This window comes from Vreelandella neptunia (assembly GCF_022489065.1).
Taxonomy (GTDB): domain Bacteria; phylum Pseudomonadota; class Gammaproteobacteria; order Pseudomonadales; family Halomonadaceae; genus Vreelandella; species Vreelandella neptunia_A.
Genome location: NZ_JAKVTW010000001.1, coordinates 1 through 922,746 on the forward strand (window position 1 = coordinate 1; position 922,746 = coordinate 922,746).

Below are 922,746 nucleotides of genomic sequence, written 5' to 3' on the forward strand. Positions count from 1 at the left end.
AATTTTCTTCGTTCATTGAATACCCATAGGCTTTGCAGCCCTAGCATCCTAAATAGCAGCCAGCGTTCCATTAATGGAGTGGCCACCACAGGAAGTAAGCATAAAACAGATCAACATCCTAGTTATGTCTGTAGCGAGATGAGGCTGCGGTTGGCAGCCTGGTCGTGCAAGCATTAGGCGTTGGAAACGCTTTAAGCTTTAGTAGAGAGAGGCCAGATCAACGCCCACAGAGAGGCGTAATAATGAACCGCAATAAAACGCTGGAAAGGTCGAACCGGAGATGTACCCTACTCCCTTAAGCGGGAACAGTACAGGTTGGCACCCCGATATACCGGGGTTGCAAGTGGTGGGGGGGGCGCGAGAATTAGTTTTTGAAATGTGCATTAGTTATTTATTGTCGTAATGCAGGCTTCCATCACAAAGGCAATCAAAAATAGCGTTTTAATTTAATTAAAATTTTAAAAACGCCGTGTGCTCCGCCAATACCGCTAAACCAATACCAATCAGCACAACGCCGCCAATTAATTCTGCCCAGTGGCCAACAAACTTACCGAGTTTGTGGCCCAGGAAAGTGCCCATAGAAGCCATCACGGTGGTGGCGAGACCAATCGCTAAACTGGTGGCGATAATATTGGCATCAATAAAGGCAAGGCTGGCGCCTACAGCCATGGCATCAATGCTGGTAGCGGTGGCGGTGAGCACTAACAGCCAAAGGGTTTGTTTGCGCTGGTCTACTTTTTCTTCTTTTTTAAGACCTGCATACATCATATGTAGGCCGATAATCGACAGAAGCGTAAAGGCCACCCAATGATCCCAGGCCTGCACATACTGTTGTGATGCCTTACCCGCCGCCCAACCCAGCATGGGCGTGATAGCTTCGATAATGCCAAATACCAGGCCGATACCAATGGCGTGACGGAAGCGGGGCTTTTGCAGCTCAGCGCCTTTACTGATGGAGGCAGCGAAGGCATCCGCTGACATGGAAACCGCCAGAAACAGTAGGGTGATGGGTGTCATGAAATTTGAACTCTCAGGCTGAAAAGTACTCCGCATATAACCCGGGAGCATGGCGGTAATTACCATGCTTGAGTGTATTGGTCGGGTATTGAATAGCGGAGAATCCTACCATGGTTTAATGTTTAAACAAGCCAAGTAGTTAAAAATAAAGTTTGTATATGTGAAGTAATATAGCCTTGGCTAACATTGTGTGTGTTAGCTGATTTTCTTGCCATTTTTAATATTTTGCCTGCTATTTTTAATAAGGGTTGTTAGCTTTTTTAGTTAGTTGATTGTTAATTATGTTGTCGATTTAAATGGAAGAGTTTACATATTAAGATGATGGCTTATGTTTAGTATTTGCCAGTTTGTTAACTTAATCATCGCTGCTCAGGCGTTTGTCCATCCCCCACCAGTAGACGAAATCATGTATCGCCATTCAATGCTCGTGTTACAGTATGTACGCGCTGAATTTCTGCCGGTTTTCGCTGATATGTTGCCATGGTAGAAACAGTCGCTAAAAGTGAAGAAGCTGCGCGAGGCGGCCGTTTTGCTTGACCACTTCTGCTATTAATATTGGCTAAATAAGTAGAGTTTAATATGCGATTAGCGGCGTTTATTCGGGCTGAAATTGAGTCGATCCTTAGCGATTGGGAAGCGTTTTCCAAAACCCTCTATCACGCCAAGAATATGAACAAAAGCGGGCTGCGCGACCATGCCAGAGAAATGCTCTTAGAGATTGCTGATGATCTTGATTCACAGCAGGATGAGTATGAACAGGCGGCTAAGTCGAAAGGCTGTGCGCCAATGGATGGGGAAGAGACCTGGGCAGAAGTGCATGGCGAGGATCGGCAGACCAGCGGCTTCACCGTTATTGAAACGGTCTCTGAATTTCGGGCGCTGCGAGCGAGCGTCGTATCTCACTGGAGTAAAGAGCACCCGACACTGGCTGGCCAACGGCTGGAGGATCTCACCCGCTTCCATGAAGCGATAGATAAGGCCGTCGCCGAATCATTAGAGCAGTACGCCACCGTTAAAGAGATGGAAACCCGGCTGTTCGGCGCCATTCTGCTTGCATCGCCAGACCCAATTTATGTGCTTGATCTTGAAGGCCGCTTTATCTATGCCAACAAGGCCACTGCTGACCTATTTGCCATGGAGCCTGAGGCTATTATCGGCAAATCGACGTTTGATCTAGGTTTCTCGTTTGCCTCTGATTTTCAGCGCAATCTGGATAAGGTCATTGCTGATCAATCGACCTATCGCGGTAAGTTTGTACATACGTTTGCTTCTGGCTTGGGTGAGCGGTTCGAGTATCTGCTTGCCCCCGTGCTCGACGAGCAGCAGGAAACCGAAGCAACCGTATGTATTTCCCGGGATATTACTGAGCAGGCCATTGCAGACGAGAAAGTATGGCATAACGCCCATTATGATCTTTTGACAGGGTTGCCTAATCGGCGCCTATTCCTGGACCGCCTGGAACAGGAGATCAAACATGCAAAGCGCCGCAGTCGGCCTCTTGGGCTGCTCTTTATGGATCTTGACGGCTTCAAAGACGTTAACGATTCCCTCGGCCATGAAGCGGGGGATCGAATACTGTCTGATGTGGCGGATCGCCTGGCTAACTGTGTTCGCGCGAACGATACGGTTGCTCGTTTAGGTGGGGACGAGTTTACAGTGATTCTCACCGGCGCTGAGCAGCGCGAAGATGTGGAGCATGTGGCGCAGACGATAATCGACGCCTTGGCGAGGCCATTTCACATGGGCGAAGAGCGCATTCAGATCTCTGTCAGCATTGGCATCTCGTTCTATCCGGAAGCCGCTGCCACCCCAGATGCATTGTTAGAAGCAGCAGATAAAGCGATGTATAAAGCCAAAAAAGCCGGCTCTAATCAGATGTGTTTTCACGACACGCTTGATAAGGCGAATACCTTACGTAGCCAATCCCTGCCTACTCAGTAAATATGCTCCTCTGCCTAACGGCATCAAATGCTAACCGTGCTGCTTACTAAGCAGGCAGTGCAGCGACTCTGGCGCCGCGCAACTGGCTAACATCGGCTCGTGGTGGCGCGCCAAACATGCGGCTATATTCGCGGCTGAAGTGCGAAGGGCTTTCATAACCTACTCGATAACTGGCGGTGGCCGCCTCAAGACCCTCGGCCAGCATTAGCCGCCGAGCCTCGTGCAGGCGCAGTTTCTTTTGGTACTGCAGTGGCGACATGCGTGTTACTTGCCGGAAGCTGTGATAAAGCGTCGATTCGCTCATATTAACGGTTGCTGCCAGCTCACGGATCTTAAGCGGTTGGGCGTAGTGCTCTTTCAAGGTGTAAATGACCTGGGCAATTCGGTTGGCCTGGGAGTCTGAGGCCGCAAAGCGGCGCATGTGTGGCCCCATTTCGCCCATAAGCGCCCGATAGATCAGCTCTCGTCGGGCCAGGGGTGAAAGCACTTTGATATCTTCTGGGGAGTCGAGCAGGCTTAGGAGTCGATAGAGCGCTCCCTGCATACGTGCATCCATGTAAGCTGATTTTAAGCCGCAGTCCATCTCGGAGCAGATAGCATCATTCCCCGCAGGCGGCGCTTTGTCGCCCAGCTCCAGTATCAGCCCCGCTACTTCTTGAGGATCCACTGAGACCTTGACTGCCAAAAAGGGGTTTTCCGGGGTGGCATGATCAATCCTGCCTGTCACCGGCAGGTGAACGGCGCTCGCCATGTAGCTTGGGCCGGTGTAGACAATCTCTTTATCTCCCAGCAGCACGGTCTTGCTGCCCTGAATGACAAAGCACAGGCAGGGCTCATAAACGGCACAGTGAAAGCTGGTGGGAGCGTCAGCGCGCACCAGTTGCACCTCGGCAATCGAGGTGTCTTGAAGTTCTTCTAGGAACGCCCAGCGGCGAGCGACTTGGCTTAATTGCTGTGGCAAGCTTTCGCTAAAATGGGTGATCTGCTCAGGCATGATAACGGTCACGGGCACTCCTCCTTAACAGTTTGCAGTATAGGCCTTCGTTTCAAAAGCTGGATGCTTTTTCATTTGCTTTTGCAGGATCAGGCAAGCACCTCGTAGAAACCGGCAACCCTAGCCGCATGTCATCAGATAGTCATCTTGCCTAGCCTCGCCAATCAAACGGTAGTGTGAATCCCAAGCCCTGTTTTGCTATTCACACGCCTCGACAGAATTAGGCAATTATCCCGCAGGAACCTGATATCTCCAATGCGCTCGCGCCGCCTATGGTAGCGGACATCTGATCGGTGCTCGTGCTGCCGGTCTGGTCTGCCCTCTTATCAAATAAACATCTTTCAAATAAGCATCGTCTGTCGAATCTGCCCCTGCGTAATCGACTCGTTAAATGCCCGCGCGGTGCAAACACATAACGAACGCTGCTATCGGTTTCCGGTAGCCATTGGAGCAAGTCATCATGGCAAGTTTAAAACAAAGCGCTCGCTCAACACGTAGCTGGGCGATCATCCTGAACCTGCTGGTAATGGCACTCCTTACTGGCTGTGAGGCCAAGAGCGAGGAGGAGGTGGCTTCATCAGCTCCGCCACCGCCAGAAGTGGATGTGGTGGAAGTCGTCGCTCAGCCGGTGGTATTGAGTGAGTCTTTCACTGGGCGTGTGGAAGCTGCGGAAACCGTTGAGTTGAGGCCTCGGGTCAGCGGTTATATCCAGGAAGTCGCTTTCGAGGAGGGGGGGCTGGTAGAGGAGGGCGATCTGCTATTCCTGATCGATCAGCGTCCTTACCAGGCACGCATTGGGGCTGCTCAGGCTGAGCTTGCCCAGGCCCGGAGCCAGAGCGCTCAAACCGGTAGCGAAGCCGAACGCGCCCGGGTATTGCTAGGCCGCCAGGCTATTTCTCAGGAAGTGCATGACCAGCGCCAGTCGGCGCTAAACAACGCCCGCGCCATGGTGGATGCCGCCGAGGCAGCGTTAGACACCGCTGAGCTAGACCTTGAGTACACCCGCATTACGGCACCGGTCAGTGGCCGTGCAGGTCGGGCGATGGTGACGCGGGGTAATCTGGCCAACGCTGATCAGAGCCTGCTGACCACGCTGGTCACCATCGATCCGATTCATGTTTACTTCGACGCAGACGAACAGGCGGCCTTTGCCAGCCATACCATGCTGAACAGCGGGGAGTCGAACAGCCTGAAGATCGAGCTGGGCGGCGATGCCGCGCGGCAGTTCACCGGCACTCTGGATTTTATCGACAACCGTTTGAACCCCAATACCGGCACCCTGCAGTTCCGGGCGCTGCTGGCTAACCCGGATGGCCGCATTAGGCCTGGGGAGTTTGCCCGTGTCGAAATGCCCGTTGCCCGTATGGAGCAGGCGCTGCTGTTGGATCGCAAAGCGGTTCTGACTGATCAAGATCGTCGCTACGTCTATGTGGTCGGTGAAAACAACTTGGCTGAGCGGCGCCAGGTAAGCACCGGGCGTCAAGTGGGAGCGCAAACCGTCATCACGGAAGGGCTCAACGCCGGTGATCGGGTGATCGTTAATGGGGTGCAAAAAGTCTTTATGCCCGGCATGGAAGTCTCCCCTCAACAGGTAGCTGGCGCCCCAGCTGATAATACTCAACCCACCATTGCTGCTAGGGAAGATTAATCGCCATGAATTTTTCGCGCTTCTTTGTGGACCGACCGATCTTCGCAGCAGTGCTGTCGATCATTATTCTGGCGGTAGGGCTGATCTCTATTCCCAATCTGCCGATCAGCGAGTACCCGGACGTGGTGCCACCCTCCGTGGTCGTTCGTACGGTCTACCCCGGCGCTAACCCACAAGAGATCGCCGAGACGGTCGCCACGCCGTTGGAAGAATCCATCAATGGCGTTGAGGACATGATGTACCTCAAGTCTGTCTCGGGTTCTGACGGCGTGCTGCAGATGACCGTTACCTTCCGCCCAGGTACCGATGCCGAGGAAGCCACGGTTCGCGTACAGAACCGCGTTAGCCAGGCCGAGGCCCGGCTGCCGGAAGCCGTGCGTCGCCAAGGCGTTACCACCCAGAAGCAGTCGCCAACGTTTCTGATGGTCGTTCACTTAACCTCACCCAGCGGCGAGTACGACACCCTCTACCTGCGCAACTACGTGCGGCTAAATGTGCGCGATCGTCTGGCCCGGCTCGAAGGGGTAGGGGATGCGCAAATCTTCGGTGGTGGTGACTACGCGATGCGGGCGTGGCTTGATCCCGGTCGGATAGCCGCCCGCGGCCTCACGGCCAGCGATGTGGTCGGGGCCATGCGGGAACAGAACGTACAGGTCTCCGCCGGGCAGTTGGGCGCCGAACCCATCGCGGATAGTGATTTTCTCACCTTGATCAACGTCCGTGGTCGGCTTGAGACGGTGGAAGAGTTTGGTGACATCGTGCTGAGCCGCGGCGACAGCGGCGAGATACTCAGGCTTGGGGATGTGGCTAGGCTGGAAATGGGTGCCGGGGACTATACGCTGCGCTCGCAGTTGGATGGCCAGAACGCGGTGGGTATAGGGATCTTCCAGGCACCAGGAGCCAATGCGCTGGAGATTCGTGAGCAGGTGATCGCCGTCATGGATGAGTTGTCCGAGCAGTTCCCGGAAGGCGTTGAGTATGAGGCGGTCTACGACACCACCATCTTTGTGAACGACTCTATAAAATCGGTGATAGCCACCCTACTGGAAGCCGTGCTGCTGGTGGTGTTGGTGGTCACGCTTTTCCTACAGACCTGGCGCGCCTCAATTATCCCGCTATTGGCAGTGCCCGTCTCGGTGATTGGCACCTTCGGGGCGCTCTACCTGTTGGGTTACTCTATCAACACGCTGACCCTTTTTGGCCTGGTGTTGGCCATTGGCATCGTGGTGGACGACGCCATCGTGGTGGTGGAAAACGTGGAGCGGAATATCGAGGAGGGCCTAAAGCCCCAGGCCGCCGCGCATCAAGCCATGCGGGAAGTCTCCGGGCCTATCATTGCCGTGGGACTAGTGCTGTGCGCAGTGTTTATCCCCATGGCTTTTCTCTCGGGGGTCACCGGTCAATTCTATAGCCAGTTCGCGGTGACGATTGCCATCTCCACGGTGATCTCCACGATTAACTCCCTGACCCTGTCGCCCGCGCTGGCGGCAATGCTGCTCAAGCCCCATGACGCGCCTAAAGATCGCCTTACTCGCGTGATCGATACGCTGTTTGGCTGGATCTTCCGTCCCTTCAATCGCTTCTTTAACGCCAGCTCCACTAAGTATCAAGGGGGCGTGGCCCGCTCTCTGAAGCATCGGGGTGCAGTGTTTGTGGTTTACGCGCTGTTGCTACTGGGCACCGGCGTGATGTTCAAGGTGGTGCCGCCTGGCTTTATTCCGGTGCAGGACAAACTGTACCTGATTGCGGGCGTCATTCTGCCCGAAGGGGCATCCCTGGAGCGAACCGACCAGATGCTCCAAGACGTTGTGGATATCGCCATGGAGACCGAAGGTGTGGAGCACGCCATTGCCTTTCCTGGCTTGAACGCGCTGCAGTTCACCAACACCTCCAACACCGGGGTAGCTTTTCTCACCCTGAGTGCCTTTGGGGAGCGCAGTCTCAGCGCCGCGGAGATAAATGCCCGAATCAACCAAGGCATTGGCGGTTTGAAAGAGGGATTTGCGTTCTCGTTTATGCCGCCGCCGATACTGGGCTTGGGCAATGGTTCGGGCTTTCAGCTGTTCATTGAGGATCGCGGTAACCTGGGTTTTGGGGCGCTACAGCAGGCGGTTAACCAACTCCAGGGCGCAATTGCGCAAACGCCGGGGATGGGGTTCCCGATCAGCAGCTATCAGTCCAACGTGCCGCAACTGGATGCTGAAGTGGATCGGCTGAGGGCTAAAGCCCAAGGCGTGCCGTTGACCGAGTTGTTCGACACCCTGCAGACCTATCTGGGCTCGACCTATGTCAATGACTTTAATCGCTTCGGCCGAACTTGGCAGGTAATAGCCCAGGCAGACGCCCCTTATCGAACCAGCGTGGAAGATATTGCCCGGCTGCGTACCCGTAATGACCAGGGGGAGATGGTACCCATCGGCACGATGGTCGATATCACGCAAACCTTCGGCCCAGACCCGGTATTGCGCTACAACGGCTATCCGGCGGCGGACTTGGCGGGGGAGTTTGACCCACGGGAGCTCTCCTCCGCCCAGGCGATGGACGCAATCAACGCCCTGGCGGATGAGATACTGCCACCGGGCATGGCGCTGGAGTGGACCGATTTGAGCTACCAGCAGTCCACCCAGGGAAATGCGGCGCTGGTGGTCTTCCCGCTCTCGATCCTGCTGGTATTTCTGGTGTTAGCGGCGCTTTACGAGAGCTGGACGCTACCGCTGGCGGTGATTCTCATCGTGCCCATGTCGATGCTGGCGGCGCTGATCGGCGTCTGGTTCGGCGGGGGTGATAACAACATCTTCGTGCAGGTGGGGCTGGTGGTGTTGATTGGGCTGGCGTGTAAGAACGCGATCCTGATCGTGGAATTTGCCCGTGAGCTGGAACTGCAAGGCATGAGCGTCGTGGATGCGGCCCTGGAAGCCTGCCGCTTACGGCTGCGGCCTATCATCATGACCTCGATTGCCTTTACGGCTGCCGTGTTGCCTTCGGTGGTTGCTACAGGCGCGGGGGCAGAAGTGAGGGCTGCACTGGGTACCGCGGTGTTTGCCGGTATGATCGGCGTGACGCTATTTGGCTTGTTCCTCACCCCGGTATTCTATGTGGCGCTGCGTAAGCTGGCTGGCCCTTTGACCAGTCATCACGCTTCAACCCTGAACAGTGAAGACGACGCTGACCAAGGAAAATTGCCTGTCTCAAGCTAACTAAGCTCGTTCAAATATGTAAGGGTTATCGTTAGCGGTAGGTTGAAAATAGGGTGGTAGATTGAAAGTGCATGGTAAGCCCCGCATAAAAATGCGGGGCTTACGCTGGTTTGGCTATTATAGTTAAAGGATATTCAAGCAAGCACTGGAGGCAACTATGCTGCTTAAAGGATCATGCCATTGCCAGGCCGTGACATTCAGCGTGAAGTCACAACATCCCTATCCTTTCAATCGTTGTTACTGCTCTATCTGCCGGAAAACGGCGGGGGGTGGTGGCTATGCCATCAATCTCAGCGGCGATAGCAAAACGCTCAACGTTAGTGGCGGAGAGCATATTACCGTCTATCGCGCCTTCATTAAGGGCGAGCAGAGCACTGGAGAACGGCATTTCTGCAAGCATTGCGCCTCGTCACTGTGGGTTTATGACCCCGACTGGCCAGAGCTTGTACACCCCTTCGCCTCGGCGATTGACAGCGATTTACCAACGCCGCCCAAGCGGACGCATATGATGCTGGGAAGCCGAGCGGATTGGGTCGAGGTAAATGGGCAGTTTCAAGATAAATGCTTCGATGAATATCCGGACGAGAGCCTTGCCGAGTGGCATCAGCGCTTAGGATTGGAGCGCTAGCGTCACTCGCTCCGTTTTGATTTTCGGTACAGCCACCATACATCAAACCCAAATGAATACATCAATGAAATCAAGGCGCTAATGGCAAGTAGACTGGCAATGAGATGAGAGGTGAGTGGGGTTAACGCTAGCAGTAGCGCCACTACTTGCCAGACGCAAACAGCCTTGCGACGAAAACTCTCAAACAGCGGCTTGGAAAGCCATGCAAACTGCCAACTGGCAGCCACGAAAAGGTAGCGCATACCGCCAATCATCAGCACCCAAAGACCTAAAGACTCCAGCCTTAGCAAACCCGCACAAAGCAGCAAAATCAGCAGTGCATCCAGCTCCATATCAAAGCGCGCGCCGAACAGCGAGTGGCTTTTGGTGCGCCTGGCAATCCAGCCATCAACGCCATCCAGCAGCAGGGCGATCACTGCAATGGCCAGCCACTGCCAGATGGCCTCCACAAATGCATTGGCGGCAAGTGCGCCTGCCACCAGCGCCACCAAGACCGATCGGCCCAATGTCACCCGGTTAGCCCAGCCCAATGAACCGTAGGGCCAAAACAGAATAACCATGGCGGATATAAATATGTAGAAGCCATAGGCCAGCCACCAATTCGCCGGACCAGCCATTAAAAGCGGTAAGCATTTGCCCACTGCGAATAGCAACAAGCCGCCCAGCACTAGCTCTGTGGCGCTATAAAGCCGTTTTGGTAATGCGTATGACGTGGCGTTTGAAAAAAGCGGCATGGTGGCTCACGAAGCGGCGTCGCTGTCCGCAGTTGAAATAAATGATGCAACTATTTTTATATGTACCATTCTTGTAGAAGAAGGTAGGGTTGTCCATATGATCAAGAAAATAGGCTAACCAGTTTCATGTATTGCCAATAGTTAATCGAATATTTTCTTTTCAACCGCTACGCTGAAGATGGTGAGCCATTGAAAACTGTTTTACATAAGCCAGTTCAGTACATGGTCAGCGCATTTGGCAAGGGGCCGAGTCACGCAACGTGCTACTCAGGCTCGCTTGTCAGGGCATTAGTCCCCATTTGCGGGACAATGGTGCCACGTCATATTCAACGGAATGAAAAAGAGCTCGGATTATGTGGGCTCGTAACGAAAAGGAACGCTTATGTCGGCACCTGACGACGTTGGCAAACACTGCTGCGTTAGTACAAAAACTATCGATACAAAATCTATCGGTACACAAACTACCGCCACTGCCTTTTGGGTGACCAGCCCAGCCGAAGGCGAGCTGCGGCGTGAACAGCTTGCAACGCCCGCTCAAGATGAGGTACTGATACGCACCTTGTACAGCGGCGTTAGCCGTGGCACAGAATCGCTGGTGTTTAATGGGCGCGTGCCTGAAAGCGAGTTTTCACGCATGCGAGCTCCCTTTCAGTCGGGTGAGTTTCCCGCGCCGGTCAAATACGGCTACTGCAGCGTTGGCTGCATTGAAAAAGGGCCAGATGCGCTCTTGAATAAAACCGTTTTTTGCCTTTTTCCCCATCAAGATCGCTATGTTGTGCCTGCTTCTGCGGTGCTGGAAGTGCCCGATGAGGTGCCCGCAAAACGCGCTGTTCTAGCCGCCAATATGGAAACGGCCATTAACGGGGTTTGGGACGCAGAGCCCATGCTGGGCGAGCGGATTTGCGTGATTGGCGCAGGCGTCGTCGGGGCGTTAGTGGCCTACTTGTGCGCCCAGGTGCCCGGCGTCGACGTGCATTTGGTCGATATCAACCCAGAGCGTCGCCAACTGGCCGAACAGCTAGGCGTCGCTTTTGCAACGCCAGAACAAGCTCCCCATGACCAAGATTGCGTGATCCACGCCAGCGGCCAGGCGGCTGGCTTGCGCCAAGCCCTTGAGTTAGTCGGCAGCGAAGGGCGCATTGTCGAAATGAGCTGGTTTGGCGAGGGAGATGTCACTATTCCATTAGGCGGCGCTTTTCACTCCCAGCGGCTAACGCTCAAGGCCAGCCAAGTGGGCCAACTGCCCCCCAAACTTCGCCCTCGTTGGGACTATCAGCGACGTCTTCGCTTAGCGCTGAGCCTACTGGTGGATGCGCGGTTAGACGCCCTTATCAGCGGTGAAAGCGATTTTACACAGCTACCTACACTGGCCAATACGCTGTTTGGCCGCGGCAGCGTGGAGCTTTGCCACCGACTGCGATATGTCCATTAACGTATGTTGTTAACTATTTAATCAGGAGCTTTTATGTTTCGTTTATGTGTCCGTGACCACTTTATGATCGCCCATAGTTTTAACGGTGAAATCTTTGGCCCCGCCCAGCGTACCCATGGTGCCACCTATGTGGTGGATGTGGTTTTTCAGCGCCCTGAGCTGGATGAGGATGGCTTGGTGATCGATATTGGCCTTGCCAGTGAAACGGTGAAAGAAGTGTTGGCTGGCTACAACTTCCAAAACCTGGATGAGGTTAGTGAATTCAAGGGTAAAAACACCACCACCGAGTTTATGGCCAAGGTGATTTTTGATCAGCTCGCCAAGGCGATTGGTGAGGGCAAAATGGGTATCACCGCCAAAGGTATCAGCCATATGGAGATCAAACTGCATGAATCTCATGTGGCCTGGGCAAGCTATGAAGGCGCGCTATGAGTAAGCGGTTCACCTTAATGGTTGCCGGTGACCCCGCTCAGCGTACCGGCGGCTATATCTACGATGCGCACATTGTCTCAGCCTTGCGTGATCAGGGTTGGGAGATTGACGTTGTAGGGCTAGCGGGTCGTTTCCCTGATGCTGATACCGAAGCGGCAGCCGCGCTTGCCCAGGCGCTTGAGTCACTTCCCGACCATGCCGCAGCGGTGATTGATGGTTTGGCCATGGGCGCACTGCCTGAAGTAGTCGCACAGCATGCAGAACGGCTGGACATTACCGCGCTGCTGCACCACCCCTTAGGCGATGAGCTAGGCCTTAACGAGGCCGAACAGCAGCGTTTTCATCGCAGTGAATTAACTGCGCTTGCCCCTGTGGCGCGCATTATTGTCACCAGCCACTTTACTGCCCGGCGCTTGCCGGAGCTGGCGACCCAATACGCCATGCCGCTCAATGCCAGTATCACCGTAGTAGAGCCGGGCGTGGCTCAGGCACCGATAAGCCCGGAATTAGAGCCAGGTGAAACGCTACGCCTGCTGTGTGTGGCAACGCTAACGCCGCGTAAAGGGCAGGATATTCTTGTTCAAGCGCTGGCAGGGGTGGCCGGTAATCACTGGCGGTGTGACTGCTATGGTGGCGCGCGAGACGCAGCGTTCACCCAGCGTGTGCAGCAACTGATTGATCAGAATGACTTACAAGGCTGTGTCCAACTGCACGGCGAGTGCGATAGCGAAACGCTGGAAGCGGCTTATCGCCACGCTCATGCGCTGGTGCTGCCTTCCTGGTACGAAGGCTATGGCATGGTGGTTACCGAGGCCCTGGCCCATGGCCTGCCGGTGATTACCACTACCGGCGGCGCGCTACGTGATACCTTGCCCATAGGCGCTGGGTTAGGCGTTGAACCGGGCGATAGTGGCGCCCTTCATGAGGCCTTGAACCGCTTTTGTAATGATGCCGAACTGCGCGACCAACTGCGCCAAGGGGCTGTACAGGCCCGCGGCCAGTTGAGTGATTGGTCGGCGGCAGGCGCCGCCTTCGCTGCCGCGTTGGTAACACAGGGCAGTGCGCCCAGTGATTCTCCCAACAGTTCGACAAGTCTAAGCGCAGGAAGTCAGTTTGAGTCTGATTGGCTTACCCTGCGTGAGGCCGCTGATTTTGCTTCACGTAGCCAGCGACTAGCCAAGTTCGCCGCTGAGTGGTTGGGCGCACATAGCCCGGCACCGCTAATAGCGGACCTTGGCTGTGGCCGAGGTAGCAACATGCGCTTTCTCGCCCCGCGCCTGAAGGGCCAACAGCGCTGGGAGCTAATCGATCACGACGCTATTTTGCTAGCCCAGGCGCGTCAGCGTGCCGCCGGGCTCAGCGATATTAATGGGCACCCGGTGGCCGTTGAGACGCACTGTGTTTCGCTGGAGCCGCTTGCCGATGTGCCGCTGGGCGATGCGCACCTGGTGACGGCGTCGGCGCTGCTTGATCTGGTCTCCCAGCAGTGGATTGATGCTTTAGTGAGCCGCTGTGCCGCCCAGCAGCAGGCGCTATTGATAGCGTTAAGCGTGACAGGTGAGTGGCACTTTATTAGCCCGCAGGGCGAACCGGTGCTGGATGATGAAGACCACTGGCTGCTGGCCATGTTTATTGCTCATCAGCAGCGTGATAAAGGCTTGGGTGATGCGTTAGGCGGTCAGGCACATGAGGCATTGGTGGCAGCACTTGAAAAGGCCAATTACCGGGTAGAGCAGGACGAAACCCCATGGCAGCTTGCCGCTGGCAGCCACGACCATCAGCCGCTGATGATGGCGTTATTGGCGGGTTGGGCCGAGGCCGCGACAGAGCAAGCTCCCGAAGCCGCAGCGCGAATTGCCGCTTGGCTGCAGCATCGCCAGCAGGCCGTGGCAAATGGCGAGCTAGGTGTTTGGGTAGGGCACCGTGACCTATTCGCTACGCCGCTGCTTACAGCGCCTCAGGAAGAGGTCTAAGCCTATGGGGCTTGATAGGGGGCTAATTATCCAACTCCGCACTGGTTTTCAAAAGCTGGGTTTTCAAAAACTGGTTTTACACAAACTAGGCTTACAAAACCCATGGCTACGTCGCGCAGTTATTAGTGCCGCGTTACTAGGTGCGGTGGCGCTGTGGGTCGAGCCTCAGGCCATTATGGCGGAGGTGCAGCGCTTCTCCGCCGGGTGGGTAGTGCTGGCGTTAGTTATCAGCACCCTGCAAATCATGCTGTGTGCATGGCGTTGGAAGTTTACCGCCGGGCTGATTGATGTGCCGCTGCGGTTTGCTTACGCCCTGCGTGAGTACTATTTGGCGTTGTTAGTGAATCAACTGTTGCCCGGTGGCGTATTAGGCGATGCCGGGCGGGCGCATCGCCATGCTACTCAAGCGCAGTCCCGCGGTCGTGCATGGCGGGCGGTAATTATCGAGCGAGCCTCGGGGCAGGTGGCGGTGGGCGTGCTAACGCTGACGGCGCTACTGCTGTCACCACTCTGGCATGCCGCCCTAGGTGTCTCCGTTGTCACTGCGATTGGATTAGGCGTAGTGGCCGCCCTGGCGGCGGTGATCGCCAGTGGCCTGCTGCTACGCCAGCGGATAAGCCATTGGTTGGCGCGGTTGCCGCACTGGTGCCAAGCCCTTGCTCGCGATGTACGCCGTGGCCTGTTGCGGCGCGGCGTGTGGTCTCAGCAGTTGCTGTCGTCGCTAGCGATAGTGATTAGTTACGGCCTGGTGATGGTGTGCGCAGCGCGGGCAATTGGCGTTGAGCTACCGGCGCTGCAAGTGCTGGCGCTGACGCCAGTACTGCTGCTGGCGATGCTGATTCCCTTTTCCGTCGCCGGGTGGGGGCTACGGGAAGGCGCCGCCGCTGGAGTCTGGGCGCTGGTCGGCCTGCCACCCGCCCAAGGGGTGGCGGTATCGTTGGCTTACGGTGTGCTAGTGCTACTGGCGAGCCTACCGGGCATCTGGGTCGCGCTGAACCGTCGTGATAAAGCGCAGCCTTCAAGCAGTGGCGTCCCGCAGTCGCATGTCGAACAACGTGTCGTCACCGCAGCGGAACGCGCGGGTGGGCGGACGCAGAGCACTCTCAAGCGTCTCGATGGGCGTCATTTTAAGCCCTGGCCTGCCGGAACCGATCAGCAGCGGCGCGACCAACAGATGCAGCCGATCAACGGCCCCTGCTTCGATAAACTGAGACACCGTGATGCCGCCGCCTTCAATCAACACGCGGGGCAAGCCTTTCTCGGCCAGCAGGGCAATGACATCGTCAGGGTTGAACTGGCCGCTGGCATTCATCGGCAGTACACACCGCTGAACGTGGGAAGGGTTGGTGGCTTCCGCTACCCCGGGCCCAACGATCAGCAGCGTCGGCGCGCTGTTGTTGTGCAGCAGCGCCAAGTCGTTAGGAATGCGGCCTCGTGGGTCAAGCACCACCCGCGTCGGGTTAGTGCCGTTAACGTGGCGTACGGTCAACTGCGGGTTGTCGGCGCTGGCGGTTCCCGCGCCGACAACCACCGCATCGACCAGGGCGCGCAGGCGGTGCAGGTGAATCAAGCTTTCATGACCGTTGATGTAGTGGGAGTGGCCGCTTTCCGTCGCAATGCGGCCATCCAAACTTTGACCCAGTTGCGCCACTACCCAGGCGGGGCGACTGGCCAACGGGGTCAGGCAGTCGAGCAGCTCTCGCGCTTCACGAGTGACGGACTGAGCCGCTTGCCACTCGCCGGCGGGATTCAAGGTGATCGCCACATCGCAAGGGCGCCGATGACGCAGCGCCGACAGCCATTCCCAGGCTTCGGCCAGCGCAATATCGTCGCTAGAATTTACAACACCGCTATTAACACCAGTATTGACATGGGAGTCGGGCATGACGCCTCCGCGCTAAAAAATCCGCTTCATCATGCGGGCGCTACTTGGGTAAGAGCAAGTAGTTCAGAGCAAGTAATTAACAGCACGTTGTTCAGCGCAAGCGCGTACATCCCCCACGCCAGTAAGCCAGGAGGCCAACATGTACCAGATTGAACGAGCTATTTTCGATATCCGTCGTGGATTGCCAGTAGTGGTGAATGCCGGTGAGCAGCGTTTGTTAGTACAGGCGCTGGAAGGCAGTGAGTCAGTCGAAGCACTGGCCCGGTTAGCGGGCGGGCGGCCTTCGCTGGTGCTTACTCGTCACCGCTTGGCTGCCATGGGTGTGACCTTGGCCGCTGAGGCGGCCAGCCTACCGTTAGCGGCAAGCATCAGCACGAATGAGCTACATGGATTGGCCATTGCGGAAGCGCTGCCGCAACCTGTTGAAGGGTTGTTAAGCGGTCTAACGCCAGCGGGGCTTGCCGAGCTAGGGGCCGTGACACTGATGCGGCGTGCTCTGTTAGTTCCCGCTGCGCTATGCGCTTTTGTCAGCGAAGAGGCCGCTGCGGACATCGAGGAGCAGCTAACAGAAGGGCGACTGCTGGAAGTCACCGCTAAAGACGCTGTGCAGTGCTTAGCGGGTGCGCCAGGTATGCTCAAGCGCGTTAGCGAAGCGCATATTCCCCTGGAAGATGCGGCCAACAGTCGCTTCGTGCTTTTCCGTGAGCCGGATGGTCTGCGCGAGCACGTTGCGGTGGTGATCGGCAAACCGGAAAGCTGGGAAAGCGCGGTGCCACTGCGCCTGCATTCAGCGTGTTTAACCGGTGACCTATTTGGCAGCCTGCGCTGCGATTGCGGTGAGCAGCTACGCAACGCGGTCGCGGATATCCAGGGTATGGGCGGCGGCGTGCTGCTCTATTTGGCCCAAGAGGGGCGCGGCATTGGCCTGGCCAATAAGCTGCGCGCTTACACCTTGCAGGATGGCGGCTTGGATACTGTGGACGCCGACCAAGTGCTCGGCTTTGGTGACGATGAGCGTCAGTATGCGGTAGCGGTGGATATGCTTAACGCACTCGATATCGATCAAGTGCAACTGCTGACCAATAACCCGCTGAAGATGGAAGCGCTGCGCCAGGGCGGTATTGAAGTTGTCTCACGCCAGGCGCTGTATGGCAGTGTTACCGATCACAACCAGCGCTATTTGAATGCCAAGGCTACCCGTGGTGGGCACCTGTTGGAAGACGTGCTCAGCGGGCAGCGCTAAAGCGTATCAAGCGGCGGTAGGTGGGCGGTTTCCGTTACCACCGCCGCTAGCTGGCGAGCATAGTGCATCACCAGCCGCTCGCCTAATTCGGCGCTGGCGTGGCTGGCATCCCCGGCGACGCCATGAGCGCTCAAATCTTCCGCTAACCAGGCAAACGCTGCCGACCCCTCTGCACTCACTAAGTCATCTCCTCGAGGCGCCGCGGGCGGTGTGGCTTGATAGTCATCTAGCTGAACCAGCGCAGGCGCTAAATAGCACATCATCGCGGTTTCGAGCAGCCCCCCGTGTAAGCCATAACGCAGCTCATCCGCCTCAATGGCGCCTTCCAGTGCCGGCAGTCGGGTGTAAGTGGCTTTGACCACACGCATCCCGTGGCGCCGCCGAAGGGTTAGTCCGGCTAAATCCATCACCGCTTTATTTCCGCCGTGGCTGTTAAGCAGCACCAGCCGAAGAATGCCGGCGCGGGCTAAGCTGTCGCCATACGCTTCTAAGGTGGCAATGGCCAGCGGCGCTGGCAGGCTAAGCGTGCCGGGAAAGCTGGCGTGCTCATCGCTAGCGCCGACGGCAATGGCGGGCAGGCAGATCACATTCAGGTTCGGATTAAGCTCCTCAAGCATAGCGGCTTGCAGGCCTTCTCCAATAGTGAGGTCAGTGGCCAAGGGGAGGTGGGTGCCGTGTTGCTCAATGGCACCGAGTACCAGCACTGCTACCGGATCGCACTGGGCGAACTCGGTTAACTGGGGTGCGGTGAGCGTTTGCCAATGGTAAATCATGAAATGAAACGCCTTTAGGGTTTAAACACACTTCTGAAGTAGCTGGTGATCCGAGCGGCAGGCGTAAAGATCGCCTGAGGGGAGCTCTTCAGCGCCAGTAGTGAGCCATTCGGTAATGGCCTGCGGAGTTTGCCACTCGGTCCAGCGGAAATGGCGCTGCTCGCCAGCCACCACATTGTAGCGATACTCGCCAAGGCGACTTAAATGGCTGACGCAAGCGTGGTTAACCTCTAACGCCCCGGATACAAACTCTACCGAAAGCGCGGCTACAGGGCGGCTTAGGCCCGCCAGCACCTCTGCTTCAAAGCCCTCAACGTCAATCTTGATGAAGCTAGGCTCGCCATACTCTTCAATTAAGATATCCAGCGTGGTAACCGGTACCCGCAAACGCTGCTCCCAGCGCACCTGGCTAAAGCCTGCGTTGCGCTCGCCAATCTGCTCCCGCCACTCGGTGGCAAGGGTTGATAGTGTCGGATTACCGGGGCTGATAGCGATCTCGGCAAAGCCCGCCGTTGGGCCAGCCGCCATGGGTAGCAGCGTGATGCTGGTGGGCTTAACCAATCGCTTAAACCATTTAGCGAGATCAGGCTGTGGCTCGAGCGCGACCACGTTAGCGCCCAGTGCATGAAAGGCCGCGCTGCGGTCACCTAAATGAGCGCCAATATCAAACGCGACGGCACCGGGCCGAATAAACGGTTGATAAAGTCGCTTGAGCCCACGCTGGCGCCCCGGCCGCCAATAAATAAACAGCGAACGGGCAAGCCCGCCCACGCTACGCAGCCGTTGTAGCGCCATGTGCCGCATTAACTGGACTCCTGAATATATTTATTCGGCATCGGGATACCACACGTAATTCCAGGTTTCGCTAATCGGTTCGCCGTTTAACGTGAGTCTAAGGCGAACATCGCTGGGTTGATCGTTAGCGGGCACCCGGAAGCTCGCCCGCCAGCCATTATTAGGCAGCGCGGTGACCTGGGGCAGCAGTACCTCGCCTAGTTGGGCGCTGATGTCTAACTCGACGGGTTGGTCCGCAGCGATATCATCTAGCGCGCCTCCTTGGAAATCGACAATAAATTGACGCTGCTCGCTAACCGCTAAATCCGTTTGCCCGGGCCCCGCAGCGTTGCCATGGCGGGTGCGGATCGCACGCCCCAAGGTATGTGCTTCTGGCTGAGTATTGAGGGTATGGGTAAGGTAGTGGAGGCGACGGGATTCGCCAGCATCCAATGCATCATCTGCTACCCAGTAGGCAACGATGTTGTCGTGAGTTTCATCGGGAGTAGGAATTTCGACAAGCTCTACTCGTCCTGGCCCCCACTCATCCAAGGGAACCACCCACTGACTTGGGCGACGGTGGTACTGCGCTTCGGTATCCAAATAGCGGTTAAAGTCACGCTCTCGCTGCATCAAACCAAAGCCCTTAGGCGAGCTATCAATAAACGTTGAGGTGCGCAGGTGCTCTGGGTTGGTTAACGGGCGCCAAATCCACTCACCGCTGCCGGTATGCAGCAACAGACCGTCTGAGTCGTGTACTTGAGGGCGGAAGTCATCTGGACGCTGGCGGCTTGCTTCGCCGTAAGTGAACATGCTGGTAAGCGGGGCAACGCCGAGCTTAGCAACATCTTCCCGTGCAAATAGCTCGGCCTCTACTTCCACCTGGGTATCTTCGCCGGGCTGAATAATAAATCGATAAGCGCCGCTAACAGAGGGGCTGTCCATCAACGCTAACAGCTCAATCTGTTCAGCATCTGCGTCGGGTTTATACATCCAGAATTCACGAAACGCCGGGAACTCCTCGCCTTCGGGCGAGGCTGTGTCAATTGCCAGCCCGCGAGTGGATAGTCCGTAGGCTTGGTCGCGCCCCACAATGCGGAAATAACTTGCCCCTAAGAACACGGCAAGCTCATCGGCGTATTCATGGTTGTTAAGCGGGTAGTGGAGGCGAAACCCCGCGTGGCCGCTGCCGGTTAGATCCTGCTCTTTCAGCTTTTCGGCATTGCCATCATAGGAGTAGTCTTGTGCCGAAAAGGGGAGCGAGGTGACCGTATCGTTTTCAATTACATTGAGTGCAATCGGTGTTTGAAACAGAAAGCCGCTATGAAATAGCTGGAGGCTAAACGGGCTTTCATCTTTCCAATAAGCGTGGTCGGGATCAAAGCGAATTTGCCGGTAGGTATCGTAACTGAGTTCACGAAGTGCCTCAGGCAGTGATTCTTCGGGGGCTTGATAAGGCGCTTCAGCCAGCTGCTGGGCGCGCTCAATAACCGCATTGAAGTGTTTGTCGTCTTCAGCAAAGGCGGTAGAAACAATCATCGAACAGCCAAGTAAAACCATCCACCGACCAGCATGACCTTTATTGACATGCCCTCTGTTGAAATAGTTAGTGGAATAGTTGAAACGCATGGGCGAAACCCTTTCGAGTGAAGACCTGCTAAACGCATGGCAATAGGCCAGGCAAAGCGTGAAATTTTTACACAAAAACTATACGATTGAGCGCAACAGTACATGATTGTTGCGTTTTTAAGCAGCCTTACTCCTTGCTCTTTAGTCTTGAAAACTGATTTAACCTCTCTTCAAGGCTGTGTGCTGACGGGTCTTACCTAACACGCTACCTAAGACACTGTAAGCTAAAGCAGGTACAAATGAGAATGCGATGAGTCGATTATTATTAACGTTAGTCATGCTAAATTTTCTGCTCATAGCGCCCCTTTGGTGGCGTTTTGGAGAGATGGGGACTCACTTGATCGCCTGGGAGGCGTTTATCATTGCGCCCCTTATGCTGTTGCTTCCGGTCGGCAACGTTCGCCGCCTTGTGGGCATTGGGCTCGTCAGTTGGATCATGCTGGCAACCGCCGCTAACGTAGGCACGGCCGCGACACATTTGGCGTTTGCCCGCTCACTCAATCTCTACCTCGATCTTCCATTGCTGCGCTCCGTTTATCACCTGCTAGTCGGTAATGTTGGCCAGTTTTTGGCAGTCTGCGCCATGCTGGCGGGTGTTGCTTTGCTACTTGGCATCACCCTGGCGTTAATCCGTCTGCTAATTCCCCCCGTTAGTTACACGCTCAAACGGCTTCCTGGTATAGCAGCATTTATGCTGTTGATCGTTGCCACCATTAGCGCTGCGCTTGAACTTAACGGTGTGCGGTGGGTGGATAGCGCTCGGTTGCAGATGGTGAACAGCACACGTTTTCAGTGGCAGCAAATTACCGATACCCACGCCGCACGCCTTGCCTTTACCGCACAGTTGGAGGCTGCGCCGTTAGAGCGTCAGCCGCTGCCAGGGCTCGAAGGGCGCAATGTGTTGCTGACCTTTATTGAGTCTTACGGCGTCTCGGTACTGGATGACCCACGTTATGCGGAGGTTCTGCTGCCTACTCTGGCCGATATGGAGCAGCGGCTATCCGCGCGTGACCTCCACGTGGTGTCGGGGTTGTTGGAATCGCCGATCCGTGGCGGACAGTCTTGGTTGGCTCACGCAACGGCGCTAAGCGGGCGGTGGATCGATAACCAGCTGTGGTATCAACTGATGCTAGACAGCGGCCACTCTACGTTGATCGACGATTTCAGCGCCACCGGGCAGCGAACGTTGGCGGTAATGCCCGCTATTACCCTGACATGGCCGGAAGGCGAGGCCTACGGTTTCGATGAGATTGCCGCCGCCAAAGATATCGATTACGCCGGGCCAGCGCTCAACTGGGTGACCATGCCCGATCAATTTACCCTCGACTACACACAACGCCATTTAATCGGCGACTCTCCACTGTTTGCCCAGTTGGCACTGATCTCCAGTCACGCCCCTTGGACGCCCATTCTGCCTGTATTGGATGATTGGTCATCTATCGGTGATGGGCGCATTTTTGCGCCTTGGGAAAGGGCCGGGGATCCACCGGAAGTTCTTTGGCAGGACATTGAGCGGATTCGCGAGCATTATGCTTGGTCGGTGGACTACGCTATTAAGGTAACGGGACGCTGGGCTGAGCGCGTAGTGGACGACAACACGCTATTGATAGTGCTTGGCGATCATCAGGCGGCGCCATTAATTACCGGTGATTACGCCAGTGGGGCAGTGCCGGTGCATATTATCAGTGGAGATCCCGCGCTATTGGCACCGTTTATGGCACGTGGCTTTGTAGCGGGAACTCGACCAACGCTCAGCCAAGCGCCAAACGCCCCCAGAATGAGCCAACTGCGCCACTGGCTGCAGGAGGATTTTGGCGAGCTAGCAGATGATGCAGACACTCGCCCGGATACAAGGACGACCACAAGGACGCAGCAATGATTCAGCCAGTGATTTTAAGCGGCGGTAGCGGCACGCGGCTCTGGCCGCTCTCGCGAGAGCAGATGCCTAAACAGTTTTTGCGCTTAACCTCTTCTCAAAGCTTGCTGCAGCAAACCCTCAGCCGCCTAGCTGGATTAACCGACACAGCCCCCATGCTGATGGGCCACCATAGCCACCGCTTTTTAATGGCCGAGCAGCTACGTGAAATCGAACAAGATGCCACCATCGTGCTCGAACCCGAAGGTCGTAATACGGCCCCGGCCATTGCCTGTGCGGCGCTGCTGGCTCGCCACGCTGGTGAAGACCCGCTGCTATTGGTGCTGCCGGCAGACCATGCCATTGGGGATGTTCTGGCTTTCCAGTACAGCGTTGCAGTCGCCGCGCCGTTGGCCGAAGCGGGCTATCTGGTCACTTTTGGAGTAGTCCCGACGCAGCCAGAAACGGGGTACGGCTATATTGCCTGCGGCGAGCCGCTGGAAGGGGGGCATCATCTGGCGGCCTTTATTGAAAAACCGGACGCCCAGTGTGCTGCTGCGTTAGTCGAGAGCGGTGATTACCTATGGAACAGCGGTATGTTCTTGCTGCGCGCCTCGAGTTATCTGGAACAGTTACAGCGGCTACAGCCGACAATGCTTGAAGCCTGCGAGGAGGCGGTTAGCACCGCGCACCGTGACCTGGATTTTCTCCGCCTGGGCGAAGCAGCATTTGGCCGTTGCCCAGCTGACTCCATTGACTATGCGGTGATGGAGCACTGTGATCGCGCCGCCGTGGTGCCTTTGGCCGCCGCCTGGAGTGATATTGGCAGTTTCGACGCGTTGTGGGCAACCGTTGAGCCTGATGGGGCGGGCAATGCCGCCAAAGGCGATGCGTGGCTGACCGATACGCATGATTCGCTGGTGTTTGCGGAGCACCGCCTCGTGGCCACGCTGGGTGTGCAAAATCTAATCGTCGTGGAGACATCGGATAGCGTGCTGGTGGCCCATCGTGATCAGGCGCAGCAGGTGAAGCAACTGGTGGCTTCACTTTCAAAGGCAGGGCGCAGCGAGCCCTGCTCTGCACCTCAGGTGCAGCGCCCTTGGGGCAGCTTTCAGGCGATGGACAGTGGTGAGCGCTATCAGGTCAAACACATTACCGTGAAGCCGGGCGGGCGGCTATCGCTGCAGCGCCATCATCACCGCGCTGAGCACTGGATTGTGGTAAGAGGCACTGCGCGGGTAACGCTTGAGGAGCGGAGCTTCCTGGTAAGTGAAAATCAGTCGACCTATATTCCCATTGGCGCGCTGCATCGCCTGGAGAATACCGGCAAGATTCCTCTTGAACTGATTGAAGTGCAGTCGGGAAGCTATCTGGGTGAAGACGATATCGAGCGCTTGGATGACGTTTACGCCCGACACAACAACGAATAACGGCTGCGCTTACCAGAGCCAGCTGGCAGGGCGCGCTGGTGGTCGGCCTTTGCGTACATCGACCCAGCCGAGTACACAGCGCACGCCCAGCCAAACGGCCAACAGCGGCCAGAGCAGGGTGCCAACGATGAAAATGCTAAGCACAAAGGCGATGCAGGCGTACAGGGTGCCGATCCAGAAAGTGCGGATTAGGTAACGGTAGTGCGGCTGCAGCCATTGAGCGGCGTCTTTGCGGTAGACGTAAGCAATCACCACGCCAATCAGTAGGGTGATGTTAGCGGTGACGATGCCCGCCAGGTAAAGCGCGTAAATAATCTGTGGTGGGCGTGTTTCATCACCAGGCAGTTCTTTTTGCATTATCAGTCAGCTCTTGTTAATAAAGTCGGAAGTCGCGGAAGTTGGATAGATTCTGCTGCTCTTGTACCACTTTGCGATAGCGCTTGTACTCCCACTGATACTGCGCGGCGTCCAGACCAATCGCGGCCTCGACACTGGCATTGACCCCCGTGGCAGACTGCACATCATCATCGCTATAGACGCGCTCATCGGCTTCCAGAAAATGAATTTCAAACCCTTTGCCAGGTACCCGCAGCGCCACGCCGGTGACCACCCTTGCCTGGGTACGGGCGACCAGTTTAGGCAGCAGTGTGGCGGTATAGGCGTCGCGGCCAAAGAAGGGGGCGAAAACGCCGCTGCCCCAGTCCGGCTCTTGGTCGGGCAGTATGCCAATCGCTTCGCTGCGTTTAAGCGCTTTGAGCAGTGCCGCCACCCCGCGGGGGTTGGTGGGCACCAGGCTCGCCCCCATGCGCTCGCGACCATGACGTATCACTGGATCGAGATCGATGATTTTGGGTGGCTCATACATGGCAGTGAATGGAAAGTGGCTGGATAGCCAGAAGTTAAGCACTTCCCAATTGCCAAAGTGCGGGGCGAGTACAATCACGCCGCGGCCATCGGTGCGGGCGTTATCGAGTTTGTCGCGGCCAAATACCGCTAAAATGCTGGCGTCTACTTTATGCGGTTCCGCCATCCAGGCATGGCCCAGCTCTAACATCGTGGCCGCTGAGTGGCGCAGGCTATGCTGGGCAAGGGTTTTACATTCAGCGGTAGAGAGGTCGGGATAAACGACAGACAGATTACGCTCGGTTACCCAGCGCTCGCGTTTATTGGTGAGGTAGATCAGCGGCCCCAGCGCCGAGGAAATGCGCCATAGGCGTGTGAGCGGCCAACGTGAAAGCTGACGCCACAGCCAACTGATGGCGCTGGCCTTGGTGAAGCGCCCGCTGGTGGTGCCCGTTTGTTGCGTCATATCTAAAACAGCCAGGAATCTACGTTGGAGGGGGCGCGTTTCTCTTGCAGCCCTTTGAAGCCTTTAACGCAGCGGATAATCAGCCAAACGGCAAGCGCCAGTAGCAGCGGGAAACCGATCAGAATCAAGGTCAATATCGAAAACACGATACCGTAGACCAAGCCAATCCAGAACGTCCGAATCTGATAGCGGTAGTGCTCGTCTAACCACGTGGGCCCTTTGCCTTTATACACATAGGCGATGACCACACCAATAATCGACGTAAAGCCGAGGATAAAACTGGCCAGGTAGAGCGCGTAGATCACCATCGCCATCGTGGTGTCGGGCTGATGGCTTCGCTCTTTGCTGACAACGTCGCCTTCTAGCGGCGCCTCATTGGCATTATCTCGCATAACGTTTCCTTTCGATAAATCCGTATCAGAGCTGAATCAGCGTTGCTCAAGCGCTCTATGATAGCGTGCGCTAAGTGCCTTATCACTAAGGGTAACTGGGCGTTAACGCGTCGCGGGGCGGCATATTTCCAGCAGGTTGCCGTCCGGGTCGCGCAGGTAGATGGACTCGATGGGCCCATTCGCGCCTTGGCGAGCAACGGGGCCTAGCTCAACGTCAATGGCCAGCGCATCCAAGTGCTGTTTGAATTCGTCCAGCGGCAATTGGCAACGCAGGCATAAATCCAGACTGCCCGGCGTGGGTGTTGCTGAGATGGGGGCGATGTCGGTATCGGTTTGATGCAGGCGTAGCGCCGTATCACCGAGCATTAAATCGACCCGTTGAGCATCGCGATAACGGACGTCTAGCCCTAACACCCTTGAGTAAAAATCGACGGCGCGACCCATGTCGGTCACGGTGACTACAAGATGATCCAGACCTGATAGCATGCCACTTTCCTTAAACATAACGATAAGCCAGAGAATACGATGATGCGCCGCTGTCCGCTCTGCGCGGAATCCACTATTGCGCTCTACCACCGGGATCGGCGTCGTGACTACTACCAGTGTGCCACGTGTAAGCTGGTATTTGTCCCCCCTGAGCAGCATTTGAGCGCCGCTGCAGAAAAGGCCGAATACGATAAACATCAAAACTCGCCGCATGATACGGGATATCGACGCTTTCTAGGGCGTTTATTTACCCCGTTGTTAGCGAAGCTCCCGCCCAATGCGCGCGGGCTTGATTTTGGTTCCGGGCCGGGGCCGACACTGTCGGTGATGTTCACCGAGCAGGGCCACCCGATGGCCCTTTACGACCCCTTTTACGCTCCCGATGCCTCAGTTTTGACACAAAAATATGATTTTATTACCGCTACCGAAGTGGTTGAGCACTTGTCTCAGCCTGGCCAAGTGCTTACTCAACTGGCCGCGCAGCTTGCGCCAGAGGGGTATCTAGGGCTGATGACCAAGCGGGTCTCCACCCCTGAAGCGTTTGCCCGCTGGCACTATATTAGCGACCCCACCCATATCAGCTTTTTTAGTGAAGAGACCTTTCGTTGGTGGGCTCAAAAGAATAGTTTAGTAGTGGAATTTCCTGGGCCAGACACGGTTATTCTATACAAAACGCTAACGTGAACAATTGTAACCTTAGAAAAGCATTGACTTTACCCCCTTGGGGGCAATAATTGCGCGCCGCTATCCCTGCCTGACGTGATGTGCCAGGTGAGATAACGGTTACTGTGAACAGATTTTTCAGCGTTTTTCACGCCTGTTTTCAGCCCCTGTTTTCCACCACTTTTCGTCAAGACGAGGTTTTCATGTCGCGGCAACTGCTAGCCATGGCGCTGGCGCCCCTTTTAGGGCTATTCATCCTCGGGATAGGCAACGGTTTTCTTGCCACCTTAATTACCGTGCGGCTAGACGCTGCCGGTGAATCGGCCACGGTGATCGGTATTGTCTCGTCGGCTTACTTTATCGGCTTAGCTTTAGGCGCAATGGTGAATGATCGCCTGTTGCTGCGTATTGGTCACATTCGCGCCTATGGCAGTTTTGCCTCGTTAGTTGCTGTCACCGTGTTACTGCAAGGCTTGTTCTTCGACCCCTGGGCGTGGTTTGCGCTGCGTTTGGTCGGCGGCTGGGCCACCGTCGGGGTTTATCTGGTTATAGAGAGCTGGCTATTGACCGCCGGTGATCAAAGAGTCCGTGGCCGCCTGTTGGCGCTGTATATGATTTCGCTGTATGCCGCCGGGGTATTGGGCCAGTTGCTGTTAGGCGTGACGAATGCGATGGGCGTAACGGCACCCTTTATGGTGATAGGGCTACTGGCCTCGCTTTCTGTGCTGCCGATGGCGATGATTCCTCGTGTATCACCGATTATGGAGCACGCCGAACCGCTCCCTCCTCACCGTTTGATTACCCTGACGCCCACCGGCGTCATGGGCAGTTTAGGCTCGGGTATGGTGGTCGCCGCGGCCTACACGCTGTTGCCACTTTATCTACAGCGTAATGGTATGAGCGTGAGCCAGGTAGGCCAGATGATGGCGGTGCTCATCATGGGGGCCATGTTGCTGCAATACCCAATTGGCCGCTGGTCTGATCGTCATGACCGGCAAATGGTCCTGATCGGCATCAGCGGTTTCTGTGTCCTCATCTCAGCAGCGATACTGTGGCTGCCGCTTTCTACGCCGCTGCTGGCGGTACTGCTGTTCTTACTGGGTGGTGGCGTGTTTGCACTCTATCCCGTGGCCGTAAGCCATGCCGCTGACCGGGCGCCAGCAGGGGCGCTTGTCCGCATGAGCCAAGGTCTACTGTTGATCAACTCGATTGGCGCCACCATCAGTCCGCTGTTGATTTCCCCCGTTATGACTGCAATGGGTGACGCGGGACTGTTCTGGGCCTTCGGCTCGCTGAGCCTGTTCTTCGTTATGTTCTTCTCCTGGCGACGCAGCGTGCGCCCAGCGCCGGTGCCGGTGGCTCCGTTTACGCCTACTACGCCGATGACCGCTGCCGGTGCGGAGCTAGTGGTCACGGAAGAGTTGATACAGGGTGCGCTGGAACATGAGCATCTCGAAGATCTATCCGATGCCGTATGGGACGTCGATGCCGCCGAACCGGTAGTAGGGCCGCCTGCGCAAGATGAAAGCCATATCACCTATTACGATGATGTGGCGCAAACAAGTGTGCATAAATAAAACGAGATGAGGACGTAGCCGGTAGCGGCTGATACCTTGGGCTAATGGTGTATGTGAGAGAGTGTTACTACTATCGTAGGTACATTTTCAAACATTTGTTTTATTTTCAGCCCGAGGTTCGCCATGAATGTTTACGCCGCGCCGATACGCGATTTGCGCTTTGTGCTCGAAGAGCTACTAGCGCACCGCTCGCTTAACCTACCGGGCTTCGAAGAAGCCACGCCAGACTTGGTAGAAGCGGTGCTCGAAGAAGCCGCTAAACTGGCCGGTGATGTCTGGGGGCCGCTTAACAAAATTGGTGACCAGCAGGGCGCCAAGCGCCACACCGATGGTAGCGTAACGACCCCGGAAGGCTTCGCGGCGGCTTACCAAGCGTATGTCGAGGGCGGCTGGAACGGTATTGGTGTATCCGAAGCGCTAGGCGGTCAGAACTTACCTGAAGTGGTCGCCAGCGCGGTGCAGGAGATGCTTCACGGCGCCAATATGGCACTCGGGCTCTGTCCCATGCTGACCGCCGGTGCCATTGAAGCACTGGCCCATCACGGCAGCGATGAATTAAAAGCGACTTACTTGCCCAAACTGGTGGAAGGCACCTGGACGGGCACCATGAACCTCACCGAATCCCAGGCGGGGTCGGATCTCTCCCAAGTGCGCACCCGCGCCGTGCCTGAAAACGACCACTACCGCATCAGTGGGCAAAAGATTTATATCACCTGGGGCGAGCACGACGCTGCCGAAAATATTATCCATCTAGTGCTTGCGCGCAAGCCTGATGCCCCGGAGGGCAACAAGGGCATCTCGCTGTTTTTGGTGCCCAAGTTCCTAGTTAATGAAGATGGCTCACTGGGTGAGCGCAACGATGTTACCTGTGCCTCTATTGAGCATAAGTTGGGCATTCATGGCTCACCTACCTGCACCCTGAGCTTTGGTGAAAACGGCGGCGCCATTGGCTATTTAGTCGGTGAAGAGGGGCGTGGTCTTAACCATATGTTCACCATGATGAACGAGGCACGCCACAAAGTTGGCATCCAGGGCATTGGTGTGGCCGAGCGCGCCTGCCAGCACGCCTTTGCCTATGCGTTGGAGCGTCGCCAGGGGCGCGCTTCTAAAGTACGAGGCGGCGCTGAGTGCAGTATCAGCGAGCACTTGGACGTACGCCGTATGCTGCTTTCGATGCGCTCGCGTACCGATGCGCTGCGTGCCCTGGCACTCTACTGCGCCGCTGAGCTGGATGCCGCCCGCCACGCTGAAAGCGGCGATGCTCGCAACGCCGCTCAAGCCCGCGCCGATATTCTTATTCCGGTAATCAAAAGCTTCTCTACCGATCAAGCGGTGGATATCGCCTCCATGGGGATTCAGGTACATGGCGGAATGGGCTATGTGGAAGAGACAGGGGCTGCCCAGCTGCTCCGCGATGCCCGGATTGCGCCTATCTATGAAGGCACTAATGGCATTCAGGCACTGGATTTGGCGGGGCGTAAACTCCAGCGTGACAACGGCGAAGCGCTCACCGCGCTATCGAAAGAGGTTGCTGCCACCGTGGAGCAGCTCAACGCTGACCCCGCACTGAAAGCGCTGGGCAGTGGCTTGGCCGCCGGACTTGAAGACCTAAACGCTGCCCAAGCGATGGTGCTGGAACAAGGCCGTGACCCAGAAACCGGCGCAGACGCGGTGCAGGCCTACGCCACGCCGTTTCTTAACTTGGCGGGTCATGTGCTGTGTGCCTGGCAGATGGGCAAAGCGGCGCTTAGCGCCCAAGCTGCTCTTAAGAACGGCAGCGATGATCCCTTCTATACTACCAAAATGCGCAGCGCCGAATTTGCTATCACCCAATGGCTGCCCGTAGGCCGCGCCCAGCGTGCGGTGATTGAGGCGGGTATGCAGTGTTTAAGCGAGTTTGAGGTTCATTAACGCTAATGTATCAGCTAGCACCGCCGCCCTAGAGGCGGCGGTGCTGTTTCTAGGCTATCAAAACAACTATTTAAAACGCACCCTTAAAACGAACGCTTTCAACAACATCAAAAAACCAGGAGCCGACCATGACCACCATTTTCGAGCAAGGCTTGCCCAAAAGCGCAGCTAACCACGTACCGCTTTCGCCGCTGACCTTTATTGAACGCTCCGCGTCGATCTATCCCGACTACCCGGCGGTGGTTCATGGCAGTACGCGACGTACGTGGGGCCAATCCTGGTCACGCTGTCGTCAGTTGGCCTCTGCACTTCAGCGGCGGGGCCTTCAGCCAGGCCAAACAGTGGCGGCGATGCTGCCTAATATCCCTGCAATGTTCGAGGCGCACTTTGGCGTGCCGCTGGCGGGCTGTGTATTGAATACGTTGAATATTCGCCTGGACGCTGAGGCGATCAGCTATATGCTGGAGCACGGCGAGGCGAAAGCCATTTTGGTCGACCCCGAGTTTGCTGAGGTCATCCAACAAGCCGTTGCCAAGCTAACTCACAAGCCGCTGATCATTGATGTCGCCGATGTTGAGTTTCTCGGTGAAACACAGGGCATTGGAGACATTGAGTATGAGGCGCTGCTGAACGAGGGCGACGCTGATTTCGCCTATCAGCTACCTGCCGATGAGTGGGATGCAATCTCGCTCAACTACACTTCAGGCACCACCGGCAAACCCAAAGGCGTGGTGTATCACCACCGCGGTGCTTACCTTAACGCGGTAAGTAATATCATGGAGTGGGCGATGCCCCACCACCCGATCTACCTGTGGACGCTGCCGATGTTCCACTGCAACGGCTGGTGTTTCCCTTGGACGATTGCCGCCAACGCCGGGGTCAACGTGTGCCTGCGCCGCGTCGACCCGAAAAAGATCATGCAGTTGATTGCCGATGAAAAGGTCACTCACTTCAGCGGCGCGCCGATTATTCTTAATGGTTTGGTGAACTTGCCTGCTGAAGATAAGTGCCAGTTCGATCACCCGGTGAAAGTCACCACCGCCGGTGCCGCGCCACCAGCCTCAGTGATTTCCGGGGTCGAGAAGCTGGGCATTGAAGTGACTCACGTATATGGCCTAACCGAAGTGTATGGCCCCGTCACCGTGTGTGCCTGGCGCGAGGCGTGGGATGAGTTGCCACTGGAAGCGCGGGCCAAAATCAAAGCCCGCCAGGGTGTGCGCTACCATATGCTCGAAGCGCTGTGTGTCGCCGACCCGCTGACCATGGAGCCAGTCCCCAAGGATGGCAAAACCATGGGTGAAATACTGATGCGCGGCAATAACGTTATGAAGGGCTATTTAAAGAACCCAGAGGCCACCGAGCAGGCGCTGGAGGGTGGCTGGTACCACACCGGCGACTTGGCGGTTTGGCATCCGGATGGCTATATCGAAATCAAAGACCGCTCGAAAGACATCATTATTTCCGGTGGAGAGAACATCTCCACCATCGAAGTGGAAGACGCCATTTACGGCCACCCCGCCGTTGAAGAGGCCGCAGTGGTCGCCAAGCCTGACGAGAAGTGGGGTGAAACGCCCTGTGCGTTTGTGAAGCTCAAAGTGGGCTACGGCGAAGTCACCGAGGCCGATATTATCGCCCACTGCCGTGAACATCTGGCGAGTTACAAAGTCCCTAAAACAGTCATTTTCAGCGAACTGCCCAAAACCTCGACGGGCAAGATACAAAAGTTCGTCTTGCGTGAAGAAGCTAAAAATCATTGACCAGCCCTAATAGAAATAAGCACTGGCGGTGATAACCGCCAGTAGTGATAACCGCTTGTAGTGATAATCAATAGGGGAGATCGAGCATGAGTGACCAACAAATTGGTGTGGTGGGCGCCGGTACCATGGGGCAGGGGATCGCACAGGTCGTGGCTACCAGTGGCTTTAACGTGCGCCTTTACGATGTGGCCGAAGAGCAGCTTGGCCGCGCCAAGGCGAATATCGATAAAGGCTTGGGTAAATTGGTCACTAAAGAGAAGATCAGCGAGGCGGATAAAAGTGACGCTCTCGCCCGTCTATCGACCACTACCACACTCAATGCTCTCAGCGACTGCGCGATCATTATCGAGGCGGCCCCCGAACAGCCCGAACTCAAAGAGAAGCTATTTCGTGATCTTAGCCAAATGAGCACCACGGCTATTTTAGCCTCCAACACCTCGTCACTGTCGCTCACCCGGTTGGCGGCGGTTTGCGAGCATCCCGAGCGCGTGGTGGGCATGCACTTCTTTAACCCTGTGCCGGTGCTCAAATTGGTGGAAGTGATTCGCGCCGAGCAAACCTCAGACGCGACCGTGACCGAGATCAAAACCCTCGCGAAGGCGCTGGGCAAGACCGCTGTGCCGGTAGGCGACGCACCGGGTTTCGCAGTGAATCGCCTGTTGGTGCCGATGATCAACGAAGCGGCGTTTATCGTTCAAGAGGGAACCGCGACACCTGAAGCGGTTGATGAAGCCATGAAGCTGGGGGCGGCTCACCCCATGGGGCCGTTGGCGCTGGGGGATTTGATCGGCCTGGATGTCTGCCTGGCGATTATGGAAGTGCTTCAAGAGGGCTTTGGCGATCCTAAATATCGCCCTTGCCCACTGCTTAAGCGTATGGTCGCCGCAGGCTATCTTGGCCGTAAAACCGGGCGAGGTTTTTATCACTACGACTAGCTTGCACTGAACGGAAGAGCACGGCATAAAGGAGTCATTGCCACTCAACCAAGCGTTCGCTAGGGTGGGTGGTAACCATTTTTAATGTGCAATAACAAATCGAATAAGGAGCCCGCTATGAGCGAAGCAGTGATCGAGAAGGTTGATAACGATGGGATGGTGCGTCTGACCATCAATCGCCCTAAAGCTCTGAATGCCTTGAACAGCGAAGTGCTCGCCGCGCTGGAAGCGCACTTAGTAGAACTTGAGTCTCATCCCACTCTACGCGGTGTAGTGATTACCGGCGCGGGCGAGAAGTCCTTCGTGGCTGGTGCTGATATCACTGAAATGCGCGCTAAAACACCCGAAGAGGCGCGGGCCTTTGCCAGCCAAGCGCTGCGTACCATTAAACGCCTAGAGACGCTGCCCGTGCCGGTGGTCGCGCTGGTGAACGGGTTTTGCCTTGGCGGCGGCTGCGAACTGGCACTGGCCTGCGACTGGGCCGTAGCCAGCGACAACGCGGTATTCGGCCAACCAGAAGTACTGCTGGGCGTTATCCCCGGTTTTGGCGGAACCCAGCGCCTGCCACGCCGCGTCGGGCCTGCCATGGCGATTGATCTGGTCACTACCGGGCGCAAAATCGATGCTCAAGAAGCGCTACGTATCGGCCTAGTAAACCGCGTGATGCCGCAAGCGGAGCTGGAGAGCTACGTTGAAGAGCTCACCAAACAACTCAAAGGTAACGGCCCACAGTCAGTGCGCGGCGCCAAGCAGGCAGTTCACGACGGCATGGATCAAGACCTGGATAGCGCGCTGGCGCTGGAAACCAGTCTGTTTGCCTTCTGCTTTGCCGGTGAAGAGCAAAAAGAGGGCATGGCCGCATTTGTCGAGAAGCGCAAACCGAACTTCTAAGGTTTGATTAATTATAGTTTTACTTATTTAGGGGGTGGCGCTTGCGCCACCCCCGTTTTATTCTCGAAAACATGTCTAGGTAGCCGTTGTGCTAGGTATGATTGTTAATCTCAACACCTTAAGGAGCGCTGCATGTTTGATCTCTATATCGCTAACAAGAACTACTCCTCTTGGTCGCTGCGCCCTTGGGTGTTGATGAAAGTATTGGAAATTCCGTTCAACGAACATCTCATGCCTTTTGAAGGCGGTTTTGGCGCTAGCCATGACGTTTATACCCGCTTTTCGCCATCGGGCTTAGTGCCCTGTTTAGTGGAAAGTGAGGGTGATCTGGCGGTGTGGGATTCGCTGGCGATTGTTGAGTATTTGGCCGAGCAATACCTCAACGTTTGGCCGACAAATAAAACCGCCCGCGCCTGGGCGCGCTCTGCCTCGGCTGAAATGCACAGCGGCTTTGGCGCCCTGCGCGATGATTGTTCAATGAACTGCGGCGTACGGGTTGAGTTAAATGAGTTATCGGCTAAGCTCAAGACCGATGTGGCTCGCCTGGATACACTATGGCAACAGGGGCTTGAGCGCTTTGGTGGGCCTTTTTTAGCGGGTGAGCACTTCACTGCGGTGGATGCTTTTTATGCCCCGGTGGCCTTTCGTGTACAGACATTTAATCTACCGGTGAGTGTCGCCTCCCAGAAATATGTCGATCGCTTGTTAGCGCTCCCTGCTATGCTGGCGTGGTATCAATCCGCGCTAGAAGAGACATGGCGCGAACCTATGCACGAAGCCGAAACGCTAAAAAATGGCACCCTTAAGGCCGATTACCGGAAGGCTTAACCTGCTTGGCAATTCACCGGTGATACGCTGCATCAGGTACACTGGCGCAAAATTTCGTTTGGAAACTGCAATGGCTCTCAGTGCAACGCCCTATAAAGTTGATATTAATCTGACCGACCTGGATCACGGGGTGTATGAAACGCTGCGCTTTACCGTGGCTCGTCACCCATCAGAGACCGAAGAGCGCATGACCGCGCGCTTACTCGCCTATGTGCTTTGGTACAGCGAGACCCTCGCCTTTGGGCGGGGGCTTTCCGACGTGGATGAACCGGCCCTATGGGAAAAGAGTCTTGATGGCCGCTTGCTGCACTGGATTGAAGTTGGCCTGCCTGATGCTGAACGGATTACCTGGTGCTCGCGCCGGGCAGAGCGGGTATCGCTGCTCGCCTATGGTCGGGTAGATATGTGGGAGAGCAAAGTGCTGCCCAGCGTGGCATCGCTGAAAAATGTGCATGTAGCGGGGCTACCACAAGAGGCGCTTGCCACCATTGCTAAAGATCTGCCCAGAGCGATTAATTGGGCGGTGATGATTAGCGAAGGATCGCTATTTATTACGGATGAGCAGGGGCAGCATGAGATTACCCCGCAGTGGCTGCTGCGCGATCGCTAGCAAATATCAGACTTTCGTCTATTCTACTAAGCTATAGAATCGAATTTTAAATCGAAGCGCTTAATCGAGAAAGGGATGACTCAAAGGTCATCCCTTATTTTTTTAAAAGTGTGCTTGCTATCTTTTTGCACAATTACATACAATCAACAATGTTTGTTGCTGTTCTTAAAAAAGCAGTCTCGAAAACCAGCCTCAAAAACTAGTCTCAAAAAAAGCCTTCCGGTTAATCTCAAGGAACGAGCAATGAAAGTAAATTCCCCTTCTCATTGGCAGTTACTCCCGTTAGTAGCTGCCATGAGCCTGCTACCGATGCTTAGCCAGGCAGACGATCGCGTCTTTTCGGTCAAGCACGAAAATGATGGCATGGCCAGCAGTGATGATGGCCATTTTACCAGCGGCTTTGAGCTTAACTGGACCTTTGAGCCCAGTGAAGAAAACTGGATGCAGCGCTTAGCGACGGCGCTTCCCGATAGCTTGATCGGCAGCGCCGATATGGCCGCTTATCGTTTGGTGCATCAGATTTATACGCCGAATAATATTGAAGAACGTCGGTTGATTGAAGATGATCGCCCCTATGCTGGTCTCGTTTACGGTGGGATTTCGCTTTATGAAGACGTGCCGATGGGCAATTGGCGCCAAGCGACTGATCTGCATCTGGATATTGGTTTGGTAGGGCCTTCCTCACTGGCCGATAGTATTCAGCGAGAAGTTCACCGTGTCACTGAAAGTGATCGCCCAAGCGGTTGGAATAATCAGCTTGGAGATGAAGCCATTGTGAACGTTGCTATGCGTCGTCAGTGGTGGCATAGCTCCCCGTTTATTGGCAAGCAGTTTGCTCACGGACCTAGTGTAAGCGCCGCTTTGGGTAATCTTTACACCTATGCAGGCGCTGGATACAGCGTGCGCTGGGGCGACGAGGCGCCCGGTATTCCTACGCTCACGCCAAACCCTGGTAGCCGCTACCATATGACCGGTAAAGAGGGGTGGCAGTGGTATCTGTTTGCCAGCGTAGACGGCTATTACATGGCGCAAAACCTGACGCTGGATGGCAATACGTTCAGAGACAGCCACTCGGTTGACCGTAAAGAGTGGGTAGGTGACATCTCTGCAGGCCTGGCGCTGGCTTGGGAAGACTGGCAAGTGACCTACGCGGCTGTTCAACGTTCTCGTGAGTTCGATGGCCAGGAAGAGCAGGACAAGTTTGGGGCCATCACGTTATCCCGGCGTTTTTAGACACAGTTACGAAAGGCTCCACCATGACTGAGCGTGAAAAAATGCTGGCGGGGGAGTGGTACAACGCCCAGGACGAAGAGTTGCTAATGCTGCGCCGAAAGGCGCGGCTAACCATGCAAGCACTTAACGCTACCCGTGATGACGATTGCGCTGAACGTACATCGCTCTTGCAGCAGCTGTTGCCTAATGCGGGCAGCAAATTATGGATTGAGCCCCCTTTCTACTGCGACTATGGGGAACACATCGCATTAGGTAATAACGTTTTCTTCAATTTTAACTGTGTGGTGCTCGATGTTGCCTGGGTGACGATCGGCAACAATGTCTTGTTTGGTCCTAACGTCCAACTGTACACCGCCACGCATCCATTGGATGCACAACTGCGTTGCAGCGGTTTAGAAGCTGGTCATCCCATCACTATCGGCAATGACTGTTGGATTGGCGGTAGCGTGATCATTAATCCTGGTATTACGGTGGGCGAGCGCAGTGTGATTGGCGCTGGCAGTGTCGTGACCAAGGATATTCCCGCAGATGTATTTGCGGCAGGTAATCCTTGTAAGGTAATTCGCTACTTACATAGTTCTCCGTAGGTGCTAGCTTATGGCTAATAAATACCCTCACACACCTGATGGCCGCTACTTTGTGGCCAAAAATCGCCTGTGGCGCTGCACTGACCCGCGCCTGGATGAAGAGAAAAAGCGTATCCATATCAAAGCGTTGATGAAAGCCCGCCGGGCCGTCAGAACGGCCCAACAGCAAGAAGATGACGATGCGCTGCGCCAAGCCCGTGAAGCGGTTCAAGCTGCTAAAGAAGCATTAGGTGAGCGTGGCCCTGTGTGGTGGGATGATGATGCCCCTGATGAAGGCGGCTTTGCGCCCCATAATAGTTCCTATGCCAAGTGGTGGGAGAGCCAACACTAAATCTTTCTAGCAGCCTGTTGGGCTTGACCGATCGTCGCGAGAAGCACGAGTTTTGAGCCAAATTTATCGATCGATTGAGGCGATTAGCGCGCTATTTAACGAAATCCATCGAATAAAGTTGGCCAAAATACCGGGATTCGCAGTAGATCAGTGTTAAGTCCGACAGGCTGCTAGCGTACACAATAGGCCTGGGGCTGTTAGCCTAGGCTGTGGTGAGCAAACTTTTGGCCTATCGCTAAGTGTTCAAGGAGAAAGTGCATATGGAAATGGTATTTTTTAATGGCTGGGGCAGCCTGTTACGTATTCTGGTTATTGGTTTATTGGCGTACGCCACGCTGATTCTCTTCCTACGCCTTTCAGGCAACCGCACGCTTTCGAAAATGAACGCCTTCGACTTAATTGTAACGGTCGCACTAGGTTCCACGCTGGCGACTGTATTGCTATCTAAAGATGTGGCCTTGGCGGAGGGAGCTGTCGCGTTAGCGTTGCTGATTTCACTTCAATTTATAATTACCTGGACCAGTGTGCGGTTTCGGTGGGTGCGCCGATTAGTGACCGGCGAGCCATTGATGCTGCTCTATCAGGGCGAGTTTCTATTAACTTCACTGCGAAAAGCGCGGGTAACCCAACACGAAGTGCTTTCTGCCATCCGTAGTAGTGGCCTTAGTGATGTAACCGCCGTAGAAGCCGTCGTATTAGAAACAGACGGCTCGTTAAGCGTTGTTAAGCGTCATGCAGAGAGCGGCCAATCCAGCTTAGAGGGTGTTCGTGGTCAATAGTTAGGCCAAGCTGCATAACCAAGCAGTCAGTTGACACAATGTAATGAGATCCTTATATTTGCGCAAATAAAAATCACTATCATTCATGTTAGTATTTGCCTTGGGATCTACATGCACACACCATGCTTTCGTTTGAGCAAGCTGAGAAGCGCCATAGCGCTCGCCTCTATATTCGGTGCTTCCGCCTATGCGGTCGCTCAAGAAGGATCAACCGCTCCCGCTGTTGAGCTAGATACTGTCGAGGTAACGGCAGCATCAGCGGGCCAATTTGGCTATATCGAGATGGAAGAGGCGCCCAGCGTCGGCAAAATGAATGTGCCGATCAATGAGCAGCCTTTTTCAATGTCGGTGGTTGATGAAGAATTTATCCAGGACAGCGGTGCTAAAAATATCCAAGAAGCGCTGCTGTACACTCCCGGCGTTAACGCGGGCAACTACGGTTTTGATACCCGAATTGATAGCGCGACAGTGCGTGGCCTTGAAGCTGGCCGCTACCTAGATGGTCTGCGCCAGATTTATGGCTCTTACAATAGTGTACGTAGTGATGTGTACGCGCTGGAAAGTGTAGAAGTGCTACGTGGCCCATCTTCAATGCTTTATGGACAGGCAGATTTAGGTGGGGTGATTAACGGCGTTTCCAAACTGCCTGAGGAGCAGCGCAGCGGTGAAATCTGGGCGCAGTACGGCTCTCACAATCGTAAGCAGTTGGGGTTTGATTTTACCGGTGCCGCCGATGAAGATGGTAAGCTGCTTTACCGTCTGGTGGGGTTGCAGCGCGATAGCGATACCCAGGTTGATCACGTTGAAGATGACAGCTACTTCATAGCCCCGTCATTGACCTGGCGCCCCAGTGATGACACCAGCATTACGCTACTGGTTAATCGGCAGGAGAGTGACAGCCACGTCTCTGCTCAGTTTTTACCTCAGGCGGGTACATTACAGCCAGGTTCCCAGGGTTTTATCGGTTCTGAGCGATTTGTCGGCGAGCCGGGTTGGGATCGTTATGATGGTGAGAAAACAGAAACCACGCTGTTTTTTGATCATCAGTTAAATGATAACTGGGCGTTTGCAGCCACCGCCCGCTATACCGACTCGAGTACGGAAACCCGCGAGCATTGGGTCGATATTCCCAGTGTGCCTGATGCTGACGGTAACGTGTCGCGGACGATTTTTACTGCCGATGCCGCCACCCAAATTCTCAACTTAGATGCGCGTATGGAAGGGGAGTTTGAGCTCGGCGCGACTAAGCACACGATGGTCGTCGGGCTTGACCGGCAGGATGCTCGCTGGGAGCAGGACAACTACTTCTCGGGTGCTGGTTTAGGCGGCACTATCGATATCTACAATCCCCAGTACGGTAATTTGCAGCTAGATGCGTTGAACCCCACTGACCGGCCAGATAATGAAATTGAACAGGTAGGTGTTTACCTGAGCGACCATATCGAGCTGGGCCGAGTGGTCGTGTCTGCTGGGCTACGTCACGACTGGGCAGAAAATCGCACCCTTGCGCTTGCAGGGCCTGATACCGTCAGTGACCAAGAAGCGACGACCGGGCGTTTAGGGTTCATGTATCGCTTTGATAATGGCGTTTCTCCCTATATCAGCTATTCCGAAGCCTTCACCATGAATTTGGGGACGGATGGCACGGCGGCAGCGAATGCGCTTGACCCCACTACGGGAGACCAGCAAGAGGCGGGGATCAAATACCTATCACCCGATAAATCATTAGCCATCAGTGCGGCCTACTTTGATATCACCCAGCAGAACCGCGTTAGTGATGGTGTAACGCCAGGTGGTGTCGAGCAAACTGGTGCAGTGGTTGACGGCTGGGAGTTACAGGTGAATAAGCGCTGGCAGAACTTTGAGACTCAACTGGCTTACACCAATTTGAATGCCACTGATGATAGTACCGGTGAGCGCCTATCCGCTGTGGCAGAAGAGCAAGCTTCCTGGTGGAACCGGCTCTATGTAGGTAATAACTGGCGGGTGGGGGCAGGCGTACGCTATGTGGGTGATAACGTGGGCTTCGGTGGCTCACCGGTGGTTCCCTCCAGCACCCTATACGACGCTATGGTGGGTTACACCATGGGCGAATGGGATTTCTCGGTGGATGTTAAAAACCTAACCGACGATGAGACTATTTCCTGGTGCCGCTATGAAGGCGGTGATTGTGGCTACGGCAGTCGTCGCAACGTGACAGCGAATGTACGCTATCAGTTCTAACGTTGGTGAGTAGCGAAAATGGAACCTAAATAGGTTCCATTTTTGCTAATATTATCGGCATTTAAAGCCTGACGGTTGGTTCAAGGGCAGCCGCTTGCTTGAACGCCTATAGCGGGCACGATGATGCCAGTGCACTTGAAGGAAAGATGGGTGGTTCAACTACGCGGTTGTTCAGTACTCGCGTTAATGATGATTAGCTAGAGGCCATTAGCGTATGAGTATGAGTCCCAGTAAAGTTCGTACCTTTTTGCCGATAATAGTGATGGTGTCGTTACTGCTAGCGGCAGCCTGGGTGCTCTATCAAGAGCTACATGTCATTGATTACCATGATGTTCGTCAAGCACTCAGAGAGTTAACGTTAGTTCATGTTGGCTTGGCGTTGCTTTTTACGGTCGCTAATTTTCTGGTCTCAAGTTGTTATGACCTGCTTGCTTTTAGTCACATTGGCAAACCCGTATGGCGAGTCAGGATAGCCGCCACAGCAATATTGAGTTATGCCGTCAGCAATAGCGTTGGATTTACCTTGCTGTCGGGTACTGCGGTACGCCATCGTTTCTATTCACGCTGGGGAGTAACAACGAGCGATTTATCTCGTATAGTCGTATTCAACTCAGCTACCTATTGGCTGGGATTGTTCGCGTTGGCTGGCTGGAGCCTGGCCTTTCATCCTGGCATGTTCCTTCAAGGGGGCATCGCGAACCACACGGCAGTAGGGCTTGGTATCCTATGTTGTTTAATCGTTGTGGGCTATCTGGCGTTGTCGGTGTTTCGGCGTGCCCCCATTCGGGTACGCGGTTTTACAGTGCGGTTACCAACCTTACCTACCGCCTGTGGGCAACTGCTTGTTTCCGTCGTCGACTGGTTTTTGGCCGCGACGGTTCTCTATGTGTTATTGCCTGATACGGGCCCCAGCTATGGCATTCTGCTTAGCGCTTTTTTGGCAGCTCAGTTACTGGGTGTATTAAGCCATGTGCCTGGGGGCGTGGGTGTGTTCGACAGCGTAATGGTTGTGTTGCTTGGGCCGTATTTACCCCTCGAACAGATCCTGGCTGTGCTCATTCTCTATCGAATTATTTACTATATTATTCCATTGGTTATCGCTTTAGTTGCGCTGGTGGGAGACGAACTAAAAAATCGCCAGGCGCAGCTGTCCAGGTTGAGTCACTCGGTCAGCTATTATTCGGTGCATCTAGCCCCTAAAGTATTGTCATTGTTCACTTTTATAGCAGGGGTAGTGTTGCTTTTTTCAGGCGCTACGCCAGCTGAGCATGAGAGGCTTCACTGGTTGGCAAGCACATTACCCACCAGCTTGTTTGAAACCACGCATTTTCTTAACAGCTTGATAGGCGTGGGGTTGTTAATACTGGCTCAGGCAGTCTCAAGGCGTATCGAAGTTGCCTATTACTTGGTGATGGCTGGGTTGGCTGCCGGTGTTGCGACGTCACTGCTAAGGGCAGCAGACTGGGAAGAGGCCATACTGTTGGTATTTTTAATACTCGCCTTTATACCCGCCCGACACTTCTTTGATCGACAAGCGGCGCTGTTTGAAACGCGCTTCTCGCCGCAATGGATAGCCGCTATTTTAGTGGCGCTGGGTGCTTCGATATGGCTAGGAATGTTTGCGTTTCGTCACGTTGAGTATGCCAATGCCCTTTGGTGGCAGGTTGGGCTAAATCAAGATGCTCCTCGCTTTTTACGAGCCTCGTTAGGTTCAGCGGTCATGTTGCTTGCCTTTAGTGCATGGCATTTGATGCGTCCCCTTCAAAAACTCATTCAGGTGCCTGGTGAAGCGGAGATTAGCCAAACGCTGGCTATCATTCACGACCAGAAAGAGACCTTGCCTTACCTAGCTTGGTTAAAAGATAAAGCACTGTTGTTTAATGTCGCACGGACAGGTTTTATTATGTATGGCGTCAATGGTCGTACCTGGGTTGCAATGGGCGATCCGGTTGGCCCTGAGGAGGTTGCTCCCGGCTTGATTCGTGAGTTTATCGAACAGGCGAATGATTATGGTGGTATGCCGATCTTCTATCAGGTGCGTCCCAATACACTTCATTTATATGCGGACTTGGGCATGAGCTTTATAAAGCTCGGTGAGGAGGCGAGGGTTGCGCTGCCCGGCTTTTCACTTGAGGGAAAAGCCAATAAAAATTTCCGCACATTAATTAATAAGCTAGAGCGAGAAAACGTAACGTTCCGGATTATTCCTGCCGAGCAAGTAGCTACCGCAATGGCACAACTGAAAGTTGTCTCTGATGACTGGCTAACCACCAAGTCGGTCAGTGAAAAGCATTTTTCGTTAGGCTGTTTTGATGCTGACTATATCGCGCGATTTCCGGTTGCCGTGCTGAAAAAAGAGGGCAGCATTGTGGCCTTTGCAAATGTGTGGAGTGGGGCGGCGGGAGAGGAACTTTCGGTGGATCTTATGCGCTACTCTTCAGCGGCGCCGACAGGTGCTATGGATAGCTTGTTTATCCACCTGATGATGTGGGGACGCGACAATCACTATCAGTGGTTCAATTTGGGAATGTCTCCACTCTCAGGGCTGGAGAAAGGGCCTACTGCTCCGCTGTGGGCAAAAGTGGCGGGCTTCGTCTATAAGCATGGCGAGACACTGTATAACTTTGAAGGGTTACGTGCCTATAAAAGCAAGTTTCGCCCGGTTTGGCAGGCGCGCTACCTAGCCTACCCAGGCAAGCTCGGGCTGCCGATGGTGATGGCGGATATCGCCGCGCTATCTGCAGGTGGTTACCGCAAAATTTTTCGTTAAATGCTCTTATAATGCAGCATGCCTACTAGTAACTATTGCTTGAGTGCTTCCTAATTTATTTTAACCCATCCATTCCCGCTGGTTACGTACGGTGATACTCTCAGCCGCTTTCCAAGCAAACTAAGGGCAATTTGTGAAAATCAAAGCGGACCTCTCTATTCTAGATATCATCGGCCATCTGATTGTCTGGGTGGTATTGATCATTATCACGTTTGGTATAGCGCTATTTTTCTTTCCCTATTCATTTTCTCGCTTTGTTATTAACCGTACCTCCGTCGTGGATCCTGCTGGCGTTGAGCGCAAAATGGTTTGCGATATCAACCTGTTCAGCAATATAGGCCACATTATTCTATGGATGTTGATTTCGCTGGTTACCTTTGGACTAGGATATATTTTCTACTTCTATCGGGTATGGAATTACGCCTTAAATAACTCCCGGATTGAGTAGTTTTAGTCAGTAAGCTGACAGCCATGGGGCCTACGCTGAGAGCAAGCGTAGGCCCTTTTTTTGTGGCTACTGCTTGTGGTTAGCCAATTTTATCCTGAGTGCGAAGCTCAAAGTCACTGGCGTCATGACGCTCGTGCAACTGCTCGTGTGGCTCACCAAAGGAGCGGTTAACCATGCGACCACGTTTAACGGCGGGGCGCTCATCGATCTCTTCGGTCCAGCGTAGAACGTTCTTGTAGGTGTGTGCCTCCAAAAACTCCGCCGCTTCGTAAACGCGGTTTTTCACCAGTGCGCCGTACCATGGGTGAATCGCCATATCGGCAATGGTGTACTCATCGCCCGCCATAAAGCGATTATTTGCCAAGTGGCGGTCAAGCACGTCCAACTGACGTTTCACTTCCATGGTGTAGCGGTCAATCGGGTACTGATACTTTTCTGGCGCGTAGGCGTAAAAGTGGCCAAAGCCGCCGCCTAGCATTGGTGCGCTGCCCATTTGCCAGAATAGCCACGAGAGGCACTCGGTCCGTTTCGCTGGGTCTGTGGGCAAGAAGGCATTAAATTTCTCAGCCAAATAGAGCAGGATAGCGCCAGACTCAAACACCCGCTGGGGTGGCGTGGTGGAGTGATCCATTAGCGCGGGAATTTTAGAGTTGGGGTTCACGTCTACAAACCCGCTGCCGAACTGATCGCCTTCGCCAATGTTTATCAGGTATGCGTCGTACTCGGCCTCTGCTATGCCTTTCTCTAGCAGCTCCTCAAGCATCACGGTGACTTTGACACCGTTGGGCGTGGCTAAAGAGTAGAGCTGGAGAGGGTGTTTGCCCACGGGCAGGGCTTTGTCATGAGTAGGACCTGCAATGGGGCGATTGATGTTGGCAAATTTACCGCCATTGCCAGGTTCCCATTTCCAAACGCTCGGGGGGGTATAGGTGTTATCGCTCATTATTTCCTCGCTATTAACCGGTTATCGGTAACCGCTGGGTACAGGGATGAACATCTTCTTAGTGCGACTATCCTAAAGTTATGGGGGTGATGAAAAGCCGCTACAAGGGTAGGCTGGTGATTAGCCTGTTAATAAAATAGTCCAAGTTCTCTGGGAGGTGATGGATGCGTGTCATTGGCGTGCTGGGCGGCATGAGCTGGGAGTCGAGCCTAAGCTATTACCGGGCCTTGAACGAGGGCGTTAAAGCGGCGCTAGGCGGCTTTCACTCGGCCAAGATCGTAATGCTCAGTGTCGATTTTGCAGAGATAGAAGCCATGCAGCAGCGGGGTGATTGGGACGCGGCAGGCGAGCTACTCGCCAGCGCTGCTCAAGGAGTCGAACGTGCAGGTGCTGACTGTTTGTTGATTGCCACAAATACCATGCACAAAGTAGCGCCCGCGATAGAACAGGCGATTACCATTCCTCTGCTGCATATTGCCGATGCCACTGCTTTACAACTGCAAGCCGACGGAATTAATCGGGTGGGCCTGCTAGGCACGCGCTTTACCATGGAGCAAGACTTCTATATCGGCCGGCTAGAAGAGCAGTTCGGCATCAAGGTCGTGGTGCCAAAGCAATCTGAGCGCGACACTATTCATCAGGTAATCTTTGACGAGCTCTGCCAAGGCCGTATAGAAGATGTCTCCCGCCAACGCTATCTAGCCATTATCGATTCACTTTATGCACAAGGCGCTCAGGCGGTGATTCTAGGCTGTACTGAAATTGCTATGCTGGTAAGCCAGCAAGATACCACGGTGCCGCTTTATGACACCACTGCCCTGCATGTGCAGAGAGCGGTGGCGTGGGCACTAAATGATGACTAAAACAAAGTAACGATGCTTAGACCAATGTCAGAGTGACATTGATGTTGCCACGGGTGGCGTTGGAATAGGGGCATACGATGTGAGCTTTATCGACCAACTGCTGAGCTACGTCTTGCTCAAGGCCGGGCAGGCTGATTTTTAGCTCTACTTCGATCCCAAAGCCAGTAGGAATGGCGCCGATACCGACATGCCCATCAATTTTGGTGTCTTGGGGTAGCTTTACTTTTTCCTGACTAGCGACGTGCTTTAGTGCACCTAGGAAGCAGGCCGAGTAGCCAGCAGCGAATAGCTGTTCGGGATTCGTGCCATCACCACCAGCGCCGCCCAACTCTTTCGGCGTGCTGAGTTTTACATCCAATGCACCGTCGGATGATTTTGCATGGCCTTCACGGCCACCCGTAGCGGTAGCATGGGCGCGATAAACAACTTTCTCGATCGTAGTGGTAGCCATTGTGTATCTCCTGTCAGCGTTATTAATTATCAACCTACGATTTTAATTTAGCGCAGCTTTATTTTGCGCGCAATATAAATAGCAGGTTAATTTAAACGCCCCTCTTGAAAAGCGAAGGGCTACTGACTTTTTTGTAAGCTATCGCGCAGGCGCACCAGGTCTTCTTTCAGCGTGGTCAACGCTTCTATCGATTGCTCGCTGGCATGCACCACGCAGCTAGGGATGTGGTAAGCCTGTTCACGCAGCTCCCTACCTTTATCGGTAAGGTAAAGCTCTACGACACGCTCATCATGATGACTGCGTTTGCGATTCAACAACTGGTCGGCTTCCAGGCGCTTAAGCAGCGGCGTAAGCGAACCAGGATCAGTGAGTAGGCGCTTACTCATGGTGCCAACGGTAATACCATCGTTTTGCCATAAAACAAGCATGGCGAGGTATTGCGGGTAAGTAAGCCCCAACTCTTTGAGCAGAGGTTTATACACCTTGGTCATCATTAACGAAGTTGAATAGAGCGCAAAGCAGAGCTGATGATCAAGTTCTAATTCGCTACAGGATGGTTGCACAAGTAAGAGTTCCGATCCGAAATATGTTGGGTAATGTAGCGCGCGAAGCAGGTAAGTGGCTATCCCTAGACGTTGGTCGTAAGTTGGCAGTTTTGTTTTGACACGCCTCTGGCAGGTGGCTAGCCTGCGCTTAATCAATGTTACCGGTAACAAGTTGCCGCTCATTAAACGAGTCATCGACACATCGTTATTAACAGCTCGATCTCAACAACAACGAGTAATTGGAGAAACGCTATGACCGCTATTTGGCGCTGTACGCTAACCCTGGTTGGGGCGACCACCCTGACGTTTGGTATGGCCCACGCCCAGAGTCCTGAACTCTCTGATCCGCCTGAAATAGAAGGTGAGGTAGTGGGTGACCACGGTTCGCATACCCTACGCATGGGTATCGGCCTTGCAGAAAGCTCACCGCAGTTCCTTTCTAGCCAATATTTTGGTGAGATTCTGGAGCAGCGCACCGATGGCCGTATCACCGTCAATGTTTTTCCTAACAGCCAGTTAGGTGACGACGTTCAGATGTTGGAAATGCTCCAAACCGGCACACTGGATATGACGTATCCGTCTAGCTCAGCGACCACCGGTTATGTTGAAGAACTGGCTGCGTTCGATCTACCTTTTCTGTTACCGAGCCGTGAAGCCGCTGTCGCCGTCATGCAGAGCGATGTAGCTCAAGGCATGCTGGACGCCTTTGAAGGCACCGGCCTGAAAGCACTCGCCTTCTCTGAGAATGGCTATCGTCAGCTCTCTAACAGTGCTCGCCCGGTGACCAGTCCTGAAGACGTTGCAGGTCTTGATGTGCGCGGTTTGAGCGTTCGTACTATGGAAAACCCGGTACACTTGGCTATTTGGGAGGCCCTGGGCGCAAACCCAACGCCGATGGCCTTTGGTGAGTTGTTCTCTGCCATGGAGCAGGGCGTTGTAGATGGCCAGGAAAATCCTTGGAGCACCATCCTGACCTCTAACTTCAACGAAGTGCAGGACTATGGCACTGAAACACGCCACGTCTATACTCCCTTTATCATGATGCTTTCCGAGCGTACTTGGGATCGCATGGCTCCTGAGTATCAAGAGCTGGTGCAGGAAGCCGCTCGTCAGTCCGCTGACTATGAAATTCAGCTGTCCGCTGAGTACGATGATTGGTCACGCGAACAGCTAGCAGAGCGTGGTATGGAAATTACCCGCTTGGACGATGAGCAGTTAGCCGCTTTCCAAGAAGCCACTCAGCCGGTTTATGAAGAGTGGGCGCCGCGTATTGGTGAAGACCTGATCGCGGACATTCAGAAGATCGTTGAAGAGAGCAGCAACTAAACCTTACGTTTAGCGCACCGTCGGGCAGGCATCGAGCCTGCCCGATGTGTCAGTGCCCCTGGAGCTCCTATGTCACTCTCCTCTACACCCCCCAATAAGCCAATACCGATTGAAGATCCATCGGTGTATCTGGACGACCCCAACCGCAAGCAATTAGAAATCGATACCGATACTCGCCAAGGCCCGGCGCTGTTCCGCTGGCTGACCTTGGGCATGGAGTATCTGATCGGCGCTATTTTGGTGGCGCTGATTGCATCTGTTTCTTGTAACGTGGTGGGGCGCGCGCTGTTCAATTATTCGCTGCCCTGGGCGGATGAACTAGCGCGTATGCTGTTTGTATGGCTGGTATTTATCGGCGCTGCCGCCGCGTTTGCCCGATACGAGCACATTGCCGTTGACGCATTGGTGCGTCGTTTGCCACTGCGCTTAGCGCATATGCTTTATCTATTGCAGCACCTGATTATCACCGGCTTGATGGCGGTCATGATCTGGGGTGGCTACCAAGTGCTGGCACGCTCTAGTGGGCGCTCGGCGATTCTGGACGTGCCGCTGAGCTTTATTAGCCTATCGCTGGTGCTGTGCGTCATCTTTATTGCGGTGGTAGCGGTTTGGCGGATGTGGGTCAGCCTGAACGTTATTCGTCACCCTGAGCGGGAGCGCTAATCATGCTATGGATTTTTCTGGCTATTTTATTGGCCTCTATCGTTATTGGGTTGCCTATTGCCTTTGGCCTAGGCGTGGCGGCGCTGGTGATGGCGGTGCTTTCTGATATTCCGCTGTCGATCATGATTGAGCAGTCAATTCGCGGGGTTAACAGCTTCCCGCTGCTCGCTATCCCGTTCTTTATTTTAGTGGGAGAGGTGATGAGCAATGGCGGTATCGCTCGTCGCTTGATGGAGTTGGCTGGCGCTATGGTCGGCTTTATGCGCGGTGGGCTAGGGCAGGTTGCCATTACCGGCTCGATGTTCTTTGGTGGCATCAGTGGCTCAGCGGTGGCCGATACGGCCGCTACCGGCGCGATGATGATTCCCTCCATGAAAGAGCAGGGCTACACCGCGGCTAATGCTACCGCGATCAATACCGTGTCCTCGGTGATCGGGATCATTATTCCGCCTTCCATCCCGCTGATTCTCTACGGCATCGTCACTGAAACCTCGATTAGCCGCCTGTTTATCGCCGGTATCATTCCGGGTCTGTTGATTGGCTTTGCGCTGATGGTGACCACCTATATTCTTGCCAAAAAAGATGGCGGCGGTGTGCAGAAATTCCGCTGGGATCGCCTCTGGAAAGCTTTCAAAGATGCTTGGCTTGCGCTGGTACTCCCGGTCATCGTGATTGGCGGTATTATTGGCGGTGTATTTACCGCGACCGAAGCGGCCGTAGCGGCACTGCTTTATGCGCTGGCTATTTCGCTAGTGGTTTACCGTGAGTTTAAGATCAAAGAGCTCGGCGGTATGCTGATTCGTACTGCTCGTTTGACCGGCATGGTGATGATGCTGCTGGCATTCGCCACGGTGATTGCCTGGTTCCTGACCATCAATATGGTGCCGCAAACTTTGGTGAGCCAAGTGCAGGCGATTACCCAAGACCCCTTCCTATTACTGCTCATCGTGGCAACGTTGCTGCTGCTGGTGGGTTTTGTAATGGACTTAACGCCAGCGATGGTCATCATGGCGCCGATGCTAGCGCCTATCGTCACCTCGGTGGGCGTTGATGCGGCTTACTTCGGCGTACTCATGGCGTTTGTATTGGGCATCGGACTGCTAACCCCGCCGGTAGGTACCTGCCTTTACGTCGGTTGCGGTGTGGGTAAAGTCTCTATGGAGTCCTTGGTCAAAGCCATGCTGCCTTACTATGCAGCACTATTGGTCGTGCTGGTGATTCTGATTGCCTTCCCGGGCATCGTGACTTGGCTGCCTGATCTTACCGCCGTGCGCGGCAACTAAGGTACTTGGTAATGAATAGGAGAGCTTCTGTGAAGACCCTCTCGCATCGTATTTTGGTGATGGGTGTGTCTGGCTGCGGGAAGTCGCACATTGGCTGCCAGTTGGCGCAAACCCTAGGGGCGACATTTATTGACGGCGACGATTACCATTCGCCCGCCAATGTCGCCAAAATGGCCAGCGGCACACCGCTGAATGACGATGATCGGAGCGAGTGGCTCGATACGCTGGCGGCGCTATTCGCTGAGTATCGGGCCAAGGATGTATCGCTGGTGATTGCCTGCTCAGGGCTGAAAAAACGCTACCGCGATCGCCTGCGTCAGGGTGACCCAGCGCTACAGATTCTCTATTTAGAGGGTACGCAAGAGCTACTGCTGCAACGCTTAGAAACCCGGGCAGGGCATTTCTTTAAGGGCGATACCATGTTGGCCAGTCAATTGGCCGATTTGGAACCTCCCGGTGAAGAGGAGGCGTTTAACGCCTCCATTGCCTTGTCGCCTATGCAAATCGTTACTCAATTTGCTGCCACGCTGTCGCCACCCAGTCGGACACTAAGCTAAGCGAGATTGGTATTGTGGCCGCCCGAGTGTATCGGGTTGGCCTCAATGCGCCACCGTTGCCTAAGGCTGCCATCCTTTTGAAGAAAAAACGCCCCACCCTACAAGACATCGCCGACCACGTAGGGGCTACCAAAATGACGGTCAGCCGCTGCCTGCGTGATCCCGAAACGGTTTCGGAAGGTCTTCGCGAGCGCATTTTCTCTACTGCCGAACAGATTGGCTATATTCCCAACCGCGCGCCCGACCTGCTTTCCCGAGCCACCAGCCACTCGATCGGTGTGCTGATGCCGTCGCTGACCAACCAAGTATTTGCCGATGTGATTGTTGGCATCGAGACGCTCACGGAACCCGCGGGCTACCATCTCATGCTCTCTCACTATGGCTATAGCCCCGAACTTGAAGAGCGCAGTTTAGCTTCGCTGCTCTCCTATAACGTTGACGGGGTGATTCTTTGTGACCGTGATCATACCCAGCGTAGCCTGCGTATGCTGGAAACCGCCGGCATCCCGATCATAGAAATCATGGACACCCACCGCCCGCCGCTGCAGCAGGCGGTGGGCTATGACAACATTCAAGCCGCCTATGACATGGTGAGTGAGATGATCCGCCGCGGCCGACGCCAAGTGATCTACCTGGCGGTGCGTTTGGATGAACGTACCCGACAGCGGGAATTGGGCTACCGTCGCGCTATGGAAGAGCGCGGTTTAACGCCCGTCACCCTGCAAAGCACGCAGCGCTCTTCTTACAGCGTGGGAGCAGCGCTGTTGCAACAGGTGATTGCTGACTATCCAGAGGCAGATGGCCTGTTCTGTACCAACGATGACGTGGCCGTCGGGGCCTATTTCGAGTGTCAGCGACGTGGCATTTCCGTGCCCAAACGGATGGCCTTGGCGGGCTTTCATGGTCACGATGTGGGACATGTGATGACGCCACGTCTTGCCAGCGTGGTGACCCCGCGTCAGGCCATTGGCGAAGTGGCAGCAGGGGAGCTGTTAGCGCGAATTCGAGGTGTGCCACTGACGCAGAAAGTGTTGGATTTAGGCTACCGTATCGAAACAGGCATGACGCTATAGGCTACGTTTTATAAACCATGTTTTATAAACCACGCTTTCGAGTAGCGATCGCCATAATGAGTGGCTAAAGTAGCCTTTTTACTTGTCGCGAGGCCGCCGTGCAGATTACTCACCTCACCATCTACCCCGTTAAGTCGCTAAAAGGCATTAGCGTTGACCAAAGCGTGCTGCAAGAGCACGGGCTCGAGTGGGATCGCCGTTGGATGCTGGTGGACGCCCAGCAGCGCTTTGTTACCCAGCGACAGCTGCCAGCGCTGGCTACCATTGAGGTTGCCCTCACCGACGAACACTTAGTGCTTTCACACCCCAACGTTGAGCCGCTGAGCGTACCGCTGGCCGCGCCTGAAGGGAATCTGCGTTTGGTCAGCGTGTGGAACGACCACTGTAAAGCCCTGCCCGAAAGCGAAGACGTTTCGCGCTGGCTGGTTGCCGCGCTGGGCGATCAGGCCCAAGGACTTAGCTTGGTGCGCTTCGCCACTGAGTTTACCCGGGCAGTCGAAGAGGATTTTCTGGATGGTGGGACAGCGCATACCCATTTCGCCGATGGCTATCCGTTTTTAATTACCACTACAGGCTCGTTAGACGCTTTAAACCAAGCGTTAGTCGCGCGCGGGCAAACACCTATCCCCATGAACCGCTTTCGGCCCAACATCGTTGTGGAGAGCAGCGAAGCCTGGGCAGAAGACAGCTGGACCACTCTCTCCGAGCAGAGCTGCGCTTTTCAGCTAGCGCTGCGCAAGCCCTGCAAGCGCTGTAAAATTACCGCTATCGATCAGCATACTGCGGCAGTCCCAGCCCCGGCAGAACCACTAAAAACCCTGATTGAACTCAATACTCAGCCCACCTTGAAAGGCGCCCATTTTGGCCAAAACGCCACACTGCTAGAAGGCTCAGGCTGCACTATTCGTGTGGGGGATAGACTGGCGGCGGCGCCTCGCGACGTTTGATACGAAGTAGTTTGGTGGCAATTGCCGTGCCGATTAAGGTAATGACCATGCCAGCGATAATCTGAAGATTCAGTGTCTCGCCGAGCAGCAGGTATCCCCATATCAGCGCGCTTACCGGCACCAGGAATGTCACCGTTGAGGTTGCCGTGGCCCCGGCGCTGGCGAGTAAGCCAAAGTAGAGCAGGAACGCCAGCGTAGTGCTGAGTGATGCAAGCGCCAAAGCATTTCCCCACGCCAGTGGGCTGATAGGATCGCTTGGCCAAAGCAGAATGCCGGGGATCAGTAGCACCAACGCTGACATAGCGCTACTGCCTGCGGCCAGCACACGTGTAGGCAGGTGACCCAGGCGAGTTTTGGAGTAATTGCCCGCAATGCCGTAGCAGAATGTGGCACCTAAAACGGCCAAAATAAACCAACCGTCGCCGCCCAGGGCAAAGTCGAGCCGATCCGCAGAGAGCACGTAAACACCCAGAAGTGCTAGGGCGAGGCCTAAGTACTGCTGGCGCTGTATGGCGGTAGCGAAGAATAGCGCACCAATCAGCGCAGTGAAAATCGGCGTGGTGGCATTAATCAGCGAGGTAAGTCCCGCTTCAAGGCGCGTGGTGGCAAGTGCTAATAATGAAAAAGGTAGCACGTGATTGACGATGCCTAAAAATAGCAGCGGGCCCTTATGCTGCCAGATGAGTCGCAGGTAGTGCAGGCTGATCAACAGTGGCATGAGCAGCAGTGCGCCGATCCCCATGCGCACCAGTACTAACGGCACTGCGCCAAACTCGGGTGCCGCTACGCGCATAAAGATAAACGACAGGCCCCACAGAGAAGAGAGCAGTATCAAGCGCAGCGCATCAGCCGACGACATGGCGAGTCCTTAACGTCAATGAAGTAATGTGGTTAGGTAGCTAACTAGCTTACGGCTGAACCAGAGCCGATGGAAGCTGTGAAGAGTACTGGTTCTGCAGAGAGGCAAAAAATCAGCTACGCTGGTTAGGTGGTCTAACAGCAATCGCCGTTAGGCCCTCTGACAACATGTCTATGCATATTGGTAACACAAGGAGTTATTCATGGATCGTAAAGCTAGCGCACGTTGGGAAGGTGGTCTCAAGGATGGTAAAGGCACCGTTTCAACCGAAAGTGGCGTTTTGGATGCTAACTACTCCTTCAGCAAACGCTTTGAAGATGAAAAAGGCACCAATCCTGAGGAGCTGATTGGCGCAGCACACGCCAGCTGTTTTTCAATGGCGCTCTCAATGATTCTGGGTGAGAAGGGCTACACTGCAGATTCAATCGAAACCAGCGCGAAAGTAACGCTGTCACAGAGCGATGCAGGGTTTGATATCTCGAAAATTCACTTGGACGTCGTTGCTGAAATTAGCGGCGCTGACGATGCAGCATTTCAGGAAGCAGCAGAAACGGCTAAAGCCAACTGCCCAGTTTCCAAAGTGCTTAAAGCCGATGTAACTATGACGGCTAAATTAAAAGGCTGAGTTTAATCTAAGTTATGGTTCATGCATAAAAATGTGTGAGCCATATCGGCGGTTATATACTCGACAAAAAGTTATTAGCCTTCAAAGTTATGTAACAGTAGATGTGTTAATAGCAATAAAAAAGCCTTGGCAAATGCCAAGGCTTTTATTTAACTAGCGCTAAGCTAATTAATCACGATTGTATTCTTCAGCTTCTTCAAGCGCATCTTGTGAAGCATTGACGGTAATAACGTAATCTTCGCCATCTTCGTCTTTCGTCAGTTCAAGTGAATCCCATTCGATGGCGACGTTTTTCTCGCCCATTCCTAGGAAGCCACCAACGCCGACGACAACAGCGTTGATCTGGCCATCTTCATCGATCACGAGATCCGTGATGGTGCCGATATCTTCGTCATCTTCGACGCTGCTTTTGACTTGGTTGCCGGTGAGGGCATCAGCATGAAAGGTACCTTCTGGCGTTTCAGTCAGGTAGGTTGCTTCCATGGTGGTGGTATTCTCTTCGGCGTTAACGGCGCCTGCGGCAAACATAACAGCCGGAACCATGAGAGTACCTAGAATAGCGGGTTTAATCATTTTCATTTTGCTTGCTCCTTGCGATTCTATTTGGGCTTAACGACTCCGCGCCATGACCCGAATAAATCAATAACAGATAGTGTTAGTTATGCTTTAAAGAAGCTTAACTACGCCATTGTTATTACTCCTGAATATGTTAATTACATGTGGGTAATTAACGCCGTCAAGCGCGTCAATGCGCTAAGACAACTAATAGGTTAGTCGCTGTGTTCAGAAATACAACCACTTCACTAAAACTTTTATATGAGTTAGGGAGACGTAGTGACTCTGTTAAGCCCGCCGCAGCGTCGCCGTGCGACAGTCTGTCGAGTTGACCTGCCTCAGCTCAGTCGTCATATTCCTAACAAATGACCCGCTTTTTATAAGCGCCGGTCGCATAAAAGGAGAACCCCTGACGATGATGGCCCGCTATCACCCCTTACAACGTATAAAACAAGCCTGTGTGAGCAGTGTGGCGCTTGGTGCATGGCTATTAGCCTCGAGTGCGGTAGCCGACAGCAACGAGCTGCCGAAAGGCCACTTTCCGCTGCCGGAACAGGGCAACATGGTAGGTGAGGTGTACACCGTCACCGCTAGTGAAGAAGATACGCTAATGGATATTGCCCGAGCGCATAATGTCGGCTACGAAGAAATTCGCATGGCTAATCCAGATACCAGCCTGTGGGTACCGGGTGAGGGAACCGAGGTGACGATCCCTGGGCAGTTTATTTTGCCCGATGAAGCGCGGACCGGCATTGTGATCAACGTGGCTGAGCTAAGGCTTTATTATTACCCCGAGGTAGAGGCGGGGGAGACGCCGCGTGTCGAGACGTACCCCATTGGTATCGGACGCGATGCCTACAACACGCCGCTGGGTATTACTGAAACCACCATGCGGCTTGAAAACCCAGCATGGTACCCACCTGAATCGATTCGTCGTGAAGCTGCCGAGCGAGGCGACCCTGCGCCCGCCGTTGTCCCGCCCGGTGCTGATAATCCATTGGGTCAATACGCTATCTTGCTGGATATTCCCGGTTACCTGATCCATGGCACTAACCAGCCGGATGGCATTGGTATGCGTGCCAGCCGCGGCTGTATCCGTATGCACCCTGAGGATATCGAATCGGTGTTCTGGCGCGTACCGGTGGGTACGCAGGTCAATATTATCGATTCGCCAATCAAGGTAGGTTGGAGTGAGGGTGGGGCGAATTACATCCAAGCCTTTACCGCGACGGACGAACAGGTATTTGGCATGGACACGCTATTAAACGTGGTTGGTCTGATTGAGCAGCACAACGGTGGCAACGCATCCAGCGTCGATTACGAGCAGGTGCGTGAAGTGCTAGAACAGGCTAACGGGCAAATCGTTCCGATCGGTTAGCCTGTTGGGGTTAGATTGATTGAGCACTGAAAACGCTAGCGGGCTGGGTCAAGCACGCCCCCCAGCGAGGCATTGCGCCTGAACCAACCTGCAATGCTGGTGCGGGGGCAGCGGGTGGGCAGCACTTCGTGGGGAATGGTTTCCGATAAGAAACAGGCAAAAGTGCCTGCCTCGGGTACTACGCGGGCGATCTCCTGGCTGGGGTCGTCCGGGTGGTAAATCACCATTTCACCGCCGCCGTCGCTTGGCCAGTCCGGCGTTAAATAACCAACCGTGGAGATAACCCGGTTAGCGCGGCCGCGAAAGCTATCCACATGGCGCTGATAAAAAGCCCCGGGCGGATAGTGAGCAAAGTGGGCTTCATACTCGAACAGACCTAAAAACAGTGCGTGATTGAGGGCCTGCTGTAACTCGCTCATGGCGTCTAAATAACGCCGCTGGGCGGCGCTTTCACGGTCAAGCCAGTGAATGGCGTCACCACGGATATCTTTGCGCAGCAGGTGCTGTTGGCCTCGCCCAATGCCCGCCTCATCCAGGCCGTTATAGGCCGCTCGATGAAGAAGCTCACCGTTGAGCTCTTTGCATAGGCCCAGATCAATCACCTCGCGGCCCACATACCAGCCCTGTTCCACCAGCGCATCGACCAGGGCCACCTGGGTCTCGGGCTGAAGTGCAGGTGAAAACGTAGCAGCACTGGGGGTCATTTGTTGGATCTCGATGGCGCTGAGCTAGAAGTGGAGAGTCGAGTTTTACGTTCTGGGTAGTGGCGCAGTGGGCCTTGAGGGCGTTGGTATAAATCAATCGGCATACCAAAGCCTTCCGCCAGCAACTCCACCAGCATCATGGCCGAAAGCCCCCAAATCACGTGGCCGTCCACATGATAGCTGGGTACATAGTGAGCCACACCATCGACAGTAATGACATCGGTGTGGGTACGAAGATCGTCCAGAAAATGGCTGAGCGGCACTTCAAAGATAGCGTCTAGTTCGCCGGGGTCGGCTACCAGCGGTAAATCGGGTGGAATGATGCCAACCCAAGGCGTAACGCGAATGCCGTGCAGTGAAATAACATCCGACAGCCGCCCCAGTGGTTGCACCACGCTGGGGTCGAGGGCAATCTCCTCCTCAGCTTCGCGTAGCGCGGTGGCGTAAAGATCAGCGTCGAAGGGTTCACGCTTACCGCCTGGAAACGCCACTTGGCCGCTATGAGTGCTCAAGTGGCTGGCCCGGCGGGTAAATAGTAAGGTGGGAGCTGGACGCTCGACAATCGGCAACAGCACGGCGGCTTCGGGCATCACGACGTGGTCCAAGCGTTGAGGCGTTAGCTGTTGCAGGCGTTTGCGCAGTTTCTCTAACATGGGTCATCCAATAACTTTGTTCTCTTTTACCCAGCAGCGGTCATTGACGTCAAGCGCGTCGAGGCTTCTATTCACTAGCCGTTGAGAATACGCGATGAACTTTTGTAGCCACTGTGGTGATAAGGTGCGTTTTGCAGTCCCTGAAGGCGATGATCGCCCCCGCTACCTGTGCGATGCCTGCGGTACGATTCACTATCAAAACCCGCGCATTGTAGCCGGTACGCTGCCCGTTAGCGGTAGTAAAGTGCTGCTCTGTAAGCGTGCGATTTCACCGCGAAAAGGCTACTGGACGCTGCCTGCGGGCTATATGGAAAACGCCGAATCAACCCAGCAGGCCGCCTCCAGAGAGACGCGCGAAGAGGCTTGCGCCGAGGTCGAACTAGCTAATCTTTATACCTTAATCGACCTCCCGCATATCAATCAGGTGTATATGATTTTTCGCGCAGAATTAATCAGCGGCTTCAGTTCCGGGCCGGAAAGCCTGGAAGTCGCGCTGTTTGAAGAGCACGAAATTCCTTGGGATGAATTGGCCTTTACGACCATTGAGCGCACGCTGCGCCACTTCTACGCTGATCGCGCCCATAATGAGTTTCCGCTGCATATCAGCATGGTAACCCCCGAAGACCGCGAGCGTTACTTCGGCAGTGCATGAGCCATCTCTTTGATCAGGTGGATGCACTATAGATCGGCTAACTGCCATACATCATAGGCGACTTCTTCGTAGGGGTGAGCTAGTTTCAAGGCCGCGATAGTGCCGTGGATATGGGCTTCATCACAGAGCAGCTCCACTTTAAACTCTTCAACGCTTTCCAAATTGCCCACCGTGCCGATATGCGGGTGGGCGCCCTCCATGGGGCGGAATTGCCCCGTGCCGCGGGTTTGAAAGCAGACGTTTTCATACACGCCTATGCGCCCGGCGCCCGCCTCAAATACTGCTTGTTTAACGCTTTCGGCATCCTCTACGGGAACAAAAAAAGCCAGTTTATACATGCTATATCTCCCTGCAATTGATCCATCATCACATACGCTTCACTGGGTATGTTAGCGGATAGACGACTACTGGTCGTGAGCATAGCTTTGTATGATGATGTTTTGACACCTGTGATGTGAGCCACCCTATGGATAAATTCGAGGTAAAGCTGGATCAGGCGGCGAGAGCCGCTTGGATGTCCTATGTCGGTGGAATGACCCAGGATGAGATCGCCAGCCAGTTGGGGGTTTCACGACCAGGGGTGCAGCGCTTATTGGCGTTGGCCCGGCAGGAGGGACTGGTAAAAGTGCATATTGATCACCCTATCTCTAACTGCATGGCGTTGGGCAGCGCGCTGCGGGATCACTTTGGCTTAACCTACTGCGAAGTGGTGCCTGCTGATCACCACGCGGCTGACAGCGCTGCCTCCTATTTGGCCGTGGCAGCCGCCGAGCGCATTGCGCAGCTGGTAGAGCGCAGCGAGCCATTAACGCTTTCGCTAGGCACCGGGCGCTCGGTACGGGCAGCGGTAGAAGCGATGAGCCGCGTTGAGCGGCCCCAGCACCGTTTTGTTTCACTAGTAGGTAACGTTGCTCGGGATGGCTCGGCCAACCGTTACGATGCGGTGATGGTGATGGCGGATAAAACTGGCGGTGAGCGCTTTTTACTGCCCGCGCCGGTCGTCGCTGAATCGCTTGCTGAAAAAGAGGCGATGCTGACACAGCGCTTGTTTAAAGCGATCGCCGATGTGGCGCGGGAGTCAGAAGCTGCGTTTATTGGCGTGGGGCGCATCGACCGTCAGGCCACGCTGTTTCAGGATCATTTTATTAGCGAAAGCGAGCTGGATGAACTGTTGGGCCTGAAAGCGGTAGGGGAGTTGCTGGGCTGGCCACTCAATAGCGACGGCGAAGTGATTGACTGCTCGATTACAAGGCGGGTCACTAGCCTCCCTTTAGAGCGTTTTGGTAAGCATCACATGGTGGCAATAGCGGGTAGCCGAGAGAAAGCCCCGGCCATTCATGCCGCCCTGCGGGGTGGCTGGCTCAAAGGATTGGTCACCGACGAAGTGGCTGCTCGGCAAATTGTCGAGGCCTTATAGCGGGTTAGCGTGTGCGCTGCAACATGCGTCAAGGGTAATGAGTTAGCGTAAAGTCTAAGTCTGTTGGCTTTGCTTTTTTTTGGCTTACGTACGATCATTTGTTCGGTTGATGATCAATAAGATCAAGGCGACAACAATGCCAATACATGCCCATAGGAGTGCTTTATGCGACTCGCACGTCACTTGCCCGTCACCACGCTAGCGGCCGCCATTGCCATATCGGGCCACGCCCAGGCGCAAACTGAAATAACCGTGGCCACGGTTAATAACAACGACATGGTGATAATGCAGAGCCTCACCGATGCTTTCGAAGAAGCGCACCCCGATATCACGCTGGACTGGGTGGTGCTGGAAGAAAATGTGCTTCGTCAGCGCATGACCACCGATATTGCCACCGGCGGCGGCCAGTTTGACGTCATGACCATCGGCACTTATGAAGTGCCTATTTGGGCAGAGCGCGGCTGGCTATCACCTCTGGATAATCTACCCGACGACTACAACGAAGGCGATTTGCTAGCCTCCGTGCGTGATGGTTTGAGCCTGGATGGCACGCTTCACGCGCTACCGTTTTATGCCGAAAGCTCAATGATGTACTACCGCAAGGATCTGTTTGAGAACGCGGGCATTGAGATGAGCGAGCAACCCACCTGGGAAGAGGTGCGCGAGTGGGCAGGCGAACTGCACGGCAGCGAAGATGGGCTGGCTGGTATCTGCCTGCGCGGCAAGCCGGGTTGGGGCGAAAACATGGCTTTCCTCACGACCCTCGTGAACACCTACGGTGGCCGCTGGTTTGACGAAGAGTGGAACCCAGAGCTCAATTCTGAGGAGTGGGTTAGCGCGATTCAGTTTTATGTCGATTTGTTAAATGATTACGGCCCGCCAGGCGCAAGCTCTAATGGCTTTAATGAAAATCTTGCGCTGTTCTCCCGTGGCAACTGCGCCATGTGGGTTGATGCCACATCGGCGGCGGGTAAGCTGTTCGACGAAAATGAGTCCGATGTAGCAGATAGCTTAGGCTTTGCCCCGGCACCGATAGCGGAAACGCCCAAGGGTTCGCATTGGTTATGGTCCTGGGCGCTCGCCATTCCGGCCTCTTCCGAAAAGCAGGAAGCAGCGCTTGAGTTCATTACCTGGGCCACCTCAGAAGAGTACATTGAGTTGGTGGGTGAAACACAAGGCTGGACCAGCGTGCCCCCAGGCACACGTGAGTCGACCTATGCTAATGAGCAGTACACTGAAGCGGCTCCCTTTGCTGACTTCGTGCTCAATGCCATCAAGGAAACCGACCCGAATGACTCAACCTTGAAACCCAACCCTTATGTTGGCGTGCAGACGGTCAACATCCCCGAGTTCCAGTCGATTGGTACTCAAGTAGGCCAAACCATTGCCGCGGCGTTGACCGGTGACACCACGGTAGAGCAGGCGCTAGACAACGCCCAGCGCGCCACAGAACGCACGATGCAGCGAGCTGGCTACATCGAACGATAGAAGTGACCAACGCCTGCCTGTCCACTTGGCTATTGTCAGTGACGGCAGGCGTTTTATCGCTGTGTTCTGGCCGTTTTCGTAAAGAGCCTCGTATTTCGCAGGTAATCCCATGACTAAAACCCGTGCTTCCGGCCGTACCGTCGGCGGGCTGAGAACGCTTTTTCTTCAAGCGCCAGCCGTCACGCTACTGCTGCTATGGATGATTGTGCCGTTAGGCATGACGCTGTGGTTCTCCTTCCAGTATTACAACCTGCTCATGCCCGACATGGCCGGTTTTGCCGGGGTGGAAAACTACCAATACCTGTTAACCGATCCCGCGCTGTGGAAGGCCATGGGCAACACGCTGTTGCTGGTGGGCTGGGTGCTGGCGATAACGGTCATTGGTGGCACCTTACTGGCGGTGCTGTTTCAGCAGGATTTCGCGGGGCGTGGGATAGCTCGTGTGCTGGCGATTTCGCCCTTTTTTGTCATGCCCACCGTCAGCGCCCTGGTGTGGAAAAACATGATGATGCACCCCTCTAACGGGGTGCTTTCGTGGTTGTTTGAGTCCGTTGGACTGCCTGCGCTGGACTGGTTTTCGGCGCTACCGCTGACCTCCATTGTGATTATCGTCGCCTGGCAGTGGCTACCGTTTGCACTGCTGATTCTGCTCACCGCCATGCAGTCACTGGATGAGGACCAAGTAGAAGCAGCAAGAATGGATGGCGCGGGGCCTGTGGCGATTTTCTTCTTTATTACGCTGCCGCACTTAAAGCGCGCGATCAGCGTGGTGATCATGATTGAAATGATCTTTCTGCTGACTATTTTCGCGGAAATTTTTGTGACGACCTCGGGTGGCCCTGGTTTAGCGACCACCAACTTGGCCTACCTGATTTATATCCGTGCGCTACTCGATTTTGACGTGGGCACTGCGTCCGCCGGTGGGGTGATTGCGATCATTCTCGCCAATATCGTGGCGATCTTCCTGGTCCGTATGGTGGCCAAAAACCTGGAAGATTAGACCGGCACTTGTGTCTTGGGAGTACTTCGATGACAACATTAAGTTCCAAAACGGCTGCGCCGCGCTCGGCGTCGGGGTGGCGCTCAGCACAAGCCAAGCGGGCAATGATAACGGTGCTGGGCTGGTCGGTTGCCCTGGTGATCTTTTTTCCGATTTTCTGGATGATATTGACCGGCTTTAAAACAGAAACGGCGGCAATTGCTGACCCTACGCTGATTTTTTCGCCCACTTTAGAGAGCTACCAAGCAGTGCAGGCGCGCTCAGGCTATACACGTTTTGCGCTTAACAGCGTCGCGGTGGCGTTTGGCTCTACCTTCTTCGCACTTTTAATTGCCATTCCCTGTGCTTATGCCATGGCGTTTTTGCCCACCAAACGCACCAAGGGCACGCTGCTGTGGATGCTCTCCACCAAAATGCTGCCATCGGTGGGCGTGTTGGTGCCGATTTATCTGATCTTTCGTGACGTTGGCCTGCTCGATACCCGCACAGGGTTAATCATCGTCTATACGCTGATGAACCTGCCGATTGTGGTGTGGATGCTCTACACCTTCTTTAAAGATATGCCTAAAGACATTCTTGAAGCAGGGCGGATGGACGGTGCTTCGACGCTACAGGAAGTGTGCTTTCTGCTGCTGCCGCTGACGCTGCCGGGCATCGCTTCAACGGGCCTGCTGTCGGTCATTTTGAGCTGGAACGAGGCGTTCTGGAGTCTCAATCTCACCACTTCGAGTGCCGCGCCGTTAACCGCTTATATCGCCTCATTCTCAAGTCCTGAGGGGCTGTTCTGGGCCAAGCTGTCCGCCGCTTCCACCATGGCCATTGCGCCTATTTTGATACTTGGTTGGATGACCCAAAAACAAATGGTACGTGGCCTGACCTTTGGTGCCGTCAAGTAAAGGATATTCCTCATGGCAACACTACAACTGAAAAATATTACCAAGCAATTTGGCGATACCGAAGTGATCAAAGGCATCGACCTTGAGGTGAATGACCGTGAATTTGTGGTCTTCGTCGGTCCTTCGGGCTGCGGTAAATCAACCCTGATGCGCATGATTGCCGGGCTCGAAAGCGCCACAGATGGCGACATCCTCATTGATGGTCAGCGGATCAATGATGTTGGCCCGGCGGATCGCGGCCTGGCCATGGTGTTTCAGAGCTATGCGCTTTATCCCCACATGACGGTGGAAGGCAACATGGGCTTCAGCATGCGCCTGGCGGGTGTTCCCAAGGAGGAGCGGCGCGCCAAGGTGCTGGAAGCGGCCAAGATTTTGCAGCTAGAGCCGCTGTTAGACCGTAAGCCCAAAGCGCTCTCCGGCGGTCAGCGCCAGCGGGTAGCGATTGGCCGGGCGATTGTGCGTAACCCCAGCATCTTCCTGTTTGATGAGCCGCTCTCCAACCTGGATGCCGCGCTGCGGGTGCAGATGCGTATCGAGCTGGCGCGCCTGCACGATGAGCTGGACGCCACCATGATCTACGTCACCCACGACCAGATCGAAGCGATGACCATGGCGGATAAAATCGTCGTGCTCCACGATGGCGTGGTGGAGCAGGTGGGCTCGCCCATGGCGCTCTACCATCATCCTCGCAATCGCTTTGTGGCCGGCTTTATTGGCTCACCGAAAATGAATTTTCTTCCGGTAACACTGACCGGTGTAACGCCTGAAGGAGTGGGTATTCGCCTGCCCGGTGGCGGTGAGCGCAGCGTACCGGCTGATGGTACGCACTTGGATGCTAACGCGACCCTTGAGCTGGGTGTTCGCCCTGAACACCTAGTGCTCGATGAACAGGGGCCGTTGAGTGGTGAAATCAAGGTGTTGGAGCGCCTAGGTGGTCAAACCTCGCTCTATGTTCAGATGGACGATGAGCTAATTACGATCATGGCCGATGGCGATGTGGCTTACCGGGTAAACGACACGGTGCGTTTTGGCTTTGCCCCCGAGCGTGCCCACTTGTTTGATGCCAGCGGGCTGGCCTTGACGAGCTTGCAGCAGCATCCGCTGGCGGGGCTGACCCGCCACGATAACCGTGCCCCAGGCTCGCCTTCCGAGGAGCCTGCATGAGGACACTCATCTTTGATTGCGATGGCGTGCTAGTGGATAGCGAAGCGCTCGCTGAAGGCACCCTTGTAGAGTACCTCTCCCGCTGGCTGCCTGACCTGGATATCGAACAGGAACTTGGTCAGGCCTTGGGGATGACCACGTCGGCGATTCTCGCCCATCTTGAGGCGTTAAGCGCCCATAAGCTGCCTCTGGATGCTACCGAGCAGGTGGATACCGCCATAGAGGCGCGTCTAGCGCGTGAGCTGAAAGCCATCGAGGGTGCCGATAAGGCGATTCGTAGCATCGCTCTGGAAAAAGCGGTGGTTTCCAATAGTCGGCGCAGCCGCGTATTAGCGTCACTGGCCAGCACTGGGTTGGCCAATGCCCTGGGCGAGGTGCCTATTTTTACCGCTGATCAGGTGGCTCATCCCAAGCCGGACCCTGCCCTTTATCGGTTGGCAGCTTCCCACTTAGGCCAAGTGCCACGGGACTGCCTAGTGGTTGAAGATAGCGTGGCAGGCGTGACCGCCGCCCATGCTGCGGGTATGTGCGTGATTGGTTTTGTCGGTGCCAGCCATGTGGATGCTGACCAAGCCGCGCGCCTTACACAAGCAGGCGCCTGGCGTATTTTAGAGCACATGCACGGGCTGGAAACCTTGGTAGATGAGTGGCAAACCCGGGTTCAGCGCTCAACATCATAACGTTTCCAGGCTATCACCGCGCCGCAAAAGAACGAGGTTATTTCAATGAAGCTCAATAATAAAATCGCCGTGATTACCGGTGGCGCCCGTGGCATCGGTTTAGCCATTGCCCAGCGCTATTTAGCCGAAGGCGCAAGCGTGGTGGTAGCCGATATTGACCGTGCCGCCATTGATGAAGCTGTAGCCACCCTGGAGCAGCAGGCAGCCACCGAAAAGGTGATGGGGGTGGAGTTAAATGTCTGCGACCAAGCCTCGATTGAGGCCATGGTAGAGGCGGTGACGCAGCGCTTCGGCGGCATCGATATTCTGGTCAATAATGCCGCGGTATTTGATTTGGCGCCGGTGCTTGAGGTCACTGAGTCGAGCTTCGATAAACAGTTCGCGGTCAACACCAAGGGCATGTTTTTTACCCTGCAGTCAGTGGCCCGTTCCATGGTCGCCCGTGGTCAGGGCGGCAAAATCATCAATATGGCCTCCCAGGCAGGCCGCCGTGGCGAAGCCCTGGTAAGTGTTTACTGCGCCAGTAAAGCGGCTGTTATCAGCCTCACCCAGTCCAGCGGTTTGGATCTAATCAAACATGGCATCAACGTCAATGGCATCGCCCCCGGCGTGGTGGACACGCCGATGTGGGAAGAGGTCGACGCACTGTTTGCCCGTTACGAGAACCGTCCGCTAGGTGAAAAGAAACGCCTGGTAGGCGAAGCGGTGCCATTCGGTCGTATGGGCCTGCCGGAAGATCATACTGGCGCCGCGGTTTTTCTGGCCAGCCAGGACAGCGACTACGTGGTCGCCCAAACGCTTAATGTCGATGGCGGCAACTGGATGAGCTGAGGTGGCCATAACACCTGAACCTGATCCGCATACGATACCTTCGCTTTCAATCATCCCCATCGTGCCAAGTAGGCCTTGGCTGGAGAGCTCCCATGACCCGACTTAACAATCACAACCTGGGCAATCTAACCGCCGATGTTGCCGTGCCTCACTATGACCGCAATGCGCTCACTCCGGGTATTGTGCATATCGGGGTAGGCGGCTTTCACCGTGCCCATCAGGCCATGTACCTGGATGCCTTAATGAACCAGGGCGAAGCGTTGGATTGGGGAATTGTCGGCGTGGGCGTACTGCCCGGCGACAAACGAATGCAGCAGGCCTTGGCCGCGCAGGATTATCTCTACACCCTGGTGGTCAAACACCCTGATGGCCAGTATGAGCCGCGAGTGATTGGCAGTATGGTGAATTACCTGTTTGCACCGGAAAATACCGAGGCGGTAATTGAGCAGATGGCGGAACCGTCGATTCGTATTGTGTCGCTGACGGTGACCGAAGGCGGCTACAATTTTCATCCGGTGAGCGGTGAGTTCGATCTTGATAATCCTCAGGTGCGCGCCGATCTTGCTAACCCCACTCAGCCCTCTACTAGCTTTGGCCTCGTGGTGGAAGCGCTTGCCCGCCGTCGCTCGCGGGGGATAGAACCTTTCACCGTGATGTCCTGCGATAATATTCAAGGCAACGGCGACGTGGCCAAGCGTATGTTTGGCGCCTATGCCCAGGCGCGGGACGCCGAATTAGGCGCCTGGCTGGAAGCCGAGGTAGCGTTCCCCAATGCCATGGTGGACCGCATTACCCCGGTAACGTCGCCTACCGATATCGATGAGCTGAGCCAGCGCTTTGGCGTAGAGGACGCTTGGCCGGTGGTGTGTGAACCGTTCACTCAGTGGGTGCTGGAAGAGCACTTTCCCCTTGGCCGACCAGCCTTTGATAAAGTGGGCGTTCAAGTCGTTGAAGATGTCGAACCCTACGAGCTGATGAAACTGCGCCTTCTGAACGCCAGCCATCAGGCGCTCACCTATTTTGGCTATTTAGCCGGATATCGCTACGCCCATGAAGTGTGTCAGGATCCGCTATTCGTCGATTTTTTGTTGGGCTATATGCGCGAAGAGGGCACGCCCACCCTGGCGGCGGTGCCGGGTGTTGATCTCGAAACCTACCGCTTAACGCTGATTGAGCGCTTCGCTAACCCGCAAATCAAAGACACCCTGGCACGGCTCTGCGCCGAAAGCTCCGACCGTATTCCCAAATGGCTAGTGCCGGTGATTCGCCAGCAGTTGGCCCAGGGCGGTGAGATCTATCGGAGTGCCGCCGTAGTGGCCAGTTGGGCGCGTTACGCGGAAGGGGTGGACGAGCAAGGGGAGTCGATTGAGATCGTGGACCGGTTGAAAGCCCCGCTTATGGCGATTGCGGCCGAAAACCGCACGCGACCCACGGCCTTTATCGAAAATCGCGAGTTGTTTGGTGATTTAATCGACAGCCCACGTTTTGTTGAAGCCTATTTAGCTACTCTAAGTTCGCTGCACGAACGCGGCGCACGCGCTACGCTAGAGGGTCTGGCGTCGTCCAAAGGAACGTTGTGATGTATATCGGGGTAGATTGCGGTACCCAGAGTACCAAGGTAGTGGTGGTAGACGTTGAGCGAGGCATGATTCTGGCCGAAGCAAGCCGCGCTCATCGCTTGGATGAGGGTGAAAATGGCCGCCGGGAGCAGGCCCCCGCTGAGTGGCTAGCTGCCTTAAAAGGAGCATTTCTTGCCGCGCTGGATAAAGCCAGTGTATCGGCTAGCCAAGTGCGCGGAATTGGCGTGTCCGGCCAGCAGCACGGGATGGTGGCACTTGATGGCGATGGCGCGCCGGTGTACCCCGCCAAACTGTGGTGCGATACTGAAACCAGCGCCCAGAACGCCGATTTAGTTGCCCGACTGGGCGGCGAGGCAGGCTGTTTGGAGAAGCTAGGCCTGGTGCTGCAAACCGGCTATACCGCCTCCAAAGTGGCTTGGTTACGGGAGCAGCATCCCAATGCCTACCACCGCATCGAAAGCCTGCTGCTACCCCACGACTACCTCAATTTTTGGCTCACTGGCGAACGGGTCACCGAAGCGGGCGATGCCTCGGGTACCGGCTACTTCGATACCCGCAAACGCTGCTGGCAGTTGCAGGTATTTGAGGAAATAGCCCCCGAGCTAGATCCGGCACGAGTGCTGCCCCGTTTGCTGGAAGCCCATGAGCCGGTTGGCTTGGTGCGCCCGGCGGTGGCGCGCGAGCTGGGGTTGGGTGACCATGTGGTGGTCTCTTCCGGCGGCGGCGACAACATGCTGGGCGCCATAGGCACCGGCAATATTACTCCAGGGCTGATCACGCTGAGCTTGGGCACCTCCGGTACCGTCTGCGCGTATTCGGCGACGCCTGTAGAGTGCGATAGCGCCATGGTCGCTAACTTCTGCTCCAGTACCGGCGGCTGGCTGCCGTTGATCTGTACCATGAACGTCACCTCGGCCACTACACGGGTGCGTGAACTGTTTGGCTTAGACCTGGCCGCGTTTGGTGAGAAAGTGGCCAGTGCGCCCATCGGCGCCGAAGGCGTGACCGTACTGCCGTTTTTCAATGGCGAGCGTGTGCCGATGTTGCCCGACGCCTCAGCGGATTTCCTTGGCTTGACCAGCTTGAACACCACCCAAGCTAATTTATGCCGGGCCGTAGTGGAGGGCGCCACTTTCGGGCTACGCTATGGGCTAGAATTGCTGGGTGATTTAACCGCCGGGGCTAGTCAGATCCGCTTGATCGGCGGCGGTGCCAACAGCCCCGTGTGGCGGCAGATGGTCGCTGACATTACCGGGACTCAGGTGATCTGCCCTGAGATTACCGACGCGGCCGCACTGGGGGCCGCGATACAAGCAGCGTGGTGTGACCAGCGCGCAGATGGCGTAACGCTTGAAGCGCTGTGCGAACGTTTAGTTCACCTGGATGCGCAGTCGCTTGCCGACCCGCATCCAGACCGTGTAGCTGCTTATCAGCCGGTTTATGCACGCTATTGTGCCGCCCTTGAACAGCGCCACGGCGGTGTTTAGTTAAGCGTCTTGATAAAGCGTCAGGATAGGACACATTTAAGGAGAGGTTATGACCAGCCAACTGCAACAGTTGAAGCAACACTCGCTCGTAGTCGCCGATACCGGTGATCTTGAGGCTATTCGTCGTTATCAGCCACAGGATGCCACTACCAACCCCTCGCTGCTGCTCAAGGCGTTTAGCCTGTCCGGTTATCAAGCGCTGATCGACGAAGAGCTGAGTAGCGTTAAAGCCTCGGCTGGCAGCCGAGAAGAGCAGGTCAAACATGCCGTAGACCGACTTGCAGTGGCGATGGGCAGTGAAATCTCCGCCGTTGTACCGGGGCGTGTTTCCACCGAAGTGGCTGCCCGGCTGTCGTTTGATACCCAGGCCAGTATTGCCAAGGCTCACGAGTTAATCGAGCTGTACGATGCCCGCGGTGTCTCACGCGACCGTGTGCTGATTAAGCTGGCCTCCACCTGGGAAGGTATTCGTGCCGCTGAAGTTCTCGAACGTGAGGGCATACAGTGCAACCTGACGTTACTGTTTAGCGAAGCCCAGGCTCAGGCGTGCTTTGATGCGGGTGTGTTTCTGATTTCGCCCTTCGTGGGTCGTGTAACCGACTGGTACAAAAAAGAGACCGGAAAAGACTACACGCCGGAGAGTGATCCGGGCGTTCAGTTTGTCCAGGGCGTTTGTGAACGTGCCAACCAGGGCGGCTACGACACCGTGGTAATGGGCGCTAGCTTCCGCACCACCGGGCAGGTGCTTGCCTTGGCAGGCTGCCCACGACTAACGATTTCACCGGCGTTACTCGAAGAGCTGGATGCCACCGAAGGCAGTGTCACCGCACAGATTGGTTCTGGCGAAGGCAGTGGCAAACCCGCTGAGCCACTAAGCGAAGGCGCCTTCCGCTGGGGCCATAATCAAGATGCCATGGCCAATGACAAGCTGGCCGAAGGCATCCGCCGTTTCCACGACGACCAGCTTGAGTTAGAGAGCCTGATTGATAAACGCTTGGGTTGATCGCTTAAAAACGTCATAAATAAACACCGCCCCGGCTAATTGGCTGGGGCGGTGTCTTTTTGAGTGTCGTTGTCAGTGATCGGTTACCACGATTTATAGGGTAAGAACTTGCCATTCAGGGTTAGCAGTACGCGGTCGCCTTTGGGGTCTTCGATTTTGTCGACCTCCATGGTGAAGTCGATGGCGCTCATAATGCCGTCGCCAAACTTCTCCTGCACCACGTCTTTCAGGGTTTCGCCGTAAACGCCGACCACTTCGTATAGGCGATAAACGAACGGGTCCTGAGGGATCGCTTCATCCCAGGCTTTGGTGGGAAACGCTACTAACGCCTCAGCAACATCACTGTCGACCCCCAATGTGTCGCAAATCTGATGAGCAATGTCTTTGCTGGCGCTGTTCATGCCGTAACAGGCGGAGGCGACCCAAACCGGTGACATTCCCACCGCTTTACCAATATCGTCCCAGCTCATTTTTTTACGCGCTTTGGCGGCGAGCAGGGTATGACGCATTTCGAGCTTATCCATGACGAATCTCCTTGGGTGTAAACTTCACTAGCTTCTCTTCGTGCTCAGTGACAGGCGCTGTCTCTGGCAGGTTGGTAAGTGCTTCGGTTGTTGAATCCACGTGAACCGGATTTACCGGCGTGGGGTAGTAGAGGCCTTTGGGTTCGTTTTCCTGGACGCGCAGCCCACTGGAGCGATTAACCAGAAAATCGACCAAATAATTACGGATTTTGTAGAAGTTAGGGTGCTTGATGATCTCAGCACGGTTACGCGGCCTTGGCAGATCGATTTCAACCGCTTCGGCGATACGTGCTTCGGGGCCGTTGGTCATCAAGAAAATACGGTCAGCGAGCAGGATCGCTTCATCCACATCGTGGGTAATCATGAACACAGTCTGCTGATCGTGGGTCCAGATTTTGACCAGCTCATCCTGAATTACCCCACGGGTGAGGGCATCCAGCGCGCCGAACGGTTCATCCAGCAGCAGCAGTTTAGGCTTAGTGGCGAAGGCGCGAGCGATACTGACCCGCTGGCGCATACCCCCAGAAAGCTGCGAAGGTTTGCGGCTGACGACCTCTTTCAGGCCGACCATCTCCAGGTACTCCATGCTGTGTTCGGTGACCTGGCGCTCGCTCCACGCCTTCCACCGGGCACGAACGCCAAAGCGAACGTTCTCAAGGGCGGTTAACCACGGCAGCAGGCTGTAGTTTTGAAATACCACGCCGCGCTCAAGCCCAGGGCCATTGATCTCTTTGCCCTCCATCACCATGGAGCCGTCAGAGAATTGGTCTAGCCCGGCCAGGGCATTCATGATGGTTGATTTACCACAGCCTGAGTGACCGATAATGCAAACGAACTCGCCTTTTTGAAGCTGGAAGCTAACGTTTTCAAATACCGTTAGCGGCGGTGCATTTTTGCTGGCGCCAGGAAAACGCTTGGCTGCCTGCTGCACTTCGACAAATGCGTGACTCATCATTAACTCCTCGCGGTTGCTCTTTGTAGCGGTTCTTTGTATTTATTCTGCATAGGTCACAAAGCGCGCCACATAGGCCAGCGACATATCGAGCAGCATGCCGACAACACCGATCATCAAGATCGAGAAAATCACGCTGGTAAGGTCTAGGTTGTTCCACTCATTCCACACGTAGTAGCCGATGCCGGTGCCACCCACGAGCATCTCAGCGGCCACGATGACCAGCCAGGCGATACCGATAGAGATCCGCATGCCGGTTAAGATGGTGGGTGCTGCGGCGGGTAGAATGACCTTGAAGGCAGTTTTCAGCGATGACAGCTCGTGAGTGCGGGCAACGTTGACCCAATCTTTTCTCACCCCAGCTACCCCAAAAGCCGTGTTAAGCAGCATGGGCCAGATCGAGCAGATAAAAATCACGAAGATTGCCGAGGCCTCTGAGTCGCGAATAATAAACAGCGCTAACGGCATCCACGCTAAGGGCGAGATTGGGCGCAGTACTTGAATGAAAGGATTGAGCGCCTTGTACATCAGCGGAGACATGCCGATCAAAAAGCCGATCGGAATGGCTACCGCCGCGGCCAGCAGATACCCGGTGAGTACCCGGTAGAGTGAGTAGCCCAACTGAATGCCAATGCCTTTATCGTTAGGGCCAGCATCGTAGAAGGGGTCTGAAAGCTCCTCCCAGGCACGTACCAGAATTTCTGAAGGCGGCGGGACCTTCGCGCTCTCCTCGGCCCCCGCTAGCAGCTGTTCGTACTCGCTAAGTTGTTCGCCTCCCCCCAAAGAAGGTGCGTGGTTGAGGCCCTCCCAGAGCCCCAGGCTTAAAAGCAGAATCAGCACGGCCAGTACGCTGGCGCGCACGTTGAGGCTAACGTTCCACTCGGTGGTTGTGCGATCCATGGTTAGCTCCTGCGAATAGCAAAGCTTTCAACGTAGGCTTCGGGCTGGGTGTAATCGAAGGTTTTGCCCATGATTTGGTAGTTGCGAGAAGTCTCTTCGGGCGCTTCGTATCCCAGCTCGCGCATCACCGTTTGCGTATCGGTGGCGAGATAGACATCTCTGGCGATTTGCTGGTAATCGACGCTGCCTTCGATATAGCCCCAGCGCTTCATCTGAGTCAGGATCCATACCGCCATGGAGTGCCATGGGAAGGGATCAAAGTCGATACGGTCTGGCACGTTCTGCACGCCGCCCAAACCGTCGGCGAAGCGCCCTGTTAGTACCTGCTCGATGACCGTAACGGGCTGATTGAGATAGTTCGTCGGGGCGATAGCCTCGGCAATCTCAGAGCGGTTGGCAGGGTCAGAGGAGTACTGGGTGGCATCGATGATGGCCCGCAGCAGCGCGCCGTAGGTATTGGGATTTTCCCGGGCAAAGCGGGCGCTGGTGGCAAATGCGCAGCAGGGGTGGCCGTCCCAAATCTCTTTGGTGAGCAGGTGAATAAAGCCGATGCGCTCGAACACTGCACGCTGATTAAATGGGTCGGGCGACAGGAAGCCATCAATGTTGCCCGCACGCAGGTTGGCGACCATCTCCGGGGGCGGAATCACGCGGATCTGAATATCCTGATCAGGGTCAAGACCGTGTTCCGCCACGTAGTAGCGCAGCAGGAAGTTATGCATTGAGTACTCAAACGGTACCCCGAAGGTGAAGCCTTTCCACTGTTGTGGGTCGCGCTTATCGACATGGTCGTTGTGCAGCACGATAGCCTGGCCGTTGATGTTCTCTACGGCGGGCATGATGAACGGCTCAGGATTAGAGCCTGCACCTAAGGTCATGGCCAGCGGCATTGGGGTCAGCATGTGGGCTGCGTCGTACTCGCCGTTAAGCGATTTATCCCGCGCCACTGCCCAGCCAGCGGTTTTGATGACCGACACATCCAACCCATAGCGCTGATAAAAGCCCATTGGATGCGCCATGATAATTGGCGTTGCACAGGTAATCGGCACAAAACCCACGTTAAGTTGGGTTTTTTCCAGTGGGCCTAAATCTTCCTTTACCGCTGCTTTAATCGCATCCATCGGCAGCAGGCTGGCCAGCGCAGCGGCGGCCGTTCCGCCGCCGACTAGCTTCATAAATTGGCGGCGATGCATATCGCTATGACCAAACATGCCACGTACCAGCGCGCTTTCAACCATTCGATCCATCATAGCGTCGCTATCAGTGGGGGTCGGTGAGGTCACCGCCTGCGTCGGTGTAATGATCGTTTTAGCCGAGGGCTGGCAGTCGTGGCAATCACAGTGTCGTCCATGAATAAGTGATTGACGGTGATCGAACGGGTTTCCGAGACTGCTGTGGTCGTTATTGTCTTTCATGGACGTTCACCTCACAGGAGCAAAAAAACAGATGGCTGCGCCGTCTTGGTGCGAAATGGACAAAGCCTGCGGCGCTACCCATTGTTTATTGCTATTTGTATGCCAACTTTTATGTTTGATGGTTAGCTTGTTGTTTTTAAAAACATAATTTCTATTTTTTAAGATGTCTTTGGTGAGTTTAATGGGTCACGAAAAACCGTAAATAACGATATTTCGTTGTTTTATTAACGAAATATCGTAAGTGGCGTGGGAATTGAATGGTTAAGTCGAGGGATCATCTTGACCATGAGGTAGCCGCTAATGTTGATGCAGGACCCTACCCACGCCTCAGCCTGTGAACTGATGGGCGGATACTCACCGCTGGCGATGGTGGTTATTGACCCTTTTGCCGACCAACTGCTGGCCGCGAATGACTCTGCCTGCGAGCTGTTGTGCATTGAACAAGCGTTGCCTCTGATGTCACCGTTTAGTCATCGCTTAAGTGCTTCACTGCCACTATGGGTCAGCTTTACCGATGAGGCGTTGACGCAAAAAACGGCCTGGTCGGATGATTTGGTGATGCTGGACATGCTACGCCAGCCCTATCGGGTCGAGGTGTATGCCCAGTGCATAGAGGGTTCTCAGCAGCTGCTATTAACGTTGATTGACCGCAACAAGGCTGAACAGCGGCGTGCCAAAGCAGAGCTAGGCCGCCAGCACCGCCAGGGTGAAGTCGGCTGGCAGCGGGTTGAGCAGGTGTTCGAGCGGATTGAGAAGCAGAACCAGTTGATTCTCAGCGCGGCGGGCGAGGGCATTTATGGCCTCGATGCTGAGGGCAGAACCACCTTTGTCAATCCCGCCGCCGAGCGCATTTTAGGTTGGAGTACCGAAGACATGGTCGGCCACGACGCGCACCTGATGTTCCATCACACCCATGCTGATGGCAGCCACTTTCCTGTGCAGCAGTGTCCCATTCATGCCTCCTTTAGCGATGGCCAGGTTCATCATGTGGATAACGAAGTGTTCTGGCACAAAAACGGCGAAGCGATACCCGTTGAGTACACCAGCACGCCGATTTTTGAGATGGGGCGTTTGGTCGGGGCGGTGGTGCTGTTTCGTGATATTCGTGAGCGTAAACGCGCCGAACAACAGCTACGCGACGCGCTGGCCGAAGTGGAGACGCTCAAGCAGCGTTTGGAGCTAGAGAACGAATATCTACAAGAAGAGATTAAGGCAGAGCTGAATCATCGCGATATCGTCGGTAATAGCCCGGCGGTAGAAAAATTGATTAAACAGATCGAAATGGTCGCTCCCACAAGTGCCAACGTGCTTATTAGCGGCGAGTCTGGCACCGGCAAAGAGCTGATTGCCCGCGCCATTCATGCGGGCAGCACGCGCAGCGATAGGCCGCTGATCCGCGTGAACTGCGCGGCTATACCGCGGGATCTTTTCGAAAGCGAGTTTTTCGGCCATGTAAAAGGCGCATTTACCGGCGCGGTACAGGATCGCCCCGGTCGTTTTGAACTGGCCCATGGCGGTACGCTGTTTTTAGATGAGGTCGGTGAGATCCCTCTGGAGCTGCAAAGTAAGCTGCTGCGAGTGCTGCAAGACCAGCAGTTCGAGCGGGTGGGTGACAACCGCACCAGGGAAGTGGATGTACGAGTCATCGCCGCCACTAATCGCGAACTACGCGAGATGATTGACGCGGGGCACTTCCGCGAAGATCTCTATTTTCGACTCAATGTCTTCCCGATCGATTCAGTGCCACTGAGGCATCGAATTGAGGATGTGCCGCTGCTGGCGCGCCACTTTTTACAGCGTGCCTGCCTGAAATTTAATAAGCCTGGGGTGCGCATTCCCCCGGCCCAGTTGGAAATCCTGCAGCGCTACCCCTGGCCGGGCAATATTCGCGAGTTAGAGAATATTATTGAGCGTCAGGTCATTGTGACGCAGGACCGCCGATTGATGTTTGATGACTTACTGTTGGGTGAGCCGCCCCGCTCGCTGGGCCGCACTCATCCGGTGCGCTCATCCGGTCACGCTAGTGATCAACAAAGCGGCCCCACGCTACTTACCGAGCATGCGCTTGGTCAGCGTCAGCGTGAAAGCACGCTGGCTGCTTTGGCCCAGGCGGGCGGTAAGGTCTCGGGAGCGGGTGGCGCGGCTGAACTGCTGGGCATCAAACCCACCACGTTGGCCTCGCGACTGCAGAAATGGGGTATCGATTGGCGTGAGTTTCGCAAAAGAGAGTCGCATTTATCGCCACCCCCTCATGCTTTGGACTAAGGTAAGCTGCATGCGACTTGACAATAGTTTGTACACACATTTTTAGATTGTTCAAGGCTAGCATACATACATGAATGTAACTATAATGCTCATCTTTCTGAGTGGCACCGTACTTGGAGTGACTGAGTACGCTCGCCATCCTGACGCTGATACCTAGAGGCAACCCCATGCGACTGGCACACTGGGCAGTCAATGCCCCTTTACGACCCTTACTGTTAGCGGTATTCACAGCTTCTTTTGTGTTGCCTGCTCAAGCGGCGGACCTCATTACGATTACTCGTGATGCGCTAGACAATAACGCTGCGCTCGCTTCGGCGCGCTCGGAGTATTTGGGCGTCGAAGCTGGCAGAGATGTGGCAAGGAGTGGCTTGCTACCCCAAATCAATGCAACCGGTAATGTGGCGCACAATCAGCAGTACGAAAGCCAAGGATCTTCGCGAGCAGGAACAGGCACCGGTAATGAGGCGGGTAATATTAGTGGCGCTAGCGATGATCGGTACAACACCGTATCGCTCTCTCTGGAAGCCACCCAGGCGCTCTATGATGAAGTCACCCGCCGAGAAGTCACTCAGACCGAGCGCCAAATCGACCAGCAGGTTTATTTGCTAGCGGCGACTGAACAGCAGCTGTTGATTGATGTGGCCAGCGCCTATTTCGATATTCTGCGTGCCCACGAAGTGCTAGAAGCGCGCTTTGCTCAAGAGCGGGCGATTGGCCGCCAGCTTGAGCAGGCGGGCGAGCAGTTTGAAGTTGGTTTGATTGCGATTACGGAAGTTGAAGAAGCGCGTGCGACGTTTGACCAGTCGCGGGCTGATCGCATTGCCGCAGAAAGTAACCTTCAAGTGGCTTTTGAAGCACTGGAACAGCTAACCGGCCAGCGTTACGCCAGCATTGAAGCACTCGGTGACAGCATGCCCATTGCACTTCCCGAGCCAAGCAGCCGCGACTACTGGGTTGAGCAAGCCCTTGAACTTAACCCTCAAGTATTGGCCCAGCAGGCAGGTATTGAAGTTTCACGTAGCGGCGTAGAAATTGCCCGAGCGGGTCGCTTACCCACCCTGCAAGCGTTTGGCAATTACCAATATGGTGACAACGATATCGATGGCGTTACTGGGCAGGACTCTTCCAGCCAAGTGGGCTTAAGCGCCAATTTGCCGATCTACACCGGTGGCCGTACTAGCGCGAGTATCCGCCAGGGTACCTATCAGTTGGAAAGCAGCCAGTATGACTTCGAGTCTCAGCGCCGCTCGTCGATCCAACAAGTTCGCTCGCTATACACCCAAGTGAGTAACGATGTGGAAACTGTCGAAGCCCGCCAGCAGGCCATCGTCTCAAACCGGAGCGCGCTAGAAGCAACCCGAGCTGGCTACGAGGTAGGTACCCGTAACATCGTCGATGTATTGAATGCTGAGCAGAACCTCTACAACGCTATCGCTAACTACGCCGAAGCTCGCTACGACTATGTGGTGAATTTACTCTCACTGCGTCAGCAGGCAGGGCGTCTGGATGTAGACGCGATTGAAGAAGTTAATGCATGGTTAACTGGCGATGAAGTGAACTTTACCTTGCCGGAAAGTGGCGGCAATGACCGCTATGAACGCGCTATGGACATCGGTGCACCTCCACAGCCGGGTATGTAATTTCTTCAGTGCTACCAGTCGACTTTTAAAAAGATATATGGGAACTCAACGTATGAAGAAGATGATTCACTCTAAGCGAGCGAGTCTAGTGACGCTGGTAGCCGCGCTGGCACTCGCGGCCTGTGGTCAAGAGCAAGCTGAGGCGCCCCAGCAGGGTGCCCAGCAAGAATCTCCGCCCCATAAAGTCGCTGTGACTGAAATGGCGCGCCAAGATATACCGCTGGATAAATCCTACCCCTCCCTACTCCGTAGCGATGATGAAGTCACCTTGGTTGCCCGTGTAAACGGTTTTCTGGAGGAGCGTCACTTCGAGCCCGGCCAGCTAGTGGAAGAGGGCGATAGCCTCTACACCATTGAGCCAGACCTTTATCAGGCAACCGTTAATCAGCGTGAAGCTGATCTGCAAAGCGCCCGTGCTGAGCTTTCACGAGCCCAGCGCGATGCCCAGCGTTTTGAACAGTTGCTTAGCCAGAACTCGGTGAGTCGTCAGCAGTATGACCAAGCACTGGCAGACCAGCGGGTGGCCCAGGCGAGCGTAGCGCAGTCGGAAGCAGCACTCACCAGCGCTAATCTGGACCTAGGCTATTCCCAGGTGACCGCCCCTGTTTCGGGCATGATCGGTTTAAGCCAAGTCAACGTTGGCAATTTGGTCACGTCGGGCACGGAGCTGGCCACGATCACTCCCTTAGACCCGCTAGAAGTGCGCTTTCAGCTGCCTCAGCGCGACGCATTTGAACTGCGCGGCCAGTTGAGTGAGGGCAGTGACCCATCTGATATTAGCGCACGTTTGAGCATACCGGGCGTTAGTGGCGGTAGCGATTCTGAACTGGAAGGGCACTTAGACTTTCTGGGTTCACGGGTCGATAGCGGCACGAGTACTGTTCAAGCATCCGCTACGTTTGAAAACCCGGAGGCGACCGTGTTGCCGGGCCAATTTGTGCGTGTGCGTATCGAAGGCTTAAAGCGCTTTGATGTGATGGCGGTGCCTGAGATTGCGGTAACCCAAGGCTTGATGGGCCCGCAGGTGCTTGTGCTGGATGAAGAAAATAAAGCCCGCGAAAGGACTGTTTCATTGGGCGAAGTGGCTGGCCCGTGGCAGTTGATTCGCGAGGGTCTCGAGCCGGGTGATCGGGTGATTGTAGGTGATCCTGCGGGTTTGGAGCCGGGTATGGCGATTGATCCCCAGCCGTTCGATGGCAACGCTGAAGAGATCGTTGAAGACGTTGAGCAAGAAGAGGCACAAGAGCAAGCTGAAGCGGCAGAGGCGATGGAAGAGGGAGCCGCCGATGGCCAGCCCGCTGAAGGGGAAGAGGGTGCGCAATAATGAACTTCTCTAACTTCTTCATCAGCCGCCCGATATTTGCCACGGTACTGGCAATTATTGTGACGCTGGTGGGCGTGATGTCCATGCGCATTCTGCCTATTGAGCAGTACCCCAGCGTGGTGCCGCCTACCGTTTCAGTACAGGCGCAGTTCCCTGGTGCGGATGCGGAAACCGTTGCGCAAACGGTGGCGGCACCCATTGCAGAAGCCATTAACGGCGTTGAGGACATGCTCTACATGACCTCAAACAGCGCTGATAATGGCACCATGAGCTTGAGCGTTGCGTTTAACATCGGTACCGATGGTGACATTAATACCATCAACGTTAACAACCGGGTTCAGGGGGCGCTTTCGCAGTTACCTGAAGCCGTGCAGTCACAAGGTGTCACCGTTGAGCTGCGCTCTGACTCTATTTTGATGTTTATCGCGTTGACCTCACCTGATGGCGACTACGACAACATCTACATGCAGAACTACGCCACCCTGAACGTGCTTGATGAACTGCGTCAGGTGCCTGGGGTGGGTAATGCAGAGGTGCTGGGCGGCGGCGAATTTGCCATGCGTATCTGGATGGATCCGGATAAATTAGCCCAATACGACCTGACACCCAGTGAAGTGGCCAGCGCAATTAGGGTACAAAACACTGAGATTCCGGCCGGTAGTCTGGCATCAACGCCGCAAAGTGAGCCGCGTGCGTACACTTATACGATTACCGCAGGCGGTCGTCTGAATGACGTTGACGACTTCCGCAATATTTACCTACGCACCAATAATGATGGTTCATCATTGCGCTTGGAAGATGTAGCGCGGATTGAGCTTGGGGCCTCTTTCTACGGGGTTGATGCGCGTTTGAACGGCTCAACCATGACGCCGATCATCATTAACCAGCAGCCGGGTGCCAACGCGCTGGCAACGGCTGAGGGCGTGCGGGCGGCTATGGACGATCTGGCCAGTCGCTTTCCGCCAGGGCTTGAGTATGTTGCACCTTACGATACCACTCTGTTTATCGATGCTTCTGTGGAAACGGTGCTCCACACCTTTATCGAAGCCTTCCTGATCGTTATCGTTATTCTGTTTATTTTCCTGCAGAACTGGCGCTTTACTGTGATTGCGATGTCGGTGGTGCCGGTTGCGGTGGTGGGTACCTTTGCTGGCTTCTACCTGTTTGGCTTTTCGATCAACCTACTGACGCTATTTGCCCTGGTCTTATCGATAGGGATAGTGGTCGACGATGCCATTCTGGTGGTGGAGAACGTCGAGCGCGTACTGAGTGAAGAAGACGATATAAGCGTTCGCGACGCCACTATCCGGGCGATGAAAGAAGTCGGCGGGCCGGTCATCGCAACCTCGCTGATTATGGCGGCGGTCTTTATTCCTGTGGCTTTCCTGGGCGGCTTCACCGGGCAAATTTATCAGCAGTTCGCCATTACTGTAGCGATCTCTGTGGCGATCTCAGCATTAATGGCATTGACCTTTACGCCAGCGCTTTCCGCGATTTTTATTAAACATAAAATTGCTGGGGCCGGTCAGTCCAAGTTTAAACGCGCCTTGAACACACCGCTGCGCCTGTTTGACCGTATGTTTGCGGGTATTACCGCCGCTTACATGTGGGTAGTAAAAGGCTTAGTGCGTTTTTGGTTGTTGGCGCTGGCACTGACCGTGTTGACTGGGGTGGGGTCTTACTGGCTATACGTCAATACGCCTTCGACACTGGTACCCGAGACCGACCAGGGGATCGTGCTGGTGAGCGTATCGCTACCCGATGCAGCGTCGCTTGACCGTACTCAGCGCTATATGGAAAAACTCAGCGCAGAAGTGGAAGCGATCCCCGGTGTGGAATACTCCTCTGCCGTGGCGGGATACGATATTCTCTCCAGTGCTGTGAATACTGCTCGTGGGATTATGTTTATTAATATGGCCCCTTGGTCTGAACGTGAACTGACCGCTGATGAGCTGGTGGGGCGCATTATGGGGCTGGGTGCCAGTATCGATGGTGGCTCGGCAATGGCCTTTAACGTGCCGCCCATTATGGGGCTTTCAACGACGGGCGGTTTTACGGGTTACTTGCAGTCTTTTGATGGTGCGTCAACGCGGGAACTTTATGAAGCTTCGCTGCAAATTATGCAGAAGGCTAATCAGCACCCCGCATTGAACCAGGTGTTCACCACGTTTAACGTTAATGTGCCCTCCTACCGGGCGAACATTGATCAGCAGAAAGCGTTGAGTTACGGCGTAGCGCTGGAGAATATTAACTCGGCTCTCTCCAACACCTTCGGTAACGGCTTTGTGAACTATTTCAGCTACCAAAACCGTAACTTCCAGGTGTATCTGCAAAACGAAGATGACTTCCGTAAAACGCCAGAAGACGTTAGCAGCGTGTATGTTCGCGGCGGTAATGGTGAGCGTATTCCGCTCTCTGAGTTTGTCGAGCTTGAACGCCAAACGGGAGCGTCTGTGGTATCGCGCTTCGGTGTTTATGCGGGCGCTCAATTCCAGGGTAATCCTGCCCCGGGCTACAGCTCTGCCCAGGCCATCCAAGCCATGGACCAAGTCGTTCAAGAGACTCTGGGCTCCAACTGGGGAATGGGTTGGACCGGTACTGCCTATCAGGAAGCCAACCTGGGTAATGCTGCGACGCTAGCGATTGTCTTCGGGCTGTTGATGGTGTTCCTGATTCTGGCGGCTCAGTATGAAAGCTGGTCGTTGCCGCTTGCGGTACTGACGGCTACGCCCTTTGCCTTCTTTGGGGGGATTGGTGGCATTGTGCTGCGCGGGCTGGACACCAGTGTGTATGTGCAGATCGGTATGCTGGTGGTGGTCGGGCTGGCGGCGAAAAACGCTATTCTGATCGTAGAGTTCGCCGAACTTCAGCGTAAAGAGCAGGGTAAAACCATTCGCGAAGCGGCGATTACCGCAGCAGAACTGCGTTTCCGTCCCATTGTCATGACCTCCTTGGCGTTTATCTTCGGTACCTTGCCGTTGGCCTTGGCGACCGGCGCCAGCGACGTGAGCAGCCACCACATTGGTACCACTGTGGCGATGGGCATGTTCTCTGTTGCTACTTTGGGAAGCCTGTTTATTCCCAGCTTCTACGCCATGATTGCGACAGCCTCTGATTGGCTGAGTCGCAAAATGAAAGGGAAGAAGCATGATGCCAACAAGCCAGCGCTGGAGCATGATCACTCCTAAGGGTTAGCCCGTTAGTGGGCAAACTAGCGCGAAAAGAGATGGGTGCCACCTTCGGGTGGCACTTTTTTTGTCTTGATGAGCTAGCAATGACCTAAGGCAAAGTAAAAGTGGCGCTGAAAAGCTAACCTCGACTAAGCTGAAAAGAACAATACATCGCCGGCTAAGTACCGGGGGAGGAGGACGCCATGAATGAGCTACTGCACGCAGCGACGCAATTCCCGAGCATTGTGTTTACGTTCCTACTCGGACTATTAGCGCTCTACTGGCTATTAGTGATTATCCGTTTAGCCCCCTTGGAGCTGTTTGAGCGCGATAGCTTAAAAGAGGATCATCTGGCAAGCACGCTAGTCTCGTTAGGCTTTGCGGGTGTACCCGCGTCGCTGGCATTAACGGTCATTCTGACCATTGCAGCGGCAATCACGCTCGCGATCGAACTGCTGGTGTTGCGCTGGCTGCCGCTCGGCTTAATACGCATTCCGGTCGGTGTGCTGGTGTTGTGGGCCACGTTGATTGTTGCCTCGCCCCTGGCAGCTGCGCTTTGCCATGCGTTACACCGTGGGCTGCATCGCTATCGCCCCTTTACCCGGCGCTGCTTGCTGGGCCAAACGGTGGTGGTGACCGAGCGCCAAGGTGAGGGCGAGCAGGCTTACGCGATGATCGATAATGAGCCCAATAGCGCAGTGAAGCTGCTCAGTAAGCGCGATGCGCTGCCTGCCCAGGGCGAGCGTCGGGTGCTAGTGAAGTACCTCCCTGAAGAAGGGGCTTACCGCAGTGTTTCTGAGCAAGAGTATCTAGAAACACGCATTCGTTTGAATAGACTGCGGTTAAGCAAGAAGCGTCACCATGCTAGCCATTACTCGGCCTCTCACTGAGCGTTCAAGTACATTGAGGGTTTACTTCCACCACCGCCGCCACTGCTGAGCCAGCCACTGCACCATATGCTGCCAGCCAGTGGCGGTTTGCGTTGAACTGCCATGGGCTGAAGGGTGAGGTGTAGTGCGTTGTAAGAAGCGCCGAATAGGCTCTACCTGGGCAGGTCTATCTAACATGGGCGCATGGCCACAGTCAGGCACGGTCAAGGTGACGAGCGCTGGCTGTGTTTCGGCCATACGCGGTAGTGTTTCTGCATCTAGCAGCGTCGATTCTTCGCCACGAATGACCATCACTGGGCAGCGAATGTTGGCCCAATCGGCCCAGGTATCTCGCGGGGTATCATGGACAAACTGCTCGCTAATGCGTGGATCAAAATGATATGTCCAACTGCCGTCAGGTAATCGACGGGCGCTATTGAGCGCGAGTTCACGCCAAGCGGCGTCACTGGTAATTCCGAAGCTGGCGTAGTGCTGGCTAAGCTCTTGCTGGAGTTCGCTAAAATTTGAGAAGCGATGGGCAACGCCAAAATAGCTGGAAAGCGCAATCAGCCCCTGTTTATTCAGCTCAGGCCCCACATCATTGAGGATCAGCCGGTTTATTCGAGCGCTGTGCTGAGGGTCAGCGGCGATCAGCATGCCTAACAGCCCACCCATCGAGGTGCCCAGCCAATCGACGTGATCGAGTTTAAAGTGATCCATTAGTGCCATGGCGACTGTTATGTAATGGCTGTAGAGGTAGTCATGCGCTGGGAACAGTGACCAGCTTGATAACCCGCGGCCCGGTGTATCCGGCGCAATAATACGCCATTCACTGCCGAGTTCTCGGGCAAGCGCGCTAAAGTCGCCGCCATGGCGGGCAAGGCCATGCCAGGCGATAAGCGTGCGCGGGGCAGAAGGGTTCCAGATGCGCACGGCGACATCTAATTCGCGTACGCGGACAAACTCCAAGGCATCCATAGTGTGCTCACACGGCTAACAGTAACGCCAGTATTAGCACATTTGCTGCATTGCAGCGAGGGCAGGGGTAACTGTTTAGCGCTGCATCATGCGGATGGAGGTGTCGATTAGCTCACCACCGCGTTCACGTATGGAAAACGCACCGGGGTTACGTAGCCAGTCATGGAAAAGACCACCCAGCATCGACTGCATTAGCCGTGTTGCGACTTCCGGGCTTAAGTCTTCGCGCAATAATTGCTGCTCTTCAGCCAACACAAACACCGTTAGCATTTCCTGGAAGCACTCGTTACCGATCTCTTCCTGCATATCCAGCGGGTTTATGTCGCTGAAGAATTCGCAGCGATGCAATAAAATCGACAGTATCCGCTGGTAGGAGGGTTGCTCAAGGCGCACTAAGCCCGCATGGCAGGCTAGCCGAATCGCTTCTAACGGGGATAATTCAGTGTCAGCCTTGTCGACCTCATCCATTAACGATTGAAAGGGCATGCGCACCTGTTCAACCAATGCCATGAATAGATCGCCTTTGTTCTTAAAATGCCAATAAACGGCACCGCGAGTAAGGCCCGCATGGCGAGCAATTTGCTCAAGCGATGTGCGTGCCACGCCTTTGGCAAAAAATACCTCTTCAGCAGCTTCAAGCAGCGCTTCGCGAGTAGCAGCAGCTTCAGCTTTGGTCTTTCTTGCCATGTAAACGCAACCTTATGATCGACACTGTATGGTCACATTTTAACCCAAGCGCGAGCGTATTTACATTCAAAACTGTATGGATAAATGACTCAACGCATAACGTAGGTTAACAAATTCGTCATTTTGCCAGTGAAGGCGTATAAACAGGCAATGACACTAGCCGCTGATCGCATTAACGTCGCGAAGATAACCGATTAAAAAACAGGATAGAAAGCATGGCGCGAGCTCCTTTTCAGTTGGGTGAACATACCATTATGCCCGGCCAACGCTTACAAGTTGATGTGCCGGTGGCGCGCTTATATACCCATACGCCGCTGCATATTCCTGTCGAGGTGGTGCATGGTCGTAAGGATGGCCCAGTGCTGTTGGTGTGTGGAGGCATTCACGGCGATGAGATCAACGGGGTGGAAATTGTTCGCCGGGTGCTGCGCGCCAAAGCGATCAATAGCATTCGTGGCACACTGATCGCCGTGCCAGTGGTGAATGTATTCGGCTTTCTTCAGCAAACACGCTATTTGCCTGACCGGCGCGATCTTAATCGCTGCTTTCCAGGCAGTGAATCGGGTTCGCTAGGCGGGCGGATTGCCGCGCTGTTCCGTGAACAAATCGTCGATCATGCCACCCACATAATTGATCTACACACAGGCGCCATTCATCGCACTAACCTGCCGCAAATCCGCGCCCAACTTCGCCCAGGCAGTGAAACCGAGCGTATGGCCGATGCTTTCGGTGCGCCCGTGGTGCTTAACGCTGAACTGCGTGAAGGCAGCCTACGCCATTACGCTCAGAACCGTGGCATTCCGGTGCTTACCTATGAAGCAGGCGAAGCGCTACGTTTCGATGAGTGGGCGATTGCCCCAGGTGTGCGTGGCGTACTGCGGGTCATGCGGCGCTTAGGCATGCTGACCGGCGAACAGCGACGCCGCACGCCAGCCCCCGCTGAATTGGCCAATGGGTCAAGCTGGGCGCGTGCGCCGATTGATGGCATTTTGCGCCCCAAAGTACGCCTGGGCGCGCGGGTTGCCAAAGGCGAGGTGTTGGGCAAAGTGGCCGACCCCTTTGGTAATGATGAGGGCGAAGTTCGCTCTGTTGCCGATGGCATCGTGATCGGTATGAGTCGGTTACCGCTGGCTAACGAAGGCGAAGCACTATTTCACATAGCCCGTTTTGATGAAATTGAAGAGGCCGAAACCGCCGTTGAGAGCTTTAACTCGAGCTTAGTGCCGCCCACAGACTCGTTCTATTAATCATTGCTTATAAATAAAAGCTATCGGCCTGATAGGCAAGTAGCCGCCGCCATAAATGGCAAGTTGGCGGCTGTTTGACTATACCTAGGGGTGGGCTTTGTTAGCGGCTACTAAAATGATAAATAAGACAAATAAATAGCCAAGCTTTCATCGTACTTGAACGAGTGGCGGTCACACGCCACGTCTACCGTGACATGGAGGAAGAGCGATGACGAGCGATAAACCTAAACACACCACAACGGATGCGGGTATAGCGGTTAGCAGTGATGAACACTCCCTTTCAGTAGGCCCCGATGGGCCGATTGTTCTACATGATCACTACTTGATGGAGCAGATGGCTGCCTTTAACCGGGAAATGATTCCGGATCGTCAGCCCCACGCAAAAGGCAGTGGCGCCTTTGGTCATTTCGAAGTGACGCACGACGTTAGCCAATACACCAAGGCGGACTTTCTACAGCCGGGTAAAAAAACCGAGATGTTGGCGCGTTTCTCGACGGTGGCCGGTGAGTCGGGTAGCCCTGACACTTGGCGCGATCCTCGTGGCTTCTCGCTGAAGTTCTACACCGAAGAGGGCAACTTCGACATGGTGGGTAATAATACCCCTGTGTTCTTCGTTCGCGATCCGCTCAAATTCCAGCACTTTATCCACTCACAAAAGCGTCGAGCGGATAACGGCTTACGTGATCACGATATGCAGTGGGACTTCTGGACGCTTTCCCCGCAATCTGCTCACCAGGTAACCTGGCTAATGGGCGATCGTGGTATTCCCGCCAGTTGGCGCCACATGAATGGCTATTCAAGCCATACCTATATGTGGGTGAACGCTGCAGGCGAGCGCTTTTGGGTGAAGTACCACTTCAAGACTGACCAGGGCATTAAGTGCATGACCCAGGAGCAGGCTGACAAGATGGCGGGGGCGGACGCCGACTACCATCGTCGCGACCTGTTCGATGCCATCAAACGCGGCGATTATCCCACCTGGACGCTGCAAGTTCAGATCATGCCGTTTGAAGATGCCAAGACCTACCACATCAACCCCTTCGATCTGACCAAGGTGTGGCCGCACGCCGACTACCCGCTGCAAGAAGTCGGTAAGATGACGCTGGATCGCAATCCCGTCGATTTCCACAGCCAAATCGAACAGGCAGCGTTTCAGCCCAGCAATGCCGTACCGGGCACCGGTTTCTCGCCGGATAAAATGCTGTTGGCGCGGGTCATATCCTACGCTGATGCGCACCGCGCGCGTTTAGGGGTGAACTACCAACATATCCCCGTTAACGCGCCCAAGGTCCCGGTTAACAGCTACAGCCAGGGTGGTCAGATGCGTATTAACCACTCCACCGACCCGGTGTATGCACCTAATAGCAAAGGGGGCGCACACGCCAACCCGGAAAAGTACCCGGAAGATGCAGTATGGGAGACTGACGGCGAGTTGGTTCGCGCCGCCTACACGCTGCGCCCGGGCGATGGCGACTTCAACCAAGCCAATGACCTGGTCAATAAGGTAATGGATGACGCTGCCCGCGACCGATTGGTCAACAACATTGTGGGCCACGTTTCCGACGGTGTTGAAGAGCCGGTGCTGTCACGGGTGTTTGAGTACTGGAAAAACGTTGATCAGACGATCGGCGAGCGTGTCGAGCAGGGCGTAATGGCGAACCGCCGCGAAAACGGCTAGTAAGCCTACGCTACTAGGAAAACGAACCCGCTACGCTTGCGTAGCGGGTTTTTTTATACAACGCACTTATACAACGAGCTCGGGTTCGTGCACCAAGCTAAGCGCGTCATCAAATAGGCGCAATCCTGAGCCTTCTTTATGCGCGTGTTCCGACAAATGACGCCGAAAACGCCGGCCGCCAGGGCAACCCTGAAACAGGCCCAGGAGGTGACGCGTAATGTGATTCAGCTTCGCGCCTTCATCCAAGCGCTGCTGAATATACGGCCTAAAAGCCTTCGCAGCATCCAAGCGGCTTGCCGCCGGGCCTTGCTCACCAAACAGCTGCTCATCAACCCCGGCGAGCAGCCACGGGTTTTGATACGCTTCACGGCCCACCATCACGCTATCCACATGGGTGAGCTGCTCCTGGCACTCAGCCAACGTTTTAATGCCGCCGTTAATGCCAATATGCAATTCAGGGCGGCTCTGCTTTAAACGATGAACGCGGGGGTAATTAAGCGGCGGCACATCGCGGTTCTGCTTGGGCGACAAACCTTGCAGCCACGCCTTACGCGCGTGCACGGTAAACACCTCACAGCCTGCATCCGCGACGATCGCGATAAACCGCTCAAGGTCAGCGTCTTCATCCTGGTCATCGATGCCAATACGGCACTTTACCGTGACCGGAATAGACACCGCCGCCTGCATCGCCCGCACGGCATCGGCCACCTTTTCGGGATAACCCATTAGGCACGCACCGATCATATTGTTCTGCACGCGGTCACTCGGGCAACCCACGTTCAGGTTAACCTCGTCATAACCCCACGCCTCGGCAATCGCCGCGCACTCCGCCAGCTCACCGGCATCGCTACCACCTAACTGCAGTGCCAACGGATGCTCCACCTCGTTATAGCCCAAAAAGCGCTCACGGGGCGTTCCGTGCAAAATCGCACCGGTCGTCACCATCTCGGTATACAGCAGCGTTCGCTTGGTTAAGGTGCGTGCGAACGCTCTGTAGTCGCGGGTTGTCCAATCCATCATCGGGGCCACAGAAAAAAGCCGCCCACGATCTGCACTATTTGCTTTAATTAAATTAGTCATTTAATAACACTGTTGGCTGCACTGAAGGCAGCCCTATTGCCTCTTGAAACCGTAATTAACGCACTTGATGTACCCACAGTGTACCCAGCAGTGGTAGTGACTGAATTCTAAAAAAGCTGGGTACACCTTGAGAGCTTTCTCAAAGGTAGCGTGTTGTATGCGCGCCATTGTACGTAAGAAAGGGCGCGCAGCACATAGCAGGGTAGTTGCCATAGACCTTACGCCGCAGATCAGGTTGGGTATCACCCAGCAATGCCATGAAATAGCGCTGTAAATGTGCCTTAGGAGAATGGTGCTAGATACATCGATGGGTTAGGCTTTCTTAAGGTAAGTAAATGGTTGGTAGAAATTTGAAGGCAAGCAAGGTTGGTAGATCGCACCAACCGCTATCCCAAACAGGAAGTTGTTTTCTTGCTGTTGGTGAGCGGCGAACGACGGATCAGGCGGGTGCAGCGCTTGACGGGCGGCGCGCTGTACTTGATTAGCGACAACGATCACTACCAGCCGGAAATGATTAAGCCGCAGGATATGCACGATGTGGAGATTCTGGGGCGGTGTGAGATTCGGATTGGGCGGGTGGTTTAACTAAAGCGGTTATGGTATTGAGTGGCTTTTAGTTATCAGTTAAATAATATATGGGCTAGATAATGGAAGAACATAAAAAATTGGTTTGATAGTGACCTTGATCTCTATATTTTCAATTTTATTTTGGATGCTGATGACATCAGATTATTATCCAAATATAGGGTTTATGACTAATCTTTTAAATTATATGGAATTGTTTGAGCTTAATTTTTCTCATCCTTTTTTTCATGAAATGCCTATATGTAACCTGTCTCGCTCGCGCTATACATTGGATTGTTTGACTGTGTCAATTAAGGCTAAGCATTTAACACTTATTTCATTAATTTTTATGTGCTATGGAGTAATGATATTCAAGGGGATAATTGGCTATCCTAGGATGCAAAAAAGAGTGTGAAATAGAAAATTATTATAATAAATAACGTGAAGGTGTAATTTAAAGAGGGTAAATAACTACAGAGAGAAGGTTGTAAATAGAAAATTTCTGGTGTCATCCTATAATGATCAAACCGCAAGGTATGCACGATGTAGAAGTTCTAGGGCGGTGTGATATTCGAATAATTAAAATTGCTTAATAAAAGGATAAAAAATGCTCCAGGAAATTCCAAACGTCTTTGATGATTATGAAAAAAAGATCTATAGGTTGCCCAATGGTGAATACATTCTGATTGAGATGGACTGTAATACAACATCGGTTTATTTGATAAATAAGCCTATAAAAGATCATGAGGAACTCGGTTATATAGGGTCTTTTGAGTTCGGTATGGAGGACGAAGAACGGGGGGGTACAACTATTAGCAGGTCTAAGGTATTGCAAATGGATTTATCAGGTTTAGATAAGAAATATTTGCGTAAGGGTATCGGGTCAGAAATTATTAGGCTTAAAGAGGAGCTGGAAGGGGAGTATGTGGCTTTTGGAGAAAGAGACGGCTCTAGAAATAGTGATGGCAGCTATTTGATTGATGATGGGCCTGGTTTTGCAAAAGCCATTTATGATAAGAGGTGAGCAAGCTAATCTGGGATTTTATATAAAAACTAATGGGAGCAGGGGAATGTCTTTAATTTATAAGCGATTTTTAGATGTTGATTTAAGTGATGTTTTCTTTGATTCTTTAAAATATGACTATAAGGAGTTTCCTGACTGGTTTAATAGAAAAGCCGCTCAAGGCGAGGGGGCATATGTTTTCTATAACCAGTCGGGCCTTGTGGATGGCTTTCTTTATTTGAAGCGAGAAGACGAAGCCGTTTTAGATGTTTCCCCCCATTTGCCACCTTATCCACGGTTAAAAGTTGGTACGCTAAAAATAAATGCCCATGGGACTAGGCTTGGTGAACGTTTTATTAAGAAAATTTTTGATCATGCTGTAGAGCATAATCTAAAAGAAATTTACGTCACAGCGTTCGAAAAACATGAAGGTTTGATTGCACTATTACGCCGTTATGGTTTTGAAGTCTATGGCAATAAGAGTACGCCGAACGGTAATGAATTGGTGTTTTTTAAGAGAGTCGGAGCTTTTCATAGCGACTCACTATTAAATTATCCCATCCTGGATATGAAGTCGAATAGATGCTTTTTGCTTGCTATTTATCCAGTATTCCACACCAGGATGCTGCCAGACTCGATACTTAACAATGAAAGCTTCGATGTAATTCAGGACGTATCCCATACGAATAGTATTCATAAAATATATTTGACTGCTATGCGTGAGGCTTCCACCTTTCAGCGCGGTGACGTACTTTTAATCTATCGCACGGGCGATGGGCAAGGGCCAGCAAGGTTTAGGTCTGTTGTGACTTCTGCATGTGTTGTGGAAGAAGTAAGAAATATTAATGAGTTTTCTAACTTTGATGATTTTCGCCGTTATTGTGAGTCTTACAGCGTTTTTGACCTTGGAGAGCTTCAAGAGTTTTATGCAACTAAGAAGTATCCATTTATCATTAAATTCAGCTATAATGTAGCCATGAAAAAGCGAATTACGCGCGGTCATTTGATAGATGTATATCAGATTCCAGAAAGTATTCGGTGGGGTGTTGTGCCTTTAAATACCCAAGCCGCAAAAAGCATTTTGATAAATGGTGGTGTTGATGAAAGTCTTATTGTCGATTAAACCGGAATATGCGAATTCTATCCTCGATGGAAGCAAGCATTTTGAGTTTCGTAAGTCTATATTTAAACGTGAAGATATAGAAAAAGTAGTGATTTATGCTACTAAGCCAGTCGGTAAAGTCGTTGGAGAATTTGATATTGATGGCGTGCTCTCACTTGAGCCAAGTGAGTTATGGGAAGAAACGAAGCATCATGCAGGCATTAGCCTTAGCTTCTTTGAATCTTATTTTACTGGTCGGGATAAGGGCTTCGCTATCAAGGTGAAAAATCCTGTACGTTACCGCGAACCATTTGACCTCAACCAAGTGGTATCCAATGGTGCAGCACCTCAATCATACCGCTACCTTTAGCTTTTATTGAACCAGAGCCCAAACCTTCGTCGTTTGGGCTTTTTAAAAGCCGCATGATGGTGGCGGTGAGTCTCCGGAAATGGAACAGTACTTAAGCAAGTTACGGCAAGATTTGGCCAACATTAAAGAGACCATGGCCACCAAAGAAAGCTTGGCAAAAGTCGAGATCAACATCATCAAGTGGAACGTTGGCACTATTGTCGCCGTATCAGCGTTGGTATTTGCCATTATCCGTTTCACGGGTAATTGATACCTGCTTTTGTTCTATTACCTCTCCTAGCCGCCCCCTCATCCGTATACGCCACCATCAGCTCATCCCAATTCGTTGTATAGCGCGGGCTTCGGTTCGCGCAGAGAAGGTGCCAGGGGGCGTTCTTTTCCGGTAGACCCAGGCGTACCGTTTCCTTGCCCATCTTCTCGTTCAGGGCGTCCATGGTGGCCATTAGCTTTTGGCTGCGCTGGCGTTCCTCTTCCGTTTGCGGTGTGTCCATCAGGCTGAGCTGCTGGCGGTTCTCGTCGGTGAGGTCGATCAGCATCACGCCCGCTTTCTTATAGCCGTATTTGGGGCGGTAGATCTTGCGCAGCGCCTCTTGGGCGGCGTGGAGTATGTCGCGGGTGTCCTGGCTTGGGCGTTCCATTTCCACCGCTAGGCTGGGGGAGTATTGGGGCAGTTCGGGCCGGAAACGGTCGGTTTTGAGAAACACCAGTACAGCGCGGGCGAGGCTCTTTTGCTCGCGGAGCTTCTCGGCGCCCCGTTGGGCGTGTTGGCGAATAGCGCCCTGCAGGTCGTAGAGCTGTGACGTGGGGCGGCCGAACGATCGGCTGGTCATAATGCGCTGGCGAGGTTCGTTGAAGTCGTTCATCTCCAGGCAACTGATGCCGCGCAGCTCTAACACCGTACGCTCCATGTTGACCGAGAACTCGCGCCGAAGGCGCTTGGCGTCTGCTTCGCGTAGATCCCAAGCGGTGTTGATGCCGAGTATCTGCAGGCGTTCGTTTAGCCGGCGGCCCACGCCCCATACATCACTTACCTCAATTTGTTGCAGCAGGTGTTTGGCTCTGACGCTATCTGCGTGAAGGATACACACGCCAGGGTAGGCGGGGTGCTTCTTGGCAACGCGGTTGGCCAGCTTAGCCAGGGTGTGGGTAGCGGCGACGCCAACACACACGGGAATGCCGGTGCCGCGGCGGACTTTCTTATGCAAGGATTGGGCGTGCGCCTGCAGCGCTTCCGGCTCGAAGCCATCCATGCGCACGAACATCTCATCGATGGAGTAGGGCTCTACACCGGCGGTTTCCTGCTCAAGGATGCTTTGCACCCGGTGGGACATATCGCCGTAAAGCTCGTAGTTGGAGGAGTGCAACACGATCTCGCCACGTTCGACCAGGTGACGCGCCTGGTGGGCGGGGGTGCCCATCTCGATACCCAGCGCTTTCAGCTCTTCCGATCGGGCAATAATACAGCCATCGTTATTAGACATAATGCCCACCGGGCGGCCGTTCAGCTTGGGGTTGAACACCCGTTCACAGCTGACGTAGAAGTTGTTGCAGTCCACCAGCCCAATCATTTTGCCTCCATAACCCTTGTTAAATGCTGTTTGTTTATACAGTATTAGCCGCAGGGAAAGCGACAGGCAAACGCTAATGTAAGTCGCTTAATGTGGAGCAAGCACAGGGCAACAGCATGCGAGTAACTTACTTGGGGCCAGCAGTGGTGGGCGTGGAGCACACAGCAGTGGCCGAAATGGATAGCCGAAAATTTCCGCCCAGCTGCTTTTTGGTGGAGATAAGCGAAGATGCACGCCCAGGCGGGCCGTGGATGGAGGGCGATGTGCTGGTGGTGGATGAAGCGTGATCGTTCGGCCACGGGGATGTGGTGGTGGCTGAGGTGGAAGGGGAGTACCGATTGTTTAAATCCCACCGCGTGGGCAGCCGTTGCCGCTTGTTGCAACCGGATGGCGGGCAGGGCTACTTCGTGAATGCACAGCAGTTCAAAGGCGTGGTGGTGAGGCAGGCTAGGTGTAGGGCGGTATAGGTAATAGGATTCAAATATGTAGCCAGTAATTTGATAAATTAGTGGCTACATTAATTATAATATTTAATTGAAGATGTCTTCTTTTAAGATTCTGTAAGTATTCATTCCTGGGGTGATTAGCTTGGAAAGAACTCGCCGTTCAAATGCTTTATTATCGTTGCCAGACTTTTGTATAATTTTTAGCTTTATTATGCTTTCATAAATTTCTCCAGCAGCTTTCTTTATGTCGTCCTCAGGATGACCCCGCTCTACAACTCTATTAATTGCTTGCCTCTTGAATTCGATAAGATTATTAATTGCTTCTGGTTTATTTTCCTCGTAGCAAAGCTTTGTTAGTACTTCGTCATCATAGAGATAACATTCGAGGTGACGACGGCTTAGAACCATTATATCTTGACTTTTAAAATCTTCTACATCTTCAATATGATGTTCGTCTCGATCAATTAGTCGTCTTGTTTTTATACCTGTTGCAATTTGTGGTAATACTGTGGCGAGGCCAATAAAATCATTTTGTATTTCTTTGGAATTGCCTGCTGAGATAAACAAGGCATCAGGTATTTCTTCGCTAAATATCTTGTTATATATTTCCGCGTCATGACCAGTATTTTTACCAGCAATACTTCCCTTAGGATTGCCTTCACAAATCACAATTTGCGAAGGAGCAATAAGTGTTGCTAAATCATCAAGAGCCACTTCCATAACACCGTGCCAAAATGCTTGGGTAGGTTTAGCTGGTTTCAGAACTACAGCTTGATCAAAATCTTGCCCACCAAAGTCGATGAAAGCTACAGATGATGGATTTTCGTCATACATTTCACGTGCCTTTCTCATCATGCCGATTGAGTGTGATGCGATCCAAAGCTGTGAATTTTTAGGTAATAAACCTACTAATTCTTCTAGTAACTTGCCTTGTAGTTTAGTATTCATATGCATTTCAGGTTCGTCAATACAGTAGATTGCCTCTGGGTAACTTCGACGTTTAATGACAAAATCAAGAATTAGGTCGAAAGCAGCTTTTTCTCCACCTGAAAGATTTTTATAATCAAAGTTTCTTGAGTTCCCTTTGTCAAATTGGAAACTTCCGTCGATAAATGGATTGCCAACACCAACGAAAACTAGATCATGAAAAATACGTTGTAAAGGTTCACTTACTTCGCCAATTAATTTTTTGCGATAGTCGCCTATTGTTGTAGAGGAGTCTTCATTAACTAGAATGTCTTCTGTTGCATTTGAGGCCAAGCGCTGATAGTTAATTGCTACTGTAGCATCCGGTTCTATTAAGCGACTAAGGCGCTGGTTATCTAAAACTTCTCCTTGTTTTCTTAGCTCATTAGTAGAGAACTCATGATCGTTTCTATAAGCAGTGCGTATATAAACCGTGCCTTTAGTTAGTTTTTGATTTGAGTGTGTGTTGATTTCTACTCGGTCAAGTAGGTAATTAATTTCTTTGTCTTTATCAGATTTGTTATAGTACTTTAGGTCTGGATTCCACCCGTATTGAGAATCCTCTCGGTAGCGCAGAAGGAAAGCATCAAATAAAGATGATTTACCCGAACCATTTGGTCCAGCTAAAACGATAAGTTTAGCTGTTTCTGGTATATCTCTAATTTCAAAATCAGTGAAACGTCGAAAATTATTGAGTTTAATATTTGAAATTCGCACGTTTAGTTATCCTTGTTCATAACATCATAATTTTATAGGGTAACCGCAAGAAGCATGAATTAAAATTATATTTATGTAGCTGTTTTCTGTTGGTGCCAGACGATGGCGGCCAGGGCTGCTTTGTGACCGTGCAGCTGTTCGAAGGGGTGGTCGTCAGGTAGGCGAGGTGCTGGCCGCTGTAAGAGATCTCTTACAAATTATGTCGGCATTGGCTTACATCAAATTAGGCAAAAACTTGCCAAGCTGGAAATGTCGCTTCGTAGCATGCGTTACCCTAGGGTTTCGCCAGAAGGATGCGGCAATGGGATGAGTCCCGGCCATGGAGGGCTAGGGGCTACACGCATTGAGATATTTTGACCTCCTTTTTTGTTTTCATGCCGTACTCATCAGCAAATGGCTTCGTTAAAAAGCTGGTCAATGAACCAGCTGCTGCATGTTGAAAGTGGTATTCGCGACCTTGGGTCGTTGCTTGAGATGAGTACGGTTTGTTAGTTCTACACCATGTGGCGAAGTGCTCGCAATTGTGTCTGATCAGGTCATAGTTACTCATGCCCAATGCTTTATTCGCTCTCTCAACACAATTTTTTCGATTTATTCCGCGAATCAGTGATGGCTTAAAACTCATTACGCTTATACGTTTGGTTGGCATTCTGCAAAAAGAATGCAAGCTAGTTTTCTTAACTTTCCCCTCTGTAAAATGGATAACCTTTAAATCTCCAACGTACACGCCATAGTGGTCATACATTATCCGTGACTCACGAATAACATCCCCAGCTTGTAGCCGAATTTTTCTGTTAGTTCTTTTTTTGGGCTTGGCTTTAGCTGGTTTATTTTGATCTAGTAGTTTTGCTGTCAACCACCGGGATGGTCCAATGCCCGTGGTTATGCCAAGCCAATCAAATTTAAACATCGAATAATGCCTATTGCAGTCAATGTAGAAGCAAAATTATCATAAGATCTTCAATTTATTTGCGTTTGGTTGCAACCATTTGCTTATGCACAAGGCTTAGGGCGTTACTTTGAGTGCGGTTATGTAGCTCCCTTCACTTCACACCTCAACTGCGTCCCAAACCCACCATCATTCAAGCTATGCGTCACCTCCGCCACTAGCCAAGCAGTGGCGTCAATCTGGGACTTGTAGCCGCTAAGCGTTAGCGGCGACTCTGGCATTATGTCAGCCCGCCCCAATGCCAGCGTTAGCTCACACTCTGCCAGGCCGCGCTGGATGCGTTGCCATTCGGCGCGGGCAGCGGCTAATGCGTCGTCTTGCGTGGCGTAGGTGGGGCGTAGCTGTTTGGCGTTGTCCCCGCTGCTTGCGAGTACGGTTTTGCGCTCTGCGCCTCTTGTTTAATTACAGTAGGCTTTTACACCGCTATAGGCGTCGCGATCGGGCACGCTGTAGCCAGGGGGTGTTCTTTTCCGGAAGGTCTAGGAGTACCGTTCCCTTAACTATCTTCTCGTGCAGAGCGCCCATGATGGTCATGAGCTTTCGGCTGCGCTGGCGTTCCTATTCTGTTTGAGGTGTTTCCCTCAGGCTGAGCTATTGGCGATTCTCGCCAATGAGATCAATCAACATCACGCCCGCTCTCTTGCGCCATGCTTGAACGAGCATAAATGAAATTCTTTGCTACGCTGGGGGTGTCGCCATGAAGGAGGCGGCTACGGCCCCAAGTTTTAGGGGCAATTTCATTGGATGAAAGAGGTGCTAAATGGCTAATTTTACACAAACGAACATGAGCTTGGATCACTACGATTGGGACGCAGCGCCTAGCGATGATCCACGCGTGACAGGTGAGCCTGACAGCACGCTATTTAACCGCCAGCAGGGTTACGAAGTGCTTTATATGCTGAACACGGTGCTGTCCGCTTCCGCTCCCATTACGGCGCTTCACAAGGGTGAAGAGATGATCCGTGATGAGCTGCCGAGTGATACACGCGAGCAGCTGGACGTGAAAAAGTGGCTTGATCAACGCCTGTAATCGACTGATCGCAGGCAGCGTTTCAGGTTAGCGCTCGATAGATGCAAAATGCCCCGGCCATAAACGATGGTCAGGGCATTTTTTTGGCTGCACTGCTCACCACCAAAGGGCGCGCTTGTGTTTAGCGCTATCCGCTCTTCCTCACGCCGTAAATACCGCGTACACCATCTGCAGCGCCAGTCCCATCAACATAAACGCGAATACGCGCTTGAGTAGGGCGACGGGCAGCTTATGAGCGAGCTTGGCACCAATAGGAGCGGTTAGGATGCTAAAGGGTGCCATGAGTAAGAACGCGGGCACATAAACATAGCCTAACGCGGCACTAGGCAGCCCTGCCGTACTCCAACCATTGATGATGTAGCCCAGCGCTCCGGCGATGGCAATGGGGAGCCCTACGGCTGCCGAGGTGCCGATCGCGCGGGGTAGCTTGACGTTGCACCAGGTGAGGAAGGGCACCGTGAGCGAGCCACCGCCAATGGCGACGAGCGCGGAAATACCGCCAATCCCTAGGCCCACACCGCTGACGCCCACCGGGCCGGGAAGGCCGCGGCTCGGTTTGGGCTTGATGTTAGCCAGCATCTGGAGTGACATTAGCACCATAAAGCAGGCGAAAAAGATCGCTAGGCCACGGGTGGGGATGAGCGCGGCGATAAAGGTGGCTAAAAAAGTGCCGACTAAAATGCCCGGGGTAATAAACCGAACGATGTCCCAGCGAACCGCTCCATGCCGATGGTGGGAAAGCAGGCTGGCGGTAGAGGCAGGAATGATGGCGGCCATGGCCGTGCCTAACGCCAAGTGGGCGAGATGCTCATGGGGTACGCCTTGGAGTACAAAAAGGGAGGTGAGGATGGGCACCATAATGCCGCCGCCACCAATGCCCAATAAGCCTGCCATCAACCCAACGAAGCCGCCCAGTGCTACATATGCCAACCACCAAATGATGTCCAAAGCCGCTACTCCTAAAAATGTCTTGTTAGCACGATAATCACATTGTACCGGAAGCGGCGGGTATAGCGGGGCCAAAAACGAGTATTCCACTGTGGTAGTGGCTATGCAGTGGTAAGCTGCAGGACTAGTAATATTACGGAGTTCGTATGCGCAAGGTATTAAGTAATATTGGCGTGTCAGTGGTGTTCGTTGCGCTAATGGCAGGCTGTGGCGACATGGAGGAGCCGACAGCGGAACCGGTGTCATCCGCGCAGCCTGATACCACGCCTGAAGCCCCGGTGACGGCGTCAGAAATTGCCGAGGTGGAAGTAGATCCGCTGGTGGTAGAGATCTCGACACAGGTAGCTTTGCGAAGCGATCGTCGCTTAATGGTGGAAGGCAAAAGCAACTTACCTGATGAGACGCTGATACAGATTATTGTCGAACGCGAGGTTAGCAGCGTGCGGTGGCGTGAGCGGACGCGTATAGAGGATGGCGTATTCGCAGCGGGGCCCTTTGGCCCTGGCAGTGGCTTACCCGATGGTGGCTATATAGTACGAGTTGAGGTTTCTGAAGGCAGTGTGCAGCCAATTGCGGTGCAGGCACGCATTGGCCACGAGGGCCAGCACCTGGCGGGAGAGCTTGTTAGCCAATCCCGCCATGGGCTGGGCCAAGTGGCCACCTACTCACGACGTTTCTTGGTGGGGAGTGAGCCAAGGCGAACGCGTGACCAGGTGGAGGTGCTAGAGAGTCCGGGGAGGTAGACGCTTTAGGCAGGATGCCAATGGGCTAACAGTACTGCATGAATCGACGTATCGCTTGGGGCTTTGGCGAAGTGCTCGATGACGAAACGATCGTCGCGTTGCACCACGTAGTGGCCCGCTTTGTGAAATACGTGGGTCGGCCCCAGCAGCAGTAAGTCACCAGCGTTCACTGGCGAAAAATCTGTGCCTTTACCGGGAGTAGCCATAACACATGGCGCTTTCCAGTCGATGTTCAACGGCAAATGACTGGGTACTTTAATGGTTGTTGCCTGTACCTGTTCCCAGGGGAGGGGACCAGTATGGGTCAACGTTAATAGCTCGGGCGCGCTATCACCTTCTAGTAGTGTTGCCAGGGAGCAGTCGAGGGCGTCTGCGAGCGCAACTAAGCGTTCGTGACCGATCTGCTTGATCGCCCCGGATTCCCAATAAGAAATGGTGACATCTGACACGCCAACTTTGCGTGCAAGGGCAGCTTTGTTGAGCTTGGCCCTAAGCCGCAGTTGCTTGATACGTGAGCCTAGCGATTCCATTTCGTCTTCCTGATAAAGAGCTAAAAAGCTCGTGAATGTCTTCCACTATAAACTCTTCCAATGCACATAGTGGCGCTACAAACATACGTTATTGGTCTGCTTCAATCTTGAGGTATGCGCTCAAGGGGTTGCTGCAGTGCCATACTAAGCGATTGTGCTTTAGCGCGCATTAGTGGACAAATAACGTTGAGTTAATTTCTCTGACGCTTTCTTGCGCAAGTTGTTCCCTGCGTGACGCTGTTGGTTACGCCTAAGGTGCGTATAATATCGCCATGCATTTTTGCCAATAGGACGTTTTCATGACCGTACGTACTCGCATCGCACCTTCTCCAACCGGTGATCCCCACGTTGGTACGGCTTACATCGCGCTTTTTAATTTATGTTTTGCGCGTCAGCATGGCGGCCAGTTCATTCTGCGTATTGAGGACACCGATCGGGTGCGTTCAACGCCTGAGTCAGAACAGATGATCCTGGATTCTTTGAGTTGGCTGGGTCTTGAGTGGGATGAAGGCCCCGATGTTGGCGGGCCTCACGGCCCTTATCGGCAGAGCGAGCGTGGCGATATTTATGCCCAGCACGCCCAACAGCTTTTGGATGCCGGGCATGCGTTTAAGTGTTACCGCACCAGTGAAGAGCTGGATGAGCTGCGTGACGCCCGCAAAGCCGCAGGCATGCATTTAGCATTAAAGCCTGCGGACTTAGCGCTGGATAGTGCAGAGCAAGCGCATCGTGAGCAGGAAGGTTGGCCATACGTGGTGCGTATGAATGTGCCCGCAGAAGGCGTGTGCGTTATCAGCGATATGCTGCGCGGCACGATTGAGGTGGAGTGGGCCCAGGTAGATGCACAAATTCTGCTGAAATCAGATGGCATGCCTACTTACCATCTAGCCAATGTGGTCGATGATCATCTCATGGCGATTACCCACGTATTGCGAGGGGAAGAGTGGATAAACTCCGCACCAAAGCACCAACTGCTGTATGAGTATTTTGGTTGGGAAATGCCGCAACTTTGCCACATGCCGCTGCTGCGCAACCCGGATAAATCCAAACTTTCCAAGCGCAAGAACCCAACATCAATCAACTATTACCGTCGAATGGGCTTTTTGCCCCAGGCCGTGACCAACTATTTAGGCCGGATGGGCTGGTCAATGCCCGATGAGCGCGAGAAATTTAGCCTGCAAGAAATGATGGCGGAATTTGATGTGCAGCGTGTCTCGTTAGGCGGGCCCGTGTTTGACCTAGAGAAGCTCACCTGGTTGAACGGGGTGTATATCCGTGAAGACCTGGACGACGACGCACTGTTGAGCGCACTGCGTGAATGGGCTTTCAATGAAGCCTACGTTAAGCAGATTCTGCCGCAGGTGCGGCCGCGGGTAGAGACGCTTTCTCAGGTTATGCCATTGGCAGGGCACTTCTTCTCCGGCCTTCCAGCGCTGACGCAAGCGTCATTTGAAAGCGTGAAGATGGAGGAAGAGGAGCTGGTGAAGCTGCTTCAGTTCCTTGTCTGGCGCTTTGAGGGTGTGTCGGCTTGGAATAAAGACGCGCTATTGAGCGAAGTTAAACTGCTTGCTGAGCACTTTGATATAAAAATGAAGGCGTTCCTGGCACCGGTGTTTATTGCCATTACCGGCAGTACGTCTAGCACCTCCGTGATGGACGCCATGGCGATTCTTGGCTCTGATGTAACCCGAGCGCGGTTGCGTAGCGCGATAGACGTATTGGGCGGTGTGTCCAAGAAGCAGGCTAAGCGTTTTGAGAAAGAGTTTCGTGAAATTGCGTAACCGAGACTGAGCGACTCCCTGCGTGAATTTTAAGCCCCGTAGGGCGTAAACCTACGGGGTTTTAAACCAACTAGGGTTTTAGAGAAGTAAGAGGCCTTTTCCTATTGACGAAGGTCTGCGTAATCAGTATTATACGCTCCGTCTTCGCGACATGTGGGGCCTTAGCTCAGCTGGGAGAGCGCAACACTGGCAGTGTTGAGGTCAGCGGTTCGATCCCGCTAGGCTCCACCAATTCATGTAGCTTTTAAGCTTGTGGATCGTTGCTCTCGAAGTCGCGCTTATTAGCGTTATTGCTTAATTAGCATTTAGGTAGTGTTATACGTCCCATTCGTCTAGTGGTCTAGGACACCGCCCTTTCACGGCGGTAACAGGGGTTCGAACCCCCTATGGGACGCCATCACTTCGTTACTCCCTTCCTCTTCGTTCTTTCTCTAGCAATGAGTTACCTCATATGCTGGGTATTTGCGTTTCTGCTGTTTACAAAATCGCCCACAAAAAAGCTACAAATCGCCATTTTTTGGACGATTTTATGCTTGACTTGTCCACTTTTGCGATTCTGGTTTAAAGGTTGTGCACAACCCCTTGTTGTTGACGCAAAAAAACTTGAACAGAACTTAATCTCTTTTAAAACAGTCACTTACGTTAGATCAAAAAATGACCAATTTAAGGCTGGCCCACTGCCCATGGCGATTCTGGGACGTTTTGAAGTGGTTGTGAACAGGGTTATCCACAGATAGTGTGGAAAACCTTGGCCCGGGCCAGGGAGTAGGAAAGTCAAGCGATATTAGGGCGTGCTCAGGCGTTTTAATGGTGGCGATATAGCGCAACATCTGATCTAAAAAGGGCAAGCTAAGGCGCTAACCAGCCAGCAGCAAGGCTCGAGCGCTTGGCACATCTCCGGTGCTAACTTTGGGTGTCTCAAAAAGGCCTGAGAGCAACCTCTATCGAACGAGCATAATCAAAGTGCGCTCTCATACAAGCCGTGGGTGCATAAGCGTGTGGCGCGGCGCGCTGATGACCATGAGTTGTGGTGTGCATTGGGCCATATGCAAAAGGCCACCCGAAGGTGGCCTTTGATCGTGCTTTTAATAAGCGGGGTTATTGATTTATTTTTTCGGGTAGTCGCGCTGGTCGTGACCAATGTAGAGCTGACGCGGACGGCCTATTTTGTAGCTTTCGCTAAGCATTTCGTGCCAATGAGAGATCCAGCCAATGGTGCGCGATACCGCGAAGATCACGGTGAACATATTGGTGGGGATACCCATCGCTTTCAAAATGATGCCTGAATAGAAATCAACGTTCGGGTACAGCTTACGCTCGATGAAGTATTCGTCTTCAAGGGCGATCTGCTCAAGACGCTTGGCAATTTTGAGCTGCGGGTCGTCGGCCATGCCGAGTTCGGCTAGGACTTCGTCGCAGGTCTCTTTCATTACCTTGGCGCGCGGGTCGAAGTTACGATAAACGCGGTGACCAAAGCCCATCAGCTTGAACGGGTCGTCTTTGTCCTTGGCTTTATCGACAAAGCGCTGGATGTTCTCTTCGGAGTCTTCGCCGATTTCATCGAGCATGGCTAGCACGGCTTCGTTAGCACCGCCGTGAGCGGGGCCCCAAAGTGCCGCGATACCTGCGCTGATACAGGCGAACGGGTTAGCACCCGTGGAACCTGCCAGGCGTACCGTAGAGGTAGACGCGTTTTGCTCGTGATCCGCATGCAGCATAAAGATGCGGTCCATGGCTTTAGCGTACACCGGGTTGATTTTGTACTCTTCGCACGGGTTGCTGAACATCATGTAGAGGAAGTTCTCTGCATAGCTCAGGTCGTTGCGCGGATAGTTGAACGGCTGACCCACATTGTACTTGTGAGACATGGCCGCCAGGGTCGGCATCTTGGCAATCAGGCGGATCGCGCTAATCACACGATCTTCTTCTTGAGTGATGTCCATGTGGTCGTGATAGAAAGCGGCTAGGCCACCGACTACACCACACAAAATAGACATCGGGTGCGCGTCGCGGCGGAACCCTTTAAAGAAGTTGTTGATTTGATCGTGAACCATGGTGTGGTTACGAATGCGCGATTCAAAATCTGCGTACTGCTCTTCGTTGGGTAGCTCACCAAATAGCAGGGTGTAGCACACTTCTACGAAATTAGACTCTTTGGCCAGCTGGTCGATGGGGTAGCCGCGGTGAAGCAGCACGCCCTTGCCGCCATCAATATAGGTGATGGCAGACTGGCAGGAAGAGGTGGCCATAAAGCCGGGATCGTAGGTGAACAGGCCTTCGGCGCCTAGGCCACGTACGTCAATGACGTCGGGGCCAAGTGTGCCGGAATACATGGGTAGCTCGATCGGTTTTTCAAGACCGTCTACCGTCAATGTCGCTTTCCTGTCAGCCATGCTGGCCTCCTTTCGAATTCGGGTTGGGACGTAAAGTCGTTGCTGCGCATACCGCGCCGGCGAAAAGGCTTGCCCACTATAGAAGTGTGCGACATTTTGTCAATTAGCCTAAGCGCTAGCTGCAGGTTGTACAAATATTGTTGTTATGAATAATTATTGTATATGATGAAAGCACCTACAATATGGTGAGGCGCCAGAAGATGGTTGATAGGTTAACATGTCTGTTAACAGGCTTATCAAATTGATAATCTACTGTCACTATAACCATGCTGCAGCGCAAAATCGACTCAGGATGATGGCAATTTTATTGCACCATAGTCGAGTTAGGCCTGAGTTCGGTTTGTAAGCGAGGGCGAAGGTTCTTATAATCCACGGCGCGCGACCGGCAGGTAGGTGGTCGTGCCCGACTTGGCAACGGCCGAGCCCCTTCCAGCAACCACCGCCCGCTCGGGCCATGCCCGACCTGTCGCAGAGCGGGCCAAGAGAGTGTGTACAAAGCCGTGAATAGCAAACGACCCGTAAACCTAGACCTTACTACGATACATTTCCCACTGCCGGCCCTGACGTCGATCACACACCGCATTACGGGTGTCATCCTGTTCGTTGGCCTGATTTTCGCTTTTTGGGCGCTGGGTAAATCCTTGTCATCTCCGGCGGGTTTTGACGCCGTTAGCGACGCGCTAGCCAATAACTTTTTGGCTAAGTTGATCGCTTGGGGGCTGCTGTCCGCCTTGGCATTTCACTTTGTCGCAGGCATTAAGCACCTGCTGATGGATGCCGACATTGGTGTAACCCTTGAGGGTGGCGTACAAAAAGCGCAGATCACCGTCGTGGTCAGCGCCGTTCTGATTATTCTGGCAGGAGTTTGGGTATGGTAACTAACATCACAAGTTTTGGCCGTAGTGGGCTTTCTGACTGGCTGATGCAGCGCGTTTCCGCGGTGATCCTGGCCCTCTATACGGTCTTTATCGTTGCCTTCCTGCTGTTTAATCCCAACCTCGATTACTACGCGTGGAGCGGCCTGTTCAACCAGACGTGGATGCGGATTTTCTCGCTATTGGCGTTTGTCGCCTTAGCCGCACACGCCTGGATCGGTCTGTGGACCGTCACCACCGACTATCTCAAGTCCACTCGCCTGCGCGTGGGTGCCCAAGCTGTCATCATCCTGGGCATTTTCGTGTACTTGGTGTGGGGCATTCAAATTCTGTGGGGAGCTTGATTACATGTCTAATCTGCGTAGCCTGACGTTTGACGCCATTATCATTGGTGGCGGTGGCTCTGGCCTGCGAGCCGCTCTGGAGCTGGCGAAGTCCGGCAAAAAGACGGCCGTGTTATCGAAAGTTTTCCCGACCCGCTCTCACACCGTTTCTGCTCAGGGTGGCATTACCTGCGCAATCGCGTCCGATGACCCGAATGATGATTGGCGCTGGCACATGTACGACACCGTAAAAGGCGGCGACTATATCGCTGACCAGGACGCGGCAGAGTATATGTGTTCTGAAGGCCCGAAAGCGGTATTCGAGCTTGAGCACATGGGCCTGCCATTCTCGCGTTTGGATAACGGCCGTATTTATCAGCGCCCGTTCGGTGGCCAGTCGAAGAACTTTGGTGAAGGCGGTCAGGCAGCACGTACCTGTGCCGCAGCTGACCGTACCGGTCACGCGCTGCTGCACACGCTTTATCAGAATAACCTGAAGAACAACACCGTGTTCCTCAACGAGTGGTACGCGGTGGATCTGGTTAAAAATGCCAGCGGTGACGTGGTCGGTTGTATTGCCATGTGCATCGAGACAGGCGAAGTGGTTCACGTTAAATCCAAGGCCACGGTACTGGCTACTGGCGGTGCAGGCCGTATTTACGCCTCCACGACTAACGCCTTGATCAATACCGGCGACGGCATCGGCATGGCGCTGCGTGCTGGCTTCCCGATGCAAGACATGGAAATGTGGCAGTTCCACCCGACCGGTATTTACGGTGCGGGCACACTGGTTACAGAAGGTTGCCGTGGTGAAGGTGGTTACCTGATCAATAAAGACGGCGAGCGTTTCATGGAGCGTTATGCGCCGAACGCCAAAGATTTGGCCGGCCGTGACGTTGTTGCGCGTTCGATGGTCATGGAAATTCTCGAAGGTCGTGGCTGCGGCGAGAAGGGCGATCACGTCTTCCTGAAGCTTGATCACTTGGGTGAAGAAGTTCTTGGCAAGCGTCTGCCGGGTATCGTTGAACTTTCTAAGACCTTTGCTCACGTTGATCCGGCCAAAGATCCGATCCCGGTCGTACCGACCTGTCACTACATGATGGGCGGCATTCCGACCAACATTCATGGTCAGGCGATTACCCAGGATGACAGCGGTAACGATCATATCGTTAACGGCCTGTTCGCCTGTGGTGAAGCGGCGTGTGTCTCTGTTCACGGTGCTAACCGTTTGGGCGGTAACTCGCTGCTGGATCTGGTGGTCTTTGGTCGTGCCGCAGGTATGTTTATCGAAGGCGCGCTGAACGAAGGTATTGAGTACCTGGATGCTTCCGAGTCGGACATTGAGTCGGCCATGAAGCGGATCACGCGTTGGAACGAGTCTGAGGGTGGCGAAAGCATTCCTGAGCTGAAAGCTGAGCTTCAGGAAATCATGCAGACCTCCTTCGGTGTATTCCGCGAAGAGAAAAACATGCTGGAAGGCGTCGACAAGCTAGCGCTGCTGCGTGAGCGCATCGCCAATGCCTACCTGCCTGATAAGTCCAACGCCTTCAACACCGCGCGTGTAGAAGCGTTAGAGCTTGATAACTTGATGGAAGTGGCAGAAGCGACGGCGATCGCTGCCCTTGAACGTAAAGAGAGCCGCGGCGCCCACTCGCGCTACGACTATCCAGACCGTGATGACGTCAACTGGCTGAAGCACTCACTCTTCTTCCCGCTGACTAAGCAGTTGAAGAAGCGTGACGTCAACTTCAAGCCGAAAACTGTTGATACGTTCGAGCCTAAGGTTCGTACCTACTAAACTCCGCATTGACGAGAGGGAGTCACAATGTCCAATCTTCAGGTATCCGTATACCGCTACAATCCGGAAACCGACTCCGCACCTTACATGCAGGAGTTTCAGGTCGATACTAAAGGCCGCGATGTGATGGTGCTGGATGTCCTTCATATGATGAAGGAGCAAGACAGCGGTTTGGCGTTTCGTCGTAGCTGCCGCGAAGGCGTGTGCGGTTCTGACGGCATGAACATGAACGGCAAAAACGGCTTGGCGTGTATTACGCCGCTGTCAGACGTTGTTAAAAACAACAAGCTGACCCTGCGCCCGCTGCCGGGCTTACCGGTTATTCGCGATATGGTTGTCGATATGGGGCTGTTCTATAAGCAGTACGAGCGTATTCAGCCGTACCTGCAGAACGACACCCCGGCACCGGCCATTGAGCGCCTGCAATCGCCGGAAGAGCGCGACAAGCTAGATGGCTTGTATGAGTGTATTCTATGCGCATGCTGTTCAACGTCTTGCCCGTCGTTCTGGTGGAATCCGGAGAAGTTCGTAGGCCCTGCAGGTCTGCTGCAGTCTTACCGCTTCCTGGCCGATTCTCGTGATACGGCAACCCGTGAGCGCTTAAGTGATTTGGAAGATCCGTTCTCGGTATTTCGTTGCCGTGGCATCATGAACTGTGTGGCGGTTTGCCCAAAAGGGCTGAATCCCACCCGGGCGATCGGTAAAATTCGCGAAATGCTACTCGCTGATGCTACCTAAGCCTATGACATTTGAGTAAAAAAGCGTGTGCCACTTAAGTTGGGTAACAATGCCACTTAAATCATGGCGCTTCGCTTGTTATCATAGGGTTTGTCACGCGGTGCGGCGTCAGGTCGCACCGCTGATCAGACAAGTTTGAAAGCCGGTGCCTTGGGTACCGGCTTTCGAGCATGAACTGAAGACGAAACACCGTATGATCGTTAGACGACGAATAGCTAGATGAACAGGGTTTCCGGCCGTTGGCCGGCGCCGCCGGCAAATGTCCCGCCCCGCCGGCAGGGCAATAGCGATGTCGCCGCACGTTTGCGACGATACCGATACCACCCCATCAGTGCAGGGTGACCGAGAGATGCAACAAGGCATAATGGAGTTGATGTGGCGTTCCTCTCACGTTAGTGGCGGCAATGTTCACTACGTGGAAGCGCTTTACGAGCAGTACCTCGCCGATCCTGAGTCTGTCCCTGACGAATGGCGCAACTATTTTGATGAGTTGCCGCGTTCCGAGGGCAGTGCCTCCCACGATGTTCCACTAAGCCCAGTCCGTGATCAGTTCTACCAGCTGGGGCGCGAAAGTCGTCCGGGCCGTGTAGTTGCCGCTGCCGATAGCGGTGAGAATAAAAAGCAGGTGAAAGTCCTGCAGCTGATTAACGCTTACCGCTTCCGTGGCCATCAAAAGGCCAATATCGACCCGCTAGGACTGCGTAATCCCACCCCCGTCCCCGATCTCGATCTGTCTTTTCATCAGCTCTCAAAAGCTGATTTGGACACCGAGTTCCAAACCGGTTCTTTCTTTTTAGGTATCGACAAAGCGCCACTGCGTGACATCGTTGATGCGTTGGAGCGCACATACTGCCGCTCCATCGGCTGCGAGATCATGCATATCGTCGATACGGAAGAGAAACGTTGGTTACAGCGGCGTTTTGAGTCGGTACGCAGTGCGCCTGATTTCAGCGCCGATGTGCGAAAGCACGTACTGGAGCGTTTGACGGCCGCCGAAGGTTTGGAGAATTACCTGGCTTCCAAGTATCCAGGTACCAAGCGTTTTGGTCTTGAAGGCGGCGAGTCGTTTGTACCGATGATGGATGAACTCATCCAGCGTGCCGGCGGTTACGGCACCAAGGAAGTGGTCATCGGCATGGCGCACCGTGGTCGACTCAACCTGTTGGTCAATATTTTGGGTAAAAACCCAACTGACTTGATCGATGAGTTCGATGGCAAGAAAGTCATCGAGCGCGGCTCAGGTGATGTGAAGTACCACCAGGGTTTCAGTTCGAACGTCATGTCTCCGGGCGGCGAAGTCCATTTGGCGATGTCGTTCAACCCATCGCACCTGGAAATCGTGGCCCCCGTAGTTGAAGGCTCGGTGCGAGCTCGTCAGGACCGTCGTAACGACGAAGAGGGTAGCAAGGTGCTGCCGATCAACGTCCACGGCGATGCTGCGTTTGCCGGTCAAGGCGTGGTGATGGAGACATTCCAGATGTCCCAGACCCGTGCTTATAAAACCGGTGGCACCGTCCACATTGTGATTAACAACCAAGTGGGCTTCACTACCTCGCATCCGCTGGATGCACGCTCTACCGAATACTGCACTGATATTGCCAAGATGGTTCAAGCGCCTATTTTTCACGTCAATGGCGATGATCCGGACGCAGTGCTGCACGCGACTCAAGTTGCACTCGACTATCGCCAGCAGTTCAAAAAGGACGTGGTGATCGATCTTGTTTGCTACCGTCGGCGTGGTCACAACGAAGCTGACGAGCCGTCAGGCACGCAGCCGATGATGTATGCCAAGATCAAAGACCACCCCTCTGCGCGCTCGCTATATGCCAAGCGTCTGGTGGATCAGGGTGTACTCTCTGAAGAGTCCGCCAAAGCGATGGTCGAAACCTATCGTGATGATCTCGTGGCAGGTAACCACGTCGCCAATGCATTGGTGCAAGAGCCCAATGCTTCACTGTTCGTTGACTGGGCACCTTACCTAGGCCACGAATGGACCGGCGATGCGGATACGACGTTTGATATGAAGCGTCTGCAGCAGCTGGCTGCCCGTATGTGCGAGGTGCCTGATGGCGTCGACGTACAGCGTCAGGTGGCCAAGATTTATGAAGACCGCCGTAAAATGCAGGCCGGTGGTTTGGCGCTGAACTGGGGCTTCGCTGAAACCCTGGCTTACGCCACGCTGCTGGAACAAGGTCACCCGATTCGTATTACCGGGCAAGACGTTGGTCGCGGTACGTTCTCTCACCGCCATGCGGTGGTGCACAACCAGAAAGACGGTACTACCTACGTTCCGCTGCAGAACATGGCCGATGGGCAGCCGCGTTTCACCATTCACGACTCTATCCTTTCGGAAGAGGCAGTGCTGGCGTTTGAGTACGGTTACTCAACCACTGCGCCAAATGATCTGGTGATCTGGGAAGCCCAGTTTGGTGACTTCTTTAACGGTGCCCAGGTGGTCGTTGACCAGTTCATCTCTTCAGGTGAGACGAAGTGGGGCCGGGTGTGTGGTTTAACCATGCTGTTGCCACACGGCTATGAAGGCCAGGGCCCGGAGCACTCTTCGGCACGTTTGGAGCGCTTCCTGCAAATGTGTGCTGAGCACAATATGCAGGTCTGTGTGCCGACCACGCCCGCGCAGATCTATCATCTACTGCGTCGTCAGGTGATCCGTCCGCTGCGTAAGCCGCTGGTGGTAATGACGCCTAAATCGCTGCTGCGTCATAAGGAAGCGACCTCGAGTCTTGAAGATCTCGCCCACGGCAAGTTCCATATGGTGCTGGCTGACCAAGCTGATCTTGCACCTGAGAAGGTCACACGCGTTGTGCTTTGTGCTGGCAAGGTCTACTACGACTTAGCCGCTTGGCGCGCTGAGAATGAGCGTCATGACACGGCAGTTTTACGCCTTGAGCAGCTCTACCCCTTCCCGAAAGAAGAACTTCTGGAAGCGCTACAAGGCTATACCAACGTAGAAGACATTGTGTGGTGCCAGGAAGAACCCCTGAATCAGGGTGCTTGGTACGCTAGTCAGCACAATATGCGTGCAGTGGCCGATATGCTGAAAGATGGCCTCGGACGCGAGTTGAAATTTGCAGGACGTCCTGCCTCTGCTGCACCAGCAGCTGGCTATATGTCCGTCCACACTGAACAGCAGCGCCAGCTGGTGGAAGACGCTTTTAATTTATAAGCGGCCACCGGATTTAGAGAACACATAAGGGAAACGACATGGCTACTGAGATCAAAGCGCCAACCTTTCCGGAATCCGTTGCCGAAGGCACAGTGGCGGCGTGGCATAAAAAGCCGGGTGACAGCGTTGAGCGTGACGAGCTGATTGTTGAAATCGAAACCGACAAAGTAGTACTCGAAGTTGTCGCACCGGAAGCGGGCACACTGACCGACGTGATGGCCGAAGAGGGCGATACCGTTCAGTCTGAGCAGATATTAGGCAAAATCGGTGAAGGCAGTGCCTCTGGCGACAGCGGCAAAAAAGAAGAGAAATCTTCTGACGATGACAGTGCTGAAAAGTCCGAGCAAAAATCTGACGACAAAACGTCTGATGATAAGAAAGAAGAGCCAAAATCCAGCGGTGGCGGCAAGCAGCATGATGTAAAAGCGCCCAGCTTCCCTGAGTCGGTTCAGGAAGGCACCGTAGCGACGTGGCACAAAAAAGTCGGCGAAGCGGTCAAACGCGATGAAGTGCTGGCAGATATTGAAACCGACAAAGTCGTGCTGGAAGTGGTTGCTCCGGCCGATGGCGCCCTGGCTGAAATTAAAGCCGAAGAGGGTAGCCAAGTAGAATCCGAAGCGATTCTGGCCGTGTTCACCGAAGGTGCTGGTGGCGATAGCTCTGGTGGCGATAGTGCTGGAGAGAGTAGCGGTGGCGATTCCGCACCCGCTAAATCAGGCAGCAGCGATGACGATGGCGCCGATGAGAAAGTCGGTGACAAAATCCTCGCCCCGGCCGCACGTAAAATGGTTGCCGAGCACGACCTGGACGTTGCCAAGATTGAGGGCACCGGCAAAGGTGGCCGCATCTTAAAAGAAGACGTTCAGAAAGCGGTCAAAGACGGTTCCGCCAAGAAAGCAGCAAAATCGGCTGCACCAGCGAAAGCTGCCGCTGCACCGGCTGCCGAAGGCGAGCGCATCGAGAAGCGCGTGCCGATGAGTCGCCTGCGTCAAACCATCGCAAAGCGCTTGGTTCAAGCGCAGCAAACCGCGGCAATGCTGACCACTTACAACGAAGTGGACATGACCGAGATCATGGCCCTGCGTGCGCAGTACAAAGAGACATTCTTAAAAGCTCACGACATTAAACTGGGCTTTATGGGCTTCTTTGTAAAAGCAGCTTCTGAGGCGCTCAAGCGTTATCCGGATGTGAACGCCTCGATCGACGGCACCGACATTGTCTATCACGGTTACCAGGATATCGGCGTTGCCGTTTCCACCGACCGTGGTCTGGTCGTGCCGGTACTGCGCGACACCGACAGCATGAAAATTGCTGACGTAGAGCGCAAGATCGTCGATTTCGGTAAGCGTGGTCGTGACGGCAAGCTGGGCATGGATGACATGATCGGCGGTACCTTCACCATCACCAATGGCGGCACCTTTGGCTCACTGATGTCGACCCCGATCATCAATCCGCCGCAAACCGCCATTCTGGGCATGCACAAAATCCAGGATCGTCCGATGGCAGTCAACGGCAAGGTCGAGATCCGCCCGATGATGTATCTGGCGCTCTCCTATGACCACCGTATGATCGACGGCAAAGACGCCGTTCAATTCTTGGTCACCTTAAAAGAATTGCTGGAAGACCCGGCTCGTCTGCTGCTGGATGTCTAAAGCATAAGCGTTATCGTTATTGAAATAATGATTGAGTACGCTACTGCTTAACCAGGATTTATCTGCAACCGCACACAGCCTCCTACCCGGCTTTAGTCAATAGCGGGGGGAGGCCAGCAAGCTAAAGGAGCCAACATGGCTGATAAGTTTGATGTGATCGTTATTGGTGCCGGCCCTGGTGGTTATGTTGCCGCCATTCGTGCTGCACAGATGGGCCTAAAAGCGGCCTGTATTGAAAAATGGATCGGTAAAGAAGGCAATGTCGTTCACGGTGGCACCTGCTTGAACGTGGGCTGCATCCCGTCTAAAGCGTTGCTTGAAGCCTCCCACAAGTTTGTTGAAGCCAAGCACGATTTCGACGATATGGGTATTCAGGCTGGCGACGTTTCCATGGACGTTACCAAGATGATGGCGCGCAAGGACAAGATCGTTAAGAACTTGACCGGCGGCATCTCTGGCTTGTTCAAGGCCAATGGCGTAACTGCCATCGAAGGTACCGGTAAAGTGGTTTCCGGCAAGCAGGTCGAAGTGACCGATAATGACGGCAATACGACTACTTATGATGCCGACAACATCGTTATCGCCGCGGGCTCAGTACCGGTGGAAATTCCGCCGACCCCGTTGACCGAAGGCTTGATTGTCGACTCTACCGGCGCACTCGAATTCACCGAAACGCCTAAGCGTTTGGGTGTGATTGGTGCTGGCATCATCGGCCTTGAGTTGGGCAGCGTATGGAACCGTCTGGGCTCAGAAGTCACCGTGCTTGAAGCCATGGACTCCTTCCTGCCGATGGTAGATGCCACTGTCGCCAAAGAGACGCAGAAGCTGCTCAAAAAGCAGGGCCTTGATATCAAACTCGGCGCTCGCGTGACCGGTTCTGAAGTCAAAGGCGAAGAAGTCGTCGTGAAGTACAGCGATGCCAACGGCGAACAAGAGATGACGTTTGATAAACTCATCGTTTGTGTTGGCCGTCGCCCGTATACCAAAGGCGTGATTGCCGACGGCGTAAGCGTTGAGCTGGATGAGCGTGGTTTCATCTTTGTTGACGACCAGTGCCGTACCAACGTCCCGGGCGTTTTCGCCATCGGTGACTGTGTACGCGGCCCGATGCTGGCGCACAAAGCCTCTGAAGAGGGCATTATGGTGGCGGATATCATCGCTGGCCATAAAGCCGAGATGAACTACGATACTATTCCTAGCGTTATCTACACCTACCCGGAAGTGGCGTGGGTCGGTATGACTGAGCAAGACGCTAAAGCGAAAGGCATCGAAGTCAAAACCGGTACCTTCCCGTTCGCGGCAAGCGGCCGCGCGATGGCTAACAACGCCACCGAAGGCAGTGCCAAAATTATCGCCGATGCGGAAACTGACCGTATTCTCGGTATGCACATCGTGGGTCAACACGCGGGCGAGATGATCGCTCAAGGCGTGATTGCCATGGAATTTGGCTCCAGTGCCGAAGACCTGGCCTTGACCTGCTACGCGCACCCGACCATGTCGGAAGCTGTTCACGAAGCAGCGCTTGCGGTAGACGGCCACGCGATTCATATGGCCAACCGTAAGAAGCGTAAATAATTCAGTCAGTAACAACGAAGCGCCACCTTTATGGGTGGCGCAAACTTTCGGCTTTGTGGTAACAAACAAAGATCGAAAGAACGGGGATGACCAGTTTTTTAGAAGCTGATCATCGTTCGAGTCACATGCAACCAATGGCATGAATCGATGAATCTTCACGAGTATCAAGGTAAACAGCTGTTTGCCGATTATGGTCTACCAGTGTCTAAAGGCTTTGCGGTCGACACGCCCGAAGAAGCGGAAGAGGCTTGCAAAAAAATCGGCGGTGACATGTGGGTGGTTAAAGCCCAGGTGCACGCCGGCGGCCGTGGTAAAGCGGGTGGCGTAAAGCTAATCAAAGATCCGGCTGAAGCTAAAGCATTTGCTGAAAAGTGGCTGGGCAAGAACTTGGTCACTTTCCAGACTGACGAAAAAGGTCAGCCGGTTGCCAAGATTTTGGTTGAAACCTGCACTGACATCGCCGACGAGCTGTACCTCGGTGCCGTTGTCGACCGTACTACCCGTCGTGTGGTCTTTATGGCCTCTACCGAAGGTGGTGTAGAGATCGAGACGGTTGCAGAAGAGACGCCGGAAAAGATTCTCAAAGCTGAAATCGATCCGCTGGTCGGCGCACAGCCGTACCAAGCGCGTGAGCTAGCCTTTGCGCTGGGCCTGAAAGGCGACCAGATCAAGCAGTTCACCAAGATTTTCCTAGGTCTGTCTCAGTTGTTCCACGACAAAGACCTGGCCTTGCTGGAAATTAACCCGCTGGTCGTCACTGAAGAAGGCAATCTGCACTGCCTCGACGCCAAACTGGGTCTGGATAGCAACGCGCTATACCGTCACCCTGACTTGCAGGCCATGCGTGATCCTTCGCAAGAAGATCAGCGCGAAGCCGATGCGGCGAAGTGGGAACTTAACTACGTAGCGCTTGATGGCAACATCGGCTGCATGGTTAACGGCGCAGGTTTGGCCATGGGTACCATGGACATCGTCAACCTGAGCGGCGGCAAGCCCGCTAACTTCTTGGACGTTGGCGGCGGCGCCACCAAGGAGCGTGTGGCAGAAGCGTTCAAAATCATCCTGTCGGATGACAATGTTAAAGCCGTACTGGTTAACATTTTCGGCGGTATCGTACGTTGCGACATGATTGCTGAAGGCATTATCGGTGCCGTTGAGCAAGTGGGTGTCAATGTGCCGGTAGTCGTACGTCTGGAAGGTAACAACGCCGAACTGGGTGCTGAAAAACTAGCATCTAGCGGTTTGAACATCATCGCGGCTACTAGTCTGACCGACGCGGCTCAGCAGGTCGTTAAAGCGGCGGAGGGCAAGTAATGAGCATCCTGATCGATAAGAACACCAAGGTCATCTGCCAGGGCTTTACCGGTGGCCAGGGCACGTTCCACTCCGAGCAGGCGATTGCCTATGGCACGAAGATGGTCGGTGGTGTTACGCCGGGCAAAGGCGGCCAAGAGCACCTCGGTCTGCCCGTTTTCAATACCGTGAAAGAAGCGGTAGCGAAAACCGGCGCGGAAGCCAGCGTTATCTACGTACCGGCGCCGTTCTGTAAAGACTCAATCCTTGAAGCGGCCAACGCCGGTATCAAGCTGATTGTGTGCATCACTGAAGGCATCGCTACGCTCGACATGCTCGAAGCGAAAGTGAAGTGTGACGAGCTGGGCGTACGCCTGATCGGTCCGAACTGCCCCGGTGTCATCACTCCAGGCGAATGCAAAATCGGCATCATGCCGGGTCACATTCACCAGCCGGGCCGCGTAGGTATCGTATCTCGTTCTGGTACCTTGACCTATGAAGCCGTTAAGCAGACGACTGATCACGGTTTTGGTCAGTCTACCTGTGTGGGTATCGGCGGCGACCCGATTCCGGGCTCTAACTTCATCGACATTCTTGAGATGTTCGAGAAAGACCCGAAAACCGAAGCCATCGTTATGATCGGTGAAATCGGCGGTACGGCTGAAGAAGAAGCCGCGGCTTACATCAAAGCTAACGTTTCCAAGCCAGTGGTTTCCTACATTGCCGGTGTGACTGCACCTCCTGGCAAGCGTATGGGCCATGCGGGCGCGATCATCTCTGGCGGTAAAGGCACCGCTGATGAGAAGTTTGCTGCGCTAGAAGACGCCGGTGTTAAAACCGTACGCTCTTTGGCTGAAATCGGCGATGCGCTGAAAGAAGTGACTGGCTGGTAAGCCATGAACGTTTAGCTGCACGCTATAAGGGCGCCCCTCGGGGCGCCCTTATTTATTTTGGCGTGCTATTAAATAATACTGCTATAACGCCGGTGAGCGACGCAGCATGCGATAGCTATACAGCACAAACAGCGGGGCGCCTGCCGCCAAGTAAAGATGATAGCTAACCAGCCGCCACACCAATACCGCTGCTGCGGCCTGTTCGCGCTCCATTAGCGGCAGCAACAGACCACCCACGCCCACCTCTGCAGCGCCAGCGCCACCAGGCAGAAAGCTAAGCTGACTCGCGGCCATCGCCAGCATTTGAGTCAAGAAGGTCCACATCCAGTCTGCATGGCCGCCTACTCCCAGTACCGCTAAATAGAGCAAGCTGTAGCGCATCAGCCAATGGGCGGTGGTCAACAGCATCATCGCGAGAAGCGTCGTGCGCGGCAGCTCAAGCGTTACCTTGAGCGCATGCCGACAGCGCAATAGGCGCCGTGCTAGCCAGCGTCGACGATACTGGCTGGGCCATGGCGTGTTCACACTGGTTGAGCGCAATAGGTTGGGTAAAAAGCGCATTACCACAATCACTACTGTTGCCATTAAGGCTAATCCGACCAGCGCCCATTGCACCAAGGATTGATGTGGCCACTGGGTGTCGCTTAGTAGCGAAAAGAGCACCAGGCCACTCAGCATTGTCAGGAAGAACAGTAGGTCACAGCCTTGATCAATGAGAAACATTGCCGCGCCTTTTGCGGGCGGAAAGCCGCGCTGGGCAAGCAGCATCAGCAGGGTGACAGGGCCACCGCTGCCGCCTGGGGTGGCGCACAGCGCAAACTTAGATGCCAGCTCAATACCCAGGGCGCCGCGCTGGCCAAGCCTGCCTGCCCGGCCACCCAGCATCAGGCGCATCCTCATCGCATTAAGGTTCCAGCATAGAAATGCTAGCAAAAGCATTAATAGCAACAATTCGAGTGGGAAGTGCCTTACTCGCTGTAACGCTTCTGCACCGCCCAGCCAGGCGGTGAGCACCAGCGGCGCGATCAGCGCCAAGGCTATCATCACGCCATGGATAGGCCGCCACTTCAGTAGCTGGCGACGACTAGTGGTGTTGGTGGAGTGCATAGGGTTGGCTGCCGTGGCAAAGCTGCTGATAGTGCTCAAGCAGTGAGTGCATAACGCCATCCCAATTGAAATGGCGTTCGACATGGCGACGCGCATAGCGCCCGCTAGCGGCGACATCGTTGCTAAATAGCGCCACACAAGCCTCTGCCATGGCGGTGTGATCAAGTGGCTTGCATAAAATACCTGCGCCCAGCGGCACGTTTTCTGCCAGTGCCCCTGCATTTGCCGCTATGACTGGAATGCCGCTTGCCATGGCTTCCTGGGCAATTAAGCCGAACGTCTCCCTTGTGCCTGCGTGCAGCAGGGTGTCGCTACTAGCGAGTGCTTTGGCGACCTCGTGGGCGCCACAGCAGCGATCCACAATGGTGACGTTGCTGGGTACGTGATGCGGCATGCCGGGGCCCATCAGCAGCAAATGGTAATCGCTGCCTAACTGACGCATCGTTGAAAGCAGCACATCTATATTTTTCTCGCGAGAGTTGCGCCCCACAAAAATCAGCAGCTTTTTATCGCTGGAGATGCCCATGGCTTGGCGGAAAGCAGGGTCACTCTGCTGAGGGTTAAATTGCGCCAAATCGACGCCCAGTGGCTGGACGCGAACGTTATCGACGCCCCAGTCCTTCAGCCGATTCGCCATCGCATTGCACGGTGCCAGTACGCTATCAAACTGGCTATAAAGCGACGTGACATAGCGTATTAAGCGCCTTTCGACGTAGCGTCCAAAACGATCACCCATCAAGCGCGGAAGATCGGAGTGATAAAAACCGACCACAGGTACGCCAAGCCGTTGACCTGCTGCAAGCGCAGCCCAAGCGGTTACGTACGGGTCGCCTGCCTCAATGAGATCAGGCTTTAGATCAACCAGGGCATCCCGCCAGGGGGAGCCACGTAGCGGGAAACGATAGCCCTGGCCTAGAGGCAGGTGTAGTGCCGGTAAGGTGTGATGATCGCCCAAGCTATCGCGTTCTGCCCCCGGCACCAGCAGGCTGGTACGCAGCTGTGGGATACGTGAAAAAACACGGTGCTTGGCCTGTAAGTAGGTACGCACACCGCCGCTGGCGGGGGCATGAAACATCGTCACATCGGCAATGTGCAAGCTAACCTCCAACCACAAAGAGTGTCATCGTTTCACAATAAAGGAGAAATAAGTCAGTTCAGCGACAGTTGAGCCGAGGCTTTTATTTCCTGCTACTCCCTATCAACGCCTCCTTCTATCACAGTTATTCCAACGGAAAGCTTGTCGTTTTCTTTAGCTTATTTGTTGACTCGTGGCCCGACTAGACTAATATAACATCCATATGGATGGTATTTGGATTCCAATTAGATGTTTTTTTGGATGCTGGCTAGATTTTTAAGCCGTATCAAAAGATGTCATGCGACTGAGTACAACGAGGAACGATAAATGAGCGTGCATGAAATACGCCGCAAGGGCGGTGATTCCAGTGAGAAAATCACTATCAACCTTGGGGTGGTAGACCTGGGACAGATCGATTTGCTGGTTCAGGAAGGTTTTTATTCCAATCGGACCGATCTGATTCGTACCGCTATTCGCAATCAGTTGTTGACCCATGCCGAGGTCGTTAAGGAAACCGTGACCCGTAAGGCGTTTGTTTTGGGTCTTGAGCATTACAGTCGTGCGGATCTTGAGGCTCTACAGGTAGCCGGGGAGAAGTTACAGATTCAGGTGCTGGGCATGGCCAGCATTGCCGATGACGTAACGCCTGAGCTTGCCCTAGCCACCATTGAGTCCGTCGTGGTCTTGGGCGCCTTGAACGCCAGCAAAGCGGTTAAGGCTGCTCTGGCAGATCGCATCCACTGAAGGGCTCAGGCTCACTCAATAAACACTGACTAAGCAATCATTGAATAAGGATATTGAAAATGATCGATGCCACGATGACGAAGCGAATGGAAGAAGCGACGCGGCTAACCCGCGCGGGAAAACTCCAAGAGGCCATGGCTATTCTCCAGGGCGGTTCACCTGAATCGAGAGGCGCTGAAACGCCGAATACCTCTTACCAAGAAGGCAATACCTTCGACGGGACCTGCGAGGTCATCGACGAAGAAGCCACCGTATCTAAGCCAGCGCCTGCCGAGCCGCCAACGGGATCATTCTCACCCGGCGATATTAAAATGCCTGCTGCATGGCGCGATAAGTGGATGAAGTTTCGCGGTGGAGTGGCGCAGCCCGTGCAAGCAACGAGTACCAGCGTGGAACCACAGCCCGGGGCGTTTACTGCCGGTCGGTTTACCAGCCCTTTGGGCTCGCGTGATTACAAACTGTATATCCCTAGCGGCTATACCGGTCAGGCGCTACCGCTGGTGGTTATGCTGCATGGCTGCACACAGAACCCCGATGACTTCGCTGCCGGAACCGAGATGAACAGGCTGGCCGAAGAGCAGTTGTGCTGTGTGCTCTATCCGGCCCAGCCGATGACCGCCAACAGCTCGAAATGCTGGAACTGGTTTAAAGCCGAAGACCAACAGCGCGAGGGCGGTGAGCCCGCGATTATTGCGGGCATGACCCGCCAGATCATTAAGACCCATGGCCTTGATGGATCCCGAGTCTACGTCGCAGGCTTGTCGGCAGGCGCCGCCATGGCAACTACCCTAGCGATGACCTACCCAGATCTGTTTGCGGCGGTGGGCGTGCACTCCGGGTTGCCCCACGGCGTGGCCCAAAGTCTTCCTGATGCCTTGGGCGCCATGCAAGGAGGTACAGGGCCTCTTGGCGGTGGTAAAGCGAAAGGGGCCGGTTGGGCATCGGAAGTGCCCGCGATTATCTTTCATGGGGATCGCGACACTACCGTGCACCCCAGCAATGCTGATCGCGTGGCCGCCCAGTACAGTACATCGCGTCAAGCCGGGGCGACGGTAGAGCAGGGGAAGGTGTCTAATGGCCATGCCTATACGCGTACCACGCATCACAATGCGAAGGGCGAACCACACCTGGAGCAGTGGCAGGTACACGGGGCGGGCCACGCTTGGTCGGGCGGCAGCGCGAAGGGCAGCTATACCGATTCCAAGGGCCCCGATGCCACCAAGGAAATGCTGCGTTTTTTCTTTCAGCAACAACTGCATCAAGCATCAGCAGGTAGAGCGTGATCTTGCCGCCTCGGCCTATGTTCGAGGCGGTGTATTCTGTTCGATATGGGAAAGATTCAAGGAAAATGAATATGTAACAACAGAGTGCAAATGCATTCATTATGGTGCATGCAATCTATAAACCCAGTCGAGGTTCGGAGTATTGGCAGTTAGTTAAACAGAGGAAGGCTGTTCGGTTTTATACAATCATATTGATTTTTTATAATTAAATCGATTTTTGGCATGGTAAATGCAATTTCTAGGAGACCCAGGCATCCCCAAAGGTTCTAACGATGAACTCATCAATCGCCGTCCCCGTCTCCTCGAACCCGACGCTCAATAATCCAGGCATGCACCGCCAAAGTGTTATTTCTCTTAGCGGAGTTAAAAAGGCCTTCACCAGTCCTAACGGTGAATCAATTTCTGTCATCGAAGACATCACATTAGACATCAAGCAAGAGGAGTTCATCAGCATCGTAGGGCCGAGCGGCTGTGGTAAGAGCACGATGTTCAATATTATCGCCAGTTTGCTCGAACCCAGCGATGGCAGTATTACCTTAAGTGGTCGGGATCCAGCATGCGGTGCACGCATCGGTTATATGCTCCAGCGTGACTTGCTCTTTCCTTGGCGAACCATTATCGACAACGTCTGTTTAGGGTTAGAAATTCAAGGAGTTGCTAAAGCCAAGCGTTACGCCATGGCACGCGAACAGTTGGCTCGTTATGGTCTTGCGGATTTCGCTGATCAATACCCCAACACACTGTCCGGCGGTATGCGGCAAAGAGTGGCGCTAATCCGTACGTTAATCACTGACCCAGATCTCATTCTGCTCGATGAGCCTTTCTCAGCGCTGGATTATCAAACACGTTTGGTACTCGAAGAAGAGATTGTCTCCATCCTTAAAGAGCAACATAAAACGGTAGTGCTGATCACTCACGACATAGGTGAAGCTATTGCCATGTCGGATCGGGTGGCGGTAATGACACAGCGACCTACCTCCGTAAAGAAAATCTATGATGTAGGACTTTCCCGCGAACTTGGCTCCTGCTTAAAAGCCCGCAGCGATGTCCGTTATCAGCGTTACTTCGACAGCATTTGGGATGATTTAGATATCCAGATTGCGGGAGTTGAACAATGAGCGAGGCACAATTTTATACTCATACCATTCGTGCCGGCAGCGTAAAAGAGAACGATGAGCAGCGCGCACGCAGTAGCTTTTTAACTGATAATTTATGGCGGATTGCGGGGATAGGGTTAGTCGTTGTTTTATGGCAAATAGGCGTTATGAACGAATGGATCAACCCCTTTTTAATGGGCTCCCCGGTGGGTATCGCAGGCGAGGCTTGGCGATTAATACAGTCTGGTCAACTGCTTAATGACACTATTGCGACGGTTTACGCCACTGTCGTGGGCTTCCTGCTAGGCAGTATCCTCGGTTCTATTAGCGGGCTGCTACTGTGGTTTTCGCGAACTACCGCTCGCATTATCGACCCCTTCATGGTGGCTCTCAACGGCCTACCTAAAATTGCGCTGGCGCCGATGATCATCATTTGGTTTGGCTCCGGAATGCTCTCAAAAATTGCCCTCGCCTTCGTAGCGACGTTTGTCGTCGCTCTGCTCTCTGCCTATCAGGGTACGCACCAAATTGATCGTAATCTCATTAACTTGATGCGCTCGATGGGTGCCAGTCGTCGTGAAGTATTTACCAAAGTGGTGGCGCCAGCATCGTTGCCCTGGATCATTTCCGCTTTCCGCTTAAACATCGGATTTGCCTTGATTGCTGAAATTGGCGGTGAGTTTATCTCCTCCGACCGTGGTTTAGGTCGCATGATTTTTGTCGCAGGAAACCTATTTAACCTCAATGTTGTTTGGGTGGGCGTAATCACTCTAATGATTGTGGCCATCGTGCTGTACGTCATCGTATCTCAGGTTGAGAAGCGCTTACTGCCATGGGAACAAGGCCAGCGATAGATACAGCAAAGTAAGTTGTGCGTCCCTACTGTTCGTCAATCGATAACGTCAAGAGGCAGGACAAGATGAAACTTTCTTCCGTCTATAAGCGTGCTGTTTTCGGTACTGGGCTGCTGGCATTAGGTGCTTCTGCACCACTTCAAGCAGATGATATGGATACCATTTTAATTAATGAAGCCTTTCATTCGCTGCTCTATTTGCCGGTCTATGTCGCTAAACATGAAGGCATTTTCAATAATCATAATATTGATGTACCGGTGGTGCGCTCGGCGGGATCAGGGCCTGCTGCATTAGCCTCAGTATTAGCAGGAGAGTCTCAGTTCTCGGTTCATGGCCCTGAGCACGTGGGCTTTGCTCAGGAGCAGGGCGGTAGCGGCAAAGCCATTAGTGCTGTAGCTAACAGTGCGCCTGTATGGGTACTGGCTCATCCAGATCTCGACTATGACTCTCCTGCGGATCTGGCAGGTAAAGAGGTGGTGGTTGGGCTGGCTCCGGGTACCTCGAATACACTCATACGCAGGTTGATCGCCGACGCAGGGCTCGAAGGTGAAGTGGATGTCACCGAAGTGCAGAATGGTTCTGAGCTAGGCCCTGTGCTTTCGGGGCGTGGTGATATTGCGGTTGCCTACCAGCCCCAGGTGGAGCAAGGAATTTCTCAAGGCTTGGAAATTATTCACGCCTTTACTGATGATTATCCCGAGTATGCCTTTTCAACCATTAACACCTCGCAAGAGATGATTGATGAAAATCCTGATCTAGTAAAACGCTTTGTTATGGCGATCAATGATTCTCTTGAGTTAATCCACTCAGATGCGGACATCGCGAAGGCCGTAGCGCGACTTGAGTTTGGTGACCTGCAAGGAGAAGTGGTGGATGCTGCCGTCCAGCGTATGATTGAAAATAGTGTCTATCCTGAAAGCGTAATGATTACTGAAGATGCTTTTACCAACGCGATCGAAATGCAGCAGTTTGTGGGCAATATTAAAGGCGATATGTTCTACGAGGATATTGTTGACGCTTCTTTTGCCAGCGAAGTAGTTCAGTAACGTTATTATTTATAAAAAAAAGAGGGTCGATCAAGTGGCGTTAACGTAGCGCCACTTGATTTTTTTTACTGGCAACAGCTGTCAGTAATGGCCTTTGATAGTTTTACAGGAGAGCGTTGTGACCATTGATCCCCATTTGACCATCGAGAACTATCAAGCCGCTTTGAAAGAAGGCCGTGCCGAGCCCTATGACTGGTGGCACTACTGCGCAGCCCATATAGAAACACGCGAGCCCGAGGTGCAAGCCTGGGAGGCGCTGGCACCACGCTTGCCAGCGTTACCTTCAGAGGTAGATGTAGGCAGTAAGCCACTGTATGGAGTGCCGGTAGGTATTAAAGACATAATCGACACAACGAATATGCCCATTACCTGGGGCACTCGCGGTTATCTTAGCTCTCCTGGTTCACAGTTAAATGCTGCACTGGTCACGCTTTTAGAGCAGCAAGGGGCGCTGGTCATGGGCAAAACGGTATCGACAGAGTTTGCCTACTTCACTCCCGGCAAGACCCGCAATCCCCATGATCCAACCCGCACACCGGGAGGTTCATCAAGCGGCTCGGCTGCGGCTGTTGCAGCCGGTATGGTGCCGTTGGCATTTGGTACACAAACGGCTGGCAGCATGATTCGGCCAGCGAGTTACTGTGGCGTATTTGGCTTCAAGCCCACGTTTGGCACGCTTAGCTGTGACGGCGTGAAACCGTTTGCGGCCTCGCTAGATACGTTAGGCTGGTTTACCCGCCATATCGACGATATCTGCACGACGTTCTCGGCGCTGACCAAGGCGCCCACCATCCCAGCGTTAGATAACCTCAAAGGTGTCCGCGTTGGTATCCGCACCTTGCCCATTGATGAGCCGCTGACGCCTGAGGTTGAGCAGGCCCTGGCAAATGCGCAGGCACGTTTTGAGCAGGCGGGTGCCGAGGTAGTGCCACTAAATTTAGATGCCCGCTACGAAGCACTCGTTGAGCATCAAAAAGTGGTTATGGCCTATGAAGCTGCTCAATCACTAGCGAGTGAATATCAGGATTACGCCGCTAAGATGGGCGTTAAACTGGTTCAGTTAATCGAGCAGGGACGCGCCACTAGCTTTCATCGCTATATCGAAGCCAAGCGTGCCGCTAGCGAAATGCAGCAGGCGCTTGCTCAGGTATTTAGCGAGCAGGTAGATATCATTCTCGCCGCTAGTGCTCAAGGCGAAGCGCCGAAAGGCCTCGATGCAACTGGCGACCCCATATATTGTCGGGCATGGACACTGTTGGGAGTGCCTTGCCTCAATTTACCGTTGAGCCAAGGGAGTGCCGGCATGCCGGTGGGGGTGCAGGTAATTGCCGATCGCTGGCAGGATGAGAAGCTTTTACAGATCGCCCGCACGTTGATGAAGGCGGACTAATTATCAGCCAAACAGCGTAAACAACAACGGCGCCCTTAGGCGCCGTTGTCGGTTATTGCGAGTAAACGAGTGTGTTTACGCAGCCGGTTTAGCCACCAGCGAGCGAGTCTCTTCGCGGGCTTCAGTAAGCACTACACGAAGCGGATCACCAAGCTTATAACGCTCTTCGCCTTCGATTTGGATACGTCCCTCTTTATCGTCAATCACCACTTTGCTGCGGTCACTGTGCATCAAGGGAGCAGGCACAAAGGCGGTCGCGCCATTTTCCAGCAGACGAACGCGCATACCGCCACGGTTGATGGCCATGATTTCGGCTTCAAACGTATCCTGGTTCTGCGCGGCGGGCGTTAGGTAGCGCACGTAGAGCCAATCTTTTACATCGCGCTCGGCCATACGATTCAGACGGCGACGCTCCGTCAGCTGCTCGGTGAGCTGCTGGGTGGCTTCAGCGGGTGCCTGTTCACCTTTCAGTACGCGCTTGATCAGGCGGTGGTTGACCATATCGCCATACTTACGAATCGGCGAGGTCCAGGTGGCGTAGGCAGCCAGACCCAAACCAAAGTGCGGGCCAGGCTGTGCCGACATCATGGTGAAGCCCTGGAAACGGCGCAGGCGCGCATCCAGCCAAGCGTCGTCGCGGCTTTCCAGCGCACGCTTCAGCTCGGTGTAGCGAGCAAGCTCGGTCAGTGCTTCGCGTTCGACCACGATCTCCTGACCTGCCAGGAACTCCTGGGCAGCTTCGGCTTTCTCAGGCTCGAACGCGCGATGCACGTTAAAGATACCGTGGCCGATATGCTGGGCCAGGAAGTCCGCGCAACAGGCGTTAGCCACAATCATCGACTCTTCGATCATACGGTTGGCAATGCGGCGCTCTTCGGTGCGCACGGCCAATACGTTGCCAGCGGGATCGAGATCAAACACGTAGTCTGGGCGGTCTTTAAACACCAGTGCGTGTTCGTTGCGCCAAGCGGTACGGGCTTCGGTCAAATCACGCAGCGCGGTGAGCTGCTCGGCAATATCATCTGCTGGCGCCCAATCGCCTTGGCCTTCGATCCAGTCGGAGACATTGTCGTAAACGAGCTTGGCGTGGGATTTAACGTTCGCCGCAAAAAAGCGGTACTCGCCCAGGCTGCCGTCGGCATTGATATCCAGCGTGCAGGCCAGCGCGGGGCGCTCTTTATTTTCCCACAGCGAGCAGAGATCATCCGCTAGCTGCTCTGGCAGCATAGTGACGTTCTGACCGGGCAGGTAAACGGTAAAGGCGCGAGTGCGGGCTTCTAAATCCGCCGCATGGCCCTCTTCCACATAGGCCGTGGGGTCGGCAATCGCGACACTTAACTGCCAGCCGCCTTCCGCGCGAGGTGCGATGTGCAGCGCATCATCCATATCGCGGGTCTTCTCACCATCGATGGTGAAGAAAGGCGTGGCGGTTAAATCTTCGCGCGTCAGGCCTTCATCCATCAGCGGCCAATCGGTACTCGCATCGGGGCACTCTTGCTCCAGCGCATGGCGGGCAAGCGTGACGCGCCACGGCACTGCCGGATCATCGCTTTTAGCGACCAGTTCATCAATCTGGGCAAAGAAAGCGCGGTCATCGGCTTTTAGCGGATGACGCACCAAGCGCGCAACGACCCAATCGCCGTCAGCAATGCTGTCTTCATCAAGGTTGTTTTTAATCCGCGCCTTGATAACGTTTTTAATCGACGGATGGTCGGGCACCACGGCCAGACGTCCTTCGCGCTTCTGCACGCGGGCGACAAATCGATCAAGCCCAGCTTCAATCAGCTTTTCCGGCTCAATGGATTTTTTGTCACCGTTCTCGTGAATCACGCCTTCCACGCGATCACCGTGAATCACCTGCTTCATGGCGGGTGGTGGCACGAAATAGGATTCACCGTCGTCGGTTTCGAGAAATCCGAAACCCTTGTCGGTGGCTTTGATCACCCCTTCAGCACGGGGGGTGGTTTGACGAATCTGTTGCTTGAGCTGGGCAAGCATGGAGTTATTCTGAAGCATGAGCTCAATCAGTTGGCGAGAGTTAGGGTGCCACTATACGGATTCCCGCTTGCCACGCCAATTGCCGCCGAGTGAAGTCGGCCCGGATGTTCGCTTGGGTGACGGCGCGTCAAAGGCTTACATGCGTTTAGGGGAATCGGTTAAGCTAAACGCCCATGCCGATGGAGCGCACTATGACACCCCGCCTGATTGTTTCTGACCTGGATGGAACCCTACTAGGAAGCGACCACACCCTGCACGAAAGCACGGTTGAAGTGCTGCGGGCGCTGGTGAAGCAAGGCCACCACGTCGCGCTTGCTTCGGGGCGTCACTATCACGATATGAAGGTATTTCGTGATCAGTTGGACATTCCCGCGCACCTGATCAGTACCAACGGCGCCTATGTGCACGACCCACAAGGCACCTTATTGGCCGCGACCCATGTCGAACCTGAATATGCACAAACGCTGATTAATCTCCCGCGCCCGCCTCAGGTGCGCTTGAACCTCTACCATGAAAGCGGCTGGCATATTGATGCCGAAGCCCCACATCTATTATCACTTCATGCTTCTACCGGTTTTGGCTATGAAGTCGTGCCGCCCGCGCAAATGGACACTAACGGTGTAGGCAAGGTGCTCTATCTAGGCGATCCAGGTGCTCTGAAACAGCTGGAAGCCCAGGCGCAAGAGGCCCACGGCGACAACCTGCATATTACTTACTCCACGATTGATTCTCTGGAAATCATGGCCGGTGGGGTCAACAAAGGCGTGGCGCTGTCATCACTGCTGGAACGGTTGGGCTTAACGCCTGCAGATTGCCTAGCGTTTGGCGATAATCTTAATGATACCGAAATGCTCGATTTAGCAGGGGAAGCCCAGGTAATGGGCAACGCCCATCCGGAGCTATTCGACCGTATAAAGGACGCCGAACGCATTGGCCACCATGGTGAGGCTGCCGTTGCCGTATGGCTGAAAAAGCGCTTTGGGCTGTAGGATTATGTATTAATTGGGGCTTTTAATTTCGTCACTTACAGCGACTTGGGGCAGAGGTCAACCTGAAGCAGCTCAATAGTTTGGTGGAGGATAAAGATATGTTGGCAGAGAACTTAGAGAACTTGGTCAAAAAAGAGCGTTTGGAAGGACGGCAAGAAGGCCGACAAGAAGAAGCCCAGCGCATTCTGCGCAAGCAGCTTGGCTTCAAATTTGGCGAGCTGCCTGTTTGGGCAGAACAGCGTTTGGGACAAGCAACGCCTGAACAGCTGGAGGAGTGGTCGGCTGCTATCTTGACCGCTAACTCCCTTGATGAGCTGTTCAAAGACTGACGTTACGCTTTATTTATTCGCTGGTGGTTTTAGCCAATCAAGCAATTTCAGGAAATGACTGATTAATACCACCGACGCCACTAAGAACCAACACTCTTCCTAACGTTCTTCCGAGTCTTTTTGCTCAAGGCTACGCAGCGCCATCTTTAGCAGGCTCATGCCTTCTTCTTCGTTTTCAAGCACTGCTCTGATGTCGATGCTGCGCAACACACCCCCATTCTCATCGCCCTCTACGACGAAAAAACTTTCCAGCGATGCTTTTACTCCATTCGTATAGGCGGGTAATTCAGAGAGGTTCCTATTATCTGCTTGAGCTAGCTTGTTTTCTTCGGGAGCCACCGATACACCGCGCCAGGCTCTTTCTGCCTCCGTCATTCCAGAGATCAATTTAGCGTCGACCTGCCTAGCCATGCGAGTCAGGCCCCCCCCGTAGTCACCTTCCGCAGCATATGTGTCGCTGTACAATTCATACGCCTGGTTTCTGAAGTGAGTATCGTTTTCCGTCATCTGCAGAAACGACAAATAGCGCTCCGCCGCGGTAAAGTCTCCAGAGTCATCGAAGGCGATTTTGGAGAGCGAGTGCCTATCCAGTTCGGCGAAAGGGTTTTCGGAGGATGCCTGGGGGAACGGCTCGTCGCTATTATAAAATTTAGACATCAGGTGGTTGGCCGCCTGCTCGGCAATAGAAAGCCGATTTTTGTCGAAGCTGTTCGGGCGCTCCAGCAGTATCTCCGCTACCTTACCCACTTCCTGCCCGACCATTTCCTGAAGCTGTTCATGCATTTTTTCTAGAAAACCGTCAAATGCGGCGGGAGAGACGGTTGCCGCGCCTTCCTCCTTCAAGAGTATCTTTGACATCTCCATCGCCATGGAAGAGAGGTTGACCACGGCGCTTTTTTCTTCGCTCTTGGTCAGGGAATGGCTACTGGCTATTCTGGATGAGCCCTCTATCAGAGGAGAATCGCCAGCCTGAAATCCATAATAATTTGGTGAATTGATATGGCTGGCGCTCATGGTGCCGCGCCCTAGCACTTTTTCGTTATAATGATTATTGGTGTTCAAAAGGCTAAAGGCATAAGAGTGTGTTTTCACGACTTGTCTCCGCTTATAAATTGACGAATAGTGCCCTTGGCTTTACCGGGTCGAGGACAGTCAATGATAAGTAGACCGTAAAGGTTGCGGTGTATTGCTAAGGCTCGGACCATTGCTTGTTACTTAGTTGGTCTGTAGTGGTCAACTAACCGATGAGTTAGCAAAGCGTTTGCTAAGATTGGAGAAGTCGTCACTTGACATCAGTATGTCAAAAATATCTTCAGGGGCCCCTTTGCCTTCAGCGCGGTGGGTCATAAAGTTGAAGTCCATCTCGATTAGGTGCTCAAGGCGCGGCGCATAAAAATCAGGATATTGCGCCTGCATAATAGGGGGCAGCTCGTTGTAATTACCCAGCACTTCTTTGAAAAATTCGGTCATCTTGCCAGTTTGTTCATACTCCAATTTACCTCGAGCTATAACTGCTGCCCTCCTTACTGTTTCCTGATCGTATTCTTCTGCCCAAGCTGCGCGGCGCTCATTGGCCGTAAACGTGCCACTATCATCATAAATAATCAGAGCGAGTTGGTCTTGAGATAGGCCACTGAAAGGGTTGCTGCCCCTGCCATTAACAAAGGAGGTGGCCTGTTTAGCCCGCTCCAATAGTTCTGGGTCATCGGTGTTGGGCACTTCGGCGTCGTATCGAGCTCGGTTGTTGTGGTAGCCCTGGCCGGTAATCTGGCTGAGCAGTGCATCGGCTTTTTGCCCTAACGCTTTACGATCCAGGCTGGCATCACGCTCTTCGGCACGCAGGGCGCTGTCACTTAACTGCTGGGCCAGGGTAGACAGTTGGCTGGATGGCTTCGATGAACCAGAGGTAGGCGTTGTGCTTTCGCCTTGTTCGGCTCCCTTGGTTGATACGTCCTGGGTGCGGCTGCCAGCAGTCGTTTGCGACGTCGCCGGGGTGGATGAACCAATACCGATTGTCATTGCAATACCTCCTTGTGGCTTTGCTTAATCGCCATCAATATGTGGCCGATGATAGTGACGAAAGCGCTGATTATTGCTCTATATCTACATTATTAATCGGCTAAGCAAACAAAAGCATTAAGTAAATATTGTATTTTTTTGTTAGCATTCTTATTAATACACAGAAAAAGCGTAGCCACAGGTGATTTCATCATTAGTCGAAGGGGGGTTGAGATGCACAGTTCCCTAGACCATCATCAAAGCCCAATAACGACAATAGCGTAGGGCTGAACCCGCTGCGATGACGACAACCCCCGCTACCTTGATTGTGGTCGACGATGACCCGGAAATTTGTGAACTGCTCGCTGACTACCTGGGGCGGCACGGTTACCGGGTATTTACGGCGGATGGCGCCCAAGCGCTGCATTCGCTGCGTGCCGAACATACCCCAGACTTGCTGATAGTCGATTTAATGCTACCTGGTGACGACGGCTTTACCATCTGCCGCGACGTTAGAAAGCATAGCGATGTGCCGATAATCATGCTCACCGCCAGTGCCGATGAGACCGACCGCATTCTGGGTCTGGAGCTGGGGGCTGATGACTACTTGGGCAAGCCGTTTAATCCCCGCGAATTGCTGGCGCGCATCAAAGCGGTACTGCGACGCACCCGCTGTACTCCGCCAGAGTTGCCTGCGGGGCAGGCGCGCTGGGTCAGTTTTGGTAATTGGCAACTCGACCGTATGACCCGCGAGCTGATTGACCTGCAGGGCGAGCGCGCCGCGCTTTCAGGGGCTGATTTTCAGCTATTGCAGGTGTTTTTAGAGCATCCGGCGAAGGTTCTCACTCGGGATGATCTTTACGCGCTTACCCGTGGGCGGGACGCGCCGCCGCTTGATCGCTCCATTGATGTCCACGTTTGCCGCCTGCGTCAACGGCTGGGTGAAGATGCCCAGCACTCGCAGCTGATTCGCACGGTGCGTGGCGCAGGCTATGTGTTAACCGCCCAGGTAGATGCATTAACGTGAAACAAGTGGGGTGGGCCGAGACCAGGCGGCTTTTATCCAGACGAGTATCCCGCTGGTTGCCGCCGTCGCTGCGCGGGCGCTTTGTGATCATCATGATCGCTGGGGTGCTGGCCGCCCAAGGGGCCAGCTACGCGATCTGGACTTCCCAGGTGCGCTCCAGCCATTTGGCGCAGTTGGATGAACTGTCCACTAACATGGCGTTTAGCATCGCCTCCACCATGAAGTTTTTCCGCTCGCTGCCTGTGGACTACCGTCATATCGTGCTCGATCAGCTGCGTAATATGGGTGGCACGCGCTTTTTTGTTAGCGTTAACGAGCGCAGGCTCACCATCGACGATATCGGTTCGGGCCCGGAGAAAGAGGTAGTGGTGAACAACGTGCGCTCGGTGCTCACCCAGCAGCTCAATATTGATGATGTGATTGTCGAGTTCTCCCGCCCGGAAAACCTGCGAGTGCTGAATAATGAAGTGTTGCTCTATGATCTGCCGCCGCGCTGGGGGCAGCACAGCCTGCTGATGGAACCGCTTTCGCCGCCGATTCTGGTCGTTCAATTGGAGCTTGCCCCAGGCACCTGGCTGTATGTCGCCACATTGCTAGGCGTACCGGATATTTTCAGCGGCTATCGCTGGCTCTCTGAAGAGCGCTTGCTGGTCGGGCTACTGGTGCTACTAAGCGTGCTGGCGCTCTCGCTTTTGGGCATCACCAGCGTGACCCGACCACTGGCTCGGCTTTCACGGGCAGCGAATCAGTTGGGTGATGACTTGGATATGCCGCCTCTCAAAGAGAGCGGCCCCAAAGAGGTTGCCGCCACCGCCGCGGCGTTCAATCGTATGCAGCGGCGTATTCGCGAGCAGATTGAGGAGCGCGAGCGGCTGTTTTCGGCGATTTCCCATGATTTAAAGACGCCGTTAACTCGGATGCGCCTGCGCGCCGAGATGCTTGATGATGACTATCAGCGTGAGCGTTTTTGCGCTTCATTGGATGAGCTGGATAGCCTCGTTAAAGGCGCTTTGGCCTCGGTAAAAGGCTTGGATCTGCACGAAGAGCCCGCATCGGTTGATCTTACGCACATGGTCGAAGAGCTAGCAGAAGAGCTTAGCCTTCAGGGCGGTAAGATCAGTATCGAGATTAAAAACGGCCACGCTATTGCACCGCTGATTGCCAAACCGCTGGCGCTTAAACGCTGCCTGGCAAACCTGCTTGAGAATGCCGTGTTCTATGGTAAGCAGGCCGAGGTAGCGCTCGTTGATCACGGTAACGCGGTCACTCTGCACATTCGCGATCACGGTCCCGGTATTCCCGAAGAGCAGCTGGGGCGGGTGTTTTCGCCGTTTGTGCGCTTGGAACCCTCGCGCAGCCGACATACTGGCGGTAGTGGCCTCGGGCTGGGTATTGCTCGACATATTGCTCGCGCCCACGGCGGCGATATTCAGCTTGCCAATGATCCAGAAAAAGGGCTTGTAGTAATGCTCACGTTACCCCGCCAGAAAACTATTACAGGCTTGTAATAAAACCCCAACACTATGCAGTACTCGGTAACTCCCGTTGTGGCCTAACTTAGCCTACTCTCCCAGAGGTCGAACGTCCGAGAGGACAATAACAATATAAGGAGTTACTCCATGTCGACGTTAAAGAAGACAACCCTTGCGCTTGCTTTGGCTGGTGCCACGCTCGCGACGACTACCCACGCCAACGACGTTGAAGTGCTGCACTGGTGGACTTCCGGTGGTGAAGCCCGTGCTGCCAACGTGCTCAAAGAGTTAATGGAAGCCGAAGGCTACGGCTGGGAAGATTTCGCCGTGGCCGGGGGCGGCGGTGAAACCGCCATGACGGTGCTCAAGTCACGCGCCATGTCGGGCAACCCACCTTCAGCGGCCCAGATCAAAGGCCCCGAGATTCAAGAGTGGGGCGAATTGGGCCTGCTCGGCGACTTAAATGACGTAGCGGATGCCGAAGGTTGGGACGAACTGCTGCCGGAAGTGGTGGCCGATATCATGCGCTATGACGGCCAATATGTAGCGGTGCCCGTCAACGTGCACCGGGTCAACTGGCTATGGGCCAACCCGGAAGTACTGGAAGCGGCAGGGGTGGAGATGCCCACCACGCTGGATGAGTTGTTCGAGGCAGGCGAGGCGATCCGCGAAGCGGGCTTCGTACCGCTGGCTCACGGCGGCCAGGCTTGGCAGGACGCAACGGTATTCGAAAGCGTATTGCTAGGTGGCCAGGGCAGCGAGTTTTATCAGCAGGCGTTGGTAGAGCTAGACCCAGAAGCCTTGGGCGGCGAACAGATGATCGCCGCACTTGAGGATTTCAAGCGTACGCGTGAGCTGATGGATGAGGGCATGCCCGGACGCGACTGGAACATTGCCACTGCGATGGTGATTGAGGGAGTGGCCGGCTTTCAACTGATGGGTGATTGGGCGAAAGGCGAATTCACCGCGGCAGGGCTGACCGCCGGGGAAGATTACCTTTGTGCCGCCGCGCCGGGCACCGCAGATGCATTCACCTTCAACATCGATAGCCTGGCCATGTTCCGGGTCACCGACGACGAGGAGCGCGAAGCGCAGCAAGCGTTAGCACGTTTGGTGCTTGAGCCTACCTTCCAAGAGGCGTTTAACCTTGCCAAGGGCTCAATCCCGGCGCGGCCTGATCTGGATATGAGCGAATTCGATAGCTGTGCCCAGCAGTCGTTGGCCGATTTTCAGCGTACCGCCGAAGAGGGTGGCCTAGTGCCGAGTATGGCTCACGGAATGGCCGTACGTGCGGACGTACAGGGCGCCATTTTCGATGTAGTCACTAACTACTTCAACGACGCCGATATGCCCGCTGAAGAAGCAGCAGAACGTATGGTGAGCGCCGCCGAAGCGGCCTCTTTCTAGATTTTCTAGCGTTTGCGTTCTCCAGGCGCCGCCGCAACGGCGGCGTCTATTCTGCTTAGCAAGAACACTATTTTGCTTAGTAAGAACATTATGCTGCTTGGCAAGGACACTTCTCCAATGAGAGATTCCCTCCCCATGAAAAATACCTCTGCGACGCCTTTAGGGGCTGGCGCTAAGCGGTCGACGCCCTCCGGCAGTTTGCAGGCGTGGCTGCCGCGCTTGGTGCTGGCACCGTCGGTGGCGATTTCGCTGTTCTTTGTTTACGGCTTCATGCTGTGGACGTTCGTGCTCTCGCTAACCAGCTCGCGCATGCTGCCCAGCTATGACTTTGTCGGCTTTGGCCAGTATTCACGCCTGATGGCCAATGAGCGCTGGTGGGTCGCCTCGACCAACCTGATGATTTTTGGCGTGCTGTTCGTGTTGATATGCTTGGTGATTGGCTCGCTGCTGGCCATTCTGCTCGATCAGAAAATTCGTCAAGAGGGCGCGCTGCGCACGATATATCTCTACCCCATGGCGCTGTCTTTTATCGTGACCGGGGTAGTGTGGAAATGGCTACTTAACCCGCAATTGGGTATTCAGGCCATGGTCCAGAGTTGGGGATTTGAATCGTTTCGCTTTGATTGGATCACTGACCCGGATATGGCGATTTATACCCTGGTGATTGCCGCCGTATGGCAGGCGTCAGGCTTTGTGATGGCACTCTTTTTAGCCGGCCTGCGGGGTATCGACGACAGTATTGTGAAAGCGGCCCAGTTGGATGGTGCCAGCCTGCCGAGGATTTATTGGCGCGTGGTGATGCCTTGCCTGCGTCCGGTAGTGTTTAGCGCGGTAATGATTTTGGCCCATATTGCGATTAAGAGCTTTGATCTGGTCGTCGCGCTCACCGGCGGCGGGCCTGGTTACGCCACCGATCTACCCGCCACCTTTATGTACGCCCACGCCTTTACCCGGGCGCAGATAGGTTTGGGCTCTGCCAGCGCCATGCTGATGTTGGGCGGCGTGCTGGCGATTTTGATTCCTTACCTCTACTCCGAATTAAGGAGCCGCAAGCATGGCTAATGTGATTCGTCGTCAGACGCCCGCTGCGCGGCTCGGCCGTGGTCTGCTCTATGGCGTACTGATACTCGCCGCGCTGTTCTATATTCTACCGCTGGTGGTCATGCTGATGACCTCGGTGAAACCGCTGAGCGAAATCAGCGCCGGGTCGCTGCTCTCGTTTCCGCAAAATCCCACCTTGGCGCCGTGGACAAAAGCCTGGGGTGAAGCTTGTACCGGCATGCGCTGCGAGGGCGTGGGTGGCTACTTCTGGAACTCCTTTGCGATTGTGATCCCAGCGGTGCTGATCTCCACCACCATTGGTGCGCTCAACGGCTACGCACTGACCAAATGGCGCTTTAAAGGCTCTGAATTAGTTTTCGCGCTGATGCTGTTTGGCTGTTTTATTCCCTTCCAGGTGATGCTGTTGCCCATGGCGCAAACCCTTGGGTGGTTGGGGATTTCCAGCTCCCGTGCCGGGCTAATCCTGGTTCACGTGGTATTTGGTATCGCTTTCACCACGCTGTTTTTCCGCAACTTCTATGTGGGTATTCCCAATGAGCTGGTATCGGCGGCGAAGTTGGATGGCGCGGGCTTTTTCCGCATTTTCTGGCGCATTATACTGCCGATTTCGGCTCCGATTATTGTCGTGTCAGTAATTTGGCAATTCACCCAAATCTGGAACGACTTCCTGTTTGGCGTGGCATTTTCAGCCCATAACACCCAGCCCGTTACCGTGGCACTTAACAACCTGGTGAATACCTCCACCGGTGTACGCGAGTACAACGTGGATATGGCGGCGGCAATGATTGCCGCGCTGCCCACCCTGGTGGTGTACGTGTTGGCGGGAAAATACTTCGTGCGCGGGCTGACTGCAGGTTCGGTTAAAGGCTAATAACAATCAGATTGATGACAACTCTCTAAAGATCGCCTTGGCAAGGTCAGATCAACCCGTAGCGGGGGGCATTTTCCAGGGATGGAAAAAGTAGAGTCCAGGGAGGGATTTACAGCGCCCCCGCGAAGGGTTTTTCTGACCGGGCTAACAGCTTTGTCAGCAGTCTTATAATAGGATTTTCATTATGGCAGCGTTAGAAATCCACAACGTGCGCAAAGAGTTTGGCAACGAGCGGGTGCTTAAAGACGTAAGTATCTCGATCGATTCCGGCGAGTTCCTGATTCTGGTTGGCCCCTCTGGCTGCGGTAAGTCCACGCTGATGAATGCCATTGCCGGGCTTGAACCGGTGACCTCTGGCAATATTTATATTGATGGTGAAGACGTGACCTGGCGCACCCCTGCGGATCGGGACATCGCCATGGTATTTCAGTCCTACGCGCTTTACCCCAGTATGACCGTACGTCAGAACATTAGCTTCGGGCTTGAGATGCGCAAGGTGCCCAAACCCGAGCGGGAAGCGGCCGTGGAGCGGGTAGCCGATCTACTGCAGATCACTCACCTGCTGGAGCGAAAGCCTGCACAGCTTTCTGGCGGGCAGCGCCAGCGGGTGGCGATGGGGCGGGCGCTGGCTCGGGAGCCCAAGGTCTACCTGTTTGACGAGCCGCTCTCTAATCTGGATGCAAAACTGCGCGTGGATATGCGCACCGAGATCAAAAAGCTCCACCAGCGCTTAGGAACCACCATTGTGTACGTCACCCACGATCAGGTCGAAGCCATGACCCTGGCGGACTGCATTGCGGTGATGCGCGACGGTCATATCCTGCAGCTGGGCACGCCGGACGAGGTCTACAACAACCCGGTGGATATGTTTGTGGCTGGCTTTATGGGCTCGCCATCGATGAACTTCATTCGCGCCACCTTGGAAGATAACAATGGTGGTTATCAACTACGGATTGCCACGCCGGGGGAAGAGGAACTGGTGCTGCCCTGGCCGGAAGCGCGTATCGCACCCGACATGGCCGAGCGATTGAATCAGCCGGTGATTCTTGGCCTAAGGCCGGAGCACTTCAGCGAAGAGGACGAACGATTAACTTCTCAAGCCGAGGGAACGCTGCTGAGTACCAATGTAGCGGTAGTGGAACCTACCGGGGCGGATATCTTATTGCGCTTACCACTGGGCGAACAGGAAGTAACAGCCCGTGTTGGGCCTAAATGTGCAGTAGCTGCCGGGGAGCGACTGGCGCTAAGGGTAGATATGGGGCGAGCAATTCTATTTGATGCCAAGACCGAGCAGCGTATTGCGTAAACGACGTGGTTCGAACCTGTTGTGAATAGTAAGGCCCTCTGCTGAAACCAGCAGAGGGCCTTTTTTACACTTGCCTAAAGATTTTAGCTGCAGGTATCACTTTCGGATAAGCCGCAGCTCGCCATTGAGCGCCTTGATGATCGAATAGCACATCAGCAGCATCACAATCGAGAACGGAATAGCGGTGGCGGTAACCCCTGCCTGAAGCGCGGTTAGGCCGCCGCCGATAAGCAGCACGATCGCGATGAGGCCCTCGATGACTGCCCAGAACATACGCTGTGGCCGCGGAGCATCGATTTTGCCACCGGCGGTGATGGTATCGATGACGAGGGAGCCCGAATCCGAAGAGGTGACAAAGAAGATCAGCGCCAGGACGATACCCAGGGTCGACATCAGGCCCGTCAACGGTAGCTCGTTCAGCATGCCGAACAGCGAAAGCTCGGGTCTGTAGTTGTCGATGACATACTCTTTCACCAGGCTGCCCGCCGGGTCAGCGTAGAGCTGTTCAAGGGCAGTCGAGCCAAAGACGCCCATCCAGATAAAGATAAACATACTGGGAACGAGCAAAACGCAGAGGATAAACTCACGCACCGTACGCCCCCGGGAAACACGAGCGATAAACATCCCCACGAAAGGTGCCCAGCTAATCCACCACGCCCAGTAGAAAATCGTCCAGGACTGGCGGTATGCATCGTCTTCGCGGCCAAAAGGCGCGGAGAGAGGAATAAAGTCCATGACATAGGTAGTAAGCCCCGACCAGAAGCCGCTTAGTGCCAAAAGCGTGGGGCCAGCGAAGAGCACGAAAAAGAAGAACAGAACGGCCAGGATCATGTTGATCTCGGAGAGCTTCTTCAAACCGCCCTCAAGACCACGCCAAACCGACACCAGCGCCACCGCTGTCACCAGAATGATGACGATGACCTGGGTTAAAGTGCTTACTTCCAGGCCAAAGACAAAGTTCATCCCCGCATTGGCCTGCTGGGCGCCGAGCCCGAGGGACGTTGCCAGCCCGAAGAGGGTGGAAAACACCGCCAGGATATCAATTACATGGCCCCACCAGCCCCAGACGCGCTCACCGAGGATAGGAAAGAATGCCGAGCGAATCGAGAAGGGAAGGCCCTTGTTATAGGTAAACAGGCCAAGCGCCAGTGCCATTACGATATACACTGCCCAGCCATGGATACCCCAGTGGAGATAGGTGCCGGCAAGCCCTAAGGCACTGGCGTCAGCAATCGCCGCTGGATTTAGCTCACCGTCAGCACCAAATGGGGACTCGACGCCCAAGGGCAGCGAGACATTGGCGTGGTAAACCGGCTCGAGTACGCCGAAGAAGAGCAGGCCGATGCCGATGCCTGCGGTGAACAGCATGGCGAACCAGGAGAGATAGCTGTGATCCGGTCGGGCATCGGCTCCGCCTAGCCTAACTGAGCCATAAGGCAGAACAACCAGTGCTAAGCAGAACAGAATAAAGAAATCGACCAGGATCATGAAATACCAGTCCAGCGTTCCCGTAGAGAAGGCGACAATGGACTGGAAAACGCTTTCCGCACGCTCTGGAAACAGCAGGGTGAGGACGATGAAAATGGCCGAAGCAAGCGCGGATACCACAAACACGCGGTTGTGGATGTCGAAGCCGATGGGGCCAAGCTGCCCCTTGATATTATCCTGACCGACGACATAGTCGGTCTGCATGTCGCTCGTTTCAGAAGGCGACTCAGGATTGTTGGGATTGTTCATGAACTACGTCTCCTCATTGGAGGATGCTATGTTAAACATCCATCATGAGGATAAACAGCGTTGAATCCTATTTTATAACCGAAAGCAGGCTTGTCGTTGGTTACTTCATTGGCGGCTCTGCGGAACCGTTTCTTTGTCGAGCCGCTTGATTTGCCGCCAAAGGTCTTGGCGAAGGTCGGCGATCTTAGGTTGTTCGTCTGGGGTAAAAGGTACAGGACGGCAGAGGCGCTGGGCACGCAATCCCAGCCTTGCGCTTAGAAGCCCGGTGGCCAGGCCCTGACCGGCACGGGCGGAAAGGCGGCTGGCTAAATCCAGCGAGAGCATATCCATACTGGCGTCGGTGGCCAGTTCGCTAGCCCCAGCAAAGGCCATGTTGTGCAGCACGTTACGAAACAGCCGCAGGCGACTGGCGTAGCCCAGCTCAAGACCATACAGGCGGCAGAGCCTGTCTACCATCGCCAAACTGCGCCAGGCCACCAGCGCCATATCCACCAGCGTTAGCGGGCTGATCGCCACCATAATCGCGGTTTCCCCGGACATGCGGGTAACCAAGCGCTGGGCTTCACGGTCGCGTGGTGCCAGCAGGTGGTAGCGTAGCAGCGTTTGGATCTCTTCCCCGCTATGGTGCGGCTGACTGGCGCGTTGAAACGCCAGCCAGTGCGGGTCATCATCGGCGAGTTTAAGCTGGCGCCTTAGCTGCTCGGCCATGGCCCGGGCTTGCTTGGGTGAGCGTAGCGGCAGTTCGGCCAGATCAACGCGTAACTTGTCGTGACGTTTCAGGCGGCGTAAACGCCCCAGCTCTTTAAGTAATGATAGCCCCCCTAAACCAATCAGGCTGATCCCGAAAAGCTGCCAGGCCATGTTGAGCCACTGTGACTGCGCCAGCGCATCGGGTATGCCGGTCACCAGTTCTGCTGTGCCTAGCCCCGCACCGCCCACCAGGGCAAATATCAGCCCCCAGCGACGCTTGCGCGGCGCGCCTAAACTGGCGGCTGGCAGCGCTTTTTCTTCAGCAAGCGGCGCCAGAGGGTGGTGCTCACTGGTGCCAGCAAAGGCTTCACGCTGGCGCAAGGACGAAGCTGTTTCAGCGACATCTTCTGGTGTGTCATCCAGGGTAAAGTGACGGCGTGGCTGTGGGGTGGTCATGTGAGCTTATCTCCAATCAGCCAGTCGATGGCAGCGTCCATGCGAATATGGTCAAGCGCTTCTGAGGTGGTTTGCATCGGGCGAAAACCGGGGAAGTCGAAGCCCTGTTGCTGCCAAAAATCGGCAGTAGGTAGGCGGGGGGGCACATCGCCGGGGTAAACCAGTACCTCTTCACCCTCCAGTGTGGTGCCGCGTAGCGCGGGTGAGCGCTTACCCTCATGGGCCACCTCACGAGCTTCGGTGGCGCGAATCGAGGCCAGCGAGAGAGCTTTGACCGGCACATTGGCAAAGCGCAGGTCTTTCAGTGGCTCTGCCAGTAAGGCCTCTAGCAGCTGCACCACATGGCCGTGTTGATCGGGGGTGACATGGTCGGCCTTGGTGGCCGCAATTGCCAGCCGGTCAATTTTAGGCGCGAACAGGCGCGTGAGCAGGCTGCGTTTGCCATAGTCGAAGCTGTGCATTAGCTGGCGCAGGGCGCGGGAAAGGTCCTCAAACCGTTCAGGCCCAGCATTCAGCGCGCCAAGTACATCCACCAGAACGATCTGGCGGTCAAAGCGGCGGAAGTGGTCGCGGTAGAAGGGTTTCACCACCTGCTGCTGGTAGTAGCGAAAGCGAGCTGCCAGGGTAGCGTAAAGGCTATTGGCGGGCAGTGCTTCCAGCGCTTCTCTAGAGGTATCGTGTTGAGACCCATTAAGTTGTGGCAAAGGGAAAAACTGCAGTACGGGGGCGCCTTCAAGCTCACCAGGCAGCAAAAATCGCCCAGGCTGCAGGTCGGAAAACCCCGCCTGCTTAGCGCGACGCAGCCCCTGAGCATACTCCTCGGCTAGGGTGGCAAGCTGGGCCTCATCCGCTTCGCTTGCAGGGTCGAGTTGCTCCACCGCTGCCAGCCATTCGCTAAACAGGCCGCGGCGCTGTTCGCCTGCGTACATGGCCTGGGCTTTGCTCCAGCTATAAAAGTCATGCTGCAGCAGCGGCAAATCGAGCAACCACTCGCCGGGGTAATCGAACAGGTCGAGCGTAAGGTGAGCAATTTCAGGGGTTAGCCAGCCGCTTCGGGCAGGGCGGTAACGCAGTTGCAAGCGCAGTTCACTAATGCCGCGGGTCGGTTCTGGCCAGCGGGGCGGTGTATCGCGTAGGGCAGCCATGCCCGGGTCGTAAGGAAAGCGTGGCACGCCCAAATCGGGCTGGTTGAGCCGCTGGGCACCCAGCAGGCGGCCTTCACGGGCAGCGGGCAGCAAATCTAGACGTGCTTCTACGCCCGCATGGCGCAATTGATTGACCAACGACGTTAAAAAAGCGGTTTTGCCCGCTTGCGAGAGCCCCGTTACCGCTAAGCGCAACTGGCGATCACGCCCCCGCTCTAACAAATTGCTTAGTTCGCGACTTAACGGCTGACGCATCCTATTGATCCTTTTGTGGCAATTGACCACTATCCATTAACAGCGCTAACTCACGACAGTGAAAAGGGCTGATTGACCAGTTCCAGCATTATATTAACGAAACACTAATAGTAGCTGCGAAAGCATCGGCAGGGTGGCAATCAAAAAGCCTACCCCGGCCAGCGTGTAGCCCGGCCAGCGGCGGGTCATCTTTTGCGCCAAAGTAAGGCCGACCAAACACACCACCATGCCGAGTAAATTAAAGGCTAGCGTAGCGGCCTCTAGCCATTGCTGCGGATCCATCGGGTCTCCCTAGCTCAAATAATAGTGAACGCATGATAACAACGCGTTGATGAACCGAAGGTTAACCGCGGCTGAGGGTAGTGCCTAGCAAGTGTTGAGCGCCAGGAACCAGCCAAACCGGGTCTAAGCGCGTATTGGCGGCTTCAACGCAGATAAAGTGGCGTGCAGCCTCGGCGGGTGTGTCGCTAGGAAGTTCATTGTTGGGGTGCCACACCACGGTGGAGTCGCTTGACTGCTTGCCAATGCGCAGGCTGCGCTCGCCATCGTTGAGCAGCACTGCCTCATTGGTATGGTAAATGCGGTCAACAGCACCCTGAACGGCCAGCGTACCCTGCTGTTCGGATTCCGCAAAGTCGCGCAGCTTGTCGAGATAGCGCGCACCAGAAAGACCTTCCAAACGGCACTGATGAATATCGGCAACGGCGAGGTAGGTGTGTAGTGCGCCGCTGGTTTTAACCGGCGTTTCACCAATATTTTCGCTAATCAGCTCAACGTTTAGCCGCTGCGCATTGGCCTGTACCACTAAACGAGCGGTGAGCTGGGTATGCAGGCGCTGTTCGGGTGAGAGATGGACTTCAATGCCTTCGGCGTGCTCATCGACAGCGTCTAAGCGCCAGCCAGCGTGGCGGGCAAGACCATGAAACGGGCCGTCACGGTCGGGGCTTTCATCGGCATAGCGCTCGTCGGCAAACCACGGCCAGCAGAGTGGGATGCCTCCGCGAATAGTCCCTGGCAACGCTTGGGGAGTAGGCGTCAGCCATAGCCAATCGGTATCGTATGAAGGGCAGAAGTGAAGCACTTGAGCGCCCTGCAGGCTGATTGCCAACTCACCCCACGACATGTTGAAAAGCACCACGTCGCGGCCTTCCCAGTTGGCCGTTTGCTGGCCATCTGTGCTTTTAAGCAGTTGTTTGAGCGAGTCGGGAATCATGAATTTTCCTTTAAGAGTTGCCGAGCTTCTACACTGATAGGCGCCGAACAGTAACGCTGTGTGCTATGGTAGAACAAGCACGACTGGTGGTAAAACACGTACTAGGGTACGTAGCTAAAACCCGTAATTGAGCTGGTACTTGTAATCGGTACTTGAACCAGTATTTAAAATAGTAAGGAGACTATATGGGCTTTATTGCATGGTTAATCATTGGTGGTTTGGCTGGTTGGATAGCTGGCAACATCATGCGTGGCGGCGGTTTCGGCATTCTGGGTAATATTGGTGTCGGTATCGTTGGTGCCGTTATTGGCGGTTTTTTGTTCAGCCTTTTAGGCCTCTCTTCCGGCGGCTTTATCGGTTCACTGGTAACGGCGATCGTGGGTGCCGTGGTGCTCTTGTGGGTGATTAGTAAGGTCAAAAAAGCGTAGCAATTTAACTGTTACTTGTTTGACGACCGCCCGGCCTTGTGCCGGGCGGTGTCGTTTTATACCGATGCTATCGGTGTTTCAGGCCACTTCCGTTACACTGGTCGGCTTTATTCTGCTTCTTTGCTGGTGGTGACCCTGTGTTAGTGGGTGGTGATACTATGCTTTTTCGAGGTGCCTCTTGATCGACGCGTTAAATGCCTGGTGGGCCCAACAGCTTGTGCTATGTGATTGGGCATTTACCCCTCATCCGCTGGCGGTCGATGCAGGCGCTGCTGAGCAGCGACTGCTGCAACTGGGAATTACCGACCGGGGAGAGCTGGCCGAGCAACTGTTTCACGGCTTGGGCGCCCCCGCAGGCCATGCCGATCGTCTATTGGGCGCTTTGGAGTGGGCAGCGCTTGCTGGCGCGGCGGGCTGGTTAGAGGCAGAACAGTCACGCGCCTGGGCTCACTATTTAACCCGTCGTATTACCAGTGATTACAGTGATTTGCGCGCATGGCTCGCCGACCTGCGCCGTGCCCTGGGGGCAAGAGGCTGGGAAGTGGGTGCAGACGATCGCTTTATGGATGCCTGCCAGGCGCTTGCCAATCTCGAAACCGATGGCGAAGGCGTCACTTGGGAAGCCCTCGAAAATGCCTTGGCTAAACTTCCTCCCCCTGCGTCACTCTGGCCTCAACAGCCTCAGGCACAGAGCTGGCGGCTATGCGCGCTGTTTCGGCCAATCACTGTTTATCCTGCTAGCCATACCGACTGGCCCGACGCCACCGCGTGGCTGGCACACGTATGGGATGTTCATGACCGCGACGCCCTGCTGGGGGTAATGCTCTGGCTAGGCGCACAGGGAGAGCGACAGCGCTGGGATATCGAAGCCCGTGAACTGCTGAGCATGGATAACGCTCAGCGCATGGAGTGGCAGCGCAGCGTAGTCGAAGAGTCGCCCTACGCGCCCGTACTGAATAAATTTGTAACCCAGGGAGAACCGCTGGAGTGGGCAGCCTGGGATTGGCTTCGACTTGTCGAGCTTGCCTGGGCGGGCGCTTGCTGCGGTTGGCTCAGTCAGGATGAGGCCGATGACCTGGCGGGACATGCCGCCGATTTGATCAGCCGCCGCTACCATGATTGGTACGCCGTCCTTAACGCCTATGGGCGTGGACAGAGCCTGTTTGATGGCATTGACCGGCGCGGTAAAACTCCCAGTGAGCGGCACCAGTTACTGCTGCACAGCGCTCACAGCCCCTGGAAACGGCCGCCGGGCGAACTCTTGGACGAACACACGCGGAAAGCATCTCAAACGCGTATTCGACAATGGCGCAATACGTCCCATCACTGGCTGTTGGCATTGGCCAGCGTTCGCGAACCCGATGTAATGCTGCGTCAAATAGACCCGTCAGCTGCGCTGCCAGAAGAGCAGCGTGCCGATGCGGCGCTCTATTTGCAGGAGTCGCTGGGCCTGCACGCCGATGAAGGTGCTCATGCGTTGGCGCGCTACTGGCTACCCGCCCAGGCGCATCATCTTAATCAACTGGCGGCTGACGCGGTGCATGGCGTTTTGCCGCCCTCGCAAAGTTGGTTTGGCCAACCGACTCCGGAAGAGCTTAAACAGCGTAATGCGGTTAAAGGGGTGAGCCGCCATGCGGCCACTATCCATATGGCCGAAAAATTCGCCTTCTATCTGCATATGTCCCTCGATAGCGGTTTACTGGATCGGGCGCCATTAATGGAGTACGCCAGTGCGCTGCGCAGCTGTCTATGCCGTTTTTACCCCAACCCTAAACGCCTGTTAGACGCATGGTTTGCTTGGGAGAGCTGCCTGCCAGAGCCAGAGCATGCATCGTTAATCAATGAGATTGTTTGGCACATTGAAGACCCCGGTAGCCTGTTCCACTGGTTGGATTGGCGTCATGACGCCTGGTGTGAGCCGGGCAGTCGTCCCACGTTGAGCCACTTCACTGCCATGTCACTGGTGGGGCCACTTAACAGTGCCGTTTGGAGTGAACCACAGCCCGAGAGCGCCCGGGAGTGCGCTGAGATTCGTGAGTGGGTGGATAGCCACTATCATTTGAGCAGCGCTGGCGATATGCAGGAGTTCTTGACCTACATGCTCGAATCAGGCGACCGCCAGGAGTACCAGATTAATTACGCTCCTTACACGCTCAATCCAGAGCGTTTAAGCGCTGAAATCGCCATTCTTGAGTCTGGCGACTGTGCTGAAGACGAGCGCCACCACTTGCTTCGTTTGCGCCGGGTGCGTGACAACGAGGATGGCTGTAATGAAGTCGATATGGCGGCCTGGGATATTGCTCAACTGGTCGATCTGGCGATTGCCGCGCGGCAGCTAGGTTGGCTTGATAGTGCTGCGTTTGCCACTGTGCTGGATCGTGCTTATCAGCTGGCGGCGGACCACTATGCCGGATGGCAGGAGTACGCCATGGGCATGTATGCAGGCTTCTCGTTTTTTATGGGCGAAACCCCAGAGCGGGAGAGCTTTTTAGCCGGTTTTCGTCAGGCGTTAGTGGCTTGGGTGTGTGGCGCGCCAGTTTTGGCCGGACCATGGGTGAGTCTCGATTTTCCGGGAAATAAACCGCGCCATTTCGCCCCACTGCATATTGATACGCTGCCGGGCGATCAGCGTACGTTACATTGAAGCTCGCCAAACATATGATAACTAGCTTATAGTCGTGCGTGGAAAAATGAGTTTTGTCATACCGACCCCCTATAAATGTCACGAGGTTAATCGCATGGTTGCGTTGCCACGCCCCGCTGTGACCGCTGTCCGTGTTGTAAGTGTTTGTTTTATAGTTACATTGGTTTCTGGCTGCGCAGGTTCTTCTCGACAGAGTAATATGCAGGCTCCAGAGAATTACTTCTCCATGTCGTTGCCGGGAATGGGGGCGAATCCGCAAATGTCGCCGATTGACCCCATCAATGCGCAATTGCGTAGTCTGCAAGTACCGCCACCAACAGTGGTTCGTGAGGCGCTGCTGGCCCAGCATCAGCGTTGGGCAGGAACGCCTTACCGGATTGGCGGCACGTCAGAACGAGGCATTGACTGCTCCGCCCTGGTACGCAATGTTTATCGTGACACCTTTAATTTAGAGCTTCCGCGTTCCACTAGTGGGCAAGTGCACGAGGGACGCCCGATCGACCGCCAAGAGCTGCAGGCGGGCGATCTGGTGTTCTTCAGCCCACCAGGTCGATATAACCACGTCGGCATTTATGTCGGTAATGGCTATTTTCTGCATGCCTCGACCTCTAAAGGGGTGATTATTTCCAGCCTGGATAATAGTTATTGGCGGCGCCACTACTGGCAGGCACGCCGTGCGCTGGAGCCAACGCATTTGGCCCAGTTAGGCGGAAGTGTTTTCTAGTCGTCAGGCCTCTAACTATTTAGGAATGGAATGATTGAAGCCAAAACGCGCGCCTGGTGGCGCGCTACCTTGGCGCTCTGCCTAGGCTCATTTCTTGTTTTTATTAACCTCTATGCACCGCAGCCGCTGCTGCCTGGGTTGAAGGAGACTTACGACGTCTCGACCTTGGGTGTCAGCCTGCTCATGTCCGTCTCAACTCTCTCTTTAGCCTTGGCGCTGCTGGTATTCGGGCCGCTTTCGGATGCTATTGGCCGCGAAGGCATTATGCGCATAACGCTGCTACTTGCAGGCGGCTGCTCGCTCGCATTGGCCTTCGCGCCCACCTTTGAAAGCTTGCTGCTGCTACGCCTGGTGCAGGGGTTTGTGCTGGGAGGGCTGCCCGCCGTAGCAATCGCCTGGATGGGCGATGAGTTTGAGAAGCCTGCGCTATTAAGTGCCGTGGGGCTCTATATTGGCGCTAATTCACTCGGCGGTATTAGTGGGCGTATCGTTGGTGGTGCCGCTGCCGAAATAGGTGGCCCCACTGCTGCATTTCTTGCGGTAGGCATCATGACGCTCCTTGGCTGCGTGATATTTTGGCGTCTGTTACCTGATAGCCGCGCTTTTACTCCCCAGCGATTTGAGTTGCGCAAAGCGGCCAGCGATTTAGGTAATCATCTGCGCACGCCTGTGCTGCTTGCCGCGTACTGCTTGGGTGGCATCAATTTCCTGATCTTCATCAACCAGTACAGCTATATCACCTTCCGGTTAGCGGCGGCGCCCTATCAGCTGGCTGCCAGTGGTTTGGGGCTGATTTTCTTGACCTATCTAGGCGGCACCTTTGGTTCGATGATTTCGGGGCGCTTGGCCGGTCGGTTTTCGCCTGCCGCGTGCATGATGATGGGGGTGATGATTTTAATGCTTGGCACGGCGATCACCTTATCGGATTCACTGGTGCTGATAATTGTTGGCTTAACCGTCAATGCTTTTGGTTTTTTCCTGGCGCATTCGTTGGCGTCTAGTTGGGTAGGGCGTTATGCCCAGGGTGCCCGGGGCAGTGCCTCGGCGCTTTATCTGGTGTTTTACTACATGGGGGCCAGTTTGGGCGGCTTCTGGCTGGAGCCATTCTGGCGCTGGGCCGGCTGGACAGGGGTGAGCATTGGCTCGTGGTTACTGCTGAGTATCACCCTGATGATTGCTTTCGGCCTGTGGCGTTTTGAGCGTCGCCAGGCGGTTAACTAACTTTCATCAACTACCATGGCGTCAGTTGACCACCGCTTAAATGGAAACGCTGTGGGCAAAGCCGTTCCAGTAGTGCGCTGTCGTGACTAATCACCAGTACGCCAAGCTGGCGTTGTGCCGCCTCCTGTTTTAGCGCCTGCCAAAGCTCAACCTGGGTAATCGGGTCGAGCATGGTGGATATCTCATCGGCGACCAGAAAGCGTACCTCTGGCGCTAGCGCCCGCAATACGCATACCCGTTGGAGCTCTCCCCCTGATAGCGATTGTGGCAGGCGGGAAAGCCACTTTTCCTGCAGGCCAAACGCTTGGCACTGCGCGTTAGAAGGCGTCCATGCTTCGCGTAAAATCTTGGCTACTCGCCAGCGGGGGTTCACCGCCAGCTCCGGCGATTGGGGTAGCCACTGCACAGGTTGCACGCCGCTTTTGGGCAGCGCAGCGCCATCCAGGGTGACACTGCCCGCCTGGGGCGCCAAATAGCCCGCCAACAGCTTCCCCAGCGTTGATTTGCCCGCCCCGGAGTCGCCGCTTATGCCTACCCACTGCCCCGCGCTCAGCGTTAGCGACGCCGCTTGTAGCAGGGGGACGCCGGGTGAAAACTGAAAGCTAAGCTGGTGCGCTTTAAGCAACGCTCACCCCCTGTTTATCTTTGCTGATTGTCGCCGTTGTAAAAGCGTTGTCCGGCAGCGCCAGCCACAGAGCCTGTGAATAGCCGTGATTAAGCGAAGTGCCATCGTCTTGAAAAGCGCAGGCGAGGGCAGTTTCGACCTGCTTGCCGTCTCGCATGATGGTAACTCGGTCGGCAACTGGCAGGGCGTGGCGCAGGTCATGGGTAATCAAGATCACCGTTTTGCCTTGGTCAGCCAGCCCGCGCAGCGCGTCCAACACTCGCTGGCGCTGGTGCGGGTCCAGGCCGACAGTGGGTTCGTCGGCAATTACTAACTGCGCTTGACTCACGTGTGCCATGGCCGTTAACACGCGACGAGCCATGCCGCCGGAAAGCTCATGGGCGTAGGCCTGCTGTGCTTGTGTGTCTAATTGGTAATGGTCAAGGGCGCGTTGGGCAGCATGCCGGGCACCGGTCGAGGGTTGCCCGGCACGCTGGGCCGCCCAGGTCACTTGGCGGTGAGTGCGCACCAGCGGATCCAAGGCACTCAACGACTGGGGAATAAGTGCCAGCTCGCGGCCGCGAAGCTGACGCTGGCGAACGGCATCAAGCGGTTTTTCCTGATAGTTCAGCTGTCCACTTAAACGGGCAGCAGGCGGTAATAAGCCCATAATCGCGTAGGCCAGCAGGCTTTTTCCAGCGCCTGACGCGCCCACCACCGCATGTACCTCACCTGCCGAAATTTGCAGCGTTAAGTCATCCAGGCAGGTGGCCCAGCGGCGTTTCCACCATGAGGCATGGCCATGGGCATAGTAGGGCAATTGAAGAGTTAAATGGTCGATAGTGAGCATCGCGGCCTCCTAAAGTGCCCGGCGCAGTTGTCTGGAAAGGCGTTCGAAACCAAGCACCATCAGCAGTAGCGCCAAACCTGGAAATACCCCCAGCCACCAATAACCGCCGCTTAAATAGCGCATGGCGTCGGCCAGTAGCACGCCAATAGCCGGCTGGCTGGGGCTCAGGCCAAAGCCTAAAAAGGTTAACGCGGCTTCATGCAGAATGGCGTGGGGAAACAACAGCAGTGCACCAACCAAGCAGTGGGGCAGCAAGTGAGGGAGTAAATGGCCGTGGAGCACAAACCAGCGTGATTTCCCAAAGGCGCGAGACATACGCACATAGGGGGCTTGGCGTAACTGCCAAAGCTCCGCGCGCAGTACACGGGCCAAACTAGGCCAGTGGGTAACGGCCACGGCAATAATCACCGCCTGGGTGCCGCCGCCCAGCGCAAAGGCGATCAGCATTAACAAAATCAGGTGCGGTACGCTGAGCAGCGTATCAATCAGCAGGCTCACCAGCGCATCCAGCCGAGACGACAGCGTGGCTAGCGCTGCCAAACTCAGTGCAATCAGCGTGCTAAGGATAGCGGCCAGAGAGCCCACCCAAAAGCTCAGCGCCAGACCGGCCAGAGTGCGCGCCCATAGCTCACGCCCTAAGGCATCGGTGCCTAGCCAGTGATCAACACTGGGTGGGGCTAATCGGGCTTCAAACTGCATCTGCTGAGGTGTATCACCCAGCAGCCATTGGCTGGCGATCAGCCCGATTACCAGCAGGCCGGTGACCACCAAGCTGATTGCGGCGCGAAGGCGCGGCTGGGGCTGCCTCATGTGCCTTCCACCTTAATACGTGGATCGATAACGCCATAAAGCGTATCGGCGAGCATATTGCCGAGGCTCACAAACAGTGCGGTAAATAGCGCTATGCCTAACAGCAGAGGAACGTCACTGCGTAGGCCCGCTGCCACCGTGGCTTGGCCTAAACCGGGGTAGGCAAAAACGTGTTCGATCAAAATAGAGCCGCCGAAGAGTTCGCCTAGGGAGGCAAACGCCAAGGTGATCGCCGGTAAACTGGCGTGGCGAAGACCGTGGCGCCAGGCCACATCAATCCGACTCGCGCCTTGAGCAAAAGCATGGGTAGCAATATCTGAGCGCATTAACTCCAGCATGCGGGCACGGGTGTGCAAGGTAATGTTGGCGATGCCCAGCAGTGCCAAGGTGGCGACCGGTAAGAGTAGATGATGCAATCGGGTGACGAGGGTGACGTCTTGATTCAAGACCCCGACTGGCCCTGCGCAACAGGTCGGTGTCCAACCCAGCGTTACCGAAAATAGCAGGACGGCGAGTATTGCCAGCCAGAAGGCGGGCGTGGATGCGGTAATAAAGGCGTAGGTGCTGATAGCCTTATCCAGTTTGGTACCCTCTTTGGCGCCGGCCACAACGCCAAGGCTAAACCCGAGCAGTGCTGAAAGTAGCCAGGCGCTGCCCAGAAGCATAACCGAGCGCTGAAATCGCTGAGCGATGACCTCACTAACCGGCTGGTTATACACATGGCTCCAGCCTAAATCACCGCTGACTAGTTGACGCAGCCAGTGCCCAAACTGAACGACAGCTGGTTCGTCAAACCCCCAGCGCTGGGCAATTAGGGCGCGCTGCTCAGGGCTTACTTGCGCCATCTGTGGGCCTAAATAGGCATCAACGGGATCGATGGGCGACACCATCATTAACCCAAAGGACACCAGTGCCACGCATAGCAGTACCAGTGCAAGACGTACCAGGCGCTTGGCTATACGCCGGATTACTCGCACGTCCAGCGCCACTCGAGCAGGTTAGCAGTGATCGGCCAGCCGTGTCCGTGGGGGGCGACGCCCAGCTCGCCAACGTTTAAGCAGGTGTCGGCGAAGTAAACGTGTTCAAGGTTAACCAACCAGGCCCAGCTGCTATTGCCGCGCACTCCGTAGCCGGTGCTGCCGTCCCACTGCGCCGACCGCCACTCGCGGTTGGCTTGCTCAATACTTTCCGCTGCCTGGGCGGCGTCTAAATGGTTATCCACTTCAGTGTTAGCGTAGAAGCCGCTGTTATAGAAGCCGTTGCCTGCATGCTGGCTGTGGAAGAGATAGTAGATCTCCTGAGGGCTGTGGCTGCCAAAGCCGAACATAATAGCGTCCTGGTGCAGCGCTTCGCGCTGGATTTGATCCCAGTGGCGACCGGTGGGCTGCATCTCTATCCCCAGTGGGCGAACCATTGCGGCGCTGGCCTCTGCAAGCAACTGCCTAGTGGTATCGCTTGAAGGGTAGGTAAGCCGAAAGCGCGCGGGCAGGCCATCTTTATAGCGCAGGCCATCGTCACTTAGCTGCCAGCCTGCTGCGTCGAGTATCTTCTCGGCCTGGGCAAGGTCGGGCGCAGTAAGGCGTTCATCGCTATCGCTCCAGGGCAGGCCGTCCGCTGGGCCAAAGGCAGGGCGGCCATAACCGTTCAGTGCTACCTCAACCAGGGTGTTGCGGTCAACGGCAAGGTTGATCGCCTGGCGGATCGCAAGTTCGGCGGTGACGTCATTGCCGATTGGAGCCCCAGAAGCAGCAAGCTCGCCATTCGCTGGCTGCATGGGGAAAAGAATGCCGCGGTTATCAACGCTCTCCATGATTACCCGCTGCATATGCGCTGGCAGGTTTGCGGCTAGGGCAGGAGGCACAGAGGCAACGTCCACCTGGCCTGCGTGGGCGGCGCTTAGGGTGGCGTCCTCACCCATAAAGCGAAAGACCAGTCGATCAAAGGCGGGCGCGGGGCCATAGAAGTAAGGATTACGCTCTACAATCAGCTGCTCGCCTTCCTGCCACTCGACCAGTTGATAAGGGCCGGAGCCCAGGGGCTGACGGCCATACTGCTCGCTATAGCCGTTGTCTCGCCCGGCGTGGGGAACGATACCTAGCGTCATGAGCTGATCAACAAAGGTGATGTGCGGGGCGTTTAGGCGTAGCGTGACGGTATACTCATCAACCGCCTGCGCTTTATCAAGAGCACTTAGGTCGGCACGTCCGCCAGCGTTAGCCGCTTGGTTGAAGGTGTAGGCTACATCAGCGGCGGTCAGCGGCGTGCCGTCGGCAAAGCGCGCATCGTGACGTAGCGTGAGTGTCCACGTCAGGCGGTCGTCTGAGAGCGACCACTGAGTGGCCAGTTCTGGCTGGGGGGTTAGGTCTCTGCCCCGAGCGAGTAGCGTCGACTGAAATAGCGGATTACCGTATTGCCCCCAGCCCAGCAGTGGATCAAAGCCTTGCTCGGGTTCGCCTCCAACGGCTAGCACCAACTGCTCTTTCGCCTGTACGGCGCTTGCGGCCACTAAACAACCGAGTGTAATACCCAGTAAGATAGGCCGAGGTAATCCAGGCATCGCTTTATCCTTGCTGATACAAGTATGATCTTTTATCAATAACATCATACTAGCGGCATGGGCGACACATGAAAAGTGAATCAATTGAGGGGGCGTGAATGCAGCGTGTAACGGTTACGCTTGATGAGGAGCTGATGGCGGAGGTAGATACGCTAATGCGTGAGCGCGGCTACCAAAACCGCTCAGAGGCAATTCGCGACCTGACCCGCAGTGGCTTAAAGCAGGTAAAAGAGGAGGCCGCGCCGGACTCGCCGTGCATGGGCGCGCTGGTGTACGTCTATGATCATGCTGCGCGCGAGCTCTCCAAACGCTTGACCCGGCACTCCCATGATCATCATGAGCTGACGCTATCGACCCTGCATGTGCATATCAACCATGACAGCTGCCTGGAAGTAGCGCTGCTCAAAGGCCAGGGGCGTGCGCTCAAACAGTTTGCCGCCGAAGTTACCTCGTCGCGAAGCGTGCGTCATGGGCAGCTCGTGCTGATACCTGATGAATAAGCACGTTTTCGATAGCCATAAAAAAAGGTGACCCGAAGGTCACCTTTTTGATCGGTAGCGTGAGCGTCTTAGTGCTCTACGCCGCCTTCGCCGTGCACGTGGCCGTGCTCAACTTCTTCAGAACTTGCTTCACGTACTTCTGCGATCTCAACATCAAAGTTGAGCTGCTGGCCTGCCAGCGGGTGGTTGCCATCAACAACGACCGTATCGCCTTCGACTTTCTTAACGGTAACCATTAACGGGCCACCTTGAGTCTGGGCTTGGAACTGCATGCCCGGCTCAATGCTTTCAACACCTTGGAACGCATCGCGCGGTACTTCTTGCATTAGCTGCTCTTGCAGCTCGCCATAACCTTCTTCAGGAGAGACGCTAACGTTCAATTTTTCGCCAGCTGCACGACCTTCCAGCTCTTTCTCAAGGCCCGGGATAATATTGCCGGCACCATGGAGGTAGGTAAGCGGCTCACGGCCTTCAGAACTGTCTAGCACTTCACCTGAATCGTTAGTCAGGGTGTAGTGAAACGCGACAACCGAGTTTTGCGCAATTTGCATGGAATAACCTTTCGGTGAGTGCATGTTCCAATATGGTAACGCGTGTGCGCTGTCTTGTCAGGGGGGTAGCGGCGCTTTTTCGTACTCACCACTTTCGACGGTATTGCGCGCTAGGGTGACCAGGGATACCCTACGACCATCACTTATTCCTTTGCCCTATTACTTTTGGAGCATGCAATGACGATTTTGATTATTTGGCTTATCGCATTTTGTCTAATTGCGTATTTTGTTAATGAGCGTTGGAACAAAGGCGTGAGCCAAGGGTTAGATAAAATGTTGCCAAGTGTCTTGAAGAGTCACGGCGACAATCGCTATCTTTGGGTTGTTTCGCTGGCGGTGCTGGGGGCGACCACCCTGGTGCAACCTGTAGAGATGCTGTTGGTAGTGTTGTTGCTGGCGCTCATTGGCTGGGCAATTATGGCCTTGGCAAACTGGGCCAGTAATAAGACCCACCATTAAACGATCACTTTAAACATATAAAAAAAGCCCGGCCATCAATAGGATGGCCGGGCTTTTTTATACTCATACGCTGAGGATCAACGTTGTCGTTTAATAGGGCGCAACGCTCATGTTAGCGCCGCTACCGATCAAGCGGACACGCTGACCGGCCTGGAATTGACGGTCGGCACGCTGAACAACAACAATATCGGTGCCGTCATCACGGCGAATTTCCATTTCCAGCGCGTTAACGCGGTTAGTCGCGTCTTCAGCAGCAGTACCCGCTACAGCACCACCGAGTGCACCTGCCACGGTTGCCAGTTGACGACCTGAACCACCACCCACTTGGTTGCCCAGAAGGCCACCAATGATCGCGCCGCCGCCACTACCTAAAAGACCTCCAGCACGGCTATCGGCTTGAATCTGTACCGGACGAACCGCCACGATAGTACCGTAGGTGACGCTTTGGCCCGTTTTAGCTTGGTTACCGCTATAGACATCGCCAGAGTAGCCGGATGTGTTAGCACAGCCCGCTAAGGTGAGCATGCTCATGGCGGCGATAGGTAAAAGAAGACGTTTCATTAAAACCTCCTGGGTGTATTAATGTCTCTAGCGATCATCTGTACCACAGTCATGTTTCACACTGTCGTCTTTCGCAAAGACTTGGCATTGATCGCAATTAAACAGTGCGGTTATAGAACGCTGTTCGTTAAAATAGCCGATGCTGGCATCTTTGACCAGCCGTGGTTTGAAAAGATCAGCGCGAACAAAAATAATCGTTAGGAAATAGTATAACGGAGAGTGTAACAGCGTATTAAGAAAACAGTGTGCAAATACGCCTAGACAACCAAAAACAGGAGGCCATATGGCCTCCTGTGGGAGCGGATGGCTCGCTAGCTAAAGCGCTAATTAACCGAATTGATTCATGGTGTTGTCTTTACCACCCGCTTTCAGCGCGGCGTCACCATGGAAGAACTCTTTGTGGTCATCACCGATATTAGAGCCTGCCATATCCTGGTGGCGAACCGTCGCGATTCCCTGACGAATTTCCTGGCGCTGAACGCCTTTCACGTAAGCCAGCATGCCTTCGTCGCCGAAGTAGCCTTTAGCCAGGTTGTCGGTGGACAGGGCAGCCGTGTGGTAAGTCGGCAACGTGATCAAGTGGTGGAAGATGCCCGCATCGCGAGACGAATCGCGCTGGAAATTGCGTGTCCATTCATCGGCCAACTGACCTAGTTCAGTTTCGTCGTATTCGGCGCTCATCAGCTTTTCACGCTGGTAAGCGGAAACGTCCTTGCCCTCTTCCTCCCAAGCATCGAATACCTGCTGACGGAAGTTCAGCGTCCAGTTGAACGACGGTGAGTTGTTATAGACCAGCTTGGCATCCGGCACGACATCGCGAATCCGGTTGACCATGCTGGCGATCTGGCCCACATGGGGCTTCTCGGTTTCGATCCACAGCAGATCAGCGCCATTTTGCAGGCTGGTGATGCAGTCCAGAATAACGCGGTCTTCGCCTGTGCCTGCTTTGAACTGGTAAAGGCCGGAGGCGAGACGCTTGGGTTTGACCAGCTTACCGTTCTGCTTGATGACCACATCGCCGTTATTGATGTCGGCGGCGTTTTCGATCACATCGCCATCAAGGAAGCTGTTGTACTGATCGCCGAGATCGCCTGGCTCATTGGTGACGGCGATTTTTTGCGTCAAGCCAGCGCCGAGTGAGTCGGTACGTGCCACGATAACGCCATCTTCAATGCCAAGTTCCAAAAAGGCGTAACGCACGGCGTTAATTTTGGCCAGGAAATCTTCATGGGGAACGGTGACTTTACCGTCCTGGTGACCACACTGCTTCTCATCGGAGACCTGGTTTTCCAACTGGATGCAGCAGGCGCCCGCTTGAATAAATTTCTTGGCCAGTAGGTAGGTGGCTTCAGCATTACCAAAGCCTGCATCGATATCGGCAATTATCGGCACGATATGGGTTTCATAGTTGTCGATTTTGCCGACCAGTTCCTGCTCTTTTGATTTATCGCCTGCCTCTTTGGCTTCGTCCAGGGCGCGGAACAGGTGGTTAAGCTCCCAGGCATCGGCTTGCTTTAGGAAGGTGTAGAGCTCTTCGATCAGATCCGCGACGGAGGTTTTTTCGTGCATTGACTGGTCGGGCAGCGGGCCGAACTCGGAGCGCAGCGCGGCAACCATCCAGCCTGACAGGTAGAGGTAGCTACGTTTGGTGGTGCCAAAGTGCTTTTTGATCGAGATAAGCTTCTGCTGGCCAATAAAACCGTGCCAGCAGCCCAATGACTGAGTGTACTGTGCGGTATCAGCATCGTAAGCGGCCATGTCTTCACGCATGACTTTGGCAGTATAGCGAGCAATGTCGAGGCCGGTATGAAAGCGGTTTTGAGCGCGCATGCGGGCGGCATACTCGGGCTTGATAGCTTCCCATTTGCCGCCTTGTGCTTCGCGTAACTGGGCCATGGCTTTGATATCGTCGAGCAGTCCTGTCATGAGCTTATCCTCTTCGGTCGTGATCATGTTTTGCAAATCAGTGTTCGCTTATGCTGCGTTTGCGACGTTGTTGCAGCGTCGTCCAGTTTTTCTGAAACGCTGGCTAACCTCGCTGCGCTGCAATGCAATAACTATCAACGAAGCGAGCGCATTCAACAATTCACACTTGGGGGCAGAGGGCGTTGTAACCCGACGACAGGAAGGTAGAGGAAGGGCGTGTTTGTGTAGTCGTTTTTCGTCAAAATGGCGTCAAGAGCGCATAAAAAAGCACTGCCGAGGCAGTGCTAGAGGTCAATCAAGATGGTTTGTTAATCAAGCGAAAGCGTCATTTCTCGATGTGGAATGCCTGCATCCATAAACTCGTCGCCGTGGGCGACAAAGCCTAACAGCTCATAAAACGCCAGAGCATGCACCTGCGCGCTAAGAGCCACCTGGGTGTGGCCCGCATGGCGGGCCGCTTCAATCGCGGCTTGCATTAGTAGCACGCCAATGCCGGTGCCGCGGGCGTCTTTGATCACGGCAACCCGCCCAATGTGGGCATCGGGGAGCAGGCGAGCGGTGCCGACGGGTTGCCCATCAAGCATGGCAAGAAAGTGCTGGCACTGCGGATCCAGGCCATCCCACTCCTCTTCCTGGGGCACGCTCTGCTCATCAATGAACACTCTGCGACGGATCTCGCTGGCAGCTTGGCCCAACGTCTCCCAGTCACCCGTGCTGATGTGAGTAATCGCCATTAATACTCCTCGTCGTCATCTCCGTCATCGCTCATAAAGCCGAGGCTTCCGGTGTTGACCAACTGCGTGATGAGCGCCGCGGCACCGTCAAGCTCCAGGTCTTCGGCGTACAGTGGGGTAGTGTCGGCTAGGCGTTGGGCTAACTCAGTAGAGCAGGCGTGACCGTCGCCATCGACAAACAGCGTGGTGCCGCTGGTATCGCTGCGCCAAGCGAAGCGTGAGCCTGGCATGTGATAAAGCGGTTCACCCTCTTGTAGTTGAGCAACAAGCGCCGCTTCGGTTAGCGGCGTTTCAAGCGGCACTACTTGATCCACATATTTTGGCTGGGTCATTACCCGGCCAAACCACTGGGCGACTTGGGTCGGGTTATCCAGTGTCGACATAATCAACTGCCGCATACGCTCAACGGCTGCATCGTCAAGTTCACCGGCTTTTTGCGCAGGCGCCATGCCCGCATCGCTGTAACGCTGTGATGCAGGAAGCTGCTCGCCCAAATAATCGGCGTAGGAGGTAATCGCCTCATCGGCAGAGGGTGCGCGAAAGCCAATCGAGATAGTCATGCAATCATCGCTTTGACTGACACCGTGATGTGCCCAGCCGGGGGGAAGATAGAGCATGTCGCCAGGCTCAAGCACCCAGTCGGAGTCCGGCTCTACGGTAAATTCTTTAAGGATACGTAGATCGACACCTTGGATGATCGGCGCATCTTCCGTTAGTTTTCCGCCCAGTTGCCACCGACGATGGCCGCTGGCTTGGAGTAAAAAGACATCGTACTGGTCGATATGGGCGCCCACATTACCGCCAGGAGGCGCGTAACTGATCATGACGTCATCAAGCCGCCAGCGCGGAAGGAAGTCAAACTCATCCATTAGCGCTGCTACCGCAGGCACGTAATGATCAACCGCTTGGACGAGAAGGCTCCAATTGTTTTCGGGTAGCCGTTCAAAGGTGGCTTCATCAAAGGGCCCGTGGGAGACCTGCCACGGGCCATTGGGGCCATCCTCTTCGACCAGGCGCGCCTCTACGCCAGGCTCGCAGGCAAGTCCGGCCAGCTCATCGGCCTCAATGGGGCTGATGAAGTCGGGCATCGCGCCACGAATCAGCAGCGGCTTTTGCTGCCAATAATTGGCCAGAAAGTCTGCGGCGGTAAGATCGCCCAGCAGTGTTAGCGGCTTATCGTGATGGCTCATGGCGTGTCCTGGTGTAGTGGTCGCAGTAACGTTGGTAAAAACAAATGGCTTACAGCGAGTTTAGCTGATGTGTCAGTGCTTCGGCTTGTGCCTGGGCATTACCAATATAGTTGGCCGGTGAAAGCGCCTTCAATTCGGTTTTGACCTCGCTGGGCAGTTCAAGCGTATCAATAAACGCCGCAAAGCCCGCTTGGTCAATACGTTTGCCCCGGGTCAACTGCTTGAGTTTTTCGTAGGGCTTCTCAATGCCGTAGCGACGCATCACCGTTTGAATCGGCTCGGCGAGCACTTCCCAGCTGTTATCCAAATCAGCGTCTAAACGCTCGGGGTTGGCTTCCAGCTTGCTGATGCCTTTTAGGCTGGCGTGATAAGCAATCAACCCATACGCCAGGCCAACGCCCAGGTTGCGCAGCACAGTGGAGTCAGTCAGGTCACGTTGCCAGCGCGAGATGGGCAGCTTTTGCGCAAGGTGACTAAGCACCGCATTGGCCAGCCCCAGATTGCCCTCAGAGTTCTCAAAGTCGATCGGGTTAACTTTGTGCGGCATGGTCGAAGAGCCAATCTCGCCTTCAACGGTGCGCTGCTTAAAGTAGCCGAGAGAAATATAGCCCCATACGTCGCGATCAAAGTCGATCAAGATCGTATTGAAGCGGCAAATGGCATCAAACAGTTCAGCGATGTAGTCGTGAGGTTCGATCTGGGTAGTGTAAGGGTTGAACGTTAGTCCCAAACCTTCCACAAAGGTGCGGGCATTGGCTTGCCAGTCGATCTCCGGGTAAGTGGTCAGGTGGGCGTTATAGTTGCCTACGGCGCCATTGATTTTGCCAAGTACTTCCACCGCTTCGATCTGCTTAAGCTGGCGCTTAAGACGGTAGGCCACGTTGGCCATCTCTTTGCCCAGGGTGGTCGGAGTGGCGGTTTGACCGTGAGTGCGCGACAGCATCGGTTGAGCGGCGTGGGCAATCGCCAGCTTGGCGATTTCATCAGCCACTTCGTGCATGGTGGGCAGCATGGCGGTTAGGCCATCGCTGAGCATGACACCGTAAGAGAGGTTGTTGATATCTTCACTGGTGCAGGCAAAGTGAATGAACTCAGTCACTGCGTGGAGCTCAGCTTGGCCCGCGATCTTCTCTTTCAGGAAGTACTCAACCGCTTTGACGTCGTGATTAGTAGTGCGCTCGATCTCTTTGATCCGCTCGGCGTCGCTGATCGAAAACTCACGAATCAACTGCTCAAGAAAGGCAGTCGCTTCAGCAGAGAGAGGCGGCACCTCGATGATCTGGGTATGCTCGGCCAAGCGCTGTAGCCAGCGAACTTCCACAATCACGCGGGCGCGAATCAGGCCGAATTCACTGAAGTGTTCGCGCAGGGCGGCGGCTTTAGAGGCGTAGCGGCCGTCAACGGGGGAGAGGGCGGTCAAAGCGGAGAGTTGCATGGCATCGTTTCCAGGTTGTTCGAGAGCAATTTAGTCGAGAGCAAGTTAATCGATTAGAGAGTGGTTTAACTAAGGCTGTCCAGCGCACGGCGTAGCGCTTTTCGCTGGAATACCAGCTTCCAGCGGCGCCCGCCTTGCTGATGCCACAATAACCCAAAGCGAATGCCAGCCATTAAGCAGGCGCGCACGCGTTCGGGCATCATGCGGCTTTGCAGCAGTGAGGGGTCGCCCTGCACCACAATGCGGGTTTTAAACGTGGAGATCGTCTCTTGATACGCTTCCCCTAGGCTAGCAACCACGTTTTCGTGGGTAGAGCCGAAATGCTCGGCCTGTCCCTGAATGCGGGTGAGTTGCTGGCCCAGTGAATCCATCATGGCGTTATTCGTGCGCAGTTTATTCATCAGCATGAGCAGTGAAAAGCCGTAACGTAGCACCACTGGGTTCGCTTGTTTACGCCCCACCAGCGCTTCTAAGGTATCCAGGCCGCGGCGCAAGTTGTTGGGATGCCCGCCATAAATGGCTTCAAAGCTTGCCGGATTAGTATCCACGGTGGCTTCTATCAGCGTCTCCCAGGCGCGAGTATCCACTTGGCCGGTGCGGGCGAGTTCGTCTACCAGGCTGGCGGCTTGAAACACGCCCGCCAACGCAAGGGCTTGGCGGGCGGCTGGGGAATCAGGCGCGCGATGAATCGGGGTGGTGGGATTCATGCAGCGGCCTCCGCGGCTCTCTTCCAGGTGGCGCGAATAACGCCGCCGCCCAAGCAAATGTCGCCATCGTAAAGAACCAGCGACTGACCAGGCGTGACCGCCCACTGAGGGTCATCGAACGTGACCTCTACGCCGCCGTCGGGCAGGGCGCGCATTTCACAACTGCAGTCACTTTGCCGATAACGCGTTTTGGCGGTAAAGCGCCCCTGTTGAACCGGCGGCTCGCCTGCCACCCAGTCCATCGCCTCGGTGGCCAATGTATCGGAGTAAAGCAGTTGATCGTGCTTACCCTGCACCGCGATCAGTACATTGCGATCCAAGTCTTTCGCCGCCACATACCAGGGCTCTTCTGAGTAGTTGGCAAGCCCGCCAATGCCGAGCCCCTGTCGCTGACCAAGGGTGTAGTACATCAGCCCCATATGTTGGCCAATCACAACGCCATCCGGCGTTTCAATGGTGCCGGGCTGGGCGGGCAGATACTGCTGCAAAAAGTCGCGAAAGCGACGCTCGCCGATAAAGCAGATACCGGTAGAATCTTTTTTCTTGGCCGTAATCAGCTCGTACTGTTCTGCCAGCGCACGCACGGCAGGTTTTTCCAACTCCCCTACGGGGAACAAGGTGCGTGCAATCGCTGCTTCCGGCACCGCATGCAGGAAGTAGCTTTGATCTTTGTTGCCGTCCAGGCCTTTAAGTAGGCGGGGTCGGCCTTCACGCATGCCTTGTCGTACATAATGACCGGTGGCGATTTTGTCGGCCCCGAGCATTTCGGCGTACTCAAGGAAGACCTTAAACTTAATTTCCCGGTTACACAGAATATCCGGGTTGGGCGTACGGCCCGCTTTGTATTCAGCTAAAAAGTGCTCAAAGACATTATCCCAATACTCGGCAGCAAAATTAGCGGTGTGCAGCTTAATGCCGAGCTTTGCACAGACCGCTTCGGCGTCAGCGAGATCCTCTTTGGCGGTGCAGTATTCGGTGCCGTCGTCTTCATCCCAATTTTTCATAAACAGGCCTTCCACCTCATAGCCTTGCTGCATGAGTAGAAGGGCAGAGACGGACGAGTCGACGCCGCCGGACATACCGACAATCACTTTGCCGTTAACGGCTGTGGCGGATGACGCAGTAGTGGATGAGCTTGGTGCAGTTGGGTCAGTGGATGACATGGGCATCCTCAGTTGAAGTAGGGTGCAAATATGCAGTGCGCAATTGGGCGAGGATTATACACGATGGGGAGTGACTGCTTCGAGTGCTTCACTCGCGAATCACCGTCAGCGGATAACACGGCCCGCTGAGCGCATCCTCAATACGTTTGAGTACCAGTGGGCTGCGTAGACGTGACTGGTGATCTAAGGATCGTATTTGCTCAAGTGTGAGCCAGTGGGTGGCGGTAATGTCGGGGTCAAGGGCGAGGTCGAGCTTATCAAGCGGCGTGCCGATAAAACCGTGGCTGTGAAACGTCTGCCCTGAGTCGCTATGGAATACGTATACACCTAGATAGCCGGTGAGTGATACCTGCCAAGCTGTCTCTTCCAGCACCTCGCGCAGAATGGCCGCGATAGGCCCCTCGCCAGGTTCGATATGCCCAGCAGGCTGATTAAAAACGCTATGCGGCCCGCCGCGCTGCTCTTCCACCATTAAGAAGTGCTCGCCTCGCTGTATGACACACGCCGCTGTGCTGTGAATAAAGCTCATGATGGTTTCCTGCGTTTGGCCGCTGGCCGCGCTCTTTTATCTTTTTGCTGCCTTGTGCGTTGGCCTGTTTGCTGGTTTGGGGGTGTATTGGCAGGCCGCGGGGCATGCAACGTTTCTTTACGCCATTCGCCAGGGGCTAATCCTTCCAGCGTCCAAGGGCCAATCGATGTGCGAATAAGGCGCAGCGTGGGGAAGCCTACGTGGGCGGTCATGCGGCGGACTTGGCGATTACGCCCTTCGTTAATCGTTAGCTCCAGCCAGCTAGTCGACGGATGACGCTTGGGGTCGATGGCCGGTTGGCGAGGTGCGGTAACCGGAGGGGCTATCCGGCGGGCCTTCGCTGGCTGCGTCGGGCCATCTTTAAGCGTAATACCCTGGCGTAAGGCCTTTAATGCCGCCTCGTCTATCTCTCCTTCGACCTGAGCCCAGTAGGTTTTGGGCTGTTTGTGGCGCGGATGAGAGATACGATGAATCAGCCCGCCGTCATCACTGAGCAACAACAGCCCTTCAGAGTCGTAGTCAAGCCGCCCGGCGGGGTAAATGTCTTTTACATCAATATATTGAGCAAGCGTCTGGCGACCTTCTTGGTCGCTGAACTTGCTTAATACTTGAAACGGCTTGTGCAGTAAATAGAGCTTGCTCATGACATCACTTTTATCGTTGCCCTGTAAGGTGTCGGTAGATCACTCATGCGCATGAAGTGCTGCGCTGGTATACTCCGGCCTAGCTGCTGGGGCGTGCTGGGGGCGTCATCGTTATAAACAGGCTATAGACCCGGCCATCAATGAACTCGCGCTCCACTCAAGATTTCTTGCAATCGTAGTGACAAGAGAGGTTAACGCAAATATGACTAAAACGCCGAAGATCATCTACACGCTCACCGACGAAGCCCCCGCGCTTGCGACGTACTCCCTGCTGCCGATTATCGATGCGTTCACCGATTCTGCTGGTATTCAGGTAGAGACGCGCGATATTTCTCTGGCTGCCCGGATCATCTCTCAGTTTCCAGACTACCTGAGTGAAGAGCAACAGATCGGCGATCACCTGGCGGAGCTTGGCGAACTGACCAAGACCCCAGAAGCTAACATCATCAAATTGCCCAATATCAGTGCCTCACTGCCTCAGTTAAAGGCGGTGATTAAAGAGCTGCAGCAGCAGGGCTATAAGCTTCCTGACTATCCGGAAGCCCCGCAGAGTGACGAAGAGAAAGACATTCAGGCGCGTTACGATAAAACCAAAGGCAGTGCCGTCAACCCGGTATTGCGTGAAGGTAACTCCGATCGCCGCGCACCGCTGTCGGTGAAAAATTACGCGCGCAAATACCCGCATCGCATGGGCGAGTGGAGTAGTGACTCCAAGTCCCACGTGGCGCATATGAGTGAAGGCGATTTTTACGGCAGCGAGAAATCAGCGCTGATTGAAAAAGCCACCGATCTTAAGATCGAACTGATCGCTAACGATGGCAGCGCCACCGTGCTCAAGCCGAAAACATCGGTACTTGAAGGCGAAGTCGTTGACGGTGCGGTAATGAGCCGTAACGCGCTGCGTCGTTTTGTGGCCGAAGAAGTCGCTGACGCGAAAGCCAAAGATGTACTGTTCTCACTACACCTCAAAGCAACCATGATGAAGGTCTCCGACCCGATCATGTTCGGCATGGTGGTTAGCGAGTTTTATCAGGATGTGCTGAGCAAGCACGCGGATGAGTTGAAACAGGCGGGCTTTGATGCCAATAACGGTATCGGTGATCTCTACTCGGCGATTAAATCGCTGCCTGAAGAGCGTCAGAAGCAGATTGAGGGTGAGATTCAGGCGCTTTACGCCGAGCGTCCTCGTCTGGCAATGGTGAACTCCCATAAAGGCATCACTAACCTGCACGTGCCCAGCGATGTGATTATTGATGCTTCTATGCCTGCGATGATCCGTGACTCCGGCAAAATGTGGGGCGCCGATGATCAGCTGCACGACGTCAAAGCGGTGATCCCTGATCGTTGCTACGCTGGTATCTATCAGAGCGTGATCGAAGACTGCAAGCAGCACGGTGCCTTTGATCCGACGACGATGGGTAGCGTCCCCAACGTGGGTCTGATGGCGCAGAAAGCCGAAGAGTACGGCTCCCACGATAAAACCTTCCAGATTCCTGCCGATGGCACTGTTCGTGTCACCGATGCCAGCGGCAACGTCGTGCTTGAGCACAGCGTTGAGGAAGGCGATATCTGGCGTATGTGCCAGACTAAAGATGCCCCGGTTCGTGATTGGGTGAAGCTGGCGGTTAACCGCGCTCGTGAAAGCGGTACCCCGGCGATTTTCTGGCTGGACGCCCAGCGCGCTCACGATGCTCAGCTGATCAAGAAAGTCGAAAGCTACTTGAAAGATCACGATACCGCTGGCCTCGATATTCGCATCATGACGCCGGAAGACGCGATGAGTTTTTCGCTTGCGCGTATCCGCAAGGGCGAAGACACCATCTCCGTGACCGGTAACGTACTGCGTGATTACCTGACCGACCTGTTCCCGATCATGGAGCTCGGCACCAGTGCCAAAATGCTCTCGATCGTTCCGTTGATGAATGGCGGTGGCCTGTTTGAGACCGGCGCGGGCGGCTCTGCGCCTAAGCACGTTCAACAGCTGTTGGAAGAAAACCATCTGCGTTGGGATTCGCTGGGTGAATTCCTGGCCTTGGCCGCTTCTCTTGAGCACCTGGGCAGCACCTTCGATAACGCCCGTGCGAAAATGCTGGCCAAAGCGCTTGATCAAGCTAACGGTAAGTTCTTGGACAGTAACAAGTCGCCTTCCCGCAAAGTGGGTGAGCTCGACAATCGCGGTAGCCACTTCTATTTAGCGCTATACTGGGCAGAGGCGCTGGCTGAGCAGAATGAAGATACCGAGATGAAAGAGCTGTTTGGCCGCTTAACCGAAGCACTGACGGCTAAAGAAGCGACCATTGTTGATGAGCTCAACAGCGTGCAGGGCCAGCCCACCGATATTCGTGGTTATTACCATCCAGACCATGAGTTGACGGGTAAAATCATGCGCCCAAGCAAAACGCTCAATGAAACACTAGCGATCGTCGCCAAGGGCTAATTCGCCCCTGGCTTCGATGACGCTTTAAACCCCCGTCCGCTTGGCGGGCGGGGGTTTTTGTATTACGCAGTGGGATATTTTAATTTTCCATGAACCCTTGCTGATCGGCAGCGTCTTACGTTCTAGTAAATTCGTTATAGCTGTGAATCCGCTTTAGCAGTGGATGAGCAACTTTGAAACGTAGAGACGCCTCTTTCGGTCAGTCTTGAGACAACCACCGTGCTGCTTATGCCCAACCTAGAGAGATCATACTTGACCGCCATACCTACGTTTTCGGGGATGACACGGCCAAATATGCCCGATGAAGATGGCGATTTAGCGGTTCAGTCAGCAGAACCAGCGCTGGCGCAACCGCCGCTTTACAAGGTGGTGCTTCATAATGATGATTACACGCCGATGGAGTTCGTCATTGAAGTACTGCAAGGTTTTTTCAACATGGATAGCGAGACGGCCGTTCAGGTCATGCTAGCTGTACATACCCAAGGAAAGGGCACCTGTGGCGTGTTTACGCGTGACATAGCTGAGACTAAAAGCTATCAGGTAAACGAGTATGCCCGTGAGTGTGAGCACCCGTTGATAAGTGATATTGAGGCCGCCAATTAAAAACGTTGAGAAATAATTGACGGTGAGGCTTGCAACCGTGCCATTTGTACCCGATGTTGAGAGTGCCGGTCGATTAAACTGATCCGACGCAAGCCCTAGGTGGCGATACGCCCTAGGTAGTAGCGAAAAGGGGACTGCCATGCTGAGCAAAGAACTTGAAATGACCCTGAACACGGCCTTTACTGTGGCGCGTTCTAAACGCCACGAGTTTATGACCGTTGAGCACCTGCTGCTAGCGTTGCTGGATAATGCCTCAGCGGTAGACGTACTGAAGGCATGTGGGGCTAACCTCGACAAGCTGCGGTCCGATCTGCAGGATTTTATTAACTCGACCACTCCACTGATTCCAGAAGGTCAGGGTGATCGTGAAACACAGCCCACGCTCGGTTTCCAACGCGTTTTACAGCGTGCGGTATTCCATGTTCAGTCATCTGGTAAGAGTGAAGTCTCCGGCGCTAATGTGCTGGTGGCGATCTTTTCAGAGCAAGAAAGCCAAGCGGTTTACTTTCTTAAACAGCAAAGCGTTGCCCGCGTAGATGCGGTCAACTATATCGCCCATGGTATTTCTAAAGTGGCTGGGCACGGCCCGTCACCTTCCCCCTCCTCATCTGAAAGTGAAGATGCTGAAGAGGGTGGTAGCGAAGGCGCAGCCCATCCGTTGACTGGCTATGCCACCAACCTGAACGAACAGGCGCGGCTGGGTAAAATTGACCCGCTGATTGGCCGTGATCACGAGCTTGAGCGCGTCGTTCAGATTCTGGCTCGTCGTCGCAAGAATAACCCGCTTCTAGTGGGTGAGGCAGGCGTAGGTAAAACGGCGATTGCTGAAGGCTTGGCCAAGCGTATCGTTGAAGAAGACGTGCCCGATGTTATCGCCGATGCAGTGGTTTACTCGCTCGATATGGGCGCGCTGCTTGCCGGCACCAAATATCGCGGCGACTTTGAAAAGCGCCTTAAAAGTCTGTTGAGCGAACTTCGCAAACAGCCTAACGCCGTACTGTTCATCGATGAGATTCATACGGTCATTGGTGCGGGTGCCGCTTCTGGTGGGGTAATGGATGCGTCTAACCTGCTTAAGCCGCTACTCTCCTCGGGCGAGCTGCGCTGCATTGGTTCGACCACGTTCCAGGAGTTCCGCGGTATCTTCGAAAAAGACCGCGCATTGGCGCGTCGCTTCCAAAAAGTAGACGTGATGGCGCCATCCGTTGATGACACCATTAAAATCCTCAAGGGCCTGCGTTCACGCTTTGAAGAGCACCATGAGCTTAAGTACACCGATGGTGCCCTAGAGAGTGCAGCGCGTTTGGCGGATCGTTATATCAATGATCGCTACCTACCCGATAAAGCGATTGATGTCATTGACGAAGCGGGCGCTCACCAGCGTCTATTACCGCCGGAAGTGCGCCTTAATACCATCGACGTCGAGCAAGTTGAAGCCGTGGTTGCCTCCATTGCGCGTATACCGCCGAAGAGTGTTTCAAGCTCCGACCGTAAGCTGCTCGAGAAGCTGGATCGTGACCTGAAAATGCTGGTATTCGGTCAGGATGAAGCGATCGATAGTTTGTCTGCGGCCATTAAGCTCTCTAGAGCAGGTCTTAAGTCGCCTGACAAGCCTGTGGGTAGCTTCCTGTTTGCTGGCCCCACTGGCGTGGGTAAAACCGAAGTGGCCAAGCAGCTTGCGCATATCATGGGCATTGAGCTGGTTCGCTTTGATATGTCGGAGTACATGGAGCGTCACACCGTATCGCGCCTGATTGGTGCGCCTCCAGGCTACGTCGGCTATGACCAGGGTGGCTTATTGACCGAAGCGGTCACCAAGCAGCCGCACTGTGTGCTGTTGTTAGATGAGATTGAGAAAGCGCACCCAGAAGTTTTCAACCTGCTACTGCAGGTAATGGATCACGGTCGCTTAACGGATAACAACGGCCGCGAAGCGGACTTCCGTCACGTTATCCTGATCATGACCTCTAACGCCGGTGCTGAGCAGGCGTCGCGTCGCTCGATTGGCTTCCAGCATCAAGATCACTCCACCGATGCTATGGAAGTGATTCGCCGCACCTTCTCACCCGAGTTCCGCAACCGCTTGGATGGCATTATTCAGTTCCACGCGCTGCCGGTCTCGGTGGTACGCAATGTCGTCGACAAGTTCTTGATCGAACTACAGGCGCAGCTGGATGAAAAGCGTGTTCAGCTGGATGTGGATGATATGGCGCGGGATTGGTTAGCCGACAAAGGCTACGATCCTGACATGGGCGCACGCCCAATGGCGCGTCTCATCCAAGAGAAGCTGAAGAAGCCGCTGGCCGAAATGATTCTGTTTGGCGAGTTGGCTGATCAGGGCGGTATTGTCCACGTTAGCCTGGAAGAGGGTGAGCTACACCTCTCCACTGAGACGGAAATGGCCGATGCGCCGTGAAACCGATGCGCCCTGAAAAGGGCGCTAAGGTGCTCTAAAGCCAATCACTCTTTTTGCCATGCAACAAAACGCAGCGCCCTGTCAAAGACGGGGCGTTGTCGTTTTTAGTGAACAGCCATTGACGCTGATCGGCGCTGTCGTTAAAGACAATCTAGCTGGAGCAGGTAAGATCAGCCGAACGCGTTAACAGTGCAACGACTTAGCGCGAACGGTAAACGATACGGCCTTTAGAGAGATCGTAAGGTGTTAGCTCTACTTTAACCTTGTCGCCGGTCAGAATGCGGATGTAGTTTTTGCGCATTTTGCCAGAGATGTGAGCGGTAACAACGTGACCGTTTTCCAGCTCAACACGAAACATGGTGTTCGGAAGGGTATCGACGATAACGCCTTCCATTTCAATATGATCTTCGCGTGCCATATAGGCATTTCCTCACTTATGAGTTAGTAATGTAATAATCGGTCAGAAATTGAGGGCCATTGGGTAGGCGCTCAAGAAACAGCGCTATATTGTGCCGTAAGCCTGCCGTCAAGGCAAAAAAGCTTACGTGTTTAGCGAATTAACTGCCGCCAATGGCGTCCATCGAGTATTTCCAACGGCGCAAACGCCTGTTTGTAGCGCATCTTACGGCACTCTTCGATCCAATACCCTAAATATAGATGCGGCAGCGCTTTTTCTCGACTGAGCTCTATCAGTTGGAGAATCGCAAAGGTGCCTAGTGAGCGCTTATCCAGTTCATCGCTAACGGCAAAGAAGGTGTAGATGGCGGAAAGACCGTGCTCAAGTTGATCAAAGGCAGCTACGCCGACGAGCTCGTCATTAAGGTACATTTCCATAAGATGAGCATAAGGCTCATCAAGGGTGAGGAAAGTGCGATACTGTTCACGGCTGGGGGGATACATATCGCCGTCAGCATGACGCTGACGAATATAGTCAGCGTAAAGCGAGTAGTGGCTTGATGCATAATAAGCGGGCATAACACGAATAGTAATATCGGCATTGCGCCGCCAGATCTTTCGCTGAGTACGGTTGGCGGTAAACTGGTCAACCGGAATACGCACTGATCGACAGGCGTTGCACCCTTCACAGTGAGGGCGATAAAGATGACGCCCGCTGCGGCGAAACCCTAGCAGTGCCAGAGAGTCATAGACACCGGGCACGGGTGACTCCTGCGGGTCGAGAAACAGCGTCGTCGCCTCTTTGCCGGGTAAATAACTGCAGGCATGGGGCACGGTCAGGAAGAAGCGCAAATCCCGCACCGGGCGACGCGGTGTATTACTACTCACGGCTTGCCTCCTTTTTATAAATGCTCAAAACAGAGCGAGTTCATGTCTGATGGTGAGTCTTAGTAGCAATCGCTTTTAGCCACAGCGACGCAGGAACAGTGGGTGTCTCGACGGCGGATGAGGTTAACGTAAACGCCTTATCGGGTAACCAGTTTTTAAGATAGTTGATGAATGCCTCGCGAGCGACTGTAATAGCGCCCAAGCTGGCCAGGTGCGGCGTATGCATTTGGCAGTCGATGAGCTTGCCGCCATGCTCGCGCATGGCTCGGGCGAGGTGTGCCAGTGCTACCTTGGAAGCATCTGGCGCGCGGGAGAACATGGATTCACCAAAAAACACCGGGCCCATGGCGATTCCATACAGGCCGCCGACTAACTGGCCGTATTGATGGACTTCAATGCTATGAGCAATGCCCAATGCATGCAGTAGGCTGTAGGCGTCGCGCATTTCGGTGGTGATCCAGGTGCCGCCGTCTTCGTCGCGTGGGGCGGCACAAGCCTCAATAACCTGATCGAAGTGTTGATCCAGGGTGATATGAAAGCCACCATGGCGTAATCGTTTGGTTAAGCTACGGCGCTGCTTAAATTGCTCAGGTAGGAGTATCATGCGCGGGTCTGGACTCCACCATAAAATGGGGTCGTCGTCGCTGAACCATGGAAATATTCCCTGCCGGTAGGCTTCTATTAGCCAGCCAGGTGAGAGTTCTCCTCCGGCAGCCAGTAAGCCGTTGGGGGAGTCCAGGGCTGTAGAGGTAGTTGGAAAGTTAGGATGTGGCGAGGAAAGCCAAGGTAGCATTACTTGCTCCTATTGCTACGTTTTTTACTACGTTCATGTTCGTCGTTCGTATATGACGGTCTTGTACTGGGCGCTTAGCTAGAGGCTCTGTGACCGCGGAAGGATGCTCGGTATCATGCAAACTCGCAAGTGGATTAAAGACGCCATTGAGGTGTAAAGGGAGAGTCGCTTGAAAGTGAATAAAGCAGTAAACAAGCGAACGCAGCGTAGCGCGCGTCAAACACCATCATCGGCTTCATCTGCGCGTGTAAACGCCGCAAAAGATAAGGCTCGTCGTTTTGGCCTGCGCTTACAAGGCTCCGTGCGCGAAGGCGTGGTAGTCATACTGCTGGCGCTGTGTGTGTTTTTATTATTAGCGCTATTTAGTTACCAAGCCTCTGATCCAGGCTGGTCTTACCAGGGGCCGGAAACAGACATCCGTAACTGGATGGGGCAGGTGGGTGCCTGGCTAGCTGATGTTCTCTATTCATTATTAGGCGCCAGTGCGTTGTGGTGGCCAGGAATGTTTGGTTTCGCCGCCTGGTGGCTGATTCGTTCGCGGCAAGTACGTTTTGAACTCGACCCGGTGGCGATTGCCGTCCATGCGGGTGGGCTAGTACTGCTTATTTTTGGCACCACCATGTTGGGTGCGCTGCACTTCTACCATCCTGATAGCATGCTGCCCTACGCTTCTGGAGGCATTTTGGGAGAGGGGTTGGTTGGTGCGTTAAGGCCTTTAGTCGGTAGTGGCGGCGTTGGATTAATCGCTGCCGCGCTGATTTTAAGTGGTTTTCCGCTATTCAGCGGTATGTCGTGGCTTCAGGTAGCGGATGAACTTGGTAAGCGGATATGTCGCCTGGGTGGCTGGCTATCGGCGCGTCGGCAGGCTAGCCGCATGCGCGCAGCGCAACGCGCAGCCGCAAAACCCGCGCCCGCACCAAAGCCTCAGGTAAAACCGCAGGTAGAGCCGCCCCTCGCTAAGCGAGAGACACCGCCTAATGACGTTAAGTCTGCCGAGGCGACACCCGCTGAGGCTAAGCCTGCAGCTGAATCGGTGGGTAAAAGCAGCAGTGGTCGGGAGCGGCGTGAGCCGGGTTTCTCTATGCCACTTTCCAATAGCGCCATTGATAATTCAGTTAGTGATGGAGAGGGCCACGAAACTACCGATACCTCGATCCCTTGGGAAGCCGCAGCCTTTTCAAGCAATAAGCATGTACCAGCTAAAACACCTGCACCTACTGCGGAACCAATAGAGGCGGCGCCAATAGATGAGGCTGCTGAAGAGGCAGAAGCACCCCAACCGCCGCGAGAAAATGCCTTTGTACGCGCTAGCACGCCGGCAGCGCCACCAGAGCCGGTTGAGTCCGGTAAGCCCAAGGAAGACGACGTTTCCTTCCCGCTGCGCGCCTCGCGCCAGGAAGAGGCTCCCGCGCCTGCCGCCAGCAACTACTTTGTTGGTGAAGACGCACCTGGTGAGAAAGAGCATGATCAGGATGCGAAGGTTGAGCCTAACCACGCCGATGACGAGCCACGTGTTAGCGAGTCAAGGATCGAGAAGCCTACCCACACAGCGTGGAACAGTGAGCGTATCTCTGCGGCTGAGCCTGGAAGAACGCCTGAACGTGTGGCTGAGGTCGTTCCAGAGCCGGTGTGGGACGATGAAGAGATGGATGACGAGGAGATGGACGATGACACTATGGACAGCGCATCGCATACGCCACCCTCGCCGCCTCCAGCCGCACGTCGTGAGCCCACATTTGCGCCTGAGGCGACCACACCAGAGCCAGATGAAGGCCCCGCGCTCTGGACCGTGGAGCATTTACAAAGCCAGCGTCCCGCTTTTGAGACGATGGACGAGCCCGAGGGCGATGTGCCGAGCCTGCAGCTACTAACGCCTGCAGAACCTCACCAGCCGAACTACACCGACCAGCAGTTGGCAGATATGGCTGAACTGCTCGAAGTGCGACTGCGTGAATATGGCGTTAAGGCTGAAGTGGTCGATACCTGGCCTGGGCCGGTCATTACTCGCTTTGAGATCAAACCCGCAGCGGGCGTCAAGGTCTCTAAAATCAGCAATCTTGCCAAAGATTTAGCGCGCTCGCTGATGGTGAAGAGCGTGCGCGTGGTTGAGGTCATCCCAGGGCGCCCCACGGTAGGGATTGAAATACCGAATCCTAATCGGGCCATGATTCGCCTGCGCGAAGTCATCGACTCCGACCGCTATCAGCAGGAGACCTCACCGCTGACCATGGCGCTAGGCCAGGATATTGGTGGCAGCCCGGTGGTGGCCAACCTGGGCAAAATGCCCCACTTGTTAGTCGCTGGTACCACTGGGTCAGGTAAGTCGGTGGGTGTTAACGCCATGCTGATCTCGATGCTGCTCAAGGCTAAGCCTAGCGAGCTGAAGCTCATAATGGTCGACCCCAAAATGTTGGAGTTGTCAGTCTATGATGGCATTCCTCATTTGCTGGCGCCAGTGGTTACTGATATGAAAGAGGCGGCCAATAGCCTGCGCTGGTGTGTGGCAGAAATGGAGCGCCGCTATAAGCTGATGGCCGCCATGGGCGTGCGTAACATTGCGGGCTTTAATGGACGGCTGGATGAGGCCGAACGCGCCGGTGCCCAGGTAGCAGACCCGCTATGGGAACCGCAGCCATGGGAAGTGCACCAGCCTCACCCCGTGCTGGAGAAGTTGCCCTACATCGTGGTGGTGATCGACGAATTTGCCGATATGTTTATGATCGTCGGCAAAAAGGTCGAAGAGCTGATTGCGCGCTTGGCGCAAAAGGCACGTGCTGCGGGTATCCATCTGATTTTGGCGACTCAGCGCCCCTCTGTAGACGTCGTGACAGGGTTGATCAAAGCCAACATCCCTTCGCGGATGGCATTTCAGGTCTCATCGCGGATCGATTCGCGCACCATTCTTGATCAAGGCGGTGCTGAAAGCCTGCTAGGCCATGGCGATATGCTCTATTTACCCGCTGGCTCTGGGCCGCCTAACCGTATCCACGGTGCCTTCGTGGATGACGATGAAGTGCACCGGGTGGTCGATGACTGGAAGCGCCGCGGTGCGCCTGAATATATCGAAGAGATCCTGTCTGGTGGCGTCTCCGCTGATGCCTTGACCGGTCTTGAGGCGGAAGGTGGCGATAGTGATGATGCAGAGCAGGATGCGCTCTATGACGAAGCTGTCCAGTTTGTCACTGAAACGCGCAAAGCCTCGATCTCAGCCGTTCAGCGTCGCTTTAAGATCGGCTACAACCGGGCAGCTCGTTTGGTGGAGGCCATGGAGGGTGCTGGTGTGGTGACATCAATGGGCTCTAACGGCGCACGAGAAGTGCTTGCGCCGCCTCCAGTAGGCCATTAATGGCCCACAATTATGCAATAAGCGTGAAAGCCGCGCTGCGGGTGAAACCCTGCGGCGTTTTTCTCGTCTGACTATTATATTTCTGAGTTATACATGGACGGTTAAGCCGACCTTACTGCTTTATTATTTAGCACTCATGTTTGAACAACAGTTTTGAGCAACCATTATTTGGCAACGGTTGCCTAGGGAGATCACATGCGCGATACGCAATCAAAACGAACGTCATCACTGGGCGCTTCACCCCTGGCATTGGCGGCAAGTGCCTTGGGTCTAACCTTCGGTGCACCCGCCTGGGCGGATGATGCAGCCGAGCGTTTGACCGAGCGATTGGATCCACTGGAGCGTTATCAAGCCAATTTTGAGCAGCAGATTTTAGATGGCAGCGGCGATCGTCTCCAAAGCGCGCGCGGTGAAATGTGGCTGTCCCGCCCCGGTATGCTGCGTTGGGAAGTGGAAGCGCCGTATTCTCAAACCGTGGTCTCCGACGGTGAAGATGTGTATATGTACGATCCCGACCTTGAGCAAGTCACCGTCCAAGAGATGGATGATCGGGTTACCCATACCCCTGCGCTACTGCTGTCGGGAAGCGTCGACGAGTTAACCGAGAGCTATGAGGTTTTCTACGAGCAGGACGGGGGAGAAGACGTCTTTACCCTAGTGCCTATCTCTGCCGATACGCTGTTTGAAGAGCTGAGCATGGTCTTTGACGGCGAAACGCTGAGTGAATTGTGGATGATGGACAGCACCGGTCAGCGCACCGCGATTACTTTTAGCAATATTACCCTCAATGGCAATATTGCCCGGGACATGTTCGATTTCGAGATACCTGAAGGCACGGATGTAATCCGTGAAGAGCTTTAAGGGTGAAGCGTGAATGGTAAGGTGTGAGGAGTAAGTCGTTAAAGACAAGTAGTTGCTGGAGAGTGGCAGTTTAAACCTGCCACTGATTTAACCATCAGGCGCCTTAGGGCGCCTGATCTGTTTCCTGATCACGGCTTTCCCGCCACGCCATAATTTCCCCAAAGCGTTTCTCCTGCCCAAAAGGGCTTGGCTTGAAGAAGGTGGCTTTAGGCAGCTCTTCAGGCCAGCAGTCGTGAGCACTACCCGACGGGTAGCCATCTGGCTCGTTGTGAGCATAGCGATAGCCCTCACCATGGCCCAACTGCTCCATCAGCTTGGTCGGCGCATTGCGAAGATATGTCGGCACCTCCACCTGGGGCTGCTGGCGCACGTACTGTTTAGCCTCGCTCCAGGCGCGATCAATACGGTTACTTTTTGGCGCTACGGCCAAATGAATCGCTGCATGGGCAATCGCCCGCTGGCCTTCGTAATCACCCAAACGCAGGTAGGCATCCCAAGCGGCAATCACTAATGGTAGCGCGCGGGGATCGGCATTGCCGACATCCTCTGAGGCAATGGCGGTTAATCTGCGTACCACATCCAGGGGGTCGCCGCCGCCCTGCATAAAGCGCGCCATATACAGCAGTGCGGCATTGGGGCGAGAAGAGCGTATCGATTTATGGATCGCCGAGAGCAGATCGTAATAGGCGTCGCCCTGTTTATCGAAGGCGCTGGCCTGATGGCCAATCACATCGGCTAACACTTCCTTATGCAGCACCTCACGGCCGTTTTCTTGGGTAGCGAAATCACACGCGGTTTCTAATAGCCCCAGCGCTCGGCGGGCATCGCCTGCACTGGCGTGGGCGAGGGCGGTTAATACCTCGTCACCAACCTGGATGTCACGCTTGCCCAAACCGCGCGCTTCATCGCTAAGCGCTTGACGCATCACCGTGATCAGCTCCTCCTGGGTAAGCGATTTCAGGACGTAGACCCGCGCGCGGGAGAGCAGCGCCGAATTGACCTCAAAGGAGGGGTTTTCGGTGGTGGCACCAATCAGCGTTAATAGCCCCGACTCGACGTGGGGCAGCAGGGCGTCCTGCTGGCTCTTGTTGAGACGATGAATCTCATCTAAAAAGAGAATGACCGTAGAGGACATCTGCTGGGCACGCTCTACCACGGCGCGAATCTCTTTTACGCCGGCCATCACCGCACTGAGGTGTTCCAAGTGGGCCTGAGAGGCCCGGGCCAATAGCTCAGCCAGTGTGGTTTTGCCAACCCCCGGTGGCCCCCATAAAATCATGGAGCGCACAACGCCGGACTCCGCCATGCGACGAAGGGGTTTATCAGGCCCCACCAGTGCCTGCTGGCCCATGTAATCGTCCAATTGGCGTGGGCGCATACGAAAGGCTAACGGGGCATCGTCGGAAGGTACCGCTTGGGCGCTATCAAAAAGATCCATGTAAACATCCGTTGTTAATCGAGACGTTGAGCAACAAAGCACCAACAAGTCACGGTGGTAAACCACACCTTAGCGAACTACCTTTGGCGTAACATATCAGAAAGATACACTTGCTAGGATAACGCTAGAAGGGCATTGTTTATGATAACCCCACGCGCTTATGATCGCATGCCGTCCAGCACTCAGGCCCGGCGGTAGGCATGACACAATAAAGGAGACAGTTCGATGTTAAACCAACTGCGTCTAGATCATGCCAACATGGCGAGGCTACTCCATGTACTGCAGCTTAAGCAGAAAACCCTCGTCTTGGGAGAGCGGCCCAATTTTCAGCTAATGCGTGAAGTGGTCGATTATATTTTGTCCTATATGGATGGCTTTGCTGCACCGCTAGAGCGTGTCTGCGTTGAGCGCCTGCATACCTTGGCACCTGAGCACGTCGCGCTGACCGAACAAATGGCCAACGATTACCGTGAGCTAAAGCCGCGTTTGCAGCGCCTGTCTAACGATATCGATATGATCTTGATGGATAACATCCTGCCAATGGATCGCTTTGCCGAAGATCTAAAAGATTATTTAGAGGCGCATCGGGCGTACCTTCGTCACGAACGTGAGGGGTTATTCCCGCTGATTGATGAACACTTTAGTCAGGAAGATATGGAAGAGCTGCGCCTGGCACTTCCCGAAGGCGCCGAGAAAGAGTTGGAGCGCCTTCAGGATGCTTATCCTGAACTCTACGCAGAGCTGCGCGGGGCTGATGTGCCCGCCGTATAGTCGTTCGTGAACAGCGACCCATAACAGTGTAGGCAATCGATAAAATCATCGGCGGGGCATGCTAAACTAGCGGCCCCGTTTTTGCTGGGCAATAGTTCATCCATCGACCAGCTCGGTGCTGATTAATCAAGCAGGACAGTGATGCAGAGAGCCATGCAAGGCCCCGTGTTAATTTTTGATTCCGGCGTCGGCGGCCTGTCTGTGGCGCAGTCGCTGCGTCAATACTATCCTGAAGCTGCCCTGTGCTACACCTGCGATAATGCTTGGTTACCTTATGGGCTGCGTGAAGACGCCGTTTTATCCGAGCGTATCGTGGCGGTGTGTCGCGCCGCCGTTGAAGCTTGCCAGCCTAGCGTATTGGTCGTTGCCTGCAATACCGCAAGCACCCTGGCGCTGGAGAATTTACGTCAGCAGTTAGCGATTCCTGTGGTGGGCACGGTGCCCGCTATCAAACCTGCTGCAGCGCTAAGCCAGACACGCCACATCGGGCTGCTGGCCACAAAGGCCACCGTAGGCAGACCATACACTCAGCGCTTGATTGATAGCTTTGCCAGCGACTGTATTATCACCCGCGTTGCCGCTGATGCCTTGGTCGTTGAAGCGGAAGCGTACTTGGCGGGTATCACACCGGATACCCATCGCATGCAGGCGGCGCTTGCACCGCTGTGGCAAGCCGTTACCCCTTCGCCTTTTCAACCTCTGTCTGCTCAACTTTTGTCAGCTGACCGTCAGGCGCTGGATACTGTAGTGCTTGGCTGTACCCATTTTCCATTGTTGAAGCCTTGGCTGGTGCAGCTTGCTCCCCGGCCTTTGCATTGGATTGATTCCGGTGACGCCATTGCTCGACGGGTTGCGCAAGTAGTGGATGAGCTTCACAGCGAGCATCCCGATGGTCGCTGTTTTACGACGGCACCCGCCGCGAATCTGACCGCTGGTTTAGCGCGCTACGGATTCAAAGCACCCCAGTTGCTAAGCGTGAGTTGACGAACACTATTCGCCGTTACTATTTCTGAGCCCATATTTCGAACCCCTTATTTCTGAATCTATTCAAGTCAAGAGGAGCAGCTTTGGCTATCCCCGTCGTAGAACCTGAACGTTATGCCGAGCAGTTAGCCGCCAAGCGCGACTATCTGGAGAGTACCTTTGCGCCTTTCCGGCCACCTGCGCTTGAAGTGTTTGAATCGCCGCCGGGCTACTACCGCCAGCGCTGTGAGTTTCGCATTTGGCACGAAGAGGATGATCTCTTCTACGCCATGTTTGAGGTAGACCCTGAGAACCCGAAGAACAAGCAAGTGATTCGGCTAGACCAGTATGCGGTGGCCAGCGAGCGCATTAACCAGCTTATGCCGCAACTGCGCGAGGCCTGCCTGAAGTCTGACGAGCTACGCCGCAAGCTGTTTCAGATCGAGTTTTTAACCACGCTGTCAGGCGAGGCGCTGGTAACGCTGATTTACCACCGCCCGCTTGGCGATGAGTGGGAGCGCCAAGCTCGGGCACTGGAAGCCGAACTGGGTATCATGATTATTGGCCGCTCACGTAAGCAGCGCATCGTATTGACCCGTGATCATGTCTGGGAGCGTCTTGAGGTGGATGGCCGCACGCTGCACTATCAGCAGGTCGAAAACAGCTTCACCCAGCCCAATGCGCATATCTGTCAAAAAATGCTTAGCTGGGCGCGTGAAGTCACCACTGGCCAGCAAGAGAGTGGCGAAAAGAGCGATCTGGTCGAGCTCTACTGTGGTAACGGCAATTTTACCATTGCCCTAGCCGATAACTTCCGCCGCGTGTTAGCGACAGAGATTTCCCGCACGTCGGTGGCCAGTGCAAACGTGAACCTGGAAGCCAATGGCGTCACGAACGCGCAGATTGGTCGCATGTCGGCAGAGGAGTTCTCGCTGGCACTGAAAGGCGAAAAAGCCGGGCGCCGCGTGGCGGAAATGGCCTTGGAAGAGTACGAATTTTCTACCGTACTGGTGGATCCTCCCCGCGCTGGGCTAGATGAACAGAGCTGCGAACAGCTCAGCGAGTATGCCCAGATCGTCTATATTTCATGCAACCCGGCCACATTGGCTGAAAACTTGACCATACTGACCAAAACTCATCGAATAGAGCGCTTTGCGCTGTTTGACCAGTTTCCGTTTACTGATCATGTTGAGTGTGGCGTGTTATTACAGCGGCATGCGGGTTAATCAGCATAAAACCTAATGCGTAAATGGCATGTGCCATGAATAACTCGTCAGGTGATTAGGGACGCGACGATAGGTAGCGTAAGCTAGGCGCTATGTTGGCCTAAAGGCCTATTGTCCTTCGTTTTTTGGCCGATTAATGGCCTAGGCAAGTCGAGGTGATGGATGCACTACGTTGCGATTGAAGAGAGTCGTCAGGATCTTTTGAAGCAGCTTCAGGAACGATTATACGCGCGCCTGGAGCCTGCTCGAGCCGCGACAATTGACGCCTTTGCTCGACACTTTTATGCCACCGTGCCGGTGGAAGACCTCGTGGATCGTCGCTTGGACGATCTGTACGGCGCAACGCTGTCGATCTGGCAGTTCTTGCAGCACCACGACCCGAAAAGCCCTAAAGTACGCGTTTTTAATCCAGATTTTGAAGAGCACGGCTGGCAGTCAACGCATACGTTTGTTGCCGTTCTCCACGAAGATATGCCGTTTCTGGTCGATTCGGTGCGTATCGAGCTCAACCGTCGCGGCTTGACGGTACACGCGATTCAAAACGCCGTTCTGGCAGTTGCTCGTGATGACCGCCACCAGTTACAGGCGCAGTCCTCACCGCGAGATGAGAACGCGCCTGAAGCCCGTGAGTCGCTGATTGTCATTGAAGTTGATCGCCACACCGATGTTGCGTTGCTTGAGAAAATCGAAAGCAACCTCAATGACGTACTTCGCGACGTGCGCACTGCGGTGGGCGATTATGATGCCATGTGCGCGCAAATTACCGCGTCGATCCAAGAGCTTGAAAAAAATTGCCCACCACAGATCGACCCAGACGATCACGAAGAGGCGATTGCCTTTCTAGAGTGGCTGCTCAAAGATAACTTCACGTTCCTGGGCTACGACGAATACCTACTGGACGGCGGCGAGTTACAACGCGATGCGGATAGCGTACTGGGCGTGTTCCGTCTGGATCAGCCACGCTACTGCGAGCGTATTCGCACCGAAGAGGGCGTGGATGAGCACAATGACTATGTGCTTGTGCCGCAGCTACTGTCGTTTGCCAAGAGTGCTCATCACTCCCGGGTTCACCGTCCTACCTACCCTGACTACATCACCGTTGATCGCTACGACGACGACGGCAATGTGATTGGCGAGCGTCGCTTCTTTGGCCTGTTTACCTCGACGGTATACAACGAATCGCCACGCAATATTCCGCTGCTGCGCCGCAAGCTAAAAGCCGTGATGGATATCGCTGGGTTTAATCCCCAGGGCCATAACGGTAAGCAGCTGCTCCAGGTGCTTGAAGTATACCCCCGCGATGATCTTTTTCAGATCGATACCGAGTCGCTGGCCAGTACCTCGCTGGGCATTCTGAATATCCGAGAGCGCCGCCAGGTGCGGCTGTTTATCCGCGCGGATATTAGCGGCAAGTTTTACTCCTGCCTGGTGTTCGTCCCCCGCGACGTGTTCTCTACGGACCTGCGTCAGCGGATTCAAAACGTACTGTGTGATGAGTTAGACGCCCACTTTGGCGACTTCAACACCTATTTATCCGAGTCGGTGCTGGCGCGTATTCAACTGATTCTGCGCTTTAATGGCGATGGCCCCAGCGACTACGATCTCAAACGCTTGGAGAGCAAGGTGTCGCGGCTGGCGCGCAGCTGGCGAGATGAGCTGCAGAGCGCCATGATCGAAGGTTTTGGTGAAGAGCGCGCCAATAGTCTGATGGATCACTTCCGCGAGGCCTTCTCTGCCAGCTATCGGGAAGACTTCTCCGCTCGCACCGCGGTGTTTGATGTTCAGCATTTGCTAACACTGAACAACGGCGACGACTTATCGCTGTCGCTCTACCGCCCGCTAGAAGAGCAGGGCGGTGGTGTGAACCTGAAGTTATTCCACCGCGAGTCGCAGATTCCCCTCTCCGACGTGCTGCCGATGATGGAAAACCTTGGCCTGCGAGTGATTGGCGAGCGGCCCTACGACATCGTCGCGCCTGAACAGCGTTATTGGATTCACGATTTCGAGCTTGAGCATAGCGGCAGGGATGTCAGCCTGGGCGATATGCGTGATGTGTTCACGGAAGCCTTTAAGCGTATTTGGACGGGCGAAGCTGACAATGACGCCTTCAACCGTCTGATTATCGGTGCAGGGCTGGATTGGCGCGAAGTGGCGATGCTGCGCGGCTATGCCCGCTATCTGAAACAGATCCGCTTTGGCATGTCCCAGGACTATATCGCTGCCACCCTGGCCAACTACCCGGCGATTACCCGCGAGTTGGTCGAGCTATTCCGTTTACGCTTTGAGCCCGAGCAGCAAGATCACGCCACCGATGAGTGTATTGCCAGCCTAAACGAGCGCCTGGAAGGCGTTGCCAGCCTCAATGACGACCAGTTACTGCGTCGCTTTATGGAGCTGATTCTCGCCACGCTGCGTACTAACTACTATCAGCTCGGCGAGGGTGGGCGTTTTAAAGACTATATCGCCTACAAGCTCGAGCCTTCCAAAGTCACCGGTATGCCCAAGCCACGGCCTATGTTCGAGATTTTTGTCTGCTCGCCACGGGTCGAAGGTGTTCACCTGCGCGGCGGTAAAGTCGCCCGCGGCGGCCTACGCTGGTCGGATCGCTTTGAAGATTACCGCACCGAAGTGCTGGGCTTGGTGAAAGCGCAGCAGGTTAAGAACGCCGTTATCGTCCCGGTTGGCGCCAAAGGCGGTTTTGTCTGTAAACGCATGCCGGAAAATGCCAGCCGCGACGTCGTGCAGAAGGAAGGCATCGCCTGCTATCAAATCTTTATCCGCGCGCTGCTGGATGTTACCGACAATCTGGTAGGTAGCGATGTGGTGCCGCCGGAAAATGTTGTTCGTCATGATGAAGACGATGCCTATCTGGTCGTGGCAGCCGATAAAGGCACTGCCACCTTCTCGGATATTGCCAACGAAATCTCCATTGAGTATGGCCACTGGCTAGGCGATGCGTTTGCCTCTGGTGGTGCCAATGGCTATGACCATAAGAAAATGGGCATCACCGCCCGCGGTGCCTGGGAGTCGGTGAAACGCCACTTCAAAAACCTCGATGTGGATACCCAGCGCGACCTGTTTAGCGTGGTGGGGGTCGGCGATATGGCCGGCGATGTCTTTGGTAACGGCATGCTGCTCTCTGACAAGATTCAGCTAGTGGGCGCCTTCAACCATCTGCATATCTTTGTAGACCCCAATCCCGATGCGGAGTCCTCCTTTGCCGAGCGCAAACGGCTGTTTGAGCAGCCACGCTCCAGTTGGGAAGACTACAGCCAGGAGTTGATCTCCGCCGGTGGTGGCATCTTTAGCCGTAGCGCGAAATCGATAAACATCACCCCGGAGATGCAGCAGGTATTCGGTATCACGGAGGAGCGCCTGTCGCCCAATGAACTGATCCGCGCCATGCTCAAATCCAAGGTGGATTTGATCTGGAATGGCGGTATCGGTACCTACGTGAAAGGCTCCGACGAAACTGACGCCGATGTAGGTGATAAAGCCAACGATACCCTGCGCATCAACGGCAATGACTTGAATTGCCGTGTGGTCGGCGAGGGCGGCAACCTCGGCTTGACCCAGCGCGGACGTATGGAAGCCGCCGCCAAGGGTGTGCGCGTTTACACCGACTTCATTGATAACGCCGGTGGGGTGAACTGCTCTGATCACGAGGTCAATATCAAGATATTGATCGATGAAGTGGTCAAACGCGGCGATATGACCGACAAACAGCGCAATCAGCTGTTGGCGGAAATGACTGATGAGGTGGGCGATCTGGTCATTCTGGATAACTATCGCCAGAGCCAGGCGCTGGACCTGTCAGCCATTCTTTCCAATCAGTCGATGGGGCCGTACCGCCGCTTTATCAGCGAGTTGGAGGCCGCAGGGCAAATCGATCGCGAGCTTGAGTTTCTGCCTACCGATGAGGTGTTAAAAGAGCGCGCGAGTAATGGCCAATCGATGCGCCTGCCAGAGCTCTCGGTGCTGATTTCCTACGCCAAGAGCACCCTGAAAGGAGATTTGATCACCTCTGATGTGCCGGATGATCACTATATTCACCGCCATCTGGAGCGCCTGTTCCCGGCAGTGTTGGTCGAGCGCTTTAAAGATGAGATGTACGAGCACCGCTTGAAGCGTGAGATCGTGGCGACCCAGGTTGCCAATGATCTGGTCGACCATATGGGTATCGTCTTTGTCCGTCGCCTAATGGACTCCACGGGGGCGGGGCGTGCCGACATCGCACGAGCTTATATTGTGGCCCGTGATAGCTTTAATCTGCCTACCTTATGGGCGCAAATTGAAGCCCTCGACAATCAGGTGCCCAACCGTATTCAGTACTCGATGATGCTCGACCTGATGCGCCTGATTCGCCGTGCCACGCGCTGGTTTGTGCGTCAGCATTTAGGCCTTTCGACGCAAGACACCATCGAGTACTTCGCTCCTCGCTTGGCGCAGTTACAGGAAGGCATCGGTGAACTTCTCAGTGGTGAAGAGCTGAGCGCCTGGAACGAGCGTCGTGACGAGCTGTTGGAGGCGGGCGTGCCGGATGCCTTAGCATCCACCGTGGCGGCGTCATCAAGCCTTTACGCGGGGCTGGGTATTATCCAGGCGGCACGCCTCACCAACGAGAAACCTCAGCGGGTGGCGGAAGTGCTGTATGAAATTGGCAGCCGCTTGGAACTGCCGTGGATGATTCAGCAGGTAACCCAGCTGGAAGTGCGCGATGCTTGGCAAGCGCAGGCGCGGGAAACCTTCCGTGATGATATCGAGCGCCAGCAGCTGGCCCTGACCACCAGCGTGCTGAAGCTCGATGCAGGAAGCCGCGATACCCAAGAGCGGGTGGCGCAGTGGCTGGATCAGCACGCTGATCTGCATCGCCGCTGGTGTCGTCTTATTGAAGAGGTACGTGGTGGCAGTGAAGGGGGCTTTGCGCTCTTTGCTGTGGCTGTACGCGAGCTGGTCGATTTGGCTGAAAGCGATAGCGAAGCCTAGACGTACCTCGTCCACTTAATTAAAGCGTGTCTATTTAATTAAGAAGGAGTGTGAAAGCGCGCCCTGGTTCTCCACCAGGGCGCGCTTTATTGCGTTATACTAGTGCCCGTTTTCAGTCCCCCGCTTCAAGAGATCCGCTATGTACAACCTCGCCCGCTCGCTGTTTTTTCGCGTTGATCCAGAAACGTCCCACGGCATGGCGCTGAGTGCATTAGAATCACTGCATCGATTGGGCGGCGTTTCGCGGCTTTTCGGCCAGCCGGTAGAGGATCCCGTGGAGTTGATGGGGCTGCGATTTGCCAATCGAGTGGGTCTCGCGGCTGGGTTGGATAAGAATGCCGACCACCTGGATGCACTGGGCGCGTTAGGGTTTGGCTTTGTCGAAGTGGGCACTGTTACGCCCAAACCGCAGCCGGGCAACCCCAAACCGCGGCTGTTTCGTTTAGCGCAGCATGAGGCGATCATCAACCGCTTTGGTTTTAACAACAAAGGGGTGGAGCATCTGATCCAGCAGGTTAAGCAGCGACACTACGATGGCATCGTCGGCATCAATATTGGTAAGAACCTCACCACGTCGGTAGAGCAAGCGCTAGATGACTACCTGGTGTGTTTAGACGCCGTGCACCCTTATGCGGATTACATTGCCGTCAATGTCTCATCACCCAATACCCCTGGGCTGCGCACCCTACAGTTTGGCGAGCAGTTGGATGCGTTGTTGGGGCCAATTCGTGCCCGCGCTATCGAGCTTGATGCCCAAGCGGGCCGAAAGGTGCCGCTGCTCATTAAGATCGCTCCAGATATGAGTGCTGAAGAAGTGGCGCTGATGGCGGGGAGTATTGAGCGCAACCACCTTGACGGCGTGATTGCCACCAATACCACGGTTTCCCGAGAGGCCGTGCAGGGTGATCCGCAGGCGGAGGAGGCCGGGGGGCTTTCTGGTAAGCCGGTGTTTGAGGCATCCAACCGGGTTATTCGCCAGTTGCGTGAGCATTTACCATCGCTCCCTATTATTGGCGTTGGCGGGATCGATAGTGCCGCTGCAGCACAGGCCAAAATTGCGGCGGGCGCGGATTTAGTCCAGCTCTACTCAGGGTTGATTTACCAGGGCCCTAAACTAGTAGGCGAGTGCGCCAGGGCACTGAAAGCGCACTAAAAAGCCCACTTGAAAAAGTGGGCTCACTATAAACCTTTCGTTCAGAATTTTTCTTTTAAAACTTTGAAAAATAAAACGTTAGGCCATGACTAAGGGATTTTTATGGATGCCCGAGATACCGGTCATGCCATCCCACTGGTCTCCGCGACCTTCACGCCAACCGCTCATCCAGTATTCGCGTAAATTGACATCTTGACTGGGACAGTCGTCGCGAGAACGACCCAATACACCCGCTTTGTAGCCGTGGACATAAGCCCGCTGGAAGCGATCACGTTTTTGCCGTTTCATTGGCTAACCTCTTTTCACGAAAGCCTTTGATAAGAAATAGAGCGTTATCGAAAACGATAAACAACCCTATTCCGAGAGCTTGCTTCAAGAGCGAGACGCCGCATCAACCCCAGTGTCTAGCTCTCACGGGCTGAACGAGTCGGGCGGCGATCTCTTGCAAAGAACACTTACTAGCCATAGGTCTAGTGATGAACCGACCCTGACTAGAAACGCATGCGTTTTTCAGTAGCTACTCTCTTATTGTTAGACCATGATGGGGCCATCTGTCGACTACCAATTTGTCATAAAACGTAAACTCATTTGTTATATACAGGAATATCGCGCCTTTCAGCGCCTCTATTATCATGACCGAGTCGAACCAAACCGCTCCGCTAAATTTGCTTGCCACCTGCCCCAAAGGCATTGAAGGCCTGCTCCACGATGAACTCATAGCGCTGGGCGCCACGCCGGGCAAAACCACGGTGGCTGGGGTGTACTTCACTGCCAGTCAAGCCATCGCTTACCGCGTATGCCTATGGTCGCGATTGGCCAACCGGGTGATTTTAACCCTGGTACGCGAATCGATGATCGACACCGCCGAACAGGTACGCGACGTGGTGGCTCGGATTGCCTGGACCCAGCATCTGGCGCCGGGAAATACATTGGCGGTGGATTTCCACGGCCGTAGCGAGCATATTCGCCACACTCGTTTTGGTGCCCAGACCGTTAAGGACGGCGTAGTTGATGCCCTTCAACTGGCCGGGCAGGAACGTCCCAACGTGGATACTAAAACTCCACATTTGCGCATATACGCCCACCTCCATCGGATGAACCTAACTATTGGATTGGATCTCTCTGGTGAAAGCCTACACCGTCGCGGTTATCGCCGGGATGTAGGCCATGCGCCGCTAAAAGAGAATCTGGCGGCGGCTCTGCTGGTGCGAGCGGGTTGGCCAGAAAGGCTCAAAGCCGGTGAACCGTTGATCGATCCGCTTTGTGGTGCAGGCACGCTACTCATCGAAGCCGCCATGATGGCCGCTGACCAAGCACCTAACCTGAACCGTGAACGCTTCGGCTTTCACGGCTGGGCAGGGCATGATGATGATGCGTGGCGAGAACAGAAGCGCGAAGCCGAAGCCCGTGCATCGATTGGCCGAAAACGCTGCAAAGCCCAGCTGCTCGGCTTTGACCAGAGCCCTGCGGCACTAACTGCCGCCAAGTCCAATGCCATGCGTGCCGGTATTCCTGCGCTGATTACCCTCCATGGTCAAAGCCTTGCTCAGCTTACCCGGCCTGAATCATTGACCGCTGAATGTGGCCTGTTGATCACCAACCCCCCCTACGGCGAACGTTTGGGTGAATTGCCTGAGCTGGTGCGTCTATATGCCCAGCTTGGCGAGAAAGCCAAAGCGCTGTTCCCCGGCTGGACGCTGGCGGTATTTACCGGCAATCCGGATCTCGGCCATCGCCTGGGAATGCGTGCGCACAAGCAGTACGCGCTCAAAAACGGTGCTTTGGACGCCAAGCTGCTATTAATGGAGATTGGGGGAGCTGGGCATTCACCTGCTGCGAGCGATGTGGCGCCCGCACAGCGTGAAAGTGGTGCAGAGGCAGCGCCCAGTGACGTGGTTGGCGAAGAGCAAGCGGCTCATAAAAACCAAGACAATGCGCAGATGTTTGCCAATCGGCTGATTAAAAATCAGAAGCGCTTAAAGAAATGGCTGAAGCAGAGCGGTGAAACCAGCTATCGTGTTTATGACGCCGATATGCCGGAGTACGCCCTAGCGGTTGATCGCTACGGTGACCGCGTGCATGTGCAAGAGTACGCGGCCCCCAGCTCGATCAACCCGGCGCAGGCGCAAAAGCGCTTGTACGACGCTCTGGAAGTGATGCCCGAAGCGCTTAACGTTGACGCTAGCAAGATCTATATCAAACGCCGTGAGCGCCAAACCGGCAGCGCCCAGTACCAGAAACGCGCCGCCAGCGGTGAACGTTTTGAGGTGCAAGAAGGCGAGGCGCGTCTATGGGTCAACTTGCGCGACTACCTGGATACCGGGCTGTTTCTTGACCACCGTCCGGTACGGCGGAGGCTGGGTGAAATGGCTAGCGGTAAGCGTTTTCTAAACTTGTTCTGTTACACCGCCACAGCAACGGTACAGGCGGCATTGGGCGGCGCCAGCGACAGTGTGAGTGTCGATATGTCGAACACTTACCTGGAGTGGGCCAAGGATAACTTTGCGCTGAATAAGCTTGATACCCGTCTGCACCGGGTAGTGCGCGACGACTGTTTCCGCTGGCTGGAAACCGCCAATGCCGAGTTTGACCTGATTTTTATGGATCCACCGACATTCTCTAACTCCAAGAAAATGCGTGATACGCTAGACGTACAGCGTGATCACCCGCGTCTCGTGGAGCTTGCCATGGCGCGTTTGGCGCCCGGAGGCACCTTGGTGTTCTCAAATAACCAGCGGCGCTTTAAGCTAGACGAAGCACTTAGCGAACAGTTTGCAGTAGAGGATATTACCGGGCGCAGCTTTGACCCCGATTTTCAGCGGCGAACGAACTTACACCACGTATTTCTACTTCGCCATAAGGTCTCATTAAGAGAGCTAGTATGAAGAAAGCTAGTATGCAGAGAGCTTCAGTATGATTCAGCTATCGCTTTACACGACCATGGGTTGTCACCTGTGTACCCAGTTAGAGGCGCTGGTGGCCGCTCTGGCGAATCAAAAGGTGTGGTTGCACCACATTGAAATTAGCGAGGATGATGCGCTGGTTGAGCGTTATGGCGTGCGCATACCGGTGCTGATGGATAGTAACGGTAATGAGTTGGATCGTGGCTTTGAGTTGGAGCGATTAAGCGACTGGTTGCGCGAACGCGGCTGGTTGGATGAAGTGGCGCTGGCGGGGTTTGTTGCCCCGCCGGATACCACCGAGCCAGTAGGCGCCTATGAACGTGATGGACGGCGCTTTCTTGGATAACACTTTGACTATTGATATTGGCTAAAGCACGTCCAACAGCGAAAGCTGGCGCATGGCTTCCTGGCCTTCAGGGGTATGGTCGGCCACTTCCAGCACCTTGCGAAACCCTCGCGAGGATTGGATGGTGGTTTCGTCCTCCAGCCACATATGGGCTTGATCCAGCGTATCGGCTAGCTGATGTTTTAGGCCGCCAAACTGAGTGCCGATTTGGCCCCAAGCGCGGCTGAAAATCCAGTCACCAAACATATCCTGGTGAATATGAACCAACACATAGTCATGGTTGGTTTCCCAGCGTACGATCACAACATTCTCCTTAGATAGCCCTTACAAGATAGCCTTGAAACACGCCTGCCCATCAGCCGTCGCGGGCGTATTGTAAAGCCCGGATACCCAAACGCCTATGAAACTTGTCATCGACGCCAATATCCCCGCTGCCGAGCACTGCTTCGGCCATTTCGGTACGCTCACCCGCGTGCCAGGGCGGGAGATAAACGCCGCCCATCTTCAGGGCGCCGATGCGCTTATCGTGCGCTCCATTACCCAGGTAAACGATCAATTGCTTGGCGATAGCCCCGTGCGCTTTATCGGCACCTGCACCATCGGCACGGACCATATCGATCAGGCGGCGCTCGCTAAGCGCAATATCGCTTTTGCTAGCGCCCCAGGCTGTAATGCCGAAGCGGTGGTGGATTACGTATTGAGCAGCCTGCTAACGCTGGCTGAGCGCGATGATTGGTTACTTAGTGAGCGCACGGTGGGTATTGTTGGGGTTGGCAATGTCGGCAGCCGCTTGCAGGCACGGCTATCGGCTATGGGCGTGGCTACGCTTGCCTGTGATCCGCCCCGGGCTGAAGAGGAGGGGCAGGATGGCTTTCACTCTTTAGACGCCCTGGTCGAGCGCTGTGACGTGCTCTGCCTGCATACGCCGCTGACTCGCGAAGGCCCTCACGCTACTTATCAACTGCTTAACGCCCAGCGCATTGATGAGCTGGCGCCAGGCAGCGTGCTGCTGAACGCTGGGCGCGGTGATTGTGTAGATGGCTTAGCGCTGCGCAGCCGTTTGGCAGGCAAAGGTGATATCAGTGCTGTCCTGGACGTATGGGAACAGGAGCCGGATATCGATGCAGGCTTGCGTGATCTGGTATCTCTGGCAACACCACACATTGCCGGGCATAGCCTGGATGGCAAGCTACGCGGTACCTGGATGATTCAACAAGCGCTGGCGCGCCTCTTTGAGCAGTCAAGCGAGTTGCCATTCACTGATATTTGCCCACCGCCCGCGCTGGCATCGCTGCATTTGCAGCACGCACTCCCCGTGGAAGATGCCCTGAGACTCTGTATGCGAGCAGTGTATGACGTACGCCGCGACCACGATGCGTTACAGCGCCAAACGCAGCACCACGGCATGCACAAAGGCTTTGATGACTGCCGTGCCAATTACCCGTTACGTCGCGAATTCGTCACGCTCAATGTGCAGCTATCAGGGGAGGCGTTAGCGTTAGAAGACATCCTGCGAGGGGCTGGGTTTGCAGTAACCCAAGCCTAAGTAGTGAAAATCAGGTATTGAAAAAAACAGGCAGCCAAAAACAGTAAGGCCCGCATCTGCGGGCCTTAAACGTTTAGCGTCGTTATAAACACTTACTGACGATAAGCGGCTTCTTTCAGTGCGCGGATGCGCTCATCAAGAGGTGGGTGGCTGGCAAACAGCTTTTCCACCAGCGAGCGGGTTTGGCCTTTGGTGATGGCCATGGCACGCAGCGTGTCGGGCATTTGATCGGGCATTTCGGTTTCGGTTTTCAAACGTGCCAGCGCGCTGACCATGGCATTGGTGCCCGCCAAGCGCGCGCCTGCTTCATCGGCGCGGTATTCGCGGTAGCGCGAGAACCAGGCAACGATTGCTGAGGCTAAAATGCCAAATACGATCTCCGCGACCATGACCACGGCGAAGTAGCCCATAAAGCCCAGTCCACCACCGCCTTCACTGCGGCTGCGTAGGAAATTATCGACCAAGTGTGCCACTACCCGGGCAAAGAACATCACAAAGGTGTTCACCACGCCCTGAATCAGCGCCAGGGTGACCATGTCACCATTAGCAACGTGGCCAATCTCATGTGCCAGTACCGCGCGCACTTCTTCCGGTCGCATGCGATTCATCAATCCTGCGGAGACGGCCACCAGCGCATCGTTTTTATTCCAGCCTGTCGCAAAGGCGTTGGATTGTTGCGCGGGAAATATGCCTACTTCCGGGGTTTTGATGCCCGCTTCACGGGAGAGCTCAGCGACCGTATCCAGCAACCACTGTTCGGTGGAGTTGGAGGGCGTTTCGATAATCACCGTGCCGGTGCTGCGCTTGGCCATCCATTTGGAGATAAACAGCGAGATAATGGAACCCGCCATGCCGAAGATAAAGCAGAAAATCAGCAGGCTAGTAAAGTTGATGCCCTGACTACGCAGGTAGCTCTCTACGCCAAGCAGGCGCAGGGTAATGCTGGCCACCAGCAAGACCGCTATGTTGGTGCCTAAAAACAGCAGAATTCGCATCATGGTGCAGGTTCTCCCTTAAGATTTATCGAAGCAACGCTAGATTAATGGCTTAGATACGTGCTGTTGATGGCAGTTTCAAGTCATGGGGTGTTTAACACATCCACATTTACTGCCGGTAGCGCGACAAGAAGTTAGCAAAGCGATCCAGTGCATCACCCAACTGATCTGCCCAGGGCAGGGTCACGATGCGCACATGATCGGGTTCGGGCCAGTTAAAGGCGGTACCCTGCACCAGCAATATTTTTTCCTGCAGCAGTAGATCCAGCACCATCTGCTGGTCGTCTTTAATGTTGAATACTTTAGGGTCGAGGCGCGGAAAGGCGTAGAGCGCGCCTTTTGGGGTTACACAGGAAACGCCGGGGATCGCATTCAGCTTCTCGATAGTGATATCGCGCTGGGCAAGTAGCCGACCGCCGGGCAGGATTAAATCATTGATCGACTGATAGCCCCCCAGCGCGGTTTGAATCGCATGCTGGGCGGGCACGTTAGCGCACAGCCGCATGGAGGCCAGCATATTCAGCCCCTGGATATAGTCCTGGGCGTTTAACTTGGCCAGGGTGCCAGAAATAATCATCCAGCCGGAGCGAAACCCTGCGCAGCGATAGCTCTTTGACAGCCCGTTCATGGTGATGACTAACTGGTCATCGTCCGCCAGCGCACCCGTAGCGGTGTGCTCAACGCCGTCATACAAAATCTTGTCGTAGATCTCGTCAGAGAACACCACTAGGTTGTGCTGCTTGGCGATCTCCAATACTTCTTTGACCACCGCGGGCGGATAGACTGCACCGGTCGGGTTATTGGGGTTAATCAGCACAATGGCGCGCGTATGGCTGGTGATCTTGGCGCGAATATCTGCCATGTCAGGCGTCCAGTCGGCCTGCTCGTCGCACAAATAGTGCACCGCATGGCCACCGGAAAGGTGAGCGGCGGCGGTCCAGAGCGGGTAGTCCGGCGCCGGAATCAATACCTCATCGCCGTCGTTGAGCAGAGCCTGCATGGCCATCACGATCAGCTCAGAGACGCCGTTGCCAATGAAGATATCCTCAATGCCCACCCCTGGAATCTGCTTGCGCTGGCACTCCTGCATGATCGCTTTACGGGCAGAGTAGAGGCCTTTGGAGTCGCAGTAGCCCTGGGCCGTGGGCAGGTTACGCATCACATCCTGAAGAATCTCTTCTGGCGCCTCAAAACCAAACGGCGCGGGATTGCCGATGTTGAGCTTGAGAATTCGCTGGCCTTCCTCTTCCAGGCGCTTGGCGTGGTCGAGCACCGGGCCGCGAATGTCATAGCAGACATTGTGCAGCTTATGAGATTTCTTCAACGGTTGTGGTTCGTGCGACTGCGGGGTATCCATGAGGTGTCTGTCCAAAAGTAGCGAGAGGCCCAAAGTATCCAAAAGGTAAGCGCCTACAAGCCGTCATCGGCTAACAGGCTGCCAAACCATTATGCGTCGGAAAGGTCTTGATTGTCTTCGTTGTTTTGCACGGGCGGTGGTGGAATATCCGCCGGCGTTTCAAGGGTTAGTCGGCCCAGCTTGCCATCGCGCAGTTCGTGAAGCAGTACTTCCGCGCCGCGATGCAGGTCGACGGCACCGCCGGGGCGCAGGCCGCCACGCCGGGCAGCAATATCTTTCAAAATGGCGTTGCCGTCAAAGCCGGCAATAGCGAGAAAGTCGGGCTTTTTGGGGCCATCGGCATCAATGTCGTGGGGAATGTCCGGCGCGGCGTAGGGTGGCAGCTCTTTAAGCTTATACCGGGTAGTGAGCGCTTCGGGGTAGCGCTTGGCGAGCTCCGCGCTGGTAACAATGGCTACATCGGTGTACTCAATGGCCGTGTCGCGAATGGCACCGGTGGCGGCGAGGCGGTAGGCGCTGGCCTGGTCTTCAATTTTGGGCCACAGCACGCCGGGGGTGTCGGTAAGCGCGACACGCCCATCAATGCGCACCTTTTGCTGGCGCTTAGTGACCGCCGGCTCGTTGCCGGTTTTAGCGATTTTTCGTCCAGCCAAGCCATTAATCAGCGTGGACTTACCGACATTGGGTATGCCCATCACCATTACCCGCACATCCCGGTCCGCGCGCACCGCGCCGGCTAGCTCATGGCATAGTTTGGGAATCTGCTTGAGCTCGCGGGTGTTGGTGGTAGTAACAGCAAGGGCTCGCATGTTCTCTTGGGCATCAAAGTGGGCGACCCATTCTGCCGTCCGTTCTGGGTCGGCAAGATCGGCGCGGGAGAGAATTTTCAGTACCGGCTTATGGCGCGTTAGCTCGGCCAGCATCGGGTTGGCGCTGGAGTAGGGCAGACGCGCATCGAGTACCTCGATTACGACGTCAATTTCAGGCAGCACCTCCTTAATCTGGCGGCGGGCCTTGTTCATATGTCCGGGGAACCAGCCGAGCATCAGTCTCTCCTGAAAGTACAAAAATAGCAGCACAAAAAAAGCGGGCTGCTATTGTAGCACCCGCCTTGCTGGTTTCCTTGCGAGGATTTAGCGCTGATTACTCGTCAGGGTGGAATTCCAGTGATACTGAGTTAATGCAGTAGCGCAATCCGGTGGTGTCGGGTGGCCCATCGGGAAATACATGACCCAGGTGGGCATCGCAGTGGGAGCAGACCACCTCTGTGCGCTGCATACCGTGTGTGGTGTCGGTATGCTCCTCTACACAGCGGGTGCCCAGCGGCCGGTCAAAGCTTGGCCAGCCGCAGCCAGCGTCAAACTTGTGCTCGTTTTCGAACAGCGGCGCATGGCAACAAACGCAGTGATAGATGCCCTGCGCATCGCGCACCTGATAGTCGCCGGTGAATGGGCGCTCTGTGCCCTTTTCACGCGCTACGCGGTACTGCTCGGGTGTTAGCTGCTGTTGCCATTCGTCGGGGGATTTTTCTATTTTCGCCATGGGGTTCTCCTTTCCCTCTGGTTTCAATCATTCAGAGGCTTATTAGGCAGACTAGCTTATCACTTGTGTAAGTGACAGCTAGCCATCTAACCAAGTTCAGCCAGTACGAAGGCTAAGAAAACCATCAGTCCGCTTATTATAAGCTTGCCGCGCCGCCGTTACTGCGCGGGTCGTGGGCGCTCTCTATTAAACCATCCGGGTGGTGCACAATACCACCCGCATGGCCCATGGTGTCGCTGAACGCGTCAGGTAGAACTTCCACATCGTGGCCCGCCGTTGCCAGGGCGGTGACTAGCTCGTCGTCAAAGCGCGCTTCGAGCTTTAAGTTAGTGCTGGTTTCGCCCCAGGTACGCCCGAGTAGCCAGCGCGGCGCGGTAATCGCCTGCTGAAGTGGCATGCCGTGCAGGGCATAGCGTGAGAACACCGCCGCCTGGGTTTGTGGCTGACCTTCACCGCCCATGGTGCCGTAGACCATGGTGCGGCCATCGTTAAACTTGGCCAGTGCCGGGTTTAGGGTATGGAAGGGTTTACGGCCAGGGGCTAGGCCGCGCAGGTCGTCGGGATTCAGCGAAAAGCTGATGCCGCGGTTCTGCCATAGCACGCCGCTTTCCGGCAGCACCACGCCGCTGCCAAACTCCCAGTAGATGCTCTGGATGAAGCTCACTGCACGGCCTTCGCTATCTACGGTGCCCATCCAAATGGTGTCACCTGGAGCAGGCTCATGTGGCCAGGGTAGGGCGCGCTGTGGATCAACGTTAGCTGCCTCTACACTAATATTTTCTTCGCTGAGTAAGTTTTGTAGCTGCGTAGGCACACGGTCGGGGTCAGTGACGTTTTGGTCACGCAGGATAAAGGCACGCTTGGTGGCTTCAATCAGGCCATGCAGATGGTCAAAACCGTTTGGCTCGGCGGCTTTTAGGCGCTCGTAAATACCTAAAATCATTAACGACGCCATACCCTGGGTCGGCGCTGGCAAGTTATACAGCGTGGCATCCTGGAGGGTGACTTCCAGCGGTGTGACCCGTTGGGCGCGGTAGGCGTGAAAGTCAGCCAAGCGCAGAGGGCTGCCGACGGCCTCTAAGTCTCGCGCCATGCTGGTGGCCAGTTCGCCGCGGTAGAAATCATCTAATCCTGCTTCTGCCAAACGCTTGAGTGTGGCGGCCAAACGCGGCTGGCTCAGCCGTTGGCCTTCACGGGGCACCTGACCATTAAGCAGAAGGGCATCGCTAAAGCCTGGGCTTTGGGATAAACGCTCTACGTGTTTGGCAGTGAGCGCCTCTTGGCTTTGGGAAACCGCAATGCCCGCTTCGGCATGATGAATGGCATCGGCCAGTAGGGTGGTGAGCGGAAGTGACTTGCCCCATGCGGATGCCACGTTCAGTGCTTCATGCCAGCCGCCAATGGTGCCCGCCATGGTAAGCGCAGCTTTAGGGCCGCGCTCGGGAATCTGCGTTTCACCAGCGTAGAAATCTGCATTAGCAAAGCCCGCTGCAGGGCCGCAGGCGTCAATGGCAATGGGGGCTTTGCCTGGCTCATGAATGAGCCAGAAGCCATCGCCGCCCAGTGCGTTCATATGCGGGTAAACCACCGCAATGGCGGCCGCCGCTGCGACCATCGCTTCCACCGCATTGCCGCCCTGTTTCAACACATCTCGACCGGCGCTGGCGGCTAGGTGGTGAGGAGCGACGCAGCTGCCGCCATAACTACGTTGAGTATGAAGCATTTTTGATTCCTTGTTGTTAACTAAATACTAATGCAAGACGTTACCAGCCAATCGCGTTCGGCAGCCAAGTGGCAATGCTGGGAAAGATAAATACTAGTGCCACGGCAACAAACTGTAAGCCGATAAACGGCAGCGCGCCTTTATAAATATCCAGTGTGGTGACCTCTTTTGGTGCCACACCCTTGAGGAAGAACAACGACCAGCCAAAGGGAGGAGTAAGAAACGAGGTTTGCAGCACCAACCCCACCAAAATCCCCAGCCATACCATATCAACGCCCATCTGAACAAAGAACGGTAAAAATAGCGGCAAGGCAATATAGCTGATTTCAATCCACTCCAGAAAGAAGCCCAATACAAACATCAGCATTAGCATAAACAGCATCGCGCCGAGCTCGCCGCCGGGCACCCAGTCGAACATTCGAGCCACCAAATGCTCGCCGCCCAAGCCACGGAATGCCAGTCCGAAAACCTGTGCGCTGATCAAAATAAAGAACACCATTGCGGAAATCACCAGCGTGGCCTTGGCGACCTCTTTGAGTAGCGCAAATGTTAACCGCCCCGAACAGGCTACAAATACCAGCGCGCCTAGCGCTCCCATGGCGGCGGCCTCGGTAGGGGCAGCAATTCCACCGATAATCGACCCCAGCACAGCAAATACCAAGCCCACAGGCGGCCCCACCACGGTGATCACTTTGCGTATTAGTTGGCGACGCCCCATATTCGCACGCTCTTCAGCAGGTATCGGTGGCATCAGGTCGGGGTAGAGTTTGGCGATCACCAGAATGGCAATAATATACACCGCTGCTAGCGTCAGCCCCGGCACCATGGCCGCGGCGAACATCGTGCCGACCGATTCACCCAAAATTTCGGCTAGCAGAATGAGCACCAGGCTGGGCGGAATAATTTGCCCCAAAGTGCCGGATGCGCAGATCATCCCGGTGGCAAGCGTTTTAGGGTAGCCGCGGCGTAGCAGGGTCGGCAGGGTGAGCAGGCCCAGGGTAACGATAGTGGCACCGACAATACCCGTCGCGGCGCCTAACAACACTCCAACTAAAATGATTGCCACGCCCATGCCACCAGAGAGGCCGCCAAATAAATGGCCGATCACATCAATCAGCTCTTCGGCTAACTTCGACTTCTCCAGCATCACCCCCATAAATACAAATAGCGGTATCGCCATAAAAGTGTAATTGGTCACCACCCCGTAGATACGAGATGGCAGTAGATTAAACAGCATCGGCCCGAAGCCGATATAGCCAAAGAAAAAGGCCGTAGCGGCGATGCTGATACCTACCGGAATACCAATCAGCAGAAACACGAAAAAAGCCACGATCATGCCGATCGCTAGCCATTCATTGGGAGACATGCGTTATTCACCTCGTGTGGGCAGGGCGAACGCCTGACGCAGCGCGTGGGCCAACCCTTGCAGCGCGAGAAGGACAAAACCAAACGGAATCAGCGATTTGAGTAACCAGCGCAACGGCAGGCCGCCAGGGTTGGGCGACGATTCACCGCGGGCGAATGATTGGGCGATCCAGGGCAGTGTCAGCCAGGCGATATACAGCCCCATGACTAGCAGTAATAGCCCGCCGATCACCTCAATCACTCGCTGCAGGCCCGCGGGGAAGCGTTCGTAGAAGACGTCCACACGCACCTGCTCGCCCATCAGCAGTAGATACGACATGCCAAACAGTGCGATAGGTGAGATCAGGTGCCACTGCAGCTCCTGCAGCCATACCGCGCCAATGCTGAACGCGTAGCGCATCAATACGTCACCAGCGACTAATCCGACTAATACCACGCAGGTCCAGGCGGCGATCCAGCCAAAAAGCCGAACCACCGCCTCAACTCCGTGGACAAAACATGCCACGGCGCGCATATCAGACTCCGATAATGTCGTTTAACCAAGCGCGCTCACTGGCGCCTGCCCAGCGGTCATGATTGGCTTTAAACGCCATGTAGCTGTCGTGCACTTTACGTACCAGCGGGTCGGCGTCGGCCTCAGTCGCCAGGGTATCTTGAGTGGCTTCGCGCAGCGCATCGACGACGGGCTTGGGAAGCATGCTGGCTGTCACGCCTTCGTTCTCTACCAGGTCAGTCATGGCTTCACCGTTAACGGCCTCGGACCAGGTCACGCTCTCCAAACAGGCGGCCATACAGGCGGTTTTAACAATCATCTGCAGATCTTCGGGCAGGCTATCCCAGTGGGTTTTTGAGATCAGCAGTTCGCCCGTAGTGGAGGGTTCGTGCCAGCCGGTGGTGTGGTAGAACTTGGCAGCGTTATGTAGCCCCATACGGCGGTCTTGGAAGGGCCCCACAAACTCGGCTGCATCAATTACGCCACGCTCCAGCGCCGGAAATATTTCGCCACCGGGCAGTACCCGGGCATCGACACCCAGTGATGAGTAGACCTGGCCCGCCAAGCCAGGCACGCGCATGCGCAGCCCGTTGAGCTGGCTAATGTCCTCGATCGGTTCCCGGAACCAGCCGGTCATTTGCACGCCGGTATTATTCAACGGGAAGGCAACCATACCGTAGGGCTCATACACTTCGTGCCAAAGTTCCAAACCGCCGCCGTGGTAAAGCCACGCCATATGGCCCATAAAACTCATACCAAAGGGCACGGTAGTGAAGTACTGAGCGGCAAAGGTAGTGCCTGACCAGAAGTAGCTGTTAGCGGCGTTCATCTCGATGGTGCCGCTTTGAACGGCTTCGAAGCCCTCAAAGGCAGGAATCAGTTCGCCGGATGAGAAGTGCTGGATGTTGAGCCGCCCGCCGGACATGGCGTTGATTTTGGCAATCACATCGGTGGGGCTGCCTGGGCCTTCAACGTAAAAGGGTGAGCCGGGGCTGTAGGCGTTGGTCATGCGCCAATTAAAACTCTCGGCTGACTGCGCGCGAGCAATTGACGGCGCACCTAATACCAAGCCAGCAGTGGAGGAGACAGCTGCCGTGGTGAGAAACTTGCGGCGGGATAAGGACATAGCACACCTCATTCATTGGGGAGTAGGTCAGCAAGGGAACACAATGGAGTAGCAAGGGGTGTGCCATAAAAATCGATTTTATTATAATTAAAAGATTTTTAACGGTTTTGTAGGCGGGTGGGGGAGTTAGCAACACTAAGCGGAATAAGCGTTTGCACCGTTATGGCGCCTAATCGAGTATTCAGAGCACCCTCAGCGTGCACTCTTTTGTCCTATCGTTCGCTTTTGTAGGTAGGTAATTGAAACCCCACCAATAAAACTGGGTGTAGTAGAGACTGAAAGGGTAGAGAGCTTGACAGCTCAATAAGGTCTGAGTAACATACGCGCCACCTCGACGAGGCATTGCAACGTCCCATTCGTCTAGTGGTCCAGGACACCGCCCTTTCACGGCGGTAACAGGGGTTCGAACCCCCTATGGGACGCCACTTATTTCGAAGGCTAAGCCTTTAAAGATAAGAGGTCGTCAGGGTTATCGGAATGCGGGAATAGCTCAGTGGTAGAGCATCGCCTTGCCAAGGCGAGGGTCGGGAGTTCGAATCTCCTTTCCCGCTCCATGTACTTGAAGTAATTACAGTGTCCCATTCGTCTAGTGGTCTAGGACACCGCCCTTTCACGGCGGTAACAGGGGTTCGAACCCCCTATGGGACGCCACTTCCGGTAGGTTATGTAAAAAGCTAAGTAAGTGTTCTATAAGCGGGAATAGCTCAGTGGTAGAGCATCGCCTTGCCAAGGCGAGGGTCGGGAGTTCGAATCTCCTTTCCCGCTCCAGTTTTAGGGATCGGATTAAATTATTTTCCTATTCCAATAAGTCCCATTCGTCTAGTGGCCTAGGACACCGCCCTTTCACGGCGGTAACAGGGGTTCGAACCCCCTATGGGACGCCATCTAGCTTTAACCTAGTGTTTGCGTTGCGGGAATAGCTCAGTGGTAGAGCATCGCCTTGCCAAGGCGAGGGTCGGGAGTTCGAATCTCCTTTCCCGCTCCATGTTTGATGTGTGGTTAAGAGTATCGTCTTACCAAGGCGAGGATCGTGATCTGGTGTGCCAGCCCGGCGGAAGGCCGCCCCATCAATCTCCTTTCCCGCTCCAAGCGCTTCTATATTAAATCTTTATTATTTTTGTGATGCATCAGCTACTTGCTGGGCGTCATTTTTTGCGTGTCTGGCGCTCGGCTCGTTTGCCCGACTTGAAAAAAGTCGTTTGCGCCCTAATGTTTCACCTTCTCTTCTTATTTTGCTGACAGGACATATTCATGGCCGAACCGGCATTGTCGATCCGTGGCCTTACTAAAGTGTATGGCAACGGTTTTCAGGCGCTTAAAGGTATTGATCTAGACGTCCAGCAGGGCGATTTTTTTGCTTTGTTGGGCCCCAATGGCGCCGGTAAATCCACTACCTTAGGCGTGGTTTGTTCGCTGGTGCAAAAGACAGCGGGCAAGGTCACCATATTTGGCATTGATGTCGATAAAGACTTCGCCAAAGCCAAGTACCAGTTGGGTGTCGTGCCGCAAGAGTTCAACTTCAACCAGTTCGAAAAAGTGCTCGATATCGTGCTGGCCCAGGCGGGCTATTACGGCATGACCAGTCGCGAAGCCTTACCTCGTGCTAAACAGCTGCTGACCGACCTTGGCCTATGGGAAAAGCGCAACGGTAGCGCGCGAATGCTCTCCGGTGGCATGAAACGCCGCCTGATGATCGCTCGTGCGCTGATGCATCGCCCCAAACTGCTGATTCTCGATGAGCCAACCGCAGGCGTAGATATCGAACTGCGGCGCAGCATGTGGGAGTACATGCGACGGATTAACCAGTATGAAGGGACCACCATCATTCTAACGACTCACTACCTGGAAGAGGCCGAGAGCCTGTGTCGCAACGTGGCGATTATCAATAATGGCGACATTGTGCGTAACACCAGCGTACGTGAGTTACTGGCTGAGCTTGATACTGAGACGTTCCTAATTGATTTGGCTGAGCCAGTAGCAGAAGTGCCCACTATCGAAGGTTTTGAGCTTCATCAGCTAGAGCCCACCCAGCTTTCGCTGTTAGTCCATCGTGGCCAGCGATTGAATGATGTTTTCAAAGCGTTGAGTGAGCAGGGCATCGAAGTCGTATCAATGCGTAACCGGGCCAACCGCCTTGAGGAGATGTTTGTGTCGATGGTGGAAGGTAGTGGCCAAGGAGCGATTGACCAGCGCGTAGCAAGCTCAAGTGATGAAACCAAAGAGGTGCGCGCATGAATTTCAGCCAAACACTCATCGCCCTCTGGACCCTGGTGCTAAAAGAGATCAAACGCTTCACGCGCATTTGGCCGCAAACACTGCTGCCGCCCTCAATCACCATGGCGATGTACTTCATCATCTTTGGTAATCTGATTGGTTCGCGCATTGGCGATATGGACGGCTTCAGCTACATGGACTTTATCGTCCCTGGGCTGATCATGATGTCGGTGATTACCAACAGTTACTCCAACGTGGCGTCGAGCTTCTTCTCCAACAAGTTTCAGCGTTCGATTGAAGAGATGATGGTATCGCCAATGCCCAACTGGGTGATTTTATCTGGCTTTATTTTAGGTGGCATGGCCCGAGGTTTAGGCGTTGGACTGATTGTGACAGTGGTTTCGCTGTTCTTTACTCGTCTCACCATGGAGCATCCACTGCTCACCGTGTTGGTCGTGGTGCTGACGTCAGCGCTGTTCTCCATCGGTGGTTTTATCAACGCCTTGTTGGCTAACAAGTTCGACGATATTTCTATCGTGCCGACGTTTATTCTGACGCCGCTTACCTATCTAGGCGGAGTGTTTTACTCTATCTCAATGTTGCCGGATTTCTGGCAGGGCGTTTCCATGCTCAATCCGATTTTGTACATGGTTAACGTTTTCCGTTACGGCTTCTTAGGCGTGTCGGATATTCCCGTTGGCTGGGCGCTCGCTGCCATTTTCGCCTTTATTATTGCGCTATTTAGCATTGCGCTTGCGATGTTGGAACGTGGTAAAGGTATCCGCAGCTAGCAGCCTGTCTGACTTAATACTGATCTACTGCGAATGCGTGTTTCTCGCGACGATCGGCCAAGCAAGCCAGACAGGCTGCTAAACGTAACAATCCGATTGTGAAGAGAGCTTTTTATACCATGCCACACCGCCCAGACACGCTAGAGCACGCGCCATTAGGGCGCGATTCCGCTTACCCTGAGCAGTATGACGCTGGGCTTCTTTTCCCTATTCCGCGTGCGGCTAATCGAGCGCCACTGGGGATTAAGGAGGGCGCCTTGCCATTTGTGGGCGAGGACGAGTGGCACGCCTTTGAAGTCTCCTGGCTAAATAGCCGCGGCAAGCCCATTGTTGCCGTGGCGCGCTTCCGGCTACCCGCCAGCTCGCCCCATCTGATTGAGTCTAAATCCTGGAAGCTCTACCTCAATAGCTTCAACCAAACCCGTTTCTATAGTCGTCAGGAAGTGATGGAAACGCTTGCCAATGACCTCGCGGTTGCGGCAGGGGCTGCGGTGAGTGTCGAGTTATTTGATGTGGATGCGCCTGAGCTTTCAGCATGCTCTCTGCCGGGGGAATGCTTGGACGATTTAGATATCGCAGTAAGCGATTACACACCCAGCAGTGCCCATCTAACGGTAGGGGAAGCGGTCGTCGAGGAGACGCTCTACTCGCATTTGTTGAAATCTAACTGCCCCGTTACTGGCCAGCCAGATTGGGGAAGCGTGCTGATCCGCTACCAAGGGCCCAAAATCGATCGCGAAGGGTTACTGCGTTACCTGATTGGGTTTCGTCAGCATCAGGACTTTCACGAACACTGCGTTGAACACATCTTCACCGACCTAATGACCCATGCAAAACCAACGCAATTGCTGGTGCTGGCGCGTTACGTGCGCCGCGGTGGATTGGACATTAGCCCCTGGCGCGCAACGCCTGGTCTAACGCCGCCCACGCCTCTGCGCCTAGCAAGGCAGTAAGCGGCAGTGATATAAATGACGATGCTATCAATGGCGGTACTAAGTAGCCCACCGATTGGATTTGGAGTTATTAATGGACGCACTCACGCTACTTCACGAACGCAGCTCGATGGGCAAGCTGATTGAGCCATCGCCTAGCAGCGAACAGCTAAGCGACATATACCAAGCTGCCTTGCGGGCGCCTGACCATAAAGAGCTGCGTCCCTGGCGATTTATCGAGTTCAGCGGGGAAGGGCGTGAGCGCCTGGGCGAACTATTCGCCGAGGCAGAGTTCCAGGAAAACCCCAGCGCTGACGACGATACACTCAACTCAGCGCGCAAAAAGCCGCTTCGTGCGCCGATGATTATCGCCGTGATTGCCAAAGTCACGCCTGAGCTCGAAAAAGTGCCCAAAATGGAGCAAGTGATCTCCGCCGGGTGCGCCGCCCACGGCATTCTCCTGGCTGCTCACGCACTCGGCTTGGGAGCTATGTGGCGCAGTGGAAAGTACGCGTTTGACCCGGTAGTACGCAAAGGGCTAAGCCTGGATGAAGATGATGAAGTCGTCGCCTTTATCTATCTGGGTACCCTGGGTGGTCGCCATAAACCGGTGGCGCAGCATAACGTTGATGACTTTGTAGAACGTTGGGACTAACCATGAACGTATCGCGTCAACCCGGTGTACCTCATCCACGCTTGCCGTTGCCAGAAGGCCAGCCAGACGACTTGGTCGCTTTCCAGCAGTGGCTGAGTGACGCCATTCCCATGGTAAGTGCGTTAGGCATTAGCGAGATGACGCGCCGCGGCGATTCACTCACGTGGCGGTTGGCACTTGAACCCAACCTAAACGATAAAGGCACAGGTTTTGGCGGCGCGCTATCGGCGCAAGCCACGCTGCAAGGCTGGTGCTGGGTAACGTTATGGTTGCGGGAGCGGGGTATAGCGCGGGATGTCGTGGTGGCTGAGGCCAGTCAACGCTTTCTCGCGCCGGTCACGGACGATTATCGTTTAATATGTTCACCAGCCGAGCTAGATGGCCCCGCGCAGCTTGCCAACAAGCTAGCGGAACGTGGTAAAGGGCGCATTTCACTGACTCACCAACTCTATTGCGGCGAGACACTCTGCCTGGAAGCCAGTGGCAGTTACGCAGTCTTGCCATCACGTTAACCGAGGGGCAGTCTGCCTGAAAAGGCTTGCTATTTCGAGGCTTAGCCAATAGTATATGCGCCGTTCTGTTGCGAAAGGTTTAGCCTTTAAACAGAGCGAAACGCGGAGGGGTGTCCGAGTGGTCGAAGGAGCACGCCTGGAAAGTGTGTAAGCCGCAAGGCTTCGAGGGTTCGAATCCCTCCCCCTCCGCCACAGAATTTAAAAAGGCCGTCAAGCACTTAGTTTGGCGGCCTTTTTCGTTTTTAAGCGGTGGGAGTAGTGTTGGGAATAAGCCTGGGTGGGAATGCACAGGCTTATTTACTCCCGATGAAAGCTTTTTTAGAAAGGCAATCCGCCGCTGAAGCCAACACCAAGTACGGCAACAAGAACGACAACGATAACAACGATAGTGGTAGTAGACATTTTCTCTTCCTCTGAGTGGTTTATATTTCAGCTTAGTCGCCATTGCTCTGTTTAACACAACGGCAAATCGCTGGGCACCGTTTCCATGAAAGCAGCACCAATCCTGTTAAAACGCCTAGCAGCGGGACTATCAGGCGCTGATAAAATAACAGATAAATGCGTGCTAGTGGGCTTATTTACCGCACTGACAGCCGTGACCGCAGTCGCTAGAACCATCGGCATGGCCATTAGCGCACGCCTCACAACAATAGAGCTTGCCATCTTTCTCAACGGCCTTGCTATCGACTGAACACGTGCATTTGGGGCATGCACACTCTTGCTGAGCCATGTTGCACCTCCTGTGTAGAAGCTTAAAGTGTAGACCCGCTTCCGCGTGTTATGTCATTGCATTTTGCTAGTTCATACTACTGGTCAGGTTAGCCGTCTACGCGATTCAGTGCATCAACTAGCGCTGTAGATCACTCAGCAAATGCCCCATCATCTGCGCCCTCTGGGAGAACCATTGCGGCGATGGCGAAGCAGTTGAACCAGAACTTTTAGAAGCATGCCATACTGTTTGTGTTGGTATGAAATTAGCTGAAAAAGGGCCGAATTAATCTCCTCTTATGATTGCTCTATATAAAGAGTGGCCGTGAATAAGGTAGGAAGTAAAATGAACAGAGAGGAAACGTTGCGTTTGTTACACGAGCACAAGCCGATAATGGCTTCACAGTTTGATGTGAAGAAGCTTGCCCTTTTTGGCTCTAGGGCTCGGAGTAATGCAAGCGACGCAAGCGATATTGATATTCTTGTCAGTTTCGATGGCCCTGCAACCTCCGCACGCTATTTTGGTCTTCAATTTTATTTGGAAGACCTGCTTGGGTCTCCAGTTGATTTAGTGACAGATAAAGCCCTTCGAAATGAATTGAGGCCATACATCGAGAGCGAGGCGCTACATGTCTGAGAAAGGCCTAGAGCGTGAATGGCGCTTCTATATTGATGACATGATCGGTTTTAGTGAAAAAGTTCTTTCCTATACACAAGGGTTGGATCAGGTTGGTTTCCTCAGTCATGACCTCACCTACGATGCTACGTTGCGCAACTTAGAGCTTATCGGTGAAGCAGCCACCAGAATTCCAGACGAAGTGTGCCAACAGTACCCTTATGTACCTTGGCGCTTGATTATTGCGACACGCAATAGACTCATCCATGCATATTTAGGTATTGATGAAGATACCGTGTGGAGCATTATTCAAGATAATGTGCCTGAGCTTCTCCAATTGCTTAAAAAGATTCGCAGCGAAAGTAAGTTAGATCTAATCTCTAAAAATGGCCCACCTCACTAAGCTTTAGCATCCAACGCTTTCCCCAGCCCACCAAAATAGTCGCCAAACGCCACGTTAATCCGTTCCCGCTGCCCGCCCTGGGGATAAAGCCCGCGTTCAGCCTCGGGTGACGCTTTGGTGCCTTTGACTAAGAAGTGATTAGTAATCGATGCATCTTGGACAAAGGCTTCAAAGGCGCGTGCGCAGAGTTCCTCAGGTTTGCTGTAGTAGAGTTGCCCTAGTTTTTTGTCCATCTGGACGGAGTGCTTGAACAACTCGCTGGGCTGGTCGCCTTCTGGTTGCAGCAGAATGGTCTTAAAACAATGCATCAATAAATCGTTAAGCGGGTGGGAAATTGGATCAGCGTCGGATAGCCATGCAGTGGAGGCAAACATACCGCCGGGTGTGTTGCGAAAGCATTTGGTTGCGATGTAGTGATCGAAGGCATGAAACCACTCGTGGGCAATACTGCCGGGGCCAGCATTTTTGGCCAGTGAAAAGCTGCGTTGGCTAGGGTCGTAGTGGGCAGAAACACCAGGACGACCACCGCTTCCGTACTGCAGTGCTATTGAGCCACGCAGCGAAATCAGCGCTTCCGGCCCCTGTAGAATCAACATGAGGTCGCATAGCGCATCATGGAAAAGCTCAGCGGCACGGTCGCGCTCAGCGCTGGTGACCCAGCGGCCAATCTCAATGGAACGAAAATCAAACTGGCGCCGAATCAAGGAAAAGCTACTCGCTTGCCCTTGGCGATGATTAGGACCGCTGCGGTAAAATCCCGTGCTTTAATGCTCACTGGTTGTTTCACCTCGAGAATGACTGAGGGCACTATGATAAATAGATCGTCTCATGAATGGGTAGCTCAGGATGACAATAGCCTACTCTCCTTGTATTTCGGCCACTAGGCCCCACCTAACAACCATAACGCATTTCTATAGCCTCATTTTCCACCGACAGGAGAGAGATATGAGCAAGCGCATTTTAGTGGTACTGACGTCTCACGATCAGTTAGGCAATACCGGCGATAAAACCGGCTTTTGGTTGGAAGAGCTGGCAGCCCCCTACTACGTTTTTAAAGATGCGGGAGCCCAGGTAACGCTTGCCTCACCTAAGGGTGGACAACCACCGTTGGACCCCAAAAGTGATGCTGAAGATAGCCAAACCGATGAAACGCGCCGCTTTAAGCAAGATGAAAATGCCAAAGCTGAGCTTGCTGCTACCCATCGTTTGAGCGACATGAGCGCCGATGACTTTGATGCGGTGTTCTATCCAGGTGGGCACGGCCCGTTATGGGATCTTGTCGACGATACTGACTCTATTCGCCTGATCGAAACCTTTATTGCTCAAGGTAAGCCGGTTGCTACCGTTTGCCATGCGCCGATCGTGTTAGTGAATGCTAAAGACAGCGAAGGCGAGCCGCTTGTTAAAGGTCGTCAGGTGACCGGCTTCACCAACGGTGAAGAAGAGGCTGTTGGCTTGACTAATGTCGTGCCGCATCTGGTTGAAGATGCACTGCAAAAATGTGGTGGCATTTACACTAAAGCGGAGGATTTTACGCCTTACGTGCGCGAAGATGGCCAACTGATCACTGGTCAAAACCCGCCTTCCTCGGCGCTAACGGCTGAGACGTTGATGTCGTGGCTAGCTAAATAGCCGCTGGGCGTTAATCGCATGTTCTGTGAAAACGGCGAGGTTATTACCCTCGCCGTTTCTGTTTTAGCTACTTTTTACCTGACCAGGAAAGGGGATAAACTCTAGCTCATCACCCACCGGCAGACGAAAGCGGCCATGTTCAAAATCACCCTGTATCCAAGCCTCTTTTGCAGCTTCTAAACGCTCGCGGGATGAAGCAACAAAGTTCCAGGATATATAGCGTGGGCCGTTAAGGGTTTCCCCGCCTAATAGCATCAGGCGCGCGCCAGTAGAGCCTGCACTAACGGTGATGGCGTCGCCAGGCTTAAACACCATCATCTGGCCCGACTCGAATTCATCGCCAGCAATACGAACGCTTCCAGAGGTGACATAGAGGCCACGATCTTCGTGATTGTCCGGTAGCGGTAGTTTGGCGCCGGGCTGCAGGACGGCGTCAGCGTAAAACATTTCCGAAAAGTGTGCACTGGCGCGCGCGCTCCCCAAGCGTTGCCGAGTATCAGGCGTACCTCTTTGCCTTCGCCAGTCAGAAGGGGCAGGGCTTCTTGAGCTTGGTGCTCAAAGGTGGCGGGTTTATCTTCATACGCTTCAGGCAGTGCTACCCAGGTTTGTATACCAAACAGTGAGTGGGGCGATTGCTTGCGGGTAGCGGGGCTGGTGCGTTCGGAGTGGGTGACCCCACTACCAGCGACCATCCAGTTGACCTCACCAGGATAGATCATCTGGTTGGTGCCAATGCTGTCGCGATGTTGAAACTCACCTTGATAGAGGTAAGTGACGGTGGCTAAGCCAATATGCGGGTGAGGCCGCACGTCAATACCGCCTTCCTCAATAAATTCCGCTGGGCCCATTTGGTCGAAAAAGATAAACGGCCCAACCATCTGGCGTTTGGGGGCAGGCAGCGCCCGACGTACTTCAAAACCGCCGATGTCCCGGGCACGCGGAACAATCAGCGTTTCAATATCGCTCAAGGTTCCTGCGTCGGGGCACTTCGGTTCAATATCAGGCATCCAGCTCATGGTGGTTATCTCACATTAGCGGCTAGGGTGTTTATTATCATCCTAGCCAGCTAACCCAAGCAGCGCCATGTGCCTTAGCTTTAGAAACAGGCGCAACGAATTTAGAAATTGTAGTTGAGCGACACGCCGGTCACGGTTTGCCACTCGCTGCCCAAGTCGTCAACGATGGGGCTGTCAGAAGCGTTGTCGGTTAAATAGCTAGTGCCGACAAAACCAGTGGCAGACCATTGAGGTGTCAAAGCGTAAGTCAGACTACTGCTAACCCCCAAACGCCAAGAGCCACCGTCAGGATTGTAGCTGGCAATGCCGCTACGCAGGCTGTCACGTGTCGAAACCGCGAACATCGACTCAGTCCACTCTTCGTCGGCATAAGCCACATTCGGAGTAAAGGTGAAGAACGTACGCTCATTGAGAGGCAATCGCCAAGCGGCCGATGCTTCAAATTCCGCGCCATCAACGTCCCCAGATACTGGCGTGCTGCCTGCCAAGCTATATTTCCACTGCCCTTGCTCCAGGGCTACCCGTAAACCGAGGGTAGCGCCGCCTTCAACTTCTTCGAACGCCGAAATGTCGCCTTCATTATCGCGGCCAAAGGTATAGCCGATAAACGGCGAAACGGTCCAGTCGCCATTACGAATCGCATGCCACTCAATGCCACTACGTGGGCTAATTGAAAGCGTATCGCCATAGTTAAAGTTGATAGAGGGCCAGAGCTGGGCTTCGTAATCGTCACTGCCCAGGTAGTCGGGCGCATACAGTACGCCTGCCCCAACGCTGCCTTCCCAGTTTTCAGCCCAAGCCTGAGGAGCGATGGCAAGGCTAAGCGCGGCGGCTGGCCACCAGTTTTTTGAGATCATGATCGCACTCTTAAATAAGGGGGAAATGAGCAAACGTGCATGATTGTATGTTCTGGCTTGGAAGCTTGGCAAGCGACGTATTAAAATCGCAATGAATATTTAAAATCACTTTATTTACCATTACATATCACAGGTTAGATAATCACACTGCCATTACGCGCACTGTGTGCACACAGCGAAAGGAACTCGCGATAAGGAAAAGCAAGCATGGAATGCTTGTTTAACACATGGAAGCACAAACAGGATGTTTGTGATGAAAGATCATGGAAGACATGATAAAAACCCGGCCAGGGAAAGGCCGGTTTTTTTTACTCTCCTATAAATGACATGCTAATTAAGCTCTTGTGACTTTTTTATTATATCTATGCTGCATGCTTAAAGAACTAATGTAGTGTTGATTAAGTAACTACTTATTTCTTTTGTTAACAAACCGTTAAGGCTTTGGTTTATCCATTAGCAAGCATAGTGATAATAGAGTGAGCTTAATTCGTTCAGGGGTATTTCCACCGCTGTTTGGCAGTTTAGGCAGCGAACAGTTGAACTGTTCTTCCCTGTGCCTTCTAAACGGAAGCGGTTAAAAAACGGTGTTTTGGGTGACTCTGTATTACCGCAATGACGACAGATGACATCCAATCCGTTGACTTTATTGATGATTATTATATCGCGCACGCTGACCTCCTTCCATTAGGATCGATATTGGTTCAGGCGTGGTAACGTCCGTGTAAAGCAGCATCGATGCCGATGCTTTTAAAAGTATATGTGCAGGTAGGGATGTTCGCCATGCTAAAATATTAATAACAAGTGGTTAAACGACGAGGCAACGCTTTTTTTAAAATAAAATTTTATTTTTCTGGTTTGATAACATAGGTTAGATAAATACACTGTTTTAAGGTTCACTGTGGGCACATACCACAAGGAAGTGGCAACAGGGAAGGTAAGCTAGGGAAGCTTAAAGTACTCAAGGAAGCACAGGCAGGATGCTTGTGAAGAAGAATCATGGAAGGTTTGCTAAAGCCCCGGCCAAGGAATGGCCGGGGCTTCTTTTTTATACGCTTGTTTTATTTTTTAGCTTTCTTCTTGGTTTTCTTGATGTGATAACTTTCTTTACTTTGAGTACTCGCAGCGCTTTGGTCACTTCCTGTATTTTCATCTTTACTGTCATGACCCTCACTGTCCGGCTTATCGCTGCCTTGGTGAGTGAGCGGACTCGCTTGGTCTAAGCGCGGGTGGTTATCCAGGAATTCACGCTGTAGGTCTGGTATGGCATCCAAGGCTTGCAGGGTATGGGTGAGGGCGTGAATCGCCGCCAGCACATCCTGTGTATGACCAGTTTCAGAGATGGTGTGCATATTGCGGATGGGGAAGCCAATCGAGGTAGCGGCGCTATCGATAGAGGCCAATACGCCTGCCATGCCGTCGGTACCCGTATCCACCCCCACGATGTCGCGCTGCAGCGGAATATCCTGCTCTTTAGCGGCGGTAGCAATAATACGATTGAGCTGTTCGCTGGCAATGGAGCCCACCGCCATGGTAAAGCCTTTGCCCATCTCTAGCGGCTGCATGCGCTTGTCACCGATGCCAGGGGCAGCCACATAGTCGTGGTTTACGTCCACGCCAATCAGCGCATCCGGTTTCATTTCACCCGCCATTACGCGGCTGCCGAAACGGCCAATCTCTTCATAGCTGGCAATCGCAAACAGTACGCGCACGTTTTTGGTGCCGCCGGCTTCGGCGATTAGGCGCGCCACTTCGGCAGCCACAAAACAGCCCAGCCCGTTATCCAGGTAAGCGCCGTAGAACGTATTGGGGCTAAAGCCGGGGCGGATAGGGCGATCGAAAATAATCGAATCACCAGGGCGAACACCCAGGTTCAACACCTGTTGTTTTTTATTCTCACCGTGGATCTGTAGGTCCAGGTAAATCTGCTCTTTTTTCAGCCCTTTGCTGCCATCACGCTGGGCGGGGTCAGAAAAGTGAATGGCGCCCAGCGCTTCCACCGTACCGCCTTCGATACAGCGGTAGCTGCCAGGTGCATCCGGGTCTTCGCTAAACAGCTTCACTTCATGGCCGATCAATACGGTGGGCAGGAACGAATCGGTATTGATCCAGATCTTGCCGTCTTCACCAATCGAGCGCACCTGCATACGGATTTTGTCCGCATGGCCGATGATCATGACTTTGAACATATCGTCGCGGTCAGGGTGGGTGTCTAACACCACGCCTGCATTGCCTTTGAACTGGTGAAGGTGCCAGCTTTTAGGAGCAAAGGTTTCAAAGTGGGGCTTCAGAACACCGTAAGTCATCGCCGCTTCCAGGCCCACAGGGCTAGGAGCGGCAAGAATATCGCGCATCAGCTTGAACTGCGCGTCGGGCATTGGCTGCGTCCAGGGTTTTGCACTATCACTCATCGTTATCTCTCACTCATTAAGGTGGATGTTCATCACCTCTAGTCTGCCAGATTCCCATCCGGCGTGTAGAGAAAGCAGCAGCAAAAATACTTATTTGTAGAACGCTTTTATGCGTGATGTCGAATCAGCTGCTGCAGCGCGCTAGTGGCGGCAGAAGGGGGATGACGGCGGCTTAAGATAATGCCCAGTTCACGGCGAATCGTGGGTTCGATCAGCGGGCGGTGTTCGATGCCATCCGTGGCAATTTGGCGAAAACTGAGCGAAGGCAGCACGCTGATCCCCAATCCTGTCGCCACCATGCGGCCCACCGTGGCGATCTGCCGGGCATCGCACAAGATATCCAACCGCTCGCCGACGCTCTGCATAATGCGATCAATATCCTGGCGTGAGCTGGAAAGGCGATTGATACCAATAAACGGATACGCCGCGAGCTGGTTCCAGGCCACGGCCGATTGCGACAACAGTGGATGCCCGCAGGGGCAAACGGCGACGTAGCTATCTTCGAGTACGGGCTCAAAGGTGAGATCGTCAGCGTCGCTGGGCGGCACCGAAAGCCCCAGGTCGGCGCGGCCTTCGCGCACCATTTGATTGATCTGCTCGGCCAGCACATCGTGCAGGCTGAGGTTGATCCGTGGGTAAGCCTCATGAAAAAGCTTAATGACCCGGGGAAATAATCCTGCCGCCAAAGTGGGCAGGGCGGCCACCGTTACCTTTCCGCGCTGTTTGGAAAATTGGTCGTTGAGATCCTCGAAGGCTTCATTCCAATCATTTAATAGCCGCACGGCGACGGGCAGAAAAGCTTCGCCTTCCGGCGTTAACGCGAGCTGGCGGGTGGTGCGGGCAAACAGAGCGCCCCCTACGTTCTCCTCGAGTTTACGCAGCGCGATGGAGATCGCCGGTTGGGAAAGGTGCACCCGTTCGCTAGCCTCTGCAAGGCTACGGGAATGGGCGACGGCAACAAAAACGCGCAACTGCTGGATGCTTGGATTCATTTAGAAAGTAAAACATAAATTAAAAACTATTCAATATACAAAATGAAACCTGCGCACCATGCTTGGCTTATCGCGACTCATACGTTGCGGTCATCGCTTTACAACATCGTTTTACAATAACCGTATTTACAACAACAAAGGCTCGTACAGCGAGCTTCGGAGACACAATGAAAACGCTACTTACCGCCATGGTGGCCAGCGCCGCGGTGCTGGCTGCTACCACTTCCCATGCCGATGAGCGCCTGCTGATTGGTTCAACCTCCAGCTCCTCCAGCCACTACAGCTACTTTGTCGCAGTTAATCAGATCATTAATAACCAAGTCGAAGGGGTGAGTTCCTCCGTTGCGGAAACCGGCGCCACTGTGGATAACCTGCGCCGTTTAGGCCGCGACCAAATCGATATGGGCTTGGTCACCACCAACACGGGGTATCACGCTTACGCGGGTGAAGAAGATTTTGAAGGCCGCCCCGTCGATAACCGCTTGCTATGGGTCTACACCGTGGCACCGCAGAATGCCGTGATGCGTCAGGATGCTGAGGTAGAAACCTTCGCTGATCTTGATGGGGTGCGTTTCAATCCGGGTATTACCGGTTCCGCTACTGAGAAAACCACCGAAGCGGTGATGCGGACACTCGGCATCGAGCCTGACTACGTGCGTGGTTCAACCACCGACATGGTCGACGCCATGAAAGATGGTCGGGTGATGGGGTCGGTTAAGTCGGGCGTCGGTGAGCGCCTGGATGGCTCGACGATGGATATCGCTACGTTTACGCCGATTAGCGTGCTGTCGCTAAACGACGAAGAGGCCGACACCTTACGCACTGAAATGCCCGACGTCGCCATCGTCGATGTACCCGAAGGCGCGGCTGAGGGGATTCCCGCTTATACCACCTGGGCGTTTGGTGTCGCCGTGCATGCGCATCCCGACATGGATGAAGAAACCGCTTATCAAATCGTCAAAGCCGTGATGGAAAACCCTGAGCCGCAGGTAAACGCCTTTGCCGCAATGAAGGATGCTGATGTGGCGAAGATGACCTTAGAGGTAGGCACAGTCCCGCTCCACGCCGGTGCTGCACGCTACTTTGAAGAGCAGGGGTATGACATCCCCGACGCCTTACAGCCTGTTCAGTAAGGCACATTGGAGAAGATGATCATGCGCGAGACAGTTACCAAAGGCTTAGCGCTCCTGCTGGGCGGGCTAATCCTTTATACCTCCGCCACTGGACCGTTCGAGAGCTTGATACAGCGGAGTATCTTTCTCGCGCTGGTCATCCTGCTAGGGCTTGCCGTTTATCCGTTAGGTGCCGGCAAGCGCTGGCGGCCGCTGGGCATTGCGATTGATGGGGTGCTGGCAGTGGGAGTGGTATTCGCCTGCGGCTATGTAGCACTTAACCACGAACAAATTCTGGTCGAACTCCCCTGGGCAACGCCTCGCGACATGCTGTTGACCGGCGTGCTGCTGGTGGCGATTCTGGAGCTTTCGCGGCGCGCCATTGGAGCTATTTTCCCCCTGCTGGTGTTGGTGGGGCTAGCCTACGCATGGCTAGGCGCTGCCATTCCGGGGCCGCTTGGCCACCGAGGGTTCGATCTCTACTACATGACCGAAACCATTTACCTTGGCGACCTAGGCGTGTGGGGCATGCTGGTGGGCGTGGCCGGCACTACCATTGCGGCTTTCGTGCTGTTCGGTTGTTTGCTGCTGCATACCGGGGGCGGCAATACCTTTATGGATCTGGCGCTACGTATTAGCGGCCGCTCACCGGGCGGTGCTGCCAAGGTCGCCACCGTCGCGTCGGGGCTGTTCGGTATGGTCAGTGGCAGCGCGGTGGCCAATGTGGCTACCACGGGCAACTTTACTATTCCGATGATGAAGCGCTTGAACTACCCACGCCCATTCGCGGCAGGGGTCGAAGCTGTGGCTTCTACCGGTGGTCAAATAGCTCCCCCGATCCTAGGTGCTGCCGCATTTATCATGGCGGAAATTCTAGGTGAGAGTTACCTGCGCATTGCGCTCGCCGCTTTGCTACCGGCCATTCTGTTTTACCTGGGCGTATTCATGACCATTCACTTGGTTGCCAAGCGCCGACAACTCCAGGTAGTTCCTGAAGATGAGCTGCCTGCTTGGTCAGACGTCATTCGCCCAGAACGCATTATTCCCATATTAGCGGCTCTAGGCGGGCTGTTTTACGGCGTGCTGAGCGGCCGTTCTATTCAGATGTCGGCGTTCTACGGCATCTTAATGACCGTGCTGACCTTTGTACCCTTTGCGCTAATGGCCAAGATGCTGTTGCGCGAGATTCTCGGCAAGCTGGTGGCGGGCTTGGTCGATGCTGGCAAAGGCATGGTCATTATCGGCGTGCTGCTGGCCGGCGCGCAGATTCTCGTCGCCATGATTGGTATGACGGGTATCGGTGTGACGTTAGCGAGTTTGATCGTCACCGTAGGCGGGGAGTCGCTTTTTCTGGTCGCCTTTATCGTAGGCGGCGTGTGCCTGATTTTAGGCATGGGCATTCCTACCACGGCGGCGTATGTACTGGTGGCCTCGGTACTGGCTCCCGCGCTTACTGCCATTGGCGTTGAGCCGCTAATTGCTCACCTGTTTGTTTTCTACTTCGCTACTCTCTCGGTTATTACGCCGCCTGTCTGTATTGCGGTATTCGTGGCCTCCGGCATTGCCGATACCAACTGGCTGCCTGCGGCAGTGGAGTCGGTGCGCTTAGCGGCGGCGATTTATGTGATTCCTTTCCTGCTGCTGATCTACCCGGCCTTGGCGGGGTTTGGGACTGCCTGGGAAATCGTTCTGGCCAGCTGCCAAGGCGTCGTGTTTGTGGTGGCCTTTGCCGCGCTGATGTCACGCGTGGCGATGACAGGTAAACGGGCCGTTGACGTTGTGGTGCTAGTAGCCGTCATCGGCCTTGCGCTGACCCCCGGCTGGCTGACGACCCTCGCGGCGCTGGCGTTAATTGTTGGCCTGTTTGTTCGCCGCCGAACGTTGCTGGATGACGAGCGGGTATCTGTTCCAGCCAATCCCCACACCCACCAAGCCAAGGAGACCCACCTATGAGCTTTTTATTAGGCAGCGGTGCAGGCTTTTCGGGTGATCGTACCGATGCGGCCGTGGCGGTGGTGGCGGAATTAATAAAGCGTCAGCAACCCTCCGCCTTAGTGTTTGAAACCTTAGGAGAGCGTACGCTGGCGGCGGCGCATCGAGCGATGCGCGATGATCCCGAAAGTGGGTTCGAGCCTCTCTTAGATGAACTGCTGGCCCCGGTACTTCGTGACTGCCTGGATCACAATATCAAAATTATAGGCAACTTCGGTGCGGCGAACCCCAGTGGCGCGTGTCAGGTAGTAGCGGATTTAGCTAGGCAACTTGGGCGCGATGATATTCGTATTGCCCAGGTGCACGGCGACGATATTCGTCAGCAGCTGCATAGCTTGGATTTAGAGCGCTGGGAGGCCGAACGGCTGGAGATGCCGGGTGATGAGGCCCTGATTTCAGCCAACGTCTACCTGGGCGCAAAAGCATTGGCCGAAGCGCTGGCGATGCAAGCCGATGTCGTGGTCACCGGTCGCGTTGCCGACCCGGCGCTATTTTTAGCGCCGCTGATGCACCACTTCAATTGGCGTTGGGACGATTGGGATCGCCTAGCCTGCGGCATGATGGCAGGGCATTTAGCTGAGTGTGGTGCCCAGGTGAGCGGCGGCTATTTTGCAGACCCTGGCTTTAAAGACGTGCCGGGGCTCGCGACCGTAGGCTATCCGATTATCGAAGTTGAGCAGGATGGCAGCTTAATCATCACCAAACCGGCCAATACCGGTGGCTGTGTTACTGAGCAAACGGTGAAAGAGCAGCTGCTTTACGAGGTTCACGACCCGGCTAATTACCTGACCCCGGATGTCACGGTAGATCTCTCCCATGCTGAAGTGCGCCAGCTTTCGCCTAACCGCGTAGCGGTTACGGGAATTCGCGGCAAGCCAGCGCCTGAGCGGCTAAAAACCACGGTGTGCTACGAAGGGGGGTGGCAGGGTGAGGCTGAAATCTCCTACGCAGGCCCCAATGCGTTGGCAAGGGCGCAGCTTGCAGCACAGGTGCTGCGTGAACGGCTAGTGTTTCGTGCTCCCGCTGAGCTGCGTACCCGCTTGGATATCATTGGCCTCGCCAGCGTATTTGATAGCGACAGTGGTGAGCTTCAGCGCAGCACGTCACCTTCTACTAGTGGCGATTACCGGCTTCGCCTAGCGGCAGAACATAGTGAGCGGCGCTGGGTAGCGCGCGCGACCCAGGAGCTATTGGCGCTTTACTGTGCGGGGCCTGCTGGCGGCGGCGGTGTACGCCGCCAGTTCCAGCGGCGGGTATTTACCGCCTCGTATTTGGTGAAACGTAGCGATATTCATGCCCACGCCAGCCTGTTTGAAACAAATCTAAACGGCGTTAGTAGGAGCGACCGCTATGTTGCAAACTGAACACAACCCGCGCACCAAACGTACTCATACCGCAGTGACACTTCACCAGATAGCGCATGCCCGTGCAGGGGATAAAGGCGAACGCCTTAATGTGGCGCTGTTTGCCTATGATTCGGATCACTATGCCACCTTACTGGAACAAGTGACCGAAGAGCGGGTGCTGGCGCTGTTTGCCCATCGCGGTGCCAGCCGGGTGCGGCGTTACCCCTTGCCCAACTTGGCGGGCATGAATTTCGTGATTGATGACGTACTCCAGGGGGGCGTTAACGGTGCGCTCAATTTAGATGGCCATGGCAAAACGCTGTCATTTCTGTTGTTAAGTTTGGAGGTAAATATCTAGCCAGACCTTTAGCCACGCCTCTCGACTTAGGTGGTCATGACGCGCTGCTCGAAACCCCTTACTATGACGGCACTGTACGCACGCTAATCAATATAACGATAGCTACTTTGTTTAAATAGCGCCGCCTTTCGCAAGCCGCTAAGCGCTGGTAAGGAGCACCTGATGACCGCAGCAACGCTAGGTTCCCAACGCTTTCGAGTGCTTCTGGCGGGTGTGTTTAGCCAGATATTGTGCGTTGGGGTGGCGCGTTTTGCCTATACGCCGTTGCTACCGGTGATGCAGCAGCAGACCTGGATGGGCGATGCGGATGGCGGTTGGCTGGCGGCGCTCAACTACGCGGGCTATATGTTGGGCGCGGTGCTGGCCGCCACTATCCGCAGCCTCTACATCAAAGACTTTCTGTTTCGCTGTGGATTAGTCCTGGCGGTGCTTACTACCGCGGGGATGGCGCTCTCCGAGCACTTCTGGGTGTGGGCGGGCATGCGTTTTCTGGCGGGCCTTTCCAGCAGTGCTTCAATGCTATTGGCGTCAGGGCTGATTCTTCACTGGTTATTTCAGCACCGGCAGCGCGGTGAACTGGGCATCCACTTTGCTGGTTTGGGCATTGGCATGGTGGTGGTTTCTGTTTCGGTCGAAATGATGCTGAAGCTGTCGTTTAGCTGGCAAACCCAGTGGTGGGGCTTTAGCTTGCTGGGTGCTGCGCTGCTCGTTCCCGCTTGGCGGTGGTTGCCACGTCCGGAAAAGACCTTGATAGGTGCTCATACGGCGAACAGCCAACCTGCGATGCCACCCACACGTACCTTTATGCGCTGGATGCTCGCTGCCTACTTTTGCGCCGGTTACGGCTACGTGATCAGCGCTACCTTTCTAGTCGCTATTGTTGAGCGTGAACCGTTACTGGCGGGCATGGGCAATTGGACGTTCGCTCTGGCGGGCCTCGCCGCGGCCCCAGCAGTCATGCTATGGGATCTGGTTGCACGCCGTGTCGGCTATCTGGGGGCGCTGATTATTGCCATGGCGATTCAGGTAGTGGGTATTGTGCTGCCTGCCATTACCGCTAATGCAGCAATTGTACTGCTCAGCGCCGTGCTCTATGGCGGCACCTTTCTTGGCTGTGTCAGCCTGGTGCTGACCATGGCGGGTAGGCTTTATCCTTCAAGCCCCGCGCGATTAATGGGGCAGATGACGCTTGCTTATGGCGCCGCCCAGATATGTGCCCCGGCATTAACCGGCATGCTGGCGGAAGCTTCTGGCCACTACGGCGTTGGGCTGTGGCTAGCAGGTGGCTTCGTCACGCTTGGCGCTGTGCTGCTGGCCTGTTTGCGCAAGGTGGATCAAACCGCCCAGCGGTTGGATGCTGCCGCTAAAGCCTCGGTATATGCGTAAACGTCAACAGGCCCTTGTGGGCATGGCCCGTGAAATCCTTTAGGATGAGCGCCTTTTTTCTGACAGGATAAATGGGCAAATGACCTCTTCTGGGCAACCTCGCACTCAGTGGCTAGGCCGCTGGGGGTTTATGTTGGCGGCCACCGGTTCGGCGGTGGGGCTAGGCAACATCTGGAAATTCCCCTATATCACCGGTGAGTTTGGTGGTGGTGCCTTTGTGCTTGTGTACCTGGCCTGTATTTTTGCCGTGGGTGTGCCGGTCATGATGACCGAGATCGCCTTTGGACGGCGCGGCCGTGGCAGTCCTATCGATGCCATTCGCCGCGTGGTCAATGAATCAGGCCGCTCGTCCGCGTGGTCGCTGATTGGCTGGATGGCCATGCTCTGTGGCTTTATGGTGCTGTCATTTTACGTCGTTGTGGCGGGCTGGTCGTTCTCGTATCTATGGAAGATGCTGACCGGTGGCTTAGTAGGCAGCAGCGTCGATGAGATGGCCGCCGTGTTTGGCGCCAACAACGCCAACCCGCTGAATCTCGGTGCCTGGAGTACCTTAGTCACGCTGCTGACCATGTTGATTGTGGGTAAGGGCGTACAGAAGGGGATCGAGAAGAGCGTAAGTTGGATGATGCCAGGACTGGTCATCATGCTGGTGATCCTGATTGGCTTTGGCATGTTTTCTGGCGGCTTTGGCGCGGCGGTGAACTTCCTGTTTTCGTTCAACGCGGGCAGCCTCTCTAGCGAAGGCATGCTGGCAGCACTGGGTCACGCCTTCTTTACCCTCTCGTTGGCCTCCGGGGCGATCCTTACCTACGGCAGCTATTTACCTAAAGATGCTTCCATTGGCCGGACCACTGTCAGTGTGGCCGTGGCGGATACGGTCGTCGCGCTGATGGCGGGGCTAGCGATCTTCCCGGTCATTTTCGCCAACGGCATGAACCCCGGTGAAGGCCCTGGGCTGATTTTTATGAGCCTGCCGCTGGCGTTCCAGGCGATGCCTCTTGGCACGCTGTTTGGCACTCTCTTCTTTTTGATGCTCTCCATGGCCGCATTGACCTCTGCTATTTCCATGGTAGAGGCCACGGTCTCCTGGCTGTGCGATAACAAAGGCATTTCGCGCCCGGCCGCCGCTTGGAGCACGGGTATTGTGCTGTGGACTGTCAGCACCCTGGCGATGCTATCGTTTAACCTGGGCTCGGACTGGACCCTGGCAGGCAAGACCTTTTTCGATTGGCTGGATTACCTGACCTCGCGCTGGATGATGCCGCTGGGCGGGCTGGGCATGGTGCTGCTCGCAGGCTTTATATTGAAGAGCGACTCTTTCCGTGAGGAGCTCGGGCTGGCGCCGCTGCCTTATGTGCTGTGGCTGACCATGGTGCGCTACGTTAGCCCGCTCGGCATTCTGGTCATCTTTGTCGATGCCTTGGGCATATATCAGGTCTCGTTTGCCGTGCACTGGCCGTGGCTGCTAGCGATTCTGGTAGTCATGGCAGCGCTTGGGGAAACCCTAAGCCCGCGGCTACGACATGCGTTAAGGACGGCGTAATCCTCTACGGCATCTGTCCCGATAGTAAACGCCGCTGCTGTGCTTTTATATCCTCACTGCGCAGCGGCGTTTGGCAGGTGGCAAACACCTCCTTTAGAAACCGCTTCCGCGAGCCACGGTAGCTGCCGCTGAGCAGTGCCGCCTGGGTGAGGGCACTGAGCAGTGTCTTACGCGATGGGACACTAAGCTGCGCATACCCCTGTTGGGCGGCTGGCCAATCAATCTCAATCGCTGGGGGTTTATCGGGCAGGCTATCCAGCAGGCGCGCTAAGAGCAGCACTAAATTGGGGTGCGGGTACTGGTTGCGCATAATCAGCTCGCCAACGCCCTGGGCCACGAGTTGGCGGGTATGCTCGTCACTCTCATTCAGTGTTTCCATTAACTGCTTAACCAGCGCAGGGCCCCGCGCCTGTAAGTAGGCTTGTTGAATAATGCGCGCGGCAATCCAGGCGTTCCAAATTGCGTATAACGGCCCGGTTAGCACGGGAAGAAAACCGCGCAGGGTAAGGCGGCCCAATAATCGGCGCAGCAATAAGCGTAGAATAAAACTGCTTAAGCTAATTTTTAAGCGGTAAAACAGTGCCCTGACAGGTATTTTCCAGCCATGCAGATAGGCGTGAGGATCAACACCATAAATAAGACTGCCAGGGCTGGGGTACTCCAACGCTACCCGTGAAACGCCGTGCACAGTGAGTTGGATGTCGGGTTCAAACGGCTCTGTTTGACCGTATCGCAGGCCTGCTAAGCGGGTGATGTTCGCCACGCCGCGCAGCGCATTCCAGTATAAAAAGCCAATTTCCAGCGCGGTAACGGTACCTGCGAAGGCAAGGTAGGCCGCCCAGTAGGGAAGCTGTTCCCGCAGGCTCATCGCTTCCCAGTTGCCAGTGGCAAACTCGCGCATAAACCACTCAGAGCCGCCAATCAGCGTGCCGGAAATCATACCCGCGAGCGCCGCCCAGGCGATGATCCAGCGGCGTGCATGTTTCAGTGCATACGGGTCAGGTGAGTTAAGTGCCGGGTGACGGCGAAAGTAGCCCTGTATATAGCGGTTTGCCCAACGTTGCGCTAGGCCAGGCGCTGGAGCGTACTCTTTATCTGGACGAGTGAGAGACATAGGGGCAAGCGTTTCCTGCGCAGTTGAAGCCTCAGGGTAACGGTTACGTTCGCGAAGTACACGCCTGGATCGCGCCTGGGTGAGTGCCTGCCTGCATTAATTCATCCCATCGGGTGGTAAAACGATTTGAACGGTGGGCGCAGCGTAACTGCCACGCAGCGGGAGCATCCGTCATACCAAAACTAATCGTGCCTTGGCCCATTTGCTGATTGATCTGATCCACCGTGGCCATCAAAAACGGATGGCGATCATGGACAGGTTGATGCAGTAACGACATCTGACACTGCTCGGCATCTACCAGGTCGAGTAGCATCACGCCTGCTTTCATAAATTGATAGCGAGGGCGATGAATCTGCTCAAGCCCCTGGCGAACGGAGTCAAGAATGACGCGGGTGTCATCGCTGGGGGAGGGTAGCGGTATTAATGCATTGGGAAAGTATTGCAGTTGATCTCGCCGGTGGCGATTGGTATTGAGAAACACCATGACAGCACGGGTTAAGCTGCGCTGTTCGCGCAGTTTCTCAGCGCACCGCTGGGCGTGACGGCGCAGTGCGTTATGCACCTCTGCAAAAACGCCGGTGGGCTGACCGAACGAGCGCGATGTCATAATGCGCTCGCGGGGTTTATCTACTGCGTTCATCTCCATACAGGGCGTGCCACGCAGCTCAAGTGCAGTGCGTGCTAACACCACGGAGAAACGCTTACGCAGCTGTTTAGTGTCGCATTCACGCAGATCCCATGCGGTATGAATCCCGCCAACCGCTAGCCGTTCGGCGAGCCGATGGCCGACGCCCCACGCGCTGCCTACCGGGGTATGTTTAAGCAGCGCCTCCGTGGTGTGGTCCTGTCCATTAAGCAGGCAAACGCCTTGGTAGTGTGGGTCTTGCTTGGCAAGGTGGTTGGCAAGCTTGGCTAGGGTATGGGTGGGGGCCAGCCCCACGCACACTGGCAACCCCAAATGACGGCGGATACGCTGGCGCAGCTTACGCCCTAGCGCCTCACACTGCTCAGTGGTGAAGCCTTCTAAATAGACGAACATTTCATCGATGGAGTAGGGTGCAACATCTGGGCAGGCATCGCGCAATAGCTGCGTCAGGCGTGCCGACATATCGCCATAAAGCTCATAATTGGATGACAGTAAGTGAATCTCGCCGCGTTGGCGCAACCCTTCAAGTTTGAAGGCCGGTGTGCCCATCGGGATATCTAGCGCTTTAAGCTCTGCTGAGCGAGCGATAATGCAGCCATCGTTGTTTGACATCACGCCCACTGGCTTTCCTTCGAGCTGTGGCTGAAATACCCGCTCGCAGCTGACGTAAAAATTGTTGGCGTCGATTAATCCGATCATCGCAATTCCCCAGTCCACCGCTAAAGTTCAGTCAGCGCAAAAGTTCACTCAGCACAACAGCTCAGTCAGCGTAAATACTCGTGCACGACGGCCCTCACCACGCCCCAAAGCTGGCAGTCGCTGCCTTCAAGCGGTAGCGGCGGGTAGTCCGGATGGGCAGAGCAGAGGTGTGGAAAGCCCTGGTGAAGCGCATAGCGTTTGATCAGTACTTCACCTTCAAACATCGCCACCAAAAAATGCCCTAACCGGGGCTTAACACCGCGATCGACAATCAGTAGATCTCCGTCGTAAATCCCCCAGCCCTCCATGCTGTCCCCCGTCGCAGTGACATAAAACGTCTCAGTGGGGTTTTTAACCAACCGAACATTGAGATCTAGCGTGCGTGGCTCGTAATCCTGCGCAGGGGAAGGAAAGCCACTAAAACCCGCGCGGCCCAGAAATGTTAAATAAGGCAGCGGTTGAGAGGTTAACGGCAAGGCGGGGGTAAAGTGAGATGACTGGCCCGGCATCGTCGGCATCCTGGCTGTTTAAATTATGTATGGATATACAGTATTTAATGTTAAGGCAGAAATTGCAAATCGTCGTGTAACAGCGAAATCACCGAGCCTCGTTCTCAATCACCCATTGAGGTACGCGCATGGGCGAAATGGAAAGGCTATGCTGTCCAATCGGTCAGCATTTAATGGCTGGCCCAACATGAAACACGCTCATGCACGACCTGACGCGGATGCGATGAAAGTCGCCTCAGGCTGCGTTATGATAGCGGCCTCGCTTCTTCCATGATGACCCTTTCTCGTTACGAGGTTCCCGCCGATGTTCAGCCGCGATATGACAATTGCCGGATTCGATGATGTGCTGTTTGATGCCATGCAGAAAGAAGTGGCGCGCCAGGAAGCCCACATCGAACTGATTGCTTCCGAAAACTACGCCAGCCCCCGCGTACTTGAAGCCCAGGGCAGCCAGCTGACCAATAAATACGCTGAAGGCTATCCCGGTAAGCGCTATTACGGCGGCTGTGAATTCGTGGATATCGCTGAAAACCTGGCCATCGATTACGCCAAAGAGCTGTTCGGCGCTACCTACGTCAACGTACAGCCGCACTCTGGCTCGCAGGCCAACAGCGCCGTTTTCCAAGCGTTGGTAAAACCAGGTGATACCATTTTAGGTATGAGCCTGGATGCCGGTGGCCACCTGACCCACGGTGCCAAGCCGAGCTTTTCGGGCAAGCACTACAATGCCATTCAGTACGGCTTAAATGAGCAAGAGCTGATTGATTACGACCAAGTGGCTCAGCTTGCCCGTGAGCACAAGCCCAAAATGATCATCGCCGGTTTCTCTGCCTATTCACAAATTGTGGATTGGGCCAAGTTCCGCGAAATCGCCGACGAAGTGGGCGCTTACTTACTGGTCGATATGGCCCACGTATCAGGTCTAGTCGCGGCGGGCGTTTATCCCAGCCCCTTGCCGCACGCCCACGTGGTGACCTCTACTACCCACAAAACCCTACGCGGCCCACGCAGTGGCGTGATTCTATCTGCTGAAAACGACGCAGATATCGAGAAGAAGCTACAGTCGGCGGTATTTCCCGGTGGCCAGGGCGGCCCCTTGATGCACGTGATCGCCGCCAAAGCAGTGTGCTTTAAAGAAGCCATGGCGCCTGAGTTCAAAACCTACCAGCAGCAGGTAATCAAAAATGCCAAGGCAATGGCCAAGGTGTTTATCGACCGCGGTTACGACATCGTCTCGGGCGGTACGGAAGATCACCTCTTCCTGCTCTCGCTGATCAAGCAGGGCGTAACCGGTAAAGACGCCGATGCAGCGCTTGGCCGTGCCCACATCACCGTCAACAAGAACGCCGTGCCAAACGACCCGCAAAGCCCGTTCGTCACCTCTGGCCTGCGTATTGGCACACCGGCGGTGACCACGCGCGGTTTCGGTGAACAAGAGTGTACCGAGCTAGCTGGCTGGATCTGCGACATTCTAGATGTGTTGGCCAAAGGCGAAGACACCAGCGCCATCGAAGCGAAGGTGCTGGATAAAGTGGCTGAGGTTTGTTCAAGACTGCCAGTTTATAAATAAGCAACGAATGCTGTAACTAGCCTAGCTAGCCTAGCGTTCGATAAAAGCCGCTGAAGATCACACTCTTCAGCGGCTTTGTCTTTTATGGCTTCTAAAATGCAAAATGGGAGCTCCTCCTGCTGATGGCCTGCCGCGCCGTTTTCGCTGAACCTCGGGAGTTAAAGGCAACCAAAACCTGGTTTTCCAACTGGCTGCCAGCCCGTAAAGATTCGCCCCCCTTGCACTGGATAAGGTATCATTGCGCGCATTTGCGGTGGTATGGCGCTCATGAAGATTCATACCGCTCCTCGCATTGGGATGAGCTAACCCACGAGCATCATTAACTGTGGGGCCAGTGCGCATTAAAGTAAAATCGCAGTGACCGAGCGCTAAACACTGTCGCTGGTATGCCAAATGCTAAATAAGGCTAGGGCAAGGGAAATGTCCGTAATAATCCCTGGGCGGTAGCGTGCCTGAAAGGTTTTCAAGATGAAAAGTGCTAGAGGTTGCGGCCACTTTTGCCCTTCGTATGATCCTGCTAGCCCAGCCGCCCTAGCCAGCAGTGGTGTGTTAATCCCCGCCGAAGCGCTGAAAAACGTTTCTAACGTCAACACTCGGCTGTTGAAGTGTTAATAATCGTTCTTTTCTTTTTTAACTAGCAATGAACGCATAAGTAACTAAAAGATCAGTAGAAGGAAATTATGATGCCAATGACATTCCTCGTCACAGGCGGTGCCGGATTCATAGGTTCAGCAGTCGTGCGTGAACTGATTGCCAATAGCGATCATCGCGTCGTCAATGTCGATAAATTGACCTATGCCGGAAACCTTGAATCGTTGGCCGATGTAGCTGAAGACCCACGCTATACATTTGAGCAGCATGATATTGGTGATGCAGGCGCAATGAAGCAGGTGTTTGAAAAGCATCAGCCCGATATCGTTATGCACCTGGCGGCAGAAAGTCATGTGGACCGTTCTATCGACGGGCCAGCGGACTTTATTCAGACCAATATCGTTGGCACCTCGGTCTTACTCGAAATTGCCCGGCACTACTGGAAGAACCTTCAGGAAACCGACCCCAGCAAAGCCGCAGGCTTTCGGTTTCACCATATTTCGACTGATGAGGTCTATGGTGACCTTGACGGCCCTGAAGGGCTGTTTACCGAAACGACCCCTTACGCGCCGAGCTCACCCTATTCGGCAAGCAAAGCCAGCTCAGACCATCTCGTTCGTGCTTGGCAGAGAACCTTCGGCTTGCCGACGTTAGTGACTAATTGCTCTAACAACTACGGCCCCTATCACTTCCCAGAAAAACTCATTCCGCTGGTACTGCTGAATGGTTTGGCTGGCAAACCGTTGCCGGTTTATGGCGATGGACAGCAGATTCGCGATTGGCTGTATGTAGAAGACCACGCCCGCGCCTTAATCAAGGCCGCCAGCGAAGGGGTGATTGGCGAAACGTATAATATTGGCGGCCACAATGAAAAAACCAACCTGGAAGTGGTCGAAACGATATGCGACCTTCTTCAGGAACAGCGGCCCCTTGAAGAAGGCCATTACCGCGACCTAATCACTTTCGTGAAGGACCGTCCAGGGCATGACCTTCGCTATGCAATTGATGCGGGTAAGATCGAGCGCGAACTAGGGTGGCGCCCCGAAGAAACGTTTGAAACCGGGTTGCGCAAAACGGTGCAGTGGTACCTGGCAAACGAGAAGTGGTGGAAGCGTGTGCAGGATGGTAGCTACCAAGGCCAACGTTTAGGAGCAGGGGCATGACAAGCACCAAACGCATCCTATTAACGGGTGCCAGTGGTCAGGTGGGCTTTGAATTGCAGCGTCAGTTATGCCTGCATGGTGAGATAGAAGCACCCACCAGCCAGCAATTGGATCTCGCAGACCCGGTGGCGGTTGAAAACTGGCTGGTGGAACGAAAACCCGACCTTATCGTCAATGCGGCTGCTTATACAGCGGTCGACAAAGCAGAAGACGAGACTGATCGGGCCCGGCGTTTGAATGCCGAGTTGCCCGCTCAGCTAGCGGCGTACTGCGCCGAACAAGGTGCTGACCTAGTGCATTATTCCAGCGACTACGTCTACCCTGGCAGCGGAACTACCGCATGGAGCGAAACGAGTGCCAACGGACCGTTAAGCACCTATGGGCAAACCAAGCTCGATGGCGACCAGGCGATTATGGCGAGCGGTTGCCAGCATTTGATTTTCCGAACGAGCTGGGTCTATAGCGCCCGCGGTAACAACTTCATGAAAACGATGCTACGCCTAGGGCGTGAGCGTGAAGCGCTTAGCATTGTAGCGGACCAAATTGGCGCACCAACCCCGGCGCGTCTTATTGCCCAAGTGACCGCCATGGGCTTAAGCCAGGAAATTCCCTCAGGCCTATATCACTTGGCCCCTCGTGGCGAAACCAGTTGGCACGGGTTTGCCGAGGCGATTTTTAAGATGGCAGAAGCTCGGGGGGAGACGCTTGCGATAGACCAAGCTCGATTAGCAGGGATACCAACGACAGATTACCCGACCCCAGCGACTAGACCACTGAATTCCCGGCTCGATCTCAGCAAACTCGAAAAGGCACTACAAGTTAAGTTGCCAGACTGGCAATCACAGCTTGAATTGACACTAGCAGAGTACTTGGAGCCCTAAATTATTAAAGGCTCACAGTACTACATCGATATTAATCTTTTGGTTCTGATGGATAGAATCGCTTAAAAGCAATAGGGGGCCAAATGGCACGTAAAGGAATTATTCTCGCAGGTGGCTCGGGCACACGCCTTCATCCGATAACACGCGGTGTGTCCAAGCAGTTATTGCCGATTTACGACAAACCAATGATCTATTATCCCGTCTCGGTACTAATGCTGGCGGGCATCCGCGAAATTCTTATCATCTCCACTCCTGAAGACCTGCCGCAATATCAAAATTTACTGGGCAGCGGTGAGCCGTTTGGTGTGCGTTTTGAATACAAGGTTCAGCCAAGCCCGGATGGCCTGGCGCAGGCCTTCATCATCGGTGAAGAGTTTATTGGTAATGATCCAGTCTGCCTTGTGTTGGGAGATAATATATTCCACGGACAGCACTTTTCCGAGCAATTGAAGCGAGCTTCCTCTCAAGCTAGCGGAGCGACAGTATTCGGTTATCTAGTGAAGGATCCAGAGCGTTTTGGGGTAGTTGAGTTCGATGCAGATGGTAAAGCTATTTCCATCGAAGAGAAGCCGAAACAACCCAAGTCAGCGTATGCGGTGACCGGGCTCTATTTCTACGACAATGATGTGGTCGAAATTGCCAAGCAGGTCGAGCCTTCTGAACGTGGCGAACTGGAAATTACCAGTATCAATAATGCCTACCTGGAGCGTGGTGATCTTAATGTAGAAAGGCTAGGCCGTGGTTTTGCTTGGCTGGATACAGGGACTCACGACAGCCTACTGGAAGCCAGCCAGTATGTGCAGACGATCGAACACCGCCAGGGATTAAAGGTCGCTTGCCTAGAAGAGATCGCTTGGCGTAACGGCTGGATAAGTGATGAAGCGCTGGAAGCTGAAGCCGATGCGTTGGTCAAAACCGGTTACGGGCAGTATTTGAAACACATTTTGAAAGGTAATTTGAACTAATGAAGGCGACACCTCTTGAAATTTCGGACGTCATCCTTTTCGAGCCCCGAGTCTTCGGCGATGAGCGGGGCTTCTTTTTTGAAAGCTTCAATCAAAGCCAGTTTAACAAAGCGGTAGGGCGCGAAGTGGCCTTTGTTCAAGACAACCACTCCAAATCAGCAAAAGGGGTGTTACGTGGCCTGCACTATCAAATGCCACCCCATGCCCAGGGTAAACTGGTCAGGGTTGTTCAAGGTGAAGTGTTCGATGTGGCAGTAGACATCCGCCGCAACTCACCGACCTTTGGCAAGTGGGTAGGGGCGCTTCTCTCTGCTGATAATAAGCATCAGCTTTGGGTGCCGGAAGGTTTTGCACATGGTTTTATAACGCTAAGCGACACGGCGGAATTTCTTTATAAAACCACAAACCTCTACGCACCAGAGAGTGAGCGTGCCATTATCTGGAATGACCCGGATATCGGCATTCAGTGGCCTGCTGAGCTGGAACCAAAGCTCTCCGGTAAAGACAGTGTTGCCCCGGCATTCAAGGACGCAGAGGTTTTTGAATGAATCCACATGCATCACAACCTTTGTCGCCTGTGGCCTTAGCACGATCTTGCATACAACACCGAAATCTAATCCTTCAAATCACGCGGCGAGAGGTGGTAGGCCGTTATCGTGGGTCTGTTATCGGCCTGGGTTGGTCCTTTTTAAATCCCTTGCTTATGCTGGCTGTTTTTACGTTTGTTTTTTCCGTAGTTTTCCAAGCCAAGTGGGGCGTGGCGATGGAAGGGGAGGCCGAAGGCAAAGGCTTTTTTGCTGTTGTGCTATTTATTGGTTTGATCGTGCACGCATTATTTGCTGAAGTTCTAACTCGCTCCCCAGCATTGATACTAAGCAATGTAAATTACGTCAAAAAAGTCATCTTTCCTCTGGAAATACTGCCGATATCCGCAGTGCTTAGTGCAATGTTCCACGCTGCTATCAGCATAGGTGTGTGGCTGCTTGCCCACCTTTTGTTCATAGGAATACCAAGCTGGCAGGCAATATTTTTACCCTTGGTGCTACTTCCGCTTATTACCTTGTCGCTGGGAGTGAGTTATATATTGGCGTCACTAGGCGTATTTCTAAGGGATATTGGTCAAACGATGGGCATAATAGCCACGGTGTTATTGTTCCTTTCGCCAGTTTTCTTTCCGATAGAGCGGCTACCTGAACAATATCAACCATTGTTCATGGCTAATCCTTTAACCTTTATTATAGAGCAGGCGCGTGACGTATTGATCTGGCAAAAACTGCCCGACTTCTCGGGAATATTAGTCTATATGCTCTATTCAGTGGCCATACTTTTTCTAGGTTTTGCCTGGTTCCAGAAGACCAGAAAGGGGTTTGCGGATGTGCTCTGATATTGCAATTAAGGTTGAAGGCCTCAGCAAGCGTTTTGAAATATTTGACCAGCCCCGCGACCGGCTCAAGCAAATGCTTGTCCCAAGAGTACAACGCGCGCTAAGTAAGCCTCAGTCTCAATTTTTCAAGGAGTTCTGGGCACTGAAAGGTGTTTCCCTAGAAGTAAAAAGAGGCGATACGGTTGGGATAATCGGCCGCAATGGTAGCGGCAAGTCGACTCTGCTACAGATTATATGTGGCACATTGACGCCAACCATGGGGAAAGTTGAAACCAATGGCAAAGTGGCGGCTCTTTTGGAGCTTGGTTCTGGTTTTAATCCGGAGTTTACCGGGCGAGAAAATGTTTATCTTAACGCCTCGCTCTATGGACTTTCTGAATCACAAGTAACTGAACGATTCGCCAAAATTGAAAAATTTGCTGAAATAGGCGATTTCATTGATCAGCCTGTAAAAACCTATTCCAGTGGCATGATGGTAAGGCTGGCCTTTGCTGTGATCGCGCATGTGGATGCCGACATTCTGGTGGTGGACGAAGCGTTATCTGTAGGTGATGCTGTTTTTACCCAGAAGTGCATGCGCTTTATTAGATCTTTTCAGGAACATGGAACCTTGTTGTTCGTAAGCCATGATGCTTCAGCAGTTCAGAACCTATGTAAAAGCGCAGTCTGGTTGGGAAATGGAGAGGTTAGGCTAACAGGGACTGCAAAAGATGTATCAGAAGCTTATTTACAATACAATTTGCAAGAAATATACGGTGAAAAAGCTGAGTTGTCTAGTTTGGACAACGAAGTGTCAAACATCGAAAGGGTAAATTTCGATGAATCTCAAAATCAAAATCAAAATCAAAGTCAGGAGCAGATTTACAGCAGTAACTATCATATAAAGAATAACTTGAGCGAGGCCAACGGCTGGACAACAGGCGATGCTAATATAAATTCAGTTGAACTGTTGGACGAAGACGGTAATCTTAGCCCTGTGTTTAAGGGAGGCGAAAAAGTCAAATTAAAGATTCAGGTAGAGGCTTATAAGGATTTTGTCCAGCCGATCCTTGGGTTTTTGGTAAAAGATCGGCTTGGTCAAGATCTCTTTGGAGAAAATACCCTGCCATTTACCTCACTTGATTCCAGGCCGGTTAAAGCTGGTCAATCATTGGAAGGTGAATTTTGTTTTGATCTTCCTATGCTGCCTGATGGCCAATATTTTGTCATGGCTTCTTTTGCTGATGGGGATTTACACAATAATGTACAGCATCACTGGCTACATGATGCGATTGTAATAAATATATCGTCCAACAAGATTCGCTGGGGTCTTGTTGGTATTAAATTCAACAAAGTATCGTTAGATATATCTATATGAAAACACTAAGAGAATTGTACCAAGAACATGAAGGCAAGGTTTCCGATAAATGGGATATTTACCTTAGTGAATACGATAGATTTTTTTCTCCATACAGGGAGAAAAAAATAAGGCTATTAGAAGTCGGCGTTCAAAATGGCGGGTCTCTGGAAATATGGAATAAGTATTTCCCTAATGCCGATTTGTTAGTCGGATGTGATATTAACGAGGATTGTAAGCTTCTAGAGTATAATTCTGAAAAAATAAAAATTGTAGTTGGCGATGCTAATTTAAATAAAACCGAAAAAGATATAAGAGATATTTCCAGCTATTTTGATATTATTATAGATGATGGTTCACATACAAGCGCAGACATAGTACTTACTTTTTCTAAATATTTTCCTTATCTTAAGGATGGAGGAGTTTTTGTTGCAGAAGATTTACATTGCAGTTATTGGAAAAATTATGGCGGCGGTCTTTACGATTTAACTTCTTCAATAAGTTTTTTTAAACAGCTTGTGGATATAATAAACTATGAGCACTGGGGTTTAAATAAAGGTATAAGTGAAGCAATAAGTGTTTTCAATGCTAAATATGGTTTGAGTTTAAATTTAAATGATCTTGAGAAAATTCATTCCATTGAATTTGTTAATTCTCTTTGTATTGTTCACAAAAAAACAGCCAGCAATAACCGTTTAGGTCGAAGAAATATAGTTGGTCATGACGAGCTGGTAATGCCGGTGCTTGAAAGCTTAAACGGAAGTTTTGGACAGCCTTTTCTCCAGGATGAGGAAGATGAAGATAGTATTCATCCCTTGTTAAGAATTGAGCAGCGAGATGAAGAAATCAATGAAATTAGAAGAAAGGAATTGTTGCTTGAAGATGAAATATCCAAGCTTGGTCAGCAGATAAATAGTCGTGAAAGTGAAATTGAAAAACTTGAAAGTGAAATTGAAAAATATAAGCAACAGCAAGTCACCATTGGATCAGGCCTTGTTGATTGTAAGAAAAATAATGAGCAGTTAGAAAAAGACATATTTAATTTAATTAGTTCAAAAAGTTGGAAAGTTACTAGACCTCTTAGGTTAGTTGCCTCAGCTGGAAAAAAATGTCACAACTTAATTACTTTCACATTGACTGCCCTTAAGAAAACTGGTGGCTTTAGAAGCGCATTTCGTAAAGCTACAAAACTTTATAGAAATGAAGGTATAAAGGGACTGTCAAGAGGTTATCATTTTGTAGTAAATGGATCGCATGAGTCAGTAACAGTAAATCATCATAATTACGAAAAATGGATTCTGAGTTACGATGTTCTCTCTGAAGAAGAAAAATATCGGATTCAATCTGATATAAAAAGCTTTAAATGTACTCCGCTTGTCTCTATTGTAATGCCTGTTTACAACCCGAATATCACATGGCTTGATGAGGCGATCAAGTCTGTTCAAGCACAGTTGTATGAAAACTGGGAGCTATGTATAGCTGATGATAATTCAAAAAATAATAATATAAAGAAATTTTTAGAAAAACAACAGTCGACTGATGCGCGGATCAAGGTAGTATACCGTGATAAAAACGGCCATATTTCTGCTGCTTCTAATAGTGCTTTAGAAATCGCTTCAGGTGAATGGGTAGCTCTGATGGATCAAGATGATTTATTGCCAGAGCACGCATTATATTGTGTGGCAAAGGCTATCAATGAAAACCCCGAAGCAGGTCTGATTTATTCAGATGAAGATAAAGTAGACGAAGCGGGAAACCGGCATAGCCCTTATTTCAAATCTGATTGGAACAGAAGTTTGTTTTATTCACAAAACATGATTTGTCATCTTGGAGCCTATAGGAAAAGCTTGATTGATAAAGTTGGGGGGTTTCAGGAAGGTTTGGAAGGAGCTCAAGACCATGATTTGGCGTTAAAGGTTATTGAGCTTCTCAAAGATGAAGCTATTGTTCACATACCAAAAATTCTTTATCACTGGCGCGTTCATTCTCAAAGTACCGCGGGTGGTGCTGATGCCAAGCCTTACGCTGCTATAGCAGGTGAAAAAGCTATCAAGGGTCATATGGAGCGTAGTGGTATAAAGGCGGATGTCACCTCTAATCAATATGGTTATCGAGTAAAATATAGTCTTCCTGACATCCTTCCAAAAGTGTCGTTGATCATACCAACTAGGAACGGTCATGATTTAGTAAAAATTTGCATTGAAAGTATAATTAGCAAAACCACATATGCAAACTATGAAATTATTCTAATTGATAACGGTTCTGATGATCCTGAGTCGTTAGAATACTTTTCAAAGCTAGAAACTAATTATGACAACATAACTATTAAGCGCGATGAGAGGCCTTTTAATTATTCAGCTTTAAATAACGATGCTGTAAAAGTAGCGAAGGGCGATATTATTGGTCTTGTTAATAACGATATTGAAGTTATTGAACCAGAATGGCTTTCAGAAATGGTTAGCCAAGTGATTCAACAAGGAGTGGGTGCAGTAGGTGCCAAATTGCTTTATCCGACCGGACTGGTTCAGCACCCAGGCGTTGTCATTGGAATTGGTGGCGTAGCGGGGCACGTATTCCATAACATTCATCCCAACGATCCTGGTTACTTTGGCCGTTTGAATTTAGTAAATGAATACTCGGCAGTTACGGCTGCGTGTCTACTGGTTAAGAAAGAAGACTATGAAGAAGTTGGCGGTTTAAATGAAGATGATTTAAAAATCGCATTTAATGATGTTGATCTATGTTTAAAATTGAAAGAATTAGGTCTCAGAAATATCTATACACCTTACGCTTTGCTTTACCATCATGAGTCAGCGTCAAGGGGTTATGAAGATAATCCTGAAAAAATTGCCCGCTTTAATAGTGAGATTCGCTACATGGAAGCTAGATGGGAAAAGTACATTGAACATGATCCTTGCTATAACCCTAATTTAACACTAAAGCATTCAGACTTTAGTTTGGCTTGGCCGCCGAGAGGTGTGTATTAAATGAATAGTGATGAGCAATCAGTGCTTTACATCGATCTCCACGGCACATTACTTGATTCTGACATGCTGGTTGAGTCAGGTTTTTCATTTATTAAGAACAAGCCCTATAAACTGCTTTCTCTCTTCGGTTGACTAAGTAGAGGGAAAGGCTCAGCTCAAAGCACATCTTGCGGAAACTAATTGCGTAGATGTTACTGTGTTGCCCTATAACCAGCGTGTGCTTGGGTTAATTCAAGAGGCCAAAGACGAAGGCCGGCACGTGATTCTCGCTACTGCCACTCATAGGATTCTAGCCGAGCGTGTGGCTGAGCACTTAGGATGTTTCGATAAAGTTTTAAGCAAAGATAATGGCTCAATCTATCCACGGACAGAAAAAAGGGAGCTACTGGTTGAGCGGTTTGGTGAAAGAGGCTATGAGTACGTCGGCAACTCTACCGACGATTGTGAAGTATGGCGATATGCCAATGCTGCGGTAATGATAAATCCAGAAAGAGGTGTTGAAAGACGTGCGAGGAAGGAAGCAAATGTAACAGAGATGTGTTTATCTATTAAATGATCTTATTGGCCTGAATGGCGACAGGCATCATTCCATCAAGAAACACCGGCCGTTTCCAGCTGGGCACATCTCGATCATGCTGGGTTTGGTGTCGTTTCCATGTCTGCTTTTATTGGCTTTCTTAGGGGCGTGGCTCCTTTTACCCATCGAGTTTGTTGGTGTATTGTTGGTCTACTACGCATTGACCTTTAGTTATTCGCTATGGTTGATGCGTTTTATAGCGGTAGATTTGATAGATTTGGCTAGCTTGTATATTATAATAACCTTTAAACCGCCCAGGTTATTCTGGAGACCGGTTGTTTGATTCATGCAGCTTCGCCCGACTTCTCCAGTTGACGATAAACGTTCTTTCACGTTCTGCTTGTGGAGCGTTTCCGACGGGTTCCAGCAAACGGCAATTGTTAAACTAGTCAACCCACTTCAGCGTGGCATATTCTACGGCATCTCGCCCCTTTCATGGACCGCGACGGTGAATCGCCTCCGTTTTGAATAAGCCGATTATGGTCTCGGCTAGCGCATTGTCGTAGGAGTCGCCGGTGGTGCCGACTGAAGCATCGATACCCTCATCAGCCATACGTCAGTGTAGCGGATCGAGAGATATTGGCCTCCTCGATCACTATGATGGTTCAATCCTTGCCTGTGCCTTCGTGCCCATCCAGAGCGTCCAGTACCAGTGCCGTTTTCATCGACGTCGCTACACGCTAACCTACCATAGAGCGTGCATAAACAGCGACAAAGTAAACGAAGCCAGACCAAGTAGCGACATAGGTAAAGTCGGCCACCCAAAGCTGATTAGGACGTATTGCCGTAAAGTCACGCTTCACTAGATCAGGTGCCCGTTTCTGGGCGGAATCACTGATAGCCGTGAAGGAGCGTTGGCTTCGCGCCTCGCCGCGTATTACCAGACGATGCATGAGCCGTGCTATGTATGATGCAACGAGCAATTTCAACGCCCTCACGACGGAGTTGCCGCCAGACCTTACGAGCACCTTAGACGCGGAAGTTTTCCTCCCACACCCGCTGAACCCCAGCCTTAAGAAACGCATCCTGCTGATATCGATCTGCCCGCCGTTCAGAATCGGCCTCCAGTGCCTTGTGGTGGTAATGCGTCGATGGGGCGATTGGCAGCAGGCTACAAATCGACTCGACCCATACTGAGCACGATGCTCGTCGATAAACGACACCATTAATTGGGTTTGCGTTTGAGCTCCGTCTGGGCGAAAAAAGCAGCCGCCTTACGGAGAATTTCATTGGGGCGCTTCAATTCGGAATTTTCACGCTTTAGCTGCTTGACTTGCTCACGTTCAGAAAGGTTAATCAAGCTGTCTTCCTGTGAGACTTCTGTGCGTTTGCACCAAGCCCTCAAGATCAACGGTTTACAGCCGAACTTGTTGGTAATGTAACAGATCGCCGCCCACTTGGACTGGTATTCGCCTTGCTGTTCAATGACTAATCAAACAGCTTGCTCCCGGACTTCTGGGGAATACCGTTTTGGTGAGTTCATGACTCCACCCTCTCAAAATATATAGTCTCCGGTAAAGCCGGGGCGGTTCAGTATATTTTAGTTTTTATTTTTTGGGTTAAATATATAAAATGAAGTTTCTTCTCTTATACAAGGGTGATTTTGGTACTACTTTACGAGGCCCTGAGTTACGTTACTATTCTCTTGCCCAAAGTTTAATTGAGTTTGGTGATGAGGTGTATTTATGTGGCCGATTGGGTGATGAAAAGGGTGTGCCTAGTAAAGCTACTTTTATCTCAGTGTCGAAAGTTATAAGTCTGACGAAGGTTTTTTTTGATTCTGACGTTATTGTTTTACATGGTGGCGGGCCCTTGATTATGTTGTTATCTCTGTTCTCGGGGTTCTTAGGAAAGAAAATTATTTTGGATTGCTACGTTCCTCATTGGGTTGAGCTAGATGAAATAGTTAAAAAATCCCCAAAATATAAAACTAAGTTGTTGGTTAAGTCTTATTTTAATGTTGCCCGCAGTTTTTTTGGTGTTATTTTTTTTAATGCCGTTATTGTTGCCAATCAACGGCAGTTGGATTTGATGCGGGGTATGATGGCGCCTTTTTGGTTAACCCACGAGTTCTCTCGCATTCATATCATTCCCTTTGGCTGTGATGAAATAGTATCTAACGATCAACAACGTAATAGCCGTCAGCTTCTTAGCAAGCTGGCTGGTGAAGAATTTTCCAAATCGGATTTTTTGATAGGTTGGTTGGGTGGGGCCTATGGCTGGTTTGATATAGATGCCGTAATAGAGGCAGTGTCAAAGGCCATTAAAGAAAACTGCAATATAAAGCTTATTTTATTTGGTGTTGAAAACGACGCAAAAAATAAGATCGTTTCTAAAATGCCAGACTATGCGCGTGGTAATGTTTTCTTTTTGCCTTGGGTCGATTTTTCAAAGCGAATGGAATATTGGGCAGGTTTTGATATTTCATTGGTATGGGGTGGCGAGGGGTATGAAAATGATTATGCATCGCGCACCCGAAATTTTGATTGTTTGACGCTCGGGTTGCCTATTATTCAAAATAAAGATAGCGAGTGGGGAGCAAGGCTTGATCACTCCGGTGCAGGCAAAGCGACGACGCTTGAAGATTTGCCTACCATACTCGTTGAGCTAAGCCACTCTCCCGGTACGGTTAATAGCATGCGCCGCGCTATGGAAAAGTTAGCTGTGGGCTTTTATTGGCATAAAAGTGCTAACAAACTGCTGGAGATCATACCCAGCACTAGGATGAGCTTTATAAGAAGGTTGTTTGGGTTTTCAGTTTTTTTGCTAGTGTTGCCTGCCTTTTTTGTGTCGGCTTTGTTTGTGTTGATTTCTTATTTAATCAAGAAGGCAGTCAAACGTTGAGTTACAAAATCAGTATATTAGGTATCCGCGGTATTCCAGCGCGCTATGGTGGGTTTGAAACGTTTGCTGAGCATTTAGCTTGCTTCTTAGCTGATAAGGGCTGGGAAGTGACTGTGTACTGCCAAGAAGATAGTGGCAGCTCTATCTGGGAAAGTACGTGGCAAGGCATCCGCCGTGTTCATATACCTGTCAGTGTTTCTGGCTCATTAGGCACCATTGTATTTGATGGCAAGGCCGTTTTTCATGCGTTGTCCCAAGAGGGCATCTTTCTCACTTTAGGCTATAACACTGCCATTTTCAGTGCGCTACATAGGTTGAAAGGGCAGGTCAATATTTTCAATATGGATGGTGTGGAATGGCGGCGTGCTAAATGGGGCGTGTTGGCTAAAATATGGCTTAGAATAAACGAGAGAATAGCTTGCTGGGTAGGTAATCATCTAATCGCCGATCATCCTGAAATAAAAAAGCATTTATTGCCACAGGTTGATAGTGAAAAGATCACTATGATTCCTTATGGTGGGCAAAAAATTGTCTCTGCGGACGCTGAGTTACTCAAGCCCTATGGTATTACTTCCAATAATTTTTCCTTAGTGGTTGCCAGGCCTGAGCCCGAAAATTCGTTGTTAGAAATTGTCCAAGCGTTTAGTGCTCGTCACAGAAACCATTATTTAGTCGTGCTAGGCAATTTCATGCCGCATGATAATAAGTATCATAATGAGGTAATGTCAGCTGCTAGCGATGAAGTTTTATTTTTAGGGGGCATTTACGATGCCGATATTGTTAGCTGTCTTCGGTTCCATAGCCGTTTCTATGTGCATGGCCATCAAGTCGGTGGCACAAACCCTTCCTTGGTAGAGGCCTTGGGCGCAGGTTGCGCTGTATTAGCGCACGATAATGTCTACACGCGCTGGGTAGCCGGTTCTGCTGCTATGTACTTCGAAGGGGTAGTTTCCCTAGCTGATTTATTCGATAACTTACTACCCGCTAATGATAAAATCCTCGAAATGAAAACTGCTAGTTGTGAACGTTTTGATCAGCAGTTTACCTGGCCTAAAGTTTTGGATAGCTACCATGAGCTGCTACTCCGTTATTATCCAACATGATTTAATTGGCGGAGTAACCTGTAAGCATGGTGTTGACTTTGGTATTTTGTATTGAAATTTCAAGCCAGTGCCGTTTGAGTCTTTGTCATGCTGCTGATGGATTAGTTGGGTTAGGGAGTTGTTGGCATTGTGATGCAAACTAAACGTAGTCCCATCACCGAGCGCTACCCCGCGCAAGTGTTCGTGCCGTTTATCGATATGTTCCTGGTTTTTGTGGGCGGTTTTATTGCCTACTATGTACGCTTTGGTAATTTCGATGTCCATGAGCGCTTCATCGTCGGGCTGTTTTTAATCTCTGTTTTCATCGTGATGGCTAACTTCATTGACGATGCTTACGTACGTTGGCGTACTACACGTCTCTCCACCATTCTTTTTCGCTTGGTGGGCGTTTGGGTAGGGGTCACGCTGGCGGCCGCCTCGATCATTTACCTAGCTGAAGCGTCGGTGCGTTATTCGCGCCTATGGCTGGGCATGACCATGCTGATTTCGCTTGTGATGGCAGGCGGCGTCCGCGTCACGATTATGCTGGTTTTGAAGTATGCCCGCGCCCATGGTCAGAACCTGCGTGGAGTGTTCCTGGTGGGGCCAGGTTCGAACTTGCTCAATGTGGCCAGGAGTATGCGCCGGTCGCCTGGCGAGGGCTTTGCTATCTCGGGTGTTCAACGGTTGAAAGGAGCACCTGATCATGCGTTTTTGGAGTGCTTGGCGCGGCGTGTCGAAACTTCTGAGGCGCGAGAAGTTTGGATCTGCCTGCCGCTGGAGATGGGTAGTACGGTGCGTGAAATCGTCCATAGCTTGCGGCATCAAACGGTGGAAGTGCGGTTTATCCCCGAGTTTGGCGAAATTCAGTTATTGAACCATCAAATTAGCGAAGTAGCGGGGCGCTTTGCCATCGATCTGAGCGTGACGCCCATGGTCGAAACGGCTCGGTTTGTGAAGCGAATCGAAGATGTGGTGATGGGGTCGATCTTCCTGTTGGCATCGCTACCGGTCTGCTTGGTGATTGCGCTGGTGCTTAAATGCCAGTCGCCCGGCCCAGTGCTTTTTAAGCAGTACCGCATGGGCATCAATGGCAAGCGGTTTAAGGTGTACAAATTCCGCTCCATGGAGGTTCATGAGGAGTCGAGTGGCCATGTCACGCAGGCAAGCCGTGGTGATCCGCGAGTCACCAAGTTTGGTGCTTTTTTGCGGCGTACGTCACTGGATGAGCTGCCCCAGTTTTACAACGTGCTACAAGGCAGAATGTCCGTGGTTGGCCCCAGACCACACGCGTTAGCGCACAACGAGCAGTACAAAGAACTGGTCGAATCCTATATGAAGCGACATAAGGTCAAGCCCGGGATGACCGGCTGGGCGCAAGTGAACGGCTTCAGGGGGGAAACTGACACCCTTGATAAAATGGAGCGTCGCGTCGAACATGACCTGTGGTATATCGATAATTGGTCGTTGTGGTTGGATTTACGCATCATAGCGTTAACAATCCTTAAGGGTTTTATTAATCCGAACGCCTATTAGTAAGCCAAGCTTGTTTTACACTGCTTCAAGCTGTCGGGGCTAAACCTCGCTAGCAGCGGCAAGCGCCCTCGAAATAAGATATTTGTGCTAACATGGTCGGCCTTTGTGCCGACCATTTTTGTTTTTACGCTCTACTGTCTGTTGACGGATCAACTATGCCTACCTTACCTCATTACGCTACCGTTAATACCCAGGTAGTGATGCGCGCTTATACCAGCCTAGCGGTGTTCCTACTTTGTGCTATCGCGTTGATCGTCCCTAGTGGTTATTCACTGGGAGCTGTCATGCTGTTATTGGGCAGCGTTGTTTTGTTATTTAAGCAACCTGTTTTGGGGTTGAAACGCCAAGACTACCTATTGGTGGCTGCATTAGTTACTTATACCTTCATTGGCGTGCTGACGGCGTTGTTAGATGGCCAAGGTACACGTGGTTTCGATGAACCTATACGCTTTCTATTGGCTGTGCCTGCCATGCTGTTAGTGATGGCTTACCCGCCCCGTTTAGGCTGGTTATGGAGCGGTTTGGCCATCGGGGCTATCGGTGCAGGAAGTTGGGCGGGTTGGCAGAAGCTTGTTGAAGGCGCTTGGCGTGCTACCGGTTTTACCTACGTTATTCAATTCGGCAATTTGAGCATGCTGCTTGGGATTCTTTGTTTGGCTGGGTTAGGTTGGGCTATGGTGCAACCTCATCGAACAGGCTGGGTGGCTTTACTGTTAATAGGGGCAGTGGCTGGCATGCTCGGCTCGCTTTTCTCAGGTAGCCGAGGGGGCTGGATTGGTTTGCCCTTTGTGCTTTTGGTGCTGTATCGCGGCTATGGTTACCAGTTGCCGCAGCAGTTGAAGATAGGGGCACTGCTCGTCGTGGTACTTGGAGGGTTGCTGGTCTATCTACTGCCGCAAACCGGCGTGCAGTTACGAGTGCAAGAGGCTTTCAATGATGTGGCCCTTTACGTATCGGGAGAAAACGCTGCCACGTCCGTTGGTGCTCGTTTTGAAATGTGGAAGGGTGCCTATTACTTGATAGTGGAAAAGCCGTTCTTTGGTTGGGGTGAAAATGGCTATCAAGAAGGCATGCAAGCGCTGGCGAATAATGGGATGGTTGATCAGGTCGCGACCCACTATAGCCACGCCCATAATGAGTTTATTGACGCTTTTGCCAAACGGGGCTTAGTTGGCTTAGCTGTGTTGCTAGCGCTATACCTTGTTCCTATGCGGCTCTTTGCACGGCAAATAACAGCCGCGAATCTTGAATTGCGCTCACTTGCAGTGGCAGGTGTACTGCTTCCCGTTGCCTTTATTGATTTCGGGTTTTCACAGGCATTTTTAACCCATAACAGTGGGGTAATGATGTACTCCTTTCTGCTTGTCGTGCTGTGGGGTTGCTTTGCTGTGCGCACCAGGTAGCGACCCACACCATTTCAATAGATAATTATCGCGAGAGAACTGCAAGTGACACATAACCCTTAACCCTGCTTGGTTATGCCAAAAGAGACAAAGTAAGCGACGACGCTGATTTTTAAACGAAAAAGATTAGCGTCATCTAGCTATTAATGTGTTCTTACCAGCCCCCTTGCCCCTCTAACAAACTGCGCGTGTTGTTGTTTAACGGCAGGCGGAAATCGGCACTGCCAAGCACCATGGCATCGCCCGCCCTCACTACACGCGCACTAACATAGACAAAGTCCTGACCTTGCGCATAGGTACCCATAAGAATAGAGCGCGCATTATGCTGGGCACTTAGGCGCTGCACTTGCCGTGAAAGAATCAACTCTCCCACGCTCTCTTCAATAAACATGCTGTCGCGCATTTTGACTTCGCGTACTTCCATGCCTTGGCGCGAGAGCGCTGATGCCATAATTTCAGAGCTAATGCGGCCAAGCGTCGAAGACTGGCTTAAATTGTCGATGCTCACAAAAGTAGCCGCAATCATGGGGCTATAGCGCGTCAGTTCTGGATTGCTGGCGATCATCTGTTCGGCAGCGGCATGAACCAATTCAGAAAGGTCAGGTTCCGGTTCGGCATAGGTGTTGTTAGCATTACCCATCGTGCCGCAGCCAGCCAGCAACAGTAATGCAAGACTCATCAGCGCAGCACGGCTGATAACGCTGGCGCGCTGTGCATTAAACAGTGTAATCAACATGACATTACCACGTATCAGTAAGGGGAACGGAGGGAGTGGTAGGTGCCTGAGGCACGCGATGAGGAGCGTATTGACGACGATCGCCCGCATTGATGTAGTAAATATTGGACGATGAGTAGAGAATTCGTTCGCCATCGATTATCTGCGTCGTCACAATGATCTCCTCATTGCCTGTGCTAGTCCAACTACCGCTGGTGGTATCGGCGAGAATACCTGCCGGTATTAACCCTAAAGCAGGCTCGCTCCACTGATTAAAGGGTATGGTGGCCACGGCGATGCCGGCAGTTAGCGCCGTGAAAGCGCCCACAGGGGGACGAATAAAACCACGGTCCCGGTGCTCGACGACTTCTACATCGATTGTAATGTTGGCGCTGTTAGCAGTGGGAACCGTAGTGAGATTGGCGCCGCGAGACACTAGTTCACTGGTAAGAAGCGTACGAAAGCCACGGCCAAACTCGCCGCCACTATAGGCGTATAAGTCACCACTGTCGGCTTCGCTGATGTGTAAATCGCGGTTTCTAACGCGCTCGCGTTGTAAAATGCTGGTAGCTTCGTGACGCGCGAGCACATCCCAATGGTGAGCTGCCTGCATACGTTGCTGCTCAGTATAGGGGTACGTTGTGGCAATGGGCGCTTGTGATGTATTGGCATAAAAGCAGCCGCTGAGCATGAGTGTTGCAAGCCCCATACCAACAGGACGTATGAAAGAGGGTAAACGGCATAATGTGATACGGGTGCGCACCTGCGGGTTCCTTTTCGCTACAAAACGGCTTTTGGTAGACTGCTTGCCATGCTTAGTTTGCCATGACTGATTCGACGTACCTACTGGGAAATAGCTGACTTAATGAGCCTAATTCGAAATACTTAATACGACATACTTGATTAGAACTAAATAGTTATATCGGCCAAGAGGTTCAAAACTTGAATGAGCGAACATACTAATGCTTGAAGATCACCGCAGCGGTCCGCGCCATGATTCGCTTATGTCGGCTTATCATGAAAGCGATAGTAATAGCGGTTGGATGATTAGCTATCTCGATATTATGACCTTGTTAGTGGCTCTTTTCGTTGTCATTATCGCCGCTGCTGGGTCGACCAATCCCGATTGGTTAGCCGGCGATCAAGCAAAAGAGACTATTTTCTCGTCACCTACCCTTGAAATTCCCTTGCCCGATACGTTAGCTCAAGCAAGGCCTGACCGTGCTGTTACGGCTGCTTGGAGTGGAGCAGGACTAAGCCCAATGGCGGTGAGTGCATCGCTGGGTGTGGCGGGCCTGCCGACGTTTTCTCAGTTACCGCGTCGGGTGAGCGTTGGTGTTCCGCCGTTACTGGCTGCGCCAGCACCATCCACGCCCACTGTGCCGGCCATTACTCTACCCAAACTGCTGATGCCAGCTGGCAGTGACGATTTTTCATCGCCTTTGGCGGATTACATGGTGGTATTGACCGATCGTCCTCCGGTAAATGTGCAAGCAGTAAGCGATGAGTCCGTCTCTGGTGCCCTCGCGTTGAACCAGTCGCTTTCTGAGCGCGTGGAAGAGTCAACGTATTTGCCCGACCTTGAAGGTGTTGAAGTCTCCCGAGTGGCTGAAGGGATTAGTTTACGTGTGCAGGATCAACTGTTGTTTCCTTCAGCGACAGCGGAGTTAACTGATACTGGGTCGTCATTAGTAGGCAGTTTGCTGGAAACTATTCAACGTTATGATGGTGAAGTATGGGTTGAGGGGCATTCAGATAGCCAGACGATTAGTACCGAAGAGTTCTCTTCCAACTGGGCGCTCTCCAGTGCACGTGCTATTGCTATCGTAGAAGCCTTGGAGGCTGCGGGGGTCGATGCTGAACGCTTGCGCGCCGTCGGTTTGGCAGCCACACGACCACTGGAAAACAACACTACAGCAGAGGGGCGGGCGCGAAATCGGCGGGTTGAAGTAGTGATCCATGTGGAGTAGCCGCACTAATGGTCACGAGCTACGCTACTTCCCGCAAGAGTGCTATGTTGATGGTAGAAGCATAAAAAAGCCCGCCGGGGGAGGCGGGCATTAAAGGGCTTGGCTCACTGCAGCCCACTGGCATCAGGTGAGGGGTGTACAGGATCGCCAGTGGGTACAAGTTGAGTATAGCTATTTACACGGCGTTGCCAAGTGCTGTGTTGGTTTTTTTAGCGGTTATCGACACAAAAGTGCACTGATGTGCTTCATGCTCTATTTTGGTGCGCCAACACTGCTTCTTTTTGGTGCTGATAGAACTGTCGGTTGGTTGAACCGTTATTAAGCCGTGTAACCTACTGCTGTGTTTACGCTTCTCTGTTTTGGCTTACAACTTGCTATGCTTTTAATAGCCAATTAATAGCTGGTCATCGCCATAGAGCATCTCAGACGACAGTTTTGATGATGCACTACGACCTAATAGAGGTAGCGCCATGCCTGAATCCAATCATCTCTCAGTGCCACTTTCCCTCCGGCTCTCCCCATCGCCAGCCGCGATAGACCTTGCTTTGCAGCCGCGGCTGGTAGTGACCGATTTAGATGGCTCGCTGCTGGATCACCATAGTTATGATTTCAGTCCCGCCGCACCCTGGCTTGCTCGTTTAAAACAAATGGGCGTTCCGGTGATTCCGGTGACCAGTAAAACTCGTGCTGAATTGATCCCGCTGCGCGAAGCGTTGGGGCTCACGGGGACACCTTTTATCGCTGAAAATGGTGCGGTTATTGGCCTGCCGCCAGGTTGGTGCCATGCCCGTTTAGACCGCCCTGGCGGCGGCCGTGATGGTGTCGTGATTAAGCACCCAGGTGTGGATATTGGCTTTATTCGTGCTCGTTTGAAGGTATGGCGCGAGCGTCTGGATGTTCGCTTTACTCGGATGGGCGAGCTAAGCGTCCACGAAGTGATGGAGCTTACCGGGCTTGATGAAACCCGCGCCCGTGATGCGCGGCAGCGGGAAGGCAGCGAGCCACTGGTGTGGAAAGACAGTGAACAGGCATTAGAAACGTTTCGCGCCGCGCTGGAAGGGGATGGGCTTCAGCTTACTCAAGGGGGGCGTTTTTGGCATGTAATGGGACGCTCGGCTGATAAGGGTAGCGCTGTGGAGTGGCTGGTGAAACGCTTCACCGCGTTAAGAGGCCGAGCGCCGCTCTCGCTAGGTCTGGGGGACGGGCCAAACGATATCACTATGCTTGAAGCGGTTGATCAGGCCGTTGTCATCCGCGGTTGCCACGCGTTAGTGGTAGAGCCGCGTAACAGTTCGCTATATCGCACGGAAGCAACAGGGCCGACTGGTTGGGCAGAGGGGGTTGCCCACTGGTGGGGGCGAGACGACCGCCGTTTAGCGACGGCGGAGAAAGATGAAGCGGTTGTTATTTGAGAACTGTTAGTTATTTAAGAAAAATTAGTTATTTGAGAACAGTTCAATGAATCCAGGGAGGCAAGCGTATGAGTGACTTTCATCAAAATGGAATTATTACTGACTTCCATAACCTTACTAAGCGCTCAGTGGAAGCACTTGAAGAGGAGCTTTGCCAATTCTCTCGCCGGCGCCCGATGGGGTTGATCTTGCCGTCGCTTTTTTCAGAATTGGAAGGGCCAGCGCTGTCTGCCATCGTCGATGAGCTGGTGAAAGTTCCTTACCTCAGTGAGATTGTTATTGGCTTGGATCGCGCCGACCGCGAGCAATTTTTATATGCCCGAGAGTTTTTCTCCCGACTGCCGCAGCATACGCGCATTTTATGGAACGATGGCCCACGACTGCGCGCACTCGATGCAGAGCTGGAGGAGCATGGGCTAGGGGCATTGGAGCCCGGAAAAGGGCGCAACGTATGGTACTGCGCAGGTTACATGCTCTCCTCCGGGCGCTCGACGGTGGTAGGCCTGCACGATTGCGATATTCTTACCTACGAGCGTGGACTGCTAGCACGCTTGATGTATCCCGTCGCCCATCCCAATTTCAACTACAGTTTTTGCAAAGGCTATTACCCACGGATTGCTGACGGCAAGCTAAATGGTCGTGTCTCACGGTTGTTAGTGACGCCGCTGCTGCGGGCGCTCAAAACAGTATGTGGGCCGCTGCCCTATCTCGACTATTTGGATAGCTTTCGTTACCCACTCTCGGGTGAGTTTGCAATGCGTAGCGAGGTACTGGAAGGGATTCGTATTCCCGCCGATTGGGGGCTGGAGATCGGTGTGCTGTCGGAACTGCAGCGCAATTACTCGCTGCGTCAGCTCTGTCAGGTGGATATTGCCGATGCTTACGACCACAAACATCAACCGGTTAGCGAAGACAATCCCGATGGTGGCTTGAACCGCATGAGCCTGGATATCTCAAAAGCGCTCTATCGCAAACTAGCGACCCAGGGCATTACCTTTAGCAGCGAAGACTTCCGCACGCTCAAAGCGACTTACTACCGCTTCGCTTTGGATTTGATCGAGGCCTATGACCACGATGCCACGATGAATGGCTTGAGCCTTGATCGCCATAGTGAGGAGCAAGCGGTTGAGCTATTTGCCAGCAATCTGCTCGAAGCTGGCAATCTATTTCTGGATAACCCAAGAGAGCGGCCTTTTATTCCCAGTTGGAACCGCGTGCAGGCCGCAGTACCCGACGTGCTTACCCGTATGCACGAGGCAGTTGAGTTGGATAACCAAGGTAAGGTTTAACACCACTGGATACTGTACTGAACAAGACCGGCTACCTTTGGGTAGCCGGTCTTTTTTAACACGTGTTAAAAATCGCTATCCTGATAAGCAGCCCGTGGCGCCGCTGATGACGCTGGTAAGCTTGCCTGCATGCGCTCTGTGTTCTGGTTAATACGGAAGTTGGCTACCAACTGACGCAGTTGGGTGCTGAGTTGAGCAAGCGTTTGAGTCGCATGATTGCTCTCTTGCACTAGGCTGGCATTCTGCTGGGTCATTTGATCCATTTGCGTGACGGCTTGGTTGACCTGTTCGATACCGCTGCTCTGTTCAATGGTGGCTGCTGAAATGTCCTGCACCAGGGTGCTTAGCTGCTTGATGTCATCGACCATGCCGTTGATCACATCACCGGTAGCGCGTACTTGGCGGCTGCCTTCGACTACTTTGCTATCCGACGCTTCGATCAGGGTTTTAATCTCCTGAGCTGCAGCGGCGGAACGACTGGCAAGTTGGCGAACCTCATTGGCCACCACCGCAAAGCCACGCCCCTGTTCCCCGGCTCTCGCAGCTTCCACTGAAGCGTTGAGCGCCAAAATATTGGTTTGGAAAGCAATACCGTCGATAGTATTGACGATGCTGCTCATTTGCGTGGCGCTTTCATTAATCGTCGCCATGGTGGTGATCACCGTCGACATAGAGTCACTGCCACGCTGCGCGCTGTCAGCGGTGCGGGTGGCCAGCGTGCGAGCATGGTCTGCGTGTTCGGCGTTTTGCTTAACGGTCGCGGTGAGCTGTTCCATGCTGGAAGCGGTTTCGGCTAGCGATGCTGCCTGCTCTTCGGTACGTGTTGAAAGCTCTTCGTTGACGCCCACAATTTGCTCGACACCACTATTGACCTGATTTGCCCCGTGGTGAATATCGCCAATAGTGGTAGCCAGGGTTTCCCGCATGCGGTTGATATCAAACAGCAGGCTCTGCTGATCCTTCGAGGAGAGCTGGGTTACCTGTGTGAGATCACCGTCGGCTATATGACGCACAACGCTGGCAGCATAGCGAGGGTCACCACCCAAGCGGCGGGAAACATCGCGAATGACCCAACCCATTAGTAGTGTTACCGGTAGGCCAATGATTAGCAGTATGACGACGGAGCGAATCAAGCCAGCAATAAAGGCTTCATTGATATCGTCAACATAGACGCCAGCGGCCAGCGACCACTGCCATTCAGGTAAATAAGCCACGTAGCTGATTTTCGGCACTTGCTCGTCGCCGGTAATACGGCGTGAGTAGTAGTCAACATGACCACCGCCGGATTGAGCGGCCTCTCGGAAGGCGGCGTAAAGTGCCATCCCGCTTGCGTCTTGATAGGCGCTCATATCCTCACCGCGTGGGCGGTTGGGGTGAGAAACAATATGTAGGTCGTTGTCGAAGGAAAATATGTACTCCCCGCCGCCAAAGCTGACGCTCGACATATTGTCGATAGCGCGCTGCTGTGCCTCTTCTTCGCTGAGTTCGCCAGAGGCCACCCGTGCTTGCAGGGCTTCAATTTGGCTATGCACGCTCTCAATCACGTACTGAATGCTGTCGCGGCGTTCGCTCTCAATCGTTTGGCGGTTTTCCAATGCTAGCCAGCCAACTAATAGCAGCATGGCGATCCAAATGATGCCCAGCGTACCCCAGAGTTTTTGCGTCGTCGTTAAGCGTGTCATGTTTTTCCTAGCCGATGAAAGTAAACAACGTTTTTTCTATCGGCCTGGAGCGATAATACATAAGCACATTTGTAAAAAATGCTGATGCGACAAGGTCATTTGCCGCAGCAGGGGGCTAAAAAACCGTTATGCATCGCTCGATGACGAGGGGCGGGGCGCGAGCGATAACAAACGTTAAAAATCGCTGTCCTGATAAACATCCCGCTGGACTGGAGAGGAGGCGGGTAAGTTTGCCTGCGTATGCTCCGAGGTCTGATTAATACGGAAGTTAGCGACTAACTGACGCAACTGGTTGCTTAGCTGGGCCAGGGTTTGGGTTGCGTGAGTGCTCTCTTGCACTAGGCTGGCGTTCTGCTGGGTCATTTGATCCATTTGCGTTACCGCTAGGTTGACCTGCTCAATACCACTGCTCTGCTCAATGGTGGCCGCGGAAATTTCCTGAACCAGCGTGCTGAGCTGCTTGATGTCATCGACCATGCTGTTAATCACATCACCGGTGTCGCGTACCTGGCGGCTGCCTTCCACTACTTTACTGTCCGACGCTTCGATCAGCGTCTTGATCTCTTGTGCGGCAGAGGCGGAGCGGCTGGCAAGTTGGCGAACCTCATTGGCCACCACCGCAAAGCCACGCCCTTGATCACCTGCCCGGGCGGCTTCAACTGACGCGTTCAGCGCCAAAATATTGGTTTGGAAGGCAATACCGTCAATGGTATTGACGATGCTGCTCATTTGCGTGGCGCTTTCGTTAATCGTCGCCATCGTGCTCGTGACGGATGACATCGAGTCGCTGCCGCGCTGAGCGCTGTCGGCCGCCCTAGTGGCCAGTGTGCGAGCATGGTCTGCGTGTTCAGCGTTTTGCTTAACGGTAGCAGTGAGCTGTTCCATACTGGAAGCGGTTTCGGCCAGCGACGCTGCCTGCTCTTCGGTACGTGTCGAAAGCTCTTCGTTGACGCCTACAATTTGCTCGACACCACGATTAACCTGGTTGGCGCCGTGGTGAATATCGCCGATGGTAGTGGCCAGGGTTTCCCGCATACGGTTGATATCAAACAGCAGGCTCTGCTGGTCTTTCGCTGAAAGCTGCGTTACCTGAGTGAGGTCGCCATCCGCGATATGACGCACTACGCTTGCGGCATAGCGGGGGTCGCCGCCTAAACGACGGGAAACATCGCGGATTACCCAGCCCATTAGCAGCGTTACCGGTAGGCCAATGATCAGTAATATCCCGATTGAGTGAATCAAGCCGGCAATAAACGCTTCATTGATATCATCGACATAAACGCCCGTCGCTAGCGACCACTCCCATTCAGGGAGGTGCGTGACGTAACTGGTTTTCGGCAACTGTTCATCGCCACCAGCGCGAGTAGAGTAGTAGTTAACGTGGCCCCCGCCCGCTTGGGAAACACGCAGCAACTCCGGATAAAGCGCCATACCACTGGCATCTAAGTAGTCGGTCATGTCAGTGCCGGGTACGCGGCTTGGGTGGGAAATAACCAGTAAGTCGTCGTTGAAAGAGAAAATGTATTCGCCTGCTCCAAAGCTAACGCTAGACATATTGTCGATGGCGCGCTGTTGCGCTTCTTCAAGGCTGAGTTCACCGGTAGTAACCCTTTCTTGCAGGGCTTCAATTTGATTTTGGACGCTTTCGACCACGTACTGAATGCTGTCGCGGCGTTCGCTTACAATCGTTTGACGGTTTTCCAGCGCTAGCCATCCCACCAGCAGCAGCATAGCTACCCAGATGATGCCCAACGTGCCCCACAGCTTTTGTGTTGTTGTTAAACGAGTCATGTTTTTCCTATTTTTTATAATTGAGTAACTAATTCACTATCGGCCTAAACCGCATTGACATTAGCAAAGCCTGCAAGAGATCTAACGGCTGAATAGTGGTCGCTCTTATTATTCTTTTGTATTATATGTATATAACTTTGTTTGTACTATGATGATGCTATTGGCAGGTAACCATTAGTGAGGCGACATCGTGGATTGGACAGCAGGCTTGCAAGGCCTAGTGGGAGGTGTGCTGATTGGGCTATCTGCCGTGTGGCTAATGGCAACGCTAGGGCGTATAGCCGGTATTAGCGGCATTGTTGGCAACTTAATTACCCAGCGCCCCAAAGGCGATAGCGCTTGGCGCGGGGCATTTATTATCGGACTCGTCAGCGGGCCGTTATTGATCATGGCATTGGGAGGCGGCTTGGGAAACGTGGTCGGTCACCCGGGTGAGGTGATTGGCTCACCTGCAGGGGGTGTTGGGTTAATGCTGGTGGCTGGGTTGTTAGTGGGCGTAGGCACGGGGCTGGGTAGTGGCTGTACCAGCGGTCATGGCGTATGTGGTCTGGCGCGCTTGGCGCCACGCTCGATGGCAGCCACCGGTATGTTTTTGCTGACGGCGCTAATGACCGTTTACATCTCGCGCCACTTGCTAGGCCTAGGCGGTGGAGTATGAGTCAGTCAAACAAGAGCAATTGGATGAAAACAGCGGCAGGCTATGCGGCGGGACTACTTTTCGGCCTTGGTTTGGCTGTTTCAGGCATGACCGACCCCGCACGAGTAGTGGGGTTTCTAGACGTTGCGGGTGCCTGGGATCCTACCCTTATGTTTGTGTTGGGCGCTGCTGTCGTCACCACCTTTATCGGCTATCGGCTGGTGTTCAAACGTCCGGCACCCCTATTGGGTGGCGTCTTTCAGCTGCCGACTAAGCGGGAGCTGGATGGCAAGTTGCTGGGAGGGGCGGCGCTGTTTGGCATTGGCTGGGGGCTTTCCGGTTACTGTCCAGGGCCTGCGATTGCCTCTATCGGTGGTTTATCGCTACCGCTAGCCGCCATGCTGGTGGCGATGGTGCTGGGGTGGTTTGCCGCTAAGCGGCTTGCTCCGTAAGCCCATCTTGAAATGGCCGTTACTGCTAACGCCCTTGCCGTCACGGCAGGGGCGTTTTTGGTTGCCTTAACGCTGGGTTAATGCGCGGCAGCCATACTGATAGGTAATAAAAAGGAAACCGCTATGCACGTCTTGCTGATTGAAGATGACCCGCTTGTAGCCTCGGGGATTCGCGCTGGATTAATGAGCTTTGACTTTGTCGTGGACCATGTCTCCACGCTAAGCGCGGCGCGCCAAGCGCTGAAAATAGTGACGAGTGATGTCATTGTGCTTGATCGGGGCTTACCCGACGGGGATGGCTTGCAGCTGTTGGCGGAGTGGCGCGAACAGGGGATTAATGTGCCCGTGCTGATATTGACGGCAAGAGACGCGGTGCGTGATCGCGTGGATGGGCTGCAGGGCGGGGCTGACGACTATTTGGTAAAACCCTTCGATTTAGATGAATTGGTAGCACGTTTGCACGCCTTGTTACGCCGAGCCGCAGGCCGCAGCAGTGGCATGATTTCCCATGGAGCACTCGCGTTAGACCCCACGGCGCGGGAGGTGTATGTGGACGGGCAACTGGTCATGTTGTCGCGCCGAGAGCTAGTGTTGCTTGAAACCTTTCTGCAATCACCGCGTAGCGTACTGTCTAACGACCAGCTCAAAGATAGCCTTTATGGCATGAACGATGACGTCGAGAGCAATGCACTGAATGTGCATATCCACCACCTGCGTCGCAAGCTGGGAAGCGTTGTGATTGAAACAGTTCGCGGCCTTGGTTATCGACTGGGCAAGCCAGAGGCGGTTCATTTAGCAGGCGCGCCTTATAAGGGGCAGAGACATACGGAACAGCCGTATAAGGACCTGCTATGAGTTTGCGCGCCCGCTTACTGCTTACCCTGGGATTAACCCTGGCGCTGCTATGGAGCGTGGCGGCGGCATGGCTGATGCGCGACCTGGAAGAGAAGTTTGTCGAAACCTTGGATCAGCGCTTGGCGCAGTCAGCACGGATGGTGGCGGGGTTGGTTCTGCAGTTGCCTTTAGACGTATGGGCGGACGCTGAACATCCGGTGCTCTCCATTCCTTCCATTGAAGGGTTGGCTTGTCAGGTGCATTCGCCTCAAGGGGAAATCATGGCGCGCACGCATGCCGATATGGACGCTGTGCTGGCGCCGGGAGAAAGCGGTCACGCTTATCGTCAGGCTGGGGATGTCACTTGGCGGGTGTTCACCTACGAGCGCAATGGCATTGTGATTACCACCGCCGACCGGATGGATGAGCGCGATATGCTCCTCAGTGGCGTTATACGGGTAGCCGTTGTGCCTTTTATGGTGGCGCTCGTAGGCAGTATGGTCGCACTCTGGCTGGGTATCTGGCGCGGTTTAGCACCGCTAACACGGCTGCGAGCCTCCCTCGCGCAACGCCATCCTGATGCGTTAGCCCCTGTCGCCACCTACGGCCTGCCAAAAGAGATTCGTCCGCTCATTGAAACTCTTAATGCTCTTCTGGCGCGCGTACAGCAAACCATTCTGCGTGAGCAGCGTTTTACCAACGATGCCGCCCACGAACTGCGCACGCCACTGACCGCGATTAAAACCCACCTTCAAGTCGCTCGCCGGGTTGAAGGGCAGGCCGCAATAGCATCGCTGAGCCATGCCGAAGAGGGCGTGGTGCGATTGAGCTCAACCCTTGACCAACTGCTCACGCTGGCTCGCGTCGAGGGCCGTATTCGCTTTGATGATGGTGAGGCAAGCCGTGTTGCCGATGTCGCCGAGTGTGCCCTTGCCGATAGCCATCACACTAGGCCAGAGCGCTTTGTGTTGCCTTCGCAATGGCCTGAAACAGCTCTTGCCATGCCTCGGGAGTTAGCCATTACCGCCCTGCGCAATTTGCTCGATAACGCCCTTCGCCATGGGCCGGTAGAAACCCCGATCATCTTTGATGCGCAGTGGGAGCCAGGGGATCGCTTTCTTATCTTCAGCATCAGCGACCAGGGGCCTGGTGTCGATGACGCAACGCTTAAGCAGTTAACCCAACGTTTCTGGCGGGCCAGCAAGCAGCAGGGTAGCGGGCTGGGATTGGCCATTGTGGCAGCGATCACGGAACGCTTCGGTGGAGAGGTCACTTTCGCCAGTCCTGCTGGGGGTGGCTTTACCGCCCGGCTAATCGTGCCTGTGGCGCATACCTAAAAATGATAACGCAAGGGAGAAACCGACATGAATAAAAAATACGTACATAGGTTTGGCCTGGCGGTGGGCGTCAGCCTAGCCGCTGCAGGCGCACTGGCACAGGAAGGGGATGCCGAACGAGGCCAAGCTGCTGCCGCCACCTGTAGTGCCTGCCATCAAGCCGATGGTAGCGGTATGAATGTACCGAACGGGGAGTCTTGGCCCCGTTTAGCGGGGCTTGATGCCGAGTATATTGTTAAGCAGCTACACGATTTCAAAGAGGGGCGGCGTGAAAACGCGACCATGGTGACGTTTGCCAATATGCTCGACGACCAGCAAATCCTGGATGTGGCCGAGTATTTTGACCAAATGGCGGTCACGCCGGGACAAGGGGGTGATGAAGCCGACGAAGCGCTGCTGGCCCGTGGTCAGCAGCTTGCCGAACGTGGCGATTGGAACGCCTACATTGTTTCCTGCCAAAGCTGCCATGGGCCTGGTGGCAATGGCGTTGGTAGTACCTTTCCAGGCGTTGCCAGCCAGCATGCTGGCTATATCAGCACTCAGTTAATGGCATGGAAAAATGGTACGCGCAGTAACGACCCTCAGAATCTGATGGGCGCCATTGCCAAACGCATGAGCGACAACGATATCCAGGCCGTGTCTGCTTGGTACGCCACCCAGTCCGGTTCTACACAACAGGAGACAGCGCAATGACCACCTGTCGTCGCCCCCTCATCATAGCGCTGAGCGGCTGCTCGCTTGCCTTCGGTGCCGGTGTCAGCGTTTATGCCACCAATGCGTTTGCCCAACCCGAAGAGCGGCCTGACGCTGCACTGAATATGCTGGTGCATGAGCCTCCTACGATGGAAGACCTTGAAAACTCCGATCTTCACCCGGAGCTGAAGAAGGTTATCCGTTATGGGCACGATCTATTCACCAATACCCAGCAGTTACGCGGTGAGAACGTGTTCAACGATATGAATTGCTCAAGCTGCCATTTGGGTGAAGGGCGGGTGCCGTTCAGCGCGCCGGTGTGGGCTGCGGCAATCACGCTGCCGGATTTTCGCGGTAAGAACCAACACGTGAATAACCTCGAAGAGCGTATTGCCGGGTGCTTTGCTTACTCTATGAACGGCGTACCACCTGAGTATGGAAGCGATGAAATGCTGGCGCTGAGCGCTTACCATCAGTGGCTGGCCACCGGTGCACCGATGTATCCCGATAAACCTATTTATGGACGTGGTTTTCCTGCCCCGGATGAGCCTGCAGAAGAGCCTGACTACGCTAGAGGCGAAGCGGCCTATCAGGACAACTGTTCGATATGCCATCAGGAAGATGGCTCAGGCCACTACGAAAACGACGAATACGTGTTTCCTGCACCCTGGGGTGACGGCTCTAATAATTGGGGAGCGGGAATCGCACGGCTGGATACCATGGCGGGCTTCATTTACCAAAACATGCCGCTTGGCCAGCCGCGTTCACTGAGTGAACAAGACGCCTGGGATATTGCTTACTACGTAAGCAGCCAGGAGCGCCCCCAAGACCCTCGCTACACCGGTGACGTCGCTGAGACTGCCGAACGGTTCCATGGCCGCTCACTATATGGCCAAACCCGAGAACAAGACGGCCATGTGCTCGGTGACCACGATAACTTTGGGGATAAAGGCGATATCAAACCCTGGAATGTCGGCATGCCGCGGTTTGAAAACCTGTCCGAAGAGTAAGCAGTTAACGGACGGTATAGGATGGGAGGTCGTTTTTTGCGACCTCCCACATCACCTACGGTGCTTCGCTGCCCATCATGTCAATCAGTCGCTCATCGCTGGGTAGCCCCTGGATACGATCGATGCGGATGTTGCCGTTCTCTGCTTCCCGCTGAAAGGCACTGGTGGGAGTGGCATACAGTCCTAACTCTTCGAACAGCTGGTTATTTGCGTACACCTGCTCTTCAATGTCGCGGGGTTGTGCACTGGCTTCGACTTCTTCACCACGGTTATGTCCATGCAGGGTGGCAGCGGGATCGTCGGCACCAAGGATAGTGGCCGCTTTGCCAGGACTATCGGGGGCTAAAATACCCACCATAATATGTCGCAGTTGTACTTCACCGGCATCCACCCAGGGGCGAACGTCTTGCCACAGCTGGCGGCAATAAGGACAGTTGGCATCAGTAAAGGTGTAGATCACTCGGGGGGCATCAGCATCGCCATCTTGGATCCAGTGGCTTTCACTTAGTAGCTGCCAGGTTTGTGCCTCGAGTGGTGCCCTGACATGCTCATCCAGCTGGGCTTCAGTAAGGTCGTTCCCCTCGCTATCCATCAGTGTTCCCACAACGGCGTGCTCACCATCAGGCGTCAGGTAAATCGCCATGTCCTGGCCTTGTACGCTGGCGCCATAGCCACGCAAACCGCCGGGGGCGTCAAACTGCCCATGAATCTCCAAGCCTTGGTCGGCAAGGGCCTGAACGGGGGCGGGTAGGTCATCGGCATGGCTTGTAGAGATTACCCCTAGCCCCGCCAGTAGAACAAAACTACTCATAATAGTGTTTTGGTTTAAGCGCATTACAACGTCCTGTTTTAGTGATATGGCGTTTAAAAGACGGAAATCGGTGGTTGGTAAAAAAGAGTGAGTCAGCGCAAACGCTCTAGCCCGCGCTGTAGGGTGGCGCTGGAAAGCTCGCCAAAGTGGGTATTCACCAGCTGACCCGCGGCATTGTAATAGAGCGTGGTTGGCATCGCGTGGGCACCGGTGGCTTGACCAACCGCATTACGAGGGTCGAGCCATACATTGTCTAGCGTGAAGCCATGCTCGTTCATGAAGGCTTCAATCTGTGTCGACGACTCACCCTGGTTAACGAACACAAAGGTGATCCCGGTTTCATTCTGCTGCGCCTGTTCAAAGACCGGCATCTCACGAATACATGGTGGGCACCAGCTGGCCCAAAGATTGACCACCATGGGTTGTTGGCTAGCGTGTGAGAGTTGAGGAAGAGTGATGGGCTCGCCTGCACGGGTGGTCAGTGCCGTATCCGGAAGGGGGCGAGACTGATGCTCCATGAGCGTTGCGCTGCCCGCGGTTAACCCCCAAACCAATCCGCCCACCAAAAGCGCGCCACTGAGCGGGGCTCGCTGGCGGGGCGAACGCCACAAAGCCCAGCCAGCGTAGGCTAGGCCAACGACAATGCCACCGACAATATCAAAGCCCCCGTCGCGGATATCCAAGCGGGAAAGCAGGCCGTCATACTCGACCCAGTAACGCACCACGAAGACCAGACGCGCGCCAATAAAAGCGACAAAGAGCAGTGTAAATAGCGTATCGCTGACGGGAACGCGGTGGCGTCTTCCCAGTAGCGCCCCGGCAAGCAACGCTAATAAAAAAGCCAGGCCAATCAATAGCTGATGAATACTAAAACCCATCGGCCCGAGGGCAACACTCTGTTGCAGCATAAGCAAACATAATCCCTGAAATAATGATGTACTGGGATTATCGCAGCACGACATTATTTAAGGATTATGCACGACCTGCCTGGGGCGTTTTGTCGCAACGTAAGTGGCTGCCAAAGGCGGTTATTGCAAATGATGCTGTCGATTGTATTAGCTCGGAGCCACCAGCCAGCGTACTGCATAAGGGGGCAGAGCACCTTCAGCGACCCAAGGGTTGCCAGGGTCGAGTGCTTGCCACGCGTGCTGGCTCAGCGCCTGGGTCACCGCCTCGCCCACGTTCTCTAAAGGAAGCGGAAGGTCGGTAACATTGTATAGCGCTAACAGGCGGCGCCCATCGTGCAATGGGCCACGCTCCACCGCCAGCAATTCCGGGGCCGAGACCAGCACCCGCTGTGCGGCATTGGGATGAAAGCAGGGCTCTTGGCGGCGCTGGTCTAATAGCCGGTTTAGGGCATGGAAAACATCGTGTGTGGGGGTCGAAGGGCTATCTAACAGCAAATCCAACTCGTTACGCTGCCAGCGGCGTCGATTAATCGAGCGCAGCCGTCCACTACGCTCAACGCCCTCAACGTCGTTGAGCGTGCCCGTTAGCGTGTGGATATAGAGAGCGGGAATGCCCTGCAAACTAAGCATGATCGCTTGGCTGCACAGGAAACGGGCGATCTGCCACGGATCCGGGCCTCGGCGGGTACCGCGCATGGCTTCAAACCAAGTGATGTTGATCTCGTACGGCGTGTCGCTACCGTCAGGATTGCTGCGCATGCTGACGAAGCCACCGAAACGGTGCATCAGCTCAAGTAGCGCATCGCGCTCGTGATCGGGCAGTAGGCCCTCTAGCGGGCGCACACCAATGCCGTCGTGGCTGGCAGTAAAGTTCAGGTAGGTACAGTGATCGGGGAGAACCGGCAGGCTAGCAAGCCAAGTTTGCAGCGTGCTGGCTTCACCGCGGGTGAGGGTGTGCAATAGCAGCGGGGGTAGGGCAAATTGATACACCATATGAGCTTCGTCCGGCCCCCCTTTCGCTAGACGATCTAAGCCAAAATAGCTGATGTTTTCCTGATGGGGCACATTGGTTTCAGTAATCAGTAGAGTGCCTGGAGCGACATGGTCCACAATGGCTCGCAGCAGCCGCACCACGGTGTGGGTTTCCGGCAGGTGGATACAGGCAGTACCTAACTTCTTCCACAGAAAGGCCACCGCATCCAAGCGCACAATGCGCGTACCCTGCTCTAGGTAGAACAGCAAAATACCCACAAACTCGAGCAGCACGTCGGGGTTTTCAAAGTTTAAATCAAGCTGGTCTTCAGAGAACGTTGCCCAAAGGTAGCGAGTGCCTCGCCGGGTGGAAATTGGGACTAATAGAGGGCTGCTGCGTGGTCGTACCACCTGGGAAACATCGGTATCTGGATCGACTTCGATAAAGTAATCGCGCCCGGGCAGGCTGCCGCTCAGATAGTCCACAAACCAGAGCGATTCCCGGGAAACATGGTTGAGTACTAGGTCGGCCATTAAATCGTAATGGCTGGCGAGTTCGCGGATATGCGACCAGTCGCCGAGATCGGGATTAACTTCCCGGTAGTGGATTACCGAGAACCCATCATCGCTGCTCCACGGGAAGAAGGGTAGTACGTGTACGCCACTGATACGTTCGCCCAGCCGTGCCTGGAGGAAATCGCTAAGGACTGCCAGTGGAGGCACGCCCTCCTCTATAATGGAGTCCCCATAGCTGATCACCCACTGATCTTTTTCGCTCCATGAAGGTGCGTTTTTTGGTCTAGCCTCGCTGAGTGTGGGTGTAATTGGGGCAAGCGACTGAAAGTACTCCAGGCGTTGGTTCAAGCGGCGCTGTACTTCCCCTGCCCTGGGCCCGTAAAGGTGGCTGAGGTAGTCATGAACGGTCTGCTCAAAGGGGGGCATGAGTGGCTCCTGATAAACAATCTGCCACAAACGCTGCAGCTTGTGTGCCAAATCGTTACAATATGTGGTTGATACCGCATTTAAGCGCTAACCTTCATTAGCTTACGACAATTGTTAGCGCTTTAAACGCCATTAATAGCATAGTCATTGACAGGTTATAACAAGCTTACTCGTGCAGTACGCCGACACGAGCTGACAACAGGTTGACCGCCATGCATTGCCCATTTTGTGGTGCAAACGATACTAGAGTGACCGATTCACGGTTAGTAGCCGACGGCGACCAAGTGCGCCGGCGTCGCCAGTGTGCGAGCTGCCATGAGCGTTTTACCACCTATGAAACCGCTGAATTGGTGATGCCTCGTGTGGTGAAGTCGGACGGCTCCCGTGAGAGCTTTAATGAAGCCAAACTAAGGGCAGGCATGCTGCGCGCGCTGGAAAAGCGCCCTGTCAGCGCAGAGGCCATTGAAGCGGCGGTAGAGCGTATCCGTCAAACGTTACGGGCGCGGGGTGACCGTGAGATCAATGCCCGTGATATCGGCGAGTCGGTCATGCAGGCGCTGAAAACCCTTGATCATGTTGCGTATATCCGTTTTGCCTCGGTGTACCGCAAGTTCCAGGATTTGGATGAGTTTCGTGCTGAGATTGACCGGCTTTCTCAAGAGCCCTCAAACAAGAGCGGGCCGTCAAAATGAGCACCCATTTTAGCCAAGCCGACCATCGCTATATGGCGCGGGCGCTAAAGCTAGCGCAGAAAGGGCTCTACACCACTGATCCTAATCCTCGGGTCGGCTGTGTGATCGTGCGTGATGAAAAGATTGTGGGCGAAGGCTATCATCTGCGCGCTGGTGAACCCCATGCAGAAATCCATGCTTTAAACGCTGCGGGCGAGCAGGCTCAAGGCGCGACCGCTTATGTCACCCTGGAGCCTTGTTCGCATACGGGGCGCACAGGCCCCTGTGCTCAAGCGCTTATACTTGCCAAAGTCGCACGCGTGGTCGTCGCGATGGTGGATCCTAACCCCCGTGTTAGCGGCAGCGGTATACGGTTACTCGAAGATGCCGGCATTGAAGTGGCCGTGGGGTTACTTGAGAGTGAAGCGCGTGCACTGAATCCCGGCTTTATTGCCCGCATGACGCTGCAGCGCCCCTTTGTGCGTTTGAAAATGGCGATGAGTTTAGATGGCCGTACTGCCATGGGATCAGGCGAGTCGCAATGGATTACCGGCCCAGAAGCACGCACTCAAGTGCAGCGGCTGCGAGCACGCTCCAGCGCCATATTGAGTGGCGTCGAATCGATTATAATGGACGATTCACGGCTTACCTTGCGAGCAGAGCAGTTGAAGCTTGGTAATGTCGATGAGGTATTACACCGTCAGCCTCTGCGGGTGATTTTAGATACCCGGCTGCGTTTACCGCTGGCAGCGGCTTGTCTGAGCGAGCCAGGGCGCACACTGGTCATTACCACGCCCGCTCACGCGGCTGAAAAACGTGCTCGATTAACAAAGGCGGGTGCCGAGGTTCAGGTGTTACCGGCCGGCATTGATGGCCGTATCGATCTCGGTTTGATGTTGAAATGGTTAGCCGAAAACGAACAAATTAATGAGCTGTTGGTGGAGACCGGCGCGACCCTGGCGGGGGCTATGCTCGATGCAGAGCTGGTCGACGAGTTGCAACTTTTTGTCGCCCCGACACTGTTAGGTGGAGAGGCACGGCCACTGTTTGCTTTGCCAGGGCTCTCGCGCATGGCCGATCAGCGCCGTTTAATGATTCATGATATACGGGCGGTGGGGCGTGATTGGCGCATTATCGCCTCCCCTCAAGTGACTAGCGCAACAGACGAGAGCACGGTACCCTGACGCGCGAAATCGCAGCTAACGTGACACTTTTTTCCGTGACGAATTTACGTTACAAGCTGGCGCAACAGCTTTTTTGCGACAACGTTATGCGACAACTTTTGGAGATTCCATGGCGCACTCCTCCCCTAGAGGCTTAGCCCCTATCGCCGAGCTGGTGGAAGATATCCGCCAGGGCAAAATGGTGATTCTCATGGACGATGAGGATCGCGAAAACGAAGGTGATATCATCATGGCTGCCGAAAAAGTGCAGGCCGAGCATATCAACTTCATGGCCCGTTTCGCCCGTGGTCTTATCTGTATGCCCATGACCCGCGCCCGCTGCGAGCAACTTAATTTGCCGCTTATGGTGCGCGATAATGGTTCCGGTTTTGGCACCAAATTCACCCTCTCGATTGAAGCGACCGAAGGCGTGACCACCGGTATTTCAGCGGCAGATCGAGCGCGTACGGTGCAAGCCGCGGTGGCGCCACACGCCAAGCCCTCGGATATTGTTCAGCCTGGGCATATTTTTCCGTTGATGGCAGAGCCCGGCGGCGTGCTTCGCCGTGCAGGACACACCGAAGCAGCGTGTGATTTGGCTGCGTTGGCGGGGTGTGACCCCAGCGGTGTCATCTGCGAAGTCATGAACGATGATGGCAGCATGGCGCGCCGGCCCGAGCTTGAAGCCTTTGCCCACGAGCATGGCATTAAAATCGGTACCATTGCGGATTTGATCCACTACCGCATCGTCAACGAGCAGACTATCGATCACCTGGAAGCGTCAACGGTAATGACCTCCCATGGCGAGCTGACACTCCATGTGTTCCGTGATCGTATTCAGGGGGCACACCATTTGGCGTTAGTGAATGGTCAGCCGACACCAGAGGCGTCGACCACCGTTCGTGTGCACCTTACCGACACGTTGCGCGATGTGATGGGCTTAATGAAAGGCGAGCAGTGCCGCTGGGATGCCCACCGGGCCCTGGAAGAGATCGCCAGCTCTGAGTCAGGGGTGTTTGTGTTGATCGATGATGGTCGGCCGCACCAAGATTTAAAAGATCAGCTAGATATCTTTTTGGATCGCGTGCGTCAGCCGCGTACTAGTGATTCCGACGGTGCCGGTAACTACTTAACCATCGGCACCGGCTCGCAAATCCTGCGCTATTTAGGCGTTGGAAAAATGCGACTACTTAGTTCACCGTGGAAGTTTTCCGCGCTGTCTGGCTTTGATCTCGAAGTCGTGGAGCGTTTGGGACCTAATGACACGGCGTATGAGCCAAGCTTTCAGCAAGACTAATTCAGCAGGACTAATCAGCAGGAATAAATTGATGCAATCCCTCACTCAAGTTGAAGGTACTTTTGTTGATGTCGATGGCCGTTATGTCATCGTGGTGGGTCGTTTTAACCACCACGTGGTGGATAGCCTAGTAGAAGGCGCGGTCGACAGCTTGACGCGTCACGGCGTGGACGCCGAACATATCCATATTGTTCACGTGCCGGGTGCCTGGGAGCTGCCGTTGGCCGTTAAGCGCGTGCTGAAAGTAATGAAACCTGATGCCGTTATTGCGTTAGGTGCGGTGATTCGTGGCGGAACGCCTCACTTTGAGTACGTGGCAGGCGGCTGCAACACGGCGATTAATCACTTACAGCTTGAGTTTGAGACCCCGGTCGCTAACGGCGTACTGACCGTGGAAACTATCGAACAAGCGATTGAGCGCGCGGGCACCAAAGCGGGCAACAAGGGCACTGAAGCGGCCATGGCCGCCATGGAAATGGTCTCACTGCTACGCGCGCTGCCGTTAGGAGATAATCAATGAGCGAGCGTAAACCCTCTGCCGCTCAGCAGGGCCGCCACGCGGCGCGTGAGTTAACCGTGCAGGGGCTTTATCAATGGCATATGACGGGTAAATCCATCACTACCATTGAAGCCGAGTTTCGTAGCCAGTTGGCCGATGACGACCTGGAAGACCACGAAAACTGGGTAAAGGTGATGGAGATCGCCGATAAAGCACTGTTTCACGAGCTACTCCACAATACCGTGCGCTTTAAAGCGGAATTGGACCGTGAAATCTCGCCATTACTCGACCGCCGCCTGGAAGATCTCGATGCCGTCGAGCTTGCGATTCTTCGTTTAGGCGCTTACGAGCTGTCCCGGCGAATGGAAGTACCCTATCGTGTAGTTATTAACGAAGGCGTTGAGCTGGCTAAGTCATTTGGCGCCACCGACGGCCATAAATACGTGAACGGCATTCTAGACAAGCTGGCAATTCGCCTGCGTAGTGCCGAGGTCAGCGCTCGTCGTCTCTGAACGCGAGCGTGCTGACAATGCGTTTAAGGGGCCTTTGTGCTTGCCGAATTTGATTTGATCCGACGCTACTTTATGTCGTCGCAGGAGGCGTCGACTGCGTCCAATGGCGTCACACTGGGATGTGGAGACGATGCCACACTACTGGTACCGCGAGCGGGTCAACAACTGGCTGTCAGCGTTGACACCTCAGTAGTGGATATACACTTTCCCCGCGAAGCGCCCGCGTTCGCAGTGGGCCACCGTGCGTTGGCCGTCGCTCTCAGCGACCTGGCTGCGATGGGGGCAACGTCACGCTGGTGTTTAATGGCGTTGACCCTTGATCAGCGCCAATTTGCCGATGATCAGGCAACTCACGCGTGGCTAGCGGACTATGCGCGTGGTTTTCATGCGCTCAGCCAGCAGCATGCCACAACGTTGGTAGGGGGCGATGTCACCTCCGGCGCGCTGTCTATAGGCGTTACTGTGATGGGTGAGGTGCCCGGTGGCGAAGCGCTCACCCGCGGCGGGGCTCAACCCGATGATCTCATTGCGGTAACTGGTGCCCTTGGCGGTGGGGCCGCCGGGTTGGCGCTGTGGAAAAAGGGCGAGCGCGATCTTGAACATCCGCTGTTACGTCGCTACTTGCTACCGGAGCCGCGCTTAACGGCAGGCGTGGCACTGCGTGGTTTAGCCACTGCAGCGATGGATATTTCCGATGGTTTAATGGCCGACTTGGCACACCTACGTGAAGCTTCACGGGTAGGCGCTGTCATTGACTTAGAGGCACTGCCATTAGCCGATGAGCTGGAAAGCACGCTCGGTCATGAAGCTGCTATACGCGCAGCGCTTTCCGGCGGGGATGATTATGAGTTGCTCGTGACGTTAAGCGCTGACGATATAGGCCTAGCGCAGCAGCGCCTAATGGCGCTGGGCTTATCGCTGACGGTTATTGGTCGCTGTTGCGAGACACTAGGCGTAAGCGCCGCTGACCAGAGTGATCTCACTGGCTACGCCGGTTGGCAGCATTTTAGTGGGGAAGCGCCATGAATCGTGCACCGAAAAGTGTCTGGCGTCGCCCAACACATTTTTTTGCTTTTGGCTTAGGTAGCGGCACGGTACCTTGGGCACCCGGTACCTTTGGCACTCTGGCGGCGATTCCGTTTTACTGGATGATGGCGGAATTGCCCTTAGGGTGGTATCTAAGTATTTGTTTTGTTGCTTTTGTTGTCGGCGTTTGGCTATGCGATAAAACCTCCCACGATTTAGGTGTACACGATCACTCGGGTATTGTGTGGGATGAATTTGTCGGTTACTGGTTGACCATGGCCGCGGTTCCTTTTTCATGGGAAGCTGCGCTATGGGGGTTTGTGGTGTTTCGCATCTTCGATGTCTTTAAGCCCTGGCCGATACGCTGGGCTGATCGCCGTGTAGCGGGGGGCTTTGGCATTATGATCGATGATGTGATGGCAGGGGTTTACGCCTGGAGTACGATGCACCTATGGTTCTGGCTGCACTAAAAGAGTGAGTGGCAAGGAGAGTAGTGATCAGTAAATAACGAGGTAGTAACGGGTAGTTCGAGCAGTGACTAGCAATTAAAGTAGTAATAAGTAATTAGAAAGTATTAAGTAGTGACGAGAAGCGGTTGATAACTTTTTCGGGTGCGTTGGCTGCAAGGCGTTGGCTTCAAGGAGGTAGCATGCGCAAGGAACGTCTGATTGTCCCCACGCTGGCGATAATCGCCGTGGTATGGGTGGCAGCGCAACTGCTTTCAAGCGTTTTATTCGAGCGCAGCCTGCGCCAAGCGCTAGAGGATTTGGAGGCGCGTGGCGAGTGGCGTGTCAACCGTACTGAGAGTCGCCAGGGCTGGCTAAGTTCCCAAGGCAGGTTGATACTTTCACCGCTGCTGGGTCGCCCTTGGCGGCTTGAGCTGACCTATAGCGCACGCCACGGTATTTTAAGCACGGATGTCGAAGGCACCGTGTTACCCCGCCTGGACACCGTGCTACAGCAAGCCGTCGGTGAAGTCACAGCGCCTTCGGTTCCGCGCTGGCAGGGGCGTTATCACACCCTAAGCGGCCACAGCGAGCTGCGCCTGGCGCTGGCGCCCTTTGTGATTCAACAAAATGGCCGAGAGTTAGCCGTGCGTGGTGGGCGGCTCAGACTGGAAGGTGTTTTTGGTGATTGGCGATTACGCGCGCTGCTAGATCAACTAACCCTGACCGATGGTATGGCCCAGCTTGCGCTAGGGGCCACGGAACTTGAAAGCCGCTATACCTATACCGACGGCGCCTATCACTTTGCCCAGCGCGATCACCTGCACATTGAAACCCTGACGTTAAGCTACCCCTCCTATGACATTCAGCTCTCGCCGCTCGACCTGAACAGCCATATGGTGCTGGATGAAAGCGAGCTGCGTATCAAGGGCGATTTGGAAGTGGGCGATGTGATGGTGCCCTCTGAAGCGCCTGACATGCCGCTGCTGAATGGTCGAATAGAGTTGGAGCTTTCACGCTTAAACGCAGACGCGGTGCGTCACGCTATTCGCCGTTTACGCCAGGAAGCGGCCTGGGGAGACGCTAGTCTGCCCATGGCTGAAGGGTTGCTTGCCCGCCTAGAGCCTGATTTGCGCAAGATGCTCAGCGACTCGCCGCGTTTAGATGTGATGACCGTCGCCATTGATAGCCCGCTGCTAGGTATTCGGTTGGATGCGGACGGCGCACTATTTTTTGATGCGCGTCAGCTGGACGAACTCAGTGTGATCCATCTTAGTGAAGAGAAAGAGCAGGCAAAGTGGCTTGAGCGTATCGATGGCGACTTCACCTGGCACGATGCTCCCACCGTCGCTGCGTTATGGTTGGGGCTGCCGCTGGGCACTCGTGAGCTGCAGTTCGATGTGGTGCGCGGCGTATGGCGCGTTAATGGGCGCCCTATGCCCGAACTGTGGCCTCAATGAACGCTATAAACCGACTGTTCTACTGCTGAAGGGTTGAAGTTTCTGCTCTGTGCCCGCATTCCATGAACAAAGCTAGGCGGTGGTCACCGCCGGTATCGGTTCATTGGAGGACGCATGAGCGACCAGGATTACGAACGCGATCACGAACACCTCGATTGGCAACTTGACGATGAAGAGTCATCCTCAAATAGCGATAAATCTGACAATGTCGACGATAAAAGCAGCGAAGAGTATCGCTCAGACGGCGAACGGGTGAACTCACTGGTACCCGCCAGTGAGATGCTGCCCGAGCGCATCTACCTTCTACCCATTCATAACCGTCCCTTCTTCCCTGCCCAGGTTCAGCCGCTGGTCGTTAATCGTGAGCGCTGGGAAGAGACTATGCGTCGCGTGGGGAATACCCCGCATCACACCCTGGGCGTAGCCTTTGTCGGTGAGCAGGGCGTTACTTCTTTGGGTCATGAAGACTTTCCAGAGATCGGTACCGCGGTCAAAGTGCATAAACTCAAAGGCGAAGACGATCAGATCCAGTTTATCGCCCAGGGGCTTCAGCGCTTTAAAATTACCCGCTGGCTCTCCAAAGAGCCGCCTTATCTAGTCGAAGTCACTTACCCTAAAGAGCCGGTAGATGCGGAGAACGAAGAGACCCGCGCCTACGCCATGGCGATCATTAACGGCATTAAAGAGCTACTGCCCATCAACCCGCTGTATGGCGAAGAGCTGAAGCACTACCTGAACCGCTTTAGCCCTCATCAGCCGGGGCCGTTGACCGACTTTGCCGCTGCCATTACTTCCGCCAAAGGTCCTGAACTTCAGGATGTGCTGGCCACACTGTCAGTAGAAGAGCGGATGCAGAAAGTGTTGCCGCTACTGCGTAAAGAGATCGATGTGGCGCTGCTGCAGGGTGAGATCAGCGAGCAGGTCAACGCGCAAATGCAGGATCGTCAGCGCGAGTTTTTCCTGCGTGAGCAGCTAAAGGTCATCCAGCGTGAACTGGGTATTTCCAAAGATGATCGTGATAACGACGTCGATACCTTCAGAGCACGGCTGGAATCCCTGGTTGTGCCCGAGCGTGTGCAAACGCGTATTGACGATGAACTCAATAAACTCAGCGTGCTGGAAACCGGTTCACCCGAGTATGGCACCACGCGTAACTACTTGGATTGGCTAACTTCGCTGCCTTGGGGGGTGACCAGCCAGGACCAGTTGGATCTACCCCACGCCCGCAAAGTGCTGGATCGCGACCACGACGGCCTGAAAGACGTTAAAGAGCGGATTATCGAATTTCTGGCCGAAGGCACTTTCAAAGGTGATGTCGGTGGTTCGATCGTGCTTCTCGTCGGCCCGCCAGGGGTGGGTAAAACCTCGATTGGTCGTTCGATTGCCGAAGCGTTAGGTCGCCAGTTTTACCGCTTCTCCGTGGGTGGTATGCGTGATGAGGCAGAGATTAAAGGCCATCGGCGTACCTATGTGGGCGCGATGCCCGGCAAGTTGGTGCAGGCCTTTAAAGAGGTCGAGGTAGAAAACCCCGTTATCATGCTGGATGAGATCGACAAGCTAGGTCAGTCCTTCCAGGGCGACCCCGCCTCGGCGCTGCTGGAAGTGCTCGACCCCGAGCAGAACGTCGATTTCCTTGATCACTATCTTGATGTGCGCATGGATCTCTCCAAGGTGCTGTTTATATGCACCGCCAATACCCTGGACTCGATTCCTGGGCCGCTGCTTGACCGCATGGAGCAGATCCGCCTTTCTGGCTATATCGCCGAAGAGAAACTGGCCATTGCCAAGCACCACCTGTGGCCAAAGCTGCTCAAACGCGACAACCTGACCAAAAAGCGCATCAGCTTATCCGATGCGGCCTTGAAGCAGGTGATTGAAGGCTACGCTCGTGAAGCCGGGGTGCGTCAGTTAGAGAAACAGCTTCACCGTATCGTGCGTAAATCGGCCGTTAAGCTGCTCGAAGAGGAGCCCGAAACTGTCAAGATTTCGGTTAAAAACTTGGAGGAGTTCTTGGGCGCACCGCTTTTCCGGAAGGAGAAAGTACTCACCGGCGAAGGGGTAGTCACTGGCTTGGCCTGGACCTCGATGGGGGGTGCTACGCTGCCCATTGAAGCGGGCAAAGTACACTCGCTGGATCGTGGCTTTAAGTTGACCGGTAAGCTGGGTGAAGTGATGCAGGAGTCTGCCAATATTGCTTACAGCTACACTCTTGGTCATCTGCAGGAGTATGGCGCTGACGCAGACTTCTTTGACTCTGCGTTTGTGCACTTACACGTACCCGAAGGGGCCACGCCAAAAGATGGTCCTTCAGCGGGCGTTACCATGACGACTGCCTTAATGTCCCTCGCCAAGCATCACGCCATTGATCGGCCATTGGCAATGACGGGTGAGCTAACCTTAACCGGCCAAGTGCTGCCCGTCGGCGGTATTCGTGAGAAGGTGATTGCCGCGCGGCGTAGCGATATTTTTGAATTGATTCTGCCCGATGCTAACAAACGCGACTACGAAGAGTTGCCGGATTACCTTAAACAGGGCATGACGGTGCATTTTGCTAAACGCTACCGCGATGTGGCGGACGTAGTGTTTGGGCGTGGATAGGCCCGGTCGATAACGCTACGTATCCATAGCTTTAGCGATGGATACGACTCCTTTGAAAGCGCCGTACTCAAGTACGGCGCTTTTTTACATCTGTTTACTGGTTTGAATCCCTGTCGAGTGACGATAATAGCGTATGGTTTAAAAAATTAAGAATAACTTCCCTAGGGAGCATCTATGCGCAATAACCAGCCCGTAACTCAACGCGAATATGTCTTGAGCGAAGAGGCGGTACTCATTTCCCGTTCGGATTTAAAAGGGAATGTCACTTACGCAAACCCTACATTTGTCGAGGTTAGTGGCTACAGCCGTGAAGAACTCATCGGCTCTCCTCATAATCTCCTTCGCCACCCCGATATGCCAGAAGCCGCTTACGCCGACTTCTGGAAAACCATTCAGGCTGGGGCAACGTGGCAAGGCGTGGTCAAAAACCGACGTAAAAATGGCGATCACTACTGGGTACACGCTACCGTAGCACCGCTGCGGGATGGCGAACGCGTTGCGGGTTACACCTCCGTTCGTCGTAAAGCCTCCGCGAAGGCAGTGGCCAGGGCAGAGAAGGTCTACGCCGACATCCGTGAAAAGGGCAAGTCACGCCACTATAAGCTGGCCCAGGGGACGCTGCGGCGCAAAGGCGTGACTGGTATGCTGGCGCGCTTTCAATTCACCAGCCTGAAAGCCAAGCTCACCAGTATGGTCGTGGCGTCACTGCTGCTGCTTGGTCTCGCGGGTGGGCTAGGGGTGTATGCGCTGATGGTCTCTGGCGAGCGTTTGGAAACGCTTAACCGTTCGGGGCTGGGCGATGTCGCGACGCTGCAGCATATAGAGCGTTACATTGGGCAAACGGTTGAGACGTTGGAGCCTGCGGTGCGTAACCCGCGCAGTGCTGATCTAGAGGCCGTTAGCGCAGATATTGGCCAATATGCAGAAGCCATGCAGACGCTGTGGGCAGATTACTATGCAGACGAACCTGCTACTGATGAATCTGCTACTGATGAAGCTGCTCAGGACTTTGATAGCACGCTGACCACATGGGCTGCTGCGGTGCAAACCGCCCTGGTTTCAATTCGGGAGGGGAATGGTTTCGCGGCTTTTGAAGCGTTTAATGATGTTGTGGTGCCCAGCACTGAATCACTGCGTGAGATTAACAGCGCGCTGGTCGAGCAAGTGCGCGTCGATGCCGAAACGTTGGTCTCTCAGGCGCAAGACGCTCGCCAGCAGATGCTGATCGCCCAGCTGGTATTACTGGCCGTTGGCTTTTTGGTCATGATTGGCCTGAGCGTGATGATTTTGAAATCCGTGTTCCGCAGCTTGTCAGGCGCGCGCTATATTACTTTCCAAATCGCAGCTGGCAACTTGGCTGCTCGAGAGCGCCGCCAAACGAACGACGAATTGGGTGAGCTGCTTTACTCGTTGGATACCATGCGCTTTAGTCTATCCAGCATTGTGGGTGATGTAGAGGGTCGAGTGTCGGTAGTGACCCCAGCGATTCAGCAAATAGCCGCTGAAAATGAAGAACTCTCTTCGCGTACGGAGCAGCAGGCGTCATCGCTTCAGCAAACCGCGTCGAGCATGGAAGAGATGACCTCGACGGTTCAGCAGAATACCGAGAATGCCCGCCAGGCGACCGATCTGGCTGTGCAAAATGCTGCCAGCACTAAGGATACCGGCCAGCAGATGCAGCAGTTGGTGGAACGCATGCAGCGTATCGCTCAAAGTGCTGAAAAGATGACCGAGATGATCAGTGTGATCGACGGCATTGCTTTTCAAACCAATATACTGGCTCTGAACGCATCGGTTGAGGCCGCTCGGGCTGGCGAACATGGCCGTGGCTTTGCGGTTGTTGCCAGCGAAGTACGCAACCTGGCAGGACGGAGTGCGGATGCTGCCCAAGAAATTCGTAAGATGATCGATAGCACCACGCAAGAGGTGAGCGGTGGCCGCAGTGCAGTCGAGCAGGCGGAACGAGCCATTGAAGAGGTGTCTCAGCAGGTTAGCCGGGTCAGTGAGTTGATGGCCGCCATCAGCACTGCCTCTACCGAGCAGAGCAGTGGGATTGGTCAAATTAACTCGGCGATTGCCGAAATGGATCATGTCACTCAGCAGAACGCCTCTAAAGTGCAGTCGATAGCGGCGTCGGCCGATAACCTCTCCATCGAAGCCTTTGAGCTCGCTAACGTGGTTGATGCATTCCGTTTGGAAGGCGCTCAAGATGAGAACATTCAAGAGGCGCGGGCGAAGTTACAGCGTGCTAACCACGCAATCAGCAAAGCAACCCAACGTTTACCCTCTTCTGCTGAACCCCGCGCTAAACCACCCACCACACAACCTCAAGCCGAGCAGTGGGAAGAGTTTTAGCGCTACAGCCCTTAGGTGATTGATTTCCCTTAATTCGTTTTAATGACATGCCACCCTTTGCGGTGGCATGTTTTATGCATTGCTCCTACTTGAAAAGACCCAGCTGTGTGGAGTGCAGCTAAGTCTAAAGACGGCTTAGGCCTTAATAAAAAAGTAGGGGATTTTAAATGCCACAAGCTACGCAAGCGACATCAGCTGTTTACGAGATGGCAGATGACGAAGTGCTAATTTCTCGCTCAGACCTCCAGGGTAGAATCACCTACGCCAACCAAACTTTTGTGGAAGTAAGCGGCTACTCGCTCGATGAAATAATGGGTGAGCCGCATAGCTTGTTTCGCCACCCCTCTATGCCCAAAGCCGTCTTTCAGAACTTATGGGAAACCATTGAGGCGGGTAAAACCTGGCAGGGCTTGATCAAGAACCGTCGCCAAAATGGCGAGGCGTATTGGATGCATACCACTATCGCGCCCCTCCTCGATAGTGAACGCGTAGTGGGCTATACCTCTATCCGCCGTAAAGCCGCAGCAAAGGCCATTGCACAGGCAGAGCGCGTTTACGCTGCCATGCAAGCGGGTAAGACACGTGGCTTTAAGCTCCATTATGGTGCAATACGCTCTACGGGTGTGCGCGGATGGGTCAAGCGGTTTAGTTTCAGCAGTATGCAGGCCAAGCTAATGGGGATGGTGCTGGCTTCGATTATTTTATTGGTGATCGCAGGGGCTGCGGGTGTTTATGGTTTAACCAGTTCTGCTGAGCGACTGCGCACGCTTAATCAAACAGGCCTTGAAGGGATTACCGATCTTCAACAGATCGACCAGCGGGTTAGCCAGGCAATTCAGGCATTAGAGCCTGCTGTACGTAACCCCCGCCGTGCGGACCTAGACGTGTTAGAAACACAGCTAACCACCATGAGTGCGGAAATCGAACAATCATGGCAGGGCTACACCGAGCAGCGCGAAACGGGCAGTGTGCAGGAAGGGTTGACCGCACACCTCACCACCTTTATTGATGGGTCTGATCTCACTCTGACCGCTATTCGTGATGGCAATGGGTTTGCCGCCTTTGAAGCCTTTAATGACACCGTGCAGCCGACCTCTGAAAGTATTAGCGCCACTATTAACTTATTGGTTGATCAGGAAAGAGCCGCGGCTCAAGCGCTGATGGCAAATGCTGAGCAGCAGCAACAGGCGTTGCTCTATGGCCAGCTAGGTGTGCTGCTGCTCGGTATTGTACTGATGATCGGGCTAAGCATGGCCGTACTCAAATCGCTGATTAAATCACTCAATGAAGCACGGCGAGTAACGTTCCAAATTGCGGCAGGGAACCTGGCCAATCGAGTGACCTTAAAGCGCAACGATGAGTTGGGCGAGCTGCTGAGTTCGCTGGAAACCATGCGTGCCAGCCTGTCAGGCCTGATCACAGAGGTGGGCAATAAGGTCGATGTGGTGACCCCTGCCTCGGAGCATATTAAACAACAGAACGAAGACTTGGCATCCCGCACCGAGCAGCAGGCATCATCGCTGCAGCAAACGGCGTCTAGCATGGATCAAATGACGGCGACGGTGCAGCAAAACACCGAAAACGCCCGCCAAGCTAATCAACTGGCCATGCAAAACGCCACCACCAGCCGTGAAACCGGCGAGCGCATGCAGGCGCTTGTGGAGCGTATGGAACGTATTGCTGACAGTGCCAATAAAATGACCGACATCATCAGTGTCATTGACGGTATCGCGTTCCAGACCAACATTCTGGCGTTAAATGCCTCGGTGGAAGCCGCAAGGGCGGGCGAGCAGGGGCGTGGTTTTGCCGTGGTGGCTAATGAAGTACGTAACTTGGCTGGGCGCAGCGCCGATGCCGCTGGCGAAATTCGCCGCTTGATCGACACCTCCTCCCAGGAGATCAGCGGTGGCGCCCAGGCAGTAAAAGAAGCCGAAGCCGCCATTGATCAAGTTGTTAACCAGGTCATGAAAGTCAGCGATATTATGGAGGAGATCAGCACCGCCTCCGATGAACAGAGCAAGGGTATCGCGCAAATCAACACCGCTGTTTCCGAAATGGATCATGTCACCCAGCAGAACGCCTCCAAGGTGCAGTCGATTTCCAGTGCTGCTCAAAATCTCACCCGTGAAGCCCTCAGCCTCGCTAACGTTATCGCCGCTTTCCGCTTAGAGGGTGCGGCCGACGAGAGCAGTGAGACTGCCCGTGAGCGCTTGCTTAAACAAGCAGGGCTTGCGCTCACGCCACCATTAGGGGCAGCTCCTGCGTTAGCCTCTCCCCACCGCTCATCCTCTAAGCGCACTGCCCATGCCCAGCCAGCCGAAGAGGCGTGGGAAACCTTCTGATAAAACAGCGCCATGGAGGGCGCTTCCTTCGCTACTGTCATCTATGCTCTTCCTCGAACCCTGCCTCTAGTCTCTACGCAACGCTCATGCCACAATCTAAGACCTTTGGAATGCCCCCCAGCCCACGCTTTTATGCAGTGGGCTGATAAATAAAAGACAGTAAAAAAATAGACAGTAGAGGACGCCATGCCAGAGTATCGCTCACGCACCACCACCGCTGGCCGTAATATGGCCGGTGCCCGCGCGCTATGGCGCGCAACGGGTATGCAGGACGGTGATTTTCAAAAGCCGATTATTGCGGTCGCCAACTCCTTCACCCAGTTCGTGCCCGGCCATGTTCACTTAAAAGACATGGGCCAACTGGTCGCGCGGGAAATTGAGAAAGCCGGTGGCGTAGCGAAAGAGTTCAATACCATTGCGGTGGATGACGGCATCGCCATGGGGCACGACGGCATGCTCTACTCGCTGCCAAGCCGCGATTTAATCGCCGACAGCGTTGAGTATATGTGCAATGCCCACTGCGCCGATGCGCTGGTGTGTATCTCCAACTGCGATAAAATCACCCCAGGAATGCTGATGGCTGCTCTGCGCCTCAATATTCCCGTTATCTTCGTTTCCGGCGGCCCCATGGAAGCCGGAAAAACCAAGCTGCTTAACCATGGGCTGGATTTAGTTGATGCCATGGTCATGGCCGCTGACGACAGCGTCGATGATGATACCCTTGCCGAAGTAGAGCGTAGCGCTTGCCCCACCTGTGGCAGCTGCTCAGGCATGTTTACCGCCAATTCGATGAACTGCCTGACCGAGGCGCTGGGCTTGGCTTTACCCGGTAACGGCACCATGCTGGCCACCCACTCTGATCGCCGCCGCCTGTTTGAAACCGCCGGCCATCGAATTGTTGAGCTGGCCAAGCGCTACTACGAAGGCGAGGAAGTGCATTTGCTACCCCGCGCCATAGCCTCCAAGGCGGCGTTTAAAAATGCCATGACCCTGGATATCGCCATGGGCGGTTCCACGAATACTATCCTGCACTTCCTCGCCGCGGCCCAGGAAGCCGAGCTGGACTTCACTATGTCGGATATCGACCGGCTCTCCCGTGAAGTTCCCCAGCTATGTAAAGTCGCACCCAATACCCAGAAGTACCACATCGAAGACGTTCACCGTGCGGGCGGTATCATGGCGATTCTGGGCGAGTTGGATCGCGCGGGCGTGCTGGATACCTCGGTGCCCACCGTGTATGGCGATAGCCTGAAAGAGGCGTTGGATGAGTGGGATATCATGCGCTCGCCCAGTGCCGAGGTGGTTGAGTTTTTCAAAGCAGGCCCGGGCGGCGTGCCGACTCAGGTAGCGTTTTCACAAAGTGCCCGCTGGCCAAGCCTGGATGGCGACCGCACTACGGGCTGTATTCGCGATCTTGAGCACGCGTTTTCCCAGCAGGGCGGCTTAGCGGTGCTTTACGGCAATATCGCCCTGGATGGCTGCGTGGTGAAAACCGCAGGCGTCGACGAGTCGATATTGGTCTTTGAAGGTCCTGCCCATGTGGTTGAGTCCCAGGATCAAGCAGTCGCCGATGTGCTCGCAGATAAAGTTAAAGCAGGCGATGTGGTGGTTATCCGCTACGAAGGCCCTAAGGGTGGCCCCGGTATGCAGGAAATGCTCTATCCCACCTCCTATCTCAAATCCAAAGGGTTGGGTAAGGCCTGCGCACTACTCACCGACGGGCGTTTCTCAGGCGGCACCTCCGGACTTTCCATTGGCCATGTTTCGCCAGAGGCCGCTGCGGGTGGCGCGATTGGCTTGATCGAGCAGGGCGACCTGATCCGCATCGATATTCCCAATCGCTCGATCAATGTCCAACTGACGGATGCCGAACTGGTAGCTCGCCGCGAGGCGATGGAAGCCAAAGGTGCCACGGCCTGGAAGCCTGCTGAACAGCGCCCCCGTAAGATAACGCCGGCGCTTAAAGCCTATGCGCTACTGGCGACATCTGCCGATAAAGGGGCGGTTCGTGATTTAAGCAAACTCGACTGATACAGGTAGCTGAAACACACAGCTAAAACATGCAATAGGCTCGAGTAAGGAATCAAATGAAGGCAATTATAAACGTTGGTTTAGTCGGCTATGGTTTTGCTAGCCAAACCTTCCATGCACCACTGATCCAGGCCACGGAGGGCCTGGATTTAGTGGCCGTCTCTTCAAGCGACGCTGCCAAGGTGCAGGCATCACTTCCCAATGTAGAGGTTGAGGCTCAGGCATTAGCGCTCTGCAAACGCAGTGATATCGACCTGATTGTGATCCCAACGCCTAACGATACGCACTATTCTATCGCTAAGGCGGCGTTGACGGCGGGTAAGCATGTGGTGATCGATAAACCGTTTACGGTCACGCTCTCAGAGGCCAAATTGCTGAAGGCGCTGGCAGAAGATAAACAACGCCTGCTATCGGCCTTTCACAACCGCCGCTGGGACAGCGACTTTCTGACCGTTAAAGCGCTGCTTAAAGCGGGCACACTAGGGCGACTGGTCAATTTTGAATCCCATTTTGACCGCTTCCGCCCGGAAGTGCGCGACCGCTGGCGAGAGAAGGCTGCCCCCGGTGGGGGGATCTGGTACGACCTGGGCCCACACCTGTTGGATCAAGCCTGCGAGCTGTTTGGCATGCCCCAGGCTATTCTGCTGGAACTGGGCGCGCAGCGGGATGGCGCCAAGGCCGACGATGACTTCCTGGCGCTGCTCGACTACGAAGGCTTTCGCGTTACTTTGGCGGCGGGTACGCTGGTGGCCGAACCAACACCGCGCTTTCGGATTAATGGCACTCAAGGCAGCTTCATAAAATACGGTCTGGATCCGCAAGAAGATCGCTTGAAAGCAGGCGAAGTGCCGACACCGCAGTGGGGTGAAGACACCCAACATGGCACCCTGACGCTGCGCAAAGAGGAGAGCGAAAACGCGCCGCTAACGCGCTGTGAACTTCCAACCCTGCCAGGGGACTACTTGGCCTATTACCAAGGTATCACCGCCGCTATCCGTGATAAAACACCGCTCCCTGTAAGTGTCGACGACGCCTTGCGCTCAATGGCCCTGCTGGAAGCAGGCCTGGACAGCCACCGCCAACGGCGATGGATAGCATTGAAAAATCATTGAGGTAAAGGGTGCAGGGTGAATCGTGAGTGGGTTTTCGTAGCGCGGCGTAAGCGTCAGCGCACCCGCGGAAGCAGGGCGAAGCGATGCCGGGGTTGGTTCCGTGCCATTGGGCGTCGTTCCGCCGCCTCCCGCGGGTGCCTCATTCGCTCGTGCCTCGCGAGATTCGTTACCCAATGGGATGGACTCCTCCTCACCCTACTCCGGCGTCTGTGCGCCATACTGGTAGGTGGTTGAAAAACTATCAGCTTGAGAGTCAGGAGAAGCCCATATGAACATTAGCCGAGTGGGTGTGGATATCGCAAAGTCTGTCTTTCACGTTCATGGCGTTGATCGACATGAGCAGACTCAGTGGCGGGGTAAATATGCCCGTAACAAGTGGCTGGATGCAATCTGTCGCCGTGTTCAAGGTTCCCTTATTGGCATGGAAGCGTGTGCCTCGGCTCATTATTGGGCACGGGAACTTCAAGCACGGGGTTACCAGGTAAAGCTGATCGCCGCTCAGTTCGTGAAGCCTTACGTTAAAACGAATAAAAATGATCGGGCAGATGCCGAAGCCATTTGTGAGGCATTAGGCCGTCCCACGATGCGCTTTGTCGCCGTTAAAACCGTTGATCAACAGGACTGCCAAGCCACTCACCGGATACGCGAAGAGCTGATTAGCCAGCGCACGGCGAAGGCCAATCAAATCCGTGGCCTCGTCGGTGAGTATGGCTTTATTACCCCCGCGGGTATCCAGCAGTTGCGGCGGGCGCTACCTCTCTGGCTGGAGGATGCCACCAACGGGCTCAGTGACCGCTTTCGCCGCCTATTGGCCGACTTAGCAGATGACCTACGCTATTTAGATGAGCGCGTTGAGCAGCTCACCACTACCATTGAAACGCATGCCAACACCGACCCGGTCGCCAAGCGCTTAATGACCCTGCGCGGCATTGGCCCCATTACCGCCAGTGCGTTATCGGGCGTGCTGGGTGATGGCGCTATCTATAAGCGTGGACGCGACTTTGCCGCCTCATTAGGGCTGACCCCGCGGCAACATAGCACGGGCGGGCGAGAGCGCCTGCTGGGGATCAGTAAACGTGGCAATAGTTACTTGCGAAAGCTGCTGGTCCATGGCGCACGAGCGGTGCTGCGTTTTGCCGTCAGGCAAGAAGACGGGCTTAGTCAGTGGATCAAGCACCTGGCGGTGCGCAAACATCGCAACGTGGCTATTGTGGCGCTAGCCAACAAGACCGCGCGTATGGCGTGGGCCGTCACGCGTTACGAGGTGCCGTATAACCCTGAGTTGGCTGCCGCGGCGTAAGCAGGCGACGTGGCCAGCAACATTTAACCTTTAACCAGTGTTCCCACCACCCCGATTGCAACACCACAAGAGAGATGGCGAACAGGTCGAACCGACGCCGGGCCATACCGTGTAGCGCGTAGAGCATAAAAGCTCGTTTACCCTGCGGGTACCCGGCGTGCGAATAGCCCATTAAGGTCCGATGCCCACACGTTAGGCATCTTTGACGAGACCGGATATACGCTAGCAGTCGACATTGCTGCCATGACCTTTTGTGCTTGCAAGCGAGGAGGAGTCCATATACGCGCTACGATACGTGCTCGAAGCTGAACCTTTGGGTTTTCGTAGCGGGTAAGCGAAGCGCACCCGCGACAGTGGCCTACTCACTTCTTACTACTTACTATTCACTGACCTTTCAAAGCAAATCCGTCGCGCTATTGCGTTTCTCTTCCCGCAACCTGTCTCGGGCGATATAGAGCGCGGCGATGGCGCGGGCTTCGTGAAAATCCTCGCGTAGGAGAAGGGTAGTTATATCTTCGATGGCGTGGGTTTCAACGATGAGTGGCTCTGGCTCATCTCCTGGCAGGCGCTTGGGGTAAAGATCGGTGGCTAGCAGTACCTGCATTCGGTGGCGCATATAGTTAGGCGCCAGAGAAAGCTCTACCAGCGGTTCAATACGATGCGCACCCACCCCACACTCCTCCATTAACTCGCGGTTAGCCGCGGTAATGATATCTTCACCGGGGTCGACCAGACCCTTAGGCAGAGTGAGCACATAATCTTCAAAACCGGCCGCGTATTCGCGAATCAGCAGCACGTGGTCTGGGTCGGGCATTGCCACCATCATCACCGCGCCCCGATCGGCACCGGTTAAGCGTTCAAACTGACGCTCTTCACCATTAGAAAAGCGCAAATCAAGTGACTCAATCTGAAACAGACGGCTCTGGGCGACGCGGGTGCGCGCTAGAATCTGCGGCTTACGCTGGTAGCCTGAGCGATGATCGTAGCTATCTTCAGCGCGGTTAAAGGGTGGTTGCGTTGGGGGATAAGTAGACATAAACGTGTGCCTCCATGGCTGGAAAAAGGCGGTTAAGCTACAATAGCATGCTTACTCCTTATGCGACTGGAGCGGCAATGATTGATTGGCGCGAGATAGACACCGTCCTACTAGATATGGATGGCACGCTGCTGGACTTACACTTCGACAGCCACTTCTGGCTGGAGCATTTACCGCGACGCTACCGTGAACTGCACCAACTTGACGAAGCCTCTCAAGAAGCGCTGCGCGCGCGCATCATCGGCGAGCAGGGTACCTTGAACTGGTACAGCTTAGCTTACTGGAGCCGCGAGCTCGGGGTAGATATTGTTGCCCTGAAACAGGAAGTTCAGCACCTGATAGGCCTGCGCAGTGACGCACTGGATTTTCTAAAATGGCTGAAGCAAGCACATCCAAGGGTGGTACTCGCCACCAACGCTGATCGCGCAAGCCTGGCACTGAAGCTACCCCTCACCGGCTTGGAAAGCTACTTGGACGCTATCGTTTCGTCAGAAGATGTTGGCGCGGCGAAAGAGGAGCAGGCGTTCTGGTTTGCATTACAGGATATAGAAGCCTTCGATCCCGCGCGCACGCTGTTTATTGACGACAATCCTCGTGTGCTTGAGAGCGCTCGTGAGTTTGGTATTAAACATTTGCTGGGGATTAAACAGCCTGATAGCAAGCGCCCTGAAAAAGAGCTTCTGGAATTCATCGCGCTTGATCGCTTTGCCCATCTGTTACCCGAACAACTGCCAGAACAGCTGACAGAAACGCAAGGAGAGCGTTAATGAGCGAAAGTGTACGCTTAGATAAATGGCTTTGGGCCGCGCGTTTTTTTAAGACCCGCGCACTTGCTAAAAAAGCGATTGAAGGCGGCAAAGTTAATTATGACGGTGGCCGCGCGAAAACCAGCAAACAGGTAGAAATCGGTGCGCTTATTCGCGTGCCCCAGGGGTGGGAGATATTAGAGGTAGAGGTTTTATCACTCTCTGATCAACGCCGTGGGGCGCCTGAAGCGCGCACACTCTATGCGGAAACCGAAGAAAGCATTCAACGCCGGGCTAAAGAGGCTGAAGCAAGGCGCCTCACTAATGAGGCGATGCAGCATCCGCTCAAACGCCCTGATAAAAAGCAGCGTCGCGACATTCAGCGCTTTCAGCGCCATCAGGGTGAGTAACCTTCCATTAATAAACCAGTTCAACTAGCCGTCTTTAAATACTCGCTGTACTTAAATAACTAGGTTGCCAAATTATGTCCGATCAAATTCAGCGCTTTATGTTCGATCACACCAATGTACGCGGCGAGATCGTTACCCTGGCGGCGGCCTATCACGAAGTATTGGATCGTCACGCCTACCCACCCGCGGTAAACGAGCTGCTGGGCGAGTTGTTAGCCGCTGTGGCCCTGCTGACCGATACCGTAAAACTGGATGGCACGCTGAGCATCGAGGTACGTGGTGGCGGCGTGCTTTCACTGCTAATGGCCGAATCCAATCCCGGTGGCGAACTGCGTGCCATTGCGCGAATAGCAGAAGAGGCTGCGCTGCCGAGTGAGCATGCCACCTTCCGTGAGCTGGTTGGTGAAGGTCAAATCGTGATTACCCTCGATCCTCGCGAAGGGCACCGCTATCAAGGGATTGTAGCGCTGGATCAAGAGACGCTGGGTGGCTGCCTGGAAGCCTACTTTAGCCAATCTGAGCAGTTACCTACTCGGCTATGGTTAGCCGCGAATGAAGAGCGTGCAGGCGGATTACTACTGCAACGTCTGCCGGAAGAGTCTCAAAATCAGGATGTTGATGCCTGGGATCGCAGCGTGCAGCTAGCCGATACGATTAAAACAGAAGAGCTACTCGGCCTTGAACAACGAGAGGTGCTTCATCGTCTATACCATGAAGAGACCGTACGTGTTTTTGAACCCAAAGCACTGCGCTTTGGCTGCACCTGCTCTCGTGAAAGAATGAGCAATGCACTGCACTCGCTTGGCAAGGAAGAACTGCGCGATATTCTCCTCGAACAGGGCGCAATCGACACCCAATGCCACTTTTGCCACACGAAATATCACTACACAGCAGCTGATATTGAAACTTTGTTGGACGACCCTGAAGCACCATCACCCACGATTCACTAAATGTGTAGTCGAGAGCGCTTGACGGCAGTTTGTAAGGAGGTGCGGGGAGGGCCAATGGATTCAATGAATTTGGCCATTCATGCAAACGACCGTTTTAATTCTTACTGCGCTGCAACACAAAATATAGTGTCTTTGTAGTAGTTTAACTACAAGATATTTGATCTACGCCCCCGTTTCCCGGGGGCTTTCTTTTTGCCATAATGCGCCGGACTTCAGCGTGCCCAGCCGAATTAACACCGGTTGGGATGAACTTTAAGGCGTCGGTCAGAAGGTGATTACAAAGCAGGCGAGCAGTGCTTTTGTAAACAGCTTCTAGCGCCCGGTAACGAGATATAACGGCCTTAAGGCCCAGGAATCGACATGACCACGACTCAAGCTCCCCAAGCCCACGTCAATCTCAGCAGCGCCGACCTTGTCGAGCGCGCCGTGGCACGTGGCGAAGGCCGCCTCTCGGCTAACGGTGCCCTGGTAGTTAATACCGGCCTGCGTACCGGCCGTTCACCGAAAGACCGTTATATCGTCGACGAGCCCACCACTAGCAGCCAAATCGATTGGGGAAACGTTAACCAGCCCTTTGATGCTGACAAATTCAACGCCTTGTGGAATCGGGTCAATGACCACCTGGTCAGCCAAGAACATTTCGTTTCTGAATTGCACGTAGGCAGTGACGCTACTCACTACCTGCCCGTTCGCGTCGCCACCGAAACAGCGTGGCAAAACCTGTTTGGTCGTACCATGTTTGTCCGCCCTCAGGCCTATAACCAAGCCGCGAAAGACGAGTGGACAATCCTCAATGCCGCAGGCTTTGAGTGTGACCCTGCTCGCGACGGCACCAACTCTGATGGTTGCGTGATCATCAACTTCGCCGACAAAAAAGTGCTTATCGCGGGTATGCGCTACGCCGGTGAAATGAAAAAAGCCATGTTCTCAGTGCAGAACTTCCTGCTCCCCGCCGCCGACGTGCTGCCCATGCACTGCTCCGCGAACGTTGGCGAAGATGGCGAAACATGCCTCTTCTTCGGTCTTTCGGGCACCGGTAAAACCACGCTTTCCGCTGACCAGGCACGCTTCTTGATCGGCGATGATGAGCACGCTTGGGGCGATGGTATCGTCTTCAACATGGAAGGCGGCTGCTACGCTAAGTGCATCGACCTATCAGAGAAGAATGAGCCGGTTATCTGGAACGCTATCAAGTTTGGTACCGTGCTGGAAAACGTCGTGCTGGATGACCGTCGTGAGCCTGATTACGCGGATGACAGCCTGACCCAGAACTCACGTGCTGCCTACCCGCTAGAGCACGTCGAGAAGCGCGTACCGGAAAACCTGGCAGGCGAGCCAAATGCCATCGTGTTTCTGACCTGCGATATGTCTGGTGTGCTGCCGCCGGTATCAATTCTTTCCAAAGAAGCTGCGGCGTATCACTTCCTGTCAGGCTACACAGCCAAAGTGGGCTCCACTGAAATGGGCTCCTCTGAAGGCTTAGCCGCCACGTTCTCTACCTGCTTTGGTGCGCCGTTCTTCCCGCGCCCTGCACGCGAGTATGCAGACCTGCTGATCAAGCGTGTCGATAAGAAAGATGCTCAGGTATATCTGGTCAACACCGGATGGACCGGCGGTGCTTACGGCGAAGGTGGTTCACGCTTCTCTATTCCGACTACACGCGCCATCATCAGCGCCATTCAGTCTGGTGTACTGCGCGATATCGACACCAAACATATCGATGGCCTCAATCTACAAGTACCGGTGGCTGTACCTGGCGTCGACTCCAGCCTGCTCGACCCGCGTGAAACGTGGCAAGATCGTGATGCCTACGACCGTCACCTTAAAGAGCTGGCGACCAAGTTCGTTGATAACTTCAAGAAGTTTGAAGGCGTCAGCGAAGCGATTATCAAGGCCGGTCCTCAGTTAACCTGAATTCCTGCTGAGCTAAAGGTTACGAGCTCTAAAAAAACAGTGGATCGGTGTAAGTAGTTGAGCGCCAGAGCGACTAAGTAGTCAGAAAAGATAGAAACCAGAATGGGACAGCGCCACGGCACTGTCCCATTTTTATTGGCTACTTACCTCACCAAGCATCACGGGAGATACACCCATGAAAAGACGTCATTTTTTAGGCCTAGCAGGCCTCACTGGTATTGTGGGAGCGTTGCCCGGTATCTCGTTTGGCTTTCCACGCCTTGACCTGGAAGCCTCCCCAGAGCTGGAAAAGCTGGAGTTGAGCAAAGAGGAGTGGCGTGAACGGCTCTCAGATGAAGCCTATAACGTTCTTCGTGATCATGGCACAGAGCCCGCCTTTTCAAGCTCATTAGATAAGGAGTCGGGAGAGGGCGAATATCGCTGTGCTGGTTGTGATCTACTGCTGTTTACCAGTGAAATGAAATATGATTCCGGTACCGGCTGGCCAAGCTTTTTCGAGCACGTAGAAGGGCATATGCTCACAGAGCTTGATTTTAAACTGGTGTGGCCTCGCACCGAATACCACTGCGCCCGCTGTGGTGGCCATCAAGGCCATGTCTTTGAAGATGGTCCAGACCCTACCGGCCTGCGCTGGTGTAACAATGGCGTTGCCCTGCGATTTGTGCCTGCTTGAAGAAGCGAGCCAGTGAGGTGAGGGCGATATAAAACAAATATTAGGAGCGTTGTGTGAAAGGAAAGCTTCAACAGCTGATTGCTAAAAAAAAGCTCTCAGGTATTCATAATCTACACGACGTTGAACGATTAGCGCGTCGCAAGCTGCCCCGGCCAATTTTTGGCTATATCGACCATGTTGCCGAGGATGGGCGAACCCAGCACGCGAACCTGACCGCTTTTGATAAGTACTGTTTCTTACCCAAAGCGTTTGTTAATGTGTCGCAGATTGATCTGCACACCGAACTCTATGGCAAGCGCTACGCAGTGCCTTTCGGTATCGCCCCCATGGGCATCAGCGCACTGTCGGCCTACCAAGGCGACTTAGTGCTGGCAAGAGCCGCCGCCAAGCGAAATCTGCCCATGATCATGAGCGGTTCGTCGCTGGTGCCCATGGAGGAAGTAGCCAAAGTGGAGGGCGCCGACTGGTTTCAGGCCTATCTGCCAGGCACCCCGGAAGGTATCGAAGCGCTGCTTGCGCGGATCCAGCGGGCTGGCTTTAAAAAGCTAGTAGTAACCCTTGATTACCCGGTACCGCCTAATCCCGATAATTTTCGCCGTTCAGGTTTTTCATCCCCCCTTGAGCCCACCCTTCGCCTTGCATTCGATGGTTTGATGCGCCCCGGCTGGCTGTGTAATACCTTCCTGCGCACGTTGTGGAAGCATGGCATGCCACATTTCGAGAACAACCACGCCGAGCGGGGCGCACCAGTAATCTCCCGCCAAGCCGCGCGGGACTTCTCAGGGCGACGACATTTCGACTGGAGCTATCTCGATCTGGTGCGACGCTTATGGCCCGATACCTTGATCGTCAAAGGCGTACTCAATCCTGAAGACGCCGTACGCGCCCATCAAGCGGGGGTCGATGGCATTATTCTTTCCAACCATGGCGCTCGCCAGTTGGACTGCACGATCTCACCGCTGCAGGTGCTACCTGAGATTAAGCGCCGCATTAGCGATATCCCCATTATGATCGACAGCGGTTTCCGGCGTGGCACTGATGTCATCAAGGCCCTGGCACTAGGCGCCGACTTTGTCTTTGTCGGGCGCCCCTTCAATTACGCGGCCGCCTGCGCAGGGCAAGCCGGGGTCGAACATGTGGCTGATCTTTTACAGCGTGAAATCGAGCGCAACATGGCGCTGCTGGGATTAACCAGCCTTTCACAGCTGGATCGCTCCTGCCTCTACCAGCCAACAAACGGTGAAATTCCGCAGTCGTTGTCACCCGTGCCTGAAAACACTCACTGATCTCGCTTTATCTTTACCGCGCTGCGGTACGTGCAATTATCTGATTTTACAAGTTTTCGTAGCGCGTGGTGAGCCTACGGCGCACCCGCGGGAGCAGCGCGAAGCGGTGCCGGGGTTGAGTATGCCATAAGAAGACTCATCGCGACCTTTAAGTGCTCAAAGCCTAAACCCCTCAATAATATGTTCAGCCAAACCATCGACAATGGGTGAGGTGGAGTGGGGCGACCGTATCAGCACAATGGAAGATTCAGGCAGTGGGGGGAAGCCATCGGCTTCATCCAATATGCGTACATCGGGGGTGACTAAGCTGTGCATCCAGGCCGATACTGCCAATCCTGCCCCAACAACGGCTTGTAAGGTGGCTAGGCTTGGGCTGCTATAGGCAACCCGATAAGCCTGACCCGCTCGATCAAGCGCATTACAGGCGTGGCGACGGCAGAAGCATGGGGCTTCAAACATGGCCAGCGGCACTGGCGTCTGTAAGTGAATGCTATGGCTTTCAGCGGCTACCCAGACGGTGGGCTCGCGTCTCAATATTGTGCCAACCTCATCGCCTATCTCTCGCGTCATAATACTCAGATCAAGGCTCTCTTGCGGTCGCTGCGAAAGTACCGAAGAGGGCGCGCAGTGAACATCCACATCCACCAGCGGCCACGCCTGGGAAAACGACTTTAAGATGCCCGGCAGAAAGCGCATCACGTAGTCATCTGGTACGCCCAAGCGTACGCGGCCCACCATATCGGGTTGGCGCAGAAGCGTTAGCGCCTCTCCCTGCAGCGATAAAATCTTACGCGCATAGCCAAGTAGCGTACGGCCTTCTGTGGTCAGTAGAAGTTGGCGGTTCTGGCGTACAAACAGCGGCCGCTGAATCACATCCTCCTCCAGGCGTTTCATCTGCATACTCACCGCCGACTGCGTGCGGTTCACTGTCTGTGCGGCACGGGTGAAGCCGCCCTGATCGATAATGGCGACGAAGGTGCGTAATAGCTCGTGATCGATCGTAGGTAGCATGGCCATAGGTATCAATCTAATTGATGTTGTGCATAAGGAGTATTCGTTGGATTGATTTTAGGCGCTGCTCAATACTTCTTTCAACACTTAATCATCGAACCTAATGGGTGCGGTGAACAAACTGAAAGAGGAGGGGTTGAAATGGAGCGCTCACTGCAATGCTGCCAGACAATAGATCATCAAATTGATGAATCTCAGCAGGTATCGCTACGTTGCAGCAAAGTAACCTGGCGGGAACGGTTTTATCGTTGGCGCCAACTGCGGCGTGAACGTTATGCGCTGCGCAACTTGAGTGACGATATGCTGAACGATATCGGTATCAGCCGCGATGCCGTTAAGCGTGAAGCGCGCCGTCCGTTTTGGGATGATCATGGCTGGCGCCGCTAATGTCTCAAGTCATGCCAGCCGTGGCGGGTTTGTGATACCTTGTGGACACTTAAAAATGCTGCATGAGTTAGTTGTAATTTATGGATGTCAATCAGCGTATTATTTCCCGCCTAGCCACTGAGCTTGGCGTACGTCCCGAGCAAGTATCCGCTACGGTGGAGTTGCTTGATGGTGGTGCCACGGTGCCGTTCATTGCCCGTTACCGTAAAGAAGTCACCGGCGCGCTGGACGATATCCAGCTGCGCCAGCTTGATGAACGCCTGCGCTACCTGCGCGAGCTTGAAGAGCGCCGCGCAGCGGTACTCGCCGCCATTGACGAGCAAGGCAAGTTGGATGGCCCGCTGAAAGCCAGCATTGACGCCGCTGAGACCAAACAGCGCCTGGAAGATCTATACCTACCGTTTAAGAAAAAGCGCCGCACCAAAGCGCAGATCGCTCGCGAAGCGGGGCTGGAGCCTCTGGCAGATTCACTGCTTGCTAATCCAAGTCTCGACCCCGAAAGTGAAGCGGGCAAATATCTGCGCCCGGCAGAGGGCGATATTCCCGCTATTGAAGATGCTAAAGCCGCACTAGATGGCGCCAAGCAGATTCTGATGGAGCGCTTCGCGGAAGATCCCGAACTCATTGGCCAACTGCGTGAACGTCTCTGGCAAGAGGGCGAACTCAGCGCCCGAGTGCTGGATGGCAAGCAGCAGGAAGGCGCCAAGTTCTCCGACTACTTTGAGCACGATGAAAAACTCGCCAAAGCGCCGTCACACCGTGCCCTGGCCATGTTCCGGGCGCGCAATGAAGGCATATTGAGCCTTTCGATTCGCCTGCCTAGCGAAGACGAAGCGCCCGTTCACCCCGCCCAGCTAGCGATTGCCAAACAGTTCGGCATCAGCGACCAAGGCCGCCCGGCGGATAAATGGTTATCCGAAGTGGTGCGCTGGACATGGCGTGTGAAGCTTTACACCGCACTAGAGACCGAGCTGTTAGGTCGCCTGCGCGAACAGGCTGAGCTCACCGCCATTGAAGTATTTGCCGCTAACCTAAAAGATCTGCTGCTGGCTGCACCGGCAGGGCAGAAGGTCACTCTGGCTATCGACCCCGGCCAGCGCACCGGTTGTAAGGTGGCGGTGATTGATGCCACCGGTCAGTTTGTCGATCACACCACGATTTACCCTCATGCGCCGCAAAACCGCTGGGATGAGTCGCTGGCCGTGTTAGCCAAGTTAGTTAAACAGCACGGCGTCGAGTTAATTGCGGTAGGCAATGGCACCGCTAGCCGCGAAACCGACAAGCTGGCAGGCGAGCTGCTCAAAGCGCTAGCCCCCGCTCACCGCTTAAGCAAAGTGATGGTGTCGGAGGCGGGCGCCTCGGTCTACTCCGCGTCTGAATACGCCTCACGGGAAATGCCGGATCTCGATGTCACCGTCCGCGGCGCCGTCTCCATTGGCCGCCGCCTGCAAGACCCGCTGGCAGAGCTAGTGAAAATCGAGCCTAAATCGATTGGTGTGGGCCAGTACCAGCACGATGTTTCCCAGGTGCAGCTCTCCCGCAGCCTGGAAGTGGTGATTGAAGATTGTGTAAACGCCGTAGGTGTTGACCTCAACACCGCCTCCAGCGCGCTACTCTCTCGGGTGGCTGGGCTAAGCACCGCGATTGCCGAAAATATCGTTGCCCAGCGCAATGTCAAAGGCGCCTTTAAAAGCCGCAAAGAGCTGTTAGAAGTCAGTCGCCTGGGCGCGAAAACCTTCGAGCAGTGCGCGGGTTTCCTGCGTATTCATAATGCTGATAATCCCTTGGATGCCAGCGCCGTTCACCCGGAGGCCTACACCTTAGTAGAGCGGATCGCCAAGCAGAGCGGTCGTGAAGTACGCGGCCTGATTGGTGATAGCGCCGCGCTGAAAGCGTTAAAGCCTGCCGATTTTGCCGATGAGCGCTTTGGTGTACCTACGGTCAACGACATTCTTAAAGAGCTGGATAAGCCCGGCCGCGACCCGCGCCCTGAATTTAAAGCCGCCGAGTTCCGCGAAGGGGTCGAAACCCTCAAAGACCTCAAGCTTGCTATGGTGCTCGAAGGCACCGTCACCAACGTGACACACTTTGGTGCTTTTGTGGATATCGGTGTTCATCAGGATGGCTTAGTGCATATTTCCGCGCTGTCGGATCGCTTTATTGATGACCCGCGCAGCGTGGTCAAAGCGGGCGATATCGTCACTGTCAAAGTGATGAGCGTGGATATTCCCCGCAAGCGGGTCGGGCTATCGATGCGCCTGGATGACCAGCCAGAAACTGAAAACAGCAGCTCACCTACGGATCAACACAATGCGACCCGTAAGCCGTCCCGAAGCCAGCGTAGCAACGCCAAGGCTGAGGAAGCTCCGGCCCCCATGGGCGCGCTGGGTGCTGCCTTGTTAAAAGCGCGTGGCGGCAAATAGTCGCGTACCTTGAAAAAGCGGTACCTTGAAAAAAGCCATATCTTGAAAAAAACATAGTTGCCGCCATATCCTATTGTCTATTTTGTGACAGCGATGATGGCGATGCCACCTGACTACACCAAGGCCCGCTTATGGCGGGCTTTACTGACAAGGAGTGTTCACCTTGCCTGAACTACTCACTGTGCCATCTGCGCTGACCGCGCAAGTTGAGCGCCTGATCCCCAGTGCGCGCCTTGGTCGGTTGGGCCGCCTACGTCGTGGGCTTGAAAAAGAGGGGCTGCGGGTTGATGCCAATGGTCACATTGCACAAACCCCGCACCCACACGCGCTGGGCTCAAAGTTAACCCACCCGCATATCACCACTGATTACTCAGAGTCACTGTTAGAGTACATCACACCGGTATACTCCCAGCCGGGTGAAGCGCTGTGCTTTTTATCTGACCTGCATACGTTTACCTATCACCATCTGGAAAACGAATGGATCTGGCCCGGCAGCATGCCCTCCAGGCTTTCCGGTAATGACAGCGTACCGATTGCCGATTACGGTAGCTCCAATGTCGGCACCATGAAGCATGTCTACCGCAAAGGGTTGGACATGCGCTATGGGCGGATCATGCAGGCGATTGCGGGAGTTCACTACAACGTATCGCTACCGGATGATATGTGGCACGCGCTGCGCGAGATGGAAAAAGCCACCAATATCCCGTTTAACGATTACCGCTCCACTCGCTATTTCGGCATGATTCGTCACTTCCGTCGCCATAGCTGGCTACTGCTCTATCTGTTTGGTGCCTCACCAGCCATCGATAAAAGCTTTTTGCCCGACGACAAAAAAGTGCCTGAAAAGCTACAGTCGCTAAGCGATGACACCTACTTTGCGCCTTACGCGACGACGCTACGTATGTCTGACCTTGGCTACCAAAACAAGGTGCAGTCGCAGCTTAAAATCTGTTTTAACTCGCTCTCCAACTACGTCAATACCCTACGTCACGCGATCTCTTCACCGTGGCCGGACTATGAAAAAATGGGGGTAAACGAGGGCGGTGAGTGGCGCCAGCTAAACGCCAATATTCTGCAGATCGAAAATGAGTACTACAGCGATATTCGCCCAAAGCGCGTTGCCAAGCACAACGAAACCCCCAGCCAAGCCCTCGAAGCCCGCGGCGTGGAATATATCGAAGTGCGCTGTTTGGACTTGAATCCTTTTGATCCTCTCGGCGTCACTGAAGACCAGATGCGCTTTGTGGACACCTTCTTGATGTGGTGCTTGCTCAGCGACAGCCCTTGGATCTCCGACGAAGAGTGTGACCGCCTGGATGACAACCGCCGCTGGGTGGTGGAACGCGGTCGTGACCCTGAACTCAAGCTCTATAACCACGGCGAAGCTACCTCGGTGCGTGAGTGGGGCGAGCAGATATTCGCCGAGATGGGCGAAGTTGCCCGCTTGCTGGATGCTGTCGAAGAGCGGGCGCCCCATGCTGACGCCCTGGCAAATCTAGCACCACGCTTGGCAGACCCTTCGCTAACGCCTTCCGCTCAGGTGCTTGAACAGCTCAAAGCCAACGGCGGGTCGCTAAGCGATTTGATGCTTAGCCTCGCGAAACAGCAAGCGGAGCAATTGAAAGCGGAGCCAATGCAGCGCAGCCGTGAAGCGCTACTGGCCCAACTGATCGAAACCTCGCACCAGCAGCAGCACGATATTGAAGCCGCTGATAAAGAGACCTTTGAAGAGTTCTTACAGGTCTATTTCACTAAAGCACGTGAATCCCGCGCTCTGTCAGCGCTGCCATCTGAGGTTCGTCAATGATCCTGCACTCATATCGTTCGGTTGCCCTGGCCGGTCTGGCTTTTTGCGTTCTAATGATGGCGGTGGCGCTTGGCCTGGAGCACATCGGTGGTTTTGAGCCATGCCCGCTATGTATCTTCCAGCGCGTTGCTGTCATCGCGGCGGGCATTGTGTTTGCGATTGCTGCTATCCACAGCCCCGCGGGGCGTGTGGGTAAAGTCATATATGGATTGCTGGCGTTAGTCGCTGTGGGAACTGGCGCCTTTATCGCCGGGCGTCATGTTTGGCTGCAAGGCTTGCCCGCCGATGAAGTGCCTTCTTGCGGCCCTGGACTCGATTACATGATGGATATCCTGCCCATGCAGGATGTCGTTGCCATGGTGCTAACGGGGTCTGGCGAGTGCGCTAACATCGATTTCTCCTTACTTGGCCTCTCGCTACCCGCCTGGACGCTAATTGGGTTTGCCATTCTGGCAATCGCCCCGTTGCGGATGCTGTTTATTAATAAACGGGCTTAGCCTTGCGTTTGTGGTAAGGAGACTTACATGCTTTATCAACACTTTACGACTCAAGAAGAGATCGACCGTGCCTACGACCCGATGCTGGGGCGAGACCCGGCGGTGTTGGTAAAGGATTGGCGTGAGCGCAGCGAAGCATCAAGAGCTAAACACCGCACAACGCTCGATTTATCTTATGGCCCCTCACTGGCAGAGCGCATGGATATCTTCCATGCCGATGCATCTGATCCCGATAGCCCAAAAGCTCCCGTGCACGTGTTTTTCCACGGCGGTTACTGGCGTGCGTTAAGCCACCGTGAATTTAGCTTTATCGTCGATGACTTGGTAAACGCCGGTATCACGGTCGCAGTGGCCAACTACGCGCTCTGCCCACAGGTTCGCTTTAGTGAGTTAGTACGTCAGGCGCAGGCCGCCGTGGCCTATGTTCACACCCATGCCGCTGAGCTAGGCGTTGATCCTGAGCAGTTGAGTATTTCGGGGCACTCGGCGGGCGGGCATCTGTGCGCCATGCTGATGTCAACGGATTGGGAAGGCAGCTTTGGCCTGCCCAACCAACTGATTCGCGGCGCGCTATGTGTCAGTGGTTTATATGATTTGCGCCCCTTTCCTTGGTCGTGGCTACAGCCCAAGCTGCAGCTTAGCGGGCGCGATGTTCAGGAATTCAGCCCGCTATGGCTGCCGTGCCGAGTGGCTGCCCCTATAAAGCTGGTAGCAGGGGCCTTAGAGTCAAAAGAGTTTGAGCGCCAGATGAGCGTCTATAGCGAGCATTTAAACGAGCAGGTGCAGAACGTCACTCAGCAGTTGCTCCCCGAGGTCGATCACTTCTCGGTTCTTGAACACTATCTAAACGATGGCTGTTTTGTTGAGTGGATCAAAGGGTTTCATGATTAATAGAAGTGCATCGCTATTGCCATTGTTAGTTCAGCTTCCAGCAAGGGGTTGGGGCAGGGTATAGCGGGGGTCTTTTTCCAGGGATGGAAAAAGTAGCGCCCATGGATGGGTTCACAGCGCCCCCGCGGCACCCTGCCTCTGCCCCGTACTCGTGCCGCTATACGACCGGAATCACTGCGGTCGCTTCGATCTCAACCTTAGCCTGATCTTCCACAAGCCCCGCCACCTGAACCATGGTCATCGCCGGGAAATGCTTGCCAAGTACCTCGCGATAAGCGCCGCCCACCTCTTTAAGCCGTGCCAAATATTCCCGCTTGTCCGTGACATACCAGGTTAAGCGGACGATATGCTCAGGGCCTGCGTTGGCCTCTTTTAAGATCGCCACGATATTCTGCAGCGCCTGGTTCACCTGAACAACGAAATCATCACTTTCAAATACCTGATCGGCATTCCAACCAATCTGACCGCCGACAAAAACCGTCTGGCCGGAAGCGAGCACGCCGTTAGCGTAGCCGATGGCCGGTTTCCAATGGGAAGGGTGCAGAAGCTGATGAACGTTGGCGTCACTCATGATGGCTATCCTTATAGGTTATCGACGGTAATGTGCTGGCGTATTGCCTCGGTCCATGGCATAGACTTACCGCTACTTAAATCCACAAATACGAGGGTTGAATCACTGGTTAAGCGCTTTTTCTCACCGCAGTAAGCGACAATCTGCAGCGTTAAACTGCTACGTCCCATAGACTGAACCGTTAACTTAAAGGTCAGCCGTTCGCCCAACCGGCTAGGTGCATGAAACTGCGTGTCGATGGAGGCAGTAGGCACACCCGTACCGGTTTCCACATGGAGTTGATTAAAATCGTGATGCAAGACCTCCTCAAACCAGTCCTCCACCACAGAGTTAATCATCTCGAAATAGCGGGGGTAAAAAACGATCCCCGCAGGATCGCAGTGCTGAAAGCGGACTTTTCGCTGGGTAGTGAACGCCATTATTGTTTCCCCCCTGCTTTATTCTCAACTACACGCCTAGGTAACGGTCACGCACCGAACTGTCCAGTGCCGCTGGCTCCCCAACCCACACCGTGCTGCCCTTTTCAAGAATGGTGCAGCGATCAGCAATCGGCAGGATTTCACTCAATGACTTATCCACCAGCAGCGTCGATTGCCCCTGCTCCTTAAACAGCCGAATTGCCCGCCAAATTTCCTGACGAATCACCGGTGCTAACCCCTCGGTCGCTTCATCGAGCACTAGCAGGCGCGGGTTGGTCATCAGCGCCCGGCCAATGGCCAGCATCTGCTGCTCTCCGCCAGAGAGGGTCTTGGCCATTTGCGCCCGGCGCTCCTCCAAACGCGGAAACAGCGTTTCCACTTTTTCCAGCGTCCACTCTCCGGGGCGGGCAGTGACCAGCAGGTTTTCACGCACGGATAAATTGGGAAAACAGCGGCGACCTTCAGGCACCAAGCCCAAGCCCGCTTTGGCGATACGGTAGGCGGGCAGGCGGCGCAGGTTCTGGGATTCAAACTCAATGGTGCCGCGGCTTGCCGGGGTAAGGCCAAAGATTGAGCGAATAGTGGTGGTTTTGCCCATGCCGTTGCGGCCCATCAACGCCACCATCTCACCGGCATTCACTTCAAGGTTCACGCCAAACAGTGCCTGGGAGGGGCCATAAAACGTTTCAATGTCAGCAATTTTAAGCATCTGAATCTCCCAGGTAGGCTTCCCGAACGCGTGGGTCCTGCCTGATCGCTTGGCTATCGCCATGGGCGATAACGCTACCGGAGACCAGCACAGAGATACGATCGGCAAGCCGAAAGACCGCTTCCATATCGTGCTCGATGAGCAAAATAGGCACTTCCAGTTTCAGCGCTTCCAGCAGCTCGGTCAGTTTTGCCGAACCTTCCGGGCCCAGGCCCGCCATGGGTTCGTCCAGCAGTAGGGCGCGGGGCTTCAGCGCAAGGGCGCAAGCCACTTCCACCTGACGGCGCTCACCATGGGAAAGCTCAAATACCGGCGTCCAGGCGCGGTGGCTAAGCTGCATGCGTTCTAGTGCAGCATACGCAGGCTCCAGCAGGTGCCGGTCACGGGCGACGGGTTTCCAGAAGCGAAAGCTGTGGCTCTGCAGCGCTTGAACGCCCATCATCACATTACGCATTACCGAGAGCGGCTCTGCCAACGAGGAGACCTGAAAACTACGCCCCAGCCCTAAACGGGCGCGTTGGGCAATACTCATGCTGGTGATTTCGGTATCGGCTAGAAAAACACGGCCCTCATCCGGGCGTATGTTACCGGCGATTTGGCCGATCAACGTCGATTTGCCCGCACCGTTAGGGCCAATCAGAGCGTGAATTTCGCCCTGCTGAAGATCCAGTGAGACATCTTGGGTCGCCTGTAGTGCGCCAAAGCGCTTATGCAGCTTTTGCAGTGAAAGAACGATATCACTCATTGCGCTCCCTCCCGGCTAACCAGCCCATCACGCCGTGTTTGGCAAACAGCACCACCCCCAGCAGTACTAGCCCGAGGAAAAGCTGCCAATACTGGGTGACGCCACCCAGGAAGGTCTCCATCATGACAAACAGTACTGCCCCGGCCAGCGGGCCATACAGGCGCCCCACGCCACCCAGTATCACAATTACCATCAGTTCACCTGAGAAGTGCCAACTGAGCATGTTGGGGCTAACAAAGCCATTTAGATCCGCATAGAGTGCCCCGGCAAGCCCGGTAATGGCTGCAGAAATCACAAACGCCACCAAGCGAATGGGGTAGGGGCTAATACCGGCGGTGGCCAAACGCACATCGTTTAGCCGCGCCATGGTGAGGGCGGCGCCAAAACGAGATTTCATCAGCCGCGAGGTGATCGCCATCGCCAGCACTAAGCCAACAAAACAGATTAGAAAATAGGTTAACGCATTGCTGCTATCGACTAGCGGCAAAGTGTTGCGTATATAGATTGGCAGGCCATCTTCGCCACCGTATGTCGGCCAGGAGTTGGCAAAGTAGTAAATCATCTGGGCAAAGGCGAGGGTGATCATAATGAAATACACCCCCGTGGTACGCAGCGAAATGGCGCCGATTGCCAGCGCTAGCAGCGCGCACAGCAGGGCAGCCACCAGCCACACCACCAGCAAACTATCGCTGCCCGGTAGGCTGAAGGGCCAGGTCATAAACGGCGTTAAATCGAAGGCGTGGTAGGCGCTGATGCCTGCCACATAACCGCCCAAGCCGAAATAGGCAGCATGACCAAAACTTACCATGCCGCCATAGCCAATCGCCAGATTAAGGCCCACAGCGGCCATGGCAATGATAGTGATCCGCGAGGCCAGATTGACGTAGTAGATATGACCCAGGAAGTAGGCGGCCACCGGCACCAATAGTAGCAGGCCGAGCAGTGCCATCTGTACCAGCCCTTTGCGGTCAAAGTGGCTGCCAGTTTTGGGGACAAGTGCAGTGTCGGCGGTGGCTGCTTGCGAGGCACCATTAGTTAGGGAAGTGTTATTAGTCATGGGCAGAGAACAGTCCCTTTGGCTTGAAGGCGAGAATAACGGCCATGAGGATATAGATCAGCATCGCAGCCAGCGCCGCACCGACCCCGGTCGCCTCAGAGGGAGGCATAAAGGCACGGAAAAAAATCGGCAAATAGACCCGCCCCAGCGTATCGACCACACCCACCAAAAGCGCCCCCAGTAATGCCCCTTTAATGGAGCCGATACCGCCAATGACGATGACCACGAAGGCCAAAATCAGCACCGGTTCGCCCATACCCACCTGAACAGATTGCAACGCCCCCACCAACGCACCGGCCAAGCCTGCTAAGCCCGCTCCCAAGGCAAACACGACGGTATAGAGCTTGGAAATATTCACCCCAAGGGCGCCAATCATTTCGCGGTCGCTTTCGCCGGCGCGAATGCGCATGCCCAAGCGTGTTTTAGAGATCAAAAAGTAAAGAGCTATCGAAATAACAATACCTACCCCAATCAGCATTAGCCGGTAAATCGGGTAGCGGGTGTCGCCGGGCAGCGTGACGAACCCGGTTAACCAGGAAGGCGGGCTAAGCCGCATGGGCGACGAGCCGAAAATCCAGCGTGTGCCTTCCGAAAAAATCAAAATAAGCGCAAAGGTTGCCAACACCTGATCAAGGTGGGGTCGGTGATAAAGTCGGCGAATCACCAGTAGCTCCACCAAGGCACCAACCATCGCGGCGGCCGCCATGCCAGCCCCCAGCCCAATCAGAAAAGAACCGGTTGACGCAGTCACCGCCGCAGTGGCGTAGGCACCCACCATATAAAAAGAGCCGTGGGCAAGATTGATCAACCCCATCACCCCGAACACCAGAGTGAGGCCGCTGGCCATCAAAAACAGCATGGTGCCAAGCTGCACGCCGTTGAGAAGTTGCTCTATTAGCAGAGTAACGGACACGTTGGGCATCCTTAACAAAGGAAGAAAGCAAAGGCTGGGTGATCACACCCAGCCGCGGCGAGATTACATCTGGCACTCTTCAAAATAGACGTCTTGGATATCTTCGATAGCGATACCAATTAGGCGGTTGGTAGGCTCGCCATCGTCACCTTCCACGACTTCACGCACGTAAATATCCTGAATGGGGTGATGGTTGGGACCAAAACGGAACTCACCGCGTACGCTATCAAAGTCAGCGGCCCGAAGCGCTTCGCGGAAGGCGTCTTTGTCATCGGGGTGGGCGGTTTCAAGCGCGCTAAGGATCAGGTTGGCGGTGTCGTAACCCTGTGCTGCATAAAGCGTCGGCATGCGGTCATAGGCGGCTTGGAAGCCCTCTACAAAGCGTGCGTTGGCTTCGTTTTCCAAGTCGTAAGCCCATAACGAAGTATTACGTGCGCCAATTGCTGCGCTACCTACGGCCTTGATAAGAATCTCGTCAAACGAGAAGGCGGCACCAAAGATCGGCATATCAACGCCTGAGCTCTCCCACTGCTTCATAAATGAGATACCCATGCCACCGGGCAAGAAGAAGAACAGGCTGTCGGCATCGCTATCGCGAATCTGGGCAATTTCAGCTGCGTAGTCGGTCTGGCCCATTTGGGTGTAAAGCTCGCCAACCACCTCACCTTCATAAAGGTGTTTGAAGCCTGCCAGAGCATCGGTGCCCGCCGGGTAGTTAGGCGCCATGATGATCGGGTGCTCGTAACCCTCTTCACGCATATACGCGCCCATGGCACCGTGCAGGTTGTCGTTCTGATACGCCACGTTGAAATAGTTTTCGTGGCACATGCGACCGGCCAGATCGGAAGGGCCTGCATTGGGGGAGAGGTAGAAAGTGCCCTGGCGAGTGACGGTAGGCACGACAGCCATGGCGAGGTTCGACCAGATAATGCCGGTCAAAATATCAACCTCATCGCGCTGCATAAACTCATTGGCTAGGCTGCGGGCTAAATCCGGGCGGTTGGCGTCGTCTTGAATCAGCACTTCAACATCATCGCGACCCGACTGCTCAAGGGCCAGCATAAAGCCATCGCGAACATCGACCCCCAAGTGTGATCCGCCCCCTGAAAGGGTGGTGATCATGCCAATTTTGACCTCTTCAGCATGCGCTGCCAGTACGCTTGAAGAGAGCAGTAAACCAAGGCCTAAGCGAGTTACCTGTTTCATAGCAATTTCCTCATTATTTAATCGTTTTATTGCTTAGAGGGACGTACGTCTTTTGATGTGGAGTCAGAGCAAGGTGAGCCCGCGCTAGGGTAATGTTCCTGGCTCAGCCGAAAGCGCTGAACCTTACCCGTGGTTGTTTTAGGTAGAGCCTCAATAAAACGTATGGAGCGAGGGTACTTATACGGCGCGATGGTCTGCTTCACGAAGTCTTGCAACATTTGCTGACAATCTTCATCTTGCTGAAAACCATCGTTTAGAACAACAAAAGCCTCGACAATTTGACCACGCTCTTCACTAGGTGCGCCGATCACGGCGCACTCTTTAACAGCGGGGTGGGCCAGTAACGCGGCCTCCACTTCAGGGCCAGCAATGTTATAGCCTGCTGAAACAATCATATCGTCGTTGCGGGCAGCGAAATGGAAGTAGCCCTCTTCGTCTTGGTAAAACGCATCGCCGGTGATATTCCAGCCATCAACCACATATTTCTGCTGGCGCTTATCGGCTAAGTAGCGACAGCCGGTAGGACCCCGCACCGCAAGCTTACCCACCGTGCCGCAGGGCACTTCCTGCATATCATTATCAACAACCCGTGCCTTGTAGCCTGCCACTGGTTTGCCGGTGCAGTTGGGGCGATGGTCATCCAACCGATTGGAGATAAAGATGTGCAGCATTTCCGTCGCGCCAATGCCGTCGATAATGGGGGTGCCGGTTTGCTTGATCCAATCGTGATAAATCGGCGCGGGTAGAGTCTCTCCAGCGGAAACTGCGACCCGTAGGCTGCTTAGGTCCGCGTGGCTTGTGGGTGCTGAGAGCATCGCCCGGTACGCCGTGGGGGCGGTAAACACAACAGTGGCCTGATACTCGCGGATAATATCCATCATGTTGGGCGGGGAGGCGTGTTCGAGCAGCACGGCGGTCGCCCCAAAGCGCAGGGGAAAGATCGCCAATCCACCCAGGCCGAAAGTGAAGGCCAATGGTGGTGAACCAACAAATACGTCCTCTGGCGTCACCTGTAGCACTTCCTTAGCGTAGCCATCGGCAATTACTAGCAGGTCGCGGTGAAAATGCATGGTGGCTTTGGGTGAACCAGTAGTGCCCGAAGTAAAGCCCAGCAGCGCCACATCGTCGGCGGCGGTATCCACGGCATCAAAGGTGGCGGGTTTACTGAGTGCCAAACGGTCAAGTTCTGCATCATGATTGGCGGTGCCATCAAAGCCGACAATACGTTTGAGGGCGGGACTAAGCTCCTGGCAGGCGATGAGTTCATCCAGCAGTCGGGTATCACATAGGGCGAGGCTGATCTCCGCCTTCTCGATTACCTGACACAGCTCTTTGGTGCGCAGCATGGGCATGGTGTTGACCACCACGGCGCCCGCCTTGGTAGCGGCCAGCCAGCAGGCCACCATGGCCGGGTTGTTGGCCGAACGAATCAGCACACGCTGACCGGGAATCACGCCCAGGTCTTCCACCAGCACATGGGCAAGGCGGTTGGTCCACTCGGTGAGTTCTTGATAAGTACGCCGTCGGCCATTACCCGCTAAGGCAATGCGTTCGCCGTGGCCTTGGTCAAGCAACCGGTCGCAAAGCTCAACGCCGGCGTTAATTCGCTCAGGGTAATCGGAGCCCGCGAGCAGAAACTCTGGCTGACGATCGATGGGTGGCAGGTTATCCCGCGCAAAAGTATCAGCATGGGCCGACTGGTTATACATGACCAACCTCCGTATTTGGTGTCGTTGTTTATTCCTGCCCACGGCTTTAATAAAGCGCGGGCAGGGATACGGTGTCTGGCGTTGTGTTTTATTGTTTTTAGTTACTGCTGTTGGTATTCGGCTTCTTTGCTGATTACTCCTCTGCGAGCATGCTGCGGGCGATAACGACTTTCTGAACGTCGGATGCGCCTTCATAAATACGCAGCGCGCGGATTTCCCGGTAGAGGCTTTCGATAATATGCCCTTTGCGAACGCCATCACCGCCGTGTAGCTGTACCGCTTGGTCAATCACCTTCTGGGCTTGATCGGTGGCAAACAGCTTTGCCATGGCCGCTTCGCGGGTTACCCGTTCAGCACCCTGATCTTTTGTCCAGGCGGCGCGATACACCAGCAGGGCGGCGGCATCCACATTGAGTGCCATATCGGCTAAGTGGCCCTGTACCATTTGCAGATCGGAAAGGGTGGCACCAAACAGTTCGCGAGAGCGACTACGAGAGAGCGACTCCTCCAGCGCACGGCGGGCGAAGCCTAGCGCGGCGGCGCCTACCGTGGAGCGAAAAACATCCAGCACCGACATGGCAATCCGAAACCCCTGGCCCGGCTGGCCTATCAAGGCGCTGGCGGGTAGCACCATATCGTTAAAACCAAGTTGCGCCAGCGGGTGAGGTGCCACCGACTCTAAGCGTTCGCGAATTTCCAATCCTGGCGTGTCGGCAGGCACTAAAAAGGCCGAAAGCCCTTTTGCGCCGGGGCCTTCGCCGGTGCGGGCGAACACCGTATAGATATCAGCAATGCTGCCGTTAGAGATCCAGGTTTTTTCGCCATTCAACCGGTAGCTATCGCCGTCACGCTCGGCGGTGGTATCCAGTTGGGCCACATCGGAACCAGAGCGGGGCTCGCTAAGGGCAAAGGCGGAAAGGGCTTCACCGCTGCGGGTTCTGTCCAGCCACTGCTTCTGCTCATCGCTGCCATATAGGCTAATCGCACCTGTTCCCAGCCCCTGCATGGCAAAGGCGAAATCGGCCAGGCCGTCGTGGCGTGCCAGGGTTTCACGGATCAGGCACAGGCTGCGCACATCGATATGCTCACCCGCGGTGCCTTTTAAGAAACCCGCTTTGCCCAGGTCGCGCACTAACTGAATACAGGTAGCATCCACATCGCTGTGGTCGCGGGGTAGTTCAGCATGGCACCACGCCTCAAGCTGCTCGGAAAGCTCGCGATGTTTAGCCTCAAAGAAGGGCCACGCTAGAAAGCTTTTGTCGCTCATCAGTCCCCCTTAAACTCAGGTTTTTGTTTGGCTACAAAGGCGTGGTAGGCGCGCTCGAAATCGTTGGTCTGCATGCAGATTGCCTGGGCCTGGGCTTCCGATTCGATAGCCTGCTCCAGGCTCATCGACCACTCCTGGTTTAACTGGGTTTTGGTAACGCTGTGAGCAAAGGTGGGGCCGTTTGCTAGCCGGGTGGCGTAGGCGATGGCGTCCTCTTCAAGGGCGTCTGGTTCGACCACCCGGTTGTAGAATCCCCACTGCAGGCCCTCTTCAGCGCTCATGCTGCGACCGCTGTAGAGCAGGTCAGCCGCACGGCCTTGGCCGATAATGCGCGGCAGCATGGCGCAGGCGCCCATATCGCAGCCTGCCAGGCCCACCCGGGTAAACAGAAACGCCGTGCTGGCACGGGGAGTTGCGAAGCGGATATCTGAAGACATGGCAATAATCGCCCCCGCGCCCACGCAGATGCCGTCAACAGCAGCAATAATCGGCTTGCCGCAGTTGAGCATGGCTTTGACCAAATCCCCCGTCATACGGGTAAATTCGAGCAGGCCTTTCATATCCTTACCCACCAAGGGGCCAATAATTTCATGCACATCGCCACCGGAGCAGAAGTTCTCGCCGTTGGCGGTAAACACCACGGCGTGTATATCATCGGCGTAGACTAGATCACGAAAGGTATCGCGCAACTCGGCGTAGCTCTCAAAGGTCAGCGGGTTTTTACGCTCCGGGCGATTGAGACGAATAACGGCGACGCCGCCTCTCATTTCCCAGATAAAGTGCTCGGGGGTTAAGCCAGCCATACTCTTCATATTGTTGTTCTCGCCTGTCGGTGATTAATGGGCATCGTTAGGAGAAGCCGGTAAACGGTGGAGCAACTCGCCGATATGGTGGGCATCCTCTTCGCTCACCCCCTCAAATAGCGCATTGATCCAGCGCTCATGCTCAACGGCCATGCCTCTAAAGGTGTCTCTGCCAGCCACGGTCAGACAGACTCGCGTAGCGCGACGGTCACCCTCAATGGCAATACGCTCCACGGCACCATCCTCCACCAGGCGATCAATAATCCCGGTAACGTTGCCGTTGGAAACACGCAGCCGCTTAGAGAGCTCGTTCATTTTCAGGCCCTCCTCAGCGGCATAGAGGGCGGCCATCACATCAAAGCGCGGCAAGGTAGAGTCGTGCTCGGTGCGCAGCCGTTCGCGCAGTTCGGACTCCACTTGGCGGGTAACCCGCAGCATGCGCAGCCATAAACGCAGGCGCTCCTTGCTTAAGCTGTTACCAGCTACATCCCCAGCCGTCATACTTCACCCCCTGAGATAGAGATCGCTTGGCCATTAATCGCGCCGCTGTTAGGGCCGCATAGCCATAGGGCCGTGGCGGTCACCTCGGCGGGGGTGACTAAGCGCCCGGTGGGGTTGGTGGACTCAAAGTGGGAAGCGGCCTGTTCGGCGGATTGGCCGGTTTTGGCCACAATATTATCGACGCTGGCAGCCAATAGAGGTGTGTCGGTGAATCCAGGGCAGAGCGCATTGACGGTAATATTGCGTGTGGCTGTTTCAGCAGCCAGTGAACGAACCAGGCCTACCACGCCATGCTTTGCCGCGCAGTAAGCGCCCACATAAGCGTAGCCTTTCAGGCCCGCAGTGGAGGCCACGGCGATCAGTCGCCCGCCGTCGTTCAACTGCTTTAAGCCTTCGCGCAGGGTTAGAAATACGCCGCTCAGATTAACGTTGAGCATCCGCTGCCACTGCTCGAAAGAGGTCTTGGCGAACGGCGCGCTCTCTGCCGCCCCGGCGTTAGCGATAACGATATCCACACGGCCGATCTTTTCGAACAGTGCCACCATGGCCGCTTCATCGGTGACATCGACCATCGCAAAGTGGATAGCGTTATGCTGCTCGGCGACGGCTTGAAGAGCAGCCTCCCGGCGGCCGGTAATGGTGACTTCAGCGCCTGCTTCGGCAAAGGCCAAGGCCATATCGGCACCAATGCCGCTGCCACCGCCGGTTATCACCACGCGCTTATCGGTCAACCGTGTCATATCCAACCCTCGCCACGTTCGGCCAAGCGCTGCAACTGTTCAGCGCCTGCTCGGTAGGGGGCAGGCCACTCCACTTCGCTGTCACCTAAGCCTGCGGCAACGTGGAGCAGCCAATAAGGGTCAGCCAGATGAGGGCGGGCGATACACACTAAGTCCGCACGCCCAGCTATCAGAATCGAGTTCACGTGGTCGGCCTGATAAATATTGCCCACCGCCATGGTGGCAATCGATGCCTCGTTACGGATCCGATCAGAGAAGGGTGTCTGGAACATGCGGCCATACACCGGTTTGGCCTGGGTGGAGGTTTGCCCGGCAGAGACATCAATAATATCCACCTCCGCATCGCGCAGCCGCTTGGCGATCTCCACCGCATCGTCGGGAGTGATGCCTTCATCGCCGCACCAGTCGTTGGCAGAAATGCGTACCGAAAGCGGTTTATGAGCGGGCCAAACGCTGCGCACGGCGTTGATGACCTCAAGCGGATAGCGCAGGCGGTTGTCCAGCGAACCGCCATACTCGTCGTCACGGTGATTGGTTAAAGGAGTGATAAACGAAGAGAGCAGGTAGCCGTGGGCGGCGTGAATCTCGATCATATCGAAGCCTGCGCGGTCGGCCATCATCGCAGCGCTAACGAACTCATCGCGTACCCGCTCCATATCTTGCCGATCCATGGCCTTCGGCACTTGATTGCGCGCTGACCAAGCCATATCAGAGGCTGCCATTATCGGCCAGTTGCCCTCGGCAAGCGGGGCGTCCATCTCCTGCCAGCCCAATTGAGTAGAGCCCTTCGCGCCAGAGTGACCGATTTGGGCACACAGCTTGGTGTTGGTTTCTGTATGCACAAAATCGCATAGCCGTTTCCACGCAGCTTCATGCTCCGGGGCGTACAGCCCTGGGCAGCCGGGGGTGATCCGCCCGGTGGGGCTAACGCAAGTCATCTCGGTATACACCAGGCCTGCACCGCCTTTGGCGCGCTCGGCGTAGTGGCTAAAGTGCCAATCGGTAGGGCTGCCATTGATGGCTTTGTACTGCGCCATGGGGGAGACCACCACGCGGTTAGCCAGCTTCATCTCGCGCAATTGGTAGGGCGCAAACATCGGTGCCCGGGCGCTGTCAGGGTTGCCCGCCTGGGTTTGAAACCAGCGCTCGGCGCTCTCCAACCACTGTGGATCCCGCACCCGCAGGTTCTCGTGACTGATGCGCTGTGAACGTGTCAGTAACGAGTAGTTAAACTGCACCGGGTCGAGATCCAGGTAGCGCTCTATCTGCTCAAACCACTCGGTGGAATTACGCGCCGCCGACTGCAAGCGCAGCACTTCGAAGCGGCGCTCCTCTTCGTAGCGGGTGACGGCAGCCTGCATACTGCTTTCACTATGTAAGCAGTTAGCCAGCGAGATAGCGCTTTCCAGGGCGAGCTTGGAGCCCGAACCAATCGAGAAGTGGGCAGTCGCCGCGGCATCGCCCATCAGCACCACGTTTTCATAGCTCCAGCGTTCGCAAAGCACCCGGGGAAAGTTGATCCACGCCGAGCCGCGAATATGGTTGGCATTGGTCATCAAAGCATGATCATCGAGATGCTTGGCAAAAATTTGCTCGCAAACCGTGATTGATTCCTGCTGGTTCATCTCGCCAAAGCCAAACGCCTGCCAGGTGGCTTCGCTGCACTCAACGATAAAGGTCGCTGTATCCTTATCAAATTGATACGCGTGAGCCCAGACCCAGCCATGTTCGGTCTTCTCGAAGATAAACGTAAAGGCGTCGTTGAAAGTCTGGTGCGTACCTAGCCAAACAAATTTACACGCCCGCACATCAATATCGGGTTTGAAATGTTCGGCATAGGTTTGGCGGGTGCGGGAGTTGAGGCCATCGGCGGCGAGTACTAGGTCGTACTCTTTTCGGTACTGCTCAATTGTGTCTTCCGTTGCATCGGTTTCAAAGCGCATCTCGACGCTCAGCTCGCGAGCGCGCTCTTGGAGCAGAATTAACAGCTGGCGGCGGCCAATGCCGCAAAAGCCGTGGCCGGTGGAGACCGTTTTTACGCCTTTATGCACAACCGCAATATCATCCCAGTAGGCGAAATGCTCACGAATGCGCTCTGCACTCACCGGGTCGTTCGCCGCTAAGTTGTCGAGGGTTTCGTCTGACAGCACCACGCCCCAGCCAAAGGTATCGTCTGCCCGGTTGCGCTCAATGATGACCATCTCGTGAGAGGGGTCCTGCAGCTTCATGCTAATAGCAAAATAGAGGCCGGCAGGCCCTCCACCCAGGCAGGCGATTCTCATTATTCTTCTCCACGGGAAAATACACTCTGTTTTGAAGATAGGAGAGGTATGTGTAAAATTCAAGCTTAAAATGTTTAGGTTTAAAATATATTTTGACGAATATTTGACACTCTAAAGTCGCCTCTACTCGCAATGGCGACCGGAAGGTGAGAGCATAAATATAATTAATGTAATGCTGGTGTTAGCCGCTTGAGAGCAGTGTTTATGCGGCGTATTCGAAAGCGTTATTAGCAGTAAACGTTAAGTACCAAAGAAACCGTACCCGCTGGGATTGACAGCGGTAGGAGGAGGCGCGAACCTAGGCCTACCGTTGTTCTGAACGGCTAAGCACAGTCCAAATTAGTGTTATTAAAAGGTGCTTAGTCAAAAGGTGAGTTTAAGGAGAAAGCCCCATGCTCGAAGATTGCAAAAATGCCCTGGAGCGCTGGGGAGGCGTGCATGTTTTGATCGACCGCTGGCTGGATCAACGTCGGCAGTTATTGATCAGCTTCATAGAGTTGAAGGAAGCGTGTGACGCTGAACTGGAAGCCGTTAGCAAAGCGCCTATTGATACCTTCAGTGAGCAGTTGATGGACTACATCAGCGCCGGCCATTTTGAAATTTATCCTCAGCTGTCGGAAGAGGCGCAGGCCTTTGGCGATGAGGGTGCACTGCTTATCGCTGAGAAGTTGCTAGAGCGTTTAGAGATGTCGACCGAGATGGTCTTGGAGTTTGATACCGACTTTGGCTCCACGCTCAGCTGCGAGCAAAATATTGCCCGGTTACCAGCCTGGATCGATCGCCTAGCCCGCGGCCTCACCGAACGCTTCGCCCTGGAAGACCAGTTAATCGCACGTTTACACGCCGCTCACAGCCCACAGCACACCAAAACCCCCGCTTAAGCCCTCTATTATACAGGCGCCGCCATGCGGCGCTTTAGCTCCTGCATAATTACCCCAAACCCCGGCACCGCTACGCGCTGCTCCCGCGGGTGCGCCTTCGGCTTACCACGCGCTACTAAATCACGCGTGCACATAAAACGGTGGGTGCCCAATAATGGATTCACACCTCACCATTTACCTATCACGCCGCAACTTACCCCCAATCACTAACATACAAGGGGTGAGCAGCAGGGTAAGCGCGGTGCCGAAGGTGAGGCCGCCGGCGATGGCGCTCGACATCTGTGTCCACCACTGGGCGGAGGGGGCGTTAAAGCCCAGGGCAGGGGTAAACAGATCGACATTGATCCCCAACACCATCGGCATCAATCCGAGCACCGTGGTAATGGCCGTTAACAGCACTGGGCGCAGGCGCAAACAGCCCGCTTCTAGCGCGGCTTCTCCAGGTGACATACCCTGGCCGCGCAGCTCGTTGTAGGTATCGATCAATACGATATTGTTATTGACCACGATGCCCGCCAGGGCAATCACGCCCATGCCCACCATCACGATCCCGAAAGCCTGACCGGTAATCAGCAGCCCCATCAACACCCCGGCGGTGGAGAACACGATCGCCGAAAGCACTAATCCCGCCTGATAGAAACTGTTGAACTGGGTTACCAGAATCAGCGCCATCAAACCAATAGCAATCATGAACGCGCTGGCCAGGAACTGCATCGACTCCTGCTGATCCTCCTGCTCACCCGCCACATTGACCATTAAGCCATCAGGCAGGCTGTCGCTGCCCGCATCGAGCAACGCCCGCAGGCGCTCATCGGCGAGGTAACCCGGGGCAAGGTCTGCATCAATAGTAATCGCCCGGCGGCCATCGATACGGTTAAGAGTGCCGACTTTGGGCGCCGGTTCAAGGGTCACAAAATGGGAAATCGGCACCTGGCCGCGCTGGGTATTGATGGTCAAGCGCTCCAATTGATCCAGCGAGCGCCAGTTTTGCGGCAGGCGCACGCGGATATCCACTTCATCACTAACTTCGGGCGGACGATAGCTTGCCACCTGCAGTCCCGTTGTCAGCAGTTGCACCGCGCTACCAATGGTCGTGACATCGGTGCCCATGCGCGCCGCGGCTTCGCGATCTACATTCACCTGCCACTCCACGCCGGGTAGGCTGCGGTTATCCTGAATGTCGGTAAAGCCACCCAGCTCACGCATTAGCTGGGTTAGCTGATTAACCCCTGCGTCAGCAACATCAGGGCTCGTGGCGCTCACCTCAAGCACGATGGGCTTGCCACCGCCGGGGCCCATCTCCTGCTCCTGAAACTCTAATGTAATACCGGGAATATCCCCTGCGCGCTCGGCCATATCATCCAGAATGGCCTGGGCAGGGCGTCGCTCATGCCAGTCGACAAACTGGAACTGCAGCATACCAACTACATCGTTGCCCATCTGCTCGTTAGGCACTGCAAACGAGCGCGCATAGAGCGCTCGCACTTCGCTCATGCCGGACAGTTTGGCTTCTATCCGCTGCACAATGGCATCAGTTTCCACAGCGGAGAAGTCGCCCCGGGCGCGCACCAATACTTGAGCGCTATCGGGCTCTACGCTGGGGAAAAAATCGACGCCGTGATTGAAGCGCGCATAGCCGGTATACAGCAGCGCCATTAACAGCACCGTCACCAGCAGCACCCAGGCAGGGTGCATCAGCAGCCTGGACAGCAGATGGCGATAGCCGCGCCCGAATGACGTTGTGGATTCTTCATGATGAGTCGTTGATTGCTTGGCATCACTACGAGTAAACAGGCGCCCAAGTGCGGGCAAAAATATCAGCGCCATGGCAAGCGACGCCAGCAGGCATAAAATTACCGTAGCGGGCAGGTACTTCATAAACTGGCCGACCACGCCGGGCCAGAACAGTAAGGGAATAAACACCGCCAGCGTCGTGGCCGTTGAGGCAATCACAGGCCAGCTCATACGTGAAGCGGCGTTTAGCCACGCTTCATGAGGCGTTTGCCCATCCCGTAAATGACGATCGGCAAGTTCACTGACCACGATGGCACCGTCAACCAGCATGCCCGCCACCAAAATCAGCGCAAACAGCACCACGATATTGAGCGTAAAACCAAATGCCCACACCAGCAGAATGCCGGTTAAAAAGGCGCCGGGAATAGTCAGGCCGACCAGCAATGCCATGCGCCAACCCATCACCGCCACCACCACAATCAGCACCAGCACCACGGCGGTCAGTACGTTGTTGAGTAGCTCAGAGAGCATGTTCTCAACGGTGGTCGACTCATCCAAAATGGTAGTGAAGTGGAGCTGCTCCGGGAGTAAATCATCGGCTTCCGCCAGGCGCTCCCGAACCGCGCCAATAGTGGCGATGATATTGGCACCGGCGCGTTTGGAAACCTCCAGCACGACCGCAGGCTGATCATCAATACGGGCAAAGCCTTCCGGCTCTTTATAGGTAGGATTGATCCACGCCACATCGCCAAAGGTAACGACACGATCCTCATCGACCTTGACCGGCATATTCATGACGTCCTCAAGGGACTCAATAATGCCGGGGACTTTTAGGGCCAGCCGCCCCGCGCCGGTATCCAAACTGCCTGCGGCTACCAATCGATTATTGCGCGATACCTGATTAAACAGCGCGTCAAAATCGACCCCGTAGCTCTCCAGTACCAGCGGATCAACGACGATCTCTAGCAGGTCTTCACGATCCCCGGCAATATCGACTTCCAGCACATCGGCGATGCCTTCGATCTCTTCTTGCAGGCGCCGAGCAATGGTAATGCGCTCCCGAGTATCCAGTTGCCCTGATAGGCCAATGGTCAACACCGGAAACTCTGAAACGTTAACCTCCATCACCCGCGGCTCATCGGCCTCTGAAGGAAGCTCGCTGCGGGCAATGTCCACTCGGTCACGCACATCGGTTAGCGCGGTGTCGGGGTCAAAGCCAGGGTCGAACTCCAGCGTGATCGAGCCATGGCCTTCGCTGGACTGGGCGGTGAATTGGCGCAACCCCTCAATGCCACGCAGCTCCTGCTCCATGGGGCGAATCAGCAGCCGCTCGCCATCTTCGGGGCTTACGCCCTCCAGCGACAGCGAGACGTAAATCATCGGGATGGTGACGTCGGGGTTGGCTTCTTTAGGAATCATCTGCCAAGCAGTGATGCCCGCCAGCAGCAGGCTCACCAACAGCAGTAACGTCGTGCGGGTGTGGGCTAGCGCCGCATTAATCAACTGGCGCATGAACGCTATCCTGCCCGGCTTGCGGTTGCGAAATAGTGGCGTCTTCAACTGGCACTGGTGTCACCGTGTCGCCGGTTTCTACCATGCCTGCGCCAAGCGTAATCAGGCGCAGCGGGTCGGGTAGGCCGGTGACATAGGCGCGTTGAATATCAGCACTCACCAGCTCCACGGCGGTCTGCTGCACCTGATCGTTCTCATCCAGATGCTTGACCGCCAGTTGGCCTTCGCTGTTCAAGCTGAGCAGCGCAGGCGACAGGGTGTGCACCTGGCGGGGTGGCAGCGTAATCGTCAGTTCCGCGCTACCGCCGGCTAGACGTTTATCCGCCGGGTTATCCAGCGTGGCTTCGATGTAAAAAGTGCGCGTGGCCTCTTCGGCACGGTGGCTAATAAAGGTCAGCTCGCCTTCAAGGTGGTCGCCATTGAGTAATCGTGCGGTGACTGGCAATCCCTCGCTCAAATCGCCTACTTGCTGCTGGGACACCCAGGCGGCACCCTTCAAGCGTCGGTCGTCGACCAACTGGCCCCACTCTTCACCGGGCTGCAGCAAATCGCCTAGCTCGACCTGTACGCGACCGAGCACACCATCAAAAGGTGCGGTGGGGCGGCTATCATCCAGCTGGTTTTGCAACTGCGCCACCGAGGCGGCGCTGGCGCTCAAGGCGCTCTGCAGGCGCAGTAGCTCTGGCTGAGAGATCAGCTCCCGCTGGCGTAGGTTGCGCGCGCCGGCATACTCCGCTTCGGCGACCGCTAGCTCATCGCGGGCCTGCTGCAGTTGCTCGGGCAGAGCGTCGTTATCCAATACCAGCAAAGTGTCGCCTTCTTCAACGCGGCTACCCTGAGCCACTGGCTTTTCAGCCACAAAGCCCGCGATGTTGGCGCGCAGTGTGGTTTCGCGTTCAGCGGTCAACTGGCCTTGAACAATCTGCTGGGGAATAAAGGGCGTGCTCTGCTGCTCCGCAATTTCAACCCGAGGCCCCGAATCGCTACGGGGAGAGGTTTCCGGCGCACTGGTTTGAAAACGCTGAAAATTACCAAAGGCAAGCCATATCACCAGCGCCAGCACCAGTAGGCTAGCCAAGGCATAAGAGAAGGGTATTCTTCGCATGGGGGCGTCCATGTCCTTAGCATTACAAGAAAGGAGGGCAAAAAGCCGAAGACACCATAGCGCAACTCAACCTTTTCAGCGAGTGGCACGCCATTGGATGGAAAGCATGTGTGTCAAATGGCAAGTAGTCTCATGTCTGATTGAGTTTTTGTCCGGCTGGGCATACCATCTTTGCGTCTTGAGTTCTGTTAAGCCACTCCTCAGGCGAGAACCATCCCTAGGCGAACCAATCAAGGAGCAATGATGAAAGATCCAGTACGTATTGCGATTACCGGCGGCGCCGGTCAGATCAGCTACTCACTCATTTTCCGCATCGCCGCTGGCGACATGCTGGGGCCGGATCAACCCGTCATTCTCCAGCTGCTGGAAATTCCCCAGGCAATGGACGCCCTGAACGGCGTGGTGATGGAGGTTAACGACTGTGCCTTCCCGCTGGTACAAGACATCGTTGCCACCGATGATCCGAACGTTGCCTTTAAAGACGCTGACTTCGCTCTGCTGGTAGGCGCACGTCCGCGTGGTCCGGGTATGGAGCGTAAAGACCTGCTGGAAGCCAACGCAGCGATCTTCTCCGTACAAGGTAAAGCACTGAACGACCACGCTAGCCGTGACGTGAAAGTGCTGGTCGTGGGTAACCCGGCCAACACCAACGCGCTGATTGCTTCTTGCAACGCGCCGAACCTGGATGCGGGTCAGTTCACTGCCATGACGCGTCTGGATCATAACCGCGCCCTGACGCAGCTGGCACAGAAAACCGGCAAGCACGTCACTGACGTTGAAAACATGATCATCTGGGGCAACCACAGTGCCACCCAGTACCCTGATCTTGCCCAGTGCAAAGTCGACGGCAAAGCAGCGTTCGATCTGGTCGAGCGCGACTGGTACGAAAACGACTTCATCCCCACCGTGCAGCAGCGCGGCGCGGCAATCATCAAAGCACGTGGCGCCTCTTCTGCCGCCTCTGCTGCTTCTTCAGCCATCGACCACATGCACGACTGGGCGCTGGGTTCCAAAGGCATCGTCAGCATGGCGATTCCATCTGACGGCAGCTACGGCATTGAAGAAGGTATCATCTACTCCTACCCAGTGCGTTGCCAGGGTGGCAAGTATGAAATCGTTCAAGGTTTTGAGCTTGACGAATTCAGCCAAGAGAAGATGAAAGCGACTGAGAAAGAGTTGCGTGAAGAGCGTGCCGCGGTCGAGCACCTACTCGGCTAAACGCGCCCGCTGACGCTTTTAAATAAGTGCTAGTAAACGCCAACCCCGCAAGCCACGCTTGCGGGGTTTTTAGTTATGGGTAATTGCAATCACCTGATTTTGCAGATTTTCGTAGCGCGTGGTAAGCCTTCGGCGCACCCGCGGGAGCAGCGCGCAGCGGTGCCGGGGTTTGGCTGAGGTGCCACTGGGCGTCGTTCCGCCGCCATCCGCGGGTGCCTACGAGCGCTCGCTGAACTCGCGTTCTCCGTTACCACGCGCTACGGCATGTGCAATTACCTGATTTTGAACGTTTTCGTAGCGCGTGGTAAGCGAAGCGCACCCGCGGAAGCAGCGCGTAGCGGTGCCGGGGTTTGGCTGCGGTGCCACTGGGCGTCGTAACGCCGCCACTCGCGGGTGCCTACGAACGCTCGTTGAACTCGCGTTCTTCGTTACCACGCGCTACAGCATGTGCAATTACCTGATTTTGCAGGTTTTCGTAGCGCGTGGTAAGCCTACGGCGCACCCGCGGGAGCAGCGCGAAGCGGTGCCGGGGTTTGGCTGAGGTGCCATTAGGCGTCGTTCCGCCGCCATTCGCGGGTGCCTACGAGCGCTCGTTGAACTCGCGTTCTTCGTTACCACGCGCTACGGTACGTGCAATTACCTGATTTTGCAGGTTTTCGTAGCGCGTGGTAAGCCTCCGGCGCACCCGCGGAAGCAGCGCGAAGCGGTGCCGGGGTTTTTCTTAGGGAGCTTTATAAAGCTTTCCCATTTTAGCTACTCGAATTTTCCACAGAAAGCGTGTCAAATGAGTATTCCAGCTATTCGTTATAGGGGAGGACATTATGCATGCAATTGAATTTGAGACAGATATTCAAAACGGGGTAGTTAAAATTCCTGAAAAATACGGACATTTAAAGAACCGTCACGCCAGAATTGTTGTGTTGTATGAAAATACACCAGAGGAATTGAACATCTCCGCTAGTCAAGCTGGAATAGATTTCTCATCTGTCAAAGCGCCATCTCTGGCCGCTCATGATGGCGTCGAATACCAAAGGAAGCAGCGGGATGAGTGGTAGTTACCTGCTTGATACCAATGTCTTCATTAATGCCATTGAGCGTCAATTGCGTCTACCTTCTGCTCATTACGCATATTCAGTCATCACCGAGTTAGAGCTTTTGGCTTTTCCCGGTTTACCCCCGGAGGAAGAGCAGGCTATTAAAGTGATATTGAGCCAGTTAACTCGCGTAGAGCTCAACCATCAGGTTCAAGCCGAGACCATCAAAATACGTCGCAGCACGCAGATGAAGCTTCCGGATAGTATTATCTCTGCCTCCGCATTCGTGGTAGCCGCTACGCTGGTTACTGATGACGTCAAGCTAGCAGCAAAACATGCTGGTAATGTAATCTCGCTCGATGCTCTTCTAAGCCGTTAAGCATTTTTTGCTTATATTCGTGCGTACGTCCAACTGTTTAAAAGCCTCAATTTCGAAGCGATGCCGGGGTTGGAGCAGTGCCACTTGGCGTCGTAACGCCGCCACTCGCGGGTGCCTACGAGCGCTCGTTGAACTCGCGTTCTCCGTTACCACGCGCTACGGCATGTGCAATTACCTGATTTTGAACGTTTTCGTAGCGCGTGGTAAGCGAAGCGCACCCGCGGAAGCAGCGCGCAGCGGTGCCGGGGTTTGACTGCGGTGCCATTGGGCGTCGTTCCGCCGCCACCCTCGGGTGCCTACGAGCGCTCGCTGAACTCGCTTTCTCCGTTACCACGCGCTACAAAAATGTGAATTGTAAGTGGTAAATGGTGAATCATTTCGTGCTCTTCACGATTCACGATTCACAGACCTAATCCCGCAAACTCATAATCCGCCAATGGCGCTCTTCGGCGACTTTGCGCAGGGTTTCGTCGGGGTCGACGGCGACGGGGTGATCGACTTGTTCTAATAGCGGCAAGTCATTGTGGGAGTCGCTGTAAAACCAAGCGCCGTCCATTGAAATATCCTGCTGCTCGAGCCACTGGTTCAAACGGGTGACTTTTCCTTCGCGGTAGCTGGGAATGCCGGAAACACGACCGGTGTAGCGGCCGTTCGCCACTTCAGGGTTTACCGCGATTAAATGATCCACGCCCAAACGCTCGGCAATGGGGGCGGTGATGAAGCGGTTGGTGGCGGTAATAATCAGCAGCGTGTCGCCTTTGGTGCGGTGGCGAGCTAGCAGCTCCTCCGCTTTGGGCAGAATGCTTGGCTCGATCTTGCTGGCCATAAACTGCTGATGCCACGCAGAAAGCTGTTCAGGCGTATTATCAGCCAGGGGCTTAAGCGCCATTTCCAAAAAGGCTGCCATATCCAGGGTGCCCGCATTGTAATCGGCCATGAAGCGCTCGTTGGCTTCTCGGTAAGCGATCGGGTCGACGACCCCTTGTTCGAGTAAAAACTCGCCCCAGGCGTGATCGCTGTCGATGGATAGCAGCGTATTATCCAAATCGAATATGGCCAGACTCACGGCGCTCCCCTTTTTTTAGTCAGTGAATGTAGACGGTCAGTAGTGCTCTAAAAGACGCTACTTAGGCAAATAGCGGACGCGGATTATCGCAGAGTCGCCATGCCATTCCCACCAACGATGAGGCTACGACAAAGTAAGCATTCACCACTTAGCGTTATATTGTATTGATACGCTTGTCACCCTTGTGGAAAAATGGGGACAACTGAAAATTTATTAAGGTGATGTCCGTGATCGACGCTGACGGCTTTCGCCCCAATGTTGGCATCATCATTGCCAATAGCCAGGGGCAGCTGCTTTGGGCGCGTCGGGTAGGACAAAATGCGTGGCAATTTCCCCAGGGGGGCATCAATGCAAGCGAGACGCCACAAGAAGCGCTTTTTCGTGAGCTTTTCGAAGAGATCGGCTTAACCGCCGACGATGTTGATATTGTTGCCTGCACCCGGGGCTGGCTACGCTACCGTCTGCCACGACGTATGATTCGCACACATTCGCGTCCGGTCTGTATAGGCCAGAAGCAGAAGTGGTTTTTACTTAAAATCCGTTGCCAGGAAAGCCAGATCTGTATGACGGCAACCCCGACGCCTGAATTTGATGGGTGGCGATGGGTAAGCTACTGGTACCCGCTAGGGCAAGTAGTGCCTTTTAAACGAGAGGTATATCGGCGCGCGCTAAGAGAGTTGTCTCCCCGCGTTCAGCGCCTGGCACAGGATGAAGATTAGGGCAAACTGCCGCTGCGCAAATTAGGGCGGCGGCAGTTTGCCAGGAAATTCCTCAGCGAGGCAAATAACAGTGAAAAGTAAAACGTCCATGCTTGAGGTGCTGCGCCGGGTGATTCAGGAAGTGAATGGCGCGCGCAACCTCGACGCCGCGCTGTCCACCATGGTACGCCGAATTCGTAAAGCGATGCAGACCGATGTGTGCTCTTTCTACCTCTACGACAAAGAGCTTGAGTCGCTGGTATTGATGGAAACCATTGGCCTGCGCACCCAAGCGGTAGGGCGCGTAGTGCTGCCACTTGGCGAGGGTTTGGTGGGGTTGGTGGGCAAGCGCAGTGAGCCTTTAAACCTTGAAGATGCCCAGACCCACCCTCAATTCCGATACTTTGAAGCCACCGGAGAAGAGCGTTACTCCAGCTTTTTAGGCGTGCCGATTATTCACCAGCGCCATATGTTGGGCGTATTGGTTGTGCAGCAAGCCGAAAAGCGTCGCTACGACGATGAAGATGAAGCCTTCTTGGTCACCATGGCGGCGCAGCTGGCGGGCGTATTGGCCCACGCGCTGGCGACGGGCAATCTAATGCGCCCAGCACTTGCCGGTGGTCAGGCAATGTTTAAGGGTGTGCCCGCCTCACCCGGCATGGCCATGGGCGAAGCGGTGGTGATCACCCCGCCTGCGGATCTCAACAGCGTGCCCGACTTAGTGCCCAGCGACCAGGACTACGAGGTAGCCCGCCTAAAGGAAGCCATTGGCAAAACCCGCAACGAAATTCGTGCGGCGGCCGAGCGTTTGGCAAGCCGTATCTCTGCCCAAGAGCTGGCGCTGTTTGATGTTTATCAGCAGATGCTGGGTGAAGCCGCCCTGGCTGATGAAGTTGAAAAGCGCATTCGTGAAGGGCAGTGGGCGCCAGGCGCGCTCGCCGACGTAGTGCGCCGCCACGTGCAGTACTTGGAGCGGGTAGACGATAACTACCTGCGTGAGCGTGCCGCTGATATTCGCGATTTAGGCCGCAGAGTGCTGGCCCACCTGCAGGAGGACACCCCCTCTACGCCGGAAACCTACCCCGACAACGCTATTTTGGTGGGTGATGAAATCAGCGTGGCCATGCTCGGTGAAGTCCCCCGCGACAAGCTCAAAGGGTTGGTCTCGGTGCGTGGCTCCAGCACCTCTCACGTGGCCATTGTCGCCCGTGCCATGGGCATTCCCACCGTGCTGGGCATGGTAGATTTGCCGCTACCGCGTTTAGGGGGTGCGCCGGTGGTTCTGGATGGTCACCGTGGCCGCCTGTTTGTGCGCCCGGCACCGGAACTCAAGGCACGCTATGAAAGTCTGATCGCCGAAGAAGAGGCGCTCAGCGAACTGCTTGAGCACGAACAGGATCTGCCCAGCGCCACGCCCGATGGTCACACCATGCCGCTCATGGTGAACACTGGGCTGGCAGTGGATGCCACCGCGCTGCTGAAAAGTCGCATCGGGGGGGTGGGGCTCTACCGTACTGAAGTGCCGTTCATGATTACCGAACGTTTCCCCGGCGAAAAAGAGCAAACCAAGCTCTATCGCGATCAATTGGAAGGCTTTGCGCCGCTGCCGGTAGTAATGCGTACCCTGGATATCGGTGGCGATAAAGACCTGCCCTATTTCCCCATCGAAGAAGCCAATCCGTTTCTTGGCTGGCGCGGCATGCGGGTGACGTTGGATCATCCTGAAGTGCTGATGGTGCAGCTGCGCGCCATGCTGAAAGCCTCGATCGATCTGGACAACCTCTACGTACTGTTCCCGATGATCACCAACGTAGAAGAGGTAGACGAAGCGCTGCGCCTGCTGGATCGGGCTATTTTAGAGCTGGGCGAAGAGGGGATTACCGTCATCAGGCCCAAAGTTGGGGTCATGATCGAAGTGCCTGCCACCATCTACCAGATGGATGCGCTAGCGAAGCGAGTTGACTTCTTCTCGGTGGGTAGCAACGATCTTACCCAGTACTTGCTGGCGGTAGATCGCAACAACCCGCGGGTGTCGAGTCTTTACGATGCGCTGCATCCCGCGCTGCTGGGTGCGCTGCTTGAATTGGCCAACGATGCCACGCGGTTGAATAAACCTATTTCGCTATGCGGTGAGTTAGCCGGTGACCCAGCCGGGGCGCTACTATTGATGGCCATGGGCTTTACCAGCCTCTCCATGAACGCGCCCAGCCTGCCCAAAGTGCGCGCGGCCATTCGCCGGGTACCGTTTAGTGATGCCCAGCAACTGCTACAAGAAGTGATGGAACTGGACACGCCAGCCCAAGTGCATGCGCACTTAGATCAGCGTTTGGATGAGTGGCAGTTGTCACACTTGATGCCACCCAGGGATTAGGGGGTCTACAAGGATGAGTGGCGGGGCTCGCTGGGGATCGATAGGGTGGTTTCACCCTCAAAGTGACCTAGCGGCCCAAAGCGCTGCTCGGTAATGTCGATACTCCCTTGGGCATCCAGTGTCAGCCACGAAGTGGCACGGGTGCCATAGCGCTCGCCAACAATAAACGCTGCTGATAGCTGGCGCTCCAATGCCAGCCCTACGCCGGTATCGGGTAACTCTTCCACTGCTGCTTCCTGCGGATTCTGCATAGCGCGCTGAACGACAGCTGGCCATGTGGGGAGTAAACCTGCAGGTAACAACTGTTGCTCAAGCGCACTGCGAACATGTAACAGTTTTGGCCAGGGAGAGTTTAAATCAGCGTTGGAAAGCCCATGGACGCCAGGGGGCACGTCGCTTAGGGCCAAACGATCACGGCCACGGTGCAAGTGCCAAAGCCGCTGTGGGGTCGCCACTAACAAATTGAAACCCGCGTAGCGCAATGCCTCGCCCTGACTGAGCGCGGTTAGCCACGCCTCAATATCGTCACACTGCAGGGCACCGGCGACCAGTTCGCCACGGCTTGGCGCACCGGGCGGCGTGGCCAATTGCAAGTCGCGTACGTTGGTTAAAGCTGCCACCACACCGCCACGCTTGGCAGCCAGCCAAGAGCCCCCGGCCTCTAAATCACGGCCACCGACAATCATTGGGTTATCTTTCCACTCAGCCAGTGGCGCGGTCGGGCGCGCATGGAGCTCATCACGGTTGCCAATCAGCCGTAAAGGGGTAGGCGAGCCAGGTTGCCAAGCAAATGAAATCAAACACATAACAAACTCTTAGGCGAAAAGGGTGAAAAACGTTCAACGGAAGAGCAGCATGACAGTAACGAAGTGTAGACGTACACTTATATAAGTATCATGTTTGTAGCACTAAGCATCACCTTAAAGGGTGTGATGGCAGCATATGCGTAGTTGCCTTAGGGGTTTAAAAGCGGTCACGTTATCAGCGGCCATACGGCCAAAAGGAAGGCGAGATCATGCAACGCTATCAAAGGGAGCACTTTTGGAACGCCATTGTTTGGCCTCTTCTGTGGCCTCTGCTGCTTGTACAAGCAGCATTGGTCGTGCTCTGCCTGGTCGTTGGGGCAATGGTGTGGTGGATGTCCCCCAATTACGCCTCCTGGAGCACCACGCTGTGGTTAATGGCGGCACTGCTGATCGGCAGTAGTTTGAATGTTTGCGCCTTTCTTATGCTGGTTAAAGCGCGCGCCCGGCGTAAAGATAGCCGTTTTATGCAAGAGCTCACCGAACTTGAACGGCATAGCCAAGCCCTCTGCACCTCTGCGGCGCGTTCGCTGCCCAAGCATAAATGCGCCCCGCCAGACGCCGCCGATGAATCGCATCTTCCGCTACAGCGGCTAGCCAGCGTTAATGAAGTGCTCGCCGGTCTTGAGCGCTGTATGAACTGCTCCCAAGTGGCCAGCGCCGCGACCAAAAATAATCGTCAGGAGCATGAACAATCCCTATTAGATGACCTTCAGCACCATCAGCGCCAGTTAAAACACTTAATGGCAGGGCGTGAAAGAGCGCGAGAAGAGTCTCGCCTAAAGTCAGGCTACTTAACCCTGCTTCAGCGTGAAACAGATAGTTTGTTTGAGCACTTAAACACCATGGTGAACAAAGAGTCGACCGATAGTTGCCGACAAAATGTTATGGATGTGCGCGAACAGCTGTCGGATATCCGCTCCTTGCTTGCCAATCTTGTTCAGCAAAGTAGTCAAGATAGCATTGAAGATACCTCTGCTAATAGCCTTGAAGTGAGTGCTAACAACGCTAAGCGCGCCGGTATCCAGCGTAATTTGCGCGTTCTGGTGGTCGATGACGGGCCGGTGAACCTGATGTTGGCCCGGCAAATGCTAGAGACTCAAGGCCTTCAAGTAGAAGGCGTGAGTAGCGGTGAACAGGCGCTTGAGCGCCAGCAGGGGGCCTTCTTCGATCTGGTGTTTATGGATATCTTTATGCCCACCCTGGATGGGCTAGAGACCACCCGACGCTGGCGCGAGTATGAGCGCTCCCATGGCGCTAACCAAAGCGTACTGGTAGCACTGACCGCCAATGCTGATAATGCCGGACGCGATGCCTGTTTAACGGCCGGGATGGATGACCTGCTCTCAAAACCGTACCAACCAGAAACGCTGATCGGTATCATTTCCCACTGGTTTCCTGGAACGATTAAATCGGCGCCGCCTGAATGACCATCGTAACGGCGTTATCGATTTACTTAACGCTAGGAGCAGTCGCAGGCACCATGGCAGGGGTATTTGGCGTAGGGGGCGGGCTTATCATCGTTCCCGTGCTGGTGTTTGCCTTTGGGCTTCAAGGTATCGCCCCCGACATTATCATGCACCTCGCCATTGGCACCTCCCTCGCCACCATTGTTGTCACCGGTTCCTCTTCGACCCTAGGCCATTTCAGACGAGGCAGTATCCATCGTGCGTGGCTTAAAGCGCTGCTGCCAGGGTTGTTAGTCGGTGCCGTCGCAGGCGTGTTCGTGGCCGATAATCTCTCCGGCACCTCGCTGGGAACTATGTTCGGCATCTTCGTTCTACTCATTGCCACAAAGATGGTGTTCGGTTTAACGCCCAAACCTGGCAGTGCGGCGCCCGGTAAGTGGGTAATGGCATTGGCCGGTGGCGCGATTGGCGCAATTTCAGCGCTGTTTGGCATTGGCGGCGGCGCCATGACGGTGCCGTTACTGTCACGCTGCGGCGCCAGCATGACCCAAGCGGTAGGTACGGCAGCGGCGGTGGGACTGCCCATCGCACTGGTAGGCGCGCTGGTGTTTATCATCGTAGGCTGGGGCAATCCACTGCTGCCACCCTGGGCGACAGGCTTTGTCATGTGGCCAGCGTTTTTCAGTATCGTTGTCACCAGCGTTCCATTTGCCCGCTTAGGCGTTAAACTTGCCCACGTTTTGCCTGCTCATGTGCTGCGGCTCTCCTTTGCGCTACTACTAACCGTGGTAGGAGTCCGCTTTCTGCTCTCCTAGTGTGGTGGTTTTGCTAATGGAGTGGGCGTCTAAAGTGATTCGTATACGAAAACTTCCCTTTGGTCAGATTAGAGAGTGTAAATGATTAATTACCCGACGATTGACCCAGTGGCTATCTCCCTAGGGCCACTGCAAGTTCATTGGTATGGTTTGATGTACGTAGTGGGTTTTGTTGCAGCGTGGTGGCTCGGTTGTCGTCGGGCTTCGCGTATCGGCCTCAATAATGACGATATTGGTGATCTGCTCTTCTACTGTGCGATCGGTGTGGTGGCCGGTGGGCGCTTAGGGTACGCGCTGTTCTACGGTCTGGGCCAGTGGTCAGCCGACCCGCTGTGGATCTTCCGGGTATGGGATGGCGGGATGAGCTTCCATGGTGGCTTACTCGGCGTACTGCTAGCCGCCTGGATCTTTGCCCGGCGCAAACAACTGGCTTTTTTTACCCTCACCGATTTTATCGCCCCGTTAGTACCCATTGGTTTAGGCGCAGGGCGCATTGGTAACTTCATTAACCACGAGTTACCGGGGCGCGTTACCTCACTGCCTTGGGGGATGCCATTTCCCGGTATGGGACCCGAACCGCGCCATCCATCAGCGCTCTATGAAGCCTTACTCGAAGGCCTAGTGCTGTTTGCCATTTTGTGGTGGGTCTCCTCCAAGCCCACAGCGCGTGGATTTCTCTCCGGGCTGTTTTTAGTCTGTTACGGCGTTTTCCGCTTCATGGTCGAATTTGTCCGCATGCCCGACGCCCACATTGGCTTTATCGCGTTCGACTGGGTCACCATGGGTATGCTGCTTACCCTCCCCATGATCGCCCTGGGCCTATTCATCATCGCCTGGTCACGCTCTCAGCCAGTGGATGTGAAAACCGCAAATTAAAGTATCGCGAAGCGATGTCGGGGTTGGTTGGGCATTTCACCGACAACGATCATCCCGGTTCCCGATGCAGACACGGTTTTCGTAGCGCGTGGTAAGCGAAGCGCACCCGCGGAAGCAGCGCGAAGCGGTGCCGGGGTTAGTACGGTGCCGCTAGGCGTCGTTCCGCCACCATTCGCGGGTGCCTACGAGCACTCGCTGAACTCGCGTTCTTCGTTACCACGCGCTACGGCATATGCAATTGCTTGATTTTGCAGGTTTTCGTAGCGCGTGGTAAGCGAAGCGCACCCGCGGAAGCATCGCGAAGCGGTGCCGGGGTTAGTACGGTGCCGCTAGGCGTCGTTCCGCCGCCATTCGCGGGTGCCTACGAGCGCTCGCTGAACTCGCGTTCTCCGTTACCACGCGCTACGGTATATGCAATTGCTTGATTTTGCAGGTTTTCGTAGCGCGTGGTAAGCCTACAGCGCACCCGCGGAAGCATCGCGAAGCGGTGCCGGGGTTGGTACGTTGCCACTGGGCGTCGTTCCGCCGCCATTCGCGGGTGCCTACGAGCGCTCGCTGAACTCGCGTTCTCCGTTACCACGCGCTACAGTATATGCAATTGCTTGATTTTGCACGTTTTCGTAGCGCGTGGTAAGCCTAAGGCGCACCCGCGGAAGCATCGCGAAGCGGTGCCGGGGTTGGTGCGGTGCCACTGGGCGTCGTTCCGCCGCCATTCGCGGGTGCCTACGAGCGCTCGCTGAACTCGCATTCTCCGTTACCACGCGCTACGTTATGCGCAATTATCTGATTTTGCAGGTTTTCGTAGCGCGTGGTAAGCCTACGGCGCACCCGCGAATGCAGCGCGAAGCGGTGCCGGGGTTGGTCGAGCAACGTTAACCAGCCAGCACCGCTAGACCAAGCTGCTATGGGGGCCTAGAATAAACCGCTACACCGCCTGTTAATTTGGAAATTCTGTGACTGCTACAATGCCCGCGCTTGAGCAACCCTATTTAGACTTGATGCAAACCGTTTTGGAGCATGGCGTTGACCGCCTCGACCGTACAGGCGTAGGTACGCGCTCCGTGTTTGGGCATCAAATGCGTTTCGATTTATCGCGTGGTTTTCCGCTCATCACCACCAAGAAACTGCACCTGCGCTCTATCATTCACGAACTGCTTTGGTTCTTGAAGGGCGATACCAACATCGCTTACCTAAAAGAGAACGGCGTGCGGATATGGGATGAATGGGCGGATGAGAACGGCGATCTAGGTCCTGTTTACGGCTACCAATGGCGTAGTTGGCCTGACCCAAAAGGCGGCAGCGTTGACCAAATTGCCAAGGTGCTTGAGCAAATTCGCACCTCGCCACAGTCGCGCCGTTTAATTGTTTCCGCCTGGAACCCCGCCCAAGTCGATGAAATGCAGCTACCGCCGTGCCACTGCCTGTTCCAGTTTTATGTGGCCGATGGAAAGCTGTCGTGCCAGCTCTATCAGCGCAGCGCCGACATTTTCCTCGGCGTACCGTTTAACATCGCCAGCTACGCCTTGCTACTGACCATGGTGGCACAGGTTACCGGTCTGCAGCCGGGCGAGTTTATCCACACCCTAGGCGATGCGCACTTGTACAGTAATCACCTGGAACAGGCCAAAGAACAGCTCGCGCGCACGCCAAAGGCAGCGCCAAAGCTTGTGCTTAACCCCGAAATTAACGACCTGTTCGCATTCCGTTTTGAAGATATTGAGATTGAGGCTTACGAGCCACACCCGCACATCAAAGCCGAGGTGGCGGTATGAGCCAGCACAACGATAGCTTCGACTCCCTAGTGCCAGTGGCAATGATTGTCGCCATGGCAAAAAACCGAGTAATCGGTGTAGACGGTAAGTTGCCCTGGTACTTGCCTGAAGATTTGAAGTTCTTTAAGCGTATTACCCAGGCAAAACCGCTGGTCATGGGACGTAAAACGTACGCTTCCATTGGCAAGCCGCTACCGAATCGGCTTAATGTAGTGGTTACCCGCAACGCCGAGTTTTCTCACGAAGGCGTACGTGTGTGTCACGACCTGCCAGCAGCGCTCGCGCTAGCCGACCAGCACGCCACTATAGAAGCGGCAGAAGAGATCATGGTAATGGGAGGCGGTGAAATCTACCGTCAGGCGCTACCCTTTGCTCAGCGGCTCTACATAACGGAAGTGGACATTGACGTAGAAGGCGACGCAACGTTTCCAGACTTTGAGCCCAGCGAATGGCAAGAAGTACAGCGCGTAGCGGGGCAGCCAGCAGAAGGGCAGCCAAATTACGATTTCGTGGTCTACGAGCGTATCGCCGACTGAAAAGGTCAAAGGAGAAGGCTATGGCCGCCAGCTTAACGAACTTGTTGGATGATTTAGAAGCGCGTCTTGAACGCACACAAGCTGAGCTGCAAACCCTGCGAGAAGAGAATCAGCGGCTAAAGCAGCAATTGGCCCTGCAAGGTACTCAAGAACAAGGTACTCAAGAGCAAGCTGCCCAAGAGTCAAGCGTGCCAAGCCAGGAAAGGGCGACCATAGCAGAGACTCACAGCGAAATTGCTCCTGAACCAGTTGCCCCTGAGCATGAAGCGCCCGAGGGCGAAGTGCTTGAACAAGCAGCACCTGAAGAAATAGAAGCGCGCGATCAAGCAGTGCACGTTCAAGAAACACACGACCAAGAAACAATCGAGAAACCTGAGCCTGAAGCGCCCGCTCAACAAGCTAAAGAATCAGAGCATCGTGAACAAAATGCACCTAGTGAAATAGCGGAAGCAGGCCACACGGCTGCCCCTGCCCGAGCACCTTCGCCCCATGCGCTGCTTAACCAATGGTATGAACGCTACCCACAAGCGTTCTTTAAAGGCCATACTAAACCGCTCAAAGTCGGCATTCATCAAGACCTGGCAGAGCGCGAAGAGTGGCCCAGTAAGCTCATTCGTCGCGCTTTGGCCAACTACGTGAACCTTCCGCGCTATATAAAAGCTGTGCGAGCGGGAGCAGAAAGAGTAGATTTAGACGGTCAGCCTGCTGGTAAGGTCGATAAAGAAGCCGCACAGCATGCTTCAGAAAAACGCGGTGATAAGAAAGAGCATGGGGATAAAAAAGAGATTTCTCAGCCCAAAAAAGCTCAGTCGAAACCGAAGCCAATAGCGCCAAAGCCCCACCAAGCGGCGGCAGAGCAGGCTGAGATTGAAAAAAGTGAGCCGCGTAAGTCGCTTAGCATGGAAGACAAATTGCTAGGCTTGCAGCAGAAATTCAAAGGGCGCTGAGACCGGGCCTGAGAGCGGGGGTTCCATAAAAAAGAACAAATAGTAAAAAAACACTGTTTTTTTCTATTGCGTTCATAGGAATCCCAGTATAGAGTTTGTTCTGCGAGCATTGGACTATAACAAGGCTTAGTTGAGGACATGCCGCATACCACCGGGGAAAACCGGCGGATGGGAAAAGAGCATGGCCCGCAGAAGCCACCTGCCGACTTATTAAAGTCGAGCAGCAACGATCGAAACAGTATACGAGTTAAGGAACTTACATCATGAAAAAAACACTTTTAGCGACTGCTATCGTTGGCGCCCTGGGTGCCTCAGCTGCAGCACAAGCTGCAACTGTCTATGACCAAGACGGCACCAAGCTCGACATCTATGGCCGTATCGCCATGGGTATCGCCGGCGGCGGCCCTGAGTTCAACAGTGCTGGTCAAGAAATCGATGACGGCGCTGAGTTCGTAGACGTTTTTTCACGTCTTGGTCTGCGCATGAGCCATGAAGTTTCACGTGACCTGACTGCTTTCGGTCGTCTCGAGTGGCGTTTCAGCGGTGACGAGCGCAACACTGACCAAGGTTTCAACGAAATCCGTCAGAGCTACCTCGGTCTGCAGAGCGACCAGTTCGGTACTTTCCAAGCTGGTAACTTCGACGCATTCTATAACCAGTTCGTTTCACTGCCGTTCGATGTTTACATCGATCGTGGTCTAGAATTCGCTGGCCATCCGACTCAGTCACGTGGTGACTCTATCGGTTACTACACGCCTGACCTGCAAGGCTGGACTGCATTCTTGCAGTTGAAACACTACAGCGAGCGCGGCGCTTTCGAAAATCCTCAGTTTGATGCTGATGGCGAATTGATTACGGACGCTGACTACACCAGTGAAGAAGGTACTGTAGTTGCACCGCAAGGTGGTGTTCGTTACGCACAAGGCCCGATCACTGTTGGTCTAGGTTTTGTTGAAGACGTCCGTCGTGGCGGCGGTAACGGCGAAATGCTTTACGGTTTGATCGGTTCTTACGACTTCACTGACCAGTTCTCTGCACGTCTGGGCTATGAAACTCGTGACAACAACGACAGCTTTTCTCCGAACGCCACTCAAGACAATGGCTTCGACAAAGTTGGTCTAGGTGGTACTTTCACCACTGGTCCTTGGGCGTTCACTGCTGACTACTACAACGTAGACCGTGACTCTCAGGACGACAGCAACGCATGGGCTGCTGGTACTTACTACAACGTTTCCAGCAACTTTGACGTGTTCCTGGAAGTGGCTGACGGCGACGCGCCGACAGTTGATCGTGACGTTACCCTTGGTGACCTGACCGACGACGTATACTGGCTGACTGGCGCACGTTACCACTTCTAAGCTTGGTTTAAATACCACGCTTAAAGGGTAAACTGCCTAGCAGAACCAATAGAACCGGCCTCTTAGGAGGCCGGTTTTTTATTGCCTGAATATTCTATTGATGATTTATCCTAAGCAATCAATCTATAAATTAGCTGCTTAGGCGTATTTATAAGAGTATTATCTTCCTTTATTAATTGTTATTTTATAACATTGCAATAGATGTATAAATCAACTGCATCACATGCGTGTGTGGGTAAAAAAAGTAAGGGATAAAAGATGAAAAAAACGCTGTTAGCAGGCGCAGTTATCGCCGTACTGTCGGCTCCAGTAGCGCAAGCAACAACACTATATGACCAAGAAGGTACGAAATTCGATATTTATGGACGTATTGCCATGGGGATCGCTGGCGGTGGGCCGGACATCGATAGCTCAGGCAATATGGTGGATAACGGTGCAGAGTTTGTCGATGTTTACTCACGGCTAGGGTTTCGCATGAGCCATGCCGTCAACAATGATCTAAACGCTTTTGGGCGTCTAGAGTGGCGCTTTAGCGGTGATGAGCGCAACACGCAGAAAGGCTTTAATGAGATCCGTCAGAGCTATATCGGGCTAACCAGTAAGCAGTACGGCACGGTTCAGGCAGGCAGCTTCGATAGCCTCTACTACCAATTTGTATCGGCACCCTTTGATGTCTATCTCGATAAAGGCCTGCTCTTCAACTCAACCGGGCTACAGTCGCGAGGCGATTCCATTGGTTACTACACACCGGAGTTAAATGGCTTTACCTCCTTCCTGCAGTTCAAACACTACAGTGAGCGTGGGTTCGCCCTTGCCGAGCAGAGTGGAGAGGGCGAAGTCGTCGCAGCCCAGGGCGGTATCCGCTATCAACAAGGGCCGTTCAAGATTGGCTTTGGCGCCGTGGAAAATGTAGTGCGTGGCGGCGGCAACGGCGAAATGCTCTATGGGCTGATGGGGGCCTACTCACTGAGCGATCAATTCACCATGCGCTTAGGTGCTGAAACGCAGGACAATAGCGATACTTACGGTGGAGGATTCGAGACACTTGGCCTAGGCGGTACCTATACCACTGGGCAGTGGGCCTTTACCGCAGACTACTACAACGTAGAGCGGGATGAGAGCGAAGAGAGTAACGCCTGGGCAGCGGGAGCCTACTACAAAATCTCTAGCGCATTCGATGTGTTCTTGGAGCTAGCCGATGGTGATGCTCCCAGCTTACGCCAAGAGAGTGCTGCTGACAGGACATATTGGCTGACCGGGGTGCGGTATCATTTTTAAAACTGTCCGCTGCTTCTAGAATTGCTAGCCAATGCCATGCTGAATTGTTGTTAGGGAATGGAGCTAACATAGCAAGCCGATCATTGAAAAATGGTCGGTTTTTTTGTTTTTGAGAGCTTTCATATTTTCGTAAGTTAACTGAGATAGTTGTACAAGAGTTGTCGATGTAGAGCCCACAACCGTATTCCCCTACAATGGCCGACTGGTGCGAAATACTGACGTTTTTAACGCACCACCACATTCACCCGCACAGAAGAGTAGGGCAAGGGAACACGCCCGTTACAATCCCTGGGCGGTAGCGTGCCTTTTATTTGGAATTAACTATGCCAGTATCCCAACGTTCAATCGTGTCGCCAGCTCGCATGCTGCTGGCGGCGCTCAGTTTAGTCATGGTCAGCGGTTGCGCCTCTTACCCCCCCGGCTCTGGCCAGCAAGAAGCCCAATACGTGCTCAATAACGACCCCGCCACGTTACTGCAAGACGAACGCCTCAACGACTTCCTATCAAAAGCGCCCGCCGGTGGGATCATGAACGTGACCCGCAGCCCCTGGGGGGACAACGTTGAAGTGGTTGCCGATGCCGCTTACCTGGCCGCCAGCGGGCGCGAATGCCGCAAGCTGCGAGTCGTTGAAACAGGCACCAACGCCGCAGGCGCCGCGCTGGTGTGCAAAACACCAAACGGCTGGGTTAATCAACGCGTTGTGGCGCAGCAAACATCACAAGGGCGCAATTAATGAACGTCATCGCCAAAATTACCCCCGCCTCGCTCAAGCAAACACTGGCCATTGCCTCGCTCGCATTAGTGAGTAGCTTCACGGCAACCACGACTTGGGCGCAGTCACTCAGCCTTTCCGACAGCATTCTGCCGGATCAAAGCAGCCAGCAGGGCGCAGCTCAGCAGCAGGAGCAGGTAAACGATACCCCGCGAGCAGATTGGCGCAGCGGCACCTATGGCCCTGTCTCGCAATCCCTGCAACCCCCCGATGCGTTACCACCCTTTGGCGCTAACCTGTTTACCGGCGGCTTTCGGGGCGCCATGGGCGATGGTCTAAACCCGGATTACCGCATCAAGCCCGGCGACCAGGTCACCGTACGTGCCTGGGGCGCGTTCGAGTTTGACCGCGTGCTACCGGTGGATGCCCAAGGCAACATCTTTATTCCCGGTTCCGGCCCGCTGAATGTAGAAGGGCAGAGCAGCCAGCAGGTAGATAACAGCGTGCGTAGCGCGATTACCTCCGTCTACCCGGATAACGTCGAGGTTTACACCAACTTGCAAGGCGTTCAGCCGGTCGCAGTGTACGTTACAGGCTACGTTGAAAACCCCGGCCGCTATGCAGGTACGCCCAACGACTCACTGCTCTACTTCCTAGACCAGGCCGGCGGCATTGACCAAGACCTGGGTAGCTATCGCCAAGTGCGCGTGGTTCGTAACGACACCACCGTCGCCACGGTCGATCTTTATGACTTCCTGCTCAATGGCAGCATTGCCCGCCCGCAGTTTCAGGATGGCGACACCATCGTGATCGAAGAGCGTGGCCCGGCCATTGCCGTCGGCGGCGATGTACACCGTGAGCACCGCTACGAGCTAGTCGGCAACCAGCTAAGCGGAGCCGAGTTAGTGAATCTGGCACGGCTGAAAAGCGGCGTTTCTCACGTACTGTTGCGCGGCGACCGTGAAGATGGCCCCATTGCGCAATACTTCCCCATTGATATGTTTGCAGGCCAAATTATTCGCAGCGGCGACGAAGTGCTATTCAGCTCCGACCAGCGCAGTGAAACCATCGTGGTGGAGATCGAAGGCAGCTACTATGGACCCTCGCGCTACGCGCTACCCAGGGATGCCCGCCTGAGCGAACTGCTTGACGCCATTGCCGTACCGGAAAGTATGACCGCCGTGGAAAGCATTTCAATCCTGCGTGAAAGCGTTAAAGAGCAGCAAGCGCAATCTCTCGAAGACAGCCTACGCCGCCTTGAAACCACCTACCTGGGGGCGCCTTCCAACACCAACGAAGAAGCCCAGATTCGGATTCAAGAAGCCGAGCTGATTCAAAACTTCATCGCCCGTGCCAGCGAACTAGAGCCCAGTGGCCGCTTGGTCGTCGCCTACGATGGCCGCATTTCCGATATTCGCCTGCAGGATGGCGATGTGGTCACCATTCCTGAGGTCAGTGATTCCATGCTGATCAGCGGTGAAGTGCTGGTGCCCCAAGCAGCGGTGTACCGCCCCGGCATGAGCGTGATCGATTACATCGAAGGCGCAGGTGGCTTTACCGAACGTGCGGACGACGACCATATTCTTATTGTTCGCCAGAACGGTGCGGTTGAAAACGCCCGCAACGTGAATTTGCGCCCCGGCGACGAAATCCTAGTCATGCCCGCTGCGCCCACACATAACCTGCAGCTAGCTTCTACGCTGACGCAAATTCTTTTCCAAGTAGCTGTGGCTACTCGCGTCGCGCTTGATCTGTAATAGGAGAAGGGTGAGGAGTTAGGGGGTTGGATTGAAGAGTAAGGAGTGAGGGGAAAAGAAAGTCCCTCTCACACCTCACAATTTACACCTCACAATTTACACCTCACCCCTTACACCTCACTTATTCAAAAAAGTAACGGTATGGATAACATAAACAGCGGGCCAAGGCGTTCTCGCACGCCGTGGCAGGTTACCCGCAGCGTGTGGCATGCCATGTTTATGCGCGAAGCTATTTCACGCACCATGGCCGACCGTATGGGTTGGTTCTGGATGATCGCTGAACCAGCTGCTTTAGTGGCAATAATGGTAGCTATTCGAAGCTTTGTGAGCGGCGACCAACTGATCTCCAATGCGCCGTTTATCCCTTGGATGATTACTGGGATGCTCGGCTTTTTTTTGGCACGAGATGGCATGTTAAGGGGCATGGGAGCGATTGAGGGCAACAGTTCACTCTTTGCCTATCGACAAGTGCAACCGATTGACCCTGTTTTTGTGCGCGTTTTTTTAGAAGGTATGCTTCGTACCTTTGTATTCCTGCTTTTTATTGGTGGTGGTTTGCTGCTGGGTCTGGACATGTACCCCGATAACGCCATTATAGCGATGGCCGCATGGCTATCATTGTGGATATTGGGACTTGGACTGGGGCTGTTTACTTCCGTTGCCAGTGCGCTCGTACCAGAAGTGGGAAAGATAATTCGCATGCTTTCATTGCCTCTGTTAATACTTTCGGGCGTTATTTTTCCGTTAAATCATCTACCACATGGAATACTTGAGTACCTAATGCTCAACCCAATACCCCATGCGTTAGAGACACTTAGAGTTGGTTTCTTTGAGGACTATAAAATTATACATGGTACGAGCATGACCTATTTTTGGATGGTAACGCTCTCACTTACAGCGCTTGGGCTTTTAATGCACCTGCGTTTTTCTGATCGTTTGAAGGCAAAATAATCCATGCAACGTTCGTTAAGTCGTTTTGTAAAAAGTTCGCCACACTGGGCTGTGGCTATAGTAGCCATCATCATTGTTTCTTTTTATTGGTCTATATGGGCCCAAGACCGTTATGTATCACGTGCAACGGTGGTGCTCGAAAGCCCGCAGGTTGCAACGCCGGAATTCAGCTTGTCTTCACTGATGGGAAGCGGTGGCGGCGGCAACACCCACGATTTACTGCTACTGCGTGAGCATCTGTTATCTGTTGATATGTTGCGCCAGTTGGACGAAACGCTGGACATTCGCAAGCACTACACCGAGCACGGCGATGTTTTTGCCAAGCTTCGAGACCGAGATGCCCCTATAGAAGATCTTCACCAATACTATCTGCGACGAGTTGTGGTTGAGCTTGATGAATATGCGGGTGTGCTAAATATTGAAGTACAAGGCTATACACCAGAATTTGCGCATGACATGACTGCATTACTGCTTGAAGCAGGTGAGAACCATATGAATGAAATGGGCCACCGCCTAGCCGACGAGCAGGTACGCTTTCTGGAACAGCAAATGGTTCGTCTGGATGAACGCTTTACTGAAACCCGCCAAGCGTTGCTGGAGTATCAAAATGAGTACGGATTGGTATCTCCAACGGATACAGTAGCTAACATTAACCAAGTAGTGGCAACGCTTGAGGCGGATTTAGCTAGGTTCCAAGCCCAGCGTAACGCACTTTCCAGCTTCCAAAGTGCGCAATCACCCGAGTTACGCCAAGTCGAGCGTAATATTACCGCGCTCCGCGACCAAATCATCGAGCAACGGGATCGCATAGCCCAGGCATCGGGTGATTCGCTCAACAGCGTTTCCGCTGAATATGAAACGCTAGAGCTACAGGCACAGTTCGCCCAGGAAACCTACTCCAGCGCACTCGCCGCATTAGAAAACACCCGCTTAGAAGCTGCCCGTCAGCTAAAACAGGTAAGCGTACTGCAAAGCCCGCTAATGCCGGAGTACCCCACAAAACCTGACCGGCTCTACAACAGCAGCGTATTCGCCATCATCACCATCTTCCTAGCCTTCATCCTCAGCATGCTGATCATGATCGTCAAAGATCACCGCGATTAAGGTTGGGGTGAGGAGTGAATCGTGAATGATGAGGGGGACGAACGATTTACTATTTACCACTTACAATTCACATTGTGTAGCGCGTAACGAGAAAGCGAGCTCAGCGAGTATTTCGAGGCACCCATGACGATGGCTCGGGCCTAATGGTGGCGCAACTACCCACAATTTCAACTTACTCGATCTATAATGACTATATGCTGTATAAGCCTTGCTGAGAGGGGAAAAGAAATGAATGTAAAAACGATGCCCGAAAAGCTAGCGATTGTACGTAAAGGTAAGAGAAAAGATCCCATGCAAGATAGCCGTTCATTGATGGAGTTTGCGAGCGAATCTTCTCGTACGGCTATTCGCAAAAATTTTGAAGCTGGCGTTTCTGTTGTTTATGAACGTGATGGTTACTTAGTCGAGGAGTCACCAGATCATCGGGTCAAAAAGCTCAAAAAATTAAAAGAGCACCAACCTTTCAACCTTAGGGAGTATTTGTGCAAAGGCTAAGGCTCATCGCTGGGCCCAATGGGTCAGGTAAAACTACCCTGACTCAATTTTTGATCAGCAAAAATATACCGCTAGGCCAGTATTTAAATCCTGATGATATTGCTAAGCATATTGAGCTTAGTAGCGTCTTGGAAAGAGCCGCAGCAGCATTGTCTATTGAAGAGACGTTGCTTGATCATGTTTCTAAGGACTTTGAAACATATTTTGCTGCGATATCAGCCCAGGCTATTGCCATAGGTTTGAGGAATGATTGGCTAGAATCGGGGCTATCTCTAACTTATGAGTCTGTCATGAGTCATGAAAGTCACCTAAATTTCGTTGAGAAAGCACTTAATTTAGGGTTTGAGCCCTATCTCTACTATATATGTACCTCTAGCCCTGAGATCAATCAGGCTCGTGTTGCGCAGAGGGTTTCTAGCGGTGGGCATGATGTTCCTACGGATAAAATTATAAGTCGTTATAATGCCAGCCTGTCGCTTTTGCATGAAATGATTGGAAAGTGTAGAAGAGCGTATTTTTTTGATAATTCAAGCGAAATGCATTTGCACTTTGCTGAAGCCACGCCTGATGGTTATCTAGATATCTATGAAAGCATGTTTAACCAAATTGATTCTGACTGGTTTGTTAAATCAGTTCTGAAAAAATGGGATCGGTCTAAAGTTAGGTTTGCACGCCTTTCGTAGCGCGTGGTTACGCGAAAGCGAGCTCAGCGAGCTTTTGAGGCACCCGCGAAAGGCGTCGTAACGACGCCCAATGGCACATAGCCAACCCCCGGCACCGCTCCGCGCTGCTCCCGCGGGTACGCCTTAGGCTTACCACGCGCTACTAAATCACGCACGCACAGAACACAGTGGAAGCAAAACCCGTAGCGCGCGGTAACGAAGAATGCGAGTTCAACGAGCGTTCGTAGGCACCCGCGAAAGGCGTCGGAACGAGACGCCCAACGGCACATAACCAAACCCCGGCACCGCTCCACGCTACAACTGCGGGTGCGCCAAACACCTCATACCTCACGATTCACACCTCACACCTAACGGTTTTGCAATGCTCGACATCATTCACCACGGCGGCGCCACAGGCGTTACCGGCAGCTGCCACCAACTGATTCTGAATAAAAACGAATCCCTACTGGTAGATTGTGGCCTCTTCCAAGGCGAAGACGCCACGGAAGACACCTTCGAGCAGCTACAAATCGAATTCGATATCAGCACCGTCAAGGCCCTAATCATCACCCACGTACACATCGACCACGTGGGCAGGCTGCCTTACCTGCTGGCTGCCGGATTTAAAGGCCCCATCATCTGCTCGATCCCCACGGCCAAACTGCTGCCCCTGGTAATTGAAGACGCGCTAAAAATCGGCTTTACCCGCAACGCCCAACTAATTGAACGCTTCCAAGCGCAGTTAGAAAAGCAGATTGTTAGCGTGCCTTACGGCAAATGGCAGAACATAGATAACGTAAACATCGAAAGCGACGTAAGCGATCACACCGGCGCTAAGGCTGGTAAAGCGGCAGAAGAAGCGATAGGCACCACCCGCGTAAAACTCAAACGGGCAGGGCACATTCTAGGTTCCAGCTATGTAGAAGTAAGCTACCAAGATGCCGCCACCGGCCAAAAAGAGCGCGTGGTATTCTCCGGCGATCTAGGCGCGCCCTATGCCCCATTACTACCCGCGCCCAAATCACCCTACGGTTGCGACCAACTGGTGCTCGAAAGCACCTATGGCAACCGCAACCACCCGGATCGTCGCCAGCGCCGCGCCACTCTAAAAGTCGCTATAGAGCAAGCACTCGCTAACGGCGGCACGGTGATGGTGCCTGCCTTCAGCATTGGCCGAACGCAAGAACTGCTCTACGAACTGGAAACCATTATTCACCAAGCGCGCTCGCTACAATGGCAGTCGCTGGAAATAATTATAGATTCCCCGCTGGCCGCACGCTTTACCAAGGTGTACCGCGAGCTAAAACCCTACTGGGATAAAGAAGCCCAGAGTCGCCTGCGTAGCGGCCGTCACCCGCTCAACTTTGCCAACCTCTACACGGTGGACAGCCACGCAGAGCATGAACAAACCGTGGAGTACCTGGCCAAAACAGGTCGCCCAGCAGTTGTGATAGCCGCCAGCGGCATGTGTGCAGGGGGGCGCATCATGAACTACCTGAAGGCCATGTTGGGAGATGAACGCCATCAAGTGTTATTCGTAGGCTACCAAGGCGCAGGCACGCCAGGGCGAGATATTCAGCAGTACGGCCCCCAGGGCGGCTGGGTAAATATTGATGGTGAACGTTTCGATATCAAAGCAGGCGTTAGCACCATCAGCGGCTACTCCGCCCACGCCGATCAAAAAGACCTACTCAACTTTGTAAAGCGTATGCGCCGCTGGCCCAACACTATTCGTCTGGTGCACGGTGAACAAACCGCCCGCGCAGTTCTCAAACATGAGCTAGAAACGATATACGCACGTAAGGGCAAGAGTGTGAACGTAATCACCTCCCCGTAGCACGTGGTAACGAGCGAAGCGAGGCACCCGCGAAAGAAGACGCGCAGCGGCTTCCAAAGGTGCCAGTTTGAACCATCAATGGCCTCTAAACCCCAATGATCGAAATTCGTAATCTATACAAGCGCTACCACAACCACCACGGCAGCGATTGGGTACTCAAAGACATCAACATGACGATCCCCTCCGGGGTAAGCGTAGGGTTGATTGGTGCCAACGGTGCGGGTAAATCCACGCTGCTGCGCCTGATCGCCGGTATGGACAAGCCTGAAAAGGGTGAAGTAATACGTCACAGTCGCGTTTCTTGGCCAGTGGGTTTAGCTGGCGGTATGCAAGGCAATATGACCGGGCGGCAAAATGCTAAATTTGTGGCGCGTGTGCAGGGCAGTACACCTGAAGAGGTTAAGCGTGTTATTAAATTTGTCGAAGACTTCGCAGAGATTGGCGAAGCCTTCGATGAACCTGTGCGCACCTACTCCTCAGGGATGCGCTCCCGTGTGTCATTCGGTCTATCACTTTCCTTCGACTTCGATATCTATATCTCTGACGAAGCCACTGCCGTTGGGGATAGAGCGTTTAAAGCCAAAGCAAAAGCCCTATTTGAATCGAAAGTAGGTGAAGCATCACTAATTATGGTGTCGCACTCAGAAGGTATTTTAAAAGATCTTTGCCAAGCAGGGTTGTATTTACGTAAAGGCGAAGCCTTCTGGTTCGACAATATAAATGATGCTATATCAGCTTATCATGCTGATATAGATACAAAGAAATAAGGTAATACGAAATATCCTGGTTTATATTTATTTGGAATTTTAATTGAGTAAAACTGTGACAGCTGAAAATTTTCATATAAGTATTGATGATCAAGAGCATCCGTATTGTCAACCCGTGGAGCTACCTTTTACGTTGCCGACGCGCTTATACGCTGGAATGCTAGTGGTATGGTTATTAAGGCCCGCTTTACAAAAACGCTTCCCTTTACATCAATTCAAGCCTTCTACTTACTTAGAATTTCTCGCTTGGTGTACCTATATAGGGCGACGTCAATATGCATTATTAAGAGAGATAGAAGCGTGGAATTTAGAGCTTATGCAACCATTGGAAATGCCGCTTAATAAAGATTGCCCATGGGGTCGTAGCTACACGGTAGCCATGTATCTATCTGGGATTGCACGCAGTAAATATTGGAATGGTCAGTTATTAGCAAGCACAAAAATGCGTCATCGTGTCGCTCGTTGGTACTTTCGTGATGGGAGAGAGCTGCTTGGTCTCAAGCGTTGCCCTCCTTGGCAGCAAGCTGCACTTGAGAATAACTTTATTAGTGTGGATGCATTCACAAAAACGCTGATACTACCGAAGGACGTAAACGCTCCTGAAGGTGAATATCGTATCCATCAGAATGTGGAAGACATTCAGCAAGCATGGGGGGGGGTAAGCGACAAAACAAGTGATACACGGCCAACAAATATTCTGCCTGTTAACAGCTCGCATGTAAGCCAATATATAGCTGCTTTTTTGCCAGTTGAAGTTAACGAGGTAAGCTGGCTAATGAGCGAGTTGCGTAAACGATTGCCTAGCAGGAAGCCTAATCACTCAGAGGTCATCCAGGTGATGGCTTTATTACCTAAGACTACGAGGAAGCCTTGTACAAAATTAGAAAAACCATTCGGTGTTAACCTCATTGGATACGCACGAGGTGAGCTTGGCATTGGGGAAGACGTTCGCATGTTAGCCGCATCGCTTGAAAGTGCAGATGTACCTTTTAATGTAATTAACGTTGAACCTGGCGCCAATGTGAGCCAAAAAGACACCAGTGCCGAACATTGGATGGCAGAAAGCTTTGACTACGCTATTAATATTTTCTGTATGACTGGTATCGAAATGAGCCGGATGTCAATGGAAAAGGGTTTGGGCTGGTTGAATGGACACTACAACATTGGTTTGTGGCCTTGGGAGCTGCCAGCTTGGCCTGCTGCATGGCATCATGCTTGGCATCTAGTCGATGAGTTATGGGGTATTAGCCACTATACAGCAAACGCTTATAGTGCTGCACCAGTGCCTGTTAAGCCTATGCCATTGCCCGTGGAAATTAATACTTCAGAAGTAATAGCTGATCGCCAAAAATGGAAGTTGCCAACAGAAGATTACCTTTTTGTTTTTTCTTTTGATATGAACTCTACTTTAACGCGTAAGAACCCCATCGCTATTGTGGAAGCATTTCTTTATGCGTTTGCATCCCAGCCAGAAAAGCGCGTAGGTTTAGTGATAAAAGTTAGTCATTTAAATAAAAAACATCCGACTTGGAAGCCATTGGAGAAGCTTCTTAACCAGGATCCTCGATTGTATTTGGTTAGCGGAGAGCTCCGTAAACCTGACGTATTGTCGCTCTATAAAAGCTGTGACTGTTTTGTATCGTTGCACCGTGCTGAAGGGTTTGGACGCGGCTTGGCGGAAGCACAGCTATTGGGGCTTGACCTGATTGCAACAGGATACTCAGGCAATATGGAGTTTTGTGCAAATAACGCCACACATACTGTTGACTACCAATTAGTGTCATTGAAGGCAGGAGAATATTTTTACGGTGAAGGGCAGCAGTGGGCTGAGCCTAATATCCAGCATGCAGCCAAGCTTATGCAGGCATGTGCAACTAAGGTCCGAAATCCTGAGCATGACTATCCAGTTGCCCGTTTTGGCCCCCGCTATTGTGGAGAGGTCTATCGTGAGCGACTACAAGAGATAGCCCGCTTTTTAAATTAATGCAGCAACTTAAACCTGAAAAGGAAATGAGGATTTACTCATGATTCACCCCGTCATACTTTCTGGTGGTTCCGGTAGCCGTTTATGGCCAATGTCCCGTGCGGGATATCCAAAACAGTTTTTAGCGCTGCATGGTGATACTCAAACGACGATGCTTCAAGCAACTGCTAAGCGCGCTCAAGGGGAAGGGTTTGCAGCACCACTGATAGTTTGTAATGAAGAGCACCGATTTATTGTTGCTGAGCAGTTACGGACAGCAGGAATTGAGGCAAGTGATATTATTCTGGAGCCAGTAGGTCGTAACACAGCACCTGCGGTTGCAGTTGCTGCGTTAAGGTTAAGTAAACATGATCCTGAAGCATTAATGCTAGTCATGCCATCTGATCACGTTATTCTAAATGAGGAAGCTTTTCATGGGGCTGTTGCTAAGGCAGCGACAGCAGCACAACAAGGTGCCTTAGTTACTTTTGGTATTACACCTAGCTCACCAGAAACTGGCTATGGTTATATCCAACGTGGTGACGAGAGAAAAGACTCTAATTTAGGTGTGTACAATGTGTCGCGTTTTGTAGAAAAGCCTGACCAAAGTACAGCACAGCAATATCTAGAGTCAGGGGAATACGTTTGGAACAGCGGTATTTTCTTATTTAGAGCGCATACTTATCTAGAAGTACTTGAAAAATATCAACCTGCCATGTACGAAGCGGCTTCCAAGGCTCTCGAACATAGTCAGCAAGATCTTAGTTTTTGTCGTTTAGATACTGAAGCCTTTGCAGCCTCTCCTGCAGATTCAATCGACTACGCCGTAATGGAACGAACCGATCAAGCAGCGGTTGTTCCAGTGGATATGGGTTGGAGTGACTTAGGCGCATGGTCAGCACTATGGGAAATAGAAGAAAAAGACGAACTGGGCAATGTAGCTCGCGGTGATGTGCTACTCCACGATACACACAACAGCTATATACATGCAGACCATGCCATGGTGGCTGTTGCAGGTATGGATAACATTATTGTGATTGCGACTGACGATGCCGTAATGGTCGCAGATAAAAACAATGCTCAAGATGTGAAAAAACTCGTCGAAAAGCTGAAGGAGCAAGGGCGCGGCGAACACAACCTTCACACCACAGTACATCGCCCCTGGGGCTGTTATCGCGGTATAGATCTCGGGGAGCGCCATCAGGTCAAGCGCATAACAGTTAATCCCGGTGAGCGGCTTTCACTGCAAATGCATTACCATCGTGCGGAGCACTGGATAGTGGCAAGTGGTACGGCTTTGGTCACCTGCGGTGAAAAAGAGTTTTTACTACGGGAAAATGAATCCACGTATATTCCCATGGGAGAAACCCACCGGCTGGAAAATCCTGGCAAGGTACCCCTCCAATTGATTGAGGTGCAGTCCGGAAGTTATCTGGGGGAAGATGATATTGTTCGCTTTGAGGATGGCTACGGGCGTTCTCCTAAAGGCTGAACACCTCATTGTTCTCAAATTGAACCCCCTTAATAGATAGTGAAACTCCGATGAAGACATTATGTATTTCAGGTGCCCAGAGCATCGAATTTGACTATATAAGCGCTTTGCTATTTGGAGCTGGCATTAAGCAGGCCAAACCTGTGGAGCGTGCAGCCACCATAGGCATGGCAGAATGGCATCACAATACGTTAAGCGCGCTGAAGCAGAAAAAAACACCAGGGCGTCTATGGGAGCAATTAGCAGGTGACTTAATATTGGCCAACCTGGACGACCCCCAATGGGGTTGGGCAGATACTAAAGTCCTAGAGGCACTCGACTTTTGGGCGCAGCTTGAGCCAAATATCTACTTTCTCCTACTTACATCCGATCCACAAGACTACCTGGCACAGCGTTTATTAAATGACGCCGATGAGGAAGGCAAGGATGAACAAGCCTACTTACAAGAGTGGCAAACCTTGCATGAGCAATTGTTGGACTTTTATCTAGAGAATGCCGACCGTTGCTTGCTCGTCAATGCTGTCCAAGCTGCTGCCAATCCAAAGGCACTCACACAAAAACTCGAAGAACAATGGCACTTTCAGCTAGATAATAGCAAACTATCAAACTTCTCTGGCAATGCTGCCCACTCAGCCCCAACTTCTTTAGCGAGCTATATTTCAAACCGGGTTATACGTGAGCATAGTAAGTCAGTTTATCCTTTAAAAGATGAGCTGCTAGCTGCACAACAGCCTTTAACGGATCTAGAAGGTAATGAAGGTATAGGTAAGAGTTTAAAGGCAACTCCAGTATCGTTACCTACGCTTTTAAGAGATTACAAACGGCTCTGTGAGGAAGAGCTAACGGATAATGAGCGCCAAGCGCTTCAGGATCTAAAAAAGGAAAACGCTAAATTATTAAATGAGCTGCAGCAATCCAACCAGAACCATATCAAAGCTAAAAAAAATGAAAAAAAGAAAGAAAATGAACTACTTCTCTTCCAGCTTCATCAAGTGCAAGAAGAACTAGAACATTATTTCCTGCAACATCAGCAAAAAAAAGAAGAAGCAGAACTGCTCAAAAAAGAAAACCGGGAGCTCAAGCAACAATACATGCTCGCTCGTGAGCAGACATCGGCTCCTCAGGGATTATTTTCACGGAAACGTAAAAAAATTACGCCCGTACTTAAATTCGAAGGCGTACAGCTTCGTCACGAGCAAGTTAATTCTGATTACGAGCACCTTTGGATTTCATTACAATCACCAATTTTTGGCAAAAGTCAGGCTGAAAAATGGGATTTCAGAATTTCATGTGCGGGCGTCAAGCCTGGTGAGTTTGGCAAGCAACCAAAGTTGGAATTACCCGAACAAAATGATCAACTGTTTACAAATTGGTTTGCAGAAAGCGAAAGCGAACATGGGCGAAAGTTAGAGCTACGTTTTGCTTTACCTAATGCTATGGATACTGGCGTATGGAAGCAGATCAGCTCTAATGACCAGCAGCTAATAAAATCGCTTCTAGAACAGCTGCCAGAAATTATCTCAGATCTTAAAAACAAAAAAAATTACATACACCGTAACTGGAGTGACTGGGAAGCATTAGTAGCGAACATGCAACGCATAAGTAAAGAAAAAACTAGTAAGTAAAATAAGTAGTGAGAGCCGCATGAGAATTGCCATTTTTTTCCATACTAATAGAGACATAAGGCCTCATCGTGTAAATAACTTCATATAGAGATATGAAATGTCTATAAATAATAACTCAAAAATCTATGATATCTTGATTCATATAGGATGCGGAGCTACGCCTAAGATTGAAGAATATCGTGCACTCGCAAAACAGATATGGCTAATTGATGCCGACAGCCAAGCTGTCGCTATACTACAAGAAGAAAACCAAACTATCGAAGACGTTAATATCCTCTATGCCCTTGTGGATACTGAAAAGCGTACTGGAACCTTTTACCGCTATAGCCTTGGATGGGCTAACAGCTTAACTCCCGTAGATGAATCCATTTTCCGGCTCTATCCTGGTCTAAAAAGCTTAGAAAATCAGCAACAACTAACTACTCCTATAGACGAGATCATCAAGCAATGTCTACTAAGAGGGCCGAGTGTTAGTTCTATCCTGCTATTGGACGTAGGCGAACAGAACGACAATCTGTTGCAAGCTATGGAAGAAAAGGGAGTGGTTGGGCTTTTAGAGCTAGTATTGGTATTACCTGCTCATCGAAGTGTCCAGCCTGTTAATGTACCTCCAGGTCTTCACATTCGGGCTACAACACCGACGGGATTATCACTTCCCCGTAATACATATGTGCTAAAGCGTCATCCATTGTTACAAGAACTACAGCACTATAAAGCACAAGTTAAGAAGTTTAAGAAAACCCTTGAACAAAATCAGGAAAAACTTACGGAGCGTGATAAACAGCTTGCTGACTGTATCAAGCAGCGCGACGAAGAAAAACAAAAAGTCAATGTACTAGTAAAAGAACTTGATTTGATCAAGGAACAGGTCGAAAAAAAAATGTATCAGACTGAAGAACAACTATATTTAATGAAAAAAATTCTCATTGAAGAGAAGGAATAGCACGGTGGAATGGCAATTTGATAATTTAGAAAGTTGGATGGATCTCGCAAAAAAAGGTATTGAGGAGCATCCAGAGCGGATTAAATTAGCATTGCTCGCAGCGATTGGAAATATGCAGGTTGGTGAAGAAAATGAAGCAAAGCAATATTTGCACCTAGCAAAAACCTGGGGAGCGAATGAACAGTTTATTGTTAAAGTGTTGTCTGCTGGAGTGCATGCAAGCTTGGCAGACATAGCACATCTTATTAACTATCCAGAAAAAGTAGTAGAACATAGTGAGAGCACGTCTAAATTATTAACGGATAATGAATTATCTTTCATACTTGGCCGATTAGAAGTGAAAGCAGCTTTTCGTTATATATTGGGCCGAGAGCCCGAAAGTGAAAAAACAATCCAGGCTTATCAATCATTACCTACAACCGATTTGCTAAGAGATAGGCTTCTTATATCAGATGAGTTTGCATTGAATTTAACAAATGAGTTTATTTCAGGGTTGTTAACAAAAAAAAGAAATAAAAAAATACCTTTCAATGTTGATACGCCACGAGTAATTTTTATGCATTTGCCAAAAACAGCGGGTACTTCTATGCACAAAATACTCGGTGATTGCTTTAATAGTGACGAAATTTGTCCTGAACGTTGGAACAATCTTTGGAATTATACGCTTGTAGAGTTAGCAAGTTATCGCTTATTTTCTGGTCATTTTGATTATGAAGCCTGTCGATGTATACCAGGTGAACACAACAAAATATTTACTATATTACGTTCACCTAAAAAGCGTTTACTTTCTTTGTATTATTTTATGCGTGCTCATAAGAAAGAAGTGGTAGAAAAAGAACACTTCAGGCTTGCAGAACTTGCGAATGAATATAATGTGGAAGAATTTTTTTCTTTAGAAGAAGTGCGACAACATAGCTCAATCAATAATACGATGGTAAATGCCCTGGCTGGGACGATAAAGCGTGGTCGTTGGGAACATCAAGAGTCCTGTGAAGAAGTCCTTATAAAATCTAAAATATCAAATGAAGAAAAAGTAAATCTAGCAAAAGTTAGATTAAAAAATTTAACAGCTTTTGGAATCATGGAATTTTTTGATCAATCTGTAGAACATATTTTTAAATCACTAAATCTGGGTTCAGTCGATAAAGAGAAAATTGTAATAGAGAATCGATTGGAAGACGTACAGAATGATAATCCTCGCCTAAAGGTAGTTGAGCGTGAGCCTGAGTCAAGTCAGGTTGACGAGTTGATTGAAGAACTTACCTCACAGGATAATGAATTATATAATTATGCTGTAAATATTTTTAAAGAGCGTATAGGTCATTAAGTAATATCAAGCTAAAAGTCAATAGTTTATTAAAAATAGTTTGTTTGGAGATGAAGATGGACTTTGCTTCTTTAAGAAGACGTAATAAAAATGTTCTTGTAGAGCATGCGTTTAATTTGTTTGTAGAACCAAATAATAATATACAATCCAATAAAGAATATTGGGTTGAAAAATTGTTGAAAGGGCATGATGTACTTGACTTTATAGAAGAAATAAAAGCAAGGCCACAAGTTTTTGAAGATGAAGAAGCAACCATCAATAACATTGCCTCAATGGGCAGCGTTAAGTCAAAATTAGAAAATCCAGTACTTGATGTTGGCTCTAGTCAAAAAATAAAAGTTGAGTTATACAATAACTCAAATAAAGATTTTTCTACTAGTGCTGCTAACCCTCTTTATCTTGCATACCACTGGTATGAAGAAAATGGTAGTGTTTATGAATTTGAAGGGATTAGAACACCAATCAATCAAACGGTTCGAAAAGGAGATTTAGTAGTTATTGAAATAGAAGTAAGAGCTCCTAAAGAGACAGGAAACTATATTTTCTTACCTACTCTTGTTGTAGAGGGAAAAGCTTGGCTGGAAAATGAGGGGCTTGAGACATTTTCGCAGAAAATAGAAGTCATGGCTCCGGTTGGGCCACCCTTAACTAGAAGAGCACTAAATATATATAATTCACTTAAAGATAACGCAGCTGCATAATTAAAGGATAGAGAAATGCACATTGTAATTGACATGCAGGGCGCTCAAGCTGAAAATCGTAGAAGAGGGATCGGGCGCTACAGTGTCGCTCTTGCAAAAGAGTTATCTAAGCAAGCTATAAGAGAAAATCATAAAGTAAGTATTGTGTTGAATGGTACATTTCAAGATTCTATTGAGAAAATAAAATCGTTATTTAGCAGTATTATTTCTTATAACAATGTGTTTGTTTGGCAACCAGCTGTGCCATGTGCTCATATCCATGTAGAAAATAACTGGTCGAGAGTCAATTCAGAAAAGTTATACGAGGCTTTTTTAAAAACATTAAATCCAGATGTAGTGCTAATTACAAGCCTGTTTGAGGGCCTAAGCCAGAATGCCATTACTAGCATTGGCAAGTTTTGTGATTTACCAACTGCTGTTGTGCTTTACGACCTAATCCCATACATCCATAGTTCACCATATTTAGATAACCCGTCGGTTGAAAATTGGTACAGAGAGAAAATTGATTTTTTAAAAAAGTCAGATCATTTGCTTGCCATTTCTGAGTCATCACGTCAGGAAGCTATAAAATATCTTGGCTATTCAAATGAAAGAGTTTCGAATATATCAACTGATGCAGATCCAGAGTTTTCGATAAAAAAATATACAAACGAAGACAAAGAAGAGCTATTAAGTCGCTATGGTATAACCAAAAAAATAGTTTTATATACGGGGGGAATTGATTACAGGAAAAATATTGAAAATTTAATTATTTCGTACAGTAATTTACCTGATGTAATTTTAAGTCAGCATCAGATGGCTATTGTTTGTGCAATATCACCTAATGATCGTTTGCGGTTACAAACAATTGCGAATGATCATGGCTTATCTAAAGATGCTATTATTTTAACTGATTTTGTGCCAGAAGATGATTTAATAGCGCTTTATAATTTATGTACTTTATTTGTTTTTCCTTCTTGGCATGAAGGGTTTGGTTTGCCTGTTTTAGAGGCTATGCGATGTGGTGCAGCAGTTATAGGTGCTAATACATCGAGCATACCTGAAGTTATCGGGTTAGAAGAAGCATTGTTCGATCCAAAGGATAATGATTCAATTACGATTAAAATTCAGCAGGCGCTAACAGATGTAAATTTTCAAAAACGCCTTCAAATCCATGCAGAGAAACAAGCTAAAAATTTCTCCTGGCATAAAACAGCTAAAGCCAGTCTTGAAGCAATTGAAAAAAACTTTGGTTCATTAAACCTTGTCACCGATAGTAAGCACTTTATTAAAAAGCCCAAAATGGCTTATATGTCACCCTTACCACCTGAGAGAAGTGGTATTAGTGATTATAGTGCTGACTTACTGCCAGAATTATCCAAATATTACGATATTGATGTAGTTGTTCAACAAGATTATATAAGCACAGAGTGGATAGTAAATAATTGTAAGGTAGTTACTCCTAATGATTTTTTGAATTCACATAATTTATACGATAGAGTTGTTTATCATTTCGGAAACTCCGAATTTCATGCTTATATGTTGCCTTTGATTGAAAAAGTACCTGGCATTGTAGTCATGCACGATTTCTTTTTATCTGGATTGATGGCTTATAATGGCGGCTATGCTAATCTGCCTTTTTTCTATATACAGACATTATATTCTTCTCATGGTTATGCAGCAGTAAAAGCTTATTTTGAGAGTGATGATACAGGTTGGATATATCCATGTAATAAAGATGTTATATCAAATTCTAATGGTGTCATTTTTCATTCGCCTTTTTCTTTAAAGCTAACTAAAGAATGGTATGGTGATTTTTCAACAGATAAATCTCAAGTTATACCTCTTTTGAGAGTCTCTGCAGATGTCTCCGATCAAAGGAAAATTTCCGCTAAGTTAGAGCTTGGTTTTGCCAAAGATGATTTTTTAATATGCAGTTTTGGTATGATCGGTAAGCCAAAACTGAATGATCTACTTATTAAAGCGTGGGAAAATTCTTTATTTTCTAAAAACAAAAATTGTTTTTTAGTATTTGTTGGGCAAAATGAGCCTGCCGAATATGGTTTATGGATTAATGAGTTAATAAAAAATAGTCCCTTTGCTGAAAATATAATAATTACTGGTTGGCTAAGTGAGCAAGATTTTTCAAAATATTTATTAGCAGCAGATATCGGTGTCCAATTACGTGGTTTAACCCGTGGAGAAACCTCTGCAGCCGTGCTTGATTGTATGAATTATGGTTTGCCTACCATTGTTAATGCTAATGGAAGTATGGCAGATTTGGATGATGACGCTGTTCTTAAAATTTCTGACAAATTTGAATCCATTGAGCTTGAAACTGCACTTGATACTTTATATAAAAATTCTGAGCTTCGCGCTTCACTTTCGAGTAAAGCGAGGCAGAAAGTATTACTAGATCATTCACCCTCGGTATGTGGTCAGTCATATTATCAAGCTGTTGAAAACTTTTATTCATACAGCGCATCAGTTCATCAAATTATTGATTCGTTAGATAATGATTATCCTTTCGATACCAATCATTTACGCAGCTTTGCTTCTGCTATTGATCGATCAATCCCCAAGTTTTATGAACAGAAGCAAATATTAGTAGATATCTCAGAGTTAGTTAATAGAGACTCAAAAAGTGGCATACAGCGAGTAGTAAAAAATGTACTAAAAGAATGGCTTGTAAAACCCCCTTCCGGTTATCGAGTTGAGCCCATTTATGCTATGCCGGATAAAACAGGTTTTTTCTACGCTAGAAACTTCACTTTAGGCTTTCTTGAATATGCAACGCATTTACTTGAAGATGAACCAATCAGTTATAGAGCTGGTGATGTTTTCGTAGGGCTTGACCTTAACTTTGAAGTTGCACAAGCTCAACAAAATTTTATTCGTAACATGCGAAACTCTGGTGTCTACGTTAGTTATATTGTTTATGATTTATTGCCGATTAAATTTCCAGAGTTTTGGCCCCCTCAATCTAATGTAAAAAAAATCTATCAATCTTGGTTGGAAGTGGTAACTAGCTATGATAGTGCCGTCTGTATCTCACAGTCAGTAGCTAGTGAGCTGAAAGAATGGATGAATGAACATAGTGTACATCGAGAGACTCCATTAAAAATTAGTTGGTTTCATCTTGGTTCTGATTTAGAAAATTCAGCCCCCAGTATGGGGTTACCTGAAAATGCTGATAGTGTAATAACTAAGTTAACAAAACATCCTAGTTTTTTAATGGTCGGTACACTTGAGCCACGGAAAGGGTATGCTGAGGTGCTTACTGCTTTTGAAAACCTTTGGAAAAAAGGAGAGAAAGTAAATCTTGTTATTGTAGGTAAAAAGGGCTGGTTGGTTGATAAGTTAATTAATAAGATTAATTCGCACCCAAAATTAAATAAACATCTCTTTTGGATGGAGGGTGTTAGCGATGAATACTTAAATAAGATCTATAAAAATAGTAATTGCTTGATAGCGGCATCTTACGGTGAAGGCTTTGGTTTGCCTCTTATTGAGGCAGCAAACCATGGGGTGCCAGTTATAGCAAGAGATATTCCTGTTTTCAGAGAGGTGTCTGAGAGCAACACTCTTTTTTTTAGTGATGAAAAGCCATATAATTTATTAAATGTGCTACATGATTTTTTAGCTTACCCTACTGCAGCTATTGAAATATCATCTTCTCAAAAGAGCAGGTTAAGCTGGGAGGAAAGTGCAGATAATCTTTTAAATGCTCTAACTGTAGAGAGGAATATGAATGAGTAAAATTGTTTTTTTGCATATACCTAAAACAGGTGGTACTTCTGTACATGATTTTCTTGTAAATCAATTTGATCGCCAAGACGTACTGCCAGATAGATTTAATACGCTTAGAGAACACTCGGAAGAGCACCTTGATAATTACAAGTATTTTTCTGGGCACTATGATTTTAATGGTGTTAAAAGAATACCTGGCGATAAAAAAATATTTACTTTTATGCGTGACCCTAAAGAACGCATTTTGTCTCTTTATTACTTTTGGAAATCACATACAAATGAACATATTGAAAAGCATAACTTACAAGGACCAAGACTTGCCAAAAAAATGAATTTGTTAGATTTTCTATGCTATAAGGAAAATGGCATACCAGCTAATATAGATAACTCTATCGCAAGAGTTTTTTTAGGAGAGATGTATTGTGGTCCAAATCAGTCTTTTCTTTATCCAGAAGAACAAGTTTTGGATATAGCAAAGTCTAATATTGATGATCTTTTTTGTATTGGTTTTATGGACGATTATGAAAAAAGCTATAAGGAAGTTATTAAGAAATTAGGTTTCAATTCTCCATCAGTGATTCCACATTCTCGCAAAGAGAATGATAAAAATGATCCTAGTCGTGAATTCGTTAAAAAGGAACCTTTAACCGAGGAAATTAATGAAGAGTTAAATCGGTTAGTTAGGTTTGATCAAAAAATATATGAATACTGTAAAGAAAAATTTTCTTAATTAATGGAGATAGATATGAAAGCTGCTGTCATTACAGGCATAACAGGTCAGGATGGCGCCTATCTAGCAGAATTACTTCTAGAAAAAGGCTATACTGTTTATGGTACTTTTCGTCGTACTAGTTCGGTTAATTTCTGGCGAATTGAAGAGTTAGGAATACAAGACCATCCGCAATTGCACCTTGTTGAACATGACTTAACGGATCTCTCTTCCAGCATTCGACTTATTCAGAATGCTCAGCCAGTAGAGGTATATAATCTGGCTGCACAGAGTTTTGTAGGCGTTTCCTTTGACCAGCCGCTAACTACCTTAGACATTACCGGTGCTGGGGCAGTGAATCTGTTAGAAGCGATTCGTATAGTGAATCCGAAAATACGCTATTACCAAGCTTCTACATCAGAAATGTTTGGGCAAGTTCAGCAAATTCCTCAAACTGAGGCTACTCCTTTTTATCCACGTAGTCCGTACGGTGTGGCTAAACTCTATGCGCACTGGATGACCATCAATTATCGCGAATCTTACGATATGTTCGCTACTAGCGGTATTTTGTTTAACCATGAATCACCTTTGCGTGGTCGTGAATTTGTAACCCGTAAAATTACCGATAGCGTTGCCAAAATTAAGCTGGGTAAATTAGATACCCTTGAACTGGGTAATATGGATGCGAAGAGGGATTGGGGGTTTGCTAAAGAGTATGTAGAAGGTATGTGGCGCATATTGCAGGCGGATAAGCCTGATACGTATGTACTTGCCACTAATCGTACTGAAACAGTTCGTGACTTCGTTACCTTGGCATTTAAGGCGGCCGACATCTCAATTCGTTGGGAAGGCGAAGCTGAAGCTGAACAGGCTATCGATACAGAAACAGGGAATGTCGTAGTTAAGGTGAATCCTAAGTTCTATCGCCCTGCTGAAGTTGAACTATTGATTGGTAACCCCTTAAAAGCAAAAGAAGATTTGGGCTGGGAACCTAATACCAGCTTGGAAGATCTTTGTAAAATGATGGTTGAGGCTGACTTGCGCCGTAACAAACAAGGCTTTTCTTTCTAATTGACCCTTTAAACACAGGAGCCACACCTATGCCCATCGCTCTAGTGACAGGCGCGTCCGGTTTTACCGGACGCTACATGGTTGAGGCGCTCGTGAAACAAGGGTTCAAAGTAGTGGGCTTAGGTAGCAAGCCCACTGCTGCTTCAGAAACCCTTGCATGCGATTTAACTGATTTAGGCGCCGTCAATGAGTGTGTTGAACGTGTCAGCCCAGATTGGGTTGTGCACTTAGCAGCGCTATCATTTGTGGGGCACGAGGATCAGAAAGCGTTCTACGACGTTAATGTTTTCGGTACGTTAAACCTTTTACAAGCGTTATCATCACTTGGCAAAAAACCTAGCCGCATATTAGTAGCAAGCAGTGCAAATGTGTATGGAACCCCTGATATAGGGGAAATCGATGAAGGTGTTGGCCCTTCACCTGTGAACCATTATGCCTGTAGTAAGCTTGCTATGGAGCATATGGTAGCTACTTGGTTTGAAAAATTACCCATCATTATAGCGCGTCCTTTCAACTATACAGGTCCTCACCAGACTAGCCGTTTCTTAGTACCCAAAATTGTTAATCATTTTGCGGAAAAATCTCCAGAAATTGAGCTAGGTAATATCGATGTAAGTCGTGATTTTTCAGATGTAAGAGACGTGATTAATGCTTATCTGGCACTTCTTAAAAACGATGTATGTAGCACCGTTGTCAATATAAGTTCAGGTAGTGATACAGCGCTTCGCACTATTATTGAAAAGATGAACAATCTGGCAGGTTATGAAATTGAAGTTAAGGTAAACCCTGCGTTCGTTCGAAGTAATGAAATACCGCGCCTATGTGGTTCCAATCAACGTCTCAAGCAGCTAACGGGATGGCACCCCGAATATAGTCTTGACGAAACTCTCCAGGATATGTTCGCGACTGCTCGCGGCGTCTAACAGTGAATTTCGTAAGAGACTACAAGGAGTTAGTCAGTGAGTTCAGATTTATCTTGTAAGTCGATCATTAAACAAAGTGGTATTTGCTTTGGCACTAGCGGCGCCCGTGGTTTGGTAGAACAGTTTAGCGATGACGTATGTGCGGCCTTTACCGTGGCTTTTTTGCATGTCATGCGCGAGCAAGGAGACGTTAACCAGATCGCCATCGGCATTGATCGCCGCCCAAGCAGCCCCAACATGGCGGCGGCATGTACTGCTGCTGCTGTGGCGATGGGTATTGAAGTAAACGACTACGGTATTCTGCCAACACCTGCGTTAGCGCTCCAGGCCATGGCGGATGGTATCCCTGCAATCATGATTACCGGTAGCCATATTCCTTTTGATCGTAACGGCATCAAATTTTATCGGCCGGAAGGTGAGATCACCAAGGCAGATGAGCAGGCCATTCTAAACGCTGAGGTTGAACTGCCACAGCTGGGGGCGATTGCCCGTAATAGCGAGCGCAATGCGGCTAATGAACGTTACTTAATGCGTTTTACAACATGGTTTGAGGGCAAGCCGCTGACCGGTATGCGTGTGGGCCTGTATCAACACTCTGCGGCGGGGCGTGACCTTAGTCAGCAGGTATTAGAAGCGCTGGGGGCAAGCGTTATCCCTCTTGGCCGTAGTGAGCAGTTTGTACCTGTCGACACCGAAGCGGTTAGCGAAGAAGACCGTGTTAAGGCTTCCACCTGGTCAGCAGAGCACAACTTAGATGCATTACTCACCACAGATGGCGATGGTGATCGCCCACTGTTGGCCGATGAAAAAGGCGAGTGGCTGCGTGGCGATATCCTGGGTTTATTATGTGCTCGGGAATTAGGCATACAGGCGCTAGCGGTACCGGTGAGTTGTAATACCGCTATTGAAATCTGTGGGGCATTTGCGCATGTGGTACGTACCCGCATTGGCTCACCTTATGTACTGGCCGCTATGGAGGAGCTAACAGAACAATACGCTCAGGTAGCAGGCTTCGAAGCGAATGGTGGTTTTTTGTTGGCTAGCCAGTTGCAAAAAGAATCGGGTTACCTGGAAGCACTGCCTACACGTGATGCGTTGCTGCCCGCATTAACACTGTTAGTGGCAGCCGCTCGGCAACATAAGCCCCTGTCAGCATTGGTCAGTGGTTTACCACTGCGCTTTACCGCCAGTGATAGGCTCAAAGCCTTCCCAACGGAGCGTAGTGCTGCTCTGCTGTCACAATGGAAAAATGACTTGCCTACCATGCAAAGTGCGCTGGGGTTGGAAGAAAGTATTGCTCATGTAGATGACACTGATGGTTTGCGAGTAACGCTTAAAAATGGGGATGTGGTACATCTTCGCCCATCAGGCAATGCGCCAGAATTGCGCTGCTACGCAGAATCAGGAACGCCAGAGCAGGCCACCGAAGTGGCTAGAAAAAGCCTAGCTGCTTGCGCTCATTTTTTATAACCTGTGATTTAAGGTAGCGGATGAAACAGCTTGGAGAGACGAATGCTTCGTTGGCTGAATAAGGCGATTAAGAAAAATAAAACGCAGAAGGTTATAACAACCACTACTCAGCCAGCTACAGCACCTCGTAGGCCATTAGCCTACGAGGCCATGATTGAGAATTCGAAATCCGCTAGGCCTCGTTTTTTGGTATTAAGTGGTTGTCAGAGTAAAATGATAGCCGGTTTCTTAGAAATATTAACTCTAGGGCAAGCGAGCTATCATTTTTTTAGTATAAAAAAAGTCGAAGCTTTTTCTAAGGATGGCTGGAAAGAATATCAAGCTGATTTAGATAATGCAGATTTCATTTATACACAAAAAAAACAAATTGCGGACTTCCTTCTATCTCAGGATCGTTACAAAGATAAGGTTTTTTATTTTCCTGTCATCAATTGCGCCTTCTTTCATCCTGATATTGCTTATATGCAGCATAATGGAGAAAGGCTGGTAGGGCCTATGGGGGATTATCACTCCATATTGATAACAGCAGCCTATTTTGCAGGCTTTACGCAGCAACAAACGCTAGCTTTTTTTAAGCCTGAAGTTTATAAGCTATTAGGATTTGATGTAAAAAAAGATAAAGAACGTGCTGCTTTACTTTCCCGGTTTGCAAATGAAGGAATTGATTTGTCTTCATGTATGACTCGCTGGGATTGTGAAGGGCAGTGGATGCGAACAGTAAACCATCCTACTCGACGAGTTATTTATGAAGTGGTTCAGAAGGTTCTTATCAGAGACGATATAGAAATAGTTAACCATTCACCCTCTCTTGTCGATTGGGTAGAGGATGATTTGGCGCGTAGTGCTGAATGGCCACTTTATCCAAAAGATGGCGATAATTCATTGTTGATCTTTAAATCTCCTTACGCCGGTTTGGGTAAAGGGATTTATTTTGATTTAAATAAATTTATAGAATACAGTTTTGCTTCTTTAATATTGGTAGAAAAAAATAAACTTAGTGTAAATGGTTGTAGGTTGGATGATGTGATTAATAGTTTGAAAAATGTAAATCAGTAGTTTGTATAGGCGACGGTAAATTATAGTATGATAAGGTTAAAATGTTGAAAAAAATACTAAACTATTTTTCTTGGTTTAAAAAAAGTAATAGCATTCAAAGTCAAGGATTTGGTGGTTATGAAATAGAGATTATCCCCGGAGAAAAAAATGTACTATATGTAGCTTTTTCAGGTGTTGGTGACCTTAAAAATCCCACTGTTCCTTTTGAGTGGAAGCAGTCGCTAAGCAGAACTGGTGAAGGCGCACATATTATACTAATTAAAGACAATCTTCGTCAGTGGTATACTAATCCTAATGGTCAAAAACTGGTTGCTACTGCTGTATCTAACTATATTAAAGACAACCAAATTGAAAATACTTTGGCATTAGGTATGAGCATGGGTGGGTATGGTGCTGTTGTTTTTTCTTCATTGATAGAATTTAATTCTGTCGTAGCCCTTTCTACTCGTGAGTGCGTTGGGAAGGCTTCTACCTTTGATCAACGAAACCGCGCTTTAATGAAAAATATTGTTAATGGCCCGCAATCCCATATTGAAAATTTGATTAACCCAAGGACTCGTTACTGCTTTATTTCTTCTGCTGATCAGGTAGATGACTTAATGCATTTTATCCGATTAACAAAATCCTGTCCGCAAAGTCACTTTTTTTTGGCGCGCGGAAATCATAATCTTGGTCATGAAATGATTGTGCGTGGCACCATGCAGCCATTTTTAAAATGGTTGCTAAATAGTTGTTTAGAAGTGCCGCCCAAGGGGATTAGTGCAGCAAAAGGTAATGTTCTTAGAATTGCAGATCATCTACAAAAATCAAAAGAAAAAAATATTGATTTTACAACATGGAAAGAAAAATTTTTAGATGTTTATACAAATGAAATACCTTTGTTCCTATTACATAACAGTGTGCAATTGGCAGTTGAAAATAGTGAAAGGTTGATTGCGTATCCTCTTCCAGCTTACACCTTCATTTCTGCTGAATGGGTTGATCCATATTTAGCCTTTGGCTGGTATCTGCCCGATGAAAAAGGGGTGTGGTCGAAGGGGCATTGGCATGTTTTGAATGGCCAACTTACAGATCGAGGTATGAATAACTATCAAATACGTATTCAGATGGAAGTTTTTTTTCCAAAACAATGTGGCGATGTGATACCAATTTCTTTTTTTCAGGCTGGGAAGTTAACTAAAACCATAAATGTAGAACGTAAGAAAAAAACTATATTTGCGTCGTTGCCATTATTACCTGATGAAAACTATTTGATCAATGTGTCAATTCATACCCCTCATGCTGATTTCCCTTCGCGTTCCCATAATAATAACGATTATCGTGAAGTTGGAGTCTACTTAAAAGGCTTTGTAGTGCTTCATGATGCATGAAAAAAAAGGCTGTTAAAGCGTGAAAAAGAATGATGCGAAATTTAGATTGTTAATTATCGTTGTGCTTACGCCTGAATCTAGCCGTGGCATGTTGGCTGATACGCTAGCTTCACTCAAATTACAGCAATCGTTGACGTGTTCTTTCGAGTGTATAGTACTTGTGCCTGAACCCAGGAGCTTGTTTTCTTGGGTATCCATGATTGAACCTGATCTAAATTTAAAATTTTTTGATTATCAAACAGCTAAGCTAGGCCAGGGTGTTAATCAGGCGTTATCTGATAGTCAAGCAGTGCCAAACGACTGGGTTTTAGTGGTGAAGTCTGGTGATCTCTTACTTGAAAATGCTTTTAGTGCTATTCATGCATTTTTAAAAAGCAAGCCCAGTTGCTACGTTCTTACCGTTGATGAATCACAAAAGGGTAGTGGAACGGAATCCCTCATTTATTGCCATAAACCAGAATGGAATCCTGACTGGTTATGGGATGCTCCCTATATGCATCGTGGTGTTCTTTTCCAATTTGGCTTTTTGAATAGTTTAAATAAATTTTCTATATCTAAAGAGATCGTTACTCTTGAGGTTTTATTTCAAGAGCTGCTTTTACGTGCTGAGGTTGATTCTCAATTTGAAATGAAGTCAATTGTAAGTCGTATGCCTGAGGTCATTCTCGCCTCTATAAGAAATGAAGGCACCTTTGATGATGAGCTTCCAGAAAAACACCTCTTAAAATTGGCAAAATATTGTGACAGCAATGCAATCGTTAAACGCAGAACAGAAGGGTGTTTGAAAGTTCATTGGTCGCTTCCTGAAGTGCTGCCAAAAGTTTCACTTATTGTTCCTACTCGTGATGGCGTAGATGTTCTAAAGCCATGTGTTGACGCTATTCTTAGGCTGACTACTTATCCTAATTTCGAACTTATCATCATTGATAATCAAAGCGTCTGCCCAAAAACTTTATCCTATATACAATCAATCGAAAAGGAGGATGATAGAGTACGTGTTCTTAATTGGAACCATCGTTTTAACTATTCTGCAATTAATAACTTTGGTGTCTTACATGCTAGTGGTGAAATAATTGGGCTTATTAATAATGATATCGAACCGCTCAAGAGTGATTGGCTAACTGAAATGGTGCGCCAAGTCAGCCGAAAAGAAATTGGTTGCGTCGGCGCAAAGCTATATTACCCCAACGATACCATTCAACATGCTGGTGTTATCTTGGGTTTGGGGGGGGTAGCGGGGCATGGTCATAAACGATTTCCGAGAGAGCATCCTGGCTACTGTCAGCGTTTACGGTACGTTCAGAACTATTCAGCTGTAACAGCTGCATGCCTATTGGTGCGTAAGGATGTTTACAATGAAGTGGGTGGTCTTAACGAAAGATTTTTAAAAGTAACATACAATGACGTTGATTTATGTCTAAAGATCATAAAAGCCGGATATCGTAATTTATGGACGCCTGATGCTGAGCTTTACCATCATGAGTCTATCTCCCGAGGTAAGAATAACACTTGGCGTAAGAAGTGGCGTGCTAAGCTTGAGTTCAATTATATGCGTATGAAATGGTCAAGTTTGTTAGACAATGACCCAGCTTATAATCCGAATCTGACCTTGGTGCATGAAGATTTTTCGTTACGTTAAAGTTCGTGAGGCGTGAGTTGCAGTAGTGCCCAGATTTAGTCGCGTCAGCGCACCCGTTGGAGCAGCGTAGTGGTGCTAGAACAATTTTTGAAGCAGGGAGCAGAAAAATCGTTAATAAGGATGCAACGTGAGTAGCCACATCCATTGGGTTGTTCTTAGCGATGGTGCTTGGCCAACAGAAGATATCTATTTCTATGAATCTGCCGCGCCTACCCTGAATGAACAGGGCGTGCTGACCGAACGGTATCCTGTCTCGCGCTCTTTCGGTGCTGCGCGGCTGCATGGGCGCTCTTTCAGGCACCGTTACTCAGGGGTAAACCTGCTCTTATGCCGCTCGCTACCGTTAAGCTGGCTGCGCTGGCTAGAGCGCAACCGTAATGCCTTTGGTTATATCGTCTATTTGATTGATGACGATATTGCCGCTGCCGCCGTCGATGCCACGTTACCCAGCGCTTATCGCAAACGTATGGCGGGGATCGCCAGCCTTCAGCCACGCTTGCTGGCCCTGGCCGATGAAGTGGTGGCGTGTAGTGACCAGTTGGCTAGCTACTTTACCCCGCGCCACGCCAAGGTGTCAGTGCTTACTCCGCCGTTATTGGCGCCGTTACCAGACCGGAAGCACTTTGCCTCTGTGCCTTCTGCACGATCACCGTGGCAAATCGGCTTTCACGGTACGCGGGCGCACCTTCAGGATTTACTGCATATCGCACCTGCTTTGGAAGCAGTGCAAAAACAGCGTGATGATACCGAGCTTGAAATCATGCTGGGCCAGCATATGCCTAAGCGTTTGGCGGCGCTGCCTCGGGTGAAAGCCCCCGCGCCGCTACCCTGGCAGGCTTTTCAGCAATACCAGCGCCAGCGCCGCCTACACATTGGCTTAGCACCGCTATTAGCAACGCCGTTCAACCAGGGCAAATCGTTTATTAAGTTTCTGGATATTGCTGCTATGGGCGGGGTAGGCATCTACTCCAACCGCTACCCCTATACGGAGGTGGTGCGACATGGAGTGAATGGTTTGTTGGTGGAGGACTCTCCCGACGCGTGGCAGGCAGGTTTTAAGCAGTTGCTCGATAACCCTGAGGCAACCGCTAAAATGGCAAGTCAAGCGGCGCGGGATGCGTTGAGTATCGGTGACCCGCAGAAAGTGATAACGTTTTGGCAGTCCCGCCAGGGCAATGATATTTAATCTTCAAGTGCCTATGGAGCCTTAACACTTACTTCGTACAGGGTGTGCGATAGGTAGCTTGCAGCGGTGCCGGGGTTGGTTTTGTGCTCATGGGCGTCGTTTCGCCGCCTCCCGCGGGTGCCTCATTCGCTCGTGCCTCTCGAGATTCGTTACCACGCGCTACAAAAATGTGAATTGTAAGTGGTGAATCGCTTCGTACTCTTCAACGATTCACGATTCACGATTCACGATTCACCATCACCTAAAACGGAAATACCCACGGTGTAATCAGCAGTACCGCCGCTGAGTAGGTTACGCTGACCGGCAAGCCAATCTTTAAAAAGTCAGTGATGCGGTAGCGGCCGGGCGAATACACCATTAGGTGGGTTTGATAGCCAAACGGGATTAAAAAGCAGGCGCTGGCGCCATACGCTACGGCCATTACAAACGGCAGTGGGTCGGCACCAAAGGCGTTGGCGGTGCTCCAGGCTACGGGAAAGGCCAGCGCGGCAGCGGCGTTGTTGGTCACGGTTTCTGTAAGTAGCAGGGTTAGTAGGTAACAACCCACAAACGCGGCATAGATGCCGTAGCCGCTGAACAGCCCCTGCATACCGCTGGCTAACAAGCCTGCCGCCCCTGAGTTTTCCAACGCTTGGGCAATCGCTAACGCCGAGCCAATAATCAGCCATAGCTCAAACGGGAAGCGGCGGCGCAGTTCTGCTAGGCTGATTACTTTCATCAACAGTAGCCCACCCAGCAGTATTAGCAGCCCATGGAACAGTGGCAGCAAATTAGCGGTAGCCAGAGTGATTACCGCTGCAAACCCGCCCACTGTGAATAGGCTCTCTTTATTACTCAATTGTGGCCTTGTGAAACTGCCACTCAGTAAGTGGAAGTTGCGGTCTAGATTGCGGTGCTGTCGGAAGTCAGCGCTTACTGCCAGTAACAAGCAGTCCCCCACGCGAAGGGGGATTTTCCCCAGCTGCCCCTCCAAACGTTTTTCTCCCCGCCGTATACCCACCACCCCCGCACTGAACATGCTGCGAAAATCCACATCCTGCAGGGTTTTACCCGAAAGCTCGGATTCGTGGGAAATCACTACCTCTACCAAATTCGTCGCTAACAGGTTGTCGGCCTGATGTCCGAATAGCTGCAGCCCGGGAAAGCGCTGCAGCGCTTGCACCTTGCTCACTTCTCCTGTGAATACCAGTGTGTCATTCGCCAGCAGTTGCTCATCCGGTGCCACGGGGCTGATCAGCCGTCCTTGCCGCTCTATTTCCAACAAATAAAGGCCATCCAGGCTGCGTAAGCCGTTCTCTTCAATCGTCTTACCGATCATGGGTGAAGTGGGGTCTAGGTCGGCTGCCAGAAAGTAGGAGAGCTTATCTGCGGTGTCTTCCAACCTGTGATGGGGTAGGGCATTAGCCCGCCATATCAGTACCACCAGCGTTATTAATGCTACCGGTATACCTACCAAACTAAACTGGAACATACCCAGTTCGCTGCCGCTGGCGCTTAAATTGAACGAGTTGACCACCAAGTTGGTAGAGGTGCCCACCAGCGTGGTAATGCCCCCCAGGATAGAGGCGTAAGAGAGTGGAATTAACAGCCGAGAGGGGGCGATCCGCTGCTGACGCGAAATAGCGCCGAGAAAGGCAGCCACCACGGCCGTGTTATTCAAAAATGCGGAAAGCACAGCCGTGCTGCCCATTAAGCGTGCCGTAGCAAGCCGTGGGTGGCCCTTTAATAAGTGACGCGATAGCCAGTCCAGCAGGGGCGAGCGTTCAAGCGCCAGCGATACCAGCAGCAAGAGTAACAGTGTGGCGAGCGCTGGGTTGGTGTATTGGGTGAGCAGGGTAGCGGTGTCAACGAACCCGAGTAACAAAAAAATAGCCGCCAACGTAACAAAGGCAATGGCGGGCTTTACGCGCCCGCTGATCAACAGCGCTAACAACAGTGCAATGGAAAGCAGAACGGCCCAGGGGGTCATGGTGGGTCCTTGAGAGCGGTAATAACATGGTTTGCTTGCTGGATTTTACGCAGGCTTTTATGATGGTGTCTAATGATTGCCGATTTTCGTTTCTATTATTCTTGAAAAATATTTTTAATACAGGTAGTTATCGCTAATTTTGAACATTAAACATTTATCGCCTGAAAAGCTCAATGAACGTCGAATGCAAGCCGTAAAGCTGCGTTTGGATGGTGTGACGGTGGCACTGGCTAGCCAGCAAACCGGGCTTTCCGCTCCGACGGTCTCGGCTGCATGGAAGTCGTTTCGTGAAGGTGGCTGGTCGGCAGTGCCGGTACGCCCCCGCGGCCGTTTAAAAGGGCAGGCTAATGTTCTTGATACCGCTACTCAACAGCGACTGTGGGAGGCGCTATATGCCCACCCCCCAGCTGAACAGCCAGGCTGGAGTAGCGCTGATCTGGCTGCTTTTTTACGCAATGAGCATGGCGTTGAGTTGACTCAGCGAGGCATTGAGCACTGGTGGGAAAGCGAAGGCTTGAAACATGAGCCATGGCCGTTAAGTGCATTGGCTAAGCAGCGCTCGCAGCGTGGCCGGTGGTATCGTCAGGCCGTTGCGCCACGGTTTGACAGATTAGAGGAGGCCAACCAGCGTTGGCAGGGCGGTGTGCGCCGGGTAGTGCATCCACAGCGTCCGGTGTATCAGCTTTATTTGCATGGCCCGCGCGGCCGGATGTGGATGCGCTGTTTTAAGCGCCCGCCCGTGGCAGATGATTATCTGACCGCAATGCAGGCGCTCATTGGCAAGAGTGAAGAAAGTAACAGGCCAGTCGCTTTGGTGTTTCATGGCGCTTGGTTGTCAGCCAGCCCGCAAGTAACGGCATGGTTGTCGCAACAAACGATGTTTTGGTTAGTGCCGGTACCTGCCGATATGGGCTTGGCTTCCTAGCACTTGAGAGCAAACCTTTTCACACTATTTTTTTCACACAATTGTTGGGACAGATGATGACATCACTCACCCATTTACAGCGACTGGAAGCGGAAAGCATTCAGATCATGCGCGAAGTGGTTGCCGAGACTGAAAACCCGGTAATGCTTTACTCCGTTGGTAAAGATTCTGCGGTTATGTTGCATTTGGCTCGCAAAGCCTTTGCTCCTTCGCCACCGCCGTTTCCACTGCTGCACGTCGATACCCGCTGGAAGTTTCGGGCTATGTATGACTTCCGCGATAATATGGCGGAAGAGATTGGTATGGATCTGCTGGTGCATATCAATCCTGAAGGCATTGAAAAAGATATCAATCCGTTTACCCACGGCTCGGCGATTCATACCGATGTAATGAAGACCGAAGGCTTGAAGCAGGCGCTGGATAAGTACGGCTTTGATGCGGCCTTTGGCGGCGCTCGGCGCGATGAGGAAAAATCTCGCGCCAAGGAGCGTATTTTTTCGTTCCGTACTGCACAGCACCGCTGGGATCCTAAAAATCAGCGCCCGGAGTTATGGAAGCTCTATAACACCCGTAAGAATGGCAAAGAGTCGATCCGCGTATTCCCGATCTCTAACTGGACCGAGCTGGATATCTGGCAGTACATCTATCTGCAGAACATCCCCATTGTGCCGCTCTACTATGCGGCTGAACGGCCGGTGGTGGAGCGCGATGGTGCGCTGATTATGGTCGATGATGAGCGCATGCCGTTAGAGCCGGGTGAAGTACCCATGATGCGTAAAGTACGTTTTCGCACATTGGGGTGTTACCCGCTAACCGGTGCAGTTGAATCAGAAGCGGATACCTTGCCGGCCATTATTCAAGAAATGCTGTTGACCAAAACATCGGAACGCCAGGGCCGGGTGATTGATAGCGATAGCGCGGCATCCATGGAGAAGAAAAAGCAAGAGGGGTACTTTTAATGTCTCACTCATCTGACCTGATTGCTGACGATATCGAAGGCTACCTGAAAGCCCACGAGCATAAGGGCTTGCTGCGCTTCATTACTTGCGGCAGCGTAGACGACGGCAAAAGTACCCTGATTGGCCGCCTGCTGTTTGAGTCCAAATTGCTATTTGAAGATCAACTGGCAGCGATAGAAGCAGATTCAAAAAAATACGGCACCCAGGGCGGCGAGATGGATTTTGCGCTGCTGGTGGATGGCTTGGCCGCAGAGCGCGAGCAGGGCATTACCATTGATGTGGCGTATCGTTTCTTCTCGACCGAGAAGCGCAAGTTCATCGTGGCGGATACCCCCGGGCACGAGCAGTATACCCGCAACATGGTCACTGGGGCTTCCACTGCTGATGCGGCTATTTTGATGGTCGACGCACGCCACGGCATTTTGACGCAAACCCGCCGCCATAGTTTTTTGATGTCGTTAATGGGCATGCGCCATTTGGTGGTGGCCATTAACAAGATGGATTTGGTCGACTACTCCAAAGCGCGTTTTGATCAGATCGTTGAAGAGTACCGTGTTTTCGCCAAACAGTTGGGACTGGAGAACATCACCTTCATTCCTATGTCGGCGCTGAAGGGTGACAACGTCATCGAACACAGTGCCAAAATGCCGTGGTACCACGGTACGACGCTGTTGGGTTACCTGGAAACGGTCGAGCTGGATGCGGAGCACCTTCAGCGCTCTCCCTTCCGTATGCCTGTGCAGTGGGTCAATCGTCCCAACCTGGATTTCCGTGGTTTTACCGGCATGGTGGCTAGTGGTGTGGTTCGCCCTGGCGATCAAATCCGCGTTCAGCCCTCTGGCAAAACCAGCACTGTCTCGCGGATTTATACCCTGGATGGAGACCTGGAAGAGGCCGTCGCCGGGCAGTCGATTACGCTGCTGCTGGAAGACGAAATCGATATTTCCCGTGGCGATGTGATTTCCGGCGTAGATGAGCCCGCCCATACCGCTGACCAATTTGAAACCACCCTGGTGTGGATGCACGAAGCGCCGCTGTTGCCGGGTCGCCCTTACTTGATGAAGCTGGGCACTCAAACGGTGTCGGCGACCGTGACGGACATCAAGTATCAGGTCAATGTGAATACCCTGGAACACACCGCGAGCAAGCAGCTTGATCTGAACGGTATTGGTATTTGTACTCTAAGCCTTAACCGTGCCGTTGCCTTTGATGCCTATAAAGACAATCACGATACCGGCGGCTTTATTCTTATCGACCGTATGACCAACAATACGGTTGGCGCGGGCATGCTGCACTTCGCCTTACGGCGTAGCCAGAATATTCATATGCAGCATGTGGATATTGATAAGCAGGCACGTGCGTTGGCCAAAGGCCAGAAGCCTGCCGTGCTGTGGTTTACAGGGCTTTCCGGGGCGGGTAAATCGACCATTGCTAACCTGGTCGAGAAGAAACTCTTCGCCCACGGCCAGCATACCTATCTGCTGGATGGCGATAACGTGCGCCACGGTTTGAACCGTGATTTAGGCTTTACCGATGCCGACCGCGTTGAAAACGTGCGCCGTGTGGCGGAAACCGCCAAGCTGATGGTGGATGCCGGACTGATTGTGATGTCGGCGTTTATATCGCCTTTCCGCAGCGAGCGCCAACTGGCAAGGGATCTATTGGAAGCGGGCGAATTCATCGAGATTTTTGTCGATGCTCCGCTGGATGTCGTTGAAGCGCGTGACCCGAAAGGCCTCTATAAAAAGGCCCGCCGTGGAGAGCTGAAAAACTTCACTGGCATTGATTCCGCCTATGAAGCGCCTGAGACGCCGGATGTGCATTTGAAAACATCCGAAATGGATGCGGAAGCAGCGGCCGACGCCGTGATCGCAGCACTGCGCGAACGCGGAATGATTAGCTAAATTGAATATATTGGCTGTCAAGGAGTGGCAAAATCGGTCACTGCTTGGCAGCTTTTTTATGCAAGGAATAAACCTATGTCTGCTAACCCTATGTCTGTTATTGATCAAGCACTGCTGGATGCCGTTGAAGGTATCGCTCGTGAAGCGGGCGATGCGATTATGAGTGTTTACGCCCGTGAGTTCAGCGTGGAAGAGAAAGAAGATAAAAGCCCGCTGACCGAGGCTGACAAAGCGGCACACAACGTTATAGTGCGCGGTTTGCAGGCGCTGTCGGTGCAGATTCCGATTCTCTCTGAAGAAGATATTGAGGGCTTTTCCGGTGCAGATGCCGAGGGCCGCTACTGGTTAGTCGACCCGCTTGATGGCACCAAAGAGTTTATCAAGCGTAACGGCGAGTTCACCGTCAATATTGCTTTGATTGAAAACGGTAAGCCGGTGCTGGGCGTAGTGACCGCGCCTGCGCTGGATGTTGGCTATGTGGCTGCCCAGGGGCTGGGGGCATTCAAGATTGAAGCCAATGGTGAGCGCAAGGCCATTACTGTGGCGGGCAAGCCGAAGCCGGGTACCTCGTGGCGCGTAGTGGGCAGCCGTTCACACCCGAGCCCAGATTTAGCCGCGTGGCTTGAGCAGTTGGGTGAGCACACCATGCTGCCGATGGGCAGCTCGCTGAAACTGTGCATCATCGCTGAAGGGTTTGCTGATGCCTATCCGCGCTTGGGTCCTACCTGCTTATGGGACACCGGCGCTGCTCATGCCGTAGTGCTTGAAGCGGGTGGCCGGGTAGAAACGCTGGAAGGCGCTGCACTTAGCTATGCCAATCCCAGCGAAAAGCTCAACCCCTACTTTTTGGTATGGGGCCATTAAGGCGTTACGGCCAAACTAACATGGGTGCTTATCTCGCTTTGGTCGTTACAATAAGATACATTAGCCGTTAATATTAACGATTAACTGCCGGTGAAAATACTATGTGTGGGATAGTCGGCGCGGTGAGCGCAAAGGATAGCACTCCCTTTTTACTTGAAGGGCTCGCAACACTAGAGTACCGCGGCTACGATTCCGCAGGGTTAGCGCTATTATCAAGTGGGGGTGTAACTGGCTTGCAGCGTGCGCGTTCCAAGGGGCGTGTTGCCGAGTTGGCTGCGAAGGTGGCGCAAGAAGGTTTAACCGGTAGCGTGGGTATCGCTCATACCCGTTGGGCTACTCACGGTGTTCCTGCCGAGCGCAACGCCCATCCGCATATTTCGGGTGGTTTAGCGGTCGTCCATAACGGCATTATTGAGAACTACGAAGCGCTGCGCGAAAAGCTGCAGGGTTTGGGGTATGTGTTCACCTCGGATACCGACACCGAGACGATCGCCCATCTTGTTCAAGCCTGCTTTAAAGGCCAGATTGGCGAACCGGCGGAAAATCTGTTTTCTGCGGTGCAGTGTGCTGTTAAACACTTGAAAGGTGCTTTCGCGTTGGCAGTAATTAGCGAGGAAGAGCCAGAGTGCGTGGTAGTGGCTCGCGAAGGCTCGCCGTTAATGCTGGGTATTGCGGATGATGGGCACTACGCCGCCTCAGATGCTTCCGCATTGCTCTCGGTTACCAAGCGGATGATGTACCTGGAAAACGGGGATGTGGCCCGTTTAAGCCGTGATGCCGTGGCGGTGATGGATAAGATCGGGCAGCCTGTTACGCGTGAAGTGGTCATTTCTAGCCTGAATGCAAACGCAGTGGAGCTAGGTGATTACAGTCACTATATGCAGAAAGAGATCTTTGAGCAGCCCCAGGCGTTAAGTAATACGCTGGAAATGATTAGTGGGGCGGGGCAACTGCTGCCGGGTATTTTTGGCGCCGAAGCTGCCGATATCTTTAATCAGGTGGATTCCGTACTGATTATTGCCTGCGGCACCTCCAGCTATGCGGGCATGACGGCGAAGTACTGGATTGAGCAGGTAGCGGGTATTGCCTGTAACGTCGAAATTGCCAGTGAGTATCGCTACCGCCAAAGCGTGCCTAACCCTAAGCAGTTGGTGGTGGTGATTTCTCAATCCGGCGAAACCGCCGACACCCTTGCCGCGCTACATCATGCGAAAGCACAGGGCCACGCGTTCACGCTGGCGATCTGCAACGTTCCAGAGTCGGCCATTATACGTGAAACCGCGCTGCGCTTTATTACCCGCGCCGGGCCGGAAATTGGCGTGGCTTCTACCAAGGCATTTACCACTCAGCTTAGTGCACTATTTCTGCTGACCCTGTTGCTGGCGAAAGCTAAACAGCGGCTAAGTGAAGCAAATGAAAAAGCCTACCTTGATGAGCTCCGCCACTTGCCCATTGCGGTTGATAAGGTGTTGGCGTTAGAGCCCAGCATTAAAGCGTGGGCGATGCATTTTGCTAATAAACATCATGCTCTGTTTTTAGGTCGTGGGCGGCATTACCCCATTGCCCTTGAAGGGGCGCTGAAGCTTAAAGAGATCTCTTACATTCATGCGGAAGCTTATCCCGCGGGTGAGTTAAAGCACGGCCCTTTGGCACTGGTCGATTCAGAAATGCCTGTGGTGGTAGTGGCGCCTAACGATGAGATGTTGGAGAAACTTAAAGCCAACATGCAGGAAGTCAGCGCCCGTGGTGGCCAGCTGTATGTATTTGCTGACGGCGGTAGCTCGGTGAAGTCATCCGAAGGTGTGCATGTTTTGCAGATGCCTGAGCATTACGGTCTTCTTTCGCCTGTGTTGCATGTGGTGGCGCTGCAGTTGCTTTCCTATCATGTGGCATTGGTGAAGGGTACGGATGTGGATAAGCCGCGCAATCTTGCTAAGAGTGTGACGGTAGAGTAGTGCCAGTGGGCGCCATTGTGGCACCGCTCGCGGGTGCCTCATTCGCTCGTGCCTCGCGAGATTCGTTACCACGCGCTACGGGTATGTGCATGCAGATTAAGTTGAGTGCCCATGAGTGTCGTTTCGTTGCCTCTCGCGGGTGCCTCATTCGCTCGTGCCTCGCGAGATTCGTTACCACGCGCTACGGGTATGTGTATGCCGTTTAAGGTGAGCGCCTATGAGCGTCGTTTCGTTGCCTCTCGCGGGTGCCTCATTCGCTCGTGCCTCGCGAGATTCGTTACCCAATGGGATGGACTCCTCCTCACCCTACTCCGGCGTCAGTGCGCCATACTGGTAGGTGGTTGGAAAACTATCAGCTTGAGAGTCAGGAGAAGCCCATATGAACATTAGTCGAGTTGGTGTGGATATCGCAAAGTCTGTCTTTCACGTGCATGGCGTTGACCGGCATGAGAAGCCTCAATGGCGGGGTAAATATTCCCGGGCCAAGTGGTTGGAGGCTGTCTGTCGGCGTGTTCCTCAAGGTGCCATCATTGGCATGGAAGCCTGTGCTTCCGCTCATTATTGGGCACGGGAACTTAAAGCACGGGGTTACCAGGTAAAGCTGATAGCGGCCCAGTTCGTGAAGCCTTACGTTAAAACGAATAAAAATGATCGGGCAGATGCCGAAGCCATTTGCGAGGCATTAGGCCGTCCCACGATGCGCTTTGTCGCCGTTAAAACCGTTGATCAACAGGACTGCCAAGCCACTCACCGGATACGCGAAGAGCTGATTCATCAACGCACGGCGAAGGCCAATCAAATCCGTGGCCTCGTCGGTGAGTATGGCTTTATTACCCCCGCGGGTATCCAGCAGTTACGGCGGGCGCTACCTCTCTGGCTGGAGGATGCCACCAACGGGCTCAGTGACCGCTTTCGCCGCTTGTTGGCCGATTTAGCAGATGACCTACGCTATTTAGATGAGCGCGTTGAGCAGCTCACCACTACCATTGAAACGCATGCCAACACCGACCCGGTCGCCAAGCGCTTAATGACCCTGCGCGGCATTGGCCCCATTACCGCCAGTGCGTTATCGGGCGTGCTGGGTGATGGCGCTATCTATAAGCGTGGACGCGACTTTGCCGCCTCACTAGGGCTGACCCCGCGTCAACACAGCACGGGCGGACGAGAGCGCCTGTTGGGGATTAGTAAGCGTGGCAACAGCTATCTACGAAAGCTGCTGGTCCATGGCGCACGAGCGGTGCTGCGTTTTGCCGTCAGGCAAGACGACGGGCTTAGTCAGTGGATCAAGCATCTTGCCGTGCGCAAACATCGTAACGTGGCGATTGTGGCGCTAGCCAACAAAACAGCGCGCATGGCGTGGGCCGTCACGCGTTACGAGGTGCCGTATAACCCTGCGTTGGCCGCCGCGGCGTAAGCAGGCGACGTGGTCAGCAACATTTAACCAGTGTTCCCACCACCCCGATTGCAACACCACAAGAGAGATGGCGAACAGGTCGAACCGACGCCGGGCCATACCGTGTAGCGCGTAGAGCATAAAAGCTCGTTTACCCTGCGGGTACCCGGCGTGCGAATAGCCCATTAAGGTCCGATGCCCACACGTTAGGCATCTTTGACGAGACCGGATATACGCTAGCAGTCGACATTGCCGCCATGACCTTTTGTGCTTGCAAGCGAGGAGGAGTCCATATACGTGCTACGGGTATGTGCATACCGTTTAAGTTGAGTGACTATGAGCGTCGTTTCGATGCCTCTCGCGGGTGCCTCATTCGCTCGTGCCTCGCGAGATTCGTTACCACGCGCTAGGGGTACGTGCATGCAGATTAAGTTGAGTGCTTATGAGCGTCGTTTCGATGCCGCTCGCGGGTGCCTATTAATTCTCGCAAACTCGCATTCATCGTTACTACGCGATAGTGATCACTTCATTTTATGTATTCACCCTTCACTTTTTAGGTTGCTTTAGTTATGCGTAAATATTTTGGCACGGATGGTGTGCGTGGTCGTGTTGGTGTATTCCCGATGACCGCTGATTTTGCCATGAAGCTCGGCTGGGCAGCGGGTCAGGTATTGGGCGCTGAAGGGGTTAAAGAAGTACTGATTGGTAAAGATACCCGCGCCAGTGGCTATATGCTGGAGTCTGCATTAGAAGCGGGGTTTTCATCGGCGGGTGTCAACGTTGCCCTGGTCGGGCCATTACCAACGCCAGGCGTGGCCTACTTAACCTCTACCTTTCGTGCGGATGCAGGCGTTGTGATCAGCGCTTCGCATAACCCGTTTGATGATAATGGGATTAAGATTTTCGCCCAGGGTGGTCATAAGCTAACCGACGTTCAGGAGCAGGAAATTGAGCGCTGGTTAGAGGTGGCTATGGATGGCGGGATGACGTGTGTGAGTTCCGACAAGCTAGGTAAGGCACGCCGTATTGATGATGCCGCTGGCCGCTATACCGAATACTGCAAGGCTAACCTGCCGGGGCATTTGAGCCTTAACGGGCTGAAAATTGTCGTCGACTCCGCTAATGGCGCGGCTTATAAGGTGGCGCCTGCGGTGTATCGTGAGTTGGGTGCCACCGTTATTAGCATCCACGACGCGCCGAATGGGGTGAATATCAATGAGCAGTGTAGCGCTACCTCTATGCAGAGCGTGAGGGCGGCGGTGGTTGAACACCAAGCTGACTTGGGTATTGCGTTAGATGGCGATGCGGATCGCCTGATGATGGTTGATCACACTGGCTGTGTGGTCGATGGTGATGAGCTTCTTTACCTGTTGGCAAAAGATGCCAAAGCAGCAGGCTATACGGGTGGAGTGGTAGGCACCCAGATGAGTAATTTAGGCTTGGAGCAGGCGTTAGCAAAGCTGGAGGTTCCCTTTCTGCGTGCGAAGGTGGGCGACCGTTACGTCATGGAACAGCTGCACGTTAATGGATGGCGGTTGGGCGGCGAAGGGTCTGGTCATCTTCTCAGCTTGGACCACGCCTCTACGGGCGATGCCATTATTGCTTCACTGCGTGTTTTAACCTGTTTGCTGCAGCAGGGCACTACGCTGTTTCAAGCCAAGCAGGGCATGGAAAAATTACCTCAAACACTGATCAACGTTCGCTATGTTGCCCAGGAAGGTGTCAATCCACTGGAAACTGCTAACGTTAAAGCGGCGGTCGCTCAAGTCGATGCGGAATTGGGTAATAACGGCCGTGTACTGCTGCGCAAATCGGGCACCGAGCCGTTGATTCGTGTCATGGTGGAAGCCGTTAATGCAAGCCAGGCACAAGCGTGTGCTAGGCAAATAGCGGATGCGCTTGCTTAAGAATAATTGTCGACTGTACTGTGCAAGGGAGAAGGAAATGGATGTCATCACGAAAGCATTTTTTGAGGAAAGACCGGATGCCGCCAATGCGGCTGAGCGCGTAGCGTTCGGCACTTCTGGTCACCGCGGCAGCTCGATCAAGCGTACTTTTAACCAAGCGCATATTTATGCCATAACCCAGGCTGTGATTGATTACCGGCTCCAAGCGGGCTATCAGGGCCCGCTGTTTTTGGCCTTTGATACTCATGCGCTTTCCCGGCCTGCTTGGGAGTGTGCGCTACAAGTGTTAGCTGCCAATAATGTGCCCGTGTTTGTTGAGAAAGGGCACGGCTATACCGCGACACCTCTGGTCAGTCATGCGATTTTGCAGCACAACCGTCATCACGATGAGGGGATGCCAGGCGCAGGATTGGCGGACGGGTTGATTATTACCCCTTCTCATAATCCTCCAGAAGATGGCGGTATTAAATACAACCCGTATCACGGCGGCCCGGCAGATACCGATGCCACCGGTTGGATTGAATTGCGCGCTAACGCATATCTGTTGCGCAAGTTAGAAGATGTACCCACCGTGCCGGTTGAAGAAGCCATTGCTCATGCCCAGCAGTATGACTTCACGGCCCATTATGTGGCTCAACTGGCAAGCGTGGTTGATATGGGCACTATTCAACAAGCCAATCTGGCGCTGGGCGTTGACCCCATGGGGGGCACTGCCTTGCCGGTATGGCAAGCCATTGTTGCCCACTATAAATTGAATCTTGATGTGGTTAATACGTCGATAGACCCACAGTTTGCTTTTATGCCGCCAGATCACGACGGCAAAATCCGTATGGATTGCTCAAGCTCGGCAGCGATGGCCAATCTGCTCAAGATCAAGAACCGGTTCGATATTGCGTTCGGCAACGACCCAGATGCCGATCGCCATGGCATTGTTGATGCTAATGGCTTGATGAACCCGAACCACTTCTTGGCCGTTTGTATCGATTATCTAATTACTCATCGGCCGGAGTGGTCAGCCAGCTTAAAAATCGGTAAGACACTGGTCTCCTCTTCGATGATTGACCGCGTGGTTGCGTCTCATGGCCGTGAGCTTTATGAGGTGCCCGTAGGCTTTAAGTGGTTCGTAGAAGGCCTTCACGAGGGCTGGTTGGCCTTCGGCGGGGAAGAGAGCGCTGGCGCTAGTTTGCTGACCCGTGAGGGCAAGGCGTGGTCCACCGATAAAGACGGCATTGTGCTGTGCTTACTGGCGGCAGAGATCATGTCGGTCACCGGTAAAGCCCCTAGCGAGTACTATCGTACGCTCACGGAGCGATTTGGCGAGCCTTTCTACAAGCGCGTTGATACCCCTTGCTCGGCTGAACAAAAAGCAGCGTTTAAAAACCTAACCGCCGAAAGCGTGACGGAGCAAACCCTGGCGGGCGACGCTATCACGGCGGTGTTGGTTAACGCGCCGGGCAATGGTGCTGCTATTGGGGGCATTAAAGTGACCACCGAAAACGGTTGGTTTGCTGCTCGTCCGAGCGGTACGGAGTCGCTCTATAAAATCTATGCGGAGAGTTTCAAAGGCGAACAGCACTTGGATGAGCTGATCGAGAATGCGACCGCATTGCTAGCGGGTGTGTTGAAAGGGTAGTCACCACCTGCTTAGGAGTGTGTCGTAGGTTGATTTTGGGTGGTTTTTGCATCGCGCGGCTGTGCCAATATTGTGCAGTGTGTACAAATTTGGCGCAGCTAAGCCTAGCTCACAGGAATAATTTGTACGTACGTTTTAATGTCATCATACTGTAAGCTATGTAGTTAAATGTAAAGGAAGCCTGGCTGGCCTGGAGTTTGCTAGTAAAGGGATAACGGTTAGTACCCAGCCATCATCAAGGAAGAGATGTCATGAACGCCTCATTAACTGCTGTTAGTCATCGCCTTTATACCCCTGTTAACGCACTACATGCCCACGCAGAGCATTTACAATCGCAGTCGTTAAGCGACCTAATCGGCGCCAGTTCGCCCTCCGCTCGTGAGCGGGCGAGCGCTTTGGCGTTTACCCTGGGGTCGCTGCATCTGGATCTGAGCAAGCAGCGCATCACCCAGGAAACGCTTTCATTATTAGTCGATTGGGCGCAAAGCTGCGGGTTGGAAGCGAAACGCCAGGCGTTGTTCGCGGGCAAAAAAATGAATACTTCCGAGCGGCGTTCTGCTTTGCATATGGCGGCGCGTTGGCCTGCGGGGATTGCCCCTCCTAACGGCATGGAGTCAGCGGTCGATTTTTGCCAGCACCAGCGGTTACGTCTTACCGAGATGGTCGAGCGCTTACATCGAGGCGATTGGTTTGGTGCCACGGGGCAATCAATCACCGATGTGGTGCATATTGGCGTTGGCGGTTCAGATTTAGGGCCAAAAATGATCAGTGAGGCGCTGGCAGATCGCCCAAGCCATACTCACGTTGATGTCCATTATGTTTCAAGTATGGATGGCGCTCAGTTGTTGCCGCTAATGGAGCGGTTGAATCCTGCCACTACGCTCTTGGTGCTGGCTTCTAAATCGTTTACCACAGCGGACACCCAATTCAATATTCGTACTGCGTTGACGTGGTTGAGTGAGTCACTTGAAGTTGATATGCCGACGGTATGCCGATATCAACTGATAGGGGTGTCTTCAAAGCCTGACAATATGACCGAATTTGGTATTCCTGACGCTCATCAACTGGTCTTCAAAGATTGGATTGGTGGGCGTTTTTCGTTGTGGTCGCCGATTGGCGTCAGCGTAGCGATGCAGCTCGGAATGGAGAGCTTTAATGCGTTGCTTGAAGGCGCGCACGCGATGGACCGCCATTTCCTGGAAACGCCACTGATTGAAAACTTACCTGTTTTGGTCGCATTAGTCGGCGCTTGGAACTGCCAGTTTTTGAATATTTCTACCCATGCGGTGCTGCCTTATGATGGCCGCTTAAAAAGCTTGCCTGCTTACTTGCAGCAATTAGAAATGGAATCGAACGGTAAAAGCGTGAGCCTCGATGGTCGCTCAGTGGCCCATGCTACTTGTCCCATCATTTGGGGAGATGTTGGGCCAAATGCCCAGCACGCGTTTTATCAACTGCTGCATCAGGGTGGGCATACGGTGAGTGCAGATTTTGTTGCGGTGGCCAGTCGTGAAGTGGATGCCCCCCAAGCAGTGAAGGATTCGCTGGCCGCTCAGGAGCAGTTGACGCTCGCCAACTGTTTAGCCCAGGCACAGCTTTTCGCGCTAGGGGATGATGCGATCCCCGCCGGGTTGCGCGGCCACATGGCCCAGGGTTATCGCGGTAATCAGCCCAATTCACTTTTATTATTGAAGCAGCTAGACGCTTGGAGCCTGGGGGCGCTTATTGCGTTATACGAACATAAGGTGTTTGTACAATCAGTATTGTGGAACCTTAATCCGTTTGATCAGCCGGGCGTGGAGCTGGGCAAAAAATTGGCGACGACGCTTTTCAACACCATGACAGGTAACTCTAGCGAGCAAGATTTGGTGAGTGATCCGAGTACCGAACAGCTGCTGCACAAAATTGGTGAGTGGCGTTAGTAATATAAATATTAAGGAATCAAGTGATGAAGCAACTGCGTAAAGCGATTATTCCAGTAGCAGGTTTTGGCACACGTTTGTTGCCTATCAGTAAATCAATCCCTAAAGAAATGGTGCCCGTGGTTGACCGGCCACTGATTCAGCATGTGGTGGAAGAGGCGTTGGCAGCGGGCATCAATGAAATTATTTTAGTCACACGCTCAGGTAAGTCCTCCATTGAAGATCACTTCGATGCGCATGCGGAACTGGAAGACTCCCTGGCAAATAAGGGGAAAGATGACCTGCTAAAGACCTTGGCTGCCATTGCACCGCCACACCTGAAAATTACCAGCGTACGGCAACCTAATGCCAAGGGGCTGGGGCACGCCGTATTTTGCGCTCTCCATTTGCTGGAAAAGGACGAGCCTTTCGCCGTGATCCTGCCAGATGTGCTGGTCAAGCCTCAGGCGAGAAGCCAGGTTTGCGACCTTGGTGATATGGTGAAGCGCTGGGATGCAAGCAGTGCCGCGCAAATTATGGTCGAGGCTGTGCCAGAGGAAGAAGTATACCGCTACGGCATCGTCGATTGTGGGGGCAGTGAGCCCCGTGCAGGTGAAAGCGCCACTATGCGCGGCGTGGTAGAAAAGCCCAAGCCCAGCGACGCACCTTCACGCCTTTCGGTAATCGGGCGTTATGTACTGCCTTACCGCATCATGGAGCTATTAAGCGACCAACCCCCAGGTGCCGGTAATGAAATTCAACTGACCGATGCGATTGATCGGTTAATGAAAGAAGGGAACGAGGTACAAGCTTTCCGCATGAACGGCCGTACCTTCGATTGCGGCCACATAGAAGGTTGGTTAAAAGCCAACAACATCCTCGCCCGCGAAGCAGGATATGACGTTTAGGCAGATACACACCGCGTGAGCTCATGAGCAACGGTATGTGCAATTGCCTAAGCTTGTTTGGTTTTTGTAGCGCGTGGTAAGCGAAGCGCACCCGCGGAAGCAGCGCGCAGCGGTGCCGGGGTTGGCTGATGTGAGCATATTTGGTTCCGTGCCACTGGGCGTCGTTCCGCCGCCTCCCGCGGGTGCCTCGGATGTTCGTTCCTCACATACCTCGTTACCACGCGCTACGGTGCATTTGCCTGATTTTGGGTGGTTTTTATCGCTGATACGGTTTGTGCGATCACTCGATCTCAGTGGTTTTGTAGCGCGTGGTAAGCCTCCGGCGCACCCGCGAAAGCAGCGCGCAGCGGTGCCGGGGTTGGCTGATGTGGGCATATTTGGTTCCGCGCCATTGGGCGTCGTTCCGCCGCCACTCGCGGGTGCCTCGGATGTTCGTTCCTCACAACCTCGTTACCACGCGCTACGGGTGCATTTGCCTGATTTTGGGTGGTTTTTAATCGCGGGCTACGGTATGTGCGATTACTCGGTCTCAGTAGTTTTGTAGCGCGTGGTAAGCCTACGGCGCACCCGCGAAAGCAGCGCGAAGCGGTGCCGGGGTTGGTTCCGCGCCATTGGGCGTCGTTCCGCCGCCTCCCGCGGGTGCCTCGGATGTTCGTTCCTCACATACCTCGTTACCACGCGCTACGGGTGCAATTGACTGATTTTGGGTGGTTTTGTATCGCGGTAATGGTGTGTGCGATCACTCGATTTCGGTGGTTTTGTAGCGCGTGGTAAGCCTCCGGCGCACCCGCGAAAGCAGCGCGCAGCGGTGCCGGGGTTGGTTCCGTGCCACTGGGCGTCGTTCCGCCGCCTCCCGCGGGTGCCTCGGATGTTCGTTCCTCACAACCTCGTTACCACGCGCTACGGGTGCATTAGCCTGATTTTTTGGGGTTTTATATCGTGGGCTACGGTATGCGCGATTACTCGATTTCGATGGTTTTGTAGCGCGTGGTAAGCCTCCGGCGCACCCGCGAAAGCAGCGCGAAGCGGTGCCGGGGTTAGCTGATGTGGGCATAGTTGGTTCCGTGCCACTGGGCGTCGTTCCGCCGCCACTCGCGGGTGCCTCGGATGTTCGTTCCTCACAACCTTGTTACCACGCGCTACGGGTGCAATTACCTGATTTTGGGTGGTTTTATATCGCGGGCTACGCTATGCGCGATCACTCGATTTCGGTGGTTTTGTAGCGCGTGGTAAGCCCCCGGCGCACCCGCGAAAGCAGCGCGAAGCGGTGCCGGGGTTAGCTGATGTGGGCATAGTTGGTTCCGCGCCATTGGGCGTCGTTCCGCCGCCTCCCGCGGGTGCCTCGGATGTTCGTTCCTCACATGCCTCGTTACCACGCGCTACGAGTGCAGATCATTCCCAATTCATCTCGGCTACGTTGGGGGCTTGTTGGGTGCCCCAGTCGCTTTCGTACCAGCCTTTTTGCACGCATTGATGGAAGCTTGACCATTTCCAGTCTTGGGGTGATTTGGTCCAGCCGTGTTTGACGGGGTTGTAGTGGATGTAATCCATATGGCGCTGCCAGTCGTTTTCATCACGAATGACGTGTTCCCAGAAGCCGCGTTGCCAAGCGTTTTGAGTGCCGGGTGGAAACAGAAATTCCTTTGACGCGTACTTTTTGATGTCTCTCCAGCGGGAGGAGTAATCGGCATCGCCTTCTGGCAGCGTCCAGAGGCAATGGATGTGATCGGGGAGTAGAACGAAGGCGTCCATGACGAAGGGGCGTTCTTCTCGAACACGACGAAAGGCACGGCCAAGGGCTTCGATATTCAAGCGATCCGCAAGGAGAGGTTGTCGTGCGTAGGTGACAACCGTGAAAAAGTAGCTACCGCCGGGAACATACGCGCGTCGATAGGTGGCCAACTTTGCCTCCACTTAGCAGGAGTATCGCTACAGCTTGCTTAACGTTTCCATCGGTACTTCCAAATGCTGTGGCCGGTTGAGCACGTTGAGTAATACGATGGCGCGCTCTTCGCCTTTGCATCGGGTGAAGATAGCCTCAAGGTCTTTAAAGGGGCCGTCTGTGATGGTGACTTTCTCACCGGCGCTGAAGTAAGTATGGATATTGTCTTGGTGGTGCGGCTGGGCGCGCAGGGCATCGATCAAAGCGTCAGGGGTTGCGACTGGCCTATTACCGAAGGTGAGCAGCTTTAGTACACCGCGCGTTGAGCGAATAGGCCGCCAATTACTCACCACTTGATCCAAACGAATGAACAGATAGTAGGGGAACAGCGGCTCGTTAACGGTTACCAGTTTGCCTTGCCGTTTGCGCTTGATGTTCAAGACAGGATGAAATACCTCATATCCCTGATTAGTGAGGTGCTCCGCAGCGCGGAATGATTCCCCACCTTTGCATTGAATAACGTACCAAGAGGGGATCGCACCCTCTGAGTCGCTGAAAGAATCCATCCGATCATCCTTGGGCCTGACGTATGATTAGCTTTGTTTACCGTACGCTATAGATTACGGTAGCAACCTTGCTAATGCATGTAACGTTTGGTCAATGTGTGTTTTGGTGTGTTCACACGAGAGGAAGAAGCGCAGTCTCGCGCTTTTTTCGGGTACTGCGGGGTAAAGGATTGGCTGTACGTTGATCTGTTGCTCTAATAGCGCATTGGAGAGCCGTGCTGCCGATGCAGAGCTACCCACAATGACCGGAACCACGGCAGCCCCGATGCTTTTGCCGGTATCCAAACCCTGGGCGGTGGCCTGTTCCAGGAAGTAGCGCGAAATGGCGTGCAGGCGCTGAACCCGCTCGGGCTCTTGCTGCATGAGTTGCAGTGCGGCCAGCGAAGGGGCGGCCACTTGCGCGGGCATGCCTACGCTGTAGAGAAAACCGGGGGCCAAGTAGCGCAGCGTTTCCACCAGTGGCTTGCTGCCTGCGATATAGCCGCCGCAGCCTGCCATTGCCTTGCTCATGGTGCCCATCCAGATATCCACATCGCGCGGGTCGATATCGAAATGCTCGCGCAGCCCCAGGCCGGTTTCGCCCATGACGCCGAACGAGTGCGCTTCATCGACCATCAGCCAGGACTGAAAACGCTGCTTGAGTTCGATAAAGCGCGGCAGCTCGGGGATGTCGCCATCCATGCTGTAGAGCCCTTCGATCACCACCAGCACACGCTCGAACTGATGGCGGTGACGAGCTAACAGGGCTTCCAATGCGTCTGGGTCGTTATGACTAAACGACATGCGCTTGGCGCCGGAGAGCTGCGCACCGACGAGCGAGCTGTTGTGGATATACTCGTCGTGGAGCACTAAGTCTTTAGGGCCAAGCAGATAACCCAGAGTGGAGACATTGGTCGCGTGACCACTCACGAATACCACCGCGTCTTCGACATCGTAGGCGGTGGCCAGGGCCTGTTCCAGCTCCTGGTGGATAGGCCGTTCGCCTGAGACCACGCGACTGGCGGAGACTGACGTACCGTAACGGGCCACGGCATCGCAAGCGGCCTGATTTATACGCGGGTCGCCTGAGAAGCCGAGGTAGTTGTAGCTGGCAAAGTTGATGCAGGTCTGCCCATCAATCACGCTGGTTGCGCCAGCGGTGCCTTCATGCACCTTGAAGAACGGATCGACCAAACCAAGCTGATCGGCGGCTTGGCGCATCATGGCAATTTGCTGATAGCCGGGCTGGGCATCAAAGCGCGTGAAGCGCTCAGGCACCGTTCGCTGTTCAGCCCCTTGCCCAGTGGATGACGCCGCGGTGGCGCTGGCAGCACGCGGTGCGGTGCGTTTGCGTGCTTGTTCCAGAAGCTGCTGTTTCAGTTCAGAGCGCTTGGCGGTCATGGTGTCTCGGTCGCGGGTGATGATGAAGCAGAGGAAGATTCAGTGGTGAATCCTTCTGAGCCGTGTTGTGCGGCCAGCGAGGCTATCGCATCTTGCGGGGCTTCTTCAACATCGTCGTGCTGATGCATTTTTTGAATCAGCACGCCCGCCAGTTTGTCGAGGGTCGATGCTTCGCTGAGCACCATTACTGACACTTGTACGCCCAAGCGGTTCTCGATAGCGGTCATTAACTCAACGCCCATTAGGGAATCAAACCCCATGTCGTAGACCGAACGGTGGATATCGAGCTTCTCTTCATCAATCAGCAGAATGCTCGCCAGTTCGGCGCGCAGCAAGTCAGTGACCGTGCTGTGCAGCTCCTCGGGTGAGAGGTCGGCCAGCAGGGCGCTGATATCGTCATCGGCATCTGCGCTGCCGTCGTCGTCGCTAGCGCGGGCAATTTCGTTAAAGCGTGGCGCTTCAGCGGTGGGCAGGAAGCGAGCAAGCGCGCCCCACTCCAACTCCAGCACGCCCAGGCTTGGCCCAGGGGTCAGCAGCATTTGTTCCAGCACATTTAGCGCGTCATCCGAGCGCAGTGCCGAACCGCCCAGACGCTCTTGCAGCGCATCCCGGGTGCGGGTGTTGCGCGCCAGGAAGCCGACATCTTCAATCGCGCCCCAGCGTACGCAGGTGGCGGGTAAGCCAGCGGCGCGGCGGTTAGCGGCGAACGCTTCCAGCCAGTGGTTGGCAGCCACGTAGTTAGCCTGACCGGGGTTACCGAACAGCGTGGTGGCCGACGAGTAGAGCACGAAGAAGTCCAGCTCGGTTTCTCGGGTGAGCGCATCGAGATGGCGGGCACCGTCAATTTTGGGCGCCAACACTTTCTGAATGCGTTCGGCATTGAGGTTACGGATCAGGCCGTCGTCGATCACCGTGGCGGCATGAACGATGCCGCGCAGCGGCGCCAGTTCACCTTTGGCGCGCTCAAGCAGACTCGCTAGCGCAGCGCGGTCAGTAATATCGCAGGCGGCGGCGATTACCGTAACGCCTTGCTGTTCAAACGCAGCCATGGCCGCTTGGGCTTCTTCGCTGGCGGGGCCGCTGCGGCTAAGCAGAATCAGCTGCCGTGCGCCTTTCTCGACCAGCCACTGAGCGGTTCTTAACCCGAAACCACCCAGGCCACCGGTCACCAAGTAGCTGGCATCCGCTGATAGCTGCATCGCTTCCGTGCCCAATACGTCGTTCTGAGGCGGCGCGATGGGCTGTTCATAAGTCACCACGACCTTGCCGATTTGGCGCGCTTGCTGCATATAGCGGAAGGCGTCGATAACCTGAGTGTGGCTGAACGAGGTAAACGGCAGCGGGCTCAAGGTGCCGTCGTTAAACAGCGCCATCATTTCGCCAAACAGGCGTTGGGTCAGCGCGGGCTGCACTTTCATTAGCTGGTCGGAGTCGATACCGAAGTAGCTGAGGTTATTACGGAACGGGCGCAGGCCAATATGGGTGTTCTCATAGAAGTCGCGTTTGCCCAGTTCAAGGAAGCGGCCAAACGGGCGCAGGGCGCGCAGGTTCTGGTTGATCGCTTCCCCGGCCAGCGAGTTCAGCACTACATCCACGCCTTCGCCTTGGGTGTCTTCGAGGATCTCTTCGGCGAAGGTCAGCGAGCGCGAGTCATACAGCCGCTCGATGCCCATCAGGCGCAGGAAGTCGCGCTTCTCTTCGGAGCCGACCGTGGCGTAAATTTCTGCCCCAAGCCATTGGGCAATTTGCAGCGCGGCGATACCCACACCGCCTGCGGCGCCGTGAATCAGGATCTTTTCGCCGGGCTCTACCCGCGCTAGGTGTTTAAGCGCGTAGTAGACCGTAAAGAACGTTGTGGGGATTGTGGCCGCCGCGGCAAAGCTAATACCTTCAGGCAGCGGGGCGACGGCGTGCTGGCTGGCGATGACTTTATCGCTGAAGCTGGCAGGGCCGAAGCCGACGACCGACTGGCCAGGCGTCACGTGGGTGACGTTGCTGCCCACGCTTTCAACTACGCCTGAAAATTCGAGCCCCAGGGTTGGCCCGGCAAAGCCGTTCTCTATCGCTTCATCGGAGAGCAGGCCGAGGGTGTACATCACATCGCGGAAGTTAAGCCCGGTGGCCTTAACGCGGATTGCCACTTCGTCAGCGCTGGCTTGCGGCAGTGGGCGCGGGCGCCACGTTAGCTGGCGCAGTTGCCCTGGCATGGCAAAGCCAAGCGTCATCGCTTGTTGCGGCTGTTTGGGCTGCTCTTTGGCCTGCTCTTCGTTCTGTTTAAGGCTCGCCGTGGCCGGGCTAGGGGCTGGCACCGTGCGTAGCCGAGTCGCAAAGCGGTAGCCCTGATTATCAATCAGCGCTTCGTTTTCGCTGTCCGGTTGGGTCAGTAGGGTGGCCCAAGCGTTTAATGCCTGTTCGCTAACCTGTGCCGGTACATCCAGCAGGTAAACGTTATGCCCGACAGCTTCGTTGGCCAGTGAGCGGCCAAAGCCCCATAGCGCGGCATCGCCGGGGGCCTCGCCTGATGCATTGCTATGCTCGGAGGTAGAAGCTGCCTGCCAGAGCGCGCTAAGGCCGTGTGTGACTAGCCATAGGGACGCACTAAGCGACTGCTGCTCTAGCGCCAGTGTCCACAGCATGGCGTGGTCGCAGCGAGCGGTTTGCGCTTCAGTGCTGTTAGCACCCAGGCCACGCAAATCAATGACGTTAAGCGTTTGCTCAGTGTGCTTGGCTAGCGTTGGCTGGGCCAGGGCGTGGGCCAGTAACTCTGCGGGCGCGCTCTGGCTAACGCTGAGCAGCGCGGAGCCGCCTTGAGATTGCAGTGCCTCGACGAGCTGGGCCGCCAGCGCTTCACTGTCGTGATCCGCGACCACCAGGTGACGCCGTTGGGTCGTGCTGGACTCACCCTCAACCGCTGATAACGGATAGTGGGCGTGGAGCAGGTAGGCGCCGCTGTCACTCTCTTCCAGCGCCATTGGGTCGGAAACCATAAAGCCTTGATCGTTCAGCCAGCCGATCAGCGTCTCTTGCTCCAGCGCGGTTTGATCGATACCGGGCGTGGCCAGCAGATCATCAAGCCAGCGGCTCGGGGCGATACCGATCAGCATGACCTGGGCACCTGGCGCTAGCTGCGCTGGCAGCGCTTCGATCAATTGGCGCGTAACGGATGGCTGGGTAATATCCACACTGATGAACGCCACTTGCGCTTTTTCAACACTACTTGGCGCGGCTAGTGGCGAGGATTCGTTTGGGTCTAGGTGCAGCAAATCGATAAGCGGGAAGCGTTCTTGCAGCTGCTCCGCCTGATGACGCGTGCTACCGAGGGTGGTGATCACGCGGTAATGGGTAAGGTCGTGGTACAGCGCTTGGGCGCTGCGTTCCAGTAAGCGTTCGCCTAACGCAGGTGCGCTGGGGCCCGCTTCAAGGAATTGCAAGCGCTGCCCACCGGGGAGCTCTGTTATCAGCGAATCTATCAACTCGCCTAGCTCGCCTGCCAACGCCTGCCAGCCACTTTCGCCCACCAGCACTCGGTTCAAGCGCGCTAGATTTTCCTGGCTAATGCCCAGCGTTTCAAGATCGCTGGCGCCGCTGCGCAGTGCCTGTTGGTGAAGCCCTAAACGGCCCACCAGGTGAATAGGCGCAAAGTAGTCGGGGTAGTCCTGTACCAGCAGTTGCCAGATAACGTCTGGTGCATGCTGTGCAGCGTCGTCTGTATCTTCCTCTGTATCTACACCGATATCGGTATCCGCTTTCGGGCGCTGCTGAGCAAACGCTTCACTAAGGCTATCGAGCAGCGGGGCGACTTCGTTGCCGTAACGCTGACCGGTACTGGCGGCGTAAACGCTCGCGATATCGGCCAGGCGTGCCAGTGCATCCGCAGGCAAGGCCAGCGGCGCTGCCTGGAGCGGCGCCGGGGTCAGCTCAACGTCTAAATAGCTGAAGTGCTGATGATGCGCGCGGTTGAGGCGAATCGCTTTGAAGCGGGTTTTGCTCAATACGGCGACAGCATTACCGGCGGCGTCATATAGCTCGAAATCGGCGGTGAAGGAGTGCGGTGCACGCTTGCCCATCACGGCGCGGGCGATGACTGGCGCGCCAGCCTGGGTATTGACTTGAATACGCTCCACGCGCACTGGCACAAAGGCCAGTTGCGCGGCGAACTCACTATGCTGCGCCAGCAGCGGGATAAACATCTGGAAGGCGCTATCCAGAATGCCGGGGTGCACGTGCAGGGTGGCTAGCTGTGCTTTTACTTCATCCGACAGGGCGATTTCACCAATCACCGCATCGCCTTCGATCCAGCCTTTGGCGATGGCCTGGAAGGCGGGGCCGTAGTGCAGGCCAATCCGTTCGGCCATTTCCAGGTGGTCTTCCAGCGTGTAGTCCGGCGCGCGGGTGGGAAGCGCAGGGGCCTTGCGGTTAAGCAGGAAGCCACGGCTTTCCCGCATGGTGCGGGCAACGGCATTCAACTGCCATTCACTGCTGGTGGCGGGCTCGCGGGAGTGGATCTCCAGGCGGCCATCTTCCGGCAGGTAGGTCAACCGCATAGCACGGCCATGGGGGCCGTCCAGCAGCAGGGGGGCACGAATTTCCAGCTCTTCGATATCCAGCAGCGGGCTATCTTTTAGCTGCAGCGCCGCGGCCAGCGTCAGTTCCACAAAACCGGCACCGGGGAAGACGGCGCCTTCACCCACCACGTGGTCGGCCAGCCAGGGCTGGCGCTGGGTATCAAGCTGACTTTCCCAGGTGTGTTCGTGCTGCGCCAGCGGGTAACCCAGCAGCGGGTGCTGGTAGTAGCGCGAAAGCAGCCCTTGGCTGTCGTTGGTGGCGTGTACCCAGTGATGGCCACGCTGCCAGGCATAGCGCGGCAGCGGCACTCGTTGACCCACCACCGGCAATTGGCGGCTGGCCAGATCAAGGCCACTGAGCAGTAGTTGGCTTAAGCAGCGTTGTAAGCCTTCAAGGCCCGATTTATGGCGTTCAATGGTGCCGAAGACCAGGCCGGGGCGCTCCAGCTGGCGCAATGTCTCATTGAGATAACGGCGCAGAATGGGGTGGGCACCAATTTCAATAAAGACGTTATGGCCCTGCACCATCAGCGCGCTTGCGGCCGCATCGAACAGTACCGGCTCGCGAATGTTTTTCCACCAGTAGGTGGCGTCCAACTCAAGCCCGTCGCTAAGCTCGCCAGTCACGGTGGAGTAGTAGGGGATCTGCGTCGCGCGTGGGGTGATATCCGCCAGCGCGTTAATCACGCCCGCTTCAATAGTGTCCATCGCGGGGCTGTGGAAGGCATAATCCAGCGGCAGGCGCTTGGCAAAAATGTCTTGCTCGCTTAAAGCAGCTTCCAATGCCCCCAGTTGCTGGCTATCGCCCGCCAGGGTGATGCCTTTCGGGCTGTTGATGCCGGCCAGGCACACCTGGCTAAATTCGGGCTTTTCGAGCCAATCGGCGATGTCGTCAGCGCTCATGGCCACGGCGGTCATTTCGCCTTGGCCACGGGTTTTGCCCTGGTAGTCGCTGCGGTAGTAAATCACTTTCACCGCATCTTCCAGGCTCAGCGCGCCGCTGGCCCAGGCAGCGGCCACTTCACCCACGCTATGGCCAAAGACCGCCGTTGGGGCAATGCCTTGATCACGCAGCCACTCGGTGAGCGCCACTTGCAGGGCAAACAGCGCTGGCTGGGCGATCTCGGTCAGTGCGAAGCGGTTTTCATCCTCTTGCTTGTTCCGGCCTTCCAGCTCGGCGCGCAGTGAGAAGTCTCCGTGCTGCTGAAAGAGTTCATCAACGCGGTCAATCGCTGCGGCGAAAACAGGCGAATCGCTGAGCAGGTCACGGCCCATAGTTTCCCACTGGCAGCCGTTGCCATCATAAACAAACACCGGCCCTGCCGCGTTGGGCAGGCGCTCCAGTGTGGTAACGCTTTTGGTTTCTCCTGCCGCAAAGTCACTGAGCAGCGTGGCGGCTTCGTCAGCCGTTTGGGCAAACAGCAGCGCGCCATGGCTATGCCGTTCACGGTGGTGGAATAGCGTATAAGCAATGTCGTATAGGCTGATACCGCCACTTTCGTGTAAGCCGTTCTCACGCAAATAGTGGGCGAGTGTTTCAGCGCTTTGGCTGAGCGCTTCGTTGCTGCGGGCACTAAGCCGAATCGGTAGCGTTGACCCAGGCGCCTGTGGCTCGGGTTTGCTCCGCTCCGGCGGGCTTTCCAGAATCACGTGGGCGTTGGCCCCGCCAAAACCGAAAGAGTTAATGCCGATGATCAGGCGGCCCTCCTTTTTCAGCGGCTGGCCTTTGGTAACGACGGATAAATTCAATTCATCAAACTTGATGCGCGGATTAAGCTTGCGAATGCCAATGGTGGCGGGCACTTCACGGTGTTGAATGCTGTACAGCGCCTTGGCGAGCCCGGCCGCGCCGGAAGCGGTTTCCAGGTGGCCCAGGTTGCTTTTCACCGAGCCAATCAGCAGCGGTGTTTTACGGTGCTGGCCGAGTGCTTCGCCAATCGCGCGGGTCTCAATCGGGTCGCCCACGGCGGTGCCGGTGCCGTGCGCTTCCAGGTAGTCGATCTCATCCGGCGAGATACCCGCCTGCTTATAAGCGCGCTTCATCAGGTCAATCTGCGCGTTGGGGTTAGGCACGGTCAGGCCAGATTTGTGGCCATCGGTGTTTACAGCCGAGCCTGCTACCACGGCAATGATATTGTCGCCGTCGGCAATCGCCTGGTCGTAATCTTTAAGCAGGAAAATGCCTGCCCCTTCCGAGCGCACGTAGCCGTTACCCGCTTCGTCAAATACCTGGCAACGGCCAGTGGGCGAGAGCATGCTGGCTTTGGAGAAGATAATAAAGCCGTAGGGGTGCAGGTGCAGGCTGATGCCGCCCGCCAGCGCTATATTGGTTTCACCACTGCGAATCGATTGGCAGGCCTGGTGAAAGGCCACCATGGAGGACGAACAGGCGGTATCCAGCGACATGCTGGGGCCGTGTAGGTCAAACACGTAAGACAATCGATTCGAGGCGATGCTGGAGGTGTTGCCGGTAGCGGTAGAGGCATCAATGGCCGACATGTCGTCTGCGATGCGGTACGAGTAGTCGAGACTGGCGACACCTAAAAACACCCCGCACTGGCTGCCGCGCAGCGAGCTTGGCAGAATGCTGGCGTTTTCCATGGCTTCCCAGGCGAGCTCTAGGAGCATGCGCTGTTGAGGGTCCATGTTGGCGGCTTCACGGGGCGAAATACCAAAAAACTCAGCGTCAAATCCGCTGATGTCACCCAGGCTACCGGCGGCAAAGGTCACGCTGGTGCCAGGATGGCGTTTATCCGGGTGCAAAAAGGCGTCGTGGCTCCAGCGATCAGCGGCCACTTCGGTAACTAAATCTTTTTCGGCTTGCAGGTCCTGCCAGAACGTTTCAGGGGTGGTGCCGGGGAAACGATGGGCGGCGCCGATGATGGCAACGCGTTTAGTCATTCTTGCTCCTGAGGTTCTGGTTCTGCCTTGATCACATCGCTATTCATATCGTGTCCAAACACCTGTTTGAACAGCTGGACACCCAGTTCGTTAGCGGCTAGCTCAAATGGCTCACTGTCTTTTACCAACTGCTCCGTTGACCATATCATGTAGGGGGTGCGGCTATCAGGGGGCGTAAAGTGAGTGTACGCCTCCGGTAGAATTGGCACATGATCCCCATACCAGCCTAGCAGCCCCGGTCGCTTTGCATTATTTAGCGAATTTTTAACGCTCGCCAACATCTTGTCGGATTCACTTAAATGGTGCAAATAGACCGCGAGGTCACGCAGGTGACCGGGCAGTGGCCAGGGCGCGTTGGGCAGCGTGTTAGCTAGCGTCGCTTGACTGGGTGCTTCCAAATGTAGCGGGCCGTGATTTTCCATGGTGATGACAAAGATAAATAGCGGCCTATTATCGTCATCTTCAAGCAGGCGTCCAATTTTTCGTGCAACGGCTTGGTCACCAATGTATTGGCCGCTCTTGTCGCTGCTCTCGAAAGCATTGATATCTATAAAGTGGTCAAAGCCTAATTGCGGTATCACCTTGTGACGAAAATAGAAGCTCGCCAGGTATGGATGTACGCAAATGGTGCGATAGCCTGCCGCTTTTAGCGCACTCGCCAAACTGGGCCGTGGATGACGTGAAAGGGTGCGATACGGATTGAATTGTCGTGCACCCCACTGGCTGGGGGCAATGCCGGTTAACACCGCGCACTCGGTACGCACGGTATTGGCACCCCAGGCGGGCACGTTTAAGGCGCCATGCAGGGTAGCGTTTGTGCGGGTGGTGTCGTAGTGGTGAAGTAGATTGGCATCGACTTCTTGGCACCAGGGGCGCGGGTCGAAAAACGATTCGCTCTGCACCAGTACAATGTTTGGCAGTGCTGGGTTTGGCAGTGACTGGTTTGGCAGTGCTGGGTTTGGCAGTGTTTGGTGGGGCAGGGGTTGCGCGTCTTGATATGCTTTGGCCACCTCTGTTAGCTGATAAAAAGGCGACTGTTCTGGCGTTGGGATAGGTGAGCGCATTAGCGCCATACCGTAGGCCCATAGGCTGGCAAACAGCCCTAGACACTGCAGGTCTTGAGTGGGCTGCAAGGTAATGGCGGGTTGCTTGGGAATGCTGAAAGAGAGCAGTAGTACGCCGATGGCGATGATCTCAAACGCGCTGATTAAAAAGCGGCTAGCACCCTCGCTAGTGACTAACGAAGTTTCCCAATAGAAGAACGCCCCAATGGCAACGGCCGCCGCACTGCTGGCGGCAATCGCTAGGCCAATGCCGAAAAAGGGCACGTATAAGCGCGGATGCAGAATGGCATCCCAGAAGTATTCAAAGTCGTGGCAAATAAACGGTTCGTTCAGCGTGTTCGACTTGGTATTGCTCGACTGCACGACAACGAGCTGAAGCGAGAGAAATACCATGACCGCGAACCAGGGGCGCTGAAGTAGCAACACCAATAGACCAAACAGCAGCACCCAAGAGCCCGCATGCACGCCATTAGCCGCCAAACCGCGCTGCCAGAAGGGCCGCGGCCGTGGGCTAAGCAGGGCTTCAACGCCACCGCTTAGCAACAGGCCGATGAGCAGTGGCCACATCAGCGCGCTAATCATGGGGCGTGCCTTCTGAGTGATTAAAGCCCAGGCGCTTGATCAACCATTGTGAAACACCGGCAGGCAGCACCGCTAACCACCAGGTGCCAAAATTAAGTGGAAAGGGGAAGCTGATGCGTGCGCGGTTGGCCGTTATGCCCCGTTTTATGACGTTAGCGGCGCGCTCGGGGGGCCACTCCCAGGGTTTGGGGCCGGGCATCGCTTCGCACATCGGTGACGTCACATAGCCGGGCATCACCACCGTGACACCAATGCCATGGGGGGCGAGCAGCCCGCGCAACCCTTCACCGTAGGCTTTAATGCCAGCTTTGCTGGCGCTGTAGCTGGGTGTTGTAGGCAAGCCGTGCCACCCGGCAAGCGAGCTGATCAACACCAGTTGACCGCTGCCGCGCGCCTGCATGGCGGGCACCATGTGTTGCACCATGGCGATGGGTGTTTTCAGATTGATATCCAGCAGCGCCTGCACCTCGTCCCAGGGCTCTAGAATTTCAGGCCCTTGGGGGTGGGTATTTTTGCCCGCATTGGCGATGACGATATCCGGTACTTGCTGGGCGCAGAGTTCGGCTAGCCAGTTTTGCAGGGCGTGGTCATCGGTTAGCGTGATGGTCGAGAGCGTGACCTGGGCGCCTTGCTCGCGGCAAATCGCTGCCAGTGCTTCCAGCGTTGCTAACTGGCGGCCGTGCAGCACGAGATGGGTGCTGGGTTCTGCGTAGGCGCGAGCTAGCGCCCCACCAATCGCCCCCGTGGCGCCGGTGATTAGTACACAGCGAGAGCGTTGGGGTTGGCTCACAACAACTTCTCCAGCGGTGACGGGCAGGCCTCGAGTATGCGGGCGGCGTTGTCCACGGCCAAATCGATACTTGGCTGGCAGTAGTAGCCACCATTGACCTGAACGGCGTGCATGACGGTTTTTTGGAAGTAGCCAAATAGTTCGCTGTTAGGCGGCTGTGGCTGCTGCCAAAAATCCGCCAAATCACCTTGGTAGGTTAGCCCATCCAGGTTGTAGATCGGGTCACTGAGGGCAAAGGTCGGGCAGTGCTTTTCCAGCGATACGATGCCCACGGTGCTGTTAACGGTCACATTGCCTCTGGCATGTTTGAGCAGAGCGTTGAGGTCGCCTGACTCCAGGTAGACGATGCGCCCTTGCAGACCGTAGCGTTCTTCAAGCTGCTGGATCATCTTGGGGTAGTTGACCAAGCCCATATCCAGCGGGTGGTTCTTGATACATAGCTGCGTATCGCTGGGCGCGTGAGTAGCAAACGAGGCCATCACTTCGTCCATTACCTCTTGCATATTGGCATAGGGGGAGTGATCGCGAATTTGCGCATCGCTATTTAACTGCAGCGGCAGCATAAAATAAGGGCAGCCGCTTTCGATAAGAGCTTTGATGCGCTCGGCATCGCGTTTTTTCCAAACGGCTCTTAACTGAGCAAAGCGCTTGAGATAGCCCGCGTACTCAACAGGGGCAGTGATCGGCGCGTGGTTGCGGTAGTGCGGCGCGACAAGCGGGTTGGCAAGCCCTGCCAAGTGATAGCCAACATCGTGCATGGCGCGAATTTTAAAAGAGGAGCGAAAACGCACCGGCGCGGGTGGCTCAGGCAGCGCTTTGCCGGTTTCATAAAACCAGCTGGGGTTGCGGGGCAGCAGCGAGTGGCCGTTAACGCCTTCGCGCTCCAGAGTGATCCAGAACGGGCGAAAGTAGCCCTCTTCAAATACATGGGTACGCACGCCTGCAGCGGCGGCATTGTCGACCGCGGGGCGATGAATAGGGCGGCGGTCGCCGAACACGATTTGATCGGTAATTGCGTACTTCTGCCAAAGGTGTTGGATATAGCCGGGCAGCTCGGTTAGTGGGTCACGAAACAGGTGGCTTTCGCCGTGAGTGCGCTGCCAGTAAGCGATGTCGCCTGCGTTGAAGTTGACCTTGACGACACGGTGCCCATCGTTCACCAAACGCTTGGCTAAGCGCGGGTAAAACGGTGAGCAAACGCCCTGCAAAAATAAGAATGCACGCTTCTGTTGCTTCAACTCAATGCCTTCCGATCAACAAGTTACGATAACAGCGGTAGAGATGCTGTTTCCATGTAAGGGTGCTTTTTTGTGTTCTTGCCTGTTCCAACAGGCTGACGACGGTTTCAGCATTGCATAGCTGGTGGGTCGTTGGGTCTACATAGCCGGGGTAAAGAATCAGCGTGCCGGCCACCAGCGCATCCAGCGAGAGTGAGCGAGTGCGGCGAGGGCAGCTAAGCGCATCCTGGGTTAGCCCCCAGCCAGCATAAAAGGGCAGGCCGTAGGTGCTGACTTCCCGCTTGCGCAAAAGTGCTTCAAAGCCGGTTAAAGAGCTCATGGTATGAACTGCATCGACGCGCTCTAGCAGGGTCGCGATATCGATACCACTCGCGTCTAGATCATACAGGCGTTTGGCATTGGTATCGAGTGCCCCGACACGCGCTTCGCTCAATACATCGGGGTGGGCTTTGTAAACGATAAAGGCGTCTGGGTGGGCGTCACGCACGGCGCTCAGTAGCCCGCTATTGGTATTAATATGAGGGGAGCCGGTGGCAATGGAGGCGTCGCTCTCCACCTGGCCTGGCACCAGTATTGTGTAACGCCCTTTGGGCAGCTCGACCTCTGCCGTGCCGCGTATGTTGTACTTGGAGAGCTTGAGCGCCACCAATCGTTCACGAAGCTGATGAGCTCGTAGCAACAGGTCGTCGCTGAACGTGGTGTCGTTAAGCAGCGTTTCCAAGTCACTGGGCTGGGTGGGGTCGTAATAGATACCCTGTGAATCAATCACCAACGACAGCGGCTGCGTAAGATCGACCCCCAGCCCCACCGAACGAATGAAGCCATCTTCCATACGCCAGAGTTTGGCCATGTGCTGGGCGTGCTGGCGCTTGAAATCTGCATCAATGCGGCTCGACCACACCAGCAGGCGTTCATCGGGTTGCTGGCTTGCGGGCAGCTCGGCCTGATAATTCACCTGCGCGGCGGGCCCCAAAAAACCACCAATAAAGCGCCGCTTCCACGAGGAGAACCCGCATGCCCGCCAGCTTCCCCGGTAGCGCTCCTGCTGGCGCTTTTGATCGGCAATCAAGGCGATGGCCTCTTCTAGCGTGGCTGATTGCCGGGTGTAAGGGTTGGCGTAGCGGCAGTAGCGTAAATAAGCGGCGGCAAAGACTTCAAGGAGGGTGCGCTGTGTGCGTCGTCGCTGGCAGGGCAACTGGTCGTGGGTTAGCCCCCAGCCGGCATAAAAGGGAATGCCAAAGCAGGACACCTGCTTACCCGCAAGCAGCGCTTCAAAGCCGAGCTGGCTGGTGACGACGTAAACGTGATCAACCTGGTCAAAGAGTGCCCAGGGATTGATATCTTCACCGATTACCCTGCAGCGGGGGTGGTCAGCTGCGTTAAGCAGATGCCCCTGTTTTTTGCCCGCAATTACGTCAGGGTGGATCTTGACCAAAATCTCGCTTTCGGGGTGCGCTGCTAACGCGGCCTCCAACATGTGTTGAAAACTCTCCGCTTGAGCACCGCCGTAATGAATAGAGGCATCCCCTGCGGTTTGGTCGACCACTAACACACGTGCCCGGCTGCTGTTCTGAACTGGCTGGTCGGGGGCATGGTTATATTTGGAGAGCCGGTAGCGGGCGATCAGTGCTATACAACGTTCGGCTTGGGCTAGCTCTTCAGCGTCGAAGCTTGCTGTGTTGAGCCAGTTTTCTAAATCAGAAGGGCGCGAGGCGTCGTAATAGATACCGGTCTCATCGACCACTAGGCTATGCGGTTGAAAGCCATCCACCCCTAGCCCTAACGAGCGTATAAAGCCATCTTCCAGGGCGATATAAGGTAGTTGGTGGCGTTGGGCATACTGCCTTGCGCGGACGCTGGTGGGCTTTAACCCCCAGCCAATGATCGCGTTGGGCTTCTGCTTCCATGGGCGAAGGCGGGCGAAACGATGAAATTCGGGCAGCAGCGCAGGCAGGGCAGCCAGTTTGCGGATACCTGAGGATGTGTAACCTGCCGTTCGTGTCGCCATAAATAAGGCCGCAGTGAGGTAACAGTACAAAGAGTAGGCGGGCGAACATACGTGAATTGGCTAGTGTAATCAATTCATCGCATGCTTGAGGGTAGATTAACCGTGGATAGGAGGAGCCTGTGGTTATTTGCTTAAGGTTGCGATAATTAAGCGTATGTAACGGATTTAGATGGTCTAGTTTCAAAATGTTTATAAGTAGATAAAATAGCTTTTGCTAACCTCTTAAGTTAAGTTTGTTAGAGTTCGCTCATGCGTTTGTATTACTTGAAATGGCTTGCATAGTTGATACGTATCAACGCTTGGGTAAGGCATAATTTTGTTAAGCTCATTGCTTATTCTGCTTGGGCGCTACCGCCCCTCTGGCAATAGTTAACGGATGTAAATGCTGCCTTTTAAATATATACACTCAAGGTCACCCGGTGCGTTTCACTAACACACTGAAATTAATATTCTCCTCCCGCTCGTTGAGAGGCCGGCTGCTGCTGGGGCTCGCACTCACATGGTTTTTGGTGGTTACCCTAGTGCTGGGTATGTCTTGGCAATTGGGTAAAACCATGGTTCAGGAAACCAATATGTCTCATCTGCGCTATGAAGCCACGCTACTGGCCGATGAAGTCACCCAGCAAGTTGAGATGCGTTTTCAGGCGCTCGAGCGCCTACGCGGAAAGATTGGTGCCACCGATGATGCTGCTTGGATTAGCTATCAACTGCAGCAAAACGATAGTTTGATAGCACTGTTCGAAGGAATTGTCGTAGCAAATCGTGAAGGAACCGTGGTGGCCGATTGGCCCGCTATTGTAGGCCGGGTAGGGTTGCAAACCGCTGAACTTGAGTATTTTCGTATGCTGCGTGGCACCCGTCATCCTTACGTTAGCGAGCCCTTTATAGGCCGAGCGAGCGGCGTGCCTATCGTATTAATCACTGTTCCGCGGCTCACTGATGAAGGCGAGTTTGATGGTTTTGTGGGTGGCATTCTTAATCTTGACTCCAGTGGGGTGTTTGGCCGCTTAGCCAGGGTACGCCTGGGTGAAAAAGGCTATGCAGGCGTTGCTACTGCCTCTGGCAAAGTTCTGTACCATCCCGAAACTTCATTAATCAACGCCTCCGTGCCCAGTAAGGACTTTAACCCTTGGTTGGATATGGCCTTGGATGGCTGGGAAGGAGACGTGGTTAGCAAAATACTGGATGGTCAAACGGCGCTTCAGTCCTACGCCCAGGTGTGGCCCGCCAGTTGGGTCGTTGGCCTCTATTTGCCCATTGAACAAGCCCAATTGCCGCTGGCTAACTTCATTCGTAAACTTTGGTGGTTGTGGGTGTCGCTTGCGCTATTAATGCTGCCACTGCTGTGGTGGATGCTGGGGCGTGAACTAACGCCGCTTAAACATCTGGAGCGGCAAATCGGTGAGGTGGGTTTAGGTCACCGCGAAAATGTTAGTTTGGCCACCAATATGCAAGAGCTGCAGCAAGTGGCATTGACGTTTAACCGTGTAGAAGAAGAGCGCCAACTGCTGCTAGGCCATCTTCAGGAGCGCGAGGCGTTTCTTGACTCGGTGCTCAACGCCGCACCGCAGGGCATGTTTGTTGCCAACATCAAAGGCGACATCACCTACATGAACCCGGCGCTGCTGGAAATGCTGGGTATTTCAGCTGACCTGCCCATGGAGACTTGGCTGACGCAGGTTCACCTGGACGACATCAAGGGGGCGCAGGATTTGTGGCTGCATAGCCTGCGTACCGGCAGTGATTTCGTTCGCCAGCTGCGGTTTTTACGCAGTGATGATGAGTTACTGTGGCTGGACATTCATGCTCGCGTGGTCATGATCTCCCAAGATGGCCATACCCTGGGGTTGGTGGGGGTTGTAAAAGATATTACCGAACGCCGGGAGCAGGAGGCCATTCAGCGCTGGGAGGCGGAGCACGACCCGTTAACAGGGCTGCTCAATCGCCGAGGCTTTGAGCGCCGCCTGGACGAAGCGTTTGCCGATTTTCAAAAAACCAGCACACCTTCGGCCCTGCTGCTGTTCGATTTGGACCACTTCAAGCCCATCAACGATGAGGGCGGGCATGCACTGGGTGATGAAATGTTGCGGCGTATTGCTCAGGTCGTTGCCTGGGAAGTTCGCCGCAGTGACCATGTGGCGCGTCAGGGGGGCGACGAGTTTGGCGTGTTGCTACCCAGCTGCACCCTTTCTCAGGCTATGAAAATCGCGGAGTCTTTACGTCATGCAGTAGGGGAGATCTCTGTGACCCACCAAGGCAAAGAGTACATGGTCACACTCAGCATTGGTGTCACGACTTTTGATGAAATTGACGCTAGTGTCTCCCATGTTTTAGCGCGCGCCGATGCAGGAAGCTATGAGGCCAAGGGGCAAGGCCGCGATGGGGTAGTCGTCAATATGCCTCATAATAAGGAGGATGAACCGGAGTTGTTCGACCCGTTTAAGTAGCCATCTTAAGACCCTAACCTAGCCTTTTAAATAGCTTCTTAAATAGCTCTTAAAATTTTCCCTCATTAGCCTCACAAGCACCTGCGGCGCGCTTGATCAGTCGACAAAACTAGCCCAGCAGTAGAGTATAAGCAGGTGCTGAACTTACTGAGACGCTGTTGTGAACCTACTTGAACTATTTGCCCGCACGCTGGATGTGACGCTGCCTGTTTTTGCGATGGTGTTTTTAGGCTTGGGCCTGAAGCGCTTGAAATGGATCGATAGGGCGTTTGTCTCAACTGCCTCAGCGCTGGTGTTTAGAGCGACACTGCCTACCCTTATTTTTCTTAGCCTGATAAAAGCCGACTTGAGCGTTGCGCTAGATGTATCGATGATGGTGTTTTTTGCCGCCGCCACGCTGGTGCAGTTTCTGCTGAGCTGGGCCTGGGCGCACTATCGAGTAGCCCACAAAGATCGTGGGATATACGTGCAAGGCGCCTTCCGGGGTAATTGCGGGGTAGTGGGCTTAGCCCTGGCGGCAGGTATGTACGGTAACTACGGCCTTTCAGCGGGTAGTTTGCTGCTAGGCGTGGTGATTGTGATGTACAACGTACTTTCAGTGGTGGTGCTGGCAACCTATCAACCGGGGCAGTCTACCGACTGGCGCAGTTTGCTGAAGCACGTGGTCACTAACCCACTGATTATCTCTGTCTTCGTCGCGCTTCCGTTCACGGCGCTCTCGATCCCGCTGCCGAGCTGGTTGATTACCTCAGGGGACTATTTTGCCTCGTTAACGCTGCCATTGGCGCTGATTTGTATAGGCGCGACGCTCTCCGTCTCAAGCATGCGCGACAGCAGCCAGGTAGCGTTTGGCGCAAGCTGGATGAAAATGGTCACGCTCCCGGTGCTTTCCACTGCCGCAGCTTGGGTAATGGGCTTTTCCGGCGAACAGCTGGGCCTACTGTTCCTGTTCTTCGCCAGCCCTACCGCCGCCGCCAGCTTTGTAATGGTGAAGGCGATAGGCGGCAATGTGGCCCTTGCGGCCAACATCATCGCCATCACCACACTGATGGCGAGCATTACCGTCACGCTGGGCGTCTTCGCGCTGCGTTTACTTGGCTGGATATAGGAATCAACGTGAATTAAGCAACTCGGTTGGCCCTGCCTAAGGGGACGCGTTATACTACGCGCCCGCAACTTTAGACCGCGATTAAGTCCCTGTAGCTCAGTAGGATAGAGCAGCCGCCTCCTAAGCGGCAGGTCGCAGGTTCGACTCCTGCCAGGGACGCCAACGGGCTATCTGTAAACCTTTCCGAACACCCTCAAATACGAGCGCTCATTTGCATTAGGCAACTATTTGCCCGTTTTGCTATATAAGTGCTGTTAGTTCCTGCGCTGTATCCTCATACTGCATCGGCAAATAATAATTAAAAGGAATGACCGTGCTTATAAAAGCAGTGATGTTGATGCTGGCGCTATGCTTCGCGAGTGTGGCAAACGCTGAGCAGCCGTTTGATACCTCTGATAACTGGCTTACCCAAGCCGAGCTTACCGTGTCAGCCGAAGAGGGCGCATGTGACCTGACGTTCGACACGATTTCAAAAGAGCTTTTCCTAGCCCAGGGCGGATGTTGTAAAACATGCTCCAAAGGCAAGGCATGCGGTAACTCTTGTATCAGCCGTAACTACACCTGCCACCAACCGAAAGGGTGTGCGTGTGATGGTTAGGTAAAGCACATACTGCCCACGATCTAGCTAAATCTATTGGTATTTAACCTTACACAAGTTGCCACTTATCTCCGCAACTGAGTTGACTGGAAAGAAGTGATTTTGTGGGTGCTTTTAGAAGTCAACTTGCATATAGAGCTTAACGTGACCAAAAGCTAGAAAGGCTGATTAAAAAAGCCGTCCTTGGCCTGCCGCGTGCTCCTGTTCCTTCCGCCTAAGTTCTTCCCTGGCTCAATCCATGAGCGTGTGAATCGTACTCCTTGTACGCGGCGTGCATTGGCGTAAGCACACGGTAATGCATCTTCAAAAAAGATGATGTAAGAGATATCTGTCACGCTTGTAAGAAATATCTTACAACGAGCAAAATAGCGTTTAATCGTGATAGGGCGGGAGGCAAACATGAACAGGGCAATCACTGTGTCGCTGAGCTGCGTATTTCCCCATAACGATACCCGCATCAGGTATGCTCCTTGCCTGCTTATCACTCGCTGAACATTGGTTAAGGAAGCTCTCTATGTCGTTAAATATACGGTCGTTATCTAAACGCGTTGCCATTAAGGCGCTCGTTGTTACGTTTGCACTGCTTCCGCCCACGCTGTTGGCTCAGGATGCTCATATTGGCAGCGTGCGAACGGAGTTCAAGCTGCTGGGGCCCAATAACACCATTGAAGTGGAGCGTTTTGATGACCCTGAGGTGCAGGGCATTTCCTGCTATATTTCCTACTCTCAGATAGGCGGTATTACGGGGGCGGTCGGGCTTGCTGAAGAGGCCAGTGAAGCCAGCGTGGCGTGTCGGCAGACGGGCGAGATTATCTTCGACCCTGCTGACGTAGAGGAGCAAGAGGTGATTTTTACTCAGCGTCGTTCCGCGCTATTCAAGAATATGCGCGTTGTCCGCATGCATGATACTGAAACGCAAACCTTTGTGTACCTGACCTACAGCGCCAAACTGGTCGATGGCTCGCCTAAAAATGCGATTACGGCGGTTCACTACGGCGATCTGTAATGGGGTATTTGCTGAAAATCACACTGACACATTCCCCACTGCAGTCGGCGCTATTGATGATTGGTCTGGGCATATCAATCAGATTAATTTAACGCGGATTGCCGAGGGTCTGTGTCCAGTAGGTAGAGTAGCGTGAGTCCGGTCCGTTTACTTTCGCCATGCCCATTTCAGTAAAGGCAGCGCTCATGATGTTCTGGCAGTGGCCGGGGCTCTCTAACCAGCCATTCACCACGGCGGGAACTGAGCTGTGGCCAGCGGCGATGTTTTCACCCACTGCCTGCCAGTTGTAGTCCTGGGAGCTGACTCGCTGCTCAATTCCCTCTCCATCTGGGTCGGTATGGCTGAAGTAGTCGTTCTCGGCCATATCTTGGGAGTGCATCTGGGCGGCTGCTTCTAGCTTGCAGCTCCAGGTGAGCGGTTCCGCTGCCTCAAAATCCTGATCGCCACACTGCCTTGGCTTACGGCGCGCTTCGTTGATGCTTGAAAGCATTGCCTGCTTTTGATCGGTGAATTCACACTCACCTTGTGCGTTGGCACCGTGACGCTCGTTGGCTGCCCATGAGCTGCTTGAGCCCATGAGCATTACCACGAGTAAACTGAACAGCGCCCCGTCAGAGGGGCGCTTGGGAAGGAGGTTAGGCACCGAATTTTTCATTCTCGCCGAGGTTCGGAGTGGCGTCTTTTTTGAGATTGGCTTTGGCAATCTCGTAGAGCTGGAAGGTCTTGCTCTCTTTGGCTTTCCAGTGCTCGCCCATCTCTACTTTAATTTCCAGCAGGGCGACGTCTGGGTCATCCTTACCTTCAGGGAACCAAGCGGCGATGAAGGGATTCCAGTATTTTTCGATCAGGTCACGGTTGTCGGTCAGGTTGGCTTTACCCGACAGCGAAACGTAGACGCCGTCTTCCTGATCAGAGAAGCTCAGGCACACATCGTGATCGCTATTGGTTTCAAACACTTTTTCTGAACTACGACGGGTGAAAAACCATAGCGTGCCGTCGTACTCTTCCTGCACTAAATGCATCGGACGGGCGCGGGGCGTGTCGTGATCCGAAGTAACGAGCATGCCGACTTTGATATCTTTGATCATCTTCCAGATCTTTTGCTTATGTTCAGGGCTGGACATAGCTTCACTCTCCATATGAATTTTGCTGTAAATCGCCATCGACAATGCTTGTACATGGCCAATGACTTGCTACAGCTTAGCTACCATTTTCGACATCAGCAAACATGCTAAACAAGAGCGGCATTTCATATGAAGTGATATCCGGCTTGATGTGTCTGCGGATACTCACCAGAATCAAAGTAGGTTACCGGTATGGTCAGGGAGGAAGGTTACGATGCGCATAGGTTCTATTTACTGCAGCTGCACCATTGCTGTTCTATCACTGCTTGGCGGCTGTACCACGGGAGGGGGAGACCCTCATTCTCAAAACCATATGACTCAGCGCGCTGCTGACTACTGCGAAAGCGTTGGCGGTGAAACTGAAGTTCAAGAAACCAGTTTAGGTACCGGCCGCTATTGCCGCCTGCCTGATGGCCGAGTCGAAAATCAGTGGCAGCTTTATCAAATGGAGCGGCTCGATAACGACTAGCGGGCTTTTACACTCCTTTTATGATTGATCTTGAGCATTGCTATGCGTCTTAGTTACCACGGCCCGTTACCTGAAGTGATGGGTTTTTTACTGTTACCTCAGTATTCGATGATGGCATTTTTTGCGGCGGTGGAGCCGCTGCGGATCGCTAACCGTATTGCCAATCGGCCGCTGTTTGACTGGACGCTCATCAGCGCTGACGGCGGGCCGGTGACGGCGTCTAACGGCATGACCTTGATGGTAGATCAAGCAACGGCGGATGTTCATCATCTGCCTTCGCTGGCGGTATGTAGTGGCTTTACCCCGAAAGCACATCTCACGCGGCCATTAATGGCCTGGCTTCATCAGTTGGATCAGGCGGGCTGCTGCTTGGGCGGCATTGATACTGGGGCTTTTTTGCTCGCCGCCACAGGGCTGTTAAAGCATGAGCGGGTGGCGCTGCACTGGGAGAGTTTGCCTGCCTTTCGTGAGCGCTTTCCGGGTATTGATACCACCGATGAGCTTTACGAGCTGGGCGAGCGGCGTTTTTCTTGCGCGGGTGGGGCGGCGGCAATGGATATGGCGCTGGAAGTGATCGCGCGGCGCCATGGCGCAAAGCTGGCCATTGATGTGTCTGAGCAATTGATCCATGACCGTATTCGCACCCGCAGCGATCAGCAGCGCATGGCGTTGGTGAAGCGCTTAGGCACCCACAACCGGCGCGTGGTTGAAGCGGTGGCGCTGATGGAGCAGAACCTTGAGGAGCCGCTTTCCCTCGAAGAGATAGCGAGCCGGGTGGATGTGTCGGTGCGCCAGTTGCAGCGCTTATTCGAGCAGGAGCTAACGGTAACCCCGCGGCAGTGGTACTTGCAGCTGCGCATCAAGCGCGCCCGGCGGCTGCTAGCAGAGACCGATCTTGCGGTGTTAGCGGTGGGGTTAGCCTGCGGGTTCAGTTCGTCTTCTAGCTTTGCGCGTTCATTTCGAACCTATTATGGCTACTCGCCAAAGCAGGTGCGGGAGAAAAGCGTTTAAGGCGCTTTGTGCGTCGTATAATGGCTGTTAAGCGTCGCTTGGTGCCTAGTAGTGGAGAGGCAGCCGCGCATACTGACTAAACCCAATTTATAAGAGGTTTAGCCCTATGTCTGTCATTACTAGCTCTACCACTACCAGCTCTACCACCAAATCGCTATCGCTATCAGCGGGCTTTTTACTTGCTGCGTTTGCCGCCACGCCCGCCATGGCGGAGCTTGATGAGCTGCGCTTCGGCGTGCCGCCATGGCCTGGGGTTACGGTAAAATCAGAAGTTGCCGCCCAACTGCTGGAAACCATGGGGTATGAAACCCGCCAGCAAGATTTAGCTGTCAGCGTGATCTTGGAAGGCTTGTCGCGTAACGACCTGGAGATCTATTTGGGTGGCTGGTATCCGGTACAGACAGATATGGTTGAGCCGCTGGTGGCCGATGGCAAAGTCGAAAAAGTGGTTTCCAATATCAGCGGTGCCAATTCCGGGCTGGTCGTTCCCCAGTATGTCTACGATGCAGGCGTTACCACGGTTGCTGAACTGGCTGAGCACTACGACCGTTTCGATGGTGAAATTCAGGGTATCGAAGCGGGCACCGGCATTAACGATGCGATTCTTAACGCCATCGATAACGACCTTGCGGGTCTAGGCGATTGGCAGCTCCGCGAAAGCTCTACCTCCGCCATGCTGGCCCAGGCAGAGCAGAAAATGGCTGACGAAGAGTGGGTGACGTTTGTCGGCTGGGAGCCTCACTGGATGAACGTGAGCTTTGATTTGGCCTATTTAGCCGACAGCGATGATGCAGGCGTGGCCACCATTGAAAGCACGGTGTGGACCATTACGCCGGGGAGCCTAGCTGAAGAAGCTCCCCAGGTTCACCGCTTTCTATCGCAATACGTGATCGATATTGAAGATCAAAATGAGTGGGTGCATGAGTATAGCTACGAAGAGCGCCCCGCGGATGAAGTGGCGAATGAGTGGATTGGCAACAACCTGGATACCGTTGCTGAGTGGCTCGAGGGTGTTGAAACCCGCGATGGCGAATCTGCTATTGAGCAGGTACGTGCCCAGTTCGATTCTTAATAGCCCGGACGTTTAATAGCCCGGACTATTAATTAATAGCGGCTCTTGAAGCCTAAGCTGTGTTCCACTCCAGACAGCGCCTTATTCTTTAAGGCGCTGTTTTAGTGTGTGGCAAAAGTCCTGCCAAGCGGCACTCATCTCGGGTAGCTGCGTGTGGGCATGAAGGGCGCCATGCACCATGTGTGGCGCGCAGCAGTAGCCAATGGATGCCCCCGCTTGCTGCCAGAGAGCTATTGCGGTGTCGATAGGCAGTGTTAACGGGTCATGCTCCACCGTGAGTACTTCGATGCTAGCGGCCGGTGGGCTGCGATCCCGCTGGGTGGCAATGATCTCAGGGTACTGTTCGCGAATGCTGAGCACATCGTTGCGGGAGAGCAGTGGGGCATCTTCACCTAGGCAGGCTGGCGAAAGCTCGCCAACGGTTGGGTAAATCAATCCCAGCGGTGGCGCATCACGCAACGGGTGAGCAAGGTCGATCGCTAATCGCCCACCCGCGCTGTCACCCACCAGCGCAATGGGTTGAGACGCTTCTAAAACCGTACGGCAGTCTGCCAGCATGGCGGGGTAACCTACCTCTGGTGCAAGCCGGTAGTTCACGCTGACCACTTCACACTCAAGCGCCTGAGCCAAGCTGGCTGCAGGGCCATGGTGGCTCTCGTTTGAACCGATGGTAAAACCGCCACCATGGATAAACAGCACGCAGCCTGATGCTCGCTGCTGGGGTATAAAGCGACGCACGCCCACGCCATCCAAAACGCTATTTTCGATCCGCATTCCAGTTGGGTCGGGTGGGGCAAACGTGCGGCAAAGCGTGTCGTAGGCGCGCCGTGCTTGAGGCAGTGGCAACTCCTCCATTACCGCCAGCCCTGCGCTAAAACGATGAATAAAGACGTCTACGTTCATCTTTGTTGTTACCTTTAGCGGCGAATGCCGATGGTGCGCCCGGCAAGTTCTGGCCAGGCGTCGCTATTTGCTCGGGTCAGTGCTGCAATACGTTTCGCGACTGCTTCAGGAAACGGGCTTGGGCGTCCTGATGCTTGCTTCATGCCCATCAGCATCTGCTCGCTGGTTGCCAGTAGGTTGCCTTCGTCGTCAAACATGGCGAAAAAGACGTGCATGCGTTTTGCATCGCTATCGAGCAGGGTTAGATCAATATTGAGCGGCTGGTCTTGATGCGCCTCGCGTCGATAGCAGAGATGAGTTTCCAGGGTATACACAGTGTAGCCATAGTGCTCACGGCCCGCTTCATCTAGCCCAATGTGGTCAATCAGCGCTTCGCAGGCCTGGGAGAAGACGCGGGCGTACTCCGCGTCGTTCATGTGCCCGTTGTAGTCGACCCACTCGGGGGCGACGTGGGTTTCATGGATGATCATTAAATGCGTCCCTTTAGGCCTTCGGCTTCCGGCCAGTATTTCTGGACTACCTCCAGCAGCTCGACCAGGAAGTCGTCCCTGCGGCGATCCAGCGTGGCCACTGTCCGCCCTGCGGCTTGGTGCTCACAGCCTTCGACTACTTTATCGATCAATTCGTCAGTCAGCTCTGGGGCTTCCAGCTTGGTCCAGGGGAGTTTTAACGCGGGGCCAAACTGCTCCAGCATATGGCGCATGCCTGGCTCGCCGCCCGCTAGGTGGAAGGTTAAGAAGGTGCCCATCAATGGCCAGCGGAGCCCACAGCCGTAAACTACCGCTGCGTCGATCTCTTCGGTGGTGGCCACACCATCGTTGACCAAGTGCAGGGCTTCCCGCCACAGCGCTTCCATTAAGCGGTCGGCGATATGGCCCTCTATTTCACGGCGCACCACGAGCGGCCGCATGGCGAGCGCCTGATAAAGCGACTGGGCGGTGGCAATTTGTGTGGGTTGAGTGGCTTCACCGCCAACGAGCTCTACCAGCGGCAGTAAATAGACTGGGTTGAAGGGGTGAGCGACGATCACCCGCCCAGGCGCTTGCTGGCACTGCTGCTGCAGGTCGGTGGGTTTGAAGCCGGAGGTGGACGAGCCAATGATGACATCCGGGGCGGCGGCAGCGTCAATCGTAGCCAAGATATCTTGTTTCAATTCAAGGCGCTCGGGCACGTTTTCCTGAATCAGGTCAGCGCCGCTTACGGCCTCCTCAATGGTGCCCGCAAAGGCTAATCGCTCAGGGCTGGCGTTGGCCGCTAAACCCAGCTGGGTTAACGAGGGCCAGGCGTTCTCGATAAACGCTTTAGTGCGCGCTGGCGCGTTGGCATCTGGGTCAAACGCGACCACATCCCAGCCTTGGGCGAGGGCGCGGGCAATCCAGCCGTTGCCAATCACGCCGGTACCAATCACGGCTAAGCGGCTCATGCTTCACCTCCTGCTGTGTTACCCATGATGCTTCCGCTCACTGGGTCGCGTAGTTTTAGATGGGCGCGGGTTTCTGCGGGCGTCATAACTCGGGCGCCGAGGTTTTCAATAATGGTCGAGGCTTTCTCAACCAGTTGGCCGTTGTTGGCCAGCACGCCTTTCTCTAAAAACAGGTTATCTTCCAGGCCAACCCGTGCGTGGCCACCCAATAGCACCGCTTGGGCAACCATGGGCATTTGATGGCGTCCAATACCAAAGGCCGCCCAGTTGGCGTTATCCGGTAATTTATTACGCATGGCGAGCATGGTTTCGGTGTCTGCTTCGGCGCCCCAGGGGATCCCCAGGCAGAGTTGATAAAGCGGGTCGCCATCAATCAAGCCCTCTTGCTGAAGCTGGCGGGCAAACCATACATGGCCTAAATCAAAACACTCCAGCTCCGGCTTTACACCGGCGGCTTGCACCAGACGGGCGTGTTCGCGCAGCCAATCGGCTGGGTTGACGTAGACCATATCGCCAAAATTAAGGCTGCCGCAATCCAGCGTACACAGCTCAGGAAGCAGCTCGCCAACCGGGGCGTGGCGTTCTGCTGGCGTTTGAATATCAGTGCCTGGGCCACCGCGGGTGGGGTCTGTGGCATCGGGAATCCAGTCGCCGCCGCCGCCCGCGGTGATGTTCATGACGATATCCACATCCGCTTCGCGAACACGCTCCATCACTTCGCGGAATTGGTCGGTCGAGTGGCTGATGCCGCCGGTTTCCGGGTCGCGAACGTGAATGTGCGCGATGCTTGCTCCAGCGCGGGCAGCTTCAATGCAGGACGCGGCGATAGCCTTGGGGGTAACGGGAACATTGGGGTTTTTAGCGGTGGTATCACCCGCGCCAGTAACGGCACAGGTAAGGATGACATTGCGGTTCATTGCGAGCTCTCTAGTCAGCAGTTTATTCGCTGTCTAGTGTGTCGCGGTGGGCAAACATTAGTTGTCGTAAAGCGACATTCGCTATACACAAGCTGCGGTTTTTGATCTCCGCTATTTTATCTACGTTGAAAGGTACTGATTAGACACTTGGTCAGCGGTAAATATTGACCGCCATGGTTGCCGATCTAAACTGAATAAGCCCATGGCAAAGTTGATAAAAATTACAAACAACGTTAGGTAGGAGAATCCCCAATGTCCCATAAACCCACTCTGCGGCCGCTTTCTGCGTTCATCGCCTCTGCGATGATCATCGGCTTACCCGCCGTCGCGACTGCTAATGAGCCTGAACTCAGCCAGTCTGAGGTGTTAACCGGTCTTGAAAACCCTTGGGATATGGCTTTTCTGCCTGATGGGACGATGTTTTACACCGAACGCTGTCTGGGGCTTTCGGTGCGACTCCCCGATGGGGTGGTAGAGCACCTGCTGGGGATGGAGGGCACGGAGGAGTATGCCATCACCGCCGATGATCTTGTCTGTGAGGGGCAGGCGGGGATGAACGGTGTGGCGATCGATCCCGATTTTGACGAAAACCGCACGGTCTACGTCTACTCTGCTTCCACTATGTCTGAGCCACGTACTAATCGCGTGCTGCGCATGACGGTCAACAGTGAGTTTACTGAGGTCTCGGATCGCACTGACATTGTCGAGGATATTCCGTACAAGCCCGCCGCCACCGATCACCCATTCGGCGATGCGGGCGCCCATAATGGCGGACGTATTCGTTTTAGCCCAGAGGATGGCTACCTCTACGTCACTACCGGCGATAACCATAACAGTGAAATTCCACAGTCACCGGAGCTGATTGGTGGCAAGGTGCTGCGTATCGATCGGGATGGCGAGGCTGCCGAAGGTAACGAGCCGCCTGAGGGATTTGATCCTCGCATCTATACCTATGGTCATCGCAATGTACAGGGCATCACTTTCCACCCAAGTACCGGCCAGCCCATCGTGACGGAACACGGCCCCTGGCACTCGGATGAGATCAATGCGCTGGTGAATGGCGGCAACAGTGGCTGGGATCCGAAACCCAACATGGCGGGTCGTGGCGACTGCCCGGACGATTACTGCGGTTATGAGCCCAATCAGACCGAAGGGATGGATCCAAAAGAGCGGGCTGCCTATATGCCGGTGACCGACTTCGAAACCTACCCCGATGCGATGCAGCCTGCGTGGAAAAACGATGGGCTGTCTCAGGGCATCTCGTCTGCTGAGTTTCTAGTCGGTGAGCAGTGGGGCGATTGGGATGGCCGTTTGATCGTTGGTTTTATGGGCATCGGTTTTGGAGGCACGCCGGTAGGGCAGCGTATAAATCTGATTGATATTGCAGAGGATGGTCTTTCGGTCAACGACGTTACTGAATTGCCGGTGCCCATGGGAGCGGCTCGCTTCCGTTCGATTGTGCTGGGCCCGGAGGGGGATCTTTATATGGCCGTGGATGAAGGCAGCATTTACCGCATCACTCCGGAATAAGCCATTAGCAGCCGCGCCGACGCAAGTCAGTGCGGCTGCACTCTCTTCAAGCCGTCTTAAGCTTTCTGATCAAGATCACTCCACTGGGAAAAGGCCACTATGAAGGTATCACTGTTTTTCGTTATTGCAGCGGCGCTGATGATGCGGTCGGTTTCTCTGCAAGCGGCAGATAAGTCGGCTGGAGAAGCACTATATAAGGACGCTTGCGCTCAGTGTCACGGCCCAAAGGCACAAGGGATGGCGAGCTTTCCATCGCTTAGCGGACGGGATGCAGAGTATATAACCTCCCGCCTTGAAACCTACCGGGCAGGTGAGAAGGTGGGTTCAAATTCCTTTCTGATGATCCCCAACGCCACCGATTTATCGGATGATGATATTGCTAACCTTGCCGCTTTTATCGCTGATGTCGAAGAGTGACTAATCTTGTGTATCAGATCTGAACATAATGCTGAGCAGCGTCATTCAATATATAAAACAAGCTGAAACGACTAAGTATGAAATGTGTCTCACTCGGAGTGTCAGGTCAGCCCGCATGAGAGGTAGCATCAACGGCGTAGCGACTGCCCAGCCGATAACGCATCGATGGATGGAGAAACTTAACGTAGGTGACGACCCGTGAAGCACTCCATGTGCGGCGCATGAGTGCTAAACAGGGCTCGTTTGCATCAATCTCAAGCGCTTTCGCGTCCTCTTCCGAGGGCAATAGTGCATCGACGATATGTTCTATTTCGTCTACAGGGACGGTGTTAAGTAAGTAGCGCGAAGGTTGTAGCGTGTCATCAAACTGCTGATGAATAAAATCTGGCGCCATGGCAGGTGAAACGAAACGCTCCTCCAGCTGTACCGCGAGACCTTCCTCATAGTGAACACAACGAAGGTGATAGACCGAACTGCCAGTGGTTAGCTCAAGTGCTGAGGCAATGGCGAACGGGGCCGCTACACGACCGAGTTCGAGTACTTCACAGTGGTAACGATGGCCCCGAGAGATAATCTCATCGGCAATATTGGCTATTTGCAGTAAGTTGGAGTGTGGCTTGCGTTCGGCAATAAACGTACCTACTCCACTGGTTCGTTCTAAGTAGCCCTCATTAGTCAGCTCTCTTAGCGCTCGATTAATCGTCATTCGAGACATTCCGAGCTCATTAACTAATTGATTTTCAGATGGAATCATGTCGCCAGGTTTCCAAAAGCCCGAGGCGGTACGCTCCAATACAAACTGCTTAGCTTGCAAATAAAGTGCTTTCGGTGCGGTCACGCTATCGGTATCGGATTTTTTCATCCACTACTCCAGTTATGGCAATTGAGACCGAGTCTCTAGGTTTGCCGGTAGATAATTGGGAATTCAGGCCCCGCCAGCGCATCACCATCCTGTAAGGTGAGATGGGCAAAAGGCGGAGACCCTTTGCCGCCACGATCGACAAAACGGGCATTGTCCCCTACCCAGCGTGCGGAGAATACTCTACGACGATGGGTGGAGGTATTGGCAGATGCTCCGTGTACGGTTCTAAAATCAAACGCCACGGCGTCGCCAGGCTCCAAAGCCCATTGCAATATTCGGTGCTTGGAGCTCTCTGCATCGATATCGGGCAGCTCTTCCCGGGTATCACCTTGATAGAGGTCACTACCATCGAAGCGTTTGGGGCGGTGAAGTTTATTCCAGTGGTTTGAGCCCGCAAGGCATTTTAATGATGTATCACATGCCACGGGATCCAGAGGAATCCAAAAGCTAATACACTGAGCGCTTTCAACGCAGTAGTAGGGTTGATCCTGGTGCCAAGGGGTCACTTGCGAAGAGCCAGGCTCTTTTACGAGTACGTGGTCGTGAAAGAACTGTGCCTGTCGTGAGCCCATTAGTTTGCAAGCTAGCTCCGCAATAGGAGATTCCATAACAAAGTGTGAAAAGGGCTCAATGCGCTGCCAGTTGCATAGATCCTGAAAGAACGGTGCTGAGCCATCACTAGGTTGATAAGAGCGTTCCAGTGGGCTTGGTGATTTGATCAACGCATCTACTCCTTCTCGTAGTGGCTCCATCCAATCGTTGAAAAAACCACGTAGCACCACGGCGCCTTCGCGTTGAAAAGTCTCAATCATTGAATCATCTAGCGTGACATTGGGGGTGGAGATGTCCATTGGGTTATCTACCTTATTCAGAGAGTTGAGTTATCAATGTCAGTGAGTATCAAGTTCCTGAGCGACGGGGCTGGAGTTTTGAAGAGCCACCGAAAGTGCGGTGAGAAACTGATCATTTTGTTCGCGGCTGCCGATTGAGACGCGCACCCAGTGGCGATAGCCTGGCTCGCGCCAAGGTTTAACGATCACTCCGTGGCTCAGCAGTGCTTCATGCAGCGTTTCTGATGCTTGATCCGTTTTGAAAAAAAGAAAATTAGTCAGAGAAGGCACTACCGTTAGTTGCATCTCGTTAAGCGTCTTGTTAACACGCTCGCGTTCGCGAAGGGTCGTTTCAAGCCCAGCCTTGAGGTGGGCTTCATCCTGCAGCGCTGCGAGCGCAGCTACTTGAGCGAGACGGTTAACGTTAAACGGCGTGCGTAAGCGATCGATAAGATCTGCAATCGCTGGGCTGCTGACAATGCCATAGCCCACACGTAATCCGGCCAGCGCATAGGCTTTCGAGAAGGTGCGTAAAACGATCCATGGGGTCTGCTGTTGGGATAGCTGAGCCAGCACATCCGGATAGTCGAGGCTGCCCTGGGCGTACTCGTAATAGGCCTCGTCAAAGACTAATAGGGTGGCGGGGGTCAGCACCGCGAGCAGTTGCTCTAGCTGGCTGGCAGAGAGTGCGCTACCGACAGGATTTGAAGGCGAAGAGAACATCAGCATGCACGGTGGCTCAATAAGCGATTCAAGTAGCCCATCAATGTCGAAATGGCCGCCCTCCAGCATTGGTACTGGGCGAATATGCGCCCCCAGTGATTGCGGGTATAAAGTGTGCAGACCGAAGGCTGGAGTGACGGTGACTAAGGTATCACCGTGGTCGAGAAACACCCGGCACAAAATCGCGATCAGATCTTCCGATCCATTTCCAAACACCAGCTGTTCGGGTGCAACCCCAACGCGTTCCGCCAGTGCATCACGCAATAGCTCACAATAGGCATCGGGATAAAGGCCACTATCGATAATGGCGTTTGAGATAGCGGCAGCCACCTTGCTGGATGGGCCGTAGGGGTTCTCATTACTGCCAAGTTTGGCAATTTTTGATACGCCAAAGCGCTTGCCGACCTGTTCGCTGGAAAGCCCAGCATTGTAGTTTTCAAGCTCGCGCACCTCGCGGCGTGCCAAGGGTGTGGGGTCAACAGGCAGCATTAGTTTTCTAACTCCGGTGTGGTGTTCCAGAAGGCATTGCGATCCAGGTAGTTCTGTAAAAACTGGCGTAGTCGAGGATGCTGGGTGTCACGAAATACTTCGTTGGGGGTGCCGCGGGTAACGACACTGCCTTGATCCAGGAAAACGACGCTATCAGCAACCTGGGCCGCAAAGCCCATCTCGTGGGTGACCACCACCATGGTCATGCCTTCCTGGGCGAGCTGTTTCATAACGGCCAGCACTTCACCCACCAGTTCCGGGTCGAGGGCCGAAGTGGGTTCATCAAACAGCATGATTTTGGGCTCCATGGCCAGTGCCCGGGCGATCGCCACGCGTTGTTGTTGGCCACCGGAAAGGCGTGCGGGATACTCCTTGGCTTTTTCACTGAGGCCAACTTTGTCTAACGCCTTCATCGCCTTTTTTTCAGCCTCCTGTCGCGGTAAGCGCCTTACCCTGACTAACGCTTCCGTGACATTGCCCAGCGCGGTCATATGGGGCCATAGGTTGAACTGCTGAAAGACAATACCTAGATTGCGTCGAGCCTCGTTAAGACGGTTGCGCCCCGCGTGTTTACGGTGTCCCCGATCATCAATCTCCCAGCCCAGCAAACGCCCCTCAATATGAATTTCGCCGTCGTCATACTCCTCAAGGAACGCCATGCAGCGCAGTAGGGTGCTTTTGCCGGAACCTGAGGGGCCGATCAAACAGACCACCTCAGAGTGGTGTACGTCTAGGTCAATATTGGCGAGCACTTGATTTTTGCCGAAGCGCTTGCCGACGGCTGCAAGATGGATGATTGGCGCTATCTTCGAGTTCTCAGCCGGGACTGCTGAGATAGCGTTAGTGGGGGATAGGGAAAGCGACATAGCTAGCTCCTGTTCAGCGCTGCAAGTAGATGCCGACGCGGTGCTCAAGCCACCTGCCTGCGCGTGAGGTGATCTCGATCAGTAATAGATAGGCGATGCAGAGCACTAATAACGTTTCAATAAAGGTAAAGGTGCGGGTGCCAATACCGGTGAGCACCGCGGTTAGCTCCGGCACAGTGATAATCGACAGTACGGCGGTTTCCTTGCACAGAATGGTCAGCATATTGACGATTGCTGGCAGGATAAGGACGAGCATCTGCGGTAGTTGTACGCGCCACAGTAGCTGAAGGCGGCCAAGCCCCAGGCACTCGCCTGCTTCCAGCTGCCCACGTGGCACCGCGGCAAAACCGCTACGAAAAATTTCCGCAAAATAGACACTGCTATAGAAGGCGATGCAGAGCACCCCAGCCGTCATCGCGCCGAGCCGCAGGCCAAATGAGGGGCCGCCGTAGTAGACCAGGAACAGGATCACAAGAAAGGGGGTGCCGCGTACCAGCTCAATGAATACTCTTAGTAACAGCTGTAATGGCCGCCCACCAAAGAGCATCAGTGCAGCAATCAGTAATCCCGCCATAAGGCCCAGCACGCTACCTGCCAACCAGGTATAGATGGTGACTAAAAATGCGTTCCAGATTGCTCCGGCATTGGCAGTGATAATGGATAGATCGAAAGTCACGCCAGACTCCTCTCTAAATGACGCTCAAGTCGGCGCCCGAACATGGTCAGCGGTATGTTAATCAGGCAGTAGATCCCCGCTAGCACCAGGTAATGCTGGAAGAATAAGTAGTCTGACGAGGCGAGGTTCTGGGCCACCCGGGTAAGGTCCGCCAGGCCAACCACCGACACTAACGCTGAGGCCTTAATCAGCAATACCAGCTCGTTGACCAGTGAAGGGAGGGTGCTTTGAACCGCTTGGGGCAGCTCAATACGCAGCAAAATAGCCGGACGGCTCATGCCTAGTAGATGTGCCGCTTCACTCTGTCCTGAGGGGATTGCCATCAGGCCACCGCGTAATATTTCTGCGATATAGGCGCCTGAGCAGAGCGAGAGCGCCATCACCGCAGCAACCATAGGGGAAAGGTTGGGTAGGCCAAACATAGGAGCCAAATAGTAGATGACCAATAGCTGCACGAGCAGCGGTACACCCCGAAAGATAAAGATATAGCTGCCGCCGAGGCGCCGTAGTAGTGGCATTTTTGCCAGCTGCATGCTGGAAATAAGTATCGCGATGACAAAGCCAAAGGCATTACCCAGCAACGACGTCTGTAGCGTGATAAGCAGTGCCTTGCCAAGCAACGGAAGGCTGAAAAGAAAGGTTGGCCAGTCGAACATTGGCAATATCCCTGGAGGTGAGGGAGAGCATACCGGGCGGTATCTAGCTCAATGACCGCCCGAACACGTCACAAGCTGATTAGATCTCCGGTTCAAAATCTTCGCTGGGAACATCCATCGGCTCGCCGAACCATTTGGTTTGCAGCTCAGCTAGGCTGCCATCCTCATGCATCGATAGCAGCACCTCGTTGATGGCTTCCACCAGTGAGGCGGACTCCTCATCGTTGCGCGCCATATAGCCGAAGTAGGCGGGTTGCCCAAAGGGGGGGTGGACCACCTCAAACATTGGTCGTTGGGTAGCGGTGTAGGCAATATTGGGGAGTGAGTTGGCTACTGCATCAATCCGACCCGCGGCAAGATCAGCGTAGGTTTGGCTATAATCAACGTACTCGGTAATCGTTGGGGGCTCGGGCAATTCAGCGGCAAACGCCTTTAGCTGCTCAAGCTGTGCAGTGCCGCGACCACCACCGGCCGCTTTGCCGGAGATATCTTCGGGTGTTTGTATAGAGTCGTCGTCAGCACGCTTTAAGATGGCGACGGTGGCATCAGCGATGGGCAGGGTGAAGTTGTAACGTTGTTTACGCTCTTGGGTAATCATCGCCGGGCCAGCTACGAAGTCATAGTTTCCAGCCTCAAGGCCGGGCAGTACGCTGGGCCAGGGTAAATCGATCCAATTAATGCTTACTTCTAGCTCCTCACCCACACGCTCCATAAGTTCAAGGTTGAGTCCGCTTTGCTGGCCATTGTCTAGATAAGCGAATGGGGCAAAATGAAATTCAGTACCCACATTGAGCACCCCCCGTTCTTGTACCTCTTCAAGCAGATCCGCAGAGGCGGTGCTGGCTGCAAAAGAGACACCAAGGCCTATCGCCAGTCGGGAGAGTGAATGCTTTAGTAGATTGGATTTTTTCATTGAGTAATAACTCCATCGGGATTATTAAGAAACTGACAGTGCGTACCAGTACATCAACTTTATAAAAGCAAACTGCATGCCAGAAAGTACTTACCTGTATATACATAATGGCTTTGCAGATTTTTTCACTGAAGGGCGAAATAACTTTGCCCTGTTTGAGTGCGATCGCTGGTGCATAATGGTGGCTTAACTGAGCACCTTACCGGGATTGAGAATGCCTTGCGGATCAAGGGTTTGCTTAAGTGCGTGCATAACGTCAAGCGCTTCGGGGCGGACACTGTGATGCAGGAAGTCACGCTTAAGTAGGCCAATACCGTGTTCGGCAGAAATGGAGCCGCGGTATTCACCGACCAGCCCGTAGATATCAGTTTCGATAGCGTGGTGAGTCGCCGAGGTGTTCTCAGTTAGCGAGTTACTATCTACGGTGAGGTGCAGGTTGCTGTCGCCAATATGGCCGAAATTGACGATGCGAATGCCTGGCCAGCGGTGCGTGAGCAGCTTGCCTGCCGCTTCAACAAAGTCGCCAATTTTTGCAATGGGTAAACTGATGTCGAAGTTGATCGGTGCCAGCTTGACGGGAAATTCGCCAGTCGCCTCCCGAATTGCCCATAGTTCTTGGGCCTGTTTGATCGTGCTTGCCATGACGGCATCTTGCACTTCGCCAGTTTCCAGAGCGGCTTCCAGGACCATCTCCAGGTGGCTTGCATCGCCTTCGACCTCACACAGCACGTAAAGAGGGTAGCTTGGTGGGAGAGGCGCCTGGTTGCTCTGCCACTCGCAACTCATCGCATAGAAGTCCTGCCACATCACCTCGAATGCCTCTAGGGCTAGTCCGGTGCCACGCAGTCGATGCAGCAGACTGACCGCCGCCGGGTAGTCGCGTAGCGCGCACAAAAGCGTGCGGGACTCCCTCTGGGGCGGGGCAAGACGCAGTACAGCGCGGGTGATGACGCCCAGTGTTCCCTCGGCACCGATAAAACAGTGCTTAAGGTCGTAGCCGGTATTATTTTTGATCATGCTGTTCATCAAATCGAGAATCCGCCCGTCGGCTAGCACTACTTCAAGGCCGAGCACACGGTCACGTGTCATGCCGTGACGAATCACGCCATGGCCGCCCGCATTGGTGGATAGGGTGCCGCCGATCTGGCAAGTGCCTCGGGCGCCAAAATCAATTGGATAGCAAAAGCCTGCTTCTATAGCCGCGTCTTGGACGGCCTGAAGTGTAGTGCCCGCTCGCACCGTCAGTGTGGCGGCATCTTGGTCAACGTTCTCCACGCCGCTGAGCTTGATTAATGACAGCGCGATACTCTCAGCCGTGGGGACGGCGCCACCGGCTAAACCCGTCATTCCACCCTGGGGGACGACGGCGCGGCGGTGCTGGTTGCAAAGTTGCAGCAGCTTGGAGACTTCCTGTGTGCTGGTTGGACGTACCAGCGCCAGTGGACGACAGGCGGCGTGGCCGGTCCAATCGCTATGACAAGACGCCGGGATTGACTCGCCCAGCAGCACTCTGTCGCCAAAGGCGCTTAGCAACAGATCTAGGAAGGCATCGTCTTTACTGGGTTTAATGCTCACGATAGATCTCCCATAGTCGGCTGCACGGTTTGTGTGGGCGAATCCACCGAATTAGCCGTGAGGTAATGTGAGTTGTCGTGTGAAAGATGGAGGGGAAGACCCAGACAGTCGCGGTCGAGTTGGGACACGCATGGGCGACCCAGCAGAGCAAGCGTATTGTGTAACTGTTGCTGGAGTAGCGTCAGGGCATGATTAGCGCCTGCCTCGCCGCCAACGGCGAGACCATATAGCGTGGCCCTTCCACTGAGTACGCCATTGGCGCCTAGAGCTAGCGCTTTGGCAATATCGCTACCTCGGCGAATGCCGCTATCGAGCAGAACCTCAAGTTCTTTTCCCACCGCATCGACGATGGGTGGCAAGCAGTCGAGGCTGGCAGGCGATCCATCCAGTTGGCGTCCACCATGGTTGGTAACCACGATGGCGTCGGCCCCTAGCCGCTTGCAGTGGCGGGCATCCTCAGCATTGAGAATACCCTTGATGATCAGCTTGCCCGACCACTGCTGGCGAATCTCGGCTAGCGCTTCCCACGTTAAGTCGGTCGCCATTTGTTGACTGATGTAGGTAGCTGCGCTGGCCGCACTGTGCTCCCCTGCAGGCAAGTATTTGAGCAGGTTACCCAGTGTCGGTAGGCCGTTGGGCCAGAGTGCCTGGGCGGCCCAGCGTGGGTGGCACAAAGCATCTAGCGTATGGCCCATGGTCAGTCGTCGAGGGTTCAGGTAGCTGCGGCTGTCCCACTCGCGTCGACCGAGCACCACTGCATCGGTAGTGACTACAAGAGCCTCTGCATTAGCTGCTTGAGCGCGTTCGATCAGATCCTGGGTCGCTGATTTATCGCGTAGTGGATAGAGCTGAAACCACAGCCGACCGGTTGGGACCGCGGCGGCAACCTCCTCAAGGCTATTGCAGGATACGGTACTCAGCGTGAAGGGCACGTCGTGACGTTGCGCCGCTCGGGCTAGGGCGATATCAGCGTCACGCCACAGCATGCCGTTGTAGCCGGTGGGGGCGATTGCCAGGGGTATTGCGCACTCCTGGCCCAAAAGGGTGGTACGGCTGTCGGTCTCGCTTAGGTCTACCAGCGTGCGTGGTCGCCACTGCCAGCGTTGAAATGCTCTGCGATTGTCGTTGAGGGTGTGCTCGTCCTCGGCACCTGCATTGAGATATTCCCAGGCAAAGGCGGGCAGTCGGCTACTGGCCATCGTGGCCAGTTCATCGATACTTTGGGCGTGTCGCCAGCGGTGGCTTGGGGCGTAGCGTCGTTTCATATCAACCTTCGGCGTAGAGGCGTGGGCGGGGCAGCAGTGGTTCGAAGATAGCCTCGTCAACAAAGCGCTGGGCGGCAACGAGATCGGGGGCAAAGTAGCGATCCCGGTCGTAATGTTTAACGTCGCGCCGAATCAGTGCCAGCGCTTCTTCGAGGGAAGGTGACGTGGTCATGGGGCGGTGGAATTCCACCCCTTGGGCTGCCGCCAGTAGCTCAATGGCGACTACCGCGCTGGAGTTAAACGCCATGTCGGCCAGTCGCCTTGCCGCAAACGTCGCCATTGATACGTGGTCTTCTTGATTGGCGGAGGTCGGCAGGCTGTCTACTGAGGCGGGGTGGGCCAGGGTTTTGTTCTCGGACGCCAGTGCCGCCGCACTAACTTGGGCGATCATGAAGCCAGAGTTAAGGCCACTGTCGTTGACCAAGAACGCTGGTAGCCCTGAGAGGGCGGGGTCGACGAGTTGGGCGATGCGTCTTTCCGACAGCGCGCCGATTTCTGAGATCACCAGCGCCAGCACATCGGAGGCCATGGCAACCGGCTCAGCATGGAAGTTGCCGCCGGAAAGGACGTCACCGTTGTCAAAGATCAGCGGATTATCAGATACGGCGTTAGCTTCACGTAGAAATACGCCCGCTGCAAAGCGTAAGTGGTCGAGGCAGGCGCCCATCACCTGGGGCTGGCAGCGCAGCGAGTAGGGATCCTGAACCCGCGGGCAGTCGCGGTGGGATTCGCGCACCCGGCTGCCCGCTAGCAGCTCGCGGTAGAAACCAGCGACATCACACTGACCGGGGTGGCCGCGAACGGCCTGGATGCGCTCGTCAAACGGGGTGTCTGAGCCTTTTAAAGCATCCACTGTCAGGCTACCGGCGACCACGGCAGCGGTGAATAGTTTTTCGGTGGCGAACAGGCCGCGCAACGCAAGTGCAGTGGAAACTTGTGTTCCGTTGATGAGTGCCAGCCCCTCCTTGGGCGCTAGTGACAGCGGTGCCAGACCCGCTAGGGCAAGTCCTTCAACGGCTGGTATCTCGCGTCCCTTATGGCGCATGCGGCCTTCGCCGAGCAGGGTGGCGGCTAAATGCGCTAGCGGCGCAAGATCCCCTGAGGCGCCTACTGAGCCTTTAGCGGGAATACAGGGGTAGACCTGGGCGTTGTAAAGCGCCAGCAATGCGTCAATGATCAGCCAGCGTACGCCGGAGTGGCCACGGGCCAGCGAGGCGGCCTTAAGCGCCAGTATCAAACCAACGGTAGCATCGTCTAAGTTGTCACCCACCCCCGTGCTGTGTGACAGCACCAGGTTGCGCTGTAGCTCGGTCAACGAATCGCGTGGTATTGATGTTTGGGCCAGCACGCCAAAGCCGGTATTAATACCGTAAACAGTACGGCCGCTGTCGAGAATGGCGCTAACCGTGGCTTCGGCACTATCGACCCTGGCGCGGCTCTCGTCGTCGAGCTCGATAGTGGGGCTATCCTCAAAAAGCTCGCGCAGTGTGGCAAGCGTAAGTTGGCCTGGGAAGAGTCGTTGTACTGATGTCATGGTGACCTCTGAAGTGCTTTACGAGCATCATTTGGAAAAATCTAAACAGCCTTTTTCTCACTCAGTGGGTGTTAAAAATGGTTTTTAGATCTTCCCTGCTGTTGTTGTGAACCTATAGTTGTGAATCTGTGGCTATGAAATCGAGCGTTGCTATTATGTATATACAGGTAGGTGGTGTTTATGCAAGTTCTATTGGTTAAGTTTCCTGTTGCTGTTAGTGATTATTTTACAATGATAAGTTTTAGTGCATAAAACGTGCTTTTAGTGTGATTTTGGTGCATTTTAGGCGAAATTTTATAGGTTTTGTTTTAATAATAGGAATAGATAAAAGTATTTTTATATGTATATACTTATTGCTTGTGGCTACTCTTATGCATAGCCGCTACCGATAGCCTAAGTGAACTAACGCAGGTAAGGATTGGGCTGGCTTTTCGTTGACAGTGGAGACTCAAGTAATGACAACTTCAGCAATGACCATACCGCTGGTTGATATGCAGGGCGTGCGTGAGGGCGACCTTGATAGCCTCGCGCGGGCGGGGGAGGCGATACACAGCGCCTGTACCCAGGTGGGGTTCTTTTACATCATCAACCATGGTTTATCACAGGCAGTAATAGACGATGCTATGCAGGCCGCTCAGCGCTTCTTTGCTGAGCCACTGGAGCGCAAGGCGCAGGTGGCGGTTAATAAGCACCACCGTGGTTTTCATCGGCGCGGTGGTGCCACTATGTATCAGGCAACCCGACCTGATGAGAAGGAGTTCTATGGTTTTGGGCTGGACTTGGCCGAGGATGACCCAAGCGTACTGGCAGGCGAGGCACTGCGTGGGCCGAATCAGTGGCCAGACTTTATGCCGGAGTTTCAGCCAGCAATGGATCGCTACTTTGTTGAGGTAGGCCGCTGCGGAGCGGATCTGCTGCGTGCCATTGCCATGAGCCTGGATATTGATCCTGAGTTCTTCGCTGACAAGTACACCAAGCCGTTACAGCGCACTCAGGCGGTCTATTATCCCGTCCAGTCTGATGATCGCCCAGCCGATCAATTTGGCGTTGCCCCGCATACCGATTATGGTTGCGTGACGTTGCTTTACCAAGATGCCGTCGGTGGTTTGCAGGTGCGTGAGCTGGGCAGCGAGCGTTGGATTGACGCGCCTTTCATTGAGGGGTCGCTGGTCGTCAATGTCGGTGATCTGCTGGCGCGGTGGTCCAATGACCGCTTTCGCTCTACCCTGCATCGGGTTATCAACACCAGTGGCCGTGAACGTTATTCCATCGCCACCTTTTATGATCCAACCTATGCTGCGCTGGTTGATCCTGTCGATTTGGGTGTTGCTGCTGACGAGGCGATTTACCCGCCAGTCGCCGCGGGCGACTATATCCTGGGTCGTATTGATGCTTCTATGAGCTATCGCAAATCTACGGCGTCCTGACGGGGCATCTTTATGGGCTCATGGATGACATATCGCTTTGCCGAGCTGGTGCCCGTTGCTTGGCGCAATGGTGGCGGCGTTACCCGTGAAGTGGCCCGCCAAGCCAGCGTTGACTCACCGGGGTGGCGGGTGTCGATGGCGGAGCTGGAAAGGCCGGGGCCATTCTCGGTTATGGCTGGGCTGAAACGTCATTTCACCGTGATTGGCACGCATCCGGTCACGCTGATACTGCCCGATCAACGCACTACGTTAGTGCCTCGGCAAAGCGTTGTTTTTGATGGTGATGCGGCGGTGGAGTGCTTGCTACCTGAAGGGGCGAGTCGGGCGCTGAATTTAATGTACAATCCACTTCAATGGCAGGCCCGTGTGGCGTGGCTAACCCAGGGAGAGCCGCTACAGCGACACCCAGGTGCTGAGACACTGGTAGTGGCTGTGGGTGGGACTGCGTGGATGTCCAGCCGACCAGCGCAGTCGCTCAATGATTGCGACCTGTGGTATTGGCCTGGGCAAGACCCTCTCTTGGCGCCGGTTAACGCTGCCTGCGAGACGATCAAATTTGAGACGATGCCTGGAACGCACCTGCTTAGCATCGACCTGAGGGCGAGGGGTTGATAAGCCGGGCGATAAAAGGGATTTGAGGAGAGCACGTGGGACGCCTACCGCCCCGATATCAACAGATCAAGCACTACCTGCTGGATAACATCCAAACGGGTCACTTTCCCGTCGACCATAAAATCCCGCCTGAAGAGCAGCTGGCGGTCACCTTTGGGGTCAGCAGGATGACAGCTAATAAAGCTATTCGTGATCTGGTGCAGGAGGGTTATCTGGTGCGTCAATCGGGGATCGGCACCTTTGTGACTGATCGCCGCTCTGAATCGCCGTTGGCGGAAGTCAATAATATCGCTGATGAAGTACGCAGCCGTGGCCATGACTACACAAACCGTGTGTTGCGCTGTGAGCCGCTTAATGCCGACGACGAGATCGCCCTGCGTATGGGCGTGCGTATTGGCACTAAGCTATTCCACTCCATTCTGATTCACCTCGAAAATGGCCTGCCCATTCAGCTTGAAGACCGCTACGTTAATCCGCGCTGGGTGCCCGGTTATCTGGATGCAGACTTCTCCAAGCATACCCCGAATGAAGTACTGGTCGCTGCTTGCCCCATTACGGATATGGAGCATATCGTCGAGGCCGTGCTGGTCGATGCCCAAACCGCAGAGTGGTTAGAAGTTGACTCGCCTCTGCCGTGTCTCAGCGTGCACCGCCGTACCTGGTCGGGTGATCGCCTGATTAGCTATGCCCATTTGCTTCACCCAGGCGACCGCTACAAGCTTCGCTCAATGGCGCACTCCCCGCATTAGTTGCTGTCGATCAACAGCCTAGCCAATCTCTCGAAACAGGCCTGCCAGTGCGGTACGGTTAACGTCGTCCAGGGCATGGCGCCGGGCCTGAATGACCCAGCGGCCAGCAACCATGACATCGCGTATCTGCTGTTTGGAACCGCCAAATAGCCAGCGTCCCAGACGGGTGTCGTCTGCGCTAGTGGCAAGGTAGGGGTCACTGCCATCCAGTACCACCATGTCGGCGCGCTTGCCGACTTCCAGGGTGCCGATGGGCTGGCCGGAGGCTTGGGCACCGCCAGCCAAGGCGCTGCGGTAAAGCCAGTCAGCCACCGGGCGTATTTGGCTATCGTGCAGGCAGTTGCGCTGCTGGGAGGCAAGCCGTTGGCCGTACTCAAGCAGGCGCAGCTCCTCGACAACATCCAGTGAGACATGGCTGTCAGAGCCAATGCCCAGCTTCCCTCCCAGGGCGGCATACTCGGCTGCGCGGAAAAGCCCATCGCCCAGGTTGGCTTCGGTGGTCGGGCAGAGCCCCGCCACGGCACCGCTGGCTGCAAGGGCGCCTAGTTCACTGTCGTCTAAATGGGTGGCATGGATCAGGCACCAGCGTGCATCCACTTCGATATTGTCCAGTAGCCACTGCACGGGGCGCTGGCCGCAATGGGCGAGGCTATCTTCCACTTCGCGTTGCTGTTCGGCGACGTGAATATGGCGCGGCCCGGTAGGGTTGGTCGCCAGTACTCCCTGCATTTCTTCAAGGGTCACTGCGCGCAGTGAATGGAAAGCCATGCCCAGTGCCTGGGTAGGGTGGTCTGCAATGCGTGGGGCCAGCGTCTCAAGCAGGTTAATAAATCCTGGAACATCGTGAATAAAGCGCCGCTGACCGGCATTTGGTGTCTGCCCGCCAAAACCACTGTGGGCGTAAAGCACGGGTAGTAGGGTAAGTGCGATACCGCTGCGTTCGGCGGCGCCGGTGATCGCCCAGGCCATTTCAGCGGGGTCGCTATAGGCCTGACCATTGGTGTCATGGTGCAGGTAGTGGAATTCACTGACCTGGGTGTAGCCGCCTTTGAGCATTTCGACGTAGAGCGCCTGGGCGATGACACCTACTTGCTCGGGCGTCAATCGATCAACCAAGCCGTACATCCGTTCACGCCAACTCCAGAAGCTGTCCGGCTGTGCACTGCCAACTTCGGCTAGACCCGCCATGGCACGCTGAAAGGCATGGGAGTGCAAGTTGGGCATGCCGGGGAGCACGGGGCCAGCTAAGTGTTGGGCATTATCCGGCGCACTATCAGGCAACACCTTGGTAAGAGTGCCGGTGGCATCAATTTCGAGCAGTACCCGTGTGGCCCATCCGGTGGGTAGCAGGGCATGATCGGCGAAGTAGCGTTGGGACATGGGGGCTCCATTGGTTTAAACAGTTAGCTGTTAATGTATATACATATAGCGAAGTCCGAGCGCCAGGTAAAGCAGCGATCATAATATGAATTAAATAAGCCTTTTTGGTGCGTGATGGCGGCTTTTTTTGAAGCATTGCACTGTCGTGGTGAATTCATACATAAGCACATTTAAAGCGTTGCATGGAAGAATGGGTTGTCATAATGTATATACAAACTATGGCCACGCATCAGGAGTATTTATGACCCCTTCACGTTTTCGCGATACCGAGATTCGAGCCCCCCATGGCTCTGTGCTTTCCTGCAAAAGCTGGCTGACGGAAGCCCCGCTACGAATGCTGATGAATAACCTTGACCCCGATGTGGCCGAGAATCCCAAAGAGCTGGTGGTCTATGGCGGGCTTGGCCGCGCCGCCCGCAATTGGGAGTGTTTCGATACCATCGTTGAAACGCTCAAACGTTTAGAAGATAACCAGTCACTGCTGATTCAGTCCGGTAAGCCGGTGGGGGTATTTGAAACCCATAAAGACGCCCCGAGGGTGCTGATTGCCAATTCCAACCTAGTGCCAGCCTGGGCTAACTGGGAGCACTTTAACGAGTTGGATAAGAAGGGTCTGATGATGTACGGCCAGATGACTGCTGGTTCGTGGATCTACATCGGCTCTCAGGGCATTGTTCAGGGTACTTACGAAACCTTTGTTGAGGCTGGGCGCCAGCACTACGACGGCAAACTGGCCGGGCGCTGGATTCTGACGGCCGGCCTTGGCGGTATGGGCGGGGCGCAGCCATTGGCGGCAACGCTGGCGGGTGCCTGCAGCCTTAATATTGAATGTCAGCAGAGCCGCATTGATATGCGTCTGCGTACCCGCTATGTGGATGAGCAGGCGAGTGATCTCGACGATGCCCTGGCGCGCTTGGAGCGCTATACCTCAGAAGGTAAAGCCGTCTCGATTGCGTTGCATGGTAATGCGGCTGAGATTCTGCCGGAACTGATTAAGCGTGGCGTCAAACCGGATATGGTGACTGACCAGACTAGCGCTCACGACCCGCTGCATGGTTATCTGCCCGCAGGCTGGTCATGGGATGAGTATCTGACACGCGGGAAGACCGAACCCGAGGTGGTGGTCAAGGCGGCTAAGCGCTCCATGGCGGTGCATGTGCAGGCCATGCTCGACTTCCAGGCAATGGGCATACCTACCTTCGATTATGGCAATAACATTCGCCAGATGGCTCAGGAGGAGGGCGTTTCTAACGCATTCGACTTCCCCGGCTTTGTGCCTGCCTACATTCGCCCACTGTTCTGCCAGGGAATTGGCCCCTTCCGCTGGGTGGCACTCTCCGGTGATCCAGAAGATATCTACAAGACCGACCAGAAAGTCAAAGAACTCATCCCAGATGATCCGCATCTGCATAACTGGCTAGATATGGCCAAGGAGCGTATCAGCTTCCAGGGCTTACCGGCGCGCATCTGCTGGGTGGGCTTAAAGGATCGTGCTCGCTTGGGGCAGGCGTTTAACGCCATGGTCGCCAGTGGCGAGCTCAAAGCACCCATTGTGATTGGTCGCGACCACCTGGACTCCGGCTCTGTGGCCAGCCCCAATCGTGAGACTGAATCAATGCAGGATGGCTCGGATGCCGTCTCCGACTGGCCGCTGCTCAATGCGCTGCTCAATACCGCAGGTGGCGCTACCTGGGTTTCCCTTCACCATGGCGGCGGTGTGGGCATGGGTTACTCCCAGCATGCGGGGGTGGTGATCGTTGCCGACGGCAGCGACGATGCCCATGCCCGTTTGGGCCGTGTCCTACGCAATGACCCCGCCACCGGGGTGATGCGACACGCCGATGCTGGCTACGACATCGCCAAGCAGAGTGCCGCTGAGCAAGGCCTCGATCTGCCAATGGTTAAGTAACACCACAACAATGGGTGCTGATGGCAGCTGTATCGGCACCCTTATAAAAAAAAGCGTTATAAAAATAACCCTCTACAGGAGACATACAATGCCCATACCAGATAGTCACCGTTTAAAACGCAGTGTCTTTATACCGGCCTTCGTGATCATCATGCTGGCCGTCATCATTGGTTTGGTTAACAACGAATTGCTGGTTAGCGTTGCTCGTCAGCTGTTCTATCTTTCGCTTTCCGACTTCGGTTGGCTCTATCAGTTACTGGCTATTTCGACCTTAGGTGTGACTGCTTTTATATTTTTTTCTAAGGCGGGCAATATTCGTTTGGGTGGGGCGAACGCAAAGCCGACGTTTTCGTTGGCGGCGACCTTTGCCATGGCGTTAACAGGCGGTATCGCCACAGGTGTGGTTACCTACTCGGTGAATGAGCCGATCATCTATCTGGGCAATGTCTATGGCGAAATCGGCAATCAGTCATTTGAGCCCAATAGTGGCGAAGCGGCGATCTTCGCATTGGCCAGAAGCTTTCATAACTGGAGCTTTATTCCCTATGCCATGTACTCCATTGTTGGTTTGATGATTGGCTATATGCACTTTAATCGCAAAGAGCGATTCTCCATCTCTTCAACACTCGCCCCGTTATTAGGCAGTAAAGAGCGCAATCCTACCGTGCGTGCCGTGGTCGATATTATCTCGATTCTTGCCATTGCGCTGGGCCTGGCATCGTCGTTAGGGGCTGGTCTTGCGCTGATCAGCTCTGGCATTGAGGCTGAATATGGTATCGCCTCAAGCCCTACCACCTGGTTGATTCTCACCCTGGTGATATCTGCCATCTTCATCACCTCGGCGGTGTCCGGTCTTAAGCGGGGAATCCGGGTTCTCTCTTCGGTGAACGCTTACATCTTCTATGCGTTCGTGGCTATTTTGTTGATCATTGGCCCGGTGAATTACATCCTTAGCCTGTCCGTCACCAGCTTGGGCTACTGGTTCGATAATTTCTTCCTTTGGTCATTTGATACCAAGGAGTCTGGCGGCGAAGCGCTGGTGACTTGGTGGACCATGTATGACTGGTCAATCTGGATTGCCTATGCACCGCTCATGGGCCTGTTCCTGGCGCGGATATCTTATGGAAGAACGCTGCGCGAATTTCTGGTGATTAACTGGATTCTGCCTTCCCTGTTCGGCATCGTGTGGTTTGCTATCTGGGGCGGGTCGGCAATTAAATGGCAAATGGATGGCACCCTGGATCTGATTAGCGTAGTGACTGAGAACGGTGCGGTTTCAGGTCTCTGGGGCTTCCTGCAGCACTTGCCTATGTCTGCGTTGCTGATCCCATTGGCTATTTTTACGCTGATTATCTCTTTCTCCACGGCGGCTGACTCAATGTCATCGACCATTGCCACCATCTGCACTAAAAACATGACCGCAGAAGAGGAGGCCCCGCGTAAGCAGAAGATTCTTTGGGGGCTATCAATCGCGATTATCGCTTATGTGATGGTTGCCTTCGGCGGCGGTGCCCAGGGTGTCGATGGTATTAAGTTCCTGGCGGCGGCGGGCGGTTTTATCGTGCTGTTTCTGTTTGCGCTGATCGTGGCTTCTGCGGTGAAGGTTTTTATTATGGATGGCGCTAATAAACCCTCTTCAGAGCAGGCCCCTACTGCACAGGTTAAGGATGCCTATGAGTGAGTTACCTCGCTACGTTGAGATCGGTAATACACCTCCCGCTTGGCGGGAGGTGGTCAAGGTCGCTCGTTATGATTATCACCTATCGCTGTCGCCGCCGGTGTGGGAAAGGGTAAGCGCCGCACGACAGGTCGTTGAGAAGATCGCTGCTTCGAGCGTGCCGCATTACGGTATTAATACTGGTTTGGGAGCCCTGTGCGATGTGGTGCTAGCCCACGATGAGCTGCAGGGGCTTTCGCATCACACCTTAATGAGCCATGCCTGTGGTGTTGGTACCCCGCTGCGAACGGAGCAAGTCCGAGCCATTATGTGCAGCGCGGTGGTTAACTATAGCCATGGCTACTCCGGTATTAGCCCGGACGTGGTGGAGGGGCTGATCAGGCTGGTGAATGAGCATATCACGCCGATCGTACCCTCGCGGGGATCGGTGGGTTACCTCACCCATATGGCCCATATTGGGCTGGTATTGATCGGCCACGGCGACGTTGAATTTCGTGGCCAACGCATACCCGCCAAGCAGGCGTTGGATGCCATCGGTATGGTGCCGGTAACGCTTGGGCCCAAGGATGGGCTGAGCCTGGTGAATGGCACCCCCGCGATGACCGGGCTGGCCTGTTTGGCGCTTGACGATGCAGCGCGCCTCTCCGCCTGGGCAGATATTATCGGTGCCATGAGCTTTGAGGCATTGGGCGGACAGTTGAATGCGTTTATGGCCGAGGTGACGGCCCTCAAATGCCACCCAGGCGTTCAGCAAACTGGCGACAACTTGCGCAGGCTTCTTGCGGACAGTGCTCACCTGGCGCGTCATAAAGGGCAGCGGCTACAGGATGCGCTAAGCCTGCGTTCCATGCCCCAGGTACATGGTGCCTGCCGCGACCAGCTTGATCATGCGGCCAGACAGGTGGAAAAAGAGCTCCACTCTGCTACTGATAACCCGTTAGTGATTCCCGTTGAAGATGGGTACCAAGTTGTGTCTCAGGCTAATCCTCACGGCGCCTCGGTGGCGATGGCCTGCGATCTGTTGGCCATTGCAGCTTGTGAGTGGAGTTCGATCTCCGAGCGGCGCGCCTACCGCTTAGTGACACCCCAGGCGAATCAGTTGCCGCCTTTCTTGACCACTGAAAGTGGCGTCAAGTCCGGCATGATGATCGCCCACTATTCGGCGGCTTCCCTGGTGGCGGATAACAAACGGCTGGCGCAGCCCGCAGTGACCGATAATTTTATCACCTCAGGCCTCCAGGAAGACCATCTAAGCTTTGGCGAAAGTGCTGCCCTGAAACTGGACAAGACCCTCGACAATGCTTTCTACGTTCTTGCGATCGAATATCTACTGGCCTCTCAGGCCCTTGATTTAATTGGCAGCGATGAGTTTGCCAAGGGCACATCGCTGGCTTGGAAATCACTGCGAGACGTCCTGCCTGCTTACCAGGAAGAGCAGGCGCTGCACCTGGATATTGAGGCGGCTTACCAGTGCCTAAAGGAGACTCAAGTGATCGATAAGCTCCTGTCTATTGCCCCGAACTTACTGCCGAGTCGGCAGCCTAGCGATTAGGAGGAAGCATGAAACAGCTATGGCACCACTGCCATGCGGTGACCCTGGCGGGTGGCCACTACGGAATTGTGCGCGATGCGGCGCTGATTATAGAAGCAGGGCGCATTGCCTGGATTGGCACTGAGGCGCAACTTGACCGCGATGCTGACTTCGATGAAGTGCGTGACCTGGGTGGGCGCTGGCTAACGCCGGGGTTGATCGACTGCCACACGCACCTGGTGTTTGGCGGTGACCGCAGTAATGAGTTTGAGCAGCGCCTGGAGGGCGTGAGCTATAGCGAGATAGCTAAACAGGGCGGTGGGATCGTCAGCAGCGTGCGGGCAACTCGCGAGGCCAGCTTTGATGAATTACTGGCCAGTGCTGAGAAGCGTGCCAAAGTACTGCTGCGCGAAGGCGTCACCACGCTAGAGGTCAAGTCGGGGTATGGGCTTGATCTCGAGAGCGAGCGCAAAATGCTGCAAGTTGCCCGGGCGCTGGGGGAACGGCTACCTGTCGAGGTGCTCACGACGTGCCTTGCGGCCCACGCGCTGCCGCCCGAATACCGCGAACGCAGCGATGGGTATATTGATCTAGTCTGCGAGGAAATTCTGCCGACGCTGGCGAAGGAAGGTCTTGTCGACGCCGTCGATGGCTTCTGTGAAGGTATCGCCTTCTCTGTGGAGCAGATGCGGCGGGTTTTTAACACTGCAAAGCAGCTGGGCCTGCCGCTCAAGCTACATGCTGAGCAGCTGTCGCGTCTTGGCGGTTGCCAACTGGCTGCGGAGTTTGGCGCGCTTTCTGCTGACCACGTCGAATACGCCGATAAAGCGGATGCCCGTGCGATGGCACAAAGCAGTACTGCCGCCGTGTTGCTGCCGGGGGCTTTTCTTACCCTGCGTGAAACCCAGCTACCGCCGATTGCAGACTTTCGTGAGCAGGGCGTCACCATGGCGCTGGCCAGCGACCTTAATCCCGGTACGTCGCCGGTGCTGTCGTTACGCTTGATGATGAATCTTGGCTGCACGCTGTTCCGCCTTACCCCTGAAGAAGCGCTGGCAGGCGTGACCATCAATGCCGCTAAAGCGCTGGGTATTGATGCCACTCACGGTTCGCTAGAAGTAGGTAAATGGGCAGACGCGGTCGTATGGGATATTACCGGTCCAGCGGAGCTTAGCTACTGGCTGGGCGGGCAATTGCCGGTCACGGTATTCAAAGCAGGTAAGGAGCTAGAGGCATGATCGAAAGTTACCAACTCACCCAGGGCGATACGCCGCTATTGATTTCAATGCCTCACGCAGGCACCGCGCTTACGCCGGAGGTAGAGGCGGGGCTTAATAAAGCTGCGCTCAGCCTTGCCGACACCGACTGGCATATACCCAAGCTTTACGACTTCGCCGCCGAGCTTGGGGCGAGCCGACTTGAGGCGCGCTATTCGCGCTACGTCATCGATCTCAATCGGCCTGAGAATGACGCGCCGCTCTACGCGGGTGCGACGACTGGATTATTTCCCGACATCGACTTCGACGGTGACCCACTGTTTCGAGACGGACAAGTACCGAGCAAGGAAGAGCGCGAGTGGGCAAAGGAGCATGTTTGGCGCCCTTACCACAACGCCCTGGAGAGGGAGCTTGCGCGGCTAAAGGCGCGCTTCGGCTATGCGCTGCTGTTCGACGCCCACTCTATTCGTTCAATGATACCGCGGCTCTTCGACGACCAGTTGCCCGATATCAACCTGGGTACCTTTGAGGAGCGAAGCTGCGCTCCTGGGCTTAGCAAGTCATTACAGGCGGTGTGTTCCGATCAATCGCGCTTTACTCATGTGATCAATGGCCGCTTTAAAGGGGGGCATATCACCCGGAGCTATGGGGATCCCGCTAACCATATTCACGCCGTGCAGCTTGAGCTATCCCAGCGTACCTATATGAACGAGCCGGGTGATGATCAACAGATCTTTGCCTATCGCGTAGACCGCGCCGCCGAGGTGCAACCAGTACTGCGTAAAGTGCTTGAGGCAATGCAGCGATGGGGGGAGGCTAGCTACTCAAAGAGTTAGTCGCTTGAATAATGTGCTCGTCAGCTCAATACCCGGTCATCTCGAGATACCCCTTGCCCAGCGGCTCGCCGCTGGCGCGGTCATTTATGTTCACTTCCCCTTCCCAATAGGGAACGCTGGTCGTCATCCAGCGGTTGGCGTAGGGCGCTTCGATATTGATATCGACGCCCTCTGAGGGTACTTCCAAGCGCCAGCGAGTGGGGACATCGCGTCCCGCGACCATCGAGGTTGCCAGCGGGGTCATAATGATATCGGTGTTTGATAAAGGAGTGGTGTCGCCTTGCGGCGTAATCCAGGTGCCGGAGCGGTAGTCAGCGCCTTGCTCTTGATCCGTGTCATCGCCACCGCCTCGTAGTTGAAACGCCATTAGTTTGTGACCGTCATTGAAGTGCAGCGATAGCCAATCCCAACCTGATTGGCGGGCATCCAGCAATTGACTGCTCCACTCCCTATCCAGCCAGCCGCGCCCGCTGACTGCTTTTGTCTCGCCGTTAAGTGTGACGTCGCCCTCTATTTGCCAAAAGGGCTGGCTGTAGTACATAGAGCCTTGGCCATTGGCGGCTTTTTGACTAAACCCCTGGTCGCCATGCAGTACCAGTGGCCCTTCGGCGGTCAGCGTTAATGAATAGCCAAAGCGAGACTCGCCTTCGCCGCTGTAGGCGGTGAGCGTTAGAGGGCTGAAATTGGTACTACCGACTTCCTCGCTTGCTTTCAGTTGCCAATCGTCTAGCCAGGCATGAAAGGGAGCGGTCATCACCCCCGCTTGGCTCTCCTGGGGAGCGGAGAGTTCGGCCTGAGAGTGGCTGCGGCCAAAGCGCTCGGTCACTTCGTGCTGTTCGCCTTGGGAGATCGCCATATGGGCCATCCAGAGTTGATCTGCGGCCCAGGGTGTGGGGGCTGGGCGCTCGCTTGGCGGCATAAGCGCCTGACGAAATAGCGTCCACTGCAGACCTAAGGGCTCACCGGCGGTATCTTCTAAATTGGCGGTTAAGTACCACCACTCGATGCGATAATCAGGGTGCGCTGAGTGATCTGCTGGGAACGTAAGCGATTGGTTTGGAGTGGCGTGTTGAAAGCCATCGGCGTCCTGGCCCAATCCGGCAAAGCCGGGGCTGGTGGTCGTCGTGTGATCCTCATCGCTGCAGCCGTAAAGAAGCAGCGTCGCAATGAGGACTAGTAGCCACCTTAAGCTCATTGATTGGCCTCTTCAGCCAGTAAGGCGCGGGGTGAGGCGCGCCAAAAACGCAGCGCAGGCAGTGCTGCTGATAGCAGCGCCACAGCAACAGCAGTCGCCAGGGTAACGGCCATTTCCCACGGGAATAGATACAGCGGTAGCCGCCAGCCAAAGGCAGCGACATTAATGATCGCCACCAAGCCCCAGGTGATCGCGATCCCCAGTGGAAGTGCCAGCAAACCAGTGACGAATGCCGCACCGCCTAACTGTACCAAACTTAGCTGCGCTAGCTGCGCCCTGGGAACACCCAGCGCCCAGAGTGGCGCTAACTGCTGGCGTCGGCTGCGTGCCTGAGCCAACAGGCTAGCCAGCAGTGCTAGCGCGGCAACCGCTAGGGTCAATGCATTGAGGGCGCGAGTAATGGTAAAGGTGCGCTCGAAAATCTCGGTGGCGATACGCTTGATCTCGGCTTGATCGCTCAGTGCGTCACTGCTTAGCCCAAAGCGGGCGGTAAGTGCTTCTCGTAGAACACCCTCATCGACGTCGTCATTTAGCACCAAGCCCATTGAACTAGGCGGTGCATTAAACCGTGCAGCAAGCTGGGGCGATGCCATGAGAATCTGCCCGCTTGGGTTGCCATAGTCAGGGTAAGTCGCGGCGATTGTCAGCGTTTCATTGACGCCCGGCGCGCTGAGAGTAAGCCGGTCGCCGGGGGAAAGATGCTCTGCGGTGGCGAGCTGTTCGTTAACAAATACTGCGCCATGATCGAAGGCGGCCCAGGCAGCCTCGCGATCCTGCTGGGTTGCCAGCAGTGGCCAGTGGGGTGTTAGGGAGTTGCCTGGGGTAATGCCGTAAAGCTCGATAGGGGTGCCTAAAGCGTGGCTACCGTCAGACGTAATGACGGTTTCAAGAACGGCATCGCTGCGCCGAGTGAGTAGCCGCTCTGAGACCTCAGAACGCTCAGCCAGCCAGGCATCAATATCGGCGTACTGCTCACTGGGGGCATTTAAATAGAGCGGAGCGACTAAGCGCTGATCAAGCCAGTTTAAAAAGGTGAGACGAAAACCACCGACCATACTGCCGACCCCTAGATTGGTCGCCAGGGCGATGAGTAGGGCCATCATGGCGAGCGAGAGTTTGGGTAGCTGAAGCTGCATATCCGCCAGTGCCCAGTGAATCAACGGGCGTCGCCGGGTGAGGTGTGACAGCACTTTCAAAGCAAGGGCTAATAAGGGCGGCAGCCACAGCGCGCTGGCCATAAGTAGCGCGGCAATCAGCCCAAAGCCTGCCACTAAGCCATCGCCAGGGGGTTGAAAGCGCAGCCAAATATAAAGCGCTGATGCCACTCCCGCAGCGCATGCGCCGCCGACACTCATTAGCATCAATTGCCGACGATAACCGCTGCGCCAAGCCTGCATTTGGCCTAGCTCCAGCATGTTCAAGCGGGCAGCGCGCCACAGTACGCCGCCGCCCGCCAGCAGTAGCCCACCCAGGCTAACCGCTAGCCCGCCGACCCAGTAATGCCAGGGCAGATTGAGTTCTCTGCCAACGCCTGCGCCATACAGTGAACCTAGGGTAGCCGCCACATCGGGGAGTAGCAGGCGTGCCAGCCATACGCCGCTGGCAATGCCGGCAACGGCACCGATCAGGCCAAGCAGGATTAACTCTACGCTGAGCGCTAGAACCAAACTACGCCCCGAAACACCCAGCACCCTTAGAGTGCGCAGCATACCCAAGCGTTGCTCTAAGGCTAGGCCTAGCGCTGCCTGAACAATAAATAACCCCACGACCCAGGCGAGTAGCCCTAGCGCGGTAAGGTTTAAGTGGAAGCTTTCCGTCAGTTGACCGGGAGTGGCAATGCGGTTGGCTCGGGTGAGCGTTAATCCAGCCGGAGCCTCTGTCAGAGCTCCTGGTGCGGTCACGATGCGCGTTATTTCATTACCGCTTTCAAGAAGCCGCGCAGCGGCAGCTATATCCATGACCAGGGTGTCTGGCGGGAGTGCGGGCGCTAGAACGAGGGGTGGGAGTGCTTTACCGTTCGCAAGGGTTGTGGTGGACGTCAAGGCATCGGGGGCAGCGCGGGTTTGCCATGGGGGGGTTAGAAAGTCGGTTAACGAGTTCGAGGTGTCTGCTTGGGCCAGCGGGTTATCATTCGCCAGGGTAAGCGGGTCAATGCCGATCAATGTTAGCCGAGTGCCATCTTGGGTGACGATTTCACCCTCCAGCATGGGCGAAACGGGCAAGCCCGCTTGGCGTAGGGCGTGATACTCCGCGCGGGTGAGGGCAGCGCCATCACGTCGCTCCAACTGATCTAACTGGGTATCAAACATGGCATCGGCCCGGGCGTAGCTATCGCGAGCCGTGGCGTTGATGGCTTGAATGCCACTCCATAAAGCGCTGGCTACCCATAGGCCGAGCAGCAGCATGGCTAATTGACCAGGATGACGCCGGTAGTGGGTTAGCAGTGTCGCCACAACCGTAGGTATAGACTTGATCATAACGCGCTATTAATCAGTTGACCGTGGCGCAGGCGTAGGCAGCGATCAAGCGGTGCGGCTACCTGGGGGCTATGGGTGACAACGAGCAGGGCGCACTGGGTTTCGCGCACTAGGCTCAGTAGTAGCTCAAGTACCTCTTGAGCGGTTGTTTCATCCAAATTGCCCGTGGGTTCATCAGCGAGTAACAGTGGCGGGCGCGGCGCCAGCGCGCGGCCTATGGCCAGACGTTGCTGCTGGCCCCCAGAGAGCTGCTCCGGGTAGCGTTTTTCCAGCCCCTTTAGCCCCAACCGCTCCACTAAATAGGCTGTCCAATCGGGTTCGTCACGGTTGGCTAAGCGCGCCTGCAAGCGCAGGTTGTCGAGGGCCGTGAGGCTAGGCACTAAGTGGAACTGCTGAAATACCAGGCCTAATTTTTCGCGGCGTAGCTTGGCGCGGGCGGGTTCCGCTAAAGACGCCACGTTGTGACCCGCGAGGGCAATACTACCCTGATCGGGTAGGTCTAGCCCAGCAGCAAGGTGGAGTAGCGTGGACTTGCCGCTTCCCGATTCGCCCATCAGTGCCAGGCTTTGGCCTGGCGCTAAGCGAAGTGAGACATCGTCGAGTACTTTAAGCGGGCCCTGAGGCGTCGGATAGGTTTTATGGACCTGATGAAGTTCCAGCATGGGCTGCTCTTATTACTGATGGAGACGACTAATTCGCTAACGCAGCAGGTTATTCGTTATTGAGCACCACGTTCGCCGTATACAGCGATACCGCCGCGCCCTGTGCGCTTAATGAAATACATGCACTTATCTGCCGCATCAATAAGCTCATCCGCACTGCCAAACCCGCCGTCATCCAGGCAGGCAATGCCAATAGAAACAGATACGTGGATAGGCTCTTGTGCATTGTGTGCCATCGGCGTTTTTTCTAATCGTTGAGCAATTCTTTTGGCGAAAACTTGGGCAGCCCTTGCATCTTCATCCGGCAAAATAACCAGGAACTCTTCGCCTCCCCAGCGCCCGGCCAAATCTCCTTCACGAATTAATGCTTGCAGCGCTTTGCCAAATCTTTCGAGCACTTGGTCACCAAGTTGGTGCCCGTACTTGTCGTTAAGCTTTTTGAAGTGATCAAGATCAATAAACACCACTGACATGATCAGTGACTGCTCCTGGCAAAGAAGAAAACGTTTTTGCAGCTGTTCTTCTAACCAGGCACGGTTGGCAAGGCCGGTTAACCTATCTGTGCGCGAGCGCTCTTCTAATTCATCTTGTCGTTGACGCAACGAGGCGAGTTCCGCTTGTTGCGACTCGAGGCGTGCATTGAGCTGCAGTGTTTGTTTAAACAGTAACTGCTGTGCTTCTGAAAGCAACGACTCATTATCTAGGAGTGGCGGTGCAACCATTTGCAGCATATCGGCAAGCGCTGGTAGTTGTTGTTTTATGTTTTCTAATAAAAGCCGTAAAGAAATGGTGTGAGCACCTTGATAGGTCTCGAATTCTCGTATGACGGTGACTAATGACTGTGCTGGGTGGGAAGAGAGCCAGGCGTCGGCAATGGGCCCTGAGAGCTGAACACATAGCTTGTCCGGGGAGGCTATATCGTATTCACTATGGCTATCACAAATGCGTTGAGCCAGCGCTACAGGAACTCCCCACTTTGCGGCAAGCCACGCGCCGACTTGTGAATGGTCACAGCCAAAAAGCCGTTGTTCTGATTCTGATAACTGTCGATGCGACAGAGCCTCTTCTGTATACAAAGTGTTGCTGTCTTTGGGATAGGTTTCCCGTAAAGCGATGATGCCAATATCTTGGAGCAGAGATGCCGTAAATACTTGGCCTGCCATATCAGGGCATAGGTTAATCGCCAGTTGCCGTGCAGCTAAAGAGGCGATGATAGAGCGCATCCACACGCGCTGATAATAGGCGTCGATGCCCTTGTTTTGAAGCAGGCTGAAGCTCATTACGGCTGCCAATGTGGTATCTAATCCTAACCGGGCAGTGGCTTCACTGCAGGCGCTCACTCTGGTGGGGGTACGTGAGAAGAAAGCGCTGTTTGCAAGGGTAATTATCCGCATAGTTAACGCAGGATCATGCTCAATGGCATTGGCATAGTCGTTGACCGATGGATTTTCTGAGCGCGCTATTTTTAAAATTTTAATAGCAACCGAGGGCAGGGTGGGCAGGCTGGGGCACTTGATTAGGTCAGCTACCAAAAATGGCGGTAATTCGGTCACTAAGACCAGGTCCTTCGAATTATCCTTTACCTGAATGACCTGCATTACTCTCTCCTTACACGTATTAGCTACCATCAACAGCCCTCAGTCTTCCCTGAATTTGCAGCATGGGCATTGATGATTGTATTTAATCGGTCGTATTAACCATCATAGCGCGGCAAGGCTATGAAAGGGATATAGAACCTGTGCCTGGGTGAGCATCGCGACTTATGTCTCAGATCCTCAATACCCTAAGCTTACGTAAATTTGTCATGTGAGTACCGTTATTTTTATACTCAATACGCATTAGGGGCATTCTAATCTGTCTTGTTTTGTAAGTTATTTCCTAAGCGTTTGTAAGATATCTCTTACGCTGGTGTAGGAAATTAGCTATTTAGACGACTTAGACGTCAGATAAGGATGAGTGCGGGGCGCGCATACTGCGCGTGGTAAAGAGGCATTTTATGAAGTAATGATGGTCACAGAGGATGCCTTTTTAGAGCGTAATGGAGAAACTCCCCCCTTTCGACCTGGGATGATGGCACAGGTAGACCTACAAACAGGCAAACGAACGTTGCTGAGTTAACTAATCAAACCAATTATAAAGGCACGGTTGAATTAGCCGCGTGTCTTAAAAGCAGAATGGCATATATACCTCTTCGCTCATTTATCCAATTGATTTTCTAAAGATAACTCTGCTTCAAGAGCCTGCTTGGGCTATTTCCTGGCGACTAAAGTATAAGCGTTAGAGGGTTTTACTCTCTCCTCCATACTACCATACTAGTCATATCAGCTTTGGCCTCCGCTCTTCACAGGCTTCCACCTTCGGATTGAAGTGTTATGCACACGACCCTACAAATGCTATGGCAGGAAACCCGTGACAGCGACTCCGTTCGTCAGCGGTTATTTCATGTATTAAGACAGTCGATCATTCAGATGGTCCTCGCGCCAGGCCAGGCCCTATCTGAAAAAGAAATTGCGGACACCTTTTCGGTCAGCCGTCAGCCGGTACGTGAGGCTTTCATTCGGCTTTCCGAGGCGGGGTTGGTGGAAGTGAAGCCTCAGCGCGGCACTTACGTTGTGAAGATATCTCAGCGGGCAGTGCTTGAAGCACGCTTTGTACGTGAAGCGGTCGAGGTGGCGGTCGTAAGGCTGGCGGCTGAAAAAGGTATTGAGCCATCAATCCTAACCGAACTGCATGATCTGTTAGCGCGGCAGCGTCGCTGTATTGAGCCTAATGATAATGACCGTTTTTATCGTCTTGACGAAGCCTTTCACCGAACGCTTTCTCTAGGGGTAAAGCAACACGCAGCCTGGAAAGTCATTGAAGAGGTTCGTGCTCAACTCGACCGGGTGCGCTATCTCAGTGTGCCACACAGTACTCCGCTGGAGCGGCTTGTGGATCAGCATACGAGCATTGTTGCTGCCATTGAAGCGGGAGACGTTCAGAAAGCTCAAGAGGCAATGATGCTGCATCTGCGTGAGATTTTGGTCTCTATGCCTGACCTGGTTCGCCGTTTCCCCGCGATGTTTGAAGGAGAAGCGGTATTTGAAGGTCAAGCAGTACTCGAAGAACAAGAAAACCCAGCTGTTAAGCAGGAGACGATCCAATGAAGATTGAGCAGGCTTATACCATTGTGACCTCGCCGGGGCGCAATTTTGTGACGCTAAAGATTGTCACTGATCAGGGCGAGTACGGCATTGGTGATGCCACACTCAATGGGCGTGAAATGGCCGTTGTGGCTTATTTGGAAGAGCATGTTATTCCGACGTTAATCGGGCGCGACCCTCAGCGTATCGAAGACATCTGGCACTACCTCTATCGCGGCGCATACTGGCGGCGTGGGCCCGTCACCATGAGTGCGATTGCTGCTGTTGATATGGCGCTTTGGGATATTAAAGCAAAGCTTGCGGGCATGCCGCTGTATCAATTGCTTGGTGGTAAGAGTCGTGATCGAGTCATGGTCTATGGCCATGCAACAGGGCGAGATATTGAAGCGTGTCTGGAAGAGGTCGCCCGTCACGTCGACGAGGGCTACAAAGCCGTGCGTGTGCAGGCGGGGGTGCCAGGCATTGCCAGCATCTATGGTGTTGCTAAAAAAGATGGCGAGCCTTATGAGCCTGCCGATTCTGATTTGCCTGCTGAGCATGTCTGGAGTACCAGCAAGTACTTAAATCATGTGCCAAAGCTGTTTGCCGCCGTGCGGGAGCGCTTTGGTGAAGATCTGCACGTGCTGCACGATGTTCATCACCGCTTGACGCCTATTGAGGCCGCCCGTTTAGGCAAAGAGGTTGAACCCTACCATCTATTTTGGCTTGAGGACTGCGTACCTGCTGAAAATCAGGAGGCGTTTGGCCTTATCCGTCAGCACACCACCACACCGCTGGCCGTTGGCGAAGTTTTTAACAGCCTGTATGACGCCAAAGCGCTGATTGAAAATCAGTGGATCGACTATATACGCGCCACCCTAACCCATGCTGGCGGTATTACCCATATGCGACGCATTGCTGATTTAGCGGGTCTTTATCACGTGCGTACTGGCTTTCACGGTCCGACAGACCTTTCGCCGGTTTGCCTTGGTTCGGCGATTCATTTTGATACCTGGGTACCCAACTTCGGCATCCAGGAGTATATGCCACATACCAGCGCAACGGATCAAGTCTTCCCTCACGATTATCGTTTTGAAGATGGCCACTTTATCGTTGGTGAAACCCCGGGGCACGGCGTTGATATCGATGAAACGTTAGCCAAGCAATACCCCTATAAGCGCGCCAGCCTCCCGGTTAACCGGCTAGAAGATGGCACACTTTGGCACTGGTAAGGAGTTCATCTAAATGAAAGCATTTCAGGTAAAGGCCCCTCATGACTACCAGGTTACGGAAATTGATCCGCCCAAGGTGGCTGCTGGTGAAGCGCTGGTACGTGTAGCATTTGCCGGTATCTGCGGCTCGGATATGCATATTATTCATGGGGACAACGCCTTTGTACGTTTTCCGCGCATTACCGGCCATGAGTTTTCCGGGGTAGTAGAAGCGGTGGGGGAAGGTGTACATGACGTCGCCATCTGGGACCACGTATGCATAGACCCTGTTATCAGCTGCGGTCATTGCTACCCCTGCCGTATTGGTCGACCCAATGTGTGCAGTTCGCTAGAAGTGATCGGTGTGCATCGCGATGGCGGTTTTGAAGAGTTGGTTGCTGTCCCTACGGCTAACGTTCATCAGCTACCTGCTCATATCGGACTCGATGCTGCTGCCTTAGTTGAGCCATACACCATTGCCGCCAACGTGCTTGATCGTATGCAGCCGCATCCTGGTGATCGACTAATGATTCTGGGCGCTGGAGTAATTGGCCTTACGATTCTGCAAATGGCACTTGCCAAAGGCATTGAAGAGGTGATCGTCACAGACGTTATTAATGAGCGATTAGCGGCAGCAAAACAGCTGGGTGCCACGCAGGCATTTAATAGCCGCGAGCAGGATGTGGAAAAAGAGGTACTTGCTTTGACGCAAGGTGAAGGCGTGCCACTGATTGCTGATGCGGCTTGTGTGCCAGCACTGCTCCCGCAAATGCTGCGTTTAGCCTCGCCAGCAGGGCGCATTGGCCTGCTGGGCTTTAGCGTCCAGCCCAGCGAGCTAGTGCAGCTAGAGGTGATTAAGAAAGAGCTTACCCTGGTTGGGTCACGACTTAACAACCGTAAGTTTCCAGAGGTGCTTGAGCTAATGGCAAGTGGGCAGTTGAACCCGTTGGCGTTGGTCAGTCATCGGTTACCACTCAGTGATATGCCCAGCGCCATCGAAATGCTTGACCACCGCCCAGAAGAGGCCCGCAAGGTACTGATTCAAGTCAGTGCTTAACGGGTGCTACGCCAATGCATGCCAACCCACCCGTCATTAATGGCTGCAATTAACAACTAACAACACTCGAATGCAGGAGCAATACAATGATTAAACAACTTATTACCAGCGCTGTTCTTGGAGCCGCCATAGTGAGCAGCCACTCCCTGATGGCGGAAGACTTTACCCTGCGGTTTGGCCATTTAGCCAATGAGCAGAATATTTGGCACCAGGCCGCCGAAAAATTTAAAGAGGAGGTCGAAGCCAACTCTGACGGGCAGATCGAGGTACGTCTCTATCCCAGTGAGCAACTGGGTAATGAGATGGACGTGATCAATAGTATTCAGCTAGGCACGGCGGATATGACGATCACCGGGGAAAGCTTACAAAACTGGGCGCCTAAAGCCGCGATGATGGCAGTACCTTACGCTTTTCGTGACTCAGAGCATGTCCATGCGGCAGTTAACGGCGAAATCGGTGCTGAAATTGAAGCACAAATCACTGAGCGCACTAACCTGGTGCCCTTGGCGTGGTTTGAACGCGGGCCACGTGAGCTGACCTCCAATCGGCCTATTCGCACGCCTGATGAGCTGGATGGGTTGCGTCTGCGCGTTCCGAACGTGCCGCTGTTCGTTGATACATGGCAGACAATGGGGGCGCGTCCAACCCCAATGGCGTTTAGCGAAGTGTTTACCGCGCTTCAGCAGAACACCCTGGAAGGCCAGGAAAACCCGCTTAGTCTGATCGAAAGCGCCAGCTTCAATGAGGTCCAGGACTACGTCAACATGACCGGCCATGTGCGCAGCTGGATCTATGTGGTGATTGGCCGTAACCAGCTGGAAAGTATGCCGGATGAGCTCCAGCAAGTGGTGCGAGAAGCCGCTCAAACGATGCAGGAATACCAGGCCGAGCTTTTCATTGAGGATCAAGAACGTCTTGAGCAAGCACTCCAAGAGCGTGGCATGGAGTTCGTGGAAGTCGACGTTGATGCGTTCGCAGAGAAAGCCCGCCCCGCCGTGCTTGAGGCCTTAACCGAAGAGCAGCGCGAACTCTTTGACGCTATCCAAGACTTGTAAGGTCGCAAATAGAGATTTTGTAGTGAATGACTAATGACGCTGGGCTGATAACACGTCAGCTCAGCTTCTACTGCAATAGCGGCTTGCCCGTGAGGATACGGTTATGAACTCGGATCACAAAACGCTTGAGCACGAAGCGTTAGAGAGTCTGGATCCAATGGCGACAGTGCCTAAGCTATCGGGGCCTATTGGGCGCGTGATTGGATGGGTGGATACATGTTTTCTAACCGTGGCCGTCGTGGCACTTGTCGCGATTGCCGCCACGGTACTGCTGCAAATTAGTTCAAGGCTATTTTTGCCGTTCTCAATAGCCTGGACCGAGGAGCTCTCGCGCTATCTGTTTATTTATATGGTGGCGCTATCCGCTGGCGTGGTACTGCGCCAGAACCGAAACATCAGCGTTGAGCTTTTTCATCACCTGCTGGGGCCGCGTATGCAGGCAGCTTTTCAAGTGCTGATTTGCGCGCTGATTGGCCTGTTTGCCTTTCTAGTGCTGCCTTACGCTTGGCAGTATGCACAAAACGGCGCTTGGCAGACCTCACCAACGCTTCACGTTCCCATGCTTTATATCTTTTTCTCAACGGTAGTCACCTTTGCGCTACTCCTGGTCTACAGCTTGCTAGGGTGCCTTGAAGGAATTATCGCAATGTGTCGCTCCTCTGCCACCCATCAGGAGTCGTAAGCATGGAAGTCATTATCCTTTTTGGTGTTTTTTTAATACTGCTCACGGTGGGGATGCCCATTGCGTTTGCATTGGGGTTAGCCTCGCTCTCTTACCTGCTGCTTGAGGGCATTTCATTAACGATTGTGCCGCAGCGTATGTATGCTGGCATCGATACCTTTGTGCTGCTATGCATCCCCGGCTTTGTGCTGGCTGGCAACTTGATGAATGTCGGCAACATCACTGAGCATATCGTTCGTTTCTCCAACGCTTTGTTAGGCCATATTCGAGGCGGGCTTGGCCTGGCTAACGTGGCGGGCTCGATGATTTTTGGCGGTATCTCCGGCACGGCGGTTGCCGATTCAGCCAGCATTGGGTCGGTGATGATCCCCGGTATGGCGCGCTCAGGTTATGACAAACCGTTTGCTGCTGCGGTCACCGCCGCCTCATCAACCGTCGGGCCGATTATACCGCCTAGCGTGCCGATGATCATTGCCGGTTCACTTAGCGGTATTTCGGTCGGGCGTATGTTCCTGGCAGGTGCGATTCCTGGCCTGTTGATGGGACTCGCCATGATGGTCACGGTCTATATCCTGGCCGTTCGACGTGGGTATCCAAAAGAGAAGCGCGTACCTTTTCTGCAGCTACTCCGTGAAGCGAAAACGGCCTTCTGGGCCCTGCTGATGACCGTGATTATTCTCTACGGCATTATTGGCGGTTTTTTTACTCCCACAGAAGCCTCTATTGTGGCTTGCCTCTACGCCTTGGTCGTCGGCATGTATGTCTATAAGGGGTTGTCGTGGAAAAAGCTCCCGGCCATTTTGTCTGACACCGTATTAACCTCCTCAGCACTGCTGCTGATGGTGGGGTTAGCCAACCTGTTTGGTTGGATACTCACCAGCGAACAGATTCCCCAGATGATCGCTGCGCTTATTCTTTCTATTAGCGATAACCCACTAATTGTTCTACTCATCCTTAACTTGATTCTGCTATTTGTTGGCGCTTTTATGGAGACCATTGCCGCGTTGATTATTCTTTTCCCGGCCTTGGTGGGGGTAGCCACTGGCGTGGGTGTCGATCCGGTTCACTTTGCGGTAATCGCGGTGTTGAACCTGATGATTGGTTTAACCACACCGCCGGTAGGGGTATGCCTGTTTGTGGTGGCCGGCATTGGCAAAATTCCGATGTTGACCGTTGCCAGAGCCATCGTGCCCTTTTTGCTCTGCAACTTAGCTGTGCTGCTGTTGGTGACATATGTCCCCGCGATTTCGCTTTGGTTGCCTAACTTGCTGATGGGAGAGTAGTGACTATGGACCAGCAACGTATTGACGCCATGCCTAAAAGCGGCCAGATCGGGTTTGTCCATTTAGGCTTAGGCGCTTTTCACCGCGCCCATCAGGCCGTTTATTTAGAGCGCTATCGTCAGCGCAGTGGCGATACTGCCTGGGGAATATGCAGTGCTAACCTTCGCTCTAGCATAGGTTTAGTCGACGGATTGAGCGCCGCTGGGCATCACTATCATGTAGCTGAGTATGTGGACAGCGAAAGCATCACGCTGCGTGAAATTGGTGTGATTGAGCATGCGCTCTTCTCTGGCCGTGATGGAGTCGGTAGCTGGGGCCGCGACCGTGAGGCGCTGCTGGCGCGAATGGCCTCTGCGGATACCCGTATCGTTACTTTGACGGTGACTGAGAAGGGCTACTTTCTAAACCCTGCCAGCGGTGAGCTAAGAGTCGATGACTCGATGATCATTGGCGATATAGCTTCTCCACAGCAACCACGTACGGCTCCAGGACTGTTAGTGGAAGCATTGGCTCGGCGGCACGAAGCAGGCATTGCCCCCTTTACGGTGCTCTCCTGCGACAACATGCCGGATAACGGTAAGCGCACACGCCAAGCGGTGGTGCAACTGGCGAAGCAGCGAGATGCTGAATTGGCCAGTTGGATAGCCAATAAGGTGGCATTTCCCTGCAGCATGGTGGATCGCATTGTGCCTGCCATGACCGACGTAGATTTCGAACGATTGGCGGCGCTGGGGGTTAATGATCCCAATGCGGTGGTGTGCGAGGCTTTCTCTCAGTGGGTGGTGGAAGATAACTTCTCTATGGGGCGCCCAAGTTGGGAAGCGGAGGGCGTTGAGATGGTTGCCGATGTAGCGCCGTTTGAAACCATGAAGCTGCGTATGCTCAACGGTAGCCACTCTCTGCTTGCCTATCTGGGCGCGATTGCAGGTATCGAAACAGTTTATGACGGTGTCAATCACACCAAGCTTCGCGCTCTATTGCGCCGCTATATGCTTGAAGAGGCGGCGCCTACGCTTGAAATGCCGAAAGGCATCGACTTAGACGCTTACGCTGACTCGCTGCTGGCACGTTTTGCCAATGACAGCCTGCGCCATCGCCTGCAGCAAATTGCCATGGATGGCAGCCAAAAACTTCCGCAGCGCTGGCTCTCCGGCACGCTGGAACGTAGCGCCGCAGGGCAATTATCTCCCTGTGTAGCGTTGGGAGTGGCTGCCTGGATTCGCTACACACTAGGCGAAGATCTATCGGGAAATCGCTACACAGTTGATGATCCGCTAGCCAAGCGCTTTGCTGATTTACACCACACCCAGGGCGCCGATGCCAGTGCGTTGGTTGCCGCCTTTTTAGCCATGGACGATGTGGTGCCTAGCGCATTGGCGGCGGATAACGCATTTGCTCAGTCCGTAATAACGGCGTATCTAACGCTGACTCAAGACGGATTGGATGGGGCGCTCGCGGCGCTTGAGCGCAACGAATAAAAGGAGTTCACCATGGAGCATACCTGGCGCTGGTTTGGCCCTAACGATGCTATTCGGCTGGAAGAGATTCGTCAGACAGGCGCCACCGGCATCGTTACGGCCCTGCATGAGGTGCCCAATGATCAGGTTTGGTCGGTTGAGGCGATCCGTGAACGTCAGCAGATGATCGAAGCCGCTGGCCTGAGATGGTCGGTGGTAGAGAGCGTGCCGGTACATGAGTCGATCAAAAAAGGCCTGCCCGAGCGGGATGCGCTGATCGCCACCTATTGCCAGACACTGCGTCATTTGGCGACCTGTGGTATCGACACCGTTTGCTACAACTTTATGCCGGTGCTGGACTGGACGCGTACGGACCTAACGTATGCGCTGCCGGATGGCGCCTTGGCGCTACGCTTTGACCAAACCGCGTTCGCCGCGTTTGATCTTTACCTTCTCAAGAGGCCCGCGGCAGAGACTGAGTACAGCGCCAAGGAGCAAGCACAAGCACGTCACTATCTTGAGAGGTTAGATAGCGCTGGTCGTGACAAGCTGGTCAATACGCTAATTGCAGGGCTGCCAGGGGCAGAAGAGCACTACACCCTTGAACAGTTTCGCGCTGTGTTGGAAGAGTACGCGGAGATTGACGCTGCTAAATTGCGGGAGAACCTAGGCTACTTTCTTCAGGCGGTGATTCCAGTAGCGGAAGAAGTGGGCATTCGTATGGCGATTCATCCCGATGACCCGCCAAGACCACTGCTCGGGCTGCCCCGGGTGGTTTCGACCCGCGAAGATGCCCAGTGGATTATTGATCGTGTGCCGAGCCCCGCCAATGGCTTGACGCTTTGCACGGGCTCTTACGGCGTTCGTGAAGACAATGACTTGGTGGCCATGACCCGCCATTTTGCCCCGCATATTTACTTTATCCACCTACGCGCCACGAAGCGTGAAGCGGATACAGTTTCGTTCCACGAGGCGCCGCATTTAGCGGGTGATGTAGATATGGTGGGTGTGATTCGCGCGTTGGTAGAGGAGGAGCGTCGCCGGGAACGCGAGGGCGGGGCGCGTTTGCCGCTACGTCCTGATCACGGTCATCAACTGCTTGATGATCAACAGCGCAATACGGCGCCCGGTTACCCGCTCTACGGGCGCCTGCGCGGTTTGGCTGAATTGCGCGGTGTGGAGCTTGCGGTGAGGCAGTTAACGGCGAGATAACCTATCAAGCCATTGCTCTTCAAAAACTGCTCTTCAAAAATTGTTCTTCAAATTAGAAAAGCCCCACTGATTTAATCAGCGGGGCTTTTTTTGCGAAGTAATGGCTAACGATTAGCGCGGTGCAGAGGACGCTTCGGCACTGGTCAGTGTCGGTTCTGGTACTTGCTCCATACGCTTGCGCTCTTGGTCAAGAATATCTAATGCCTGCTCATTGGTAACCCGTGAAGCGGGCGTGACTAAACTCACCACCACACCCGCGAGCAGTGCTACCAGTACCGCGGGAATGCTTGGGTTGCCCCAGAAGGCTGTCCAATCGCTATTGGCGATAATCGTTAAAGAGGTCACTGAGGCACAAATAAGCGTTGCGATAGCGCCCTGCCAGTTGTAGCGGGGCCAGAAGCGACCGAGCATGGCACTCACAAACAGCCCTGACAGGATTGTCGAGATCATACGGGTGATGTAAGTGATCACGTTATCCGAAGCCAGTGCGAACAGCAGCGCCAAGCCAATGGTTGCCACTAGGGCAATACGCGAGAAGCGTACTACATTGCGTGCTGACGGCGTGCGGCCCGTTGCCAGCACATACAAGTCGCGGATCAGGGTAGAAACACCGGCAATCGCATCGGAGCTTGCGCTGGACATCGTCGCGGAGAGGCCCGCAACCAACAGTAGCAGACCCAACCCTAGCGGCATGATTTCAGTAGCTAGAAAAGGGAAGGCGTAGTTGCTGTTTTCAAGCCCAGGGTTCAGCGCGTGGGTGGCCATACCGATAATGGCGGGAATGATTGAGAAGCCTAGGTAAAGAACGCCGGTGATTAAAAACGAACGGCGGACTGACTTAACTGATTCGCCAGAGTAAATTCGTTGGCGGAAAGAGGGGGTTGCCAGTACGCCTATGGCAATAACCGCCGCGAGCGATAGCGCTGGCAGTGCACCAATTTGACCGATACCTAGGAAGCTAGTGGCGCCCGCATCCATACCTGCGGTCAAGCCCGAGAATCCGTCCACTTCCACCAGCGCCAAAATGGCCATCAAAATAAAGCCTGCGAACAGCACGACGGCTTGAATGGTGTCGGTCCAGATAACCGCGAAGTAACCCCCTACAACACAGTAAATGCCAAAGCCTAACGCCACCAAAATGCGTGCAGTGGTTAGATCAATACCCGCCATCCAGGAGAGGTAGAGGCCGCCGCCAAGAATATGTGCGCCCAGCCAGCCGATGCAGGCGATGTAGATCAGCAGCGCGACCACATTGCGTACCAGTCGGTTCGCGCCGACGTAGTAGGCGAGTTCTTCACTCATGGTCATAAAGCGCAGCTTACGTACTGAGGAGAAGCAGACGGCAAGTAACAACACCCCAACCGCGCCCCCGATACCGTACAAAGCGCCTGCCCAACCATTTGCATATCCAAACCCGACGGCACCCATGCTGGAACCGGTGCCTACCATCGTCGCCACAGTAGTGCCTACGGTGAGAAAGAGTGGAACGCTGCGCCCGCCGAGTAGAAAGTCATCTCCGTTGCCGCGTTTATGCCTGGAAACCCACCATCCAAACACGATCATGGCGACAATATAGAGCACGAAGGTGACGAGGAATATTTGACTGTTCATGTTAACCTCTTGTCGTTGTTTATCCGGCCGTTGCCGCGGCTGGAATTAGGCAATGGAAGCGATTGCCGCGAGGCTTTTTTATCCTAATCGCGCGGTAATCTGGCGCTGCGCCCTTGCCGGGGCGCGGCGCTTTTTTTGGTACTTAAAATTGGCTGTTTAAGCGCGATCAGCGCGGAAACACTTCACGTCAACTTCTACTTTACAATCCACCACCAGGTCTTGAACGCTACAGATACGCGCCGGTGGGTTGTCGCCAAAAATCTCCTTGAACACCTTATTGAACGAGGTGAAGTAACGCGCGTCGGTCAGCACGGTGGTGACGTGTACCACGTCCTGAACGCCATAACCGGCTTCTTGCATAATGGCCAAGCAGTTGTCGAAGGCGAGTCGGGTCTGCTCGACAATGCCGCCTTCCACCACTTCGCCATCGGTCATGGGTGTTTGGCCGGAAACGTACAGCCAGCCACCGGCTTCAACAGCACGTGCAAAGGGAAGTTTTTGGCCGCCAGTACCTACGCCGCCTTCTGTACCGTATCGAGTAATACTCATGGGGTTTGCTCCTGATTGGATGGGAAGGGTGTAATGGTTTGAGAAATGCGTGCTGTTCTGCGTAGCATTCGGCCCGAGCGCTGGTCTGCAATTGTGCCCTGGTGATAGGCGATCTTGCCGTTCACCACCACCAGATCGATGCCTTTAGCGGCCGCGATGGGGGTTTCGTAATTGGCGGTATCTTCCAGCACCGCGAGATCAAACAGGGTGAGGTCTGCATAGGCGCCAATACGAATCTCACCGCGATCCGTTAAGCCAAAATTGGCCGCCGAGAGGCTGGTCATCTTGCGCACCGCTTCGGCCAGTGGCATTAGCTTTAAATCGCGACTGTAGTGAGCCAGTACGCGGGGGAATGCTCCCCAGAGGCGCGGGTGTGGATGAGGATCATTCGGTAAACCATCGGACCCCACCATGGAGAGCGGATGTGCTAATACCTGCTGCATATCCGCTTCACTCATATTGTGGTAAACCGCCCCCGCTGGCTGTAGCTTCCGCGCGGCGTCTAGCAGTGGCACATTCCACTCAGCGGCGATCTCTTTTAGTGGGCGACGCGCCTGCTCTGGGTGAGGGGTCGACCAGGTAATCGTTATCTCAATCTCGTCTGTGACTTGACCTAAGTCGAGGGTAGAAGAGCCCGCCGTGTAGGGGTAGCAATCGCAGTGGGCATGCTGATGCTGAGCCGCAGTCGCTAATTTGTTTAGCGCCTTGCCCGCGCCGCCCCAATTGCCCGCACCCGCGCATTTAAGATGCGAAATCACTAGCGGTACTTGCCCATCCCGAGCGGTGGCAAACGCTTCGTCCATAGCCTCCAGCAGGCCAGCAAACTCATCCCGCAGGTGGGTGGTATAGACTCCGCCTGATTTTCCTACCGCCGCCACCAGAGGGGCCATTTCAGTGGTCGGTGCACTTATCGCATTACGGTAGGCAAGCCCTGAGCTCAGCCCCAGTGCGCCTTCCTCAAGCGCTTGGCGTAACAGGACTTCCATTTTGGCGACTTCTTCTTGAGAAGCGGGGCGGGCAAAGCTATCCATTACCTGGCTGCGCAGGCTGGTATGCCCTACTAAGGCGGCGACATTAATGCTTGGTTGGGCGGCTTCTACCGCGTTGGCGTAGGCAGCGAAGCTTGGGTAGCGGAAGTCTTCTACGTTACCCAATAGATTCATTGGGTCAGGGACATCGCTTGTGAGTGTGACCGGGCTTGCGCTGATGCCGCAGTTGCCTACGACGACGGTGGTTACCCCTTGGGTCAGCTTCGGCAGCATCTCGGGGGCACGAATCACATTGGTATCGTCGTGGGTGTGAACATCGATAAAGCCTGGGGCTAAATAGCGCTCTTCGGCATCGATGATCGTCGTAGCAGTGGCATAGGGCATGTTGCCAATGGCACAGATACGCTCACCTTGGATAGCCACATCGGCACGGAAATGAGCAGCGCCTGAACCATCCAGCACATTGGCGTTACGAATTAATAGGTCGTAAACCATCTTAATCTCCTAGTGGCTGGCGATTGTCGCCACCGCGATGGTCATCCAGGCTCAGCTTGAGTCGGCGCAATTTGGTACGAGAGCGCTCACGGTGGCGCATGGCAAGTTCAAGTGCCAGCACATCGATGACCGCCAGCATGGCGTAGCGGGAGGCGGAAGGGTGGAAGATAAAGTCGGTCTCCCGGGAGGTCACCGGCAGCACGATGTCGGATGTTGCGGCCAATGGAGAATTCATCGCGGTGATGGCGATCACCTTGGCGCCGTACTGCTTGGCAATCTGTGCAGACTCCACCATCTCAGGGGTGTAGCCAGTGGCGGAGAGCACAACCACTACATCTTCGGGTTCAAGGGTTGATGCCACCATGCGCGGTAATAGTGCTTGCGGGTAAGCACTTATCGCATAGCCAAGGCGTACCAAACGAAACTGGAGCTCCTGGCTAAGCATGCTAGAACCACCGCCAGCACCAAACACCAGTATCTGGCGTGCCTGATCTAACTGTTCAACCGCGCCTGCTATGTCGGCCTGGGCGAGTAGGTCACGGTTGAGCGCAAGTGTTTGCGTGGCGATGTCGTACACCACGCTTGAGCTGTCTTCGGGCGTTGCTTCTTGTATAAAACGCCGCCCAGCGGCTAAGGCTCGGGTTAGGCGCGTTTTTAGGTCGCGCACGTTCGTGCAGCCAATAGCGCGGGCAAAGCGAGTGACGCTGGCATCGCTAACCCCGGCGCGTTGGGCTATCTCACCGATGCTGGCTTCGGTGACAAAGTCGATGTCCGCAAATATCAGCTCGGCAACTTTCTTCTCAGCGTCGCGCAGCGCAGCAAAGTCAGTGGTAATACGTGACAAAATGTCTATTTCTTGGCTCACCGTGGACTCCTGATGGTTGCCTCACTTAAAAAATATGTTAGTTTCTAACTTGAAGTCAATAGTTGTGAAAATAACTAACATGGTTAGATTTATTTAAACAGAGAGATAGAGAGGAAGTGGGCGCATGCAAACGACGTCGTTAACGGTGGAGAAGGGTAGTGTCGAACTGGGGCCTAATGTGCTGTCGGGTGTCAGCCTACCTGCGGCGGTCGTGTATGAAGACCCGCTTATCCATAACGTAGAGTGGATGCAGCGCTTCGCTGAAGCTCACGGTGCCCGCCTGGCGCCCCATGGTAAAACGACCATGACGCCCGCGCTTTTCCACCGTCAGCTGCAGGCGGGAGCGTGGGGTATTACCCTGGCGACCGCGCCCCAGTGTCGTGCTGCCTTCGCCCATGGCGTTACTCGTTTACTGATGGCCAATCAACTGGTCGGCAAAGCCAATATGGCTATCATCGCCACTCTAATCGAGCAAGGCGCGACGTTTTACTGCGTGGTCGATAGTCAGGAGAACGTACGTCAGCTGGGGCGGTTTTTTGCCGAGCGTGGTTTGTATTTATCGGTACTGATTGAGGTAGGCGTAGAGGGTGGCCGCTGTGGCTGCCGTAATCAGCAGGAGATTGTTTCGCTGGCGGAAGCGATTGCTGAAGAGCCTGCACTTTCATTGGTGGGGCTTGAAGGCTATGAAGGCGTGGTTCACGGCGATAATCCTGAGTCGGGTATTCGTGCCTATGCTCAATATTTAGTGGATGTTGCCGTGGAGCTTGAGGCCGCTCAGCGCTTCTCTGAGCCCAACCCAATAGTGACGGCTTCAGGCTCAGCTTGGTATGACGTGATCGCAGAAGCTTTTCGCGGGGCGCCGCTGCAGGGGCGATTTACCCCGGTGCTTCGCCCGGGGTGCTACGTGGTTCACGACCATGGCCTGTATCGTGAAGCGCAGAGCGCAGTAATGGCGCGCCGCCCCGATCTGCAGCAGGGGCTTGAACCTGCGCTAGAGGTGTTTGCCCAGGTGCAATCACTGCCTGAGCCTGGGCTTGCCATTGTGGCGCTGGGTAAGCGCGATATCGGTTACGACCAGTTGCCTATCCCCCTGCGCCGCTACCGGGAAGCCGGCGAGGTTGCGCAGCCGTTGTCTGTCACTGGTTGGGAAGTGACTAAAATCATGGATCAGCACACTTTTTTGCGCCTTCCCGAAGAGGCTAAGGATGTTGCGATCGGTGATATCGTAGCTTTTGGTGCCTCGCACCCTTGTCTGACCTTCGATAAATGGCGTCAACTGCTGCTCGTCGACGCCCAATTAAACGTTAAAGAGCACTTGGCGACCTGCTTTTAGCGATAACGTCTGTCAATAAGCGCGCGATAGCGGCGGGAAGTTCGTTGGCTTGGTGGATACCAATCGCGCCCTCAGGGGTTACTTCTTCATTGGGGAAGTGGTTGAGATGAATCACGTGCATGCCTGCCGCTAACCCCGCTTCTACACCCACTGCCGCATCGTCAATCACGACACACGCTTCTGGCGCGTAACCCATGGCGGCAGCGGCCTTGCGATACAGTTCTGGATCAGGCTTCCACACGTTCAGTGTGTAGGCGCTAAATAGCTTGTCATCAAAATGGTGCCCAAGTTCAGTGCTTTCCAGGGCGCAGCGTATTTTACGCTCAGGGCCATTCGACACCACTGCTTTGGGATAATGGCTTAATTGGTCAAGCGTGGCAGGCATGCTAGGAATGGCCACAAGCTCGGCTCGCATTCTGGCTTCCATGCGCGCACGCATACCGGCCTCAAGCTTGGCAAATTCTCCTTCACCCAGCGCTTGAAAACGGCTTTCAAGCGTTTGAACGATGGTATGAAAACGCACGCCTCTAAACTCCTCCATATACTGCTGGGCAGAGAAGGGCAGGCTGAACTCGGGAAGAATGGCGCCCATCACTTCGGCAAGCAGTATTTCGCTATCTACCAGGGTGCCATCGCAGTCAAACAGTAAACACAATGCCGGGTGGGGGCCGTTAGCAGGACTCATCGATAGGCTTCCTCGTTGACTAAGCTGATAGGACGTTCACCCTGCAGTGCCAAGCGAATATTATCCACTGCCCGCTGAGCCATGGCATGGCGGGTTTCATGGGTAGCAGAGCCAATATGGGGCAGGGCAACGACATTCGTCATTTTGGTCAGAGGGGACGAGGCGGGTAGCGGCTCTTGCTCAAAGACATCCAGCCCGGCTCCGTGAATGACGCCGTTCTCAAGGGCCTTTATCAACGCAGCTTCATCGACGACTTTACCACGGGCGATATTGATAAAAATGGCGGATGGCTTCATCAACGCAAACTCTTGGGCGCCGATAAGACGTTCGGTCTCGGGTGTAAGCGGTACCGTGACACACACGAAATCGGCCTCAGCCAGCAGCTCGTTGAGATCCCGCCGCTCGGCGCCAAGCCTGATTTCAACATCGGGCTTGGGTGATGCGTTGGAGTAAAGCACCTTCATGCCAAAGCCTAGGGCACCGCGCTTGGCTACCGCCTGACCGATTCGTCCAAAACCAACCATGCCTATAGTTTTGCCATGCACATCGCTGCCAAATAGTGCGGGGCCAATACCAGCCTTCCAGTTATCGCTTTTGACCAGCTCAGCAAGTTCAACCACGCGTCGTGCGGTGGCCATGATCAGTGCAAAGCCTGTATCGGCCGTGGTTTCGGTGAGCACATCGGGCGTGTTGCACAGCATAATGCCGCGCTTGGTGAGTTCATCCACTGGTATGGTGTCGTAGCCGACTGAGATTGTGGCGACTGCCTTTAAGTTTGGTGCCGAGTCTAAAAGCTCAGCGGTGATTGGCAGGCCAGAGCCAATTATGCCGTGGGTTTCGGCAAGCAATGCGCTGTTCTCCGGATCATTTAGTGACGTCGATTTAGGTAGCACAGTGACCTCAAACAGGTTGCTAAGCTCCGCAACCTGAGCATCGTCAAGCCTTCCTTGAACCAATAGGCGTTTTTTCATTGTTATCTCCTGGTTATGAATTGTTTAATAAAAACTGTTCAAACAGTCGGTTGGCTGGCCTCAAGGGTTTGCAGCTGGCTGCGATTGGGTAAACCTTCCATATCACCCACCACTTGGATAGCTTGAGCACCAATCAAATTACCCCGCTGTGCGGCGTGTCGTGCCGAGTAACCATCCAATAACGCACTAATAACACCCACTGCAAAGCCATCGCCTGCACCTACGGTATCGACTACTTCTGCTACGCGGCAACCGGGCACTGTGAAATGCTCCTCTTGTCCGTCTAGATTGCCACGGTAATAGCTGCCTTCCGGCCCTAGCTTAATGATCACAGCAGAGGCACCTTGATCCAGATAGTAGCCTGCTACGTCGTAAGGTGTCTTCTGGCCTGTTAGCAGCTGGCCTTCGGAGAGGCCAGGTAATACCCAGTCTGAGTGCGCAGCAAGAGCATTTAGCGTATCGCGCATGTCGGCTTCGCTAGCCCAAAGGCTGGGACGTAAATTAGGGTCGAAGGAGATGCTGGCACCGCTACTTCGGGCTTGTTCGAGCGTATGGAAAGCGAGTTCACGGGCAGAAGCTGACAAGGCTGGAGGAATACCCGTGGCGTGTAGATGGCGCAGCGCTGTGAAATCGATATCCCTGGCGTCTTCTGTGGTTAGGTGGCTGGCGGCGCTGCCGCGTCGGAAGTACTCCACTTTGGGGTCCGCACCATCCAGCGCGCGCTCTTTGAAAAGCAGCCCGGTGGGGTGCTGGGTGTCGGTATGCAGGTGGCGGCAATCCAGTCCCTCGCTTTCCAAGGTATGGCGTATAAAGTCACCAAAGCTGTCGCTGCCAACACGGCTTAACCAACCCACATGAAACCCTAAGCGCGCCAAGCCGATCGCCACATTGGTATCCGCCCCGGCAATACGGCGCTGAAAATGCTCAATCTCGGAGAGCTTGCCAGGCGAGCCTGCCACGAACATGGTCATGGCTTCGCCAAACGTGAGAATTTCAGGAGGGTTAGAGAAGGTCTGAAGCATGGCAAATAATCTCTTTGTGTTGTTTATTTTCAAGTAATGGGAACGATACCATTTGTAGCGGTGGTTTTTGGATAGTGCTATAAAATTTTATGGCTGAGTGGAGCCTCGTTTGATCAAGGTAGGTGCAAAATTCAGCTGTGTCGGCATGGGCGTCGTGTGTGGCGCAATTTGATGCATCAGGCAGTGGATTGCCGTTTGACCAATATCATCAGTAGGTTGGGCAAGCGTCGTAATGCCGGGAGGTACTAAACAGCACCAGTCGAGCTCATCAATCCCCATAAGACCAACCTTACCAAGCGGCAGCCCAAGCCGTTGAAAAAGGCGCGTTATCGCGAGCGTTGCATTGCCGTTGGCGCACAGGACGGCGCAGTTGTGCTGTTTATGATCGGCGATGAAGGTGTCCAACGCGTTAAGCGTTGCAGTGTCGTCTGATGGGGTAAGCAGTAACGTTGCGTGGATTAGCGCCCGTTGTTGGGCTCCCTGGTTAAAGCACATTAAACGTAGTTGGCGTGTGCTCGATTGTTCTGGCGTTTCGCTAACATAGAGAACGGCTTGGTAGCCTTGCTCAGTTAAGTGTTCAAGCGCCATATCAACCGCTTGATGATTATCCAGGCCGACCACTGCAGCATCCACGTGGTTGACCTCACGGTCTAGCAGTACAACCGGCGTTCCCTGGTGGATAACGGTGTGAAGCTGGCGCTCGGGGCTGCCCGCCGCATTAATCACCAACCCCTCCACTTGATAGGCACTAAGAAGAGCTAAATGCTGGCGCTCTTGTTCTGGGTCGTTGTCAGTATTGCCCACCAATAAAGAGTAGCCATACTGACGGCAGGCTTGCTCCACCCCGTGAGTAATGGCGACTGAAAATGGGTTGCGGATATCGGCTACCAGCATTCCCACTAGTTTTGAGTGCCCACCTTTTAATCCACGTGCCATTTGGTTGGGTTGATAACCAAGGGTATGAGCAGCTTGAGCGATGCGAGTTTGAAGGGAAGGTGATAGCCGCTCACGTTCATCACCAAAATAGCGCGAAACACTGGTTTTAGAAGCGCCTGCCAAGCGGGCAACTTCAATAATGGTTGAGCGACGAGGTGTAGATGACATAGTGCTCTTTACTAAATAGGAGCGATTCCATTCTGATGCCTCGTTGAGGCGAAAGCAACGATGTGAAATCGTGTTAATTTTAATTGATCATATGAATATTGTAATCAGAAGGATTCACCGTCCCTTCAAGGCGGCCGATTTGAGTGAAATCATTGTTTTCAAGCACCGTATCAATGGACGTATCTATAAAGGATAAGTTTTTAATGACATTAACTTTGCAAGGCATTCCTTTTGCGTCTACATCCATTATCCAGGCGAGAAATCCGTTTGAGAATTTAGCTAAGCTGCCGATGGGGTAAAGACCAAAGTGCTGGATATACTCAACGAGTAGCGATTTTTCGTAAATGGCCGGGCGATTATTGACCCACCGGTAGGCATCAAGCGGTTGTCGCGGCTGCTGACTATTTCGTACATGCGTTAATTTGTTGATTATTTTGATGACGCTGATTAGGCGCACTCGCTCTGACAATGCATCGGAAGTTTTACCGTAGGGATAACCGCTCCCGTCCAGCCGTTCGTTAGCGTGGCAAATAATGTCACTGCAGGTAGGGCTAGGTACCCAGCCCAAGGTTGCCAGCTTAGCATTGAGTGCATGTACGTGGTCTTTAAGTATTTCTGTTTGTGACGGTGACATGTGTATTTTTAAAGAGGGAAGCTTCTCACTAATGAGCAGTGGTTTGCCCATCGTGTGTAGGAGTGCGCCTGCCAGGGCTTCTCGGGTTTGCGAAGCGTGTGGATCACGCGTAATCAGCACCATCGCGAGCTGGCTACCTACTTGTATCGCGTGACGCACCCACTCGGGCTCATCATGTAAAAACATGAGCGCATACTGCAGCGCTTTACGGTTTTGGTTAACCATGTAAAGCAGGCTATCCACACACTCATACAAACTCTCTTCAGGAAATAGGTCTTTATTTTTAATGAACATCAGAATAACTTGAAGCTGTTGAGCAATTTCTAATACGCCGCGCAGTAGCGGCGATTGCTGAGAATTTTTTACAAGCTCACGCTCTTCTTTTTGCTGCATCTTTTTCTCTTTTGCATCCGCTATAAATAGACGAGACTTAGCTCGTGCAACGCTATCCTGTAAGCCTGATCGAAAAGCAGCTTCAAACTCAGATTCAGAGACATAGTGGAAAAGTTTTTCCATCATGGTAGCCGACATGTTGATAAACTCGATACCTATGGCCGCATAACCATGGCTGCCAAAAGGACGCATATGCCGTATACGCCCCTCAGTTGTAAACGTATCTCCATTTGGAAATTCGAGGGTTACGCTGGGTAATGTCTGATTAGCCGAAAGCGCCATACTGTCTTCAAGACTAACGTACACTAAGCAACCACCGACGGATAAATTGCGGACTTTACCCTCCAAGTTAAGTTCATGCTCAAATACATTTAAATGAGCACGAGCATGCATGCCAAGTATAAAAGGCACGCGCAAAGCACCGCGATTATCGGACGCGAAGATAGAATCGGGGAGTTGGCACTCTAAATGGTAAGTGTAAGTATCTATTTTGGTAACATAGGCAGGGACATGCTCAATATTATGAATTTGTTGCTCTTCACCCGCTGTATGGCGCAGCGCTTCAATATCAAAGCAAATGGTGTCGTTTTTTAAGTAAGGAGAAAGAGAGGCGCCCTTGTAATGGATCTCAAGCGTTATTTTTCCGCTGTTTAAATCTGTTTTAATGGCCGTTGCTTCAATCGCATAAGCCGCCTCTTTAGAAAAAATAGAAATAGTGTGGTCTTTATTAAGTAGCGATTTTATTATTTGGCTAGTTGCGTTTTGAGTCATCATCGCAGTAGACATATTATTTTCACCATATTAGTTTTTTTAATTAAAATTGCTTTGGCGATGACTTTTATGGCTTTTTCTTCTATTGAATTGCCTGAGCAACCCAATGCTTAACAGATTAACTATCATTTCAGATATTTTTGCAAACCAACTTTATATTGATTTTGGTTGTTTTGCGATGCTTGCTAATTCTTTTTTAGTATATCTGGTTTGGGCAAAAATGCCATTCGGGGGACCAGTGAAAATCAGGTAAGATAAGCGTTTTCTTTCAAGGCGATGCCCAAGGCATGCACCCAAATGACGTAACAAAAAGCTACGAGTTAACCGAGGCAGGCGATCGTTACTTTGATGGCCTGGTCGATAAATTTTCTCGTTCGCTCTACCAAGCTCCAAGGGGCGAGCTGCGCTTAGCTATGCTGGACTATTTGCTGCCTCAAATGCTGCAGTTAAAAGAGCAGCCAGTGCTCGATATAGGCGGTGGTTTGGGCCAGCAGGCGGCGTGGTTTGCCAAGCGTGGGCATGCGGTAACCATGACTGAACCCTCAGACGATATGCTTAACCACGCTAAGCAGTGGCACCAAGACGACAGCGCATTACCCCATGAATTGATTACCTACCTACAAGCACCGCTTCAACAGCTTGATCAGCAAGCGCCAGGGGCATGGCCACTAATTACCTGCCATGCGGTATTGGAATGGTTAGGTGACCCGCAAGCGGCGCTGACGACATTGAGTCACTTATTGGCACCGGGCGGTCAGCTTAGTTTGATGGTTTTCAACCGCGATGCGCTGCGCTTTTCTAATGTGGTGAAAGGCAATCTTGAAAAGGCGTTGCGTGATCGATTGGCCGGGAAGGGTAAGCGGCAGCGATTGACGCCCATATCACCTGTTTCTCATGCTGAGATTGAGCAGTGGAGTGCTGCGAATGGACTGCAAATAGCATCAGTCGCGGGCATCCGTGTTTTCCAAGACTACTTACGCAAACCGCCAGTCACGCCGGAAGAAAATGAAACCCTGATTGCCTTGGAAAAGCAGTACTGCCGCCAAGACCCTCACTGGCGTCTAGGCCGTTACCTACTTTATACATTAATTAAACCGGAGGCCGGTAAATGAGTGCTCAAGCCCCTGCGTGTCAGTTACTGGAACGCCAACAGGATAATTATGCAGCGCTGTGGGTCATTGGCCCTCCTATGGATAGTTGGCTTAGTGACCGCTCAAATGGTGTGGTAAGTGGCGATCACGAAGTGCTGGCGGAGTGGGCTGCTAAAGGCAAACAAGCATCCAGTCCTTTTGACGTAGCCAAAGGCGAGCCTTTAGGAAAAGAAGTGGTGCTATTTTGGCCAAAAGCGCACCAGCTAGGTATTTGGTGGCTAAAGTGGCTATGCGAACAGCTACCCAGCGGAACGCCGTTTGAGATTGTGGGCGAGCACCAGGGAGGTATTAAGCGCGTACCCAAAATGCTCGAGGAGCTGGGATTACCCTGGGAAAAGCGCGATAACGCTCGGCGCTGTACGTTATTCACCTCTCATACTGCTAGCTTGGATTCACCCAGTGGAGCAAGCGAAACAGCTTGGCAGTCGTTTGAAACGCTAGGTTTAACGTTGGTAAGTCACCCAGGCGTTTTCGGTCACGGCAAAGTCGATGAAGGCACGCTGTTAATGCTGGAGAGCTTAGAAAGTAGCTTGCCGAAAAAACCGCTCAAGGTGCTGGATATGGGCTGTGGTGACGGTATTGTTAGCGCTTGGCTCGCAAAGCGTGGCCATCATGTTACCGCAGTCGATATCAGCGCTTTTGCAGCCGAAGCCTGTCAGCGCACCTTGGCTGCCAATGGACTCAAGGGGCGAGTACTTTGCAGCGATGTATTCAGCGCGCTTGAAGATGAGCAGTTCGACTGGATTATCAGCAATCCGCCTTTCCATAAAGAGCGCGATATCAGCTACGGCCCAAGCCAGCGCTTGATTAGTCAAGCACCTGAGCATTTAAGCACCGGAGGGCGATTGGTCATTGTCGCCAATGGTTTTCTGCCTTATCCCGATCACTTGCAGCGCGCGTTTCAAGATTTTCATATCTTGGCGGATAATCGCCGCTTCAAGGTATACGCAGCAAACCAACTAAGCCGTTAAATCCCCCAGCCGCCAACCGGCGACTAAAGTTGGTGCTCATAAGCTGCCATTTGGCCCTAGGCAAGCTTGCCAGGGCCAAAGTTGCTCGTCCATACTCGATTTATTGGTCAAGCTGTCATACATTCAGATGTTCTGACTTTGAGCATGCTCCTACCATTCTGGGTCATGCTGCTACCAGGGATGTGCCACATGATGCGACTCAATAACAAAACTGCACTGGTCACCGCCGCTGCGAACGGTATTGGACGCGCTACCGCCGAACGCTTTGTAGCGGAGGGGGCGCGAGTATTTGCAACAGATATCGATATTGCCTCGCTAGAAGGTGTGGAGGGCGTTGAAGCCTACTGTTTGGATGTCACGGACAGCAAAGCGATTCATGAACTGGCTAGCTCACTGCCTAACCTAGACATACTCTTCAACTGTGCGGGCATGGTGGCGGGGGGGTCTGTGCTCGAGTGTGATGAAGCTACTTGGCAACGCTCACTGGATATTAATGTCACCTCCATGTTTCATACTTTGCAGGCTTTTTTACCGGGCATGCTAGTAAATGGGGGCGGCAGTATCATCAATATGGCTTCCTTGGCATCCAGCGTTAAAGGGGTGGCGAATCGCTGTGCTTATGGCGCTTCTAAAGCAGCGGTGATTGGTCTCACCAAATCGGTAGCTGCTGACTTTATGACGCAAGGCATTCGTTGCAATGCTATCTGTCCTGGTACGGTGGAATCGCCCTCGTTAAAGCAGCGTATCGCCGAGCAGGCGCGTAAAGAGGGGCGCAGTGACGCCGACGTGCTGGCGTCTTTCATTGCCCGCCAGCCAATGGGCAGGTTAGGACGAGTAGAAGAGGTCGCCGCATTGGCGACCTTCCTGGCGAGTGATGAATCTGAGTTTATTACCGGGACTGCACAGTTGATTGATGGCGGCTGGGCTAACTAGGCTCTGTCTGGAAATTGGCTGTGCTCGCCGACTTTTCAGCCAATACCTAATCACTTTAGAAGGCATAACAATATGAAACTTGTACGTTTTGGCTCACCGGGCCAGGAAAAACCGGGTATCTTGGATAGTCAGGGAAAGGTACGTGATCTCTCTTCTGTCGTGGGTGATATTGCTGGCGATGTATTGAGCGATGATGGCTTAAATAAATTGCGTAATGTCGATCTGACCACGCTGCCGGAGGTGGCAGAGGATATGCGTTTTGGGCCTTGTGTTGGTCAGGTAGGCAAGTTTATCTGCATTGGTCTTAACTACTCTGACCATGCGGCTGAAACGGGTGCTGAAGTGCCGCCGGAGCCGGTTATTTTCAACAAATGGACCAGCGCGATCTGCGGCCCTAATGACGACGTTGAAATTCCCCGCAATTCGAAGAAAACCGACTGGGAAGTGGAGCTTGGGGTCATTATCGGCAAAGGTGGCCGTTATATCGATGAAGCCGATGCGATGGCCCATGTGACGGGCTTCTGTGTGGTTAACGATGTATCTGAACGCGAATTTCAGCTAGAGCGCAGCGGTACTTGGGATAAAGGTAAAGGCTGCGATACGTTCGGCCCCTTAGGCCCCTGGCTGGTAACGCGGGATGAAGTCGCAGACCCCCACCAACTGAGTATGTGGCTGGAGGTTGACGGCCACCGCTATCAGGATGGCAATACCCGCACCATGGTCTATCAAGTCCCTTTTTTAATTAGCTACTTGAGTCGCTTTATGAGCCTGCAACCCGGCGATGTGATCTCAACCGGAACGCCGCCAGGAGTAGGGATGGGGCAAAAACCACCTGTTTACCTTCGCAACGGCCAGCAAATGCGGTTAGGGATTGAAGGCCTGGGTGAACAGCAGCAGAGGGTCGTACAGGCCTAATTGCGGCTGAAAGGAGCGTAATCATGCAAGTGCTTGTCTGTACAAAACCGCACCATATGGAGCTCGCTCACGCCGATAAACCTGAGTGTTCGCCTGGGCATGCCGTGGTGCAGATTCGCCGTATTGGTATCTGTGGAACGGATATTCATGCTTATGGCGGCAATCAGCCCTATTTTGAATACCCTCGCGTGCTGGGGCACGAGTTAGCCGGTGAGGTAGTTGAGGTCGCTGATGATCAAGCCAAGCATTTATTAGGCAAGCAGGTTTATGTTATCCCTTACCTGCATTGCGGGGAGTGCCGTGCTTGCCAGCAGAATAAAACCAACTGCTGCCAGAACATGCAGGTGATTGGCGTCCATCAAGATGGCGGAATGGCGGAGTACTTGTCCGTTCCTACTACCCATTTGGTGGTATCGGAAACACTGACTATCGATCAACTGGCGCTGGTGGAGTGCATGGCGATTGGCGCTCACGCGGTAAGGCGTAGCGCGCTAGAAGCGGATGAGCTTGCCGTGATCGTGGGTGCAGGCCCGATTGGTATGGGCGTGCTGCAAGTGGCTAAAAGCCGAGGTGCACGGACCTTGATGGTCGATACTAACCCTTCCCGATTGGCTTTTTGCCGCGATGTGCTGGGTGCTGATGTAGTGGCAAACCCACAGGGCGCCGATGTGGCTGAACGTATAAGTCTATTGAATGGCGGCGCATTAGCGGATGTGGTGTTCGACGCCACTGGCAGCCCGCTAGCCATGCAGGCGGGGTTCGATCTGGCAGGCCATGGTGGACGCTACGTGTTGGTAAGCGTGGTAAAAGCCGATATTACCTTTAGCGACCCTGATTTCCACAAGAAGGAGCTGACTCTCATGGGGAGCCGCAACGCAACTCGTGAAGATTTCGATAGCGTGGTGGCCCTGATGGAGAGTGGGAGCATTAACGCTGAAGCCATGATTACTCACCGGGCGCCGCTCGCCGACATACCCACCCAAATGCCCCAGTGGTGTGACCCTGCCAATCAGGTCATCAAGGCCATGATCTCGATTGACTTTTAATACGTCTTCATCATTTCCTCAAACTTGCCACAATCAACCGCCGACGAAGTTAACTTTAAGGTCTATGATGCAAATCAGTAGTCGTTAATTTAACGGTTGTGAGTGGGAGTGGTTGAAATGGCGGGAAATATACGTAATACAGCGGTATTGGGAAGCGCTGTTTTGCTTGGCGGTTTGCTGGCCCTTGGGCTGGTCTGGAGCGGTAGCTATATCAAGGGAGCCGCTGAGGTGTGGCAGCAGTCATCGCGTAGCGTAACAGTGCGTGGCTTGGCCGAGCGTGAGGTGGCGGCGGACTTGGTGCTGTGGCCGTTTAATTACAGCGTCAGTGCCAATAGCCTGAGTGACCTGGAGCAGCAGCTGTCAGAAGACGAACAGTCGATCCGAGATTTCCTTCAAGCCCAAGGCTTTGCGCCAGAATATATCAACTCGACACCACCGCGGATTACCGATCAGTTCAGCAACCTATACGGTAATCAGCGGCCCGATGAGCGCTACCGTGCTGAAGCAACGTTACTGCTTCGCACGCCCGATGTAGAGGGCGTAATTGCGGCGATCCCCAGCGCGACATCACTGGTGCGTGAAGGCGTACTACTATCGCCTAGCTATGAATACCGCACGGAATTTCTGTTTACCGGCCTTGATGCAATCAAGCCCGAAATGATTGCGGCGGCCACTGCTGATGCGCGTAACGCCGCACAGCAATTTGCGCAAGACTCCGGTAGCCAGGTGGGCCAAATTCGCCAAGCGACCCAGGGCTACTTTTCCATTGAAGACTTGGATAGCTATACGCCGCAAACCAAGCGCGTACGTGTCGTTACAACGGTGGACTATGCCTTACAAGATTAGGCTGCCTAAGGGGCTGAGCTTTAGAGGAGCAGTCCCAGCTAGGTTAACTGCTTGAGGTGGAAGGCTTGCCCGTATAGTCGATCTCGGTGATGGTATAAAACATATCACCATTAGGCGTGAGCACTTTTGCATCATCACCCACCTGCTTGCCAAGCAGCGCTTTGGCCATGGGGGCATCGATACTGATCCAGCGTTTTTTAGTGTCGATCTCGTCGTGGCCAACAATCCTAAGATATACCTGTACGCCGTTTTCATCTTCCAAGCTGACGTAGGCACCGAAGAACACCTTGCTAGTGTCGGCGGGTAGGCGATCAACGATCTGTAACTCGTCCAAGCGCTTCGTCAGGTAGGTAATACGAGCGATCACCCGGTTTAGCTCTTTCTTGTTGTAGGTGTAATCTGCGTTTTCACTACGGTCACCCTGGGCCGCCGCTTCACCTACTTTCTCTGAAATCGCTGGGCGCTTTACTCGCGAGAGGTGGTCCAGAATGGCGCGCAAGCGGGCCGCCCCCTCTGCAGTAATCAGGTTGCTTTTAGGGGCTTGACGCGGATCTTTTGCTGGATCGCGCCAGCGGGTCATGTTGCGGCCTTTCATTACCGTGTCCCTATTATGTCTGGAACCAACCAGCTTACGTTAATTGAGCGAAGCATACCAAAGAACATGCCGCTGGCGAATCAATCAAACGTTCGTTACATTATGTGAGAGGCCCGCCACTCTTAGGCCTCAGCTGTACAACAATAATTCAGGAGCCTCTATGCGAACTCTCTCTTTTTCACGTCTATCTTTATCAAAGCTAATAATCACTGCTGCCATAGGCAGTACGCTGACGCTGTCACCCATAACGGCCATTGCTTTTGAAGGTGAGCTATTTTCACTCAAGAACCGTTGGGAGCACACCGTCACGGCACTGCCTGCCAATGAGCGTGAAAACACACTAAAAGCGTTAGTCAGTGAGGCAGAACAACTCGCCAACCAATATAGCGATGAAGCCGATGTGCTGGTTTGGCAGGGCATTATTTTGGCCTCTTATGCTCGTGAACGTGGCGGTCTAGGTGCGCTGGGAACCGCAGGGGATGCGCGTGACGCATTGGAAAAAGCGATTGAGCTAGATCCTCAAGGGCTGAATGGTTCCGCGTACGTGACGCTAGGGGCGCTCTATGATCGTGCACCGGGACGCCCGCTCGGTTTTGGGAATAGTGATACTGCTGAAAAAATGTTCCAGCGCGCCTTGGAAATCCGTCCTGACGGGATTGATGTGAACTACTACTACGCCGCTTTCCTCAAGGAGGAGGGCAATGCTCAGGCTGCTCGTGAGCATGCACAGCGTGCGGTTAACGGTACGGCCCGGGACACCCGCCAAGCCTCCGATGAAGCGCTGCGCCGCGACGCAGAGGCTATGCTCAGCCAACTGTAATCTACCCACGTAATTGGCATTCCCGGTGGCAAGCACTGATAATAGAGCGATTATCACTACCGGGAGTGCCTCATGGTGTCCAGCCCAAAGTACGCTTCTGAACGAAACGTCCCATTTCGCAGCACGACGCTTAGCGTTCCGCAGTTAAACCGTGAAGACGTTGAATTATTAAAGCGTGAAACGCTGCACCAGGGGTTTTTCCGCCTTGAAGCCCTAGAGCTTCGCCACCGCCTATTTGAAGGCGGCTGGAGCGAGCCAATGCGCCGTGAAGTGCATAACCGCTTTGATGCGGTAGGGGTAATGCTTTACGACCCTGAGCGAGACTCATTGGTGCTTATTGAGCAGTTTCGCGCTGGTGCAATTGATGATTCGGTGTCTCCCTGGAAGCTTGAGTTCGTTGCTGGCTTAGTCGAGGAGGGCGAGTCAGTGGAAGACGTGGCTCGCCGTGAAGCGTGGGAAGAAGCCGGTTGTAAAGTGAGCGAGCTGACCAAACTACACACTTATTATCCAAGCCCTGGCGCCTGCAACGAGCAAGTGACACTGTTTTGTGGTTTGGTAGATACCCAAGGTTTAGGTGGCATTCACGGCTTAGATGAAGAGCATGAAGATATTCGTGTTCACGTCATGCCGTTTGCAAATGCCTGGGAACTCTTAGAGCAGGGGCGACTCGACAACGCCATGTCTTTAATTGGTCTACATTGGCTTAATAGCCAGCGAGCCTCATTACGCGCCGCCTCACAGCGGCCGTTGACGCAAAGCGAAACAAACGAGGAGTGAACATGGCGAGAACGGCCTACGTCACCGATTTAAAATCGCTCCAAGGGGAGTGCAGCGCCAACTATTTACGTATGGTGCGGCTTGTGGGCGACATGGAGGCTGGTCAACGCCGTAATATTGCCTTGCGTGGTGATAAACAGTACTTCGGCGATCTGCATCTTTTTATTCAAGAGCAGGCACCCTATACCACCATGGTGGATGTCTCCCAGACCGGCCCGCTTGATGCAGTGTTGGAGGGGCCGCGCATGCGTGTGCATCTTTATCATGATGTGCGTATGGCGGAAGTCACCGATTTTCAGCGCGAGCGCCACTTTAGTGGCCGCTACCGCTACCCCAATGCCCGTATGCATCAGCCAGATGAAAAGCTTCAGCTCAACCGTTTCTTAGGCGAATGGTTAGCTCACGGCCTGGCCCACGGGCACACCCATGATGTGCCGGAGATGCCCTAGTGCGATTGGTACAGATTTCCGATGCTCACCTACATGCGGTCATCGAAGCACGTTCCCGTGCAGGCGTGCCTTGGCGCCAGTTTCAGCAGGTATTAAGCGCTGTGAAGGCCGAACAGCCCGATATTGTGATCTTCACTGGGGATATCAGCCAGGACGAATCCGCCGCCTCGTACTCTCTGGCGGTGCAGGCAATGGAGACGTTGCCCTGCCCATGGTACTGGCTGCCGGGGAATCACGACCAGCTCGCGTTGATGACGGCTGAGCACCCCTTAATGGGAGAGGTGGATGTTCGCCCATGGCGCATTTTGCTGCTCAATACCCAGGTGGAAGGCAAACCCTTTGGGAAGCTGGGAAGCGAGCAATTAGCTAAGCTGCAAGAGCAGTTAGAGCAAGATGATCGCCCCACGCTCATCGCCATGCATCACCCGCCGGTGGATGTCGGCGCTGTGTGGATGGATGCCATTGGCCTACAAGATCGTGATGCATTTTGGGAGCTGATTAGCAAATACCCTCAGGTAAACATCATCCTGTTCGGTCACGTGCATCAAGCTTACGCCGAACACCATCGCCTGGGCGAAAACACGATTGATGTTTATGGCTGCCCGGCGATGGCCGATCAGTTTCTGCCCGGCGCTGAGCAGTTCGCCATTGATGAAGCTTCTCGCCCTGGTTATCGCATTGTCGATTTAAGCTGGAGTGAGCTTTCAGGGAGCGAGTGGCAGACCTGGGTAGAGCGTATTGAGTGATCCTCAATCGATCTACCAGTCCTTGTTAGTCAATTATGGAATAAAAAGATAGTTATTAATTCTTTTGGGTTATTATTGGCTCGGCGTTACCCTACCTGCATTCGAACATACAATATTCTTTAGCTTAAGTGATGAGCTTGTTCTTGTGAGGTATGGGGCCATGACCCAATTGTCTACTATTTCTTCAAAGGAGCGGTCTTCAGCAACACGCTCTTCAGCGCCACAGCAGGAGGCTTTCCATACACCTGATGCTGCGCGCCTGACCCACCTCAAGCAGTTAGAAGCCGAGTCTATTCACATTATTCGTGAAGTCGCCGCTGAGTTCGCCAACCCGGTGATGATGTACTCCATCGGCAAAGATTCTTCGGTCATGCTGCACTTGGCGCGTAAAGCTTTTTACCCTGGTACACCGCCATTCCCACTGATGCATGTGGATACCACGTGGAAATTTCGCGAGATGATCGAGTTCCGCAACCGCATGGCCAAAGAGGCGGGAATGGAACTGATCGTGCATACCAACGAAGAGGGGCGGGCAGCCAATATCAACCCCTTCGATCATGGCAGCGCCAAATACACCGATATCATGAAAACCCAAGCGCTCAAGCAGGCGCTGGATAAGTATGGATTTGATGCGGCCTTCGGCGGCGCTCGACGTGATGAAGAGGCGTCCCGGGCCAAGGAGCGTGTCTACTCGTTCCGCGATAAGTATCACCGTTGGGACCCAAAGAATCAGCGCCCTGAGCTGTGGAATGTGTATAACGCCAAGGTCAATAAAGGCGAATCGATCCGCGTGTTCCCGCTCTCCAACTGGACCGAGCTGGATATCTGGCAATACATCTACTTAGAATCGATTCCCATCGTACCGCTCTACTACTCGGCCAAGCGCCCGGTGGTCGAGCGCGACGGTATGCAGATTATGGTCGATGACGACCGCCTACCGTTAGCGCCTGGCGAAGTGCCTGAACAGAAGTCGGTGCGATTTAGAACGCTAGGCTGCTACCCCTTGACCGGCGCCGTGGAATCCGAAGCCGCAACGCTGCCGGAAATTATCCAAGAGATGCTGTTGACCCGAACCAGTGAGCGCAGTGGTCGTGCCATTGATCGCGACCAAGTCGGTTCGATGGAGAAGAAAAAGCGCGAGGGGTACTTCTAAAATGTCTCATCAATCCAACTTGATCGCCGATAATATTGAGCAGTACCTGCACGAGCACGAGAATAAAGATCTGCTGCGTTTTATTACCTGCGGCAGCGTAGACGACGGTAAATCGACACTGATTGGCCGTCTGCTTCACGACTCGAAAATGATCTTTGAAGATCAACTGGCAGCGATCACCCAGGCTTCTAAAACCAGCGGTACGACCGGTGATACGGTTGATTTGGCGCTGTTGGTGGATGGCCTGCAGTCCGAGCGTGAGCAGGGCATTACCATCGATGTAGCGTACCGCTTTTTCTCCACCGATAAGCGCAAATTCATTATTGCTGATACCCCAGGGCATGAGCAGTACACCCGCAATATGGCCACCGGCGCTTCAACGGCCAGTTTGGCGATTATTTTGATCGATGCCCGCTACGGCGTGCAGACACAAACGCGCCGCCATAGCTTTATTGCCGACCTGCTAGGCATCCAGCACCTAGTCATTGCGGTCAATAAGATGGATCTGGTGGGCTTCTCCGAGCAGCGTTTCAACGAGATAGTCGAGGAGTACCGCGCCTTTGCCACCAACCTGCAGGCGCCGGATATTCGTTTTGTGCCGATGTCGGCGCTGAATGGCGACAATGTGGTTAATCGTAGCGAACAGACGCCCTGGTACTTTACCGGTGAATACCAGGGGCAAACGCTGATTGAGCTACTTGAGAGTGTTGAGATCACCCGCGATCAAAACCTAAGCGATCTGCGCTTGCCGGTACAGTACGTGAACCGTCCAAACCTTGATTTTCGCGGTTACTGCGGCACCTTGGCCGCCGGTGTGTTGCACCCTGGTCAAGCCGTTAAAGTCTTGCCATCGGGTAAAACATCGCGGGTTGCTCGGATTGTCACCTTTGATGGGGATCTTGCCGCCGCTTATCCAGGCCAAGCGATTACGGTGACACTGGAGGATGAAATCGATATCTCCCGGGGCGACTGGCTGGTAGCAGTGGATAGCGAACTGCCGCTCTCCAATAGCTTTAAAGCCGATATTGTCTGGATGCACGAAGAAGTACTAGCACCGGGCAAGCTCTATGATTTCAAACTGGCGACCCGCGACCTTTCAGGTCAGGTGAGCGCGATCGATTTCCAAATCGACGTCAACACCTTGGAGAAGCATGCCACACACTCGCTGGGTTTGAATGCGATTGCCCGCTGCGACGTTGAGCTGACCGCCGCCATTCCCGTGGATGATTATCGCACCAGCCCCGGTACCGGCAGCTTTATTATCGTTGATCGGTTGACTAACGTGACCGTAGGCGCCGGTATGATCCGCGGCACGGCAAGCGCTCCAGGCAGTGTTTCAAGCACCACCGATTGGGCGGCATTTGAACGCGACCTAAATGCCCTGGTGCGTAAGCATTTTCCTCACTGGGAAGCGAAAGATATCAGCGGCTTATTCAACCGCTAAGAGCGTTGATGCACCAGTGCAGCACAAAACACAGCGGCCCGCATTTTAAAGCGGGCCGCTGTGTTTTTAAGAATACAAATATTACTCAGCGTTAGGGAAAAACAGCTGCTGGCCGTCTACCTCAAAATCCGCAATCGCTTGCTGACCCTCTTCAGAGACCAGCCACTCATGCCACTGAGCCGCAAGATCGTGTTTCAGATCTGGATGGCGTTCTTCCGAGAGCAGTAGGCTGCCGTACTGGTTGAATAGCGCTTCATCGCCTTCAAACAGCAGGGTTAGGTCTTGTGGGTTTTCAAAGGCAACCCAGGTGGCGCGGTCGGTAAATGTATAGGCATCCATACCGGCGGCGGTGTTTAGCGTGGGGCCCATGCCGCTACCCAATTCGCGATACCACTCGCCCTTTGGCGTGACGCCAGCATCTTCCCACAAGCGCAGTTCAGCGCGGTTGGTGCCGCTATCGTCGCCGCGTGAAGCGAAAGGTGACGCGCTCTCTGCAATACGCTGCATGGCATCGGTGACAGATTCGCTGTCACTGATTCCTGCAGGATCATCACTCGGGCCAACGATCACGAAATCGTTGTACATGACATTAAGACGTTCAGTGGCATAGCCATCGGCCACAAACTGCTCTTCGCCCGCCGTATCATGAACTAACAGGCTATCGGCGTCACCACGGCGACCAATCTCAAACGCCTGACCGGTGCCTACTGCGACAACACGAACTTCAATTCCCGTCTCTTCGGTGAAGGTGGGGATGATAGCGTCGAACAAACCTGAATTTTCAGTCGAGGTGGTGGAGGCCAGCGTGATGTAATCATCGGCCGCCATCAACGAACCGCTAAAGGTCAGGCCTAGGGCGCCTAAGGTAATAAATGCAGTCGCTTTCTTCATGTTATTGCTCCTTGATCATTGTTTATTAGTCACAGAGTTCACGAGCTTCAGGGTTACCAAACCAGCTCGCCCCGAATAAACGCCCCCGCCTCGGGTGAGGAGGGGGTAGTAAAAAACTCATCAACAGGGGTATGTTCGAGTAATTCGCCGTTATGTAGAAACAGCACATCGTTGGCTAAACGACGGGCTTGATGTAAGTCGTGGGTAGTCATAACGATGCGTGTACCGCTGTGATGAAACTCAAGCACTGCATCTTCAACGGCTTTAATAGCGGCGGGATCCAGCGCCGAGGTGGGCTCGTCTAAAAACAGCACTTGAGGATTGAGCAGCCAGGCTCGCGCTAGCGCTAAACGCTGCTGCTCGCCGCCGGAAAGTACCCGTGCTGGACGCTTAGCGAGGTGGGCTAAGCCAAACTTTTCCAGCGCACTCATGGCCTGGGCTTTACGGCGTTGACGAGCTGTTTTATGAATTGCCAATACGTAGGTGAGATTATCCAGCGCCGAACGACGCAACAGCACCGGGCGCTGGAAGACCATGGCTTGGGCAGGCGGCGCGCCTTGCCATCGCACCGTGCCGCTAGTAGGCGTCAATAGGCCATGGGCCAAGCGCATTAATAGACTTTTGCCTGCACCATTCGGCCCCATGATTAGCGTTCGCTGGCAGCCTGTAAGGCGCAACGAAGTAGGTTTAAGCAGCGTATGACCACGATGGATAAAGCCCACACTATCGAGTTCCAGGGCCGCCACGGGAGGTGTGTGATGTACATTCATCCCAGCCGCCTTTTCGCCGTTTCACCGATGATGTGTGCGATGGCATTAATCATGGTCACCAGCGCGAGCAGAATAATGCCTAAGCCAAGCGCCATGGGCAGGTTGCCCTTGCTGGTTTCTAGCACAATGCTGGTGGTCATCACGCGAGTGACACCATCGATATTGCCACCCACGATCATTACAGCGCCCACTTCAGCGCTGGCACGACCAAAGCCCGCCAGTATGACAGTCATTAGTGCGAAGCGCGCATCCCAAAGCAGTGTCGGAATCATGCGGCTACGTGATAACCCAAGGGAGTTCAATTGCTCGGCGTACTCGGCATGCAGCGCTTCGATCTGTTGTCGGGTAAGGGCGGCAATAATCGGCAATACCAATATCACCTGTGCGATGACCATCGCCGTGGGAGTGAATAGTAGCCCCCATTCACCCAGTGGGCCTGCGCGTGAAAGCAGTAGGTAAACGCAGAGTCCAGCAACCACTGGCGGTAACCCCATCAGAGCATTGAGGGCAATAATGACGCCGTTGCGCCCAGGAAAGCGCCATAGCGCGAGGGCAGCCCCCAAAGGCAGTGCTAACAGGCTGGCCACGAACACGGCTATTAGCGAGACCTGTAGCGAAAGTATGACGATGGAGAGTAGCGCGCTATCCATGCTCATGATGAGAGCGAGGGCAGTCCTAAAGGCGTTGTCACTAGTCGGCATTGAGCGTTAGCGTCATTATCAGGTGTATGGGCGCATGATGTACTGAAAAATTATCGATTGCACTGTCAGCTGAAATCAATGCAGTCTTATGCAGTAAACTGCCAATAGCAGGCACATGCCTATTGAGGCTCTATTGAGATGACTGAACGACACGTTTATTTGACTACTGCTGAAGTCGCCGACTACCTACGACTGAAAGAGCGTAAGGTGTACGATCTGGTCAGCCAAGGCCAAATCCCCTGTAGCCGGATAACCGGAAAGCTGCTGTTTCCTCGTCAGCAGATTGATCTATGGGTGCTGAGTCATTTAGAGGGCGATCAGGCCCAGAGATTTTCGCTACCGCTAGTGGTCGCAGGCAGTCAGGACCCATTATTAGAGTGGGCTATTCGAGAGAGCAGCTCCGATTTGGCCATGCTGTGCCAGGGCAGTGGTGATGGCGTGCGCCGCTTACTCGATGGCAAAGCCATGCTGGCGGGCATTCACTTGCTCGATCCGATATCTCAACGCTACAACGAACCCGGTGCATTAGGTTTAAGCGGCATGCGTGATCTATTGATCGTGCACTGGGCTACGCGCCGCCAAGGGCTGCTATTGCCCATCGATAATCCACTGAAGATCGCAGGGCTAAGCGATTTGCAAAAAGCAAACATTCGCGTGGCGCATCGCCAGCCGGATGCCGGTGCGGCAAGGTTGCTGAGTTGTCTATTGTCACAAGCGGGCATCGATAGCTCAACGCTTAACTGGGCGCCTCATGCTTCCTTGAGTGAAGATGATTTGGCATTGAGTGTTCGGCAAGGCGAGGCGGATGTGGGGCTAGGGGTTGAGGCCGCAGCTCACCGACAGCAATTGGGCTTCGTTCCTCTTTGCGAGGAGCCGTTTGACTTAATCATGCAGCGACGGAGCTATTTCGAACCGCCAATACAGCGATTGTTGGCATTTACTCATCAATCCCGCTTTGCCGAGCGTGCAGCACAGTTAGGGGGTTATAATCTTGCTGAAACAGGTAAGATCGTCCATAACGCTTAGCGCAGGATCGATAGTCTCGATTCATTAGCAGGGTAGCTTGACGCTGTTACTATATGCGCCACACTAGTGGAGCGTTACAGACGCAAATCATCACGAAAAGGAGAGCATGATGAAACAAGCACTAAACGGTAAACGAGTGGCTATTTTAGCCGCCGCTGGTTTTGAAGAGTCTGAGTTGAGCGTGCCGCGTGCCGCGCTACAGAAAGAGGGCGTTGAGGTTCACGTGGTCACCCCCGATGGCAAGGGAATTAAGGCTTGGGCGGAAACCGACTGGGGCGACACCTACGAGGCCGATAAAGCGCTTGCTGATGTCAATGAGTCTGACTACCACGCGCTGGTACTTCCCGGTGGCTTATTCAACCCTGACGAACTGCGCACCAACGATGAAGCATTGAGCTTCGTAAAAGCGTTTTTCCAAGCAGGTAAACCCGTGGCAGCGATTTGCCATGCCCCCTGGATATTGATCAATGCAGGCGTGGTAGAAGGCCGTCGTATGACCTCCGTTCCTAGCGTTGCACAAGACCTGCTCAACGCTGGCGCTGAATGGGTGGATGAGCCTGTCGTCGTCGACAGTGGTCTAGTGACCAGCCGCACACCGAAAGACTTGGATGCCTTCAATGCCAAGTTACTCGAAGAGCTTCAGGAAGGGCGTCACTCCGGTCAACACGCTTGATGGGCATACTGCGTCAGTGGGCAAGCTTTGTTAAAAGGCTTGTCCACGTTATTGCCAAACCTATTAAAGGCGACAGTGGCCGCGGTGGCATGGTGGTTCACCCCTACCGCGGTTACGGTTCCCAGCGTGAAATATTTGTCATGGGTAGGGTGTTTCGTCAGGCCGCACTTGGCCGGGCGATCCCTCGCCATGGCATGCTGCGCGATACCGCAGATGTGGCACGGCGAATTTTGCGCCGCGGGCTGGCCGATGCTCAGGTAGAGATTCATATAGGCGAAAATAAGCTCTGCGTCGGCACGGATCGGGATGGCTATTTCGATGTGCATTTGCCGATTAGCCACACCCTACCCATCGATGTCTCCTGGCACCGCGCTGATATTCTGGTTCATTGCCCAGGGCAGACGCCGGTACGCACCCACGTAGAGGTTTACGTGCCGCCACCGGAGGCTGACTTGCTGGTCATTAGTGATATCGATGATACGGTCATGTTCACCGGTGTAGCAGAGAAGCTGAAAATGCTTTATCGCCTGTTCGTTAAAAAACCTCACCGGCGCACGGCTTTTCCTGGCGTCGCATCGCTTTATCAAGCGCTGCATCGCGGCGTAAGTGAGCGCGCTGAACGCCCCATTTTGTATGTTTCTCGTGGGCCGTGGGCGATATACGAAATGCTTGAAACCTTCTTTCAGATCAATCGCATTCCCGTCGGCCCTATCTTATTTCTGCGTGAATGGGGAATTTCATGGCGCAGGCCATGGCCTCGCCGTGCAGAGGAGCATAAGCGCGATCTGATCGACCGCATGCTTACCCTCTATAACGACATGCCATGCATACTCATTGGCGATAGCGGCCAACACGACCCAGAAGTGTATATCGAAATCGTGAAGGCTTACCCAAATCGCATTAAAGCCATCTATATACGGCGCGTGGATAAAAATCCCAAGCGAGAAGAGGCAATCCAGCGGCTGCGTGATGAGCTGGTGGGTACTCAGTGCGAATTGGTGCTTGCCGCTGATAGCGTTCTGATTGCTGAGCATGCCCACGCCCAGGGCGATATATCTTCCCATGGTTTAGCGGCAGTAAGGCGCGATGTGGAAGAGCAGCGCAACGATCCTGATCCTGCATAAGCGCACTCCCGGACGAGGCTGTTGCCAAGCCAGTCCCCATGGTAAAAGCTAATCTGGTAAAACATTGTTCACCGTCGTTTGTCTAACGGCGGTTGTGTGTGGATAGGGGCTGCCATGGTTGTTCTGCTGATCATTTTTGCACTGGCCGTTTTCGTGCTCCCCAACGTATGGGCCAAATGGGTGCTTAAACGCCATACCCGTGGTCGTGACGATTACCCCGGCACGGGGGCGGAACTTGCCGACCATTTACTGCGCAGGCTCGGCATTGTGGGCGCGAGTGTCGAGCGCACCGAGTTCGGCGACCATTACGACCCGGAAACACGCTGCGTGCGGCTTTCCCCGGATCATTATGATGGCCGTTCGCTAACCGCTGTCACGGTGGCTGCCCATGAAGTAGGCCATGCTATTCAACATTATCAGGGTTATGCGCCACTCGTGGCGCGCAGCCGGTTAGTAGGCGTTGCTCAAAAAGCCGAGAAACTCGGTGCTGTGCTGATGATGGCCGCCCCTTTTCTATTTATTTTGACGCGCTTACCGGGCGGTTTGGCAATAGTCATTGCAATGGCAGTGATCAGCTTCGGTACTGCAGCCGTGGTGCATCTAGTGACGCTGCCGGTGGAGTTCGATGCTAGCTTCAATCGGGCGCTGCCGCTTTTGAAAGAGTACGTGCCGCCTGCAGATATGAAAGGCGCGAGGCACGTACTCACCGCCTGCGCCTTTACCTATGTGGCCGCTTCACTGGCCAGCGTGATGAATCTAGGCCGCTGGTTGGTGATATTGCGGCGTTAAAGATGAAAGTGCCCAACACTTACCCGGGCTTATTCGCCAAAATCACCGCCCGGCGTGGGGCGGGGTAGCCTTCAATAGTGCGGGTTCGGTCATTGGGATCAAGAAAGTCCGCCAGCGACTGGTAAGTCATCCACGCCGTTGAGCGTTGCTCTTCAAGTGTAGTAACTGCTTCATCTACCACCCGCACGTTGGTAAAGCCGCAGCGCTCCAGCCAGTGGCATAGCGCTTTGGAAGAGGGCAGGAAGTAGACGTTGGGCATGGCGGCGTAGCGTTCGCCGGGTACAAAGACCGTTTGCTCGTCGCCTTCGACCACCAAAGTCTCGAGCACCAGCTCGCCGCCAGGCGTCAGCGCCGCTTTTAGCTGCTGAAGATGTTCCAATGGGGCAGGGCGATGGTAGAGCACACCCATGGAAAATACCGTATCGAAAAAGCCCAGGTTCTCCGGCACATCTTCGATGCCCACTGGCAAAAACTGCGTTCTGCCCCCGTCAGCATTACCGACAAAGTGGCGTACCGCCTGAAACTGCCAGTAAAAACGCGGTGAAGGGTCGATCACCAATACAAAAGCAGCCCCGGCCCCAGCCATCCGCCAAGCGTGATAGCCGCTGCCGCCGCCTACATCGAGCACCTTGCGATACTTCAGCGGCGCCAAGTGCGGGGCGACTCGTTGCCATTTCCAGTCTGAGCGCCACTCGGTATCAATGTGAATGCCACCCAGTTGAAAAGGGCCTTTACGCCAGGGGGCGAGCTTTCTTAATAAGTTAAAACACTGGCGCTGCTGGCTATCGCTAAGTTCCAGTTCAACGCTGACGGTGTCGCTGTTTAAATCTACACGCCGCTCACTGGGGAGCGCAGGCAGCTTAGCGACGGCTTTTTCCCAAGCGGAGAGGTCGCCATGACGATTACGGTCAAGCCCATAGGCCAACTGTTCGGGTAGCTTGGCAAGCCAGGGCGTTAGCGATTTATCGAGGGTAGCTTGGTCTAGAAACGCTTGATACAGAACACGGTGATCATCGGGTAACAACACCTCACCCCTCCTTGAACGCAATGAGTGAGGCAAAATTCAAATACTGGAACCAGGTCACTGAGCGAGGAAAGCCTGCCTGTTGCAAACGGCCATGAAGCGCATCGAGAGTGTCGGGTACCAGCACGTTCTCAAGGGCGGTGCGTTTCTGGCTAATTTCTAAATCGCTATAGCCGTTGGCACGCTTGAAATCGTGGTAGCGTTCAACGCGCCATGCATTATCACGCTCGTCGGCATCGACCGTTTTCTCTGAAAGAATCAGCACGCCGCCGGGCTCAAGCGCTGCATAAAGCCTTGCCAACAATGCATCGCGGTCAGCAGCAGGCAGAAACTGCAGCGTAAAGTTGAGAATGATCATGCCTGAAGGTGCATACTCCAGGGTACGTATATCGGCTTCTTCCACCTGCATCTCGTGTGCAGGGCACTCATCAGCAAAGGTTTGCCGTGCCTGAGTTACCATGGCGGGTGACAGATCAACGCCCGTGTAGCGAAAAGCATCCGGCGGCAGGGCGCCAGCCAAAGCAAGCCCCGAAGCGCCCAGCGAGCAGCCCAGGTCATATACATGGGCGCCGTGGCGTAGGTGGCGCTGGGCAATTAAGCTCAACATACCCAGAATTTGCCCGTAACCAGGCACCGAGCGGCGGATCATATCGGGAAAGCACGCGACGACCTTCTCATCGAAAGAGAACCTTGCTACTCGGTCAAGGGGTGTCGAAAAGATAGCGTCACGGTAAGATGCATCACTCATGGGCAAGCCGGAATCATGGAAAAGGCGTATTAGTTTACGCGCCCTTAATTAACGAGAACAGGCCTGGCTAGAATAGACTTGGTTAGGATAGGCCTGGTTTGAATAGATTCCTGCTGCAAGGAACGACGCCACTGGAGATGCCACATGGCCTCAGCATCAAGCGCTACCCCCGATACGTTACCCGCGTGGCAGACGTTAAAGCATCACGCTGAAACGCTGCAGCACGTTCACTTGAAAACGCTGTTTGGCACTGAACCCTCGCGCTGGGAAAGCTTCACTCGCCAAGTGGCGGGCTTGACGCTGGATCTCTCCAAGCAGCGATGGGACGACGATACCCTCGAACATCTGTTTACGCTGGCCAGCGAAGCGGGCGTGCCTTCAGCCATTGAAGCGCTGCTGAGTGGTAAGCGAGTGAACGTCAGCGAAAACCGCCCGGCCCTGCACACGGCGTTGCGTTTACCCGCTGATGCAACGCTTGAAGTGGAGGGTGAGGATATCGTTGCCGCCGTGCACGAAAGCCTTGCTCAGATGGAACGCTTGGTTGGCCGTTTGCATGCGGGCCAGTGGCGCGGCGCCACTGGCAAGCCGATTCGCCACGTGGTTAATCTAGGCGTAGGCGGCTCTGATTTAGGCCCGCTAATGGTCACCCATGCGTTGGCAGACTTTCGTCCCAAAGACATTCATCCAGTAGAAGTGCATTTTGCCTCCACCATGGATGGCTCACAGTTGGCGGACTATTTAAGCCGACTGAATCCTGAAACCACCATTTTTGTGTTGTCGTCCAAATCGTTTACCACGATTGATACGCTCTCTAACGCTAACACGGCGCGGGAGTGGCTGTTGGGCTGTTTAACCCAGCATGGTGCCACGCCGGTCAGTGCTGAACTGGTCGTTCGTCAGCACTTTATTGGTGTTTCAGCGAGCCCCGAAAAAATGACTGAGTGGGGCATTGCCGACGACCACCAGTTAACCTTCTGGGAGTGGGTCGGGGGGCGCTATTCGCTCTGGGGAACTATTGGCTTACCCATTGCCCTAGTGGTGGGGATGGCGAATTTCCGCGAATTTCTAGCCGGTGCTCACACCATGGATCGTCACTTTTCTGAAGCGCCCATGGAAGATAATTTGCCGATACTGCTTGGCTTGGCAGGTATCTGGAACGTCAACTTTCTGGATATTCGTGCGCACTCTATTCTGCCTTACGATGGGCGTTTGGAGTATTTCGCCGCCTACCTTGAACAGCTTGAGATGGAGTCCAACGGCAAATCGGTGACCCGCCAAGGCCAGCCGGTTAACTACTCGACCTGCCCGGTACTCTGGGGTCAACTGGGACCCAATGCGCAGCACGCCTTTTATCAGCTGTTGCACCAAGGCACTCAGCCGGTGGTGTGTGATTTTATTGCGCCGCTAAAACGATACGACGAGGTGGAAGACCCAGATACCCGTCGCCATCTGAAAACCCAGCACCGTTTAGCGCTGGCCAACTGCTTTGCTCAGTCTCGTGTATTGATGCTTGGTGACGATGCGTTGGAAGATGACGGCCCGAGGCCGGAGCATAAACGCTATCGCGGCAATCAGCCCTCCACCACGGTGCTGCTTGACCAGCTGACGCCCGCGACCCTTGGATCGCTGATCGCGCTTTACGAGCACAAGGTCTTTGTTCAGGCGGTGATTTGGGATATCAATCCGTTTGACCAGTGGGGCGTTGAGCTGGGCAAACAGATTGCCACCGATACTCAGAAAATTATTGATCATCAGGGTGATCTATCGCGGATGGATGCTTCTAGTAAGGGGTTGATTGAAGCGTTTTGGGCGGCTGAGAAGGAATGAATCAAGCTGGGGCCAGTTGGGGCTATCCCCGGCGGCCCTGGTAATAAACATGGCTAGATATACAGCTTTTTGCTTTTCCGCTATCCTGTGCTTCTTTGCAAGCCGCCAATTACTCGATTCAGCATTAATATGGCTGCCAGTACGATTTTTCAGGGAACCGACGTTACATGACCCAGTTTGATGCCTCTCAGTACGGCGCGAGTTCCATCGAAGTCCTGTCGGGCCTCGAGCCGGTACGTAAGCGTCCCGGTATGTATACCGACACCACACGCCCTAACCACCTTGCCCAGGAAGTTATTGATAACAGCGTCGATGAAGCGCTGGCGGGCCACGCCACCATGATTAACGTCGTACTGCATAGCGACGGCGGGATCGAAGTGCAGGATAACGGCCGGGGTATGCCGATTGATCTTCACCCTGAGCACGGTGTGTCGGGCGTTGAACTGATATTTACCAAGCTACACTCGGGCGGCAAATTCTCCTCTACCAGCTATCGCTTCTCGGGCGGCTTACACGGGGTGGGGGTGTCCGTTGTTAATGCGCTTTCGCGCCGTTTAGATGTAGAAGTCACCCGTGACGGTGCGCGCCATGCCATGGCCTTCGAGTTCGGTGAAAAAGTTGAAGACCTGCATGAAATTGGCAAAGCCCCCAAGCGGGCGAGTGGCACCCTGGTGCGCTTCTGGCCCGATGAAAGCTACTTCGATAGCCCAAAGTTAGCGCTCACCCGGCTGAAGCATTTGCTGCGTGCCAAAGCCGTGCTCTGCCCTGGCTTAAAAGTCACCTTGCTAGAACCTGATGGCACCTCCACCGAGTGGGAGTTCGCCGATGGTTTGCGCGACTATCTGGTTGAAGCCACCGACGGCTATGAAGTGCTGCCCCGCGAGCCTTTTGTAGGTCACTTTAATGACGACGAGCACGGCGTAGACTGGGCAATCCAGTGGCTACCTGAGGGCGGTGAAGCGCTGCTGGAAAGCTACGTCAACCTGATCCCCACCCCTCAAGGGGGCACCCACGTGAACGGTTTCCGTTCTGGGCTGCTGGACGCGCTACGTGAATTTTGCGAATACCGTAGCCTGTTGCCCCGTGGTATCAAGCTCACCGCCGATGATCTCTGGGAGCGCACCTCTTTTGTACTCTCGGTGAAGATGCTCGACCCCCAGTTTGCCGGGCAAACCAAAGAGCGGCTTTCGTCGCGTACGATTGCTGGCTTTGTATCGGGGGTGGTGAAAGACGCTTTTTCGCTGTGGCTAAACCATCACGTGGATCAAGCCGAAGCGATTGCCGAGCTGGTGATCAGCGCGGCGCAAAATCGTCAGAAAAAAGCTAAAAAAGTGCTCCGTAAAAAGGTCACTTCCGGCCCGGCGCTGCCCGGTAAGCTGGCGGATTGCTCCGGCCAGGATCCCGCCCAGAGCGAGCTATTCCTGGTAGAAGGGGACTCGGCGGGCGGCAGTGCCAAGCAGGCGCGCAACCGCGAAACCCAGGCGATACTGCCGCTGCGCGGTAAGATTCTGAATACCTGGGAAGTGGAGACCCACGATATCTACGGCTCCCAGGAGGTACACGATATCGCAGTGGCCATTGGTGCCGACCCCGGCAGCGCTGATTTAGAAAAACTGCGCTACCACAAGATCTGTATCCTGGCCGATGCCGACTCTGATGGCCTGCACATCGCTACGCTGCTGTGCGCGCTGTTTGTGCGCCACTTCCCGAGCTTGGTCGACGCAGGACATGTCTATGTGGCGATGCCGCCGCTTTACCGTATCGACTTGGGTAAAGAAGTGCACTACGCGCTGGATGAGAGTGAAAAAGCCGCCATTCTCAAACAACTGGCCAATAAGCGCGGCACACCCAATGTGCAACGTTTTAAAGGCCTGGGTGAAATGAGCCCGCTACAGCTGCGTGAAACCACCATGTCGACGGAAACCCGCCGCCTGGTGCAGCTCACTTTAACGGAGGGCGACGGCACCATGGAAATGATGGATATGCTTCTGGCCAAAAAACGTGCCGGTGACCGCAAAAAGTGGCTGGAAGATTACGGCAACCTCGCAGACATTGAGGTATAACCCCGATGACCATGGATATTCAGGTAGCGGAGGGGGATGTAGAACAACTCTCCCTGCGCGACTACACCGAAAAAGCGTACCTCGACTACTCGATGTACGTCATTCTCGACCGCGCGCTGCCCAACATTGGCGACGGCATGAAACCCGTGCAGCGGCGGATCATTTACGCCATGCGCGAGTTGGCGCTGCACGCCAACGCCAAGTACAAAAAGTCGGCGCGTACCGTTGGTGACGTGCTAGGTAAATTCCATCCCCATGGCGATAGCGCCTGCTACGAAGCCATGGTGCTAATGGCTCAGCCGTTTAGCTACCGCTACCCGCTAGTGGATGGCCAAGGCAACTGGGGGAGCCCTGACGACCCTAAATCCTTCGCCGCCATGCGCTACACCGAGGCTAAGCTTTCCAAGTTTGCCGAAGTATTGCTTGGCGAGCTGGGTCAGGGCACCGTCGATTGGGCGCCCAATTTTGATGGCACTATGCAGGAGCCGCTGGTACTGCCCGCAAAGCTCCCCCATGTGCTGCTCAACGGCGGTACCGGGATTGCCGTGGGCATGGCCACTGATATCCCGCCGCATAATGTGTCGGAAGTGGTCGAAGCGACCTGTCATCTACTGCGCAATCCCAAGGCCACCACCGCCGATTTGATGGAGTTCGTGCCTGCACCGGATTTCCCCACCGATGCGGAAATTATTACTCCGCCTGCGGATTTAAGAAAGCTCTACGAATCCGGCCGGGGCTCGGTCAAACTACGTGCCCGCTACATCCGTGAAGAAGCCAATATCGTTATTACCTCGGTGCCCTATCAGGTCAGCGGTGCTAAGGTGCTGGAGCAGATTGCCGCCCAGATGCAGGCCAAAAAGCTACCCATGGTGGCGGATCTGCGCGATGAATCGACCCATGAAGAGCCAACGCGGCTGGTGATCGAACCGCGCTCAAACCGTATAGACGTTGAGTCGCTGATGGCGCACCTGTTCGCCACCACCGATTTGGAAAAGAACGTGCGGGTGAATATGAACGTGATCGGCCTGGATGGCCGCCCACGGGTAATGCCGCTGCCTGAAATGTTGGGCGAATGGCTTCAGTTCCGCCGCAGCACGGTGCGCCGTCGTTTAGAGCACCGCCTAGGCAAAGTCGAAGATCGGCTGCATATCCTGGAAGGCCTACTGATCGCCTACCTGGATCTGGACGAAGTGATCCGCATCATCCGCGAAGAGGATGACCCCAAAGCCTCGCTGATCGCCACTTTCAGCCTTTCCGAACGCCAGGCAGAAGCCATCCTAGAGCTGCGTCTGCGTCACCTTGCCAAGCTCGAAGAGATGAAAATTCGTGGCGAGCAGGACGAACTGGAAAAAGAGCGCAAATATTTACAGGGGCTGCTGGGCAGCGAAGCCAAGCTCACCACGCTGATCGAAAAAGAGATCCGCGCTGCGGGTAAAGAGCACGGCGATGAGCGTCGCTCACCGCTGGTCGAGCGGGAAGAGTCTAAGGCGCTGTCTGAAGTGGAACTGCTGGGCGCAGACCCGATTACTGTGGTGCTATCGGATAAAGGCTGGATTCGCGCGGCTAAAGGGCATGATATTGATCCCGAAGGTCTCTCTTATAAAGCCGGGGATAGCTTTCAACTGGCGGCGAAAGGTAAAACCAACCAGCCGCTGGTGCTGCTGGATGATACCGGGCGGGCCTATACGCTCTCTGCGCATAACTTACCCAGTGCGCGGGGCCAAGGTGAGCCGGTGACCGGGCGTGCTAACGTTGCCGCTGGAGCGAAAATGGCCGGGCTGATGTTTGCACCTCCCGAGCGGCGCTTTGTGCTCGCTACCGACGGCGGCTACGGCTTTGTGGCGCGGCTGGATACGCTCACCGGTAAAAACAAAGCCGGTAAAGCGGTACTTAGCCTGCCCAAGGGCTGCAATGTGATGGCGCCAGTGGAAGTGCCTGAGGGTGAGGAGCTGTGGGTGGCTTCCGTTTCTAATGAGGGCCGGCTACTGCTGTTCCCCTTGGATCAGTTACCCGAGATGTCTAAAGGTAAGGGCAATAAAATGCTCGATATCCCAGGCCCAAGAGCCGCCCGCCGAGAAGAGTTTGTTACCGGCATTGTGGTGCTAGCTGCCAGTGATGCGCTGATGATCCATGCTGGCAAGCGCAAGCTGACGCTAAAAGCCGACGACTTGGCATACTATCGCGGTGAGCGCGGTCGGCGTGGTAGTAAGCTGCCCCGCGGCTTCCAGAAAGTAGATCGACTAGAGGCAGGGGAGTAAGTAATGGCACGCGGTGATTTGATCCTAACCGTACTAGCGTCGGATTTAACCGCCGACATTCAAGCTCAGATAGATGCTCTCATTACGCAGTTTAATCTGAACGTGAAGAGTACCCAGCGGCTTGCCGATGTCTCATTTCAGTCAGGTGATGGCATCGACTGTGTTGAGTACTGTTTGTCCGGCGACGCAGATAGCAAAGCAGTGCGCGACGCCGCGCTTTTGCTGAGTGAAACGCTGGGTATTGATATCGTTGCCCAACCAGATACTCGCGATCACGTTCAGCCCCGTTTGGTCTGTTTCGATATGGACTCCACGTTGATTAAAGCTGAGGTGATTGATGAGCTGGCTCGCCGCCATGGCGTTGGTGAAGAAGTCGCCGAAGTCACCGAGCGTGCTATGCGCGGGGAGCTGGATTTCAAGGCGAGCTTTCGCGAGCGGATGAGCAAACTGGTCGGTTTGGATGAGTCGGTGCTGGCGGAAATCGCTGAGGAGCTGCCGCTGATGGAGGGCGTTGAACGCCTGATGGTTAATCTAAAGCGGTTAGGCTATCGCACCGCCATTCTCTCCGGCGGCTTTACCTACTTTGCTCTCCACTTACAGAAGAAGCTTGGCTTTGACGAGATTCATGCCAATGAGCTGATCATTGAAAATGGCAAAGTGACCGGCGAAGTAAGCGAACCAATCGTGGATGCCGAGCGTAAAGCCGAACTGCTCGAAGTCATCGCACTACGGCAGGGCTTTAGCCTCGATCAGACGATAGCCGTGGGTGACGGTGCCAACGATCTTAAAATGCTGGCCAAAGCGGGGATGGGCATCGCGTTTCGGGCCAAGCCGTTGGTGCGTGCCCAAGCGTGTCAGGCGATCTCGACATCGGGGCTTGACGGTGTGCTCTACCTGCTCGGCTATCACCAGCAGGATTTAACACCTTAGAGCAGTATCAGGGTAGGTAGTATAAGAGTAGGTAGTAAAAAAGCGGGTGGTGCTTTCTAGCACCACCCGCTTTTTATTTTATGACGATTCAGCCATGGCCCTTATCGGGATGTGGTACCGGTTTGTCGCCGACTTCCTCGGCCCTTAATTCGACCGGATGCCCTTGGGTTTTAACCGCATGCTTCAAACGCAGGTGCAAGCCAGACTTGGCCAGCAGGTGGGCGCTGACGGGGGCAGTGATAAACAGGAAAAGTGTAATCAGCAGTTCTTGGATATCCGGCTTGCCATCGACACTCCAGAAATACAGCATTGAGGCCATTAGCATACAGCCGATGCCCAAGGTGGTGGCTTTAGTGGGGCCATGCAAGCGCATGTAGAAATCGCGCAAGTGCGCCATCCCCAACGAGCCGATAAATACAAAGATACCGCCAGCGATCAGCAGCAGTGAAATAAGCGCTTCAATGATTACTGACATAGTTCCTCCTGGCTCCTGTACATCATTCGATAGCTCATGTTAATCATTCGATGATGTCTCCGCGCAGAATGTATTTGCATACCGCCACCGTGCTAATAAAACCGAGCATTGCGATCAACAGCGCCGACTCGAAGTAGGTTTTGCTGTTCAGCCAGAGCCCCAACAGCACGATGAGCGCAATCGAATTGACGTACATGGTGTCTAGCGCGAGCACGCGATCAGGCAAACTGGGCCCAATGGTCAGGCGGTAGAGATTCATCAATAGTGCCATCACGACCAGCGCTAAGGTGATATAGAGTGCAATGCTCAACATTCGTAGATCTCCTTAAGCGGGCGTTCATAGCGCTCACGAATCTGGTTAATCAGCGCCTCCTCGTCGTCCACGTTCAAGGCGTGAATCAGCAGTGACTTACCATCCATGCGCAGATTGGCCGACACGGTGCCCGGTGTCAGGCTGATCGTGCTGGCGAGCAGCGTGATGGTGAAGCGCTCTTCGAGCATCAGTGGGTATTCAATAAAGTGGGGTTTAAGTGTTCGCCAAGGGTTGGCGATTAGGTAAGCCACCTCAAAGTTGGCGGTGATAATGTCGCCCAGCACTCGAAAGATAAACCGCAGCAGCGCAAAAGGCTTGGCAATCAGAGGGCGTGCGTCCCAAAAGCGGTGGGTCAGCAAAGGGATTAAGATGGCCAAGGAACCGCCCAGAACGAATTGTCCAAAGGCATAGCTGCGAACCAATAGCAGCCAAACAACGAGCAGTAGTATCGATAAAACAGGCGTGGGTAGCCAGGAGCGCGGCGCGATCATGGGGCATCTCCAGCATCATTGGGGAGTAGCGTGCGAATGAGCACCTGTGGGTTGGCCAATTGCTCTGCCGTGGCTTGAGTGTAGCTGCTCACTGGCCCCGCCAGGGCGACTAACAGCGGTGCTGCACTTAGCAGCCAGATGACGCCAAACCACTGGCGGCGGGGTAGCGGTGTACCGCTGATATTGCCACGATGGCTGCGCCAAAACAGAGTAGAGCCTGCCCGCGAAAGCGCAATGAGCGAGGCTAAACTGGTCAATAGCAGTAGCGGCCAGAGCCATAGACGCTGGGTGCCCTCGGCAGCATTAAGCATTAATGCCTTGCCGATGGCGCCTGAAAACGGCGGAACGCCAGCGACGGCGATGGCGCCTACAAAAAATAGCATGGCGAGCCCAGCGCCCTGAACCATCGGACGACCCTTCACCAGGCGCGTACCTGCTTTACCACGCTGAAGGCCGATCATTTCCGCCAGTAGGAACAAACCGCCGGTAACCAGCGTAGTGTGGATCAAGTAATAGAGCAGTGCCGAGACCGCCTGAGGTGAGCGCATGCCGATTCCTGCTAGCAGCGTGCCCACGGATACCAGCACCAGGTAAGCCACCAGCAAGCGCAAGTCCCGCGCAGCCATCACCCCAATGCCTGCGGCAGCCAGAGTGGCGAGTGACAGCCACCATACCCAGGGCTGTTCCAGAGCTTCCAAACCGCCAGCAGTGTCGCCAAACAGCAAGGAGTAGACGCGCAGGATCGCGTAGATACCTACCTTGGTCATGATGGCAAACAGCGCCGCTACCGGTGCTGGCGCGGATGCATAGGCTTTGGGCAGCCAGAAGTAGAGCGGCAGAATCGCGGCTTTTAAGCCAAACACCACCAACAGCATCAGCGCGCCAGCCGTGACCAAGCCTTCACGCTCTGACGGTAGATCCGCGACTCGAATCGCCATGTCGGCCATATTGAGCGTACCCGTGGCGCCATACAGGATGCCTACCGCGATCAGGAATAGCGACGAGCCGGCTAAATTGAGTACCACATAGTGCACACTAGCCTGAATGCGCGCTTTGCCACCGCCATGCAGTAACAGGGCGTAAGAGGCCAGCAGCAGTACTTCAAAGAAGACGAACAGGTTAAACAGATCGCCGGTTAAAAAAGCGCCGTTAATGCCCAGCAGTTGCCACTGGAAAAGACCGTGAAAGTTACTGCCTTTTTCATCATCTCCCGCGCAGGCAAACACCACCGCGCCAACGGCCAATACGGCGGTCACCAGCAGCATTAATGCCGAGAGACGATCCAACACCAGCACGATGCCGAAGGGGGCTTGCCAGTCGCCTAGGGCGTAGTAAGTGATTTCACCGCTAGCGGCTTGGCGCAAAAGACCAATCGCGACTAGCAGCAGTAGCACGGTGGCGACTACGCTGACCACACGCTTGTAGCGAACCAGTCCCTGTCGCTGATAGAGCAGTAAAATGCCTGCAACGAGCGGCAGGACAACAGGAAAAACAACTAGATGCTGCATCATTCTCGGTCTTCCTTTTTACCGTCGACGTGGTCGTTACCCACTTCACTGCGTGCCCGCATTGCCAGGATCACCACAAAGGCGGTCATCGCGAAGCCGATGACAATGGCGGTAAGCACTAGCGCTTGGGGGAGTGGGTCGGCATAGCCAGTTCCTTCAGACACGATGGCAGGACCATCAGTGGTAAGTCCCCCCATCGAAAACAGAAACAGGTTCACTGCATAAGAGAGCAGCGTTAGGCCTACCACCACGGGAAAGGTGCGGCCTCGCAAGGTTAAATAGAGACCGCAGGCGGTCAAGACGCCGGTGGTCATTGCATAGAGCAGTTCCATTAACGAGGCTCCTTAGCAGAAGAGGTTGCAGCAGCGGCATCGGTGTCTTTTTCCGAGGCTTCGGTCACCGGTCGGTGCGCTGTAGTGACTTTGCCAAGGTTGGCCAAAATCATCAGCGTGGCGCCTACCACGGCTAAGTACACGCCCAGATCAAAGAGCAGCGCGGTAGCCAGTTCAAAGGTGCCGATCAGCGGTAGGCTGAAGTAACCGAATGCGGAGGTTAAGAAGGGATGACCAAACAGCCAGCTACCCAACCCAGTGAGTGTGGCAATGGCCACCCCAATAACGGCTACCGGTTGGAAGGGGAAATTCAAGCGTTCTTGCGCCCACTCTACACCTCGTGCCATATACAGCAGGATCAACGCTACTGCGGTAATCAGCCCAGCAATAAAACCACCGCCCGGCTGATTGTGCCCACGCAGGAAAATAAACGCTGATACCAACAGCGCCAGTGGCAGCAACGTCATTGAAATCGAGGTGAGTACTGCAGGGTAGCGGTCGGGCGACCATACTCGGCCTTCGCCGTCGCTATGGGGCATAAACAGGCGTAAGCGGTTTAGTAACTTAAATATCGCTAGGCCTGCAATGGCCAACACAGTAATTTCACCCAGAGTATCGAAGCCACGGAAGTCGACCAAAATAACGTTAACCACGTTATAACCGCCCCCGCCAGGCTTACTGTTTTCCACAAAGAAGCTGGAAATCGATAGGGTATCGCGGGTCATCACGGCGTAGTTAAGGCTGGCAACCACTAGTCCAAGTGAACCGGCTAATAGCATATCGCGGATATTTCGCAGTGGGCTGGATTCACGAGGGGTTTTTTGCGGTAAGAAAAACAGCGCTAACATCAGCAGAATCATGGTCACGACTTCCACTGAAAGCTGTGTGAGCGCTAGATCGGGCGCTGAGAATCGTGCAAAGGTAAGGGCCACAAAGAGTCCCACTACCGATAGCATCAACAGAGAGATCAGCCGGTAGCGGTGTGTCGCGGCGGTGGCCACACCTCCAAACATCAACATCCCTGCACCTAAAATAAGGATGCCGTCGAGCGATTGATTACCTGCTGCGCCGGTTAGGTCGGTGATCTGCACAAGGCCGATACCCCCCATTATCAGCGCCGCCAGCCATAGCCAACCGACATAGCGCTGAAGCGAATTGCCTTCCAGTGCTGCGATCAGCTGCTCAGCGCGATAGCCAATCGAGATAAGGATGCGTTCAAACACGCGTCGGGCATCGACTCCCACGAACTGTTGCGTAAATCGGCGCACATCGCCATGGCGCCAATACAGCGCAATACCAACGACAAAAGCCAATAAACTCATAAGCAGCGGTAGATTAACCCCGTGCCAGATAGCCAGATGAAAATCGAGCGGGCTTCCAATCACCGCTTGGCTGGCGAGTTCTAATAATCCGGTGGCCATAAAGGCCGGGAAAAGACCGACCACCACGCAAAGCACCACCAATATTTCCACCGGAAGGCGCATCAGGTGTGGTGGCTCATGGGGCGATTTTGGCGGCGCTTCACGGGGTGGTTTGAAGAAGACGGCGTGTACTAAACGCAGCGAGTAAGCGACCGAAAGAATGCCACCGAGCGCTGCTAAGGCCGGTAGTAGCCAGCTCACCCCGCCCAAAACGGGCGTTGCTAGCGCCTCGGTAAAGAACATCTCTTTGGATAAGAAGCCATTAAAGAGCGGGACGCCCGCCATGGCTGCTGCCGCAAGCGTGGTCAAAAGCGCCGTGACAGGCATGGCTTTTTTAAGCCCGCCAAGCTGTTTTAGCTCCCGGGTGCCGGCTTCGTGGTCGATAATGCCGGCGCTCATAAACAGCGCCGCTTTAAAGGTGGCATGATTGATAATGTGAAACAGCGCGGCCAAGATCGCCATGGGGCTGCCGATACCCAATAGCACCGTGATTAAGCCTAAATGGCTAACAGTGGAGAACGCTAAAATGCCTTTCAGGTCAGTCTTCATCAGCGCAAACCAAGCGCCATATAGCATGGTGACGATGCCGACCAGGGAGACGACCACGCTCCATAACTCGCTACCGGCGATGGCCGGGTGAAGCCGCGCCATCAGGAAAATGCCTGCTTTAACCATCGTCGCCGAATGCAGATACGCCGAAACTGGCGTAGGCGCTGCCATCGCATGGGGTAACCAAAAATGGAACGGGAACTGTGCGGATTTGGTAAAGGCGCCTAGCAGTACCAAACCGAGCATTAGTGGGTAGCGCGGATCGGCAAGAATGATGTCTCCGCTGGCCAGCACATCGGCCATATCAAAGCTGCCCGCCATATCGCCTAGCAGCAGTAAACCAGCCAGTAGAGCAAGGCCGCCCGCGCCGGTAACGGTGAGCGCCATACGTGCGCCTTTACGAGCATCGCTGCGATAAGACCAAAAGCCAATCAGCAGGAAAGATGACAGGCTGGTTAATTCCCAAAACAGCCAGAGCAGTATTAGGTTATCCGACATTGAAATACCGACCATTGACGCCATAAAAAGCATCAGGAAGGCGTAGAATCTGCCAAAGGGCTCATCTTTTGCTAAGTAGTAGTGGGCATACAGAATAATCAGTAGGCCAATGCCCAGTATAAGCAGATTAAATAGCAGCGATAGCCCGTCCAGGCGGAACGCTAGGACCAGCGCCAACTCAGGCATCCATGCGGCGGAAAAACGTAGTTGCTCACCGTCTAGCAGAGCTGGCACGTTGAGTAGCGTCATTACTAACGCGGTAGCTGGCAGCACTGCTGTCGCAAGTGAACAGAAATTGCGACCACGCTGTGCGGTAAGTGCCGGCACCAGTACGCCTAGCAGAGGCAATAAGGCTATCCAAAGCAGTGTCATGGGAGATCATCCAGCGGCTAATGTTTAAAAAATCAAAAGAGTACCAACAGGGCGCTTTTAGGGCGTTCTGATGGCGTAGGATACATCAAGTGAAACAACAGGATATCACTTGTGTAGAAGGCGTGTAGTTTTAGTATAAAGTGTGCCGGTCAACCGTTAAGAGATTTTTTGTTCCATGAGTGAACCCTTTAATACCTGGCAAGCCCGCTTTGAAAAGCTACGCTCCAACAAAATTTTTGAAGCGGCGGTGATTGCCATAATCGTCATTTCTGCCCTGGTGATAGGGGCTAAGACCTATGAGGAAACCACCCAGGTCGAACAGTGGCTGCTCTATCTCGATATTGCGGTCACCATATTTTTTCTGATTGAGATTTTAATCAGAATGGCGGCTGAACGCACCCTGCTAAGTTTCTTCAAGAAAGGGTGGAACGTCTTTGACTTCCTCATTGTGACCGCCAGCCTGATTCCCATGGATGACTCTGAAATGGTGCTGCTGGCTAGGCTGCTGCGTATTTTCCGCGTGCTGCGCTTGGTGTCGATGATTCCCGAGCTCCAAATGCTGTTAAGCGCCTTGGTCAAGTCGGTGCCGCGGATGGGGTATGTGGTACTGCTGATGTTTATCATCTTCTATATATACGCCGCCATTGGCAGCTTTCTGTTCCACAATGTAGACGAGGGGCTGTGGGGCAATATCTCACTGGCGATGTTAACGCTGTTTCAAGTGGCGACGTTTGAGAGCTGGGCCACCGCCGTGCTATACCCGGCCATGGACGTTTATCCTTATGCCTGGATCTATTTTTTAACCTTTATCTTTTTGAACGCTTTTATTTTCCTCAATATGATGATCGGTATTGTGCTGGACGTGATGCAGAAAGAGAGCGCACAAATGGCGCTGGATAACGGCGAAGGCGAAGAGGCCGAGCTACAGTCGCTGCGCAAAGACGTTCACGGGCTTAAAACACAGCTTGACCGTATGGAGGCAGCGCTCGCGCAGGCTCCCACGCCACACAACATAGCGAACAACGACGCGGGCGGTAAGCAAACCGAAAAGCCCACAACTGACTAATTTTAGGAGAGCCGCCATGATGTTGACTGATCCTGCCAAAAAGTACCGTCCCTTTGTGGCCGTTGATCTGCCCGACCGCCAGTGGCCGAGCCAGCGTATCGAATCAGCGCCGATCTGGTGCAGCGTTGACCTGCGCGACGGCAATCAATCGCTGATAGACCCCATGGATCAGGAGCGTAAGCAGCGTTTATTCGACATGTTGTTGAGCGTTGGCTTTAAACAGATTGAAGTCGGCTTTCCATCGGCCTCCCAAACCGATTTTGATTTTGTCCGCTCGCTGATCGAGCAGGATAAAATTCCTGAAGACGTAACCATTCAGGTGCTGACTCAGGCGCGACCACACTTGATCGAGCGTACCTTTGAAGCTCTTCAGGGGGCCAAAAATGCCATCGTCCACGTCTATAACGCCACTGATCCCATGTTCCGCCGGGTGGTGTTTAACGTTGATAAAGTCGAGTGTGTACAAATCGCCGTAGAGGCTACCCAACAGATTCGTGCACAGATGGACGCCGCGCCAGAAACCAACTGGACGTTTCAGTACTCCCCAGAGCTTTTCACCACCACCGAGATGGATTTCGCCGTTGAGATCGTCGAAGCGGTCATGGAAGCCTATGGCAGCAGTGCTGATAAACCCATGATTGTAAACTTACCCGCCACGGTAGAAGTTGCTACACCCAATAACTACGCCGACCAGATCGAGTGGTTCTGCCGACATGTGAGCAACCGTGACCACTTGATTGTCAGCGTTCACCCCCATAACGACCGTGGTACCGGCGTGGCGGCGGCAGAATTAACGCTAATGGCCGGGGCTGACCGTGTTGAAGGCACGCTGTTTGGTAACGGCGAGCGCACCGGTAATGTGGATATCGTCACCCTGGCGATGAACATGTACACCCAGGGCGTGCACCCACAGCTAGATTTTTCCAACATCACCCCGATCATGCGCGAAGTAGAGTACTGCAACCAGTTGCCGGTGCATCCGCGCCACCCCTACGTGGGCGATTTGGTATTCACCGCGTTCTCTGGCTCTCATCAGGATGCGATCAAAAAAGGCATGGCTGATCGTCGCGCTAATCCTGACGCTGTGTGGGATGTGCCTTATCTGCCCATTGATCCGCTGGACGTGGGTCGCAGCTACGAAGCGGTTATCCGGGTTAACAGCCAGTCGGGTAAAGGCGGAGTGTCTTATCTGCTCGAGCAGGAGCACGGCATTGAGCTCCCACGCAGGCTCTCCATCGAGTTCAGTCAGGTCGTACAGGAAGTGGCAGAGCGTACCGGACGCGAGATCACATCGCAGATGATTTATCAGGCCTTCTCCGATGAGTATTTAGAGCAGCACGTGCCGTTTGCCTTGGTTAACCACCGATTATCGTCTGAGCCTGACAGCCCCAAAGTCACGCTGGACGCCGTGATTGAGGAGAACGGCTTACGGCAAACGTTAAAGGGTGAGGGCAACGGCCCGTTAGCGGCCTTTGTTAAAGCACTGGCAGCCGCAGGGCACGATGTAGAGATTATCGACTACCATGAGCACTCCCGCGGCCAGGGCGCCGATGCTGAGGCCATTGCGTACGTGGAAGTGCGTATCGACGGCAAAGCGGTGTTCGGCGTAGGTAACGATGAAAGCATTACCAGCGCGTCGATGAAGGGGGTGCTGAGCGCGATTAATCGCCACCATTCTACCCAGCCTGCGGCGGCCAACGTGACGGCGGAGACCTTGAAGTAACAAGCCATAAAATTAGTGCTCAACCGAACTGGCTATCAATATGGACACTAGCCCCCAGCAACGCACGCGTCACTATATTGCTGCCCGTAAGCAGCACCCGGCCTGGCTGTTGCTGGCATCGCCCCGTGCGCCCCTGGTGCTTGGCTGCTTGACCTCGCTGTTTGAGTTCAGTGAAGACGGTATCGCCGAAGCGGATGCCCTGGAAGCACTGTCGCAGATGCTGGGGCGTTATGCCGAGCAGGATGAGTACGCCATCGACCCCGACAATACCCGCCTGCAGGCCGGGCGAGAGTTGCGCGAGTGGATCCGGCGCGGCCTGGTCACTGAGCGAGGTCAGCGCCTGTATGCCACTGATGCGCTATCATCGGCGATCCAGTTCATCGACTCCCTGGATAACCGCATGATGACGTCCACGGCATCGCGGTTGTCAGTAGTGCAGCGAGAAATCGAAAACCTGGAAGTCGGCCTCAACCCCAATCCAGAGAGCCGCAAGGCGTCGCTCCGCCGCAAGATCCAGCAGTTGGAGAGCGAGCTAGCAGACGCGGAAGCTGGGAACGTGCCCGTCCTTTCCGAACCGGATGCCATTGAGCGCATTCGCGAAGTCTTTACCCTCGCCACTGGGCTGCGTGCCGACTTTCGCCGGGTTGAAGACTCCTGGAGGGAGGCTGATCGCCAACTGCGCCAGTCGATCATGTCCGAAAAGTACCATCGGGGCGATATCGTGGATCGCTTGCTGGATGGTCAGGAAGCGCTGCTGGATACCCCGGAAGGTCGCGTATTCGACAGTTTCCTTCAGCAACTACGCCAAACCGCTGCGCTGGATATGATGCGCCAGCAGTTACGCACCATCCTCGTCCACCCCGCTGCAGAAAAAGCGCTGAATCGATTGCAGCGGCAGGATCTCAAACTGTTGCGTATGCGGCTGATAGTCGAAAGTCAGGCGGTATTACAGGCACGCGCCCGCAGTGAAAAGGACGTCAAAGGATTTATCAAGACTGGCCTGGCTGCCGAGCATCACCGCGTTGGTCAGTTGCTTAACGATATTCTCAACACGGCCCAGGATATAGACTGGCAACGCCAGAAAGTACGCCGTTCAGAGGTGTCATCGCTGCCGCCGCTGGGCTTTGCCCTGGGCAACTTATCGGTGGTCGAGCGCCTGCGGTTCAAATTGTTGGAAAACGAGCTGGAAGAGGAGCTGGATCTTGCCCAGCAGGCGAGTGACTTGAGCGGTATCGAAGCCGAATTCTGGGACTCCCTTGATGGGCTCGACCGTGACGCCCTTGTGCAGGAGACGCTGGCGCTGCTGGCCCAAGAAGGGCGTGAGCTGACACTGGCGGAGTTGGCCGAACACCTGCCGCCCACCCATGACCTGGAAACCCTGGCGCTATGGCTGGGGATGGCGCGGGAAGCCGGGGTTGAGATCGCCGGGCAGGACGTTCAAGACGTGATCATCACCGACGATGAGCAGTGCGACTGGGTATTCCGGGTGCCCACGGTCTCCTTGAGTGAGCAGGCCTTGCGCGGCATTGAGTGGGAGTTTTAAGCATGGCAGGTGTGTTTGATCGGATTGTTAAGCAGCAGGGCATGGATAAGACCAGCGAAGAAGGGTCTCCGAATCAGTTTAAGGAGCAGGCCCCTCAAGCGCAGGAAAGTGAAGCAGTAGACGCTGCTGGCGAGGAGATCAACACCGAAGCCACCGCTCGCACGGACATCAAATTGCGCGAAGTGGCTCAGGAACTGCTCCGCATGGGCTTGCTGGAAGAGACTCAAAGGCCCCATCTTTACCGCGCGGCTCTCGTAGCCATGGAGCGGCTCAATGCTACGCTTGAGCCCTTGGATTTATGTGCCCGAGTCGATGAGATCCGGGGGCTGGTGTTTCTGGCGGTACGACCTGGGGATACTGACGAGCCCCAGGATGACTGGTCGCACCCACTGGTTCGCAAGCAGCGGTTAAACCTGGAACAGACACTGCTGGTGGCGATTTTGCGCCAGTATTTCATTGCCCACGAGCAGGATGCGGGCACCGGCGCTGGGGACGCCATGGTGGCGGTGGACGAGCTGATTCCCCAGATGCAGGTCTACCTGGGGGAGAGTGGCAGCGAGGCCAGCGAGCGTACCCGGGTGCTGCAGCTATTGGATCAACTCAAAGGCCACGGCCTGGTATCTGCACCGGATAGCCACGAGCGGGTAGCCATCCGGCCAATGATTGCCCACCTGGCCAACCCGGAAAACCTCACCGCTTTGCTGTATGAGTTAAAGGCCAGGGTAACGGCAGACAGAAGCGATAACGGGGAGGACGGGGAATGACAACCGCATCACTCGCGCAGCCTTCGTTAATTGACGATACGCAAGAGAGCGGCTGGCAACTGCCGCCTACCTATATTCTGCAAACGCTGGAGCTGTTCAACTGGGGCGGCTTTGGCGGTATGCACCGGGCCGATATCGACGCCCAGGGCAGTGCGATCATTGGCCCCACCGGCAGTGGCAAGACCACGTTGGTGGATGCGCTAATGACGCTGCTCACGGCCAACCCCAAATACAACCTTGCCTCTACCGGTGGCCACGAAAGTGACCGGGATCTGGTCTCTTACGTGCGCGGGGTGAGTGGCCCGGGGGATGGGGGCGATGACCAGTCGCATATCGCCCGGCCCGGCAAAACCGTGACCGGCCTGGTGGCGACACTCAGCAATGGCGAAAGCCTGGTGCGTATTGGTGCGCTGTTGTGGTTCGACGGCACCAGTATGTCCCCCTCGGATATGAAGAAGCTTTGGTTGTTCAGTACCGCCTCCGAGCACACCCTGACGCGCTGGCTGACGCTGCAACAGGAAGGTGGTATGCGCGCCTTGCGCCAGCTGGATAAGACCGAAACGGGTATCTGGACGTACCCTAGCAAAAAAGGCTTTCTAGCGCGGCTGCGGGACTTTTTTGAAGTGCGTGATAACGCCTTCAACTTGCTCAACCGAGCGGCAGGGTTGAAACAGTTAAACAGCATTGACGAAATTTTTCGCGAGTTAGTGCTAGACGATAACGCCCAGTTTCAGCGCGCCCGGGAAGTCGCCGATAGCTTCGACGATCTCACCGCCATTCATGAAGAGCTTGAAATCGCCCGCCGTCAGCAGCGCTCCCTGGAACCGATCAAAACCGGATGGGATAAGTACCTGCACAACCAAACGCTGCTTGATGACCAGGAAACCCTCAGCCGGGTGCTGCCGGTGTGGTTTGGTGAACAGGCTCACCGGCTGTGGAAGGCCGAAGCCGAGCGTCTTCAGCAACAAACCCAGCAGGCCAATGCCGAGTTGGCAGCTGCTGAGGAGGGCTACACTCATCAGCAACGCACCTGTGAGCGTTTAAATGAAGCTTATCTGCGTCTGGGCGGTTCGGATATTCAGACCCTGGAAGCGCTGGTCAAGGAGAAGCAAGCCAACCTGGAGCGCTGCCAGCGCCATGCGGCAGAGTACCAGCGGTATGCCCGTTCGCTCGCCTTTGATGATGCCCTCAACCGTGAAGCGGTCGCTACCAATCAGATGCTGGCCGCCGAGCAGTTACGCGAGGTTCAGCAGGCGCTTGACGACGCCAAACAGGCCGCTTTTGAGCAGGGCAGTCAACGCTATCAGATCGAGCGCGAAGGCACTGAACTGCAGGATGAACTAGCCGAGGTAAAAGCACGCCCTGGGTCGAATATTCCCGGTCGCTTTCAACAGTTTCGTGCCGTGCTGGCCGATGCTTTATCGCTCAGCGAAGATGACCTGCCCTTGGTGGCTGAGCTGGTGCAGGTAAAAGAGGGCGAGCAAGCCTGGCGCGGGGCCATTGAACGGGCGATTGGTAGCCACCGGTTGCGTATTTTTGTGCCGCCGGAGGCCAGCCGCCAAGCGCTAGACTGGATCAATAGCCGCCACAATGCGCTGCATGTCCGTATCCTGGAAGTGAAATCGCCATCCAGCCAGCCGCGCTTTTTTGAGGATGGCTTTACTCGCAAGCTCGACTATAAAGAGCACCCTTACCGGGAAGCGGTTAAGGAGCTACTGGCAGGGCTGGACAGACACTGCGTTGGCTCGCCGGAGATGTTGCGAGAGACGCCCCATGCCATGACGGCGGAAGGGCTGATGTCGGGCAAGGCGCGCTTTTTTGACAAGCAGGATCAGAAGCGGCTAAGCGACGATTGGCAAACCGGCTTTGATAACCGTGACCGGCTGGCGGCGTTAAGCGCGCAAATCAGCGAAGCGAAAGCACGCTTGCAGAGCGCCAAGGCGGCAGAAGAGCAGGCGAAGGCCTCACTGGCTGCACTTGAACAGCAGGTAGTGTTGTTTACAAAGCTGGCAGAGTTGGACTATGAGGAGGTCAACGCGCCCCAGGCCGAGCGTGAATGGCAACAGCAACGAGATAAACTGGCCGCCTTGACCGCACCCGGTTCCGATGCGGCGACAGCCAAACGCCAACTGGAGCAAGCCCGCGATGCGTTGGCCACGCTGGAGCAGCAAAAAACGCAATGTATCAAGCAGTGCGCCCAGTTAAACAGTCGGCTGGAAACAGCCCAAAAAGAGCAGAATCGAGCGTTTCGCAAAAGCGAAGCAGGGTTGAAGGAGGCGGAGCGCACCCTGGCCGATGGTCATTTTTCTCCCCTTGATCAACGGCAGCTTGCCAACGTTGATGAGCTGGAGCGCCAAGCCACTACCCAGTTGCAACAGCAACTAACCACCTTACGGGCGACCCAAAGCCGGGTGGAAAAAGAGTTGGTCAAAGCCATGTCGGATGCTCAGCGGGAAGACCGTGGGGCGCTCTCCGAGGTCGGACGGGAGCTCGACGATGTGCCCGACTATCTGGCACGCCTCAAGGTGCTCACCGAAGAAGCGCTGCCCGACAAGCAGCAGCGTTTTCAGGAATACCTGACCGACTCTTCCGATCAGGGCGTATCGCAGTTGCTGGCCACCATTGATGGTGAAGTGGAGCGGAGCGAAGAGCGGCTGGAAGATCTCAATAACACCTTACGGCGGGTGGACTTCCAGCGTGGGCGTTACCTGCAACTGGTGGCGAATAAGGTTGTGCACGAAAGCCTACGGACCTTTACCCGTGCCAATACATCGCTCGCCTCATCGCGATTCGTAGAGGATGGTGGCGAAAGCCAGTACAAGGCACTGCAATATATTATCACTCTGCTGCGTGATGCCTGCGAACGCCAGCGTACCCTCGGCGCGCGAGCGTTATTGGATCCGCGTTTTAGGCTTGAGTTTAAAGTCGCCATGATCAACCGCGCCGATGGGCGTGTGATTGAAACCCGCTCGGGCTCCCAGGGCGGTAGCGGTGGCGAAAAAGAGATTATCGCCTCCTATGTGCTGACCGCATCGCTGAGTTACGCCCTGTGCCCGGATGGCAGCCCTCGGCCATTATTCGGCACCATCGTGCTGGATGAAGCCTTTTCGCGCAGCTCGAATGCCGTGGCCGGGCGCATTATTGCCGCGCTTAACGAATTTCACCTCCACGCGCTGTTTATTACCCCCAATAAGGAGATGCGTTTGCTGCGCAAGCACACCCGCTCGGCGGTGGTGGTGCATCGCCGTGGCAATGCCTCCAGCCTAACACCGATCAGTTGGCAGGCGCTGGATGCCGTGCGGGAAAAGCGGCGAGAGGCGCGCAATGAAGTCCCCGAGTGAGATCGCTGCTCGCCTGGCTAAGCAGTGGCAGCAAACTTTCTGGCGGGTAGAGCGGCTGTTATCCCCGGAGAGCTGGCCGCTAGTGATCGCTATTGGCAAACCCTCTGGCCGCCAGTTTGCCGATCAAACCGGCCTGGTGCAGGCCCATGTGCAGCGCTGGCGGCAGGTAACGGTCGGTGATGTGGTGTTTCAAGATACCAACTTCCGCGCTGCGGCTGAGCCGGTGTCACTCCCCGTGCAGTGGGTGCTGCACACACCGTCTGAATGGGCCGCCGCCACGGCGGATGCCGAGGTGCAACAGGAGTTTGCGCTGCTGGAAACCCTGGTAAGAAGCGTCAGCCAGCGTTACTGGGAGGTACTGGTTCGCGAACGCGCCCTGTGGCGCAATAAGCCTGTTAGCGACATCACTGCCGCTGCAACGCTGGCGGATTCGCTCACGCCGGGCATGGCAGAAGGCCGACCATTAAGATTGCTCAATGGGCTGGGGGTGGACACCAAGTTTATCGAGCGCAATGCGTTGTTACTGACACGCCTGCTGGATGAACGCTACGAAGGCATGGCCAGCCAACAAGGGTTAAGCGGCTTTCTGGATGCCCCCGACGATAAAGATCACTGGCTGCTGGTGGTGCCCTTGGCGCAGGGGCTGCTGCCATTTAAGCGCCAGCGCATCACCGCTAGAGAACTGGCGAATGCTTGCCTGCCGGGCTCGCGGGTGGTGGTGGTCGAGAATGAGCAGTGTGAGCACTTGCTACCCGCCATGCCCGGCACTGTGGCGATTCTGGGTGCGGGGCTGGATATACACTGGCTAGCAGGCGGGGCACTTAAAACAAAAGCGGTCGCCTATTGGGGCGACATGGACACCTGGGGGCTACTGATGTTGGCTAGAGCCAGGCGGGCGCTGCCTGCGATTAACTCACTGATGATGAGCGAGGCGCACTTCAAGGCATTTTGCCGTGACTGCGCCGTGCCAGAGCCGGTTCATGCTGAGCTGCCGACCAGCGGCCTGACTGAGCATGAAGTGGCTTTTTACCATTTTCTCAAAGCCCAGCCACAAGGGCGCCTGGAGCAGGAGTATCTACCTGCACAAGACGTACAGCGTGAGCTGCTGGGGTGGTTGGGTCGCTGTTAATGATGACTAAAACTCCAGTCTGGGGTCGAGGGGAAACTGCTCGACCGACAGCTTCGCCAGGCTGGCGTCTGGGTGGCGTGGGTTAAACAGATAGTTGCCGTAATGCGGCACAATCACCGTAGGCACTTTGAGCAGTAAAGCGTTACCTTCATTTAGCCACTGTGAGCCTAGTGAACGGGTTAGCTGCTGCTGTTGAGGCCAAGTGTCTGGAAGGCTTGCTTCAACCGAGATCTCGCTGGCTGATGAGGGGAGCTCGACACGTAGTAGCGTAAATTGATCAGGTAACTCATCAATGCTCATTTCCAAGTGTACGAGCACCTCAAGCAGCGCTGTGGCCGGTGAGTCGGCTAGATAAACGACCGGCTGGCCTTTATGGTGCCACCGGCCAGCCGTAATCGTGCCCCCTATGCCAGAGAGATCCGTGTAGTTGGATATACGCCACACTACCTTGGTCACGCCGACAACCCATAGTGAAGTTGCTGAAGTAGCTCCTCTACTGCTTCATAGCCTGGCGTCGTAGTGATGGCTGTCAAGGCACTGATGCCACCGAGCGCACGCCGAGGTTTCTGTAGCCAACGAATGGCTTTCTCACGATTGCCGAAAATCTCTTCGGCGAGGATAACGATTCTACTCGTTCGGTAGAGTCGATCGCCCTCGTCAGGCGTCAAGGGCTTTCCTTTTGAGCGCCGGTGATCATGGGTGCGGCGATTGATAATCCCAACATCGTAGGCATCGATGCCATGTTCTTTGCGCAGTCGCTCAAGGGCATCCAGCGGTACGCCGTTGCGGATCAGTTCATCCGTGCGCGCGCCAATAGCGCCGCCCATTAACGCAATAACGTCGCTTTCCACCGCATCGATAGCGTCCATTGGATAGCTCCTTACCAGCTAATTTGTTGCCAAAGTATAGAAGGTTCTCTTTGATTCGGCAATTTGCCTACTATGGTGGCGCAAATTGCCAAAAGGTAAAAAAGAGTAAAATGGTGAGTGACTCGGGAGAGTGAGAACAGTCAATTTGACTTGGTACTGGTAGTAAGCAACGGTTATAAACAAAATACGGTTATAAGGCTGATGGTAGCGCCACGACAGGAGAGAGAAATGCGTACTGGGTGGTCGATACGGACTGGATGGTTAATCGTCGCGACAACCATTTTGGTGGCGGGGGTGTTAGCCGCTATGGCCTCCCATGAGCCATTTGAGTCTCAACTGGTTCGGTTGGAAACTCAGCGGGCGCTGCCTTCGCTGGAAGCGTCGCTACAGCAGGAAACACCAGAGCTCAATGCGCTGTTTCTCAGCTATGCCAACGATCAGGCGCTGTGGATGAGCGCCTCTTTGGCGATGTTGCGCCATGGTGATATAGCTCGCGATGTACTAGTGGAGTACGGCTTACTGCTCGATTTTCAGCAAGTACTGGTGCGCTATGGGGCTGACGCCGTACTACCCATTAGCTATTTTCGCAGCCACGATGTGGCCACGCTAAGGGCGCAGCACTGGGTCGGCGAGCGTTATCAGCAGTTCAACCGCTGGTGGAGCGATGAGGAGGGAGAAGCGGGTTTAGCATTCACTCCTTACCGACGCGGCCAGATGGGCATTGCGCTGCTGGATGCCAATGGTCACGCACTGCTTAACCAGTTTGTGGTCAGTGAACAAGGCGACGTGGAGTGGCTACAGGGTGAGCGTCTGGTGGCGGGCCTCGGCGATTTCTTTACCAGCGGGCTACGCGATTTGGAAAGCCAGTGGCGGCGGGGTGACGACATTGGCGCCGCCGATCTAGGCTGGGCCGGTGTCGATCTACTAGTGATGGCCAGCACCGTGAAGGTGCTGCGGGCAGGCAGAGCCGCTCGTGCTGCCCAGGTGGGCAGCGTGGAAGCCCAGGGCACGCGTGTGGGTTTGCGCCAAGGCGCGTTAATGAGTGGCGGCGGGCGTTTTGCGGCGTTGCCACGTATGGCCAAAGTAGCCGCGGTGGCGGGTACTGCCTATGTGGTGGTGCGCCACCCAAGCCTTGTGAGCGCACTTGGCGCCAATCTTTCTGCCTGGCTTGGCTGGCCGGTGTGGTTCGGTCAGTTTCTTATCTGGCTCATCGTGCTACTGCCAGTACTCTTCATTGCGCGCTTTATCTACCGCTGGTTGCTCACGCCGATACTGTGGCTGCTGGTGCCTCTGATGCGGGTATGTTTCAGAGCCGCTAATCGTTTGTTTGTAAAGTACACAGAAGAGCATGCGGAGGAGCTGTTGGTGAAAAAGACACCTCTTGAAAAAGATTCCATTTAAACTAGACTAAGTCTAGTTGGTTTAGTCATATTTTTGGAAGCTATTATGGAAGCTATCAATATACATGAAGCCAAAACACGATTGTCTCAGCTAGTGGCAAGGGCTGCCGAGGGCGAGGGATTTATTATTGCCAAAGCAGGCAAACCGATGGCGCGAGTAATGGCCATTGATAGCCCTGAGTCTGGTCAGCAAAAGCGACTAGGTTTTCTGGCAGGCCAGTTTAAAGTGCCTGATGACTTTGATCGGATGGGGCAGGAAGAAATAGCCGAAATGTTTGGAGGCTAATGTGAATCTGCTTCTGGATACACATATTTTGCTCTGGGCGGCTGCAGAACCGGAGAGACTCTCTGCGGAAGCACTAACACTGATTAATGATGAGAACAACAAGCTCTATTTCAGTGCCGCCAGCATTTGGGAAGTGGTGATCAAAAACAGCCTGCAACGCCCTGATTTTAAAGTTGATCCCCACTTGTTACGACGGGGGCTAGCGGATAATGGTTATTTAGAACTCCCTATCAGTTCACTGCATACCCTCCACGTTGCGCATTTACCCAGTATTCACAATGACCCTTTTGACCGGATTTTGGTGGCCCAGGCAGAGGCTGAGGGTTTCTTGCTGCTTACTGCGGATGAGCTGGTGGCTAAGTATGATGGCCCCATTAAGAAAATATAGGCGTTTACAGGTAATCACGGGGCAGCATATAAGGCTTCTGTTGTTTTTACATAGACTTATAACAAAATGGGCGGTTTTAAAGACCGCCCATTTTGCTTTTCTACCATCACTCGCGAAAGTTACTCCGGCAGCGCGTAAACCGCGATCTGATCCCCTACCTGATCTTTAAGGATAGTATTACCGCCGCCAATAAAGGCGACGTATTGGCGCCCCTCATACTCATAGACTGCAGGGTTAGAGACGGAGGGTGCTTCGAGCTGATCCGACCAGAGCTGCTCGCCGGTTTCAAGGGAGTAGGCGCGCACCTTGGCATCCATAGAGGCGCCGATAAAGATGATATCGCCTGCGGTTACCGCCGGTCCGCCGATGGTGGGCGAGCCCCAGCTTTCGGGCATAAAGAAGCCATGCTGCTGCGATGCGCCTACCGGACGACGCCATTTTATATCGCCAGTGGACATATCCAGGGCCACCAACTCGCCAAAGGGAGGCTCCCAGCAGGGCATGCCAAGCCAGTTCTGAGCGATTTCAAGCAGGATCCCGTAGGGTGCCCCTTCCTGAGAGGCAAAGCCACTCTCATTACCCGACGATCTGTTGGCTGAGTCATAGGCTTCGCGATCATAGAGCTTCAGGGTTTGTACAATGTGCGAGGTATTCACGATGGCGGTTTGGCTTTCGGGATCAAACGCCACGCCACCCCACTGCACACCGCCGGCCGTGATGGGGTAACCCATAGTCCCTGCGCCTTCAGTGGTGGGCGGGGTGTATAGCCCTTCATACCAGAGATCGTCCCACAGGGCGGAGCACTCCCCGAAACTTACGGCATCAGCCAACGCCCAGACCTCGGGCTTCTCGGACTGATCCAACAGCGGTGCTGGTTTAGTCGGGAAGGGCTGGGTAGGCGCGTAAACTTCACCTTCTACATTACCGTCGCCACCCGGTACTGGGCGCTCTTCAATCGGCCAGACGTCTTCGCCGGTTTCACGATTGACGACAAATAAAAAGCCCATTTTAGTCGCCTGGATGAGTGCCGGTATCTCCTCGCCATCCACGGTAATATCCATTAGCGTTGGGGCGGCGTTAATATCGTAATCCCAGATATCGTGGTGCACCCACTGACGTGACCAGGCCACTTCACCGGTCTCGATATCCAAGGCGGTGGTTGAAGTCGCTAATGGCACTTCGTCGCTACGATTGCCACCCCAGAAGTTGGGCGAGGGAGAAGAAACGGGTAAATAGACTAAACCTAGCTCTTCGTCGGCGGACATGTGCGTCCAAACATTGGCGGTACCGCTCTGCTCGCGTACCTCATCTGAGAGTGCCTGGAACGTCCACTCTCGCTCGCCGGTACGCGCATTGATTGCAAATACAGTGCCGGGCGGCGCTTGTTCATAGGCCCAGTCCATCCCCGCCCAGCCAAGGATTAGGCGATCACCCACCACGGTGGGCGGCTGCAGCAGCGACAACGGCCACACATCGTTGGTGTCATTCCACTGGTTAACATCGAGCACGCCGTTATTGGCAAAGTTTTCGCACCGTTCGCCGCTATCGGCATCCAGTGCGAACAGCTGCGCATCCATAGTGCCCATATAGACAATTTTCTGACAGGACTCGCCATCTTCTGGATCATCGGCCTGCCAATAGGCGACGCCGCGATTCTTTAAGACAGGCTGGGTTAGCGCTTCAAGAGAGGATTCGGTGTCAAAGCTCCATTTTTCTTCCCCTGTGGCCGGGTTGAGCGCCAGAATTCGATAAAAAGGCGTACCGATATAGAGCGTGTCATTGGCGAATACCGGGGTAGCAGACCAAACGGAAGCCGGTAACTCGCCCGAGCCATCGGAAACATCGCCCGTATGGACTTCCCAGGCTTTCTCAAGCTCGCCTACATTGTCGGCATTGATCTGATCCAGCGGACTATATTTTTGCGCATTGAGCTGGCCATGGAAGCTATCCCAGGTGGGTTCGCTAGGCACCAAAGGTATGGGTGTAGCGCTAACTTCTTCCTGCTGGGCAGCATTTTCCTGCTCCTCAGGCTCTTCTTGTGCCAAAAGTGGCATAGGGGCAAGGCAAATTGCCAGCGCAGTAGCCGTGCCCAGGCGTTGTTTAGTGGTGATCAAAGTCGGCATGGTCGGCTCCTTAGGTATGGGTGGCTCGGGCGTGATGCGACGGGCGAACCGTATCGAGGAGCAGCCCGATCAGGCCGATCACCATAGCAACGCAGATCCACCACTGGTGTAGCAGCATTGCAGCGAAAAAAGTGCCAGCAAGGCCTATCAGAATGAGCACCCGCAGTGTGATGGAAACACCACGTCCCGATACCTTAAAAAGAATTAACGCCATCACTGTAAGAGCGAGGCAGGCAAAAATGGCGACCATTGCGCCAAGTGTCCCATTAACTCCGGTCAGTGGGGTGAAATAGGCATAGAGAGCGATAGCGAGACCTGCGAGCGAGGCGATCAATAGCATCATTGCGCCTAGCCGGGTCGAGGGTGATATCGACATAGCGTTTCTTCCTCCTTGATGATTGGCATAGCAAGCTATGGGCACTATTAACTTAGCAGATAACAACACCTTTTCGACCTGAGTGCTACCGCTTAACTAACTATGACTGACGCTTTAACCATCCTCGCCAGCCGCCAAACTCAGTAATGTCCTCTGCTTCACCCCCTTCGTTTAACGCCCCTGCGGTGCAGATAAAGCCGCATTTCCAACTACCGTCGGCAAGTTCCACTTGGCCTAAACCGAGCGGGGCAGGAATGCCTGCTAAAAAGCTACCCACGGCTTCGATGGGTAGGCGCCATACTTCCACTTCAATGGCTTGGCCATTTTCGTCGCGCAGCATTGCCGGGCGTTTGGGTGGCCCGCCTGCCAGGGCAAACAGCTTGTAGCACGTCGCGCTATGGGTGCTGCTAACCAATACGCCGCCACGTTCAGTTAATTGGTGATTAAGTGGCAGGCCCTGCAGATGTGCACCACACACTACCAGCTCCATGGTGCCGTCTTGGGCATTGGTTAAGGGCTCAGATAACGCCGGATGGGCAACGCCCGTGGCGCCTAATGGCAGCATTAAACGTGCTTCGAGAGCTCGGCCTAAAGAGAGCAGCGTTAAGTCAGCAAAGACCACCCCAAACAGCGTGACGCCCACCGGCAACGACTGCTCGGTAAAGCCTATCGGCACGGCAAGGGCGCTGTAGTCGAGCAGGTTCATAAAGTTGGTCCAGATGCCCAGCCGTGAGTTCACCCCAATAGGATCCGCTGCCACCTCTGCCTTGGTGGGGTGGGTCACCGTAGTGGGCGAGAGCATCACATCCACTTGGCTAATAAGCGCGTCGGCCTGACGCTTAAATTCTGCAAGTTTATAGCGCGCATCGAAGGCGTCCACCGCCAGCGGCGTGGCGCCACCTTGGGTAATTTCAAAGGTGACCGGGTGCACAGCATCCGGGTGGCTCTTCAACAAATCGCGAATCACATGGTAGCGCTCGGCCACCCAGGGGCCTTCGTACAGCAAGCGTGCGGCAGCCAAGAGGGGAGAGCAGTCTAACTCGACTTTCTCACCGCCAATAGCTTCCAACTCGGCAATCGCTTGGTGCATTCCCTGGGTATAAGCTGCATCGGTTTGCCACTGGGTTTCCAGCGGCACCCCAAAGCGGAACGCCGCAGGTGCTTTGCCATAGCGTTTACCATGCACGGCAAACTGGTGTTCGCGAGACCAGGCGCAATGGTCATCATAGGCAGCGGTAATATTTAGCACTTTCGCCGCATCGTCGGCGGTAAGGGTAAACAGGCTGATAGTGTCGAGCGTGGCGCAAGCTGGCACCACGCCGCGGGTGCTGAGTAGCCCCAGGCTGGGCTTAACGCCGTATAGATTATGAAAACAGGCAGGCACACGACCGGACCCAGCCGTATCGGTGCCCAACGCGAAGCTCACCATGCCAGCGGCGGTGACCACCGCAGAGCCACTGCTGGAACCGCCGGTAATGTAGTCAGGATTAAAGGCGTTGGCCGGAACTCCGTAGTCACTCAGAGCGCGCTCACCCACCAACCCTGTTGCGAACTGATCCAGGTTGGTTTTCCCCATTGGGATGGCGCCCGCATCGATTAACTGCTGCACCACAAAGGCATTTTCGCTGGGTGTATAGGCATACGCCGGGCTACCTGCCGTGGTAGGAATTCCCGCCAGGTCAATATTATCTTTCATCGCAAAAGGAATGCCGTACAGCGGCAGCGTCTTTGGCGACTCTCCTTCTAAACGCTGCAAATAGGGTTCCAGCTGTTCACTTGTAAGGCGATTAATCCAAGCGGGTTCTGTACCGTGGCTTTTCTCTTGTGCGAGCAGCTCGTCGATTAACGCAGCAGGGGTGAGTTCACCCTGCTGATAGGCGGTGTGTAGGGTAGCAATATCCAGCGATGTAATGGGAGGCATGATTAAATTCCTAATGTTATTAACGGTGACCTTAATTAAGCGTTGATGCTGAAAGTCGTTCTCCAACCCGCCAGGGCTGGGTGGATAGCACTACCTGCCAACCGTCTTGGTCGCGCTGCAAGTAGTTGAAGCAGAGGCTAGCGCGCCAGCGCAGGGCGTCGTCAGTTAAGTCACTTAATGGTTCAAATAAGGCTGCTGAGCTGGCCGTTACAGCTCGTGGAGTAATCGCCATGGCGTGGTTGCCCAGTTGCAGCCAGCGAAGGTGGCCCTGCTCGTCGCACCGAATCTCTTCTTCAGCAGCCTCTGTGGAAATCTGTTGCCAGTGCTCAACGTAGTGGTCGTGAGGGTGTCGCTCTTCCAGGGTGGTGCCGTTAATCCATTGCAGTAGCCCTACATCCTTTTCTAAGCCGGGGCATAGATTTTGAAAACGGTGCCAGGTGCATAGCAAGGAGCGTCGTTCGCCTTCGATTTGAGTAACACCGGCAAAGGCGGTGAGTCCTGCTAGCCACTCAAGCTGGCGGCGGTCGCACCCCTCTAAGCAAGTGATGCCGGAAAAATCCGGTCCGTTTGCAGGCAGGCGTAGATCAGCATGCCACTGCTCGCCCTGGAGCCAGACAACCTGAGTGGTGGTGTCGGCCTGTTGGTAAGGCGGGGTGGCAGGTTCCGCATAAAGCGTGCGCTGCCAACCCCCGAGAAATTCGCGAGGTATGCTAGGCAAGGAAACGCTCATTCGGGGCCCTCCTTATGTTTGCCGTGCTGGCCCAGGCTGCCTACTTCCCGGGCACCTTCGGGAAGCGTAATCTCACCCTTTGCCAAACGCTCGCGCAGGTAGCGGAAGGTTTGGATAGTTTGGGCATAAAGATGATCGCCCGCTTTGAGCGGTGCGTAATGGGCTTTACCGTGCTGCTCGACTAATTCGGGTAGTGGGGCGACTTCGGTATGATAATCGCAGGCGAAAAACAGCGGGAAGGAGTAGCGCTCTTCCTTCACTTTACGCACTCGGTGGGAGGTGGCGACAAACTCGCCGTTGCTCCATATCTCAAGCATATCGCCAATATTCACCACCAAGGCATCATCTCGATAGGGAACGTCGATCCATTCACCCGCGCCGTTCATTACTTCAAGGCCAGGGGCGGTAGGCAGTAACAGGGTGAAACACTCGTAGTCGGTATGGGCGCCAATGCCCTGAGCATCTTCGGCATCGGGATTATACGGATAGTGAATCAGGCGCAGCTGGCTGGGGGGCTTTGTGACGTAACCCAGCAGGTGGTCCTCATCAAGCCCTAACGCCAGGGAAAAGCCGCCCATAAGTGTGCGGCCAACCTGGTAGGCAGCGTCATAATAGGCGGCGACAGGTTCGCGGAAACCGTCCAGATCCGGCCAGGGGTTGGGCCCGAGTAAAGGCGTGCTCGCCAAGACATCCGGATCATCGCTAGGAAGCTCAAAGGCAAGATCAAAGGCCTCTTTCATATCCGGTTTTTTGGGGTCCGGCGACTCTTCACCGGGCGGCACATACCCCCGGTGGTGGTGGTAAAGACCAATATAGCGCTCCATCTTGGTCTCGGTTGGCTGGGCAAAGAAGCGCTTGGCTTGGGTGATTAGCCCATCGCGCAGAGAGCCATCAATGCCGTGCCCGACCATTTGAAAGAAACCCACTTCGCGGGCAGCGCGGCCAAGTTGATCGGCGACGACTTGGCGCGCGCTACTATCCCCATGCAGCAGGTCGTGAATATCAATCACCGGTATAGCCTGAAAATCGGCGAGTCGCTGATCGTTCATTGATTGGCTCATGGGGTTACTTCCTCTTCGCTGCTAAGTACAACAATGGGCTGCCCAGGGGCAATTGGCGACCCCTCTGAAAGCGGCAGGCGAATAACCCGACCATCACAGTGGGCAGTGATCTCAACTTCCATTTTCATCGACTCCACCACTGCCACCGGCTGGCCAGCGGTTACCTGCTCGCCTTCTTCCACCAGTAATTTCCACAGGCTGCCGGTAACGGGGCTTTCGATGCCTATTTCGTTGTCATCCAGCGCTGCCACTTCGGTAGTTTCTGGGGCTTGATCTTCAAAGGTGAACTGGCCATTATCCCGCCAAGCAGTCATTTCCGCCTGGAAGGCGGCTTCACGTTTTGAGCGGAAGGTCTCAATCGCCGTGGAATTTTTGTCATTTTCGGCTTGGTAGTCCGCCAAGCGAAAGCGGGCGGTTTCAATGGATAAGTCATATCGACCATGGGGGAAATCCCGACGAATTTGCTCAAGCTCGTCGTGGCTGACTTCATGAAAGCGCAATTGATCAAAAAAGCGCAGCAGCCAGGGATTTTCAAAATGTGCTGTGGTGCGGTAGCGGTTCCACATTTGTAGCGTGCGACCGACAAATTGGTAGCCACCGGGGCCTTCCATGCCATACACACACAGATAAGCGCCGCCTATGCCCACCGAGTTTTCTGCCGTCCAGGTGCGTGCGGGGTTGTACTTGGTGGTTACCAGCCGCTGGCGCGGGTCAAGCGGTGTGGCAACGGGTGCACCCAGATAGACATCTCCCAACCCCATCACCAGGTAGCGGGCATCGAAGACGATATCGCGCACCTGCTGTTCGCTTTCAAGCGCATTGATACGGCGAATGAAATCCAGGTTACTGGGGCACCAGGGGGCATCCGGGCGCACGCTGCGCTGATATTTGTCGATGGCTTCATGGCAGGCGGGGTCGTCCCAGGAGAGCGGTAGATTCACCACCCGCGACTCGACTTCTAGCGATTCCACATCGACCAGCGCCTGCTCAGCGTGTTGCAGATAGGTGAGCAGTTCGTCCAGGGTCAGTTCCAAGGGCTCATAGTGAATCTGCAGCGAGCGAATGCCAGGGGTTAATTCCCGCAGACCAGGCAGCGAATGCTCCCGCAGCCACAGCATCCAGGCGTGTACCCGAAAGCGTAGCGCGATATCCAGTTCCATGGCGCCGAACTCGATCAGCAGGAAATCATCGCCGGCGCGGCGATAAACAATGCGCTCACCGGCTTGCTCTGCGGGCACATCGCGGACGATAGGCGTATCGCACTCTGGCTGAATCGCTTCGACGGGCGCCGCTGTGAGAGACGCCAGCTGGGCGAGCTGGCGCTCTTCAAGGGCGCGGGCGGTGGCCAGACTCATCGGCACAAAGCGTATGGTGTCACCTGCTGCCAGTTGCCCCAGCTTCCAGCGCTCGGAACGCACCACGGTGGCGGGGCAGACAAAACCGCCTAGTGAGGGGCCATCGGGGCCGAGGATGACCGGCATATCTCCGGTAAAGTCGATGGTGCCGAAGGCGTAGGCGTTATCGTGGATATTGGAGGGGTGCAGGCCCGCCTCACCGCCGTCGGCTCGCGCCCACTCCGGGCGGGGGCCAATCAGCCTTACGCCGGTGCGGCTGGAGTTGTAGTGAACTTCCCACTCGTGGTCGAAAAAGCGTTCGATATCCTCATCGGTGAAAAAGTCCGGCGCGCCATGGGGGCCGTAAAGCACTGCTACTTGCCAGGTTTTACCGCTGCTTATATTGCTAAAGGTCGGGATGAGCGTCTTATCAAGCTGAGCCGCCGGGGTAGGCGTGATCACAGGCAAATCGAGCATATCGCCGCTGCGCAGTGCGCGCCCGCCATGGCCACCAAACTGGCCTAACGTGAAGGTGCTACGCGAGCCCAAGTAGCGAGGGCAGGCAATGCCGCCGCGCACCAATAGATAGGCGCGGGCGCCCGCCGCGGCCTGGTCCATCGTCAGCGTGGCACCGGCAGGAATATCTACTACTTGCCAGAAGGCGACTTCTTCGCCATCTAGCGTGGCGGGGAGTTCGGCACCTGCCAGCACGATTTGCGTCGCGCGGTGAAAGCGCAGCGTCGGGCCTGTCAGGGTGATCTCAAGCCCGGCGGCATCGCTGGGGTTGTCGAGCAGACGATTACCCAGCCGAAACGACCAGTCATCAAAAGGCCCCGAGGGCGGCACACCCACATCCCAGTGGCCCTGGCGGCCTGGGAAGTCCTGAATCGTCGTCATTGTGCCAGGGGCGATCACCTCTACGACGGGGGGCGCCCACTCAAGGGTGGCAAGCCAGTGCGTATCCAGGTCGGCATGCTGAAATCGCTCGGCACGCAGAGCATGGGCCAGCCAGCTGCGGTTGGTGGTGATGCCATAAACGCTGGCGGCATCAAGCGTTGCAGCTAACTGCTCAATAGCAGCGTCGCGGCTGTCGGCGTGAGCGATTACTTTGGCCAGCATGGGGTCGAACAGCGGTGATATCTCCAGCCCGGCTTCTATGGCGTGGTCGATACGCAGGCCGTCAGCCTGAGGGAAATCAACCTCAGTCAGCAAGCCTGCGCTGGGGCGAAAGTCGTGGGCGGGATCTTCGGCGTATAAGCGCGCCTGAACCGCGTGTCCGCTGGGCACGAGTTCTTTTGTCAGCTCTTCAAGATCGGGCAGCTCTCCCGCCCCCAGCCTCACCATCCACTCAACAATATCAATGCCATACACCATCTCGGTGACGCCATGCTCGACCTGGAGCCGGGTGTTCACCTCGAGAAAATAGAACGCCTCACGCTCGGTATCATAAATAAACTCGACGGTACCGGCGCTGCGGTAGTTGACCGCTCTGCCCAAATGAACAGCGGTTTCGTGCAGCGCCTGGCGAACGTGTTCTGGCAGATTAGGGGCCGGGCACTCTTCGAGCACCTTTTGGTGGCGGCGCTGGGTGGAGCAGTCCCGTTCGCCGAGCGCGACCACATTGCCCTGGCCATCGCCAAACAGCTGCACCTCGATATGGCGGGCGCGGGCGATATAGGCCTCCAAAAACACGCCGCCGTCACCAAAGTTGCGCTCGCCAAGGCCTTTGACCGAGTCGAAGGCACGCTCAAGCTCGGCGGAAGTTTGGCAAACCTGCATTCCAATACCGCCGCCACCGGCGGTGGATTTGAGCATCACCGGGTAGCCAATCTGCTCAGCGTTTTTGAGCGCTTCGCCAACGTTTTCAAGTAGCGCTGAACCTGGCACCAGCGGCACACCTGCTTGCTCGGCCAGGCTGCGGGCTTCGTGCTTTAAACCAAAACGTTTTATCTGCTCGGTGGTGGGTCCTAAGAACACCAGTCCTGCCGCGTCACAGGCGTCGATAAAGCGGGTGTTTTCGGAAAGAAAGCCGTAGCCCGGGTGCACCGCTTGGGCGCCGCTCTGCTTGGCAATGGCAATTAACTTGTCGATATTAAGATAGGTGTCGCTGGCGCCGCCCTCACCGAGAGAGTAAGCCTCATCGGCCTGGTGGACGTAGGGGGCATCGCGATCCGCATCGGCGTAAACTACCACGCTGCCCACACCGAGGGCTTTCAGCGTGCGTAAAATGCGTGCGGCAATGGCGCCGCGATTGGCAATCAGAACTTTGCTAAACGTTTTATTGATGGACATGGCACTGCCTGCAAACAAAGGCGGGTCGTCCCGCAGAATAATAGGCCTTCCGGAGTCGTCTCCAGGGCTTTAGTGCTGTGGTCAAGTCAGGAGAGACGCGAAAACGCTGTGAACCCATCCGTGGTCGCTCGGCTTTTTCATCCCTGAAAAAGACGTTTCGCTTACTCTCCTGACTTGATCAGCGCCTATTCTCATATCAGCCCCAAACCAATAGCTCGATGGGCGTTGGGTTGTAGCCGTTGCAGGGGTTGTTGAGCTGAGGGCAGTTGGAGACCAGTACGATCACATCCATCTCGGCGACCATCTCCACGTATTTGCCCGGCGCTGAGATGCCGTCTTCAAAGGTCAGCCCGCCGTCGGCAGTGACCGGCACGTTCATAAAGAAGTTGATGTTGTGGGTGATATCGCGTTTGGTCAGGCCGAACTCTGGAAAATTGGCGATGGCCTGCATCCAGTTATCCCGGCAAGAGTGCATATGGCGCTTTTCCAGGTCGTAGCGCACGGTGTTGCTTTCGCTGGCGCAGGCGCCGCCCAGTGTGTCGTGACGGCCGCAGGTGTCGGCGCTGATCGTCAGCATGGCGCGGCCCTCACTAGACATCAGCGTGGTGCCTGCGGTGAGATAAACCGCGCCCTGTTCGCGTACCGTATCCATAGCGCTGTAGCGCTCGGCAGTATCGTTGGCGCTGAAGAAAAGTGTGTCAGCGGCTTGGTTGCCTTCTAGATCGAGAATGCGCAGGGTTTGGCCACGCTTCACGGTGCCAATGTAGTGATCGCCTGCGTTTACCGTCGTGCGGCTCAAGGCGTTTTCAGGGCGTAAAGTGCTTTCAATAATCATGTGGCGTCTCCCTTATAAGCCGAGGTGGTAGAGGCGATTGTTGGCAAAGCCACGGGCGTTTTCGGGCCGTGAGCGATAGCAGGGGTCGTCTTCTGTCACCGGTTCGGCGGTGCCAAGGGCGATATCTACGCCGCGACGGGGATATTCAGTACTAGGGTCGAGGGGGTGGGGGCAGGTGTGCAGCAGCACGAGTGTGTCCATCTCAAAGCGCAGCGTGACGCTTTGGCCAGGCTGGCAGTGGTCGGGCACATAGCGCAGCTTGCCGTTGTCGTCGCTCTCAACGCGGGAGAAGAGGTTGAGATTAGCGGCCATATCCCGGCGGCCCAGGCCGTACTTAGCAAGCTCCACCAAAAAGGCGTCGAAGCCGGTGAGCGTCCAGTCGTTGTGGGCCTGCTGATAGCTGACCGGCTGCCAGCCTTTTTTCAGCAGATGATGGGGCATTAAATTGCCGCCAACGCTATCGTGCCAGCCCAGGTCATCATGGGTTATAGAGGCAAATATACGGCCCATATCCGAGTAGAGGCAGTGGCCTTGGGTGAGCTTAAAGGTGTGCTGGCACTTCAGGGTATCCGGCAGGTTTAAGCGTTCCAGCAGGTTTTCCGGGTTGTAGCATAAAAGCCCCACGTTGCTGTCGGCTTCCTGTGCTGTCAGGGTCAAGGTGGTGCCGCGGCGCAGGCGCAGCGACCAGTGATGCCCGCCGGGTAAATAGGTGGTGTAAGCGGGTTGGCTATTCATAACAGCGTCTGTCATAGCAGCGTCTCCTGGGTGTGAGTTTGCAGGCCGCCCTGGTGAAGCGCTTCTTTTAGTTCGTTCGAAGGACGATCGCGTGAAATAGGTAGGTCGTAAGTAATCGTGGCGCCATAGGCTTCCGGTGCCTGGGGGTCGTGGCGGGTTTTATCGAATACCCATAGCCGCGTGCCCAGCTCAAAGGCCTCTTTAAGATCGTGGGTGATCATAAAGATCGTCAGCTGCTGCTCCTGCCACAGACGATTAATCAGCACATGCATGTCCTGGCGAATGCCTGGGTCTAGCGCGCCGAAAGGCTCATCGAGCAGTAAAATACGCGGCCGCATCATTAATGCCTGGGCAATGGCCAGGCGCTGCTGCATGCCACCAGAAAGCTCATGGGGATATTTTTTGAGCGCGTGGCTCAGGCCCACTTCGTCGATGCGGGCAAGAGCCTTCTCGATAGCTTGGCGCTTGGCAGCACCGAAGCTTTTGCCCAGCAGCTTGGAACTGTGCAATTCATCGGCGATGATGACGTTGCCCAGCACGGTTAAGTGTGGGAAGACCGAGTACTTCTGGAACACCACGCCACGGTCGGGGCCGGGTTCATTAGGAATGGGTTTGTCATCCAGCGTTAGACTGCCTCGCGAGGTGGCTTCGGTACCCAGTAGCATTTTGAGAAAGGTGGTTTTGCCGCAGCCCGAGGCACCCACTAAGGTGACAAATTCGCCGGGCTCAACGCTGAAATTAAGGTTTTCGAGCACCACATGATTGCCGTAGTGCTTTTCTAGCCGCTTGGCCGCTAGCAGGCTCATGAGTTATCTCCTTCGCCTGAGTGGTACCAAGGGAATGCCAGCCGCGATATCCAGGCCAACAGCTGGTCAAGTAGAAACGCTAGCAGGGTGATCCAGGCCACATAGGGCAGTATCACGTCCATAGAGAGGTAGCGGCGTACCAGAAAAATGCGATAGCCAAGGCCTTCCTGGGCGGCAATCGCTTCAGCGGCGATCAAAAAAAGCCAAGCGGTGCCCAAGGCCAAGCGGGTGGCATTTAGTAATCGAGGAGTAAGCTGGGGTAGCAGTACCCTGAGCAGTACCTGCCAGGAGCTGGCGCCTAGGGTTTGCGCTTTGATCAGTTGTTCGTCGGGGAGTCGCAGAGCATGGCCTTGGAGGTCGCGAATCAGAAAGGGCGTTACTCCAATCACAATCAGCGCAATTTTGGCGGCCTCGCCCGTACCAAAAGCAATAAACAGAATCGGCAGTATCGCCATGGGCGGAATCAGCGAGGCGACCGTAACTAGCGGCGAGAGCTTGGCGCGGATAAGCGGAATGCCACCATTTAAAATGCCCACGACCAAGCCGATGAGCGCACTAATACCTACCCCAATCACAATGCGTTCCAAACTTGCAAAGGTGTCGGTCCACAGCACAATCTGCCCGGTGCGCACGTTCTCGGCGGTGGCCAAGTGGTAAAACGAACTGGCCATGGTAGAGGGTGTGGGCAGCAGACGATCATTAGGGTTTTCCGCCAAGCGTGCATTGGATAGGCTCATATAGAGCATCGCCAGTAGCAAAAAAGGCAGTAAACCCAACAGCCAGCGGCCGCCCCGAGAGGGCGCTAAGTTAATAAATCGCTTCATGGCGGTGTCCACGGAGGATGAGAGCAGAGGGAGCGGCAGGCGCCACTCCCATCGCGCTAATGTAGTAGGAACCCGTTACTGAGCGTCTAGGTAAGCCTGGGTAAAGCTTGGGTCGAAGCGCAGCTGTACATTGCTCTCATCGCCAAATACGCCGCTGGGGGTTTCAATGCCCACCACTTCTGCATTGGGTGCCATATCGCCGAGCAGTCCGTGTTCAAAGCTGAACTCGGCAACCCGCTCCATTGTTTCGAGCAGCTCGGGGCTTTCCATTAGCTCGATGGCTTCCGCTGGGTCGGTATAGAGGTAAGTGGCCTCTAGCTGCGCGCGGTATCCTTCAAGGTCGGTGCCTGCGGCATCCGCCATAATGGTGAGGGCGTTCTCGTCGTCTGCTTCTATCAACCCCATCACTTCGTACCAAGCGCCCACTAAGGCATGGCCTAGGTCGGGGTTGTCCTCCAGGGTTTGGGTATTAACGACCATCATGTCGAGGATTTCGCCGGGGATTTCCGCGGAGGTGTACACCACGTTGCTGTCGGGCATTTCTGCTATAGCGCTTAACTGAGGGTTCCAGGCGGCCACGGCTTCGGTGGTATCGCTAGAGAATAGGCCGACAATATCCGCATCGGAGGTGTTCACCGTTTCGATATCGCGCTCGGTCAAGCCGACACTTTCAAGGGCACGGGCCAGGAAGTAGTGGGAGACGCTAAACTGGACGAGATTGACCTGTCGACCAGCAATGTCAGCGAGATCATCACTGCCTTTGAGTACGATGCCGTCATTGCCGTCTGAGTAGTCATTGATAATCAGCGCGGTGGAGTCGACTCCGCTGGCGGAGGGAATCGTCAGCGCATCCATATTGGTCATGGCGCAGCCGTCAACATTGCCTGAGGTAAACTGGTTGATCGACTCGACGTAGTCGTTTACCTGCACTACATCGATGCTGATGCCGTATTCTTCGGCCCATTTGTCGACCACGCCTTCAACGTCGGCGTAGGCCCAGGGCATCCAACCGGCATAAATCGACCAGCAGACGCTAAACTCGTCCCGCTCTTGGGCCTGGGCAGGCTCAGCGGCGACAAGGGTGGTTGCCAGAAGTGTGTTAGAGAGCGTGGCGGAAAGTGCAGCAAGGGTAAAGCGTTTTGGGGAAGTACGGTTGCAACGGGTCATGGCAGCCTCCAACGGCTAAGAGAAAACTCGGGGGCATCGGCGCATCACTGCACCTTATCCTCCCGGGCTTTTGTCCCGCCGTGTAACCTAACGCCGAAGCGTTAGGTCGATTGCTCTCGGACCAGCCACAGCCATCAGGGGTTATACATTGATGGTGTCGGAACCCTAGCGATCTATTGGAAACTAAATTGTCTGGCAGCGTTAGCTGCCGATACCCCGTTTGTTACGCTTAGACACAGAGCAAAATTGTGGCCGATTCAGTCTAATTCTTTTCGTTTCAGAGCATTACAGGGCGAGCACCGCCATAGCGACTAAGGCACTGGGCCGCTGAGTGCGTTGTAATGGTGCGTCAAAGCTGAGTTGTGCACTGATTTGAATCGCCTGATAAGCGTTACAGCGGCGTTTTACTTCCTTTGCCGGGGATTTCCCGCACCAGGCGTGGCATTAAGAACCCTGGCAAATAGTCGCGAAGCTTGGCAACGAGCGCGCGGGCTTCTTCATCCGGCACATCAAAGTGCGCAGCGCCCTGCACGGGATCCATTACGTGTAAGTAGTAGGGCAGAATACCCGCTTCAAATAGCCGTTCAGAAAGGGCGGCCAGGGTCGCAGTGCTGTCGTTCACATCGCGCAGCAGTACGCTCTGATTGAGCAACGTCGCCCCTGCTTGCTTCAAATTCGTGCAGGCGTCGACCACCGCTTGATCAATCTCATTGGCGTGGTTGATATGCAGTACCACGACTTTTTGTAAGCGGGTCGACGCTAGCCAGCCTAGAAGGGCGTCATCCACCCGGTCAGGAATGACCACCGGTAGCCGTGTGTGAATGCGGAGCCGTTTTAGATGCGGGATACTTTCCAACTGCTCCACCAGCCATGCCAATTGACGGTCGCTGGCGGCCAGCGGGTCACCGCCAGAAAGAATCGCCTCGTGAATCGTGGTGTCGTTGCGTAAATAGTCGAGGGCTTCCTGCCACTGCGCTCTGGAGGGAGAATTGTCGCTATAGGGAAAGTGGCGCCTAAAGCAGTAGCGGCAGTTAATGGCACAGTTAGGACTGGCGATCAGCAGCACCCGGCCAGCATATTTATGAATAAGCCCTTTTGCGGGCCGGTGGTCGGCCTCTTCCAGGGGGTCGACGACGTAACCAGCAGGCGTGAGCGCTTCCTCGCCTAGCGGTATTACTTGGCGCAGCAGCGGGTCGTTTATGTCGGCATAGGCTATCCTTTTGAGATACGCTTCAGGCACGCATACTTCAAACAGTTCGTGGCCTACTTGGGCGCCCGCCAACCAGTCGCGGTTTAGCCGCAGCCGTTCGCACAGTGTTTGCGGGTCTCGAATGGCATGGGAAAGTTGCTGCTGCCAAGTGGAGCGCCCTATTGAGTGGCGATGGCTTTGCGCTTCAGACGCGGCAATAATGATGTTCTCCTGCAAAAAAGCCCTCCTTCGGGTTATCATGCGCGCACTTATTTAACGACGCCATTTACAACGCTACTGGCATTTAAGCATGCTGACGGCGGCAACGTATGGCTTCGCGCACCACCTGTTGAAACAAATAACTGAAATGGATGATTGAGAGACATTATGGCGAACTATTCTACCAACGAATTCAAGGCCGGTCTGAAAGTAATGCTCGATGGCGACCCTTGTTCGATCGTTGAGAACGAGCTGGTCAAGCCCGGTAAGGGCCAGGCGTTTAACCGCGTTAAGCTGCGGAACCTGATGACTGGCCGCGTGGGTGAGAAGACTTTCAAATCCGGTGACTCGCTGGAAGGCGCTGATGTCATGGATTTAGAGATGGAGTATCTCTATACCGACGGTGACATGTGGCACTTTATGAAGACCGATGGCTCCTTCGAGCAGTACGCGGTGGAAAAGAAAGCCTTGGGGGATACTGATAAATGGCTCAAGGAGCAGGTCCCCTATATTATTACGCTGTGGAACGATAAGGCGATCTCTGTTACGCCGCCGAATTTCATCGAGTTGGAAGTTGTTGAGACGGACCCTGGCTTGAAAGGCGATACTGCCCAAGGTGGCTCTAAGCCTGCGACGCTATCGTCCGGTGCTGTTGTTCGTGTACCGCTGTTTATCAATCAGGGCGAAGTGCTGAAAATTGATACGCGCAGTGGCGACTACGTCTCCCGCGCTTAATCGCTTTTTCGCTATGGCAGTGACGATAGCCACGCATTTTGCGTGGCTATTTTTTGCTCGGAACTAATCTGTATAAAATTGTTTGTACAAGGAGTAGTGATGGCCATTGATTGGCAGCCCTCGGCGTCTATTGAAACGCTGCGCGAGCGTGCGCGGTTACTAGTCAAAGTGCGGGCATTTTTTGCCCAGCGTGACGTGTTGGAAGTCGAAACGCCGGTATTGGGGCAGGGGGGCAGTACCGATGTTCACCTGGTATCGCTGCATACGCTGGCGCGCACTGATAAAGGCCAGCGCCGTCTCTGGCTACAAACCTCTCCTGAATTTCATATGAAGCGCCTTTTAGCCGCCGGCAGTGGGCCGATATTTCAACTCGCCAAAAGCTTTCGCGATGGTGAAGTGGGTAGCCGACACAATATCGAATTCACTATGCTTGAGTGGTATCGGCCGCAGTTTACGCTGACTAAGCTAATTGATGAGACCGCGACGCTGATCCTGTCGTTACTCCCCAGCTTCCCAGGCCCTGTCGTGCACTATCGCTACAGGGAGCTATTTCATACTCACTTAGAGATTGATCCCTTTACCACGTCCGTGGAAAAGCTACGTTTGGTGGCTGCTAAGCGGGCGCAAATGCCTACCCAATCGTTAGCTAATGAGGGGCGGGATACCTGTCTTGACCTGCTCATGAGCGTGGTGATTGAGCCGCAGCTAGGCCAACATGAGCTCAGCGTAGTGATCGATTATCCGAGTAGTCAGGCATCGTTAGCGCGCCGTCATCAGGATTCTGATGGTGAATGGGTGGCTTCTCGCTTCGAGCTGTATCTCAATGGCATTGAGCTGGCAAACGGCTACGATGAGTTAACAGATGAGGCTGAGCAGCGCGCGCGTTTTGCGCAAGATAATGCTGAGCGTCGCCGTTTAGGGTTGCCGGAAGTGGACGTTGATGAGCGCCTGCTGGCAGCACTTGAGCACGGAATGCCTGAAGGCGCTGGAGTAGCGCTGGGGATTGATCGTTTGATTCAGTTGGCACTGGGCAAAGCACGCCTGGAAGACGTGCTGGCCTTCTCAACGCCTAATTGCTAGCCACCAACGGTAGTGGGCATAGCGCCTAGCGACTCCCCCATACTTACCATGGTGGCGGGGGGGATGTCTGCGAAGTTAACTTGGTTGGCAAAGCACATAACCACCGTTGAACCGAGCTTGAAGCGACCCATCTCGGCGCCTTTTTCTAGAGTGATCGGTTGGCCAAACTGCATGCGCTGAGGGTGACCTGAAAGCGGTGTCACCTGCCCGGACCAGACGGTTTCGATAGCAGCGACAATCATTGCCCCCACTAGCACCATGGCCATTGGGCCGTGTTCGGTATCAAAGATACATACCAGGCGTTCATTACGGGCGAACAGCCCCGGCACGTAGTTGGCGGTGGCTTGGTTTACCGAGAAGAGCCGACCTGGGACGTAGATCATTTCCCTCAGTGTGCCGGTTACCGGCATATGCACCCGGTGGTAGTCCCGTGGCGATAGGTAGACGGTGGCAAAGCTGCCGCCCAAGAACTCTTCTGCCAGGGTCGTGTCGCCGCCGAGCAGGGTTTGGGCGGAGTAGGTGTGGCCTTTGGCTTGTACCAGTTGACCTGCCTGAAGGCGTCCAAATTGGGAGAGCGTGCCATCGGCGGGGCTGAGGATGCCTTCGCCAAGTGGGCGGGCATCGGCTTTTAGCGCGCGGGTGAAAAAGTCGTTAAACGTGGCGTAGGCGGTGGGGTCGGGTTCCTGCGCCTGGCTCATATCGACATTAAAGCGTTTGATAAACGCCTTGATCAAGGTGTCTTTTACCCAGCGGTTGTCGCATTGGGCGAACTTGCCGGTCAGGCGCGAGAGCGCATGGTGGGGCAGCGGATACTGAAGTAGCGAAAAGGCTTTTTGGGAAAGAGTCACAGTGGTTACTTTTTGACAGTGGCTTTAAGTGGCATATTGCCATTAAGGGCTACCCCGGTGACAGGTCTACGAGGGGGCGCTGTGACCCCTTCCATGGGCGCTAAATTTGCCATCTGACCGCCATGGATGGCGGAAATGCCGGAATGGTATGGAACATTTTCCGGCCATGGCAAATGACCCCCTCTACGACCTGCCCCCGGCGCCCTTAGTCGATTGCGCAGTTACTGTAAACAATTACAGTGAGTATTCTTTACTTCTCAATCGGCGTGTCGTCTCGGTTGCCCCATTCACCCCAGGAGCCCGCATAGCCGCGCATATTAAATCCCAGCGCCTTGCCCACCAGCCAGGTAAAACTACTGCGGTGGTGGCTCTGGCAGTGGGTGGCGATTTCCATATCCGGCGTCAGGCCTAATGCGCCTAATTCGGTAATGAGTTCGGCGTAATCGCGTATGCGCAGCGAGCGGTTGCGATCCATGGCGTGGAGCCAATCCATATTGACCGCGCCCGGTATATGGCCCATGTGTTTATTGTTACCGCGAACGCCATCGTACTCATCTTTGGAGCGGGCATCCCATACCGCGAATTGCCTGTCGTTGATCTTCTCTTTGATCTCGTCGCAGGTGATCAGGGCCTTGGGGTTGAGAATCTCAGCATGGTAATCGCTGGGAGTCGGAGCCGTGGGTTCGCTGCTCTCTTCAAGCCTTGCGTCCCGCCAAGCGTGAATGCCACCGTTTAAATAGGAGTAACGGGTGTGGCCAATCAAATCTAGCGTCCATAGCAGCCGTGCTGCCCAGCCACCGCCTTCGTCATCGTAAGCCACCACATGGGTGTCACGGGTCAGGCCTAAGGCACTAAATAGCCGCGAAAGCGCCTCGACACTGGGAGCATCGCTGGGTACTGGCCCTTCACCGCGTAACAAATAGCGAAAATCGAGAAAAATAGCGCCAGGTACATGGCCTTGGCGATAGCTGTCGCCGTTGACCGGCACATCGATAATCAGTAGGTCAGGATTATCCAGGTGTTCTTGCAGTTGTTCGGGTTCAACGATCAGCGGCAGCAGGTTGGCTTCTGACGATTGGCGCTCAATACTCATGGGTAACTCCTGTCAACGTTAGCCATTTAAGCTATCGAGAATGCGTCGATAGCTGGCAAAGCGTGCTGAATGAATCTTGCCTGCGTCTACCGCTGCGAGTAAAGCGCAGCCGGGCTCATTGCGGTGGCGGCAGTCACGGAACCGACAATGACCAATATAGTCGTGAAACTCAATAAAGCCGTCGGTGACTTCCTGCTCATTAAGGTGCACCAAGCCAAACTCGCGAATACCTGGCGAGTCGATCAGATCGCCATCAGCTACTTCTTCACGGCTCATGGTGTAGAGGCGTGCTGTGGTGGTGGTATGGGTGCCTTTACGGGAATCTTCCGAAAGCGCGCCAATGCGCAGGGTTTCGTCGGGTAGCAGTAGGTCAATCAAAGATGACTTGCCGACGCCGCTTTGGCCAACAAACACTGACGTGCGGCCTTCAAGCTGGCTGCGCAGCTCATCGAGCCCGGTGTCTGTGGCGGTGGTGGTACGTACCACGGGGTAGCCCAAGTCGCGATAGCGCTCTAGGAGTTTGCCTAGTTCGCCGCCATCTTCTGGCAATAGATCGGTTTTGTTGAGCACCAGCACCGGGGCAATACCTGTGGCTTCGGCAGCCACTAGGTAGCGGTCAATGAGGTTGGCGTGGGGCGCGGGTTCCACCGCAAATACAATCAGCAGTTGATCGATATTGGCGGCGACCGGTTTGAGTAGGCCTCGGGCGTCGGGGCGCTTGAGCACGCTATCGCGCTCTTCGCGGGCGACCACTACGCCGGAGCCTTCTTGCCCCGCGCGCCAGATCACTCGATCACCGGTGACCAGGCCGTCTAAATTGGCACGTAAGTGGCAGCGCACCGGCTCGTTATCGTTGTTACGCACCTCAAGGGTGCGCCCGAAGTGAGCAACGACACGGCCTGGCTGTTCGGCACCGTATTCGCCAGCGGCGAGCTTTTCAGCGTCCTGCACATCACGCTTTTCAGCGCGCTGGGCACGTTCCGCCTGGACTTTCTCGACTCGCCACTGCTGCTGGCGACTTAATTTACGTTTGCTCATGTCTACCCGATGCTAGGTACAATAGGCTCTATTGTACCTAGCAAAGGTGTCATTGTATTTATCTAGTCGCCAAGCTGGCCTGTATAGCTGCTCGACGGGCTTATTTAAGGCACACTTGCACGATGTTAATGGTCATTTGGGCAAAGGATAACGGTAATGAGTAACGAAACGACGGATGCAACGGCGCCACGCGATGATCTACTGGTATGGATTGATCTCGAGATGACCGGTTTGGATCCCAATAAAGAGCGCATCATTGAAGTAGCCACACTTATTACTGATGCGGACTTGAACGTAGTAGCTGAGGGGCCAGTGATTGCTGTGAAGCAGCCCGATAGCCTGCTAGCGCAGATGGACGATTGGAACCAGAAAACCCATGGCGAGTCGGGCTTAGTCGCCCGGGTGAAAGCCAGCCAAGTGGAAACAGCTGAAGCCGAGCAGCAAACGTTGGCGTTTCTGCAGCAGTATGCAGTGGCGGGCTCCTCGCCGATGTGCGGTAACAGTATCCATCAGGATCGTCGGTTTTTAGAGCGTGAGATGCCTGCGCTGCTTAACTTTTTCCATTACCGTAATCTGGATGTGTCGACCATTAAAGAGGTGGCCAAACGTTGGAACCCTGGTGCACTGGCGGGCTTTAGCAAACAGAATGTGCACTTGGCGATGGACGATATTAAAGAGTCGATTGCTGAACTGGCTCACTACCGCAGTACGTTTTTACGCGTTGATCAGCGCAGCGACGAAGAGGAAGAATAGCTAAGAAGAGTAGCGCTTAAGAGGCGTCAGTGGCGATACGTTCACCGCGCTTGAGGAACTGCTCCTCAAGCGCCCAGGCGACATGTTCGCGTACTAGCTCACTTGGATAGGCTCTACGCGCCCACAGCGCCGCTTCTACAGCTTTGTTCCAGGGCGCATTGCCAAGGCCGATAGCGATATTGCGCAGCCAGCGGTCATAACCAATGCGCCGGATGGGGCTGCCAGCAGTTTTATCCAGAAATTCTGCTTCGCCCCAGGCAAACAGGCTGATAAGCGATGCGCGGTCTAGGTCATGGCGCGGTGCAAAGTCATTTTCCTGAGTCGTGCGGGTAAAACGAGTGAACGGACAGACCAGTTGGCAGTCGTCGCAGCCGTAGATACGGTTGCCCATGGCACGGCGAAACTCGACTGGGATGGCGCCATGCAGTTCAATGGTGAGATACGAAATGCACTTGCGGGAGTCGACCACTTTATCGTCAACAATAGCCCCGGTGGGGCAGGCGGTTTGGCAGGCGCTACAGCTGCCACAGTGTTCGTGCTCAAAAGGCGCATCAACGGGCAGCGGTAGGTCGGTATAGAGTTCGCCAAGGAAAAACAGCGAACCCGCTTTAGGATTAAGCAGCATGGCGTTTTTACCGAACCAGCCAAGCCCGGCTTTTTGAGCCAGTGCGCGCTCCATCACCGGCGCTGAGTCGACAAAGGCACGGTAACCAAAAGCGCCGACTTCCTGCTCGATTTTTTTGGCTAATAGAGCTAACCGTTTGCGGATTAGCTTGTGATAATCACGCCCTAAGGCATAGCGGGAAACATAGGCGCGGCTGGGCTGGCCGAGTACCTTGGTGCTTTCCACTTCAGCGGGCAGGTAATCCATACGCACGCTGATAATGCGCTGAGTGCCGGGTTCAAGCTCCGCTGGACGGGTGCGCTTGGTGCCATGCTTGGCCATAAAGCCCATTTCGCCGTGGTAACCCTCATCCAGCCACGCGTCTAGATGGGCTTCATGCGCCGACAGTTCAGTATCGGTGATGCCTACCTGCTGAAAGCCCAGCTCGCGGCCCCAGGTTTTAACCAGGTCGGCAAGGCGGGCCAGCGTTTCATTCGTCAATGCTTGGCGAGAATGTGCAAAGGCAGTGGAATTCGGCATGGTTATTCAAACAAGTCAGTCAAATAGGTAGTCAATCAACAGCAAGGTGTTAAGCGCGCTATGCTAACGCATTGGCAGCCCTCACAACATGCAAAAGGAGCGATTGTGTCGATCCCGAATACTTCCATGCTACGCCCACTATATAAAGCCGCCCAGGTGCGCGAGCTTGATCGACGCACCATCGCTGGCGGTATTGATGGCTTTGCACTGATGCAGCGCGCCGCCTCAAGTGCTTGGCATAGTTTCCGCTCACGCTGGCCCCAAGCGCGCAGCTTAACCGTAATGTGTGGAAGTGGTAACAATGGCGGCGATGGGCATGTGCTTGCGGCGCTCGCCATGCAGTCAGGTCTCAAAGTACAGCGGATTACGCTAAAACCTATTGAGGAATTAAGCGGAGACGCGGCGCGTGCTGCGCAGCTGGCAACCTCTGCAGGAGTAGGTTGCGAGGAGTGGCGCGCAGGGGTCGAGCTAACCGGCGAGGTCATTATCGATGCGCTGCTGGGAACCGGTTTAACGGGCGATGTAGAGGGCCGCTTCCGCCGAGCTATCGAAATGATCAATGCTGCACACCGGCCGGTGCTGGCGATTGATATCCCCTCTGGCTTGGTTGCTGATACCGGCGCAGTGACCAGTATTGCCGTTAAAGCGGCCTGTACGGTGACGTTTATTGGCGATAAGGTCGGGTTGCATACAGGGGATGCCCCTGCTTACACCGGCGAGATAGATTTTCGCCCCTTGGGCGTTAAAGCTCAGGCCTATTTTGATATTCCCCCTGCTGCATGGCGGCTGGATGATTCGCTATTAGCGGATGCCTTTTCACCACGCCTACGCACCAGTCATAAAGGTTCCATGGGGCACGTTTTGGTAATGGGGGGCGCTCCTGGTTTTGGTGGTGCGGCGCTACTTGCTTGCCAAGCGGCCGCGCGAATGGGGGCGGGTAAAGTGAGTTTAGCGACGGCGCCTGAGCATATTACCGCTAGTTTGGTACGCTGCCCGGAAGTAATGGCCCACGGCGTGCGAGGTGGTGCTGAAGCGGCTGAGTTACCCAGTAATGCGGATGTTGTGGTGGTTGGGCCTGGGCTTGGCCAAGCCGCATGGGGGCAGGCTGTACTGCAAACTGCTTTGCAGTCAGACGCACCGTTGGTGGTCGATGCCGATGGATTGAATCTTTTGGCCCGTCAGTGGCCTGATGCCCGGCGCGATAACTGGATATTGACGCCGCACCCGGGCGAAGCTGCACGGTTGTTGGGCTGTTCCGTCGCGGATATTCAGGCCGATCGTCCCGCCGCCGCTCAGGCGCTTCAGCGTGCGCGGGGTGGCGTAGTGATTTTAAAGGGGGCGGGAAGCCTCATCGCGGGCCCCAGCGGATTAGTCGTATGCCCCTACGGGAACCCCGGTATGGCCAGCGGTGGCATGGGCGATGTGCTAAGCGGCATGCTGGGAGCGTTGGTTGCTCAGCGGGGTGATGTGGAGTTTAGCGCTTGGCTAGCCACCATGGTGCATGCGTTAGCGGCAGATCGCGCAGCAGAGAAAGAAGGCGAACGTGGCCTGCTGGCCAGTGATCTGGCATCCTATGCGCGAATATTGATTAACCCGTGAAGGCAGCTCAGATGCAGGTGCAATTAGACAATGAAGAGGCTCAGGTCGCGTTTGGCGAAGCGCTAGGACACGTGTTGCAGGGCCGTGGGTTGGTGTATCTGGAAGGCGAGTTAGGTGCCGGCAAAACCACTTTAACACGGGGCATTCTGAGGGCTTACGGTTATCAAGGGGCGGTTAAAAGCCCCACCTATACGCTGGTAGAGCCTTATGAACTGGGTTCCCAGCGTATCTATCATCTGGATTTGTACCGTTTATCTGACCCTGAGGAGCTTGAGTTTATCGGCGGTCGCGACGTGTTGGCTGATGATGCACTCAGTATCATTGAGTGGCCCAGTCGCGGGTTAGGCTGGTTACCATTGCCTGATCTCCGTATTTTGTTAGAGGTGGCGGCTCAGGGGCGATTAGTCTCTTTAACGGCTTGTAGTGAGCTGGGTAAACGTATGCTGGCATTATTTCAGAGCCAGGTCAGTGAAGTAAATAAGTTAAGCGACGACCAGCTGGAGAGTGGTGTGATTCAATGGAAATGAAGGCGGCAGCGGCCCGTTTATATCGACTATTAGCCGTCAGTTTTTTTGCCCTGGCGGCGGTTGATGTGCAAGCGTCCAGCGTTGAAAGTATGCGCCTTTGGGCGGCACCTGATCATGCCCGTCTGGTATTTGATCTTTCTGATGCCACCAACGCTAATGTGTTTTCGTTGGAGAACCCCGCGCGGTTAGTGATTGATTTAGACGATACGCAAATGGGCACCGATCCGAGCACGCTGCCGCTGCATGATAGTGCCATTACCTCGGTGCGTACGGGCACACGTGAGGGTGGCGGGTTGCGGGTAGTGCTTGAACTTAATCGGGCAATAGAGCCCCGCCATTTCACGCTAACCCCTAATGATCAATACGGGCATCGCTTAGTTGTCGATCTCGAGTACCCGGGTGAAAGCGCCGTTGAGAACCCTATTGACCCCATCGAGGCGATGATTCGGGAGCAGGAGATCCAGGCCCAGCGCGCCTCGGCTCAAGCTCAGCTGCCGGGAAGCGTAGAGCCGCCTAGAGACCCAGTGCCGGATCAAGTGCAAGAAGCCAAACCACATCCGCGCCGAGATATTATTATTGCCGTCGACGCCGGTCACGGTGGAGAAGACCCGGGTGCTATCGGGCCCTCAGGCACACGTGAGAAAGACGTAGTGCTGGAAATTGCCCGCCGTTTAGCGTCTGAGGTTAATGGAACACCGGGCTTTAAGGCGGTGCTGACGCGCGATGGTGACTACTACATTGGGCTGCGTCAGCGTACCGCACTGGCCCGTGAGCAGAAGGCAGACTTTTTCGTTTCGGTCCACGCGGATGCCTTTACCAGCCCTCGCCCTCAGGGCAGCTCGGTCTATGCGCTGTCGCAACGGGGAGCCACCTCGGAAACCGCACAGTGGCTGGCCGACAGCGAGAACCGCTCCGACCTGATCGGCGGTGTCGATGGCAATCTCTCCTTGCGTGATAAAGATCAGGTGCTGCGTGGCGTGTTGTTGGACTTGACCATGACGGCCACATTGAACGATTCGCTCTCGATTGGCGGGCAAGTGTTAGAGCAGCTGGGGCGGGTGAATCGGTTGCATAAATCACGTGTCGAGCAGGCGGGGTTTATGGTGCTGAAGTCTCCTGACATTCCTTCGCTGCTGATTGAGGTAGGCTTTATCTCCAACCCCGATGAAGAGCGTCGTCTACGCGATCCGGTTCATCAGAGTGGGCTCTCTCAGGCAATTTTCAGCGGTTTGCGCGATCATTTTCAGCGCTACCCACCGCCCGCCAGTCTGCTTGCCTGGCAGCGCGATAACCAACGCCAACCTTCTGGTAATGAGTATCGTATTCAGTCGGGAGATACGTTGTCGGCGATTGCGGTACGTCATGGCGTGCCGGTGAATCAGTTGAGACAAGCCAACGATTTGAATGGTGACGTGATTCGCGTTGGTCAAGTGTTACAAATCCCCCGTTCATAAGTAATCGTTCTTGAGGTGTCGTGTTGACTGAAATGACCGCTACCGCATCACGTATACATGTGCTTGACCCACGGCTGGCTAACCAGATTGCCGCCGGTGAGGTGGTGGAGCGTCCTTCGTCGGTGACTAAAGAACTGATTGAAAACGCGATAGATGCAGGTAGCCAGCGCATAGAAGTGGAGATTGAGCAGGGGGGCGCACGGCTCATTAAGGTGCGCGATGATGGTATCGGCATTGGGGAAGAGGATTTGCCGTTGGCCTTGGCGCGCCATGCCACCAGTAAGATCGGTAGCCTGGAAGACTTAGAGGGTGTTAGCTCGCTGGGTTTTCGCGGTGAAGCGTTAGCCTCCATTAGTTCGGTCTCTCGACTGGAGCTGATCTCCAATGCCGAAGAGGATCCCCGCAATGGCTGGCGGGTGGTGGCGGAAGGACGGGGAATGGACGCACGGGTTACCCCTGCGCCGCACCCACGTGGCACAAGTGTCAGCGTGCGCGATCTGTTTTTCAATACCCCCGCGCGGCGCAAGTTTCTGCGTACCGAAAAGACCGAATTCGCCCATGTGGAAGAGGCGTTTCGCCGTCAGGCACTATCTCGCTACGACATCGCCTGGGTATTGCGGCACAATCAAAAAGTGGTTCACCAACTCCCTGCTGGCCACTCTGCGGCGGCTCGCGAGCGTCGGATTGCTTCTTTGCTGGGCAAGAATTTTATTGAGCATGCCCGTTACATTGAGCGCGAAGCGGGCGGCTTACGGCTTAGCGGTTGGGTGGGTCTGCCAACGCATTCACGCTCGCAGGCCGACCAGCAATACTTTTTCGTTAACGGTCGCGTAGTGCGCGACCGTTTGGTTGCCCATGCGGTGCGCCAAGCGTATCGCGACGTGCTGTTTAATGGTCGGCATCCAGTGTTTGTGCTCTACCTGGAGCTCGATCCGGATGTAGTGGACGTCAACGTTCACCCCACCAAGCACGAAGTTCGCTTTCGCGATGGTCGTATGGTGCACGACTTTCTCTACTCAAGCCTGCATCACTGCTTGGCTTCCTCTAAGCCTGCAGAAAGCGAAGAAGAGGACGGCGAAGAAATGGCGGGCGGGCTAGGTGCCCATCAGCAGCAAGCGCCTGGGCAGCAACCCCCGTTAGATGAGCGGGCAGGCGAAGACGTAGAGCCGCCTCGCTGGCAGCAGCAGGGTATAGCATTGACCCATTCGCCGGACCGTCATCCAGGGGCAGAGCGGGTGCGGCGTTTTATGCAGGGCTATCAGGCGCTTCACCCCAATCATGAAGAGACGCTATTAACACCCCAAACGCCTCAGCCTAGTTCGTCAGGAGGGGAAAATAATCAGGTACGTGAGGCGCCGCTGGCGATGCCTGACAATGACCCGACTGCACCGCCGCCGCTTGGCTTTGCGCTGGGGCAGTTGCACGGTATTTATATTTTGGCGCAGAACGCCCAGGGGTTAGTGCTAGTGGATATGCACGCCGCCCATGAGCGCATCGTTTATGAACGTATGAAAACGCAGCTGGCGGCTGCTAAAGGACTGGATGCGCAGCCGCTACTGGTGCCTGTTTCAATCGCCGCCAGCCGGGCAGAGGTAGCGACTGCTGAAAGCGAGCAAGCGGCCATTTCTAAGCTGGGTATTGAACTTGATATTGCCGGGCCGGAGACGCTACTGGTGCGCCAATTGCCAGCGCTGCTGTCTCAGGCGGACCCGGAGGCCCTGGTGCGTCAGATGTTAGAGGAACTGGCGCGTTACGGGCGTACCCATCAAGTTGAGGCGCGCCTGCACGAACTGCTCTCTACCATGGCTTGTCACGGCAGTGTGCGCGCCAACCGGCGGCTCACCCTTGATGAAATGAACGCGCTGCTGCGCGATATGGAGCGTACTGAGCGTAGCGATCAGTGTAACCACGGTCGTCCCACCTGGACACAGATGGGGCTAAAAGCGCTTGATCGGCTCTTCTTGCGCGGACAATAACGGCGCGGAAAGCAATCACCCTTTTCTTACCTGATGGAACCGCGCATGGCAGATACCCGCCCTTGGGCAATTTTTTTGATGGGTCCGACGGCCGCCGGGAAAACCGATACCGCGATAGCACTGCATGAGCGCTTGGGGCATGAACTAATTAGCGTTGATTCCGCTATGGTGTATCGCGGTATGGATATTGGCAGTGCAAAACCCAGTGCGGTAGAGCTTGCCCGCGCCCCTCATCACTTAATCGATATTCGCGACCCCGCAGAGCCCTATTCGGCAGCTGACTTTCGTGAAGATGCCCTGGCACTGATGCGACAAATCAGCGCGGCGGGCAGAGTGCCGCTCTTGGTGGGTGGCACTATGCTGTACTACAAGCGGCTGATCGAAGGCGTGGCTAATCTGCCTTCCGCGGATCCTGCCATTCGTCAGCAGCTTGAAGCGCAATGGCAAGCCGAGGGGCTTTTGTCGCTGCATAAGCGGTTAGCAGAAGTGGATGCGGTTTCTGCTCAGCGTATTCACCCTAACGACCCCCAGCGGCTGATGCGCGCGCTGGAAGTGTATTTCGTCAGCGGTCGACCAATGAGTGAGTTGTGGGCAGAGCAGCAGCCTGAAACCTTTCCATGGCGGGTGTTGTCGATAGCGTTAGCGCCCAGCGATCGTAGTCTTCTGCATCAACGTATTGCCAAGCGTTTTGAAGTAATGATGGAGGAGGGCTTGATAAATGAAGTTGCTGCCCTCAAAAAGCGTAATGACTTGCATTTAGGCCTTCCAGCGATGAAGAGCGTTGGTTATCGTCAGGTGTGGGAGTACTTGGAAGGTGAGTACGATTACGCAACGCTAATAGAGCGCGGCGTAATTGCGACTCGTCAACTAGCTAAGCGTCAGCTTACGTGGTTAAGAAGTTGGCCATCGCTTGAGTGGGTGGATTCGCAGCACCCCGACGCATTGGATAAGGTGCTGAAATTCGTGCGTGAAAGCAGTGCTTAGCGTAAGATAGTTCTTCAAGATAGAGATTTAATAAGCATGTGTTTTCGAGTGGCCGCTTGGCTTTTTCTACAGCATTAAGCCTTTCGGGCAAAAAGATTGCGGCGTAGCACTAGTAGGGCACGCCATTTGATAATTAACCCCAACGACAGTTTTAGGGAGAGCAACATGTCCAAAGGGCAGTCCCTTCAAGACCCTTACTTGAACATTCTGCGCAAGGAGCGCATTCCGGTCTCCATCTTTTTGGTCAATGGCATTAAGCTTCAAGGCCAGATCGAATCGTTTGACCAGTTTGTTATTTTACTGCGCAACACCGTCAGTCAGATGGTTTATAAACACGCTATTTCTACGGTTGTTCCATCTCGCAACGTACGCTTGCCTGCGCAAGACCCGGCAGAGCAGGATGCGGAGATTTAACACCGCTGGAAAAGCAAGAGAGTCCACGAGGTATTGATTGTTTTTCGAACGCCCAGACGCCGGTGAAACGGCAGTTCTTGTTCACGTTGATTTCCACGATGAACAAAAACGTGAAGACCCGGGTGAGTTTTTAGAGCTCGTACGCTCTGCTGGTGCAGAGCCTGCGACTCTACTCACTGCTAGCCGCCATCGTCCTGACTCACGCACTTTTATAGGGTCCGGTAAGTTGGAAGAGCTGCGGGCACTGCTCGCGGCTCACGCGGCAGAATTGGTGATCTTCAATCACAGCTTAAGTCCCTCTCAAGAGCGCAATGTTGAGCAAGAGCTCAAGTGCCGGGTGCTTGATCGTACCGGTCTCATTCTCGATATTTTTGCGCAACGGGCAAGAACCCATGAAGGTAAGCTGCAAGTAGAGCTTGCTCAACTTGAATATATGTCGACTCGCCTAGTGCGCGGGTGGACACACCTTGAACGCCAAAAAGGCGGGATTGGTCTGCGTGGCCCTGGTGAGACGCAGCTTGAAACTGACCGCCGCCTGCTCCGTGGGCGGATTAAGTCGATTCACAAGCGGCTGGATAAAGTGCGTAGCCAGCGTGATCAGAACAGACGCGCTCGGGCTCGTGCTGAAATCCCTAGCGTGTCGCTGGTAGGCTATACCAACGCGGGTAAATCGACGCTGTTTAACGCGTTGACCAATTCCGATGTTTACGCGGCTGATCAATTGTTTGCCACACTCGACCCTACGTTGCGTCGGCTTGAAATCGAAGACGTTGGCCCCGTGGTAATGGCCGACACCGTGGGCTTTATTCGCCACTTGCCTCACAAATTGGTCGAGGCGTTTCAAGCCACGCTTCAAGAAGCTTCGGAAGCGTCGTTGCTGGTGCACGTAATTGATGCAGCAGATCCTGACCGCGAGTTAAATGTGGAGCAGGTCGAGCTAGTATTAAAAGAGATCGGTGCAGATGATGTTCCCGTGCTCAAAGTCATGAATAAAATTGATAAGCTCGACAGTGCGCCGCGAATAGAGCGTGATGGGCATGGTATGCCAGAGGTGGTTTGGCTTTCAGCACAGCAGGGGCAGGGACTTGAGCTGCTCCATGAAGCCCTTACTGAACGCTTGGCAAATGATGTGATTGGCTTTTCGCTGACACTCACTCCTGAGCAAGGTAAGCTGCGTGCTGGCTTACACGAATTGAATGCCGTTCGCGAGGAAGCCTTTAATGAGCAAGGGCATTCAGTACTGGATGTGCGCTTGCCGCGGCGCGATTTTAATCAGTTAATGGCTCAGTTGGGTGAGCGGTCCAATACCTATTTACCTGAAGCATTGCGTGAAACCGATGAGTGGTAAATACGTCACTGCCCATCTGGAAGCGATGCCTGTATTCTGTTTTGTATAAAAATGGTACAAGGTTTATAAAGCAATAATATCAAAACGCGATGCTTCCACTTAAATCGGTGGCATTAGCGTTAGCGAATACCTTAGTGGAGACGAAGTATGGCCTGGAATGAGCCTGGTGGTGGCAACCAGCACGACCCTTGGAGTAGCGGCGGCCGACGCGGTGGAAACGATGGTGATGGAAACCGTGGCAGTAATAATGGTGGCAGTGGCGGCAACAACAATGGCAACAAAGGAGGCAATAACCAAGGTCCTCCAGACCTGGATGAAGCGCTGAAGAAGTTTCAGGATAAGCTCAACAGCATGCTAGGTGGCGGTAAAAAAGGCGGTGGCAAGAAAAACAGCGGTGGCGGTGACGGCGGTAAGAGCCGTAATCCTTTCGCGCTGCCTGGCCTCCTGATTATCGTTGCATTGGCTATCTGGGCTGCGATGGGTTTCTACCTAGTTGACCAATCGGAACGTGGTGTTGTGCTCCGCTTTGGCGAATTCCAGGGCATTGTAGAGCCCGGTCTGCAGTGGAATCCGCCGTTGATTGACGAAGTGCGGATGGTCAATGTGACGCGGGTTCGTTCACTGACCCAAACGCAATCCATGCTGACCCGCGATGAAAACATTGTAGAAGTCGAAATTTCAGCGCAGTACCAAGTAGCCAATCCCCGTGATTTCGTTCTAAACGTGCGTGATCCTGCTATCTCAATTGAGAATGCACTGGATTCGGCGCTGCGTCATGTGGTTGGTGGTACCGATATGATCGACATTCTGACCTCGGGTCGTGAGATTCTGGGTAGTTCCGTCTCTAGCCGTCTGCAGTCCTATCTTGATAACTATGGTGCAGGTATTCGTCTGCAAACCATCAACATCGAGTCGACCTCAGCGCCTGCGCCGGTAATTGACGCCTTCGATGACGTTATCCGTGCCCGTGAAGATCGTCAGCGTACCATTAACCAAGGTATCGCTTATGCCAATGCGATCATTCCTGAAGCGCAAGGTCAGGCGCAGCGTATTGTTGAGCAGGGTCAGGGTTACCGTGAGTCGGTAGTGGCTGAAGCACAGGGTCAAGCCAACCGGTTTAACTCACTGCTCTCCGAGTACGGCAATGCACCGGAGATCATGCGCGAGCGTATGTACTTAGACACGATGGAAGAGGTGTTCAGTAATTCGCAGAAAGTATTGCTGGATGTAAGCGAAAATGCCCCGTTAATGTACCTCCCACTGGATCAAATGCGTGGCGGTAATAGTGGCAATCGAAGTAATTCGTCGAGCAATAGTGCGAATAACAGTGATGAGCAGTTAGACCCTGATGTGCTTGAGCGTTTACGTAACACCCAAGGTGGTTCTAGCTCCTCATCAAATACCACGAGTAACTCCATCCGCAGGGAGGGCCGGTAAATGATTAATAATCGATCCCTGCTAATTGTTGGTAGTTTGGCTGCTGTTGCGTGGCTGGCGAGCAACACGCTGTATGTGGTAGACGAAACTGAACGTGCCGTTAAGCTGCGCTTTGGTGAAGTCATTGAAGAGAATATTCAGCCTGGCTTACACGCAAAAGTGCCGATCGCGCAAACGATCCGTAAGTTTGATACGCGTTTGCTGACGCTGGATACCGATACCAGCCGTTATCTGACGCTTGAGCAGAAAGCGGTTATCGTCGACTCCTACGTTAAGTGGCAAGTTGTCAACCCCACGCGTTACTACGAGGCGACGGCTGGCGATGAGCTGATGGCTATACGTCTTATTCAGCCGCGTGTAGATGAAAGCCTGCGTAATGAATTTGGTCGCTTGAACCTGCAAGAGATTATTGCCGAGCGACGTGATGATCTGATGACAGGCCCTACTGCAGAACTCGACGAGTTGATGCGTGAAGAGTTAGGCGTGGCTATCCGCGATATCCGTATCAAGCGGATAGACTTGCCGGAAGACGTATCGGCCGCCGTTTTTGAGCGTATGCGTTCTGAACGTGAGCGTGAAGCTCGCGAGTGGCGTGCTCAAGGCCAGGAAGAGGCTGAGCGGATTCGTGCCAACGCAGATCGTCGCCGCCAGGTGCTGCTTGCTCAAGCTAATGAGCGCTCAGAAACACTGCGTGGTGAAGGTGATGCTCAGGCTGCCGCGATCTTCTCTGAAGCATATGGTCAGGATCAGGAATTCTTCTCTTTCTGGCGTAGTCTAGAAGCCTATCGTGGAAGCTTCGCTGACGATGGCAATCTGATGGTGCTGGAGCCAAATAGCGATTTCTTCCGCTACTTGCGTAATCCTGAGGCAGAAGGTAGTGAAAGCGACAGCGATAGCGAATAAGTTGCTTTTTGCTGGTGTTCCTCGTCTCGTCATTCCTATGACCAGGCGGGGTTTATCCGGCCAATAAACGTGATAGAATTTATCAACCGGGCGTCGCCCGGTTTTTTTGTGGCCCTCATTTAGCGCTACGCAGGCAATAATCCTGCTGCGTGACTGCTTGAGTTTGTTGGGCCTTCATCGTCTTGCAGGATTGTTCACATGACCATCGCTGACCGCTGGCTACTGCCCGACGGCATGGATGAGGTGCTTCCGCCTCAGGCAAGCCGCATGGAAGAGCTGCGCCGCGCGCTGCTCGATCTTTACCATTGCTGGGGCTACGACCAAGTAATGCCGCCGCCGGTAGAGTTTCTGGACTCTTTGCTAACAGGTACTGGGACGGATCTTGATCTGCAGACCTTTAAGCTGACCGACCAGCTAACCGGCCGCATGATGGGCGCCTCTGCTGACGTAACGCCGCAAGTAGCGCGAATGGATGCCCACTCGCTTAAGCGCCAGGGCCCTGTGCGTCTTTGTTATTGCACCAACGTATTGCGTGCAAAGGCGGATCAGCACCAGGGAGGGCGCAGCCCGGTGCAGGTAGGTGCTGAGCTGTTTGGGCATGCTGGGCTTGAGGCTGACAGTGAAATTATTCACTTGGCGCTGGCCAGTATGAAAGCAGCTGGCGCTCAGGAGATTCACCTAGCGCTTGGGCATATCGGCATTTACCGCAGTCTTGTTGAGGCGGCAGCGCTCACTGAAGAGCAAGAGAGCGCGCTGTTTGAGGCACTGGCGCTAAAATCGCCCACCCAATTAGCCCAGCTTGTAGACGCTAGTGTGAGTGATCCGGCGCTAGCGGACATGTTGTTGGCGCTTGGTGAGTTACATGGTGGCGCGGATGTTTTAAGCCAGGCGCGGGAGCGTTTCGCGGGTGCACCAGCCTCGGTCACGGCGGCCTTGGATCAGCTAGATGCGCTTTATCAAGGAGTGTTGGCACGCTTTGATGTGTCGCTCTATTTTGACTTGGCTGAGTTGCGCGGCTATCAATACCATACGGGTATGATGTTTGCCGCCTACGTGCCCGGCTATGGCCATGCGCTTGCTAAAGGCGGGCGCTATGACGATACAGGACGAGCCTTTGGTCGCGCTCGTCCCGCTACGGGATTCTCGATGGATCTTAAGCAACTGGCGTCGTTGGCGCTGGCATCCCCGAGTCACGGTAGTATTTGGGCGCCCGCCCAGCAGGATGAGTCGCTCAACGCTGCCATAGTCGCACTGCGTGAGCAGGGAGAACGCGTGATTCAATCGCTGCCTGGGCAGCGTACTGGGCCGGCGGAGCACGACTGTGACCGCTGTCTTGAGCTTATCAATGGTCGTTGGCAGCCAACGGCCCTGACACAAGAGACGAGTGCATCATAATGGGTAAGAATGTCGTAGTACTGGGCACCCAATGGGGTGACGAGGGCAAGGGTAAGATTGTTGACCTGTTGACTGAATCCGCCTCTGCCGTGGTGCGCTTTCAGGGTGGCCATAATGCTGGGCATACGCTAGTCATCGACGGTGAAAAAACCGTTCTTCATCTGATTCCTTCAGGTGTTCTGCGCCCAGGCACAAAGTGTGTCATTGGAAATGGCGTGGTGCTTTCCCCCGAAGCGTTGATCAAAGAAATTCGTGAGCTGGAAGCCAAAGGCGTGCCAGTGCGCGAGCGGCTGCGCCTATCGCCAGCCTGCCCGCTGATTTTGCCGTATCACGTACGTTTGGATCAAGCCCGTGAAAAGGCCCGTGGTATCGCTAAAATCGGCACCACGGGTCGCGGCATTGGTCCTGCTTACGAAGACAAAGTAGCACGCCGTAGCCTGCGTTTAGGCGATATGCTTCATCGCGAGCGCTTCGCTTCCAAGCTGGGCGAAGTCCTCGACTACCACAACTTCGTGTTGGTGAATTACCACGGCGAACCGGCAGTCGACTTCCAGGAAGTGCTGGATACCGCGATGCAAATGGCTGAAGAACTTCGTCCCATGGTCTGTGACACTGTCAGTATGGTTCACGACCTGCGTAAAGCCGGTGAGAATATCTTGTTCGAAGGTGCTCAAGGCTCGCTACTGGATATCGACCACGGTACTTACCCGTACGTCACCAGTTCGAACACCACTGCAGGCGGTGTCGCCACCGGTTCTGGTGTTGGTCCTCTCTATTTGGACTATGTGCTCGGTATTACCAAGGCGTATACAACCCGCGTTGGTTCCGGTCCGTTCCCCACTGAGCTGTTTGACGTTGATGGCCGACACCTTGCCGAGCGAGGTCATGAGTTTGGCGCGACCACGGGCCGTGCGCGTCGCTGCGGCTGGTTTGACGCGGTGGCTCTGCGTCACGCGGTACAGATCAACTCCGTATCCGGTATCTGCTTGACCAAGCTTGATGTACTAGACGGGCTGGAAAATATCCGGGTATGCGTCGGTTATCGTAGTAAAGATGGCGATGTGATGGACAACCCGGTGGATTCAGAAGGCTTTGAAGCCGTTGAACCGCTTTATCAAGATCTGCCAGGCTGGAAAGAGTCGACGTTGGGAGCTAAACGGGTCGACGATTTGCCCGCCAATGCCCGCGCCTACATCAGTTTCCTGGAAGAGCAGGTAGGTACGAGCATTGATATCATCTCGACCGGTCCAGATCGTATGGAAACCATCGTGCTGCGTAACCCGTTTGAAGGGTAAGCACGCTTAGTTAGCGGTGATGAGAAGAGAAGGGGCGACTCGGTCGCCCCTTTTTTGTAACCAATTTTTATTTAATAACCAAGCTTTTGGGGTTAGAAATCAATACCGCGACGTGCCTGTAGGCCGTTATTGAAGGCGTGGCGGACTTCCTGCATTTCGGTCACCGTATCCGCCATGGCGATTAATTCACGGTGAGCATTCCGGCCGGTGATAATCACCGTTTGCTCTGAAGGGCGATTCTCAAGGGCGTGCTTAACCGTTTCGATCTCCAGGTAGCCAAACTTGAGCATGTAGGTAATTTCGTCCAGCACGACTAAATAGGTCGCTGGGTCCGCCAGCATGCGCTCTGCTTGCTGCCATACTTCCTGGCAGGCATCGGTATCCGCTTGGCGATTTTGTGTGTCCCAGGTAAACCCAGTGGCCATGATCGCCACGTCTAAATTGGCATCCTCCTCCAAGCGGTTACGTTCGCCGCACTCCCAAAGCCCCTTAATAAACTGAACCACACCCACTTTATAGCCGTAACCCAAGGCGCGGGTGACAGTACCCCAGGCAGCCGTCGTTTTACCTTTGCCGTTACCGGTGTTGACGATAATTAGGCCACGTTGCTCGCTGGCACTGGCGACTTTCTCATCTACGCGCGCTTTCAACTTCTGCATGGAGGCTTTATGGCGGGTATCGCGGTCACTCATGATGTCTCCTGGGTAGTAAGCTTTTGAAGAGAGTAAGAGGGCTAGCGGGCTAGCCTAAGTCATCCAACTGGGGTTGAACATCTTTTTGAAGCTCTGTGTGTCAATATTTGTATAGGATTAAACCGAGTGTGATTAAGTTTTGGTTCAATAAAGCACGCTTCAAAACCGAAAAGAGCAACAGATAAACAACAGAATTGGCCCCTAGGGGGCTGGCTGCTCTAGAATAGGTGGCCATGTCCAGTCAGGAATTAAATCATGCCCTCATTTGATATTGTCTCAGAGTTCGATAAGCACGAAGGTGCTAATGCGGTTGATCAAGCTAACCGAGAGGTGCAGTCGCGTTTTGACTTTAAAGGCGTCGACGCCAGCTTTACGTTGGAAGGCGATAAAGTGCAGCTAGAGGCGGAAGTTGATTTCCAGCTCAAGCAAATGCTCGACGTGCTGCGCGCGCGCCTTATTGCCCGTGGCATTGATGCCCGATGTATGGATGTTCAAGACCCGGTGCTCTCCGGCGTGAAAGCGCGCCAGGAAGTCGCTTTAAAGGAAGGGCTCGATGCAGCGGAGGCGAAAGATGTGGTCAAGCGCATTAAAGCCAGCAAGCTCAAAGTGCAGGCACAAATTCAGGGCGAGAAGGTGCGTGTAACGGGAAAAAAACGCGACGATTTGCAGAGCGTTATGGCACTGCTACGCGGCGAAGAGGGGCCGGATTTGCCGCTCCAGTTTGATAACTTCCGCGACTAGCAGGGGCCGCGCCGTTCGCCGCCCTCACCCGGTGTTAACTATATAAATATTCGTTTTATACAGGAGTCACGCACTATGTCTGATCCGCAGCCGGTTTATTTAAGCAACTACCAGCCGCCCGCCTACCGGGTAACTCATACCGAGCTGACGTTTGATCTTGACCCCGCCGCGACCCGTGTGAAAGCGCGACTGTTGATGGAGCGCCATGCCGAGGCTGAGGCTAATGCGCCGCTGGTGTTAAACGGTGAGCATTTAAAGCTTATCTCCTTGTCGATTAATGCAACACCGTTAAATGAATCAGATTATCAAGTAGATGCAGAGACTCTGACTATTGCCGATGTTCCAGAGCGTTTTGCGTTAGAGAGCGAAGTAGAGATCGCACCGCAAGAGAACACCGCTTTAGAGGGTCTTTACCAGTCCAATGGTATGTACTGTACGCAGTGCGAAGCTGAAGGTTTCCGACGGATTACGTTTTACCCTGACCGCCCGGATGTTATGGCGACTTTTAAGGTCACCGTGATCGGCGATCAGCAACGTGAACCGATACTGCTGGCTAACGGTAACCCGATGGAGCGCGGCGAGCTGAACGGCGGTCGTCATTTTGTTACCTGGGAAGACCCGCACCCCAAGCCCTGTTATCTGTTCGCTCTGGTGGCAGGCAACCTGCATAGCGTAGAAGACCACTTCACCACCATGAGTGGACGTGAGGTCAAGCTGCAGATTTGGGTAGAGAAAGACAATCTGGATAAGACCGAGCATGCCATGGCCTCGTTGAAACGGGCCATGACGTGGGACGAACAGGCGTATGGTCGTGAGTACGACCTGGATCTGTTTATGATTGTAGCCGTCAATGATTTCAACATGGGAGCGATGGAGAACAAAGGTCTCAATATCTTTAACTCCGCCGCGGTGCTGACGCATCCCCAAACCGCCACCGATACCGCGTTTCAGAATGTTGAAGGCATTGTCGCCCACGAATACTTCCATAACTGGTCGGGCAATCGCGTCACCTGCCGCGACTGGTTTCAGCTCTCGCTGAAAGAGGGCTTCACGGTCTACCGTGACCAGTGCTTCTCTGCGGACACCAATTCAGCGCCGGTTAAGCGTATCCAGGATGTCTCGTTTTTCCGTACGGCCCAGTTTGCCGAAGATGCTGGCCCCACTGCGCACCCGATTCGACCCGATCGCTATATTGAAATTACCAACTTCTACACCCTGACGATCTATGAGAAAGGGGCAGAAGTCGTACGTATGTTGCGTAATTTAGTGGGGGAAGAGAATTTTCGTCGCGGCTCAGACCTCTACTTCGAACGATTCGATGGACAGGCCGTGACCATTGAGGATTTCGTGGGCTGCATGGCAGAGGTTTCCGGCGAAGACTTGGAACAGTTTATGCGCTGGTACTCCCAGGCGGGCACCCCGGATATCGATGCCCATGGGGATTATGACTATGTGCATGGCGAATATCACTTAACGCTGCGCCAGCGTACGCCGGCTACGCCAGGCCAGCCTGATAAACAGCCGTTGCACATTCCGGTGCGTATGGGCTTGGTAGGTACCAAGTCTGGACAAGATCTAACCTTAACCCTAAATGGCGAAAAGATCGGTAAGGACGCTGTTATTCATCTACGTGATGACGAGCAGACGTTTGTCTTTACCGATGTTGCTGAAGCGCCTGTGCCCTCGTTGTTACGCGAGTTTTCAGCGCCAGTGAAGTTGCACTACCCCTATTCGCGGGAAGATCTTGCCTTCTTGTTGACCCATGACAGCGATGGCTTCAATCGTTGGGATGCGGGCCAACGTCTTGCGCTGCTAGCCCTGGATGACTTGATTGCTGCCCATCGCAATGGGGTTGAAAAGGTCATGGATAGCCGTGTTGTGGACGCTTTTAAAGCGCTTCTGACCGGACCAATGAGCGATAAAGCCGTATTGGCTGAAATGCTGACGCTACCCACAGAGGCGTATATTGCTGAGCAGCAGCCCATTGTTGACGTTGACGCCATTCATGCTGCGCGTGAGTTCGTACGCCAGTCGCTCGCCGTTGCTCTGCGTGATGAGTTTATTGCCATCTTTGAGGCCAATGTGACGGAAGAGGCATATGCGCCCACGCCAGAGCAAATCGCCCAGCGAAGCCTTAAAAATGTGGCGCTCTCCTACCTCATGTCGATCGAAGATGAGCAGGGCCTGGCGCTCTGTAAAGAGCAGTTTGCCGCTGACCACAATATGACCGATGTGCGTCAAGCACTCACACTACTGGTGCACAGTGATCGCGATGATCTGGCCTCGCCCGCACTGAAATCCTTCGGTGAAAAGTGGGCACATGACCCGCTAGTAATGGATCAGTGGTTCACTATTCAAGTCTCGCGTCCTCAGCCAGACGTGTTGGAGCGGGTGAAGTACCTTATGGGGCATCCCGCCTTTTCACTTAAAAACCCCAACAAAGTGCGCGCGCTTATAGGCGCCTTTGCGCAGAATCGGGTGAATTTCCACCGTTTGGATGGACAGGGCTACCAATTACTTGCCGATGTTGTCATTGAACTCAACCGGCTTAATCCAGAAATTGCCGCACGGCTTATCACGCCACTAACGCGCTGGCAGCGCTTTGATGAAACCCGCCAGGCATTAATGCGGTCTCAGCTCGAGCGTATTAAGCAAGAACCGCTATCTTCAAATGTCTATGAAGTAGTCGAGAAGGCGTTGGCATAGTGGTCAATCGCAGTTAACCAAGGAAAGGAATAACAACAGTGACAGACTCACAGCAACACTATTTACTTATTATTAATGGTAAATCTGCCGGTAACCCGGCATTGCGTGATGCAGTCAACGAACAACGCCAAGCAGGGATGCTAATTACAGTGCGCGCTACCTGGGAAGGGGGCGATGCTGCTGATATTGCTGAGCAATCTGACGCCCTGGGGATTACGCATGTGATTGCCTGTGGCGGCGATGGAACGGTTAGCGAAGTCATGAACGGGTTGATGCGTTTGCCCCATGATCGACGGCCTGTGTTGGGCATTGTGCCATTAGGCAGCGCCAATGATTTTGCTACCTCTGTTGGGTTGCCATTGGAGCCAGGCCCAGCCTTAGCCGCCGCAAGAGCGTTGAGTGCCTATCCTATTGACGTTGTCCGTGTGACAGCCGGTGCAGAAGGTGAGTCAGCCACCAGCTACTACCTAAACATGACCACAGGTGGTTTTGGCGCCGAAATTACCTCTTCAACGCCGAAAACCTTGAAACGGTTACTGGGGGGTGGGGCCTACTCGTTGATGGGGGCGCTCAAGGCGTGGCGACACCGCAGCTATCGCGGCACCCTGCATTGGGATGAAAAAGAGGAGAGCACTTCGCTATTACTGTTAGCGCTGGGTAATGGCCGCCAATCAGGTGGAGGTCAGGTGCTGGCGCCACGGGCTAAGCTGGATGATGGTCGTCTCGATGTGCTGTTAGTGAAAGACTTTCGGTCAGTAACAGAGTTGACCAAGCTGATGAGTGAGCTGCAAAGCTTTCCCTATGATGGCAGGTTTGTGCGCTATTTCACCACGACCCAAATGACAGTGACGACTCAGGCGGGTGATCCGCCCTGGCCATTAACGCTGGATGGCGAGGCGCGCTGTTATGACCATTTCTGTGCCGAAGTGGTGCCTCTTGCACTGCGCGTGCTGTTGCCAGAGGAGTGCCCCTTGCTCTCCTCGACCAATCGGCCTTAACCGTATTGACTTGAATGTTTAACGCTATAAAGGAGCAGTATCTAATGGCAAATCGCGTGTGGATACCTGCAGTGGCCGTTCTGGCGCTACTGCTGAGTGCCTGCGGTGACTCCCAGGAAGATCCTACCGTGACACCCGATGATAATTCTGAGGTGACGGATGATCAAACAGTACGCGAAGAGGAGGCTCCAGCGGCTGCTGAAAACGCGGCTGAAATGTCCAGTCCTGAGCAGGTAGAGGATGAAATTGAGGCGCGCCAAGCCGCCGAAGAGCTTGAGCGAGCGGAAGCGCTGCGAGAGGAGGGGGATGGTGGTCAAAATGTTGGCGATCCTTCTACTGAAGCTGCGACGGTGGAAGCCGAAGAAGACACTTTGGCCGCGAACCCTGATGATGTGCTTGATGAAGAAAGCGCAATGCCCGGTGAGGCAACCCGCTCCGACGTCGACGAAATGATTGCCGAAACTGAGCGCCGTTTTGAAGAGGCAGAACAGCGCCTTGAAGAGCAGTTTCAAGAAGTCGAGCAACAGGCTCCCACATTAGAACCGATGGAAAATGAAGACTTTTCTTCTAGTTGGGACGAAGAGAGTAGCTTGCCAGAACGAACGCCTTTACAAGATAACCGCGAGGCGACCGATGTAGACGCTTTGATCGAGGATACAGAGCGTCGCTTTGAAGAGGCGCAGCAGCGTCTTGAGGAGCAGTTCAAAGAGTTGGAGAGCCGGGAAACGGATACTGGGCCTGCTATTGATGCAGGCGAAAATGACCGCGCTGAACTCAATAGAAGCGAAAATAGCGAGAGTGCTCAATCAAATGCAAATGAGGAAGAGTAATCGGGGAGGTATTGACTGATTGCCAATAAAAAAGGCCCGCGTTAGCGGGCCTTTGTCCATCCGTTAGCAATTAAGCTGGTCGGATGTTGGAAGCCTGAAGGCCTTTTTTACCCTGAGTCACTTCAAAGCTGACTTTTTGACCATCTTGCAGGGTCTTGAAGCCTTCAGCTTGAATTTCGGAGAAGTGGGCGAACAGATCGTCTCCGCCGTCATCAGGAGAGATGAAGCCGAAGCCTTTAGTATCGTTGAACCACTTAACTGTGCCAGTTGCCATTTTCTATTTCCTTAACGTGCTTAATAATCAAACGGGCAACTCAATTGTCCACCCGCTACAATTACTCTAGATGCAAACGCGGCTGTCGTCCAGCCACATACCTAAGATTTTTTATTTCTTTGCGAGCAAGCACAAATGATGCAGTTGGGTTTTGTTGATGCGCAGTTTATTTCTTTTCTGGTAGCCATCACGCTGCTAACGATTAGCCCCGGTGTCGACACGCTGCTTGTCATTCGTAATACGGCTCGTGGGGGCGTTCGTGATGGTATTACCACGAGTATGGCGATCTGCTGCGGGCTATTTGTGCATGCCACGATTTCTGCGCTGGGGATCTCACTCATCCTGCTGCAGTCGGCCTGGGCCTTTCATATGCTGAAGCTGGTGGGGGCGGGCTATCTTATTTGGTTAGGTATTACCAGCTTATTGGCGGCGCGGCGTGGGCAGGCGCTACCAGTTAATGGCGTGCTTGAGGGTACACCTGCTGTTTCTCGCTGGCAGCCAGTCAAGGAGGGGTTTTTGTCTAATGTACTGAACCCCAAAACGGTGGTCTTTTACATGGCATTTTTACCTCAGTTTATTGCCCCAGGCGACCCTGCCTTATTGAAATCCCTTTGGTTAGCGGGTGTGCACTTCATTATTGCTAATGTTTGGCAGATCAGCGTCGTAATGATGGTTGGCAGCGCAGGCAAGTGGTTGGCTAACGCACGTTTTGCACAAACGTTGAACGCCGCTACGGGAGCAGTGCTAGTGGTGTTTGGTATTCGACTGGCGCTAACACAGCGCCCGGTATAATGAACCGGGCGCTAATGATGCGTTAAAAAAGAGAGGAGATTAGCGGCGAGCGAGGAGTGCACGGTCGTAGCGTACCTGCTGCTCGTTATCGCTAAGTAGTGAAACGCCTTCGCTATTGCCACCATTGGCAAGACTTTCGAAAATGACCCGATAGCTAAGCACTGCCTGCACGTAGTCGCGAGTTTCGCGGAAAGGAATGCTCTCCACAAAGAGATCGAATGCCTCTACGCCATCACCTAGCCACTGGTCAACGCGTCCAGGTCCTGCGTTATAGGCAGCGGCGGCGGCAAGGCGATTACCTTGGTAACGTTGTAGCTTGTCACGTAAGTAAGTACTGCCCAAGCGGATATTGAGCTCAGGATCCAGTACACCATAAGGGCCTGGGTCGCTGATGCCCAGTTGGCGACTTACTTGGCTGGCGGTGCCGGGCATTAACTGCATAAGCCCGCGTGCCCCTGCAGGTGAAAGTGCGTCAGGATTGTAAGCGCTCTCGCGGCGGGTAATCGCCATCAGCAAGTACGGGTCTACTCCGGTAAGTCGGCCCCAGTGCAAAAAGCTATCGTGATAGGCCTGGGGGAAACGCCAATCCAGCGCATCCCACATCTCGGCGGCAATAGTGGTTTGTACTAAGCGTGCATGCCACTGCTGCTGGGCGGCATAGTCTGCCAGCGCCCGGGCCTGCTGGGGAGAGCCACTCTGTACCGCGTGCAGCCACTCGCTATTGGCGAGTCCATCTTCGCCAATACGCAGCAACGCCTCGGTCCGCTGAACGGCAGGTAGTTGCGCAACACGTTGCCGCGAAGCTTCGTCAAAATGATTGCGCTCAAGATTCAGCTGATAGGGCTGGCCCAGTTTCTCCGCCGCGGCAAAGCCGTAAAAGCTGCGATCTGTCGCTGCCTGCTGATAACGCGCCTCGGCAGCTGCTTGGTTGCCAAGCTGAGCATTAGCGCGAGCTAACCAGTACTGCCAGCGGCTATTTTCTTGCTGGCTTGCAGGCATTTCTGCAATCCAGTGTACGACCTCATTCCAGTCACGGCTCGCCAATGCCTGGCGAACGCGCAGTTCCAGCACTCGCTCGCTCTCAAGTGTCGGCAGCACGCTATCGACCCAGCTAAGCGTGCCTGGAACATTGCGCACCAAGGCATAAAAAGCCAGCTCTTCTTCGATAACTGCGCGATCACTGGGTAGTAGGGTTAAGCGTGGTGATAGTGTCTGCCAAGCGGCAAACGCGGCCGGCGTATCTTCGCGTGTAAAGCGCTGCATGGCCGCCTGATAAAAGCTAGCGGTGGCTGCGCACTCTGGGCCTAGGCAGGAGGGCGCCTGCGTAATAGCACTGCTGCGATCATTCACGCTTCGCACCGTGTCTAGTGCCGTCTGCCACTGACCGCTTAACAACCCGTCAAGGTAGTTGGAAAGGCCTGTTTCGCCTGCCTGCCAAGCCAGCATTTTGCGTTCCCAAATAGCCGTGGCATCAATGGTGCCGTTAGCTCGCAGACTATTAAACAGCGGGTTGCAGGCCTCAGGCTGGGAGCTGCCCACGCGCCATAACTCCAGGCCAGCAGCACTTGCTTGCTGGGGTTGGCTATTGAGCAGTGCTGCATAGTAGTAGCATTGGCGCGCCGTACCCGCGGGCTCGCCATCAGCGACTGAGAGCAGGTCGCTATAGCGACCTGCGTGGCCGTAATTAGCAATCGCTTGACCACGCATCCATCCCGCCAGGGGGGAATCGGCGTATTGACCAATAAACTGTTGTACTCGGTCAGGGGAGACGTTTGGCAACTGTCCTCTTAAACGATGATACTCAACGTAGCCGCGTAATGGATGGTCAGCAATTGAGCGCTCATCAACACGCTGCCACTGCTGCTCTCGTGCGGCAGCAAGCGCATCGCGTAACTCGCTGTCAGAAGCGGCCCACGAAAAGGCGGGTATCCCTGCTAGTAGTGCTGTACACAGCACTCGAGCCGTATGGCGAAATGGCGAAGCCAACATGGTTTACTCTCTCTATCAATTTAACTCTATTTAAGCCCAGGAGATTTAGGCCACAGAAATGGCTGAGCAACCGCTATACTGAACGAATGTTAACAGCCATGATCTGACAGCACAGATACTCGGAGGAATTAATTACGATGGCTCCATTATCCACTTGGTGGTTTCTACGTCGACTCAAATCCCGTGTTTGGGCGACGAAACGTATTGTGCGCGCATTAAAGCTGTTTATACCCATGACACGGGACGTTTTCCGTGGAGATTTTCGCCCCATCCCTTGGTCAGCATTTGGCATGATGGCACTGGCGCTGTCCTATTTAGTGATGCCATTTGATCTGATCCCCGACTTTCTCATGCTGATTGGTGTCGTCGATGACGTACTAATAGTCGGCTGGTTGCTAAACCGTATCGACCAGCGCCTGGAGGGTTACCGGGCATGGAAATATAGTGACCCTGACATGACCCCTTCTTAACATTCATCTACTTGTTAACGCGCACCTGCTTGAAAAATCGCTGCTTATCCCCATATCTGGCTCACGATACTACTTTTTAAGCCTCTGCTGCATGTTGCCGAGGCAATTGACCAACGTGAGCCATAAGGGATAAGCGCATGACTACAGCTACCCACGAACAAGCGACTGATAAATCAGCTAACCACGAAGAAACTCTTGGCTTTCAAACGGAAGTTAAGCAGCTACTGAATTTGATGATTAACTCCCTGTACTCCAATCGGGAGATTTTCCTACGTGAGCTTATCTCAAACGCCGCAGATGCCTGCGACAAGCTGCGCTACGCGGCACTTGATAACGATGCCCTCTACGAAGGCGACAGCGAGCTGCGCATCGAGATCGAGCATGATAAAGAGGCCAACACCATCACACTGCGTGATAATGGCGTAGGCATGAACCGCGAAGACGTGATCGCCAACTTGGGCACTATCGCACGCTCAGGGACTGCGGAGTTTCTTAAGCAGCTTTCCGGTGAGCAGCAAAAAGACGCCAAGTTGATTGGTCAGTTCGGTGTTGGGTTCTATTCTGGCTTTATTGTTGCTGATGAAATAGCGGTGCGTACGCGTAAGGCAGGCACTGATGCTGCTGACGGCGTTGAGTGGCGCTCAAAAGGGGAAGGTGAGTTTACCGTTTCCGATATTGAGCAAGCGCAGCACGGTACGGAAATTACCCTTCACTTAAAAGATGATGCTAAAGAGTTTGCCGACGAGTATCGCCTGCAGGGGTTGGTACGCAAGTATTCGGATCATATCGAAGTGCCTGTACGCATGCCGAAGACCGAAACGGCAAAAGACGATGAAGGCAACAGCATCGAAGGTGGCGAAGTAACTACCTGGGAAACCGTGAATGAGGCGACGGCGCTATGGTCGCGCCCCAAAGGCGAGGTTTCCGAGGATGAGTACAAGGCGTTCTATAAGCACGTTGCTCATGACTTTTCCGACCCGCTGACCTGGAGCCACAATAAGGTCGAAGGCAAGCTTGAGTACACTAGCCTGCTCTATGTGCCGGGTCGCGCGCCGTTTGATATGTTTGACCGCGACGGCGCCCGGGGCGTTAAGCTTTACGTCCAGCGCGTGTTCATTATGGACGACGCTGAGCAGTTCCTGCCGCTTTATCTGCGCTTTATCAAAGGCGTGCTGGATACCCGTGAACTGTCGCTCAACGTATCCCGCGAATTGCTCCAGCAAGACCCCAATGTGGATAAGATCAAAGCGGCGCTCACCAAGCGCGGCCTGGACATGCTCAAAAAGCTCGCCAAGGATACAGAGCAGTATCAAACCTTCTGGAATACCTTCGGCAGCGTCCTTAAAGAAGGGCCGGGTGAAGATCCATCCAACCGCGAAAAAATTGCTGGTTTGCTACGCTTTGCCTCAACCCACACCGACACCGCTACCCAAGAGCATGCGCTGGCAGACTACGTAGAGCGTATGAAAGAGGGGCAGCAGAAGATTTACTACGTGGTGGCGGATAGCTTCAATGCGGCCAAAAACAGCCCGCACCTGGAGATCTTCCGCAAAAAAGGCATTGAAGTGCTGCTGCTGTCTGACCGTATTGATGACTGGCTAATGAGCCATCTCACCGAGTTCGATGGCAAAACCTTTGCCGATGTGGCCAAGGGCGAGCTTGATCTTGGCGATGTGGAAGACGAAGAAGAGAAGAAAGCCCAGGAAGAGACCGCTAAAGCCAAAGAAGATCTGGTCCAGCGTGTGAAAGAGGCGTTGGGCGGTGGCGTTCAAGATGTGAAAATCACTCATCGCCTCACCGATTCACCGGCCTGTGTGGTGTTGCCTGAGCATGAAATGGGCTATCAAATGCGCCGCATCATGGAGGCCGCTGGTCAACCGTTGCCGGAAGTGAAGCCAATCCTTGAGCTGAACCCTAGCCATGCGCTAGTGACGCGTTTGGAAGGCGCTGAAGGCGATCTCTTTACACAGCTCTCTTACATCTTGCTTGATCAAGCCATCATTGCTGAAGGCGGCCACTTGGATGACCCTGCTGCTTACGTGAAGCGTTTAAACAGCGTGCTGACTGCTTAAAACCGCACACGCTGCGTTAATGACGGCCCGTTTGGTTATCCAGGCGGGCCGTCTGTTTTAGTGGGCCAGTTTTGATAAAGTGGGAGTGTACGTTCTGCGAGACTTATTAGGACACCAACATGGCTGAGCAGCAAATCAATGTCGCCGTACTCGGAGGCGGTAGCTTCGGGACGGCATTGGCGAGTATTGCCGCCGATAATGGCGCCCGCGTCCATCAGTGGATGCGTGACGAAACGCTGGTCGCGCAAATAAATCACGAACATCGTAACGGGCGCTATTTACCTCACTATGTGATGAATTCAGCGGTGCAGGCGTCTACTGATCTCCAAGCCGTGCTGGCAGATGCAGAGCTGGTGCTGATTGCGATCCCATCGAAGGCGTTTCGTAGCGTGGTACAAGCAGCGAAAGCGTGGCTGAGGCCTGAACAGATATTGGTGAGTACTACCAAGGGGATTGAGCAAGATAGCTTTTTACTCATGAGCCAAGTGCTTGAACAAGAGACGGGCTTTACCCATATCGGTGTGATTGCCGGCCCCAACCTGGCTTCTGAAATTGCCGATAAGCAGCTAACCGCGACCGTCATTGCCAGCGCCGACCCGCTAACGCGTACCCGGGTTCAGCAAGCGCTGGGCTGCCGATATTTCCGTGTTTACGCCAGCGATGATCGTCACGGTGTCGAACTGGGCGGTGCGCTAAAAAATATCTACGCGATTGCAGCTGGAATGGCGGCAGCGCTGGGCATGGGCGAAAACACCCGCAGTATGCTGATGACGCGGGCCTTAGCGGAAATGAGCCGTTTTGCCGTCGCTGAGGGGGCTAATCCCATGACATTTTTGGGCTTGGCGGGGGTAGGCGATTTAATTGTTACTTGCTCGTCTAATTTGTCACGTAATTACCGTGTCGGCTATGCCATGGGTGAGGGGCGTACGCTGGAAGAGGCGGTAGATGCGCTTGGTCAGGTGGCGGAAGGGGTCAATACCGTTAAGCTGGTATGCGCTAAAGCGAGTGAAATGGGCGTGTACATGCCGCTGGCTGAAGGTCTCTATCATGTACTTTTCGACGGTGTTCCGGCTCAAGATATGGCGCGCACCTTGATGATGGGGGAGCAGAGCAGCGACGTTGAATTTATTCTGCCCCGTGAAACCGTTCAGCGTGAGCATCGAGACCAAGCTCTTCACAACCATGCTTCTAAGGATCATGCTTCTAAGGATCATGCTTCTAAGGACCAGGTTTTTAAGAACAGTGGAGACAAGAATGCATGATGTGCTGATGATGCGCCACGGTGAGGCCGGGCCAGGGTATCCTGACCATGCACGCCGGTTAACGCCCCGGGGCGAGCTGGAGACGGGAAAAATGGCGCGCTGGTTGGCCGAGCAAGTGGTGGCGGGCGAGATGGTCGTGCCAAGGCTTTACGCCAGCCCCTATGCCCGCGCGCAGCAAACAGCACTACTCCTTTGCGATGCGTTGGGAACATCACTTGAGACGCTTGATTTTATCACCCCTGATGACGCACCCAGTGCCGTGAGCGACTGGCTTCTAGAGCAACCTGAAGGCCCGCCGATCATGCTGGTTAGCCATATGCCGCTAGTAGGTGAGTTAGCTGGGCTGTTGGTAGAGGGGAGTCCTGCCCAAGGTATTGGCTTCCCGACCGCCGCCATTGCCGAGTTTGAGGCGGACGTATGGGCAGCAGGCTGCGCGCAGTTGAAGCGCTTTACTCAGCCTAGTCAGTTGGCCTAGTTCAGGTTTGTAGCATTAAAAAACGGCTGCCTAGGCAGCCGTTTTTAGGTTTTACAGCATTTAAGTTTTACAGCAGTGCGTCGAGCTTCTCTTTTAGCAAGCCATTCACCTGCTGGGGGTTGGCGGTACCGCGTGATGCTTTCATCACCTGGCCAACAAAGTAACCAATCATTTTGCCGCGTTTTTCCGGCTCCGAGTCGCGGTACTGAGCGACCTGAGCGGGGCTATCGGCGATCACTTGATCGATCATCGCTTCGATGGCGCCAGTGTCCGTCACCTGCTTGAGACCTTTGGCGTCAATTACTTCATCGGCGGACTCACCCTGGCCGTTCCACAATGCCTGGAAGACCTCTTTAGCGGCTTTGCCGTTGATGGTGTCGTCTAGCACGCGACTAATGAGTTCGCCTAACTGGCGCGCTGAGATTGGGCTATTGGCAATGCTCAGGTTTTCGCGGTTAAGCGCGCCAGAAAGCTCACCCTGTACCCAGTTCGCCGACTGTTTGGCATCCCCGCACACGCTATGCACTGCCTCAAAGAACTCAGCCATGTCACGGCTGGCAGAGATCACATTGGCATCATACGCAGAGAGGCCAAGCTCGTTCTGGAAGCGCTCGCGCTTATCGGCAGGTAGTTCGGGCAGTTGGCCGCGCAGGTGATCGAGATAGGCTTGATCAAGCACCACCGGCAGCAAGTCAGGGCAGGGGAAGTAGCGATAGTCATTAGCTTCTTCCTTGGTGCGCATGCTGCGGGTTTCATCTCGATCCGGGTCGAACAGGCGTGTCTCTTGAACAACGCTGCCGCCATCTTCGATCAACTCAATCTGGCGTTCTACCTCAAAGGCAATCGCGCGCTCGACAAAGCGGAAGGAGTTAACGTTTTTAATCTCTGCGCGAGTGCCTAAGGGGTCCTGGCTGGTGCGACGGACCGAAACGTTGACGTCACAGCGCATCGAGCCTTCCGCCATATTACCGTCGGAAATGCCCAAATAGGTGACGATGGAGTGAATCGCCTTTAGGTATGCGGCCGCCTCTTTAGAGCTGCGCATGTCGGGTTCAGACACAATCTCGAGCAACGGCGTGCCCGCCCGATTAAGATCAATGCCGGTCATACCATGAAAATCTTCATGCAGTGACTTGCCCGCATCTTCCTCAAGGTGTGCATGGTGAATGCGGATGCGCTTGGTGCTGCCATCTTCCAAAGTGATTTCGACTTCACCAGGACCCACGATAGGGTGGTACATCTGGCTGGTCTGATAGCCCTTGGGCAGGTCAGGATAGAAGTAATTTTTACGATCAAACACCGACACTTCAGCGATATCCGCATGCACTGCCAAACCGAACTGAACGGCCATGGCCACGGCTTGCTCGTTGAGCACCGGCAATACACCGGGAAGCCCTAAATCCACCGCGCATGCCTGAGTATTGGGCTCAGCGCCAAACGCCGTTGAGGCGCCGGAAAAGATTTTTGAACGCGTCGCGAGCTGAACATGGACTTCAAGCCCAATCACGGTTTCCCATTGCATTAGGCGTACTCCTCGGCAAAGGCAGGACGTTGTAAGTGCCAGTCGGTCGCTTGTTGAAACTGGTGGGCGACGTTAAGCAGCTGCGCTTCGGCAAAATGGGTGCCGAGAATTTGCAGCCCGACAGGGCGGCCATTGGAAAAACCGGCGGGTACGCTAATGCCGGGGATTCCCGCCAGGTTGACCGCGATGGTGTAGATATCCTGTAGGTACATCGACACCGGATCTTTTTTAGCCCCTAGGTCAAAGGCTGGTGTGGGTGATGCGGGGCCCATCAGAACGTCGACGTCTTCAAAGGCATCCAGGAAATCCTGACGGATCAAACGGCGAACTTTTTGCGCCTTGGTGTAGTAGGCGTCAAAGAAGCCTTCTGACAGCGTATGCGTGCCAATCAGAATACGTCGCTTGACCTCTTCGCCAAAGCCCTCAGCCCGTGAACGTAAATATAAATCGGTTAAATCGGTTGGGTTCTCGCAGCGGTGACCAAAACGCACACCGTCGTAGCGGGACAGGTTCGAAGAGGCTTCGGCAGGGGCAATCACGTAGTAAGCCGGAATCGCATAGTGAGTGTGCGGTAAGCTGACCTCGCGCACCGTGGCACCCAGAGATTCGTACACTTTCACGGCTTCACGGACAGCCTTTTCGACGTCGGGATCCAAGCCATCGCCAAAATACTCCTTGGGAAGACCGATTTTAAGCCCTGAGAGCGGGGCGTTAAGGCTTTCCACATAGTCCGGCACGCCGCGGGTGACGCTGGTAGAGTCGCGTCCGTCGTGACCGGCAATAACGCCCAGCAGGTGCGCACAATCTTCGGCGCTACGCGCCATCGGGCCTGCCTGGTCAAGGCTTGAGGCGTAGGCAATGATGCCAAAGCGAGACACGCGGCCATAGGTTGGCTTTAGGCCGGTAATACCGCAAAACGCCGCAGGCTGGCGAATCGAGCCGCCTGTGTCGGTACCCATCGCTGCTGGCACTAAGCCAGCAGCGACTGCGGCCGCGCTACCGCCTGAACTGCCACCGGGAACTGCTGCCAGATCCCAGGGGTTTTTAACCGGGCCGTAGTAACTGTTTTCGTTGGAGGAGCCCATGGCGAACTCATCCATATTGGTTTTGCCGAGGCTGATAGTGCCCGCCGCGTTGAGTTTTTCAACCACCGTGGCGTTGTAAGGGGCGATAAAGTTATCCAGCATCTTTGAGCCGCAGCTGGTTTTGACATCGCGGGTACAAAAAATATCTTTTAGCGCCAGGGGGATGCCCGCCAGCGGGCCTGCAGTACCCGCCGCTCGCGCGTTATCTGCTACTTCGGCTTGTTTCAGCGCTTGCTCAGCGGTCACGCTGATAAAACTGTTCAGCTTGCCGTCTGCTTTTTCAATACGCTGTAAATAGTGAGCGGTTAGCTCGCGGCTTGAAAACTCGCCGCTTTTTAAAGCGGCAGCGAGTTGCGTTAATGTTTTCTCATACATGACCCGGAAGCTCCGTTCAGGGGCGAAAAAAAGAGGCGATGTGGGTGGCTTGGATTCGCTCGAGCGCGCGTTTATTCAACAACGCGAGGAACGAGATACAGGCCGTTTTCCACTGCCGGAGCACAGCGCTGAAACGTATCACGCTGGTTAGATTCGGTTACTTCGTCGGCGCGCAGTCGCTGGGTCGCATCTAAGGGATGAGAAAGCGGCATTACACCTTCAGTATCAAGGCTTTGTAGCTGGTCGACCATGTCCAGAATTCGGCTTAGGTCATCTACAAAACCGCTGGCTTGGTCATCGCTGACGGCGAGTCGGGCCAAGTGAGCGGCCCGGCGCACATGAGATTCTTCAAGCGCCATGATCGAGATTTCCTCGTAAACGTAATGGAACAATATCCGCTTTGAGCGGTATACATACCGATAGCAAAAAAACGTCTTGTGTTGCAGACGTGGAAAATAGCCGCAAAAGGTACCACATATTGGCCTTAACGGGCAGTATTAGGCACGACTCGTGCTTGCTGCCAGGGGGTTGCGGTGATACCGTTTGCATCCGCACAGGGTTCCCGGTCTGCACTAGGTAACAACATCCATGTTTAAACGTTTGAGGGGGCTGTTTTCCAGCGATCTATCGATCGACTTGGGTACGGCCAACACACTGATTTATGTACGCGGTCGCGGCATCGTGCTCGATGAGCCGTCCGTGGTTGCTATCCGCCAATCAGGCAATATGCGCAGCGTCGCGGCAGTCGGTACTGATGCCAAGCGAATGCTGGGGCGTACGCCTGGCAACATTACTGCGATTCGGCCGATGAAAGATGGCGTTATTGCCGACTTCACCGTTACCGAGCAGATGCTGCAACACTTTATCCGCAAAGTTCATCAAAGCACCTTTTTAACCCCCAGCCCGCGTGTGCTGGTGTGCGTTCCTTGCATGTCTACGCAAGTTGAGCGTCGGGCTATTCGTGAGTCGGCGGAAGGTGCTGGTGCCCGCGAGGTGTTCTTGATAGAAGAACCCATGGCGGCTGCGATTGGCGCTGGCCTTCCGGTTGATGAAGCCCAAGGGTCGATGGTGGTGGATATTGGTGGTGGTACCACTGAAATCGCGATTATTTCACTCAATGGCGTCGTCTACTCCGAGTCTATTCGGGTCGGTGGCGACCGCTTTGATGAGGCCATCACCGCCTATGTTCGCCGTCACTACGGCAGCTTGATTGGTGAAGCCACGGCAGAGCGCATTAAAGAAGAGATCGGCTGCGCCTATCCTGGTGGAGAGCTACGCGAGATTGATGTCCGCGGTCGTAATTTGGCCGAAGGCATCCCACGTAGCTTTACGCTGAACTCCCACGAAACCCTGGAAGCTTTGCAAGAGACTCTGGGGTCTATCGTGGCTGCGATCAAGAGCGCTCTGGAGCAGTCACCGCCTGAGTTGGCGTCTGATATCGCCGAGCGGGGCTTGGTTTTAACAGGCGGCGGTGCTTTATTGCGCGATCTGGATAAACTGATTGCTGAAGAGACTGGTCTGCCGGTGATCGTTGCCGAAGATCCGTTGACCTGCGTTGCTCGTGGCGGTGGTAAAGCACTGGAAATGATTGATCAGCACACTTTTGAGTTGCTGTCGAGCGACTAATCGCAGCGGTTAATTGCGGGGGGATTGCCTATTAAACCGCTGTTTTCGCACGGGCCACTGCCGGGTTATCGGCTGTTTTTTTGCGCCTTGGCTGCCAGTGCACTGATGTTTGTCGACCAGAACTTCACGCGTATGGAGCAAGTACGTGCGCAAATGTCGATGGTCGTTGCTCCTATTCAATGGGTCGTTAGTGTACCTAGCGACCTGTTGAATTGGGGGTCGCTTGCGCTTTCTGATCAACAGGCACTGGTGGATGAAAACCGCCGCCTGCGTGAGCAGATTCTTACCCTTTCCCATCGTGGTCAGCGAATGGCGAATTTGACTGCGGAAAATAGCGAATTGCGTGATTTGCTAAAAGCCGCTGAGCGGCGGGATATTCCTTATATCACCGCTGAGCTACTGTCGCTGGATAACGACCCATTTAGCCATCAGATGGTGGTCAATCGCGGTCATCGTAACGGTGCCTATGTTGGGCAGCCGGTCATCGATGCCTCTGGTTTGGTGGGGCAGATTACCGCTGTTTCTGCTTATTCGAGTCGCGTTTTGCTACTGGCAGATGCCAGCCATGCCTTGCCGGTTCAGCTAAACCGTAATGGGTTACGCTTTATCGTACAGGGTGCCGGGCGTTACAGCAGTGTTAATGTGATGCATGTCCCCGATACGGCGGATATTCGAGAGGGCGACTTGTTAACGACATCTGGGTTGGCGGGGCGTTTTCCGCCAGGTTACCCGGTGGCGCGTGTCACAGAAGTCTTCCACGATCCCGGCCAGCCTTTTGCGCGTGTAACGGCCGAACCCATGGCGCAGTTACAACGCTCGCGTCACTTTTTGCTGCTTTTCCCCCCTCCTCGTGAGGAGATTGAGGAGCACGCTTGGGATGAGACGTTAGATATTTCGGCGGGAGCGTTACGCTCTTCGCTTCAGCTTACCAGTCCCGATCAAGAGGTGCCCTGATGGCCCGTGCACCGGTTGTTCCTATTTTCGTTATCTGGCTAAGCCTGCTTCTGACGCTATGTCTACAAGTCATGCCGCTAGCGGATGGATGGCAGGTTTATCGCCCAGAGTGGTTGGGGCTAATGCTGATTTACTGGTGCATGCGTACTCCTGATAGAGTCGGCGTTTTTCATGGCTTTGTGTTTGGCATTCTGATCGATTTAATTGAGGGCACCGCACTGGGTCAGCATGCGCTTATCTACGCGCTATTGGCGTTTTTATGTGCCCTGGTCTACCCCCGTTTTCGGGCCTATTCGTTAGTGCAGCAGTCGGCGCTGGTGCTGGTGCTGCTGGGCTTGATGCAGTTAGTCGCTCAGTGGCTGCGCACCATCGTGGGTGATTTTTCGATCCATTTAGCGTTTTTAATCCCTGCACTAATCAGTGCGTTGCTATGGCCATGGTTGGCCACTATGTTTCAGGCATTAGAGCGCCGGTTAGCCGCATCATGACTATCTCAGCGCCTGTCTTGTGCCTTGCGTCTGCCTCTCCACGCCGTCGCGCTTTGCTGGCCTCTATTGGAGTTCCGGTCACGGTTCAACCTTGTGATATTGATGAAACGCCGCTAGCCGATGAGCTGGCGACGGCGTATGTGCATCGTTTGGCCGTTGCCAAAGCCCAGGCGGCAGTGCCTCTTACCAACTTACCTACACTAGGTTCTGATACCGCTGTTGTGGTTGATGGGCGTATTCTAGGCAAGCCTATGGATGCTGAAGAGGGCGCTGAGATGCTGCAGCTGCTTTCGGGAAGGCAACATGAGGTGTTAACCGCTGTGGCGGTGAGTGGACCACTTGGCATGCTTTCATGTTGTGTAACCACTCAAGTAACGATGCGGGTTATAGAAGCAGATGAAATCGCTGCCTACTGGCGTACTGGTGAGCCTGCTGATAAGGCGGGCGGCTACGCGATCCAAGGATTAGCGGCGATATTTGTAAAAGAGATTCAAGGCAGTCATTCGGCAGTGGTTGGACTACCGCTGTTTGAGACGACGCACTTGCTACGCCGACAGGGAGTCCCTATCTGGCAGCGCGGCTCACGCTGAAGCGTCAATAGGCTCTAGATGCCCTTGAACTGAGGACGTCGCCACCTGTATCGCTGGCAAGGAATACGTCAACCAACAAGGAATTTTGCATGAGCGGTGAAGTTCTCATCAATTTAACGCCAATGGAAACCCGCGTAGCGCTGGTTGAAAATGGTGTTTTGCAAGAGGCACTGATCGAGCGTTCCCGTCGACGTGGCATCGTGGGCAATATCTACAAAGGCAAAGTAGTGCGTGTGTTGCCTGGAATGCAGGCTGCTTTTGTTGATATTGGCCTAGAGCGGGCGGCGTTTATTCACGCCCATGAAGTCATGCCGCCGGGCACGCCGCTGGATGAACAGCAAACTATCGGGCAGTTGCTTCACGAAGGCCAAGCCTTGGTGGTGCAAGCAACCAAAGACCCTATCGGTAGTAAAGGCGCGCGCTTAACCACACACCTCTCGATCCCCTCACGCTATTTGGTATATATGCCTGATTCGCCGCATCACGGTGTTTCGCAGCGCATTGAAGATGAGCGCGAACGTGAGCGACTGAGAGCCCTGCTGGATAGCAGCGTGGCGGAGCAGACTCTGGAAGTGACGGGGGGCTTTATTGTCCGAACGGCCGCTGAAGGCGTAGGTGACGAAGAGCTCAGAGGCGATATGCACTTTCTGCTGCGCCTATGGCGCAAAGTGAGTGAGCGTAAAGTCACTGCCACGCCGCAAAGCGTTATTTATGATGATTTGCCGCTATTTATGCGTACGCTGCGCGATGTGATGCGCGATGACATCGAAAAAGTGCGCATCGATTCACGGGAAAACTTCGTCAAGCTGGTTGAGTTTGCCGAAGAGTTCATGCCCGACGCAGTGGAGCGGATCGAGTACTACCCTGGTGAGCGGCCTATCTTTGATCTCTACAGCGTCGAAGATGAGATCCAAAAGGCGTTGGGGCGTAAAGTGCAGCTCAAATCGGGTGGTTACTTGGTAATTGATCCGACCGAAGCCATGACCACCATTGATGTGAATACCGGCGGTTATGTCGGTCATCGCAATCTCGAAGAGACTATTTTCAAGACCAACCTTGAAGCGGCGACTGCGATTGCCCGCCAGCTTCGGCTGCGTAATTTGGGCGGCATTATCATTATCGACTTTATCGATATGAGTGATGTTGAGCATCAGCGGCAGGTGTTGCGGGTATTGGAAAAAGCGCTAGAGCGCGATCACGCCAAAACCAAGTGTACCGGCGTAACCGAGCTTGGCCTTGTTCAGCTTACCCGTAAACGAACTCGGGAAAGCCTGGAGCAAACGATGTGTGAGGCCTGCCCCACCTGCAGCGGGCGGGGAACGCTTAAAACCCCTGAAACCGTCTGTTATGAAATCTTTCGGGAAATTTTACGTGAAGAGCGCGCTTATAGCGCTGAAACCTACATGGTGCTGGCATCGCAGCCTGTGGTTGATCGCCTATTGGATGAAGAGTCAGCGGCAGTGGCCGACTTGGAGACGTTTATCAATAAAACGATTCGCTTTCAGGTTGAGCAGCACTACTCCCAAGAGCAGTACGATATTGTGCTGATGTAATTATGCTGACTCGTTCGCTGGTGCGTTGGAGTTTGCTTATCACGGCCGGGTTACTGGGGAGTGCGGCTGCGCTGCTGCTTTTGCTCCGTCTGGCCATTAGCCAAACTGACGCGCTTACCCCCCGTATTGAAGCGTTGCTTGAAGCACGTATTGGCGTGCCAGTTACCATTGAGCACCTCTCGCTTTCTCTTGCCCGTAATGACCTGCTGCTTCGCCTTGACGGCTTGAATGCGGAAACCCCCGATGGCCAAGCGCTGTTTTCACTTGAGCATGCGGGGCTGCGTTTGGATACCTGGGCGTCGCTTGCCAATATGGCCCCGATTTTTAGCGATGCCCGGATTAGCGGCACCGAGTTTCATCTCTATCAAGGCACCGGAACGACTTGGCAGTGGCCAGAGCCCGCAGAGTTACCGCTATTGATGGCACCCGATCCTGAAGTGGATCTGGCGACCATTGATGACTGGACGGGGCTGATTTTGCGCCAGCGTCTATGGGTGAATGACACACGTGTGGTGCTACACGGACAGCAAGATACCGTGATGCTGCATGCGCAAACACTGCTGCTGTCCGGTGACGAGCGGCGCACCCGGCTGGAAGGGGCCATCAATATTGCTCAATCGTTGCAGGAGGCGCGCGAAATTGACCTCCCCGCGGTTGAAATGAAAGTGGAAATGCAGCCTGGGCAGCAAGGCTTTAACGATTTTTCTGCAGAACTTCAGCTGGATATTCAGCTTGATCAGTTGGTCGTCCTGGCGGATATGTTCCGGCCTGATCATGCGGCCTATTTAGAGCAGGCGGGGGGCAGCGCTCGGCTTTGGGGCCGCTGGAGCACGGGCCGCCTTGAGGAGGCGCGCGTTGCCGTCGATGTCCCACAGTTGACGCTGCGTCATAACGTACAGTACGCCGTATTAAGAGATATTGAGGCCAATGGCTTGTGGCAGCGCGACGGTGACGGGGGCGAAGCATGGTTAAGCGGTGACGCGGATAGCGTTGAGTGGGCGCAGCCCCCGGGTGGCAGCGTAGGCCCGGCCTTGCCACGCCATTGGCACGCCACCCATCAACCGGGGCTGTGGGAAGTGCGCACCAGTGCCTTCGAGCTAGCGTCGCTGACGGCTTGGCGCGACTATGTATTGCTGCCTGAGTCGGTGACCCGGGTATTGCAAACCCTCGCCCCCCGCGGCCAAGTGCAAGGTTTGCATGTCGGGCAGCAGGATGGTCGCTGGGGAGTAGACGCCGCGTTAACCGGTGTAGAAGTGTCGCCGTGGCAGCAGGCTCCAGGTGGTGGCCCACTGGACGCCTGGGTGCAAGCGAGAGACTTACGTGGTCGTGTGTTGTTTAGTAGCGATGGCGACAGTACCCTCTATTTCCCCGAGTTTTTTGCCTCTCCCATGCAGCTTAGGCGAGCGCAAGGTGAAGTAGAGTGGGTATATGACGGCCCCAATACCATGGTCAGTGGCAAAAACCTTAGCGTTGATTGGGATGGCGCCCAGGTATCGGGTGGCTTTGGTTTAGTGACAGGCAATCAGCGCGGCCACTTTGGTTTAGACCTTGATTTTAGTGATGTGGATGCCTTGGGACAGCCACTGGCCCAGTGGTTGCCGCTTAGCGTCATGGATGATGGTCTTCGTGAATGGCTGCTTAACGATATTGGCGGCTATGTAACTGAGGGGTCGCTGCAGCTGAGCCAACCCTTAGGAGAAGGCGTCACCACTGAGGATTTTACCGCCACACTCGCGCTGGCGGTTACACAGGGGCACCTGCCTATTGCGCCAGGCTGGCCACGGCTTAATGATGTTGAGGGGCGCCTAAAGTGGCAGAACAGGGTATTAGAAGCAGAAGTTGAGAACGCCCAAAGCCATGGCATCACCGCTTCAGAGGGCGAAGTAGTGATGGAGGATGATATTCTCAAGCTGTCTGGCCAATTGGAGGCTGAAGGGTCAGCGCTAACGGCCTTTCTGCAGGCGATGCCCGATATCGACCTTTCCCAACTGAGTGATTTGCGCGTTACGGGCGATGTTAACGGCGATATTGCACTGGCATTACCGTTGGAAACCCCCGAGGCGCTGAGGCTGGAAATCAATGCTTCTCCGAGATTGTCTGAGGTGGTTTATCAACCGCTGGATTTACGCATCCAGTCGCTTAATGGTGAGCTTGCTTGGCTGCAGGATGGCGAGAGTAAAGGCCTCGTTGGCGAAGCCAGTGGCCAGTTGTTAGGTGGCCAGATAGCCGCCGATATTCACACCCAGGATGACAGCATACAGCTGCAGGGCAATGTAGCTACCTCGGCTCTTTTTGGTCTGGCTGGGTTAGATGACAGTCAAGGGCGTCTGCCGTTAGAGGGGCAGCTACAGTGGCAAGGAAATATCAGTTTAATGCCAACGCCAACTCTGCACCTTGAGAGCCGTTTAATCGGGGTCACCAGTCATTTGCCGGAACCCTTTGCTAAGTCAGCCCAGCAGCCATGGCCCTGGATGGTGACCGCTGATATGGAGGCTGGCCGTCTCGAAAGTCGCTTGGCCGATATCGCTTCCACCCGTATACAGCAACTGAACGGCTCCCTTGCCGGGTCGCTCTACTTAGGCGACGAGGCGGCGCGCGCTCACGCTTGGCCTAGCCAAGCAGGGTTTAGCATCGATGCCGATGTGCCGCGGATTGACCCTCTGGCTTGGCAGCAGGCGATTGCAGCATTGATGGAGGGAGGCGGGGCTGCCTCAAGTAGTGGTAACGGCCAGACTCCTTTGACCATATCGTTAACGACGCCCTGTGTGGTTTACCAAGAGGAGTGTTTAGGTGGCCTCAGCGCAAATGGTGGCATGAATGCCGGCCTCATCGATATAGGGTTAAGTGGTAATCTTGTTACCGGAGGCCTTCAGTACAATGCTCAATCTGCGCAACCTTTAGATATGACTATCGAAGCGCTGTCTCTTGATCGGTTGTTGGCGTTAGCTGATGTTCAGCATGACAGTGAGGCGCCTACGCCAGACTCCTGGATGCAGGCGGTCGAAACCGAGCGAGATGCGCCTGCGGCCATACCAGATTGGCTGGCCGATGTGCCTAATGGGCGATTGCGATTAGCCGAAATTGCCATGGGATCACGCCGTTTTGGCCCTTTGACCGCCTATTGGCAGACTAATGGTGAGCGCTTTTCTCTGACGCCTGTCGGCTTAACAATGGGGCAGCTTTCTGCGCGAGGTGAGCTTTACTGGGAGGGGGACGCTAATGCCAGTCATACCCGCGCGGATATTACTATTCAGGGCGGAGATGTTGCCACCGCCCTTGAGCGCCTTGACCAACCTGTGGTCATGCGTAGTCGTAGCACCGATATTGTTGCTTCGCTTGACTGGCCGGGAGCACCCTGGCAATTGGCGTTAAGTCACTCCGATGGCTACATCAGCACCGACATTCGTGACGGCAGCTTCGTTACCTTGGAATCGGCTCCGGCGCGTTTAATCGGCTTGCTCAATTTCGATAACATATTGCGCCGACTGCGCTTGGATTTTTCTGACGTTACCGGCAAAGGCACCGCATTTGACCGTGTTCAAGGTACCGCCGATGTTACCGGTGGGCTGCTAACATTTCGCGGGCCATTGCAAATTGACGCCCCGGCCACCACCCTAACGCTGACTGGCACGGTTGATCTTGTATCGCGTGAACTTGACCAGCGGCTTGGCGTCACACTACCAGTAACGCAAAGTTTACCCATCGCGGCCATTGCCGTTGGTGCGCCCATCGTGGGCGGCGCGCTATTTCTTGCTGATCAATTGTTTGGCGACGCCTTAGATCGCGCCACCACACTTCATTATCGCGTGCGAGGCCCTTGGACCTCGCCGCAGGTTACTTTAGAAGGCCCCCAATGACCGCATATAAAAGTGATGTAGATACGGCTGCAGCCATCTTGTTAACGCCCGGAGGATTGGATTTAGATGCCTTGGAAACTGGCCTGGGCTACGCTATGGGCGCGGGTATCGACTATGCCGACCTCTACTTTCAACGTACGTGGCAAGAGGGTTGGGTGCTGGAAGATAGCGAGGTAAAAGAAGCGAGTTACAATATCGATGGTGGCGTCGGCGTACGCTCCCTGGCAGGTGAAAAAACAGGCTTTGCCTACTCTAACCAAATTACCGCTGATGCGTTAATGGACACTGGCCGCACGGCCGCTGGTATTGTGCGCAGTGGTAAGCGTTTGCCTGGTCAATTGGTGCGTCCGGTGTCTGCAATGTCGCGCTATGCGGGGATTGACCCTCTAGCAGGCCTAAGCGCGGAAGAGAAAGTCGCTATGCTTAAGCAGGCTGACCGTGTAGCCCGAGCTGCTGACCCTAGTATCAGTCAGGTAAGCGCTTCATTGTCTGGTACTTACGAAGTGGTACTGGTGAGGGCCAGTGACGGTACTCTGGCAGCGGATATTCGCCCGCTGGTGCGCTTTAATGTCAGCGTTATCGCGGTTAAAAATGGTCGCCGCGAACGTGGCAGTGCAGGCGGCGGTGGCCGTTACTCCATGGCCAAGCTGCGCGATGACCAAGTTGCCGAGCAGTACGCTAAAGAGGCGGTGAGGCAGGCGCTGGTCAATCTGGAAGCTATCGATGCACCTGCCGGGCAGATGCCTGTGGTGTTGGCGTCCGGTTGGCCAGGGATTTTGCTACACGAAGCGGTTGGGCATGGCCTAGAAGGCGATTTCAATCGCAAGGGCAGCTCTGCCTTTGCTGGTAAGATGGGCGAACGCGTTGCGGCTAAAGGCGTCACCATCGTTGACGATGCGACAATATCAGATTGCCGCGGCTCGATGAGCGTGGATGACGAGGGTACACCGGGCCAGTACACGCCGCTGATCGAAGACGGTATTTTAACGGGCTACATGCAGGACAAGCTCAATGCTCGCTTGATGGGCATGGCGCCTACGGGTAATGCGCGGCGTGAATCTTTTGCTCATTTGCCGATGCCACGCATGACCAATACCGTCATGCTTGCTGGGCAAGAAGAGCCCAGCGATATTATTAAAAGCGTTAAACGCGGTATCTATGCCGTCAGTTTTGGTGGCGGCCAAGTAGACATTACCTCGGGTAAATTTGTGTTCTCCGCCAGCGAGGCCTACCTGATTGAAGATGGGAAGGTCACCGCGCCGGTGAAAGGCGCCACATTGATTGGCAACGGCCCAGAAGCGATGCAGCGGGTATCCATGATTGGCCACGATATGGCACTGGATACCGGTATTGGCGTGTGTGGTAAAGAGGGGCAGGGGGTGCCGGTAGGAGTCGGCCAACCCACCCTGAAATTGGATGAGCTGACCGTCGGCGGGACTCAGTCTTGAAAATCGGTCTTGAAGAACGGTCTTAAAGAGCCGCCTTAAAGTGAGAGGGTTTCGCGCAGGTGCTTAAAGAGCTTACGCGAGCTGGTGGGCGGTTTGCCTTGCTCGCGTTCCCGCTGGGCGTTGCGAATTAATTGGCGCAGCGTTTGGCGGTCAGCATCGGGGTGTTCGGCCATGAACAGGTCGACAGATGCATCGCCTTCATCAATTAAGCGTTCCCGCCATTTTTCAAGACGGTGAAACGCGTGGTCGCGCTGCTCCTGCTCCTGATCAATTGAGTCGAATACGCCTTGTATGGCGGTGAGATCCTCTTTACGGATAAGTTTGCCGACGTACTGCATATGGCGTCGGCGGCCTTCATGGGAACGAATGCGCGACGTTTCCTCGATAGCGCGCAGCATATCGTCAGAAAGGGGGAAGCGGGCGCGTTCCGCTGGTCGCATAGCGATCAATGTTTCCCCAAGTGCCTGTAAGGCATGCATTTCGCGTTTGAGTTGCGACTTGCTTGGGCGTTCTTCCTGCTCTTCTACTTCAACTGGATCGGGACGTTGCTTACGCATAGTGTGACTCACAGACAAGATTCGTTGCGGCATTATACCAGCTGCGAGTACAACATTGATTCGCCGAAGAGACTCTCTTGAAAGACGCTCTCTTGAAAGACATTCGGTTAAGAGATATTCGGTTGAAAAAGGAGGCCATATGGCACAAGCATTTGATGCATCCGCGCAGCAGGCGTTATTGACCGCGCGAGCCGAAGAAGCATTGGCACTAGCAAAACGCTTAGGGGCAGATGCTGCCGAAGTAGGCGCAAGCGTCGATCAGGGTGTAGGCGTTAGCGTACGCCAGGGTGAGGTTGAGACAGTTGAGCTATCCCGTGATCAAGGTATCGCCGTTACGCTTTACGTAGGGCAGCGAAAAGGCAGTGCGTCATCGACAGATGCCAGTAGCGCATCGATTCAGGCGGCGGTAGAAAAAGCGCTGGCGATTGCCCGCTATACCGGGGAAGACCCGGCCGCAGGGTTGGCCGATGCATCGCTAATGGCTACTGAGCTGCCTGATTTAAAAGTACATTACCCCTGGGCGCTGACAACGGATGAAGCGATAGAGTTAGCACTTGCCTGTGAACAGGCGGGTCGTGACGTTGAAGGCATCTCACAGTCGGATGGCGCGTCACTCTCCAGTGGTGAGGGGGTGCGTGTTTATGCCAATAGCCACGGCTTTTTAGGGACTCAAAAAGGCAGTAGTCACTCACTTTCGTGCATGCTGATTGCTCAAGATGCGAGCGGTATGCAGCGCGACTATGATTATACTTCTGCGCGCGACCCAAAGGCGCTGCGTGACCCTGCCGAAGTGGGTCGCGAAGCAGCCGCACGTACGCTGCGTAGGCTCGGTGCAAAACGTCCTCCTACAGGCACCTTCCCGGTACTCTTTGACCCCTCACTGTCCAGTGGTTTGATTGGTCATTTACTCGGTGGTTTAGCCGGTGGTGCGTTGTACCGCCAAGCCTCATTTCTGTGTGATCGGCTTGGCACACCGCTGTTTCCTGACTGGTTCAGTCTTGAGGAGCGGCCAATGGAAGTAGGCGCCACGGCAAGCTCTCCGTTTGATGGCGAGGGTGTGCAAACCCGCAATAATCGCTTTATCGACGAGGGCCGGATTGCCAGCTATATGCTCTCCTCCTACAGCGCCCGGCGGCTTAATATGCATACGACGGGCAATGCCGGTGGGGCGCGTAATGTGCGCTTAGCGGCGCCGCTGCAGTCGCGCGATAGCCTGCTGCAGGAGATGGGGCGAGGTATTTGGGTGACGGAACTGATGGGCCAGGGCGTCAACGGTGTAACCGGTGACTACTCCCGCGGGGCAGCTGGCTTCTGGGTAGAGAACGGTAAAGTGCAGTATCCGATCGAAGAGTTCACCATTGCCGGTAACCTTGAGCGGATGTTTGCCGGGTTGGTCGGGGTTGGCGATGACACCGATACCCGTGGCAGTGTTCACACGGGTAGCTGGTTGATCGATGCCATGACCGTGGCGGGTGACTAATAGATACAGGTGCGTTTCGGCTACTGATCTTCCTCAAAGCGGGCGTCGAACAGCGCTTGAATAGCTTCAAGCGCTTGTTCAGCATCATCGCCTTCGGCGGTGATTTTAAGCTCTGTGCCACAAGGGGCAGCGAGCATCAGTAGAGACATGATATTGGCGGCGTCAGCGACCTGTTGCTGTTTTTGAACACGTATCTTAGCCGTGAACCCTTGGCCGCACTTAACCAGTTTTGTGGCCGCGCGAGCGTGAAGCCCGCGTTGATTGGTGAGTGTAAGTATTCTTTCTGGCACCCTGGTTCCTTTTCGCCGAGTGGTGTCATTAATAGATAGACGCGCTTAAGAGGTCTCTTGCTGCTCATCGGTGTGGGGCTTGCTGACCAACGGCGTGGCGGGCTGTTCACTCAACGTATACTGCAACCCGAGCTCGCGATGGCGCAGTTGAACTTCACCCATGCTTGGCGCTAGTCTCTCTGCTAATTTTTCAACCATATAAACCGAACGGTGTTGTCCGCCAGTGCAACCAATAGCGATCGTCATATAGCTGCGTTGACTATCTTGATAAGCGGGCAGCCAACGCTCAAGCCAGGCCTGAATATCGTTACTCATGGCATCTACGATAGGGTAGCCGCTTAAGAAAGCCACGATATTTGCATCACGCCCTGTGAATTGGCGGAGCGTTGGATCCCAATAAGGGTTGGGTAAGCATCGCACGTCGAACACCAAGTCAGCATCTAGTGGCACGCCACGTTTGTATCCGAACGATTCAAGCGTTAGCGTTAGCTTATCACGATGCTGATGTGCGACTTGATCGGTAATGCGACGGCGTAAATCGTGTACCGAAAGCCGCGAGGTATCGATCAATAAATCGGCCAGATCGCGAATATCGAGCAGCGTTTCTTCTTCTTTATTAATGGCCTCTTCAAGAGTCATTTCGCTATTGCGCGTTAATGGATGGCGCCGACGCGTAGCGGAGTAACGCTCTAGAAGAATGCGTGCATCGGTCGTCAGGTAGATGACTTGAAAGTCAATTTTACGCTGGCGCAACTCCTCTAATAACGAAGGAAGGCGCTCCAATGCTCCTGGCAGGTTGCGGGCATCAATACTGACCGCCAGATGAGAGCGTTCGCCCTGATCACGTATTTGGTCCACCAATGATCCCAGCAGCATGGCAGGAAGGTTATCAATCGCGTAGTAGCCAAGATCTTCAAGCGCTTGTAAGGCGATAGATTTACCTGACCCAGAGCGGCCGCTAATGATCACAAGTTGCATAGAGTCTCTCGTTGCTTGATCAAGCTGCGTTGAGGGTGGTGAGCGCGAATCAACCTGCCTTGTGTTACCGCTTGGCAGGTTTAGGGCATCAAGGCGCTGATTGCTCGCGAATTTTAGCGGTAAGCAACTCAAGTAGTTCACGCTGGCTGGCTGCTTTACGCAACTGCTGTCGCGTATCCGCATCATTCATGATGGTCGCCACTTCGCCTAGTAGAGAGAGGTGGGTGTCATCAGCCTCTTCTGGTACCAATAGCACGAACACCAGATCAACCGGGTCGCCATCGATAGCGTCAAAATCAATCGCTTCTGAGAGCTTTAAAAACCCAGCGATGGGGGCAGAGCAGTGGGGGCTACGCGCATGAGGAATAGCCACGCCGTTACCAATACCTGTACTACCTAAGCGTTCGCGGCCGATGAGGCGGCTAAACACTTCTTGGCTGTCCAGGCTGGGGATGTTTTGGGCAATAAAGGTGCTGAAAAACTCCAGCACCCTTTTTTTGCTGCCCCCGGGTACGTCGAAGAGAACGCGTTCCGGGGGGAGTATGGTTTCCAACGTCATTGAATTAACGCACGCCTGCGCCTTGGGCGCGAGCTTGTGCTTTTTCCTTATGTTTAACGAGTTGACGGTCAATTTTGTCCGCTAATGCGTCAATGGCGGCGTACATATCACTGTCTAGGGCTTCCGCATGTAAATCTGCTCCTGCTGCGTGCAGTGTACAGGCGGCCTGTTGGCGCTCTTTCTCCACCGATAGGGTGACTTGCACCGTGGTTATATTGTCGTAATGGCGCTCCACACGTTCAAGCTTTTCGTTGACATAGTCACGCAAGGCGTCAGTCAGTTCTACGTGATGACCAGTGATATTTACTTGCATTGACGTTCTCCTTATCCATCGGACTGTACTTCGATTGTAACCCTTTTTGCCGCGTTGCAAAGCCCTTGTCGAGAGTTTCGCTGCAACGCCAACAGATACTAGCGCAAACGACGCCTTTCGCTGGAAGAGGGGATGCCCATGGCTTCACGATATTTTGCTACTGTACGACGCGCCACCTGAATGCCGCCCTCATCTAAGAGGGTGACTAGGCGGCTGTCCGAAAGCGGCTTGCCGGGCGGCTCCTCTTGGATCAATTTCTTTAACCGGGCGCGGATAGCGGTGCTGGAGTGGCTATCGCCATCCTGACCGCTGACTTGGCTTGAGAAGAAGTATTTAAGCTCAAACACGCCGCGCGGCGTGTGTATATACTTCTGCGTTGTGACCCGTGAAATGGTCGACTCATGCATTTCAACGGCTTCAGCAATATCCGCTAGTATCAAAGGCTTCATGGCTTCTTCGCCGTGTTCCAAAAAGCCAATTTGCCGGGTGATGATCTCGCGGCCAACCCGCAGCAGCGTATCGTTGCGGCTAGATAGGCTTTTGATCAGCCAGCGCGCTTCTTGAAGGTGCTCTTTAAGAAACTGGTTGTCCTGGCTTTTGTCCGCACGCTTTATCAAACTGGCGTAGTCAGGTTGAATGCGCAGCCTTGGTAAGGCTTCTGGATTGAGCTCTAAATGCCAACCTTCGTGGTCATGGCGGACGACAAGGTCGGGCGTTACATAGCTGTCGTCGGTGTCGCCATAGGCGCTGCCAGGGCGGGGGTCAAGACTACGAATAAGGAGGATGACATCCGCTAACTGGTGATCATCGAGCCCCAGGCGGCGCTTCAGCAGGCGCATATCATCTTTGCCCAGCGCCTCAAGAAACTGCCGCACTAAGCGGCGAGCAGGCACCAGCAGCGGCGTATCATCGGGGAGGGCGGCCAACTGCAGCATCAGGCATTCGCGCAGGTCACGGGCGAAGATACCCGTTGGCTCAAATTGTTGCAGCTTGAGCAGTATCGTTTCCACTTCACGCTGACTAAGACCGTCAATTCCTTGAGCGCGGAGACCTTCGCGTATGTCGTTGAGCGGCTGTGTCAAATAGCCGTTAGCATCGAGCGCGTCGATTAAGCTTTCCGCGATAAGCTGCTCTCGAGCGCCAAAATCGGTCATAGCGAGCTGCCACAGCAAGTGTCCGTGTAGGCTCTGTCCAGCCGCTTGGCGCTCAAAATCAGGGCCTTCACCGCTGCTACTGCCATGGCTACCCATGTCTTGATAGGTGTCAGACCAGTCGCTATCTACCGATAGCTCGGTGGGAATGCTCTCTGACCACTCTTCCTCTTTAGGCTCACTGACAGCCTGTTCGCCAAATTCATCCTCCTGCTCAAGCATGGGATTGGCATCTAAGGCCTGCTGAATTTCTTGACGTAGGTCCAGCGTGGATAGCTGTAACAGGGCGATAGCCTGCTGCAGCTGAGGTGTCATGGTCAGCTGTGTGCCGATACGCAGTTGAAGAGAAGCTTTCATGACCATCTGAGAACCACTCGTTAATCAGAATGCTCCACCCTAGTGCGAGTAGGTCCCAGGTGCAAGTGCAATAAGCATGCCATTGGTAGTAAAGTTGTTGTAGAGCACTATTTAGAGGTGAAAATTAGGCTTAGAGTCGGAAGTCTGCGCCTAAATACACGTCTCGTACTTTTTGATTGGTAAGAATCGATTCGGGAGAGCCGCTGGCGATGATCTGTCCATCACCTACGATGTAGGCGATATCACAAATATCAAGGGTTTCACGTACGTTATGATCGGTGATCAGTACGCCTATGTGGCGCTGCTTCAGTGCCCGGATGATGGTTTTAATCTCGCCTACCGAAATAGGATCAACGCCAGCAAAGGGTTCATCCAGCAAAATAAAGGCGGGCTCCGTGGCTAATGAGCGGGCAATTTCCACACGCCTACGCTCGCCACCTGAAAGGCTCATGCCAAGGTTGTCGCGTATATGGGTAATGTGAAAGTCTTCAAGTAGCGCCTCTAAACGCTGCTCGCGGTCGCTACGGCTAAGCGCTTTTCGGGTTTCAAGTATCGCCATAATATTATCGGCGACCGATAGTTTTCGAAAAATAGACGCCTCTTGCGGCAGGTAGCCGATACCCGCTGCTGCGCGCTCATGCATCGGGGCGCGCGTTAAATCCACGTCGTCGATACCCACTTTGCCAGCATCCGATTTCACCAGCCCAACAATCATATAAAACGAGGTGGTTTTGCCTGCGCCGTTGGGGCCGAGCAAGCCCACCACGCTGCCTTGGGAAATTTCTAAATTGATGTCTTTAACCACGCGGCGGCGCTTATAGCTTTTGGCCAAGTGGTGGGCATAAAGGGTTTTAATCGGCGCAGTCTCTGCAGTTGCCACGGCTAGGCTCCCTATTGTTCCGGCTGAAGCGTCATGCGTATGCGCTGGGGCTCACTGCCTTCAACGTCAGAGCGCGCTTGAATCACTTCTCGATCAATAAAATACTCAAGGCGACCGCCGGTAAAGGTGTCTTCCTGCTGTGTTAATTCTGCTTGGTCGATCAGTTCTACCCGGCGTTCCGCGACATGGTAAATAATCCGTCTCGCCCAGCCTTCTGTTGGGCCCTCTTGCCCTTCGGCTTGATGACGTAAGTAGGCGCGCTCACCGGTGGAGGTGGCACGGGAAAGCTCGCCCGCTTCATTGCGTTCGATCTCTACCCGTTCGCCACGTAACTGCATTTCGCCTTGGCGAATGTTGACATCACCGGTATAGACAGCAGTACCCGCACGTTGATCCAGATCTAAACGGTCGGCTTCAACTTCTACCGGGGCCTGCCCTTGTGAAGAGCTGTTTTGCGCCAATGCCGATAGCGGCACCGCTAACGCGAAAAGGGCGGTATAGATAAATGCTTTCATGGCAATTCCTGTTAAGGTTGCGTGGCCGGGGGCTGCGTGCCGCGCACATTGTCAGTTAAGCGCACCTGGCTATCGTTGAGCCATACGTCCATACGTGTGGCGCTCATTTGCTGGGGCGGTTGTTGCAGCAATACCGGTGTTTCACTCCACGCATGCTGACTGAGCCCATCATAATGCAGCAGCTCTGTGTCTAACTGCCAGCCTTCATCCGGTGCGATCAGACGAGCCGAGCCCGACATCAACAGGGCTTGTGTGGAGGTGTTGAGTGTGCCTACATCGGCACTCGCCAGCCACTGGCGATTTTCGCTGTCGTATAAGATGGCTTCAGGCTCTTCAGTCCAGGTTTCACTTCGCTGGGGCGTATGGATCAGGCGCGGGGTTTTAAGCGACTGCAAGACGCTGCCATTATCTCCGAATAGGGTGATTTCAGCGTTTTCCAGTACGTGGCCGGGCTCCTGGGCCTGCGCCTCTGGGTCAATGGCCGTGCTTTGAGGTCCGCCTGGGTCAAGCCACACCAGTAAAGCCCCCAGGGCGATGACTAGCCCGCCGAGCCAGACGCGCACTTTAAAACGTTTGAGCATTAAGAGCGTCCGTGTAAATAAGTGTCGAGCACCGCGCCCCAGTGCCCCTGAGCTTCAAGCAGTGTGTCACAAATTTCGCGCACGGCCCCATGGCCACCCAGGCGTTCGGTAGTCCAGTCTGCGTGGGTATGCATATAATCCGGCGCGTTAGGGACGGTAATACCGACGCCACAACGCTTAATCGCCGCTAGGTCGGGTAGGTCGTCGCCGCAATAGGCCACTTGCTCCAGCTCGATATCGAGCCGCTGGCAAAGACCGCGCAGAGTCATCAGTTTGTCTTCACAGCCCTGGTGGACGTGATCGATGCCCAGCGCTGCGGCGCGTTGGCTCACCATCGGGGAGTCGCGGCCGGTGATCAGGGCAACATGAACACCCACACGCTTGAGCAGTTTCAGACCGTGACCATCCTGGGTGTGAAACGCTTTAATTTCGATGCCATCAGCCTGGAAGTAGAGGCGGCCATCGGTAAGTACGCCATCAACATCCAGTGCCAAAAGGCGTACGCGGCGAAGACGATCAAGTAGCGCTGCGGGTAGGGTCATAGAGCCTCCATATCAGTTAATTCTTAAAGCTTGAGCAGAATAAAGCGCCGGAGGGTTAAATAACGCCGCTGGCGAGCAGGTCGTGCATGTGTAGAGCCCCAATAGGGCGTTGTTGTTCATCGACCACCGCGAGGGCCGTGATGCGGCTCTCTTCCATTATGCGTACCGCCTCGGCTGCCAGAATGTCGGGGCCAATGCGTTTACCTGGCCGGGTCATGACGTCGTCTACCCGGACGTCGCGTAGGTTATGAAACTGATCCAGCGTGCGACGAAGGTCGCCATCGGTGTACACGCCAGCCAAGCGCCCATCGCTATCCACCACGCAGGTGAAGCCTAACCCTTGCCGCGTAATCTCTAATAGTGCGTCGCGTAGTGGGCTGCCCAGCGCGACCTGGGGGAGGCGCGCACCGTCGTGCATCAGGTCTCTAACGCGCAGCAGCAAGCGTTTACCGAGGCTGCCACCAGGGTGAGAGAGCGCAAAATCTTCAGCGGTAAAACCACGGGCTTCCAGCAGTGCGACGGCCAGTGCATCACCTAAAGCGAGTGCCGCGGTAGTCGAGCTGGTGGGGGCCAAGTCGAGCGGGCATGCTTCACGCTCAACGCCACTGTTTAAGTGCGCATCGGCGTGTTTGGCAAGCGTTGAGTTGGGGCGCCCCGTCATGCTCACTAGCGGCGTGCCAAGGCGTTTAAGCAGCGGTAAAAGCGCGGTGACTTCGGCGGTTTCACCCGAGTTAGACAGCGCTAGTACGACATCGGCACGTGTAATCATGCCCAAGTCGCCGTGACTGGCTTCGCCAGGGTGAACGAAAAAAGCCGGCGTGCCCGTACTGGCAAGTGTTGCCGCAAGCTTGCCGGCGATGTGCCCTGATTTACCCATGCCGGTAACTACCACGCGGCCTTGGCAAGCAAGAATCAACTCACAGGCGCGATCAAAGCTTTCGTCGAGCTTAGCCTGAAGACCCCCAATGGCTGCCTGCTCAATTTGCAGCGTACGCATTGCGCTTTCGCGTAGTAGGCTGGGTGGAGCGAGAGGCTGGCGCATAGCGTTTTCTCTTAACAATTAAAAATATAAAAGTAGTAACCGCCAAGAATAACATCCTGACGCCCCATAAAGGCAGTGGTTGAGATCGTTGGTGCTGGTGAGTCTTGACGGTTAGATGACCAGTCGCCTGCTTGGTCATCGTTGATTTTCGTGTTCTGAATAGCCACTTAAGCGATCAGCAATGGCTTGTAGCGCTATAGTATAATGTTTGATAATGTTTTAGAAACACTGTTTCATAACCGCTGTTTTATAACCGAGGTTGCGGCAATTAAGGTATAATAGCTGGCCCTGCCCGCGCCTCGTTAAGAGTCAACCGATCCATGATAGATGCTCCTTTTATTGAAATTGAAGACCTATATTTTTCGCGTGGCGATCACGAGATTTTTCGCGGCGTGAACATGACTATTCCGCGCGGCAAAGTCACCGCGATCATGGGGCCAAGTGGCACGGGTAAAACGACCCTGCTCAAGCTGATTGGCGGCCAATTGACGCCAGAGCGCGGTCGGATATTGATCGACGGTGAGGATGTTCATCGGCTGTCTCGTAAGGCCCTATTTACGTTACGCAAGCGGATGGGGATGCTGTTTCAAAGTGGCGCGCTGTTTTCCGATTTAGACGTATTTGAGAACGTTGCTTTTCCATTGCGCGTACATACTGATTTGCCTGATACGATGGTGCGCGATTTAGTGCTGCTGAAACTGCAGGCGGTTGGGCTACGCGGGGCTCGTCACCTGACGCCCGCGGAGCTGTCTGGAGGTATGGCGCGTCGCGTTGCTTTAGCTCGGGCGGTGGCGCTGGACCCGGAGTTGATTCTGTATGACGAGCCCTTTGTCGGGCAGGATCCCATCTCAATGGGTGTGCTGGTGCAGCTGATTAAGCGCCTAAATCAAGCGTTGCAGCTTACCTCGGTGGTAGTGTCTCACGATATTAAAGAGACGCTGAGCATTGCAGATTACCTCTACCTAATTGCTGACGGCCAAGTGGTTGCCCATGGCACTCCGCAAACGCTAGATACCAATCAAGACCCAAGGGTCAGCCAGTTTATTCATGGCGCGCCCGATGGCCCGGTACCATTTCACTATCCCGCTGAGGCGTTTTATAGCGATATTTTGGGCGGAGCCCCGATGACAAAGTTAGGGTAGATGACAAAATTAGCGTAAATGCATTAATGCAGGGTAAAAACAGGGCAGGGATCAATGCAGTCAAAATTTTCTAACAGCACCTCACGCATCACCCGGTTGGGGCGGCGAGGGTGCGATTTAATGGAAGCATTAGGTCGGGCAGGGATATTTCTCTTCCAATCCGCTGTGGGTGTGCCATCCCGTGAAGGTTGGCGATTATGGTTGCACCAGATGCACTTTGTGGGCGTGCTTTCGTTAGCCATTGTGCTGGTGTCCGGGCTATTTATCGGCATGGTGCTGGCGCTACAGGGGTACACCATACTGGTCGATTTTGGGGCTGAGCAGGCCCTAGGTCAGATGGTGGCGCTTTCATTATTGCGTGAGCTTGCGCCCGTGGTGGCGGCACTGCTGTTTGCAGGCAGGGCAGGGTCAGCGCTGACCGCAGAGATAGGTCTAATGAAAGCGACTGAGCAGCTCACCAGTATGGAGATGATTGGTGTTGACCCGCTGCGTCGCGTGGTGGCGCCGCGCTTATGGGCAGGCTTCGTTTCGCTGCCTATTTTAACGGTGGGCTTTAGCGTAGTGGGCATCTGGGGCGGCTACCTCGTGGGTGTCGAGTGGCTAGGCGTCTTTGAGGGTTCATACTGGAGCAACATGCAGGCCAACGTGGCGTTTGTTAGTGATATTGGTAACGGCATGATCAAAAGCGTTGTATTTGCCCTGGTAGTGACCTGGATCGCTGTCTTTCAGGGGTACGATCTAGTACCCACATCAGAAGGTATTTCCCGCGCGACTACGCGCACCGTGGTGTATTCGTCGCTTGCAGTACTGGGGCTTGATTTTGTGTTGACCGCCATCATGTTTGGCGGCCTTTAATGGCTGGAGCAGTTTCATGAAACGCAGTAAAACCATGGAGTTCGGTGTTGGCCTGTTTATGGTGGCAGGCATTTTAGGGCTTGTGTTCCTCGGCTTGCGTGTAAGTGGGCTGACGCTTTCTGCACCCGCCCAGTCGTTTCAGCTGGAGGCTAATTTTGCCAATATTGGCGGCTTAAAACCTCGTGCCCGGGTCACCATGGCGGGAGTTACGGTTGGCCGTGTCGAATCTATTGAACTGGATACCCAGTGGTACGATGCGCGAGTAGTGCTGAGCCTTAATAGTGAACTGGAAGGCGAGCTCTCCAGAGACTCCATAGCCTCTATACTTACGGCTGGCTTGTTAGGTGAGCAGTACATCGGTCTTAGTGTGGGCGGTGATCCTGAAATGCTGGAAGATGGCGACACGATACGCGACACCCAATCGGCGCTGGTGCTGGAAGAACTTATCCAGCAGTTTGTGTCCAATATGACAAGTAACTAGCGTTGTAAATGACAAGCACTCATTCAGTGCATTAACGGGCCCAGTGCAATAACGGGTAGGGAGATAACGGTTATGAATGGAGTAAACTTAATGGTGGGTCGCTGGTTCTTTGCGGTCATTATAATGGTGGCAGCGCTTATTCCTTTGCAGTCTATGGCGCAGTCTCAATCACCGGAAGCGATGATTCGCGAGAATGTTGAGTCATTAATGGGAGACCTTGAGGGCCGTAAAGATTATTACGCCAACAACCTGGGTGAGCTTGAGGCATTAGTCGATAGTAACCTCGACCAAGTGGCCGATTTTCGCTACATCGGTGCCAGCGTAATGGGTAACTATTTCCGTAACGCGACACCAGAGCAGCGTAGCCGCTTTGCCGATGTGTTTCGGCAAACGCTGATCGATACCTATACCCGTGGTTTGGTGACATTCGATTACGACGAGTTGCGGGTGTTGGATGCACAGCAGGCCCAGCGTTACGAAGACCAGGCCAGCGTCGCCATGGAAGTGGTCGCCAGTAATGGTCAAGTGTACCCGGTAAGTTACAGCTTGAGGCTGTCGAATGGCGAGTGGCGTGTTGTTAACGTGATCGTTAACGGCATTAATCTTGGGCTAACGTTCCGTAATCAGTTTGATCAGGCCATGCGTGATAATAATCGCGATTATGATGCCGTCATTAACGGCTGGTCACCTGAAGTCGGTGTTGAAGAGCTAGAGCAGGGAGGAGATGCGTGACAACGCTGTTTTCGCGCCCTGGTCTCACGGTGAATATTGTGGACACTAGCTTGCAGGTGGCAGGTGATGTGGATGTTACCTCGGCGGCCGACCTGGCCGCCAGCGGGGTTAAGTGGCTCAATCAGACTGAACTCACTGCCATAGCAATGGATTTTAGTCGTGTTGATAAGGCCAGCAGCGTTGCCATTAGTGTACTGTTTGAATGGCTACGAATTTGTCGCCAGCGCGGCATACAGGTTGACACCATTCTCTTTTCGGCCCCCTTGCGCCGACTCGCCTCATTGGCTGAGCTTGATGCGTTAATAGAGAGCCCCGCCGAGACATTGGCTGTTTAGAAGTACGGCATCGCCAAGTGGGCTGCTTTTCTTTATCATGTCGACCCTATTACACCCATTTATAACGATGACCCCCAAGGAGTTTTTTACGCCATGCAACCCAACGAGGTAAAAGCACTGCTTGAATCCCGTATTGACGGATGTCAGTTCCATATCCAGGGTGAAGGCTGTAACTTTCAGGTGATTGCGGTTGGCGATGCCTTTGAAGGTCTCTCTCCAGTCAAGCGTCAGCAGCTCGTCTACGCTGCTCTCAGTGATGAGATCGCCTCGGGCGCACTCCACGCTATTAGCATTAAAACGTTTACTCCGGCGCAGTGGCAAACTGCACCGGAAAACGTTCAATAACGGTCGCCCCATGGATAAATTAATCATTACCGGCAATGGGTCGGTAGACGGTGAAGTGTGGGTTAGTGGCGCCAAAAACGCGGCGCTGCCTATCCTGTGTGCCAGCTTGCTGGCCGATGGCCCAGTAGTGATTGGTAACTTGCCGCACCTGCAGGATATTACCACCACCCTTGAACTGCTTGGCCGCATGGGCGTCGAGCCGGTGATGGGTGAGAAGTTGAGTATCCAGTTGGACGGTTCTCAGGTAACCCAGTGCCACGCGCCTTATGAGCTGGTTAAAAAGATGCGCGCTTCCATTCTCGTGCTGGGCCCACTGCTTGCTCACTTTGGTAAAGCCGATGTGTCGCTACCCGGCGGGTGTGCGATTGGTTCACGACCGGTGGATCTGCATATTCGCGGTTTAGAAGCCATGGGGGCGGAGATACGCGTTGAGGCAGGCTATATCCGCGCTCGCGTAGATGGGCGTTTGAAAGGCGCGACTATTTATTTCGATACCGTGACAGTGACCGGTACCGAAAACCTGCTGATGGCGGCAACCTTGGCCGAGGGTAAGACGGTTTTAGAAAACGCTGCCCGCGAGCCTGAAATCGTCGACTTGGCAGAGTGTTTGATCAAAATGGGCGCGAAAATCAGCGGCCATGGAACTGATACGATTACCATTGAAGGTGTCGAGAAGCTGCACGGTTGCGAGCATGACGTAATGCCCGATCGTATCGAGACAGGTACGTTTTTAGTAGCTGCGGCCATGACCGGTGGGCGAGTGAAGGTCAAGCGTACCCGAGCAGACATTCTGGATGCGGTCATCGCTAAACTTGAAGAAGCGGGCGCTGAGATTACCAGCGGTGATGATTGGATTGCACTGGATATGCACGGGAAGCGCCCGAAGGCGGTGAATATTCGCACTGCACCTTATCCTGCTTTCCCTACCGATATGCAGGCACAGTTCGTTGCTATGAACGCGGTGGCAGTGGGGCACTCACGGGTGGTCGAGACCATCTTTGAGAATCGCTTTATGCACGTTCAAGAGCTTAACCGCATGGGCGCTAATATTGTGCTGGAAGGCAACACCGCTCTGATTGAAGGGGTGGAGAAGCTTTCCGGAGCGCCGGTTATGGCAACCGATCTACGCGCCTCTGCATCGCTGGTGATTGCAGCCATGATGGCCGAGGGCGAAACCTTGGTGGACCGCATCTATCACATTGATCGTGGCTACGAATGTATTGAGGAAAAATTGCAGCTACTGGGTGCGCGTATTCGCCGTATTCCTGGTTAATCCATGCGACTAAGCCCCTGCATGCTAATAACTACTGGCCAACACGATGAGTAAGCAACTGATTTTAGCCCTCTCGAAGGGCCGTATTCTTGAAGAGACGCTGCCTCTGCTAGCCGATGCGGGTATCACACCCGCAGAAGATTTAAGCAAAAGCCGCAAGCTGCTGTTTGATACCAACTTGCCTGACGTAAAGCTGGTGATTATCCGTGCCACTGACGTGCCCACCTACGTTCAGTTAGGTGCCGCCGACGTCGGTATCGCGGGTAAGGATGTGCTGCTTGAGCATGGGGCTGAAGGCCTTTATGAGCCGCTGGATCTAGAGATTGCCCGCTGCAAGCTGATGACAGCCGGGGTGACGGGTCAATTGCCAGCACGTGCCAGGCGTCGGGTAGCCACCAAGTTTGTTAATGTGGCGCGCCGCTATTACGCCGAGCAAGGTATTCAGGCGGAGGTGATCAAACTTTATGGAGCCATGGAGCTTGCACCCCTGATGAACCTGGCAGACGAAATTGTCGATATCGTTGATACCGGCAATACGCTGCGGGCGAATGGCATGGAGCCACGGGAGCTGATCGCCCATATTAGCACTCGACTGGTGGTGAATAAGGCGGCCATGACCATGAAGCATGATCGCATTAAGCCGTTACTGGCCCGTTTAGATAGCGCGGTCAAAAAGCGTCAGACACAGCTTGCCGAATGATGTGAGGTGACCCATGAGCGATCCCAAAAGCATGTCCAACAGCGAGCAAAGCGCCGCTACGATGGTCTCACGCCTGTCGACAAGTGATACTGCCTTTCACCACCAGCTTGATTCACTGCTGGATTGGGAAGGAGTGTCAGATAAAGCAGTACAATCCCGGGTCGAAGAGATTCTTGCCAGCGTTAAGCAGCGAGGCGATGAGGCGGTCATTGAAGCCACTAACCGGTTTGATCGGCTCTCTGTTTCCTCAATGGATGAGCTGCAGCTGACGCCTGAACAGTTGAAGCAGGCCTATGACCATTTGCCTGCCGAACAGCGTGAGGCCCTCTCCAGTGCCGCAGAGCGCATTAAGCGTTACCACGAGCGTCAAAAGCCAAGTTCTTGGCAATACGAAGAGCCTGACGGCACGGTACTGGGGCAGAAGGTCACCCCGTTAGACCGCGCCGGTATCTATGTGCCAGGCGGAAAGGCGGCTTATCCATCGTCTGTGCTGATGAATGCGATTCCCGCCCATGTGGCTGGTGTGCGCGAAATCGTGATGGTTGTGCCCACCCCTGATGGCGTGTTGAATGAGCTGGTGCTTGCGGCGGCACACCTGGCCGGGGTCGATTATGTCTTTACCATTGGTGGGGCTCAGGCGATCGCAGCGCTTGCTTATGGCACTGAAACGGTTCCTCGCGTCGATAAAATAGTCGGCCCTGGCAATATTTATGTGGCCACGGCGAAGCGTGCAGTGTTTGGTCAGGTGGGTATCGATATGATTGCGGGTCCTTCGGAGATAATGGTGGTTTCCGATGGTCAAACCGATCCCGATTGGCTGGCGATGGATCTGTTCTCCCAGGCCGAGCATGATGAAGATGCTCAGGCGATCCTGGTCAGCTGGGATGTAGATCATCTGGATGCCGTAGAGGCTGCAATTGAACGCCTACTACCGACCTTGGAGCGTGAAGAGATTGTGCGTGAGTCATTGCGCAAGCGTGGCGCGTTGATTCACTGCCAGGACGCTCAAGAGGCCATTACACTCATTAATCGTATCGCCCCTGAGCATTTAGAGCTCTCTGTTGCTGCGCCAGAGGAGTGGTTAGATGATATTCGTCACGCAGGTGCGATCTTTATGGGTCGTTACACCGCTGAAGCGCTGGGTGACTACTGCGCTGGGCCAAATCATGTACTGCCCACCTCTGGTACGGCACGCTTCTCTTCACCGCTGGGCGTCTACGACTTTCAGAAGCGCTCTTCGATTATTCACTGCTCGGCAAACGGCGCTTCTGAGCTGGGTAAAATTGCCTCGGTGCTGGCGCGTGGCGAATCATTAACCGCCCACGCTCGCTCTGCCGAGTATCGTATTCGCGATTGATGTACTGGGTGCGTCTAGCGCCGGGCCAGCGTACTCATGCTCTTGCCGCTATGAGTCGCGTTGGCCCGGCGCTTCTTCATTAATCGGGATGGCGGGGAGCGGACGCTCGCCCACTTCCAGCGTCATTTCCATACGCTCACCGCTACGTACAATGGTGAGTGGTAGCGATGTGCCGGGCGGTATCGAAGCGATTTCACTCATTGCTGAGCGGGCATCCAGTATGGGCTCCCCTTTGACGGCGAGAAGGACATCGCCTGGCTCAAGCCCCGCTTGTGCCGCCGGCCCCCCGCTGACGACGCCTGCAACAATGACGCCCTGTGGTGTTTGTAACCCAAAAGAGGCCGCGAGTTCTCGCGATAGCGCCTGTGCCTCAATGCCAAGCCAACCACGAATCACCCGTCCTTGGGTCACCAGTTCATCTAAGATGCTGTGCGCAAGGTTGGCAGGAATCGCGAAGCCAATGCCTTGTGAGCCTCCTGAGCGCGAGAAAATAGCGGTATTAATACCCACCATGGCGCCTTCTGGGTTGACCAGTGCCCCACCTGAATTGCCTGGGTTGATAGCAGCATCTGTTTGAATAAAATCTTCATAAGCGTTGAGCCCTAAGTGATTGCGCCCCGTCGCGCTAATTATGCCCATGGTGACAGTCTGTCCAACCCCGAAGGGGTTGCCAATAGCGAGCGCCACATCGCCGACCGCTACATCGGCAGAGTCCGTCAGCTCAATCACAGGCAGGTCGTCCAGGTCGATTCGCAGCACGGCCAAATCACTTTCAGGATCAGTGCCAATCACTTCGGCAATGGTTTCTCGTCCGTCGCGAAGAGCAACCTGAATTTCATCAGCGCCATTGATGACATGATGGTTGGTCAATACGTAGCCATCTTCACTCACGATAACGCCAGAGCCCAGGCTGGAGAGCATTCGCTGGTGTGTTGTGGCATCGTCCCCCTGGCTATCAAAAAATTGCTGGAAAAAAGGGTCTGACATCAGCGGGTGCTGATCACGTTCGACAATACGTGAAGAGTAAATGTTAACCACCGCAGGCGCTGCTTGCTCAACTGCCTGTGCGTAACTCACAGGGCCCTCGTTGCGAGATAGAGGCGCCGCCTGATGAATTTCTGGCGCGGGTCGGTTTGGGCTGGGTTCCACCACGGCAGGCGTCGTAGAGATAACTGGGGCAGGGGTTTGAGTAGACTGAGGGCTTTGAGGAGCTTGTGGCGATGAGTCACGAAACGGATTAGGTAGCTGCTCGGGAAGCGCAAAGAGGATCACTACAGCGAGCAACACGCCAGTAATAACGGGCCAAAGGTAAGGCAGCACAAAGCGTCGCATGCAATAAATTCCTTAACGGGTCAGTCTCACTGTTCGCGATAAAAAGCAGTGAGTTTTACAATGGTTGAATGGTAACACTTTCTTAGCAAGTTCCTCACGGGTGCAGTTAAATCAATAAAAGGATGCAATATGATTCATCGTGACCAATTAGTGGCGGCCTGTGATCATCAGTTACGTGCTGCCCAGTTTAAAGATTATACGATTAATGGTTTGCAGATTGCGGGGAGTGATCACGTTAAACGCATCATGACGGGCGTCACTGCCTGTCAGGCGCTATTGGATGAAGCTGTTGCTTGGCAGGCAGACATGGTGCTGGTGCATCACGGCTACTTTTGGAAAAACGAGCCAGTGGCGATTACCGGTATGAAGCAGCGGCGGATTAAAACGCTGCTTGATCATGACATCAGTCTATTAGCGTATCACCTGCCGCTGGATGCTCATGCTGAGATGGGCAATAACGCGGAGTTAGCCCGTCGCCTTGGGTGGAAAGTCGAGGGGTGTATTGACGGAGAGCTGGGAGAGGGGCTTTTGTGGTCAGGCCGTTTGCCTCAGCCATGTTCAGCCAGCGCGCTGGCGGCACAAATAACCCATGCGCTGCAGCGAGAACCGCTGGTGATAGAAGCTCCGCAAGTGGGTGACATTGAACGCATTGCTTGGTGCACCGGTGGGGCGCAAGACATGATAACCGACGCCTTCGATGCGGGCGCACAGGCATTCGTTTCAGGTGAGATATCAGAGCGAACCACTCACTTGGCACGAGAAATGGGGATTCACTATATCGCTGCTGGGCACCATGCCACAGAGCGCTATGGAATTCAGGCGCTCGGCGAGTGGTTAAGCGATGAGTACGACGTCGAACACCGCTTTGTGGATATCGATAATCCTGCTTAATACATTAACCGCCCCAACATATCTTTGATAAGGATCGGGGCGGCTTAGTGTCGCTTGCTCACTCAGTAGCGCGGTGGTTGGGGTGTGGCGGCCTCATTGCTTTTCAAGCCAAAATCCTCAGACAGTGTGCCGCCTTTACCGTCAGCGTAGTCACGCGGTGTCGCTGGCGCCGCTGGATCATCCTGCGCCTGCTGTGTTGTCTCGTTAATGCCAGATAGATCCAGGCTGGGCTGGATAGCGGCATCGCGAATATTCCACTCCGCCGCATCCTCTTTTAGCTGAAGTTCTAGCTGGTTTGCTTCATCGCGAATATTGCCTAGCCGTTGATAAATTCCGGTCAAGTGGCTGCCCACGCTGCTCTTCATCTCGGCAATTTGATGTTCGCGTTCGAGTAGCTTTTGACGCATGGAAGCAGCCTCGCGCTGGCTTTTGCTGAATAGACGATAGCAGCCTAATCCAACGATCAAACCGACGATAAAGCCGATAATGGCAATGGTTAATGGTGAGCTTGCGTCCACAGTGTTCTCCCTGGCGCCTTGAATAAACAGTTAGGCTGCATCGGCTGGCAGCTTAAGAATCAAACAGGCTGCCATTATAGTCGTCAGTCAGCCGGTTGGGTCAATCCACTCATGCGCTTAGGCGTCTCTGCGGGTATAATCGCAGCCTTCTTAAGGTGGCCAGTGGTTGTGCTGGTTGCTGCCTTACATGTTGTGGGAGGCGATTGCATGTCATCAACATCTGCGGATAGGGCAATGCCCAAAACACGCCCAGCATCGCCCATTGAGCGCTATCGCGAAGACTTGGAGCGTGAAGATTTTCAATATGATGCGGCGCAGGAGTCGGCAGTAAAGCATTTGCAGCGGCTTTATGATGAGCTTGTGGCTGCACCAACTACCGTTCCCAAGACAGTGGTTGCCAATAAAGGGTTGAAGGCCAAAATGGCCGGCTTGATAGGGAAGAAATCCTCTTCGACTGATAAGCCTGCCTTGCCTCCAGTGAAGGGACTCTATTTCTGGGGTGGAGTAGGGCGGGGTAAAACCTACTTAGTTGACAACTTTTACGAATCACTTCCTTTTCCAGATAAAATGCGTACCCATTTTCATCGTTTTATGCAGCGTGTTCATAACGAGTTGACACACTACAAGGGTGAAAAAAATCCGCTGACGTTGATTGCCGGTAAGTTTGCTACCGAGGCCCGAGTGATTTGCTTTGATGAGTTTTTCGTCAAAGACATTACCGATGCAATGATTCTTGCCAACCTGCTTGAAGCCCTTTTTGAGCGTGGAGTAGTGCTGGTGGCGACGTCGAACATCGTGCCTGATGATCTTTATAAAGAGGGCCTGCAGCGCGCGCGCTTCCTGCCTGCCATCGAATTGGTTAATCGTCATTGTGAAGTAGTCAACGTCGACTCTGGCGTTGATTACCGACTAAGGGCACTGGAGCGTGCTGCTATTTTTCACTCGCCGTTGGATGAGGCGGCTGAGCATGAGCTTGCGCGTAGTTTTCGCGAGATCGCAGGTCATGAGGGTGAAATAGATGCCTCGCTCGAGGTCAATCACCGAGTGTTAAACGCGCGCCGTTTGCATGATGACATCGCCTGGTTTGAGTTTCTTGAGTTATGCGACGGGCCGCGCAGTCAAAATGACTATATTGAACTGGCTCGTGAGTTTCACACAGTGCTGGTCTCCAATGTGACTTGCATGGATGCCAAGAAAGATGACCAAGCGCGTCGCTTCATTAATATGGTGGATGAGTTTTATGATCGTGGCGTAAAGCTACTGATGTCAGCCGAAGTGCCAATTGAGCAACTTTATAGCAATGGCAAGCTGACATTTGAGTTCCAGCGTACGCTTTCACGCCTACAGGAGATGCAATCAATGGAGTACTTGGCATTGGCACATAAACCCTAGCGGGAGAAGAGCCTCTAGGCCAAGTAAAAAAGTCACGATACGGCTTAACTTGTGCCTGTCCTTACTGTAGAATGCCGCCTCGCTACATGTTGCTTGCGTAAGCTTGCAACCAAAAAGAATAGGGATGGTGCTTCGCCGTGAAACGGTGTAAGTCACCCAATACATTAAATCTGGTGATTTCATCCATGAAGACGTTCAGTGCTAAGCCGCAGTCCGTCCAGCGCGACTGGTATGTAGTCGACGCTAAGGACAAGACGCTCGGTCGTCTGGCAACCGAGATTGCTCGCCGCTTGCGTGGTAAGCATAAGCCCGAATTTACACCTCACGTTGATACCGGCGACTACATCGTCGTCATCAATGCAGAGAAAGTCCATGTGACCGGCAACAAGGCGAAGGCTAAAACCTACTACCGTCACACTGGTTACCCGGGCGGTCTGCGCTCTATGACGTTCGACAAAATGCTTGATCATGCGCCTGAGCGCATCATTGAGTCTGCCGTTAAAGGCATGTTGCCGAAAGGTCCTTTGGGTCGCGCCATGTACACTAAGTTGAAAGTGTACGCCGGTGCCGAGCATCCGCATGCTGCCCAACAGCCGCTTGAACTGAACATCTGAGGAAATCTTCGCCATGACACAGCAGTATTACGGTACCGGGCGCCGCAAGACTTCCACCGCTCGCGTGTTTATGAAGCCAGGCTCTGGCAAAATTACCGTCAACAGCCAAGACCTGGACCTTTACTTTGGTCGCGTTACTGGTCGTATGGTTGTTCGTCAGCCGCTTGAGTTGACTGAAACGCTGAACCAGTTTGACATTTTTGTCACTGTTGCTGGCGGCGGTGGTTCCTCTCAAGCAGGCGCCATTCGTCACGGTATTACACGTGCCCTGATGAACTACAACGAAGATCTGCGTCCTTCGCTACGTGCCGCTGGTTACGTAACGCGTGATGCACGTCAAGTTGAACGTAAGAAAGTCGGCCTACGCAAAGCGCGTCGTCGTCCGCAGTTCTCTAAGCGTTAATTCTTTACGCTATGCTGCAAAACGCCCGGGTCATCGACCTGGGCGTTTTTTATTGAAATATCAAAAAATTATATTGCTCGTACCACTATGGTCACGGGCGGTTGTTCTTGTGCATAGCGCTTTGTTTTTTTACCATAGAGCGTATTTGATATTTATCGCCGCAAGACGCCTTTGCGGCGAAGCGGGTAAGCTGATGGGAGAAACCTGAAATGGCAGATAACGGCGTAAACAAAGGCCGACGCCGTTTCCTCGTAGGCGCCACCTCCGTTGTGGGTGCGGTAGGTGCTGTCGGGGTTGCGGTCCCCTTTGTGGCTTCTTGGCAGCCTAGTGCCAGGGCAAGAGCGGCGGGTGCTCCCGTTCAAGCAGATATATCGAGACTTGAGCCAGGGCAACGTATGACCGTTGAGTGGCGTGGTCGTCCTATATGGATTATCAACCGTACACCGGAGATGATTGAGCGCACTGAAGCGCTTAGCGGTGACCAGTTGGCTGATCCTGATTCGGAAGTGCCACAACAGCCCACGTACATCGATGGTGGGTTACGGTCGATTCGACCTGAAATTGGCGTGTTGATTGGTATCTGTACGCACTTAGGTTGCTCGCCACTGTTTCGGCCTGAGCCTGATGCAGAGGGCGTGGGTGTCGATAACTGGCCGGGTGGTTTCTTCTGTCCTTGTCACGGCTCTCGCTTTGACTTAGCTGGTCGCGTGTTCAGTAATGTTCCTGCGCCGACTAACCTTGAGGTTCCACCCTACCGCTTTGAGAATGACGATATCATTGTCATCGGCGAAGATGAGGAGAGTGCCTAATGGGTAATCCGAATAAAGCCAAAGCGGAAAAGGGCATCATGCGGTGGGTAGATGATCGCTTTCCTGCGACTCAAATGTGGCAAGAGCATCTCTCCAAATACTACGCACCGAAAAACTTCAATTTTTGGTACTTTTTTGGCTCATTAGCGTTGCTGGCGCTGGTTAACCAAATCCTGACCGGGGTTTGGCTGACGATGAGCTTTAATCCCTCTGCTGAAGGTGCATTCGATTCCGTCGAATACATCATGCGTGATGTGGAGTGGGGCTGGTTGATTCGCTATATGCACACCACCGGCGCCTCTGCCTTCTTCCTCGTTGTCTATCTGCATATGTTCCGTGGTCTTTTATACGGTTCTTACAAAGCCCCCCGCGAGCTAGTGTGGGTCTTTGGCATGACTATTTATTTAGTCCTGATGGCAGAAGCCTTCATGGGTTACCTGCTGCCTTGGGGGCAAATGTCCTATTGGGGTGCGCAGGTCATCATTTCGCTGTTCTCTGCCATTCCCGCGATCGGCCCTGATTTGGCGCAGTGGGTGCGTGGTGACTTCCTGATCTCCGGTATCACCCTCAACCGTTTCTTTGCGCTCCATGTGGTGGCTCTGCCGATTGTTATCCTGGCGCTTGTTGTACTGCATATCATTGCTCTGCATGAAGTGGGGTCTAACAATCCAGACGGTATTGATATTAAGCAGAAGAAGGATGAGGCCGGTGTTCCGTTGGACGGGATTCCTTTCCATCCCTACTACACGGTTAAAGACCTTGTTGGCGTATCAGTGTTCCTGTTCGTTTTCTGTGTGGTGGTGTTCTACTTCCCAGAAGGCGGTGGTTACTTCATTGAGCGACCTAACTTTGATCAGGCGAACCCGCTCCAAACCCCTGACCATATCGCACCCGTTTGGTACATGACGCCGTTCTACGCCATTCTCCGCGCCATTACCTTCTCGGTGTTTGGCCTAGACGCTAAATTCTTGGGCGTTATATTTATGGGCGCGGCGATTGCAATACTGTTTGTTCTGCCCTGGCTGGATCGCAGTCCGGTACGCTCTATGCGCTACAAAGGCTGGATGTCAAAAGTGATGTTGCTGCTGTTTGCCATCAGCTTCGTTATTCTCGGTGTTTTGGGTGTATTACCATCAACCACAGGGCGAACCATTCTGGCGCAAGCATGCACCGTAATTTACTTCGCCTTCTTCGTCTTGATGCCTATATACACCAAGCTTGAGAAGACTAAACCCGTTCCGGAAAGGGTGACTGGCTAATGAAAAAGCATCTATTTGGACTCCTTTTCGCTTTAGTGCCAGTGACTGCGATGGCTGCAGGAGGCGCAAGTGTGCCTCATTCGATGGATCCTGATCTTCACGATCAAGCCTCGCTGCAAAACGGCATGAAGCTTTATGTGAACTACTGCATGGGCTGCCATTCACTTCAGTACCAGCGCTTTGCTCGTGCGGCTGACGATCTGGGAATGCCTCAGGATCTGGTTGAAGAGAATCTGATTTTCTCACCGGATTTGGCCTACAACGACCAAATGCATAATGCTATGGACAGTGGCGACGCAGAGGGCTGGTTTGGCGCGCCGCCACCGGATCTATCGCTTAAAACACGTGTGCGTGGAACCGATTGGATTTACTCCTATCTGCTCGGTTTTTATAAGGATCCCAGCCGTCCAACCGGCGTCAACAACACGGTATTTGATCTGGTAGCAATGCCTAACGTGTTGGAGCCTCTGCAGGGCGTGCAAGAGCTGGTATGTGCTGAAACGGATCATCCGGTAGAGGGCCAAGAGCCGGATGCATTGTCGGGTAAGTATCAGTCTTGTGACGTGCTGCAGGTCACAGAGCCGGGTGAGCTTGAGCCTGCTGAGTTTGAGGAAGCGATGTATGACCTTACCAACTTCCTTGCTTATGTCGGTGAGCCTTCCAAGCTCCAGGCCCAGGCGTTAGCGCCTAAAGTGCTGATCTTTATTTTCATTTTTGGTGTGATTGCTTATCTGCTCAAGCGTGAGTACTGGCGAGATATCCACTAATTAGCAGTAGCTGATGGTCAGTAAGGCGCACGGCGTAAGCCGTGCGCCTTTTGCTTGTCAGCATGGCAATAAAAGCAAAGCAAGCTAGCTTCCCCTAAGGGTGGGCTGGCGTGTTATTATCCAAGATTGTTTTGATGTGAGGATGCTTTCATGGGTGTTGTGGCCAAGCGGTCGTCGATGATCTTTTACTCAGGTAGTGATGATCATTTCAGTCATCGTGTGCGCATTGTGCTGGCCGAGAAGGGGGTTGCCGTTGATATCGTCGATGTTCTCGACGAAAAACCACCGGAAGAGCTGGCAGACCTTAATCCGTACAACAGTGTGCCGACGCTGTTAGATCGTGACTTGGTGCTGTATGAGTCCAAGGTCATGATGGAGTATCTGGATGAGCGTTTCCCGCATCCTCCGTTGCTGCCTGTCTATCCTGTCGCGCGTGCGCAAAGCCGCCTATGGATGCACCGCATTGAGCGTGAGTGGTGCCCAATGGTCGATCAGATCCGCAGCGGTGGCAAAAAAGAGGCAGATAAAGCACGTAAAGAGCTGCGCGAAAGCTTAATTGGTATATCGCCGATTTTTGAAGATATGCCTTACTTTATGAGCGAAGAGTTCACGCTGGTAGATTGCTGTTTAGCGCCTGTATTGTGGCGTTTGCCGGACCTCAATATTGAGCTGCCAGAAAAGCAGGTCAAACCGTTGCTGGCATACATGTCACGTGTGTTCGAGCGTGAAGCGTTTAAGGCCTCTTTAAGTGAGCGTGAAAAAGAGATGCGCGCTTGAATTCATTCGGCTCCTTGGCGCTGGTTTAAGGCAGGGAGCCTTACTTGTAAGGAGGAGGGAGTCTAGATGAAATCGAGTCGGCCCTATCTCGCCCGAGCGCTCTATGAATGGCTGTTGGATAATGAGTTAACCCCTTATCTGGTCGTAGATGCGACTCTGCCAGGAGTAGAAGTGCCTCGCCAGTTTGTTCAGAATGGCCAGATTGTTTTGAACGTCGCACCCACCGCCGTGCGCGATCTATTTATGGAGAATCAGGCGATAGGTTTCAATGCACGCTTTGGTGGGCAGCCTATGCAAGTGATGATTCCTATTCCCGCACTGATTGCCATTTACGCGCGCGAAAACGGCACTGGCATGGTGTTTGGGCAGGAGCCCGAGCTGAATGATGCCGATGAATCCTTAAGCAATATTGAGGATGAAGATAAGGCTTTTACCAAGCCTGAGCTATCGATCACTGAGCCTGTCTCTGAAAAGAGTGGCGATGGCTCTAATGCTTCAAGCGATGACGCTGATAAAGAGGCTCAAGCGAAGAGCAAGGCGAAGAAGAAGCCAACCCTGCGAGTCGTTAAATAGTCCCAGGTGCTTTTACAAAAAAAGCCTCGCTCAAATGAGCGAGGCTTTTTAATGTCTAATACATCACGTTAGCGTGATTTTCAGTCGAGGTAATCAAATACTTTAACGATCCGCTGTACGCCGCCAACGGACGAGGCTGCATTGACAATGCGATCAGCCTCTTCGCGAGTGACGCGGCCCATCAAATATACGCTTGCGTTCTCAGTGGTTACTTTTAGCTTTGATGAGTCGATGCGGTCATTCGTTGCCAGGTGACTTACGACATTGGTGGTTAACCAAGTATCCGTTAGGCGCTGGCTGGCTGGAAGACGGGCGGCAATAGTCAGTTCGTTATGGACTTCACTAACGCCGCGCAGGTTCCCGGTCACTTCGCCTGCCATATTGCGAAGTTCTTCGCTAGGTACTTGTCCTACCAGTAGTACAACGCCATTATAGCTATGGGCACGAATGCGGGCATCGCCTAGTCGCGCGTCGGCGCGCTTTAGTGCGTCATCAACTTCACGCTCAATCGTTATATCGACGGCTTCAACGTCATCGCTACGTTGGGCATAGTTGGATTGATTTGAGGCGGAATTGTTGGCGCAGCCGGAGATGAAAATTACCGCGCAAAGCGCTGCGGCCATGAAGCCGCGAGAGGAGAGGCGTTGGGTCATTGGTAAGGCTCCTTGATACTAGCAGTTAAGCATTCAGTGAAAGGCATGTTTGTAATGGCATGTTTGTAAAGACTTCGTTTGTGGTGTTTTTATTAGGTATTTAAGCGCTTCCAAACAGCTGTTCGTCAATAAGATCGCATAAGCAGTGAATCACCAATAGGTGAACCTCTTGAATGCGGGCCGTCGAGGTGGCGGGAACGCGAATTTCGCAGTCATCTTGCCCTAACAGTGATGCCATATCGCCGCCATCGCGACCAGTGAGGGCGACGACGGTCATTTCTCGATCATGTGCTGCCTGAATGGCCTGCACAATATTGCCTGAATTGCCGCTGGTTGAAATAGCCAACAGCACATCACCAGGCTGGCCCAGAGCGCGAATCTGCTTGGAAAACACCTCATTATAGCTGTAGTCATTAGCGATTGAGGTGAGTGTTGAGGTGTCGGTAGTGAGTGCCAGAGCGGGGAGACTGGGGCGTTCACGCTCGAAGCGGTTGAGTAGTTCAGAAGAGAAGTGCTGGCTGTCACCTGCGCTGCCGCCATTGCCACAGGCAAGGATTTTCCCTTCGCTAACAAGGCACTGCACCATCATTTGGCTTGCCACTTCAATAAAGGGCGGAAGCACTTCGCTGGCATAGGTTTTAGTGTCGATGCTGGCGTTAAAGTGGCCAAGTATTCGTGATTGAAAGTCCATCAGGGCTTCCTGGTTGTAGAGTCAAAAGGCATCAAAAGCAGCTTTCACCCATTGAAAATCGAGATCGGGTGACTTGCCAGTAATCGCCAGGATATCAAAGCGGCATGGCGATGAAAGCCCGCCTCGGGCGATATATAGCCTTGCTGCACGCACCAATCGTTGCTGCTTCTGGTAGGTAATCGTTTCCAGCGGATGTCCATAGCGTGTCGTTGTGCGGTGTTTAACCTCGACAAAGACGAGAATATCGCCATCGCGCATTATCAAGTCAAGTTCGCCCCCTTTCACATGGTGGTTCTGAGTGACGAGGACGAGGCCCTGCTGGCACAGCCATTGAGCAGCGATCTGCTCAATGGCGGCACCGCGGGCGCGGGCGGTATGGGCGTTATTCGCCACTGTTGCCCAGGCCAGGGATTAAAATAGGCGATGGAACGCCGTTCTGGAATTTTGCCCAAGGCAGCTCACGGTAAATACGCCCATCGTCATTTAAATACAGCGTTCCGGTACTGCCATTCAAACCGTTGAGTTGGTTAAGGTCTGAGAAGCGAATGGCCAGTTCGTAAGCATCAACCCCCATTGCCATCAGGCGGAACATGGATGCATCAGATTCATCGCGCAGGCTCTGATAGGTTGCTGCAAAGGGCAGAGCTTCTTCACCGCCGACGGCGGCGTCCGGAATTTGCCAAGGAATATCCACAAACATCACGTCATTGAGGTCTTGATCGAGGCGCGTTTGCAGGCGCCCCTCATGTAAATGAGACGTGGCATAAATGGGTAGGTTGGGCGCGTAATAGTAATCCATGGTGGGCGGTACTTGGCGCGCATATTCCGGCAAGGCAAGCAGGAAAAGGGCGTCAATATTGTTCAAACGGGCGCGCTCGCCGCTGACGTTAAGAGCGGTTTGCACGGCATTGGACACCGAACTTTCAGGGTTGTAGCGGACAGCATTGGTGATTTCCCCCCCCTGGCCGTGCCACTCATTCCAAAAGGCTTCACCAACGCGGCGGCCCCAGCCGTTATCGGGCACCATCATGGACATCTGGCGGTGGCCATCTTGCCAGGCGCGGCGTGCGGCTTGGCGCGCTTCATCTTCGGCTGAGAGACCATACTGGAAAAGTCGCTGTGCCTGATTGCTATCGCCATTGCCATAATTGAGGGCAAGAGTGGGTAGGGGCACGCTATCGCGCTGCTCAAGCTGGGTGACTTGATCTTTGTCTAGCGGCCCGATAATGAGCTGAGCGTTCATCTGCTGGGCGCGATCATAAAGCTCGTCCAGCGAATAGCGCGAGGCGTCGAGGAAGTTTAATTCGACATTGCCACCTTTAACTTGATGGTGCTGACGCATCGCAGAGGCGATGGTGTTCGCCACGCTGCTGAGCGGGCCTGATTCAGGCAGGGCAACCACTATACGGCGTATGTCCTGGCCTTCAAGTTCAGGCAGAGCAACACTCACCGCACCGCTGGGTTGATCGAGCGCTCCGCGGGCCCAGCTCTGACGCTCAGCAAGCGTTTGTTGCTGGTTCGCTTGCATCGGTAGTTCGTCGTCTAATACTTGAGTTGCACGGAGCACGGCCCGGGGCTCATTTAACGCTCGGCCCAGTTCGGAGAACAGTAGCGCCCAGCGCACGCGATCTGGCTCTGATAAGAGACTCTCATCAATGCCATCTGCGGTCTCAAAGGCTCTTTCGCGCTCACCTTGTTGAGCCATAATATTGGCTGCTTCCAAGCGCGTTTTGGCTGCTTGTTCTGGTGCTTGTTGCTCCGCTTGGCTGAGTAGCTGACCTGGGTCTTCAGCAGGCACACGGTCTACCACGCTTGGCGACTGCATCGCACAGCCTGCAACGAGAAATGCCACAAGGGTGGCGGCGAGTAAGCCACGTAATGACTGTTTCATGTATCCTTCCTTAAGTTTCCATTTGCGCCGTCGCTGCCTGCCAGCGATTGCCGAGGCCACTGCACAAGCATAGCGCACCGGTAGAGCAAGCCATCAACGAATCGAGCGTCATCGACGAATTGAAAGTCATCAACGAATTGAGAGTCAACAATGACAGACCATAATCCGGGCACATTGTACGTGGTTGCTACGCCAATTGGGAATTTGGACGACTTAACGACGCGTGCCATAAAGGTGTTAAGCCAAGTGACGCGGATTGCGGCTGAAGATACGCGCCATAGTGGGCGCCTGTTGACGCATTTAGGGCTCAACAAGCCCATGCTCTCGCTGCATGAACACAACGAGGCGCGCCGGGTAGACACCTTGGACGGGTATCTTGCCGCAGGCGAAGATATTGCCTTAATCAGTGACGCAGGAACACCGTTGATTAGTGATCCTGGCTTTGTATTAGTGCGCGAACTGCGGGCGCGCAATCGGCACATAGTGCCCATCCCTGGCCCCTGTGCGCTGATTACTGCGCTTTCGGGGGCTGGTCTACCCACCGATAAGTTCGTTTTTGCCGGGTTTTTGCCCGCCAAGTCAGGCGCTCGACGTCAAGCGTTAGAGGGTTGGAAAGCCCGTGAAGAGACGTTGGTATTTTATGAATCACCTCACCGTATCGTGCACACACTGGAGGCGCTTCAGGAGCAAATGGCCGGGCGGGATGTCGTGTTGGCCCGCGAGCTGACCAAAACCTTCGAAACATTCTTGCACGGCACGCCTGAGAGTTTGCTTGAGCAGTTAGCTGCCGACCCTAATCAGGCTCGCGGCGAATTTGTAGTGATTGTTGCCGGAGCCCCGCCGGTCGAGCAGAGCGAGCATCAAGATATATCAGCAGATGCCTTGTTAGCGGCACTGCTGGCAGAGGGTGTGGGGGTTAAGCAGAGTGCTGCCATTGCTGCACGAATGCTCGGCGGCCGTAAGCAAGTTTGGTATGCCCGCTTGCAAGCAATTAAAGGTGAGCATTGAGGCAAGTCGAGGGCGCTGGTATGCTTGCCGCCGGAGTTGGCCAGACAGTCGCCGCTGATACCCCTTAAAAGGTGTCGGGGGAGGAAAGTCCGGGCTCCATAGGGCAGAGTGCCAGGTAACGCCTGGGCGGTGTGAGCCGACGGAAAGTGCAGCAGAGAGTAGACCGCCTAAGCCCCTGAAATAAACCTCTGGGGCCGGTAAGGGTGAAAGGGTGCGGTAAGAGCGCACCGCGCGCCTGGTAACAGTGCGTGGCATGGTAAACCCCACTCGGAGCAAGACCAAATAGGGACCCAATGGCGTGGCCCGCGCTGGGTCCGGGTAGGTTGCTTGAGCGCTGTGGTAACGCAGCGCCTAGAGGAATGGCTGTCCACGACAGAACCCGGCTTATCGGCCGACTCCCCCATTTCCACATCAGGGCGTGCCAGCACGCTCTTTATTACGTTGTCTCTAACATCTTGTGTGAGAAAAAAATGTCTTCTCCTGACGCTGAACAGGTTGCTTCCCGCTTTCGCCATACCAGCGTACTACTGGAGGGTGCTGTTGATGCCCTGGTGCATGATGATCAAGGTGTCTATTTAGACGGTACTTTCGGGAGAGGCGGTCACTCACGGTTAATTCTTGATCGGCTAGGTGAGCAGGGCCAGCTACTCGCCATGGATCGCGACCCTCAAGCAATTGCCGCAGCGGCTGATATTGATGATCGGCGCTTTCAAATTACCCAGCGTGAATTTGCTCAGCTAGCCGAGTTTGCCCGCGAGCAGGGCGTGTTCGGAAAGCTTTCCGGCGTGCTGCTCGATGTTGGCGTTTCCTCTCCCCAGCTTGATGATCCCGAGCGTGGCTTCAGCTTTATGCGTGATGGTCCGCTGGATATGCGTATGGATCCAACCCAGGGTCAGAGCGTTGCTGAATTTTTGGCGCGCGCCAGTGAAGCTGATATTGCCTATGTGTTTAAAACCTATGGTGAAGAGCGCTATGCCAAGCGTCTAGCCCGGGCGGTGGTGACACGCCGAGTTGAGAAGCCGTTTACCCATACGGTAGATTTGGCTGAAGTGCTTAAAGTTGCCCACCCTGCCTGGGAAAAAGGGCGTCACCCTGCCACAAAAGCATTTCAAGGGCTGCGTATATTCGTCAACGGTGAACTTGAACAGTTGGACAGCGCACTAGATGCGGCGCTTGAGGCGCTTGCTCCTGGCGGTCACTTGGTGGTGATTAGTTTTCACTCACTGGAAGATCGCCGTGTGAAGCGCTTTATCCGTCATCATGTGCGCGGTGACACTGATCTGCCCCGTGGGGTGCCTATTCGCGACGATCAAATGAATCGGCGCCTTGAGGCACTGGGCAAAGGCGTGCGGCCAAGCGATGAAGAAGTGGATGCTAATCCTCGCTCGCGAAGCGCCGTGATGCGCGCTGCACGCAAACGGATGTAATCATGAGTATGGATCGGATTGAGCAGTGGGCAGCCTCGCTACGTACCGAGTGGCCGTTCAAGCTGCGTTTACGCCCCTGGCCGGTGGTTATTAGTCTGTTATTTATACTCTGCATGGCCTCTGGGCTAGGCGTGGTCATCACCACGCATATGACGCGAGTTCAATTTGCTCAGCTGCAACAGCTAGAGCAAGAGGAGAACCAGCTGCAAACTGAGTGGGGTCAGCTACTGCTCGAAGAGGGGGCATGGTCAACGCCAGCCCGAATTGAGCAAATTGCGACTGAGCGCCTGGGTATGCGAATCCCTGATGTCCATGATGTTGAGGTGATTCGGCCATGAGAAGCGAGCGTCGAGGAGGCACCTCCCGCCAGGCACCGATTGCGCCCCCGTTGGGTGGCGGACGGTTCGTATTTATCTTGCTTGCGATTGGCTTGGCGTCAGCTATTTTAATCGGCCGTATTACGCTGCTTCAGGTCATTGATCGGCCTTTTCTACAGAGCCAGGGCGACGCACGAACCCTGCGCCATGAAGCGATTCCCGCCCACCGCGGTATGATCACCGACCGTAATGGTGAGCCGCTGGCTATTTCTACCCCGGTTGTTACCATCTGGGCGAATCCCCAGGAGTTGCCCGAGGATGCCATTCAGCGCGTCATGCTTGCCCAGGCGTTAGGCATGACGCTGGATGACTTTGAGTCGCGGGTGGCACGCTTTAGCGAGCGTGAATTTATGTATTTACGCCGTCAAATGACGCCTGCAGCTGCTCAGCAGATTCTTAATCTACGTACTCCCGGTGTCTATCCCCAGCGTGAATACAAGCGCTACTATCCGGCGGGTGAAGTGGCTGCGCAATTACTGGGCGTTACCAACGTTGATGACATTGGACAAGAGGGCTTAGAGCTCTCCTATCAGCCCTATTTAGCAGGCCACCCTGGACAGCGGCGGGTTATCAAGGATCGCCGCGGGCGTCTGGTGCGTGAGCTGGGCGTGATTAACGAAGCCCAGCCGGGTGGCGAGCTCACCCTGGCCATCGATCAGCGCATTCAGTATATGGCGTACCGTGAGCTGCGCGCTGCCGTCGCCGAAAATGAGGCTGACGGCGGCGTACTAGTGATGATGGATGCGCGCACGGGCGAAGTGTTGGCAATGGCTAATTTACCCTCTTATAACCCTAACAACCGGGCAGGGCTCGATCCGCGCGGACTACGTAACCAAGCGCTGGTGGACGTATTCGAGCCAGGTTCGGTGATGAAGCCGCTGGCGATGGCGGCTATTTTGGAGAGCGGTGTTGTAGACCGGGACGTCATAGTGGATACATCGCCCGGTTGGATGCGCTTGGATCAGTTTACGATTCGCGATTTTCGTAACTATGGCGAATTGGATTTGCCGGGTATTTTGGAAAAATCTTCGAATATTGGTATGTCTCGCTTGGCGCTGCAACTGAGTGATACCGCAATTTGGGAAAAGTATAACCAGCTAGGGTTAGGGCAGGCGCCTGGGACTGGTTTTCCGGGTGAGTCGACGGGTAGTTTGCCGGCACCGGTGCGCTGGTCGCGCAGCGAGCGCGCAGCACTCTCTTATGGCTACGGACTATCGGTCTCGGCAGTTCAGTTAGCGAGTGCATACACGGCGTTAGCTAATGACGGTGTACGTCTGCAGCCCTCCCTTTTGCGGCTTTCTGAGCCCCCTCAAGGTATTCCCGCAATATCACCTTCAGTAGCCAATGATCTGTTAAATATTTTAGAAACCTCGGTAGCCGCCTATACCGGTGGTCGGCGTGCCCGCGTTGAAGGTTATCGCGTGGGTGGCAAGACGGGGACTGTGCGTAAGAGTGGTCAGCAAGGCTATACCACCGATGCGTATCGCAGTGTTTTCGCAGGCATTGCGCCTATTTCCGATCCGCGTATTGTGACTGTTGTGATGATTGATCATCCCAAAGCTGGCGAGTTTTATGGGGGGGCTGTCGCTGCCCCGGTTTTTTCCAGTGTGACGGGGAATGCTTTACGTTTACTGGACGTTCCGCCAGATCACGATGCAGAGTAGTTTTTTTAAGGAGATTTCATGACGCTGAGTCCAGTCGATGTGATGACGGCGCTCGCGCAGGTATGGCCTAAGTCACCGTTACCCGCTGACCTGCCTGCGCTGCCAGATCGGGTGCGCATTGAAATGGATTCCCGCAAGCTACAGGCGGGCGATATTTTTGTGGCAGTGCCGGGTAGTCAGCGTGATGGTCGCGACTTTATCGAGCAAGCGCTTGAAGCTGGCGCTGCGCTAATTTTGGCTCAGGGCCCGCAGGGCGATGTGGTGCTAGAAGGCCGTGTGCTAAAACTGCCGCATCTTTCGATGCGTTTAGGTGAGCTAGGGCGTGCTTTGTTTAAGGTGCCGCAAGATATTGAAGTGATTGGTGTGACCGGCACCAATGGTAAGAGCTCGGTCACCCACTATATTGCCGCCCTAAGCGAAGCGTTGGGTACACCGACAGGCTTGATAGGCACGTTGGGCGTTGGCCGCCCCGGTGAGCTACGCGATAGCGGCTTAACCACGCCGGGTTCCTTAGCGCTCCAGTCGACACTTGGTGAGCTTGCCAGCCAAGGGGTGCGTCGTGTGGCTCTTGAAGCATCTTCCCATGCCCTTGATCAGCACCGTTTAGAAACCGTCAATGTAAGCGTGGCCGTGTTTACCAATTTGACTCGCGACCATTTGGATTATCACGGCAGCATGGCCGCTTACGCGGCATCAAAAGCGAAGCTTTTCCGGCGCTCTGAGCTTCGCCTGGCGGTAGTCAATGGCGATGATCCTTTAGCGCGCTTAATGTTGGCAGGTTGCAACAGCAATGTGCGTGTATTGGCGACGGGGCAAGATGAGGCCGTTACATTGCGCGTACTGGACTGGCAGGCCTCTGAGCAGGGTCAACAGGCCATGATTGCGACTCCCGATGGCGAAAAAATGCTCAGGTTAGGTTTAATAGGGCGTTTTAACTTAGATAACGTGCTACTGGCGATGACTGTGCTGTATGGGTTGGGTGAATCACTCGATGAACTCTTTTTAGCCGCTTCGTCGCTTACGCCGGTCCAGGGCCGTATGGAGCTCTATCGTGATACTAATGCGCCCAGCGTCATCGTTGATTATGCCCATACGCCTGATGCTCTGTATAACGCACTGAAAGCGCTCCGGGCCCACTTGGGCGATACTGGCAAATTGTGGTGTGTGTTTGGCTGTGGTGGAGAGCGCGATACCGGTAAGCGAGCCGAAATGGCTAAAGCCGCAGAGCCGTTGGCAGATCATATTATCGTTACCGACGATAACCCCCGCCACGAACCCGCTGAGCAAATCCGTCAACAGATCTTGTCTGGATTCTCTGATGTCGCCAATCCTGTTGAAATCGGCGAGCGCCGCGAGGCCGTAGCGACCGCTATTCAGCAAGCCGCCGCCCAGGATGTCGTGCTAATCGCCGGCAAAGGGCATGAGGCGTACCAGGATATCAAAGGGGTACGCTACGACTATGCCGATAGCGAAGAGATCCAGCGCGCCTTTGCCGCCAGGAGATATCAATAATGCGCTGGGCTCTTGGGGAAATTGCCTCGATCCTGTGCATTGAGGCACCCAGTGGAAATGCTCAGCTCTGCATAAATTCGGTAGTGACCGATAGTCGCAAAATTACCCCGGGCTGCCTTTTCGTTGCGCTGAAAGGGCCAAATTTTGACGGCCATAATTTTGTAGGGCGCGCGCTTGAGCTAGGTGCCGCGGCGGCATTGGTTGATACTCCTGCCGAGCGTGACCTACCTCAATTGATATGCCCTGATACACGTCTCGCATTAGGGCTCTTAGCAGGCGCGCACCGGCAAGCATGGCAGGGGCCTTTGGTGGCGATAACCGGTAATAGTGGCAAAACGACCGTAAAGGAGATGTGTGCTGCCCTGTTAGTGCCGCTTGGCAGCGTATTAGCCACCGAGGGTAATTTGAATAATGATTTTGGCGCGCCGCTAACATTATTGAGATTGCAGCCCGATCATCAAGCCGCAGTGATAGAGCTTGGCGCTAACCATTTAGGCGAAATTGCCTGGACAGCCCCATTGGCAAAACCCGATGTGGCGATTATTACCAATGTCACCGGCGCCCATGTAGGTGAATTCGGCGGCATGGGCCAGATCGCTCAGGCAAAAAGCGAGCTACTTGCCGGGCTGAGCGAGCAGGGCACAGCCATCATCAATCGCGATGATAACTACTACACGTTTTGGGCGGCACGCGCGGCCCCGCGTAAAGTCGTAAGCTTCGGCTTTCATCCCCAAGCGGATGTGAGCGCCTCAGCGCTTTCCTGTGATCCGCAAGGGCGGTATGCTTTCACGCTAATGCACCATGGTCGAGCGCTGGGATGCGTGCGTTTACCGCTTCTCGGTAAGCATAATGTCAGTAACGCGCTGGCCGCAGCAGCTGCTGCATTAACGCTAGGCGTGCCTGAAGAGCAGATAGTGTTACGACTTGAGACGCTTCAAGCACTGTCGGGACGTTTAACGGTGGTGTCTGGAGTGCGAGGTGTCACCGTGTTGGATGACACTTACAATGCCAATCCAGGGGCGGTAAAAGCGGCTCTGGATACCCTCGCGAGTTGCCCAGCCCCACGCTGGTGTGCGTTAGGGGCAATGGGCGAGCTGGGGGAAGATTCGGCAGCGCTGCACGCGGATATAGGCCGCTATGCCGCTGAGCTTGGCATTGATGAATTTCTAACGCTGGGCGAAGCCGCGCGCGCCGCCAGCGAAGCTTTTGGTCGTGGGCTGCATTTTAACGATCACGAGGCGCTAACGCGTCATGTCACTAATACTTTGCCGCCGGACACCACACTGCTGGTGAAAGGGTCGCGCAGTGCGGGCATGGAATATGTCGTCAATGCACTGCGTTCGGATGAAATAAGGTAAACGCCGTTCATGTTACTTCACTTGGCGAATTTTCTGTCGCAGTATCAATCTGATTTTCAGGTCGTTAATTATTTAACCCTACGCGTAATTTTAGGCGCCCTCACTTCATTGATGCTCTGTTTGTGGCTAGGGCCATGGATGATTCGGCGTCTTGTCGAGGGACAGATAGGACAATCCGTGCGCGATGATGGCCCTCAGTCGCATCTTTCTAAAGCGGGTACCCCAACGATGGGGGGGGCGATGATTATACTGGCCATCGCCATCAGTACTTTACTGTGGGGTGACTTAACCAACCTCTATATCTGGGTGGTGTTGGGCGTCACGCTAGGGTTTGGTGCCATCGGTTGGGTTGATGATTACCGCAAAGTAGTTGAGAAAAACCCGCGTGGTTTGCCTGCCCGCTGGAAGTATTTCTGGCAATCAGTCGTGGGCCTGGGGGCCGCTGTACTGCTCTATCTAACGGCCTCCACGCCGGTTGAAACCAGTTTGTTGGTGCCACTGTTTAAAGAGGTGGCTCTGCCGCTGGGCGTTTTCTATATCGTACTCACTTACTTCGTGATTGTTGGTAGCTCCAATGCGGTGAATTTAACCGATGGTCTTGATGGCCTGGCCATAATGCCTACGGTATTAGTCGCCATGGGCCTGTCGGTATTTGCTTATGCAAGTGGTAATACCGTATTTGCCGAGTACCTGCATATTCCGTTTATTGCCGGAACCGGTGAGCTGGCAGTGTTCTGCGCCACCATAGCCGGTGCAGGTCTTGGGTTTTTATGGTTTAACACTTATCCCGCCCAGGTCTTTATGGGTGATGTGGGTGCCTTGGCATTAGGTGCTGCCTTGGGTGTAGTGGCAGTGATTGTGCGTCAGGAGATTGTGCTGTTTATCATGGGCGGCATTTTTGTCATGGAAACCATATCCGTTATCCTTCAGGTGGGATCCTACAAACTCACCGGCCGCCGCATCTTCCGAATGGCTCCCTTACATCACCATTATGAATTAAAAGGCTGGCCTGAACCGCGGGTAATCGTGCGTTTTTGGATCATTACCGTGGTGCTGGTGCTGCTTGGCCTCGCAACGCTCAAAATCCGATAATGTATCTGGCCATGCGTGCATCTGCCGCCCGTTGGCGTGATGCGAGAGGGAGCCTGTGATGGTTCGAGTAGCGAAGGGAGTGACATTGGTCGTAGGGCTGGGGCTCTCCGGCCGGGCGATCTGCCGCCATTTGAGTCGCTTAAATGTGCCATATGTGGTGGCGGATACGCGGGCCGAACCGCCTGGACTTGATGATTTTCGCGCGGCGCATCCGGGGGTTGAAATTCACTGCGGCTCACTTACCGCATTGGATCTGCAGGATGTCGAAGAAGTCGTTGTAAGTCCTGGGCTTGACCCGCGCATGCCGGGTTTGAAATCGCTGGCTGAGCAGATAAACCCTCGCACTGGAGAGCCTCGTGTCGTGGGTGAAATTGCCCTGTTCGTGCGTGCTGCCAATGCACCTATTGCAGCGATTACAGGTTCCAATGCCAAGTCGACAGTCACCACGCTACTCGGTGAAATGGCCGCGGCAGCTGGCGTTAATGCCGCGGTTGGCGGGAATTTGGGCACTCCCGCGCTGGATCTGTTGGCCAGTCATCCCCATGCAGGGCTCTATATTCTTGAGCTTTCCAGCTTCCAGCTTGAAACAACACCGCACCTAGGCGCAAGCTGCGCAGCATTTCTGAACCTTTCGGAAGATCACCTTGATCGTCATGGTGATATGCAGGGCTATCGAACTGCAAAACAGCGTATTTTTATTGGTGCCCAACACGCAGTAGTAAATGCAGATGACGCTCTTACGTGGCCTGAGCACTCTGTTGGTCAACTGGCTTCTTTTTCTCATCGCCCACCGGTAAACGATGAGTGGGGGCTGGCGTATGACAACGGTAAGCTAATGTTAATGCAAGGAACCAAGCCTTGGATCGCTGTTGATGAACTGACGATTACGGGGCAGCACAATTACGCAAATGCGCTGGCTACGCTGGCGATGGGGCAGGCATTAGGCTTTGCCGAAGCGCCCATGTGCAGTGCTTTACTGGCATTTAAAGGATTGGCGCACCGCAGTGAAGTGATCGCACGTATTAACGGTGTTACCTGGGTAAACGACACCAAGGGCACTAATGTAGGGGCAACCTTGGCAGCCATTAATGGCATTGGGGCTTCGTTGGATGGACGCTTGATTTTATTGGCAGGTGGCGTAGGCAAGGGGGCAGACTTTACGCCTTTGGCCAAACCTTTAAACGCGTGCGCGCGCCTTGTGCTGCTGTTTGGGCTGGATGCGCCGCGGTTAGCGGAGGCGCTGAAGGGCCATGTGGCGATTCAGCAGGTAGACGATATGACTCAGGCCATGCAAGCCGCCTTTGAGATTGCTCAACCAGGGGACTGCGTACTGTTGTCCCCCGCTTGCGCGAGTTTAGATCAGTTTGCCAATTATCAAGAGCGCGGCGAAGTGTTTCGCCGCTGGGTGCAGCAACTGGCCCACTCAATTGAGGGGGAGGCGCTATGAGTCGTTTTCAGCGCCTGCGTGCAGCTCTTACCACCCGTGACATGCCGTGCGATATTTGGCTGATATTAGCGGCGGTCGCCTTGGCGGGTTTAGGCTGGGTCATGGTCAGTTCGGCGTCGATTGGGTTGTTGGAAGATACCTACCACTACTCACGCCAGCACGGCATTTTCCTGGTGCTCGCCATTATGGCGTGCGTGTTTATGCTCTGTGTGCCCCTTGAAGTGTGGCGCCAGAATGCAGCGTTGATTCTCCTCGCCACTATTTTCCTTTTGATTCTAGTGCTGATGATTGGTCAAGAGATTAATGGCAGTAAGCGCTGGATAGCACTGCCGGGCCCACTGCCGAGTTTGCAGGTCTCTGAGTTTGCCAAAATCGGTCTGATTTTTTATATGGCGGCATTTATGTCGCGTTTTACCTATGACCTGCGCCGCCGTGCTTTTAGCATGTGGCGCCCTCTGGCGGTATTGGCGGTGCCTGCCAGCCTGCTGTTTTTAGCGCCTGACTTTGGTGGCATGGTCGTGTTTACCGTGTGCGTGATTGGGATGTTAATGATGAGCGGTGCATCGCTGGTGCTGTTGGGTGGCAGTGGGCTGCTGCTGGGCAGTGGGGCGGTCATGATGGTGGTGATCGAACCCTACCGGCTGGCGCGCTGGACAAGCTTTCTTGATCCCTGGGCGGATCAATTCGCCACCGGCTACCAGTTAACCCAGGCGCTAATTGCCTTTGGGCGTGGGCATGTAACAGGTACTGGCCTGGGTAATAGCGTACAAAAGCTGCACTATTTACCGGAGGCGCATACCGACTTCATATTTGCGGTGATCGCCGAGGAGTTGGGAATGATCGGTGCGATTATCGTCGTACTCCTGTTTACGCTGTTTATTGCCCGCGCTATGTGGGTGGGTCGCAAAGCTGAGATGGCCGGGCATCTTTTTGGTGCTTATGTAAGCTACGGGATCGGTTTTATCGTTGCCGCACAGGCGTTTATTAATATGGCGGTAAGCTCCGGACTATTGCCAACTAAAGGCCTAACGCTGCCGCTAATGAGCTACGGTGGCTCTAGTCTGCTCGTGACGGGGGTTATGGTGGGGCTGCTGCTGCGCACAGATGCCGAAACCCGCCATCGGCCCCGGCGCGCATCCACCCCTTATAAAGCGCGTCATGAGCCGCGGTTATCGTAACTTTATGCCGCTTGTTGTTATCAGGAGTTTGATGTGAAGACGAACGTTAGGCGACGAGTGCTGATAATGGCAGGTGGTACCGGTGGCCACGTGTTTCCTGCGCTTTCACTTGCCAAAGCACTGCAAGCACAGCAGGTCGACGTTGAGTGGTTAGGGAGCCCCAGGGGCATTGAGAATCGCCTGGTGCCCGACGCAAATATTACCCTGCATACCATTGCGGTTAGCGGGCTGCGCGGCAATGGTATGACGGGTTGGCTTAAAGCACCGCTGAATCTTAGCCGTGCCATTTTACAGTCCCGCGCCGTTATCCGCGATTTTAAGCCCGATGTGGTAGTTGGCTTGGGTGGCTTTGCCAGTGGCCCGGGTGGCTTGGCGGCCTGGTTGACGCGCGTTCCCCTGGTTATTCATGAACAGAACGCTGTAGCAGGACTAACCAATCGCGTTTTATCGCGCTTAGCTAAGCGTACTTACGCCGCCTTTCCAGAAGCATTTGGCACCCGAGCCGAAGTAATAGGCAACCCTGTGCGTGACGATATTGCCGCTTTGGGCAGTACGCCGCGGGATGCTGAAACACTGGCCTCGCGTCCTCTTCGCTTACTGGTGGTAGGAGGCTCGTTAGGCGCCGTGGCGCTTAACGAGCGCTTGGCGCCCGCCCTTGCTGCACTGCCTATTGAGCAGCGCCCAGAGGTGCGTCATCAGGCGGGCAAAGACCGTGAAGCGACCACTGCTGACAATTATCAGCAGCACGGTGTAATTGCCGACGTTAGCCCCTTTATTGATGATATGGCCGCCGCCTACGCGTGGGCCGATTTAGTAGTATGCCGCTCTGGCGCGCTTACCGTTGCGGAGTTAGCCGCAGCGGCGAAGCCAGCGCTACTGGTACCTTTTCCTTTCGCCGTCGATGACCATCAACGAATCAATGCACAGGTATTAGTCAAAGCAGGTGCTGCAAAGTGCGTTGTACAGTCTGAGCTGACCGTTGAGCGTTTAAGCGAATTTTTAAATGAATTACTCGTCCCAAACACCTTAGCTGCGATGGCGGCGAAAGCTCGTCAGGCAGCGTATTTAGACGCTACCAAGCGCCTAGCTGAGGGGTGTTTGGCGATGGTGCCGTTAGGAGACTCTGCGTGACCGATACAGACAAAAGCATGACACCAACAGGTGGTAAAACCGCTGGCCCGGGTATGCGTCGAATTCGACACATTCATTTTGTCGGCATCGGTGGCGCCGGGATGTGCGGTATCGCAGAGGTATTGGCTAATCAGGGCTATACCGTTAGCGGTAGTGACATGAAAAACTCATCCGTCGTTGAGCGGTTGCGTCAATGCGGGGTATGCGTCGCGATCGGTCACGCTGAAGCAAACGTTGAAAGCGCTGATGTGGTGGTCGTATCCAGCGCCATTGATGAGACCAATCCAGAAATCCGTTGGGCCCATGAGCATCGTGTGCCGGTGGTTCGTCGGGCAGAAATGCTCGCTGAGCTAATGCGCTTTCGCCACGGTATCGCCGTGGCAGGCACTCATGGCAAAACCACAACGACCAGTTTAACCGCAACGCTGTTGGCGGAAGGGGGGTTGGACCCCACCTTCGTGATCGGCGGTAAGCTGACCAGTGCCGGTGCTAATGCGCGGTTAGGCGAAGGTGACTATCTGGTTGCCGAAGCAGACGAATCCGATGCATCGTTTTTGCACCTACAGCCAATGGTATCAATTGTTACCAATATTGATGCTGACCATATGGCGACCTATGGCGGCGACTTCGAGCGTCTGAAAAGTACCTTTATCGAATTCCTGCATAATTTGCCGTTCTACGGGTTGGCAGTGCTATGTATTGATGATCCGCACGTGCGCGTACTGTGTGATCAGGTGAAGCGACAGTTTGTTACCTATGGCTTTGATAGCGATGCCGATTATCGCATTGTTGATTTTGCTCAGCGTGGCGGAGAGGTTTCGTTCACCGCGTTACGCCCAGGCGGCGCGGAGCCACTAACGGTTCGTCTGGCAATGCCTGGTCGCCACAATGCCTTGAATGCGATGGCCGCAATTGTCGTGGCCACTGATGCAGGCGTCAGCGACAGCGCGATATTAAGCGGGTTGGCGAGCTTTGCAGGCGTGGGTCGACGATTTCAGGTACATGGGCATTTCCCTGCGCCAAAAGGGGAGGGCGAGATCATGCTGGTGGATGACTATGGTCACCACCCCCGTGAGGTCGATATGGTTATCCAGGCGGTACGCGCTGGCTGGCCCGATCGCCGTTTAGTCATGCTTTATCAGCCTCACCGCTATAGCCGTACCCGCGATTTATACGAAGATTTTGTCCGCGTGCTTTCTCAAGTCGATACGCTTGTGCTGCTAGATGTTTACAGCGCCGGTGAAGCCGTTATTCCTGGTGCCGAAGGAAGAACGTTGGCTGGCTCAATTCGCCAGCGGGGTGAGGTCGACCCGCTGTTTGTTGAGCACAAACATGAATTGCCTGTGCTATTAGCCAACGTGTTACGTCCAGGCGATATTTTAATTACCCAGGGTGCCGGTGATGTGGGGGGGATTTCCCTGCGACTGGCACAGGCACAGCTAGCGATGAACGAGGTAGATCTGTGAGCGTTGACGTAACAACCCGCGAGTCTCGAGGAAAAGTCGTTGTCGTCTATGGCGGTACGTCTGCCGAACGCGAGGTGTCGCTTAAAAGCGGCGCTGCAATCCTTGAGGCCCTTCAACGTAAGGGCGTTGATGCCTGTGGTTACGATCCCCGGGAAAAGGGATTGGTGGGTTTAGAGCAGTTGGCTCCCTCCGTGGTCTTCGTTGCCCTGCACGGGCGTGGCGGTGAGGACGGCACGCTACAGGGGGCACTGGAGTTGCTCAATATCCCTTATACCGGTAGCGGTGTGCTTGCTTCAGCGCTGGGCATGGATAAGCAGCGTACCAAGCAGGTATGGAGTGCGGTAGGGCTGCCTACGCCAGAAAGCATTATGCTGGATGCCGCTTCGGACTGGTCAGCGGTAGTCGCAAAGCTAGGCTTACCGCTCATTGTAAAGCCTGTACATGAAGGCTCAACGTTGGGTATTAGTATTGTTAAAAGTCAGGCAGCGCTTGAAGCAGCCTATCAAGAGGCAGCACAGTTCGACGCGAGAGTGATGGCGGAGCGCTTTATAGTGGGCGACGAATACACGGTTGCGCTATTAGGTGACCAAGTACTGCCGGCCATCCGTGTGGAAGTGCCAGGTGGTTTCTACGACTACGAAGCCAAATATATCGCTAACACCACCCAATACCATTTGCCATGTGGCTTATCTAGCGAGCTTGAAGAGGCGTTGGCTGTGCTCTGTCAGCAAGCGTTTACCGCAATTGGCGGCGTTGGCTGGGGGCGTGTAGATGTTATGCACGATAGCGAAGGACGCTTTTGGCTATTGGAAGTCAATACAGTGCCGGGCATGACAGATCATAGCCTCGTCCCCCAAGCGGCGGCGCATGCGGGTATCACGTTTGACGAGCTGGTGATGGAAATATTGAATACCGCTGGTGAGCAGTTATCGCTATGACGAGTTTGTTATGAACGGTGCCATATGAAAAGGCGTAATGCTTGGTTGGGAATTATCTTGCTGGCCTTGCTGATGGGCGCCGGTGGGCGGGCGCTGTGGCTGTGGTTGGATCGTCCGATCGAACGTGTCTCTATTCGCGGAGAGTGGGAATATGTGAGCGCCGACTACCTTCGCACTCAGTTGGCGCCTCTGGTGGTTGATGCCACTTGGCTGTCGGCCGACCTGGGTGAGCTGCGCGACCGAGCACTTCAAGTAGGCTGGCTAAACGAAGTGCGCATTAGCCGCGAGTGGCCTAATGCATTAGTGTTTGAGCTAATTGAGCAACAGCCCGTCGCGCGCTGGAATGATGATTTCTTGCTTAATCCTGAAGGTGAGCCTTTCGCATTTGCACCATTAAACCCGCCGTCGGGTTTGCCTGATATGGCAGGCCCTGCCGGTAGCAGCGAAGAAGTGTTGGAGTACTATCATCGATTATTGCCACACTTTACTCAGTTGTCACTCGATCTTACTCAACTTCGTTTAGAGCCACGCGGTGCTTGGCGGCTGCAATTAAATGACGGCGCTTGGGTGATGTTAGGGCGTCGTCAGCATGAAGTTCGATTGGCACGTTTATCTGCTTCATGGCAAAGAGAGTTATACTCTCTTGGGGATCAGATTCGCTATATAGATCTACGTTACCCTAATGGTGTCGCTGTTGCGTGGCATGGAGAAAGTGAATTTGCTGTGCAAGATGAGTAACTCTTCTATTACTTGATGCAAATAAGGTGTAAAAGTGAGTGGTTGCCATCGTTGAAAAAGCCAATAATCGGCTTTAAATTACCTTTAATAGCTATTATTTTGGGTTCGTACTAGTCGTATTGCGACTATTGTTTCTATACTATGGGCCAGATGATGATTAAGTGGTTTTAAATTTCAGCTATTTGTACTTAGTTAGTGTCTGAAAAAAGCCACTGTTTATTTCGGGTAGTACGCCTTCAATGTTAAGCGTTGGATTAAGCGCCACCCTATTAATATTTATTTTTAACAATGACGCAAGGAGATTTACCGACTCATGGCAGGCTCACCCAACGCATCCAATATGGTGGTCGGGCTGGACATAGGAACGTCCAAGGTCGTCGCGATAGTCGGTCAACCCACCGATGACGGCGGAATTGAAATTGCCGGTATTGGCTCGCACCCCTCACGTGGTATGAAGCGTGGCGTTGTGATCAATATCGAATCTACGGTTCAGTCCATCCAGCGGGCCGTGGAAGAAGCCGAGTTGATGGCTGGCTGTGATATTCATTCGGTATATGTAGGCGTGGCCGGTAGTCATATTAGTTCAATGAACTCTGATGGCGTTGTGGCTATTAAAGAGCGTGAAGTGACGCCTTCCGATATTGAGCGCGTTATCGATTCTGCTCGTGCCCGCGCTATCTCTGAGGGTCAGCGTGTGTTGCATGTGCTACCTCAAGAGTTTTCAATTGATGCTCAGGGCGGAATTCGTGAGCCGCTGGGTATGTCCGGCGTGCGTTTGGAAGCTCAGGTGCATTTGGTCACGGCGGCTTTGAACGCAGTTCAAAATATTGAAAAATGTGTTCGTCGATGCGGGTTGGAAGTAGATGCTATTATTTTAGAGCAGCTTGCCTCAAGCATGGCAGTGCTGACCGAAGATGAGCGTGAGTTGGGCGTCTGTATGGTGGATATTGGTGGCGGAACAACCGATATGGCGATTTTCAGCGAAGGTGCCATACGCCACACGGCCGTTATTCCTATTGCTGGTGATCAAGTCACTAACGATATTGCCATGGCCCTGCGAACACCCACGCAGCACGCTGAAGAAATTAAAGTGAAATATGCTTGCGCGCTCACACACTTAGCCGCAAGCGATGAAATGATTAAAGTACCTAGTGTAGGGGATCGTCCTGCGCGTGATCTATCACGTCAAGCGCTCGCTGAAGTGGTTGAGCCGCGTTACGAAGAGCTGTTTACACTAATAAGAGATGAGTTGCGCCGAAGTGGCTATGAAGACATGGTGGCTGCCGGGATAGTGCTTACCGGTGGAACCTCGCGTATGGAAGGAGTTAGCGAATTGGCGGAAGAGATTTTTCATATGCCGGTTCGCATCGCATGTCCGCAGAATGTAAGAGGTTTGGCGGACGTCGTTCGTAATCCTATTTATGCGACGGGCGTTGGTCTGCTGCATTATGCCTTGCAGGAAACGCGTCATGGGCAAGGCCTAAAAAGCCACGGGGGAGTCGTTGCAGCCCATAAGGGTCGTAATGAACTTGCCCGGCGTGATATCAAGGAAGACCATTCGGCGCTGGCAAGAATTAAAGGCTGGTTCAAAGGAAATTTCTGACAGGGCCGCAAGCGCGGTTCAGGAGACGGGGCTTATGTTCGAATTGGTAGATAACGCACCCTCGAGCAGTGCGGTCATCAAAGTGGTTGGTGTTGGCGGCGGTGGCGGCAATGCTGTTAACCACATGGTCGAAAGCAATATTGAAGGCGTTGAGTTTATCTGCGCTAACACTGATGCTCAGGCGCTTAAACGCTGTTCAGCGAAAACCGTGCTGCAGTTGGGTAGCGAAATCACTAAAGGATTAGGCGCAGGTGCCAATCCCGACGTGGGTCGTCAGGCAGCTATGGAAGACCGCGAGCGTATCGCGGAATTGCTGGTCGGCGCCGATATGGTGTTTATCACTGCTGGTATGGGCGGTGGCACCGGTACTGGTGGTGCGCCCGTGGTGGCTCAGGTCGCTAAAGAGCTTGGGATTCTCACCGTTGCAGTGGTGACTCGTCCCTTCCCCTTCGAAGGGCCGAAGCGTATGCGCGCCGCTGAAGAGGGTATGAAAGAGCTCTCCGAGCACGTTGATTCACTGATCACTATCCCTAACGAGAAACTGCTTTCCGTGCTGGGCAAAAACGCGACGCTGTTAACTGCTTTCAGCGCGGCGAACGATGTGTTGCTGGGTGCTGTGCAGGGTATTGCAGAGCTGATTACCAGCCCAGGTATCATCAACGTCGACTTTGCCGATGTGCGCACCGTGATGTCCGAAATGGGTATGGCGATGATGGGTACCGGTGGGGCAACGGGCGAAAATCGTGCTCGCGAAGCTGCCGAAAAAGCTATTCGCAGTCCGCTGCTGGAAGATATCGATCTTCATGGCGCGCGCGGTATCTTGGTTAACATCACCGCTGGTCCCGATTTATCAATCGGTGAGTTCAATGATGTTGGCGCTACCGTTCAAGAGTTTGCTTCTCCGGATGCGACTATTGTGGTGGGCACCTCCATTGACATGGAGATGTCTGATGAGCTTCGCGTCACGGTTGTTGCCGCAGGCTTAGATGGACAGAAAGCTAAAACCACCGCACGCGAACCGGCACGCCGTTCAGCGGCTGAATCAACATCCGATTATCGCAAAATGCAGCAACCTACGGTTATGCGTCAGCAGGCGACAGCGCGTGCTGAAGCACCCGAAGCTGCCGCTAAACCTCGTCCTGAGAAGCGTCGCTCTACTGAAGCCGATGACTATTTGGACATCCCCGCGTTTCTACGCCGCCAGGCGGATTGATTCTCGATAACAGTCTCACTGTAACCGCGGGCGAGCGTTTTATTGGCTAAAACGCTCGCTTGCTGTTAAAGTGAACACTGTTTGATAACTTTTTCCCCTGCGGTTATTACCGTCATCAGAGTTCGGCTACTATCCATGATCAGACAACGCACCCTACAAAACGTCATTCGTGCCACCGGAGTGGGCCTGCATTCAGGCAAAAAAGTTCATTTAGCTCTGCGTCCGGCGCCGGCCAATACTGGGATTGTGTTTGTTAGAACCGATCTGGATCCCGTTGTACACGTACCGGCTCGAGCTGAGTTGGTTGAAGATACCAAGCTTTGTACTGCTCTGGTTTCAAACGGGGTTAAAGTAGCGACCGTTGAACACTTGATGTCCGCGTTTGCTGGATTGGGCATTGATAATGCGTACGTGGACGTCAGCGAACCTGAAGTTCCCATTATGGATGGCAGCGCTAGCCCGTTTGTCTTCTTGATTCAGTCGGCGGGTATTCTAGAGCAGGATGCTGCTAAGAAGTTTATTCGCATCAAGCACCGTGTCGCGGTGACTGATGGTGATAAAGAGGCTGTTTTCTTACCTCATCAGGGCTTTAAAGTCTCTTTTGCTATTGATTTTGACCACCCCGTTTTCGAGCAGCAGAAGCAGACAGCGCTGATTGATTTTTCGACGACCTCCTTTGTCAAAGAAGTGTCACGGGCTCGTACTTTTGGTTTTATGCGCGATCTAGAGTTCTTGCGCTCTAACAATCTGGCGTTAGGTGGCAGTTTAGACAACGCTATCGTGGTAGACGATTACCGTATCGTTAACGAAGGCGGTCTCCGTTACGAAGATGAGTTTGTTAAGCACAAAGTGTTGGATGCCATCGGTGACTTGTACCAGTTGGGCTATAGCCTCATTGGTGAGTTCCGTGGTGTTAAGTCAGGGCATGCGCTGAATAATCAACTGTGCCGTGAGTTGATGGCGCAACCCGATGCCTATGAAATTGTGACGTTTGAAGAAGATAAAGCAGTGGCGCCGATCTCTTACGCAGCGCCCGCTATGGCGTAATGTGTCGACTCTCAATGGTTATTCTGCTGGCTGTGTCATTGATGAGCTAAGCTAACCGCAGACACATAGCTAAACACTGTTATAAAGCATCGCTTAGGCGGTGCTTTATGCGTTTTTAAGCGTAACAATGAAGAAGGTTTTTTCTCAGCCAGCTGTAGGTATTCATTGCTTAGCGGGGCGGGCGTGTGAGGCTAGCCGCTCGAGTGCGCGCTTTAATGCCGGGTTGGTTGTGTCTTCAGCGCACTCAGCCAGGGTTTTGCCGGCATCTGCTGATAAACTGCGAGTATTGCGCGGCGGTGCCACAATTGGGCGAACTGGGCGTACTTTAAACGTAAAGCCACTCACGCTTTCAAAGCCAGGCAGTTGATGGAGTAGCTCCAGCAGGCGGCGCTGTTCAAAGCGTAACCATGTCAGCCAGCTCGCTTGGCCACTGATCAGTGTTAGGCGGCCTTCGCGAAAGCCGCCCACAAAAATATGCTCGCGCATTTCTTCAGGCAAATGCGCGCGAAGATGTTTTTGAGCTTGATCAATTAGACGAGATAGGCGCATTAATTGATTAATATCGCCGGACTTGTTGAGCAGTCGGGCAATGGGCTGTGCGTGAGAACGCTTAACCTTTATACTCATACGCTTAATTCCTAGGGTAACCCTAACAATGACGTCGGCGATCTTAGCCGATCACCCATTAGCAGAGCCTACCACGCTCAGGAGCCGGTCTACAGCATGTCACCTACGCTTGATGTTCAATCAGCTATGCCGCGGCGCCATCGTCGCCACGGTTTAGCGCGTTGGTGGCTGGCCGGTCTGTTAGTGAGCTGCCTTTTACCCGCGAGTTTAGGCCATTCGGACGCGTTTCGCAGTGGCGAGCGCAGTATTACTATCTGCTTGTGGGTGCCCGCGATTTTACGCGCCCAATCACACTGGATTGCTAAACGGCGGCGGGCACTTCGCCGCTGGACTCAACGCACCAGGCGCTTTGCCCCTATGCGGCGCCTAAACAGCTGGCTCCCGCCACTTCCGCTGCTGGTAGCGGCCCGCGATGTGTTGACTCAGCGAGGCCCCCCTTCCTATCGAGTGTTTCGTTAATTTACTTATTTTGCCCCTACGCTTGTAGGAACAAGGCTTGCCAAAAAATGACCTGCAGTAAAAGGCATAGTCCCAAAAGGGGGCAGCCCGAAGGGTCATTTGTGAATATTTGGATATTTCATGCTTAATAATTTATTACGTAAAGTCGTCGGTTCTAAAAATGATCGCGATGTTAAGCGCATGCACAAAAATGTGCCGCAGATTAACGCGCTAGAGGCGGAGTTTGAGGCACTCAGTGACGCTGATTTGCAACATAAGACAGCTGAGTTACGCCAGCGGTTGGAAGCGGGTGAGTCGCTAGATGCACTTTTAGCCCCCGCTTTTGCGGTTGTCCGTGAGGCCAGTAAGCGTGTCATGAGCATGCGCCATTTCGATGTGCAGATGGTGGGTGGCATGACCCTGCACCGTGGCCGTATTGCAGAAATGAAGACCGGTGAAGGTAAGACCCTGGTTGCCACGCTGGCAGTGTACCTGAACGCGCTGCCTGGCAAGGGTGTACACGTGGTCACCGTGAATGATTACTTAGCACGCCGTGACGCTGAGTGGATGCGTCCGCTTTACGAATTTCTTGGACTGTCTATAGGCGTTATTTTCTCTGGTCAGACCGGAGAAGAGAAGCGACATGCCTACCAGTGCGATATTACCTACGGCACCAATAATGAGTTTGGCTTCGATTATCTGCGCGACAACATGGCGTTTTCGTTAGAAGATAAAGTACAGCGTGGCTTACATTATGCGATTGTCGATGAAGTTGACTCGATTCTTATTGATGAAGCGCGCACACCGCTGATTATCTCAGGTGCGGTAGATGAAAATACCGATCTATATAAAGTCGTTAACGAATTAGCACAGCAGCTTGAAAAAGGCGAAGAGGTTGAAGATGAAGAGGCCACCGTGGTGGGTGACTTCTTAGTCGACGAGAAACAGAAACAGGTAGAGCTGACCGAGCAGGGCCATAATAAAGTTGAAGAGCTAATGCGTGCTGAAGGGTTGTTGGGCGATGATGAGTCGCTCTATGCCGCGCAAAACCTCAACTTGCTCCAGCATATGCACTCGGCCTTGCGCGCCCGTTATCTATATAACCGTGATGTTGACTACATCGTTTCCGAAGGCCAAGTGGTCATCGTTGATGAACACACAGGCCGCTCAATGCCAGGCCGTCGCTGGTCGGAAGGTTTACATCAGGCTGTAGAAGCCAAAGAGGGCGTTACAGTACAGCGTGAGAGCCAAACGCTTGCCTCTACCACTTTCCAGAACTATTTCCGCCTGTATGAGAAATTAGCCGGCATGACCGGGACAGCGGATACGGAAGCCTTTGAGTTTCGTCAGATTTATGGCCTCGACGTGGTGGTTATTCCCACCAACCGTCCGTTAGCCCGTAAAGATCTCAATGATCTGGTCTATTTGAGCGCTGAAGAGAAGTACGAAGCGATCATCAAGGATGTCAAAACTGAGACTGAGGCCGGGCGTCCGGTATTAGTCGGTACGGCCTCCATTGAGACATCCGAGTACCTCGCCAAGCTAATGCGTGAAGCGGGTCTTGCCTTTAACGTGCTTAATGCCAAGCAGCACCAGAGTGAAGCTGAGATTATTGCTCAGGCTGGCCGTCCTGGGGCGATTACTATCGCCACCAACATGGCCGGACGCGGTACCGATATCATGCTGGGGGGTAACTGGGAGGCTGAGGCCGCCAAGCTACAAAACCCAAGCCAAGAGCAAGTTGATGCGCTTAAAGCCGAGTGGCAGGCACGCCACGATGGTGTACTGGCCGCGGGCGGTCTGCATGTGGTGGGTTCTGAGCGCCATGAGTCACGGCGTATCGACAATCAGCTGCGAGGTCGTGCTGGCCGCCAGGGTGACCCAGGTTCCACGCGCTTCTTCCTCTCCCTTGAAGATAGTCTGATGCGGCTGTTTGGCTCTGACCGCGTCAAACGCCTGATGCAGGCGTTAGGGCTGGAGCATGGCGAAGCCATTGAGCATAAGATGGTTTCCAATGCCGTCGAGCGTGCCCAGAAGAAAGTCGAAGGGCGTAACTTCGATATTCGTAAGCAGTTGCTTGAGTACGATGACGTTGCCAATGATCAGCGGCGAGTCATCTACGACCAGCGCAACGAAATCCTTGCAGCAGACGATGTCGCTGATGCCGTTATTGGCATTCGTGAAGAGGTGATGGAAACGGCGATTAGCGACTATGTGCCGCCCCAGAGCCTGCCTGAGCAGTGGGATCTGCCTGGTTTGGAATCGCACTTGAAAACGGAGTTTAATCTTGATGCGCCTGTGGTTAAGTGGGCCGCTGAGGATGATCGCTTTAGCGAAGAGCAGTTACGTGAACGTCTGCAGACCATGCACCGTGAAGCCTATGCAGCCAAAATTGCAGCAGCGGGCGAGAAGCTGATTCGTCGCTTTGAAAAGCAAGTCATGCTGCAAGTGCTCGACACCCGTTGGAAAGAGCATCTTCAGTCAATGGATCATCTGCGTCGTGGTATTCACCTGCGTGGCTATGCCCAGAAAAACCCCAAGCAGGAGTACAAGCGTGAATCGTTTGAGCTCTTCCAGCACTTGCTTGACCATATAAAGGCAGATGTAACACGAATTCTGAGCCATGTTCAGGTTCGTCAGCCTGAGGAAGTGGATGCGCTTGAACGTCAGCGTCGCGAAGCACTCGAGCGCGAAACCGCGACAGCCGCCAGCCGACACGATGCGCCTGCCTCAGAGCAATCCGAGAATGAACAAGCAGCGCCAGGTGTTGAAGGGCGTCCGGTGCGTCGCGAAGGCCCAAAGGTGGGTCGTAATGATCCCTGTTTTTGTGGTTCGGGTAAAAAGTATAAGCAGTGCTGTGGAAAATTAAGCTAACGGCAGCACTCTCAGAGTAAGCGTTTGCCTGAAGGAGATAATCATGGCGGTGGGAAGCATTCCTTTTCCAGCAATGCCGCCCCTTGACGGGGTGCGTCTGGGCGCTGTAATGGCGGGTATTAAAAAGCCGAATCGCCGTGATGTGGTGGTGATTGAGCTGCCCGAGTCCACAACGGTGTCAGGTGTTTTTACGCGTAATGCATTTTGTGCAGCGCCTGTAGTGGTCGCTAAGCAGCACCTTGAACAGTGCCGCGCTGAAAATCGTTCGCCGCGTTTTTGGCTGATCAATACCGGCAATGCCAACGCGGGTACGGGCGAAGCCGGCTTGCGCGATGCACGTACTAGCTGTGCTGAACTGGCCAAGCTAGCAGGCGTGGCTGAGCAGGACGTATTGCCATTTTCAACCGGCGTTATTGGTGAACCATTGCCGATGGAGCGTCTGTTAGCAGGCTTGGCGCCAGCCCTTGAAAGTCTGGCCAGCGACGATGCTGCCTGGGAGCACGCTGGTCAAGGTATTCTAACCACCGATACACGTGCGAAAGGCGCGACCGTGACGCTGGAAATCGGTGGTCAGCAGGTGACGATTAATGGCATCGCTAAAGGGTCGGGCATGATCAAGCCCAATATGGCGACCATGTTAGGATTTGTGGTGACCAATGCGGCTATCGAAGCACCGCTACTGGATCGCCTACTGCGCGAAACCGTCGATCGCTCGTTTAACTGCATTACCGTGGACAGCGATACCTCGACCAATGATGCCTGTATGTTGGCAGCAACCGGCACCGGCCCGAGCATCGTCGACGATGGGCAGGTCGCCGTTTTCAGCAATGCCCTTCAGCGAGTAATGACCGAGTTGGCACAAGCGATTATTCGCGACGCTGAAGGGGCGACCAAATTCGTTACTCTGCAGGTTGGCGAAGCTCAAAGTCGTCAGGAAGCACTTGATGTCGCCTTTACCGTTGCTCACTCACCGCTGGTCAAAACCGCGCTTTACGCTTCCGATGCTAACTGGGGGCGTATTTTAGCAGCCGTAGGGCGGGCGCCTGTGAATGACTTTGATGTCAATCGTGTGGTGATTGACCTAGGCGATGTGCGTTTAGTCGAACAAGGCGGACGTGCAGCTGGTTACACTGAAGCAGCAGGGAGCGCTGTCATGGCGGAGCCAGACATTACCATTCGTATTAACTTGGGGCGCGGTGAAGAGAGTGCCACGGTGTGGACCTCTGATCTTTCCCATGACTATGTATCTATCAACGCGGATTACCGTAGCTAGGCCTTTGCTCCCAGCCGGGGGCGGTGGTTGGCAGGGGTAATGGGCAAACGCAGCGAGATAGCGCCGATGTCTTTAGCGTTGGTGCGCGCAGTGGATAAAGACGTAACGAGTATATGAGTCTATGAGCATAAAGGTAAAACGACGGGTTCACGTCGCGGCAGCTGCCATTATTAGCGCCGATCAACAGCAAGTATTGATCGCTCGTCGACCATCTAACGTTGATCATGGCGGGCTGTGGGAGTTTCCGGGGGGCAAGCTAGCTCCGTATGAAACCGGTCTAGAAGGTTTGAAGCGTGAGTTACACGAAGAGCTGGGCGTTGAGATTGTGTGTGCTCAGCCACTGATTCGCGTCCACCATGAGTATCCTGACAAACATATCCTGCTGGATGTATGGCAGGTGCACGAGTTTGCTGGCGAGCCTTTTGGTCGTGAAGGACAGGCGGTGCGCTGGGTACCCATGAGCGAGCTCTCCAACTACCCCTTCCCGGCGGCAAATTTACCGATTCTACGGGCGGTAAGGTTGCCTACCGAGTACCTGATTACGGGTGAAGAGACTGACGAAGCGCGCTTCGATGCATTTTTGGAGCGTGCGCTGCGCGAAGATAATATTCGTTTGGTACAGCTGCGCGCCAAGCAGTTGGATGAAACGGCCTATCTCACACGCGCTGAACGTGCACTAAGCCTATGCCGTGAGTACGGCGCACGACTGCTGCTTAATGGCGAACCCACGCTGCTTGATCAGATTGATGCCGATGGTGTTCACCTAACTAGTGAGCGCTTAATGCAGCTTGAGCGTCGTCCGATTGCCGAAAACAAGTGGTTGTCGGCATCGACGCACAACCAAAAGCAGCTTACCCAGGCGGCTGTGTTGGGATGTGACTTTGTCAGCCTTTCGCCGCTGCGCACCACGCCTTCGCACCCGGAAGTGTTCCCGCTTGGCTGGCACGATTTCCAGCAATTGGTCGAGCGAGCCGGCATGCCCGTGTTTGCACTCGGTGGGATGACGCGTTTTGACGCCAATCATGCCCGTGCAGTGGGCGCACAAGGCATTGCCTCAATCCGCGATTTTTGGAAGTAATCGGTCGCGTTAGCTCGCCTTGTGTTATCAAAAACGCCTGCCTGGGTATTTATTCCAGGCAGGCGTTTTGTTTTCTGGGGGATTGTGACGTGGGGTTAGTCACGGTAACGGCGGGTTAGATCCCCGTAGGCATCTACTCGGCGATCCCTTAGGTAGGGCCAAATGCGGCGGGTATTTTCACTGCGCGCCATATCGAGCTCAACGACCAACTGCTCTGTCTCTTCCCCTGCGTGGGCCAGTAGCTCACCTTGCGGCCCACAGATAAAACTACCCCCCCAGAACTGAATGCCATCGCCAACTTCGGAATGATCCGCTTCAAAACCAACCCGGTTGGCGACTAGCACAGGTAAACCATTGGCCACACCGTGAGCGCGCTGAATCACTGTCCAGGCATCCTTTTGACGCTCCTTCTCAGCGGCGTCGTCAGTAGGGTCCCAGCCAATCGCAGTGGGGTAGAGCAGTAAGTCCGCACCGGCCAACGCCATCAGGCGAGCAGCTTCGGGGTACCATTGATCCCAGCAAACTAAAACGCCGAGTCGACCCACCGACGTTTCAATGGGCGTAAAGCCTTCTCCTCGCGCGCTGTCATGATCACCCGGCGTGAAGTAAAACTTCTCATAAAACCCAGGGTCATCGGGAATGTGCATCTTGCGATACTGGCCAACGCGCCCTTTGGCACGGTCATAGACCACGGCAGTATTGTGGTAGAGCCCCGGGGCACGGCGTTCAAATAGTGACCCCACCAATACGATATCGAGCTCTTTAGCGAGCGCGGCAAGGCGCTGCCCGGTAGGCCCGTCAAGCGGCTCTGCTAAGTCAAACAGAGAAGGGTCTTCAAACTGGCAAAAATAGTGGGTGGCATGCAGTTCTTGAAGCAGCACCAACTGCGCACCTTGCTTAACGGCGCTACGGATACCTTCTTCACTAGCGGATAGGCTTTGGGCTTTATCAGGCCACGCGGGTTGCTGCACAACAGCGACGGTAAGTGTTGTCGACATAGTGACTCCTTTAACAAGTAGCGGTCGCGGCAAGCGTGCCCCGGGCAAGCGTACCCTTAGGCAATTGCATGGTGAGGCAATGCAGGCTGCCGTGTTGGCGAATCACGCTTACGCAATCGATCGGAATGAGGGTGTGGTTTGGGAAAGCGTCTGCTAGTGCTTGCAGCGCCGCCACATCTGCCGGGTCGCCGTACGTAGGCACCAATACGGCTTGATTGATAATTAGGAAATTGGCATAGGTTGCGGGCAGGCGATGGCCGTCATCGGGATCGAAACAAGCCTGCGGCCAGGGCAGTGGAATAAGCTGGTAGGGTTCGCCGTTGCGCTGACGAAATGCCTGCAGTTCCTGCTCCATTGCCGCCAGGGCATTGTAGTGTGGGTCGTTAGGGTCATCACAGCGCACATAGGCGATGGTGGTTGAGTTGCAAAATCGGGCCAGCGTATCAATGTGGCTGTCAGTATCGTCGCCTTCTAAATGGCCGTTGGCCAGCCACAATACGCGATCAACGCCGAAATCCTGGGCGAGCTGTGCTTCTACATCTTCACGAGAGAGCGTGGGATTACGGTTGGGGTTAAGCAGGCAGGCTTCGGTGGTGAGCAGCGTGCCTTCGCCGTCGGTTTCGATACCGCCCCCTTCGAGTACTAAATCCCGGCTAGTTACGGGGCAAGCCCAAACGCCCGCATCCGCAAGCCACTGGGTGAGCCGGTTGTCGCGTTCAGCGGGAAATTTGCCTCCCCAGCCGGTAAAGGTGTAATCGAGCATCATCATCAGGCCCTGTTCATCGATAACACTGACCGGGCCATGATCGCGTGCCCAGGTATCGTTGGTGGGTGCGACAATAAGCAGCAGGCGATTATCGGCCACGCCGTAGGCATTAAATGTGGTGACTAAACGCTCTTTGGTTGCCTCATCTGGAACGCAAATCAGCACGCGTTGGTAGCGGGCTGTGGCAACGACGATGCGTTCAAGCGTGGCTTCAATGCGCGCGAGTAATGGCGCCCAATCGCCGTCAGGGCGCGGCCAGGTCAGTTGAATGCCATCCTGGGGATACCATTCGGGGAGCAAACGATATGTCATGGTCGCCAACGTCATGAATGCCTTTGTCGAGTTGGAAGAGAGGGTTGCCCCAGAGGACGCCTTAAATCGGCGCAATGTAGGGTGTGGCGGGGTAAGTTGCAAGCGTAACGTATTTTATCTGAACGCAGGCAATACACGTCGCTCTAATGGTCGTTTGAACATGCAGAGACACTAAAAAAACCGTACCATGAGCGCTTATTGATAAGGAATGACGCCATGCTTGATCGTTTGCCTTTTCTGGTGGGGCTGCGCTACGTGCGCGCTAAACGCCGGAATCACTTTATTTCGTTTATTTCGCTCACCTCGATGCTGGGGTTAATGCTGGGGGTCGCGGTACTTATTCTTGTGCTGTCGGTGATGAACGGCTTTGACCACGAACTGCGCACGCGCATTTTAGGCATGGTGCCGCACGCTAAAATTGAATCCCGTGTGGGCATGGTCGAATGGGAATCACTTGCCGAAGAGTTGATGCAGCGAGAGCGGGTCATCGGCGCGGCGCCTTTTGTCGAGCAGCAGGGCATGTTCTCGGTCGGTGGCCGCAATCAGGGTGCCATGGTAAATGGCATCAACCCTGATTGGGAAGACCGAGTATCCATCATTGGCGAACACATGACTGAAGGGGAGCTCGCTGATCTCGTGCCCGGCGAGTGGAACGTGGTGCTGGGGTCGATGCTGGCGCGAAGCCTTGGCGTTGGCGTTGGGGATCGAGTGACTCTCTTGGTGCCTGAAGCTTCGATTACCCCGGCGGGAGTGTTCCCACGCTTAAAGCGCTTTACCGTTAGCGGTATTTTTAGTGTCGGCGCTGATTTAGACGCCAACTTGGCCTATGCCAATATTGAAGATATGCAGACGCTTGCCCGTTTAGGCGATGCCATCGGTGGGCTTCGCCTTCAGCTCGATGACCTGTTCGCCGCCAGTAGCGAAACCCAGGCGATTATTAATGAGCTTGGCCCTGAGTACCGCGGCAGCGACTGGACCTTCTCCCACGGCAATTTGTTCCAAGCGATACAGATGGAGAAGCGCATGATTGCGCTGCTATTGACCGTCATCATCGCCGTGGCAGCGTTTAATATCGTCTCCACACTCGTCATGGTCGTTACCGATAAGCGCGCGGATATCGCCATACTACGAACTATCGGTGCTACGCCGCGCTCGATTATGGGCATTTTTATTGTTCAAGGTATGGCCATTGGCTTGATCGGTATCGCTATCGGTGTGGCGGTGGGTGTGCTGCTGGCGCTCACGATTGCCGACCTGATTGGCTGGGTCGAAGGCACACTGGGTATTCAGTTCCTGGATGCGGGGGTTTACTTCATTAGCGATCTGCCTTCCCGCCTGCAGTGGAACGATGTTAGTCGGATAGTATTGGCAGCCTTTGGCTTGACGTTCCTGTCAACGCTTTATCCTGCGTGGCGGGCGGCAAAGGTTCAGCCAGCGGATGTGTTGCGCTATGAATAATGGCTTCAGGAATAAGGATGACACGATGTCGATGAATTCGCTGTCTATGAACAAAGAGCAAGACGCTGCCATCATGCTTGACTGTCAGGCACTGACACGTACCTACAGCGAAGGCCCCCAAGATCTAACGGTGCTGGATAAACTCAACCTACAGGTTCGGGCTGGCGAGCGGGTTGCCATCGTTGGTAGCTCTGGTTCGGGTAAAACGACGTTACTGAATCTATTGGGTGGTCTTGATCGCCCGAGTGACGGTCGCGTGGTGATCGCCGGTGAGCCGCTGTCGGGGTTAAATGAAGCCGCGCTGGGTAGTTTTCGTAATCGCTATATTGGCTTTGTGTACCAATTCCACCACCTGTTGGCGGAATTTACCGCCGTCGAAAATGCTGCTTTACCGCTGATTATTCGCGGCCAGTCAAAAAAGGCGGCTGAGCAGCGGGCAATGCAGATACTCGAACGGGTGGGTATGCAGCCACGAGCGGATCATAAACCGGGGGAGCTTTCCGGGGGTGAGCGTCAGCGTGTGGCGATTGCGCGGGCGCTGGTCACCGATCCTAGCCTGGTATTAATGGATGAGCCTACGGGGAATCTTGATCAGACCACTGCAGCGACTATTTTGGCGCTGATGGATGAGCTGGCCAAAGAGAGTGCCTGTGCGTTTGTGATTGTGACCCACGATGTGAGCCTTGCCGCCCACCAGGATCGGGTGCTTAAGCTGGATGCGGGAAAGTTGGTTGAGCAACCGCCAGTGCGTTAACGCCTGGGCTTATCGATCTAGCTCGGTCAACAGGCTCAGTCATCGAACTCTGCTTCAATCTGCGCGCGCCGCTGCCGACGTTTCTGGCTGCGGCGTTTCCAATTATGGGAGACGTGCCAGCGCCAGATTAAGCGGATCGCCATATTAACGACGATAGCCAAAAGAATCGCGGTTACCAGTGAGCCTACAATCAGGGGCGGCATAATGTCGTGCATCTGCTCGGCAATCCAGCGCGTCGAAATGCGCGACGGTGCTTCTCTTACAGGGGCGCCGAGTATAAACGTGCCAATCCGATAATTGCCGTAAAAAATCAGTGGCATCGTTAACGGGTTAGTGATCCATACCAAGCCGATGGAAAGGGCTAAGTTACAGCGCGTCAAGCGAGCGCCCAGCGCGGCGACCACCATCTGAAAGGGGATGGGCAGCATGGCGCAAAACACGCCCACGCTAAACGCATTGGCAACGCTTCGGCGAGTTAAAAGCCACAAGCCCGGATCGGCAATCAGCGGCGCCATGAAACGTAGCGAGCGCTGTTTTCTGATGGTGTCGGGTTTGGGCATGTAGCGCTGCAGGAACCTGCGCGGCATGACGGATACTCTTACCTATCGATGCTGCCCATTATCCATATAGCATTGCCCTTCGGCTATGCTAGGCCATCAATGAACATTCGCCGGGGAGCGTTCTATGCGCTTAGGTGTTGCCATGCCTGCTGCAATTGCCGCTCTGATAGGGGCGCTCTTGGCATGGTATAGCCATGCTGCTGGGGTGACCTCAAATGCGCTTGGATGGGGCCTGGTAGCAGCTTTGCTGGTAATGGGGTGGCAGCCACGCGTAGGTGTATGGCTGCTAATCGGCGGATGGGTTTTTATTGGCATTCAAGATGAATTGGGCAGGCGCTTGCCGTTGGGGTTGAGTGGCGAGGATCTGGTTATTGAGGCCAAGGTGTTAACCGCTCAGCCCCAGGGTGATACAACGCGTCTCACGCTGCGTGTTGATCATTGCCTAGGCCCTGGGCAACGCCCCAGTTGCTCTGCGCTTAGCAAGGTGCGAGTAACGGCCTATAGCGATGCAGTATTTACCGCCGGTGAGCAGTGGCGAATGACGCTGCGTTTACGACCGCCGAGTGGTTTTGCGAACCCCGCTACATTTGATTATGAGCAGTGGCTATGGCGTGAGGGGTTTCACGCCACTGGTTACTTGCGACAAGATCCGCCGCCAGTTCGGCTCGCTTCCTCCGGTCCATCGCTTCGGCAGTTGGGTTTGGATTTTTTAGCTCAGCAAACGCTCGATGAGCGCACTAAACGGTGGTTGGCGGCGCTAACATTGGGTGAAAGCGAGCAGCTTACGCAAGATGACTGGTCATTGTTGAATGCGACTGGCACTACCCATCTTGTCGTCATTTCAGGATTGCACGTCGGGTTAGTGACGTCATTTGTATTGATGCTTGCCAAGCTAGGTGCCCGCTTGTCCACTCCCACCAACTGGCGAATGCGTACCTGGCCATGGTGGTTGGCAGCCGTCGCTTGTGTTGGTTACGCCACTCTTGCCGGGATGGCACCGCCAGCCATGCGAGCGATGGTAATGACCCTTATTGGACTGTGGGTACTGAGTGGTCGGCATGCACCGAGCCCTTGGCAAGGGTGGTGGCTAGCACTTGCGCTGGTGCTTATTGCCGACCCATTGGCCTTGTGGCGGCCGGGTATGTGGCTGTCATTTGTAGCGGTGGCGTGGCTGATTATGATCTGGCAGGGGCGACGGCGCCCACAGGGCGTTAAAGGCTGGTGTTGGGCGCTAATCAGATCGCAATTGCTGCTTGCACCGCTCATGGCAGCCGCCGTGCTGGTGGCCTTTGGGCGAGTAGCCCCTGCCGCTCCGCTAATTAACCTCATTGCCGTGCCATGGGTGAGCTCGGTCATGGTGCCTTCGGCACTGTTGGGTTGGCTACTGTCGCCGGTACCTTTTCTAGCGCATTCCGTATGGTGGTTGTTTGAGTTGGCGCTCACTATTTTTCATATCCTGCTGACGCTCTCCGTTCAACATTGGCCGCTATGGGAGCCTGAACGACCGCTAACCTATCCACTGGCCTTTGCGCTGTTGCTACTGTCACTCTGCTGGGGCTTGCCCGCTGTACTGCCTAGCATACGGCTAGCATCGACGGCGTTAGTCGTGGCGCTACCTTGGTGGTCGCTCTCTTCATCAACTCCCCAGCAAGGGCTGCGCGTCAGTGTGTATGACGTGGGGCAGGGGCAGTTGATAGAGCTACGCAGCGCGAATTATAGGCTGCTATATGACACGGGGCCGCGCTTTCGCGGCGGTTTTATGCCACTAGAGTCACTGTGGTCCCCAGGGCAACGTTTTGATCAGGTGATCGTTAGTCACGCTGATAATGACCATGCGGGCGGCGTTAATGCGTTATTAACAGAGCATCAGGTTAATGAGTGGACTGCCCCTGCCGGTGAGACGCTGCCGGTAGCGAGTCAGGCATGCCAGCGAGGTCAATCCTGGCAGCGCGATGGCGTAAATTATCGCTTTTTATGGCCCCCTGCTGGGGCCAATGCCTTGTCACCCAATGATCGGTCCTGCGTATTGGAAGTCCGCGTAGGCGAGCACCGGCTACTCATTACCGGAGATGTCAGTACGGAGATAGAGCGGCGCTTTTTACTCGAAGTGGATGCGCCTATTTCTATTCTTGTCGCGGGGCATCACGGTAGCAGTACCAGTTCGGGGATTCAGTTCGTGCGCCATACTGCATCTGAACACGTGGTGTTTAGTGCAGGGCGGGATAACCCTTTTCAACACCCGGTGGATTCAGTCGTACGCCGTTTTCGTCAGCAGGGGAGCTGTCTGTGGAGCACCGCCCACGACGGAGCACTGCGTTTTTGGTTGCAAGCAGCCCATCCCATTGAGGTCAAAACGACGCGACAGCAGCCAGGACGACGCAATCGGTGTTGAAGCGCGTCGCCATAAGGTAGAATTCATCGCATTGCACACTATTGCCAGGAGCGCGTGTGACTGATTCAGGTTGGGGTATTTACAAGCGGTTATTGGGCTATGTTAAGCCGCATTGGCGTGCTTTCGCGCTAGCGGTGGTGGGGTTTGTGGTGTACGCCGCGTCGAGTACGGCGCTGGCGGAAATGATGAAGCGACTGATTGATGGCATTCAAAATCCCGATGCGGCCTTCCGGCTATTTTTACCGCTATTTGTGATTATTATGTTTTCAGCTCGAGGGCTAGGTACTTTTTTAAGTACCTATTTCATGGCCTATGTGGGGCGCTATGTCATTCATACCCTGCGCTGCGATGTCTTTGCCCATCTGCTCCATTTACCCGGCCGATTTTTTGACCACCACTCCAGCGGCCAACTGGTATCGCGAGTCACCTACCACGTCGAGCAAGTCGCAGGAGCGGCCACTAAGGCTGTGACCATTATCCTTCGTGAGGGTCTGTTCGTTATCGGGCTGGTGCTCTATCTGCTCTGGACCAATTGGATGTTAACGCTGCTATTTTTAGGCGTGACGCCGATCATCGCCGTGGTGGTGAGCTACGTTAGTAAGCGGTTCAGGCGCATTTCAAAACGCATTCAGCACTCTATGGGTGATGTGACTCATATTGCGTCTGAAGCGCTCTCAGGCTATCGGGTAGTACGTACCCATGGCGCAGAAGATTATGAAAAGCAGCGCTTTGAGCGAGTAAGTGAAGAGAATCGTCGTCAAAGTATGAAAGAGGCCATGACCCGGGCGGTTAGCTCGCCGGTGATTCTGATGCTGGTGGCGATCTCTATGGCACTGCTGGTATGGCTGGCCATGGCCCCCTCGTTGATGGCTAACATGACGCCCGGGGAGTTCGTTGCGTTTATTACCGCGGCGGCGCTAATGATTAAGCCAGTGCGGCAATTAACCGAGATAAACGGTGAAATACAGAAAGGCCTAGCGGCTGCATCAGAGCTTTTTGGCCTGCTGGATATGACCCCTGAACAGGATAGTGGTAAGCGCATCGCCAGCCGTTTAAGCGGTGATGTCATCATTGATAATGTTAGCTTTCGCTACGCCGATGACCAACCTGAAGTGCTGCACGATATTAACCTTCGTCTCGCGCCGGGCGAGCTGGTCGCCATCGTTGGGCGCTCAGGAAGCGGCAAGTCCACACTGGTCAGTCTGTTACCCCGTTTCTACCGGCCCAGTCAAGGGAGCATCACCATTGATGGGATTAATATCGATGAGTACGCGCTTGGGCCACTGCGCCAGCAGATCGCGTTGGTCTCCCAGCAGGTGACGCTATTTAATGCCTCAATTGCCGATAACATTGCCTACGGGGTTACTGATCCTGACCCTCAGGCCATCCGAGCGGCTGCTGAAGCGGCTTATGCCCATGAGTTCATCGAAAAGCTCCCCAACGGCTATGAAACGACGGTAGGCGAAAACGGTGTAATGCTCTCCGGTGGGCAGCGCCAACGCCTTGCGATTGCCCGGGCTATCTTCAAAGATGCGCCGCTACTGGTGCTGGATGAGGCCACTTCAGCGCTGGATACTGAGTCGGAACGGTATATTCAAAAAGCACTGGAGCGGGTCTGTGAAGGCCGCACAACGCTAGTGATTGCGCACCGCTTGTCGACTATCGAGCGTGCCGACCGCATCATCGTGATGGATCAAGGACGAATTATTGAAGAGGGCCCCCACCAAACCTTGCTGGATGCCGATGGCGCCTACGCAGCACTGCATCAGTTGCAGTTCCAAGAAGCGCTATGACGTTGTCTAAAAGAGCGCTGCCAAAACGCTCACTGGCAGAGCGCTGGCTGCAAGGCGCCTATCAAGGGAGCCACTGGCTATGGCCGCTGAGGCCGTTAGGGGTGCTCTATCAATGGGGTATGGCCCGCCGTGAGCGCTCATACCTCCTCGGTGAGAAAAGCGCGTGGAAGGCCCCTGTGCCCGTTATCGTGGTCGGCAATATCACGCTAGGCGGCACCGGTAAGTCACCACTGGTGGCATGGTTAGCCAGTTGGCTTACGTCCCAAGGCTGGTCGCCAGGCATTGTTACCCGCGGCTATGGTGGAAAATCGTCGAACTATCCCTTATTTGTCACTGCCGACACTGACGTTGCTGAAAGCGGCGATGAACCCTTGATGCTGGCGCAGCAGACAGGGCTGCCGGTGGTAGCAGACCCCAAACGCGCCCGGGGAGCTCAGGCGTTAGTGGCGGCGGGGTGCGATATAATTCTGAGTGACGATGGCTTGCAGCACTTAGCGCTGGCGCGGGATATTGAGCTAGTCGTGGTTGATGGTGCCCGTGGCTTTGGTAATGGTCGCTGCTTGCCCGCCGGGCCGCTGCGCGAGTCATCCAGTCGGTTGCAGCGCGTTGATGCGGTGATCATTAACGGTGACTCATCTCAGCCGTTGCCGGTTGGCTCTGTCACCACGATGCAGTTAGCCCCGCAGTGCTGGCGCCGCTTAGCAGATGGCGCACGGTTTTCGCTCAATCCACTGCCGTTTACGCTACCGGTACATGCGGTAGCGGGTATTGGCAATCCCGAGCGCTTTTTTCGCACGCTTTCCGAGTTGGGGATCAGTGGTGACTGGCACCCGCTGGCAGATCATCAGCAGTACAGCGCTGAGGCGCTAAACTTTGCAGAGACCCGCCCAGTGATCATGACGGCCAAGGATGCGGTTAAATGTTACGCCCTGGCGCCACCGAATAGCTGGGTACTAGACGTGGAAGCCACGCTTCCACCCGAATTTGAGCACTGGCTGGCAGCGCGGCTGTCGGCAATTTCCTAAAGGAGACACGCTAATGGATAAGGAACTGCTGGCAATGCTAGTCTGCCCGTTGTGTAACGGTAAGCTGAAATATGATCGCGAAGCTCAAGAGCTGCGTTGTCATTACGATGGCTTAGCCTATCCCATCCACGAGGGTATCCCGGTGATGCTGCCAGAGGAAGCCCGTACCATGGATGCCGATGAAAAGCTGCACACGTCAACAGGTCGCTCGCCAGGAAGCACTCCGGGACATTCTCCAGGACGATCAGGAGGCGTTTAATGGCGTTTCCTGACTTCACTGTGCCTGACTTCACTGCCCCTGAGTTTACGGTGCCTGAATTTACAGTAGTCGTGCCCGCACGCTACGGCTCCACCCGTTTGCCCGGCAAACCACTGCTTGAGATTGCCGGGGAGCCAATGGTCGCCCACGTGTGGCGTCGCGCTTGCCAAAGCCACGCCAGCCGAGTGGTCGTAGCGACGGATGATAGCCGCATTCGTGATGCTATGTTGCCGTATGGTGCCGAAGTGATTATGACTCGCGACGATCACCCGTCGGGTACTGACCGCTTGGCCGAAGTAGCCGATATCTTGGCGCTGGCGGATGACGCGCTGCTGGTCAATGTGCAGGGCGATGAACCCTTAATCCCCCCCGCGTTGATTGATCAGGTTGCTTTGCGCTTAGCCGAGGACCCGGAGGCGTCTATATCCACCCTGGCTGAGCCGATTAACGATGTGGACACGCTGTTTAACCCAAACGTGGTAAAGGTCGTGCGTACGCTACAGGGCAGGGCGCTATATTTTTCACGGGCGCCTATTCCGTGGGATCGTGAGCAGTTCAAGGAGTCGCCTACGCTACTGGCAACCGATGCTTGGCTGCGTCATATCGGCTTGTATGCTTACCGCGCAAGCTTTCTAGCCGCCTACCGCGACTGGCCCGCCTCAAGCCTTGAACAGCTTGAGCAGCTCGAACAACTACGTGTGCTGCAGAATGGCCACATAATTCAGGTGGCTTTGGCCTGCGAAGTCAACCCTGCCGGGGTTGATACGGCTGAGGATCTAGCGCGGGTTCGGACGCTGCTTTCTTAGCCTGTTAGTAATGACGAGTGACGCGAGAGAGTTGTAAGAGGGTTGTAAAGGAGCGCTACTGTGAAAGTGTTATTTGTGTGTTTAGGCAATATTTGCCGCTCACCCACCGCCGAAGGCGTTTTTCGCCGTGCCCTGGAGCAAGCAGGGCTAGCCGACAAGGTTGAGATAGACTCCTGCGGTGTGGGTAGTTGGCATGTGGGCAAAGCGCCCGACGCGCGCGCCCAGCAGGCAGCTCTGCTGCGCGGTATCGATTTAAGCGATCTGTGTGCCCGTCAGTTAACGGAACAGGATTTTAATGATTTCGACTACGTGCTGGGTATGGATCAGGATAATTTGCGTGCCATGCGTGATCTAAAACCCGCCAATAGCCAAGCCCATGTTGGCCTGTTTTTGGACTTTGCCGGTACTCCCGGCGCCGAAGTGCCTGATCCTTATTATGGCGGCGATGAGGGCTTTGAAAACGTTTTGAATATGATTGAAGCTGCATCAGAAGGGCTGATTCAACAGCTAAAAAGTGGGCGCTGAAGTGGTGACTTTGAATCTGCAAGCTAATGTCGATTTAACCCACGCCAATACGCTGCGCCTGCCTTGCCAAGCCACGCATTTTGCCGCGCCCGCCACACTGTCCGAATTGCGCGCAGTACTCGCCCATGCTCACCACCAGAACTGGCCAGTTACGCTGCTTGGCGGTGGCAGTAATGTGCTGCTGCCAGACAAGTTGTCGGGCGTGGCAGTACGGCCTGCTTTGAACCAGTGGTGGCTTACTCGGCGGCAGGGAAGCGTTTATGTACATGTAGGGGCCGGCGTTAATTGGCATAGCTTGGTAATGGCGACGGCCGAGCTCGGTTTATGGGGTATTGAAAATTTGGCGCTGATTCCAGGCAGTTGTGGTGCGGCACCGGTGCAGAATATTGGTGCCTACGGCGTTGAGCTTGCCGATACGCTGCAAGCGGTACAGGTCATGGAGCTTGCTACGGGCCGTTCATACTGGTTGAGCGCACAGGAGTGTGCCTTTGGTTACCGTGACAGTATTTTTAAAGGCTCACTTAACGGTCGCGTAGTGATCACCCAGTTGGTCTTGCGCCTTTCACGTGTGCCCGCGCCACAGCTTGATTATGGCGACCTGGCAGCACGATTGTCACATACGCCCACTCCCTGGGAAGTTGCTGAAGCGGTATGTGCCATTCGCCGCGAGAAGTTGCCTGATCCTGAGGTGCTTGCCAATGCGGGAAGTTACTTCAAAAATCCACTGATAAAAGATGCACAAGCAGCGCAGTTGTTGCGCGAATATCCCGCCATGCCCCATTTCCCACTCAAGGATGGGCACACCAAACTAGCAGCCGGTTGGTTAATAGATCAGTGCGGATTGAAGGGGATGCGCGACGGCGCTTTCGGGGTGCACCAGCATCAAGCGCTTGTGCTGGTGCATTTTGGCGGTGGTGACCGCCAGGGCTTAATGAATACAGCCAGCTATATCGCCGCTCAAGTAGAAACTCGCTTTGGCGTGCGCTTAGAGTCAGAGCCGCGCTTAATTAACGCTTAACCAGCTGACTAGGCCCACACAAGCCATAACGCAAAATCCCCGCCGAGGCGGGGATTTTGGTTACTGCAACACGCGTCCGATTTACTCGGAGTGAGTGTCTTGCTGCGCTTGTTTACGTTTTTCACGCGGGTCATTGTGAGCCCGGGTGCGACGACGCCGTGGTTTGGGGGTGCTGTCATCGTTAATCGCTTCTGCGGGCGCTTCAGCAGGCGTTTCAGTCGAGGTTTCAACACGTGCTTCGCTAGCGACTGGCTGAGGCTCTACGTCAGTTGTAGAGGCTTCCGTCGGCGCTAACGCTTGTTCGCCGCTCGTTTGCTTTTGCGGTGCAGCGCTTTGCTCTTCAGTGCCGTGTTTTAGCTCACTGCTGGACGGCTCTTTTATTGAAGAGGCGGGGGCGACGCTGTCAGAAACACTCGAAGCTTCTGTTTGCTGAGGCGTTTCCAGGGCATCAGTTGATGCTGCGGGCTGCACCTCTTCGCTGTGATACTTATCTGCATCGGTGAAAGGTGTTGAAGAGGAGGGCTCTTCACCGATTGCAGCTGAATTGACAGCGCTACCGTTGCCTGTAGTCGGTTCGATCGCTTCAGGCGCTACCGCTTCGCTATCACTGGGACGACTATCGATAGCCTGCTCTGTTTCAGCAGGCGTTGTGCTGGCCTCAACTACTTCTGGTTTCGCTTTAGGCTCAGACTCGGCCTCGGCCACTTCAGCGACGGTTGACGGCTTAGAGTCATTGCTTGCAGTGGCAGCTTGTTCCTGCTCACCGGTGTCAGTCGTTGGCTCTTGCGCTTCTGCTGCCACGGGCGCCGCTTTAGGCTGACGGCGCTGATGCGTCGATTTGCGCGCTTTAGCGTTCTCCGCCGCCGGGCGATCAGCGGTGGTGGCGTTGTCAGCTTGCTCAGACGTTTCGGCACTGCTGTGTGCCTCTGCCTCTGGCTGAGTAACATCAGCGGGTCCCGTGTCAGTTTTTGCAGCGTCAGCTGTAGCCGGCACTTCTGACTTAAGCGCTTCTGCTGCCGGTGCTTGAGCCTCAGGCGTTTCAACTGCTGGTTCAGCAGGGGCTTCAACTGGCGCTTCCGCCTGCAGCTTCAACTGCTCGGCTTCTGCTTGAGGATTGAGCGCCTGGGTGCGCGTGCGGTTACGCGGGTTGTTACGCGTACGTTTCGGCTTGCCGTCGTCTGGTGCAGCTTCCGGCTGTTTGGCTGACTCTTCGCGCTGAGTGTCGCTGCCATTATCGCGACGTGGCTCTTTCTGCGCAGCACTTTTGCTGTTATTCCCCTCTTTGGCTGAGCTGTCAGCCTGAGCCTCTTTACGAGGCGCTTTATTAGCCGTCTCTTGACCGTTGGCATCGTCTTGCTGGGGGTGACGACGACGATTTCGGGTGCGGCTGGGGCCGCTACGCTTATCGCTATTATCATCACTGGCTGCACGCGATGAACCGCTGCGCTGCTCGGCTTTTGGCTCAGCTTTCTGCTCAGTTTTTTGTTCAGCTCTTTGCTCGGCTCTTTGTTCAGTTCTGGCACTGCTATCGTTGCGCGATTCGTTACGGCCAGTATTGTCGCCGCGCTCGCCACGTGACGACTTCTGCCGCGACTCGTTGCTGCGCTGATTGGTTTTGCGTTCGCTTGGCTTACGCGGCGCAGGCGTTTCAACCTTCGGTTCTGGTGCGGTCTCGGCACTGCTTTCGTCGCTGCCTAATAGCTTGGCGAAGCCGCGCATAAAGCGACCTAAGACGCTCGGTTGCTCGCTGGCCACCGGTGTGGCTTTGGCCGTAGGTGCCGGTGAAGCAGCTGGCGCTTTCTCTTCGGTTTGTAGTGATGCCGGAGCGGGAGCATTGTGCGTAACGCTTTTCACCGCTGCTTCTGCGCGTTGAGCAGGGGGAACAAAGCTGGGCGTTGGCTCTTTGCCTACTTCGGTATCGGTGGAGAGTTCGAAGCTTGAAAGGCTTTGGGTATCATCTTCATCCAGATGATCGTCGCGTAGACGCTGAACGTCGTAGTGCGGCGTGTCCATGTCAGGGTTGGGCAGCAGTACCACACGTACACCCTGGCGTGACTCAAGATCCGCCAATACACTGCGTTTTTCGTTCAGCAGGTAAGTGGCGACTGGTACCGGCAGAATGGCGCGAATCTGTGCGCTATTCTCTTTCATGGCCTCTTCTTCAATCAGACGCATGATCGATAGGGAGAGCGAGCGTACATCGCGGATAGTGCCTTGACCATTACAGCGCGGGCAGACCACGCCACTGGTTTCACCCAGTGAGGGGCGCAGGCGCTGGCGGGACATTTCCATCAAGCCAAAGCGTGAAATGCGACCGATCTGTACCCGTGCGCGGTCTAGCTTGAGAGCATCGCGCATGCGGTTTTCAACTTCACGCTGGTTGCGCGCAGGCCCCATGTCGATGAAGTCTATAACGACTAAGCCGCCGATATCGCGCAGGCGTAGCTGACGGGCGATTTCATCCGCAGCTTCAGAGTTGGTTTGTAGGGCGGTTTCTTCAATATCACTACCGCGGGTAGCTCGCGCGGAGTTGATATCGATAGAGACCAGAGCCTCGGTGTGATCGATAACGATCGAGCCGCCGGAAGGCAGTTTTACTTCGCGCTGATAGGCTGTTTCGATTTGCGATTCGATCTGGAAGCGCGAGAACAGCGGTACTTCGTCCGCGTAGAGTTTGATCTTCTGCTGATACGAGGGCATCACCTGGCGAATAAAGCCTAGCGCCTCGGCATGAATCTCAGGGCTGTCGATCAATACTTCGCCAATGTCCTGGCGTAGGTAGTCGCGCATGGCCCGGATGATGACGTTGGATTCACGATAGATCAGGAACGGAGCAGGGCGCTTCGCAGCTTCCATGGTGATGGATTCCCAGACCTGAACCAAGTAGTCGAGATCCCACTGTAACTCTTCTGGGTTACGACCAATGCCTGCGGTGCGTACGATCAAGCCCATTTTGTCAGGTACGGTCAATTGACCCATGGCATCTTTGAGCTGACTACGCTCGTCGCCTTCAATCCGGCGAGAAATACCACCCGCACGCGGGTTGTTGGGCATTAATACCAAAAAGCGACCCGCCAGACTAACAAAGGTGGTTAACGCGGCGCCTTTATTGCCACGCTCTTCCTTATCAACCTGAACGATGACCTCTTGGCCCTCTTTAAGTACTTCTTTAATGCTAGGACGTCCAGAAACGTCTTTTACAAAGTACTCTTTAGAGATCTCTTTGAGTGGCAAAAAACCGTGGCGGTCAGCGCCGTAATCGACAAAGGCAGCTTCAAGCGAGGGTTCTACGCGGGTAATTTTACCGCGATAGATATTGGCTTTTTTCTGTTCTCGAGCGCCGGATTCGATATCCAAATCGTACAGGCGTTGTCCATCAACCAAAGCGACGCGCAGCTCTTCGGGCTGTGTCGCATTAATAAGCATCCGTTTCATGTTGTCTCGCATAGCGTTGCGTGCCGGCGAACTGCCTAGGGGGTGACGTAGGCGAACCGCTGGGTGCTGCGTGCTTGTGCTCGGCGCATTGCAATGCTGACGCGTCAAGCCGGGAAGGCGTCATCGCCAACCCGGCCAATAGGGCGTTGAGTACGTGGCGGAGGCAGGACGTGTTCCGGTGGTTGTCACGTCCATCCGGCCCTGCTGACACCGCCAACACCTGGCATTCATCGATTCACCAACGCCGGCCACCGGCACAGCGTTGAACTTGTCGCTCGGAGTCAGTCAGCGCCTTGTGACGAGAAAGGAGGGGCTGCTCAGAGCGTGGCGTTGTTTAGTTACTGCCTGCCGTTGAGGGCTAGGCTTACTTTCATCTGCCGGCATAAAAACGGGCGGCAGAGTTACTGCATTTTTAAGATCAGATTTTGATACGCTAAAACGGGCAATGCGTACACTGGTGCCGTTTTTCTGCTCAGGCCTGCGTGTTAGTCGGGCAGGCGCATTAACCAAGCTCAGCGTTGATGCTTTCTGCTAACAAATTTAACCAATTAGCTATTTATCAGCTAGTCGCTAGCGCTAGACAAGAAAGCTTTCTGCGCTTGGCTGGTGAACGTTTTGGAATATAACAGTAAAGACAACGACCAGCAATTGACGCAATGCCCTTGGGTCTACGCTAGAATGCCGTTTTTAGCTGATGTCACAGGATCACAAGGAGTAAGCGGTAATGTCCGAAGGGCGTGAAGTGCAGTGGGTGGATATCGCCCCGGAGCAAGCAGGGCAGCGAATTGATAATTTTCTCATGACGCGTCTTAAAGGTGCACCAAGAGCACTTATCTATCGCATTGTGCGTAAGGGGGAGGTGCGCGTTAATAAAAAGCGCGTAAAGGTTGATTACCGCTTACAGGCAGGCGATTTAGTCCGCGTACCTCCACTGCGCCTAGCGCCTCGCGAGGCGGTTAAGGAAGTCAGCGATAATTTACGCGATCTATTAGTAGGCAGCGTTATTATGGAAGGCCCGGATTGGATGGTGCTCAACAAGCCTTCCGGGTTGGCGGTGCATGGCGGCAGTGGGGTTAAAATTGGCTTGATCGAGGCACTGCGTCAGGTGCGCGACGATCTGAGCTTTTTAGAGCTGGTTCATCGTCTGGATCGCGATACGTCGGGCTGTTTGCTGCTGGCTAAATCCCGCGATTCACTGGTCACGCTTAATGAGTCACTGAAGAAGCACGGCATGGACAAGCGCTATTTAGCGTTGGTCAGTGGACGTTGGCCAGCACGCAAAACCTATGAGAGCGCTCGCTTGGACCGTTTTGATGCGGGCAATGGTGAGCGCCGAGTACGTGTCGACCCCAATGGGAAAGTGTCCCGCACGCATTTTTCAGTGGTCGAAACGTTTGAAAAAGTCACCTTGATCGAAGCTGAGCCGGTAACAGGCCGCACGCACCAAATCCGCGTTCATGCCGCCCATGCCGGGCATGCCCTGTTAGGTGACGACAAGTACGCTACCCGCGAAAGCGGTTTTCTGACCAAGCAGTTGGGCTTGGGGCGGCTGTTTTTGCATGCTCGTGCGTTAACCTTTCCAGAGCCTGGTAATGGTCGTCCGGTCACCGTTAAGGCGCCATTGCCAGAAGCCTTGGAAGAGACCCTTAATCGCGCCCGTCGATAACTCGCCCTTCGTTAATAAGGAACTGCCGTGCAGTACGAGCTGATTATATTTGATTGGGACGGAACCTTGATGGACTCGGTGCCGCGGATTGTATCTTGCATGCAGGCGGCCGCTCTGGAGGCCGAGTGGGGTGAGCTTTCGGCCGCTGAAGTAGAGGATATTATTGGTTTAGGCTTGCCTGAGGCGATCGCGCAGCTTTGCCCGGGGATTTTGCCTGCTCAGGCTGAGCGGCTTCGCGAGCGCTATTCACACCACTTTGTGACGGCGGATGCTACACCGATGCTGTTTTTCCCAGGGGTAGAAGCGCAGGTCGCCCGTTTGCTTAGCCGTGAACACCAGCGGTTGGCGGTTGCGACAGGTAAAAGTCGTCGCGGTTTAGACCGCGTTTTTGCTGAGACCGGCAGTGGTGACTGGTTTCATGCCAGTCGAACCGCCGATGAAACCCGTTCGAAGCCGCACCCACAAATGCTTTCAGAGCTACTGGCAGAGCTGGAGGTGCCCGTCGAGCGGGCGGTGATGGTCGGCGATACGGAGTACGATCTGGAAATGGCGCGCGCGATCGGTATGGATCGAATAGGCGTGACTTATGGCGTGCATGCGCCAGAGCGTTTGGCACTAAGCCGCCCCAAGTGGCTCGTGCATAGCGTTGATGAGCTTTTTGTCCGTTTATACGGTTAAGCTGCCTGAGGTTATAAGGAATATTACATGAGTGATGATCGCTGGACAGAAGGACCTGAAGTTTCATCAGGCAGCGTTGACCCCATCCCGGGGGCAGCCAGTGACGATGCCGAAACCCTGCGCGAACGTCAGCGGCTAGCGCAGCTTGAGATGATGGATCACTGGATAGGGGGCGTGTTAACAGAGCAGCGGCGCACTCGACGCTGGAAGCTGTTTTTTCGACTGATGACGCTGGCTATTGTACTGGCAGCCCTCTTTACCACCTTTTATAGCCTGTTTTGGGACTCTTCTGATGTCACGGCACCTACCCAGCGTCATTTGGGTATTGTGAACGTAAGTGGCGTGATTGCCAGTGACTCACCGGCCAACGCTGAGCGCGTCATTCGCGGCTTAAATCGTGCTTGGGAAGCGGAAAGCGCTGCGGCTGTTGTGCTACACATTAATAGTCCTGGTGGTAGTCCGGTGCAATCTCAGCGTATTTATGCGGAAATTATGCGTCTGCGCGAACAGGGCGATAAGCCCATTATTGCTGTGATTGAAGATATCGGTGCCAGCGGTGCTTATTATATTGCCGCGGCCGCGGACGAAATTGTTGCATCGCCTGTGAGTCTGGTGGGCTCTATCGGGGTTATCTACGCAGGTTTTGGGTTTGAGGAGGCGATAGGGCGCATTGGTGTCGAGCGGCGTGTGGTAACTGCGGGTGAGAACAAAGCCTTTTTAGACCCGTTCCAGCCCTTGGATGAAGAGGCTGAGGCGTTTTGGCAGGGTGTGTTGAACCAAACTCATCGTCAGTTTATCGATGATGTGCGCGCTGGGCGGGGCGAACGGCTGAGTGATAGTCCAGATGTCTTTTCGGGCCTGGTCTGGAGTGGAGAGCAGAGTATGGAGTTAGGTCTGATTGACCAGTTGGGCAGTCTCGAACAGCTGTCACGTGAGCGAGTGGGTAACACTGACTGGGTAGACTACACGCCGAGCCTTGATGCATTTGAGCGCCTGACAAGGCGGTTTGCTCAGCTTGCTGCCGAGGTGTTGGGGGTAAGCTCACCCAACACCCCGCTCCGCTTTTAGATCCTAGGCATTATTTCCGGTTAATCAGGATGCGCCAAGCGGGTCCAGCCCTGCTTGGCGCAACATGTCGCAGAGTGCAATCAGGGGTAGGCCAATCAGTGCGTTAGGGTCGCGGCCTTCCAGCTTCTCAAACAGCGCAATGCCTAAGCCTTCCATTCGAAAGCTGCCAGCACTATCGAGTGGCTGCTCTTTAGCCACGTAGTTATCAATCTCCTGAGTGCTTAACGTACGAAACACGACCTCGAAGGGTTCGACATGGACTTGGTGGCGCTGACTGCGTGTATCCAGTAGCGCTAAACCGGTCAGGAAAGTCACGCGTTGGCCAGAGAAGCGGGCTAGGTTGGCGCGAGCCTTCTCCATCGTGTGTGGCTTACCAAGAATATCGCCTTCAAATACCGCGACTTGGTCAGAGCCTATAATGCAGTGGTGGGGATAATGCGCTGCGACGGCGTTGGCTTTGCTCAGCGCGAGGCGATGAACCAAGCCGTTGGGAGTTTCCCCGGGGTGAGGTGTTTCGTCGATATCAGGTGAGTGGCACTGGTAAGGAAGTTGTAGGCGATCCAATAGCTCGCGCCGCGAACGTGAGCTGGAAGCCAGTATCAGCGCTGCAGTGGATGTTTGGTTGCTAGAAGGCTCGGTCATTGATGTGGTCACAAATAAACTCCTGGCGGCGTGTGTCACGAATGCAACGACAAAGCAGTAGAGTGTAGCGAAAGCGACTAAACATGCCTATGCCGGTTGTTTATTGAGCTCAATATTGAGCGTTTAATGACCTCTATGCAGTTTATTTGGTGAGGATGGTATGAAGAATTGCACTGACGGCTTTGACACCAGCAGGGGGAGTGCCTATCATTGCGCGCCTATGTTGACCTCACAACTCCCCAGCCGGGTTGAGCCTTATAAGCTTGCAGCCCGCCACGAACGAATCGAAGGCTTGGTAGCGCTTGATAAGCTGCCACGTCTTGCCGAAGAAGCGGGTATCCAAACTGGCGACTGTCATGTCGTGCTTGAGTTTGGCGTCGATGCTCAAGGTCGTCGTGAAATTCGTGGCCACTTGCAAGCGACGTTGGCGCTTGCCTGCCGACGCTGCCTGGTGCCGCTGCCTCAACAGGTGAGCAGTGACTTCTTGCTTGGAATGGTCACTGACGAAGCCTTAGCGGCCGAGCTGCCTGCTAGTCATGAACCGGTGCTGGTGGAAAAGGAACAGCTGGATCTTTTGACGGTGGTTGAGGATGAGTTGATTCTTAGCCTGCCTCAAGTGGTCTATCACGATGAAGCCGAATGTCATGTCTCGGCGGAGCAGCTGGTCAGCAAAACAGAAGGCGCGGCGCCAGAAACAACGCCAGCGACGAACCCTTTCGCGGTGCTAAATGTCTTGAAAGGCAAAAAGTAAGCACCCTTTACCTTAAATACCTTGGAGTAAACCCCCATGGCAGTTCAACAGAACCGTAAAACTCGTTCCAAGCGCGGCATGCGTCGTAGCCACGATGCGCTAACCGCGCCGACCTTGTCTCAGGACAAAGAAACGGGTACGACTCACCTGCGTCACCACATTTCGCCGGACGGTTTCTACCGTGGTCGTAAAGTGATTGAGGTATAAGCCTCAATTGCGTTACTAAGCGGCTAAACGGATTCAGTGCGGTATGCGCCTAGCGATTGATGTTATGGGGGGTGACCAAGGCCCTCATGCTATTATCGCAGGCTCCGCAAAGGCGGCGGTGGAACACCCCGGTCTTCAGCTGACTCTGTTTGGTCCGCGTCAGCGTATTATTGCTGAGATTTCACGCTTGCCGCAGCCTCTGGCTGCGGCAGCGTCGCGTTTGGTGCCGTGTGATGCGCCCGATAGTATTACACCGTCGACATCGGCAGCTTGGGCGTTGCGCAATGGGCACTCAACCAGCATGGTTCACATGCTGCGCAGTGTCGCTCAGGGCGAGGCGGCTGCCGGGGTGAGCGCCGGTAACACAGCGGCGCTTGTGGCCTTAGCAAGGCGTGAGTTGGGGATGATCGAGGGAATTTCGCGACCGGCTATCAGTACGGCGATTCCAGCACGCCAGGGGCGTCGCTGCTATCTGCTGGATCTGGGTGCCAATGTTGATTCCCCTGCCCACCGGCTGGTGGATTTTGCGCTAATGGGCGCTGCGATGGCGCAGTGTATTGACGGCACTGTTATGCCCCGTGTCGCGCTACTTAATGTCGGTGCAGAGGCGACCAAGGGAAGTGCCAGCGTTCGCGAAGCCGATCGTTTGCTACGCGAATATGCTAGTACTAGCCATGGTGCTTTCGATTACCAGGGCTATGCCGAAGGTGGCGATCTGTTTAAAGGTCAGTTCGATGTAGTGGTGTGCGACGGTTTTGTCGGTAATGCTGTGCTGAAAGCAAGCGAAGGTTTGACGAGTATGTTGGTTGAGCGCGTACAGATGGCGTTTGAGTCGCGCCTAAGTGGCCGTTTGGCAAGCCTACTGGCCAAGCCTGTGTTAAAGCGCTTAAAGAAAGAGCTTGATCCCGTACGTTATAATGGGGCCAGCTTGTTGGGCTTACGCGGCATCGTGGTGAAAAGTCACGGCAGTACTCATGCCGATGGTTTTTACTATGCTATTCAGCGTGCCCTTCAGGAAGTGGAACATAATTTACCTGCGCGGATCGCAGGCCGCTGGCAAGCGTCAGGAAGTGATCTTAATGGCGCGAGCTAGCCATGATTAGACAATAAAGAGTTATTTTTAAAGAATTATTTTTTGCGGGTTTATAGGTGGCATCAGGATGTGCCAATAATCTCGCCTATCGCTCATATGAGCAAATGCCTACAAGAGCAAAGGTGAACGACATGTCTCAACCCCTTGCCCTCATTTTCCCCGGGCAAGGCTCTCAGCAGCTAGGAATGCTGCGAGAGCTGGCCGAGCGCTATAGTGTGGTGGGAACGACATTTGAGGAAGCGTCGGATGCTTTGGGATACGACTTGTGGAAAGTCGTCCAAGAGGGTCCAGAAGCATCGCTTAATGCAACCGCGTGCACCCAGCCTGCACTGCTATCTGCCAGTATCGCTATTTGGCGCGTGTGGCAGGAGCTGGAAGGGCCACGGCCGACGGTAATGGCAGGCCATAGCCTGGGCGAGTACAGTGCTATGGTATGTGCTGGCGTCATGAGCTTTGCTGAAGGCGTTAACTTGGTGCGTTTGCGCGGAGAAGCCATGCAGGAAGCGGTGCCCGCGGGTGAAGGCGGTATGGCTGCGATCCTAGGTCTGGCAGACGATGCCGTTGAAGCTGCCTGCGAAAAGGCCGCTCAGGGTGATGTAGTATCTGCAGTGAATTACAACTCTCCAGGCCAGGTAGTCATAGCAGGCTCAAAAGCGGCCGTTGAGCGGGCCATCATTGCCTGCCAAGAGGCGGGTGCTAAACGCGCTATGGCCTTGCCCGTTTCTGTTCCTTCACACTGTGCGTTGATGCGCCCGGCAGCCGAGCGCCTGGCGGAAGCTATGCAGGCCATTGAGCTGCGCACGCCACGCTATAGTGTTATTCAAAATGTTGATGCCAAGGCCCATACCGATACAGCGACACTGCGTACAAGGCTGATCGAGCAGCTTTATCAGCCGGTACGCTGGAGTGCTTGTGTTGAGGCAATGGCGAGCCAAGGCGTTGAGGTATTTATTGAGTGCGGGCCAGGAAAGGTGTTGACTGGCCTCAATAAGCGTATCGTGAAGGGTAGTAAGGGGTTAGCGGTCAATGATCCTGATAGCCTGAATGCGGCGCTTGAGCTGGCGCGTGAAACGTTGGCTGATAAAGCGTGACCAAGGGTTGTTTTATTCCGCTATCCTTGATTGATTACACGGTTAGAGGCAGACGTTATGACGCAGGAAAGTAGAGTTGCTCTTGTCACTGGGGCAAGCCGCGGTATTGGGCAGGCCATTGCCTGCGAGCTTGGCCGTCAAGGTCGAATTGTTATTGGTACGGCGACTAGCGAGTCCGGTGCTGAGAAAATTGATGCTGATTTGAAAGCGAACGGCATTGAAGGGGCTGGCCTATGTCTAAACGTGACAGACCAAGCCAGCATCGATAGCGTGCTGAAAGCCATTACTGAGCGCTTTGGTGCGCCGACTATTTTGGTCAATAACGCCGGCATCACCCGTGACAACTTGCTGATGCGTATGAAAGAAGATGAGTGGGACTCTGTGATGGATACCAACTTAAAATCTGTCTATCGTGTAAGTAAAGCGTGTTTGCGGGGTATGACCAAGGCGCGTTTTGGGCGTATCGTGTCGATTAGTTCTGTGGTGGCAACCATGGGCAACCTGGGCCAAACGAACTATGCTGCAGCTAAAGCCGGTATGGAAGGGTTTAGCAGAGCTTTGGCGCGTGAGGTATCCTCACGTGCGATTACGGTGAATGCGGTGGCGCCCGGCTTTATTGCCACTGACATGACCGAGTCGCTGCCTGAAGCTCAGCACGACATGCTGCTTAAACAAATTCCGTTGGCTCGTTTAGGGGCCCCGGAAGAGATCGCCGCAGCGGTGGGCTTTTTGACCAGTGATGCAGCTGGATATATCACTGGCGAGACGCTTCACGTGAATGGCGGCATGAATATGCGTTGATGGCCTTGGGCTTGGCGGTTGCGTCGACCCAAGGGCGTCTATAAACTACCCCGCAGCTTTTGGCTTGCGGTTTCCAAATAGCTGGTTATCAAAAACGGCTAATGTGAACGACTGGAGTACGTTGATGAGTACTATTGAAGAGCGCGTTAAGAAAGTTGTAGCAGAGCGCCTGAACGTTAAAGAAGAAGACATCCAAAACAGCTCTTCTTTTACAGAAGACTTGGGTGCTGACTCGCTCGACACTGTTGAGCTCGTCATGGCTTTGGAAGAGGAATTCGATACTGAAATTCCTGATGAAGAAGCTGAGAAAATCACCACGGTTCAAGAAGCCATCGATTACGTGAACGCCCACCAGTAAGGGCTGCGTCGATGTATCGAACCTGGGTGGGGTGCTAGTCACCCGCCTTAAGAGCCGTCCTTTCGTAGGGCGGCTTTTTTGCTTTGCTGCCACAATGCTTATAACGTTCAATCTCCGTTATACTGTTGACCAAATTTAAGCAGCAAATGACCCAAGTGGGTCGCGTCACCATGGATGCCTGGAGGAAAGCTGATGGCACGGAAAAGGGTAGTGGTAACTGGGTTAGGCCTGGTGACCCCAGTGGGTAATAGCGTTGATGAGTCATGGGCCAACATTGTTGCCGGTAAAAGCGGTATTACACCTATCGAACATTTTGACACCAGCGGCTTTAATACCCGCTTTGGTGGATCGATTAAAAACTTTGATATAAGCCCGTACCTGAATCCTAAAGATGCCCGTAAAATGGATCTGTTTATTCAGTACGGTATGGCGGCGGGTGCCCAAGCGGTAGAAGATTCGGGTATCGAGTGTACTGAAGAGAATGCAGATCGCATCGGCGTGGCTATCGGCTCAGGCATCGGTGGTCTGCCCATGATCGAGCATAACCACAATGCACTCAATAAAGGCGGCGCACGTAAGGTATCGCCGTTCTTTGTGCCGGGCTCCATCATTAATATGATATCGGGCAATATGGCGATCCAGCACGGCTTCCGAGGCCCAAATATCGCGATTACAACGGCCTGTACCACGGGCACCCACAATATTGGATACAGCGCACGCACCATTGCCTACGGCGATGCTGACGTGATGATCTGTGGTGGAGCCGAAATGGCGACCACACCTTTAGGTTTGGGTGGCTTTTCCGCCGCTCGTGCCCTCTCTACGCGTAATGATGATCCAGAAGCGGCAAGCCGCCCATGGGACACAGACCGTGACGGCTTTGTGTTATCCGACGGTGCCGGTGTATTGGTGCTTGAAGAGTATGAACATGCCAAAGCGCGTGGCGCCAACATCTACGCCGAGCTGGTTGGCTTTGGTATGAGTGATGACGCTTACCACATGACATCGCCACCGGAAGATGGACGTGGTGCAGCGCTTTCTATGCGCAATGCAATCAAAGATGCCCAGATAGATGTTTCTAAGGTGCATTACATTAATGCACATGGCACATCTACGGCTGCAGGGGATTTGGCGGAAAGCCGCGCTATTGAAAACGTCTTAGGCGATGCCGCTGCTAACGTGGCAGTAAGCTCCACCAAGTCGATGATTGGCCACCTTTTGGGTGCAGCAGGCGCTGTAGAGGCAGTATTTTGTATTTTGGCAATACGCGATCAAGTCGCCCCCCCCACGATTAACCTGGATAACCCTCAGGAAGGCTGCAACCTGGATTATGTCCCCCACACGGCGAGGGATATGCGTATTGATATGACGCTTTCTAACTCGTTTGGCTTTGGTGGCACTAATGGCTCACTGCTGTTTAAAAAGGTGTAATGATTGATGCTGTCGCCTGGGTTATCTGACGAACAAGCGGTACCGTTTGATGATCGTGGGCTGGCGTATGGTGACGGTCTATTTGAAACAGTGCTGCTGCGCGATGGCGGACCGGTGCTGTGGCGTTATCATACTTCCCGCTTGGCGAAGGGTTGTCGCCGCCTGAATATACCGTTACCTAGTCAGGCAGCACTCGACGCCACTTGGCAAGGCGACCCTACAGCTGAGCTTGAAGTGCTTAAACTCATCCTGACACGGGGTAGCGGTGGTCGTGGCTACGCCCAGCCAGATCAAGTCACACCACGGCTAGTTAGTCGCCGAACGCCTTTTCAGCCCTCCGCAGAGCGCTGGCAACAAGGCGTGACAGTGCGGCTTTGTGATTTGCGTTTAGGTCATCAACCGCGGCTGGCCGGTATCAAGCACTTAAATCGCTTAGAAAATGTCTTGGCGCGCCAAGAGTGGAGTGATGCCACTATTGCCGAAGGCGTGCTTGCTGATACTCATGGCCTCGTGGTTGAAGCCACCAGTATGAACGTGTTTTGGCAGCAGGCGGGGCAGGTGTTAACGCCTCTGCTTGACCAGTGTGGTGTAGCAGGTACGCTGCGTGCTGCATTGATTGAGCAAGGTGCTGTCGCGCAGTCGTCACTGCCGCTGCAGCAACTCGGGGCTGTAGAACGGCTGTGGGTGGCAAACTCCGTTCAAGGCGTATGGCCGGTCACTTCGCTACTTGCAGCGAATGGCTCGCTGATACAGCGTTGGCCATTAAGTAAGCTCGATTCATTTCAGCGCTTGGCACATCAGCTATTAGGCGTTGCCTAAGCGTTAGTGCTGCAGATATCGCTCTGTAATTTCTTAGAGGTGTCATGGTGAAACGGTTATTAACCGCTCTATTGGTATTAGTCATAATCGGGGCTGCGGGTGCAGCAGGCGGTTATTTTTATTGGCAGAGCCGTTTAGAGGCGCCTTTAGCTATTAATGAGCCAATACTTTACCAGGTGCCGTCTGGCGCGGGATTTAATCAGGTGGTGGCGCAGTTGGAATCCCAGGGCGTGATCGCAGATGCCTGGGCGTTTCGCTTGTTAGCGAGGGTGGAGCCAGAGCGCCTGCCGCGGCTGCGTACCGGCGAATATCAACTGCTGCCAGATATGAGCGGACTGGAGATGATGGCGCTGCTAGGCAGTAATAAGGTCGTCACCTACCCGCTGACGATTCCTGAGGGGTGGACTTTTCGGCAAATGCGCGACTTGCTAAATGCCGCGCCGAAACTCGATCATCGTACGGCTGATTTGAGCGACGAAGAGGTAATGGCGCTACTTGATCGAGAGGACACTTTCCCAGAGGGCTGGTTCTTTCCCGATACCTATCGTTATCACCTGGGAATGAGCGATGTCGACATTCTGCGTCAATCCCTTGAGCGTATGGAGCGCATTCTTGAAGAGGTGTGGGCAGAGCGAGCTGAAGAACTGACCATTGAGTCCCCCTACGAGACGCTGATAATGGCATCTTTAATCGAACGGGAAACCGGTGCGCCTGAGGAGCGACGTGAAATTGCCGGGGTCTTTAAGCGCCGTATGGAGCAGGGCATGCGCCTGCAGACAGACCCAACGGTAATTTACGGGATGGGCGATCGCTACGAGGGGCGGATTACCCGCGCTGATCTACGTGAGGCCACGCCTTATAACACTTATGTCATCGATGGAATGCCGCCCACGCCAATTGCCTTGCCGGGGCGCGCCTCGTTAGAAGCCGCGGTGAACCCGCTGCCTGGCGAAACGCTCTATTTTGTTTCCCGCGGCGATGGTACGCATCAGTTCTCGCGTACGTTGCGGGAGCATAACAATGCCGTAAATCGCTATATTCGTAATCGGTAATGATTATGGCCCATCACAATGATTGAGTATCAAAGCAAGGGAGCATGATGAGTAAGCGTGGACGCTTCATTACGCTAGAAGGCGGCGAAGGCGTGGGAAAATCAACCAATGTTGGCTTTGTCGCGGCGTGTCTGGAAGCCAAGGGTCTGGAAGTGGTACGCACTCGCGAGCCTGGCGGTACGGTTCGCGGCGAAGCTATTCGCTCGCTGCTGCTGGACCCCGCTCCCCAAGAGCCGCTACACGTTGATGCAGAACTGCTGCTGATGTTCGCTGCGCGAGCGCAACATTTGGCAGAAAAAATTCTTCCCGCACTGGCAAGAGGGGCGTGGGTAGTGTGTGATCGCTTTACTGACGCTACCTTTGCCTATCAGGGCGGCGGGCGAGGCATTGCCAAGGAGCGTATCGCCGTGCTGGAAAATTTTGTACAGCAAGGGCTTTCTCCTGATTTAACCCTCTTACTCGATATGCCAAAAGAGGCCGCAAAACAGCGCTTAGAGTCGCGCTTGCGCGATCGCCATGAGCAGCGTGACCGGTTTGAACAAGAGCAGGCCGACTTCTTCCAGGCCGTGCGGGAGGCCTACTTGGCGCGTGCAGAGGAAGCACCCGAGCGCTTTGCAGTCATCGACGCGCAGTACTCACTCGACACGGTGCAAACGCAAATTCGTCATACACTGATGGAGCGGGTCGCTGCATGGCGTTAACCGGCGTAATGCCATGGCACCAAGCCACATGGCAGCATTTAACCCGCTTGGCCGATAGTGGGCGTATGCCCCATGCGCTACTTATTCATGGCGCCCATGGCGTAGGTAAGCAGCAGTTAGCGGAGGCATTAATTGCCCGCACGCTCTGTGCCTCACCCGCTGATCAAGCCTGTGGCCACTGCCATAGCTGCGCTATGCTGGCCTCGGGGTATCATCCGGATCTGCTGCGGGTTTCGCCAGAAGAGGGAAAGCGCCAAATCCGCATCGACCCGATTCGCGAGGTTAATCGCTTTGTCTCGCAAACCGCTCAGCAGGGTGGTTATCGCGTGATTGTCATTTCGCCCGCCGAGGCAATGAACGTTGCCGCCGCCAATGCGCTGCTTAAGAGCCTAGAAGAGCCCGGCGATAAAACGCTGTTTATTCTGCTCTCCGACGTACCTTCGCGGATGCTGGCGACGATTCGCTCCCGCTGTCAGCAGTGGTCGTTGCCAAGCGTAGCTTTTGAGGCGTGTCGCGGCTGGCTGATTGAGCAGCTTGGCAGCGCCGATGAAGCCTACTTCTGGTGGCAGGTAGCGGGCGGATTACCGCTGCTCGCTGTGGAACTGGCGGCGCCCGAAGAGCGCGCCTTACGCCATCAGATTCACGATAGTTTTGAACAATTGGTGCGCGGCGCAGAGCCTGTCTCAGAGGCCGCACGCCTGGATCGCCAAGCGATAGATGCCATCTTGTGGTACGGTATCGCCTGGCTGGAAGACCTGATTCGCCTTGGTTTGTCTGGTGAGGGGGCTGTACTGCATAACCCAGATCTTGAGCCGCTCTATCGCCAAGCGGTTAAAAATGGTCGCGTTCAGGACTGGTTTCGCCTGCTCGATTATGCCCGCGAGCAGCGGCGATTGTTGGCGGTGGGGGCAAACCCCAATCCCCAATTAGTGCTTGAGGCATGGTTGGTGCGCTGGGCGGCACTGCTTCGCTCATAGCGGTATTTATTCACCCTTCCCATGGCTTTTTTCTTAAGCTTTGGTTTCAAGTCAGTGCAGCGAGGTCGTCATGGCAGCTCAGAAAGCGCTCTCACTTACCGTTCCGGATGTGCCGACACTGCTCTCCGCATATATGCCTTATCTGGACCGAGGGGGGATTTTTGTACCCACTCAGACCCCTTATGCGCTTGGCCAGCAAGTGTTTTTACTGCTGACTCTTCCGGGCGATAGCGAACGCCTTTCGATCACGGGTCAGGTCGTGTGGGTATCGCCGGTGGGCGTCAGTGGACGCCGTATGCCAGGCATTGGCCTGCACTTTAGCCAGCAAGACTATCCCGTGCGTGACCGCATTGAGACGCTGCTTGCCGGTCAATTAGATAAAGCAGCCCCATCGTTCACGCTCTGAAACAAACTGTCACTTACGCTTTGAATGCAAGTATCATCGTGTTTATGGCCTAGCTGTTGTCGAGACCTGTATGTTTGTTGATTCACACTGTCATTTAGATCGTTTATCCGACCAGACCCATGGGGGCGATATTGCCGCCACCTTGGCCGCCGCTCGCGCCGCCCATGTCAGCCAATTTCTGGCTGTAGCGGTGACTTTAGAAGAGATGCCTGAGCTTGCGTCTATTGCCCGCGCCCATCACGATGTGGCGATTTCCGCTGGATTACACCCCTTGCACCAGAGTGAGAGTGAGCCCAGCGTTGCCGATATTAAAGACGCCGCTGAGCAGTATGGGGCGGTGGCGATCGGGGAAACTGGCTTGGATTACCACTACCAAGACAGCGTACCCATAGAGGTTCAGCACGAGCGCTTCAAACGTCACTTAATCGCCGCGCATGAGTTGGAGCTTCCGGTGATTATTCATACCCGCGAAGCCAAAGAGGAAACCTTGGCCCTGCTGCGTGAATATAGCGACCCGCGCGTGGGCGGTGTATTACACTGTTTTACTGAAGACTTGGCGATGGCCCGTGAGGCGGTGCGTTTAGGATTTTATATCTCGCTATCGGGCATTATCACTTTTCGTAATGCAGCTCCGTTGCGTGAACTTGCCCGTCAGCTACCGCTGGACCGCCTGCTGATTGAAACGGATAGTCCTTATCTAGCGCCCGTTCCTCACCGGGGCAAGCCCAATGAGCCCGCTTGGGTGGTACAAGTGGCTGAGTGTATCGCCAAGGAGCGAGGCATCAGTGTTGATGAGGTCGCCATGCAGACGACCGCCAACTTTTACCGACTGTTTCGTGCTGCTACCCCCGATGCCCCGGAACACGTTAAAGAGGCGCTGGCACACTCTGGGCTTTTATAGCCTGAGGTACAGCCTGATGAGCCTTGAATACGCTCAAGCGAGGTGGCCGAGATGAATATTGACCGATTGTTGCAGCAAGGCAGCGGAGAGGGCGAGCGTGCTGGCTCTATTCCTCCGCTCGACGAGTGGCAGCCTGCGCTCTCTGGCGATATGAATATCATTATTCATGCGGATGGAAGCTGGTGGCACGAAGGCCAGCCGTTTGCCCGCTCCAAGGTAGCGCGCCTATTGGCCACACTGTTGCGCCTCGATGACGAGGGCTACTGCCTTGTTACGCTGGTGGAGCGCTGGCGGATACAGGTCGAAGACCTGCCACTGGTCGCGGTAGAAGCCGACTTCCGTGACGATGCCTGGTGGTTCACTACCCAGTTTGATGACGTTGTGCGCCTAGATGCAGAGCATCCACTCTCCGTGACGTTGACTCCCCAAGGCGAGTCGGTACCGCAGCTACCGGTGCGTTTTGGGCTGGCCGCTAGGCTCCACCGCAATGTCTATTACCGGTTGGTTGAGGCTGCAGAAACGCGTGATAGCGACGATGGCACTAAGGAAATTGGCTTAATGAGTGCCGGACAGTGGTTTGCGTTAGGTCAGCTTGAGGATGAATCGTCAGGCGAGGCGCCGTGAAGTTAACTGTTGAACAGCAAGCAGTGGTTAATCATCAAGCCGGGCATGCGCGCGTGGCAGCGGTGGCCGGGGCAGGCAAAACCACCACCATGGCCGCTCGGGTGCTTCATCTATTGGCCAGCGGCGTACCGCCAAAACGTATTTTAGTACTGATGTTTAACCGCTCAGCGAAAGATGACTTTCAGCGTCGCTTAGCGGCAATGGCACCTGCCGGGCAGGCATTGCCCGATGTCCGCACTTTCCACTCCCTTGGCCACCGTTTAACGCAAAGCTTATGCCGCTGGGGGGCGCTTGCCCCGCGCCAGCTACTGTCCGCTGATTGGCAGCTAGAAAGGCTGCTTCGCCAGGCGAGCCTTAATGTACTGCGTGATGCAGTGGAGCGACGGGATGCAGCTCTGGAAGGGGATCGACTGGAAACCTTGGCCCACTTCTGTGGCTTAGTGAAAGCAGAAATGATCACCCCGGAAGCGCTCTACGAGCGGCTTAATTTTGACCCCGATACCGACTATTTCCCAGCGGCGTTTGCCGAAGCGGAGCGGCTGTTAGAATCGGAAGGCGTGATGACCTATGCCGATCTGCTTTATCGCCCGCTGTTGGCACTAGAAGCAGATGGTGCCTTGCGTGGTCGCGTCGAAGGGTTTCTTGACCATGTCATTATTGATGAGTATCAGGATATTAACGCCGCTCAGCAGCGTCTTTTATCCGTGCTGGTGGGCAGCCGAGCCGAGGTGATGGCAGTAGGTGATGCCAACCAGTGTATTTATGAGTGGCGCGGCGCCAAACCCGACACCATGCTGGAAAATTTTACAGCCACCTTTGGCAAGGCGACCGACTACCCACTATCGACGACATTTCGTCATGGGCATGCGCTAGCGCTGGCCGCCAATCATGCCATTGCCGCTAACCAGCGACGTCCCAACCAGCTCTGCCTTGCCGCAGCTAATAACCCGGAGACCCGCGTCTCAGTGGGGCAGGGGAGCCGTTTGCTACTTGATGCGTTGATGGACTGGCAGGCCCAGGGGCGAGCGTTTAACGAAGCCAGCTTACTGGTGCGTAGTTGGGCGCTTTCGGTACCGTTCCAACTGGCACTGTTACAGGCAGGGATTCCGTTTCGGCTTCAGCGCGAGGATCGTTTCGTTTTTCGTCTGCCGCTGGTGCAGGCCCTGGCGGGGTATTTAAAGCTGTCGCGTCGCCCTGATCTTCTGCGTGACCCGCAGCAACTATTGCTGCTGCTTTCACAACCGACCCCCTTCGTTGCCCGGGAGCGGTTACAGCGATTGGCTCACCAACTGGCGACCACTCAGCAGTGGCCCGAGCGGCATGACCCCATGCTAACGGCGTTAAAGCCGATCCAGCGGCGCACGCTGAAAAAGCGCTGGCTGCTGCTTTGTGAGCTGCCACAGCTAAGTGCATGGCCACCCGCTAAGTTGCTACGCCACGTGGTGGATAGTATTGATGCTGAAAAAACGCTCAAACGGGCAGCAGCGCGACGGGATAAAGGCGAAGAGGATGTTCGTTTACTTGATGTCCTAATTGAACAAGCGCAAAGCGTGCAAGACCCAGATGCTTTTATCGAACTACTTGAACGCCCGGTAGAGAATCAGGCGGGCGGCGTGTTGATCAGTACCGTGCACGGTGCCAAAGGACTTGAGTGGCCGCTGGTGGCCGTTGCCGGTGTGAATGAGGAAGATTTTCCCCACTATAGTCGCGATAACCCACTCAGCGATGAACGTCTGGAAGAGGAGCGTCGGCTCTTCTACGTGGCCATCACCCGTGCCCAAGAGCAGTTACTGGTGCTTCATGACGGGGGCGTGCATCGGCCTAGTCGTTTTATTGCCGAAAGCGCTTGGCAAGACAGTATGCGGGTAGCCTCCTGCCTAGCGAGTTCCAGCGCACCAGTTGCATCACTTCAAGTGGCTTCGGTGAGTCTGGTTGAACGCTATCTGGCGCGTCTTGGCCGCGATGATATTGTGCTGGCACCGGCCCAGGTCGAAGAGGCCAGCGGTGGCTATTCGGCTGATGTCCATTTTTACCCCGGTCAGCGCCTTCTTCATGCGGTGTTTGGCGAGGGGGAAGTGGCAGCGGTAGAGGGAAGTGCTAGCGACCCGGTCATTGATGTACGCTTTGATCAGGCAGGAAGAAGACGGCTAATAGCCCGTCGAGCGCCCATAGAGTTGCTGGAAAGCCCGAAAAGCGCAAGTATGACTACGAAAAGCGCAACGATGTCCTAGTGTATGAGTAATTCGGTGTGAACACGTTACGACTAACCAAGCTGTGCGCTACTGTTAGCCGTAACGTGAATGGCGCTACTGATTACATATTCGGGTAGGTCGGCCCGCCGCCGCCTTCTGGTGCTACCCAGGTAATATTCTGCGCGGGATCCTTAATATCACAGGTTTTGCAGTGTACGCAGTTCTGGAAGTTGATCTGAAAGCGTGGCTCGCCTGCGCTATCTTCGACCACTTCATAGACGCCAGCAGGGCAGTAGCGCTGCGCCGGTTCTGCGTACTTCGGCAGGTTTTCGCGAATGGGTAATTCAGGATCTTTCAGGCGCAGATGGCACGGCTGGTTCTCTTCGTGATTGGTGTTAGACAGAAATACTGAGGAGAGCTTATCGAAAGAGAGCTTTCCGTCTGGCTTGGGGTAATTGATCTTCTCAAATTCTGCGGCAGGCTTGAGCGCACCATGGTCGGTCGTGGTGTCATGCACGTTAGGTAGCTTATTGCCCAGCAGTTGATGCGCGAAGTTATAGGCGCCGCCACCGATGGTGCCATATTTATGAATGGCAGGGCCGAAGCTCGCGTTGTCTTTAAGTTCTTGGTAAGCCCAGCTCGCTTCCCACTTCTGAGTAAAGCTAGTCAGCTCTTGTGCGCCTTCGTCACCCCCTTTAATGGCTTCAAATACGCTTTCTGCTGCGACCATGCCCGACTTCATAGCGGTGTGGAGCCCTTTGATTTTGGCAAAGTTGAGGGTTCCTGCGTCACAGCCGATGAGCAGGCCGCCAGGGAAGGTCATTTTAGGTAAGCAGTTAAAGCCGCCCTTGGTAATTGCCCGGGCGCCATAAGCAACGCGCTTGCCACCTTCAAGGTATTGGCTAATCACCGGATGATGCTTCATACGCTGAAACTCATCAAACGGTGAGAGCCATGGATTTTGGTAGCCAAGATCCATTATCAAACCAACCACAACCTGCTGGTTTTCCGCATGGTATAAAAACCAGCCGCCGTGGGTGTTTTTATCCAGCGGCCAGCCAGAACCGTGTACCACAAGGCCGGGTTCATGTTTGTCAGCGGGTACATCCCAAAGTTCTTTAAGACCTAAACCGTAATGCTGGGGGTCACGCCCCGCATCCAGCGAAAAGTCTTTAATTAGGCGTTTACCAAGATGCCCTCGCGAGCCTTCTGCGAACAGCGTGTACTTAGCGCGCAGTTCCATGCCCGGCATATAGCCATCTTTAGGCGTGCCATCGGCAGCGACGCCCATGTCGCCGATTAAAATGCCGCGCACCGCGTCATCTTCTACGATAACGTCTTGGGCCGCGAAACCAGGAAAAATCTCAACGCCCAATGACTCCGCCTGTTCACCCAGCCAGCGGCACAGGTTGCCCGCGCTGATAACATAGCGTTGCTGATCGCCACCGGTGTTGTGCATGCTTTTCGGCACCAGCGCATTTGGCACTTTTTGTGCTTTTTCAGCGTCTTTGAGCAAGAAAACATCGTCGCGAATAGCGGGGGTGTTTAAAGGAGCGCCGCGCTCTTTCCAATCGGGAAAGAGTTCCGTCAGTGCTCTGGGTTCGAATACCGCGCCGGATAAAATGTGCGCGCCAACCTCAGAGCCCTTTTCAACGACACAAACCGTTAGTTCTTGCTCTGCTTCATTGGCTTGTTGCATCAGTCGACATGCAGCAGCAAGCCCGGATGGGCCCGCACCGACAATGACAACATCAAAGTCCATTACATCGCGTTCAACAGTTTCCACCCGGTTTCTCCTTATTCTCTTTTAAGTGCCATTATTAGCTAAGCTAGCCTATGTCTACGTTATGGGTACTAGCTTATAAACAGATGGCCTTAATTTAAAACGGTCGTTTGCTTCTGGTTATCTCCCATGATAGGCATAATACCTGTGTCAGGTCACGCCTACGATGGCGAAAGCAGCATTTCTTGATGGTTGGCATCGCTCACTCGCCGCTCCATGCTACGACCAAGGCAGTAGCGATCAAGTGTTGTCGCTAACAGGCAGGCTATGGCAAATTGGTAGTGTTTTTCAATCATGCACCTATCAAACGCTTGAATGAATTTGAACGCGCTGGCAACGCTGGTAGTGTTTCGCGGGACGTTTTCGTTGTTAATGTATTCAGCAGCTTTTCAATAGAAGCTCTTTAATAAGAGGTATCCGCTTGGCGGGTGCCAGCTCAGGTTAACGGCTTTTGTTTACAAGCCAAGCGAGGAATCTATGAAAGTACTCGTCGCGGTTAAACGCGTCATCGACTACAACGTCAAAATCCGTGTTAAAGCGGATCACTCGGACGTCGATCTCACCAACGTCAAAATGGCCATGAACCCCTTCTGCGAAATTGCCGTAGAAGAGGCGGTGCGCCTGAAAGAGAAGGGCGTAGCGACGGAAGTCATCGCCGTGTCGGTGGGCCCTAAGGCCGCTCAAGAGCAGCTGCGTACCGCGCTGGCCCTGGGCGCGGATCGCGCCATCCATATCGAGACCGACGAGCGCGCTGAATCCTTAGCCGTCGCTAAGCTGCTGGCCAAAGTAGTCGAAGAAGAGCAGCCCGGCCTGGTCGTTCTTGGCAAGCAGGCCATCGACACCGACAACAACCAAACCGGCCAAATGCTCGCCGCGTTGACTGGCCTACCCCAGGGCACCTTTGCCTCGGAAGTGGCGGTCGACGGCGACAAAGTGAATGTCACCCGTGAAATCGACGGCGGTTTGCAAACCATCGCCCTCACGCTTCCCGCGATTGTGACCACCGACCTGCGCTTGAACGAGCCGCGCTACGCCAAGCTCCCCGATATTATGAAGGCCAAGAAAAAGCCGCTGGATGTCAAAACCCCCGCCGATTACGGTGTCGAGGTGGCCTCCAAGGTCAGCCTACTCAAAGTCGAATCGCCCGCCGAGCGCAAGGGCGGTGTCAAGGTGGCCTCGGTAGACGAGCTGATCGACAAACTCAAAAACGAAGCCAAAGTTCTCTAAGGTCGGTTAGTTACCCCCGAACTTTACGTATGCGCTTTGAAGGAGCTGATTTTATGAGCATTTTGGTACTTGCCGACCTGCATGAAGGCCAACTGGCTGGCGCCACAGCCCACGTGGTGGCGGCGGCCCAAGCCATCGGTGGCGATATTGACGTTTTGGTTGCCGGTGACGGCGTTCAAGCCGCGGCCGAGGCCGCCGCCAAACTAGACGGCGTTAGCAAAGTGCGCGTCGCCGATAACACCGTTTACGCCCACCAACTGGCCGAGCCCATCGGCGCGCTACTGGTCGAACTGGCCGATGGTTACACCCACGTCCTCGCCAGCGCCTCCACCACCGGCAAAAACGTCCTGCCGCGCTTAGCGGCGCTAAAAGACGTTAGCCAGCTGTCGGATGTGCTGGGTGTCGAAAGCGCCGACACCTTCCTGCGCCCGATCTACGCCGGTAACGCCATTGCCACGGTGAAGAGCGACGACACGCTAAAAGTGATCACCATCCGCACCACCGGCTTTGACGCGGTCGGCAGCAGTGGCAGCGCCACGATTGAAGCCGTCGATGTGGTGGTTGAAAACAGCCAGTCCAGCTTTGTTAAAGAAGAGCTGGCGAAGTCGGACCGTCCCGAACTGGGCGGCGCCAAAGTGGTGATCTCCGGTGGTCGCGGTATGGGCAACGGCGATAACTTCAAGCTGCTCGACGGCATTGCCGACAAGCTGGGGGCCGCCATTGGTGCTTCCCGCGCCGCGGTCGACGCAGGCTTTGTGCCTAACGATATGCAGGTCGGCCAAACCGGTAAGATCGTCGCCCCGGATCTGTATATCGCTGTGGGTATCTCCGGCGCCATCCAGCACTTGGCGGGCATGAAAGACTCCAAAGTGATCGTCGCCATCAATAAAGACGACGAAGCGCCGATCTTCCAGGTGGCCGACTACGGGCTGGTGGGGGATCTGTTTGAGATATTGCCGGAGCTTGAGAGCAAGCTGTAAGCATTTCAATCGCCATTTTTTGAGGGGGTATTTGGTAAACTGGCAATAGTTGACTAGAGTACTGGGGCAAAAGGTAAGAAAATCCACTCCGGTGGTTGAAAAAGCTATGAGCTGACCGCACATAAGTAAGTGAACGCAACGAAAGCCACTCAAGGAGATGATGATATGGCACATACACTACCCGAATTGCCGTACGCATATGACGCTCTCGAATCAAACATTGATGCAATGACGATGGAAATTCACCACTCTCGTCACCATCAAACCTACATCAACAACCTGAACGCTACGCTGGAAGGCACGGGTCTTGAAGATGTACCCGTTGAAGAGCTCGTTGCCAATCTGGATCGCGTTCCGGAAGCCAAGCGTCAAGCCGTTATCAATAACGGTGGCGGTCATGCCAACCACTCTATGTTTTGGCAAATGATGTCGCCCAATGGCGGTGGCAGCCCTCAGGGTGATGTTGCCAAAGCGATTGACGCTGAGCTAGGCGGTCTGGAAGCTTTTAAAGAAGAGTTTAAGAAAGCCGCCGTTGGCCGTTTCGGCAGTGGTTGGGCGTGGCTCTCCATTACCCCTGAAAAGAAATTGGTGGTAGAGAATACCCTGAACCAAGACAGCCCGTTGATGCACGGCAACACGCCGCTGCTCGGTCTGGATGTTTGGGAGCACGCCTACTACCTGAAGTATCAAAACAAACGTCCTGACTACATTGCAGCGTTCTTTAACGTTGTTAATTGGGAAGACGTTGAGCGTCGTTACCAGGCTGCGATTAGCTAATATTGCTATGACCCGCTAGCAGCGCCACCTCATGACGCTGTCAAAAACCGCCCTCTTTTTAGTGGGCGGTTTTTTGTTGTCTGGAAGAGTGCTTTTAGGGGCAGGGCTGGTATTAGCTGTCAATATCCTGTGAATAAAAAATACCACATATGCTTGAATTGATTTTCCCATGGTCTATATATAGTATGCGTTGTGTCTTTTAGTGAGGGCGGGTACTAGATGTGCTCTACCCTAAAAATGCCGCTATGGAAAGGGGATTAGCCATGGAAATTCAGATTTATAGCAAACCAGCCTGTGTTCAGTGTACTGCCACTTATCGCGCACTAGATAAGCAAGGGCTTGAGTATAAAGTTATCGATATTACCGCTGAGTCTGGTGCTCAAGAAGAAGTGGAAGCGCTCGGTTATCGGCAGCTTCCTGTTGTAGTGGTAGGCGAAGATCACTGGTCGGGTTTCCGTCCTGATCGTATTCAAGCGCTGGCTTAAGCCAACAAAATGCTGGCAAGTTGCTCACACACACCTATGGCCGGCAGTTTGGTGTACTTCTCTACTAAATCAGGTAACACCCATCGTTTTGTAGAAAAACTTGGATTTGCCGCGACGCGGCTGCCGCTGAATCGAGATGAGCCTGCGCTACGTGTTACCCAGCCTTATATTTTAGTTACCCCTACGTATGGTGGGGGAAGTGCCCAAGGCGCGGTACCTAAGCAGGTCATCCATTTTCTCAACGATACGCATAACCGGGGCCTCCTGCGGGGAGTGATCGCCGCGGGAAACACCAATTTTGGCGAAGCATATGGTCTTGCTGGCCGCATTATTGCGAAAAAATGCCATGTGCCGCTGCTTTATCGATTCGAATTATTTGGCACCGACGATGACGTGGCCAATGTCCGTCAAGGAGTAGAAGAGTTTTGGAAACGACAAACTTAGCGCCGAAAGAGATGGCCCCGAAAGACTTAGCCTCTAAAGACTTGGCCACTAAACCCGTTGAAGCAAAACGGCCAGCGGCGGCCACTGAAGCACGCACGCTGGACTATCACGCTCTCAATGCCATGCTCAATCTGTACGGTGCCAATGGCGAGCTGCAGCTGGATAAAGATCGTGAAGCGGCACGTCAATACTTTTTACAGCACGTTAACCAGAACACGGTTTTTTTCCACTCGTTGGAGGAAAAGCTAGATTACTTGGTGGAAGAGCAGTACTACGAAGCAGAAATGCTGGCTCAGTACAGCTTCACCTTTATCAAGGCGCTGTTTGAGCAGGCGTATGCGTATAAATTCCGTTTCCCAAGCTTTTTGGGCGCCTTTAAGTACTACACCAGCTATACGCTAAAGACGTTCGACGGCAAGCGCTATCTTGAGCGTTATGAAGATCGTGTATGCATGGTCGCGCTGACCTTGGCGCGGGGCGATGAGGCATTGGCCAAGTCGCTGGTGGATGAAGTGATTACAGGCCGTTTCCAGCCTGCGACCCCCACCTTCCTGAACTGCGGCAAGCAGCAGCGTGGTGAGTTGGTATCGTGCTTCCTGCTGCGTATCGAGGACAACATGGAGTCGATTGGTCGCTCCATTAATTCGGCGTTACAGCTTTCCAAGCGCGGCGGCGGTGTTGCCTTCCTGCTCTCCAATATTCGTGAGTCAGGCGCGCCCATCAAGCGCATCGAGAATCAGTCGTCCGGCATTATCCCCATCATGAAACTGCTGGAAGATGCGTTCTCTTACGCTAACCAGTTGGGAGCTCGGCAGGGCGCCGGGGCGGTTTATCTAAACGCTCACCACCCAGATATCCTGCGCTTTTTGGATACCAAACGGGAAAACGCCGACGAGAAAATTCGCATCAAAACGCTCTCCTTGGGCGTGACGATTCCGGATATCACCTTTGAACTCGCCAAGCGCAACGATGATATGTACCTATTCTCGCCCTACGATGTGGAGCGTGTATATGGGGTGCCGTTTGGCGATATCAGCGTCACCGAGAAGTACCAGGAAATGGTCGCGGATGCGCGCATTCGCAAGCACAAGATCAATGCGCGGGCATTTTTCCAGGTGCTGGCCGAGCTACAGTTTGAGTCCGGTTATCCTTACCTGATGTTCGAAGACACGGTTAATCGCGCTAACCCGATTGCCGGCCGTATCAATATGAGCAATCTCTGCTCGGAAATCTTGCAGGTCAACACGCCGACCGAGTATGACGACGATCTGGGTTATCGCCATGTCGGCCAGGATATCTCCTGTAACCTAGGCTCAATGAACATTGCCAAGGTAATGGATTCAGGCGATATCGGTACCAGTGTGGAAGTCGCCATTCGTGGCCTCACCGCCGTTTCTGAGATGAGCAATCTGAGCAGCGTACCTTCAATTGCCGAAGGTAACGCCCAGTCACGCGCCATTGGCTTGGGCCAGATGAATCTGCATGGCTATCTGGCGCGGGAACACATCTACTACGGCTCTGACGAAGGCTTGGATTTTACTAATCTCTACTTCTACTGTGTGGCCTTTCATGCCATCCGCGCGTCTAACCGCTTAGCCATTGAGCATAACGATACGTTTGCAGATTTCGCCAACTCTACCTACGCCTCTGGTGAGTTCTTTACCAAATATATCGAGCAGGCGTGGCTGCCGCGCACCGATAAAGTGCGTGAGCTATTTGAGCACAGCGGTATTGCACTGCCGACCCAAGATGATTGGCATGAGCTGAAAGCCTCAGTTATGGCTCACGGCTTATATAACCGTAACCTACAGGCCGTACCGCCTACGGGCTCAATCTCCTATATCAACAATTCCACCTCCAGTATCCACCCGGTGGCTGCGAGAATCGAGATCCGTAAAGAGGGTAAGCTAGGGCGTGTTTACTACCCTGCGCCGTTCCTCAATGAGGCGAATTTCGACTACTTCCAGGATGCCTATGAAATTGGCCCTGAGAAAATTATCGATACCTATGCAGAAGCCTCGCAGCACGTTGATCAGGGGTTATCGTTAACCTTGTTCTTCCCTGATACGGCCAGCACCCGCGATATCAACAAGGCGCAGATTTACGCCTGGCGCAAAGGGATCAAGACGCTTTATTACATTCGTCTGCGCCAAAGTGCCTTAGAAGGTACCGAGGTGGAAGGCTGCGTTTCCTGCACGTTGTAATATCTCTGGTTTTGCGGATACGCCCTGTGTATATCGTTAGGCGTTCGTTTTTATAACCAGCTTTTATAAATGAGTTTTGCTAGCCCGGCTTTGAAAGCCGGGTTTTGAGAGAGTGATATGAATACCATGCAACGTTTGTCGCGGGTTGACGCGATTAACTGGAATCGGCTTCAGGACGATAAAGACCTGGAAGTATGGAACCGCTTGACCAGTAACTTCTGGCTGCCGGAAAAAGTGCCGCTGTCTAATGATATCCAGTCCTGGAATACCCTTACTGATAAAGAAAAACAGCTGACGATTCGCGTGTTTACCGGTCTTACGCTGCTGGATACTATCCAAAGTAGTGTCGGTGCACCGGTACTGATGGAAGATGCCCGTACTCCCCACGAAGAGGCGGTTTATACCAACATCGCCTTTATGGAATCAGTGCACGCGCGCTCCTACAGCTCGATTTTCTCCACGCTTTGTACCACTCGCGATGTGGACGACGCGTTTCGTTGGAGCGAAGAGAACCCTACGCTACAGGCCAAATCTCAGCTGATTTTAGAGCGCTACCGCTCGGACGATCCGCTGATGCGCAAAGTCGCCAGCGTTTTTCTTGAGTCGTTTCTGTTCTATTCTGGCTTCTACCTGCCGATGTACTGGTCCAGCCATGCCAAGTTAACCAACACCGCCGATTTGATTCGTCTGATCATTCGCGATGAAGCGGTACACGGCTACTACATTGGCTACAAATTTCAGCAGGCAATGGCGGAAGCCACCCCCGCGCGGCAGCAGGAAGTCAAAGACTACGCCTATGAGCTACTGCTTGAGCTTTACGACAACGAGGTGCGCTACACCGAGTCGCTGTATGACGAGGTAGGCTTAAGTGAAGACGTTAAAAAATTCCTTCACTACAACGCCAACAAAGCGCTGATGAACCTTGGCTTCGAGCCACTGTTCCCCAGCAGTGTCACGGATGTAGATCCGACCATCATGGCGGCGCTTTCACCTAACGCCGACGAGAACCATGACTTCTTCTCCGGCTCCGGTTCTTCTTACGTGATCGGCAAAGCCGTCGCCACCGAAGACGACGACTGGGCGTTTTAAGCGGTTAATCGGTGAGTGGTATTAGCGAGAATCAACCGCCCTGAGGGAGGAAAGTATGCCAAGCAATGCAGCTAACGTTTTGAAAATAGCCGCTGCCGTGGTGAGCGATCCTGATGGGCGTTTACTATTGGTACGTAAGCACAATACCTCTTTCTTTATGCAGCCGGGTGGCAAGATCGATGCGGGTGAAAGCGCGTTAGAGGCGCTATGCCGTGAGCTGGATGAAGAGCTGGGCTTGCAGATTAGTGAGGATCAATTAATCCCGCTGGGCATACAGTCCGCCCCCGCTGCCAATGAACCCGGCGTTGTGCTTGAAGCGCACCTGTATAGCCTTGTTATCGACGAGCCTGTCGAGGAGGCGGCGGCTGAAATAGCCGAAGCAAGATGGGTCACCCGTGAAGAGGCCTGGCAGCTACCGCTGGCACCGCTGACAAAAGAGTATGTAGTAGTAAACCATTAACCTTGAATTATTGTGATAAAGAGCGCCGTTGGGCGCTTTTTTTATGCACAAAGGTAGATCAAATCACCCGGCTGTTAATGATAAATATTGTCATTTATTATATTAGTGGTAGGCTAGGCAGCGTAAAAGATAAACGCAAATCGTTCTAATACCTAATTAGTTTTTAGCCTGGCGGTGACAGCCGCTGGCTACTCAGTGACGGAGAGTCGACGTGCTGAACAGGCCTTTCTTTGCCTTGCGTGGATGGTGGTTAGCGGGAGTGCTGGCCAGTGGCACGCTGTTGGCAAGTGAACAAGCAGTGGCCCAAGCGGCCGAAAGTGTCGAAGCCCAGGAGGCCCAGGCGGCCCTCCAAGAGCAAATAGATACTGCCGATGAGCAAACCCGTGAACAGTTGGAAGAGCTGCGCCGTCTGGAGCGTGAAACTCTTCAGCTGAAGGCTGACAATGCCTCGCTAACCGGGCGCTTAGCGGAAGAGGCTGAGCGTCAGCAGCGCCTGGCCACGGCGCTGGATACGCTGGAAGAGACCCGGGCAGCGCTGCCTGTCATCGAGCAAAACATGTCGGCGCAATTGAGCCAATGGGTCGAACGAGACTTGCCGTTTCTGCGTGAGGAGCGATTGGCACGGGTTGAGCGTCAGCCAGACGAACAGGGCGACAACACCATTGAGCGCATCAACGGGCTACTCGAAGCGTGGCGCGTTGAGCTCGATTATGGCCGGGAAATGGATAGCTGGCGGGGACGCTTACGTCAAGAGAACCGCGAGCGGGAAGTAGATTTCTTACGTATTGGACGTATCGGCTTTTATTACCTAACTCCCGATGGCCGAGAAGGTGGCGTGTGGAGTGCTGAAAGTGGTGCATGGCAACCGCTTGATGATGAGTACCTGCGTGAAGTGCGCAGTGGGCTGCGCATGGCAGAAGATCAGCGCGCACCAGATTTATTAACCCTGCCGCTCTCGATCAGCGCCAATGACTTGCAGGGAGAGCAACCATGAGTCTTTTTTGTCTACCGTTCAATTGCCGACCAGCTAGTGGCTTAACAATGCGTCGGCTAGGTTCTATCTGCGTGCTATTGGCACTGGTGGCATTCAGCGGGATCGCCACGGCGCAAACGGATAGCGCTACTTCGCTGCGTGAAGCCCGTGAGGCGGCGCAAGCGCGAGACCAACAGCGACTAATGGGCTTTCTGGATGATCAACAGGCGCTAGCGTCTGCCCTGGAGCAGGCTCGCGCTGAAAACGAAGAGGCCCAACAGCAGTCACAAGCGCTGCAGGCGCAACAGGAAGAGCAAACTAATCAAGCCAGCGAGTTGAGCGAGCGCCAGGCGGAGCAGGGTGAGGCGCTTTCAAGTCTACTCGCCAATCTTACTCGACACAGCTCGGAAGTACGTAATGCGTTAGGTGAAGAGAGTTTGCTTACACTAGAAGAAGTATCGCTACCGCCGCGCTTAGACGAAGTGGAAGTGCTTGAGCGCTCACAGTTGGAAGTAGTGGTAGATCGTTTAGCAACGTTAACCGCGCGGACTGGTCGTGCCGAGCGCCTCACGCTGCCCGTCGCCGACGCCAATGGGGAAGTGTCGCCTCGTGAGATAGTGCGCTTGGGCGACTTTGCGGCTTTTACTGAGAGCGAACTGTTGCAGCGCGGTGAAGGGGAGAACAGCTTAGCCGTATTGCCACGTACGCCTGCAGAGATCAGTGCTTCTCTAGCGGCCTACTACCAAGGTGAAAGCAGCGTGTTTGCCGTTGATCCTACTCAAGGCAGCGTGCTGGAAGCCTTAGCACAGCAGCCCAGTTTATGGGAGCGCTTCCAGCAGGGTGGTTATGTCGGCTACGTCGTCGTGGCGTTGGGTATTCTGGGCATGATCATCGGGCTAGGGCAGTATCTCTATCTGGTGCTGGTGAGTCTGCGTGTTAAACGCCAGCGTAACGCCCTTGATCATCTGCAGGCCAATAACCCGCTGGGGCGCGTATTGCTACGTTTTGAAGGCATGGATAAGCATCAAACCCCTGAAGCCCTGGAGGCAAGGCTGGACGAGGCGGTGCTGGCTGAATTGCCAAAGCTAGAGCGTAGCCAGCCGATGGTCAAACTGCTTGCTGCGATTGCACCGCTGCTCGGTTTGCTGGGGACGGTAACCGGTATGATCGTGACGTTTCAGGCGATTACTGTATTTGGCACCGGTGACCCGCAGCTAATGGCGGGCGGTATCAGTCAGGCGTTGGTCACCACCGTGCTGGGTCTGATTACGGCGGTGCCGCTGCTATTTGTTCAGACAGCGCTGGCAGGGCGAAGCCGCTATTTAACCCACGTGATTGAAGGACAGGCGAGCGCCACACTGGCGGATCATCTGGAATCTCACACGGCAGTGGTGAATTAATATGTCCGCGCTTCCTCTCTGGCTCGAACCCGTCGAGCGCTTGGTAGAGGCGGGTGGGGCAGTGCTCGTTGTGTTAGCGGTAGTGGCCGTGCTGGTGTTTGCCATGGCCATGGAGCGCTGGTGGTACTACCGAATCACTTGGCGATTGGCGCGGCGTCAGTTACTGCGCCGCTGGGCGGCGCGCAGCGACCACACCAGTTGGAGCGCTCGCACGCTGCGTCATGTGTGGGCGGAGGCGCTGGTCGCCAGGCTGCGCAAACCCTTGCCGTGGTTGAAACTGCTGGTCGCATTGTGTCCTTTGCTGGGGCTGTTAGGCACGGTAACCGGCATGATTAGCGTATTCGATAGCCTCTCGCTGAGCGAGACCCATCAGGCTCGTGCCATGGCGGACGGTGTTGCACGGGCAACGCTGCCGACGCTAACCGGTATGGCCATTGCCGTGGTAGGGCTTTTATTTATTAGTCGTTTAGAGCACGTCATTCGTCGTGAAGACCAGCGGCTGCATGATCGCTTGGCGCGGGCACTGGAGGAGAGTGATGCGTAGACGTCGTTCCATAGATACGACCGCTGAGAGCAATGAGGTCAACCTCACACCCATGCTCGATGTGGTATTTATCATGCTGATTTTCTTTATCGTCACCACCAGCTTTGTCAAAGAGAGCGGTGTCGAGATTGAGCGGCCGGAATCAAGTGCTGCCACTCCTCGCCCAGATGCCCAGGTACTTGTCGCGGTTTCCTCTGAGGGTGCGGTATGGGTGGACGGTAGCCCCGTGGACATTCACCGGGTAGGCCAGCAGGTCGCCGAAATGCTGAGTGATGATGGATCAGTAGTGATTCAGGCGGACCGCGCATCCACTACAGGGCTGCTGATCGAAGTGATGGATCGCCTGCGCGAAGCGGGCGTTGATAAAGTGGCGGTGGCGGCGAGTCGGAGTGGCTCATGATGCGGCACCTGCTGTCTTTATTAGGAGGTGTTGTGCTGGCGGTGGGCTTGTTCTGGCTGCTGGCGCAGTTGGTGGCGCCCCCTGAGCGAGAGCCGGAAGAAATTACCATGAGCATGGCAATGACCATGGTTGAAGCACCCGAGGTTGCCCCTGAGCAGGAGGCGCCTACGCCTCAGCCTGTTCAAGCCGCGCCGCAACCAACGCCTCCGCCAATGCCCGCTCCTGAGCCACCGCCGGTGGCCGAAAGTGCCATTACTCTTCCTGAGGTGGAGCTGCCTGAGGAGCCTGTCGAGCCGGTTGAAATGGACAGTGAGCTTCCGGAGCTCACGGAAGTAACGCCTGAGCCAGAGCCAGCGCCGGAGCCGCCACCGCAGGATACACCAGCAGAGCCAGCGCCTACTCAAAGTGCACCGAATACCGTAGAGAGCGAGCCTGCCGTGCGAGAGGCTGCGCCTGAAGCTCAGCCAGCGCCCTCCAATGAGCCGGTAAGCGTAGGCCAGGCGACGCCTACCAGTCGGGTTAATCCAAGCTATCCAGCGCGGGCCCAGCGTCGCGGCATGGAGGGCTTTGTGGAAGTCGCGTTTATGATCCGCCGTGATGGCAGTGTGGATGCCTCGTCAATCAGGGTGACCAACGCGCAGCCGCGTCGAGTGTTTGAAGACGCTGCTCAGGAAGCGATTGCCCAATGGCAATTTGAGCCTAGCGATCAGTTGCGTAATGCCACCCAGCGGATCGAGTTTCAGTTGAGGTAGCGGTATGAAGCGTCCTTTAACGATTTTATTACTAAGCGTTTGGTCTTTTTCGGCACAGGCCGGCCCTGCGCTGCAGGGCGATGTGATTGCCGATCTCAATGCGCTGCAAAGCCGATTGCAAGAGAGTCAGTCACAAGAGGCCGCGTTGACCCAAGTCGTTGAGCGAGCAACTGCCCAGGCCGAGCGGTTAGCTTCCGGCAATCAATCGGATCAATGGGCCAGTGCGCTCTATCAGCAGCTAGCAGCAGGAGCGTTGGTGCGTCAGGATCAACCTGCTGCGGCAGCGGACCGACTAGCGACTGCCCGCGGAATGAGTGGCGTTGACGCTGATCAGGCGGCTCGCTGGCTACGTGAAGAGGCTTCACTTCGTCGTGCTGCCGGTCAGCGTGACCAAGCCATAGAGCTACTCACTGAGTGGTTAGCGAATCAACAAGATAGTGATGCCGTCTGGCAGTTAACCCGCTTGCTGGCACAGCAGGAGCGCTGGGATGAGGCCGCCCGTTGGGTTGAACAGGCGCAGAGTGAGACGCCAGAGCTAAGCGAAGCGCAGCAGGCGTTGGCGTTGGCGATCTACCGCAATGCTGGGCAAGGCGATCAGGCGCTAGGTTGGTTATTAAGTGGCTTGAATGCGCAGAGCGATACCGCCGATTGGCGCCAAGCTGCCGGTCTCGCCCAGCAGGCCGGGCAGCCGGGCGTCGCTGCTGGCCTGTGGGAAATGGCGTGGCAGTTAGGCAAATTAACCGAGCCTGAAGATCGCTGGCTATTGATTCAGTTGCATCTGGCAGGTGGCACGCCCGCACGGGCGGCAGAGTACCTTGAGCAAGCGCTGGCAGAGGGTGAGGTTGTGCGCGACGAAACCAACTTGCGCCTTCTCGCCAATGCTTGGCGGCAGGCTAAAGACGTTGAGAAAGCCCTGGATGCCTGGCAAGCATTAGCGATGCACACTCAGGCAGCTACTGACTGGCGAGCCTATGGCCAGCTTGCCTATGCGTGGGGGGAGGATGAACAAGCCCAACAGGCCTTTGCCCAAGCCTCAGAACTGGGGGACGAAGAAGCTTCTCAGTGGCTGGCCAGTTTTAACTAGGTTGTCGGTAAGAAAAGAGGATGGTGCGGTGCGTCGGCGATAGGGTAGCGCCCTCGCAGCACCTATCGCCGCAGACAGTGAAGACTACGATTTAAGCGAAATATCAAAGTCACTCCAGGTGGGGGCGTGGTCTGAGGGGCGCTCCATGCCGCGCAATTTGTAGTCGATACCCGCGTCAGTGACGCTTTCAGCGAGCCCTTTAGTGACTAAAATATAGTCAATACGCAGTCCTCGCTTCGGCTCCTGATTGAACCCTTTTGAGCGATAATCAAACCAACTGAAGCGATCATCACTTTGTGGGTAGCAGAGTCGATAGCTATCAGCGAGCCCCCAGGCTTTAATGCCTTCGAGCCATTCGCGCTCAATAGGCTGGAAGCTGGTTTTGCCTTCGCGCAGCCAGCGCTTGCGGTTAGCGTCACCAATGCCGATATCCTGATCTTCCGGTGAAATATTAAAATCACCCATAATCGCCAGCCGCTCATTGGGGCGGTGCTGTTCGTTGAGCAGCCGTGCTAGCTGGCCATAAAATCGTTCTTTATGGGGAAATTTTGTCGGGTGAGTAATGTTTTCGCCCTGAGGGAAATAGCCGTTCCATACCGTCACGGCTTCTCCATCTTCCGCGGTCAGGCGAACGCCGATCATGCGGCGCTGAGCGTCTTCCTCATCATCGGGGAAACCGTAAAAAATTTCTTCGGGCGCCTGGCGGCACATCAATGCGACGCCATAGTGGCCCTTTTGACCGTGATAAAAGACGTGGTAGCCCATGGCCTCGATGTCGGCGATGGGGAACTCGCTATCTTGTACCTTGGTCTCCTGAAGCCCAATCACGTCCGGCTGCTGAGTGTCGATCAACGCCTGTAACTGGTGAAGCCGTGCTCGGATGCCATTAATGTTGAACGAAACCAAACGCATTACGAGTTGTCCCCCTGAGGCTTGGTGGTGCCGCTGTTTGATTTGTCAGGGTGAATGGCAATATTCTGCCCTTCCTGTTGGCGGGCCAGTTTTCTCACCGCCTGAAGCTTGCGCTGCTGCTGCTTTTTTGCCACAAAGCGGCGTGATGGAGCCACCTGATCAGGGTTGTCGTGGCGCCACTTTTTATAATCTTTACGCCGACCGGTACGAATAGTCACCTTGTCGGCCAGTGAACGAGTTTTTTTCTTACGCGTCATATCGCGCTCCTTACGTCGATTTGACCGCTATTCTAACAGGCCTTGGGACTCCTTCGACAGCAGGACGCGCTCTTATCGCCAAGCCCTGGTACAATGCGCACGTCAAGATGCCAACTTCCACAGCAATGGACAGATAGACAGCCTATGAGCGAGTCGGAACAGACCACAGCCCCGGCCCAGAATCGCAAGCCAAAACGCCGCCGTCGTAAACCGCGTCGTCGCCAGTCGAACTGGGATCTTCGTCAGTTTCAGGTGCCCGCCGTGGCCGGTAAGTGGCGCTTTCATGACTTTGATCTGCCGCTGCCCTTAATGCGCGCTATTCACGCCCAGGGGTTTGAGTACTGCACACCTATTCAAGCCGAGGCCCTGCGCCAAACGCTATTAGGTGGCGACATTGTCGGTAAAGCGCAAACGGGAACCGGTAAAACAGCGGCCTTTTTGATCTCGGTGATGGCCTACTTCCTTGAAGAGCCAACGCCCAATGGTCAAAAGCCGGGTGCGCCGCGCGCGTTGATTATTGCGCCTACCCGCGAGCTGGCACTGCAGATCGAGAAAGATGCCAAAGCCTTAGCGCGCTTCACACAGCTCAACGTAGCGAGTGTTGTCGGCGGTATGGATTACCAGAAGCAGCGCGAGAGCCTGGGCAGCAAGATCGATATTCTGGTGGCAACACCAGGGCGACTGTTGGATTTCCATCAGAAGCGCGATATCGACCTGAACGAAGTCGAAGTATTGGTGTTAGATGAAGCCGACCGCATGTTGTCGATGGGCTTTATCCCTGACGTGAAGCGCATTATTCGCTACACGCCTAAAAAAGAGGAGCGTCAGACTTTCCTCTTCTCGGCTACCTTTACCGACGACATTCTTAACCTTGCCAGTCAGTGGACGCTTGATCCTGCTCACGTCGAGATCGAAGTGACCGTTGAGAATCAGGCGGATATCGATCAGCGTGTGTACCTGGTGTCCGATGACGACAAGCAGCGGTTGCTGGTAAACCTGCTCCAGCAGGAGAGCTTCGAACGCGTGATGGTGTTCGGTAACCGTCGTGATCTAGTGCGCAAGCTTGACGACCTGCTGAAAAAGGCTGGTGTCAGTGCGGCGATGCTGTCGGGCGATGTGCCGCAGAATCAGCGTATCAAAACCCTGGAAAGCTTCCGTGAAGGTGAGATTCAGGTGCTGGTCGCCACCGACGTTGCTGGTCGCGGTATTCATATTGAAGACGTCAGCCACGTCATCAATTATACCCTGCCGGAAGACCCGGAAGATTACGTACACCGTATTGGCCGTACCGGTCGCGCCGGTGCCAAGGGTGTGTCGATTAGCTTCGTTGGCGAAGAGGATGCGTTCTCGTTGCCGGAAATCGAACGCTATATCAATGACAAGCTGCCCTGCGTGCATCCGCCGGAAGGTATGCTCTAAACCGCATGCTAGATACTGCCCTCAAAAGCGAGATTCAAGACGCTTATCGCCGCGTGGTGGATACGCTTGAGCTAACGCCACGCTACGGCCAGCGCATGATGATTGCCGAAATCGCCCGCACCCTCGGTAATATTGAGAGTGACAGCGAAGGCAAGCGGATTAGCGATACTCATGTCTGTGTGCTGGAAGCAGGCACCGGTACGGGTAAAACCCTGGCCTACCTGATTGCCGCCTTGCCGATCGCTAAAGCGCGCGGCAAGCGGCTAATCATCTCAACGGCCACGGTCGCTCTCCAAGAGCAGGTGCTTAACCAGGATTTACCCTCGCTCGCTAGCCACAGTGGCATCGCCTTTCGTTATGCATTAGCAAAAGGGCGTGGCCGCTATGTCTGCGTGGCGCGCTTGGATCAGGCGCTTGAGGGCACTGAGCCTAACCCTACGCTTTCGCTGTTTGAGCAGTCCCTGCAGACCCAAAGCAGTGATTTCACGGTGATCGCTAGCGATATGGCGCAAGCCTATGGCCAAGGCGAGTGGGAAGGTGACCGTGATAATTGGCCTGAGGCCATTGACGACTCCCACTGGCGCCGTCTCACGGTGGATCACCGCCAGTGCACCGGAAGGCGCTGCGGCCATTTTGGCGCCTGTGCGTTTTTTCGCTCCCGTCGTGAGCTTGAAAATGCGGATGTCATCGTCGCCAATCATGATCTTGTGCTGGCTGACTTGGCGTTGGGGGGCGGTGCGATTTTGCCCGACCCGGCGGACTGTATCTTTGTGTTTGACGAAGGTCACCACCTGCCTGAGAAGGCGCTCTCCCACTTTGCCCACCGCTTTGCGGTACACGGCTGTTTGCGCTGGCTGAAAACGCTGAAAAGCAGTTTGACCGACCTTCACCAGGCGTTGGCTATTCAGCCAACGGTGTCGCGGCTTTTAGTCAGTTTGCCAGAGTTGATTCATAACCTGGAGCCCGCGCTAGGTGACGTATTTAGCATGGGGCACCAGTTAGCGGAGCGGCCTAATGGCCTCGCTGATGAAGAGGCCACTCATCAATCGCGTTTTGAGAAGGGGCAAGTGCCCGATGCCCTGCGGGAGCAGGCGCAGCAGTTGTTGGTGATGTTTGCCTCGCTGTCGCGCTGCCTGGAAAGCATTAGCGATATTCTGCGCGAAAGCCTTGATCCCGATAAGCAGACAGGCCTTGATCGTGAGCAGGCGGAAACCTGGTTACCATTGGTCGCGTTACTGCATGGGCGCGCACTAGAGGCACATGCATTGTGGCAGGCATTTAGCGAGCAGGATGTGGCCAATGAGGCACCTAGCGCCCGATGGATCACTCTTAGTCGTGTGGCTGGGGAGCCGGAAGTTGAGTTTTCGGCCAGTCCGGTATCGGCCGCCCATACGTTGGCGAAGCATTTATGGGGGCGTTGCCATGGGGCGGTGGTTACCTCTGCGACCTTGACTGCGTTGGGGCGCTTTGAGCGCCTGCAGGAGCGGGCAGGTTTGGCGAATCGCTACCGCTATCAGGCGCTGCCGAGTCCGTTTGATTACGCCAATGCGGTGCTGCGCGTGCCCAAAGAGGCCACCGACCCTGGCGACAGGGATGCTCATGAACGGGCGATCGTCACGTTTGTATCGCAGTTGGCCGAGAAAGAAGCGGCGCTGGTGCTGTTCTCTTCCCGTGCCCAGCTGCGCGCGGTCGATAAAGCGTTGCCCGCGAGTGTGAAGGAGCGCGTGCTCGCTCAGGATGCACTACCTAAGCGTGAGCTTATTGAGCGCCACCGGGCGGCGGTTGATAGGGGCGAGGGCAGTATCATCTTTGGCTTGGCGAGCTTTGCGGAAGGGATTGATCTTCCCGGCGACTATTTGACGCACGTGGTGATTACGCGGCTGCCTTTTGCGGTCCCCGATGACCCGGTAGGCGCAACGCTCGCGGAGTGGATAGAGAGCCAGGGCGGTAATGCGTTTATGCGCATTAGCGTGCCTGATGCATCTATAAAGCTTGTCCAGGCCTGTGGGCGCTTGATTCGTAAAGAGAGCGATCGGGGCACAATCACCCTGTTGGATAAGCGGGTGATTACTCGTCGTTATGGGCAGGCGCTGTTAGATGCGCTGCCACCATTTCGGCGTGAAATTAGTCGCTAGCGATTATTCAGTGCTCTGGGAAACGACCAAAAACCCCGCCGTAGCGGGGTTTTCGACCTGCTTGAGGATTCGATCTACTTGGCGATGCGCTTGGCGAGCGTGTCGGCAAGTTTATCGTTCATGCGCTTGAAGGTCTCCACCGTGGTGTCCCAATCGATGCAGGCATCGGTAATGGAGACGCCATACTGCAGCTGGCTTAAGTCTGCGGTGAGTTTCTGATTGCCCCAGCCAATATTGGATTCAACCATCAGGCCGATGATGGAAGTGTTGCCTTCCAAAATTTGGTTGGTGACGTTTTCCAATACCAGCGGTTGCAGCGCGGCATCTTTATTGGAGTTGGCGTGAGAGCAGTCGATCATGATGTTGGGCGAAAGCTTGGCTTTCTCGAGCTCTCTCTCTGCCAGCGCAACGCTAACGCTATCGTAGTTAGGCTTGCCATTGCCGCCACGTAGCACGACATGGCCGTAGGCATTGCCGCGGGTACGAATGATCGCCACTTGGCCACCCTGGTTAATGCCCAGGAAGTTGTGCGGGCTGGCCACGGACTGAAGTGCGTTAATAGCCACATCTAAGCTGCCGTCGGTGCCGTTTTTAAAGCCGACCGGGCAGGAGAGGCCAGAGGCCATTTCCCGGTGGGTCTGTGACTCGGTAGTGCGGGCGCCAATCGCAGACCAGCTAATGCAGTCTTGCAGGTACTGGGGTGAGATCGGGTCGAGTGCTTCGGTAGCAAGCGGTAAGCCTATTTCCGCCAGGTCGACCAGCAGTTTGCGGGCGATATGTAGCCCCTCATCGATCTCAAAAGAGTCGTTGAGGTGGGGGTCGTTGATCAGGCCTTTCCAGCCTACCGTTGTGCGCGGCTTTTCAAAATAGACGCGCATCACAATATACAGGCTGTCGTTCACCTGATCGGCGAGTTCGCGAAGGCGTCGTGCGTAATCAAGCGCGGCCTCCACGTCGTGAATAGAGCAAGGGCCGACGACGACAAGCAGTCGCGGATCGTTGCCATCCAGGATATTCTGGATGGTTTGACGACCTTCAATAACAGTGCGCTCTGCCGCATCGGTTAACGGTACGGCGTTTTTGAGCGCTTCTGGCGTGGTGAGAACGTCTTGAGCGAGGACGTTAAGGTTATTAACCTGCTGTTCTGACATCTTGCTACCTGTGCTTACGCGATGGGCGATAAAAGTGGCACCTACTATCGCTTGCCAAGCAGGTAAAAATCAATTGCTGTGGAACTATAGTGGCATTAAAAGTGTCAGCCGCTGGGTTTTGCGAAAGAGGGGGTAAGCGCTTGATGCGCTGCATAGAACGCGTAACACTGGGCGCTATGTTGTTCGAAATCCCATGACGTTGTAAGCCTTATGATGTGGTTAGGGGTGGTGTAGAAAGCCCGATAGTCATAATGCTGAGTCTTTAAAACTGGGTTTTTAAAACTGAGACTTTAAAAACCGTATCGTTAAAAAAGCAGTACCGATATAAAATGTTGCCTCGTTTTAAAACGTGGCTTCACCAAAAAATGTAGCAACATACTCGGGCGACGTATTCGCTCTTTTATTTCACTCTATTATTAATCAATGCCCAAGGGACGCTATGCTGCTTGCTGTGAACGCCCACTTGTCAGGGCTAGGAATGGGGCTCGGCGCACGCCGTACGAGCTGGAGGAGCGTGTGAATGAGCACTCGGGAAACAGACCAACAGCTTGTTGAACGTGCTCAAAAAGGCGATACGCGCGCTTTTGATTTGCTGGTCAAGAAGTACCAGCACAAAATTATCGGCCTGATCGGTCGTTACGTTCATGATCACTCAGAAGTTCAGGATGTCGCCCAGGAGGCATTTATCAAGGCGTATCGCGCCTTGGGCAAGTTTCGCGCAGAGAGTGCGTTTTATACCTGGATGTATCGCATTGCGATCAATACCGCTAAAAATTATTTGGTCTCACGGGGTCGCCGCCCCCCAGGAAGTGATTTAGATATTGTCGACGCTGAAATTATCGATCAAAGCGGACGGCTGGCAGACTCAGAGTCACCGGAAGCGGCCATTGCACGAGATCAGCTAGAGGCAGCGGTGTACCAAGCAATTGACAACCTGCCCGATGATCTGCGCACAGCGATTACCCTGCGTGAACTGGATGGGCTGGCTTATGAAGATATTGCTCAGGTCATGCAGTGCCCCGTGGGTACCGTTCGTTCTCGCATTTTTCGCGCCCGCGAGGCCGTTGATGAACATATTCGTCCGCTAGTATCCACGGCAAGGAACAGTCGTGACGAATAACGGTCACTAGTGGCACGGTTCAGTGATTGCTTTGAAATGCCATCATAAAAATCATTGGTTTTGCTTTTTTTGTGAACTGTCTGGCATGTTTAGCGTCATAGAACCTGACAATCTTGATGAGCACATTGGATATTTCGATGTGCAAAGCGTCATGAGCTTAGCGTTGTAGGCTGATTATTTTTACCGCTTGATTAGTTTGCAACTGAGTCTTGGCCATGGAAGTCGTTGGTGCGGTGATGGCTGTTTTTATATCATCGCATCGGTACTTCTTTTAAACAGTGTGAGGGTGTGAAGTATGAGTCAAAACACACGGGAATCACTTTCGGTGTTAATGGATGGCGAAAGTGACGAGCTTGAGCTTCGCCGAGTGTTGAAGGCACTGCCTAATGATGACGATGCTGCCGATACATGGCGCCGCTATCACCTTGCACGCAGCATGATGCAGCGTGAGCAAGGCGTAGATGTAAGTGTGGATCTTTCTGCCGGCATCATGGCCCAATTGCGCGATGAACCTGCACCAATGATGCAAGGCTCCGAGCAAGTGGCCCATCGTGCGGGAGGCGTTTCATTTGCCCGTGGCGCTGGTGTTGCAGCTGCTGTCTCCTTGATGGTTATTACCGGTGTGCAGTTCTTTGGTAATGACTCGTCTGTCCCTCAGGGTGGAGATGTTGCCACAACCGCGTCTAGTGCTAATGGTGGAACCCAGGTTCAGCCGGTTAGTTTGGCTTCTCAGCCAGCAGTGGCTTCGCGCGCCGATATGCCAATGTTTGAACCTACTCCGTTTCGGCTTAGTGGGCAGTCTGGTCAGAGTGGCCTAATGAATATTAGTGAAGCTGGGTTTTCAGCGCAGACCCCCCAGGGCGTCTCTGCTTCCCAAGGCACTAACATCGATGTTGATCAGATTGGCTTGCTGCAATCTTACTTGGAGCAGCATACCCAGAGTGCCGCTTACGGCAGTGGCGACAGTTGGATGCCGCTGATGCGCTCCTCTGCGGTTACTGAGCCGCTAGGACAACGCTAATTCTGAATGGCGTTTTTTACAGCGCATATCAGCAAGGGTAGGGAGTGCGCAGGGTGGAAGTGTGCAAGATGATATTTTTCCGGCGGCCTGGGCGCGCCTGGATGTTGGTGATAGTGCTCAGTACGCTCCCATTTCATGCACACGCTGAAAGTGTTGATAGCGCTTCAGAGGTTAGCACTACTTCTTCAGAAACAAGCAGCACTTCAGGCAGCCATGAAGGCTATGAGTGTTCAGTTGAAACCGAAGCGACGCCTAGTAGTGCCACCCAGTGGCTTGAGAGAGGGTTGTGGGCTAGTCACTGCTATGCCTTTCAAGCTAGAGCAGTGGCTATTGATGCTGTTGATGTGCGTACCTTGGCGCTTTCCCACCGCATTCAGGACGGCATCAGGCAGCAGGTAGTGCAATATCTCGACGGACCCTCTGTCAGCATTGAGCGACGTTCACCGGTGGGTCGGTTAGCCTGGACCGAAGAGAACAGTAACGGTGAGCTGCCTTCCCCAGCTCGGTGGGCGGCTCATCTAGAGCGCTATTATTCGATTGAACTTGAAGATGACGCTCGCGTGGCGGGGCGTGAAGCGATCAAGCTTATTTTTGAGCCGCATGATCAATGGCGCTTCTCCCACGAGTGGTGGCTTGATCGAGACACTGGTCTCCTGCTTAAGCATGTGCTTATTGATCAGCAGGGACGAATAATTGAAACCTTCCAAATTACTCAGCTTCAGTCGCCTCAAAAATATACCGGTATTGTTAGGTTAGATGGTCCGCGAGTGGTTTTGAGCACTCCCTGGCAGGTTACCTGGTTGCCCGAGGGCTTTGTTACCCAGCCAGTTAACTTTACGGGCAGTGATCTGCATCAGCGGGTTTATAGCGATGGTTTAGCTACCGTAAGCCTATTCGTAGAGTCCGTTTCTGATGACGATAGCACTGCTTTGCAGCCGGGCGTGCAGCAATTGGGCGTTTCTGCTGTAGCTGTTGACCACTACGTTACCGAGGAGGGGCGCTGGCAGTTAGTTGCCATTGGCGAGCTTCCCGTTGCGACGCTTCAAAGAATTGTGCGTTCAATTAACTTCGATCTACCTCAGGCTGACAATGATCCTCATGAAGAGGATGAGAAGTAGTGTTTTCGATCCAAGTGCTTCGAGAAGCGTGATAATGACTCCTGCTACCTGCTCCCCTCTGTTACGCACCGGCTCCGTTGTAAAGCATGCACCTCAACGCCTCATCGTTGAAATTTCGGCCCAAGAAAGCTGTAAGCAGTGCGCTCAGGGAAGAGGGTGCGGGTTGGGGTTGTTATCGCCCCGACGCAGTCAGCAAGTTGCTTTAGAACTTCCTGGGAGAACTGAGGCTATTGAGCAGGCGTATCCGCTAGGAAGTTTAGTCACCATAAGCTTGCCAAGTGCCTCTGTCACTTTGCTGGCTTTTTTTGTTTATGGGCTGCCTTTACTTTTGGCGCTGCTGCTGTCCGGTCTGGTCTCCGGTGTCAATACTGTTATTTGGCTGGCCCCTGCGGTCTTTTTTATCGCCTTAGTAGGGGGTGTTATAAGTGTTAAATACCTATTGCGTGGGAGAAGGGAACGCTTTCGTCCGCGCTTGGTCAGTTAGTTCTCCGGCACTTCGCTGTGAGTTGTTGATCTGCCTTCGATTAATATCACCTTAAGTAGGAGCTCTTGCATGAAGCGCTTGATTCTCCCCTCCACCCTATGGGTATGTGTGGCGGCGTTGCTAACCTTTGGCCAAGTTGCCAGCGCACAGGGTTTGCCCGATTTCACCGAGTTGGTTGAAGATGCCGCCCCTGGCGTGGTCAATATTTCGACCAGCAGAACGGTTCAGCGTAGTAGCGCTCCAGGGTTTGGCGGCCAGGAAATTCCAGAAATTTTTCGCCACTTTTTTGGAGATAGCTTACCTTCGCCCCCTAGCGGCGGTCAGGGGCGCAGCGAGGAGCGCCAATCACTAGGCTCGGGGTTTGTTATTAGTGACGATGGCTACGTCATGACAAACGCTCACGTGGTGCAGGATGCTGATGAGATTTTGGTGCGACTAAACGACCGTCGCGAGTTAACTGCGGAAGTAGTCGGCAGTGATCCACAAACCGATGTGGCGCTATTAAAGATTGATGCCAGTGACTTACCTACGCTTACGCTGGGTGACTCTGATGAACTGAAAGTCGGCGAATGGGTAGCGGCTATTGGTTCGCCCTTCGGTTTTGATCACTCCGTTACCGCAGGTATTGTCAGTGCGATCAACCGCACCTTGCCACGCGATGCGTATGTTCCCTTTATCCAAACGGATGTGGCGATCAATCCCGGAAACTCCGGTGGCCCGCTGTTTAATCTCCAGGGTGAAGTGGTCGGTATTAACTCCCAAATCTTTACCCGCAGTGGCGGTTTCATGGGTGTCTCATTCGCTATTCCCATTAATGTCGCCATGGATGTTGCGGATCAGTTGCGTGAAGACGGTCGAGTTAACCGTGGCTGGTTAGGTGTCATGATCCAGCCTGTTTCCCAAGACCTAGCTGAATCATTTGGTATGGAAAATGCCATTGGTGCTCTGATTGCTGATCTTGACCCTGAAGGTCCTGCGGCTCAGGGCGGGCTCCAGGCTGGCGATGTGATTCTTGAAGTGAATGGCGAAGAAGTCGAGCGCTCCAGCACGCTTCCGCGTCTAATTGGTCGCGGCGCACCCGGCACCGAGGTGGAACTTACCTTAATGCGCGATGGTGAAGAGATGACTGAGTCGGTTGAGTTGGGTAGTTGGCCCGATGCCGAGCAGGAGCCAAACCAGTCCACCAGCAATAATCAAACACGTCTAGGTGTGATGGTGGCTGAAATTGACGACGCCATGCGCGAGCAGCTGAATATTCCTGGTGGGGTTGAAGTTCGCCAAGTTGAGCCTGATAGCGTTGCCGCGAAGGCTGGCATTCTCCCTGGGGATGTATTGGTCAGTGTTGACCATCGCAGCGTCTCCTCTTCAGAAGAACTCGTCAGTATTGTTGAAGAGCTGCCGACTGATCGGGCCATTCCACTACGTCTATTCCGTGAAGGACGCTCTCTGTTCGTTGCACTTCGCCTAGAATAACCTGCCTATTTTCACTTCTGGTCCGGCGGTTCTCGCCGGACTGCTGTTCCTATCCTGCGCATATCGCTACAATAGCGGATATCTTTTTGTCGAAAATGGCCCTTATGTTCTAACGGCAGCTGTTTTCGAGCTTTGAACTCTCGAAGCGGTCTGCCATAGCGGCCGCTTGCGTACCACTAAGGCAGAACAGACTCGATGTCCCAAGACGTTCCCAACGGAAAGCTTAAGCACATACGTAATTTCTCAATTATTGCCCATATTGATCACGGTAAATCGACGCTCTCTGATCGTTTGATTCAGACTTGTGAAGGGTTAACTGAACGTGAGCTTAAAGAGCAAGTGCTCGACTCCATGGACATTGAGCGCGAGCGTGGTATTACCATCAAAGCTCAATCGGTGACGCTGGATTATACCGCGGCCGATGGCCAGGTTTACCAACTCAACTTTATCGATACACCGGGGCACGTTGATTTCTCTTACGAAGTGTCACGTTCGCTCTACGCCTGTGAGGGTGCACTGCTGGTAGTCGATGCAGCGCAAGGCGTGGAAGCCCAGTCGGTGGCTAACTGCTATACCGCGATTGAACAAGGTCTTGAAGTTCTGCCGGTGCTTAATAAAATCGATTTGCCTCAGGCTGATTGTGACAAGGTGTCACAAGAAATCGAGGAGATCATAGGGCTTGATGCGACCGATGCCTGCCGTGTCTCGGCTAAAAGCGGTATTGGGATTGACGCTCTGCTTGAACGCTTGGTGCGCGATATTCCGCCACCGAAAGGTGATCCGGATGCCCCCCTACAGGCACTCATTATCGACTCCTGGTTTGATAACTACCTCGGCGTAGTATCGCTAGTGCGTTTATTTGATGGCACGCTGCGCAAAGGCGATAAGATTCGCATTAAGTCGACGGGCCGCGATTGGGGTACCACGGAAGTGGGTATTTTTACTCCACAGCGTAAACAGACCAATATCCTGCGTGCCGGTGAAGTCGGTTTTATTGTCGCTGGCATCAAGGAGATCCACGGCGCACCGGTGGGCGATACGATTACCCATACCAAAACGCCTGACGTTGCGCGCTTGCCTGGTTTCCAAAAAGTGAAGCCACAGGTTTATGCTGGCATGTTTCCAGTCAGCGCGGATGATTACGAAGACTTCCGCGATGCGCTAGAAAAACTGGCGCTTAATGATGCCTCGCTTGAATATGTACCAGAGAACTCCGATGCCCTTGGTTTCGGTTTCCGTGTGGGCTTTCTTGGCACGCTACACATGGAGATTGTCCAGGAGCGCCTGGAGCGTGAGTACGATATTGACCTGCTCACCACCGCGCCAACGGTTGTTTACGAATTAGCGATGAAAAATGGCGACGTTAACTACGTCTCCAACCCTTCCAAGCTGCCTGATATGGCCGACGTAGATGAGATGCGCGAGCCGGTTGTCCGCGCCAGTATCCTGGTTCCCCAGGAGTATGTAGGCAACGTTATTACCGAGTGTGAACAGCGCCGCGGTACACAGCGGGATATGCAGTTTTTAGGCAACCAGATTCAACTATCCTACGAACTGCCAATGTCGGAAGTGGTCATGGACTTCTTTGATCGCCTGAAATCCATCTCGAAAGGGTATGCGTCGCTTGAGTACAACTTTGAGCGCTTTGAAGAGGCTAAATTGGTGCGTTTGGACGTACTGATTAACGGCGATAAAGTCGATGCGTTAGCCGTCATCATCCACCGTGACCATGCCCATAATCGTGGCCGTTTGCTGGTGGAAAAAATGAAAGAGCTGATTCCTCGGCAAATGTTCGACGTGGCAATCCAGGCCGCTATCGGTGGCCAGGTGGTGGCTCGCTCAACGGTGAAGGCGCTGCGTAAAAACGTCACGGCCAAGTGCTATGGCGGCGATGTCAGCCGTAAGAAAAAACTGCTCGAGAAACAGAAAGCGGGTAAGAAACGCATGAAACAAGTGGGGCGCGTGGAAATTCCCCAGGATGCCTTCCTTGCTGTGCTCAAGGTAAACGACTAGGAAATAACACCACCCATGGATTTTTCATTACTGCTGGTACTTGCCGTCGCGCTTTCGTGCGTTATTTATCTATTGGATGTGCTGCTACTTAAGCCAAAACGCCGCCAGCGATTTGCTGCAGCAGAGGCCAATACCCAAGAGGGGCTTGACCCAGCTACCAGCGAAAAGTTGCTCAAAGAACCTTGGCCCGTTGATTACGCACGCTCGTTCTTTCCAGTGCTATTAGTGGTGCTGATAGTACGTAGCTTCATCATTGAGCCCTTTCAGATTCCTTCGGGTTCAATGCGGCCGACGCTTGAAGTGGGCGACTTTATTCTGGTCAACAAGTTTGCCTATGGCCTGCGCCTGCCGGTGGTGAATACCCGCTTTATCGAAGTCGATGACCCAGAACGTGGCGATGTGATGGTGTTTCGTTTCCCGGATGAGCCTTCAGTGAATTTCATCAAGCGGGTAGTCGGTATGCCAGGGGATCGTATTCGCTATGAAGGCAAACAGCTGTATGTCAATGGTGAGCCGGTGGCGAAACAGTTGATTGAAGAGGGCCCCGAAGGCTCCCCCGAGCAGCTATTATTAGCAGAACGCCTTGGCGATGCTGAACACTTTGTCTATAACAACCCGCGTGACCCTGGCCCGCAAATGCGGGAAGTGGAAGTGCCTGAAGGGCACTATTTCATGATGGGTGATAACCGTGACCACTCTAATGACAGCCGCTATTGGGGCTTTGTGCCGGAAGAGAATATCGTGGGTCGTGCGTTTGCAGTGTGGATGCACTGGGATGGCGGGCTGCCCAGTTTTACCAGCGTTCGGCGCATTGAATGAAGTATCTGCTTAGGTTGTGGTTAGTCAGTTATGTCACTTTAGTTAACGTCAATGACGTAGGAGAGCTGTGAGTAATTCCTTGAACGCTTTTTGCCGACGAATCGGCCATACCTTTGGCGACGATACGCTATTGGAATTGGCCTTGACCCATCGCAGCTTCGGTGGTCGTAACAATGAGCGCCTGGAATTTCTGGGCGACTCCATTGTCAATTTCGTGATCGCCGAAGCGCTGTTTCAGCGCTTCCCCCAGGCCCGTGAAGGACAGCTTTCGCGCCTTCGTGCGAGATTGGTGAAGGGCCAAACGCTAGCTGAGCTTGCCCGGGAAATGGAGTTTGGCGAATGCCTGCGGCTTGGTTCTGGCGAGATGAAAAGCGGTGGTCATCGTCGTGAATCAATACTGGCGGATGCGGTAGAAGCCATTATTGGTGGTATCTATCTGGACGCCGGGATGGATGTAGTGCGCGACCGTGTGTTGGATTGGTACGCAGAAAGATTGGGTAATATCTCACTGCAAGATACCCAAAAAGATCCCAAAACCCGGCTGCAGGAGTTTTTGCAGTCGCGCCAAGCGGCATTGCCGCGGTATGAAGTTGTCTGCGTAAAGGGTGAGGCACATGCCCAGACCTTTACCGTGGAGTGCTACATTGACCTGTTGGCTGAGCATACCACTGGTAAAGGCCCTAGCCGCCGTCACGCTGAACAGCAAGCGGCAGAAGAAGCGCTGTCGTACCTCGAAAAAAGCCCTGGAGACAAATCATGAGCCAAACCTGCGGATTCGTTGCCATCGTTGGCCGACCCAACGTGGGTAAATCAACCCTCATGAACCGTATTCTGGGGCAGAAAATATCCATTACCTCGCGGCGGCCGCAAACCACACGCCATCAGGTGATGGGGATTAAAACCGTCGATGAAACGCAGTTTATCTATGTCGATACCCCAGGCATGCACATCATGTCCAAAGATCGTAATAAAGCGATTAACCGCTTTATGAACCAAGCCGCTACCCAGGCGCTGCGCGACGTGGATTGTGTGGTCTTTATTATTGACCGCACCCGTTGGACAGAAGAGGATCAGGCGGTGTTGAAGCGCCTTGAACACGTTAAGGCGCCGATAATTTTGGCGGTCAATAAAGTCGATCGGTTAGGCGAAAAGGGCGATTTGCTGCCTTGGCTAGCGGATGTCGGCGCTCGCCGTGACTTCGCCGCCATCGTGCCGATTTCAGCGAAGCACGGTACCCAGGTAGACACTTTGGAAGAGGAGGTGGCCAAACACCTTCCTGAAAGCGTTCACTTCTTCCCTGAAGATCAGATTACCGATAAAAGTCTGCGGTTTATGGCGGCCGAGCTGGTGCGTGAAAAAGTCATGCGCCAGTTGGGCGATGAGCTGCCTTACCAGATGACCGTTGAAATTGAAGAGTTCCGCGAGACTGAACGTGTGACGCATATCAGCGCGCTTATTCTTGTTGAGCGCCAGGGCCAAAAAGTTATTTTGATTGGCGAAAACGGTGACCGACTCAAGAGCATTGGGCGAGAGGCGCGTCTCGATATGGAGCGCGCGCTGGGCACGAAAGTGATGCTCAACTTATGGGTGAAAGTGAAGCGTGGTTGGTCGGATGACGAGCGCGCCTTGAAAAGCCTGGGTTACGACCTCGATTGAGTGTAGCGATGGCGCCTGAGCCGGCTTTTTTACTTCATCGCCGGCCTTATCGTGAAACCAGTGCGCTGGTAGACCTATTAACGCTTGATTACGGTAGGGTGCGTGCGGTTGCCCATGGAGGACAGCGGCCTGGCTCAAAATCGCGACAGCGTTTGCAGCCCTTTACGCCGCTATTTGTGAGCTGGCAAGGCAGCCGAGATTTGAAGCGGCTTACGCTGATGGAATCCCGCGGGCAGACGGCACTCTTAGCAGGTGAAGGCTTGCTTTGTGGGCTCTACGCCAATGAGATCGCCACCCGACTACTGCCGTTAGAGCTACCAGCCCCTGACGTTTTCGCGTTTTATACCGCGCTACTCGAAGCACTCCCAGCGCCCGCGGAACGAGCATTGGCGCTGCGCCGCTATGAGTGGGCGTTATTGGAAGCGCTTGAAGCAACGCCACAGTTTACAACACCCGACGGTAGCGTTTTAGATCCTCAGCTTCGCTACCGCTTTGATGCCGCGTCGCGCTCTTTTGTGCCTGCAGATCGCGGTTTGGATGGTCGCACGTTGCGCTATATCGAGCAGGGGGATTGGCAGCACGAAGGGCTTGCCAATGCACTGAAGGCAGTGATGCGAGCGGCGCTAGCCCCTCATCTTGGCTCCACCGTGTTACGTTCGCGAGAGCTGATGCTCGATTTAGCCCGGCGTCGACACCGCCCCTGATTGTTTTAATATCCTGTTCACAAACTCTTATTTCATTGCTGCCTTGGAGGCATCATGCACCCCCCTCGGATTCTGTTAGGCGTCAATATTGATCACATTGCGACACTTCGCCAAGCCCGAGGTACACGCTACCCTGACCCCGTTCAAGCCGCGTTAGTGGCCGAAGAGGCGGGTGCCGATGGCATTACCGTGCATTTGCGTGAAGACCGGCGCCATATCCAGCCCCGGGATGTACGCATTCTGGCGGAAGTGCTCAATACGCGCATGAACCTGGAAATGGCCGTCACCGAAGAGATGCTGGCGCTGGCCGAAGAAGTGCTGCCAGCACACGTATGCTTAGTACCCGAAAAGCGTGAAGAGCTGACCACCGAAGGTGGTCTCGATGTTGTCGGCGGCTTTGACGCTATTGCCAGCGCCTGCCAGCGCTTGAGTGCAGCGGGTTGCGATGTATCCCTGTTTATCGATCCGGAGGTTGAGCAGATCGATGCTGCCCAGCGCGCCGGGGCTCCTACCATCGAACTGCACACGGGCGCTTACGCTGAAGCTCGTCCCGGCAGCGATGCGGCGAATGCGGAGTATCAACGCTTAACCACCGCTGCTACCCACGCTATTTCGCTGGGGTTAGTGGTCAATGCAGGCCACGGCCTGCACTACCACAACGTGGAGGCAATTGCGGCACTGCCGGGCGTTAATGAACTCAATATTGGCCATGCGATTATTGCTCGTGCGCTGTTTGTCGGCCTGAAAGAGGCCGTGCAGGAGATGAAACGCCTGATTATTGCTGGCCAAGAGGCGGGGCTAATGGCGGCTCTCGATGCCCACGACCATGAGCACTCTGATGATCATGTGCATGATGGTTGCTGCGGGCACTAATCAGGGGTCGCTGGCGATGATTGTGGGAATTGGTTCGGATATTGCCCGTGTTGAGCGCTTTACACGGGCCGTGCAACGGCACGGCCCGCGCTTTGCCCAACGTATTTTAGGCCCCCGAGAACATGCGCTTTGGCTGCAGAAGTCGCAGCCCGTGGCATTTCTAGCCAAGCGCTTTGCTGCCAAGGAGGCTTTCGTTAAAGCGTTGGGGCTAGGCCTTCGTCAAGGCATGCAGTGGGGCAATATTCAGGTGCTAAATGATGCGTTGGGCAAGCCGTATTTTCTGCTTGATGGTGAAGCCGCACGGCTGCTTCAGGCAGCAGGTGTCACGGCCAGTCATGTTACCTTGAGCGATGAGGCCGAGTACGCCGTTGCGTTTGTTGTGTTGGAGCGCTAATGGCCCATCACCGCCTCTTGCAAAGCCTTTTGCATGGTCGTTAGGCGTTGAGCTAACGGTTACTTGATAGTGGGTACTGGGTGCTGGATCAAGGCCTTTGTAGTAGCGAGCGGTGCGCTCTTAATCTTGCCATTGCCTGGTACAGGTCTTCCAGTAGTCCCTCTACATGGTCTAGGCCGCTGGTGCGTAGTCGAGTCTCAAGTGTCTCTACCAGTAGCGCTAACTCGGGCGCACCGCAGTAACGGCTGGCGCCATTTAATCCATGCACCCAATCGAGCAGGGTTTGTAAGTTTTGTTGCGCGAACGCGGCGCGCATGTGCTGTTCGCTCTCATCTAGACTGTCGATGAGGCGTTTTAGCTGCTCGCGCGCCAGGTACTCTTTCCCCCCCGCAAGGCGTGCGCCTATCTCAAGATCAATCACCGGCAGCGTGGCAGGGGCCGCGGGGCTGAATGCCTCAGTGACGGGCTGACTCCTATTGTGTGATGGTTGTGTTGAACCGCTGTCGGCGAGCCGATGGGTTACCCCTAAAAAACGATGAAGCAGTTGATGCAGCTTTACCTCATCAATGGGTTTTATCAGTACGTCATCAAGGCCTTCTGACAGCCACTTTTGGCGTTCACTGCTAAGCACATGGGCAGTGACAGCAATGATCGGACAGCGAGCCCAGGTGCCGCTGAGCCGACGCAGTGCCTGGGTGGTTTGCACGCCATCCATTCCAGGCATACGAATATCCATCAATACCATGTCAACATTACTGGTTCGCGCAAACTCTAGCGCTTGGTGGCCGCTTTCAAGCGCCGTGATATGCAGGGATGGGTCTTCAAGCATATTTTTAAGCAGTTCACGGTTTGGCGCATTGTCATCGACAATCAGTAGTTTGAGTGGTTGCGATGGATTGGGCAGGGCCACTAAAGATCCCGACGTTTTGTGCGGTAAAAAAGCAGGCAACAATAATTGCTTAAGTGTTGCTACCAATTGAGCCCGAGAGAAGGGCTTATAAAGCGTTTCGCCGCCCTGCGTTAACCGCAGGGGTGGTAAATCAAAGCTGTTACCATTGGCTAAAATCAATACCGGGTAGGGCATTTCATCAATCACCCGCTGCCAGTGGCGGTGGCGTTCGGGTGTATAATCGCTGTGCTCCAACCCTAATATGAGCAGCTGTGCCGATTCCGCGTCATCGAACGCAATCGGTTGCGCCTCCCAGCGCTGTAGTAAGTGCTCTAGCACATGTCGGGTGGGGGCATGGGTTTCATATAAGCGAATAGTGGGGTTGGCTAAGCTAATTTCCGTCGGCCGTTCGATGGCACGGTTGGCAAGCATGGGAAGGGTGAAAGAGAACGTCGTCCCTTTGCCCAGCTCGCTTTCGACCTCGATTTCTCCGCCCATCCGTTCTATCAACTGCCGGCAGATAGTAAGGCCAAGGCCGCTACCCCCAAATTGACGAGAATGGCTGGGTTCGGCTTGAGAAAAGGCGCTAAACAGCGCCTCTTGATGGGCGTCACTGAGCCCAATACCTGTATCGCTGACGCTAAGATTCAGTACCACATGCTGGCCTTCCTGGTTATCCAGCATAACACGCACAATTACTTCACCCTCATGAGTGAATTTGAGCGCATTACCAATCAAATTATTTAACACCTGATGGATGCGTAACGGGTCACCACACAGCGGTGTGGGTACATCGTCGTACACCATCGCCACTAGGTGCAATTGCTTGCGCTGGGCCTCGGGCGCGTGGAGGCCTACCACTTCATCAACCAGGGAGACGATGTCAATATCCGCCTCTTCAAGCGTCAGGCGATTTGCCTCAAGTTTAGAAAAGTCGAGTACATCGTTAACCAGCATGAGGAGGTTGTCGCAAGCGCGATGCACATGCTGCAACCACTCCTGCTGGCGCGTATCCAGTGATGAGCGTCCGAGGAGCCGACAAAAACCGATAATACCGTTGAGCGGCGTGCGAATCTCATGGCTCATGTTGGCCAAGAACTCTGACTTCACCGCGTTTGCCCGTAGCGCGCTGCGATGAGCTAAATCAAGCTTGATATTCTGCTCCTCAATGGTTTCCATTGACTCTTGCAGCTCGCTAGTGGCCTGCTCAATTTGCGTTTGCATATCTCGCTGGGCCTGCTGAAAGTGCTCCGCTAGCGCATTAATATGGCTCGTTAAGTGATGAAGTTCTGAGGCATTCGTAGGTACCAGGCGTAACCTATAGTCGCCACGAGATAAGCGATAAAGAGCTTGGTTAGCTTCCTCAATAGGGCGAGTGGCATAGCGGCTAATAGCGAAAGCCACTAAAAACATCAGCAGGCCTAGCAACATGCCGCCTAAGCTAAGACTGGCGATGAGTTTATAGCGCTCCAGGGTGAGCGTTCGGGTGCCCATCTCAATGTCTAGCCAACCAGCGCTGCCATCGCCTGCCCTGACTGGGCTGGTGTTTAATTGAGTAACACCCAGCGGTAAGCGCAGTCGCCACGCCTCTTCTTCCATAATCAACTGGCTAGCAGCAGGGGCGTCTAGAGTGGTGGGAGCGGATTTGCCCAGCAAAAGAAGGCGTTCGCCCTGCGGATTAAATAATGCAACCGTACGTAGGCCACGCATACTGAGGAGTTGGCGCGCCAAAATCTCCAGGCGTTGGGCATCACCCTCTGTGATGGCGTCAGCAAAGCTTGGGGCGAGCAGCTCGCCTGCGCTTTCCAGGCGCTCTTGCTGTACGGCACGAGCTTTCGTATCGCTCTGTATCACCAGCAATACGGACATCAAGGCGTACACCAAAAGCGGGAAACCGAGTAAGGCAAACAGAAGACGGGTATTCAAAGACATGAAAAGAAGCTCGCAGATTCAATGAGGTTGCCTGTCCAGCCTAAGGCAGCACCGATATAATGCAGCATAACGGTTACGATAAGGAATATTCATGAACGATCTCAAGGGCAGTCTAAAAGACAGTCTTAAGGGCTATCCCACGTTAGAAGACGTGGTTGGCAACACGCCCCTGGTGCGCCTGAAGCGCATTAGCGCAGGGCGTAACAATACCCTGTTGGCTAAACTTGAAGGTAATAATCCCGCTGGATCGGTCAAAGATCGTCCCGCCCTTTCGATGCTCAGTGAAGCAGAAGCGCGGGGTGATATTACCCCCGGCGATACGCTGATTGAGGCAACTTCAGGCAATACCGGGATTGCGCTCGCTATGGCGGCGGCGATTAAAGGCTACCAGATGGTGCTGGTAATGCCTGAGAACGCTTCTGAAGAGCGGAAACAGGCGATGGCCGCCTATGGAGCTAAATTAATTTCTGCGAGCAAAGCCGGGGGCATGGAAGAGGCGCGCGATATTGCCGATGGCATGATTGCTAGAGGCGAAGGCAAGCCGCTCAACCAGTTCGCCAACCCGGACAACCCCTTAGCGCACTACCGCACCACCGGGCCTGAAGTGTGGCAACAAACCGGCGGTGAGGTGACTCACTTCGTCAGTTCCATGGGAACTACCGGCACCATCATGGGCGTGTCGCGTTATCTCAAAGAGCAAAACCAAGCGATTCAGATTGTTGGTCTGCAGCCTGCCGATGGTGCCAGTATTCCCGGAATACGACGCTGGCCAAAAGAGTACTTACCCGCCATTTTTGAAGCACCCCGGGTGGATGTCACTCTGGATATCGGCCAACAAGAGGCCGAAGAGCACATGCGTCGTCTAGCTCGTGAAGAGGGCATTTTAGCCGGGGTCTCATCCGGGGGAAGTTTAGCGGGTGCGCTGCGTATTGCCGAGCAAACGGAAAATGCGGTCATTGTGTTTATCGTCTGTGACCGTGGTGACCGCTATCTCTCCACTGGCCTATTCGCCCCAGGAGTATAATCATGGCCATGTTGGGAAAAAAGCGGCCACCCAGGCCCGCGTCAGGTCATTCCGGCTTAGCAGGCACGCCCGGTGGCAAAACGCGGCCTACGGCCACGGATGATGCCTCGCCCTTGGTGATTGAGCGCTTAGCGCACGATGGCCGTGGCGTTGCGCACTCGGCCAACGGTAAAACGGTTTTTGTTGATCAGGCATTGCCCGGCGAGCAGGTCGAAGTGGCCGTTCATCTAACGCGCAAACGTTTTGATGAAGCGCATATCAAGTCACTACTCACCACATCAGATCAACGCGTGACGCCACCTTGCCCGCATTTTGGCCACTGTGGCGGGTGTGGTCTGCAGCATTTAAATGTCGATGCCCAGCGTGCTCATAAAAGAGAAGTGGTGCGCGATCTGTTTTCACGCCAGGGCATCACGCTAGGCGAGATCGGCTCGATCCAGGGTGACGATCAAGGCTATCGCCGCCGAGCACGGCTGGGCGTCAAGGTGGATAGCCAGGGTAATATCCGCCTTGGCTTCCGCGCCGCTCATAGCCACCGCTTGGTGGATATCGAGCGCTGCCCGGTGCTGGTGGATTCCCTGCAGCAGTTGCTAACCCCGCTGCGTGAATTACTTAAACGCTTAGAGGCGCCGCGCCTTGTCGGTCACATTGAATTACTAGCAACCGCGACGACCCAGGTAGTGCTGGTGCGCCAACTCAAAGAGCACCTTCAGGATGCCGAGCGCTGGCAGGCCTTCGCCCAGCACCAGCAGGTGGCGCTAGGCACTTGGTTGGGGCGTGAAACCCCCGTGCTGCACTGGCATGGCGCACCCCCGGCGTTGGAAGAGTCGCTGACGCTTGAAGGCCAACCTCCACTGAGTTTAAGTTTTGCCCCAGGCGATTTTTTACAGGTTAACGGTCAGGTAAATCAGCAAATGGTGGGGCAGGTCATGCAGTGGTTGACCCCGAAAACCGGGCAAAAAATGCTCGACCTATTTGCCGGTATCGGTAACTTCAGCCTGCCTATGGCGGCAGCGGGTGCTGAGGTGCATGCGGTGGAAGGGAACCCAGCCATGGTGGCGCGGATTGCCATTAATGCGCAGCGCAATCAGCTGATGGTAAGCGGCCAGCAGGCCGATTTAAGCGACGTAGCCAGTGTTAATGAATTGTTAATTGCTCATCGCGATAGTGATGCGCTGGTTCTCGACCCGCCACGCACTGGCGGTGAAGTGATTTGTCAGTCGTTGGCGCGACGCCCGGTGCCAAAGGTGGTCTATATTTCTTGTGACCCCGCAACGCTTGCCCGAGATGCGGCACATCTTGTGCATGCGGGTTACCGAATTACGCAAGTAGCAGTGGCGGATATGTTCCTTCACACTGCGCATATGGAAACGCTGATGCTGTTTGAAGCCGATGTAGGTTAACTGCCGGGCTTTAAGCTCTGGCCCATCGCTTCAAACCACGGTGACGGCCGTGTGGAGACCGTCTCCCAGAAAGGATGATTGATTGTCATGGTGAAAGTGCGTGAAAACCAGCCGCTAAACGCTAGCGGGCAGGTGGACATACAGCAATGGTTAACGCGCCTGCAAGAGGATGTGCGTCTACGTGATCCAGAGCGTTTAGTCGACGCTTGTGAGCTCGCTGAGAAGTTAGAGCTTGAAGCCCCGCGCACCCACCGCGTATGGCTATCGCCGGGCTCTAGCTTCCGCATGGGTCTGGAAATGGCGGATATTCTGGGGGAGTTAAAGCTAGACCAAGCGACGCTTGAGGCCGCCGTGCTTTACCGCGCGGTACGTGAAGGGTTGCTGAGCCTTGAGTCCGTGACAAAACGCTTTGGCGAAGAAGTGACGAGTCTTATCGACGGCGTGCTGCAAATGGCTGCGATCAGCTACCCCTTGGCACCTGACCATGGCATGGGCCAGCACAACCAGCAGGAAAACCTGCGTAAGATGCTGGTGAATATGGTGGGCGATGTGCGCGTGGCGCTAATAAAGATTGCCGAACGCACCTGCGCACTACGCCAGGTAAAAGACGCTCCCCGGGAAAAAAGTTTACAGGTTGCCAGAGAAGTTGCCGATATTTACGCGCCGCTGGCACACCGCCTGGGTATTGGACAGCTTAAGTGGGAACTGGAAGACCTATCGTTTCGTTACTTGCATGAAGATGAGTACAAGGCGATTGCCAAGCTGTTGGCGGAGAAGCGTCTTGACCGCGACCGCTATATTCATGATGTGGTGGAAACCATCAAGGGCTTGATGGAAGCCCAGCATATCCATCGCTACGACGTGGATGGTCGGGCCAAGCATATCTACTCGATCTGGCGCAAAATGAAGCGTAAGCGGATCGATTTTTCGCAAGTTCATGATGTTCGCGCAGTACGTATCCTAGTGCCCGAAGTCGCCGACTGCTACACCGTGCTGGGGATTATTCACTCTCGTTGGCACCACGTGCCGAATGAGTTCGATGACTACATCGCCAACCCCAAAAAGAATGGCTATCAGTCACTGCACACCGCCGTGATGGGGCCTGAAAACAAGGTGCTCGAAATCCAGATCCGCACCTTTGCCATGCACGATGAGGCAGAGCTGGGCGTTTGTGCTCACTGGCGCTACAAAGGTCATGATACCAACGCCAAAAGCCGTAGCTATGAAGAGAAAATCGCCTGGCTGCGTCAGGTATTGGAGTGGCAGGATGAAGTGGGCGGTTTTGGGGACCTGCGAGAAGGGCTCTCCAGTGATGTGGCGCCTGACCGTATCTATGTGTTTACCCCCGATGGTCATGTTATCGATTTGCCACGCATTGCCACCCCTATCGATTTTGCCTACCGGGTGCATACCGAAATTGGCCACCGCTGCCGGGGTGCCAAGATAAATGGGCGCATTGTGCCGCTCACTTACAAGCTTAAAACGGGTCAGCAGATTGAGATTCTGACCGCCACCAAAGGCGGGCCAAGCCGCGACTGGTTAAACCCCAGCTTAGGCTATGTGCGCACTTCCCGGGCGCGGGCCAAAATCCAGGCATGGTTTAAGCACCAGGCACGGGATCAAAACCTGGATGAGGGGCGGGTGCTGTTTGACCGCGAGATGCGCCGCCTGGATGTCGAAGGGCTCGACCTGCCCAAGCTGGCGAAGGCAGTTAACTACCTCAACGCTGACGATATGTACGCGGCCATTGGAGCAGGCGACCTGCGTATTGGTCAGGTGTTGCACCAGGCCCAGCAACTGTTTGGTGAAACCGACGATCAGGAGCAGTTAGACCGTCTGCTGGCCAAACCTAAACGCCAATCCAGTAAAGCCACGAAAAGCGATATCACGGTGCTTGGCGTGGGTAACTTGAAAACCAGCATGGCGAACTGCTGCCGTCCGGTGCCCGGCGAACCGATTATCGGCTTTATTACCCAAGGGCGTGGCGTTACCGTACACCGTCAAGACTGCGCCAATATTTTGCAACTGCGCCTGGACGAACCCCAGCGCATTATCGAGGTAGAGTGGGGCGAACGCGCCCAGACGCGCTATCCGGTGACCATCGAGATTCAAGCCTGGGATCGCTCAGGACTGCTGCGCGATGTCACGGGGCTGCTCGGTAATGAAAAAGTCAACGTACTCGCGGTGAATACATTAACCGATACCGATGAAGGCATCGCCCGCCTACGTATCACGCTTGAGGTCGACGGCCTTGAATCTCTGGGGCGGCTATTTTCCCGTATTCAGCAGTTGCCCAATGTCACCGAAGTGCGCCGTCTGCGCAATGCCGATCCGGATCAACAAGCTCGTAAGAGAGGAGCATAATGCGCTATGGCATGGACGATCTGCTGACCCTGATGCAAGTGCTGCGTGACGCCGAGCAGGGCTGCCCATGGGACTTACAGCAAGACTGGGACAGCATTGTGCCCCATACGCTGGAAGAGGCCTACGAGGTTGCCGATGCCATTGAGCGTCGCGCCTTTGACGAGTTGCCTGGTGAGCTGGGTGATCTGCTCTTTCAGGTTGTCTACTACGCTCAGTTTGGTGCCGAAGAGCGGCGCTTCGATTTTGACGATATTGTCGATACGCTGACCGCAAAAATGCTGCGTCGTCATCCGCACGTGTTCCCGGCTGGCACCCTGAGCTCGCGCCGCCCGCCTGGAGTGAGTGCCGAAGAGTTGCAAATCCAGCAGGTGAATAGTCGCTGGGAGTCGCTAAAAGAGGAAGAGAGAGCCGAACGAACGGTCGCTACGCCGTCGGTTTTAGACGATGTACCACGCACGCTGCCAGCGCTCAGCCGGGCTGCCAAACTATCGAAACGCGCAGCACGGGTAGGCTTTGACTGGCCAGACGCCAAGGGCGTGATAGCGAAAATTCGCGAAGAGTTGGCCGAGGTCGAGGAGGCGCTCGCCGCCGGTGATCAACAGCATGCTCAAGAGGAAGTAGGCGACCTGCTATTTGCGGTGACCAATCTTGCCCGCACATTGAACGCTGACCCAGAGCAGTGCCTGCGGGGGACTAATGCCAAATTTGAACGCCGCTTTCGCTACGTCGAAGGCGAGCTTAACGCTGCCCAGCGACCGCTGGCGGAGGCCTCGTTAGACGAAATGGAAGCCCACTGGCAGGCAGCCAAAGCAGAAGAAAAACAATCTACCCATTCCTGATCTGATAATTATGCGACCCCTGCAAGGAGGCCATGCCAATGAGTCACGACCTACACGAATCTCTGCGCGATAACGTGCGTATTCTGGGCGATAGCCTGGGGCGTACCATTGCCGATGATTTGGGCCAAGCATTTGTCGATAAAATTGAAACCATTCGCGCTCACGCCAAGCGCGGACGCCAAGGCGATTCACTGCAACAGCGCGAACTGATTGAATACCTTCGTCAACTTCCTGAGCGTGACCTGCTGCCAGTAACGCGGGCATTCAACCAGTTTTTAAACCTCGCCAACATTGCTGAACAGCACTACCGGGCACGTTTTCGCCGCGTTGAAGATTACAAACCGGGCTCCCAGCCGGTGCTTGGTGAGTTGCTTAAGCGTGCACAGCAGGCGGGTAATTCGCCACGCAAGTTAGTTGAAACCCTTGCCAATATGCGTGTGGAGCTGGTGCTTACCGCGCATCCGACCGAAGTTATCCGGCGCACGCTGATTCAAAAATATGACGCCATTGATGAGTGCCTAACGGCCATTGAAAGCTCAGACGATTACCCTGAGCGCGGTACGCGTGCCCAGGGGCGCCTGGAAGAGCTGATTAGCCAGGCGTGGCATACCGACGAAATTCGTCACGAGCGGCCCACACCGGTGGATGAAGCCAAGTGGGGCTTTGCGGTGATTGAAAACTCGCTGTGGCAGGCCGTGCCGGATTTCCACCGGGATTTGGATAACCTGCTGCTGGAAACCGCCGGTGAGCGCCTGCCGTTGGATGCGGCGCCAATACGCTACGCCTCCTGGATGGGCGGTGATCGCGATGGCAATCCCAATGTGACCGCACGAGTTACTCGTGAAGTGCTGCTGCTGGGCCGTTGGATGGCCGCCGATCTCTACCTGCGCGACCTTGAGCAGTTGAAAACCGAGCTCTCCATGTGGAAAGCCAATAGTGCGCTCAAAGCCGAGGCGGGCGATGTCACAGAGCCCTACCGTGAAGTGCTCAAACGTCTGCTGTCGAGGATGGAGTCGACCCGTGATTGGGCTAAAGCAGAGCTTGAAGGGCGTAACTACGATGGCGGGCCGATTATCGAAACCCGTGATCAACTCTACTCACCGCTGCTCGCTTGCTACCGCTCTCTATGCGATGTGGGGCTCGATACGATCGCTAATGGCGCGCTGCTGGATACCCTGCGCCGGGTTGCCGTCTTTGGCGTCACGCTAACCAAGCTCGATCTGCGCCAAGAGGCCAGCCGCCATGCCCAGGTCATAGAAGAGCTGACCAGCACACTAGGTCTTGGCCACTACCGCGAGTGGAACGAAGCGCAGCGGCAGGAATTTCTGCTCACCGAGTTAGCCTCGCGGCGCCCACTGATTCCCCGCCGCTGGGAGTGCTCCGCCGAGTCACGTGAAGTGCTGGATACCTTCAAAGTCATTGCCCAGGAGCACTCTGAAGCGCTGGGGACGTATATTATTTCCATGGCTGCTCAGCCATCGGATGTACTCACCGTGGCACTACTGATGAAAGAGGTGGGTGGCCAAGTCACGCTACCGATCGCGCCGCTGTTTGAAACCCTTAACGATTTGGATCACGCAGGCGCAGTGGTAGACCAGTTACTGGCGATACCGGGCTACCGTTCGCTGATTGATGACCGCCAGGAAGTCATGATCGGTTACTCCGACTCAGCCAAGGATGCCGGTCAGTTGGCCGCCGCCTGGGCGCAGTACCGCGCCCAGGAGTCGTTAGTGAATGTGTGTAACCGCCACGGCGTTGATTTGACCCTGTTCCACGGCCGCGGTGGCACCGTTGGCCGTGGGGGTGGTCCGGCCCACGCTGCGATTCTGTCTCAGCCTCCCGGTTCGGTAAACGGCAGCCTTCGGGTGACCGAGCAGGGGGAGATGATCCGCTTCAAGTTTGGCCAGCCGGATATTGCGCTGCGCTCAATGGAAATTTATGCCTGTGCGGTGTTGGAAGCCACGCTGCTGCCGCCACGGGCGCCAGAGCCGCACTGGCGTGAAGAGATGGATCAGCTCGCCAAAGTGGCTCATGGCGCTTACGTTGGCGTGGTGCGAGAAGACCCTGATTTTGTCCCTTACTTCCGGGCGGTCACACCGGAAGGGGCACTTGGGCGATTGCCGCTGGGTTCACGCCCCACCAAGCGCCGTCAGGATGGTGGGGTTGAAACCCTGCGCGCTATTCCCTGGATATTTGCCTGGACCCAGATTCGCTTAATGCTACCCGCGTGGCTGGGCAGCGGCGAAGCCTTCACAACGCGCTTAGAGCAACCCGGTGGGCGAGAAGTGCTGCAGGAGATGCGCAATGATTGGCCCTTCTTCGGCACCTATCTAGACATGCTTGAGATGCTGCTAGCCAAGGCCGATGTGGCGATTGCCGCTTATTATGAGCACCGCTTAGTCGACGAGCCATCGCTTAAGGCACTGGGGAAAAAATTGCGTGAACGCTTTGGGCGTTTGGAAGATGCAGTGCTGGATATCTTGCAGCAGGAGAAGCTGCTGGAGAACACGCCACTGATTCGCCAAGCGATTGATGTTCGCAACCCCTACATCGATCCATTGCACGGGCTTCAGGCGGAGTTGCTCCAGCGTAACCGCGACGCCGATGGTGCTATTAGCCCGGATCTTTCTCGTGCATTGATGGTGACCATGGCGGGGATCGCCGCGGGTCTGCGTAACACTGGCTAGGCAACACCGGCTAGTTTTTAAATATGCCAAGAAGGAGGTGTCGATGTCCTCAGATGCTCAATCAGTAATCGACTTTTGGTTTGAAGCGTTGACGCCTGCTCAATGGTTTAAAAAAGACCCTGAGAAGGATCGTACGATCTTAGCGCGGTTTGGCGAACTGCATGCCAAGGCGGCACAGTGCGAGTGTTATACGTGGCGGAAAACGGCCCAGGGGCGGCTTGCTGAAATCATTGTGCTGGATCAGTTCTCGCGCAATATCTACCGTGATGATGCCCGCGCTTTCTCCACGGATGCCCTAGCGCTGGCGCTCGCCCAGGAGGCAGTAGCCGCCGGTGCAGACGTTGAGCTGAGCAGTCAACAACGCGTTTTCCTCTATATGCCCTATATGCACAGCGAATCCGCAGCCATTCATGAGCTGGCGATGCAGCTGTTTGACCAGCCGGGTTTAGAGGAGAACCACGCTTTTGAAGTGCGCCATAAGGCAATCATCGATCGCTTCGGGCGTTACCCGCACCGCAATGCAGTGTTGGCACGAAATTCTACCGACGAAGAGCTAGCGTTTTTAAAGCAGCCCGGCTCCTCTTTTTAACGTTTTGTTCACTCCTTTTAGCCACATGGCGTTTTATGTCGTTACGAAAATCTACCCGTATTAATAAATACATTAGTGAAAGTGGCATGTGCTCGCGCCGAGAAGCCGATCGCTTTGTGGAGCAGGGCAACGTGTGGATTAATGGCCGCCGTGCCACTACTGGCGATCAGGTGGTAGCGGGAGACTTGGTTAAAGTTAACGGTCAGGAGATCGAGCCTCAGGAAGAGGAAGACTTAGTGCTTATCGCGCTGAATAAGCCGGTGGGGATTGTGAGTACTACCGAGTCCAGCGAGAAAGACAATATCGTTGAGTTTGTGAAGCATGGAGTGCGTATTTTCCCCATTGGGCGGCTCGACAAAGACTCTCAAGGGTTAATATTTTTAACCAACAACGGCGATCTGGTTAATAAAATTCTACGCGCCAATAACAACCACGAAAAAGAGTATCAGGTGACGGTGAACAAGCCGATCACCGATGAGTTTATCGACGGCATGCAGAGCGGCGTGCCGATTCTTGGCAAGGTGACCAAGCGATGCAAGGTGCAAAAAGAGTCCACCTTTGTGTTCACCATCACCTTAGTGCAGGGGCTGAACCGCCAGATTCGTCGCATGTGCGAATACTTCGGTTATGAGGTCACGCAGCTGATTCGCACCCGCATTATGAATGTACCGCTTAAAGGGCTAGCCCTGGGTGATTGGCGCGATCTCACTCCTAAAGAGATCGACACCATTATTGAGCTGACCGAACGCTCAGAGGCGGCGCCAGAGAAGAAACGACAACCGAAACCTGAAAGACCCAACTACAGCGCAGGTTCAGGCGCTGGGAAGGGAAAACCGGCGGCAAAAGGGCGCCAGAAACCGGCAAAAGCGGGTGCAAGTGCTGGCGGCGCCAAATCCGCTGGGGCTAAACCACTTCCCAAAGGTAAAAAAGCCGCCAGCGGAAAAGTCAGTACCGGACCAAAAGGCAGTGCGCCGGGCAAACCTGGTGCTAAAGGTAAACCTGGAGTGAAAGGCAAGCCCAGCACCTTAGGCAAGGCCGGAGGTAAACCGGCTGGAAAGGGTCGCGTTGGTCGAGGTAAGCCCATCGGAGGTAAGCCTTCACCACGGCGCAAGTAGCAACTAAATAAGTAGTGACCTAACCAGTGACACCCTAAAACCTACTTCCACTATCACCTCTTTTGAGTGCATCAATATTGATCCTAATAGCCGCTTATTACGCTGTGGTCAGCGTTATTGCTTATGTTGTTTATGCGATTGATAAAAAGGCGGCTATCAAACAGCGTCAACGAGTGAGCGAAAAATCGTTACACCTTCTCTCATTGGTGGGTGGGTGGCCAGGTGCCTGGATTGCACAACAACGCCTGCGTCATAAAACGCAGAAAACTGCCTTTAAAGTCGTGTATTGGCTGACGGTCGTCATAAATCTGGCGTGCTTACTCGGCTTAACTCTCTACCCTTACGAGGGATGAAACAATGACAGCCTACTTTGTTCAGGCGTTTATCTACCTTCTTGCCGCAGTGATTGCGGTGCCGCTCGCCAAGCGCTTTGGTCTCGGTTCGGTGCTGGGTTATCTGGTCGCTGGTGTGGCCATCGGCCCCGTGTTTGGACTGGTGGGCCAAGAGACCACTACCATTCAGCACTTTGCCGAGTTTGGCGTGGTAATGATGCTGTTTTTGGTGGGTATGGAGCTTGATCCCAAGGGGCTTTGGGCGATGCGTGTGCGGTTAATCGGTCTGGGTGGGCTTCAGGTCGTGCTAACCGCAGCGGCAGGCACTGCTATTGCCTGGTGGTTGGGGCTAGTTTGGCAAACCGCGCTGGCGGTGGGGCTGATTTTTGCGCTCTCATCCACGGCGATTGTGTTGCAAACACTGAATGAAAAGGGGCTCGCCAAAACCGAAGGTGGACGTAGCGCCTTCTCGGTTCTGCTGTTTCAAGATATCGCGGTGATTCCCATGCTGGCGCTGATTCCGCTGTTGGCGCTGCCCGAGTTAATGGGCGCGGGCGGTGATGATGGTCATGCAAGCTTAAGCCTTGTTGCCCACCTGCCCGGTTGGGCGCATGCCTTAGTGGTGGTAGGCGCTATCGCAAGCGTTATTGCCGGGGGCTACTATTTAGTGCCCTTGTTGTTTCGTTATGTAATTGGATCTGGCCTACGCGAGGTATTTACCGCTACGGCGTTAATGCTGGTGATTGGTATTGCCGCGCTGATGAGTTTGGTCAATCTATCTCCCGCCCTGGGCGCTTTCCTAGCCGGGGTCGTGCTCGCCAACAGTGAATTTAAGCACGAACTGGAAGCCAATATTGAGCCTTTCAAAGGGCTGCTGCTGGGTTTGTTCTTTATTACGGTAGGCGCGGGTATTAACTTCTCGGTACTGACAGCCGAGTGGCAAACAGTGCTATCGCTAGGGATGGCCGTTATCGTCGTAAAGGGCGCCATTCTGCTGTGTTTAGCGCTACTGTTTCGAGTACATGGCAGTAACGGCTGGCTGTTCACGTTAAGTCTTGCCCAAGCGGGTGAGTTTGGCTTTGTGCTGTTGACTTACAGCGTTCAAAATAGCGTGATCCCCACCGATATTTCCCAGATTCTCTCGCTGGTAGTAGCGCTGTCGATGTTTTTAACACCACTGCTGTTTATTGCCTACGACCGCTTAGTCCTGCCGCGATATCTAACGTCTAAAAATGACGACCGAGAGGCCGATACGATTGAGGAGCAGGCACCGGTTATCGTTGCAGGGGTAGGGCGGTTTGGGCAAATTATCTGCCGGTTGCTGAGAGCCAACAATATTCCCATTGTCGCTTTGGATCACGAGATTGAGCAGATCGAGATCCTGCGCAAAATAAACATTAAAAGCTACTTTGGCGACGCCAGCCGTTCGGACCTTTTAGAAACCGCAGGGATTGAGAGTGCTCGTTTACTGGTGATTGCGCTAGATGACCGAGACCGAGCGGTGCAGCTGGTTAAGCATGTAAAGCAGTACTATCCTCAAGTTTGGGTACTCGCCCGCGCCTTTGATCGCGGCCACGGCTATCAACTGCGGGACGCAGGGGCGGATGATGTCGTCAGTGAAACCTATCACTCAGCATTAGAATTAGGCGGACACGCGCTGACTGCCATGGGTGTACACCCCATGCGTGCCAAACAGATGACTTGGGCGTTCGTACAAAACGAAGAGGCCCATGAGGATGAGCTGTTTGCCACCTGGAAGGGTATGGAGGGCGGCAGTGCCTTTGGCCCTCGCTACGGTGAGCTATTTATGAAGCTCGAAGAAGCGCTGAACAGTGCAATGCAGCAGGAATGGCATGAACCGCAACAGCAGGATGTACCTATCTGGACGCCGCCGGAACAAGATCGCAATAACGTTAAAAGGGTGGGTGAAAACTAAAAAGGCAGATGTAGAGAAGCGCTTAACATATTGAGGTGGCTGAGCGTGGGGGCGTCGATGCGCTCATACTCCAGTCGGCTAACAAGCCGGTTGATCGTTACGGTGGCCCCGAAGCCTTGGAGTATCGCGGTGCCGCTCTCATCGGCGCCTTCCTGGTAGCTGTCCCCCCGCCACTCAGTGATGCCGGACTTCGCATAGACACTGAACGCGCCCATGCGAACTCCGGCAACAATAGCACCACCTAAACTTAGCGTATCCATGATCAGTGGGTTGATACTGGAAGAGGTGGAGATTTCCTCACTTTCCCGGTAGGCGATCTCAGCGCCAATATCCAACTGAGGGAGCCGCCAGGGGCTGAAGCCTGCCGTTAAGCGAAAACCACTGGTATAGGTGTCTAAACTGCTGAGGTCGCTACCTTCTAAGATAACGCCATTCTCAAGCTCCATGAGTTCACTGTCGGGGGCGGTATACGCCATCACCGGCGGAGTGTCATCAGCATAGCAGCTGAACCAGGGAGCGGAGCAGCATAGCAGGGTGCTTGCCAAGCGTTTCATTGGCATTTCTCGTACACCTATTGTTATATCGCCATGGGTAGGAAAAAAGTTATTCCCATTCAGATTAGCAACAGGCTCGGATTTCCACCACTTTAATTGCGTCATTGGCCAGATTATCCACCAGGTTTTTGCCCATGGTCAGGAAACGTTCGCCAAAGACCCACTGTGGAGATAGCACCGCTTGGCGTGGCGCCTGCTCTTTTTGACGCTGGTGCTGGCGCCACTCTAGGGCTGTATGACTCCAATCTTCGACGTGCTGAAGGGTAAATCCGCTCACTTCAAGCAAGCGGTTTAACGCCACCAGGGTGAGTAAGTGGGAGTGCCCAGAGGAGGCAGCCCATGGTACCGGGTAGCGAAGTTGCGCCACATTGGGCCCACTCACCACTTCGTGCATTACGATTTGGCCACCTGAGCGCAGCACGCGGCGACTTTCAGCGAGCACTCTGCTGGCATCAGGCATATTTAACAGGCTATGTTGAAACAGCACGGCATCAAAGCTGTTATCGGCAAACGGCAGGGCACTCGCGTCGCCGGTTACCCAGGCAAGTGGTAGCGCGTCAGATTGGTTAACTCGCGAGCTAAGCGCTCTGTTTAGCGCGCTGAAGCCATGGGTAATATCCAGCCCGGTCATCTGAAAGCCCAGTGACGCTCCCAGCCGCATCAAACCGCCCAACCCCGCGCCAATATCCAGTACCTGCCTATGAGTGGTCGGATTGAGTAAGTTTAGCAAACGAGCGGAGGCTGCCACCCCACCAATATGCAACTGATCCAAGGGAGCCAGTTGATGCAGCGTGGGGCCAGCGGGGTAGTGGGCATCAATTTGCGCCAGCACCTCATCAGCGCGCAGGGCGCGCTGATAGTGATCTGCTAAAGGGTTGGAGGGAATCATCGCTTACGATTCTTGATCCAAGCCCAGTTCTTGGATGGAAATTTCACGCATCTTGAATTTCTGAATCTTGCCGGTGACGGTCATCGGGAATTCATCAACGAACTTAAAGTAGCGCGGAATTTTGAAGTGGGTGATTTTGCCTTTGCAGTACTCGCGCAGCTCTTCACCGGTGACTTCGCCCGCGGTGCTATTGAGTTTTACCCAGGCAATCAGCTCTTCACCATACTTCTTATCCGGCACGCCGGTGACCTGCACCTCAGAAATCGCCGGGTGGGCGTATAAGAACTCCTCGATCTCTTTGGGATAGACGTTTTCACCGCCGCGAATCACCATATCTTTAATGCGTCCGACGATCTGGATATAGCCCTCTTCATCCATGGTGGCCAAGTCGCCGGTGTGCATCCAGCCTGCTTCGTCGATGGCTTCAGCGGTGGCTTTGTCATTGTTCCAGTATTTCAGCATCACGCTGTAGCCGCGAGTGCAAAGCTCGCCAATTTCGCCACGGGGCAAGATGCCACCGTTGCCGGGGTCGACAATTTTATTTTCCAGATGCGGTTGGGTACGACCCACGGTGGAAACGCGCTTCTCGATGCTGTCATTGGCGCCGGTCTGGGTAGAGACCGGGCTGGTTTCCGTCATGCCGTAAGCGATCTGCACGCCCTTCATGTTCATTTTATTGATGACCTGCTTCATGATTTCAGCGGGGCAGATCGAGCCCGCCATAATGCCGGTGCGCAGGGATGAGAGGTCAGTGCTGGGGAAATCCGGGTGATCCAACTCGGCGATAAACATGGTCGGCACGCCATACAGCGCGGTGGCTTTCTGTTCGTGTACCGCCTTGAGCACTTTGCCTGGGTCGAAGCCCTCGTCCGGGTAGATCATGGTGGCACCGTGGGTCATGCAGCCCAGGTTCCCCATCACCATGCCAAAGCAGTGGTAAAGCGGCACCGGAATCACCAGGCGGTCTTCGCTAGTAAAGCCCATGCTTTCTGCCACAAAAAAGCCGTTATTGAGAATATTGTGGTGGGAGAGCGTCGCGCCTTTAGGGAAGCCGGTGGTGCCAGAGGTGTACTGGATATTAATCGCGTCATCAAACTGAAGCGTCGCCTGGAGATCGTCAACATCGGTTTGGCTGACCTTGTTGGCCTCGCTCATTAGGTCTGACCAGCGCCACATCCCGCTGAGCTTTTCACTGCTTAAATTGATAATGCACTCAAGGTCAGGCAGCTTTTGTGACTTGAGTTGGCCTTCGGCGCAGGCGTTCAGTTCTGGCGCCAGCTCGTAGAGCATGGCGCTGTAGTCAGAGCTTTTGAAGCTGTTGGCGGTGACCATAAAGCGCGCACCGGATTGATTCAGCGCATACTCCAATTCATGGGTGCGGTAAGAGGGATTGATGTTGACCAGAATGGCGCCAATCTTGGCAGTGGCGAACTGAGTTAGCGTCCATTCGCTGCAATTGGGCGCCCAGATGGCCACACGGTCGCCTTTGTTAACACCGATAGCGAGCAGGGCACGGGCACAGCGATTGACCTCTTCCTGGAGCTGGCGATAGCTCCAGTGGATATTCTGATGCAGTACAATCAGCGCATCGTTATCGGCATATTGGGTGGCGATCTGGTCAAACTTATCGCCAATGGTCATGCCGAGTAGCGGCTTGTCCGCCATGCTGCTGGAGTAGCTGGGTGCAGTGAGTGCTGGTGAAGACATGTTGAGACTCTCCGATATTTTTCTTGTCCGAACGGGAAGGCAGAGAATAGTTAGCTGCTTTTTTAGTTTTTATTTTCAATCGCTGATGCTTTTGCCAGGGCAACCTTGGAGCTGGGCTTGCGGCCTAGTTCATGGGTGATCCAGAAGCCGGTATCAATCACCGCCTGCAGGTCGATGCCCGTTTCAATGCCTAGACCTTCAAGCAGATAGAGCACGTCTTCGGTGGCCACATTGCCCGAAGCGCCTTTCGCATAGGGGCAGCCACCCAGGCCTGCCGTTGCCGCATCGATCACGCTGACGCCTTCCTCCATCACCGCATACAGGTTAGCCAATGCCATGCCGTAGGTATCGTGGAAGTGGGCAGCTAGAAACTCAATCGGTACGTGTTGGCGAGTGGCCTCGATCATACGCTTAGCGGCCAGCGGTGTGCCGACGCCGATGGTGTCGCCGAGTGATACCTCGTAGCAGCCCATCTCATAAAGCGCCTTGGCCACTTCAGCCACTTTGGCCGGAGCGATCTCGCCTTCGTAGGGGCAGCCCAATACACATGAAACGTAGCCGCGTACGCGAATGCCCGCATCGCGGGCGCGCTCTAGTACGGGTTCAAAGCGCGCCAGTGACTCGGCAATCGAGCAATTAATGTTCTTTTGCGAGAAGGCTTCAGACGCGGCGCCAAATACCGCCACCTCTTCCACGCCCACCGTTAAGGCATTTTCCAGCCCTTTCAGGTTGGGCGTCAGCGCGGAGTAAACCACGCCGGGCTGGCGCTTAATGCCAGCCATCACCTCAACGGCATCAACCATTTGCGGCACCCACTTGGGTGATACGAAGCTGGCCGCTTCAATATGCGTGATACCCGCTTTAGCAAGCCGCTCAATAAGGGCAATTTTAGTCGCGGTCGGTACGATGCCTCCCGGCTCGTTTTGCAGGCCGTCCCGAGGGGCCATTTCAAACAGCTTAACGGACGTAGGCAATGGCATAAGGGATCTACTCCTATTCGTTGGCCGCAAAGTCGAGTAACACGGCGCCCTGATTAACCGTATCACCTGCCTGGAAGTGGAAGGTCTCTACGCTGCCATCGGCGGGGGCGGTCATGGTGTGCTCCATTTTCATCGCTTCCATCACCATTAGCGGCATGCCTTTTTCAACCGCCACGCCGGGCTCGACCAGCAGTGCAACCACGGTGCCGTTCATCGGTGCCGTTAGGGTGGATTCCGCCTCGTGGTGACCGTGGTCGATGGCATCAATGCGACGCCAGAATAGCCGCGTTTCACCGCTTGGGTCAGCCATGACAACCACATGCCCATCGCGGCGCGCTTGCAAACGACGTCGATGGCCATTCAGGGTAACGGCGACCGCATCGCCGGTCAGCGGTTGCAGGCTTGCAGTCAGGGTGTCATCGCCAATGGTAAGGTTCCAGAGCGCTTCGCCCGCGTTGCGTTTACCCTCAACGATCACTACCGCGTCATCTTTATCAGAGGCTTGGACGTCCGAAGGGTCGCAGAGCGCAATGCGAATGGTGTGGGGCGCATTTAGCCGGAAGCCATCGTGGCGATCCCAGGGCGAATCGCTTTCGCACTCTTGGGCAAGCTGATGAAGGCCGATTAGCGCCGCGCTGGCGTAGGCCTCCATGCTGTAAGTACGCGGGGCAAAAAGCGTGGCCTCGTTGCGCTCGATAAAGCGCGTATCCAGCTCCACATTCTTAAAGCCGGGATGGGTTGCCAGGCGCATTAAGAAGGCGCGGTTGGTCACGACGCCTTGTACGTCCAGCGCCGCCAAGGCGCGGTTAAGCGTGGCTAGTGCCGCATCACGGTCGGCACCGTGCACAATAAGTTTGGCGAGCATGGGGTCGTAGTGCATCGACACCGTATCGCCGCTCTCCACGCCGCTATCCAGGCGTACTTGGTCAGCGCTCAGGCCCGCGCCTTCTAAATCCAGCGCAAAGCGGGTGAGTAGACCGGTAGCGGGTAGGAAATCCTGATCCGGGTCTTCGGCGTAGATACGCGCTTCAAAGCTATGGCCGGTAATCGTTAGCTCATCCTGGGTGCAGGGAAGCGGTTCGCCCATGGCCACACGTAACTGCCACTCGACCAGATCCTGGCCGGTGATCATCTCGGTGACGGGATGCTCGACCTGGAGGCGAGTGTTCATCTCCATAAAGTAGAACGAGCCGTCGATGTCTAAAAGGAACTCGACGGTGCCCGCGCCCACATAGCCGATCTCCTGGGCGGCACGCACGGCGGCATCGCCCATGGCGCTGCGCAGCTCGGCGGTCATGCCGGGGGCGGGGGCTTCTTCGATCACTTTTTGATGGCGGCGCTGAACGCTGCAGTCTCGCTCGAATAGATAAACGCCGTTGCCATGGCGGTCGCAGAATACCTGGACTTCCACATGACGTGGCTGCACCAGGTATTTTTCGATCAGCATGCGGTCATCGCCGAACGCGGCTTTGGATTCACGGCGGCAGCCATCTAACGCGGCCTGAAAAACATCACCGCTTTCCACAACACGCATCCCTTTACCGCCGCCGCCCGCGCTGGCTTTGAGCATTACGGGGTAGCCGATCTTGTCGGCTTCACTGCGCAGCAGGGCGTCATCCTGGTTATCGCCATGGTAGCCGGGCACTAATGGTACGCCCGCATTGGCCATGCGCGCTTTAGCGGCGGATTTATCACCCATGGCGGCAATCGCTGAGGCTGGCGGGCCGACAAAGGTAATACCGGCTTCTTCAAGGGCTTTGACGAAGCTGCCATTTTCGGAGAGAAAGCCGTAGCCGGGGTGAATAGCGCCGGTGCCGGTACGCTTGGCAGCTTCGATCACGGCATCGATATTAAGGTAGCTTTCGCGCGCAGCGGCGGGGCCTAACCGCACGGCTTCATCGGCTTCACGAACGTGGCGGGCCGTGGCATCAGCATCGGAGTATACGGCGACAGTTTTCAGGCCCATGCGGCGCGCAGTGCGCATTACACGGCACGCGATTTCGCCGCGGTTGGCGACCAGCAGGGTATCAAAAGGCGTTTTGCGAGCGGCGTTTTCAGTTACTGATGTGTGGCTCATGAGCGACGCTCCGAAGCGTGGAGTGTGTTATTAGAATCAGCCCAGACGGGGCGGCGCTTTTCAAAGAAGCTTGATAAACCCTCTTGGCCCTCTTGGCTTACCCTCAGCTTGGCGATCACTTGGCAGGTATGCTCGCGGGTATCGTCACTGTCAGGTGCTTGGGCCACCGTGGCCATTAGTGCTTTAGTGGCGCGCTGAGCTTGAGGTGAGCCTGCCAATAGCGTCGTCAGCATGGTATCAACAGCAGTGTCTAATGCTTCGTGCTCCACCACTTGATGGGCCAAGCCGAGCTTAAGCGCTGTTTCGGCATCCATCACTTCCGCCGTTAACGCGTAGCGGCGCATCTGCCGCTCGCCCAGTGCGCGCTGCACGTAAGGGCTGATGACCGCGGGCGATAAGCCAATTTTGACTTCCGATAGGCAGAATTTCGCTTTTTCAGAAGCGATGACCACATCACAGCAGGCGGCAAGGCCCACCGCGCCACCAAAGGCAGCACCCTGAACACGGCAAATCGTGGGGCAGGGCAGCGTATCGAGCTCATGCATCAGCGCGGCAAGCTTGCGGGAGTCGGCGAGGTTATCCTCCAGGTCGTAATCGACCATACGCTTCATCCAGTTTAGGTCGGCACCCGCAGAGAAGCTTTTGCCTTCAGACCCCAGCACCACTACGCGCACCTCACCCGCTTCTGCAAGGCTATTTAGCTGGTCAAGGTGGGCGTTCAGTTCAGCAATCAAACTATCGTCAAATGCGTTATGTACATCGGGGCGGTTTAAGGTCAGGCGCGCCACGCCGTTTTCTATCATTAGTGTTGAGTAAGCCATGGTGATTGCCCCCTACATCCGGAACACGCCGAAGCGTGTCTCTTCGACTTCTGCGTTCATCGCGGCAGCTAGAGAGAGCCCTAGCACATCGCGGGTTTGCAGCGGATCAATCACCCCGTCATCCCACAAGCGGGCGCTGGCGTAGTAGGGGTGGCCTTGGTGCTCATACTGCTCGCGGGTGGGCTGCTTAAAGGCTTCCTCTTCTTCTTTACTCCACTCCCGGCCTTCGCGCTCATGTTGCTCGCGCTTAACCTGGGCCAGTACGCCCGCTGCCTGCTCACCGCCCATCACGGAAATGCGCGCGTTGGGCCACATAAACAGCAGGTTGGGGTCGTAAGCGCGGCCACACATACCGTAGTTGCCAGCGCCGAAGCTGCCACCAATCAGCACCGTGTACTTGGGAACCTTGGCACAGGCCACGGCAGTAACCAATTTGGCGCCGTGCTTGGCAATGCCTTCGTGTTCGTACTTGGAGCCGACCATAAAGCCGGTAATGTTTTGGAGGAAGATCAGCGGAATCTTGCGCTGGGCGCAGAGCTCGATAAAGTGCGCGCCTTTGACAGCGCTTTCTGAAAACAGCACGCCATTGTTGGCTACGATCCCCACTGGGAAGCCGTGAATATGCGCAAAGCCGGTGACCAGGGTTTCGCCGTAGTAGCGCTTGAACTCGTCAAAGTCGGAGTCATCGACGATGCGGCCAATCACTTCGCGCACGTCGTAGGGCTTTTTCAGATCGGTGCCGACAATGCCGTACAGCTCAGCAGGGTCGAGCTTGGGCGGCTTAGGTGCCTGCATGGCGAGCTTGCCGCGCTTTTGCCAGTTCAACCGGGATACACAGGCACGGGCCAGCTGCAGCGCGTGGGCATCGTTTTCCGCGTAGTGGTCTGCTACGCCGCTGACTTTGGCATGCACATCGGCACCGCCCAGGTCTTCAGCGCTAATGCTTTCGCCGGTGGCGGCTTTTACGAGGGGTGGGCCACCAAGGAAAATTGTGCCCTGCTCTTTAACGATAATCGACTCATCCGCCATCGCAGGCACGTAGGCGCCGCCCGCGGTGCAGGAACCCATCACCACGGCGATTTGCGGGATACCTTCGGCGGACATGGTGGCTTGGTTGTAGAAGATGCGCCCAAAGTGGTCGCGGTCGGGAAATACTTCGTCCTGGCGGGGCAGAAAGGCACCGCCGGAATCGACTAAATAAATGCACGGCAGGCGATGCTTGCGGGCGATCTCCTGGGCGCGAATATGCTTTTTCACCGTGAGCGGGAAGTAGGTGCCGCCTTTTACCGTGGCGTCGTTAGCGACAATCACGCACTCGACGCCGGAAACCCGACCAATACCGGTGACCACGCCCGCGGCAGGGATTTCACTATCGTAAATGTTATGGGCCGCCAGGGCGGAAAACTCTAAAAACGGCGAGCCTTCATCGATCAAGTGATCAATGCGATCACGTACAAATAACTTGCCGCGGCTTTCGTGGCGCTCGCGGGCTTTGCTACCGCCACCTTGGGCGACGGCGGCGGTCAGCTCACGCAGTTTGTTGACTTCACCCAGCATGGAGGCTTCGTTGGCTTGAAACACATCGCTGCGGGGATTGATCTGAGTGGAAATGGAGCTCATGGCAGGACCCTTACTTACTTTCGGTGAAGAGTTCGCGGCCAATCAGCATCCGCCGAATCTCGCTGGTGCCCGCGCCGATTTCATACAGCTTGGCGTCACGCAGCAGGCGCCCGGTGGGGTACTCGTTGATATAGCCGTTACCGCCCAGCAACTGAATGGAATCCAGGGCTACCTGAGTGGCTTTTTCGGCGCAGTAGAGAATGACGCCAGCGGCATCTTTGCGGGAGGTCTGGCCGCGGTCACATGCACCCGCTACGGCATAAAGGTAGGCCCGGCAGGCGTTCAGGGTGGTGTACATATCCGCCACCTTGCCCTGTACCAGCTGGAACTCACCAATCGACTGGTTGAACTGCTTACGCTCGTGGATATAAGGCATCACCACATCCATGGCGGCCTGCATAATGCCGATGGGGCCAGCGGCGAGTACGGTGCGCTCGTAATCCAAACCGCTCATCAATACGCGTACGCCTTTGCCTTCGCCGCCGAGGATATTTTCAGCAGGCACGGCACAGTCCTGGAAAACCAGCTCGCAGGTGTTGGAGCCGCGCATGCCCAGCTTGTCGAGCTTCTGGGCCGTAGTAAAACCGGGCATACCTTTTTCGATAATAAAGGCGGTAATGCCTTTGGAACCGGCTTCGGGATCGGTTTTGGCGTAGACCACCAGCACATCCGCATCCGGACCGTTGGTGATCCACATTTTGTTGCCGTTAAGGATGTAGTGGTCGCCATTTAGCTTGGCGCGCAGCTGCATTGAAACCACATCAGAGCCTGCGCCGGGTTCCGACATGGCCAACGCGCCTACGTGGTCGCCACTGATCAGCTTGGGCAGGTACTTGGCTTTCTGCTCGGGGGAGGCGTTGATCTTGATCTGGTTAACGCACAGGTTGGAGTGGGCGCCGTAAGAGAGCGCAACTGAGGCACTGGCCCGGGAGATCTCTTCCATGGCGATACAATGGGCGAGATAGCCCATGCCACTGCCGCCATCCTCCTCAGAGACGGTAATCCCCAGCAATCCCATGTCGCCGAATTTCTTCCACAAATCGTTAGGGAACTCGTTGTTGCGGTCGATTTCGGCCGCACGGGGGGCGATCTCGCTGGCGGCAAAGGCGTTGACCTGCTCGCGCAGCATGTTCAGTTCGTCTTCAAGACCGAAGTTGAGTTCTGAGTAGTGTGAAAACATGGTCAATCACCTGTTGTTAATTATTTGTGTTAACAATTTATACTGACTAGCTGCGTTGGTTAATCGAGCTGGCGTGATCACGCGTGGCGCATCAGTGCATAGTGGCGGAAGAGGGTGACGAGGCTTTATCAGTGGAGCCTGAACGCTCTTCTTCATTCTGCTTCTCATGCAGTTCTTCTAACGCTTGGCGGCAGCGAATCTCAGCGCTTTCAAGCTCTAGCTGAACCATCGTAATGTCTTTCATTTGTTGATCTAGCGCCGCACGGCGCTCGCCAATTTTGCTGAGCATCAAATGCAGCTGCTTTTTACTGCCGCTGCGGGTTTCGTCCCAAAGCTCGAATAGCTCGCGAATCTCTGCCAATGAGAACCCTAGCCGCTTGCCCCGAATGGTGAGTTTCAGCCGCACTCGGTCTTTACTGCTGTAAACCCTGGTTTGCCCACGCCGGGAGGGGTGGAGCAGCTCCTGATCTTCATAAAAGCGAATACTGCGGGTGGTTAAATCAAACTCGCTGGCCAGTTCACTAATCGAGTAAGTTTTGCTCATGGCGACGTTCTCTCAAAAAGGCGTTGTTCCTAAGGACCATTCCTATGAATCATTCCAAAGATATGACGCCTATGGAACACTGCCACTGAGGCTAAAACAAGTTTACGTTAACGTAAAGCTATTGTTGAGAGCAGTTGAAAAGCGTTGAAATGATTTAAGTGATTGATACTTATGGTTTGAAAGCAGTTGTTAATTCAGCATGATCCCATCGATAGACCAAAGTTGTAATTGTATTGCTATAGCGAGAGTTGCTAGTTTGCACATACACCTTACGTTCAGGTAAGGCAGATGCAGCCGCTTCTGCCATGTCTGTAAAGATTTAGCACAACAACAATAAGAGGCTTGCCACTCTATGAGTGCAAACGATGTCCTTCAGGGACCTGTCCTCGAAACCCGAGGGCTGACCAAAGAGTTTCGCGGTTTTACCGCCGTGGACGATGTCAATCTCCAGGTACAGGAAGGGCATATTCACGCGCTGATTGGCCCCAATGGCGCGGGCAAGACCACCGTTTTCAATCTGCTGACCAAGTTTCTGCCGCCCACTCGTGGCGATATTTTGTACCGCGGTAAGTCGATCACCAGCAAAAAATCTAATGAGATTGCTCAACTAGGCTTGGTGCGCTCGTTTCAGATTTCAGCCGTATTTGCCCACATGACCGCACTTGAGAATGTGCGGGTAGCGCTGCAGCGCAAGCTGGGCACGTCGTTCCACTTCTGGAAATCCGAGAAATCCCTGGATCACCTTAATGAGCGCGCCCTTGAGTTGCTCGAAGAGGTGGGGCTGCGTGAGTACGCCGATACCCTAACGGTAGAAATGCCCTACGGGCGCAAGCGGGCACTGGAACTGGCCACCACGCTGGCACTGGACCCTACCATGATGCTACTTGATGAACCCACCCAGGGCATGGGCGCTGAAGATGTTGACCGCATCGTGGCGCTGATTAAGCGTGTGTCGCAGGGGCGCACAGTGTTAATGGTGGAGCATAACTTAAGCGTAGTAAGCCGCCTGTGTGATCGGATCACCGTATTAGCGCGAGGCGCTGTTTTAGCGGAGGGCGATTATCAAAGCGTGTCGCGCAACCCGCTGGTGCGTGAAGCTTATATGGGCAGCGACGCTGCGGAAGAAGAGGGTGCTCACGTATGAATACTGCTGAAGCCCAGGCACCAGTGCAGAATTCACTAAGCCGGGAAATGTTGCGAGTAAAAGATTTACACGCGTATTACGGCGAATCGCACATCCTGCATGGCGTGAATTTCGATGTAAAACGCGGCGAACTGGTTACGTTACTAGGTCGCAACGGCGCAGGCCGTAGCACCACCTTAAAATCCATTATGAACATGGTAGGGCGGCGTACCGGCTCTATTGTGATTAATGGCAACGAAACACTGCAAATGAAGGCGCACCATATACCTCGTCTGGGTATTGGCTACTGCCCCGAAGAGCGCGGTATTTTCGCCAGTTTAGATGTGCAGGAGAATCTACTGCTGCCCCCCACAGTTTCCTCAGGTGGTATGAGCTTAGATGAAATCTACGCCATGTTTCCTAATCTTTATGAGCGGCGTAAAAGCCAGGGCACGCGTCTTTCTGGCGGTGAGCAGCAGATGCTGGCCATGGCACGCATTTTACGCACCGGTGCGCGCATGCTGTTACTCGATGAAATTACCGAAGGACTTGCGCCGGTTATCGTTCAGAAATTGGCAGAAGTGTTGGTTCAGCTTAAGGACCTGGGTATGACCATTGTGCTGGTGGAGCAGAACTTCCGCTTTGCAGCACCGTTGGCAGACCGCCACTTCGTGATGGATCACGGTCAGATTGTCGAAGAAATCAGCGCCGCGCAGTTGCCATCGCGCCGGGAACATCTCAACTCAATGCTAGGGGTATAACGCACTAATACTATTTATCTACTACTTACCAAGCATGACTCGCTACTTGTTAAACGCTCTTAATGCCAACGCTATACAGCTCACAAAAACTTAATATTAGTTCGTTTTTCAAGCAGTAATTAGCTCTTAAAACAGACAACAGAACGTCGTTACACAACAACAAAGGCCCAAAGGGCCAGGAGACGAACATGACTTTTATGAAAAAAACGCTGGCTGCCAGCATCGCCGTTGCGGCAGCTTCAAGCCTTGCTGTGTCTACTGCTCAGGCGGACATGAGCGATGGTGAAATCCGTATTGGCTATCTCGCTGATATGTCCGGCACCTACCGTGACTTAGCAGGCCCGGGTGGTGAAGCCGCGCTGGAAATGGCGGTCGAAGATTTTGGCGGCAGCGTTAACGGTAGTCCGATCGTAGTATTTAGCGCGGATGACCGTAACAGTGCCGACGTGGGTGCTAACACCGTGCGCGGCTGGATCGATCAGGATAACGTCGATATGGTGGCGGGCTTGGTCGCCTCCTCCGTGTCGATTGCGGTTACTAAGGTACTTGAAGAGAACAATGGTCTGGGCATCGTCTCCGGCTCTGCAGCCTCTAGCATTACCAATGAACACTGCACGCCAAACCATATCCATTGGGTATACGACACCTATCCGCTCGCCAACGGAACCGCTAAAGCGGTAGTCGAGCAGGGCGGCGACAGCTGGTTCATGCTGACGGCAGACTACGCTTTCGGTCATGCCCTTGAGGCCGACGTAACCAAAGTCGTGGAAGAGAGCGGCGGTGAAATTGTCGGCGGCGTACGCCACCCGTTCCCAACCAATGACTTCTCCTCTTACATCCTTCAGGCGCAAGGCTCTGGTGCGAAAATTATTGGCCTTGCCAACGCAGGTGCTGACACCGTTAATGCCATTACGACCGCCAGTCAGTTTGGTATTACCCAATCTGGCCAGCAGCTAGCGGGCCTATTGATTTTCTTGAATGACGTACATGCCTTAGGGTTAGAAGCGACCCAAGGGCTGCTGCTCACCACCGGCTGGTATTGGGATATGGATGAGCAGTCCCGTGAATGGGCACAGCGTTACTTTGATGAAGTGGGTCGCATGCCCACCATGGTACAGGCGGGTATCTACTCCAGCACCATGCACTACCTGAAAGCCGTTGAAGCGGCTGGCACCGACGACCCTGAAACCGTGCGCGCACAAATGGCCGAAATGCCGGTTGAAGACTTCTTTGCTCGGAACGGTACCATTCGTGAAGATGGCCGTATGATTCACGACATGTACTTGGCCCAGGTAAAAACACCTGAAGAGTCCACCGGTGAGTGGGATCTTTACGAAATCCTCAGCACCATTCCCGCCGAAGAAGCCTACCGCCCGCTATCTGAAAGCCAGTGCAAACTGGTGCAGAACTAATTTTTGAACCAGATAGCAAGTGCAAGAGACGTGTAGAACCGGTTGGCGGCAAGTTGCCGCCAACTGTTTGACGGCGAGGAGAGTCGCGTTATGACGATGATATTCGGCGTGCCATTGGCCGTCTTCATGGGGCAGCTAACGCTGGGCCTGGTGAATGGGGCCTTTTACGCACTGCTTAGCCTGGGCCTGGCGGTCATCTTCGGCCTGTTGAAGATCGTCAACTTTGCCCACGGGGCGCAATACATGCTGGGGGCCTTCGCCGCACTGTTAGGCTTTCGTTATTTAGGTATCAACTACTGGCTGGCGCTGTTTCTGGTGCCGCTGGTGGTTGGCGCTTTTGGCGTTCTTCTAGAGCGCTTCTTACTGCGTCGCATTGCTCATTTAGATCATCTCTATGGGCTACTGCTGACGTTTGGGCTGGCGCTGATTTTCGAAGGCACGCTGGTCAACTTCTTCGGTGTTTCCGGCGCGCGCTATGCAACGCCTGAGATCCTCCAGGGTGGCTTGAACCTTGGCTTTATGTTCCTGCCCACTTACCGCGCCTGGGTGCTGGTGGCGGCGCTGGCGATGTGTCTGTTTACCTGGTTTATGATCGAGCGGACGCGGCTGGGAGCCTACCTGCGTGCGGGCACTGAAAACTCGCAGTTAATGCAGGCCTTTGGTGTCAACGTACCGCTGCTGATCACCCTCACTTATGGCTTCGGTGTTGGCCTGGCAGCATTTGCCGGTGTGCTGGCAGCGCCGCTCTATCCAGTATCGCCGACCATGGGCTCCAGCCTACTGATTGTGGTGTTTGCGGTAGTGGTGATCGGCGGGATGGGCTCGATTCTAGGTGCCATTATTACCGGTCTTGCCATGGGGATCATCGAAGGCTTAACCAAAGTGTACTACCCAGAGGCCTCTAATACGGTGATTTTCCTCGTCATGATCCTCGTGCTCATGTTGCGCCCAGTCGGGCTGTTCGGTAAGGAGGCATAGCATGGCAGAATCACAAACAATGACCGCGCCATCGGTGGTGCTTGAACGCCAGAAGCGAGCGAAGTTTCGCCGTAACATGTTCTATTTGGCGCTAATAGTGGCGGGGCTGGTGGCACCATTTTTAGCCTATCCCGTGTTTTTAATGAAAGTGCTCTGTTTTGCGCTGTTTGCCTGTGCCTTTAACCTGCTACTGGGCTATGCGGGGCTGTTGTCATTCGGCCATGCGGCGTTCCTGGCCACCGGCGGCTACGTAACCGGTTATCTGTTGGCGAGCTATCCAGGGTTGACGCCTGAGCTAGGCATTATTGCGGGTACTTTACTGGCCACGCTGCTTGGGGTGGTGTTTGGGGTGCTCTCTATTCGTCGTCAGGGCATCTATTTTGCCATGGTGACCTTGGCGATCGCCCAGCTGGTGTACTTCATGTTTGTTCAGGCACCTTTTACCGGTGGTGAAGATGGTTTGCACGGCGTGCCGCGTGGCGAACTGTTTGGGCTTATCAGCCTGAGCAGCAATCTAGCGATGTACTACTTTGTGTTTGCGATCTTCATCTTTGGCTTCGCGCTTATTCAGCGCACGGTGCATTCACCGTTCGGCCAAGTGCTAAAAGCGATTCGTGAAAATGAGCCCCGTGCGGTGTCGCTAGGCTACAACGTTGATGCCTACAAGCTGGTGGCGTTTGTGATCTCTGCAGGCTTGGCAGGGCTTGCCGGCTCCACCAAAACCGTCGTATTCCAGCTAGCCTCACTGACCGATGCGCACTGGCATATGTCCGGAGAGGTAATTTTGATGACCCTGCTGGGCGGCGTGGGTACTTTACTGGGTCCTTTAATGGGCGCAGGTATTGTGGTCAGCCTTCAGCATATTTTGGCGCAATCACCGCTGGGTAACTGGGTGAGCGTGATTTTGGGCATAATCTTTGTGATCTGTGTTCTCAGCTTCCGCAGCGGGATCATTGGTGAACTGGACAAGATGTACCGCAAAAACTTTAAGTAACTCCTTTGCGAACTACTGCACTCTCTCTGTCCCGTACTTATAAGTACTTCCTGTTGGGCGCCGGTTGGCGCCCTTTTTTTATTATCCGTTTTTCAACGCAAAAGTTGAGCGCCTACACCTAAGGTCGCAAACGCGAGCATGTTGCTTGTGGGCGGGTAAATGGATAAGTTAACGTTAACGTCAATTATAACGACAACAGCAGTGCGCACGCGCATTCGCGGAGATACGCCATGAATTTTGAACTCAATGAAGATCAGGTCGCCTTTGCCGATATGGCGCGGGCGTTTGCCCAAAACGAGCTAGAGCCCCATGCGGCCGAGTGGGATCAAACCTCGTTCTTTCCGGTTGATGTGATTCGTAAAGCAGGCGAGCTGGGGTTCTGCTCACTCTATGCGCCAGAAAGCGTAGGCGGGCTAGGGCTTTCGCGCCTGGACGCCAGCATTATTTTTGAACAGCTCTCCATGGGCTGCACCTCAACCACCGCGTATCTGACCATTCACAACATGGTCACCTGGATGCTGGCGGATTTCGGCATGCCGGAAGTGGTAGAGCAGTGGGGCGAAAAGCTAGCGACGGGCGAGCTGCTGGGCTCTTACTGTTTGACCGAGCCCAACGCCGGTTCAGACGCCGCTTCACTGAAAACCACCGCTAAACGCGATGGCGATCATTACGTACTGAACGGCAGCAAGATGTTTATCTCCGGCGCCGGTAGTACTGATTTTCTGGTGGTGATGGCGCGCACCGGCGGCGAGGGCGCCAAAGGCGTTTCCGCGTTTGCCGTAGATGCCAACAGCGATGGCATCAGCTACGGGCGCAAAGAGGAGAAAATGGGTTGGAACAGCCAGCCTACGCGCATGATCACTTTCGAAGAGGTACGGGTGCCCGCTAATCATCTGCTCGGTAACGAAGGCGACGGCTTCAAAATTGCCATGAAGGGCCTGGATGGTGGACGGATTAACATTGCCACTTGTTCAATCGGTACTGCCCAGCAGGCGATCAATAAAGCGCGTGAGTACATGCTTGAGCGCAAACAGTTCGGCAAGCGCTTAGCTGAGTTTCAGGCGCTGCAGTTCCGCTTGGCCGATATGGTCACTGAGCTGGTCGCCGCACGACAGTTAGTGCGCATGGCCGCCGTTAAGTTGGATGCAGGTCACGCCGATGCTACGACCTACTGTGCCATGGCCAAGCGCTTTGCTACCGATGTGGGATTCAAAGTATGCGATGAAGCGCTGCAGTTATACGGCGGCAACGGTTATATCAAGGAGTACCCTATGGAGCGCTACGTGCGCGATACCCGGGTACACCGTATTCTGGAAGGCACTAATGAAATCATGCGCCTGATCATCTCCCGTCGGGTATTGGCTGAAGGTGCCACTGAGCTGTAGCGGGGTAAATATGATCGTCACGGATAAGGAATGCCAATGAGTAGCGTACTGTTTACCGAACACCCTACTGGCGATGGCCATGTAATTGCCGAGATTAAGCTCAACGCTGAGCGCTCGCTTAATGCGCTAACGCTTGAGATGTGCGAAGAGATGTTGCCTCGTTTGCATGGTTGGGCAACCGACGAGCGGGTAGTGGCGATACTGCTGGATAGCGCAGGCGAGAAAGCGTTTTGTGCCGGAGGGGATGTCGTAAACCTCTACAAAGCGATTACCGGCCAGGGCGACCCCAGCTTTCCTGAGCGCTTTTTCGAGACCGAATATCGGCTCGATTATCTCCTCCATACCTACCCCAAACCAGTGATTTGCTGGGGTAATGGCATTGTGATGGGCGGTGGCATGGGGCTATTAAGTGCCAGCAGCCATCGTGTAGTAACCGAAACCTCCCGTTTAGCAATGCCAGAGGTCACTATCGGTCTTTATCCGGATGTGGGTGCCAGCTGGTTTTTGAATCGGCTCTCCAACGGTATAGGGCGCTTTTTGGCCATGACCGGCTGCCAAATCAACGCACCGGATGCAGTTCACCTTGGCTTGGCTGACCGCTGTATCGCCAGCCACCACCGTGACTCCATGCTGCAGCAGCTAACCGAAGCCCGTTGGGGGAAAGGCGAGGATACCGATGCTAATGGCGTGGTTAATCGCATTATGCGTGAGCTTGAGCAAACTTCGCAGCCGGTATTTGCCGAACTGGATGCGCCGGTTTACCAGCACTCTCCGCTAATTCGCGAGCTTATGGATCACGACAGCGTTGAGCAAATTATCGAGGCCATTGCGGCGGTCAAAAGTGACAATAAATGGTTCAGCAAAGCACAGCAAACGCTTGCTCACGGAAGCCCGGTCTCCGTTAAATTAATTGATGAGCAGCTCAAACGCGCCAAGTACATGTCACTGGCGGAAGTGTTCCAATCCGAAATGGCGCTTTCGGTACAGTGCTGCCGTCACCGTGAGTTTCCCGAAGGCGTGCGCGCGCTGTTGGTTGATAAAGATGGCCAACCGGCGTGGACTTACCCGGAGGTAGCTTTGGTAGAACAAAGCTTTATTGATGAACTGCTAGGCTCGCCGTGGGATAAGAACCCTCTGGCTGATCTAGGCTAACGAGAAGACCTAGATTTAACCTTCGTACACAAATAATAAGGACAAAAGAGATGACAACTGTCGCGTTTATCGGTTTAGGCAATATGGGTGGTCCGATGGCTGCCAACCTGGCAAAAGCAGGCTTTAACGTGCGCGCCTTTGATCTTTCTGAAGACGCACTAGAGACCGCCGAAGCCAACGGCTGCGAAGTGGCTTTCTCGGCTCAAGAGGCCGCCACCGGTGCAGATTTCGTAATCTCCATGCTGCCCGCAGGCAAGCATGTTCGCGGACTGTATGTAGAGGGTGATACCCCGCTGTTCGAAGTGATCAAGCAGAGCGCGCTGGTGATCGACTGCTCTACCATCGATGCCGATACCGCCCGTAGCGTCGCCGCTGAAGGCGAGCAGCTGGGTATTGGCTTTGTCGATGCGCCGGTTTCCGGCGGAGTGGGTGGCGCGCAAGCAGGCACGCTGACGTTTATCGTAGGCGGCTCAGAAGCTCAATTCGAACAGGCCAAGTTAGTGCTGGACGTAATGGGTAAAAACATCTTCCACGCCGGTGACCATGGCGCGGGGCAGGTGGCCAAGGTGTGCAACAACATGCTGCTATCCATCTTAATGGCAGGCACCTGTGAAGCAATCAATATGGGCGTTAAGAACGGCCTTGATCCCGCGGTGCTTTCGGAAATCATGAAGCAGAGTTCTGGCGGCAATTGGGCACTCAATGTTTACAATCCCTACCCAGGCGTCATGGAAAATGCACCGGCGTCTAAAAACTATCAAGGCGGTTTCCAGGTAGACCTGATGATCAAGGATCTGGGGCTAGCCATGGATGTCAGCCAACAAAGCGCCTCCGCCGTGCCCATGGGCTCCGCCGCCCGCTCACTGTTCACCCTGCACAAAGCCAAAGGCAACGGCAAGCTCGACTTCTCCAGCCTGATGAAGCTATATCAAGATGAAGCGTAAGAAGTAAGAGGATAGGGGGTGTAGCGCGCGGTAACGAATGTCGCGAGGAACGAGCGATATGAGGCACCCGCGATGGGCGGCAAAGCCTCCCCCTGCATCCCCACCATGCCCCATAAAGCCAAAACCAAAGCCAACCAACTTGCCACCCACCCCCACACACGGCAAACTCAGCTTCCTCACTATCCTCAAATAAAAAGGACAACCATGATTACGCTTTGGGGCCGCAACAACTCCACCAACGTCAAAAAAGTGCTGTGGGTACTGGAAGAGCTGGAACTAACTTTCAAGCAAATCCAAGCTGGTCTTCAGCACGGGGTAAACAACACCCCAGAGTACCTAGCCATGAACCCCACTGGTTTAGTGCCGCTACTCAAAGACGACGCCACCAATAGCGTACTGTGGGAATCCAACGCTATTATTCGCTACTTGGCTGCCCAGTATGGCCAGAGCAAGCTATGGATTGAAGAGCCCGCCAAGCGTGCCCAGATGGAGAAGTGGATGGAGTGGGCCAATAGCACGCTCACCCCAAACCACCGTAAAATATTGATGGGCTATGTAAGAACCCCGCCTGAAAAACGCGATAACGCCGCCATCGAAGCAGCGGTGAAAGAGTGCGAAGCGCTATTTGAAATAATGGATAACGCTCTAGCGAAACAGACTTGGTTTTCCGGAGACGAATTTGGTCTGGGCGACATTGCAATGGCACCGTTTTTCTACAATCTCTTCAACAGCGGCCTAACCTGGAAAACCCACCCCAACCTTGAACGCTGGTACCAACAGCTCAGCGAGTTACCCAGCTTCCAAAAAGTCGTGATGATCCCCGTTACATGATGCCTGGGCGTGGATTAGGTAAGCGAAGTTTTAGAGCGTGGTAACGAGGGCGTGAGGAGCAAACAGCCGAGGCGCATGCGGGAGGGCAGCGAAGCTGCCCCAATGGAAGGCGACTAAAACCTCGCCTCCACCGCTGCCAACTCATCATCTAACCCTTTTAATACCACGATTCCCAAGCCATGTCGCTCGGCGCTCTCAATCAACGGCCCCAGAATCGCTCCACGTTCGGTGAGGCGCTTGGCCTCAACATCCTGCAACATCGACGCCTTATTGTTCGCGGTGCTCTCAACCACCTGCCACACCAACGCCAACCATGCTTCTTCACCTTGGCCGTTATTGGGCGGCTGAATGTCTTCGGCAAACATAATCGATGCAACTTCCTTAACTACCGCCACCACACGGTCTGCATAGCCATCACCGCGTAATTCCCCGTTACGTACGCCATGTAGCGCTACAAGCGGATTAATCGCCGCGTTCACCGCTAGCTTTTGCCACAGCCGTTGGCGAATATCATCCACTGCCGTGGCGGCAATACCTGCCTGGGTTAATGCCTGCGCAAGTGTTTCCGCCAACTCGCCGTGCTGATTATTCAAATCGCCAACATAGGTATGCCCACGGCCTGCATGCACGACGCCATCATCACCGGTTAGATAAGCGCCTTCAGTGGTGGTCGCGCACAGCACCGGCCCAGTCCAGGTTTGGTTAATTCGCGGCTGCGCCAAAAAACCGTTTTGCCATAGTACAAGCGGAGTGGAAGGGGGGATAGCGCTGGCGAGGTTTTCAAGTGCTGCTTCAGCAGCCATCGCTTTGGTCGTGATATGTACATAGGCGGGCGATTTATGTGGTTCAGAAGCCAACTTGGTAACAGTGAGCACAATTAAACGCTTTACATGCTGCTTGCCTTCCGGCGTGGTAAGCGTTTGCCGTTCAGGCAGCGCTCGACGACCAATGAGAGTGGTATCAGCTAAGGGTGAAAGCGAATGAGCCAACAGGCGACCAATGGCACCTGGGCCCAGTATCCAGTGGGAATTCATCATTGAGTACGTTACCCCGCAGCAGTGTTGTCAATAAGCATAAGCATACCGTGTTCGCTGATGTTGCAGTCTTTTTATGATGTGCTCGTCATCTAATACTATTTCTTCACGATGCGTATTAGGATGGTAAGGCGCCGCTAATTAATTCTTAATATTTATTAGGAATAATGCTTCATACAGGCAATCAAAATGGCTTCTGTTATCAACGAATCGCGTCAAACTGCTTTGAATTTGCTAGTCAAGGCTGCAGCTTACTCGGCAGATTGCCCAAACGGGTTCCTGGTAGGCGGTGCAGAGGCTAATTGGAACCTGTTAGCAAGTTACGGAGGTGACTCCCAACTTCTTTTTGATGACTCAATTGAAAGCTGGTTGAAATTAAGCCTAACTAATAGGCAACCCATCATCATCAATGATGCATTAGGTCAGACTCTTCCTGCTTATTTTCACCAGCTACGCATCCTTGGGCATCAATTTGTTGTTGGCGTCGCTATATGGAGTGAAGAAGATAAAATAATAGGGGTATTATTTGTCAGCAGTCCTTTGCCACAACAACGGTTAAGTACTGCTCAAGTGTATGCCTTGCAGACACATGCGGCGCTAATTGGTCAAGTTCTTCAATTACAAACAGGATTATTCCTCCCGAAACAAAAACCTTTTATTGAACGCCTTCGCTTGTTGGAGTCAGTGGTGGTGAATGCGAAGGACGCAATCCTGATTACAGAAGCAGAGCCCATTGATCAGCCTGGACCAAGGATCGTTTATTGCAATCCGGCTTTTTTAAGCACGACGGGATACACGTTATCTGAAGTCATCGGGCAGACGCCACGAATTCTACAATGTGATGACACTAACCGTGCAACGCTGGATCTCATCCGAAAAGCGCTTTCAAGCTGGCAACCAATTGAAGTCGAGCTCATCAATACCCGCCGCGATGGCAGCAAATTTTGGGTCGAGCTAAGCATTGTCCCCGTGGCTAACGAGAAAGGCTGGTTCACGCATTGGGTGTCCGTGCAGCGGGATATCAGTGAGCGTAAGAAGTCCGAGTATTTAGCCATACAGGCGCTTACGGATCGAGAAGAAAAGGTTGCCTTGGAAAGTCGTTTAGAGGAGCGAGAGCGCATTGAAGAAGCGTTGTCATATGCCGCTTACCATGATGACTTAACGTCGTTGCATAACCGGGCATACTTAATGGCGCTCTTGTTGGGTGTTTTTAATAATAGTGGTCATGAGCTCACACCCGCTGCCACAGTACTTTTCCTGGATCTTGATAGATTTAAATTTGTAAACGACAGTCTAGGTCATCGGGCGGGAGACATACTTCTCAAAGTAGTCGCACGGCGACTCGAAAACTGTATTAGAGAAGACGATATATTAGCCAGGGTCGGCGGAGATGAGTTTGCTATCCTGCTTATTGGTGAGAATCAATCTTTTTTGGCGAACGAGCTTGCTCAGCGCATTGTCGGTCAATTAAGTTTGCCGGTTGTCATTGACGGGCATGATATTTTTACCTCTTGCAGCATAGGCATCGTGACCGCTGATCTAACACATTCCTCGCCAGAAGATCTGCTTCGAGATGCAGACATTGCAATGTATGTAGCCAAAAAGCAGGGCCGGGGGCGATGGGCTTTGTTCGATGTATCAATGCGTGAAGCGGCTATCGACGCGCTGGTGATGCAGAATGCTCTAAAGCAGGCTCTAGCGAATGATGAATTTTCTGTTGTCTATCAACCAATTTACAGCACGCTTACTGATGAGATATGCGGTGCAGAAGTCCTAGTGAGATGGCTTCATCCGGTGCTCGGTCCAGTATCTCCTGATCGCTTCATCACTGTGGCTGAGGATATCGGAGTCATACACGAATTAGGTAGCTGGGTCATGCATAAAGGGTGCGCTGAACTGCAACGTTGGAAGGCAGCGTTCCCCGAACTGGAGTTGCATCTGAACGTGAATGTGTCGGGTGTAGAGCTTAACCGAACAGGGTATGTTAGCCAGATAAAAGATATCCTTGCTCAGACAGGTATCGACGCCCATGATCTTCAGGTCGAAATCACTGAGTCCGTTTTTCTTCACCAGCCGGAAACAATAGCGCAAGTGCTGGAGGGCATTCGAGAGCTCGGTGTTCGTATAGCATTGGATGATTTTGGTACCGGGTACAGCGCACTCGGCTACATTGATCGCTACCCAATTGACGCCATCAAAATCGACCAGTCATTTGTATCCAGAATGATGGCTTACCATCGCAGTGATGCTATCGTCAGAAGTATATTGTCTTTGGGGCGAGCTCTGAATATTGATATCACCGCTGAGGGTGTCGAGACGCTGCCTCAATTACTTCGCTTAAGAGAAATGGAGTGCCCGTTTGTTCAGGGCTTTTTGTTAAGTCGCCCAGTAAACGCCGAAAAAATTATGATACTACTGCAATGTCAGAAAACAAAGTTGGCAACAACTTTTTAAACATTTTACGGGTTGTATCTGGGTTAAAGAGCATAAAGTAGCTGTTTAAAACTATTATAGCTGATGAAGTTTGGTTGTTATAATCGGTGCCTAGACAATATTGCTTTTCGAATACTAGGCTTGACAGGGCACCGCAGAACTTTGGTAGCTAGGTTCGTTTAATGCCCTAGTACATTGGTCTCGCTTTTCTTTGATGATTTTGCAGCTTTCTTCTCTTTTGCAGTTAACAGTGGTTTCTTCTTGACGTTTTTTTTACTGTCTTGTCCTTTGCTCATGATATATACCTGTATGAATCAATCAATTGACCAAAATTAAGCTGTATCAAACCAGCTTTTGAGAATTGATATTAGCGCACAAAGTGTCAACGCGCACTGTTATATCATTATGGCCCTATTAAAAGTCGCTATAAAAAGTTGATTTGCCAGACTCCCACCCGCCTCAGTAACCCTAATCTGTAGAGCCTGACCCTGCTCATAAAAATTTGGTCATGAAAATGCTTTTCAGACAAAGGTCAAGCACCACCCGCAATCGCCAGTTAGATAGGCGCCATGGCTTTGTTGCCGATAGCTGTTGCAATACGTAATGTGGTCGTTTTCTTTACACCGTGCGAATGTTCTCCCAGCGACGTTTCACCCTGATTATCGACAGCCAAGCAGGCCTAGTGCCAAATGCTGTCTACAGGTTCTTCCTAACGGCGATCAGTTAAACTTCACGCAAACGGTTGATAATGCACACTATCTATAACCTATGTTACGTTAGCAATGTAGGCATATGTATTAGAATAACGTTAATAAATCATATGTCTGAGAGGTAATAGAGTGGCTCTCCTTGATACAGTAGTGATGCGGGGCCTTAGTATCCAAGGTGCGCTGTCTCCTGAAGACAAGGCGGTGTTGCTGGGCCTTGAGCTCAACCCCCGGCATATGTCAGCCAGCGAGGTGCTATGGCAGGAGAGTGCGGTTGCTGATCTGTTCTGTGTGGTCAAGGAGGGATGGGCATACTCATATCGCAACTTGAAAAATGGTTCGAAGCAGATCCTCAAGTTCTACCTCCCCGGGGATATCGTCGGCATTCGCGATTTTGGCTTCACCCGTCGACTGTCAAGTGCATCGATGATTAATAAAGGTGTGATCTATCCGTTCTCATATCAGCAGCTTTTTGAACTCTTTGGGCGTTCGAACCTAGCTGTCGGTATCATGGCCACAGCGATGCGTCAGCAAGCACTCCTCTCTGAGAGGCTGATATACCTCGGTAAGTATTCCGCCCACGAGCAACTGGCTCACTTTCTCTACGAAATCTATCTGCGACTCAAGCGGATCGGGGACGTGGAGGACAATAGCTTCCTCATGCCGCTTACTCAGGAGCTGATTAGCGACGCACTGGGGATGAGCCCGGTACACGTGAGCCGGACCTTCTCAATGCTGCGTGAGGAGGGACTGGTGATTCGAGACCGCCAACACGTGAAGTTGCCCGACCCCGAGGCGTTGGCGAGGCTAGTCGAGTTCAATGACAGCTATATCGATGAACTCCTACCTCCCACGTTCTCTGAATTACTAAGAGCTAGGCTATAAAGCGCTGATAAGAAAAACGCCATTAGCCTCTATTGGTATGGCTGTTAGCTTGAAGATTCAATTAAAGAAATCAAATAACTTGAATGGAGTGTGATAGCTAACCAATACAGGCCAGTAATTTTATGGGAGTTAGTGGCTCTTGCCATCGCGGTGGTGGCTATTCTTAAAGGCAGGGTAGAGGCAGCATCGAGGTTGGATGGTGGGTGTCTACCTGGGGCTGGTCGGTGCCTTTATCGGTACTCTAGCGCCGGGGCGCTGGCTCGCTGTGCAGCTAGGTATGTGGTGACGTTAAAAGCCTGTATCACAGATACAGCCGCTGAACTCCTAGCGGAGCACTCCAATCGCTGTTGAGCTTATGCTAACTTAGCGTTAACGACCTCTGTGGTAGCGTTCCGGTTTGTCTTTGCTCTTGCATCCGTGGCTCTGCGCGCCATTTCTGGGTCGACGATCGACGTCACCCCATCTTCAGTAGCACCCGGGTTTAGAGTCTGAAGTTACTTTATCGTGTTTTAACACCAGTTGCTCGGCATAGGCGGAAGGCGGCAACCCGCCAAGACTCTTCTTCGGTCTTTCTTCGTTATACTCCCGTCGCCACGCCTCAATGATGACCCTCGCGTGATGTAGGCTGGTGAACCAGTGCTCATTTAGACATTCGTCTCTAAAACGCCCGTTGAACGATTCGATGTAGGCGTTTTGATTGGGCTTTCCAGGTTCGATTAAAAACAGGGCAACACCACGTTGATGAGCCCACGTCAGCATGGCGCGTCCGCAGAACTCCTTTCCATTATCCGTACGAAGGGCACTTGGTAGGCCACGTTGTAGCGCTAGATGATCCAGAATCCGTGTTAACGACAGCCCGTCAATGGCACGGTCAGGCACGATAGCCACGGCTTCATGGGTGGCGTCGTCGACAATGGTGAGGTTCTTGATCACTCTTCCTTCCGCCGTGCGGTCAAACACAAAATCCATTGACCAAACTTGGTTGGCGGCACCAGGGCGGCCAAGGGGCTTTCGCTCAGACGTCGGAACCTTCTTACGCTTGGGCGTTTTACCTGTAACTGAGCCGCTGCGTAGAGACGCTCTACGCGCTTATGATTGACCTGTTCACCCGCTTGACGCAGCTTCAAGTAGATCATGCCAGCGCCGTAGCGACGATGCCGATGTGCCAAGGCAACAATGCGTTCACGCAATACCTCATTGCGGTCAGGGGCCGATTGATAGCGCAACGCACTGGCACTCATACGGATGACACGGAGCGCCCGGCGCTCGCTTAGACCACGTGACACCATGAAGCGCACCACGTCGCGGCGTGCAGCGGCACTCACCACTTTTTTCTAAGCGCCTCGCGAGTGACCTCCATTTCCAGTAGTGATTCGGCGAGCAGCTTTTTTAAGCGTCCATTTTCGGCTTCGAGTTCTTTGAGACGCTTGGCATCGGGTACGCTCATGCCACCAAACTTGCTGCGCCATAGGTAGTAACTGGCTTCAGAGAAACCGTGCCGACGGCACAGCTCCTTGATGGGCAGTCCTGCTTCGGCTTCGCCCAGGAAACCAATGATCTGTTCTTCGCTGAAACGCTTCTTCATGTCCAATCTCCTTACGCATAGGATCGGACTCTAAAGTGTAGCGCTACTCAATCCGGGGGTGACGTCGCGATATTAACCGTGGTCAGCTATTCCATTGCCCAGGGGCGGCGTGCCAATATCCTGCTTGTTACTGCGGTGGCCTTAAATCTTAAGAACATAAACGGAAGAAACTATGATAAGAGAGGCCGTTGAGAGCGATGCGGCAGCAATTTCGCACATTTATAATTTCTATATTGAAAATACCGTTATTTCATTTGAAGAAAAGCCAGTATCCAGCTCAGTCATCCAGAGCCGAATTGAGGCTGTTCGGGAGGCAGGCCTACCTTGGGTGGTGGCAATAGAAAATGATGTGGTGGTGGGGTATGCCTACGCGACCAAATGGAAAGAAAGAAGCGCCTATCGATTTTCAGTCGAGGTCAGCGTCTACCTTGCCAACCAAATGCAAGGCAGGGGCTTGGGCGCCAAATTGTATGAAACCGTTTTTTCCAAGCTCAAAGAAGCCAGGATTAATACAGTGATTGGCGGCATAACGCTTCCAAACCCAGCCAGCGTTGCACTGCATGAAAAAATGGGCATGAAAAAAGTAGCCCATTTTGAAAAGGTAGGATTCAAGTTCAATCAGTGGCAAGACGTTGGCTACTGGCAGTTAAATCTGAATATCTGATCGTAAAGCGGCGGATTTTAGGAGTGTGTAGCGGTTTTCAATCAGGGGACGTCGGGACTGGACGCGCTTAACTGGGTAGCGCCCCCCATCGTATCGGCGTTTCGCGCAAGCCCGCTGGCAATGGCTGGGTAGAGATGCCGGCTCCTATGAGCCGGCTTTGTCTGGCAATGCCTCTAAGATCAGGGAGCGATGCGGGTACTGGCATCGGTAAAGCCGATCAGCGAAATATCGATATCCATGCGTTCACCGCGTGGACTAATCATGCTGAGGGTTGCCGTACTGCCGCTGCGGAGTTGCTGGAACATCGCCGGTTCAATGGGGGCGTCAGCACGGCACCCTTGCTCCTGACAGACCTGGTAAGGGAACTGGATTGGCTCGCCATTATCCACACTGAATTGCAAACCCGGGGCCAGACGTACTCCCAACGGCACAAAGAAGCTCATCACCGGGTCATCAATCTGGGGCGGATAGTCGAGAATTACCTGCATCAACGGCTGATTGCTGTCTGGTTGAGTGATCAATTGCGACATCGCACAAGGGGTCGGACCCTCGGCATCACGCTGGCAGCGGACTTCCCAATCCTGGAACGACTCGGTGGTGACATTATTACCGGAAGCCGCCCCCGGTTGTTGTTGGCTGAAGGCGTTGGGAGACAACGCTAAGAGCGATAATAGGCCCATCTTGCATAGGTTTTGAGTCAGATTGTGCGGCATTGGCGTAACCTCCTGTTGGTTAACTGATGGTGAGTAATAATACTCACCATGCCTGCTTGTTCGCTTGAGGTCGAGCCCCCTTGGTTCACGAGAGCTTGCATGGGCGGTTTACCTTCATCTTAACCCAGTCTTCCTGAGTGTTTATTTATTTAGCTCTACCTAAAGTAAGCGTGCAAATATTTGCCTCATCGTCCGCTCATGGCTAGTAGCGACAACAGTTAATGAGGATGAGTAACTTCGTCTGTAAACGCGCCTTCACCCATAGCTCGGTATTTATTTTGTCCCGCCAACGAACCCAAGCGCCATATCGCCATGTGTTGAATGAGCGTTTCTAGCCGAATCAAAAACTTTCCTTCATATTAACCACAGGGTTAGATTACGGCCCGCTAATGACCATACGTTAGCCATCAAAGTAGCGATAGCGCTTAAGCGAGAGGATTGCACCAATGACAGGGACTAATAAACCATCAACGATGGGATTGTTGAGTGACAACCGGGTAAAGGTAATCTTAGTCATCGCGATTATCGCGTTGGTCTGGGCTGTTGTGGCGCATACCATTGCAGGTTCGCGGCAGGACAATTTGGAGGCACTCGAAACGCAGCTGGCTGAAACCGAGAGAAAGCATCAGCAGATTCAGTCGGAGATGTCTGAGGTGGAAGCCGCAGAGCTGGACTTGGCAACACTGCAGCAGAGAATGAACGCTCTGGAAGCTGAACAAGCCGAAGCTGAAGCCGCGCTTGCTTCGACGCGGGCCGACATTGCCAATGCTGAAGAAGATTTGTCCGCGTTACGGGGTGAGCGTGAAACCCGCGAAGAAGAAATAGAAACTCTTAACGAGCAGGTAGACGAAAGGCAGAGCCGCCTTGAGGAAGTGAATGAGACCTACGCCGAGGTAGAAGCTGAAAAAGAGGAGGCCGAATCTGCACGCGATGCCGCTCAACAGTCTCGTCAAGAGGCAGAAGAGGCCCGCAACCAGGTTGAAGCAGAGCTAGAAGCGCTGAACACTGAGATCGAAGAGGCTGAAGCCGCCCGCGATGCCGCTCAACAGTCTCGTCAAGAATCAGAGGAGGCACTTAGTCAGGTTGAGGCTGAACTTGAAGCGCTAAACACTGAAAAAGCAGAGGCCGAAGCAGCCCGCGATGACGCTCAGCAGTCTCGTCAAGAGGCAGAAGAGGCCCGCAGCCAAGTTGAAGCAGAGATTGAAGCGCTAAATGCCGATATTGAAGAGGCCAATAATCAACTTTCCACGGTCGGTGATCAGGTAAGTGAATTGGAAGCAACGCGTGATGCACTCACCGTTGAAATCACTTCGCTTAGAGTGATGCGCGACCAAGCGCAAACGCCTGAATGATTGTCTCGCTTTAATGCACACATCCGCAGCGCTCTAAACGCATCTCCCCGCTTGTTAAGCGGGGAGGTCGTCACAGATCTCCCGTTAAACCTAATGCTCGCTTATGAGTCGCTTGGGTAAATAATGTCTTGGTCTGCTTATAGCGAATGAGTAGTTGTCGCGCTTTAACGAGGAGTTTTTTTGCCAGCTGGTCCCGTAACCACTGCCCCTGAACACCCTGCCAGCTCCTACTGTCGAAGCACTAAGCTCACTATTTGACAGCAGGTACTCTCTCCCTATGCCGCCATCACTATTTCTCCTGCTTGCCGATGCCATCCTCATTCTCCATGTGCTGTTTGTGGCCTACGTTGTTCTTGGTTTGTTCGCAGTTTACGCAGGCTATTTTCTGCACTGGCCGTGGGTGCGCAACCGCGTTTTCCGCGTCATCCATCTATGTGCCATTGGTTACGTGGTGGGGCAGGCTTGGTTAGGTGTGGTCTGCCCATTAACAATATGGGAAATGGCGCTGCGGGCAGAGGCGGGGACGGCCGCCTATTCAGGCTCTTTTATCCAGTATTGGCTGCATAGCCTGCTCTATTTCAGGCTGCCGGAGTGGGTTTTTGTGGTGGTTTATACTCTTTTCGGCAGCTTGGTTTTAGCGAGCTGGTTTGTGGTGAAGCCTAATAAGCGCGCTCGCTAGGTGGTGGGGGTGTACTAAACTTCGATCAATACACCGCACTTGGAAGTAAGCCCATGAGGCATCTATATGTAATGCGCCACGCCAAGGCCAAGCAGCCCAGTGGCGATATGACCGACCACCAACCACCATTGAGCAAGCGTGGAAAACGTCAGGCAGCGGAGATGGCCAATGTGCTGCAGCGCTGGCAAGCGTTGGAAGGAGAGGTGTACGCCAGTACCGCGGCACGCACACGGGAAACCTTTGATGAGGTCGTGGCGCAACTGCCCGAGCGAGCCCTGGCCAAGCAGGTTCACTTTGATGAAGCCCTTTATACGTTTGATGGCAAGGGCCTCCTTGCATGGCTGAAAGCGCTGCCTGATGAGGCCGAAAGGGTGCTGTTGATCAGCCACAATCCAGCCCTACATGACCTGGCCCGTTGGATAAATAAAGTAACGCCCCATTCGCTGCCCACGGGTAGCGTGCTGCACTTCACGCTACAAGTTACTTTCTGGAAAAACGTTGAGCAGGGCTCTGCCGAGCTGTCGGAATACCTAACCCCGGAAATGGCCAGTTATTCCCTTTTCAAGCGCCTTGCCCCTAAGCCACCAGAACACAATCATGATACCGCCAGCCGTATTCGCGACATGCTGGAGCATCAGTATCAAGTGATCAGGGCGTTAGAGCCTGGGGTTGTCGCGGGCATTGATCCTGAGTTTCTGCATCAGTACCGGGTCAATCTGCGTCGTAGCCGGGCAGTGGGAGAATCCTTACGCTCTGTTACTAAAGTGTCCGACCTGAAGAAGATGCTTAAGCGGCTCAAACATCGTGGCCAGGCCACCAGTGATCTACGCGATATTGATGTGTTTCTGGAAGATATCATCAAGACGCCACCGCCGATCTCTTCTGGCACTCGCCAGGGTTTAACGCATTGGCTGCAAGGTTGCCAATGGGCTCAGCACCAAGTTCTTTGCCAGCAGTTGATCGAACCTGAGTATGCAGCGGATTTACTAGCTTGGCAGAACTTTATCGCTTCTGTCGAGGTTGAAAAGGCGCTGTCAAAACTCACGCCAAAGCGTATTCAGTCAGTAGTGGATGAACGTGTCGCCCGCCACGATGAGGATCTAAAGGCACTCTCATTGGACGCTCAAGACACCGATTTCCATGACCTGCGCAAGGGCGTAAAGCGCATTCGCTACTTGGCTGATCTGAACCCAGAGGCCCCCAAGGCGTTTCTGTCTGAACTGAAGCACCGCCAGCGCCTGCTAGGTGACTTTCAGGACTTGTGTTCCCGTCAGGCCTGGCTGGATGCCTTTGGCAAAAGCCAAGATAAAGACCCGCAGCAACAGCAAGAGTGTACCCAGTGGCGCGATTCGTTAGATAAGCCGAAGCTGGCGCTGCGCAAGAAGGTGCTGGCACTCAAACCATTTGTATTGAAGCCACTGACTAACGTGACAGCTTGACAACGTATAAAGATAGCCTTGCCGACAGTCGTTGTGCGCTATATGATTCGTATATGGTTTGTATTCATATCATATGCTGGGTGGTGTGATGGGTATCGTAAAAATCAATGATCAATTACATGAAGATATTCGCAAAGCGAGTTCAGTGATGGTGCGCTCTATCAATGCGCAAGCGGAGTATTGGATAAAGGTGGGCATGCTGGCTGAGGCTAATCCGAGCATGACCTTCTCTGACATTATGCGTGAGCAAATGAAGCAAGCCGACGTTGATGTTAGGAAGGTGGTCAGTGCCTAAGGTAATCCTGAAAAGCGAAGAGGAATTGAATTTAATGCGTGAAGCCGGGCGTCTACTCGCTTTGGTATTTAGTTATCTCGATGAACAAATAGCGCCCGGCGTATCCACCATGGCCATTAATGATTGGGCCGAGCGCTATATCGTTGACCAATTAAAAGCTCGCCCAGCCAGTAAGGGGCAGTACGATTATCAGTATGTGCTCAATGCATCGGTAAACCATGTGGTGTGTCATGGCGTTCCCTCTGAAACCCAAAAGCTTAAGTCGGGCGATATCGTTAATGTTGATATTACCCTAGAGAAAGATGGCTTTATCGCTGACTCAAGCAAGATGTACCTGATCGGCGACGTCTCTCCCTATGCAAAGCGGCTGGTCGACAAGACCTATGAGGCGCTGTGGCAAGGAATCCACGCGGTCAAGCCCGGAGCCACCTTAGGCGATGTTGGTTATGCGATTCAGCAGCATGCTGAAAAGCACGGCTACTCTGTTGTGCGGGAGTATTGCGGCCATGGCATTGGTCGGGAAATGCACGAAGAGCCCCAGGTGCTGCATTACGGAAAGAAGGGCAGAGGCTTGGTGTTAAAAGAGGGCATGGTGTTTACCATTGAGCCCATGATTAATCAGGGCCGGGCCAAGATAAAAACCAAACGGGATGGCTGGACAGTGGTGACCAGTGACAAAAAACTTTCTGCGCAGTGGGAGCATACCATTGCGGTCACATCTTCTGGTTTTGAAGTACTCACCCTGCGCGATGACGAGCGCATTTCAGCTGAATGTAAGCCTTAATCGCCGCATACATCCCCTCCGTTTCTTCAATAGCTGCATAGTCCTAATGGTTACGGAATCCCTCTGGCGAAGTTGAACAGTTGAGTTAAGCTGAAAGCATCAGCTTTTTGCGTATTCATAGTTTAAAAAAGCCAAACGAAAAGGAGGTCAGTGATGGCTAAAAATCCGACAGGTAGCAAAAACGGAAAAAAACCATCAAATGATAAAGGAGCGTTTGCCACCGTTTCATGCAGTACCGAAAAACTTCTTTTAGCGGCCCTTGAGAGGGGTGGCAGCTGTCTGGAAACAGGCCGTTTTCTGATCAGCTTCCGCGAAGGATGGGTGGAAGAGGGGATCAAGTCGCTAAAAGCCCAGGACTTTCGGGTGGCTGATGCACGTGACTTTACCGATCAGGCTGTCAGCCTGGAAGACGCCGGGGACGCCGAAGCAATGGTGTTTCCCGAGCTAGGCGTGGCACTGGTGGGTGGTGATGCCTTGGAGCAACATGGCATGAGTGTGTTGGATAAGGTGTCCGCGGACAGCCCCATCGAAATCATTGAGCCGGAGTACTTTGCGTTTTCCGAGAGCTCTGGTTTTAAAAGCTCTGATTTTAAAAACGCTGGTTCTAAAAACTCGGAATACCTCCGTGGCTTCTTGCGGGCAGCGAGCACCATCGCGCGTGACTTGGGTGTCGACCTTGATAGGGATGACCCCGATGAGGGGCCTGAGTCTGACGCTCAGCAGTCGACTTGGGGGCTGACCCACTGCAAGGTGCCACAAAGCAGTTGGAGCGGCGCAGGCATTAAAGTGGCCGTGCTGGATACCGGGATGGATCTTGGCCACCCGGATTTCGCTGGACGGGAATTCGTTACCCGCTCATTTGTCGGTGAGCCGGTGCAAGATATGAATGGGCATGGGACGCACTGCATCGGCACGGCTTGTGGGCCTCAAGCTCCTGGTGAAAACACGCAGCGTTACGGAATCGCGTATGAAGCAGAGGTATACGTCGGCAAGGTGCTGACCAACTCGGGCAGCAGCACCGGCGCGGGCGTGCTCGCTGGCTTGAACTGGGCCATCGCCAACCGGTGTGAGGTGATCTCGATGTCGCTTGGCAGCCAGAGCCCGGTGCAGGCCGCCTACACCCATGCGGGTGAAGCGGCGCTGCGTAACGGGTGCCTCATTATTGCCGCGGCGGGAAATTCTGCGACCAATACAGGCGCGCCTGCCAACTCACCTACCGTGATGTCAGTCGCATCTCTCGATCCGAACCTGAAGCCCTCCAGCTTTTCCAATCATGGCAAGATTGAGATTGCCGCGCCTGGGCGCGATATCTTCTCTTCATGGCCACGGCCTACTCGGCATAAGGCGATCAGTGGCACCAGCATGGCGGCGCCACACGTGGCAGGCTGCGCAGCCCTTTGGGCACAGTCTGATGACGCTTTGCGGGGAAGGAAGCTGTGGCAGCAGTTGATGGCTTCAGCGCAAGAGCTGCCATTGCCGGAATCCAGCGTGGGAGCAGGATTGGTGCAAGCGCCCTAATATGGGCTGCGCGCTGGGCAGCTCCTCTTTCAGGCCGCCCAGCGCACTCACTGTGGAGATATGCTAGATGCCAACGGTAGCGCTATGGTTAATCACTATTTCCAGTGATCAACCGATAAATGAAATGGCCACACGGCTCAGCGAGGAAGGGCTGACTATCAAGGACATCCTTGAAGAGATCGGCTGTATAACCGGCTCGGCAGACGATGTCACGGCGGAACGGCTCAAGCATATACAAGGCGTGGTGGATATTGCGCCGGATATGCAGATTGATGTGGGGCTGCCGGGCTCTGAGGAGACTTGGTAAATAAAGGGAAAAAATATGCTGTATGCAAACGCATTTAGTTATAAAAAATGGGCCAACATTGAGCTTATATAACTTCGCGTATCAAAACTCGAAGCAGGGAGCATGAAGGCCGTGGATGAAGCGGAGTCCTTAAGCCGAGCGATTAACGAGGAGGTGGTGCTCACTCCATATAATACTGCTTGGCCAGCTTTGTTTGAGAACGAGCGAGATAGGCTTTTGGGTTTGTTTCCTGGTGAGTTTGTAGCAATCGAACATATTGGTAGCACTGCCGTACCTGGGCTTTCAGCCAAACCGATCATTGATATCTTGGCAGGCGTTGATTCGATGCCAACCGCCGATGATTAAATGCAACCGTTATGCGCTTCAAAATATGCAACCTCAATGGAATACAACGCCGAATTAGTGGAGCGGCGTTGGTTGATGTGGTGGGCCAAGGGGCGTAGGACGCATCATCTGCATCTTATGGTGTACGGTAGCCAAGAGTGGAACCGGCGCTTGGCGTTTCGCAATAGCCTTCGTGAAAGTGCTAAGCTAGCTAAGCAGTATGAAATTAATAAGCAACATTGGGCTGCAGAATTTAAAACAGATCGAGAAGCCTACACGGCAGCGAAGGGAGATTTTATTGTTAGGCAGCTTCAGAACTGTTCTTAGATTAATCATTTTTGTCCGTAAATGAGTTGCTTTCTAATAGACCATTTTAGCTAAACATCCTATGGCCGGTTTAGAGGCGTAGTGGTGTACTGATTTCAGAAAAAGGGTGCCGTTCCAAGCAGGTTTTATTTGATAAAGCACGCGGAGGTAGCATGGCTACCATATCGGATGATGTGCAGTTTTCTGAGCTAATGAGCCAAATTCGCCATCTTGGAGCAACGCGCTTTGTGATGCTTGGCGTTTTCGTAGCCCTTACGGTAGGAGGAGTGACTCTCCACTATAAGTTGGTTGAGCTGAGTATAAGCACAAGTACTACTCTTTATACGCGGATTATCGGTACTGCAGTTGCCTCGATGTTTATCTATCTTGAGATTTTATCAAGTTACAAATACAAGAAACTGGTAGACCGAGCTATTACGCTTGAAGGCAGTGCCGGAATGGTACTCTGTGGTGAGAGCGTCCGCGTTATAGGTCCTGTTACTCTTGGTACAATAGCCCTGTATACTTTGGTTATAGTGATTTGGTGGATCTTTTAAATGCACTTAAAGATTTCAGTTTGCTAAACGTATTGATTTGATTAACGCAAGCCGGAGAAAACGATGCCTGCCTAAGCAGTGGCTTTCATTCGAGAAACCCGATTCGATCCCGAAATTAAACACTATTTAGAAGGCATCGATGCAACTCTCCATGGTTCGGGCTGTTAACGATCAAAAGTCATCTACTGTATTTAAGCCGGTTGAAGTGATGTCGCGTTTTCCAACGCCACTTGTAACTCATCAACGAGCGTTTCAACTTTCTGTATCGCATCAGCAACCGATTTGGCCAATATCTCTCCACCCACTTCCTGTCCTTCAATGGCAATGTAGTGAAGGCGAGTAATACCGACAAATTCGAGCGCCGTGGTCAGGTGTGTTTCCAGGTGGTTCATATGGGCCATTTCCTCGCCAGGCGACATATTCACGCCGCCTCTGGCGGTAAGAATAATCGCGTGCCTTGGACGATCAGCAAGCATTGGTACATAAGGGTCGGTTGGGTTGCTCTCATCGATCTCTACTGTTCGGCCTGCGCGCACTACTTGGTCGACCCATGCCTTAAGGGCGGCAGGCATGCCGAAATTGTAGAGTGGCGTACCGATCACCAGAATATCCGCTGCAATCAGCTCATCAACCAGTTGGTCGCTTTCAGCCAGCGCGTCTTTCATCCAGGGCTCTAGACGCTCTTGGGGTGTGAAGGCAGACGCAATCCAGTCGTGATTAATAAAAGACGGCGGGTTTTGACCTATGTCTCGATAAGTGACGGTGTCTTGCGGACGGCCTGATTGCCACTGACCAGCAAACTGGTAGGTCAGATGGCGACTATGCGAACCGTGGTTATCTGTTCCAGCAATACCGGGCCGGGCACTAGCGTCTATATGCAGGATGTGTGTCATGGGTAATCTCCATTTCTGAGCTAAATTCATCTATGATTAACGACAGGCTTAGCGTAGGCCTTGCCTATAGGGCCGAACAAACGATCTTTTCTTGTTGTTATAGATGAGTAAAACTCAGTTATGAGCTATCGACGCTTACCCTCTCTTTCAGCGCTACGTGCCTTTGAAGCAGCTGCCCGCCATGAAAGTGCCAAGCAGGCGGCGCTAGAACTCTCGGTGACACCCACTGCGATTAGCCATCAAATTCGTGGGCTTGAGGAGGCGCTGGGCATCGCACTGTTTGTACGCAAACCTAGACAGCTAGCACTGACGCCGAGCGGGCGGGAGCTGCAGCAGGTGTTGGAAACTTCGTTCGATAATATTAGTCATACCATTGAGCGCATGAGTGCTTTGCCAGAGCGCAGAGGGATTACCCTGACGACGACCCCCGTGGTAGCCGTACGCTGGCTACTGCCTTGGGTTTGCCTGTTGCGTGACGCCCATCCCGACATTGACCTGCGCATTCATGCCTCTCATGAACCTGTGGCACTGGATGGCGTTACTGCCGATCTCGCCATTCGCCATGGCGATGGACGCTGGTCAGGGTTAGTGGCCGAGAAGCTGTTTGATACCACGTTGATCCCAACCTGCAGCCCGCAACTTGTGAAGCACGTTGCAGGAGATTTCACGAAGTATCCACTGATTCACTTTCGTCCTCAGGGCATATTGATTTCGCCAATGGACTGGGTTGGCTATCAAAAAGTAGCGCAAATACCGGGTTTGAATATTGATGCAGGATTGGCATTTTCTGATGAAAGCCACGCTATCTCGGCGGCTGTGGGTGGCCAGGGTGTAATGCTGATGAGTCGTCAGTTGATAGTGGATGAGTTGGCTGAAGGACGCCTGGTACAACCCTTTGGCCCCGAACTAAATGACCGCGCCTTTTTCCTGGTCTACTCAGAGAGCCGCCGCAACGATCCGGTTATTCTGGCTATCCGAGAGTGGGTGATGGCGGTGCCGAGGGTTCAATCAAACCAGTAAACGTATATTTAAGCCGATTTTTATACCGTTATCTTAAGTAAGTTGCACATCAAGACCACCTTCCTGCCTATCGAGTACATATCGACTGAATGGCAGGTAATTTCCCACGGAGTTGTTAACTCGTCTTCTTTCTGCTGCCAGTGCTTTTCCTTTTGGTATAACGCTTGCTTGTCTTAACTGTGCGTTTAGCTGGTGCGCCGGTTTCACCCTGGGCGGTCTGCAGGCTCTGCCTTAGCTTGGTCGCATCGCTATGGGTGAGCAGGCCGCGTAGATCATCCAGCAACGCCTGCTGGAAGGCTCTGGGGTCATCCTGCTGTTCAGAAATTGCCCGCAGGCGCTGCTCCCATAGCGCGGTTCGTTCTGGCGTGCTCACGGCGCTGGGCAGGGCGGTGATCAAGGCAGTGCCAAGTTTGGTGGCGCGCAGGGCTTTTTGCTTGCGCACTAAGTAGCCCCGCTGTACCAGGGTTTCGATAATGCCCGCCCGGGTGGCTTCGGTGCCCAGGCCGTCGGTGTCGCGTAGCGTACGGCGTACTTCCGGGTCATCCACGTAGCGGCCAATGTTCATCATCGCTTTGATAAGGCTGGCATCGGTGAACGGTTCCGGCGGGCGGGTCTCCTTCTCTTCAACCCCTGCGCCTAACGCTTGGCAGGGCTCGCCTTGGATGAGTGGCGGCAGCGGTGGGGTTTCATCGCGAGTAGTGAACAGTGGTTTCCAGCCGGCATCGAGAATGCTTTGGCCACGGGCACGGAAGGCTTCATTCATTAGCGTAAACTCCGCTTTGACTTCGAAAGTGCGCAGCGGCCGATAGAACTGTGCCATTACGTTGCGCACGATCAGCCGAAATACGTGGCCTTCGGTATCGGAAAGCTGGCTGAATACCGCCGGTTTGCCGGTGGGTGCGATGGCGTGGTGCGCGCCGACTTGCTTATCGTTCCAGGCCTTGGAGCGCAGTGTGAAATCCGCCCCATTGAGCCACTGTTGTAGCGTTTTATCGTTTTGACAGGCGCCGGTCAGGCTGCGCTGGGCTAGCTGAAGATGTTCTTCAGGTAGGTAGCGGCAATCAGAACGGGGGTAGGTAATCAGTTTATGGCGCTCATAAAGTCGCTGACAAATATCCAACACCATCTGCGCGGAAAGCCCATGACGGCGGGCGGCGTCTACCTGAAGGGCCGAGAGAGAGTAGGGCAGCGGCGGTGCCTGTCGTTTCTCCTGCTGGTCGAGCTTGGTCAGTTGCCCTGATGCGCCGGGTAACTGCGCCGCTAGGGCATCCGCGGGCGCGCGATCAATCAAGCGCCCTTGATCATCGAGAGGCTCATGCTCTTTGGGGGCCCACCAGGCGCGCAGTTGCCCCTGTGCCACCTTTAGATCCACCCATAGCGGATAAAAAGGGTGGGGCACAAAATCACGGATGGCGTTGTCGCGGCGCACAATTAGCCCCAATACCGGTGTTTGCACACGGCCAACAGACAGCACGCCGTCATGACCCGCTTGGCGGCCAGTGAGTGTCCAGGCACGGGTTAGGTTGATGCCGTACAGCCAGTCGGCACGGGAACGCGCCTGGGCTGCTAGAAAGAGCGGCTGGTACTCAACGTTGGAGCGTAGCTTGGCAAGCGCCCGGCTGACGGCAGGCTTGTTCAGGTCGCTAATCAGCAGCCGTTGTACTTGGCCGCGATACTTCATGTACTCGATCACTTCCTGCACCAACAGCTGGCCCTCTCGGTCCGGGTCGCCAGCGTGCACGACATCCGTCGCTTGTTTGATCAGCTTGCGAATCACCGCCAGTTGGCCGCGTGCTTTAGAACGAGGCATCAATTTCCACTGGTGCGGCACAATTGGTAGGCGATCTAAACGCCACTGCTTGTCAGCGGGGTCGTAAGCTTCTGGTGGCGCCTGCTCCAGCAGATGGCCCAGGCACCAAGTGACTGTCGTATCACCGCACGTAATGGCGCCATCCAGGCGCTTGCTAGTGCCCGGTAATGCCTCGGCAATGGCTTGGGCGAGGCTGGGTTTTTCGGCAATTATCAGGCGCATAGCAGCGGAGCCTTCATCGTATCCTTTGATGCTGCCTATGGTAGCAGAGGCTTACACGGTTAGTGACTGGCAATGGTGGGTTGGGCAGGAAGGCAGTAGAGTGATGCGATAAGTTGTCAATGCTGCTAGGTTGTACAAAGTGTGTATAGATAATTGATTGTAGTGAAACTGAGTTGGGTCATCGGGATGGTTTTTTAAGAGGCATAAACATGCGCGAACAAGGCAGAACACGACGTTTGATGGGGTTAGGTGCACGCACCGGTGGGGCGTTGCTGAAAACCCGCTTGGGCGGTCAGGCGGATTGGCGCGCTCTGGGCGAAGCGTTGTTTGAAGGGCTTTCAGAGCTTAAAGGCCCAGCCATGAAGCTTGCGCAAATCATGTCTCAATGGGACGACCTGCTACCCCCGGATCTTGCTGAGGAGTTAGCTCGCCTGCAGCGTCAAGCCGAACCCATGCCGTGGCCGCGGATTCGTGAAGCATTGGTACTGCAGTATGGCGACATTGATCACTACTTCAGCGAAATCGAGGAGCGCCCATTTGCCAGTGCTTCCATGGGGCAGGTGCATCGGGCAACCACTCATGAGGGCGAAACGGTGGTGCTCAAAGTGCAGTATCCAGGTCTTGCCGATGTATTAGAGAGTGATCTGGTTCAGGTGCGCCGCATTATGCGGTTAGGCCGTTGGTTTAAGGTGCCACAGGCGCGATTGGATGCACTGTTTGATGAGCTTGCCGAAAGCCTAAGGGGCGAACTGGATTATCACGCTGAAGCCGATGCATTGGTCCGTTACCGTGAACGTTATAAAGATGACCCCCGGCTCGTGATTCCCGAGCCGCTGCCAGCGCTTTCCGGGCAACACGTGCTGGCTATGCGCTTTGTCGACGGCACACCGTTACGAGAGCTGGCAGATGCGGATGATGCGACGCGCCAAGGCATTGCCCAAACGTTAGCGGATTGGATCACCCAGGAGCTATTTACCTATGGCGAGCTGCATGCTGATCCCCATGCCGGCAACTTCGCCGCCGATGCCCAAGGGCGGCTGGTGATTTACGATTTAGGCGCAGTGATTGCCGTGCCCGAGGCGCGCATAAAGGCAATGATGCAACTGCTTGATGCCACGTTAAAGCATGACCCCATGGGCATGGATGAGGCGCTGATGCAGATGGGCGGTCGCCAGGGGCAGGGCGCGCCGCTGGCGCTCTATCGCGAATCAGCGGAGTGCATTGCGCCGCTGTTCGCGCCGGGTGAGCAGGATTTCAGCGATGTGCGGGTGCATCGTCGTTTACGTGAGCTCATGCCGAAGGTATGGGCGGCAATGGATCGCCTGCAGCCGCCAGCAGATACGCTGCTGCTTTCCCGTGCATTGAATGGCCACTACTGGAACCTGGTGCGGTTGGGCGCACGGCTGGATATGCACGAACGTACACTGCCACTACTTAAACGAGCCCATTGACGATAAAACGATTGCCGCTGCGGGGGCGTCGGGCTTCGTGATAAACTATGCCGCTTTCATTTTAGACATCGATTACAGGTCATCGTAAAACACAGTGGAGACGGCAATGCTGGCGGTATGGGTCGATCAGCTGCTGGGATTTGCCTCCGGGGCACTCTCGGCAATCAGGCAACAAGAACACTATCCGGATTTCATGACCTGGGTGCGCGCCAAGGGCGCGGATTCATTCGAAGGCGATGTGGCCATGGCCCAGGCGCTGGCGCCGGTGCTGTGGTCGCAAACGCCGCTGGAGCGGCTCAGTTTTGCCTGTGAGCCACTCGCCACGCCGGGCCGTAATGAGCCTTGCTGGTGTGACTCTGGGCGTAAGTTCAAACAGTGCTGCTATAAGATTGAGTTTCCCACCGATATCCCTGATCAGATGATGTGGATGCTATCGCTACGTGAGTGGAAGGGCACCACCCTGAAAGCGGCATTAGACAGCCAACAAGCACCGCCGCAAGCGCTGCTCGAAGCCGGGCTGATCGCCGCCGAAAGTGGCCAGACGGGTCGCGCGATGCAGATTCTCGAGTCACTGTTTGATGGTAGCGACTGGTCACGGTTGCCGGAACAGGCGGAACCCGCTTTTGAAATCCTTCTGGATATTTATCAAGAGCGCGGCTTTACCCGCAAGCGTGCCGAGTTGCTCGATGAAGTGATGGAGCGCGGGCCTCTCTTCTTACGTGGTGTTGCTCTTGAGCGGCTGTGCTTGATGCACCTTGATAACGATGACCTGGATAGCGCTCGCGGTGCCTTTGTTAAAGCCCAGCAGGCGCTGCCCGACTCGCCTACCTTGGCTTACATTGAAGCCATGCTGCTGCTGCATGAAGGTCACGAGCAGGAAGCCAAAGAGCGGGCCAACTTCTGGTATCGCCGCTTGGTTCGCCAAGGCGAGCTCGACGAAGATCAACTGGAGTTTCTGGCTGCATTAGCGGATAACCCTGGCGCAACGCTGGCTGATCAGCTGCTCAGCGCGGAAGAAGACCTCGCCACGCCGCTGGTAGCGCTTCAGGCTTTGCTGGCGGCGCTGCCCACCGCGCCCAAAATCGATGTGAGTGCCGACCCTGAAAGTGGTCGTTTGCTCTATAACACTACCGCCCGTGAAGAGACACTCTTTGCCGCTTGGCATGAGCAGTTTCAGGTGCTGGTGGATGAAGATGTCGCGCTGGGCTTTCGCGATGACCCCTGGGGCAACGCCATTGAGTGGATGTCGGCGCTCTGCGCGCACCCTGAGTGGTTGGATGCTCCTCAGGTAGTGCAAGACTTGACGCTGGCCCTAACCAGCCGCTTTGGCAGCCTCCCTTGGATGGCGCCCAGCCTGCTGGAGCCATTGGCGCTGCGCCTTTCGCGCTGGTTAGAACAAGCCCGCGCCGAAGGCGACGGTAACCTGTGCTGGGACGATGCCAACAACGCCATGCTACTGCGCACCGGTTTAGCGTTAGTGGTGGGTATGGAGCGCGGCGCGCGCCAACACTCTCGTGAGTTGGCTGAAGAGCTGCTGCTGATCGACCAGGAAGATAGCTTGGGCCTGCGCGAACTGGTTCTGGATCAACTGCTGCGCGATGACCGCAATGAAGAAGCGCTGGCGCTGGCGGAAGAGAATGACGACGACGGTTCGCTAGTATTAGGGCTGCTAATGGGCAAAACGCTGGCGCTTTACCGGCTAGAAAAGCATGAGGCGGCAGAAACCGCCCTTGGTGATGTGCTGGGCCATAACCGCTATGCGTTAGAGCTGATTTGTGCGGAGAGCCCGCGGCCTTCCATGCCCCACCCCGATGGCCAGGTTGACCCGGGCTCACGGGCGGAAGCGTGGCAGTATCGCACCTTGATGCGCGATCAGTGGCGCACAACGCCCGGTGCACTGGAGTGGTTAGAAGCCCACCGCTAGCCTAAACCTCGCTCGTCTAAACCCCAAGCCTGTTTAAGCAGGCTTGGGGGTAGGTACTAACTGTTTGTCTCGGCTGATCCAAATCGCCAAGATAATAGCAGGCAGGCCTAGCAACGTTGCGATGACAAAGAAGCTTGGGTAGCCCTGAGCAGTAACGACCAGACCGCCAAACCCGCTCAAAAACTTTCCTGGTAGCGTCATCAGCGATGAGAACAGCGCGTACTGCGTTGCGGTATAAGCGCGTGATGTAAGGCTGGAAAGGAAGGCGATAAACACCGCGCTGGCTAAGCCGTTGGCGAGGTTATCGCCAATAATCGTCACCACTAGCATCGGTAGCTGATTGCCCACCATCGCCAGTAAGGCAAACAGCAGGTTGGTTACCATCACCAGCGCTGCGCCAAAAATCAGCAACGGGCCGATACCGTAGCGCGCCACGAAAAGCCCGCCTAAAATCCCCCCGGTAATACTCATCGCAATGCCAAATATGTTGGTCACGTTGGCGATCTCTGCCAGCGTGAAGCCCAGGTCGATATAGAGTGGATTGGCCATGGACGCCATAGCCAGGTCGCTAATCCTAAATACTGCGATAAACACCAATATCCATAGCGCTTTCACGCCATAACGGCTGAAGAAATCGGTGAAGGGGCACACTAATGCGCCAATACTCCAGGCCCCCAGGCGGCGAAGCATTTTCGGTTTGCCTCGGCTGGCACGAATAAACGCACGTACTTTGGGTTCGTGAATCAGCTGAATAGAGAGCGATGCTCGTTTGGGCTCCGGGCGCAGCAGCACTGTCAGCGCGCCAATGCTCATTAGTGCCGCCATGCTGAGGTAGGCAACGTTCCAGGATGCTGACGCGGCGATATAGAGCGCCCCGGCGCCGGCAGCCAGTAAGCCGCCGCGATAGCCAATAATATAGGTCGATGCCATGGCGGCTTGAACATCGTCATCGGCGGATTCAATGCGGTAAGCGTCAATGGCAATGTCTTGAGTGGCAGAGCCAAAGGCCACCATAAGTGCAAACATGGCAACCCACCCAAGGTTGCCCACCGGGCTTAAGCCAGCTAGCCCCACCAGCCCGGCGGCAATCATCCCTTGGGCAAGCAGCATCCAGCCGCGGCGTTGGCCAAGGGCGCGGGTTAGCAGCGGTAGCGCTAATCGGTCCACCACCGGCGCCCAGAAAAACTTGATTGAGTAGAGCATGCCGATCCAGGCAAAAAAGCCAATTGCCGCAACTTCAACGCCATCGCTTCGTAGCCAGGCGGAGAGCGTGGAAAATACCAGCAGAAATGGCAGGCCTGCAGAAAACCCCAAAAACAGCATGGTAATAACGGGCGCACGACAATAAATAGCCAGCGCAGCAAGCCAACTGCGCTGGGGGGTGGGGTTTAACATTAAACGCTACTCCTGGTGGAAAGACGTTGGCAACGGCCAAGTGGTAAACTTACGCAGTGTTCGATTACAAAGCCGACAGCTTACCGGAGAGGAGTTTTCTATGTCGATTACGGCGCATCAGGTAGTTACCTTGCACTATGTTCTTAGCGACGTGCTCAACGATGGTAGCAAACAGGTACTGGATGACTCTCAGGCACGCAATAAGCCATTGGAGTACTTGCATGGGCACGACAATATTGTACCTGGGTTGGAGAGCGCGTTAGCGGGCCAAACGGTTGGCGCCGAGCTAAGCGTTCAATTAATGCCCGCAGATGCCTACGGGGTGCGCAACGAGGATTTGGTACAAGAGGTTAGTCGCGGCTCTTTTGGCAGCGCAGAACTCGCGCCCGGCAGCCGCTTTCAAACCGAAGGAGAGGCAGGGCCGCAAATCGTCACCGTGCTGGAAATGAATGGCGATCGGGTCACCGTGGATACCAACCACCCCCTGGCGGGCCGTACGCTGAACTATCAGGTAACCATTTTAGACGTGCGCGAAGCCACCCGAGCTGAACTGGCGAAAGGCCACCCGCTACCGCCGGGCACGGAGCATAGTAAAGTCGAAGACCGCAAGGTGCTGTAGTGCCCGGAACTGTAAAGCTAAGTTCTGTAGTGCCAACAGCAGCCATAAATTGATCGGCATCAATTTATGGTTTAACCGTTTTCCTCCGCTCCCTGTAACTTGATCCAGGTCAGTATCCTCCCGCTATCGAGTGACTAGTATTAATGCATACATCACGGCGGGAGGGTTCACCATGTATTGGGATGACACAATTATTTTCGGCTTGGCCACCGTCGCTTTAGTGATCGCTTTCATGGTGGGTTGGGTCGGCTTCGTGATTCGCGATCATCTGCGTAAAGATGAGCGCAAAAAGAATAGCTGACCCGCTTTAATATTACCGTTGTCAGGGGAGGGGGATTGCTAATTTAGTAAGCCTCCTTTTGCCAGCCCACATTGGGCTGGCTTTTTTATGGGCTTAATAACGAACAGATCCTAAAGACACCGTGAGTTGAAAGCAGATAGTGTGCGTTGAAGAGCAATGCAGGTCGTGCTCTGGTAAAGTTCGTCGAAGGAATGAGCCTTCCAGGATACGTAGCCATGAATGCAGTTGCCTTACACCGCAGGCCATGGGTTGGCGCACGCGATCGTTTAGCGTGCGTGTTGATTTTTGTGGGTATAACGCTCCCCACGGCGGCCTTTGCCCAAGCGCTCAATATGATCAATGGCGATGTTACTCAAAAGATCGCCTTAAGTGATTTGCGTGCTATCTCTGACACCACGTTTACGCTCTATGACCCCTATCAGGGGCGCGATGTAGAGATGCAGGGCGTTGCGTTTCGTAGCTTTCTGATCGATCACTTCGGCGCCGTGCCGCCAGCGCTTCACTTTACCGCCTGGGACGACTACGAAGTTACCCTTGAAGGGTGGGATGACCCCAACTGGTATTTAATTACGTTGGAAGATGGTGATCCGCTAACCATTCGGACACGAGGCCCCGCTCGGCTAGTTGAGCGCGACTATGGTGATCGCGATGTTGAGAACCTTCGTGATTTCAATGACTGGATCTGGATGATTCGTAGCATAGAGGCGAAGTGGTGACATCCAAAATCAAGCCTTCTGTTCAGCCATCAATGCGGCCGCGCGTCATAGCGCGTCAGCATCGCTATTTAACGTGGCTATCATTAAGTTTGATGAGTTTTTTGGGACTGATGGTGTTGATTGTCTATGAGTCGCGCTGGGTTTACCCTGAAATACAGGCTTACTTCAGCCAAACGGGCAGTTTAACCGGCCAGCAATTGGCGACCCGATCGCGTGTTTATCTGCAACAAGCCCAAACCGAACTGCTCAGCGATCAACCTGAACTAGAGGCGTTTGACGCTGCCCTCGTCAATATAGAGCTCGCCTACGGTTTATTCGATGTGCATGTTTACCGGCGCCAATATGAGTGCGCGGAACCAAGCCTGATGGATATGGATCGCTTGATGGCACGTTTGCAGCAACGTGAGATAGCACCTGTCGTTGCGGTCAGCGAGTTATTTATGCCCATTGAGTGTTTGACGCATATTGAGATGAGCCAGCTAGACCGCCGTGGGATGGCGATAAATGATTTTTCAGAAAGCACCCGCCAGCATAATCAAGTACTGACCTATTCCAGCCTGTTGATTTTTGTAATGGGCTTGGTCTTTTGGTGGCTGCATGAGCGACAATTACGCCGCACCGATTATGCGACGCAAGAGACGTTTGAGTGGATGCAGCGCGCTATGCGTGACCCGCTGACCGGCATTGGTAACCGTAGCGCCCTGCATCAGGATGTATTGGCGAAAAAGCACCAGTCGCTGGGTCTGATTCTGGTCGACATCGACTTTTTCAAGCAGTACAACGATGCCTACGGGCACCCACAAGGCGATACGCTTTTACGCCAATTGGCCACACTGATTGGTCAAACGTTTAATGATGAAGCGCAACTCTACCGCCTAGGCGGGGATGAGTTCGCAGCATTACTGCTTTGCCCAGACACGGCAACGCTGAAAAACTATTGCCAACAGCTGATTAAAGGGTTGCATGAAGCGAACTTTGCACACCCCGCCCATCCCGATAACAAAGGCGTTACCTTGAGCGTTGGCGGCAGCCGCTTTGTGGCTGGCGAACACACCTTTGCCTACGCTTATGAAGCCGCAGACAAAGCGCTTTACCGGGTTAAAGCGGCGGGGCGCGACGGCTGGCAGGTTACTGAAGACGAATAACCTCTGAGTACATGGGGGCGAGCCTGCCCAGCAGTTCGTTTCGCGCGCGAAGGCCAATACCTTCTTCCTGCATGGCGGCATCAAGATGTTCCACTAGGCGATTAAAATGGACATCTGTCAGCCCCATATTTTGATGAGCACGATCCATTGGCGGGCCTTCATAGCGGCAGGGGCCATCGCTAACATCGCACAGCTTGCTGGCCAGTGAGGCGGCAAAATAATCAATGTTGGTATTAGCGAAAAAGCCCACCATATCGGCGTCATCTGCAATGCGGTATAAGAAATTTTCGACCACCCCATCGATAGATGTTTCTCCGCCCAGGCGCTCGTAGAGTGTCGTTGATGTGGAATGATGAGCACAGCCTGCGAGCGTAAAGGCGCTCCCTGCAAACAGGAGCGCTATTAAACAGCGGCGCATGGAAGGGTGTCTGCGTTGATAAGTCATAGCGCCCCGCTTAAAAAGCTGCTTGAAGTGAAAGATAGCCGCCGCGCTGGGAAGGGAGGCCGGCAATGTCGCCCAAATCCAGCCACGCGCCCGTTAGCGATAAGTGCTTATTGAAGAAATAGGCGCTGTAGAGGCTTTGCCAGTCGTCCTCTCTCGCTACGCTTAGATTATCGGGCTTCTGACGATACTCGGTGCCTATCACCCACTGCGGGGTAACAAACACCCCCACACTGCCCTCTGCCACCCACGCACGGTTGCCCTGGTCGCCGCCAAAGCCAAGCAGGCCGCCCTGGTTGGCGTCTGTGTTGCGCAGGGACGCGTTAAGCAGCACGTTGCGCCCCGCAAAAGCACTAAACAGTAGCTTGCTGGCGCTAAGATACGCATCGGTGCCGCGGGTTTCATCGGCGCCCAGTGCGGTGGGGGTAGTGCCATCCACTAGTCGTTTGTGTTGTATCCCCACACTCCAAATGCCCCATGGGTGATAGAGCACATCGCCCAGTAGGCGTATCTTGGCTCCGTAAATATCTTGTTCTAGTTCGCCCCCCAGAGTGTCCAAATCAAGAGTTTGACGAGCGACAGAGACTTCAACACGATCATAAATATTCACGCTGGCACCGCTCACCGTTAGCCGGTAATCGTCTACCCAGGCGCGCGTAGCGCTAGCCGTTACGCCTACTTCCTGCTCGCTTGCTGTGCTCGATAGCATTGCCCAGGGTGATAAACCACCGCCTGCCGCGCCCTCTATCGCACTGACCCCGCCAGTTCCCAAAATACGGCTACCGGCAAGCGTAGGCGTCGCTGCTAACGCTAGGCTAATGGCGATACAGGCGACCACACCATGGCGAAGTAAGCCCTTCGTTAAACTTGAGGACGAAGGCATGTTCGGTAAAACTGTGCGGCGTAACGTCATGGTGTTCTCTAGTTAATTTTCTCATGGCGATATAGCAGGGTGGGGAAGTACTAGCGGGATAAAATTATCCAGCCAGTCGGTAAGCGCCTCACTGGGCATCGGTTTCGCAATCCAGTACCCCTGTAAATAGTCACAGCCGAGCTTGCTTAGCAGCTCGGCGCTGGCACGGTTCTCAACACCTTCAGCGACTAGTCGCAGGCCTAAGCTGTGACCCATCTCGATGGTTGAGCGGACGATTGTGAAATCATCTTTTTGGGAATCAATGGCCAATACAAATGACTTGTCGATCTTGAGCTCATCCACGGGCAGGCGTTTGATTTGTGCCAGCGAGGAGTAGCCAGTGCCGTAGTCATCAATGGCGATTTTCAGCCCCAGACGATTAAGCTCCTGCAGGGTGGCCGTGGCCGTATCGACATCCTGCATCACCGCGCTTTCAGTCACCTCTAAACTCAGCTGTTCTGGAGAGAGCTGATGGCGGTTTAGTAGATTCGCTAGGTGTGTGGCTAATTGCGGGTCCATCACATCACTGGCAGATAGGTTTACAGCGACCGATAGGTGATAACCATGCTGTTGCCACAGCTGCAGCTGGGCGCAAACGTGGGTTAACATCCATTGGCTTAGCATGCGAATATTGCCCGAGCGTTCGGCTAATCCAATAAACTCATCCGGTGGCACAAACCCCAGTGAAGGATGACGCCAACGCATCAACGCCTCGAACTGATTCACCATGCCAGTGCGGGAATCCACCTTGGGTTGATACGCCATCCAAAGTTCACCATTGCCGACCGCATCCTGTAGATCACGAATAAGCGTTAGCTGGCGCAAATGACGCTCATCTTGCCCTTCAAGGTAGTGTTGATGCGAATGACGATGGCGGCGCGCCATATCTAACGCTATATCGGCACGGCGTAATAAGAGTTGAGGGCTATCACCATGGTCGGGGTAGTTAGTTTCACCCGCTGAAAGTGAAGGGGTGATGGGGGATTTATCCAAATCTATTGGCTGACTGAGGGTGTTAAAGAGATGGGTACGCCACGCAAGGCTGCTACTCGGTTGCTTGACGAGCAGTAGCAGCTCATCGCCATCCAGCCGATAGGCTTTGTTCTCGGGCGTCGGCAAATGTTGTAAACGATTGGCCAGAGTAACCAGTAAATGATCCCCTAGCGCATAGCCAAAGGTGTCATTAATGTCGCGAAAATTATTAACCGCCAGCCGCAGTAGGGTGAAGGGGTCGCCTTTTTGGATTAAACGATTGATATCTTCCTGAGCGCTGATCCGGTTGGGGAGATCGGTCAGTAAATCGTGTCGGGACTGATGATGGAGCACGGCCTCTCGTTGGGCGATACCGTCTTGCATGGAGAGCAGTGTCGAGGCTAAAAGCCCTGCTTCACTGCGTTCGGCGCCAATCGGTAAGTAGCTGACTCGCTCGCCTTTGCCGATCCGCTGCGCTGCATTGGCGAGCACCATGAGAGGTTTGCTCATACTGCGTGCGCTCCACATGGCCACCAATATGGTAAACAGCAGGATTAAGGCAACGATACCCAGCAGCTGCCACTGCAATGAACGATAAGCGCCGAGTAGGTCGTTGCGGGAGAGTTGCAGTAACGCATAGGTCTGATTTGTCTCATCAGCATAGAGTGAGCTGGCATAAGAGAGATACTCCGCATCCGGCGTCATTTGACTGCTATAGGAGTATTCTCCTTTTATGAGCTCGTCACTGTTACCACTCATCAGTTGCATCGCTAACTGCTCACGGTGAGAGCTTGCAAGGTAGCTGATTTCACCGTCATTTCGGTAGTTGACGACACTGATATCGAGCCCCGTGAGTGAGTTTATCTCCCCCGTGACCGCCTCATTAATTAAAATGCCCATACCGACCCATCCAATCAGATTGGGCGCACGCACGGGCAGCAGCGCAAACTCATACGGCTGACCCTCAGCAATCACAACGCTCACCGCGGCGCCCTCTTGGCGTGCCCGCTCCAACAAATGAGGGAAAGGCATCGGGCTATTTTGCGCATGATGGCTGCTCGCCAAAATATGCCCATCCAAGCCGGTTAAAAGCACCATGTCAGCGTTTGCGCGGTCACCATGGTTGGCCAGAACGGAGTACAGAGTGTCGGTAGCCTGAGTTGAAACGACGCTTTTGAAACCGAAATCATCGGCGAGAATGGCGACGTTATTGCTTAATTGTTCGCCGCGCGCATCCAGCAACTGCTGCAACACGTTGGCCCCTACCTCTAAACGCTGGGAGCCCTTGGCAAGCACATCGTTTTGGGTAGCGCGTAGAAATGCCACACCGGTGGCCAGTTGGGAGACAATCACCACCGTAAGCAGTACCAGCATCAAGCGCGTTCTAAAGCGCATAGCGACCTCTAAAAATGGCGGATCAACATCCTGTAAACAGTGCGTTATGCCTAGCTAGCATCTCTAAACCGTTGCTGAAGAGGGGATAGCGTTGGCGCCGGTGGCGGTAGCGCATTCAGTTCTAAACGGACTTCCAGTTGGTCTGTATCGGTAATGACGCCTTCCCACCACACTTGCTGACTGTCATCGAGGCGGGGATGCCATACGCGAACCCGATGCTGACCAGGCGGCAAAGCGGGCAGGGTCAGCGTGCCTTCTACGCCGGTTGATGCGGCGTATGGGGCATTGCTAACCACAATAAATGCCTGCATATGATCGTGGATATTGCATCCCAGCACGACGACCCCCGCCTGATCAAAATGAACGGGCGGGGGTGTTTCCTGTAGATAAAGATTTAAATCAAAGATTTTAGCCGGTGAAAAGGAGTAAACGTGATGGCGTGTGGTGTCCTGGTTGGGAAACGCCACATAACTACCGGTGGGCACCGTTAGCACGTTCGGGTGGAAGGCCGCATCGCGCTGATAGATATTCTGCTCTTGCGGCTGCCTGGCCGCTGCTGAGTTGTAGTAAACCTCTACAACGGCATCTTCAAGCGGTAATCCTTCAGTACTGTTTATGATTATCTGTGCAGCGTTAGCGCTGGTACTAAATAGGGAGATCGCCAGTAAACATAACGAAGCGGTGTATTGGCTGATAAACCCCCTATATAGACCATGTTTTTGTGTTGGCATTGAAATCGGCATCCCACGTTGAGCTAATAATGTTTGTCATTGACAACGTTTCGCTGACGCTGCGTTGTGCCCAATAGTGAAAGGATTATGCAAGAAAGTCATGCTTTTGGCTTAACGGTAAGCCAACACTTGCAAAAAAGAGTAAACAATGGGGAAAGCGGCCCCGATCAGTGGCGCTCTGTTGAAGCTGTGGTTAAAGTGAATACTGAGAAAACGGTGTTCGATAACTGCGGAGAAGTGATATGAGCACTCAGGATCAAGTAACTACACTGCTGAAGCAGCGGCGATCACGCCGACAGGTATTGGCTAGCCTGGGGTTAGGCGCGGCGGCTTTGTATGTAGCCCCGACGCTGCTGTCGATGGATCAAGCCGAGGCGCGTGACCATGGGCGCTCTCGCCCTAGCAGGCCTGGCCATCATCGTGGGCATTCGCGTCCAAAGCATTCGCGGCCTAATTTTTCACGCCCCAGTCATTCGCGCCCCAGCCATTCACAACCCAATTACTCGCGACCGAACTACTCGCGACCTAGTTATTCTCAACCTAACTATTCTCGACCTAGTTATTCTCAACCTAACTATTCTCGACCTAATTATGCTAGGCCAGATTATTCACGGCCTGAGTACTCTCGGCATGGTTATACACGCTCAAATGAACATCGTCAGAAAGGGCATTCGCGCCCTTACGAGCGAAACGAACGTGCGCGCGGGGAGCGTGATGGTGTGATTGAACTGCGTTTTAGTCGGTTACTGCCGCATCGCTGGTGAGGCTTACTATGAAAGCCATATCTGACTTTGCACTTCCGGGTATAGGCCCTTGTCTTCGACTGGTCGGTGCCCAGTCTCTATTACCCGTTCTGCAGGCTGCGATGCCTGGCTGGACGCTGACGGAGTGCCCGCGCCAGACTGCTGAGCCTAAGGTGTGTGTTTGGCAGCAGCAGGAGGGCTTCTGGCAGCAGGCACCTGCACTGCCACCCGGAGGCATGTGGCTTGAAACATCAGTGAGCACCGCGTGCAGCGTTATTGCGGATATGTCAGGGGCATATTTGCGCCAGCACCCTGACTACATTGGATTGCACTGCGGTGCGGTTGAGATAGATAGCCAATTAGTCATTTTTCCAGAGTCGCACCGTGCCGGTAAAAGCACGCTTACCTGTGCGTTTGCTGCCGCTGGATATCGCGTATTTGGCGATGATGTAGTGGCGCTAACGCCCCAGGGGAAAGGTGTTTCGCTAGGTATCGCGCCACGCTTGCGTTTGCCTCTTCCAACCACTATTGCGGATGAGCTTCAGGACTTTATTCATCAGCACCGAGGGCCGAGCGATGAGCGGTATGGCTATGTGGCACTGGATGACACCCTGTTGGCCAGTCATGGAGAGCAGAGTCCGGTAAGCGCCATTATATTGATTGACCGCGATAACAGTGTTGGCAGCCCACAATTTACCTCGCTGCAGCACGGAGAAGGATTGTGGCAACTGTTACAGCAAAACTTTGCTGATACGCTTTCCGACCAGGAGCTGATTGATAAATTCTGGCCGCTGGTCCAGCGGATGCCCTGTTTCCTACTGCGCTATTCAGATGCTTACGAAGCGGCCGCGTTTGTAGGGCGCGAGCTAAAAGGGGCGCTTCACGCCCAGCCGTCTACTTACACATCGCCCTCCCAGGCAGCGGCTATGCCTGAGGCAGCGGCGCTGGATAGAAGCGATCATCGTTATTGGCGAGCACGTCACACGGCGCACGAGTACCCGTTGGGCGATGAGCTATTCGTGATTGTGGAAGAGGGCGGTGCGATTCATCGCATGAACGTGACTAGCCGAGCGGCGTGGGCGTTACTACAGCATGAAGCGCTGACGATCGAGGAGTTAAGTCAAACGCTGGTAGCATTTTTTATGCCCGTCTCGCTTGAGCAAGTACGTAGGGACATGGCCGAACTGATGGGGCAGTTTTTAGCCGTTGGCTTAATCGAGCCTGCTCCTAGCGTCTATTAACGCGGCCTAAGGCTGGCGCCAAGTGTCTCGCCAGGCATGCATAACGCGTTCTGGGTACCACGTTTCCCCCAAGCTGCCATTATAGCGCGCCAATGCACGGGTAAAGTCGCCATTCTCAATGGCCAAGTAGTGCGCCAGAATCGTACAGCCATAGCGCAGATTACGCGGCGGGTGAGTTAAATCATCGATCGGTAGCCCCAGCTCGCTGACCCAAAAAGGCATGATTTGCATTAAGCCGACCGCCCCTGCAGACGAAATAGCGTCTGTTTTAAAAGCGCTCTCTACCTGAATCAAGGCGAGTATTAAATCCGGTGGTAAGCCTGCCAGTCTGGCTTCTTGATAGATGCGCGTGAGCAGTGTTTGGCGTTGCGTAGCATCATCAACGAAACGCGACAGCGGCGAATCCATTTGCATTCGCCACTGCCGTGCAGCCCACTGCTGTTGAGCGGTTTGATGCTGCAGGTTGGCCGTTTCGAGGGTGGGTCGCAGAGCCGGTGGCAGCGGTTGTGCTGCTAATGGCTGAGCGCTTCCGGGCAGCATCACGCTAAGCGTTACAGCAATGCTTAGCCAGCGTGCCGTCATTGACCACCGCGCAAGATGCATAGCCCCTCGCGCGGTGGCAACCTTTGGGGTTCTAGCGGGACTTCTCACACAAAAAGTCGATAATTTGATCAGCAGGCACCATCGTTGCTTCGCTATCCCGACGGCCTTTGTATTCCAGTTCACCGTTGTCTAAACCACGGTCACCAATCACCAATCGATGAGGCACGCCCATCAGTTCCAGATCGGCAAACTTAACGCCGGGGCGGGTGTCACGGTCGTCCAGCAGTACGTCTACGCCTGCGGCGGTGAGCGCTTGGTAAAGGCGTTCAGACTCTTCGCGAACACGTTGGGACTTATGCGCGTTCATTGGCACCAGTGCCACTTGGAACGGTGCAATCGCATTGGGCCAGATAATGCCGGATTCGTCGTGGTTCTGTTCAATGGCGGCGGCGACCACGCGGGTCACACCGATACCGTAGCAACCCATCCAAGGATGGCTGGTTTTGCCGTTATCACCCAACACGTTGGCATTCATGGCCTGAGAGTACTTTTGGCCAAGCTGGAAAACGTGACCGACTTCGATGCCGCGTTTGATGGAGAGCGTACCTTGACCATCGGGAGACGGATCACCTTCGACGACATTGCGTAGATCGGCGACTTCCGGCAGGGCCACATCGCGCTCCCAGTTAATGCCGAAGTAGTGTTTGTCATCCACGTTGGCTCCGGCGCCGAAGTCGCTCATCAGTGCCACGCTACGGTCAATGATCACCGGCATCTTAAGGCCGACCGGGCCAAGCGACCCTGGGCCTGCGCCGACGGCCGCGCGGATCTCCTCTTCGCTGGCCATGGTCAACGGTGCGGCGACGGCGGGCAGGTTTTCTGCTTTAACTTCGTTTAACTCATGGTCACCACGTATCAGTAGCGCGATGAGGCCGCCTTCAGCGGCGTGAACCATCAGCGTTTTAACGGTTTTTTCAATCGGCAGTTTGAACTGCTCAACCAGTGTCGCAATGGTCTTGGCGTTTGGGGTGTCGACTAAACGCAGCTCTTCGCCTGGCTCTGCACGGGTCGCCTGGCTGCCGAGCGGGGCGGGCAGCGCCTCGGCTTTTTCCATGTTGGCCGCGTAGTCAGAAGAGTTGGAGAACACGATATCGTCTTCGCCGGAGTCCGCAAGCACGTGGAATTCGTGGGAGCCGGTGCCGCCGATTGAGCCGTTGTCGGCAATCACGGGGCGAAAGTTAAGCCCTAAACGCGTGAAAATACGCGTGTAGGCATCGTACATATCTTGATAGGTCTGCTTTAGCGAGGCCTCATCCAGGTGGAAGGAGTAGGCGTCCTTCATAATGAACTCGCGCGAGCGCATCACCCCAAAGCGAGGGCGAATCTCGTCGCGGAATTTGGTTTGAATCTGGTAGAAATTAACCGGCAGTTGCTTGTAGCTGGCGATCTCTTTACGCACTAGGTCGGTAATGACCTCTTCGTGGGTCGGGCCAACGCAGTAGTCGCGGTCATGGCGATCTTTTAAACGTAAAAGTTCAGGACCGTACTGCTCCCAACGGCCAGACTCTTGCCATAGCTCCGCCGGTTGAACAGCAGGCATAAGCACTTCTTGAGCGCCTGCGCGGTTCATCTCTTCACGTACGATGGCTTCTACTTTACGCAACGTGCGCAGACCAAGTGGCAGCCACGTATAAAGCCCTGACGTTAAACGGCGAATCATACCGGCGCGTAGCATTAGCTGGTGGCTAATGACTTCGGCGTCGGCCGGAGTCTCTTTGAGTGTGGCAATCAGTAATTGGCTGGCGCGCATGGGCGTGAGCATTCCTTAGGGTGTTAGCGTTGAATATTGCCATTGTACGGCCTAGCGGTTAAAGCGGCAAAATAGTGCTTATGGTCAAATCATCTATGCTTTTGATTGGCTGTGCTAAACTAGGCGGGTTTTGGGGCACGATAGTCGCTAACAAAGAGCCATTAAAAAAATGCTTCGCCACAATACGTTAAGCCGACTACCGTTACTTTTCTGATTGAGGGAACCTTCATGCATCAAGCAGTTCGTCGCTGGTTGACAGGCGCCGTGGTTGGCGTTTCCATCGTGTCATTAAGTGGTTGTGGTACGCTTTTTCACCCTGAGCGCAAAGGCCAGTTGAGCGGTGATATTGATCCCGTTATTGCCATTGCCAACGGCGTAGGGTTGCTGTTCTTTATTGTCCCTGGGGTGATTGCTTACGCCGTGGATTTCTCTAATGGCACCATCTATCTTCCGGGCCGTAGTAGCGCCTCGGTAGATGTTCACCACTTAGACGACGCTATGGATGTGGCCTCCCTGGAAAAACTGCTGTCTGAGACAGCCGGTCAACCGGTGAGTTTAGAGAGCGAGTTGGTCATGATTGAAGAGATGGGCAGCCTGGATGAAGCCCTCGCCATGGTGCGCATGTCAGGTGTGCTGGACGATGAAAAGCTTTCCGCAATGTAACGGTTACCGTTCATCGCTAACACCCAGCCCGGCTTTTGCCGGGCTGGGTTTTTTTATGCTGCTTATACGCTACGCATACTGGGCCGGGTTGGGAACGCTGGGGAAGCGCGGCGGATGCGCTTCCATGTAGGCGTGGCAGGCGCGCAGAACGCGGACATCATCAAACTTACCGCCTGCTAGCTGGAAGCCGACCGGCAAGCCGTTATCGGTAAATCCGCAGGGCACCGATGCCGCCGGCTGTTGGCTAAGGTTAAACGGGTAGCTAAAGGCCGCCCACTCTTCCCAGTCCTGCATGTCGCTACCTGGGGGGACTTCATGGTTAATTTCAAAGGGTTGTATCGCTACTGAAGGCGTCATCAGCAAATGATACTCTTGGTTGAAATACTCCAACTGCAGCGTCAATTCCGCACGATCTGCTAAGGCTCGAAATAGTTCGACGGCTTTCCAGGGTTCGGCTTCGCGGGCATTGGCGACCAAGCCCGGGTCTAGAAGAGTGCGCTGATGCTGATCCATTTGTGACCACTGCTCTAAAGAGGCGGTAAACCACAGCTTGCGAAAGGTGTCGAGCGGCGACGAGAAGCCGGGATTTACCTCGACTATTTCAGCCCCTAACGCCTCTAACCGGCCCGCCGCTTCACGCACGCGCTCGGCTACCTGCGGGTCGACATTGGCATAGCCAAGGTCGGCAGAGAAGCCAATCCGCAGCCCGGCTAAGCCTTTATCTAAATCCACTCCCCAGCAATCAGGCTGCCCGCGTGTGGCGTAGGGGTCGCGGTAATCGTAGCGGCCAATAACGTTCAGCATGCTCACTGCATCGCGTACGGTGCGTGTTAGTGGCCCCAGGTGTGAAAGGCTAGGCTCTTTAGCGGGCGGCCACTGTGGTGTCCAACCGTAGGTGGGCTTAAAACCAAACACCCCGGTAAACGCAGCGGGAATGCGTATGGAGCCGCCCGAGTCGCCACCCTGATGCAGTACGCCCATATTGAGCGCTGCGGCCACGGCGGCGCCACCGGAAGAGCCGCCGGGAGTTAAACGGGTATCCCAGGGATTAGCGGTGGCGCCAAAGATGCGGTTGTCGGTAACGGCTTTCCAGCCAAACTCAGGCGTGTTGGTTTTGCCCAGAATGACCGCACCGGCTTCGCGCAACATACGCGCAGGGGGCGCATCGGTATCGCATAACTCTTTTGACGAGGTCAGTGAGCCTTCCCGGCAGGGCATGCCAGCCACTTGAGTCAGGTCTTTTAGTGATACCGGCACCCCATCAATGGGGCTTAGCGGTTTGCCTTGCCCCCAGCGCCGAGCGGAGGCTTTCGCCGCTGACTCTGCGCCTTCAGCGTCCACATGCACATAAGCATTAACGTCTGGGTTAAAGCGCTCAATTCGGTCAAGGGCCGCGCGGGTCACTTCTAGCGGGGAGGCTTCTCTATTTTTAAACAAGCGGGCCAAGGTCTGGGCATCCAAACTGCCGAGATCGGTATCGCTCATTACACACTCCTTACGTCGGCTGGGCTTGGGTTAAGGAGCTTAAGGGTAGGCAAGCAATGCCCGACGTGCAAAACAATGCATCGCGGATTATTTGCCTTTTGCTGCGTGAGCCTGAGCGCGGAGCCAGTTAATCTCCTCCGCCCATATCTCGGGTTCGACGGTCTCCAGTATCATCGGAATGCCGTTAATGCGCCTATCTTGCATGATCGTTGTGAAAGCGGGCAGGCCGATGTTGCCTTTACCCAGGCTGTGGTGGCGGTCCACTCGGCTGGCAAAATTGCTCTTCGCATCGTTTAAGTGCATGCCGCGCAGGTACTCAAAGCCCACCACGCTGCCGAGCTCATCCAGCGTTGCTTGGGTGGCCTCGGCACTGCGCAGATCATAGCCCGCCGCAAAGGCGTGACAGGTATCAATGCATACGCCCACGCGGGTTTTGTCATCCACATGCGCGATGATTTCAGCTAAATGTTCGAAGCGCCAGCCCAGGTTGGTGCCTTGCCCGGCAGTGTTTTCAATCACGGCGGTCACCCCCTTGGTCTGCGTCAGCGCTTCATTAACCGATTCAGCAATGCGCTTTAGGCAGTCGCTTTCGCTGATTTTGTTCAAGTGGCTGCCAGGGTGGAAATTAAGCAGCGTCAAGCCAAGCTGCTCGCAGCGCTGCATTTCATCTAAAAAAGCGTCACGGGATTTAGCAAGGCCTTCCTGCTCGGGATGGCCAAGATTAATCAGGTAGCTGTCATGAGGTAAAATTTGCTCAGGAGCAAAATGGTGCTCAGCACAGGCGTCACGAAACGCTTTAATCGCCTCGTCGGTGAGTGGTTTGCCTTGCCACTGGCGCTGATTCTTGGTGAATAGCGCAAAGGCATCAGCACCGATCTCCACCGCCCGATGAACGGCTTGATCAGCACCGCCAGCAGCGCTTACATGGGCTCCAAGGTACTTCACGATTGACTCCTTGTCAGTATCTGAACTTATTACCTAGCCGAACTGATCAATGGCTAGCTAAAAAGCGCTTAAACGCAGCGGGTTCATCCGTAATCACACCGGCAATGCCCCACGCCCAGCGGCTATGAAAAGCGCTCGGATCATTAGCGGTATAGCACAGTATTTGGTAGCCATCTTGCTGCATAGCGGCGGCCTGAGCGCGCTTTAGCCGGGGCCAATCCGGGTGCACGCTGTAGGCGTCGATGGCTTCGCACTGTGCTCGCCAGGTCTTAGGTACGCTGCCGAATAGCACGCCAAGCGCCAGCCGCTCTTTACTTGCAAATTGGCGGCAGTGAGTAAGCGCGCTCGCATTGAAGGAGGATATAATCAGCCGTTCTGGCGGTAGGCTATCAAGCATTTCGGGCAGGGCGCGATCCACCAGCGCGATGGGGTCGCGGCCTTTGTTGACCTTGATCTCCATGTTAACGCCCATCTCAAGCTCATTGAGCAGCGCAAGCATGGCTTCTAAGCTGGGCATTTTCTCGCCTGCAAAGCGATCGCCAAACCAACTGCCTACATCCAACGTTTGCGCCTTTGCCCAGCTTATTGAGGCTAATGCGCCTCGCCCGTTCGAACAGCGCGCCACGTCGGCGTCGTGCCAAATGACCGGAGTGCCATCAGCCAGTAGCTGTACATCCAATTCTACCCAGGTAGCTCCCGCTTGATGAGCGGCACGAACGGCGGCTAACGTGTTTTCAGGGGCAGCGGCAGAGTAACCTCGGTGGGCAATCAGCGCGGGGACTTGAATAGCGGGATGCGTCATGACAAATCTCTAAGCCTTAGACGATAAAAGAGTGTCAATTCTAGCATGGGTGCATGACAGCAGGATGTCATCCCTCCACGCTGCTATATGATTAGCGTACTAGCTTGATTTAAACGTCTCGACGCGCTTGTATAGCGACACCTGCTGTTATGGCTATCATTCATATACCCAATAATTAACAAGGAAGCCTTTTATGTCTCAACGTATCCAATTTGCTCATACCGGCGGTTCCGATGTTCTTGAGCTGGTTAGCGTTACACCCAACGAACCCGGTCAGGGTGAAGTGCGTATCGCCAATAAAGCCGTTGGCCTCAATTTTATCGATATCTATTTTCGCACCGGGCTTTATCCCGCGCCTTCAATGCCATCCGGTTTAGGTACCGAAGGTGCAGGCGTTGTAGATGCCGTCGGCGCTGGTGTAACGCATCTCAACGTGGGTGATCGCGTAGCATACGCACAAGGCCCGCTGGGTGCCTATGCAGAACTGCATACCCTGCCCGCAGCGAAGGTGGTCAAACTACCTGACTTCGTTGATTTCGACACCGCTGCGGCGAGCATGCTCAAGGGCCTTACCGTGCAGTATCTGTTTCGCCAAACCTATGAGCTTAAAGGCGGCGAAACAATTCTGTTCCACGCCGCTGCTGGCGGGGTGGGGTCGATTGCTTGTCAGTGGGCGAAGTCGTTAGGCGTTAAACTGATTGGCACCGTGAGCTCTCAAGAAAAAGCGGAACTCGCCATGGCCAATGGCGCTTGGGCAACCATCAACTACAGCGAAGAGAACGTAGCTGAGCGCGTACGCGAGCTGACCAATGGCGATATGTGCGATGTCGTCTATGACTCCGTAGGTAAAGATACTTGGGAAATGTCACTCGACTGCTTAAAACCCCGCGGCTTGATGGTTAGCTTTGGCAACGCCTCTGGCCCAGTGGATGGCGTTAATATCGGCATTCTGAACCAGAAAGGCGCACTTTACGTGACTCGCCCCAGCCTGAATGGCTACGCTGACACCCGCGAGCGTTTTGAGATGATGTGTGAAGAGTTCTTCGCCATGATCGAAAGCGGCAAGGTCAAAATCGACATCGCCAATCGCTACCCGTTGGCAGAAGCGGGCAAAGCCCAAGATGCCCTGCAAAGTCGCAAAACCACCGGCTCGACTATTCTGTTGCCGTAAACCTACTCATCTCTACCTTACTCCCTTAACAGCCCGGCATTGCCGGGCTGTTTTGAATTTAGAGCAAAAACGTTTAAGGAGCTGTTCATTTGCAGGGACTATACGTGTGTATAGTAAACGTCTAATGTGCGTGAAGAATGGTCATGCCTATGGCGTGGCTTGCATCAATCGTATGCTGCCGCTAACAAACGGTGGTAAGGGAGTAGGAAAAGGATGTCGGCTGAGGAGATGAGTGTTGAGGGCTCAGGTGCAGAGGGTTCAGGTGTTGAGAGTCTCAATCTTGAAGCACTAGGTCTTGAATGGTTGGCGCTTTCGCCAAGTACGTTGGTGTTTATCGTGCTTGGACTAACGCTTGTCGCATTCATATGGGGACGATTTCGTTATGACTTAGTGGCATTGGCGGCTCTGCTGGGGTCGGTGATGCTAGGGCTTGTGCCAGCAGAAAACGCATTCACTGGTTTTGGTCATCCGGCGGTTATCACCGTTGCGGCGGTGCTGGTTCTTAGCAGAGGCTTTGAGCGATCAGGCGTGGTCGATATTATTGCTCATCAAGTGCTTAAGGTCGGTGAGAATCTGCTGCTACAACTGTTGGTTTTAGTGGGTACCGTGGTCTTACTGTCGGGGGTTATGAATAACGTAGGCGCCCTGGCGCTGCTGCTACCCGTGGCCATGCGGCTTGCTAGAGAACACAATACCTCGCCCTCTTTACTGCTTATGCCACTGGCATTTGGCTCTCTGCTGGGTGGATTAACCACACTCATTGGTACACCTCCCAATATCATTATTTCCAGTTACCGGCGCGATGTAACGGGCGAAGCATTTAGTATGTTTAGCTTTGCGCCAGTCGGGATTGCAGTAGCGCTGGCTGGGTTAGCCTTTATTGTGCTGATTGGCTGGCGATTGACGCCCAAGCGCAGCGGGCAAGCCTCCACGGATGAAATGTTCGATACCGCCAACTATTTGGTGGAGCTGAAAGTAAGCGAAGAGTCGAAAGCCAAGGGTTTAACGCTTCAGCAGTTACGCGATGAGCTGGACGAAACGATTCCCGTGTTAGCGGTTGTGCGTGATGACAATCGTCGTGCTGGCTATAACTTTCATGGTGCGCTGGAAGAGGGTGATATTCTGCTGTTAGAAGCAGGCCCTGATGAGCTCCAAATGCTGGAAGATAAAGTAGGGCTTAGCGCGATTGCCGAACTGGATGAAGAGCTGGAGGAAGAGCTGGAGGAGGAACTGCAAGGTGATCCCGAGGCCGAGGGCGTAGAGCATCAGAAGAGTGGTAACGATACTGATGGCGCTAAAAAGAAAGAGGCAGAACAGGGTCAACAACCGGTAGATACCGAAGGTCTACAGCTAATAGAAGCTGTGGTTCGAAACGATTCCATGATGATTAATCGCAGCGTTCGCCAGCTGCGCCTGAACCATCAGTTTGGGCTGCACTTGGTGGCCGTTGCTCGGGATGGTGGCCGCTTGAAGCAGCGGTTGCGGGATATCCGCTTTAAGAACGGTGACGTTTTACTGCTACAAGGCAGTGAAAACGAAATTTCCGACAGTCTGGCCTCGCTGGGGTGCCTACCGCTGGCTAGCCGCGAATTGCACCTTGGGCAGCCGCGTAAGCTTGCCATGTCGATTGCCATTTTTGCCTTGGCGATTGTTGCCATGCTGTTTGATCTACTTCCCGCGGCTGTGGCCATGAGTACCGCTGCACTGATTTCACTGCTGATTGGCGTGTTGCCGTTACGCGAAGGGTATCAAGCCATAGATGGCCCTGTGATTGTGCTCTTAGCGGCGATGATCCCCGTTGGTGAAGCGCTAGAAACCAGCGGCGGTGCGGATTTGATTGCTAATGCACTGCTTCGCTTTGGTAGTGATTGGCCGGTGGTCGTTACCATGGTGGGCCTGTTTATACTCTCCATGCTGCTGTCTAACGTGGTCAATAATGCGGCGGCAGCGCTGCTAATGGCGCCCATTGCGGTAAGTCTTGCGAATGGCTTTGATGTTTCACTCGACCCATTTCTAATGATAGTGGCGGTAAGCGCTTCCTGTGCGTTTTTAACCCCGATTGGGCACCAGTCGAATACGCTGGTGCTAGGCCCCGGCGGTTATCGATTCGGCGATTACTGGAAGCTGGGATTACCGCTTTCGCTGGTGGTACTGGCGGTCGCTATTCCGCTTATTCTGCTGGTATGGCCGCTTTAAAAGGGGCTTCCCGGTTCGGCCTTTCGGTGTAGTGGATGCACAGCGGTTGATGAGTGCTATTAGGTTTCGAAAATTTTGCTAACCTATTACGTTCAGATATCAATAAAAATCGAACAGGCCGGGCTTATGAATCAACAATTTCGTCAGGATGCCATTGTCGAGCTGGTTCGTCAGCACGGCTATATGAGTATCGAACAGCTCACCGATCACTTTGCAGTGACGCCGCAGACCATACGCCGCGATTTGAACACCCTGGCCGATGAGGGCAGGGTGCGCCGCGTTCATGGCGGTGTGGGCATTGAGTCCAGTACGGTCAATACTGCTTACAGCACGCGCAAAACGCTTCACTTGGAAGAGAAGGAGCGCATTGCCCGCTGCTTAGCGCAGCACATTCCGCATCACTCCTCGCTGTTTATTAATATCGGCACCAGCAATGAAGTGATTGCCCAAGCGCTGTTGGAGCATCAGGGCCTTGAGATTATTACCAACAACCTGAACGTTGCCGCCATCTTGCAGCATAAAGAGGATTTCACCGTAATTATTGCCGGTGGGCAGGTGCGTTCCCGGGATGGCGGTATTATTGGTGAAGCGACGATCGACTTTATCAATCAGTTCAAGGTGGATTACGGCATTATCGGTATTAGCGGTATTGATGAGGACGGCTCACTGCTTGAGTTCGATTACCAGGAAGTGCGCGTAGCCCAAGCCATTATTGCAAATTCGCGGCGGATTTATCTGGCCGCGGATTACTCTAAATTTCACCGCAACCCGGTGGTTCGGCAAGGGAACTTGGCCCAGCTGGATGCACTCTTTACCGATCGCAAGCCGCCTGAGTCGATCCAGCGCTTGCTGTCCCAGCACGATGTCTCGCTGCATATCGCTTGAAAGGCTAGTTTCATCCTTGAGCAATGTCAGCAGCTGGAGTAGCCTTGGATTATAATAAAGCGAAAACAAGCATACAAAATCGAAAGATCCTACAACAAAGCGAACTTGTTATGTCCTCTTTTATACTCGCCATTGATCAAGGTACGACCAGCTCGCGTGCCATTCTATTTGACCGCCAAGGTCACGTTGCCGCGGTTGCCCAGCAAGAATTCACCCAGCACTTTCCCCACGACGGTTGGATTGAACATAACCCCGAAGATATCTGGGAAACGGTCATTGCGACCTGCCGTGATGTCATGGGCAACGCTAAGATTAGCGCCGACCAAATTGCCGGTATTGGCATTACCAACCAGCGGGAAACCACCATTTTATGGGATCGCAAAACCGGCAAGCCGCTCTATAACGCTATCGTTTGGCAGGACCGCCGCACGTCAGATTTGTGCCAGTCGCTGCGCGATAAGGGGCACACTGACATCGTTCAGGCTAAAACAGGGCTGTTGATTGATCCCTATTTTTCAGCCACTAAGCTTGCATGGATATTAGAAAACGTAGCGGGCGCAAGAGAGCGAGCCGAGAGGGGCGAGCTTGCGTTCGGCACGGTAGATAGCTTTTTGATCTGGCGCTTAACTGGCGGTCAGCGCCACGTGACCGATGCGACTAATGCATCACGTACGGCACTGTTCAATATTCATACCCAGGAGTGGGATGACGAGTTACTGGCGCTATTCAACATACCCGCCAATCTGCTGCCCGAAGTAAAAGACTCAAGCGATGATTTTGGCAACACCGAAGCGCATTGGTTTGGCTCGGCGCTTCCCATAGCAGGCGTGGCGGGGGATCAGCAGGCGGCGTTAGTGGGGCAGGCATGCTTCAAGCCGGGGATGGGTAAGAGCACATATGGTACCGGCTGCTTTATGATCGTGAACACCGGTGAAACACCGTCGCTTTCACGCAACCGTTTGTTAACGACGATTGGCTACCGGCTAAATGGCAAGCCGACCTATGCCATGGAGGGCAGCATTTTCGTGGCCGGGGCAACGGTACAGTGGCTGCGCGATGGGCTAAACCTGTTTGCCGATGCCTCGGAAACGGAAGCATTAGCGCAAAAAACACGCAGCGGTCATAGCGTTTATCTAGTGCCTGCCTTTACCGGATTAGGGGCCCCGCACTGGGACCCTAAAGCGCGTGGGGCTATTTTTGGTTTGACCCGCGACACCGGCATTGCGGAAATCGTGGCAGCTGGCCTGCAAGCAGTTTGCTATCAAACTCGCGATCTGCAGCACTGTATGAACGACGATATGGAAGCGCCCCCCGGCAAGTTGCGGGTGGACGGCGGTATGGTGAAGAACAGCTGGGTAATGCAGTTTCTTGCCGATATGCTCGGTGTACAGGTTGATCGTCCGACCATCCTGGAAACCACCGCCCTGGGGGCTGCTTACTTGGCTGGGCTTCGATTAGGCTGGTATCAGACGCTGGAAGAGATAGAGCAGCTGTGGCGCTGTGAAAAAAGCTTTATGCCAACGATGGAAGAAGCTACTCGCGAGCAGCTTTATCAAGGCTGGTTGGATGCGGTGTCGAGGGTCCGCTCTACGCCTTAGATAATGATTTGAATACAACTAATAAGTGCAGCACCCCTACTTAAGCAGACTATCAATCTACTCTTTTGTCTCTTTATAATATGGCGGCCAATTAAGCAATTGGCCGCCTCTCTTCGCTTTTAGCGCCCCTCATGAAAGTCTTTAACACACTTAACACCTAATAACTGTTTATGTAGTCGAGTTACAACCACACCTGCGGCCAATGACGCATTGTGGGTTTTGCTGCACTGAACCATAGTAAAGTCATGGATCAGGAAGTTGCTTCGTTATCCCGAATGACTGAACTGTTCCCTGCTACAGAACCATAGCGCTTCAGTATTACCCAAGCGCTAAAGGCGAAGGTCTTGTAACGCTTGTGACCGTTTCGCAGTTACCGAACTGGGCACTTACCCGGCCCAGCATGAGTAGCAACGTCACCATACGTCGTTAATTAAGATGGCTGCTTTTAAACCGATAGGCGGTTAAGCAGCGGATGACCATACCATGAGGTATTACTAATGAACTGCATCGAACTAAGCCAACAAGCCGACAGTATCGCCAGCTCCTTCAGCAAGCAAGATCTCGCCAGGCTCGTTGTGGCACTGAAGGGTCATCGTGAGTCACTGCAACATGCGGTTGAGGTTATCGACACTGTGGATAGCCGTGCAGGCTGCACGCTGGAAGAGGCCTGGGATGAAGTGCTTTCTGGGGATTCTCAACTGTGCATTGAAGATGAAGAGTAAAAACAATGTAAAACTGTTTTAAGCGCTTGGTTAATTAAAAACACGCTATTAGCCCCTCACTTAAATGAGGGGCTTTTTAATGCTAAACCGCTGACGTTGAAGTGGTTGGTAGTGCGGTATCGCGGTTTTGTTCAAAATAATTATTAAAGCGCTCATCAGCATCGTCACCAAATAACACCCGACAGGCCTCTTTTAATCCGTTGGATTGGCGTAACTGTTCATGTGGTACCACTAGCGACACTTTAGCGCGGCGTCGTAGAAAGTCTTCAAGCTGAGTGATCATTTCATAATCACGGGCGTGCTCTAATTCGCAGCGAATATATTCGGTGCCCTCAATTAAGATTTCGCCCTGAGCGGGATCCTGGCGAATTTGTTCCAGCATTTGAATGGCCTGGTCCGCATAGCGCCGCCAGAGCCGGGTAGAGAGTGGCTCTGAAGAGGTGGGGGCGGTCATGGCATCCAAATTCATGCGCTTGGCTTGATCCATAAACTGTTGCTTCACGGGGGTAGGTGGTTCGCCGTACCAGTGAAAGTTTGGGTCTGAGAGGTTAACGCCCAGCCGGGTCATTTCTTCGGCAATTTCATCGCCCACGTTCAAGCAGTCGGTTAGCTTGCCACCAAAGATACTGATATGGGCGCTCTCGGTATTAGTATCGACCACGTGCTTGCGTGAGAGCTGCAGAAAGTCACGGTCACTGCCTTGATCGGCTTTGATCGCCAGCGGCCTGACGCCACAACGTGTTGAGATAATGTCAGCCGGGGTGAGTGGGTTATCCAAGGTCAGGCGCTTATTAATATTTTCCAGTACAAAGGCGATATCGTCTGCAGTGACGTCCACCTCTGGGTGTTCCATATGGGTATCGGTGGTGCCGATACAAGTGCGATTGCCCATGGGAATGACAAAAAACAGGCGGCCATCGTCGGCAAAAAATGCCAGCACCCGCTGGGAATCGGTTAATTGCGGCACAATGAGATGTATGCCTTTAGAGTAGAGGTGATGGTGCGTGGTTTTCTGACCTGTCAGCTCATTGTGCTGATCTACCCAGGGCCCGGCGGCATTAATGAGTACCTTGGCTCGGATATCAAAAGTTCTGCCATCCATCACATTACGCGCTCGGGTTACCCAGAGATCGCCTTCGCGCTCAGCGCCAAGGGATTCGACGTAATTAGCAGCGATAGCGCCATAGTTAAGCGCGTGGCGCACAAAGTTAAACACAAAGCGTGCGTCATTATCGTGGAGGTAGGCGTCGGAGTACTCGAAACCGCCGACAGCGCCATCTACATCGATAATGGGCTCTTCCTGTTTGATCTTGTTGGGTGAGAGTAGGCGCGGCAATTTGGTAAAACCGTTGCCCATCAGCCAATAAAGCCAGGTGCCCGCCCACAGATAGCGCGGTGAGTGACGGAAACCTTTCGAAATAGTGGTCAGGAAGCGAATCTCCTGAACCGTAGAGGGGTAACTTTTTATCAAGTGATTGCGGCTTTTGCACAGTTTTCGAACCAGCGCAAAATCCTTACTTTCCATGTATTTAATGCCTCCCCATACTAAGTTGGAGGAGTGCATGCTGGTGCTGCCAGCGAAGTCACCGCGATCAATCAGGGCAACTTTCGCACCTTTGCCAGCCAGTGCTGCGGCGGTGGCCGCGCCATTAATACCACCCCCGATAATCAGGGCATCAAACGTATCGTTTGGTAGCTTTTCAATGTTTCGATTTCGCAGTTTCATAGCGGATCCAATTAACCAATAAATAGCCCCGTTTAAGTGGGTGTTCTCTTGTGCTCTGGCATACCGCCAATGAAACCTTTAAACAGGGCGAACGGTTGCCCGCCCTGCTAGCGATACGCGTTGTTACTCTTGACGTGTACCCGCTTCCATCCAGGCTTCCATCATTTCCTCGTAAGGAACGGTGGTGCCTTGGGGCATTTCATCATCCAGCTTGGGTTTCGGCGCACCTTCGCGATCCAGCCAGACCTGCGGATCTTCCTCTTCATTCAGTAACGGTGCGTAGCTATCGAAAACATTGGCGCGGGCCAGACGATTCATGGTGCTGTCCAGATCCGCCGCCAGCTTGTCGAGGCCTTCCTGAGGTGTAACTTCACCGCTCATTACCGGTGCTAGGTTCTGCCACCACAGCGGCGCCATGCGTGGGTAGTCAGGTACGTTGGTACCGGTCGGTGTCCAGTTGGACTCGTTGGGGCTGCGGTAGAACTCCACCAGGCCACCCAACTTCGGCGCCATTTCGGTCATCTGCTCAGAGAAGATGTCAGATTCACGAATCGGCGTTAAACCGTGCATGAGTTTTTCCAGTGAGGTGGTTTTCGCCACGGTGAACTGGGCAAATAGCCATGCCGCGGTGCGGCGATCTTCCGGCGTTGAGTCGAAGAACGTCCATGCGCCCACGTCTTGGTAGCCGACCTTCATACCCTCTTCCCAATACGGGCCGGTGGGTGAAGGCGCCATACGCCACAGCGGATTGCCTTCATCATCGGTGACGGCGACCGAGGGGTCGGTCATGTCGGCGGTGAACGCGGTGTACCAGAAGATTTGCTGGGCAATGTGTCCCTGTGCAGGCACTGGGCCCGCTTCACCAAAGGTCATGCCTTGTGCTTCAGGCGGAGCAAAGTCACGTAGCCAATCGACCGCTTTTTGCATCGCAAATACCGATGCAGGCGAGTTGGTGGCGCCGCCACGGCTGACGCTTGCGCCTACTGGCTGGCTCTCTTCATTGACACGGATACCCCAGTCATCCACCGGGTTACCAAACGGCACCCCCTGGCTACCCATGCCCGCCATAGAGAGCCAGGAGTCATGGAAGCGCCAGCCAAGCGACGGGTCACGACGGCCGTAATCCATATGGCCATATACTTTCGTGCCATCAATCTCACCCACGTCCTCGCTGAAGAACTTGGCGATATCTTCATAAGCGGTCCAGTTGGTCGGCACGCCTAGTTCGTAACCGTAAATCTCTTCGAACTGAGCCATGATCTCAGGATCAGTGAACCAGTCATGGCGGAACCAATACAGGTTAGCGAACTGCTGGGTCGGTAGCTGGTAGATGCTGCCATCCGGCCCGGTGCCGTACTGCAAGCCAATGAAATCATCTAGATCCAGTGTGGGCAGGGTGTAGTCGGCCCACTCATTCTCCATGGCTTCAGAAAGATTGATGGTGGTGCCGTAACGAATATGCGTGCCGATGGAGTCGGTATCATTGACGAAACCGTCATAGATGCTGTTGCCCGACTGCATCTGATTCTGCATGGTATCCACCACATCGCCTTCACCAATGATGTTGTGGGTCAGGTTGATGCCGGTCAGCTCGCTGAAGGCTTCCGCTAACACTTCACTTTCATAAACGTGAGTGGTGAGACCTTCGGCCACGGTTTGAATGTCCATGTCGCGGAAAGGCTCGGCTGCCTTGGCAAACCACATCAGCTCTTCGATCTGCTCTTCCCGGCTCAGGGTTGAGTTTTGGAAGTGCTCATCGACCAAGCGTTCAGCGATAGCGCGGGTATCCTCTTCCTGGGCTGACAGCGTGCTCGATGCCAGCAGCAAGCTGGCAGCGAGTGTGGTCAGTTTGAACTTAGTCAGTGTGGACTTAGTCATTCTGGAATTGTTGTAGTGCTTTTGCATGATGACCTCGTTTTGTTGTGTTCTTCCATGATGGCTTGGCCGTCCTTGATACCGATTAAACGCTGGTGTGCTTTTGGTTGAACTCCCTTAAAAGCTAGCCCCAGCGCATTAAAACCAACAGCCATACGGCTGATACTGCTAGTGCAATCCAAATGGATAATGCGGTGAAACCGATCACTCCCAGGTGGATAAAGGCAGCAGAGAGCAGGCCAATAAACAGCCGGTCCCCACGAGTCGTGGCAATGGGTAAAAACCCTTTGCGCTCAATGGTGGGCGATAAAATCTCCCAGATTGTCATTCCCGCCAGCATGGCAGCGATCGATGAAAAGAATATGGCGGTGGGCATGGTCCATACCATCCAAGACATGTGTGCTCTCCTCAGGTACGGCCCAGGGCAAAGCCCTTGGCGATATGGTTACGGACGAAATAGACCACCAGAATGCCGGGAATAATAGTAAGTACACCCGCGGCGGCCAGGGTGCCCCAATCAATCCCCGATGCTGTCGACGTGCGCGTCATGATCATGCCGATCGGCTGGGCATCCGTGGCAGTCAACGTGCGCGCCAACAGCAGCTCCACCCAGGAGAACATAAACAGGAAGAACAGCGTGACGCCGATGCCCGAGCGGATCATGGGAATGAAAATCTTCACGAAGAAGCGCGGAAAGCTATAGCCATCGATATAGGCCGTTTCATCGATCTCCTTGGGCACGCTGCTCATAAAGCCTTCCAAAATCCAAATCGCCAGCGGGATATTAAACAGGCAATGCGCCAGCGCCACGGCAATGTGGGTATCGAACAAGCCTACCGAGTAGTAAAGCTGGAAGTAGGGCAGCAGGAATACCGCAGGCGGGGCCATAAGATTGGTTAGCAGCCAGAAGAACAGATGTTTATCGCCGATGAAGGTGTAGCGGCTAAAGGCGTACGCGGCCGGTAGCGCGACGCAAATGGTGATCAGCATGTTCATCGCGACATAGAGCATCGAGTTAACGTAGCCCATGTACCAGCTTGAGTTAGTGAAAATGCCGATATAGTTATCAAAGGTAAGATTTTGCGGCCACAGCGTCATGGAACCGAGAATTTCGCTGTTGGTTTGTAGTGACATATTGAGTAGCCAATAAATAGGCAGAATCATCAATACCAGATACAGGCCAAGCAAAAGACGCGAGCGCCAGCGCGAACGGGCGTTGCGATTACGCCGCTGAGCGGGTGAGATTTTGCTGAAAATCGTGTTGTACTTTTCACCGCGCTGAGAGTTTTCGAGTTTATAGCTCATGTTAAGCACCTCCGTGCGGCGGCTTGTCTTTCTGCATGTTCATAATGGTGGTGTAAAACACCCAGCTCACCAGCAGAATGACCAGGAAATAGATAAGCGAGAATGCCGCCGAAGGGCCTAAATCTTGTTGGCCAACCGCCATCGTGGTGAGCGATTGGCTTAAGAAAGTGGTGGCACTGCCTGGCCCGCCGCCGGTGAGCACAAAGGGCTCGGCATAGATCATGAACGAGTGCATAAAGCGCAGCAGCACGGCGATAACGAGCACGTTGGTAAGCTTGGGCAGTTGAATATAGCGGAACACCGCCCATTTCGAGGCGCGGTCAATACGCGCGGCTTGGTAGTAGGCTTCAGGAATCGAGCGCAGGCCGCTGTAGCAGAGCATGGCCACCAGCGGTGTCCAGTGCCACACATCCATTAAAATGATCGTTGCCCAGGCATCGCCAGCGTTGCGGGTAATGTTGTATTCGATGCCCAACTCGCGCAGGCCCCAGCCCATCAAGCCGATATCGCCACGGGTAAAAATTTGCCAGATACTGCCGACCACGTTCCAGGGAATAAGCAGCGGCAGGGTAATTAAAATCAGTACTGCCGAGGCTTGCCAGCCGCGTTTGGGCATAATCAGCGCAATACCAATCCCGAGCGGAATCTGAATTGCCAGAATAATTAGCGAGAAAGAAATTTGGCGTAAAAAGGCTGCTTGTAAAGCATCGTCGTTAAGCATGCTTTGAAACCACTCGGTGCCAGTAAAAAAGCGCGCGTTCGGGCCGAGCACGTCTTGTACTGAGTAGTTGACCACCGTCATTAGCGGAATGATGGCGGAGAACGCCACCAATACCAGCATGGGTAGAACCAGGAGCCAGGCTCTGTTATTGGGCACTTTGTTATTCATGGCCAGCCTCCACCAGGTATTCATCGATATAGAGTGCAACGTGAGCGTCGTCAAAGCGCGCAAACGCCGTTTCACCCACTGGCGAATGGCCTTCAGGCAGGCGTGCTTTGAAGGTTTGCTCGTTGAGCTTGAAGGTCAGCAGCGAGTAAGTGCCCAGGTCTTGCACGCTGGTTACCTGAATGGGCACGCTATCGGCTGAGGGGCTTGAGGAGATGGCAATAAATTCGGGGCGGATACCCAGCTTGATGTTATTTGAGGTGATCTCCACGGAGTTGCTGGCATCAGCTACCGCACGCTCCATGGCCTCGTTAACCGGTAGCGGCTGTGAACCGAACATGACCTGATTGTCGCGGAACTCCACGGCCATAAAATTCATGCCGGGGCTGCCAATAAAGTAGCCCACGAACGTATGCGCAGGGCGCTCGAACAACTCTCGTGGCGTGCCGAACTGCACCACCTGACCTTCATACATCACGGCGATTTTATCTGCGAAAGTGGAGGCTTCTAGCTGATCGTGGGTCACGTAGATCATGGTGATATTGAAGCGCTCGTGAATCTCCTTTAGCTTGCGGCGCAGCTTCCACTTTAGCTGCGGGTCGATCACGGTAAGCGGTTCATCAAACAGAATCGCCGTGACGTCGTCTCGTACCAGCCCACGCCCCATGGAGACTTTCTGCTTTTCATCCGCGGTTAGGTTCTTCGCCTTGCGGTTCAACAGCGGCGTCAGTTCCAGAATGTCGGCGACTTCCAGTACCTTGGGTTTTACCCGGTACTCAGGGGTACTCATATTGCGCAGGGGAAAGGCGAGGTTGTCGAACACCGTCATGGTGTCGTAGATCACCGGAAACTGAAAAACCTGGGCAATATTGCGCTCTTCAGGGGGCAGCTCATTGACCCGCTGTCCATCAAAAAGTACGTCACCCTCTGAGGGTTCAAGCAGGCCGGAAATGATATTGAGCAGCGTCGATTTACCACAACCCGATGGTCCCAATAGCGCATAGGCGCCGCCTTGGTGCCACACGTGATCCATCTGCCTTATGGCGTAATCTGAAGCACCCTTGGGCGTTTTTTCGTAGGAGTGCGCCAGACCCTTTAACGTGATCTCAGCCATGGGCCGCTCCTCCCTGACGCACAGGAATATGGACCGTATGACCCTGTTTGTCGAAGGCGTAAAGTTGATGAGTTGGGAAGTAAACCTTCAATGGCTCATTCACACTGAACTGGTGAATGCCCGCTAAGTGCAGCACTAGGGGGAAGCGCTCATGGTGTACATGCAGAAAGGTTTCAGAACCGCTGATTTCGGCCACATCCACATGGACATCCAGCGCGAGGTCATCGGCTCGCTGGGGTTGCAGAGTAAGGTGCGAGGCTCGTACGCCAAAGTCGTAATCTCCCGGCTCAAGGCGTTTCAGCTTGTCGTCGCAGGGGAAGTGTAGCGTTTGGTCAAACGTGATTTCGTTATCGGTGAGTCGTCCAGGAACAATATTGATCGGCGGTTCTGAGAACATTTCGGCACTGAAACGGCCATTGGGCTCGCGATAGACCTGCTCAGTGGGGCCGTATTGAAGTAGTTTGCCTTCATGGAGCACCGCCGTATTACCGCCAAGCGCTAGCGCTTCATTGGGTTCAGTGGTGGCATACACCGCAATGCAATTACGCGCTTTAAATAAGTCACGTAACTCATCGCGTAGCTCTTCGCGGAGTTTGTAGTCCAGGTTAACCAGTGGCTCGTCAAAGAGGATGAGATCGGCGTCTTTGATCAAAGCCCTGCCCATGGCAGTACGCTGCTGCTGGCCGCCGGAAAGCTCTTGGGGGTAACGATTGAGTAGCTGTTCAATATGCAGCATTTCAGCGACTTCTCTAACGCGCTTATCAATGTCACTTTTAGGCTGCTTGGCAAGCTTCAGCGGCGAGGCAATGTTGTCGTAAACGGTGAGGCTGGGGTAATTAATAAACTGTTGGTACACCATGGAAACGTTGCGTTTGCGCACGGATACGTTGGTGACGTCTTTGCCGTCCATGATGATTTTGCCACGGGTAGGTGGTTCAAGCCCCGCCATCAGGCGCATTAGGGTAGTTTTGCCGGCCAGCGTTCGCCCAAGCAGCACATTAAAAGAGCCAGGCTCAAGGGCTAGGTCAATCCCACTGATATGTGGCACACCGTTAACGATGTGATCGATATTTTGCAAATGTAAGGACATGCCGATCTCGCTAGCGTCATTGTTGTTGGAAATGCTGTTGGAAGCGTCGTTGGAAATTTTTGTTGTACAGTGCAGATCGTTTTCGTTTACGAAAGACTAGTTGATCACTTGCGAACTTGCAACGCGTTTTTGGCTGATCGAACTACGCTTTTAGGCGTATAAAGCGAACACAAAAAAACCGACTCCTGACGTTCAGGAGTCGGTTGCTTTTAAAGGTAATGCTTTGAAAATTAAGGTTTACTTAACGTTTTCCTGTTCCCGTGCTGGTGCTGGCGCGGGTTTGGCATTGTGATCGATGAGCGTGGATTTGTTCTTTGCGAACGCATCATAAGCGAAGTCATCCACCGTGAGCATTTCCAGAACTTCAGCCTCGAAGGTGCGCATGAAGATGGCATCTTGTTCATTGATCAGGCCTTTTTCCAAACCGGCCTCAACACGTGCTTCAGGGTGCAGCGCCGTTTGTGGCAGCTCGCCTTTAGCATAAGCCTTGTTCACCGTGCGGTAGATCGCTTCAGCACGGTCATAATCGACCAGCAGGGCGTTATAGCGTGCCAGCGGGTTACTCTGTTCACCGTCGTCCACGTCCCAGGTGTTCTCAAGCAGTTTCGTACGCAGGGCGCTGTGCGTAGAGACACGGTGAGCGATATCACGGGCCAGATCGTCGTGGGGCTTGTTCCAGCGGCGGCCAGTGGGCATCACGACGGCGTTGAGCGTTTTGCCCAGGGCACGGTTGGGTAGATTATCGAAAATCTCCACAAAGGCCTGCTCGGCACGCTGGAGCAGGAAGCGACAGCTGTAATGCAGCAGGGCCTCTTCGCCTTCAACTTTGCTACCCGCTTCCCACTGCTTGAGCACCATGGAAGTGAGGTAGAGGTTAGAAAGCACATCCCCCAACCGCGCCGAGATCATTTCGCGTTTTTTCAGCGCTGAGCCCAGGCTGGCCATCGCAGCATCGGCGCACAGGCCAAAGCCAGCGGAGAGGCGGGCAATATCCTGGGCGTAAGCGGCGGCAGGGCCGTCGAAAGGTACGCTGGCTTTACCGATACCAAAGCCGAGGGTAAAGGCGCGCGCTGCGTTACCGAAGATCAAGCCCGCGTGGCCGAAGAAGGCTTTATCGAATGCCTTCATATCGTTGGCGTCTTTTGCCGCCAGCTCGTCGAGTACGTAAGGGTGGCAGCGGATCGCGCCCTGGCCAAAGATCATCAGGTTGCGGGTCATGATGTTGGCGCCTTCCACGGTAATTGCCACCGGGTTGGCGCTGTAGCCGATACCCAGGTAGTTACGTGGGCCAAGGGTGACCGCCTTACCGCCATGAACGTCCATCGCATCGCTAAGCAGCACGCGCTGGAACTCGGTGAGCTGGCTTTTCAGGATCGCCGAGGGCACCGCGGGTTTTTCGCCGTGGTCGATCATGTTGGCCGTTTGGTACACGGTGGCTTGGGAGATATAGGCCAGCGCCGTCATGCGAGCGAGGGGTTCTTGCACACCTTCCATCTCGGCCACCGGTACGTTGAACTGGCGGCGAACGCGGGTGAAACCGCCGCTCCAACCCAGGGCGTAGCGCGCAGTACCGGTAGCGCCGGATGGCAGCGTGATACAGCGGCCGATGGATAGGCACTCAACCAGCATCCGCCAGCCCTGGCCGATCATGTCCGGGCCACCAATAATGGTATCTAGCGGTACGAAGACATCTTTACCGATAATCGGGCCGTTCATAAACGGGCTGCCGATGGGGTGGTGACGGCGGCCAATTTCCATACCGGCGGTATCGCGGGGAATTAGCGCTAAGGTAATGCCACGATCCGCTTCGTCACCCAGTAATTTTTCCGGGTCAAATAGGCGGAAGGCGAGGCCTACTACAGTGGCGATGGGCGCCAGTGTGATCCAGCGTTTTTCGAAGTTAAGACGCAGGCCCAGCACTTCTTCGCCGTTAATGGTCTGTTTGCACACAACGCCGGTATCAGGCAGCGAAGTAGCATCAGAACCCGCGCGGGGGCCGGTAAGGCCAAAGCAGGGGATCTCGCGACCATCAGACAGGCGCGGTAGGTAGTGATCTTTCTGCTCTTGGGTGCCGTATTTCAGCAGCAGTTCGCCAGGGCCTAAGGAGTTAGGTACACCCACGGTCACCATTAGGGTTTCATTGACGGAGAGCTTTTGCAGCACCATGGACTGCGCTTTGGCTGAGAAGCCCAGGCCGCCGTACTCCTTCGGAATGATCATGCCGAAGAAGCCCTCTTTTTTCAGGAAGTCCCACAGTTGTTGGGGCAGGTCGGCGCGCTCGTGGGTGATATCCCAGGCGTTGCACATGCCAGCGGCTTTGGCACACTGATTGGCCAAAAAGGCTTTCTCATCGTCGCGCAGGCCATCGTCTTTAAAGGCGAGCAGCTTTTCCCACTGGGGTTTGCCGGAGAATAGCTCGCCATCCCAGGAAACGCTGCCCGCTTCCAGTGCGGTGCGTTCAGTGGCGGAAACTTTGGGCGCTACTTTTTTAAAGGTGGCGAATAGGCGCGGCGTTAGCCACTTGCGACGCAGCGCGGGCAGGCCCGCTGCGGCTACGGCGGCTGCGCCGAGTAGTAGCAGCACGCCAATGACTTCTGCGTCAAACAGCAGGCCAACAAGGCCCAATACGCCAAGCACCGCTAGCGCGGCAGGAGCGCCTGCCTCGCGACGCATAACCACGAGCAGGCCAACAATGGCGAGCACGATAAGGAGTAGGGTGAGCATAGACTCTCTCTCTTTGTTTCAGGCGTTGTCTTTCAGCCTGCTGTTGTTAGTAAAAAAGGGTAGTGAAAAACGGCCATCAACCGTTAATCGAACACTTGTTTGAATATTGGCAGATGGCAGCCGCCTCGTGCAAGTATTTAGGCATGTTTAGCACTGTTAATGCGATGCGGTTAGCAAAAAAAACGCCATGGCTGTAGGCCATAGCGTTTGGAGTGATAGTTAGGCTAAATGTTCAGGTGCGTTTGGCCGGTGCGCCGTTGGCGACATAATAATCCACACTGGCGCGGGGGAGTGGCTCATGCCCCTTGATTCGGTCGGCAATTTTCTCCGCCAGCATAATGGTAGGCGCATTCAGGTTGCCGGTAGGAATCACCGGGAACAGCGACGCATCGACTACGCGCAGGCCTTCAATACCATGGACGCGGCCCTGGCCATCGGTGACTGCCATTTCGTCACTGCCCATTCGGCAGCTGCCGCAAGGGTGGTAAGCGGTTTCTGCATGCTCTTTTACGAAGGCATCCAGCTCGGCATCAGTCTGCACCTTCGGGCCGGGGGCTATTTCACGCCCGCGGTACTTCTCAAACGCTGGCTGGGCGATGATGTCGCGGGTGAGGCGAATGGCATCGCGAAACTCTTGCCAATCTTTCTCTTTGGCCATGTAGTTGAACAGGATGCTAGGCGCCGCGTGAGGATCTTTCGAGGTGAGTCGAATACGGCCGCGACTTTCCGAGCGCATCGAGCCAACGTGAGCCTGGAAACCGTGAGCCTGGACTGCGCTTTTACCGTTGTAGCTGATGGCGATGGGCAGAAAGTGGTACTGCAGATTGGGCCACTCCTCTTCATCGCGGCTGCGGATAAAGCCACAAGACTCAAACTGGTTGCTAGCGCCGATGCCGGTACCATTGAATAGCCATTCGGCGCCAATCTTGGGCTGGTTGTACCATTTCAGTGCTGGGTAGAGCGAAATCGGCTCTTTGCACTCGTACTGGATGTACATTTCCAGGTGATCCTGGAGGTTTTCGCCTACCCCCGGCAGCGCATGAACGGTCTCAATCCCAAACTCTTTAAGCAGTTCTGGGTTGCCAATGCCGGAGCGCTGCAAAATCTGTGGGGAGGCGATGGCCCCACCGCAGAGCAGCACTTCACGGCGGGCGTAGGCCTGCTGTTTTTCGCCTTTCTGATCATAGCGAACACCCACCGCACGCTTGCCTTCAAACTCGATAACGTCGGTAACGGCATGGGTTTCGATGGTCAAATTATGACGTTTTTTGGCGGTGTCCAGGTAACCGCGCGCCGTTGAGGCGCGGCGGCCTTTGGGCGTAACGAAGCGATCCATGGGGCCGAAGCCCTCTTGCTGGTAGCCGTTAACGTCTTCGGTTTCCGGGTAGCCAGCCTGCTTGCCCGCTTCGATAAAAATGCGATAAAGCGGGTTGTTAGTGTCCTTAGGTGTGGTCACGCTGACCGGGCCATCGCCGCCGTGATAGCTGTTTGCACCCACATCACGGGTTTCGCATTTTTTGAAGTAGGGCAGGCAGCTTAGGTAGTCCCAGTCTTCAAGACCGGGCTGTTTGGCCCAGTTGTCGTAATCCAGGGCATTACCGCGGATGTAGCACATGCCGTTAATCAGCGAGGAGCCGCCCAGGCCTTTGCCGCGGCCACACTCCATGCGCCGGCCATCCATATACGGTTCGGGATCAGTTTCAAACGCCCAGTTGTAGCGCTTGCCCTGCAGTGGAAACGCTAGGGCAGCGGGCATTTGCGTACGAAAATCAAGGCGGTAATCGGGACCGCCCGCTTCTAAAAGCAGCACGCTGACGCTGCTGTCTTCGGTGAGGCGAGTAGCGAGCACATTGCCCGCGGAGCCTGCGCCGATAATGATGTAATCAAATTCACGTGCTTGAGACATAGAGTCTCCTTTAGAAATCTTGCTGAGTCGAGGAGGGGAGCCGGTAGGCATAAAAGCGAAGCGTCTTTTTCAGGGCCGGAAAGTGCTCCATGCGATTCCAGCATTCCCGCCATCCTTGGCGGTCAGATGAAAAAGCCGAGCGCCCATGGATGGGTTCACAGCGTCTTCGTGTTATGCCTACCGGCGGAGCTTAGTACTGAGATTTAAAACACTGACTCAAACGGCCCCATCTCGATCTGTACTGACTTGGTCTGGGTATAGTGATTGAGCGTCTCGATACCGTTCTCGCGACCGATGCCCGACTCTTTATAGCCGCCTACAGGCATCTCGGAAGGTGACTCGCCCCAGGTGTTGATCCAGCAGATACCGGCTTCCAGCTGGTGAATAACACGGTGCGCGCGGTTCAGGCTTTCGCTGAAGACACCGGCGGCCAAGCCATAAGTGGTGTCGTTGGCGCGGCGAATGACTTCCGCCTCGTCATCAAAGGCGAGCACCGACATTACCGGGCCGAAGATCTCTTCACGCACGATACGCATATCGTCGGTGCAGTCGGTAAAGACAGTGGGAGCAGCCCAGGCACCATTGGCGTAGCTGCCAGTATTCCAGTCATCGCCACCCACGAGCAGGCGAGCGCCTTGCTCTTTGCCCAGAGCAATATAGGAGAGCACTTTCTCCTGGTGTTCAAAGCTGACCAGCGGGCCAAAGTTGACGCTAGGATCCATTGGGTCGCCCGCCTTGATGCGCTTAACGCGCTCCACCAATTTGGCTTCAAAGGCGTCTTTAACGCTGCGCTCAACAAATACCCGGGTGCCGTTGGTGCAAATTTGGCCGCTGGAGTAGAAGTTGGCCATCATGGCGGCGTCGGCGGCGCGATCAAGATCGGCATCCGCGAACACCAGCAGCGGCGATTTGCCACCTAGTTCCATGGTGACGTCTTTTAATGTCGAGCTAGCGGCGGCGGCCATGACTTTTTTGCCGGTGCCCGCTTCGCCGGTGAACGATACCTTGGCGATACCAGGATGCTCAGTGAGCATCGCGCCCACGCGGCCATCGCCTTGCACCACGTTAAAGACACCGTTGGGCAGGCCTGCCTCGGTGAAGATTTCCGCCAATTTCATCACGGTGAGCGGGGTCACTTCACTGGGTTTGAACACCACGGCGTTGCCTGCGGCCAGTGCCGGGGCGGCTTTCCAACAGGCGATTTGAATGGGGTAGTTCCAGGCGCCAATCGCACCGATCACGCCCAGTGGCTCACGGCGAGTGTAGACAAAAGAGCTATCGCGCAGGGGAATTTGGCTGCCTTCAATAGCGGGCGCCAAGCCAGCGTAGTACTCCAACGCATCCGCGCCGGTCACGATATCGACACTGGCCGTTTCGCTGATCGGCTTACCGGTGTTGCGGGTTTCCAGCTCGGCCAGCTCGTCATTACGCTCTCTTAATAGCGCGACGGCGCGCAAAAGAATGCGCGAACGCTCCATGCCGGTCATCGCGGCCCACTCGCGCTGGCCGCGCTGGGCTGCGGCGACGGCTGAATCGACATCGGCTTGGCTAGCTTGGCCGATAGTGGCCAGCAGGCTGCCATCAAACGGGTTGGTGACGGTAAAGGTTTCACCTGAAGAGGCGTCTACTTGGCGACCATCAATATAGAGAGGCTGTACGTTTTGAGCGGCCATGTAGGACTCCTTAAATAAGATAAAATTAGCTGTACGTGTGGGATGCAGACGTGGGGCATCCAGAATGAGCAAGTAGCTGATCAAGATAGGTGTGCGCTAGAAGTCGAGCCTCGTCAGCATCGAGACCTTCACGGGAAAGGGCGCCGCGCAGCCAAAGGCCGTCGATCATGGCAGCCAAACCATGCGCTGCGTTGCGGGCTTCTGCACGGGGCATTACGCGCCGAAACTGGTGACATAAATTGCTGTAGAGGCGGCGGTCATTGACGTTTTGCAACCGCTGCAAAATAGGTTTGTGCATGCTGCTTGCCCAAAAGGCCAACCACGTTTTGGCGGCAGGGCCGGTGACCTGAGTGCGGTCGAAGTTGCCCTCAATGATGGCGCCGATATGGGCTCGGGGAGAGCCATCTTCTAAGGCATGACGACGAACCGCCACGGCATCTGTCAGGTCAGTCAGGATCTGACGCATCGTAGCCTCTAGAAGACCATCTTTACCGCCAAAATAATGGCTGATAATGCCCGCTGAAACGCCCGCATGGCGTGCAATACGCATCACGGTCGTTTCGGCTAGTCCTACCTCATCAATTGCCGCCATGGTTGCGTTAATTAACTGCTGGCGGCGTATCGGTTCCATTCCCACCTTTGGCACAGCGTTCTCCTAGAGACTCAACCAATCCGTTGAATGCCTTACACGGGCGATGCTTGAAACCCAGGCGTAGGCATGATTACCTAACCATGATGGCATTTTTTTATTGAACGTTCAATCAATAAAAGGCGCCGACAATCTCTATTGCTATAAGGGGACAATAATGATGAGCAGAACTACGTCACGTTACGCGGGTGCTTTATTACTGGCAGCAGGCTTGCCAACCGCGGCTTATGCCAATGAGTGCAGCAGTGTGCGTTTTGCCGAAGTGGGTTGGACAGATATAACCGCAACGACAGCCCTGGCCAGTGAAGTGCTTGAAGGCCTTGGCTACGAGCCAACCGTTGACACGGTTTCCGTGCCGATTGCCTATGCCGGTATGCGCAACAACGACTTTGATGTCTTTTTAGGTAACTGGATGCCTTCGATGGCGTCTATCAGCGACCCGTATATCGAACGCGGTGAGGTCGAGCGCTTAGTGGCCAACCTGGAAGGGGCCAAGTACACCTTGGCAGTGCCGCAATACGTTTACGATGCTGGGGTAACATCGGTAAATGATTTAGCGGAGCACGCGGATCAATTTGATAGCAGCGTGCACGGTATCGAAGCGGGTAACGATGGCAATGAGCTCATCGAGCAGATGATTGATGATGACGCTTATGGATTAGGCGATTGGCAGGTGATTGACTCCAGTGAAGCCGGAATGTTGGCTGAGCTGCGTGCTAGGGTGCCTAATGAGCAGTGGATGGTGTTTTTAGGCTGGGAGCCGCACCCCATGAACTCTAACTTCGACATGGCCTATCTGTCTGATGCCGACGACTACTTTGGCCCAGATCTAGGCGGCGCAACGGTGCATACCAATACCCGTGCTGGGTTCGTAGATGAGTGCCCCAATGTGGGAGCGCTATTACGCAATATGACGTTTACGCTGGAAATGGAAAACCAGCTAATGAGCTCGATCATGGATGATGGCGAAGATCCCCGTGATGCCGCACGAGACTACTTGAAAGCCAACGATGGTCTGCTGGATGAGTGGTTGGACGGCGTGACAACGCGCGACGGCGAGCCAGGAGCAGAGGCCGTGCGCGCCGCTATTCAGTAAGTCAATTTCGACACGCTTAGTTGACTAGCAGGGCAAGCCGGAATCCGGCTTGCCTTTCATATTTAAGGTAGGCATAATCTGCACCCGTTGATGAGGGAAAGGCTACGTAGCTCAGCTGGTTAGAGCACATCACTCATAATGATGGGGTCCCCTGTTCAAATCAGGGCGTAGCCACCACATCAGCTTTAGCACATTCACTTTGCAAGACATCAGAATGTGCCGTTATGGTGGCCCCTTAGGTCCTCCCGCAACGCTAAACTGCGAATCCCGCCAGGCCCGGAAGGGAGCAACGGTAGTGGTGGCTGCGTGTGCCGGGATGTGGCTTTTGGGGCCGCCTCCATTTGTTGTAAGCAATTGATAGAGCTTGGGAATTTCGCCTTCTGCGTCTAAGTGATACAGAATGGTGGTACAAATGAGCTCACCCTACCTATTAAAATCTCGTCATGGCATATACTACTTTCGTTTGGTTATTCCTGTCCCGCTTCGGGTAGTCATTGGGAAGACGGAATTAAGACGATCCCTCAAAACCAGAAGCAAACGAGAAGCTTTATTAAAGAGCGCTAGGCTGCTGCTAGAAGCTCAAGAGCTATTGGGTAGTGCAGAGGGTAGGGGAACGGGTAGCGATCCTACTCCAGCCTTTACAGGCGCTACTAGGCCTCCTTCTAATACTACTCTGTCCGCGCCTGTTCCTACACTCTCTCAATTCTTTGAGTCGTATCGTCAATTTCAGCTAGTCCAAGGGGTTAGCTTAAAAACTCTAGATGATAAAGAAGCCGTTGTTCGTTTGTTGCTGTTTATCTGTCAAGATAAGAGAATTGACTACTACACCATAGGCGATGCCAAGCTCTTTCGAGAGAAAGCCTTACTGCTACCTCCGCTAGCTCTTCGTACACTACAAAAGCATCCCAATAAGGTGCTCTCAGACTTGATTGGAAAGGTCGAACCTACCATCAGCATTACAACCTATAACAACTACATTAAAAATTTATCTACAATTTTTTCTTACGCACAAAAAGAAGAAATATTGTATAGCAATCCATTTGCTAATATGAGAATCAAGAATCCTGTGCGGGTTAGCTCATACCGTGATGTATTCACTCCTAGTGAAGTGGCATTAATATTCAAAAAAACAAGCCATTATCGAGAGTCTAAACAAAGTTTCAAGTATTGGTTGCCTAGGTTGGCTTATTATACTGGTGCGCGTTTGAATGAGTTATGTCAGTTATGCAAGCAAGATATAAAATTAATAAATGATGTGCCATGCATTCACATACAAGCAGTTTCACCAAATCAAAGAATAAAGAACTCTTCTTCTGAGAGAGCTATACCTTTACATAGCAAGCTTGTAGAGTTTGGTTTCAATGAATGGGTGGAGAACCAAGATAATCAAATATTTCCAATGCTTAGATATTCTGATAAACATGGATATTCAGCTACACCAAGTCGATGGTTTGGGAGGTTCAAAGCTGATATAGGCTTGTTTGAAGATGGCGCTGGAAAGAAAGACTTTCATAGTTTTAGGCACACAGTAGCCGATGAGTTGAAGCAGAAAGGAGTGAGCGAAAACTTAATAGGCGGAATTCTGGGGCATACAACGGGTGGAATAAACAACACGCGATACGGAAAGGATTTTAAGCCTGAAGTTTTGAAGCCGGTAATTGAGTTGCTGGCGCACTGTAGGTAGCTCGACCAATTTTAGACACTATTGCACCTGCGTATAGCTATGTTTTATTCTGCATAGGTGGGTGCAGAGAAAGGATAGATAGCAATATCTAGATAGACTAAGATGTGCTAGCTACTTAAGGTTGAGTGAACTATTGCTGATATTAAAAAATACATCTAGTATTCAAGTTTTTAATTGTTCATAACAAACGGAAGGGTGTGATATGAGAGCAGATTTTCTCCGTAACTGGCGTTCATATGTAAAGATAAGAAATCAAGCGATAGTGGGAATAAAGTTTACGGATAGAAGAGAGCACTTAATTTGTGGTTTGTTTAGTCGCGTAGATGGGCTGTCTCAAGAAATAATAAAGTTGCTTAAAAGTGAAGGTTCGTTGGGCTGTCCTCCTATGATGAGATCGGCTCTTGAATCTTATATAGACTTAAAGTGTTTGAAGAAAGATGAAAAATACATTTACGAATTTGAGGCTATGCATGTAGATAGCCAGATAAAATATTATAAAGCTTATAGCGATGAAAATATTTGGTTTAAAGAAATGAGCGAAGCAGAGGTAAATCTGAAAATTGAAGCATTAAAGAAAAGAAAAAATGATCTATTGGAAGGTAGGAAAAAGCCAATGAGGTTGAAAGAGCGCTTTGAAATGGCCGAGGAAAGTCACGCATATGATACTATTTATCACAACTTGAGTAACCTTGTTCATTCTTCTATTGGTGCATTGGCAAATCAATATGATGGTAAAAATCAAGTGTTGAATATGAAGCCAAAAGAAAGCCAGACCAATTATTATTATAGCAGTACCATAAGTTTGTGTTGTGCTACGCTTATAGAAACTCTCGAAGCTTTGGGTCATAAAGAACACATAATTGATGAGCTTCAAAATATTATGAAAGCTGTTAACAAAAAAGCTAGATGTGTGTCAGGAATAAGAGGAGAAGTCTAACGTAGTATTCATACTGTTTAATCCGATGGGAAGATTTAATACATGCTTTTTCTGTCTATAATTAGAATACAAGATTAGCCTTAAAATATTGGTAACTGATAATTGTGCATAGGTTCTATTAGTGGCTCTACTAGACCACATCGCCGGTACGAAGACTTATGAAAGATAAGATAAAACACTAAAGCCAGAAGCCTTGGTTGATATTATAGAGCTTAAAAAGCTTGAAGGAGTAATATTGTGAATATCACGTCTTTATCGCTCTTAGTCAGCCTATGAATACCTGTAGATACCGGTAAGCGCAGCTATGACATTGCCCTTGCTTATTGTCGTGATAAAGGTGGGCTAGCACAGTATATAAGCAATGATGACACAATACGTTTTAGCTGTAGTAGTGATATCACCACTATAATCACTATTCAAAAGTAATCTTCAAAGAGCCTATTTCAGCGTCTAAGCGCCTCTAGGGAATAGGTAGCACATACCCCTATCTTCAGAGAGATCGCTTATCCTGGCTTGAAATAAGCGCCATATAGCAGGGTTGTGAATATTCAGCTTTGAACAATTAAATAGCAAGGCTTTACCCTATAAGATAGTCTACTCAATAGGTAGCGGAGAAAGAGAGCATCATTAATTTTTCTTGACCTATCCCCACCAATATAGGGAGAGAGTTCCACTACCTCCCCTTATCTCTCATGCTTTCCATCATTTAATTAGTAACTGTTTACCTCTCTACCACACCCATTAGTTACACTCTGTTACAGCTTGACTTGAGAGCAGTACCTGTGGCTTAATGTGTTTAGTACCCCACAACTGAATAACCGAACCGGCATCCCTTAAAGGGTTTGTTACCCGGCTCTTTTTTTGCGTCTGTAATTTGAACAAAACTATTAATCACTTACACGGTGCTATGTTCATTGTGGGACACAGTCTTGTGGTTACAAAACCTATAAGTAGTTATAAAAATTGATAACCCACATCAATACAACCCAAAGCATAAAAAACCAAGGAGAATATATTGAAATAGGCACAATACAATATAGAAAAGGGAAATTGTTTTACAAGATAAATAGAATAAAACAATAATATCAAACACTAGAATATAATTTTCTTTCTTGTTGTTTGTTGGGATATTTATAACTAAATTCCTAACGGTGGACATTTTTGCTTATGGCTTATAAGAGTTTTTGTCCACCTCTGATATACCAACCTAAGTAAGTAACTCTCACACTTTCGTACAGAATGGTGGGGAGAATTAATGCAAAAAAATAACTGAGGAAAAATTAAATGACTGATACTGTTTATGTTGCAAGTGCTCTTATGGGCGCTGGAAAGACCCGAGGATTCATTGAAAAAATCAACCCTGAAGATAACATAATACTGGCTGTGCCTACTATTAAGCTTGGTGATGATATAGTATTGGCGATGAAAAGTGAAGGCATTGATTATGAAGTATTTAATTCTGAGGACAATTTCTTAGAGTCTACAAAAAGCCGTATAGAAAAAAGATTAATAGAAGAAAAGGATGGGGGTGTTCTTATTATTACGCATAAATCTCTTTCTATGCTCAATACTGATTACTTGGTCGGATGGAATGTTGTTTGCGATGAGGTTCCTAACTTAAGCAACTGTAAATTTTCTCGGGAAATACCGCCCAGTACCTATGAAAGGCTTTTTAAAGGGCTAGTTGAAGATCATGATGATGGAACCGTAACTATACAAGATGGTGTTCCAGATTCAGTGCTACTTGAAGAGCTTAAGAAATCTACTTTAGCTGGCATTGAATCTGCTGAGATGATGTTTAGTGGATTGTTAGAGAGGAAGGCTGTTGTAAAACTTTTAAAGAATAAAAAAGGGTATATCATCACTATTGCTGATTACATTGATTATGCCAATATTATTAAGTCATGCGTCTCATTTCACGTGATGGGCAATAGTGTAGAAAAGACTCTTTTCTATCAATTTGTGAAGGTAAGAGGGTATAAGATTGAAAAGTCTGAGTATGCTCCAGGTTCTTTTAAGTATAAATCAACTGTGACATTGGTTCCATTATTCAATACTAAAAAGATTAGTCGTGAGAAAATGGAGTTAAAAGAAGATGGCACTAAATCTTTGAAATTTGATGAAACCTGTATAGGCTGGAAAGGAATTAAGAAGGCAATCGAATATCACCAGGGCGAACGTATATTGGTGCAGTGCTTTTCTTGGATGAAGAAATTTCCTTTTAGTGACTATATTAACGCTACAGTAACATCATTTGATTCTCGTGGATTGAACGTATACCGGGATACTCACCATCGTACAGTGAACATTATTCATGGTAACCCTATTCCAATTTTAAAGCCTTTACATACAGAAATGCTTGCAATGATGGGTGTCGATATTGAGGTTGGTAGGGCTGCTATTGAGCATGAGAACTTCATTGAACCAATGGCACAGCACATTGCAAGAACTTCTATTCGTAATGGTATTGAAGAAGATAATATTTTTGTAGTACTTCCTACAATTGATGTAGCTAATAGAATTGAAGAGGTGCTTCAATTGAAATGTGGGATTGATCTTTCAATTATGCTTGATATTCCTGAGAAAGCACCTACTCAAGCGAAAATGAAGGCAGCAGAGCGTGACCAAGAAATCCGTAAATTGAGTGAGAGCGCCACACATGAAGAAATTGCCAAAAGATATGGAATTACCACTAAGACTGTACAAAGAGCGTTGAAAAAAGTAGCGTGAAATTTCTCATATTGCTGGTGTAATATCGATGTGTGTAAATAGCTGCTCACTTGCTTACTATCTATGTCCATCCTACAGTCAAATTAATTTAATAAATAAGAAGAGTTCAAAATGGAAGCTGAAAATTGGAAAGATGATGTACTGAAATTCATAGGAGGTTACGTAGAGCATGATACAGATTTGAATTCTTTGCGGCTCTTATTGCTTAAGAATAAACCAAGTTGCTTATATCGATATAGGTCAGGAAGTAATTTTGACTTGGATGCCTTAAAAAAAGGCTATGAGTGGCTTTCTTATCCTGATGATTATAATGATCCTTTTGACGCTAGAATGTTTTATGATACTGAAGAAACAATATTGCCAGCACTAAATAATCACTTTAATAAAACATTAGATCCGCAATCTAAGGCTATGATTGAGGTTCTTACTGGCAATAAAGAATTAGACATATATGGCGGTCGACCAGACAAGCAGGTGATTGAAAAAGCTAGAAAATTACATGGATTGAGGTTTTCTTCAATGGAAAAGCTATGTGAAGATTTTGCTGCCCATTGTAAAGATAGAACTGATAATCTCGAGTCCCACATGGATAAAAAGATTAGAAATATGTCGTTAATATGCTCTTTTACTACACATCATTCTAACCATTTAATGTGGGCGCATTATTCAAATTCATATAAAGGATTTTGCTTGGAATATAATTTTTCTAAATTTTTATTAAATGATGGTTTAATTCTTCCAGTTTCTTATTATAAGAGCCCGCTTGATGTAACAGATTTGCTTATAAGATCTGGGCTTAAAGAGAAAGGAGCTATGCATAGAGCTGCAATAGGAAGCGCTTTGGTCAAAGGGACTGCATGGGAATATGAAGATGAGTGGCGTTATATCAGCTATTCAGAAAAAACAACTAGGGAATTAAATGGTTTGCAACTGAATAGAGTTCTTCTTGGCTGTAATGCTAGCGATGAACTCACTAATAAAGTTGTTGAAATATGTAAGAATCGAGGTATTGAAGTGGTCACAAAAAAGCGATCATCTATTTCTTTCGACTTAGTCGATGGCGAGCGCTTAGCATAAGTCCTGACACCTACACTAGATATTACTTGTATGTACTCACTATCAATTTTGAAAGGACAGGCTTTGGTGAGGCGTCTTTCTTTCTTCAGCCACATCCTTATCAAAAGGAAGGCTACTTACAGTTTTAACATGAAAAGCTTGCGATCTTTTAGGTATATTTCAGCGAACACACCTAGGAAAGCTCTTTTCGTGTTCATTAGGTAGTGATTGACAACCCAAACGAATACATTAATAATGACCACACTCAAAAGAACACAATTCAATGGAGTGTGTCGAGATGACTTTTATTCGTGCCTACCTTCGTGCTTCGACGGAAGACCAGAACGCTAGTCGTGCTAAGAAGGCTCTAGAAGCCTTTGCCAATAATAAGGGGGCTCGAATAGCTTCATGGTATATAGAGAATGCCAGCGGCACTAAAGCTGACCGTACAGAGCTAGCGCGTCTAATTGATGATGCCCAGACGGGAGACATTCTACTAATTGAACAGGTTGACCGCTTAACCCGTCTCACCAAAAGTGATTGGGACAAGCTGAAAGCAGCTATACAGAGTGCAGGGCTTCGTGTGGTCTCTCTTGATCTGCCAACGAGCCAAGCAGCTATGACAGTAAGCGCCAGCGATGACTTTACTGGACGCATGCTGGATGCGGTTAATTCGATGCTCATGGATATGCTAGCCGCTGTTGCTCGCAAGGATTATGACGATAGGCGCAGAAGGCAGGCTGAAGGAATTGAAAAGGCAAAGGCCCAAGGCGTTTATAAAGGAAGACCTGCCGATGAGGTTCTGCATCAGAAGATTCGAGAGCTTCGAGAGAAAGGCTTTAGTATTCGGAAAACGGCTGATCTTGCTGGATGTGGTGTTTCGACCGTTCAGCGAGCTCTCAAGTCTTGAATATGAAAACATGCTTATGTATGTGTCTGGCAAGTAATTATGAATTTTAGAAAAAAATTATATAGCAAGTAAGCATTTGCATAGGGCTGTGCTATGTCAAAGCTCTATGCGCTCGCTATGCCAAAAGCTCAAAATCTGTCCGTGTTCTTGTCCATACCCGCATCGTTATAGAAGGGGGGTGCTTGAAATCTCTGATATGAGTCCAGTGGTCTACAATAAACTCTAAGAATTTCTAGTGGACGGTTTGAAAGGTATGAATTTTGGTACACATTGGTGATACAAAATGGGTAATGCTGGGTACAATCTGGGTAGCGTACTAGGAAGTGTACGCTAACAAGTGAAGGCTGAAATTTCTTTGTAAATCAATTGCCAAGGCGCTCGGAAAGATACTCGGTAGTGGTGGCTGCGTGTGCCGGGATGTGGCTTTTGGGGCTGCCTCCATTTGTGTGTCGTTTCCAGTCTGTTGTGACATAAATTCCAGCCAAAATGACATAATTTGCGGTTTGTCGTGACATAACCGATTTTTGTAGTAATCCTACGAAATGGTTTGGTGTCATGTATAGGCGCAAAGTCTGCCACTCTCGTGTCAAAAATCTCTATAAATTTGCAGCGCAAAAAATTATAACTTAATAATTGTTGAGTCTTCGCAGAGGGTTTATGCATCCGCCATTTTTTTAATTTTACCTAGCGGCATAAATAAGAGGCCTATTTGCTGAATTACATATTAAGTTTGTTAATTCAATAAATATAAAACTATTAAGGTTCCAACTCCTGCAGCTCCTAATACGTCAAGCGTTTCTATCAACTCAATTTCTAATATTTTTAATACATTGTAAGAAAAATAGCGACTGAGTAACTGTGATATACCAGTTGACATTACACTTAGTGAGGCGATGATAATCTCTATTTTTTCTATTCCCATCATCCATAGAAGAATCGTTAGTAAAGTGACTAAAACAACGCTGGCTCTAAGGGTAGGCCATTCAGCAGAATGAATAGATGTATTGATGCCGCCTACCAAGTCCTCCGAGGTTGTCATTTTTTTGGGTAGAAGCCGTTTCCAAAAACCTTGGCTGGAGTTAAATAAATGCGATAAAACCATGTGCATACACCAGAATAGTTGAGCAGGGTGGATAGCAGCTTGACATGGAATACTTAACGATCACTTAAGCATTTATTAATTGGCGAGGCTCCGGCACGTTTGACTAATATCTTTCTTCTGTAGGTAAACGTCCGTTACTACACCAAGCAAACCCAGCACGCTGTGAAATAAGTTATCGTGCGAGGCGGCTTGATCAGAGACTTGGCGTAAGCAGCTCATATCAAGCCCTTGCTGCTGTGAAAATGAACTGGAAAGCCACCACACCATAGGCACATCCGTCTGTTTGTCGGGAGCAATGGCGTAGGGTATACCGTGCAAGTAAATCCCATTTTCGCCCAGTGATTCACCATGATCAGAGAGATAGATCATCGCAGTTGCGTAGCCATCCTGACGCTTTAACGTCTCAATCACCTGATCCAACACAGTGTCGGTATATAGAATGGCATTGTCGTAGCTGTTGGTAATGTCCTCTCTTGAGCACTTGGCTAAATCCGCGCTGGCACAAGCGGGAACAAAACGTTCGAAGTCAGCAGGGTAGCGTTGGTAATAGCTGGGGCCATGGTTGCCTTGCTGATGCAGCACAACAACCTGATCAGCTGAGGTATCGCTAATTTGCTTGGTCAAGGCTTGAACCAGTGCTTCATCCAAGCATCGCCCATCTGGACACAAAGACGCATACTCCTCTGGCGAGAGCGTTTTTGTCGTCACTCCGTCGCAGACACCTTTACAGCCTGACTGGTTATCAAGCCAGGTGACCTCTAACCCGGCGTGGGCTAATACATCCAGCAAGGATTCATGTTGCTGAGCATACGATTTAGCGTAATCGGCACGCCCTGGTAATGAAAACATGCAGGGTAACGAGACCGCTGTGCTTGTACCGCATGAGGAAACATCTGAAAAATTGATAACGTCAGGCTGCTTGGCAAGTTTGGGCGTGGTTTGGCGTTCATAACCATTTAACCCCCAATTCGCCGCCCGTACTGTTTCGCCCACCACAATGACGAGCAGTGTAGGTTTGTCGCCCACTTGTGAACTGATACTGGCGTCCTCACCCACTGGGGAGCGCACCGTATTCGCGGAAGCGTGTTGGCTGGAAAGCGCCTGCGCCATCGAAACAATATAATTACCTGGAGTAATCAAGTAGCGAAGCTCTTTATTGTTGCGCATGAGCGACGACACATCTTGATAAGATAAGCAGATCGCTAACAGCAATATAGCAGTGCTGGCAAGGCAATAAGCCGAGCGACGCAACATTGCCTTCTTCCAGGTTGAAGGTGTGATTTTAACGCGCCAAATCATGATGGTTGGCAAACAGAAAAAGATGACTAAATGAATCAGTAATCCGGGTGTAAGAAGTTCCTGTGCCTCGTTAGTATCCGTTTGAAGCACGTTGTCTAACATTGAAGTGTCAAAATAGGTGCCGTAATAGCTGGTAAAGTAACTGACGAAGGCGGCAATCAGAAAAAGTAAGGTTAATAAGGGCTTTACCAGTGTTCGAAAAGCAATGCTAATGAAGGTCAAATAGTTAAGGCAGGTTATCACCAAAAACATATTGGCAAAGGTTAGCCACGTCTTTACGTCAAGAAGATCATAGCCAGTAAAAACTTGTTGCCAAAAAGGGACATTGTAAAAAGCACTGAATATTACAACCGCCCATAAGACAATTTTCTCCGTGCTAAATAGGGGGCGATAATGCCAAACGGTGTCAACAATTTTTGAAGGAAGGGACAGCAAGGTGGACATCGAAAGTCTCTCTGTATGAAAAGATTAATGAACGCTGGGGTGTAATAAGAATCTTGAAAGGACAAAGCTTACGGTCCAACAAATCATGACGGTCCAGAGGTCGTGGGAGAGAAAGTGCGCCCCGCGGAACTGTTGAGCGATCCCAAACGTAAGGCCAAGCCCTACACCCAGTGCAAGCCCTACCCATCGCCATTGGGGCCGTATGGCGGCAAAAAAGAAGTACAGGGCTAACCACGTATATCCTGCGCTGGCATGCCCGGCGGGAAAGCAGGCGGACGCTGGCATTGAGGAAGGCCGTATGTTGAGCAAGCCAATAAAGTCTCGTGCCCCACCATAGCGCACTAAATCCCACGGGCATTCCATGCTCACCAAGTGTTTAATCGTTGCTACAAGTAGCGCTGAAAGAAGCGTTGCGGAAAAAAGATATAAAAGTGGGGTGCGATACGCTTTAAGACGCGTCACCACGGTGCTTAGTATCAATAGGAGGAGTGTGACTAAACCCATCGCCAAGCTTAACCATTTGCCGCCTTTGTGAAGAATGTCTTGGGTAATTAAGGTATCTTTCCACACCCAGGCATTACCCTGAAGGGAATATATAAAGTCAGTTATCGTGAAATCTATGGTTAAAATGCTGAAAACTGACATGGAGATTAGAAATAAAACCCATGCGGATGCTACAGGTTTGAGAACATTTAGTTGAGCAGCACGCATAGCCACACACCTATCATCATAAAAATGGTCATCATGACGGCGGCAGTTCCCATATCTTTTGCACGCCCGCTAAGTTCATTATGCTCTAGTCCTATACGGTCAATGGCGCTTTCGATGGCGGAGTTAATGTGTTCCACTATCACTACAAGGGTGAGTGAAAAAAACAGCAACGCTTTTTCTACGGAAGTGACATTAAAAAGAAATACAAACGGGTAGAGGATGAGGAAAAGCATCACCTCTTGTCTAAAGGCAGATTCATTTTTCCAGCAAGCTTTTAAACCCGATACTGCATTGATATAAGCACGGAAGATGCGTTTAAAACCCGTGCCATTGGGTTTTGATGTAGTTGAGATAGGCAAGGCAGTACACTCGATAACGTAATAGTAGGATCACTATAAAGTGCAAAACTTAACGAACAGTTATGTACTTTAATTCAGTAACTAGAATACAAATGCTCAGCACTGGGTGGCGGTGTTACCCACTGTGTTGGTTGGCTTGTTACTGAGGCCGATTGAACGGGAGGCGTTGAGTTTTGTCCGTCAAGATTAGCGCGTATGGCGTCTATTACCGTGCTGATCTCTGGGCGCCACAGAATGGTGTCGTAGGCTTCTCGTGGTACGAAAGCGAGTGATTTTTTCTGGCGTACTAGGGAAATGGTGGCGACATCGAGTGCTGCTGCTAAGTGCATAGGCCCTGAGTCTGGCGTCACGAGTAAACGCGCACGCTCCAAAATGGCGGCAAAGTGGCGGATAGGAAGCGGTGGGCACAAGCTGCCATAAAGTGATGACTTCAAACGCTGGTTAATAGGTGTTAAAAGCCTAAACTCCTCCGGTCCAAGAAATACGACATAGCGTATTTTGCGGGCTTCCATGGCATTGATGAGCAGCAGCCAAAATTCCAGCGGCCAACGTTTGTGTTGATGCCCACCTACGAAGATCGCAATAAAGTCAGTACCTAGTGGGTGGTCGCTATTAAGGCTGACTTGCTGCTGTATTTTCGTCATTGCGAGGTCGCGCTCCTGCTCTGTTAGCTGGAGCAATGGCCGGTTACGGCAAGCAACACCGAGGGGACGTGTCAAATTAACGATGGCATCGTAAGCATGTGATGACTTGCTTTCCGCCTCAATGCTGTACCAGCGCTGTTGCCCTTTACGAGAACCCATGCTGTACCGTGCCCCTATTAACCGGGTCACGATAAAGCCGCTCGTTGATCCTCCGCTCACTTGTACCGCTAGGTCATAGCGTTGTGCTCGTAAGCGTCGTAATAGTGCCACACACTGCCAAGGACGGAGAATGGCGGCTCTCGACAGTAAGTAAAAATGATCTATAGGCCGTTGCTGCAACAGTGGCAATGTTTTATCAGTCGCTAAATAATCTATGCGCGCGGAAGGAAAACGTTCACGAAAAGCATCGATGACCGGGGTGCTGATGAGCGCATTGCCCAGACGAAAATTGGGGCGAATAATCAGAATTTTTTCTATGCCCACAAGGCTGTCAATAGTTTCTGGTGCAGGCGCTTTGAGAATAAACCGTATGGCTCCGAGTAAATATTGCTTCATTCTTTTTTCTATAAAACGGGCCATTATTTTTAAATAATAGTTTGTTCTAATGAGTGTTAGTAAGTGCATGCTTTGGCTCTCTATTCAGTTAATAGAAAATGATCTGACCACGGTAACGACAGGGCAGATTAAAAATGACCGCCATTCAAAGCTCTGATTTGGTTTTGCCCGTGGCGAAAGAGGCAGCTTGAGCCTAAATAACTTAAAGAAGAGTTAAACAGCGAAAGAAGTTTGCAAAGATAGGGTGGTTGGCTTACTAGTTGAATTCACATGAGTATGTTTTTTGAGAAGTAAGCTGCCATATTTAAGAAAAGCTTAAGTTTTGGTAGCCAAGATAGCGGTTTGTCGATTGAGGGGATCAGCATGCGTGCACTACTAATAGAAGATGACCCCTTGCTTGGGGATGGCATCAAGACAGCGCTAGAGCGTGAGGGCTACACGGTCGATTGGTTTATGCTTGGCCGCGAGGCAATTAGTGCTATCGGCAGTGAGACCTTCAGCGTGATTATTTTGGATCTTGGACTACCTGATATGGACGGTATGCAGGTATTGCACTTGCTCCGGCAGCAATCCGCTTTGCCAATTCTGATTTTGACGGCCCGCGATGCGATGGAAGACCGTATTGGCGGTTTAGATGCTGGGGCGGATGACTATGTGCTAAAACCTTTTAATTTGAAGGAGTTATTGGCCCGTTTGCGTGTCGTTATGCGACGCGCAGAGGGGCGCGCCTCGCAGATATTGACGCTGGGAGCGTTGAGTATTGATGAAGCTCGTCATGAGGTGAGTTGGCGAGGCAAGGACGTAAAGTTGGGCCGACGCGAGTATGCCTTATTGTTAGAGCTAGCTAGGCACCCGGACAGAGTGCTATCACGCCCTCGTTTAGAAAATTTGCTTTATGGCTGGGGTGAAGAGGTAGAGTCCAATACGGTGGAAGTTCACATTCATCATCTGCGTAAAAAGTTTGAAAAAAACTTGATTATTAATGTACGCGGAATTGGCTACCGACTGGATAGCCAAGTGCAATGATATCAATTCGGCGTTATCTACTTCGAACATTGGCCATTGCCATGGTTGTCGCCGGGGGGATTGCGGTTACCGCGGCTTATTTAATTACCGATCACGAGCTAGAAGAAATTCTCGATACACAGCTTAGTCTGCATAGTCGTATTGTGGCTGGTCAACTCGACCCAAACGCGACCATTGACGACTACGCTCGCTTGACTTTGCGCATGGGACTTCCAGAACATCCGGCACAACTATATCGCGACGGTATCGCAGTACCCTTGCCCGTGAGCAGCTCTGAATCAGGTCCCAAGCTTTACCACGAGGAAGAGCTTAAATTATTACTGGGTTTTTGGAATGCCGATGGCTCACCCAGACTGTTAGAGGGCAAATGGAATGATGCTGGTCCTTTCCCCGCGCCTTCAGAGGAGGGTTTTCGCTGGGAAAGCTACGATGGGCATCGGTGGCGGGTTTTCAGCATGTTTGACGTTGCCAGTGATACCTGGATTAGCATGGGGCTGCGAGGTTCGTTTCATGATGAAGTGGTGGAACGTATCACCTGGAACAATTTATTGCCGATGCTCTTTCTGCTGCCACTCCTCCTTTGGCTGATGAGTCGCATTATCCGCCGGGGTATTGCGCCGATTCAAGCGCTTTCCAGCCAAGTACAAGGCCGCTCTGCCCACGATCTGCGTCAAATCGATAACGCGGTTCCTCAAGAGCTTAATGGATTACGTCAATCGCTAAACGACTTTATCGCCCGGTTGAAAGAAACGTTAGAGCGCGAGCGGCGCTTCACTGCAGATGCAGCCCATGAATTACGCACGCCCTTGGCAGCGCTGAGAATCCACTTAGATAATGCGCAGGCAGGGGGAGAGCAATCATTACAAAAGGCTTATGTCGGGGTTGAGCGGCTTCAGCGGGTAGTAGAGCAGCTGCTTATTTTGGCTCGTTTGGATCAAGTTGCCATAACCCCACCGGCCACTATCGATCTCTATCCGATTATTGCTGAGTTGGTAGCCGAGTTGTGGCCACTCGCTGAAGAACGAGATCAGCACTTGAGGCTAACAGGCTTAACCCGGTTGGAAATTCGCGCCGACGAAATTGAGGTGGGAATTCTCTTTCGTAACCTACTGGATAACGCCTTGCGCTATACGCCAGAAAGCGGTCAAGTAGAGGTAGAGTTGGCGCTTTGGGAGGGTTTGCCTCAACTTACTGTGAGAGACACTGGCCCCGGACTCCCCGAGGCACTTTTGGATAAAGTCACTGAGCGCTTTAGGCGCGCTTCTGGCCAGGGTACTACCGGCAGCGGATTGGGATTGTCGATTGTCTCGGAGTTGGCTCAGCGCCAAAACGCACGCCTTACGCTTAGTAATCTTACGCCCAATGGCCTAGCGGTAAGCGTGACGTGGCAGAAAACCAGCATCAAGACCGTTGATTAGCTTGCTGGCCTTGGGTGTGGATATGAGGCTACGGATGACTAGCGCCATGAGACGGGAAGGGGGCATGCACTCCCGTGGTTAGCCGGTGCGTCGCACCGGCCATCACGATCTCTTCATCAGTGGGAATGACCAGCACGTCAACGCTTGATGCCGCCGAACTGATGCGGACGGCATCGCGTTCGTTGGCGTCAGTGTCCAACGCCACCCCCATCCATTCGAGCTGCTGACAGATAAGACGACGGACCAGTGCCGAGTGCTCGCCAATACCGGCGGTGAACACGATGGTATCGAGCCCCTTGATGGCGGCTGCCAGCATGGCCAGTTCGCCTGCCGCGCGATAGCAAAACAGCTCGATGGCCTCGCGCGCTTCGACAGCAGGGCTTGATTGCAATATCGCCATATCATTACTGATACCCGATACGCCTAACAGCCCCGACGTTTCATAAAGTAGGTGCCCGACCTCCTGAGTGGTCATCCCCAAACAGTCAAGCAGATGCAAGAGAACGCCGGGGTCAATGGTGCCGCAGCGCTGGCCCATCATGAGCCCATCAAGTGCAGTGAAGCCCATGCTAGTAGCCACGCTGCGGCGAGCCTGCATGGCACACATGCTGGCGCCATTGCCTAAGTGAGCCACGATAACGCGTCCATCCGCCCTGGCGCCGAGATGGTGAGGCAGTGTGCTGGCAATGTAGTCGTAGGACAGACCGTGAAAGCCATAGCGAATAATCCCCGCATCGGTCAGTGCGCGCGGCAGTGCGAACAGCTGGGCAAGCCGGTCTTGGGTGCGGTGAAAGCTGGTGTCAAAGCAGGCGACCTGAGGCAGACCGGGGAGAGCAGCGGCCACGGCGCGAATCGCCTTTACATTGTGGACTTGATGAAGCGGCGCCAGCGGTTCGAGGGTTGTCAGTTCATCAAGCAGGGCCTCAGTCACCCTGGCGGGGCCGGTGTGGTGGCGCCCGCCGTGTACGACGCGGTGACCGGCCGCGAGGATATTGACACCTCCACGGTGATTTTTTAGCCACTCAAGCAGCGTAGGGATCAGGTCATCAAGCGCTGCCCCAGCGTCGACAGACATACCTTCGCTTGGCGATAGGGCGCGGCCTTCGCCATCACGCGCTGAAAACACACAGCGGCTGCCAATACCCGCAATCTTGCCTCGCAAAAGGGCCGCCGTAGGGTTGGATGTCTCTGGGTAGAGGGCAAACTTGAGGCTCGATGACCCCGCATTCACCACCAGAATCGCGTCTGTCATGGCGCTGTTTTCTCCCCGCTAGTGCCATTGTTCCCGTTGTTGATAAAGCACTGTGCCAGGGCACATGAGGCCAGTCGCGCCATCGGGCTATCTGCTCGGCTGGTCAGAATAATCGGCACGCGCGCGCCCAGCACAATGCCCGCCGCATCAGCACCGGCCAAATAGATCAACTGCTTTGCCATCATGTTCGCTGCTTCGAGATCAGGGGCGACCAGTATGTCGGCATCACCCGCCACGTCAGACACGATCCCCTTGGTGGCGGCTGCCGAGGCAGAAATGGCGTTGTCGAAAGCCAGCGGCCCATCGAGCAAACCGCCGGTGATTTGCCCTCGATCGGCCATTTTGCACAGCGCTGCAGCATCCAGCGTTGAAGTGATGTGTGGGTTGACGGTTTCGACCGCAGATAATATCGCCACCTTGGGTTGTGGGATGCCTAGGGTATGCGCAAGATCAATGGCGTTCTGCACAATGTCACGCTTAGTCCCGATATCAGGGTAGATATTAATGGCCGCATCGGTGATGAAGAGGGGCTTGGGGTAGGGAGGGACATCCAGCACATAGATATGGCTCATCCGTCGTTCAGTGCGCAGGCCCGTGTCGGTGTTCACGACCGCGTTCATGAGTTCGTCAGTATGCAGCGACCCCTTCATGAGCGCGGCCACGTGCGAGGCCCGGACAAGCGCCACGGCCGCATCCGCGGCGGCATGACTATGCGCCGCATCAATGATCTCTATGCCATCCAGGCTCTCCCCGGCAGCCTTGGCCGCTGCGTGAATCTTGGCCGTGGGGCCCACCAGGATGGGCACAATCATGCCTTGGCGAGCGGCTTCCAGCGCACCAGTGATCGACAGTTCATCGCAGGGGTGAACGACAGCGGTACGGATGGGGGGGAGGTGATGCGTTGCCGCGATCAGCTTGGCATATTGTGCGCCTTGCACGTGCAGGTGTACTTCTGGCAACACAATTCGAGGGCGGCGCACTTTTTCACGCGGTGCGATGACTTCCGCGGTGCCGTTGATCACCAGCGTGTTGTGCTCGTTGAAGCACGTGCAGGCCAGGGTCAAGCGGCCTTTGGGGTGTTTCTCGGTGACTTCCACTCTCACTTTGACCGTATCGCCTAGGCCGACCGGGGCCATAAATTGCAGGCTCTGAGTAAGGAAAATGGTCCCGGGGCCGGGTAGCTGAGTGCCCAGAACCGCCGAGATCAAAGCACCGCCCCACATGCCATGGGCAATGACCCCATGAAACATATCGGTTTTTGCGTATTCCACATCAACGTGGGCGGGGTTAACGTCGCCTGACATGACCGCAAAGAGTTCAATATCCTGCGTTTTTAACGTCCGGGTCAGTTGTGCGCTGTCCCCGACCGAAATCTCGTCGTAGGTTTTGTTCTCTATATAGGTAGGTGTCGCCTCGACATGCTCACGCTCGGACATGAAAACCTCCATCTACATAGGCGGTATCGCCTGACACGCAGCGTGCGTTATCACTGGAAAGCATTACCGCCATATGGCCGACATCCTCAATCGTCACCAGCGTTTGTTCCGGCGCCCGCAACCGCGCTGCGTCTATGAGCTCATCGAAGTGCGCAATCCCAGAGCCCGCTCTGGTGTTAAGCGGGCCTGGCGAGATTGCGTTGACGCGAATTCGTTTGGGGCCCAGCTCAACGGCCAGCGAACGCATGGTGCCCTCCAGCGCCGCTTTGACGGGCCCCATTATGTTGTAATGATCGATGACTTTCTCACCCCCGTAGTAGGTCATGGTCAGGATTGAGCCACCCTGTACCATCAGTGGCTCGGCCAGGCGTGCCATACGTATCAGTGAGTGGACGGAAATATCCATGGCCTGGGCAAAGCCAGCGCGTGAACAATCGGTGACGCGCCCGTGCAGATCCCCGGCAGGACAATAAGCGATGGAGTGGACCAGGATGTCGAGTCGTCCCCAGCGCTTTGCAATGGCGGCAAAGACCGCCTCCATTTCGCCCTCAACGTCTACGTCCATGGGCAGCAGCAACGCCGCGCCGATGGCATCAGCCACGGGCATCACAAAAGGCTTTGCCTTTTCAGTGGCATAGGTCAGCGCAACGTCGGCACCCGCTAAGCGAAACGCTTGCGCGCAGCCGGTGGCGATGGAGTGCTCGTTGGCGACACCGACCACCAGCGCGACCTTGTCTTTAAGAGCAAGCGCTGGAAGCGCATCGTCTTTGCGATCATTTTCCAGGCCGTTGTGGAGGGCGGTCATGTTTGCTTCACATAGGTGCCAGGCGCATCGCACAGTGCCGCATAGCGGCCTGAGCGGGCACCCAGTGGGGGAGGCGCGACGGGATCGCCCGACTGTTTTTCAAGCCAATGAGTGAACGCAGGCCACCACGATCCCGCCTGTGTCTCGGTATCTGAGCACCAGGTATCAGGTGAACGGTAAGAGGCATCTGCATCGGTGTCGGCGATGCGAAAATGGCGGTCGTGATGACCAGGTTCCGACACAATCCCCGCATTGTGCCCGCCACTGGTGAGCACGAAGGTCACATCAGCATCCACTAACAGGTGAAGTTTGTAGACGGAACGCCAGGGCGCCACATGATCGTCTTCAGTGCCAACGGCAAAGATGGGGGCACGAATATCGGTAACCGCAATCGCTTTGTTATCTACCTGGTAGCGACCTTCGGCCAGGTCATTGTTCAGGAACAGCCAGCGTAGGTACTCTGAATGCATCCGGGAGGGCATACGCGTTGCGTCCGCATTCCACGCCATCAGGTCGAAGGAGTGGCCCTGCAATCCCAGCAAATAACGCTGAATGGCAGGGGCCCAGATCAAATCGCGAGCGCGCAATAAGGCGAAGGCGCCGGCCATCTGATCCGATGACAGATAGCCGGTCTGAGACATCATGTCTTCGATCATGGTCACCTGGGAGTCGTTGATGAACAGACGCAACGGTCCCGCCTCGGTGAAATCGATTTGAGCGGCCAGAAAAGTGACGGTCGCGAAACGCTCATCGCCGTCGCGCGCCATCGTTGCCGCTGCGATAGCCAGAAGCGTTCCACCTAAACAATACCCGACGGCATGGAGTTTGGGAGCATGGGTGATCGCTTGAACGGCATCGATGGCTTCCATAATGCCCAGCTGACGATACTCTTCCATGCCGAGGTCACGGTCTTCTGCGTCGGGATTCTTCCAAGAGACGATGAAAACGGTGAAGCCCTGAGCCACCAAAAATTTAACCAGTGAATTCGTCGCTGACAAATCAAGAATGTAGTACTTCATGATCCAGGCTGGCACGATGAAAATCGGTTCAGGGCGCACCGTGTCGGTGCTGGGCGTGTATTGAATTAACTCTATCAAATCGTTACGAAAGACGACCTTGCCGGGGGTGATCGCAAGATTGCGCCCTACTTCAAAGGGCTGCGGGCCCGCTGGCTGTGCTTTGCCGGTCTTGCGGTAGACATCCTCGGCCAGTTGCTTGGCACCACGCACAACGTTTTGGCCCTTCTCCTCCACTGTAGCGGCGATGACTTGCGGATTGGTAAAGGCAAAATTGGACGGCGAGGCTGTGTCAATCATAAGGCCGGTGACAAACGCCATGAGGTCTTCATGCGCAGGGGCCACGCCATGAACCCCGGTCATGGCCTCTTGCCACCATTGCCAGTATTGGCGGTGCGCCTGCGACAAAATGTTAAAGGGGTATTGCCGCCAGCGTTGATCAGCAAATCGCCGGTCCAAGGTGTCGGGCTCGTCGCCTGATGCTTGGGAGGCCAACATTTGAGGTCCGCGCATTGGCGATGCGAGTACCTGTGTCCACAGCGTCTGCGCATTTCGCATCGCTGAGGACATCAGCTGCAACTGCTTACCCGGTGAAACAGACAGGTGTACTGCCCAGTCCATCCACGCTTCTGCCAGCACTGAAGGGGCAAGTCCTGACGTTGCTTTCGCCACTGCCCGGTGGGCGGACTGGTCGATGGTTTGATAAAAGTTCGATACCGAGTTGCTATCGACCGCTGTGCCGCTTTCGGTAACGGTCCTATCAGTATCCGAGGTTGCCGGACGTTTTAACATCGTTCCTCCCTTATGGATGGTAGCGCCGTTATTTCCACGCTATTCCACCCAAACTGTTCCACCCGCTAGATGAACAGAGGGTAGTCCTTGCTCGGATGTGAAAAGCTGATCAGCATCAGTTATACCGGCTAAAAGTCGGTGTTTTTTGCCGGCCTCTGGGCCGTCGCAGAGAGTTCCCTTCTGCCGGCCGTTTTCAGCTATCCTTGAGGCAACGGCTGCTTGTCATCAGGGGGCTTGTTACCAGGAGTGCGTGTTACCGAAGCGGCTCGTTACCTGGGGACTGGCGGTTTTTAGCCTTGAGCCCACCCCACCTGCCAGAGGCTCGCAACGTGGAATTTAAGGATTACTATCAGGTGCTTGGGGTAGCGAAAGCCGCCACGGCCGATGAGGTCAAGAAGGCTTACCGCAAGCTGGCACGCCAGTTTCATCCCGATGTCAGCAAAGAGCCTGACGCCGAGCGGCGTATGCAAGAGATCAACGAGGCCAAGGCGGTGCTGTCCGATCCGGAGAAGCGTCTTGCCTATGACCAGTTGGCTGAGCAGCATCATGCTGGCCAGGATTTCCAACCATCGCCGGAGTGGGATGCGGGGTTCGAGTACCGTGGGCGTGGGTTTGAGGAGGCTGATCTTGGTGAGTTCAGTGACTTCTTCGCCAACCTGTTTGGCCAGAGCGGTCGGGGCGGGCGAGGGGGGCGCGATTATCAAATGCGTGGCGAGGATCGTCATGCCAAAGTCGTCATTGATCTTGAGGATGCTTACCACGGTGCTGTTCGGGCGATGACGCTGCAGGTGCCGCAGGTCGATGCTCAGGGGCGTGTCGCTTCGCGCGCGCACACCCTCAATGTGCGAATACCGAAGGGCGTGAAAGCGGGCCAGCATATTCGACTCTCGGGGCAAGGCAGCCCAGGGGTCGGTGGCGGGCCAGCGGGTGACCTGTTTCTTGAAATCCACTTTACCCCGGATCCGCGTTACCAGATCGAAGGGCGGGACATTCACCAAAAGGTGCCGGTGACGCCCTGGGAAGCAGCGCTGGGGGCCAGTATCGAAACGTCGACGCCGTCGGGAGTGGTGAAAGTCAAAGTGCCCGCTGGCTCGCAGTCCGGACGCCGGTTGCGTCTGAAGGGGCGCGGTATTCCAGGGGCTGAGCCCGGTGATCTTTATATTACGCTAGAGGTCGTGCTGCCTCCGGCCAATACCGACAAGGCGCGGGAACTTTACGAGACCATGGCGCGAGAGCTTGCTTTCGATCCGCGTCAACGCACGGGAGGCTAGGCTATGACACAGCAGAATATTGCCAGCGGTGAGCTGGTCGATGAAGCGACCCTGACGCTCGACGAGTTGGCGCGCGCATGCTCGGTAGAAACCAACTGGGTCATTGAGCGCATCGAGAGCGGCCTGTTGGCGGATGGCTCGCCTTACGTGGCGAGTTGGCGTTTTACCAGCCATGATCTGACGCGCGCTCGACGCATGTATCGGTTGGAGCGTGACTTCGAGGCCGCCCCTGAGCTTGCCGCCCTGGCAACCGACCTGATCGAAGAGAACCAGCGTCTCAAGAGCCGGTTACGCGCCGCCGAACTAAGGGATACGTAATAGGCGACATCTAGACGGAGAGCGCTGACGCTGCGCGACCCGCTGTTTCAAACCCGCCGTACCGAGTTGCCGCCGCTGATGATGGCGTTGATTAACGCGGCCACCCCCACGTGCGTCTCCGACTCGTCATCCAGGCCCACTGCATTCTCATGGGTGTTGGCGGCATCCGTGAGCACACCGATGATTTCGCTTTCCGATAATAGCTGGTGATCATTGATGGCCAGCAACAGCGATTCGCAGATAGCCAGTGCGGCCAACCCTGCGTACTCCTTATCTTTTGATAGATGATGTGACATCTGAATTTCTCCATTCCGTTAAGTGGCGAGGGTTTAAACAATGCGTCTCCCACATGCGTAGCAGCAGATTGACACAAAGCCCGTTATGCTGAGCTAATCGAAAGCAGTCAGCGCTTTGGACTTTTGCTCTTTTTTTTCTCCCATTGGGAAACGTTATGACGGCGATTGAAACGACCCCGCTTGCTCGCAAACTGGGAGCATTTGTGGCTTTGTCGGAGACCGAACTCTCGGTTATCTCGCAGTTGCATCAGCGGCGTAAGGCCGTGGTGGCAGGACGAGACCTCGTCCATCAGGGCCAGTCAGACCAAATAGCCTACATCCTGGCCGCTGGCTGGGTTTGCTCGTATAAGATTCTGCCGGATGGCTCACGTCAGATCGTCGATTTCCAAATCCCGGGTGATTTTCTAGGCCTGAGAAGTGCATTGCTTCACACCTCTGATCACAGTATTGAGGCCATCTCGGATGTTGAAGTATCTGAAGTGTTGGTGAGCGATCTGCTGGATATTTTTGCTCAACACCTGCGGTTAGCCACGGCGGTTCTATGGGCAGCATCGCGTGATGAGGCCATGGTGGTCGAACACCTGGTGAATATCGGGCGACGAAGTGCCTTAGAGCGCATGGCGCATTTTCTACTCGAACTCGGCGCTCGGCTGACACTGGTCAGGATGGGCAATAAACAAGGCTATTACTGCCCGTTAACGCAGTACCATTTGGCGGATGCGTTAGGGCTGACGGCTGTTCACGTTAATCGCGTGCTTCGGCAACTGCGCGAAAAAGGACTGCTGACGTTTCGCCATAATGAGGTGATATTCGATGATTATCATGCGCTGACCACGCTGGTTGGTTTTGATCCTACCTATCTGGATCAAACGGGACCGCTGCTGTCATGAGAAGGCAATGCCGGTGATGCTGCCTATGCCCCCTGCGTGGTAGCGACACCGGTGCCAAGTTCAATAATCTCTGCGGTAATAGACTCCTGCCTCACCCGACGTAACGTGGCTTGAAAGACATCCAGTTCCTGCGCTATCTGGCTGCCCGCTGCTGCCATGGCGGCCATGCGTGCTTCATTTTCCGCACTAAAGGCATGCAGCGCCGCCTTACACACCAGGGCATGAAAATAGTCCCCGCTCAGGTTGCGGATCAAGGTGTCGAGGGGGAGCTGGGTCAGGATGCGTTGCCCCGTGCTGGGGGGGAATAACGAGTGGTCGATGGGGAAGATAGCCTGTCGAAGGACCGAAGCGCGACCGGCGTGCCAGGTCGTGAAGACCACATCAAGGCGCTCTAGTCCCCCCTGTTCGATATCGCGGTAGATCGCTTTGGTAACCTCATCCGCCAGTGTGGGGATGCCCAGCGTATGCGCAGGCAGGGCGCTGCTCCAACGTGGCACCAGGCCACGGGCCGCTGCAATGGGGGCCCCGCGCGTGCCAATCAAAAACAAAGGCTGATGGTGAGGCGTGCTGGCGAGGCAATCCAACACCCGCTCGCTGAATGCGCCCGCGAACCCCTGTTCGGCACAGAACACCAGTAGTCCACGTTTGTCTTGCGAGGCCGTAGTCTTCTCTTCGAGAGAGGGAACTTGAGAGACTGATTGAGGGGATGATTGAGAGGGTGATTGAGACAGTTGCTGTGAGGGTGGGGCAAGCACGCTAGAGATCGCGGCAGCAATGGTCGCCGCATAGCTATCGACCGCTTCGATCTGTTTTCGTGCCGCATGGGCACGCGAGGCCGCAATGCCTTTCATGGCATTCACCACCGCCCCTAACTGGCGAACGCTCTCGATTCGAGCACTGATGTCAGCCAGTCGTTCCGTCATGGCACCAGCCTGTCGTTGCCGACCGATAATGTGTCGACAAAACGCGTGATCGTGGCTATCAGTGTTGCGTGGTCTTCACTGCTCAACGCACCCGTATCGCCAAGCGTAGCTATCACCTTTGCGGCGTCACTATCCAACCTGGCTGGCAGGCCCGCGCAGAACGTTGCGATGGCGTCCAGCGGCAGCGTGTCAAGCAAGCCCGACTGAACGGCCATTACCAAGCCGATCTCATCGGCTAGGCGGAAGGGCATATGTTGTGGTTGGCGCAAAATGGCCCGGATGCGTGCCCCGCGGGTCAACTGCTGGCGCACACGACCATCAGGCATGCCGCCAAACCGGGTAAATACCTCAAGCTCCAGGAACTGTGCATAGTCAAGCCGCAGCGTGCTGGCCGCCTTACGCAACGGGACTGACTGCGTCTTGCCACCCACTCGGCTGACACTAAGCCCCACATCGACCGCCGGTTTTTGACCCTGATGAAACAACGCTGCATCAAGCACGATCTGGCCGTCGGTGATCGAAATCAGGTTGGTGGGAATGAACGCAGACAGGTTGCCCGCATCGGTTTCGGCAATCGGTAGCGCGGTCAGCGAGCCGCCGCCGCGCGCCTTCGATAGTTTGGCGGCCCGTTCCAATAACCGGGCATGGATATAAAATACGTCTCCCGGATACGCTTCGCGCCCCGGTGACTGACGCGTCAGCAGCGCAATTTCGCGGTGGGTGGCCGCATGTTTAGACAGGTCATCAATCACGATCAGGGCGTGCTGCCCCTTATCGCGAAAATACTCCGCCATCGTCATGCCAGCATAGGGCGCAATCCATTGCAGCCCCGGCGAACTGGCCGACCCCGCCACTAGCACAATGCAGCGCGAGAAGTCTCCCTGGGTTTGCAGTGCATCAATTACGCGCCTTATGCTGGAGGTTTTTTGCCCCACCGCCACATAAACACACAGCATATCGCTCGACTTCTGCGCAATCATGGCGTCGGTGGCCAGCGTGGTTTTCCCCGTGGCGTGGTCGCCTACAATCAGCTCCCGCTGGCCCCGGCCCAGGGCGAATAGGGTGTCGACCACCAATACACCAGTCTGAACCGGCTCGGTCACCAGGTCACGCTCGATAATCGAAGGCGCCGGGCGCTCAATGGGCCAGTGAGTGGTGGTCTCTATGGGCCCTTTACCATCGAGTGGGCGACCGAGTGGGTCAATCACCCGGCCGAGCAGGGCGTCACCCACCGGCACACTCACCACCTCACCGGTGCCAAAAACGGTGTCGCCTGCTTTAACATCGGTCGCGGCGTCGAGTAGCACGCTGCCAATCAGATCAGCATCCAGAACGCGGGCAAAGCCAAGCTGCCCCCCTTCAAATCTCAGCACTTCGTCAAGCCGGACATCGCCCAGCCCCGAAATAAGCGCCACACCGTCGCCAATTTCCTCAACCCGCCCCTTGCGCTCAGTGCGTGTACCCACCGAGGCCGCCTGCACCTTGCGTTGTGCGGTTTCCAGCCAGTCGAGGGCGTTATACGGCATGATTAAGTGCCTTGACGATGGTGGCAAGATCCGACTGCCAGCTATTGTGAAGCGCGAAGTGCGGGGTTCTTATTTCAAGGCCCGCCATCAGGTCGGGGTCGGAATGAAAGGTGAGCGCCGGTGTATTGCCCAGTGCTTGTTCCATTGCCTGCGTTACCGCTTCCTTGTCCTGTTCGGTGAGGTCTGCCGCACTCACCACGTCGAGTCCATCCGCCGCGCTTACGAGCGCCTGTCGGTCTGCTGTGGAAAGCTGGCCGATGGCTTCAATCAGCAGGCCAAGAAAGGTGCTTTGTATCACCGAGGTGGGCAGTCGCGTGAGGAGTTTTTGGGCAATATCCACGGCGAGCAAAGAGGCGTGAGACGTCAGCTCGGCGCGCAGCACGTCGGCCTCTTTGGCGCTGTTTCGTCGGGCGGCGTCAATCAGTGTCTCTGCCTTTTTATGCGCAGTGGCAAGCGCTGCGCTGGCAGTGTTTTCCGCGGTCTTCGTGGCGTCAGCCAGCATTGCTTCGCGCTCTGCTGCGATGCCTTCACGGGCCGTCGTCAAATCAGCCAGGGCGGCTTCGGCCTGGGTGTTGGCGGTTTGTGCATCGCTGAGCAGGGCCTGGGCGGCTTCCTGACGTTTTTTAATAGCGGCAGCGACCGGCCGCCAGAAAAAATGCGACAACAGCCAAACCAAAATAAGGACGTTAATCGCCTGTAGTCCCAGGCTCCAAAAATCGATAGTCATGCCATTACCCCAATAACGGGTTGGCGAACAGCAGCAGCAACGAGATGACCAGACAGTAGATAGCGGTTGTCTCAATCATGGCGAGGCCGACGAACAGGGTTCGCGAGATGGTGTTCGCGGCCTCTGGCTGACGGGCGATGGCATCCATTGCGGCCGCCACGGCGCGCCCCTCCGCCAGTGCCGGGCCGATTGCCCCAAACGCCACGGCGAAGGCGGCACTGAAAATACTGACCATGCTGAGATAGTCCATTAAGATTCCTTCTCTTTAGGGGGCGACGCAGGTGTCGGGTCTTTCGGTGGACGTTGACCTTCTTCAATTGTCGCCGTGATAAACACCATCGCCAGCACGGCGAAGATGTAGGCTTGTACCAGCCCGGTCAGTAGGTCGAGCGCCATCAAGGGAATCGGCACCAGCAGGCTCGCTAAGGAGGCCACGATGCCAATGACAAAAACGCCGCTCATCACGTTGCCAAACAAGCGTACAAACATGGAGAAGATGCGCGTGACGCTTTCCAGAATATTGAGCGGAATCATGACCAGGTTGGGCGCAGCAAAGGATTTGAGATAACCCCGTAGGCCTCCTTTTTGGATGCCAAACCAGATAATCGATAGGAACACGAGCACCGCCAGCGCTGCATCGGTTTCCATCTGAGCGGTCGGTGGCGCTATACCAGGGATCAGCGAAGACCAGTTGGCGACCAGAATGAAGAGAAACAGGGTGCCGATGAAACTGCGATAAGGCGCGGGTTCTGCGCCGGTCGTCTCATGAATCTGGGTGTCCAGCGTCGTGACGATAAGTTCAAGCGCCGCCTGGCGTTTCGTGGGAAGAACATCAAGCCGGCGGGTGAGCAAAAACGACCCAAGAGCGAGCACCAGCATAATCGCCCATGTCGTGATCACGGCTTGAGTGATGGGCAGGGGCCCGAGTTGAAAAAGTACCGTGGCCTCAAGCGGAGAGTTCATGGGCTGGCATGCCTTTTATGACGGGGAGGATGACGGAGAGGACGGTTGAGATAGCGGCGGAACATAAGGGATTTGGCGGCCACAATGCCGGCCAGTGTGGCCAGCAGCGTAAAGCCGCCCATCTGAACAGCGACATAAAGTCCAAGCGCCATTAGCGAAAAACGTGCCAGCGTGAGGGCGACACCCATCAACGGGTGGCCGTGATTGACATTCACCATCAGGTTGACGGTCTTCTGCAAGGCGTAAAAATACCCATAGCCGAGCACCAGCCCACCCAGAAAGCACAGCGGTATGGTGAGTAGTAGGGGCAATGATAATAAGGGCAAAAAGAGCGCATTGATCATCGTGCATTCATCCATTTCCAGGCGGTCCATCCGCCAAGGCATAGGCCTATCAACAACAGTGGCATTGTCCAGAAAATGCCCGTTGTCAGTTGGGTGTCCAGCCAACGCCCAAAAAACAGGCCTGCCAGGGTCGGTACGATAAATATCCAGCCCAGCACCCCGATCTGAGCAAGACGACGGCCAACGGACATATCGCCTTCGCGCAGCCACCGTTCATGTCGATCTCGCCGTCGCCGGGCTGCATTGACCAGCGGATCATCGTGACGGTCCTCACGGCTCATCGGAATTCACCCGTATTCGCGCTGCGATGCAGGCGACTGATCATCTGGCGGATAGCGTTGAGCTGCAGGCGAACGTTTTCGACATGCTCCGTCTTCTCCTCTTCCGCATCCGACTGGAAACGCGCTAAAACGTCGGCATCCAGCGTGGCAAGGTTCTCACCGACCACCGCCTCCCGCGTCGCGATCTCAATATCGCCACCATCAGCGACAGTGAGCACGCCACCGCGAACCGCACAGAAGCGTTCTGCGTTGGCGACGCGCCAGCTAAGAATGGAGAGTGTGAGTGAGGTCAGAAAGGGGGCGTGATGAGACAGAATGCCGAAACTGCCGCTGGCATCCTCGGCGCGGAGGCTATCGATCTCTTGTTCAACCACGATAGCCAGTGGGGTGACAATGGTGAGTTTCATACCGTATTCTCACTGAGGGGGCGGTCGGCATCGTTTGCTTTCGCCGCCGCTTCCTTGGCACGCGCCTGTTCTAACGTGCCAACCATATACAGCGAGCTTTCCGACCACTCGTCGGTGGCGCCCGCTAAAATAGCGCGGCAGCCTTCCAGCGTCTCTTTCAGCGGAACGCTGGCACCGGGGGTGCCGGTAAAGGCTTCGGTAACCATGAACGGTTGCGTCAGAAAACGCTGCAATCGCCGGGCACGTTTGACCATCAGGCGGTCGTCGGCGCCTAACTCCTCGACGCCCAGTAACGAGATGATGTCGCCCAACTCCTTGAATCGGGCCAAGGCTTGCCGGACATCCTCGGCGGTTTGATAGTGTTCGGCGCCGACCACCGATGGGTCCAGCAGCATGGATGAGGATGCCAGTGGGTCAATGGCGGGATAGAAACCTTCCGCTGCCTGGGCGCGTGACAGCACAATGACGCAATCCATATGACTGGAAATGGTGGTCACCGCCGGGTCGGTGAAATCGTCAGCAGGCACGTACACCGCCTGGATAGCCGTCACGGCGGCGCCCGCCACTGACGCGATACGTTCCTGAAGGCGCGCGACTTCAGTGGCTAGGGTAGGTTGATAGCCGACGCGCGAGGGCAATCGCCCCAGCAGGCTGGATACTTCGGCGCCTGCCTGAACGAACCGGAACACATTGTCCATCAATAGCAGGACATTCTGATGCTTCTGATCACGGAAATACTCCGAGATCGTCAGCGCGGTTAACGGTGCTCGCCAGCGCGCACCGGGAGGCTCATTCATCTGCCCATAGACCAGCACGGTGCGTGCTAATACCCCGGATGCCTGCATTTCGGTTAGTAGTTCGTGACCTTCCCGGGAGCGTTCGCCAATGCCCGCGAATACCGAGATACCCTGATACTTTTCAACCATGGCACGGATGAGTTCCATCACCAGCACGGTTTTGCCGACGCCCGCGCCGCCAAACATGGCCGCCTTGCCGCCCTGTGCCATGGGGGTCAGCAGGTCGATGACCTTGATGCCTGTCTCAAATACCTGGGTGCTGGTGGTTTGTGTTCTCAGCAAGGGAGGTGGGGCATGAATCGAGCGGCGAGGCGTATCGTCAGGCAGCGCAGCACCGTTGTCTTGTGGATGGCCGATCACATCCAACAGCCGCCCCAGTACCGCCACACCAACAGGCACGGTGACAGGACTGCCCGTTGCACGCACCACTACACCCCGCGATAGCCCAGCGGTCGATTGAAAGGCCACGGCGCGAAGCATGTTGATATCAAGATGGCTATGTACTTCGAGAAGGAGCAAAGTGGGCTGGTCCCACGCCACGGTTAATGCGGCGTTGATCGGCGGCAATATGCCATCTGCAAACACAACGTCAACCACGGCGCCTCTTACTGCATGCACCGTTCCGCAAAGTACCGTATTGGGTGGCATGGTGAGTTTCCTTATGTGAACCCACAAAGCCCTTGAAAGGGCGGCAGTCTTCGTAAGAATGCTAGTGGGGTTCCCAAGTCACTGCCCTAATCCATGTTAGCGTTAAAAGTTTCTGCCACTCTCCCCCTGGAAATAAAGGGGAGATCATTTGCGAGGCGCGGCTATGCAACATACAGAACACCATCGATCTCACCGCTCAGGTTGGCTGCGCGCGGCCGTGATGGGCGCCAATGATGGCCTTGTCTCAACCAGCAGCCTGATACTCGGCGTGGCGGCAGCGAGCACCGCGCACAGCGACATTATGCTGGCAGGTGTTGCGGGGCTGGTGGCCGGAGCGATGTCGATGGCCGCCGGTGAATACGTCTCCGTTAGCTCACAGGCTGACACCGAACATGCGGATCTTGAGCTTGAACGCAAAGCGTTGACGGAGCATTTTGATACTGAATTGGAAGAGCTTGCAGCGATCTATGAAGCGCGTGGGTTAACACCGGCGCTGGCCACTCAAGTCGCTGAACAGCTGATGGCAAGCGATGCGCTAGGCGCACATGCCAGAGATGAAATTGGTATCACCGATACCAGCCAGGCGCGCCCACTCCAGGCGGCCTTTTCATCGGCTGCGACCTTCACGGCAGGCGCTCTGCTGCCGTTGCTGATCGCGTGGTGGGCGCCGCCGTCACTGCTTATTCTTCTGGTGGGGCTCTTCTCGTTGCTCTTTTTAGCCTTTTTGGGGGCGGCCGCTGCCCGTGTGGGTGGCGCGCCGATACTCAAAGCCTCGTTGCGCGTGATGTTCTGGGGCGCACTGGCGATGGCCCTCACGTTCGGCATAGGCCGTCTGTTTGGCGTCGTGGCATAAATAAGGGGTAGCGCAGGCATCGCGCCGCCGAGAATAATGTGTAATGCCTTGATGACTGCCGTCGCACCCACGCTCGGTGCCATCCGACCAATAACATGTGCTTAACCTCATTCAATGCGGCTGGGTTTGTAGGAGTGGGCCTCATCATAATAGTGCCCTAACAGCATCTTAAGACTGAACATCATGAGCCTTAGTATTGGTGTTAGAGCGGCGGCGATAGCCATGCAGCATGCTAGCGATCAAATTATCGCCTTGCTTGATGCTTTCTACCACAGCACCTAATACATGCAGCGGTACTAGAAAAAGAATCGCGTTGGCCATGAATTCGTGGGTTTCTTCGACCCAGCCCACCCCCCAGAAACGATCAGTTTCTTCCATCATGTAGCCAGTCAGGCCCAGACCGAGTATTAGCCCAAGCAGCACCAGCATCATGATAGCGCCCAGCGGTGTGTGAGTAATGCATGTTTGCTCTGTCTTGCTTTCGCGAACGCGCAGCGCACATTGAAGTCGGCTCACGGTAGGCCAAAAGCTCCGCCAGCGTGCACTCCAGGGACCGATAAACCCCCAAAGGATGCGTACCACGATTAATGCCACCAAGGCATAACCGACCCATTGGTGTATATCGCTCCCTTCTTCGGTTAGCCATAGGTTGACGGCTATGCCAGCGACCAAAGACCAATGTACCAACCTGACTAACGGGTCCCAAACACGGATACGGGTATTATCGGTCATGGAAATCTCCTAATCAGTCATCGACTTCCTGTTTCACGATGCTGGCATCTACTGGATTGAAATAGATCTCTACTCGGCGTTCCAGCTCATCCCAGCCATATATCTCGTAGCAGTTCCCCTCGGTGACCTTAAATTCTTTGATCTTGTAACCCATTTCGCTGATACGTTCTTGCATATCATCTTGGCTGATCCATTCGCTACTGGGGGCATCAGTACAATGGGTCTCTGCCAGCGCAACCGTGCTAGCCGTCAGTAGCAGCGCCGTTGTTATAATCTTGGTGATGTGAGCTTGCATAAGTGATATCTCTTTTCGATGGTGGGTGGCTGTGCAAGACATATTCGTCGATTGGCACAAGGATCATCTTAAATGAGGTAACTTATGGCAGACTTAAAGAAAACTAGTAGGCGCGAGAGCTAGGAGGAGTGCTTTCATTCGGCCAACTTGAGACGACGGCAAGAGCTGCTCTCCTCTAAGCTCTTCTCTCCAATCAGAAAAAATTTATCGTTTCTAAGTAATGGGTTAAGCCTTTTCCAGCTTTTACGGTTCGAAGGGGGGCGGCATTGCTGTGAACTGTTCACTTAGAAGCCGAGCCGCAGGTGACATGCTCCGATCCCGCTTGCGTACGAAATAGTAGGGTTCGCTGCGAGCCGGGAGCTCGACCTCTAAGATGGTTGTCATTCCCGTGCGGGACAGTACTTGAGCAACTTCAGTGGACAGCAGGGCCACAAAAGTGGAGTTGCGTTGGAGGAGTGACAGCGTGGCAAAAGCCGACGTGGTTTCGATCAATTCCGTTGGGAAACGTAATCCTTGCGTTAGGAATTCCTGTTCCAAGTATTTCCGCATCGGCATATCGGCCGCGTACACAATCCAGGTACTAGCCGCCAGATCAGCTAATTGTGCGGGAAGGCCCGTTAGTGGATGGCTTGCATTGGCCACGATGGCTAGTTGCTCTTCCCAAATTCGCGTAGCGATATAGGCTTCCGGGCGGGGGCTCACGCTTGTTCGGCAGATGGCAACTTCAAGACGACCACTATCGAGCAAATCTAGAAGGTGGGCGCTCGTATCCTCTACCAATTCGATACGCATTGCCGGCTGACGTTCGAGGAGCTGGGTAAGGTGATCGGTCAAGAGAGGAACCGCTCCCATTATAGTGCCAACGGCCAAACGACCGCCGTATCCATCAAGAATACTCTCTATCTCTTCTCGAAGATGGGCGAGATCTTGATATATCAAACGCGCATATCGAATGATGCAATGCCCCACTTCATTGGGAGCAAGGCCTCGATTTGTTCGAACAAACAAAGCTGACCCTACGGCGTCCTCGATTTCCTGGAGCGCCTTTGTTGCGCCTGGCTGGCTTATTGAGACACTTTCTGCTGCCTTAATTAAAGATCCGTGTTCATCAATCGCGATGAGTAACCGAAAATGCCGGAGACGTAGACGGGCTGTAATGGATTCCAAGCTGGGGATCATGGGTATAACCATTGGTTATGTCTGTATTGGTAGTTTTTATTATGCGTGCCTGTGCTGACTCACTATATTGTTGACTATCCTTAAGGCGCAATGCTGGCACTGAAACAACAACAAAAAGGGTACCCAAGCCCTGGGAGAATAAAATGCCAAAGCCGCTACAGTGGCTGTTCAAATTGTTCGATCATCTCGTGGTGATCGGCATGAGCGTCATGGGCCTGATGGTCTTTTGGAACGTAGTACTGCGTTATGGTTTTAATTCGGGTATTCCATTTTCAGTAGAAGTTTCCCGCCTGATCTTCGTCTGGATCGTATTTTTGGGCTCAGTTGTCGCGCTGGCGCAGGGTATGCACATGAGTGTGAATACGCTTGTAGCGCGCTTGCCCAGGCCTATGCGCATTGCCTGTTTTCTCGTCAGTCATGGGCTGATGCTCTGGTGCTGTTGGTTGATATGGCAGGGGAGCTGGGTTCAGACGTTACTTAACTGGAATAATCGAGCGCCAATATCGGGCATCTCGGTAGGCATGATGTATGCCGCTGGCCTCGTCGCTTCCGCCTGTATGGCCCTTGTATTATTCGTTAACCTTTGGCGCTCGCTAAAAGGAGAATTGCCCCAGACCTGGTCCGGCGAAGACCCTTATGCCGTTGTTCGGCCTGAGGAGAAGGCGCGATGACCGCCATTGTATTTCTCGGCTCCCTTTTTGGTGCCATCAGCATTGGCGTGCCGATAGCCTTTGCACTGATGGTATGCGCCATTGCAATGATGTTATTGATGGGTAATCTCGATGCTCAGATTATGGCGCAAAAGCTCATTGACGGCGCTGACAGCTATCCATTGATGGCCATACCTTTCTTTTTGCTGGCGGGCGAGTTCATGAATGCGGGTGGGCTCTCCCGTCGCATCGTCAACCTCGCCTTGGCCCTGTTTGGGCATTTTCGGGGCGGGCTGGGCTATGTCGTTATTGGCACGGGACTGTTGCTTGCCAGCCTTTCGGGCTCGGCAATCGCCGACACTGCCACCCTTGCCGTGATGCTCATTCCGCTGATGCGCGAGGCCGGCTATCGTGTGGAACGCTCAGCGGGCCTTATGGCTGCTACTGGCATCATTGCGCCTATTATTCCACCATCGGTCGGGTTCATCGTGCTTGGCGTAACGGCCAATATATCGATAGTACGGCTGTTTATGGCCGGGATCGTGCCTGGCATGTTGATGGCGCTTAGCCTTATTGTCGCTTGGTGGCTTGTTTCGCGCAGGGACAATGTTGCCGTCCTACCCAAAAAATCGGGCTCTGATATTCGTAAGTGCCTTCGAGAGGCGGTTTGGGCGTTGATTTTACCGCTCATCATTATCGGTGGGCTCCGCATGGGCATCTTTACGCCGACGGAAGCCGGTGTCGTGGCTGCCGTCTATGCGCTGCTGATCAGCCTAGTCATTTACCGGGAGATGAGTCCCAAGGATCTTTATTACGCCATATTGAATGCTGGCCGTATGACAGCGGTCATCATGATTCTTGTTGCTGCATCAATGGTGACGGCCTTCCTCATTGCCATCGCCAATCTACCCGGTCAGATGCTGGTGTACCTTGAGCCATTTGTAGGGTCGCCGATTCTGTTGATGATGTTAATCGTGATCACCGTCTTTGCCATCGGTATGGTGCTTGACTTCACGCCTGCTATCACCATTCTCGTGCCCGTGCTGCTGCCGATAATCACAGCCGCTGGCATTGACCCAATCTATTTCGGCGTCATGTTTATTATGACGGCGGCTGTCGGAATGATTACGCCTCCCGTCGGTGCCGTCCTCAACACGGTTTGCGGCATTAGTCGAATCAGCATGGATCAGGCGGTTAAAGGTGTGCTGCCTTTCCTGTTTGCTGAAATCCTAGTTCTAGTGATTCTGGTTCTGTTCCCTGCTCTTGTGACTGTTCCGGCATCCTGGTTCTCATAACTATAAATCCAAATGAAGAGAGAAGCTCATGAACCGATTATTAAAAGCATTAGTTGTTTCGACAGCCCTTGTGGCGGCCGTATCGGCATCGGCTCAAGATGCTCGTTTGGGGTATGTGCCCATTGAGGAGCACCCCGTCGGGCAGGGTTCAATCCGATTTGCTGAGCTTGTCGCTGAAAAAAGCGACGGTCGCATCAACATCCAAACGTTTGGCAACGGCGTCTTGGGTAATGAACCCCAGATGCAGTCTTCGCTGCAAGGTGGCTTCCTTGATGTCATGGTCGGCCCAACGTCAAATCTAGTCGGCACCATCCCCGAATTCCTCATCTTCGATCTGCCTTTCTTTTATGCGGACTTTGATGCTGTCGATGCGGTGATGGACGGGGCCGTTGGTGAAGAGCTCTTTGCTAAACTCGACGCCATGGGGCTAGTGGGTCTTGCTTATTGGGATAATGGCTTTCGTCATATGACCAATGCAATTCGTCCCATCAACTCGGTCGAGGATATGGCGGGGCTTAAGATCCGCGTAATACCCAATCCCTTATTCATCAGCACATTCGAAGCTTTAGGCACCAATCCCACCCCGTTGCCTTACCCCGAGCTTTTTAATGCCCTAGAGAGCAACACTGTCAATGCGCAGGAAACGCCGGTAGGACTGATTTACGCGTCCAAGTTCTTCGAAGTGCAGGATCATCTTGCCCTTACTGGGCACGTCTATACACCCTATGTGCTACTAGCTAGCAAGAAGTGGTTCGACAGCCTGGCTGAGGAGGATCAGCAGCTCGTTATGGAGGCTGCCCAAGAGTCGGCTGAATACCAGCGTGCTCTTTCACGCGATGACGCTGATCGTCTGGTTGGCCTGCTCAAGGAAGAGGGCATGGAAGTGACACGTCTTTCGGAGGAAGAGATGACCAAACTGCGTGATGCGGTTGCTCCAGTCGTTACTGAATTTTCCGAACAGATCGGCTTGGATCTTATTGAGCAGGCACGCGCTGATATGGCGGCTGTTGCTGACTGATTTTACTTGGGGCCGACATGGTCGGCCCTCCGCTTAACAATAAACTTTGGAGCTTACTATGCGGCTTATTCAGGTTCTATAGCCAGCGCATTATTCATCCTAAGCTAAAGGTGCATCATGTCTCTAATTACATATCTTACGGAAGTCGAATTTGGCACTGGCAGTATCAATGAGCTGGGAAAGCATCTTGATCGCGTCGGTATCCGTCGCCCATTGATCATCAGTGATCAGGGGATTAAGGCCGCGGGATTGCTTGAAAAGGTGACTAGGCAGTTGGAAGCCTACACCCCAGTCTTTCTTGATGTGCCAACCAATCCAACAGAAGCGGCCACTGAGGCAGCGGCTGAGGTTTATGCCTCGAATGATTGTGATGGGCTTGTGGCTATCGGGGGTGGGTCCCCCATTGATCTTGCTAAGGGGGTTGCGCTGCTGGCCACGCATGGTGGGTCTTTAGCGACCTATGCGTTAATTGAAGGTGGTATGCAGGCAATAACGGATAGGGTGGCCCCCGTCATTGCTATCCCTACCACGGCTGGCACTGGCGCCGAGGTCGGCCGTGCTGCGCTCATTACCCTGGAAGATGGCCGAAAACTTGGCTTTGTTAGCGCTCATCTTATTCCAAAATGTGCGATTTGCGATCCCGAGCTCACGTTGGGCCTGCCGCCATCGCTAACGGCAGCGACGGCGCTCGACGCATTATCGCACTGTTTCGAAACGTATCTTTCGCCGCGATATAATCCTCCAGCCGAAGCCATCGCACTCGATGGAGCCGTCCGGATCTGGAGCAACGTCGTCACGGCGTTCGAGGATGGAAGCAATCTTGATGCCCGCACCGAGCTAATGATGGGGTCGCTGCAGGGCGGCCTGACATTCCAGAAGGGCCTTGGCGCCATTCATGCACTTTCTCATGCCTTAGGCGGGATGCGAGAGTTGCAGCTTCATCATGGCACACTCAATGCTATCTTTCTGCCCGGCGTAATGCGCTTAAACCGCGTTGCGGCGCCTGAAAAAATGAGCCGCATCGAAACAGCGCTGGGGATCAGCAAGGGAAATTTACCCAATGCCCTTGCGGAGCTCAATTCGCGCCTCGGAATCCCTAAAGGGCTTCGCAGCTTGGGGGTGGAGGAGAAACATTTCGATTATATCGTCGAGCGTGCCTTGGCGGATCACAGCCACGCAACCAATCCACAGCCGCTGACGGCTGATCAATATCGGCAGCTAATCATTGAAGCTATGGACTAGTTTCTCGATTTGCGAGCTGATCGCGCTACATCACTTTTATATGAACGTCATACTGGCGTAACCTCCGGCTGGCCAGGGAAGGCGAGCTTCTGGAAGAGAGCATGATTAGAACAGCAGGTCGTTCACTCATTGCTCTCGTCAACTATCTGTAGCGCGGCTTCATATAGCAGCTTGATAACCAAACCGTGAAACATCTTTCGTGATGAATACGGCACAAGTGTAACCACATTACGCGAAGGGCTTAACCGTTTAACGTTTGATGAAGGTCAGCGAGGTTTTGAAGTAGCGCCAGTGTCGGCACAGAACATACGCGAGTTAGCTGAATGGCGGCTTTAGTTAAGAACCAGGCATTGTAAAATTTCTTCGGCTCCCAAACACTGATGCGCATGCACAATGCAGTTTTTCGATAAGTATTTACGCTATCAACTTATTTCGCTGTCTTATCGAGGTCGCATCGCCGCCGACGAACACCAAGCGCTCTACAACTTCGCAATGCAGCGGGATGCTAAAGGAGCCCAAGAAGTCCTCTATCGCCACCTATGGAGCGGCACAGATCAGGCACTGGCGACGGGAACCATCGCGGCCTGATACATGCTTTATAAAGCATTTTTATGTGTTATGAATCAACATCAATTAGGACATTTGGGCCTTTCTTTGCTTTGGCCATAAACTCCGAACTCCCATCACGAACTGAAGCTGCTAGTGATTGACTACCGCGTCGAGAGTGAAACGCCAGTTATACGCATGCCTCATATAACTGTATGAAGATATGACTCAGAGTGTTTTATCATCCGTAATCTATTGATTTTAATAATTTTTTGTTAGTTCTTGCTGATGGTATAGTGAGACGAGGATGGCTGTTGTATTGTAGTGACGAGGGAGGATGGCTTTTGACTAGTGGCTACAGGTGATTACTCCTTCGTTGACAAGAGTGGCAATAAACCATAATAGATAGTTGATTCATAACCCAGAGGAGGAGTAGGTTGGTTAGTGCAGTTAATGACCGAAATCCCCCGTTTTTCTGTTGAAAGAGCTGAAAGAAGCCATTTTCTGTCGTAAATGTATATATGATTCTTAGAAAGAAAGTTGTCGCTCAGTTTTGGCAACATTCGCGTGCGCAGCATTGCCATGGTGACTGATTCAACGAAACAGATTTAGTACAGTGTTTGAGACTTATTTTCGCATCAAAAAATTTAGAATCCTGAAGGATAAGAAAATAAATGTTTTGTTAAGCTGACAAGAGGCTATATAGTTTGATGGATCGAATAAAAATTTGGGCAATGTCTAAGCAATGGTTCTGGAAAAGCAGAACACGTCTAGAGAAGACAAGGTTTTTCTTCGAAGCCAATATATATAAGCATGGTAATTCGATATCTAAAGCTCGAACGAACGTAAATATATTAATAAACCTAGCCTGGATTGGTTTAAAGAGCTTGTTTTGGGTTGCATTCAGCTTGGGAACATTGATTTGTATCGAAAGCTACGTTCGTAACAATATGGTTTTTTTGAAACCACTTACTAACTTGGATAAAGATTACAATATTGAACAACTTCGCCTATATGCTCAGCTCCTTACGGCAATCTTTTCTATATACTTTGCGACCATTGGTATAATTCTGAGCTCCGGTTACACCAGACTACGGAGTGACATAATACAATTGCTCACAAATGAGCAGATCGGCAGCGTATTTGCACGAGTTCTCGTATTTTCTGCGACTTTTAGTTTGACAGCAACATCATTACCATTGTTTGGAATAGATCCCGGCTATTTTATCTACTTTGCAGCCACATTTTTAACCCTTGCGAGCTCGCTCACACTATTTCCGCTAGGCCAAAGGCTATTTAATTTTTTTAATTTAAACCTCTTAGTGCGTAGCGAAATATTACCTAACATAGCTAAGCATATCGAAGGAGCAGCCAAAACACGCAATTCTGCATCTCTGGCCAATCACCATTCAAGGGCGGCAAGAATGGCGCTTGAGCAGCTTTGCTATCTTGATGACCGTGTAAAAACCGACAAGGAAGGGATGGGGGACAACCTCCCGGCTCTTACTAATGATTATTCACGCTTACTTCTTCACTATCTTCATCAAAAGCATAAGATCAAGCAAGACAGCTATTGGTTTCCTCGCAAACAGAATCACCAACAGTGGTTCTTTGCAGGAGATAGTGCGACGTCTTCGGCCTTACAGACAAGCAGCCAGTTGTCAGTCGAGGAGAAAATCGATCTAAACTGGTTTGAAAGTGAAATTATTAAAAGACTCTCAAGACATATTGAACTTGCTTTTGAAGAAGGTGATATCCAGCTGGCGTTAAATCTAATCAGCTGCTTCTCGGTTCGAACTGCCACGTATGCGAAAGAGTTTCAGTTCGATCTAGGTATGCAAGAGATCTATAAAATAAGAGGACTCATTGAGACTGCATTCGCATCGAAAAGAGTTGATGCAGTCAGTGATGAGGAGAAAATATGGATTGCAATCGCCGATGCCTGGGCTGTCCTAGGTAGTAATCTTTGTCTTGAGACACTAAGGCGAATGATTACTTTCGAGAAGGAGCTGGGGCAGTTCTTCTTAAAGGACGTTTGGTCGGCGAACTCATTACACAGCTTGCCTGCTTTTTTTCAAGCGGAACTTTCATTCATTGTCAAGCGCATCAGTTTTGAACTTGCAATTGAAGGGCGCCGACTATCTAGGCCAAAATATGTTCAACAGTTGGCTGTGCAGAAGATCCTACAAAGCTATAAGAAAATCCTGCAGCAGGTATGCGAGTTTTTCGAAAAGATCGTGCCAGAATTTATAGAATCACTAATCAAACTAGGCTTTTCACAGGCGGCAACTCAGGTAGCTTTGGCCAGCCTCCATTTCCATTGGAAACTACCGAGGTGGTTGGAAGAAGTTTCCCAGCTCTTAGAGAGATATACCGCTTACACTCACTACTTGGAAAAACAGTACACTTTTCCTGAGATTGATGTGAAAGGTATGGCCGGCAGCTTAGTCAAGGTAAGAGATCAAACTTTCGAAATATTGGGCAACCCTGATATTGTTGGGCATATATTCTCGGCTGAGCACGACGATGGCTTTCCAGATCATTTCGGACAGGTTTATTTTGAACTGACGGAAGAGTGTATACATGCTCTAGAGGAAAATAATGAAGAAAAATTTGGGAAAATTTTTCCTATGTTTTTTAATTTGGCCATACTTGCATCAGATTCCAAGTTTGCTGACCCGAAATTGGAAGTCAATGACGAGTTCCGTTTGCACCTAATTTCAACAGTCATAAACGACTTGGCGTCAGTTTTAGGCTTTGCCACCCTGTATGGCGCGTATTTTGATAATCCGAAGTTACTTGACGTGGCAATCGGAAAGTTTATGACATTTATTGAGCGGGTTGATAATAAGCAACAGTACCTCAAAAGAATGATTTTGCTCTCCAATCCTAACAGTTTCAGCTGGTGCGCATCTCCGAGAGGAATGATACGTATGAACTGGAAGATAGCTTTTGAAAATAGGGCTAGACACGATGGATACGGGCATCAAATGAGTTTCGGGGAAGGTAAAGCGCACTATAATAAGTTGGTCAACGAATTTCTGAAATCACACTCAGATGCTTCTCACCTATTTTTTGCAATTCATGTTTTGCCATTTCTCGGCACTGACGATTTTAAAATAGACCACCGCATTACCAGTATCGCAAGGAAATTGCGTGAAGAAGAAGCAGAGGATTAAGAATGAAAATTATTAGAGCAGAGCCATCACTTCAATATCAATTTCATGATGAAAGTTTCGGACTGCTCGAAAAAATTCTAATCAAATCAAGGCGAGAAAGGCCCGATTTTAATCGGAGAATGTTTGACGAAGACTTTGCTAGAATTTTTCACATATCCAATCACCACACGGACAACCTCTTCGATATAAGCTCAAGTGATGACAAACTCACGAATCGCCTTTTTGGCAATGTGAGGACACAATATGAACCTTACTCGATTGATGAAACAATTCGCGAAATGATTGAGGATATTGCTCAATCATTGCTCTGGTTTGGCGAAGCCCATTATTTCCTTCGAGATGATCCAAGTACAGAAGAAACCCACATCACTGGGTTTAGTTCGGAAAGCATCTTTACTCTCGGCAGAGTATGTTTTCAGTTTTTACCTAAAAGATACGAAAGACATTGGAGAAGAGATAACAAATTACTTGGGCGAGAACTGCGCCTATTGAATAGAAAAAAACTTATGTGCTTTCATTTGCCGAAATCAATCAGGAGGATGCTATCTTCACAAAATTCCATTTTAGGTAGCCTAGATAAATACCAACATGCAAACATGGAATTCCTCCCGAAAGTGACTTACGGTAACCCGAATCCTCACAACGACTTCAATTTTCTAGCTTGGAGTGAAACTCACGACTTTGCTTTGTATCAAGCCACACGCAAAACTGGTTGGAATGGCAGAAAATACGACTCAGAGAAACGATCCGACTTTTTCGATTGCCACCGCCTGATCAAGTTTAGAAGAAATCAAGTGGTGTTACGTGATCATATTTTGGCACAATTAAGCGATGAGCTCACAAAGGTAGGCAAATACTACATACCAGAATTCAAAATTGCAGTTTTGCCTACAAAAACCTTACCTTCGGTCAAAGAGCTCGACGAGTTAGAGTCTCGGCTCTCGCGAGAAGAAGCTGGTTTCACGGAAGTCATGGACTTCTGCTTCAATAAATGAATTGATAACCTAATCGTTTTATTATTTTACCTAAATTTTTGAAGCTGTATGTTTTATTAATGCTGGGCAAAGTCGTAGATTGTGAACGTTTTGCGATGCCGCCTCACTGGGACTATCTCAACGGCCACTATTGGCACGATAACGACGGTCAGGCCTATGTCGTTGTTAGTGAATATTAAACCTCCGCTTAATCTGCCATTTTCAAGGTATTACCTGCTTTTTTCCTAGGTTAAATGAGTTTTTCTAACTTGGTGTGTCTAATGAGCAGTTGCACCACTTTTGAGTTTTTAGTGCGTCAGTATACTGATCCACACTACAAACTAACCCTATGAACTCAACTAGATTTCCTTTGAGCCTTGGTTAAGACAAGTCTCACTATGCACAGCTACGCCAAATCACGACTAGGCTTAGCTCGACAGCCCATCGTGACTAGGCACTAAACCGCCCAGCAGGCGGTCGATTTCTTTGGCAGGCATCGGACGGTAGAAGAAGAACCCCTGGACGAGGTCGCAATGCATCTCACGAAGCAATGACAACTGCTCGACGTTCTCGACACCCTCGGCCACCACTTCCAATCCCAACCGATGACCGATGAAGATGGCACCCTCCATAATGGCCCTATCCTTCGGCTGTGTGGGAGCGTCGTGGATGAAGGAGCGATCAATCTTCAGGGCGGTGACTGGAAAGTGCTTGAGATAGCTCAGGGAGGAATAGCCTGTTCCGAAGTCGTCGATAGCAATGCGAAAACCGCGATGATAGAGGCGCCGCAGGTCTTCGAGGACGGTCTCTTCGGCTTCGATCAGGACATTCTCGGTCAATTCGATGCCGATATCCCGCGGACCTAAGCCGTGACGCTGCAGCGCGTCCTCGAAACTCTTGAGGGCACCGGTACGCACCAGTTGACGCCCCGAGACATTGATGTCGATGCGGTGCTCATGAAATCCCTTGGCACGCCATTCCACCTGCTGGCGGCAAGCCTCTTCGATGACCCAGTCGCCCAGACGATGGATCACACCAGTTCGCTCGGCCAGCGGGATAAACTCGGCAGGCGAGATCGGCGGGCCCTCGGCAGGCTTCCAGCGTAACAAGGCCTCGAGATTCTCAATTTGCCCACTGGTCGCCGAGACCAGAGGCTGGTAGTGGAGGGAGAATTCACCGTTATCCAGGGCTTCCTCGAGTCGCGCCGAGAGATAGTGCTGGCGAACCAGCTCATCATGGAGCTTCTGATGGAAGAAACGTACAGCACTCTGACCATCCACTTTGGCACGATTCTTGGCCACATCGGCATTACGAATCAATTCGCGTGACGATTCACCATTCTCTGGAAAGAGCGCCACACCCAGGCAGGCCGTGACCTGACGCTCCCGACCATCCAGGACAAAAGGTTCCCGAAAGACATTCTGGACATGGCGAACGACTCGTCTGACATCGGAGTCCGAATGGACACCGGGAAAGGCCAGCACGAATTCATCGCTAGAGACACGGGACACCAGATCAGTGACTCGCTGGCACTCTATCAGTCGCCGAGTCAGCTCAACGAGCAGGCGATCGCCCTGATCATAGCCAAGGGCATCATTGATTTCGACGAAGTGATCGAGGTCCAGGTAGATGGTTGCCAGGCCATTGCCCTGGCGTCGACAGGAATCCAACAGACTGTCCAGATCGACCTCGAAAGTCTGGCGGTTAGGGAGATGGGTGAGTCTGTCGAAATGGGTGGCGAATTCCAGGTCACGGTGGGCGCGCTTTTGGTCGGAAAGATCGACATCCACGCAGAACATCAAGGGTGAGTCGGTATGCTCATTGAGCATTAGATGCTGCGAAAAGACCGATACCAGTTCACCGGTTTTGTGCTTGAGCTCGAGTTCACCGGCGGGTATATCGACCCCGTCTTTGATCCAAGCAAAGTGCGCCTGGATCACCCCGTCACGCATGAAGGCAGGAATGATCAGATCTTCCAGTAACTGTCCCTGGGCTTCCTCAGCGGTATAGCCATAGAGACGAGTGCTACCCTCATTCCAGTAAATCACTCGCCGATCGCGATCATACCCCTGAACCGCCACCTTCGGCAGGCTCTCCAGCAGGGCGCGGAATCGCTGCTCACTCTCCAGATACTGGCGGCGTACTAACTCGACTTCTTCCCTGCCTGCACCATGCGAATCAATGCCATCAGTGGAAGGTGTCTCAGACACCTGCAACACGAGCGCACCAGAAAACTCCCTGCGGTTCTTATTCAGGCGTTCCGAATCTCTGTGATGTCGGGAATCGCTGGCAGCCATAGGATCCACTTAAAGAAAAGACACTGTCGAGAGCCATCATAATGGCAATAATAGTCACTTTGTTGTGATTATCCTACACCTATGTGTATGACGTAACCTACACATAAACGCCATCAGCGGTCTGATCCTGTTTTCAAAAAAAGCACTCTTTCTTATTACATTTCTTGACATATCTTTGCAGATCTTTTCATTTCTCTCCTGTTGACCGCGTTCTTACACCGGCAACACAGGGCAATTCTGCCCAGTTGACAGGAGAATACCATCATGAAACTCGATACCCTCAAGCACGGTTTCGATCCCACCTCCATGCCCGCCGACTCCCTAGCCGATTACTGGAATCCGGGAGTGACCGAGGCGCTAAAGCATCAGGATTGGGCGAAAACCGACATTCGGGAACGGATCGATCTGACCGCCTGGCAGGGGTTTGCCGCCGATCTTCCACGCGATCCCTATGTGAACCAGCGGTGGAAGCGGATGTCCTGGCTCGCCCTGAATGATCAGGGAGATGTCGAGGACATGGGCCAGTGTCCCATGGCCCAGGGGGGAGCCTTCAATGACGCGGAGAGCATGGCCGACCGCCTGCGGTACTATGATCCGCTGACTAGGGAATTCATGGCACGCCCGGATGTGAAGGCCTTCGTTCGCGCCTGGGCAAGGCTGTGGAGTATCGGTGCGCACGAACCCATCCTGATGCAGATCACCGGGGTTCGCGGGGAAGGCAGCATCGACCCCCTCCAGGGGCAGGGGATTCATGCCGATGGCTGCAAGGCCCTGAGCATTCTGGTCCTCAATCGAGAAAACGTGGCAGGCGGTGAAAACCACCTCTACGCGGACAAGGCTGGCACGCAACCCTTGGTCGATATCACCCTGGATCCGGGTGATATCCTTCATCTGAGCGATGACCGGCTATTCCACAGTGTCGACGGGATCGAACAGCTCAACAGCGAGGCACCCTTCGAGCGGTTCATCATCATCATCAACAGCCGCTTCGTGGATGACTTCCAGAACCGGATATTGCGTCGCCACTTCCCGGAAGCGGTCCTCAATGAGAGCCACTGACACTCTCGGTAAATTGAGAACCTAGCAACACAAACGCCCCCGGAACTCCGGGGGCGCCTAGCTGAACAGTAAGCGGATATGAGGCGTCATGGCGGGGTTAATGTTAATCGGTCTACGCCCACAAAGTTCTTGATCAGATTCTTGATAATGATGTTACAAAACAATAAAGCAACGCTAACTCTCAGTGCTATGAATATTACCATCGAGTGAGTCAAAGAAATGGCGGATCGCGTAATCTGGCAAGCCGCTGAATGCGACGTTATATCCGCATTGTCGCAACGTCCGCTTTTGGTAGCTAAGCCTGAACCTCGTAGGAAGCCTATTTGCAGGTTGCCTGCTGCAAGATGTTTGGAGCAAAGCTTTCTCACTCGCCCCAACCCGTCACACCTTTGAGCGCTAATTTACCAACCCTCTCTCTACAGACGCCATGGTGGCCGAGACAGGCAACACCCCCCGTTATGTAGTTGGCATCTGTTTGCCCACTCGGTTGTAGCCCGTGAGGAAGGGCGCGTACTCTAGGATGCCGCGTTTAAGTGCGGCTTCGCCAATGCCAGCCATCTAGCGATACATAACAATATACGGCTCTAAAGCGCTTGGTGAGTGGCTGTGTACTGCTAGCTATTGAGCTCAATCTTCAAGGCATCTGAAACGTTGAAACTTTAGACGATAAGACTCAGCCCGCTTAAGGTGCTTGTGCTAGGCTGAATTTAGTAGGGAAATGGGTAAAAAAATCGGCAGCATCGAGGAAGTTGGCGAAACATAAATGCTAAGTTTTAGGCTGCAAACGACCCTGAGCGGACATTCCGGGAAATGCAGCAGGCGCGCGAGTTTTGGATATATAGCCTAATGGAAATTAACATCTCAAAGAATCATAGGCTTGGGAGAATCTGGCAGTCTGCATTTGCCGGAAAAAGTGCCAGCAAGTTCATTCAATCATAGAGTGCACCGTCTAATACGCTGTTATACGAACTTTCAGTTTTACCGATATTAATTGGCAGCATAGGGAATTGTAAAACCTAATGATATTTTTTGAGCTTGAACCATCTGATATTTCAAATCTAAGTGATGCTGATCTAAGAGAAATGGTTGCTAGATTGTGTGAAGCAGAATTAATTAGCCAAGGACTTCAGCCTTCATGTGTTCTGTGGGGTGGTGCGCAAGAGGCTGCTGATGGTGGCCTTGATGTTCGAGTTGTTGATGCAATCCCGTTGCCAACTCCAAGCTTTGTAAGCCGTGGTAATACTGGTTATCAAGTAAAGAAAAATAGTATGAGTAAAGCTGCCTGTAAAAAGGAAATGCTTGAAAAAGGTAAAGTAAAAGCTGTTATAGGTGAGTTGTTAGCTAAAAAAGGCGCTTATGTAATTGTTAGTGGCAAGGATGATTGCTCGGATAAAATGCTGTCTGAACGCATTATTGGTATGAAATCAGCCCTCGAAGATTTGCCAAATAGTGATGCTCTTCTCCTCGATTTCTATGGAAGAGATCGACTATGCGCATGGTTGAGGCAGTTTCCTGGCGTTGCCTTATGGGTTCGCTCTAGGCTAGGGAAGCCTCTAGCTGGATGGCTTCCTTTTGGGAAATGGACTGCTACCCCGGCAAATCAAGATGATGAATTTTTATTGGACGAACATCCCTGCGTTATCGATTTAAATTCGCACCAAAAAACACCTATAGCGATTTCTGATGGAATCAGGCTTGTACGTGAAAGATTACTTAAAGCAGGTTCAGTGGTTCGAATAACCGGTCTTTCTGGAGTTGGAAAAACACGCTTTGCTCAAGCACTTTTTGAAGATGGTGTATGCGAAAAACCTTTGCCGGAAGCAAATGTAATTTACGCCGATCTTGGTGATGATCTATCCCCAACAGCATCTGAGCTTGTTTCATATTTAATAGCTAATGATTTTTCATGCTATGTGGTTCTGGATAATTGCCCGCCAGATGTTCATAGGAGACTGCAAAGGCAAGTATCATCAAATCAAGCTAAATTAAGTCTTCTTACTATCGAATATGACATTTCCGAAGATCGCCCAGAAGAAACGGAAGTAATACATATTGAGCCCTCAAGTGAGCAGACTGTTTCCAAACTTATTCAAAAAAGGTTCTCATCTCTAGGACGAGTGAATGCCGATAAAGTTGCAGAGTTTTCTGGGGGAAATGCGCGCGTTGCTATTGCATTGGCTAGTCGAGTAGATTCAGATGAGACGTTAGCAAAATTTTCTGATGAAGAGTTGTTTCAGAGGCTATTTAATCAAAGAAAAGGTGCAGCCGAAAGTTTACTTGAAAGTGCAGAGGTATTATCGCTAGTTTATTCCTTTAACGTAAGCACGCAAGAGTTTAACAATGAATTAAGCGCTCTTTCTAAAATTGGCGGGTTGGAGCGCAATAAATTAAATCGTAACCATGCAGAGTTATTACGGAGACAGCTATCACAGCAGCGAGGAAACTGGAGAGCAGTTTTACCGCATGCGTTAGCTAATCGTCTTGCACGAAGAGCACTTCAAAACATCGGTCCTGACCAAATTAATGCCGAGTTGTTAAAGGGGGATAATTTACGTCTATTCAAATCATGCTCTCACCGATTAGGTTATCTGCATGATTTTGAACCAGCTCGTCAACTCGCTTATACGTGGATGAAGGTTGATGGGCCATTTCACAACATTACAGAGTGTGATGCTGAGTTACTTACGGCTCTAACCCATATCGCGCCTGTTTTTCCAGATGTAGTTTTAGCTGCTATCGAAACTGCTTCGGAAACCCAAGGGTTCTGCTCTCGAAATAATCAGAATTTCTCTATTTTTGTTCAACTACTTCGAAAGATTGCATACGATGATCAGTACTTTGATCGCGCAGCTGTTTTAATTCTTCGTTTTGCTGAAACAGAAAAATATGGAGAAAATAACAATAGTATCACTAGTCAATTATCGAGCCTTTTTTCATTGTACCTCTCAGGTACACAGGCTACTCCGACACGAAGACATGCTTTTATAAAAAGGATGTTGGATTCCGGTGATGTGAGACAACTTGAGATTGTGCAGGATATTCTTGGCTCTGTTTTTCAGACTTCTCACTGGACCTCATTTGGAGGTTTTGATTTTGGTGCTAGAAGTAGGGACTATGGATGGGAGCCGAAAACTGATAAAGAAGTATTGGATTGGTACGTAGGTTTTGCTGAATTAATAGTGCCACTTTTAGATTCTAATAATGAACCCAGAGTGCACTGGGCAAAGGAGCTACTGGCAAACCATTTTAATGGTTTATGGACATACGCAGGTTGTTTTGACTTTCTTGACGGTATTGTTCGCAAATATGCTGTTGATGGTCAGTGGCCAGATATGTGGCTATCTATTAAAAAAACAATTCATTACAACGGAAAGAAGCACACTCCCGAATTATTGAAAAAAATTGAGGAGCTAGAAAGTTTAGCGGCACCGACTGATCCCTATTCTGAAATCGAAGCGTATGCATTGACTAACACATGGGACCACATAGAGGTGAGAAATGGGGATTTCACAGAAAATTCAGAAGAAATTCACCGTAAGATAGAAAAATTAGGGGTGTTAGCTGTATCCGAACCTGAGTATCTTGAAAAATTGGCACCAAGGCTTTGGAAGCAACATATCGATGCGCTTTGGCCATTCGGCAAGGGGTTGGCTAAAGGTTCATCCGATCAAAGATCAACCTTTGATACGCTGGTTCAGTTGATGCAAAAGCAAGAATTGCAATTAGTTCAAACTAACCTCTTTCGCGGCTTTATTGCTGGTGTTCATGCATATAATCCTGGTTTGTCACGGATACTCCAAGAGTCTATCTTGGTTGTACCTGAGTTAAAACCGTATTTCGTTGATATTCTGTCTGCAACGCCGATAGCACCTTGGGGTACAAAAAGGCTCATAGAATTAGCGCTGGCTGGTGAACTGGAAGCTTGGCGCTTCCAACAGATAAGTTATGGTCGAACTCATGAACCTATATCTGATGATGATTTATCAAAACTGCTTAGCGCAATTAATGATTTAGCTGATGGGATATTTGCAACCATTGAAATATTGAGCATGCGATTCTTGACTGACAAGGAAAACAACTATAGTCCTAGCTATGAACTAAGATCAGTTGGTAGGCTTGCTATTTTGAAACTTCTTTCAATGCACAGGGATGAAATAATCAGGCGACAGTCTCATGGACTGGACCGAGTTATTGAAAAGTGTTTATCAGAATCCACCACGGAGAATGAAATTCGCCATATTGTTAGCTTGCTCTGCGACGGCGTAGAGACATATCGCCTATATGGCTTCGAATTAGAAAATATCATAGCCCATCTGGTAAAAACCTACCCTGAATATGTATTGGATAGAGTATTCATCGATAGTGAGAACAGCGAACAACTTACGTATTTGCTTTTTAAAGACAGGGTCAATCGTAGTAGCTCTCCATTAAACTTAGCTCCAATCGAGCGCGTGTTAGATTGGTGTAATGGAAATCAAGATAAGATCCAGAAAGTAGCTGGTGCTGTTTCAGCATATACGTCCTTAGACAAGGAATCTCAGACTCTAGAAAACCCAAAGAAAGTAACTCTTAGTAAACATATCAGATCACTTTTAGATGCCGCAGAGGACAAAGTTGCTATAGTTGAAACTATTTTCTCCAAGTCCTTTCCTGGTGGGTGGTCAGGTTCACTTGCCGACATTCTTGAAGTTAGATCGAAGGCGTTCGCAGAGCTATTAAATCAAGACTTACCTGAGGTGAAAAAGATCGCAAAGGCTAAGCTTTCTCTTTTAGATAGGTCAATTAGAGAGAATAGAGGCCGCGAGTCGGACGAACACAACCAGCGAGAACAACGATTTGAATAACCGGCCTGCTTGTGTTTGAGTTTCGTATAACAATGCGCTCTGCGGCAAATTTTTCGCTGCGCTTCAAATTTGCCGCAGAGCGCGGCGTTAAAGCGCTATATCAGTGGCTCCTAAGAGGCCGCTCCTGGCCGGACAACGACGGCCCGAAATAGGCCGTCGTTTACCCTCATCAAACTTCTGTCTGTTCTGCCATTTCCAACGCGTCATCTACCTCTATGCCTAGATATCTGACGGTGCTTTCCAGCTTCGTGTGACCCAGGAGTAGCTGCACTGCCCTTAAGTTTTTCGTACGACGGTATATCAGCGAGGCTTTGGTGCGGCGCATCGTGTGCGTGCCATAGATTGACGCATCTAAACCTATTTCGGTGACCCAGGCTTTCACGATACGGGCATATTGGCGCGTTGAAAGATGCTTTGCGCTATTGATTCGGCTAGGGAAAAAGAAGTCTTCGTTTCTGAGTTGAGCAAGCTGTATCCAGTCCATAATAGCGATACGGGTTTGCTCGGTTATTTCGAACTGGACAGGTCGATGCGTTTTTTGCTGCATCACGATGGCTCGTGGGGATATGCATGCACCATGGGCTATATCGCGTAATCGTAAATTGACGAGGTCGCAGCCTCGTAATTTGCTATCGATGGCTAAATTGAAGAGGGCAAGGTCTCTCGTCTTTTTGGCAAGCTGAAGGCGCACACGTATGGCCCAGATATCTCGAAGGCGCAGAGGCGCCTTCTGCCCAACCAACTTGCCTTTATTCCAAGGGGTAGGTGTATAGGAGATTTCAGTCAAAACGTTCATGGCATGTTCCTCCATCAGGTGGAGGTCAAAGAATGGCTCAATTCATGCCCCTCATGTGCTAAGGTTAATTTATAGTCGTGGCTCGACCCAAAGCGGCCCTTCCGGCGAAAGCGGCATGCTGATTCAGCCGTGTTATGCAGCCGGCACGATAATCTCTGTTAGGGCAAGAAAGAGTAGGCCGATGGCAAACCGTACACCTGAACAAGACCTGATAGATCAGTTTCTGAGGCACCTAGAGACACACGCCGATGAAGATCTGCGCGTTGCCAAAATCATCAACAAAAACTGCCGGTCAAAGACGTACGCAGATGTCGAGTTCGAATCAGCCTCGAAGCTCCACTGGGTGATCGAGGCAAAAAGCGATGATTCCAAAGATCGCCACAACACAGTTCACAAAATTTTTGGCGAGCTTCTGAAAGAAACCGGTCGAACGAATCGTGATAGTTGTCGGCATGCGATCTTGATCCCGAGTAATGCCGTGAAGTACTACAGCGGGGCTTTCCAATCAATTCTCAGGGAAAAATTTCTGGGGTTCGGCAAATTGATTCCGATCGATACCGTATTCATTAGCAGCGAAACCGGAGTGGGTCAGCTTTCTTGGGAGGGGTTCTACGATGCATACTTGCCCTAACAAGCGGCATCACAGCGACCGCTTTTCCGCCGCTTCGCGGTTCCAAGCCGGCGCATGTGCCGGGCGTTAAAAGTTTCCTTTTGGTCGAGATGTTATGGATAAATCAGAGATAGCAATTTTTATCTCCCTGGGAAGCCTTCTGGTTTCTCTTGGCGGGCTTATTTTTTCGATCCATAGCTCTCGAAAAGCAAGACGGATAGAGCGCGCAAGAGTGTACGACAAGGTTTACCATGATGCTTCAGATCTTTTAGTTTACAACTACAAAAAGAAGATAGAAGAACCATACAGGTCGAATGATAAATTTCTAGAAAAGGCAGTCAATGATTTCGAAAATGCTCATTGGCTAGAGCAGATGTATGGATTTAACATTTATTACCCAGAGGGCGTTGAATCAGAAGAGAAAAAGCGAGATTACCGTAAAAAGGTAAGCGATGAGTACTACAAGCATCAACATGAAAAGCATGTAGACTCATTTGCTGAAACCATGAAAAAACGTTCACCTGTATTCAATCTAGAAAACCAAGAGTACGCTGAAAGATTTAATCGGCTTGTTGATCACGTTACGCACAACCTTTCTTACTTTAGCCCTCCAGTTGTGGAGTGCTGGGAGAAAATGAGGTTGCTAACTCCTGAAAAGGTACGCAATGAGTATATTTCGTTGAGGCGGGTAAACGAGTCCGCATGCGAGCCCGTAGAAGAACCAATTGAAGACCCTTATCTTGGCATTCTTCTAATAATACGGCACGAGTATCGGGAACTAAATAAGCCACTCAAGACAAAATGGGCGGAGCTCTGGTTTAATATTTCAGCTACCCGATACCGTATAAGACGAATTTTTAACAAAAAAAGGCAGTGGGACGTGTAACCACGCTCCTGTTTTTGACGTTATGTGTAAAAGGAAGTTATGAGCCGAAAACAATTTATAGAAAGCATTGGTGCCACATGCGCCAACTGGAATTGGAGTTGGTCATTCATCAATGAATCGGAAAAATTAATAATATTTGGTGTTTGGGATGATAGGGCAATTGGTGATCACTGGCTTATATTTACATATGACTGGGAGCGAAAAGAAAGTGGTCAGAAAAATAAGGGGTTTCAGCAATCCAGAGATCACCTGTCGCTTATAGAAAACGAAGGTTACGACCTGCTAGTTTTTAGGATGTTTGCTGTTGAAGGTAGCGATCCAATAAAAATAAAGGACTTTGAAAGAAAGTTGTTACCGAAAAAGCTAATGAGAAGAGGGAATGACTGGTATGCAACTGAAATTGTGACCAGTATTCTGCCTGAAGAAATTCTGGATTCTGAGAATCAGTATCTTGAAGGTACAAAGAGCACAGTCACAGTAAATAGCTATGAGAGAAACCCTGAAGCCAGAGAGAGATGTATTCAACATCATGGGTGTTATTGCGCAGTTTGTGGGTTCGATTTTGAAAAATATTATGGCGTTCTGGGCGCTAACTATATTCATGTACATCACCTGATACCTTTAAATGAAATCAAGCAGAAATATTCGGTTAATCCGGTCACAGATCTAATCCCAGTATGTCCAAATTGTCATGCAATGATTCACAGAGGTACAAAAACCATCTCGGTCGAGAGCTTAAAAGAACATATTGATAATGCAAGAAAAAGCACATAACAAGCGCTCGTAGATTGACGCGGCTTCGCCGCGCAACTGAAGTGAGCGTTATATTTTCGTTCGAGTAAGACCTATAGACGTGAAAATATGAACGATATCTTTGAAAGTGTTGAAGAATTTGAAAAACGCTTAAATTTGCCAGACGGGTTTTATAAGAAGCTGGTCAATGAAGACGATTGGTCTTTTATTATTAAGCTTAGTGCTCTTTTTGAGGCTGCTTGCACACATGCGCTTGTAACTAAGTTAGATAAGCCTGAATTAGAAACGTGCTTTTCTCACTTGGAGCAAGCTAATGCACGGTATGGAAAAGTAGTCCTACTAAAAAAGATGAATGTTTTATACGCTGATCAAGCCAAATTTCTGGAAAATCTTGCGTCTTTGAGAAATAAGATGGCGCATGACATCTCTAATGTAGGGTTCTCTTTAGAGGATTACGCAGCTCAGATGGACTCTAACCAGAAGAAGTCGTTTGCGAAATGGGCTGGGCATGGCATTTATCCCGAAATAACCATTCAAGGTAAGACCATAAAAAATATTGATTTTGTGATAGATAACCCGAAGCTGTCTTTGTGGCTCACTGCCGCTGAGATCTTGGGTTGTATATATCTTGAAGTCGACCAAGCAATATACCTGCAAAATACGGGGGTATACAGGTGGCTAAAAAACATAACAAGTGCAGGCGAGGGACGCTCCTGACGTCGCGCCCCTGCTGCAAGCATTATAACAGAGACGACTAAAAGGCAGCTTCTGGCCGATAGCGACTAAGCAAACTTTGGTGATACAGAGTTGCATATCCGAGAATCATGGCACTGAATGCATCTGTTGCCAGGGAGAGAATTGCTTAGCCTGTGCTGTTTAGGTGTGTTGTTATTATCTGTATCAATCTGATGGTCGAGAGGAAATTGAACTGACGCCTGATAGCGCCATCGAAGGAAATATCAGATAAAGGTCGGCTTTTGCTGACAAGCTATTACTACCCGTTCTTGCAGGATTGGGTCTTCGCGGAGAACTTTATGGACTACGAACATGCAATTGTGAAATTCGAAGACGGGATTGGCACCCTGTTCTGCAACGGCTGCGGCATTATCATCGCTGAGGGTACCCAGCATGAGGATAGAGAGCACTACTGTACCATGTGCATGAGCGGCAATTGTAAAGCAAAATTCAAAGACGGAAACTGACATTCCCAGCCCGCCACGCTCCGCGTTTTAGGGAATGGGGCGTGGAATAGATGTTGTGAACATCATTAATCTTAAAACTCTTTAACATCCGCTCTTGGCCGAAAGAAGAATACTAATGCATAGGTTCTGTCGATCCAAAGCGGATTGTTGAGTAGGCTGCTGGCACGTTGACTGGAGTTATTCTGGCGAGATGCTTGATTCATTTTTTTGTTAAAGCAGATTAGATGGAGGTGGTATGCTGCATAATGCATGCAAACGTGCTGGCACGTTTGCCCAATAATAGAATTGATAGTCTAAAACCTGTTAGGCCGCATAGTTATCTTTGGTTGAGATCCGTCGACATGTCAGAGTACACACGAGGCGACATCATTTCGCTCTGGGGCGTTCAAGAGTCCCTCCTTCAATCTTACCGACAAATCTATCTTTCATCGCAGTCGATACTTGTTGCTGCAGCCTTTCTTCTTTTGGAAGTTCAGAATCCGTCGACTAATACCGATATCTCTCGGGTGATGATTGTTCTACTCGGTCTCGCTACACTTTTTCTATGGATCAAGACTACCGCACATCGAAGGAAAGCAGTTACATATGTTCAAGCTCAGCTGCTTGAAATCGATTCAGGTGGTAGTGTGGCAAACCTTTATCTTCACATGCAGCAGCATATGAATAGTCAGCTCAACGACACTAGATCGATCGAACGCTTCACAGAGCTGGTCTTAGCGGCAAAGGAAGACGTATGGGTGGGCAAGCTCTTACAGTCACTACCCTATCTGTTTGCCTTGGTCTGGGTGTACGTCGCTAGCGCCTATTGGTTGATATAGATGAAGCTAATTTCTCGATCCAGTGTTGACTTCTTGATCGATCACCCAGGATCTGTACTTGCACTTTGCATGAGTCAGTCGGGAGGGCAGGTGCTCCTGGTACAGGTTGCTAGAGCCGGACAAGGTGCAGCACTTGAAGTGCCTGGCGGGGTCATCGAGCACGGGGAGTCGCCAGAGGCGGCCTGCTTTCGCGAGGCTCGGGAGGAGGCCGGCTTTCTTGTTACTCACGCAGAACCATTATTGACCCTGACGACATCGGCCGGAATTACCAACGAGTTGGTACACATCTTCCATTGTAAAGGTAACTTGGTGGAATGCGGGGAGTACGAATCGAGATGGTTGCCACTAGCGGACGCGCGCGCACTCATTAGAAGCGGCAGAGTCGTAACTTCTACTACAGCGGCCGCATTGCTCTTCCTTGCAGGTTCAGCGTAACTATTTCGCTCAATTGCCGCAAGCCACAAAACTCTAGATAGCTCAAATGTTATATCAGCCCTTACTGAGCGTCCGCTCTTGGCCGAAACAGGAATGCTCGTGCTTAGGTACTAACTAACCAAAGCGGCTAACCTAGAAAGGCAGTAGGCGCGCGAATATTAGAAATGAAGCCTAATATAAATTGGAAATATTCCTATCAATACACTAGAGAGACTTCAGTGCGCTACGTTTGCTGAAGAACCTTGACAGCATGTTATCCAATCTTAGGGTTGGCAGTCTATTACCTGTTATAAGAAAGGTAGCCATGGAAAATTTATCTAGGAAGTTAAGCGAAATAGATGAACTGGAAACATGGAAGGATCATGTTCAAGGGTTATCGCGATACCAAAGAGCCCAAGCGTATAAAGAGGCACAGTCTTTGTGGGTTCACAGGATGATTCGCGAGCATAAGCTCTACTTGCACCCTAATATAATCACACAGCTTGAAGGTCAAAACTGGCTGCCCAATGATTTGCAGAAACGAATGATTTGGGCCAGTCTCATTGGCTCAGATGAAAGCTATAATAGTAAGCAAAGAATGTATAATATAAAAGATAGCCTTATTAAAAAGCATGGGCGAGACTGGTGGGAGGATGTTTATTCTCGTCTAAAACATGTGTATGCTGCTAAAGAAAGAATAAAGAAAATTCACTCTGGACCAGCAGTGTCAGCCTTTATCACGAACACATTCATTGGTAGCGAAGCAGCCAATAATGAGCGGCTTAAAGCTTTAAGAATGATCCCGCGAATATGAAAGCTGTAACAAGGCCAAGTGCTCGGCAAGCCCTTTTTGGCGGCGTTACGGCTCACGCTATAGTCAGGTTAAGCAATTAATGACCAGGGAAATTAATATCGTTCATGGTGACTCAAATGAGTAGCAAATTAGATGCTCTTGGTGTAGAGATAGATTCGGCGGCTGAGAGCAAAAATGTATCTGCTCTGACTGCATTGATGGAAAAGTGTGACTCTATGATAGAGTCTGAAGATCCTCATTTAAGGCCTATAGCTCTTTTCTATAAGGCAAATATTTATAGCTCACTAGCTGCTTTAAAATCTCATGATCCTGAATATGCTTGGAGTTGGTATCAAAGTGAAAAAGTTCTAGAAATATTGAATTTACGAAAAGCTGTCTCTGACCCAAAATTCCCTAGTTTAGATTCTATAATTCAATGTAAAGTTTATACAAATCTAGGAAATAGTCTTAATCAATTTGGAAGATTTATAGAAGCAATTAAAGCTTGGGATTACGCACTTTATTTAATGCCTAATTTTGCTATGGCTCTTGGAAATAAAGGAGTCGGCCTTACCGATTATGCTCATGCTCTTTATGACTATGGTCATGCAGGCATTTTGGTTGCTCATGCTGTTGATGAACTCAAGGGGGCAATTTCAAATGATGCTCTTTGGGACAGCGGATTGCATCCTGAAGCTGAAGAATCATTTAGGAAAAAATGCCTTAGTGCTGAAAAGTATCTAGAAAGAATCGAATATAGCGTTGATTTTGATCTAAACCAATGGCCAGTTGGGGATAACAGAAAAGAAGTAGAATATCGCACATGGTGTTTAGATAATAATCTTTTTTTATCGCCATTGAACGATGTTACTAAACTTTCTGCTTCTGCTAAAGATGTTCTTCATCTTCCAAGTCACACGTATAACCTTGATGAGGAAGCTCGGTTTCCAAATTATTTCAATATTATGAAGCAAGAGTATGTTACTGCACGTTTTATGCTCTTTGAGTCGCTCGATTATTATAGCGAACATGCCTCAGACATAAACGTACTTCTGATGGATGGTTTCGATGGAGCTCAGTTTAACTATAGAGTTGAACAGCTAAAGGTAGCTTTTCGTTTGGCATATTCGATATTTGATAAAGTGGCATTTTTCTTGAACGATTATTACAAAGTTGGATTAAAAATAAGTGCTGTTAGTTTTAGAAAAATATGGGGTCAAAGGGAAAGTAAAAATTTCGAAATTAACTCTTGCTTTGCTGGAAGCCAAAATTGGCCTCTACGAGGACTTTACTACTTATCTAAAGATCTTTTTGATGACGATTTTGATGATGTGGCTTTGCCAGAAGCGAAAGACTTAGCTGCATTAAGGAATCGTATCGAGCATAGGTATTTGAGCTTGCAAACTTATGAAGCTCCGGTTAAAAATACTGACATCCATTCCTATATAAGCATTGATGAGTTTCATTTAAAAACTATAAAAATCATGTCAATGGCAAGAGAAGCCTTGGTATATTTGTCTCTTGCTATGCATAGGGAAGAGGAAATAAGAAATATAGATAATGAAAAGGTATCCATTCCTATACAATCATTGCCAATCGAACGCTTTTATGAGTAACAGTTAAGTGTTTACATTTAGCGAGAAGTCTATAACAACGGTTTACCGAGCCAATTTCTGATGGGTGCTTTTGTACGGTCTTTTAACAAAAAAGGTGACAGCGGAAATTTGCTCCGTAAGGAGGCGTTATATCAGTGTTACATAAAAGACCGCTCTTGGCCGAAACAGGAATATTCATTCTTAGGTGCTATTGATCCAAAGCGGCCATTCGTGGCAATACAGCAAGAGCGCGAATTTTGGTTATATAGCCTAATGGAAATTAATAAATTTAAGGATCATAGGCTTGGGAGAATCTGGCAGGCTGCATTTGCCGGAAAAAAGTGCCAGCGCGTTCATTTAATCATAAGATAGGCAGTCTAATACCTGTTAGGCAATAGTTATGGCTCCAACATCAGTAAGTCGCAGGATCAAGAAAAGTATAGAAGCTTTTTCTGACAAGGACTATGAAGGCTCGTTCGTTCATTTGTTTCCTGCCATCGACAAGACTGCGAAGAAACGACGATCTAAAGATGGTGTCGGCTCTCGTATTAAGAGTTTCATCTCTGATGAGGAAGCCCTAATAAGCGGCGTGGCTACAAATAACGTTTTCAAGGGTATCAATGTGGATGGTGTTGATTTTCCTACCGCCATCTACAAGTTTGGACGGACATCGATTGTTCACGAAGGTGAGCTAGATGAACGCCTTCAAATTAACGATGGCAGCGGGCTGCAAATAGGGCACGTCTGGAGCTTGCCCCCTTCCTATTTAACGGGCTTCATAGTCGCAGTGGTTCTTGCACCGGAAAATGCGGGCGAAGGGATAGAAAAAGAGCTCAGTATTCAGCTTTTTGGACAAACTTATCAGCTCAATGAGCTATGGGGGAAGGTCGAGGTCATAAAACAAAAAATGTGCGAACTATGGCAGAACGACCGCCTATTCGACTAAGTTGCCTAACAAGGCCAGGCACGGCGAGTAGACTACTCAAGGCAATTCCCAAAGTTTCCCTCCCTTGGACAGTATTCCGCCACCTGACGGGAGAGAAGCCGCTGAATCTGACTGCTCTGAGCTGGGATATGGCCTTTACCAAACACTCGGACTGGGCATATGAAAAAGAGTGGCGTGTTCATATGCCGCTACTGAACGAGCCACCGGGCGATGGCTACACTCTCCTTAACGAGCACCCCAGCGTATTTGGAGCGGTGTACCTCGGTTGCCGCATGACCAACGAGGACAGAGGTCGCGTTCTGGAGGCCGTCGTGGAACACATCCCGCATGCACAAGCTTTCCAAGCCAAAAGAAGTGACGCTTCGTTCGATATTGCATTCGAAGAAGTCTAACAACGGCGTTGAGCGGGCGGCGGAGATGCATGGCGGCGCTTCGCGGCGACTCTGGGGACGCCTCCGCTCACGCCCAGCGTTAAAGCATAATGTCAGTGACCTCTAAAAGTCAGCTTCTGGCCGATAGCTGAAATACACAAAATGCTGGTTTGTTAATCCCCAAATTAACCCCATGAACTCAATGAGATTTCCAGTTACCCTTGGTTAACGGAGGTCTCACTATGAACAGTACACTCAAAACACTACTTAACGACGCCGGGCTCATCCCCCAAGGTGCGCTTTCACCCCTAAGCGGTGGAGATAGTGCCGCTACCTACCGGTTAGGCACGGATGCTGGTGAGGTAGTGGTAAAGAGGGATAACCCAGCTCGGCTGGCGGGTGAAGCAGATGGGTTACGAGCCCTCGCGAGTGCTAACAGTGGCTTGATTATCCCAGCGGTGCTCGCCCAAGAGGGTGAGTGGCTGGTTATGAAGGCGTTGGAAACAGTTTCCTATCGGCATGGCTGCGCTGAGTCATTGGGGGAGGGGCTGCGTAGGCTGCATGGGGTCACTGGCAAAGATTACGGTTGGCCCCATGACAACGCTTGTGGGCGAACCCCTCAACCGAATACGCCGTTGTGGGATGGGCGTGTTTTTCAGCGCGAGCGGCGTTTGCTGCCGTTAATTGATGTTTGCTCTGCCAAGGGGCTGCTGGGTAATGCCTTGCGGCAACGCCTTGAAACTATCGCCCATGGGCTTGAAAGCTGGCTGCCAGATGTTCCCGCTAGTTTGGTGCATGGTGATCTATGGTCGGGTAATGTGCTATGCACTGCCCAAGGGGCCGCGGTTATTGATCCCGCTGTCTATCGCCATTTTCCAGAGGTCGATTTGGCGATGTTAACCCTCTTCGGATCACCCGGTGAGGCGTTTTTTGAAGCATACTGGAATGGCAACGCGCCCGCAGATTGGCCAAGGCGAGAGGCGCTGTTCCAGCTTAACCCGCTGCTTAATCATCTGCTCCTGTTTGGAGGAAGTTATCGAGCGGCTTTGGAGAACGCGGTGATTGGGCTAGAGGCTTACCAAGCTTAGTACCACTAGCTCGACTTTTATTACCTCTCGTTTGGCAGAGGGCTTACTGCTACGTGTGCGCAAGGTCGAGTTACTTTGCAGGCAATGGATACATAACCACCTATGATCAGATCATTATTACGCTGGCTTTTATGCCTTGTGGCACTTTTGGCGCTGCTATTAGCGGGCCCTGCCTGGATGCTGGCGAGCGGTACCATTGCGACAGATGTGCATTGGTCTAGCCTTGATCGCACCTCCGCAGGCTTAGCTCCCTTGCCCGAGAGTTCTAGCGAGGCAGTGGTGCAAGTGTATGCTGCGAATGCTTACAACTGGCGCGGTGCTTTTGGTGTGCATCCTTGGATTGCGTTTAAGCCAGAAGGGGAGCCTGATTACCGCATTCTTCAGGTAATGAGCTGGCGTCGTCCTACCATCGTCAATGTCATCGATATGCCCGACCGCGCTTGGTTTGGTAATGCCCCCATGCTGCTTGCGGATTACCGTGGTGATGCAGCCGCTGCGCTGATACCCGAGATTCTTGAGGCGTCAGAACGCTACCCAAGTGCGGAGCGTTATCGCGTATGGCCAGGGCCCAACAGCAATACCTTTATTGCCTGGGTTGCCCGTGAAGTTGAAGGTTTTGATGTGGCACTGCCGGCCACGGCGGTTGGGAAAGACTTTTTATTTGGCAGCGTCGTTGCGCCAACACCCAGTGGTACGGGTTACCAGCTCTCTCTTGGTGGCGTGTTGGGTCTTATGCTGGCAAAAGAGGAGGGCATTGAGCTTAACTTGTTAGGCTTGAGCTTTGGTGTTGATGTGATGCGCCCCGCCTTGAAATTGCCGGGTATAGGGCGGTTGGGAATGCCCGCGCGCGTGGCGGGCAATGTGGATTAGTGTTTATTAACCTGGGTCTGATTAATAACCTGTGTCGGTTTAAGAACATAGCTCAGCGCTTCCTCGAAACCGTCTATTACATTGATACGGTAACGTGCCTGAAGTGCTTTAGCGCGCCCTGCAAATGCACCTGAGCCCAACACAATGGCTTGGGCGTCTAACTTGATAGCCGTTTGAATAGCGTCGTGAAGCCGGGCTTCAGCATGTTCGGTTTGTGCAGCGGTATCGGCTACCCCAAGGCCGGTCGCAACGACACGGCAGCGTTCGCTCAGCCCGTAAGTGGCGCTAAGCGCTTCAATAGTGGGCACCGCTTTAACAAAGGTAGTGATCACTGTAAACAGGCCGCCACTTGCTGCTGCGTATCGAATGCCTGCCTCCGCTAAGCTGATCACCGGTGCCTGGGTAAGCTGGCGGATGTTGGCAATGGCAATGTCGTCAAAACACGCCATGATATAGCCCGAAAACCCATCCGCATTGCGTTTTTCAATCAGGGTTAGCACGTGCTGAATTGCGGTGGCTTTGTCCTGTTCGGTTTCGATCGCGTAGGGCCCGTGAGCAGGGCTGGTGACCTCTGTTATTACGCCTGGTGGGGTGATACGAAGCACAAGTTCGCGAATGCTCTGGGTGACAGTGCTATTAGTATTGGGATTGATAATTAAAATCCGCGGTGGCTCTGTCACTTGAATTTGGTGATGGCTCATTAGCGCCCCGCCAGTAAGTCGGGTAGCCACATAACGATGCCGGGCCAAACCATAATCGCCAGGGTAAACAGCGCCATAATGCCAACGAAGGGCATTGAACCCCAAATCACGTCATTAAAGCTGCCGCCATCTTTCCGCACACCCTGAACCACAAACAGGTTCATGCCTACCGGTGGGGTAATCAGTGCTATTTCACACATCAAGACGATGAAAATACCAAACCAGATAGGGTCAATGCCCACCGCCATTACCATGGGCACGGTAATAGGTACGGTGAGTACCAGCATCGACATCGCATCCATAAAGGTGCCGAGTATCACGTAGAACACCAGCAGTACCAGCAGCAGGCCGACAGCGGTAAGACCAAACGAGGCAACCCACTGCGTAAGCGCCTGGGTTACCCCCAGCATTGAAATGGTCACATTAAGCAGCAAGGCGCACATCAATACGATAATCACCATGCCCGAGGTTTTGGCTGCCTGAAGCGAGCAGTGAATGAGTAGATCTAGGCTCATCTTTCCACCACCGACAATAAATGCTAAGGCAATCACCACGCCAATGGCGGCTGATTCAGTCGGGGTTGCCAAACCGCCGTAAATACTCCCCATCACTACGCCAAAAATCACCACGGGAGGAATCAGGTGCTTGGAGAGTGAGAGTTTCTCTTTTAAAGAAACATCCACCTCTACCAGCGACGCATTGCCTGCCTTGCCGTGAGCAATAAACAGGTACGCAGAGAACAGCAGCGCAAGGGTAATCCCAGGTATTAACCCCGCTGCAAACAGCTGGCTAACCGAGGTGTTGGCTAACTGGCCATACACCAGCAGGTTGATGCTAGGTGGAATTAATATGCCTAGTGTGCCGCCCGCTGCTAAAGAACCAAGCGAAGGGCGAATCGGGTAGCGGTACTGATGAAGCGCCGGGAGTGCAATGGTGCCCACCGTGGCAGCCGTAGCGACTGACGAGCCAGAGGTCGCGGAGAACAGCGTGCAAGTAGCGATATTGGTATGTAGCAAGCCGCCGGGGAGCTTGTTAAACCAAACCGCTAAGGCGGCATACATACGGTCAGCAATGCCTCCCCGCAGTAGCAACTCTCCCAGCAGCATAAATAGCGGTATCGCAAGCATGGAGGGGCTATTTAAACTGCTCCAAACCACGCCACCCATCATGTCTACCAGGGGGGCGCCATACATCAAATAGCCGCCTAACACGCCTACAAACAGAATGGCCACTGCGACTGGCAAGCTCAGAAGCATCAGCGCGAGCATGACTAAAAACGCGCCAATAATCAGCGGAATGCTCATAACTTGCCCCCTTCGCGCTGCTCAAGGTCTGCCAGCTCTGCCGCTAGTTCATCGGTTGCCGAGCTTGGCCCGAATTGACGATTAAGGGTTTTCCAATCGCGTTTAACCAGCAGCAGTAATGCTTTGACTGACAGCAGCGCAGCAGCCACGCTAAATGCCGACATGGCGATTAACCAGATGGCCTGCGGGTAGATCAGCGGCGTCGCCCAGGGAGTTTGAGCTATAGAGCGATACATTTGTGTATCCAGTACGGTCTGCACCGTGAAGTAGAGCAAGAATGCTGCTAACAGCCCCATGGAAAGGGCTGCCAGTGCATTGAATACCGCCTGAGTGGCGGTGGGAAGGTGCATATGCAGCAAGTTGATGCGAATATGCGACTGCTCCACCATGGCGACACAGAAGGCCAGCGGCGCGGCGATGGCAATGGCGTAGCCACCCAGTTCATCCACCCCGCCCAGTGACAGCGAGAAGAACTTGCGGATCAGCGTTTCGAGGGTGATCAATATCGCCAGCAGTAACATTACGCTGCCGAAAATGATCCCAAGAATGCGGGAGTAGGTCGTCATCTTCCTCTCCTCGAGTCTTATAGGCCTAACTGAGCGCCGACGGTGTCACGCCAGGCGGCTTCGCAATCAGCAGCAACGGCGTTGCACTGGCTGGCCCAAATCGGCAGCGAAACTTCCTCAACAGCAGCGGTTACGGTGGCTAGGTCTGCCTCTGAAACAGGCACTTCGGTAAGAGAGTAAGAGGTGCCAAACTCGCAGGGTGATTCGCCAGCATTACAGCGCATGGCGTCTTCATATAGCTCTTCGGAGTATTGCCAAATATCGTCGCTAAGGGTGGCGATCGCCTCTTCCAATTGGGTTTGCTGCTCCTCCGTTAAGCGGTTCCATGTGTTCATATTGATGGCATAGCCATTGATCGCTAACTGCAGCGCAATGGGCAGCACGGTGCTAGTTGCTTCGGGCCAGCCGCCAGAGTTAGCGGAAGCCGGGCCGGTAATGGCGCAGTCGACTACTCCGCGTGAAAGCGCTTGCTGTACATCGCCAAAGGGCATGGAAATGCCGGTAGCGCCCAGCTCGCCAACGAAGTTAGCCGCACTCTGGTCGCCCACACGAACCCGTAGGCCGCGCAGATCGTTTAAGCCGGATATCTCTTCGCTGCAGAAAATCACCTGGGGGCCTGCTGGCCATACGCCGAGCAGTTTGGCGTTAAAGCGCTCTTGTAGGCGGGAATCCACATAGTCATAAAACGCATTGACGTTATTACGCCCGGCTTCAAAACTGGTATTCAGGCCAATCAAATCCAGACCCAGGATGGAGGGTTCATCGCGACTTACTTGGGGGCCGCGTAGCGAAACAATGTCGAACAGCCCGGAGTTCAGTACGCGAAGCCCATCGGTGTCAGGAATGCCAGCCACATCCACCGGAATGTACTGAACCGACACATCAAGGCCGCTATGTTCGGCAAGTGCTTCAAAGAAGGGTTGCTCTTTGTTTTGCGCGATAAGCCCAGATCCTGCGGGTTGGCCAAGCACTTTCAGCGAAATGGTTTCCGCCTGGGCGGTGGATACCATTAGCGCGGTGGAGATGGCGGTGAGTAGAGCGGTACGCTTTAACATGTCGGTTTCCCTTTGAAGTTTTACCACGCTCAGATTTTTACTTGGTGGTGTGGCATAGATGGATTCGCATGCAGTTATTTAGACGCAGTAATCTAGATAGCTGAATGACAGTGCAATGTTTGTTATGTAGATCCATATTTCATGCCATAATCAATAAGAAACTGTAGTTTCATATTGAAATCAATTGATTGTGATGATTAGTGGCGCTGCACGGGCTTATGGGGGTGTAACCAAAGCGCACATTAAGAGTGCAAAAGGGGAATCTTGTGCGCTATCTAGGTGCTTGTGATCGCCTGTAACGATTGTCAAAGCTCTTCGTCAAAGCCCATCATCAAAGCTCTTCAAAGCGATCATTCAGCGTTTCGATACGGCGTAAACGCGAGCGGGAGGCATCGCCTGCTAATTCAATGGTGCGCATTGCAAGCAAGTGGCAGAGCGCCATCACAGCGGTATGGTTGAATAGTGGCCCGGTAGCTAGCGTGTGGCAGCGAAAGTGCCAAGTGGCGCTCGGTTCTACGTTTAACCCTTCATCGGTAATATAAAGTAGCTTGGTGCCGCACTCTTTGGCGTGGGCAAGCAGCTGTTCGGTCAGCGCCATGCGGCGGCGCAGGCCAAAGATAATGACACAATCATCCGGCATGAAATTAACCAACTGCTCCCCTAGGGTTTCGCCGCCACCGGGCAGGCTGGTTACCTGCTCAACTACCTGGGTTAACTGCCAGCGCAAGTAATCAGCGAACGAGTGGCTGGCGCGAAAGCCAATCACCCATGTTTTACGGGCGCTTAAAATAGTGCGGGCAACATCGTCGACTTCCGCCTGGGTAATGGTGGCAAAGGTTCGGTCTAGATTGGCTTTGCCCTGCTCAAGATTGCTGGCAAGGGAGTGCTCTTCATTGCGCGCGTCAGATGAAGGAAGAAAAAGCCTGGACCCGGTGGTTTGCTCTTCGCGGGCATGTTTGCGGGCTGCCTCATAGCTTTCATAACCTAACCGCCGCACAAAACGCGACACGGTAGCTTTAGAAACGTTGGCAAATTTAGCGAGCTCTTGGGCATCGTAACTGGCTAATTCACCAGGAAAATCACACACGAATTCTCCCAACCGCCGTTCCGCAGGGTGAAGTGTGGGCAGGGCGCTGCGCACGCGAGTTAGAAACGAGCGTTCCTTGGCGATGGTCGACATTGTTCTTCCTGAAATCTCAGTTTCATAAATAATGAATGCTGATGCTGCATTGAGCAACAATAAAAGATGATGCTGAAATTATTTGCAGATACTATTATGCTATTATTGTGTTTGCAGATGATTAGAATTTGAGAATTAAAAAAGTATTTGAAGGCTAAAAAGCATTTGTAGTGAGCAGGAGAGGAGTCGCAATGCAAACGGCACAAAACATTGCTCAAAACCGAGCAGCGGCTGCAGCGGGTTTAAAAGCGGCGGTGCGGATTTTGGATAAATGGCGTGCGTCTGGCGAGCAGGGCGAGGCGATCTTACGGGTTTCCCATAGCACCTACGCCCGTGCCCGGCGGGGCGATATTGACGAGATTAAACTGGATAGCGATCAGCTTACCCGGATCAGCTACTTGCTTAATATCCACGCGTCGCTACGGGTGATCTTTGATAATCCAGAGAACCTGTATGGGTTCGTTAATATGATTAACCATAACCCTTACTTTAATGGCCGCACTCCACTGGAAATTATGGGATCAGGGGATTTTGCCGCGCTCTACGAAACGTTCAAGCGCGTCGATAGCCTGCGAGGTGGTCAGTGGTAAAGGCCGCTGATGTGAAGAAGTTGCCTGCTCGGGAAGTGACGGGCTATCGCTTGGTTAATAGCAAGTTTCCACCGATTGATCTCTTCGATGATGTGGCAAGTGCTGAAGAGTTTGCCGCACTGCATGCTCTGCAAGCATTAACCAATCCGCGGTTACAGAATGAAGTCGGTAATTTGGCGTTGCTCCCGCCGGAGCGCATACCGTTTGGTATTCGTGGTTGCTCCTATGTGGTTGCGCCGTTTACCCATGTCAATCCACAAGGCTCTCGATTTAGTGACGGCAGCTTCGGGGTGCTCTATTTAGCCGATACGCTTGAAACGGCCATTGCGGAGGTAAAGCATCACCAGCAAGTGTATTGGCAAAATGTTCCAGAGTTGCACTACGAGCGATTTGTCTTTCGTGGCTTAAAGGCAATATTTGATGAAGGGGGACTGGGCGACGCGCTGGCGCTACCTATCGACCATGCTATTTATGCGCCGGATGATTACTCAGTCTCGCGGCCATTCGGTGATGACGTTCGGCGATCTATGGACGGGCTTCGCTACCACTCTGTTCGCAAGCTCAATGCAAACTGTTGGGCATTGATGACGCCCACCAACGTGGCCGACATTATCCAAACCACCCACTTGGAGATGATTTGGAACGGTGCTATTACCCAGGTAAACCATCTACGTTTTTCTCGGCGATGATCAGCGTTTAGCTATTCTGCTGCTGTTCGGTAAAGCGCTGCATAATGGCTAGCGTTTCATCGCTCACGTGGTGCTCCATACCTTCTGCGTCAATGCGTGCCGTGGAATCCTTAACGCCAAGCGCACGCAAGAAATGCAGCACAATATCGTGGCGCGCGCGGGATGTTTCCGCCATTTTTTGGCCAGCTTCGGTTAGAAACAGTGAGCGGTAGGGCTTGCTGGTCACCAACTCCAACTCATTTAAACGGCGAATCATTTTCGACACTGTCGCTTGGCTTACCGCCATACGGTTGGCGATATCTGCCGCCCGGGCTTCACCGCGGTGCTTCAACAGGTCGCCAATCAGCTCAACGTAATCTTCAATCAACTCGGTTTCGTGGGCATTTCGTACCGTTGCATACTGAACGGCATGCTGCTCCACGGGAGGTAGGGCATCTCCAGGGATGCTTGGGGCGGACGATGAAGCTTGCGAATTAGAATCAGTCATTGGCAAATTATATCGAAGGTAATGGTAATAATCATTGGATCGCTGTGTGGATAGTAGCTTATTTTTGCGCATAATTGTTAGCCAAGGCTAAACTGTTTGCACAGTGCTTTCTTGTTGAGCTACAGTCTACTTATCGGGAACGTAATAAAGGAGAGTAAAAATGAGCAAGCGCAATCTTTGTATGGCCTTGAGTCTACCGCTGTGGCTAAGCGCTGCAATGGCAACTGCTCAGGCGGAGGATTCAGCGCCGTCTCCTTTAAATGTTGCCGTCACATTCTCGGTACTGGGCGATATTGTTGCCCGAGTGGCAGGCGAAGACGCCAACGTTAGCGTATTGACCCCTGTTGGTGCTGAAGTGCACGAATGGGAGTTAACGCCGGGTAATTTCGCCAGTCTGGAAAATGCTGATGTGGTGTTTTACAACGGTTATCAGTTAGAGCAGTGGATGCATCAGGTTGAATCGACGGTCGTCGATCGAACACCCGTGATTGCGGTGGCGGAAGCCTCTGACTACCCAACCCAAACGATTATCACCGGTGATATGGAAGGCGATGTGGATCCTCATTTATGGATGGATCCCCGTGCGGTTTCCGCTTATGTGCAGGTGGTTGCTAATGAGCTTGAGCATTTACTTCCCCAACGGGCTGAAGAGTTCCAGCAGAGTGCAGAGGCGTTAAAAGAAGAGTTGCATGCGCTCCATGTTGAACTCCAAGAGCGCTTAGAAGCGATACCTGATGAGCGTCGCGTTCTGCTTAGTAGTGAAGCTGCCTTTTTGTATTTCGCTGATGCCTACCATTTTGAACACAATGGCATCTGGGGTACCAATGCCGAAACCGAAGGTTCACCCCGCCAGCTAATGCGCGTGGTGGATATGATCAATGAGCGCCAACCCGCGGCTCTGTTTTGGGAAAGCACCATTTCTGACCGCCATGTAACGAGCTTGGCGCGAGATACCGGCGTCAAGGTGGCGGGGCCTTTATATGTTGACTCACTAAGTGAGCCAAGTGGTGAAGCGGGTGATTATTTCACCATGATGCGCCACAACGTTGAGTTATTGCGCCAAACGTTGGCAACCGAGTAAACGATCATGGCAACCACGTTCATGTCAACCACGTTGGGCCAAGCGGCTGTAGCGATTGATATTAAAGGGCTCTACGCGGCTTATCAGCGCCAGCCCGTGCTGGAAAACATTAACTTGCAGTTCCCCGCAGGCAAATGGACCGCCATTGTAGGCCCGAACGGTGCGGGTAAATCGACGCTGTTTCATGTGCTGACCGGCAGCATGAAACCGCTGCGCGGCTCTGTGCAGGCTTTTGATCAGCCGATCTCTACCCATCGCAAGGCAGGGCATATTGCTTATATGGCTCAGCGAGAAGCGATTGAGTGGGACTTTCCTGTTTCGGTATGGGAAACCGTCATGGGCGGTCGCTACGGACATATGCGCAATGATCCGCTGTGGCGTCGCCTGCTGCCTTCTCGCTGGTATGACCGGCGCCATGCCGAAGCGGTACGTGAAGCGCTACAGGCGGTAGATATGCTGGGGCTGGCTGAGCGCCCAATTGGCGCGCTTTCCGGCGGGCAGAAAAAACGCGTGCTACTGGCCCGTGCGCTTGCCCAGCAGGCCAGCATTCTGTTGCTGGATGAGCCCCTTGCAGGCGTGGACCCGCCCAGTGAACGATTGATTTTAGACGTGCTGGCCCGCGAGCGGTTGGCGGGTCGTACGGTGATTATGGTGACCCATGATATGCCCGGTGCTCGCCGCCATGTAGATCACGTGGTGCTGATTAACCGCTTTATTCGCGGTGTGGGTTCACCTGATGAAATGCTTAGCGATGCTAAATTAGCGGAGCTGGCGGTAAGTTCTATCGAGCAGTCGGCACACGATGCGCAGGTCGCTGAAGCATCCTCCTTTACAGCAGCGCAGGGGTAAATGAAGTGGCAGAACTAATGGAGGCCCTTGGCCTGTTTGGCGACGCCTTGGTGAGCGGGTTAATTGCTGCGCTGATGGTGATTGTCAATCTGTTGCCAGGCAGCATTTCAGATGCATTCCAGTACGCTTTTATGCAGCGCGCCTTATTGACGTCTGTCCTCGTCGGCGCGATTTGCGGCATTTTATCCTGCTATGTGGTGCTAAAGCGCTGGTCGCTGCTGGGGGATGCGATCTCTCATGCGGTACTGCCGGGGGTCGCGATTGCTTACCTGCTCGGTTGGCCATTTTTTATCGGCGCCTTTATTACCGGTGCACTGACCTCCGTGGGTATTGGTGCTATTGAACGCCATACCCGGATTAAATCTGATGCGGCCATGGGGCTTATGTTCACCGGCGCTTTTGCGCTGGGCATCGTGCTTATCAGTAAAATCGCCTCAAGCACCCACCTGATGCATATTCTGTTTGGCAACGTGCTGGGTGTTCAGCAATCGGCGCTGCTGCTGACGCTAGTCGCCAGTGTCATTGCGCTGCTTGTGGTGTGGCTCGCTTATCGGCCGCTGCTGCTTTACGCCTTTGACCCACAGCAGGCCCAGGCATTGGGTTTTAATACCAGCGTGATTCACTACGGGTTAATCTTGCTGTTAACCCTCACCATAGTGGCGAGTCTGGAAACAGTGGGCATTATTTTAGTGGTAGCGATGCTGATTACCCCAGGCGCTACGGCACACCTGCTGACCGACCGTTTTAAAACCATGATGCTGATTTCAGTCGGGGTGGGGGTTAGCTCGGCGGTGATAGGGCTGTGGCTATCGGTAGTGCTGGATGTCGCTTCTGGCGGCACGATTGTGCTGGTTGCCACCAGCTGGTTCTTTATTGCATTGCTGTTTTCGCCCAAGCACGGGCTGCTGCTGCGTCAGTGGCGTCGCTGGCGGATGGGTTAGCAACTCAGTGTTTGCTAGGACAAAGCAGAGCAGGGCGCAACGCAACTTATGGCTGCGTCTGATCTTCCGATTCGGAAAGGGATTGAATCTGGTTTTTTACTCCAACGGCATCCTCAACATCCAGCTGAAAAGCGATGCCGGTGCCAGGGGTTTCGTCAAATTCTCCTACCCGCGCAATTGCCTCAAGGATATTTCGGCTGCGGTGCTCCTCTGCTAGAAACAGCAGCATATCCCGCTTCGCGGTGATCTCCATGCCAAAAATACCGTGAGTTTTATTCAGCCCTTCACCGCGAGCATTGTTGATCACCGTCGCGCCAGTGCAGCCCGCTTGGCGTGCGGCCTCAAGAATGGCATCTGTTAAATCATCTTCCACCATGGCGACAATCAGTTTAAAGCGCATCGTGATCTCCTTTACCAAGTAGCGTGCTGCGCGATGGCGTGATATCGGGTGCTAAGCGTTGCCGAGTAGCGCGCCATTGAGCAATTTGGGCGTAACCCATTACGGTGATGATGGGGAATAAACAGGCAAGTGCAATCATGCCAAACCCATCCATAACGGGGCTGCGCCCAGGAATTTGGGATGCCAGCCCTAACCCTAATGCGGCAATAATCGGTACCGTGATCGTCGAGGTTGTCACCCCGCCCGAATCAAAGGCCAGCGGTATAATGGCGCGCGGCGAGCGCAGGGTTTGCACAATCACCAGCAGATAAGCTGCGAATACAAACCACTGTAACGGCCAGCCCATCACAATCCGCCAGGTGCCCAGCGTAATGCCAAAGGCCATGCCGAGGGCGACAGCAATGCGCAGCATCAAGGGGTTAATCGTTCCGCCGGAAATCTCGCCTGCCTTTATGGATACCGCGATCAGAGAAGGTTCGGCAATAGTGGTGGTGGCACCAATCGTAAAGGCAAAAATATACACCCAGTAGTAGTCGCTCCAATGCCGCTGGGCGCCCTCTGCTACGCTTGGCAAAAACTCGCTGTTGGTCAGTTGCGTTGCCATTAGCTCGCCCATTGGAAACAGCGCTTGCTCCAAGCCCACCAGAAAAAACGATAGCCCCACCCACACCATGAAAAATCCCACCAATACTTGGGGCAAGCGCTTAACACGTTTGCGAATCACCAAATATTGAAAGCCGAAAATAATCGCAGCGATGGGCAGGATATCCAGCAGCGTCCCCCAGAACGTAGCGATAAGGGTCATGGCGCGACTCCTGGTATCAGGTGAATGCCCACAATGCCAAATAGCAGCACAAAGATAATCGGCATCACTGATGCCAATGCTATTAGCCCAAAGCCATCAAGCATCGGGCTGCGGCCTTTTATCGAAGAGGCGAGACCAACGCCCAGTGCCGTCACTAGCGGCACGGTAATCGTTGAGGTAGTGACGCCGCCTGAGTCGTAGGCGATACCGATCATTTCGGCAGGGGCTAAAAGCGTTAAGAGCAGTACTAATACGTAACCGCCAATGATGATTAAGTGCAGTGGCCAGCCTTTAAAGATACGTACGACGCCGACGACCACAGCCGTGCCAACAGAAAGGGCAACGACCAGCCGCAGAGCAAACGCAAAGTTGCTTTGTGCCGTGCTGGTATCGCTTATCAAACCGCCTTGGGCCACCACTTCCGCAGCACGGGCAGCAATGGCAATTAACGCCGGTTCAGCCACGGTAGAGCCGACCCCGAGTGCAAAAGCAAACAGCAGTAGCCATGTGATCGAGCCTTTTTTTACAAATGCCCGCGCCAACCCCTCGCCCAATGGGAAAAGGCCCAGCTCAAGGCCTTTAATAAACAGTGTCAGGCCAATTACAACACACACCAAACCTAAGAGCAGATCGAGTACGGCGAGGGAATCGGGCAGTGGTTGACGGATAACCACTAACTGAAAAAACGCCATCACCAATACCACCGGCGCGATGTCCCGCAGGCTATCTTTTAATTGGCGGGCAAGAGAGACCAAAAGATCCATTAAATCTTCCGCGTTTCAGGGAGGGCAAATATTAACGACCAACTATTCGGCGTTATCTAATGAGAAGCTGGGTATCGATAAAGAAGTGTAGGGGAAAAAAGTACTCGAAACTTGATCCTGCGCAGGAAGATCAAACCTAACAAAGACGACTGCCAAATAGCAGCAGGGAAGAGTCGAGGTTTTGCCAGCCCCACCAGGCGAAGACCAAGCCACCCAGCAGGGCGGCTGCTAATAGTAGAACGCTGACTGCTTTGGCGGCGTTCATGGCGTCGCCTTGGTTAATGTGTTGCGCTCAAGGGGTTTCTCATTAATAAACCAGTGCAGTGCCGCTGCCACCACCGAGAGCACAATGGCAATTTGCCAGACGGTGTCGTAGTTACCGGTGAGGTCATAAAAATAGCCCCCCAGCCAAACGCCCATAAAAGAGCCTAGCTGGTGAAATAGAAACACAATGCCGCCCAGCATAGAGAGATGGCGAACACCGAAGACGGAGGCCACGATGCCGTTGGTTAACGGTACGGTGGAGAGCCACAGCAGCCCCATGGCGATACCAAATACGTAAGCGCTTATTGGGCTTAACGGCAAATACACAAACGCTGTAATGACCACGCCGCGAATTAAATAGAGCCACGTTAGTAGCTTGGGTTTGGACCAGATGCCACCCATCCAACCTGCAGTATAGGTGCCCACAATATTAAACAGGCCTACTAATGCCAGTACGGTGGTGCCCACCTGAACGGCAAGGCCCTTATCAAATAAGTAGCCGGGTAGGTGTACGGCAATAAATACCACCTGAAAACCGCAAACAAAAAATCCTAGACAGAGTAGCCAAAAGCCTTTTTGGCCCGCTGCTTCATTGAGCGCATCTTTAAGGCTTAAATCTGCGGCGGTTTTGGCCGAGGGAGTGTCACGTAACATCGCGCCCAGTGGAATGATGATGGTGGCAATCGCTGCCATTGCCATCAGCGCCGCCGCCCAGCCTAGCCATTCGATCAAGCCAAGAGTGCCGGGAAGCATGGCAAACTGCCCAAACGAGCCTGCCGCGCTAACAATGCCCATGGCCATGCTGCGTTTTTCGGGTGCCACTGCTCGGCCTACGGCGCCTAAAATGACTGAAAAGGTAGTGCCAGAGAGGCCAAGGCCAATCAATAGCCCTGCGCTCATCGTCATGCCCAGTGCCGAGGTGGAAAGACTCATAAACATCAGGCCCAGGGCGTAGAGCAAGCCACCTACAACGATAATTTTAGCCGCGCCAAAGCGGTCAGCCAGGGCGCCGGTAAAAGGTTGCGATAAGCCCCATACTAAGTTTTGCAAGGCGAGCGCAAAGGCAAACACACCTCGTCCCCACTCAAGCTCGCTGCTGAGAGGTTCCATAAATAGCCCAAAGCCATGGCGTAACCCCATGGCGGTGGAGATAACTAAACTTCCTAGGGTTATCAGCAGCAGCGCGTGATTGCGGACGTGAGCCATGGTGTTCTCTTTATTTGCAGGCTTACAGTTAGCTCACTATCGCATGCGTTGTGGGCTTTTAGAAGCTGCCAAATAGGGTGCCGAGGATAATCACGCTAATCAGCGCGGTAATCGGTAGCAAGATGGTGACCATGGCCACATTGGCGTAGGACTGACGGTGAGTTAGGCCGCAAATGGCCAACAGCGTTATGACAGCACCCGAATGGGGAAGGGTGTCCATGCCGCCTGCTGCCAGTGTTGCTACGCGGTGCATCAATTCGGGATTAATCCCCGCTTCCTGCGCCATGGCTAGGTATTCACTGCCCAGGGTCTCTAAGGCAATAGAGAGACCACCAGATGAGGAGCCGGTGATCCCCGCTAGCACGCTCATCGCCATGGCTTCTGAAATTAAAGGGTTGCTGGGAAAAGCCGTTAGCACCGAATCGCGGATAATCGCAAAGCCCGCCATGCTGGCAATAACGGCGCCGTAACCCACCTCTGAAGCAGTGTTGAAAACCGGTAATAGCGAACCTAAACAGCCTTTATTGATACTCGCTTTAAGATCCTGCCAATGCTTCCAGCGGGTAATGATTAGCCATGTAGAGGCCGTTAGTAGCGCGATGAGTATGGCCCATAACCCGCTTTGCCCAGAGGGTGAAACGTTTTCAAACTCTTCGCTAATAAAACTTAAATCGATGGCTGGAAATACCCCGTAGGTAAACAGTGCGTTCAGGCCAATGACCATCAATATCGGAATCAGGGCCACCGGCAGTGGCATAGCGGCGCTGGGTTCATCTTCATCGCTGGCGTCCACTTCGCGCTCAGTATGCTGACCATAGCCTTCGCCGTTGTGAGCCGCTTTTTTAACCCGTGATTGTAGGTAGAAAGTACCCAGCCCAAGCATGATCAGCCCGGCAATAATGCCTAAGCCAGGCGCTGCAAAGCTGTTGGTTTCGAAATAGGGGATGGGGATTGCGTTCTGAATTGCTGGCGTACCGGGCAGTGCGGTCATGGTGAAGGTGAATGAGCCAAGAGCAATGGAGGCTGGAATTAAGCGCTTTGGCACATTGGCGCTACGAAATAGCTCACGGCTGATCGGGTAAATGGCAAACGCCACCACAAACAGCGATACGCCCCCATAGGTCAATATTGCGCAGGCCATGACCACGGTAAGGACGACGTGATGAGTGCCGAGCTTTTTTACGATGCCGTTGGCAATTGACTGCGCCGCGCCTGAGTCGGCCATGAGTTGCCCAAACAGAGCACCTAATAAAAACAGCGGGAAGAATTGGATAACATAGTTACCCAGTGCGCCCATGAATGTATCGGTGTAGATCGGCAGCAAAAATGCGGCATCCCCCGAGAGCAGCACTGCCAAACTCGCCATAAGGGGCGCCAGCAGCAGTACCGAGATTCCTCGATAGGCCAGAAACATCAAGAGCAGCAGGGAAATGATAATGGCAAGTATGCTCATGTGAGCTCCTAAGCGAGGGGTAATGTAGTGAATGCCGAACTTATGTAAAATAGGGGATAGTAGGCAGCATGGTGCGATGCAGCAAGAGAGCCTCGACTAAAGTCGCAATCAAAGAGGGGTACACCTTAGTCTTAGGTTTGCCGTTTTAATCTGCTAAAATCCGCTCCCTTCGCCGTTAATGACCTCTTAATAGCTCTAGGGATTTCCATGAATGCAGTAATTCTTGCGGTGCTGGTGATGGTGGCACTGTCGCTGGCCCGTGTCTCGGTGGTATTCGCGCTGGTGGTGGGTGCGTTAGTGGGTGGTTTAGTGGGCGGTTTATCGCTTGAGCAAACGCTGGATGCCTTTAATGAAGGTGTGGGCGGCGGTGCGCAAGTGGCGCTGGCCTATGCCACCTTGGGTGCCTTCGCGGTAGCTATTTCCCGCTCTGGACTGCCGGATATGCTCGCTAATCGATTGATTACTCTACTGGGTAAAGAGACCACCGCCGCACATCAGGCGCGGGTCAAAATGTTACTGCTAACGGCGGTTTTGCTGGTGGCAATCTCTTCGCAAAACGCTATTCCGGTACATATCGCCTTTATACCGGTGTTAATCCCGCCGCTATTAACCGTGATGAACCGCTTGAGGCTGGACCGGCGGGCTGTGGCGTGCGCGCTAACGTTCGGTCTAACCGCGCCTTACATGCTATTGCCAGTGGGCTTTGGGGCGATATTTCTCAACGATATTTTGTTGGCCAATTTAAACAGTGCGGGTGAGCCATTGGGGTTGGAAATCACCCGCGGTATGGTGCCGATGGCCATGGCCATTCCGGTCGGTGGCATGGCGCTTGGGTTAATCGTGGCGCTGCTATGGAGTTACCGACGCCCCCGTGATTATCAGGCGCAGGATATAGCCGCGAATGTGTCTGAAGCGCATGCGCCTGCTAAGCCCCATATGCTGGGGCTGGTTATGTCTGGGGTAGCGATCGTCGCAGCCCTCGGCCTGCAGCTGTATAGCGGTTCGATGATACTGGGTGGTTTGGTAGGGATTGGCCTGCTTTCAATGGGTGGCATCTTTAAGTGGCGCGAAGCAGACGATCTATTTACCAGCGGTATGCGCATGATGGCGCTGATCGGTTTTATCATGATCTCGGCGGCGGGCTTTGCGGAAGTAATGAAAACTACCGGTGAAATTGATGCCCTGGTATCGGGGGCGTTTGCGATCTTTGGTGATAACCGTGGTTTAGCAGCCTTGGTAATGCTGCTGGTCGGTCTTTTCATTACCCTGGGTATCGGCTCGTCTTTCTCGACCATTCCCATTATTGCCGCCATCTTTGTGCCCTTAGCAGTTCAGTTTGGCTTCTCGCCCATGGCGACGGTGGTGCTGGTGGGCACCGCAGCGGCGCTGGGTGATGCTGGCTCTCCGGCCTCGGATTCAACCTTGGGGCCAACTTCAGGCCTTAATGTGGATCGCCAGCACGATCATATGTGGGACAGCGTGGTGCCGACATTTCTGCACTACAACATTCCGTTAGTCGGCTTTGGCTGGTTAGCTGCGATGATGCTTTGATTAATTATTATTGATTAAATGTTCGATAAAAGCATTGGTTCGAAATCAGCCTGAAGCGGGGGTCTTTCGCCATGGATGGCGAAAGTAGCGCCCAAGGATGGGTTCACAGCGCCCCCGCAGCAGGTTGTTTCGGGCCGCCAGCTCATTTAGGCAGGTGGCTTTCAAACGCACTTAATAGCCCACGCAGCAGCGAAAGCTCTTTGCGGCTGGGCTGAGCACGGGCGAAGAGGGCCTGAAGCTGCTCCTCGGTGCGCGCGTGGGGCTGGGTTAAAAAGCCGCTCTCTTGCATTAAGCGACCTAAATGCGTCTGAAAGTGTAGAAACTGCTCGCGGCTGGGCGGCGTTGTCTCTAGCGGGCGCTGATACGCAAAACCGCTCTCTTTGCCTTTACGCCAGGCGCGGTGCACTTCATACGCCAGTATCTGTACCGCCTGGGATAAATTCAGAATGCCGTAGTCCGGGTTGGCGGGAATACTCACTTGGTGGGTGCAGCAGCGAATCTCATCATTCGTTAGGCCCGAACGCTCACGGCCAAACACCAGTGCCACCGGTGCCGTTTGCGCATTCTGGATAACGTCTGCCGCCATCTCATCGGGTTCGTCAAAGTGGGGCAGGGGCAGGCTGCGCAGGCGTGCGCTGGCGCCAACGACTTGAATGCAGTCAACTACCGCTTCGTCTAATGAGCTAACCACGCGTGCGTTTTCGAGCACATCGGTAGCGCCCGCCGCTAATCGTGTCGCCTCTTCATCGGGAAACATCCGTGGGTTAACCAGTACCAGCTCGGTTAAGCCCATGGTCTTCATTGCCCGAGCGGCAGCCCCAATATTGCCTGGGTGAAAGGTCTGAACGAGTACGATTCGGATATGCTGCAACATGCGCTAATGAACCCGGTAGCTTAAAAAATCGCGCTGATGATACCACGCCAGCCCAGCACATAGGGGGATCAAACCGCGCAAAACAATCGACCTAAAACGCAACAACCCCGCACTAGGCGGGGTTGTTGATGACTGCTTTGTCAGCTAGTAACAGCAGTTAGCAGTCTTGAGCAGAGGGCTCAGGGGTGCATTACATCATGCCGCCCATGCCACCCATTCCGCCCATGCCACCCATATCAGGGGCTGAGTCTTTCTCTTCCGGATCTTCAGCGATCATGCACTCAGTGGTGATCATCAGACCAGCAACAGAACCAGCGGACTGCAGGGCAGTACGGGTTACTTTAGCCGGATCCAGAACGCCCATTTCGAACAGGTCACCAAATTCGCCGGTTTGTGCGTTGTAACCAAAGTTGCCGGTTTCGTCTTTCACACGGTTGATAACCACGGCGGGCTCTTCACCAGCGTTGGAAACGATCTGACGCAGCGGAGACTGCATAGCGCGAAGCGCCATGTTGATACCATGGTTCTGGTCTTCGTTTTCGCCAGTCAAGCCTTGTACTTTGGCCATAACGCGAACCAGTGCAGTACCGCCACCAGGTACAACGCCTTCTTCAACGGCTGCACGAGTAGAGTGCAGGGCGTCTTCAACGCGGGCTTTCTTCTCTTTCATTTCCACTTCGGTAGCAGCACCGACGCGGATAACGGCAACACCGCCTGCCAGTTTGGCAACGCGCTCTTGCAGCTTCTCTTTGTCATAGTCAGAAGAGGTGTCTTCGATTTGCGCGCGGATCTGGTTAACGCGTGCTTCGATATCGCCTTCTGCACCAGCGCCATCAATGATGGTGGTGTTTTCTTTAGACATGGTCATGCGCTTAGCCGTACCCAGGTGATCCAGGTTCGCTTGCTCAAGCGTCAGGCCAACTTCTTCAGAGATGACGGTGCCGTTGGTCAGGATAGCGATATCCTGCAGCATGGATTTACGACGGTCGCCGAAGCCCGGTGCTTTAGCAGCAGCGACTTTCACGATACCGCGCATGTTGTTAACAACCAGCGTTGCCAGGGCTTCGCCTTCGATATCTTCAGCGATGATAGCCAGTGGCTTGCCTTGCTTAGCAACGGCTTCCAGTACCGGCAGCAGCTCACGGATGTTGGAGATCTTCTTATCCACTAACAGGATGTAAGGATCTTCCAGTTCAACCGTCATGGTGTCCTGGTTGGTGACGAAGTAAGGCGATAGGTAGCCGCGGTCAAACTGCATACCTTCAACGACTTCCAGCTCGTCTTCAAAGCCACGGCCTTCATCAACAGTGATGACGCCTTCTTTGCCGACTTTTTCCATCGCTTCAGCGATGATTTCGCCGATGCGCTTGTCGCCGTTAGCAGAGATAGTACCTACCTGAGCAATCGACTTGGTGTCGGTGCAAGGTACAGACATTGCCTTGATTTCTTTAACGGCAGCAGCAACGGCTTGATCGATACCGCGCTTAAGATCCATCGGGTTCATGCCGGCCGTTACGCCTTTCAGGCCTTCAGCAATAATTGCCTGGGCTAGAACGGTAGCGGTAGTAGTACCATCACCAGCGGCGTCAGAAGTCTGTGAAGCAACTTCTTTAACCATCTGTGCGCCCATGTTTTCGAACTTGTCTTTCAGTTCGATTTCTTTGGCGACAGAAACACCGTCTTTAGTGACAGTCGGGGAACCGAATGATTTTTCCAGTACCACGTTACGGCCTTTAGGGCCGAGGGTTACTTTTACCGCGTTGGCGAGAACGTCAACACCGCGCGCCATGCGTTTACGGGCATCATCTGAAAACTTAACTTGTTTAGCTGACATATCTGCTACTTCCTAAATTAAATGCAAAACGTGAAAGTAAATTATCGAAGCGCTCATTAGCAAAGCCTGAGCAACAACGACTGTTAGCCTTCAACAACCGCGAGAATATCGGTTTCGCTCATGATCAAGACTTCTTCGCCGTCGACTTTTTGTTTCTCGACACCGTAGCCATCTTTAAAGATCACGTTATCGCCAACTTTAACGTCTAGGGGGCGAACATCGCCATTTTCCAGAATGCGGCCATTACCAACGGCAAGTACTTCGCCACGTGTTGGTTTTTCTGCTGCATTTCCGGGAAGCACGATGCCGCCTGCAGTTTTCTGCTCTTCTTCAACGCGACGGACGATGACACGATCGTGCAAAGGACGGATATTCATTCACGCTCTCCTAAGTATGGTTAAAGCCCTGATGAGGGCGGTTAGCTAAAAAGGTTCTCGTGGGTTTAACCCGCGAGAAGCGAAGACCTCACAGTCTTCATTGTTAATGGCAACTACCGTCAAGATCGCTGCCGAATTTGTGTGCTGGTAGAAAAATGGGGGCTGAGGATGGCCTTTCAAGGGGGGCGGGTAATAAAAAATTGCTTTTTTTACTGATTTTCTTCCAGAGAGAACCTTATCGGCGACGTGAGGGTTCGTCTCGGCTAATAAAATCACCTTCGATGGGGCCGTCCTGTTGCGAAGATTGAGAGCTCTTATGTGAGTCGTTGTGAGAGCCCTTATAAGCGCTATTGCGAGAACCTTCATCAGCACTACCGAATTGCTCGCTATGCTCATGAGGGCGCGCCGTCGAGCCGTTTGGCCCTGGCTGTTGTCCCGCAATTTTTTTTAATCCTAACCAGGTAAGTGCTTTAAACATTAGTTGACGAGCACTTGGAATTAGGCACGCAAGACCCAGCGCATCAGACAAAAAGCCTGGCGCCATCAATAAGGCACCACCAAAAATAAGTGCCGCGCCGGTCATTAGCTCACTGGATGGAATCTCCCCAGCCTGCATCCGCTGCCGAGCGCGGGCGAAAGTTGACACACCCTCTTTACGAATAAGATGTAGCCCGGCAAAACCTGTGCCGAGCACTAAAAGTAGGGTGGTGAGTAGGCCAATCTGGCTGCCAATCGAAAAAAGAACCACAAAATCAAGTAGAGTGAAGAGTGATATAAAAACAAGAATGGGCATGGTCAACTCCAGAAAACCGCTTTATCACAGTCATAATTGCACAATATGGTGCCAGAAATGCTTATAACAAGCACCTGGAGATAAAGGTGGTATGAGTGATGAGGCTCGATTTAAGCCAATAATTCTTCTATGCTGCAATGCACAATGCTGCTGATTATTACTGCCGTAAGGAGCTAAGAATGGTACTCACCGATAAAGTAATCGCGGTTACCGGCGGGGCGCGTGGGCTAGGTTATGCTGTCGCGTTACGCTTGGGGAAACAGGGCGCCCGAATGGCGCTGTTAGATATGAGCGCTGAAGCGTTGGACCAAGCGGTATCAAAGCTCTCTGCCGAAGGCGTTGATGCACAAGCGTTTGTGGTGGACGTTGCTGAAGAAGACTCAGTAGTCCAAGCATTTGCAGATATCGCACAGCGCATGGGTGCTATTAGTGGCTGTGTTAATAACGCAGGTATTACTCAGGACGCACTGCTGGTGAAATCAAAAGAGGGGCGCGTGGAAAAACGCATGTCCTTGGAAGCTTGGCAGAATGTCATTAATGTTAATTTGACCGGTGTTTTTCTATGTGGGCGTGAAGCCGCTACGCAGATGATTGAAGCCGGGCATGAAGGCGTGATCGTTAATATTTCCAGTATTTCCCGGGCGGGCAATATGGGGCAAAGCAACTACGCTGCTGCCAAAGCGGGCGTGCATGCTTTAACGGTTACATGGAGTCAGGAGTTAGCGCGTTATGGCATTCGCACTGGCACCGTTGCGCCTGGGTTCATTGCTACCGAAATGACTGCTGCGATGCGCCCTGATATGTTGGAGCGTATCTCATCAAATGTGCCGCTAAAGCGCCTGGGTGAGCCTGATAATATTGCCCAAAGCGTCGCCTTTGTTATGGAGAACGACTACTTTAGCGGCCGGATCATTGAGTGCGATGGCGGCCTGCGGCTTTGATAAGCCGCTGAGCGAGCATTTGTGGTGGGAGGTGGCGAGCTAACGCTGCCTACCTCCCGCCAACCTCATTAACAGGCTGACACTAAAAATAGTCGCGACTAATTTCCCGCTGGAAATACATTTCCAGACGTAGCGTCATGGCCCAGCGAGGGTCGTAGCTTACATCGCGCTGAAAGTGTAGTTCCGGGATGACGTCGGCAAATAAGATGCCTTTATGGATGTCGCGACGGTACCGCGTTTGCAGAAAATAGTTGGTCATGCGGGGATTTGAAGCGCTCTCACCAATGGCAATCGCTGAATAGCGCAGTGCACTGCGACGATTGATGCGGTGATTGATTTCAGCAATTTCACTGTATTCAAGGGTGTCTTCTTCTTCCCGCCATTGAACGGTAGTGATAAACCTTAAGTGACGACGTTCGCTTAAAGGGCGACCCACATCCCAGCGCGTACGCGCAGAGTAGCCTTCATTATTGAACCACGACACCCGATTGTTTGATTCAAGTTGCCAGGGGCCTTCGCCGAGCTGCCACAGTCGCTCACTGGTAAAACGCACGTAGGGGTCGAGAGGAAGACGGAGGCGAACACCGGCTCCTACTCGGTTGCTCCAGTTTTCGCGCTTGTCGCGACTCTCCAGCCAATCCAGGCCTAGCGTGGAGCTACGACGGTCGCGCTGATCATTAGCAAGCCGCCCTGAGCCTTGCTCTTCGAGCGTGCCTTGCGACTCTTCCGGGTCACTCTCGATGACCAGCCGCAGACGCTCTTCTGAGGTAGGTAGATCAATACGGTAGCGAAGGGTGGTATCGGCGCTGGTGCCGTCACCCTCCATCCAGTCAATTTCTTGACCAAACCTTAGATAAGACTCGTTCTTGGCCTGCATGTGATCGTCTGTGCCAAAAAAGCCATCAATGCGGCGCGAGGTGTTATCGACCCAGTTGCCTACACTTTCGCGAAACGGCTCTACGCGCTCTTCAGCCCACTCGGGTAAGTCGCTATCTTCCTCTTCGGCATAGGCGTTCGCCGCGACGGAAGTCATTATGCCGAGCCAGCAGAAGGTTATAATTTTATGCATCGAGTGGTTCCAGTCTTAGCGTGCTTCGCCGCTTAGTTTTAAAAAACTGTAGTTAGCGTGCCTTATGGGTTTCTATCTCTTTTGCCCACTCAAGTACACGCTTGCGTTGGCCACGGCTGTTAAGACGACTGGTATCGACTTTGGCCGGAATAAGCTGGCGATTGGGCGCGGCGTTTAAATCAAGATTAAAGGTCCGTGATGCCCCCATGGGCATATCTTCGGACCCATAAATGGCAATGACACGAATTTCGAGCTGAAGATTTTGCTCATTTAGCAAATCATCTTCAAGTTCCCAATACTCTTTAACCTGATTCACAATGTCACCAAACGTTTGGATGTTCAGATAATCACCTGAAGCCAGCGGACCTTGATGGGTGCGATCACTATTTTCATTTTGTTCGCTGCCACGCTGCTGGTACTCCACTACATCGAGATTGTAGCTGTGTTTTTGCGTATGCATTACCGCTACAAGGTGTTGAATATAGATCGCTTCACTGCTCATATTGCTGATTAAACAGGTCGCATCGACGCCAGTGCCTCTTCCGCGATTAATAATAACGCGAGGGCGTCGTTGACGGACATAGCCGTCGTAGAGCAATTGGGCGTAAAAAACCCATACGAAGAGGGTGCAAACACTCGCGATTGCCGAGATAGCTTGAGCGTTATCGTTGAGCCATTCCATTATGTGAGATCCTTCTCATAAGTGTTGGAGGTTGTCTTGGGCGACAGATGATAGATAGTAGTGGCGTCAGTAACCCTGATTTAGGTCATTGACGATCACTTTTTTTGATTATTCAAACAGAGCCTAGCGGAAAACGGGAGGCAAGTCAGCCTGTTAAAGGGGGAGTGATGCGGTAAATCCCAAGCACGCAAAAAAATGGCAATAAGCCATTAATTATTCAATATAAAAAAGAAGCTTGCTAGGAGGTTGAATCAATGGTTGTCAGTTTCGGCAATATTGAGACATTAACACAGGAAGGGGTTAAGCTAATCGTTTGAAAACTAACAAGTAATTGGTGCGGATGGGGAGACTCGAACTCCCACACCTTACGGCACTAGAACCTAAATCTAGCGTGTCTACCAATTCCACCACATCCGCTAAGACGAGGCGTATATTATCAACTCTGTGTTAGAAGTCAATCATGAATTGACTATTAATCCTTCTGGTGTGGAGTAAATATGGTCGTAAAGGAGCAAGCATGGTTCTAAAACAGTGGCTACAGAGAGGAGGCCATTGGGTAAAGCAGGCCATGCCAGGCTATTGCGCTTTTTGTCTGGCACCGGCGTTAGCGGGGCGGGGGTGGTGCTCAGCCTGTTTGTTCGAGCTGCCATGGAATAACCATGCCTGCCGTCAGTGTGGCGACCCTGTTTTGCATGGATTGGAATTGTGTGGGCATTGCTTAATTGATCAACCAGCATTTTCTACGACTCAGGCTGGGTTGCTGTATCAAGGGCCTATTAAACAGTTGATCCATGATTTTAAATTTCATGCCGCCACACGTTCGGGCACACTATTAGCCGAGCTAATGCTACTAACCCCACCGACTGCCTTGGGAAATGCTCTATTGTCGGTCCCGATGCATCCAGCTCATGCTCGCACGCGAGGGTTTAATCAATCCCGATGGTTGAACGAGAGGCTAAGCCGCCAGCTTGGGGTGCCAATGGTGAGTGCCCGGCGTATAAAGAATTCCCCTTCCCAGCGCACGTTGAATCGTCGCCAGCGGGCTGCCAATCTTGCGGATGCGTTTGTATTCGAAACGCCGCCCCCGGCGCATATCACAATAATCGACGATGTGGTCACCACTGGTTCAACGGGGCATGCATTAGCGCAAGCCGCGCTGGAGGCCGGTGCTACGCGTGTTGATATTTGGGCGGCCGCGCGGACACCTCTAGGCAAGGGTTGATAGAATAGCGCTTTTGCTGAATCAACACTCTTTTTGTCAACCCAGGAGTGACCGATGTCACACCCGTTTAGCTCCCTCTCACCCGATTTGGTGATGTCTGCCGTAGAGTCACTCGACATTTGGCCAGCAGGTGAGCCCTTTGCGCTAAATAGCTACGAAAATCGTGTGCTCATGTTTCGCGATGACGATGGTAAAAACTGGATTGTTAAATTTTATCGACCTGACCGTTGGTCAGATGCGGCGATTCAGGAAGAGCACGATTTTTTACAGGAGCTCACCAACCAACAAGTGCCGGTAGTGGCACCCTGGCGTGATAAGGCGGGTGTCTCATTACACTACTTTAAAGCGTATCGATTTTCGCTGTTTCCCCACTGCCCAGGCCAAGCCCCCGAGCTGGATAACCCTTCGCATTTGTTTGCGATGGGCGAGGTGCTAGGGCGGTTACATGAAGTGTCAGCCAAAAAAGCCTTTCAGCACCGTCCAACGTTAGAGATGGCAAGTGGGGTACTAGATGCTCAGCAGCGGGTGCTCAATAGCGAGAGGCTGACGCTTCATCAGTGTCGGGCCTATGAACGAGTGATCGAGAAAACCCATCAGCACCTTTTAAAACATAATGTTCCCGCTAGCAGCCTGATTCGCTGCCATGGAGACTGCCATTTGGGCAATGTGCTGGGGCGTGACGAGCAGTTTACGCTGGTCGATTTTGACGACTGCGTGAAGGCGCCCGCAATTCAGGATCTATGGATGCTACTGCCAACGGATGACCCTCAAGGCTGGCGATCCTATTTGAGCGAAATAACCGAAGGGTATGAGGAGACAGGCTCCTTTCCTACTGAGCAGATGTCGCTGATAGAGCCGTTGAGAAGTTATCGCTTGATTAGGCACTCTGCGTGGCTGGTATCACGCTGGGATGATCCTGCGTTTCCTCGCGCCTTCCCTTGGCTGGCGGATAGCGGCTATTGGGATCAGCATATCCGCCAATTAGAGCAGCAGTGCCTTCAGTTAGACAACCCTCGCTGGCTGGCGTAAGCGGTATTTAAAGCGCGTTATTAACGAGTGTTTACGCTAGTCGTTAATGCTCAGTCAGGCACGGCTTCTTCGCGGGGCACAGGATTGGCGACACCTTCTCCATCTGCCTGGCGACGCTGTTCGTTGAGCTCTGCAGAAGGATTATCCAACTCCTCAATCTCAACCGCTTGATCCAGCGTAAGAAGAAACGCCTGACCGGGTGAGAGCGTACATGAAGCGCCTTCACAAGCAATGCCGTACTGACCATCCTCTGCATAGGCGCTGGCACTGAACTCGCCCGTGAAAATATCACTGTCAGCGTCGTGGGTTTCAATGCAGGTGGCCTCTTGCGTAGTAACACGAACACGCTCATCCACTAACTGAGCATTACCCACGATAACGCAGTATTCAGGCAGCGAGTGTGAGGCGCCTGCTGCTTGAGTTGGGTGTAGCAGAATATCGCTAAGCCGCGTTTGGTCGGAGGAGAAGGTAAGTTCCTCAACAACCTCAACGCCGACGGTCGCTTCATTGGGCAGTGAAAGAGTCGCTTCAGCAGCGGCTGCAATAAGTGGCGTAGCGAAAAAAGGTGTCACGAGGGCGGTTGCCCAAAAAGACGTTGGCTTAAATGACATGGCGAGCTCTCATGATAGGTGCCTGCAATAAAGGCGGTAAAATAGTAACGATTTATCATATCACAGGCCCCTGGGTTGCAAAGTGAACAACGCGGCACTCTGCCACAGGCGAGCTAGGTGCGGTAAAATACTCTTTTTGCTTAATAATCGTTGTGCAGGTTTTTTTAAAAGTATATCTTTTGTATAAGTTGTTAAGAGTAGCCGATGGCTAATGGCGCTCTCCAGACGATTTTATTTACCTACGCAAAAGGATATTGATTTAAGTGACTGCTAGGACGCGATTGCGAACAGTTTTTGATGAGGTTTCACATGTCCGATGATATCGCCGATCACTACCGCCAGATAATTTCCGCACTTGGCGAAGACCCTGATCGCGAAGGGTTAAGAGATACGCCGAAGCGTGCAGCCAAGGCTATGCAATTTTTGAATGCAGGCTACACTCAGTCGTTGGACAACATTATTAATGGCGCGGTATTTGAGTCGCAAACGGATGAAATGGTGCTGGTAAAAGATATTGAGTTGTACTCAATGTGTGAGCACCACTTACTGCCTTTTATCGGCAAGTGCCATATTGCCTATCTGCCCAATGGCAAAGTATTAGGGCTATCCAAGTTTGCCCGCATTGTTGATATGTATGCACGCCGTATGCAGATTCAAGAGAACCTGACTCGTCAGATCGCCGATGCTGTTCAGGAAGTGACCCAGGCCAAGGGCGTTGCTGTTGTCATTGAGGCGCGTCACCTCTGCATGATGATGCGTGGTGTGGAGAAGCAAAATTCCAGCATGACCTCATCGGTAATGTTGGGTGGTTTTCGCAGTAATCAGGCGACGCGCCACGAATTCTTAATGCTCATAAACTAAGTTTTCCAGTCGTTATTGGCTGTCAAAGCACGCCGTAAACTTGGTCTAAAGGGGTGTTTCGTCTTAGCATGAAGTGGTTAATGAGCCTATAAGGCCAACATTTTGGTCAGGAGTCTGTCATGGAAGCGCTTAAAGAAACACAGCTATATTGCCCCTTTGCTTATATTGACGGCAGCTGGGTTGCAGCGGATAGCGGCGAGCAAATCACCGTACTAAACCCGGCAACCGGCGAAGCGATTGGCGATATTCCTCGCTTGGGTAAAGCAGAGACTGAGCGGGCGATTGACGCAGCAGATGCAGCACTGCCAGCGTGGCGTGCCCTCACTGCTCAGGAGCGAGCGGATTTACTGCTGAAATGGCACGACCTGATGATGGAGCATCAGCAGGATCTCGCCATGCTGATGACCTACGAACAGGGTAAGCCGCTTAAAGAAGCCGCTGGTGAAATTGCCTATGCAGCAAGCTTTCTACGCTGGTTTGCCGAAGAAGCGCGCCGCGTTTATGGTGAAACCATTCCGGCGGCTAAGGCTAACCAGCGCATTGTGGTTACCAAACAGCCCGTGGGCGTTGTAGGGGCGATAACGCCCTGGAATTTCCCTGCGGCGATGATCACCCGTAAAGCGGGCGCCGCGCTGGCGGCAGGCTGCACGATAGTGGTTAAGCCTGCCAGCCAGACACCGTTTTCAGCCACGGCGCTGGCGCTATTGGCAGAGCGAGCCGGTATTCCACGTGGTGTGTTCAATGTGGTGCCTGGCAGTGCCAGCGATATTGCTCAAGCCATGACCCAATCGCCGAAAGTGCGCAAGATTACTTTCACGGGGTCTACCGAAGTTGGGCGCAAATTGATGGCGCAAGCGGCAGAGCACGTGCAGAAGATCTCGCTTGAGCTGGGAGGCAATGCGCCGTTTATCGTGTTTGAAGATGCCGATCTAGATGCCGCGGTGGAAGGGGCGATGGCCGCCAAATTTCGTAATGCTGGCCAAACCTGTGTGTGTACCAACCGCTTTTTAGTTCAGTCCAGCGTGATTAATGCCTTTTGTGAAAAGTTGGCAGTCGCGATGAACAGCGAGCTGCATGTTGGCGATGGCACCAAGCCGAATATCAATATTGGGCCGCTCATCGATCAAAATGCCGTCAAGAAAGTCAGCGAGCATGTGCAGGATGCGATCGATAATGGCGCTGAGCTGTTGTTAGGTGGCCATCCTCATCCGCTGGGTGGCAATTTCTTTACACCTACGCTGATCAGCTTTGCCACTGACAAGATGAAAGTGGCCCACGAAGAGACCTTTGGGCCACTCGCGGCTGTCTTCCCGTTTGATGATGAAGAGACCGCAATCGAGATGGCCAACGATACCCAGTATGGCTTGGCCTCCTATTTCTACTCGCGTGATCTGTCCCGCGTATGGCGTGTGGCCGAGGCGCTGGAGTACGGTATGGTGGGTATTAATACGGGCGCTATTTCCAACGCCGCTGCGCCGTTTGGTGGGGTAAAAGCTTCAGGCCTAGGTCGTGAAGGTGGCCATCAGGGCTTGGAAGAGTACCTGGAAACCAAGTATCTGTGTATTGATCTTGGCTAAGCCTGATCCTCACTTTTCAGCCCTTACTTTTAAGTAAAGCTCTTAAGTAAACTGTTAAGTAAAAGCGGTACAAAAAAGCCCCCATCAGCGCACTGCTGATGGGGGCTAATTTTTACGCGATCACTTTAAATGCCGATAGCATGGTGGAGCTTAGTGGTTGAGCTAGATGGAAGAGCTTAGTGTCGGAAATGACGCATGCCGGTAAATACCATCGCAATACCCGCCTCATTGGCAGCGTCGATCACTTCCTGGTCACGCATAGAGCCACCCGGTTGAATCACGGCGGTAATGCCTGCTGCTGCAGCAGCATCAATGCCATCGCGGAAGGGGAAGAAAGCGTCAGATGCCATGACGGAGCCGGGAACCGACAGCCCTTCATCGGCGGCCTTAATGCCGGCAATTTTAGCTGAATAGACGCGGCTCATCTGGCCTGCGCCAACGCCTACGGTTTGGCCGCTTTTGGCATATACAATGGCGTTGGACTTAACGAATTTGGCTACCCGCCAAGCAAAAGCCAGATCACGCAGCTCTTGTTCGCTAGGTGCGCGCTTGCTGACGACGGTCAAGTCGTCGCGGGTGACCATCCCGTCATCGCGCTCTTGCACCAGTAAGCCGCCATTGACGCGTTTAAAGTCCAGCGCCGGTTGCTGCTCGGCGGGCCAGTGAGCGCTGACGTCCAGCAAGCGTACGTTTTGCTTATTTGCCACGATAGCGGCGGCTTCATCGCTAATGCCGGGGGCAATAATGACCTCGACAAACTGGCGGTTGATAATCGCCTGGGCTGCTTCGGCGTCCAGTGGCGTATTGAAAGCGATAATGCCGCCAAATGCACTGGTAGGGTCGGTGGCAAAGGCTTTGTCGTAAGCGGCTAAGGCGGTTTCGCCAATAGCGACGCCGCAGGGATTGGCGTGTTTAACGATCACGCAGGCCGTTTCTGTAAAAGCTTTTACGCATTCAAACGCAGCGTCGGTATCGGCCACATTGTTATACGAAAGCGGCTTGCCCTGGAGCATTTTGGCGGTAGCGACACTGGGCTCGCTCGCCTGCGGGTCAATGTAGAAGGCCGCCTGCTGATGGGGATTTTCGCCATACCTCATGTCCTGCTTTTTATCGAGCTGCAGGTTAAAGGTGCGGGGGAAGGTTTCATCGGCAGTCGTGACTTTGCGACCTAGGTAGTCGGCAATCGCGCCATCGTAGCCAGCGGTATGCTCAAACGCTTTCACTGCTAAATCGAAGCGCGTAGCGCGACTGACCTGGCCATCTTGGGCGGCCAGCTCGCCCAGTACTCGTGCGTAGTCACTGCTATTGACCACGATAGTGGTGTAAACGTGGTTTTTGGCGCAGGCGCGTACCATGGTGGGGCCGCCGATATCGATATTCTCGATGGCGTCTTCCAGGGTGCAGTCGGGCTTGGCAACCGTGGCGGCAAACGGGTAGAGGTTAACCACCACCATGTCGATCGGCGTGATGCCGTTCTCAGCCATAACGGCATCGTCTTGGCCACGACGAGCCAAGATACCGCCGTGGATTTTGGGGTGCAGCGTTTTAACCCGGCCATCCATAATTTCGGGGAAACCGGTGTGTTCAGACACTTCTTTCACTGCAATGGCATTTTCTTTCAGCAGGCGAAAAGTACCGCCAGTGGAGAGGAGTTCAACGCCGTGTTCAGTAAGGCCGCGGGCGAATTCCACAATGCCGGTTTTATCAGAAACACTCAAAAGAGCGCGGCGGACGGGGGTAGCGTTGCTGTCAGTCAGGGGAGAATTATCAGCCATTAGAGTGCTCGTGTGCAGAGTCGAGAATAAAAACAACAACGCCCCATGGTTATGGGGCGTCACCTTCGATAAGTCCGTATTGCTTGAGTTTTTTGCGCAGGGTGCCACGGTTCAGCCCCAGTACATCCGCAGCACGGGTCTGGTTGCCGTCAGTGTGCTCCAGGACGCAGGCCAGTAAAGGCGCCTCTACTTCGGCCATGACCATCGCGTATAGATCGGTAGCCTGGCTGCCGTCCAAATGCTCAAAGTAGCGGCGCATGGCCGTTTCAACCGCCTCTCTAAGCGGTTGTGGGGGTGAGCTGGCAGTAGGGTCCGCTAGCGTGCCCGCTAAATGGGAGTTGCTCTCGTAAAAGGCGTCGCTGGATACATCGGCGCTTGAGTAGGTATCGCTAGAGAGAAGATCGCGTTCGGTCATGCAGCATGGCTTCCTTTGGCTAGCAGACGTGTGGCGGCGCCGGGGGCCATCACGTCGTTGATCCAATCAAATTGCGTTTCAGGTGACGCTAACGCATTGAACTGCTGCTTAAGCGCGCGCTGTTGGGGCTGCGAAAAGCGTGGGTCGTCGCTGATATACCAGCCAACATGTTTGCGTGCGATACGCACACCCATTGTCGAGCCATAAAACTCGTGCAACGCGTCTACATGCCCCTGCAGTACTTGGCGGCGCTCAGCAAGGCTGGGTAGCGCCATCCGTTCTCCATATTGGAGATAATGGCTGATCTGTTGAAAGATCCACGGGTTGCCCTGAGCACCACGGCCTACCATCACTGCATCAGCGCCGGTATAAGCGAGTACCTCGGCGGCTTTTTCCGGACTTGTTATGTCGCCGTTGGCTATCACCGGTATTGAAAGGTGAGATTTAATCTCAGCAATCGTGTCGTACTCTGCCTGACCAGTATAGCGCTGCTGGCGGTGTCTGCCATGTACGGCGAGTGCTTGAATGCCTGCTGACTCGGCTAAACGGGCAATTCGTAGGGCGTTATTCGACTCAGCGCACCAGCCAGTGCGGATTTTCAGGGTAACGGGAATATCAACGGCTGACACCACTGCATCGAGAATATCAGCCACCAACGCTTCATCACGAAGCAGCGCCGACCCGGCAGCTTTGTTGCATACTTTCTTGGCTGGGCAGCCCATATTGATATCGATGATCTGCGCGCCCAGCTCGGCATTCAAACGCGCTGCCTGAGCCAGCATTTCAGCGTCGCCCCCGGCTATTTGCACCACACGTGGGTCGGGTTCGCCGCGGTGATCCATGCGCAGCTGCGATTTGCGCGTATGCCAAAGGCTAGGGTCCGCCGTGACCATTTCACCCACGACCCAGCCAGCCCCAAGCCTGCGACATAGCTGGCGAAAGGGGCGGTCGGTAACGCCGGCCATTGGCGCAAGAATTACCTTATTGGGTAACACATAGCGGCCAATGCTGGCTGGTTTCGTCGTTAAGGTCATGGCGTCAGGTTTTATGTGTGCTGGGCTGAATGTGTAAGCAGGCTACGAGTCGGCGTTTCAAGGGGGCGTATGATACGCCTACTCGGTGATGGGGTGAAGGCCGATTGCCGCTTTAAAGCGGGCGCTGGCCGTTAAGTCGCACCCAGCCTTCACGAATCACTGGTTCATTCATGGCGATACCCTGGGCGGCGTAGGCTTCATAAACATCATCCGCTTGGTTCGCCAAAATGCCAGAAAGCGCAATACGGCCACCAGGGGCGACGTGCCCGGCAATCATTGGTGCTAACTCGACTAGCGGCCCGGCCAAGATATTCGCGGTCACGATTGGGTAGTCGCCGCCATCGCTTAACTGCTCAGGGTAGTAAAGTGTTAGGTCTGCCTCGGCAATACCATTCCGTTCTGCGTTGTCACGACTGGCTTGTAACGCCTGGGGATCAATGTCGGTGGCATCGGCATGACTAGCGCCGAGCTTGAGCGCGGCAATGGCGAGAATGCCGGAACCACAGCCTACGTCCAGTACGCTTTGCTGCGCTAAATGGCCCGCTACTGCCAGCTCATCCAGCCACTCTAGGCAAAGTGCTGTGGTCGGGTGTGTGCCCGTACCAAAGGCCAGGCCAGGGTCGAGAATTAAGTTTACGGCATCCGCTTGGGGCGGTTCGTGCCAGCTCGGCACAATCCATAGCCGCTGCCCCATCTGTAGCGGCGTGAAGTCATCCATCCACTCCCGCTCCCAGTCCCGATCAGCCAACAGCTCATACTCAATGGTGGGGCAGGGCTCCCCTGGCATCTGTTCGGACCAGGCGGCCTCGATACGCTCCAGCATGCTTTCGACGCCCTCTAGGTCATCGTAAAGCCCGGTTAGGATGGTGTCTTCCCATAGCGGTGTTGTACCACGTTCCGGCTCAAATACCGGGTCATCGTGGGCATCCTGAAGGCCAATGGCCGTCGCGCCCTCTTCAAGCAGCAGTTCTTCGAGGAACTCGGCTTGTTCAGGGGCGACATGGGCTTTGAGTTGAAGCCAGGGCATGAGGAGTCTCCGCAAGGCGAATTAAGGCAATTACAGTAAAGGCGCATACAGTAAAGACCTAGACAGTAAAGACAAAAACGGGGTGGACATGGCCACCCCGCTGGGCATAACAGTAAGCGCTGGAAAGCGTTGGAAGCGCTATTAGCTGCTGAGTTTCTTTTCCAGGTAGTGGATGTTGACGCCACCTTGACGGAAATAGCTATCGCGAACCAAATCTTTTTGTAAATCGATATTGGTTTTAATGCCTTCCACTAAGAGCTCATCAAGGGCATTGCGCATGCGCGTTAACGCTATTTCACGGTCTGCGCCCCAGGTGATCAGTTTGCCGATCAACGAGTCGTAGTGGGGCGGTACGGTGTAACCCGTGTAGAGGTGGGAGTCCATACGCACACCCAGGCCGCCCGGCGCGTGAAACAGCGTTACCTTGCCAGGGGAGGGCATAAAGGTACGCGAGTCTTCGGCATTGATCCGGCACTCGAAAGAGTGACCGTTGAGCTGCACGTCCTCCTGGCGAATCGAAAGTGGCAGACCCGAGGCGATACGTAGCTGCTCTTTAACAATATCCACGCCGGTAACCATTTCGGTGACCGGGTGCTCTACCTGAACGCGGGTATTCATCTCAATGAAGAAATACTCGCCGTCTTCGTACAAGAACTCAAAAGTGCCAGCGCCACGATAATTAATTTTAATACACGCCTGGCGGCATGCTTCAAGCACTTGGGCGCGGGCTTCTGGGTCCAGGCCTGGCGCGGGAGCTTCTTCAAGCACTTTTTGGTGACGGCGTTGCAGCGAGCAGTCGCGATCGTAAAGATGAATCGCGTTGCCCTGGCCATCGGCAAGTACCTGAACTTCGACGTGGCGCGGTTTTTCAAGGAATTTTTCCATGTAAACCGTACCGTCACCAAAAGCGGCGTGTGCTTCAGTGCGCGTCACCGTAATGGCAGAAAGCAGATGGCCTTCGGTGTGCACCACACGCATACCGCGACCACCACCGCCAGAGGCGGCCTTGATGATCACCGGGTAGCCGATGCGTTTTGCCGTGGCTAGGTTAGTCGCATCATCGTCGCCCAAGGGGCCGTCTGAACCCGGAACCGTAGGAACGCCCGCTTCCTTCATCGACTGGATCGCACTGACTTTATCGCCCATGAGGCGAATCGTCTCAGCGCGGGGGCCAATAAAGGTAAATCCTGAGCGCTCAACTTGCTCGGCAAAGTTGGCGTTTTCAGACAAAAAGCCGTAACCGGGGTGAATCGCGGTCGAATCAGTGACTTCTGCTGCACTAATAAGGGCCGGAATATTTAAGTAAGACTGCGCTGATGAGGCCGGTCCGATACACACGGCTTCATCTGCCAGGCGAACATGCATGAGTTCACGATCAGCTTTGGAGTGTACCGCTACGGTTTTAATGCCCAGTTCTTTACAGGCCCGTAGGATACGGAGGGCAATCTCGCCGCGGTTGGCGATAAGTACCTTGTCCAGCATGGGAGAGTCCACCCGTGTTGAAAATGAAGGATTAAGCGATGACGATCATGGGTTGATCGAATTCGACTGGCTCGCCGTCTTCCACCAGGATGGCTTCCACCACACCGTCGCGGTCAGCTTCAATCTGGTTCATCATTTTCATGGCTTCAATAATGCAAACGGTATCGCCCTGTTTGACGCTGTCACCGACTTCTACAAACGACTTGGCGCCTGGCGCCGGGCTGCGATAGAAAGTGCCGACCATGGGCGAGTTAATCGCTTCACCACGGTAGCTAACACCCTGAGGCTCAGCTTCAGCAGCAGGTGATGCTGCCGGAGCGGGAGCTGCTGGTGCATAGCCTGGGTGCTGCGCATATTGCGGCATCTGCTGTGGCTGCCAGGAAGCGCCATTAGGGTGGCGGCTGATACGAACTGACTCTTCGCCTTCCTGAATTTCAATCTCGCTAATATTAGACTCTTCGAGCAGCTCAATCAGTTTCTTAACTTTGCGGATATCCATGGCATAGCCCCATCAATGTCATAAAATAAGATTATGAAAAGGAGTTTCATAGCAAATACGGCCTTCAAGAGCGAGATGCTATGAAACTCTTATTTAAGCGCAGTAAACCAAATTTAAAAATGAAGAGAACGCTGCATGTTAGCGAACGTTACCCCGTTCTCACCCCTAAAAAAGGAATTTTTTAACTAATATGGGAGCGGAGTTTGCCGAAAAAGTGCCAGGATGTCCAGCGACAGGCTGAGCCAGTGCTCAAACTGCCGCTTAGCGTAGAATTAAACAACTGTTTAACGACATTCGCGTCAAAACGCTGCTTAACTGCCTCAGTACGCAGGTCACCAAAGGCGGGGATTAGCTATTGGCTAGCCACTGGCTAACGGATTCAAGGTGTTTATGCAGTTGGTCGGCGGTGACTTCACCTTGAATGCGCGCATCACGAATCTCTTCCCCTCGACTGAAAAACAGCAGGCTTGGAGGGCCGAAAAGATTGAACTGATCCAGCAGCTCACGACTCTGTGGGTCGGTTCGAGTCACATCTGCGGCAATTAACGTGTACCCCTCCAGTGCTGCTGAAACGCGCGGATCTGGATAGACATCGCGCTCCAGCAGCTTGCATGAAATGCACCAATCAGCGGTAAAGTGTACAAACGCCGGCTGATTAGTACTGTTCGCTTGAGCGATGGCCGCCTCAAGCGCTGTGAGGTTATCGACCTCAACGAAATCAAGTTGTTCCACCTGAGACTCGTTGGAACCCATCGAGGTGGCCGCAAGAGGACGCAGCGGGTTACTGCCGCCTTGCGCGGCACCATAGACCAGCAGGACGCCCCACGCCAGCAGTAAAATACCCAGCGTTTGTCGTGCTCGCGCCCACCCTTGTGGTTGATTGAAGTTCAGCGCCCCAAGGGCCAGCGCCGTGCCGATCGCGAGTGCTGCCCATAGAAGTAGTGCAATGGGCGCAGCGACTAAACGCTCGATCATCCAAATCGCCACACCCAGCAGTAACAAGCCAAAGGCGATTTTTACGCCATTCATCCAGGCGCCCGAACGGGGCAACAGGGTCGCGCCAAAAGTGCCCACTAAGAGCAGAGGGATGCCCATTCCAAGGCCCAGCGCAAACAGCACTGCACCGCCCATGACCGCATCGCCGGTCGAGGAGATAAACACCAGTGCACCGGCGAGTGGCGCGGTGACACAAGGCGACACTACCAGCACCGAAAGGGCGCCTGCCAGGGCCAAGCCCGCTGGCCCACTGCGCTGCGCGCGGGCTTGCCATGCATCAATACGGTTGGTCAAGCGGGGCGAAAGGTTGAGCGTGAAGGCCCCAAACATCGCCAGTGCAAACAGCGTGAAAAGAGTGGCGAAAGTGATGAGAACAGGTGCCGACTGTAAGCGCGCCTGAAGGTTGAGCCCAGCGCCAAAAAGCCCCATTAAGACACCGACCAGCGCGTAGGTCAGCGCCATGCCCAGCACATAGCTCAACGAGAGCACAAAGGCACGTGGCCGTGTGGGGTTCTGGCCCACAACGATTGAGGAGAGAATCGGAATCATTGGGAGGACGCAGGGCGTAAAGGTGAGACCTAGGCCAGCAATAAAAAACAGCCCCAGCGCTATTGGTAAGCTCGCTTCGCTAATTAACGTACTAAAGCGGCTATCCTCGCTTTGAGCTCCTGAGAAACCACTCTGTGATGTAGTGGTAGCGTTTTTGACCGGGTTCGTTTCACTCTCTTGCCAGTTCGCAAATTGACTGGGCGGCTCAGTCTCACTGGCCGGTAGGCTCAAGCGTTCCGGGGGGTAGCATAGCCCTGCATCTGCGCAGCCTTGAAAGGTTAGCTCAACCTCCAGTGGGCCTGAATAGGGTGCGCTCAGCGGCACTTCAAAGACTAATTGGTCGCGGAAGATATAAACATCGCCCATGAACTCGTCGTTGGTGAAGGTGCCTTCGGGGATGTTGGGTTCACCTAGCGTTGTACCCTCAGTCTGGCTGGATACCGCAAACTGGTGGCGATAAAGGTAGTACTCGTCTGCAATATCGACCCCAATATACAGCGTATCACCATCATGCCAAGCGGCGGGTTGGAAGGCCTCCATGACGGGTAAAAATTCATCTTGGTTACTAGACGATGAAAACCATTGGGCGTGCGCGCTTAGCGGTAACCAAACGAGGAAAAAAACAAGTAAGGGAAATAGGCTCAGGCGTTTAAGAGATAACACGGTGCGTCCTTAATCAATGGCAGCGCAAAGTAAGGCGAACAGCATACCGCATCCTTAAAACCCTGGGGCATACGCTGCGGTGACGTGACGCGCCCGTTAATTGTGCGTTAATCCTAGCAGCCTGTCGGACTTAACACTGATCTACTGCGAATCCCGGTATTTTGGCCAACTTTATTCGATCGATTTCGTTAAATAGCATGCTATTCGCCTCAATCGATCGATAAATTTGGCTCAAAATCCGTGCTTCTCGCGACGATCGGTCAAGCCCGACAGGCTGCTAGCAACATAAAAAAGGTCGCCCGGAGGCGACCTTTTCAAATTCACAGCAGCAACTTAAAAAACGGTTACGCTTTCTGGTAAGCGATAACGGATTTTTCAATGGCTTTGCGTGCAGCGTCAGCACCTTCCCATGACTCAACTTTTACCCATTTTCCTTTTTCGAGATCTTTGTAGTTCTCGAAGAAGTGGGCGATCTGTTGGCGCAGTAGCTCAGGCAGGTCGGTAACTTCATGAATATCGTCATAGAGCGAGCTTAGCTTTGCGTGAGGTACGCAAATCAATTTAGCGTCTTCACCCGCTTCGTCGGTCATGTTCAAAATACCTACCGGGCGAGCGCGAATGATGCTGCCAGGCTGAACCGGATGTGGAGTTACTACGAGGGCATCCAGCGCATCACCGTCGTCGGCGAGGGTGTGCGGAATAAAACCATAGTTAGCGGGGTAGAACATGGGGGTGGCCATAAAACGGTCAACGAGTAGCGCGCCCATGTCCTTATCAATTTCGTATTTGATCGGATCGTGGTTGGCAGGAATTTCGATCACCACATAAACGTCGTTGGGGAGATCCTTTCCAGCAGGGATATTATCGAAGTTCATCGTTGATTCCTTGGTAATGCTGTGGCTAGAGTCGTGCCGTGGTTAGGCAAATGTGTCAGAGTCGTTTATGGCGAAGAATTATACGAACATGGCTGCCCGATTACCAATGCGACATAGGTGGGTCGGTGTTTATTGTTTGTTTAAGGTTAACGTTAAGGCTTGAAACGCGGCGAACATAAAAGCGTGCTAATACGATAGAGACGTTTGTTGGGCATCGCTTCTGCTTCGCTGCGTGTATCATAGGCAGAGTTTATTGACAGTATTGGTTGACAGTGAAGTCCCTTGATCGAGTCGGCAACCTAGGAGGATGACTTGTCGCACGCCCAGTTGCTCATCAGTTATGGTCAAGCATTTGTCGCACCTGACCGGCGCCTGCACCGCAGTTCTATGTCAGTTCGTTTTCCAGAAGCGCCGCTGCTGCGCGCCAAAGGCGGCTGCGCGGTCATTAGCGACTCCATTTCACGCAATACGATGGCGAAACAGGCCGGTGACTTAAGCGTACGTGGTTTCCTGGCTGACTATTTTTCTACCCCTGATCACTGGGATGTCAAAACATCGGCGACGCGGGTGCTGCGCGCACTGAATAGCTGGTGTTATAGCCAAAGCCAGCATGTTAAAGAGGGCAGCTTCGTTTCTTCCATGTCGGTCATGGTGTTTCGTGGCCGTGAAGCTCATTTGTTTCATATGGGCGATACGCTGGTGTTTCGTTTGCGCGGCGCCGAGTTTGAGCAACTGAGCCGCGACCACGTAACCGACTTGGGCGGTTACCGCTATCCTTCTCGCGCGTTGGGTATGGATGGCAGTGTCGATATTGATTATACCCATATAGCGCTAAAGCAGGGCGACCTGTTCCTGTTCACCACCCAGGGCGTACGCGGCACGCTGCTGCCTTCAGACTATGTACGCTTGATCCGACAAGATGCCAGTGACCTGGACGCGGCCTGCGAGCGCCTCGCCGATGAGGCGAAGCAGCGCGCCCAGGATCGCGGCTATGGTGGTGATCAGTTCTGCTTTCAGCTAGTGCGTATCGACGAATTGCCTGAAGAGATAACAGAGCACCCTGGGCAGCTCTATGGCGATTTGCCAATTCCCCCAGAGTTGGCGCCAGGCGAGCGTTTAGACGGCCTGGAGATTCTCGCCGTGCTATCGCGCACTGCGCAGTCTCGGGTTTATCGTGTCCGCGATGTGCATAGCGAGCGGGAAATGGTAATGAAGGCCCCCAGCCCTGAGCTCTCATTGCGTAATGCCTATCTTGAGCACTTTCTACTCCAGCAGTGGGTCGTCGAACGCGTTAATTCGCCCTTTGTCGTGAAAGTGATGGAGCCTTCGCGCCCGCGTCGCTACCTCTATTATCTAATGCAGCATATTGAAGGTGAAACACTTCGCCAGTGGGCTGAACGCCATCCTCAAGCCAGCTTAACTCAGCGCCTGGATATTGCTAACCAGCTAGGTAAGGCCGTGCAGGCGCTGCATCACCGAGAAATAATTCATCAGCAGATCAATCCTGACAATATACTGATCGACCCACACGGCAAGCTCGTGCTTACCGATTTTAGTGCCTGCCATATGCGTGATGGCGAAGGGCATCGCCACTCAGGTGAGTTGCTGCGCCAGATTGGCTTTAATGAGCACACTGCTCCTGAGTATGCGTTGGGTGACAGCATAGGTCGGCGTAGTGACCAGTACTCGCTAGCCTCGACCACTTACTGGCTATTGACCGGTGCTTTGCCTTATACGCTAACGCCCAATCGCCTGCGCAGCCATACCGACCTTGAAGAGTTAACTTACCGCAGCGCTCGTACCACCAACCCTGAGATATCCCAGGAATTAGACGATGCTCTTCGCCGTGCTCTGGATCCTCAACGGGCGCTGAGGTTTAGACGGATGTCTGAATTTTTGCACGCATTGAGAATACCGCTCGGGCGGGGGGGCACACGCGAAGAGAGCCGTCAGGAACCGCGGCGTTTCTGGCAGGGAGTGGCCGGTATATTGCTGTTGTTGCTCGTGCTTTCCTGGCTACTACGTTAAACATAAGCAGTACAAAGCATGTAAAGAGCAAAGCATACAAAAAGGGGCGATGAAGTTATTCATCGCCCCTTTTGATAGCCCAAATGTTGATTTCGCTGTGTTAGCAGTTTATAGCGTAAAAGTAGGCAGCTTGCGTTCTGCTTTGGCTAGCTTGAGCTTGGCTACTTTGGGCAGACCGTTTTCGAACGGCGGGAAATCTTCGCCTTGAATGAGAGGGGAGAGATAGTCCCTGCACACTTGGGTAATGCCAAAGCCGTTGTCAGTGATAAAGTCGCGGGGCATAAATTTCTCTTTATTGGCCACCTGAGACAGCGGGGCGGAGATGACATCCCACTGGTAAGGTGACTGAGAGATGCGACGAATAGCAGGCATCATGGCGTTTTTACCCGCCAGCGCTAATGTTACTGCTTCGCGACCCACCGCATAGGCTTGTTCAACGTCGGTTTTTGAGGCTAAGTGGCGTGCCGCACGCTGTAGATAGTCGGCGACCGCCCAGTGGTACTTGTAGCCCAAATCCTGCTTGATCATGCCTGCAAGCGTTGGCGCCACGCCGCCCAGTTGGCGGTGACCAAACGCATCGGTATTGCCCGCATCGGCCAGGAAGGTGCCGTCTTCGTAGCGCGCACCCTCAGAGACCACAATAACGCAGTAGCCGTAATTCTTGACACACTCTTCAACCCGCGCCATCGCTGCTTTACGATTAAACGGCACCTCGGGGAAGATAATCATGTGCGGCGGCTCGCCTTCGGCTTCACCCGCTAAACCACCAGCAGCGGCGATCCATCCCGCGTGGCGGCCCATTACCTCAAGCACAAACACTTTGGTCGAAGTGGCGCACATGGACGCGATATCCAACGATGCTTCCAGCGTGGAGGTCGCAATGTATTTGGCAACGCTACCAAAGCCTGGGCTGTTATCGGTAATCGGCAGGTCGTTATCGACGGTTTTCGGTACGTGGATAGCGGTGAGCGGATAGCCAAGCTTTTCGGAAAGCTGAGAAACTTTTAAGCAGGTGTCGGCGCTATCACCGCCGCCGTTGTAAAAGAAGTAACGAATATCGTGCGCTTTAAAGACTTCGATCAAACGCTCGTACTGGGCGCGGTGAGTATCAATGTCTTTAAGCTTATAGCGGCAAGAGCCAAAAGCGCCGCCTGGTGTATGACGCAGGGCTGCAATCGCTTCATCACTCTCTTGCGTAACGTCGATAAGGTCTTCCGTTAACGCCCCGATAATGCCGTTATGACCGGCGTAAACCTTGCCAATTTGATCGGGTGCCTGACGGCAGGCTTCGATAACGCCGCAGGCGCTGGCGTTGATTACGGCGGTGACGCCACCGGATTGGGCGTAAAAGGCATTATGCTGGGCCATGGAAATGTCTCATCTCCTGAAAACGGATAGGTTTAATCGAAATAGTTATCCACCGACAAGTACGTGCTACCGGGAATTGTCGGTGCTAAACCGCATTGCTGTAATGCGGCAAAGTTTAGCGTAAAGCTTGATTTTCTGCATTAGTAGCTCTCTGCATGAATGGCTCTCTGTACAAGAGTCTGCATTGGCACATCGCAAGCGTTGAGCCGCTAATAGTAGGGCTAATCAATGCCATCCATTTCCTGTTCGCGTTGGGCAAGCTGCCAGCCACCCAAATCTTTATAACGATTCACCATGGCGCAAAATAGCTCTGCCGTACGCTCGGTATCATAACGGGCGGAGTGGGCAGCTTTGTTGTCAAACTCAATCCCCGCGGCACGACAAGCCCTGGCAAGCACCGTCTGGCCATAAATCAAACCTGCCAGCGTGGCGGTATCAAAGCTTGAGAACGGGTGAAAAGGGTTGCGCTTAATACCACAGCGATTAACCGCTGCGTTCAAGAAGCCCTGATCAAACGCCGCATTATGGCCGACTAAGATAGCGCGCGTGCAGTCATGGGCTTTGATCGATTTTCGGATGGGGCGAAAAATTTCACCGAGAGCTTCCGCTTCGCTCAGCGCAACCTGCTGGCGAAGCGGATCGTCCAGGTTAATACCGGTAAAATCGAGTGCCGACTGCTCCACGTTCGCCCCTTCAAAGGGTTGAATATGGTAGGCGTAGGTAGCATCAGGAAGCAGATTTCCTTCCGGATCCATGGTCAACGTAACGGCGGCAATCTCCAGTACGGCGTCGCCTTGGGCATTGAATCCCCCGGTCTCTAAATCAACGACCACTGGCAGGTAACTGCGAAAACGTTGGGCCATTAATTCGCGGGCAATTGCCTCGCTCATGCAGCTCTCCTTATGTTCAAGCGAGTAATAGTCTTCAAGCGAGTATTAGTAAAGCGGACAATATTAGCGGCAAGCCACCGCTTAGAGTGGTGTGATTCTAGCAGCTTTACCCCCCAGGCGTCGTTGACGGTATTCGCTGGGCATTGAGAACGCTATACTCAGGGTCTGTTTAAAAGATTTATCGCACAAGCCGAGCGCAAATGGCGAATGCGGTTTTTTATTAATGAATTTCTTATGGTCAACGAGGAGCAAAGAATGTCCGATGTCAAAAAGGTTGTGCTGGCATATTCAGGCGGCCTGGACACATCCGTAATCGTTAAGTGGTTGCAAGAAACCTACAACTGCGAGGTAGTGACTTTTACTGCCGACATCGGTCAGGGCGAAGAAGTTGAGCCAGCCCGTACCAAGGCGCAAGCCCTTGGTGTAAAAGAAATTTACATTGAAGACCTGCGCGAAGAGTTTGTTCGTGATTACGTCTACCCGATGTTCCGCGCTAACACTATCTATGAAGGTGAGTACCTGCTCGGTACCTCCATCGCTCGGCCATTGATCGCCAAGCGGTTGATCGAGATTGCCAATGAAACCGGCGCCGATGCTATTTCTCACGGCGCTACGGGTAAAGGTAATGACCAGGTTCGCTTTGAACTGGGTGGCTATGCCCTTAAGCCCGGCGTGAAAGTCATCGCCCCTTGGCGTGAGTGGGACCTAACCTCTCGCGAAAAGCTAATGGCGTATTGCGAAGAGCATAAAATCCCGGTCGATTTTGCTAATAAAAAGAAAAAATCGCCGTACTCCATGGATGCCAACCTGCTGCACATCTCCTACGAGGGCGGCATTTTGGAAGATCCTTGGGCCGAAGCAGAAGATGACATGTGGCGCTGGAGCGTTTCTCCTGAAGCCGCACCCGATACGCCTACCTACGTTGAACTGACGTATGAAAAAGGCGATATCGTAGCCTTAGACGGCGAGCCGTTGAAGGCGCATGAAGTACTGGAAAAACTCAACAAGCTCGGCGGTGATAACGGTATCGGTCGCCTGGATATCGTTGAAAACCGCTATGTGGGCATGAAGTCACGTGGCTGTTATGAAACGCCAGGGGGCACCATTATGTTGCGTGCTCACCGTGCGATTGAGTCGCTAACGCTAGACCGTGAAGAAGCTCACCTGAAAGATCAGCTGATGCCGAAATACGCGGAAGTGATCTACAACGGTTACTGGTGGAGCCCAGAGCGTCGCATGCTCCAGGCGGCCATTGACGAGACCCAAAAGAATGTATCCGGGGTCGTGCGTATGAAGCTCTATAAAGGCAACGCAACGGTTGTTGGTCGTAAATCCGATGAGTCGCTCTTTGATGAGTCAATTGCTACCTTTGAAGATGACGCGGGCGCTTACAACCAGAAAGATGCAGAGGGCTTTATCAAGCTGAATGCTCTTCGCTTGCGTATCGCTGCTGGCAAAGGCCGTAAGCAAAGCTAGTAAAACCTAGCTGATTATAAAAGCGCATATCTTGTTAGGGCGGCAGCTAATGGCTGCCGCTCGGCATATTGAGGAGCCACTATGTTAAAAAAATTATTATCCGGACTCTTTGGTAGTGATCGTCAAGCTGCGCCTGGCGCTACCACCAAAGCTGCTGATGCTGTGGAATACAAAGGCTATGAGATCGTATCTCAGCCGGACGATCAAAGCGGCCAGTACCGCGTTAGCGGTTGGATCCGTAAGGCTGATGCCAGCGGTGAAACCCTTGAGCACCGTTTTGAGCGTTCCGATATGCTGCCAGGACGCGAAGCGTGTGATGCCATGATGGTCACCAAAGCGAAGCGCTATATCGATGAAGTAGGGGAGGCCATGTTCGAGCCTGACCCACGGCGTGCTGGCGACAGCGTCTAGTAAAGCCGACATACACGTAAGCAAAGGAGAGGCGTATGCGCGTGGTACACCAAGCCTCGCCCTGGCGCGCCTTATTTAATGAGCATGGAGGTTTAAATACCGTCGCGCTCGACGCACCTCTGCAGGATCTCTTCTCTAAACGCTCCCTACCCCACGCTTCCATTGCTGAAGCCTATGCATGGCAACTCTCTTTGGTTGAAACGCTAGTACATTACGATTTACCCGCATGGCGTATTAGCCAAATTATTAGTGACCATAATGCCTGGCTATATCAACGAGCAATTGCCCAATCGCTCGATGAGCTGCAGGCGCAAGGTTGGGGCGCACCGCCGGTCGATTACTGCGTATTGATGTTAGGGTCAGCGGCACGCTATGAGAGCCTGCTCGGCCCCGATCAAGATAATGCACTGATTATCGGTGATTATCCGGACCATCGGCACGTTGAGATTGACGGCTACTTTCAAGCCCTGGGCGAGCGGTTTACTCAGCGCCTGGATGACGCCGGTATTCCCCTCTGCCAGGGCCATGTGATGGCGCGCTGGCCGATGTGGCGCAAGCGGATAAGCGAGTGGCACGCGCAGCTCGAAATCTGGACTGCTGATCGGCAGGTGAAGCGGGTACAGCAGACCAATATCTTGCTCGATTTTTCCCCCATCGCGGGTAACTCTGCGCTTGCAGAGCAACTGGACGTGAGTATCGCTTCAATACTCCCAAAAGCGTCGCTGTTTATGGATGAAATGGCCGCGCTGCTGAATGAGCTGCCGGTAGCGCTGGACCGTTTTGGTCGGCTCGTTTCCAGTCCGCATCTTGATGCCCCGCACGACCACGCCCTTAATCTTAAACATCAAGGCTTAATGCCGTTGATCAGTGCCGCGCGTTTACTCTGCGTTCGGCACGGCCTGCGTGAAATATCGACTCGGGAGCGCTTGATCGCGCTCAGTCACATGGCGAATGTACTGACGGTGACACAATCCGACATGTTGTTGGCCATATTTGAGCGATTCCAGCAGCGGTTGTTGGATCAACAGCGGGTTAACAAAAGCGCTGGCCAAGCCGCTGACGGCTGGGTTGACCTGCGCCGCCTGCGCGAAGACGAGCGTCTCCTGCTGAAGTTTGACCTGCAGCAGATTAGAGCATTCGTTCAGCGCGTGAGAAGTGCCTAGCGGATAGTTCTTAGCGGATAGTTCTTAGTTGAAAGATCTTAGCGGAATAGCATTAAGTGTGAGCCTCATCCGGTGCCGCGGGGAGCTCCAGTGTTAAGCATGCACCGCCAAGCGTTTTGGCATCCTCAACCCAGAGACGTCCCCCAAGATGGGCGATAATCCCACGGCTAATGGGTAGTCCCAAGCCACTCCCTCTGGGGCGCCCCCTTGGAATATCATCGTCCTGCTGTATCTGATGAAATTTTTCAAACACTCGCTCACGCTCATCCGCGCTAATACCGGCTCCGTTATCCTCCACGCTTAAACGGAAATGGCGGCGATGGCGGTAAAGCGATAGGCGCACTTTAGGCTGGTGTCGATCGGCAAACTTACTAGCGTTATCCAGTAGGTTAATAATCACCTGTTCTAAACGATCATGGTCGCCAACCACCATCGCCGGATCAGCGTCCAAATGAACCGCAAGCTGGATACCACGTTCTTGATGCAATTGCGCGATGGCGTCAATACTGTGTCGGATGAGAGCGGCAAGATCCAGGGGGACCGGGTTAAGCGTTAAACGACCGCTTTCCAGCCGGGCAAGGTCTAAAATTTCTTCAATTAAGCGCGATAACCGTTGGCTTTCGTGAACGATGACACCCAGGAAATGCTGGCGCTTTTCATCGGGTAGTTGGCCACTGTCGCGCAAAATTTCGGCAAAGGCGCGGATAGAGGTTAGCGGCGTACGGAGCTCATGACTGACCATGGCGACAAACTCGTCTTTTAAACGATCCAGCTCGCGTAGCCGTTCATTCGCGCTGCGTAACTCTTCGCCAATTTGGACTAACTCTTGCGACGTCTGCTCTAAGCGGCGGTTGTACTCCAGGGTTTGTGAGGTGGTATCGAGAATGCTGAGAATTGACTCAATATCCAGCGCCTCACCGCGAACCACTGAATTGATCAATACACGCGCTGAAGAGCTACCCAATGCCCCCGCCAATGCCTGCTCAGCACGCGTAATCAACTCGGCGGAAGCGGGTTCGTCTGCTACAAATGTGTTTTTGGTACTGCTATAGCTGAACACTCGACGGGTAGTCTGGGGCCCGAGGTAGCGAACCAACAGCTCTTTAAGTGCCCCCTGGGTGGTTTGCCCGCGCCATAGTGTTGAAGATAGTGAGGTGGTTTGTAGATTGGGATGCATCGCTTCGGTGAACAGCGCCGCCTGGGTTTGTTCCAGCGGCGTTGGCCGGGTAAATAGCGAAACTCCCACCAATAACCCCACGTTGGCCAACATACTCCATAGCAGCGAATGGGTATAAATATCCCAATTTTCGAGTCCGAATAAGCCGTAAGGAGTGAGCCAGCCGATACCCCACGGCCCCTCGGTAAGCAGCGCTGCATCCAGCCAACCGGATTGGGCAAACCCTGGCAGCAGTAGCGTATAACACCAGATTAAGAATCCGGTAATTAAGCCAGCCGTGGCACCTTGGCGAGTAGCGCCGCGCCAGTAAAGGCCAATCAACAGGGCGGGGGCAAACTGCGCTGCTCCTGCAAACGAGACCAGTCCAATAGTGACAAGGCTATAGGAGTCACCAATTAACGCGTGGTAGAGATAGCCGAGCAGCAAAATAAGCACGATAGCGACCCGGCGAATACCCAGTAGCCAACCAGCAAGCTCGCCTTTAGTGCTTAGGTGCAGCCGCCGCGAGCGCAGCAGCAGGGGCATCACCAGTTGGTTACTGACCATGGTAGAGAGCGCGATGGTCTCGACGATCACCATGCCGGTGGCTGCTGAAAGACCACCAATAAAGACCAGTAGCGGTAGCCCTTCAAGTCCCGCTGAGAGTGGCAGCGTCAGCACAAAGCTATCGGGGTCGCCAGCGCTTGTGCCTAACAGCAGGCCCGCCAGGGCGATGGGAATCACGAACAGGTTAATCAGCAGCATATAGAGAGGAAATAGCCAGCTTGCTCTGGCTAAGTGCTGCTCATCAACATTCTCCACTACCAGCACCTGAAACTGGCGAGGCAGGGTTAAAAAGGCCAGGAAGGCGAGCACCAACATACCCACCCAGCCGGTGGCGCCACCGGGAGCGCTGTCCAACCGCATGCTATCCACGAGCGCTGGCGTGGCCGCTACCTGCTCAAACAGCGCAGCGGGCCCTTCAAACATCACAAAGACCACGAACACACCGACGGCCATAAAGGCGACCAGCTTCACCAGGGATTCCAGCGCAATGGCAGCCACCATGCCCTCGTGGCGTTCACTGGCATCCAGGTGGCGGGTGCCAAATAAAATAATAAACACCGCCAGCACCAGAGCGACCCAGAGCGACTTATCCATCCAGAAGTGTTCATCCACCAGCGTGGTGTCGGCTGCTTGTGGGTAGTTGATAAGCACCGCATGGCTAACGGTGATGGCTTTTAATTGCAGGGCAATATAGGGCGTGATGCTGATCAGGGCCATTAAGGCGACCAGTGCCCCTAAGCTGGTGCTTTTGCCGTAGCGGGCACTGATAAAATCGGCAATGGAGGTGATGCGCTGCCTGGCAGCGATACGCACCATCTTGCGAACCACGAACGGCGACAGCAGCATGGCGAGTGTGGGCCCAAGATAGATAAGTAAAAAACTTGGGCCATACTCCGCGGCTCGCCCAACGCTGCCATAGAACGTCCAGGCAGTGCAGTAAACCGCAATGGAGAGGGCATAAACCGTAGGTGAGCCGATCAGGGATCTGCCTTGTTCGGCCCGCCGGTCGCCCCAGGCGGCGACCACAAACAGCAATGCTAAATAGCCAAATGCAGTACCAAGGATGACAGCGTCAGTGCGCATAATCAGCGGTCCGCACGGTGTTCCATGAGCCAGGCAGTTAAGGCGATGACCACTGCCCAAGCGCAAAACAGATAGAGCGGTAGCCAGCCCACATTAAAAGAAGGCAGGTTGTCTACCACAATAACCAGGGGTGGGCAGAACAGTAGTAAGGCAATGGTAACCAAGGCCATTAAGCGTTCGGTTTTACGCGATTTCATGCCTGTCTTTTTCATGAGACTGAGTTCTTCATATAACTGAGCTTTTCATTAGGCACTGGCATCCTGTCGGTCAAAGGCATTGGCTTGCAGCGCGAGCAGTTGCTCCAGGGTATCAACGCCCCGCGCCTCCAGGCGTGGCAGAAGCGCAAGCCATAGCTCTGCGGTTACCCGGGCATCACCTAATGCAGTGTGGCGGGTGCCGGGGGGGAATGCCAGATCGTAACGCTGGGCAAGGCTGTCCAGGTCATGCCCGTCCAAGGCTTCGTCCAGCGCCCGAGAAATCAGCAGGGTGTCGATGACAGGGATATCAAACACGACGCCTTTATGACTAATGGCGAGCAGATCAAACGCGGCGTTATGGGCAAGCAGTACGGCTTCACCTACAAATTCACGAAAGCGGGTAAGCACAATATTCAGCGGCGGTGCGCCCATCACATCGGCATCGGTGAGGCCATGAATGGCTGTACTGGCGGCGGGGATGGGCCGCTGGGGATCGACTTTTTGATCGAAGGCTTCGCTTGCCAGCAGGCGCGCGTTGACCACGCGACAGGCACCCAGACTGATCACCGTATCGCCCCGGCGTAGCTCTAAGCCGGTGGTTTCAGTATCAAACGCGACTACTTCTAAGCTGCGCAGTGAGCGGCTGGCGAGCGCTTCGTCCGGTGGAGGGAGGTCGGCAATGCCAAAATCATGAAATTCAGGCCGCGGCGGCGCAGTTTCCCGTGGGGCACCGACGCGCTCAATGGCGGGAAGCGGCAGGCGCAGGCGGGCATGCACGCCGTCATCGTCGGCAAGGCTCCAGATTTCGCTGGCGTGTTGGCGCAGTACATCGGCAACGCTGGGTGTCAGCGGTAGCGAGTTGAGCGGCTGCTGGCGCCACTCGGCCAGTTCATGCTCGGGGATCGCTTTGCCGCGCCAAATAAGATCCAGATAAACACGTTTATTGCCCAGGCATATCTCCCCTTCAAAGCCACTTTCGGGAAGGTGGGTATTAAGGTGTTTCACTAAAGAGTCAAACAGTGCAATGAGTGCGGGGGCATCGCCCTTAAACCAGGCCGGCATGCCCACCGGAGTGATTAAGCGGTGAGCCGGATCAAGGCGTTCATCCAGGGCTTGCCAGAAGTCATTGGACCACATCGGCGTTAAGCGCTCGCCTTGATGCTGCATATCATCGAGCAGTTGGCCGATTTTAGCCACGTTATCGCCGAGTGTGACGCCCTCCTCGTGAATGACACGCTCAAACCGCTGGCGCAATAATGACGTGCTGGCGTCGTTCTGATGGCGTAATTGGATCAGCGCATCGGCGGCGCTGGTTAGGCTGGCGGTGTGCTGGCGCAGCGGTGTCAGCATGTCGGCCAATTCGGCTCTCACGCCCATTTCATTCGACCACGACGCCGTTGCATCACCAAAGGTTAGCAGTGTCTCGCCATCGCTACCCGGCACGCGGCGCAGAATAACTTTTAGCCAGCGGTTATCGCACGGGGCGAGTAGCTCTCGCGGGGAGCCGTCGTTAGGCAGTTGGCTGAGTGCTTGCTGCAAACTTGCAACAGGCAGTAGCGCTTCAAGGCGCTTGCCTAAACCTAGCCCGGTATTGCCCACAAAGAAGTCTTCTGCTGCTTGGTTAAACAGCATCACACGACGGTGGTGGTCACATAGCAGCAGGGGGGTTTCCAGCACTTGCAGCAGTGTTTCCAGCTCCTGACGAATGCGCGCCGCGCTGCGTGCGCCGTCGGCGTGAGCGGTAGCGAGGCGGCTGCGATCCTCGCGCCAGCTTTCGCGCACACGGCGTAAATCTGGCCCCAGCCCTTTTAGCCAACCTTCAGGTGGGTGTTCGTCCCGGGCGTCGGGGTTGGCAACCAAGCGCGCCAACTGCACCTGTAAATGGCGTAGCGGCGTAAACAGCATGCGTTCAAGCAACAAGCCAACCAAAAAGATCGTCGCGCCGCCAGAAAAACTGCCTAACCATAGCGCCATTCGCGTGACGCCTGTAGGCGCGAGCTGGGCATCCAGCCAGGCGGCAAAAATGGCACCACCCAGTAAGCTGATGCCGCTTAGCGAGAGCCATAGGCCAATCAGGCGCTGGCGTTTGGGCAGTCCGCCTCGTGTCATGGCTGCTCCTCAATGAGCAGCGCTTTAACTTTTTCCACTAATGATTGGGTCGAAAAAGGTTTGGTAATATAGTCATCAGCGCCCAGCGCCATGCCTTTTTCACGCTCTACATCGCGGCCGTGAGCGGTGAGCATAATAATCGGTAGGTGGGCGGTAGCTTCTTGGCCCCGTAGCCGCTCTAACACATCAAAACCGCTAATGCCCGGCAGGCTAATATCGAGCAGCAGTAGATCTGGCTGGGTATCGTCAACCCGCGCTAGGGCCTGCTCACCATCCTCGGCGGTGACTACCTCGAAGCCTGCTTGTTCCATCAAGAACTCAAGCGATAGAACAATGTTGGGTTCGTCATCGACGACGAGCACTTTGGCCATGGGATACTCCTGCTTCTATTTGTTTTAGCGATGCATGCTTGCAGTCTAGATAGATCGAGACAGTCAGCCAAGACGACCTTGGCCGAATGCGCTGGCACTGAAAGCGCCAGCAGCGAGCAAACGCGCTTGGTTTGATACACTGCTTAGCCCTGTGCCATGGCTTATAAAGTGCATGTTTTAAAGGGCTATGGCTTACCACTGATCTGCTTGCTAAGGCTGTCAATGCGCGTACTTCTGTTATCTGCCTATGAAGCGGTGAGTCATCGCTATTGGGCACAAAGTTTAATGACGCAGCTTGACGACGTGTCGTGGACGCTTTTAGCTTTGCCACCACGCCACTTTGCCTGGCGTATTCGTGGCAACCCCTTGAGTTGGATGCTAAAAGAGCATGACACCTTGAGCCAATCATTTGATGTGGTGCTAGCTACATCAATGGTTGATCTGGCAACCCTGATCGGGTTGTTTCCGCATCTAGGCCGAGCAAAAAAGGTGGTTTACTTTCATGAGAATCAGTTTGCCTACCCGGAATCGAGCGATCAGATACCGCAAGTAGAGGCCAAGATGGTCAACCTTTACACCGCGCTAGCAGCGGATAGCGTGGTATTTAATAGCGCTTACAACCGCGACTCCTTTATTGATGGCGCGCGGACTTTCTTGAAAAAAATGCCGGAAAATCTTCCTGCTGCTAAACCATTGGAAGCGCTGCGCGAGCGGGCCAAGGTATTGCCAGTGCCCATTGCCAGCCGAGCAGAGGCTTATCAGCCGAGGCTACCTCATCGTATTGTCTGGAATCACCGCTGGGAGCATGACAAGAACCCGGAGGACTTCTTCGCCGTGCTGTTTGCCTTAAGCGATGCCGGGGTGGCGTTTAAACTGGCGGTACTAGGTCAGCGCTTTCGCCAAGCACCGGCTATTTTTGAGCAGGCGGAGCAGCGCCTAGCCAAGCATATTATCGCCTGGGGGCCGCAGCCAGAGACGGCGTATCGCGAGCTGCTGGATAGCGCTGGTATTGTCGTCTCGACCACCTGGCACGAGTTTCAGGGCCTGGCGATTATGGAAGCTGCCCAGCGTGGGGCGCTGCCATTAGTGCCGGATCGGCTCTGTTTTCCTGCGCTTTATCCTGCTGCCTATCGCTATGACGGCACCCGGGAAGGGCTTTACGCAGGACTCTATGATTGGCTAACTGACCCCGCTAGTCGTCCTGAGCCCCTTGATACGACCGCTTGGGAGTGGCCCGCTTGGCATGCTGCATACCGCCAGCTATTAACGGTTGAGGGGGTAAGCTAGTCTAGCCGGTCTAAGCGTCGCGTTGGCCAGTGCACCACGGCTGTATGGCGGCGCATCTTTTGCGCAAGCTTAGGGTGCTCTCGGCGAATGACCTGCTCTGCAAAATCCGATAAGAAGTGTGATTTAAGCTCTGCTCGGGCGCGATCAACACCGCTATGCTGGTAGGGCGTCGACGCCAGCAGCATAAAGCCATCGTCGGGAATCCGCCCTGCGCGCATATTGGTATCAATGATAGTGGCCGCAGTGCCAATGGGGACTGCTAAGTCAGGCCCGTAGGGGCCGATGATCAACGCGGTGTTGGGCAGGTGCAAAAAATCAAAGCCTCGGCCAATACATATCACCCATTCGCGGTGCTCGATATCCAGCTCTCGTTCCACACCTTGCAGTTCACTAACGTGGGCGAGGTTACCTTCTAGCAGGGGGAGTAAATCCCGCTGCATGTCGTGGGGCATGTCTGGGCAAATGGCATTGAGTTGGCTACTCAGCGCTTCGGGGGCGTGCCCAACCCACTCACTTACATCAAGGGCGGCACCTTCGTACCCATGAATAATCAGTGCATCGCTGTCAGTTTCAAAACCGCACACCAGCGGGTAAACCTGCTGGTGGTCTTGGCCAAATAGCTTGCCCGCCTGCTCGGCAATAGCGTAGGCGTGGGCTTTGGCTGCTTCGGTGTCGCAGTTAAAACCGGCGCAGCCACGGGCTGAATTGCCGCGGGAAAAATGATAGGTAATCAACATTAGCGTCCCACGACCCGCCTGAGCTGCATCGATAACGGTGTCCGTCAGCAGCTCCCCCAAATAGGGCCAGCCCAGATCAAAAATGCCGCCCAGGTTGCGAAACGGGGTAATGATTCCTAACGGTGTGCGCGTGGCGTGAGGAATGTGAATCCGCCCATCCATGCACTTCATCACTACAATAGAGGTGGGGTGCTGGGCCATATAGCGTTGCCGCGCTAGCCATGCCCCAGGGCTACAGAAGTGCTCGGCGTGTTGTCGTGACAAATCCAAGAGCGCATCAATACGCCGCTCAATGGGCTGATCATGCAGAAGCGTTGCTGGGGTAGGCATGGAGGGCTCCGTCTAAGCGAGTTCGGTTTTGTCTTTATAGTCGCACAGATCCTCGATAATGCAGCTACCGCAGCGCGGTTTGCGGGCAATGCAGGTGTAACGGCCGTGCAGGATCAGCCAGTGGTGAGCATCTTGAAGGAAGGCTTTGGGTACGTGGCGTAGCAGTTTCTGCTCCACCTCGACAACATCTTTCCCCTTGGCAATACCAGTGCGATTAGAAACGCGGAATATATGCGTATCCACTGCCATGGTGGGCTGGCCAAAAGCGGTGTTGAGAATCACGTTGGCGGTTTTACGCCCTACACCTGGCAAGGCTTCTAGCGCTTGGCGGGTGTTGGGCACTTCGCCACCGTGCAGATTAACGAGCATGTGGCAGGTTTTCATCAGGTTTTCGGCTTTGGTGTTATATAAGCCGATGGTTTTGATGTGCGCTTTTAGCTCGTCGATACCTATATCAATGATCGCTTGAGGTGTGTTCGCAACAGGATAAAGGCGTGCTGTGGCTTTATTGACCCCTACGTCGGTGGCTTGTGCAGAAAGCAGTACTGCGGCCAGCAGCTCAAAGGGCGTGTTCCAATTAAGCTCGGTGGTAGGGTGCGGGTTTTCAGCCTGTAGGCGAGTGAAAATTTCATGACGCTTTTGGGCATTCATGGCTGGTCTCTTTATGTATACGAGCGATGTGATACAAGCGATGGTTTGCGCATGGCGTTATTTAATCGTACCGGTAACGCGTACGCGGCGCTCCGTGCGCGGGGCGGCTGCGACTGGCTGAGCCCGGGCAGCGCTGCGTTGATCAATGGCGTTTTTCAAGGCGATCAACATGCCTGCCACAAAGAACGCCCCTGGTGGCAGCACGAAAAATAGGAACTGGTAGTCGTCGGCAATAGTAAGCTGCCAATTCGCCGCTTGTGGTCCAAATAGCAGTGCCATATCGCTAAACAGGGTGCCTTGACCGAGCAGCTCGCGCAGCGCACCTAGCACTACCAAGACAGCAGCAAAACCTAAACCCATCATAAAACCATCGATGGCAGCAGGTAGCACAGGCTGGCGGGAAGCAAAGGCGTCGGCGCGACCAAGAATGGCGCAGTTAGTGACGATCAGCGGAATAAAAATCCCCAACACTTGGTAGAGGGGGTAGGCGTAAGCAGCCATTAGCAGCTCAGCGCAGGTGACGAAAGCGGCAATCACCATCACGAACGCGGGCAAACGTACTGCGCTGGGAACCTGGTGGCGAATCATCGAAATCGCAGTGCTGGCGCCCACCATGACCAGTAGCGTGGCAAGCGCCAGTCCCAGTGCATTCACCACGCTGCCGCTAACGGCTAGCAGCGGGCAGAGGCCCAGCAGTTGAACTAGCGCAGGGTTGTTTGACCATAGGCCGTCGCGGGCCAGTTGGCGCCATTGGCTCATCGGTCGGACTCCTTAAAGGTCAACGGTAGCGGCGATTCTGCGGCGTACTCTAGAGCTTGATGAACGGCGTTGACCACGGCTCTGGGCGTAATCGTTGCACCGGTAAACGCATCAAACTGGCCGCCGTCTTTCGTTACCGCCCAGCCACCCGGCGGCAAACTAGCTAACCCTAAACCGTTAAACTGAGTAATCCAGTCGCTACGGTTACGCTCTATGTCGTCGCCTAGCCCCGGCGTTTCCTGGTGCTGGGTGACACGTACGCCACTTATACGCTGCTGCTCGTCAATGCCAATGAGTAACCGGATTTCGCCATTATACCCTTGCCGCGTTATCACCGGCAGAATCACAGCTCCATTACTTTGATCGCTCACCCACCAACCGTGGCTATCATTTTCTACACCCAGGGCTTCTGGGTTGGGGAGTGTAAAGGTGCTTTCCAATACCTGAGCGACGGGGATAGTCGCCAGCGACTGGGGCAGTACTTGTTGAAGTTGACGATGCTGGTAAGCCAACTGATGTGTTGCTATTCGCTCGGCGGTTAGTGTGCGAGTCAGTGCAACGCTTCCTGCAGTGACCAGAGCAAAAGTGCCCAGGGCGAGAGCACCGCGCTGCATGGCTTGGAAGAGCGTCATGGCTGCTCACCCCGGGTGCTTTTTGGATGCCCCGTCGGGCGTGGCACGCTATACAGGTCTAGTAGTGGTACGCATAGGTTCATCAGTAATACTGCAAACGCAACCGCATCAGGGTAGCCGCCAAAAGTACGAATAATGATGACTAATGCGCCAATGCCAGCTCCATAGATAAGTTTGCCGCGGCGGCTGGTGGCGGCGGAAACCGGGTCCGTGGCAATAAACAATGCCCCAAACAGCGTGGCCCCAGTAAGCAGATGAAATATCGGTGAAGCGAAGTGGCTGGGGTCGCTTAGATAGAACAGCGTGGCAAGTATTAGTACGCTACCAAGCATTGCCACCGGGATATGCCAACTGATAACCCGCTTCACCAGCAACAACCCTCCACCCGCTAACCAAGCAAGGGCTACCCAACGCCAAGCGCTTAGCGTTCCATCGGGCAGCGGGTTAGTCGCCCAGAACTCGCTGGCAAGTATGGCTTCGCCTTTGTGCTTAAAGGCATCGAGCGGTGTGGCACCGCTCAAACTATCTAGCTGGGCGGTTGGCATAGTCCCCGTGATTTGGGCCCATAAACCACTAGAAATTAGCTCCTGAGGCGGGGCCCATAGCGTCATATAAGTTGGAAATGACACCAAAAGCAGCGCATAGCCCACCATGGCGGGGTTAAATGGGTTGTGGCCCAAGCCGCCGTATAGCTGCTTGCCCACCACGATGGCGGCGATCATCCCGACGCCAATAAGCCACCAGGGGCTGGCAGGCGGCAGTGATACACCCAGCAGAACGCCGGTAAGCAGTGCGCTCGAATCATCAAGCGTCTTTCGTATGGGCCGTTTGCGTAGCCGTAGCACGGCGGCTTCAAGAGCGACACCAAGGGCGGCGGCTAGCAAGACATTGCTGATGACCCCAAGGCCAAAAAAATAGCTCATGGTGGCGATACCCGGCAGCGTCGCCACAAGTACCCAGCGCATCAAACTAACGGTTGGCGGCACGACAGCCGCGCCGGCGGCGTCGTTAACGCCTGATGCGTGCATCATGCTCATGGGGAGTCCTCGTTTTGGGAGGGAGCAGTGGCTGCTTGCTGTTCCTTAGCCTGGGCAAGCTGAGATTCGGCTGCTTTCAAGTTCTCCTGGGCGGTGGCAAGCTGCATTTCTAAATCATCTAAAGACTGTTTTGGATCTTCCTGGGCGACACGAGCCAGAGTCTTTTCCGCTTTTTTAACCGATGCTTTGGCAGCGGCATGGGCAATTCTCAGGCCTCGTAAATCGATCTTTTCACTGCTGGCGGCTGCATTGGTAGGCGTGCGACGCTGTTGTGATTTGCGGGCCTCCTTGCGTGCCTGCTTTTCAGCCTCTTCCCTGGCAAGCCGCGCTTGGCGGAACTCGAAGCGGTGTTTAGCGTACTCCGCCTTGGCTGCTTCAATGCGTTGCAAGCGTATTCGGCTTTTAGCCTCGTGGTAATCCACGACCAGCGGAATATGGCTGGGGCATACGTAGCTGCAGGCACCGCACTCTATGCAGTCAAACAGGTGATAGCGTTCCAGTTTTGCATCGTCTTTGACGCGGGCGTACCAGTGCAGCTGTTGCGGCAGTAGGGCGACCGGACAAACGCTTTCGCACTCGCCACAGCGTATGCAGGGCGATTCCGCTGGCGGCGGTGGTAGCTCATCAATGGTGGCGGCAATCAAGCAGTTAGTCAGCTTGGTAACCGGCGTGTCTAGTGTTAGCAACGGCGTGCCCATCATGGGGCCGCCCTGAATAACCTGATTTAGCTCTGAGGGTTTCAGCCCTGCATGTTCCAGCAGTTCTTTTACAGACGTGCCCAGCCGCACCCATCGATTGCCAGGTTGGGCAATCGCCTCGCCGGTCAGGGTGACAATCCGGGAAACTAGCGGCTGACCATCGCGCACGGCATGCAGGATTGCCAGCAGGGTGCCGGGGTTATGGCACAGCACGCCTACGTCAGCGGGTAGTCCGCCACTGGGTACGTTGAGATCTAACAGTTTTTTAATCAGCTGGCGCTCGCCGCCGCTTGGGTAGCGGGTGGGAATAACCATTAACTCAACTGCCAATGGCTGACTATCAGGCAGGGCGTGCTGCAGTGCACGCTCGAGTGCTTGAATGGCCTCGGGCTTATTATCCTCGATGCCAATCACGATCTGCTGCGCGCCGCACAGTTTGGCAATGATCTGTGCGCCTTCGAGCACCTCATTTGTGTAGTGGCGTAGGGTAAGGTCATCTGCGGTGATATAGGGTTCGCACTCGGCGGCGTTAACTACCAAGGTGTGAATCGCATGCCGCTCTACCACCCGCGCTTTAATATGCGTGGGGAAACCAGCACCGCCTAAACCGACAATACCACTCTCATTTAAACGCGCTAGCAGCGCTGCGGGATCCGCCTGCTGCCAGTCGAGGCTAGGTAGCCGCTGCCACTCGTCCTTTCCATCGCTTTCAATGACTATTTGGGTGGCACTAACCTCGCCCACCGTGCCGCTGATAGTGGCATGTAAGTCACTTGAGATCATGCCTTCGCGTTTAGCAACCAAGCTGCCCACTTTTACTCTATCGCCGGGCGCCACGCAGGGAGTGGCGGGCTGGCCGCTGTGCTGCTGCAGCAGGAGAACCACCCGACTTGGCAGTGGCGCTTCCATTAGCGCTACCTGATTAGAACGTTGTTTGCGCTCCGGTGGGTGAATGCCACCAGGGAAATCATAGGCGCTCGACATGAACACCCCCTAACGCATTATCGGGTCGGTCACTAACGATCACTTTGGATGAAGGCATCGTGGCAGGCTGCCACTGGGTAAGCAGTGTCGAGCGCGGCAGCATATCGATGCAATCCACGGGGCAGGGATCCAGGCACAGATCACAGCCGGTGCATTCGTCTTCAATGACGGTATGCATGAGTTTTGCCGCCCCGATAATGGCATCGACCGGGCAGGCTTGGATGCACTTGGTGCAGCCAATACACTCCGCTTCGCGAATAAACGCCACTTTTGCTTCGCTTTGGGCTTCGCCGTCGAGGGGCTCGGGTTCGCGACCTAATAGGTCAGCGAGGGCGTGGATGGTCGCTTCGCCCCCTGGGGGACATTTATTCAGCGCATCGCCTTGGTTAATGGCTTCGGCGTAGGGGCGGCAGCCGGGGTAGCCGCACTGGCCGCACTGGGTCTGCGGCAGCAGGGCATCAATTTGCTCAACCAGTGGGTTGTCTTCACGCTTGTAACGTTCGCTGACCACACCGAGCAGGGCGCCGAAACCAATGCCCAGGCCCGTTAACACTGCGATTGCGCTAAGCATACCGATAACATTGAAAGTGTCACTCATTGCGCGTTGCCTTCACCCCTGCACCAACCCTGAAAAGCCCAAAAAAGCTAACGACATTAAACTGGCGGTCACCATCGCAATGGCAGCGCCTTGAAAGGGTTTGGGAACGTCTGCCCCGGCCAAGCGTTCACGCATCGCGGCAAAGAGTACCAAAATCAGCGAAAACCCCAGCGCAGCGCCTAAACCATAGAGGGTGGTATGAAAAAAGCTCAGTTCGCGGTTGAGCGACAGTAGCGCTACCCCCAATACTGCGCAGTTGGTGGTAATAAGCGGTAGAAAAATCCCCAGCACTTGATGCAGCAGTGGGCTCAGCTGGCGCACCATGATTTCGGTAAATTGCACCACGGCCGCGATCACCACGATAAAGCTAATGGTGCGCAGATAAGTGACATCCAGCGGCACCAGCAGACCATGGTAGACCACAAAGCTAGCTGCCGACGCCAGCGTCAGCACAAAGGTGGTGGCCAGGGACATGCCCATGGCTGACTCCAGTTTGTTGGAGACACCCATAAACGGGCATAGCCCCAGAAACTGAACCAGTACGAAGTTGTTAACCAGCGCAGTGCTGATCAAAATAATAAATAGCTCACTCATGGCGGCGTATTGTGCGAAGAAAATGAGGCGTTGGCTAGTGAAGGCGAATAGACCTTGGCGCAGTGGCGTCCTGCCGCTTTGGCTGCGTAGAGCGCTTGATCGGCGGCCGTCATTAAGCCGCTAGGCGTCATAACCTCTTCTATATTCAACTGGCTAATCCCAATGCTAACGGTGACATATGGAGCCACGGGCGACACCTGGTGGGGATGCCTTAATTGGTCGATAGCATGACTAAGCGCTTGGCTTTTCTCCATCGCCTGGGTGGCGGAAGTGGCGGGCAGCATGGCACTGAACTCTTCGCCGCCTGTGCGCGCGATAAAAAAGCCATGGTTGGTGGCGATGTCATTCATCGTCTGCGCAACCTGTTGCAAACATATATCGCCTTCGGGGTGACCATAATGGTCGTTAAACAGTTTGAAATGGTCAATGTCGATCATCATGACCGATAAGGGCTGCCCTGTGGTCAAGGAGATATTAACGATTTCTTGCAGGCGCTGATCGAATAATCGGCGGTTGGGCAGGCCGGTTAAAGGGTCATGAGTAGAGAGTTGGATGAGTTCGGCATTAAGTTGCTTTTGGCGCATAAACTGCTTTTGAAAGGCGCGCGCTAAGATGCCGATTTCATCTCCACGCTCTAATAGATTGCTTGATCCCTTTAGATCCACGCTGGCTTGCTGCGTAAACTGGGTCAGAGTTCTTAGCGGCTTCAGAATAATACGCTCCAGTAGCACTAGTACTAGCCCGATTACCAGTAGCATCAAACAAGCTGTCCATAAAAGTACGTAGCGAAACGTTTCTAGACTCGCCAAATAACTGGATCGCGTAAGCTGTGTACCCAACGCTAATTGCTCGTTGTGTGGGTAAGTAGGTAAAAAGCGCTGAGCTAGAATGGTGTTGCCACTGATAGTAATAGCAATGTCGCCATCATCATTACGGTCAGCCATCGAAAGCGTTGTGGGTAGCCCCGTATACTCTTCTATTAAAGTAAGCCACGCATCATTCATTGGCCTTACTTTAAACAGCCAGCCTTGAGGCGGGCCGCTTTCGTCGGTACGAAAAATGGGGTTAGAGGCCACCATTAGCGGCGGTGAGCCCGCATATATATCGCATTTTCCCTGTTCTGGGTCTTCTTTAATGGACGCCTGCATAGTGCGAATCAGTCCTGCCATCCATCGGCACTCACGCTCTGCGCTATAGCAAGCGTGGTATTGGCCGGTAGCGGGATTAATGCCCGCTAAATAATGCACTTCGCCCTCCGCGTTAAAAAAGGCCATTACCTGATAGCGCATCTCTTCAAACATCTGCTGGCTAAAGTTGGTATCGGTATAGCCAGGGTAGTTACCTTGGACAAATTCGTAAGTATCGTCCCAAATTGCCCAGTCTCGTGCTTGGGCCAGTAGATCTTGTTGGCTGATCTGTAAAGTACGTTCAATTTTCTCCAGCTCTTGCGTTACCACCGCGCGCTCTTCTTTATGCAGGGCCGGAAATATTACCCACTTGCTCAGTACAATTAAGGAAATAAGTGCGAGGAGTAAAACAGCACTCAGGGCAGCTAAGAAACGAAAGCGCAAAGATCTGGAGAAGCGATGAACCATAAAGTGTGCCTGAGCGAAGCGGTGATAATGTACGACAGAAAAAATAAAAAGGGGTAAAGGCAATTAGCCTCTACCCCTTTGACGAGACCGTATAGTGGCTACGTGACCCGTTGGCCGGGTTCAGCACCGGTGTCGGGGGAGAGCAGGTAGATGCCTTCTTCGTTGGCCGAGGCTAACACCATGCCTTCCGACACGCCAAAACGCATTTTACGCGGTGCCAGGTTAGCGACCATGACCGTTAAGCGGCCTTCCAGGGCTTCCGGCGAGTAGGCGGAGCGAATGCCAGAGAAGACGTTGCGCGTTTCACCGCCCAAGTCGAGGGTCAGTTGCAGTAGCTTGTCAGCGCCTTCCACGTATCCAGCTTTGGCAATGCGCGCAATGCGCAGGTCGACTTTGGCAAAGGCGGCAAAGTCGATCTCCTCAGCGATAGGGTCTTCCGCCAGCGGGCCTTTGGGTGCTTCCTTGAGTTTTTGCTCTTCCACGAGATCTTCCTTGGACGCTTCAATCATGGCATCGATTTTGTCGCGTTCAACGCGGGTCATCAGCGGCTTGAATTTGTTGATCGAATGCTCTGTGAGCACGCTTTGACGAGTATGCCAATCCAGCGACTCAACATTAAGAAACTCGCGGGCTTGCTCAGCCATTGCGGGAACCACGGGAGCTAGGTACACCATCAATTGGCGGAACAGGTTAATGCCGACCGAGCATATGTCTAGGACTTCAGCATCGCGGCCATCCTGCTTGGCCAATGCCCAGGGCTCTTTATCGGCAATGTAGGTGTTGGCTTCGTCCGCCAATTCCATGATTTTACGCATTGCCCGGCTAAATTCGCGTGCCTCAAAGTCGTCGGCAATATCGTCACCGGCGGCTATAAAACGTGCCACCATCTGCGGCTCAGCGCAGTGGGCTGAGAGATTCCCACCGCCAAGTTTTTTAACAAAACCGGCGCAGCGGCTGGCAATGTTGACGACTTTACCAACCAAGTCTGAATTTACCCGTGCGGCAAAATCTTCCAGGTTTAAATCCAGGTCATCAACTTTAGAAGTCAGTTTGGCGGCAAAATAGTAACGCAGATATTCAGGATTCAAATGATCAGCGTAGGTCGCGGCTTTGATGAATGTCCCGCGGGATTTAGACATCTTGGCGCCATCTACCGTCAAGAAACCGTGGCAGTTGACGGCGGTAGGGGTGCGCAGGTCAGCGCCATGCAACATGGCGGGCCAGAAAAGCGCATGGAAGTAGACAATATCTTTGCCGATAAAGTGGTACACCTCGGCATCTGAGCCTTTCTTCCAGTAGCTGTCGAAGTCGATACCTTCGCGGTCACACAAGTTCTTGAAGCTGGCTAAATAGCCAATGGGGGCGTCTAGCCATACATAGAAGTATTTTCCGGGTGCGTCGGGGATTTCAAAACCAAAGTAGGGCGCGTCGCGGGAAATATCCCACTCGTTAAAGCCGGACTCAAACCACTCCATCAGCTTGTTGCGGATTTGCGGTTGAACGTGTCCGTCGTCAATCCAGCGCTGCAGGAATTCCGCAAAATCAGGAAGCTTAAAGAAGTAGTGGGTCGAAGTACGTACTTCAGGCGTAGCGCCTGAAATAGCTGATACCGGATTGATCAAGTCCGCAGGCGTGTAGGTAGCGCCACATTTTTCGCAGTTATCGCCGTACTGGTCATCGGCGCCACATTTGGGGCAAGTGCCTTTAATAAAGCGATCCGCTAAAAACAGCCCCTTTTGTGGGTCAAACATCTGTTCAATATCGCGGGTGGCAATATGGCCTTTATCCCGCAGGCGCTTATAGATCATTTCGCTGAAGTCGCGGTTTTCAGCGGAGTGGGTTGAGTGGTAGTTGTTGAACCCGACACCAAAACGCGCAAAGTCCGTTTGGTGGTCGTTGGAAACCCGCTCAATGAGCGCTTCTGGGGTAATGCCTTCCTGCTCGGCACGCAGCATAATGGCGGTGCCATGGGCATCGTCAGCACACACGTAGTAGCACTGTTGGCCACGGCTTTTCTGGAAACGCACCCATATATCAGTCTGGATATACTCAAGCAGGTGACCGAGGTGAATGGCTCCGTTGGCGTAGGGGAGCGCGCTAGTCACCAAAATATTGCGCGTGGCGGTAGTAGACATGGTGAAGGTAAATTCCGAGTGAATAGGGTGCCGATCAGGCGATAACAAAAAAAGGCGAAGCTGTTAAAGGCTTCACCGATGACATTTACACCGGCAGCTGAGCAAAAACGCCGTTGAGATTAATACAGCGCTTGCTCTTCTTGAACCACTTCGCGCAGCAGTTCTAAAAAGAGTTTATCTGCCTCAGAGTGCTCTGCCGGATCTTCGGGTATATGCACGCTGGTGGTGTCGGAAATCTCGTTGGCAATCCGCGCCATTGCCGCAGGGCTATTGCCTTCGGTTAGTTGCTGCCTGGCAATCGCTAGAGATTGCTCAAGGATTTTTGGGTCTTGCAGCAGTTTGCGAATAAAGCCACGTAGCTCATTGATGACACGTGTTTTCTGAATTTCTGAACCGGACATGGGAGTCTCCTTAGGATCGCGATTGACGATAGCGTCAAGCGAAACCAATCAATGCGTTGACCATAGCATTTTTTCCGCCAACCGGCATGAGTTGCCTGATATTAAAATGGCCGCTTAAACCGTTAAATTAAAGCGCTGCTTTTAAAGCGACAGACGCCCCGCTTTATGTTTAACGGGATTGGCATACTGAGCAAGCCAATAGGGGCGCAGAGGCTCAGGCACTTCGGCAAGCCGAGCATTAAAGCGTTCACGGTCTTGTCGAGTGATGGCTTTGCGTGCCACTAGCTCCGGTGCTTCGCCTAGCGCCTCTAGCGCTAAATAGTGGCTGGGGAACAAGCGATAGCCACCAATCACCTGGCGGTCAATCTCGGCCGCCACTTCGTCGGGCGTGGCCATATCAGAACCTACCGGCGTGCCAAAGTGCAGCCTTACACGCCCCTTGGAGCCGGTAATGCCCGCGACAATGGAGCGAATATCTTCAAACTCGCTTTTGGCGTAGCTGCCCTGGGTATCGATATCGTGCAACTCCTGGGCTTTTTGTACGTCGCAGGGGTCATACTCATAGCTAATTGATACCGGTACCAGTTTCAGCTCGGCGATCGCATCACCAAACACCATGTCGCGCTCTGCCGCTCGTCTGGCCATAATCAGCATTTTGATAATGGCGGGTTCGGTGTGATCGATACCGTTTTTGGCTCGGCCTTCGCGCTGCGCCATCCAGATCGAGTGCTGGTCTTCAGTGATGGTATGGCGAATATAGGCCGAAAGCTGGTGATACGCCGCGAGCATTGCCCGCTTGCCACGTGCACTACGCGGCACGATAAAGCTTTTATTGAGCCGCATCAGATCGGTGACATAGGGCTTTTTCAGCAGATTGTCACCGATGGCAATACGCACCGTATCGCGGTTTGCTTGATATAGCGCATAGTTAACGAATGCCGGGTCCAGCGAAATATCGCGGTGATTACCTATAAATAGGTAAGCGCCTTGGGGCTCGAGTTTGTCGAGACCGGTCACTTCAAAGGCATCTGTGGTAGTGCGAATCATGCGCTCCATATAGTGGGCAATGCGCATTTGAAAGTCGTAAACCGTCGACACATCCTTAACTTCACGCCGCACGGCACGACTGGCAAACAGGCGTGCTAACGACGGCGCCCAGCGTGCCATGCGTGGCAGCCGAAAGCGGGTGAGCGCATCCAGCAGTTCGTTGTCCCGTGAGAGTCTGGCCAGCACATCGGCCACTTCATGATCCATAAAGGGCCGGATATCGGCCCACGGGTCTGTCTCGTTAGAGGCGTTGGTAGCGTTATTGTGTTGAGTCATGCGAACCGTAGGATGGTGAAAGATAAGTAACAATTAATAGCATTGAGGCGAAGAGCTATAAAAGGGTATAGAGCTTTTATTGTGCTGCGGGTTCCCGCTGCGTCTCGCCACCTAGCCACTCTATTAAACGCGGAATATCGGTAGACAGTGCCAGCGCCATTAAAATGAAATCGGTTTCCAGGCGCGCAAGGGCATCGTCACCGTCGTCAGCGTGGTCGGCCTCTTCTATCAATGCATCGCCAAAACGCAATGATTTCAGCGCTAAGTCGTCATGTAACACAAAGCTTAGTCGGCCTTCCAGGCTAATAGCGAGCTTGCTGGCCTGGCGGCCGCTTTCAAGCAGTTGTTGAATTTCATCGCTGTCTAAATCGACCTGGCGCGCGCGAAGCACACCGTCATCGCCTTTGGCTTTGAGTTCAACCTGATCGCCTAGCTGCAGGTCAGCAGGGCGGCTGGCCACGTCGCCCAACCAAGTGGTCATGGCGCGAATAGGCAGTGTTTGCGAGCTCAGCGGGGTGACTTTCAAACTGCCTAGCGTCTCGCGGAGCAAGTCCAGAATGTCTTCAGCACGAGTGCGTGAACTGGCATTGATGCCGATCATCTGGCCTTTAGTGTCCCACCAAAGATCAATTTTCTGGCTGCGTACAAACGCGCGAGGCAGCAAATTTTCAGTGACCTGCTCTTTAAACGCGGTTTTCTCTTTGCGGGTCACTTTGCGGCTTTCGCTGGCTTCGATATCGGCGACGAGCTCGTCGACTTCCTCTTTTACTACCGATGCTGGCAGTAGGCGCTCTTGGCGCAGGGCGGAAAGCAAACGATGCGACTGGATTTCGTGAACCAGCTGTCCTCCCCCCATTCGCCCCGCTGGTGCTGTCCAGCCAAGACGGCGCGCATCCGCGTTGCCAAGTGGTTTGGCGGCATGCTCTTGTAAGGCGCTTGCGAGCGCATCGCTGGAGAGTTCGGGCGCGTCGTGCAGGCGATATAAATGCAAGTGCTTAAACCACATGAGGCCAATCCTGTTCAAAAGGTGGCACATTATGGCGAAAGAGGGGCATTCCTACCAGCGGCTGCCACCAATCGTCTCTGTTGCACGTGTTTCAAACTTGTGTTTGATTGAGGGTTTGCCAGCTAAATACTATCCGCCAATTAATTGCATTGTTTGACTGAACAGTAGGAGTGGTTATGAGTACATCGCTATCGCGGGTTCAACTGCGTGTTCGTGGCTATCACTTGGATGGCTATGGTCATGTGAATAACGCTCGCTACCTGGAGTTTATGGAAGAGGGACGTTGGGATTACTTCGATCAACACCCAGCGATGATCAAAGAGCTCCATCAGGCTGGCCGGGCGTTTGTGGTGGTTAACTTGAATATTGATTATTTGGCTGCGGCGCGTCACGGGGATGATTTAGAGATTCTGACGGGTATTGTCGATGTCGGTGAGCGCAGTGGTCTCTGCCATCACCGTATTGTACGTAAAGACGGTACCTTGATTGCCCAGGCGGATTTAACCTTTGTGCTGCTCGATATGCGGGCCAATAAAGCCGCCGCTATCGAGGGAGAAGTGCGTGAGACGCTGAACGCGTTAACGCTGCCAAAAGAAGCATTTGCCGGCTAAACGGCATTGGTGAGCTCCCTGGCTGCCCTTGATGCTTTTGCAGTGGTATGATGGCGAAGTATTTGCGCGCCGTCCTAATGTGTTTTTAGGGCGGTGTTTTTAAGCGCTTTCAACTCTCGCAGTGCCAATGCAGTGCAAAGGATCTGACTTTCATGGGTGACATCGCCAGAGAAATCTTGCCCGTCAATATTGAAGACGAGCTCAAACAGTCGTATCTCGACTATGCGATGAGCGTCATTATCGGCCGCGCGCTTCCAGATGTGCGGGATGGCCTTAAACCGGTTCACCGGCGTGTGCTATTTGCCATGCATGAACTGGGTAATGATTGGAATAAACCGTACAAGAAGTCGGCGCGTGTCGTCGGCGATGTCATCGGTAAATACCATCCGCACGGCGATAGCGCGGTTTACGACACCATCGTACGTATGGCGCAGCACTTTTCTATGCGCCATGTGCTGGTCGACGGCCAGGGTAACTTCGGTTCTATTGATGGGGATAACGCGGCTGCCATGCGTTATACCGAGGTGCGTATGTCGCGCCTTGCCCACGAGCTGCTCGCTGACCTGGAAAAAGATACCGTCGATTGGGTCGATAACTACGACGGTACCGAGCGTATTCCCGCCGTATTGCCTACCAAAGTGCCCAACCTGCTGATCAACGGCTCGTCGGGTATCGCGGTGGGTATGGCGACCAATATTCCGCCGCATAATATGCGTGAAGTGATTGACGGCTGCTTAGCGTTAATCGACGACTACACGCTGACCGTGGATGACTTGATGGAGTATATCCCCGGCCCTGACTTCCCCACCGGCGCGATTATTAATGGCCGCGCGGGTATTTTGTCAGCGTATCGCACTGGCCGCGGGCGTATTTATGTACGTGCCTGCCACACCATTGAGCACCACGACAAAACCGGTCGCGATCACATCATCATCACCGAGCTGCCTTATCAGGTAAATAAAGCGCGGTTGATCGAGAAGATCGCTGAGCTGGTGAAAGATAAGAAGATCGAAGGCATCGCCGAACTGCGCGATGAGTCGGATAAAGATGGCCTGCGCGTGGTGATTGAAATTAAGCGCGGCGAGTCCGGCGAAGTGGTAGTCAATAACCTGTTTGCCCAAACGCAGTTGCAAAACGTGTTCGGGATTAACATGGTGGCGCTGGAGAATGGCCAGCCACGTACGCTCAATCTTAAAGAGATGCTGGAAGCCTTTATTCGCCACCGGCGCGAAGTGGTTACCCGGCGCACGCTGTATGAACTGAAAAAAGCCCGTGAGCGTGGTCATTTGTTGGAAGGCTTGGCCGTTGCTATCTCGAATATCGACGAAGTGATCGAGCTGATCAAAGCCTCACCCAATGCCGCTGAAGCGCGTGAAAAGCTGCTTGCCCAGACTTGGCAGCCTGGTCAGGTGACCGCCATGTTGGAGCGGGCCGGTGCTACTTCTTGCAAGCCAGAAGAGCTGGAAGAGGGCTTTGGTTTAAATACCGCGGCTACCTCGTATCGGCTTTCGCCTGCCCAGGCGCAGGCGATCCTTGAGCTACGTCTGCATCGCTTGACGGGCCTTGAGACCGAGAAGCTGCTCGACGAATATTTGAACATTCTTGAAAAAATTGCCGAGCTAACCGAGATACTGGCGTCTGCCGATCGCTTGATGGAAGTGATTCGTGAAGAGCTGCACGCCGTGCGTGATCAGTTTGGCGATGATCGCCGCACTGAAATCCAGGCCAGCCATTTGGATCTGTCGATTGAAGACTTGATCGCTGAAGAGGACATGGTGGTCACCGTGTCTCGCTCTGGCTACGCCAAGACCCAACCGCTTTCAGATTATCAAGCCCAGCGTCGTGGTGGGCGCGGTAAGTCCGCCACTGCCATGAAAGATGAAGATGTGATTGAGCACCTGCTGGTGGCTTCAACTCACGACACCGTATTGCTGTTCTCCAACCGCGGCAAGGTGTACTGGTTGAAGGTGTATGAAATGCCCAACGCCAGCCGTGGTTCACGCGGTAAGCCGCTGGTGAATATGCTGCCGTTGGAAGAGGGCGAAGCGGTTAACGCCATCTTGCCGGTACGTGAGTACGATCCTGATAACTACATCTTCTTTGCCACGGCGAAAGGCACCGTTAAACGTACCAGCCTTGAGCAGTTCTCACGTCCGCGCAGCGTCGGTCTTATTGCTATTGATCTGGAAGAGGGCGACCGCTTGGTGGGCGCCGCGATTACCACCGGCAATGATCACGCCATGCTGCTGTCGTCTAACGGTAAGGCGATCCGCTTTGAAGAGGGCAAAGCCCGCGCCATGGGGCGTACAGCCCGCGGCGTGCGCGGTATGCGCCTGGCAGGCGATGCGGAAGTTATCAGTCTGATTATTCCCAAAAGTCAGCAAATCGACGCTGAAGCGGATGCCGAAGAGGAAGCGCAGGATGGCGCCCAAGAGGGTGTCGTAGCCGAAACGGCTGATGGTCAAATATACATTATGACCGCCAGTGAAAACGGTTACGGCAAGCGCACGCGCCTGGAAGAGTTCCCGTTACGTGGCCGTGGTGGCCAGGGTGTTATCGCCATGCAAACCAGCGAGCGTAACGGTTCGCTAGTGGCGGCGATGCAAGTCTACGACAGCGACGAGATGATGCTGATCACCGACCGCGGCACGCTGGTGCGTACCCGTGTCGAAGAGGTCTCAACCACCTCGCGTAACACTCAGGGCGTGATGTTGATTCGTCTGGGTAAAGAAGAAAAATTAGTCAAAACGGTTCGTGTTGATGAGCCCGCCGAAGTCGATCTGACAGCCCTCGAAGAAGGGGCTGACGCTAGCCTTGAAGAGGGGCTTGTAGACGCTAAGACGGGTGAATCATCCGATGACGCACAGGAAACGGGGACTGATGACACGTCATTATAATTTCTGCGCAGGGCCGGCGGCCCTGCCAGTAGCCGTACTGGAACGCGCCCGGGAAGAGTTGTTGGACTACCAGGGGCGCGGTCTTTCCGTGATGGAAATGAGCCACCGCAGCGATGAATTTGTTGCTATTGCCGAGCGCGCCGAAGCTGATTTGCGTCAGCTTTTAGGTGTGCCGAGTAATTATAAAGTGCTGTTCTTACAGGGCGGCGCCAGTATGCAGTTTGCCATGCTGCCGATGAACCTGTTGGGGCAGGGCGGTAGCGGCAACTTTATTCAGACCGGCATTTGGGGCAAAAAAGCGCTCAGCGAAGCAAAACGGCTTGGGTTCGCTTGTCATGTAGCGGCCAGTAGCGAAGCTAATGGGCATATGGCAGTACCCGCAATGGATACCATTAACGTCAGCGATGACGCCGCCTATCTGCACTACACGTCGAACGAAACGATTGGCGGTTTGGAGTTTGACTATACACCGCACATTCAGCGTGCCGATGGAACTAACGTGCCGCTGGTCTGCGATATGTCATCAAATATCCTTTCTGGCCCGATCGACGTTAGCGAGTTTGGCGTCATCTATGCTGGGGCACAGAAAAATATCGGTCCTGCCGGGTTAACGCTGGTAATTGTGCGTGATGACTTGCTAGGCAACGCTCAGGCAAATATTCCTTCGTTGTTTGATTATCAGATGCTGGCGGAAGCGGGTTCGATGGTGAATACGCCACCGACGTATGCCTGGTATTTGGCGGGGCTGGTCTTTCAGTGGCTGAAAGACGACATCGGCGGGCTGGCTGCGATGGATGCTATTAATCAGCGTAAAGCCGATAAGCTTTATGCGGCGATTGATGCAAGCGAGTTCTATAGCAACCCGATCGCTCAAGCCAATCGCTCAAGGATGAACGTGCCCTTTGTCTTAGCCGATGCGGCTCTGGATAACGCATTCTTAGAGCAGGCCGATGCTGCGGGGCTACTTAATTTGAAAGGCCACCGCAGCGTAGGCGGCATGCGTGCCAGCCTATATAACGCGGTGCCGGAGTCCGCAGTCGATGCGCTAATTGCATTTATGGCGGATTTTGAACAAACAAGGGGCTAACCACCATGTCCGACACGTCGATCAATCTGGATGAGCTGCGCCAGCGAATCGATCAGCTCGATAGCGATATTCTTAATCTGATCAGCGAGCGTGCCAACTGTGCTCAGCAAGTGGCGCATGTAAAGCTGGCCGAAGATAAAGATGCGGTGTTCTATCGCCCTGAGCGAGAAGCGCAGGTGCTGCGGCGCATTATGGCATTGAATAAAGGCCCGCTTGATTCAGAGGAGATGGCGCGCCTGTTTCGCGAAATCATGTCGGCGTGTTTGGCATTAGAACAGCCGATCAAGGTGGCCTATTTAGGCCCTGAAGGCACCTTTACTCAGCAGGCCGCGCTCAAGCACTTTGGCGAGAGCGCCGTAAGCCTGCCGATGGCCGCTATCGATGAGGTGTTTCGTGAGGTAGAGGCGGGCGCAGTGCATTATGGCGTCGTGCCGGTGGAGAACTCCACTGAAGGGGTGGTTAATCACACCCTTGATACCTTTATGGACTCTTCCATCAAAATTTGCGGTGAGGTGGTGCTGCGAATTCACCATCATCTGCTGGTCAGCGAAACGACCCGCCGCGATAAAGTGTCGCGCATCTATTCCCACCCGCAATCCTTCGGTCAGTGCCGCAAATGGCTCGATGCGCACTATCCCCATGCTGAGCGCGTGCCGGTCTCCTCTAATGCCGAAGCGGCCAAACTGGTGAAAACCGAGTGGCATAGCGCGGCCATTGCTGGAGATATGGCGGCCAAGCTTTATGGCCTTGAGCATATTGCGGAAAAAATTGAAGACCGCCCGGATAACTCCACGCGGTTTTTGATTATTGGTAACCAGGATGTGCCCATGGCGGGCGAAGACAAAACTTCCATTGTGGTCGCCATGCGCAACCAGCCGGGTACTCTCCACGCCTTGCTTGAGCCGTTTCATCGTCACCAGATCGACTTAACTCGCCTTGAAACGCGGCCTTCGCGTACCGGTGTCTGGAACTATGTCTTTTTCATCGATTTTAAAGGGCATCGCGATGAGCCGCGTGTTGCCGCAGTACTTGAAGAGGTACGGCTGCGGGCGGCTGATTTACGCGTGCTGGGTTCCTACCCCATAGGCGTGCTGTGACGTTAATGGTCGGCGATAGCGTAACAACATCTTCCTGTCATGAATCGCGCTTGTTGATTGTGGGTCTGGGATTAATTGGTGGTTCACTTGCTGCGGCACTGCGCGCTTCCGGGTTTAAGGGGCAAATTGTTGCCTGTGATCCTGATAAAGATGAGATCGCTCGCGGTATAAAGATGGGGTTGGTCGATTCAGGTGGAACCCGTCTTGCTGAGCAAGTCGATAACGCCACCATGGTGGTGCTGGCGGTACCGGTGCTCGCTATGGAGAGCGTTATGGCGAGCTTGGCTGGCGCGCTGCCTAGCGCTTCAGCTAACGTTGTTATTACCGATGTTGGCAGCACCAAGGCGACTATCCGCGCCTGTGCTCAGCGAGTATTTGGCCAAGTGCCTACCAATATGGTGTTGGGGCACCCCATTGCTGGCTCAGAGAAAAGCGGTGTAGCGGCAGCGAATCCACGCTTGTATGTGGATCACAAGGTGATTCTTACCCCCGAGCCCAACGTTGATGCAGACGCTTTGATGCGCGTCCGTTGCTTATGGGAAGCCTGCGGTGCCGATGTTCTGGAAATGGACGTAGAGCGCCATGATCAAGTGTTGGCGCGCACCAGCCATTTACCCCATCTGCTGGCGTTTTCATTAGTGGATACGTTGGCACGCCAAGATGAGCGCTTAGAGATTTTCCGTTATGCGGCCGGTGGTTTTCGTGATTTTACCCGTATCGCGGGTAGCGATCCGGTCATGTGGCGAGATATTTTTATCGCTAATAAGCAGGCGGTATTGGCATCGCTGGATGATTTTGAAGCAGGGCTTGAGCGGCTGCGTCATGCGGTAGAAACCGGTGACAGCGATGCGCTGATAGCCACCTTTGACCGGGCAAGCCATGCCCGGCACTATTTCGACTCTTTATTGAACAAAACCAGTTACCAGGCGGAATACCATATGCAACCACAAGGTAAGGTGACCTACCGTGTGCAGCCGGGCGGTCAAGCCCAGGGGCGTTTGCGCGTACCCGGTGATAAATCCATGTCGCACCGCTCCATTATGCTGGGGGCGCTGGCAGAGGGCGTTACTGAAGTTAAAGGCTTTCTGGAAGGTGAAGATAGTCTGGCGACGCTGCAGGCATTTCGTGAAATGGGCGTGGCGATTGAAGGGCCGCATCAGGGACGCGTGACGATCCATGGTGTCGGTATGCATGGCTTAAAAGCACCTGCTGGCCCGCTTTATGTGGGTAATTCGGGCACTGCGATGCGCTTGTTTTCAGGGCTCCTTGCTGGCCAGGCGTTTGATAGTGAGTTAACCGGCGATGAGTCGCTAACCAAGCGTCCCATGGGGCGCGTGGCTGATCCGCTACGATTGATGGGCGCATCGATTGATACTGCTGAAGGCGGGCGGCCGCCGCTGAAAATCAGTGGTGGCGCTGCTCTTAAAGGTATTGAGTACGATATGCCCATGGCCAGTGCGCAGGTTAAGTCTTGCTTATTGCTGGCAGGTTTGTACGCCGATGGCGAAACTCGCGTGCGCGAGCCTGCGCCCACGCGTGACCATACCGAGCGTATGCTTAATGGCTTCGGCTATGCGGTTTCCCGTGAAGGCGATACCTGCTGGTTACAGGGGGGCGGAAAGCTTACGGCAGGGCCAATCGATGTCCCTTCTGATATTTCATCAGCGACCTTCTTCCTGGTCGCCGCCGCGATCACCCCAGGTTCAGATATCACTCTTGAGCATGTGGGTATTAATCCCACCCGGATTGGCGTGATTAATATTCTTACCCTGATGGGTGCGGATTTGGCATTAGAGAACCAGCGTGAAGTGGGCGGAGAGCCAGTAGCGGATATTCGTATTCGCTACGTACCGCTCAAGGGTATTGATATCCCTGTCGATCAGGTGCCACTCGCCATCGACGAATTCCCTGCACTATTTATCGCTGCCGCCAATGCCGAAGGTGTAACGCGTCTGCGAGGCGCTGAAGAGCTTCGCGTCAAAGAGTCGGATCGCCTTCAAGCCATGGCCGATGGCTTGGCTGTTTTAGGTGTGCAGCACACCGTCGTAGAAGACGGTATTGATATTGTTGGTAATGGCGATGCACAAAAAGCCAGCTATGGCGGTGGGCGTGTCGATAGCCTGGGTGATCACCGTATTGCCATGGCCTTTGCGATTGCTTCGCTGCGTGCGAGCGAAGAGATTGTGATTGAAGATTGTGCCAACGTAGCCACTTCTTTCCCTGACTTCGTCGAGTTGGCCACCCGAATTGGTATGAGCGTAAGCGTGGAGGGCACGCATGAATGATCGCGCTCCTGCGGTTCCTGTTCTGACCATTGATGGCCCAGGTGGCGCCGGTAAAGGTACCATCAGTGGTTTGGTGGCAGAGCGGTTGGGCTGGCATTTGCTGGATAGCGGTGCACTTTATCGGTTAACCGCTCAAGCAGCGGTTAAGCACAACGTAGCGGTTGACGATGAGGCCGGGCTTGCACGCTTGGCGGAGCAGTTGGATGTGGCCTTTCCTGTGGAAGATGGCCAGCCGCGTACACTGCTCGAAGGTGAGGATGTTGGCCAAGTGATTCGTACCGAGCAGGCCGGTGAGCGTGCTTCACAGGTAGCCGCACTGCCTGCTGTTCGTCAGGCGCTCTTACAGCGTCAGCGCGATTTTTGCCAAACACCAGGGTTAGTGGCCGATGGGCGTGATATGGGAACCGTGGTCTTTCCCGATGCCCCGCTAAAGATTTTTTTGACGGCAAGTGCCGATGAACGGGCGCGTCGGCGTCATCTACAGTTGCAGGAAGCCGGGGTGAATGCTAGTCTTTCGAGTCTTTTAAAGGAGATTCAGGCACGCGATGCACGCGACACGCAGCGCAGCGTGGCCCCTCTCAAGCCGGCAGATGATGCCATTACGCTTGATACCACGCGTCTGAGCATACCGGAAGTGGTTGATCGACTGACCGAACTGCTCGCCCAAAGAGGGCTGGTAAGCGGCGTGTGATTCTCCCTTGCGGCGCTTTTGGAAAGGTGTCACGACGTGGCAGGGCACTAAACTCACATCGGTGAGCCCGGTCAGGTCTAACCAGCGTTAACACCCCCAAAGGCTGAGTGACATTAGGCCCGCACTTGCTGGTGGTGCGGAGAAGGCATTTATGCCTCAACAACGTAATTACGTAGGAACACCATGAGCGAAAGCTTTGCTGAGCTGTTTGAACAGTCTCTTAACGACATCAACATGGAGCCAGGCGCTATTGTCGCGGCCCAGGTTGTCGACATTGACGGTGACTGGGTTACTGTCAACGCTGGTCTGAAATCTGAAGGTCAGATCCCGGCGTCACAATTCCGCGATGAACACGGTAATCTGAACATCGCTATCGGTGACGACGTGCACGTTGCGCTTGAAGCCGTTGAAGATGGCTTCGGTGAAACTCGTCTGTCCCGTGAAAAAGCCAAGCGCGCAGAAGCTTGGAAGATTCTGGAAGCAGCCTTCGAGAAAGACGAAGTCATCAAGGGCGTTATCAACGGTAAGGTTAAAGGCGGCTTCACTGTTGAAGTTGACTCTATCCGTGCCTTCTTGCCTGGCTCGTTGGTTGACGTTCGTCCAGTTCGCGACACTGCGCACCTGGAAAACAAAGAGCTAGACTTTAAAGTCATCAAGCTCGACCCGAAACGTAACAACGTTGTGGTATCACGTCGTGCGGTTCTGGAAGCAGAGAACAGTGCCGAGCGCGAAGCGCTGCTGGCAACTCTGCAAGAAGGTCAGCAGATCAAAGGTATCGTTAAGAACCTGACAGACTACGGCGCTTTCGTAGACCTGGGCGGTGTTGACGGCCTGCTGCACATTACAGACATGGCGTGGAAGCGTATTAAGCATCCTTCCGAAATCGTTGCCGTTGGCGACGAGATCAACGTCAAGGTTCTGAAGTTTGACCGTGAGCGTAATCGCGTTTCACTGGGTCTTAAGCAGTTGGGCGAAGATCCGTGGGTCAACATTAAAGAGCGTTACCCGGAAGGCATGAAAGTACACGCAGTCGTCACTAACCTGACTGACTACGGTTGCTTTGCCGAGCTGGAAGAGGGTGTTGAAGGTCTGGTTCACGTCTCCGAAATGGACTGGACTAACAAAAACATCCATCCGTCTAAAGTCGTTCAAGTGGGCGATGATGTTGACGTCATGGTGTTGGATATCGACGAAGAGCGTCGTCGTATTTCTCTGGGTATCAAGCAGTGCACTGCTAACCCATGGGAAACCTTCAACACTGACTACAACAAGGGCGATCGCGTTTCAGGTACCATCAAGTCTATTACTGACTTTGGTATCTTTATCGGCCTTGAAGGCGGTATTGACGGTCTGGTTCACTTGTCTGACATTTCTTGGACTGATACTGGCGAAGAAGCCGTACGCAGCTTCAAGAAAGGCGACGAAGCTGAAGCCGTTATCCTGTCTATTGATCCTGAGCGCGAGCGCATTTCGCTGGGCATCAAGCAGATGGATTCCGACCCCGTTGCTGAGTACTTGTCAGTCAACGATAAGGGCAGCATCGTAACCGGTCGTGTTATTGAAGTTGATGCTAAAGAAGCTCAAGTTGAATTGGCGACTGACGTTATTGCATTGCTGAAGGCGTCTGAAATCAGTGCTGACCGCGTAGAAGACGCGCGTAATGTTCTGAATGAAGGCGACAGCGTTGAAGCTCGTATTGTTAGCGTCGATCGTAAGAGCCGTCAGATTAACCTGTCGGTAAAAGCGAAAGACCAGGATGATACGCGTCAGAACCTGAAGAAGATGCGTGAACAAGAGCCGGAAACAGCAGGTGGTCCGACCACTATCGGTGACTTGATCAAGCAGCAAATGGGCCAAGACTAATTATCAATTAGTGTTTGGTTTGTAAAAGCGCCGCCCTTAGGGGCGGCGCTTTTGTTTGTAATGATTGAAGCTTAATAATAGTCAAAACATAGCAAAGTGATGCTGAGCTATTATGATTAACGCTATTTTAAATAGCAGTTGTGGTTTTAAAAACGATTAGTAATTGAGTGAAAATGAACTAGACTGTTGTCAGTTACTCTTTTTACAGGAATAATGTCCCAGAATTCTGAACTAATGGGTGCCTAGGTTGTCCAGTCAGCACCTAAACCAGTTGGATCTCATCCTGTTATACCCCGTTCAGTTGGATACGATACTAAAGGAACCCCGATGTCATTACTTAACGAATATATCCAAAAAGAACAGCAGCTAAAGCAGCTTCAAGAAGATCTTCAGCGCTTAGAAGGCGATCAACGTCTTAAAAGTGAGTTGGAATTTAAGGCCAAACTTGAAGCGCTTATGACTGAGTTCGGCAAGCGTCCAGGCGACGTGATTGCTTTATTGGATCCGGCTTCCGAACAGCGTAGTGTTAAAACCACGGCAAGTGGCAATGCTCGTCGTAAGCGTCGTCTAAAGATTTACAAAAACCCTAAAACTGGGGAAGTAATCGAAACACGCGGCGGCAATCATAAGGGCCTGCGTAGCTGGAAGGATGAGCATGGCGATGAGGCCGTAGAATCCTGGCTAGTACGCATGGAAGATTAAGTAATTCCATAACCGGCATTTCTGTATAGAAATGCCGGTTTTTTATTGCTGTGTGCCCAGCTATATCACGATAAGCTATGTCCCGATAAGCCACGTCTCGATAAGCTATCAGTACTGGGGGTTTATTAGCGGTATCCGCAGTTCTAAATGGTTTTCTTGCCATAAAACTTGCGGCGGGTGACCACTGACATGCCAGTTACTTTGATTATGAAGCAGATGTGTGATGGTATGCGTCAACGCATCCTTTAGCTCAGTTAAATGTTTAAAGCATGTGCTTGCATAGTAGTGGGTAGGAATCTCGACCCGTCGATACGGAACCGGTAAGGCGATGTCTTGAGCATTGTCTGATTGCTCAAGGTAAAGGCCAACGTCTGTGCGGTATGAGTGCAATGGTTCATCATTAAGCGCATCAACCTTGTCCGCTAGTATATCGGGCAGCGCAATGATGGTCGTGGATAGGCGTAATCGCGCCTGTAGGCAGGCTAGCTGCTTGTTATGATAGCTTGCCTCCCCAAGCCCCTTGATATGCTCGGGAGCCTGATAGAGGCGCATTAGAATCATTTGTCGATCACTCGTTTTTTCGATGCCGGTTTTGAAAGCTTGATGGGGCGTCGAACGATTCAACGAGTTTTTCATTGTTTGTCGAAAATTGCGGGGCCTATACTGATAACGACGTTGAAACGCTCGTGAGAAAGATGAGTGGTTATGATACCCACACCGTATCGCAATTTGCGCTATATTGAGAGGCGTAAGCGCTAGTAAAACAGCCGCGCGTTCTAATCGTCTTTTTTCACGATAGGCGCTTGGTGAAATATGAAAGCTTTGGCGAAATTGGCGCCGAACTTGAGAAGACGAATACCCTATGTGGTTAGCAAGGTCTTCGATACCGAGTGGCTTATCAATAGTGTCCTGTAGCCAGATCTCAGCTCGTGTCATCGCGTTGAACATTATCTGGCCTCTCATGCGTGAATCGTACAGGTCGTGCTTATCTCGCCTGTAGTGCACTCTCCCAGTGCGTTAATGTTGGTAACCTAGCTGAATAGCAAACGTTCAGCTTACAGATGAGAGTCGAATCTCTGTTCAGGCTACTTGTGGATACGTTGATGCTTCGCATCAATTTTTGAGTTATCGCGGGCTGTGTCGTGTTTGATAAATGTGCATGTCACCACCGAATACATAATGATGATGCCTTTATGCTGGCAACTGGGTGGCAAAGGCAAGTTTGCTCGTTATCTTTACGCGTTTGTGCACAGTTTTTTGTGGAAAATGCTACGTTGGTAGTCATATCGACCATTTCAAGTAAGGTGTAAATGAAACATCGATGAAATATCAAAAGGTTCAAAAGCCGATAGATGAGCGTGAAAAGCTGCGTAAGTTTCGTGAATTAGACGATGCCTTTGCGCAGGCTTTACGCCAGTTAGACGATCCTGAAAGTGATTTTGATATACCGACGGGTCCGCCGGTAAGGTCGCTTGCGGCATTGGAGCAGGATGATGTAGAAACAAAACAGAAGGAACAACAACAAGAGCTTGATCATGTCTTCAACCAGCGCTTTGAAGCGTTGTTGGTTGAGTACGGTATTGACCACGCTGATTTGAACGAAATGATTGAAACACTACTTAGCTGCGGTTTGTGGCAGCAGGATGTAGTGCCCGGCAGCTAATGTTAGGCAACGTCTAACGGTAGCGATAAATACGCAAGCTTGGCAAAAACACATCCTGCTCAAGCTTCTCATCGCGTCGCCGTGCTCTTGTGCGCGTGGTGGGGGGCTGTGAAGCGGGCAAGTTAATATGCGGCAGTCGCTGGTTGTTATCTGGCACAAAGATTGGCATAGCGGCATTCAGTGCCCGCCTAGTGTGTCCGTCCTCAAGTGGCTCGGTAAAGAACAGATTTGCTCGCATTAATGGCGCCTGCGTTTGTACCTGAGCGAGCACTTCACCGCTAGGGATGCTTGCTAATTTGCGCAGCTGAATACGAATATGCGGTGCCTCGGTATCAAGCTGCAAAAGCTTGTGTTCCGCTTCTTGTACTGACAGGCGTTTAATCGAGCGACCACTGCTATACCACGCGAAGCGAACCCGCGAGACTGGTGCTTGGGCGATGGGTAATTGGCGCCAACTCTGCTTAAGGTGTAAGCGGGCAAGGCCATTACGACGTAGTACTTCATCCACGTGTGGATGACGGTGTGGTAGGCGGCTTTTTGCCTCACTCAGCGTTTGAGGAAAAGCCTGTTTAATATCTTGAAGTAGCTCACTAAAACGGGCTTTAGCTTGATTAACTGCACTTGCGGCTGTGAGGAGTTCATCATTTGCGGCCACAATGGCAATGTAGTTGCGTGTCTCACGACCATCCTGATCCTGCTCATGCCACATATCGAAAAGCGCTTCGCGTAACCAATGCGTAGTTGGCGTGGTTTGATTAAACACCCATGTCGCCGGCTGTTGCTGCTCGTAAAGCGAAACGGCAGCTTCAATAGTGGCAAGCAAAGCGTCAAACTGCTGCTCCAGTTGAAGCAGCAGGTGGTAGGCTGAAAGCGATGATTGTTCAGGCATTGGTTCAGCCATGGTTGTTTGCGGAAAATGTCAGTTAACTGCTTGGCTCTTTATGTGAGCGGCGCATCCTTGTCGGCCTGCGCCAGCAGCGTTTCTATATCGGCTTCATCCATGGCCGATTCGCCCGAAATGCGGTGCGACTCATCGGCCCAGGCACCCAGATCAATTAGTTGGCAGCGCTTGCTGCAGAAAGGGCGATAAGTGCTTTCTGGCAGCCAAGGCACGCGCTTGGCGCACTGAGGGCAATTAACTTCAAGCGGGGAATCGTTTGCAGGGCGAACCATAAAAACTCCAATTGCGTTAATAGGTGCGATAACTCAGCCGTTCAGCAGCCGACGGTATTGCTCATCCAGCCGGATCACTTGTTGCATCATGCTGGTTTGGTCTCCGCCGTTATCTATCACGTCATCTGCTTTTGCTAGCCGTTGTTCGCGGGGAAGCTGGGCGGCGAGAATAGCATGCACCTGGCTCTCACTCACCCCATCACGCTGTTGGGTTCTCGATAATTGCAGAGCTTGGGGCACATCCACCACCAGGCTACGACTGACCAGGGCATGCTGTCCTGACTCAAACAGTAACGGTGATACCAGCAGAACATAAGGAGCGCCTTGAGCTGTAAGGCGCTCTAAGTGCTGTAATAAACGCTCTCTTATTTTGGGGTGGGTTACCGATTCTAGCCAGCGCCTTTGTTCGGGATTTTTAAATACAATATCGCGCAAAGCAGCGCGATTAAGTGTGCCGTCCACATTAATGACCTGATCACCGAAGCGTTTTTGAATGGCAAAAAGGGTGGGCTCTCCCGGTTGGACAATTTCTCTCGCAACATCGTCGGCATCAACCCAAGCGGCACCCAGTGTTTCGAAGGCGCGAGCAACGGTCGATTTACCCGACCCAATCCCGCCCGTTAATCCGATAATCATCCACTGCCTCATGTAGCTAATGTTAAGAGCTGTTTTCAAGAACTGTTTTCAAGAGCGTTTTTTCAAGAGCTGTTTTTTAGTGCCACACATGTTTAATAGCTGCACTTTTTAAATAATCAGGCTCAAATATAGCGCCATCAGTTCATCACCGACTAACAATGCCACCCACCCAGCGAGTGCAAGAAAAGGGCCAAACGGCAGTGGCTTTCCGCGTAAACCAGGCGCACAGGCTTGGGCGATCAGCCCTACAATGGCGCCAAGCCCTGCGGAAAGTATCAAAATCAGCGGTAAAAAACTCCATCCTAGCCAGGCGCCCAATGCCGCCAGCAGTTTAAAGTCGCCAAACCCCATGCCCTCTTTGCCGGTGACCAGTTTGAACAGCCAATAAAAACTCCACAGTGAAAGATAGCCCACCATTGCACCAATAACAGCATTGGGCAGCATAAGGGGCTGGAAGAGTAATTGGAAAAGTAAGCCTGCCCATAATAGGGGAAGGGTAATGACATCGGGCAATAGCTGGGTACGAAAATCGATAACAGCCATCACTAATAACGCTAGGCAGGCGGCGTAAATGAATAGTGACTCAAAGGTGAGCCCATGCAGAGCCATAACAGCCATGGCCAGTAGGCCGCCCGCTATTTCTACTAGCGGATATTGAATGCTAATAGGCGACTGGCACTCTGCGCAGCGTCCTCGGCGCTTTAACCACCCAATAACGGGCAGATTGTCGTGCCACGCGATGGGGGTTTCACAGCGCGGACACATGGAGCCTGGCGTAGCCAAATTGAAGCGTGGCGAGTGTTCGTCCTCTAACTCAAGCGCTGCTCGAGCCTCGTGGCGCCAATGGCGCATCAACATGACAGGCAGTCGAGTGATAACGACATTAAGAAAACTGCCTATGCATAGCCCCATGAGTAAAACGACAAACCACACGATGAGTGAAGGGTGGTGCATGTAGCTCCTTAGATTTCTTTAAATTGGCATTTTGGAAGAGTTTGTTTCTTAGAGAGCGGAGCCTAAATCGAAGATAGGTAAATACATAGAGACCACAACACCGCCGACCAGCACCCCCAGCACCACGATAATAATGGGCTCCATTAGGGAAGTGAGCGCATCGACCTTATTGTCGACTTCCTCTTCATAATAATCAGCGACGCGGTTCAACATGGCATCCAGTGAGCCTGCTTCTTCGCCGATACTTACCATCTGGATGGCCAGAGGGGGAAAGCGGTTAGTCATTCGCATGGCAAAGTGTAACTGTTGCCCGGTAGCCACATCTTGGCGGGTTTGCACCACCGCGCGTTCATACACTTTGTTGCCTGTAGCACCCGCAGCGGTGTCTAAGCCTTCGACCAACGGTACGCCTGAGGCAAACGTGGTGGCGAGTGTACGTGAAAAGCGCGCAATCGCAGATTTGTGCAAAATATCGCCAATCACCGGTAATCGAAGCAGTAGTGCGTGCATTCGATAGGCGATTTTAGGTGAACGCTGAATGCTTATTTTAAGTAGAAACACGGCGGCTATCACCGTACCCAGCGCCACTAGCCAATAACGCTGGGCAAGCTCGGATAAATTCACAGTCATCTGGGTAAGTGCGGGAAGTTCGGCGCCAAAACTCTGAAACATGCTTTCAAATTCAGGTACCACTTTTATTAACAATAGCATCGTGACCGCTATGCCAATGGTCATGACGGCAGAGGGATACCAGAGCGCTTTCTTTACCCGCGATTTAAGCGACTCTACCTTCTCTTTATAGGTCGCAATACGATCCAGCATCTGATCCAAGGCACCTGACTGTTCGCCCGCATCGACAAGGTTCACAAATAGTCGGTCAAAGTGTTTAGGGTGACGGCGTAAAGCATCGGAAAAACTTGAGCCTGATGATACGTCGCTCATCATATGTTGGACGAGCGCAACCATAGCAGGTTTTTTGAGGCTTTCAGCGACGACTTGTAATGCCTGGAGCAAGGGGATGCCCGCTCGAATCATAGTGGCCATTTGGCGCGCAAATACCATGATGTCATTGGGGCTAATGCGACCACTACCGCCTAAAGTGCCCTTTTTACTAATGCGCCGGATAACGATATTCTGTTTAGCAAGTTCAGCGGCAACTTCAGCTTTACTGCGGCCAATCATCTCACCGCTTAGCTGCCTATCTTGTGGGCCTTTACCTGCCCATTTCCAGCGCGATAGCTTAATGGCGGGCGCTTGACGTCGACGTGCCGTTTTAGCCATGCCTTACTCCTTGCTCACTCGGTTAACCTCTTCCAGGCTGGTAATACCCTGCATGACTTTTAATAAACCACTGCGGTGTAAGCTGGGATAACCCTCCTTACGCGCCTGATGATCAATGTCTAACGCATTGGCATCTCGCATTATTAACTGGCGCATCGCTTCTGTGATGGGCACGACCTCATAAATCCCAATGCGACCTTTATAACCGTGGGTACAGTGTTTACAGCCTACAGGCTTATAAATGGTCGCCTGGTGGATCTCGTCGGTGTTAAACCCCTCTTTACGCAGCGCTTCCTGGGGGATATCAATCGGCTCCTTGCAGTGCACGCACAGTTTTCGTGCAAGACGTTGAGCAATAATCAAGCTAACCGCACTGGCTATATTGAACGAAGAAACACCCATGTTAGCTAAGCGTGTGAGTGTCTCAGCGGCCGAATTGGTATGCACGGTAGAGAGCACTAAGTGCCCCGTTTGAGCGGCCTTAACGGCAATTTCTGCTGTCTCAAGGTCACGAATCTCGCCCACCATCACCACGTCGGGATCTTGGCGCAGAAAGGCTCGTAGCGCACTGGCGAAATCAAGCCCGATTTTGGGTAGCACGTTGACTTGATTAATGCCAGCAACCTTAATTTCAACCGGGTCTTCTGCGGTACAAATATTACGCTCAACTTTATTCAGGATATTAATGCCGGTATATAGCGAGACGGTTTTACCGCTACCGGTTGGGCCAGTCACTAGGATCATGCCTTGGGGCTGCTTTAACGCATGTTCATAGTGAATACGCTGCTCGTCGGTAAAGCCCAGTTGCTCAATACCCAACTGAGCGGCGGTAGGGTCAAGGATCCGGAGTACCAGCTTTTCGCCATAGACGGTAGGCAGTGAGTTAACCCGAAAGTCCAGCGAGCGAGTGCGCGATAACTTGAGTTTTATCGCGCCATCCTGTGGCAACCGGCGTTCGGAGATATCTAGTCGCGCCATGATTTTCAGGCGCGCTGCGATGCGGCTGCGCATTGCAAACGGTGGGCGTGCAACTTCAATCAGCATGCCGTCAACGCGAAAGCGTACCCGGTAGAGCGTCTCGTAAGGCTCAAAATGAATATCAGACGCTCCACGACGAATAGCATCCAACAAAATCTTGTTTACAAATTTAACGATTGGCGCGTCCTCGCTACTCTGGGAGGACTCTTCCAGCGGTACTTCACTACCATCATTATTCTGCACAACGTTCAGCGAGCTTACCGCATCGTCAATGTCTTCAAGTTCATCCAACATGCCTCGCTCGTTTTGAGCAAGGTAGTTATTCAGCGCGACCGTAATCTGGTCAACAGGGGCGAGAACACCTTCAACGCTAAGGCCTGTGGCAAACTGCAATTCATCCAGCTGCGTTAATGTGGCGGGGTAGGGTACCGCTACCGTGAGTCGATGGCCGTGGCGTGCTAACGGCAAAACGTTGAGGCTCTGTAGTACTTTTATGGGGTAGTCGGAGGCAGGCGGTAGTGTCGTGAGTCGCAGAGCCTCTAAATCAATAACCGGCAGCCCATACTCCCAGCCAGCCGCCAACGTCGCTTCAATAGGATCGACTAGGCCGCTTTCAATGACATGTTGAAGAAGCGAGATCTCTAAATCCGACGCGGTCCTCTCAGCCGTTGCGGCCTGGGCATCGGTCAGCAAGCTGTGCTTGACCAAGCGCTGAGCTATACCGCGCAGGCCACCGCGAGCGGCTGCGTGACTAAGAGTCGACTCAAAAGGGGGCTGGCTCATTAAAAAGACCTGTTTTACGTCAGCTGGACGGACTACTTGTACCATAAACCAGCGTTTACAGGCACTAAATGACTGATCATCAAAATACGTTAAAGTAGTAGTTTCTTGGGCCGATAGCGTTAGAAGAGCTTGTTGTAAAAATATATTGCGTAAGCTAATGTTATGCCTATTGTTCCTAGCTCTTTTTAAGGATTCCCCTTCCTTATAAAGGATTGTCTTCCCCTTCAGGAGATGCCTACATGCAGCAATCTGCACAACCTAACACCCGCAACAAGAAACAAGGCGGTTTCACGCTGATTGAGCTGATGATCGTGGTGGCGATTATTGGCGTGCTGGCGTCTTTAGCTATACCGCAATATCAGAACTACATTGCTAGGTCGCAGTTCTCTGAGGCACATACCCTATTGAGTGGTGCGCGTGTAGCTGTTCAAGAACGTGTTGATGCTGGTTCCACATTTGATTTTGATGATCTAGGTCTTAGAACTAATGGGCAATATGGTGTGGTCACTGGTTCAGATATTAGTGAAGCGGTGACCAGTTATACTCTTACCTATGCATTTCAGGGTGAAGTTAATAGTAATTTAGCAGGTGAAAATGTCACCTATACTTATAGTACTGAAGAAGTGGCGGCAGAAGGAGATGTCCCAGGAATAGCAGAGGGTTGGGCCTGTTCCACATCCGTTGAGCCAGAATACGCAAACAATTGTGAATCAACTGCTACAAGTGATTAATAAATTCTAAAAGGTATCCATCAGAGATTCAGGGCCTTCGGGCCCTTTTTTCACTTCCATACTTCCTACGCATTTGTTCTTTACACTGTAAGTTCTAACATTGAAATGAGGAGCTTACAGTGACCCCTATCAAACTGATTATTCTCAGCACACTTGGAGCAGTGCTACTCAATAGCGCTGCCTTTGCACAACCTGACCATGCACCGGCCCATGGTGCTCGTGACAAAGGCCATAATAGTCGTGAACAGGCCCCGCAGCATGAAACTCATCGTTCTGGAAATACCCGAGATGAACGGGTCGATCTGCCACGCATTAATGAGCGTGAACTACGCCAGCTATTGCGCCAGCACGACGCCCCACGTGCCGAATCACTGCCGCCAGGTATTCAGCGTAATTTAGAGCGTGGTAAGCCATTGCCACCAGGCATTGCTAAGCGTTTTGATGGTCAATTAGCAGCGCAATTGCCGAACTATCCCGGTTACGAGTGGGAGCGTGTAGGGGCTGACGTTGTTTTGATCGAAGCGGCCACGCGTATCGTGGTCGATGTGCTAGTGGATGTTTTGCGTTAGCCAGCACTATAACTGACTCGAAAATTTTATCACGTCGGCTTATGGTGAGAGGTCATAATGGTTAAATATCCTCAATGGGAGATTCAATGTCTGAGCATATGTCTGGCCACACACTACAGTCGCGCCTAAAGATCGCGATTTCCATCGCTGAAGAAGCGGGGCAGATGATCATCCAGGCGCGCGAGCAACAAGGTTTTTCTCAACGGTTAAAAAAAGATAATGAACTAGTCACCGATGTGGATGTGGCCGTTGATCAACTTATTAGCCAGCGCCTTGAAGAGCACTTTCCAGGGGAAGCACGGCTAAGTGAAGAGCTCGCGCCCGAAAGCGCCCTGCATGTAGAAGCGCCAAGGCTATGGGTAGTAGATCCCATTGATGGCACGGTCAATTTTGCTCAAGGGTTGCGACACGTAGCCGTATCCATCGGCTGGATGGAAGAGGGCATCGCCAAAGTCGGTGTCATTCACGCGCCATTCCTGGGCGAAACCTTTAGCGCTGCGGAGGGTGGGGGTGCTTTTTGCAACGGACAGACCATCCAGCCCAGCAGTGCAGATTCATTGGCGCACACTCTGGTCGGTACTGGATTTCCCTATCGCAAAGAAGAGCGCAAACATCTTTTAAAGCGCCTAGGCGCTGTGCTCAATGAGTGCCAAGATATTCGTCGTAATGGTGCGGCGGCACTCGACCTGTGCGACGTCGCTTGCGGTCGTTTAGATGCGTACTATGAAAGTGTCTCCCCTTGGGATTTTGTGGCGGGCTGGGTCATTGCTCGCGAAGCCGGTGCGCGCGTAGGCCACTTGTATGAACCCCCTAAATCAGTTCCAGAAGACCTTTACCCCGAGCACTTGTTAGTGACGGCTCCGGGCGTTTATGACGCAATGGCCTATCTGTTACTTGACGCTGACCAGGGCTAAGAAGAATGCGTAGCTGTTGTAAGCGATGTATGACAAATACTTGAAAAGAAAGCGCTATAAAGGCTTTTCATTTATGCAGGAAAACGCTAGTATACGCACCGTCTTGAGGCAAAGATGTAGCGGCCAATAAAGACAGCGGAGCGTGGCGCAGCTTGGTAGCGCGTTGCAATGGGGTTGCAAAGGTCGCAGGTTCGAATCCTGTCGCTCCGACCAAGGATTATTAAAAACCGCCGATTTGGGTAAAACCAAGCGGCGGTTTTTTGTTGTCCGGAAATATTTTATGAAAGCGTATAGTTCTGTGTGAACTCCAAACTCGTTATACATTCAACACTTTAATGATGA

Annotated in this window: 823 protein-coding genes, 13 tRNA genes, 2 other RNA genes, 4 pseudogenes, 1 riboswitch and 1 other annotated feature; of the genes and pseudogenes, 516 read left to right on the forward strand and 326 right to left on the reverse strand. The window is 53.7% G+C overall.

What is annotated here, in order from left to right; genetic code table 11:
* Window positions 1-450 precede the first annotated feature (450 nt).
* Entirely contained in the window at window positions 451-1,017 is a 567-nt protein-coding gene (locus MLE19_RS00005; RefSeq protein ID WP_240716027.1) for a manganese efflux pump MntP family protein, read from the reverse strand.
* A 579-nt stretch (window positions 1,018-1,596) separates the two neighbouring features.
* Between MLE19_RS00005 and MLE19_RS00010 the strand changes: the two genes are divergently transcribed.
* Window positions 1,597-2,958, forward strand: a complete 1,362-nt coding sequence (locus tag MLE19_RS00010) for a diguanylate cyclase domain-containing protein (RefSeq protein WP_240716028.1) — start codon at window positions 1,597-1,599, stop codon at window positions 2,956-2,958.
* A 46-nt stretch (window positions 2,959-3,004) separates the two neighbouring features.
* Here the strand turns inward: MLE19_RS00010 and MLE19_RS00015 are convergent, their stop codons facing one another.
* Window positions 3,005-3,964: an AraC family transcriptional regulator gene (locus MLE19_RS00015; RefSeq protein ID WP_240716029.1), complete on the reverse strand. Its 960-nt coding sequence runs from the start codon at window positions 3,962-3,964 to the stop codon at window positions 3,005-3,007.
* Window positions 3,965-4,412: 448 nt separating this feature from the next.
* Between MLE19_RS00015 and MLE19_RS00020 the strand changes: the two genes are divergently transcribed.
* The 3 genes from MLE19_RS00020 to MLE19_RS00030 all read left to right on the forward strand — a co-directional run bounded on the left by MLE19_RS00020 (window position 4,413) and on the right by MLE19_RS00030 (window position 9,425).
* Entirely contained in the window at window positions 4,413-5,600 is a 1,188-nt protein-coding gene (locus MLE19_RS00020) for an efflux RND transporter periplasmic adaptor subunit (RefSeq protein WP_240716030.1), read from the forward strand.
* 5 nt (window positions 5,601-5,605) lie between these two features.
* Window positions 5,606-8,797, forward strand: coding sequence for an efflux RND transporter permease subunit (locus MLE19_RS00025; protein WP_240716031.1), 3,192 nt, complete (start codon window positions 5,606-5,608; stop codon window positions 8,795-8,797).
* Between the two features lie 157 nt (window positions 8,798-8,954).
* On the forward strand, window positions 8,955-9,425 hold the full coding sequence (locus MLE19_RS00030) for a GFA family protein (protein WP_240716032.1): 471 nt from the start codon (window positions 8,955-8,957) through the stop codon (window positions 9,423-9,425).
* Between the two features lie 2 nt (window positions 9,426-9,427).
* Here MLE19_RS00030 and MLE19_RS00035 read toward each other — a convergent pair whose 3' ends face one another.
* The gene (locus MLE19_RS00035) at window positions 9,428-10,159 is read right to left on the reverse strand and encodes a CDP-alcohol phosphatidyltransferase family protein (RefSeq protein ID WP_240716033.1); all 732 of its coding nucleotides are present in this window, start codon (window positions 10,157-10,159) and stop codon (window positions 9,428-9,430) included.
* A 382-nt stretch (window positions 10,160-10,541) separates the two neighbouring features.
* Between MLE19_RS00035 and MLE19_RS00040 the strand changes: the two genes are divergently transcribed.
* The 4 genes and pseudogenes from MLE19_RS00040 to MLE19_RS00055 all read left to right on the forward strand — a co-directional run.
* Window positions 10,542-11,591: a zinc-dependent alcohol dehydrogenase gene (locus MLE19_RS00040; RefSeq protein WP_240716034.1), complete on the forward strand. Its 1,050-nt coding sequence runs from the start codon at window positions 10,542-10,544 to the stop codon at window positions 11,589-11,591.
* Window positions 11,592-11,624: 33 nt separating this feature from the next.
* Entirely contained in the window at window positions 11,625-12,023 is a 399-nt protein-coding gene (locus MLE19_RS00045) for a 6-pyruvoyl trahydropterin synthase family protein (protein WP_240716035.1), read from the forward strand.
* Window positions 12,020-13,996: a glycosyltransferase gene (locus MLE19_RS00050; protein ID WP_240716036.1), complete on the forward strand. Its 1,977-nt coding sequence runs from the start codon at window positions 12,020-12,022 to the stop codon at window positions 13,994-13,996. The genes MLE19_RS00045 and MLE19_RS00050 overlap by 4 nt, the downstream gene beginning before the upstream one ends.
* Window positions 13,997-14,000: 4 nt before the next feature.
* Window positions 14,001-14,957 (forward strand): annotated as a pseudogene (locus MLE19_RS00055) (lysylphosphatidylglycerol synthase transmembrane domain-containing protein); the annotation flags it as partial.
* Between the two features lie 57 nt (window positions 14,958-15,014).
* Here MLE19_RS00055 and MLE19_RS00060 read toward each other — a convergent pair.
* Window positions 15,015-15,881, reverse strand: a complete 867-nt coding sequence (locus tag MLE19_RS00060; protein ID WP_240716798.1) for a RibD family protein — start codon at window positions 15,879-15,881, stop codon at window positions 15,015-15,017.
* A 139-nt stretch (window positions 15,882-16,020) separates the two neighbouring features.
* On the opposite strand from MLE19_RS00060, the gene ribA reads away from it, so the two are divergent.
* Window positions 16,021-17,124, forward strand: coding sequence for a GTP cyclohydrolase II RibA (ribA, locus tag MLE19_RS00065; protein ID WP_240716037.1), 1,104 nt, complete (start codon window positions 16,021-16,023; stop codon window positions 17,122-17,124).
* Here the strand turns inward: ribA and MLE19_RS00070 are convergent.
* The 3 genes from MLE19_RS00070 to MLE19_RS00080 are packed head-to-tail and all read right to left on the reverse strand — an operon-like array spanning window position 17,121 to window position 20,231.
* Window positions 17,121-17,897, reverse strand: a complete 777-nt coding sequence (locus MLE19_RS00070; RefSeq protein ID WP_240716038.1) for a creatininase family protein — start codon at window positions 17,895-17,897, stop codon at window positions 17,121-17,123. The genes ribA and MLE19_RS00070 overlap by 4 nt on opposite strands.
* Before the next feature lie 21 nt (window positions 17,898-17,918).
* A complete protein-coding gene (locus MLE19_RS00075; RefSeq protein WP_240716039.1) occupies window positions 17,919-18,701 on the reverse strand; it encodes an FkbM family methyltransferase in 783 nt (260 codons plus the stop codon).
* Between the two features lie 21 nt (window positions 18,702-18,722).
* A complete protein-coding gene (locus MLE19_RS00080) occupies window positions 18,723-20,231 on the reverse strand; it encodes a glucan biosynthesis protein (protein WP_425356792.1) in 1,509 nt (502 codons plus the stop codon).
* A 319-nt stretch (window positions 20,232-20,550) separates the two neighbouring features.
* Between MLE19_RS00080 and MLE19_RS00085 the strand changes: the two genes are divergently transcribed.
* The gene (locus tag MLE19_RS00085) at window positions 20,551-22,179 is read left to right on the forward strand and encodes an alkaline phosphatase (RefSeq protein ID WP_240716041.1); all 1,629 of its coding nucleotides are present in this window, start codon (window positions 20,551-20,553) and stop codon (window positions 22,177-22,179) included.
* Complete coding sequence (locus tag MLE19_RS00090; RefSeq protein WP_240716042.1) at window positions 22,176-23,585, forward strand: mannose-1-phosphate guanylyltransferase/mannose-6-phosphate isomerase; 1,410 nt, start codon at window positions 22,176-22,178, stop codon at window positions 23,583-23,585. Before MLE19_RS00085 ends, MLE19_RS00090 begins: the two co-directional genes overlap by 4 nt.
* 9 nt (window positions 23,586-23,594) lie before the next feature.
* On the opposite strand, the gene MLE19_RS00095 is transcribed toward MLE19_RS00090, so the two are convergent.
* The 4 genes from MLE19_RS00095 to MLE19_RS00110 form a co-directional block, all read right to left on the reverse strand.
* On the reverse strand, window positions 23,595-23,942 hold the full coding sequence (locus MLE19_RS00095; protein WP_240716043.1) for a hypothetical protein: 348 nt from the start codon (window positions 23,940-23,942) through the stop codon (window positions 23,595-23,597).
* 16 nt (window positions 23,943-23,958) lie between these two features.
* Window positions 23,959-24,894 (reverse strand): lysophospholipid acyltransferase family protein, encoded by a 936-nt coding sequence (locus MLE19_RS00100; protein WP_240716044.1) that lies wholly within the window; start codon window positions 24,892-24,894, stop codon window positions 23,959-23,961.
* 2 nt (window positions 24,895-24,896) lie between these two features.
* Complete coding sequence (locus MLE19_RS00105) at window positions 24,897-25,286, reverse strand: DUF4870 family protein (RefSeq protein WP_240716045.1); 390 nt, start codon at window positions 25,284-25,286, stop codon at window positions 24,897-24,899.
* A gap of 102 nt (window positions 25,287-25,388) precedes the next feature.
* A complete protein-coding gene (locus MLE19_RS00110) occupies window positions 25,389-25,772 on the reverse strand; it encodes a VOC family protein (RefSeq protein WP_240716046.1) in 384 nt (127 codons plus the stop codon).
* Window positions 25,773-25,811: 39 nt separating this feature from the next.
* Here MLE19_RS00110 and MLE19_RS00115 point away from each other — a divergent pair, with 39 nt between their 5' ends.
* From MLE19_RS00115 to MLE19_RS00185, 15 genes are all read left to right on the forward strand, one after another.
* Window positions 25,812-26,456: a class I SAM-dependent methyltransferase gene (locus MLE19_RS00115; RefSeq protein ID WP_240716047.1), complete on the forward strand. Its 645-nt coding sequence runs from the start codon at window positions 25,812-25,814 to the stop codon at window positions 26,454-26,456.
* A 182-nt stretch (window positions 26,457-26,638) separates the two neighbouring features.
* Entirely contained in the window at window positions 26,639-28,012 is a 1,374-nt protein-coding gene (locus MLE19_RS00120; protein ID WP_240716048.1) for an MFS transporter, read from the forward strand.
* Window positions 28,013-28,135: 123 nt separating this feature from the next.
* Entirely contained in the window at window positions 28,136-29,923 is a 1,788-nt protein-coding gene (locus MLE19_RS00125) for an acyl-CoA dehydrogenase (RefSeq protein WP_240716049.1), read from the forward strand.
* A gap of 128 nt (window positions 29,924-30,051) precedes the next feature.
* Entirely contained in the window at window positions 30,052-31,680 is a 1,629-nt protein-coding gene (locus tag MLE19_RS00130) for an acyl-CoA synthetase (RefSeq protein WP_240716050.1), read from the forward strand.
* Between the two features lie 86 nt (window positions 31,681-31,766).
* Entirely contained in the window at window positions 31,767-32,615 is an 849-nt protein-coding gene (locus MLE19_RS00135; RefSeq protein WP_240716051.1) for a 3-hydroxybutyryl-CoA dehydrogenase, read from the forward strand.
* Window positions 32,616-32,732: 117 nt separating this feature from the next.
* Complete coding sequence (locus MLE19_RS00140; RefSeq protein ID WP_240716052.1) at window positions 32,733-33,506, forward strand: enoyl-CoA hydratase/isomerase family protein; 774 nt, start codon at window positions 32,733-32,735, stop codon at window positions 33,504-33,506.
* A gap of 132 nt (window positions 33,507-33,638) precedes the next feature.
* On the forward strand, window positions 33,639-34,334 hold the full coding sequence (locus MLE19_RS00145; RefSeq protein ID WP_240716053.1) for a glutathione S-transferase family protein: 696 nt from the start codon (window positions 33,639-33,641) through the stop codon (window positions 34,332-34,334).
* Window positions 34,335-34,404: 70 nt separating this feature from the next.
* Complete coding sequence (locus tag MLE19_RS00150) at window positions 34,405-34,944, forward strand: YaeQ family protein (protein ID WP_240716054.1); 540 nt, start codon at window positions 34,405-34,407, stop codon at window positions 34,942-34,944.
* A gap of 243 nt (window positions 34,945-35,187) precedes the next feature.
* Complete coding sequence (locus MLE19_RS00155; protein WP_240716055.1) at window positions 35,188-36,177, forward strand: lipid A deacylase LpxR family protein; 990 nt, start codon at window positions 35,188-35,190, stop codon at window positions 36,175-36,177.
* A 23-nt stretch (window positions 36,178-36,200) separates the two neighbouring features.
* Window positions 36,201-36,764, forward strand: a complete 564-nt coding sequence (locus MLE19_RS00160; protein ID WP_240716056.1) for a sugar O-acetyltransferase — start codon at window positions 36,201-36,203, stop codon at window positions 36,762-36,764.
* A gap of 10 nt (window positions 36,765-36,774) precedes the next feature.
* Complete coding sequence (locus tag MLE19_RS00165; RefSeq protein ID WP_240716057.1) at window positions 36,775-37,095, forward strand: hypothetical protein; 321 nt, start codon at window positions 36,775-36,777, stop codon at window positions 37,093-37,095.
* 260 nt (window positions 37,096-37,355) lie between these two features.
* Complete coding sequence (locus MLE19_RS00170) at window positions 37,356-37,874, forward strand: DUF421 domain-containing protein (protein WP_240716058.1); 519 nt, start codon at window positions 37,356-37,358, stop codon at window positions 37,872-37,874.
* 111 nt (window positions 37,875-37,985) lie between these two features.
* The gene (locus MLE19_RS00175) at window positions 37,986-40,097 is read left to right on the forward strand and encodes a TonB-dependent siderophore receptor (RefSeq protein ID WP_240716059.1); all 2,112 of its coding nucleotides are present in this window, start codon (window positions 37,986-37,988) and stop codon (window positions 40,095-40,097) included.
* Window positions 40,098-40,317: 220 nt separating this feature from the next.
* On the forward strand, window positions 40,318-42,867 hold the full coding sequence (gene mprF / locus MLE19_RS00180; RefSeq protein WP_240716060.1) for a bifunctional lysylphosphatidylglycerol flippase/synthetase MprF: 2,550 nt from the start codon (window positions 40,318-40,320) through the stop codon (window positions 42,865-42,867).
* A 133-nt stretch (window positions 42,868-43,000) separates the two neighbouring features.
* Window positions 43,001-43,315 carry a DUF6693 family protein gene (locus MLE19_RS00185; RefSeq protein ID WP_240716061.1) on the forward strand — a complete coding sequence of 105 codons (315 nt, stop codon included), beginning with the start codon at window positions 43,001-43,003 and terminating at the stop codon, window positions 43,313-43,315.
* Between the two features lie 79 nt (window positions 43,316-43,394).
* Here MLE19_RS00185 and yghU read toward each other — a convergent pair whose 3' ends face one another.
* Window positions 43,395-44,258: a glutathione-dependent disulfide-bond oxidoreductase gene (yghU, locus tag MLE19_RS00190; protein WP_240716062.1), complete on the reverse strand. Its 864-nt coding sequence runs from the start codon at window positions 44,256-44,258 to the stop codon at window positions 43,395-43,397.
* 164 nt (window positions 44,259-44,422) lie between these two features.
* Between yghU and MLE19_RS00195 the strand changes: the two genes are divergently transcribed.
* Window positions 44,423-45,121 (forward strand): aspartate/glutamate racemase family protein, encoded by a 699-nt coding sequence (locus MLE19_RS00195; RefSeq protein WP_240716063.1) that lies wholly within the window; start codon window positions 44,423-44,425, stop codon window positions 45,119-45,121.
* A gap of 16 nt (window positions 45,122-45,137) precedes the next feature.
* Here MLE19_RS00195 and MLE19_RS00200 read toward each other — a convergent pair whose 3' ends face one another.
* Together MLE19_RS00200 and MLE19_RS00205 are read right to left on the reverse strand one after the other, a co-directional pair.
* Window positions 45,138-45,572 (reverse strand): organic hydroperoxide resistance protein, encoded by a 435-nt coding sequence (locus MLE19_RS00200; protein ID WP_240716064.1) that lies wholly within the window; start codon window positions 45,570-45,572, stop codon window positions 45,138-45,140.
* Window positions 45,573-45,691: 119 nt separating this feature from the next.
* The gene (locus MLE19_RS00205) at window positions 45,692-46,135 is read right to left on the reverse strand and encodes a MarR family winged helix-turn-helix transcriptional regulator (protein WP_240716065.1); all 444 of its coding nucleotides are present in this window, start codon (window positions 46,133-46,135) and stop codon (window positions 45,692-45,694) included.
* Window positions 46,136-46,369: 234 nt separating this feature from the next.
* Here MLE19_RS00205 and MLE19_RS00210 point away from each other — a divergent pair, with 234 nt between their 5' ends.
* From MLE19_RS00210 to MLE19_RS00235, 6 genes are all read left to right on the forward strand, one after another.
* Window positions 46,370-47,443, forward strand: coding sequence for a TRAP transporter substrate-binding protein (locus MLE19_RS00210; RefSeq protein WP_240716066.1), 1,074 nt, complete (start codon window positions 46,370-46,372; stop codon window positions 47,441-47,443).
* A 69-nt stretch (window positions 47,444-47,512) separates the two neighbouring features.
* Window positions 47,513-48,106, forward strand: coding sequence for a TRAP transporter small permease (locus tag MLE19_RS00215; protein WP_240716067.1), 594 nt, complete (start codon window positions 47,513-47,515; stop codon window positions 48,104-48,106).
* Between the two features lie 2 nt (window positions 48,107-48,108).
* Window positions 48,109-49,389 (forward strand): TRAP transporter large permease, encoded by a 1,281-nt coding sequence (locus tag MLE19_RS00220; RefSeq protein ID WP_240716068.1) that lies wholly within the window; start codon window positions 48,109-48,111, stop codon window positions 49,387-49,389.
* A 29-nt stretch (window positions 49,390-49,418) separates the two neighbouring features.
* Window positions 49,419-49,946 carry a gluconokinase gene (locus tag MLE19_RS00225; RefSeq protein ID WP_240716069.1) on the forward strand — a complete coding sequence of 176 codons (528 nt, stop codon included), beginning with the start codon at window positions 49,419-49,421 and terminating at the stop codon, window positions 49,944-49,946.
* Between the two features lie 77 nt (window positions 49,947-50,023).
* Window positions 50,024-51,019, forward strand: a complete 996-nt coding sequence (gene gntR, locus MLE19_RS00230) for a gluconate operon transcriptional repressor GntR (RefSeq protein ID WP_240716799.1) — start codon at window positions 50,024-50,026, stop codon at window positions 51,017-51,019.
* Window positions 51,020-51,117: 98 nt separating this feature from the next.
* Window positions 51,118-51,966 (forward strand): MOSC domain-containing protein, encoded by an 849-nt coding sequence (locus MLE19_RS00235; RefSeq protein WP_240716070.1) that lies wholly within the window; start codon window positions 51,118-51,120, stop codon window positions 51,964-51,966.
* On the opposite strand, the gene MLE19_RS00240 is transcribed toward MLE19_RS00235, so the two are convergent.
* The gene (locus tag MLE19_RS00240; protein WP_240716071.1) at window positions 51,920-52,825 is read right to left on the reverse strand and encodes a DMT family transporter; all 906 of its coding nucleotides are present in this window, start codon (window positions 52,823-52,825) and stop codon (window positions 51,920-51,922) included. The genes MLE19_RS00235 and MLE19_RS00240 overlap by 47 nt on opposite strands.
* A gap of 202 nt (window positions 52,826-53,027) precedes the next feature.
* On the opposite strand from MLE19_RS00240, the gene MLE19_RS00245 reads away from it, so the two are divergent.
* The gene (locus tag MLE19_RS00245; RefSeq protein WP_240716072.1) at window positions 53,028-53,450 is read left to right on the forward strand and encodes an OsmC family protein; all 423 of its coding nucleotides are present in this window, start codon (window positions 53,028-53,030) and stop codon (window positions 53,448-53,450) included.
* A 168-nt stretch (window positions 53,451-53,618) separates the two neighbouring features.
* On the opposite strand, the gene MLE19_RS00250 is transcribed toward MLE19_RS00245, so the two are convergent.
* The gene (locus MLE19_RS00250) at window positions 53,619-54,029 is read right to left on the reverse strand and encodes a PRC-barrel domain-containing protein (RefSeq protein WP_240716073.1); all 411 of its coding nucleotides are present in this window, start codon (window positions 54,027-54,029) and stop codon (window positions 53,619-53,621) included.
* A 391-nt stretch (window positions 54,030-54,420) separates the two neighbouring features.
* Here MLE19_RS00250 and MLE19_RS00255 point away from each other — a divergent pair, with 391 nt between their 5' ends.
* A complete protein-coding gene (locus tag MLE19_RS00255; RefSeq protein ID WP_240716074.1) occupies window positions 54,421-55,383 on the forward strand; it encodes a L,D-transpeptidase family protein in 963 nt (320 codons plus the stop codon).
* A 35-nt stretch (window positions 55,384-55,418) separates the two neighbouring features.
* Here MLE19_RS00255 and MLE19_RS00260 read toward each other — a convergent pair whose 3' ends face one another.
* Together MLE19_RS00260 and MLE19_RS00265 are read right to left on the reverse strand one after the other, a co-directional pair.
* On the reverse strand, window positions 55,419-56,087 hold the full coding sequence (locus MLE19_RS00260; RefSeq protein ID WP_240716075.1) for a 2OG-Fe(II) oxygenase: 669 nt from the start codon (window positions 56,085-56,087) through the stop codon (window positions 55,419-55,421).
* Complete coding sequence (locus MLE19_RS00265; protein WP_240716076.1) at window positions 56,084-56,740, reverse strand: CoA pyrophosphatase; 657 nt, start codon at window positions 56,738-56,740, stop codon at window positions 56,084-56,086. Before MLE19_RS00265 ends, MLE19_RS00260 begins: the two co-directional genes overlap by 4 nt.
* A 94-nt stretch (window positions 56,741-56,834) precedes the next feature.
* Here MLE19_RS00265 and MLE19_RS00270 point away from each other — a divergent pair, with 94 nt between their 5' ends.
* Window positions 56,835-57,392 carry an NUDIX hydrolase gene (locus MLE19_RS00270; protein WP_240716077.1) on the forward strand — a complete coding sequence of 186 codons (558 nt, stop codon included), beginning with the start codon at window positions 56,835-56,837 and terminating at the stop codon, window positions 57,390-57,392.
* 26 nt (window positions 57,393-57,418) lie between these two features.
* On the opposite strand, the gene MLE19_RS00275 is transcribed toward MLE19_RS00270, so the two are convergent.
* Window positions 57,419-57,730 carry an NGG1p interacting factor NIF3 gene (locus MLE19_RS00275; RefSeq protein WP_240716078.1) on the reverse strand — a complete coding sequence of 104 codons (312 nt, stop codon included), beginning with the start codon at window positions 57,728-57,730 and terminating at the stop codon, window positions 57,419-57,421.
* A gap of 128 nt (window positions 57,731-57,858) precedes the next feature.
* On the opposite strand from MLE19_RS00275, the gene MLE19_RS00280 reads away from it, so the two are divergent.
* The 10 genes from MLE19_RS00280 (at window position 57,859) to tal (ending at window position 68,938) form a co-directional block, all read left to right on the forward strand.
* A complete protein-coding gene (locus MLE19_RS00280; protein ID WP_240716079.1) occupies window positions 57,859-58,809 on the forward strand; it encodes a sugar-binding transcriptional regulator in 951 nt (316 codons plus the stop codon).
* A 165-nt stretch (window positions 58,810-58,974) separates the two neighbouring features.
* Window positions 58,975-60,297, forward strand: a complete 1,323-nt coding sequence (locus MLE19_RS00285; protein ID WP_240716080.1) for an ABC transporter substrate-binding protein — start codon at window positions 58,975-58,977, stop codon at window positions 60,295-60,297.
* Window positions 60,298-60,406: 109 nt separating this feature from the next.
* Entirely contained in the window at window positions 60,407-61,297 is an 891-nt protein-coding gene (locus MLE19_RS00290; RefSeq protein ID WP_240716081.1) for a carbohydrate ABC transporter permease, read from the forward strand.
* A 29-nt stretch (window positions 61,298-61,326) separates the two neighbouring features.
* The gene (locus tag MLE19_RS00295; protein WP_240716082.1) at window positions 61,327-62,193 is read left to right on the forward strand and encodes a carbohydrate ABC transporter permease; all 867 of its coding nucleotides are present in this window, start codon (window positions 61,327-61,329) and stop codon (window positions 62,191-62,193) included.
* A gap of 12 nt (window positions 62,194-62,205) precedes the next feature.
* Window positions 62,206-63,357, forward strand: a complete 1,152-nt coding sequence (locus MLE19_RS00300; RefSeq protein ID WP_240716083.1) for an ABC transporter ATP-binding protein — start codon at window positions 62,206-62,208, stop codon at window positions 63,355-63,357.
* Window positions 63,354-64,037 carry an HAD family hydrolase gene (locus tag MLE19_RS00305; protein WP_240716084.1) on the forward strand — a complete coding sequence of 228 codons (684 nt, stop codon included), beginning with the start codon at window positions 63,354-63,356 and terminating at the stop codon, window positions 64,035-64,037. Before MLE19_RS00300 ends, MLE19_RS00305 begins: the two co-directional genes overlap by 4 nt.
* Before the next feature lie 45 nt (window positions 64,038-64,082).
* The gene (locus MLE19_RS00310) at window positions 64,083-64,868 is read left to right on the forward strand and encodes an L-iditol 2-dehydrogenase (protein WP_240716085.1); all 786 of its coding nucleotides are present in this window, start codon (window positions 64,083-64,085) and stop codon (window positions 64,866-64,868) included.
* 92 nt (window positions 64,869-64,960) lie between these two features.
* On the forward strand, window positions 64,961-66,448 hold the full coding sequence (locus tag MLE19_RS00315) for a mannitol dehydrogenase family protein (protein ID WP_240716086.1): 1,488 nt from the start codon (window positions 64,961-64,963) through the stop codon (window positions 66,446-66,448).
* Entirely contained in the window at window positions 66,448-67,935 is a 1,488-nt protein-coding gene (gene xylB / locus MLE19_RS00320) for a xylulokinase (RefSeq protein ID WP_240716087.1), read from the forward strand. The genes MLE19_RS00315 and xylB overlap by 1 nt, the downstream gene beginning before the upstream one ends.
* Before the next feature lie 49 nt (window positions 67,936-67,984).
* Window positions 67,985-68,938: a transaldolase gene (gene tal / locus MLE19_RS00325; protein ID WP_240716088.1), complete on the forward strand. Its 954-nt coding sequence runs from the start codon at window positions 67,985-67,987 to the stop codon at window positions 68,936-68,938.
* 83 nt (window positions 68,939-69,021) lie between these two features.
* On the opposite strand, the gene cynS is transcribed toward tal, so the two are convergent.
* From cynS to MLE19_RS00345, 4 genes are read right to left on the reverse strand one after another with little or no spacing between them, the layout of a single operon-like run.
* Window positions 69,022-69,462 (reverse strand): cyanase, encoded by a 441-nt coding sequence (cynS, locus tag MLE19_RS00330; RefSeq protein ID WP_240716089.1) that lies wholly within the window; start codon window positions 69,460-69,462, stop codon window positions 69,022-69,024.
* On the reverse strand, window positions 69,455-70,414 hold the full coding sequence (locus MLE19_RS00335; RefSeq protein WP_240716090.1) for an ABC transporter ATP-binding protein: 960 nt from the start codon (window positions 70,412-70,414) through the stop codon (window positions 69,455-69,457). The genes cynS and MLE19_RS00335 overlap by 8 nt, the downstream gene beginning before the upstream one ends.
* Window positions 70,415-70,456: 42 nt before the next feature.
* The gene (gene ntrB, locus MLE19_RS00340) at window positions 70,457-71,314 is read right to left on the reverse strand and encodes a nitrate ABC transporter permease (RefSeq protein WP_240716091.1); all 858 of its coding nucleotides are present in this window, start codon (window positions 71,312-71,314) and stop codon (window positions 70,457-70,459) included.
* 2 nt (window positions 71,315-71,316) lie between these two features.
* Entirely contained in the window at window positions 71,317-72,729 is a 1,413-nt protein-coding gene (locus tag MLE19_RS00345) for a CmpA/NrtA family ABC transporter substrate-binding protein (protein WP_240716092.1), read from the reverse strand.
* 300 nt (window positions 72,730-73,029) lie between these two features.
* On the opposite strand from MLE19_RS00345, the gene MLE19_RS00350 reads away from it, so the two are divergent.
* The 5 genes from MLE19_RS00350 (at window position 73,030) to MLE19_RS00370 (ending at window position 82,018) form a co-directional block, all read left to right on the forward strand.
* Window positions 73,030-74,994, forward strand: a complete 1,965-nt coding sequence (locus tag MLE19_RS00350) for a sigma-54 interaction domain-containing protein (protein ID WP_240716093.1) — start codon at window positions 73,030-73,032, stop codon at window positions 74,992-74,994.
* Between the two features lie 167 nt (window positions 74,995-75,161).
* Window positions 75,162-76,634, forward strand: coding sequence for a TolC family outer membrane protein (locus tag MLE19_RS00355; protein ID WP_240716094.1), 1,473 nt, complete (start codon window positions 75,162-75,164; stop codon window positions 76,632-76,634).
* 52 nt (window positions 76,635-76,686) lie between these two features.
* A complete protein-coding gene (locus MLE19_RS00360) occupies window positions 76,687-77,958 on the forward strand; it encodes an efflux RND transporter periplasmic adaptor subunit (RefSeq protein ID WP_240716095.1) in 1,272 nt (423 codons plus the stop codon).
* Window positions 77,958-81,146, forward strand: coding sequence for an efflux RND transporter permease subunit (locus tag MLE19_RS00365; RefSeq protein ID WP_240716096.1), 3,189 nt, complete (start codon window positions 77,958-77,960; stop codon window positions 81,144-81,146). The genes MLE19_RS00360 and MLE19_RS00365 overlap by 1 nt, the downstream gene beginning before the upstream one ends.
* Before the next feature lie 185 nt (window positions 81,147-81,331).
* Window positions 81,332-82,018, forward strand: a complete 687-nt coding sequence (locus tag MLE19_RS00370; RefSeq protein WP_240716097.1) for a hypothetical protein — start codon at window positions 81,332-81,334, stop codon at window positions 82,016-82,018.
* A gap of 21 nt (window positions 82,019-82,039) precedes the next feature.
* Here MLE19_RS00370 and MLE19_RS00375 read toward each other — a convergent pair whose 3' ends face one another.
* Both MLE19_RS00375 and MLE19_RS00380 read right to left on the reverse strand, forming a co-directional pair.
* Entirely contained in the window at window positions 82,040-82,975 is a 936-nt protein-coding gene (locus MLE19_RS00375; protein ID WP_240716098.1) for an alpha/beta fold hydrolase, read from the reverse strand.
* A gap of 75 nt (window positions 82,976-83,050) precedes the next feature.
* Window positions 83,051-83,662 carry a TetR family transcriptional regulator gene (locus tag MLE19_RS00380; protein ID WP_240716099.1) on the reverse strand — a complete coding sequence of 204 codons (612 nt, stop codon included), beginning with the start codon at window positions 83,660-83,662 and terminating at the stop codon, window positions 83,051-83,053.
* 215 nt (window positions 83,663-83,877) lie between these two features.
* On the opposite strand from MLE19_RS00380, the gene MLE19_RS00385 reads away from it, so the two are divergent.
* Together MLE19_RS00385 and MLE19_RS00390 are read left to right on the forward strand one after the other, a co-directional pair.
* A complete protein-coding gene (locus MLE19_RS00385; protein WP_240716100.1) occupies window positions 83,878-84,909 on the forward strand; it encodes a succinylglutamate desuccinylase/aspartoacylase family protein in 1,032 nt (343 codons plus the stop codon).
* A 208-nt stretch (window positions 84,910-85,117) separates the two neighbouring features.
* Complete coding sequence (locus MLE19_RS00390; RefSeq protein ID WP_240716101.1) at window positions 85,118-86,587, forward strand: catalase; 1,470 nt, start codon at window positions 85,118-85,120, stop codon at window positions 86,585-86,587.
* A 66-nt stretch (window positions 86,588-86,653) separates the two neighbouring features.
* Here the strand turns inward: MLE19_RS00390 and dusA are convergent, their stop codons facing one another.
* Window positions 86,654-87,667, reverse strand: coding sequence for a tRNA dihydrouridine(20/20a) synthase DusA (gene dusA, locus MLE19_RS00395; protein WP_240716102.1), 1,014 nt, complete (start codon window positions 87,665-87,667; stop codon window positions 86,654-86,656).
* A gap of 366 nt (window positions 87,668-88,033) precedes the next feature.
* On the opposite strand from dusA, the gene MLE19_RS00400 reads away from it, so the two are divergent.
* The 5 genes from MLE19_RS00400 (at window position 88,034) to MLE19_RS00420 (ending at window position 90,956) form a co-directional block, all read left to right on the forward strand.
* Window positions 88,034-88,252: a S24 family peptidase gene (locus tag MLE19_RS00400; protein ID WP_240716103.1), complete on the forward strand. Its 219-nt coding sequence runs from the start codon at window positions 88,034-88,036 to the stop codon at window positions 88,250-88,252.
* Between the two features lie 586 nt (window positions 88,253-88,838).
* The gene (locus tag MLE19_RS00405) at window positions 88,839-89,255 is read left to right on the forward strand and encodes a hypothetical protein (RefSeq protein WP_240716104.1); all 417 of its coding nucleotides are present in this window, start codon (window positions 88,839-88,841) and stop codon (window positions 89,253-89,255) included.
* Between the two features lie 46 nt (window positions 89,256-89,301).
* Complete coding sequence (locus MLE19_RS00410) at window positions 89,302-90,357, forward strand: hypothetical protein (RefSeq protein ID WP_240716105.1); 1,056 nt, start codon at window positions 89,302-89,304, stop codon at window positions 90,355-90,357.
* A complete protein-coding gene (locus MLE19_RS00415) occupies window positions 90,335-90,706 on the forward strand; it encodes an ASCH domain-containing protein (protein WP_240716106.1) in 372 nt (123 codons plus the stop codon). Before MLE19_RS00410 ends, MLE19_RS00415 begins: the two co-directional genes overlap by 23 nt.
* Before the next feature lie 79 nt (window positions 90,707-90,785).
* Window positions 90,786-90,956, forward strand: coding sequence for a hypothetical protein (locus tag MLE19_RS00420; protein ID WP_240716107.1), 171 nt, complete (start codon window positions 90,786-90,788; stop codon window positions 90,954-90,956).
* Here the strand turns inward: MLE19_RS00420 and MLE19_RS00425 are convergent.
* Complete coding sequence (locus MLE19_RS00425; protein ID WP_240716108.1) at window positions 90,943-92,274, reverse strand: Y-family DNA polymerase; 1,332 nt, start codon at window positions 92,272-92,274, stop codon at window positions 90,943-90,945. The two genes, MLE19_RS00420 and MLE19_RS00425, sit on opposite strands and share 14 nt — an antisense overlap.
* 116 nt (window positions 92,275-92,390) lie before the next feature.
* On the opposite strand from MLE19_RS00425, the gene MLE19_RS00430 reads away from it, so the two are divergent.
* A complete protein-coding gene (locus MLE19_RS00430; protein ID WP_240716109.1) occupies window positions 92,391-92,561 on the forward strand; it encodes a hypothetical protein in 171 nt (56 codons plus the stop codon).
* A gap of 243 nt (window positions 92,562-92,804) precedes the next feature.
* Here the strand turns inward: MLE19_RS00430 and MLE19_RS00435 are convergent, their stop codons facing one another.
* Together MLE19_RS00435 and MLE19_RS00440 are read right to left on the reverse strand one after the other, a co-directional pair.
* The gene (locus tag MLE19_RS00435; protein WP_240716110.1) at window positions 92,805-94,403 is read right to left on the reverse strand and encodes an AAA family ATPase; all 1,599 of its coding nucleotides are present in this window, start codon (window positions 94,401-94,403) and stop codon (window positions 92,805-92,807) included.
* A 334-nt stretch (window positions 94,404-94,737) separates the two neighbouring features.
* A complete protein-coding gene (locus MLE19_RS00440) occupies window positions 94,738-95,313 on the reverse strand; it encodes a lecithin retinol acyltransferase family protein (protein WP_240716111.1) in 576 nt (191 codons plus the stop codon).
* A 799-nt stretch (window positions 95,314-96,112) separates the two neighbouring features.
* Here MLE19_RS00440 and MLE19_RS00445 point away from each other — a divergent pair.
* Window positions 96,113-96,382 (forward strand): hypothetical protein, encoded by a 270-nt coding sequence (locus MLE19_RS00445; RefSeq protein WP_240716112.1) that lies wholly within the window; start codon window positions 96,113-96,115, stop codon window positions 96,380-96,382.
* Window positions 96,383-96,523: 141 nt separating this feature from the next.
* Here MLE19_RS00445 and MLE19_RS00450 read toward each other — a convergent pair whose 3' ends face one another.
* Window positions 96,524-97,330 carry a sulfite exporter TauE/SafE family protein gene (locus MLE19_RS00450; protein ID WP_240716113.1) on the reverse strand — a complete coding sequence of 269 codons (807 nt, stop codon included), beginning with the start codon at window positions 97,328-97,330 and terminating at the stop codon, window positions 96,524-96,526.
* A 146-nt stretch (window positions 97,331-97,476) separates the two neighbouring features.
* Here MLE19_RS00450 and MLE19_RS00455 point away from each other — a divergent pair, with 146 nt between their 5' ends.
* The gene (locus MLE19_RS00455) at window positions 97,477-98,073 is read left to right on the forward strand and encodes a hypothetical protein (protein WP_240716114.1); all 597 of its coding nucleotides are present in this window, start codon (window positions 97,477-97,479) and stop codon (window positions 98,071-98,073) included.
* 5 nt (window positions 98,074-98,078) lie between these two features.
* Here MLE19_RS00455 and MLE19_RS00460 read toward each other — a convergent pair whose 3' ends face one another.
* Complete coding sequence (locus MLE19_RS00460) at window positions 98,079-98,603, reverse strand: helix-turn-helix domain-containing protein (protein WP_240716115.1); 525 nt, start codon at window positions 98,601-98,603, stop codon at window positions 98,079-98,081.
* A gap of 299 nt (window positions 98,604-98,902) precedes the next feature.
* On the opposite strand from MLE19_RS00460, the gene gltX reads away from it, so the two are divergent.
* The 3 genes from gltX to MLE19_RS00475 all read left to right on the forward strand — a co-directional run bounded on the left by gltX (window position 98,903) and on the right by MLE19_RS00475 (window position 100,781).
* On the forward strand, window positions 98,903-100,384 hold the full coding sequence (gene gltX, locus MLE19_RS00465; RefSeq protein WP_240716116.1) for a glutamate--tRNA ligase: 1,482 nt from the start codon (window positions 98,903-98,905) through the stop codon (window positions 100,382-100,384).
* Window positions 100,385-100,539: 155 nt separating this feature from the next.
* Window positions 100,540-100,615, forward strand: a tRNA-Ala gene (locus tag MLE19_RS00470).
* A gap of 90 nt (window positions 100,616-100,705) precedes the next feature.
* A tRNA-Glu gene (locus MLE19_RS00475) sits at window positions 100,706-100,781 on the forward strand.
* A 709-nt stretch (window positions 100,782-101,490) separates the two neighbouring features.
* On the opposite strand, the gene gltA is transcribed toward MLE19_RS00475, so the two are convergent.
* On the reverse strand, window positions 101,491-102,777 hold the full coding sequence (gltA, locus tag MLE19_RS00480) for a citrate synthase (RefSeq protein ID WP_240716117.1): 1,287 nt from the start codon (window positions 102,775-102,777) through the stop codon (window positions 101,491-101,493).
* Between the two features lie 500 nt (window positions 102,778-103,277).
* Here gltA and sdhC point away from each other — a divergent pair, with 500 nt between their 5' ends.
* The 9 genes from sdhC (at window position 103,278) to sucD (ending at window position 115,108) form a co-directional block, all read left to right on the forward strand.
* The gene (sdhC, locus tag MLE19_RS00485; RefSeq protein WP_240716118.1) at window positions 103,278-103,655 is read left to right on the forward strand and encodes a succinate dehydrogenase, cytochrome b556 subunit; all 378 of its coding nucleotides are present in this window, start codon (window positions 103,278-103,280) and stop codon (window positions 103,653-103,655) included.
* Entirely contained in the window at window positions 103,649-103,996 is a 348-nt protein-coding gene (gene sdhD, locus MLE19_RS00490) for a succinate dehydrogenase, hydrophobic membrane anchor protein (RefSeq protein WP_240716119.1), read from the forward strand. Before sdhC ends, sdhD begins: the two co-directional genes overlap by 7 nt.
* Window positions 103,997-104,000: 4 nt before the next feature.
* The gene (sdhA, locus tag MLE19_RS00495) at window positions 104,001-105,773 is read left to right on the forward strand and encodes a succinate dehydrogenase flavoprotein subunit (protein WP_240716120.1); all 1,773 of its coding nucleotides are present in this window, start codon (window positions 104,001-104,003) and stop codon (window positions 105,771-105,773) included.
* A gap of 27 nt (window positions 105,774-105,800) precedes the next feature.
* On the forward strand, window positions 105,801-106,511 hold the full coding sequence (locus MLE19_RS00500) for a succinate dehydrogenase iron-sulfur subunit (protein ID WP_240716121.1): 711 nt from the start codon (window positions 105,801-105,803) through the stop codon (window positions 106,509-106,511).
* 349 nt (window positions 106,512-106,860) lie between these two features.
* A complete protein-coding gene (locus tag MLE19_RS00505) occupies window positions 106,861-109,695 on the forward strand; it encodes a 2-oxoglutarate dehydrogenase E1 component (RefSeq protein ID WP_240716800.1) in 2,835 nt (944 codons plus the stop codon).
* A gap of 38 nt (window positions 109,696-109,733) precedes the next feature.
* Entirely contained in the window at window positions 109,734-111,347 is a 1,614-nt protein-coding gene (gene odhB / locus MLE19_RS00510; protein WP_240716122.1) for a 2-oxoglutarate dehydrogenase complex dihydrolipoyllysine-residue succinyltransferase, read from the forward strand.
* A gap of 135 nt (window positions 111,348-111,482) precedes the next feature.
* Window positions 111,483-112,922: a dihydrolipoyl dehydrogenase gene (gene lpdA / locus MLE19_RS00515; protein WP_240716123.1), complete on the forward strand. Its 1,440-nt coding sequence runs from the start codon at window positions 111,483-111,485 to the stop codon at window positions 112,920-112,922.
* A gap of 147 nt (window positions 112,923-113,069) precedes the next feature.
* Window positions 113,070-114,236 (forward strand): ADP-forming succinate--CoA ligase subunit beta, encoded by a 1,167-nt coding sequence (sucC, locus tag MLE19_RS00520; protein WP_008958560.1) that lies wholly within the window; start codon window positions 113,070-113,072, stop codon window positions 114,234-114,236.
* Window positions 114,236-115,108 carry a succinate--CoA ligase subunit alpha gene (sucD, locus tag MLE19_RS00525; protein WP_064233850.1) on the forward strand — a complete coding sequence of 291 codons (873 nt, stop codon included), beginning with the start codon at window positions 114,236-114,238 and terminating at the stop codon, window positions 115,106-115,108. The genes sucC and sucD overlap by 1 nt, the downstream gene beginning before the upstream one ends.
* Window positions 115,109-115,189: 81 nt before the next feature.
* Here sucD and MLE19_RS00530 read toward each other — a convergent pair whose 3' ends face one another.
* Window positions 115,190-116,215, reverse strand: coding sequence for a lysylphosphatidylglycerol synthase transmembrane domain-containing protein (locus MLE19_RS00530; protein WP_240716124.1), 1,026 nt, complete (start codon window positions 116,213-116,215; stop codon window positions 115,190-115,192).
* Entirely contained in the window at window positions 116,193-117,311 is a 1,119-nt protein-coding gene (locus MLE19_RS00535) for a glycosyltransferase (protein WP_240716125.1), read from the reverse strand. Before MLE19_RS00535 ends, MLE19_RS00530 begins: the two co-directional genes overlap by 23 nt.
* 306 nt (window positions 117,312-117,617) lie before the next feature.
* Here MLE19_RS00535 and MLE19_RS00540 point away from each other — a divergent pair, with 306 nt between their 5' ends.
* The 6 genes from MLE19_RS00540 (at window position 117,618) to MLE19_RS00565 (ending at window position 123,704) form a co-directional block, all read left to right on the forward strand.
* Window positions 117,618-118,034 carry a CopG family transcriptional regulator gene (locus MLE19_RS00540; protein ID WP_240716126.1) on the forward strand — a complete coding sequence of 139 codons (417 nt, stop codon included), beginning with the start codon at window positions 117,618-117,620 and terminating at the stop codon, window positions 118,032-118,034.
* A gap of 59 nt (window positions 118,035-118,093) precedes the next feature.
* Entirely contained in the window at window positions 118,094-119,317 is a 1,224-nt protein-coding gene (locus MLE19_RS00545; protein ID WP_240716127.1) for an extracellular catalytic domain type 1 short-chain-length polyhydroxyalkanoate depolymerase, read from the forward strand.
* Window positions 119,318-119,589: 272 nt separating this feature from the next.
* A complete protein-coding gene (locus MLE19_RS00550) occupies window positions 119,590-120,435 on the forward strand; it encodes an ABC transporter ATP-binding protein (protein WP_240716128.1) in 846 nt (281 codons plus the stop codon).
* A complete protein-coding gene (locus tag MLE19_RS00555; protein WP_240716129.1) occupies window positions 120,432-121,268 on the forward strand; it encodes an ABC transporter permease in 837 nt (278 codons plus the stop codon). Before MLE19_RS00550 ends, MLE19_RS00555 begins: the two co-directional genes overlap by 4 nt.
* A gap of 65 nt (window positions 121,269-121,333) precedes the next feature.
* On the forward strand, window positions 121,334-122,314 hold the full coding sequence (locus tag MLE19_RS00560; RefSeq protein ID WP_240716130.1) for an ABC transporter substrate-binding protein: 981 nt from the start codon (window positions 121,334-121,336) through the stop codon (window positions 122,312-122,314).
* Between the two features lie 118 nt (window positions 122,315-122,432).
* Window positions 122,433-123,704, forward strand: a complete 1,272-nt coding sequence (locus MLE19_RS00565; protein WP_240716131.1) for an amidase — start codon at window positions 122,433-122,435, stop codon at window positions 123,702-123,704.
* Window positions 123,705-123,779: 75 nt separating this feature from the next.
* On the opposite strand, the gene MLE19_RS00570 is transcribed toward MLE19_RS00565, so the two are convergent.
* The gene (locus MLE19_RS00570) at window positions 123,780-125,720 is read right to left on the reverse strand and encodes an exoribonuclease II (RefSeq protein ID WP_240716132.1); all 1,941 of its coding nucleotides are present in this window, start codon (window positions 125,718-125,720) and stop codon (window positions 123,780-123,782) included.
* Here MLE19_RS00570 and MLE19_RS00575 point away from each other — a divergent pair.
* The 3 genes from MLE19_RS00575 (at window position 125,719) to MLE19_RS00585 (ending at window position 127,020) form a co-directional block, all read left to right on the forward strand.
* Window positions 125,719-125,919 carry a hypothetical protein gene (locus MLE19_RS00575; RefSeq protein WP_240716133.1) on the forward strand — a complete coding sequence of 67 codons (201 nt, stop codon included), beginning with the start codon at window positions 125,719-125,721 and terminating at the stop codon, window positions 125,917-125,919. The genes MLE19_RS00570 and MLE19_RS00575 overlap by 2 nt on opposite strands.
* Window positions 125,894-126,691 (forward strand): HAD family hydrolase, encoded by a 798-nt coding sequence (locus MLE19_RS00580; RefSeq protein WP_240716134.1) that lies wholly within the window; start codon window positions 125,894-125,896, stop codon window positions 126,689-126,691. Before MLE19_RS00575 ends, MLE19_RS00580 begins: the two co-directional genes overlap by 26 nt.
* 98 nt (window positions 126,692-126,789) lie before the next feature.
* Window positions 126,790-127,020, forward strand: coding sequence for a DUF4351 domain-containing protein (locus MLE19_RS00585; protein ID WP_240716135.1), 231 nt, complete (start codon window positions 126,790-126,792; stop codon window positions 127,018-127,020).
* A 99-nt stretch (window positions 127,021-127,119) separates the two neighbouring features.
* Here MLE19_RS00585 and MLE19_RS00590 read toward each other — a convergent pair whose 3' ends face one another.
* Entirely contained in the window at window positions 127,120-128,112 is a 993-nt protein-coding gene (locus MLE19_RS00590; RefSeq protein WP_240716136.1) for a hypothetical protein, read from the reverse strand.
* A gap of 141 nt (window positions 128,113-128,253) precedes the next feature.
* Window positions 128,254-129,039, reverse strand: coding sequence for a hypothetical protein (locus tag MLE19_RS00595; protein WP_240716137.1), 786 nt, complete (start codon window positions 129,037-129,039; stop codon window positions 128,254-128,256).
* 280 nt (window positions 129,040-129,319) lie between these two features.
* Between MLE19_RS00595 and MLE19_RS00600 the strand changes: the two genes are divergently transcribed.
* The 6 genes from MLE19_RS00600 (at window position 129,320) to MLE19_RS00625 (ending at window position 136,163) form a co-directional block, all read left to right on the forward strand.
* Complete coding sequence (locus MLE19_RS00600; protein ID WP_240716138.1) at window positions 129,320-130,045, forward strand: response regulator; 726 nt, start codon at window positions 129,320-129,322, stop codon at window positions 130,043-130,045.
* The gene (locus MLE19_RS00605) at window positions 130,042-131,553 is read left to right on the forward strand and encodes an ATP-binding protein (protein ID WP_240716139.1); all 1,512 of its coding nucleotides are present in this window, start codon (window positions 130,042-130,044) and stop codon (window positions 131,551-131,553) included. The genes MLE19_RS00600 and MLE19_RS00605 overlap by 4 nt, the downstream gene beginning before the upstream one ends.
* A 111-nt stretch (window positions 131,554-131,664) precedes the next feature.
* Window positions 131,665-132,924: an ABC transporter substrate-binding protein gene (locus MLE19_RS00610; protein WP_240716140.1), complete on the forward strand. Its 1,260-nt coding sequence runs from the start codon at window positions 131,665-131,667 to the stop codon at window positions 132,922-132,924.
* A 135-nt stretch (window positions 132,925-133,059) separates the two neighbouring features.
* A complete protein-coding gene (locus tag MLE19_RS00615; RefSeq protein ID WP_240716141.1) occupies window positions 133,060-133,986 on the forward strand; it encodes a carbohydrate ABC transporter permease in 927 nt (308 codons plus the stop codon).
* Entirely contained in the window at window positions 133,979-134,857 is an 879-nt protein-coding gene (locus tag MLE19_RS00620; RefSeq protein WP_240716142.1) for a carbohydrate ABC transporter permease, read from the forward strand. The genes MLE19_RS00615 and MLE19_RS00620 overlap by 8 nt, the downstream gene beginning before the upstream one ends.
* Before the next feature lie 184 nt (window positions 134,858-135,041).
* Window positions 135,042-136,163, forward strand: coding sequence for an ABC transporter ATP-binding protein (locus tag MLE19_RS00625; protein WP_240716143.1), 1,122 nt, complete (start codon window positions 135,042-135,044; stop codon window positions 136,161-136,163).
* Between the two features lie 96 nt (window positions 136,164-136,259).
* Here MLE19_RS00625 and MLE19_RS00630 read toward each other — a convergent pair whose 3' ends face one another.
* From MLE19_RS00630 to MLE19_RS00650, 5 genes are all read right to left on the reverse strand, one after another.
* Window positions 136,260-137,900, reverse strand: coding sequence for a BCCT family transporter (locus MLE19_RS00630; protein WP_240716144.1), 1,641 nt, complete (start codon window positions 137,898-137,900; stop codon window positions 136,260-136,262).
* Between the two features lie 105 nt (window positions 137,901-138,005).
* Window positions 138,006-139,046 carry a YcjF family protein gene (locus MLE19_RS00635; RefSeq protein ID WP_240716145.1) on the reverse strand — a complete coding sequence of 347 codons (1,041 nt, stop codon included), beginning with the start codon at window positions 139,044-139,046 and terminating at the stop codon, window positions 138,006-138,008.
* On the reverse strand, window positions 139,043-140,446 hold the full coding sequence (locus MLE19_RS00640) for a YcjX family protein (protein ID WP_240716146.1): 1,404 nt from the start codon (window positions 140,444-140,446) through the stop codon (window positions 139,043-139,045). The genes MLE19_RS00635 and MLE19_RS00640 overlap by 4 nt, the downstream gene beginning before the upstream one ends.
* Window positions 140,447-140,539: 93 nt before the next feature.
* Window positions 140,540-140,728, reverse strand: coding sequence for a hypothetical protein (locus tag MLE19_RS00645; RefSeq protein WP_240716147.1), 189 nt, complete (start codon window positions 140,726-140,728; stop codon window positions 140,540-140,542).
* A gap of 61 nt (window positions 140,729-140,789) precedes the next feature.
* Window positions 140,790-141,659, reverse strand: a complete 870-nt coding sequence (locus MLE19_RS00650; protein WP_240716148.1) for a D-hexose-6-phosphate mutarotase — start codon at window positions 141,657-141,659, stop codon at window positions 140,790-140,792.
* Window positions 141,660-141,844: 185 nt separating this feature from the next.
* On the opposite strand from MLE19_RS00650, the gene MLE19_RS00655 reads away from it, so the two are divergent.
* The 4 genes from MLE19_RS00655 to MLE19_RS00670 all read left to right on the forward strand — a co-directional run bounded on the left by MLE19_RS00655 (window position 141,845) and on the right by MLE19_RS00670 (window position 146,676).
* Window positions 141,845-142,087 carry a GlsB/YeaQ/YmgE family stress response membrane protein gene (locus MLE19_RS00655; RefSeq protein ID WP_008958536.1) on the forward strand — a complete coding sequence of 81 codons (243 nt, stop codon included), beginning with the start codon at window positions 141,845-141,847 and terminating at the stop codon, window positions 142,085-142,087.
* A gap of 178 nt (window positions 142,088-142,265) precedes the next feature.
* Window positions 142,266-144,731, forward strand: a complete 2,466-nt coding sequence (locus MLE19_RS00660; protein ID WP_240716149.1) for a YbeU/YbeR family protein — start codon at window positions 142,266-142,268, stop codon at window positions 144,729-144,731.
* A 199-nt stretch (window positions 144,732-144,930) separates the two neighbouring features.
* Window positions 144,931-145,455 (forward strand): C40 family peptidase, encoded by a 525-nt coding sequence (locus tag MLE19_RS00665; protein ID WP_240716150.1) that lies wholly within the window; start codon window positions 144,931-144,933, stop codon window positions 145,453-145,455.
* Window positions 145,456-145,485: 30 nt separating this feature from the next.
* Complete coding sequence (locus MLE19_RS00670; protein WP_240716151.1) at window positions 145,486-146,676, forward strand: MFS transporter; 1,191 nt, start codon at window positions 145,486-145,488, stop codon at window positions 146,674-146,676.
* 10 nt (window positions 146,677-146,686) lie between these two features.
* Here the strand turns inward: MLE19_RS00670 and MLE19_RS00675 are convergent, their stop codons facing one another.
* The 5 genes from MLE19_RS00675 to MLE19_RS00695 are packed head-to-tail and all read right to left on the reverse strand — an operon-like array spanning window position 146,687 to window position 151,497.
* A complete protein-coding gene (locus MLE19_RS00675; RefSeq protein WP_240716152.1) occupies window positions 146,687-147,301 on the reverse strand; it encodes an ABC transporter ATP-binding protein in 615 nt (204 codons plus the stop codon).
* Complete coding sequence (locus MLE19_RS00680) at window positions 147,294-148,130, reverse strand: ATP-binding cassette domain-containing protein (RefSeq protein WP_240716153.1); 837 nt, start codon at window positions 148,128-148,130, stop codon at window positions 147,294-147,296. Before MLE19_RS00680 ends, MLE19_RS00675 begins: the two co-directional genes overlap by 8 nt.
* Before the next feature lie 9 nt (window positions 148,131-148,139).
* Complete coding sequence (locus MLE19_RS00685; RefSeq protein WP_240716154.1) at window positions 148,140-148,940, reverse strand: ABC transporter permease; 801 nt, start codon at window positions 148,938-148,940, stop codon at window positions 148,140-148,142.
* Window positions 148,937-149,917 carry an ABC transporter permease gene (locus tag MLE19_RS00690; protein ID WP_240716155.1) on the reverse strand — a complete coding sequence of 327 codons (981 nt, stop codon included), beginning with the start codon at window positions 149,915-149,917 and terminating at the stop codon, window positions 148,937-148,939. The genes MLE19_RS00685 and MLE19_RS00690 overlap by 4 nt, the downstream gene beginning before the upstream one ends.
* Window positions 149,908-151,497: an ABC transporter substrate-binding protein gene (locus tag MLE19_RS00695; RefSeq protein ID WP_240716156.1), complete on the reverse strand. Its 1,590-nt coding sequence runs from the start codon at window positions 151,495-151,497 to the stop codon at window positions 149,908-149,910. The genes MLE19_RS00690 and MLE19_RS00695 overlap by 10 nt, the downstream gene beginning before the upstream one ends.
* 98 nt (window positions 151,498-151,595) lie before the next feature.
* On the opposite strand from MLE19_RS00695, the gene nikR reads away from it, so the two are divergent.
* Window positions 151,596-151,997: a nickel-responsive transcriptional regulator NikR gene (gene nikR / locus MLE19_RS00700; RefSeq protein WP_240716157.1), complete on the forward strand. Its 402-nt coding sequence runs from the start codon at window positions 151,596-151,598 to the stop codon at window positions 151,995-151,997.
* A 68-nt stretch (window positions 151,998-152,065) separates the two neighbouring features.
* On the opposite strand, the gene MLE19_RS00705 is transcribed toward nikR, so the two are convergent.
* On the reverse strand, window positions 152,066-152,548 hold the full coding sequence (locus MLE19_RS00705; protein ID WP_240716158.1) for an FKBP-type peptidyl-prolyl cis-trans isomerase: 483 nt from the start codon (window positions 152,546-152,548) through the stop codon (window positions 152,066-152,068).
* Between the two features lie 177 nt (window positions 152,549-152,725).
* Here MLE19_RS00705 and MLE19_RS00710 point away from each other — a divergent pair, with 177 nt between their 5' ends.
* Window positions 152,726-153,007 (forward strand): hypothetical protein, encoded by a 282-nt coding sequence (locus MLE19_RS00710; protein ID WP_240716159.1) that lies wholly within the window; start codon window positions 152,726-152,728, stop codon window positions 153,005-153,007.
* 90 nt (window positions 153,008-153,097) lie between these two features.
* Here the strand turns inward: MLE19_RS00710 and MLE19_RS00715 are convergent, their stop codons facing one another.
* From MLE19_RS00715 to MLE19_RS00755, 9 genes are all read right to left on the reverse strand, one after another.
* Window positions 153,098-153,568, reverse strand: coding sequence for a glycine zipper 2TM domain-containing protein (locus MLE19_RS00715; RefSeq protein ID WP_240716160.1), 471 nt, complete (start codon window positions 153,566-153,568; stop codon window positions 153,098-153,100).
* A gap of 327 nt (window positions 153,569-153,895) precedes the next feature.
* Window positions 153,896-155,494 (reverse strand): isocitrate lyase, encoded by a 1,599-nt coding sequence (locus tag MLE19_RS00720; protein WP_240716161.1) that lies wholly within the window; start codon window positions 155,492-155,494, stop codon window positions 153,896-153,898.
* 308 nt (window positions 155,495-155,802) lie between these two features.
* Window positions 155,803-156,228, reverse strand: a complete 426-nt coding sequence (locus MLE19_RS00725) for a GNAT family N-acetyltransferase (RefSeq protein WP_240716162.1) — start codon at window positions 156,226-156,228, stop codon at window positions 155,803-155,805.
* On the reverse strand, window positions 156,228-157,418 hold the full coding sequence (locus MLE19_RS00730; RefSeq protein ID WP_240716163.1) for a cupin domain-containing protein: 1,191 nt from the start codon (window positions 157,416-157,418) through the stop codon (window positions 156,228-156,230). The genes MLE19_RS00725 and MLE19_RS00730 overlap by 1 nt, the downstream gene beginning before the upstream one ends.
* 49 nt (window positions 157,419-157,467) lie before the next feature.
* Window positions 157,468-158,853 (reverse strand): adenylosuccinate lyase, encoded by a 1,386-nt coding sequence (gene purB, locus MLE19_RS00735; protein ID WP_240716164.1) that lies wholly within the window; start codon window positions 158,851-158,853, stop codon window positions 157,468-157,470.
* A 65-nt stretch (window positions 158,854-158,918) separates the two neighbouring features.
* Entirely contained in the window at window positions 158,919-159,560 is a 642-nt protein-coding gene (gene hflD, locus MLE19_RS00740) for a high frequency lysogenization protein HflD (protein ID WP_240716165.1), read from the reverse strand.
* Complete coding sequence (mnmA, locus tag MLE19_RS00745; RefSeq protein WP_276322277.1) at window positions 159,557-160,723, reverse strand: tRNA 2-thiouridine(34) synthase MnmA; 1,167 nt, start codon at window positions 160,721-160,723, stop codon at window positions 159,557-159,559. Before mnmA ends, hflD begins: the two co-directional genes overlap by 4 nt.
* 88 nt (window positions 160,724-160,811) lie before the next feature.
* Entirely contained in the window at window positions 160,812-161,252 is a 441-nt protein-coding gene (locus MLE19_RS00750) for an NUDIX hydrolase (RefSeq protein ID WP_240716166.1), read from the reverse strand.
* Window positions 161,249-161,896 (reverse strand): pseudouridine synthase, encoded by a 648-nt coding sequence (locus MLE19_RS00755; RefSeq protein WP_240716167.1) that lies wholly within the window; start codon window positions 161,894-161,896, stop codon window positions 161,249-161,251. The genes MLE19_RS00750 and MLE19_RS00755 overlap by 4 nt, the downstream gene beginning before the upstream one ends.
* A 202-nt stretch (window positions 161,897-162,098) precedes the next feature.
* Between MLE19_RS00755 and MLE19_RS00760 the strand changes: the two genes are divergently transcribed.
* From MLE19_RS00760 to clpA, 3 genes are all read left to right on the forward strand, one after another.
* Complete coding sequence (locus MLE19_RS00760; protein ID WP_240716168.1) at window positions 162,099-164,333, forward strand: NADP-dependent isocitrate dehydrogenase; 2,235 nt, start codon at window positions 162,099-162,101, stop codon at window positions 164,331-164,333.
* Window positions 164,334-164,627: 294 nt separating this feature from the next.
* Window positions 164,628-164,936, forward strand: coding sequence for an ATP-dependent Clp protease adapter ClpS (gene clpS, locus MLE19_RS00765; protein ID WP_240716802.1), 309 nt, complete (start codon window positions 164,628-164,630; stop codon window positions 164,934-164,936).
* A gap of 139 nt (window positions 164,937-165,075) precedes the next feature.
* Window positions 165,076-167,352 carry an ATP-dependent Clp protease ATP-binding subunit ClpA gene (gene clpA / locus MLE19_RS00770; protein WP_240716169.1) on the forward strand — a complete coding sequence of 759 codons (2,277 nt, stop codon included), beginning with the start codon at window positions 165,076-165,078 and terminating at the stop codon, window positions 167,350-167,352.
* Between the two features lie 199 nt (window positions 167,353-167,551).
* Here the strand turns inward: clpA and infA are convergent, their stop codons facing one another.
* The 3 genes from infA to aat all read right to left on the reverse strand — a co-directional run bounded on the left by infA (window position 167,552) and on the right by aat (window position 169,429).
* Window positions 167,552-167,770 (reverse strand): translation initiation factor IF-1, encoded by a 219-nt coding sequence (gene infA, locus MLE19_RS00775; RefSeq protein ID WP_007111068.1) that lies wholly within the window; start codon window positions 167,768-167,770, stop codon window positions 167,552-167,554.
* 131 nt (window positions 167,771-167,901) lie between these two features.
* Window positions 167,902-168,636 carry an arginyltransferase gene (locus MLE19_RS00780; protein WP_240716170.1) on the reverse strand — a complete coding sequence of 245 codons (735 nt, stop codon included), beginning with the start codon at window positions 168,634-168,636 and terminating at the stop codon, window positions 167,902-167,904.
* 40 nt (window positions 168,637-168,676) lie between these two features.
* Window positions 168,677-169,429 (reverse strand): leucyl/phenylalanyl-tRNA--protein transferase, encoded by a 753-nt coding sequence (gene aat, locus MLE19_RS00785; RefSeq protein WP_240716171.1) that lies wholly within the window; start codon window positions 169,427-169,429, stop codon window positions 168,677-168,679.
* A gap of 169 nt (window positions 169,430-169,598) precedes the next feature.
* On the opposite strand from aat, the gene MLE19_RS00790 reads away from it, so the two are divergent.
* The gene (locus MLE19_RS00790) at window positions 169,599-172,775 is read left to right on the forward strand and encodes a DNA translocase FtsK (protein ID WP_240716172.1); all 3,177 of its coding nucleotides are present in this window, start codon (window positions 169,599-169,601) and stop codon (window positions 172,773-172,775) included.
* Between the two features lie 195 nt (window positions 172,776-172,970).
* Entirely contained in the window at window positions 172,971-173,636 is a 666-nt protein-coding gene (gene lolA / locus MLE19_RS00795; protein WP_240716173.1) for an outer membrane lipoprotein chaperone LolA, read from the forward strand.
* A 103-nt stretch (window positions 173,637-173,739) separates the two neighbouring features.
* Here lolA and MLE19_RS00800 read toward each other — a convergent pair whose 3' ends face one another.
* The gene (locus tag MLE19_RS00800) at window positions 173,740-175,074 is read right to left on the reverse strand and encodes a replication-associated recombination protein A (protein ID WP_240716174.1); all 1,335 of its coding nucleotides are present in this window, start codon (window positions 175,072-175,074) and stop codon (window positions 173,740-173,742) included.
* Window positions 175,075-175,299: 225 nt separating this feature from the next.
* Between MLE19_RS00800 and MLE19_RS00805 the strand changes: the two genes are divergently transcribed.
* The 5 genes from MLE19_RS00805 to MLE19_RS00825 all read left to right on the forward strand — a co-directional run bounded on the left by MLE19_RS00805 (window position 175,300) and on the right by MLE19_RS00825 (window position 184,173).
* On the forward strand, window positions 175,300-175,845 hold the full coding sequence (locus MLE19_RS00805; protein WP_240716175.1) for a hemerythrin domain-containing protein: 546 nt from the start codon (window positions 175,300-175,302) through the stop codon (window positions 175,843-175,845).
* A 153-nt stretch (window positions 175,846-175,998) separates the two neighbouring features.
* Entirely contained in the window at window positions 175,999-176,829 is an 831-nt protein-coding gene (gene murI / locus MLE19_RS00810; RefSeq protein WP_240716803.1) for a glutamate racemase, read from the forward strand.
* Window positions 176,830-176,912: 83 nt separating this feature from the next.
* Window positions 176,913-178,034, forward strand: coding sequence for a tRNA (uridine(54)-C5)-methyltransferase TrmA (trmA, locus tag MLE19_RS00815; RefSeq protein WP_240716176.1), 1,122 nt, complete (start codon window positions 176,913-176,915; stop codon window positions 178,032-178,034).
* Window positions 178,035-178,196: 162 nt separating this feature from the next.
* The gene (locus MLE19_RS00820) at window positions 178,197-183,020 is read left to right on the forward strand and encodes an NAD-glutamate dehydrogenase (protein WP_240716177.1); all 4,824 of its coding nucleotides are present in this window, start codon (window positions 178,197-178,199) and stop codon (window positions 183,018-183,020) included.
* A gap of 139 nt (window positions 183,021-183,159) precedes the next feature.
* Window positions 183,160-184,173, forward strand: coding sequence for a quinone-dependent dihydroorotate dehydrogenase (locus tag MLE19_RS00825; RefSeq protein WP_240716178.1), 1,014 nt, complete (start codon window positions 183,160-183,162; stop codon window positions 184,171-184,173).
* 78 nt (window positions 184,174-184,251) lie between these two features.
* On the opposite strand, the gene rmf is transcribed toward MLE19_RS00825, so the two are convergent.
* A complete protein-coding gene (rmf, locus tag MLE19_RS00830; RefSeq protein ID WP_240716179.1) occupies window positions 184,252-184,461 on the reverse strand; it encodes a ribosome modulation factor in 210 nt (69 codons plus the stop codon).
* Between the two features lie 344 nt (window positions 184,462-184,805).
* Between rmf and rlmKL the strand changes: the two genes are divergently transcribed.
* Both rlmKL and MLE19_RS00840 read left to right on the forward strand, forming a co-directional pair.
* Window positions 184,806-187,058: a bifunctional 23S rRNA (guanine(2069)-N(7))-methyltransferase RlmK/23S rRNA (guanine(2445)-N(2))-methyltransferase RlmL gene (rlmKL, locus tag MLE19_RS00835; protein WP_240716180.1), complete on the forward strand. Its 2,253-nt coding sequence runs from the start codon at window positions 184,806-184,808 to the stop codon at window positions 187,056-187,058.
* 28 nt (window positions 187,059-187,086) lie between these two features.
* The gene (locus tag MLE19_RS00840) at window positions 187,087-187,422 is read left to right on the forward strand and encodes a glutaredoxin family protein (RefSeq protein WP_240716181.1); all 336 of its coding nucleotides are present in this window, start codon (window positions 187,087-187,089) and stop codon (window positions 187,420-187,422) included.
* Between the two features lie 21 nt (window positions 187,423-187,443).
* Here the strand turns inward: MLE19_RS00840 and MLE19_RS00845 are convergent, their stop codons facing one another.
* On the reverse strand, window positions 187,444-187,725 hold the full coding sequence (locus tag MLE19_RS00845; RefSeq protein WP_071695775.1) for a hypothetical protein: 282 nt from the start codon (window positions 187,723-187,725) through the stop codon (window positions 187,444-187,446).
* A 97-nt stretch (window positions 187,726-187,822) separates the two neighbouring features.
* Here MLE19_RS00845 and pdxB point away from each other — a divergent pair, with 97 nt between their 5' ends.
* Window positions 187,823-188,968: a 4-phosphoerythronate dehydrogenase PdxB gene (gene pdxB / locus MLE19_RS00850; RefSeq protein WP_240716182.1), complete on the forward strand. Its 1,146-nt coding sequence runs from the start codon at window positions 187,823-187,825 to the stop codon at window positions 188,966-188,968.
* Window positions 188,969-189,060: 92 nt separating this feature from the next.
* On the opposite strand, the gene htpX is transcribed toward pdxB, so the two are convergent.
* The 8 genes from htpX to MLE19_RS00890 form a co-directional block, all read right to left on the reverse strand.
* Complete coding sequence (gene htpX, locus MLE19_RS00855; RefSeq protein WP_240716183.1) at window positions 189,061-189,966, reverse strand: protease HtpX; 906 nt, start codon at window positions 189,964-189,966, stop codon at window positions 189,061-189,063.
* Window positions 189,967-190,072: 106 nt separating this feature from the next.
* Window positions 190,073-191,320: a pyridoxal phosphate-dependent aminotransferase gene (locus MLE19_RS00860; RefSeq protein ID WP_240716184.1), complete on the reverse strand. Its 1,248-nt coding sequence runs from the start codon at window positions 191,318-191,320 to the stop codon at window positions 190,073-190,075.
* Between the two features lie 89 nt (window positions 191,321-191,409).
* Window positions 191,410-192,366: a ribosome biogenesis GTPase YlqF gene (ylqF, locus tag MLE19_RS00865; RefSeq protein WP_240716185.1), complete on the reverse strand. Its 957-nt coding sequence runs from the start codon at window positions 192,364-192,366 to the stop codon at window positions 191,410-191,412.
* A gap of 97 nt (window positions 192,367-192,463) precedes the next feature.
* Window positions 192,464-192,862, reverse strand: coding sequence for a peptide-methionine (R)-S-oxide reductase MsrB (gene msrB, locus MLE19_RS00870; protein ID WP_035577725.1), 399 nt, complete (start codon window positions 192,860-192,862; stop codon window positions 192,464-192,466).
* Window positions 192,863-192,998: 136 nt separating this feature from the next.
* Entirely contained in the window at window positions 192,999-194,585 is a 1,587-nt protein-coding gene (locus MLE19_RS00875; RefSeq protein ID WP_240716186.1) for a gamma-glutamyltransferase family protein, read from the reverse strand.
* Between the two features lie 40 nt (window positions 194,586-194,625).
* Window positions 194,626-195,951: a TRAP transporter large permease gene (locus MLE19_RS00880; RefSeq protein WP_240716187.1), complete on the reverse strand. Its 1,326-nt coding sequence runs from the start codon at window positions 195,949-195,951 to the stop codon at window positions 194,626-194,628.
* Between the two features lie 3 nt (window positions 195,952-195,954).
* On the reverse strand, window positions 195,955-196,464 hold the full coding sequence (locus tag MLE19_RS00885; RefSeq protein WP_240716188.1) for a TRAP transporter small permease subunit: 510 nt from the start codon (window positions 196,462-196,464) through the stop codon (window positions 195,955-195,957).
* 1 nt (window position 196,465) lies between these two features.
* Window positions 196,466-197,569 (reverse strand): TRAP transporter substrate-binding protein, encoded by a 1,104-nt coding sequence (locus tag MLE19_RS00890; protein ID WP_240716189.1) that lies wholly within the window; start codon window positions 197,567-197,569, stop codon window positions 196,466-196,468.
* A gap of 349 nt (window positions 197,570-197,918) precedes the next feature.
* Between MLE19_RS00890 and MLE19_RS00895 the strand changes: the two genes are divergently transcribed.
* From MLE19_RS00895 to MLE19_RS00950, 12 genes are all read left to right on the forward strand, one after another.
* A tRNA-Glu gene (locus MLE19_RS00895) sits at window positions 197,919-197,994 on the forward strand.
* Window positions 197,995-198,048: 54 nt separating this feature from the next.
* Window positions 198,049-198,123: transfer RNA gene (locus tag MLE19_RS00900), tRNA-Gly, on the forward strand.
* 21 nt (window positions 198,124-198,144) lie between these two features.
* A tRNA-Glu gene (locus tag MLE19_RS00905) sits at window positions 198,145-198,220 on the forward strand.
* A 42-nt stretch (window positions 198,221-198,262) separates the two neighbouring features.
* Window positions 198,263-198,337 (forward strand) — tRNA-Gly (locus MLE19_RS00910).
* 40 nt (window positions 198,338-198,377) lie between these two features.
* Window positions 198,378-198,453 (forward strand) — tRNA-Glu (locus MLE19_RS00915).
* 26 nt (window positions 198,454-198,479) lie between these two features.
* Window positions 198,480-198,554: transfer RNA gene (locus MLE19_RS00920), tRNA-Gly, on the forward strand.
* Between the two features lie 266 nt (window positions 198,555-198,820).
* Window positions 198,821-199,804, forward strand: a complete 984-nt coding sequence (locus MLE19_RS00925; protein ID WP_240716190.1) for an ABC transporter ATP-binding protein — start codon at window positions 198,821-198,823, stop codon at window positions 199,802-199,804.
* Window positions 199,801-200,574: an ABC transporter permease gene (locus MLE19_RS00930; RefSeq protein WP_240716191.1), complete on the forward strand. Its 774-nt coding sequence runs from the start codon at window positions 199,801-199,803 to the stop codon at window positions 200,572-200,574. Before MLE19_RS00925 ends, MLE19_RS00930 begins: the two co-directional genes overlap by 4 nt.
* A gap of 119 nt (window positions 200,575-200,693) precedes the next feature.
* The gene (queF, locus tag MLE19_RS00935) at window positions 200,694-201,527 is read left to right on the forward strand and encodes an NADPH-dependent 7-cyano-7-deazaguanine reductase QueF (RefSeq protein WP_240716192.1); all 834 of its coding nucleotides are present in this window, start codon (window positions 200,694-200,696) and stop codon (window positions 201,525-201,527) included.
* Between the two features lie 73 nt (window positions 201,528-201,600).
* The gene (locus MLE19_RS00940; RefSeq protein WP_240716193.1) at window positions 201,601-202,161 is read left to right on the forward strand and encodes a nitroreductase family protein; all 561 of its coding nucleotides are present in this window, start codon (window positions 201,601-201,603) and stop codon (window positions 202,159-202,161) included.
* A 2-nt stretch (window positions 202,162-202,163) separates the two neighbouring features.
* Window positions 202,164-202,673 (forward strand): YiiD C-terminal domain-containing protein, encoded by a 510-nt coding sequence (locus MLE19_RS00945; RefSeq protein WP_240716194.1) that lies wholly within the window; start codon window positions 202,164-202,166, stop codon window positions 202,671-202,673.
* Between the two features lie 104 nt (window positions 202,674-202,777).
* Window positions 202,778-202,865, forward strand: a tRNA-Ser gene (locus tag MLE19_RS00950).
* Between the two features lie 382 nt (window positions 202,866-203,247).
* On the opposite strand, the gene MLE19_RS00955 is transcribed toward MLE19_RS00950, so the two are convergent.
* Window positions 203,248-203,403: a metallothionein gene (locus MLE19_RS00955; protein WP_240716195.1), complete on the reverse strand. Its 156-nt coding sequence runs from the start codon at window positions 203,401-203,403 to the stop codon at window positions 203,248-203,250.
* A 303-nt stretch (window positions 203,404-203,706) separates the two neighbouring features.
* Here MLE19_RS00955 and MLE19_RS00960 point away from each other — a divergent pair, with 303 nt between their 5' ends.
* Window positions 203,707-204,018: a nucleotidyltransferase family protein gene (locus MLE19_RS00960; protein WP_240716196.1), complete on the forward strand. Its 312-nt coding sequence runs from the start codon at window positions 203,707-203,709 to the stop codon at window positions 204,016-204,018.
* A complete protein-coding gene (locus MLE19_RS00965; RefSeq protein ID WP_240716197.1) occupies window positions 204,011-204,400 on the forward strand; it encodes a HepT-like ribonuclease domain-containing protein in 390 nt (129 codons plus the stop codon). The genes MLE19_RS00960 and MLE19_RS00965 overlap by 8 nt, the downstream gene beginning before the upstream one ends.
* On the opposite strand, the gene MLE19_RS00970 is transcribed toward MLE19_RS00965, so the two are convergent.
* A complete protein-coding gene (locus MLE19_RS00970) occupies window positions 204,397-205,104 on the reverse strand; it encodes a CLCA_X family protein (RefSeq protein WP_240716198.1) in 708 nt (235 codons plus the stop codon). The genes MLE19_RS00965 and MLE19_RS00970 overlap by 4 nt on opposite strands.
* Window positions 205,105-205,345: 241 nt before the next feature.
* Here MLE19_RS00970 and MLE19_RS00975 point away from each other — a divergent pair, with 241 nt between their 5' ends.
* Window positions 205,346-206,032 carry a type 1 glutamine amidotransferase domain-containing protein gene (locus tag MLE19_RS00975; protein WP_240716199.1) on the forward strand — a complete coding sequence of 229 codons (687 nt, stop codon included), beginning with the start codon at window positions 205,346-205,348 and terminating at the stop codon, window positions 206,030-206,032.
* A gap of 63 nt (window positions 206,033-206,095) precedes the next feature.
* Here MLE19_RS00975 and MLE19_RS00980 read toward each other — a convergent pair whose 3' ends face one another.
* From MLE19_RS00980 to MLE19_RS01000, 5 genes are all read right to left on the reverse strand, one after another.
* Window positions 206,096-206,458: a pirin-like C-terminal cupin domain-containing protein gene (locus tag MLE19_RS00980; RefSeq protein WP_240716804.1), complete on the reverse strand. Its 363-nt coding sequence runs from the start codon at window positions 206,456-206,458 to the stop codon at window positions 206,096-206,098.
* On the reverse strand, window positions 206,347-207,048 hold the full coding sequence (locus MLE19_RS00985; protein ID WP_240716200.1) for a pirin family protein: 702 nt from the start codon (window positions 207,046-207,048) through the stop codon (window positions 206,347-206,349). The genes MLE19_RS00980 and MLE19_RS00985 overlap by 112 nt, the downstream gene beginning before the upstream one ends.
* 101 nt (window positions 207,049-207,149) lie before the next feature.
* A complete protein-coding gene (locus MLE19_RS00990) occupies window positions 207,150-207,905 on the reverse strand; it encodes a MipA/OmpV family protein (RefSeq protein WP_240716201.1) in 756 nt (251 codons plus the stop codon).
* A 1,058-nt stretch (window positions 207,906-208,963) separates the two neighbouring features.
* Window positions 208,964-210,313, reverse strand: a complete 1,350-nt coding sequence (locus MLE19_RS00995; protein ID WP_240716202.1) for a M20/M25/M40 family metallo-hydrolase — start codon at window positions 210,311-210,313, stop codon at window positions 208,964-208,966.
* 107 nt (window positions 210,314-210,420) lie between these two features.
* Window positions 210,421-211,305 carry a LysR family transcriptional regulator gene (locus MLE19_RS01000; RefSeq protein ID WP_240716203.1) on the reverse strand — a complete coding sequence of 295 codons (885 nt, stop codon included), beginning with the start codon at window positions 211,303-211,305 and terminating at the stop codon, window positions 210,421-210,423.
* A 167-nt stretch (window positions 211,306-211,472) separates the two neighbouring features.
* On the opposite strand from MLE19_RS01000, the gene MLE19_RS01005 reads away from it, so the two are divergent.
* The 6 genes from MLE19_RS01005 (at window position 211,473) to MLE19_RS01030 (ending at window position 219,042) form a co-directional block, all read left to right on the forward strand.
* Window positions 211,473-212,438, forward strand: a complete 966-nt coding sequence (locus MLE19_RS01005) for a TAXI family TRAP transporter solute-binding subunit (RefSeq protein ID WP_240716204.1) — start codon at window positions 211,473-211,475, stop codon at window positions 212,436-212,438.
* 21 nt (window positions 212,439-212,459) lie between these two features.
* Entirely contained in the window at window positions 212,460-214,370 is a 1,911-nt protein-coding gene (locus MLE19_RS01010; RefSeq protein ID WP_240716205.1) for a TRAP transporter permease, read from the forward strand.
* Window positions 214,367-215,773 (forward strand): acyclic terpene utilization AtuA family protein, encoded by a 1,407-nt coding sequence (locus tag MLE19_RS01015; protein ID WP_240716206.1) that lies wholly within the window; start codon window positions 214,367-214,369, stop codon window positions 215,771-215,773. Before MLE19_RS01010 ends, MLE19_RS01015 begins: the two co-directional genes overlap by 4 nt.
* On the forward strand, window positions 215,760-216,113 hold the full coding sequence (locus tag MLE19_RS01020; protein ID WP_240716207.1) for an AtuA-related protein: 354 nt from the start codon (window positions 215,760-215,762) through the stop codon (window positions 216,111-216,113). The genes MLE19_RS01015 and MLE19_RS01020 overlap by 14 nt, the downstream gene beginning before the upstream one ends.
* Window positions 216,114-216,275: 162 nt before the next feature.
* Entirely contained in the window at window positions 216,276-217,499 is a 1,224-nt protein-coding gene (locus MLE19_RS01025; protein ID WP_240716208.1) for a YbfB/YjiJ family MFS transporter, read from the forward strand.
* Between the two features lie 79 nt (window positions 217,500-217,578).
* Window positions 217,579-219,042, forward strand: coding sequence for a sodium-dependent transporter (locus tag MLE19_RS01030; protein WP_240716209.1), 1,464 nt, complete (start codon window positions 217,579-217,581; stop codon window positions 219,040-219,042).
* A gap of 4 nt (window positions 219,043-219,046) precedes the next feature.
* On the opposite strand, the gene MLE19_RS01035 is transcribed toward MLE19_RS01030, so the two are convergent.
* The 3 genes from MLE19_RS01035 to MLE19_RS01045 form a co-directional block, all read right to left on the reverse strand.
* Complete coding sequence (locus tag MLE19_RS01035) at window positions 219,047-220,156, reverse strand: LBF_2804 family protein (protein ID WP_240716210.1); 1,110 nt, start codon at window positions 220,154-220,156, stop codon at window positions 219,047-219,049.
* 43 nt (window positions 220,157-220,199) lie between these two features.
* Window positions 220,200-221,501, reverse strand: coding sequence for a Y-family DNA polymerase (locus MLE19_RS01040; RefSeq protein WP_240716211.1), 1,302 nt, complete (start codon window positions 221,499-221,501; stop codon window positions 220,200-220,202).
* A gap of 65 nt (window positions 221,502-221,566) precedes the next feature.
* Entirely contained in the window at window positions 221,567-222,010 is a 444-nt protein-coding gene (locus MLE19_RS01045) for a LexA family protein (RefSeq protein ID WP_240716212.1), read from the reverse strand.
* Between the two features lie 304 nt (window positions 222,011-222,314).
* Here MLE19_RS01045 and glyA point away from each other — a divergent pair, with 304 nt between their 5' ends.
* From glyA to MLE19_RS23205, 10 genes are all read left to right on the forward strand, one after another.
* On the forward strand, window positions 222,315-223,580 hold the full coding sequence (glyA, locus tag MLE19_RS01050; protein WP_240716213.1) for a serine hydroxymethyltransferase: 1,266 nt from the start codon (window positions 222,315-222,317) through the stop codon (window positions 223,578-223,580).
* Window positions 223,581-224,269: 689 nt separating this feature from the next.
* Window positions 224,270-225,334: a dTDP-glucose 4,6-dehydratase gene (gene rfbB, locus MLE19_RS01055; protein WP_425356793.1), complete on the forward strand. Its 1,065-nt coding sequence runs from the start codon at window positions 224,270-224,272 to the stop codon at window positions 225,332-225,334.
* The gene (gene rfbD / locus MLE19_RS01060) at window positions 225,331-226,215 is read left to right on the forward strand and encodes a dTDP-4-dehydrorhamnose reductase (RefSeq protein WP_240716215.1); all 885 of its coding nucleotides are present in this window, start codon (window positions 225,331-225,333) and stop codon (window positions 226,213-226,215) included. The genes rfbB and rfbD overlap by 4 nt, the downstream gene beginning before the upstream one ends.
* Window positions 226,216-226,298: 83 nt before the next feature.
* Window positions 226,299-227,180, forward strand: coding sequence for a glucose-1-phosphate thymidylyltransferase RfbA (rfbA, locus tag MLE19_RS01065; protein ID WP_240716216.1), 882 nt, complete (start codon window positions 226,299-226,301; stop codon window positions 227,178-227,180).
* Complete coding sequence (gene rfbC / locus MLE19_RS01070) at window positions 227,180-227,728, forward strand: dTDP-4-dehydrorhamnose 3,5-epimerase (RefSeq protein ID WP_240716217.1); 549 nt, start codon at window positions 227,180-227,182, stop codon at window positions 227,726-227,728. Before rfbA ends, rfbC begins: the two co-directional genes overlap by 1 nt.
* The gene (locus tag MLE19_RS01075) at window positions 227,725-228,564 is read left to right on the forward strand and encodes an ABC transporter permease (RefSeq protein ID WP_240716218.1); all 840 of its coding nucleotides are present in this window, start codon (window positions 227,725-227,727) and stop codon (window positions 228,562-228,564) included. The genes rfbC and MLE19_RS01075 overlap by 4 nt, the downstream gene beginning before the upstream one ends.
* Entirely contained in the window at window positions 228,554-229,921 is a 1,368-nt protein-coding gene (locus MLE19_RS01080; RefSeq protein WP_240716219.1) for an ABC transporter ATP-binding protein, read from the forward strand. The genes MLE19_RS01075 and MLE19_RS01080 overlap by 11 nt, the downstream gene beginning before the upstream one ends.
* Entirely contained in the window at window positions 229,918-232,887 is a 2,970-nt protein-coding gene (locus tag MLE19_RS01085) for a glycosyltransferase (protein ID WP_240716220.1), read from the forward strand. The genes MLE19_RS01080 and MLE19_RS01085 overlap by 4 nt, the downstream gene beginning before the upstream one ends.
* A gap of 217 nt (window positions 232,888-233,104) precedes the next feature.
* The gene (locus MLE19_RS01090; RefSeq protein WP_340163098.1) at window positions 233,105-233,443 is read left to right on the forward strand and encodes a haloacid dehalogenase-like hydrolase; all 339 of its coding nucleotides are present in this window, start codon (window positions 233,105-233,107) and stop codon (window positions 233,441-233,443) included.
* A 34-nt stretch (window positions 233,444-233,477) separates the two neighbouring features.
* The gene (locus MLE19_RS23205) at window positions 233,478-233,747 is read left to right on the forward strand and encodes a hypothetical protein (protein ID WP_425356794.1); all 270 of its coding nucleotides are present in this window, start codon (window positions 233,478-233,480) and stop codon (window positions 233,745-233,747) included.
* Here the strand turns inward: MLE19_RS23205 and MLE19_RS01095 are convergent.
* Window positions 233,724-234,890, reverse strand: a pseudogene (locus MLE19_RS01095) (IS3 family transposase). The gene MLE19_RS23205 and the pseudogene MLE19_RS01095 sit on opposite strands and share 24 nt — an antisense overlap.
* Window positions 234,557-234,672: a sequence feature (AL1L pseudoknot), on the reverse strand. Its footprint overlaps the pseudogene before it by 116 nt.
* A 146-nt stretch (window positions 234,891-235,036) precedes the next feature.
* On the opposite strand from MLE19_RS01095, the gene MLE19_RS01100 reads away from it, so the two are divergent.
* From MLE19_RS01100 to MLE19_RS01115, 4 genes are all read left to right on the forward strand, one after another.
* The gene (locus MLE19_RS01100; RefSeq protein WP_240716222.1) at window positions 235,037-236,308 is read left to right on the forward strand and encodes a hypothetical protein; all 1,272 of its coding nucleotides are present in this window, start codon (window positions 235,037-235,039) and stop codon (window positions 236,306-236,308) included.
* Entirely contained in the window at window positions 236,305-237,411 is a 1,107-nt protein-coding gene (locus MLE19_RS01105; RefSeq protein ID WP_240716223.1) for a DUF1972 domain-containing protein, read from the forward strand. Before MLE19_RS01100 ends, MLE19_RS01105 begins: the two co-directional genes overlap by 4 nt.
* 132 nt (window positions 237,412-237,543) lie before the next feature.
* Window positions 237,544-238,926: an undecaprenyl-phosphate glucose phosphotransferase gene (locus MLE19_RS01110; RefSeq protein ID WP_240716224.1), complete on the forward strand. Its 1,383-nt coding sequence runs from the start codon at window positions 237,544-237,546 to the stop codon at window positions 238,924-238,926.
* Between the two features lie 155 nt (window positions 238,927-239,081).
* A complete protein-coding gene (locus tag MLE19_RS01115) occupies window positions 239,082-240,329 on the forward strand; it encodes an O-antigen ligase family protein (RefSeq protein WP_240716225.1) in 1,248 nt (415 codons plus the stop codon).
* 154 nt (window positions 240,330-240,483) lie between these two features.
* Here the strand turns inward: MLE19_RS01115 and MLE19_RS01120 are convergent, their stop codons facing one another.
* Window positions 240,484-241,065 (reverse strand): FlgO family outer membrane protein, encoded by a 582-nt coding sequence (locus MLE19_RS01120; RefSeq protein WP_240716226.1) that lies wholly within the window; start codon window positions 241,063-241,065, stop codon window positions 240,484-240,486.
* A gap of 4 nt (window positions 241,066-241,069) precedes the next feature.
* Window positions 241,070-241,753, reverse strand: coding sequence for a hypothetical protein (locus tag MLE19_RS01125; protein WP_240716805.1), 684 nt, complete (start codon window positions 241,751-241,753; stop codon window positions 241,070-241,072).
* A 253-nt stretch (window positions 241,754-242,006) separates the two neighbouring features.
* Here MLE19_RS01125 and MLE19_RS01130 point away from each other — a divergent pair, with 253 nt between their 5' ends.
* The 3 genes from MLE19_RS01130 to MLE19_RS01140 all read left to right on the forward strand — a co-directional run bounded on the left by MLE19_RS01130 (window position 242,007) and on the right by MLE19_RS01140 (window position 245,715).
* A complete protein-coding gene (locus MLE19_RS01130; protein ID WP_240716227.1) occupies window positions 242,007-243,014 on the forward strand; it encodes an OmpA family protein in 1,008 nt (335 codons plus the stop codon).
* A 470-nt stretch (window positions 243,015-243,484) separates the two neighbouring features.
* Window positions 243,485-244,426, forward strand: coding sequence for an HAD-IIB family hydrolase (locus MLE19_RS01135; RefSeq protein ID WP_240716228.1), 942 nt, complete (start codon window positions 243,485-243,487; stop codon window positions 244,424-244,426).
* Between the two features lie 68 nt (window positions 244,427-244,494).
* Window positions 244,495-245,715, forward strand: coding sequence for a glycosyl transferase (locus MLE19_RS01140; RefSeq protein WP_240716229.1), 1,221 nt, complete (start codon window positions 244,495-244,497; stop codon window positions 245,713-245,715).
* A gap of 65 nt (window positions 245,716-245,780) precedes the next feature.
* Here MLE19_RS01140 and MLE19_RS01145 read toward each other — a convergent pair whose 3' ends face one another.
* Both MLE19_RS01145 and MLE19_RS01150 read right to left on the reverse strand, forming a co-directional pair.
* Window positions 245,781-247,397, reverse strand: coding sequence for a methyl-accepting chemotaxis protein (locus MLE19_RS01145; protein ID WP_240716230.1), 1,617 nt, complete (start codon window positions 247,395-247,397; stop codon window positions 245,781-245,783).
* Between the two features lie 174 nt (window positions 247,398-247,571).
* The gene (locus tag MLE19_RS01150) at window positions 247,572-249,188 is read right to left on the reverse strand and encodes a methyl-accepting chemotaxis protein (RefSeq protein WP_240716231.1); all 1,617 of its coding nucleotides are present in this window, start codon (window positions 249,186-249,188) and stop codon (window positions 247,572-247,574) included.
* Between the two features lie 190 nt (window positions 249,189-249,378).
* Here MLE19_RS01150 and MLE19_RS01155 point away from each other — a divergent pair, with 190 nt between their 5' ends.
* The 6 genes from MLE19_RS01155 (at window position 249,379) to MLE19_RS01180 (ending at window position 254,151) form a co-directional block, all read left to right on the forward strand.
* A complete protein-coding gene (locus tag MLE19_RS01155) occupies window positions 249,379-249,846 on the forward strand; it encodes a YeeE/YedE family protein (RefSeq protein ID WP_240716232.1) in 468 nt (155 codons plus the stop codon).
* A gap of 23 nt (window positions 249,847-249,869) precedes the next feature.
* Window positions 249,870-250,277 (forward strand): DUF6691 family protein, encoded by a 408-nt coding sequence (locus MLE19_RS01160; RefSeq protein ID WP_425356795.1) that lies wholly within the window; start codon window positions 249,870-249,872, stop codon window positions 250,275-250,277.
* A gap of 123 nt (window positions 250,278-250,400) precedes the next feature.
* Window positions 250,401-251,132 (forward strand): response regulator, encoded by a 732-nt coding sequence (locus tag MLE19_RS01165; protein ID WP_240716234.1) that lies wholly within the window; start codon window positions 250,401-250,403, stop codon window positions 251,130-251,132.
* A complete protein-coding gene (locus tag MLE19_RS01170) occupies window positions 251,129-252,448 on the forward strand; it encodes an ATP-binding protein (protein WP_240716235.1) in 1,320 nt (439 codons plus the stop codon). Before MLE19_RS01165 ends, MLE19_RS01170 begins: the two co-directional genes overlap by 4 nt.
* A gap of 27 nt (window positions 252,449-252,475) precedes the next feature.
* The gene (locus MLE19_RS01175; protein WP_240716236.1) at window positions 252,476-253,141 is read left to right on the forward strand and encodes a c-type cytochrome; all 666 of its coding nucleotides are present in this window, start codon (window positions 252,476-252,478) and stop codon (window positions 253,139-253,141) included.
* Window positions 253,138-254,151: a c-type cytochrome gene (locus MLE19_RS01180; protein ID WP_240716237.1), complete on the forward strand. Its 1,014-nt coding sequence runs from the start codon at window positions 253,138-253,140 to the stop codon at window positions 254,149-254,151. Before MLE19_RS01175 ends, MLE19_RS01180 begins: the two co-directional genes overlap by 4 nt.
* 55 nt (window positions 254,152-254,206) lie before the next feature.
* On the opposite strand, the gene dsbG is transcribed toward MLE19_RS01180, so the two are convergent.
* The 3 genes from dsbG to MLE19_RS01195 form a co-directional block, all read right to left on the reverse strand.
* Window positions 254,207-254,986: a thiol:disulfide interchange protein DsbG gene (gene dsbG / locus MLE19_RS01185; protein ID WP_240716238.1), complete on the reverse strand. Its 780-nt coding sequence runs from the start codon at window positions 254,984-254,986 to the stop codon at window positions 254,207-254,209.
* Window positions 254,987-255,054: 68 nt separating this feature from the next.
* Window positions 255,055-255,870, reverse strand: coding sequence for a TlpA disulfide reductase family protein (locus tag MLE19_RS01190; RefSeq protein ID WP_240716239.1), 816 nt, complete (start codon window positions 255,868-255,870; stop codon window positions 255,055-255,057).
* Window positions 255,871-256,017: 147 nt separating this feature from the next.
* Entirely contained in the window at window positions 256,018-257,784 is a 1,767-nt protein-coding gene (locus MLE19_RS01195; protein WP_240716240.1) for a sugar phosphorylase, read from the reverse strand.
* A 212-nt stretch (window positions 257,785-257,996) separates the two neighbouring features.
* On the opposite strand from MLE19_RS01195, the gene nrdR reads away from it, so the two are divergent.
* From nrdR to MLE19_RS01265, 14 genes are all read left to right on the forward strand, one after another.
* A complete protein-coding gene (gene nrdR, locus MLE19_RS01200; protein ID WP_240716241.1) occupies window positions 257,997-258,476 on the forward strand; it encodes a transcriptional regulator NrdR in 480 nt (159 codons plus the stop codon).
* Entirely contained in the window at window positions 258,473-259,639 is a 1,167-nt protein-coding gene (gene ribD, locus MLE19_RS01205) for a bifunctional diaminohydroxyphosphoribosylaminopyrimidine deaminase/5-amino-6-(5-phosphoribosylamino)uracil reductase RibD (protein WP_240716242.1), read from the forward strand. The genes nrdR and ribD overlap by 4 nt, the downstream gene beginning before the upstream one ends.
* Window positions 259,640-259,748: 109 nt before the next feature.
* Complete coding sequence (gene ribBA / locus MLE19_RS01210; RefSeq protein ID WP_240716243.1) at window positions 259,749-260,915, forward strand: bifunctional 3,4-dihydroxy-2-butanone-4-phosphate synthase/GTP cyclohydrolase II; 1,167 nt, start codon at window positions 259,749-259,751, stop codon at window positions 260,913-260,915.
* A gap of 31 nt (window positions 260,916-260,946) precedes the next feature.
* Window positions 260,947-261,435, forward strand: a complete 489-nt coding sequence (gene ribH / locus MLE19_RS01215; protein WP_240716244.1) for a 6,7-dimethyl-8-ribityllumazine synthase — start codon at window positions 260,947-260,949, stop codon at window positions 261,433-261,435.
* On the forward strand, window positions 261,432-261,926 hold the full coding sequence (nusB, locus tag MLE19_RS01220; RefSeq protein WP_240716245.1) for a transcription antitermination factor NusB: 495 nt from the start codon (window positions 261,432-261,434) through the stop codon (window positions 261,924-261,926). The genes ribH and nusB overlap by 4 nt, the downstream gene beginning before the upstream one ends.
* Before the next feature lie 36 nt (window positions 261,927-261,962).
* On the forward strand, window positions 261,963-262,952 hold the full coding sequence (gene thiL, locus MLE19_RS01225) for a thiamine-phosphate kinase (RefSeq protein WP_240716246.1): 990 nt from the start codon (window positions 261,963-261,965) through the stop codon (window positions 262,950-262,952).
* Entirely contained in the window at window positions 262,949-263,422 is a 474-nt protein-coding gene (locus tag MLE19_RS01230) for a phosphatidylglycerophosphatase A family protein (RefSeq protein ID WP_240716247.1), read from the forward strand. The genes thiL and MLE19_RS01230 overlap by 4 nt, the downstream gene beginning before the upstream one ends.
* Window positions 263,423-263,601: 179 nt before the next feature.
* Window positions 263,602-264,858, forward strand: a complete 1,257-nt coding sequence (locus MLE19_RS01235; RefSeq protein ID WP_240716248.1) for a DUF945 family protein — start codon at window positions 263,602-263,604, stop codon at window positions 264,856-264,858.
* Window positions 264,859-264,972: 114 nt separating this feature from the next.
* Window positions 264,973-267,456, forward strand: a complete 2,484-nt coding sequence (gene lon / locus MLE19_RS01240) for an endopeptidase La (RefSeq protein ID WP_240716249.1) — start codon at window positions 264,973-264,975, stop codon at window positions 267,454-267,456.
* A 174-nt stretch (window positions 267,457-267,630) separates the two neighbouring features.
* Entirely contained in the window at window positions 267,631-269,811 is a 2,181-nt protein-coding gene (locus MLE19_RS01245; RefSeq protein ID WP_240716250.1) for a methyl-accepting chemotaxis protein, read from the forward strand.
* Between the two features lie 167 nt (window positions 269,812-269,978).
* A complete protein-coding gene (locus tag MLE19_RS01250) occupies window positions 269,979-272,153 on the forward strand; it encodes a methyl-accepting chemotaxis protein (protein ID WP_240716251.1) in 2,175 nt (724 codons plus the stop codon).
* A gap of 186 nt (window positions 272,154-272,339) precedes the next feature.
* Window positions 272,340-274,184, forward strand: a complete 1,845-nt coding sequence (gene ilvD / locus MLE19_RS01255) for a dihydroxy-acid dehydratase (protein WP_240716252.1) — start codon at window positions 272,340-272,342, stop codon at window positions 274,182-274,184.
* 56 nt (window positions 274,185-274,240) lie between these two features.
* Window positions 274,241-275,296 (forward strand): oxidoreductase, encoded by a 1,056-nt coding sequence (locus MLE19_RS01260; protein ID WP_240716253.1) that lies wholly within the window; start codon window positions 274,241-274,243, stop codon window positions 275,294-275,296.
* 268 nt (window positions 275,297-275,564) lie between these two features.
* Window positions 275,565-276,596, forward strand: a complete 1,032-nt coding sequence (locus MLE19_RS01265; protein ID WP_240716254.1) for an IS110 family transposase — start codon at window positions 275,565-275,567, stop codon at window positions 276,594-276,596.
* Between the two features lie 394 nt (window positions 276,597-276,990).
* On the opposite strand, the gene nudE is transcribed toward MLE19_RS01265, so the two are convergent.
* On the reverse strand, window positions 276,991-277,632 hold the full coding sequence (gene nudE / locus MLE19_RS01270) for an ADP compounds hydrolase NudE (protein ID WP_240716255.1): 642 nt from the start codon (window positions 277,630-277,632) through the stop codon (window positions 276,991-276,993).
* Between the two features lie 77 nt (window positions 277,633-277,709).
* Here nudE and yrfG point away from each other — a divergent pair, with 77 nt between their 5' ends.
* The 6 genes from yrfG to MLE19_RS01300 all read left to right on the forward strand — a co-directional run bounded on the left by yrfG (window position 277,710) and on the right by MLE19_RS01300 (window position 283,611).
* Window positions 277,710-278,399, forward strand: coding sequence for a GMP/IMP nucleotidase (gene yrfG / locus MLE19_RS01275; RefSeq protein ID WP_240716256.1), 690 nt, complete (start codon window positions 277,710-277,712; stop codon window positions 278,397-278,399).
* Entirely contained in the window at window positions 278,399-278,788 is a 390-nt protein-coding gene (locus MLE19_RS01280; RefSeq protein ID WP_240716257.1) for an RNA-binding S4 domain-containing protein, read from the forward strand. Before yrfG ends, MLE19_RS01280 begins: the two co-directional genes overlap by 1 nt.
* Window positions 278,789-278,862: 74 nt before the next feature.
* Window positions 278,863-279,738 (forward strand): Hsp33 family molecular chaperone HslO, encoded by an 876-nt coding sequence (hslO, locus tag MLE19_RS01285; protein WP_240716258.1) that lies wholly within the window; start codon window positions 278,863-278,865, stop codon window positions 279,736-279,738.
* A gap of 360 nt (window positions 279,739-280,098) precedes the next feature.
* A complete protein-coding gene (locus MLE19_RS01290; protein ID WP_240716259.1) occupies window positions 280,099-281,652 on the forward strand; it encodes a phosphoenolpyruvate carboxykinase in 1,554 nt (517 codons plus the stop codon).
* Window positions 281,653-281,827: 175 nt separating this feature from the next.
* Complete coding sequence (msrB, locus tag MLE19_RS01295) at window positions 281,828-282,325, forward strand: peptide-methionine (R)-S-oxide reductase MsrB (protein WP_240716260.1); 498 nt, start codon at window positions 281,828-281,830, stop codon at window positions 282,323-282,325.
* 53 nt (window positions 282,326-282,378) lie between these two features.
* Entirely contained in the window at window positions 282,379-283,611 is a 1,233-nt protein-coding gene (locus tag MLE19_RS01300) for an alpha-hydroxy acid oxidase (protein ID WP_240716261.1), read from the forward strand.
* Window positions 283,612-283,767: 156 nt separating this feature from the next.
* On the opposite strand, the gene MLE19_RS01305 is transcribed toward MLE19_RS01300, so the two are convergent.
* Window positions 283,768-284,628, reverse strand: a complete 861-nt coding sequence (locus tag MLE19_RS01305) for a LysR substrate-binding domain-containing protein (RefSeq protein ID WP_240716262.1) — start codon at window positions 284,626-284,628, stop codon at window positions 283,768-283,770.
* 135 nt (window positions 284,629-284,763) lie between these two features.
* On the opposite strand from MLE19_RS01305, the gene MLE19_RS01310 reads away from it, so the two are divergent.
* From MLE19_RS01310 to MLE19_RS01330, 5 genes are all read left to right on the forward strand, one after another.
* Window positions 284,764-285,009, forward strand: a complete 246-nt coding sequence (locus MLE19_RS01310) for a DUF1127 domain-containing protein (protein ID WP_240716263.1) — start codon at window positions 284,764-284,766, stop codon at window positions 285,007-285,009.
* An 80-nt stretch (window positions 285,010-285,089) separates the two neighbouring features.
* Window positions 285,090-287,432 carry a Tex family protein gene (locus tag MLE19_RS01315; RefSeq protein WP_240716264.1) on the forward strand — a complete coding sequence of 781 codons (2,343 nt, stop codon included), beginning with the start codon at window positions 285,090-285,092 and terminating at the stop codon, window positions 287,430-287,432.
* A 163-nt stretch (window positions 287,433-287,595) separates the two neighbouring features.
* A complete protein-coding gene (gene gshA / locus MLE19_RS01320) occupies window positions 287,596-289,239 on the forward strand; it encodes a glutamate--cysteine ligase (RefSeq protein WP_240716265.1) in 1,644 nt (547 codons plus the stop codon).
* Entirely contained in the window at window positions 289,236-289,736 is a 501-nt protein-coding gene (locus MLE19_RS01325; protein WP_240716267.1) for a disulfide bond formation protein B, read from the forward strand. Before gshA ends, MLE19_RS01325 begins: the two co-directional genes overlap by 4 nt.
* 27 nt (window positions 289,737-289,763) lie before the next feature.
* Window positions 289,764-290,627, forward strand: a complete 864-nt coding sequence (locus tag MLE19_RS01330) for an alpha/beta hydrolase (protein WP_240716268.1) — start codon at window positions 289,764-289,766, stop codon at window positions 290,625-290,627.
* 157 nt (window positions 290,628-290,784) lie between these two features.
* Here the strand turns inward: MLE19_RS01330 and MLE19_RS01335 are convergent, their stop codons facing one another.
* The 13 genes from MLE19_RS01335 to MLE19_RS01395 all read right to left on the reverse strand — a co-directional run bounded on the left by MLE19_RS01335 (window position 290,785) and on the right by MLE19_RS01395 (window position 303,549).
* Window positions 290,785-291,198, reverse strand: coding sequence for a RidA family protein (locus MLE19_RS01335; protein ID WP_240716269.1), 414 nt, complete (start codon window positions 291,196-291,198; stop codon window positions 290,785-290,787).
* An 11-nt stretch (window positions 291,199-291,209) separates the two neighbouring features.
* Window positions 291,210-291,617: an acyl-CoA thioesterase gene (locus MLE19_RS01340; protein WP_240716271.1), complete on the reverse strand. Its 408-nt coding sequence runs from the start codon at window positions 291,615-291,617 to the stop codon at window positions 291,210-291,212.
* Between the two features lie 28 nt (window positions 291,618-291,645).
* Complete coding sequence (locus MLE19_RS01345; RefSeq protein WP_240716272.1) at window positions 291,646-292,326, reverse strand: ABC transporter ATP-binding protein; 681 nt, start codon at window positions 292,324-292,326, stop codon at window positions 291,646-291,648.
* The gene (locus MLE19_RS01350) at window positions 292,319-293,071 is read right to left on the reverse strand and encodes an ABC transporter ATP-binding protein (protein ID WP_240716273.1); all 753 of its coding nucleotides are present in this window, start codon (window positions 293,069-293,071) and stop codon (window positions 292,319-292,321) included. Before MLE19_RS01350 ends, MLE19_RS01345 begins: the two co-directional genes overlap by 8 nt.
* Window positions 293,064-294,128 (reverse strand): branched-chain amino acid ABC transporter permease, encoded by a 1,065-nt coding sequence (locus tag MLE19_RS01355; RefSeq protein ID WP_240716274.1) that lies wholly within the window; start codon window positions 294,126-294,128, stop codon window positions 293,064-293,066. The genes MLE19_RS01350 and MLE19_RS01355 overlap by 8 nt, the downstream gene beginning before the upstream one ends.
* Window positions 294,121-295,041, reverse strand: coding sequence for a branched-chain amino acid ABC transporter permease (locus MLE19_RS01360; protein ID WP_180096138.1), 921 nt, complete (start codon window positions 295,039-295,041; stop codon window positions 294,121-294,123). The genes MLE19_RS01355 and MLE19_RS01360 overlap by 8 nt, the downstream gene beginning before the upstream one ends.
* Before the next feature lie 63 nt (window positions 295,042-295,104).
* Complete coding sequence (locus MLE19_RS01365; protein WP_240716275.1) at window positions 295,105-296,247, reverse strand: ABC transporter substrate-binding protein; 1,143 nt, start codon at window positions 296,245-296,247, stop codon at window positions 295,105-295,107.
* A 26-nt stretch (window positions 296,248-296,273) separates the two neighbouring features.
* Entirely contained in the window at window positions 296,274-297,956 is a 1,683-nt protein-coding gene (locus MLE19_RS01370; protein WP_240716277.1) for a benzoate-CoA ligase family protein, read from the reverse strand.
* 133 nt (window positions 297,957-298,089) lie between these two features.
* A complete protein-coding gene (locus MLE19_RS01375; RefSeq protein ID WP_240716278.1) occupies window positions 298,090-299,223 on the reverse strand; it encodes an acyl-CoA dehydrogenase family protein in 1,134 nt (377 codons plus the stop codon).
* Window positions 299,223-300,035 (reverse strand): enoyl-CoA hydratase family protein, encoded by an 813-nt coding sequence (locus tag MLE19_RS01380; protein WP_240716279.1) that lies wholly within the window; start codon window positions 300,033-300,035, stop codon window positions 299,223-299,225. The genes MLE19_RS01375 and MLE19_RS01380 overlap by 1 nt, the downstream gene beginning before the upstream one ends.
* A 24-nt stretch (window positions 300,036-300,059) precedes the next feature.
* Window positions 300,060-300,527 carry a MarR family winged helix-turn-helix transcriptional regulator gene (locus tag MLE19_RS01385; RefSeq protein ID WP_240716280.1) on the reverse strand — a complete coding sequence of 156 codons (468 nt, stop codon included), beginning with the start codon at window positions 300,525-300,527 and terminating at the stop codon, window positions 300,060-300,062.
* Window positions 300,524-301,267, reverse strand: a complete 744-nt coding sequence (locus MLE19_RS01390; protein WP_240716281.1) for an SDR family NAD(P)-dependent oxidoreductase — start codon at window positions 301,265-301,267, stop codon at window positions 300,524-300,526. Before MLE19_RS01390 ends, MLE19_RS01385 begins: the two co-directional genes overlap by 4 nt.
* Window positions 301,264-303,549 carry a bifunctional salicylyl-CoA 5-hydroxylase/oxidoreductase gene (locus tag MLE19_RS01395; RefSeq protein ID WP_240716282.1) on the reverse strand — a complete coding sequence of 762 codons (2,286 nt, stop codon included), beginning with the start codon at window positions 303,547-303,549 and terminating at the stop codon, window positions 301,264-301,266. The genes MLE19_RS01390 and MLE19_RS01395 overlap by 4 nt, the downstream gene beginning before the upstream one ends.
* 392 nt (window positions 303,550-303,941) lie before the next feature.
* Between MLE19_RS01395 and rsd the strand changes: the two genes are divergently transcribed.
* Complete coding sequence (gene rsd / locus MLE19_RS01400; RefSeq protein WP_240716284.1) at window positions 303,942-304,430, forward strand: sigma D regulator; 489 nt, start codon at window positions 303,942-303,944, stop codon at window positions 304,428-304,430.
* A gap of 8 nt (window positions 304,431-304,438) precedes the next feature.
* Here rsd and MLE19_RS01405 read toward each other — a convergent pair whose 3' ends face one another.
* From MLE19_RS01405 to MLE19_RS01415, 3 genes are read right to left on the reverse strand one after another with little or no spacing between them, the layout of a single operon-like run.
* On the reverse strand, window positions 304,439-304,594 hold the full coding sequence (locus tag MLE19_RS01405; RefSeq protein WP_240716285.1) for a hypothetical protein: 156 nt from the start codon (window positions 304,592-304,594) through the stop codon (window positions 304,439-304,441).
* 10 nt (window positions 304,595-304,604) lie between these two features.
* Window positions 304,605-307,676: an efflux RND transporter permease subunit gene (locus MLE19_RS01410; RefSeq protein ID WP_240716286.1), complete on the reverse strand. Its 3,072-nt coding sequence runs from the start codon at window positions 307,674-307,676 to the stop codon at window positions 304,605-304,607.
* Window positions 307,660-308,781, reverse strand: coding sequence for an efflux RND transporter periplasmic adaptor subunit (locus tag MLE19_RS01415; RefSeq protein ID WP_240716287.1), 1,122 nt, complete (start codon window positions 308,779-308,781; stop codon window positions 307,660-307,662). Before MLE19_RS01415 ends, MLE19_RS01410 begins: the two co-directional genes overlap by 17 nt.
* Window positions 308,782-309,024: 243 nt before the next feature.
* Here MLE19_RS01415 and MLE19_RS01420 point away from each other — a divergent pair, with 243 nt between their 5' ends.
* From MLE19_RS01420 to MLE19_RS01435, 4 genes are all read left to right on the forward strand, one after another.
* Window positions 309,025-309,999 carry a malate dehydrogenase gene (locus MLE19_RS01420; RefSeq protein ID WP_240716288.1) on the forward strand — a complete coding sequence of 325 codons (975 nt, stop codon included), beginning with the start codon at window positions 309,025-309,027 and terminating at the stop codon, window positions 309,997-309,999.
* Window positions 310,000-310,300: 301 nt separating this feature from the next.
* Entirely contained in the window at window positions 310,301-310,540 is a 240-nt protein-coding gene (locus MLE19_RS01425) for a hypothetical protein (RefSeq protein WP_240716289.1), read from the forward strand.
* Window positions 310,541-310,820: 280 nt separating this feature from the next.
* Entirely contained in the window at window positions 310,821-311,054 is a 234-nt protein-coding gene (locus tag MLE19_RS01430) for a hypothetical protein (RefSeq protein ID WP_240716290.1), read from the forward strand.
* Window positions 311,044-311,412 carry a type II toxin-antitoxin system VapC family toxin gene (locus MLE19_RS01435; RefSeq protein ID WP_240716292.1) on the forward strand — a complete coding sequence of 123 codons (369 nt, stop codon included), beginning with the start codon at window positions 311,044-311,046 and terminating at the stop codon, window positions 311,410-311,412. Before MLE19_RS01430 ends, MLE19_RS01435 begins: the two co-directional genes overlap by 11 nt.
* A 409-nt stretch (window positions 311,413-311,821) precedes the next feature.
* On the opposite strand, the gene MLE19_RS01440 is transcribed toward MLE19_RS01435, so the two are convergent.
* Complete coding sequence (locus tag MLE19_RS01440) at window positions 311,822-312,478, reverse strand: HAD family hydrolase (protein WP_240716293.1); 657 nt, start codon at window positions 312,476-312,478, stop codon at window positions 311,822-311,824.
* Between the two features lie 227 nt (window positions 312,479-312,705).
* Between MLE19_RS01440 and MLE19_RS01445 the strand changes: the two genes are divergently transcribed.
* Window positions 312,706-313,197: an RNA pyrophosphohydrolase gene (locus tag MLE19_RS01445; protein WP_240716294.1), complete on the forward strand. Its 492-nt coding sequence runs from the start codon at window positions 312,706-312,708 to the stop codon at window positions 313,195-313,197.
* Between the two features lie 88 nt (window positions 313,198-313,285).
* Window positions 313,286-315,547 (forward strand): phosphoenolpyruvate--protein phosphotransferase, encoded by a 2,262-nt coding sequence (ptsP, locus tag MLE19_RS01450; protein ID WP_240716806.1) that lies wholly within the window; start codon window positions 313,286-313,288, stop codon window positions 315,545-315,547.
* Between the two features lie 5 nt (window positions 315,548-315,552).
* Here ptsP and MLE19_RS01455 read toward each other — a convergent pair whose 3' ends face one another.
* Window positions 315,553-316,353 carry an NRDE family protein gene (locus tag MLE19_RS01455; RefSeq protein ID WP_240716296.1) on the reverse strand — a complete coding sequence of 267 codons (801 nt, stop codon included), beginning with the start codon at window positions 316,351-316,353 and terminating at the stop codon, window positions 315,553-315,555.
* A 209-nt stretch (window positions 316,354-316,562) separates the two neighbouring features.
* Between MLE19_RS01455 and MLE19_RS01460 the strand changes: the two genes are divergently transcribed.
* The 31 genes from MLE19_RS01460 (at window position 316,563) to MLE19_RS01610 (ending at window position 354,831) form a co-directional block, all read left to right on the forward strand.
* Window positions 316,563-317,780, forward strand: coding sequence for a response regulator (locus MLE19_RS01460; RefSeq protein ID WP_240716297.1), 1,218 nt, complete (start codon window positions 316,563-316,565; stop codon window positions 317,778-317,780).
* A complete protein-coding gene (locus tag MLE19_RS01465; protein ID WP_240716298.1) occupies window positions 317,777-318,574 on the forward strand; it encodes a sulfite exporter TauE/SafE family protein in 798 nt (265 codons plus the stop codon). The genes MLE19_RS01460 and MLE19_RS01465 overlap by 4 nt, the downstream gene beginning before the upstream one ends.
* Window positions 318,575-318,655: 81 nt before the next feature.
* Window positions 318,656-319,450 carry a prolipoprotein diacylglyceryl transferase gene (gene lgt / locus MLE19_RS01470; RefSeq protein ID WP_240716299.1) on the forward strand — a complete coding sequence of 265 codons (795 nt, stop codon included), beginning with the start codon at window positions 318,656-318,658 and terminating at the stop codon, window positions 319,448-319,450.
* Between the two features lie 965 nt (window positions 319,451-320,415).
* Window positions 320,416-321,222 carry a thymidylate synthase gene (locus tag MLE19_RS01475; protein WP_240716807.1) on the forward strand — a complete coding sequence of 269 codons (807 nt, stop codon included), beginning with the start codon at window positions 320,416-320,418 and terminating at the stop codon, window positions 321,220-321,222.
* A complete protein-coding gene (locus tag MLE19_RS01480; protein WP_240716300.1) occupies window positions 321,219-321,758 on the forward strand; it encodes a dihydrofolate reductase in 540 nt (179 codons plus the stop codon). Before MLE19_RS01475 ends, MLE19_RS01480 begins: the two co-directional genes overlap by 4 nt.
* Window positions 321,759-321,778: 20 nt before the next feature.
* Window positions 321,779-322,705: a ProQ/FINO family protein gene (locus MLE19_RS01485; RefSeq protein WP_240716301.1), complete on the forward strand. Its 927-nt coding sequence runs from the start codon at window positions 321,779-321,781 to the stop codon at window positions 322,703-322,705.
* A 263-nt stretch (window positions 322,706-322,968) separates the two neighbouring features.
* Window positions 322,969-324,063: a porin gene (locus tag MLE19_RS01490; protein ID WP_240716302.1), complete on the forward strand. Its 1,095-nt coding sequence runs from the start codon at window positions 322,969-322,971 to the stop codon at window positions 324,061-324,063.
* 258 nt (window positions 324,064-324,321) lie between these two features.
* Window positions 324,322-325,341, forward strand: coding sequence for a porin (locus MLE19_RS01495; protein ID WP_240716303.1), 1,020 nt, complete (start codon window positions 324,322-324,324; stop codon window positions 325,339-325,341).
* A 323-nt stretch (window positions 325,342-325,664) separates the two neighbouring features.
* Window positions 325,665-326,075: a DVU3141 family protein gene (locus MLE19_RS01500; RefSeq protein ID WP_240716304.1), complete on the forward strand. Its 411-nt coding sequence runs from the start codon at window positions 325,665-325,667 to the stop codon at window positions 326,073-326,075.
* Window positions 326,075-327,811, forward strand: coding sequence for a polysaccharide biosynthesis/export family protein (locus MLE19_RS01505; protein ID WP_240716305.1), 1,737 nt, complete (start codon window positions 326,075-326,077; stop codon window positions 327,809-327,811). Before MLE19_RS01500 ends, MLE19_RS01505 begins: the two co-directional genes overlap by 1 nt.
* A 141-nt stretch (window positions 327,812-327,952) precedes the next feature.
* The gene (locus tag MLE19_RS01510) at window positions 327,953-328,762 is read left to right on the forward strand and encodes an ABC transporter permease (RefSeq protein WP_240716306.1); all 810 of its coding nucleotides are present in this window, start codon (window positions 327,953-327,955) and stop codon (window positions 328,760-328,762) included.
* Between the two features lie 3 nt (window positions 328,763-328,765).
* On the forward strand, window positions 328,766-329,866 hold the full coding sequence (locus tag MLE19_RS01515) for a chain-length determining protein (protein ID WP_240716307.1): 1,101 nt from the start codon (window positions 328,766-328,768) through the stop codon (window positions 329,864-329,866).
* A gap of 228 nt (window positions 329,867-330,094) precedes the next feature.
* Window positions 330,095-330,361 carry a hypothetical protein gene (locus MLE19_RS01520; RefSeq protein WP_240716308.1) on the forward strand — a complete coding sequence of 89 codons (267 nt, stop codon included), beginning with the start codon at window positions 330,095-330,097 and terminating at the stop codon, window positions 330,359-330,361.
* A complete protein-coding gene (locus MLE19_RS01525; RefSeq protein ID WP_240716309.1) occupies window positions 330,349-331,044 on the forward strand; it encodes a zeta toxin family protein in 696 nt (231 codons plus the stop codon). Before MLE19_RS01520 ends, MLE19_RS01525 begins: the two co-directional genes overlap by 13 nt.
* Window positions 331,045-331,405: 361 nt before the next feature.
* Window positions 331,406-332,860, forward strand: coding sequence for an MBL fold metallo-hydrolase (locus MLE19_RS01530; protein WP_240716310.1), 1,455 nt, complete (start codon window positions 331,406-331,408; stop codon window positions 332,858-332,860).
* 95 nt (window positions 332,861-332,955) lie between these two features.
* Window positions 332,956-333,627: an ABC transporter ATP-binding protein gene (locus MLE19_RS01535; RefSeq protein ID WP_240716311.1), complete on the forward strand. Its 672-nt coding sequence runs from the start codon at window positions 332,956-332,958 to the stop codon at window positions 333,625-333,627.
* 43 nt (window positions 333,628-333,670) lie between these two features.
* Window positions 333,671-335,611 (forward strand): glycosyltransferase, encoded by a 1,941-nt coding sequence (locus MLE19_RS01540; RefSeq protein ID WP_240716313.1) that lies wholly within the window; start codon window positions 333,671-333,673, stop codon window positions 335,609-335,611.
* A gap of 40 nt (window positions 335,612-335,651) precedes the next feature.
* Window positions 335,652-337,082: a mannose-1-phosphate guanylyltransferase/mannose-6-phosphate isomerase gene (locus MLE19_RS01545; RefSeq protein WP_240716314.1), complete on the forward strand. Its 1,431-nt coding sequence runs from the start codon at window positions 335,652-335,654 to the stop codon at window positions 337,080-337,082.
* 50 nt (window positions 337,083-337,132) lie between these two features.
* Entirely contained in the window at window positions 337,133-338,707 is a 1,575-nt protein-coding gene (locus MLE19_RS01550; protein ID WP_240716316.1) for a hypothetical protein, read from the forward strand.
* Between the two features lie 97 nt (window positions 338,708-338,804).
* Complete coding sequence (locus MLE19_RS01555) at window positions 338,805-339,650, forward strand: hypothetical protein (protein WP_240716317.1); 846 nt, start codon at window positions 338,805-338,807, stop codon at window positions 339,648-339,650.
* Between the two features lie 4 nt (window positions 339,651-339,654).
* Window positions 339,655-340,977: a sulfotransferase family 2 domain-containing protein gene (locus tag MLE19_RS01560; RefSeq protein WP_240716319.1), complete on the forward strand. Its 1,323-nt coding sequence runs from the start codon at window positions 339,655-339,657 to the stop codon at window positions 340,975-340,977.
* A 56-nt stretch (window positions 340,978-341,033) separates the two neighbouring features.
* Window positions 341,034-341,678 carry a hypothetical protein gene (locus MLE19_RS01565; RefSeq protein ID WP_240716321.1) on the forward strand — a complete coding sequence of 215 codons (645 nt, stop codon included), beginning with the start codon at window positions 341,034-341,036 and terminating at the stop codon, window positions 341,676-341,678.
* 15 nt (window positions 341,679-341,693) lie between these two features.
* Complete coding sequence (locus MLE19_RS01570; protein ID WP_240716322.1) at window positions 341,694-345,416, forward strand: glycosyltransferase; 3,723 nt, start codon at window positions 341,694-341,696, stop codon at window positions 345,414-345,416.
* Window positions 345,409-346,137 carry a sulfotransferase family 2 domain-containing protein gene (locus MLE19_RS01575; protein WP_240716323.1) on the forward strand — a complete coding sequence of 243 codons (729 nt, stop codon included), beginning with the start codon at window positions 345,409-345,411 and terminating at the stop codon, window positions 346,135-346,137. Before MLE19_RS01570 ends, MLE19_RS01575 begins: the two co-directional genes overlap by 8 nt.
* A gap of 15 nt (window positions 346,138-346,152) precedes the next feature.
* A complete protein-coding gene (gene gmd / locus MLE19_RS01580) occupies window positions 346,153-347,187 on the forward strand; it encodes a GDP-mannose 4,6-dehydratase (protein WP_240716324.1) in 1,035 nt (344 codons plus the stop codon).
* Window positions 347,188-347,216: 29 nt separating this feature from the next.
* Window positions 347,217-348,110: a GDP-mannose 4,6-dehydratase gene (locus MLE19_RS01585; protein ID WP_240716325.1), complete on the forward strand. Its 894-nt coding sequence runs from the start codon at window positions 347,217-347,219 to the stop codon at window positions 348,108-348,110.
* Between the two features lie 36 nt (window positions 348,111-348,146).
* Complete coding sequence (locus tag MLE19_RS01590; RefSeq protein ID WP_240716326.1) at window positions 348,147-349,580, forward strand: phosphomannomutase; 1,434 nt, start codon at window positions 348,147-348,149, stop codon at window positions 349,578-349,580.
* Window positions 349,581-349,622: 42 nt separating this feature from the next.
* A complete protein-coding gene (locus tag MLE19_RS01595) occupies window positions 349,623-350,636 on the forward strand; it encodes a WcbI family polysaccharide biosynthesis putative acetyltransferase (protein WP_240716327.1) in 1,014 nt (337 codons plus the stop codon).
* Between the two features lie 44 nt (window positions 350,637-350,680).
* The gene (locus MLE19_RS01600) at window positions 350,681-352,006 is read left to right on the forward strand and encodes a hypothetical protein (protein ID WP_240716328.1); all 1,326 of its coding nucleotides are present in this window, start codon (window positions 350,681-350,683) and stop codon (window positions 352,004-352,006) included.
* Between the two features lie 19 nt (window positions 352,007-352,025).
* The gene (locus tag MLE19_RS23185; protein WP_240716329.1) at window positions 352,026-353,645 is read left to right on the forward strand and encodes a glycosyltransferase family 2 protein; all 1,620 of its coding nucleotides are present in this window, start codon (window positions 352,026-352,028) and stop codon (window positions 353,643-353,645) included.
* 127 nt (window positions 353,646-353,772) lie between these two features.
* Complete coding sequence (locus MLE19_RS01610; RefSeq protein WP_240716330.1) at window positions 353,773-354,831, forward strand: glycosyltransferase; 1,059 nt, start codon at window positions 353,773-353,775, stop codon at window positions 354,829-354,831.
* A 241-nt stretch (window positions 354,832-355,072) separates the two neighbouring features.
* Here the strand turns inward: MLE19_RS01610 and MLE19_RS01615 are convergent, their stop codons facing one another.
* Window positions 355,073-356,800, reverse strand: coding sequence for an SLC13 family permease (locus tag MLE19_RS01615; RefSeq protein ID WP_240716331.1), 1,728 nt, complete (start codon window positions 356,798-356,800; stop codon window positions 355,073-355,075).
* Between the two features lie 184 nt (window positions 356,801-356,984).
* On the opposite strand from MLE19_RS01615, the gene MLE19_RS01620 reads away from it, so the two are divergent.
* The 11 genes from MLE19_RS01620 (at window position 356,985) to MLE19_RS01670 (ending at window position 371,693) form a co-directional block, all read left to right on the forward strand.
* Window positions 356,985-357,725, forward strand: coding sequence for a hypothetical protein (locus MLE19_RS01620; protein WP_240716332.1), 741 nt, complete (start codon window positions 356,985-356,987; stop codon window positions 357,723-357,725).
* 56 nt (window positions 357,726-357,781) lie between these two features.
* Window positions 357,782-358,684 carry a sulfate adenylyltransferase subunit CysD gene (gene cysD, locus MLE19_RS01625; RefSeq protein ID WP_240716333.1) on the forward strand — a complete coding sequence of 301 codons (903 nt, stop codon included), beginning with the start codon at window positions 357,782-357,784 and terminating at the stop codon, window positions 358,682-358,684.
* Window positions 358,684-360,588, forward strand: coding sequence for a sulfate adenylyltransferase subunit CysN (cysN, locus tag MLE19_RS01630; RefSeq protein ID WP_240716334.1), 1,905 nt, complete (start codon window positions 358,684-358,686; stop codon window positions 360,586-360,588). The genes cysD (MLE19_RS01625) and cysN (MLE19_RS01630) overlap by 1 nt, the downstream gene beginning before the upstream one ends.
* A gap of 90 nt (window positions 360,589-360,678) precedes the next feature.
* On the forward strand, window positions 360,679-361,452 hold the full coding sequence (gene cysQ, locus MLE19_RS01635) for a 3'(2'),5'-bisphosphate nucleotidase CysQ (RefSeq protein WP_240716808.1): 774 nt from the start codon (window positions 360,679-360,681) through the stop codon (window positions 361,450-361,452).
* 101 nt (window positions 361,453-361,553) lie between these two features.
* Window positions 361,554-363,407, forward strand: a complete 1,854-nt coding sequence (glmS, locus tag MLE19_RS01640; RefSeq protein ID WP_240716335.1) for a glutamine--fructose-6-phosphate transaminase (isomerizing) — start codon at window positions 361,554-361,556, stop codon at window positions 363,405-363,407.
* Between the two features lie 379 nt (window positions 363,408-363,786).
* On the forward strand, window positions 363,787-364,821 hold the full coding sequence (locus MLE19_RS01645) for an IS110 family transposase (RefSeq protein WP_240716336.1): 1,035 nt from the start codon (window positions 363,787-363,789) through the stop codon (window positions 364,819-364,821).
* A gap of 548 nt (window positions 364,822-365,369) precedes the next feature.
* Window positions 365,370-366,707 carry a phosphoglucosamine mutase gene (gene glmM, locus MLE19_RS01650; protein WP_240716337.1) on the forward strand — a complete coding sequence of 446 codons (1,338 nt, stop codon included), beginning with the start codon at window positions 365,370-365,372 and terminating at the stop codon, window positions 366,705-366,707.
* 37 nt (window positions 366,708-366,744) lie between these two features.
* Window positions 366,745-368,340, forward strand: a complete 1,596-nt coding sequence (gene pgm / locus MLE19_RS01655) for a phosphoglucomutase (alpha-D-glucose-1,6-bisphosphate-dependent) (RefSeq protein ID WP_240716338.1) — start codon at window positions 366,745-366,747, stop codon at window positions 368,338-368,340.
* 251 nt (window positions 368,341-368,591) lie between these two features.
* Window positions 368,592-370,262 (forward strand): glucose-6-phosphate isomerase, encoded by a 1,671-nt coding sequence (pgi, locus tag MLE19_RS01660; RefSeq protein ID WP_240716339.1) that lies wholly within the window; start codon window positions 368,592-368,594, stop codon window positions 370,260-370,262.
* Window positions 370,263-370,288: 26 nt separating this feature from the next.
* On the forward strand, window positions 370,289-371,149 hold the full coding sequence (locus MLE19_RS01665) for a UTP--glucose-1-phosphate uridylyltransferase (protein WP_240716340.1): 861 nt from the start codon (window positions 370,289-370,291) through the stop codon (window positions 371,147-371,149).
* A gap of 130 nt (window positions 371,150-371,279) precedes the next feature.
* Window positions 371,280-371,693, forward strand: coding sequence for a hypothetical protein (locus MLE19_RS01670; protein WP_240716341.1), 414 nt, complete (start codon window positions 371,280-371,282; stop codon window positions 371,691-371,693).
* A gap of 848 nt (window positions 371,694-372,541) precedes the next feature.
* On the opposite strand, the gene MLE19_RS01675 is transcribed toward MLE19_RS01670, so the two are convergent.
* The 8 genes from MLE19_RS01675 to MLE19_RS01710 are packed head-to-tail and all read right to left on the reverse strand — an operon-like array spanning window position 372,542 to window position 388,125.
* Window positions 372,542-373,051: an REP-associated tyrosine transposase gene (locus tag MLE19_RS01675; RefSeq protein ID WP_240716342.1), complete on the reverse strand. Its 510-nt coding sequence runs from the start codon at window positions 373,049-373,051 to the stop codon at window positions 372,542-372,544.
* 27 nt (window positions 373,052-373,078) lie between these two features.
* Window positions 373,079-373,597 carry a transcription/translation regulatory transformer protein RfaH gene (gene rfaH, locus MLE19_RS01680; RefSeq protein ID WP_240716343.1) on the reverse strand — a complete coding sequence of 173 codons (519 nt, stop codon included), beginning with the start codon at window positions 373,595-373,597 and terminating at the stop codon, window positions 373,079-373,081.
* A gap of 54 nt (window positions 373,598-373,651) precedes the next feature.
* A complete protein-coding gene (locus MLE19_RS01685) occupies window positions 373,652-374,977 on the reverse strand; it encodes an aminotransferase class I/II-fold pyridoxal phosphate-dependent enzyme (protein WP_240716344.1) in 1,326 nt (441 codons plus the stop codon).
* Window positions 374,974-382,443, reverse strand: a complete 7,470-nt coding sequence (locus MLE19_RS01690; protein WP_240716345.1) for a type I polyketide synthase — start codon at window positions 382,441-382,443, stop codon at window positions 374,974-374,976. Before MLE19_RS01690 ends, MLE19_RS01685 begins: the two co-directional genes overlap by 4 nt.
* Window positions 382,440-384,089: an LTA synthase family protein gene (locus MLE19_RS01695; RefSeq protein ID WP_240716346.1), complete on the reverse strand. Its 1,650-nt coding sequence runs from the start codon at window positions 384,087-384,089 to the stop codon at window positions 382,440-382,442. The genes MLE19_RS01690 and MLE19_RS01695 overlap by 4 nt, the downstream gene beginning before the upstream one ends.
* Complete coding sequence (locus tag MLE19_RS01700) at window positions 384,082-384,879, reverse strand: SDR family NAD(P)-dependent oxidoreductase (RefSeq protein WP_240716347.1); 798 nt, start codon at window positions 384,877-384,879, stop codon at window positions 384,082-384,084. The genes MLE19_RS01695 and MLE19_RS01700 overlap by 8 nt, the downstream gene beginning before the upstream one ends.
* Entirely contained in the window at window positions 384,876-386,117 is a 1,242-nt protein-coding gene (locus MLE19_RS01705) for a capsule biosynthesis protein (protein ID WP_240716348.1), read from the reverse strand. The genes MLE19_RS01700 and MLE19_RS01705 overlap by 4 nt, the downstream gene beginning before the upstream one ends.
* A gap of 1 nt (window position 386,118) precedes the next feature.
* On the reverse strand, window positions 386,119-388,125 hold the full coding sequence (locus MLE19_RS01710) for a capsular polysaccharide biosynthesis protein (protein ID WP_240716349.1): 2,007 nt from the start codon (window positions 388,123-388,125) through the stop codon (window positions 386,119-386,121).
* 530 nt (window positions 388,126-388,655) lie between these two features.
* Here MLE19_RS01710 and MLE19_RS01715 point away from each other — a divergent pair.
* The 5 genes from MLE19_RS01715 (at window position 388,656) to MLE19_RS01735 (ending at window position 393,284) form a co-directional block, all read left to right on the forward strand.
* Entirely contained in the window at window positions 388,656-390,572 is a 1,917-nt protein-coding gene (locus MLE19_RS01715; protein ID WP_240716350.1) for a diguanylate cyclase, read from the forward strand.
* Window positions 390,573-390,732: 160 nt separating this feature from the next.
* Window positions 390,733-391,680, forward strand: coding sequence for an AEC family transporter (locus tag MLE19_RS01720; RefSeq protein ID WP_240716351.1), 948 nt, complete (start codon window positions 390,733-390,735; stop codon window positions 391,678-391,680).
* Between the two features lie 85 nt (window positions 391,681-391,765).
* Window positions 391,766-391,842: transfer RNA gene (locus tag MLE19_RS01725), tRNA-Arg, on the forward strand.
* 151 nt (window positions 391,843-391,993) lie between these two features.
* Entirely contained in the window at window positions 391,994-392,278 is a 285-nt protein-coding gene (locus MLE19_RS01730; protein WP_240716352.1) for a hypothetical protein, read from the forward strand.
* A 514-nt stretch (window positions 392,279-392,792) separates the two neighbouring features.
* On the forward strand, window positions 392,793-393,284 hold the full coding sequence (locus tag MLE19_RS01735) for a CreA family protein (protein ID WP_240716353.1): 492 nt from the start codon (window positions 392,793-392,795) through the stop codon (window positions 393,282-393,284).
* Window positions 393,285-393,372: 88 nt separating this feature from the next.
* Here MLE19_RS01735 and MLE19_RS01740 read toward each other — a convergent pair whose 3' ends face one another.
* Together MLE19_RS01740 and MLE19_RS01745 are read right to left on the reverse strand one after the other, a co-directional pair.
* A complete protein-coding gene (locus tag MLE19_RS01740; protein ID WP_240716354.1) occupies window positions 393,373-393,927 on the reverse strand; it encodes a CAP domain-containing protein in 555 nt (184 codons plus the stop codon).
* Entirely contained in the window at window positions 393,920-394,408 is a 489-nt protein-coding gene (locus MLE19_RS01745) for a pyridoxamine 5'-phosphate oxidase family protein (protein ID WP_240716355.1), read from the reverse strand. Before MLE19_RS01745 ends, MLE19_RS01740 begins: the two co-directional genes overlap by 8 nt.
* A gap of 214 nt (window positions 394,409-394,622) precedes the next feature.
* On the opposite strand from MLE19_RS01745, the gene MLE19_RS01750 reads away from it, so the two are divergent.
* The 3 genes from MLE19_RS01750 to MLE19_RS01760 all read left to right on the forward strand — a co-directional run bounded on the left by MLE19_RS01750 (window position 394,623) and on the right by MLE19_RS01760 (window position 396,960).
* Window positions 394,623-394,877, forward strand: a complete 255-nt coding sequence (locus MLE19_RS01750; protein WP_240716356.1) for a DUF333 domain-containing protein — start codon at window positions 394,623-394,625, stop codon at window positions 394,875-394,877.
* A gap of 42 nt (window positions 394,878-394,919) precedes the next feature.
* Window positions 394,920-395,888 (forward strand): GlxA family transcriptional regulator, encoded by a 969-nt coding sequence (locus MLE19_RS01755; protein ID WP_240716357.1) that lies wholly within the window; start codon window positions 394,920-394,922, stop codon window positions 395,886-395,888.
* A 106-nt stretch (window positions 395,889-395,994) separates the two neighbouring features.
* A complete protein-coding gene (locus MLE19_RS01760) occupies window positions 395,995-396,960 on the forward strand; it encodes an ABC transporter substrate-binding protein (RefSeq protein ID WP_240716358.1) in 966 nt (321 codons plus the stop codon).
* Window positions 396,961-397,041: 81 nt separating this feature from the next.
* Here the strand turns inward: MLE19_RS01760 and MLE19_RS01765 are convergent, their stop codons facing one another.
* The 4 genes from MLE19_RS01765 to MLE19_RS01780 are packed head-to-tail and all read right to left on the reverse strand — an operon-like array spanning window position 397,042 to window position 400,203.
* Window positions 397,042-397,863, reverse strand: a complete 822-nt coding sequence (locus MLE19_RS01765; RefSeq protein WP_240716359.1) for an alpha/beta hydrolase fold domain-containing protein — start codon at window positions 397,861-397,863, stop codon at window positions 397,042-397,044.
* A gap of 14 nt (window positions 397,864-397,877) precedes the next feature.
* The gene (locus tag MLE19_RS01770; protein WP_240716360.1) at window positions 397,878-398,333 is read right to left on the reverse strand and encodes a thioesterase family protein; all 456 of its coding nucleotides are present in this window, start codon (window positions 398,331-398,333) and stop codon (window positions 397,878-397,880) included.
* Window positions 398,333-399,286, reverse strand: a complete 954-nt coding sequence (locus tag MLE19_RS01775) for an L-carnitine dehydrogenase (RefSeq protein ID WP_240716361.1) — start codon at window positions 399,284-399,286, stop codon at window positions 398,333-398,335. The genes MLE19_RS01770 and MLE19_RS01775 overlap by 1 nt, the downstream gene beginning before the upstream one ends.
* Window positions 399,283-400,203, reverse strand: coding sequence for a 3-keto-5-aminohexanoate cleavage protein (locus MLE19_RS01780; RefSeq protein WP_240716362.1), 921 nt, complete (start codon window positions 400,201-400,203; stop codon window positions 399,283-399,285). The genes MLE19_RS01775 and MLE19_RS01780 overlap by 4 nt, the downstream gene beginning before the upstream one ends.
* A gap of 252 nt (window positions 400,204-400,455) precedes the next feature.
* On the opposite strand from MLE19_RS01780, the gene MLE19_RS01785 reads away from it, so the two are divergent.
* Together MLE19_RS01785 and MLE19_RS01790 are read left to right on the forward strand one after the other, a co-directional pair.
* The gene (locus MLE19_RS01785; RefSeq protein ID WP_240716363.1) at window positions 400,456-401,733 is read left to right on the forward strand and encodes a PQQ-dependent sugar dehydrogenase; all 1,278 of its coding nucleotides are present in this window, start codon (window positions 400,456-400,458) and stop codon (window positions 401,731-401,733) included.
* 99 nt (window positions 401,734-401,832) lie between these two features.
* The gene (locus MLE19_RS01790; protein WP_240716364.1) at window positions 401,833-402,150 is read left to right on the forward strand and encodes a c-type cytochrome; all 318 of its coding nucleotides are present in this window, start codon (window positions 401,833-401,835) and stop codon (window positions 402,148-402,150) included.
* A 106-nt stretch (window positions 402,151-402,256) separates the two neighbouring features.
* Here MLE19_RS01790 and hutC (MLE19_RS01795) read toward each other — a convergent pair whose 3' ends face one another.
* The 10 genes from hutC (MLE19_RS01795) to hutH form a co-directional block, all read right to left on the reverse strand.
* Window positions 402,257-403,012, reverse strand: a complete 756-nt coding sequence (hutC, locus tag MLE19_RS01795) for a histidine utilization repressor (RefSeq protein ID WP_240716365.1) — start codon at window positions 403,010-403,012, stop codon at window positions 402,257-402,259.
* 35 nt (window positions 403,013-403,047) lie between these two features.
* Window positions 403,048-403,863: a phytanoyl-CoA dioxygenase family protein gene (locus MLE19_RS01800; protein WP_240716366.1), complete on the reverse strand. Its 816-nt coding sequence runs from the start codon at window positions 403,861-403,863 to the stop codon at window positions 403,048-403,050.
* Between the two features lie 39 nt (window positions 403,864-403,902).
* On the reverse strand, window positions 403,903-405,054 hold the full coding sequence (gene hisC / locus MLE19_RS01805) for a histidinol-phosphate transaminase (protein ID WP_240716367.1): 1,152 nt from the start codon (window positions 405,052-405,054) through the stop codon (window positions 403,903-403,905).
* A complete protein-coding gene (locus MLE19_RS01810; RefSeq protein WP_276322281.1) occupies window positions 405,054-405,920 on the reverse strand; it encodes an amino acid ABC transporter ATP-binding protein in 867 nt (288 codons plus the stop codon). The genes hisC and MLE19_RS01810 overlap by 1 nt, the downstream gene beginning before the upstream one ends.
* A gap of 13 nt (window positions 405,921-405,933) precedes the next feature.
* Window positions 405,934-406,596: an amino acid ABC transporter permease gene (locus MLE19_RS01815; RefSeq protein WP_035578072.1), complete on the reverse strand. Its 663-nt coding sequence runs from the start codon at window positions 406,594-406,596 to the stop codon at window positions 405,934-405,936.
* Complete coding sequence (locus MLE19_RS01820; RefSeq protein ID WP_144814498.1) at window positions 406,593-407,252, reverse strand: amino acid ABC transporter permease; 660 nt, start codon at window positions 407,250-407,252, stop codon at window positions 406,593-406,595. The genes MLE19_RS01815 and MLE19_RS01820 overlap by 4 nt, the downstream gene beginning before the upstream one ends.
* Before the next feature lie 79 nt (window positions 407,253-407,331).
* The gene (locus tag MLE19_RS01825; protein ID WP_240716368.1) at window positions 407,332-408,165 is read right to left on the reverse strand and encodes a transporter substrate-binding domain-containing protein; all 834 of its coding nucleotides are present in this window, start codon (window positions 408,163-408,165) and stop codon (window positions 407,332-407,334) included.
* A gap of 186 nt (window positions 408,166-408,351) precedes the next feature.
* Window positions 408,352-409,740 carry an FAD-binding oxidoreductase gene (locus tag MLE19_RS01830; RefSeq protein WP_240716369.1) on the reverse strand — a complete coding sequence of 463 codons (1,389 nt, stop codon included), beginning with the start codon at window positions 409,738-409,740 and terminating at the stop codon, window positions 408,352-408,354.
* Window positions 409,737-411,005: an alpha-hydroxy acid oxidase gene (locus MLE19_RS01835; protein ID WP_240716370.1), complete on the reverse strand. Its 1,269-nt coding sequence runs from the start codon at window positions 411,003-411,005 to the stop codon at window positions 409,737-409,739. Before MLE19_RS01835 ends, MLE19_RS01830 begins: the two co-directional genes overlap by 4 nt.
* 1 nt (window position 411,006) lies before the next feature.
* On the reverse strand, window positions 411,007-412,539 hold the full coding sequence (gene hutH, locus MLE19_RS01840; RefSeq protein WP_240716371.1) for a histidine ammonia-lyase: 1,533 nt from the start codon (window positions 412,537-412,539) through the stop codon (window positions 411,007-411,009).
* A gap of 455 nt (window positions 412,540-412,994) precedes the next feature.
* On the opposite strand from hutH, the gene MLE19_RS01845 reads away from it, so the two are divergent.
* From MLE19_RS01845 to hutC (MLE19_RS01855), 3 genes are read left to right on the forward strand one after another with little or no spacing between them, the layout of a single operon-like run.
* Window positions 412,995-413,966 (forward strand): isopenicillin N synthase family dioxygenase, encoded by a 972-nt coding sequence (locus MLE19_RS01845; RefSeq protein ID WP_240716372.1) that lies wholly within the window; start codon window positions 412,995-412,997, stop codon window positions 413,964-413,966.
* Between the two features lie 12 nt (window positions 413,967-413,978).
* Complete coding sequence (locus MLE19_RS01850; protein ID WP_240716373.1) at window positions 413,979-414,578, forward strand: HutD/Ves family protein; 600 nt, start codon at window positions 413,979-413,981, stop codon at window positions 414,576-414,578.
* A 35-nt stretch (window positions 414,579-414,613) separates the two neighbouring features.
* Window positions 414,614-415,327, forward strand: coding sequence for a histidine utilization repressor (hutC, locus tag MLE19_RS01855; protein ID WP_240716374.1), 714 nt, complete (start codon window positions 414,614-414,616; stop codon window positions 415,325-415,327).
* Window positions 415,328-415,345: 18 nt separating this feature from the next.
* On the opposite strand, the gene MLE19_RS01860 is transcribed toward hutC (MLE19_RS01855), so the two are convergent.
* Window positions 415,346-416,707, reverse strand: a complete 1,362-nt coding sequence (locus tag MLE19_RS01860) for a formimidoylglutamate deiminase (protein WP_240716375.1) — start codon at window positions 416,705-416,707, stop codon at window positions 415,346-415,348.
* Window positions 416,708-416,948: 241 nt separating this feature from the next.
* On the opposite strand from MLE19_RS01860, the gene hutU reads away from it, so the two are divergent.
* From hutU to hutG, 5 genes are all read left to right on the forward strand, one after another.
* Complete coding sequence (gene hutU, locus MLE19_RS01865; RefSeq protein WP_240716376.1) at window positions 416,949-418,616, forward strand: urocanate hydratase; 1,668 nt, start codon at window positions 416,949-416,951, stop codon at window positions 418,614-418,616.
* A gap of 88 nt (window positions 418,617-418,704) precedes the next feature.
* Complete coding sequence (locus tag MLE19_RS01870) at window positions 418,705-420,297, forward strand: BCCT family transporter (protein WP_240716377.1); 1,593 nt, start codon at window positions 418,705-418,707, stop codon at window positions 420,295-420,297.
* On the forward strand, window positions 420,290-421,846 hold the full coding sequence (locus tag MLE19_RS01875) for an HAL/PAL/TAL family ammonia-lyase (RefSeq protein WP_240716378.1): 1,557 nt from the start codon (window positions 420,290-420,292) through the stop codon (window positions 421,844-421,846). The genes MLE19_RS01870 and MLE19_RS01875 overlap by 8 nt, the downstream gene beginning before the upstream one ends.
* An 8-nt stretch (window positions 421,847-421,854) precedes the next feature.
* Window positions 421,855-423,063 (forward strand): imidazolonepropionase, encoded by a 1,209-nt coding sequence (gene hutI, locus MLE19_RS01880; protein WP_240716379.1) that lies wholly within the window; start codon window positions 421,855-421,857, stop codon window positions 423,061-423,063.
* Entirely contained in the window at window positions 423,060-423,878 is an 819-nt protein-coding gene (gene hutG, locus MLE19_RS01885) for an N-formylglutamate deformylase (protein ID WP_240716380.1), read from the forward strand. The genes hutI and hutG overlap by 4 nt, the downstream gene beginning before the upstream one ends.
* Window positions 423,879-423,903: 25 nt before the next feature.
* On the opposite strand, the gene MLE19_RS01890 is transcribed toward hutG, so the two are convergent.
* From MLE19_RS01890 to MLE19_RS01905, 4 genes are read right to left on the reverse strand one after another with little or no spacing between them, the layout of a single operon-like run.
* Window positions 423,904-425,073 (reverse strand): lipocalin-like domain-containing protein, encoded by a 1,170-nt coding sequence (locus MLE19_RS01890; protein ID WP_240716381.1) that lies wholly within the window; start codon window positions 425,071-425,073, stop codon window positions 423,904-423,906.
* Window positions 425,070-427,550, reverse strand: a complete 2,481-nt coding sequence (locus MLE19_RS01895) for an FtsX-like permease family protein (protein WP_240716382.1) — start codon at window positions 427,548-427,550, stop codon at window positions 425,070-425,072. Before MLE19_RS01895 ends, MLE19_RS01890 begins: the two co-directional genes overlap by 4 nt.
* On the reverse strand, window positions 427,547-428,212 hold the full coding sequence (locus MLE19_RS01900) for an ABC transporter ATP-binding protein (RefSeq protein WP_240716383.1): 666 nt from the start codon (window positions 428,210-428,212) through the stop codon (window positions 427,547-427,549). The genes MLE19_RS01895 and MLE19_RS01900 overlap by 4 nt, the downstream gene beginning before the upstream one ends.
* Before the next feature lie 56 nt (window positions 428,213-428,268).
* Complete coding sequence (locus MLE19_RS01905; protein ID WP_240716384.1) at window positions 428,269-429,810, reverse strand: sensor domain-containing diguanylate cyclase; 1,542 nt, start codon at window positions 429,808-429,810, stop codon at window positions 428,269-428,271.
* A 774-nt stretch (window positions 429,811-430,584) separates the two neighbouring features.
* Between MLE19_RS01905 and MLE19_RS01910 the strand changes: the two genes are divergently transcribed.
* The 8 genes from MLE19_RS01910 to uxuA all read left to right on the forward strand — a co-directional run bounded on the left by MLE19_RS01910 (window position 430,585) and on the right by uxuA (window position 439,291).
* Window positions 430,585-431,358, forward strand: coding sequence for a GntR family transcriptional regulator (locus tag MLE19_RS01910; protein WP_240716385.1), 774 nt, complete (start codon window positions 430,585-430,587; stop codon window positions 431,356-431,358).
* Window positions 431,355-432,566, forward strand: a complete 1,212-nt coding sequence (gene manD / locus MLE19_RS01915) for a D-mannonate dehydratase ManD (RefSeq protein WP_240716386.1) — start codon at window positions 431,355-431,357, stop codon at window positions 432,564-432,566. Before MLE19_RS01910 ends, manD begins: the two co-directional genes overlap by 4 nt.
* 13 nt (window positions 432,567-432,579) lie before the next feature.
* Entirely contained in the window at window positions 432,580-433,602 is a 1,023-nt protein-coding gene (locus MLE19_RS01920) for a Zn-dependent oxidoreductase (RefSeq protein ID WP_240716387.1), read from the forward strand.
* An 86-nt stretch (window positions 433,603-433,688) separates the two neighbouring features.
* Window positions 433,689-434,657, forward strand: a complete 969-nt coding sequence (locus MLE19_RS01925) for a TRAP transporter substrate-binding protein (RefSeq protein ID WP_240716388.1) — start codon at window positions 433,689-433,691, stop codon at window positions 434,655-434,657.
* 103 nt (window positions 434,658-434,760) lie between these two features.
* Window positions 434,761-435,339 (forward strand): TRAP transporter small permease, encoded by a 579-nt coding sequence (locus tag MLE19_RS01930; RefSeq protein WP_240716389.1) that lies wholly within the window; start codon window positions 434,761-434,763, stop codon window positions 435,337-435,339.
* Window positions 435,340-435,341: 2 nt separating this feature from the next.
* Entirely contained in the window at window positions 435,342-436,622 is a 1,281-nt protein-coding gene (locus tag MLE19_RS01935; RefSeq protein ID WP_240716390.1) for a TRAP transporter large permease, read from the forward strand.
* A gap of 5 nt (window positions 436,623-436,627) precedes the next feature.
* The gene (locus tag MLE19_RS01940) at window positions 436,628-438,100 is read left to right on the forward strand and encodes a mannitol dehydrogenase family protein (RefSeq protein ID WP_240716391.1); all 1,473 of its coding nucleotides are present in this window, start codon (window positions 436,628-436,630) and stop codon (window positions 438,098-438,100) included.
* A gap of 12 nt (window positions 438,101-438,112) precedes the next feature.
* A complete protein-coding gene (uxuA, locus tag MLE19_RS01945; protein WP_240716392.1) occupies window positions 438,113-439,291 on the forward strand; it encodes a mannonate dehydratase in 1,179 nt (392 codons plus the stop codon).
* A gap of 111 nt (window positions 439,292-439,402) precedes the next feature.
* Here uxuA and MLE19_RS01950 read toward each other — a convergent pair whose 3' ends face one another.
* From MLE19_RS01950 to MLE19_RS01965, 4 genes are all read right to left on the reverse strand, one after another.
* A complete protein-coding gene (locus MLE19_RS01950; RefSeq protein WP_240716393.1) occupies window positions 439,403-440,902 on the reverse strand; it encodes a sodium:solute symporter family protein in 1,500 nt (499 codons plus the stop codon).
* A gap of 156 nt (window positions 440,903-441,058) precedes the next feature.
* A complete protein-coding gene (locus MLE19_RS01955) occupies window positions 441,059-441,451 on the reverse strand; it encodes a RidA family protein (RefSeq protein ID WP_240716394.1) in 393 nt (130 codons plus the stop codon).
* Window positions 441,448-442,935 (reverse strand): N-acyl-D-amino-acid deacylase family protein, encoded by a 1,488-nt coding sequence (locus tag MLE19_RS01960; RefSeq protein ID WP_240716395.1) that lies wholly within the window; start codon window positions 442,933-442,935, stop codon window positions 441,448-441,450. Before MLE19_RS01960 ends, MLE19_RS01955 begins: the two co-directional genes overlap by 4 nt.
* Window position 442,936: 1 nt before the next feature.
* Window positions 442,937-443,800: a MurR/RpiR family transcriptional regulator gene (locus MLE19_RS01965; RefSeq protein ID WP_240716396.1), complete on the reverse strand. Its 864-nt coding sequence runs from the start codon at window positions 443,798-443,800 to the stop codon at window positions 442,937-442,939.
* Window positions 443,801-443,924: 124 nt separating this feature from the next.
* Here MLE19_RS01965 and MLE19_RS01970 point away from each other — a divergent pair, with 124 nt between their 5' ends.
* A complete protein-coding gene (locus MLE19_RS01970) occupies window positions 443,925-445,133 on the forward strand; it encodes an amino acid deaminase (RefSeq protein ID WP_240716397.1) in 1,209 nt (402 codons plus the stop codon).
* On the opposite strand, the gene MLE19_RS01975 is transcribed toward MLE19_RS01970, so the two are convergent.
* From MLE19_RS01975 to MLE19_RS01995, 5 genes are all read right to left on the reverse strand, one after another.
* A complete protein-coding gene (locus MLE19_RS01975; RefSeq protein ID WP_240716398.1) occupies window positions 445,105-445,818 on the reverse strand; it encodes an HAD family hydrolase in 714 nt (237 codons plus the stop codon). The two genes, MLE19_RS01970 and MLE19_RS01975, sit on opposite strands and share 29 nt — an antisense overlap.
* Window positions 445,815-446,789: a 2-hydroxyacid dehydrogenase gene (locus MLE19_RS01980; RefSeq protein ID WP_240716399.1), complete on the reverse strand. Its 975-nt coding sequence runs from the start codon at window positions 446,787-446,789 to the stop codon at window positions 445,815-445,817. The genes MLE19_RS01975 and MLE19_RS01980 overlap by 4 nt, the downstream gene beginning before the upstream one ends.
* A 38-nt stretch (window positions 446,790-446,827) precedes the next feature.
* Window positions 446,828-447,811: a sugar kinase gene (locus MLE19_RS01985; RefSeq protein ID WP_240716400.1), complete on the reverse strand. Its 984-nt coding sequence runs from the start codon at window positions 447,809-447,811 to the stop codon at window positions 446,828-446,830.
* Between the two features lie 87 nt (window positions 447,812-447,898).
* Window positions 447,899-448,915 (reverse strand): LacI family DNA-binding transcriptional regulator, encoded by a 1,017-nt coding sequence (locus MLE19_RS01990; protein ID WP_240716401.1) that lies wholly within the window; start codon window positions 448,913-448,915, stop codon window positions 447,899-447,901.
* 79 nt (window positions 448,916-448,994) lie between these two features.
* Entirely contained in the window at window positions 448,995-450,728 is a 1,734-nt protein-coding gene (locus MLE19_RS01995; protein WP_240716402.1) for an HD domain-containing phosphohydrolase, read from the reverse strand.
* Between the two features lie 272 nt (window positions 450,729-451,000).
* On the opposite strand from MLE19_RS01995, the gene MLE19_RS02000 reads away from it, so the two are divergent.
* The 6 genes from MLE19_RS02000 to MLE19_RS02025 all read left to right on the forward strand — a co-directional run bounded on the left by MLE19_RS02000 (window position 451,001) and on the right by MLE19_RS02025 (window position 456,575).
* Window positions 451,001-451,825, forward strand: coding sequence for a methyltransferase domain-containing protein (locus MLE19_RS02000; protein ID WP_240716403.1), 825 nt, complete (start codon window positions 451,001-451,003; stop codon window positions 451,823-451,825).
* On the forward strand, window positions 451,822-452,835 hold the full coding sequence (locus tag MLE19_RS02005; RefSeq protein ID WP_240716404.1) for a methyltransferase: 1,014 nt from the start codon (window positions 451,822-451,824) through the stop codon (window positions 452,833-452,835). Before MLE19_RS02000 ends, MLE19_RS02005 begins: the two co-directional genes overlap by 4 nt.
* A 192-nt stretch (window positions 452,836-453,027) precedes the next feature.
* Window positions 453,028-453,768: an SDR family oxidoreductase gene (locus tag MLE19_RS02010; protein WP_240716810.1), complete on the forward strand. Its 741-nt coding sequence runs from the start codon at window positions 453,028-453,030 to the stop codon at window positions 453,766-453,768.
* Window positions 453,769-453,840: 72 nt separating this feature from the next.
* Window positions 453,841-454,683 carry a fumarylacetoacetate hydrolase family protein gene (locus tag MLE19_RS02015; protein ID WP_240716405.1) on the forward strand — a complete coding sequence of 281 codons (843 nt, stop codon included), beginning with the start codon at window positions 453,841-453,843 and terminating at the stop codon, window positions 454,681-454,683.
* A gap of 23 nt (window positions 454,684-454,706) precedes the next feature.
* On the forward strand, window positions 454,707-455,729 hold the full coding sequence (locus tag MLE19_RS02020; RefSeq protein WP_240716406.1) for a zinc-binding alcohol dehydrogenase family protein: 1,023 nt from the start codon (window positions 454,707-454,709) through the stop codon (window positions 455,727-455,729).
* Between the two features lie 117 nt (window positions 455,730-455,846).
* Window positions 455,847-456,575: an SIMPL domain-containing protein gene (locus tag MLE19_RS02025; protein WP_240716407.1), complete on the forward strand. Its 729-nt coding sequence runs from the start codon at window positions 455,847-455,849 to the stop codon at window positions 456,573-456,575.
* A 43-nt stretch (window positions 456,576-456,618) separates the two neighbouring features.
* Here MLE19_RS02025 and greB read toward each other — a convergent pair whose 3' ends face one another.
* On the reverse strand, window positions 456,619-457,170 hold the full coding sequence (gene greB, locus MLE19_RS02030; RefSeq protein WP_240716408.1) for a transcription elongation factor GreB: 552 nt from the start codon (window positions 457,168-457,170) through the stop codon (window positions 456,619-456,621).
* 160 nt (window positions 457,171-457,330) lie between these two features.
* Here greB and MLE19_RS02035 point away from each other — a divergent pair, with 160 nt between their 5' ends.
* From MLE19_RS02035 to cysN (MLE19_RS02060), 6 genes are all read left to right on the forward strand, one after another.
* Window positions 457,331-457,990, forward strand: coding sequence for a hypothetical protein (locus tag MLE19_RS02035; protein ID WP_240716409.1), 660 nt, complete (start codon window positions 457,331-457,333; stop codon window positions 457,988-457,990).
* A gap of 72 nt (window positions 457,991-458,062) precedes the next feature.
* Window positions 458,063-458,767 (forward strand): NUDIX domain-containing protein, encoded by a 705-nt coding sequence (locus MLE19_RS02040; protein WP_240716410.1) that lies wholly within the window; start codon window positions 458,063-458,065, stop codon window positions 458,765-458,767.
* 2 nt (window positions 458,768-458,769) lie between these two features.
* Window positions 458,770-459,216, forward strand: coding sequence for a DUF1249 domain-containing protein (locus MLE19_RS02045; RefSeq protein ID WP_240716411.1), 447 nt, complete (start codon window positions 458,770-458,772; stop codon window positions 459,214-459,216).
* The gene (locus tag MLE19_RS02050) at window positions 459,216-459,962 is read left to right on the forward strand and encodes a phosphodiesterase (protein WP_240716412.1); all 747 of its coding nucleotides are present in this window, start codon (window positions 459,216-459,218) and stop codon (window positions 459,960-459,962) included. The genes MLE19_RS02045 and MLE19_RS02050 overlap by 1 nt, the downstream gene beginning before the upstream one ends.
* Window positions 459,963-460,122: 160 nt before the next feature.
* A complete protein-coding gene (cysD, locus tag MLE19_RS02055; protein ID WP_240716413.1) occupies window positions 460,123-461,115 on the forward strand; it encodes a sulfate adenylyltransferase subunit CysD in 993 nt (330 codons plus the stop codon).
* 1 nt (window position 461,116) lies between these two features.
* Window positions 461,117-462,559: a sulfate adenylyltransferase subunit CysN gene (cysN, locus tag MLE19_RS02060; protein WP_240716414.1), complete on the forward strand. Its 1,443-nt coding sequence runs from the start codon at window positions 461,117-461,119 to the stop codon at window positions 462,557-462,559.
* A gap of 81 nt (window positions 462,560-462,640) precedes the next feature.
* Here the strand turns inward: cysN (MLE19_RS02060) and MLE19_RS02065 are convergent, their stop codons facing one another.
* From MLE19_RS02065 to MLE19_RS02075, 3 genes are read right to left on the reverse strand one after another with little or no spacing between them, the layout of a single operon-like run.
* Entirely contained in the window at window positions 462,641-463,450 is an 810-nt protein-coding gene (locus tag MLE19_RS02065; protein WP_240716415.1) for a substrate-binding domain-containing protein, read from the reverse strand.
* A gap of 53 nt (window positions 463,451-463,503) precedes the next feature.
* Complete coding sequence (locus tag MLE19_RS02070) at window positions 463,504-464,220, reverse strand: ATP-binding cassette domain-containing protein (protein ID WP_240716416.1); 717 nt, start codon at window positions 464,218-464,220, stop codon at window positions 463,504-463,506.
* The gene (locus MLE19_RS02075) at window positions 464,217-464,876 is read right to left on the reverse strand and encodes an ABC transporter permease (RefSeq protein ID WP_240716417.1); all 660 of its coding nucleotides are present in this window, start codon (window positions 464,874-464,876) and stop codon (window positions 464,217-464,219) included. The genes MLE19_RS02070 and MLE19_RS02075 overlap by 4 nt, the downstream gene beginning before the upstream one ends.
* A 183-nt stretch (window positions 464,877-465,059) precedes the next feature.
* On the opposite strand from MLE19_RS02075, the gene MLE19_RS02080 reads away from it, so the two are divergent.
* The 4 genes from MLE19_RS02080 to MLE19_RS02095 all read left to right on the forward strand — a co-directional run bounded on the left by MLE19_RS02080 (window position 465,060) and on the right by MLE19_RS02095 (window position 468,533).
* A complete protein-coding gene (locus MLE19_RS02080) occupies window positions 465,060-465,947 on the forward strand; it encodes a helix-turn-helix transcriptional regulator (protein ID WP_240716418.1) in 888 nt (295 codons plus the stop codon).
* A gap of 109 nt (window positions 465,948-466,056) precedes the next feature.
* Window positions 466,057-466,620, forward strand: a complete 564-nt coding sequence (locus tag MLE19_RS02085) for a type 1 glutamine amidotransferase domain-containing protein (RefSeq protein ID WP_240716419.1) — start codon at window positions 466,057-466,059, stop codon at window positions 466,618-466,620.
* Window positions 466,620-467,744, forward strand: coding sequence for an App1 family protein (locus MLE19_RS02090; RefSeq protein ID WP_240716811.1), 1,125 nt, complete (start codon window positions 466,620-466,622; stop codon window positions 467,742-467,744). Before MLE19_RS02085 ends, MLE19_RS02090 begins: the two co-directional genes overlap by 1 nt.
* Window positions 467,745-467,858: 114 nt before the next feature.
* Entirely contained in the window at window positions 467,859-468,533 is a 675-nt protein-coding gene (locus MLE19_RS02095) for a zinc metallopeptidase (protein ID WP_240716420.1), read from the forward strand.
* A gap of 19 nt (window positions 468,534-468,552) precedes the next feature.
* Here MLE19_RS02095 and cmoB read toward each other — a convergent pair whose 3' ends face one another.
* Both cmoB and cmoA read right to left on the reverse strand, forming a co-directional pair.
* On the reverse strand, window positions 468,553-469,560 hold the full coding sequence (gene cmoB / locus MLE19_RS02100; protein WP_240716421.1) for a tRNA 5-methoxyuridine(34)/uridine 5-oxyacetic acid(34) synthase CmoB: 1,008 nt from the start codon (window positions 469,558-469,560) through the stop codon (window positions 468,553-468,555).
* 1 nt (window position 469,561) lies between these two features.
* A complete protein-coding gene (gene cmoA / locus MLE19_RS02105; protein ID WP_240716422.1) occupies window positions 469,562-470,305 on the reverse strand; it encodes a carboxy-S-adenosyl-L-methionine synthase CmoA in 744 nt (247 codons plus the stop codon).
* 144 nt (window positions 470,306-470,449) lie between these two features.
* Here cmoA and pgi (MLE19_RS02110) point away from each other — a divergent pair, with 144 nt between their 5' ends.
* The 4 genes from pgi (MLE19_RS02110) (at window position 470,450) to serB (ending at window position 477,383) form a co-directional block, all read left to right on the forward strand.
* Window positions 470,450-472,132: a glucose-6-phosphate isomerase gene (gene pgi / locus MLE19_RS02110; protein WP_240716423.1), complete on the forward strand. Its 1,683-nt coding sequence runs from the start codon at window positions 470,450-470,452 to the stop codon at window positions 472,130-472,132.
* A gap of 167 nt (window positions 472,133-472,299) precedes the next feature.
* A complete protein-coding gene (parE, locus tag MLE19_RS02115; protein ID WP_240716424.1) occupies window positions 472,300-474,195 on the forward strand; it encodes a DNA topoisomerase IV subunit B in 1,896 nt (631 codons plus the stop codon).
* A 5-nt stretch (window positions 474,196-474,200) separates the two neighbouring features.
* Window positions 474,201-476,453 carry a DNA topoisomerase IV subunit A gene (parC, locus tag MLE19_RS02120; protein WP_240716425.1) on the forward strand — a complete coding sequence of 751 codons (2,253 nt, stop codon included), beginning with the start codon at window positions 474,201-474,203 and terminating at the stop codon, window positions 476,451-476,453.
* 3 nt (window positions 476,454-476,456) lie between these two features.
* The gene (serB, locus tag MLE19_RS02125; RefSeq protein ID WP_240716426.1) at window positions 476,457-477,383 is read left to right on the forward strand and encodes a phosphoserine phosphatase SerB; all 927 of its coding nucleotides are present in this window, start codon (window positions 476,457-476,459) and stop codon (window positions 477,381-477,383) included.
* An 88-nt stretch (window positions 477,384-477,471) separates the two neighbouring features.
* On the opposite strand, the gene MLE19_RS02130 is transcribed toward serB, so the two are convergent.
* Genes MLE19_RS02130 through MLE19_RS02155 form a run of 6 tightly spaced genes read right to left on the reverse strand, consistent with a single transcriptional unit; the run spans window position 477,472 to window position 483,342 of the window.
* A complete protein-coding gene (locus MLE19_RS02130; RefSeq protein ID WP_240716427.1) occupies window positions 477,472-477,858 on the reverse strand; it encodes a Na+/H+ antiporter subunit G in 387 nt (128 codons plus the stop codon).
* A gap of 43 nt (window positions 477,859-477,901) precedes the next feature.
* Entirely contained in the window at window positions 477,902-478,171 is a 270-nt protein-coding gene (locus MLE19_RS02135) for a K+/H+ antiporter subunit F (protein WP_008958594.1), read from the reverse strand.
* The gene (locus tag MLE19_RS02140) at window positions 478,165-478,662 is read right to left on the reverse strand and encodes a Na+/H+ antiporter subunit E (RefSeq protein WP_240716428.1); all 498 of its coding nucleotides are present in this window, start codon (window positions 478,660-478,662) and stop codon (window positions 478,165-478,167) included. The genes MLE19_RS02135 and MLE19_RS02140 overlap by 7 nt, the downstream gene beginning before the upstream one ends.
* Entirely contained in the window at window positions 478,659-480,173 is a 1,515-nt protein-coding gene (locus tag MLE19_RS02145) for a monovalent cation/H+ antiporter subunit D (RefSeq protein WP_240716429.1), read from the reverse strand. Before MLE19_RS02145 ends, MLE19_RS02140 begins: the two co-directional genes overlap by 4 nt.
* Window positions 480,170-480,502, reverse strand: a complete 333-nt coding sequence (locus tag MLE19_RS02150) for a Na+/H+ antiporter subunit C (RefSeq protein ID WP_240716430.1) — start codon at window positions 480,500-480,502, stop codon at window positions 480,170-480,172. Before MLE19_RS02150 ends, MLE19_RS02145 begins: the two co-directional genes overlap by 4 nt.
* Entirely contained in the window at window positions 480,502-483,342 is a 2,841-nt protein-coding gene (locus tag MLE19_RS02155) for a monovalent cation/H+ antiporter subunit A (protein WP_240716431.1), read from the reverse strand. The genes MLE19_RS02150 and MLE19_RS02155 overlap by 1 nt, the downstream gene beginning before the upstream one ends.
* A 175-nt stretch (window positions 483,343-483,517) precedes the next feature.
* On the opposite strand from MLE19_RS02155, the gene MLE19_RS02160 reads away from it, so the two are divergent.
* Genes MLE19_RS02160 through MLE19_RS02185 form a run of 6 tightly spaced genes read left to right on the forward strand, consistent with a single transcriptional unit; the run spans window position 483,518 to window position 492,908 of the window.
* Complete coding sequence (locus MLE19_RS02160) at window positions 483,518-484,408, forward strand: ion transporter (protein WP_240716432.1); 891 nt, start codon at window positions 483,518-483,520, stop codon at window positions 484,406-484,408.
* A gap of 16 nt (window positions 484,409-484,424) precedes the next feature.
* Window positions 484,425-486,131, forward strand: coding sequence for a 2-isopropylmalate synthase (gene leuA, locus MLE19_RS02165; RefSeq protein ID WP_240716433.1), 1,707 nt, complete (start codon window positions 484,425-484,427; stop codon window positions 486,129-486,131).
* Between the two features lie 40 nt (window positions 486,132-486,171).
* Complete coding sequence (locus tag MLE19_RS02170; RefSeq protein WP_240716434.1) at window positions 486,172-487,674, forward strand: DUF3375 domain-containing protein; 1,503 nt, start codon at window positions 486,172-486,174, stop codon at window positions 487,672-487,674.
* A gap of 2 nt (window positions 487,675-487,676) precedes the next feature.
* Entirely contained in the window at window positions 487,677-488,438 is a 762-nt protein-coding gene (locus MLE19_RS02175; RefSeq protein WP_240716435.1) for a DUF4194 domain-containing protein, read from the forward strand.
* A complete protein-coding gene (locus MLE19_RS02180) occupies window positions 488,435-491,779 on the forward strand; it encodes an ATP-binding protein (RefSeq protein WP_240716436.1) in 3,345 nt (1,114 codons plus the stop codon). Before MLE19_RS02175 ends, MLE19_RS02180 begins: the two co-directional genes overlap by 4 nt.
* Window positions 491,763-492,908 carry a Wadjet anti-phage system protein JetD domain-containing protein gene (locus tag MLE19_RS02185; protein ID WP_240716437.1) on the forward strand — a complete coding sequence of 382 codons (1,146 nt, stop codon included), beginning with the start codon at window positions 491,763-491,765 and terminating at the stop codon, window positions 492,906-492,908. The genes MLE19_RS02180 and MLE19_RS02185 overlap by 17 nt, the downstream gene beginning before the upstream one ends.
* Before the next feature lie 6 nt (window positions 492,909-492,914).
* On the opposite strand, the gene MLE19_RS02190 is transcribed toward MLE19_RS02185, so the two are convergent.
* Window positions 492,915-493,364, reverse strand: coding sequence for an RES family NAD+ phosphorylase (locus tag MLE19_RS02190; protein WP_240716438.1), 450 nt, complete (start codon window positions 493,362-493,364; stop codon window positions 492,915-492,917).
* Window positions 493,361-493,777, reverse strand: a complete 417-nt coding sequence (locus tag MLE19_RS02195; protein WP_240716439.1) for an antitoxin Xre/MbcA/ParS toxin-binding domain-containing protein — start codon at window positions 493,775-493,777, stop codon at window positions 493,361-493,363. Before MLE19_RS02195 ends, MLE19_RS02190 begins: the two co-directional genes overlap by 4 nt.
* Window positions 493,778-494,005: 228 nt before the next feature.
* Between MLE19_RS02195 and MLE19_RS02200 the strand changes: the two genes are divergently transcribed.
* Genes MLE19_RS02200 through MLE19_RS02210 form a run of 3 tightly spaced genes read left to right on the forward strand, consistent with a single transcriptional unit; the run spans window position 494,006 to window position 495,851 of the window.
* On the forward strand, window positions 494,006-495,178 hold the full coding sequence (locus MLE19_RS02200; RefSeq protein ID WP_240716440.1) for a hypothetical protein: 1,173 nt from the start codon (window positions 494,006-494,008) through the stop codon (window positions 495,176-495,178).
* A gap of 45 nt (window positions 495,179-495,223) precedes the next feature.
* A complete protein-coding gene (locus MLE19_RS02205) occupies window positions 495,224-495,463 on the forward strand; it encodes a type II toxin-antitoxin system Phd/YefM family antitoxin (RefSeq protein WP_240716441.1) in 240 nt (79 codons plus the stop codon).
* A gap of 1 nt (window position 495,464) precedes the next feature.
* The gene (locus MLE19_RS02210; RefSeq protein ID WP_240716442.1) at window positions 495,465-495,851 is read left to right on the forward strand and encodes a type II toxin-antitoxin system VapC family toxin; all 387 of its coding nucleotides are present in this window, start codon (window positions 495,465-495,467) and stop codon (window positions 495,849-495,851) included.
* A gap of 119 nt (window positions 495,852-495,970) precedes the next feature.
* Here the strand turns inward: MLE19_RS02210 and MLE19_RS02215 are convergent, their stop codons facing one another.
* From MLE19_RS02215 to epmB, 12 genes are all read right to left on the reverse strand, one after another.
* On the reverse strand, window positions 495,971-497,974 hold the full coding sequence (locus MLE19_RS02215) for a pyrroloquinoline quinone-dependent dehydrogenase (RefSeq protein WP_240716443.1): 2,004 nt from the start codon (window positions 497,972-497,974) through the stop codon (window positions 495,971-495,973).
* Window positions 497,975-497,984: 10 nt separating this feature from the next.
* Complete coding sequence (locus MLE19_RS02220; protein WP_240716444.1) at window positions 497,985-498,350, reverse strand: hypothetical protein; 366 nt, start codon at window positions 498,348-498,350, stop codon at window positions 497,985-497,987.
* Window positions 498,351-498,450: 100 nt separating this feature from the next.
* Window positions 498,451-500,271 carry an allophanate hydrolase gene (gene atzF, locus MLE19_RS02225; protein ID WP_240716445.1) on the reverse strand — a complete coding sequence of 607 codons (1,821 nt, stop codon included), beginning with the start codon at window positions 500,269-500,271 and terminating at the stop codon, window positions 498,451-498,453.
* A 31-nt stretch (window positions 500,272-500,302) separates the two neighbouring features.
* Window positions 500,303-501,001, reverse strand: coding sequence for a hypothetical protein (locus MLE19_RS02230; RefSeq protein WP_240716446.1), 699 nt, complete (start codon window positions 500,999-501,001; stop codon window positions 500,303-500,305).
* Window positions 500,998-502,062, reverse strand: coding sequence for an isopenicillin N synthase family dioxygenase (locus MLE19_RS02235; protein ID WP_240716447.1), 1,065 nt, complete (start codon window positions 502,060-502,062; stop codon window positions 500,998-501,000). The genes MLE19_RS02230 and MLE19_RS02235 overlap by 4 nt, the downstream gene beginning before the upstream one ends.
* On the reverse strand, window positions 502,059-505,688 hold the full coding sequence (uca, locus tag MLE19_RS02240; protein ID WP_240716448.1) for an urea carboxylase: 3,630 nt from the start codon (window positions 505,686-505,688) through the stop codon (window positions 502,059-502,061). The genes MLE19_RS02235 and uca overlap by 4 nt, the downstream gene beginning before the upstream one ends.
* 196 nt (window positions 505,689-505,884) lie before the next feature.
* Window positions 505,885-506,523, reverse strand: a complete 639-nt coding sequence (locus MLE19_RS02245) for an urea amidolyase associated protein UAAP2 (protein WP_240716449.1) — start codon at window positions 506,521-506,523, stop codon at window positions 505,885-505,887.
* A gap of 12 nt (window positions 506,524-506,535) precedes the next feature.
* Window positions 506,536-507,273, reverse strand: coding sequence for an urea amidolyase associated protein UAAP1 (locus MLE19_RS02250; protein ID WP_240716450.1), 738 nt, complete (start codon window positions 507,271-507,273; stop codon window positions 506,536-506,538).
* Window positions 507,270-508,064, reverse strand: coding sequence for an ABC transporter ATP-binding protein (locus tag MLE19_RS02255; protein WP_240716451.1), 795 nt, complete (start codon window positions 508,062-508,064; stop codon window positions 507,270-507,272). The genes MLE19_RS02250 and MLE19_RS02255 overlap by 4 nt, the downstream gene beginning before the upstream one ends.
* The gene (locus MLE19_RS02260) at window positions 508,061-508,888 is read right to left on the reverse strand and encodes an ABC transporter permease (protein ID WP_240716452.1); all 828 of its coding nucleotides are present in this window, start codon (window positions 508,886-508,888) and stop codon (window positions 508,061-508,063) included. Before MLE19_RS02260 ends, MLE19_RS02255 begins: the two co-directional genes overlap by 4 nt.
* A 75-nt stretch (window positions 508,889-508,963) precedes the next feature.
* Window positions 508,964-510,055, reverse strand: coding sequence for a putative urea ABC transporter substrate-binding protein (locus MLE19_RS02265; RefSeq protein WP_240716453.1), 1,092 nt, complete (start codon window positions 510,053-510,055; stop codon window positions 508,964-508,966).
* A 57-nt stretch (window positions 510,056-510,112) separates the two neighbouring features.
* A riboswitch (guanidine-I (ykkC/yxkD leader) is annotated at window positions 510,113-510,235 on the reverse strand.
* Between the two features lie 211 nt (window positions 510,236-510,446).
* Complete coding sequence (gene epmB, locus MLE19_RS02270) at window positions 510,447-511,481, reverse strand: EF-P beta-lysylation protein EpmB (protein ID WP_240716454.1); 1,035 nt, start codon at window positions 511,479-511,481, stop codon at window positions 510,447-510,449.
* Window positions 511,482-511,631: 150 nt separating this feature from the next.
* Between epmB and efp the strand changes: the two genes are divergently transcribed.
* Both efp and epmA read left to right on the forward strand, forming a co-directional pair.
* Window positions 511,632-512,198, forward strand: coding sequence for an elongation factor P (gene efp, locus MLE19_RS02275; RefSeq protein ID WP_240716455.1), 567 nt, complete (start codon window positions 511,632-511,634; stop codon window positions 512,196-512,198).
* Between the two features lie 99 nt (window positions 512,199-512,297).
* On the forward strand, window positions 512,298-513,278 hold the full coding sequence (gene epmA, locus MLE19_RS02280) for an EF-P lysine aminoacylase EpmA (protein ID WP_240716456.1): 981 nt from the start codon (window positions 512,298-512,300) through the stop codon (window positions 513,276-513,278).
* Here epmA and asd read toward each other — a convergent pair.
* The 3 genes from asd to rsgA all read right to left on the reverse strand — a co-directional run bounded on the left by asd (window position 513,275) and on the right by rsgA (window position 516,257).
* On the reverse strand, window positions 513,275-514,126 hold the full coding sequence (gene asd / locus MLE19_RS02285; RefSeq protein ID WP_240716457.1) for an archaetidylserine decarboxylase: 852 nt from the start codon (window positions 514,124-514,126) through the stop codon (window positions 513,275-513,277). The genes epmA and asd overlap by 4 nt on opposite strands.
* Window positions 514,127-514,376: 250 nt before the next feature.
* The gene (locus tag MLE19_RS02290) at window positions 514,377-515,219 is read right to left on the reverse strand and encodes a sulfurtransferase (RefSeq protein ID WP_240716458.1); all 843 of its coding nucleotides are present in this window, start codon (window positions 515,217-515,219) and stop codon (window positions 514,377-514,379) included.
* An 18-nt stretch (window positions 515,220-515,237) separates the two neighbouring features.
* On the reverse strand, window positions 515,238-516,257 hold the full coding sequence (rsgA, locus tag MLE19_RS02295) for a small ribosomal subunit biogenesis GTPase RsgA (RefSeq protein ID WP_240716459.1): 1,020 nt from the start codon (window positions 516,255-516,257) through the stop codon (window positions 515,238-515,240).
* A 156-nt stretch (window positions 516,258-516,413) separates the two neighbouring features.
* Here rsgA and orn point away from each other — a divergent pair, with 156 nt between their 5' ends.
* Complete coding sequence (orn, locus tag MLE19_RS02300) at window positions 516,414-517,010, forward strand: oligoribonuclease (RefSeq protein WP_240716460.1); 597 nt, start codon at window positions 516,414-516,416, stop codon at window positions 517,008-517,010.
* 16 nt (window positions 517,011-517,026) lie between these two features.
* On the opposite strand, the gene queG is transcribed toward orn, so the two are convergent.
* Complete coding sequence (gene queG, locus MLE19_RS02305; RefSeq protein WP_240716461.1) at window positions 517,027-518,154, reverse strand: tRNA epoxyqueuosine(34) reductase QueG; 1,128 nt, start codon at window positions 518,152-518,154, stop codon at window positions 517,027-517,029.
* 126 nt (window positions 518,155-518,280) lie between these two features.
* Between queG and MLE19_RS02310 the strand changes: the two genes are divergently transcribed.
* The 11 genes from MLE19_RS02310 to MLE19_RS02360 all read left to right on the forward strand — a co-directional run bounded on the left by MLE19_RS02310 (window position 518,281) and on the right by MLE19_RS02360 (window position 531,486).
* Entirely contained in the window at window positions 518,281-519,753 is a 1,473-nt protein-coding gene (locus MLE19_RS02310) for an NAD(P)H-hydrate dehydratase (protein ID WP_240716812.1), read from the forward strand.
* An 11-nt stretch (window positions 519,754-519,764) separates the two neighbouring features.
* Complete coding sequence (gene tsaE / locus MLE19_RS02315) at window positions 519,765-520,280, forward strand: tRNA (adenosine(37)-N6)-threonylcarbamoyltransferase complex ATPase subunit type 1 TsaE (RefSeq protein ID WP_240716462.1); 516 nt, start codon at window positions 519,765-519,767, stop codon at window positions 520,278-520,280.
* A complete protein-coding gene (locus MLE19_RS02320) occupies window positions 520,271-521,734 on the forward strand; it encodes an N-acetylmuramoyl-L-alanine amidase (protein WP_240716463.1) in 1,464 nt (487 codons plus the stop codon). Before tsaE ends, MLE19_RS02320 begins: the two co-directional genes overlap by 10 nt.
* A 32-nt stretch (window positions 521,735-521,766) precedes the next feature.
* On the forward strand, window positions 521,767-523,710 hold the full coding sequence (gene mutL, locus MLE19_RS02325) for a DNA mismatch repair endonuclease MutL (protein WP_240716464.1): 1,944 nt from the start codon (window positions 521,767-521,769) through the stop codon (window positions 523,708-523,710).
* 45 nt (window positions 523,711-523,755) lie between these two features.
* Window positions 523,756-524,694, forward strand: a complete 939-nt coding sequence (gene miaA, locus MLE19_RS02330; protein ID WP_240716465.1) for a tRNA (adenosine(37)-N6)-dimethylallyltransferase MiaA — start codon at window positions 523,756-523,758, stop codon at window positions 524,692-524,694.
* A 165-nt stretch (window positions 524,695-524,859) separates the two neighbouring features.
* A complete protein-coding gene (hfq, locus tag MLE19_RS02335) occupies window positions 524,860-525,108 on the forward strand; it encodes an RNA chaperone Hfq (RefSeq protein WP_007114649.1) in 249 nt (82 codons plus the stop codon).
* Between the two features lie 37 nt (window positions 525,109-525,145).
* Window positions 525,146-526,456, forward strand: a complete 1,311-nt coding sequence (hflX, locus tag MLE19_RS02340; protein ID WP_240716466.1) for a ribosome rescue GTPase HflX — start codon at window positions 525,146-525,148, stop codon at window positions 526,454-526,456.
* A gap of 147 nt (window positions 526,457-526,603) precedes the next feature.
* The gene (gene hflK / locus MLE19_RS02345; RefSeq protein ID WP_240716467.1) at window positions 526,604-527,893 is read left to right on the forward strand and encodes an FtsH protease activity modulator HflK; all 1,290 of its coding nucleotides are present in this window, start codon (window positions 526,604-526,606) and stop codon (window positions 527,891-527,893) included.
* Complete coding sequence (gene hflC, locus MLE19_RS02350) at window positions 527,894-528,796, forward strand: protease modulator HflC (RefSeq protein WP_240716468.1); 903 nt, start codon at window positions 527,894-527,896, stop codon at window positions 528,794-528,796.
* Between the two features lie 198 nt (window positions 528,797-528,994).
* Window positions 528,995-530,191, forward strand: a complete 1,197-nt coding sequence (locus MLE19_RS02355; protein ID WP_240716469.1) for an ATP phosphoribosyltransferase regulatory subunit — start codon at window positions 528,995-528,997, stop codon at window positions 530,189-530,191.
* Entirely contained in the window at window positions 530,191-531,486 is a 1,296-nt protein-coding gene (locus MLE19_RS02360; protein ID WP_240716470.1) for an adenylosuccinate synthase, read from the forward strand. Before MLE19_RS02355 ends, MLE19_RS02360 begins: the two co-directional genes overlap by 1 nt.
* Before the next feature lie 92 nt (window positions 531,487-531,578).
* On the opposite strand, the gene cobO is transcribed toward MLE19_RS02360, so the two are convergent.
* Window positions 531,579-532,178, reverse strand: coding sequence for a cob(I)yrinic acid a,c-diamide adenosyltransferase (gene cobO / locus MLE19_RS02365; protein ID WP_240716471.1), 600 nt, complete (start codon window positions 532,176-532,178; stop codon window positions 531,579-531,581).
* A gap of 255 nt (window positions 532,179-532,433) precedes the next feature.
* On the opposite strand from cobO, the gene MLE19_RS02370 reads away from it, so the two are divergent.
* The 4 genes from MLE19_RS02370 (at window position 532,434) to MLE19_RS02385 (ending at window position 537,453) form a co-directional block, all read left to right on the forward strand.
* Window positions 532,434-532,919: a YajQ family cyclic di-GMP-binding protein gene (locus MLE19_RS02370; RefSeq protein ID WP_240716472.1), complete on the forward strand. Its 486-nt coding sequence runs from the start codon at window positions 532,434-532,436 to the stop codon at window positions 532,917-532,919.
* A gap of 75 nt (window positions 532,920-532,994) precedes the next feature.
* Window positions 532,995-535,625, forward strand: coding sequence for an aminopeptidase N (pepN, locus tag MLE19_RS02375; RefSeq protein WP_240716473.1), 2,631 nt, complete (start codon window positions 532,995-532,997; stop codon window positions 535,623-535,625).
* Between the two features lie 38 nt (window positions 535,626-535,663).
* Window positions 535,664-536,623 carry a lipid kinase YegS gene (gene yegS / locus MLE19_RS02380; RefSeq protein ID WP_240716474.1) on the forward strand — a complete coding sequence of 320 codons (960 nt, stop codon included), beginning with the start codon at window positions 535,664-535,666 and terminating at the stop codon, window positions 536,621-536,623.
* A 44-nt stretch (window positions 536,624-536,667) separates the two neighbouring features.
* Complete coding sequence (locus MLE19_RS02385; protein WP_240716475.1) at window positions 536,668-537,453, forward strand: hypothetical protein; 786 nt, start codon at window positions 536,668-536,670, stop codon at window positions 537,451-537,453.
* Between the two features lie 70 nt (window positions 537,454-537,523).
* On the opposite strand, the gene MLE19_RS02390 is transcribed toward MLE19_RS02385, so the two are convergent.
* Window positions 537,524-537,727 (reverse strand): cold-shock protein, encoded by a 204-nt coding sequence (locus MLE19_RS02390; RefSeq protein ID WP_007114660.1) that lies wholly within the window; start codon window positions 537,725-537,727, stop codon window positions 537,524-537,526.
* 135 nt (window positions 537,728-537,862) lie between these two features.
* Here MLE19_RS02390 and MLE19_RS02395 point away from each other — a divergent pair, with 135 nt between their 5' ends.
* On the forward strand, window positions 537,863-538,519 hold the full coding sequence (locus MLE19_RS02395) for a LysE family translocator (protein WP_240716476.1): 657 nt from the start codon (window positions 537,863-537,865) through the stop codon (window positions 538,517-538,519).
* 39 nt (window positions 538,520-538,558) lie between these two features.
* On the opposite strand, the gene MLE19_RS02400 is transcribed toward MLE19_RS02395, so the two are convergent.
* Window positions 538,559-540,508 carry a transglycosylase SLT domain-containing protein gene (locus tag MLE19_RS02400; RefSeq protein WP_240716477.1) on the reverse strand — a complete coding sequence of 650 codons (1,950 nt, stop codon included), beginning with the start codon at window positions 540,506-540,508 and terminating at the stop codon, window positions 538,559-538,561.
* Window positions 540,509-540,645: 137 nt separating this feature from the next.
* Between MLE19_RS02400 and MLE19_RS02405 the strand changes: the two genes are divergently transcribed.
* The 4 genes from MLE19_RS02405 to sixA all read left to right on the forward strand — a co-directional run bounded on the left by MLE19_RS02405 (window position 540,646) and on the right by sixA (window position 544,787).
* Window positions 540,646-540,978 (forward strand): YkvA family protein, encoded by a 333-nt coding sequence (locus MLE19_RS02405; RefSeq protein ID WP_240716478.1) that lies wholly within the window; start codon window positions 540,646-540,648, stop codon window positions 540,976-540,978.
* Window positions 540,979-541,115: 137 nt separating this feature from the next.
* On the forward strand, window positions 541,116-543,050 hold the full coding sequence (gene htpG / locus MLE19_RS02410) for a molecular chaperone HtpG (protein WP_240716479.1): 1,935 nt from the start codon (window positions 541,116-541,118) through the stop codon (window positions 543,048-543,050).
* A 119-nt stretch (window positions 543,051-543,169) separates the two neighbouring features.
* Window positions 543,170-544,312: an NAD(P)H-dependent glycerol-3-phosphate dehydrogenase gene (locus tag MLE19_RS02415; RefSeq protein WP_240716480.1), complete on the forward strand. Its 1,143-nt coding sequence runs from the start codon at window positions 543,170-543,172 to the stop codon at window positions 544,310-544,312.
* Window positions 544,305-544,787 (forward strand): phosphohistidine phosphatase SixA, encoded by a 483-nt coding sequence (sixA, locus tag MLE19_RS02420; protein WP_240716481.1) that lies wholly within the window; start codon window positions 544,305-544,307, stop codon window positions 544,785-544,787. Before MLE19_RS02415 ends, sixA begins: the two co-directional genes overlap by 8 nt.
* A 67-nt stretch (window positions 544,788-544,854) precedes the next feature.
* On the opposite strand, the gene gatB is transcribed toward sixA, so the two are convergent.
* The 3 genes from gatB to gatC all read right to left on the reverse strand — a co-directional run bounded on the left by gatB (window position 544,855) and on the right by gatC (window position 548,128).
* Complete coding sequence (gene gatB / locus MLE19_RS02425) at window positions 544,855-546,309, reverse strand: Asp-tRNA(Asn)/Glu-tRNA(Gln) amidotransferase subunit GatB (protein ID WP_240716482.1); 1,455 nt, start codon at window positions 546,307-546,309, stop codon at window positions 544,855-544,857.
* Window positions 546,309-547,769, reverse strand: a complete 1,461-nt coding sequence (gene gatA / locus MLE19_RS02430) for an Asp-tRNA(Asn)/Glu-tRNA(Gln) amidotransferase subunit GatA (RefSeq protein ID WP_240716483.1) — start codon at window positions 547,767-547,769, stop codon at window positions 546,309-546,311. Before gatA ends, gatB begins: the two co-directional genes overlap by 1 nt.
* A 71-nt stretch (window positions 547,770-547,840) precedes the next feature.
* Window positions 547,841-548,128 (reverse strand): Asp-tRNA(Asn)/Glu-tRNA(Gln) amidotransferase subunit GatC, encoded by a 288-nt coding sequence (gatC, locus tag MLE19_RS02435; RefSeq protein ID WP_240716484.1) that lies wholly within the window; start codon window positions 548,126-548,128, stop codon window positions 547,841-547,843.
* A gap of 229 nt (window positions 548,129-548,357) precedes the next feature.
* Between gatC and MLE19_RS02440 the strand changes: the two genes are divergently transcribed.
* The 7 genes from MLE19_RS02440 (at window position 548,358) to tldD (ending at window position 558,285) form a co-directional block, all read left to right on the forward strand.
* Window positions 548,358-549,395 (forward strand): rod shape-determining protein, encoded by a 1,038-nt coding sequence (locus MLE19_RS02440; RefSeq protein ID WP_007114671.1) that lies wholly within the window; start codon window positions 548,358-548,360, stop codon window positions 549,393-549,395.
* Window positions 549,396-549,419: 24 nt separating this feature from the next.
* Window positions 549,420-550,349, forward strand: a complete 930-nt coding sequence (gene mreC / locus MLE19_RS02445) for a rod shape-determining protein MreC (protein WP_240716485.1) — start codon at window positions 549,420-549,422, stop codon at window positions 550,347-550,349.
* The gene (gene mreD, locus MLE19_RS02450) at window positions 550,349-550,837 is read left to right on the forward strand and encodes a rod shape-determining protein MreD (protein WP_240716486.1); all 489 of its coding nucleotides are present in this window, start codon (window positions 550,349-550,351) and stop codon (window positions 550,835-550,837) included. The genes mreC and mreD overlap by 1 nt, the downstream gene beginning before the upstream one ends.
* On the forward strand, window positions 550,834-551,427 hold the full coding sequence (locus MLE19_RS02455; protein WP_240716487.1) for a Maf family protein: 594 nt from the start codon (window positions 550,834-550,836) through the stop codon (window positions 551,425-551,427). Before mreD ends, MLE19_RS02455 begins: the two co-directional genes overlap by 4 nt.
* Window positions 551,428-551,516: 89 nt before the next feature.
* The gene (gene rng, locus MLE19_RS02460; RefSeq protein WP_240716488.1) at window positions 551,517-552,980 is read left to right on the forward strand and encodes a ribonuclease G; all 1,464 of its coding nucleotides are present in this window, start codon (window positions 551,517-551,519) and stop codon (window positions 552,978-552,980) included.
* A gap of 2 nt (window positions 552,981-552,982) precedes the next feature.
* The gene (locus MLE19_RS02465) at window positions 552,983-556,837 is read left to right on the forward strand and encodes a YhdP family protein (RefSeq protein ID WP_240716489.1); all 3,855 of its coding nucleotides are present in this window, start codon (window positions 552,983-552,985) and stop codon (window positions 556,835-556,837) included.
* Window positions 556,834-558,285, forward strand: coding sequence for a metalloprotease TldD (gene tldD / locus MLE19_RS02470; RefSeq protein ID WP_240716490.1), 1,452 nt, complete (start codon window positions 556,834-556,836; stop codon window positions 558,283-558,285). The genes MLE19_RS02465 and tldD overlap by 4 nt, the downstream gene beginning before the upstream one ends.
* A gap of 35 nt (window positions 558,286-558,320) precedes the next feature.
* On the opposite strand, the gene yjgA is transcribed toward tldD, so the two are convergent.
* Window positions 558,321-558,842 carry a ribosome biogenesis factor YjgA gene (yjgA, locus tag MLE19_RS02475; protein WP_240716491.1) on the reverse strand — a complete coding sequence of 174 codons (522 nt, stop codon included), beginning with the start codon at window positions 558,840-558,842 and terminating at the stop codon, window positions 558,321-558,323.
* 139 nt (window positions 558,843-558,981) lie between these two features.
* On the opposite strand from yjgA, the gene pmbA reads away from it, so the two are divergent.
* Window positions 558,982-560,322, forward strand: coding sequence for a metalloprotease PmbA (gene pmbA, locus MLE19_RS02480; protein WP_240716492.1), 1,341 nt, complete (start codon window positions 558,982-558,984; stop codon window positions 560,320-560,322).
* Between the two features lie 20 nt (window positions 560,323-560,342).
* Here pmbA and MLE19_RS02485 read toward each other — a convergent pair whose 3' ends face one another.
* From MLE19_RS02485 to MLE19_RS02530, 10 genes are all read right to left on the reverse strand, one after another.
* The gene (locus tag MLE19_RS02485; protein ID WP_240716493.1) at window positions 560,343-560,612 is read right to left on the reverse strand and encodes an HPr family phosphocarrier protein; all 270 of its coding nucleotides are present in this window, start codon (window positions 560,610-560,612) and stop codon (window positions 560,343-560,345) included.
* Window positions 560,613-560,657: 45 nt separating this feature from the next.
* Window positions 560,658-561,590 carry an RNase adapter RapZ gene (gene rapZ, locus MLE19_RS02490; RefSeq protein WP_240716494.1) on the reverse strand — a complete coding sequence of 311 codons (933 nt, stop codon included), beginning with the start codon at window positions 561,588-561,590 and terminating at the stop codon, window positions 560,658-560,660.
* Between the two features lie 88 nt (window positions 561,591-561,678).
* A complete protein-coding gene (locus MLE19_RS02495; RefSeq protein ID WP_240716495.1) occupies window positions 561,679-562,149 on the reverse strand; it encodes a PTS sugar transporter subunit IIA in 471 nt (156 codons plus the stop codon).
* 4 nt (window positions 562,150-562,153) lie between these two features.
* Window positions 562,154-562,462: a ribosome hibernation-promoting factor, HPF/YfiA family gene (gene hpf, locus MLE19_RS02500; RefSeq protein ID WP_007114683.1), complete on the reverse strand. Its 309-nt coding sequence runs from the start codon at window positions 562,460-562,462 to the stop codon at window positions 562,154-562,156.
* Between the two features lie 98 nt (window positions 562,463-562,560).
* The gene (locus tag MLE19_RS02505; RefSeq protein WP_240716496.1) at window positions 562,561-563,976 is read right to left on the reverse strand and encodes an RNA polymerase factor sigma-54; all 1,416 of its coding nucleotides are present in this window, start codon (window positions 563,974-563,976) and stop codon (window positions 562,561-562,563) included.
* Window positions 563,977-564,100: 124 nt separating this feature from the next.
* Entirely contained in the window at window positions 564,101-564,850 is a 750-nt protein-coding gene (gene lptB / locus MLE19_RS02510) for an LPS export ABC transporter ATP-binding protein (RefSeq protein WP_240716497.1), read from the reverse strand.
* An 11-nt stretch (window positions 564,851-564,861) separates the two neighbouring features.
* Entirely contained in the window at window positions 564,862-565,365 is a 504-nt protein-coding gene (gene lptA / locus MLE19_RS02515; RefSeq protein ID WP_240716498.1) for a lipopolysaccharide transport periplasmic protein LptA, read from the reverse strand.
* A gap of 11 nt (window positions 565,366-565,376) precedes the next feature.
* Window positions 565,377-565,946 carry an LPS export ABC transporter periplasmic protein LptC gene (gene lptC / locus MLE19_RS02520; RefSeq protein ID WP_240716499.1) on the reverse strand — a complete coding sequence of 190 codons (570 nt, stop codon included), beginning with the start codon at window positions 565,944-565,946 and terminating at the stop codon, window positions 565,377-565,379.
* The gene (locus tag MLE19_RS02525; protein WP_240716500.1) at window positions 565,946-566,488 is read right to left on the reverse strand and encodes a KdsC family phosphatase; all 543 of its coding nucleotides are present in this window, start codon (window positions 566,486-566,488) and stop codon (window positions 565,946-565,948) included. Before MLE19_RS02525 ends, lptC begins: the two co-directional genes overlap by 1 nt.
* 55 nt (window positions 566,489-566,543) lie before the next feature.
* The gene (locus MLE19_RS02530; protein WP_240716501.1) at window positions 566,544-567,530 is read right to left on the reverse strand and encodes a KpsF/GutQ family sugar-phosphate isomerase; all 987 of its coding nucleotides are present in this window, start codon (window positions 567,528-567,530) and stop codon (window positions 566,544-566,546) included.
* Window positions 567,531-567,850: 320 nt separating this feature from the next.
* Here MLE19_RS02530 and MLE19_RS02535 point away from each other — a divergent pair, with 320 nt between their 5' ends.
* The 9 genes from MLE19_RS02535 to hisD all read left to right on the forward strand — a co-directional run bounded on the left by MLE19_RS02535 (window position 567,851) and on the right by hisD (window position 574,750).
* Window positions 567,851-568,672 carry an ATP-binding cassette domain-containing protein gene (locus tag MLE19_RS02535; RefSeq protein ID WP_240716502.1) on the forward strand — a complete coding sequence of 274 codons (822 nt, stop codon included), beginning with the start codon at window positions 567,851-567,853 and terminating at the stop codon, window positions 568,670-568,672.
* Window positions 568,673-568,726: 54 nt separating this feature from the next.
* Window positions 568,727-569,527 carry a lipid asymmetry maintenance ABC transporter permease subunit MlaE gene (mlaE, locus tag MLE19_RS02540; protein ID WP_240716503.1) on the forward strand — a complete coding sequence of 267 codons (801 nt, stop codon included), beginning with the start codon at window positions 568,727-568,729 and terminating at the stop codon, window positions 569,525-569,527.
* 16 nt (window positions 569,528-569,543) lie between these two features.
* Entirely contained in the window at window positions 569,544-570,008 is a 465-nt protein-coding gene (gene mlaD / locus MLE19_RS02545; protein ID WP_240716504.1) for an outer membrane lipid asymmetry maintenance protein MlaD, read from the forward strand.
* Window positions 570,009-570,098: 90 nt separating this feature from the next.
* Entirely contained in the window at window positions 570,099-570,740 is a 642-nt protein-coding gene (locus MLE19_RS02550; RefSeq protein ID WP_425356796.1) for an MlaC/ttg2D family ABC transporter substrate-binding protein, read from the forward strand.
* Window positions 570,737-571,075 carry an STAS domain-containing protein gene (locus MLE19_RS02555; RefSeq protein WP_240716506.1) on the forward strand — a complete coding sequence of 113 codons (339 nt, stop codon included), beginning with the start codon at window positions 570,737-570,739 and terminating at the stop codon, window positions 571,073-571,075. Before MLE19_RS02550 ends, MLE19_RS02555 begins: the two co-directional genes overlap by 4 nt.
* Before the next feature lie 93 nt (window positions 571,076-571,168).
* Window positions 571,169-571,420, forward strand: coding sequence for a BolA family protein (locus MLE19_RS02560; protein WP_007114696.1), 252 nt, complete (start codon window positions 571,169-571,171; stop codon window positions 571,418-571,420).
* Window positions 571,421-571,430: 10 nt separating this feature from the next.
* Entirely contained in the window at window positions 571,431-572,693 is a 1,263-nt protein-coding gene (gene murA / locus MLE19_RS02565; RefSeq protein WP_240716507.1) for a UDP-N-acetylglucosamine 1-carboxyvinyltransferase, read from the forward strand.
* A gap of 46 nt (window positions 572,694-572,739) precedes the next feature.
* Window positions 572,740-573,393 (forward strand): ATP phosphoribosyltransferase, encoded by a 654-nt coding sequence (gene hisG, locus MLE19_RS02570; RefSeq protein ID WP_240716508.1) that lies wholly within the window; start codon window positions 572,740-572,742, stop codon window positions 573,391-573,393.
* A gap of 13 nt (window positions 573,394-573,406) precedes the next feature.
* Complete coding sequence (gene hisD, locus MLE19_RS02575; protein WP_240716509.1) at window positions 573,407-574,750, forward strand: histidinol dehydrogenase; 1,344 nt, start codon at window positions 573,407-573,409, stop codon at window positions 574,748-574,750.
* A gap of 48 nt (window positions 574,751-574,798) precedes the next feature.
* On the opposite strand, the gene MLE19_RS02580 is transcribed toward hisD, so the two are convergent.
* Window positions 574,799-576,082 (reverse strand): Do family serine endopeptidase, encoded by a 1,284-nt coding sequence (locus MLE19_RS02580; RefSeq protein WP_240716510.1) that lies wholly within the window; start codon window positions 576,080-576,082, stop codon window positions 574,799-574,801.
* 129 nt (window positions 576,083-576,211) lie between these two features.
* Here MLE19_RS02580 and MLE19_RS02585 point away from each other — a divergent pair, with 129 nt between their 5' ends.
* Complete coding sequence (locus tag MLE19_RS02585) at window positions 576,212-576,973, forward strand: Nif3-like dinuclear metal center hexameric protein (RefSeq protein WP_240716511.1); 762 nt, start codon at window positions 576,212-576,214, stop codon at window positions 576,971-576,973.
* A gap of 62 nt (window positions 576,974-577,035) precedes the next feature.
* On the opposite strand, the gene MLE19_RS02590 is transcribed toward MLE19_RS02585, so the two are convergent.
* Window positions 577,036-577,491 (reverse strand): YhcB family protein, encoded by a 456-nt coding sequence (locus MLE19_RS02590; RefSeq protein ID WP_240716512.1) that lies wholly within the window; start codon window positions 577,489-577,491, stop codon window positions 577,036-577,038.
* Window positions 577,492-577,698: 207 nt separating this feature from the next.
* Between MLE19_RS02590 and zapE the strand changes: the two genes are divergently transcribed.
* From zapE to MLE19_RS02630, 8 genes are all read left to right on the forward strand, one after another.
* Window positions 577,699-578,883: a cell division protein ZapE gene (gene zapE, locus MLE19_RS02595; RefSeq protein ID WP_240716513.1), complete on the forward strand. Its 1,185-nt coding sequence runs from the start codon at window positions 577,699-577,701 to the stop codon at window positions 578,881-578,883.
* A 185-nt stretch (window positions 578,884-579,068) separates the two neighbouring features.
* Entirely contained in the window at window positions 579,069-579,497 is a 429-nt protein-coding gene (gene rplM / locus MLE19_RS02600; protein WP_035566296.1) for a 50S ribosomal protein L13, read from the forward strand.
* Window positions 579,498-579,510: 13 nt separating this feature from the next.
* Window positions 579,511-579,900 carry a 30S ribosomal protein S9 gene (rpsI, locus tag MLE19_RS02605; RefSeq protein ID WP_035578392.1) on the forward strand — a complete coding sequence of 130 codons (390 nt, stop codon included), beginning with the start codon at window positions 579,511-579,513 and terminating at the stop codon, window positions 579,898-579,900.
* A 209-nt stretch (window positions 579,901-580,109) separates the two neighbouring features.
* Entirely contained in the window at window positions 580,110-580,709 is a 600-nt protein-coding gene (petA, locus tag MLE19_RS02610) for a ubiquinol-cytochrome c reductase iron-sulfur subunit (protein ID WP_240716514.1), read from the forward strand.
* Entirely contained in the window at window positions 580,709-581,968 is a 1,260-nt protein-coding gene (locus MLE19_RS02615) for a cytochrome b (RefSeq protein WP_240716515.1), read from the forward strand. Before petA ends, MLE19_RS02615 begins: the two co-directional genes overlap by 1 nt.
* Window positions 581,968-582,735, forward strand: coding sequence for a cytochrome c1 (locus MLE19_RS02620; protein WP_240716516.1), 768 nt, complete (start codon window positions 581,968-581,970; stop codon window positions 582,733-582,735). Before MLE19_RS02615 ends, MLE19_RS02620 begins: the two co-directional genes overlap by 1 nt.
* 150 nt (window positions 582,736-582,885) lie before the next feature.
* Complete coding sequence (gene sspA, locus MLE19_RS02625; protein ID WP_240716517.1) at window positions 582,886-583,512, forward strand: stringent starvation protein SspA; 627 nt, start codon at window positions 582,886-582,888, stop codon at window positions 583,510-583,512.
* Window positions 583,513-583,578: 66 nt separating this feature from the next.
* Complete coding sequence (locus MLE19_RS02630; RefSeq protein WP_240716518.1) at window positions 583,579-584,085, forward strand: ClpXP protease specificity-enhancing factor; 507 nt, start codon at window positions 583,579-583,581, stop codon at window positions 584,083-584,085.
* 80 nt (window positions 584,086-584,165) lie between these two features.
* On the opposite strand, the gene MLE19_RS02635 is transcribed toward MLE19_RS02630, so the two are convergent.
* From MLE19_RS02635 to MLE19_RS02650, 4 genes are all read right to left on the reverse strand, one after another.
* A complete protein-coding gene (locus tag MLE19_RS02635) occupies window positions 584,166-584,738 on the reverse strand; it encodes a BON domain-containing protein (RefSeq protein ID WP_240716519.1) in 573 nt (190 codons plus the stop codon).
* 100 nt (window positions 584,739-584,838) lie between these two features.
* Window positions 584,839-585,429 carry a phosphoheptose isomerase gene (locus tag MLE19_RS02640; RefSeq protein ID WP_071692837.1) on the reverse strand — a complete coding sequence of 197 codons (591 nt, stop codon included), beginning with the start codon at window positions 585,427-585,429 and terminating at the stop codon, window positions 584,839-584,841.
* Window positions 585,430-585,450: 21 nt separating this feature from the next.
* Window positions 585,451-585,822, reverse strand: a complete 372-nt coding sequence (locus MLE19_RS02645) for a YraN family protein (RefSeq protein ID WP_240716520.1) — start codon at window positions 585,820-585,822, stop codon at window positions 585,451-585,453.
* Complete coding sequence (locus tag MLE19_RS02650; protein ID WP_240716521.1) at window positions 585,812-587,320, reverse strand: penicillin-binding protein activator; 1,509 nt, start codon at window positions 587,318-587,320, stop codon at window positions 585,812-585,814. Before MLE19_RS02650 ends, MLE19_RS02645 begins: the two co-directional genes overlap by 11 nt.
* Before the next feature lie 150 nt (window positions 587,321-587,470).
* Between MLE19_RS02650 and rsmI the strand changes: the two genes are divergently transcribed.
* The 17 genes from rsmI to lpxC all read left to right on the forward strand — a co-directional run bounded on the left by rsmI (window position 587,471) and on the right by lpxC (window position 606,519).
* A complete protein-coding gene (gene rsmI, locus MLE19_RS02655; protein ID WP_240716522.1) occupies window positions 587,471-588,328 on the forward strand; it encodes a 16S rRNA (cytidine(1402)-2'-O)-methyltransferase in 858 nt (285 codons plus the stop codon).
* 32 nt (window positions 588,329-588,360) lie between these two features.
* An RNA gene (gene rnpB, locus MLE19_RS02660) (RNase P RNA component class A) lies at window positions 588,361-588,731 on the forward strand.
* A gap of 67 nt (window positions 588,732-588,798) precedes the next feature.
* Window positions 588,799-589,755, forward strand: a complete 957-nt coding sequence (rsmH, locus tag MLE19_RS02665; protein ID WP_240716523.1) for a 16S rRNA (cytosine(1402)-N(4))-methyltransferase RsmH — start codon at window positions 588,799-588,801, stop codon at window positions 589,753-589,755.
* A gap of 2 nt (window positions 589,756-589,757) precedes the next feature.
* The gene (gene ftsL, locus MLE19_RS02670) at window positions 589,758-590,093 is read left to right on the forward strand and encodes a cell division protein FtsL (protein ID WP_240716524.1); all 336 of its coding nucleotides are present in this window, start codon (window positions 589,758-589,760) and stop codon (window positions 590,091-590,093) included.
* Window positions 590,090-591,796, forward strand: a complete 1,707-nt coding sequence (locus MLE19_RS02675) for a peptidoglycan D,D-transpeptidase FtsI family protein (RefSeq protein WP_240716525.1) — start codon at window positions 590,090-590,092, stop codon at window positions 591,794-591,796. Before ftsL ends, MLE19_RS02675 begins: the two co-directional genes overlap by 4 nt.
* Window positions 591,797-591,814: 18 nt before the next feature.
* The gene (locus tag MLE19_RS02680) at window positions 591,815-593,308 is read left to right on the forward strand and encodes a UDP-N-acetylmuramoyl-L-alanyl-D-glutamate--2,6-diaminopimelate ligase (protein ID WP_240716526.1); all 1,494 of its coding nucleotides are present in this window, start codon (window positions 591,815-591,817) and stop codon (window positions 593,306-593,308) included.
* A complete protein-coding gene (locus MLE19_RS02685; protein ID WP_240716527.1) occupies window positions 593,308-594,666 on the forward strand; it encodes a UDP-N-acetylmuramoyl-tripeptide--D-alanyl-D-alanine ligase in 1,359 nt (452 codons plus the stop codon). Before MLE19_RS02680 ends, MLE19_RS02685 begins: the two co-directional genes overlap by 1 nt.
* A gap of 9 nt (window positions 594,667-594,675) precedes the next feature.
* On the forward strand, window positions 594,676-595,758 hold the full coding sequence (gene mraY / locus MLE19_RS02690; RefSeq protein ID WP_240716528.1) for a phospho-N-acetylmuramoyl-pentapeptide-transferase: 1,083 nt from the start codon (window positions 594,676-594,678) through the stop codon (window positions 595,756-595,758).
* A 58-nt stretch (window positions 595,759-595,816) separates the two neighbouring features.
* Complete coding sequence (gene murD, locus MLE19_RS02695; RefSeq protein ID WP_240716529.1) at window positions 595,817-597,205, forward strand: UDP-N-acetylmuramoyl-L-alanine--D-glutamate ligase; 1,389 nt, start codon at window positions 595,817-595,819, stop codon at window positions 597,203-597,205.
* Entirely contained in the window at window positions 597,202-598,383 is a 1,182-nt protein-coding gene (gene ftsW, locus MLE19_RS02700) for a putative lipid II flippase FtsW (protein WP_240716530.1), read from the forward strand. The genes murD and ftsW overlap by 4 nt, the downstream gene beginning before the upstream one ends.
* A gap of 33 nt (window positions 598,384-598,416) precedes the next feature.
* Entirely contained in the window at window positions 598,417-599,514 is a 1,098-nt protein-coding gene (gene murG, locus MLE19_RS02705) for an undecaprenyldiphospho-muramoylpentapeptide beta-N-acetylglucosaminyltransferase (RefSeq protein WP_340163097.1), read from the forward strand.
* Window positions 599,515-599,531: 17 nt separating this feature from the next.
* Entirely contained in the window at window positions 599,532-600,980 is a 1,449-nt protein-coding gene (gene murC / locus MLE19_RS02710) for a UDP-N-acetylmuramate--L-alanine ligase (protein WP_240716814.1), read from the forward strand.
* Window positions 600,977-601,918 (forward strand): D-alanine--D-alanine ligase, encoded by a 942-nt coding sequence (locus MLE19_RS02715; protein WP_240716531.1) that lies wholly within the window; start codon window positions 600,977-600,979, stop codon window positions 601,916-601,918. Before murC ends, MLE19_RS02715 begins: the two co-directional genes overlap by 4 nt.
* A gap of 24 nt (window positions 601,919-601,942) precedes the next feature.
* The gene (locus MLE19_RS02720; protein ID WP_240716532.1) at window positions 601,943-602,656 is read left to right on the forward strand and encodes a cell division protein FtsQ/DivIB; all 714 of its coding nucleotides are present in this window, start codon (window positions 601,943-601,945) and stop codon (window positions 602,654-602,656) included.
* A 313-nt stretch (window positions 602,657-602,969) separates the two neighbouring features.
* Window positions 602,970-604,259, forward strand: a complete 1,290-nt coding sequence (ftsA, locus tag MLE19_RS02725; protein ID WP_240716533.1) for a cell division protein FtsA — start codon at window positions 602,970-602,972, stop codon at window positions 604,257-604,259.
* A 34-nt stretch (window positions 604,260-604,293) separates the two neighbouring features.
* Window positions 604,294-605,472, forward strand: a complete 1,179-nt coding sequence (ftsZ, locus tag MLE19_RS02730; RefSeq protein WP_179914838.1) for a cell division protein FtsZ — start codon at window positions 604,294-604,296, stop codon at window positions 605,470-605,472.
* Window positions 605,473-605,607: 135 nt separating this feature from the next.
* Window positions 605,608-606,519, forward strand: a complete 912-nt coding sequence (lpxC, locus tag MLE19_RS02735; RefSeq protein ID WP_240716534.1) for a UDP-3-O-acyl-N-acetylglucosamine deacetylase — start codon at window positions 605,608-605,610, stop codon at window positions 606,517-606,519.
* Window positions 606,520-606,681: 162 nt separating this feature from the next.
* On the opposite strand, the gene MLE19_RS02740 is transcribed toward lpxC, so the two are convergent.
* A complete protein-coding gene (locus MLE19_RS02740) occupies window positions 606,682-607,146 on the reverse strand; it encodes a DUF721 domain-containing protein (protein WP_240716535.1) in 465 nt (154 codons plus the stop codon).
* Window positions 607,147-607,242: 96 nt separating this feature from the next.
* Between MLE19_RS02740 and MLE19_RS02745 the strand changes: the two genes are divergently transcribed.
* The 4 genes from MLE19_RS02745 to MLE19_RS02760 all read left to right on the forward strand — a co-directional run bounded on the left by MLE19_RS02745 (window position 607,243) and on the right by MLE19_RS02760 (window position 612,809).
* Complete coding sequence (locus MLE19_RS02745; protein WP_240716536.1) at window positions 607,243-607,605, forward strand: hypothetical protein; 363 nt, start codon at window positions 607,243-607,245, stop codon at window positions 607,603-607,605.
* 120 nt (window positions 607,606-607,725) lie between these two features.
* The gene (gene secA / locus MLE19_RS02750; RefSeq protein ID WP_240716537.1) at window positions 607,726-610,458 is read left to right on the forward strand and encodes a preprotein translocase subunit SecA; all 2,733 of its coding nucleotides are present in this window, start codon (window positions 607,726-607,728) and stop codon (window positions 610,456-610,458) included.
* A gap of 43 nt (window positions 610,459-610,501) precedes the next feature.
* On the forward strand, window positions 610,502-611,731 hold the full coding sequence (argJ, locus tag MLE19_RS02755) for a bifunctional glutamate N-acetyltransferase/amino-acid acetyltransferase ArgJ (RefSeq protein ID WP_240716538.1): 1,230 nt from the start codon (window positions 610,502-610,504) through the stop codon (window positions 611,729-611,731).
* Window positions 611,732-611,852: 121 nt separating this feature from the next.
* Window positions 611,853-612,809: a Nudix family hydrolase gene (locus MLE19_RS02760; RefSeq protein ID WP_240716539.1), complete on the forward strand. Its 957-nt coding sequence runs from the start codon at window positions 611,853-611,855 to the stop codon at window positions 612,807-612,809.
* 95 nt (window positions 612,810-612,904) lie between these two features.
* Here the strand turns inward: MLE19_RS02760 and MLE19_RS02765 are convergent, their stop codons facing one another.
* Window positions 612,905-613,807, reverse strand: coding sequence for a carbon-nitrogen hydrolase (locus MLE19_RS02765; protein WP_240716540.1), 903 nt, complete (start codon window positions 613,805-613,807; stop codon window positions 612,905-612,907).
* A 10-nt stretch (window positions 613,808-613,817) separates the two neighbouring features.
* Window positions 613,818-614,885 (reverse strand): agmatine deiminase family protein, encoded by a 1,068-nt coding sequence (locus tag MLE19_RS02770; RefSeq protein WP_240716815.1) that lies wholly within the window; start codon window positions 614,883-614,885, stop codon window positions 613,818-613,820.
* A gap of 216 nt (window positions 614,886-615,101) precedes the next feature.
* Between MLE19_RS02770 and MLE19_RS02775 the strand changes: the two genes are divergently transcribed.
* The gene (locus MLE19_RS02775) at window positions 615,102-616,343 is read left to right on the forward strand and encodes a lipoprotein-releasing ABC transporter permease subunit (protein WP_240716541.1); all 1,242 of its coding nucleotides are present in this window, start codon (window positions 615,102-615,104) and stop codon (window positions 616,341-616,343) included.
* A gap of 31 nt (window positions 616,344-616,374) precedes the next feature.
* A complete protein-coding gene (locus MLE19_RS02780; RefSeq protein WP_240716816.1) occupies window positions 616,375-617,097 on the forward strand; it encodes an ABC transporter ATP-binding protein in 723 nt (240 codons plus the stop codon).
* A gap of 35 nt (window positions 617,098-617,132) precedes the next feature.
* Here MLE19_RS02780 and MLE19_RS02785 read toward each other — a convergent pair whose 3' ends face one another.
* Window positions 617,133-617,684 (reverse strand): DUF2062 domain-containing protein, encoded by a 552-nt coding sequence (locus MLE19_RS02785; protein WP_240716542.1) that lies wholly within the window; start codon window positions 617,682-617,684, stop codon window positions 617,133-617,135.
* Between the two features lie 97 nt (window positions 617,685-617,781).
* Here MLE19_RS02785 and MLE19_RS02790 point away from each other — a divergent pair, with 97 nt between their 5' ends.
* From MLE19_RS02790 to murB, 7 genes are read left to right on the forward strand one after another with little or no spacing between them, the layout of a single operon-like run.
* Window positions 617,782-620,049 carry a DNA internalization-related competence protein ComEC/Rec2 gene (locus MLE19_RS02790; RefSeq protein WP_240716543.1) on the forward strand — a complete coding sequence of 756 codons (2,268 nt, stop codon included), beginning with the start codon at window positions 617,782-617,784 and terminating at the stop codon, window positions 620,047-620,049.
* A 56-nt stretch (window positions 620,050-620,105) separates the two neighbouring features.
* Window positions 620,106-621,842: a lipid A export permease/ATP-binding protein MsbA gene (msbA, locus tag MLE19_RS02795; RefSeq protein WP_240716544.1), complete on the forward strand. Its 1,737-nt coding sequence runs from the start codon at window positions 620,106-620,108 to the stop codon at window positions 621,840-621,842.
* A complete protein-coding gene (lpxK, locus tag MLE19_RS02800; RefSeq protein WP_240716545.1) occupies window positions 621,839-622,867 on the forward strand; it encodes a tetraacyldisaccharide 4'-kinase in 1,029 nt (342 codons plus the stop codon). The genes msbA and lpxK overlap by 4 nt, the downstream gene beginning before the upstream one ends.
* 13 nt (window positions 622,868-622,880) lie before the next feature.
* On the forward strand, window positions 622,881-623,126 hold the full coding sequence (locus MLE19_RS02805) for a Trm112 family protein (protein ID WP_240716546.1): 246 nt from the start codon (window positions 622,881-622,883) through the stop codon (window positions 623,124-623,126).
* Entirely contained in the window at window positions 623,126-623,932 is an 807-nt protein-coding gene (kdsB, locus tag MLE19_RS02810) for a 3-deoxy-manno-octulosonate cytidylyltransferase (RefSeq protein ID WP_240716547.1), read from the forward strand. The genes MLE19_RS02805 and kdsB overlap by 1 nt, the downstream gene beginning before the upstream one ends.
* A 60-nt stretch (window positions 623,933-623,992) precedes the next feature.
* A complete protein-coding gene (locus MLE19_RS02815; protein ID WP_240716548.1) occupies window positions 623,993-624,457 on the forward strand; it encodes a low molecular weight protein-tyrosine-phosphatase in 465 nt (154 codons plus the stop codon).
* 10 nt (window positions 624,458-624,467) lie between these two features.
* Window positions 624,468-625,475 (forward strand): UDP-N-acetylmuramate dehydrogenase, encoded by a 1,008-nt coding sequence (gene murB, locus MLE19_RS02820; RefSeq protein ID WP_240716817.1) that lies wholly within the window; start codon window positions 624,468-624,470, stop codon window positions 625,473-625,475.
* Window positions 625,476-625,556: 81 nt separating this feature from the next.
* Here murB and rne read toward each other — a convergent pair whose 3' ends face one another.
* Window positions 625,557-628,910 carry a ribonuclease E gene (gene rne, locus MLE19_RS02825; protein ID WP_240716549.1) on the reverse strand — a complete coding sequence of 1,118 codons (3,354 nt, stop codon included), beginning with the start codon at window positions 628,908-628,910 and terminating at the stop codon, window positions 625,557-625,559.
* Window positions 628,911-629,634: 724 nt separating this feature from the next.
* On the opposite strand from rne, the gene MLE19_RS02830 reads away from it, so the two are divergent.
* Genes MLE19_RS02830 through sppA form a run of 3 tightly spaced genes read left to right on the forward strand, consistent with a single transcriptional unit; the run spans window position 629,635 to window position 632,322 of the window.
* Entirely contained in the window at window positions 629,635-630,576 is a 942-nt protein-coding gene (locus MLE19_RS02830; RefSeq protein WP_240716550.1) for an RluA family pseudouridine synthase, read from the forward strand.
* A gap of 27 nt (window positions 630,577-630,603) precedes the next feature.
* On the forward strand, window positions 630,604-631,254 hold the full coding sequence (locus MLE19_RS02835) for an HAD-IA family hydrolase (RefSeq protein WP_240716551.1): 651 nt from the start codon (window positions 630,604-630,606) through the stop codon (window positions 631,252-631,254).
* A gap of 27 nt (window positions 631,255-631,281) precedes the next feature.
* Window positions 631,282-632,322, forward strand: coding sequence for a signal peptide peptidase SppA (gene sppA, locus MLE19_RS02840; RefSeq protein WP_240716552.1), 1,041 nt, complete (start codon window positions 631,282-631,284; stop codon window positions 632,320-632,322).
* A 24-nt stretch (window positions 632,323-632,346) separates the two neighbouring features.
* Here sppA and MLE19_RS02845 read toward each other — a convergent pair whose 3' ends face one another.
* On the reverse strand, window positions 632,347-632,964 hold the full coding sequence (locus MLE19_RS02845; RefSeq protein ID WP_240716818.1) for a Maf family protein: 618 nt from the start codon (window positions 632,962-632,964) through the stop codon (window positions 632,347-632,349).
* Between the two features lie 220 nt (window positions 632,965-633,184).
* Between MLE19_RS02845 and MLE19_RS02850 the strand changes: the two genes are divergently transcribed.
* The 15 genes from MLE19_RS02850 to MLE19_RS02920 all read left to right on the forward strand — a co-directional run bounded on the left by MLE19_RS02850 (window position 633,185) and on the right by MLE19_RS02920 (window position 646,407).
* Window positions 633,185-633,715 carry a YceD family protein gene (locus tag MLE19_RS02850; RefSeq protein WP_240716553.1) on the forward strand — a complete coding sequence of 177 codons (531 nt, stop codon included), beginning with the start codon at window positions 633,185-633,187 and terminating at the stop codon, window positions 633,713-633,715.
* Window positions 633,716-633,751: 36 nt separating this feature from the next.
* Window positions 633,752-633,922 (forward strand): 50S ribosomal protein L32, encoded by a 171-nt coding sequence (gene rpmF, locus MLE19_RS02855; RefSeq protein ID WP_008956805.1) that lies wholly within the window; start codon window positions 633,752-633,754, stop codon window positions 633,920-633,922.
* A gap of 43 nt (window positions 633,923-633,965) precedes the next feature.
* Window positions 633,966-635,015, forward strand: coding sequence for a phosphate acyltransferase PlsX (gene plsX / locus MLE19_RS02860; RefSeq protein ID WP_240716554.1), 1,050 nt, complete (start codon window positions 633,966-633,968; stop codon window positions 635,013-635,015).
* Between the two features lie 131 nt (window positions 635,016-635,146).
* A complete protein-coding gene (gene fabD / locus MLE19_RS02865) occupies window positions 635,147-636,106 on the forward strand; it encodes an ACP S-malonyltransferase (protein WP_240716555.1) in 960 nt (319 codons plus the stop codon).
* Window positions 636,107-636,163: 57 nt separating this feature from the next.
* Window positions 636,164-636,907, forward strand: coding sequence for a 3-oxoacyl-ACP reductase FabG (gene fabG / locus MLE19_RS02870; RefSeq protein ID WP_240716556.1), 744 nt, complete (start codon window positions 636,164-636,166; stop codon window positions 636,905-636,907).
* A 124-nt stretch (window positions 636,908-637,031) separates the two neighbouring features.
* Window positions 637,032-637,265, forward strand: a complete 234-nt coding sequence (acpP, locus tag MLE19_RS02875; RefSeq protein WP_008956801.1) for an acyl carrier protein — start codon at window positions 637,032-637,034, stop codon at window positions 637,263-637,265.
* Window positions 637,266-637,457: 192 nt separating this feature from the next.
* A complete protein-coding gene (gene fabF, locus MLE19_RS02880) occupies window positions 637,458-638,696 on the forward strand; it encodes a beta-ketoacyl-ACP synthase II (RefSeq protein ID WP_240716557.1) in 1,239 nt (412 codons plus the stop codon).
* Between the two features lie 6 nt (window positions 638,697-638,702).
* On the forward strand, window positions 638,703-639,515 hold the full coding sequence (gene pabC / locus MLE19_RS02885; protein WP_240716819.1) for an aminodeoxychorismate lyase: 813 nt from the start codon (window positions 638,703-638,705) through the stop codon (window positions 639,513-639,515).
* Between the two features lie 44 nt (window positions 639,516-639,559).
* Window positions 639,560-640,567, forward strand: a complete 1,008-nt coding sequence (gene mltG / locus MLE19_RS02890; RefSeq protein WP_240716558.1) for an endolytic transglycosylase MltG — start codon at window positions 639,560-639,562, stop codon at window positions 640,565-640,567.
* Between the two features lie 47 nt (window positions 640,568-640,614).
* Window positions 640,615-641,268, forward strand: coding sequence for a dTMP kinase (gene tmk / locus MLE19_RS02895; protein WP_240716559.1), 654 nt, complete (start codon window positions 640,615-640,617; stop codon window positions 641,266-641,268).
* Window positions 641,259-642,245, forward strand: coding sequence for a DNA polymerase III subunit delta' (locus MLE19_RS02900; protein WP_240716560.1), 987 nt, complete (start codon window positions 641,259-641,261; stop codon window positions 642,243-642,245). Before tmk ends, MLE19_RS02900 begins: the two co-directional genes overlap by 10 nt.
* Window positions 642,246-642,315: 70 nt before the next feature.
* On the forward strand, window positions 642,316-642,651 hold the full coding sequence (locus MLE19_RS02905) for a PilZ domain-containing protein (RefSeq protein WP_240716561.1): 336 nt from the start codon (window positions 642,316-642,318) through the stop codon (window positions 642,649-642,651).
* A gap of 70 nt (window positions 642,652-642,721) precedes the next feature.
* A complete protein-coding gene (locus MLE19_RS02910; RefSeq protein ID WP_240716562.1) occupies window positions 642,722-643,552 on the forward strand; it encodes a TatD family hydrolase in 831 nt (276 codons plus the stop codon).
* Between the two features lie 51 nt (window positions 643,553-643,603).
* Window positions 643,604-644,176, forward strand: a complete 573-nt coding sequence (locus tag MLE19_RS02915) for a DUF1285 domain-containing protein (protein ID WP_240716563.1) — start codon at window positions 643,604-643,606, stop codon at window positions 644,174-644,176.
* On the forward strand, window positions 644,173-646,407 hold the full coding sequence (locus tag MLE19_RS02920) for an ATP-dependent helicase (protein WP_240716564.1): 2,235 nt from the start codon (window positions 644,173-644,175) through the stop codon (window positions 646,405-646,407). Before MLE19_RS02915 ends, MLE19_RS02920 begins: the two co-directional genes overlap by 4 nt.
* An 82-nt stretch (window positions 646,408-646,489) precedes the next feature.
* Here the strand turns inward: MLE19_RS02920 and MLE19_RS02925 are convergent, their stop codons facing one another.
* Both MLE19_RS02925 and MLE19_RS22985 read right to left on the reverse strand, forming a co-directional pair.
* Window positions 646,490-648,154: an electron transfer flavoprotein-ubiquinone oxidoreductase gene (locus MLE19_RS02925; RefSeq protein WP_240716565.1), complete on the reverse strand. Its 1,665-nt coding sequence runs from the start codon at window positions 648,152-648,154 to the stop codon at window positions 646,490-646,492.
* A 158-nt stretch (window positions 648,155-648,312) separates the two neighbouring features.
* Entirely contained in the window at window positions 648,313-648,447 is a 135-nt protein-coding gene (locus MLE19_RS22985; protein WP_276322285.1) for a hypothetical protein, read from the reverse strand.
* A 181-nt stretch (window positions 648,448-648,628) separates the two neighbouring features.
* Here MLE19_RS22985 and MLE19_RS02930 point away from each other — a divergent pair, with 181 nt between their 5' ends.
* The 14 genes from MLE19_RS02930 to MLE19_RS02995 all read left to right on the forward strand — a co-directional run bounded on the left by MLE19_RS02930 (window position 648,629) and on the right by MLE19_RS02995 (window position 660,970).
* A complete protein-coding gene (locus MLE19_RS02930; protein ID WP_240716566.1) occupies window positions 648,629-649,378 on the forward strand; it encodes an electron transfer flavoprotein subunit beta/FixA family protein in 750 nt (249 codons plus the stop codon).
* A 53-nt stretch (window positions 649,379-649,431) separates the two neighbouring features.
* Complete coding sequence (locus MLE19_RS02935) at window positions 649,432-650,358, forward strand: electron transfer flavoprotein subunit alpha/FixB family protein (RefSeq protein ID WP_240716567.1); 927 nt, start codon at window positions 649,432-649,434, stop codon at window positions 650,356-650,358.
* A gap of 165 nt (window positions 650,359-650,523) precedes the next feature.
* Window positions 650,524-651,135, forward strand: coding sequence for a superoxide dismutase (locus tag MLE19_RS02940; RefSeq protein ID WP_240716568.1), 612 nt, complete (start codon window positions 650,524-650,526; stop codon window positions 651,133-651,135).
* A 263-nt stretch (window positions 651,136-651,398) separates the two neighbouring features.
* The gene (nrdH, locus tag MLE19_RS02945) at window positions 651,399-651,620 is read left to right on the forward strand and encodes a glutaredoxin-like protein NrdH (protein WP_096280553.1); all 222 of its coding nucleotides are present in this window, start codon (window positions 651,399-651,401) and stop codon (window positions 651,618-651,620) included.
* Between the two features lie 9 nt (window positions 651,621-651,629).
* The gene (gene nrdI / locus MLE19_RS02950; RefSeq protein ID WP_240716569.1) at window positions 651,630-652,064 is read left to right on the forward strand and encodes a class Ib ribonucleoside-diphosphate reductase assembly flavoprotein NrdI; all 435 of its coding nucleotides are present in this window, start codon (window positions 651,630-651,632) and stop codon (window positions 652,062-652,064) included.
* Window positions 652,046-654,268 carry a class 1b ribonucleoside-diphosphate reductase subunit alpha gene (gene nrdE / locus MLE19_RS02955; protein ID WP_425356787.1) on the forward strand — a complete coding sequence of 741 codons (2,223 nt, stop codon included), beginning with the start codon at window positions 652,046-652,048 and terminating at the stop codon, window positions 654,266-654,268. Before nrdI ends, nrdE begins: the two co-directional genes overlap by 19 nt.
* A 117-nt stretch (window positions 654,269-654,385) precedes the next feature.
* The gene (gene nrdF, locus MLE19_RS02960; RefSeq protein ID WP_088701738.1) at window positions 654,386-655,357 is read left to right on the forward strand and encodes a class 1b ribonucleoside-diphosphate reductase subunit beta; all 972 of its coding nucleotides are present in this window, start codon (window positions 654,386-654,388) and stop codon (window positions 655,355-655,357) included.
* A gap of 55 nt (window positions 655,358-655,412) precedes the next feature.
* Window positions 655,413-655,817, forward strand: a complete 405-nt coding sequence (locus MLE19_RS02965; RefSeq protein WP_240716570.1) for an NUDIX hydrolase — start codon at window positions 655,413-655,415, stop codon at window positions 655,815-655,817.
* A gap of 211 nt (window positions 655,818-656,028) precedes the next feature.
* A complete protein-coding gene (locus tag MLE19_RS02970) occupies window positions 656,029-656,811 on the forward strand; it encodes a DUF3450 domain-containing protein (protein WP_240716571.1) in 783 nt (260 codons plus the stop codon).
* The gene (locus tag MLE19_RS02975; RefSeq protein WP_425356788.1) at window positions 656,808-658,190 is read left to right on the forward strand and encodes a MotA/TolQ/ExbB proton channel family protein; all 1,383 of its coding nucleotides are present in this window, start codon (window positions 656,808-656,810) and stop codon (window positions 658,188-658,190) included. Before MLE19_RS02970 ends, MLE19_RS02975 begins: the two co-directional genes overlap by 4 nt.
* Before the next feature lies 1 nt (window position 658,191).
* Window positions 658,192-658,734 (forward strand): MotA/TolQ/ExbB proton channel family protein, encoded by a 543-nt coding sequence (locus MLE19_RS02980; RefSeq protein ID WP_240716572.1) that lies wholly within the window; start codon window positions 658,192-658,194, stop codon window positions 658,732-658,734.
* Window positions 658,727-659,134 carry an ExbD/TolR family protein gene (locus tag MLE19_RS02985; protein ID WP_240716573.1) on the forward strand — a complete coding sequence of 136 codons (408 nt, stop codon included), beginning with the start codon at window positions 658,727-658,729 and terminating at the stop codon, window positions 659,132-659,134. Before MLE19_RS02980 ends, MLE19_RS02985 begins: the two co-directional genes overlap by 8 nt.
* Window positions 659,131-659,886: an energy transducer TonB gene (locus MLE19_RS02990; RefSeq protein ID WP_240716574.1), complete on the forward strand. Its 756-nt coding sequence runs from the start codon at window positions 659,131-659,133 to the stop codon at window positions 659,884-659,886. The genes MLE19_RS02985 and MLE19_RS02990 overlap by 4 nt, the downstream gene beginning before the upstream one ends.
* A gap of 4 nt (window positions 659,887-659,890) precedes the next feature.
* On the forward strand, window positions 659,891-660,970 hold the full coding sequence (locus tag MLE19_RS02995; protein ID WP_240716575.1) for a tetratricopeptide repeat protein: 1,080 nt from the start codon (window positions 659,891-659,893) through the stop codon (window positions 660,968-660,970).
* 84 nt (window positions 660,971-661,054) lie between these two features.
* Here MLE19_RS02995 and xthA read toward each other — a convergent pair whose 3' ends face one another.
* Window positions 661,055-661,882, reverse strand: a complete 828-nt coding sequence (gene xthA / locus MLE19_RS03000) for an exodeoxyribonuclease III (protein WP_240716576.1) — start codon at window positions 661,880-661,882, stop codon at window positions 661,055-661,057.
* Window positions 661,882-662,139, reverse strand: a complete 258-nt coding sequence (locus MLE19_RS03005) for a hypothetical protein (protein ID WP_240716577.1) — start codon at window positions 662,137-662,139, stop codon at window positions 661,882-661,884. The genes xthA and MLE19_RS03005 overlap by 1 nt, the downstream gene beginning before the upstream one ends.
* A 144-nt stretch (window positions 662,140-662,283) precedes the next feature.
* Between MLE19_RS03005 and rhlB the strand changes: the two genes are divergently transcribed.
* Both rhlB and dinG read left to right on the forward strand, forming a co-directional pair.
* On the forward strand, window positions 662,284-663,558 hold the full coding sequence (rhlB, locus tag MLE19_RS03010; RefSeq protein WP_240716578.1) for an ATP-dependent RNA helicase RhlB: 1,275 nt from the start codon (window positions 662,284-662,286) through the stop codon (window positions 663,556-663,558).
* A gap of 5 nt (window positions 663,559-663,563) precedes the next feature.
* Window positions 663,564-665,693 carry an ATP-dependent DNA helicase DinG gene (gene dinG, locus MLE19_RS03015; RefSeq protein ID WP_240716579.1) on the forward strand — a complete coding sequence of 710 codons (2,130 nt, stop codon included), beginning with the start codon at window positions 663,564-663,566 and terminating at the stop codon, window positions 665,691-665,693.
* A gap of 74 nt (window positions 665,694-665,767) precedes the next feature.
* Here the strand turns inward: dinG and MLE19_RS03020 are convergent, their stop codons facing one another.
* Window positions 665,768-666,844, reverse strand: a complete 1,077-nt coding sequence (locus MLE19_RS03020) for a 3-deoxy-7-phosphoheptulonate synthase (protein WP_240716580.1) — start codon at window positions 666,842-666,844, stop codon at window positions 665,768-665,770.
* Window positions 666,845-667,364: 520 nt separating this feature from the next.
* Between MLE19_RS03020 and rpoE the strand changes: the two genes are divergently transcribed.
* The 12 genes from rpoE (at window position 667,365) to acpS (ending at window position 678,519) form a co-directional block, all read left to right on the forward strand.
* Window positions 667,365-667,964 (forward strand): RNA polymerase sigma factor RpoE, encoded by a 600-nt coding sequence (gene rpoE / locus MLE19_RS03025; RefSeq protein ID WP_240716581.1) that lies wholly within the window; start codon window positions 667,365-667,367, stop codon window positions 667,962-667,964.
* Window positions 667,965-668,259: 295 nt separating this feature from the next.
* Window positions 668,260-668,985, forward strand: a complete 726-nt coding sequence (locus MLE19_RS03030; protein ID WP_240716582.1) for a sigma-E factor negative regulatory protein — start codon at window positions 668,260-668,262, stop codon at window positions 668,983-668,985.
* Window positions 668,986-669,038: 53 nt separating this feature from the next.
* Window positions 669,039-670,103: a MucB/RseB C-terminal domain-containing protein gene (locus MLE19_RS03035; protein ID WP_240716583.1), complete on the forward strand. Its 1,065-nt coding sequence runs from the start codon at window positions 669,039-669,041 to the stop codon at window positions 670,101-670,103.
* 34 nt (window positions 670,104-670,137) lie between these two features.
* On the forward strand, window positions 670,138-670,587 hold the full coding sequence (locus MLE19_RS03040) for a SoxR reducing system RseC family protein (protein WP_240716584.1): 450 nt from the start codon (window positions 670,138-670,140) through the stop codon (window positions 670,585-670,587).
* Window positions 670,588-670,656: 69 nt separating this feature from the next.
* Window positions 670,657-672,060, forward strand: coding sequence for a DegQ family serine endoprotease (locus MLE19_RS03045; protein ID WP_240716585.1), 1,404 nt, complete (start codon window positions 670,657-670,659; stop codon window positions 672,058-672,060).
* Window positions 672,061-672,255: 195 nt separating this feature from the next.
* Window positions 672,256-674,073, forward strand: a complete 1,818-nt coding sequence (gene lepA / locus MLE19_RS03050) for a translation elongation factor 4 (protein WP_240716586.1) — start codon at window positions 672,256-672,258, stop codon at window positions 674,071-674,073.
* A gap of 15 nt (window positions 674,074-674,088) precedes the next feature.
* Complete coding sequence (lepB, locus tag MLE19_RS03055; protein ID WP_240716587.1) at window positions 674,089-674,892, forward strand: signal peptidase I; 804 nt, start codon at window positions 674,089-674,091, stop codon at window positions 674,890-674,892.
* Between the two features lie 67 nt (window positions 674,893-674,959).
* Window positions 674,960-675,652 carry a ribonuclease III gene (gene rnc / locus MLE19_RS03060; RefSeq protein WP_240716588.1) on the forward strand — a complete coding sequence of 231 codons (693 nt, stop codon included), beginning with the start codon at window positions 674,960-674,962 and terminating at the stop codon, window positions 675,650-675,652.
* Complete coding sequence (gene era, locus MLE19_RS03065; protein ID WP_240716589.1) at window positions 675,649-676,548, forward strand: GTPase Era; 900 nt, start codon at window positions 675,649-675,651, stop codon at window positions 676,546-676,548. The genes rnc and era overlap by 4 nt, the downstream gene beginning before the upstream one ends.
* A gap of 8 nt (window positions 676,549-676,556) precedes the next feature.
* Window positions 676,557-677,252 carry a DNA repair protein RecO gene (gene recO / locus MLE19_RS03070; RefSeq protein WP_240716590.1) on the forward strand — a complete coding sequence of 232 codons (696 nt, stop codon included), beginning with the start codon at window positions 676,557-676,559 and terminating at the stop codon, window positions 677,250-677,252.
* A 54-nt stretch (window positions 677,253-677,306) separates the two neighbouring features.
* Entirely contained in the window at window positions 677,307-678,125 is an 819-nt protein-coding gene (pdxJ, locus tag MLE19_RS03075; protein WP_240716591.1) for a pyridoxine 5'-phosphate synthase, read from the forward strand.
* A 16-nt stretch (window positions 678,126-678,141) separates the two neighbouring features.
* On the forward strand, window positions 678,142-678,519 hold the full coding sequence (acpS, locus tag MLE19_RS03080) for a holo-ACP synthase (RefSeq protein ID WP_240716822.1): 378 nt from the start codon (window positions 678,142-678,144) through the stop codon (window positions 678,517-678,519).
* 88 nt (window positions 678,520-678,607) lie between these two features.
* Here the strand turns inward: acpS and MLE19_RS03085 are convergent, their stop codons facing one another.
* Window positions 678,608-681,340 carry an ATP-binding protein gene (locus MLE19_RS03085; RefSeq protein WP_240716592.1) on the reverse strand — a complete coding sequence of 911 codons (2,733 nt, stop codon included), beginning with the start codon at window positions 681,338-681,340 and terminating at the stop codon, window positions 678,608-678,610.
* A gap of 91 nt (window positions 681,341-681,431) precedes the next feature.
* Here MLE19_RS03085 and cysM point away from each other — a divergent pair, with 91 nt between their 5' ends.
* From cysM to MLE19_RS03130, 9 genes are all read left to right on the forward strand, one after another.
* The gene (gene cysM / locus MLE19_RS03090) at window positions 681,432-682,364 is read left to right on the forward strand and encodes a cysteine synthase CysM (protein ID WP_240716593.1); all 933 of its coding nucleotides are present in this window, start codon (window positions 681,432-681,434) and stop codon (window positions 682,362-682,364) included.
* 2 nt (window positions 682,365-682,366) lie between these two features.
* A complete protein-coding gene (locus tag MLE19_RS03095) occupies window positions 682,367-683,767 on the forward strand; it encodes a TRAM domain-containing protein (RefSeq protein WP_240716594.1) in 1,401 nt (466 codons plus the stop codon).
* Between the two features lie 87 nt (window positions 683,768-683,854).
* A complete protein-coding gene (gene relA / locus MLE19_RS03100) occupies window positions 683,855-686,131 on the forward strand; it encodes a GTP diphosphokinase (protein WP_240716595.1) in 2,277 nt (758 codons plus the stop codon).
* Window positions 686,131-686,970, forward strand: a complete 840-nt coding sequence (mazG, locus tag MLE19_RS03105) for a nucleoside triphosphate pyrophosphohydrolase (RefSeq protein WP_240716596.1) — start codon at window positions 686,131-686,133, stop codon at window positions 686,968-686,970. The genes relA and mazG overlap by 1 nt, the downstream gene beginning before the upstream one ends.
* Window positions 686,971-687,008: 38 nt before the next feature.
* Complete coding sequence (gene ppc, locus MLE19_RS03110; protein WP_240716597.1) at window positions 687,009-689,657, forward strand: phosphoenolpyruvate carboxylase; 2,649 nt, start codon at window positions 687,009-687,011, stop codon at window positions 689,655-689,657.
* A gap of 43 nt (window positions 689,658-689,700) precedes the next feature.
* Window positions 689,701-690,246 (forward strand): DUF924 family protein, encoded by a 546-nt coding sequence (locus MLE19_RS03115; protein ID WP_240716598.1) that lies wholly within the window; start codon window positions 689,701-689,703, stop codon window positions 690,244-690,246.
* Between the two features lie 35 nt (window positions 690,247-690,281).
* Window positions 690,282-691,361 (forward strand): 23S rRNA pseudouridine(2604) synthase RluF, encoded by a 1,080-nt coding sequence (gene rluF, locus MLE19_RS03120; protein ID WP_240716599.1) that lies wholly within the window; start codon window positions 690,282-690,284, stop codon window positions 691,359-691,361.
* Between the two features lie 104 nt (window positions 691,362-691,465).
* Window positions 691,466-691,714 carry a DUF1294 domain-containing protein gene (locus MLE19_RS03125; RefSeq protein WP_240716823.1) on the forward strand — a complete coding sequence of 83 codons (249 nt, stop codon included), beginning with the start codon at window positions 691,466-691,468 and terminating at the stop codon, window positions 691,712-691,714.
* 4 nt (window positions 691,715-691,718) lie between these two features.
* On the forward strand, window positions 691,719-693,629 hold the full coding sequence (locus MLE19_RS03130; protein WP_240716600.1) for a monovalent cation:proton antiporter-2 (CPA2) family protein: 1,911 nt from the start codon (window positions 691,719-691,721) through the stop codon (window positions 693,627-693,629).
* Here MLE19_RS03130 and MLE19_RS03135 read toward each other — a convergent pair.
* From MLE19_RS03135 to MLE19_RS03175, 9 genes are all read right to left on the reverse strand, one after another.
* Entirely contained in the window at window positions 693,626-694,189 is a 564-nt protein-coding gene (locus MLE19_RS03135; RefSeq protein ID WP_425356789.1) for a hypothetical protein, read from the reverse strand. The two genes, MLE19_RS03130 and MLE19_RS03135, sit on opposite strands and share 4 nt — an antisense overlap.
* A 58-nt stretch (window positions 694,190-694,247) precedes the next feature.
* Window positions 694,248-695,072, reverse strand: coding sequence for a class I SAM-dependent methyltransferase (locus MLE19_RS03140; RefSeq protein WP_240716602.1), 825 nt, complete (start codon window positions 695,070-695,072; stop codon window positions 694,248-694,250).
* A gap of 3 nt (window positions 695,073-695,075) precedes the next feature.
* Window positions 695,076-696,779, reverse strand: a complete 1,704-nt coding sequence (locus MLE19_RS03145; RefSeq protein WP_240716603.1) for an AMP-binding protein — start codon at window positions 696,777-696,779, stop codon at window positions 695,076-695,078.
* Between the two features lie 62 nt (window positions 696,780-696,841).
* Window positions 696,842-697,759: a hydroxymethylglutaryl-CoA lyase gene (locus MLE19_RS03150; protein ID WP_240716604.1), complete on the reverse strand. Its 918-nt coding sequence runs from the start codon at window positions 697,757-697,759 to the stop codon at window positions 696,842-696,844.
* A 13-nt stretch (window positions 697,760-697,772) separates the two neighbouring features.
* Complete coding sequence (locus MLE19_RS03155; protein ID WP_240716605.1) at window positions 697,773-699,836, reverse strand: acetyl/propionyl/methylcrotonyl-CoA carboxylase subunit alpha; 2,064 nt, start codon at window positions 699,834-699,836, stop codon at window positions 697,773-697,775.
* Window positions 699,833-700,657 carry an enoyl-CoA hydratase/isomerase family protein gene (locus tag MLE19_RS03160; protein WP_240716606.1) on the reverse strand — a complete coding sequence of 275 codons (825 nt, stop codon included), beginning with the start codon at window positions 700,655-700,657 and terminating at the stop codon, window positions 699,833-699,835. The genes MLE19_RS03155 and MLE19_RS03160 overlap by 4 nt, the downstream gene beginning before the upstream one ends.
* 12 nt (window positions 700,658-700,669) lie before the next feature.
* A complete protein-coding gene (locus tag MLE19_RS03165) occupies window positions 700,670-702,277 on the reverse strand; it encodes a carboxyl transferase domain-containing protein (protein ID WP_240716607.1) in 1,608 nt (535 codons plus the stop codon).
* A gap of 10 nt (window positions 702,278-702,287) precedes the next feature.
* Window positions 702,288-703,457 carry an isovaleryl-CoA dehydrogenase gene (locus tag MLE19_RS03170; RefSeq protein ID WP_240716608.1) on the reverse strand — a complete coding sequence of 390 codons (1,170 nt, stop codon included), beginning with the start codon at window positions 703,455-703,457 and terminating at the stop codon, window positions 702,288-702,290.
* 91 nt (window positions 703,458-703,548) lie between these two features.
* Window positions 703,549-704,001, reverse strand: a complete 453-nt coding sequence (locus MLE19_RS03175; protein ID WP_240716609.1) for a MerR family transcriptional regulator — start codon at window positions 703,999-704,001, stop codon at window positions 703,549-703,551.
* A 352-nt stretch (window positions 704,002-704,353) separates the two neighbouring features.
* On the opposite strand from MLE19_RS03175, the gene MLE19_RS03180 reads away from it, so the two are divergent.
* The 9 genes from MLE19_RS03180 to MLE19_RS03220 all read left to right on the forward strand — a co-directional run bounded on the left by MLE19_RS03180 (window position 704,354) and on the right by MLE19_RS03220 (window position 713,581).
* Window positions 704,354-705,145, forward strand: coding sequence for an ABC transporter ATP-binding protein (locus MLE19_RS03180; protein ID WP_240716610.1), 792 nt, complete (start codon window positions 704,354-704,356; stop codon window positions 705,143-705,145).
* Window positions 705,142-705,885: an ABC transporter ATP-binding protein gene (locus tag MLE19_RS03185; RefSeq protein ID WP_240716611.1), complete on the forward strand. Its 744-nt coding sequence runs from the start codon at window positions 705,142-705,144 to the stop codon at window positions 705,883-705,885. The genes MLE19_RS03180 and MLE19_RS03185 overlap by 4 nt, the downstream gene beginning before the upstream one ends.
* A 188-nt stretch (window positions 705,886-706,073) precedes the next feature.
* Window positions 706,074-707,297 carry an ABC transporter substrate-binding protein gene (locus MLE19_RS03190; protein WP_240716612.1) on the forward strand — a complete coding sequence of 408 codons (1,224 nt, stop codon included), beginning with the start codon at window positions 706,074-706,076 and terminating at the stop codon, window positions 707,295-707,297.
* A gap of 90 nt (window positions 707,298-707,387) precedes the next feature.
* Window positions 707,388-708,275, forward strand: coding sequence for a branched-chain amino acid ABC transporter permease (locus tag MLE19_RS03195; RefSeq protein WP_240716613.1), 888 nt, complete (start codon window positions 707,388-707,390; stop codon window positions 708,273-708,275).
* 1 nt (window position 708,276) lies between these two features.
* Window positions 708,277-709,269, forward strand: a complete 993-nt coding sequence (locus MLE19_RS03200; RefSeq protein ID WP_240716614.1) for a branched-chain amino acid ABC transporter permease — start codon at window positions 708,277-708,279, stop codon at window positions 709,267-709,269.
* A gap of 230 nt (window positions 709,270-709,499) precedes the next feature.
* Window positions 709,500-710,654 (forward strand): acyl-CoA dehydrogenase family protein, encoded by a 1,155-nt coding sequence (locus tag MLE19_RS03205; RefSeq protein ID WP_240716615.1) that lies wholly within the window; start codon window positions 709,500-709,502, stop codon window positions 710,652-710,654.
* 36 nt (window positions 710,655-710,690) lie between these two features.
* On the forward strand, window positions 710,691-711,806 hold the full coding sequence (locus MLE19_RS03210; protein WP_240716616.1) for an enoyl-CoA hydratase/isomerase family protein: 1,116 nt from the start codon (window positions 710,691-710,693) through the stop codon (window positions 711,804-711,806).
* A 50-nt stretch (window positions 711,807-711,856) separates the two neighbouring features.
* Complete coding sequence (gene mmsB / locus MLE19_RS03215) at window positions 711,857-712,750, forward strand: 3-hydroxyisobutyrate dehydrogenase (RefSeq protein WP_240716617.1); 894 nt, start codon at window positions 711,857-711,859, stop codon at window positions 712,748-712,750.
* A gap of 204 nt (window positions 712,751-712,954) precedes the next feature.
* Window positions 712,955-713,581 carry a glutathione S-transferase family protein gene (locus MLE19_RS03220; RefSeq protein ID WP_240716618.1) on the forward strand — a complete coding sequence of 209 codons (627 nt, stop codon included), beginning with the start codon at window positions 712,955-712,957 and terminating at the stop codon, window positions 713,579-713,581.
* A gap of 113 nt (window positions 713,582-713,694) precedes the next feature.
* Here MLE19_RS03220 and MLE19_RS03225 read toward each other — a convergent pair whose 3' ends face one another.
* Window positions 713,695-714,615, reverse strand: coding sequence for a ketopantoate reductase family protein (locus MLE19_RS03225; protein WP_240716824.1), 921 nt, complete (start codon window positions 714,613-714,615; stop codon window positions 713,695-713,697).
* 189 nt (window positions 714,616-714,804) lie between these two features.
* Between MLE19_RS03225 and MLE19_RS03230 the strand changes: the two genes are divergently transcribed.
* Window positions 714,805-717,069, forward strand: a complete 2,265-nt coding sequence (locus MLE19_RS03230; RefSeq protein WP_240716619.1) for a putative bifunctional diguanylate cyclase/phosphodiesterase — start codon at window positions 714,805-714,807, stop codon at window positions 717,067-717,069.
* Between the two features lie 842 nt (window positions 717,070-717,911).
* On the forward strand, window positions 717,912-718,640 hold the full coding sequence (locus MLE19_RS03235; protein WP_240716620.1) for a Crp/Fnr family transcriptional regulator: 729 nt from the start codon (window positions 717,912-717,914) through the stop codon (window positions 718,638-718,640).
* A gap of 465 nt (window positions 718,641-719,105) precedes the next feature.
* Here MLE19_RS03235 and MLE19_RS03240 read toward each other — a convergent pair.
* Window positions 719,106-720,225: pseudogene (locus MLE19_RS03240) on the reverse strand (IS3 family transposase).
* Between the two features lie 172 nt (window positions 720,226-720,397).
* Here MLE19_RS03240 and MLE19_RS03245 point away from each other — a divergent pair.
* Window positions 720,398-720,889, forward strand: a complete 492-nt coding sequence (locus MLE19_RS03245; RefSeq protein ID WP_240716621.1) for an arsinothricin resistance N-acetyltransferase ArsN1 family B — start codon at window positions 720,398-720,400, stop codon at window positions 720,887-720,889.
* 179 nt (window positions 720,890-721,068) lie between these two features.
* Here MLE19_RS03245 and MLE19_RS03250 read toward each other — a convergent pair whose 3' ends face one another.
* Window positions 721,069-721,602, reverse strand: a complete 534-nt coding sequence (locus MLE19_RS03250; protein ID WP_240716622.1) for an invasion associated locus B family protein — start codon at window positions 721,600-721,602, stop codon at window positions 721,069-721,071.
* Between the two features lie 446 nt (window positions 721,603-722,048).
* Here MLE19_RS03250 and MLE19_RS03255 point away from each other — a divergent pair, with 446 nt between their 5' ends.
* The 9 genes and pseudogenes from MLE19_RS03255 (at window position 722,049) to MLE19_RS03295 (ending at window position 729,163) form a co-directional block, all read left to right on the forward strand.
* On the forward strand, window positions 722,049-722,954 hold the full coding sequence (locus MLE19_RS03255; RefSeq protein WP_240716623.1) for a hypothetical protein: 906 nt from the start codon (window positions 722,049-722,051) through the stop codon (window positions 722,952-722,954).
* Window positions 722,955-723,231: 277 nt separating this feature from the next.
* Window positions 723,232-723,633 carry a DUF2784 domain-containing protein gene (locus MLE19_RS03260; RefSeq protein ID WP_240716624.1) on the forward strand — a complete coding sequence of 134 codons (402 nt, stop codon included), beginning with the start codon at window positions 723,232-723,234 and terminating at the stop codon, window positions 723,631-723,633.
* Between the two features lie 53 nt (window positions 723,634-723,686).
* Window positions 723,687-725,072 (forward strand): CHAD domain-containing protein, encoded by a 1,386-nt coding sequence (locus tag MLE19_RS03265; protein WP_240716625.1) that lies wholly within the window; start codon window positions 723,687-723,689, stop codon window positions 725,070-725,072.
* An 88-nt stretch (window positions 725,073-725,160) separates the two neighbouring features.
* Window positions 725,161-725,367, forward strand: a complete 207-nt coding sequence (locus MLE19_RS03270; RefSeq protein ID WP_240716626.1) for a ParD-like family protein — start codon at window positions 725,161-725,163, stop codon at window positions 725,365-725,367.
* Complete coding sequence (gene map / locus MLE19_RS03275; RefSeq protein ID WP_240716627.1) at window positions 725,360-726,151, forward strand: type I methionyl aminopeptidase; 792 nt, start codon at window positions 725,360-725,362, stop codon at window positions 726,149-726,151. Before MLE19_RS03270 ends, map begins: the two co-directional genes overlap by 8 nt.
* 153 nt (window positions 726,152-726,304) lie before the next feature.
* Entirely contained in the window at window positions 726,305-727,669 is a 1,365-nt protein-coding gene (locus tag MLE19_RS03280) for a S8 family serine peptidase (protein ID WP_240716628.1), read from the forward strand.
* 67 nt (window positions 727,670-727,736) lie between these two features.
* A complete protein-coding gene (locus MLE19_RS03285) occupies window positions 727,737-727,976 on the forward strand; it encodes a hypothetical protein (protein WP_240716629.1) in 240 nt (79 codons plus the stop codon).
* A 102-nt stretch (window positions 727,977-728,078) separates the two neighbouring features.
* Window positions 728,079-728,627 (forward strand): annotated as a pseudogene (locus MLE19_RS03290) (GrpB family protein).
* A gap of 152 nt (window positions 728,628-728,779) precedes the next feature.
* A complete protein-coding gene (locus tag MLE19_RS03295; RefSeq protein ID WP_240716630.1) occupies window positions 728,780-729,163 on the forward strand; it encodes a hypothetical protein in 384 nt (127 codons plus the stop codon).
* A 191-nt stretch (window positions 729,164-729,354) separates the two neighbouring features.
* Here MLE19_RS03295 and MLE19_RS03300 read toward each other — a convergent pair whose 3' ends face one another.
* Complete coding sequence (locus tag MLE19_RS03300) at window positions 729,355-730,056, reverse strand: FMN-dependent NADH-azoreductase (protein ID WP_240716631.1); 702 nt, start codon at window positions 730,054-730,056, stop codon at window positions 729,355-729,357.
* Window positions 730,057-730,176: 120 nt separating this feature from the next.
* On the opposite strand from MLE19_RS03300, the gene MLE19_RS03305 reads away from it, so the two are divergent.
* A complete protein-coding gene (locus MLE19_RS03305; RefSeq protein WP_240716632.1) occupies window positions 730,177-731,076 on the forward strand; it encodes a LysR substrate-binding domain-containing protein in 900 nt (299 codons plus the stop codon).
* Between the two features lie 115 nt (window positions 731,077-731,191).
* On the opposite strand, the gene MLE19_RS03310 is transcribed toward MLE19_RS03305, so the two are convergent.
* Window positions 731,192-733,108, reverse strand: a complete 1,917-nt coding sequence (locus MLE19_RS03310; protein WP_240716633.1) for a DNA topoisomerase III — start codon at window positions 733,106-733,108, stop codon at window positions 731,192-731,194.
* A gap of 209 nt (window positions 733,109-733,317) precedes the next feature.
* Here MLE19_RS03310 and MLE19_RS03315 point away from each other — a divergent pair, with 209 nt between their 5' ends.
* Window positions 733,318-734,559: an ABC1 kinase family protein gene (locus tag MLE19_RS03315; protein WP_240716634.1), complete on the forward strand. Its 1,242-nt coding sequence runs from the start codon at window positions 733,318-733,320 to the stop codon at window positions 734,557-734,559.
* Between the two features lie 106 nt (window positions 734,560-734,665).
* The gene (locus tag MLE19_RS03320; protein WP_240716635.1) at window positions 734,666-736,483 is read left to right on the forward strand and encodes an SEC-C metal-binding domain-containing protein; all 1,818 of its coding nucleotides are present in this window, start codon (window positions 734,666-734,668) and stop codon (window positions 736,481-736,483) included.
* 33 nt (window positions 736,484-736,516) lie between these two features.
* Here MLE19_RS03320 and MLE19_RS03325 read toward each other — a convergent pair whose 3' ends face one another.
* Window positions 736,517-737,878, reverse strand: coding sequence for an AmpG family muropeptide MFS transporter (locus tag MLE19_RS03325; RefSeq protein WP_240716636.1), 1,362 nt, complete (start codon window positions 737,876-737,878; stop codon window positions 736,517-736,519).
* Window positions 737,879-737,978: 100 nt separating this feature from the next.
* Here MLE19_RS03325 and MLE19_RS03330 point away from each other — a divergent pair, with 100 nt between their 5' ends.
* The 4 genes from MLE19_RS03330 to MLE19_RS03340 all read left to right on the forward strand — a co-directional run bounded on the left by MLE19_RS03330 (window position 737,979) and on the right by MLE19_RS03340 (window position 740,659).
* Window positions 737,979-738,497, forward strand: coding sequence for an FKBP-type peptidyl-prolyl cis-trans isomerase (locus MLE19_RS03330; protein ID WP_240716637.1), 519 nt, complete (start codon window positions 737,979-737,981; stop codon window positions 738,495-738,497).
* A gap of 172 nt (window positions 738,498-738,669) precedes the next feature.
* Complete coding sequence (gene ccoM, locus MLE19_RS22990) at window positions 738,670-738,798, forward strand: cytochrome c oxidase subunit CcoM (protein ID WP_276322287.1); 129 nt, start codon at window positions 738,670-738,672, stop codon at window positions 738,796-738,798.
* Between the two features lie 215 nt (window positions 738,799-739,013).
* Window positions 739,014-739,514, forward strand: coding sequence for a hypothetical protein (locus MLE19_RS03335; protein ID WP_240716638.1), 501 nt, complete (start codon window positions 739,014-739,016; stop codon window positions 739,512-739,514).
* Window positions 739,511-740,659, forward strand: coding sequence for a GGDEF domain-containing protein (locus MLE19_RS03340; protein WP_240716639.1), 1,149 nt, complete (start codon window positions 739,511-739,513; stop codon window positions 740,657-740,659). The genes MLE19_RS03335 and MLE19_RS03340 overlap by 4 nt, the downstream gene beginning before the upstream one ends.
* On the opposite strand, the gene MLE19_RS03345 is transcribed toward MLE19_RS03340, so the two are convergent.
* Genes MLE19_RS03345 through MLE19_RS03360 form a run of 4 tightly spaced genes read right to left on the reverse strand, consistent with a single transcriptional unit; the run spans window position 740,643 to window position 745,112 of the window.
* Complete coding sequence (locus MLE19_RS03345; protein WP_240716640.1) at window positions 740,643-741,104, reverse strand: group I truncated hemoglobin; 462 nt, start codon at window positions 741,102-741,104, stop codon at window positions 740,643-740,645. The two genes, MLE19_RS03340 and MLE19_RS03345, sit on opposite strands and share 17 nt — an antisense overlap.
* Window positions 741,105-741,114: 10 nt before the next feature.
* Window positions 741,115-742,014: a DUF3034 family protein gene (locus tag MLE19_RS03350; RefSeq protein WP_240716641.1), complete on the reverse strand. Its 900-nt coding sequence runs from the start codon at window positions 742,012-742,014 to the stop codon at window positions 741,115-741,117.
* 21 nt (window positions 742,015-742,035) lie between these two features.
* Window positions 742,036-744,381, reverse strand: coding sequence for an EAL domain-containing protein (locus MLE19_RS03355; RefSeq protein WP_240716642.1), 2,346 nt, complete (start codon window positions 744,379-744,381; stop codon window positions 742,036-742,038).
* A gap of 50 nt (window positions 744,382-744,431) precedes the next feature.
* The gene (locus MLE19_RS03360) at window positions 744,432-745,112 is read right to left on the reverse strand and encodes a Cupredoxin (RefSeq protein WP_240716643.1); all 681 of its coding nucleotides are present in this window, start codon (window positions 745,110-745,112) and stop codon (window positions 744,432-744,434) included.
* Between the two features lie 384 nt (window positions 745,113-745,496).
* Here MLE19_RS03360 and MLE19_RS03365 point away from each other — a divergent pair, with 384 nt between their 5' ends.
* Window positions 745,497-745,835 (forward strand): hypothetical protein, encoded by a 339-nt coding sequence (locus MLE19_RS03365; RefSeq protein ID WP_240716644.1) that lies wholly within the window; start codon window positions 745,497-745,499, stop codon window positions 745,833-745,835.
* Between the two features lie 49 nt (window positions 745,836-745,884).
* Window positions 745,885-747,096 (forward strand): PqqD family protein, encoded by a 1,212-nt coding sequence (locus MLE19_RS03370; RefSeq protein WP_240716645.1) that lies wholly within the window; start codon window positions 745,885-745,887, stop codon window positions 747,094-747,096.
* 6 nt (window positions 747,097-747,102) lie between these two features.
* Here the strand turns inward: MLE19_RS03370 and MLE19_RS03375 are convergent, their stop codons facing one another.
* Together MLE19_RS03375 and MLE19_RS03380 are read right to left on the reverse strand one after the other, a co-directional pair.
* Window positions 747,103-747,699: a transglycosylase SLT domain-containing protein gene (locus tag MLE19_RS03375; protein ID WP_425356790.1), complete on the reverse strand. Its 597-nt coding sequence runs from the start codon at window positions 747,697-747,699 to the stop codon at window positions 747,103-747,105.
* Between the two features lie 31 nt (window positions 747,700-747,730).
* Window positions 747,731-749,449, reverse strand: coding sequence for a proline--tRNA ligase (locus tag MLE19_RS03380; protein WP_240716646.1), 1,719 nt, complete (start codon window positions 749,447-749,449; stop codon window positions 747,731-747,733).
* A 228-nt stretch (window positions 749,450-749,677) separates the two neighbouring features.
* Here MLE19_RS03380 and MLE19_RS03385 point away from each other — a divergent pair, with 228 nt between their 5' ends.
* Window positions 749,678-750,112 carry a hypothetical protein gene (locus MLE19_RS03385; RefSeq protein ID WP_240716647.1) on the forward strand — a complete coding sequence of 145 codons (435 nt, stop codon included), beginning with the start codon at window positions 749,678-749,680 and terminating at the stop codon, window positions 750,110-750,112.
* Between the two features lie 69 nt (window positions 750,113-750,181).
* Here the strand turns inward: MLE19_RS03385 and MLE19_RS03390 are convergent, their stop codons facing one another.
* The 3 genes from MLE19_RS03390 to MLE19_RS03400 all read right to left on the reverse strand — a co-directional run bounded on the left by MLE19_RS03390 (window position 750,182) and on the right by MLE19_RS03400 (window position 753,344).
* The gene (locus MLE19_RS03390) at window positions 750,182-751,597 is read right to left on the reverse strand and encodes an amidase (protein ID WP_240716648.1); all 1,416 of its coding nucleotides are present in this window, start codon (window positions 751,595-751,597) and stop codon (window positions 750,182-750,184) included.
* A gap of 87 nt (window positions 751,598-751,684) precedes the next feature.
* On the reverse strand, window positions 751,685-752,542 hold the full coding sequence (gene nfo, locus MLE19_RS03395; protein ID WP_240716649.1) for a deoxyribonuclease IV: 858 nt from the start codon (window positions 752,540-752,542) through the stop codon (window positions 751,685-751,687).
* A 46-nt stretch (window positions 752,543-752,588) separates the two neighbouring features.
* Window positions 752,589-753,344: a glycerophosphodiester phosphodiesterase family protein gene (locus MLE19_RS03400; protein WP_240716650.1), complete on the reverse strand. Its 756-nt coding sequence runs from the start codon at window positions 753,342-753,344 to the stop codon at window positions 752,589-752,591.
* 193 nt (window positions 753,345-753,537) lie between these two features.
* On the opposite strand from MLE19_RS03400, the gene MLE19_RS03405 reads away from it, so the two are divergent.
* The 5 genes from MLE19_RS03405 to MLE19_RS03425 all read left to right on the forward strand — a co-directional run bounded on the left by MLE19_RS03405 (window position 753,538) and on the right by MLE19_RS03425 (window position 759,916).
* Window positions 753,538-754,515, forward strand: coding sequence for an NADPH:quinone reductase (locus MLE19_RS03405; RefSeq protein WP_240716651.1), 978 nt, complete (start codon window positions 753,538-753,540; stop codon window positions 754,513-754,515).
* Window positions 754,516-754,728: 213 nt separating this feature from the next.
* Entirely contained in the window at window positions 754,729-756,711 is a 1,983-nt protein-coding gene (locus tag MLE19_RS03410; protein ID WP_240716652.1) for an SLC13 family permease, read from the forward strand.
* Window positions 756,712-756,837: 126 nt separating this feature from the next.
* Entirely contained in the window at window positions 756,838-757,596 is a 759-nt protein-coding gene (locus MLE19_RS03415; protein WP_240716653.1) for a DeoR/GlpR family transcriptional regulator, read from the forward strand.
* A gap of 110 nt (window positions 757,597-757,706) precedes the next feature.
* Complete coding sequence (glpK, locus tag MLE19_RS03420; protein WP_240716654.1) at window positions 757,707-759,194, forward strand: glycerol kinase GlpK; 1,488 nt, start codon at window positions 757,707-757,709, stop codon at window positions 759,192-759,194.
* Between the two features lie 497 nt (window positions 759,195-759,691).
* Complete coding sequence (locus tag MLE19_RS03425) at window positions 759,692-759,916, forward strand: hypothetical protein (RefSeq protein ID WP_240716655.1); 225 nt, start codon at window positions 759,692-759,694, stop codon at window positions 759,914-759,916.
* 82 nt (window positions 759,917-759,998) lie between these two features.
* On the opposite strand, the gene MLE19_RS03430 is transcribed toward MLE19_RS03425, so the two are convergent.
* The 11 genes from MLE19_RS03430 to betI form a co-directional block, all read right to left on the reverse strand.
* Entirely contained in the window at window positions 759,999-761,642 is a 1,644-nt protein-coding gene (locus MLE19_RS03430; RefSeq protein WP_240716656.1) for a glycerol-3-phosphate dehydrogenase/oxidase, read from the reverse strand.
* 123 nt (window positions 761,643-761,765) lie between these two features.
* On the reverse strand, window positions 761,766-763,547 hold the full coding sequence (locus MLE19_RS03435; protein ID WP_240716657.1) for an ABC transporter substrate-binding protein: 1,782 nt from the start codon (window positions 763,545-763,547) through the stop codon (window positions 761,766-761,768).
* A 94-nt stretch (window positions 763,548-763,641) separates the two neighbouring features.
* Entirely contained in the window at window positions 763,642-763,914 is a 273-nt protein-coding gene (locus MLE19_RS03440; protein ID WP_240716658.1) for a DUF2160 domain-containing protein, read from the reverse strand.
* Window positions 763,915-763,925: 11 nt separating this feature from the next.
* A complete protein-coding gene (locus MLE19_RS03445) occupies window positions 763,926-764,822 on the reverse strand; it encodes a carbohydrate ABC transporter permease (protein ID WP_240716659.1) in 897 nt (298 codons plus the stop codon).
* A gap of 1 nt (window position 764,823) precedes the next feature.
* Window positions 764,824-765,711 carry a carbohydrate ABC transporter permease gene (locus MLE19_RS03450; protein WP_240716660.1) on the reverse strand — a complete coding sequence of 296 codons (888 nt, stop codon included), beginning with the start codon at window positions 765,709-765,711 and terminating at the stop codon, window positions 764,824-764,826.
* Window positions 765,704-766,822 (reverse strand): ABC transporter ATP-binding protein, encoded by a 1,119-nt coding sequence (locus tag MLE19_RS03455; RefSeq protein WP_240716661.1) that lies wholly within the window; start codon window positions 766,820-766,822, stop codon window positions 765,704-765,706. Before MLE19_RS03455 ends, MLE19_RS03450 begins: the two co-directional genes overlap by 8 nt.
* A complete protein-coding gene (locus tag MLE19_RS03460; protein WP_240716662.1) occupies window positions 766,815-767,912 on the reverse strand; it encodes an ABC transporter ATP-binding protein in 1,098 nt (365 codons plus the stop codon). Before MLE19_RS03460 ends, MLE19_RS03455 begins: the two co-directional genes overlap by 8 nt.
* Window positions 767,913-768,149: 237 nt before the next feature.
* Window positions 768,150-770,636 carry an acyl-CoA dehydrogenase gene (locus MLE19_RS03465; RefSeq protein ID WP_240716663.1) on the reverse strand — a complete coding sequence of 829 codons (2,487 nt, stop codon included), beginning with the start codon at window positions 770,634-770,636 and terminating at the stop codon, window positions 768,150-768,152.
* A gap of 232 nt (window positions 770,637-770,868) precedes the next feature.
* Window positions 770,869-772,542: a choline dehydrogenase gene (gene betA / locus MLE19_RS03470; RefSeq protein ID WP_240716664.1), complete on the reverse strand. Its 1,674-nt coding sequence runs from the start codon at window positions 772,540-772,542 to the stop codon at window positions 770,869-770,871.
* 203 nt (window positions 772,543-772,745) lie between these two features.
* Window positions 772,746-774,215, reverse strand: coding sequence for a betaine-aldehyde dehydrogenase (gene betB / locus MLE19_RS03475; RefSeq protein ID WP_240716665.1), 1,470 nt, complete (start codon window positions 774,213-774,215; stop codon window positions 772,746-772,748).
* Between the two features lie 25 nt (window positions 774,216-774,240).
* Window positions 774,241-774,861, reverse strand: a complete 621-nt coding sequence (gene betI, locus MLE19_RS03480; protein ID WP_240716666.1) for a transcriptional regulator BetI — start codon at window positions 774,859-774,861, stop codon at window positions 774,241-774,243.
* Between the two features lie 160 nt (window positions 774,862-775,021).
* Between betI and MLE19_RS03485 the strand changes: the two genes are divergently transcribed.
* The 8 genes from MLE19_RS03485 (at window position 775,022) to MLE19_RS03520 (ending at window position 783,277) form a co-directional block, all read left to right on the forward strand.
* On the forward strand, window positions 775,022-775,960 hold the full coding sequence (locus MLE19_RS03485) for a choline ABC transporter substrate-binding protein (RefSeq protein ID WP_240716667.1): 939 nt from the start codon (window positions 775,022-775,024) through the stop codon (window positions 775,958-775,960).
* A 100-nt stretch (window positions 775,961-776,060) separates the two neighbouring features.
* Window positions 776,061-776,137: transfer RNA gene (locus MLE19_RS03490), tRNA-Met, on the forward strand.
* A 57-nt stretch (window positions 776,138-776,194) separates the two neighbouring features.
* Window positions 776,195-776,291, forward strand: an RNA gene (gene ffs, locus MLE19_RS03495) — signal recognition particle sRNA small type.
* 81 nt (window positions 776,292-776,372) lie between these two features.
* On the forward strand, window positions 776,373-777,644 hold the full coding sequence (locus MLE19_RS03500; protein WP_240716668.1) for a site-specific integrase: 1,272 nt from the start codon (window positions 776,373-776,375) through the stop codon (window positions 777,642-777,644).
* Window positions 777,645-777,846: 202 nt separating this feature from the next.
* Entirely contained in the window at window positions 777,847-778,581 is a 735-nt protein-coding gene (locus MLE19_RS03505) for a DUF5677 domain-containing protein (RefSeq protein ID WP_240716669.1), read from the forward strand.
* Window positions 778,582-779,865: 1,284 nt separating this feature from the next.
* Window positions 779,866-781,311, forward strand: a complete 1,446-nt coding sequence (locus tag MLE19_RS03510; RefSeq protein WP_240716670.1) for a hypothetical protein — start codon at window positions 779,866-779,868, stop codon at window positions 781,309-781,311.
* A 111-nt stretch (window positions 781,312-781,422) separates the two neighbouring features.
* On the forward strand, window positions 781,423-782,388 hold the full coding sequence (locus MLE19_RS03515) for a DUF2971 domain-containing protein (RefSeq protein ID WP_240716671.1): 966 nt from the start codon (window positions 781,423-781,425) through the stop codon (window positions 782,386-782,388).
* Window positions 782,389-782,665: 277 nt separating this feature from the next.
* Entirely contained in the window at window positions 782,666-783,277 is a 612-nt protein-coding gene (locus tag MLE19_RS03520) for a recombinase family protein (RefSeq protein ID WP_240716672.1), read from the forward strand.
* Window positions 783,278-784,010: 733 nt separating this feature from the next.
* Here the strand turns inward: MLE19_RS03520 and MLE19_RS03525 are convergent.
* The 5 genes from MLE19_RS03525 to MLE19_RS03545 form a co-directional block, all read right to left on the reverse strand.
* A complete protein-coding gene (locus MLE19_RS03525) occupies window positions 784,011-784,379 on the reverse strand; it encodes a hypothetical protein (RefSeq protein ID WP_240716673.1) in 369 nt (122 codons plus the stop codon).
* A 75-nt stretch (window positions 784,380-784,454) separates the two neighbouring features.
* Window positions 784,455-786,122, reverse strand: a complete 1,668-nt coding sequence (locus MLE19_RS03530) for a phosphoethanolamine transferase (protein WP_240716674.1) — start codon at window positions 786,120-786,122, stop codon at window positions 784,455-784,457.
* Between the two features lie 24 nt (window positions 786,123-786,146).
* Complete coding sequence (locus tag MLE19_RS03535; RefSeq protein ID WP_240716675.1) at window positions 786,147-786,833, reverse strand: phosphatase PAP2 family protein; 687 nt, start codon at window positions 786,831-786,833, stop codon at window positions 786,147-786,149.
* A complete protein-coding gene (locus MLE19_RS03540; RefSeq protein WP_240716676.1) occupies window positions 786,815-787,192 on the reverse strand; it encodes a diacylglycerol kinase in 378 nt (125 codons plus the stop codon). Before MLE19_RS03540 ends, MLE19_RS03535 begins: the two co-directional genes overlap by 19 nt.
* Window positions 787,193-787,266: 74 nt before the next feature.
* Window positions 787,267-788,391, reverse strand: coding sequence for a glycosyltransferase family 9 protein (locus tag MLE19_RS03545; RefSeq protein WP_240716677.1), 1,125 nt, complete (start codon window positions 788,389-788,391; stop codon window positions 787,267-787,269).
* A 363-nt stretch (window positions 788,392-788,754) separates the two neighbouring features.
* On the opposite strand from MLE19_RS03545, the gene MLE19_RS03550 reads away from it, so the two are divergent.
* Complete coding sequence (locus tag MLE19_RS03550) at window positions 788,755-789,417, forward strand: response regulator (protein WP_240716678.1); 663 nt, start codon at window positions 788,755-788,757, stop codon at window positions 789,415-789,417.
* Window positions 789,414-790,835 carry an ATP-binding protein gene (locus MLE19_RS03555; RefSeq protein ID WP_240716679.1) on the forward strand — a complete coding sequence of 474 codons (1,422 nt, stop codon included), beginning with the start codon at window positions 789,414-789,416 and terminating at the stop codon, window positions 790,833-790,835. The genes MLE19_RS03550 and MLE19_RS03555 overlap by 4 nt, the downstream gene beginning before the upstream one ends.
* Window positions 790,836-790,863: 28 nt before the next feature.
* Here the strand turns inward: MLE19_RS03555 and MLE19_RS03560 are convergent, their stop codons facing one another.
* From MLE19_RS03560 to MLE19_RS03575, 4 genes are read right to left on the reverse strand one after another with little or no spacing between them, the layout of a single operon-like run.
* Window positions 790,864-792,087: an acetate/propionate family kinase gene (locus MLE19_RS03560; protein WP_240716680.1), complete on the reverse strand. Its 1,224-nt coding sequence runs from the start codon at window positions 792,085-792,087 to the stop codon at window positions 790,864-790,866.
* On the reverse strand, window positions 792,084-793,523 hold the full coding sequence (locus MLE19_RS03565) for a bifunctional enoyl-CoA hydratase/phosphate acetyltransferase (protein WP_240716681.1): 1,440 nt from the start codon (window positions 793,521-793,523) through the stop codon (window positions 792,084-792,086). Before MLE19_RS03565 ends, MLE19_RS03560 begins: the two co-directional genes overlap by 4 nt.
* Window positions 793,510-794,328, reverse strand: coding sequence for an enoyl-ACP reductase FabI (gene fabI, locus MLE19_RS03570; RefSeq protein WP_240716682.1), 819 nt, complete (start codon window positions 794,326-794,328; stop codon window positions 793,510-793,512). Before fabI ends, MLE19_RS03565 begins: the two co-directional genes overlap by 14 nt.
* Complete coding sequence (locus MLE19_RS03575) at window positions 794,325-796,136, reverse strand: PHA/PHB synthase family protein (RefSeq protein ID WP_240716683.1); 1,812 nt, start codon at window positions 796,134-796,136, stop codon at window positions 794,325-794,327. The genes fabI and MLE19_RS03575 overlap by 4 nt, the downstream gene beginning before the upstream one ends.
* Before the next feature lie 329 nt (window positions 796,137-796,465).
* Here MLE19_RS03575 and MLE19_RS03580 point away from each other — a divergent pair, with 329 nt between their 5' ends.
* Together MLE19_RS03580 and MLE19_RS03585 are read left to right on the forward strand one after the other, a co-directional pair.
* Entirely contained in the window at window positions 796,466-797,407 is a 942-nt protein-coding gene (locus tag MLE19_RS03580; RefSeq protein ID WP_240716684.1) for a DnaJ C-terminal domain-containing protein, read from the forward strand.
* Window positions 797,408-797,410: 3 nt separating this feature from the next.
* A complete protein-coding gene (locus tag MLE19_RS03585; protein WP_240716685.1) occupies window positions 797,411-797,725 on the forward strand; it encodes a chaperone modulator CbpM in 315 nt (104 codons plus the stop codon).
* Window positions 797,726-797,772: 47 nt separating this feature from the next.
* Here the strand turns inward: MLE19_RS03585 and MLE19_RS03590 are convergent, their stop codons facing one another.
* The gene (locus MLE19_RS03590) at window positions 797,773-798,021 is read right to left on the reverse strand and encodes a hypothetical protein (protein WP_240716686.1); all 249 of its coding nucleotides are present in this window, start codon (window positions 798,019-798,021) and stop codon (window positions 797,773-797,775) included.
* Between the two features lie 155 nt (window positions 798,022-798,176).
* Here MLE19_RS03590 and MLE19_RS03595 point away from each other — a divergent pair, with 155 nt between their 5' ends.
* Entirely contained in the window at window positions 798,177-798,911 is a 735-nt protein-coding gene (locus MLE19_RS03595) for a Crp/Fnr family transcriptional regulator (protein WP_240716687.1), read from the forward strand.
* Between the two features lie 23 nt (window positions 798,912-798,934).
* Here MLE19_RS03595 and MLE19_RS03600 read toward each other — a convergent pair whose 3' ends face one another.
* From MLE19_RS03600 to atpD, 9 genes are read right to left on the reverse strand one after another with little or no spacing between them, the layout of a single operon-like run.
* On the reverse strand, window positions 798,935-799,834 hold the full coding sequence (locus MLE19_RS03600; RefSeq protein ID WP_240716688.1) for a F0F1 ATP synthase subunit gamma: 900 nt from the start codon (window positions 799,832-799,834) through the stop codon (window positions 798,935-798,937).
* Window positions 799,831-801,360, reverse strand: coding sequence for a F0F1 ATP synthase subunit alpha (locus MLE19_RS03605; protein ID WP_240716689.1), 1,530 nt, complete (start codon window positions 801,358-801,360; stop codon window positions 799,831-799,833). Before MLE19_RS03605 ends, MLE19_RS03600 begins: the two co-directional genes overlap by 4 nt.
* Complete coding sequence (locus tag MLE19_RS03610; protein ID WP_240716690.1) at window positions 801,350-802,087, reverse strand: F0F1 ATP synthase subunit delta; 738 nt, start codon at window positions 802,085-802,087, stop codon at window positions 801,350-801,352. The genes MLE19_RS03605 and MLE19_RS03610 overlap by 11 nt, the downstream gene beginning before the upstream one ends.
* A 4-nt stretch (window positions 802,088-802,091) precedes the next feature.
* Window positions 802,092-802,337, reverse strand: coding sequence for a F0F1 ATP synthase subunit C (locus tag MLE19_RS03615; RefSeq protein ID WP_240716691.1), 246 nt, complete (start codon window positions 802,335-802,337; stop codon window positions 802,092-802,094).
* Entirely contained in the window at window positions 802,337-803,050 is a 714-nt protein-coding gene (locus tag MLE19_RS03620; protein WP_240716692.1) for a F0F1 ATP synthase subunit A, read from the reverse strand. Before MLE19_RS03620 ends, MLE19_RS03615 begins: the two co-directional genes overlap by 1 nt.
* Window positions 803,047-803,409 (reverse strand): ATP synthase subunit I, encoded by a 363-nt coding sequence (locus MLE19_RS03625; protein WP_240716693.1) that lies wholly within the window; start codon window positions 803,407-803,409, stop codon window positions 803,047-803,049. The genes MLE19_RS03620 and MLE19_RS03625 overlap by 4 nt, the downstream gene beginning before the upstream one ends.
* Window positions 803,391-803,675: an AtpZ/AtpI family protein gene (locus MLE19_RS03630; protein ID WP_240716694.1), complete on the reverse strand. Its 285-nt coding sequence runs from the start codon at window positions 803,673-803,675 to the stop codon at window positions 803,391-803,393. Before MLE19_RS03630 ends, MLE19_RS03625 begins: the two co-directional genes overlap by 19 nt.
* Entirely contained in the window at window positions 803,672-804,082 is a 411-nt protein-coding gene (locus MLE19_RS03635) for a F0F1 ATP synthase subunit epsilon (RefSeq protein WP_240716695.1), read from the reverse strand. Before MLE19_RS03635 ends, MLE19_RS03630 begins: the two co-directional genes overlap by 4 nt.
* The gene (gene atpD / locus MLE19_RS03640; protein ID WP_240716696.1) at window positions 804,079-805,527 is read right to left on the reverse strand and encodes a F0F1 ATP synthase subunit beta; all 1,449 of its coding nucleotides are present in this window, start codon (window positions 805,525-805,527) and stop codon (window positions 804,079-804,081) included. The genes MLE19_RS03635 and atpD overlap by 4 nt, the downstream gene beginning before the upstream one ends.
* Window positions 805,528-805,690: 163 nt before the next feature.
* Between atpD and MLE19_RS03645 the strand changes: the two genes are divergently transcribed.
* A complete protein-coding gene (locus MLE19_RS03645) occupies window positions 805,691-806,380 on the forward strand; it encodes a VIT1/CCC1 transporter family protein (RefSeq protein WP_240716697.1) in 690 nt (229 codons plus the stop codon).
* Window positions 806,381-806,548: 168 nt separating this feature from the next.
* Here MLE19_RS03645 and MLE19_RS03650 read toward each other — a convergent pair whose 3' ends face one another.
* The 3 genes from MLE19_RS03650 to MLE19_RS03660 all read right to left on the reverse strand — a co-directional run bounded on the left by MLE19_RS03650 (window position 806,549) and on the right by MLE19_RS03660 (window position 808,586).
* On the reverse strand, window positions 806,549-807,112 hold the full coding sequence (locus MLE19_RS03650) for a cytochrome b/b6 domain-containing protein (RefSeq protein ID WP_240716698.1): 564 nt from the start codon (window positions 807,110-807,112) through the stop codon (window positions 806,549-806,551).
* 13 nt (window positions 807,113-807,125) lie between these two features.
* Window positions 807,126-807,407, reverse strand: coding sequence for a PepSY domain-containing protein (locus tag MLE19_RS03655; RefSeq protein ID WP_240716699.1), 282 nt, complete (start codon window positions 807,405-807,407; stop codon window positions 807,126-807,128).
* A 243-nt stretch (window positions 807,408-807,650) separates the two neighbouring features.
* Window positions 807,651-808,586 carry a LysR family transcriptional regulator gene (locus tag MLE19_RS03660; RefSeq protein ID WP_240716700.1) on the reverse strand — a complete coding sequence of 312 codons (936 nt, stop codon included), beginning with the start codon at window positions 808,584-808,586 and terminating at the stop codon, window positions 807,651-807,653.
* 143 nt (window positions 808,587-808,729) lie between these two features.
* On the opposite strand from MLE19_RS03660, the gene MLE19_RS03665 reads away from it, so the two are divergent.
* The 7 genes from MLE19_RS03665 (at window position 808,730) to MLE19_RS03695 (ending at window position 817,511) form a co-directional block, all read left to right on the forward strand.
* Entirely contained in the window at window positions 808,730-809,257 is a 528-nt protein-coding gene (locus tag MLE19_RS03665; RefSeq protein WP_240716701.1) for a TRAP transporter small permease, read from the forward strand.
* Window positions 809,254-810,531 carry a TRAP transporter large permease gene (locus tag MLE19_RS03670; RefSeq protein ID WP_240716702.1) on the forward strand — a complete coding sequence of 426 codons (1,278 nt, stop codon included), beginning with the start codon at window positions 809,254-809,256 and terminating at the stop codon, window positions 810,529-810,531. Before MLE19_RS03665 ends, MLE19_RS03670 begins: the two co-directional genes overlap by 4 nt.
* Window positions 810,532-810,559: 28 nt before the next feature.
* Window positions 810,560-811,549 carry a TRAP transporter substrate-binding protein gene (locus MLE19_RS03675; RefSeq protein WP_240716703.1) on the forward strand — a complete coding sequence of 330 codons (990 nt, stop codon included), beginning with the start codon at window positions 810,560-810,562 and terminating at the stop codon, window positions 811,547-811,549.
* 117 nt (window positions 811,550-811,666) lie between these two features.
* Window positions 811,667-812,791 (forward strand): iron-containing alcohol dehydrogenase, encoded by a 1,125-nt coding sequence (locus MLE19_RS03680; RefSeq protein ID WP_240716704.1) that lies wholly within the window; start codon window positions 811,667-811,669, stop codon window positions 812,789-812,791.
* Window positions 812,792-813,184: 393 nt separating this feature from the next.
* Window positions 813,185-813,379 (forward strand): hypothetical protein, encoded by a 195-nt coding sequence (locus MLE19_RS03685; protein ID WP_240716705.1) that lies wholly within the window; start codon window positions 813,185-813,187, stop codon window positions 813,377-813,379.
* A 668-nt stretch (window positions 813,380-814,047) separates the two neighbouring features.
* Window positions 814,048-816,516 carry a hypothetical protein gene (locus MLE19_RS03690; protein WP_240716706.1) on the forward strand — a complete coding sequence of 823 codons (2,469 nt, stop codon included), beginning with the start codon at window positions 814,048-814,050 and terminating at the stop codon, window positions 816,514-816,516.
* Window positions 816,517-816,518: 2 nt separating this feature from the next.
* Complete coding sequence (locus MLE19_RS03695; protein ID WP_240716707.1) at window positions 816,519-817,511, forward strand: hypothetical protein; 993 nt, start codon at window positions 816,519-816,521, stop codon at window positions 817,509-817,511.
* 407 nt (window positions 817,512-817,918) lie between these two features.
* Here the strand turns inward: MLE19_RS03695 and MLE19_RS03700 are convergent, their stop codons facing one another.
* On the reverse strand, window positions 817,919-819,787 hold the full coding sequence (locus MLE19_RS03700; protein WP_240716708.1) for a putative bifunctional diguanylate cyclase/phosphodiesterase: 1,869 nt from the start codon (window positions 819,785-819,787) through the stop codon (window positions 817,919-817,921).
* Window positions 819,788-820,051: 264 nt separating this feature from the next.
* Here MLE19_RS03700 and MLE19_RS03705 point away from each other — a divergent pair, with 264 nt between their 5' ends.
* Both MLE19_RS03705 and MLE19_RS03710 read left to right on the forward strand, forming a co-directional pair.
* Window positions 820,052-820,846 (forward strand): 2OG-Fe dioxygenase family protein, encoded by a 795-nt coding sequence (locus MLE19_RS03705; RefSeq protein ID WP_240716709.1) that lies wholly within the window; start codon window positions 820,052-820,054, stop codon window positions 820,844-820,846.
* A gap of 1,019 nt (window positions 820,847-821,865) precedes the next feature.
* Window positions 821,866-825,690, forward strand: coding sequence for a hypothetical protein (locus MLE19_RS03710; RefSeq protein ID WP_240716710.1), 3,825 nt, complete (start codon window positions 821,866-821,868; stop codon window positions 825,688-825,690).
* 169 nt (window positions 825,691-825,859) lie between these two features.
* Here MLE19_RS03710 and MLE19_RS03715 read toward each other — a convergent pair whose 3' ends face one another.
* Window positions 825,860-826,486, reverse strand: a complete 627-nt coding sequence (locus MLE19_RS03715; RefSeq protein WP_240716711.1) for a tyrosine-type recombinase/integrase — start codon at window positions 826,484-826,486, stop codon at window positions 825,860-825,862.
* Window positions 826,487-826,667: 181 nt separating this feature from the next.
* Here MLE19_RS03715 and MLE19_RS03720 point away from each other — a divergent pair, with 181 nt between their 5' ends.
* The 13 genes from MLE19_RS03720 to MLE19_RS03775 all read left to right on the forward strand — a co-directional run bounded on the left by MLE19_RS03720 (window position 826,668) and on the right by MLE19_RS03775 (window position 836,832).
* Window positions 826,668-827,117 carry a hypothetical protein gene (locus MLE19_RS03720; RefSeq protein WP_240716712.1) on the forward strand — a complete coding sequence of 150 codons (450 nt, stop codon included), beginning with the start codon at window positions 826,668-826,670 and terminating at the stop codon, window positions 827,115-827,117.
* A gap of 94 nt (window positions 827,118-827,211) precedes the next feature.
* Window positions 827,212-827,982 carry a hypothetical protein gene (locus MLE19_RS03725; protein WP_240716713.1) on the forward strand — a complete coding sequence of 257 codons (771 nt, stop codon included), beginning with the start codon at window positions 827,212-827,214 and terminating at the stop codon, window positions 827,980-827,982.
* 39 nt (window positions 827,983-828,021) lie between these two features.
* Window positions 828,022-828,756, forward strand: a complete 735-nt coding sequence (locus tag MLE19_RS03730; RefSeq protein WP_240716714.1) for an HNH endonuclease — start codon at window positions 828,022-828,024, stop codon at window positions 828,754-828,756.
* Between the two features lie 87 nt (window positions 828,757-828,843).
* Window positions 828,844-829,452 carry a hypothetical protein gene (locus MLE19_RS03735; RefSeq protein WP_240716715.1) on the forward strand — a complete coding sequence of 203 codons (609 nt, stop codon included), beginning with the start codon at window positions 828,844-828,846 and terminating at the stop codon, window positions 829,450-829,452.
* 317 nt (window positions 829,453-829,769) lie between these two features.
* Entirely contained in the window at window positions 829,770-829,937 is a 168-nt protein-coding gene (locus tag MLE19_RS03740) for a hypothetical protein (protein ID WP_167520875.1), read from the forward strand.
* A 341-nt stretch (window positions 829,938-830,278) separates the two neighbouring features.
* Complete coding sequence (locus MLE19_RS03745) at window positions 830,279-830,755, forward strand: hypothetical protein (RefSeq protein WP_240716716.1); 477 nt, start codon at window positions 830,279-830,281, stop codon at window positions 830,753-830,755.
* A complete protein-coding gene (locus MLE19_RS23210; protein ID WP_425356791.1) occupies window positions 830,756-831,190 on the forward strand; it encodes an NUDIX hydrolase in 435 nt (144 codons plus the stop codon).
* Window positions 831,191-831,494: 304 nt separating this feature from the next.
* On the forward strand, window positions 831,495-831,983 hold the full coding sequence (locus MLE19_RS03750) for a hypothetical protein (RefSeq protein WP_240716717.1): 489 nt from the start codon (window positions 831,495-831,497) through the stop codon (window positions 831,981-831,983).
* A 116-nt stretch (window positions 831,984-832,099) separates the two neighbouring features.
* Window positions 832,100-833,578 (forward strand): LA2681 family HEPN domain-containing protein, encoded by a 1,479-nt coding sequence (locus MLE19_RS03755; RefSeq protein ID WP_240716718.1) that lies wholly within the window; start codon window positions 832,100-832,102, stop codon window positions 833,576-833,578.
* Window positions 833,579-833,957: 379 nt separating this feature from the next.
* Window positions 833,958-834,503: a hypothetical protein gene (locus MLE19_RS03760; RefSeq protein ID WP_240716719.1), complete on the forward strand. Its 546-nt coding sequence runs from the start codon at window positions 833,958-833,960 to the stop codon at window positions 834,501-834,503.
* Window positions 834,504-834,631: 128 nt separating this feature from the next.
* On the forward strand, window positions 834,632-834,895 hold the full coding sequence (locus tag MLE19_RS03765; RefSeq protein WP_240716720.1) for a DUF2971 domain-containing protein: 264 nt from the start codon (window positions 834,632-834,634) through the stop codon (window positions 834,893-834,895).
* A 221-nt stretch (window positions 834,896-835,116) separates the two neighbouring features.
* Window positions 835,117-835,962 (forward strand): fructosamine kinase family protein, encoded by an 846-nt coding sequence (locus MLE19_RS03770; protein ID WP_240716721.1) that lies wholly within the window; start codon window positions 835,117-835,119, stop codon window positions 835,960-835,962.
* A 102-nt stretch (window positions 835,963-836,064) separates the two neighbouring features.
* Entirely contained in the window at window positions 836,065-836,832 is a 768-nt protein-coding gene (locus MLE19_RS03775; RefSeq protein ID WP_240716722.1) for a DUF3750 domain-containing protein, read from the forward strand.
* On the opposite strand, the gene MLE19_RS03780 is transcribed toward MLE19_RS03775, so the two are convergent.
* The 5 genes from MLE19_RS03780 to MLE19_RS03800 form a co-directional block, all read right to left on the reverse strand.
* Window positions 836,829-837,533, reverse strand: a complete 705-nt coding sequence (locus MLE19_RS03780) for an aspartate/glutamate racemase family protein (protein ID WP_240716723.1) — start codon at window positions 837,531-837,533, stop codon at window positions 836,829-836,831. The two genes, MLE19_RS03775 and MLE19_RS03780, sit on opposite strands and share 4 nt — an antisense overlap.
* On the reverse strand, window positions 837,533-838,837 hold the full coding sequence (locus tag MLE19_RS03785) for a TRAP transporter large permease (RefSeq protein ID WP_240716724.1): 1,305 nt from the start codon (window positions 838,835-838,837) through the stop codon (window positions 837,533-837,535). The genes MLE19_RS03780 and MLE19_RS03785 overlap by 1 nt, the downstream gene beginning before the upstream one ends.
* Window positions 838,834-839,403 carry a TRAP transporter small permease subunit gene (locus MLE19_RS03790; RefSeq protein ID WP_240716725.1) on the reverse strand — a complete coding sequence of 190 codons (570 nt, stop codon included), beginning with the start codon at window positions 839,401-839,403 and terminating at the stop codon, window positions 838,834-838,836. Before MLE19_RS03790 ends, MLE19_RS03785 begins: the two co-directional genes overlap by 4 nt.
* A 17-nt stretch (window positions 839,404-839,420) precedes the next feature.
* On the reverse strand, window positions 839,421-840,458 hold the full coding sequence (locus MLE19_RS03795) for a TRAP transporter substrate-binding protein (RefSeq protein WP_240716726.1): 1,038 nt from the start codon (window positions 840,456-840,458) through the stop codon (window positions 839,421-839,423).
* A gap of 331 nt (window positions 840,459-840,789) precedes the next feature.
* The gene (locus MLE19_RS03800) at window positions 840,790-841,638 is read right to left on the reverse strand and encodes a MurR/RpiR family transcriptional regulator (protein WP_240716727.1); all 849 of its coding nucleotides are present in this window, start codon (window positions 841,636-841,638) and stop codon (window positions 840,790-840,792) included.
* 191 nt (window positions 841,639-841,829) lie between these two features.
* Between MLE19_RS03800 and MLE19_RS03805 the strand changes: the two genes are divergently transcribed.
* Both MLE19_RS03805 and MLE19_RS03810 read left to right on the forward strand, forming a co-directional pair.
* On the forward strand, window positions 841,830-842,228 hold the full coding sequence (locus tag MLE19_RS03805) for an MbcA/ParS/Xre antitoxin family protein (RefSeq protein WP_240716728.1): 399 nt from the start codon (window positions 841,830-841,832) through the stop codon (window positions 842,226-842,228).
* A gap of 11 nt (window positions 842,229-842,239) precedes the next feature.
* The gene (locus MLE19_RS03810) at window positions 842,240-842,917 is read left to right on the forward strand and encodes an RES family NAD+ phosphorylase (RefSeq protein WP_240716729.1); all 678 of its coding nucleotides are present in this window, start codon (window positions 842,240-842,242) and stop codon (window positions 842,915-842,917) included.
* Between the two features lie 7 nt (window positions 842,918-842,924).
* Here the strand turns inward: MLE19_RS03810 and mntR are convergent, their stop codons facing one another.
* Window positions 842,925-843,404, reverse strand: coding sequence for a manganese-binding transcriptional regulator MntR (gene mntR / locus MLE19_RS03815; protein WP_240716730.1), 480 nt, complete (start codon window positions 843,402-843,404; stop codon window positions 842,925-842,927).
* Between the two features lie 160 nt (window positions 843,405-843,564).
* On the opposite strand from mntR, the gene MLE19_RS03820 reads away from it, so the two are divergent.
* From MLE19_RS03820 to MLE19_RS03830, 3 genes are read left to right on the forward strand one after another with little or no spacing between them, the layout of a single operon-like run.
* Entirely contained in the window at window positions 843,565-844,485 is a 921-nt protein-coding gene (locus MLE19_RS03820; RefSeq protein WP_240716731.1) for a metal ABC transporter solute-binding protein, Zn/Mn family, read from the forward strand.
* 21 nt (window positions 844,486-844,506) lie between these two features.
* Entirely contained in the window at window positions 844,507-845,334 is an 828-nt protein-coding gene (locus MLE19_RS03825) for a metal ABC transporter ATP-binding protein (protein ID WP_240716826.1), read from the forward strand.
* A gap of 17 nt (window positions 845,335-845,351) precedes the next feature.
* Complete coding sequence (locus MLE19_RS03830; protein ID WP_306420897.1) at window positions 845,352-846,275, forward strand: metal ABC transporter permease; 924 nt, start codon at window positions 845,352-845,354, stop codon at window positions 846,273-846,275.
* Between the two features lie 46 nt (window positions 846,276-846,321).
* Here the strand turns inward: MLE19_RS03830 and MLE19_RS03835 are convergent, their stop codons facing one another.
* The 6 genes from MLE19_RS03835 to MLE19_RS03855 all read right to left on the reverse strand — a co-directional run bounded on the left by MLE19_RS03835 (window position 846,322) and on the right by MLE19_RS03855 (window position 851,167).
* Complete coding sequence (locus tag MLE19_RS03835; RefSeq protein ID WP_240716732.1) at window positions 846,322-846,675, reverse strand: P-II family nitrogen regulator; 354 nt, start codon at window positions 846,673-846,675, stop codon at window positions 846,322-846,324.
* Window positions 846,665-847,480 carry a Na,Li,K/H(+) antiporter subunit UmpB gene (umpB, locus tag MLE19_RS03840; RefSeq protein ID WP_240716733.1) on the reverse strand — a complete coding sequence of 272 codons (816 nt, stop codon included), beginning with the start codon at window positions 847,478-847,480 and terminating at the stop codon, window positions 846,665-846,667. Before umpB ends, MLE19_RS03835 begins: the two co-directional genes overlap by 11 nt.
* Window positions 847,477-848,244: a DUF1538 domain-containing protein gene (locus MLE19_RS03845; RefSeq protein ID WP_240716734.1), complete on the reverse strand. Its 768-nt coding sequence runs from the start codon at window positions 848,242-848,244 to the stop codon at window positions 847,477-847,479. The genes umpB and MLE19_RS03845 overlap by 4 nt, the downstream gene beginning before the upstream one ends.
* 136 nt (window positions 848,245-848,380) lie before the next feature.
* Window positions 848,381-848,509 (reverse strand): hypothetical protein, encoded by a 129-nt coding sequence (locus MLE19_RS22995; RefSeq protein WP_276322290.1) that lies wholly within the window; start codon window positions 848,507-848,509, stop codon window positions 848,381-848,383.
* A complete protein-coding gene (locus tag MLE19_RS03850; RefSeq protein ID WP_240716735.1) occupies window positions 848,506-849,714 on the reverse strand; it encodes an MFS transporter in 1,209 nt (402 codons plus the stop codon). The genes MLE19_RS22995 and MLE19_RS03850 overlap by 4 nt, the downstream gene beginning before the upstream one ends.
* A 58-nt stretch (window positions 849,715-849,772) precedes the next feature.
* On the reverse strand, window positions 849,773-851,167 hold the full coding sequence (locus MLE19_RS03855) for a GntP family permease (RefSeq protein ID WP_240716736.1): 1,395 nt from the start codon (window positions 851,165-851,167) through the stop codon (window positions 849,773-849,775).
* Between the two features lie 207 nt (window positions 851,168-851,374).
* Here MLE19_RS03855 and MLE19_RS03860 point away from each other — a divergent pair, with 207 nt between their 5' ends.
* Window positions 851,375-852,718, forward strand: a complete 1,344-nt coding sequence (locus MLE19_RS03860) for a Na+/H+ antiporter family protein (protein WP_240716737.1) — start codon at window positions 851,375-851,377, stop codon at window positions 852,716-852,718.
* 142 nt (window positions 852,719-852,860) lie between these two features.
* Here MLE19_RS03860 and MLE19_RS03865 read toward each other — a convergent pair whose 3' ends face one another.
* From MLE19_RS03865 to MLE19_RS03880, 4 genes are all read right to left on the reverse strand, one after another.
* Complete coding sequence (locus MLE19_RS03865; RefSeq protein WP_240716738.1) at window positions 852,861-853,592, reverse strand: RNA methyltransferase; 732 nt, start codon at window positions 853,590-853,592, stop codon at window positions 852,861-852,863.
* A gap of 190 nt (window positions 853,593-853,782) precedes the next feature.
* Complete coding sequence (gene groL, locus MLE19_RS03870; RefSeq protein WP_240716739.1) at window positions 853,783-855,426, reverse strand: chaperonin GroEL; 1,644 nt, start codon at window positions 855,424-855,426, stop codon at window positions 853,783-853,785.
* A gap of 83 nt (window positions 855,427-855,509) precedes the next feature.
* Window positions 855,510-855,803, reverse strand: a complete 294-nt coding sequence (locus MLE19_RS03875; protein ID WP_240716740.1) for a co-chaperone GroES — start codon at window positions 855,801-855,803, stop codon at window positions 855,510-855,512.
* Between the two features lie 235 nt (window positions 855,804-856,038).
* The gene (locus MLE19_RS03880) at window positions 856,039-856,596 is read right to left on the reverse strand and encodes an FxsA family protein (protein ID WP_240716741.1); all 558 of its coding nucleotides are present in this window, start codon (window positions 856,594-856,596) and stop codon (window positions 856,039-856,041) included.
* Window positions 856,597-856,775: 179 nt separating this feature from the next.
* On the opposite strand from MLE19_RS03880, the gene MLE19_RS03885 reads away from it, so the two are divergent.
* Window positions 856,776-857,537: an SDR family oxidoreductase gene (locus MLE19_RS03885; RefSeq protein ID WP_240716742.1), complete on the forward strand. Its 762-nt coding sequence runs from the start codon at window positions 856,776-856,778 to the stop codon at window positions 857,535-857,537.
* An 82-nt stretch (window positions 857,538-857,619) separates the two neighbouring features.
* Here the strand turns inward: MLE19_RS03885 and MLE19_RS03890 are convergent, their stop codons facing one another.
* The 3 genes from MLE19_RS03890 to MLE19_RS03900 form a co-directional block, all read right to left on the reverse strand.
* The gene (locus MLE19_RS03890) at window positions 857,620-858,606 is read right to left on the reverse strand and encodes a hypothetical protein (RefSeq protein ID WP_240716743.1); all 987 of its coding nucleotides are present in this window, start codon (window positions 858,604-858,606) and stop codon (window positions 857,620-857,622) included.
* A 52-nt stretch (window positions 858,607-858,658) separates the two neighbouring features.
* Window positions 858,659-859,288 carry a hypothetical protein gene (locus MLE19_RS03895; RefSeq protein ID WP_240716744.1) on the reverse strand — a complete coding sequence of 210 codons (630 nt, stop codon included), beginning with the start codon at window positions 859,286-859,288 and terminating at the stop codon, window positions 858,659-858,661.
* Between the two features lie 332 nt (window positions 859,289-859,620).
* Window positions 859,621-859,705: transfer RNA gene (locus MLE19_RS03900), tRNA-Leu, on the reverse strand.
* Window positions 859,706-859,805: 100 nt separating this feature from the next.
* On the opposite strand from MLE19_RS03900, the gene MLE19_RS03905 reads away from it, so the two are divergent.
* Window positions 859,806-860,510, forward strand: coding sequence for a ComF family protein (locus MLE19_RS03905; RefSeq protein WP_240716745.1), 705 nt, complete (start codon window positions 859,806-859,808; stop codon window positions 860,508-860,510).
* Window positions 860,511-860,564: 54 nt separating this feature from the next.
* The gene (locus tag MLE19_RS03910; protein WP_240716746.1) at window positions 860,565-861,539 is read left to right on the forward strand and encodes a serine/threonine protein kinase; all 975 of its coding nucleotides are present in this window, start codon (window positions 860,565-860,567) and stop codon (window positions 861,537-861,539) included.
* Window positions 861,540-861,589: 50 nt separating this feature from the next.
* Here MLE19_RS03910 and MLE19_RS03915 read toward each other — a convergent pair whose 3' ends face one another.
* Window positions 861,590-862,150 carry a hypothetical protein gene (locus MLE19_RS03915; protein ID WP_240716747.1) on the reverse strand — a complete coding sequence of 187 codons (561 nt, stop codon included), beginning with the start codon at window positions 862,148-862,150 and terminating at the stop codon, window positions 861,590-861,592.
* Between the two features lie 309 nt (window positions 862,151-862,459).
* Between MLE19_RS03915 and folE the strand changes: the two genes are divergently transcribed.
* Both folE and MLE19_RS03925 read left to right on the forward strand, forming a co-directional pair.
* Window positions 862,460-863,011, forward strand: coding sequence for a GTP cyclohydrolase I FolE (gene folE, locus MLE19_RS03920; protein ID WP_240716748.1), 552 nt, complete (start codon window positions 862,460-862,462; stop codon window positions 863,009-863,011).
* 119 nt (window positions 863,012-863,130) lie between these two features.
* Window positions 863,131-864,588, forward strand: coding sequence for an NAD-dependent succinate-semialdehyde dehydrogenase (locus MLE19_RS03925; RefSeq protein ID WP_240716749.1), 1,458 nt, complete (start codon window positions 863,131-863,133; stop codon window positions 864,586-864,588).
* 176 nt (window positions 864,589-864,764) lie between these two features.
* On the opposite strand, the gene purH is transcribed toward MLE19_RS03925, so the two are convergent.
* The 8 genes from purH to ppa form a co-directional block, all read right to left on the reverse strand.
* Window positions 864,765-866,363, reverse strand: a complete 1,599-nt coding sequence (gene purH / locus MLE19_RS03930; RefSeq protein ID WP_240716750.1) for a bifunctional phosphoribosylaminoimidazolecarboxamide formyltransferase/IMP cyclohydrolase — start codon at window positions 866,361-866,363, stop codon at window positions 864,765-864,767.
* A 49-nt stretch (window positions 866,364-866,412) separates the two neighbouring features.
* A complete protein-coding gene (fis, locus tag MLE19_RS03935; RefSeq protein ID WP_240716751.1) occupies window positions 866,413-866,778 on the reverse strand; it encodes a DNA-binding transcriptional regulator Fis in 366 nt (121 codons plus the stop codon).
* On the reverse strand, window positions 866,775-867,812 hold the full coding sequence (dusB, locus tag MLE19_RS03940; RefSeq protein WP_240716752.1) for a tRNA dihydrouridine synthase DusB: 1,038 nt from the start codon (window positions 867,810-867,812) through the stop codon (window positions 866,775-866,777). The genes fis and dusB overlap by 4 nt, the downstream gene beginning before the upstream one ends.
* Before the next feature lie 112 nt (window positions 867,813-867,924).
* Window positions 867,925-868,839 carry a 50S ribosomal protein L11 methyltransferase gene (gene prmA / locus MLE19_RS03945; RefSeq protein ID WP_240716753.1) on the reverse strand — a complete coding sequence of 305 codons (915 nt, stop codon included), beginning with the start codon at window positions 868,837-868,839 and terminating at the stop codon, window positions 867,925-867,927.
* 141 nt (window positions 868,840-868,980) lie between these two features.
* Window positions 868,981-870,321 (reverse strand): acetyl-CoA carboxylase biotin carboxylase subunit, encoded by a 1,341-nt coding sequence (accC, locus tag MLE19_RS03950; RefSeq protein ID WP_240716754.1) that lies wholly within the window; start codon window positions 870,319-870,321, stop codon window positions 868,981-868,983.
* Window positions 870,322-870,352: 31 nt separating this feature from the next.
* Window positions 870,353-870,820, reverse strand: coding sequence for an acetyl-CoA carboxylase biotin carboxyl carrier protein (gene accB / locus MLE19_RS03955; protein WP_240716755.1), 468 nt, complete (start codon window positions 870,818-870,820; stop codon window positions 870,353-870,355).
* A gap of 348 nt (window positions 870,821-871,168) precedes the next feature.
* Window positions 871,169-873,028: a protein-disulfide reductase DsbD gene (gene dsbD, locus MLE19_RS03960; protein ID WP_240716756.1), complete on the reverse strand. Its 1,860-nt coding sequence runs from the start codon at window positions 873,026-873,028 to the stop codon at window positions 871,169-871,171.
* Window positions 873,029-873,372: 344 nt separating this feature from the next.
* A complete protein-coding gene (ppa, locus tag MLE19_RS03965) occupies window positions 873,373-873,903 on the reverse strand; it encodes an inorganic diphosphatase (RefSeq protein WP_180091776.1) in 531 nt (176 codons plus the stop codon).
* 312 nt (window positions 873,904-874,215) lie between these two features.
* Here ppa and MLE19_RS03970 point away from each other — a divergent pair, with 312 nt between their 5' ends.
* Window positions 874,216-875,931, forward strand: a complete 1,716-nt coding sequence (locus MLE19_RS03970; protein ID WP_240716757.1) for a bifunctional protein-serine/threonine kinase/phosphatase — start codon at window positions 874,216-874,218, stop codon at window positions 875,929-875,931.
* Between the two features lie 108 nt (window positions 875,932-876,039).
* On the opposite strand, the gene MLE19_RS03975 is transcribed toward MLE19_RS03970, so the two are convergent.
* A complete protein-coding gene (locus MLE19_RS03975) occupies window positions 876,040-877,299 on the reverse strand; it encodes a 6-phosphofructokinase (protein WP_240716758.1) in 1,260 nt (419 codons plus the stop codon).
* Between the two features lie 221 nt (window positions 877,300-877,520).
* On the reverse strand, window positions 877,521-878,189 hold the full coding sequence (gene rnt, locus MLE19_RS03980; protein WP_240716759.1) for a ribonuclease T: 669 nt from the start codon (window positions 878,187-878,189) through the stop codon (window positions 877,521-877,523).
* Window positions 878,190-878,444: 255 nt separating this feature from the next.
* Between rnt and MLE19_RS03985 the strand changes: the two genes are divergently transcribed.
* From MLE19_RS03985 to MLE19_RS03995, 3 genes are all read left to right on the forward strand, one after another.
* Complete coding sequence (locus tag MLE19_RS03985) at window positions 878,445-879,665, forward strand: argininosuccinate synthase (RefSeq protein WP_240716760.1); 1,221 nt, start codon at window positions 878,445-878,447, stop codon at window positions 879,663-879,665.
* Window positions 879,666-879,746: 81 nt separating this feature from the next.
* Window positions 879,747-880,076, forward strand: coding sequence for an HlyU family transcriptional regulator (locus tag MLE19_RS03990; protein WP_240716761.1), 330 nt, complete (start codon window positions 879,747-879,749; stop codon window positions 880,074-880,076).
* 35 nt (window positions 880,077-880,111) lie between these two features.
* A complete protein-coding gene (locus MLE19_RS03995; RefSeq protein WP_240716762.1) occupies window positions 880,112-881,239 on the forward strand; it encodes a DUF294 nucleotidyltransferase-like domain-containing protein in 1,128 nt (375 codons plus the stop codon).
* A gap of 52 nt (window positions 881,240-881,291) precedes the next feature.
* On the opposite strand, the gene MLE19_RS04000 is transcribed toward MLE19_RS03995, so the two are convergent.
* The 4 genes from MLE19_RS04000 to MLE19_RS04015 are packed head-to-tail and all read right to left on the reverse strand — an operon-like array spanning window position 881,292 to window position 886,722.
* Window positions 881,292-884,045, reverse strand: coding sequence for a sensor histidine kinase (locus MLE19_RS04000; RefSeq protein ID WP_240716763.1), 2,754 nt, complete (start codon window positions 884,043-884,045; stop codon window positions 881,292-881,294).
* Between the two features lie 2 nt (window positions 884,046-884,047).
* The gene (locus MLE19_RS04005) at window positions 884,048-884,257 is read right to left on the reverse strand and encodes a hypothetical protein (protein ID WP_240716764.1); all 210 of its coding nucleotides are present in this window, start codon (window positions 884,255-884,257) and stop codon (window positions 884,048-884,050) included.
* A 33-nt stretch (window positions 884,258-884,290) separates the two neighbouring features.
* Window positions 884,291-886,351 carry a 3'-5' exonuclease gene (locus MLE19_RS04010; protein ID WP_240716765.1) on the reverse strand — a complete coding sequence of 687 codons (2,061 nt, stop codon included), beginning with the start codon at window positions 886,349-886,351 and terminating at the stop codon, window positions 884,291-884,293.
* Window positions 886,348-886,722 carry a response regulator transcription factor gene (locus MLE19_RS04015; protein WP_240716766.1) on the reverse strand — a complete coding sequence of 125 codons (375 nt, stop codon included), beginning with the start codon at window positions 886,720-886,722 and terminating at the stop codon, window positions 886,348-886,350. Before MLE19_RS04015 ends, MLE19_RS04010 begins: the two co-directional genes overlap by 4 nt.
* Window positions 886,723-886,944: 222 nt before the next feature.
* Here MLE19_RS04015 and MLE19_RS04020 point away from each other — a divergent pair, with 222 nt between their 5' ends.
* Window positions 886,945-888,009, forward strand: coding sequence for a tRNA-queuosine alpha-mannosyltransferase domain-containing protein (locus MLE19_RS04020; protein ID WP_240716767.1), 1,065 nt, complete (start codon window positions 886,945-886,947; stop codon window positions 888,007-888,009).
* Here the strand turns inward: MLE19_RS04020 and MLE19_RS04025 are convergent.
* The 13 genes from MLE19_RS04025 to MLE19_RS04085 all read right to left on the reverse strand — a co-directional run bounded on the left by MLE19_RS04025 (window position 888,006) and on the right by MLE19_RS04085 (window position 901,489).
* Window positions 888,006-889,076 carry a carboxysome shell carbonic anhydrase gene (locus MLE19_RS04025; RefSeq protein ID WP_240716768.1) on the reverse strand — a complete coding sequence of 357 codons (1,071 nt, stop codon included), beginning with the start codon at window positions 889,074-889,076 and terminating at the stop codon, window positions 888,006-888,008. The genes MLE19_RS04020 and MLE19_RS04025 overlap by 4 nt on opposite strands.
* Window positions 889,077-889,088: 12 nt before the next feature.
* Window positions 889,089-889,727 (reverse strand): endonuclease III, encoded by a 639-nt coding sequence (gene nth / locus MLE19_RS04030; RefSeq protein WP_240716769.1) that lies wholly within the window; start codon window positions 889,725-889,727, stop codon window positions 889,089-889,091.
* Between the two features lie 57 nt (window positions 889,728-889,784).
* The gene (locus MLE19_RS04035) at window positions 889,785-890,486 is read right to left on the reverse strand and encodes an electron transport complex subunit E (protein ID WP_240716770.1); all 702 of its coding nucleotides are present in this window, start codon (window positions 890,484-890,486) and stop codon (window positions 889,785-889,787) included.
* The gene (gene rsxG / locus MLE19_RS04040; protein WP_240716771.1) at window positions 890,483-891,118 is read right to left on the reverse strand and encodes an electron transport complex subunit RsxG; all 636 of its coding nucleotides are present in this window, start codon (window positions 891,116-891,118) and stop codon (window positions 890,483-890,485) included. Before rsxG ends, MLE19_RS04035 begins: the two co-directional genes overlap by 4 nt.
* Window positions 891,115-892,155 carry an RnfABCDGE type electron transport complex subunit D gene (locus MLE19_RS04045; RefSeq protein ID WP_240716772.1) on the reverse strand — a complete coding sequence of 347 codons (1,041 nt, stop codon included), beginning with the start codon at window positions 892,153-892,155 and terminating at the stop codon, window positions 891,115-891,117. The genes rsxG and MLE19_RS04045 overlap by 4 nt, the downstream gene beginning before the upstream one ends.
* On the reverse strand, window positions 892,152-893,837 hold the full coding sequence (gene rsxC / locus MLE19_RS04050; RefSeq protein WP_240716773.1) for an electron transport complex subunit RsxC: 1,686 nt from the start codon (window positions 893,835-893,837) through the stop codon (window positions 892,152-892,154). Before rsxC ends, MLE19_RS04045 begins: the two co-directional genes overlap by 4 nt.
* On the reverse strand, window positions 893,821-894,435 hold the full coding sequence (gene rsxB, locus MLE19_RS04055) for an electron transport complex subunit RsxB (protein WP_240716774.1): 615 nt from the start codon (window positions 894,433-894,435) through the stop codon (window positions 893,821-893,823). Before rsxB ends, rsxC begins: the two co-directional genes overlap by 17 nt.
* Before the next feature lie 12 nt (window positions 894,436-894,447).
* A complete protein-coding gene (gene rsxA / locus MLE19_RS04060; protein WP_240716775.1) occupies window positions 894,448-895,029 on the reverse strand; it encodes an electron transport complex subunit RsxA in 582 nt (193 codons plus the stop codon).
* Entirely contained in the window at window positions 895,026-896,486 is a 1,461-nt protein-coding gene (locus MLE19_RS04065) for a sensor domain-containing diguanylate cyclase (RefSeq protein ID WP_240716776.1), read from the reverse strand. The genes rsxA and MLE19_RS04065 overlap by 4 nt, the downstream gene beginning before the upstream one ends.
* A gap of 236 nt (window positions 896,487-896,722) precedes the next feature.
* Window positions 896,723-898,759, reverse strand: coding sequence for a methionine--tRNA ligase (gene metG / locus MLE19_RS04070; RefSeq protein WP_240716777.1), 2,037 nt, complete (start codon window positions 898,757-898,759; stop codon window positions 896,723-896,725).
* Between the two features lie 119 nt (window positions 898,760-898,878).
* Window positions 898,879-899,160, reverse strand: coding sequence for a hypothetical protein (locus tag MLE19_RS04075; RefSeq protein WP_240716778.1), 282 nt, complete (start codon window positions 899,158-899,160; stop codon window positions 898,879-898,881).
* Between the two features lie 141 nt (window positions 899,161-899,301).
* Window positions 899,302-900,483 carry a 1-acyl-sn-glycerol-3-phosphate acyltransferase gene (locus tag MLE19_RS04080; RefSeq protein WP_240716779.1) on the reverse strand — a complete coding sequence of 394 codons (1,182 nt, stop codon included), beginning with the start codon at window positions 900,481-900,483 and terminating at the stop codon, window positions 899,302-899,304.
* Between the two features lie 76 nt (window positions 900,484-900,559).
* Window positions 900,560-901,489, reverse strand: coding sequence for a recombination-associated protein RdgC (locus tag MLE19_RS04085; protein WP_240716780.1), 930 nt, complete (start codon window positions 901,487-901,489; stop codon window positions 900,560-900,562).
* A 176-nt stretch (window positions 901,490-901,665) separates the two neighbouring features.
* On the opposite strand from MLE19_RS04085, the gene MLE19_RS04090 reads away from it, so the two are divergent.
* The 8 genes from MLE19_RS04090 to MLE19_RS04125 all read left to right on the forward strand — a co-directional run bounded on the left by MLE19_RS04090 (window position 901,666) and on the right by MLE19_RS04125 (window position 912,722).
* Window positions 901,666-902,100: an acyl-CoA thioesterase gene (locus tag MLE19_RS04090; protein WP_240716781.1), complete on the forward strand. Its 435-nt coding sequence runs from the start codon at window positions 901,666-901,668 to the stop codon at window positions 902,098-902,100.
* 152 nt (window positions 902,101-902,252) lie between these two features.
* Window positions 902,253-904,997 (forward strand): DNA gyrase subunit A, encoded by a 2,745-nt coding sequence (gyrA, locus tag MLE19_RS04095; protein WP_240716782.1) that lies wholly within the window; start codon window positions 902,253-902,255, stop codon window positions 904,995-904,997.
* Window positions 904,981-906,084 carry a 3-phosphoserine/phosphohydroxythreonine transaminase gene (gene serC, locus MLE19_RS04100; RefSeq protein ID WP_240716783.1) on the forward strand — a complete coding sequence of 368 codons (1,104 nt, stop codon included), beginning with the start codon at window positions 904,981-904,983 and terminating at the stop codon, window positions 906,082-906,084. Before gyrA ends, serC begins: the two co-directional genes overlap by 17 nt.
* A 5-nt stretch (window positions 906,085-906,089) precedes the next feature.
* Window positions 906,090-907,181 (forward strand): prephenate dehydratase, encoded by a 1,092-nt coding sequence (gene pheA, locus MLE19_RS04105; RefSeq protein WP_240716784.1) that lies wholly within the window; start codon window positions 906,090-906,092, stop codon window positions 907,179-907,181.
* Between the two features lie 5 nt (window positions 907,182-907,186).
* Window positions 907,187-909,466, forward strand: coding sequence for a bifunctional prephenate dehydrogenase/3-phosphoshikimate 1-carboxyvinyltransferase (locus MLE19_RS04110; RefSeq protein WP_240716828.1), 2,280 nt, complete (start codon window positions 907,187-907,189; stop codon window positions 909,464-909,466).
* Complete coding sequence (gene cmk, locus MLE19_RS04115; protein ID WP_240716785.1) at window positions 909,459-910,157, forward strand: (d)CMP kinase; 699 nt, start codon at window positions 909,459-909,461, stop codon at window positions 910,155-910,157. Before MLE19_RS04110 ends, cmk begins: the two co-directional genes overlap by 8 nt.
* Before the next feature lie 183 nt (window positions 910,158-910,340).
* A complete protein-coding gene (gene rpsA, locus MLE19_RS04120; protein WP_240716786.1) occupies window positions 910,341-912,020 on the forward strand; it encodes a 30S ribosomal protein S1 in 1,680 nt (559 codons plus the stop codon).
* A gap of 327 nt (window positions 912,021-912,347) precedes the next feature.
* Entirely contained in the window at window positions 912,348-912,722 is a 375-nt protein-coding gene (locus MLE19_RS04125; RefSeq protein ID WP_240716787.1) for a histone-like nucleoid-structuring protein, MvaT/MvaU family, read from the forward strand.
* 108 nt (window positions 912,723-912,830) lie between these two features.
* On the opposite strand, the gene MLE19_RS04130 is transcribed toward MLE19_RS04125, so the two are convergent.
* Window positions 912,831-913,670, reverse strand: a complete 840-nt coding sequence (locus tag MLE19_RS04130; protein WP_240716788.1) for a helix-turn-helix transcriptional regulator — start codon at window positions 913,668-913,670, stop codon at window positions 912,831-912,833.
* Between the two features lie 373 nt (window positions 913,671-914,043).
* On the opposite strand from MLE19_RS04130, the gene MLE19_RS04135 reads away from it, so the two are divergent.
* A complete protein-coding gene (locus MLE19_RS04135) occupies window positions 914,044-914,385 on the forward strand; it encodes a hypothetical protein (protein ID WP_240716789.1) in 342 nt (113 codons plus the stop codon).
* 13 nt (window positions 914,386-914,398) lie between these two features.
* Here the strand turns inward: MLE19_RS04135 and MLE19_RS04140 are convergent, their stop codons facing one another.
* The 6 genes from MLE19_RS04140 to pilB all read right to left on the reverse strand — a co-directional run bounded on the left by MLE19_RS04140 (window position 914,399) and on the right by pilB (window position 920,190).
* Window positions 914,399-915,274: a DNA replication terminus site-binding protein gene (locus tag MLE19_RS04140; protein WP_240716790.1), complete on the reverse strand. Its 876-nt coding sequence runs from the start codon at window positions 915,272-915,274 to the stop codon at window positions 914,399-914,401.
* Between the two features lie 50 nt (window positions 915,275-915,324).
* A complete protein-coding gene (gene yacG, locus MLE19_RS04145; protein WP_240716791.1) occupies window positions 915,325-915,558 on the reverse strand; it encodes a DNA gyrase inhibitor YacG in 234 nt (77 codons plus the stop codon).
* 33 nt (window positions 915,559-915,591) lie between these two features.
* Entirely contained in the window at window positions 915,592-916,194 is a 603-nt protein-coding gene (coaE, locus tag MLE19_RS04150; protein ID WP_240716792.1) for a dephospho-CoA kinase, read from the reverse strand.
* Window positions 916,195-916,302: 108 nt separating this feature from the next.
* Complete coding sequence (locus MLE19_RS04155) at window positions 916,303-917,148, reverse strand: prepilin peptidase (protein ID WP_240716793.1); 846 nt, start codon at window positions 917,146-917,148, stop codon at window positions 916,303-916,305.
* A 48-nt stretch (window positions 917,149-917,196) separates the two neighbouring features.
* The gene (locus MLE19_RS04160; protein ID WP_240716794.1) at window positions 917,197-918,429 is read right to left on the reverse strand and encodes a type II secretion system F family protein; all 1,233 of its coding nucleotides are present in this window, start codon (window positions 918,427-918,429) and stop codon (window positions 917,197-917,199) included.
* Window positions 918,430-918,432: 3 nt separating this feature from the next.
* Entirely contained in the window at window positions 918,433-920,190 is a 1,758-nt protein-coding gene (gene pilB / locus MLE19_RS04165; protein WP_240716795.1) for a type IV-A pilus assembly ATPase PilB, read from the reverse strand.
* A 239-nt stretch (window positions 920,191-920,429) separates the two neighbouring features.
* On the opposite strand from pilB, the gene MLE19_RS04175 reads away from it, so the two are divergent.
* The 4 genes from MLE19_RS04175 to MLE19_RS04190 all read left to right on the forward strand — a co-directional run bounded on the left by MLE19_RS04175 (window position 920,430) and on the right by MLE19_RS04190 (window position 922,617).
* On the forward strand, window positions 920,430-920,921 hold the full coding sequence (locus tag MLE19_RS04175) for a pilin (protein ID WP_276322293.1): 492 nt from the start codon (window positions 920,430-920,432) through the stop codon (window positions 920,919-920,921).
* 119 nt (window positions 920,922-921,040) lie between these two features.
* Window positions 921,041-921,490, forward strand: a complete 450-nt coding sequence (locus MLE19_RS04180) for an anti-virulence regulator CigR family protein (RefSeq protein ID WP_240716796.1) — start codon at window positions 921,041-921,043, stop codon at window positions 921,488-921,490.
* A gap of 98 nt (window positions 921,491-921,588) precedes the next feature.
* Complete coding sequence (locus MLE19_RS04185; RefSeq protein WP_240716830.1) at window positions 921,589-922,404, forward strand: inositol monophosphatase family protein; 816 nt, start codon at window positions 921,589-921,591, stop codon at window positions 922,402-922,404.
* A gap of 136 nt (window positions 922,405-922,540) precedes the next feature.
* Window positions 922,541-922,617, forward strand: a tRNA-Pro gene (locus MLE19_RS04190).
* The last annotated feature ends 129 nt before the right edge of the window (window positions 922,618-922,746 follow it).

Excerpts from the sequence above, each read along its gene's own strand:
- MLE19_RS04155 (WP_240716793.1), bottom strand. The coding sequence starts at position 917,148 with ATGCACCACCCTTCACTCATCGTGTGGTTTGTCGTTTTACTCATGGGG.
- MLE19_RS02195 (WP_240716439.1), bottom strand. The coding sequence starts at position 493,777 with ATGGACGCTATCGATGCGGTGGAAAGCGACGTTATTGCGTTAATGGGC.
- fabI (WP_240716682.1), bottom strand. The coding sequence starts at position 794,328 with ATGACCGCCCTCCACAACGGCCTGGAAAATGATCGCAAAGACGATGCG.
- MLE19_RS03975 (WP_240716758.1), bottom strand. The coding sequence starts at position 877,299 with ATGGCCCAGCATAATGCCTTTTACGCCCAATCCGGTGGCGTCACCGCC.
- MLE19_RS00335 (WP_240716090.1), bottom strand. The coding sequence starts at position 70,414 with ATGAGTCACGCATTTGTCGAAGTGCAGCAGGCAGCCAAGCGTTTTCCT.
- MLE19_RS00750 (WP_240716166.1), bottom strand. The coding sequence starts at position 161,252 with ATGAGCTTTATTCACAGCACAGCGGCGTGTGTCATACAGCGAGGCGAG.
- MLE19_RS01890 (WP_240716381.1), bottom strand. The coding sequence starts at position 425,073 with ATGAGCTTAAGGTGGCTACTAGTCCTCATTGCGACGCTGCTTCTTTAC.
- aat (WP_240716171.1), bottom strand. The coding sequence starts at position 169,429 with ATGCTACCTTGGCTTTCCTCGCCACATCCTAACTTTCCAACTACCTCT.
- fis (WP_240716751.1), bottom strand. The coding sequence starts at position 866,778 with ATGACCGAACGCGATCTTCTCTCTAGCGATACCTACTCAAGCGCCGAT.
- MLE19_RS00990 (WP_240716201.1), bottom strand. The coding sequence starts at position 207,905 with ATGATCTCAAAAAACTGGTGGCCAGCCGCCGCGCTTAGCCTTGCCATC.
- MLE19_RS02990 (WP_240716574.1), top strand. The coding sequence starts at position 659,131 with ATGATGCGGCACCTGCTGTCTTTATTAGGAGGTGTTGTGCTGGCGGTG.
- pgi (WP_240716423.1), top strand. The coding sequence starts at position 470,450 with ATGGCCTCAGCATCAAGCGCTACCCCCGATACGTTACCCGCGTGGCAG.
- sdhD (WP_240716119.1), top strand. The coding sequence starts at position 103,649 with ATGGTAACTAACATCACAAGTTTTGGCCGTAGTGGGCTTTCTGACTGG.
- folE (WP_240716748.1), top strand. The coding sequence starts at position 862,460 with ATGTCCGATGATATCGCCGATCACTACCGCCAGATAATTTCCGCACTT.
- MLE19_RS00305 (WP_240716084.1), top strand. The coding sequence starts at position 63,354 with ATGAGGACACTCATCTTTGATTGCGATGGCGTGCTAGTGGATAGCGAA.
- hutH (WP_240716371.1), bottom strand. The coding sequence starts at position 412,539 with ATGACATCAGTACAACGACTCTTCCCAGGCCAACTTACGCTTGCCACA.
- MLE19_RS03595 (WP_240716687.1), top strand. The coding sequence starts at position 798,177 with ATGACGGCGATTGAAACGACCCCGCTTGCTCGCAAACTGGGAGCATTT.
- MLE19_RS02095 (WP_240716420.1), top strand. The coding sequence starts at position 467,859 with ATGGTTGTTCTGCTGATCATTTTTGCACTGGCCGTTTTCGTGCTCCCC.
- MLE19_RS04135 (WP_240716789.1), top strand. The coding sequence starts at position 914,044 with ATGAAATATCAAAAGGTTCAAAAGCCGATAGATGAGCGTGAAAAGCTG.
- lgt (WP_240716299.1), top strand. The coding sequence starts at position 318,656 with ATGATTAATTACCCGACGATTGACCCAGTGGCTATCTCCCTAGGGCCA.
- odhB (WP_240716122.1), top strand. The coding sequence starts at position 109,734 with ATGGCTACTGAGATCAAAGCGCCAACCTTTCCGGAATCCGTTGCCGAA.
- MLE19_RS01385 (WP_240716280.1), bottom strand. The coding sequence starts at position 300,527 with ATGACGGCTGGGGATGTAGCTGGTAACAGCTTAAGCAAGGAGCGCCTG.
- MLE19_RS01460 (WP_240716297.1), top strand. The coding sequence starts at position 316,563 with ATGCAACGCTATCAAAGGGAGCACTTTTGGAACGCCATTGTTTGGCCT.
- MLE19_RS02505 (WP_240716496.1), bottom strand. The coding sequence starts at position 563,976 with ATGGTCATGAAAGCTTCTCTTCAACTGCGTATCGGCACACAGCTGACC.
- MLE19_RS00070 (WP_240716038.1), bottom strand. The coding sequence starts at position 17,897 with ATGATTTACCATTGGCAAACGCTCACCGCACCCCAGTTAACCGAGTTC.
- MLE19_RS03180 (WP_240716610.1), top strand. The coding sequence starts at position 704,354 with ATGAGTGCAAACGATGTCCTTCAGGGACCTGTCCTCGAAACCCGAGGG.
- rhlB (WP_240716578.1), top strand. The coding sequence starts at position 662,284 with ATGAGCGAGTCGGAACAGACCACAGCCCCGGCCCAGAATCGCAAGCCA.
- MLE19_RS00715 (WP_240716160.1), bottom strand. The coding sequence starts at position 153,568 with ATGAAACGTCTTCTTTTACCTATCGCCGCCATGAGCATGCTCACCTTA.
- MLE19_RS03885 (WP_240716742.1), top strand. The coding sequence starts at position 856,776 with ATGGTACTCACCGATAAAGTAATCGCGGTTACCGGCGGGGCGCGTGGG.
- mnmA (WP_276322277.1), bottom strand. The coding sequence starts at position 160,723 with ATGTCATCCACTGACCCAACTGCACCAAGCTCATCCACTACTGCGTCA.
- ribD (WP_240716242.1), top strand. The coding sequence starts at position 258,473 with ATGAGCACCCATTTTAGCCAAGCCGACCATCGCTATATGGCGCGGGCG.
- MLE19_RS04080 (WP_240716779.1), bottom strand. The coding sequence starts at position 900,483 with ATGACTCAACACAATAACGCTACCAACGCCTCTAACGAGACAGACCCG.
- MLE19_RS00645 (WP_240716147.1), bottom strand. The coding sequence starts at position 140,728 with ATGGATCCGCAGCAATGGCTAGAGGCCGCTACGCTAGCCTTTAATTTA.
- MLE19_RS01990 (WP_240716401.1), bottom strand. The coding sequence starts at position 448,915 with ATGTCATCTACACCTCGTCGCTCAACCATTATTGAAGTTGCCCGCTTG.
- ftsL (WP_240716524.1), top strand. The coding sequence starts at position 589,758 with ATGAGTATGGATCGGATTGAGCAGTGGGCAGCCTCGCTACGTACCGAG.
- MLE19_RS01875 (WP_240716378.1), top strand. The coding sequence starts at position 420,290 with ATGAGTGAGTTACCTCGCTACGTTGAGATCGGTAATACACCTCCCGCT.
- rluF (WP_240716599.1), top strand. The coding sequence starts at position 690,282 with ATGTCGTTACGAAAATCTACCCGTATTAATAAATACATTAGTGAAAGT.
- MLE19_RS03265 (WP_240716625.1), top strand. The coding sequence starts at position 723,687 with ATGAGGCATCTATATGTAATGCGCCACGCCAAGGCCAAGCAGCCCAGT.
- MLE19_RS02155 (WP_240716431.1), bottom strand. The coding sequence starts at position 483,342 with ATGACACTGCTTTGGATAGCCTTATTGCCTCTGCTAGGCGTACTGGTG.
- epmA (WP_240716456.1), top strand. The coding sequence starts at position 512,298 with ATGGCCATTGATTGGCAGCCCTCGGCGTCTATTGAAACGCTGCGCGAG.
- zapE (WP_240716513.1), top strand. The coding sequence starts at position 577,699 with ATGTCATCAACATCTGCGGATAGGGCAATGCCCAAAACACGCCCAGCA.
- glpK (WP_240716654.1), top strand. The coding sequence starts at position 757,707 with ATGTCCTCTTTTATACTCGCCATTGATCAAGGTACGACCAGCTCGCGT.
- MLE19_RS03630 (WP_240716694.1), bottom strand. The coding sequence starts at position 803,675 with ATGAGCCGTGAGGACCGTCACGATGATCCGCTGGTCAATGCAGCCCGG.
- MLE19_RS02080 (WP_240716418.1), top strand. The coding sequence starts at position 465,060 with ATGACTGAACGACACGTTTATTTGACTACTGCTGAAGTCGCCGACTAC.
- MLE19_RS03435 (WP_240716657.1), bottom strand. The coding sequence starts at position 763,547 with ATGCAAAAGCACTACAACAATTCCAGAATGACTAAGTCCACACTGACT.
- MLE19_RS01790 (WP_240716364.1), top strand. The coding sequence starts at position 401,833 with ATGAAGGTATCACTGTTTTTCGTTATTGCAGCGGCGCTGATGATGCGG.
- hflD (WP_240716165.1), bottom strand. The coding sequence starts at position 159,560 with ATGAATCCCACCACCCCGATTCATCGCGCGCCTGATTCCCCAGCCGCC.
- MLE19_RS01455 (WP_240716296.1), bottom strand. The coding sequence starts at position 316,353 with ATGTGTTTGATTTCATTTGCTTGGCAACCTGGCTCGCCTACCCCTTTA.
- MLE19_RS00110 (WP_240716046.1), bottom strand. The coding sequence starts at position 25,772 with ATGCTATCAGGTCTGGATCATCTTGTAGTCACCGTGACCGACATGGGT.
- hisD (WP_240716509.1), top strand. The coding sequence starts at position 573,407 with ATGAGCGATCCCAAAAGCATGTCCAACAGCGAGCAAAGCGCCGCTACG.
- MLE19_RS03280 (WP_240716628.1), top strand. The coding sequence starts at position 726,305 with ATGGCTAAAAATCCGACAGGTAGCAAAAACGGAAAAAAACCATCAAAT.
- nrdR (WP_240716241.1), top strand. The coding sequence starts at position 257,997 with ATGCATTGCCCATTTTGTGGTGCAAACGATACTAGAGTGACCGATTCA.
- MLE19_RS01785 (WP_240716363.1), top strand. The coding sequence starts at position 400,456 with ATGTCCCATAAACCCACTCTGCGGCCGCTTTCTGCGTTCATCGCCTCT.
- MLE19_RS04045 (WP_240716772.1), bottom strand. The coding sequence starts at position 892,155 with ATGAGCATGATGCACGCATCAGGCGTTAACGACGCCGCCGGCGCGGCT.
- MLE19_RS02015 (WP_240716405.1), top strand. The coding sequence starts at position 453,841 with ATGAAACTTGTACGTTTTGGCTCACCGGGCCAGGAAAAACCGGGTATC.
- accC (WP_240716754.1), bottom strand. The coding sequence starts at position 870,321 with ATGCTGGACAAGGTACTTATCGCCAACCGCGGCGAGATTGCCCTCCGT.
- MLE19_RS00550 (WP_240716128.1), top strand. The coding sequence starts at position 119,590 with ATGAACTCATCAATCGCCGTCCCCGTCTCCTCGAACCCGACGCTCAAT.
- MLE19_RS01850 (WP_240716373.1), top strand. The coding sequence starts at position 413,979 with ATGGGCTCATGGATGACATATCGCTTTGCCGAGCTGGTGCCCGTTGCT.
- MLE19_RS03455 (WP_240716661.1), bottom strand. The coding sequence starts at position 766,822 with ATGGCTGAGATCACGTTAAAGGGTCTGGCGCACTCCTACGAAAAAACG.
- mltG (WP_240716558.1), top strand. The coding sequence starts at position 639,560 with ATGGTGAAACGGTTATTAACCGCTCTATTGGTATTAGTCATAATCGGG.
- MLE19_RS01280 (WP_240716257.1), top strand. The coding sequence starts at position 278,399 with ATGAGCGAAAGTGTACGCTTAGATAAATGGCTTTGGGCCGCGCGTTTT.
- MLE19_RS01960 (WP_240716395.1), bottom strand. The coding sequence starts at position 442,935 with ATGGTTTACGACCTATTAATTCGTAACGCCAATGTGCTGGATGGTTCA.
- MLE19_RS02130 (WP_240716427.1), bottom strand. The coding sequence starts at position 477,858 with ATGTCAGTAATCATTGAAGCGCTTATTTCACTGCTGCTGATCGCTGGC.
- MLE19_RS00995 (WP_240716202.1), bottom strand. The coding sequence starts at position 210,313 with ATGAGTGATAGTGCAAAACCCTGGACGCAGCCAATGCCCGACGCGCAG.
- MLE19_RS00410 (WP_240716105.1), top strand. The coding sequence starts at position 89,302 with ATGTCTTTAATTTATAAGCGATTTTTAGATGTTGATTTAAGTGATGTT.
- MLE19_RS03460 (WP_240716662.1), bottom strand. The coding sequence starts at position 767,912 with ATGTCCTTACATTTGCAAAATATCGATCACATCGTTAACGGTGTGCCA.
- pepN (WP_240716473.1), top strand. The coding sequence starts at position 532,995 with ATGTCTGATCCGCAGCCGGTTTATTTAAGCAACTACCAGCCGCCCGCC.
- MLE19_RS02310 (WP_240716812.1), top strand. The coding sequence starts at position 518,281 with ATGCTACGCCCACTATATAAAGCCGCCCAGGTGCGCGAGCTTGATCGA.
- MLE19_RS03615 (WP_240716691.1), bottom strand. The coding sequence starts at position 802,337 with ATGGACTATCTCAGCATGGTCAGTATTTTCAGTGCCGCCTTCGCCGTG.
- MLE19_RS03865 (WP_240716738.1), bottom strand. The coding sequence starts at position 853,592 with ATGTTGCAGCATATCCGAATCGTACTCGTTCAGACCTTTCACCCAGGC.
- mreD (WP_240716486.1), top strand. The coding sequence starts at position 550,349 with ATGGCCCGTGCACCGGTTGTTCCTATTTTCGTTATCTGGCTAAGCCTG.
- fabG (WP_240716556.1), top strand. The coding sequence starts at position 636,164 with ATGACGCAGGAAAGTAGAGTTGCTCTTGTCACTGGGGCAAGCCGCGGT.
- ftsW (WP_240716530.1), top strand. The coding sequence starts at position 597,202 with ATGAGTCGTTTTCAGCGCCTGCGTGCAGCTCTTACCACCCGTGACATG.
- rng (WP_240716488.1), top strand. The coding sequence starts at position 551,517 with ATGAGCGGTGAAGTTCTCATCAATTTAACGCCAATGGAAACCCGCGTA.
- MLE19_RS03685 (WP_240716705.1), top strand. The coding sequence starts at position 813,185 with ATGCAGTTTTTCGATAAGTATTTACGCTATCAACTTATTTCGCTGTCT.
- MLE19_RS02135 (WP_008958594.1), bottom strand. The coding sequence starts at position 478,171 with ATGTTGAGCATTGCACTCTATATCACCTTAGCGCTGGTCGTGATGGCA.
- MLE19_RS00390 (WP_240716101.1), top strand. The coding sequence starts at position 85,118 with ATGACGAGCGATAAACCTAAACACACCACAACGGATGCGGGTATAGCG.
- MLE19_RS00130 (WP_240716050.1), top strand. The coding sequence starts at position 30,052 with ATGACCACCATTTTCGAGCAAGGCTTGCCCAAAAGCGCAGCTAACCAC.
- MLE19_RS03775 (WP_240716722.1), top strand. The coding sequence starts at position 836,065 with ATGATCAGATCATTATTACGCTGGCTTTTATGCCTTGTGGCACTTTTG.
- MLE19_RS00670 (WP_240716151.1), top strand. The coding sequence starts at position 145,486 with ATGATTGAAGCCAAAACGCGCGCCTGGTGGCGCGCTACCTTGGCGCTC.
- MLE19_RS00655 (WP_008958536.1), top strand. The coding sequence starts at position 141,845 with ATGGGCTTTATTGCATGGTTAATCATTGGTGGTTTGGCTGGTTGGATA.
- MLE19_RS02770 (WP_240716815.1), bottom strand. The coding sequence starts at position 614,885 with ATGACATATCGTTTGCTCCCCGAATGGTATCCCCAGGATGGCATTCAA.
- MLE19_RS01715 (WP_240716350.1), top strand. The coding sequence starts at position 388,656 with ATGTCTTGGCAATTGGGTAAAACCATGGTTCAGGAAACCAATATGTCT.
- MLE19_RS03910 (WP_240716746.1), top strand. The coding sequence starts at position 860,565 with ATGTCACACCCGTTTAGCTCCCTCTCACCCGATTTGGTGATGTCTGCC.
- MLE19_RS03005 (WP_240716577.1), bottom strand. The coding sequence starts at position 662,139 with ATGACGCGTAAGAAAAAAACTCGTTCACTGGCCGACAAGGTGACTATT.
- MLE19_RS02395 (WP_240716476.1), top strand. The coding sequence starts at position 537,863 with ATGATGCAGTTGGGTTTTGTTGATGCGCAGTTTATTTCTTTTCTGGTA.
- MLE19_RS03605 (WP_240716689.1), bottom strand. The coding sequence starts at position 801,360 with ATGCCGTATAACGCCCTCGACTGGCTGGAAACCGCACAACGCAAGGTG.
- parE (WP_240716424.1), top strand. The coding sequence starts at position 472,300 with ATGACCCAGTTTGATGCCTCTCAGTACGGCGCGAGTTCCATCGAAGTC.
- argJ (WP_240716538.1), top strand. The coding sequence starts at position 610,502 with ATGGCGGTGGGAAGCATTCCTTTTCCAGCAATGCCGCCCCTTGACGGG.
- MLE19_RS00005 (WP_240716027.1), bottom strand. The coding sequence starts at position 1,017 with ATGACACCCATCACCCTACTGTTTCTGGCGGTTTCCATGTCAGCGGAT.
- plsX (WP_240716554.1), top strand. The coding sequence starts at position 633,966 with ATGCGCCTAGCGATTGATGTTATGGGGGGTGACCAAGGCCCTCATGCT.
- MLE19_RS02025 (WP_240716407.1), top strand. The coding sequence starts at position 455,847 with ATGGCGGGAAATATACGTAATACAGCGGTATTGGGAAGCGCTGTTTTG.
- MLE19_RS00600 (WP_240716138.1), top strand. The coding sequence starts at position 129,320 with ATGACGACAACCCCCGCTACCTTGATTGTGGTCGACGATGACCCGGAA.
- MLE19_RS01345 (WP_240716272.1), bottom strand. The coding sequence starts at position 292,326 with ATGCTTAAAATTGCTGACATTGAAACGTTTTATGGCCCCTCCCAGGCA.
- MLE19_RS00875 (WP_240716186.1), bottom strand. The coding sequence starts at position 194,585 with ATGCTTCATACTCAACGTAGTTATGGCGGCAGCTGCGTCGCTCCTCAC.
- MLE19_RS01265 (WP_240716254.1), top strand. The coding sequence starts at position 275,565 with ATGAACATTAGCCGAGTGGGTGTGGATATCGCAAAGTCTGTCTTTCAC.
- MLE19_RS00820 (WP_240716177.1), top strand. The coding sequence starts at position 178,197 with ATGCACTACGTTGCGATTGAAGAGAGTCGTCAGGATCTTTTGAAGCAG.
- MLE19_RS03415 (WP_240716653.1), top strand. The coding sequence starts at position 756,838 with ATGAATCAACAATTTCGTCAGGATGCCATTGTCGAGCTGGTTCGTCAG.
- rapZ (WP_240716494.1), bottom strand. The coding sequence starts at position 561,590 with ATGCAACTTGTGATCATTAGCGGCCGCTCTGGGTCAGGTAAATCTATC.
- MLE19_RS02455 (WP_240716487.1), top strand. The coding sequence starts at position 550,834 with ATGACTATCTCAGCGCCTGTCTTGTGCCTTGCGTCTGCCTCTCCACGC.
- MLE19_RS02495 (WP_240716495.1), bottom strand. The coding sequence starts at position 562,149 with ATGACGTTGGAAACCATACTCCCCCCGGAACGCGTTCTCTTCGACGTA.
- rlmKL (WP_240716180.1), top strand. The coding sequence starts at position 184,806 with ATGACCGAGTCGAACCAAACCGCTCCGCTAAATTTGCTTGCCACCTGC.
- pdxJ (WP_240716591.1), top strand. The coding sequence starts at position 677,307 with ATGCACCCCCCTCGGATTCTGTTAGGCGTCAATATTGATCACATTGCG.
- MLE19_RS03590 (WP_240716686.1), bottom strand. The coding sequence starts at position 798,021 with ATGTCACATCATCTATCAAAAGATAAGGAGTACGCAGGGTTGGCCGCA.
- MLE19_RS03270 (WP_240716626.1), top strand. The coding sequence starts at position 725,161 with ATGGGTATCGTAAAAATCAATGATCAATTACATGAAGATATTCGCAAA.
- MLE19_RS03750 (WP_240716717.1), top strand. The coding sequence starts at position 831,495 with ATGGAAAATTTATCTAGGAAGTTAAGCGAAATAGATGAACTGGAAACA.
- ccoM (WP_276322287.1), top strand. The coding sequence starts at position 738,670 with ATGTATTGGGATGACACAATTATTTTCGGCTTGGCCACCGTCGCTTTA.
- xthA (WP_240716576.1), bottom strand. The coding sequence starts at position 661,882 with ATGCGTTTGGTTTCGTTCAACATTAATGGCATCCGAGCACGGCTTCAC.
- rfbA (WP_240716216.1), top strand. The coding sequence starts at position 226,299 with ATGGCACGTAAAGGAATTATTCTCGCAGGTGGCTCGGGCACACGCCTT.
- MLE19_RS03545 (WP_240716677.1), bottom strand. The coding sequence starts at position 788,391 with ATGAAGCAATATTTACTCGGAGCCATACGGTTTATTCTCAAAGCGCCT.
- rsxB (WP_240716774.1), bottom strand. The coding sequence starts at position 894,435 with ATGAGTGACACTTTCAATGTTATCGGTATGCTTAGCGCAATCGCAGTG.
- MLE19_RS03445 (WP_240716659.1), bottom strand. The coding sequence starts at position 764,822 with ATGAGCTATAAACTCGAAAACTCTCAGCGCGGTGAAAAGTACAACACG.
- MLE19_RS03690 (WP_240716706.1), top strand. The coding sequence starts at position 814,048 with ATGGATCGAATAAAAATTTGGGCAATGTCTAAGCAATGGTTCTGGAAA.
- MLE19_RS01800 (WP_240716366.1), bottom strand. The coding sequence starts at position 403,863 with ATGGACATCTCCACCCCCAATGTCACGCTAGATGATTCAATGATTGAG.
- MLE19_RS03350 (WP_240716641.1), bottom strand. The coding sequence starts at position 742,014 with ATGACGTTACGCCGCACAGTTTTACCGAACATGCCTTCGTCCTCAAGT.
- MLE19_RS01810 (WP_276322281.1), bottom strand. The coding sequence starts at position 405,920 with ATGTCGCTTTCCCTATCCCCCACTAACGCTATCTCAGCAGTCCCGGCT.
- lptA (WP_240716498.1), bottom strand. The coding sequence starts at position 565,365 with ATGAAAGCATTTATCTATACCGCCCTTTTCGCGTTAGCGGTGCCGCTA.
- MLE19_RS00460 (WP_240716115.1), bottom strand. The coding sequence starts at position 98,603 with ATGGAATCGCTAGGCTCACGTATCAAGCAACTGCGGCTTAGGGCCAAG.
- MLE19_RS02220 (WP_240716444.1), bottom strand. The coding sequence starts at position 498,350 with ATGTCGATATCACCCTCGACCCGGCTAGGCGCAATGATGCTATTGATC.
- MLE19_RS02635 (WP_240716519.1), bottom strand. The coding sequence starts at position 584,738 with ATGACCCAACGCCTCTCCTCTCGCGGCTTCATGGCCGCAGCGCTTTGC.
- MLE19_RS03585 (WP_240716685.1), top strand. The coding sequence starts at position 797,411 with ATGACACAGCAGAATATTGCCAGCGGTGAGCTGGTCGATGAAGCGACC.
- MLE19_RS03560 (WP_240716680.1), bottom strand. The coding sequence starts at position 792,087 with ATGACAGACGCGATTCTGGTGGTGAATGCGGGGTCATCGAGCCTCAAG.
- gmd (WP_240716324.1), top strand. The coding sequence starts at position 346,153 with ATGAAAGCTGCTGTCATTACAGGCATAACAGGTCAGGATGGCGCCTAT.
- MLE19_RS01375 (WP_240716278.1), bottom strand. The coding sequence starts at position 299,223 with ATGAGCGACAAAAGCTTTCTAGCGTGGCCCTTCTTTGAGGCTAAACAT.
- MLE19_RS00120 (WP_240716048.1), top strand. The coding sequence starts at position 26,639 with ATGTCGCGGCAACTGCTAGCCATGGCGCTGGCGCCCCTTTTAGGGCTA.
- MLE19_RS01310 (WP_240716263.1), top strand. The coding sequence starts at position 284,764 with ATGGAGCGCTCACTGCAATGCTGCCAGACAATAGATCATCAAATTGAT.
- MLE19_RS00705 (WP_240716158.1), bottom strand. The coding sequence starts at position 152,548 with ATGCAAATTGCGCAAAACTCGGTTGTCGCGTTTCACTACACCCTGACT.
- MLE19_RS02245 (WP_240716449.1), bottom strand. The coding sequence starts at position 506,523 with ATGATTATTGAAAGCACTTTACGCCCTGAAAACGCCTTGAGCCGCACG.
- MLE19_RS03205 (WP_240716615.1), top strand. The coding sequence starts at position 709,500 with ATGAATTTTGAACTCAATGAAGATCAGGTCGCCTTTGCCGATATGGCG.
- MLE19_RS02215 (WP_240716443.1), bottom strand. The coding sequence starts at position 497,974 with ATGCCGACTTTGATCACCACTAAACAACGCCTGGGCACGGCTACTGCG.
- lon (WP_240716249.1), top strand. The coding sequence starts at position 264,973 with ATGAGCGACCAGGATTACGAACGCGATCACGAACACCTCGATTGGCAA.
- MLE19_RS01780 (WP_240716362.1), bottom strand. The coding sequence starts at position 400,203 with ATGAACCGCAATGTCATCCTTACCTGTGCCGTTACTGGCGCGGGTGAT.
- MLE19_RS00265 (WP_240716076.1), bottom strand. The coding sequence starts at position 56,740 with ATGTTAGAGAAACTGCGCAAACGCCTGCAACAGCTAACGCCTCAACGC.
- MLE19_RS03755 (WP_240716718.1), top strand. The coding sequence starts at position 832,100 with ATGAGTAGCAAATTAGATGCTCTTGGTGTAGAGATAGATTCGGCGGCT.
- MLE19_RS03990 (WP_240716761.1), top strand. The coding sequence starts at position 879,747 with ATGTTAAAAAAATTATTATCCGGACTCTTTGGTAGTGATCGTCAAGCT.
- miaA (WP_240716465.1), top strand. The coding sequence starts at position 523,756 with ATGGCAGATACCCGCCCTTGGGCAATTTTTTTGATGGGTCCGACGGCC.
- MLE19_RS01315 (WP_240716264.1), top strand. The coding sequence starts at position 285,090 with ATGGATGTCAATCAGCGTATTATTTCCCGCCTAGCCACTGAGCTTGGC.
- MLE19_RS00260 (WP_240716075.1), bottom strand. The coding sequence starts at position 56,087 with ATGACCCCCAGTGCTGCTACGTTTTCACCTGCACTTCAGCCCGAGACC.
- MLE19_RS04025 (WP_240716768.1), bottom strand. The coding sequence starts at position 889,076 with ATGCCTACCCCAGCAACGCTTCTGCATGATCAGCCCATTGAGCGGCGT.
- MLE19_RS00020 (WP_240716030.1), top strand. The coding sequence starts at position 4,413 with ATGGCAAGTTTAAAACAAAGCGCTCGCTCAACACGTAGCTGGGCGATC.
- MLE19_RS02045 (WP_240716411.1), top strand. The coding sequence starts at position 458,770 with ATGGCGAGAACGGCCTACGTCACCGATTTAAAATCGCTCCAAGGGGAG.
- cysM (WP_240716593.1), top strand. The coding sequence starts at position 681,432 with ATGAACGATCTCAAGGGCAGTCTAAAAGACAGTCTTAAGGGCTATCCC.
- MLE19_RS02975 (WP_425356788.1), top strand. The coding sequence starts at position 656,808 with ATGAGTCTTTTTTGTCTACCGTTCAATTGCCGACCAGCTAGTGGCTTA.
- MLE19_RS01370 (WP_240716277.1), bottom strand. The coding sequence starts at position 297,956 with ATGTATAACCAGTCGGCCCATGCTGATACTTTTGCGCGGGATAACCTG.
- clpA (WP_240716169.1), top strand. The coding sequence starts at position 165,076 with ATGCTGAGCAAAGAACTTGAAATGACCCTGAACACGGCCTTTACTGTG.
- MLE19_RS00270 (WP_240716077.1), top strand. The coding sequence starts at position 56,835 with ATGAACTTTTGTAGCCACTGTGGTGATAAGGTGCGTTTTGCAGTCCCT.
- MLE19_RS02765 (WP_240716540.1), bottom strand. The coding sequence starts at position 613,807 with ATGTCGACAACACTTACCGTCGCTGTTGTGCAGCAACCCGCGTGGCCT.
- MLE19_RS03740 (WP_167520875.1), top strand. The coding sequence starts at position 829,770 with ATGGACTACGAACATGCAATTGTGAAATTCGAAGACGGGATTGGCACC.
- MLE19_RS00350 (WP_240716093.1), top strand. The coding sequence starts at position 73,030 with ATGTTGATGCAGGACCCTACCCACGCCTCAGCCTGTGAACTGATGGGC.
- MLE19_RS03375 (WP_425356790.1), bottom strand. The coding sequence starts at position 747,699 with ATGCATCTTGCGCGGTGGTCAATGACGGCACGCTGGCTAAGCATTGCT.
- mlaD (WP_240716504.1), top strand. The coding sequence starts at position 569,544 with ATGAAACGCAGTAAAACCATGGAGTTCGGTGTTGGCCTGTTTATGGTG.
- MLE19_RS00245 (WP_240716072.1), top strand. The coding sequence starts at position 53,028 with ATGGATCGTAAAGCTAGCGCACGTTGGGAAGGTGGTCTCAAGGATGGT.
- MLE19_RS03665 (WP_240716701.1), top strand. The coding sequence starts at position 808,730 with ATGCCAAAGCCGCTACAGTGGCTGTTCAAATTGTTCGATCATCTCGTG.
- MLE19_RS04035 (WP_240716770.1), bottom strand. The coding sequence starts at position 890,486 with ATGAGCCAATGGCGCCAACTGGCCCGCGACGGCCTATGGTCAAACAAC.
- MLE19_RS01595 (WP_240716327.1), top strand. The coding sequence starts at position 349,623 with ATGCTTCGTTGGCTGAATAAGGCGATTAAGAAAAATAAAACGCAGAAG.
- MLE19_RS01355 (WP_240716274.1), bottom strand. The coding sequence starts at position 294,128 with ATGACTAATAACACTTCCCTAACTAATGGTGCCTCGCAAGCAGCCACC.
- MLE19_RS00840 (WP_240716181.1), top strand. The coding sequence starts at position 187,087 with ATGATTCAGCTATCGCTTTACACGACCATGGGTTGTCACCTGTGTACC.
- MLE19_RS01510 (WP_240716306.1), top strand. The coding sequence starts at position 327,953 with ATGGATAACATAAACAGCGGGCCAAGGCGTTCTCGCACGCCGTGGCAG.
- sixA (WP_240716481.1), top strand. The coding sequence starts at position 544,305 with ATGCATGATGTGCTGATGATGCGCCACGGTGAGGCCGGGCCAGGGTAT.
- MLE19_RS02760 (WP_240716539.1), top strand. The coding sequence starts at position 611,853 with ATGAGCATAAAGGTAAAACGACGGGTTCACGTCGCGGCAGCTGCCATT.
- MLE19_RS01735 (WP_240716353.1), top strand. The coding sequence starts at position 392,793 with ATGTCGTTAAATATACGGTCGTTATCTAAACGCGTTGCCATTAAGGCG.
- MLE19_RS02465 (WP_240716489.1), top strand. The coding sequence starts at position 552,983 with ATGCTGACTCGTTCGCTGGTGCGTTGGAGTTTGCTTATCACGGCCGGG.
- MLE19_RS02780 (WP_240716816.1), top strand. The coding sequence starts at position 616,375 with ATGAATTCGCTGTCTATGAACAAAGAGCAAGACGCTGCCATCATGCTT.
- MLE19_RS01505 (WP_240716305.1), top strand. The coding sequence starts at position 326,075 with ATGAACGTCATCGCCAAAATTACCCCCGCCTCGCTCAAGCAAACACTG.
- MLE19_RS03800 (WP_240716727.1), bottom strand. The coding sequence starts at position 841,638 with ATGTCGACCATCGCCAAGGAACGCTCGTTTCTAACTCGCGTGCGCAGC.
- MLE19_RS02000 (WP_240716403.1), top strand. The coding sequence starts at position 451,001 with ATGCACCCAAATGACGTAACAAAAAGCTACGAGTTAACCGAGGCAGGC.
- MLE19_RS03320 (WP_240716635.1), top strand. The coding sequence starts at position 734,666 with ATGCTGGCGGTATGGGTCGATCAGCTGCTGGGATTTGCCTCCGGGGCA.
- pgm (WP_240716338.1), top strand. The coding sequence starts at position 366,745 with ATGGATGTCATCACGAAAGCATTTTTTGAGGAAAGACCGGATGCCGCC.
- MLE19_RS02065 (WP_240716415.1), bottom strand. The coding sequence starts at position 463,450 with ATGAAGAAAGCGACTGCATTTATTACCTTAGGCGCCCTAGGCCTGACC.
- MLE19_RS00075 (WP_240716039.1), bottom strand. The coding sequence starts at position 18,701 with ATGCGGCACATGGCGCTACAACGGCTGCGTAGCGTGGGCGGGCTTGCC.
- MLE19_RS00380 (WP_240716099.1), bottom strand. The coding sequence starts at position 83,662 with ATGGCAAGAAAGACCAAAGCTGAAGCTGCTGCTACTCGCGAAGCGCTG.
- MLE19_RS02415 (WP_240716480.1), top strand. The coding sequence starts at position 543,170 with ATGGCTGAGCAGCAAATCAATGTCGCCGTACTCGGAGGCGGTAGCTTC.
- MLE19_RS02620 (WP_240716516.1), top strand. The coding sequence starts at position 581,968 with ATGAAAAAGCATCTATTTGGACTCCTTTTCGCTTTAGTGCCAGTGACT.
- MLE19_RS00355 (WP_240716094.1), top strand. The coding sequence starts at position 75,162 with ATGCGACTGGCACACTGGGCAGTCAATGCCCCTTTACGACCCTTACTG.
- MLE19_RS04015 (WP_240716766.1), bottom strand. The coding sequence starts at position 886,722 with ATGGCCAAAGTGCTCGTCGTCGATGACGAACCCAACATTGTTCTATCG.
- pheA (WP_240716784.1), top strand. The coding sequence starts at position 906,090 with ATGTCCGACACGTCGATCAATCTGGATGAGCTGCGCCAGCGAATCGAT.
- MLE19_RS00150 (WP_240716054.1), top strand. The coding sequence starts at position 34,405 with ATGGCTCTCAGTGCAACGCCCTATAAAGTTGATATTAATCTGACCGAC.
- MLE19_RS02185 (WP_240716437.1), top strand. The coding sequence starts at position 491,763 with ATGAAGTCCCCGAGTGAGATCGCTGCTCGCCTGGCTAAGCAGTGGCAG.
- MLE19_RS00210 (WP_240716066.1), top strand. The coding sequence starts at position 46,370 with ATGACCGCTATTTGGCGCTGTACGCTAACCCTGGTTGGGGCGACCACC.
- MLE19_RS00140 (WP_240716052.1), top strand. The coding sequence starts at position 32,733 with ATGAGCGAAGCAGTGATCGAGAAGGTTGATAACGATGGGATGGTGCGT.
- MLE19_RS01575 (WP_240716323.1), top strand. The coding sequence starts at position 345,409 with ATGAGTAAAATTGTTTTTTTGCATATACCTAAAACAGGTGGTACTTCT.
- MLE19_RS03555 (WP_240716679.1), top strand. The coding sequence starts at position 789,414 with ATGATATCAATTCGGCGTTATCTACTTCGAACATTGGCCATTGCCATG.
- queF (WP_240716192.1), top strand. The coding sequence starts at position 200,694 with ATGCCACACCGCCCAGACACGCTAGAGCACGCGCCATTAGGGCGCGAT.
- MLE19_RS01340 (WP_240716271.1), bottom strand. The coding sequence starts at position 291,617 with ATGGCGTTCACTACCCAGCGAAAAGTCCGCTTTCAGCACTGCGATCCT.
- ppa (WP_180091776.1), bottom strand. The coding sequence starts at position 873,903 with ATGAACTTCGATAATATCCCTGCTGGAAAGGATCTCCCCAACGACGTT.
- rmf (WP_240716179.1), bottom strand. The coding sequence starts at position 184,461 with ATGAAACGGCAAAAACGTGATCGCTTCCAGCGGGCTTATGTCCACGGC.
- MLE19_RS03295 (WP_240716630.1), top strand. The coding sequence starts at position 728,780 with ATGGCTACCATATCGGATGATGTGCAGTTTTCTGAGCTAATGAGCCAA.
- MLE19_RS04110 (WP_240716828.1), top strand. The coding sequence starts at position 907,187 with ATGGTCGGCGATAGCGTAACAACATCTTCCTGTCATGAATCGCGCTTG.
- MLE19_RS03410 (WP_240716652.1), top strand. The coding sequence starts at position 754,729 with ATGTCGGCTGAGGAGATGAGTGTTGAGGGCTCAGGTGCAGAGGGTTCA.
- MLE19_RS01250 (WP_240716251.1), top strand. The coding sequence starts at position 269,979 with ATGCCACAAGCTACGCAAGCGACATCAGCTGTTTACGAGATGGCAGAT.
- MLE19_RS00215 (WP_240716067.1), top strand. The coding sequence starts at position 47,513 with ATGTCACTCTCCTCTACACCCCCCAATAAGCCAATACCGATTGAAGAT.
- MLE19_RS02160 (WP_240716432.1), top strand. The coding sequence starts at position 483,518 with ATGAGTGAACCCTTTAATACCTGGCAAGCCCGCTTTGAAAAGCTACGC.
- cmoA (WP_240716422.1), bottom strand. The coding sequence starts at position 470,305 with ATGAGTGATGCATCTTACCGTGACGCTATCTTTTCGACACCCCTTGAC.
- MLE19_RS00710 (WP_240716159.1), top strand. The coding sequence starts at position 152,726 with ATGACGATTTTGATTATTTGGCTTATCGCATTTTGTCTAATTGCGTAT.
- MLE19_RS01545 (WP_240716314.1), top strand. The coding sequence starts at position 335,652 with ATGATTCACCCCGTCATACTTTCTGGTGGTTCCGGTAGCCGTTTATGG.
- MLE19_RS00145 (WP_240716053.1), top strand. The coding sequence starts at position 33,639 with ATGTTTGATCTCTATATCGCTAACAAGAACTACTCCTCTTGGTCGCTG.
- MLE19_RS01620 (WP_240716332.1), top strand. The coding sequence starts at position 356,985 with ATGCAAGCCGTAAAGCTGCGTTTGGATGGTGTGACGGTGGCACTGGCT.
- MLE19_RS02785 (WP_240716542.1), bottom strand. The coding sequence starts at position 617,684 with ATGCCGCGCAGGTTCCTGCAGCGCTACATGCCCAAACCCGACACCATC.
- MLE19_RS00860 (WP_240716184.1), bottom strand. The coding sequence starts at position 191,320 with ATGGATACCCCGCAGTCGCACGAACCACAACCGTTGAAGAAATCTCAT.
- MLE19_RS01910 (WP_240716385.1), top strand. The coding sequence starts at position 430,585 with ATGCACACGACCCTACAAATGCTATGGCAGGAAACCCGTGACAGCGAC.
- MLE19_RS03045 (WP_240716585.1), top strand. The coding sequence starts at position 670,657 with ATGAAGCGCTTGATTCTCCCCTCCACCCTATGGGTATGTGTGGCGGCG.
- MLE19_RS02935 (WP_240716567.1), top strand. The coding sequence starts at position 649,432 with ATGAGCATTTTGGTACTTGCCGACCTGCATGAAGGCCAACTGGCTGGC.
- MLE19_RS01165 (WP_240716234.1), top strand. The coding sequence starts at position 250,401 with ATGCACGTCTTGCTGATTGAAGATGACCCGCTTGTAGCCTCGGGGATT.
- MLE19_RS03145 (WP_240716603.1), bottom strand. The coding sequence starts at position 696,779 with ATGTCTTCACCAGCACTCACTGCACCCAGCTACTCCAGCAGCATGGCG.
- murC (WP_240716814.1), top strand. The coding sequence starts at position 599,532 with ATGACACCAACAGGTGGTAAAACCGCTGGCCCGGGTATGCGTCGAATT.
- MLE19_RS00255 (WP_240716074.1), top strand. The coding sequence starts at position 54,421 with ATGATGGCCCGCTATCACCCCTTACAACGTATAAAACAAGCCTGTGTG.
- MLE19_RS02985 (WP_240716573.1), top strand. The coding sequence starts at position 658,727 with ATGCGTAGACGTCGTTCCATAGATACGACCGCTGAGAGCAATGAGGTC.
- MLE19_RS23210 (WP_425356791.1), top strand. The coding sequence starts at position 830,756 with ATGAAGCTAATTTCTCGATCCAGTGTTGACTTCTTGATCGATCACCCA.
- MLE19_RS04085 (WP_240716780.1), bottom strand. The coding sequence starts at position 901,489 with ATGTGGTTTAAGCACTTGCATTTATATCGCCTGCACGACGCGCCCGAA.
- nth (WP_240716769.1), bottom strand. The coding sequence starts at position 889,727 with ATGAATGCCCAAAAGCGTCATGAAATTTTCACTCGCCTACAGGCTGAA.
- acpS (WP_240716822.1), top strand. The coding sequence starts at position 678,142 with ATGATTGTGGGAATTGGTTCGGATATTGCCCGTGTTGAGCGCTTTACA.
- MLE19_RS01150 (WP_240716231.1), bottom strand. The coding sequence starts at position 249,188 with ATGACTCGTTTAACAACAACACAAAAGCTGTGGGGCACGTTGGGCATC.
- MLE19_RS01835 (WP_240716370.1), bottom strand. The coding sequence starts at position 411,005 with ATGAAACGACGCTACGCCCCAAGCCACCGCTGGCGACACGCCCAAAGT.
- manD (WP_240716386.1), top strand. The coding sequence starts at position 431,355 with ATGAAGATTGAGCAGGCTTATACCATTGTGACCTCGCCGGGGCGCAAT.
- MLE19_RS03805 (WP_240716728.1), top strand. The coding sequence starts at position 841,830 with ATGCAAACGGCACAAAACATTGCTCAAAACCGAGCAGCGGCTGCAGCG.
- lepA (WP_240716586.1), top strand. The coding sequence starts at position 672,256 with ATGTCCCAAGACGTTCCCAACGGAAAGCTTAAGCACATACGTAATTTC.
- rplM (WP_035566296.1), top strand. The coding sequence starts at position 579,069 with ATGAAGACGTTCAGTGCTAAGCCGCAGTCCGTCCAGCGCGACTGGTAT.
- MLE19_RS03450 (WP_240716660.1), bottom strand. The coding sequence starts at position 765,711 with ATGAATAACAAAGTGCCCAATAACAGAGCCTGGCTCCTGGTTCTACCC.
- MLE19_RS22985 (WP_276322285.1), bottom strand. The coding sequence starts at position 648,447 with ATGATTGAAAAACACTACCAATTTGCCATAGCCTGCCTGTTAGCGACA.
- mlaE (WP_240716503.1), top strand. The coding sequence starts at position 568,727 with ATGCAGTCAAAATTTTCTAACAGCACCTCACGCATCACCCGGTTGGGG.
- MLE19_RS03175 (WP_240716609.1), bottom strand. The coding sequence starts at position 704,001 with ATGAGCAAAACTTACTCGATTAGTGAACTGGCCAGCGAGTTTGATTTA.
- MLE19_RS02440 (WP_007114671.1), top strand. The coding sequence starts at position 548,358 with ATGTTTAAACGTTTGAGGGGGCTGTTTTCCAGCGATCTATCGATCGAC.
- MLE19_RS01290 (WP_240716259.1), top strand. The coding sequence starts at position 280,099 with ATGACCACGACTCAAGCTCCCCAAGCCCACGTCAATCTCAGCAGCGCC.
- MLE19_RS00445 (WP_240716112.1), top strand. The coding sequence starts at position 96,113 with ATGGCTAATTTTACACAAACGAACATGAGCTTGGATCACTACGATTGG.
- MLE19_RS01710 (WP_240716349.1), bottom strand. The coding sequence starts at position 388,125 with ATGGCGACACGAACGGCAGGTTACACATCCTCAGGTATCCGCAAACTG.
- MLE19_RS01515 (WP_240716307.1), top strand. The coding sequence starts at position 328,766 with ATGCAACGTTCGTTAAGTCGTTTTGTAAAAAGTTCGCCACACTGGGCT.
- cysD (WP_240716333.1), top strand. The coding sequence starts at position 357,782 with ATGACATCACTCACCCATTTACAGCGACTGGAAGCGGAAAGCATTCAG.
- MLE19_RS04010 (WP_240716765.1), bottom strand. The coding sequence starts at position 886,351 with ATGACACGAGGCGGACTGCCCAAACGCCAGCGCCTGATTGGCCTATGG.
- atzF (WP_240716445.1), bottom strand. The coding sequence starts at position 500,271 with ATGCCTCCCATTACATCGCTGGATATTGCTACCCTACACACCGCCTAT.
- MLE19_RS00250 (WP_240716073.1), bottom strand. The coding sequence starts at position 54,029 with ATGAAAATGATTAAACCCGCTATTCTAGGTACTCTCATGGTTCCGGCT.
- MLE19_RS02740 (WP_240716535.1), bottom strand. The coding sequence starts at position 607,146 with ATGAGTATAAAGGTTAAGCGTTCTCACGCACAGCCCATTGCCCGACTG.
- MLE19_RS02845 (WP_240716818.1), bottom strand. The coding sequence starts at position 632,964 with ATGACCGAGCCTTCTAGCAACCAAACATCCACTGCAGCGCTGATACTG.
- rsd (WP_240716284.1), top strand. The coding sequence starts at position 303,942 with ATGCTCGAAGATTGCAAAAATGCCCTGGAGCGCTGGGGAGGCGTGCAT.
- MLE19_RS01925 (WP_240716388.1), top strand. The coding sequence starts at position 433,689 with ATGATTAAACAACTTATTACCAGCGCTGTTCTTGGAGCCGCCATAGTG.
- rfaH (WP_240716343.1), bottom strand. The coding sequence starts at position 373,597 with ATGGATTCTTTCAGCGACTCAGAGGGTGCGATCCCCTCTTGGTACGTT.
- MLE19_RS01110 (WP_240716224.1), top strand. The coding sequence starts at position 237,544 with ATGCAAACTAAACGTAGTCCCATCACCGAGCGCTACCCCGCGCAAGTG.
- uca (WP_240716448.1), bottom strand. The coding sequence starts at position 505,688 with ATGTCCATCAATAAAACGTTTAGCAAAGTTCTGATTGCCAATCGCGGC.
- MLE19_RS00505 (WP_240716800.1), top strand. The coding sequence starts at position 106,861 with ATGCAACAAGGCATAATGGAGTTGATGTGGCGTTCCTCTCACGTTAGT.
- MLE19_RS03380 (WP_240716646.1), bottom strand. The coding sequence starts at position 749,449 with ATGCGCGCCAGCCAATTACTGATTGCCACACTCAAAGAGACTCCGGCC.
- rsxC (WP_240716773.1), bottom strand. The coding sequence starts at position 893,837 with ATGTCGAGCGCCTATGATTTCCCTGGTGGCATTCACCCACCGGAGCGC.
- MLE19_RS00115 (WP_240716047.1), top strand. The coding sequence starts at position 25,812 with ATGATGCGCCGCTGTCCGCTCTGCGCGGAATCCACTATTGCGCTCTAC.
- MLE19_RS03300 (WP_240716631.1), bottom strand. The coding sequence starts at position 730,056 with ATGACACACATCCTGCATATAGACGCTAGTGCCCGGCCCGGTATTGCT.
- MLE19_RS03895 (WP_240716744.1), bottom strand. The coding sequence starts at position 859,288 with ATGGAATGGCTCAACGATAACGCTCAAGCTATCTCGGCAATCGCGAGT.
- MLE19_RS01030 (WP_240716209.1), top strand. The coding sequence starts at position 217,579 with ATGACCTCTTCTGGGCAACCTCGCACTCAGTGGCTAGGCCGCTGGGGG.
- MLE19_RS03745 (WP_240716716.1), top strand. The coding sequence starts at position 830,279 with ATGTCAGAGTACACACGAGGCGACATCATTTCGCTCTGGGGCGTTCAA.
- MLE19_RS02075 (WP_240716417.1), bottom strand. The coding sequence starts at position 464,876 with ATGAGCATGGATAGCGCGCTACTCTCCATCGTCATACTTTCGCTACAG.
- MLE19_RS01980 (WP_240716399.1), bottom strand. The coding sequence starts at position 446,789 with ATGAAAAAACGCCTATTGGTTCAAGGAAGGCTTGACGATGCTCAGGTT.
- MLE19_RS01380 (WP_240716279.1), bottom strand. The coding sequence starts at position 300,035 with ATGAAGAGTATGGCTGGCTTAACCCCCGAGCACTTTATCTGGGAAATG.
- MLE19_RS01140 (WP_240716229.1), top strand. The coding sequence starts at position 244,495 with ATGAGTGACTTTCATCAAAATGGAATTATTACTGACTTCCATAACCTT.
- MLE19_RS03425 (WP_240716655.1), top strand. The coding sequence starts at position 759,692 with ATGAACTGCATCGAACTAAGCCAACAAGCCGACAGTATCGCCAGCTCC.
- yacG (WP_240716791.1), bottom strand. The coding sequence starts at position 915,558 with ATGGTTCGCCCTGCAAACGATTCCCCGCTTGAAGTTAATTGCCCTCAG.
- MLE19_RS00035 (WP_240716033.1), bottom strand. The coding sequence starts at position 10,159 with ATGCCGCTTTTTTCAAACGCCACGTCATACGCATTACCAAAACGGCTT.
- MLE19_RS01750 (WP_240716356.1), top strand. The coding sequence starts at position 394,623 with ATGCGCATAGGTTCTATTTACTGCAGCTGCACCATTGCTGTTCTATCA.
- MLE19_RS02205 (WP_240716441.1), top strand. The coding sequence starts at position 495,224 with ATGGAAGCTATCAATATACATGAAGCCAAAACACGATTGTCTCAGCTA.
- MLE19_RS01550 (WP_240716316.1), top strand. The coding sequence starts at position 337,133 with ATGAAGACATTATGTATTTCAGGTGCCCAGAGCATCGAATTTGACTAT.
- MLE19_RS03315 (WP_240716634.1), top strand. The coding sequence starts at position 733,318 with ATGCGCGAACAAGGCAGAACACGACGTTTGATGGGGTTAGGTGCACGC.
- MLE19_RS02905 (WP_240716561.1), top strand. The coding sequence starts at position 642,316 with ATGGCAGCTCAGAAAGCGCTCTCACTTACCGTTCCGGATGTGCCGACA.
- MLE19_RS03190 (WP_240716612.1), top strand. The coding sequence starts at position 706,074 with ATGACTTTTATGAAAAAAACGCTGGCTGCCAGCATCGCCGTTGCGGCA.
- greB (WP_240716408.1), bottom strand. The coding sequence starts at position 457,170 with ATGAAAGGCCGCAACATGACCCGCTGGCGCGATCCAGCAAAAGATCCG.
- secA (WP_240716537.1), top strand. The coding sequence starts at position 607,726 with ATGCTTAATAATTTATTACGTAAAGTCGTCGGTTCTAAAAATGATCGC.
- MLE19_RS03695 (WP_240716707.1), top strand. The coding sequence starts at position 816,519 with ATGAAAATTATTAGAGCAGAGCCATCACTTCAATATCAATTTCATGAT.
- MLE19_RS00615 (WP_240716141.1), top strand. The coding sequence starts at position 133,060 with ATGAAAAATACCTCTGCGACGCCTTTAGGGGCTGGCGCTAAGCGGTCG.
- MLE19_RS02390 (WP_007114660.1), bottom strand. The coding sequence starts at position 537,727 with ATGGCAACTGGCACAGTTAAGTGGTTCAACGATACTAAAGGCTTCGGC.
- MLE19_RS03845 (WP_240716734.1), bottom strand. The coding sequence starts at position 848,244 with ATGGATCTTTTGGTCTCTCTTGCCCGCCAATTAAAAGATAGCCTGCGG.
- hutC (WP_240716365.1), bottom strand. The coding sequence starts at position 403,012 with ATGAAAAAATCCGATACCGATAGCGTGACCGCACCGAAAGCACTTTAT.
- MLE19_RS00955 (WP_240716195.1), bottom strand. The coding sequence starts at position 203,403 with ATGGCTCAGCAAGAGTGTGCATGCCCCAAATGCACGTGTTCAGTCGAT.
- MLE19_RS03370 (WP_240716645.1), top strand. The coding sequence starts at position 745,885 with ATGAAAGCCATATCTGACTTTGCACTTCCGGGTATAGGCCCTTGTCTT.
- MLE19_RS03600 (WP_240716688.1), bottom strand. The coding sequence starts at position 799,834 with ATGACGGAACGACTGGCTGACATCAGTGCTCGAATCGAGAGCGTTCGC.
- MLE19_RS00050 (WP_240716036.1), top strand. The coding sequence starts at position 12,020 with ATGAGTAAGCGGTTCACCTTAATGGTTGCCGGTGACCCCGCTCAGCGT.
- MLE19_RS03405 (WP_240716651.1), top strand. The coding sequence starts at position 753,538 with ATGTCTCAACGTATCCAATTTGCTCATACCGGCGGTTCCGATGTTCTT.
- MLE19_RS03825 (WP_240716826.1), top strand. The coding sequence starts at position 844,507 with ATGTCAACCACGTTGGGCCAAGCGGCTGTAGCGATTGATATTAAAGGG.
- rfbB (WP_425356793.1), top strand. The coding sequence starts at position 224,270 with ATGACATTCCTCGTCACAGGCGGTGCCGGATTCATAGGTTCAGCAGTC.
- MLE19_RS01135 (WP_240716228.1), top strand. The coding sequence starts at position 243,485 with ATGCCTGAATCCAATCATCTCTCAGTGCCACTTTCCCTCCGGCTCTCC.
- MLE19_RS01430 (WP_240716290.1), top strand. The coding sequence starts at position 310,821 with ATGCATGCAATTGAATTTGAGACAGATATTCAAAACGGGGTAGTTAAA.
- MLE19_RS02720 (WP_240716532.1), top strand. The coding sequence starts at position 601,943 with ATGAAAAGGCGTAATGCTTGGTTGGGAATTATCTTGCTGGCCTTGCTG.
- MLE19_RS00440 (WP_240716111.1), bottom strand. The coding sequence starts at position 95,313 with ATGTTTAAATTTGATTGGCTTGGCATAACCACGGGCATTGGACCATCC.
- MLE19_RS00310 (WP_240716085.1), top strand. The coding sequence starts at position 64,083 with ATGAAGCTCAATAATAAAATCGCCGTGATTACCGGTGGCGCCCGTGGC.
- MLE19_RS01025 (WP_240716208.1), top strand. The coding sequence starts at position 216,276 with ATGACCGCAGCAACGCTAGGTTCCCAACGCTTTCGAGTGCTTCTGGCG.
- MLE19_RS03400 (WP_240716650.1), bottom strand. The coding sequence starts at position 753,344 with ATGACGCATCCCGCTATTCAAGTCCCCGCGCTGATTGCCCACCGAGGT.
- MLE19_RS02140 (WP_240716428.1), bottom strand. The coding sequence starts at position 478,662 with ATGATCGCGCCGCGCTCCTGGCTACCCACGCCTGTTTTATCGATACTA.
- MLE19_RS01905 (WP_240716384.1), bottom strand. The coding sequence starts at position 429,810 with ATGCAGGTCATTCAGGTAAAGGATAATTCGAAGGACCTGGTCTTAGTG.
- MLE19_RS01825 (WP_240716368.1), bottom strand. The coding sequence starts at position 408,165 with ATGAAAAAATCCAATCTACTAAAGCATTCACTCTCCCGACTGGCGATA.
- cysQ (WP_240716808.1), top strand. The coding sequence starts at position 360,679 with ATGTCTGTTATTGATCAAGCACTGCTGGATGCCGTTGAAGGTATCGCT.
- MLE19_RS00165 (WP_240716057.1), top strand. The coding sequence starts at position 36,775 with ATGGCTAATAAATACCCTCACACACCTGATGGCCGCTACTTTGTGGCC.
- MLE19_RS00370 (WP_240716097.1), top strand. The coding sequence starts at position 81,332 with ATGAATGAGCTACTGCACGCAGCGACGCAATTCCCGAGCATTGTGTTT.
- MLE19_RS01260 (WP_240716253.1), top strand. The coding sequence starts at position 274,241 with ATGAAGGCAATTATAAACGTTGGTTTAGTCGGCTATGGTTTTGCTAGC.
- accB (WP_240716755.1), bottom strand. The coding sequence starts at position 870,820 with ATGGATATCCGCAAAGTTAAGAAACTGATTGAGCTGCTCGAAGAGTCT.
- MLE19_RS02615 (WP_240716515.1), top strand. The coding sequence starts at position 580,709 with ATGGGTAATCCGAATAAAGCCAAAGCGGAAAAGGGCATCATGCGGTGG.
- rsxA (WP_240716775.1), bottom strand. The coding sequence starts at position 895,029 with ATGAGTGAGCTATTTATTATTTTGATCAGCACTGCGCTGGTTAACAAC.
- MLE19_RS01775 (WP_240716361.1), bottom strand. The coding sequence starts at position 399,286 with ATGAGCCGCTTAGCCGTGATTGGTACCGGCGTGATTGGCAACGGCTGG.
- MLE19_RS01010 (WP_240716205.1), top strand. The coding sequence starts at position 212,460 with ATGCGCGAGACAGTTACCAAAGGCTTAGCGCTCCTGCTGGGCGGGCTA.
- cysD (WP_240716413.1), top strand. The coding sequence starts at position 460,123 with ATGACCCAATTGTCTACTATTTCTTCAAAGGAGCGGTCTTCAGCAACA.
- MLE19_RS02085 (WP_240716419.1), top strand. The coding sequence starts at position 466,057 with ATGAAACAAGCACTAAACGGTAAACGAGTGGCTATTTTAGCCGCCGCT.
- ftsZ (WP_179914838.1), top strand. The coding sequence starts at position 604,294 with ATGTTCGAATTGGTAGATAACGCACCCTCGAGCAGTGCGGTCATCAAA.
- MLE19_RS01685 (WP_240716344.1), bottom strand. The coding sequence starts at position 374,977 with ATGACCGCCAAGCGCTCTGAACTGAAACAGCAGCTTCTGGAACAAGCA.
- MLE19_RS03650 (WP_240716698.1), bottom strand. The coding sequence starts at position 807,112 with ATGACCGATAATACCCGTATCCGTGTTTGGGACCCGTTAGTCAGGTTG.
- atpD (WP_240716696.1), bottom strand. The coding sequence starts at position 805,527 with ATGCCACCCAATACGGTACTTTGCGGAACGGTGCATGCAGTAAGAGGC.
- MLE19_RS00220 (WP_240716068.1), top strand. The coding sequence starts at position 48,109 with ATGCTATGGATTTTTCTGGCTATTTTATTGGCCTCTATCGTTATTGGG.
- MLE19_RS03575 (WP_240716683.1), bottom strand. The coding sequence starts at position 796,136 with ATGTTAAAACGTCCGGCAACCTCGGATACTGATAGGACCGTTACCGAA.
- MLE19_RS00280 (WP_240716079.1), top strand. The coding sequence starts at position 57,859 with ATGGATAAATTCGAGGTAAAGCTGGATCAGGCGGCGAGAGCCGCTTGG.
- MLE19_RS03735 (WP_240716715.1), top strand. The coding sequence starts at position 828,844 with ATGAACGATATCTTTGAAAGTGTTGAAGAATTTGAAAAACGCTTAAAT.
- MLE19_RS00610 (WP_240716140.1), top strand. The coding sequence starts at position 131,665 with ATGTCGACGTTAAAGAAGACAACCCTTGCGCTTGCTTTGGCTGGTGCC.
- MLE19_RS00730 (WP_240716163.1), bottom strand. The coding sequence starts at position 157,418 with ATGAGCCATCACGATAAGCCGCTAACACTGCTGGGCGATCTTACCGCC.
- MLE19_RS01530 (WP_240716310.1), top strand. The coding sequence starts at position 331,406 with ATGCTCGACATCATTCACCACGGCGGCGCCACAGGCGTTACCGGCAGC.
- rpsA (WP_240716786.1), top strand. The coding sequence starts at position 910,341 with ATGAGCGAAAGCTTTGCTGAGCTGTTTGAACAGTCTCTTAACGACATC.
- MLE19_RS02145 (WP_240716429.1), bottom strand. The coding sequence starts at position 480,173 with ATGATGCAGCATCTAGTTGTTTTTCCTGTTGTCCTGCCGCTCGTTGCA.
- MLE19_RS04185 (WP_240716830.1), top strand. The coding sequence starts at position 921,589 with ATGTCTGGCCACACACTACAGTCGCGCCTAAAGATCGCGATTTCCATC.
- MLE19_RS01100 (WP_240716222.1), top strand. The coding sequence starts at position 235,037 with ATGAAGTTTCTTCTCTTATACAAGGGTGATTTTGGTACTACTTTACGA.
- MLE19_RS00300 (WP_240716083.1), top strand. The coding sequence starts at position 62,206 with ATGGCAACACTACAACTGAAAAATATTACCAAGCAATTTGGCGATACC.
- MLE19_RS01975 (WP_240716398.1), bottom strand. The coding sequence starts at position 445,818 with ATGAGTCCTGCTAACGGCCCCCACCCGGCATTGTGTTTACTGTTTGAC.
- hisG (WP_240716508.1), top strand. The coding sequence starts at position 572,740 with ATGAGTAAGCAACTGATTTTAGCCCTCTCGAAGGGCCGTATTCTTGAA.
- pilB (WP_240716795.1), bottom strand. The coding sequence starts at position 920,190 with ATGAGCCAGCCCCCTTTTGAGTCGACTCTTAGTCACGCAGCCGCTCGC.
- MLE19_RS02940 (WP_240716568.1), top strand. The coding sequence starts at position 650,524 with ATGGCACATACACTACCCGAATTGCCGTACGCATATGACGCTCTCGAA.
- MLE19_RS00650 (WP_240716148.1), bottom strand. The coding sequence starts at position 141,659 with ATGATTCCCGACTCGCTCAAACAACTGCTTAAAAGCACAGATGGCCAG.
- cysN (WP_240716414.1), top strand. The coding sequence starts at position 461,117 with ATGTCTCATCAATCCAACTTGATCGCCGATAATATTGAGCAGTACCTG.
- MLE19_RS00625 (WP_240716143.1), top strand. The coding sequence starts at position 135,042 with ATGGCAGCGTTAGAAATCCACAACGTGCGCAAAGAGTTTGGCAACGAG.
- mntR (WP_240716730.1), bottom strand. The coding sequence starts at position 843,404 with ATGACTGATTCTAATTCGCAAGCTTCATCGTCCGCCCCAAGCATCCCT.
- MLE19_RS03200 (WP_240716614.1), top strand. The coding sequence starts at position 708,277 with ATGGCAGAATCACAAACAATGACCGCGCCATCGGTGGTGCTTGAACGC.
- MLE19_RS01230 (WP_240716247.1), top strand. The coding sequence starts at position 262,949 with ATGAATCGTGCACCGAAAAGTGTCTGGCGTCGCCCAACACATTTTTTT.
- MLE19_RS03210 (WP_240716616.1), top strand. The coding sequence starts at position 710,691 with ATGAGTAGCGTACTGTTTACCGAACACCCTACTGGCGATGGCCATGTA.
- lolA (WP_240716173.1), top strand. The coding sequence starts at position 172,971 with ATGCGCGATACGCAATCAAAACGAACGTCATCACTGGGCGCTTCACCC.
- coaE (WP_240716792.1), bottom strand. The coding sequence starts at position 916,194 with ATGATTATCGGATTAACGGGCGGGATTGGGTCGGGTAAATCGACCGTT.
- ribH (WP_240716244.1), top strand. The coding sequence starts at position 260,947 with ATGCAATCCCTCACTCAAGTTGAAGGTACTTTTGTTGATGTCGATGGC.
- MLE19_RS02850 (WP_240716553.1), top strand. The coding sequence starts at position 633,185 with ATGTTGACCTCACAACTCCCCAGCCGGGTTGAGCCTTATAAGCTTGCA.
- sdhA (WP_240716120.1), top strand. The coding sequence starts at position 104,001 with ATGTCTAATCTGCGTAGCCTGACGTTTGACGCCATTATCATTGGTGGC.
- MLE19_RS01235 (WP_240716248.1), top strand. The coding sequence starts at position 263,602 with ATGCGCAAGGAACGTCTGATTGTCCCCACGCTGGCGATAATCGCCGTG.
- htpX (WP_240716183.1), bottom strand. The coding sequence starts at position 189,966 with ATGATGCGAATTCTGCTGTTTTTAGGCACCAACATAGCGGTCTTGCTG.
- MLE19_RS03915 (WP_240716747.1), bottom strand. The coding sequence starts at position 862,150 with ATGTCATTTAAGCCAACGTCTTTTTGGGCAACCGCCCTCGTGACACCT.
- MLE19_RS03715 (WP_240716711.1), bottom strand. The coding sequence starts at position 826,486 with ATGAACGTTTTGACTGAAATCTCCTATACACCTACCCCTTGGAATAAA.
- MLE19_RS00555 (WP_240716129.1), top strand. The coding sequence starts at position 120,432 with ATGAGCGAGGCACAATTTTATACTCATACCATTCGTGCCGGCAGCGTA.
- MLE19_RS03130 (WP_240716600.1), top strand. The coding sequence starts at position 691,719 with ATGACAGCCTACTTTGTTCAGGCGTTTATCTACCTTCTTGCCGCAGTG.
- MLE19_RS03530 (WP_240716674.1), bottom strand. The coding sequence starts at position 786,122 with ATGTCCACCTTGCTGTCCCTTCCTTCAAAAATTGTTGACACCGTTTGG.
- MLE19_RS00455 (WP_240716114.1), top strand. The coding sequence starts at position 97,477 with ATGCGCAAGGTATTAAGTAATATTGGCGTGTCAGTGGTGTTCGTTGCG.
- MLE19_RS00725 (WP_240716162.1), bottom strand. The coding sequence starts at position 156,228 with ATGGCGATTACTCACATCAGCACGGGTGACTGGGAGACGTTGGGCCAA.
- MLE19_RS01480 (WP_240716300.1), top strand. The coding sequence starts at position 321,219 with ATGAGCCAGCACAACGATAGCTTCGACTCCCTAGTGCCAGTGGCAATG.
- MLE19_RS03160 (WP_240716606.1), bottom strand. The coding sequence starts at position 700,657 with ATGGCTTACTCAACACTAATGATAGAAAACGGCGTGGCGCGCCTGACC.
- MLE19_RS00965 (WP_240716197.1), top strand. The coding sequence starts at position 204,011 with ATGTCTGAGAAAGGCCTAGAGCGTGAATGGCGCTTCTATATTGATGAC.
- MLE19_RS01085 (WP_240716220.1), top strand. The coding sequence starts at position 229,918 with ATGAAAACACTAAGAGAATTGTACCAAGAACATGAAGGCAAGGTTTCC.
- MLE19_RS03040 (WP_240716584.1), top strand. The coding sequence starts at position 670,138 with ATGACTCCTGCTACCTGCTCCCCTCTGTTACGCACCGGCTCCGTTGTA.
- acpP (WP_008956801.1), top strand. The coding sequence starts at position 637,032 with ATGAGTACTATTGAAGAGCGCGTTAAGAAAGTTGTAGCAGAGCGCCTG.
- MLE19_RS03890 (WP_240716743.1), bottom strand. The coding sequence starts at position 858,606 with ATGCATAAAATTATAACCTTCTGCTGGCTCGGCATAATGACTTCCGTC.
- MLE19_RS02200 (WP_240716440.1), top strand. The coding sequence starts at position 494,006 with ATGCGTACTGGGTGGTCGATACGGACTGGATGGTTAATCGTCGCGACA.
- MLE19_RS02650 (WP_240716521.1), bottom strand. The coding sequence starts at position 587,320 with ATGAAACAGTCATTACGTGGCTTACTCGCCGCCACCCTTGTGGCATTT.
- rpsI (WP_035578392.1), top strand. The coding sequence starts at position 579,511 with ATGACACAGCAGTATTACGGTACCGGGCGCCGCAAGACTTCCACCGCT.
- nrdI (WP_240716569.1), top strand. The coding sequence starts at position 651,630 with ATGCTGGCAAGTTGCTCACACACACCTATGGCCGGCAGTTTGGTGTAC.
- MLE19_RS00080 (WP_425356792.1), bottom strand. The coding sequence starts at position 20,231 with ATGGTTTTACTTGGCTGTTCGATGATTGTTTCTACCGCCTTTGCTGAA.
- hslO (WP_240716258.1), top strand. The coding sequence starts at position 278,863 with ATGTCCGATCAAATTCAGCGCTTTATGTTCGATCACACCAATGTACGC.
- MLE19_RS03220 (WP_240716618.1), top strand. The coding sequence starts at position 712,955 with ATGATTACGCTTTGGGGCCGCAACAACTCCACCAACGTCAAAAAAGTG.
- MLE19_RS03710 (WP_240716710.1), top strand. The coding sequence starts at position 821,866 with ATGATATTTTTTGAGCTTGAACCATCTGATATTTCAAATCTAAGTGAT.
- MLE19_RS02405 (WP_240716478.1), top strand. The coding sequence starts at position 540,646 with ATGGCTCCATTATCCACTTGGTGGTTTCTACGTCGACTCAAATCCCGT.
- gatC (WP_240716484.1), bottom strand. The coding sequence starts at position 548,128 with ATGGCGCTTGAAGAATCTCATGTGCGCCGGGCCGCTCACTTGGCCCGA.
- MLE19_RS00025 (WP_240716031.1), top strand. The coding sequence starts at position 5,606 with ATGAATTTTTCGCGCTTCTTTGTGGACCGACCGATCTTCGCAGCAGTG.
- xylB (WP_240716087.1), top strand. The coding sequence starts at position 66,448 with ATGTATATCGGGGTAGATTGCGGTACCCAGAGTACCAAGGTAGTGGTG.
- prmA (WP_240716753.1), bottom strand. The coding sequence starts at position 868,839 with ATGCCCTGGCTTCAACTCAAAGCCCATGTCGCCCCTGAACAAGCCGAG.
- MLE19_RS00095 (WP_240716043.1), bottom strand. The coding sequence starts at position 23,942 with ATGCAAAAAGAACTGCCTGGTGATGAAACACGCCCACCACAGATTATT.
- ppc (WP_240716597.1), top strand. The coding sequence starts at position 687,009 with ATGAGTCACGACCTACACGAATCTCTGCGCGATAACGTGCGTATTCTG.
- groL (WP_240716739.1), bottom strand. The coding sequence starts at position 855,426 with ATGTCAGCTAAACAAGTTAAGTTTTCAGATGATGCCCGTAAACGCATG.
- MLE19_RS03485 (WP_240716667.1), top strand. The coding sequence starts at position 775,022 with ATGATGAGCAGAACTACGTCACGTTACGCGGGTGCTTTATTACTGGCA.
- MLE19_RS02355 (WP_240716469.1), top strand. The coding sequence starts at position 528,995 with ATGACCATCGCTGACCGCTGGCTACTGCCCGACGGCATGGATGAGGTG.
- hflC (WP_240716468.1), top strand. The coding sequence starts at position 527,894 with ATGATTAATAATCGATCCCTGCTAATTGTTGGTAGTTTGGCTGCTGTT.
- MLE19_RS04125 (WP_240716787.1), top strand. The coding sequence starts at position 912,348 with ATGTCATTACTTAACGAATATATCCAAAAAGAACAGCAGCTAAAGCAG.
- yjgA (WP_240716491.1), bottom strand. The coding sequence starts at position 558,842 with ATGCGTAAGCAACGTCCCGATCCAGTTGAAGTAGAAGAGCAGGAAGAA.
- rnt (WP_240716759.1), bottom strand. The coding sequence starts at position 878,189 with ATGAGCGAGGCAATTGCCCGCGAATTAATGGCCCAACGTTTTCGCAGT.
- MLE19_RS00580 (WP_240716134.1), top strand. The coding sequence starts at position 125,894 with ATGACACCCCGCCTGATTGTTTCTGACCTGGATGGAACCCTACTAGGA.
- MLE19_RS03855 (WP_240716736.1), bottom strand. The coding sequence starts at position 851,167 with ATGAGCATACTTGCCATTATCATTTCCCTGCTGCTCTTGATGTTTCTG.
- MLE19_RS01955 (WP_240716394.1), bottom strand. The coding sequence starts at position 441,451 with ATGAGTATTACTCGATACGGTACAGAAGGCGGCGTAGGTACTGGCGGC.
- MLE19_RS00975 (WP_240716199.1), top strand. The coding sequence starts at position 205,346 with ATGAGCAAGCGCATTTTAGTGGTACTGACGTCTCACGATCAGTTAGGC.
- MLE19_RS00170 (WP_240716058.1), top strand. The coding sequence starts at position 37,356 with ATGGAAATGGTATTTTTTAATGGCTGGGGCAGCCTGTTACGTATTCTG.
- rpmF (WP_008956805.1), top strand. The coding sequence starts at position 633,752 with ATGGCAGTTCAACAGAACCGTAAAACTCGTTCCAAGCGCGGCATGCGT.
- MLE19_RS02525 (WP_240716500.1), bottom strand. The coding sequence starts at position 566,488 with ATGACCCTACCCGCAGCGCTACTTGATCGTCTTCGCCGCGTACGCCTT.
- MLE19_RS00825 (WP_240716178.1), top strand. The coding sequence starts at position 183,160 with ATGTACAACCTCGCCCGCTCGCTGTTTTTTCGCGTTGATCCAGAAACG.
- MLE19_RS01920 (WP_240716387.1), top strand. The coding sequence starts at position 432,580 with ATGAAAGCATTTCAGGTAAAGGCCCCTCATGACTACCAGGTTACGGAA.
- MLE19_RS03230 (WP_240716619.1), top strand. The coding sequence starts at position 714,805 with ATGGCTTCTGTTATCAACGAATCGCGTCAAACTGCTTTGAATTTGCTA.
- pdxB (WP_240716182.1), top strand. The coding sequence starts at position 187,823 with ATGAAACTTGTCATCGACGCCAATATCCCCGCTGCCGAGCACTGCTTC.
- MLE19_RS02640 (WP_071692837.1), bottom strand. The coding sequence starts at position 585,429 with ATGGACTTTCAATCACGAATACTTGGCCACTTTAACGCCAGCATCGAC.
- MLE19_RS01195 (WP_240716240.1), bottom strand. The coding sequence starts at position 257,784 with ATGCCCCCCTTTGAGCAGACCGTTCATGACTACCTCAGCCACCTTTAC.
- MLE19_RS00985 (WP_240716200.1), bottom strand. The coding sequence starts at position 207,048 with ATGAGCTGGATGCCTGATATTGAACCGAAGTGCCCCGACGCAGGAACC.
- MLE19_RS01645 (WP_240716336.1), top strand. The coding sequence starts at position 363,787 with ATGAACATTAGTCGAGTTGGTGTGGATATCGCAAAGTCTGTCTTTCAC.
- MLE19_RS03085 (WP_240716592.1), bottom strand. The coding sequence starts at position 681,340 with ATGTCTTTGAATACCCGTCTTCTGTTTGCCTTACTCGGTTTCCCGCTT.
- MLE19_RS01495 (WP_240716303.1), top strand. The coding sequence starts at position 324,322 with ATGAAAAAAACGCTGTTAGCAGGCGCAGTTATCGCCGTACTGTCGGCT.
- MLE19_RS02035 (WP_240716409.1), top strand. The coding sequence starts at position 457,331 with ATGCGAACTCTCTCTTTTTCACGTCTATCTTTATCAAAGCTAATAATC.
- MLE19_RS03510 (WP_240716670.1), top strand. The coding sequence starts at position 779,866 with ATGACTGATACTGTTTATGTTGCAAGTGCTCTTATGGGCGCTGGAAAG.
- nusB (WP_240716245.1), top strand. The coding sequence starts at position 261,432 with ATGAGCGAGCGTAAACCCTCTGCCGCTCAGCAGGGCCGCCACGCGGCG.
- purH (WP_240716750.1), bottom strand. The coding sequence starts at position 866,363 with ATGGCTGATAATTCTCCCCTGACTGACAGCAACGCTACCCCCGTCCGC.
- MLE19_RS03680 (WP_240716704.1), top strand. The coding sequence starts at position 811,667 with ATGTCTCTAATTACATATCTTACGGAAGTCGAATTTGGCACTGGCAGT.
- rfbD (WP_240716215.1), top strand. The coding sequence starts at position 225,331 with ATGACAAGCACCAAACGCATCCTATTAACGGGTGCCAGTGGTCAGGTG.
- MLE19_RS01125 (WP_240716805.1), bottom strand. The coding sequence starts at position 241,753 with ATGGGGCTTGCAACACTCATGCTCAGCGGCTGCTTTTATGCCAATACA.
- MLE19_RS01410 (WP_240716286.1), bottom strand. The coding sequence starts at position 307,676 with ATGCGCCAGTTGATTAATGCGGCGCTAGCCCACACCCGCACGACGTTA.
- gltX (WP_240716116.1), top strand. The coding sequence starts at position 98,903 with ATGACCGTACGTACTCGCATCGCACCTTCTCCAACCGGTGATCCCCAC.
- MLE19_RS00640 (WP_240716146.1), bottom strand. The coding sequence starts at position 140,446 with ATGCGTCAGCCGTTAAGTCGCGAACTAAGCAATTTGTTAGAGCGGGGG.
- murA (WP_240716507.1), top strand. The coding sequence starts at position 571,431 with ATGGATAAATTAATCATTACCGGCAATGGGTCGGTAGACGGTGAAGTG.
- MLE19_RS03250 (WP_240716622.1), bottom strand. The coding sequence starts at position 721,602 with ATGCCGCACAATCTGACTCAAAACCTATGCAAGATGGGCCTATTATCG.
- MLE19_RS01950 (WP_240716393.1), bottom strand. The coding sequence starts at position 440,902 with ATGAACAGTCAAATATTCCTCGTCACCTTCGTGCTCTATATTGTCGCC.
- MLE19_RS02150 (WP_240716430.1), bottom strand. The coding sequence starts at position 480,502 with ATGGAACTGCTCTATGCAATGACCACCGGCGTCTTGACCGCCTGCGGT.
- mutL (WP_240716464.1), top strand. The coding sequence starts at position 521,767 with ATGACCGCTACCGCATCACGTATACATGTGCTTGACCCACGGCTGGCT.
- MLE19_RS01245 (WP_240716250.1), top strand. The coding sequence starts at position 267,631 with ATGCGCAATAACCAGCCCGTAACTCAACGCGAATATGTCTTGAGCGAA.
- MLE19_RS03645 (WP_240716697.1), top strand. The coding sequence starts at position 805,691 with ATGCAACATACAGAACACCATCGATCTCACCGCTCAGGTTGGCTGCGC.
- petA (WP_240716514.1), top strand. The coding sequence starts at position 580,110 with ATGGCAGATAACGGCGTAAACAAAGGCCGACGCCGTTTCCTCGTAGGC.
- MLE19_RS01160 (WP_425356795.1), top strand. The coding sequence starts at position 249,870 with ATGAAAACAGCGGCAGGCTATGCGGCGGGACTACTTTTCGGCCTTGGT.
- MLE19_RS01870 (WP_240716377.1), top strand. The coding sequence starts at position 418,705 with ATGCCCATACCAGATAGTCACCGTTTAAAACGCAGTGTCTTTATACCG.
- MLE19_RS03195 (WP_240716613.1), top strand. The coding sequence starts at position 707,388 with ATGACGATGATATTCGGCGTGCCATTGGCCGTCTTCATGGGGCAGCTA.
- MLE19_RS00040 (WP_240716034.1), top strand. The coding sequence starts at position 10,542 with ATGTCGGCACCTGACGACGTTGGCAAACACTGCTGCGTTAGTACAAAA.
- MLE19_RS03785 (WP_240716724.1), bottom strand. The coding sequence starts at position 838,837 with ATGAGCATTCCGCTGATTATTGGCGCGTTTTTAGTCATGCTCGCGCTG.
- MLE19_RS03565 (WP_240716681.1), bottom strand. The coding sequence starts at position 793,523 with ATGTCCGAGCGTGAGCATGTCGAGGCGACACCTACCTATATAGAGAAC.
- MLE19_RS02040 (WP_240716410.1), top strand. The coding sequence starts at position 458,063 with ATGGTGTCCAGCCCAAAGTACGCTTCTGAACGAAACGTCCCATTTCGC.
- MLE19_RS00545 (WP_240716127.1), top strand. The coding sequence starts at position 118,094 with ATGATCGATGCCACGATGACGAAGCGAATGGAAGAAGCGACGCGGCTA.
- MLE19_RS01520 (WP_240716308.1), top strand. The coding sequence starts at position 330,095 with ATGAATGTAAAAACGATGCCCGAAAAGCTAGCGATTGTACGTAAAGGT.
- MLE19_RS01755 (WP_240716357.1), top strand. The coding sequence starts at position 394,920 with ATGCGTCTTAGTTACCACGGCCCGTTACCTGAAGTGATGGGTTTTTTA.
- MLE19_RS03020 (WP_240716580.1), bottom strand. The coding sequence starts at position 666,844 with ATGTCAGAACAGCAGGTTAATAACCTTAACGTCCTCGCTCAAGACGTT.
- MLE19_RS03550 (WP_240716678.1), top strand. The coding sequence starts at position 788,755 with ATGCGTGCACTACTAATAGAAGATGACCCCTTGCTTGGGGATGGCATC.
- MLE19_RS02965 (WP_240716570.1), top strand. The coding sequence starts at position 655,413 with ATGCCAAGCAATGCAGCTAACGTTTTGAAAATAGCCGCTGCCGTGGTG.
- MLE19_RS02290 (WP_240716458.1), bottom strand. The coding sequence starts at position 515,219 with ATGAGTATTGAGCGCCAATCGTCAGAAGCCAACCTGCTGCCGCTGATC.
- MLE19_RS02930 (WP_240716566.1), top strand. The coding sequence starts at position 648,629 with ATGAAAGTACTCGTCGCGGTTAAACGCGTCATCGACTACAACGTCAAA.
- MLE19_RS01475 (WP_240716807.1), top strand. The coding sequence starts at position 320,416 with ATGCCCGCGCTTGAGCAACCCTATTTAGACTTGATGCAAACCGTTTTG.
- MLE19_RS04000 (WP_240716763.1), bottom strand. The coding sequence starts at position 884,045 with ATGCGCACTGACGCTGTCATCCTTGGTACTGCATTTGGCTATTTAGCA.
- MLE19_RS03820 (WP_240716731.1), top strand. The coding sequence starts at position 843,565 with ATGAGCAAGCGCAATCTTTGTATGGCCTTGAGTCTACCGCTGTGGCTA.
- MLE19_RS03880 (WP_240716741.1), bottom strand. The coding sequence starts at position 856,596 with ATGCCCATTCTTGTTTTTATATCACTCTTCACTCTACTTGATTTTGTG.
- MLE19_RS01485 (WP_240716301.1), top strand. The coding sequence starts at position 321,779 with ATGGCCGCCAGCTTAACGAACTTGTTGGATGATTTAGAAGCGCGTCTT.
- MLE19_RS03985 (WP_240716760.1), top strand. The coding sequence starts at position 878,445 with ATGTCCGATGTCAAAAAGGTTGTGCTGGCATATTCAGGCGGCCTGGAC.
- umpB (WP_240716733.1), bottom strand. The coding sequence starts at position 847,480 with ATGACCCTTATCGCTACGTTCTGGGGGACGCTGCTGGATATCCTGCCC.
- betA (WP_240716664.1), bottom strand. The coding sequence starts at position 772,542 with ATGTCTCAAGCACGTGAATTTGATTACATCATTATCGGCGCAGGCTCC.
- MLE19_RS01500 (WP_240716304.1), top strand. The coding sequence starts at position 325,665 with ATGCCAGTATCCCAACGTTCAATCGTGTCGCCAGCTCGCATGCTGCTG.
- lepB (WP_240716587.1), top strand. The coding sequence starts at position 674,089 with ATGGATTTTTCATTACTGCTGGTACTTGCCGTCGCGCTTTCGTGCGTT.
- MLE19_RS02090 (WP_240716811.1), top strand. The coding sequence starts at position 466,620 with ATGGGCATACTGCGTCAGTGGGCAAGCTTTGTTAAAAGGCTTGTCCAC.
- MLE19_RS02790 (WP_240716543.1), top strand. The coding sequence starts at position 617,782 with ATGCGCTTAGGTGTTGCCATGCCTGCTGCAATTGCCGCTCTGATAGGG.
- MLE19_RS00135 (WP_240716051.1), top strand. The coding sequence starts at position 31,767 with ATGAGTGACCAACAAATTGGTGTGGTGGGCGCCGGTACCATGGGGCAG.
- MLE19_RS03730 (WP_240716714.1), top strand. The coding sequence starts at position 828,022 with ATGAGCCGAAAACAATTTATAGAAAGCATTGGTGCCACATGCGCCAAC.
- MLE19_RS01985 (WP_240716400.1), bottom strand. The coding sequence starts at position 447,811 with ATGCTTCAGACCTTCTCTAACCCTCCTGAAATTCTCACGTTTGGCGAA.
- MLE19_RS03355 (WP_240716642.1), bottom strand. The coding sequence starts at position 744,381 with ATGCGCTTTAGAACGCGCTTGATGCTGGTACTGCTTACGGTGGTGATT.
- ilvD (WP_240716252.1), top strand. The coding sequence starts at position 272,340 with ATGCCAGAGTATCGCTCACGCACCACCACCGCTGGCCGTAATATGGCC.
- MLE19_RS02805 (WP_240716546.1), top strand. The coding sequence starts at position 622,881 with ATGGATAAGGAACTGCTGGCAATGCTAGTCTGCCCGTTGTGTAACGGT.
- MLE19_RS03335 (WP_240716638.1), top strand. The coding sequence starts at position 739,014 with ATGAATGCAGTTGCCTTACACCGCAGGCCATGGGTTGGCGCACGCGAT.
- sucD (WP_064233850.1), top strand. The coding sequence starts at position 114,236 with ATGAGCATCCTGATCGATAAGAACACCAAGGTCATCTGCCAGGGCTTT.
- MLE19_RS00030 (WP_240716032.1), top strand. The coding sequence starts at position 8,955 with ATGCTGCTTAAAGGATCATGCCATTGCCAGGCCGTGACATTCAGCGTG.
- hisC (WP_240716367.1), bottom strand. The coding sequence starts at position 405,054 with ATGCTGCCTGTTGACCCCACACCCTTGGCACGCCGCGAGGTGCGCGAG.
- MLE19_RS01415 (WP_240716287.1), bottom strand. The coding sequence starts at position 308,781 with ATGCGAAGAATACCCTTCTCTTATGCCTTGGCTAGCCTACTGGTGCTG.
- MLE19_RS01465 (WP_240716298.1), top strand. The coding sequence starts at position 317,777 with ATGACCATCGTAACGGCGTTATCGATTTACTTAACGCTAGGAGCAGTC.
- dinG (WP_240716579.1), top strand. The coding sequence starts at position 663,564 with ATGCTAGATACTGCCCTCAAAAGCGAGATTCAAGACGCTTATCGCCGC.
- MLE19_RS02630 (WP_240716518.1), top strand. The coding sequence starts at position 583,579 with ATGAAATCGAGTCGGCCCTATCTCGCCCGAGCGCTCTATGAATGGCTG.
- MLE19_RS03790 (WP_240716725.1), bottom strand. The coding sequence starts at position 839,403 with ATGACGACCTACTCCCGCATTCTTGGGATCATTTTCGGCAGCGTAATG.
- MLE19_RS03095 (WP_240716594.1), top strand. The coding sequence starts at position 682,367 with ATGGCCATGTTGGGAAAAAAGCGGCCACCCAGGCCCGCGTCAGGTCAT.
- MLE19_RS03135 (WP_425356789.1), bottom strand. The coding sequence starts at position 694,189 with ATGCCAATGAAACGCTTGGCAAGCACCCTGCTATGCTGCTCCGCTCCC.
- tmk (WP_240716559.1), top strand. The coding sequence starts at position 640,615 with ATGAGTAAGCGTGGACGCTTCATTACGCTAGAAGGCGGCGAAGGCGTG.
- MLE19_RS00195 (WP_240716063.1), top strand. The coding sequence starts at position 44,423 with ATGCGTGTCATTGGCGTGCTGGGCGGCATGAGCTGGGAGTCGAGCCTA.
- MLE19_RS01075 (WP_240716218.1), top strand. The coding sequence starts at position 227,725 with ATGAATCCACATGCATCACAACCTTTGTCGCCTGTGGCCTTAGCACGA.
- MLE19_RS03030 (WP_240716582.1), top strand. The coding sequence starts at position 668,260 with ATGAGTCAAAACACACGGGAATCACTTTCGGTGTTAATGGATGGCGAA.
- MLE19_RS03305 (WP_240716632.1), top strand. The coding sequence starts at position 730,177 with ATGAGCTATCGACGCTTACCCTCTCTTTCAGCGCTACGTGCCTTTGAA.
- fabD (WP_240716555.1), top strand. The coding sequence starts at position 635,147 with ATGTCTCAACCCCTTGCCCTCATTTTCCCCGGGCAAGGCTCTCAGCAG.
- MLE19_RS01565 (WP_240716321.1), top strand. The coding sequence starts at position 341,034 with ATGGACTTTGCTTCTTTAAGAAGACGTAATAAAAATGTTCTTGTAGAG.
- MLE19_RS01175 (WP_240716236.1), top strand. The coding sequence starts at position 252,476 with ATGAATAAAAAATACGTACATAGGTTTGGCCTGGCGGTGGGCGTCAGC.
- MLE19_RS03795 (WP_240716726.1), bottom strand. The coding sequence starts at position 840,458 with ATGTTAAAGCGTACCGCTCTACTCACCGCCATCTCCACCGCGCTAATG.
- MLE19_RS02910 (WP_240716562.1), top strand. The coding sequence starts at position 642,722 with ATGTTTGTTGATTCACACTGTCATTTAGATCGTTTATCCGACCAGACC.
- MLE19_RS02550 (WP_425356796.1), top strand. The coding sequence starts at position 570,099 with ATGGTGGGTCGCTGGTTCTTTGCGGTCATTATAATGGTGGCAGCGCTT.
- hutG (WP_240716380.1), top strand. The coding sequence starts at position 423,060 with ATGATCGAAAGTTACCAACTCACCCAGGGCGATACGCCGCTATTGATT.
- MLE19_RS03330 (WP_240716637.1), top strand. The coding sequence starts at position 737,979 with ATGTCGATTACGGCGCATCAGGTAGTTACCTTGCACTATGTTCTTAGC.
- MLE19_RS02585 (WP_240716511.1), top strand. The coding sequence starts at position 576,212 with ATGATTCATCGTGACCAATTAGTGGCGGCCTGTGATCATCAGTTACGT.
- rpoE (WP_240716581.1), top strand. The coding sequence starts at position 667,365 with ATGAGCACTCGGGAAACAGACCAACAGCTTGTTGAACGTGCTCAAAAA.
- relA (WP_240716595.1), top strand. The coding sequence starts at position 683,855 with ATGGTGAAAGTGCGTGAAAACCAGCCGCTAAACGCTAGCGGGCAGGTG.
- MLE19_RS01615 (WP_240716331.1), bottom strand. The coding sequence starts at position 356,800 with ATGACCCCCTGGGCCGTTCTGCTTTCCATTGCACTGTTGTTAGCGCTG.
- mraY (WP_240716528.1), top strand. The coding sequence starts at position 594,676 with ATGTTACTTCACTTGGCGAATTTTCTGTCGCAGTATCAATCTGATTTT.
- MLE19_RS00570 (WP_240716132.1), bottom strand. The coding sequence starts at position 125,720 with ATGCTTCAGAATAACTCCATGCTTGCCCAGCTCAAGCAACAGATTCGT.
- MLE19_RS02675 (WP_240716525.1), top strand. The coding sequence starts at position 590,090 with ATGAGAAGCGAGCGTCGAGGAGGCACCTCCCGCCAGGCACCGATTGCG.
- gatA (WP_240716483.1), bottom strand. The coding sequence starts at position 547,769 with ATGTATGAGAAAACATTAACGCAACTCGCTGCCGCTTTAAAAAGCGGC.
- tldD (WP_240716490.1), top strand. The coding sequence starts at position 556,834 with ATGACCGCATATAAAAGTGATGTAGATACGGCTGCAGCCATCTTGTTA.
- gyrA (WP_240716782.1), top strand. The coding sequence starts at position 902,253 with ATGGGTGACATCGCCAGAGAAATCTTGCCCGTCAATATTGAAGACGAG.
- rsgA (WP_240716459.1), bottom strand. The coding sequence starts at position 516,257 with ATGAGCAAACGTAAATTAAGTCGCCAGCAGCAGTGGCGAGTCGAGAAA.
- MLE19_RS01900 (WP_240716383.1), bottom strand. The coding sequence starts at position 428,212 with ATGCTGGAACTTCATCAGGTCCATAAAACCTATCCGACGCCTCAGGGC.
- MLE19_RS01770 (WP_240716360.1), bottom strand. The coding sequence starts at position 398,333 with ATGATCATCCATGAAACCCACGTCGCCCCCGAGTGGGTCGACTACAAC.
- yrfG (WP_240716256.1), top strand. The coding sequence starts at position 277,710 with ATGATTGATTGGCGCGAGATAGACACCGTCCTACTAGATATGGATGGC.
- MLE19_RS00105 (WP_240716045.1), bottom strand. The coding sequence starts at position 25,286 with ATGCGAGATAATGCCAATGAGGCGCCGCTAGAAGGCGACGTTGTCAGC.
- MLE19_RS02530 (WP_240716501.1), bottom strand. The coding sequence starts at position 567,530 with ATGCGCCAGCCTCTCGCTCCACCCAGCCTACTACGCGAAAGCGCAATG.
- MLE19_RS03150 (WP_240716604.1), bottom strand. The coding sequence starts at position 697,759 with ATGCCATTGCCTACGTCCGTTAAGCTGTTTGAAATGGCCCCTCGGGAC.
- MLE19_RS02170 (WP_240716434.1), top strand. The coding sequence starts at position 486,172 with ATGGACACTAGCCCCCAGCAACGCACGCGTCACTATATTGCTGCCCGT.
- MLE19_RS00890 (WP_240716189.1), bottom strand. The coding sequence starts at position 197,569 with ATGTCCTTATCCCGCCGCAAGTTTCTCACCACGGCAGCTGTCTCCTCC.
- MLE19_RS03140 (WP_240716602.1), bottom strand. The coding sequence starts at position 695,072 with ATGATTCCCTCCAACCCTTTAGCAGATCACTATCAGCGCGCCCTGCGC.
- lpxK (WP_240716545.1), top strand. The coding sequence starts at position 621,839 with ATGACGTTGTCTAAAAGAGCGCTGCCAAAACGCTCACTGGCAGAGCGC.
- glmS (WP_240716335.1), top strand. The coding sequence starts at position 361,554 with ATGTGTGGGATAGTCGGCGCGGTGAGCGCAAAGGATAGCACTCCCTTT.
- murD (WP_240716529.1), top strand. The coding sequence starts at position 595,817 with ATGGTTCGAGTAGCGAAGGGAGTGACATTGGTCGTAGGGCTGGGGCTC.
- MLE19_RS00630 (WP_240716144.1), bottom strand. The coding sequence starts at position 137,900 with ATGAACAATCCCAACAATCCTGAGTCGCCTTCTGAAACGAGCGACATG.
- ntrB (WP_240716091.1), bottom strand. The coding sequence starts at position 71,314 with ATGGATCGCACAACCACCGAGTGGAACGTTAGCCTCAACGTGCGCGCC.
- MLE19_RS01115 (WP_240716225.1), top strand. The coding sequence starts at position 239,082 with ATGCCTACCTTACCTCATTACGCTACCGTTAATACCCAGGTAGTGATG.
- sspA (WP_240716517.1), top strand. The coding sequence starts at position 582,886 with ATGGGTGTTGTGGCCAAGCGGTCGTCGATGATCTTTTACTCAGGTAGT.
- MLE19_RS04090 (WP_240716781.1), top strand. The coding sequence starts at position 901,666 with ATGAGTACATCGCTATCGCGGGTTCAACTGCGTGTTCGTGGCTATCAC.
- MLE19_RS00285 (WP_240716080.1), top strand. The coding sequence starts at position 58,975 with ATGCGACTCGCACGTCACTTGCCCGTCACCACGCTAGCGGCCGCCATT.
- MLE19_RS03860 (WP_240716737.1), top strand. The coding sequence starts at position 851,375 with ATGAATGCAGTAATTCTTGCGGTGCTGGTGATGGTGGCACTGTCGCTG.
- MLE19_RS02385 (WP_240716475.1), top strand. The coding sequence starts at position 536,668 with ATGGCAAATCGCGTGTGGATACCTGCAGTGGCCGTTCTGGCGCTACTG.
- serC (WP_240716783.1), top strand. The coding sequence starts at position 904,981 with ATGACACGTCATTATAATTTCTGCGCAGGGCCGGCGGCCCTGCCAGTA.
- MLE19_RS02995 (WP_240716575.1), top strand. The coding sequence starts at position 659,891 with ATGAAGCGTCCTTTAACGATTTTATTACTAAGCGTTTGGTCTTTTTCG.
- MLE19_RS00930 (WP_240716191.1), top strand. The coding sequence starts at position 199,801 with ATGAATTTCAGCCAAACACTCATCGCCCTCTGGACCCTGGTGCTAAAA.
- MLE19_RS00345 (WP_240716092.1), bottom strand. The coding sequence starts at position 72,729 with ATGAAAGACAATAACGACCACAGCAGTCTCGGAAACCCGTTCGATCAC.
- MLE19_RS00685 (WP_240716154.1), bottom strand. The coding sequence starts at position 148,940 with ATGAGGCAGCCCCAGCCGCGCCTTCGCGCCGCAATCAGCTTGGTGGTC.
- MLE19_RS00405 (WP_240716104.1), top strand. The coding sequence starts at position 88,839 with ATGCTCCAGGAAATTCCAAACGTCTTTGATGATTATGAAAAAAAGATC.
- MLE19_RS03310 (WP_240716633.1), bottom strand. The coding sequence starts at position 733,108 with ATGCGCCTGATAATTGCCGAAAAACCCAGCCTCGCCCAAGCCATTGCC.
- MLE19_RS01585 (WP_240716325.1), top strand. The coding sequence starts at position 347,217 with ATGCCCATCGCTCTAGTGACAGGCGCGTCCGGTTTTACCGGACGCTAC.
- MLE19_RS01745 (WP_240716355.1), bottom strand. The coding sequence starts at position 394,408 with ATGTCCAGCCCTGAACATAAGCAAAAGATCTGGAAGATGATCAAAGAT.
- MLE19_RS03655 (WP_240716699.1), bottom strand. The coding sequence starts at position 807,407 with ATGCAAGCTCACATCACCAAGATTATAACAACGGCGCTGCTACTGACG.
- MLE19_RS00085 (WP_240716041.1), top strand. The coding sequence starts at position 20,551 with ATGAGTCGATTATTATTAACGTTAGTCATGCTAAATTTTCTGCTCATA.
- MLE19_RS00010 (WP_240716028.1), top strand. The coding sequence starts at position 1,597 with ATGCGATTAGCGGCGTTTATTCGGGCTGAAATTGAGTCGATCCTTAGC.
- MLE19_RS03465 (WP_240716663.1), bottom strand. The coding sequence starts at position 770,636 with ATGCTCACCCTACTCCTTATCGTGCTCGCCATTGTTGGCCTGCTCGTG.
- glyA (WP_240716213.1), top strand. The coding sequence starts at position 222,315 with ATGTTCAGCCGCGATATGACAATTGCCGGATTCGATGATGTGCTGTTT.
- MLE19_RS03720 (WP_240716712.1), top strand. The coding sequence starts at position 826,668 with ATGGCAAACCGTACACCTGAACAAGACCTGATAGATCAGTTTCTGAGG.
- MLE19_RS03170 (WP_240716608.1), bottom strand. The coding sequence starts at position 703,457 with ATGTTTTCACACTACTCAGAACTCAACTTCGGTCTTGAAGACGAACTG.
- nrdH (WP_096280553.1), top strand. The coding sequence starts at position 651,399 with ATGGAAATTCAGATTTATAGCAAACCAGCCTGTGTTCAGTGTACTGCC.
- MLE19_RS02980 (WP_240716572.1), top strand. The coding sequence starts at position 658,192 with ATGTCCGCGCTTCCTCTCTGGCTCGAACCCGTCGAGCGCTTGGTAGAG.
- MLE19_RS02560 (WP_007114696.1), top strand. The coding sequence starts at position 571,169 with ATGCAACCCAACGAGGTAAAAGCACTGCTTGAATCCCGTATTGACGGA.
- MLE19_RS02535 (WP_240716502.1), top strand. The coding sequence starts at position 567,851 with ATGATAGATGCTCCTTTTATTGAAATTGAAGACCTATATTTTTCGCGT.
- MLE19_RS22995 (WP_276322290.1), bottom strand. The coding sequence starts at position 848,509 with ATGAACGCCGCCAAAGCAGTCAGCGTTCTACTATTAGCAGCCGCCCTG.
- MLE19_RS02685 (WP_240716527.1), top strand. The coding sequence starts at position 593,308 with ATGCGCTGGGCTCTTGGGGAAATTGCCTCGATCCTGTGCATTGAGGCA.
- MLE19_RS01760 (WP_240716358.1), top strand. The coding sequence starts at position 395,995 with ATGTCTGTCATTACTAGCTCTACCACTACCAGCTCTACCACCAAATCG.
- hpf (WP_007114683.1), bottom strand. The coding sequence starts at position 562,462 with ATGCAAGTAAATATCACTGGTCATCACGTAGAACTGACTGACGCCTTG.
- MLE19_RS02830 (WP_240716550.1), top strand. The coding sequence starts at position 629,635 with ATGTCCGAAGGGCGTGAAGTGCAGTGGGTGGATATCGCCCCGGAGCAA.
- MLE19_RS00585 (WP_240716135.1), top strand. The coding sequence starts at position 126,790 with ATGTTGGCAGAGAACTTAGAGAACTTGGTCAAAAAAGAGCGTTTGGAA.
- MLE19_RS01570 (WP_240716322.1), top strand. The coding sequence starts at position 341,694 with ATGCACATTGTAATTGACATGCAGGGCGCTCAAGCTGAAAATCGTAGA.
- metG (WP_240716777.1), bottom strand. The coding sequence starts at position 898,759 with ATGTCTACTACCGCCACGCGCAATATTTTGGTGACTAGCGCGCTCCCC.
- MLE19_RS01365 (WP_240716275.1), bottom strand. The coding sequence starts at position 296,247 with ATGAAACAGGTAACTCGCTTAGGCCTTGGTTTACTGCTCTCTTCAAGC.
- gatB (WP_240716482.1), bottom strand. The coding sequence starts at position 546,309 with ATGCAATGGGAAACCGTGATTGGGCTTGAAGTCCATGTTCAGCTCGCG.
- MLE19_RS01005 (WP_240716204.1), top strand. The coding sequence starts at position 211,473 with ATGAAAACGCTACTTACCGCCATGGTGGCCAGCGCCGCGGTGCTGGCT.
- MLE19_RS00385 (WP_240716100.1), top strand. The coding sequence starts at position 83,878 with ATGGCGCGAGCTCCTTTTCAGTTGGGTGAACATACCATTATGCCCGGC.
- cobO (WP_240716471.1), bottom strand. The coding sequence starts at position 532,178 with ATGAGTGACCGCGATACCCGCCATAAAGCCTCCATGCAGAAGTTGAAA.
- ylqF (WP_240716185.1), bottom strand. The coding sequence starts at position 192,366 with ATGCTCGGCTGGTTCCCCGGACATATGAACAAGGCCCGCCGCCAGATT.
- htpG (WP_240716479.1), top strand. The coding sequence starts at position 541,116 with ATGACTACAGCTACCCACGAACAAGCGACTGATAAATCAGCTAACCAC.
- MLE19_RS01080 (WP_240716219.1), top strand. The coding sequence starts at position 228,554 with ATGTGCTCTGATATTGCAATTAAGGTTGAAGGCCTCAGCAAGCGTTTT.
- MLE19_RS01170 (WP_240716235.1), top strand. The coding sequence starts at position 251,129 with ATGAGTTTGCGCGCCCGCTTACTGCTTACCCTGGGATTAACCCTGGCG.
- MLE19_RS03255 (WP_240716623.1), top strand. The coding sequence starts at position 722,049 with ATGACAGGGACTAATAAACCATCAACGATGGGATTGTTGAGTGACAAC.
- MLE19_RS00620 (WP_240716142.1), top strand. The coding sequence starts at position 133,979 with ATGGCTAATGTGATTCGTCGTCAGACGCCCGCTGCGCGGCTCGGCCGT.
- MLE19_RS00100 (WP_240716044.1), bottom strand. The coding sequence starts at position 24,894 with ATGACGCAACAAACGGGCACCACCAGCGGGCGCTTCACCAAGGCCAGC.
- nrdF (WP_088701738.1), top strand. The coding sequence starts at position 654,386 with ATGAATACCATGCAACGTTTGTCGCGGGTTGACGCGATTAACTGGAAT.
- MLE19_RS01555 (WP_240716317.1), top strand. The coding sequence starts at position 338,805 with ATGTCTATAAATAATAACTCAAAAATCTATGATATCTTGATTCATATA.
- rsmI (WP_240716522.1), top strand. The coding sequence starts at position 587,471 with ATGACAGACCATAATCCGGGCACATTGTACGTGGTTGCTACGCCAATT.
- MLE19_RS03155 (WP_240716605.1), bottom strand. The coding sequence starts at position 699,836 with ATGAGCCACACATCAGTAACTGAAAACGCCGCTCGCAAAACGCCTTTT.
- MLE19_RS00665 (WP_240716150.1), top strand. The coding sequence starts at position 144,931 with ATGCAGGCTCCAGAGAATTACTTCTCCATGTCGTTGCCGGGAATGGGG.
- MLE19_RS01330 (WP_240716268.1), top strand. The coding sequence starts at position 289,764 with ATGCTTTATCAACACTTTACGACTCAAGAAGAGATCGACCGTGCCTAC.
- MLE19_RS03505 (WP_240716669.1), top strand. The coding sequence starts at position 777,847 with ATGAGAGCAGATTTTCTCCGTAACTGGCGTTCATATGTAAAGATAAGA.
- MLE19_RS01765 (WP_240716359.1), bottom strand. The coding sequence starts at position 397,863 with ATGAACGTAGACGTCTTTATTCATCGTTTTAGCGCAGGGCTGGCGGTA.
- MLE19_RS03875 (WP_240716740.1), bottom strand. The coding sequence starts at position 855,803 with ATGAATATCCGTCCTTTGCACGATCGTGTCATCGTCCGTCGCGTTGAA.
- MLE19_RS00295 (WP_240716082.1), top strand. The coding sequence starts at position 61,327 with ATGACAACATTAAGTTCCAAAACGGCTGCGCCGCGCTCGGCGTCGGGG.
- MLE19_RS01490 (WP_240716302.1), top strand. The coding sequence starts at position 322,969 with ATGAAAAAAACACTTTTAGCGACTGCTATCGTTGGCGCCCTGGGTGCC.
- MLE19_RS01395 (WP_240716282.1), bottom strand. The coding sequence starts at position 303,549 with ATGAGAATCGCCTGCCTGGGTGGAGGGCCTGCCGGCCTCTATTTTGCT.
- MLE19_RS01420 (WP_240716288.1), top strand. The coding sequence starts at position 309,025 with ATGAAAGATCCAGTACGTATTGCGATTACCGGCGGCGCCGGTCAGATC.
- MLE19_RS00680 (WP_240716153.1), bottom strand. The coding sequence starts at position 148,130 with ATGCTCACTATCGACCATTTAACTCTTCAATTGCCCTACTATGCCCAT.
- MLE19_RS03830 (WP_306420897.1), top strand. The coding sequence starts at position 845,352 with ATGGAGGCCCTTGGCCTGTTTGGCGACGCCTTGGTGAGCGGGTTAATT.
- MLE19_RS01665 (WP_240716340.1), top strand. The coding sequence starts at position 370,289 with ATGAAGCAACTGCGTAAAGCGATTATTCCAGTAGCAGGTTTTGGCACA.
- murI (WP_240716803.1), top strand. The coding sequence starts at position 175,999 with ATGCAAGGCCCCGTGTTAATTTTTGATTCCGGCGTCGGCGGCCTGTCT.
- tsaE (WP_240716462.1), top strand. The coding sequence starts at position 519,765 with ATGCAGGTGCAATTAGACAATGAAGAGGCTCAGGTCGCGTTTGGCGAA.
- MLE19_RS02180 (WP_240716436.1), top strand. The coding sequence starts at position 488,435 with ATGACAACCGCATCACTCGCGCAGCCTTCGTTAATTGACGATACGCAA.
- MLE19_RS03760 (WP_240716719.1), top strand. The coding sequence starts at position 833,958 with ATGGCTCCAACATCAGTAAGTCGCAGGATCAAGAAAAGTATAGAAGCT.
- MLE19_RS02230 (WP_240716446.1), bottom strand. The coding sequence starts at position 501,001 with ATGAGCGTTTCCTTGCCTAGCATACCTCGCGAATTTCTCGGGGGTTGG.
- MLE19_RS01845 (WP_240716372.1), top strand. The coding sequence starts at position 412,995 with ATGACAACTTCAGCAATGACCATACCGCTGGTTGATATGCAGGGCGTG.
- MLE19_RS01035 (WP_240716210.1), bottom strand. The coding sequence starts at position 220,156 with ATGTCTCTCACTCGTCCAGATAAAGAGTACGCTCCAGCGCCTGGCCTA.
- MLE19_RS04175 (WP_276322293.1), top strand. The coding sequence starts at position 920,430 with ATGCAGCAATCTGCACAACCTAACACCCGCAACAAGAAACAAGGCGGT.
- MLE19_RS02175 (WP_240716435.1), top strand. The coding sequence starts at position 487,677 with ATGGCAGGTGTGTTTGATCGGATTGTTAAGCAGCAGGGCATGGATAAG.
- glmM (WP_240716337.1), top strand. The coding sequence starts at position 365,370 with ATGCGTAAATATTTTGGCACGGATGGTGTGCGTGGTCGTGTTGGTGTA.
- MLE19_RS03390 (WP_240716648.1), bottom strand. The coding sequence starts at position 751,597 with ATGAGCGATACCGATCTCGGCAGTTTGGATGCCCAGACCTTGGCCCGC.
- MLE19_RS03535 (WP_240716675.1), bottom strand. The coding sequence starts at position 786,833 with ATGCGTGCTGCTCAACTAAATGTTCTCAAACCTGTAGCATCCGCATGG.
- MLE19_RS00880 (WP_240716187.1), bottom strand. The coding sequence starts at position 195,951 with ATGTCTCCCAATGAATGGCTAGCGATCGGCATGATCGTGGCTTTTTTC.
- MLE19_RS03525 (WP_240716673.1), bottom strand. The coding sequence starts at position 784,379 with ATGGTTTTATCGCATTTATTTAACTCCAGCCAAGGTTTTTGGAAACGG.
- MLE19_RS01040 (WP_240716211.1), bottom strand. The coding sequence starts at position 221,501 with ATGATCGGATTAATCGACGCCAACAATTTTTACGTCAGCTGCGAGCGG.
- cynS (WP_240716089.1), bottom strand. The coding sequence starts at position 69,462 with ATGGATAAGCTCGAAATGCGTCATACCCTGCTCGCCGCCAAAGCGCGT.
- hfq (WP_007114649.1), top strand. The coding sequence starts at position 524,860 with ATGTCCAAAGGGCAGTCCCTTCAAGACCCTTACTTGAACATTCTGCGC.
- MLE19_RS01145 (WP_240716230.1), bottom strand. The coding sequence starts at position 247,397 with ATGACACGCTTAACGACGACGCAAAAACTCTGGGGTACGCTGGGCATC.
- parC (WP_240716425.1), top strand. The coding sequence starts at position 474,201 with ATGACCATGGATATTCAGGTAGCGGAGGGGGATGTAGAACAACTCTCC.
- sucC (WP_008958560.1), top strand. The coding sequence starts at position 113,070 with ATGAATCTTCACGAGTATCAAGGTAAACAGCTGTTTGCCGATTATGGT.
- kdsB (WP_240716547.1), top strand. The coding sequence starts at position 623,126 with ATGGCGTTTCCTGACTTCACTGTGCCTGACTTCACTGCCCCTGAGTTT.
- MLE19_RS02580 (WP_240716510.1), bottom strand. The coding sequence starts at position 576,082 with ATGCGACGCTTTGTGCTGCCTTACCTTTGGCCCGTTATTACTGGCGTG.
- msrB (WP_240716260.1), top strand. The coding sequence starts at position 281,828 with ATGAAAAGACGTCATTTTTTAGGCCTAGCAGGCCTCACTGGTATTGTG.
- MLE19_RS03700 (WP_240716708.1), bottom strand. The coding sequence starts at position 819,787 with ATGGCTGCCAGCGATTCCCGACATCACAGAGATTCGGAACGCCTGAAT.
- MLE19_RS04005 (WP_240716764.1), bottom strand. The coding sequence starts at position 884,257 with ATGAAAAAGACAGGCATGAAATCGCGTAAAACCGAACGCTTAATGGCC.
- MLE19_RS04140 (WP_240716790.1), bottom strand. The coding sequence starts at position 915,274 with ATGCCTGAACAATCATCGCTTTCAGCCTACCACCTGCTGCTTCAACTG.
- MLE19_RS03835 (WP_240716732.1), bottom strand. The coding sequence starts at position 846,675 with ATGCGCTTTAAACTGATTGTCGCCATGGTGGAAGATGATTTAACAGAT.
- MLE19_RS02010 (WP_240716810.1), top strand. The coding sequence starts at position 453,028 with ATGCGACTCAATAACAAAACTGCACTGGTCACCGCCGCTGCGAACGGT.
- MLE19_RS03725 (WP_240716713.1), top strand. The coding sequence starts at position 827,212 with ATGGATAAATCAGAGATAGCAATTTTTATCTCCCTGGGAAGCCTTCTG.
- MLE19_RS01895 (WP_240716382.1), bottom strand. The coding sequence starts at position 427,550 with ATGATCAAGTCTATACCTACGGTTGTGGCGACACTGCTAACCCACTAC.
- lptC (WP_240716499.1), bottom strand. The coding sequence starts at position 565,946 with ATGCTCAAACGTTTTAAAGTGCGCGTCTGGCTCGGCGGGCTAGTCATC.
- MLE19_RS02900 (WP_240716560.1), top strand. The coding sequence starts at position 641,259 with ATGGCGTTAACCGGCGTAATGCCATGGCACCAAGCCACATGGCAGCAT.
- MLE19_RS03115 (WP_240716598.1), top strand. The coding sequence starts at position 689,701 with ATGTCCTCAGATGCTCAATCAGTAATCGACTTTTGGTTTGAAGCGTTG.
- MLE19_RS03225 (WP_240716824.1), bottom strand. The coding sequence starts at position 714,615 with ATGAATTCCCACTGGATACTGGGCCCAGGTGCCATTGGTCGCCTGTTG.
- MLE19_RS01690 (WP_240716345.1), bottom strand. The coding sequence starts at position 382,443 with ATGACTAAACGCGTTGCCATCATCGGCGCCGCCCATCGTTTCCCCGGC.
- MLE19_RS03235 (WP_240716620.1), top strand. The coding sequence starts at position 717,912 with ATGCGGGGCCTTAGTATCCAAGGTGCGCTGTCTCCTGAAGACAAGGCG.
- MLE19_RS03185 (WP_240716611.1), top strand. The coding sequence starts at position 705,142 with ATGAATACTGCTGAAGCCCAGGCACCAGTGCAGAATTCACTAAGCCGG.
- rsxG (WP_240716771.1), bottom strand. The coding sequence starts at position 891,118 with ATGACGCTCTTCCAAGCCATGCAGCGCGGTGCTCTCGCCCTGGGCACT.
- MLE19_RS03670 (WP_240716702.1), top strand. The coding sequence starts at position 809,254 with ATGACCGCCATTGTATTTCTCGGCTCCCTTTTTGGTGCCATCAGCATT.
- MLE19_RS00415 (WP_240716106.1), top strand. The coding sequence starts at position 90,335 with ATGAAAGTCTTATTGTCGATTAAACCGGAATATGCGAATTCTATCCTC.
- MLE19_RS00175 (WP_240716059.1), top strand. The coding sequence starts at position 37,986 with ATGCACACACCATGCTTTCGTTTGAGCAAGCTGAGAAGCGCCATAGCG.
- MLE19_RS03675 (WP_240716703.1), top strand. The coding sequence starts at position 810,560 with ATGAACCGATTATTAAAAGCATTAGTTGTTTCGACAGCCCTTGTGGCG.
- MLE19_RS03500 (WP_240716668.1), top strand. The coding sequence starts at position 776,373 with ATGAGCTCACCCTACCTATTAAAATCTCGTCATGGCATATACTACTTT.
- clpS (WP_240716802.1), top strand. The coding sequence starts at position 164,628 with ATGCCCGATGAAGATGGCGATTTAGCGGTTCAGTCAGCAGAACCAGCG.
- betB (WP_240716665.1), bottom strand. The coding sequence starts at position 774,215 with ATGGCCGCTCAAAACGTACAGCCTCTCTATATTGATGGTCGCCAAGTA.
- MLE19_RS00275 (WP_240716078.1), bottom strand. The coding sequence starts at position 57,730 with ATGTATAAACTGGCTTTTTTTGTTCCCGTAGAGGATGCCGAAAGCGTT.
- MLE19_RS02265 (WP_240716453.1), bottom strand. The coding sequence starts at position 510,055 with ATGACCCGTTGCAACCGTACTTCCCCAAAACGCTTTACCCTTGCTGCA.
- MLE19_RS00805 (WP_240716175.1), top strand. The coding sequence starts at position 175,300 with ATGTTAAACCAACTGCGTCTAGATCATGCCAACATGGCGAGGCTACTC.
- MLE19_RS00885 (WP_240716188.1), bottom strand. The coding sequence starts at position 196,464 with ATGCGCGCCGTGGCATGTTTTGTCCACGGAGTTGAGGCGGTGGTTCGG.
- MLE19_RS01390 (WP_240716281.1), bottom strand. The coding sequence starts at position 301,267 with ATGACACGGTTGACCGATAAGCGCGTGGTGATAACCGGCGGTGGCAGC.
- rsmH (WP_240716523.1), top strand. The coding sequence starts at position 588,799 with ATGTCTTCTCCTGACGCTGAACAGGTTGCTTCCCGCTTTCGCCATACC.
- MLE19_RS00290 (WP_240716081.1), top strand. The coding sequence starts at position 60,407 with ATGACTAAAACCCGTGCTTCCGGCCGTACCGTCGGCGGGCTGAGAACG.
- MLE19_RS01130 (WP_240716227.1), top strand. The coding sequence starts at position 242,007 with ATGCTTGAAGATCACCGCAGCGGTCCGCGCCATGATTCGCTTATGTCG.
- MLE19_RS01935 (WP_240716390.1), top strand. The coding sequence starts at position 435,342 with ATGGAAGTCATTATCCTTTTTGGTGTTTTTTTAATACTGCTCACGGTG.
- dsbG (WP_240716238.1), bottom strand. The coding sequence starts at position 254,986 with ATGCGCTTAAACCAAAACACTATTATGAGTAGTTTTGTTCTACTGGCG.
- MLE19_RS00635 (WP_240716145.1), bottom strand. The coding sequence starts at position 139,046 with ATGACCACCCCACAGCCACGCCGTCACTTTACCCTGGATGACACACCA.
- MLE19_RS00360 (WP_240716095.1), top strand. The coding sequence starts at position 76,687 with ATGAAGAAGATGATTCACTCTAAGCGAGCGAGTCTAGTGACGCTGGTA.
- MLE19_RS00365 (WP_240716096.1), top strand. The coding sequence starts at position 77,958 with ATGAACTTCTCTAACTTCTTCATCAGCCGCCCGATATTTGCCACGGTA.
- MLE19_RS03285 (WP_240716629.1), top strand. The coding sequence starts at position 727,737 with ATGCCAACGGTAGCGCTATGGTTAATCACTATTTCCAGTGATCAACCG.
- MLE19_RS00800 (WP_240716174.1), bottom strand. The coding sequence starts at position 175,074 with ATGGATCTTTTTGATAGCGCCCAAGCGGTACCTTCCGACGATGCCCCG.
- MLE19_RS02915 (WP_240716563.1), top strand. The coding sequence starts at position 643,604 with ATGAATATTGACCGATTGTTGCAGCAAGGCAGCGGAGAGGGCGAGCGT.
- mprF (WP_240716060.1), top strand. The coding sequence starts at position 40,318 with ATGAGTCCCAGTAAAGTTCGTACCTTTTTGCCGATAATAGTGATGGTG.
- MLE19_RS02680 (WP_240716526.1), top strand. The coding sequence starts at position 591,815 with ATGACGCTGAGTCCAGTCGATGTGATGACGGCGCTCGCGCAGGTATGG.
- MLE19_RS00425 (WP_240716108.1), bottom strand. The coding sequence starts at position 92,274 with ATGATTGGGCTGGTGGACTGCAACAACTTCTACGTCAGCTGTGAACGG.
- MLE19_RS01120 (WP_240716226.1), bottom strand. The coding sequence starts at position 241,065 with ATGTTGATTACACTGTTTAATGCACAGCGCGCCAGCGTTATCAGCCGT.
- MLE19_RS03365 (WP_240716644.1), top strand. The coding sequence starts at position 745,497 with ATGGGCGCTCTCGCCCTAGCAGGCCTGGCCATCATCGTGGGCATTCGC.
- MLE19_RS00540 (WP_240716126.1), top strand. The coding sequence starts at position 117,618 with ATGAGCGTGCATGAAATACGCCGCAAGGGCGGTGATTCCAGTGAGAAA.
- gltA (WP_240716117.1), bottom strand. The coding sequence starts at position 102,777 with ATGGCTGACAGGAAAGCGACATTGACGGTAGACGGTCTTGAAAAACCG.
- ribA (WP_240716037.1), top strand. The coding sequence starts at position 16,021 with ATGTACCAGATTGAACGAGCTATTTTCGATATCCGTCGTGGATTGCCA.
- dusA (WP_240716102.1), bottom strand. The coding sequence starts at position 87,667 with ATGACTAATTTAATTAAAGCAAATAGTGCAGATCGTGGGCGGCTTTTT.
- MLE19_RS01695 (WP_240716346.1), bottom strand. The coding sequence starts at position 384,089 with ATGATTAGCGCGCTGATGTGGCCACTGCTCATCGGCCTGTTGCTAAGC.
- fabF (WP_240716557.1), top strand. The coding sequence starts at position 637,458 with ATGGCACGGAAAAGGGTAGTGGTAACTGGGTTAGGCCTGGTGACCCCA.
- MLE19_RS03610 (WP_240716690.1), bottom strand. The coding sequence starts at position 802,087 with ATGACTATCGATTTTTGGAGCCTGGGACTACAGGCGATTAACGTCCTT.
- MLE19_RS00720 (WP_240716161.1), bottom strand. The coding sequence starts at position 155,494 with ATGACAGGACTGCTCGACGATATCAAAGCCATGGCCCAGTTACGCGAA.
- MLE19_RS01190 (WP_240716239.1), bottom strand. The coding sequence starts at position 255,870 with ATGCTGCAACAGAGTGTTGCCCTCGGGCCGATGGGTTTTAGTATTCAT.
- hutU (WP_240716376.1), top strand. The coding sequence starts at position 416,949 with ATGACCCCTTCACGTTTTCGCGATACCGAGATTCGAGCCCCCCATGGC.
- MLE19_RS00500 (WP_240716121.1), top strand. The coding sequence starts at position 105,801 with ATGTCCAATCTTCAGGTATCCGTATACCGCTACAATCCGGAAACCGAC.
- MLE19_RS00430 (WP_240716109.1), top strand. The coding sequence starts at position 92,391 with ATGCGAGTAACTTACTTGGGGCCAGCAGTGGTGGGCGTGGAGCACACA.
- MLE19_RS03660 (WP_240716700.1), bottom strand. The coding sequence starts at position 808,586 with ATGATCCCCAGCTTGGAATCCATTACAGCCCGTCTACGTCTCCGGCAT.
- MLE19_RS02775 (WP_240716541.1), top strand. The coding sequence starts at position 615,102 with ATGCTTGATCGTTTGCCTTTTCTGGTGGGGCTGCGCTACGTGCGCGCT.
- cysN (WP_240716334.1), top strand. The coding sequence starts at position 358,684 with ATGTCTCACTCATCTGACCTGATTGCTGACGATATCGAAGGCTACCTG.
- MLE19_RS02360 (WP_240716470.1), top strand. The coding sequence starts at position 530,191 with ATGGGTAAGAATGTCGTAGTACTGGGCACCCAATGGGGTGACGAGGGC.
- MLE19_RS02070 (WP_240716416.1), bottom strand. The coding sequence starts at position 464,220 with ATGAATGTACATCACACACCTCCCGTGGCGGCCCTGGAACTCGATAGT.
- infA (WP_007111068.1), bottom strand. The coding sequence starts at position 167,770 with ATGGCACGCGAAGATCATATTGAAATGGAAGGCGTTATCGTCGATACC.
- MLE19_RS01325 (WP_240716267.1), top strand. The coding sequence starts at position 289,236 with ATGATCCTGCACTCATATCGTTCGGTTGCCCTGGCCGGTCTGGCTTTT.
- MLE19_RS03345 (WP_240716640.1), bottom strand. The coding sequence starts at position 741,104 with ATGACTTATCAACGCAGACACCCTTCCATGCGCCGCTGTTTAATAGCG.
- msrB (WP_035577725.1), bottom strand. The coding sequence starts at position 192,862 with ATGGCGAAAATAGAAAAATCCCCCGACGAATGGCAACAGCAGCTAACA.
- ribBA (WP_240716243.1), top strand. The coding sequence starts at position 259,749 with ATGGCGCACTCCTCCCCTAGAGGCTTAGCCCCTATCGCCGAGCTGGTG.
- MLE19_RS00755 (WP_240716167.1), bottom strand. The coding sequence starts at position 161,896 with ATGAGCAAGCTCTATTTACTGCACAAGCCGTTTCAAGTATTAAGCAAG.
- MLE19_RS02255 (WP_240716451.1), bottom strand. The coding sequence starts at position 508,064 with ATGAGCCTGCTAGCGGCCAAGCGGCTAGAAAAGCACTACGGCAATCAT.
- MLE19_RS01820 (WP_144814498.1), bottom strand. The coding sequence starts at position 407,252 with ATGTTCGACTGGCCAACCTTTCTTTTCAGCCTTCCGTTGCTTGGCAAG.
- MLE19_RS01995 (WP_240716402.1), bottom strand. The coding sequence starts at position 450,728 with ATGTCTACTGCGATGATGACTCAAAACGCAACTAGCCAAATAATAAAA.
- purB (WP_240716164.1), bottom strand. The coding sequence starts at position 158,853 with ATGCAACTCTCCGCTTTGACCGCCCTCTCCCCCGTTGACGGCCGCTAC.
- MLE19_RS01045 (WP_240716212.1), bottom strand. The coding sequence starts at position 222,010 with ATGCCGGGCCAGTCATCTCACTTTACCCCCGCCTTGCCGTTAACCTCT.
- MLE19_RS00240 (WP_240716071.1), bottom strand. The coding sequence starts at position 52,825 with ATGTCGTCGGCTGATGCGCTGCGCTTGATACTGCTCTCTTCTCTGTGG.
- MLE19_RS03635 (WP_240716695.1), bottom strand. The coding sequence starts at position 804,082 with ATGAAACTCACCATTGTCACCCCACTGGCTATCGTGGTTGAACAAGAG.
- tal (WP_240716088.1), top strand. The coding sequence starts at position 67,985 with ATGACCAGCCAACTGCAACAGTTGAAGCAACACTCGCTCGTAGTCGCC.
- MLE19_RS00125 (WP_240716049.1), top strand. The coding sequence starts at position 28,136 with ATGAATGTTTACGCCGCGCCGATACGCGATTTGCGCTTTGTGCTCGAA.
- pmbA (WP_240716492.1), top strand. The coding sequence starts at position 558,982 with ATGGCACAAGCATTTGATGCATCCGCGCAGCAGGCGTTATTGACCGCG.
- MLE19_RS03925 (WP_240716749.1), top strand. The coding sequence starts at position 863,131 with ATGGAAGCGCTTAAAGAAACACAGCTATATTGCCCCTTTGCTTATATT.
- MLE19_RS04075 (WP_240716778.1), bottom strand. The coding sequence starts at position 899,160 with ATGTCCGGTTCAGAAATTCAGAAAACACGTGTCATCAATGAGCTACGT.
- MLE19_RS01350 (WP_240716273.1), bottom strand. The coding sequence starts at position 293,071 with ATGAGTGATATCGTTCTTTCACTGCAAAAGCTGCATAAGCGCTTTGGC.
- MLE19_RS03260 (WP_240716624.1), top strand. The coding sequence starts at position 723,232 with ATGCCGCCATCACTATTTCTCCTGCTTGCCGATGCCATCCTCATTCTC.
- MLE19_RS00200 (WP_240716064.1), bottom strand. The coding sequence starts at position 45,572 with ATGGCTACCACTACGATCGAGAAAGTTGTTTATCGCGCCCATGCTACC.
- MLE19_RS00595 (WP_240716137.1), bottom strand. The coding sequence starts at position 129,039 with ATGACAATCGGTATTGGTTCATCCACCCCGGCGACGTCGCAAACGACT.
- MLE19_RS01335 (WP_240716269.1), bottom strand. The coding sequence starts at position 291,198 with ATGAGTGACGCCAACGTTCATCAGCTTCTGCACCCTTCCCATTGGAAA.
- MLE19_RS02005 (WP_240716404.1), top strand. The coding sequence starts at position 451,822 with ATGAGTGCTCAAGCCCCTGCGTGTCAGTTACTGGAACGCCAACAGGAT.
- pabC (WP_240716819.1), top strand. The coding sequence starts at position 638,703 with ATGCTGTCGCCTGGGTTATCTGACGAACAAGCGGTACCGTTTGATGAT.
- MLE19_RS01020 (WP_240716207.1), top strand. The coding sequence starts at position 215,760 with ATGTTGCAAACTGAACACAACCCGCGCACCAAACGTACTCATACCGCA.
- MLE19_RS00560 (WP_240716130.1), top strand. The coding sequence starts at position 121,334 with ATGAAACTTTCTTCCGTCTATAAGCGTGCTGTTTTCGGTACTGGGCTG.
- MLE19_RS00530 (WP_240716124.1), bottom strand. The coding sequence starts at position 116,215 with ATGCACTCCACCAACACCACTAGTCGTCGCCAGCTACTGAAGTGGCGG.
- MLE19_RS00315 (WP_240716086.1), top strand. The coding sequence starts at position 64,961 with ATGACCCGACTTAACAATCACAACCTGGGCAATCTAACCGCCGATGTT.
- era (WP_240716589.1), top strand. The coding sequence starts at position 675,649 with ATGAGCCAAACCTGCGGATTCGTTGCCATCGTTGGCCGACCCAACGTG.
- MLE19_RS03325 (WP_240716636.1), bottom strand. The coding sequence starts at position 737,878 with ATGTTAAACCCCACCCCCCAGCGCAGTTGGCTTGCTGCGCTGGCTATT.
- mazG (WP_240716596.1), top strand. The coding sequence starts at position 686,131 with ATGCGCTATGGCATGGACGATCTGCTGACCCTGATGCAAGTGCTGCGT.
- MLE19_RS00155 (WP_240716055.1), top strand. The coding sequence starts at position 35,188 with ATGAAAGTAAATTCCCCTTCTCATTGGCAGTTACTCCCGTTAGTAGCT.
- MLE19_RS03850 (WP_240716735.1), bottom strand. The coding sequence starts at position 849,714 with ATGGCTCACGTCCGCAATCACGCGCTGCTGCTGATAACCCTAGGAAGT.
- MLE19_RS00945 (WP_240716194.1), top strand. The coding sequence starts at position 202,164 with ATGAACGTATCGCGTCAACCCGGTGTACCTCATCCACGCTTGCCGTTG.
- ptsP (WP_240716806.1), top strand. The coding sequence starts at position 313,286 with ATGCTTGAGGTGCTGCGCCGGGTGATTCAGGAAGTGAATGGCGCGCGC.
- MLE19_RS00695 (WP_240716156.1), bottom strand. The coding sequence starts at position 151,497 with ATGCCTGGATTACCTCGGCCTATCTTACTGGGTATTACACTCGGTTGT.
- MLE19_RS00760 (WP_240716168.1), top strand. The coding sequence starts at position 162,099 with ATGACTAAAACGCCGAAGATCATCTACACGCTCACCGACGAAGCCCCC.
- orn (WP_240716460.1), top strand. The coding sequence starts at position 516,414 with ATGAGTAACGAAACGACGGATGCAACGGCGCCACGCGATGATCTACTG.
- MLE19_RS01860 (WP_240716375.1), bottom strand. The coding sequence starts at position 416,707 with ATGTCCCAACGCTACTTCGCCGATCATGCCCTGCTACCCACCGGATGG.
- hutI (WP_240716379.1), top strand. The coding sequence starts at position 421,855 with ATGAAACAGCTATGGCACCACTGCCATGCGGTGACCCTGGCGGGTGGC.
- MLE19_RS03385 (WP_240716647.1), top strand. The coding sequence starts at position 749,678 with ATGCATCAAGCAGTTCGTCGCTGGTTGACAGGCGCCGTGGTTGGCGTT.
- MLE19_RS00375 (WP_240716098.1), bottom strand. The coding sequence starts at position 82,975 with ATGGATGCCTTGGAGTTTGTCCGCGTACGCGAATTAGATGTCGCCGTG.
- pgi (WP_240716339.1), top strand. The coding sequence starts at position 368,592 with ATGAACGCCTCATTAACTGCTGTTAGTCATCGCCTTTATACCCCTGTT.
- efp (WP_240716455.1), top strand. The coding sequence starts at position 511,632 with ATGGCGAACTATTCTACCAACGAATTCAAGGCCGGTCTGAAAGTAATG.
- MLE19_RS03245 (WP_240716621.1), top strand. The coding sequence starts at position 720,398 with ATGATAAGAGAGGCCGTTGAGAGCGATGCGGCAGCAATTTCGCACATT.
- queG (WP_240716461.1), bottom strand. The coding sequence starts at position 518,154 with ATGCCGAATTCCACTGCCTTTGCACATTCTCGCCAAGCATTGACGAAT.
- MLE19_RS01000 (WP_240716203.1), bottom strand. The coding sequence starts at position 211,305 with ATGAATCCAAGCATCCAGCAGTTGCGCGTTTTTGTTGCCGTCGCCCAT.
- serB (WP_240716426.1), top strand. The coding sequence starts at position 476,457 with ATGGCACGCGGTGATTTGATCCTAACCGTACTAGCGTCGGATTTAACC.
- MLE19_RS01970 (WP_240716397.1), top strand. The coding sequence starts at position 443,925 with ATGCAAACGACGTCGTTAACGGTGGAGAAGGGTAGTGTCGAACTGGGG.
- MLE19_RS00420 (WP_240716107.1), top strand. The coding sequence starts at position 90,786 with ATGGAACAGTACTTAAGCAAGTTACGGCAAGATTTGGCCAACATTAAA.
- MLE19_RS01305 (WP_240716262.1), bottom strand. The coding sequence starts at position 284,628 with ATGGCCATGCTACCTACGATCGATCACGAGCTATTACGCACCTTCGTC.
- dusB (WP_240716752.1), bottom strand. The coding sequence starts at position 867,812 with ATGACCTTAACGACGAAACCAGCCAGCATTGGCCGCTATGTGTTACCC.
- MLE19_RS04130 (WP_240716788.1), bottom strand. The coding sequence starts at position 913,670 with ATGTTCAACGCGATGACACGAGCTGAGATCTGGCTACAGGACACTATT.
- MLE19_RS00940 (WP_240716193.1), top strand. The coding sequence starts at position 201,601 with ATGGACGCACTCACGCTACTTCACGAACGCAGCTCGATGGGCAAGCTG.
- uxuA (WP_240716392.1), top strand. The coding sequence starts at position 438,113 with ATGGAGCATACCTGGCGCTGGTTTGGCCCTAACGATGCTATTCGGCTG.
- MLE19_RS01180 (WP_240716237.1), top strand. The coding sequence starts at position 253,138 with ATGACCACCTGTCGTCGCCCCCTCATCATAGCGCTGAGCGGCTGCTCG.
- MLE19_RS00060 (WP_240716798.1), bottom strand. The coding sequence starts at position 15,881 with ATGCCCGACTCCCATGTCAATACTGGTGTTAATAGCGGTGTTGTAAAT.
- MLE19_RS03520 (WP_240716672.1), top strand. The coding sequence starts at position 782,666 with ATGACTTTTATTCGTGCCTACCTTCGTGCTTCGACGGAAGACCAGAAC.
- MLE19_RS01015 (WP_240716206.1), top strand. The coding sequence starts at position 214,367 with ATGAGCTTTTTATTAGGCAGCGGTGCAGGCTTTTCGGGTGATCGTACC.
- MLE19_RS03765 (WP_240716720.1), top strand. The coding sequence starts at position 834,632 with ATGGCCTTTACCAAACACTCGGACTGGGCATATGAAAAAGAGTGGCGT.
- recO (WP_240716590.1), top strand. The coding sequence starts at position 676,557 with ATGGCGCCTGAGCCGGCTTTTTTACTTCATCGCCGGCCTTATCGTGAA.
- MLE19_RS03995 (WP_240716762.1), top strand. The coding sequence starts at position 880,112 with ATGCGCGTGGTACACCAAGCCTCGCCCTGGCGCGCCTTATTTAATGAG.
- MLE19_RS02745 (WP_240716536.1), top strand. The coding sequence starts at position 607,243 with ATGTCACCTACGCTTGATGTTCAATCAGCTATGCCGCGGCGCCATCGT.
- MLE19_RS03705 (WP_240716709.1), top strand. The coding sequence starts at position 820,052 with ATGAAACTCGATACCCTCAAGCACGGTTTCGATCCCACCTCCATGCCC.
- MLE19_RS02370 (WP_240716472.1), top strand. The coding sequence starts at position 532,434 with ATGCCCTCATTTGATATTGTCTCAGAGTTCGATAAGCACGAAGGTGCT.
- MLE19_RS02020 (WP_240716406.1), top strand. The coding sequence starts at position 454,707 with ATGCAAGTGCTTGTCTGTACAAAACCGCACCATATGGAGCTCGCTCAC.
- rfbC (WP_240716217.1), top strand. The coding sequence starts at position 227,180 with ATGAAGGCGACACCTCTTGAAATTTCGGACGTCATCCTTTTCGAGCCC.
- MLE19_RS01930 (WP_240716389.1), top strand. The coding sequence starts at position 434,761 with ATGAACTCGGATCACAAAACGCTTGAGCACGAAGCGTTAGAGAGTCTG.
- lpdA (WP_240716123.1), top strand. The coding sequence starts at position 111,483 with ATGGCTGATAAGTTTGATGTGATCGTTATTGGTGCCGGCCCTGGTGGT.
- nudE (WP_240716255.1), bottom strand. The coding sequence starts at position 277,632 with ATGTCTACTTATCCCCCAACGCAACCACCCTTTAACCGCGCTGAAGAT.
- cmk (WP_240716785.1), top strand. The coding sequence starts at position 909,459 with ATGAATGATCGCGCTCCTGCGGTTCCTGTTCTGACCATTGATGGCCCA.
- leuA (WP_240716433.1), top strand. The coding sequence starts at position 484,425 with ATGATGTTGACTGATCCTGCCAAAAAGTACCGTCCCTTTGTGGCCGTT.
- MLE19_RS03515 (WP_240716671.1), top strand. The coding sequence starts at position 781,423 with ATGGAAGCTGAAAATTGGAAAGATGATGTACTGAAATTCATAGGAGGT.
- MLE19_RS02320 (WP_240716463.1), top strand. The coding sequence starts at position 520,271 with ATGGAAATGAAGGCGGCAGCGGCCCGTTTATATCGACTATTAGCCGTC.
- MLE19_RS03905 (WP_240716745.1), top strand. The coding sequence starts at position 859,806 with ATGGTTCTAAAACAGTGGCTACAGAGAGGAGGCCATTGGGTAAAGCAG.
- MLE19_RS00160 (WP_240716056.1), top strand. The coding sequence starts at position 36,201 with ATGACTGAGCGTGAAAAAATGCTGGCGGGGGAGTGGTACAACGCCCAG.
- MLE19_RS03430 (WP_240716656.1), bottom strand. The coding sequence starts at position 761,642 with ATGAAACTGCGAAATCGAAACATTGAAAAGCTACCAAACGATACGTTT.
- rne (WP_240716549.1), bottom strand. The coding sequence starts at position 628,910 with ATGAAACGGATGCTTATTAATGCGACACAGCCCGAAGAGCTGCGCGTC.
- MLE19_RS00925 (WP_240716190.1), top strand. The coding sequence starts at position 198,821 with ATGGCCGAACCGGCATTGTCGATCCGTGGCCTTACTAAAGTGTATGGC.
- MLE19_RS03360 (WP_240716643.1), bottom strand. The coding sequence starts at position 745,112 with ATGCCAACACAAAAACATGGTCTATATAGGGGGTTTATCAGCCAATAC.
- lpxC (WP_240716534.1), top strand. The coding sequence starts at position 605,608 with ATGATCAGACAACGCACCCTACAAAACGTCATTCGTGCCACCGGAGTG.
- MLE19_RS01940 (WP_240716391.1), top strand. The coding sequence starts at position 436,628 with ATGGACCAGCAACGTATTGACGCCATGCCTAAAAGCGGCCAGATCGGG.
- MLE19_RS03780 (WP_240716723.1), bottom strand. The coding sequence starts at position 837,533 with ATGAGCCATCACCAAATTCAAGTGACAGAGCCACCGCGGATTTTAATT.
- mmsB (WP_240716617.1), top strand. The coding sequence starts at position 711,857 with ATGACAACTGTCGCGTTTATCGGTTTAGGCAATATGGGTGGTCCGATG.
- MLE19_RS03620 (WP_240716692.1), bottom strand. The coding sequence starts at position 803,050 with ATGAACTCTCCGCTTGAGGCCACGGTACTTTTTCAACTCGGGCCCCTG.
- MLE19_RS02250 (WP_240716450.1), bottom strand. The coding sequence starts at position 507,273 with ATGACAGACGCTGTTATGAATAGCCAACCCGCTTACACCACCTATTTA.
- MLE19_RS03440 (WP_240716658.1), bottom strand. The coding sequence starts at position 763,914 with ATGTCTTGGATGGTATGGACCATGCCCACCGCCATATTCTTTTCATCG.
- MLE19_RS03165 (WP_240716607.1), bottom strand. The coding sequence starts at position 702,277 with ATGAGCTCCATTTCCACTCAGATCAATCCCCGCAGCGATGTGTTTCAA.
- nikR (WP_240716157.1), top strand. The coding sequence starts at position 151,596 with ATGCAGCGTGTAACGGTTACGCTTGATGAGGAGCTGATGGCGGAGGTA.
- hflK (WP_240716467.1), top strand. The coding sequence starts at position 526,604 with ATGGCCTGGAATGAGCCTGGTGGTGGCAACCAGCACGACCCTTGGAGT.
- sppA (WP_240716552.1), top strand. The coding sequence starts at position 631,282 with ATGAGTGATGATCGCTGGACAGAAGGACCTGAAGTTTCATCAGGCAGC.
- MLE19_RS04160 (WP_240716794.1), bottom strand. The coding sequence starts at position 918,429 with ATGGCTAAAACGGCACGTCGACGTCAAGCGCCCGCCATTAAGCTATCG.
- yghU (WP_240716062.1), bottom strand. The coding sequence starts at position 44,258 with ATGAGCGATAACACCTATACCCCCCCGAGCGTTTGGAAATGGGAACCT.
- MLE19_RS00575 (WP_240716133.1), top strand. The coding sequence starts at position 125,719 with ATGAGCTCAATCAGTTGGCGAGAGTTAGGGTGCCACTATACGGATTCC.
- MLE19_RS03625 (WP_240716693.1), bottom strand. The coding sequence starts at position 803,409 with ATGGATGAATGCACGATGATCAATGCGCTCTTTTTGCCCTTATTATCA.
- MLE19_RS04020 (WP_240716767.1), top strand. The coding sequence starts at position 886,945 with ATGCGCGTACTTCTGTTATCTGCCTATGAAGCGGTGAGTCATCGCTAT.
- MLE19_RS00045 (WP_240716035.1), top strand. The coding sequence starts at position 11,625 with ATGTTTCGTTTATGTGTCCGTGACCACTTTATGATCGCCCATAGTTTT.
- MLE19_RS03770 (WP_240716721.1), top strand. The coding sequence starts at position 835,117 with ATGAACAGTACACTCAAAACACTACTTAACGACGCCGGGCTCATCCCC.
- MLE19_RS02260 (WP_240716452.1), bottom strand. The coding sequence starts at position 508,888 with ATGAAGCGATTTATTAACTTAGCGCCCTCTCGGGGCGGCCGCTGGCTG.
- MLE19_RS01535 (WP_240716311.1), top strand. The coding sequence starts at position 332,956 with ATGATCGAAATTCGTAATCTATACAAGCGCTACCACAACCACCACGGC.
- MLE19_RS00090 (WP_240716042.1), top strand. The coding sequence starts at position 22,176 with ATGATTCAGCCAGTGATTTTAAGCGGCGGTAGCGGCACGCGGCTCTGG.
- MLE19_RS02235 (WP_240716447.1), bottom strand. The coding sequence starts at position 502,062 with ATGAGCCAATCAATGAACGATCAGCGACTCGCCGATTTTCAGGCTATA.
- ftsA (WP_240716533.1), top strand. The coding sequence starts at position 602,970 with ATGGCAGGCTCACCCAACGCATCCAATATGGTGGTCGGGCTGGACATA.
- MLE19_RS02400 (WP_240716477.1), bottom strand. The coding sequence starts at position 540,508 with ATGTTGGCTTCGCCATTTCGCCATACGGCTCGAGTGCTGTGTACAGCA.
- MLE19_RS01435 (WP_240716292.1), top strand. The coding sequence starts at position 311,044 with ATGAGTGGTAGTTACCTGCTTGATACCAATGTCTTCATTAATGCCATT.